The organism is Chitinophaga caeni (assembly GCF_002557795.1).
GTDB lineage: Bacteria > Bacteroidota > Bacteroidia > Chitinophagales > Chitinophagaceae > Chitinophaga > Chitinophaga caeni.
Genome location: NZ_CP023777.1, coordinates 3,669,801 through 4,592,546, shown reverse-complemented (window position 1 = coordinate 4,592,546; position 922,746 = coordinate 3,669,801). Strand labels below are relative to the sequence as shown.

Annotated in this window: 744 protein-coding genes, 4 tRNA genes, 1 other RNA gene, 2 pseudogenes and 2 riboswitches (2 of these 753 running past the window's edge); of the genes and pseudogenes, 383 read left to right on the top strand and 368 right to left on the bottom strand. The window is 42.6% G+C overall.

Annotated elements, in window-relative coordinates:
• The 3 genes from COR50_RS19215 to COR50_RS19205 form a co-directional block, all read right to left on the bottom strand.
• Nucleotides 1–1,390: the 5' portion of a glycoside hydrolase family 125 protein gene (locus COR50_RS19215; RefSeq protein WP_098195499.1), read on the bottom strand. The gene continues 38 nt to the left of window position 1, outside the view; only the first 1,390 of its 1,428 coding nucleotides appear in the window; its start codon is at nt 1,388–1,390; the stop codon falls past the left edge of the window.
• Between the two features lie 26 nt (nt 1,391–1,416).
• Nucleotides 1,417–2,076 (bottom strand): class I SAM-dependent methyltransferase, encoded by a 660-nt coding sequence (locus tag COR50_RS19210; protein WP_098195498.1) that lies wholly within the window; start codon nt 2,074–2,076, stop codon nt 1,417–1,419.
• A gap of 127 nt (nt 2,077–2,203) precedes the next feature.
• Nucleotides 2,204–3,274, bottom strand: a complete 1,071-nt coding sequence (locus COR50_RS19205; protein WP_157761013.1) for a DUF6600 domain-containing protein — start codon at nt 3,272–3,274, stop codon at nt 2,204–2,206.
• Between the two features lie 462 nt (nt 3,275–3,736).
• On the opposite strand from COR50_RS19205, the gene COR50_RS19200 reads away from it, so the two are divergent.
• Nucleotides 3,737–5,881: an alpha-L-fucosidase gene (locus COR50_RS19200; RefSeq protein WP_098195496.1), complete on the top strand. Its 2,145-nt coding sequence runs from the start codon at nt 3,737–3,739 to the stop codon at nt 5,879–5,881.
• 110 nt (nt 5,882–5,991) lie between these two features.
• Here the strand turns inward: COR50_RS19200 and COR50_RS19195 are convergent, their stop codons facing one another.
• The gene (locus COR50_RS19195; protein ID WP_098195495.1) at nt 5,992–7,254 is read right to left on the bottom strand and encodes an amidohydrolase family protein; all 1,263 of its coding nucleotides are present in this window, start codon (nt 7,252–7,254) and stop codon (nt 5,992–5,994) included.
• 145 nt (nt 7,255–7,399) lie between these two features.
• Here COR50_RS19195 and COR50_RS19190 point away from each other — a divergent pair, with 145 nt between their 5' ends.
• The 3 genes from COR50_RS19190 to COR50_RS19180 all read left to right on the top strand — a co-directional run bounded on the left by COR50_RS19190 (nt 7,400) and on the right by COR50_RS19180 (nt 9,914).
• The gene (locus COR50_RS19190; protein WP_098195494.1) at nt 7,400–7,621 is read left to right on the top strand and encodes a DUF3820 family protein; all 222 of its coding nucleotides are present in this window, start codon (nt 7,400–7,402) and stop codon (nt 7,619–7,621) included.
• Nucleotides 7,622–7,728: 107 nt separating this feature from the next.
• A complete protein-coding gene (locus COR50_RS19185; protein WP_098195493.1) occupies nt 7,729–9,441 on the top strand; it encodes a DUF885 family protein in 1,713 nt (570 codons plus the stop codon).
• A gap of 77 nt (nt 9,442–9,518) precedes the next feature.
• Entirely contained in the window at nt 9,519–9,914 is a 396-nt protein-coding gene (locus COR50_RS19180; RefSeq protein WP_098195492.1) for a nuclear transport factor 2 family protein, read from the top strand.
• On the opposite strand, the gene COR50_RS19175 is transcribed toward COR50_RS19180, so the two are convergent.
• Complete coding sequence (locus COR50_RS19175) at nt 9,904–10,464, bottom strand: hypothetical protein (RefSeq protein ID WP_157761012.1); 561 nt, start codon at nt 10,462–10,464, stop codon at nt 9,904–9,906. The two genes, COR50_RS19180 and COR50_RS19175, sit on opposite strands and share 11 nt — an antisense overlap.
• 98 nt (nt 10,465–10,562) lie before the next feature.
• On the opposite strand from COR50_RS19175, the gene COR50_RS19170 reads away from it, so the two are divergent.
• Entirely contained in the window at nt 10,563–10,949 is a 387-nt protein-coding gene (locus COR50_RS19170; protein ID WP_098195490.1) for a VOC family protein, read from the top strand.
• 251 nt (nt 10,950–11,200) lie between these two features.
• Here COR50_RS19170 and COR50_RS19165 read toward each other — a convergent pair whose 3' ends face one another.
• Nucleotides 11,201–13,093 carry a M1 family metallopeptidase gene (locus tag COR50_RS19165; RefSeq protein WP_098195489.1) on the bottom strand — a complete coding sequence of 631 codons (1,893 nt, stop codon included), beginning with the start codon at nt 13,091–13,093 and terminating at the stop codon, nt 11,201–11,203.
• Nucleotides 13,094–14,335: 1,242 nt separating this feature from the next.
• Between COR50_RS19165 and COR50_RS19160 the strand changes: the two genes are divergently transcribed.
• Nucleotides 14,336–14,764, top strand: a complete 429-nt coding sequence (locus COR50_RS19160) for a DUF3592 domain-containing protein (protein ID WP_098195488.1) — start codon at nt 14,336–14,338, stop codon at nt 14,762–14,764.
• A 134-nt stretch (nt 14,765–14,898) separates the two neighbouring features.
• On the opposite strand, the gene COR50_RS19155 is transcribed toward COR50_RS19160, so the two are convergent.
• Nucleotides 14,899–19,023, bottom strand: coding sequence for a hybrid sensor histidine kinase/response regulator transcription factor (locus tag COR50_RS19155; RefSeq protein ID WP_098195487.1), 4,125 nt, complete (start codon nt 19,021–19,023; stop codon nt 14,899–14,901).
• Between the two features lie 314 nt (nt 19,024–19,337).
• On the opposite strand from COR50_RS19155, the gene COR50_RS19150 reads away from it, so the two are divergent.
• The 4 genes from COR50_RS19150 to COR50_RS19135 all read left to right on the top strand — a co-directional run bounded on the left by COR50_RS19150 (nt 19,338) and on the right by COR50_RS19135 (nt 27,976).
• Nucleotides 19,338–22,208 carry a TIM-barrel domain-containing protein gene (locus COR50_RS19150; protein WP_098195486.1) on the top strand — a complete coding sequence of 957 codons (2,871 nt, stop codon included), beginning with the start codon at nt 19,338–19,340 and terminating at the stop codon, nt 22,206–22,208.
• 111 nt (nt 22,209–22,319) lie between these two features.
• A complete protein-coding gene (locus tag COR50_RS19145; RefSeq protein WP_098195485.1) occupies nt 22,320–24,041 on the top strand; it encodes a glycoside hydrolase family 9 protein in 1,722 nt (573 codons plus the stop codon).
• A 387-nt stretch (nt 24,042–24,428) separates the two neighbouring features.
• A complete protein-coding gene (locus COR50_RS19140; RefSeq protein ID WP_098195484.1) occupies nt 24,429–26,888 on the top strand; it encodes a hypothetical protein in 2,460 nt (819 codons plus the stop codon).
• 5 nt (nt 26,889–26,893) lie between these two features.
• The gene (locus COR50_RS19135) at nt 26,894–27,976 is read left to right on the top strand and encodes a hypothetical protein (RefSeq protein WP_157761011.1); all 1,083 of its coding nucleotides are present in this window, start codon (nt 26,894–26,896) and stop codon (nt 27,974–27,976) included.
• A 61-nt stretch (nt 27,977–28,037) separates the two neighbouring features.
• On the opposite strand, the gene COR50_RS19130 is transcribed toward COR50_RS19135, so the two are convergent.
• The 4 genes from COR50_RS19130 to COR50_RS22365 form a co-directional block, all read right to left on the bottom strand.
• Nucleotides 28,038–28,292 (bottom strand): hypothetical protein, encoded by a 255-nt coding sequence (locus COR50_RS19130; protein ID WP_098195482.1) that lies wholly within the window; start codon nt 28,290–28,292, stop codon nt 28,038–28,040.
• Between the two features lie 96 nt (nt 28,293–28,388).
• A complete protein-coding gene (locus COR50_RS19125) occupies nt 28,389–28,775 on the bottom strand; it encodes an acyl-CoA thioesterase (RefSeq protein ID WP_098195481.1) in 387 nt (128 codons plus the stop codon).
• Nucleotides 28,772–29,008 carry a cysteine-rich CWC family protein gene (locus COR50_RS19120; protein ID WP_098195480.1) on the bottom strand — a complete coding sequence of 79 codons (237 nt, stop codon included), beginning with the start codon at nt 29,006–29,008 and terminating at the stop codon, nt 28,772–28,774. The genes COR50_RS19125 and COR50_RS19120 overlap by 4 nt, the downstream gene beginning before the upstream one ends.
• 28 nt (nt 29,009–29,036) lie before the next feature.
• Nucleotides 29,037–29,186, bottom strand: a complete 150-nt coding sequence (locus COR50_RS22365) for a hypothetical protein (RefSeq protein ID WP_157761010.1) — start codon at nt 29,184–29,186, stop codon at nt 29,037–29,039.
• A 314-nt stretch (nt 29,187–29,500) separates the two neighbouring features.
• Nucleotides 29,501–29,689: riboswitch (cobalamin riboswitch) on the bottom strand.
• Nucleotides 29,690–29,950: 261 nt separating this feature from the next.
• Here COR50_RS22365 and COR50_RS19115 point away from each other — a divergent pair.
• The 6 genes from COR50_RS19115 (at nt 29,951) to COR50_RS19090 (ending at nt 38,933) form a co-directional block, all read left to right on the top strand.
• Nucleotides 29,951–30,475 (top strand): RNA polymerase sigma-70 factor, encoded by a 525-nt coding sequence (locus tag COR50_RS19115; RefSeq protein WP_098195479.1) that lies wholly within the window; start codon nt 29,951–29,953, stop codon nt 30,473–30,475.
• A 90-nt stretch (nt 30,476–30,565) separates the two neighbouring features.
• On the top strand, nt 30,566–31,705 hold the full coding sequence (locus tag COR50_RS19110) for a FecR family protein (protein ID WP_198405707.1): 1,140 nt from the start codon (nt 30,566–30,568) through the stop codon (nt 31,703–31,705).
• A gap of 118 nt (nt 31,706–31,823) precedes the next feature.
• Nucleotides 31,824–35,177 carry a SusC/RagA family TonB-linked outer membrane protein gene (locus COR50_RS19105; protein WP_157761009.1) on the top strand — a complete coding sequence of 1,118 codons (3,354 nt, stop codon included), beginning with the start codon at nt 31,824–31,826 and terminating at the stop codon, nt 35,175–35,177.
• 11 nt (nt 35,178–35,188) lie between these two features.
• The gene (locus COR50_RS19100) at nt 35,189–36,634 is read left to right on the top strand and encodes a RagB/SusD family nutrient uptake outer membrane protein (RefSeq protein ID WP_098195476.1); all 1,446 of its coding nucleotides are present in this window, start codon (nt 35,189–35,191) and stop codon (nt 36,632–36,634) included.
• 10 nt (nt 36,635–36,644) lie between these two features.
• A complete protein-coding gene (locus tag COR50_RS19095) occupies nt 36,645–37,415 on the top strand; it encodes a DUF4843 domain-containing protein (RefSeq protein ID WP_098195475.1) in 771 nt (256 codons plus the stop codon).
• Between the two features lie 24 nt (nt 37,416–37,439).
• Complete coding sequence (locus COR50_RS19090; protein ID WP_157761008.1) at nt 37,440–38,933, top strand: PKD-like family lipoprotein; 1,494 nt, start codon at nt 37,440–37,442, stop codon at nt 38,931–38,933.
• A 268-nt stretch (nt 38,934–39,201) separates the two neighbouring features.
• Here the strand turns inward: COR50_RS19090 and COR50_RS19085 are convergent, their stop codons facing one another.
• On the bottom strand, nt 39,202–40,380 hold the full coding sequence (locus COR50_RS19085) for a TlpA family protein disulfide reductase (protein WP_098195473.1): 1,179 nt from the start codon (nt 40,378–40,380) through the stop codon (nt 39,202–39,204).
• Nucleotides 40,381–40,395: 15 nt separating this feature from the next.
• Nucleotides 40,396–41,637: a thioredoxin family protein gene (locus COR50_RS19080; RefSeq protein ID WP_098195472.1), complete on the bottom strand. Its 1,242-nt coding sequence runs from the start codon at nt 41,635–41,637 to the stop codon at nt 40,396–40,398.
• A gap of 847 nt (nt 41,638–42,484) precedes the next feature.
• Here COR50_RS19080 and COR50_RS19075 point away from each other — a divergent pair.
• From COR50_RS19075 to COR50_RS19050, 6 genes are all read left to right on the top strand, one after another.
• Nucleotides 42,485–42,856, top strand: a complete 372-nt coding sequence (locus COR50_RS19075) for a response regulator transcription factor (protein WP_098195471.1) — start codon at nt 42,485–42,487, stop codon at nt 42,854–42,856.
• A 35-nt stretch (nt 42,857–42,891) separates the two neighbouring features.
• Nucleotides 42,892–44,022, top strand: a complete 1,131-nt coding sequence (locus COR50_RS19070) for a HEAT repeat domain-containing protein (RefSeq protein ID WP_098195470.1) — start codon at nt 42,892–42,894, stop codon at nt 44,020–44,022.
• The gene (locus COR50_RS19065) at nt 44,022–45,470 is read left to right on the top strand and encodes a glycosyltransferase family 2 protein (RefSeq protein WP_098195469.1); all 1,449 of its coding nucleotides are present in this window, start codon (nt 44,022–44,024) and stop codon (nt 45,468–45,470) included. Before COR50_RS19070 ends, COR50_RS19065 begins: the two co-directional genes overlap by 1 nt.
• Before the next feature lie 8 nt (nt 45,471–45,478).
• Complete coding sequence (locus COR50_RS19060; protein WP_157761007.1) at nt 45,479–47,371, top strand: YaiO family outer membrane beta-barrel protein; 1,893 nt, start codon at nt 45,479–45,481, stop codon at nt 47,369–47,371.
• Between the two features lie 53 nt (nt 47,372–47,424).
• Nucleotides 47,425–49,614, top strand: a complete 2,190-nt coding sequence (locus COR50_RS19055) for a DUF4838 domain-containing protein (protein WP_157761006.1) — start codon at nt 47,425–47,427, stop codon at nt 49,612–49,614.
• A 335-nt stretch (nt 49,615–49,949) separates the two neighbouring features.
• The gene (locus COR50_RS19050) at nt 49,950–52,229 is read left to right on the top strand and encodes a GH92 family glycosyl hydrolase (protein WP_098195466.1); all 2,280 of its coding nucleotides are present in this window, start codon (nt 49,950–49,952) and stop codon (nt 52,227–52,229) included.
• A 316-nt stretch (nt 52,230–52,545) separates the two neighbouring features.
• Here COR50_RS19050 and COR50_RS19045 read toward each other — a convergent pair whose 3' ends face one another.
• From COR50_RS19045 to COR50_RS19000, 10 genes are all read right to left on the bottom strand, one after another.
• A complete protein-coding gene (locus COR50_RS19045; RefSeq protein WP_098195465.1) occupies nt 52,546–55,398 on the bottom strand; it encodes a M16 family metallopeptidase in 2,853 nt (950 codons plus the stop codon).
• A 344-nt stretch (nt 55,399–55,742) separates the two neighbouring features.
• Nucleotides 55,743–56,786: a TlpA disulfide reductase family protein gene (locus tag COR50_RS19040; RefSeq protein WP_098195464.1), complete on the bottom strand. Its 1,044-nt coding sequence runs from the start codon at nt 56,784–56,786 to the stop codon at nt 55,743–55,745.
• 28 nt (nt 56,787–56,814) lie between these two features.
• Nucleotides 56,815–58,305 (bottom strand): PKD-like family lipoprotein, encoded by a 1,491-nt coding sequence (locus COR50_RS19035; RefSeq protein WP_098195463.1) that lies wholly within the window; start codon nt 58,303–58,305, stop codon nt 56,815–56,817.
• 26 nt (nt 58,306–58,331) lie between these two features.
• Nucleotides 58,332–59,093: a DUF4843 domain-containing protein gene (locus COR50_RS19030; RefSeq protein WP_098195462.1), complete on the bottom strand. Its 762-nt coding sequence runs from the start codon at nt 59,091–59,093 to the stop codon at nt 58,332–58,334.
• Between the two features lie 17 nt (nt 59,094–59,110).
• Nucleotides 59,111–60,553: a RagB/SusD family nutrient uptake outer membrane protein gene (locus COR50_RS19025; protein WP_098195461.1), complete on the bottom strand. Its 1,443-nt coding sequence runs from the start codon at nt 60,551–60,553 to the stop codon at nt 59,111–59,113.
• Nucleotides 60,554–60,564: 11 nt separating this feature from the next.
• On the bottom strand, nt 60,565–63,882 hold the full coding sequence (locus COR50_RS19020; RefSeq protein ID WP_098195460.1) for a SusC/RagA family TonB-linked outer membrane protein: 3,318 nt from the start codon (nt 63,880–63,882) through the stop codon (nt 60,565–60,567).
• A gap of 169 nt (nt 63,883–64,051) precedes the next feature.
• Nucleotides 64,052–65,221: a FecR family protein gene (locus COR50_RS19015; protein WP_098195459.1), complete on the bottom strand. Its 1,170-nt coding sequence runs from the start codon at nt 65,219–65,221 to the stop codon at nt 64,052–64,054.
• Nucleotides 65,222–65,287: 66 nt separating this feature from the next.
• Nucleotides 65,288–65,842, bottom strand: a complete 555-nt coding sequence (locus COR50_RS19010) for an RNA polymerase sigma factor (RefSeq protein WP_098195458.1) — start codon at nt 65,840–65,842, stop codon at nt 65,288–65,290.
• 1,024 nt (nt 65,843–66,866) lie between these two features.
• On the bottom strand, nt 66,867–67,493 hold the full coding sequence (locus COR50_RS19005; RefSeq protein ID WP_098195457.1) for a response regulator: 627 nt from the start codon (nt 67,491–67,493) through the stop codon (nt 66,867–66,869).
• 10 nt (nt 67,494–67,503) lie between these two features.
• Nucleotides 67,504–69,357 carry a sensor histidine kinase gene (locus COR50_RS19000; RefSeq protein ID WP_198405706.1) on the bottom strand — a complete coding sequence of 618 codons (1,854 nt, stop codon included), beginning with the start codon at nt 69,355–69,357 and terminating at the stop codon, nt 67,504–67,506.
• Nucleotides 69,358–69,697: 340 nt separating this feature from the next.
• On the opposite strand from COR50_RS19000, the gene COR50_RS18990 reads away from it, so the two are divergent.
• From COR50_RS18990 to COR50_RS18980, 3 genes are all read left to right on the top strand, one after another.
• On the top strand, nt 69,698–71,458 hold the full coding sequence (locus tag COR50_RS18990) for a hypothetical protein (RefSeq protein ID WP_098195454.1): 1,761 nt from the start codon (nt 69,698–69,700) through the stop codon (nt 71,456–71,458).
• Between the two features lie 33 nt (nt 71,459–71,491).
• Nucleotides 71,492–72,691, top strand: coding sequence for an SUMF1/EgtB/PvdO family nonheme iron enzyme (locus COR50_RS18985; protein WP_157761005.1), 1,200 nt, complete (start codon nt 71,492–71,494; stop codon nt 72,689–72,691).
• Nucleotides 72,692–72,839: 148 nt separating this feature from the next.
• On the top strand, nt 72,840–73,883 hold the full coding sequence (locus tag COR50_RS18980; RefSeq protein ID WP_098195453.1) for a DUF4932 domain-containing protein: 1,044 nt from the start codon (nt 72,840–72,842) through the stop codon (nt 73,881–73,883).
• Between the two features lie 16 nt (nt 73,884–73,899).
• Here the strand turns inward: COR50_RS18980 and COR50_RS18975 are convergent, their stop codons facing one another.
• The 4 genes from COR50_RS18975 to COR50_RS18960 form a co-directional block, all read right to left on the bottom strand.
• Nucleotides 73,900–74,364: a hypothetical protein gene (locus tag COR50_RS18975; protein ID WP_157761004.1), complete on the bottom strand. Its 465-nt coding sequence runs from the start codon at nt 74,362–74,364 to the stop codon at nt 73,900–73,902.
• Between the two features lie 133 nt (nt 74,365–74,497).
• Nucleotides 74,498–76,123, bottom strand: coding sequence for an arylsulfatase (locus tag COR50_RS18970; RefSeq protein ID WP_098196320.1), 1,626 nt, complete (start codon nt 76,121–76,123; stop codon nt 74,498–74,500).
• Nucleotides 76,124–76,158: 35 nt separating this feature from the next.
• Nucleotides 76,159–76,974, bottom strand: coding sequence for a hypothetical protein (locus COR50_RS18965; RefSeq protein WP_198405705.1), 816 nt, complete (start codon nt 76,972–76,974; stop codon nt 76,159–76,161).
• A gap of 333 nt (nt 76,975–77,307) precedes the next feature.
• Complete coding sequence (locus tag COR50_RS18960) at nt 77,308–78,165, bottom strand: hypothetical protein (RefSeq protein WP_098195451.1); 858 nt, start codon at nt 78,163–78,165, stop codon at nt 77,308–77,310.
• A gap of 804 nt (nt 78,166–78,969) precedes the next feature.
• Here COR50_RS18960 and COR50_RS18955 point away from each other — a divergent pair.
• The 3 genes from COR50_RS18955 to COR50_RS18945 all read left to right on the top strand — a co-directional run bounded on the left by COR50_RS18955 (nt 78,970) and on the right by COR50_RS18945 (nt 81,997).
• Entirely contained in the window at nt 78,970–79,989 is a 1,020-nt protein-coding gene (locus tag COR50_RS18955) for a hypothetical protein (RefSeq protein ID WP_157761003.1), read from the top strand.
• The gene (locus COR50_RS18950) at nt 79,983–81,041 is read left to right on the top strand and encodes a DUF481 domain-containing protein (protein WP_098195449.1); all 1,059 of its coding nucleotides are present in this window, start codon (nt 79,983–79,985) and stop codon (nt 81,039–81,041) included. Before COR50_RS18955 ends, COR50_RS18950 begins: the two co-directional genes overlap by 7 nt.
• A 401-nt stretch (nt 81,042–81,442) precedes the next feature.
• Nucleotides 81,443–81,997, top strand: a complete 555-nt coding sequence (locus COR50_RS18945) for a DUF4136 domain-containing protein (protein WP_098195448.1) — start codon at nt 81,443–81,445, stop codon at nt 81,995–81,997.
• Nucleotides 81,998–82,876: 879 nt separating this feature from the next.
• Here the strand turns inward: COR50_RS18945 and COR50_RS18940 are convergent.
• Together COR50_RS18940 and COR50_RS18935 are read right to left on the bottom strand one after the other, a co-directional pair.
• Nucleotides 82,877–83,494, bottom strand: a complete 618-nt coding sequence (locus COR50_RS18940; protein WP_098195447.1) for an outer membrane beta-barrel protein — start codon at nt 83,492–83,494, stop codon at nt 82,877–82,879.
• A gap of 21 nt (nt 83,495–83,515) precedes the next feature.
• A complete protein-coding gene (locus COR50_RS18935; protein WP_157761002.1) occupies nt 83,516–84,139 on the bottom strand; it encodes a DUF4136 domain-containing protein in 624 nt (207 codons plus the stop codon).
• 638 nt (nt 84,140–84,777) lie between these two features.
• Here COR50_RS18935 and COR50_RS18930 point away from each other — a divergent pair.
• The 14 genes from COR50_RS18930 to COR50_RS18865 all read left to right on the top strand — a co-directional run bounded on the left by COR50_RS18930 (nt 84,778) and on the right by COR50_RS18865 (nt 104,635).
• On the top strand, nt 84,778–86,856 hold the full coding sequence (locus tag COR50_RS18930) for a hypothetical protein (RefSeq protein WP_098195445.1): 2,079 nt from the start codon (nt 84,778–84,780) through the stop codon (nt 86,854–86,856).
• 13 nt (nt 86,857–86,869) lie between these two features.
• Nucleotides 86,870–88,042: a BamA/TamA family outer membrane protein gene (locus COR50_RS18925; protein ID WP_098195444.1), complete on the top strand. Its 1,173-nt coding sequence runs from the start codon at nt 86,870–86,872 to the stop codon at nt 88,040–88,042.
• Nucleotides 88,043–88,052: 10 nt separating this feature from the next.
• Nucleotides 88,053–88,745, top strand: coding sequence for an outer membrane beta-barrel protein (locus tag COR50_RS18920; RefSeq protein ID WP_098195443.1), 693 nt, complete (start codon nt 88,053–88,055; stop codon nt 88,743–88,745).
• 29 nt (nt 88,746–88,774) lie between these two features.
• Complete coding sequence (locus COR50_RS18915) at nt 88,775–89,317, top strand: PepSY-like domain-containing protein (protein WP_098195442.1); 543 nt, start codon at nt 88,775–88,777, stop codon at nt 89,315–89,317.
• Nucleotides 89,318–89,341: 24 nt separating this feature from the next.
• Complete coding sequence (locus COR50_RS18910) at nt 89,342–90,409, top strand: HAD family hydrolase (protein ID WP_198405704.1); 1,068 nt, start codon at nt 89,342–89,344, stop codon at nt 90,407–90,409.
• 4 nt (nt 90,410–90,413) lie between these two features.
• Nucleotides 90,414–91,580, top strand: coding sequence for an SUMF1/EgtB/PvdO family nonheme iron enzyme (locus COR50_RS18905; RefSeq protein WP_098195441.1), 1,167 nt, complete (start codon nt 90,414–90,416; stop codon nt 91,578–91,580).
• Nucleotides 91,581–92,393: 813 nt separating this feature from the next.
• Nucleotides 92,394–92,996: an RNA polymerase sigma factor gene (locus COR50_RS18900; protein ID WP_157761001.1), complete on the top strand. Its 603-nt coding sequence runs from the start codon at nt 92,394–92,396 to the stop codon at nt 92,994–92,996.
• 88 nt (nt 92,997–93,084) lie between these two features.
• The gene (locus COR50_RS18895) at nt 93,085–94,284 is read left to right on the top strand and encodes a FecR family protein (RefSeq protein ID WP_098195439.1); all 1,200 of its coding nucleotides are present in this window, start codon (nt 93,085–93,087) and stop codon (nt 94,282–94,284) included.
• A 195-nt stretch (nt 94,285–94,479) separates the two neighbouring features.
• Nucleotides 94,480–97,911 carry a SusC/RagA family TonB-linked outer membrane protein gene (locus tag COR50_RS18890; RefSeq protein WP_157761000.1) on the top strand — a complete coding sequence of 1,144 codons (3,432 nt, stop codon included), beginning with the start codon at nt 94,480–94,482 and terminating at the stop codon, nt 97,909–97,911.
• 20 nt (nt 97,912–97,931) lie between these two features.
• Nucleotides 97,932–99,446, top strand: coding sequence for a RagB/SusD family nutrient uptake outer membrane protein (locus tag COR50_RS18885; protein ID WP_198405703.1), 1,515 nt, complete (start codon nt 97,932–97,934; stop codon nt 99,444–99,446).
• Between the two features lie 105 nt (nt 99,447–99,551).
• The gene (locus COR50_RS18880; RefSeq protein ID WP_157760999.1) at nt 99,552–100,031 is read left to right on the top strand and encodes a hypothetical protein; all 480 of its coding nucleotides are present in this window, start codon (nt 99,552–99,554) and stop codon (nt 100,029–100,031) included.
• An 11-nt stretch (nt 100,032–100,042) separates the two neighbouring features.
• Nucleotides 100,043–102,508 (top strand): zinc-dependent metalloprotease, encoded by a 2,466-nt coding sequence (locus COR50_RS18875; RefSeq protein WP_198405702.1) that lies wholly within the window; start codon nt 100,043–100,045, stop codon nt 102,506–102,508.
• A gap of 129 nt (nt 102,509–102,637) precedes the next feature.
• Complete coding sequence (locus tag COR50_RS18870; protein WP_098195434.1) at nt 102,638–103,546, top strand: helix-turn-helix domain-containing protein; 909 nt, start codon at nt 102,638–102,640, stop codon at nt 103,544–103,546.
• 84 nt (nt 103,547–103,630) lie between these two features.
• Nucleotides 103,631–104,635 (top strand): aldo/keto reductase, encoded by a 1,005-nt coding sequence (locus tag COR50_RS18865; RefSeq protein ID WP_098195433.1) that lies wholly within the window; start codon nt 103,631–103,633, stop codon nt 104,633–104,635.
• An 82-nt stretch (nt 104,636–104,717) separates the two neighbouring features.
• Here the strand turns inward: COR50_RS18865 and COR50_RS18860 are convergent, their stop codons facing one another.
• Nucleotides 104,718–105,074: a bleomycin resistance protein gene (locus COR50_RS18860; protein WP_098195432.1), complete on the bottom strand. Its 357-nt coding sequence runs from the start codon at nt 105,072–105,074 to the stop codon at nt 104,718–104,720.
• Between the two features lie 179 nt (nt 105,075–105,253).
• Here COR50_RS18860 and COR50_RS18855 point away from each other — a divergent pair, with 179 nt between their 5' ends.
• Together COR50_RS18855 and COR50_RS22790 are read left to right on the top strand one after the other, a co-directional pair.
• Nucleotides 105,254–105,847 carry a dihydrofolate reductase family protein gene (locus COR50_RS18855; RefSeq protein WP_098195431.1) on the top strand — a complete coding sequence of 198 codons (594 nt, stop codon included), beginning with the start codon at nt 105,254–105,256 and terminating at the stop codon, nt 105,845–105,847.
• Nucleotides 105,848–105,967: 120 nt separating this feature from the next.
• Nucleotides 105,968–106,225, top strand: coding sequence for a c-type cytochrome (locus COR50_RS22790; protein ID WP_394336714.1), 258 nt, complete (start codon nt 105,968–105,970; stop codon nt 106,223–106,225).
• 8 nt (nt 106,226–106,233) lie between these two features.
• On the opposite strand, the gene COR50_RS18845 is transcribed toward COR50_RS22790, so the two are convergent.
• The 5 genes from COR50_RS18845 to COR50_RS18820 all read right to left on the bottom strand — a co-directional run bounded on the left by COR50_RS18845 (nt 106,234) and on the right by COR50_RS18820 (nt 109,970).
• Complete coding sequence (locus COR50_RS18845; RefSeq protein ID WP_232516211.1) at nt 106,234–106,710, bottom strand: VOC family protein; 477 nt, start codon at nt 106,708–106,710, stop codon at nt 106,234–106,236.
• A 92-nt stretch (nt 106,711–106,802) separates the two neighbouring features.
• Nucleotides 106,803–108,668, bottom strand: coding sequence for a glycoside hydrolase family 2 protein (locus COR50_RS18835; RefSeq protein ID WP_232516210.1), 1,866 nt, complete (start codon nt 108,666–108,668; stop codon nt 106,803–106,805).
• Nucleotides 108,669–108,893: 225 nt separating this feature from the next.
• Nucleotides 108,894–109,388: an SRPBCC family protein gene (locus COR50_RS18830; RefSeq protein ID WP_098195427.1), complete on the bottom strand. Its 495-nt coding sequence runs from the start codon at nt 109,386–109,388 to the stop codon at nt 108,894–108,896.
• Between the two features lie 127 nt (nt 109,389–109,515).
• Nucleotides 109,516–109,588 (bottom strand) — tRNA-Lys (locus COR50_RS18825).
• Nucleotides 109,589–109,625: 37 nt separating this feature from the next.
• Nucleotides 109,626–109,970, bottom strand: a complete 345-nt coding sequence (locus COR50_RS18820; RefSeq protein WP_098195426.1) for a hypothetical protein — start codon at nt 109,968–109,970, stop codon at nt 109,626–109,628.
• 503 nt (nt 109,971–110,473) lie between these two features.
• Here COR50_RS18820 and COR50_RS18815 point away from each other — a divergent pair.
• The 3 genes from COR50_RS18815 (at nt 110,474) to COR50_RS18805 (ending at nt 112,610) form a co-directional block, all read left to right on the top strand.
• The gene (locus tag COR50_RS18815; RefSeq protein ID WP_098195425.1) at nt 110,474–110,965 is read left to right on the top strand and encodes a DinB family protein; all 492 of its coding nucleotides are present in this window, start codon (nt 110,474–110,476) and stop codon (nt 110,963–110,965) included.
• A gap of 146 nt (nt 110,966–111,111) precedes the next feature.
• Nucleotides 111,112–111,372 (top strand): hypothetical protein, encoded by a 261-nt coding sequence (locus tag COR50_RS18810; protein WP_098195424.1) that lies wholly within the window; start codon nt 111,112–111,114, stop codon nt 111,370–111,372.
• 392 nt (nt 111,373–111,764) lie between these two features.
• Nucleotides 111,765–112,610 (top strand): DUF4846 domain-containing protein, encoded by an 846-nt coding sequence (locus COR50_RS18805; RefSeq protein ID WP_157760997.1) that lies wholly within the window; start codon nt 111,765–111,767, stop codon nt 112,608–112,610.
• 15 nt (nt 112,611–112,625) lie between these two features.
• Here the strand turns inward: COR50_RS18805 and COR50_RS18800 are convergent, their stop codons facing one another.
• Nucleotides 112,626–113,129, bottom strand: coding sequence for a hypothetical protein (locus COR50_RS18800; protein WP_098195422.1), 504 nt, complete (start codon nt 113,127–113,129; stop codon nt 112,626–112,628).
• Between the two features lie 153 nt (nt 113,130–113,282).
• Here COR50_RS18800 and COR50_RS18795 point away from each other — a divergent pair, with 153 nt between their 5' ends.
• Complete coding sequence (locus COR50_RS18795) at nt 113,283–113,882, top strand: MCP four helix bundle domain-containing protein (protein ID WP_157760996.1); 600 nt, start codon at nt 113,283–113,285, stop codon at nt 113,880–113,882.
• A gap of 8 nt (nt 113,883–113,890) precedes the next feature.
• On the opposite strand, the gene COR50_RS18790 is transcribed toward COR50_RS18795, so the two are convergent.
• From COR50_RS18790 to pepE, 3 genes are all read right to left on the bottom strand, one after another.
• Nucleotides 113,891–114,745, bottom strand: coding sequence for a tetratricopeptide repeat protein (locus COR50_RS18790; protein ID WP_098195420.1), 855 nt, complete (start codon nt 114,743–114,745; stop codon nt 113,891–113,893).
• 36 nt (nt 114,746–114,781) lie between these two features.
• Nucleotides 114,782–115,867 carry a DNA polymerase IV gene (gene dinB / locus COR50_RS18785; protein WP_098195419.1) on the bottom strand — a complete coding sequence of 362 codons (1,086 nt, stop codon included), beginning with the start codon at nt 115,865–115,867 and terminating at the stop codon, nt 114,782–114,784.
• Nucleotides 115,868–115,928: 61 nt separating this feature from the next.
• Entirely contained in the window at nt 115,929–116,636 is a 708-nt protein-coding gene (pepE, locus tag COR50_RS18780) for a dipeptidase PepE (RefSeq protein ID WP_098195418.1), read from the bottom strand.
• Between the two features lie 607 nt (nt 116,637–117,243).
• Between pepE and COR50_RS18775 the strand changes: the two genes are divergently transcribed.
• Nucleotides 117,244–118,863, top strand: coding sequence for a hypothetical protein (locus tag COR50_RS18775; protein WP_157760995.1), 1,620 nt, complete (start codon nt 117,244–117,246; stop codon nt 118,861–118,863).
• Between the two features lie 100 nt (nt 118,864–118,963).
• Here COR50_RS18775 and COR50_RS18770 read toward each other — a convergent pair whose 3' ends face one another.
• Nucleotides 118,964–120,607: an LVIVD repeat-containing protein gene (locus COR50_RS18770; RefSeq protein ID WP_098195416.1), complete on the bottom strand. Its 1,644-nt coding sequence runs from the start codon at nt 120,605–120,607 to the stop codon at nt 118,964–118,966.
• 371 nt (nt 120,608–120,978) lie between these two features.
• Here COR50_RS18770 and COR50_RS18765 point away from each other — a divergent pair, with 371 nt between their 5' ends.
• Nucleotides 120,979–121,470 (top strand): DUF4265 domain-containing protein, encoded by a 492-nt coding sequence (locus COR50_RS18765; protein WP_098195415.1) that lies wholly within the window; start codon nt 120,979–120,981, stop codon nt 121,468–121,470.
• A gap of 343 nt (nt 121,471–121,813) precedes the next feature.
• On the opposite strand, the gene COR50_RS18760 is transcribed toward COR50_RS18765, so the two are convergent.
• Entirely contained in the window at nt 121,814–123,943 is a 2,130-nt protein-coding gene (locus COR50_RS18760; RefSeq protein ID WP_098195414.1) for a copper-translocating P-type ATPase, read from the bottom strand.
• Nucleotides 123,944–124,346: 403 nt separating this feature from the next.
• Here COR50_RS18760 and COR50_RS18755 point away from each other — a divergent pair, with 403 nt between their 5' ends.
• Complete coding sequence (locus COR50_RS18755) at nt 124,347–124,880, top strand: GNAT family N-acetyltransferase (protein WP_157760994.1); 534 nt, start codon at nt 124,347–124,349, stop codon at nt 124,878–124,880.
• Here COR50_RS18755 and COR50_RS18750 read toward each other — a convergent pair.
• The 14 genes from COR50_RS18750 to COR50_RS18685 all read right to left on the bottom strand — a co-directional run bounded on the left by COR50_RS18750 (nt 124,874) and on the right by COR50_RS18685 (nt 139,863).
• A complete protein-coding gene (locus COR50_RS18750) occupies nt 124,874–125,503 on the bottom strand; it encodes a tetratricopeptide repeat protein (RefSeq protein WP_098195412.1) in 630 nt (209 codons plus the stop codon). The genes COR50_RS18755 and COR50_RS18750 overlap by 7 nt on opposite strands.
• Nucleotides 125,504–125,670: 167 nt before the next feature.
• The gene (locus COR50_RS18745; RefSeq protein ID WP_098195411.1) at nt 125,671–126,300 is read right to left on the bottom strand and encodes an arsenate reductase/protein-tyrosine-phosphatase family protein; all 630 of its coding nucleotides are present in this window, start codon (nt 126,298–126,300) and stop codon (nt 125,671–125,673) included.
• A gap of 3 nt (nt 126,301–126,303) precedes the next feature.
• On the bottom strand, nt 126,304–127,419 hold the full coding sequence (arsB, locus tag COR50_RS18740) for an ACR3 family arsenite efflux transporter (RefSeq protein WP_098195410.1): 1,116 nt from the start codon (nt 127,417–127,419) through the stop codon (nt 126,304–126,306).
• Nucleotides 127,420–127,439: 20 nt separating this feature from the next.
• Nucleotides 127,440–128,285, bottom strand: a complete 846-nt coding sequence (locus COR50_RS18735) for an arsenite methyltransferase (RefSeq protein WP_098195409.1) — start codon at nt 128,283–128,285, stop codon at nt 127,440–127,442.
• A 55-nt stretch (nt 128,286–128,340) separates the two neighbouring features.
• The gene (locus COR50_RS18730) at nt 128,341–128,673 is read right to left on the bottom strand and encodes an ArsR/SmtB family transcription factor (RefSeq protein WP_098195408.1); all 333 of its coding nucleotides are present in this window, start codon (nt 128,671–128,673) and stop codon (nt 128,341–128,343) included.
• A 41-nt stretch (nt 128,674–128,714) separates the two neighbouring features.
• A complete protein-coding gene (locus COR50_RS18725) occupies nt 128,715–129,125 on the bottom strand; it encodes a putative quinol monooxygenase (protein WP_198405701.1) in 411 nt (136 codons plus the stop codon).
• A gap of 148 nt (nt 129,126–129,273) precedes the next feature.
• A complete protein-coding gene (locus tag COR50_RS18720; RefSeq protein ID WP_098195407.1) occupies nt 129,274–129,783 on the bottom strand; it encodes a ferritin in 510 nt (169 codons plus the stop codon).
• A gap of 56 nt (nt 129,784–129,839) precedes the next feature.
• Complete coding sequence (gene murI, locus COR50_RS18715; protein WP_098195406.1) at nt 129,840–130,664, bottom strand: glutamate racemase; 825 nt, start codon at nt 130,662–130,664, stop codon at nt 129,840–129,842.
• Between the two features lie 90 nt (nt 130,665–130,754).
• On the bottom strand, nt 130,755–131,954 hold the full coding sequence (locus COR50_RS18710; protein ID WP_098195405.1) for an ABC transporter permease: 1,200 nt from the start codon (nt 131,952–131,954) through the stop codon (nt 130,755–130,757).
• Entirely contained in the window at nt 131,941–133,113 is a 1,173-nt protein-coding gene (locus COR50_RS18705) for an ABC transporter permease (protein WP_098195404.1), read from the bottom strand. Before COR50_RS18705 ends, COR50_RS18710 begins: the two co-directional genes overlap by 14 nt.
• Nucleotides 133,110–134,096, bottom strand: a complete 987-nt coding sequence (locus COR50_RS18700) for an HlyD family secretion protein (protein ID WP_098195403.1) — start codon at nt 134,094–134,096, stop codon at nt 133,110–133,112. Before COR50_RS18700 ends, COR50_RS18705 begins: the two co-directional genes overlap by 4 nt.
• Entirely contained in the window at nt 134,093–135,547 is a 1,455-nt protein-coding gene (locus COR50_RS18695; RefSeq protein WP_098195402.1) for a TolC family protein, read from the bottom strand. The genes COR50_RS18700 and COR50_RS18695 overlap by 4 nt, the downstream gene beginning before the upstream one ends.
• 287 nt (nt 135,548–135,834) lie before the next feature.
• Nucleotides 135,835–138,762, bottom strand: a complete 2,928-nt coding sequence (locus COR50_RS18690) for an FAD-binding and (Fe-S)-binding domain-containing protein (RefSeq protein ID WP_098196316.1) — start codon at nt 138,760–138,762, stop codon at nt 135,835–135,837.
• A gap of 186 nt (nt 138,763–138,948) precedes the next feature.
• Entirely contained in the window at nt 138,949–139,863 is a 915-nt protein-coding gene (locus tag COR50_RS18685; RefSeq protein ID WP_098195401.1) for a DUF72 domain-containing protein, read from the bottom strand.
• A 130-nt stretch (nt 139,864–139,993) separates the two neighbouring features.
• On the opposite strand from COR50_RS18685, the gene COR50_RS18680 reads away from it, so the two are divergent.
• The 3 genes from COR50_RS18680 to COR50_RS18670 all read left to right on the top strand — a co-directional run bounded on the left by COR50_RS18680 (nt 139,994) and on the right by COR50_RS18670 (nt 144,280).
• Entirely contained in the window at nt 139,994–141,412 is a 1,419-nt protein-coding gene (locus COR50_RS18680) for a glycogen synthase (protein WP_098195400.1), read from the top strand.
• Between the two features lie 10 nt (nt 141,413–141,422).
• Complete coding sequence (locus COR50_RS18675) at nt 141,423–142,703, top strand: glucose-1-phosphate adenylyltransferase (protein ID WP_098195399.1); 1,281 nt, start codon at nt 141,423–141,425, stop codon at nt 142,701–142,703.
• A 101-nt stretch (nt 142,704–142,804) separates the two neighbouring features.
• A complete protein-coding gene (locus COR50_RS18670; protein ID WP_098195398.1) occupies nt 142,805–144,280 on the top strand; it encodes a glycoside hydrolase family 130 protein in 1,476 nt (491 codons plus the stop codon).
• Here COR50_RS18670 and COR50_RS18665 read toward each other — a convergent pair.
• The gene (locus COR50_RS18665; protein WP_098195397.1) at nt 144,277–146,553 is read right to left on the bottom strand and encodes a glycosyltransferase family 4 protein; all 2,277 of its coding nucleotides are present in this window, start codon (nt 146,551–146,553) and stop codon (nt 144,277–144,279) included. The two genes, COR50_RS18670 and COR50_RS18665, sit on opposite strands and share 4 nt — an antisense overlap.
• Nucleotides 146,554–146,867: 314 nt before the next feature.
• Here COR50_RS18665 and bshC point away from each other — a divergent pair, with 314 nt between their 5' ends.
• Nucleotides 146,868–148,463 (top strand): bacillithiol biosynthesis cysteine-adding enzyme BshC, encoded by a 1,596-nt coding sequence (gene bshC / locus COR50_RS18660; protein ID WP_157760992.1) that lies wholly within the window; start codon nt 146,868–146,870, stop codon nt 148,461–148,463.
• Here the strand turns inward: bshC and COR50_RS18655 are convergent.
• Nucleotides 148,436–150,673, bottom strand: a complete 2,238-nt coding sequence (locus tag COR50_RS18655; RefSeq protein ID WP_098195395.1) for an FUSC family protein — start codon at nt 150,671–150,673, stop codon at nt 148,436–148,438. The two genes, bshC and COR50_RS18655, sit on opposite strands and share 28 nt — an antisense overlap.
• Before the next feature lie 465 nt (nt 150,674–151,138).
• Here COR50_RS18655 and smc point away from each other — a divergent pair, with 465 nt between their 5' ends.
• Nucleotides 151,139–154,669, top strand: a complete 3,531-nt coding sequence (gene smc, locus COR50_RS18650) for a chromosome segregation protein SMC (protein WP_098195394.1) — start codon at nt 151,139–151,141, stop codon at nt 154,667–154,669.
• A gap of 99 nt (nt 154,670–154,768) precedes the next feature.
• Entirely contained in the window at nt 154,769–157,063 is a 2,295-nt protein-coding gene (locus tag COR50_RS18645; RefSeq protein ID WP_098195393.1) for a DUF7133 domain-containing protein, read from the top strand.
• 220 nt (nt 157,064–157,283) lie between these two features.
• Here COR50_RS18645 and COR50_RS18640 read toward each other — a convergent pair whose 3' ends face one another.
• The 6 genes from COR50_RS18640 to dnaE form a co-directional block, all read right to left on the bottom strand.
• Nucleotides 157,284–157,778, bottom strand: coding sequence for a DUF192 domain-containing protein (locus COR50_RS18640; protein WP_232516208.1), 495 nt, complete (start codon nt 157,776–157,778; stop codon nt 157,284–157,286).
• 221 nt (nt 157,779–157,999) lie between these two features.
• A complete protein-coding gene (mqnE, locus tag COR50_RS18635; protein ID WP_198405700.1) occupies nt 158,000–159,190 on the bottom strand; it encodes an aminofutalosine synthase MqnE in 1,191 nt (396 codons plus the stop codon).
• Nucleotides 159,187–161,319 carry a M43 family zinc metalloprotease gene (locus tag COR50_RS18630; protein ID WP_198405699.1) on the bottom strand — a complete coding sequence of 711 codons (2,133 nt, stop codon included), beginning with the start codon at nt 161,317–161,319 and terminating at the stop codon, nt 159,187–159,189. The genes mqnE and COR50_RS18630 overlap by 4 nt, the downstream gene beginning before the upstream one ends.
• 87 nt (nt 161,320–161,406) lie before the next feature.
• A complete protein-coding gene (locus tag COR50_RS18625) occupies nt 161,407–163,050 on the bottom strand; it encodes a NupC/NupG family nucleoside CNT transporter (RefSeq protein WP_098195390.1) in 1,644 nt (547 codons plus the stop codon).
• A 230-nt stretch (nt 163,051–163,280) separates the two neighbouring features.
• Nucleotides 163,281–163,598 carry a thioredoxin gene (gene trxA / locus COR50_RS18620; RefSeq protein ID WP_098195389.1) on the bottom strand — a complete coding sequence of 106 codons (318 nt, stop codon included), beginning with the start codon at nt 163,596–163,598 and terminating at the stop codon, nt 163,281–163,283.
• A gap of 119 nt (nt 163,599–163,717) precedes the next feature.
• On the bottom strand, nt 163,718–167,356 hold the full coding sequence (gene dnaE, locus COR50_RS18615) for a DNA polymerase III subunit alpha (protein WP_098195388.1): 3,639 nt from the start codon (nt 167,354–167,356) through the stop codon (nt 163,718–163,720).
• A gap of 338 nt (nt 167,357–167,694) precedes the next feature.
• On the opposite strand from dnaE, the gene COR50_RS18610 reads away from it, so the two are divergent.
• Nucleotides 167,695–168,348, top strand: coding sequence for a C40 family peptidase (locus COR50_RS18610; RefSeq protein ID WP_098195387.1), 654 nt, complete (start codon nt 167,695–167,697; stop codon nt 168,346–168,348).
• Between the two features lie 11 nt (nt 168,349–168,359).
• Nucleotides 168,360–169,298 (top strand): glycosyltransferase family 2 protein, encoded by a 939-nt coding sequence (locus COR50_RS18605; protein ID WP_098195386.1) that lies wholly within the window; start codon nt 168,360–168,362, stop codon nt 169,296–169,298.
• Nucleotides 169,299–169,300: 2 nt separating this feature from the next.
• Here the strand turns inward: COR50_RS18605 and COR50_RS18600 are convergent, their stop codons facing one another.
• A complete protein-coding gene (locus COR50_RS18600) occupies nt 169,301–170,803 on the bottom strand; it encodes an oligosaccharide flippase family protein (RefSeq protein WP_098195385.1) in 1,503 nt (500 codons plus the stop codon).
• Between the two features lie 139 nt (nt 170,804–170,942).
• Between COR50_RS18600 and COR50_RS18595 the strand changes: the two genes are divergently transcribed.
• From COR50_RS18595 to COR50_RS18585, 3 genes are read left to right on the top strand one after another with little or no spacing between them, the layout of a single operon-like run.
• A complete protein-coding gene (locus tag COR50_RS18595) occupies nt 170,943–171,803 on the top strand; it encodes a glycosyltransferase family 2 protein (RefSeq protein ID WP_098195384.1) in 861 nt (286 codons plus the stop codon).
• Nucleotides 171,778–172,983 (top strand): glycosyltransferase family 4 protein, encoded by a 1,206-nt coding sequence (locus tag COR50_RS18590; protein WP_098195383.1) that lies wholly within the window; start codon nt 171,778–171,780, stop codon nt 172,981–172,983. Before COR50_RS18595 ends, COR50_RS18590 begins: the two co-directional genes overlap by 26 nt.
• Nucleotides 172,980–173,894, top strand: a complete 915-nt coding sequence (locus COR50_RS18585; protein WP_098195382.1) for a glycosyltransferase family 2 protein — start codon at nt 172,980–172,982, stop codon at nt 173,892–173,894. The genes COR50_RS18590 and COR50_RS18585 overlap by 4 nt, the downstream gene beginning before the upstream one ends.
• A 28-nt stretch (nt 173,895–173,922) precedes the next feature.
• On the opposite strand, the gene COR50_RS18580 is transcribed toward COR50_RS18585, so the two are convergent.
• Nucleotides 173,923–176,442, bottom strand: a complete 2,520-nt coding sequence (locus tag COR50_RS18580) for a YfhO family protein (RefSeq protein WP_157760990.1) — start codon at nt 176,440–176,442, stop codon at nt 173,923–173,925.
• Nucleotides 176,443–176,504: 62 nt separating this feature from the next.
• On the opposite strand from COR50_RS18580, the gene COR50_RS18575 reads away from it, so the two are divergent.
• Nucleotides 176,505–176,783, top strand: a complete 279-nt coding sequence (locus tag COR50_RS18575; protein WP_098195380.1) for a hypothetical protein — start codon at nt 176,505–176,507, stop codon at nt 176,781–176,783.
• Nucleotides 176,783–177,565 (top strand): queuosine precursor transporter, encoded by a 783-nt coding sequence (locus COR50_RS18570; RefSeq protein WP_098195379.1) that lies wholly within the window; start codon nt 176,783–176,785, stop codon nt 177,563–177,565. Before COR50_RS18575 ends, COR50_RS18570 begins: the two co-directional genes overlap by 1 nt.
• 607 nt (nt 177,566–178,172) lie before the next feature.
• On the opposite strand, the gene COR50_RS18560 is transcribed toward COR50_RS18570, so the two are convergent.
• Genes COR50_RS18560 through COR50_RS18545 form a run of 4 tightly spaced genes read right to left on the bottom strand, consistent with a single transcriptional unit; the run spans nt 178,173 to nt 181,367 of the window.
• Nucleotides 178,173–178,622 carry an NUDIX domain-containing protein gene (locus COR50_RS18560; protein ID WP_098195377.1) on the bottom strand — a complete coding sequence of 150 codons (450 nt, stop codon included), beginning with the start codon at nt 178,620–178,622 and terminating at the stop codon, nt 178,173–178,175.
• A 39-nt stretch (nt 178,623–178,661) separates the two neighbouring features.
• Nucleotides 178,662–179,600 carry a magnesium transporter CorA family protein gene (locus tag COR50_RS18555; RefSeq protein WP_098195376.1) on the bottom strand — a complete coding sequence of 313 codons (939 nt, stop codon included), beginning with the start codon at nt 179,598–179,600 and terminating at the stop codon, nt 178,662–178,664.
• A gap of 55 nt (nt 179,601–179,655) precedes the next feature.
• A complete protein-coding gene (dapF, locus tag COR50_RS18550) occupies nt 179,656–180,435 on the bottom strand; it encodes a diaminopimelate epimerase (RefSeq protein ID WP_098195375.1) in 780 nt (259 codons plus the stop codon).
• A 53-nt stretch (nt 180,436–180,488) separates the two neighbouring features.
• Nucleotides 180,489–181,367: a nucleoside phosphorylase gene (locus COR50_RS18545; protein WP_098195374.1), complete on the bottom strand. Its 879-nt coding sequence runs from the start codon at nt 181,365–181,367 to the stop codon at nt 180,489–180,491.
• 110 nt (nt 181,368–181,477) lie between these two features.
• Here COR50_RS18545 and COR50_RS18540 point away from each other — a divergent pair.
• Nucleotides 181,478–181,551: transfer RNA gene (locus COR50_RS18540), tRNA-Cys, on the top strand.
• 147 nt (nt 181,552–181,698) lie between these two features.
• Complete coding sequence (locus COR50_RS18535; RefSeq protein ID WP_098195373.1) at nt 181,699–181,926, top strand: hypothetical protein; 228 nt, start codon at nt 181,699–181,701, stop codon at nt 181,924–181,926.
• Nucleotides 181,927–182,434: 508 nt separating this feature from the next.
• On the opposite strand, the gene COR50_RS18530 is transcribed toward COR50_RS18535, so the two are convergent.
• From COR50_RS18530 to COR50_RS18515, 4 genes are all read right to left on the bottom strand, one after another.
• A complete protein-coding gene (locus COR50_RS18530) occupies nt 182,435–183,163 on the bottom strand; it encodes a 3-keto-disaccharide hydrolase (protein ID WP_098195372.1) in 729 nt (242 codons plus the stop codon).
• Between the two features lie 53 nt (nt 183,164–183,216).
• Nucleotides 183,217–184,521: a Gfo/Idh/MocA family protein gene (locus COR50_RS18525; RefSeq protein ID WP_098195371.1), complete on the bottom strand. Its 1,305-nt coding sequence runs from the start codon at nt 184,519–184,521 to the stop codon at nt 183,217–183,219.
• Between the two features lie 131 nt (nt 184,522–184,652).
• Nucleotides 184,653–186,164: a sigma 54-interacting transcriptional regulator gene (locus tag COR50_RS18520; protein ID WP_098195370.1), complete on the bottom strand. Its 1,512-nt coding sequence runs from the start codon at nt 186,162–186,164 to the stop codon at nt 184,653–184,655.
• 28 nt (nt 186,165–186,192) lie between these two features.
• Complete coding sequence (locus COR50_RS18515; RefSeq protein WP_098195369.1) at nt 186,193–187,287, bottom strand: vWA domain-containing protein; 1,095 nt, start codon at nt 187,285–187,287, stop codon at nt 186,193–186,195.
• 158 nt (nt 187,288–187,445) lie between these two features.
• On the opposite strand from COR50_RS18515, the gene COR50_RS18510 reads away from it, so the two are divergent.
• Both COR50_RS18510 and COR50_RS18505 read left to right on the top strand, forming a co-directional pair.
• Complete coding sequence (locus COR50_RS18510; RefSeq protein WP_098195368.1) at nt 187,446–188,276, top strand: sugar phosphate isomerase/epimerase family protein; 831 nt, start codon at nt 187,446–187,448, stop codon at nt 188,274–188,276.
• A 224-nt stretch (nt 188,277–188,500) separates the two neighbouring features.
• A complete protein-coding gene (locus tag COR50_RS18505) occupies nt 188,501–189,652 on the top strand; it encodes a TIGR03364 family FAD-dependent oxidoreductase (protein ID WP_098196314.1) in 1,152 nt (383 codons plus the stop codon).
• A gap of 485 nt (nt 189,653–190,137) precedes the next feature.
• On the opposite strand, the gene COR50_RS18500 is transcribed toward COR50_RS18505, so the two are convergent.
• The 4 genes from COR50_RS18500 to COR50_RS18485 form a co-directional block, all read right to left on the bottom strand.
• Nucleotides 190,138–193,359 carry a protein O-mannosyl-transferase family gene (locus tag COR50_RS18500; protein WP_098195367.1) on the bottom strand — a complete coding sequence of 1,074 codons (3,222 nt, stop codon included), beginning with the start codon at nt 193,357–193,359 and terminating at the stop codon, nt 190,138–190,140.
• Nucleotides 193,360–193,482: 123 nt separating this feature from the next.
• Nucleotides 193,483–193,800, bottom strand: coding sequence for a putative quinol monooxygenase (locus COR50_RS18495; protein ID WP_098195366.1), 318 nt, complete (start codon nt 193,798–193,800; stop codon nt 193,483–193,485).
• Nucleotides 193,797–194,624 (bottom strand): SAM hydrolase/SAM-dependent halogenase family protein, encoded by an 828-nt coding sequence (locus COR50_RS18490; RefSeq protein ID WP_098195365.1) that lies wholly within the window; start codon nt 194,622–194,624, stop codon nt 193,797–193,799. Before COR50_RS18490 ends, COR50_RS18495 begins: the two co-directional genes overlap by 4 nt.
• 177 nt (nt 194,625–194,801) lie before the next feature.
• Complete coding sequence (locus tag COR50_RS18485; protein WP_098196313.1) at nt 194,802–195,614, bottom strand: SDR family oxidoreductase; 813 nt, start codon at nt 195,612–195,614, stop codon at nt 194,802–194,804.
• 217 nt (nt 195,615–195,831) lie between these two features.
• On the opposite strand from COR50_RS18485, the gene COR50_RS18480 reads away from it, so the two are divergent.
• Nucleotides 195,832–195,904 (top strand) — tRNA-Lys (locus COR50_RS18480).
• Nucleotides 195,905–196,140: 236 nt separating this feature from the next.
• Nucleotides 196,141–197,412 carry a site-specific integrase gene (locus COR50_RS18470; RefSeq protein ID WP_098195363.1) on the top strand — a complete coding sequence of 424 codons (1,272 nt, stop codon included), beginning with the start codon at nt 196,141–196,143 and terminating at the stop codon, nt 197,410–197,412.
• 582 nt (nt 197,413–197,994) lie between these two features.
• Here COR50_RS18470 and COR50_RS18465 read toward each other — a convergent pair.
• Genes COR50_RS18465 through COR50_RS18455 form a run of 3 tightly spaced genes read right to left on the bottom strand, consistent with a single transcriptional unit; the run spans nt 197,995 to nt 203,470 of the window.
• The gene (locus tag COR50_RS18465) at nt 197,995–201,225 is read right to left on the bottom strand and encodes an error-prone DNA polymerase (protein ID WP_098195362.1); all 3,231 of its coding nucleotides are present in this window, start codon (nt 201,223–201,225) and stop codon (nt 197,995–197,997) included.
• 15 nt (nt 201,226–201,240) lie between these two features.
• On the bottom strand, nt 201,241–202,737 hold the full coding sequence (locus COR50_RS18460; protein WP_098195361.1) for a Y-family DNA polymerase: 1,497 nt from the start codon (nt 202,735–202,737) through the stop codon (nt 201,241–201,243).
• 1 nt (nt 202,738) lies between these two features.
• Complete coding sequence (locus tag COR50_RS18455; protein WP_098195360.1) at nt 202,739–203,470, bottom strand: ImuA family protein; 732 nt, start codon at nt 203,468–203,470, stop codon at nt 202,739–202,741.
• A 74-nt stretch (nt 203,471–203,544) separates the two neighbouring features.
• On the opposite strand from COR50_RS18455, the gene COR50_RS18450 reads away from it, so the two are divergent.
• The 5 genes from COR50_RS18450 (at nt 203,545) to COR50_RS18430 (ending at nt 208,575) form a co-directional block, all read left to right on the top strand.
• A complete protein-coding gene (locus COR50_RS18450) occupies nt 203,545–204,348 on the top strand; it encodes an XRE family transcriptional regulator (protein ID WP_098195359.1) in 804 nt (267 codons plus the stop codon).
• 177 nt (nt 204,349–204,525) lie between these two features.
• Nucleotides 204,526–204,864 (top strand): helix-turn-helix domain-containing protein, encoded by a 339-nt coding sequence (locus COR50_RS18445; RefSeq protein ID WP_098195358.1) that lies wholly within the window; start codon nt 204,526–204,528, stop codon nt 204,862–204,864.
• Complete coding sequence (locus tag COR50_RS18440; protein ID WP_198405698.1) at nt 204,861–205,133, top strand: hypothetical protein; 273 nt, start codon at nt 204,861–204,863, stop codon at nt 205,131–205,133. Before COR50_RS18445 ends, COR50_RS18440 begins: the two co-directional genes overlap by 4 nt.
• 5 nt (nt 205,134–205,138) lie before the next feature.
• Nucleotides 205,139–206,113: an AAA family ATPase gene (locus tag COR50_RS18435; RefSeq protein ID WP_098195357.1), complete on the top strand. Its 975-nt coding sequence runs from the start codon at nt 205,139–205,141 to the stop codon at nt 206,111–206,113.
• A 1,055-nt stretch (nt 206,114–207,168) separates the two neighbouring features.
• The gene (locus COR50_RS18430) at nt 207,169–208,575 is read left to right on the top strand and encodes a hybrid sensor histidine kinase/response regulator (protein ID WP_198405697.1); all 1,407 of its coding nucleotides are present in this window, start codon (nt 207,169–207,171) and stop codon (nt 208,573–208,575) included.
• A gap of 48 nt (nt 208,576–208,623) precedes the next feature.
• On the opposite strand, the gene COR50_RS18425 is transcribed toward COR50_RS18430, so the two are convergent.
• The 5 genes from COR50_RS18425 to COR50_RS18405 all read right to left on the bottom strand — a co-directional run bounded on the left by COR50_RS18425 (nt 208,624) and on the right by COR50_RS18405 (nt 215,934).
• Nucleotides 208,624–209,439: a competence protein CoiA gene (locus COR50_RS18425; RefSeq protein ID WP_098195355.1), complete on the bottom strand. Its 816-nt coding sequence runs from the start codon at nt 209,437–209,439 to the stop codon at nt 208,624–208,626.
• Between the two features lie 155 nt (nt 209,440–209,594).
• The gene (locus COR50_RS18420; RefSeq protein ID WP_098195354.1) at nt 209,595–211,292 is read right to left on the bottom strand and encodes a hypothetical protein; all 1,698 of its coding nucleotides are present in this window, start codon (nt 211,290–211,292) and stop codon (nt 209,595–209,597) included.
• 12 nt (nt 211,293–211,304) lie between these two features.
• Complete coding sequence (locus tag COR50_RS18415; RefSeq protein WP_098195353.1) at nt 211,305–212,477, bottom strand: DUF4249 domain-containing protein; 1,173 nt, start codon at nt 212,475–212,477, stop codon at nt 211,305–211,307.
• 5 nt (nt 212,478–212,482) lie between these two features.
• Nucleotides 212,483–215,257 carry a TonB-dependent receptor gene (locus tag COR50_RS18410; protein ID WP_098195352.1) on the bottom strand — a complete coding sequence of 925 codons (2,775 nt, stop codon included), beginning with the start codon at nt 215,255–215,257 and terminating at the stop codon, nt 212,483–212,485.
• A 47-nt stretch (nt 215,258–215,304) separates the two neighbouring features.
• Nucleotides 215,305–215,934 (bottom strand): hypothetical protein, encoded by a 630-nt coding sequence (locus tag COR50_RS18405; protein ID WP_098195351.1) that lies wholly within the window; start codon nt 215,932–215,934, stop codon nt 215,305–215,307.
• A gap of 1,223 nt (nt 215,935–217,157) precedes the next feature.
• On the opposite strand from COR50_RS18405, the gene COR50_RS22785 reads away from it, so the two are divergent.
• The 3 genes from COR50_RS22785 (at nt 217,158) to COR50_RS18395 (ending at nt 219,122) form a co-directional block, all read left to right on the top strand.
• Nucleotides 217,158–217,586 carry a MauE/DoxX family redox-associated membrane protein gene (locus COR50_RS22785; protein WP_098195350.1) on the top strand — a complete coding sequence of 143 codons (429 nt, stop codon included), beginning with the start codon at nt 217,158–217,160 and terminating at the stop codon, nt 217,584–217,586.
• Between the two features lie 69 nt (nt 217,587–217,655).
• Nucleotides 217,656–218,036 (top strand): hypothetical protein, encoded by a 381-nt coding sequence (locus tag COR50_RS22355; protein ID WP_157760988.1) that lies wholly within the window; start codon nt 217,656–217,658, stop codon nt 218,034–218,036.
• Between the two features lie 687 nt (nt 218,037–218,723).
• Complete coding sequence (locus COR50_RS18395) at nt 218,724–219,122, top strand: hypothetical protein (RefSeq protein WP_098195349.1); 399 nt, start codon at nt 218,724–218,726, stop codon at nt 219,120–219,122.
• 43 nt (nt 219,123–219,165) lie between these two features.
• Here COR50_RS18395 and COR50_RS18390 read toward each other — a convergent pair whose 3' ends face one another.
• The 5 genes from COR50_RS18390 to COR50_RS18370 form a co-directional block, all read right to left on the bottom strand.
• Complete coding sequence (locus tag COR50_RS18390) at nt 219,166–220,578, bottom strand: TlpA family protein disulfide reductase (RefSeq protein WP_098195348.1); 1,413 nt, start codon at nt 220,576–220,578, stop codon at nt 219,166–219,168.
• Nucleotides 220,579–220,592: 14 nt separating this feature from the next.
• Nucleotides 220,593–221,936 (bottom strand): RagB/SusD family nutrient uptake outer membrane protein, encoded by a 1,344-nt coding sequence (locus tag COR50_RS18385; protein WP_098195347.1) that lies wholly within the window; start codon nt 221,934–221,936, stop codon nt 220,593–220,595.
• 15 nt (nt 221,937–221,951) lie between these two features.
• A complete protein-coding gene (locus tag COR50_RS18380; RefSeq protein WP_098195346.1) occupies nt 221,952–225,494 on the bottom strand; it encodes a SusC/RagA family TonB-linked outer membrane protein in 3,543 nt (1,180 codons plus the stop codon).
• 272 nt (nt 225,495–225,766) lie between these two features.
• Nucleotides 225,767–226,978: a FecR family protein gene (locus COR50_RS18375; protein WP_098195345.1), complete on the bottom strand. Its 1,212-nt coding sequence runs from the start codon at nt 226,976–226,978 to the stop codon at nt 225,767–225,769.
• 211 nt (nt 226,979–227,189) lie between these two features.
• Nucleotides 227,190–227,759 (bottom strand): RNA polymerase sigma factor, encoded by a 570-nt coding sequence (locus tag COR50_RS18370; RefSeq protein ID WP_098195344.1) that lies wholly within the window; start codon nt 227,757–227,759, stop codon nt 227,190–227,192.
• A 360-nt stretch (nt 227,760–228,119) separates the two neighbouring features.
• Here COR50_RS18370 and COR50_RS18365 point away from each other — a divergent pair, with 360 nt between their 5' ends.
• From COR50_RS18365 to COR50_RS18310, 12 genes are all read left to right on the top strand, one after another.
• Nucleotides 228,120–228,686, top strand: coding sequence for an RNA polymerase sigma factor (locus COR50_RS18365; RefSeq protein WP_098195343.1), 567 nt, complete (start codon nt 228,120–228,122; stop codon nt 228,684–228,686).
• Nucleotides 228,687–228,690: 4 nt separating this feature from the next.
• Nucleotides 228,691–229,839 (top strand): FecR family protein, encoded by a 1,149-nt coding sequence (locus COR50_RS18360; RefSeq protein WP_098195342.1) that lies wholly within the window; start codon nt 228,691–228,693, stop codon nt 229,837–229,839.
• Between the two features lie 382 nt (nt 229,840–230,221).
• Nucleotides 230,222–231,088, top strand: coding sequence for a LytTR family DNA-binding domain-containing protein (locus COR50_RS18355; RefSeq protein WP_098195341.1), 867 nt, complete (start codon nt 230,222–230,224; stop codon nt 231,086–231,088).
• A gap of 276 nt (nt 231,089–231,364) precedes the next feature.
• Entirely contained in the window at nt 231,365–232,189 is an 825-nt protein-coding gene (locus COR50_RS18350) for an RteC domain-containing protein (RefSeq protein WP_098195340.1), read from the top strand.
• Nucleotides 232,190–232,524: 335 nt separating this feature from the next.
• The gene (locus COR50_RS22680) at nt 232,525–232,836 is read left to right on the top strand and encodes a helix-turn-helix domain-containing protein (protein WP_098195339.1); all 312 of its coding nucleotides are present in this window, start codon (nt 232,525–232,527) and stop codon (nt 232,834–232,836) included.
• Nucleotides 232,837–232,900: 64 nt separating this feature from the next.
• A complete protein-coding gene (locus COR50_RS18340; RefSeq protein WP_098196312.1) occupies nt 232,901–234,331 on the top strand; it encodes a DUF4099 domain-containing protein in 1,431 nt (476 codons plus the stop codon).
• Nucleotides 234,332–234,343: 12 nt separating this feature from the next.
• Nucleotides 234,344–236,434, top strand: a complete 2,091-nt coding sequence (locus COR50_RS18335) for a type IA DNA topoisomerase (RefSeq protein WP_098195338.1) — start codon at nt 234,344–234,346, stop codon at nt 236,432–236,434.
• A gap of 71 nt (nt 236,435–236,505) precedes the next feature.
• The gene (locus COR50_RS18330; RefSeq protein ID WP_098195337.1) at nt 236,506–236,943 is read left to right on the top strand and encodes a DUF1896 domain-containing protein; all 438 of its coding nucleotides are present in this window, start codon (nt 236,506–236,508) and stop codon (nt 236,941–236,943) included.
• Nucleotides 236,930–242,320 carry a helicase-related protein gene (locus COR50_RS18325; RefSeq protein WP_098195336.1) on the top strand — a complete coding sequence of 1,797 codons (5,391 nt, stop codon included), beginning with the start codon at nt 236,930–236,932 and terminating at the stop codon, nt 242,318–242,320. Before COR50_RS18330 ends, COR50_RS18325 begins: the two co-directional genes overlap by 14 nt.
• 251 nt (nt 242,321–242,571) lie before the next feature.
• The gene (locus COR50_RS18320) at nt 242,572–243,132 is read left to right on the top strand and encodes a hypothetical protein (RefSeq protein WP_098195335.1); all 561 of its coding nucleotides are present in this window, start codon (nt 242,572–242,574) and stop codon (nt 243,130–243,132) included.
• 137 nt (nt 243,133–243,269) lie between these two features.
• A complete protein-coding gene (locus tag COR50_RS18315; RefSeq protein WP_098195334.1) occupies nt 243,270–244,973 on the top strand; it encodes a hypothetical protein in 1,704 nt (567 codons plus the stop codon).
• 168 nt (nt 244,974–245,141) lie between these two features.
• Nucleotides 245,142–246,080, top strand: a complete 939-nt coding sequence (locus tag COR50_RS18310) for a polyketide cyclase (RefSeq protein WP_098195333.1) — start codon at nt 245,142–245,144, stop codon at nt 246,078–246,080.
• A gap of 47 nt (nt 246,081–246,127) precedes the next feature.
• On the opposite strand, the gene mobC (COR50_RS18305) is transcribed toward COR50_RS18310, so the two are convergent.
• Entirely contained in the window at nt 246,128–248,122 is a 1,995-nt protein-coding gene (gene mobC / locus COR50_RS18305) for a conjugal transfer protein MobC (protein ID WP_098195332.1), read from the bottom strand.
• A gap of 238 nt (nt 248,123–248,360) precedes the next feature.
• Between mobC (COR50_RS18305) and COR50_RS18300 the strand changes: the two genes are divergently transcribed.
• Entirely contained in the window at nt 248,361–248,570 is a 210-nt protein-coding gene (locus COR50_RS18300) for a hypothetical protein (RefSeq protein ID WP_098195331.1), read from the top strand.
• Between the two features lie 21 nt (nt 248,571–248,591).
• On the opposite strand, the gene mobB (COR50_RS18295) is transcribed toward COR50_RS18300, so the two are convergent.
• Nucleotides 248,592–249,896 carry a conjugal transfer protein MobB gene (gene mobB / locus COR50_RS18295; protein WP_098195330.1) on the bottom strand — a complete coding sequence of 435 codons (1,305 nt, stop codon included), beginning with the start codon at nt 249,894–249,896 and terminating at the stop codon, nt 248,592–248,594.
• A complete protein-coding gene (gene mobA, locus COR50_RS18290) occupies nt 249,886–250,338 on the bottom strand; it encodes a conjugal transfer protein MobA (RefSeq protein WP_449384849.1) in 453 nt (150 codons plus the stop codon). Before mobA (COR50_RS18290) ends, mobB (COR50_RS18295) begins: the two co-directional genes overlap by 11 nt.
• Before the next feature lie 698 nt (nt 250,339–251,036).
• Here mobA (COR50_RS18290) and COR50_RS18280 point away from each other — a divergent pair.
• Genes COR50_RS18280 through COR50_RS18265 form a run of 4 tightly spaced genes read left to right on the top strand, consistent with a single transcriptional unit; the run spans nt 251,037 to nt 253,173 of the window.
• Nucleotides 251,037–251,804 carry a ParA family protein gene (locus COR50_RS18280; RefSeq protein ID WP_098195327.1) on the top strand — a complete coding sequence of 256 codons (768 nt, stop codon included), beginning with the start codon at nt 251,037–251,039 and terminating at the stop codon, nt 251,802–251,804.
• Nucleotides 251,805–251,816: 12 nt separating this feature from the next.
• Complete coding sequence (locus tag COR50_RS18275; protein WP_098195326.1) at nt 251,817–252,227, top strand: DUF3408 domain-containing protein; 411 nt, start codon at nt 251,817–251,819, stop codon at nt 252,225–252,227.
• Entirely contained in the window at nt 252,227–252,532 is a 306-nt protein-coding gene (locus COR50_RS18270; RefSeq protein WP_098195325.1) for a DUF3408 domain-containing protein, read from the top strand. The genes COR50_RS18275 and COR50_RS18270 overlap by 1 nt, the downstream gene beginning before the upstream one ends.
• An 11-nt stretch (nt 252,533–252,543) precedes the next feature.
• Nucleotides 252,544–253,173 (top strand): conjugal transfer protein TraD, encoded by a 630-nt coding sequence (locus COR50_RS18265; RefSeq protein ID WP_098195324.1) that lies wholly within the window; start codon nt 252,544–252,546, stop codon nt 253,171–253,173.
• Between the two features lie 47 nt (nt 253,174–253,220).
• On the opposite strand, the gene COR50_RS18260 is transcribed toward COR50_RS18265, so the two are convergent.
• Both COR50_RS18260 and COR50_RS18255 read right to left on the bottom strand, forming a co-directional pair.
• Nucleotides 253,221–254,699 (bottom strand): caspase family protein, encoded by a 1,479-nt coding sequence (locus tag COR50_RS18260; RefSeq protein ID WP_098195323.1) that lies wholly within the window; start codon nt 254,697–254,699, stop codon nt 253,221–253,223.
• Nucleotides 254,700–254,748: 49 nt separating this feature from the next.
• Nucleotides 254,749–257,907 (bottom strand): SIR2 family protein, encoded by a 3,159-nt coding sequence (locus tag COR50_RS18255; protein WP_098195322.1) that lies wholly within the window; start codon nt 257,905–257,907, stop codon nt 254,749–254,751.
• A gap of 289 nt (nt 257,908–258,196) precedes the next feature.
• Here COR50_RS18255 and COR50_RS18250 point away from each other — a divergent pair, with 289 nt between their 5' ends.
• The 14 genes from COR50_RS18250 to COR50_RS18180 all read left to right on the top strand — a co-directional run bounded on the left by COR50_RS18250 (nt 258,197) and on the right by COR50_RS18180 (nt 270,391).
• Nucleotides 258,197–258,502 carry a DUF4134 domain-containing protein gene (locus COR50_RS18250; protein ID WP_089874082.1) on the top strand — a complete coding sequence of 102 codons (306 nt, stop codon included), beginning with the start codon at nt 258,197–258,199 and terminating at the stop codon, nt 258,500–258,502.
• Nucleotides 258,503–258,513: 11 nt separating this feature from the next.
• Nucleotides 258,514–258,846, top strand: coding sequence for a DUF4133 domain-containing protein (locus COR50_RS18245; protein ID WP_098195321.1), 333 nt, complete (start codon nt 258,514–258,516; stop codon nt 258,844–258,846).
• Complete coding sequence (locus tag COR50_RS18240; protein ID WP_198405696.1) at nt 258,843–260,933, top strand: TraG family conjugative transposon ATPase; 2,091 nt, start codon at nt 258,843–258,845, stop codon at nt 260,931–260,933. Before COR50_RS18245 ends, COR50_RS18240 begins: the two co-directional genes overlap by 4 nt.
• 546 nt (nt 260,934–261,479) lie before the next feature.
• The gene (locus tag COR50_RS18235) at nt 261,480–263,291 is read left to right on the top strand and encodes a reverse transcriptase domain-containing protein (protein WP_098195320.1); all 1,812 of its coding nucleotides are present in this window, start codon (nt 261,480–261,482) and stop codon (nt 263,289–263,291) included.
• A 95-nt stretch (nt 263,292–263,386) separates the two neighbouring features.
• On the top strand, nt 263,387–263,839 hold the full coding sequence (locus COR50_RS18230; protein WP_098195319.1) for a TraG family conjugative transposon ATPase: 453 nt from the start codon (nt 263,387–263,389) through the stop codon (nt 263,837–263,839).
• A gap of 48 nt (nt 263,840–263,887) precedes the next feature.
• A complete protein-coding gene (locus tag COR50_RS18225; RefSeq protein WP_157760986.1) occupies nt 263,888–264,058 on the top strand; it encodes a hypothetical protein in 171 nt (56 codons plus the stop codon).
• Nucleotides 264,059–264,096: 38 nt separating this feature from the next.
• Nucleotides 264,097–264,729, top strand: coding sequence for a DUF4141 domain-containing protein (locus COR50_RS18220; protein ID WP_098195317.1), 633 nt, complete (start codon nt 264,097–264,099; stop codon nt 264,727–264,729).
• 3 nt (nt 264,730–264,732) lie between these two features.
• A complete protein-coding gene (gene traJ, locus COR50_RS18215) occupies nt 264,733–265,725 on the top strand; it encodes a conjugative transposon protein TraJ (protein WP_098195316.1) in 993 nt (330 codons plus the stop codon).
• Nucleotides 265,726–265,740: 15 nt separating this feature from the next.
• Complete coding sequence (traK, locus tag COR50_RS18210; RefSeq protein ID WP_098195315.1) at nt 265,741–266,364, top strand: conjugative transposon protein TraK; 624 nt, start codon at nt 265,741–265,743, stop codon at nt 266,362–266,364.
• A gap of 276 nt (nt 266,365–266,640) precedes the next feature.
• Entirely contained in the window at nt 266,641–267,969 is a 1,329-nt protein-coding gene (gene traM / locus COR50_RS18200) for a conjugative transposon protein TraM (RefSeq protein ID WP_098195313.1), read from the top strand.
• 31 nt (nt 267,970–268,000) lie between these two features.
• Nucleotides 268,001–268,900, top strand: coding sequence for a conjugative transposon protein TraN (gene traN, locus COR50_RS18195; RefSeq protein ID WP_098195312.1), 900 nt, complete (start codon nt 268,001–268,003; stop codon nt 268,898–268,900).
• A gap of 20 nt (nt 268,901–268,920) precedes the next feature.
• Nucleotides 268,921–269,481, top strand: a complete 561-nt coding sequence (locus COR50_RS18190) for a conjugal transfer protein TraO (RefSeq protein ID WP_098195311.1) — start codon at nt 268,921–268,923, stop codon at nt 269,479–269,481.
• 12 nt (nt 269,482–269,493) lie between these two features.
• On the top strand, nt 269,494–269,940 hold the full coding sequence (locus tag COR50_RS18185; protein ID WP_098195310.1) for a DUF3872 domain-containing protein: 447 nt from the start codon (nt 269,494–269,496) through the stop codon (nt 269,938–269,940).
• Between the two features lie 130 nt (nt 269,941–270,070).
• Complete coding sequence (locus COR50_RS18180) at nt 270,071–270,391, top strand: molybdenum ABC transporter permease (RefSeq protein ID WP_098195309.1); 321 nt, start codon at nt 270,071–270,073, stop codon at nt 270,389–270,391.
• Here COR50_RS18180 and COR50_RS18175 read toward each other — a convergent pair.
• The 10 genes from COR50_RS18175 to COR50_RS18130 form a co-directional block, all read right to left on the bottom strand.
• Nucleotides 270,388–270,630, bottom strand: coding sequence for a hypothetical protein (locus COR50_RS18175; protein ID WP_098195308.1), 243 nt, complete (start codon nt 270,628–270,630; stop codon nt 270,388–270,390). The two genes, COR50_RS18180 and COR50_RS18175, sit on opposite strands and share 4 nt — an antisense overlap.
• A 435-nt stretch (nt 270,631–271,065) precedes the next feature.
• On the bottom strand, nt 271,066–271,869 hold the full coding sequence (locus COR50_RS18170) for a PRTRC system ThiF family protein (protein ID WP_098195307.1): 804 nt from the start codon (nt 271,867–271,869) through the stop codon (nt 271,066–271,068).
• The gene (locus tag COR50_RS18165; RefSeq protein ID WP_098195306.1) at nt 271,866–272,573 is read right to left on the bottom strand and encodes a PRTRC system protein B; all 708 of its coding nucleotides are present in this window, start codon (nt 272,571–272,573) and stop codon (nt 271,866–271,868) included. Before COR50_RS18165 ends, COR50_RS18170 begins: the two co-directional genes overlap by 4 nt.
• Nucleotides 272,570–273,742: a hypothetical protein gene (locus COR50_RS18160; protein WP_098195305.1), complete on the bottom strand. Its 1,173-nt coding sequence runs from the start codon at nt 273,740–273,742 to the stop codon at nt 272,570–272,572. The genes COR50_RS18165 and COR50_RS18160 overlap by 4 nt, the downstream gene beginning before the upstream one ends.
• 20 nt (nt 273,743–273,762) lie before the next feature.
• Nucleotides 273,763–273,981 (bottom strand): PRTRC system protein C, encoded by a 219-nt coding sequence (locus COR50_RS18155; RefSeq protein WP_098195304.1) that lies wholly within the window; start codon nt 273,979–273,981, stop codon nt 273,763–273,765.
• Between the two features lie 27 nt (nt 273,982–274,008).
• On the bottom strand, nt 274,009–274,632 hold the full coding sequence (locus tag COR50_RS18150; protein ID WP_098195303.1) for a PRTRC system protein E: 624 nt from the start codon (nt 274,630–274,632) through the stop codon (nt 274,009–274,011).
• Between the two features lie 197 nt (nt 274,633–274,829).
• Nucleotides 274,830–275,039 carry a hypothetical protein gene (locus tag COR50_RS18145; RefSeq protein WP_098195302.1) on the bottom strand — a complete coding sequence of 70 codons (210 nt, stop codon included), beginning with the start codon at nt 275,037–275,039 and terminating at the stop codon, nt 274,830–274,832.
• Between the two features lie 79 nt (nt 275,040–275,118).
• Nucleotides 275,119–276,192, bottom strand: a complete 1,074-nt coding sequence (locus COR50_RS18140) for a DUF932 domain-containing protein (RefSeq protein WP_098195301.1) — start codon at nt 276,190–276,192, stop codon at nt 275,119–275,121.
• Between the two features lie 58 nt (nt 276,193–276,250).
• Nucleotides 276,251–276,646, bottom strand: coding sequence for a single-stranded DNA-binding protein (locus COR50_RS18135; protein WP_098195300.1), 396 nt, complete (start codon nt 276,644–276,646; stop codon nt 276,251–276,253).
• Nucleotides 276,647–277,533: 887 nt separating this feature from the next.
• Entirely contained in the window at nt 277,534–278,181 is a 648-nt protein-coding gene (locus COR50_RS18130; protein WP_098195299.1) for a hypothetical protein, read from the bottom strand.
• 1,230 nt (nt 278,182–279,411) lie between these two features.
• Between COR50_RS18130 and COR50_RS18125 the strand changes: the two are divergent.
• The 9 genes and pseudogenes from COR50_RS18125 to COR50_RS18085 all read left to right on the top strand — a co-directional run.
• Nucleotides 279,412–280,221 (top strand): annotated as a pseudogene (locus tag COR50_RS18125) (transposase); the annotation flags it as partial.
• A gap of 168 nt (nt 280,222–280,389) precedes the next feature.
• Nucleotides 280,390–282,795 (top strand): ABC transporter permease, encoded by a 2,406-nt coding sequence (locus COR50_RS18120; RefSeq protein WP_098195297.1) that lies wholly within the window; start codon nt 280,390–280,392, stop codon nt 282,793–282,795.
• Between the two features lie 96 nt (nt 282,796–282,891).
• Nucleotides 282,892–283,320, top strand: a complete 429-nt coding sequence (locus tag COR50_RS18115; protein ID WP_157760984.1) for a hypothetical protein — start codon at nt 282,892–282,894, stop codon at nt 283,318–283,320.
• Nucleotides 283,321–283,387: 67 nt separating this feature from the next.
• A complete protein-coding gene (locus tag COR50_RS18110) occupies nt 283,388–283,924 on the top strand; it encodes a hypothetical protein (RefSeq protein WP_098195295.1) in 537 nt (178 codons plus the stop codon).
• Nucleotides 283,925–284,439: 515 nt separating this feature from the next.
• Entirely contained in the window at nt 284,440–285,216 is a 777-nt protein-coding gene (locus COR50_RS18105; protein ID WP_098195294.1) for an SDR family oxidoreductase, read from the top strand.
• A 26-nt stretch (nt 285,217–285,242) separates the two neighbouring features.
• Nucleotides 285,243–285,587, top strand: coding sequence for a hypothetical protein (locus COR50_RS18100; protein WP_098195293.1), 345 nt, complete (start codon nt 285,243–285,245; stop codon nt 285,585–285,587).
• 17 nt (nt 285,588–285,604) lie between these two features.
• Nucleotides 285,605–286,516 carry a helix-turn-helix domain-containing protein gene (locus tag COR50_RS18095; RefSeq protein ID WP_098195292.1) on the top strand — a complete coding sequence of 304 codons (912 nt, stop codon included), beginning with the start codon at nt 285,605–285,607 and terminating at the stop codon, nt 286,514–286,516.
• 43 nt (nt 286,517–286,559) lie between these two features.
• Nucleotides 286,560–286,928 carry a VOC family protein gene (locus COR50_RS18090; RefSeq protein ID WP_198405695.1) on the top strand — a complete coding sequence of 123 codons (369 nt, stop codon included), beginning with the start codon at nt 286,560–286,562 and terminating at the stop codon, nt 286,926–286,928.
• Nucleotides 286,929–286,986: 58 nt separating this feature from the next.
• Complete coding sequence (locus COR50_RS18085; RefSeq protein WP_098195291.1) at nt 286,987–288,312, top strand: serine hydrolase domain-containing protein; 1,326 nt, start codon at nt 286,987–286,989, stop codon at nt 288,310–288,312.
• 14 nt (nt 288,313–288,326) lie between these two features.
• Here the strand turns inward: COR50_RS18085 and COR50_RS18080 are convergent, their stop codons facing one another.
• On the bottom strand, nt 288,327–289,079 hold the full coding sequence (locus tag COR50_RS18080; RefSeq protein WP_098195290.1) for an AAA family ATPase: 753 nt from the start codon (nt 289,077–289,079) through the stop codon (nt 288,327–288,329).
• Nucleotides 289,080–289,335: 256 nt separating this feature from the next.
• Here COR50_RS18080 and COR50_RS18075 point away from each other — a divergent pair, with 256 nt between their 5' ends.
• The 7 genes from COR50_RS18075 to COR50_RS18045 all read left to right on the top strand — a co-directional run bounded on the left by COR50_RS18075 (nt 289,336) and on the right by COR50_RS18045 (nt 295,609).
• On the top strand, nt 289,336–290,088 hold the full coding sequence (locus tag COR50_RS18075; protein WP_098196310.1) for a sulfite exporter TauE/SafE family protein: 753 nt from the start codon (nt 289,336–289,338) through the stop codon (nt 290,086–290,088).
• A 67-nt stretch (nt 290,089–290,155) separates the two neighbouring features.
• A complete protein-coding gene (locus COR50_RS18070; protein ID WP_098195289.1) occupies nt 290,156–290,398 on the top strand; it encodes a MoaD/ThiS family protein in 243 nt (80 codons plus the stop codon).
• A gap of 3 nt (nt 290,399–290,401) precedes the next feature.
• Nucleotides 290,402–290,821 carry a molybdenum cofactor biosynthesis protein MoaE gene (locus tag COR50_RS18065; RefSeq protein WP_098195288.1) on the top strand — a complete coding sequence of 140 codons (420 nt, stop codon included), beginning with the start codon at nt 290,402–290,404 and terminating at the stop codon, nt 290,819–290,821.
• A 52-nt stretch (nt 290,822–290,873) separates the two neighbouring features.
• The gene (fdhD, locus tag COR50_RS18060) at nt 290,874–291,731 is read left to right on the top strand and encodes a formate dehydrogenase accessory sulfurtransferase FdhD (RefSeq protein WP_098195287.1); all 858 of its coding nucleotides are present in this window, start codon (nt 290,874–290,876) and stop codon (nt 291,729–291,731) included.
• Between the two features lie 2 nt (nt 291,732–291,733).
• Nucleotides 291,734–292,084 (top strand): DUF7009 family protein, encoded by a 351-nt coding sequence (locus tag COR50_RS18055; RefSeq protein ID WP_098195286.1) that lies wholly within the window; start codon nt 291,734–291,736, stop codon nt 292,082–292,084.
• Between the two features lie 19 nt (nt 292,085–292,103).
• Complete coding sequence (locus COR50_RS18050) at nt 292,104–294,515, top strand: FdhF/YdeP family oxidoreductase (protein ID WP_098195285.1); 2,412 nt, start codon at nt 292,104–292,106, stop codon at nt 294,513–294,515.
• Between the two features lie 179 nt (nt 294,516–294,694).
• Nucleotides 294,695–295,609, top strand: a complete 915-nt coding sequence (locus tag COR50_RS18045) for a bestrophin family protein (RefSeq protein ID WP_098195284.1) — start codon at nt 294,695–294,697, stop codon at nt 295,607–295,609.
• Between the two features lie 21 nt (nt 295,610–295,630).
• Here COR50_RS18045 and COR50_RS18040 read toward each other — a convergent pair whose 3' ends face one another.
• From COR50_RS18040 to moaA, 4 genes are read right to left on the bottom strand one after another with little or no spacing between them, the layout of a single operon-like run.
• Complete coding sequence (locus COR50_RS18040) at nt 295,631–296,263, bottom strand: NTP transferase domain-containing protein (RefSeq protein WP_198405694.1); 633 nt, start codon at nt 296,261–296,263, stop codon at nt 295,631–295,633.
• Nucleotides 296,235–296,711 carry a cyclic pyranopterin monophosphate synthase MoaC gene (moaC, locus tag COR50_RS18035; RefSeq protein ID WP_098195283.1) on the bottom strand — a complete coding sequence of 159 codons (477 nt, stop codon included), beginning with the start codon at nt 296,709–296,711 and terminating at the stop codon, nt 296,235–296,237. The genes COR50_RS18040 and moaC overlap by 29 nt, the downstream gene beginning before the upstream one ends.
• Nucleotides 296,712–296,736: 25 nt before the next feature.
• The gene (locus COR50_RS18030; protein ID WP_098195282.1) at nt 296,737–297,945 is read right to left on the bottom strand and encodes a molybdopterin molybdotransferase MoeA; all 1,209 of its coding nucleotides are present in this window, start codon (nt 297,943–297,945) and stop codon (nt 296,737–296,739) included.
• Nucleotides 297,946–297,950: 5 nt separating this feature from the next.
• On the bottom strand, nt 297,951–298,940 hold the full coding sequence (gene moaA, locus COR50_RS18025; protein ID WP_098195281.1) for a GTP 3',8-cyclase MoaA: 990 nt from the start codon (nt 298,938–298,940) through the stop codon (nt 297,951–297,953).
• A gap of 481 nt (nt 298,941–299,421) precedes the next feature.
• Between moaA and COR50_RS18020 the strand changes: the two genes are divergently transcribed.
• Nucleotides 299,422–299,763 carry a TfoX/Sxy family protein gene (locus COR50_RS18020; RefSeq protein ID WP_098195280.1) on the top strand — a complete coding sequence of 114 codons (342 nt, stop codon included), beginning with the start codon at nt 299,422–299,424 and terminating at the stop codon, nt 299,761–299,763.
• A 96-nt stretch (nt 299,764–299,859) separates the two neighbouring features.
• Here the strand turns inward: COR50_RS18020 and COR50_RS18015 are convergent, their stop codons facing one another.
• Both COR50_RS18015 and COR50_RS18010 read right to left on the bottom strand, forming a co-directional pair.
• A complete protein-coding gene (locus tag COR50_RS18015; protein WP_098195279.1) occupies nt 299,860–302,331 on the bottom strand; it encodes a polysaccharide lyase family 8 super-sandwich domain-containing protein in 2,472 nt (823 codons plus the stop codon).
• A 126-nt stretch (nt 302,332–302,457) separates the two neighbouring features.
• A complete protein-coding gene (locus tag COR50_RS18010; protein WP_098195278.1) occupies nt 302,458–303,363 on the bottom strand; it encodes an IS982 family transposase in 906 nt (301 codons plus the stop codon).
• Between the two features lie 306 nt (nt 303,364–303,669).
• On the opposite strand from COR50_RS18010, the gene COR50_RS18005 reads away from it, so the two are divergent.
• Complete coding sequence (locus COR50_RS18005) at nt 303,670–305,148, top strand: glycoside hydrolase family 30 protein (protein WP_098195277.1); 1,479 nt, start codon at nt 303,670–303,672, stop codon at nt 305,146–305,148.
• A 1,182-nt stretch (nt 305,149–306,330) separates the two neighbouring features.
• Here COR50_RS18005 and COR50_RS18000 read toward each other — a convergent pair.
• The 3 genes from COR50_RS18000 to COR50_RS17990 all read right to left on the bottom strand — a co-directional run bounded on the left by COR50_RS18000 (nt 306,331) and on the right by COR50_RS17990 (nt 309,536).
• Nucleotides 306,331–307,191 carry an IS3 family transposase gene (locus tag COR50_RS18000; RefSeq protein WP_232516366.1) on the bottom strand — a complete coding sequence of 287 codons (861 nt, stop codon included), beginning with the start codon at nt 307,189–307,191 and terminating at the stop codon, nt 306,331–306,333.
• Nucleotides 307,188–307,505: a transposase gene (locus COR50_RS17995; protein WP_098193378.1), complete on the bottom strand. Its 318-nt coding sequence runs from the start codon at nt 307,503–307,505 to the stop codon at nt 307,188–307,190. Before COR50_RS17995 ends, COR50_RS18000 begins: the two co-directional genes overlap by 4 nt.
• 369 nt (nt 307,506–307,874) lie before the next feature.
• Entirely contained in the window at nt 307,875–309,536 is a 1,662-nt protein-coding gene (locus tag COR50_RS17990; RefSeq protein ID WP_098195276.1) for a carboxylesterase/lipase family protein, read from the bottom strand.
• A gap of 341 nt (nt 309,537–309,877) precedes the next feature.
• Here COR50_RS17990 and COR50_RS17980 point away from each other — a divergent pair, with 341 nt between their 5' ends.
• The gene (locus COR50_RS17980) at nt 309,878–312,784 is read left to right on the top strand and encodes a P-loop NTPase fold protein (RefSeq protein WP_157760982.1); all 2,907 of its coding nucleotides are present in this window, start codon (nt 309,878–309,880) and stop codon (nt 312,782–312,784) included.
• Nucleotides 312,785–312,844: 60 nt separating this feature from the next.
• Here COR50_RS17980 and COR50_RS17975 read toward each other — a convergent pair whose 3' ends face one another.
• From COR50_RS17975 to COR50_RS17965, 3 genes are all read right to left on the bottom strand, one after another.
• Entirely contained in the window at nt 312,845–318,940 is a 6,096-nt protein-coding gene (locus COR50_RS17975; RefSeq protein ID WP_098195274.1) for an alpha-2-macroglobulin family protein, read from the bottom strand.
• 130 nt (nt 318,941–319,070) lie between these two features.
• Nucleotides 319,071–320,174, bottom strand: a complete 1,104-nt coding sequence (locus COR50_RS17970) for an L-dopachrome tautomerase-related protein (RefSeq protein ID WP_098195273.1) — start codon at nt 320,172–320,174, stop codon at nt 319,071–319,073.
• A 74-nt stretch (nt 320,175–320,248) separates the two neighbouring features.
• Nucleotides 320,249–320,584, bottom strand: a complete 336-nt coding sequence (locus COR50_RS17965) for a winged helix-turn-helix transcriptional regulator (RefSeq protein ID WP_098195272.1) — start codon at nt 320,582–320,584, stop codon at nt 320,249–320,251.
• A gap of 84 nt (nt 320,585–320,668) precedes the next feature.
• Here COR50_RS17965 and COR50_RS17960 point away from each other — a divergent pair, with 84 nt between their 5' ends.
• Together COR50_RS17960 and COR50_RS17955 are read left to right on the top strand one after the other, a co-directional pair.
• Nucleotides 320,669–321,412, top strand: a complete 744-nt coding sequence (locus COR50_RS17960) for a glucose 1-dehydrogenase (protein WP_098195271.1) — start codon at nt 320,669–320,671, stop codon at nt 321,410–321,412.
• 16 nt (nt 321,413–321,428) lie between these two features.
• The gene (locus COR50_RS17955; protein WP_098195270.1) at nt 321,429–321,950 is read left to right on the top strand and encodes a GNAT family N-acetyltransferase; all 522 of its coding nucleotides are present in this window, start codon (nt 321,429–321,431) and stop codon (nt 321,948–321,950) included.
• A 589-nt stretch (nt 321,951–322,539) separates the two neighbouring features.
• Here COR50_RS17955 and COR50_RS17950 read toward each other — a convergent pair.
• A complete protein-coding gene (locus tag COR50_RS17950) occupies nt 322,540–323,283 on the bottom strand; it encodes a dienelactone hydrolase family protein (RefSeq protein WP_098195269.1) in 744 nt (247 codons plus the stop codon).
• A 149-nt stretch (nt 323,284–323,432) separates the two neighbouring features.
• Complete coding sequence (locus COR50_RS17945) at nt 323,433–324,245, bottom strand: alpha/beta fold hydrolase (protein WP_198405693.1); 813 nt, start codon at nt 324,243–324,245, stop codon at nt 323,433–323,435.
• Nucleotides 324,246–324,876: 631 nt separating this feature from the next.
• Here COR50_RS17945 and COR50_RS17940 point away from each other — a divergent pair.
• From COR50_RS17940 to COR50_RS17925, 4 genes are all read left to right on the top strand, one after another.
• Nucleotides 324,877–325,290, top strand: a complete 414-nt coding sequence (locus COR50_RS17940; protein WP_098195267.1) for a hypothetical protein — start codon at nt 324,877–324,879, stop codon at nt 325,288–325,290.
• Nucleotides 325,291–325,471: 181 nt separating this feature from the next.
• Nucleotides 325,472–326,560 (top strand): efflux RND transporter periplasmic adaptor subunit, encoded by a 1,089-nt coding sequence (locus tag COR50_RS17935; protein ID WP_098195266.1) that lies wholly within the window; start codon nt 325,472–325,474, stop codon nt 326,558–326,560.
• Between the two features lie 27 nt (nt 326,561–326,587).
• On the top strand, nt 326,588–329,773 hold the full coding sequence (locus COR50_RS17930; RefSeq protein ID WP_098195265.1) for an efflux RND transporter permease subunit: 3,186 nt from the start codon (nt 326,588–326,590) through the stop codon (nt 329,771–329,773).
• Complete coding sequence (locus COR50_RS17925) at nt 329,748–331,181, top strand: TolC family protein (protein ID WP_098195264.1); 1,434 nt, start codon at nt 329,748–329,750, stop codon at nt 331,179–331,181. Before COR50_RS17930 ends, COR50_RS17925 begins: the two co-directional genes overlap by 26 nt.
• A 398-nt stretch (nt 331,182–331,579) precedes the next feature.
• Here the strand turns inward: COR50_RS17925 and COR50_RS17920 are convergent, their stop codons facing one another.
• Nucleotides 331,580–331,975, bottom strand: coding sequence for a SnoaL-like domain-containing protein (locus COR50_RS17920; protein WP_098195263.1), 396 nt, complete (start codon nt 331,973–331,975; stop codon nt 331,580–331,582).
• Nucleotides 331,976–332,263: 288 nt separating this feature from the next.
• Here COR50_RS17920 and COR50_RS17915 point away from each other — a divergent pair, with 288 nt between their 5' ends.
• The 8 genes from COR50_RS17915 to COR50_RS17880 all read left to right on the top strand — a co-directional run bounded on the left by COR50_RS17915 (nt 332,264) and on the right by COR50_RS17880 (nt 344,278).
• Nucleotides 332,264–333,370: a pyridoxal phosphate-dependent aminotransferase gene (locus tag COR50_RS17915; RefSeq protein WP_098195262.1), complete on the top strand. Its 1,107-nt coding sequence runs from the start codon at nt 332,264–332,266 to the stop codon at nt 333,368–333,370.
• A gap of 608 nt (nt 333,371–333,978) precedes the next feature.
• Nucleotides 333,979–334,527 carry an RNA polymerase sigma-70 factor gene (locus COR50_RS17910; protein ID WP_157760980.1) on the top strand — a complete coding sequence of 183 codons (549 nt, stop codon included), beginning with the start codon at nt 333,979–333,981 and terminating at the stop codon, nt 334,525–334,527.
• Between the two features lie 92 nt (nt 334,528–334,619).
• On the top strand, nt 334,620–335,651 hold the full coding sequence (locus COR50_RS17905; RefSeq protein ID WP_157760978.1) for a FecR family protein: 1,032 nt from the start codon (nt 334,620–334,622) through the stop codon (nt 335,649–335,651).
• A 34-nt stretch (nt 335,652–335,685) separates the two neighbouring features.
• Nucleotides 335,686–339,246, top strand: coding sequence for a SusC/RagA family TonB-linked outer membrane protein (locus COR50_RS17900; RefSeq protein ID WP_098195259.1), 3,561 nt, complete (start codon nt 335,686–335,688; stop codon nt 339,244–339,246).
• A 22-nt stretch (nt 339,247–339,268) separates the two neighbouring features.
• A complete protein-coding gene (locus tag COR50_RS17895; RefSeq protein ID WP_098195258.1) occupies nt 339,269–340,627 on the top strand; it encodes a RagB/SusD family nutrient uptake outer membrane protein in 1,359 nt (452 codons plus the stop codon).
• A gap of 24 nt (nt 340,628–340,651) precedes the next feature.
• A complete protein-coding gene (locus COR50_RS17890) occupies nt 340,652–342,637 on the top strand; it encodes a TlpA family protein disulfide reductase (protein ID WP_098195257.1) in 1,986 nt (661 codons plus the stop codon).
• Nucleotides 342,634–343,695, top strand: a complete 1,062-nt coding sequence (locus tag COR50_RS17885; RefSeq protein ID WP_098195256.1) for an alpha/beta hydrolase family protein — start codon at nt 342,634–342,636, stop codon at nt 343,693–343,695. Before COR50_RS17890 ends, COR50_RS17885 begins: the two co-directional genes overlap by 4 nt.
• A gap of 118 nt (nt 343,696–343,813) precedes the next feature.
• A complete protein-coding gene (locus tag COR50_RS17880; protein ID WP_098195255.1) occupies nt 343,814–344,278 on the top strand; it encodes a DUF1572 domain-containing protein in 465 nt (154 codons plus the stop codon).
• 60 nt (nt 344,279–344,338) lie between these two features.
• Here COR50_RS17880 and COR50_RS17875 read toward each other — a convergent pair whose 3' ends face one another.
• From COR50_RS17875 to COR50_RS17855, 5 genes are all read right to left on the bottom strand, one after another.
• Complete coding sequence (locus COR50_RS17875) at nt 344,339–345,400, bottom strand: TlpA disulfide reductase family protein (RefSeq protein WP_198405692.1); 1,062 nt, start codon at nt 345,398–345,400, stop codon at nt 344,339–344,341.
• An 85-nt stretch (nt 345,401–345,485) separates the two neighbouring features.
• Nucleotides 345,486–347,015 carry a RagB/SusD family nutrient uptake outer membrane protein gene (locus COR50_RS17870; protein WP_098195253.1) on the bottom strand — a complete coding sequence of 510 codons (1,530 nt, stop codon included), beginning with the start codon at nt 347,013–347,015 and terminating at the stop codon, nt 345,486–345,488.
• 18 nt (nt 347,016–347,033) lie between these two features.
• Nucleotides 347,034–350,591, bottom strand: a complete 3,558-nt coding sequence (locus COR50_RS17865; protein ID WP_157760976.1) for a SusC/RagA family TonB-linked outer membrane protein — start codon at nt 350,589–350,591, stop codon at nt 347,034–347,036.
• Nucleotides 350,592–350,707: 116 nt separating this feature from the next.
• Nucleotides 350,708–351,895 carry a FecR family protein gene (locus COR50_RS17860; RefSeq protein WP_098195251.1) on the bottom strand — a complete coding sequence of 396 codons (1,188 nt, stop codon included), beginning with the start codon at nt 351,893–351,895 and terminating at the stop codon, nt 350,708–350,710.
• Nucleotides 351,896–351,995: 100 nt separating this feature from the next.
• Complete coding sequence (locus COR50_RS17855) at nt 351,996–352,598, bottom strand: RNA polymerase sigma factor (protein WP_157760974.1); 603 nt, start codon at nt 352,596–352,598, stop codon at nt 351,996–351,998.
• A gap of 359 nt (nt 352,599–352,957) precedes the next feature.
• Here COR50_RS17855 and COR50_RS17850 point away from each other — a divergent pair, with 359 nt between their 5' ends.
• Both COR50_RS17850 and COR50_RS17845 read left to right on the top strand, forming a co-directional pair.
• Nucleotides 352,958–353,458 carry an SRPBCC family protein gene (locus COR50_RS17850; RefSeq protein ID WP_098195249.1) on the top strand — a complete coding sequence of 167 codons (501 nt, stop codon included), beginning with the start codon at nt 352,958–352,960 and terminating at the stop codon, nt 353,456–353,458.
• A gap of 271 nt (nt 353,459–353,729) precedes the next feature.
• Nucleotides 353,730–354,299 carry an RNA polymerase sigma factor gene (locus tag COR50_RS17845; RefSeq protein WP_157760972.1) on the top strand — a complete coding sequence of 190 codons (570 nt, stop codon included), beginning with the start codon at nt 353,730–353,732 and terminating at the stop codon, nt 354,297–354,299.
• Between the two features lie 11 nt (nt 354,300–354,310).
• On the opposite strand, the gene COR50_RS17840 is transcribed toward COR50_RS17845, so the two are convergent.
• Complete coding sequence (locus COR50_RS17840) at nt 354,311–355,636, bottom strand: chloride channel protein (RefSeq protein ID WP_198405691.1); 1,326 nt, start codon at nt 355,634–355,636, stop codon at nt 354,311–354,313.
• Nucleotides 355,637–355,888: 252 nt separating this feature from the next.
• Between COR50_RS17840 and COR50_RS17835 the strand changes: the two genes are divergently transcribed.
• The 5 genes from COR50_RS17835 to COR50_RS17815 all read left to right on the top strand — a co-directional run bounded on the left by COR50_RS17835 (nt 355,889) and on the right by COR50_RS17815 (nt 364,133).
• Nucleotides 355,889–357,055, top strand: coding sequence for a FecR family protein (locus tag COR50_RS17835; RefSeq protein WP_198405690.1), 1,167 nt, complete (start codon nt 355,889–355,891; stop codon nt 357,053–357,055).
• Between the two features lie 223 nt (nt 357,056–357,278).
• The gene (locus tag COR50_RS17830; protein ID WP_098195246.1) at nt 357,279–360,812 is read left to right on the top strand and encodes a SusC/RagA family TonB-linked outer membrane protein; all 3,534 of its coding nucleotides are present in this window, start codon (nt 357,279–357,281) and stop codon (nt 360,810–360,812) included.
• 12 nt (nt 360,813–360,824) lie between these two features.
• Nucleotides 360,825–362,279 (top strand): RagB/SusD family nutrient uptake outer membrane protein, encoded by a 1,455-nt coding sequence (locus tag COR50_RS17825; RefSeq protein WP_098195245.1) that lies wholly within the window; start codon nt 360,825–360,827, stop codon nt 362,277–362,279.
• 72 nt (nt 362,280–362,351) lie between these two features.
• The gene (locus COR50_RS17820; RefSeq protein ID WP_098195244.1) at nt 362,352–363,536 is read left to right on the top strand and encodes a thioredoxin family protein; all 1,185 of its coding nucleotides are present in this window, start codon (nt 362,352–362,354) and stop codon (nt 363,534–363,536) included.
• Between the two features lie 210 nt (nt 363,537–363,746).
• Nucleotides 363,747–364,133 carry a VOC family protein gene (locus tag COR50_RS17815; protein ID WP_098196306.1) on the top strand — a complete coding sequence of 129 codons (387 nt, stop codon included), beginning with the start codon at nt 363,747–363,749 and terminating at the stop codon, nt 364,131–364,133.
• 61 nt (nt 364,134–364,194) lie between these two features.
• Here the strand turns inward: COR50_RS17815 and COR50_RS17810 are convergent, their stop codons facing one another.
• Together COR50_RS17810 and COR50_RS17805 are read right to left on the bottom strand one after the other, a co-directional pair.
• The gene (locus COR50_RS17810) at nt 364,195–365,031 is read right to left on the bottom strand and encodes a FlgO family outer membrane protein (RefSeq protein WP_157760970.1); all 837 of its coding nucleotides are present in this window, start codon (nt 365,029–365,031) and stop codon (nt 364,195–364,197) included.
• 172 nt (nt 365,032–365,203) lie between these two features.
• Entirely contained in the window at nt 365,204–365,725 is a 522-nt protein-coding gene (locus tag COR50_RS17805) for a DUF1905 domain-containing protein (protein ID WP_098195242.1), read from the bottom strand.
• Between the two features lie 45 nt (nt 365,726–365,770).
• On the opposite strand from COR50_RS17805, the gene COR50_RS17800 reads away from it, so the two are divergent.
• Nucleotides 365,771–366,466: an SH3 domain-containing protein gene (locus COR50_RS17800; protein ID WP_098195241.1), complete on the top strand. Its 696-nt coding sequence runs from the start codon at nt 365,771–365,773 to the stop codon at nt 366,464–366,466.
• 85 nt (nt 366,467–366,551) lie between these two features.
• Here COR50_RS17800 and COR50_RS17795 read toward each other — a convergent pair whose 3' ends face one another.
• Nucleotides 366,552–367,061: a hypothetical protein gene (locus tag COR50_RS17795; RefSeq protein ID WP_098195240.1), complete on the bottom strand. Its 510-nt coding sequence runs from the start codon at nt 367,059–367,061 to the stop codon at nt 366,552–366,554.
• A 280-nt stretch (nt 367,062–367,341) separates the two neighbouring features.
• Here COR50_RS17795 and COR50_RS17790 point away from each other — a divergent pair, with 280 nt between their 5' ends.
• The gene (locus tag COR50_RS17790; protein ID WP_198405689.1) at nt 367,342–367,794 is read left to right on the top strand and encodes a hypothetical protein; all 453 of its coding nucleotides are present in this window, start codon (nt 367,342–367,344) and stop codon (nt 367,792–367,794) included.
• A 1-nt stretch (nt 367,795) separates the two neighbouring features.
• Here COR50_RS17790 and COR50_RS17785 read toward each other — a convergent pair whose 3' ends face one another.
• From COR50_RS17785 to COR50_RS17775, 3 genes are all read right to left on the bottom strand, one after another.
• Nucleotides 367,796–368,011: a hypothetical protein gene (locus COR50_RS17785; protein WP_157760968.1), complete on the bottom strand. Its 216-nt coding sequence runs from the start codon at nt 368,009–368,011 to the stop codon at nt 367,796–367,798.
• A 113-nt stretch (nt 368,012–368,124) separates the two neighbouring features.
• Nucleotides 368,125–369,135: a peptidoglycan-binding domain-containing protein gene (locus tag COR50_RS17780; protein ID WP_098195237.1), complete on the bottom strand. Its 1,011-nt coding sequence runs from the start codon at nt 369,133–369,135 to the stop codon at nt 368,125–368,127.
• 123 nt (nt 369,136–369,258) lie between these two features.
• Complete coding sequence (locus COR50_RS17775) at nt 369,259–369,957, bottom strand: phosphatase PAP2 family protein (protein WP_098195236.1); 699 nt, start codon at nt 369,955–369,957, stop codon at nt 369,259–369,261.
• Between the two features lie 235 nt (nt 369,958–370,192).
• On the opposite strand from COR50_RS17775, the gene COR50_RS17770 reads away from it, so the two are divergent.
• Nucleotides 370,193–370,729 (top strand): SRPBCC family protein, encoded by a 537-nt coding sequence (locus COR50_RS17770; RefSeq protein WP_098195235.1) that lies wholly within the window; start codon nt 370,193–370,195, stop codon nt 370,727–370,729.
• Nucleotides 370,730–371,259: 530 nt separating this feature from the next.
• On the opposite strand, the gene COR50_RS17765 is transcribed toward COR50_RS17770, so the two are convergent.
• Genes COR50_RS17765 through COR50_RS17750 form a run of 4 tightly spaced genes read right to left on the bottom strand, consistent with a single transcriptional unit; the run spans nt 371,260 to nt 373,775 of the window.
• A complete protein-coding gene (locus COR50_RS17765; RefSeq protein ID WP_098195234.1) occupies nt 371,260–371,922 on the bottom strand; it encodes a response regulator transcription factor in 663 nt (220 codons plus the stop codon).
• Between the two features lie 18 nt (nt 371,923–371,940).
• Nucleotides 371,941–372,717, bottom strand: a complete 777-nt coding sequence (locus COR50_RS17760; protein ID WP_098195233.1) for a sensor histidine kinase — start codon at nt 372,715–372,717, stop codon at nt 371,941–371,943.
• A complete protein-coding gene (locus COR50_RS17755; protein ID WP_098195232.1) occupies nt 372,705–373,346 on the bottom strand; it encodes a hypothetical protein in 642 nt (213 codons plus the stop codon). Before COR50_RS17755 ends, COR50_RS17760 begins: the two co-directional genes overlap by 13 nt.
• Before the next feature lie 9 nt (nt 373,347–373,355).
• Entirely contained in the window at nt 373,356–373,775 is a 420-nt protein-coding gene (locus COR50_RS17750) for a hypothetical protein (RefSeq protein WP_098195231.1), read from the bottom strand.
• Between the two features lie 379 nt (nt 373,776–374,154).
• On the opposite strand from COR50_RS17750, the gene COR50_RS17745 reads away from it, so the two are divergent.
• On the top strand, nt 374,155–376,950 hold the full coding sequence (locus tag COR50_RS17745; RefSeq protein ID WP_098195230.1) for a S8 family serine peptidase: 2,796 nt from the start codon (nt 374,155–374,157) through the stop codon (nt 376,948–376,950).
• Between the two features lie 10 nt (nt 376,951–376,960).
• Nucleotides 376,961–378,640: an amidohydrolase family protein gene (locus COR50_RS17740; protein WP_098195229.1), complete on the top strand. Its 1,680-nt coding sequence runs from the start codon at nt 376,961–376,963 to the stop codon at nt 378,638–378,640.
• Between the two features lie 5 nt (nt 378,641–378,645).
• On the opposite strand, the gene COR50_RS17735 is transcribed toward COR50_RS17740, so the two are convergent.
• A complete protein-coding gene (locus tag COR50_RS17735; protein ID WP_098195228.1) occupies nt 378,646–379,053 on the bottom strand; it encodes a transcriptional regulator in 408 nt (135 codons plus the stop codon).
• A gap of 152 nt (nt 379,054–379,205) precedes the next feature.
• Between COR50_RS17735 and COR50_RS17730 the strand changes: the two genes are divergently transcribed.
• On the top strand, nt 379,206–380,735 hold the full coding sequence (locus COR50_RS17730; protein WP_098195227.1) for an ArnT family glycosyltransferase: 1,530 nt from the start codon (nt 379,206–379,208) through the stop codon (nt 380,733–380,735).
• Nucleotides 380,736–381,063: 328 nt separating this feature from the next.
• Here the strand turns inward: COR50_RS17730 and COR50_RS17720 are convergent, their stop codons facing one another.
• Nucleotides 381,064–381,849, bottom strand: coding sequence for a ThuA domain-containing protein (locus COR50_RS17720; protein ID WP_098195225.1), 786 nt, complete (start codon nt 381,847–381,849; stop codon nt 381,064–381,066).
• A 30-nt stretch (nt 381,850–381,879) separates the two neighbouring features.
• The gene (locus tag COR50_RS17715) at nt 381,880–382,698 is read right to left on the bottom strand and encodes an alpha/beta hydrolase (protein WP_098195224.1); all 819 of its coding nucleotides are present in this window, start codon (nt 382,696–382,698) and stop codon (nt 381,880–381,882) included.
• Nucleotides 382,699–383,181: 483 nt separating this feature from the next.
• On the opposite strand from COR50_RS17715, the gene COR50_RS17705 reads away from it, so the two are divergent.
• From COR50_RS17705 to COR50_RS17660, 10 genes are all read left to right on the top strand, one after another.
• The gene (locus COR50_RS17705; protein WP_098195222.1) at nt 383,182–383,418 is read left to right on the top strand and encodes a hypothetical protein; all 237 of its coding nucleotides are present in this window, start codon (nt 383,182–383,184) and stop codon (nt 383,416–383,418) included.
• A 52-nt stretch (nt 383,419–383,470) separates the two neighbouring features.
• A complete protein-coding gene (locus COR50_RS17700; RefSeq protein WP_098195221.1) occupies nt 383,471–383,893 on the top strand; it encodes a secondary thiamine-phosphate synthase enzyme YjbQ in 423 nt (140 codons plus the stop codon).
• Nucleotides 383,894–384,156: 263 nt separating this feature from the next.
• Nucleotides 384,157–384,753, top strand: coding sequence for an RNA polymerase sigma factor (locus COR50_RS17695; protein ID WP_157760966.1), 597 nt, complete (start codon nt 384,157–384,159; stop codon nt 384,751–384,753).
• An 89-nt stretch (nt 384,754–384,842) separates the two neighbouring features.
• On the top strand, nt 384,843–386,015 hold the full coding sequence (locus COR50_RS17690; protein ID WP_098195219.1) for a FecR family protein: 1,173 nt from the start codon (nt 384,843–384,845) through the stop codon (nt 386,013–386,015).
• 273 nt (nt 386,016–386,288) lie between these two features.
• The gene (locus COR50_RS17685) at nt 386,289–389,546 is read left to right on the top strand and encodes a TonB-dependent receptor (protein ID WP_098195218.1); all 3,258 of its coding nucleotides are present in this window, start codon (nt 386,289–386,291) and stop codon (nt 389,544–389,546) included.
• A gap of 23 nt (nt 389,547–389,569) precedes the next feature.
• Nucleotides 389,570–391,015, top strand: coding sequence for a RagB/SusD family nutrient uptake outer membrane protein (locus COR50_RS17680; protein ID WP_098195217.1), 1,446 nt, complete (start codon nt 389,570–389,572; stop codon nt 391,013–391,015).
• A gap of 2 nt (nt 391,016–391,017) precedes the next feature.
• Nucleotides 391,018–393,033, top strand: a complete 2,016-nt coding sequence (locus tag COR50_RS17675) for an FAD-dependent oxidoreductase (protein WP_232516207.1) — start codon at nt 391,018–391,020, stop codon at nt 393,031–393,033.
• Between the two features lie 238 nt (nt 393,034–393,271).
• Complete coding sequence (gene cfa, locus COR50_RS17670; RefSeq protein ID WP_098195216.1) at nt 393,272–394,417, top strand: cyclopropane fatty acyl phospholipid synthase; 1,146 nt, start codon at nt 393,272–393,274, stop codon at nt 394,415–394,417.
• A 53-nt stretch (nt 394,418–394,470) separates the two neighbouring features.
• Nucleotides 394,471–394,674: a YwbE family protein gene (locus tag COR50_RS17665; protein WP_098195215.1), complete on the top strand. Its 204-nt coding sequence runs from the start codon at nt 394,471–394,473 to the stop codon at nt 394,672–394,674.
• 18 nt (nt 394,675–394,692) lie between these two features.
• Complete coding sequence (locus COR50_RS17660; protein WP_098195214.1) at nt 394,693–395,259, top strand: pentapeptide repeat-containing protein; 567 nt, start codon at nt 394,693–394,695, stop codon at nt 395,257–395,259.
• Here COR50_RS17660 and COR50_RS17655 read toward each other — a convergent pair.
• Nucleotides 395,249–397,783, bottom strand: coding sequence for a cation-translocating P-type ATPase (locus COR50_RS17655; protein WP_098195213.1), 2,535 nt, complete (start codon nt 397,781–397,783; stop codon nt 395,249–395,251). The genes COR50_RS17660 and COR50_RS17655 overlap by 11 nt on opposite strands.
• A gap of 215 nt (nt 397,784–397,998) precedes the next feature.
• On the opposite strand from COR50_RS17655, the gene COR50_RS17650 reads away from it, so the two are divergent.
• Both COR50_RS17650 and COR50_RS17645 read left to right on the top strand, forming a co-directional pair.
• On the top strand, nt 397,999–398,217 hold the full coding sequence (locus tag COR50_RS17650; RefSeq protein ID WP_098195212.1) for a hypothetical protein: 219 nt from the start codon (nt 397,999–398,001) through the stop codon (nt 398,215–398,217).
• A gap of 158 nt (nt 398,218–398,375) precedes the next feature.
• Nucleotides 398,376–398,927: a hypothetical protein gene (locus tag COR50_RS17645; protein WP_098195211.1), complete on the top strand. Its 552-nt coding sequence runs from the start codon at nt 398,376–398,378 to the stop codon at nt 398,925–398,927.
• Nucleotides 398,928–398,930: 3 nt separating this feature from the next.
• On the opposite strand, the gene COR50_RS17640 is transcribed toward COR50_RS17645, so the two are convergent.
• Both COR50_RS17640 and COR50_RS17635 read right to left on the bottom strand, forming a co-directional pair.
• Nucleotides 398,931–399,665, bottom strand: a complete 735-nt coding sequence (locus COR50_RS17640) for a hypothetical protein (RefSeq protein WP_157760964.1) — start codon at nt 399,663–399,665, stop codon at nt 398,931–398,933.
• A gap of 67 nt (nt 399,666–399,732) precedes the next feature.
• Entirely contained in the window at nt 399,733–400,224 is a 492-nt protein-coding gene (locus tag COR50_RS17635) for a GNAT family N-acetyltransferase (protein ID WP_098195209.1), read from the bottom strand.
• A 186-nt stretch (nt 400,225–400,410) separates the two neighbouring features.
• Here COR50_RS17635 and COR50_RS17630 point away from each other — a divergent pair, with 186 nt between their 5' ends.
• The 3 genes from COR50_RS17630 (at nt 400,411) to COR50_RS17620 (ending at nt 401,633) form a co-directional block, all read left to right on the top strand.
• Nucleotides 400,411–400,782 (top strand): YccF domain-containing protein, encoded by a 372-nt coding sequence (locus COR50_RS17630; protein WP_098195208.1) that lies wholly within the window; start codon nt 400,411–400,413, stop codon nt 400,780–400,782.
• 94 nt (nt 400,783–400,876) lie between these two features.
• A complete protein-coding gene (locus tag COR50_RS17625; protein WP_098195207.1) occupies nt 400,877–401,278 on the top strand; it encodes a VOC family protein in 402 nt (133 codons plus the stop codon).
• Nucleotides 401,279–401,560: 282 nt separating this feature from the next.
• Nucleotides 401,561–401,633, top strand: a tRNA-Lys gene (locus tag COR50_RS17620).
• 529 nt (nt 401,634–402,162) lie between these two features.
• On the opposite strand, the pseudogene COR50_RS22780 reads toward COR50_RS17620, so the two are convergent.
• Together COR50_RS22780 and COR50_RS22495 are read right to left on the bottom strand one after the other, a co-directional pair.
• Nucleotides 402,163–403,164, bottom strand: a pseudogene (locus COR50_RS22780) (recombinase family protein); the annotation flags it as partial.
• Nucleotides 403,165–403,190: 26 nt separating this feature from the next.
• Nucleotides 403,191–403,352, bottom strand: a complete 162-nt coding sequence (locus tag COR50_RS22495) for a hypothetical protein (RefSeq protein ID WP_162835070.1) — start codon at nt 403,350–403,352, stop codon at nt 403,191–403,193.
• A gap of 489 nt (nt 403,353–403,841) precedes the next feature.
• Between COR50_RS22495 and COR50_RS17610 the strand changes: the two genes are divergently transcribed.
• Nucleotides 403,842–404,375, top strand: coding sequence for an antirestriction protein ArdA (locus COR50_RS17610; RefSeq protein ID WP_157760962.1), 534 nt, complete (start codon nt 403,842–403,844; stop codon nt 404,373–404,375).
• A 343-nt stretch (nt 404,376–404,718) separates the two neighbouring features.
• Entirely contained in the window at nt 404,719–405,702 is a 984-nt protein-coding gene (locus COR50_RS17605) for a hypothetical protein (protein ID WP_098195205.1), read from the top strand.
• A gap of 15 nt (nt 405,703–405,717) precedes the next feature.
• Here the strand turns inward: COR50_RS17605 and COR50_RS17600 are convergent, their stop codons facing one another.
• From COR50_RS17600 to COR50_RS17530, 16 genes are all read right to left on the bottom strand, one after another.
• Entirely contained in the window at nt 405,718–406,113 is a 396-nt protein-coding gene (locus COR50_RS17600; RefSeq protein WP_098195204.1) for a response regulator transcription factor, read from the bottom strand.
• 284 nt (nt 406,114–406,397) lie between these two features.
• Complete coding sequence (locus COR50_RS17595; RefSeq protein ID WP_098195203.1) at nt 406,398–407,711, bottom strand: hypothetical protein; 1,314 nt, start codon at nt 407,709–407,711, stop codon at nt 406,398–406,400.
• Nucleotides 407,712–407,772: 61 nt separating this feature from the next.
• A complete protein-coding gene (locus COR50_RS17590) occupies nt 407,773–408,048 on the bottom strand; it encodes a molybdenum ABC transporter permease (RefSeq protein ID WP_098195202.1) in 276 nt (91 codons plus the stop codon).
• Between the two features lie 104 nt (nt 408,049–408,152).
• Complete coding sequence (locus tag COR50_RS17585) at nt 408,153–408,599, bottom strand: DUF3872 domain-containing protein (protein ID WP_098195201.1); 447 nt, start codon at nt 408,597–408,599, stop codon at nt 408,153–408,155.
• Between the two features lie 12 nt (nt 408,600–408,611).
• Nucleotides 408,612–409,169: a conjugal transfer protein TraO gene (locus COR50_RS17580; protein ID WP_098195200.1), complete on the bottom strand. Its 558-nt coding sequence runs from the start codon at nt 409,167–409,169 to the stop codon at nt 408,612–408,614.
• A 17-nt stretch (nt 409,170–409,186) separates the two neighbouring features.
• On the bottom strand, nt 409,187–410,065 hold the full coding sequence (traN, locus tag COR50_RS17575) for a conjugative transposon protein TraN (protein WP_232516206.1): 879 nt from the start codon (nt 410,063–410,065) through the stop codon (nt 409,187–409,189).
• Between the two features lie 48 nt (nt 410,066–410,113).
• Nucleotides 410,114–411,439 (bottom strand): conjugative transposon protein TraM, encoded by a 1,326-nt coding sequence (gene traM / locus COR50_RS17570; protein ID WP_098195198.1) that lies wholly within the window; start codon nt 411,437–411,439, stop codon nt 410,114–410,116.
• On the bottom strand, nt 411,426–411,710 hold the full coding sequence (locus tag COR50_RS17565; RefSeq protein ID WP_098195197.1) for a nitrogen regulatory IIA protein: 285 nt from the start codon (nt 411,708–411,710) through the stop codon (nt 411,426–411,428). Before COR50_RS17565 ends, traM (COR50_RS17570) begins: the two co-directional genes overlap by 14 nt.
• 3 nt (nt 411,711–411,713) lie before the next feature.
• Complete coding sequence (locus COR50_RS17560) at nt 411,714–412,109, bottom strand: hypothetical protein (RefSeq protein ID WP_098195196.1); 396 nt, start codon at nt 412,107–412,109, stop codon at nt 411,714–411,716.
• Nucleotides 412,110–412,119: 10 nt separating this feature from the next.
• Nucleotides 412,120–412,743 (bottom strand): conjugative transposon protein TraK, encoded by a 624-nt coding sequence (gene traK, locus COR50_RS17555; protein ID WP_098195195.1) that lies wholly within the window; start codon nt 412,741–412,743, stop codon nt 412,120–412,122.
• A gap of 13 nt (nt 412,744–412,756) precedes the next feature.
• Nucleotides 412,757–413,752, bottom strand: a complete 996-nt coding sequence (gene traJ, locus COR50_RS17550) for a conjugative transposon protein TraJ (protein WP_098195194.1) — start codon at nt 413,750–413,752, stop codon at nt 412,757–412,759.
• 3 nt (nt 413,753–413,755) lie between these two features.
• Nucleotides 413,756–414,388: a DUF4141 domain-containing protein gene (locus tag COR50_RS17545; RefSeq protein WP_098195193.1), complete on the bottom strand. Its 633-nt coding sequence runs from the start codon at nt 414,386–414,388 to the stop codon at nt 413,756–413,758.
• Nucleotides 414,389–414,409: 21 nt separating this feature from the next.
• Nucleotides 414,410–415,546, bottom strand: coding sequence for a TraG family conjugative transposon ATPase (locus tag COR50_RS22815; protein WP_449384848.1), 1,137 nt, complete (start codon nt 415,544–415,546; stop codon nt 414,410–414,412).
• Nucleotides 415,547–415,599: 53 nt separating this feature from the next.
• Entirely contained in the window at nt 415,600–416,967 is a 1,368-nt protein-coding gene (locus tag COR50_RS22810; RefSeq protein WP_449384847.1) for a TraG family conjugative transposon ATPase, read from the bottom strand.
• A complete protein-coding gene (locus COR50_RS17535; protein ID WP_098195192.1) occupies nt 416,964–417,296 on the bottom strand; it encodes a DUF4133 domain-containing protein in 333 nt (110 codons plus the stop codon). The genes COR50_RS22810 and COR50_RS17535 overlap by 4 nt, the downstream gene beginning before the upstream one ends.
• A gap of 11 nt (nt 417,297–417,307) precedes the next feature.
• Nucleotides 417,308–417,613, bottom strand: coding sequence for a DUF4134 domain-containing protein (locus tag COR50_RS17530; protein WP_021192140.1), 306 nt, complete (start codon nt 417,611–417,613; stop codon nt 417,308–417,310).
• A 300-nt stretch (nt 417,614–417,913) separates the two neighbouring features.
• Here COR50_RS17530 and COR50_RS17525 point away from each other — a divergent pair, with 300 nt between their 5' ends.
• Genes COR50_RS17525 through COR50_RS17510 form a run of 4 tightly spaced genes read left to right on the top strand, consistent with a single transcriptional unit; the run spans nt 417,914 to nt 420,405 of the window.
• Entirely contained in the window at nt 417,914–418,318 is a 405-nt protein-coding gene (locus COR50_RS17525) for a TIR domain-containing protein (RefSeq protein ID WP_098195191.1), read from the top strand.
• 7 nt (nt 418,319–418,325) lie between these two features.
• Complete coding sequence (locus COR50_RS17520) at nt 418,326–418,910, top strand: TIR domain-containing protein (RefSeq protein WP_098195190.1); 585 nt, start codon at nt 418,326–418,328, stop codon at nt 418,908–418,910.
• Nucleotides 418,907–419,794 (top strand): DUF4231 domain-containing protein, encoded by an 888-nt coding sequence (locus COR50_RS17515; RefSeq protein ID WP_098195189.1) that lies wholly within the window; start codon nt 418,907–418,909, stop codon nt 419,792–419,794. The genes COR50_RS17520 and COR50_RS17515 overlap by 4 nt, the downstream gene beginning before the upstream one ends.
• Before the next feature lie 2 nt (nt 419,795–419,796).
• Nucleotides 419,797–420,405: a toll/interleukin-1 receptor domain-containing protein gene (locus tag COR50_RS17510; protein ID WP_098195188.1), complete on the top strand. Its 609-nt coding sequence runs from the start codon at nt 419,797–419,799 to the stop codon at nt 420,403–420,405.
• 26 nt (nt 420,406–420,431) lie between these two features.
• On the opposite strand, the gene COR50_RS17505 is transcribed toward COR50_RS17510, so the two are convergent.
• Genes COR50_RS17505 through COR50_RS17490 form a run of 4 tightly spaced genes read right to left on the bottom strand, consistent with a single transcriptional unit; the run spans nt 420,432 to nt 422,543 of the window.
• Nucleotides 420,432–421,070 (bottom strand): conjugal transfer protein TraD, encoded by a 639-nt coding sequence (locus COR50_RS17505; protein WP_098195187.1) that lies wholly within the window; start codon nt 421,068–421,070, stop codon nt 420,432–420,434.
• A 2-nt stretch (nt 421,071–421,072) separates the two neighbouring features.
• Nucleotides 421,073–421,348: a DUF3408 domain-containing protein gene (locus COR50_RS17500; RefSeq protein WP_098195186.1), complete on the bottom strand. Its 276-nt coding sequence runs from the start codon at nt 421,346–421,348 to the stop codon at nt 421,073–421,075.
• Between the two features lie 11 nt (nt 421,349–421,359).
• Nucleotides 421,360–421,770 (bottom strand): DUF3408 domain-containing protein, encoded by a 411-nt coding sequence (locus tag COR50_RS17495; RefSeq protein WP_098195185.1) that lies wholly within the window; start codon nt 421,768–421,770, stop codon nt 421,360–421,362.
• 5 nt (nt 421,771–421,775) lie between these two features.
• Complete coding sequence (locus COR50_RS17490; RefSeq protein ID WP_098195184.1) at nt 421,776–422,543, bottom strand: ParA family protein; 768 nt, start codon at nt 422,541–422,543, stop codon at nt 421,776–421,778.
• Between the two features lie 718 nt (nt 422,544–423,261).
• Between COR50_RS17490 and mobA (COR50_RS17485) the strand changes: the two genes are divergently transcribed.
• The 3 genes from mobA (COR50_RS17485) to mobC (COR50_RS17475) all read left to right on the top strand — a co-directional run bounded on the left by mobA (COR50_RS17485) (nt 423,262) and on the right by mobC (COR50_RS17475) (nt 427,151).
• Complete coding sequence (gene mobA, locus COR50_RS17485) at nt 423,262–423,699, top strand: conjugal transfer protein MobA (protein ID WP_098195183.1); 438 nt, start codon at nt 423,262–423,264, stop codon at nt 423,697–423,699.
• A gap of 1 nt (nt 423,700) precedes the next feature.
• Nucleotides 423,701–425,005, top strand: a complete 1,305-nt coding sequence (gene mobB / locus COR50_RS17480) for a conjugal transfer protein MobB (RefSeq protein ID WP_098195182.1) — start codon at nt 423,701–423,703, stop codon at nt 425,003–425,005.
• Between the two features lie 151 nt (nt 425,006–425,156).
• A complete protein-coding gene (gene mobC / locus COR50_RS17475; protein ID WP_098195181.1) occupies nt 425,157–427,151 on the top strand; it encodes a conjugal transfer protein MobC in 1,995 nt (664 codons plus the stop codon).
• A 66-nt stretch (nt 427,152–427,217) separates the two neighbouring features.
• Here the strand turns inward: mobC (COR50_RS17475) and COR50_RS17470 are convergent, their stop codons facing one another.
• The 3 genes from COR50_RS17470 to COR50_RS17460 form a co-directional block, all read right to left on the bottom strand.
• Nucleotides 427,218–430,463, bottom strand: a complete 3,246-nt coding sequence (locus tag COR50_RS17470; protein WP_198405688.1) for a DEAD/DEAH box helicase — start codon at nt 430,461–430,463, stop codon at nt 427,218–427,220.
• Nucleotides 430,464–430,685: 222 nt separating this feature from the next.
• The gene (locus tag COR50_RS17465) at nt 430,686–431,021 is read right to left on the bottom strand and encodes a hypothetical protein (RefSeq protein WP_098195179.1); all 336 of its coding nucleotides are present in this window, start codon (nt 431,019–431,021) and stop codon (nt 430,686–430,688) included.
• Between the two features lie 6 nt (nt 431,022–431,027).
• Entirely contained in the window at nt 431,028–431,780 is a 753-nt protein-coding gene (locus COR50_RS17460; protein WP_157760960.1) for an SDR family oxidoreductase, read from the bottom strand.
• 152 nt (nt 431,781–431,932) lie between these two features.
• Between COR50_RS17460 and COR50_RS17455 the strand changes: the two genes are divergently transcribed.
• The 6 genes from COR50_RS17455 to COR50_RS17430 all read left to right on the top strand — a co-directional run bounded on the left by COR50_RS17455 (nt 431,933) and on the right by COR50_RS17430 (nt 436,352).
• On the top strand, nt 431,933–432,319 hold the full coding sequence (locus COR50_RS17455) for a winged helix-turn-helix transcriptional regulator (RefSeq protein WP_098195177.1): 387 nt from the start codon (nt 431,933–431,935) through the stop codon (nt 432,317–432,319).
• Entirely contained in the window at nt 432,316–433,164 is an 849-nt protein-coding gene (locus COR50_RS17450) for an AraC family transcriptional regulator (protein WP_098195176.1), read from the top strand. Before COR50_RS17455 ends, COR50_RS17450 begins: the two co-directional genes overlap by 4 nt.
• A 77-nt stretch (nt 433,165–433,241) precedes the next feature.
• Nucleotides 433,242–434,033, top strand: coding sequence for an inositol monophosphatase family protein (locus tag COR50_RS17445; RefSeq protein WP_098195175.1), 792 nt, complete (start codon nt 433,242–433,244; stop codon nt 434,031–434,033).
• An 11-nt stretch (nt 434,034–434,044) separates the two neighbouring features.
• Nucleotides 434,045–434,272 (top strand): hypothetical protein, encoded by a 228-nt coding sequence (locus COR50_RS17440; RefSeq protein WP_198405687.1) that lies wholly within the window; start codon nt 434,045–434,047, stop codon nt 434,270–434,272.
• A 272-nt stretch (nt 434,273–434,544) separates the two neighbouring features.
• Nucleotides 434,545–435,339 (top strand): RteC domain-containing protein, encoded by a 795-nt coding sequence (locus COR50_RS17435; protein ID WP_232516205.1) that lies wholly within the window; start codon nt 434,545–434,547, stop codon nt 435,337–435,339.
• A gap of 53 nt (nt 435,340–435,392) precedes the next feature.
• Nucleotides 435,393–436,352: a hypothetical protein gene (locus tag COR50_RS17430; protein WP_098195173.1), complete on the top strand. Its 960-nt coding sequence runs from the start codon at nt 435,393–435,395 to the stop codon at nt 436,350–436,352.
• A gap of 180 nt (nt 436,353–436,532) precedes the next feature.
• Here COR50_RS17430 and COR50_RS17425 read toward each other — a convergent pair whose 3' ends face one another.
• From COR50_RS17425 to COR50_RS17410, 4 genes are all read right to left on the bottom strand, one after another.
• A complete protein-coding gene (locus COR50_RS17425) occupies nt 436,533–438,617 on the bottom strand; it encodes a type IA DNA topoisomerase (RefSeq protein ID WP_098195172.1) in 2,085 nt (694 codons plus the stop codon).
• 103 nt (nt 438,618–438,720) lie between these two features.
• On the bottom strand, nt 438,721–440,160 hold the full coding sequence (locus tag COR50_RS17420) for a DUF4099 domain-containing protein (protein ID WP_098195171.1): 1,440 nt from the start codon (nt 440,158–440,160) through the stop codon (nt 438,721–438,723).
• 87 nt (nt 440,161–440,247) lie between these two features.
• Nucleotides 440,248–440,556, bottom strand: a complete 309-nt coding sequence (locus COR50_RS17415; RefSeq protein WP_013632691.1) for a helix-turn-helix domain-containing protein — start codon at nt 440,554–440,556, stop codon at nt 440,248–440,250.
• Nucleotides 440,557–440,819: 263 nt separating this feature from the next.
• Nucleotides 440,820–441,668, bottom strand: coding sequence for an RteC domain-containing protein (locus tag COR50_RS17410; RefSeq protein WP_098195170.1), 849 nt, complete (start codon nt 441,666–441,668; stop codon nt 440,820–440,822).
• Nucleotides 441,669–442,362: 694 nt separating this feature from the next.
• Here COR50_RS17410 and COR50_RS17400 point away from each other — a divergent pair.
• Both COR50_RS17400 and COR50_RS22490 read left to right on the top strand, forming a co-directional pair.
• On the top strand, nt 442,363–442,998 hold the full coding sequence (locus COR50_RS17400) for a site-specific integrase (protein WP_262496273.1): 636 nt from the start codon (nt 442,363–442,365) through the stop codon (nt 442,996–442,998).
• Nucleotides 442,999–443,067: 69 nt separating this feature from the next.
• Entirely contained in the window at nt 443,068–443,205 is a 138-nt protein-coding gene (locus COR50_RS22490) for a site-specific integrase (RefSeq protein WP_198405685.1), read from the top strand.
• A 219-nt stretch (nt 443,206–443,424) separates the two neighbouring features.
• Here COR50_RS22490 and COR50_RS17390 read toward each other — a convergent pair whose 3' ends face one another.
• From COR50_RS17390 to COR50_RS17350, 8 genes are all read right to left on the bottom strand, one after another.
• A complete protein-coding gene (locus COR50_RS17390) occupies nt 443,425–444,165 on the bottom strand; it encodes a hypothetical protein (RefSeq protein ID WP_098195167.1) in 741 nt (246 codons plus the stop codon).
• 72 nt (nt 444,166–444,237) lie between these two features.
• Nucleotides 444,238–444,564 carry a hypothetical protein gene (locus COR50_RS17385; protein WP_098195166.1) on the bottom strand — a complete coding sequence of 109 codons (327 nt, stop codon included), beginning with the start codon at nt 444,562–444,564 and terminating at the stop codon, nt 444,238–444,240.
• A complete protein-coding gene (locus COR50_RS17380; protein WP_098195165.1) occupies nt 444,561–445,115 on the bottom strand; it encodes a hypothetical protein in 555 nt (184 codons plus the stop codon). Before COR50_RS17380 ends, COR50_RS17385 begins: the two co-directional genes overlap by 4 nt.
• A gap of 185 nt (nt 445,116–445,300) precedes the next feature.
• Nucleotides 445,301–445,693 carry a hypothetical protein gene (locus COR50_RS17375; RefSeq protein ID WP_098195164.1) on the bottom strand — a complete coding sequence of 131 codons (393 nt, stop codon included), beginning with the start codon at nt 445,691–445,693 and terminating at the stop codon, nt 445,301–445,303.
• A gap of 4 nt (nt 445,694–445,697) precedes the next feature.
• Entirely contained in the window at nt 445,698–447,239 is a 1,542-nt protein-coding gene (locus COR50_RS17370; protein ID WP_098195163.1) for an argonaute/piwi family protein, read from the bottom strand.
• Nucleotides 447,220–448,518 carry a toll/interleukin-1 receptor domain-containing protein gene (locus COR50_RS17365; protein ID WP_098195162.1) on the bottom strand — a complete coding sequence of 433 codons (1,299 nt, stop codon included), beginning with the start codon at nt 448,516–448,518 and terminating at the stop codon, nt 447,220–447,222. Before COR50_RS17365 ends, COR50_RS17370 begins: the two co-directional genes overlap by 20 nt.
• A 1,109-nt stretch (nt 448,519–449,627) precedes the next feature.
• On the bottom strand, nt 449,628–450,425 hold the full coding sequence (locus COR50_RS17355; protein ID WP_098195160.1) for a hypothetical protein: 798 nt from the start codon (nt 450,423–450,425) through the stop codon (nt 449,628–449,630).
• A gap of 15 nt (nt 450,426–450,440) precedes the next feature.
• A complete protein-coding gene (locus COR50_RS17350; RefSeq protein ID WP_157760956.1) occupies nt 450,441–451,124 on the bottom strand; it encodes a hypothetical protein in 684 nt (227 codons plus the stop codon).
• A 982-nt stretch (nt 451,125–452,106) separates the two neighbouring features.
• Here COR50_RS17350 and COR50_RS17345 point away from each other — a divergent pair.
• A complete protein-coding gene (locus tag COR50_RS17345; protein WP_157760954.1) occupies nt 452,107–452,337 on the top strand; it encodes a hypothetical protein in 231 nt (76 codons plus the stop codon).
• A 265-nt stretch (nt 452,338–452,602) separates the two neighbouring features.
• Here the strand turns inward: COR50_RS17345 and COR50_RS17340 are convergent, their stop codons facing one another.
• The 5 genes from COR50_RS17340 to COR50_RS17315 all read right to left on the bottom strand — a co-directional run bounded on the left by COR50_RS17340 (nt 452,603) and on the right by COR50_RS17315 (nt 458,551).
• Nucleotides 452,603–452,854 carry an FUSC family protein gene (locus COR50_RS17340; RefSeq protein ID WP_098195157.1) on the bottom strand — a complete coding sequence of 84 codons (252 nt, stop codon included), beginning with the start codon at nt 452,852–452,854 and terminating at the stop codon, nt 452,603–452,605.
• A gap of 506 nt (nt 452,855–453,360) precedes the next feature.
• Nucleotides 453,361–454,239, bottom strand: coding sequence for a tetratricopeptide repeat protein (locus tag COR50_RS17335; RefSeq protein ID WP_098196303.1), 879 nt, complete (start codon nt 454,237–454,239; stop codon nt 453,361–453,363).
• 336 nt (nt 454,240–454,575) lie between these two features.
• Nucleotides 454,576–456,582: a histidine kinase gene (locus tag COR50_RS17325; protein ID WP_098195155.1), complete on the bottom strand. Its 2,007-nt coding sequence runs from the start codon at nt 456,580–456,582 to the stop codon at nt 454,576–454,578.
• Between the two features lie 7 nt (nt 456,583–456,589).
• Nucleotides 456,590–457,339 carry a LytR/AlgR family response regulator transcription factor gene (locus COR50_RS17320; protein WP_098196302.1) on the bottom strand — a complete coding sequence of 250 codons (750 nt, stop codon included), beginning with the start codon at nt 457,337–457,339 and terminating at the stop codon, nt 456,590–456,592.
• A gap of 405 nt (nt 457,340–457,744) precedes the next feature.
• Nucleotides 457,745–458,551 (bottom strand): hypothetical protein, encoded by an 807-nt coding sequence (locus tag COR50_RS17315; RefSeq protein ID WP_098195154.1) that lies wholly within the window; start codon nt 458,549–458,551, stop codon nt 457,745–457,747.
• Between the two features lie 221 nt (nt 458,552–458,772).
• On the opposite strand from COR50_RS17315, the gene COR50_RS17310 reads away from it, so the two are divergent.
• Nucleotides 458,773–459,060: a hypothetical protein gene (locus tag COR50_RS17310; RefSeq protein ID WP_157760952.1), complete on the top strand. Its 288-nt coding sequence runs from the start codon at nt 458,773–458,775 to the stop codon at nt 459,058–459,060.
• A gap of 973 nt (nt 459,061–460,033) precedes the next feature.
• On the opposite strand, the gene COR50_RS17295 is transcribed toward COR50_RS17310, so the two are convergent.
• From COR50_RS17295 to COR50_RS17275, 4 genes are all read right to left on the bottom strand, one after another.
• Complete coding sequence (locus COR50_RS17295; protein ID WP_098195150.1) at nt 460,034–460,762, bottom strand: hypothetical protein; 729 nt, start codon at nt 460,760–460,762, stop codon at nt 460,034–460,036.
• A gap of 51 nt (nt 460,763–460,813) precedes the next feature.
• Nucleotides 460,814–462,883 (bottom strand): WG repeat-containing protein, encoded by a 2,070-nt coding sequence (locus COR50_RS17290; protein WP_198405684.1) that lies wholly within the window; start codon nt 462,881–462,883, stop codon nt 460,814–460,816.
• Nucleotides 462,884–463,635: 752 nt separating this feature from the next.
• On the bottom strand, nt 463,636–464,640 hold the full coding sequence (locus COR50_RS17280) for an SPFH domain-containing protein (RefSeq protein ID WP_098195147.1): 1,005 nt from the start codon (nt 464,638–464,640) through the stop codon (nt 463,636–463,638).
• A 12-nt stretch (nt 464,641–464,652) separates the two neighbouring features.
• The gene (locus COR50_RS17275; protein WP_098195146.1) at nt 464,653–466,008 is read right to left on the bottom strand and encodes a hypothetical protein; all 1,356 of its coding nucleotides are present in this window, start codon (nt 466,006–466,008) and stop codon (nt 464,653–464,655) included.
• 108 nt (nt 466,009–466,116) lie between these two features.
• Between COR50_RS17275 and COR50_RS22350 the strand changes: the two genes are divergently transcribed.
• The 5 genes from COR50_RS22350 to COR50_RS17250 all read left to right on the top strand — a co-directional run bounded on the left by COR50_RS22350 (nt 466,117) and on the right by COR50_RS17250 (nt 468,937).
• On the top strand, nt 466,117–466,263 hold the full coding sequence (locus COR50_RS22350) for a hypothetical protein (protein WP_157760950.1): 147 nt from the start codon (nt 466,117–466,119) through the stop codon (nt 466,261–466,263).
• Between the two features lie 900 nt (nt 466,264–467,163).
• The gene (locus COR50_RS17265; protein WP_098195144.1) at nt 467,164–467,739 is read left to right on the top strand and encodes a Crp/Fnr family transcriptional regulator; all 576 of its coding nucleotides are present in this window, start codon (nt 467,164–467,166) and stop codon (nt 467,737–467,739) included.
• 72 nt (nt 467,740–467,811) lie between these two features.
• The gene (locus tag COR50_RS17260) at nt 467,812–468,219 is read left to right on the top strand and encodes a DUF4267 domain-containing protein (protein WP_098195143.1); all 408 of its coding nucleotides are present in this window, start codon (nt 467,812–467,814) and stop codon (nt 468,217–468,219) included.
• Entirely contained in the window at nt 468,209–468,535 is a 327-nt protein-coding gene (locus COR50_RS17255; RefSeq protein WP_098195142.1) for a hypothetical protein, read from the top strand. Before COR50_RS17260 ends, COR50_RS17255 begins: the two co-directional genes overlap by 11 nt.
• Nucleotides 468,536–468,667: 132 nt before the next feature.
• A complete protein-coding gene (locus COR50_RS17250; RefSeq protein ID WP_198405683.1) occupies nt 468,668–468,937 on the top strand; it encodes a CBU_0592 family membrane protein in 270 nt (89 codons plus the stop codon).
• Here the strand turns inward: COR50_RS17250 and COR50_RS17245 are convergent.
• On the bottom strand, nt 468,906–469,520 hold the full coding sequence (locus COR50_RS17245) for a TetR family transcriptional regulator C-terminal domain-containing protein (protein ID WP_098195141.1): 615 nt from the start codon (nt 469,518–469,520) through the stop codon (nt 468,906–468,908). The genes COR50_RS17250 and COR50_RS17245 overlap by 32 nt on opposite strands.
• 339 nt (nt 469,521–469,859) lie before the next feature.
• Between COR50_RS17245 and COR50_RS17240 the strand changes: the two genes are divergently transcribed.
• The 3 genes from COR50_RS17240 to COR50_RS17230 are packed head-to-tail and all read left to right on the top strand — an operon-like array spanning nt 469,860 to nt 475,719.
• The gene (locus COR50_RS17240) at nt 469,860–472,961 is read left to right on the top strand and encodes a SusC/RagA family TonB-linked outer membrane protein (RefSeq protein ID WP_098195140.1); all 3,102 of its coding nucleotides are present in this window, start codon (nt 469,860–469,862) and stop codon (nt 472,959–472,961) included.
• 32 nt (nt 472,962–472,993) lie between these two features.
• Nucleotides 472,994–474,472 carry a SusD/RagB family nutrient-binding outer membrane lipoprotein gene (locus tag COR50_RS17235; protein WP_098195139.1) on the top strand — a complete coding sequence of 493 codons (1,479 nt, stop codon included), beginning with the start codon at nt 472,994–472,996 and terminating at the stop codon, nt 474,470–474,472.
• Between the two features lie 17 nt (nt 474,473–474,489).
• Nucleotides 474,490–475,719, top strand: coding sequence for an alkaline phosphatase family protein (locus tag COR50_RS17230; protein WP_098195138.1), 1,230 nt, complete (start codon nt 474,490–474,492; stop codon nt 475,717–475,719).
• An 89-nt stretch (nt 475,720–475,808) separates the two neighbouring features.
• On the opposite strand, the gene COR50_RS22345 is transcribed toward COR50_RS17230, so the two are convergent.
• Together COR50_RS22345 and pdxR are read right to left on the bottom strand one after the other, a co-directional pair.
• Nucleotides 475,809–475,946, bottom strand: a complete 138-nt coding sequence (locus COR50_RS22345) for a hypothetical protein (RefSeq protein ID WP_157760948.1) — start codon at nt 475,944–475,946, stop codon at nt 475,809–475,811.
• 150 nt (nt 475,947–476,096) lie between these two features.
• Nucleotides 476,097–477,533: a MocR-like pyridoxine biosynthesis transcription factor PdxR gene (gene pdxR, locus COR50_RS17225; protein ID WP_098195137.1), complete on the bottom strand. Its 1,437-nt coding sequence runs from the start codon at nt 477,531–477,533 to the stop codon at nt 476,097–476,099.
• A gap of 100 nt (nt 477,534–477,633) precedes the next feature.
• Here pdxR and COR50_RS17220 point away from each other — a divergent pair, with 100 nt between their 5' ends.
• From COR50_RS17220 to COR50_RS17205, 4 genes are all read left to right on the top strand, one after another.
• Complete coding sequence (locus COR50_RS17220) at nt 477,634–478,137, top strand: cupin domain-containing protein (protein WP_098195136.1); 504 nt, start codon at nt 477,634–477,636, stop codon at nt 478,135–478,137.
• A gap of 46 nt (nt 478,138–478,183) precedes the next feature.
• The gene (locus COR50_RS17215) at nt 478,184–479,095 is read left to right on the top strand and encodes a dihydrodipicolinate synthase family protein (RefSeq protein ID WP_098195135.1); all 912 of its coding nucleotides are present in this window, start codon (nt 478,184–478,186) and stop codon (nt 479,093–479,095) included.
• A 226-nt stretch (nt 479,096–479,321) separates the two neighbouring features.
• Entirely contained in the window at nt 479,322–479,768 is a 447-nt protein-coding gene (locus COR50_RS17210; protein ID WP_098195134.1) for a GNAT family N-acetyltransferase, read from the top strand.
• Between the two features lie 41 nt (nt 479,769–479,809).
• Nucleotides 479,810–480,535 (top strand): YggS family pyridoxal phosphate-dependent enzyme, encoded by a 726-nt coding sequence (locus COR50_RS17205; RefSeq protein WP_098195133.1) that lies wholly within the window; start codon nt 479,810–479,812, stop codon nt 480,533–480,535.
• A 124-nt stretch (nt 480,536–480,659) separates the two neighbouring features.
• Here the strand turns inward: COR50_RS17205 and COR50_RS17200 are convergent, their stop codons facing one another.
• A complete protein-coding gene (locus COR50_RS17200) occupies nt 480,660–481,166 on the bottom strand; it encodes a VOC family protein (RefSeq protein WP_157760946.1) in 507 nt (168 codons plus the stop codon).
• A 203-nt stretch (nt 481,167–481,369) separates the two neighbouring features.
• On the opposite strand from COR50_RS17200, the gene COR50_RS17195 reads away from it, so the two are divergent.
• Nucleotides 481,370–482,332 carry an aldo/keto reductase gene (locus COR50_RS17195; RefSeq protein WP_098195131.1) on the top strand — a complete coding sequence of 321 codons (963 nt, stop codon included), beginning with the start codon at nt 481,370–481,372 and terminating at the stop codon, nt 482,330–482,332.
• A gap of 30 nt (nt 482,333–482,362) precedes the next feature.
• Nucleotides 482,363–483,172 carry a helix-turn-helix domain-containing protein gene (locus COR50_RS17190; protein WP_098195130.1) on the top strand — a complete coding sequence of 270 codons (810 nt, stop codon included), beginning with the start codon at nt 482,363–482,365 and terminating at the stop codon, nt 483,170–483,172.
• Nucleotides 483,173–483,282: 110 nt separating this feature from the next.
• Here the strand turns inward: COR50_RS17190 and COR50_RS17185 are convergent, their stop codons facing one another.
• Nucleotides 483,283–484,422: a hypothetical protein gene (locus COR50_RS17185; RefSeq protein ID WP_157760944.1), complete on the bottom strand. Its 1,140-nt coding sequence runs from the start codon at nt 484,420–484,422 to the stop codon at nt 483,283–483,285.
• A gap of 623 nt (nt 484,423–485,045) precedes the next feature.
• Between COR50_RS17185 and COR50_RS17175 the strand changes: the two genes are divergently transcribed.
• The 5 genes from COR50_RS17175 to COR50_RS17155 are packed head-to-tail and all read left to right on the top strand — an operon-like array spanning nt 485,046 to nt 487,472.
• A complete protein-coding gene (locus COR50_RS17175) occupies nt 485,046–485,369 on the top strand; it encodes an ArsR/SmtB family transcription factor (RefSeq protein WP_098195127.1) in 324 nt (107 codons plus the stop codon).
• Between the two features lie 6 nt (nt 485,370–485,375).
• Nucleotides 485,376–485,849, top strand: a complete 474-nt coding sequence (locus tag COR50_RS17170) for an SRPBCC domain-containing protein (protein WP_098195126.1) — start codon at nt 485,376–485,378, stop codon at nt 485,847–485,849.
• Nucleotides 485,850–485,857: 8 nt separating this feature from the next.
• Nucleotides 485,858–486,235 (top strand): DoxX family protein, encoded by a 378-nt coding sequence (locus COR50_RS17165; protein WP_098195125.1) that lies wholly within the window; start codon nt 485,858–485,860, stop codon nt 486,233–486,235.
• A 9-nt stretch (nt 486,236–486,244) separates the two neighbouring features.
• Nucleotides 486,245–486,850, top strand: a complete 606-nt coding sequence (locus tag COR50_RS17160) for a YdeI/OmpD-associated family protein (protein ID WP_098195124.1) — start codon at nt 486,245–486,247, stop codon at nt 486,848–486,850.
• Complete coding sequence (locus tag COR50_RS17155) at nt 486,819–487,472, top strand: DUF4256 domain-containing protein (protein ID WP_232516204.1); 654 nt, start codon at nt 486,819–486,821, stop codon at nt 487,470–487,472. Before COR50_RS17160 ends, COR50_RS17155 begins: the two co-directional genes overlap by 32 nt.
• 3 nt (nt 487,473–487,475) lie before the next feature.
• Here COR50_RS17155 and COR50_RS17150 read toward each other — a convergent pair whose 3' ends face one another.
• From COR50_RS17150 to COR50_RS17105, 10 genes are all read right to left on the bottom strand, one after another.
• Nucleotides 487,476–489,215 (bottom strand): HAMP domain-containing sensor histidine kinase, encoded by a 1,740-nt coding sequence (locus COR50_RS17150; protein WP_098195123.1) that lies wholly within the window; start codon nt 489,213–489,215, stop codon nt 487,476–487,478.
• 10 nt (nt 489,216–489,225) lie between these two features.
• The gene (locus COR50_RS17145) at nt 489,226–490,350 is read right to left on the bottom strand and encodes a histidine kinase (RefSeq protein WP_098195122.1); all 1,125 of its coding nucleotides are present in this window, start codon (nt 490,348–490,350) and stop codon (nt 489,226–489,228) included.
• Nucleotides 490,350–491,429: a porin gene (locus COR50_RS17140; RefSeq protein ID WP_098195121.1), complete on the bottom strand. Its 1,080-nt coding sequence runs from the start codon at nt 491,427–491,429 to the stop codon at nt 490,350–490,352. The genes COR50_RS17145 and COR50_RS17140 overlap by 1 nt, the downstream gene beginning before the upstream one ends.
• An 18-nt stretch (nt 491,430–491,447) precedes the next feature.
• The gene (locus COR50_RS17135) at nt 491,448–491,999 is read right to left on the bottom strand and encodes a K(+)-transporting ATPase subunit C (RefSeq protein ID WP_098195120.1); all 552 of its coding nucleotides are present in this window, start codon (nt 491,997–491,999) and stop codon (nt 491,448–491,450) included.
• An 11-nt stretch (nt 492,000–492,010) separates the two neighbouring features.
• A complete protein-coding gene (kdpB, locus tag COR50_RS17130) occupies nt 492,011–494,053 on the bottom strand; it encodes a potassium-transporting ATPase subunit KdpB (RefSeq protein ID WP_098195119.1) in 2,043 nt (680 codons plus the stop codon).
• A 10-nt stretch (nt 494,054–494,063) separates the two neighbouring features.
• Nucleotides 494,064–495,764, bottom strand: coding sequence for a potassium-transporting ATPase subunit KdpA (gene kdpA / locus COR50_RS17125; RefSeq protein WP_098195118.1), 1,701 nt, complete (start codon nt 495,762–495,764; stop codon nt 494,064–494,066).
• Between the two features lie 34 nt (nt 495,765–495,798).
• Nucleotides 495,799–495,876, bottom strand: coding sequence for a potassium-transporting ATPase subunit F (locus COR50_RS22775; protein ID WP_098196299.1), 78 nt, complete (start codon nt 495,874–495,876; stop codon nt 495,799–495,801).
• A gap of 358 nt (nt 495,877–496,234) precedes the next feature.
• On the bottom strand, nt 496,235–497,581 hold the full coding sequence (locus tag COR50_RS17115; RefSeq protein ID WP_098195117.1) for a sigma-54-dependent transcriptional regulator: 1,347 nt from the start codon (nt 497,579–497,581) through the stop codon (nt 496,235–496,237).
• Nucleotides 497,582–497,723: 142 nt separating this feature from the next.
• Nucleotides 497,724–500,000, bottom strand: a complete 2,277-nt coding sequence (gene katG, locus COR50_RS17110) for a catalase/peroxidase HPI (protein WP_098195116.1) — start codon at nt 499,998–500,000, stop codon at nt 497,724–497,726.
• A gap of 410 nt (nt 500,001–500,410) precedes the next feature.
• Nucleotides 500,411–500,962 (bottom strand): dihydrofolate reductase family protein, encoded by a 552-nt coding sequence (locus COR50_RS17105; RefSeq protein WP_098195115.1) that lies wholly within the window; start codon nt 500,960–500,962, stop codon nt 500,411–500,413.
• 416 nt (nt 500,963–501,378) lie between these two features.
• Here COR50_RS17105 and COR50_RS17100 point away from each other — a divergent pair, with 416 nt between their 5' ends.
• Nucleotides 501,379–501,876 (top strand): hypothetical protein, encoded by a 498-nt coding sequence (locus COR50_RS17100; protein WP_098195114.1) that lies wholly within the window; start codon nt 501,379–501,381, stop codon nt 501,874–501,876.
• Nucleotides 501,877–501,956: 80 nt separating this feature from the next.
• Here the strand turns inward: COR50_RS17100 and COR50_RS17095 are convergent, their stop codons facing one another.
• Nucleotides 501,957–502,163: a dodecin family protein gene (locus COR50_RS17095; protein ID WP_098196298.1), complete on the bottom strand. Its 207-nt coding sequence runs from the start codon at nt 502,161–502,163 to the stop codon at nt 501,957–501,959.
• 94 nt (nt 502,164–502,257) lie between these two features.
• Nucleotides 502,258–503,484: a multiheme c-type cytochrome gene (locus tag COR50_RS17090; protein ID WP_157760942.1), complete on the bottom strand. Its 1,227-nt coding sequence runs from the start codon at nt 503,482–503,484 to the stop codon at nt 502,258–502,260.
• A gap of 92 nt (nt 503,485–503,576) precedes the next feature.
• Between COR50_RS17090 and COR50_RS17085 the strand changes: the two genes are divergently transcribed.
• Nucleotides 503,577–504,098: a Crp/Fnr family transcriptional regulator gene (locus COR50_RS17085; protein WP_098195112.1), complete on the top strand. Its 522-nt coding sequence runs from the start codon at nt 503,577–503,579 to the stop codon at nt 504,096–504,098.
• A gap of 56 nt (nt 504,099–504,154) precedes the next feature.
• A complete protein-coding gene (locus COR50_RS17080; protein WP_098195111.1) occupies nt 504,155–504,745 on the top strand; it encodes a DinB family protein in 591 nt (196 codons plus the stop codon).
• A gap of 2 nt (nt 504,746–504,747) precedes the next feature.
• On the opposite strand, the gene COR50_RS17075 is transcribed toward COR50_RS17080, so the two are convergent.
• Nucleotides 504,748–505,584 (bottom strand): adenine nucleotide alpha hydrolase family protein, encoded by an 837-nt coding sequence (locus COR50_RS17075; protein WP_157760940.1) that lies wholly within the window; start codon nt 505,582–505,584, stop codon nt 504,748–504,750.
• Between the two features lie 239 nt (nt 505,585–505,823).
• On the opposite strand from COR50_RS17075, the gene COR50_RS17070 reads away from it, so the two are divergent.
• Complete coding sequence (locus COR50_RS17070) at nt 505,824–506,309, top strand: pyridoxamine 5'-phosphate oxidase family protein (protein WP_098195109.1); 486 nt, start codon at nt 505,824–505,826, stop codon at nt 506,307–506,309.
• 8 nt (nt 506,310–506,317) lie between these two features.
• On the opposite strand, the gene COR50_RS17065 is transcribed toward COR50_RS17070, so the two are convergent.
• Nucleotides 506,318–506,695 (bottom strand): hypothetical protein, encoded by a 378-nt coding sequence (locus COR50_RS17065; protein WP_098195108.1) that lies wholly within the window; start codon nt 506,693–506,695, stop codon nt 506,318–506,320.
• A 551-nt stretch (nt 506,696–507,246) separates the two neighbouring features.
• On the opposite strand from COR50_RS17065, the gene COR50_RS17060 reads away from it, so the two are divergent.
• From COR50_RS17060 to COR50_RS17050, 3 genes are all read left to right on the top strand, one after another.
• Nucleotides 507,247–507,981 carry a basic secretory protein-like protein gene (locus COR50_RS17060; protein ID WP_198405682.1) on the top strand — a complete coding sequence of 245 codons (735 nt, stop codon included), beginning with the start codon at nt 507,247–507,249 and terminating at the stop codon, nt 507,979–507,981.
• A gap of 206 nt (nt 507,982–508,187) precedes the next feature.
• A complete protein-coding gene (locus COR50_RS17055) occupies nt 508,188–509,423 on the top strand; it encodes a glycoside hydrolase family 5 protein (protein WP_198405681.1) in 1,236 nt (411 codons plus the stop codon).
• Between the two features lie 125 nt (nt 509,424–509,548).
• On the top strand, nt 509,549–510,004 hold the full coding sequence (locus COR50_RS17050) for an SRPBCC domain-containing protein (protein WP_098195106.1): 456 nt from the start codon (nt 509,549–509,551) through the stop codon (nt 510,002–510,004).
• A 74-nt stretch (nt 510,005–510,078) separates the two neighbouring features.
• Here the strand turns inward: COR50_RS17050 and COR50_RS17045 are convergent, their stop codons facing one another.
• On the bottom strand, nt 510,079–511,959 hold the full coding sequence (locus COR50_RS17045; protein WP_098195105.1) for a DUF3472 domain-containing protein: 1,881 nt from the start codon (nt 511,957–511,959) through the stop codon (nt 510,079–510,081).
• Between the two features lie 281 nt (nt 511,960–512,240).
• On the opposite strand from COR50_RS17045, the gene COR50_RS17040 reads away from it, so the two are divergent.
• Both COR50_RS17040 and COR50_RS17035 read left to right on the top strand, forming a co-directional pair.
• Entirely contained in the window at nt 512,241–514,844 is a 2,604-nt protein-coding gene (locus COR50_RS17040; protein ID WP_098195104.1) for a cation-translocating P-type ATPase, read from the top strand.
• 123 nt (nt 514,845–514,967) lie between these two features.
• Nucleotides 514,968–515,429, top strand: coding sequence for a VOC family protein (locus COR50_RS17035; protein WP_098195103.1), 462 nt, complete (start codon nt 514,968–514,970; stop codon nt 515,427–515,429).
• A 65-nt stretch (nt 515,430–515,494) separates the two neighbouring features.
• Here the strand turns inward: COR50_RS17035 and COR50_RS17030 are convergent, their stop codons facing one another.
• Nucleotides 515,495–516,349 (bottom strand): NAD(P)-dependent oxidoreductase, encoded by an 855-nt coding sequence (locus tag COR50_RS17030; RefSeq protein ID WP_098195102.1) that lies wholly within the window; start codon nt 516,347–516,349, stop codon nt 515,495–515,497.
• 10 nt (nt 516,350–516,359) lie between these two features.
• The gene (locus tag COR50_RS17025) at nt 516,360–517,997 is read right to left on the bottom strand and encodes a carboxylesterase/lipase family protein (protein ID WP_098196296.1); all 1,638 of its coding nucleotides are present in this window, start codon (nt 517,995–517,997) and stop codon (nt 516,360–516,362) included.
• Between the two features lie 623 nt (nt 517,998–518,620).
• Between COR50_RS17025 and COR50_RS17020 the strand changes: the two genes are divergently transcribed.
• Both COR50_RS17020 and COR50_RS17015 read left to right on the top strand, forming a co-directional pair.
• The gene (locus COR50_RS17020; protein WP_198405680.1) at nt 518,621–529,486 is read left to right on the top strand and encodes a DUF7927 domain-containing protein; all 10,866 of its coding nucleotides are present in this window, start codon (nt 518,621–518,623) and stop codon (nt 529,484–529,486) included.
• A gap of 155 nt (nt 529,487–529,641) precedes the next feature.
• Nucleotides 529,642–530,496: a penicillin-binding transpeptidase domain-containing protein gene (locus tag COR50_RS17015; RefSeq protein WP_098195100.1), complete on the top strand. Its 855-nt coding sequence runs from the start codon at nt 529,642–529,644 to the stop codon at nt 530,494–530,496.
• A 49-nt stretch (nt 530,497–530,545) separates the two neighbouring features.
• Here COR50_RS17015 and COR50_RS17010 read toward each other — a convergent pair whose 3' ends face one another.
• Nucleotides 530,546–530,923: a hypothetical protein gene (locus COR50_RS17010; protein ID WP_098195099.1), complete on the bottom strand. Its 378-nt coding sequence runs from the start codon at nt 530,921–530,923 to the stop codon at nt 530,546–530,548.
• Between the two features lie 306 nt (nt 530,924–531,229).
• Here COR50_RS17010 and COR50_RS17005 point away from each other — a divergent pair, with 306 nt between their 5' ends.
• Both COR50_RS17005 and COR50_RS17000 read left to right on the top strand, forming a co-directional pair.
• Entirely contained in the window at nt 531,230–532,222 is a 993-nt protein-coding gene (locus COR50_RS17005; protein ID WP_157760938.1) for a hypothetical protein, read from the top strand.
• 331 nt (nt 532,223–532,553) lie between these two features.
• Nucleotides 532,554–533,348, top strand: coding sequence for a methyltransferase domain-containing protein (locus COR50_RS17000; protein WP_098195097.1), 795 nt, complete (start codon nt 532,554–532,556; stop codon nt 533,346–533,348).
• 95 nt (nt 533,349–533,443) lie between these two features.
• Here the strand turns inward: COR50_RS17000 and COR50_RS16995 are convergent, their stop codons facing one another.
• Nucleotides 533,444–534,436, bottom strand: a complete 993-nt coding sequence (locus tag COR50_RS16995; protein WP_098195096.1) for a GlxA family transcriptional regulator — start codon at nt 534,434–534,436, stop codon at nt 533,444–533,446.
• Between the two features lie 518 nt (nt 534,437–534,954).
• On the opposite strand from COR50_RS16995, the gene COR50_RS16990 reads away from it, so the two are divergent.
• Nucleotides 534,955–535,422, top strand: a complete 468-nt coding sequence (locus COR50_RS16990) for an SRPBCC family protein (protein WP_098195095.1) — start codon at nt 534,955–534,957, stop codon at nt 535,420–535,422.
• A gap of 69 nt (nt 535,423–535,491) precedes the next feature.
• Here COR50_RS16990 and COR50_RS16985 read toward each other — a convergent pair whose 3' ends face one another.
• The 3 genes from COR50_RS16985 to fabF all read right to left on the bottom strand — a co-directional run bounded on the left by COR50_RS16985 (nt 535,492) and on the right by fabF (nt 542,025).
• Complete coding sequence (locus COR50_RS16985) at nt 535,492–537,942, bottom strand: TonB-dependent receptor domain-containing protein (protein WP_098195094.1); 2,451 nt, start codon at nt 537,940–537,942, stop codon at nt 535,492–535,494.
• A gap of 454 nt (nt 537,943–538,396) precedes the next feature.
• Nucleotides 538,397–540,433: an alkyl/aryl-sulfatase gene (locus COR50_RS16980; protein ID WP_098195093.1), complete on the bottom strand. Its 2,037-nt coding sequence runs from the start codon at nt 540,431–540,433 to the stop codon at nt 538,397–538,399.
• A 353-nt stretch (nt 540,434–540,786) separates the two neighbouring features.
• On the bottom strand, nt 540,787–542,025 hold the full coding sequence (gene fabF, locus COR50_RS16975) for a beta-ketoacyl-ACP synthase II (protein ID WP_098195092.1): 1,239 nt from the start codon (nt 542,023–542,025) through the stop codon (nt 540,787–540,789).
• Between the two features lie 90 nt (nt 542,026–542,115).
• Here fabF and COR50_RS16970 point away from each other — a divergent pair, with 90 nt between their 5' ends.
• Nucleotides 542,116–542,712: a TetR/AcrR family transcriptional regulator gene (locus tag COR50_RS16970; protein WP_098195091.1), complete on the top strand. Its 597-nt coding sequence runs from the start codon at nt 542,116–542,118 to the stop codon at nt 542,710–542,712.
• 22 nt (nt 542,713–542,734) lie between these two features.
• Here the strand turns inward: COR50_RS16970 and COR50_RS16965 are convergent, their stop codons facing one another.
• The 4 genes from COR50_RS16965 to COR50_RS16950 form a co-directional block, all read right to left on the bottom strand.
• The gene (locus COR50_RS16965; RefSeq protein WP_098195090.1) at nt 542,735–543,457 is read right to left on the bottom strand and encodes a DUF92 domain-containing protein; all 723 of its coding nucleotides are present in this window, start codon (nt 543,455–543,457) and stop codon (nt 542,735–542,737) included.
• A 421-nt stretch (nt 543,458–543,878) separates the two neighbouring features.
• Entirely contained in the window at nt 543,879–544,982 is a 1,104-nt protein-coding gene (locus COR50_RS16960) for a putative glycolipid-binding domain-containing protein (RefSeq protein WP_157760937.1), read from the bottom strand.
• Between the two features lie 122 nt (nt 544,983–545,104).
• Nucleotides 545,105–546,682 (bottom strand): flotillin family protein, encoded by a 1,578-nt coding sequence (locus COR50_RS16955; RefSeq protein WP_098195088.1) that lies wholly within the window; start codon nt 546,680–546,682, stop codon nt 545,105–545,107.
• Between the two features lie 13 nt (nt 546,683–546,695).
• Nucleotides 546,696–547,289, bottom strand: a complete 594-nt coding sequence (locus COR50_RS16950; RefSeq protein ID WP_098195087.1) for a hypothetical protein — start codon at nt 547,287–547,289, stop codon at nt 546,696–546,698.
• A 509-nt stretch (nt 547,290–547,798) separates the two neighbouring features.
• Between COR50_RS16950 and COR50_RS16945 the strand changes: the two genes are divergently transcribed.
• Entirely contained in the window at nt 547,799–550,918 is a 3,120-nt protein-coding gene (locus COR50_RS16945; RefSeq protein WP_098195086.1) for a sensor histidine kinase, read from the top strand.
• On the opposite strand, the gene COR50_RS16940 is transcribed toward COR50_RS16945, so the two are convergent.
• From COR50_RS16940 to COR50_RS16925, 4 genes are all read right to left on the bottom strand, one after another.
• Nucleotides 550,906–551,538 (bottom strand): response regulator transcription factor, encoded by a 633-nt coding sequence (locus tag COR50_RS16940; protein WP_098195085.1) that lies wholly within the window; start codon nt 551,536–551,538, stop codon nt 550,906–550,908. The two genes, COR50_RS16945 and COR50_RS16940, sit on opposite strands and share 13 nt — an antisense overlap.
• Nucleotides 551,539–552,014: 476 nt before the next feature.
• Entirely contained in the window at nt 552,015–553,025 is a 1,011-nt protein-coding gene (locus COR50_RS16935; RefSeq protein ID WP_098195084.1) for a methyltransferase, read from the bottom strand.
• 60 nt (nt 553,026–553,085) lie between these two features.
• A complete protein-coding gene (locus tag COR50_RS16930) occupies nt 553,086–553,685 on the bottom strand; it encodes a hypothetical protein (RefSeq protein WP_098195083.1) in 600 nt (199 codons plus the stop codon).
• 130 nt (nt 553,686–553,815) lie between these two features.
• A complete protein-coding gene (locus tag COR50_RS16925) occupies nt 553,816–554,862 on the bottom strand; it encodes a DUF481 domain-containing protein (protein WP_098195082.1) in 1,047 nt (348 codons plus the stop codon).
• 257 nt (nt 554,863–555,119) lie between these two features.
• Between COR50_RS16925 and COR50_RS16920 the strand changes: the two genes are divergently transcribed.
• The 8 genes from COR50_RS16920 (at nt 555,120) to COR50_RS16885 (ending at nt 572,076) form a co-directional block, all read left to right on the top strand.
• Nucleotides 555,120–559,211 (top strand): hybrid sensor histidine kinase/response regulator transcription factor, encoded by a 4,092-nt coding sequence (locus tag COR50_RS16920; protein WP_098195081.1) that lies wholly within the window; start codon nt 555,120–555,122, stop codon nt 559,209–559,211.
• A gap of 324 nt (nt 559,212–559,535) precedes the next feature.
• A complete protein-coding gene (locus COR50_RS16915; protein WP_157760936.1) occupies nt 559,536–560,330 on the top strand; it encodes a CHRD domain-containing protein in 795 nt (264 codons plus the stop codon).
• Nucleotides 560,331–560,360: 30 nt separating this feature from the next.
• Nucleotides 560,361–563,162 (top strand): SusC/RagA family TonB-linked outer membrane protein, encoded by a 2,802-nt coding sequence (locus tag COR50_RS16910; RefSeq protein WP_098195079.1) that lies wholly within the window; start codon nt 560,361–560,363, stop codon nt 563,160–563,162.
• Nucleotides 563,163–563,182: 20 nt separating this feature from the next.
• Nucleotides 563,183–564,817 carry a RagB/SusD family nutrient uptake outer membrane protein gene (locus COR50_RS16905; RefSeq protein ID WP_098195078.1) on the top strand — a complete coding sequence of 545 codons (1,635 nt, stop codon included), beginning with the start codon at nt 563,183–563,185 and terminating at the stop codon, nt 564,815–564,817.
• Nucleotides 564,818–564,846: 29 nt separating this feature from the next.
• A complete protein-coding gene (locus tag COR50_RS16900; protein WP_098195077.1) occupies nt 564,847–567,945 on the top strand; it encodes a SusC/RagA family TonB-linked outer membrane protein in 3,099 nt (1,032 codons plus the stop codon).
• A gap of 27 nt (nt 567,946–567,972) precedes the next feature.
• Entirely contained in the window at nt 567,973–569,739 is a 1,767-nt protein-coding gene (locus tag COR50_RS16895) for a RagB/SusD family nutrient uptake outer membrane protein (protein ID WP_098195076.1), read from the top strand.
• 22 nt (nt 569,740–569,761) lie between these two features.
• On the top strand, nt 569,762–571,195 hold the full coding sequence (locus COR50_RS16890) for an alpha-L-fucosidase (RefSeq protein ID WP_098195075.1): 1,434 nt from the start codon (nt 569,762–569,764) through the stop codon (nt 571,193–571,195).
• 413 nt (nt 571,196–571,608) lie between these two features.
• Nucleotides 571,609–572,076, top strand: a complete 468-nt coding sequence (locus tag COR50_RS16885) for a hypothetical protein (protein ID WP_098195074.1) — start codon at nt 571,609–571,611, stop codon at nt 572,074–572,076.
• A 9-nt stretch (nt 572,077–572,085) separates the two neighbouring features.
• Here COR50_RS16885 and COR50_RS16880 read toward each other — a convergent pair whose 3' ends face one another.
• Entirely contained in the window at nt 572,086–573,129 is a 1,044-nt protein-coding gene (locus COR50_RS16880) for an Atu2307/SP_0267 family LLM class monooxygenase (RefSeq protein ID WP_098195073.1), read from the bottom strand.
• A 114-nt stretch (nt 573,130–573,243) separates the two neighbouring features.
• Here COR50_RS16880 and COR50_RS16875 point away from each other — a divergent pair, with 114 nt between their 5' ends.
• The 3 genes from COR50_RS16875 to COR50_RS16865 all read left to right on the top strand — a co-directional run bounded on the left by COR50_RS16875 (nt 573,244) and on the right by COR50_RS16865 (nt 574,513).
• Entirely contained in the window at nt 573,244–573,675 is a 432-nt protein-coding gene (locus COR50_RS16875; protein WP_098195072.1) for an SRPBCC family protein, read from the top strand.
• A 1-nt stretch (nt 573,676) separates the two neighbouring features.
• Nucleotides 573,677–574,006 (top strand): ArsR/SmtB family transcription factor, encoded by a 330-nt coding sequence (locus COR50_RS16870; RefSeq protein ID WP_098195071.1) that lies wholly within the window; start codon nt 573,677–573,679, stop codon nt 574,004–574,006.
• Nucleotides 574,007–574,135: 129 nt separating this feature from the next.
• On the top strand, nt 574,136–574,513 hold the full coding sequence (locus COR50_RS16865; RefSeq protein ID WP_157760934.1) for a nuclear transport factor 2 family protein: 378 nt from the start codon (nt 574,136–574,138) through the stop codon (nt 574,511–574,513).
• Between the two features lie 83 nt (nt 574,514–574,596).
• Here the strand turns inward: COR50_RS16865 and COR50_RS16860 are convergent, their stop codons facing one another.
• Nucleotides 574,597–574,968, bottom strand: coding sequence for a DUF488 domain-containing protein (locus COR50_RS16860; RefSeq protein WP_232516203.1), 372 nt, complete (start codon nt 574,966–574,968; stop codon nt 574,597–574,599).
• 296 nt (nt 574,969–575,264) lie between these two features.
• Between COR50_RS16860 and COR50_RS16855 the strand changes: the two genes are divergently transcribed.
• On the top strand, nt 575,265–577,793 hold the full coding sequence (locus COR50_RS16855; RefSeq protein ID WP_098195069.1) for a phosphocholine-specific phospholipase C: 2,529 nt from the start codon (nt 575,265–575,267) through the stop codon (nt 577,791–577,793).
• A gap of 837 nt (nt 577,794–578,630) precedes the next feature.
• On the opposite strand, the gene COR50_RS16850 is transcribed toward COR50_RS16855, so the two are convergent.
• The 3 genes from COR50_RS16850 to COR50_RS16840 all read right to left on the bottom strand — a co-directional run bounded on the left by COR50_RS16850 (nt 578,631) and on the right by COR50_RS16840 (nt 582,231).
• Complete coding sequence (locus tag COR50_RS16850; protein ID WP_098195068.1) at nt 578,631–579,365, bottom strand: class I SAM-dependent methyltransferase; 735 nt, start codon at nt 579,363–579,365, stop codon at nt 578,631–578,633.
• Nucleotides 579,366–579,458: 93 nt separating this feature from the next.
• Nucleotides 579,459–581,402, bottom strand: a complete 1,944-nt coding sequence (locus COR50_RS16845; RefSeq protein ID WP_098195067.1) for a lectin-like domain-containing protein — start codon at nt 581,400–581,402, stop codon at nt 579,459–579,461.
• A gap of 91 nt (nt 581,403–581,493) precedes the next feature.
• Nucleotides 581,494–582,231 (bottom strand): XRE family transcriptional regulator, encoded by a 738-nt coding sequence (locus COR50_RS16840; protein ID WP_098195066.1) that lies wholly within the window; start codon nt 582,229–582,231, stop codon nt 581,494–581,496.
• Between the two features lie 398 nt (nt 582,232–582,629).
• Here COR50_RS16840 and COR50_RS16835 point away from each other — a divergent pair, with 398 nt between their 5' ends.
• Nucleotides 582,630–583,751 (top strand): lipid II:glycine glycyltransferase FemX, encoded by a 1,122-nt coding sequence (locus tag COR50_RS16835; RefSeq protein WP_098195065.1) that lies wholly within the window; start codon nt 582,630–582,632, stop codon nt 583,749–583,751.
• A gap of 14 nt (nt 583,752–583,765) precedes the next feature.
• Here the strand turns inward: COR50_RS16835 and COR50_RS16830 are convergent, their stop codons facing one another.
• The 3 genes from COR50_RS16830 to COR50_RS16820 form a co-directional block, all read right to left on the bottom strand.
• Nucleotides 583,766–584,737, bottom strand: a complete 972-nt coding sequence (locus COR50_RS16830; RefSeq protein WP_098195064.1) for a 2-hydroxyacid dehydrogenase — start codon at nt 584,735–584,737, stop codon at nt 583,766–583,768.
• Nucleotides 584,738–584,957: 220 nt separating this feature from the next.
• The gene (locus COR50_RS16825; protein ID WP_098195063.1) at nt 584,958–585,761 is read right to left on the bottom strand and encodes a DUF1295 domain-containing protein; all 804 of its coding nucleotides are present in this window, start codon (nt 585,759–585,761) and stop codon (nt 584,958–584,960) included.
• 73 nt (nt 585,762–585,834) lie between these two features.
• Nucleotides 585,835–586,167: a DUF6686 family protein gene (locus COR50_RS16820; RefSeq protein WP_098195062.1), complete on the bottom strand. Its 333-nt coding sequence runs from the start codon at nt 586,165–586,167 to the stop codon at nt 585,835–585,837.
• A gap of 108 nt (nt 586,168–586,275) precedes the next feature.
• Between COR50_RS16820 and COR50_RS16815 the strand changes: the two genes are divergently transcribed.
• The 8 genes from COR50_RS16815 to COR50_RS16775 all read left to right on the top strand — a co-directional run bounded on the left by COR50_RS16815 (nt 586,276) and on the right by COR50_RS16775 (nt 596,760).
• The gene (locus COR50_RS16815) at nt 586,276–587,010 is read left to right on the top strand and encodes a metallophosphoesterase family protein (protein ID WP_098195061.1); all 735 of its coding nucleotides are present in this window, start codon (nt 586,276–586,278) and stop codon (nt 587,008–587,010) included.
• Nucleotides 587,011–588,245: 1,235 nt separating this feature from the next.
• The gene (locus tag COR50_RS16805; protein ID WP_098196294.1) at nt 588,246–589,133 is read left to right on the top strand and encodes an AraC family transcriptional regulator; all 888 of its coding nucleotides are present in this window, start codon (nt 588,246–588,248) and stop codon (nt 589,131–589,133) included.
• A gap of 80 nt (nt 589,134–589,213) precedes the next feature.
• Entirely contained in the window at nt 589,214–591,940 is a 2,727-nt protein-coding gene (locus COR50_RS16800; RefSeq protein WP_098195059.1) for a DUF1553 domain-containing protein, read from the top strand.
• 10 nt (nt 591,941–591,950) lie between these two features.
• Entirely contained in the window at nt 591,951–593,438 is a 1,488-nt protein-coding gene (locus tag COR50_RS16795; RefSeq protein ID WP_098196293.1) for a DUF1501 domain-containing protein, read from the top strand.
• A 6-nt stretch (nt 593,439–593,444) separates the two neighbouring features.
• Nucleotides 593,445–594,374: a sugar phosphate isomerase/epimerase family protein gene (locus COR50_RS16790; RefSeq protein WP_098195058.1), complete on the top strand. Its 930-nt coding sequence runs from the start codon at nt 593,445–593,447 to the stop codon at nt 594,372–594,374.
• The gene (locus COR50_RS16785; protein WP_098195057.1) at nt 594,371–595,810 is read left to right on the top strand and encodes a c-type cytochrome domain-containing protein; all 1,440 of its coding nucleotides are present in this window, start codon (nt 594,371–594,373) and stop codon (nt 595,808–595,810) included. The genes COR50_RS16790 and COR50_RS16785 overlap by 4 nt, the downstream gene beginning before the upstream one ends.
• A gap of 249 nt (nt 595,811–596,059) precedes the next feature.
• On the top strand, nt 596,060–596,410 hold the full coding sequence (locus tag COR50_RS16780; protein WP_098195056.1) for a hypothetical protein: 351 nt from the start codon (nt 596,060–596,062) through the stop codon (nt 596,408–596,410).
• 2 nt (nt 596,411–596,412) lie between these two features.
• Nucleotides 596,413–596,760: a VOC family protein gene (locus tag COR50_RS16775; protein WP_098195055.1), complete on the top strand. Its 348-nt coding sequence runs from the start codon at nt 596,413–596,415 to the stop codon at nt 596,758–596,760.
• Between the two features lie 4 nt (nt 596,761–596,764).
• Here COR50_RS16775 and COR50_RS16770 read toward each other — a convergent pair whose 3' ends face one another.
• Nucleotides 596,765–597,256 carry a GNAT family N-acetyltransferase gene (locus COR50_RS16770; RefSeq protein WP_098195054.1) on the bottom strand — a complete coding sequence of 164 codons (492 nt, stop codon included), beginning with the start codon at nt 597,254–597,256 and terminating at the stop codon, nt 596,765–596,767.
• A 1,031-nt stretch (nt 597,257–598,287) separates the two neighbouring features.
• On the opposite strand from COR50_RS16770, the gene COR50_RS16765 reads away from it, so the two are divergent.
• Complete coding sequence (locus tag COR50_RS16765) at nt 598,288–598,848, top strand: hypothetical protein (protein WP_157760932.1); 561 nt, start codon at nt 598,288–598,290, stop codon at nt 598,846–598,848.
• A gap of 62 nt (nt 598,849–598,910) precedes the next feature.
• On the opposite strand, the gene COR50_RS16760 is transcribed toward COR50_RS16765, so the two are convergent.
• Nucleotides 598,911–600,848 (bottom strand): TonB-dependent receptor plug domain-containing protein, encoded by a 1,938-nt coding sequence (locus tag COR50_RS16760; RefSeq protein WP_232516202.1) that lies wholly within the window; start codon nt 600,846–600,848, stop codon nt 598,911–598,913.
• Nucleotides 600,849–601,108: 260 nt separating this feature from the next.
• Between COR50_RS16760 and dusB the strand changes: the two genes are divergently transcribed.
• Both dusB and COR50_RS16750 read left to right on the top strand, forming a co-directional pair.
• Nucleotides 601,109–602,152 carry a tRNA dihydrouridine synthase DusB gene (gene dusB, locus COR50_RS16755; RefSeq protein WP_098196291.1) on the top strand — a complete coding sequence of 348 codons (1,044 nt, stop codon included), beginning with the start codon at nt 601,109–601,111 and terminating at the stop codon, nt 602,150–602,152.
• Between the two features lie 41 nt (nt 602,153–602,193).
• Nucleotides 602,194–602,694: an acyl-CoA thioesterase gene (locus COR50_RS16750; RefSeq protein ID WP_232516201.1), complete on the top strand. Its 501-nt coding sequence runs from the start codon at nt 602,194–602,196 to the stop codon at nt 602,692–602,694.
• A gap of 311 nt (nt 602,695–603,005) precedes the next feature.
• Here COR50_RS16750 and COR50_RS16745 read toward each other — a convergent pair whose 3' ends face one another.
• The 5 genes from COR50_RS16745 to COR50_RS16725 all read right to left on the bottom strand — a co-directional run bounded on the left by COR50_RS16745 (nt 603,006) and on the right by COR50_RS16725 (nt 610,848).
• Complete coding sequence (locus COR50_RS16745) at nt 603,006–604,286, bottom strand: DUF5689 domain-containing protein (RefSeq protein ID WP_098195052.1); 1,281 nt, start codon at nt 604,284–604,286, stop codon at nt 603,006–603,008.
• A 28-nt stretch (nt 604,287–604,314) separates the two neighbouring features.
• Complete coding sequence (locus tag COR50_RS16740) at nt 604,315–605,763, bottom strand: SusD/RagB family nutrient-binding outer membrane lipoprotein (RefSeq protein WP_098195051.1); 1,449 nt, start codon at nt 605,761–605,763, stop codon at nt 604,315–604,317.
• Between the two features lie 13 nt (nt 605,764–605,776).
• Nucleotides 605,777–609,202, bottom strand: a complete 3,426-nt coding sequence (locus tag COR50_RS16735; protein ID WP_198405679.1) for a SusC/RagA family TonB-linked outer membrane protein — start codon at nt 609,200–609,202, stop codon at nt 605,777–605,779.
• A gap of 25 nt (nt 609,203–609,227) precedes the next feature.
• The gene (locus COR50_RS16730; protein WP_098195050.1) at nt 609,228–610,181 is read right to left on the bottom strand and encodes a FecR family protein; all 954 of its coding nucleotides are present in this window, start codon (nt 610,179–610,181) and stop codon (nt 609,228–609,230) included.
• Between the two features lie 79 nt (nt 610,182–610,260).
• Nucleotides 610,261–610,848: an RNA polymerase sigma factor gene (locus tag COR50_RS16725; RefSeq protein ID WP_098195049.1), complete on the bottom strand. Its 588-nt coding sequence runs from the start codon at nt 610,846–610,848 to the stop codon at nt 610,261–610,263.
• Between the two features lie 731 nt (nt 610,849–611,579).
• Between COR50_RS16725 and COR50_RS16720 the strand changes: the two genes are divergently transcribed.
• Entirely contained in the window at nt 611,580–612,287 is a 708-nt protein-coding gene (locus COR50_RS16720; RefSeq protein WP_098195048.1) for a DUF4198 domain-containing protein, read from the top strand.
• An 88-nt stretch (nt 612,288–612,375) separates the two neighbouring features.
• Here the strand turns inward: COR50_RS16720 and COR50_RS16715 are convergent, their stop codons facing one another.
• The 4 genes from COR50_RS16715 to COR50_RS16700 form a co-directional block, all read right to left on the bottom strand.
• Nucleotides 612,376–612,789: a hypothetical protein gene (locus COR50_RS16715; protein ID WP_098195047.1), complete on the bottom strand. Its 414-nt coding sequence runs from the start codon at nt 612,787–612,789 to the stop codon at nt 612,376–612,378.
• Between the two features lie 23 nt (nt 612,790–612,812).
• Nucleotides 612,813–613,331 (bottom strand): YceI family protein, encoded by a 519-nt coding sequence (locus COR50_RS16710; protein ID WP_098195046.1) that lies wholly within the window; start codon nt 613,329–613,331, stop codon nt 612,813–612,815.
• 5 nt (nt 613,332–613,336) lie between these two features.
• Nucleotides 613,337–613,906 (bottom strand): YceI family protein, encoded by a 570-nt coding sequence (locus tag COR50_RS16705; protein WP_098195045.1) that lies wholly within the window; start codon nt 613,904–613,906, stop codon nt 613,337–613,339.
• Nucleotides 613,907–614,142: 236 nt separating this feature from the next.
• On the bottom strand, nt 614,143–614,526 hold the full coding sequence (locus COR50_RS16700; protein ID WP_098195044.1) for an SRPBCC domain-containing protein: 384 nt from the start codon (nt 614,524–614,526) through the stop codon (nt 614,143–614,145).
• A gap of 75 nt (nt 614,527–614,601) precedes the next feature.
• Between COR50_RS16700 and COR50_RS16695 the strand changes: the two genes are divergently transcribed.
• The 4 genes from COR50_RS16695 to COR50_RS16680 all read left to right on the top strand — a co-directional run bounded on the left by COR50_RS16695 (nt 614,602) and on the right by COR50_RS16680 (nt 617,420).
• Complete coding sequence (locus COR50_RS16695) at nt 614,602–615,240, top strand: trimeric intracellular cation channel family protein (protein ID WP_098195043.1); 639 nt, start codon at nt 614,602–614,604, stop codon at nt 615,238–615,240.
• A 93-nt stretch (nt 615,241–615,333) separates the two neighbouring features.
• Nucleotides 615,334–615,792 carry a redoxin domain-containing protein gene (locus tag COR50_RS16690; protein ID WP_098195042.1) on the top strand — a complete coding sequence of 153 codons (459 nt, stop codon included), beginning with the start codon at nt 615,334–615,336 and terminating at the stop codon, nt 615,790–615,792.
• A 10-nt stretch (nt 615,793–615,802) separates the two neighbouring features.
• Nucleotides 615,803–616,327, top strand: coding sequence for a DsbA family protein (locus tag COR50_RS16685; RefSeq protein WP_098195041.1), 525 nt, complete (start codon nt 615,803–615,805; stop codon nt 616,325–616,327).
• Nucleotides 616,328–616,385: 58 nt separating this feature from the next.
• Complete coding sequence (locus COR50_RS16680; RefSeq protein ID WP_098195040.1) at nt 616,386–617,420, top strand: isoaspartyl peptidase/L-asparaginase family protein; 1,035 nt, start codon at nt 616,386–616,388, stop codon at nt 617,418–617,420.
• Nucleotides 617,421–617,495: 75 nt separating this feature from the next.
• Here the strand turns inward: COR50_RS16680 and COR50_RS16675 are convergent, their stop codons facing one another.
• Complete coding sequence (locus COR50_RS16675; protein ID WP_098195039.1) at nt 617,496–618,449, bottom strand: acyl-CoA desaturase; 954 nt, start codon at nt 618,447–618,449, stop codon at nt 617,496–617,498.
• Nucleotides 618,450–619,579: 1,130 nt separating this feature from the next.
• Between COR50_RS16675 and COR50_RS16665 the strand changes: the two genes are divergently transcribed.
• Complete coding sequence (locus tag COR50_RS16665) at nt 619,580–620,182, top strand: DUF416 family protein (protein ID WP_157760930.1); 603 nt, start codon at nt 619,580–619,582, stop codon at nt 620,180–620,182.
• Here COR50_RS16665 and COR50_RS16660 read toward each other — a convergent pair.
• Nucleotides 620,177–620,566, bottom strand: coding sequence for a VOC family protein (locus tag COR50_RS16660; protein ID WP_098195036.1), 390 nt, complete (start codon nt 620,564–620,566; stop codon nt 620,177–620,179). The genes COR50_RS16665 and COR50_RS16660 overlap by 6 nt on opposite strands.
• 235 nt (nt 620,567–620,801) lie before the next feature.
• On the opposite strand from COR50_RS16660, the gene COR50_RS16655 reads away from it, so the two are divergent.
• Entirely contained in the window at nt 620,802–622,853 is a 2,052-nt protein-coding gene (locus COR50_RS16655; protein WP_098195035.1) for a glycoside hydrolase family 2 protein, read from the top strand.
• A 95-nt stretch (nt 622,854–622,948) separates the two neighbouring features.
• Here the strand turns inward: COR50_RS16655 and COR50_RS16650 are convergent, their stop codons facing one another.
• The 3 genes from COR50_RS16650 to COR50_RS16640 all read right to left on the bottom strand — a co-directional run bounded on the left by COR50_RS16650 (nt 622,949) and on the right by COR50_RS16640 (nt 627,202).
• Nucleotides 622,949–624,151 (bottom strand): glycoside hydrolase family 88 protein, encoded by a 1,203-nt coding sequence (locus COR50_RS16650; RefSeq protein WP_098195034.1) that lies wholly within the window; start codon nt 624,149–624,151, stop codon nt 622,949–622,951.
• 111 nt (nt 624,152–624,262) lie between these two features.
• Complete coding sequence (locus COR50_RS16645; protein ID WP_098195033.1) at nt 624,263–624,787, bottom strand: class I SAM-dependent methyltransferase; 525 nt, start codon at nt 624,785–624,787, stop codon at nt 624,263–624,265.
• Nucleotides 624,788–624,853: 66 nt separating this feature from the next.
• Complete coding sequence (locus tag COR50_RS16640) at nt 624,854–627,202, bottom strand: TonB-dependent receptor (protein WP_198405678.1); 2,349 nt, start codon at nt 627,200–627,202, stop codon at nt 624,854–624,856.
• Between the two features lie 297 nt (nt 627,203–627,499).
• On the opposite strand from COR50_RS16640, the gene COR50_RS16635 reads away from it, so the two are divergent.
• Nucleotides 627,500–628,489 (top strand): helix-turn-helix transcriptional regulator, encoded by a 990-nt coding sequence (locus COR50_RS16635; RefSeq protein ID WP_098195031.1) that lies wholly within the window; start codon nt 627,500–627,502, stop codon nt 628,487–628,489.
• A gap of 37 nt (nt 628,490–628,526) precedes the next feature.
• Here COR50_RS16635 and COR50_RS16630 read toward each other — a convergent pair whose 3' ends face one another.
• Both COR50_RS16630 and COR50_RS16625 read right to left on the bottom strand, forming a co-directional pair.
• Nucleotides 628,527–628,655 (bottom strand): alanyl-tRNA synthetase, encoded by a 129-nt coding sequence (locus COR50_RS16630; RefSeq protein WP_098195030.1) that lies wholly within the window; start codon nt 628,653–628,655, stop codon nt 628,527–628,529.
• Nucleotides 628,656–628,657: 2 nt separating this feature from the next.
• On the bottom strand, nt 628,658–628,987 hold the full coding sequence (locus COR50_RS16625; protein ID WP_098195029.1) for an antibiotic biosynthesis monooxygenase family protein: 330 nt from the start codon (nt 628,985–628,987) through the stop codon (nt 628,658–628,660).
• Nucleotides 628,988–629,214: 227 nt separating this feature from the next.
• Between COR50_RS16625 and COR50_RS16620 the strand changes: the two genes are divergently transcribed.
• From COR50_RS16620 to COR50_RS16595, 6 genes are all read left to right on the top strand, one after another.
• A complete protein-coding gene (locus COR50_RS16620; protein WP_098196288.1) occupies nt 629,215–629,922 on the top strand; it encodes an HmuY family protein in 708 nt (235 codons plus the stop codon).
• 24 nt (nt 629,923–629,946) lie between these two features.
• On the top strand, nt 629,947–630,729 hold the full coding sequence (locus COR50_RS16615; protein ID WP_098195028.1) for an HmuY family protein: 783 nt from the start codon (nt 629,947–629,949) through the stop codon (nt 630,727–630,729).
• A gap of 32 nt (nt 630,730–630,761) precedes the next feature.
• A complete protein-coding gene (locus COR50_RS16610; RefSeq protein WP_098195027.1) occupies nt 630,762–631,529 on the top strand; it encodes a hypothetical protein in 768 nt (255 codons plus the stop codon).
• Between the two features lie 17 nt (nt 631,530–631,546).
• Nucleotides 631,547–632,584 (top strand): hypothetical protein, encoded by a 1,038-nt coding sequence (locus tag COR50_RS16605; RefSeq protein ID WP_157760928.1) that lies wholly within the window; start codon nt 631,547–631,549, stop codon nt 632,582–632,584.
• 76 nt (nt 632,585–632,660) lie between these two features.
• Nucleotides 632,661–633,374, top strand: coding sequence for a hypothetical protein (locus COR50_RS16600; protein ID WP_098195025.1), 714 nt, complete (start codon nt 632,661–632,663; stop codon nt 633,372–633,374).
• Nucleotides 633,375–633,788: 414 nt separating this feature from the next.
• A complete protein-coding gene (locus COR50_RS16595) occupies nt 633,789–634,538 on the top strand; it encodes an SDR family NAD(P)-dependent oxidoreductase (protein ID WP_098195024.1) in 750 nt (249 codons plus the stop codon).
• A 57-nt stretch (nt 634,539–634,595) separates the two neighbouring features.
• Here the strand turns inward: COR50_RS16595 and COR50_RS16590 are convergent, their stop codons facing one another.
• The gene (locus COR50_RS16590) at nt 634,596–635,756 is read right to left on the bottom strand and encodes an FAD-dependent monooxygenase (RefSeq protein WP_098195023.1); all 1,161 of its coding nucleotides are present in this window, start codon (nt 635,754–635,756) and stop codon (nt 634,596–634,598) included.
• 449 nt (nt 635,757–636,205) lie between these two features.
• Between COR50_RS16590 and COR50_RS16585 the strand changes: the two genes are divergently transcribed.
• Nucleotides 636,206–637,759 (top strand): rhomboid family intramembrane serine protease, encoded by a 1,554-nt coding sequence (locus tag COR50_RS16585; RefSeq protein ID WP_098195022.1) that lies wholly within the window; start codon nt 636,206–636,208, stop codon nt 637,757–637,759.
• Nucleotides 637,760–637,983: 224 nt separating this feature from the next.
• Here the strand turns inward: COR50_RS16585 and COR50_RS16580 are convergent, their stop codons facing one another.
• Complete coding sequence (locus tag COR50_RS16580; protein WP_098195021.1) at nt 637,984–639,057, bottom strand: NADH:flavin oxidoreductase/NADH oxidase; 1,074 nt, start codon at nt 639,055–639,057, stop codon at nt 637,984–637,986.
• A gap of 250 nt (nt 639,058–639,307) precedes the next feature.
• On the opposite strand from COR50_RS16580, the gene COR50_RS16575 reads away from it, so the two are divergent.
• Entirely contained in the window at nt 639,308–640,594 is a 1,287-nt protein-coding gene (locus tag COR50_RS16575; RefSeq protein WP_098195020.1) for a PepSY-associated TM helix domain-containing protein, read from the top strand.
• 97 nt (nt 640,595–640,691) lie between these two features.
• On the opposite strand, the gene COR50_RS16570 is transcribed toward COR50_RS16575, so the two are convergent.
• Nucleotides 640,692–641,231, bottom strand: coding sequence for a DUF1697 domain-containing protein (locus tag COR50_RS16570; RefSeq protein WP_098195019.1), 540 nt, complete (start codon nt 641,229–641,231; stop codon nt 640,692–640,694).
• Between the two features lie 75 nt (nt 641,232–641,306).
• Between COR50_RS16570 and COR50_RS16565 the strand changes: the two genes are divergently transcribed.
• From COR50_RS16565 to COR50_RS16555, 3 genes are all read left to right on the top strand, one after another.
• Entirely contained in the window at nt 641,307–641,879 is a 573-nt protein-coding gene (locus tag COR50_RS16565; RefSeq protein WP_098195018.1) for a hypothetical protein, read from the top strand.
• 531 nt (nt 641,880–642,410) lie between these two features.
• Complete coding sequence (locus tag COR50_RS16560; protein WP_098195017.1) at nt 642,411–643,274, top strand: alpha/beta hydrolase; 864 nt, start codon at nt 642,411–642,413, stop codon at nt 643,272–643,274.
• A 448-nt stretch (nt 643,275–643,722) separates the two neighbouring features.
• Entirely contained in the window at nt 643,723–644,217 is a 495-nt protein-coding gene (locus COR50_RS16555; RefSeq protein WP_157760926.1) for a hypothetical protein, read from the top strand.
• 13 nt (nt 644,218–644,230) lie between these two features.
• Here the strand turns inward: COR50_RS16555 and COR50_RS16550 are convergent, their stop codons facing one another.
• Complete coding sequence (locus COR50_RS16550) at nt 644,231–644,584, bottom strand: YraN family protein (RefSeq protein WP_198405677.1); 354 nt, start codon at nt 644,582–644,584, stop codon at nt 644,231–644,233.
• A 62-nt stretch (nt 644,585–644,646) separates the two neighbouring features.
• On the opposite strand from COR50_RS16550, the gene manA reads away from it, so the two are divergent.
• Together manA and COR50_RS16540 are read left to right on the top strand one after the other, a co-directional pair.
• Complete coding sequence (manA, locus tag COR50_RS16545) at nt 644,647–645,876, top strand: mannose-6-phosphate isomerase, class I (RefSeq protein ID WP_232516200.1); 1,230 nt, start codon at nt 644,647–644,649, stop codon at nt 645,874–645,876.
• Between the two features lie 182 nt (nt 645,877–646,058).
• Nucleotides 646,059–646,646 (top strand): DUF6580 family putative transport protein, encoded by a 588-nt coding sequence (locus tag COR50_RS16540; RefSeq protein WP_098195014.1) that lies wholly within the window; start codon nt 646,059–646,061, stop codon nt 646,644–646,646.
• 429 nt (nt 646,647–647,075) lie between these two features.
• On the opposite strand, the gene lepA is transcribed toward COR50_RS16540, so the two are convergent.
• Entirely contained in the window at nt 647,076–648,866 is a 1,791-nt protein-coding gene (gene lepA / locus COR50_RS16535; protein ID WP_098195013.1) for a translation elongation factor 4, read from the bottom strand.
• 143 nt (nt 648,867–649,009) lie between these two features.
• Here lepA and COR50_RS16530 point away from each other — a divergent pair, with 143 nt between their 5' ends.
• The 3 genes from COR50_RS16530 to COR50_RS16520 all read left to right on the top strand — a co-directional run bounded on the left by COR50_RS16530 (nt 649,010) and on the right by COR50_RS16520 (nt 651,327).
• A complete protein-coding gene (locus tag COR50_RS16530) occupies nt 649,010–649,267 on the top strand; it encodes an acyl-CoA-binding protein (protein WP_098195012.1) in 258 nt (85 codons plus the stop codon).
• Between the two features lie 178 nt (nt 649,268–649,445).
• Nucleotides 649,446–650,681 (top strand): ornithine--oxo-acid transaminase, encoded by a 1,236-nt coding sequence (gene rocD / locus COR50_RS16525; protein WP_098195011.1) that lies wholly within the window; start codon nt 649,446–649,448, stop codon nt 650,679–650,681.
• A gap of 7 nt (nt 650,682–650,688) precedes the next feature.
• Nucleotides 650,689–651,327 (top strand): VIT1/CCC1 transporter family protein, encoded by a 639-nt coding sequence (locus COR50_RS16520; protein ID WP_098195010.1) that lies wholly within the window; start codon nt 650,689–650,691, stop codon nt 651,325–651,327.
• Here COR50_RS16520 and COR50_RS16515 read toward each other — a convergent pair.
• Complete coding sequence (locus tag COR50_RS16515) at nt 651,310–651,705, bottom strand: hypothetical protein (protein ID WP_098195009.1); 396 nt, start codon at nt 651,703–651,705, stop codon at nt 651,310–651,312. The two genes, COR50_RS16520 and COR50_RS16515, sit on opposite strands and share 18 nt — an antisense overlap.
• Nucleotides 651,706–652,286: 581 nt before the next feature.
• Nucleotides 652,287–654,482: a S9 family peptidase gene (locus COR50_RS16505; protein WP_098195007.1), complete on the bottom strand. Its 2,196-nt coding sequence runs from the start codon at nt 654,480–654,482 to the stop codon at nt 652,287–652,289.
• 201 nt (nt 654,483–654,683) lie between these two features.
• Between COR50_RS16505 and COR50_RS16500 the strand changes: the two genes are divergently transcribed.
• Both COR50_RS16500 and COR50_RS16495 read left to right on the top strand, forming a co-directional pair.
• Nucleotides 654,684–654,947, top strand: a complete 264-nt coding sequence (locus COR50_RS16500; protein ID WP_098195006.1) for a hypothetical protein — start codon at nt 654,684–654,686, stop codon at nt 654,945–654,947.
• A 137-nt stretch (nt 654,948–655,084) separates the two neighbouring features.
• On the top strand, nt 655,085–656,947 hold the full coding sequence (locus tag COR50_RS16495; RefSeq protein WP_232516199.1) for a chloride channel protein: 1,863 nt from the start codon (nt 655,085–655,087) through the stop codon (nt 656,945–656,947).
• 12 nt (nt 656,948–656,959) lie between these two features.
• Here COR50_RS16495 and COR50_RS16490 read toward each other — a convergent pair whose 3' ends face one another.
• From COR50_RS16490 to COR50_RS16445, 10 genes are all read right to left on the bottom strand, one after another.
• Nucleotides 656,960–657,352, bottom strand: a complete 393-nt coding sequence (locus COR50_RS16490) for a VOC family protein (RefSeq protein WP_098195005.1) — start codon at nt 657,350–657,352, stop codon at nt 656,960–656,962.
• Between the two features lie 142 nt (nt 657,353–657,494).
• The gene (locus tag COR50_RS16485) at nt 657,495–658,781 is read right to left on the bottom strand and encodes a voltage-gated chloride channel family protein (RefSeq protein ID WP_098195004.1); all 1,287 of its coding nucleotides are present in this window, start codon (nt 658,779–658,781) and stop codon (nt 657,495–657,497) included.
• Between the two features lie 34 nt (nt 658,782–658,815).
• Nucleotides 658,816–658,883: riboswitch (Fluoride riboswitch) on the bottom strand.
• Between the two features lie 121 nt (nt 658,884–659,004).
• Nucleotides 659,005–660,669: an ArnT family glycosyltransferase gene (locus tag COR50_RS16480; protein WP_098195003.1), complete on the bottom strand. Its 1,665-nt coding sequence runs from the start codon at nt 660,667–660,669 to the stop codon at nt 659,005–659,007.
• Between the two features lie 212 nt (nt 660,670–660,881).
• Entirely contained in the window at nt 660,882–661,196 is a 315-nt protein-coding gene (locus COR50_RS16475) for a metal-sulfur cluster assembly factor (protein ID WP_098195002.1), read from the bottom strand.
• 3 nt (nt 661,197–661,199) lie between these two features.
• Nucleotides 661,200–661,628 carry a SufE family protein gene (locus COR50_RS16470; RefSeq protein WP_098195001.1) on the bottom strand — a complete coding sequence of 143 codons (429 nt, stop codon included), beginning with the start codon at nt 661,626–661,628 and terminating at the stop codon, nt 661,200–661,202.
• Nucleotides 661,629–661,638: 10 nt separating this feature from the next.
• Nucleotides 661,639–662,889: an aminotransferase class V-fold PLP-dependent enzyme gene (locus tag COR50_RS16465; protein WP_198405676.1), complete on the bottom strand. Its 1,251-nt coding sequence runs from the start codon at nt 662,887–662,889 to the stop codon at nt 661,639–661,641.
• 14 nt (nt 662,890–662,903) lie between these two features.
• Nucleotides 662,904–664,238 (bottom strand): Fe-S cluster assembly protein SufD, encoded by a 1,335-nt coding sequence (gene sufD / locus COR50_RS16460; protein WP_098195000.1) that lies wholly within the window; start codon nt 664,236–664,238, stop codon nt 662,904–662,906.
• 9 nt (nt 664,239–664,247) lie between these two features.
• Nucleotides 664,248–665,018, bottom strand: a complete 771-nt coding sequence (gene sufC, locus COR50_RS16455; protein ID WP_317044419.1) for a Fe-S cluster assembly ATPase SufC — start codon at nt 665,016–665,018, stop codon at nt 664,248–664,250.
• Nucleotides 665,019–665,044: 26 nt separating this feature from the next.
• Nucleotides 665,045–666,490, bottom strand: coding sequence for a Fe-S cluster assembly protein SufB (gene sufB, locus COR50_RS16450; RefSeq protein ID WP_098194999.1), 1,446 nt, complete (start codon nt 666,488–666,490; stop codon nt 665,045–665,047).
• A gap of 51 nt (nt 666,491–666,541) precedes the next feature.
• A complete protein-coding gene (locus tag COR50_RS16445; protein ID WP_098194998.1) occupies nt 666,542–666,868 on the bottom strand; it encodes a HesB/IscA family protein in 327 nt (108 codons plus the stop codon).
• A 293-nt stretch (nt 666,869–667,161) separates the two neighbouring features.
• Between COR50_RS16445 and COR50_RS16440 the strand changes: the two genes are divergently transcribed.
• The 4 genes from COR50_RS16440 to COR50_RS16425 all read left to right on the top strand — a co-directional run bounded on the left by COR50_RS16440 (nt 667,162) and on the right by COR50_RS16425 (nt 671,696).
• Nucleotides 667,162–667,818, top strand: coding sequence for a helix-turn-helix transcriptional regulator (locus COR50_RS16440; RefSeq protein WP_098194997.1), 657 nt, complete (start codon nt 667,162–667,164; stop codon nt 667,816–667,818).
• 113 nt (nt 667,819–667,931) lie between these two features.
• On the top strand, nt 667,932–669,062 hold the full coding sequence (locus COR50_RS16435; protein WP_098194996.1) for an SPFH domain-containing protein: 1,131 nt from the start codon (nt 667,932–667,934) through the stop codon (nt 669,060–669,062).
• A gap of 63 nt (nt 669,063–669,125) precedes the next feature.
• Entirely contained in the window at nt 669,126–670,280 is a 1,155-nt protein-coding gene (locus COR50_RS16430) for a zinc finger domain-containing protein (RefSeq protein WP_098194995.1), read from the top strand.
• A gap of 48 nt (nt 670,281–670,328) precedes the next feature.
• A complete protein-coding gene (locus COR50_RS16425; protein ID WP_098194994.1) occupies nt 670,329–671,696 on the top strand; it encodes an exonuclease domain-containing protein in 1,368 nt (455 codons plus the stop codon).
• Here COR50_RS16425 and COR50_RS16420 read toward each other — a convergent pair.
• Nucleotides 671,693–676,975, bottom strand: a complete 5,283-nt coding sequence (locus tag COR50_RS16420) for an AAA domain-containing protein (protein WP_098194993.1) — start codon at nt 676,973–676,975, stop codon at nt 671,693–671,695. The two genes, COR50_RS16425 and COR50_RS16420, sit on opposite strands and share 4 nt — an antisense overlap.
• 267 nt (nt 676,976–677,242) lie before the next feature.
• On the opposite strand from COR50_RS16420, the gene COR50_RS16415 reads away from it, so the two are divergent.
• Nucleotides 677,243–678,274, top strand: coding sequence for a histidine kinase (locus COR50_RS16415; protein WP_098194992.1), 1,032 nt, complete (start codon nt 677,243–677,245; stop codon nt 678,272–678,274).
• On the opposite strand, the gene COR50_RS16410 is transcribed toward COR50_RS16415, so the two are convergent.
• From COR50_RS16410 to kefF, 3 genes are all read right to left on the bottom strand, one after another.
• Nucleotides 678,271–680,049, bottom strand: a complete 1,779-nt coding sequence (locus COR50_RS16410; protein WP_098194991.1) for an ABC transporter ATP-binding protein — start codon at nt 680,047–680,049, stop codon at nt 678,271–678,273. The genes COR50_RS16415 and COR50_RS16410 overlap by 4 nt on opposite strands.
• Nucleotides 680,050–680,122: 73 nt before the next feature.
• On the bottom strand, nt 680,123–682,015 hold the full coding sequence (locus tag COR50_RS16405; RefSeq protein WP_098194990.1) for a monovalent cation:proton antiporter-2 (CPA2) family protein: 1,893 nt from the start codon (nt 682,013–682,015) through the stop codon (nt 680,123–680,125).
• Nucleotides 682,016–682,017: 2 nt separating this feature from the next.
• Nucleotides 682,018–682,623, bottom strand: a complete 606-nt coding sequence (gene kefF / locus COR50_RS16400) for a glutathione-regulated potassium-efflux system oxidoreductase KefF (RefSeq protein ID WP_098194989.1) — start codon at nt 682,621–682,623, stop codon at nt 682,018–682,020.
• Nucleotides 682,624–682,776: 153 nt separating this feature from the next.
• Here kefF and COR50_RS16395 point away from each other — a divergent pair, with 153 nt between their 5' ends.
• Nucleotides 682,777–683,568: a DUF5672 family protein gene (locus COR50_RS16395; RefSeq protein WP_157760924.1), complete on the top strand. Its 792-nt coding sequence runs from the start codon at nt 682,777–682,779 to the stop codon at nt 683,566–683,568.
• 1 nt (nt 683,569) lies between these two features.
• On the opposite strand, the gene COR50_RS16390 is transcribed toward COR50_RS16395, so the two are convergent.
• Nucleotides 683,570–684,610, bottom strand: a complete 1,041-nt coding sequence (locus COR50_RS16390; RefSeq protein WP_098194987.1) for a CDP-glycerol glycerophosphotransferase family protein — start codon at nt 684,608–684,610, stop codon at nt 683,570–683,572.
• A 293-nt stretch (nt 684,611–684,903) separates the two neighbouring features.
• Here COR50_RS16390 and COR50_RS16385 point away from each other — a divergent pair, with 293 nt between their 5' ends.
• Nucleotides 684,904–685,443 carry a hypothetical protein gene (locus COR50_RS16385; protein ID WP_098194986.1) on the top strand — a complete coding sequence of 180 codons (540 nt, stop codon included), beginning with the start codon at nt 684,904–684,906 and terminating at the stop codon, nt 685,441–685,443.
• A gap of 27 nt (nt 685,444–685,470) precedes the next feature.
• Here the strand turns inward: COR50_RS16385 and COR50_RS16380 are convergent, their stop codons facing one another.
• From COR50_RS16380 to COR50_RS16365, 4 genes are read right to left on the bottom strand one after another with little or no spacing between them, the layout of a single operon-like run.
• Complete coding sequence (locus COR50_RS16380) at nt 685,471–686,073, bottom strand: HAD-IB family hydrolase (protein ID WP_157760922.1); 603 nt, start codon at nt 686,071–686,073, stop codon at nt 685,471–685,473.
• Nucleotides 686,070–686,801 (bottom strand): SDR family oxidoreductase, encoded by a 732-nt coding sequence (locus tag COR50_RS16375; RefSeq protein ID WP_098194984.1) that lies wholly within the window; start codon nt 686,799–686,801, stop codon nt 686,070–686,072. The genes COR50_RS16380 and COR50_RS16375 overlap by 4 nt, the downstream gene beginning before the upstream one ends.
• Before the next feature lie 23 nt (nt 686,802–686,824).
• Nucleotides 686,825–688,156, bottom strand: coding sequence for an FAD-binding oxidoreductase (locus COR50_RS16370; protein WP_098194983.1), 1,332 nt, complete (start codon nt 688,154–688,156; stop codon nt 686,825–686,827).
• Nucleotides 688,156–689,043 carry a decaprenyl-phosphate phosphoribosyltransferase gene (locus COR50_RS16365; RefSeq protein ID WP_098196283.1) on the bottom strand — a complete coding sequence of 296 codons (888 nt, stop codon included), beginning with the start codon at nt 689,041–689,043 and terminating at the stop codon, nt 688,156–688,158. The genes COR50_RS16370 and COR50_RS16365 overlap by 1 nt, the downstream gene beginning before the upstream one ends.
• Nucleotides 689,044–689,273: 230 nt before the next feature.
• On the opposite strand from COR50_RS16365, the gene COR50_RS16360 reads away from it, so the two are divergent.
• Complete coding sequence (locus COR50_RS16360) at nt 689,274–690,959, top strand: hypothetical protein (protein WP_098194982.1); 1,686 nt, start codon at nt 689,274–689,276, stop codon at nt 690,957–690,959.
• Nucleotides 690,960–691,045: 86 nt separating this feature from the next.
• Here the strand turns inward: COR50_RS16360 and COR50_RS16355 are convergent, their stop codons facing one another.
• The gene (locus COR50_RS16355; protein ID WP_157760920.1) at nt 691,046–691,747 is read right to left on the bottom strand and encodes a glycosyltransferase family protein; all 702 of its coding nucleotides are present in this window, start codon (nt 691,745–691,747) and stop codon (nt 691,046–691,048) included.
• A 468-nt stretch (nt 691,748–692,215) separates the two neighbouring features.
• On the opposite strand from COR50_RS16355, the gene COR50_RS16350 reads away from it, so the two are divergent.
• Entirely contained in the window at nt 692,216–693,037 is an 822-nt protein-coding gene (locus tag COR50_RS16350) for a glycosyltransferase family 2 protein (protein ID WP_098194980.1), read from the top strand.
• 18 nt (nt 693,038–693,055) lie between these two features.
• Here COR50_RS16350 and COR50_RS16345 read toward each other — a convergent pair whose 3' ends face one another.
• Nucleotides 693,056–693,562: an O-acetyl-ADP-ribose deacetylase gene (locus COR50_RS16345; protein ID WP_098194979.1), complete on the bottom strand. Its 507-nt coding sequence runs from the start codon at nt 693,560–693,562 to the stop codon at nt 693,056–693,058.
• Nucleotides 693,563–693,966: 404 nt separating this feature from the next.
• Between COR50_RS16345 and COR50_RS16340 the strand changes: the two genes are divergently transcribed.
• Complete coding sequence (locus COR50_RS16340) at nt 693,967–694,866, top strand: EamA family transporter (protein ID WP_157760918.1); 900 nt, start codon at nt 693,967–693,969, stop codon at nt 694,864–694,866.
• Here COR50_RS16340 and COR50_RS16335 read toward each other — a convergent pair.
• Nucleotides 694,863–695,516: an MgtC/SapB family protein gene (locus COR50_RS16335; protein WP_198405675.1), complete on the bottom strand. Its 654-nt coding sequence runs from the start codon at nt 695,514–695,516 to the stop codon at nt 694,863–694,865. The genes COR50_RS16340 and COR50_RS16335 overlap by 4 nt on opposite strands.
• 29 nt (nt 695,517–695,545) lie before the next feature.
• Complete coding sequence (locus COR50_RS16330) at nt 695,546–695,815, bottom strand: hypothetical protein (protein ID WP_098194977.1); 270 nt, start codon at nt 695,813–695,815, stop codon at nt 695,546–695,548.
• A gap of 105 nt (nt 695,816–695,920) precedes the next feature.
• On the opposite strand from COR50_RS16330, the gene COR50_RS16325 reads away from it, so the two are divergent.
• From COR50_RS16325 to COR50_RS16315, 3 genes are all read left to right on the top strand, one after another.
• On the top strand, nt 695,921–696,853 hold the full coding sequence (locus COR50_RS16325; RefSeq protein ID WP_098194976.1) for a phosphoribosylaminoimidazolesuccinocarboxamide synthase: 933 nt from the start codon (nt 695,921–695,923) through the stop codon (nt 696,851–696,853).
• Nucleotides 696,854–697,009: 156 nt separating this feature from the next.
• Nucleotides 697,010–698,806, top strand: a complete 1,797-nt coding sequence (locus COR50_RS16320) for an ABC transporter ATP-binding protein (RefSeq protein ID WP_098194975.1) — start codon at nt 697,010–697,012, stop codon at nt 698,804–698,806.
• A gap of 158 nt (nt 698,807–698,964) precedes the next feature.
• A complete protein-coding gene (locus tag COR50_RS16315; RefSeq protein WP_098194974.1) occupies nt 698,965–699,408 on the top strand; it encodes a DUF3276 family protein in 444 nt (147 codons plus the stop codon).
• A gap of 208 nt (nt 699,409–699,616) precedes the next feature.
• On the opposite strand, the gene pgi is transcribed toward COR50_RS16315, so the two are convergent.
• Complete coding sequence (pgi, locus tag COR50_RS16310) at nt 699,617–701,269, bottom strand: glucose-6-phosphate isomerase (protein WP_098194973.1); 1,653 nt, start codon at nt 701,267–701,269, stop codon at nt 699,617–699,619.
• 69 nt (nt 701,270–701,338) lie between these two features.
• Nucleotides 701,339–702,157, bottom strand: coding sequence for a hypothetical protein (locus tag COR50_RS16305; RefSeq protein WP_157760916.1), 819 nt, complete (start codon nt 702,155–702,157; stop codon nt 701,339–701,341).
• Between the two features lie 99 nt (nt 702,158–702,256).
• Between COR50_RS16305 and prfB the strand changes: the two genes are divergently transcribed.
• A protein-coding gene (prfB, locus tag COR50_RS16300; RefSeq protein WP_098194971.1) for a peptide chain release factor 2 occupies nt 702,257–703,352 on the top strand; the annotation gives its coding sequence in 2 pieces (ribosomal slippage) (nt 702,257–702,316 and nt 702,318–703,352; 1,095 coding nt in all).
• A gap of 92 nt (nt 703,353–703,444) precedes the next feature.
• Nucleotides 703,445–705,076 (top strand): L-glutamate gamma-semialdehyde dehydrogenase, encoded by a 1,632-nt coding sequence (gene pruA, locus COR50_RS16295; protein ID WP_098194970.1) that lies wholly within the window; start codon nt 703,445–703,447, stop codon nt 705,074–705,076.
• A gap of 176 nt (nt 705,077–705,252) precedes the next feature.
• Here the strand turns inward: pruA and COR50_RS16290 are convergent, their stop codons facing one another.
• On the bottom strand, nt 705,253–705,768 hold the full coding sequence (locus COR50_RS16290; protein WP_232516198.1) for a peroxiredoxin: 516 nt from the start codon (nt 705,766–705,768) through the stop codon (nt 705,253–705,255).
• Between the two features lie 119 nt (nt 705,769–705,887).
• Between COR50_RS16290 and pyrR the strand changes: the two genes are divergently transcribed.
• The 6 genes from pyrR (at nt 705,888) to COR50_RS16265 (ending at nt 712,764) form a co-directional block, all read left to right on the top strand.
• Nucleotides 705,888–706,418 carry a bifunctional pyr operon transcriptional regulator/uracil phosphoribosyltransferase PyrR gene (gene pyrR / locus COR50_RS16285; RefSeq protein WP_098194969.1) on the top strand — a complete coding sequence of 177 codons (531 nt, stop codon included), beginning with the start codon at nt 705,888–705,890 and terminating at the stop codon, nt 706,416–706,418.
• Nucleotides 706,419–706,602: 184 nt separating this feature from the next.
• Nucleotides 706,603–707,553 (top strand): aspartate carbamoyltransferase catalytic subunit, encoded by a 951-nt coding sequence (locus COR50_RS16280; RefSeq protein WP_098194968.1) that lies wholly within the window; start codon nt 706,603–706,605, stop codon nt 707,551–707,553.
• 71 nt (nt 707,554–707,624) lie between these two features.
• Entirely contained in the window at nt 707,625–707,954 is a 330-nt protein-coding gene (locus COR50_RS16275; RefSeq protein ID WP_098194967.1) for a DMT family protein, read from the top strand.
• Nucleotides 707,955–708,258: 304 nt separating this feature from the next.
• Nucleotides 708,259–710,760 (top strand): PIG-L family deacetylase, encoded by a 2,502-nt coding sequence (locus tag COR50_RS16270; RefSeq protein WP_098194966.1) that lies wholly within the window; start codon nt 708,259–708,261, stop codon nt 710,758–710,760.
• A gap of 8 nt (nt 710,761–710,768) precedes the next feature.
• Nucleotides 710,769–710,933, top strand: coding sequence for a hypothetical protein (locus COR50_RS22485; protein ID WP_198405674.1), 165 nt, complete (start codon nt 710,769–710,771; stop codon nt 710,931–710,933).
• Nucleotides 710,934–711,066: 133 nt separating this feature from the next.
• Nucleotides 711,067–712,764: a sodium:solute symporter gene (locus COR50_RS16265; RefSeq protein ID WP_098194965.1), complete on the top strand. Its 1,698-nt coding sequence runs from the start codon at nt 711,067–711,069 to the stop codon at nt 712,762–712,764.
• A gap of 43 nt (nt 712,765–712,807) precedes the next feature.
• Here COR50_RS16265 and COR50_RS16260 read toward each other — a convergent pair whose 3' ends face one another.
• The 5 genes from COR50_RS16260 to COR50_RS16240 all read right to left on the bottom strand — a co-directional run bounded on the left by COR50_RS16260 (nt 712,808) and on the right by COR50_RS16240 (nt 716,324).
• Nucleotides 712,808–713,656: a DUF2911 domain-containing protein gene (locus COR50_RS16260; RefSeq protein ID WP_098194964.1), complete on the bottom strand. Its 849-nt coding sequence runs from the start codon at nt 713,654–713,656 to the stop codon at nt 712,808–712,810.
• A gap of 120 nt (nt 713,657–713,776) precedes the next feature.
• Complete coding sequence (locus tag COR50_RS16255; RefSeq protein WP_098194963.1) at nt 713,777–714,436, bottom strand: response regulator transcription factor; 660 nt, start codon at nt 714,434–714,436, stop codon at nt 713,777–713,779.
• Nucleotides 714,437–714,449: 13 nt separating this feature from the next.
• Entirely contained in the window at nt 714,450–715,244 is a 795-nt protein-coding gene (locus COR50_RS16250; RefSeq protein ID WP_098194962.1) for a sensor histidine kinase, read from the bottom strand.
• Nucleotides 715,241–715,891, bottom strand: coding sequence for a hypothetical protein (locus tag COR50_RS16245; RefSeq protein ID WP_098194961.1), 651 nt, complete (start codon nt 715,889–715,891; stop codon nt 715,241–715,243). Before COR50_RS16245 ends, COR50_RS16250 begins: the two co-directional genes overlap by 4 nt.
• 34 nt (nt 715,892–715,925) lie before the next feature.
• Entirely contained in the window at nt 715,926–716,324 is a 399-nt protein-coding gene (locus COR50_RS16240; protein ID WP_098194960.1) for a hypothetical protein, read from the bottom strand.
• Between the two features lie 609 nt (nt 716,325–716,933).
• Between COR50_RS16240 and COR50_RS16235 the strand changes: the two genes are divergently transcribed.
• Nucleotides 716,934–717,839, top strand: a complete 906-nt coding sequence (locus COR50_RS16235; RefSeq protein WP_098194959.1) for a hypothetical protein — start codon at nt 716,934–716,936, stop codon at nt 717,837–717,839.
• Nucleotides 717,840–717,986: 147 nt separating this feature from the next.
• Here COR50_RS16235 and COR50_RS16230 read toward each other — a convergent pair whose 3' ends face one another.
• Nucleotides 717,987–718,928, bottom strand: a complete 942-nt coding sequence (locus tag COR50_RS16230; protein ID WP_098194958.1) for a site-specific tyrosine recombinase — start codon at nt 718,926–718,928, stop codon at nt 717,987–717,989.
• A 279-nt stretch (nt 718,929–719,207) separates the two neighbouring features.
• Here COR50_RS16230 and COR50_RS16225 point away from each other — a divergent pair, with 279 nt between their 5' ends.
• Nucleotides 719,208–722,672 carry a pyruvate carboxylase gene (locus tag COR50_RS16225; RefSeq protein WP_098194957.1) on the top strand — a complete coding sequence of 1,155 codons (3,465 nt, stop codon included), beginning with the start codon at nt 719,208–719,210 and terminating at the stop codon, nt 722,670–722,672.
• Between the two features lie 76 nt (nt 722,673–722,748).
• Here COR50_RS16225 and COR50_RS16220 read toward each other — a convergent pair whose 3' ends face one another.
• The gene (locus tag COR50_RS16220; protein ID WP_098194956.1) at nt 722,749–723,165 is read right to left on the bottom strand and encodes a nucleoside-diphosphate kinase; all 417 of its coding nucleotides are present in this window, start codon (nt 723,163–723,165) and stop codon (nt 722,749–722,751) included.
• 254 nt (nt 723,166–723,419) lie between these two features.
• Between COR50_RS16220 and COR50_RS16215 the strand changes: the two genes are divergently transcribed.
• Both COR50_RS16215 and COR50_RS16210 read left to right on the top strand, forming a co-directional pair.
• A complete protein-coding gene (locus COR50_RS16215) occupies nt 723,420–724,427 on the top strand; it encodes a DHH family phosphoesterase (protein WP_098194955.1) in 1,008 nt (335 codons plus the stop codon).
• Between the two features lie 24 nt (nt 724,428–724,451).
• Nucleotides 724,452–725,300: an FKBP-type peptidyl-prolyl cis-trans isomerase gene (locus tag COR50_RS16210; RefSeq protein WP_098194954.1), complete on the top strand. Its 849-nt coding sequence runs from the start codon at nt 724,452–724,454 to the stop codon at nt 725,298–725,300.
• Between the two features lie 176 nt (nt 725,301–725,476).
• Here COR50_RS16210 and COR50_RS16205 read toward each other — a convergent pair whose 3' ends face one another.
• Entirely contained in the window at nt 725,477–725,878 is a 402-nt protein-coding gene (locus tag COR50_RS16205; RefSeq protein WP_098194953.1) for a thiol-disulfide oxidoreductase DCC family protein, read from the bottom strand.
• Nucleotides 725,879–725,987: 109 nt separating this feature from the next.
• On the opposite strand from COR50_RS16205, the gene COR50_RS16200 reads away from it, so the two are divergent.
• Together COR50_RS16200 and COR50_RS16195 are read left to right on the top strand one after the other, a co-directional pair.
• Nucleotides 725,988–726,587, top strand: a complete 600-nt coding sequence (locus COR50_RS16200) for a hypothetical protein (RefSeq protein ID WP_098194952.1) — start codon at nt 725,988–725,990, stop codon at nt 726,585–726,587.
• 81 nt (nt 726,588–726,668) lie between these two features.
• The gene (locus tag COR50_RS16195) at nt 726,669–727,757 is read left to right on the top strand and encodes an SGNH/GDSL hydrolase family protein (protein ID WP_098194951.1); all 1,089 of its coding nucleotides are present in this window, start codon (nt 726,669–726,671) and stop codon (nt 727,755–727,757) included.
• 167 nt (nt 727,758–727,924) lie between these two features.
• Here COR50_RS16195 and COR50_RS16190 read toward each other — a convergent pair whose 3' ends face one another.
• A complete protein-coding gene (locus COR50_RS16190; RefSeq protein WP_198405673.1) occupies nt 727,925–728,422 on the bottom strand; it encodes an Lrp/AsnC family transcriptional regulator in 498 nt (165 codons plus the stop codon).
• A gap of 137 nt (nt 728,423–728,559) precedes the next feature.
• Here COR50_RS16190 and COR50_RS16185 point away from each other — a divergent pair, with 137 nt between their 5' ends.
• The gene (locus COR50_RS16185) at nt 728,560–729,684 is read left to right on the top strand and encodes a histidine decarboxylase (protein WP_098194950.1); all 1,125 of its coding nucleotides are present in this window, start codon (nt 728,560–728,562) and stop codon (nt 729,682–729,684) included.
• Between the two features lie 165 nt (nt 729,685–729,849).
• On the opposite strand, the gene COR50_RS16180 is transcribed toward COR50_RS16185, so the two are convergent.
• The gene (locus COR50_RS16180) at nt 729,850–730,650 is read right to left on the bottom strand and encodes a diadenylate cyclase (protein WP_098194949.1); all 801 of its coding nucleotides are present in this window, start codon (nt 730,648–730,650) and stop codon (nt 729,850–729,852) included.
• A 144-nt stretch (nt 730,651–730,794) separates the two neighbouring features.
• The gene (gene folP / locus COR50_RS16175; RefSeq protein WP_098194948.1) at nt 730,795–731,670 is read right to left on the bottom strand and encodes a dihydropteroate synthase; all 876 of its coding nucleotides are present in this window, start codon (nt 731,668–731,670) and stop codon (nt 730,795–730,797) included.
• A gap of 68 nt (nt 731,671–731,738) precedes the next feature.
• Here folP and COR50_RS16170 point away from each other — a divergent pair, with 68 nt between their 5' ends.
• The 8 genes from COR50_RS16170 (at nt 731,739) to COR50_RS16135 (ending at nt 739,847) form a co-directional block, all read left to right on the top strand.
• Nucleotides 731,739–732,296 carry a DUF1599 domain-containing protein gene (locus COR50_RS16170; protein WP_098194947.1) on the top strand — a complete coding sequence of 186 codons (558 nt, stop codon included), beginning with the start codon at nt 731,739–731,741 and terminating at the stop codon, nt 732,294–732,296.
• Nucleotides 732,297–732,356: 60 nt separating this feature from the next.
• A complete protein-coding gene (locus tag COR50_RS16165; RefSeq protein ID WP_098194946.1) occupies nt 732,357–733,448 on the top strand; it encodes a BT_3928 family protein in 1,092 nt (363 codons plus the stop codon).
• A 73-nt stretch (nt 733,449–733,521) separates the two neighbouring features.
• The gene (locus COR50_RS16160) at nt 733,522–734,580 is read left to right on the top strand and encodes an ABC transporter permease (RefSeq protein WP_098194945.1); all 1,059 of its coding nucleotides are present in this window, start codon (nt 733,522–733,524) and stop codon (nt 734,578–734,580) included.
• Nucleotides 734,581–734,718: 138 nt separating this feature from the next.
• Complete coding sequence (locus COR50_RS16155; protein WP_098194944.1) at nt 734,719–735,237, top strand: RNA polymerase sigma factor; 519 nt, start codon at nt 734,719–734,721, stop codon at nt 735,235–735,237.
• On the top strand, nt 735,224–735,748 hold the full coding sequence (locus COR50_RS16150; protein WP_098194943.1) for a hypothetical protein: 525 nt from the start codon (nt 735,224–735,226) through the stop codon (nt 735,746–735,748). Before COR50_RS16155 ends, COR50_RS16150 begins: the two co-directional genes overlap by 14 nt.
• 81 nt (nt 735,749–735,829) lie before the next feature.
• Complete coding sequence (locus COR50_RS16145) at nt 735,830–736,345, top strand: DUF4252 domain-containing protein (RefSeq protein WP_098194942.1); 516 nt, start codon at nt 735,830–735,832, stop codon at nt 736,343–736,345.
• Between the two features lie 85 nt (nt 736,346–736,430).
• Nucleotides 736,431–736,952, top strand: a complete 522-nt coding sequence (locus COR50_RS16140; protein WP_098194941.1) for a DUF4252 domain-containing protein — start codon at nt 736,431–736,433, stop codon at nt 736,950–736,952.
• 369 nt (nt 736,953–737,321) lie between these two features.
• Nucleotides 737,322–739,847, top strand: coding sequence for a S9 family peptidase (locus COR50_RS16135; RefSeq protein WP_098194940.1), 2,526 nt, complete (start codon nt 737,322–737,324; stop codon nt 739,845–739,847).
• 105 nt (nt 739,848–739,952) lie between these two features.
• Here the strand turns inward: COR50_RS16135 and COR50_RS16130 are convergent, their stop codons facing one another.
• On the bottom strand, nt 739,953–740,240 hold the full coding sequence (locus COR50_RS16130) for a DUF721 domain-containing protein (RefSeq protein ID WP_098194939.1): 288 nt from the start codon (nt 740,238–740,240) through the stop codon (nt 739,953–739,955).
• 48 nt (nt 740,241–740,288) lie between these two features.
• Complete coding sequence (gene recF / locus COR50_RS16125; protein WP_098194938.1) at nt 740,289–741,371, bottom strand: DNA replication/repair protein RecF; 1,083 nt, start codon at nt 741,369–741,371, stop codon at nt 740,289–740,291.
• Between the two features lie 227 nt (nt 741,372–741,598).
• Between recF and pdhA the strand changes: the two genes are divergently transcribed.
• The 6 genes from pdhA (at nt 741,599) to COR50_RS16095 (ending at nt 746,292) form a co-directional block, all read left to right on the top strand.
• A complete protein-coding gene (pdhA, locus tag COR50_RS16120) occupies nt 741,599–742,591 on the top strand; it encodes a pyruvate dehydrogenase (acetyl-transferring) E1 component subunit alpha (RefSeq protein WP_098196279.1) in 993 nt (330 codons plus the stop codon).
• 112 nt (nt 742,592–742,703) lie between these two features.
• Entirely contained in the window at nt 742,704–743,408 is a 705-nt protein-coding gene (locus tag COR50_RS16115) for a tetratricopeptide repeat protein (protein ID WP_098194937.1), read from the top strand.
• A 54-nt stretch (nt 743,409–743,462) separates the two neighbouring features.
• Nucleotides 743,463–743,969: a 6,7-dimethyl-8-ribityllumazine synthase gene (ribH, locus tag COR50_RS16110; RefSeq protein WP_098194936.1), complete on the top strand. Its 507-nt coding sequence runs from the start codon at nt 743,463–743,465 to the stop codon at nt 743,967–743,969.
• 101 nt (nt 743,970–744,070) lie between these two features.
• Complete coding sequence (locus tag COR50_RS16105) at nt 744,071–744,790, top strand: (Fe-S)-binding protein (RefSeq protein ID WP_098194935.1); 720 nt, start codon at nt 744,071–744,073, stop codon at nt 744,788–744,790.
• A gap of 29 nt (nt 744,791–744,819) precedes the next feature.
• Nucleotides 744,820–745,236: an EVE domain-containing protein gene (locus tag COR50_RS16100; protein ID WP_232516196.1), complete on the top strand. Its 417-nt coding sequence runs from the start codon at nt 744,820–744,822 to the stop codon at nt 745,234–745,236.
• A gap of 231 nt (nt 745,237–745,467) precedes the next feature.
• Nucleotides 745,468–746,292 (top strand): DUF4349 domain-containing protein, encoded by an 825-nt coding sequence (locus tag COR50_RS16095; RefSeq protein ID WP_098194933.1) that lies wholly within the window; start codon nt 745,468–745,470, stop codon nt 746,290–746,292.
• An 82-nt stretch (nt 746,293–746,374) separates the two neighbouring features.
• On the opposite strand, the gene COR50_RS16090 is transcribed toward COR50_RS16095, so the two are convergent.
• The 3 genes from COR50_RS16090 to COR50_RS16080 all read right to left on the bottom strand — a co-directional run bounded on the left by COR50_RS16090 (nt 746,375) and on the right by COR50_RS16080 (nt 750,576).
• On the bottom strand, nt 746,375–746,974 hold the full coding sequence (locus COR50_RS16090; RefSeq protein WP_098194932.1) for a thioredoxin family protein: 600 nt from the start codon (nt 746,972–746,974) through the stop codon (nt 746,375–746,377).
• Nucleotides 746,975–746,996: 22 nt separating this feature from the next.
• Nucleotides 746,997–749,396: a glycoside hydrolase family 31 protein gene (locus COR50_RS16085; protein ID WP_098194931.1), complete on the bottom strand. Its 2,400-nt coding sequence runs from the start codon at nt 749,394–749,396 to the stop codon at nt 746,997–746,999.
• A gap of 160 nt (nt 749,397–749,556) precedes the next feature.
• On the bottom strand, nt 749,557–750,576 hold the full coding sequence (locus COR50_RS16080; RefSeq protein WP_098194930.1) for a WD40/YVTN/BNR-like repeat-containing protein: 1,020 nt from the start codon (nt 750,574–750,576) through the stop codon (nt 749,557–749,559).
• A gap of 109 nt (nt 750,577–750,685) precedes the next feature.
• Here COR50_RS16080 and COR50_RS16075 point away from each other — a divergent pair, with 109 nt between their 5' ends.
• Nucleotides 750,686–753,805 carry a ligand-binding sensor domain-containing protein gene (locus tag COR50_RS16075; protein ID WP_098194929.1) on the top strand — a complete coding sequence of 1,040 codons (3,120 nt, stop codon included), beginning with the start codon at nt 750,686–750,688 and terminating at the stop codon, nt 753,803–753,805.
• Between the two features lie 85 nt (nt 753,806–753,890).
• Nucleotides 753,891–754,520, top strand: coding sequence for a response regulator transcription factor (locus COR50_RS16070; RefSeq protein WP_232516195.1), 630 nt, complete (start codon nt 753,891–753,893; stop codon nt 754,518–754,520).
• Between the two features lie 68 nt (nt 754,521–754,588).
• Here COR50_RS16070 and COR50_RS16065 read toward each other — a convergent pair whose 3' ends face one another.
• Entirely contained in the window at nt 754,589–754,966 is a 378-nt protein-coding gene (locus COR50_RS16065) for a YidH family protein (protein ID WP_098196278.1), read from the bottom strand.
• A 614-nt stretch (nt 754,967–755,580) separates the two neighbouring features.
• Here COR50_RS16065 and COR50_RS16060 point away from each other — a divergent pair.
• From COR50_RS16060 to COR50_RS16035, 5 genes are all read left to right on the top strand, one after another.
• A complete protein-coding gene (locus COR50_RS16060; protein ID WP_098194927.1) occupies nt 755,581–757,473 on the top strand; it encodes a DNA topoisomerase IV subunit B in 1,893 nt (630 codons plus the stop codon).
• 29 nt (nt 757,474–757,502) lie between these two features.
• Complete coding sequence (locus tag COR50_RS16055; RefSeq protein ID WP_098194926.1) at nt 757,503–758,345, top strand: DUF1835 domain-containing protein; 843 nt, start codon at nt 757,503–757,505, stop codon at nt 758,343–758,345.
• Nucleotides 758,346–758,348: 3 nt separating this feature from the next.
• Complete coding sequence (locus COR50_RS16050) at nt 758,349–758,741, top strand: polysaccharide biosynthesis C-terminal domain-containing protein (RefSeq protein ID WP_098194925.1); 393 nt, start codon at nt 758,349–758,351, stop codon at nt 758,739–758,741.
• Nucleotides 758,742–758,810: 69 nt separating this feature from the next.
• On the top strand, nt 758,811–761,357 hold the full coding sequence (locus tag COR50_RS16045; protein WP_098194924.1) for a DNA gyrase/topoisomerase IV subunit A: 2,547 nt from the start codon (nt 758,811–758,813) through the stop codon (nt 761,355–761,357).
• 863 nt (nt 761,358–762,220) lie between these two features.
• The gene (locus COR50_RS16035; protein ID WP_098194922.1) at nt 762,221–764,044 is read left to right on the top strand and encodes a response regulator; all 1,824 of its coding nucleotides are present in this window, start codon (nt 762,221–762,223) and stop codon (nt 764,042–764,044) included.
• Here the strand turns inward: COR50_RS16035 and COR50_RS16030 are convergent.
• The gene (locus COR50_RS16030) at nt 764,037–764,504 is read right to left on the bottom strand and encodes a DinB family protein (protein WP_157760914.1); all 468 of its coding nucleotides are present in this window, start codon (nt 764,502–764,504) and stop codon (nt 764,037–764,039) included. The genes COR50_RS16035 and COR50_RS16030 overlap by 8 nt on opposite strands.
• A gap of 116 nt (nt 764,505–764,620) precedes the next feature.
• Between COR50_RS16030 and COR50_RS16025 the strand changes: the two genes are divergently transcribed.
• The 6 genes from COR50_RS16025 to COR50_RS16000 all read left to right on the top strand — a co-directional run bounded on the left by COR50_RS16025 (nt 764,621) and on the right by COR50_RS16000 (nt 772,060).
• Nucleotides 764,621–766,258 (top strand): acyl-CoA carboxylase subunit beta, encoded by a 1,638-nt coding sequence (locus tag COR50_RS16025; RefSeq protein ID WP_098194920.1) that lies wholly within the window; start codon nt 764,621–764,623, stop codon nt 766,256–766,258.
• A 70-nt stretch (nt 766,259–766,328) separates the two neighbouring features.
• Complete coding sequence (rnhA, locus tag COR50_RS16020; RefSeq protein WP_098194919.1) at nt 766,329–766,793, top strand: ribonuclease HI; 465 nt, start codon at nt 766,329–766,331, stop codon at nt 766,791–766,793.
• Between the two features lie 537 nt (nt 766,794–767,330).
• Complete coding sequence (locus COR50_RS16015; RefSeq protein ID WP_157760912.1) at nt 767,331–767,900, top strand: class I SAM-dependent methyltransferase; 570 nt, start codon at nt 767,331–767,333, stop codon at nt 767,898–767,900.
• 581 nt (nt 767,901–768,481) lie between these two features.
• Nucleotides 768,482–768,691 (top strand): hypothetical protein, encoded by a 210-nt coding sequence (locus COR50_RS16010; RefSeq protein ID WP_098194917.1) that lies wholly within the window; start codon nt 768,482–768,484, stop codon nt 768,689–768,691.
• Nucleotides 768,692–768,710: 19 nt separating this feature from the next.
• Entirely contained in the window at nt 768,711–769,862 is a 1,152-nt protein-coding gene (locus COR50_RS16005) for an HlyD family secretion protein (protein WP_098194916.1), read from the top strand.
• A gap of 20 nt (nt 769,863–769,882) precedes the next feature.
• Nucleotides 769,883–772,060, top strand: coding sequence for a peptidase domain-containing ABC transporter (locus tag COR50_RS16000; protein WP_098196277.1), 2,178 nt, complete (start codon nt 769,883–769,885; stop codon nt 772,058–772,060).
• A gap of 72 nt (nt 772,061–772,132) precedes the next feature.
• Here the strand turns inward: COR50_RS16000 and COR50_RS22630 are convergent, their stop codons facing one another.
• Nucleotides 772,133–772,297 carry a hypothetical protein gene (locus COR50_RS22630; protein WP_232516393.1) on the bottom strand — a complete coding sequence of 55 codons (165 nt, stop codon included), beginning with the start codon at nt 772,295–772,297 and terminating at the stop codon, nt 772,133–772,135.
• Here COR50_RS22630 and COR50_RS15995 point away from each other — a divergent pair.
• Nucleotides 772,234–772,971, top strand: a complete 738-nt coding sequence (locus COR50_RS15995) for an acyl-CoA desaturase (RefSeq protein ID WP_232516381.1) — start codon at nt 772,234–772,236, stop codon at nt 772,969–772,971. The two genes, COR50_RS22630 and COR50_RS15995, sit on opposite strands and share 64 nt — an antisense overlap.
• 162 nt (nt 772,972–773,133) lie before the next feature.
• On the opposite strand, the gene COR50_RS15990 is transcribed toward COR50_RS15995, so the two are convergent.
• The 8 genes from COR50_RS15990 to COR50_RS15955 form a co-directional block, all read right to left on the bottom strand.
• Nucleotides 773,134–773,568 carry a cold-shock protein gene (locus COR50_RS15990; RefSeq protein ID WP_098194914.1) on the bottom strand — a complete coding sequence of 145 codons (435 nt, stop codon included), beginning with the start codon at nt 773,566–773,568 and terminating at the stop codon, nt 773,134–773,136.
• Between the two features lie 420 nt (nt 773,569–773,988).
• Entirely contained in the window at nt 773,989–774,417 is a 429-nt protein-coding gene (locus COR50_RS15985) for an META domain-containing protein (protein ID WP_098194913.1), read from the bottom strand.
• Between the two features lie 31 nt (nt 774,418–774,448).
• The gene (locus COR50_RS15980) at nt 774,449–775,603 is read right to left on the bottom strand and encodes a hypothetical protein (RefSeq protein ID WP_098194912.1); all 1,155 of its coding nucleotides are present in this window, start codon (nt 775,601–775,603) and stop codon (nt 774,449–774,451) included.
• A 53-nt stretch (nt 775,604–775,656) separates the two neighbouring features.
• The gene (gene smpB, locus COR50_RS15975; protein ID WP_098194911.1) at nt 775,657–776,097 is read right to left on the bottom strand and encodes an SsrA-binding protein SmpB; all 441 of its coding nucleotides are present in this window, start codon (nt 776,095–776,097) and stop codon (nt 775,657–775,659) included.
• A 72-nt stretch (nt 776,098–776,169) separates the two neighbouring features.
• Complete coding sequence (gene accD, locus COR50_RS15970) at nt 776,170–777,015, bottom strand: acetyl-CoA carboxylase, carboxyltransferase subunit beta (RefSeq protein WP_098194910.1); 846 nt, start codon at nt 777,013–777,015, stop codon at nt 776,170–776,172.
• A 216-nt stretch (nt 777,016–777,231) separates the two neighbouring features.
• Nucleotides 777,232–778,299, bottom strand: coding sequence for a class II fructose-bisphosphate aldolase (fbaA, locus tag COR50_RS15965; RefSeq protein ID WP_098194909.1), 1,068 nt, complete (start codon nt 778,297–778,299; stop codon nt 777,232–777,234).
• 236 nt (nt 778,300–778,535) lie between these two features.
• Nucleotides 778,536–779,336 carry an ABC transporter substrate-binding protein gene (locus COR50_RS15960; protein ID WP_232516194.1) on the bottom strand — a complete coding sequence of 267 codons (801 nt, stop codon included), beginning with the start codon at nt 779,334–779,336 and terminating at the stop codon, nt 778,536–778,538.
• A 30-nt stretch (nt 779,337–779,366) separates the two neighbouring features.
• A complete protein-coding gene (locus tag COR50_RS15955; RefSeq protein WP_098194908.1) occupies nt 779,367–780,725 on the bottom strand; it encodes a pyridoxal-phosphate dependent enzyme in 1,359 nt (452 codons plus the stop codon).
• Nucleotides 780,726–780,971: 246 nt separating this feature from the next.
• Between COR50_RS15955 and bioD the strand changes: the two genes are divergently transcribed.
• From bioD to rnpB, 10 genes are all read left to right on the top strand, one after another.
• Nucleotides 780,972–781,628, top strand: a complete 657-nt coding sequence (gene bioD / locus COR50_RS15950; protein ID WP_098194907.1) for a dethiobiotin synthase — start codon at nt 780,972–780,974, stop codon at nt 781,626–781,628.
• Nucleotides 781,625–782,218, top strand: a complete 594-nt coding sequence (locus COR50_RS15945) for a 5-formyltetrahydrofolate cyclo-ligase (protein WP_098194906.1) — start codon at nt 781,625–781,627, stop codon at nt 782,216–782,218. Before bioD ends, COR50_RS15945 begins: the two co-directional genes overlap by 4 nt.
• A 1-nt stretch (nt 782,219) precedes the next feature.
• The gene (gene lpxK / locus COR50_RS15940) at nt 782,220–783,290 is read left to right on the top strand and encodes a tetraacyldisaccharide 4'-kinase (RefSeq protein ID WP_098194905.1); all 1,071 of its coding nucleotides are present in this window, start codon (nt 782,220–782,222) and stop codon (nt 783,288–783,290) included.
• A 67-nt stretch (nt 783,291–783,357) separates the two neighbouring features.
• Entirely contained in the window at nt 783,358–785,376 is a 2,019-nt protein-coding gene (rnr, locus tag COR50_RS15935; protein WP_098194904.1) for a ribonuclease R, read from the top strand.
• A gap of 143 nt (nt 785,377–785,519) precedes the next feature.
• Nucleotides 785,520–786,491, top strand: a complete 972-nt coding sequence (locus COR50_RS15930; RefSeq protein WP_098194903.1) for a polyprenyl synthetase family protein — start codon at nt 785,520–785,522, stop codon at nt 786,489–786,491.
• 133 nt (nt 786,492–786,624) lie between these two features.
• Nucleotides 786,625–788,304, top strand: coding sequence for an amino acid permease (locus COR50_RS15925; protein ID WP_098194902.1), 1,680 nt, complete (start codon nt 786,625–786,627; stop codon nt 788,302–788,304).
• A 129-nt stretch (nt 788,305–788,433) separates the two neighbouring features.
• The gene (locus COR50_RS15920; protein ID WP_098196275.1) at nt 788,434–788,901 is read left to right on the top strand and encodes a DoxX family protein; all 468 of its coding nucleotides are present in this window, start codon (nt 788,434–788,436) and stop codon (nt 788,899–788,901) included.
• Between the two features lie 93 nt (nt 788,902–788,994).
• The gene (locus COR50_RS15915; protein ID WP_098194901.1) at nt 788,995–790,035 is read left to right on the top strand and encodes a Smr/MutS family protein; all 1,041 of its coding nucleotides are present in this window, start codon (nt 788,995–788,997) and stop codon (nt 790,033–790,035) included.
• 116 nt (nt 790,036–790,151) lie between these two features.
• On the top strand, nt 790,152–790,355 hold the full coding sequence (locus tag COR50_RS15910; RefSeq protein ID WP_098194900.1) for a cold-shock protein: 204 nt from the start codon (nt 790,152–790,154) through the stop codon (nt 790,353–790,355).
• Between the two features lie 85 nt (nt 790,356–790,440).
• An RNA gene (gene rnpB / locus COR50_RS15905) (RNase P RNA component class A) lies at nt 790,441–790,804 on the top strand.
• Between the two features lie 125 nt (nt 790,805–790,929).
• On the opposite strand, the gene COR50_RS15900 is transcribed toward rnpB, so the two are convergent.
• Nucleotides 790,930–791,634, bottom strand: a complete 705-nt coding sequence (locus tag COR50_RS15900; RefSeq protein WP_098194899.1) for a DUF937 domain-containing protein — start codon at nt 791,632–791,634, stop codon at nt 790,930–790,932.
• Nucleotides 791,635–791,893: 259 nt separating this feature from the next.
• Here COR50_RS15900 and clpB point away from each other — a divergent pair, with 259 nt between their 5' ends.
• Both clpB and COR50_RS15890 read left to right on the top strand, forming a co-directional pair.
• Entirely contained in the window at nt 791,894–794,494 is a 2,601-nt protein-coding gene (gene clpB / locus COR50_RS15895; protein ID WP_098194898.1) for an ATP-dependent chaperone ClpB, read from the top strand.
• A 130-nt stretch (nt 794,495–794,624) separates the two neighbouring features.
• The gene (locus COR50_RS15890; protein ID WP_098194897.1) at nt 794,625–795,116 is read left to right on the top strand and encodes a nucleoside deaminase; all 492 of its coding nucleotides are present in this window, start codon (nt 794,625–794,627) and stop codon (nt 795,114–795,116) included.
• An 89-nt stretch (nt 795,117–795,205) separates the two neighbouring features.
• Here the strand turns inward: COR50_RS15890 and COR50_RS15885 are convergent, their stop codons facing one another.
• The 4 genes from COR50_RS15885 to COR50_RS15870 form a co-directional block, all read right to left on the bottom strand.
• Nucleotides 795,206–795,562, bottom strand: a complete 357-nt coding sequence (locus COR50_RS15885; RefSeq protein WP_098194896.1) for a zf-HC2 domain-containing protein — start codon at nt 795,560–795,562, stop codon at nt 795,206–795,208.
• 23 nt (nt 795,563–795,585) lie between these two features.
• Entirely contained in the window at nt 795,586–796,167 is a 582-nt protein-coding gene (locus tag COR50_RS15880) for an RNA polymerase sigma factor (protein ID WP_098194895.1), read from the bottom strand.
• Nucleotides 796,168–796,251: 84 nt separating this feature from the next.
• Complete coding sequence (locus tag COR50_RS15875) at nt 796,252–797,382, bottom strand: tetratricopeptide repeat protein (protein WP_098194894.1); 1,131 nt, start codon at nt 797,380–797,382, stop codon at nt 796,252–796,254.
• Complete coding sequence (locus COR50_RS15870) at nt 797,372–798,004, bottom strand: sigma-70 RNA polymerase sigma factor region 4 domain-containing protein (protein ID WP_098194893.1); 633 nt, start codon at nt 798,002–798,004, stop codon at nt 797,372–797,374. Before COR50_RS15870 ends, COR50_RS15875 begins: the two co-directional genes overlap by 11 nt.
• Between COR50_RS15870 and COR50_RS15865 the strand changes: the two genes are divergently transcribed.
• Nucleotides 798,003–798,809, top strand: coding sequence for a C40 family peptidase (locus tag COR50_RS15865; RefSeq protein WP_098194892.1), 807 nt, complete (start codon nt 798,003–798,005; stop codon nt 798,807–798,809). The two genes, COR50_RS15870 and COR50_RS15865, sit on opposite strands and share 2 nt — an antisense overlap.
• 105 nt (nt 798,810–798,914) lie before the next feature.
• Here COR50_RS15865 and COR50_RS15860 read toward each other — a convergent pair whose 3' ends face one another.
• The 4 genes from COR50_RS15860 to purE form a co-directional block, all read right to left on the bottom strand.
• The gene (locus COR50_RS15860) at nt 798,915–799,457 is read right to left on the bottom strand and encodes an inorganic diphosphatase (protein WP_098194891.1); all 543 of its coding nucleotides are present in this window, start codon (nt 799,455–799,457) and stop codon (nt 798,915–798,917) included.
• Between the two features lie 325 nt (nt 799,458–799,782).
• Nucleotides 799,783–800,202, bottom strand: a complete 420-nt coding sequence (locus tag COR50_RS15855; RefSeq protein WP_232516192.1) for a nuclear transport factor 2 family protein — start codon at nt 800,200–800,202, stop codon at nt 799,783–799,785.
• A 278-nt stretch (nt 800,203–800,480) separates the two neighbouring features.
• On the bottom strand, nt 800,481–801,521 hold the full coding sequence (locus COR50_RS15850) for a PhoH family protein (RefSeq protein WP_098194889.1): 1,041 nt from the start codon (nt 801,519–801,521) through the stop codon (nt 800,481–800,483).
• A gap of 87 nt (nt 801,522–801,608) precedes the next feature.
• The gene (gene purE, locus COR50_RS15845; protein WP_098194888.1) at nt 801,609–802,064 is read right to left on the bottom strand and encodes a 5-(carboxyamino)imidazole ribonucleotide mutase; all 456 of its coding nucleotides are present in this window, start codon (nt 802,062–802,064) and stop codon (nt 801,609–801,611) included.
• Between the two features lie 288 nt (nt 802,065–802,352).
• On the opposite strand from purE, the gene COR50_RS15840 reads away from it, so the two are divergent.
• Together COR50_RS15840 and COR50_RS15835 are read left to right on the top strand one after the other, a co-directional pair.
• Nucleotides 802,353–805,307: a PAS domain-containing protein gene (locus tag COR50_RS15840; RefSeq protein ID WP_198405672.1), complete on the top strand. Its 2,955-nt coding sequence runs from the start codon at nt 802,353–802,355 to the stop codon at nt 805,305–805,307.
• Between the two features lie 7 nt (nt 805,308–805,314).
• Nucleotides 805,315–805,707 carry a response regulator gene (locus COR50_RS15835; RefSeq protein ID WP_098194886.1) on the top strand — a complete coding sequence of 131 codons (393 nt, stop codon included), beginning with the start codon at nt 805,315–805,317 and terminating at the stop codon, nt 805,705–805,707.
• Nucleotides 805,708–805,719: 12 nt separating this feature from the next.
• On the opposite strand, the gene rpe is transcribed toward COR50_RS15835, so the two are convergent.
• From rpe to COR50_RS15805, 6 genes are all read right to left on the bottom strand, one after another.
• Nucleotides 805,720–806,388: a ribulose-phosphate 3-epimerase gene (gene rpe / locus COR50_RS15830; protein ID WP_098194885.1), complete on the bottom strand. Its 669-nt coding sequence runs from the start codon at nt 806,386–806,388 to the stop codon at nt 805,720–805,722.
• 56 nt (nt 806,389–806,444) lie between these two features.
• Complete coding sequence (locus tag COR50_RS15825) at nt 806,445–807,470, bottom strand: tetratricopeptide repeat protein (protein ID WP_098194884.1); 1,026 nt, start codon at nt 807,468–807,470, stop codon at nt 806,445–806,447.
• Nucleotides 807,471–807,554: 84 nt separating this feature from the next.
• A complete protein-coding gene (gene thrC, locus COR50_RS15820) occupies nt 807,555–808,865 on the bottom strand; it encodes a threonine synthase (RefSeq protein WP_098194883.1) in 1,311 nt (436 codons plus the stop codon).
• Nucleotides 808,866–808,874: 9 nt separating this feature from the next.
• Nucleotides 808,875–809,807: a homoserine kinase gene (locus COR50_RS15815; protein WP_098194882.1), complete on the bottom strand. Its 933-nt coding sequence runs from the start codon at nt 809,805–809,807 to the stop codon at nt 808,875–808,877.
• A gap of 31 nt (nt 809,808–809,838) precedes the next feature.
• Nucleotides 809,839–812,286 (bottom strand): bifunctional aspartate kinase/homoserine dehydrogenase I, encoded by a 2,448-nt coding sequence (gene thrA, locus COR50_RS15810; protein ID WP_098194881.1) that lies wholly within the window; start codon nt 812,284–812,286, stop codon nt 809,839–809,841.
• Between the two features lie 466 nt (nt 812,287–812,752).
• Nucleotides 812,753–815,245: a hypothetical protein gene (locus COR50_RS15805; protein WP_157760910.1), complete on the bottom strand. Its 2,493-nt coding sequence runs from the start codon at nt 815,243–815,245 to the stop codon at nt 812,753–812,755.
• A 424-nt stretch (nt 815,246–815,669) separates the two neighbouring features.
• Between COR50_RS15805 and COR50_RS15800 the strand changes: the two genes are divergently transcribed.
• The 5 genes from COR50_RS15800 to COR50_RS15780 all read left to right on the top strand — a co-directional run bounded on the left by COR50_RS15800 (nt 815,670) and on the right by COR50_RS15780 (nt 825,142).
• A complete protein-coding gene (locus tag COR50_RS15800) occupies nt 815,670–816,827 on the top strand; it encodes a homogentisate 1,2-dioxygenase (RefSeq protein ID WP_098194879.1) in 1,158 nt (385 codons plus the stop codon).
• Nucleotides 816,828–816,894: 67 nt separating this feature from the next.
• On the top strand, nt 816,895–817,890 hold the full coding sequence (locus tag COR50_RS15795; protein ID WP_098194878.1) for an aldo/keto reductase: 996 nt from the start codon (nt 816,895–816,897) through the stop codon (nt 817,888–817,890).
• A 46-nt stretch (nt 817,891–817,936) separates the two neighbouring features.
• The gene (gene hppD / locus COR50_RS15790) at nt 817,937–819,064 is read left to right on the top strand and encodes a 4-hydroxyphenylpyruvate dioxygenase (protein ID WP_098194877.1); all 1,128 of its coding nucleotides are present in this window, start codon (nt 817,937–817,939) and stop codon (nt 819,062–819,064) included.
• A 994-nt stretch (nt 819,065–820,058) separates the two neighbouring features.
• Entirely contained in the window at nt 820,059–823,412 is a 3,354-nt protein-coding gene (locus COR50_RS15785) for a SusC/RagA family TonB-linked outer membrane protein (protein ID WP_098194876.1), read from the top strand.
• A 17-nt stretch (nt 823,413–823,429) separates the two neighbouring features.
• Nucleotides 823,430–825,142, top strand: coding sequence for a RagB/SusD family nutrient uptake outer membrane protein (locus COR50_RS15780; protein WP_098194875.1), 1,713 nt, complete (start codon nt 823,430–823,432; stop codon nt 825,140–825,142).
• Nucleotides 825,143–825,296: 154 nt separating this feature from the next.
• Here COR50_RS15780 and COR50_RS15775 read toward each other — a convergent pair whose 3' ends face one another.
• A complete protein-coding gene (locus COR50_RS15775; protein WP_098194874.1) occupies nt 825,297–826,124 on the bottom strand; it encodes an FkbM family methyltransferase in 828 nt (275 codons plus the stop codon).
• Nucleotides 826,125–826,309: 185 nt separating this feature from the next.
• Here COR50_RS15775 and COR50_RS15770 point away from each other — a divergent pair, with 185 nt between their 5' ends.
• The 7 genes from COR50_RS15770 (at nt 826,310) to COR50_RS15735 (ending at nt 835,317) form a co-directional block, all read left to right on the top strand.
• Entirely contained in the window at nt 826,310–827,140 is an 831-nt protein-coding gene (locus COR50_RS15770) for a hypothetical protein (protein WP_098194873.1), read from the top strand.
• Between the two features lie 283 nt (nt 827,141–827,423).
• Entirely contained in the window at nt 827,424–828,176 is a 753-nt protein-coding gene (locus tag COR50_RS15760) for a L,D-transpeptidase family protein (protein ID WP_098194871.1), read from the top strand.
• A 265-nt stretch (nt 828,177–828,441) separates the two neighbouring features.
• Nucleotides 828,442–829,014: a gluconate 2-dehydrogenase subunit 3 family protein gene (locus COR50_RS15755; protein ID WP_098194870.1), complete on the top strand. Its 573-nt coding sequence runs from the start codon at nt 828,442–828,444 to the stop codon at nt 829,012–829,014.
• 66 nt (nt 829,015–829,080) lie between these two features.
• Nucleotides 829,081–830,784: a GMC oxidoreductase gene (locus tag COR50_RS15750; protein ID WP_098194869.1), complete on the top strand. Its 1,704-nt coding sequence runs from the start codon at nt 829,081–829,083 to the stop codon at nt 830,782–830,784.
• A gap of 104 nt (nt 830,785–830,888) precedes the next feature.
• The gene (locus COR50_RS15745) at nt 830,889–832,583 is read left to right on the top strand and encodes a GMC oxidoreductase (RefSeq protein ID WP_198405671.1); all 1,695 of its coding nucleotides are present in this window, start codon (nt 830,889–830,891) and stop codon (nt 832,581–832,583) included.
• 261 nt (nt 832,584–832,844) lie between these two features.
• On the top strand, nt 832,845–834,683 hold the full coding sequence (locus tag COR50_RS15740; RefSeq protein ID WP_098194867.1) for a glycoside hydrolase family 35 protein: 1,839 nt from the start codon (nt 832,845–832,847) through the stop codon (nt 834,681–834,683).
• Between the two features lie 190 nt (nt 834,684–834,873).
• Entirely contained in the window at nt 834,874–835,317 is a 444-nt protein-coding gene (locus tag COR50_RS15735; protein WP_098194866.1) for a CBS domain-containing protein, read from the top strand.
• Nucleotides 835,318–835,604: 287 nt separating this feature from the next.
• Here the strand turns inward: COR50_RS15735 and COR50_RS15730 are convergent, their stop codons facing one another.
• Nucleotides 835,605–836,870, bottom strand: coding sequence for an aspartate kinase (locus COR50_RS15730; RefSeq protein WP_098194865.1), 1,266 nt, complete (start codon nt 836,868–836,870; stop codon nt 835,605–835,607).
• Between the two features lie 150 nt (nt 836,871–837,020).
• On the opposite strand from COR50_RS15730, the gene fbp reads away from it, so the two are divergent.
• The 6 genes from fbp to COR50_RS15700 all read left to right on the top strand — a co-directional run bounded on the left by fbp (nt 837,021) and on the right by COR50_RS15700 (nt 841,528).
• Nucleotides 837,021–838,025 (top strand): class 1 fructose-bisphosphatase, encoded by a 1,005-nt coding sequence (gene fbp, locus COR50_RS15725; RefSeq protein ID WP_098194864.1) that lies wholly within the window; start codon nt 837,021–837,023, stop codon nt 838,023–838,025.
• Nucleotides 838,026–838,117: 92 nt separating this feature from the next.
• On the top strand, nt 838,118–838,633 hold the full coding sequence (locus tag COR50_RS15720; protein WP_098194863.1) for a CAP domain-containing protein: 516 nt from the start codon (nt 838,118–838,120) through the stop codon (nt 838,631–838,633).
• A 212-nt stretch (nt 838,634–838,845) separates the two neighbouring features.
• Nucleotides 838,846–839,547, top strand: coding sequence for an HAD family hydrolase (locus COR50_RS15715; RefSeq protein WP_098194862.1), 702 nt, complete (start codon nt 838,846–838,848; stop codon nt 839,545–839,547).
• Nucleotides 839,548–839,613: 66 nt separating this feature from the next.
• Nucleotides 839,614–840,378, top strand: a complete 765-nt coding sequence (locus tag COR50_RS15710) for an ABC transporter ATP-binding protein (RefSeq protein WP_098194861.1) — start codon at nt 839,614–839,616, stop codon at nt 840,376–840,378.
• Between the two features lie 11 nt (nt 840,379–840,389).
• The gene (locus COR50_RS15705; protein WP_098194860.1) at nt 840,390–840,932 is read left to right on the top strand and encodes a YfiT family bacillithiol transferase; all 543 of its coding nucleotides are present in this window, start codon (nt 840,390–840,392) and stop codon (nt 840,930–840,932) included.
• 35 nt (nt 840,933–840,967) lie between these two features.
• Entirely contained in the window at nt 840,968–841,528 is a 561-nt protein-coding gene (locus COR50_RS15700) for an NUDIX hydrolase (RefSeq protein WP_098194859.1), read from the top strand.
• Here the strand turns inward: COR50_RS15700 and COR50_RS15695 are convergent, their stop codons facing one another.
• From COR50_RS15695 to COR50_RS15660, 8 genes are all read right to left on the bottom strand, one after another.
• Complete coding sequence (locus COR50_RS15695; protein ID WP_098194858.1) at nt 841,529–842,824, bottom strand: bifunctional folylpolyglutamate synthase/dihydrofolate synthase; 1,296 nt, start codon at nt 842,822–842,824, stop codon at nt 841,529–841,531.
• A 12-nt stretch (nt 842,825–842,836) separates the two neighbouring features.
• Complete coding sequence (locus COR50_RS15690; protein ID WP_098194857.1) at nt 842,837–844,315, bottom strand: DUF5723 family protein; 1,479 nt, start codon at nt 844,313–844,315, stop codon at nt 842,837–842,839.
• A 100-nt stretch (nt 844,316–844,415) separates the two neighbouring features.
• A complete protein-coding gene (locus COR50_RS15685) occupies nt 844,416–845,309 on the bottom strand; it encodes a hypothetical protein (protein ID WP_098194856.1) in 894 nt (297 codons plus the stop codon).
• A gap of 92 nt (nt 845,310–845,401) precedes the next feature.
• Nucleotides 845,402–846,133 (bottom strand): subclass B1 metallo-beta-lactamase, encoded by a 732-nt coding sequence (gene bla, locus COR50_RS15680; RefSeq protein ID WP_098194855.1) that lies wholly within the window; start codon nt 846,131–846,133, stop codon nt 845,402–845,404.
• 11 nt (nt 846,134–846,144) lie between these two features.
• Complete coding sequence (locus COR50_RS15675) at nt 846,145–847,113, bottom strand: sulfite exporter TauE/SafE family protein (protein ID WP_232516191.1); 969 nt, start codon at nt 847,111–847,113, stop codon at nt 846,145–846,147.
• A gap of 922 nt (nt 847,114–848,035) precedes the next feature.
• Nucleotides 848,036–849,325, bottom strand: a complete 1,290-nt coding sequence (locus COR50_RS15670) for a radical SAM protein (protein WP_232516190.1) — start codon at nt 849,323–849,325, stop codon at nt 848,036–848,038.
• Nucleotides 849,326–849,370: 45 nt separating this feature from the next.
• Complete coding sequence (locus COR50_RS15665) at nt 849,371–849,958, bottom strand: hypothetical protein (protein WP_098194854.1); 588 nt, start codon at nt 849,956–849,958, stop codon at nt 849,371–849,373.
• Nucleotides 849,959–850,028: 70 nt separating this feature from the next.
• Nucleotides 850,029–851,162, bottom strand: coding sequence for an agmatinase family protein (locus COR50_RS15660; RefSeq protein WP_232516189.1), 1,134 nt, complete (start codon nt 851,160–851,162; stop codon nt 850,029–850,031).
• A gap of 65 nt (nt 851,163–851,227) precedes the next feature.
• Between COR50_RS15660 and COR50_RS15655 the strand changes: the two genes are divergently transcribed.
• The 4 genes from COR50_RS15655 to COR50_RS15635 all read left to right on the top strand — a co-directional run bounded on the left by COR50_RS15655 (nt 851,228) and on the right by COR50_RS15635 (nt 856,837).
• Nucleotides 851,228–851,626, top strand: coding sequence for a cytochrome c maturation protein CcmE domain-containing protein (locus tag COR50_RS15655; protein ID WP_098194853.1), 399 nt, complete (start codon nt 851,228–851,230; stop codon nt 851,624–851,626).
• Between the two features lie 152 nt (nt 851,627–851,778).
• The gene (gene ccsA, locus COR50_RS15650; RefSeq protein ID WP_232516188.1) at nt 851,779–854,223 is read left to right on the top strand and encodes a cytochrome c biogenesis protein CcsA; all 2,445 of its coding nucleotides are present in this window, start codon (nt 851,779–851,781) and stop codon (nt 854,221–854,223) included.
• Between the two features lie 907 nt (nt 854,224–855,130).
• A complete protein-coding gene (locus tag COR50_RS15640) occupies nt 855,131–856,147 on the top strand; it encodes an alpha/beta hydrolase (protein ID WP_098194851.1) in 1,017 nt (338 codons plus the stop codon).
• Nucleotides 856,148–856,264: 117 nt separating this feature from the next.
• Entirely contained in the window at nt 856,265–856,837 is a 573-nt protein-coding gene (locus COR50_RS15635; protein WP_232516186.1) for a DUF4294 domain-containing protein, read from the top strand.
• A gap of 101 nt (nt 856,838–856,938) precedes the next feature.
• On the opposite strand, the gene COR50_RS15630 is transcribed toward COR50_RS15635, so the two are convergent.
• From COR50_RS15630 to COR50_RS15615, 4 genes are all read right to left on the bottom strand, one after another.
• Nucleotides 856,939–857,448: a hypothetical protein gene (locus COR50_RS15630; protein ID WP_098194849.1), complete on the bottom strand. Its 510-nt coding sequence runs from the start codon at nt 857,446–857,448 to the stop codon at nt 856,939–856,941.
• A 1-nt stretch (nt 857,449) separates the two neighbouring features.
• Nucleotides 857,450–858,160 carry a dioxygenase family protein gene (locus COR50_RS15625; protein ID WP_098194848.1) on the bottom strand — a complete coding sequence of 237 codons (711 nt, stop codon included), beginning with the start codon at nt 858,158–858,160 and terminating at the stop codon, nt 857,450–857,452.
• Nucleotides 858,161–858,277: 117 nt separating this feature from the next.
• Entirely contained in the window at nt 858,278–858,970 is a 693-nt protein-coding gene (locus tag COR50_RS15620) for a LytR/AlgR family response regulator transcription factor (RefSeq protein ID WP_098194847.1), read from the bottom strand.
• Nucleotides 858,967–860,043 carry a sensor histidine kinase gene (locus COR50_RS15615; protein ID WP_098194846.1) on the bottom strand — a complete coding sequence of 359 codons (1,077 nt, stop codon included), beginning with the start codon at nt 860,041–860,043 and terminating at the stop codon, nt 858,967–858,969. Before COR50_RS15615 ends, COR50_RS15620 begins: the two co-directional genes overlap by 4 nt.
• A 233-nt stretch (nt 860,044–860,276) precedes the next feature.
• Between COR50_RS15615 and bshB1 the strand changes: the two genes are divergently transcribed.
• Nucleotides 860,277–861,005, top strand: a complete 729-nt coding sequence (bshB1, locus tag COR50_RS15610) for a bacillithiol biosynthesis deacetylase BshB1 (RefSeq protein WP_098194845.1) — start codon at nt 860,277–860,279, stop codon at nt 861,003–861,005.
• Between the two features lie 82 nt (nt 861,006–861,087).
• Here the strand turns inward: bshB1 and COR50_RS15605 are convergent, their stop codons facing one another.
• Nucleotides 861,088–862,773: a S8 family peptidase gene (locus COR50_RS15605; RefSeq protein ID WP_098194844.1), complete on the bottom strand. Its 1,686-nt coding sequence runs from the start codon at nt 862,771–862,773 to the stop codon at nt 861,088–861,090.
• Nucleotides 862,774–863,103: 330 nt separating this feature from the next.
• On the opposite strand from COR50_RS15605, the gene COR50_RS15600 reads away from it, so the two are divergent.
• Nucleotides 863,104–863,766, top strand: a complete 663-nt coding sequence (locus COR50_RS15600; RefSeq protein ID WP_098194843.1) for a hypothetical protein — start codon at nt 863,104–863,106, stop codon at nt 863,764–863,766.
• Nucleotides 863,767–864,493: 727 nt separating this feature from the next.
• On the opposite strand, the gene amaB is transcribed toward COR50_RS15600, so the two are convergent.
• On the bottom strand, nt 864,494–866,020 hold the full coding sequence (amaB, locus tag COR50_RS15595; protein WP_098194842.1) for an L-piperidine-6-carboxylate dehydrogenase: 1,527 nt from the start codon (nt 866,018–866,020) through the stop codon (nt 864,494–864,496).
• Between the two features lie 141 nt (nt 866,021–866,161).
• On the opposite strand from amaB, the gene COR50_RS22480 reads away from it, so the two are divergent.
• Nucleotides 866,162–866,722 (top strand): YeeE/YedE family protein, encoded by a 561-nt coding sequence (locus COR50_RS22480; RefSeq protein WP_198405669.1) that lies wholly within the window; start codon nt 866,162–866,164, stop codon nt 866,720–866,722.
• Between the two features lie 3 nt (nt 866,723–866,725).
• Nucleotides 866,726–867,136, top strand: a complete 411-nt coding sequence (locus COR50_RS22475) for a DUF6691 family protein (protein WP_198405668.1) — start codon at nt 866,726–866,728, stop codon at nt 867,134–867,136.
• Nucleotides 867,137–867,837: 701 nt separating this feature from the next.
• Here COR50_RS22475 and COR50_RS15580 read toward each other — a convergent pair.
• The 9 genes from COR50_RS15580 to panC form a co-directional block, all read right to left on the bottom strand.
• Nucleotides 867,838–868,698, bottom strand: coding sequence for an IS3 family transposase (locus tag COR50_RS15580; protein ID WP_232516366.1), 861 nt, complete (start codon nt 868,696–868,698; stop codon nt 867,838–867,840).
• Nucleotides 868,695–869,012, bottom strand: coding sequence for a transposase (locus COR50_RS15575; protein WP_098194840.1), 318 nt, complete (start codon nt 869,010–869,012; stop codon nt 868,695–868,697). The genes COR50_RS15580 and COR50_RS15575 overlap by 4 nt, the downstream gene beginning before the upstream one ends.
• A gap of 667 nt (nt 869,013–869,679) precedes the next feature.
• Entirely contained in the window at nt 869,680–870,570 is an 891-nt protein-coding gene (locus COR50_RS15570; RefSeq protein ID WP_098196270.1) for a DUF1338 domain-containing protein, read from the bottom strand.
• A 330-nt stretch (nt 870,571–870,900) separates the two neighbouring features.
• Nucleotides 870,901–871,716 carry a 3-methyl-2-oxobutanoate hydroxymethyltransferase gene (panB, locus tag COR50_RS15565; RefSeq protein ID WP_098194839.1) on the bottom strand — a complete coding sequence of 272 codons (816 nt, stop codon included), beginning with the start codon at nt 871,714–871,716 and terminating at the stop codon, nt 870,901–870,903.
• 66 nt (nt 871,717–871,782) lie between these two features.
• Nucleotides 871,783–872,670, bottom strand: a complete 888-nt coding sequence (locus COR50_RS15560; RefSeq protein WP_098194838.1) for a Ppx/GppA phosphatase family protein — start codon at nt 872,668–872,670, stop codon at nt 871,783–871,785.
• A 61-nt stretch (nt 872,671–872,731) separates the two neighbouring features.
• Entirely contained in the window at nt 872,732–874,906 is a 2,175-nt protein-coding gene (ppk1, locus tag COR50_RS15555; protein WP_232516185.1) for a polyphosphate kinase 1, read from the bottom strand.
• A 149-nt stretch (nt 874,907–875,055) separates the two neighbouring features.
• Nucleotides 875,056–876,111: a lysylphosphatidylglycerol synthase transmembrane domain-containing protein gene (locus COR50_RS15550; protein WP_098194837.1), complete on the bottom strand. Its 1,056-nt coding sequence runs from the start codon at nt 876,109–876,111 to the stop codon at nt 875,056–875,058.
• Nucleotides 876,112–876,119: 8 nt separating this feature from the next.
• A complete protein-coding gene (gene panD, locus COR50_RS15545; RefSeq protein ID WP_098196268.1) occupies nt 876,120–876,464 on the bottom strand; it encodes an aspartate 1-decarboxylase in 345 nt (114 codons plus the stop codon).
• A gap of 194 nt (nt 876,465–876,658) precedes the next feature.
• Nucleotides 876,659–877,504 (bottom strand): pantoate--beta-alanine ligase, encoded by an 846-nt coding sequence (gene panC, locus COR50_RS15540; RefSeq protein WP_098194836.1) that lies wholly within the window; start codon nt 877,502–877,504, stop codon nt 876,659–876,661.
• A 110-nt stretch (nt 877,505–877,614) separates the two neighbouring features.
• Here panC and COR50_RS15535 point away from each other — a divergent pair, with 110 nt between their 5' ends.
• The 3 genes from COR50_RS15535 to metK are packed head-to-tail and all read left to right on the top strand — an operon-like array spanning nt 877,615 to nt 881,117.
• Nucleotides 877,615–878,433, top strand: coding sequence for a glycogen/starch synthase (locus tag COR50_RS15535; protein ID WP_098194835.1), 819 nt, complete (start codon nt 877,615–877,617; stop codon nt 878,431–878,433).
• Nucleotides 878,434–878,465: 32 nt separating this feature from the next.
• A complete protein-coding gene (locus COR50_RS15530) occupies nt 878,466–879,845 on the top strand; it encodes a DUF4270 family protein (RefSeq protein WP_098194834.1) in 1,380 nt (459 codons plus the stop codon).
• A gap of 18 nt (nt 879,846–879,863) precedes the next feature.
• Complete coding sequence (metK, locus tag COR50_RS15525; protein ID WP_098194833.1) at nt 879,864–881,117, top strand: methionine adenosyltransferase; 1,254 nt, start codon at nt 879,864–879,866, stop codon at nt 881,115–881,117.
• A 167-nt stretch (nt 881,118–881,284) separates the two neighbouring features.
• On the opposite strand, the gene COR50_RS15520 is transcribed toward metK, so the two are convergent.
• From COR50_RS15520 to COR50_RS15475, 10 genes are all read right to left on the bottom strand, one after another.
• Entirely contained in the window at nt 881,285–882,067 is a 783-nt protein-coding gene (locus COR50_RS15520) for a carboxylesterase family protein (protein ID WP_098194832.1), read from the bottom strand.
• A gap of 53 nt (nt 882,068–882,120) precedes the next feature.
• On the bottom strand, nt 882,121–882,825 hold the full coding sequence (locus COR50_RS15515) for a TolC family protein (protein ID WP_157760908.1): 705 nt from the start codon (nt 882,823–882,825) through the stop codon (nt 882,121–882,123).
• 2 nt (nt 882,826–882,827) lie between these two features.
• Nucleotides 882,828–884,264: an O-antigen ligase family protein gene (locus COR50_RS15510; protein ID WP_157760906.1), complete on the bottom strand. Its 1,437-nt coding sequence runs from the start codon at nt 884,262–884,264 to the stop codon at nt 882,828–882,830.
• A 201-nt stretch (nt 884,265–884,465) separates the two neighbouring features.
• Complete coding sequence (locus tag COR50_RS15505; RefSeq protein ID WP_232516184.1) at nt 884,466–885,695, bottom strand: glycosyltransferase; 1,230 nt, start codon at nt 885,693–885,695, stop codon at nt 884,466–884,468.
• Nucleotides 885,674–887,026 carry a lipopolysaccharide biosynthesis protein gene (locus tag COR50_RS15500; protein WP_098194828.1) on the bottom strand — a complete coding sequence of 451 codons (1,353 nt, stop codon included), beginning with the start codon at nt 887,024–887,026 and terminating at the stop codon, nt 885,674–885,676. Before COR50_RS15500 ends, COR50_RS15505 begins: the two co-directional genes overlap by 22 nt.
• On the bottom strand, nt 887,026–888,141 hold the full coding sequence (locus COR50_RS15495; protein WP_098194827.1) for an acyltransferase family protein: 1,116 nt from the start codon (nt 888,139–888,141) through the stop codon (nt 887,026–887,028). Before COR50_RS15495 ends, COR50_RS15500 begins: the two co-directional genes overlap by 1 nt.
• Before the next feature lie 42 nt (nt 888,142–888,183).
• Nucleotides 888,184–890,382 carry a polysaccharide biosynthesis tyrosine autokinase gene (locus COR50_RS15490; protein WP_098194826.1) on the bottom strand — a complete coding sequence of 733 codons (2,199 nt, stop codon included), beginning with the start codon at nt 890,380–890,382 and terminating at the stop codon, nt 888,184–888,186.
• Between the two features lie 97 nt (nt 890,383–890,479).
• Nucleotides 890,480–896,815: a fibronectin type III domain-containing protein gene (locus tag COR50_RS15485; protein WP_098194825.1), complete on the bottom strand. Its 6,336-nt coding sequence runs from the start codon at nt 896,813–896,815 to the stop codon at nt 890,480–890,482.
• Between the two features lie 516 nt (nt 896,816–897,331).
• Nucleotides 897,332–898,399 (bottom strand): acyltransferase family protein, encoded by a 1,068-nt coding sequence (locus tag COR50_RS15480; protein ID WP_098194824.1) that lies wholly within the window; start codon nt 898,397–898,399, stop codon nt 897,332–897,334.
• 83 nt (nt 898,400–898,482) lie between these two features.
• Nucleotides 898,483–899,697 carry a glycosyltransferase family 2 protein gene (locus COR50_RS15475; RefSeq protein WP_098194823.1) on the bottom strand — a complete coding sequence of 405 codons (1,215 nt, stop codon included), beginning with the start codon at nt 899,695–899,697 and terminating at the stop codon, nt 898,483–898,485.
• A gap of 589 nt (nt 899,698–900,286) precedes the next feature.
• Here COR50_RS15475 and COR50_RS15470 point away from each other — a divergent pair.
• The 9 genes from COR50_RS15470 to COR50_RS15430 all read left to right on the top strand — a co-directional run bounded on the left by COR50_RS15470 (nt 900,287) and on the right by COR50_RS15430 (nt 909,640).
• Nucleotides 900,287–900,682 carry a response regulator gene (locus tag COR50_RS15470; protein WP_098194822.1) on the top strand — a complete coding sequence of 132 codons (396 nt, stop codon included), beginning with the start codon at nt 900,287–900,289 and terminating at the stop codon, nt 900,680–900,682.
• 46 nt (nt 900,683–900,728) lie between these two features.
• On the top strand, nt 900,729–901,865 hold the full coding sequence (locus COR50_RS15465) for a sugar transferase (protein ID WP_232516183.1): 1,137 nt from the start codon (nt 900,729–900,731) through the stop codon (nt 901,863–901,865).
• Nucleotides 901,866–901,912: 47 nt separating this feature from the next.
• Entirely contained in the window at nt 901,913–902,827 is a 915-nt protein-coding gene (locus COR50_RS15460; protein ID WP_098194821.1) for a glycosyltransferase family 2 protein, read from the top strand.
• Nucleotides 902,828–902,839: 12 nt separating this feature from the next.
• On the top strand, nt 902,840–903,862 hold the full coding sequence (locus COR50_RS15455; protein ID WP_098194820.1) for an NAD-dependent epimerase/dehydratase family protein: 1,023 nt from the start codon (nt 902,840–902,842) through the stop codon (nt 903,860–903,862).
• Nucleotides 903,862–905,052 carry a glycosyltransferase gene (locus tag COR50_RS15450; RefSeq protein ID WP_098194819.1) on the top strand — a complete coding sequence of 397 codons (1,191 nt, stop codon included), beginning with the start codon at nt 903,862–903,864 and terminating at the stop codon, nt 905,050–905,052. Before COR50_RS15455 ends, COR50_RS15450 begins: the two co-directional genes overlap by 1 nt.
• 9 nt (nt 905,053–905,061) lie before the next feature.
• Nucleotides 905,062–906,300, top strand: coding sequence for a glycosyltransferase family 2 protein (locus tag COR50_RS15445; protein WP_098194818.1), 1,239 nt, complete (start codon nt 905,062–905,064; stop codon nt 906,298–906,300).
• A gap of 283 nt (nt 906,301–906,583) precedes the next feature.
• Nucleotides 906,584–908,149: a bifunctional GNAT family N-acetyltransferase/carbon-nitrogen hydrolase family protein gene (locus COR50_RS15440; RefSeq protein WP_098194817.1), complete on the top strand. Its 1,566-nt coding sequence runs from the start codon at nt 906,584–906,586 to the stop codon at nt 908,147–908,149.
• A gap of 53 nt (nt 908,150–908,202) precedes the next feature.
• A complete protein-coding gene (locus tag COR50_RS15435; protein ID WP_098194816.1) occupies nt 908,203–908,496 on the top strand; it encodes a thiamine-binding protein in 294 nt (97 codons plus the stop codon).
• 457 nt (nt 908,497–908,953) lie between these two features.
• On the top strand, nt 908,954–909,640 hold the full coding sequence (locus COR50_RS15430) for a hypothetical protein (protein ID WP_098194815.1): 687 nt from the start codon (nt 908,954–908,956) through the stop codon (nt 909,638–909,640).
• 862 nt (nt 909,641–910,502) lie between these two features.
• On the opposite strand, the gene COR50_RS15420 is transcribed toward COR50_RS15430, so the two are convergent.
• The 8 genes from COR50_RS15420 to COR50_RS15380 form a co-directional block, all read right to left on the bottom strand.
• On the bottom strand, nt 910,503–912,029 hold the full coding sequence (locus COR50_RS15420) for a sulfatase family protein (protein ID WP_232516182.1): 1,527 nt from the start codon (nt 912,027–912,029) through the stop codon (nt 910,503–910,505).
• 570 nt (nt 912,030–912,599) lie between these two features.
• Nucleotides 912,600–913,460: a hypothetical protein gene (locus COR50_RS15410; RefSeq protein ID WP_098194812.1), complete on the bottom strand. Its 861-nt coding sequence runs from the start codon at nt 913,458–913,460 to the stop codon at nt 912,600–912,602.
• An 86-nt stretch (nt 913,461–913,546) separates the two neighbouring features.
• On the bottom strand, nt 913,547–914,995 hold the full coding sequence (locus COR50_RS15405; protein ID WP_098194811.1) for a hypothetical protein: 1,449 nt from the start codon (nt 914,993–914,995) through the stop codon (nt 913,547–913,549).
• Between the two features lie 65 nt (nt 914,996–915,060).
• Complete coding sequence (locus COR50_RS15400; RefSeq protein ID WP_098194810.1) at nt 915,061–918,285, bottom strand: TonB-dependent receptor; 3,225 nt, start codon at nt 918,283–918,285, stop codon at nt 915,061–915,063.
• Nucleotides 918,286–918,358: 73 nt separating this feature from the next.
• The gene (locus tag COR50_RS15395; protein WP_098194809.1) at nt 918,359–919,342 is read right to left on the bottom strand and encodes a FecR family protein; all 984 of its coding nucleotides are present in this window, start codon (nt 919,340–919,342) and stop codon (nt 918,359–918,361) included.
• Nucleotides 919,343–919,421: 79 nt separating this feature from the next.
• A complete protein-coding gene (locus COR50_RS15390; protein WP_098194808.1) occupies nt 919,422–920,048 on the bottom strand; it encodes an RNA polymerase sigma factor in 627 nt (208 codons plus the stop codon).
• Between the two features lie 21 nt (nt 920,049–920,069).
• Nucleotides 920,070–921,479, bottom strand: a complete 1,410-nt coding sequence (locus COR50_RS15385) for a S41 family peptidase (protein WP_157760904.1) — start codon at nt 921,477–921,479, stop codon at nt 920,070–920,072.
• 137 nt (nt 921,480–921,616) lie between these two features.
• Nucleotides 921,617–922,746, bottom strand: the 3' portion of a protein-coding gene (locus tag COR50_RS15380) for a YeiH family protein (RefSeq protein ID WP_098194806.1). It continues 124 nt past the right edge of the window; 1,130 of the gene's 1,254 nt are visible here — the last part of the coding sequence; its start codon lies beyond the right edge, outside the window; it ends in the stop codon at nt 921,617–921,619.

Here is a 922,746-nt window from a genome sequence, read left to right as displayed (position 1 = left end):
ATACAAATTCACCGAAGATAGTATTTGCCCAGGCAAACCATTTACGGGTAAAGTTTGACGGGTCATTCTTATGGAACGATTCGTGCATAAAGCCTGTATTGCCATGTGTTTTCTGCAAGGTTTCCAAGCACCATTTGATTTCTGCTTCGTTGGAGCTGGTCAAACCTTTCATCACGATGCTCATTGGCCAGATCATATCCAAACCGATATGCGGCCCGCCGATGCCTTCAGCGCTTTCCCCTTTAAAAAAGAATGGATTATCTTCCGACCAAATATACCTGCGGGTATTTTGATAAATAGCATCATTCTGTTTCACGGCGCCGAGGTAAGGAAGTGACAACAATGATGGAACATTCGCGTCATCCATCAGGTTGTAGCTGCCGAAGCCATTCACCTCGTAAGCATATATATTTCCATATTTAGGATGCTTGATGATCGCGTTGTTCTTTAATGCTCTTTCCACGGTAGTGGCAAGTGCAGCAGCAGGTGAAACCAAGGATTTCATCGCCGGTATAGCGGCGCCCATTTCCTGCATTTGTTTCAAGCTCACCAAGGCAAACAGGTTGGAAGGCACCAGGTAAGGGAAAATCGTAGCATCATCGCTCGGTCTGAACATGGAGCAGATTAACCCGTTGGGTCTTGCAGGGTAACCGTAGCCGGCCATTGGCACACCATCTGTTGCCCAGGCAGTTTTCCTTTGGAAGCTATAAGGGCCTTTCCCGTTAAAGCGTTGTTGCTCTTGGAATGTTTTAATGATGAGGTGCATTGCTTGGACAAATTCCCCGTCGAAAGCGCTGGTATCGCCGGTTTCTTTCCAGTATCCATGAGCCAGGCGGATAGGGTAGCATAAGCTGTCTATCTCCCATTTGCGTTCGTGGATGCCGGGTTTCATCTCGGTGATATCCGTTTCTTTCCATTCGCTTATTTTGCTCGTATCCTTATAAAATGCATTGGCATACGGATCGAGGATAATACATTTAGCCTGCCTGTGGATCACGCCGCGGATTAATTGTTGCAAATCCTTATCATGCTTTGTCAAAGGCAAGTAGGGCCATACCTGTGCAGAACTGTCCCTTAACCACATTGCATCAATATCCCCGGTTATCACGTAAGTATCGGGTTTACCGTCGATTATTTCGAACTCAACGGTAGTATCTAAAGTATTTGGAAAACAATTTTCGAATAGCCAGGCTATTTCCTTGTTCCCGATATCCTTCTTTATATCAGCAATGAGTCGTTCAACCGCTTTACTTTTAAATTTACGTTGTGCTTCCGGGACACGTACTACCGGGAAGTCGCCACCATTATAAATTGCTGAAAAGCCCATCTTTGAAATAGATAAAGCCGCACCGGTCATAAATGCTTGTTGAATAAAATGTCTTCTTTCCATTCTATTTCTCTATTAATTATTTTTATTTATTGGATGGGGGTTGCCACAATGATGATCCGATCTTTTTTTATCACCTGCCGGTGATTACCCGTACCAACCTCTTCCGCCACTGCCACATGGATGGTTTTGAAACCATTATCAGACAATAAGTTTACAACATCAGGTACTTCGAACATTTGAAAGCCGTACCGGGTAAATGGCAGTCCCTGCATAAAACTGCGACTTCTTATCGCGATATTGAAATAGCCCCCGGCTTTTAATACCCTGTGTACTTCTGCCAGTTGCTTGGCATAATCCGTCCAGAAATATAGGGTGTTTACCGTAAATACTTTGTTAAAATAATTTTCTTCGTAAGGTAATTGAACTCCGTCCCCCTTGATGAATTTGGCAAGACCAGCTTGCACGAGGTTGGCATTTAATTCGTTGGCCAAATTAACCATATCCTGAGAAATATCAATGCCTTCGTAATAAGTTTTACCGGCTTTTTCGAGTGCATAGGCAGCATGCCCGCCGTTGGCAGGGCCAATTTCCAATATTCGTTCCCCTTCCTGGATGTTTAATAGGTCTATGGCATGCCTACTCATCGGGCCGTTATGTTCATGCATTTCCCCGGCTATTTCATTACCCTGTGCGCCGTTGGGCCGACTTAATTGTGAAGCGAGGGTCCTGGATTGTTGTTCGTCCATCTGGATTTCTCTTTTAGGCAATAGGTACTTGTTGGAATAATTATAGTTCGCGCTATGAAATTACATAAAACGAATAAACCCGCCTTGATGAAATTTCCAGCGGGCTTATTATTATGTTGTAGGTAATTTATCCCCTTGTTGGCCGGGTAGGCCTATTACTCCCCGAACCTTGTCTTTTCGGCGGATTGGTTTGCCTTGCCGGTTGCGCGGGCCTGGTTGAGCGCGAAGGTTCAACGGTTGGCCTGGTAGGTCTGCTGGGACTAACCGGGCTTGATGGCCTTACCGGCTGCGAAGGCGTAACTGCTGGCCTACTCGGTGTTGAAGGTCTTGTATTATTACCCGGGTTTTCAACTGCGGGCCTTGTTGGGCGCGAGTTGTCTACACTGTGCGATGGATCCCTGGCCGGGAGCCTGTTTACAGGCCTTAAATTATCCATTGTCTGCACATTTCTCGGTCTTTCCGGGCGCGAGTTGTTATTATTTTGTGATACGCTAGGCCTGTAGATATTTAACCTATCATTCGATATCCTGTCCTGGTTGGGGCGGGATACATTATTGACTTCGTATGTTCTAACCCTTCCGCCTGTTACCCTTTCTACTTCCCTAACAGTAGGCCCTGTAAACCATGTATTTGAATTTCGGGGCCTTGAATAGCGGTTGTTGATGATCGTAACATTGTTCACTACCCTCGGCGTAGGCGTACGGCGACTATACCAATTTATGCTTCCGAAATATTGACACGGGACAAATGTCCACCATACGGGCGAAGGTGGTCGCCAACCGAAATTGATAGAAATATTGATACCCGGTCCGAGCGGCGCCCAACCGTAATTGCCACCGTAGGAACCCCAGGTAACCCAACCGGGTCCCCATTCATAACCGGGTACCCATAACCAGCCATACCAATCATCATATACCCATCTACCGTAATGGAAGGGGGCCCAACCCCAGCGGTAACTGGAGACCCAGGTCCAGCCGTAGGCGGTATTTGCCCAGTAACCGTTAGATGAGTAGGGAACGAAGTTACGGCCTACATTGGGTGCCCAAACATAGCCATATTGTGGTGATTGAACCCAGGAGCCATAAGGGCTGAGTTCATCGTAAAAGTTTTGGAACGTGATGCTAGCGCCCACGTACTGAGCCCGTGAGAACTGCTGCACCGAAAGAAAGAGCGCCAAGGTGATTAATAAACGTTTCATGGGATTCCTTTTAGCTTTGATGATTACTAACTGTAAAATGATTCTAACATCCATGTTACCTTTAGTGTTTATTCCCGTAGCCTTAAAGCATTAGCTGCCGAGGGCCATAACCCGTAAATTACAATAACCGAGCCGCTATGCCTAAAAATCTTTCCTTGCCTGGTGCGAAGGCGCTGTTTTCTTTAAAACCTTTAGTGGTTAAGGGTTTTAGGAGTGTTAATTATTGTTAATTACAATATGTTGACACGAATTTAAACACCATCAAAATAAAAAAGAGAAAAGTCTATCCTTAAAAACTGTTAGGAACACTATATTTACATAAAATTTTTTTATATAAAATTAGTTTAATGTATTGAAACTGGGACACGTATAATAATCAATCATTAATAACAATACGCCTATTTTAGAGTTAGACTCCATGCAGGGAGCATCGAACCGAATCAAACCTCTTAACCAGTAACTATGAAAAGAAAATTATTATGGGTCTTAATGGGCACACTCTTTGGCCATGGAGCAATAGCGCAAGTCGATCCCGATGCCCTTCAACAATGGAAGGATCAGAAGTATTCAATGTTTATCCACTTCGGCATTTATTCACAACTTGGAGGGGTATGGGACGGTAAGAACATCGATCGCGGACTTAGCGAGCAAATTCAAGCTCATGCCGGGATTTACAGCGATACATATGCCGCTGTAGCAGATGATTTTAATCCTACCAAGTGGAATCCTGACAGCATTGCTTTACTAGCTAAGAATGCCGGCATGAAATCTATCGTGATCACCTCGAAGCACCATGATGGATTTTGTATGTTTGATGCCAGCAATACAGACTTCGATATCGTGGATGCCACCCCTTATAAAAGGGATATTGTAAAAGAATTGGCCAATGCTTGCCGGGCGCAAGGTCTAAAATTCGGCTTGTATTTTTCATTGATAGACTGGCATTATCCCCAGGCTTCCCCGATTTCCAGTCATAACTCCGATTATATTACCCCTGAACATCACCAGTATAATATGCAGCAGGTTACGGACTTGCTGACACATTACGGGCCGATATCTGAACTATGGTTTGATATGGGTTCCATGAGCAAACAACAAAGTATTGAAATGCGTGCCCTGGTACACCGCTTGCAGCCAAATTGTATGATCGGAAGCAGGATTGGTAATAACAGGGGGGATTTCGACGTAATGGGTGATAACCAGGAACCTGATTATATTATCGGTGTGCCCTGGCAAAGCCCCGCTTCATTTTTTGATGAAACTTGGGGCTATCGCTCCTGGCAGGTACGGACGGGTAAACAAGAAAAGTTCAAAGAAAAATTGACTAGTTTGATCCGCGTGGCAAGCAGGGGAGGTAATTACCTGTTGAACATCGGTCCCAAGGGTGATGGTAGCGTGGTAGACTATGAGAGAGACGTGTTATTGATGATCGGTGATTGGTTGAAAAATAATGGGGAAGCGATTTATGGGACGCAACCCGATCCATTCCACGTTCCATTTGGTTGGGGGAGTATCACGACCAAGGGGAATACCATTTACTTGCACCTGTTAAATATGCCGCATAAAAATGTAGTGCTGTTGCCGGGTCTGAAAGGGAAAGTTGGTAAAGCATATTCCCTGCATGGCCAAACGAAGGTGAAAGCCAGCGCTACGGATGATGGCGTTGTTTTGGAAATCCCGGACGTGGTTTTTAAACAGGACGTTATTCCCGTCGTTGCCTTGGAAATGCCCCAGGGATACACTGTTCCTCCAATAAATATACTCGCTGTAAATAATACGCCCGTGTTATTGGGTAGTGGAAATGCTTTCCATTATTACAGTACGTCCGGGGTTGACTATAATACCCGGTTGAGAAGTACCGTGAAGGAAGCCTTCACCTTGGCGCCTACGCAGTCGGGAGCTTACTCTGCAAGGGTATATTATTCTTCCGAGGAATCCGGGAAAACAATGCTTTTACATTTAAACGGTAAACCATTAGAGTTAAAGCTCGAAAATGGGCAAAAGATGAAAATACCTAATGACCGGGCAACACTTTCATTTGGTAAAATTTATCTTGCAGGGCCAATGTATGCCGGTATCGATGGCGCGAATGGTGATCCCCGCAAGGTAGATAGCAGTTTGACCTGGCCAAGTGGTAGCCGGTTTAAATGGGAGCCGAAGGCCGATTGGCATAATGGACATACATATTGGTTGCCTGCCAAACAAATGAATGCTTATTATGTATTGCAACAGGTACATGCTGAAATGGCACAAAACGTATTGGTGAGATTTACAGGTGGCGATGGCTTAATGGTTTTCCTCAACGGTGAAAAGGCTATTAGCACCAATAACTTGAATAAGGTGGATAGCTTGTCACATACCGTGATGTTACCTTTACAAAAGGGGAATAACCAAATCCTGGTGAAAGTGTTTAATAATTTCCATAAGAAGGTGCCTGTCAATATCGACTTTAATATTCCCCAAGAAGGGTATGTTCTTACATTGCGCGATCTTCAATTGGAGAAAGATCATTATTTCCCCGTGAGCTGGGAATTATCTCATCCTGAAACCCCGCATGAGAATTTAGGTTTCGTGAATTTATTCGTCGAGGTTGCACCTAAAAAGTAACGGTTGAGATTTTTATAGTAAAGGGGGAAACGATGTATGAGTCATTTCCCCCTTTATATTTTAATCAAGAATTCAATGGAGATAATAAATTCCGCCGCCTTTCTTTTAAATCACTGTAACACATTCGCCAATTCCCCGGATGCTGAAATAAATTTATTCCTTACGATGACCATCCTCGGTTGCAATAAGGTAGTGATATCTTCCAGCGGGTTCTTTTGCAATACGAGGATATCGGCATATTTCCCTTCCTTGATGCTTCCTATATGTGCATCATCCATTAAAGCTTTCGCGGCATTGATCGTAGCTGCTTGAACGATCTTCGCATCCGGCACGCCTACATGTTTGAAAAGCAGCAACTCTTCCAAGTAGCTGTAACCGGGAATAATGAAATATTCATCCCCGGGACTAATTAGCAAGGGGATACCGGCATCACTCATTTGCTTAACTAACTTTTGTAGACGGATGATAAAGGCGACATCTTTCTGTTTTTCAGCATCTGGAACGGGTTTTGAGAAATACCAGGTCTTCCAGTGCCGTACCACTTGTTCCGGCAGTTCCATCAATCCTCTTTTCTTCTCGATATTATCCTTGGGAATTACTTTTCTATTGACATAATACCAATATAGATCCGGGCAAACATACAAGCCGCTATCCGCGAATTGTTTTAATTGCTTGCGGAGTAATGAACTATTCGCAAGCAATTGTTTTTCAAAAGCATCCAAATGCTCTACCGTTAGCGGATGGTTTTTTAAGGCCACGGCCAGTCCTTCCTTTGGCATATGTCCAACCAACGGTATTTCAAGTTCCTTGCAAATATGGGCGAGGCTATCATAGTATCCCGCTGTTGTATGGTGTAAGTACTTGATATACAAATAACCGCTGTCTTTATACTGCTTTACTTTATCGTATAAGCTATCTACGGGTATGTCTTTTTCGCGGAATGGCGGGCTTGCAACGTATAAGCTGGGGGCAATGATATAACCCTTCATGATACTGTCGCGCAACTGCAATTGCATAGCGTTTCCACGCATGCAACGCAGCGAGGTAACACCCGCGGTTAAAGACATCCTGAAGAAATCTTGCAAAGGAATATCCAAACTGTCCGTCCCGGGTAAATGAACGTGCATATCGATAAGCCCCGGCATGATATACCTGCCTTCCACGTCGATGCTATTGGGGATAGTTTCCAAACTATCGAGCCGGTGCCCGATTTTCTCGATTTTATCACCAACGATTAATACATCCATATCCGGGAGTATCGTTGCATTTTCAACATCAACGACCTGGCCGTTCTTTAATAATAACTTCTGTTGGGAATACCCTTCTAATACGCACAACAAGGGCATAACCACGACAATGATATTTCGCAGCATAGGAAGATTCCGGTTGATATGCGTTAAAATACGAAAAAACTACGTGTAATGTCAAGTCAACCCTGTAACTAACGGGAATGAGTTTATGATTAACAGGATTCTATCATTTAAATTCTGCATTTTTGTATTTCATAATGAGATACGTATGGAAAATGCAATGCCTAACCCGGAAATATTGAAAGAGCTGGTTACGATGAAAATGCCTTTCGGCAAATACAAAGATGTTAAAATTGCGGATCTCCCGGTTTCGTACTTGGAATGGTTTGCCGCTCAAGGTTTTCCCAAAGGCAAGCTGGGAATGTTATTATCCACCGCCCATATCATCAAAACCAACGGGCTCGGTCATTTATTAAAACCTTTACGTTAACGCCGCCTTTCCTTGATAATATAATTTTGTCCAATCCTGTACAAATATGGTTGTACCATTATAATTTGTAAGGCAATGCTAGTATATTAAAGTAAATAATCTATACTATGCCCAGGAATTATATTTGGATAGCTTGCTGCTTGCTACTAAGTACGGCGTCTCATTCGCAAGATCGACAAGGAAAGCCGGATTTGCCGGGAATGATCCTTTGCGTGGCACGAGATACGCGCGATTTGGATCGATTGTACCCTGTTAAATACGTTCCGGGCTATCTTGATCGTATGCAAACCTATTATGATACCCAGGAAAAAGCGCTCCGTTCGCTTCCTTTTAAATCGATAACCAGGTCAGATCAAGTTGATTATTTATTGCTACAAAGGGAGATCCGGCATGCGCAGCATGAACTCCGGGAGCAACAGGAATTGTTTACATCCATTAAATCCTTACTTCCGTTCGAAGAGCAGGTCATGGTACTGGTGAATGAGCGCCAACGGGGCAATAACCTGGATGCGGTTACTGCCGCCGAACAATTTAATAGTATCGGTAAATCGGCCAAAGAACTGCTTGAAACTGCCGATTTGAGCCATTTAAACATACCGGCTACGCAATACCTCTCCAAGGTATTATACGCTTTACAAGCTGGCCTCGATTACGTGTATAATTTTTATAACGGCTACGATCCGCAGTTTTCTTGGTGGTGCAAAGCCCCTTATGCCGCAGCCAAGGAATCATTGAATAATTACAGGCAGCGCGTGCAAAAACAAGAGGCTACCTTGCGAGAAAGCCTCGTGACGGATGCTTCCGGTATCAAGGGGACGCCGGTAGGGAAAGCTGCCCTGGAAGAATTATTGACTTATGAAATGATTCCATATTCACCGGAAGAGTTAGTGACGATAGCCAATAAAGAATTTGCTTGGTGCGACGCGCAAATGTTGAAAGCCTCCCGCGAAATGGGTTACGGGAATGATTGGAAAAAAGCTTTGGAGGCTGTGAAGCAACATTATGTTCCACCCGGTCAACAACCGGCATTAATTCACCGCTTGGCTGATGAAGCGATCCGTTACGTGGATAGCGCCGACCTGGTGACGGTACCTGCAATGGCGAAGGAATTATGGAGGATGAATATGTTGACAGCAGAGCAGCAGCGCTTTGCACCTTTTTTCCTCGGTGGCGAATCTATACTCATTGCATACCCAACGGATGAAATGGATCACGATACCAAGATGATGAGCTTGAGAAGTAACAACTATGCTTTTTCGCATGCAACCGTTTTCCATGAACTGATCCCTGGGCATAACCTCCAAGGTTTCATGAACGCGCGGTACAAATCTTACCGAGGGATGTTCAGAACGCCGTTTTCAGTAGAAGGTTGGGCTTTATATTGGGAAATGCTTTTATGGGATAAAGGCTTCCATGCAACACCGGAAGAAAAAATCGGTGCATTGTTTTGGAGGATGCACCGCTGCGCTAGAATTATCTTCTCACTGAACTACCACCTGGGAAAATGGACGCCATCGCAATGCATAGATTTTCTCGTTGATAGGGTGGGGCATGAAAAACATAGCGCTACCTCCGAAGTGAGACGTTCCTTCGAAGGAAATTACGGACCTTTATATCAAATTGCATATATGATGGGAGGCTTACAACTGCGGAGCCTCTACCGGGAAGTCGTAGAAGGTGGTAAGATGACTGCCAAGCAATTCCACGATGCTTATCTTCATGAAAATGCCATTCCCAACGAGCTTTTCAGGGCAACGGTAATAGATGTTCCGTTAAATCCGGATTATAAAACTAATTGGCGTTTCGCGGATTTAGATTAAAATGATTACGAAAAATTGGCCTGTCTTTTGAACTTTGTCTTGCGGGATGAATTATTAAATATAAATACTGAACGAAGATGGAACATAGGAACTTGGTAATTATCGAACAATTTTTCGAAGCGGTGAAAACCAGGGATATGGCCAAGCTGCACGTCCTCGTATCTCAAGACGTCACTTGGAGCTTCCCGGGCAATCATCCATTTGCAGGTGTACATCTCGGCATCGAGGGTATCTTGAAGTTCTTCGATGCCATGATCTTGCTTAACTTTTCTTATGAAACCCTGGTTGTTGGAGTTAACGATCGATACGTGGTACAGGCATACCATGTTAGCCGTTCTGAAACAGGTATCACGGACTTCGAAGGTGAATGGTGTATACTTTGGGAGTTTGCGGATGGTAGAATTTATTCCGGTAAACATCTCGTTGCGGGTTTGCAAGAAGAAAATAATTTCTTTAACAAGATCAGTCAGTGAGGGCTCCCGGCTCAAGATGATTCGACTTTCCCGTAAACCTTGGAATCACGATGTTTATATACCGCTGCCCCGGGTAGCGGATCATTTCTGCATCCAGGATTTCCCCGGAAATATTTACCCTTTTGACCAGCGAGGCATCGATATAAAATGTACCTGAATTCTCCAGTAACCTATGGTTAATGCAGATAGGCAGGTTACGTAATCTCCTGGGAATTTTATACCGCTTTAAAAACATGGCCCTATCTAAGAAATGAACACCGCGTTTTAACCTTACCAATAAGGTTATTTTCTTGTTACTGTTAGCATCCGCATTATGATTCATTACTTGTAATTCCTGTACGCTATTTTGATCGATCATCGATAAGGCTTTTACAGGTAAGTATACGCTATCATCTTGATAAGTGCTGCTATCGGTCATCTTCTCGAAGCAGACTTTAACGAGGCCTTCTTTGGAGCTAAAAGGCGGACGCCCCATCGACGGGCTTTGTTGTGCATAGGAGCGTACACAGCATAGCGCTGGCAGCAATAACAGTAGTAGGTAGCCTTTCATAACATGAATTACTTTGGTCAAGTTACAAAATTTCTTTATATTTTGATGGAAATTTTGGATGGTAATTTGATGCTCATTTTTTACTAAAAACAAGTTTTATGGGATTCCAATTTGAAGGTTTGAGAACAGTAGTATACAAGGTGCCGGATTTAGCGGCAGCGACGGCATGGTATAGCGAGGTTTTCGGAAAAAAGCCTTATTTCAATGAAGCGTTTTACGTTGGATTTGAAATTGCGGGGTATGAACTAGGTTTACAACCTTCCCAGGAAGGGGAATTTGAAGTTGAGAATGTGCTTACCTATTGGGGAGTTGATAAGATCGAGGAAGCATATGAAAGTTTCATTGCGAAAGGGGCGGTTCCCCATGAAGTGCCTACCAATGTTGGTGGTGAGATAGTTGTAGCCAGCGTCCGTGACCCCTGGGGGAATATTATTGGCCTGATTTATAATCCTGCATTTAAATTGCCCGGGCAGGGCGAAAAATAAAAGAAGAAAATTCCCGGCATACAACCCATCTACTAGAAAGCAAATAGCCATTAACATCAACCAAAATCTAAGTGTATTGAAACAATGGGGTCGAAATGCTTGGTTGGTTTACCCGGATTTACAGTAAACCATAAGTTTACCTACCGAAAATCATCTTCGCGCAAAACGAACACCACTAGATATTCAATGCTTTGCCGGGAAGCAATAAAGGTAATTAAATATTTTAAAGTTGTACCAAAAAAATAGCCAGGTTATTGAGCCTGGCTATTTTTTGATAAAATGTAAATATTGTTTGTCTTGTTAACGTCAGGTACATGGGGATCCGTCAACTCGAATTTCTCTATTGGCTTAGGACTGCTAACCGTAATGTTGATGGACTTATTGCCCCTTTCCCAAACTGCTATCGATTTCTTAATATGTTCCCTGCTGCCATCTGCGAAGTGGATAACGAGATGTACCGGCACCGGTTTATTCCCCAGGCAAGAAATTATCAAGCTGTATTGCGAGGTATTCATCATTTTGACCTTACTGATGGCAAGATCGGGATACCCTGTTTCATAAAACCATTTCTTCCAAAACCAGTTCAAGTTTTTCCCGCTACCTATATTCATACATAGGAAGAAATCGATCGGGGCCGGGTGCTTACCATGCCATTGCTCGATATAGAAATGCAAGGCTTTATTGAATAATTCTTCACCCAACATTTCCTTTACATATAAATATCCCATGGCCGGTTTGGCATAGGCATTCAAGAAATATGCGGGGGAAGTTTGTTGCGTCGTAGGGTAAATCGTGGGAATGTCGATATCTTTTCCCGCGTTCATACTATAATTGCCAATGCCGTATTCATCAACGATCGTGCTGTCGATCATCGGTGATATTAACCATTCTCCTATCGTGGCCCAACCTTCATCCATCCAGGCATACTTTGTTTCATTGATGCCCATGTAAAATGGAAACATGGTATGGAATATCTCGTGTACCGTTAGTTCTATAGCATCAGCCTTGGTAGTAACCGGGTTATCATTAACCATCATCGGGTATTCCATCTGGTCCAGGCCGTCAAAGATGGTTTCATGTGAATACGGATACGGCCACTTTGGAAAAGTATGGCTCATATGATGTACCGTAGCCCTTGCATAGTGGATGACATCGAAATAATCCTTATGTTTTTTATTAAACACGGCATCTACCCTGGTTCGCCTGTTCGTTGTGCTGTCAACAATAACGCTACTGCTATGCCACATGTAATGATTGCTGGTAGCAAAAGCGAAGTCGGGCACATCTTTCGCCGTAAAATGCCAAGTATGTGTAGCTGCGGGGCGCGTTACTTTTTTATTTTTTATATCCTTGGGATCAATAACGGTTATCACTTTATCGCTTTTCCCGGCTTCCTCGTACCGCTGGGCAACTGCCGGGGTCAAAATGCTTTCGTAGTTCTGTAAGTCGCCCGTGGCCCAAACCACGTAATCACCCGGAACTGTAATGCGTACATCAAACTCGCTGTTGTCATTATAAAACTCATCTTGTCCTAGGTACGGTGTGCGATCCCAACCATCTAAATCGTCGTATACGGCGACCCTTGGAAATGAATAGGCTATAAAATAGGCCCCCGGTTCTACTTCACCGGTACGTTGATGTGATTTCTCGTTGAGGGTATAAGCAAAGCATAGGCTAATTTCCACGCTATCTCCTTGGTGCAAGGGTGGGATCCTAAGTAAGTAATTGGTGCCTTTAGGTGTCTTGTCCCCGTTGAAGGCGGTATTCCCATTAATTTTTACAGCGGATAGCTGTACCCCGTTAAACTGGTCTTCCGGCCGGATGAAGCTGTTATGCGGCGCTCCTTGCTGGTATAAATTGGGGAATAGTTTGATGGTAAGATGTTGCAGGTCATCAGGACTTTTATTGATGTAGGTGATGACCTCCTTGCCGCTTACGAGGCGGGTACCGGGATCAAATTTATAATCGACCCGGTATTTAGCAGTATTGACCCAATAGTTATCGCCCGGTTTGCCGGTTAAGGTGCGGGTGCCTTTATGTATGGCATTCTGAAAGTTACGGGGTACGGGTAATTTAACCTGGGCGGCGGCCCATTCAAATACCAAGATTGCAGCACAGGTAAGAGAAAGTCGTATTATTTTCATGTTTCAGCTAAATCTATCCATCGATCTTTTAAAATCCGGCACAAGATAAGATGTTTTTCTGGAGACGGTAGGCCGGGAGGGCTATCTTTTGATGATCGGTAAAGAGCTTATTTAATTGAAAATTATTGGCTGACAAAATGGGCTAATGAATAAAGAAAATGTTAATTATAATAGTTTATTAATATTTGAGATTCTGTTAAAATTCAGGATGGATAAGGGTTTTGTTATGTTTCATATATGTAAATGTTGTAACATTTAAAAAATTGGCATGTTTTTCGTAAAATGCTTAACGTGCCGCTACCAGTCTGGACTTCATTTAAATGGCAGCAGTATCAAAACCTAACTCGAGTGTAATTAACAGTAAAGGGGGCAACTCTTCTACTCAGCTTTAGAAATGCCAACGGAATTCTCAGCGCTAATGTTGGTTTTAAAGCAAACAATTTATTCATTCATACTGTTATTGCTATGATTATGGATTCATATGATTGGCATTGTTATACCTAAATGTCAACTTACTGACAAGATATTACTTAACCACAACTTAACAGATTATGAAAAGGAACACTATCACGAACGATTATGTTATACAATTGGATACGTATAACCACCGAAATTGGTCGGGTTATTTAATGACTTTAAAGTAGCCGGCCCTTCATCCTATAATTAGTTCGTTATAACTTCAAAAAAAGTAGCTGTTCAATAGTTTTACATACCAGCATTAAAAAAGTGCCCCAAATAATGATTAACGGGTTCTGCCAGATCTGGCAGAACCCGTTTGCTATTTCCCCCCTGGAGCTTGTACTGCCCGGTGTTCCTTGCTATTATATGATTGGCATTGTTATACCTAAATGTCAACTTACTGACAAGATATTACTTAACCACAACTTAACAGATTATGAAAAGGAACACTATCACGAACGATTATGTTATACAATTGGATACGTATAACCACCGAAATTGGTCGGGTTATTTAATGACTTTAAAGTAGCCGGCCCTTCATCCTATAATTAGTTCGTTATAACTTCAAAAAAAGTAGCTGTTCAATAGTTTTACATACCAGCATTAAAAAAGTGCCCCAAATAATGATTAACGGGTTCTGCCAGATCTGGCAGAACCCGTTTGCTATTTCCCCCCTGGAGCTTGTACTGCCCGGTGTTCCTTGCTATTTCCCCCGGGGCGGAACGAAATATTTTGTTGGCAATCCGGCAAATTGTCGTATCTTCCTATAAAATTTATAGACTAATGGGAGTGTTTGGGCCATTACATATCTTGGATCCGTTAATTTGTTTCGTTCTCGCGGCTGTTTGTTTCGCGATTTACAGGAACCTGTTAATTAAATCTAGACGGGTATTTGCAAGCGGCGAACAAGCTGAAGGCTGGGTGTCGGGCTTCTTGGAAACTTATACCGACAGGACTTTGAAGTTTCCCGTAATCCGTTTCATGACTAAAGATAATCATTGGATCACCGCTACTTATGATGTTACTACAGCATGGTCTTTCAAGAAAGGACAAAAGTTGGCCGTGGTATATAATAAAGAAAACCCCGAGGAGTTCGAAGTAAAAGAGGGTAGCTTGGCATGGGTGAAATATTTGTTCCTGGTAGTTGGTGGCGCTTTGGTTGTTTTCGGCACAATGTTAATTTTACAGTCGTTCAGCATTATTTCCCTGTAAAGTTACCCTGGTATCGGCTTGCTTCGGCATTACTAGGGCCCGCTCAGTATAATAAAAAACGTAAAATCAAATTCGCATAATAAGGTCATGGGCAACCGTGGCCTTTTATATTTTATGTACGATCCCCGTTCACATCATACCTCCTCCTCATCATCATTGAAAATCCCGGCTTCCAGCTTGCGGTATTCCGCAATATATTCTTTTGGCAGAAGCTGGTACGTTGCTTTGAAATATTTACTAAAGTACTTGGGGTTGTTAAACCCCACTTCATAAGCCACCTCCGCTACAGTCATCCGGCTTTTTTCTAACAATTGGGCTGCATGTTGCAACCTGATGGAACGGATAAATTCCAATGGAGGTTTGCCTGTTAATGCATAGAGTTTTTTGTACACGGCCACGCGGCTCATAAATAATTCTTTGCTCAAGATTTCAACGGAAAAGTCGGGATCGCCAAGATGTTTTTCGATGATTGATAATGCTTGTTGAACGAACTGCTCATCCGGCGAAACGATATCCAACTCCGTAGGTTTAGCTTCTACTTGTTTCGAATAAGTCTTTTTCAAAGAATTTTGCTGCGCGATGACGTTTTTGATCTTGCTATGTAATATCTCGAAGCTGAACGGTTTCGTAATATAGTCATTCGCCCCGGAGGCCAGTCCTTCCACCTGCTGCGATTCTTCCGATAAGGCGGTTAGTAATATCACCGGGACTTGTTGGGTGCGCGTATCGTTTTTAATTTTTTTACAAAGATCCAGGCCGTTCATTTCCGGCATGCTTACATCGCTGACTACCAGCGCGGGGTGTTGGGATAATATTTTTTGCCAACCTTCTTTACCATTACAAGCTTCAATTATATGGAAATAAGCTTGCAGGTTATCTTTTAAATAAAACCTAAAATCATCGTTGTCTTCAACTATTAAAATCGATGTTTTTTGTTGCTTCGACTTACTAACTTGTTTGTTCGCAGCTATTTGTTTTACATTTATGGAACTTGTTACTTCCTGCGGTGTTGGTGCCGGTTCGGCATCAATCGATACAATTTCTTTGAAGGGTAGGTAAACGGAAAAGGTGCTTCCGCGGCCGGGTTCACTTGCCACGCTGATACTGCCGCCGCATAGCTTAACAAATTCCTTTGTGATGGCTAGCCCGATGCCGCTGCCTTGATTAATCACGCTCGCGGTCATATCTTCTTGGTAAAAACGATCGAAAATCTTATCTATTTTACCAGCTTCCATCCCGATCCCGGTATCGGTAAATTGTATAAGTAATTGTTCCTGTTCCCCGTTTATTAACCGTTGTACATTTACTTTTATCTGCCCGCCGGGAAGAGTGAATTTGAAAGCATTGGAAAGTATATTAAAACAAATGCGTTCTATTTTATCATGATCGAAGCTGGTATATAAATGAGTTACATCGCTATGATAACTAAATTGAATTTTTTTATTGTCAGCGATATCATTAAAGGAAATACAGACTTCATAAATAAAGGCTGCCAGGTCGCCTTTGCTTGGCTGGATTTTCAATTCCTGCACTTCCATCTTGCGGAAATCCAATAATTGGTTGACAAGATTTAATAGGCGTTTCGCATTTCTTTGTACCAAGGATAATTGTTTATGAATGCCTTGTTCTTGCACGTTTTGCAATATCTTTTCAAGGGGAGAGAGTATTAATGACAACGGTGTTCTGAATTCGTGGCTAACGTTTGTAAAGAATTTTATTTTCATCATGTCTAAGTCATGGGTTCTCTGCGCTTCTTTTCTTTCCTGTTCTAATGCGAATCTGCGGTGTGCCCTGTTAATAATCATTTGCCTGCCTACCCATAGCAGAATAATTAACAAGATACCATAAGTTGTATAGGCCCAACCTGTTTTCCAAAACGGTGGTAGGATCGTGATACCCAATGTTTGCCCCGCTTCATGCCATTCTCCATTTTCGCCGGTGAAACGCACTTTTAACGTGTAATTACCGGGATCAAGGTTCGTGAAACTGGCCCTTCGCGAATACTGGTCAAGGCTAAGCCAATCTTCGTGGAAACCCTCCAGCTTGAACGCGTAGCGGTGTTTGCTTGCATTGGCATAGCCTAGTGCCGCGAAACTGATAGCGAACACGTTTTCATTGTGCTTTAGGGTTATAGCATGGGTAGCCGGTAAAGATTCTTTCAACAGGATACGGTTGCCGACGGTATCCCCGGCTTGGATATTGTTATTGAATAGCTGCAACTCCGTGAATGCAATTGGTGGAACACTTGCATCGGTTACGGTTTGCAAAGGATCCACGATGTTGAATCCATTGGGGCCGCCGAAAACCAGCTCTCCTTTAGAGGTTGTAAGCGCCGCGTTCTCATTAAATTCACGTCCCTGCAACCCGTCTCTTTCATCGAAATTATTGCAGTGGATAGAGACATCCCCGGCAGTATTTTTTTGAACCTTGATTTTGGATATACCATTGGGTGTGCTTAACCATAACCTGCCGTTGGAATCTTCCAGGATATTAAGGATCATATTACTGGGCAAGCCGGATTCCTGCCGGAATACCCTGAAGGTCCGGTCTACATCATCCCAGAGGTTTAAACCGTCGCGGGTGCCTACCCAAATATGATCCCGGCTATCTTTCAAGATGCTGATCACGTTTTCATTACTTAGCTTTTGAGCTGCCCCGAGATGCCGGAAGACTCCGGTTTTCTTATTGTAAACGTCAATCCCCGTAGAGGTGCCGATCCATAGTTGATCTTTATGATCTTCCATCAGTGCGGCGATATAATTGGATTGTATGGATCCGGGGCCACTCTTGAAATGTTGGAACCGGTGGCTAGCCGGGTCATAACGGTTTAGTCCGCCGGTTAATGTACCTACCCAAATGCGATGATCTTTATCTTCGTAAATTTCCCAAACACGGTCATCCGAAATGCTGCCTGTTTGCATGGGGTCGTGTTTGAAGTGGGTGAAGGTTTTGCCGTCAAAGCGATCCAATCCTCCGTAATATGTCCCGATCCATAACTGCCCGCTATGATCTAAGCACATACTTACAATAACGTCATTGGCCAAACTATTAGAATTACCCGCTTGGTGTTTGTACCGCGTAAAACTTTGTGTTTCACGGTTAAAGTAGATCAGCCCACCGCCATTTGTCCCGATCCATAGGTTACCTTTATGATCTTCAACGAAGCGGTTTACATCATTGTAAGGCAAACTTTTAGCATTATTAGGACTGTGTTTATACAAGGGGAACTTCAGGATGTTTTTACTATAAAAATTAACGCCCCGCTTAAAAGTACCTACCCAGATCATATCTTCACGATCTTTGTACATGCAAGTAACACTATTTTGTGAAAGACTTTTTTCATCGTCTTCATGGTTTGTAACGTAGCGGATTTCCCCGTTTGAAGGATGGATGATATTTATTCCGCCATGGTCGGTGCCCAGCCATATATCACCTTTATCATCTTCCACGATGCCGTTGATTAGGTTATTGTTCAAGGCGGTAGTAGTATTTTTATCGGAGTAGTTTTTCAATTCGTCCTTGTTGGCATCGTAGAACCAGGCGCCGGTATTGGTACCGGAAGCATAAAACCATCCATTCCCGCGGTGGTCGATAAATAATCGGTACGAATAATCGGGATTGGCCGGGTGTATTGGTCCCGTATTACGAATAGAATGCTGAAGGTTGGCATCCAAGATACCGAGGCTGCCATCGTTGAACACGAGCCAATAGCGTAATTGTTGATCTTGGGTTATATCCGTTATCAATGCTTTTCCGCTTGGCAATGTATAAATTATAGGTTCCTTACTGCCGTTTTTGAATAAAAACAAGCTGGCATCATAAATGAAAGCGTATCCGCTAGCTAATTTTACGACCCTTCTTAAATTTTGTGTGGGTAAATGGTTTTCTTGCAGCCATAGTTCGGGATGCCGGTTTATTTGCTCCGTTTTGGGATCGTACAGGTTAAACCCTTCAAGTGTACGGATCCACAGTAAACCGCCAGGGCCGCCCTGGATTTCCAGTATATTATCGTCGCTAAGAGAAGTGCTGTCATTTAGTTTATGGCGGAAAACCTTGCAGGTATAACCATCGAAACGGTTGAGTCCCGCCGGGCTGCCGATCCATATAAAACCGAAATCGTCCTTGAATACCGTATTTACTTGGTTATGAGACAATCCTTGCCGGGTATCCATCCTGTTAAACTGGATCTGGGCAAAGCTGGCCTGGGCTAAAACACAAAGGCAAATACAGATAGGTAAATATCTAAGGAAATCTTTCATAACGTTATATGCATCGTGGCAGGAAAAGCCGTTAAACGGTTCCGGTTAAACCGGTTCAACCAAATTTAATGAATGTTTTTTTTCTATGAAATGTTTCTTTCCAGGGGCTTAGGGGTGGTTGTGAATTGGTTGTAATGCGCCATGGTAGGACTTCGGTATACAAATTATACCCTTGATTTACATCCTGCAAGTTAACATTTGATCACCTATCTTTAATCATATCCGTACCATTGGCCTAAAGGGGGCATTGTATCTTCGATCCAGTTTAAATAATTCCACGATAGCGAAAATTAGCTTCGTTAAACAGAATCATTATGCCACGTTTATTCCGGTACTATTTATGGGTAGGACTTGTTTTTTCATTACATCTTTCCACATTTGCCCATGCTAATGACAAGGGCTTTATAAAAACGGCTGATGGGGTTATCGTATATCCTTCGGCAAACTACACGGGAAATACCCGGGAAGTCCGTTTACAAGTCATCTCGGACGATATAATCCGCGTGATGGCTAGCCCAGGGAAAGTGGTACCGGGTTTACTTGGCTTTATGACCGTAGCGAGGGCTGCATCAACTGTGGATTGGGAAATGGAAGAAGAAAGCGATGCCATCGTGTTAACGACTGCCAAGCTCGTTGTAAAAGTAAGTAAGGATAAGGGCTTTATTCAATTCATGGACCGGCAAGGGAATATTATTGCCGCAGAACAAAAAGTGAACAGCCGCGTGTTTAAACCCGAAGTATACGGCGGGCAGCCTTCATGGAAGATCAAGCAAGATTTTGCATTAAGCCCGGGAGAAGCTATATACGGTTTAGGGCAACATCAAGACGGGATATTTAATTACAGGGATCAACAGGTATTTTTCTTTCAAAATAACACGGAAGTTGCCATACCTTTCATGGTGTCTAGCAAGCATTACGGTATTTTATGGGATAATTATTCTATCACGAAAGCTGGTGATACCAGGGAATACCAAGCTATAAATGCCTTACAGCTATATTCATCCCGCGGGGAAAACGGTTGGCTTACAGCCAAGTATGCCAATGATAAGCGGCACCCGGAAAATATAATATTAGAACAAGCCGTTTCTAATATTCCTTTCGAATTCTTAGGTGATAGTAAAAAATACTTGCCGGAAACATTCGACATCGCGAATGGGTTAATAAACTATGAAGGTGAGATCGCCTCAGAATTTTCTGGAGACCATAAATTTAAATTTACCTATGCAGGTTACGTCAAAGTGTGGATCGACGGTGAGCTGCTTCTCGATAGGTGGCGGCAGGCCTGGAACCCGGGCACTGCCGTATTAAACATCCCGATGGAAAAAGGGAGGAAGTACAAGTTCCGTATGGAATGGATCCCCGACGGGGGAGAATCTTACCTAACCATGAAATGGTTGAACCCCCTGCCTGGGAAAAATGAAAATACGTTCTCCTTCGACTCTGAAGCGGGACAGCAACTTGATTATTATTTTGTTTACGGTCGTAATTTGGATGAAGTGATAGCGGGATACCGCAAGTTAACGGGTAAAGCGCCGATCGTTCCAAGGTGGGCGCTAGGAAAATGGCAAAGTAGGGAGCGTTATAAAACGGGGGCAGAAATTTTAGAAACCGTGCAAAAGTTTAGGGAGAAAGGGATCCCCCTGGATAATATCGTGCTGGATTGGAGCTATTGGAAAGAAGATCAATGGGGGAGCCAGGAATTTGATGCAGAAAGGTTTCCCGATCCGGGGGCCATGATTCGAAAGTTGCATGATGTATACCATACTCATTTTATGATCTCCGTATGGCCCAAGTTTTATGAAGGCATCCCGGCATATCAAAAATTTGCTGACAGCGGGTGGTTATATAAAAGGAATATTGCTGATAGGCAGCGGGACTGGATTGGGAAAGGGTACGTGTCAACATTTTACGATGCCTTTAATAAGGACGCTAGGAAAGCTTTCTGGGATCTCGTTTACAAAAATATCGGCTCCTTAGGCGTAGATGCTTGGTGGATGGATGCGAGTGAGCCCGATATTCTCAGCAATGTATCTCCAGGGAAAAGGAAAGAACAGATCGGCCTTACCGCCGCCGGGATCGCTGCCGAGACATTGAATGCTTACCCGTTGGAAAATGCGAAGGGAATTTATGATAATGCCAGGGCTACCCATCCCGATCAACGGGTGTTCTTATTAACCAGGTCGGGTTATGGAGGGTCGCAGCGGTATGGCGCTACTATCTGGAGCGGGGATATCGCTTCAAGGTGGTTTGATATGAAGGCTCAAATAGTCGCAGGTTTAAATTTTTCTTTGAGTGGATTGCCTTATTGGTCGATGGACATCGGAGGGTTTTCCGTTGAAAAAAGATATGAACATGCCAAGGGGGAAGATCTAAACGAGTGGAGGGAGTTGAATACCCGTTGGTACCAGTTTGGCGCGTTCTGCCCGGTGTTCAGGGTACATGGACAGTTTCCTTACCGCGAGATTTATAACATTGCTCCGGACGGTCACCCCGCTTATGAAAGTATGCTTTATTATGACCGGTTAAGGTATAGGTTGTTACCTTATATATATAGCTTAGCGGGGAGCACCTATTTTGATGATTATACGCCGATGAGGGCATTGATCATGGATTTCGGAGCCGATGAAAAAGTTAAGAATATCGGTGATGAATATATGTTTGGCAATTCCTTGCTCATCAACCCGGTTTATACATATAAAGCCAGGGAAAGGGATGTATACCTACCCGGGACCGCCGGTTGGTATGACTTATATTCCGGCAAATATTATGAAGGGGGCCAGCAAATAAAAGCCGCTGCGCCCTATGAGCGGATGCCGATTTTTGTAAAAGCAGGATCAATTTTACCGATGGGCCCTGACTTGCAATATACAGATGAGAAGCCGGCAGATACGGTTACGTTATTCGTGTATATGGGGGCAGATGCCGATTTTGTACTGTATGAAGATGAAGGTTCGAACTACAACTACGAAAAAGGCGCTTACAGCGAGGTGCCGATTCATTATGATGCGGGGAAACGTAGCCTGGTGATAGGGGATAGGAAAGGAAGTTTTAAAGGCATGTTGAAGAAACGGCAATTCAAAGTGGTATGGGTAAATTCAAGCAAACCGCAAGCATTTGATCCTAGTGCGACAGCCGCAACAACTAAAATTTACCGGGGTAAAAAAATATTGATCCAATATCCTTGATAGCCAGGCTCTTGTTAAGAAGAATTTCAAATTCATGGGGATTTAACTTGCCTTTGGTTGGTATGGAGCGGTAGTTTTGATTATATTAGGAACAGATCAAATGTAAGAATCATGATGCGATCTTTATTGATTTTCTGTTGCCTGTTTGGCGGTCATGCGTTAGCACAAGAGCCCGTTCCTTCTATTGCATTAAACCAATTAGGTTATTGGCCCGCGTCGCCCAAGGAAGCGGTAATTATTGGAAATATTAATGCCAAGAGGTTCTATTTATTAGGAGCAAATGCAGATACTGTATACAAGGGCGATTTACCCGCTGGACGAAAAGCTGAATTAGCAGATCAAATCGTCAGGATAGCAGATTTTTCATCATTTAAAAAAACAGGCCGTTATAAATTGTACGTGCCGGGAGTGGGATCGACCCCGGTAGAAATTCAAAAAAATGTATTCGATCATTTGTCAAAGTCCGTCATAAAAGCATATTATTTTCAAAGGGCTTCCATGCCCCTGGACGCGAAATATGCTGGGAAATGGGCTAGGGCGGAGGGACACCCGGATAACGAAGTACTGGTACACCCCGGAGCCGCGACTTCCAAGCGGCCTGCCGGGAGAAAAATCAGTACTCCCGGTGGCTGGTATGATGCCGGGGATTACAATAAATATATCGTGAATAGCGGGATCACTATGGGAACATTATTAAGTGCATATGAAGAGTTTCCCGGTCATTTTGATTACCAGCAGATCGATATTCCATCCACGAAAAAGGGTTTACCTGCCTTGTTGGAAGAATGCTTGTACAATCTAAGGTGGATGCTTAGCATGCAAGACCCGGATGATGGCGGGGTATATAATAAATGCACGCATGCCCATTTCGATGGAATGGTCATGCCGGCAGCTTCAAGGTTACCGAGGTATGTTGTTGCAAAGGGTACCGCCGCCACGCTTGATTTTGCAGCGGTGATGGCCCAGGCATCCAGGATTTATAGAAATCAGGTGCCTTCATTCGCAGATTCCTGTTTGCAAGCATCCAGGGCTGCTTATAAATGGGCATTGATGAATCCAGCTGTAGCTTACGACCAGGATCAGCTCAATACGAAGTTTGAACCCAAGATTACGACCGGTGGTTACGGAGATCACTCATTTGAGGATGAATGGTTTTGGGCATCCTGCGAGCTATATGTTACTACAACGGAAACAGTGTATGCTGAAAAATTGAAACAATGGTTGGATAAGGACTTTCAAATACCGTCTTGGTCTAATGTTCATATGCTGGGGGTGTATACATTACTTAGGTTCCAGGCGCCTTGGGGACTGGAGTTGGCAAGTAGGCTATTGGATTATGCTAAGACTTTCGTCAGTGCGCAACAGCAGAATCCTTATGGATGCCCGATGGGGAATCAAGCCAAGGATTTTAACTGGGGAAGTAACGCTAATGCCGCGAACCAGGGAGTATTGTTGATTAAGGCTTATCAACTCAGTAACGACAGGGTTTACCTGGACGCCGCATTATCAAACTTAGATTACCTACTAGGTAAAAATGCAACGGGGTATTGCTTCGTTACGGGTGCTGGTCAAAAATCGCCCATGCATCCGCATCATAGGCCATCCGAAGCGGATGGTATTACCGATCCTGTTCCGGGATGGCTGGTCGGTGGGCCGAATACTGGTATGCAAGATCGATGCAAGTACCCATCGAAGTTACCAGCTAGGGCTTATACAGATCAATCTTGTTCCTATGCTAGTAACGAGGTGGCCATTAACTGGAATGCCCCGTTGGTATATTTGACGAATGCCTTGGTGGCGTTAAAACAAACAGCCGGATACGTATCGAGATAAACTATTTACAGGGGTAAATCCTGCACATTCTTTTGTGATTTTATATGCTTAAATGACGAGGTAGGGTTTTCCCTACCTTTTTTAAATTAAAAAATAATAAAATTTGTAAAAATTATAATATGTTGTTATTTTTGTAATCGTTTTGCTATGATATACTTGTTTTTAATAGGGTATCTGGTGGAACGGATTTATTCTAAATAACAATTTATTAGATTTTATATGCAAGAAATATTGCGGCAAGCATTGGAAAAGTTAAAAGAAATATTCTTACAACAGCCCCGGCCTCAACCAATTAGGGTTCCTGCTAATAAATAGAAGGCGGCAGGATAATCGTAAACCTACAAATATTTCTACCTACCATTTTAGCGATTTTGATATCCCCAAGCTATGTCAAGACGATTTACATTTAGGATCATTTTCAGCATATTGATTGCAATCTTTGCAGTAATTCCTGGTGTAAATGCCCAAGAGCTCACAGCCCCGGGGTTAAGGGGATTATTACTTTCGAGAATAATTGATTCTATACAGTTTCAGCGCAGCTACAATATAGCGCCCGTGCATTATTGGAAGTTTGCGGCAGAAGCATTCAGGACTAATAGTATCCTGCAATTGGATGATCGCGTGAAAGCGCAATTTCAAAATTTCGTAGAAAGAAGGAAGGGCTTGGCAGGTAAGCATTTGTTTGCAGGGCTGGACACGGCTTTAAATACACGGTACATGGATAAGGAACTCCGCGCCATGTATGCCTTCAAAGACAGCGGAAGGTGGGTAAAGCAATTTGCAATCCCGACGCAGCTGGATAATCAACCGCGTTATCTCGGTGTGGAAGTTGCCACCAGCGATACCCTGGGCTTGTACAAAGGATGGTGGCATAATATCAGCTTTGCAGATGATATTCAAATTGGCGGGGTGCCCATGTTGTTACAATTCACAAATCTATCGGGGCACGATTGGATGAATGATGGGAGTATGAACGCATCGCTTATTAAAATGTCCTTCAACAAGGAGGCTTATTGGCAAAAGCTGCAAAGGTTTACGCATGATCATTTTGATCTTCAGAAATATTATTTATCGGATTTTGATTACCACCAATATGTTGAAGAATATTTAAATGCACGGTTGGAGAATATCCTTTCCAGCCCGGATTTTATTAAACAGGCCGGTGCCTTACGGTCATTGGTATCCAAGGATCAACTGCTATATATGGATAGCGTGCAATTGCAGAAATTAATTCTGACATATTATTATTATGATCCGGAGAAATTGTCTTCATTTTTAGAGGGTGATGCTGCCGATAAGGATTTACCTGGAGATTTCTTGGTTTATGAAACCAGGGAAGCGTACCTATCTGCTCTACTGGAATTGAAATCTGAGATCGCTTACGGTGGCGACATTGATCTTGCAGCCTTACAACTTGAGAATTGGCGCTCATTCCAACATCAACGTGCTTATGATTATAAAAATATTCCTTCCCTCGCCAAGGAGCTAATTCCATTGAACGGCTTCCAGCGATTTTTTTTAAAGCTGAATCAATTGACACTGGGCAATTTTACAATGCAAAGTGGCGGTATTTGGAACCAGGCTTTCGTGGCGGGTGGATTTGCAAGTATCGATATCGGCAAGTACCGGTTTGCCGCTGCCCTGGGAACGAGGCGGGATTTAAGCTTAAGCCAACAAATGTTCATGGGTAGTTTGAAGCCGGCATCATATAATTTCCAATACCTTCAGCTGGGTATAGGAAAGCAGCATCTTAATAATGCGAAAATTGAAGTACTAAATACATTCAGCAAGAACCTGGAAAGGGGACAATTTGTAGGTCGCTCCGTGAATCAGAATGTTTTCGTGGGTGGATTGAATACGCAAATCTATATGGGCAAATTGGGTCGCCTTAATGCGAGTATCTCCAAATCATCTAGCCAATTCAATACTATTAGCAATAGTTCGAAGGAATATGCCAATATATCCAAAGCGGCAATAGGGCAATTCTTCAATGATTTTTGGATGACGGCCGCCGTTAATTTGAACTATTCCGGTACAGTAAAACCCTGGGGTTTGGAACAAGCATTTCATGTCGGTTATTCCGGTTTAGGATATAACAATCCCGGTAATCCTTATGCTTTGCGCGGCGCTTGGCAATACGGTTTGAACCTTAAAAAATCAATCCTGGAAAAACGCGGTATGATCCAGTTCCGGGGTCGCTTAAAAGATATGGCGCGATCTGTTGTCACGGGAAGTAAATGGCGCAGTTGGAATTATTCAGTAGATGGCAGGTATAAAGTATCTAGGCGTTGGTTCTTGTATGGAAGGTATGTATCCTCAAGTTCATCAAGCAGGCAAGACGGTGTGAATAGTGATGTATTCGTGAATAGGAGGGGATCACTTGCTTCGCAATGGCAAGGGAAGTGGTTTGGTAAAAGGGTTTTCAATTACAGTAGTTTCGGTTTGCAGCAGATGCGTTACGAATCGGGCTGGCAACCTGTACATAGCGAGTTCATCAATATGAACACCCAGCTTTCGATGGCCTTGAAACAAAATTTCTTAAGCATTTCCCTATTTTATAACCGTGATATGAAGCAACAGGCGGTATATGGAAATTTATTTACAGCGGACCTGGGTTATACTTATATATTGAAGCCTACGCTGCAAGCAACCAGCGGGATAAATTACCTGGATAATAAAGATGTAGTACAGCAGGCAGGGATAAAACAACAAGTCAACTGGCAATTTAAAAGTCGCTGGGCTGTTCAAGCTAGTGCAGATCTCAGGCATAATTTTAAGAATTCGAGCCAAAATTATTTATACGGGAAGTTTAGGGCGGATCTATCATTGTATTATTTGTTGAATTAATCGTTATGCGTCAATATAAATGGATATTGTTTTTAATTTGCCTCACTTTTAGTCTTGCAACGAAAGCGCAATACTCCTTTACATTTATGCCGGAAGTTCAAGGGAGAAGCATTGATGGGTTGATGATGGTAAAAATCAATTACATGGGTACCTCGGCTGCATCGATCCAACTCAGGGTAACGGTTTCAGAGGCGAAACAAGGACAATTATTGGTTTTAACAACCCCGGTATTTACAATGTACCCGGGTGTGAGTGTGCCCCTGCCGGGCTTGGTTCACCATTCCGCCATTGAATTTGGACAGCAGGAAGCTGCACGGTTAATCCGCCAAGCCAATATTTTCCCTGGAGGGGAATATGAATACTGTTTCCAAATCTTGGAACAAGGGGAGGGAACCGGCAGCCAGGAACAATGTTTCGATTATCATTTACAACCTTTCTCCCCGTTATTGTTATCCGAACCATTCGAAGAAGAGGATATTCAACAGTTGAAACCTACTTTTACTTGGCAACCGATCTTCCCGGCAATAGTGGGCATTCAATACCGCTTGGTTATCGCGGAGATAAAGCCCGGCCAAGATAAGGTAGAAGCGATGCATTATAACATGGCTATCGTCAACCAATGGCAGTTACAAGGACCTATATATTTTTATCCCCCTAATGCCCGGGATTTGCAGCCGGGTAAATCATATGCTTGGCAGGTTTTTGCGTATAAATATGATGTTATTTTATCTGCTTCCGAAGTATGGGAATTTAAAGTTGCACCGTTTGCCGAAGATATTGCGGCTACGGTTGCATTGGGGAACATCGACAGGTATGCTGATGAAACGCCCTTGCTCATAAGTGATAGTTTAACATTTGGCTTGGATAATTCCGCCGGTAGTCAAAAATTAGATTACGTGCTGAATTGCATAAGTGATGTAAACCTGCAAGTAAATTATCACCCCGATTATCCTTTGAACAATGGGTATAATTACATTCAATTCTCCTTTGCGGGTGTAAAGGGTATGAAAAAGGGCGCTTTGTACGAATTGGTTGTAAAAAGTACTCAAGGCGGGGAGATCAAAAAAATCCGGTTCGTGTATAAATGAAAGATCGCGAAGCTTGAATTTAGATGATGGCGCCGTGTTTCCTACTTAGTCCCTTCAGCGCTCAAATTACCCTTCCGTTCCCTTTACGATCTTCAATCTCGTTATGTAACCGTTCCATCATTCCCAGGTAAAAACGGATGGCCGCAATCCTTTCATCCGAAGTACACTTCGTGAAATAAGGGCTACTTAATATAGCCATCATTATTTGCTCCTGTTCTTGTTCAAAATCCTCTAACCGGTATTCGGACAGGAAGTTAAACTGCTCTTCCCGGACAATTTTATCCATCACCCCGGAATCAATTTGCATGGCTATCATGTTCTGAAAGTTTTATTCTAACAATGAGAATAAAATTATCACAATGCTTTTTTGATTCCAATTATTATCAAGTCTTACTTGAGAAACCTGGATTTCTTAACCCAGGATTGGTACGGGGTGCTTAGTATCATCTACGGCTACAAAAGTAAAGGTACCGTGAATGGATAATTCCCGTTTATCGGAGTACATTTCCTCGGTGAAAACTTCCACGGATACTTTCATGCTGGTATTTCCTACATGTATCACCTGGCCGATCAATTCTATGATAGTGCCGCTAGGAATTGGTTTGTTGAAATCGATCCGGTCGCTGGAAACGGTAACTACCATTTTCCTAGAAAACCTTGTCGCGGTAATAAAGGCAACCTCATCCATCAAGTGCATAGCAGTGCCCCCGAAGAGTGTATCGTAATGATTCGTAGTATTTGGGAACACCGCTTTAAATATACTGGTCTTAGCATGTTCTATTCTTTCTTCTAAAGTCATTTTCTCCATTTTAATAAATTGAATAAGGATTGCCATTTGGATTTAATCCTGGCTTCCTGTTTTATAGCTTCCAGGCAATCCCGGCAAAGGCAATCTTTGTAATGTGCGGCCAGGTATTCCTTTTCTTCATCACTCAACCGGATACCGTTGCATTGGCATTGCAAGATATTGCCCAGTTTGCATTCGAAAGTTGCATGGCAACGTTCGCAATATTTAGTTTCATGACAGGCCATATAGGTAGCGCTATGGTTTTTTTACCAATTATAAACATTTTTGTCCGGCTAAAAATGCTTTAAAGGTACTTGAATTTCTTACCTGGTCAAGGATATAAGCGAAGGATGATACATTCACCCCCCCGCCAAGAGAACCGTGGAACTTCGCACCGTTGATAGCGAAGGGTAGCTTGGCCATACAGTAATAGAATGGCCAGATCGAGCGATCAAATTGGTGGCCGAAATGGCCAATTTATGCCCTTTTTTGGGCAAGCAAAAAAGTACAAGAAACGAGCAGATGAACATTGAATCGAACTATTGAGGGATCAAATTGCTCCCCGGTTAAAATTTAGTAATAATGAATTATAATCTATAAACTTCCGGGTAACGAGCGTGTAAAACCGGTGTGAAGCGTTTGTTATGCCGGGGGAAAGCAGTGTAAGCCACAGGGGAAGTACGGGTGCGATAAAAACGGCCAACATTCCGACTATTGCTTCAATCCGCGAAAGCATGTGTCATTTTCAATAACGTGGCAAGTATCCTGGCTTGTAACGTCCTTTCCGCTCTTCCCATACAGGTATGTACCATGAATTACACGGGGGCGAGGAGATATATGTTACTTGCAGTTGCGCGTCAGCCCGTGATTTGCACACGGTTCCTTATTAAAAGCCTTTGAAGGCTACCTGTTACGAATCCAGTAAAGAACCTGGATAAATATACGGCATTCGACGCGGAAAATTGATCTTGTAAACTTTTATATGTATTCAAAAAATGACATTTTACTATTAGAAACCGAGAAAGTTCTATATGTAAATGCAATAATATAATTATTGATTTCTATTTGATATACTTTATGGAAAGGATAGATTTTTTAATTAATTATTAATTTCATAGTTTTAACGCTACTTATTTAGGAGATTCACTTGCTAATATTAGGGTAATTATCAAACTACTTTTGGACCGTTGAGATTGGATTCTTTCGAGTTACTATTCCGCACGAATTTTAAAAAACTCCAGGTGGTAGCCTTTAATATATTGGGCGACCAAGAGGCGGCGAAGGATGTGGTGCAGGAATTTTTTGCAAAGTGCTGGCAAAAGCGCCATGAACTAGCTATTACGGGAAGCTTTGAAGCTTATGCCGTGAAAGCGGTTAGGAATGCTAGTCTCAATTATATCGAAAAACAGGAACGCCTGGAAGCCCACCAGCAAAAATTTAGTTACCACCCTGAATTATCAACCGACCACGAGGCGCGGGAACAGTTTTACCAAAATATTTACAGCGCTTTAGAAAGTATGCCCGATCAGAGAAAAAGGATTTTCTTGCTTTCTATCCAGGACGGATTTACTTACCAGCAGATTGCCGATAAGGTTGGCATTTCTATCAATACCGTAAAATGGCATGTTAAGGCTGCCTACCAATTCTTACGGGAAAAATGTTTACATATTTATTTATTATTCATATTAGCCCTGGTAGCGAATTTTATTTGATAAAGTTCAGCCGGTGTTATGTTTTTTTTATTTTTTTTAACATTTCGCCTACCCTTTTTTTATCATTTACTGTCTTATACATGGAAACTTATGAAAAATCATTCATCACCGTCGCCGGAACAATGGGAAGATTTTCTCGATAAAATATCGGGAGAGCAGGGTGCTGCCCCAGATGATGGCTTGTTGAATGATGGAAAGCTCTTGAAAAAAGCCGCTGGCGAAATGGCCGAAATTGCGGCAACCGATATAGATCGCGAATGGGATAAGTTTGAGTCCGGGCATATCCAGCCTGGAAAACGTCTTATCAGGATGCGCTGGAAGCCATGGGCAATTGGCGCCGCAGCTGCGATAGCTGCTATTTGGATAGGAAACTCCATCACCTGGCAAAGTAATACAGTGAACAATAACCTTAGCGTAAACTTGCCAGTTGCGAGCCCAGGGGATACCAGCATCCAGTTGATTACAGCGAACGGCCAGACGGTGCACCTGGATACGATGAAACAGATGCGTGAATCCGATGGTACCTCGATTTCCACGGAAGATGCGTCCCTGGTATATGGCCCGGGAAATAGTTCTAATGATGCGGTAGTTTATAACACGATCATTATTCCAAAGGGAAAGATGTATTCTTTGCAGCTTTCAGATGGCACGAAAGTATGGTTGAATGCAGCCACGACCTTACGTTACCCTGTCAACTTCCGCGGTAAATCCCGGCAAGTTGAAGTAGAAGGGGAGGCATATTTTGATGTCGCAAAAAATGATGCCCAAGCATTTAGCGTAAAAACTAGGGAGCATATGGAGGTGAAGGTATTGGGAACCGGTTTTAATATCAACACCTATTCAGATAATATCAAGACGACGCTCGTTTCCGGGAAAGTCTTGATCCACACGGGTGAAGATTCGGTGCTCTTGAAGCCAAACCAGCAAGCTAATTATAATGTAGGTGATAAATCCTTGGCTACAAAGCAGGTAAATGTAGATATGTACACGGCTTGGATGAGGAATGAATTAATTTTCGATGATTTCAACCTGGGGGAGATCATGGAAATGTTAGGAAGGAGATACAATTACGATATAGTATTTAAAAAAGAAGAACTTAAAAATATTCGATGCGGCGGTAATCTACCTGTTTATCAAGATGTAACAACCGTGCTCAACTTTTTAGATCAAGTAACAGATGTACAATTTACAATCAACCAAAACCAGAAAGTTATCATGGTAGACAAGTGAACAAAAAAACGGACAACTGAGTTAGTGCCCGTTTTTCATAACGCCTAATTGCACGAAGCAATAGCGGGGTAATCTTATTAGTTAATTTTTCAAGGTAAAAGTAGTGAAAAAAAATTACTTGTTAGGCATTATTATGCGCCTGGGTAGGCAGTGCCAACCAAAACTAAATCACCTATTCCTCTGTTCATCATTGTGTTTAGCTACAACTACCGTAGTCGCACAATCCAACCAACCAAAGGTCAGCTTACAGTTAAAAAATGTAAGCATCCCAACTTTTTTATCGCAACTAAATAAACAGGTGAAGTTGCGCTTCGTTTACAATGTAACCGAATTAAGCCAGTTGCCTAAAATCTCTGTAAACGCTAAATCCCAGCTACTGGAAGAAGTGTTAGCGGAAGCCTTCAAAGGCGTTAACGTTCAATACAGGCTGGCGAACGGGGTTTTAACCGTTAGGTCAAGGAATACCTCCGGTAACAATCCAACAAATAGTGAACAAGCTCATGCAATCGGGATTTCAGGTACCGTTTCGGATGATCAAGGCCAACCATTAGAAATGGCGACCGTGCGCCAACTGGGTACAGCACGCGGTACTTACACGAACGCCAAAGGTGAATTCGTGTTTAGTATTCCTGAACCCGGTGAATTAATCGTTTCATACGTAGGTATGGAACCGCAAAGATTTAAAATCAACAAACCAACCAATTTACAAGTCCAGTTGAAACCCACTGCCGGGGCAAAGGAAGTGGTGGTAACAGGTATCGTGAGCCGCCAAAAGGAGAGCTTTACGGGTGCTGCTGCCACTTTTACCGGTGATGAGTTAAAAGTTGTTGGTAACAACAACGTTTTACAAAGCTTGAAATCCTTGGACCCTTCGTTTGTATTGGTAGAGAATAATGCTTTCGGTTCTAATCCGAACGTCCTACCTAATATTGAAGTACGTGGTACCACGAGTATTTCTAATGACGGTTTGAAAGATTTGTATGGCAATGATCCGAATCAACCATTATTTATCTTGGATGGATTTGAAACAACATTAAGAGTAGTGGCCGATCTTGATATCAACAGGGTTTTGTCCATTACGATTTTAAAAGATGCGGCGTCAACGGCGATGTACGGTGCAAAAGCTGCAAATGGTGTTGTTGTAATTGAAACTAAGAAACCGGTACCCGGTAAATTAAGATTAAGCTATAATGGAGATTTCAGGGTTGAAATGCCTGATTTATCAGTTTATAACATGATGAACTCAAGCGAAAAACTTGAATTTGAAAGATTAGCCGGGGCTTTTTCGGGATATTCAGGTGATATGAGATATAATAAATTGAGAACAAATATAGCGGAAGGGGTAGATAGTTATTGGTTAAGCGAACCAGTGCAAGTAGGTTTTACTAATGGACATTCCATCTTTGTAGAAGGAGGGGATGAAGTATTTAGATATGGAATTAACTTGAATTATAAGAAAACAACCGGGGCAATGAAAGGCTCAGGTAGAGATACTTGGGGCGCTGCAATAAACATGGGATACCGTAAAGGTAAACTGAACTTATCGAACCAATTGAATATATATGGATATACTGCTAACGAATCAAATTATGGATCTTTTTCTGATTGGGTAGGAATGAATCCATATTATAGAAAAACGGGATTCGATGGTAGCATAACAAAATATGTTGATACCGTAAATGTAGGTAGCGAAAATCCGAATTTTGAGCCTCAGTATGTTGCAAATCCGTTATACAACGCTTCTCTTCCTTTTATAAATAGGTCCAAAAATTTTGGATTTAGAAATAATTTACAAGCAAACGTGCAGTTAACTAAAGAGTTTCGTATTGATGCAGGACTACAACTTGAAAGAGAAAACACTGAAAATGTAAACTTTAAATCTGCATTGCATACTGATTACCGGAACACTGATATAACGAAGAAAGGTAGTTATTCCCGCACTGATTATAACAAATTCTATTACCAGGGCTTTGCAATGCTCACATATGCAAAAGTTTGGGACAAAAACTCTTTAACTGGTAATTTGCGTTCCACGATCGAAGAAAACACAACTAGAACGATCGGTATGTCTGCAACCGGTTTTCCATATAACTCGAATGGTAACCCGGCTTTTGCATTTAACTACACCGAAGGTGGTAAACCTAGTTCATCTGTAAATAAGTATCGTAGGGCATCATTTATTGGATTACTCAATTATATGTATGATAGGCGATATACTGTCGATATTACCTACAGATTGGATGGTTCTAGTTCTTTCGGTGTACAGAATAAAGTGTTGCCATTTTGGTCAATAGGTGCTGGATATAACATTCATAATGAAGACTTTATTAGGGATAACTATCCGTGGATTACCATCCTTAAATTAAGGGGCTCATATGGTACAACTGCCAACCAAGGTTTTGGAAATTTCTCATCCGAAGATATTTACACTTACATAACAGGTGTGAATTTAAGTGGACAAGGTGTTGAGCTTACAACCATTGGTAACCCACAATTGACATGGCAAACTACCAAGCAAACAAACCTTGGTTTAGATCTAGCTATTTTAAATAATCAGTATACCGCGACAGTTGACGCGTATATTAAAAATACTGACCCACTTATAGTACCGATTACCATGCCTTCTTCTACGGGGATTTATCAATATCCAATAAATGTAGGTTTACAGAAATCGAGAGGGGTAGAAGTAAGGTTGAAGGCATCCCCGATATATAATCTAAAAGATCGAATCATATGGAATGTCGGGATTATGGGGGCTATTTACAAAGCCCGCTATGACGGATTCTTTAATACACTTTATTCTCTTAACAAGGAGCAAGCTGATAATCAGTCATTACAACGTTATTATGATGGGAATTCACCCACCGCTATCTGGGCTGTAAAATCAGCAGGAATCGATCCGGGGACAGGTAAGGAAATCTATATCAATAAGGACGGTCAATACACCTATAATTATGATGTAGGGGAGGCTGTTGTAGTGGGGGATTCAAGGCCATTCGCAGAAGGAACAATTAGTACAGGTGTTGTAATCAAGAATTTTTCCATGAATGCGATCATCAGGTACCGTTTTGGAGGAGACGTTTATAATCAGGCTTTATTGGATAGAGTTGAGAATATTAGTCGCATAGCTTTGACTCAGAACCAAGATAAAAGGGCTTTGTACGAACGTTGGAAAAAGCCGGGGGATGTATCTGCCTATAAAGCGATTAAAATTATAAGAACCGATGAGGATAAATCTTACCAGACATCAAGGTTTGTTCAAAGGGATAATAATTTAGTAGGAGAGTCATTCAACCTTGGGTATGAATTAAGAAAACAGAATACTGAATTCATAGCAAAACTCGGGATGCAAAGTTTAAGATTTAATCTTTACCTAAATGACATCTTTAGACTTTCCACTGTAAAAATGGAGCGCGGTATTACCTATCCATTTGCGAATACTGTGGCCTTTAGTATTAATGCATTATTTTAATCGAAACGGAAATGAAAAAATATATATATAGTATTTTATTACTAGGATCATTGGCAATTTCATTCTCTGCTTGTAATAAATACCTAGATATTAAACCTGAAGATAAATTTCTATCAAGTCAAATTTTTGATTCTGAAATTAATGCGCAGACGGCATTGAATGGCATTTATCTTAGAATGAGCGATGATAATTCTTATGGTGGTAACTTAATGCTGACTTATGTTGAGTTACTTGGGCAACAATATGATGTAAATAGTACAGTTAATACTGTGCATCAGTATTCCCCATTAGGTAGCTATGTATACGGTTCCACCCAAGCTCTGGATTTTGCCGAAAGAACATGGACTTTCTCTTACTCAAGCATACTTAATGCTAACAGATTTATAGAGCGATTGGGAAATAGCAAAGATATCACCACCCAGGCCAACTTCGATTTAATGATGGGTCAGGCTTATGTATTGCGTGCTATGCATTATCTGGATTTATTAAGACTGTTCGGCCCAGTCTATTCTACGGATTCTATCTCCCTGTCGATACCTTATTACAGTCGTGTTACTAAGGAAGCAACTCCAATACTGCCGGCTAACCAGGTGATGGATAGTATTATTAGGGATTTAGATGTTGCCAAGCAATATTTACAAAATGATCCAATTCGTAATGCGGGACCAACAGATATTGCTAATAATAGGGGCGTAGAAGTTGAAGGACTCTATCAATTGAGAGCAAACTACTTCACGGCAGCAGCTCTTAAGGCGAGGGCCTTATTATATAGGGGGGATAAAGTAAATGCTTATCTCGAATCTTCTACACTAATAGATGAATGTTCTACTTACCTTAAGTTTACATCAGCTTCAGATTTATTTACTGCCACACCGGATAGGATTTTTAGCTCAGAGATCATATTCGGTTTATATAATCATGACATTTCCAAAAAATTCGACCTTTATTTTAGCCCTTCTTTGGTGGACGAAAGGTTTTTAACAATGAAGGGAGAGCTGTTAGTGAACGTATTTGAAGGATTGTCAACCGATTGCAGATTGAATCCAAACTGGATTTTACCTACAACCGGAAAAACGGTTGAGGCATTTTATAAATATGAAGAATTGGTTACTTCAATTCCACTCGTTAGAAAATATGTACAACCTTTAATTCGCCTGAGTGAGATTTATTTAATTGCCGCGGAAACTGCTGAAGATCCATTAGTCGGTATGACATATGAAAATGCTGTAAGAAATGCAAGGGGAGTACATGGAATAGAGGATCCAGCTTTGCTAGAGACCAGTATCCTAAATGAGTATCGAAGAGAATTTATAGGGGAAGGCCAATTGTTTTTTACCTATAAAAGAATGAATAAGTCAAGTATTCAAAGTGGCCAAAGTGGGGGTACCACTATTTCTATGCACCCTGCACAATACGTAGTGCCGCTGCCGAAATCTGAAACCGACTCACGTAACTAAATTTATTTTTATGAAGCTAAAAAATATTTTAAAGTTCATATTACCGGTCGTAGCATTCATAATGACTTCTTGCTCTAAGGAAGAAATTAAGTTCTATGACGGTACACCTAATGTCTACTTTTATTGGTCAGTTGAGCGGGAATTTAGTTGGGCTGATTTGAAAGATAGTACCGAAATTACATTTGCATATTACTCCGCTAGGGTTACCGATACCGTTTATAACATACCAATAAATGTAGCTGCAGCTCCTACAGATTATGATAGGGTTATCAATTTCGAAGTTTTGCCAGGATCTAATGCTGTGAAAGGAAAACATTATGATTGGAATGCTGATCAGTTGATCCTGGAAGCTGGAAAAAATCAGGCAATACTCCCTATTACTTTCCATAGAACAGAAGATATGGCAACGGATACAATCATTATGGATATTGCATTGAAAGATAGTAAGGATTTTAAAGTAAATATGTCAAGCGTTGTATTAGATGAAGTGACTGGAAAGAAGAGGAATTTAACTACCTGGCGTATTTACGTGTCTGATATAGTTACTAAACCGGGTACATGGCTTGACTTTCTATTCGGAAAATTTTCCCTGAAGAAGTATAAACTTATATCTGAAGTGTTGAATATATCGTACTCTGACTTTGCGAGTGTGCGTGATATACCTACTGTCATGGGTTATGCCACTATCGTGCAACGCTATTTGAATTTGCAGAGACAAAACGGTAACATTATTTATGATGAGGATGGCACAGAGATGACGATGGGTTCGTATGTGCAATAATTGATGATATTTAATTTATTTCAAATGAAAAAGAAATTATCTATAATAATATTGGTGATGATGGTTTTTTCATCAACTATCACTTCTTGTTATAAGGATAAAGGTAACTACGATTACCATGCCCTTAATGATGTAGCAATCTCGGGTATTGAAGATAGTTACTTAGTAATCAATGCAGGTAAGTTGGTGATCAATCCAAGCCTTTCGCAATCCAAGCTTCCCAAGCCTGATTCTGCATATACTTATCAGTGGTTCCTTTACGAAGAAACTTCGGAAGGATATTTGTCCGGAGATAGGATCATTATCGGATCTGAGATGAACTTAGAGTGGATATCTTCCATTAAAGCAGGTAATTATGCCTTGTTTCTTAGGGTCACCGACAAAGAAACAGGGGTCTTCTATGAAAATCGGTGTCATTTATATTTAAAGACAGAGTTCAATACCGGTTGGTTAGTACTTTCGGAAAAGAAAGATGGAGCGCCGTTATTTAGTATTGTTGGTCTTGAAAAGGATACGCCCGTATATTTTTATGACGCGTTGCAGGCTAACGGGGTAGATTATGAATTAACCGGCAAGCCACTCGCTATTACACGTTTTCAATACACATATTACCGTGGACCAATTTATGGCGTATATATTTCAACGACAACAGGTACGAATAAATTTGACATAAATGATAGTCTAACTTGGAAGCCTACGAATAATATAATTTATGAGATGGCTGGTGATTTTGATGAAAATTATGCGCCGGATTTTATCTATCCAGTTCCTGGTGATAGGGTGTCTTATATGTATAAAGACAGTACAATGTATTTTAGAAGCGTGTTTAATTACATTAATTACGGTATTCCTATTAATTTGATAAAGGGGACGAATACTACTTTTAAAGTGTCTCCTTATATTGCTGGTGATGGTAGGAATCCTTCAATATTGTACGATGTTGAAAATCATAGATTTGTTAGGCATTTGATGGCCGCAAACAGTAGTATTGAAATGCCTGATTCAGGTGACGACCTGTTCCCTTATCAAGATCCGAACTATGATTTAGTTTACATGAAAAACGTTACTGCATATAATCCAAGTGAAGCGCAAGCTATCATGAAGAATAAGACAACTGGAAAATATTATTGCTTGAATATCTATAACTATAACGGTTCATTATATGAATCTGCTTTTAGGGAAATTACTGCAACCGATTTTGATAAAGCGGAAGATATCTCTATCAGCCGTAACCGTGGTTATATCTTCTATCACGTTGGCGGTAAAGTTTATGAATATGATCCAGTAATTCAAAAAACTTATGAAATGATGGACTTGGGTTCAGCTAATATTACTTTCTTCGGTTTTATGAAGTATAGCGTTAGCGATAGCCGCAGAAATCAATTGCTTATCGCTACTTATAATGAATCAAACGGTGGTGGTACATTTAAAGTGTATGATGTACCAACCTTGAACGGTCCGTTAGAATTGCTAGAAGAATATTCAGGATTTGATAAAATAGTTGACATCGCCTTCTAATAACTTCAATGCAAAGTTGGAATAATAACCTAAACCGCCCGATTGTTTAATTGGGCGGTTTTCTTTTATATCATACCGAATGTCATGCACGCAATATCAGTACAATAAATAAGTCCCTTTTTATTACCCTTTTAACCAAACCTTCCGGTTAATAATACATGACCTGCTTTAAATGCCATGAGTCAATAAGGTAAAAAGTAAAGCGGGTATACCATATTAAAATGATATACCCGCTTTATTATAATTAGCTAAACGTAAATAATGTACCTTATTCCCCCAACAACTTATCCAGCATTTCCTCGATATCTTCTACGCCGCCGCCGGTGGCCCTTAACACGATTTTTCCATCTTTGCCGATGATAAACTTGGTGGGATAACCGAAAACATAATAGGCTTTCGATATATTATCATCCTTTTTTTCGTTATTCAATACTTGTATCCATTGCATCTTGTCTTCTTTCACGGCTTGTTTCCAACTGGCTGTTGCTTCTTCCAAGCTGCCTCTTTCGTTGGCGATGCCGATAATCTCAAGTCCTTTCGGATGGTATTTTTCGTATATTTCCCTCAAATGCGGATGGCTAGCGCGGCAGGGGCCACACCAGCTTCCCCAGAAATCAAGTAATACAACCTTCCCTTTAAAATCTGATAAACGGATCGTTTTACCGTCCATACTCGTCCTGGTGAACTCCGCGGAGGCTTTCCCGGCAGACATCGGCGCAATTTTGGCTAATTGTTTTTCTATTTCTTGTGCCGGTAGTGTGTTTTTATAAGTAACAGCCATCCCGTTATATAGCTTTTTCAAGTTCTGTTCACTGAAGCCATTCCTGTAAGAGTTTAGGAAATACAAACTCAAATAGTCATCCGGGTGCGTTGCCATAAATTGTTGTACCCAGTGGAACAATTTCGTTGAATTATTCTTTATAGAGCCCATTGCATGTTGCATGCTAACCGTGTCTGCGGGATTTCCTTCCATTAAAACCTTGTAATAACGCTTGTTAGATTCATGGATTTCAGCGTTATCCGTTTGGAAATCTGCATATTGATTATTGACACGATCTCCTCTCACGAGCCAGTCACCATGAAGGGTTGTATGGCCGGTTAGTACGAGATCTTTATCGGTAACGAAGAAGAATCCTATGCCTGCGGGGGTCTTAATTTCCTTACCGTCAAAGCCATGATACGTTTTTGTACTAAATTTATCGGTCGAAACAGTTGCAGTTACAGGCTGGGTATGTTTTTTAATTTTGAGGGAGAAAGAATCTGTTGCCGCGATTGTGCTATACCGGCTTATGCTGCCATCATCTTCCTTCAGGTTAATGCTGATATGCGCCCCCTGGATACCTTTAACGTAACCCCTTAATTGAAGGCTGTCACTGTTAGAAGACTGTGCATGCGAAGCCGTAAAGGCCAAGCAGGCTCCTGAAAATAACAAGATATTTTTAATCATAAATAATGTTTGGGTTTAGTCCATGAGAATAGGTTTGCTAATTTTTACGGCTTTGAACTCGATATCTTTTTCACCGTTTAATAACTTTGCCGTGTACTGGTTGATGATATCGGCATTCCATTCAGCTTTGTGCTTAGCTTTGATGAGGGATGCCTCCAGTGCATACTTCTTGGCTTCCCACGGATTGTCGGCCTTGAGGTTTAATGCCGAAATGGTGTACTGAACTTCCGGTAATGCAACCATGCTGATTCCGGATACGGCCTTTTCGTCCTTGAACCATTCCAGCATAGACTGGATTGCTTGCTGGTTATTCTTTATTCCAGGTAAAACCTTGTTAACCAGGATAGCTTTATCAATGAGTGTATAACTGGGGGTACTGTTCACATAATCTACAAATGCTTGGTAATCGCCGTATTGCTTATAGAACTCTTCGCAGATCGGTAAACCGAAAATTTTCCAGTCGCGCTCGTTATATACCGTTTTAATATATGCGAGCATCTTGTCAAAGCCTGCTTTGTCTTTGTCGGCAGCAAATTTCTTGGCTTTTTTCTGCGCTATGAAGGTCATGGCTCTGCCGGCAATTTCAGCGCTGTAGTCTTTTGCATACTGCGCTGCTTTATTATAAAAATCTTCCTGTGTTTTTTCTGACAAGCGTTGTAAGAAGATGCCTTGTACCACGAAATTTACTTCCGGCTTATATTTCTTTTGTTGCTTTTCATAAGCAGCTATTGCCTCGCTTTTATCCGATTTGTCGGACATGTTGAAATAGCGCGTATGGTAGAAGGAAGGGTACTTGTTATTGAATTTGTTGTCAAACTTCTTCACTTCTTTACGGGCTGCTTTTTCCTTCGCGTCTGCTAAGAGCGGCAGTAGGCGATCCGTAGCGGTATACCCGGAGAAATTGTTGATTAAATGCCCGTCAGGACTGAGCAATAGAAAAGTAGGGAATCCGCCTACTGCAAATTTTTGGCAGAGGAATTTACCATCTTCTTCTTTGAAAATATCCGATTTAAAGCAGATATAATTCCCATTAAGGTAAGTGATTACCTTGGGATCGGTAAATACATCCTGGTCCATCTTTTTGCAGGGCATACAGCCTTCGAAATAGAGATCGATGAAAATGGGTTTGTTTGCGGCTTTGGCCTGGGCAAGAACGGCTTTAAAATTGCCTTGTTCAAAATGGGCTTTTTCTTGCGCGAAAGAACAAATAGTGGCCAGCATAAGGGCACACAAGAACGAGAATTTCTTGAAATTCATTTCGGTCGGTTTGGTGAAAAATTAACTAATTTGATATAACAAATATAAATGCTGTCTTATTATTTACAATCCGAAATGTTTTGAACGGTATTAATAATGGATCGGGTTACATACATGACTTGGAAATTGCTTGGCATGGCACTTCTCCATGCATTTTTCAACTTGGGTACTTAGCATACATTGCCCCCGGCGCCCCCAAGCTGAAGATCTGAAAAAATAGTTCTTTTAAGATTGATGTACCGGGCAATTTTATTGAACTGGTCGTTTAAAATGGAATAACAAATTATCCTGCTCATCTTATATTTTGAAAGACGTTTCGTTTGAAAATATTCAGCAGGATGTATTCCAAGTTACGTTACGCTTTTGCTTGGCTACGTCCTTCAATTTTGGCCATCGAAGCGCTATGCTCAGGATGGAAATGCCTGAAGATGTTAATATTTGGTAAATAGGCAGGAGGGGGCGCCGCAGTTAGCTGGCTTTAGTGCTTTAATTTTCAGCAAGTTATTCAAAAAAAATGTTAATTTGTAGTTAAGGGGTCGCAGTTAAGTAACCGGATAGATTAGATCATTACCTTTGTGTCTGAGATTATAGGATGAAAATTAATAATAGGAAGTAATTATTTCAAAGAAAATAGCAGTAAAGACTTTATTTGGCATGGCTTATGTAATGAGAAGTTATCGACCGAATCGAAAAAATCTAATTATATCTTTATTTACTCCAAAATAAAAACCTCCCCGGTTCAAATACATGGTATTCGTGGTTGTCGTGCGAATTAGAACTGTTTATCATATAAGGACATTTATTAGCAAGTTCATTTTAGACAGATTAAAACCGAATATATCAATTTATGAAAAGGATATTAGTGATCGAAGATGATGCCCTGATGTTGAAAACGATAAACTTAATTCTACGCAAGCAAGGATACGAGGTTGACCTCGCAGAGAATGGCAAAGAAGCCATGAACTTCCTCTCATCCCAACAGTATGATCTCGTGATTACCGATTTGATGCTGCCGTTTGCGAACGGGTTAGAATTGGTAAGTAAAATCAGGCTGAACAAGGAAAAACACCGCGTTCCCGTTATTATCATTTCCGCGATTACCCATGAGTCTTCTGTTACCGATGGCTTTGACCTGGGTGCTGATGATTACCTGAAAAAGCCCTTTGTACCCGCTGAACTGGTTTCCAGGGTTAACCGCTTAATTGCTGCGCAAGCATAATATAATTGAATATTGTTTTATAATTTATTCGCTTCATGAGTTGGGAAAACTTTATCCTCCAGGGATTCTCTCAATTACCCCTTGTTATCCAGATAGCAATCGTGATCTCCTTACTTGCGATTGTAACTACCGCGATGGTATTTATCAGTATCCTCATCATGAGGGGCGTAAGGGCTTATAAGGGCCGGAGAAACTCCCGTTTTATCCAGCAGGCTGATTCCCTGGTTTTAGAACAGGTTATAATGAATGAAGGGCTGCAAGACGATAAAGGCTTCGAGTTTTTGCCTTCCAAAGCATTCCATGTACTACCCTTAGAAAAGAAATGGGTGAGGCGTTTACTGGTTGAAAGGATTATGGAATACCGCAAGAACTTCAGCGGTAGCGTGTCTAACAAATTAAGGCAACTTTATATCGCATTGCGCCTTCAGAATGATGCGCAGCGCAACATCAATTCGCTGTGGTGGAATAAAAAAGTATCCGCGATCAGTGAATTGTTCAGCATGGAAGTAGGGGGCATGGAAGATGAAATATTCCCGTTATTACATCATAGGAACCGTTACGTGAGGGGGATATCCAGGTGTTATTTCGTGAAGATGAGTGAAGACCAGCCTTTTGAATTTTTAAGCGATATAAGGAACCCGCTTGTGACCTGGGAGCAATTCGAACTTTTCAATATTATCGTGCAGCGGAAGGATATGAAACTACCGTTGTTTTCCCGGTGGATGAACGCTGACTGCCACCCGAGCGTAATTTCTTTCTGTTTTAAATTAGCCGTTTATTTCCAGCAATATGAAACTATACCCGCTATCATGAGATATATTGATAGTGATAATGAAGCCCTTCAAGTAGATGCGATTAATAGTCTAGGCAAGTTAGTCGCTGAAGAAGCTGAGCCCGCCATGGTCGCCATTTACCCGGCGGCAAACTTGGCGGTAAAAGTCGAGATTTTAAAGGCATTAGGGCGTATCGGTAGCGGTAAATACCTGGCGTTTTTGGAAGATGTGTTTGAAACTTCCGGTGAATTTTTATTAAGAAAACATAGTGCGAAATCTATTGTTAACCATGAAGCATTATCCAAGAAAGAATTATTAGAACTGGAGTCCCATTCGGATGCCGGTTCCCTGGTTTTTCTTCACCATGCTATGAATCCTTTAATTAAATATTGATGCAGCAATCTTTCTGGCAACATATCGTTCATTTTTACGAGAGCTCTATTTTTGTTTACTGCGCGGCTATATTCTTTTTATACGCCATGTTGGCTTGCCTTTCATTTATTGCTATTAAACGTTATAAAAGAAGACAAGTTTTGCAAGATAATACCACTGGCCTAGTGGCATCCCCACTTACTCCCGGTATATCGGTAATTGCCCCGGCGTATAACGAGGGGGTAACAATTATTTATAATGTCAGGTCGCTGCTGACATTAAATTACCCCAGGTTCGAAGTGGTCATCGTGAATGATGGGAGTACCGATGATACCCTGGAAAAGCTGGTAACGGAGTTCGAGCTGAAACAGGTTGAATTCGCTTATGATGTAAGGATTCCTTCTCAACCGGTGAAAGGTTTTTACAAGTCAACGAACCCTGCCTATGCAAAATTACTGGTGGTTGATAAAGTAAATGGAAAAGCTAAAGCAGATGCCGTCAATGCCGGGATCAATGCATCTTCGTTCGACTATTTCCTAAATACGGACGTCGATTGCATTCTGGACCGCGATACTTTGCTCAAACTAATTGAACCATTCATGCAGGAACCTAAACGGGTTATCGCTACGGGGGCCGCCTTGAGGATGGTCAATAGTTGCGAGGTAGATGCGGGGATGATCGTCAGGGTACGACCACCGGATGAATTTCTTCCTAGGTTCCAGGAAATTGAATATATCCGGTCTTTCGTATTAGGTAAAATGGGGTGGACAATGTTGAACGCGGTACCGAATGTTTCCGGCGGGTTGGGTTTATTCGATAAGGATGTCGTGATCAATGCCGGGGGCTATGATCCCAAGAGCTTCGGTGAAGATATGGATATGCTGATCCGCATGAGTAAATATATGTGTGAACAGAAATTACCTTACGCGATCCGCTATGTTCCGGAAACGCTTTGCTGGACGGAGGGCCCGTCTACTTTAAAAGTATATAAACGGCAACGGGTGCGTTGGGCGAGGGGATTAATGCAGACCTTTACCTGCCATCCGAAAGTGTTGTTCAACCCGAAGTATAAAAAATTGGGTTGGATCATCTTCCCATATAATTTCTTCTTCGAGTTTTTAGCGCCGATAATAGAATTTGTAGGGATATTATATTATATCTATATCGTTATAATGGGTATCATCAACTGGAAGTTCGCGCTCATACTGTTAGTATTTATATATACTTTTTCTATATTGATAACTACCTTGGCTATTTGCTGGGACCAGTTAACCATGCGCTATTACAATAGTTGGAAAGAAGTGATAGGGTTGATATTTACCGCGCTATTGGAACCTTTCTTGTACCATCCGCTGGTTATGTGGTTTGCCATAACGGGGTATTTTAACCAGTTGACCAACCGTAAACACGCATGGGGAAATATGCAGAGAAGAGGCTTTCAAAACCGCCAGGCTAACCCGACAAAATGATCGATAAGATGAAATTATTTAACTGTATCCATATTCCAGTTTTGCTTTTATTGCCGCTAGGTTTGCTAGCGCAACAGAAGAAAGTAGATGTAGATTATTTGTTCAATAAGGCTATCATCCAAACAAATCAATATAAAAACTACGGCAAGGCTTTAGAGCTGGCTAATGAAGCTATCGAAGAAAGCCCGCAGTATTGGGATATATATGCATTGAGAGGTAGGCTGTTTCTCTCCCTGGCTGATACAAGCAAAGCTATTCAAGACTGGCGCTTAGTTTTACAGCACCAACCCGGTAACCAGGTGGTGTTATTATACCTGTACAACCTGGAAATGGATCGTGCCAATTATAATAATGCCCTCGATTATGCGAATAGGGCCTTGGCCAGGGATCCAAAGGACAAAGATTGGTTGCTTAAAAAGTTTAGCGTTTATCAAAAGCTGGAAAGCAGGGTAGGTATGGAAAAAACCTTGGCGCAGATCCAGTCGTACTATCGAAATGACGCCACCATACAACAAATGCAGGCCGATTTATGGATGTTAAACGGGATGCAACAACTCTCGATGCAACATTGGGAACAAGCGGGTAAATCTTTCGAGTCGGTTTTAAATGTGCAACCGGGAAATTACCTGGCACGTTGGAGAGCTTTACAGGTTGCCATGGCACAACAAAAGTATAAATTGGCGGAAGAACATGCTGATAAGCTATTGGCTTCCGAACCCGGCGATACGATGGTCGTATTTCGAAAAGCCGTGTTAGCCTGTTTGCAAGGCAATCATGCCGCGGCTGCCGACCTGGTAATGCCCTTAATGAACCAGTTTCCCAACATAGATCGGTACCGGTTATTTTATAAAGATGAATTAACCAGCTTAGCTATCGAACAGCAGCGGGGCGAGAAATGGGATAGCGCCGCTACGACATGGTCCAGGATCTTATCGGGCTTCCCGCGGGATACAACCGCGTTGGAAGGACTTACAAAGGTGTATGTACAACGCGGAAGTGATGATAGTGTTATTGCGACCTGCAACCGCGGTTTAGCTATTAGTCCGTCGAACTTGTTTTTCCTTAAGAATAAAACCGTTGCTTACGAGCATAAGGGAATGTATAAAGATGCTGCCGAAAATGCATCCAGGGTATTGGAATACAATCCAGGTGATAAGGATTGGAAACGCTATACAGATGCCCTTAAATGGCAATCGAATAGGAATATGTTGAGCCTTTTTCATTTGCAGACAGTATATGAAAAGGATCGGAAACCGGCTAGCATCAGCTCCATACAATATTTGAGGTATTTCAAATGGGGTAGCATCGCGGGGCGCTTCAATTACGGTCACCGTTTTGATGATGGTTGGCAAGCTGAACTGGAGTCGTACGTAAAACACGGCAAGCAATTTTACTCTTTCGTAAATATCGGCTATTCACCAGATCAACCTGTTTTTCCGACCTGGCGCGCGGCTTATTCTATCTTCGGTAATTTCAATCCCGGTTGGGAACTTGAGTTGGGTGGACGCTATACGCAGATCGATACGGTACGAAATTTCACAGCCGTAGCTTCCGTCGCGAAAACATGGGGGCATTATTGGGTGAATGTACGCGGCTTCGGCACTTTTGATGCCGGGAATATGTACCCGGCAGTAGTAGCAACCAACCGTTATTATTTTGATGAAAGCAGGAGTTATGTTACGTTACTTGGTGGTTACGGTGTTTCGCCGGATGACCGCGGGCGTAATAATATCCTGTACAATAGCTTAGGATTTTCATCGTATAATATCGGCGCCGGCTTCCAGAAAAATATTCATTTTAATACAACTTTAGGTATTATCGGGAACTACATCCGGCAAGATATTCCTAATGGATATTTTAACCAGTTCGATATTTATTTTAGTTTCCAACAAAGGTTTTAAGGATGCTGAAATGCGGAATCTTCATATGTTTATCACTGTTAATGTTGCCCAACATGATGTATGGACAGGATATTACCATCGTTAGTAAACGCTTGGAAACACGCATCGTAATTCCTGCCCAAGCGGATGTGTCGACTAGTAAAGCTGCCAGTATTTTACAGGATTATATAAAACGTGCTACCGGGATAACTTTAATAATCGATTCGGTAAAGGAAAGGCGTAGAAGTTATTTTTACCTGGAGCTGCAACCGGGGCTAAGCGGTATCAAGGGCGCATCCTTGCAAGCCGGCGGCTTCGGGTTGTCTCAACAAGGCAACGATCTACAGTTTTTTTGTGGGGATGATACGAAGGTTATGCTTCAGGCCGTATATTATTTTATAGATAAATTCATCGGCGCCAAGAAATGGGATGAGGGTTCGGCAACTGTTCCGCAATTAAAGGAAATCAGGGTGCCGAAAGGTTATAATACGCTTCAAAGTCCTTCCTTTGATTACAGGGAAGTTTATTTACCGGCAGCTTTTGACGGGGAATATCGAAATTGGTATGGTTTACAACAATTCGAAGCGCTATGGGGCTTATGGGGGCATTCTTTCTTCAAGTTGGTGCCGCCGCGTCAATACTTTGAATCGCATCCCGAATATTTTGCCTTGGTTAACGGGGAACGGAAAGCAACGCAGCTATGCCTCGCTAACCCGGATGTATTACAAATTACTTTGCGGTATTTAGACAGCGCTTTTAAAGAAAATCCATCAGCGAAATATTGGAGTATTGCCGCTAATGATGGCGGTGAATTTTGTGAATGCGATTCCTGTTCGAAGCAAAATGAGCTCGACGGCGGTGTGCAAGGTAGCTTGATCACCTTCGTCAACAAGGTGGCGGCTCATTTTCCAGCGAAACAATTTACCACGTTGGCTTACCTCGAAACCAAGCATGCGCCACTTCATACCAAGCCGGCGCCGAATGTTCATATCATGTTAAGTTCCATCGATGCGTACAGGACTTTTTCCCTGGAGAAAGATCCGTCGGCCGCAGGTTTTAGGCGTGATTTAACGGCATGGTTGCACTTGACTCCACATGTAATGGTTTGGGATTATTGCACGCAATTTACCAACTACTTGACGCCATTTTTATCGGTTAAAACAACTGCTGAAAATATTGCCTATTTAAAGAGTTGCGGGGTAGAAGGAATCTTTGAGCAGGGAAGCGGTGATACATATTCGGACCTGGCAGCGCTCAAGGCATATGTTACTGCCAATAAATTATGGAATACGGATGCCCCTACAGATGATCTGATCGCGACTTTCCTCGAACATTATTACGGCAAGGCCGCTTCTGCCGTTTCATCATACCTTCAATTGTTGGAAGAGTCCGTTTTACAAACTAATACGCGGCTGGATATTTATGGTAACCCGGTGAACGATCACGACGGTTACCTGTCGCCGTTTTATATCGATCAATTCAGCAGCATATTGGATCGCGCGGAAGCGGCGGTTGAAACAAAACCCGTACTCTTAAAGCGCGTCAAGGCTTTGCGTCTTTCACAGGAATACGTGGTGTTACAACAATCGAAGTTTTATCATAACCGCGATCACGGGATATTTATTAAAAGAAATAACCAGTGGGAAGTTAAGCCCCAATGGCCGCAAAGGCTTGAATATTTTGAAAAGGTAGCGAAGGCTACAGGTGTTAGCGAAATAGCAGAAGCCGGTCAAACGCTGACCGCTTACATGGAAGAGTGGCAAAGTATTCTCGATGCCGGGGTTAGGTTAAACAAGGCAAAAGGTGCAACGGTACAATATCAATTTCCGCCGGATGAAAATTTCCCTGCCAACGGCTATGAAACCTTGGTAGACGAAACACCGGGTTATGCAGATTTTAGCTATAACTGGCAATGTTTTTACGGTGACCCGATGATCGTAGATATTGATTTAGGTAAAGTTACTGCCGTGGATACGATCAGTACCCGTTTTCTTCAAGATCCGCGTCACTGGATTTTTCCCCCTGGACATGTAAATATTTTCATCTCGAAGGATGGCCATAATTTCGAAAAGGTATTCGGTAATGATTTACCCCGAGTAGAAGAAGAGGATTATAAAGTCCAATTCCGCGGTTTGTCCATTCCCGTTCATCTAGAAATAAAAGCCATCCGTATAGAAGCCCAACCTATCCCGTCTTTACCTTCATGGCGCTACAAGCCAGGACGCAAGGTCATGATGGCTTGCGACGAGGTATGGGTGCAATAATCTTTTCCCGCGCTAATTATAATTTTTTTCTCTAAATTTAGCTTTCGCTAATACGATTTAGCAAATGCTTGCACTTTCATTGTGTAAGATGTTGGTTATCAATATTATGCAGCTTTATTGATGCTTAGATGGATATTTAGCTATCTGTTAATGATTTGATAATCAATCGTTTGTGATGAGTGGTGTAACTTGTTAATGTATTTAGTTCATCCGGTTTGTATTATCCGGTAGGCCGACTTTATTTTGTGACGCTCTTATACATGGATATTCATTCAATTCATGTAAATAATAATATGGGAAATGATTCCCGCAGTGTGTTATAAATACTCAATTCAATGAAGAAACACGTTTACTTTGGTCGCTGCTTTTCTGTACTGGCAGCAACAGCAGTTACTTTTACAGCTTGCGACCAGCAACAGAACCAATCAACCAACAGTGAGCAATCACTCGTACAGTATGTAGATCCTTATATCGGTTCAGGCGGCCACGGGCACGTCTTCGTGGGTGCTAATGTACCCTTCGGCGCCGTTCAGCTTGGCCCGACTAATATCGTGAAAGGCTGGGACTGGTGTTCCGGTTACCACTACAGCGATAGCGTCGTGATCGGTTTTCAACATACCCACTTAAGTGGTACGGGTATCGGTGATTTAGGCGACGTATTAATGATGCCATTTACAGGCGACATCAGAACGGAACCCGGCACGCAGGAAAATCCTACCAGTGGCTACGGTTCACATTATACCCATGATCGTGAAAAAGTTGCGGCAGGCTATTATTCAGTACACTTAACAGATTATGACATCGATGTAGAGCTGACAGCTTCAGAACGCGTTGGTTTTCATAAATATGCTTTTAACGCGGAACAACCCGCGCACGTTATCGTAGATTTAAAAGAAGGTATCGGTTGGGATAGGGCCACGGATACACATATTGAACAAGTTGACAGCGTGACCTTCGTAGGTTACCGTATGTCCAACGGTTGGGCCGCCGATCAACGCTTGTGGTTTGCGATCAAATCAAATATCCCGGTGAAGCATTTCGAAATAATCGATCTTCCGGCCAAAGAGAAATTTGAAGGGTTGAAATCCGCAAAGGCGGTTATGTCATTCGATAATCCCCCGAAGGATCTACAGTTCAAGGTGGGCATTTCACCGGTTAGCAGTGAAAATGCATTGGCGAATATACAAGCGGAAATACCGGGATGGGATTTTGCCAAGGTTAAAGAAGACGCCGGTAAGAAATGGAATGATGTTTTAGCCAAAGTTTCCATTGAAACTAAAGATACAGCTGCAAAACGTACTTTTTATACCGCCTTGTACCACACGATGATCGCCCCGGCCTTGTTTAACGATCACGATGGTAGTTACCGCGGAACAGATAAAGAAGTTTATAAGAATCCGGGTTTTGATAATTACTCCGTATTCTCTTTATGGGATGTTTACCGTTCAGCAGCCCCCTTGAATACCTTGATCAACCCGGACAAGGTGAACGATTTTGTAAACACGATGTTGACCATCTATAAACAGCAAGGCAAATTACCTATCTGGCATTTGATGGGTAATGAAACCAATTGTATGGTCGGTTACCATGCTGTTCCCATCATCGTAGATGCATATTTAAAGGGCTTCGATGGTTTCGATGCCGAGTTGGCATTTGAAGCGTTGAAAGCATCCTCTACCCGCGATGATTTCGGTATGAACTATATCAAGGAAAAAGGGTATATCCCGGCAGATAAGGAAGAACAATCTGTGTCTAAAGCCCTGGAATATGCCATCGATGATTGGTGTATTGCAGCTATGGCGAAGAAGATGGGTAAACAAGAAGATTATGAATATTACGCGAAACGCGCTAAATATTACAAGAATTATTGGGATGCGAGCATCCGCTTCGTACGCCCCAAATTAGATGATGGTTCCTGGAGAACGCCTTACAATCCCTTCTTCTCTAAACATGAAAATGGAGACTTTACCGAGGGTAACGGTTGGCAATATACCTGGCTGGTACCGCAGGATGTGGAAGGTTTGATCGAGTTGATGGGTGGTGACCAAGCATTTTCTATCAAGTTAGACAGCCTTTTTTCTGCTGAAGGTTACATGGGTGATGAGGCTTCGAGCGATATCTCCGGTTTGATCGGAATGTATGCGCATGGAAATGAGCCGAGCCACCATGTTACTTATATGTATGCTTTTGCAGGGGATCAATGGAAAACGGCTGAAAAAGTACGCCAGGTAATTAAAGAATTCTATTTCGATCGCCCGGAAGGCTTAGCCGGTAATGAAGATTGCGGTGCAATGAGTTCTTGGTATATCATGTCTGCTTTAGGTTTTTATCCAGAAAATCCTGCCAACGGCGTGTATGTTTTAGGTAGCCCGATCTTTGATAAGGCCACATTCAAGGTATCAAGCGGTAAAACGTTTACTGTTGAAACAGTGAATAATGAGCCCGGTAATATCTACATCCAGAAAGTAGAGTGGAATGGTAAGCCTTATACCAAGAGTTATATCCGCCATAAAGACATTCTTTCGGGAGGAACGTTTAAAGTATTTATGGGTAAAGAACCGAATAAAGAATTTGGTAAAGCCCCTGAAGATAGACCGAAGTCCTGGATGGATTAATATTTTATACCATTATTGTCCGGCTAAAATAGGTGTAAGCGATCCTGGTTAGTGCCTTATCGGGGTAACTTTTTCGGCAAGTAAAAAAATGCAGGAGACGGAGACCTGGTGGACTTTTGAGGGCGATGATAATTTTTTCATTGAAAATAATTTATCGGACAATAATGATATATAATAATAAAAGCCCCGCGAATTTTATTTGTCGCGGGGCTTTTATTTTAGAAGAATGAAATACTATCTTTCCTGGTAAATAGCCATTATCATTAAAAGACGGCGGGCTACCCTGTTTTTCGCAGGTATTTACCTAGGTGATCACCTATTTTTCTATTTTCTCGGGTACTAATACCGCTTTAAAGAAATTCTTTCCACTCAAGAAGAAATCTGCTGCTTTCTTGATGGAACCGGTCGTTACCGTTGCTAAACGTTTTTCCGTTGTTAATACGGAGGTAGGATCATCATGATCCCGGAATTTACTAACCAGGTAATTTAACCAGAAACCATTTTGACGTAAGCTTACTTCTAATGAGCGGCGTGATTCGGCTTTGAATTTCTCAACATCTTCTTCGGTAGCACCGTTCTTTTTAATCTTTTCTACCTCATCCAGCGCCGCGTTGATTAACTTATCCACGTTGGCAGTGGCACAGCTAAAGGAAATCGTTAAAGAATAATACGGATGCGGCAATTTGGAATAAGAAGCGCCGACATTCGGACTGTAAACACCGCTTTCCTTCTCGCGTAACCTTTCTAATACCTTGAACTCCAAAATATCGCTCAAAGCGCCGATTTGTACATTATTTTCAGGAGTATTTTCGTAAGTGCCATGGAAGATTAATTGCACCTGTGCTTTATCTTCTATACCTTTCTTAACGATCCTTTCTACCTTGCCTTGTAATGGCATGATGTTCCTGTCGATATAATTTTCGTGCCTGTTGGTAGAAGGGAGGCCGCCAAGGTACATTTCTAATAAGGGCTTGATCTTCTCAACATCAAAATTACCGACGAAAACAAAAGTTTGCCCGCTGGCATCGGAGAAACGATCTTTATAAAATTCGAAAGATTGATCCAACGAAATATCATCTACTTCTTTCTCGGTAGGTTTACGTTCGCGTTCGCTATAAGATGACCATACACTTTGAATCGTGTCTTGGTAAACGCTCGCCGGGGAAACCCCCGAAGCTGCCAATTGCACCTTGAAATCTTCCATGTCTTTCTTGAAGATTTTCTCATCTTTACGCGGCTCGGTTGCCCTTGCGTAAACCAGTTGCAATGCCGTTTCGAGATCCTGCGGCGAAGTGCTTCCACTGAAACCTTGATAGAGGTTACCGATGTAAGAAGACACGCTGGCCGTATTTCCGGCTAACAATTTGCCTAGTTGCGTATTGTCGAACTCACCGATACCATTGCTGGGAATATTTCCAGTATACGATCTTGCCAACAAATCCTTATCATCAATTAAAGAAGTACCACCGGGTGCAAAGGAGTTGAAGATGATTTGATCATTCTTGAAATCGGTCGGTTTGAGGTAAACGGTAACGCCGTTAGATAAAGTTAATTTTGTTAGGCCGATACTTTCTACCTGCTCTTCCTTCACTACTTTACCGGGCGTTGGTTTCTTAGCTAATAATGGCTTATTGATTGTTTTATCTTCATAAGGTTTCACACCCTCGCCGGCAGTTTTTAAAACATTCAGCAGGGTAGCGGCGGTAGGTAATTCATCCTTACTTTTTTCCGGGGCTTGAACAATCACCAGTACATTTTCTTGCTTGGCCATTTGTTTGGCAGCGTTATTTACCTCTTCCAAGCTAATATCTTGGATCAGCTTCTTCATTAATTGGTAGCTGTATGTTGCCGATGGTATCGCGGTACCGGTTAAGAAATTATTCAAATACGATTGCACGTAAGCATCGGAAGAAGTTTTATCCTTTTCACGGAAACCTTTTTCATTACCGGCATCAAGATTTTTCTTGATAACATTCAATTCATTAGCCGTAAAACCAAATTTGGCCATACGCTCTACTTCGGCCATGATGCCCCTGAACGCTTTTTCTAGTTCACCGGGTGTTTTAGATACCGCGGCAACACTTAAAGCATCCTGGTTGCGAACGATACCGCCCTGGTAAGCGCCGTAAGAGAACATCCCTTCCAAGAAAGGCGCTTGCCCGCTTTGTTTCAATTCGTAGATACGGGTTTTCATCATGCTGCTTACCATTCCTTCCACCAAGTTCCTGCGGATATCTTCGTTGGTGGTAGTCGTGGTTGTATGGTGGCGGAAACTAGCCATCACGACATGGAATGGAAACTCTTTATCAACCACTTCTTTAACGAGCGGTTCCTTGTTATCCGGTAAAGTGTACTCGATACGCGGTTTGGGTTTAGCCGGATTTTTCAGGCCGCTGAAATTATCCTTGATCATTTTTTCTACGGCGGCTGGATCGAAATCGCCTACCGCGATCACGGCTTGCAGGTTTGGCCTGTACCAGTCTTTGTAAAAGTTCCTGATTTCTTCGTGTTTGAAGTTTTGCAGGATATCGATTTTACCGATAGGGATCCTTTCCGCGTAGCGGGAGTTATGCAGTACCACGGGCAACAATTGTTTTTGCATCCTTGACTGTGCATTCTTTCCACGTTGGCGATCTTCCTCGATGATGACACCTCTTTCAGCATCGATTTCAGAACCTTCCATGCTCACCATACCGGCCCAGTTGGCTAATATCTTGAAACCGTTTTTGAACAGCTCCACGCTATCGGTAGGGATAGGTAATTGGTAAACCGTCTGATCGAATGCCGTGTAAGCATTTAAATCGGCGCCGAATTTTACACCTGCTTTTTGCAGGTAATTGATCAGTTCATTTTTAGGAAAATCTTTGGTGCCGTTGAAAGACATGTGCTCCGTAAAGTGAGCCAAGCCTTGTTGGGCATCTGTTTCCATCAATGAACCGGCCTTGATGGCCAGATATAAAACAGCGCGATTCTTGGGTTCCGTATTTTTACGGATGTAGTAAGTTAAACCGTTGGATAATTTACCGATCTTTACGTCCGGATCTACCGGGATTACATCGTTTGCAGTTTTAGTAGCCTTTGCCGACTTTTTTTGAGCGAATACCGGGGCATTCCAAAAGGAAAAACCGGTAGATAGGGCTAAAGCCAGCACCAGGAATTTTCTTTTCATAAATGGTGTGTGGTTTTTGTTTTATTAAATGTGAATTACAAAGCCGTTTTTTCTCTTTATAATGGCTACAATTCAACTATTTTTTTTGCTCTCTTGATTTTGAACTTATCTAGTTTTGGTTGCCATCAGGTAAAGATAAGGTTTCTCTTATAGGTGACTGGAAAAGGGGAGGCATAAAATTTTCATAAAATTGTTTTCATTAATCTAATCTGCTGAAAGATTAGAAAATAGTAATGAAATGCATGGCTTGGTTAAATATTATTTATTCGGCTATCGTAAATTTTATTTGAAAGTAGGGAAATAAAAAGTAAACCCCAACCATCAAGGTTGAGGTTTACGTATTCTTACCGTAACAACTCGTCCAACTTATCGAAGTCCTTACCGCTTAAGTTTCTAGCGATAATTTTACCTTGTGGATCAATCAGCCAGTTTTGTGGTATATATTCTACTCCGTAAAGATCTGCGCTTTTACAATTTTGGGGATCCAGTGCGGAGACCTGTGTCCAAGGCAGTTGATCTTTCTCAACCGCCTTGAGCCAATCTTCTTTTTTAGAATCTAATGAAATACCGAGAACGGTGAAGTTGCGATCCTTATATTTATTATATGCGGCTAAAACATGGGGGTTTTCCATCCGGCAGGGATGGCACCAGCTAGCCCAAAAATCGACCAGCACATATTTGCCTTTGAAATCACTAAGGGAAACTTCTTTACCTTGGGGATCCTTTTCTGTAAAGCCTGGGGCTTGCATACCCACCTTGACAGCTGCTTGCTTTTTAATGGAAGCTTCTATCTTTTGCCCGGATTTACTGTTCTTAACAGTAGAAGAGAGTGCATTAAAGGCAGCTTCCAGTTTTTCAGGGTTTGTTAAATATACCATTTTAATCAAGTCTAAAGATACAACAGAGTTGCTGTGGGTCTTTAAGAATGCTTCTACTTTGGTATCAACAAATTTCTCATCGACAGATCCTTCATCGCCATTAGGAGGGTAAACGATTTTGTATATTTCATCAACCTCGTCGTTCAATTTGGAACCCTTGATATCAAGTTCGTTTCCATCTGTGCCTTCTGTAATGGTTACATTTTGTGGTTCTATATAGAACTGGATGCCTATAGGCTTTACTTTTTCGCCGGTTGTTTCTTTAAAAGTAACTTGAACATAACCCTTGGTCGGTTCCTTTAACCGGTGGGTAAAGTCAAATGAACCGGATACGATTTTGGCAGAATCCGTGATGAGCTTCTCATGATCGTCATAATATCTCAGGATAGCCCATTGGGGATCATTTGTTGTAGAAATTTGCCCGTGGATTTTATGTTGATCCTGCGCTTGGGTGCTGCAACTTGCCAATACGATGATGCCGCTATAGGCCAGCATTTTTAATGGTTTCATAATTAGTTTATTTAGTTGTTGAATACTTTTATCTTTCCCTATATGCTACATCTGCAATTTTTGGTACGCCTTTAAAGCTTTTGTAAATTTTTATAGGTTGGTTAATGTCCGGGACGGTGTACAAATCAAACTGCCCGGAGTTTTTCGGTGCTCCTTCCTTATAAGAGCAGACGATCAGTTTCTTGGAATAATTGATATACCTTTCTGCATTGGGACTTGAAGGGTAAGTCATCGCAAATTCTTCGAAGCCCATATAGCTAATCTTCTGATCGCTATAATCCTGCATCAGGAAACTTTTTTTGAGAATAGGATCATATTCATAAACCTTGCCTTCCACATTATAAAACAGGTAACCCAAATCCGGGCTGAAGGCAAAATGTGTTGCTTGTAATATATCTTCACCGGTTATTTCATTATAATAATTCTGTGTTCCGCTTTTTGTAAACCTGGCTAAATACATTTTATCGAGTTGCGCATCTTTCAATATTGCAACTACCTCTTCCCCATTATAAACTGTACCGGTCATAAAAAGCAGTTCTTTACCTGTTGTGAAATCAAATAATTCCCCTTTTTGAAAATACAGGCAGGTATTGCCAACCTGTCGTAAGAACGTCCCGGTAGATTGATCAAACACAATTTTCCAGCCAGAAGGTTTGCTTACCGCGATCCACTTGGAGGGCGTAAAATATTGACTGCCGTTATCTATAGTATTCACCGGTCCGTTGATTGATGAGGAACCAACGGTGTAGAGGTTTCCTTTAGCATATAATAACCCGCTGTAAGTTGATAGTTTCAAGTTGGCATCCGTATAGTCTGTGATAGGTTCGGGAATGGACATTACATATTTTAGGTCATACTTAGGTTCATATTCAAGGGTGTCAAGCCCTAAAATACCCGCGTGGTCACCATTCGCAAGGAAAACTGCCACGGTACCATTAGCCGGTTCATTAATATAACTATGACCGGATTCAACAAACCCCGGCTTTCCTAGCGTTGGGTAAGCCGAGCCCATTTTTTCAAGAATATTGCCGTACAGGGTATCTTTGCCGCCTATGTATGAAACCATCGCCAGTTGGCTGCTGCCGTCTCCCGGATCACATAGCAAGAGCCATCCTTCATAACTTGCCGAAGAGACCGTTAGCGTGAAAGGGAAATCTTTAAATATTCCCGTTCTTTTATCCGTTACCCTATAATATGTGTGCCAACTACCAAATTCTAATGTCATATCCATATCCAGGTTTTTAGCCAGGGAAATAGTATCGGGATAGGAGCTATAACCTAATGGGTAAGCAGCGATCCATTGAAAGGAATAATTGCTGGTATCACCTGTTTCGTCTTCGGAAAAGGATAGTTGGGGGGTGATTTTAAATCTCGATCCATATTCAACGATGTAAGAACTGTCTATACCGTTAATTGTGATAAGGTTGACCGGTTTATAATCGTAGTTTCCTTTGTCCTTCATGCAGGAATACAGGTACAGGCAGAGGAGTAACAGTATATATGTTTTAGTATGTTTCATGTATAATAAATCTTGGTGTTAAACAATTACTGTGCATCTTTTCCCATTTTCATAATGCTTCCATCAGCTTCCAATACCGTATTCCCGGATTGCTGTTGCTCATTTAAGTAGGATTGGAATGTTTTGGAATAGTTTAGGAGCTGAATGCCTGTATATGGATTTTCAGTATAGAATTTTGATATGTCCAAGTCGAGCTGCTTTACAAAGAGTTCCAGTTTTTTCCGGCTAAAGGAACCGAGGGCATCGGCATTTTCATCCCAATATGATGGTTTCTTTAACAGGTCATCTATATCAAACCTAATTTTTAGCAGTGATACAGGCGCATCGCTTAATGGATTGAGTAGATGAATATTCGTTTCAAAATTGTTGTTAGGCTTGAGCTGTAATATGAACCGAAAAGATTTTTCATACATGTCTGTTGTTCTCAAGATAATAACCGGTACTGTTGTTCCTGTTTTCCCGGCAGGGATAAATAAACTGTCGGGGGGTGGTATGATAAAATGTTTCCCTTCAATGGCAGTAGAGGAGTCCTTCAACACGGATAAGTTAAAAGGGCGATGGTTACCCGTTGTGTCTCCAAGGGTATAGATATACAAGAGTAGGGTATCGCGGTTTAGGGTATCTAACGCAAAGCTATAGGAAAAAGTATCTTTATAGCTGCTGCTATTGGAAATATTTCCAAAGTAAATTTGATTTCCGGAATCATATTTTAATAATTCTGTTTTCGTACAACCGTAGCAAGTTATTAGTAGTAAAAATATTATGGTAATATGTTTGAATGGATTCATGGTTAATGGATTAAGATTTACCTGAATAATGTTTCTGATTGGGGTATCGGGACTACATATTGATCGCTAGACATGTTAATATTCCCTGTTCCGCCTGACCCGTTTGGTATTTTTGATTGATGTAAGCGCTTGTATAAATAGAATAATTGTCCCTCGCCCCAAAATTCCTGTTGGTAAGCCTTTATAATAAGATCCATCTTTTTCCCGGTGAAATCGGCATCCGGCAGCCCGCGATTTTTTCGGAGGGTATTTAGATACTGGGCTGCCAAGGTTATATCAGGCTCACATTCCGAGAGGATCAAATACATTTCAGACATCCTTATCAACGGCAACAAGTTTCTGAACGGTAAATTGTTATCCTTTATATCGGCATATTTAAAGAAAGTTTTATTCGTCCTGGTGGTTGTCCTATCCACGGTAAACCATACCCTGTAGCGGTAATCATTATCGAACTTATCAAAAATACTTTCCAGGTTGGCCGGGTATGGCGTCAATATGTTGGCGTTGTTCAAGCTGGCAGAGAACCAATTGCTCTGGGTTTCTTTAAGCTTAATATTTTCTAAGCCGAATAATATTTCGGATGAAAACACCCGGTCGGGATTGCTATTACCCGGGTTACTTTCGCTAGCCGGGCTCCATGGGAAAAATTTGCTGGCTGATTCAACTACTTCAAGCGCTTTATTCCTAGCGGCGGTCACATCACCCCGGTACAGGAATACCCTGGCCATTAGGGCTTGTACAGCAAAATAATTCATACGTCTATTCCTATTACTAAAATACTGGTCCGTGATCGAAGAATTTGAAATAACTCCTTCCGACCTGGTAGGATCATTTTCCAACAACATGGCAGCTTGTTCAAGGTCATGGATAATAAGTTCCATGACTTCTTTAGCGGGGAGCACCGGGTTGATTTTTGATTCGGGTGTTAGCGGGTAGGGAATGGCCGCAGAAAGTGAATCCGGTTGGTACATGGGGCCAAATAGCCTCAAAAGGTCGAAGCCTAGAAAAGCTCTAAGACCGTATGCTTCACCTAGCATCCAATTCTTTTCTTCCCCGGGTAGTATGTCTTTCCCGGGACTTACATTCTGTATAAATAAATTGATATTCAAAATTGAGTTATAATTTTTATTCCACATCGCGGATAACTCACTCATAGAACCGCTTTCTTCATATTCATACCTCTGCAAGGTGTTCATGGGATGGCCGCTTACACTGCAATCATAATATTGAGCCAAAACATCGAGTACGGTGCATGTGTTGCTTTCCCCGTAAGATTCCTTGCTGGCCATATCGAGATAGATTCCATTCAATACATTCCTAATAGAACTTTGATTATTATAGACCGATTTTTCTAAAAAAAGATCCTCCGGTTGTACATCCAGGTATTTATCGCAAGATGGAAATGCTAGCAGGATGATCATCATGCTGATAGCTGTATATGTAGATTTCAAATAATTCATGTTATTGCATTTTAAAAGAAGATATTCAAACTGAGCGCCATCGTGTTGCTAAACGGATACTGTATGCCACGTTCGGATTGAATATTCGAGAGCCTGAAAATGTCATTAGTATATGCGTTCAACCTAATGGAGTTGATCTTAAGCTTCCTGATCCAAACATATTGCTGTGCCCTGAATTCGTAGCCAAGGTTGATAGACTCACCGCCGAGATAATTTTCTTTTTGTATAAAACGGGAAGAAATCGGTGTTTCTTCGCTGATATCGATGGACTTAAATTGAGCATGATCTCCCGGGTGCTTCCACCTGAGCTCTAAGGCTCGTTTATCCTGGTTATTATTGAGGTCTTGGTACCCGATATTTTCTACTTTGTCGTACAGGGCTTTGTTCAATACATATTTACCGAAACTGTACCTTAGGTTGATACCCAACAGGAAGCCTTTTATATTTAAGTTAGAGCTAACGACGCCTTCAATAACGGGGCGCTTTTCACCGATGGGGGCGATGTCGGAAGGGTCATAAATATATGTGTATTCACCGTTTTTTTTCTTAAATACTTCCTTGCCAGTTGCAGGATCTATTCCCAGGGATGGTACAGCCCAGAGTTCATCAGGGCTATATCCATCCAGGTACCTTTCCAGTGAATTAGATTTTTGGGCTTCATCGTTGAGATTTTTGAGGATATTAGAAAACCCTTTGTATTTACTTTTATAAAAACTACCGGTATAACCCAAAGTCCAGATAACATTTTTGTTGAGTTTATAAATAGGCGAATATTTTATGATCGATTCTGCACCCTTGGTATTTAACTCGCCAACATTTAAAGCGTATGTTTCAACACCCGAAGAGCCGGGCAAGCTACCGGTGGTTATGAGTGGGCTGGATCTTTTTTGGTAGATGTTTAAAGTCGCGGTTAACCGGTTTTGCCATAAGGCGACATCAATACCCGCGCTGATGCTCCTCGTACGTTGCCACTCCAGGTTGGGGTTACCAAGTTGATCGATGATCAGTCCCTGTCCAAAATAATTTAGATCATTGGTATACTTATAAACCGCCGTTGATGCGTAGGTGCCCAGGGCTTGGTTGCCCGTTGTACCTATATTAGCTCTAATCCTGAGTATGTCTAACCAATAAACGGTTTCCATACCTTTTTCGGCACTGATATTCCATCCGCCGCCAATAGACCAGAAAGGGGAGTATTTATTTGCGGAGCCAAAAACTGTAGAACCGTCTATCCTGTAATTAAAATCAACAAAATACCTGTTCTTGTACGAGTAGTTGAAGCTCGCCAATGCATTAATTTTGCGGGTTTTAATTTTTTTGTATCCGGGTTTTGAATTAGGTAAATAACTATAGGCGAATGCGGGGTTGGGACTAACTCCAACGGGTATGCCCGTAGCAGAATAACTTGACAGCGTTTTATTCTCCTCTTGTATTTCCGTTCTAATATTAGCATTCAGGCTATGATTTTCCTGGATAACCTTGAGATAGGTTAGCATCAGGTTGCCCTGGTAATTCAGTTTATCTTGCCGGCTTTCGGAATAAAGACCTTTTTGATAAACATCCGTATTATCGTAATCTGTATGATTCGCCGGTTTGAATATGATGTTTGTTCCGGAAGTTTTATTTACCTGGAAAGCGCCGGAAAGTCTCAGGCTTGAGCTAATATCATAGATCAGGTTCAGGTTATTTTGTATAGTAATATTATTAGAATTATTTTTTGAAGGGAGTAAGGCATTGTAGAGTGGATTGCCTACTTTGAATGAATCTAAATAAAAACCGCTTGTGCCGAGATCCCTGGTGAATATTTCAAGATATCGATCCGTGTTTACACTGCCATCTGCTCTTTTCTTACTATAATAGGGGTTTATCTTTACATAATCTTCAAAATTGCCGTATGGGGATTCATTCGAATTAGTACCATTTATATATAGCGAATTGAAGATATTTAACTTGTTTTTCCTGTAAGTCAGATCCACCGTTCCTCCCCAGGTAGCCCTGTCGGAGCCTTTCATCACGCCGTTTAGTTTTCTGTAATTTAGAGCCACGCCGTATTGAAATTCTTCGCTGCCGCCACTAACCCTCAAGGAGTGCCCGTTGGTAAAACTGTTTTTGAGCGGAACGTTGAGCCAGTAGCTATTAACCCCGCTGGTTACGGCTATTAACCTGTTGTTATATAAGTTGTCATTAAAGGTAGAATTAGGGTAATAATCAGGTTGATAAAATCCTGCCAAGCGTTGAAATTCCAAATTCTCAGCGGCGTTCATCATGTTGTAGTCCCTGAGGTCAGGGACTTCGTACCTTAGGTCGGCAGTATAGGACACTGTAAGTTCTCCCGGTTTAGGGCGAATCGTTTCCACGATAACTACACCGTTGGCAGCCCTTGAGCCATATAACGCGGTGGAAGCGGCATCTTTCAGTAAGGTAATAGACGCTACCCTGTTGATATCAAGGTCAACAATTTGTTGTAAGGTAGTTTCCATCCCGTTCAGGATAAACAAAGGTTGGTTGGGATCGGTTGAATATTGATCCCTCACCGTATTGGATGTCAAGCTTGTTTTACCCCTCACCTCGATATTGGGTAATTGGTTAGGGTTGGCGCCTTGCAGGTTGTTGGGAGATATTACGAAGGAAGGATCCAGTGTTTTCAAGCTTTGAAGTACGTTGAGGTTACCGATGGTTTTTAGTTCCTTGCCTGTAAATGAAGCTACCGCACCGGAAAACGTTACCTTGTTCCTGTTAAACATCCCCGTGGTGATAGTAACGGTATTGATATCTACCGTCGATGCTTTCAGCTCGATCATTTTATTACCCTTCCATGGTTTCAATTCAAGCGGTTGATGACCGATGTAAGAAATTACCAAGGTAACTTCGTTGTTGGGCACATTTAGTTGGAAATTCCCCTGGGCATCCGTGGTGGTTCCCTTCGGCGTTCCCTTGATCATGATGGTAGCTCCGGGCAGTGCTTCTCCATCACTGTTAAATATACGCCCTTTAACCGTTATACTTTGCTGCAAGGGAGATGCTTCAACGGGCTTGGACGATTTTTTAATAACGATCAAATGATCATCCCTAAATTCGTAACTCAAATTTGCGGGTTTGAGATATTCGCTCAGAACGTCTTTGATAGAAAGGTTGTTGACTTCTACATCCAAGTTTTCTCCCTTAGGTAACATATTGTTGTTGTAAATAAACCGGTAACCCGTTTGCTTGCTTATTTCTTTAAAGAAATGAACATAACTCATTCTTTTCTTGGACATCGTGATCTGCGCGAAGCCGTGATAACCCCACAGCATGGCGCTGAAGTAAAGCAGTAAAATTTTAGACTTCATAATTTTAAACGGTTAGTTTCCAGGACCCGTATGTTAGGTGCTGCGATGTTGATTTTGGTTATAGTTTAGATTTGGATATAAGTTGCCCCGAAAGAATCGGGGCAACTACTCTATCCGGCATTCTCGAGACACATATACCTGTCTACTGTATATGATAATTTTGGTTCTGCTATTTTAAATAAACTTTTATGATGTCCTGTTCTTTGACGAATCTCACGGTGCCCGTTGCCGACAAATCCGACAGGATCTGATCCAAGTTTAATGATCTATCCATTACTGCGCTGAATCTCAGGTCAGATGCAGCGGGATCAAGTTTAAAGTCTATGTTATACCATCTCGATAAGCTCATAGTAATCTTATCCAAGCTTTGGTTTTCGAAATGGAAAAAGCCATTTTTCCAAGCGGTGACCTGCTCTATATCCGCTTCTTTTTTCACTATTTTTGAAGAGTTCAGCGGATCGATAAATGATTGTTGGCCGGGTAATAAAACCAATTCGTTATGATGGTTGTAAACAACTTTAACCTTCCCTTCAATAAGTGTGGTGATGGTTTTATTCTCGTCGCCGTAGGCATTGATATTAAATTTAGTACCCAGGACCTGGACTTCTTGTTCGGGGGATGAAACGATGAAAGGCCGTTTTCCCGGAGATACTTCGATATAGATTTCCCCGGTTACTTGAATTTTCCGGGCAGCTTGGTTATTAAAATTAACCGGGAACTTTACCGATGATAGCGCATTGAGCCATATTGTTGACCCATCCGGTAGCACCAGTTTATAACTACCCCCTCTAGGAGTTTTTAACGTGTTATAAGCCGTGTTCTCGTCATGATTATGATCAGGCTGGTATAGCAATTGATCTCCTTCCTGGAGAACGCGCGTACTGCCTTGTAATAAGCTGCGGTGGCTATTACTGTCTAATACCAGGGAGCTACCATCGGCCAATACTAGTTCCGCTTTGTTGCCACCGGGTTCACCGGTTATGTTCATAGCCGTATTGCCGGGTGGTTTGGGAGATTGAATACGATCCAAAACAAATAATAATCCGGTCAGCAGCACAACGAGTATGGCGGCTATTGAAATGATGGTTTTTAGGTAATTGATTTTACGAAAGGGCGCTTTATGCGTATTTATATATTCGAATATTTCCGTTTTCAATTGGTGGTCTTCCGCTATATTCCATTCTTTTGATTGGTTGAAGATTTCATCGATACAATAAGCCAGTTCTACTTGGTATTTGCCGGTCCGGATCATCTGGAACAGTGTTTCCTTTTCGGAATCGCTGATCGCATTCGTTACATACTTGTTCAATAATTCGGTAAATAGCTCGGTAGAACTCATGATTTCATGCTTGTTTTAATTAATGACCCTAAAAGTTGGCGATAGGTGCAGTTTCATAAAGAAACATTATTTGAAAAATCCGCTTACAATAATAAATATCCACAAAGATACGCTGCTTTTCTGCCTGATATATTCGCGGATCGAGTTCAAAGCCCTGATCATATGGCTTTTTACAGTAGCCGGTGCAATATTCAATTGCTTTGCAATTTGCGGATGAGTCAAGCCGTTTTCCCTGCTGAGTTTGAATATGAGAGACTGTTGCGGGGGCAACCGTTCTACCGCTTCTTGCAGCAGGTTTTCGAGTTGTTTATAATTCATGGCAGCTTCCGGCGTCAAGTAATTATCCGGCAGCACATCGCCGGGCAGTTCAACAGGTTTAATCACTTTTTTATTCATCAACTTGATGATCGTATTTCTTGCCATGACATATAGCCATGCCTCGAAATTTTCTACTTCTTTCAAATAGCTCCTTTTCTCCCACAACTTGATAAATACTAGTTGAACGGCATCCTTGGCCTCTTCTGTATTTTTCAAAAAGGAGAGCGCCACTTGGTACACGCGGTTCCAATGCTGTTCGAACAGTAACTTGTAAACATATTCATCCCCGTTAGCAGCCTTCATCAGAAGATCGCTTTCAATATTATTACCCGTGACGTTGAATACCTTTTTCAGATCTTATAGCTTATGATGTCCCGAGAAACACTTTCGATTCATTATTTGGATTGAAAAGTAGCACAGCTGCCACTTTTAGCTGTGCTACTGAAGGTGTGTACTAAACCTAGTTAGCTATCCACCAAAGTCAACACTTTTGAATAGTTCAATCCAAGACTAGGAATTGTAACGAATCGAATCATAGTTTCTACTTATAATGACACCTATAAGTAGCCAATAGGTGCAGTTGCTTTGAAAAAAAAATCTAATACTAAATTAATAGTAGACTGCCGGGATGTTTTCCTGGCTTCCGGTGGCAATAAATCCATTCGGGTTAATGTTTCATAAGCCAAAATATTGCTGTGCTAATTAAAATATTGATATAAAATCCAATCCTATTGTTTTAGCAATAATAATTGATATATGTTTTAATATCAAGTCGTTACGATTTGAGCTTTGTTAATAAATGGTTATTACTGGCAAGGAAAGAACTGTCGCTTTTTGAATGAGGGAAATATATATTAGAGGAAGAAATTATTTTTTTGAGGGGTAATGTATGCGAAATATTATTTCCAATTAAAAATGTGAAAATAGTATTATTTAAGAGTTATATATTACCAGTAAAATAGAAGCTCTTCTCATGGTGAAGAAGAGCTTCATTTGATTGTTTGAGGTTGGGTTAACCCTAAAGTTTGACAATTCTTATTTAGTAAATATGGTTTCATTTGAACAGTTATTGAGGTTAACTTGCTAATTTTTATACTATTCCTTCTTTTAATAAGACCCTTTGAATGGGTCTATAGGTGCAGTGCAGGTTAAAAATAATTTGAAGTAGCTGCCAGCGAGATGGCCCGTTTATTTTATTCTATTGTTATTATGTTTCTTGGCAGCTATTGACTGGAGTAGGGGCGCTTGATAGATGAGGGAAGCACCGGAAGGATGTCAAAATAAGCATGCGGGGATCCTTTTAGGCGGGTAAATTGACAAAAGGTATTCAGATGTTATGCTTGTAAGCATAGGAAATAAGTTCCTTGATGGAACCCAGGTTTAATTTTTTCATGATATTTTTACGGTGGGTCTCCACGGTATATTGACTGATGTGTAATACTTCCGCGATGCGTTTTGAAGTTAAACCATCTTTGATATATTCTATGATTTCTTTTTCTCTCTGGCTGATCAGATACGCGTTGTTGCCGCTGCCAAGGTCATCGAGATGTTCAGTTCTGCTGGGTTTGATAAATACGGCTTTCCCGGATAAAACATCTGTAATAGTTACTTTCACCAAGTCGGCATCCGTGGATTTAGGAATATAACCATCGGCCCCGGCATGTTTAATCTCCTGGATGATATTGGCCGACTCGAACATCGAAATCAAGATGATTTTAAGGCCGGGGTATTTCGTTTTCAATTCTTTACAAATCTTGATACCATTTGAACCGGCCATTTGAATATCGAGCATTACCAGGTCTGGATGGGAACCATTGAGGAGGTGTTTTAGTTCCGTTCCATTATTACAGGTACCTATTACTGAAAATATTGGTTCATCTTCTAATATCCTTACGAGGCCGTCAACAAATAATTGGTGGTCGTCTACTATGATTAAATCGTAATGTGCTTTCATCGTTCTGGTTTTAGGTTTTGTGGATCAGTGGGATCGTGATGATGGTCGTTGTCCCGGATTGGCTGCCTGAAATATGTACTTCACCGTTCCATCGCTGCACCCTTGCCCCGATATTGTCGAGCCCCATGCCTTTCCGGGTTTTCGAAAGATCTATACCGGTGCCGTTATCTTCAATCATGAGTAGAACTTGGCCCGGTTCAATAATTAATTGCAAAGTTGATTCGCTCGCTTTCGAATGTTTTAAAACATTAGATAGCAATTCCGTGCCGATCCTTAAAATATTTAACTTTAAAGAGATAGGAATAGCGTTTTCTTCACCGATGCTGATGAACATAAAATGTATCGTGCCGATGCTGTTGCATTCATTGACTTTCCAACGCAATAACTTTACGATGCCAAATTCATGCAGATCTGAAAGCGAGAGCTGGTTGAAAAAATGCCTGAGATCCGTATTGGCCCTGGTAATCATGTTGACCAATTTTTTGTCATGAGCATAACTGTTGGTAATAATCAGCTTCGTTGCACTTAAAGTAGTGCCTAGGTCGTCGTGTAAATCCCTGGCAATTTGCTTGCGTTCTTCTTCCAGTATTTCAATTTCCCTTTGTAATATCCTTTCTTCCTGTAATGCATTTTGTTTGATAAGTTCATAATGCTCCCGCTCCGTTTTCTTGTATTGCCATGCCAGGATACTGCCGATACAGATCATCTCCGCAATTACGATCCAGTAAAAATAATTGGGGTACGTAATATTGTAATATTGTATGATGCCTGCATAGTTTAAAAAATACCCGGCAGGATTGAAATACAACAATAAGATAGCGGCAACTGCCACAATTAACCAATACTTCTTTTTATAAACGGAAAGGAAAATCATTAATACGGTGAGCAACATTATAATGAAAATGGCGGCGATGCCGAGATTCCAAAGCATATTGTAAGGCCAGCGCCCATGATGGAACGTGTCCATAAACAGAAAATAGGATAACCAATAGATGCCACCGTAGACGAGTATGACATTGTTTATAGAGCTAAGCCGGCGTATGAGTTTTGTAGTTTTTGCAGGGTTTAAAATATAAAGTATAATATGGTAATGTATCGATAATGCAACGATGGCAACGGGCAAAGAATGCGATCTTGCCAGGAAGTAAAATATAAACTTATTGGAAACTACTGGTACCATCAGTTCTTCCATCAGGTTCATGCATAATATTAAAAGCAGGTAAACGCCGAATAGCATAAATATCTTTTTCCTCAATACGATTCCTGTAATTAAACTGATAAGACCGGTAAGCAAAAAACAACCTGAAAATAAACCTACATACCAATAAAATTTTTTCTCCCACAACAAATTGTGCCCCGGTGTTGTGAAATCCGTGATAGCATGTTGCGTATGCCGGTAGTTTTGAACTTTCAACAGCAGCGAGCTGTGTTCGCCGGGCTTAAGGTGAACGCTTGTTGCTGCAAAGCGTACTTTAATTTTACGGTCGCTAAGTCTCCTGGCATACAAAATGGTATCAATAGCCTGCCAGGTAGTATGCTTTTTTTCAAATACTTCCACGGTGTCTGCATGGCTATATAATGCCCACCAATAGGTGCCCGGTTCGAGCGCAATATTTTTTACCTGTAGATGCAACCATAAGGGCTTGGGGTTCAGCCCAAGATTCAAAGTGCTGTAATGCGTCCAGTGTTTAAATTTTCCGTTCCGCAGGGCTGCCGTTGCCTCTTCGATGCCTGCTTTACCAGAACTATCCACCCAGAAGCTTAAGTATTTTGATAAGTGTTCCAGGTTGGGGCCATCGACGAATAGGGTGTCCGTCCATTGATTACCGGGCTGTGCTTTGGCAGCAGGTAATAGGAGGAGCATGATAAGTACAATATACAGCCAAGTAGTTTTATACATGATTTAATTGCGCTAATTGCAAATTTGGATGAAATATTCACCGGTTAAAATACCCAAAACTTGGTATTGGTCGCTTATGTTAAGCGTAGATATTTTTGTGGTGTAATAAATATAAATATTATTTCGTCTTGAAGCTTGCAATAGTGTGAAATCTATGAAATGAGCCCGCCCTGTGAAATAGCCAATCGAAGTATAATCAACTGTATTACGGTACATTTTTAATGTATCGTACGTTGCGAAGTGATGCATGAGCGCGTAACTCCGATTGATCAACGCTCCTGAACCAATATTAAAAAAAGGTGTCATGAATACACTACAACGAACCAGGCATACCGTATGCCTATTTATACTATTGATCCAATGGATACCCCGTGCCAATGCCCAATCAGATGGTGCTTTTTCAATTGGAGGAGCGGATAACTTGTTGGAAAGTTTCCGGCAATCCATGAATGATATCCCAAATGTTCGTGCTGGTGGCGTATCCGCTACTATCGACCACCGAATGATCGCGTACAGCTCCGTAAAAGTGGCCGTATATGGTCACATCTCCATTGCTTATCTCGATGTAACGATGCCGGATGGAAAAGTTTTCCGGTATAACTGGAACAATACCAGGGCCAGGTTTGAAACGGATGCTTTTTACAAGGCTTTCGGTGAGAATTATAAAAATATTTGGGAGAATAATATCGCTTATTTCAGCAGGGCCGTAATGGTGGTTACAGATGCCAGTTGCCTGGGCGGCAAAGTAAAGTTGAACGGGCAATCGCAAACTGTCGTCACCTTAACTTTCAATAGTTTGGATCCTGTAATTAACTGGTATGGCGCCGTTCCGTACGAATTGTTAAAGCCCATTGGTACCCAGACCAATTCTAAAGGGGAGCGGTATTATTCAGGAAGCCAAAGAGATGTTAATAACTTGGTTGCCGTGAAACCTTTTGTCAGCCTTAGTTCCAGTGGATTGAGGGATACGGAGTTTAATAGTTTGAAATCGACGGTGGAGCGTATCAGGAAGGCTTATGCTAAAGCTAAAGGGGATGCTGCCACGGCTTCGGCAAAGGCTTCCAACACGGCAGCTAAAAGTTCGCCGGGGATTGTGCTTAAATCCAGCTCCAGCAATTCGGGAGGTAGTACTATACATAACGGCAGTAAAAATGGAAGTAATAAGTCTAGCGCTTCAAGTACTTCTAAAAATACGAATGCTTCCGCTGCAAAAAGTAGTAGCAGCGCCCAAAAATCCGGTAGTAATTATAGCAAAGGTAAAAGCTACCAAGATTATGAAGCTGAAAGAAGGGCCTATCAGCGTCAACAGCAGGAAAAGATGGCGGCAGCCGTAAACCCTGGTGGATATGCGATGCAAAAATCCGGTGTGAACGCTTATTTCAATAACCAGATGGCAAGATTAAACCGGGAGGCCGATGAAAAGGCCAGGAAGGAGGAGGCCCGGTACAGGGCGGAGGAAAGGCGCCGCCGTGCTGAAGAACTTCGCCGGCAACGCGAATATGAAGAACGTAAAAGGAGGGAAGCTTGGTTGAGAGATTTAAAAGCTAGTAGGGAAGCCGTTCTAAAGAAATATTCTTATTACGGTTCCGCGCAGCTTCCAAATTCATCGTTCAGGGTGAATACAAATAAATTGTACTACTTCTTTTATTATGTCGCGGGGGATAAAGGTGCGGAAAAGCCTATCCTGCAAGTTTCTAATGTATTCGCAATCGGTCAGTATGTAGATGGTACCTGGCCATTGAAAACCAGCGTTGATGCCGATATCAATAAATTGGTGAACCCGGGTAGGACCATTCACGGTTATTACATGGATGAGCAGAGCGCTATGGATGCCAGGGCCGATTTTATTCAAAGCTTAACAGGTTCCGGTATGGTGTTAAGAGAGATTCATTACGATGGGAAAAATGTAAAGGTTGCCGATAATAAGTCCGGTACCGGGAATGCGAAAGTAGATTACTGGGGTAACCCGGTTAAGCCTAAAAAGGATTCCAGCAAAAGTAGTAAAACAACTTCACCAAAAAAGAAAGCCAAAGTTGATTACTGGGGCAACCCGATAAAAGAATAAATGATGATCCAAGTAAAAAAAATTGTAGGGCTAATGATTTGCTGCCTGTTAGTCTTTAGTCAAAGCCAGGCGCAGAACACGATGGCCAAACTTAAGTATGAAGATGCCGAGAAGGATTATATTAATCATCGATATACTACTTGTATTGCAAAAATTGGGGAACTGGAGAATATGGGTTTCAAAAACCCCAAGGTGCTACATCTTAAAATTATGTCGAGGAGCTGCCTGGTTATCGGCATAACGAGGCTTGACTACATTTACATGGGATTTCATCAAGTCAAGCAACTTAGGGATGAATGTAATTATTATTTGCAAAATTATGATATCGAAGGGCTTGAGGATAAATACAAAGAAGTGTATGAAATCAGTAACCAGCTCCGCCTATTGCCTGTAAATGAAAGCACCTGGAACGCCAATGTTAAATCAATGAGAGCGTCGGAACAAAAGGAGAAAGACAGGATTATTCAAGACTTCCTTACAAAAATGGCGCTCGTTAAACAAGGTGCATATTACCGCGATGCCCGTTGCAATATTTATGTATACAGATCGAACGGGTACAAGGATACTACCGGGTATCGCCCGAATAGGGATTCAATCGATCACGATTATTATGTATCCAAGAACCTGGTAACGGATGAATTATGGTGGGCCGTGATGCCCGGTACAATTACGTCTGTAAGTTTGTCTCCCGGCTACAGGAATAAACCGGCTACGGAAAATTTTTGGACTGATAAGAATACCGTGATGCTAAATAAGAGCTTGCAACCTGTTTATCCCCAACGCCTGGTTAGTAAGCCATACCAAGATATACTGAAATTTATTGAAAGGTTGAACAAGTTAACCGGTAAACAATTCAGGTTACTTACAGCGAGGGAATGGGAATATGCCGCACGCGGCGGACAAAAACAACAGCTTTTGAAGCATAGTTATATCATCGGCGGTAAAAAAAGAAAGGGATATAAGTATAAATATATTTACACTTATAAAGATTGGCTACCGGTTGGGAAAAACAACGAGCTGGATATGGTTTTCTTTACCAAGGGAAGCTCTTATTATAGCGGTATTTCCGAGTTAGTTATCGATGAAGATAATTTACCTAACGATATGAAAAGTGCTACTATAGGGCAGCGGCAATTGGCAGCATCGAGGGTAGGGAATGCCGAGATATTTAAAACCAGGGAAAAGGAACCGGGGAAGGGCCATTACAATTTCAGGTTGGTGATGGGATTGTAATATGATTTTGCAAACGATAAAGTATAGGTGACAAAAAGGTTTGTCCTGCAAAGTTGTCTTGTGGGCGCCGGGTTGAGAAATTATCCCGTTTCAGAATTCCCGGGAATTTTAATAACTTGATTTTGATATTTCAGTAAATTTCAAAATCATGCGAAACATCGTTTGCTTAACCATTGCCTTATTAATGGCCCGGGCTGGCTACACGCAAGCAAAATTTACCGTAAACGTGGATAGCCGTTTTGAAGCAATTAGTATATTTTATACCCTTGCCACGCAGGATACTTTGGAAACGAAACCTACGCCTTCAAGGTATTACAGGGATTTTATGCAATATTTTCAAGATTGTAAATTACATCCTGCTTTAAATTGGTACCGGAACCTCGATAGTTGGGATGGTTATGATATTGCTTCCCTGGGCATTTTTTTATCGAAGAAGGCGCCGTTTGCCCTTATAGAACCTCTTGAAAGGAATTACATCAGGAGTAGCCATCTCGATACATTTTTAAACCGGCTAAACCGGTTTTATAAAGACTGTAACGTGAGCGCCTTCATTGAGCAGCATCAACCTTTATATCGAGAGGTTTGCAAAGCGGCGGAAGATACGATACGTAAATCCGGGATATTGCAGGACCTGGAACGTTTCTATGGCAGTCATCAGCAGGCAGAATTCAGGATTTACCTTGATTTATTGAATAATCTCGGCAATAATGCTATTGTTCTCAACAATCCCAAGTATAGAGGAGTGCGTATTAGCAGGTTGGCTTATCTTTCCGAAGATACGGACAGTTTGACTAATGAATCGCCCGTTGTTTTTAAACCTTATATAAACGTGGTGGCCCATGAATGTTCCCATGTTTACCTGGAAAGTTTTATTACGACTTACCACGATCGTGTATATGCCATAAGGAAACTCTTTTTGGAAACTTCCAATGGTAAAACGTTGGAAGAAGATGAATGGGAGAATGAAGCAGATGAATTGGTGGTAAGGGTTGCAGTGGCTTGCATATTGAAGTTGAAATATGGAACCGAAGCAGGGAGAAAGGAGATTGAGAATCAATCCTTCCATTTTAAATGGGCTAAAAAGCTATATCAATTCTTTGATCAGTATATTACACAAAGGTCTAGGTATAAAACGATCGAAGATTTTTACCCGGAAATAATTAAATGGATGGAACAGGAATATAAATCTTGATCTTACTGTTTAAGCATTAAAACAACTTCGTTACCCCTAGGCCAATCAACCAGGTATCATAAGCGTTTATCTTGATGTCATAAGTAAGGCTGGGATTGCATTCCCAATTTTTTCCAAACCCGAAGCCAAATTCGATCCCGGCCCGGCATAAAAAATAATTACCTTCCCCGGCAAATTCACCGCCGAAGCCAATCAAGGTGGTTAAAAATTCCTTGGGTTTGAACGAGCCTACAATACAGCTCGAAAATGGATAATTCCGTTCTATCTCTTCTTTACCATAAATGGAAAAATCTTCCAGTATAATGTCATTATGCAAACCTAAAGCCCATTTTTCATTGATATGGAAATTGTAATCCAATCCCCATGCCGGGCTTACTAACCATTTTTTGCCACCGTTTTCATCCGTTCCTTTACTGATATGAGCATGTCCCAGTACTAGTGAAATAGCGTGTTTTTTCATCTCCTGTGCATAAATGTTCATGCTTGTCGAGCCGAGTATTATCAAGAGAAAGGTACAAATTAAACGGGTTTTTATTTTCATGGCAATATTATCAGTGTAAGGGATACCGCTACCGGGCATTAGCTGGCCGGTAGCGGTATTATATTGAGACGGGTTATTCTTCGATCTTCATCTGGGGAAGTTTTACCCCTTTTTCTTCCAGCATTCTTTTGGCTTCCTGTAATGTCCTGAACTTCGTAATTTCAAGAGGTCCAGTATAAACTTCGCTCTGTAATGGTCTCGGTGGATATTTTACATAAGTTTCCATGATATTTTGAATCGCTTTATTGAAGATTACGAGCGTCCAAGTTTTTTCAGTAAAGCCATTCATGAATACATCGTATCGCTCTTGAGGATCTTGCCAAATATTATAAATGGCAGGTACGGTAGCTACGTACTTTTCGGCGCCGCGCCAACCCAATTGTTGCCCCGGCATATCACTTCCTGATTGGGCCCCGTTATCGCCGCGCAAATTAAATACGGCTTTCCATTTCCCGATTCTTACAGCGCCAGGTGAAAGTTCGGATTCCGTAAAGTAATACCACATTTTCCGTAAAGGTTCCCCTTCGTGGAATAAGACATTCGACATATCATAACTATCAAATATGATCGGTTTACCTTCGCGATCTTGTGTCGGTAATGATATCCCGGCAAGGCTGGCAAATGTTGCCATGAGGTCCAGGCCACCTACGATATCGAAGCTTGTGCTGCCGGCCTTAATTTGCCCCGGCCACCAGGCTATGGCAGGTACGCGGCTACCACCTTCGCGATCCGTTCCTTTCGATCCCCTAAATGGCGTGTACCCGGCATCAGGATGCACATCTTGCCAAGCGCCGTTATCAACTGTGTAGATTACGAAAGTGTTTTCACTAATTCCCAGTTCCCTAATTTTATCCATGATCCTGCCTACATTGTAATCCATTTCAACAACGGCATCTGCATACTTTGATTTTGCCATGGATTTGCCAACAAATTGTTTAGATGGTAAGTTGGGCTGGTGATTTTTACAGAAGTTTACGCACATGAAAAACGGATCGCCGCCTTTACCGTAACTATCTAATTGTTTTAATACTTTATCGGTCATCATCATATCCAATTCAGCGATATTATCTTCTGTCACTTTTGATATTTCCCTGGCCTTGGAACCTGCTTCCCCTTCTAAAATACCGGTGGTTATTTTTTGAAAGAAGGCTATCATTTCCGGGGACATGTCGGGGTTCCAGGAAGGGAAAGCATATGTATAAGCATTCAGGTGATACAAGATCACGTTTTCCATCTTATCAAACCCCTGCGCAATTGGCATCGCGTAATCCGCTTCTCCTAGATGCCATTTGCCGGAGAAATAGGTTTTATAATTAGCTTTCTTCAATACTGAAGCCAGTGTCCATTCCGCGGCAGGCAAACCGCCACCTTGACCTTGGAAGGCAACGGTAGTCATCCCGCTTCTGTTTGGTATACGCCCTGTTATCATGGCGGCTCTTCCGGGCGTGCAGCTTGGTTGCCCGTAGAAATCCCAGAATTGCATTCCTTCTTTTGCCATCCGGTCGAGGTTCGGGGTGGGCATCCCCCTACCTTCACCGCCCCCGTAAACACCGAGGTCTCCCCAGCCGGTATCATCTGATATCAACATAATAATATTGGGCTTCTTCGGCCTGTTCGAGTTTGTTTGCGCAGTTACACCGAGGGAGAATATCGTAAAAGCTAGTGCCAAGGTGATTGCAGCGGTTTTCTTAGTTAACATGATCATAAGTTTATTGATTAATGAAAATTGACACATCATTTTTTTGAGAATTGTAGGTTAATGCCTGTAAAAACTTGAAATTGTGGTTGTACTCCGTAAATCAATAATGAATATTGTGGTTCTACGAAGAGGTTACAAACCGTGCTGCCAAGTTTTACTACTTTGCCTATACCCAATGCCAATGGCACGGAATAAGCCTCGTTCTTAAAGTCGAATGCCCAGGTGGGAGCGCCTCTCAAATAGGTTCCCTTCCCCAGTTGCCAGAAATAAAAGGGTTGCACGGCGCCGATGTTCGTGGACGCACGGTTGGATTGTCCTGCGAATGATGCTTGCCAAGTAACCAGGCCACCGAACTGGAATACGGGCGACTTGGCAATGAATGCCACGAATGCAAAGCCACCTTGCCACTTACCTGTACCCAATACATTGTTGGTTGCTGATGGTGTGGATACCATCGGGCCTATACCGATGGTGGCAGCAGGCTTGGATACGAAGTTGTAAGACAGGAACGCATTTACATCGCCTAATCCATTTGCATTGGTAACGGTATTAGAACTTTGTATGGCTATTGTGCTTAACGGGACGGAAACCCTTATCAGCAGTTTTCCCTTTGCGAATGGTGCAGCAAACCTGACCCAGCCGGTATTCATATAAGAACCTTCTTCCGTATTGCTGAGCTTCGGTACATAATAGTCATGGAAATTGAGAGCGGTCATGTTGGCCAGTGGGTTATTGGCCTGGGCTGCCGAAGCATCACTTTCCTGGCAGCGAGCGTGTATAGGGATGAATAGGCTTAATAGCAACCCAATGCTAAAGATTTTGAAATGATAAAATTTGAAAGGATGCATCATAGCAGCATTTTGTTTTACCAATGAATTATCCGCTTTAAGAAGATATATAAATTCCCCGGGTTCAAAACTTGGGAAATTAGAATGCGTACCTTCCCTGTTAAGTATGGAGTTGCTTTTTAGGTGCCCCGATACTTTTCCAATACCAGTTGAACTATACACTGGTTAAAGCGAGAGAATGCTACTGTTTACTTAGGAGAAGAGATGAGTGCTAATATTTTGTATGCTTAGGTAATTGAGGATTTTACGTATTTCTATAACTTAACTTAACAGCGGGTTTTATATTTTGTTCAAAGCAATGGTAAATGTTGGGTAAACTAAGATCAATGAACGGTTCTATTGAATTGACTTCCCGAAAGTATAACTTACTGCCACCGAAGGCCCGTTATAGCCCCATTTAAAATACCCGACCAATCTTTTCTTTTCCGCATCTACCCTGGCATTCAACCCGGTGAAGCCCAAGGAGATATCGAGTCCTTTATATGCCCTGTAATTCAGGTTTAAGTTGTATGCCAGTATCCGCCCTTTATAATCATTGACGGTTAGGGCAAAATAATCAAATTCGGCATTGGCATACCATCGTGAACCGAATGAATAACTTCCCCAGGCTCCAAAATCGGGTAAGGGCGCCGTGATGCCGAAGTCATCTTTGACAGAGGCTCCCACGTTAGCTCCTGTTAATTCAATGCCCGTATTAAGCCCAACGACATGTGCTCCCACAAGTAATCCTACCTCGTACTTGGGATCAACTAAAAATGCATACCCATAAGAGAACCTGTAAATATTAGTGTTAAAATACGCATGAATGCCCGCGTCAACGTTGTAAGTGTTGTCGCCAAATGTAATATCTCTTTTTAATGTATAATCTGATTTTCTTGCGACGCGGAAATAGCTCAAGTCAAATTTTGACCGCCTGCTGGCTCTCCATTGAAAATTTGCCAGGAACGTGCCGATATTTTTATTGAAGCCCAGGTCGTCTTCGAAATCGATATTAGTACCGATATTCCCATTGTTATTGCCAACGGAGATATCGGTATTATTTACAGGGAAGAATGCGCCTGCCGAAACTTTGAATTTTTGGACATACCATGGAGGGGGTTTCCGTGTTTTCGTTGACTGGCCGAAGCTTTCCTGCACTCCCAACGCCAGGAGAATTGTCCAAATTACACCAAAGAATAATGTATGATTTTTCATAGTTGTTTTTTTAATGCCTATAAAAAATTGATGGATCAATAAAAATAAACAATAACAACGTGAAGAATGTTTGGGAGTGTTTCTTCAAAATTATTTCGAAGATAGAAATAGTGGTGTTAATCGATATTTAAATATCGATTAACTATTATAGATATTTATTGCTATGACAAAAAAAATATTAAAATGATTTAACCTTTTTCTATTTTCTATGTTAATCTATTCATACAACCTTCCTTCGCATAAACGGATCATCATCTTCAAAGATCAGGACAAATTTTTTTCACCGTGTAGGTTTTAAATATACGGGCAAGATTCCCAATGGCTTATCATAACTGTAGATTCCCAGGAAATATCGGCCATAGCTGGTAAATGGGGTTAAATGTTATAGTCATCCACTGTATCCTAAGCTGTAGTAATATAGATGGCTTTATTAAGAACATCATCACCTTAGAGGATACGATAAATCGTGGTAGAGCCAGCCTGGGAGTCACAGGTGGTAGAGGGCTGATAGGAATCATACAAGTTCCTAGGCTGTAACTCTACCCTTATAAACGATATTCGGGTTATCATTAATACGGTAGCTGCTGCTAAAGATATTACAGCCCGCCATCGTGATTCATTCTTGTTAGGTTCCAGTAACATTCAAAGCGTGGAATCTACAGGTGATGAACCTTGCGGGGTGTTCTCACCCTGCATTTTTATCTTTTTCTTTTCTAAGAATTAAGGGTTCTATTTCATAAATGGTTGATTAAAATGGTTTGAGCGGGCAGGGAGTTTTCTCCTTGCCTTTCACCAAAATTAATTATGATGAAATTTATTATATACGCTTTAGGGCTTTCATTTTTAGTTGGGACTGTTTACGGGCAAGCGGGGGCTGGGATGAAGATCGCCAATAATCAAAAACATTACCTGGATAGTATTCAAAGGGTCGGTTACCCTTACAGGTTCCCAATTTGGGGCCGTAAAGCGGTATATAAAGGTTTTGATATTCAATACCCGGTCGGGGTAATGCTTAACTTGAATGCCGGGAGACAAGATGTTACCATCAATAACCTCGAAGTAGGTTTTAATGGCAATGGATTAGTGCCGATGGATTTTATCAAATTTGGTAAGGTAAGAACAACGATGCAAGGGCTGACCAGCCGTATTGACCTCTGGCTTTTGCCCTTCCTTGATTTATATGCAATAGTTGGGTTGGTGCATGCCAAGACAAACGTAAGCATCGTTTCTCCCTTTCAATTTACCAGCGAAGCAAAATTTAAAGGGAATACTTTCGGACTTGGCACAACGATAGCTGGCGGCTATCATGGAATTGTTACCATTACCGATATCAACTATACCTGGACACACCTCGATAAACTGGATGAACCGGTAAAAGCATTAATGGTAACTCCACGCTTAGGGTATAACTATTCTTTTAAAAAGCACCGTGAACGCGCGATTACTTGTTGGATCGGAACAACGGGGTTTTATGTAAATAAAGGAACCGTTGGTTCCATTAGCCTGTCGGACCTGGGGCCAAATATGAGCCAAGAGCAAATCGATAAAATTTTATCGGAAGGGGAAGCATGGTACCAAGCTTTAGATCCCGGGCAGAAATTAGTGGTTAAAGAAATAACGAAGGCGATCAAGGATAAGATTGATGGTTTGCCCAACGACCTCCAAGTAGATTATTCGTTGGAAAAAAATCCTACTTCGCATTGGAGCATGTTGGTGGGTATGCAGTACCAATTTAACAAACGGTGGCAAGTTCGCTCTGAACTTGGTTTCTTGGGCGGTAGGTCATCATTCTTATTATCTGGAAATTATCGCTGGCGGTGGTAAGGTTAGTTTGGATATTGATGTTGCCATTATTGACCGCGCTACCATGCATGCTCAGGGCGCAAATAATTACAGACTCCAGTAGCCTGGATATTATCCGCTTTAAAAATGGAGATGTATTACAGGGAAAGCTCAAACAGATACAAAGGGGGGAGCTTAACTTTGATCCTGACATCGTGAGCGATATCATTACAGCAAAGCTCAAGGATATCGAGTATATCCGCGCAATGCGGAAGGTATACCTCGTGGAAACGGTTTATAATCAAAGGTATTACGGGTTAATCGACTACGGTAAAGCCCCCGGTTGGGTAAGGATTTACCAAGCTACGGATACCGTTGATTTATTCATCCAGGACCTGGATAACATCCAAAATTTGGATGATGATTTTTGGAAGCGGTTGGACGGGAATGTAAGCTTGGGGTTCTCTTATTCGAGGAATAGTAACATCGGTCGTATTAATGCGAATCACAGGATTACGTACAGCACTAAGAAATGGATCTTTGTAAATAATGGTGACTTGATGTATACGATTGATAAAGATTTCAGGGGGATCGAGAAAGCTGATTTTACATTGCAGGCCTACCGGGAATTTTGGAAGAAATGGTTCGTAATATCCTCATTCCAATTCCAAAGAAGTACAGAGTTAGGTGTAAGGGCCCGTTTTCAATTGGCAGAGGCTATTGGACCGATTATCATCAAGAACCGTATGCATGATTTCAGGGCTGCAACCGGTATTTCGGCCCAGAACGAGTTTAGCGCTGATAGTAGCACTAATAATAGTTCGCTATCCTTGGAAATACCCTTGTTGGTAAATTATTACCTGTTTAAACTGGGAACACCGGAACTGAAATTGCAAGCAACGAATACCCTGTTTTATAGTTTGTCACAATCAGGCCGCTGGCGTATTGACCAAAATATTGTGCTGTATTGGAAAGTGATTTCGCATCTGAATATTAACATTCAAGTCTATTTCGATTTTGATAGCAAGCCGCCAAGCGATGTTTCGCAAAAGGTCGATTATGGCGCTGTATTTAGTGTCGGGTATTCTTGGTGAGGAAAATGATGCTGTATAACAGCTAAAGTGAACCGGATTTTTTAATAAAAATTAATTGTTGTCGGACTAAGAATGCTTTAAAGTTACTTGAATTCCTTTCCTGGACAAGGATATAAGCGAAGGATGATACATTCACCCCCGCAAAGAGAACCGTGGAACTTCGCACCTTTGATAGCGAAGGTTAGCTTGGGCATACAGTAGTAGAAAGGCCAGATCGAGCGATTAAATTGGTGGCCGTAATGGCCAATTTGTGCCCTTTATTTGTACTTTTTTGGGCAAGCAAAAAAGTACAAGAAACGAGCAGATGAACATTGAATCGAACTATTGAGGAATCAAATTGCTCCCCGGTTAAAATTTAGTCGGACAATAATGATAAAAATTGTTCAAATAAATCTTCCGATATGAAAAAAATCACCTTATACATCGCAACGATGTTATTACTCGTAGCTTGTGGACCGACATTGAAAGTTACACATGATGTAAACTCGAATGCCGATTTCTCCAAGTTTAAAACATTCGCTTTATATAATCCTACAGGCGATGAGAGTCCTATCAGCGAGATGAACCGCAACAGGGTTAAATCGGCTATCATAGCAACGATGATGGCTAAGGGTTATACTGAAGCGGATACCTCCACGGCTGATTTGTTGGTAAACCCGGTAGCGATTACGAAAGAGGGTAAAAGCGTTACTGCTAATACTGATTATTACGGTTACGGCGGCTTTTACCGCCCGTATTATTGGGGTGGTATGGGTATGATGTCCAGCAACACCACTTTTTCTGTTGATAATTACATCGATGGTTCGCTTATTATCGATGTTATTGACCGCGGTAAGCGGGAGTTAATTTGGGAAGGTGTTGGGAATAGCGAAATTGACGGACCAATTAAAGATCCCGATACCAAAATACCGAAAGCTATTAGTAAGATCATGGCTACACTGCCTCCAGCTAAATAATTTTTCTTGATTATACGAAACTATTGAATGTTCGAGAATGACTTTGAGTAGACGTTTGAGTTAGATGCAAACTCATATTAATAACCTGGTAAGTATTTCTATATTTGCCGGGTTTTTTGTTCTTTATCCAGGTATGTCCTGGTATTTTATCATGGCAACAAAGGTGCGGGTTGTTTTTTTGCCGGCGGGTGCATTGTATTGCAGTTGTTAAGCATTTTCCGCAGCTAGCAATGTTTTTTTAGCATTGACCGGATTATAAGTTATTATAGTTAAAATTAGGAGGAAGGTAACACTTAATATTCGCGGAATGTAAATAACTTGTTAATGATAGGTGTAAAGTGATCTCTTTCTTATTATGGCTGTTATAGCTTTATACTAAAAGTATCATTGTTGTACGACTAAAATTGCTTTAAATTTACTTGAAGTCCTTACCTGGTCAAGGATATAAGCGAATGATGATCTATTCAACCCGGCCAACAAACCGTAGAACTTCGTACTTTTAATAGCGAACGGTAGCTGGGTCATACAGTAGCACAAAAGCTGGATAGAGCGATCAAATTGGCGGCCGTGATGGCCAATTTTTGCCCTTTTTGATACTTTTTGGCAAGCAAAAAGGTTCCAAAAACGAGCAGATGAACATTGAATCGAACTTTTAAGGCGATTATAATTTTTTTCATTGAAAATTTAGTCAGACAATAATGTATAAATTTGATGAAAACGTTTTTATGAATGTATTATTCATCGTAATAGCTCAATATAAAGGCTACGTCCTAGATAAGACGTAGCCGTTCCTAAGCATAAACAAATTAGCAATCATCAAATCTTTGCTAATAAGCAAAGCTCTTATACCGTTTAATTTTTGTACTGTACTTGTTACTATTATTGACCAATATAGAGTCCTATGTTAAATGAGAAACTCTTAAGATTATTGATATCAAACAAACTGTTTTTGTTTGTTGCGAAATTGTAGTTTGCACTTAGTAGGAATCCCCAATTATTGCTTTTGGGATGTATTAATACACCTATCTCCGGTCTTACCGCGAATCCCCAGTTGTACTCATCTGTAACAAATATGTTGTAATAAATGTCTTGCTCACTATATTGTGCGCCGACACCAACACCTGCATAGGGAGTTACCGCGCTGTTGTTATTAAAATAATAATGGGCGGTTGCCAGGATGGGCACGGTGTATATGATGCGATCCATATCCGTTGTTATGGCAGCATTACCATCTTTGTAAGTGATCGTTTGCGTGGGGATGTACTGCTCGTATGAATTCCAACTTAACGAAACGCCGAATGAAACCGGCGCTTGGGATAAGAAATGACGGTATTCAAATCGCCCGCCTGCAAAACTGGTTTTGTCTAGAAAGTCATTGTTAGTGGGGATGCTGATTTCCCAGGATAACCCGTATAAATTACTCACCGGGTTAGTTTGCGCCTGTGTTGCCCTGTTTAGGAAAAACAAAACAACTATAGTAAGGAGAATTTTTTTCATGATGCAATGATTTTGGGTGAATTACTGGGCTGATAAGTAAGGAGATTGTGTGAAGGCTTGGTTTATACCATCTACTGCCAATTGCACGTTAGTTGAAGTAGAACCAAGTGCCCCGTTAAGATTTGCGGTCCAGGCAACATTTAGCTTCTGGTTTTCGTCCGCATTTTTAAGGTCTATCAATTCTACGATCACACTGCCCGTTGTAACTGAATAAGCAGTAGCCCAGGGGTAATAATAAGGATAATACCAACCCCAGTACCAAGGATCCCAATAACCCGGATAACCCCACCAATAACCTGGGTAAACGATGCCCACCGTAATGTCTTTGATCGCGATGGTGTTGATGCCGAGGTCTGGATCTTCATCCCTCTCTACGAATGTGTAGCCTCTGGCTTCCATGTTGCTCTTGATCGTTGCCACCAAGGTCTTCGCATTCTCATCAACTAGGATTGAATCATTTTTGTTTGCAGATAAGTATGCAATAGTATCAGAAATATAGAATGTACTATAGCTGTTAAACTGCGCTCCGGGGTCACGGTCTGTCTGTACCACGAAGTTTAAAGAAAGGTCGGAAAGATCAGGTTCTTTCCGGCAAGCGGTCATTAGTGCTACGGATAGCAATAGCAAAGCGGAGAATCTTTTCATAGCATCTTTTTTATCGTTATAGTCAATTGCAGTGTTGTGGCAATAATCACGACTAACTGCCATTTTAATTATGACAGCCTAATGGATGATGATAAATTGTGCTATGCTTAGAAAAAAATCGACTTACTTATTGATTTCTGGTCAATTGAATAAGATACAGGATTTCTACTTTACAATCATGGTTTGTTCTAACTGTTCAAGTGCTAACGATTCGTATTAATCAGTGTATTTTTCAGTGTTTGGATTATATAACAAGCATTTTTTAGAAAAGGTTTAAAAGGATTGAAAAAAAATGGATTTATATATAAACATTCGTTTTATGATAAAGGTTGAAATGTCAATTAAATTTTTTTTATACGCTGTTTAGAATGGTAAATTTAATAATAATAGAACCTTTTTTAAATTAAAGATATATGAAGATCTCGGTTGGGCAGTTTATTAAGATAGGGTGATTTAATAGATTTTACTGATCAAATGATTGATTACTAATATGGTATACTGGGTTTTATAAATGTTACCGCCGACTTGGAAATTTTTATTAAACCTTTGTGATCGTTTTACGTTTATATATGTAATCATTCCTTCGCATAACAAATTCTATACATCAAATTGGGTTCCACCAAGAAAATGTACTCAAAATGAGATGTTATAGAATATTCCTTTCTATCTCTTTATTAATTCTATTGCCTTTCCTCGTAAAAGGAGAGGAGTGGCCTTGTACGATCGCCATAAAAAACGGTAATATCGTAATCTACCAACCCGAACCCCAATCATTCAAAAATAATTTGCTATCTGCTATAGCCGCGGTATCGATTAATTTGCAAGGAAAAGATCCCGTATTTGGGGCAATTTGGATCAATGCGATGATGAGCACGGATAGGGATAGCCGCATGGTGACCTTGGAATCGTTAACCATTGGCCAAGTGAAGTTTCCCGATGGTGTTGATACGAGCAGGATGGATGAGTTCAAACATTTGCTTGAAACGGAATTGCCGAAACATAATTACGAGGTTGCACTGGATAAATTATTGGCCGAATTAGATCCTTCGGGTAATTACTCGGCCGATACTTATAAAAATGATCCCCCGAAAATTATTTTTGAAGAAAATACTTCCCTGCTTGTATTCATCGATGGTGATCCTAAATTTGAGCGCGATGAAAAATTAGGACTGGATAAACTAGTTAATAGTCCTTATTTCATGGTGAATTGGAAAAAGAAGCATTACTTGTATGTAGGGGGAAGGTGGTTTCAATCCAGCTCCGTAACTTCAGGTTGGACGTACGATAATCATCCCCCGAAACCTGTCAGTAAAATTGAACACGAATTAAATACCGGCGGCAACAAAATATCACCCATCCCCCTCGATTCGCTACCCAAGATCGTAGTAAGCCTGGTCCCGGCAGAGTTAATCCAGTCTAGCGGTAAGCCCAGTTTTGCGCCGGTAACAGTAGCGAACCTGTTATATATGTCTAATTCCAATGATAATATTTTTATGGATATCGCTTCGCAAGATTATTATGTCTTGTTGAGTGGACGCTGGTATAAATCAAAGGAGCTGCATGGAAATTGGGTATATGTTGATCCCGGTTCTTTGCCGCGCTCCTTCGCTCAAATTCCGGAAGGTAGTGCTAAAGATATCGTATTGGCCAGCGTTCCGGGCACGGAAGCGGCGAAGGAAGCAGTACTGGATGCACAGGTGCCGCAAACTGCGAAGGTTGAGAGGGATAAAGCTTCTACGAGTGTTAGCTACAACGGTGAACCAAAATTTGTTTCGATAGATGGAACGGACTTGTCTTATGCTGTCAATACCGCTTCTACTGTTTTGAAAGAGGGCGGGAGTTTTTATGCCGTAGACGATGGTGTCTGGTTTGTGTCGAATAGTGCTAAAGGGCCTTGGCAAGTTGCCACTTCCCGTCCAACTGATGTTGATAAAATTCCGCCGAGTGTACCGGTATATAATACGAAGTATGTTTATATATACGATGTAACTCCAAGCGTAGTATACATGGGCTATACTCCCGGTTATACGGGTTGCTACATAGCGGGGCCAACCGTAGTATTCGGTACGGGATATCCTTATTCTCCTTGGTATGGCGGGGCTTATTACCCCCGCCCGGTGACTTGGGGCTTCGGGATGTCGTATAATCCTTGGACCGGCTGGAGTATGGGCTTCGGCGTGAGCGTCGGGTTTTTCCATTTTGGCTTCGGCTACAATTTCGGTGGCGGCTGGTGGGGGCCACCGGTTTATCGTCCACCGTTCTGTTACCCGTATTCACATGTTTATGGGCCCAGGCCGGTAGTGGTCAATAATGTTCGGATCAACAATTTTAATAACAACGTATTGAATAACCGCAGCGGCAATATTTATAATAATAGAAATGATGTAATCAGCCGTAATAACCGTGTGGGCCCCGGCAGGAATACGGGTGTGGTAAATCGTGCAGACCGCCAGGGCATTAGCAATAGGGCTGGCCAAGGGATACGCGATGATATTCATGTTGATCAAAGGGGCAATATTTATAAACGTACTGAAAATGGTCAATGGCAGCAAAGGCAAAACAACCAATGGAATGCACCCGGTGGAAATATGAACAGGCAACAGCTGGATCGCCAGTTTAATGAAAGGCAAAGAGGGCGACAGCAGGCGCAAAACTTCCAAAGGTTTCAAGGTAATAGAGGGGGGATGAACCGTGGTGGCGGATTTAGGAGAAGGTAATTAATTGGTACTGATGGCTAGATCAAAGTTGTTCTTTTGTTTTTTTTCTTGTTGGTTGATATTTTTTGATGTCAAGGGACAAGATTCATTAGGCCGGCAAGAATGGAAATTCAGCATAAAAGATTCTTTGGATAACGCGATCGATTTAAGTGATTGGATAATCAATGCAAAAGGGTTTGTTCCTGTACCTTATATCATTACTGAACCGGCTATCGGTTTTGGCGCGGCCATAGCCCCGGTATTTATGAAAAAAAGAACACAACCTCTATCAGTTTTGGAGCATGAGAATATAGCCAGGATACCGCCGGATATTACGGGCGCATTTGGCTTTTATACAGATAGTAAAAGCTGGGGTGTAGGGGCGGGAAGGAGCAGCACGATTATAAAGTGGAAGTTACGTTACAAGGTATTTGCCGGGTATTTAAATATGAATTTAAATTTTTATAAAACCATACCGGTTAAAGGGGAGGTTAAATATGGGGCCAATATAAGGTCAATCCCCGCCTTCCTTAGATTACAAAAGCAGGTGGGACTGTCTAACTGGTACATGGGGATGCAATATTTATTTGTAAAAACAAAAGCGAAGTTAGAGCAGTCAATATTGCCGGATTCATTGTTTAAGCCGAAAGAACTGGACAATACCAGCAGTATCCCCGGTATCTTGATTGAATATGATAAGCGTGATAATGTTTTTACGCCCAATAGTGGTATCAAGGCTCATTTTGACGCAAATTTTTCGCAGGAGTTCTTTGGCAGTGATTTCGATTATACCCATTTAAATGGATATATGTACGCATATCTTCCCCTGGGTAACCAGGAAAAGTGGGTCTGCGGTTTCCGCTTCGACATGCAACAGGTTTTCGGTGATATCCCGTTTTATTTTAAACCGGGATTGGATTTAAGAGGCATCCCCAGGGGGCGCTACCAAGGGAACACGAACATCTTGGTGGAGACGGAACAACGATGGAATGTAACACATCGTTGGAGCGCAGTTTTCTTCACCGGCGCCGGTAAAGCCTTCGATGCGTACGATGAATTTGGAGATGCCGGTTGGGAATATAATTACGGCACGGGTTTTAGGTATTTGCTAGCGAGGAAATTTAAATTATACATGGGAGCCGATATTGCGAAAGGGCCGGAACAATGGGGGTTTTATATACAATTTGGTAGCGCATGGTTAAAATAATTTACTGTTAATGATAAAGTGGAAATATGGCTTACTGTTGATCGTTGCTTCGATCTTCTGTTCCGAGTCTAAAGGACAAGCTTTAATTGCCCTACTGCTTGGCAACAAGGTGAAAAACGATAAAATACATGTCGGTATTTACCTGGGCGCTTCAACATCTTGGATTGCCAATGCACCGGGGCAAACCCCCAGGATCGGATTCGCAATCGGTGCATATACCACTTATGCATGGAAGGAGAACTGGGAAATCGCGATCGATATCGTGATGAAATCACCGAAAGGTGGAAAGAAGTTAGGGTACGGTGACTCATTTACTGTTCCTACCGATTCCATCTTCCACGGGGAGGAATTTAACCGTTTGCAAACATACCTGTCCTTCGCTCCATTGATCCGCTATAAATGGAACCCATCATGGGGGCTGGCCCTGGGACCATACTTTGCGGCAAGGATAAAATCTAAAGATGTATATACTATCCATGATGATAAGGTAGACCAGTCATATACATACAATAGCAAAAGTGATACCCACCTGGTAGATGTAGGACTATCATTCGATATGCAATATGTATTAATGAAAGGGAAGGGAATTAGAATTAATGCAGGCTTTAACCTGGGGTTGACAAACTTTTATAAGGATAAAGCCAAGACCGCATACCAGCGGCAGGTGTTGTTAGGGGTAGGAATACCCATCGGTCAAAAGTGATCCATTTTTATAAATTAAAATCTAGTATTATGAAATCTCTAAAATTCATTCTTCAAATTGCTTTTATACTCTTATTTGCCACGGATTATACCATGGCACAAGATTCCAAGACCATGTTGAAAGCTGAGAGAATTAAGAGCGACCAATTACCGCCCGAAGTGATCGATGCTTATAAAAAGAAATACCCCAATGCTAACCTGAAGCAAATAGTAAAAATTCCACTAAATGTTTACAAGGAGGATTGGCAGATCGATGAATTGGAGCATCCCGATGGATCAGAGCAGTTTTACAAACTTTACCTCACCGGTACAAATATGCACCTCGAAGCCTTGTATGACGCGGAGGGTAACTTGGTCCGCGCCAATGAAGTAGCAAAGAATGTTAAGATGCCTAAAAAGATTGGCGATTATGTTTATAACAATTATAAATCTTACCATGTAAAGAGCGATAAGGTTAAACGCCTCATCGAACCGAATGCCATCAATGCAGAATGGGAGATTTTGGTAGTAAAAGGAAAAGAGAAGAAAAGGTTACTGTTTGATACGGATGGGAATTTTGTTAAAGAAAAATAATGCACTTAATAAATTGATTTTACCATGACGCGTTTCATCTATTTTCAATATAGCCATTATTATTGGAAAACTCCCGGCGTGCTTTTCCTTGTGTTGCTGTTTTTCATGTCGTCGTGCATGGATGTGAAAAAGCAACCGGATAGTACTGCCGGGACTATCACTGGTACAACAAATATCGATCCTTTACCATCGTGGAATGAAGGACCGCTTAAGACTAATATATTAAACTTTGTAACGGAATCTATTGATAGTTCCGGTGAAAATTTTATAACGGTTGAAGACCGTGTCGCCGTATTTGATAATGACGGTACATTATGGTCGGAGCAACCGGTGTACTTCCAATTTTTCTTCGCAATGGACCAGGTTCGCGGGATGGCTGCCACGCATCCTGCTTGGAGTAAAACAGAACCATACAAATCCGTGATCAACCACGATTTAAAGTCCTTGATGGCGCAAGGTGAAAAAGGTTTGATGAAAATACTGGGTACGAGCCATTCAGGTATGACCAGTACCGAATTTGAAAACATGGTAACGAAATGGATCGATACCGCCGTGCATCCCCTGGAGAAAAAGAAATATAAAGACTTGGTATTTCTCCCGATGATTGAGCTGATCCGTTTCTTACAGGATCACGATTATACCGTGTACATCGTTTCGGGTGGAGAAACAGCATTCATGCGGCCATGGGTAACGGAGGCTTATGGAATACCGAGGGACCGCGTGATTGGCAGTAACCTAAAACTCGAATTTCAATGGCAAGGAGATGAACCCGTACTGATGAGATTACCTGCCGTCGAATTTAATGATGATGGTGTCGGCAAACCGATGTCGATCGACAGGATCATCGGCCGAAAGCCGGTAGCCGCATTCGGTAATTCGGACGGCGATTTGCCGATGTTGCAATGGACTGCTTCCAATCCCAAGTATAAAAGTTTAATGATGATCGTGCATCATACCGACAGTACCCGTGAGTTTGCCTACGACCGTGAATCGAAGATCGGTCGGTTAGATAAAGCATTGGATTGGGCTAAAGAACATCAATGGTACTTAATGGATATGCAGAAAGATTGGAAAGTTGTATATAAACCTTGATAGTATGAAGTATAATTTAAAGATATTGGGCATCGCGTGCAGCGCCGCTATATTAGCCAGTTGCCAAACAGGGCCAACAAAGGAGCAACAAGCAGCGGCGGCTATTTATAAAGATAGCACGATGTGCTGCGCCATTCCACCGAGAACGTTCGCAGCAAGAATGCATACCGAAGTAAAAGTTTCAGGAACCGGAACCGGGCTGGATGGCATGGTTTATATTCCGGCGGGTGCATTCGAAATGGGTACTAACGAAATGGAAGCCTATGAACAGGAAAGGCCATCTCATAAAGTTAGGGTCGATGCTTTCTGGATGGATAAAACGGAAGTAACAAACCGCCAGTTTAAAAAATTTGTGGATGAAACGGGTTACCTCACGGTAGCAGAAAGAATGCCGGATTGGGAAGAACTAAAGAAGATGCTTCCACCCGGCACACCGAAACCCAGCGATGAAGAACTGCAACCCGGCTCGCTCGTTTTCATGGCGCCGGATCATAAAGTGGGTCAAGATGATATCTCGCAATGGTGGAAATGGGTACGCGGCGCAAACTGGCAACATCCCGAGGGCCCTCGATCTAACCTCGAAGGACGATGGGATCACCCGGTGGTACAGGTTTCGTGGGAAGATGCAGAGGCATATTGCAAATGGGCAGGCAAAAGGCTGCCGACTGAAGCAGAATGGGAATATGCAGCCAGGGGTGGACTTAAATCTAAACGTTACGCTTGGGGGGATGAATTTTTGCCCTCGGGTAAATATTATGCGAATACCTTCCAAGGATCATTTCCTTACGGGAATGAAGACCTCGATGGGTTTGACGGAACGGCTCCCGTAATGAGTTTTCCTAATAATAATTACGGTTTATTTGATATGATCGGCAATGTTTGGGAATGGACAGCGGATTGGTATGATTATAACAGTTATAAAAAATTGAACAACGGAACAATTTATAGCAATCCGAAAGGTCCTGCTCACTCTTTCAATCCTGACGACCCTTACGCGAAAGAACGTGTTACGAAAGGAGGATCATTTTTATGTGCTGATAATTATTGCGTGAATTACAGGCCAAGCGCAAGGAGGGGAACATCTTATGATTCCGGTTCTTCTAACATAGGGTTCCGTTGCGTAAAGGATGATAATAGTGCCTCGCAAACACAACTAGCAAGTAATCAATAAAAAAATATTCGGGCACTCTTTGAAATGCTTACTAACCCGGGTTAAATAATACATTTCATAATGAGTAAATAGGAATTAGGGATGATACCCCGGGATAATTAATTATCCTGGGTTCTTTTAAACTTATTTATCACTTTATCTATATAAAGATCCTCATAACAATTGGAGTAATAATTGATATTTCGCATTAGAGTTGATCGTCCCCTCTTCGTTTTTACGAGGAGGGTTTTATTTTAAATAGCATCGATGTTCAGAACTTGGTTTTTGGACTTGCTAGTTCGAACTTCCAAACACAAGAGTTCTAAAACTTTATCCGGTCAAATAAAATAGCGTTTAACAAATAGATTTAGTATAAAAATATCATTGTTGTCCGACTAAAAATGCATCCAATTTACTTGGATTCCTTACCTAGTCAAGAATAAAAGCGAAGGGGGATCTATTCAGCCCCGCCAAGAAAACCGTGGAACTTCGCACCGTTGATAAGGAATGGAAGCTGGGCGATACAGTAGTACAAAAGCCGGATCGAGCGATCAAATTGGGGGCCGTAATGGCCAATTTGTGCCTTTTTTCGGTACCTTTTTTGGGCAAGCAAAAAAGCACAAGAAACGAGCAGATGAATATTGAATCGAACTATTGAGGGATCAAAAGTGCTCCACGGTTAAAATTGAGTTGGACAATAATGTTTAAATATATAAATAAAAATATACGCAACCGGATCATTTAGCCGCCTATTAAGGTAAAGATTGACTCTTAACCGTATTTTGGGTAATATTGTAGCCCGATATACGTAATTAAAGAGATGTATTAATGCCAATGCCAGGAAATCGAACAGCGCCGAATGAGCAGGAATTGCTGGCCTTAGTGGCCACGGGTGATGTACAAGCATTTTCACAGTTATTTGACCATTACAGGCCCTTTGTTTATACGAGCAGCCTTAGGATGACCGGTGAGGAAATGCTTGCGGAAGAGATTGTTCAAGATACCTTTCTAAAAGTATGGCTGAATAAAAACACGCTCACGGGGATTGAAAATTTTCAAGGCTGGCTATACAGGGTCGCGGCAAACCTAACCTTGAATGCCATTAAAAAAGAACGGTTACACCAACGAACGATCCAAGAATGGTTGGCGAATATTCATGATGGAGAGCATTACCATGGTATCGAAGAAGATGAGAGCAAGTTCCGGAATATCTTGAATGCAGCTATTATGCGGCTGCCCGCCAGGCAAAAGGAAACATATGAGTTGATCAAGCAGCAAGGCTATAAACGCGATGAAGCCGCCGCATTGTTAAAAATATCCCCGGAAACGGTAAAGTATCACCTGGATCAAGCTATGAAGAGCATCAGGGCTTATTGCATGGCACAAACCGATGGGGAAATCATCGCGATTTTATGCTGCTTAATATTATTTTCATAAATTTTTTTTTACATCCCCCCCAAATCGATCCTCGAGAATTGTCATTATATAAAGTAGCTTCCCAATTGGCTAAATTGGGACGATTAATATGGACAGCGTTAGAGAAATATATCAAAAAGCATTGAATGGCACCGCCACGGAAAGCGAGATGTACTTTTTGCGGAGCTGGATGGCGGAAGCTGAGCATGCAGAGGAAGCTAGGGCGCTTTTAGTGCGGTCTTTTTCAGAAGTTGAATCGACAGTTGATATGTCCGCAGGTAAAGCTCAAGCAATTCTCGAAGCGATCCTCGCCGCGGAAAAACAATCTAGCGGCGGAAAGTTGCGCAAGCTTTTACCCCGTTATTGGAAAGCGGCAGCAGTCATTGCTTTACTGGCTCTCGGCGGCTTGTATTATAATTGGCTTCAACAGAAACAACCTATTCAACCAATAGCCCGTGCCGTGCCTGTAACTGATATCGACCCGGCGCATCAAGGCGCCATCCTTACTTTGTCCGATGGAAGCGAGATTGTTTTAGATAGTGCGAAAAAAGGTATCCTTGCTGCTCAAAATGGGGTAAATGTGGTTTTAGATAGTGGACAATTATCTTATAATCCTACAGCGAATACCGAAAACGCAATAAGTTATAACATGGTAAATACTCCGAAAGGAAGGCAATTTTCCTTGCAATTACCGGATGGTTCCAAGGTATGGTTAAACGCTGCCAGTTCTATAAAATATCCTACCTCGTTCAATGGAAATCAGAGGTTGGTAGTGCTGAGCGGAGAAGCTTATTTCGAGGTGGCAAAGAATAGCAAAATGCCCTTCAGGGTAAATATTAATAACAAGGTTACTGTTGATGTTTTAGGCACCAGTTTTAATATAAATGCATACGGGGATAACGGCTCTATAAATACAACCTTGATAACCGGGGCCGTGGCTATTCAACGGGCATCAAAATTACAATCATCAGCCAACAAACGGTTTGTTCTGAAACCGGGACAAGCTGCGCAAGTTCCGTTACTACAATCATCGTCCGGGATCAATATTAACTATAATGCTGATATACGAAAAGCATTAGCATGGAAAAACGGCGCATTTAACTTGGAAGGCGCTTCTTTAAAAGATGTCATGAAAGAAGTAGAGAGATGGTATAATATAGAAGTTGTTTATGAAGATGGTAACGTGCCGGATATCTATTTCACCGGGGAAATGAGTCGCAATGTTAAACTCTCATCATTTTTGAAAGCCCTAAAAGAATGGCAGATTAATTATCGCCTGGAAGGCAACCGCCTGACCATCTTGCCATAGATAGGGCATTACCCTATAATATCCATTGCCATTGCACCCGCGATCACTAGCCCCGTGGCTGGGGATACTATATTGCGTTATAACGTCTTAATTATAAAAAAAAGAAACCGGAAGTTTGGCCACTCCCGGTTAAAAATTTGGGCTGATAAAGCTCGCTTGTGAATGATTTTTAAACAACCAAAATTTCTGCAATTTATGCAAAAAACAGCAAATGGCTGCTGTGGAAGGGGGGCTTCAAAAATATCTCCTGCCAACGGAACAAATATTCATTTTCTACAGTGGTTTTCACGCTGTACAAAAGTCTTATTTATCCTTCTCCTGTTAGTGCAATCAGCCGCGGCCCAGTCGAATAAAACTATTTCACTGAATGTTAAGAATGCCAGCCTGAAATCTGTCATGGACCAGGTCAATAAACAAACCGGCGTGTTTATCGTGGCGCCGAGAAAAATCTACAACGATACGAAACCTGTAACTGTAAACTTGTCGAATGTTAAATTGAAAGTTTTCCTGGACCGGGTACTTGTAAACCAGCCCCTGGCTTATAGGATAGATGATAATACGGTATTTCTCAGCACTAAACCTATTGTTGAGGATAAGGATTCAAAAAAGGAAGAAAAAGATACCCTGGTCAATGTTTTCGGAAGGGTAACCATCGATGGTGAAGCCATTCCCGGCGCTACCGTAAGGGTCAAAAACCAACCAATCGGTACCGTGACTAATGAAACCGGGCTTTATACTCTAAGGGATATCCCGGAAAAATCGGTTGTTATAATTAGCAGCCTGGGCTTCGTTTCCAAGGAAATTACAGTTTCCAAATCGAGCCTGTTCAATATCGAGTTAGAAAGAACTGCCAATAGCCTGGACGAATCCGTGGTGATCGGTTACGGTACCACTACCAAAAGGTTCGCAACCGGAAGCGTCGTGTCGGTGAAAGCGGAGGAGATAGAAAAGCAACCGGTTCAAAATCCCTTGCTCGCATTGCAAGGTAGGGTGCCGGGTATGGTCATCTCCCAATCATCAGGCTATGAGCATGGTCCAGTTAAAATCGAAATTCGAGGCAGGAATACCTTGAACCCATTTTTTACTTCTGATCCCCTCGTAATTATCGATGGTGTTCCCCTGACAGTTTTAGATCTTAGCGCTTTCAGGTCGCCGTTTTCGGCTTCTGAAGGTTTTGATCAATCAAACATGTCGCCGGCCGGTGGACAAAATCCCTTGTACGGGATTAACCCTAGCGATATTGAGTCCATAGAAGTTTTAAAAGATGCAGATGCTACGGCTATTTACGGTAGTCGCGGCGCCAATGGTGTCATCCTCATTACAACTAAAAAGGGAAAACCCGGCAAAACCAAAGTAGATGTCGCTTACTCCCAAGGGGTTAAAGTAGTTACCCGCCGTTGGGATATGTTGAATACGCAGGATTATATCGCGATGAGAAAAGAGGCGATTGAAAATAGCGGCGCCACGCCCGGATTGGTAAATAGCTCAAACAATACAACCGTAAATGCTGCTGATTTCCTTGTTTGGGATACGACCCGTTATACTGATTGGCAGGATTATATTTGGGGGAATACCGGTACTTGGAGTAATGCGCAGGTTGCATTATCAGGTGGAACGGAACTCAGTACTTTCCGTATCTCGGGCTCCTATAACCGTAGCTCGGATATCACGGTAAAAAGTGGCGCCAACCAGAACGCTTCCGTATCGTTTAACTTCAATAATTTCAGCAAGGACAAGCGCTTCCGTATTAACTTGATTGGGAGCTATGTTTATACATACGTCAATACCATTAATGTTGGTTCAGGCGTCTCGGCAAGCGCCCTCCCGCCTAATGCCCCGGCAATTTTAGACAGCACGGGCAAACCGAATTACGCGGGATGGGATGTGGGAGTAAATTACCCGTTTTCCGGACTTTTTAGGAAATATGAGAATAAGCAAAATGCATTGAAAGCCAGCTTGCAAATGCAATATAATATCACCAAAAATTTATCAGCTAAGATTAATTTTGGTTATAATAATACACTCAACTCACCCACCCAATTAAATCCAGCGTATTCAAAAAATCCTTTTTTTGCCGAAGTGCAGGATGCGACCGCGACATTCAGTGATAGTAAAAACTCAAATTGGATTATTGAACCGCAGTTAAATTATGTAAATAACAATATCGCTGGAAAAGGTACGCTGACAGTATTATTGGGCGGTACCTTGCAAACAAATAACACCTCCAGTATGCGGGTAACCGGTACCGGGTTTGCCGATGATGCCTTGATTGGAAGTATATCCAACGCTAATGAGGTCAAAACATTCGATAATGCAGCGCAATATAAATATACGGGCGCTTTTACCAGAATCGGTATGAATTGGCTCTCCAGGTATATTATTAATTTAACCGGTAGGCGCGATGGAAGCAGCCGCTTCGGTCCCTCGAACCGTTTCGGTAATTTTTGGGGAGTAGGCGGTGCCTGGATTTTAAGTGAAGAGCCTTGGTTAAAAGAACGCTTACCGGATGTAATCAGCTTTATTAAGCTCAGGGGCAGTTATGGTATTACCGGTAGTGATGGCGTAGGCGATTACCAATTCCTTGCCCAATGGGGTAACTTGGCGCCGTCATTATATCCTTATAATGGTGTCGTTCCTTTATCATCGCAACTACAGGCCAACAGCGAATACCATTGGGAGGTAAACCGTAAAACGGAGCAAGCTTTAGATCTGAATTTTTTCGATGACGCCCTCCAGATATCTATCTCGCATTATGAAAATCGTAGTAATAACCAGCTTGTAAGTTTCCCGACACCTGATTACACCGGTTTTAGTTCCGTGGTGGCCAACTCGCCCGCAGATGTCCGAAATACTGGGTGGGAAGGATATATCAATGCCCAAATTATTAACAGGAAGGATTTTTCCTGGAGCGCTAATTTTAACATCAGCAAGAACTACAATAAACTATTAGCTTATCCCGACCTGGAAAAGTCGCCATATTATAGTCGTTATGTCATCGGTCAGCCGTTAAACCTAGCCTTTACTTTTCATTACCTGGGCGTAAATCCTGAAACCGGGTTTTATGAGTATGAAGATCATGATAAAGATGGCGAAGTAAAGACGGTGTTAGGGGTTAAGCCCGGTACGGAAGGAGATGATCGTTATGTGCCTATTTCATTAGTACCGGATTTTACCGGTGGCTTCGGAAACCAGTTCTCGTATAAAAACTTTCGACTGTCCGTTTTCATGGAATTTCAAAAGAAAGTGGCCGCAAGTGGTTTGGAATCCCAGCCGGGTAAGCTACAGAATATATCCAGGTGGACTTATGAAAACCGCTGGAGAGAACCCGGGCAAAAAGCCCTGGCGCCAAAACTATCTGCAATTAATGATATATCATACACCCAGTTTGCGCAATCTGACGGTAACTATGCGGATGCCAGCTATATCAGGGTAAAAACAGTAGCATTCTCTTATGCTTTACCTAAAAAATTGGCTGAAAGGATTAAGATGAGCTCGATGCGAATCAATTTCAACGCGCAGAACTTATTTACGATCACGAACTATAAAGGGATGGATCCCGATGTTACGTCATTCGGAAGTATGCCTCCGGTGAGAACCATTACCGCAGGTATCGCTTGTTCTTTTTAATTGATAAATAATAAATGAATATGATCCAACGATATAAAATATTATTCTGCGGGATGCTGCTCATAGCCTTTAGTGGTTGTGCGAAGCTAGTGGATATTGATCCTCCCACGAAAGTAATTACCGCCGAAGAGGTTTTTAATAATCCTGCAACGATCAACTCGGCATTGGCGGGACTTTATTCCTATTTGATGACGAATAATGGCGCCCAAATTTTTAGTAACGGTAGCCTTACTTTATATGGTGGCTTGGCAGCAGATGAATTGGTAAATCGTAATGGCGCTACCGATACGTACGATTACCAATTTTATACGAATACCGTGGATTATACTAACGGTCTTCCTTTTTCTGTTATATGGCAACCCGCTTATAAGGCGATCTATACTGCGAATGCTATCATAGAAGGGGTGGGTAACGCTACTTCGCCGGCTGTGACCCAGCAGGTTCGCCGTCAGGCTATCGCGGAAGCAAAGTTTGTCCGTGCTTTCAGCTATTTCTACCTGGTGAACTATTTCGGTGATTTACCATTGGCGCTTACCACGGACTTTAATGTTACCACTGTTTTAGAACGGTCGCCGGTAGATGTAATCTATCAACAGATCTTAGCTGATTTAGAAGATGCGGCGGCCGATTTAACGGGGGATTACAGCTTTTCCGGCGGGGAAAGAGTATTACCTAATAAATGGGCGGCCACGGCTTTGCTGGCAAGGGTTCACCTTTACTTGGGGCATTGGCAGGAAGCGGAAAATGCATCGGCAAAAGTTATTGGAAATGCTTTGTACAGTTTAGCGTCAGAACCCGACAGCGTATTTCTTAAAAACAGCACCGAGGCCATTTGGCAACTTCAACAAAGCGAAGATAATGCTACTGTACTGCCTCGTTCCGCGACCTGGGACGGCATCAATTTATCACCTTTCCTTAGATACTCGGAAGCCAACCCGGTATTTCAAAGCTTGATTAAGGATATTTCCTTTTTTAATGCTATCGTTTCAGTCTATACACCGGATTACTATTTAACATCAAGTTTAGTTTCCGCTTTTGAAACGGGTGATAAGCGTAAAACACAGTGGCTGGATTCTATTCCAACACCTAATGACGAACCTTATAACGGTGAGACCATATACTTTGCCTATAAGTATAAATATGGGATGAATGAACGTAGTGAGCCTTTAACACAGTATTATATGGTATTGCGTCTTGCAGAGCAATACTTGATCCGTGCCGAAGCCAGGGCTGAACTGGATAATACCACGGGCGCTGCAGATGATATTAACATGATTAGAAACCGTGCCGGTTTAGATGATATTACGGTGAGTTCAAAAGAAGATATACTGGCCGCCGTAGCACATGAAAGGCGCATTGAATTGTTCGCGGAGTTCGGGCACCGTTGGTTAGACTTGAAACGTACCGGTAAATCGGCGGATGTTTTAGGAAGCCTGGATTACAAGAAACCATGGGAATCTACCCAGTTGTTATTACCGGTTCCGCAGGAAGAAATTTCGGATAACCCGCGATTAACACAAAATCCGGGGTACTAAGTAAATATATTATTAACCATGCAGTTGGGCAAGGGTAAAAGTCATTTGTTAAAGGCTTTTTACCCTTGCCATGGTGATCCTTTTGCCATTTTTAAAACTTCAATTATGAATAAAAAGCAATGTATAAACCGCATTCCGGCTTTGCTACTATTGCTGGTTGCGCTCAATGGGTGCATGCCGGGACTACCATCTGTGCCGGGCCGGAAAAAACTCCCGGCAGATGAAAAGAAATTTTTAGTTCAATTAGCCGATCCGGCAAATGATTCGGCTACCATTAACCTGATTAATACTTACAGGCCCATAGCGATTCCTTTCCTGGCAGAATGGGCCAAGGAAAATCGCGGTGGGGTTACGATTGACCTGCGTGCAGCCGAAGGTGGAGATAGATTGTATGCGCATTACCTGCTCCAAAAAGAAGGGTATTTCAATATTCCGGTTGAATTGATATGGGATAGCCAATCGGCGTCGCGGGCAGCCCGTTTTCTCGAATTTGCCAACGGTTGTAGCGAAGTAAATATTCTTAATGCCGGGCAAGATGCCGGCGAACTCGGGTTGAATTGTTCATACCCAGGCCCTAACTTTTAAAACGAATGTACATGCGATTAATGAAAAGTCTTATTATAATATTATTGCTGTTCGTTGCCGGGTATGCGAATGCCCAGGAGCGCGACAGCACACGTGCAGACAAAAAACAAGATTCAACCAAGGCGGTTGTTAAACCCCGTAGGACTTCTAGATCGAAAGATCAGATTAAACCTTATGAATCGGTCATAAATCAGAATTTTTTTAGTAAGAAGGGCTTGTTCACCGTGCATCAATATAAGGATACCATTTATTTTGAAATCCCGGATTCTATCTTGAAACGTGATATCATGACTATTAGCCGGCTAGAAAAAGCACCCGCCGGCTTGAAAATGTACGCGGGAGAAGAGTTGAACGAGAAGGTGATCCAGTTTGAGAAAGGGGAAGATTCAACAATTGTACTAAGGTATAATCTTTTATTGAACCGTGCAGACACGAATGATGTGATCTACAAAGCGGTGGAACGATCGAACTACAATCCCGTGGTAGCAAGATTCCCGATCCAGGCGTATTCCGATGATTCCTCTTCCAGCGTAATCGATGTTTCCGATTTTTTAGGGGATAAGAATTTTATCAATGACATCAGTAAAAGTAAACTCTCATCTGATATTAATGCCAGTTCCCTTAAAAGCGCTAGGGTTACTTCGATTCATGCTTACCCGATCAACGTTGAAATCAGTATAGAAAAAACGCTTAATGCCAAGGGATCCACCCCGGCAGAACCGGTAAGCTTGGTATCACATGTTTCCTTTGTAGCCTTACCTAAAGTGCCGATGCCACAGCGCCAGTTCGACCCAAGGGTCGGTTATTTCGCAGAAAGTTATAACGAGTATGCAGATCACCAGCAACAAGTAGAGAAACGCAACATAATTGTTCGTTGGCGCTTAGAACCCAAACCGGGAGATGTCGGTAAATGGAAAAGGGGAAAGCTGGTAGAACCGCAAAAACCGATCGTGATTTATATTGATCCGGCTACTCCCAAGCAATGGCGCAAGTACTTGATCATGGGTATTAATGATTGGCAAGTAGCATTTGAACATGCCGGGTTCAAAAATGCGATCTACGGCAAAGAATGGCCTGTTGATGATACCTCCATGCATCTAGATGATGCCCGTTATTCCGTATTGCATTATTTCCCTTCGGATGTTAGCAATGCTTACGGACCGCATATCAGCGATCCGAGAAGCGGGGAGATCATTCAAACCAGGATCGGTTGGTATCATAATGTTATGACTTTATTACACAATTGGTACCTGGTGCAAGCTGCCGCTACAGATCCCGCTGCCCGCCACGCGCAATTCAGCGAAGCGTTGATGGGGCAATTGATCCGCTTTGTTTCCAGTCACGAGGTGGGACATACCTTGGGGTTGCGGCACAACTTCGGAAGCAGCTCGCAAACTCCCGTGGATAGTCTGCGCAGCCTGTCTTACCTCAAGGCGCACGGCCATACGGCTAGTATCATGGATTATGCCCGCTTTAATTACGTGGCGCAACCGGAAGATCATATCCCGCAAAAATACCTGTTTCCAAGGATCGGGGAGTACGATAAATGGGCGATAGAATGGGGGTACAAACCTTCTTTCGCAAAAAATCTGGATGAAGATAAGAAGATCGTTAGTAAATGGATCGTGCAGCGTTTGGCCAACAATCCAAGGCTATGGTTCGGTGATGGGGAAACGTATAAATCCGATTCCCGCAACCTTACCGAAGATTTAGGCGATAACGCGATGAAGGCGAGTACTTACGGGATAAAAAACTTGCAGCGCATACTACCGCAATTGCCGGAATGGACTTACGTAGAAGGTGGGGTTGAAAAAAACTTACAAGTAGCGTATAAGAACGTGTTGGATCAATATAACCGCTACCTTGGCCACGTGTTGAAAAACATCGGCGGCTTTCACCGCACCCTGAGGGCAGATGGCGACACATCAAGCGTATTCGAAGTGATTCCGGCCGGGAAGCAATTGGAGGCTGTAGATTTCTTTAACAAGCAATTATTCACAACTCCTTTATGGTTAATAGATCCCAAGGTGAGCAATAAGGTCGTTGATCCTTTAGATGAAAGTTCATTGACAGATCTCCAGTCGCGCGGATTAAACAGCTTGCTTGATATTAAGAGGTTGAATACTATTTCAAATAACCGGCGCCGTTTTGGAAATCAATCGCTTGCATTATACGATTATATTCAAGCTATTCATCGATCTATCTGGAAGGATTTAAAAGGTAATAATATCGTGATTGACAGTTATGCCAGGAACCTGCAAAAAACTTATGTAGGCGCCTTGATGGCTGTAATTATATCCAAAGATCCCGAAGCTAGTGAAACGGATGCATCTTCCTTGCTACGTGCCGATATGATGAGTTTACAAAAAGAAATAAAATCCGCCATTCTGAATACGTCCGACCCTATGAGCAAGATACACTTGGAAGATATCCAAAACAGGATCTCCAACTTGTTAACTGCTAAGGAAAATCAATAACCAGTAACCATTAACCCTCGATCTGAAAGGCCGCCCCGCAGTTTGGGCGGCCTTCAGTATTTGTTATAATCAGCCCCGATCTATAAAAGATAATGCTGTAGTTCTGTTTGAATTGTATAAATTAGTAGTATGAAAATGACGGAACATGTTGCTGATTTTTACGAGAGGTTGCCCAACCATGCACCTACCTGTATACCGATAAATAATCCGGGGATCGGTCATATTAATATCTTTTCCCGTGATACCTGCTCCGTGGCAACGCCTTATAGCCGGCGCGATTATTACAAGGTTTCGTTAATCATCGGTACCGGGAAGATTTTTTATGCGGATAAATGGGTTTATATCGACCGTCCCGCAGTACTTTTTTCGAACCCGGTGGTGCCGTATTCCTGGGAGGCGGAGTCGGAAGAGCAAGGGGGCTGGTACTGCTTGTTTACCGAGGCGTTTATCCAGCATAGCGAGCGTGTAAATAGTTTGCATGATTCACCTTTATTCAAGATTGGCGCCAACCCGGTATTTTTCCCGGATGAAGAGCAGCTCCTGGAGATTACGGCTATTTACCAGAAGATGATGCGCGAAATTTCATCTACCTATGCACATAAATACGATGTATTACGCAGCTATTTACATTTGTTAATCCACGAAACGCTGAAGTCAGATCCAGCTTCCGAATTCGGAAGTTATGCGAACGGCGCAGTCCGCGTAACGGCATTATTCCAAGAGTTGCTGGAGCGCCAATTCCCGGTAGACTCACCGGCATTTACTTTGCAGTTGAAGACCCCGGCAGATTTCGCCCGCTCTCTTTCCGTGCATGTAAACCATTTAAACCGTTCCGTTAGGGAAACTACAGGGAAAACTACCTCCGAACATATCGCTGCCCGGATCACCAAGGAAGCCAGCGCATTGCTGATCCATACAGATTGGTCGATCTCCGAAATAGCTTACTGCCTCGGTTTTGAATACCCGTCTTATTTTACCAATTTCTTCAAAAAGCATAGCGGGGCATCTCCCAACCAACTCCGCAAATCAAGTGTTTGAATATTATAATTTTTTGTTTGATCGTTATAAATACAAAGCCCCGGTTCTATCTACTTTTGTAAAACAAAACAAAGATTACAAGATATGAAATACAGGAAACTAGGAAAAACAAACGAGGAGCTCTCTGCCCTGGGCTTGGGCTGCATGGGCATGAGCTTCGCTTACGGCCCTACGGATGATAAAGAAAGCATAGCCACACTTGAAAAAGCGCTGGACCTCGGAATCAATTTCTGGGATACCGCGGATATGTATGCTAATGGGGCCAACGAAGAATTGATTTCCAAAGTATTGGTGCCGAACCGTGACAAGGTATTTATCGCGACAAAGTTCGGCTTCCGGTATAAAGATGGCTTCGCGGCAGGACCCAGCAGCGCGGTAGGCACTTACTTCGACGGTTCCCCGAAATGGATGCGTACCGCCGTGGAGCAAAGTCTCAAACGTTTGAAGATTGACACGATCGATCTTTATTATGCCCATAGGGTTGACCCGAACATCCCCGTGGAAGAAACCGTCGGTGCAATGGCTGAGCTTGTAAAAGAGGGTAAGGTGCGTTATTTAGGTCTTAGCGAGGCATCGGCCGCGTCTCTCCGGAAAGCATATGCGGTACACCCGATCGCAGCATTGCAAAGTGAATATTCTTTATTAACTCGCGACGTGGAAGGTGACATCTTGAACACTACGCGCGAGCTGGGCATCAGTCTTGTTCCGTATTCTCCGCTGGCCCGGGGATTAGTGACCGGGGCATTGGATGTTGGAAAATTGGCCGACTCCGACTTCAGGAGAACATTGCCGCGTTACCAGCAGGAATATATGGATAACAATGCCCGCCTGGTAAAGGAATTTGCTGAATTGGCCGGCAATAAACAATGTACGCCCGCACAATTGGCTTTAGCCTGGGTATTGGCCCAAGGGGAAGATATCATCCCGATCCCTGGAACGAAAAAACGTAAGTACCTGGAAGAGAATGCCGGGGCTGTTGATGTAGTATTGGAAACCGCTGATCTCCAGGCGATCGACGCGTTGTTGAAACGTTATCCCCTTACCGGTGAACGTTATAGCGAGGGCGCTATGAAATTAGTCAATAACTAAGCAGGAGAATAAATCTTCGTTAATCAACGGGTAGATGTCATAAGATATCTACCCGTTATTATTTTGATGCCAGCGGCTCGCTTTAAACAGCTTGACCAAAAGTCAATAAATTATTATCCGGATCCAGTATTGAAAATTCCTTTTGACCCCAAGGTTTTATTTGCAAATGCCCGGCAGGATGGATGGCTATTTTATGATCCAATAAATTATTGTACAATTCATCAATATGATCGGTTCGTATATAGACTTGCCCATAGTTTTCCTTCGGATCCAAGGTGCTGAACGCGAAAAAATGAATTTCAATTCCTTCTTTTTGAATCATCAAGTATTCGGGGTAATCCGCGCTTCCGAGCTGTCGGAATCCCAGTTTATTGATGTAAAAATCTTTCGTGGCGGCTTTATCCCGCATGGGTAATTTAGGGTTGACGGCTGTAAGCATGTTTTATTATAAAGTTAAGGATTGTGTTCATTAATTTACCAGGTTACTACGGTTATTAGCATTTCGCATTCAGCCGTTTTATTGTCGCAATTGCACAGTAGAAATGCAAGGAATGTTCGCGAGATTTGTACAGTCAATATATCTAGTACGCATAATATTATAACAGGAGGAAAATTAACATGAGAAAAATTATCGTTTTATCAATGATTTCTTTAGATGGAATCATGCAAGGGCCGGGTGGCCCGGGAGAAGATACTTCAGGGGGCTTCAAATTAGGTGGTTGGACGGTACCGTTTTTTGACGAGGAATACGGGAAAGTACTCGCAAAGCAAATGCAACCGGCAGATTATTTATTAGGCCGGAAAACATTTGAGATTTTTGAAAACTATTGGCCGGAACATGGTGACTTTTGGCCGGGGATCAATAGCGGCACTAAATACGTTTTGTCCGGTTCGAGGGATCAATCCTCTTGGCAAAATTCCATCTTTTTGAAAGATATTGCCGAGATCAAAAAATTAAAACAAACAGGTGGCCACGATCTTCATGTATACGGAAGCTCTGAGCTTATTCAATTGTTATTGGAACATGATGTAGCGGACGAATTATGGCTTAAAATATACCCTGTTACACTGGGCCAAGGAAAAAAGCTTTTTGGCAAAGGTACCTTCCCGGGAACGTTTAAGGTAACTGAAAGCACGATCACGCCAAGCGGGGTAATTATAATCAACTACAAACGTGCCGGTGAACTTGTTACCGGAACTGTGGAATTATAGTAGTTGAAGGACTGATCTCATCGGCAGAAAAATGGCGCAGAAATGCGCTGTTAGATGGAATAGGGGATACCTTGTATCCTCTTTCCGGTGGGAAATTATTGATCCATCAATTCTGAATAAATTTCATCGAAAGAAATTCCTATATATTGTTGCCATAAAGCGGAGAACTTTATCCCTGGCCCTTTCAGTAATTGTGGCGAGCGGGGAACTGCCGGTATCGGCCATGCAGCTAATTTACATACCGGCCGATTGGAATGTTTGACAATAATAAATACAATTAATAATGGCAAAAATGGAATGCCATCTTATAGCTCGCAATTAGCAGCAGCCGAAATTTCGGAATTAACCGCTTATCTTTTGAGCTTGAGGGGAAAGTGATACTAACATTAATCAATTGGCTCCCATAACTCGATCTTGTTTCCTTCGGCATCTAGGATATGCACAAACTTACCATAGTCATATGTTTCAATGCCGTCAAGGATGGTAACCCCTTCCTTTTTGAGTTCTTCAACGAGCGCATCCAAGTTTTCAACCCGGTAATTTATCATGAACTCTTTTGTTGAAGGTTCAAAATATTTCGTGGTCTCGGAAAAAGGCGTCCATTGGGTTTGTGCTTTTTTCGTATCGCCCGAATTTTCATACCATTCAAAGGTTGCACCGTATGGATTTGTTTCTAGGCCAAGGTGTTTTTGATACCATTCCGTCAACTTTTTAGGGTCTTTACTTTTGAAGAAAATGCCCCCGATGCCGGTTACTCTTTTCATGTTATAATTGGTTTTATTGTTAGATGTAATTGCCCTGGTTGCGAAACCGAGACAAAAAGTTGTTGCAAGTATCAAAGTTATTGATATAATCTTTTTCATTGCAGAAGGTTTACATGTCTACCGGGAAATTTCGAATCTGGTTGATGGAAAGCAAAAAGGGGCATTCAGCCCCTTTATAATAATTTTTAAGTTTAATCAACCTTGATTTGATACAACTGTTGGTGCCATTGGTGTAATTCAGCTTCCGGCATCTTCACGATCTTCCTGTCATAAGTCATCAAACCGTTGGTTTCAACTTCAACATCGGTTGTTTGCGTGTAAACGGCGGCTGAAAGTCCCAATGGAATGAGCCTTGCCAAATCGCTCACCAGGCCCTTGTAGCGTTTTTTCAATTCGCCGGCATTTTTAAAACTTTGGTAACCCCAGTTGTTTTTTTCTTGCCATGTATGTCCTTCTAAGGGCAAACCTAGTCCTCCGAATTCTCCCAAGACCACGATCCGATCTTTGCCAAACAATCCTGGTCTAGGCATCACGGCATCCGGGTAATTGTGGATATCGAGAATATGCCCGGTTGCGAAGAAGTTGCCCCCGCTAGCGCTGTTTACGAGGCGGGAAGGATCATATTTCATCGTCCATTCGGTAATTTCCACGGTTTTAAATTGTCCCCAGGCTTCATTGAAAGGTACCCATACTACGATGCTCGGAAAGTTATGCAGTGCATCCATGATGGCTTTCCATTCTTTGCGGTAAATCGCTTCTGATGCTGCCGACCGGTTTTTGTCATGCTGTTTGCCAGAAGTAATACCCGGCCGCATATCCCAGTGATTGCCGCCCAAGTCGCCGCTTGGCATGTCTTGCCATACCATTATCCCGATACTGTCGCAGTAATAATACCAACGTGCCGGTTCTACCTTGATGTGCTTACGGATCATATTAAAACCCATTTCCTTGGTTTTTTCCACATCAAAACGCAAGGCGTCGTCAGTTGGTGCGGTATATAAGCCGTCGGGCCACCAGCCTTGATCTAAGGGGCCATACTGGAATAGAAATTTATTGTTGAGCAACATGCGCTGAACGCCCTTTGCATCTTTACCCATGGATATTTTACGCATGGCAAAGTAAGAAGATACCTCGTCGATCACCTTACCTTTGCGCAGTACTGAAACCTTTAGATCGTAAAGGAAGGGGTTGGAGGGCGACCATTGTTCGGCATTGTTGATGGCCAAGGATATGTCAGCGCCTACGGAAGCAGTTTCCTCGGCAATTTTCTCCTGTCCTTTCCAAGCAGAAACCTGTAATTGATCACCTTCTTTAGCTGATTCCACGGTAGTTTTAACTATTAGTCGTCCTTGATCAACATCCGGTGTTTGCTTTGTTGCAACGATATAAGTTTGCGGAACAGCTTCCAGCCATACGGTTTGCCAAATTCCTGTAACGGGCGTATACCATATCCCGTTAGGATTGACTACCTGCTTGCCATTGGGCTGTGGACCTTCATTGGTAGGATCCCATACGCCGACCACTATTTCCTGTTTTGCGCCTTTAGCCAAGTAAGCGGTAATATCAATGAAAAACGGATCATAACCACCTTCGTGTGAACCTGCTTTTTGACCATTCACATACACCTCGCATTGCCAGTCGACAGCGCCGAAATGTAACAGTATTTTTTGTTTTCGGAGTTTTTTATCAACCGTAATCGTCCTGCGATACCAGAGGGAACTGTCTTTACCAACTGTACGCCCGACACCGGAAAGCGATGATTCGACAGCGAAAGGTACTAATAGCTGTCCTTCGTAGCCCCCAGGGAGCGCGCTTAATTTACCGGGAGTAATCGCGTATTCCCATAAGCCATTCAAGTTCTGCCAATTTTCCCTTACCAATTGCGGGCGGGGATATTCGGGAAGTGGGTTGTTAGGATCAACCTGTGTTACCCAGGATGATTGGATCTTATCTCCTTTGGGTTTCCAGTTTTTTGCTTGCTGGGCGAAAAGATTGCCGATCGGCAAACATAGGCCCAATATAACTAAGGTGTGTTTCATCATTCTTACTGCCTTCATATGGATTAAGTCTATAGTTTGGCATAAAAAATAGGCAAAAAATCTGGTTTTTGCCTATTTTTTATGCCTGGTAACTTTAATTCTAAGCTTAGTATTAAATCCCTGGATTAATGAGATCAATAATAAAGTTTGGGCTCATGACTGAAGATGCGATCGTTATTAACTAGCGGGAACTTGTTCTCTGGATATAAATAGTTGATGTTAATAATTTCTATATCAAATATTTTAGTTGTTAATCATAACCCCGAGCTTCGAATCTTTATTGCGGAGGTCAATCCCGCCTTCATAAACGGATTTTAAATTATGCAAATAAAAGGCCCAGCCATTGGAGCAGCCCAAGCGAATATGCTGTTTTGAATTATCATCTTGCGGGATATTATAATGGCGGAGTTCCACGATAACATACTCATCCAGCGTACCTAGTTTAACATCAACAGAACTGGATCCCTCGAAAGTAAATTGAAGGAAATCTTTTCCATTTGCATGGAGCATTATTCCGTGCATAGGTGTTGCTTCAAGGTACCAATACCAATCATATCGAGTCCCGCTTTCCGCGGGTTGCGTGTTTTTAAGCGGTTTGCCGGCGGTATCGTGAAAGACCACATGTTCTAAAAACCATTTCTCAAGCTTGGCGGCAATAGTCCATGCATCGTAAATTTCAGCGAGTGTAGACTTAATAGCAATGCGCTTCGTAAACGAGGTCCAGTCAAAGTCTTTCATTTAATAAATTTAAGTTACAAAAGATTGAAATAGGTGGCATCCGGGCTAAAATTGTAGGAAGCTTTATTTTATCCAAATGGATTTCCGTTTGAAAAAAAGAAGCCTCCACATTTCGTAGAAGCTTAAGTGACCCCGTAGGGACTCGAACCCTAGACCCGCTGATTAAGAGTCAGCTGCTCTACCAACTGAGCTACGGAGTCAATTGATTTTGGGAAACGAATATAGTAAAGATATTTTTTATGACAAAGCCGGCGGCTTTTTTTGCAAGAGCGCCCGGAATGCTTCCCCGTATATTTTCTGTAATACCAGGATGTACGCTTTTAAAGTGTCACTAGGTAGATCGCGTTGCTTCAGTAAGGGCAAGGTCTTTAAAGCATTGTTGATCCCGTGTTCTAATGATTTGATTTCTTGTACTAATTGTGCCAGGGTCATTTCGGTAAAGGGTTGCTCCGGTAGTTCCCAAAGCTCCGGTTGTTGGGTGCCAAACAGGTGGGCCGTGCGGAATATGTGCCAGGCCATGATCACCGATTGTTCATCAGGATGGATCATATGTGTAGGGTGGTTGTTTTTCTCGGTTATCATAGATTATACTCGGTTTCATATTAAACACTACAAACAATCGTCTCTAAATGGCGTGTAATTTTCTCTAATTACAATTTAAGCATTCCCCTTAAGCTTTTAAATAGGGCTAATAATAGTTTGTTAACCGACCCGCATTCATTGACCGCTTTACATCATTATAACATGTAATCAAGGTGTTGTAACATGTAAATTCCCCGCTTATAATGCGTATTAAATTTTCACAAATAGTTGGTAATTCTTTAGTAGAGAAGTCTTTACGTGATTCAATATTGTACGGGATAGTACACGATAGATGTTGAAACGTTTTATTTGCTAACAAGTAGGGTTTAAGTCTGTTAACAATTCATTAACCAAACAAGGTGATTTTTTATAATGTTTTTTGCCGGGGACAGCCCCGGTATTTTAATGGTGTCCATTTTAAAATTATTTTTAACCGGCAAATCACTGCTGACATACAGTTGTCATTTCCTTGTTTTTTCTTTGTATTACAAAACTGAAACATCATGAATATCATTGAACTTTTCCAAAAAGAATTAGAGAATGAAGCCCAGACAACCCGCAAAATGCTATCCAGGGTACCCGTTGAAAAAGCTAGCTGGAAACCGCATGCTAAGAACATGACGATGGAACAACTCGCCGGTCACGTTGCCGAGCTTCCCGGCTGGGTAAAAATGGCCGTGGAAACGGATGGTTTAGATTTCGCTACCACTCCATACGTACCCAAATCTTTCGCTTCCAACAACGAGCTGATGGAGTTTTTCGAGAAATCCCTGCAAGATGGTAAGGATGCCCTCGCGAAAGCAAGCCCCGAACTGCTGGAAAAAACCTGGACGCTCAGGAACGGGGAGACTATTCTGAGCGAATCTTCCAAGGCCGACGTCATCCGCATGAGCATGAGCCAAATTATCCACCACAGGGCGCAACTGGGTATGTACCTGCGCTTGCTGGATATCCCGATCCCCGGAAGTTACGGCCCAAGCGCCGATGAGCATTAAGCTAAACTCCAGCTAACAGCATTCTTAATAACAATAAAAAGTGAGCATTTCTATAATGCTCATTTTTTATTTAATTGAAATTTCAGAATATTTTGAAAGTTCAATTTTTGTGATTACATTTGTGCGAACAACAACGAAATAATGCAATGAATATAATTGCTTATACCATTTACCTAACTATTAGTTGTTTCATCACCGTGCGGGTCGGGAAAGCCTGTTATTCCAACGGTTGGCATTTTATCAAGCCTTTATTCCTGGGTCATGATGAGCTCGCCCGCGCGGTTAATAAATTGCTGCTAACCGGTTTCTACCTGGTCAACCTGGGCATCGTGGCCTTGAACTTACATGGTTGGAACCCCGGTAGAGCTGTTCGAAGTTGCCGTATTCTACCACGGTTGAAGCTCTGAGTGTTAAAATCGGATATTTCAGTATCTACCTGGGAGTCATGTTATTTTTGCACCTCTTCTTTTTCCTGAAAGGACGGAAAGCTGCAAGAAGCCACAAGCCAAATCCACCCCAGGCTACTGCTATCACAAATTAATGGCTCCAATAAGGCAGGTGGATCGTTTACAATCACCTGCTATCTTATTTTACAGGGTATTTATAATATGAGTTGGTTTTTATGTAGTCATCATTTGTTCTTTATTGTGCCGCCGTTGCGTCACTCTTCAACATTTGATCCCGGCCAATCAGAAAAATACTATGACATGAACGCGGCGTAAGTGTGTATTCCTATCAACTTTATTATTTACATTTATGGAATTTTGAAAATCCCGCATCCTTTGAAGAAATGTCTTTCATGAAGCTATCCATGTTATTCCTGGTTATCGGGATTACAGCCTTGTGCGCCCTGTTGGCATTGAATTTTACCAAGGCTTCAAAGATGGAGCATACCCATCTCGCCAACAAGCCGGTGCTGCATATTAATGATATCGCTGCCCCCGCAGGTTTCCATCGAACTACTGGGCCGGGTGATTCGGGTTGGTACAATTATTTCCGGCATGTATCATTGAAATCTTCTAAAACTGTTTACCTGTATAATGGTCACCCTAAGGTGAATCAATCTGCACAGTACGCCGTGCTGGATATTCCCGTCGGTCATAAAGATTTGCAACAATGTGCTGATGCCGTAATACGTTTACATGCCGAATATGCCTACGGCAACAAGAATTTTAAAGCTTTACGTTTCCTCGCTACCGATGGTACTTGGATGGAGTATACAGAATGGATCAAGGGATTCCGTTACCTGCTGAAAAATAACCGCTTAATGAAAAGCAAAACGGCTGCTGCCGCTGAAAGTAGGACCGTTTTCGATCAATTCATGGAAACGGTTTTTATCTATGCAGGTACGATCAGCTTAAGCCGGCAAGCTCAAAAATTGCCTGCCAATGCCCCGGTCCGACCGGGAGATGCATTGATTGATGCCGGCTCACCCGGTCATGCCGTGGTGGTAGTCGATGTTGCTGAAGATAGCCGCGGGAACCGTGTTTGCTTGTTGGCTCAAAGTTTTATGCCTGCCCAGGATATCCATATCCTGCAACATTACGGCTCGGTACATCCCTGGTATGTTATCCGTCCCGGTAAACCGCTGAATACGCCGGAATGGTATTTTCCGGAAGCGCAGTTGTACAGGCTGTTTCCATAAGGGGCTCGAATAAGTTTAATACTGTATGCTGGATTTCAGGGTATGTAAATGTGATACTACATTGCCCAGCGATATCCAGGACGGTGGTAAAATATGCCAGGTGTAACTACAGCTTGATTCTGAAACGCCGATAGACAATGTTTCCTGGCTCGCATTCACCGCGATCATTTCCTTGGAGTTAACAATGGGATTAGCATGTATCTTCTCAATCAGCAAAAACAATATATCCAATTCTTTAATGGGCCAAGTGCCATAGTGTTGCTGCACTTGCGGGTACATTGGCATGCCGCGCCTTTTCCATTTTTCAGCAGGATCATTATATAAAAGCGCTTCGGCGTCTGCATCCCATTCGTTGAGATGCCATTTAACTTCGGCTTCCTCCCAGGAGAGGTGTAAATACCAGTATTTACCATGTACCGGTTCATGTAAAAGACTGATGAAACTATCGAACCTATCCCCATCAATTTTTAATAGCTGTTCCCTTGCCATCGAGCAAATGTCCGTCCAGGCTTGTTCCATATTCAATTTCTTTTATGAAGGATTAAAAATTTATTGATCTTCAACCGGTCGTTGACCTGGAAATTTGCCGCAAGAATCTTACCAAACCCTTATTTCGGGGAATACTGCCAAAAAGCCGTATCTTTAAAGTTGGCGTACCTAAATTTCCCGTTTATGATAAAAAAAATCACATGGCCAACACGTTACACTATTGCTTGCGTCCTCGTGGGTATTATGGTGATCTTGATCCTTGTAAACGTGTTCGAAAAGCTTAGTAATTCCAAGTTAGATCGCTCTATACAATCAATTTATGCGGATCGCCTCTTGCCTGCCACATACTTGCACCAGATCTCTCATAATTTATACGAACAGGAGATATTGGCAACAACTTCGTCCAATACGGAAAAATTGCAGCAACACCGCGATCGTATCCAAGCCATTATACGCGATTATGAAACAACTTACCTGACTGCGGAAGAACAACGCTACTGGCTGCAATTCAAATCCCAGTTAAATGACTTTTACCGGGCCGATGCACAGGGAAAGCAACAAGAACTGACCGCATTGCAGTCTACTTTACAGGATTTAAGCCGCCTCCAAATAGGGGAGGGACAAAATTTAAAAACACATTCTACCAGCCTTATCGGTAGCAACAATTTGTCTATTCAATTAGAGCTGGCGCTCGCCATCATACTGGGGATCGTTGTCATTATTTTATTGCTGAAGCCAAACAAGCACATACTTAATTTTACGGCGCCAACTGTTTTAAATTAGGCCCGTATCTACGATCGGTTTAAATATTCATCAATCCTTGCCCTCGCGTGCTTGGAACCTAATGAAAGTGCCGTTTGCCAGTCTTCTAAGGCTCCGGCCGGGTCGCCTAATACATACTTTGAATTACCACGGTTGTAATAAGCGGTATCATCCCCGGGAGCCAAGCTGATGGCCGTGTTATAGTCCTCGATGGCACTTTCAAATTCACCTTGCTCGTCTTTATTGGCTGCCCTGTTGATATACGCATCCACGAAGCCGGGATTCAGCATTATGGCTTGATCATAATCGAGCCTGGCGGGATACCACATTCTTATGGCTTCCTTGGCTATGGCCCTGGCATACCAGGTATTTGCATCATCTGCTTGTATCCTGATGGCGCTGCTTAAATGTATGATCGTGTACCCGTAATTACCCCTTCTGTAAGCTGTCATGGCCTGATCCACGTAATATCCGGCGCTGTTTTTATCCATCGTGGGAAAATGCTGCTCCGCATTCAAATCATTGAGCAAGGCATAACCGTCAAACTTGCAATCATAATCAAAGCCGGTACAGAAAAGATCGATGGCCCAGTACGCCAGGTTTTCTTTATCTACCGGGAACTCTTCTGCTTGCCCGCTTACCGAAAACAGGTTACCATCTTGCTGTGGACTATCCATCTCGAACCCGTAATTACCGATTAGGAAATCCTTGATGCCGATGATCTTTTGCAAATCATCACCCGTAAATTTTATCTCGAACTTAGCGTTTGCATATTCTTGGAAACCGGCTGCCAGCATTTGTTCATACACCGCGATGGCGGCCAACATTTCTTCCTTGTACTGCTCGTTGAACATGGCAACCGTAAAAAATCGTCCTGCTGTCATAATCTTTAATTCTGAGGGCAAAGTTATTCAATTTAACTAGAATAGGCTCAATTGTTCCCCGGTTCCGGGTAGATTGAAGTTGGAAACTGTAATGCCCAGCAGGCGGACTTGTTGCGCTTCTAAATCAATTTTAGCCAGTATTTGTTTGGCGATATTTGCCAGGCTATTCGCATCTTGAACGGGGGATATAAAGGATTGGCTCCGCGTGATTTGCTTGAAGTCACTAAACTTCACTTTGACCGTGATGGTTCTGCCGCTTAATTGATGTTTCTGCAATCTGCCCGAAACTACCTGCGCCAGTTTATCCAGTTCAATTTCCATTTCCGGCAAGGTATCGAGATCTTTACTAAATGTATCTTCAGCGCCCACGGATTTCGTTTCCCTGTTGGGTTCAACCGGCCGGTCATCGATGCCCCTGACAATCTTGTAATAAAAATGTCCCACTTTACCGAAGTAGGATACAAGTTCTTTTTCCGATAATTTTTTAAGATCTGCGCCGGTAAACAAATGCATCCGGCGCATCTTTTCAGCGGTGACTTTTCCGACGCCGTGAAATTTTTCGACAGGCAATTCTTCCATAAATTTCGTGATGCCGGATGGGCCGATGAATGTTAAGCCGTTCGGTTTATTCATATCCGAGGCTACCTTGGCAACAAATTTATTGATAGAAACCCCGGCGGACGCGGTAAGTTGTAACTCGTTGTAAATGGATTCCTTAATTAATTTGGCGATATCTATCGCGGAACCAATACCCAGTTTATCTTCTGTTACATCCAGGTAAGCTTCATCTAATGATAAGGGCTCGATAAGATCGGTATAGCGGTGGAAAATCTCCCTCGTATGTTGAGAAACTTCCCTGTACACGGCAAACCTGGGAGATACAAAGATGATGTGTGGGCAAAGTTGCAATGCCTTGCTCGATGACATGGCAGATCTTACACCGAATTTACGGGCTTCGTAACTAGCTGTTGCCACTACGCCACGGCCGGTAGGAGAGCCGCCAACAGCTATAGCTTTCCCCCGGTATGCCGGGTGATCCCTTTGTTCTACCGATGCATAAAATGCATCCATATCAATATGGATGATTTTCCTGGTGAATTTTTTTAATTCCGGTGCTGTCATCTTGTAGAACAAAGGTAGGAAATGACATACAATATGGCCGGCGCCTTATCTTAAATACAGGCTAAGCAAACTCTATGCTAGCGCCGGGCGATAGCTCATAGGGTTGTTTTCCTTGCTCGAATATCCTCGCTGTCAAAGGGCCGCCTAATTTAATTTTATGATCTGTTACCCTCACCCAGCTGCCTTCCCTAAGACCCACTACCGGTATGCTGTTTTGTGTATGAAATTCCGCGATGCGCGTTTCCCTGGTTTCCCCCATATGTGTCGTTCCCGGGATGGGGTCAAGGTAATGTGGATTCAGATTAAAAGGTACCCACCCGGCAGTCTCGAAGCTGGGAGGATAAACGATCGGCATATCGTTCGTTGTTTGCATGGTCATGCCGCCGAGGTTGCTGCCCGCGCTGGTACCCAGGTAGGGAACGCCGTTGTCTACAACCGATCTCAAGGTGGGGAGTATGTTTAATTCGTGTAATTGTTTAACCAGCAAGAAAGTATTACCGCCACCGGTAAAAATACCTTGACAATTTTGTAAAGCACTGATGGGATCATCGAAATTATGTAAACCTTTTACTGCCACTCTAATTTCTTTAAAGAATGCGGCAGCTTTGGCAGTATAATCATCATGGCTGATCCCGCCTGGCCTGGCATAAGGAATGAATATTATTTCCTTGGCATCAGCAAATAGTATTTCCAACTCTTCTTTTAAATATGACAAGTAAGGTTGGCCAAATACCGTTGATGTACTTGCTAAAATGATGTTCTTTTTCATTTCCGAGGTAGAATGTGTCCGGCAAAATAATTTATTCCGCTCAAAAAACGCCGGGATTTTTCAATTTTATACATCCATCATTATTTCTTAAGCAATTCAACTTGTTTAAATTATGAATCTGATACTTTGTATTTTGAAAAATTGATATAACCGGCAATTCCTATTACAAGAATCGATATAAGTTTATTATTAGCTTTACTTTATTAATTTTAGTATCGAAGTATGGAAGGCATATCTTTCTTGGTTCACGTACTATGAAAACTAAACGATTTTTAGAATAGGCTCAAATTTTCGCACCTCAATTCCATATTTCATTACCCTTTCAAATTAAAACCCTTGCCTGTTAAAGATTTTACGGCCATGTAATGCCCTGGGTCACATTGGTGGCAACTCGAATTACGGTTATAATAACCGTATTGGTTAAGGTGAAAGATCAACGCCTTATTTAGCAAAAATATATTGAAGAAAATAGTGCAAAATTGAGAAAAGTGGATAAATAAATTTTTATTATAAAGAATTATGTAATCCTTTGTTACACATGGATGAATATATTATTTTCGCACCCCGTTTTATAAGTTCAGAGGTAAAAGACAATTGCATCCCGATTATGAGTATAATTTCAATGTTTAAAAATAACCAGGAACAGAAGTCAACAGATACTGACCAACCCGTGCTCCCTTGGGAGCAACGTCCTGCAATTTTTGAAATATTGAAAGCTAACCTGGATGAAAATGATCAACCCATCGTGCAGGAATTACCTTTACCTGACGAAGATCGCATCCATATTGCCGATGGGAATCAATTACAATGGGCGGCAGGAGCCAGGGACGGTGTTTTGACTTTCCATGCTAACCCCGCTGAAATCACCCAAAAGGCTGTGCAAATAGCTGAACTGGTTAAAGCAATTGCCGATAATAACGGGCTCGATGACCGCATTGCATTATACGGGATCTTGATGAAAGATGACGTGTTGCACTACCTGGACACCACGATTGAGCATATCTTGAACCTTAGCGTCAAAGTTCGCCCTTACTTGCATGCTTTTGCGCGTTGGCTGGCTTTCCATGCTCCTGACCGCGGCGCCGTAAAGTTCGGTATGGCCTTGCTGGGCCTCATCCGCGATAAGGAGGATATGGAAAATATCTGTATCCTGGGCGCCCATGACGAGTTTACTCTTTTTGCAGTTGTAGCCATTGTACAAATGTCGGATAACCCGGAAGGTACATTATGGAGATTGGGCAAAAAAGTGCACGGTTGGGGAAGGATTCATATCGTTAGGAGATTGTTAGATACCAAGGATGAAGATATCAAGTCTTGGCTAATGGTGGAGGGTTTCCGTAATACGGTCATGAACGAATATTTGGCTTATCCTTGCGCGGTTGCCGGGAACTTGAGAACAGCTTTATTAGCCAAGGATATCGATGAGGAAATGCTTGATGCTGCTGGGGAAATCATCCAGGCATTGATTAACCCCGGCCCGATGGAAGGGATTGATGAATACGATGATGGTCCCGTAGTAATACAACGATACATCAGCCATCTATTACATAAAGCGAATACTTTACACCAATACATATTATTACAACAGTTATCTACTTTTCTTCAGGATCCCAAAGCCAATTGGGATGCCAGGATTGATTACGGTTGGAGCGAGGATTTGAGATCAGATTTACTGTTTGATATCCACCAGATCTTGGCTAGCCCCCATTGGAAACATATTTTGTCGATGGTGATGTCTGATCTTAATACGCAGCAAGTATGGGAAGTTGCTAAAGTTTCGGATGCCCTGGATATAAATATCGAGGCTTGGTGCTGGGAGCGGCTACAGCAAAATCCCACTGATGAAACCAGTTGGTACCTGATGATGAAGCGTATGACCTTGGAGCGTTTACCGGAATTGTTATCTTTTGCCAAATTACATATACCGCTTCAAGAAATCGCGATCGGTGCGGCTAAAGAACTTGGTTTCAATAAGGCATTCACGATGCACAGGTGCCTGGATTGTCTCTTGTTGAAACTAGGCGAATTCCCCGGCTACGGTTATGAATTCGTGGAAGCGGCAACGCGCAGCCCGGTAATCAGGAACAGGAATAACGCGGTAAAAGTATTGGAATCCTGGGGTAAATCTCACTGGCAAGAAGGTACTTGGCAGCTACTTCAAACAGCTTCACAAGTAGAACCCAATGAAGATGTTAACGGGAAAATGTTGGACCTGCTCGAACTCTGATACCCTGAAATCTATTAACCCCTAGTAAACCGTGAAAAATATTAATCCCGATCCGGGCATCGAGCTCGAACCGGGATCTCTACGCTAATCACTCAATCTCTTACTTCAGTTTATTTTCAGTGTCCGTGAACGTACCGTTAATAGTTACACCGTTATTCTTAGTAACCTTACCGTATATGGTAATAGAAGAACCGCTACCTAAAAAATTCATGGTTGCGCCGCTGTTCAAGTTTAAATCACCGTAGATCACCACGCTACCTTCAATATTCCAGGTACCGTTAACTTGCATCGTGGTATTGCCTCTATATTTACCGAAGGCGAATGAACCATGGATATCAAATACCCCGTTGCTATTGATGTTGAATTGATTTTGCACGGTCATAGAACCGCAGAAATATAACACATCGTTTACATTCACGCCTTGTAATGCTGCTGAGCCGCTGTAATACAATTTATCATTAGAGTTTACATTCAGCCAGCTACTCCCGGTATAAGCGGGGTAATTATTACCACAGCTATTAGTAACCTTGTTAGGTTCCGTAAACTTAATGATTTTTAAACCACCTTTACCATTGGCAACAAAAATGTAGTTGCCGGAAGATTTGATGTAATTCGCGGAGCCGTTAAGATCCAGGGATCCTAAAAGTTCCAAAGCATTATCGCTTGTTGGCTTAGTCAGGTAAAGACCTGCTGCGCCATTGGCCGCGAAAAACAATCCCTCGTTGTTAGAAACCCCGTTGGTTACAACATCTTCAGGATCAATGTCAGAAGGCAAATCGGTTGGGAGGTCCAATTGGCCTGTTTTTTCGCCCGAGTTGGAATTATAATATTGCACCCCGTTCTTTCCGGCAGCAACCAGGAGGTAGTCGCCGTAAGAATCAATGTTCCTTTGGGTTTCCGCAATATCAACTGGCATGGTTATGTTCCTGATTAACTCGGCAGCGCTGGTAAAGGTGGTGATACCTTTTGTTCCGCTTAGAACAGCGATCTTGTTGGTCATGACCGTAACTGCTCTTAAGTCTTCGCTACTTACATAGGCTTCCCCATCAAAGGAAGACAGGTTTAGAATGCTCAAGCCGCCGTTACTACCGCTGGCAACATACAACTTGTTGTTGGCGATCGCGATATCGGTGGCTACTTGACCGGGCACATCAAACAATTTGAAATCTCCTGTTGGGATACCGTTGGAGATCGTTACATAGCCCACAACTGCGGGGGAGTTAAAGCTAGTATCTTTATCCAGGTTCGTTGCGCCTGAAACATATAATTTTCCTTGGTAGAATTTTACGGAGCTGATATCTGTGCTGGGAAAGATTGCCTCTGCAATCAACTTGGGCTGTTGCACATCACTGATATCAAATACGCTCACACCGCCCAGGTAGGTCGCGCCTTCGCGGTTGTAACCTACGTAGGCATAATTTCCTTCAATATCTACGTTGGTAGCTCTCAAATCCATACCTTGGTAAGAGGGTGGGGCTACTTCCGCGATCAGCTCCAGCGGGTACTGGTTGCTTTGCGCGGTATCTTCGGTAGATTTTGCGAAAGCTGATGCTTTACGGCCATTTTCGGAGGTGTTCATCGTGATCACACCGGTGCCGTCTTTGCTCACGCGTTTTTGAAGGCTAGCTGCGTCCTTGTTAATAATGATTTTTGGGTCCTCTTGAGAAGGGTTGTCTACGGATTTCTGGCAAGCACCTAATATGATCATGCCTGCTGCAATCATCCATGAAAAATGTTGCTTCATTTCGTGTATTCGATTAAGTATTTTCTCACCGGGGAATTTAGGTAAAGTTGCAATGAAAGAAGAGCTTGAATAACATTGTAATTAGAATTTTTTCCTTTCTCTTAGCATTAATTTATCTCTCTCGAAAGCTTGATTCAGTTTAGTTAGACTCTTTACCTGCCGCGTTTTCCGGTTTAATTTTAAAACGCTGCTACAAAGTTACATTCAAATTTAATAACAACGTTCATCGCCTTTTGTTAATGTTGTTAACAAAACGCTGGAAACCAATACTATGGCTTCCGTTCATGTAATTTATCTACCTGGAAATTACCTTGTTGGATATTTTTAGCGTCTGCACGTTTTTCGTAGCTTTGTTAGTATAAAATACAATCATGCAAGAGAACGAAGCTATACAAGGTTCTGAAGAAGATGTAAGAATCTTGCTCGAATTTACTGATGATCATGGAAACTTGCAACGGGAGCAGGTATGGGCGGAAGTGTACGAAGGGAATTACGTGGTTTGCAATATCCCGTTCATGGCTGATGGTGTTTCCTGGGGAGACTTGGTTGCAGCTACACTTGATGAAAACGGTTACCTGGTTTGCCGTGAAATTATCCAAGCTTCCGGTCATAGTACGGTTCATTTGATGATCTTTAAACCGGAACTCACTAATAAGATCGGTGAAGATCTCGTGGCTTTGGGTTGTGATTGGGAAGCCAGCCATGTTGACGGCTATGTATCCGTGGATGTTCCACCCGCGACGGATTATGATGAGGTGTTGTCTTACCTGGTGGAAGGTTTTAAGGAGAAATTTTGGGATTTTAAGGAGTCAAACTTGAAGCATACCACTACTTTAAATATCAAGAAAAGCGATTTTCAATAATCGAAAAATAAAAATAGGGTCGGCTCCGCCCGGAGCCGACCCTAATAAATTATGAAGGCCATTTTTGGTTGCCCAAAAAAGAAGTTGGGTTTCTCAAATTTTTACTGTTCAGTTGCTTATTACAATGTACTTGCAATAAACAAGGGATCCCAAGTTTTAATTGCTTAACTACTTAGGTTTTCTAGGATGTATTGGTTAAAGTAATTCTTTATTTCGTATACGCGCATTACGAGTAAAGAAATAAGTCTTTTCATAGGAACAGATCAATTACTCCTAATTTAGAAACTTAAATCCGTATTCACAAGTATTTTACGCATAAATCTTAAAGAATAGTTAAAATTAACTATTTCGCTGAAGTCTTTACGGGTGGCGAATCTTGGCCTGGATTCTTCTTTAAATGTAATAAACCTGCATTAATCGCCACTATAATCGTGCTGATACTCATTAATACAGCCCCTATAGCCGGGCTCATGATGATTCCCTGCTTATATAAAACTCCCGCGGCTAAAGGGATCGTTACAATATTGTAACCGGTAGCCCAAGCTAAATTTTGTATCATTTTCCTATAAGTAGCCTTGCCAAACAAGACCAGGTTAACGATGTCTTCCGGGTCGCTGTTGACCAGTATTATATCGGCTGTTTCCGCTGCTACGTCGCTGCCTGAACCTACTGCAATCCCGATATCGGCTTGCGCCAAGGCGGGCGCATCGTTGACGCCATCGCCGGTCATGGCAACGAAAGCAGGTGTTTGCTGGAGTTTCTGTATGGTCTTTTGCTTTTCATGGGGCAATACTTCCGCAATATATTTATCGATCCCAACCGCTTTACTGACACTGGCTGCCACGGCCTTATTATCGCCGGTTAACAATACGGTTTTAATATGCTGTTCACGCAGCGTTTTGATGGCGCCCGTCGCGGTTGGGCGGATACTATCAGATAAGCCGATATATCCAATTATGCGATCACCGGCAATTACGAATACCAGCGTTTCGCCTGCATCGGGATTCGCGGGTAGCTGTGCAATGAACTGCTTCGCAAAGGAAGGACTCCCCACCGTAATTTCTTTTCCGTTTACTTGCCCGCTGATACCTTTACCGGTTATCGCGTGTGCACCCGTTGCATTCGGCACTTCCAAGGAAAGTTCCTTTACTTTTTCCATGATTCCCTGGCCGATAGGATGTTCGGAACCTTGCTCCAATGCTGCCGCTATGCTGAGGATATCATCGTGGCTGTAGTCGGGATGGATCGATTGTACCCTGTTCACCTCGAATTTGCCCACGGTAATAGTTCCTGTTTTATCGAATACCATGATGTTGATTTTCCGGGCATTTTCAAAGGCTGTCCTATTTTTTATCAGCAACCCGTTCTGTGCAGCTATAGCTGTAGATCGTGCTACCACCAAGGGTATAGCCAGGCCAAGGGCATGCGGGCAACAGGTGATGATGACAGTGACCATTCGTTCAATAGCATACGAAAGTTCAGCGCCCGAAAGCCACCAGGCGAAAAATGTAATTAAACCGCTGGTCAGGGCAATAATCGTAAGCCATTTGGCGGCGGTATCTGCCAATAGTTGCGTCTTCGACTTTGCCTGTTGCGCCCCTTGTACCAATTTCACCACTTGCGACAGGTAATTATCTGCATTTGTATGGCTAACTTTCACCTGGATGACACCGTTCCCGTTTAATGAACCTGCTATTACTTTATCGCCTAACTTCCTGGCAACAGGTGTTGATTCACCTGTCAACATTGATTCATCAATATTGGAGTTGCCATCTGTTATGATACCATCGGCAGCGATCTTTTCCCCCGGTTTTATTACGATTACCTGATCTTTCTCCAATTGCGCCGCCGGCATGTCCATTTCTTTGCCATCACGTATAACATGAGCCGTGGAGGGCATTAGCGACACTAGCGATTGCAGGTCGTTGGAGGCGCCCAGGATCGAGCGCATTTCGATCCAGTGACCTAATAACATGATTAAAATTAAGGTAGCTAGTTCCCAATAAAAATCTTTCCCGCTTAAACCGAATACCGTGGCAGAGCTATAAAGATAGGCCACCGTTATGGCAAAACCGATCAAGGTCATCATGCCGGGATTTTTACTTTTCATTTCCTGGATCCAGCCGGACAAAAATGGCCAACCGCCGTACAGGAAAACAACCGTAGCTAATCCGAGCAACAGGTATTGGCTATTGGGAATATGTATTGAAAAGTTAAACCATTCTTGTATCATCGGGGAAAGGATGAAGATTGGTATGGTAAGCGCTAGCGCGATAAAAAAGCGTTTCTGGAAATCTTTAATCATCATCTCGTGATGCGCGGGGCTTTGATGATGCATCTCCATACCATGCGCATTCATGTTATGTTCTTGACCTGTTTTCTTAGCATGATCTCCAGGCGGATGATGATGGGCATGCTCATGTTGCATCTCTTCTTGGTCCTTACCTGTTGGGTGCATATGTTGATCTTTCATTGTTTTGGGTTTCTCCGTGCTTTATTATTTATAACTGTAATACTAGCAAAATGTTTGCTGGAAGCGGGGAATTTTACCATCCTTGCTAGTTAGGACTCGTTCGTAAACGGACAGATTTGTTCATTTACGAACATGATAAATATAGTTAAATGGTTGATTATAAACAATAAGAATTACATATATAAAATGGTATAAATATTGTGCCGAAGTGATGCCAGTTCTATTTCTGATAGTTTAAAAACTGTATAGTTATAGCAATTGGGAACGACCTCACAAGTCAAAATTGCCAAGTTTATCACATGCTACCTTCTTGGCAATGATATTATTGGAACCACGCATCTGCGTGGTTTTCTTTAATTTTAACCGGAGTCAAATTTATTTTTACAAATTATATTCCATTCATATGCAAATCATCCTGTTGAAAGATCCCGACGATAAACAATTGCTGGAAGTAAAGAGAATTTATGAAGAAGCTTTTCCAATACATGAGAGGAGAATATTTGATATGTTACCCAAAATGTTGAATAATGTCCCCGGTATGGAATTAGCTATTTTTAATGATGCTAAATTGATGGTTGGTTTCGTTGTGTATTGGCAATGGGAGAATTGGGCTTATATCGAGCACCTGGCGGTAGATAGAAGGCTAAGAGCTTATGGTTACGGTAACCGTGTTATGACTTTATTAATGGCGATGTTGAAAGGTACGATCGTGCTGGAAGTAGAGAAGCCGTATGATGAAGTTGCACGAAAACGTATCACCTTTTATAAAAAACTGGGTTTTCACCTGGCGCCTTTCGATTACCATCAACCTTCTTATGTTAAAGGGGGAGAAGAAATCCCGATGCATTTAATGACCTATCCCGGGGAGGTTGATGAACCAAGTTTCCTAGAATTTGCCCGGCAGATTAGGCAACAAGTTTACGAGTATTTCTATTGATATTCCTTCATCGATACATCCAGTATTTTTTGTCCCCAGCGCGGCGCAATATCAGATGATGGGACAAATGTTTTAAATTTCGCTTGTGCCGTATTAAATATCTCCAACGCCTTCTTTTTTCCTCCACCGAAAATACCCGGCGTATGGTAAACGACCAAGGCTTTCACCAGGTAGGCCCGGGGATTATTAGTATCGGCTTCGATAGCCTTTTCTGCCCATTTCTGGCTACTTGGGCCGTTTACGACAGCCGTAGCTGGATCCACTTTAATTTTGGCAGAGAGGTAATATGCTTTCAGGACTAAGGTTTCCGTATTGGATGGTTGCAATTGAAGCGCATTTTCGACGTAGCCTTCGGCAGTTTGGCAAAATTTCGAAGCCTCTGTTGATGGGGCTTGGAAAGCCATTTGAATATTACTCCAGGCAGCGTAATACTGCAATAGCCATTCCTTGGGGTTCGCATCGGCAAGTTTCTGTAATTTCAATGTTTCCTGCTCCCAGGTTTTCAATTCCCCTGATTGGTCCAGTGTTTTTAAGCTTTCGGCTAACTGCTGCTGCCATTTTTCTTCTAAATGCGTGGGAAACCAGTTCAACAAAACAAAGCAGTATAGTAAGAATAGTTTCATATACGCGTGAAGGTTATTGCTGTTATTGAATTTATTTGCTAATATATAGACAATTCCAGGCCTAAATTGTTTGATATAACGGCAACTAAAACTATACCAATAATAGTTATTGTCCTGCTCATGGTCACCGCAATTTTTTAATTAACGGTATTTTTTGATTAAGCTAACTACCAGGAGATTCTAACACGTGAAAAAACATACAGCATCTCGATGGCAATTTCTTTACAGCGCTCCATGTAGACCAGGTCTTGTTGCGGGGTGCCATCCGCTAACTTCGGGTCATCGTAAGGGATAGATATCCTGGTTGCTGAACCGGGTACTAATGGGCAGCCTTCGTCGGCAGAAGAACAAGTCATAATTGCGATGAAGCCGGAGGCAGGATTCGGCGCATTCGAAAATTTCTTCGAATTTGAACGTATAATGGGGATATGGTTGCCCATGCTTACTTCGTAAACCGGGTTATCACCTTTCTCCTGGCTTTCAATTTTAAAACCGGCATTTTTCAAGGCTTTGATAGCATTGGTATTAAAGGAGGTGACCTCGGTTCCCCCGGAATAAGTTGTAATGCCTTTCAACCCGTAGTAAGCAATCGAAGCCGCGGCCAACAACTGTGCCATGTGGCTTCTCCTTGAATTATGGGTGCAGATGAACAGTAAGCTGGAAGGGGAGCCTAGTTTAATGTTTTCTTGCAAGAAGGAAACGAGTAGATCAAGTACATTTTTCCTGCCAGGTAAAATGCCGTTTATTTCATTTTCTGCATTTTCCAGGTAATCAATAATTTCAGGGTAAAGTTGCATGGCTTATCTTTTTCCAGGTTGAATTTTTTGAATTTGTACCGCTGGCGCCTTGAGCTTTTCCGGGTAGAATTTTTTCTTAAACCAAAGGGCCAGGTTAACTAGCGCAATTAATGCCGGAACTTCTACCAGCGGTCCTATAACCCCTGCAAATGCTTGTTCGCTATTAATACCAAAAATGCCGATCGATACTGCAATTGCCAACTCGAAATTGTTTCCGGTGGCCGTGAATGCAATAGCGGTATTTTTAGAATAATCTGCCCCTAATGCCTTACCAATAAAGAAACTGAAGATAAACATCACCGTGAAGTAAATCACGAGTGGCACCGCGATGCGTACCACGTCCAAGGGTATTTCTACGATCAATTGTCCTTTTAAACTAAACATTACTAAAATGGTAAAGAGCAGCGCCATCAAGGTAATGGGCGAAATGAACGGTATGAACCTTTCGCTGAACCACTTTTCACCGTAGATACGTATGAATATGAAACGGCTGGCTAAGCCCGCGATAAAGGGTATACCCAGGTAGATAGCAACACTTTTCGCGATTTCTGCTATCGTTATATCGATAACCATTTCATGCATACCGAATAAAGGTGGTAGTATCGTTAAGAATATATAGGCATACGCGCTGTACAACAGTACTTGGAAAATACTATTTAAGGCAACTAATCCCGCGGCGTATTCCCTGCTGCCCCCTGCAAGCTCGTTCCAAACAATTACCATGGCAATACAACGTGCTAACCCGATCAAGATCAGGCCCGTCATGTACCCGGGGTAATCATGTAAAAAGACTAGAGCCAGGATAAACATGAGGATTGGCCCTATGATCCAATTTAGAAGTAGGGAAGCTCCTAATATTTTCACATTCCTGAATACTTCGCGCATTTTTTCATAGCGGACTTTTGCCAATGGAGGGTACATCATCAATATCAAGCCTATAGCAAGCGGAATATTGGTTGTTCCTGTTGACATATTGTTGATATAACCCGGTACCGCTGGCATATAGTAGCCAATCGCGATACCTGCTGCCATAGCGAGGAATATCCATAAGGTTAAATACCTGTCGAGGAAACCCAAGCGTTTGGGAGCGGCTACAGGAGCACAGTTGTTCGAACTCATAATCTTTCTTCCGTTTTAAGTTAGTCGCAGCAACCGGGTGCGCAGCAAGCGGCACCAGTGGCCGGTTTTTCTGCATAGACCGTTATGCTGTAAATGCCGGTACCGGTATTTTTGAACGAATGAATCTCTTCGGAGGAAAGGTAGCCTGAAAGAATATCATCCGGGATAACGATGGTTTTCTCTTTTTGAATTTTTATATTACTAAAGCCGTTTTCAGCAATCAGCTCTAAATAACGCTGTTTCTGTATGGCGCCAGATACGCAACCAGCATACATTTCGGCCGCTTGTTGAATGCCTCCTGGTAAATTGCCATCTAAAACTACATCCGAGATGCTAAAATGGCCACCAGGTTTTAAGACGCGGAATATCTCTTTAAATACATTGTTTTTATTTGGAACGAGGTTCAATACACAATTACTAACCACCACATCGCAAGCATTTGAAGTTACGGGCATCTTCTCAATATCTCCTAACCTGAATTCAACGTTATTGAACCCGCGAACCGCGGTATTTTGCCGGGCTTTTTCAATCATGGCCGGGGTAAAATCGATGCCTATTACTTTGCCGCTTTCACCAGTTTCGTGCCTGGCGATGAAACAGTCATTTCCCGCGCCGCTGCCAAGGTCAATCACGGTATCGCCACTTTTAATCTTTGCAAATTCAGTTGGCAGGCCGCATCCCAAGCCGAGATCCGCGTCAGCGTTGTAGCCGTTCAGCGCAGTGTAATCGTCGCTCATAATATTATATACTTCGGTAGAACAGCAGCCGGAACCACAGCATGATGACTGGTTTTCCGTTTTGTCTTGCAAGGCAATTTCACTGTATTTCTGCTTTACCATGTCTTTGATTTCTTGATCTGTAGACATACCTATTTATTTATCGTATAATTGCAATATTGCGATGGTTTTTTGTAAAAAAATACTAACAGCATTTTGTACCGGGAAGACTAACATCTTTGAAGAAACCTGAGAATATATCTTTATACCCGCTCCAAACTTTGGGATTGATGCAATAGCAAACGCTGGCGCCCTCTATGGAGCCTTGGATGATCCCTGCATTTTTGAGTTCCTTTAAATGTTGCGATGTGGTTGCCTGGGCAAGCCCCAGTTCTTCAACTAAATCTCCGCACACGCAAGCATTTTTCTTCACCAGGTACTGCAATATAGCGATACGGGCCGGGTGGGCCAGTGCTTTTGCCATATTGGCTATTTGGTTCTGCTGCTTGGTAAATAAATCACTCTTCGTTGTTCCCATATCGCAATATTACGATAAAAGATTTAACCCGGCAAAATTTTTTAATTAGCCATTTTTTTGAATAGCAGTGACATGCTTTTTGTATCCAGGGCATCCATATCTACCAGTTTCAATGATTTTACCATTTTCATAGTAGCAGTCTTGTAATGCAGGAAGTGTGGTGTTTGGAGGTGAGATTCATAGGCATCTTTATTGGCATAGATCTCCACAATCTTAATTAGGTGATGTTGATTTTTTTCGAACATTGGAAATATGGCAATGACTCCCGGCTCTTTTTGGATGGAAGCCGCTGCTTCCTTTTGAAGGATATCGCCATATTCTTGAATATATTCAGGATAAATTTCTATTTCTGCAATACGTACCATCAAATTATGATCTTGTGCTTTCATCTTTAAAATGGTTAATGTAAAAATCAGTACCAGTAAGAAGCGGGGGAATTTAGTAATTGCCATTTTATACATTATTAGTAATGGAAGTTGCTCGAATTAAAGATAGGGTTTTATCCAACGAACATTTTTATCTATGCTGCCTTAATTGTTAGCAGCATAAAAAAGGACCAGGTAACAATACCCGGTCCCTTGATATAAAATGTTAACTTGGCTAGTCTTGGCTCAACTGTGTCCTGTACAACATGATATCCCTATCAAATAAATACAAGCCACTTTTGTCTTCGCCAATCATTTCTAATTTGTCATTTAATGTTCTCGCGAGACGTTCTTCCTCTATTTGTTCCGAAACGTACCATTGTAGGAAGTTATGCGTCGCGTAATCTTTTTCTTCTAAAGCTTGGTGTACCAGATCGTTGATGCTATTGGAAACCTGTATTTCATGCCTTAGAAACTCTTCGAACACCCGTTTTACCGATTGATAGGTGATAATTGGCTGTTCTAACGGTGGTACCACTGCAAATCCGCCCCTTTCGTTGATATATTTAATCAATTTCAATTCGTGCACCCTTTCTTCTTCTGATTGCTTGTAGAAGAAAGAGGTGATACCTGTCAACCCCGGTTGAATATCGGCCCAGGAGGCCATGGCTAAATAAGCTTGTGAAGAGGTAGCTTCCATCTTCACCTGTGTATTTAATGCGGCTTGGATAGTTTGACTCAGCATAGATGAAAATTATATTTTAAAGGTAAGAAAAAGTCTGCTGAATTTGCATAATGAAATCATAATGCCAAATGTTCGGACTGCACCCCATCTTCAAAAAAAATTGCCGCATGCCTATCGAATGTAACCGGGTCGTCGGTTGTTAAAAACTGCCGTGTGCCATTTTCACTGCAATAAACCGCTATTTCCTTGTGCCGCTGTAAATAATCTTCCAGGCTCGCTGCTACGATGGGCCCCTGGCTAAGAATTTGAGTATCCCGGGGAACATATTGCCTGATCTTTTCCATCAATAGCGGATAATGCGTACATCCTAATACAATAGTATCGATTAAAGGATCTGTTGCAAGCAGTTTATGTATATCTTTTTCTACAAAATAATCTGCGCCGGGTTGATTCCATTCATTATTTTCTACCAGGGGAACCCACATCGGACAAGCATGTTGCGCTACACTTACCCCGGGGGAAAATTTCTTGATTTCGATCGGGTAGGAGCCCGAATTAACGGTTCCCATCGTGCCAAGTATCCCGATGTGCCCGGATTTGGTGTATCGACCTACAATCTCTGTAGTTGGCCTGATTACACCCAGCACCCTTTTTGTTGCATCCATTTTCGGTAGATCGTTTTGTTGGATGCTTCGCAATGCTTTCGCGGAAGCGGTGTTGCAAGCCAATATCACCAATGCACAGCCCCTATCAAATAAATGCCGTACACATTCCAACGTGTAATTGTAAACGGTATCGAATGAACGGGTGCCGTAGGGTGCCCTCGCATTATCGCCCAGGTATAAATAATCGTACGTCGGCAGCCTTTTTACAAATTCTTTTAATACGGTTAATCCGCCATATCCCGAATCAAATACACCTATAGGTCCTGGTACTTTCATATCTTTTATTTTCCGTTCCCAAGTTACTGGTTTTTATCGAATCCGTTGTTGCCGGTAATTCATGGTTGGCGTAAAGTTATTTGCGTACTGCTATGCACCTACCGCTAATTTTACGTGGGAATCCCTTTCCCGGATCCTTCTTAGCCACCAAATACATACAAAACTGTACATTACCCATAATGCGCATAAGTGTACCAAGGAAGGTAACCTGTCGTTGATACCCGCGCCTTGCTGTACGATCGCGGTATAAAGGTTAATAAATGGCGTCGTTGGCAACAATGCTGATATTACTTGTAATGGCGCCGGTAATTCTTGCAAGGGCCAAGTATAACCGGTGACCAGGAATACGGGGTATGTGGAGAATGCCATTACCTGTGTACATAATAATTGTGATCTAAATAGAGAGCCGATAAAAATCCCCATGGGTATCAAGGTCAGGATGAACAGTAGAATCATGGCGCCCAACTCTAAGCCGTTCCCAAGTACGCTGAATCCAAGCACGCGGTAATTGACATTCATAAAGAAATAGCCGTATATCCCGAAGAGTATAAAGTAGAAAAGACCTTTACCCCAAATGGCTGTTGACACATTGCCATTAGCAGTATTAATCCAGTCCTTTATCCGCCCATGTTGGCGCTCTGCCGCAACACCGCCAGACAGCCCTATGAGCAGCGTTTGCTGTAATATTAGGGCCAGTAAACCCGGGATTAAAAAAGTTCCGTAATTGCTACCCGGATTGAATAAGGGGTGATAATCGACACTTACCGGCGCAACTTCCCGCATCGAGATGTCGCTGCTCATACCTTGCTTTTGATTGTATTGTAATCGAACGCCAGCACCGACGGTTAAAGTAACGGTTGTAATATTCTGTAGCAGGTCACTGGAGGGTAAGAACCTAGCGGCATTTAAAACCAGCACTACTTTCGATCCTTGTAAAGACATAACTTTCTTTTCCAAGCCTTTTTCAATCAAAAGGTATCCTTGCGTGATGCCCTTGTACATATTTTCCTGCGCCGTTTCGAAGGGAACCAGGGCCCGGATTTGAACCATTTGGGTGTTACGTAGCTCCTGGATATAGGTATGGGATAAACCTGTTTGGTCATTGTCAACTATGTCAATCGGAACTTGTTCTTCTGCTTTGTTGGAATAAATACTCCCGTAGAAAAAAGCGTAGAGCAAAGGCGCTATCAACAAGGTCAACAATAAACTGTGATCCTTTGCGACCAGTTGCGCCTCACGTAAGAGCAGCGCCCACCAAGAATTAGTATGATGATGTTCAAGATGCTGCATATGCCAGTTGCTTTTTGAATCGTTGTTGTAAGAAGAAAACCGCGATAAAGTATGTGAACCCGATGAATAACGACATTTTCAGCATATATATGCCGGCATAGCTCAAAGGCAAGCCCATGAAATATACTTGGAAGAAGCCATCAAGGAAGGAGGTATAAGGCATGAGTTGCGCATAATATTGATCGTACCAAGGCATTGCCCAACGGGGGAATGTAAACCCGCTGAATACGAATGCCGGCGATGTGTAAAACAAGCCCACGTCGGCTGCCAGCATCGTGTCTTGTGCTAAAACGGAGATCATGAAACCGATCCCGGTACAAGCTAAGGAGAGGAAGTTGAAGAGGATAAATAATTCTAAATGATGTCCGCTTCTGCTCAAGTTAAAGTATGGAAAGAGGATGCCAACCACGAGTATGAAATTAATCCAAGAAATACCCAAGTGCGCCAAGGTTTTTCCCAGGATGATATTACCGGCGCTACCATTTGATAAACCGTGTAATTCTTGCATGCTTCCTTCGTTCCATTCGGTATTAATCGCGAGTACCGATACCATGATGATCATCATTTGTAAAGCCACGGTAATTAAGCCAGGTACCAGGTATTGTTGGTAATTATAGGCGGGGTTATACAAGCGGTAAGTATCCAGTTGAATAGGCATAACAAGTGCCATGGCCTTGGCTTCCGTCATGCCAAGCTTCTGGAATTTTTGCAAAATTACGCCGGAAGCTGCAGTGATCAATACCGTGGACGCATCGCTATAAATCAATTTTCCTGGCACGAGCGCCGAGGCATTCGTAAATACGGGGATCGTTACCGGGTGCCTGCTTTTAATATCGCGTTCCATGCGTGCCGGAAAATGTACCGCGCCGGAGATCTTTCCTTTTTGCATCAATGTTTTTAACTCTTCCATGCCATTGACCTGTCCCGTGATATGAATGCTTTCCGTTTGCTCCAGCATAAACGTCAATTGCCTGCTTAACGCGGAATGATCTTCATCCCAAATCACTACCGGCAGATCGTAAGCCTTTTGGTTTTGATAAATCAACGCGTAAAAAATGAAAAGCAATGGCGGCATCAATATTAACACGATATAATGATCCGGACGCGTAAGGATACGCTTCCATTCCCGGGTGCAAATATTGAGTACGGATCGGATCATGGTAAATGTAATGCGGCGGTCATACCGGGCCTTAACCCTTGTATGGCAGCGGGATTTGCCGGTTTAAATTCAATTGTAAAGGTGCGCATTTCAAAAGAGCCTTTCTGGTTGGTAGGAACCCAGTTTGCAAAAGTCAGGCTGGGAGCAATACTGCTTACTTTTACATCGAACAGTTCCGGGTCGCAGCCCGGCACAGTAACCTTTGCAGCGGTGCCCAATGGAAGTTTGCCCCCGATATCTTGCCGAAGATTAAACCTTATGATATATGAATCGTTCTTTTGCAAAGTCATCATGGGATAACCGATCGATACAATTTCCCCTTCATGTATGATTAGGGATGAAATGATACCGTTTGCAGGGGCATAGATCCTCGTGTTATCGCTGAGAGCCTTGGTTAATTCGTATCCTTGTTGTGCTTGTTTTAATATGGCTGTAGCGGTTTGTAGCATCTCAGGTTGGGCGCCTTTTTCCAACATCTCCTGGTTGAGCTTGGCAATCTCCATCTCTTTTTTGGCCGCTTGATATTTGAAATAGATAATGTCTTTTTCTTGTCCCGAAACAACGCTGTCATTATACAAACGTTCCATTCTTTGATAAGTTTTTTGCGCGAGATCGTATTGATCTTGCGCTATCTTGTATAGTTTTCCAGCAGATTGTATTACTTCTGGCCTTGCCCCTTTTTCCAATAATTTTACCTGGCCTTCGGCTGCTTCGATGGCGGCGAGGGCTTGGTTGCGGATCGCGTCAATCTCGGTGGTTCTTAAAACACCCAGCAGTTGCCCCTTTTTCACGGTATCGCCTTCCGCTACGTGCAGGCTATCTAGCCTTCCGGGAAATTCGGCGGCAACATCTACGTAAGAAGCATCCACCATGCCAATGGGTAAGCTGGAATCAACGGCCGGTTCTTTGACCAGGTAGAGCACGGCAACCAGCAAAATAGCGATCGGCACCAGTAAGGCCCAATATTGTTTTAATTGTTTCATGGTATAAAAGCTACGATTTGTTGGGGTGTTCCCAGGATATTGTAATATGTTGCCAGGGCGATCCAGTAACCTAATACAGCCGCGTTGTATGCTTTGCCGATTTCTTCTTCGACTAATAATGCATCGTTGACATCCTTTATGGATGACATCTGGTTGTCTACCCGTTCACCTACCAGCTTTGTCGTTAACTTCGCCTGTTCCGATGCTATGGCGAGTGTTTCGATATCTTTTTGCAACATCAATACCTGGTTCCTCGCTATTGCGGCGCCCGCTTCTAATTTTTGCCGGGTTTCTTCGTTGGCTAATTCCGATGCATCCAGCAATTCTTTGGCTGCTTTTACCCGGCGACTATTCGCGAAGCCGCTGAATAGGTTCCATTGCAACTCTACACCAACTAACCAAGGCGGAATGGTGATCGGTAAATCATTTTGATATAATTGAACATTCGCGATAGCAAATATATTGGGCATTTGAAAAGACTTGCTCGCTTTAACAGCCGAGGATGCCAAGGCTGTTTTGGTTTCCACCAGTTTATAAGTGGCGGAATTTCTCCAGAAGTCCGTTACAGGCGGGGGAGCGGGTGAGTACTGCAAGTAATGCAGCGTATCCCGGATATCTAGCAGTGAATCTTGCGGTAATTGCAGCAGGCGTTTTAGTTCTATCATGGCATTGTTACGCTCCATGTCTTGGTTGTTGACACGGGTTTTTGCATGTGCAACTGCAACCGTGGCCCAATTTTTTTGAAACGGCGGTATGATATCATTTTTCACTAGGGAGGCGGCCATCCGCTCGTACCGCTCCATTATTTCGAGAATCCCGCGTTGTGATTTTAACAAGGAATTGTAATACAATATCCTGATATATTGCACCGTTACCGCGTAATCTAATTCTTGGCTGACAAAGTCAATGTTCGCTTGACCGGAACTATATTCCGCCTTCGCAACATCCCTGGCAACGGCCAGTTTCCCTCCCAGGTAAATGGGTTGCCTGACTACCAAGGAGGAAGTAAAATATTGTTGTTTGGCCAAGGCGGGGTTATAGTCGGGATATATGGCACCGATCACGTTCTTGGAAATGTTTTGAATATTTTGTTGCACATCGGCAGGAAGGTTATTACCTGTTATCTGTTTATACACTTCGTTTGCGGCGGCAGCACTTTGGGCAGAGGAGCCATTCACTACGCCATCCCTAACTTGTCCCAGGTTGATCTCCAATGGTTTTCCAAGGTAATTGTATCCAGCCAATAGATCAACTTTCGGAAAGTAAGTTGCATTTTCGGCTTTAACCCTGTATTCCCTGGCATCCAGGGATTTTCGAGCTTGATTGATGGATAAGTTATTCCGGTGGGCGATCTGCAAACATCGGGATAAGCTCGTAGAGCCGCTTTGGGCAGCAGTACCTTGGTTGATGGCTAATAGAGCTACGCAGGCTAGTGGAAACTTCCAATTCATGTAATCGCTTTTATATAATGCTGATTGTTACATAGTTCTTTTTATAACAGTAATGGAATCGATTTTGTTAAATAGCTACAGGTAATTAACCCTGGGAAGGGATCGGGCAACATGATAAAAGGAAGATAATTATAAAAGGGGGATTAACAGGGTTTATTCTACTGCTAATGTTTACCCTGCCGGTATTAAAGTAATGCAATCAATTGCAAATTCAGAACTGGGAGCGTGGATGGAATATGTGGAAAGATGCCAATTTACCTGCCGCTCTCCACATATTTCAATTCAAATTAATCCACTAATGCGTCGAATAATATTTCCACCGGGTGTTTCGCGATTATACCGGTGCCATCCTTAACCTGGTGCCTGCAACTGGTGCCACTCGCCGCGATGATAGTACCGGCACCGGCATTCCTTACCGCCGGGAATAAAACCATTTCCCCGATTTGCATCGATAAGTCAAAATGTTCTTTTTCATACCCGAAAGATCCTGCCATACCGCAGCATCCACTCGGTATAATATCAACAGTATAGTTTTTGGGTAAGCTTAATATTTTTTGTGCGTATGCAATGCCGGACAAGGCTTTCTGCTGGCAATGCCCATGCAATTTGATGTGCTTCGTTTCGGTAGTGAATTGCTCAGCCTGGATTCTTCCTTGCGATAATTCGTTTGCCAGGAACTCATCTATTAAGTAAACATGCTTTGCTAATTCATGGGCTTGCTTTCCCAGGGAAGCGTCTACAAGATCGGGATATTCATCGCGGAAGCTTAATATGGCGGAAGGTTCTACGCCCAATAACGGTGTTTCTTCACGGATGATCCCGGAAAAAATACGAACATTTTCTTCAGCGATTTGCTTCGCTTTCCTCAACATCCCTTTCGACATCAAGGCTCTGGCACTTTCAGGATGTTCGATCATCAATACTTGGTAACCTAATTTTTCCAATAATTGAACGGCTTTTATCCCGATTTCAGTGTCATTGAAATTGGTAAATTCGTCGCAGAACATATACACTTTCTTTGCCGCCGTGCCGGCATGCCTGGCGTGCTTGCCGTACCATTTTCTAAGCGTGGTATTGTATAACCCCGGTAAGGATCTCCCCCCGGCAAAGCCGGATATTTTCTTAATGATGGAACTGGTCGCTTTATTTTTAACCATCCAGTTGTAGATACCCGGCGCCGTGGCAGACAAGCCCGATAAACTGGAAAAATTTGCAATCAGTTTATTTCTAAATGGTACCCCGTTAGCATCGTAGTAATGTTGCAGGAACTCCATTTTTAATTTTGCCATATCAACGTTAGAAGGACATTCCGATTTACAGCCTTTACAAGCCAAGCACAAATCTAATACCTCGTATATTTCTTGATGGTCGAACTTGTTTTCCTTGGGACTATGTGTCAGGAATTCCCTCAAGATATTTGCCCTGGCACGGGTAGTATCTTTTTCATTACGGGTAGCCATGTAACTGGGGCACATCGTTCCGCCGCTGAGTTGCGTCTTGCGGCAGTCGCCCGAACCGTTACATTGTTCCGCATGCTGTAATACGGTTTGGTTGGGGAAACGGAACACCGTTTTTAAATCCGGCGCAACAGCTCCCGGTTCATAACGCAACATGCTGTTCATGGAAGGGGTATCCACGATCTTGTTGGGATTAAAAATATTAGCCGGGTCCCAGGTGTATTTAAGCTGGCGTAAGAGTTGATAGTTCTCTTCACCGATCATCTGTTGGATAAATTCACCCCTGAGCCGACCGTCTCCGTGTTCTCCGCTTAATGACCCGTGGTACTTCTTCACCAGCTTAGCGATCTCTTGCGCAATAGATCTAAATAAAGCGTTTCCTTCCTTGGTCTTTAAATTAATGATTGGGCGTAAATGCAATTCTCCGCTACCGGCATGGGCATAGTGCACTGCGTGCAGGCCGTACCCCTTCAATATTTGGTTAAATTCCGCGATAAAACCCGGTAAATCCTCTACATCTACCGCGGTATCTTCAATAACCGGTACAGCTTTCTCATCACCTGGTAAATTGCTCAGCAGGCCAAGACCCGCCTTTCTCAACGTCCAGATCTTCTTGGTATCGTCCCCGAATAAAATGGGAAAATGATACCCGTACCCTGCTTCCTGTATGGCTTTCTGCATCCTGGAAGCTACTTCAATGATATCTTCGCGGTTGTCCCTGCAAAATTCAATAACGAGAATAGCGCCGGGGTCGCCTTGTACGAAAAACCTGTTTTTACTTTGTTCGATGTTATCCTTGGTGCATTCGAGTATGTAATGATCGATTAATTCGCTAGCGCTAGGTTTGTATTGCATGGCAATTACATTAGCCTTCAAGGCTTCGTCGATCGTGTTGAAGTGGATGCACATTAATCCGGCTTCTTTCGGTGGAGCAGGGTTAACATGCAGCTTAATTTCCGTGATAAACAGGAGGGTTCCTTCCGATCCGGCAATTAGTTCACAAAAGTTGAAATCCTTGCAACCGGCGGTAAACGGCGCGGTATCCAGTAATAAATCGATCGCATAACCTGTATTTCTACGCTTGATACTTTTCTTGGGAAATTCTTTCCGGATATTTTCCTGGTTATGCGTATTACTAAGTATATGACGGATTTGCCGGTATATCTTTGTTTCCAAAAGCTCTTCATCCCCTTCGCACTTAGCATGGAAACTTTCGATATCCAATGTCTTAAACTCGATATCGCTACCATCGCTGAGTATACCTTTTACAGAAATGAGATGATCCCTGGTGCTGCCGTATACCACGGAGTTAGAACCGCAGGAATTGTTGCCCACCATCCCGCCTATCATCGCCCGGTTGGCCGTAGAAGTTTCGGGACCGAAGAATAGTCCATGCGGTTTGAGGAACATGTTGAGTTCATCGCGGATCACGCCGGGTTGCACCCTTACCCAAGATTCTTCTTTATTCAGCTCTAATATTTTCGTGAAAGTCCGTGAAACATCTACCACGATACCTTTCCCAACAACCTGCCCGGCAAGGGAGGTGCCGGCAGTTCTAGGTATAAGGGCCGTTTTATGCTCCCTTGCAAAGAGGACCAGTTTCCGGATGTCTTCTTCATTGGCTGGAATAGCCACTGCCAAAGGCATTTCGCGGTACGCAGAGGCATCCGTGGCATACAATATACGCATGGTTTCATCCGTATATAATGTGCCTGTTAACTGGCTGCTTAATTGTTCTAATGATTCGCGCTTCAACATATCTTGCATGGATTATTAGGAGGCGAAATTAATATTTTAAGGCGAGGGTTTCCAGCTTAAAATGAATGGCGGCCATGATTTTGAAATTTTTCAAAAGCTCGCCTGGATTCGCTACCTATTTCCCCATCATGATAAATAATATAACAATTTTATGGATATCATTCAATGTAGTGTCCTAAGGATGATTTATAACAAACTTAATTGCCTCGGCTCATCTTTTATAGTTGGTTTTATAACGGGGATGCCGCATTGTCTTTCTAAGGCCATTCCGATATGCCGGGCAATTTGCGGGATCTGCTGGTTATCGTGCATATGCATAAACAGGTGGACGGATTCAAGACCTTTCGAAATCCAATACCTGATGCGGTTAGTCCAATCTTCCGTACGCTCGTAATCAGTTGGGTGACCATTATTTCCGACGAACCGGACAAATGTCCGGGGTGTCGTGAGATGCATATGGGCACAATCCCGTCTCCCGGCGGTATCCGTGATGACCAAGCCGACTTCCATTTTCTTTAATTCGGAAATGAGCTGTTCCCATGTTTGTAATTGCTCGAACCATCCCGGGTGCCTTAATTCCAGGTAAAACGGGACAATTTTCGGGAAATTTTCGAGGTACTGTAATAATTCATCCATCCTACCGGGAGAAAACCGTTCGCTGAGCTGCATGAAGACGGGGCCAAGATGCTCTTCGAAGGCCGCTATGCTATCTATAAAAGCATTGGTTAAATCGCGCGTTTGGCGCAGCTGGCTAAAGTGGCTGATAGTTTGGGGTAGCTTCGGGCAGAATTGAAAAGAAGTGCCCGCGGCCCTGGCCGCCCATTTGCGGATGGTAGCATGATCGTAGATCTTGTAATGCGTCGCGTTTAACTCGAAACAGCCGAATTGCTTAGTAAATTGTTCCATATAATCGGCTTCCTTCGTTCCCCTTGGGTATACGGGACCTACCCATTCCTTGCTACCCCAGTTTGAAGCGCCGATCCAAATTTTGGGTTGCGCTACCGGGTGACCTTTTAAGGCGCCGGCATTAAAAATGGGTTCCGAAGGTAATTTAAAGTCAATTTCAGCTAATTGTTCCGGCTTGACTCTTCCAAAATCCATATTTCTATATTGTATTGATGATCAATGTTAATAAAAATATATCGATTCTGTCCCGTTTATAAAAACTTGTTTTTGATATATAATTTTTCTCCTGTAACTTATAATAGAAATTAGAGCAGCATTAAATAGCATGGAAATATTACATATTAGCGCAGAATGCTACCCGGTAGCCAAGGTTGGCGGCTTGGCAGATGTAGTGGGTGCATTACCCAAATACCAAGTGGCAGCTGGAGAGATCGCGAAAGTTGTCATCCCGGCATACCGTTTACCTTTTTTCTTCGACCATCATTTTGAAACGGTGCACCAGGGAGGGATTTGGATAGGTAACCAATGGTTTCATTTCAATGTGCTTAAAGAATCTACGAATGTCTTGGGGTTTGATCTTTACCTGGTAGATATTCCCGGCCTGCTGGATCATGGGCAAGTTTACGGTTTGTATAATGATATGGAACGTTTTCTCGGGTTCCAGGTGGCGGTACTAGACTGGGTCAACGAATGGAAGCACCTGCCCGATGTATTGCATTGCCATGACCACCATACGGGTTTGATACCTTTCTTGGCTCAATATGCTTATAAATATAGCCATCTTAAGAACATCCCTTCTGTATTAACCATACACAATGCACAATACCAAGGGCAATTCGGTTGGGATAGGATCTACATGCTGCCATCATTCGATTTATGGAAATCCGGCCTACTCGATTGGGGCGGGGCCATCAATCCCCTCGCAGCAGGCATTAAGTGCGCCTGGAAGGTGAATACCGTTTCCCCCGGGTATATGCAGGAACTGTTAGAACAAGCGAACGGGTTGGAAGAACTATTACGTATGGAATCACGTAAATGCAGCGGTATTTTGAACGGGATCGATACAGAAGTATGGAATCCTGCAACAGATACGTATTTGTATTCCCATTTTTCCATGAAAAAAGACCTGGTGACCGGCAAGGCAGCCAATAAAGCCGAGCTTTGCGAAGCCTATAATTTAGATCAGGAATTGCCTTTATTCGTATTCATAGGCAGGCTGGTAAACGATAAGGGGGCGGATCTGTTGCCAGGCATAATTTATAAGGCCCTGCAAGATCATGAAGGAGAATTAAATTTCATGGTGCTCGGTAGCGGCGATGACAGCATAGCTTACCATTTAGACCAGTTGAAACATATTTACCCCCGGGGTTATTGCTTTTATAAAGGATATAATGAAGCCTTGTCGCATCAACTTTACGCCGGGGCGGACTTTCTATTGATGCCATCCAGGGTAGAACCGTGCGGCTTAAACCAAATGTATGCTTTGCGGTATGGAACGATGCCCTTGGTCAGGAAAACTGGTGGTTTGAAAGACACGGTAATCGATATCGGGGATAAGGGTGCCGGGATCACTTTTTTACACCCTTCCGTTTGGGATGTTAGCTATGCTATCAAGCGCGCGTTGGAAGTATATAAAGATGATAAACTATTTCAAAATTACCGGGTAAAAATGATGTCTATTGATCATTCCTGGAACCAAGCAGCAAAAGAATATATCAATTTATACAGTAGCCTAAAATATTAATTTAAACGTTATGATAAAATCGATCGTTTCCCTCGTACTTGGAGGTGGCGCCGGAACGCGCCTTTTCCCGTTAACACGAAGCAGGAGTAAACCTGCCGTTCCGGTGGCCGGGAAATACAGATTGGTGGATATCCCCATTTCAAACTGCTTGAATGCCGAAATTGAAAAGATCTTCGTATTGACCCAATTTAATTCTGCATCACTTAACAAGCATATCAAGAATACTTATAATTTCGGCTCCTTTAGCAAGGCTTTCGTTGATATACTCGCCGCCGAGCAAACACCGGAAAACCCTACTTGGTACCAAGGCACCGCGGACGCGGTTCGACAATGTTTGAAACATGTCGAGAATTTTGAAATCAAATACGTGTTGATCTTATCCGGTGACCAGCTTTACCAGATGGATTTCCGGGAGATGCTGCAAAGGCATATCGATTCCGGCGCTGAAATATCCATTGCCACTATCCCGGTTACAGCCAAAGATGCTACCGAATTCGGTATCCTCAAAACAGATGCGGAAGGTTTCATCAGCTCGTTTATCGAGAAGCCCGCCAAGGAACTACTGCCCGAATGGTCTTCCCCGGTAAGTGAAGAGATGCAAACAGGGGGTAGGGATTACCTTGCTTCCATGGGCATTTATATTTTTAACAAGGACCTGCTATTTGACCTACTTCTTGGTGAACAGGATAATGCCACCGATTTTGGTAAGGAAATTATTCCCTACGCAATTACGAAATACAAGGTGCTGAGCTTCCAGTACGAAGGCTACTGGACAGACATCGGGAATATTTCTTCATTTTTCGAAGCGAACCTGGGACTCACGGATGAAATTCCGAAGTTTAACCTATTCGATGAATCTAAAACGATCTTTTCCCGCGCCCGGATGCTGCCACCGGCAAAGATCAGCGGCACAACATTGGAACGTACCGTGATAGCCGACGGGTGTATCATTATGGCAAAAAAATTGGAACATTGCGTGGTCGGTATCCGTACCCGCATCGGTAAGGATACCGAGATTACCAACGCCTATATCATGGGGAATGATTTTTACCAAACCCTGGACGAAATATCGGCAGCCAAGGAAGAGAACCAGCCACCGATGGGGATCGGTGAACGTTGTGTCATCAAGAATGTAATCATAGACAAGAATTGCCGGATTGGAAATGATGTAATTATTAACGGGGGAAAACATTTACATGATGGCGACCACGCACTTTATACGGTAAAAGATGGCATAGTTGTGGTGAAGAAAGGGGCAAGGCTGCCCGATGGATTTGTTATCGGTAAATAACAATTCCACCGGTGCTACTGTTAATAATGTATAGTAACCGGGTTATTCCGGGAGGACGATCAAAGGAATGACCCGGTTAGAATGTTCAAATCCTTTACGACATGAGAATTACAGTAGAAAGACATGCTGTCCGATTTTCTCCCGACCTAAAAAGAGTTGTAGCCAGGTTCTTTTTTAATGGAGATGGCCGCGCTACAGCTATTATCCAGCACGTAATGGCGATGACCGACCAGCGGGTACATCTTTCAATTACCCCTATCCTCAGGGAATTCTCGAAACGACACCGGAACATTACCAGGATTTTTGAAAGGCATTGCGATAAGTTAGCCAACTTATTTCAACAATTGAATATCGACTACCAAGGCATCGATTATAAACGAAAGCTTTTGATCGGTTCTTATTTCACGAATGAATACTCGATAGAATCAGCCGCATTTTTTAATCCTTCAATCGTGGAAGATTACGACCAGGGCGGTTTAGAAGAAGGGGAGAAGCGCGTTATTATCAGTTTTAGGGCCGTGGGGGAAGGACATATTTCTTCGATCGTGTTCCGCAGGGGATTAATTGACAGGAATAATGATATCGTTTTAGTTCCCGCCGGAAATTACGTGGATGAACCCGACATTGTCCGTAACGCGATCTATCAAAAAAGTGTGTTTTTCCAGAACGCGGTGAGCATTAAATTGCCGGATCAAGTATTGAGCGAGATCAGGGATCGGCTTCCGGAAGAATTTGAGTATATCGCGTTAAAGCATATCATCAGGGAGTTACAGCAACGGTACCAGGTGGATCATCTTTTAAGAAAGTCCTTGGAACGCCTGCTTTGGTTGGCTAACTCGTATTATGAAATCAACTTTTCACTTGATACCGATATATCGGATAGGGTGATTTTCCCTTATTCCGATGCCGAAAGCCGGGGCATAGAAGATGCCCGTTTCGTTAAATTCACCACTGTAGGCGGGGAACAAAAATATTATGCGACCTATACTGCTTTTGATGGAGTAACGATTCAACCCAAGTTACTGGAAACGGTAGACTTTTACCATTTTAATATAATGCCGCTATACGGGGAAGGTGCCCAGAATAAGAACCTGGCCCTATTCCCACGAAAAATTAACAACCGGTACGCGATGCTTTCAAGGATCGATGGAATCAATAATTACTTGATGTATTCGAACAAGATCAACATTTGGGAAAATCCGAAGATATTGCAACAACCCAAGCATCCTTGGGAGTTTGTGCAAATCGGTAATTGCGGTTCTCCCATAGAAACTGAAAAAGGTTGGTTATTGATAACGCATGGCGTCGGGCCGATGAGAACGTATTCTATCGGTGCAAGCTTGTTGGATTTAGAAAATCCTATGAAGGAATTAGGCCGGCTCAAAGAACCATTGTTGATCCCTAACAAGGATGAAAGGGAAGGCTATGTACCCAATGTATTGTATTCATGCGGATCTTTAATACATAATGATGAACTGATTATTCCTTACGGGTTATCAGATTACGCTTCATCTTTCGCTTCTGTACATCTGCCCAGTTTATTGCAAAAGATCGTTAATGATGACCAAACCTGTTAGCGGTTCGATACGTGGATAAGGCCGTTGTAGGTCACGGAATGGGTCATCATCATGGTATTCCTATGGGATGTTGCCGTTGACTCCATCGCCTTTAAAACGCATAGTTGCGAGATGATAAAGGCCAAGGTGCTTTCAGCGCCCTGGTTCCTGTTGAGCCCGGCTTCTTGCAAACCATCGCAACAGCCATGCGTTTGTGAATCGTAAAGCGGAACAAACAAGCTATTTTTACCAAGGAACCATTCAAAGCAACTGTACATTTTTTGCGTGAAACTATCTTCCGCCGTCACCTCCTGCGCTTGTTGATAAAGTAATACCATGGCCATCGTCTCTACAGCTTGTTGATCATACCGGGGAACGATACCGTTCTTCTCGAACCAACCGTCATTGCCAACAGGTTGGAAATATTCGTTTTTAAAAGTAACCAGTTCCAGGAATGAAAGGGCCTGCATCGCTACATCTTTTAATACCGGCGATGGCATTACCTGGTAAGCATGCAGCAAAGCAAGTGGTAGAATACCATTGTCATAAGTCATCCGGGGCTCAAACCATTGCCAACCAGGTTCATTATTTTCGAAAAAAGCGTTTACCAGCTTGTCGACCATCGGTTGTAGAACATGGTACATCCCTTCATCGGAAGGGTAATAATGCAAATATTGGCAGATACCTATTATGGTATTAGCATGGCCCCTGAGGTGTTCCAATTGTTTGAAATGGGGAACACTCCTGTGGAATAGTTCCAAAGCAAATTCACGGTAAGAATGGTTCGGTGCATAGCGAATTAGGTAACCAAGGGCCCAAACCGTTCTACCGAAGGAATCTTCCGACCCGATATCATCGAGGTACCGGCGATTGAAGCCCAGGAAATTCCTGAAGTTACCGTCCGGTCTTTGCATATAATGTATAAAGCTCAAATAAACCGGTAATAGTTCTTGAACATCCTTGATCTTGCGGAATTGGCCTGCCATCAATAGCATCATCAAGGCCCTGGAATTATCATCTAAACAGTAACCTTCCTTCAAATTCGGGATGCCGTACTTGGCATGTTGAACGATCCCGGTAGAATCACTTAACCTGCGAACATGCGCGAGATTCAGCGCCGGCACCTGGGTAAATAAAGAGGTTGGGCCATCTTGCTTATGATAATTTTGGATGGTAAGCCTTGCCAGTTGAAGGTAGCGTTGCCCCATGGAGCGCCACTGTAGATGCTGGCCATAGGTGATAGCACGCTGCTTTGTTTCCAACTGGGCGCCTGGATTATTAAATAGTTGTAATACACAAGCTGCAAGGGTTTGGGAGTCTTTGAAAGGAAAGAGGTAGCCTCGTTCGCCCGCGAGCAACTCTTTCGCATACCAGTACGGGGTAGATAATACTACGGCTCCGGCTCCCAATGCATAGGTCAGGGTGCCGCTGGTAATTTGCGCCTCGCTTAAATAAGGCGTTATATAGAGGTCGCATCGCTTCAGGTAAATGCATAATTCTTTTTCCGTTAAAAACTTGTTTAGGAATATAACATGTTCCCGTAATTCCAAATCCTGTACAAGTTGATGCAAGCTTTCACGGTATTCTTCTCCTGAATGGCGGATAACGCCAGGATGGGTACTACCGGCAATAACATACACGGTATCGGGGTATTGTTGTATGATCTTTGGTAGGGCTTTGATAACCGTTTCAATGCCCTTGTTACGGCTCAATAACCCGAAAGTGAATAGCATCTTCTTCCCCTCGAAGCCCGGTAGCATTTTCCCGAAATCATACTCGATTTGGGTAAAATCCGGTACGCCGTGTTCTATGAAGTTAATTTTCCCGGCAGGCACCCCGTATATTTCTTGTAGGAATTGTATCGCTAGCTGGCTCATAACCACTATGGCATCTGCTTTCAAACCAACCTGGTGGATGATGGTTCTTTGCATGAAGTTAGGATCTTTCAAAATCGTATGAAAGGTGACGATTACAGGTACTTTTAACCTGGCAATGAAAGGTAGGATGTATATCCCGTTTTCTCCTCCAAAGATGCCGAATTCATGTTCGATGATACACAAATCAATACCTTCGTTATTGATAAAATCAGCCGCCGCCAAGTAATCATCCAGGTTTTGTTGCTCCACCTGCTTCATAACTTCCGCAGGATAGTCATATAAATCTTTTCCATCATTTAATGCAATGACCACCGGGCTAATATTTCCCTGCATACCGATGGCTTCTACTAAGTGTTCGGTAAAAGTGGCTATGCCACAAGCTCTTGGTGGGTACGAAGCAACATAGGCTACCTTCATATACAGAAAATTTTAATTGGGTTAAAATTGAATTTTCAAGTCGGTTTAGGGTAGGCTGGATAATTATAACATCCAAAAAGTTAGCCAGTTCGATGGCTTAAGCATATTTTAATTTTTAATGCCTTGTAATACGAAAGTCAAAAAAATCGATCCTGGCAGGGGTGATACGGATCGGTAAATGTTGTGCTGTATTGTTTTTAGATATGATTTTGAAGTAAATTTGAAGCCGTTATAGGCATTTGATGGTATCAAAAATTGAACTTGGACCGTCAAATTGTCTAACTTCGTGCATCCAAAATATATCGGGCGAACGTATGAAGCAATTGAACCAGTATTTACCTTATTCCGAGACAGGATATTTCAGTACTCTCATTAAAGATTTCCTGGTTGCTGATCCCAAGATGCAGCCTTTCTTGCAATATCACCCGGTGGAACCGGGTTTTGAATTGGCCATGAAAGCTAAGGAGTCACAACCTTTGCATAGGGATGTACTCGTAAAAGTATTGCATCAGCAATATGCCGGGCTTGAGATTGATAGCGCGGTGCGCCTGAATATAGATTTGTTGCTATCGCCCAATACATTTACCATCTGCACGGCGCATCAGCCTAATATTTTCACCGGTTACCTATATTTTGCATATAAAATTCTTCAAACCGTAAAGCTCGCCGCGGAACTAAAAGAAAAATTTCCCGGTAAAAATTTTGTTCCCGTTTATTACATGGGGAGCGAGGATGCCGACCTCGACGAATTGGGGAAAATTTTCCTCAATAACAAAACGCTTGCCTGGGAAACTACCCAAACTGGGGCGGTTGGCCGCATGAAAACAGAAGGCTTCGAAGAAATGCTCGATACGATTCAACATGAATTGGGTTATACTCCCCATTCTGATGAGTTGATGGCCATCATCAGGACCGCTTACTTACAACATGACGATATACAAAGCGCCACGCTTTACTTGGTCAATGCCCTGTTCGGAAGGTATGGATTGGTAGTGTTGATCCCTGATACGCCGGATTTGAAGCGCTTATACATCCCGGTAATGGAAGATGAGCTATTACATCAAACTTCTTACAAGATCGTTAATCAAACTATAGCGGCTTTAGGGGAGCATTACAAGGTGCAAGCCAGCCCGAGGGAAATCAATTTATTTTATCTTAAGGGCGACTTGAGGGAACGGATCGTGTATGAAGACGGGGCTTGGGTTGTTTTGAACAGCGGTATGAAGTTTAACAGGGAATCACTCTTGCAAGAATTGAACCTGCATCCCGAAAGGTTTAGCCCGAATGTAATTTTAAGGGGTATGTTCCAGGAGACGATCTTGCCTAATATCGCCTTCCTCGGTGGTGGGGGTGAAGTGGCGTACTGGATGGAATTAAAAGCGCTTTTTCAACATTACAGGGTGCCTTACCCGGTAGTATTGTTAAGAAACTCTTTCCTGTTTATTGATAAATTTCATCACGGGAGGATACAAAAATTAGGTTTGAGCTTAGCGGACCTATTCACGGAGGTGGAAACATTGATCAATAATTACGTGGGCCGCCACACGAACGCTAACCTGGTATTGAAAGATGAATACCTTGAAATCGACGCGCTTTTTGAAAAGTTACAGCAGAAAGCCGCGGAGATTGATCCTACCTTAGTGATCACTACCCAAGCGGAACATCACCGCGTCAGTAAAGTAATCGGGAAGCTGGAACATAAGTTCCTGAAAGCAGAAAAGAAAAAGTTTGCTTGGCAGGCGGAGCAAATTCGCCAAATCAAAGGTCGCTTTTTCCCCGGTAATTCATTACAAGAAAGAAAAGAGAACTTCATGCCTTTTTACGCGCAATACGGGCAGGCATTCTTTGATATGATCTTGGAAGCCATGATACCGGTAACCGATCAGTTTTGCGTGATTGCCGAAGCGTGAACGGCGGCCTTAAACATATCTTGCAAAACAACATCGATCGCTGTCAACTGATCCCGGATTTGTTTGATTTCTAATAACTCATCCCTCGTATCGGTATGTCCCAGGCCCTCGTTTATTTGCGATTGCCTTAGCCGGAGTAGGTCGTCGAGGTGATTTTCCAGGCTTTGTAATGCAGTATTGGCAGGGATTGCATCCGGTTTTATGCCTGTTTTCATGTATTGTTCCAAACTATCTATCAATGCAAGAATGTATTGTTGTACCCCAGTATATTCCTGCCGTGGGAATTTTAACTTTTGCTCCAATGCATAAGAGGCTAATTGCGCGATATGGGAAGATAGCGAGTTAACCAATACCACGAAATAGTAAATGTCCGAACCTCCTTTCTGCTTACTCTTGGGTTCCGATAGCATCCTCTGAAAAGCGGCCATCAGGTTGGCTGTATTAACATGTACTTCTTTCCTAGCTAATTTGTATGCTTCCAGATCAAAACTGTTGCCGGTATATAATGCCATGACCTGGTTAAAATACTTGCGGTTGGCATCCAATATTTTGAACATATAATTTGGCAAGAATTTATATTCCCAGCTGGGCCAGAAGAAATAATTAAACGAAAAGGCCATGGTAGCGCCAATCAAAGTATCTATCACCCTTTGCGTGGCATTATGGAAATCTGCCGGTTGCAAGAAGTGCAATAGGAATATGATGAACGGCGTCGTGAAAAATACGCTCACCACGTAATTGTATGTCATCGAACTATAAGCCGCCAGGACGCACACCAGCATGATGATGAATATGGCCGTAGGGTTTTGTGTTAGCATGAGTACCAGTACTGCGAACAATGCGCCTATCACGGTGCCCAATAGCCGTTGAACACTCCTCGTTTTGGTCATGCTGAAACCCGGTTTCATGATCACGATTATGGTCAGGATGATCCAATAGGTTTTACTGATATCCAATGATTGCCCCAAGACGTACCCGGCCGCTATTGCCAAGCCGAGGCGGATAGCATGCCTGAATATATGGGAATCGAAGGTTAAGTTATTTTTAAAGGTTTCCAGGTCATAATGTTGCCGCGTGGTGAACTTGTCGAGCTTTAACCCCATATCAAAGTTTACCTCCTTAACCCTTTCCAGCCGGGTTAAGCGGTGCAGGTTATAAATCCTTTGAGAGATTTGCTTGAGGTTAGTTAACAGGCTTTCCAAGGGGATCAGCTCATTAAAATCTTGCTGTCCCAAGTGTTGATCCCTGTAGGCAAGCATCTCTTTCTTCACCTTCTCGATTTCTATTTTTAGGTTTACTTTCGGGAATGACCGCTGCGTAGCAGATACGGCCAGCCCGATACTATCCAGTTCATCTGCGAAGGCCACGATCGTATCGTGAACCTGTGCCAATAAATGGGTACCCTTGTATTTATTCCGCAAGGTATCGTAATTGACCTGGGAGGCCATAATTTGCTCGTAAAGATCTATCAGGTCCAGGAAAATGAGCACCATGCTTTTACTGATGCTTGTTGTACCCTGTTGAGCGGACCGTTGCTTGAGAAGTTGTTCCCGGACGGATTCCTGTTTTTCATTGACTTTTACCTGTTGTTGTAAAACGGCCTTGTGAGTGGAAGCTAGGTCTACGGAGCTACTGTAAAAATTGGCCCTTAGTTTTAGGTAGTCTGCCGTTTCCTGTATGCATTCTCCCAAGGTTTGTTGCACGGTGAGGTAAGGACGGATTTGCCAAAATACAATGGCCAATAGCGCATACCATAAACAACCGCCGAGGGTTGCTAATGCAACATGGAAGGCTTCCCGCCAACCGAGGTGTTCGCTGAGAATGGAAACAAGCACGAGTAAACCGCCGATCCCGATGTTGGTGCCACGGTTCCCGTAAATATTGAGCATGCCGAAAAAGAAACCGCATAGGGCTAACCAGGTCGTTAGTAATACCGGGGAAAATTGTAATAAGCCTGAAATCAAGGCATTCGAAGTAATTAGCACGGTACTGATTATCAAGCCGTTCCTTTTATGAACGATCGTGCCCGGCACATCTGCCAGGGCCGTACACAAGGCACCCATCGATGCGGATATGCCGATATCTAAACGGCCGAATAAAGCGCAGACTATCGAGGGAACCACCGCGCCTAGGGTGGTGCGCACCCCGTTGCTAAAATGATAGCTATAGAAAAATGATTTGATTTCTTTGGACAATTGTTCTTTCTGCATGCCACCTCAAAATTAATCTGAATTGCCGAATTTTTTGGGATAAATTATTGTAATTCAATTACTCAGCAAAAGTGTATTGCATTTCCACGTGAAAAGCTTTTGCCGGTATTCTAAAAATAATTATTTCTATGTTGATCTTCCCTTTTAAAATTTCATGCCATTTCGTTTTCCTGCCTTTTTCCGGGCTAAATGTTAGGTAATAACCCTTCGCAGCGGTGATGTAATCCTCCCGGGATGATAATTAAATAAAATGTTAGAAAAAGAGTATATTTATTTATTAATCAGTATTTTGTATTGTTTGTATCGTGGTGTTTTAGGGGAATTTATGCACAACTGTGTATAAATAAAATATGTAGAAATCAATTTCCCCATTAACTTACCATATAGTCCGGGTAAACAGGAAAAAGCACCTAACCTGTTCGTATTAAAATTATATCTTTGACGGCTTATTAAAATCGAGGAGCAGTGCGTTTAAAAACATTAGAAATTAAAGGCTTCAAAAGTTTTGCAGACAAAACCGTGCTGCATTTCGATGAGGGTGTTACTGGGGTAATCGGTCCTAACGGTTGCGGTAAAAGTAATATTATCGACTCTATCCGTTGGGTTATCGGTGAGCATAAAATCAGTAACCTCCGTTCGGAAAACCAGGCAGGATTAGTGTTTAACGGCTCCCGTACCCGCTCTGCAAGCGGTATGGCCGAAGTAAGCCTCACCTTTGAAAATACCAAGAACGTGCTGCCTACCGAGTTTACCACGGTAACGGTAACGCGTAAATTTTATAAAAACGGTGATAGCGAATACCGTCTTAACGACGTGGTATGCCGCTTGAAAGATATCCACAACCTCTTCCTTGACACGGGTGTCAGTACCGACTCTTACGCTATTATCGAGCTGGGAATGGTAGATGATATTATCAAGGATAAAGATAATAGCCGCCGTAAAATGCTCGAACAAGCCGCCGGTATCTCGATTTATAAAACCCGGAAGAAAGAGGCTAAGTCTAAACTGGATGCAACCGAGGGGGACTTAAACCGTATCGAGGACTTATTATTCGAAATCAATAATAACCTCAAAACGTTGGAAAGCCAAGCCAGGAAGGCTGAAAAGTATTATGAAATAAAGAAGGAATATAAGGATATCAGCATAGAATTGGCCAAGGCTGCATTGGAAGGTTTTAACCTCGATTTTAAGGACCTTTCCGATCAACAGCAGGCCGAAACAGATAAGAAATTGCAATTGGAAGCCGAAATCGCCAAGGATGAAGCTGCCGTAGAAGAGGACAAATTGCATTTCGTAGCCAAGGAAAGGGAATTGCAAACAATGCAAAGATCGTTTAACGAATTGGTAGCCACTATCCGTACCAAGGAGAATGATAAGAACCTAGCTACACAACAGTTGACCTACCTGAAGGAAAGGGAAAAGAACCTTTCGGATTTTTTAAATAACGCGGAAGGACAATTGACCGGTCTGACCGAATCTATTGGTTTTACCGAATCCCAAGTCGTTGAAGAGCAGGATGTTTTCGAATCGCTGAACGATGAGTTGGAAACACTGCGGGATTTGGTTGATGATAAGAAGGAAAAGTTTGAACAACGCAAATTAGCCCTTGAAGACCTTCGTAAGGATCAGCAACAGTGGCAACGACAACAGTTTGAAGCTGAGAAAAAAGTAGCGGTAGCTGATACTTCCGTGCAGAATTTGCAAAGAAGCATCCAGCAAATCCAAGAGGAGAAAACGAACCGCCTGCAACAGATCGAACAGTTGGATGCGGAAAAAGAAGGGCTTCAAGATACCATTGAAACTAGGAAGGATGAACTCGAAGGAATGGTGCAGTTCCAGGATGAAACCAAAAATAAAATCTTGGCCACCCAGTCTGATATAGAGCTGCTCCGTGACCAGTTGGTGGATCAAAATAGAACCCTGGATGCCAAAAAGAACGAACATGACCTGCTGAAATCACTCGTTGATTCGCTAGAAGGATATCCTGACAGTATTAAATTCCTTAAGAAAAACCCGGATTGGAATAATCAAGCCCCCATATTGAGTGATATTTTCTTCTGTAAAGAAGAATTTCGCACCTGTATCGAGAACTTGCTTGAACCTTATCTTAATTATTACGTCGTGAATAACGTGGATGAGGCGATGCAAGCGATCCACTTACTGGATCTTAATAAAAAGGGTAAGGCCAATTTCTTTATACTGGATCAATTTAACCAGCAGGGTGGTAACCTATTCACACCTCCGGGCGCTATCCCGGCGCTGGATGTTGTTGAAATCGATGAAAAATATAGTGGCTTAGGTAGTTACCTGCTGGGTAAGGTTTTTATTGCTGATGATATTACGCAAGTCGATTATTCCCAATTTCCAGGTGAAGATGTTTTAGTGTTGGAGAAATCGGGTAAGATGCACCGCGGGAAATACAGCATCAGCGGTGGTTCGGTTGGATTGTTTGAAGGGAAGAAGCTCGGTAGGGCCAAAAATCTGGAGAAGCTGGATGCTGAAATTAAACAGTTGGAAGCCGTTGTTGAAGAGCTTCGCGGGAAAATCCAGGAGAAACATAACGAGGTGCTTGGTTACAATAGCCAGTTGAACGAGAATAATATCAACCAAGCCAAGGAGCGGTTGAACCAGCTGAATAACCAGATGTTCGGCCTTCAGAACCGTATTGAAAACTTCCATCATCTCGTGGAATCCGCGGATAAGCGCCTGGCGGAAATGCAAGAGTCACTGGAACAAAACCATGCTTCTATTTCGGGGGTACGGGAGGAGCTAGATAGCTTGAATGATAAGGTGCATGCCTTGAACACGAATATCCAGGAAGCGGAACGCTTAGCGCAAGAGGCGGAACAACAGTTTAATCAATCGAATATCCAATTCAATAACCAAAACTTGCAACATACACGCCAACAAAGTAAAGTAGGCGCTTTGAAACAAGAATTGGAATTTAAACGTAAACAGTTATCTGATTTGCATGCGCAAATCGAAAGCAATAAACAACAATTAGAAGATACAGTGGCCAATATTGCTGCTGCTGAAGATAAATTGGGTAATGCCGAAGATGGCTTGGTAGAGCTATTCCGCCGCAAGGAAGAGGAAGAGAAAGCCTTGAACGAGAAAGATCAAGAGTATTATAATTTCAGGAACCATTTACAAGAATTAGAGACCAACCTTAGAAATAAAATCCGCAGCCGCGAGCAAATCGAGCAACAGCTTAACTCGGCTAAGGATAAGCTCAATGATCTCAAATTGAGGTTGGCTTCCATGAAAGAAAGGCTCAGCGTAGAATTTAAGGTTAACCTCGACGAGATCCTGGATGAAGAAAGGACCAGCACATTATCCGTGGATGAATTACAAGGTAGCGCGGAAAGAATGAAAAAACGCCTGGAAAATATGGGGGAAATCAACCCTACGGCGATCGAAGCATTTACCGAAATGAAAAAGCGTTACGAATTTATCCTGGAACAAAAAAATGACCTGGTAAGTGCGAAGGAATCGTTACTAGCCACCATCCAAGAAGTAGAAACTACCGCGAACCAGAAGTTCCTGGATACTTTTAACATGGTAAAGGAAAACTTTATACGGGTGTTCAAGGCGCTGTTTACAGAGGAAGATCAGTGCGATATGATCTTATCCGATCCCGCCAACTTGGCCGATACGGGTATCGAGATTATCGCGAAACCTAAAGGTAAACGCCCGGCAGCGATTACGCAGTTATCCGGTGGGGAGAAAACCCTCACTGCCACGGCACTTTTATTTGCCATTTACCTGATTAAGCCGGCGCCTTTCTGTATTTTGGATGAGGTAGATGCACCGCTGGATGATGCCAACGTGGGTAAATTCACCAACATGATCCGCAAGTTTTCAGATAATTCACAGTTTATAATCGTTACGCACAATAAGCAAACCATGGCTGCCGTAGATGTAATTTACGGGGTAACGATGCAGGAGCCGGGTGTAAGTAAATTGGTGCCGGTTGATTTCCGTAGCTTGAATTAATATTCCAATCATCATATTCTGACAGGGATTAGTAGAAGTTCGCTTCCTAATCCCTGTCTTTTTTTATAGCTTACCGGCCTTATTCGCAGCATTACACTTATGATGAAATTAAAGATCGCCCCCGTTTGGATATTTTCAGCTTTTGCTATTGCGGCTTGCCAACCGGGACAGAAAAATCCGGAACAAGATTCATTGGAAGCCAGGAAGGAATTTGCGCAATCTCCTGTTTACAAGACAGGGGAGGCATTGAAAACATTACAGTTAGATCCGTCCCTGTCTGAAAAGCTGGAAATATCGCTCGCTGCTTCGGAGCCTACGGTATTTGTTCCTGTAGCTGCCACGGAGGATGAGAAGGGCCGCTTGTGGCTCGTGGAGATGACGGGTTATATGCCTGACATAAACGGTGATGGTGAAGAAATGAAAAATGGTAAACTGGTGATCTTGGAAGATACGGATCATAACGGCAGCTATGATTCACGCAAGGTATTTATGGACTCGCTGGTTTTACCGAGAGCGGTATGCTTGGTAAATGGAGGGGTACTTATAGCGGAGCCACCGAATTTATGGTTCGTTGAAAATTTAAATGACCATCCCGGTAAGAAAACGTTAGTTGATCCCAACTTTGCGGATGGTGGTAACGTTGAGCATCAACCTAATGGCTTGCTACGTGGATTGGACAATTGGATTTATAATGCCAAGTCTGATAAGCGTTACCGCTATAAAGATGGAAAGTGGCTGATCGAAACAACGCGCTTCCGCGGGCAATGGGGAATTACGGAAGATGCTTTCGGGCGCCTGTTCTATAATACGAATTCAGATAATGTGCTGGGTGATTATTTCCCGGCTTCATTAGGCAATCACCCTGTTTACCAGTCGAATGTAGCAGGGTATAATGAACGTATCGTGGCTGATAATAGCGTGTATCCCTCCAGGGCAACACCGGGCGTAAACAGGGGATATCAAGATGGTATCTTGGATGATAAGCTTAGGTTAGTCAACCTTACGGCGGCTTGCGGGCCATATTTATACCGGGATAATCGTCTTGGCGATAGTTTATTTGGAAATGTTTTCGTAGCTGAGCCCGCTGCCAACGTGGTTAAAAGAAACCTGGTTCAGTATGATGGTTTTGTAGTGAATGGTCAGCAAGCGCATAAAGGTGTAGAATTTATTGCCAGTACCGATGAGCGCTTCCGCCCTGTGAATATCATGAGTACTTACGATGGTAGCTTGCTGATATTAGACATGTACCGCGGCGTCATCCAGCACAAAACCTACTTAACGGATTACTTAAAAAAAGAAATTAAATCCCGCGACCTGGAAACGCCGTTGAATTGCGGTAGGATTTACCGGGTTACCGGCAAAAAATGGCGTTTTGAACCGCCTTCTTTTCCATACGATAATATCCAATTACTCTGTAAATGGCTTTCGTCGGGAAATAATTGGGAACAAGTACATGCGCAGCAGTGGATCGTAGATCACCAGTTAAAAAAGGCCGCGCCTGTTATAGTGGAGTACCTAAAGAACGCGGAATTGCAGGAAAATACTAAGTTACGCCTTTTGTATACATTGGAAGGTTTAGGGGTGTTGACCTGGGAGAATGTTACCAGCGCACACCTTCAAACATTATTAGGAAAAATGCAAATTATTGCGATGTCTACTAATTTATATAGCACGCATTCTAAACTAGCTATCCGTGATTCTATAAATAGGTGGATCACATACCCGGACCTGGCGCCGGCGGTGGCATTGAGCATTTACGAGTTTAAGAAAAAGGATCCTGGCTTTGCCAATGGGCTTGTACAGTATGCATTGCAACACTATCCCCGGGATAAATTCGTTGTAGATGGGCTAATCGCTTCCATGTATCAAGATGAAATTGCCTTCCAACAAGTAGTGAACAGGGAAGTGAAAGATACATCTTTGCTTATCCACCGCCGTTTACAACAGGTGATCGATGAAAAAATTGTCCAAGAAGATGAGTCGAAGCTCGCGGCATTAAGAAAACAATTCCCCGCTGGTTACAAAATTTATGATACTTATTGCAAAACATGCCACGGGAATAACGGCGAAGGTGTAAAATCCCTTGCCCCGCCATTAAACGGATCAGAATGGGTGAACGGCAATAAAGAACACCTGATCCGCATCGTATTATTCGGACTAACGGGCCCGGTTCACGTAGCCGGGAAAACCTACGAATCTCCTGAAATTAACGGCGACATGCCCGGTATTGGCAATAGCGATGAGTTTTCAGATAAGGATATTGCATCCTTGTTAAGTTTTATCCGTCAATCGTGGAAAAATAATGCGCCGGAAATCCAATTAGTAGATATCAAAGCGGTGCGAGCTGCTGAAGCAGGAAGAGATAAGGCTTTTACAAGCGCCGAATTAAAATAGAATTTAATCCATCTTAGAAATCAGCGCTTTTGTTCCAAAGCCCAATTTGTGCACCGGAACCTGGAAACCCTCAAAATATCTTGAAAAATGAAGTGGCCATATGCAATCGCCACTTCATTTTTTATTTAAAATTCCGGTTAGTGGAATCAAGTTAGCCCCATTCAACAAAAATCATTCAATCTTACAATCTTACATTATCATCCGTGAAATCATGTAATCATTAATAAATCCGTGATTCAGGTAGTTGTTTGCCGGCTTTAAAGGCTACCCGGTCACCGTAGGTAATATGATACTTATCACAAAATCCGCCAACAACTTCTACTACGTACATGGCAGGTTTATAAGACGGAAGCCCATCCTCGGAAAGCGGTGTCGCGTACTTTTGAATGGAAACTATTTCCTTATCCTTGTTGATATACAATATATCCAATGAAATATAAGTATTCTTCATCCAGAAGGACTGTTCTTGTTCTTCGTTGAATATAAACAGCATGCCTTGTTGTTCCGGCATCGATTTACGGTACATCAGTCCTTTAGCACGTTCCTGGTCGGTAATAGCAAGTTCGATATCAATGTGGCGCAAAGTATCATTGGATTCTTTTTGAATAAACCAAAGATCGCCGTCTTTCCTGAACTGCGGCCCATTGTCTTCTGTTACCGTTGGATTGCCTTGGTGATTGTTTTTTTCAGCCGGTCGGTTATTATTGCATGCCATCAAATATGATATAACACTAAGTGTTACTAATATTTTCGGGATGATTGTCATCGCAAAATCGTTTTTATGAATATGAAGGTAGCAAAAAATGCTATATCACAAATATTTATAATTATTTAAAATGTAACGTTAATGAATATACGAATTTAAGTAGGAGTGCTACAAATAAGATAGCCGGGTAAGATTCCCGGCTAACCATAAAAATTATATCTAGTATTTTATTACTTCTCGGAACCCAGTAATTCTTCGTCGGTAAATTCTACGTTGGAATAATCTTTTATTTCATTGTAAACGGTATCCCTTTCCACGGGTTTCCTTCCTGCTTGGCGGATCAGCATGGCCAATTGTGCCGTGCTGAGCGAGGGCCTTTGTTCTTCGGCTCCGGCCATGGAATAGATCTTGGTAGTATCATCGATGGTGCCATCCAGATCATTTACACCGAAAGATAAAGTTAGCTGGGCGGTACTTCTGCCGAGCATCGGCCAATATGCTTTCAAGTGGGGGAAATTATCCATGTACAACCTCGCGATGGAATATAAGCGCAAGTCTTCAATCATAGATGACTCCGCTACATTTTCCATATCGTTGTCTTTATTACGGAATTTTAAGGGAATGAAGGTATTGAATCCTTTCGTCTCGTCTTGGAGTTGACGTAAACGCTCCATATGGTCTACCCTGTGTTCGTAATTTTCAATATGGCCGTACAGCATGGTGGCATTGGTGGTCATACCCTTTAAATGGGCCGTTTTATGAATATTCAACCAACCTTCTGCATCTACTTTGTCATGGCATATTTGTGCACGGATCGCGGCATCAAATATCTCTGCACCGCCGCCCGGCATGGATTGCAAACCGGCATCTTTCAATTTTTGCATACCTTCATCCACTGTCAATTTCGCTTTGCGGAACATGTAATCCAGTTCCACGGCAGTAAATCCCTTGATATGTAAGTCCGGACGGTGCGCCTTAATTTTTTCGATCAATTCACAGAAGAAATCAAGGTTCATCTTGGGGTGAACGCCACCCACGATATGCACTTCCGTCACCGGTTGATTATCGTATTTTTTCACGATATCCAGCATCTCGTCAATGCTTAATTCCCAACCTTCTTCACGGTTTTTATAAAGCCTGGAGTACGAACAGAATTTGCAGGTAAATATGCAAACGTTTGTTGGCTCGATATGAAAATTCCTGTTGAAATAAGTTTTATCGCCATGCATTCGCTCTCGTACATGATTGGCTAAAGCGCCAACATAGCCGAGCGGACCTTTTTCAAATAAAGTAATTCCATCTGCTGGTGTGAGCCGTTCTTGACGGAGTACTTTGTCGGCTATAACTTTCAATTCCGGGTCCAGGTCTGGTTCCTGTAAAATTACTTCCAGGGAGCGTTGCGAGTCGATCGTTGTTATCATTGTACTTTCACTAATTTATATGTCGTCACCTTATTCGTGTAAAACAACTTTACAAAGTAAAGGCCATTTGGAGCATTTACCAAATCAAAAGTTATTTTATTATTCACTAAATCACCCGCTGATTTCAACATAATTTGCCTCCCGGCCACATCGTAAACTGCCACGTTTTCTAAGTTTTCCGGAATTTCATAGAAGACAATGTCAAACATTTGCCGGAAAGGATTAGGAATCAATAAGATACCTTTTTCCTTCAAGTAGGGGTTGACCTCCTTCGTGAAGATATTGATATTATCCAGGTAAATATTATTCTCGTAGTTCGTTGTATTCCTAAATACCAGGCGGAATTGCGTATTCCTAGTATAAGGTGTTAGATCAACGGTATCGGTACGCCAATCTGAGGCTGTAGGTACAAAATTACTTCCCGAAGCTGTTTTGCGGGTAACCAGGTTGGGTCCCCATTTCTTATACCCGGTCGGGATAAAGGTTTGCCCGCAATCTGTAGTGATCCATAAACTTAAAGTATCCCAAGGATTATTGCTAACATTCAGGGAAGTGGTGACAGCGGCAGCAATATCAAACACGACGAAAATACTATCCGTGTTGTTTCCATCGAATACTGGGCTTAATAAATCGTCCGGTTCATCATTCTTATTATATAAATAGTTTTGAATCATGACGGATTGATTGCTGTTGTTCCCAACATTGGCCAGTTGCCAAGTGTAACTTTTATCGGGATTTACGATTGTCCAGTCTGTCGGGGGAAAATTGCCTTCGAAACCTTCATTTAATGGGAATGTCGTAATGCCGTGGTACACGAAGCTCAGATTGCTGGTATCGTTGGCATGGTTTTCATCATTTCCACCGTTAACCGAAGCAGGGTATGCCGTTATAAGATGTGTTCCCGGTTGCACGTTGAAAGATGCTAAGGTGATATCGGTCGATTGGAAACTGGAAAGGTTGCCTGTCCATTCTTGAGATATTTCCGTTCCTCCATTAATCCTGTAGCGAATTATTGCAGATGTAAGGTTGAGGGTTCCCTTGTTGGTTAATGTTACAAGCGGGCTACTTGTGGGGCCGCAAATGCTTACGGGAGGCTGTTTTATTGCCGTGATAGCAGCATCGTTAGCTTGTAAATTAACGGGAATACAACCGTTAGATGTTTTCAACGAGGCCCTTTCCCCATCTAATGCAATCCTCATCCTGTCGCTTTGACCCGCGGTAAAAAGGTACATGCAGGCATCATTAACATAGTCCATGTAATTCATAAACATGACACCGGGCGCGGTTGGGCTACAATTATCTGTTAAAGGAAAAGTGGGGCAGCCGTAATTTTCGGCCCCTTGCAACGGGGTGTCATTAACGCCGTCATCGGTAGTGCAGGCGCCGTTATCGTCTCCCCAGGTATGCCTCAGCGAGAAGAAATGCCCGATTTCGTGGGTCGTGGTTCTGCCCAAGTTATAAGGCGCCGCTGCCGAGCCGGTATTTCCGAAACCGCTATAGGTAATTACCACCCCTTGCTCATCATCGGGATAGAAGCCGCCGGGTGGTGTGGCTACACCGAGGTAATCATCCCGCAATTGACAAACCCAAATATTGAGATAATTTTCTGTATTCCATGCTTCGGTTCCGCCGGTGGCACCGTGTTTCACGGCAGAGGCTGCATCGTTGATCGAGAAGCCTGTTGCGCTTGTCACGGTACGGGTAATGCCCGTGGTGGGGGCGTCTTCCGGTGTTCTTTGAGCGAGGCAGAATTGCAGGCCGATATCGCCAATAATAGGTTGCCAAACCGTGGGTACTTTTGAAATATCCGCATTGGTGGCGCTATAATCTTTATTTAATTGTTCTATTTGAGAGTAAACTTGAGCATCGGTTACCAGTGCCGGGTTGGGCAATACGATATGTACTACAACGGGGATAGTAACCACGGGAGATTTGCCATTTGCTTTTAGCAACTTAATTTGTGCTAGTTGTTTTTGAATGGCTAGTTCTTGCTTGTCAAACGCGATTTTAAGGCTCGGGCGTGCTTGGAATTGTCGTTCCAAGTCTTCGGCGGTACCACATTTCCGCTGTGCTGATAAGGACAGGGAGCATGCGGTGCAGCAAATAAATAGGATGTTGATGAAACGCAAGTAATTAGATTTTTTATATATAACACTTTTTATAATCAATAGATCATTTCCCTACTCACATTTCTCAAAATTTTACGGTTGCCCAGCTTAATGATCGAATAAAGCCCCCGCGATACAAGCGCACATTAAACAGGCAATAGTGCCGCCAATCAAGGCTTTGATGCCTAGCTCCGTCAAGTTTTTACGTTGGTTGGGGGCTAGTTGACTGATACCGCCAATCTGGATGCCGATGGATGCAAAGTTGGCAAATCCCGATAGCGCATAAGTGGCTATCAAGATTGATTTGGGTTCCTGGATGACATTATTTGCCTTCATTTGTCCCAACGAAATATACGCCACAAATTCATTTAAAATCGTTTTTTCACCTAATAATTGACCAATGGCCAACATATCCTGTTGAGCGACCCCAATTAGCCAGGCGACCGGGGCAAAGACATAGCCCAAAATCATTTGTAAGGATAATTTTTCATACCTACCGCCGGTTAAACTTGCTATTTCTCCATTGATATGGGCGATATTGCCAACCCAACCAAGCAGGGCATTCGCTAACCACATTAAGGCGGTAAATACGATCAGCATGGCGCCTACGTTTACAGCCAGTTTTAATCCATCCGTAGTACCGATCGATAAGGCATCGAGGAAGTTGTCTCCTAGTTTCTCCTTCGGAATCATCAAGTCTTTTGAAATAAGTTGCCCGTTCGTTTGCGGGAAAAGAAGCTTCGAACAAACGATCGCTGCCGGGGCGCTCATGATAGATTGGCTTAACATGTGCAAAGCGAAGAATTTTTGCTGCACCGGGTCGTTACCACCGAGCATATTTACATATGCGGCCAATACGCTCCCGGCAGTATTAGCCATGCCGCCTACCATGATGCAGAGTATTTCCGAACGGGTCATCTTTTCCAGGTAGGGACGGATCATTAGCGGCGCTTCTGTTTGTCCTAAAAATATATTTGCCGCGGTGGAAACACTTTCTGCCCCGGAAATATTTAGCTTATTAAGTACATATGCAAAAACGAAGACAATTTTTTGCAGGATGCCTAAGTAGTATAAAACTGAAGATAATGCGGCGAAGAAGATGATATTCGGTAATACTTGTACCCCGAATATATAGGCCCAACTGCCTTCTGCATTGGCCAGCTCACCAAAGATAAATTCAGTTCCCTTGTGACTTATTGAGATTAGATCTACGAATACATCTGAGCAGGATGATAAAACATTCCTAAATACGGCATGGTCGCACCAGTTAGCATATACGGAGATCGTGAGTAATGAACAGGCTGCAATTATAGCCCATTTCGTCATCTCCAGGTTTCTCTTGCCCAGTTGGGTTAATAATACTAACGGGATGATAAGCCCCCCGGTTAATGCCAAGCTATTGTAAGAATATTCCTGGCTGCGGATGCCGAGGAAGAAGAAGGTGACCAAAGCCCCGATTGCCAGCAGTGAATCTAATGGCCGCAGCACCATTTTCAGCCCGCTTTTTCGGTTCTTGATAACCCTGTTCACTATAATATACGCTAGGGCTAGACCAAAAATCAGCCAGAAAACCGGTTGCCCGTTAAACTGCGTATTTAATACGCCGAGGGCAAACATCACCTGGGCAAAAAGTCCCATGATTACTAGCTTCCAGTCAATTGCCTTGCGATTGTTACTAAGAATATAACATACAGCTACTAAAAATAACATTCCCAGTGAACCCCGGGCGATGTTCATCCCAATAGAAGACATACAGATTTGTTGATTTCTAAAATAAAAAGCAAAAAAAAGTAAAATACACGATAAGACAATAAATTTTATGATGCCCTTCACAGCCTGTCTTACTATGAGCTGTTATAAATATAAGTTATAATTGGTAAAATGATATGTTATATAAAGTTAATTTATATAAATATAGAAGGATGGATGCATAAAAAAAGCCCACCAGCAATTGGTGGGCTATCAATAAATACGTTGTATTATTATAAGTTCGCTTGGATTTTCTTGTCCAATACAGATTTAGGAACGGCGCCTACTTGTTTGTCAACTACTTGACCGTTTTTAATGAACAGGATCGCGGGGATGCTGGTGATACCGTAGTTCATTGAAACTGTAGGGTTGTTATCCACGTTCACTTTACCGATATTCACTTTACCATCATAGTCTTTCGACAATTCTTCGATCACGGGACCGATAGCACGACAAGGGCCGCACCATTCTGCCCAAAAGTCTACAACTGTAAGTTTATCGCTATCTAATACTGCAGACTGAAAGTTTGCGTCAGTGAATTCTAAAGCCATTTTTTATCTTTTTTAATGAATGTTTTGATGTCTATTATCAATAATAATTATTATTTCAATTGACTATTATAAATATGCAATTATCAAACCGACACAAATTTACCTGTTTTTTTGGCATATTACCTATTGATTGTTTCTATATACACATCGATATCCGGCTGATTGGACAGGTATTGTGCCAACTCGTCATTCATTTCGATATGACGGTTAAAAGTATGCATCTTGACCAACAGGTTATCTTCTTTATCAACCAATTGGAAGTGCAATTTACTATTGCCTGGGAATTTCTCTGCATTGGTACCGAAGAAATCGATCATATCTTCCGTGAGTTTCTGCGGTTTAGTAAATAAGCCGATCTGTTTTGTATGTGTTTTCTTCACTTCCTGCAATAACTGCATGGAACTCACTTTGAACTCATATTCATTGTCATTGAAGCGCCTGGATTTGAAGCCGCCGTTAATAAACAGGCAGATGCCCGGTTTCAAGTAAGGGAGAAACTTGATAAAATCTTCGCTCCAGAGGGCAAACTCGAATTTCCCGGTATAATCCTCGATGCCCATCACCCCAAATTGCTTGTTATTCCTGGAAATACGTTCCAGGGCTGTTGTCACGAAAACGGCCAAGCGGAAGTTTTTCTCCCTGGCTTTCCCAGCCCCATTCGGTGTAGCCAGTTCTAATTGATACGCTACCAAGTCTTGAACGGTATTCATATGGTAATGCTTCAACTCGAACTTGTAATCGTCCAGCGGGTGACCGGAAATATAAATCCCGGTGATTTCCCGTTCATTGTTGAGCTTGATGGTAAGCGGCCATTCTTCGCATGCTGGTATTTTAGGCGGTGTTACCTCGGGCATGCCTTCATCTCCAAATAAGCTACCCATCGTGGATGCCCCGGCGGATACCTGGTTGCCGAACTTGATGATTTTTTCCAAGCCGGTAGTCAAGTCACCTTCCGGTTTATGGAAATATTGCGCCCGGTGCAATTCCTTGAAGCAATCAAAAGCCCCGGACATCGCCAATGCTTCTAATGATTTTTTATTGACAGCGCGTTGGTTTACACGCTTAATCATATCAAAAATATCTTTATATTGACCGCCTTTCTCGCGTTCTTCGATCAGGCTTTCAATGGCAGCTTCACCCACACCTTTCAAGCCGGAAAAACCGAAACGAACCTGTCCTTGCTTGTTAACGGCGAAACCGTAAAAGGATTCGTTCACATCCGGAGGCAGTACATCGATTCCCATGCGTTTACATTCCTCCATGAAGAAAGTGATTTTCTCGATATTGGAAGCGTTATTCAGCACGGAAGCCATGTACTCGGAAGGGTAGTGTGCTTTCAGGTAAGCAGTTTGATAAGCTACGAATGCGTAACAGGTAGAGTGCGACTTATTGAATGCATAGGAAGCGAATGCTTCCCAGTCAGTCCAAACCTTGTCACAAACCTTTAGATCATGGCCGTTTTTCGCACAACCGTCCATAAACTGCGACTTCATCTTGTCCAGTACCGCTTTCTGCTTTTTACCCATCGCTTTACGCAGGATATCGGCATCTCCCTTGGAGAAGTTGGCCAGTTTCTGACTCAATAGCATTACCTGCTCTTGGTAAACGGTAATCCCGTAAGTGTCTGCCAGGAATTCTTCCATTTCGGGGAGATCGTAAACGGTAGGTTCCAGCCCATGTTTACGGCGGATGAAAGTCGGGATGTACTCCAGTGGCCCGGGGCGGTACAAGGCGTTCATCGCGATGAGGTCATCGAACCTATCCGGTTTGAGCTCGCGCAAGTATTTTTGCATACCGGGGGATTCAAACTGGAAAGTAGCGTTGGTTTCCCCTTTTTGATATAATTCGTAGGTTGGGGCATCATCGAGCGGTATATCGTCGATGCTGATTTCCAGCCCGTGGTTTTTCTTAATTAATGCTAAGGCGCCCTTGATGATGGAAAGGGTTTTTAAACCCAGGAAGTCCATTTTGATTACGCCTGCGGATTCGATAATACTTCCTTCAAACTGTGTTACGAGCAGGTCGGAATCCTTCGCGGTAGAAACGGGGATGAGCTCGGAAAGGTCTTTAGGGGCGATGATGATACCCGCGGCGTGGATTCCCGTATTTCTCACGGAACCTTCCAAGACGCAAGCCTCTCTCAATACTTCACCCTGCATATCGTTTCCCTTGATCAGTTCGCGCAATTTCTTGACATTTTCAAGATCTTCACCCATCAAGCCTTCTTTCTCAGTCAAGCTTTTTTCTCCATCGATCGGTGCGTTGAATATCCTGTCTAGCTGGATTCCCGGTTTTTCAGGCACCATTTTCGCCAAGGCATTGGCTTCGGGCAAAGGCAGGTCGAGTACCCTGGAAACATCCTTGATACTCATCTTGGCGGCCATCGTACCGTAGGTAATGATTTGCGCCACCTGGTTTTTGCCGTATTTATCTACAACGTAATCAATCACTTTCTGCCGGCCTTCATCATCGAAGTCCGTATCAATATCCGGCATGCTCTTACGTTCCGGGTTAAGGAAACGCTCGAACAGCAGGTTATATTTAATCGGGTCAATATTCGTTATGCCAATACAATAAGCCACGGCCGAGCCAGCCGCGGAACCACGTCCCGGGCCGATGAACACACCGAGATCCCTACCGGCTTTAATAAAGTCGGATACGATCAGGAAGTACCCCGCAAATCCCATGTTTTCGATGGTTTGCAGTTCGAAGTTCAGCCTTTCTTCGATTTCGGGCGTCATCTCGCTGTAACGCTGGTGCGCACCTTCCATCGTTAAGTGACGCAGGTATTGGTCTTGTGTAATGAATTGTGGAGGAATAGGGAAATTGGGTAATAATATATCCCGTTTTAAGTCCAGCAGTTCAACTTTGTCTACGATTTCATTCGTGTTATCGATAGCTTGCGGAAGATCGTGGAATAAAGCCGACATTTCTTCCGTGGTTTTAAAATAAAACTGGTCGTTATAGAAAGCGAAACGTTTATTTTTTACCATGACATCATCATCCGCGAAATCTTTCATCGTCGGGGTGCTTTTCTTTTCACCCGTGTTGATACATAATAAAATATCATGCGCGTTCGCATCTTGTTGATCCACGTAGTGGGAGTCATTAGAGGCGATGATCTTCACGTTATATTTCTTGGCGAAACGGACGAGGACCTCGTTCACTTTTTCCTGTTCGGGTATGCCGTGGCGTTGCATTTCCACGTAAAAGTCATCCCCGAAAATATCCAGCCACCATTTAAACTCCTTCTCACCTTCATCTTCACCTTTTCTTAGTATCGTCCTGGGTACGGAAGCACCGAGGCAGCAGGTGGTTGCTATGAGGCCTTTATGATATTGTAAAATCAGTTCCTTGTCTATCCTGGGGTATTTACCGTATAAGCCCTCGATAAATCCCAGGGAGCATAATTTGATCAGGTTCCTGTAGCCTTCATCATTCTTAGCTAACAGTACCTGGTGGTAACGGGCATCTTTTTCTTCCCGGGTAAATGATCTTTTATGGCGATTTTCAACCACGTAAAATTCACAACCTACGATGGGTTTAACCTTTAGCCTTTTGTCCTTGGGATCTTCCGGGTTAAGGCGATTATTGTATGCTTCAGCTACAAACTGGAACACGCCGAACATGTTCCCGTGATCGGTGATTGCCAGGGCAGGCTGGTTGTTAGCCATTGCTTTTTTATACAATTGCTTGATATCTGCCGCTCCATCGAGCAAGGAATACTGTGTATGAACGTGTAAATGAGAGAATACCATAATCGTGCGACGCTAATCTTTTTCAAAATGCAAATTTACGAAATAAGCTTTCAAACCTGGAAGGGGATGATTCTTCTTGACAAAAGAACGATTCATCCGGCAGAAAAAAAATTTGATACAGCATAATTTATCCACAAGTTTGTCGTTCTTGTAATGACTTATGTAACAATGGATTATAATTGAAAAACCGCGCAAAGCCAAATGGGTAAACACTTTTCCTATGCAAAGAGCCCGGGGATCTCCTAGGCTTGAAGGTTTTAAGTAAGGGCATATTTTCCAATTTTATTTTGTAACAAAGGGTGTAATATTTATTTTGCAAACGCATAACTAACCCAAGTATGACATTCAAGACCGGATTACATGTTTTTATAGGAGCTTTGTGTGCTTTGTTGTTTAGTGCTTGTGGTACTTTTAACAAAACGGCAAAGTCAAGGCAACAGGAGCAGCCGCAAATAGCAAAAAAAATACCGATACATCATGTTTCTTCAACAACTAAGAATAATGATCCTGATATAAATAGTAGTATAAAAAGTATTCCTGCTGGCGTGAGCGATATTGAAGAGGCTAAATCCTGGCAATTTAAATATGCGCAATTATTAGATTTACCGGTGGAGGAAGTCGTTAATGAAAAGCTGTTCGGGTTTATCGATGATTGGTATGGTACGCCGTACCGTTTCGGGGGAAATTCCAAACAGGGGATAGATTGCTCAAATTTCGTAAATACTATGATGGCCTCGGTTTTCAATTTGTCACTTATCGGAAACTCTGTCCAATTATATGCTAAATCGGCCCGGGTGCAGAAGAAAAATCTAAAACCGGGAGACTTGGTGTTCTTTAAAATTCACCATAGAAGAATCTCCCACGTAGGCGTATATTTACGGAACGATCGCTTCGTTCATGCTTCATCAAGCTCGGGAGTAATGATCAGCGATTTAAATGAAACGTATTGGAAACGGTATTATGCAGGTGCAGGAAGGATTAAAAAAAGTTAAAAGCCCGGCTCATGCACACTCCCCCAGGAATCTCGATTTGTATCCCTGCCTATAAAGCCCCGGAATTAACTAAGCAATGCTTGGATTCCGTGTTACAGCAGCATTTTAAAGATATTGAGATCATCATTACGGATGATTCGCCCGGTGATGAGATCTACGAATTGGTAAAGTCGTACCAGGTAGATTTTCCCCTGGTTTATATACATAACGATAAGCCCCTGGGGCCGCCGGCCAACTGGAATGCAGCTATTGCTTTGGCCAAGGGCAAGTACGTTTACCTGCTGCACCGCGATGACCGGATCGCGGATCCCGACCTGCTGTCAAAGTTTTACCGGTTAATGGAAGCGAATCCCGATGCAGAAATGGGTTTTACCCGCTGTATTAATGTATTTCCGGATGGAAAGGAAGAGAAAAGGGTGCTCAAGCCGGAACAAATACAATTTCTAAGACACCATCGGCCCGAGCGGTTAATATTAGGAAACTTTATCGGGGTACCGAGTGCCACTATATTCAAGAATCACATGGGGTATTTTTATGATGCGAAATTCAAGTGGTTGGTGGATGTAGAGTTTTATATGCGGATATTGACGAATAGTACCAATTTTGTTTTCGTGGATGGATACGGTGTGAAGGTAGGATTACATGAAGGCCAGGTCACGCATATGGTAGAAGGCGATGCAACCGTCGTGATAAAGGAGTATATTTTACTGCTTAATAAGTTCGATGATGCTGTATTGAAACAATTGCCCTTTTATAGCTATTACTGGAGGATGTTGCGCAACTATAAAGTACGTGGTAAGGCCGATCTGCACAAGATAGCGCCCGGTGAATCTATCGATAAGCGGCTAGTGCAGATGGCGCAATTCCAGTATAAACTCCCATTAAAATTATTGAAAATAGGCTGGTTTTCGCGGCCCTTGATGTTTTTGGGATACCTGTTCAGTAAATAAACTTATTTTCTTTTCAATATCTTTTGAAGGATATTAATGCCTTTCTTGTAGGATTCTTCTACATCTTCAGATAATTTAAACAACAGGTTACAACCGATGAAAATTCCGGCAAAAGTGATTGATTTGATTACGATAGCCGCGAAAGCATTTTCCAGCGGGATGAAATATGCAATATAATAAGCGCCCAGTCCGACCAGTATGGTATAAACTGTTTTCATGCTGAATGGCTGCAACTTGTAGCGTTTATATAAAAATGTGAAGCGGATCGCGTTGAATACGGTTAAGGAAAATAATTGGGCAATACCCGAACCGAGCATACCGAAATGATAGATCATGAAGTAATTGAGCGGTATTGCCAACGATACCAAGATGAGGTTGGTGCCGAACTCGAATTTCCAATGGTTGGATGTACCGATGATCTGGGAACTTACCCCGGTGCCAAGATCCATGATCCGCATGAGGCCTAACATGAGTACCAGTGATTTCCCTTCCAGGTAGGCATCCGGGATTTTAAGTACCTGGAACACATTCTCCAAATTAAGCCAAATGACCCCGAAAATTAATATAGCGTAAGTTAATAATACAAGCGATGACCGGGAATAAATCCGGTGAATTTTTGCGAGGTCTTTATCTTTCCAAGCTTGGGCCAATACGGGTATAGAAATCGCCACGATACTTTTTTGAGGAATCATGATGATATTGCTGATATAAGTATTGAACTCGAAAATCCCGGTGGTTTTCAAATCTCTCAGGTAGGAAATAACAATGGTGTCAACATTTTGAGACACGACTGTAAATACATTGCCTCCGTAAATTAAAGAAGTGAATCCTATCAGCTTGTCAGACAGGCGCTTTGTAAGATTGGAAATTTTAAAACTAAACTTGAATAAACCGAGCCTGATCAGGTACCATATTAAAACGAAAGATGCAGCCGCATAAACCAGGGAATAACTTACTATAAAGCCGGTTGTATTTAAGAAATATAAAAAGAACAGGATAATAAGCAAAGTGGTCAATAGCCTTACGAAGACCTCTTTTAAGAAGATTGGTAAGACGCTCTTGTACTGGTTGTAACTAAATACTTCTAAAATTGAGAATATTATGAAAAAGAATGAATAAGGGTAAATTATATAGTAATAATCGCTGAAAAGCGCACCTCCGTTCGTTGATCTGTAATATTCAGTAATAGGGCTTTTTAGTCCTAGTGTGATACCCGAAACGATTATGAAGCCCGTTATGCAAAGGAGGATAACAATCCCGAATAAATCACGTTTGTCGGGTGCGAGATGGTCCCTGTAATAAGGATAAAATTTGTTAATAAGCGTAATCGAGCCTAATGAAGAGAAAGCTAAGTAAAGCAAGCCGATAGAAATCAGGAGCCGCGTTAACCCGAAAAGAGCCGGGTCCATCAGGCGGGCAAATAATACCATATTGATCGCACCTATGGCAAATCCAATATATGTAATGATGGTCGTTTGTATGCCTTGTTTCCTGATTGTTCCCATACTGTTGCTTGCCGGCCTGCATTGGCAGCTACAAAAATGAATAAAATTTCCGTAAATGAGAAAATGAATATTTTTGTAGCCATTGAATATTATTATATGAATGCCAATTTACTTAGATTGGCTCCTGATTAATTAAAAAATGATGTTTACAGGTACCGAACCACTTGTTTCCGTGGTCATTGCAGTCTATAATGCGGCTATTTACCTTGAAGAAACATTGGAAAGCCTTATAGGACAAACAATGAAAAACTTTGAGGTGATCTTGGTAAACGATAACTCCAAAGACGCCACGCCGGAAATAATTGACCGGTACGTTGCCAAGGATGAACGTTTCATCCGGGTAGATAATATACCGGCAAATAAAGGTTTTGTAAATAGTTTGAATCTCGGTCTTTCGAAAGTCCGAGGGAAATTCATTGCCAGGTTAGACGGCGATGACGTTTGCCTTCCCAAGCGTTTTGAAATGCAGGTAGCATATTTGGAACAGCATCCCGAAATTGATGTTTTAGCAACATGGTCTGAATTTTTTAACGAACATGGAGCCGATTGCGGCTATTGGGAGTTAGATAGGAAGATAATTACCCCGTCACAGATAAGGAGGCGTATGATTTACCAAAATTGTATTTCGCATCCTACCTTGATGGGTAAATCAGAAGTGTTTATTAAATTACAATATACCTTCAGTAAATATGATCATGAGGATCATATCATGTGGTTAAGGGTGCTATCCGCCGGTTATGTATTGGGAAAATTACCTGCCGTATGCTTAAAATATAGAATCCATCAATCATCAGTAACGAAGGTGAATTTAAAAAAGTGGAATTATTTTACCGCCCGGTTCTTATCAAAATGGAACTTTTTAAACTTGCAATGGAAAGCCCGCAAATTCGGTTGGTTCGAGTTTCAGGTAATGCTTTGTTCATTACCTGATGCGGTAATGGCTTTAGCTAAAAATTTAAAACAACGTTGGAAACATGCTCTACATCCTGCTACTAATTAAAAGATTCATCGAGGATATCGGCATGTTTCCCTTCATTTGGTGGGGGCGTAGGATGGCCGCGCGAAAACCCTTGGAAGATGAGTATGATTTGTTCTTCTTTTTCCCTTTCTATCATGTTGGCGGGGCTGAAAAGGTCAATGCGGAGATCGTTCAGCAATTTCCCGGGAAGAGGATTATTATCTTTTTTACGAAGCATTCGCAAGACGAGGCTTTGTTGCACCTGTTCCAAGCTCCCAATATTACGATTAGAAATATCGCTCCGTTTGCCGATAATAAGAAGAAATATTACTTAAGTTTTATTTACAGGGGACTCATCAGCGCTTACATCAATAAGCAATCAATTCCTCCTACTGTTTTTAACGGGCAATCCAATTTCGGTTACAAGATCTCCCGTTGGATCAATAAAGGTATTCCCCAGGTGGAGTTGCTCCACAATTTCTGCAATTTCTCCTATATCCGTTTGCCATTCTTGCAGTTTTATAAGAGGTCTATTACAGTCAGCCAACGGGAAAGGGATATGAATCTGGCTGTTTATAGGAAATTCGGGTTGCCTAAATCCTTGGAAGAAAGGTTTATCGTGATCGGGTTGGCTATTCATTTACCCGCGATGCGGGAACTGCAAAATATTCATAGTCCCATAAAAATATTATATGTCGGGCGCGGTACCGCCGAAAAGCGGCCTACTATCGTTGCCCAGGTAGCGGAAAGGGTACATCGTTCAGAACCTGGTATTGAATTTTTATTCATGGGAGATGTAAAAGATGCAATCCCCTTATCTTTGCATAAGCATGTGAAATTGTTGGGAAGCATCGGTGACCCCAAGCAAGTAGAAGAAATATACAGGAGCTGTAATGTGCTGATCATCCCTTCTTCGAGGGAAAGCGGCCCGCTTGTATTTATGGAAGGCATGGCTTACGCGATGGCTATTATCGCTAGCCCGGTGGGTATAATGCCTTATCATTATCAAAAAATGAGTTACGGTTTGCAGTTAGATACCGTTCATGATATCGAAAGGATTATTGCTGAAACTGCGCGACAGGTATTGGAATGGAACGCTGATCCGCAACAATTAAAATTAATCGCTTCTAAAAACAGGGAGTATGCCTACCAGCATTTCGGTATGGACACTTTCCACCAAGCATATAAAGATTTAATCAATCATATAAGAGAACTACCTTGAAACCGATTAGCATCCTAATAATCACCTACAACCGCCCGAACGATGTGTTGCTGTTATTAAAAAACATAGCGGCACAAGAAGATGCAGCAGAACTTATTCACGAGGTAATCATTATCAATAATGCTTCTAATGCTGATTACGACCAGGTCGTCGCGTATGTAAATGAAAGGAACCTGAATTACCGTTATGTCGATTCCCCGGAAAACCTGGGCGTGGCACGGGGCCGTAACCTGGCCATCAGTATCGCGCAGGCGCCTATTTTGATTTCGATCGACGATGATGCTTATTTCAGGGATAAGGATGCGTTGAAGAAGGCGGTCGGCGTATTTAAAGAGCACCAAGATCCGCAGCGCGCTTTAGGGGCTGTATGTTTTAAAGTTTTGTATGCCAGTACCTTGGAAGTTCAAAAGAATTTATTCCCGCATAAGGATTATAAAAAACATAAGGACGATACTTTTTTTGAAACGTCTTACTTTACCGGTTGCGGTCACGCTATATTGAAAGAGGTATATGAAAAGGCCGGCGATTATCCGGATGATTTCTTCTACGGCATGGAAGAATACGATCTTAGTTACCGGATTTTAGATGCCGGGTATAAAATTGCATTTACCTCGGAAGTCGTGGTGATGCATAACGAATCCCCCTTGGGAAGAGCGCCCCATGCAGAAAAAATGTTTATGTTTTGGGTGAATAAATCGAAGGTAGCTTTCCGCTATTTACCGGTTCGGTATTTTATCAGTACTACTGTTATGTGGTCATTAGAATTTATCAGGAAAACGAACTGGCATTTCCCATTGTGGATTAAGGGTTGGAGGGTAATATTCCAATTACCGTTTAAAGAAAAACGCCAACGTTTATCGAAGGAAACGCTGGCGTATCTCAAAAAAATCGGTGCGAGGCTATCGTATTGAAATTTTAATAACCTCGCAACTAAATATTTTATGAACGGGCTGGATCATTTTCCGGCCCGTTTTCTTTTTTCTTACTTATAAATATCTCGTAAATCAATCCACCGAGTAATCCTAACAAGATAATGATCGAAGAGAATTTCGATAATTTATTACCTACATAATAAGACTTCGGTTCAAATTTCATCACGATATCATGTTTGCCTGTCGGGATCTTCGCGCCGCGTAGCGCATAGTTTACCCTCACAATTTCTGAAGCTTTACCATCTATGTAAAGTTCCCAACCAGCAGGGTAATAGATTTCGGAGAATACCGCGAAGCCGGGTTGACTATTATTACTTTGATATTGTAACTCGTTCAGTCCATATTTCGTTAAGCGGATTTGGCTGCTACTATCTTTCCCGAAATTATATCCCTGTAAAGCGGTGTTGAATCTTTTATCGATCACGACGGTATCCCTAGGATTGAAAGTCGTTAATGCCTGCATTTCGGCATTGGCATTATCTGCCCATTCCACGCCGTTTACGAACCAGGCATTACCCAAGGCATCCGGGTTTCTTTGGTAGGTAAGACCCCCTTGCTGGCCCGGTATGATAAAATACTTGGTATTCAGCATATTGTATGCCTGTATATTATTCTTGCTGAGCTGGTTCTCGATCAAATCTTGATAAATCGACAGTTTTACCGCATGGTATCCACCGATAAATTTATGATAATAAGACGGTACCGCGTTCTGGAAGGCATCTACCGAGAAGTCCATGACCCTGTAATAAGGATCGGGATCTTTCAAGATCGCTTCATCTACGGGTCGCATCGTGAAGATATTATTGTATTCCGATGCCGTTACGAAGTTGTCGCTGTTTAAATATCTTTTATCCACGAGGAACAAGTCGGCACCAATTAGAATACCTAAAAGCAGCACCAGTATGTTGGATGATTTGAGCTTACCACTATTCCAATACATGATTACGCCCCAGGCAATCAGGACGATGATTAACGAACGTAATGCATCCGTTCTTAAAGCAGATGCCCTGTCGGCTTCCATGGCGCTGATAGCCTGTTGGTAAACGCCCGGGTTGCTGCCAAATGCTTGTTGGTATTGCATTTTCAGGCTGTCGTGATCGTTGGTAAAGCTAAAGATTCCCATATAGCTGGACAAGATGAACAGCAGGCATAAGCCACCGACGATGTAAAGGCTCAACTTCAATTGCTTGATGAATTGCGCTTTTTCTACCTTGCCGCTAACGATATTATTTAATGCCCAACAAGCCATCACCGGGATCAATATTTGCGGTATCATCAAGGCTTGTGTGGGCGCCCTGAATTTATTATAATAGGGAAGGTAATCGAATAAGAAGTTATTTAATATAGCGAAATTTTTACCTAATGCCAGCAAAACACCCACCACGATCATTATCACCATCCACCATTTCTTCGGACTCTTGATCACGAATAGGGATAAGACAAATAAAAACATTATTGCTGCACCAATATAAATGGGACCCTCGGTAAAGGGTAATGGTCCCCAATATAAGGGGAAGTTGGCGCTAATTTGTTCAGCTTGCGCTCTTGGTACGCCAACCCCCGTAAGGGTTTTATAAGTTTCAGAATTATCACCAATATTTTCGTTGGAACTTCCGCCGTATAAATTCGGTACTAAGAAAGTAAAGGTTTCAACAGCATCCTGGCTCCATTGAAATGCATAATCTTTATCCAGCCCGTTTTTAGTTTTGTTGTTTTGCGCTACTTGCCCGGCTTCCTCTTTCAAGGTAAGCTCACTTTGTCCTCCACGGATGCTGTATTTGGCGTACTCGGAAGTCGTCCAAAGATTTACGGTTGATGGTAGAATTGCTAAAACGGTGGCCACGATACTTAACAAGGTTGCCTTCACAAAATTCGGCACCGTTTTTTGCTTGATGGCAAGTACCAGTTCGGAAACACCGAAAGCGCCGGCTATCAACAGCGAATAATAGAGTACCTGGTAGTGATTGTTGGTTATCAATAATGCTAGGAAAAGGCAACTGACCATGGTACCGATAAAATATTTACCACGGTAAGTGAGTAATAAGCCCGCCAAGAACGGCGCCATATAAACCATGCACAATACTTTACTATCGTGCCCGGTAGCAATCAAGATAATGCTCGAAGTCGATAAGCCGAAAGCGATGGCCCCCGCGATATTGATCCATCGCCTAAATCGCATGACGCTCAGCAGGATATAAAAACCCAGCATTGCTAGGAAGAGGATATTAACAGGTTTGGGTAACCCGAGAGAGATGGCAAGGTGAACCCAGTACATATAGTTCGTTCCTTCCATAAAAATTTGATAAGTTGGCATACCGCCAAACATGCTATTGGTCCAAAGCGGTTGAATCCCGGTACTGTCTTTGTAAGCCCTGGCTTCATGTGATCCGGCTTTCCACTGGATATTATCGCTCTGTCTTAACTCCATTCCTTCGATGACAGGGCTACAAAATAGGAACGCAACTGCTACGAAAATTAGGATGGCATACACATGTGGTAATATGTTCTTTTGCCAATTCATCATCATCGGGTATTTTTGATTTAGTTTTAAAGAAACAAAAATAACTGTAATTTATCCGAAATTTCAATATGGGAGGCATTAGATTTATTATTAAAGTGTGTTTTATCTGTAATTTATGTTACCTGGTGAGCTGGATGTTGAGGATGCATGAACAGTCGGGGGACATGTCTTACCTGTCAAAACATGCCGTTATAATGGGTTTAATCATTGCCGCCCCCTTAAATATCCTGGCTATCTTGTGGTTCCTAGCGCTATTGCTCCGTAAACGGCTGATCTGGAAGGAGGCACACCCGATTTTATTTATTTTTAATTGTATAATATTGATCCTTCAACTGGGAATTGTCTAATGATACATAAGATTGTTAATGATAAAGCAACCAAGCTCTTTATCTTCTTCGCTTGTTTTTTTGTTGCCAATGCTTTAATTGCTGAAGCTATCGGGGGCAAAATTTTCTCGCTGGAAAAAATGCTGGGCCTAAAAGTTCATACTTTCACCATCTTCGGGGAATCTAACCTTTCTTTCAATCTCACTTGTGGCGTATTATTATGGCCCCTGGAATTTGTAATGACAGATATTGTGAATGAATTTTATGGGCCCAAGGCTGTAAGAAGAATTTCTTATATCGCTGTAGCATTAATCAGCTATGCCTTCTTGATGTTTTACCTCGCTATATCAACGCCACCGGCCGATTGGTGGATCACCAGTAGCGAAGATCCTTCCGTACCGAATTTACAAAGTTCATTCTCATTTATTTTCGGGCAAGGGATGTGGATTATATTCGGTAGCCTGGTAGCTTTCCTGGTGAGCCAGATCGTGGATGTTACCGTGTTCCATAAAATCAAGAAAGTGACGGGCGAGAAATATGTTTGGTTAAGGGCTACGGGTTCTACGGTAATATCACAATTGGTTGATAGTTTTATCGTGTTGTTCATCGCTTTTAAGATCGGTAGGGGATGGTCATGGCAAACGGTATTAGCCATTTGCGTGGTGAATTATACGTATAAATTTTTCATGGCTTTAATCATGACGCCGGTAATTTATTTCGTGGAACATAGGATAGTGAAATACCTGGGACCTGAAAAAGCAATGGCCATGAAGCGGGCCGCTATGGGGAAACCCGGGGAGTAGATGTTCAGTTTGGTACTGAACTGCTATGCAGATACATGTTTCTGCATATTGATATTTTTGCTGGTTCGGACTTCCAAGCCCGGATCTACGCACTGCACTTAAAATTGTATTGAGAACGAAATGACACGTACTCTTTATATCCTAAACAGTCAATTGTTGGATTTCTAATGCTGGCGAACGCGATTTTCTATCTATTGAATGTTGTTCTACAGTGGAGTCCGAGCTTGGAAGCTCGAACTAGCGAAGGTTTCAGCATATTTCCAAGATAAATTTTGAAAACCCATTGCCCCAAAAAAAACTGCTGGTTCGAGCTTCCAAGCTCGGACCCAGGCCCAGTTCAGGACATTTAAAATTGTATCGAAAACGAAAAAATACGTACGCTTTGCAGCATACACGACCATTTGATGGCTTTCTAATGCTGTCGAACACGATGCGCTACCAGTTGAACGCTTTTCCAAAAGGCAGTCCGAGCATGGAAGCTCGAACTAGCGAGGTTTCCGGTTGGATTATTCTAGATAAAATTTGAAGGGCTAAACATGAAAAACCGGGTTTGGAACACCAATGGCTTGGAGGCTCGAACCAGCAAATTTACCTTTCGAATATTATGCTAATACCTTTCCTTTACCAAATCGGCAACCACTTTATCAATAGGTAAAGTAACCGCTTCCGATGAAAAATCATTCCATTCGATCCATCTTACACCTTCTACTTCCTCGATGCCTTCGGGTATTTCAAAGTCAAACGGGTTGGCAATAATAGGAGCGGTAAATGCAGAAGTGGGTTTTACTAAATAATAGATGGACAAAATCTGGGAGGTATTGTCAAATGCGGATATTTGGAAGAAATCTGTTGTGTAAATATGTTCAACTACCTTTATTTCTTGTGCTAATTCCTCTTGCCATTCACGGACGATGCATTCCAAGGTGCCTTCGCCAAATTCTAACCCGCCGCCGGGAAACTTGGTATAATAACCGCCGCGGATAAATTCATCACTCACCAGCACTTGTTTTTGCTCGTTAATCATGATGCCGTAAACCCTTACGTTGAAACAAGCCATTTTCTGTTAATTGATAAATGAATGGATAGGGGAATGAATTTAAAACCATTTTTTCTTCATGAAATACCAACTCATCAAAACCGATATCACGATCGATAAAATGACCGGCACATAGAAGGCATGCGGCACTTCCGCGTAAGGAATATGTACGTTCATACCGTAAATACTAGCTACCAACATCGGGAACGAAAGTACGATCGTGATGGATGTCAACCTTTTCATCACCTGGTTCAAGTTGTTGGAGATGATGCTGGCGAATGCATCCATGGTACTACTGAGGATATTGGTGTACACGTTGGCCATTTCCAAGGCTTGGGATGTATCTACGATCAAGTCGTTCAGGAACTCTTTCTCATCTTCATTTAAACCCAGGAAGTTCGTCCTTTCCAACTTCATCAATAGCAATTCATTACTACGTAAGGCGGTAACGAAATATACCAGGCTTTTCTGTATCTGCATCAGGTATAAAAGTTCCTCGTTCCTGTTGCTATCATATAATTTTTGTTCCAGGGCATTGCGCCTTTGGTTGATTTCCTTGAGGTAATCGAGGAAATTCACCGTGACTTTCTCGAATATCTTCAAGACCATCATGTTCCTTTTCTCGGGATGACGGTTATGGAAAGTGTTCAAAAATTTCTTGATAGCCGCATTGTCAAAGGAGTTGACCGTCACGATCTGGTTGTGGGTAAGGATGATCACGATCGGGATGGTGATGTAATAAGCATCACTTTCGTTGATCGAATTATTTTCTGTAGGAGTTTTTATGACAATGAGTTTTACATTGTCTTCCAATTCGAAACGCGAGCGTTCATCAATATCGAGGGAGTCCGTCAAGAAGTCGAGCGGTATATCCAGCTCTTCCGAGAGTTGCTCAAACTCTGATTGTTTGAGCGGCGGCGCCACGTTCACCCAGGCGTCATGCTCGGGGCTATTGATTTCTACCGTGGCAGCATCGATATTTTTGAAAAATTGAATCATCCGGGCGCAAAGGTAGTTAAATCAATGCAGGATTGATATTAGGCCAAATAATTAATTATATTTTAATATCACCTTCGAAAACCCATTCTGCTGGGCCACAAAGCCAGATATTATTGTAAGTTCGATCATCCACCTTCGTAAAACGCACTTCAAGCGGGCCGCCGAGGGTTTGTACCGGGACGGTATATGCTCCCGGGGCGCCCTTCGCGAAGGTGAGCGATGCGGCAGTAACACCGGTACCGCAAGAATAGGTTTCATCTTCAACACCTCTTTCGTAAGTTCTCACGAAAATGCCGTTATCTGTTTCCTGTACGAAATTCACATTGGTTCCCTCTTCTGCGAAACGCTCGTTGTAGCGGATATTGCTGCCTTCTGTATAAACATCCATCTCTTCTATCCCGGTTACATAACGTACGAAATGCGGTGAACCGGTATCCAGGAAGAAATAACCCGGCCCAATTTCCACGTAGTCGACATCCTGCATCTTTAATTGCACCCAGCCATTCTCGGCATATACAACTTCATGGGGCCCATCGCTGGCAATAAATTTAGCTGCATTTTGTTGGATGCCCAATTTTTTTGCGAAGGCGGATAAGCACCTGCCGCCATTTCCACACATACTACCCGGCCGGCCATCGGCATTGTAATAGATCATCTCGAAATCGTAATCCTTGCTCCCGTTCAATAGCATCAAACCATCGCCACCGATGCCGAACCTGCGGTCGCAGAGCTTTTCAACGGTAGGCTGGGAGAGTTCGTTATAAATTCCTTGCCTGTTATCAATGATTACAAAATCGTTGCCCGTACCTTGATATTTATGGAAATGTAATTGCATGTATCAATGTTTAACGCTGCAAAATTAGTCAACAAATTGTATAGACTGCAACTTTAATTTATTTTTTCGATGACAGTCAACGCTTTTTGAATCAATTGTTCTACGGCTGCTGCCCCGTCTTTACTGAATTGTTTACTGACCCTGTTAGCCACGATAGCGCTGATGGACAAGCACTGGTGTCCCAGTACTTTACCCAGGCCATAAATCCCGGCTGTTTCCATCTCGAAATTGGTGATGCGGTGTTCCCCGGATTGGAAACCCGTCAGTTGGTCGATCAGCTCAGGATGGGAGAGCGCCCCGCGTAAAATCCTGCCTTGCGGGCCATAAAATCCCGGGCAAGTCACGGTAATACCTTGGTGAAACCCATTTTTAAAATGGTTTTGCAAACCGGTATTGGCACCGGCAATATAAGGATTGGCAGTGCCGTCTTTCAACGGTACCTGGAGCTTAAAATCAGCCAATACCTGTTGTTCCGTTGCGGAGTTTTCCAAGCTGTAAAACGGTAACAAGTTATCTAAACCCAGGCCGAAAGCGGAAACGACGCATTCATCCACCGGGATATCAGCCTGCAAAGCGCCTGCTGTACCCAACCTGATAATTTTTAAAGACTGTAATGCTTGCTTGATGGTGCGACTATCAAAATCGATATTCACCAAGGCATCCAGCTCGTTCAGCACGATATCAATATTATCAGTTCCTATACCGGTAGACACAACCGAGATTCTTTTGTCGCCCACGTAACCGGTATGGGTAACGAACTCGCGGTGTTGGAATTTACCTTCCAGTTTATCGAAATGTTTGCTGACATTCGCGACGCGATCGGGGTCGCCCACGGTGATAACCGTATCCGCTAATTCGCCCGGTTTGAGGTCGAGATGATAAATAGCGCCACGGCTGTTGAGAATGAGTTCAGATTCAGCTATTCTATCCATAATCAATAGGTTATCGATTTATAATTATTTTTATTTTTTAAATATAAAATGAAAATAGATTTGGCAAATATCCAAAATTTACTACTTTTGCAATCCCAACGAACAAAAATGGTTCCGTGGCCGAGTGGCTAGGCAGAGGTCTGCAAAACCTCCTACAGCGGTTCGAATCCGCTCGGGACCTCCAAGAGAAAGCTGCGATCATGTCGCGGCTTTTTTGTTCATGGAAGTTTCGAAGCTACTACATAATTTTCATATTGATTCTTTTCCCATCCATTTGTAAAATCCTCACCACAATTATATTGATATCATACTTTCATCGTAATTTCCATACATGAAAAATAGTCGCCCAAAGCCTTCGTATTACATCGGTTTGATCGTTTTCTTTTTCGCGGGAGCGGGTTTCCTGATCGCGGGTTTTAATACTTCGCCTGAGAAAATGACCGATGGTGGCGCCATGCGTAGTAGTAACGTGTATTACTTGTTGGGCTCGGCTTTCGTTTTGCTGGCTTTTATCGGGCTGATCGCGGGTATTAAGATGAAGGAACGTAATAAATCCTAACTACGTTCACGGATTTTTAGAAGGATTTATGGATTTCACGGTTGGTTGCGGAGGGTAGTGTGTTGTTGGGGTATTGATACTCTTTTTTAATTTACATTTTAATGTCTTTTTATCGTTCTTGCCCGGCTAAAATTGCATTAAATTTACTCGGATCCCTTACCTGGTCAAGGACATGAACGAAGGATGATCTATTCAGCCCCGCCAAGAAAACGGTGGCGCTTCGCACCTTTGATAGCGAAGCCATACAGTAGCACAAAAGCTGGATCGAGCGATCAAATTGGCGGCCGTGATGGCCAATTTATGTCCTTTTTGGGTACATTTTTTGGGCAAGCTAATAAGTACAAAGAAATGTGCAGGTGGACATTGAATCGAACTATTGTGGCGATGATAATTTTTTCATTGAAAATTTAGTCGGACAATAATGTCTTTTTATCATCATCTTTTATAAAGATAAAAGGGGCCGCCCATAACAGCGAACCCCTTTCTCGTTTTTAAAATGCACATTGACTTAAAGTCTTCTTACCCATATGTTCCGGTAGCTTACCGGGTTGCCATGATCTTGCAAGATGAAGGGCATGGCGCCATGGGCTTTATAGGATGGTTTACCGATGTAAAGGGTTTCGCCATCCAATGATACGTTGTTTTGTACTAGTACGCCGTTTTGTAATACGGTGGCTCTCGCCGGAGATTTCAGGCTGCCGTCTTCATTGAAACGCGGAGCAGTCCAAATCACGTCATAAGTTTGCCATTCTCCCGGTTTTTTACAGGCGTTTACCAAGGGGATTCTTTGTTTATAGAAACTACCGGCTTGGCCGTTTGAATAGGTTACATTATTGTAGTTGTCTAATACTTGTAGCTCGTAATAACTTTGCATGAAGATGCCGGAATTACCACGGCCTTGCCCTTCACCTACCACTTTTTCAGGGGTGCGGAATTCTATATGCAATTGAAAATCTTCAAACTTCTCTTTCGATTTGATAACGCCGGTTCCTTTTTTAACGGTCATGGCGCCGCCGGAAATTGTCCATTGGGCAGGGCCGCCTTTTTCAGATTCCCAATGATTTAAGTTTTTACCATCAAATAAAATGATCGCATCAGATGGAGCCGTGTTCGTTGAAGTGCCCGGTTGGATAACTTTCGGAACAGGCTTCCAAACTTCGGTATCTTCCGGTTTGTCCTGGGCTTGCACCATGAATGTTACCAGGGCAAGCGCTGCTGTAAAAGTGATTTTACGCATGTTTGTATCGAATATTTGTATGTTAAAATTTGATATTATTAACTTATCCTTTGTTATGAAATTCTGGGAATGCTATAACCATTATGATACTTAGCTGCAAGGTATTCATTGGCTGCCTGTTCCTGGAAACGATCATTCGCGGCATCCCAATGAATTTTCTGGTTCGTTTTAAAGGCGATGTTTCCCATTTGAGCATTTACAGCAACATGTGCCCCAACTTGTATAGGTGCATGCAGTTGCCCCAGGTTTTTAGATTTTATTACATCCAGGAAGTTTTTAGTATGTAAAAATACGCCGTCATCCATTTTCTTTTGGCGCGGTACGGCTTCCATCTTGTTGCCTTCGGGTATCACTTCCCAACCGCCTCTATCCAGCACCAGGGTGCCCTTATTCCCGATAAATGCAATTCCGTGATCCCGTCCGTATGGTCCACCGTCAATTCCGGTTGCATGTTCCCATTGCAAATTGAAGCCATCGAATTCGTAAACGGTTGTTAGCGTATCCGGTGTTTCGGCGGCATCATCGGGATAAGCGAATTTTCCACCTGCGGCCATGATCGACTTAGGGAATTGTGCTTTCATGCCATAAAGGGCATAATCGAGTAAATGTACACCCCAATCCGTCATGAGCCCACCTGCGTAATCCCAATACCAGCGGAAGTTAAAATGGAAACGGTTGGCATTGAATGGTCGCTTGGTGGCCGGGCCCAGCCATGTTGTATAATCTACCCCCGCCGGTGCGGCAGCGTCAGCTACTACCGGTATCGATTTCATCCAGCCCATGTAAGCCCAAGCTTTGACCAGCCTGATCTGGCCGAGTTTACCGGAATGTACAAAGTCGATGGCATCCGCAAAATGTTGCTGGCTGCGTTGCCATTGCCCAACCTGCACTACGGAGTTGTATTTCTGTTGTGCAGCTTCCATCGTGCGACATTCAACGATCGAGTTACCGATAGGTTTTTCAACGTACACGGACTTCCCGGCGGCACAAGCATCCGTCATTTGCAAACAATGCCAATGATCCGGTGTGCCGATGATAACTGCATCGATATCCTTGTTGGATAATAAGTCGCGGTAATCGTGGTAAGCTTTAACCTTGATTCCTTTTGTTGCTAATTCCGCGACCCGCTTGTCCAATACATTTTTGTCAACGTCACATAAAGCTACGCATTGTGCTTCGGGATGTTTCAGCATGGCGCTTAGATCCGTCCAGCCCATACCGTTGATGCCGATAGCTGCAACATTGATTTTGTCATTGGCGCTGATCCTGGGTATTGCATGTAATGCTCCGGGAAGTGCTGTGCCGGCAAGAATCGTCGATGCCGATCGAATGAAGTTTCTTCGAGAAAAGCCTGTCATAATGAAAAGATTTATTACGTGGAAAAAAAGACAGTGGCTAACAAGATAAACAAAATTATGTTCCAATATAAAAAAATACCCACCATTTTTTATGAATGGTGGGCCAGGGTATATAAACAATTTGGCAAGTTTTAAATGTTATACGGATCATCTTCATCTTCTTCAATATCGCTGCCGAAGTTCATGATCGTGCCCAGCAGATCGGAGAAGGTAGTGCTATTATCCATAGATTTCTTGCTGATCAAGGAATAAGCGGCCAAGCCATGCAATACAAATTCCATCATCAATAATTTCTCATTGTTATTGGCGGCGGAAAACCGCGCATCGATCAACTCTTTCAAACCGTTTACTTTCTTCAGGTTGGTTTCCCATTGTTTGTCGCTACAATGTTGTAATACCTGTAAACTATTACCTTGGTCAAACCATTGAATAATCGGGCGGTAAGGGTTGGAAGCAGGATCGATTGGTTGTTTGCGCTTCTTGAACGAATCCGGGTTGGGGAAGTACTGGGCGAATAAATTGCGGATGGCTTTTTCCAAGAGGTTGTAGGCTACTTGTGCCGCACCTTCTTGTTCACCTTCGTACAATAATTCTATTTTCCCGGTAATTGCCGGGATGATGCCGTGTAAGTCCGATATCCGCGTCATCGTCGTTTTTTCCTTGTTGATCAAGCTTCTTCTTTCCGCGGCGCTTACCAGGTTTTCGTATGCGGCGATCGTTAAACGGGCGGATACGCCGCTTTTTTTATCCACCAGTTCACTGTTCCTTGCTTCGAAGGCAACTTGTTCGATCAAGCGCTTGAGAATGTCGGGAACATGCACCACTTTTTCCTGTGCCGGTAAAAGGTTCGCCTCTTGCTCCGTAATGAGTAGCGAGCTTTCCACGTCCTTGGGATAGTGGGTAATTATCTGGCTTTCGATACGATCTTTTAAAGGCGTAACGATCGAGCCACGGTTGGTATAATCTTCCGGGTTCGCTGTAAATACGAATAAAATATCCAGCGGCATTCTCAATTTGAAGCCACGGATCTGGATATCGCCTTCCTGTAAAATATTAAACAAAGCCACTTGGATCCTGGCTTGTAAGTCGGGTAATTCATTGATGACGAAAATGCCGCGGTTCGATCTCGGTATGATCCCGAAGTGGATCGCCCTTTCATCTGCATAGCTCAACTTCTGGTGAGCCGCTTTAATAGGATCGATATCACCGATGAGATCAGCAACGGAAACATCCGGCGTAGCCAGTTTCTCGCCGTACCTTTCTTCCCTGGAAAGCCATTCGATGGGCGTTTTGTCGCCCATTTCGGCAATGAGATCTTTCGCATATCTCGATAATGGTGCAAAAGGATCATCATTCACCTCGCTACCGGCCACTACCGGGATAAATTCATCGAGGAAGTCGATCATTTGGCGGGCCATGCGGGTTTTAGCTTGCCCGCGCAAACCGAGGAATAATATATTGTGCCTCGATAATAAAGCGGTTTCAGTTTCCGGTATCACGGTATCTTCATAGCCGATAATACCCGGGAAGGTAGGTGTTTTGCTTTTTAAATGGGTGATAAGATTTTCCCTGATTTCCTCTTTTACGGAGCGGCTTTTGTAACCGCTTTTCTTCAATTCTCCTAACGTTTTTATATGTTGCATCCGGTTCTGTTTCCGATTTTAAAATGAATCAATAAAATTTCCTTTTCCCGCTTTGGAAATCGCGGAAGAGGAACTTGCCCAGGTTGTCGGTGCCGCTGTAAAAGGCTTTCCCGCTGTTAGTTTCGGTAAATTCATTAACGAACTCCTGCAAGTAAGGATCGGTAGCCACCATGAAAGTGGTGATCGGTATTTTGAGCTTCTTGCATTGCGCGGCGAGGTTCAAAGTACGGTTGAGTATCTTCCTGTCCAACCCGAAACTGTTTTTATAATATTGCGAACCGATTTTCAGGCAGGTAGGTTTCCCATCGGTGATCATGAAGATCTGCTTGTTAGGGTTTCTTCTCCTCCTGAGAATGTCCATTGCCAATTCCAATCCGGCCACGGTATTCGTATGGAAAGGCCCGACCTGCAAATAAGGCAGATCCTTGATCTGGATTTGCCAGGCATCATTCCCGAAAACGATGATATCGAGCGTATCCTTGGGATACCTCGTGGTAATGAGTTCCCCTAAAGCCATTGCTACTTTCTTGGCCGGTGTGATGCGGTCTTCGCCGTAAAGGATCATACTGTGCGAGATGTCGATCATCAGCACGGTGGATGTTTGCGTTTTGAAGTCGGTCTCCCTCACTTCGAGATCATCCTGCTGCATATCGAAGATATTCACGCCGTGATTGATTTGCGCGTTGCGGATCGAAGCCGTCATATCGATATTTTCCAGCGGGTCACCGAAGTTGTAAGGGCGCGTTTCGGCATTAATTTCATCGCCTAAACCCGGTTTGCGGGTGGTATGGTTGCCTTGTGTCGATTTTTTCAGTTTACCGAAAATTTCCTCTAAAGCACCTTGGCGGATGGTTTGTTCTGTTTTTGGGGTGATGGTTATTTCCCCCGAAAGTTCATTTTCCTGTATGTACCCCTTTTCTTTTAAATCGTTTAAAAAATCACCGATTCCATAATTTTTATCGGTTAATTGATACTGTTTGTCAAGCTCCATGAGCCATTGCAAGGCTTCATTAAAATCACCGCTCGTATAAGTGAGTAATTGAGTGAAGAAACTGAGCAACCTGTCAAATGGGGAGCGGGCATTTTCGTTCGGATCGAACCGTGAAAAAACTATTCCTCTCATAACCCTTAATCTAAATTATCTACACCTAAATTAAGGAAAACAATTCAGCCATAGGCCAGGTTTCGGTTAAATGTTTGAACATATTTTAACCTCGAATCTTGCTTTATTAGGATAATACCATTAATTTTCTGCCAATTACCATACAAAATTCTCATGTTATGACTAAAAAACTAGCAAATAGCTTGTTTCTCATCTGCTTCCTTTTGATGGGCAGCATGGCGATGGCGCAAGATAAGGCGGAACAACTGGGCTGGAAACTCGGCGCCCAGGCATATACCTTCAACAGGTTTACCTTGGCGGAAGCATTGGACAAGATCGATTCCTGCGGCTTGAAGTACGTGGAATGTTATCCCGGTCAAAAAATTGGCGGCGGTATTGAAGGGACGATGGATTTTAAGATGGACGCTGCAACCCGCGCCAAGGTGCTCGGTTTGATTAAAAGTAAAGGTCTTACTTTGGTAGCCTATGGCGTGGTTGTTCCCAGCAGCCCGGCCGATTGGCGCAAATTGTTTGAATTTGCCAAGGCGATGGGTATCGAAGTAATTAACTCTGAACCGAAGGATAGCGATTTAGATCTCGTTTCTTCGCTTTGCGATGAATTTAAAATCCACCTGGCCATGCACGATCATCCCAAACCCAGCCATTATTGGCATCCCGATAGCGTTTTGGTAGCGATAAAAGGGCGCAGCCAATACATGGGATCTTGTGCAGATATCGGTCACTGGGTACGTTCCGGTTTAGATCCGATCGAGTGTTTGAAAAAATTGAAAGGCCATGTGTTCAGTATGCACTTCAAGGATTTGAACGAAAAATCCCGCAGGGCGCATGATGTTATCTGGAATACAGGGACCAGCAATATCCCTGCCATCATGGCCACGATGAAAGAAATAGGTTTCAAGGGGCCAATCTCAGCGGAATATGAATACCATTGGGACAATAGCGTGCCGGAAGTAAAACAAAGTGTAGCAAATTTCAGGTCGTTATTGTAGTTGATTCTATTATAAATTATTGATTTTATAGAGGCGGCAATTTACATTGTCGCCTTTTTTAATTCTGCATCTTGACATGACCAATACAAGGGTTTAATAAGGATGATACATCATCGAGCTCCTTTTAATTTAATATATTGTTAACCTGGATTTCCCGGTAATTTTCATTCAAGTGTTTAATATTGCTCAATAAAATTTTAATATTTGTAAATAAATTACAATTGGTGAATAAATTTGATTTAATAGTTGTTGGTGGTGGGATCATGGGAACATTCCATGCTTACCATGCTTTGATGATGGGAAAGAAGGTGTTGTTATTTGAAAGGGATAATTATCCGGTTGGAGCTACGGTACGCAATTTTGGGCAGGTGGTACCTTCGGGAATGGCCAATGAATGGTTTGAATACGGCAGGCAGGGTTTGGAAGTATATAAATCGATCCAGGAAGAGATGGATATTTCGATCCGTAACAACGGAAGCGTTTATATTGCTTCTGATGATGATGAACAACTATTATTGCATGAATTGAAAGCTCATTTCGATGCTAAGAATTATACCTCGCAATTATTAACCAAGGATCAAATCTTACAAAAATATCCTGCTATTAAATCTTCTTATGCAAAAGAAGCGCTATTCTTCCCGCAAGAGGTTTCCGTGGAGCCCGATGTTTTGATTTATAAGATCCAATCATGGATGAAGGAACGCTTTGAAAATTTTGAAATTCATTACAATGTACCTGTTGTAGATTGCGAAGATAAAGGTAGTGATGTGAAAGTACTGACCGCGGGCAGGGGAATGTACACGGCAGGACAGGTGGTGATTTGCAGCGGCAATGAATTTAAATTGTTATTCCCGGGCGTATTCCGGGAAAGTGGTATAGTAGTAAGCAAATTGCAGATGATGCGTACCGTCCCGATGCCGGAAGTTGCATTGGAAGGGAATATCCTGACCGGCTTAACGATCCGCCGGTACGAGAGCTTTGAAACACATTGCCCGTCTTTTCATAAAATTTCTATCCCCGATCATTACCATGAATTGAAACGTTGGGGTATTCATATTTTGTTTAAGAAAGCGGCAGATGGTAGCATTATCATCGGGGATTCGCATGAATATGCCGCAGCCTTCGAAGCGGATGACCTGGGTTTTAAATTGAATCAATACATCAATGAACTGATGCTAATGGAGGCTGCAAGGATCGTGGATTTTGATGTTAAACAAATAGCGCAAACCTGGGCCGGATATTATCCGCAACACAAGGACAATATTTTCCACGCCGATTTGGGCCAACGTATTCATATCCGTACTGCCATCGGCGGGAAGGGGATGACGGCAAGCATCGGCTTTACCGCGAAAAGTACCGCGGAAATTTTCCAGTAGATATTTCATTGAACAGTTGAAATATGTGTTCGGCAATGCCTTGTAATAGGGCATTGCCATTTTTCTGATTATTTTGAATTACCTGGAATGATAACTGGTTCGAGCTTCCAAGCTCGGACTCCCGGCCGGGAGAACGTTCTACTGGTAAAAGATCTTGATCTACAGTATTAGGAATCCAACAATTGGCGGTTCGCAGTGCGATGAGTACGTACCATTTGGTTTCCGGTACAATTGTAAATGTCGACAATTGTGCGTGGGTCCGAGCTTGGAAGCTCGAACCAGCCAGGAGGCTCGTCGTGCAATGAGTACGTACTGTTTGGTTTCCGGTACAATTGTAAATGTTGACAATTGTGCGTGGGTCCGAGCTTTGAAGCTCGAACCAGCAAAGATTCTCGGGATCGGAGTGACCATTCAAAAACCGACAAAAGCAAATCCCGCTTAAGTAAAAATCTCAAGCGGGATTTGCTTTTATTATTTAGACGATTCTATTTCGAAGAATCCATCGTATTGATCTGTTGATGACCATCAACTGAAGTTGGCGATGTTGTTGGTGTTTTAGCAAATTCTTGCTTCATCTGTTCGAGCATCTGCTTGAATCTTTCCGCGCGCATTGCATCATCGCGCAGGTCGCCCGTCATCTTGCTGTTCGGCAGATTTTGGTAATAATTCAGTTGCTGTGATAAATCACGGATGATCTTATCGCTGATCTCGTTGCCTTTTTTGAAATCACCTGCTAAGTAGTAAGCATAAACTACCTCCATTGAATAAAGGTTGTGCATGTTCCCCGGTGATGTCATCGCGTAAGGGAAGTTCTGATCCAGGATGTTAGTATCCATGCGGTTCAGGAGCTTCAATGCACGTTCTTTCTCATCAACTTTAGATAAAGCAACACCTGCCTTGGTGTAAGCGTTGCGGATAACTTGCAACATGCGGCGGTTAGGCTCATCGAAGTAAGTACCCGGCGTTTGTGCACCACCGAAGTCGAACTTAGTCATCAAGTTTTTCTCCATTACCGGGATGTTGATGTTGTCTTGCAAGCCCGGTAAGATCTCGTCGCTTTGCGGGCGGCGGATCGGTACCAGCCTGTAAGTCAAGCCATCCACGCGCAGATAATCTTCTAAACCTAACCCGGTAGGACCGGTAAAGTAGATCGGGCGTTTCCAGTCATTGGCAGCAATGATATCCAATAATGCCAAATCATTTTTATACAAGAAGTTCTTCGTCAATTGGAAAGTTACTTGCGGCGTAATATTAGCGCTGTCCTCGATACTAACGGTACCGTTCTTAATCACTTCTTCCACGTTCACGGGGATGAACAGCTTTTGAGTTGGCAAGTAGTTCATCTTATCGCCCCTGCTGGTGCTAAGCTTGGCCCTATTATCGTCGGAAGCGATGAATTGCATTACTTCCTTGAGGTTGTAGAAGCGATCCTGCGGGAATACCCCTGCATCGACATACTGCACATAGTTCCTGTTATCGCCCCGGTAAGTTGCGGCTGACCAGGTCATCGGTATGGCAGGACTTTGGTTTACCATCCTGCGTTGTTGATCGATGTACCAATCTACACCCAGCAAGCTGAGGTTGATGACACGCACATCAGGACGGATGCCTTCCACTTCTTGAGCATACCAGAGCGGGTACGTATCATTGTCACCAACGGTAAATAATATCGCGTTCGGGGCACAGGATTCGAGGTAATCTTTTGCCACGTCGCGGGCTAATAATTTTTGCGAACGATCATGATCATCCCAGTTTTGGAAGCCCATCAGCAAGGGCACAGCCACGAAACACAGCACGGTAGCTAATACTGCCGACATCTTAAATTTCGATTTCTTCTCTATAAATTCGGAAATCGACAATACACCTAAGCCGATCCAAATCGCGAAGGCATAGAAAGAGCCTACGTAGGCATAATCCCGTTCACGCGGTTGGTTACCGGCTTGGTTAAGGTATAATACGATCGCCAGGCCCGTAAAGAAGAATAAGAGTGATACGATTAAAGAATCTTTCTTATGACGTTTGTATTGGTAGAAAAATCCTACCAGTCCCAATATCAATGGAAGGAAATAGTATTTGTTGTGCGCCTTGTTGTTCTTTAAGCTATCAGGCATTTCGGATTGATCACCGTAAAGAACATTATCAATCGGGGCAATACCGGAGATCCAGTTACCATCCCTCACGTTGCCACTCCATTGCGTATCGTTCTGTTTACCCGCGAAGTTCCAGAGGAAATAACGGATGTACATGAAGTTCACCTGGTAACCCAGGAAGAACTTGATATTATCAACGAAATTAGGCTTCTCATCCTTGCCGAGGTTCAGGAAGGAGCGGTAATAATCCGCGTGGCCTTGCTCGTTGCTGGCATCCCAAACACGCGGGAACAGCATCATATCCTTGGAATCATAAACAGGTTTCATCTTTTTACCGGCAATTTCATAGCGATCTTTACCCCTCATATACACGTTGCCGGTTTCTTTGTAATCTGTTGGACTGGCAGTAAACACTTGACCGTAGATCAAAGGGAAATCACCGTATTGCTCACGGCCGAGGTAACCCACCAGGGAAACGGGGTTGTCCACGTTATACATATCTACGCTTGGATTCGCAGAAGAGCGGATCAAGGTAGTTACGTAAGTAGAATAACCCAAGAGCAAGAAGATGATACAAGCAGTTGTCAATTGAACGAAATGCTTGATTTTATGGATAGATAAATCGATATCAAATTTCTTCAAGATCGTTGGCAAAGTCAGGGTCAATGCACCTAAGATAACTTTTAACATCTTGGCACCACCGCTGCCACCCGGATCCAATACCGGGATAAAGAATACCGAAGCCACCAGGATTAACGGCGCATACAAACCGAACTTCGGTTTGAAATACCCGGTGATCATCACGGCGAAAATCGCTAAGAAGTAGAAGGTGAAACCGCTGAAGAAAGGCAATCCCAACGTATTCACGAAAAATACGTCCATGATGCCGGAAACGGTAATAGTATCTTGAATGATGAATTTTTGAACTAAGCCGGTCAACAAGCAACCTACCATGAAAGCCCAGAAGATGCCCCAGTTCTTGGTAGCGCCCTTGTTCTTCTTGAAGTAGTAAATCATGACCATGGCCGGGATCGTTAACAGGTTCAATAAATGCACACCGATGGAAAGCCCCATCAGGTAAGCGATCAGGATGATCCAGCGATCCGCGTATTTTTGATCGGCCTCATGCTCCCATTTGAGCATGGCCCAGAAAACAACGGCAGTGAACAGGGAAGACATCGCGTACACCTCGCCCTCAACAGCAGAAAACCAGAACGAATCACTGAAGGTATAAGCCGCTGCCCCCACGATTCCCGCACCCATGATAGCCGTAACCTGGTTACCGGTAAGCGTTTGTCCCGCTTTTTGTACGATGCGGCGGGCAAAGTGGGTAATCGTCCAAAACAAGAATAAGATCGTGAAACCACTCGATAAAGCCGACATGATATTGATCCCCAGGGATGCTTCAGTTGGCTTAAAAGGCAGTGTGAACATCCTACCGATCAATACGAACAGGGGAGCGCCGGGCGGGTGTGGCACCTGCACTTTATAAGCAGCCGAAATAAATTCCCCACAATCCCATAAGCTGCCGGTAGCCTCCATGGTCATTAAATAAACAACGCAAGCGAAGATGCAAACCAACCAGCCCACGATGTTATTGATCCTGTTAAAATTCATAAGGTCGTTTTAAGATTCGGACAAAAATAGAAAATCTAACTAATTAAGCTAGTATCTACAATAGTTTTAACGTTTTATAAATATCTAATTTATTTCAAATTCCTTATAGTTCAAGGATTTATCTTAAAGGGGAGTTGTAGCTCCTGCCACCGGCCCGGCCACGCGGTTGAGCGACCATGCCTCCGGTTTGCCCGCGAAGAGGATCTTGGTGGCAGCCCAAGTTTCCCTGAAAAGTTCGGAGTGGCGGTAAGATTCCAAGTCGGCAGGACTGTTCCAGTGGCTGTAGGTAAAGTAAATATTACCGCCGGGCGACTCCCGCCATAATTCCAGGTGGGTACAGCCGGGAAAATTGCGGATCGCCTCTTTTTGCCTGGCAAATAAAGCTTCAAATTCGCCCGTTTTACCGGGGTCGAAGATCATTTTAACGATGCGTAAAATCATTCGAAAATAATTCTTACCGTTTGATAAAAAGATAGTTGGGTGTATGGCGTGGGTTGAATCAATTGCCCGCGATCAAAGCCTTGCAGCCCGAACAGCCCGGCAGCATTCCCCTTGTTGACGGCGATCTCCAGGTAGCCCGCCGCGTTGAAAAGCGCCAGTTTGTGCCCTTCCGGCACATCCGGGTAGGATTCGCTGATATTGTTGATCACCTCATCCCTCCTGAAATAAATCGCGAACTTACGACCTTGCCTGTGCTGTTCGAACTGTTCGCGCGTGATGTTGACCACCACGTTTTCAAAATTGTCGATGTGGATGATTTGTCCTTCTATATAGTCTTCACCTGTAAGCGGTTGCAGATTTTTTTTTTCGATGATGTTGTCATCCTTGCTGCCGACGGCTTCCAATGATTTGCCATCTATAAGCTGTTGCAGGGTGGCGGCCAGTATGCGGATGATCTGGATCGTGTTCCTGGGGCTGTTGTCCGCCAAGGGGATCTTGTAAACTTCCTTCGGCTTCTCACCCATCAACATCGTGATGAGACCATTGTCGGCACAAACGAGGAACTGATCATCGTAAGGCACGATCAACATATGTTCCGGTTTTTTATCGAACAAGTTGATCAATACCAAGTGGAAAGTACCGGCAGGGAAGTGGCGGAAAGCGCTTTTACAGATATAGGCCGCTTGCGGCAAATTGAAAGGGGAGACCTGGTGCGAGATATCCATTACATGATGCCCCGGGCAGTACTGCAAGAGTTGCCCCTTGATAGCACCCACCAGGTAATCTTGTAACCCGATATCAGATGTAAGCGTAATTATTGCCATTTGTCAGTCCCGTTCCAATCTCTAGTTTCAAATGTGGTTCTCTTCCGGGTAGCCTATCGCATCACTTTTGGGGATGGGTTAGGTTTTTCGGATAGAAATATAAGTGCAAATAAAGTCAAAATATACATACATAACAGGTTATGCAGCATAATTTTTGGCAAGAATCTTAATAAAAATTTATTGTAAAGGAGAACCGGGTTCTTTTTTAAAGTGGTTAAACACCAACTTATCGGCCAGGGAAGCGAACATGCGGCTCATGAAAACGGTCAATTTACCTTGTCCCGTCAGCACGAGCGTGCGTTTGCGTTTGGCGATGGCCTTCAGCGTATGTTGCGCCACTTCTTCCGAGCTCATCAACTTACCTTCATCGAGCGGCGTATCACCTTGTGCCGCGCCGTGTTGGTTCAAAGCGGTGTTGCGGATATTCGAAGCTGTGAAGCCCGGGCAAACCCACATCACGTTCACGCCGGTATGGAGGTTCTCCGTTCTCAAGGCTTCCAGGAAACCCTGCATCGCGAACTTGGAAGCGGAGTAACCCGTCCTGCCGGGCAAGCCGCGGTAACCCGCTATGGAAGAGACGCCTACGATGGTGCCTTTTTGCTTGATGATCTCGGGCAAGGCGAACTTGGAACAATACACCGTTCCCCAGAAGTTGATATCCATCAATTGCTGCAACACCTTCACTTCGGCATCCTTGAACAAGGCCCTCATCGAGATGCCCGCATTGTTGACGAGTATATCCAGCCGGCCGAAACGCTGTAAAGTTTGCTCGATAAAACGTTTACAATCTTCCTCCTTGCTCACATCAGCAACGCAGGTAAGTAATCGATTGGATTGTAAACTTGCCTGCAACTGATCTAAAGCCTCTTGCTTACGTCCGCAAACCGCGACGGCAGCGCCGAGCTTCAACGCTTCTTCAGCAATTGCTTTACCGATGCCGGAAGTACCCCCGGTAACGACGACAACTTTATGTTGAAAAAATTGATTCATTGCTATATGATAAATGTGATGCAAAAATAGTAGAGGCGTACCGTTATCTAAAGAAGAATTTATCAACAAGGTTGTAATGCTGTGTAGTAGGGTGTTTCAGAAGATGTGGATTACTTCGATTCAAAAAAATATTCAAAAAATTTGGAAGGAATTATTTTTTTCCTACTTTTGCACTCCCATCGAAACAGAGATGTAACGGTGAGAAAATTAAGAGGTTGATTCCGTAGCTCAGTTGGTAGAGCAATACACTTTTAATGTATGGGCCCTGGGTTCGAGTCCCAGCGGGATCACGAAAGGCATTCTAAGGAATGCCTTTTTTCGTTTATATATGCCGCTGTAGCGGCTTTGCGAAAAATTGCATATCAAAGAAAATCAGTTTATAGCTACCTGTTCGGTTACCTGTTCGGTTACCACGCAAAAACCTCAACTTTAGGTAACCGAATGTGTGATGGCAGTTTGAAACACTTGAAAAAACACAAAGAATTTCAAATGATTTCATTCTTAACCATCATAAAAACAAGTAGCTATGAGCAAGCAAGATATCTCCATCCTGTTTTGGCTTAAACGAAGCGTTGCCAGAAGATCCGAAGACGGCAAAGCCCCGATCTATATTCGTGTAACCATTGACGGTAGAAAGGCAGAAATATCGTTAAGCCGCAAAGTGCATCCCGATAATTGGGATGAAAAAAACAAACAGGTATTAGGAAAAGACCCGGAGGTAAAGATCATTAACAGGAAGATCAGCCAGGCAGAAGTCGATCTTGACCGGCATTTCACCGCTTTACAAGCCCAATATCAATACGTCACCCCGGAAATGGTGAAGAACCTTTACGAAGGGCGGCCTGCCATCCCAGTTGACCCCATAGAGGAAGTTTCCTTCCTGGAAGCCTTCGACTATTTTATCACCCGTTTTGAGAAACTTGTAAAGATAAAGAAACGTTCTGGCGAAACTTTGCGTAAGTGGAACAGCAACAGAAATAAGATCAAGGTGTTTATAAAACATCAGTTCAAAAAAGAGAATGTCCTGCTGCGGCAACTTCCTGTTTCGGTTGCTGACGACCTGTTGGATTTTTTAATGATCGAACAGGATTTAGCCAACAATACCGCCATGAAACTAGTAAAAGACACGAAGCAGGTACTGAAGATGGCCAAGCGTAAAGGCTGGCTTCTTAATAATCCTATGGAAGAATTTGTTTGCACCTACGAGGACCCGGGCATAGAAGAGCTAGAAATGGATGAAGTGCTGGCTATCTACAATAAAGAGCTGACGATTGACAGGCTGGTAGAGGTAAGGGACGCTTCCATATTCCAATGCTTTACCGGCTTTGCCTACCAGGACATTTATGCCCTGGGGCCGGAGCATTATATCACTGTAAACGGAGAAAAATGGCTGAAGAAGCCCAGGGGCAAGACCGGTGAGAAAGAGTTGCTGCCTGTGCTGCCCATTGCCGCCGCCCTGATCGAAAAATATACCGATCACCCCTACTGCCGGCAACGAGGCACATTACTGCCGATCAACAGCAACTCCCGGTATAATGGCTACCTGAAAGAAATAGCCGATTTGTGCGGTATCAAAAAGAAATTGACGACCCATGTTTTCCGTCACACTTTCGCTACTACTATAGCTTTGGAACAAGGTATTTCCCTGGAGGTGGTACAGACCATGCTCGGCCACAGGTCCATCAGGACTACTCAGCGCTACGCCAGAATCAAAAAGAAGAGAATGGCCAGGGAAATGAATGGACTTAAGGATGAGCTTTTCGATGAAGGAGGAAAGCTTAGAATACCAGCGGTGTAAGAATGGTTGGGAGCCATTTCCCGTTTACTTGAAGAACTTAAATTGGCTTTACTCGTATTTATATCCAATATTCACTTCTTTGGGTTAACTCAATAAGGCATAGTTGTTTGGGTTGTAAATCACCTTCATTACTGATTATTATTTCTCGAAATAATAAGGTCCAGAAATTAAACTTTAACCTGAATTTGCCCATTGGCTTCATTCTAGTTCTTCTAAATTAGAATACACTTTTCCAACCCCCAATACTTCTACCATTACTTTAACCCGTTTCAAACAATTCGAATAGCACTTTTGAGAGAACTGTTAAGCTTTCCAATGGTATGCCGAAAGAATTTCTTGTAAAATAATGAGACATACCAACATATCTATAACCCAAATTTATGCTGATATAGTAGCTGCCAAGTTTAGCGGGGATATAGGGAACCTCAAAAGAGAATAGTTCAGCAATCAACAAACTGGTGGTAACTGTCAACCAACCGCTTATCCAGAATTCAAAAATATTGAAAGTGTAATTGCCATTCCTTGGGTAGATTTATAGGGAGTTTGTTCTATTTTGTACTGTTAATTAAGCCTCAACAATCATTATTTGAAGTTTCTTCCCCCTGGAAATATCTCTCCTTGCACCACCGCTGGTTTCTTCACATGCTTATCACTACCTTCATAATCAGTATCCTTGCCTTCATCAGCGCGGGATAAGGTTTGAACATCCGGTATAGCAAGGGTCGGAATATTGAGTTCGCTGAGCAACCCTGATAGGTCATGGCAACTCTTGACGATTACATGTGTCACTTCCCCTGCCCGTTGCAGCTTACCTTCAACCATCAGCAAAGTAGAACGGACAATCTCCTTGCGGTATTTATCGAATAGTTTTTGAAAGATCACAAGATTACTGGTACCGGTTTCATCTTCTATAGTGATAAAACATACGCCCGTAGCGGTCGCCGGGCGTTGCCGGACCAATACCAATCCCGCAACTTTTACCATGGTACCGTCCGGCCAGAGATTCAGTTCATTTGTTGGTAATATACCCTGGTGATAAAGCTGCCTACGTACGAAGCTGACGGGATGGGCTTTCAGTGATAAGGATAAAGCACTATAATCCTGTAGGACATGCTCCGGCGCCGACATTGCAGGCAGCAGGGTTGCTTTTTCGTGAGAACTGCCGGAAGGCTGCCCTTCAAATAAGCCTGTAGGATGATCGCAGAGTGCTGTAACATCCCATAAGGCCTGCCGGCGGTCCAGCCCCAGGGATCGGAAAGCATCTGCATCAGCCAGTTTCTCCAGGGCGGCCATCCCGACTCCGGCATCGCAAAGCTCATTGATGCTGTGGTAAGGGCTTTGTCTTTTGGAGACCAGCAACTGCATTTCTTCTTCCTTTAGGCCTTTGACCTGGCGCAGGCCGAGGCGCAGCGGGTAATACTTTCCCTTACGCTCATCCAATCTATGATCCCATGTGGACAGGTTCACGTCCACCGGCAGCACGCTAACGCCGTGCTTCTGCGCATCTATGACGATCTGGGCCGGCTGGTAAAAACCCATCGGCATGCTGTTAAGCAGCGCCGCCGCGAAAACATCAGGGTAATAGCACTTCAGCCAGGAAGAGACATAGACCAGCAAGGCGAAGCTAGCCGCATGGCTTTCCGGGAAGCCGTAGCTGCCGAAGCCTTCCAGTTGCCGGAACACACGTCGGGCAAAATCTTCTTTGTATCCTTTGGCAATCATACCCTCTACTAGCTTCTTCTCCCAATCGCTCACCTTTCCTTTAGCCTTAAAAGTGGCCATGCTCCGGCGCAGCCCGTCTGCCTCCGCCGGGGTAAAGCCTGCGGCTACAATAGCGATCTCCATGGCCTGTTCCTGGAAGAGCGGGACACCGAGTGTTCGGCCCAGGATGTCCTCCAGTTCCTTTGAAGGATATTCCACCGGTTCCTCACCATTACGGCGGCGCAGGTAAGGATGTACCATATCACCCTGGATGGGGCCGGGCCTTACGATAGCAACTTCTATTACCAGGTCGTAAAAGCATTTTGGGCGCAACCGGGGCAGCATCGACATCTGGGCCCGGCTCTCAATCTGAAAAACACCCAGGGTATCGGCATGGCTGATCATGGTATACACTGCCGGATCATCCTGCGGGATACTGGCCAGCGTCAATTCCAGCCCGTAATGCTGCTGGGCCAGGTCAAAGGCCTTGCGGATGCAGGTCAGCATTCCTAGGGCCAGCACATCTACCTTCAGGAAACCGAGGGCTTCTATATCATCTTTGTTCCATTCGATATTGCTCCGGTTTTCCATACGGGCATTGAGCACCGGGCAGAGGTCGGAGAGCTTGCCCTGGGTGATCACAAAGCCACCAGTATGTTGACCTAGCTGCCGGGGAAATCCGATGTACTGCTGTGTTAGTTCCAATACTTTAAGCAGGTGCGGGTCGCCCGGGTCAAAGCCTTCCGAGGAGGAGGCTTTCCCTTCCAGCCATTCGGTGGTAAGTTCGTAGCCGGACTTTGAAAGTCTGTCTACCGCATCAACGGAAAGACCCATAGCCTTACCCACATCCCGAATTGCTCCCTTCCAATGTACCCGAGTTACGGTGGCCACTATACCAGCTCGGTCACGGCCGTACTTGCCGTAGATATATTGCATGACTTCTTCGCGCCGCTCATGCTCGAAGTCCACGTCGATGTCTGGCGGCTCATCCCGGGCATCACTCATGAAACGGGCAAAAAGTAGCTTGAATTTTACCGGATCTACGGATGTAATCCCCAAACAGTAACAGACCGCAGAGTTCGCCGCCGAGCCACGTCCCTGGCAAAGAATTTGCCGGGAGCGGGCGAAACACACGAGGTCATGAACCGTCAGGAAATAAGCTGCATAATTCTTCTTGCTTATAAAAGCGAGCTCTTCATCGATCGCCTTGCATACCGCTTCCGGCACCTGCCCGCCATAGCGCTCCCGCGCACCTTGCCAGGTCAGCAAAGCCAGCTCCTCCTGGGGCGTCCTGTCGCCGCCGGTGATCTCTTCGGGATAAACATATTCCAGGCTATCCAGGGAGAAGCGGCAGGCCGCTGCAATTTCCCCGGTACGGGCAATGGCATCCGGGTTTTGGCGGAACAGGCGCAGCATTTCAGGCTCCGGTTTCATATAGCGTTCTGCATTCTGAAACAATCGGAAGCCGGCATTGTATATCGTGCATTTCTCGCGGATGCAGGTTAAAATATCCTGCAACTCCCGGCGCTCCCGTTCATGATAGTGAATATCGTTGGTCGCTATCAGGGGGACATCCAGGTCCTTTGCCAGTTGGGAGAGGCGGAACAAGCGTTTCGTGTCATCGGCCTGGTAAGAGCGCATCATCCCCAGGTAAAGGCACTGACCCAGCACCTGCCGGTACTCACGCAAAGCCGCCTTAAATGTTTCTTCAAAATCAAAGTACAGGTTCAAGCTGTCCGGGGGAATAACGATGAAAAGCAGGCCTTCGCGGTACCGATACACATCGGATTTGTAAAGCAGACAGTTGCCCTTTTCAGTGCGGAAGTTGCCTACTGTGAGCAGGCCTGAAAGGCGGGCGTAGGCGGCTTTGTCGGTCGGGTATGCCAGCAGGGAAGGGCCGTCCTGCAGATCAAGCCTACAGCCGGGAATAATCCTGATATTCTTCTCCCTGGCGGCGGCATGCGCCCGCACGATGCCGGCAAGGGTATTATGGTCCGTTATGGCTAGGGCATCATATCCTAATTCCGCGGCTTGAGCCACCAGTTCCTCCGGGTGTGAGCCGCCACGCAGAAAGCTGAAATTCGTCGTTACTTGTAATTCCGTATAGTGCATCAGTATTGTCTTTATTCATGCAAAAAATCCGTGCAGGAACCATTCCGGAGTGTCTTTCCCGTAAAGTCCCAACCGGAAGATCCAGTAGCGCCGCCCTGGTTCATCTTCCACGCAGTAATAGTCCCGGTGGTCGCCTTGTTGCATCCACCATTCCTGTTCAATCCGTTCAGGCCCATCCGCCTTCTTTACCTTGTGCCAGGTTCCCCGGTAGCGGAACTGTATGGGTGGGTAGTCCGGCAGCGGCACCATGACCTCTATTGCCAGGGGCACCGCCAGGAGACATACCGGCCTGGGCACATGGCTCCGCCAACCGGTAGTACAGGGCTCGGAAAGGGAAGCTGCCGGCCGGGTTGCCCGTTCTGGCCAGTAGTGTTCCTGGGGCAGGTAGCGCCGGATTGCCGACGCGCCCAACCGCCCCGCCATGCGGTCGAGCAAGTCGGCTACCGCCTCTTCATCCGCCGGGTCATGGCATTTCCAGAGGGTTTCGGTGGTCTGGGTGAGTTCTTCCACTACCGGCGCTTCCAGCACGAACAACTCGATGCCCAGGCCGGGGGCGATGGCCTGGGTCTTTAGCTTGAAAAGCTTCAGGAGGTGCGCTGTATGGCGAGACGGCCTGTTGGTACCGATCTCTAACTGTTGCTTTTTTCCATCGATCCTGTAAACGGTCAGCACGGCTTTGCGCAGGCCTACCCCCTCGCGGAACAGTCGTCGGCACAGGGTTTCCAGAAGACGTTGCAGAGCAATTTCAATACCAGCGGCGCTTTGGATCGGCTCCAGGCTCGGCAGGTGCTCCTGGTATGGTGCCACTGGTATTACAGGGGTCAAGGCTTCGCGGGCTTCCCCCAGGGCTTGTGCCAGGCGATCCAGTAGCTGTTGGCCGAAACGGCGCCGAAGTGTGCCCCTGGGGATGGATATAAAATTGCCCACCTGGTAAAAGCCCAGCTTCCGCATCCGGTTCAGGAGTCCCGGCTCCAGGCGCAATGCTGCCGGTGGCAGGGCTAAAAGCGCTTCCCGCTGCCTGCCCGGAGGGATGATGAACGGGCTGTTTCCGTACCGGGCCTGTGCCCAGGCAGCCCCTATGGTATCGGCTATAGCTCCCTGGACGCTGTAACCGGTGGTTTTGAACTTGCCCGTGATCTTTTCCAGGTAAGGTATTTCCCCGCCCCAGAGATGGGTGCAACCACTTATATCCAGTACCAGGCCATCTGGGCTGTCAACCCCAACTACAGGGCTATAATGGATACACCATTCGGCAATGTTGCCTAGCAGGATTAAGGATTGGTCGGGATCGTAGTCATAAACCAACAGGGAGGGATAGGCTGCCCGGGCATCTGCGACGACAGTGCCGTAACGGATGCCATATGGTTGTGCTGCTGCGCTGACTGCCCGGATGACCTTGCGACCGCGTTCCAGTTCGGCCAAAACGAAAGCCTTCCCCTTCAGGTTCGGCTCGTGCCTCTCCTTCCAGTCTGTCAAAAGTCGGGGAAACCATATAGATAGGTAGCGTTCCATCTTATCCCGCGTTTTCAAGGTATGTTGCTGCTGTTACCGATTGTCGGTCCAGGTGTCGTAGTTGCCCGGCGGCATATTGGATATCCCAGGTACCAGGTTTGCCACTTCGGACCTTGAGTAGTTCCACCCGCCAGCAAGGATGTCCAATACCGGGCATACCATCCGGCAGCCAGCTAGGCAGGGGAGCTATCCGCCAACGGGCGACACTGGTGGTCTGCTGCAGGTAGGCCGGGCGGCAGCAATGGATAAAGCCCGTCACGCGGCTTTCCTCCACGGCCAGTTGTAGCCGGCGGGAGGCATTGAAGTCGAGGTTGCCGACCTCTCCGACGACAGCGGATAAACCGGGACATTTAAGCGCCTCCTCTATGGTCCAGAGGAGGTCTTTGTCACGGTCGAGATCGATAAAAATGACCCGCTCAGGCGGGATACCGAAGGCCGCCAATCCCCCTGGTGCGGCCCGGCGATTGCGGCTTACCCAAAGGCAGGGGCCGCCTTGCGCCATCAGCTTGCCCAGCAGTGCGGCGATAAAGCCGTGGGTGGCCACGTAACCCCCGTATTCATTGCTGGTAAATTCGTGGATGACCCCGGTGGGAAAAGTACCGTTTGGGAACGCTTTTTCCACTTCGCCCAGGCCCTTAACTTTAGAAGTCCCGGTATCGCGTATGCCTTGCAGCTCCAGTATCTGCCGCTGCAGCTTTTCTATAATTGATTTTTTTGTCTCCGCTATTTCCATCGCCACTTCAATTTATTGGTTTATATTTGTCATTAATAATGACAAAGTATTGTTATCAATAATAGCAACGAAAAATGAAGACACAAAAAATATTTTTCTGCGGGAACCTGAAATTCCTCCGGGAGCGCAAGCATAAAAGCCAGGAAGAGCTGGCTAATATATTGGGCATCAAACGCTCCAAGCTGGCCGCCCTGGAAAGCGGCCAGACTAAATCACCCTTGCCGGAAGATTTTTTGAATATCTCGGAATATTTCAAGATCAGCGTGGACTCGCTGTTTAAAATTGACCTTTCCAGCCTCTCAGAGCTGAGCCTGCGGCAACTGGAGGCAGGCAATGATGTGTATATCACGGGCAGCAATATGCGGGTGCTGGCGATGACAGTGGATAAGACGAGCAAGGAAAACCTGGAATATGTGCCGGTAAAGGCCAAGGCCGGCTATATAGCCGGTCACCGCGACCCGGAGTTTATCGCCGGTTTACCGCGCTTCAGTTTTCCTTCACTGCCGAAAGGGAAAACGTACCGGATGTTCACGATAACAGGAGATTCCATGTTGCCTTTCCCGGATGGCTGTGATGTGATCGGCCAGTACCTGGAAGACTGGCGGGATATCAAACCTCAAACCCTCTGCGTGGCTATCCTGAAGGGTGAGCAGGATTTTGTATTCAAGCAGGTAACGCTAAAAGGAGATGGTTTACTAATGGAATCCATGAATAAAAGCTACCAGCCCTACACCGTTCCTTTCTCCGAGGTACTGGAACTGTGGCGCTTCCATAGCTATCATACCGTGGAAGTGCCGGAGGCGCAGGATATGCAAAGTATTGCAACACTTATCCGGGAGGTGCAGGCGGAAATCAAGGTGATCAAAGGGAGGAGGTAAACTTATGTGTCAACGATAGGGTTGATATTAATCCGTCGTCGAATTAAAGTAACCATAGTTAACTTCATTCTAGTTCTTACGAATTAGAATACTTGCTTTTTCGACCCCATTACGTCCACCTACCCTTTAACCCGTTTCAAACATTTCAAATTGCACTCTTAACAAATCGAGTGTTATATGAAAGCGCCACCAGCGGGTTCCAATCTCACCCAAAGAGATCATATCTATACAAACCAGATAGTAACCTTAGCCGATCTGCAAGACCTTAAATTAGAACTCCTGGAAGAGATCAGGAAGTTGCTCCGGGAGCAGCAAGGGCAGCCGGGAAAAAAATGGTTGAAGACCAGCGAGGTCCGTAAGTTACTGGACGCCTCACCAGGCACCTTGCAGCGGCTGCGAAATGATGGTACCCTCCCTCATAAAAAGATCGGGGGCATCGTGTACTACGACTACGAACAGATCAGCAAAATGCTCGCCCCGGATCAGTTTTCCCAACACAAAAGCTATAAAAAATGAAGAAGCCCATCAAATCGGATGACGGCTGCGGCGGCACCGTGCCACCATCCTTGCAGCATGTAAAGATCTACTTCGACCAAAAAGGCCTTCCGGAGAAAGCAGCCGAAGGGTTCTTTCGCTACTACCAGGCCCGCAAATGGAAAACGGAAAAGGGATGTCCTGTACGTAACTGGAAAGTAGCCGCCACTAACTGGATTTGGCTCCACCAGCAACAACGCCCGATGTCCATCGACATCAAGGTACGGTTGCAATTTCCCAATCATCAATAATAGTAATGGCAGGTACAACGTACAAATTATCCGACCAGGTTTCATTTTACTCCCGTTCCAGCCTGAAGAGCATGCGCAAGTTGGCCCTTGAAGGCGCCGACCTGCAAGAGCTACGGCAGCTTTTCGGCCATTACATCCCGGAAGGCAGCCTCATCCATTTCCCTTCGCCCAGGGGTGTGGGAAAATCCTGGTTCTGTATGCAACTCTGTATTGCCATCGCCGGGGAGTGGCCCGATTTCCTGGGGGAATCTATTAATATGCATGGAAATACTTTGTATATCAATAGTGAGTTGAGCGAAAAGATCATCCGGCGCCGTTCCAAGCGGTTGATGGACAGTGTTCCCTTCCCGGTAGGAGAACAATATAAAGCGATGGTATATTCCACGCGCCGCAACCTGCTTGAAGAGCTACACAACATTGTTGCCATCGTGGAGAAACTGAAACCGGTGCTTATCATCATCGACAACTTACGTATGGCATTCACGGATGTGGATACCAATAACAACAAGGACATTACCCGGCTCATGTTCACGCTACTGGCGCTTTGTGAAGGCACCCAAACCTCTGTGTTGATCACCGATCATTTCAGGAAACACAGCGGCTCCCTACTCAGCGACAGCGACCTACAGGCCGGTTCCGGCATCAAGACCGACCTGGCGGACGGTGATTTCTTCCTGCGAAAGAGTGGGCAGGATAAGCAGTTCCGCATTCTCAAACGCGGTAAGTCCCGGCACTTCGAGGAAGCTGAAGGTGCGAAGCTGCTGCGTATGCATCCTGGAAGTTGCTGGTTTGAATTGGTGGAGGAACAGGTCAACGAAGCGGAACATGTCGGCATCCGGGCGCTCCGGGATAAGGACGAGCAAAAGGATTTTGCACGGGCGCTGCGGCTCCAGGGTAAGCCCCTGGACGAGATTGCCCATATCATGGGTAAAGGCAAGAGCACGATCCACCGTTGGCTGAAGTTGGCTGAAGGTAGATGAGGTAGATGCCAGGGATAAGTCTCCCCCGAGGTAAAAAAATACTGTTCCGTTCCATTTTCATTCCTGCCGAAAGTGGAACAAAAAAGTAAGCTATCTCCCTGGAAGCCAATCAATCAATCCGGGAAAGCGGAACAAAAAATCTGAAAATGGAACAAAAACGGAACGCACAAAAATGCGGCGGAACATAAAAAGGCACTAAAGGGCTAATAATCAACAATGTATGATCAAAAAGTGGAACAATGATTGGAACAAACGGAACAATACGGTAAAATAAACCCGATATATCAAGTTATAAAACAATTAATTTAATGAGACATATCTCTTTACTATTGACTATCTACTGTTTCATGTGATAATTGAATTGGAACCTTCTTAGATGTATATATCACTTTCTAGCAATAGCCAACTTAATGGGGTAAAATAAATTTCGTCGTTAACTCTATTTAATTACCTCTATCAGTATATTATGGGATGTACTTTCAAAAAACGTAGATTAAACAAGCTTGTTTTCAGGGAAATATCTTAATATTGCATTATCGTCTGAATTTGAATTATTCTTTCTCGCCAAGCACTATACCAAAGCGCTTACACATTACATGGCTAACCTAGTTAACGGTACGAACAACTTTCGTATAGAGTTCCTTTTGCGTTCAGTCCAAAAGCATAATACTCTTCTGGAACTGATTCTCGTATGGGTTTCCTTGGAAATTTGAAGGTACTGTACTAATCGATTTTGAATATGTTATATGCTCCATTCTAAATGGATGTTGAGCCATTTTCTTAATGTAGAATAAGCGTATATGTGTAAGCCCCAGATCAACGAATCCCAGGAATCATCATTTAATACAACGATGAGTGCCATTACAATAGCGTTGTGTTTGTCTAATGGAACATTCCTCTATTTAGCAACCGGATCTCACAAGTTTGTATTCCTATACTTTTTAGTGCTAGCTCTTGTTGGAGTTATAGTTTTGAATGAAAATGGGAAACACCTTATAAGCGCTTATCTTTCACAATCACTTCATTCACTTTCATTCGCATATCTAGGTATCGTTATGGAAAAAGTTATCGACTTCAGTGGAATGTTCTTGTTTCTACTAACATTATCATTATTAGTAAGTTCGAGTCGCCGGTTTAGGATCTATAGTTTTGTTTTAGCAGGAATAGCCTTCTTTTTCATAGAATTTAATAGGAATAACCATGTAATTATTGAACCTGTAATTATCGAAAGTGAAATTGGTATTATCATTGTCCGCTGGGTTACCTTAGCAACAATTATACTTTTAAATTTACCTATTTTCGCTTATTTCCATAAAATTATGCTGAATCAACGAAAGAGTATTGAATTAGCTCAAAGGGAGCGAGATTTTCTTGTATCGCAATTTGTTCATGATCTCCGAGCGCCTATGCATTCGATCAGGGGGTATTCAAAAATTTTGAAGGACCAAATTGCAGGATTCGATCAAGAATTTGATAACATTGAAAATTTAACAAGGCGAGTTGAGAGGGACATTGACAATTTATTAGTAAACAATATTCCCGGTGATAGGATCCCTGAAGCAGATGAAAAAACGTGGGTTGAAAGCACTGCATATTTTAATACAATTCATCAAATTAGTCATTCAACTTGCCAAGCAAAGGGAATTGAATTTAATTTCCAAATTACTGGATCAAATGATGTTCAAATACAAATCGATACTTACAGGGTTACATCAATCCTTGAGAATTTAATATTTAATGCTATAAAATTTACCGAGCCTTATAAAGCTATTAAATTAATCATTAATATAACAGGTGTTGAGCTGATTATTAAGGTTAGTGATCAGGGCATCGGGATTCCATTTCGGAAAATTAACGAGCTCTTTGAACCCTACAATAAATCTATTGGCTCGCAAGTTTCTGGTACTGGATTGGGCCTAACAATAGCAAAGAAATTCGTAGAGCAATTGGGTGGCTCGATTAAAGTTAACTCTGTTGAGGGCTTCGGAACAACTTTTTTAATCAATCTGCCAATTAAAACTTCGACCAACGAACCTCCTCAGTTTGATCTAGGAAATACACTTGAGATGTCTATGAGTAATGATTTGAAAGCAATGGTAATAGATGACGATTTTATGAATGCCGCCCTACTAAAGAGATTTTTAACAGATATAGGTTTTAATGTTAAAGTATGCCACCTTAGCCGAGAAGCATTGGAAAGTCTTAAATACTTTGCACCTGATGTAATTTTTTCGGATTTTCATTTGCCAGATGAAGTGCCAGACATGCATTTTTCAATCCTTCATAGTAAGTGCCCTAACATTCCAATTGTAATAACAACGGGTTCAAATCTGCAACTAAAAAACTATAAGAAATATGGTATAGTTGAAATATTAACGAAGGGGTTCCTAAAATCAGACGTTGAAAATTTGATTTTATTATATTGCAATAATGAGTTACGTGGGAAAAGAGCGTCCGCCTAGTATTTTTGTAAAAAATGTATAATATTATTTTAAATTAATTTTTCCAAATTATAACCTACTTCGTCTTTTAAAGCGACCTTTTACAATTATATCAGCTGTACGGGGCCTTACGGCCTTCTTTGGCGTCTGTTTCTCTTGACTTAGCTCATCTGCCTTTAAACCAGCATTTGATTTGCCAACAAAATTTAAATACCACTTTAGCCATGTTCCATTCTTGGTTGAATCTATAAAAGTTGTACGGGAGATGATTGCAAGTATGTTATAGTGTTTAACTTTGTCAGGAAATAAACAATACAAATTATCTCGAAATTTATCATTACCAGTTAATTCATTCAACACCTTAAAATCAAATATAACCGGCACAGCGCAATCCTTCCAATTAATTGGGAAATTCTTATCTAATAGATCAACAAAATATAATCCCTGTTTTCCGCTACTTTTGAATTTTTTACTACCAAGTAAAAAACGTGGAAAATCTGAATTCAATCTAGTCCCATCGACAATCCAAACCAAGTTTTTGTAAAACTGTTCCCTGGCCTTTCGTTCTTCTGAATTAATATTCGAATGTTGAAATTCAATTGTTAGTCCATGGTCGGTTTGTACGTCCGCAATATGCTTTTCTCCGGATGTAGAATCGCGAAAAACTATTTCTTGCCATTTTTCCGGATAATTACCTTTCCATAACCGATGCCAATCGGTTTCCCTTTCCCACCAAGGATCACAATTTCCTTTTGATGTATGTGCCCAATGGTGTATTTTATATTCTCCACATTTCGCAATTAATTCAGCCCTACAATATGGGCATATACCTCTAGAGCCTTTAGTTGCTTCTAATTTTGCATTGTTAACTAGTGCGTATTTCATGGGTTAATACAATGAGATGATTTTAAAATAAAATGAACTTAATGAAATTACATATATTTTGGTAGATTTATCTAGCAAAAAAAATAGCACCCTGCCTTGTGCAAGGTGCCAAAATTTATGCTCCGCTGAAAGAACATAATTACCAATCTTCACTACTAGTTAACATAGATAGATTTAATGGATTTTGTATAATCACCGTTTTTAGAATAGCCTTCAACTATTATTTTATATTCTCCTTTTAGATCGCTTGTATAAAATTCTACATCCTGTCCATCCTTTACAATTGCGTTCCAATAAAGAAGTTCGCGATTGTCGGGGATTCTTATATTATTTTGCATACTATAATCGGGTGAATAAAATTTCTTCGGGTATTGTATGCCGTTATAGTCCATGATTGTAACATAATTGTCCAAAGGGAATCCTGCCAGGTCTCCCTTGTATGTTTGCAGGTAAACCACGCCCATCGATACGGAAGTATTGTAGAAATAGGGTCTTGCCATCACCGTTCCTTTCCTTAATTTTAGCGGATCGAAGGCGAAGAATTTCTTGTTGTTTTTAATCGGTACACCATCAATCAATACCAAGGGATCTGAATTAAAAAAACCGGGTGAGGCCTTAGCATTGTTGAGTGCTAATAGGTGAAGCGTATCCTTCCAATTTCGTACCATAACGGTTCTTACATATTCCCTAAACACTTCTTCCATGGTAGTAAACCTCGTGTAGTCATCCAAGTTAAATTGTTCGTCATAAGTGCCAAAAAATGGGAGACTATCAAGTGCCTCCTTCGGAATATTCACTTTTTCCGGGCCCATAGGGGAATAGGCTTTTGAAATCTGTAGATTTCTATGCCTGGCTTTTAATGTATTTATTAAACGTGCATTTGTAGGTGTCCATGGTGCTCTATCAAACTCTTGGTGCCTAGAATAAAAGGGTGAATTGATATTGATGACGACATCTGGATTGCCAGTAGCTGGTTGAATAATAATCTCACCATCCCCGTAGTATTTTGTCATTTCAGCGAAAATTTGGCCATTCCGATTGCTTCTCGTTACATAAAATCTTGGGATTCGACCCGGCACAGAAATATATATATCTTGATTTGCCAATGGTATTCCCGTTGATTTGCTTACGACTTTGCCCATAAGAATAGGGGCATAAATTTCCGGAGGATATAATATAGATTTATTATTTACTGTGTACTGGCTACTTTTACCGGCTACATCCAAATATAGACTCCCTGTTGTATCTAAGGCATCTACTCGGTATACCTTCAATGAATATGTGGCGGGTGAATTCAATGTATCTCCATTATTATTTTTGATTTTGACTACCACGCCATCTCGTTGGTTGTATCTGCTTTTGTCGCAAATTATTTCAGTGCTATTTGCATAGTTAACAGTATGGTTATTGGATACGGTTGGCAAACTATCAATTTTGTTAAAAGAGTTAATTACTGCTATTTTTTTATTGCAAAAGCTATTATGACCAAAATTCTTCATCCATGAGGTATATACTGATATAGTATATTGACCCGTTTGAACATCTAGTGGAAGATAAATTGCACCGTAGCCGATATCATCTTCAATTTTGACTTTTAATTGTTTTATTGGGGTTAAGTTTGAATCTAGTATTTCTAAATAGGCGATTTTGCTCTTTACTGCGTTGTCTGAGTTCGTGTATATAAGGTAAACTTTAAACCAAAGTGTTTCCCCGGAAAGATATACCTCCCGATCTGTAGTCAGTTTTATTTCCTCGGTGCATTTTATTTTTTCGTTTCCGCCGCTTATTTGTCCTAGGGCTTGTAACGTAGAAAATTGAATCAATGTAAGTATGATTATAATTAATTTATTCATAGCATTAAATTATTATGGCCAAAACTCCGGCATTACGTTCGTGCCGCCCTGGCTCCGGCAGTCGATACAATTGAAATTCCTGATCTTGCCGAGCTCTTTCTTCTGTTCATCGTTATTGATATAAACGGGGAACACGTTACTGGTTGAGAAGTGCTGGTAGCGCCCCAATTTTGTAGTAGTTGTTACGGTGTCCGCCGTCTCGCAAACTTCCCGGTAGGTCCAGTTGCCCGGCCGCCCAAAAAATTGTCTTTTCTTGCTAAGCGTGGCGGCCGACATGAAACCGATCACCGTTTCCGAGGGATCTTCATCGCAGCTGATATTTCCCCGCAGCTCGCTGGGCAATTGCCCGAAGATGTCCCCGAGCTGCTCGGTTACGGCGCGCAAGTTCTTGTAATAGTCATATGCTTGCGGCGTGAGGGCATACTGTTTTAACAGCATGCTATAGCCCCAAGCCAAACGCGGATCGTTGTGGGTGAAAAGTTTCAGCGGGGTATGGTAGATTTCGTCCTGGCCGAGTTGTTCGGAGGTGGCCACGAAAAGCTGCGTGCTGGGATCTTCCTGCCAGCAGCGGTACAGCTCGATGTAATAATCGTAGCCGTTCTGCTTGATGAGGCTGTCGGTCCGGTCGAAATAAATATAGGCGATGTACTGGGAACGGTACTCGTAAGTGCCTTCGTAGCTCCAGCGGTAATACCTGGTTTCGCCCGAGGGATCGCTCGCATCCACGTAGGTTTGCATACCATCGTGGTAGCGGTAGATGCCGATGCTGTCGATCGGCGGGGTACGCCGTACCGGCACGGATGCCGACTTGTAATGCTTACCATTTGCCGTGGCGATGACCAGGCGGCAATTTTGACCGGCGGCCAGTTTCGTGGCAATACCTTTATACTCGCCCGGCGCCGTCTCCGCCAAGCCGTAAGTTTCGGCGCCCTCGATCTCGATGCTCACCGCGGCGCCCTTCTCGGGCACCGTTTTTACCTCCTCGGAAAGCGGCACGCTGCGCGATAGCTTGATGACCGTGGTGTCTTCCCCCGTTGTAATGATGCCATCCACCACCAGGTAATCGAGGTCTTGCCCCTTGATACCGGGGTCGTAAGGATCGCGGCAGTATGCCAGTAACCAAACCGTTGCCGCTACCGCGGCTATATACATTTTCCAGTTCTTATGTAGGTGCTTCCTATCCATGGTGCTTAAAATTTGAAGTTATACGTTGCGAAGGGGATCGCGCTACCGAAGATCGAGAGCTTGTACCCGTTAACTTTACCTTCCTCCGAGATATAGTAAACGGAGTACGGGTTCCTGCGCCCCGTGAGGTTGTATACGCCGAGGGTAAAGCTGCTGTGTGCCAATTTCTTCCGCTTGTGGCTACCCTCTATGTTCACGCTGAAGTCCGTCCTGAAATACCCCGGCACCCGGTGCGCGTTACGGTTGCTGTAAAGCACCCTGTAGGAGCCGCCGTAGTAATACCTTGCCACCGGCAGCGTGATGGGCCTGCCGGTGCTGTAATTGCCGAGCAGCGACATGCTGAAACGGTGCGATACCTTGTAATTGGCCACCAGGTTCACCACGTGCGGTTTATCGTAGTCGGCGGGGAAATACGCGCCGCCGTTAATCGGCTCCGGCACGAGCGGGTCGTCCATCTGCAACTCCGTGCGGGAATAGGTGTAGGCAAACCAGCCGTTGAGTTTACCGGAGGTCTTCTTCACCAGGAACTCGATGCCGTAGGCCCTGCCGTTAGCGTTGGCGATGTCCGTCTCGATATGGTCGTTGAGGAATAGCTCCGCGTTGTTCTTGTAGGTAACGGCGTGGCGTATGCGCTTGTAATATACTTCCACGCTCGTCTCGATGCTGTTGTCCCTGAAATTTTTGTACAGCCCCAGCGCCAGTTGATCCCCGGTGCCCGGCTTGATAAATTCATCGCTGAGCTTCCAGGTGTCCAGCGGGCTGATCGCCGTGGTATTGCTCAACATGTGGATGTTCTGGCGGGTACGGTTATAAGCCAGCTTGATGCTGGTATTGCCGTTAAGGCTATAGCGCAATGCTACCCTCGGCTCCAGCCCCATGTAACCCTTGATGTTGCCGGAACGTGTAACCGTATCCGTGATATTATTTACTTCGCGCGGGGCGCCCGGGATGTAGCTGTAGACATCGTGTGGCCCCAGGTAGGAGTAATAGTTGAACCGTAGCCCCAGGTCGATGGAGAGGTCGGCGCTCACCTTGACCAGGTCCCCGATGTAAGCGGCGGCATCCAGTCCCCGTTCGCCCTGCACGCCGCGGGGTAATGCCTGGCCCTTGCCCACCGCGCGGTACTCGCCGGGTTGCAGCTCGTAGCGCGTGGCCGATAGCCCGGCGGTGAGCTTGTGCGTATTATCCAGCGTGTACACGAGGTCGTAGTTAGCATGCAGTTGGGATATATTGAAACGGAAGCGGAAATCGTTCACGGTGGAGCGGTCGCTTTCCATATCGAAGTCATAGTAATCGTAACCGGCGCTGAACAGCCCGAAGGCACGGTCATTGAAGAAATGTTTCCATTTCAGCACGGCGTTGCGGTTGCCGTAGCGGTAGAGCGTATCGCCGTCCAGCTTGAAGCGGTCCTTGCTCCAGTAACCGGACAGGTACAGCGTGTTGCGGTCGTTGAAGCGGTGCGTGATCTTGGCATTGAGGTCGTAAAAGGCAGCGCTGCTGTTCTTGTACCTATCGTCATCGAGGAGGTTGAGTGCCCAGTCGGAATAGGTGGACCGGCCCCCCGCGATGAAGGTCGTTTTTTTGCCGATAGGTCCCTCCAGGGTAAGGTTGCCGCTGAGTGGCCCGATGCCGCCGCTCCCGGAGAATTTCTCGCGGTTGCCCTCGCGGGTCACTACCTCCAGCACGGAGGAAAGCCTGCCGCCGTAACGCGCGGGTATGCTGCTCTTGTAAAGCTCGGCATCCTTGACCACCCCCGCGTTGAATCCCGAGAAGAAACCGAAGAAATGCGAGGGGCTAAAGATGGTCGCACCGTCGAACATGACGAGGTTCTGGTCCACGGCGCCGCCGCGCACGTTCATGCCCGTGCTGCCTTCGCCCACGCTGGTTACGCCGGGCAGGGTTTGCAGCACGCGCACCACGTCGGCCTCGCCCATCAGCCGCGGCAATTCCTTGACGGTCTTGATATCGACCTTCTGCATACCGACCACGGTGGAACGCACGTTGGAAGATTTCTCGCCGGAGATCCGCACTTCCTTGAGCGCGGTGACGTAATTATCCATGCGGACATTGAGTTTGCCATCCCCGAACACGCGCAGCTTGCGGCGGGTATCGGCCATGCCGAGGTAGCTGACGTGCAGTACCCTCGCCCCCCTGGGCAGGGTAACCACGTAATAACCGTACTGGTCACTGATCACGCGCAGCGGTGTGCCTTCCACGGCGATGGAAGCGCCGCTGATACCCTCCCCGGTTTCATTATGGCGTATATAGCCGGAGAGCGTGGCCTTGCCTTCGCCGTAATGGTCGGAAGCGGTGCCTATGGTGTAGAGTTTATTGTCTTCCGAAGAGAGCCTCGCCGGGGGTACGAAAGTACCGGCGGTAGGCGGGCTTGCCGTTTGCAGGGCACGTCCCGGTAAGGTCGCTGCCGCCCCGCCCGGCTTCAGGGTGGTGGTGCCGGGGTTCATGCTGATAGCTTGGCCCACCGTGATAAAAATATGCCCGTCGTCATCGGCGGAAAAGAAGAGCCCCGGGGTATCGAAAGCGATCGAAAGCGCTTCGTCCAGGGGTTTATCCTTCACGTGAACGCTGAGGTTGATACCGGATAACCCGGCGCTATCGTAATAAAAAAATACGGGTTGTTGCCGCTCGATGGCATTCACCAAGGCGGAGATCTTCACGCTGTCGAGCTCCAGGCTGACCTTGCCATCCAGCGATTTTTTCGATTGGGCAGTAACGGCAATGCTACCGCCCACGATAAGTAATACCGTGTATAAACACTTCATGGAAAAAGTTCAATTAGATTTTGGATAATAAGTCATACAAACAATGTTTATTGCCCGTTTACATTTTCAGCATCCCCGAAAAAACCGTCGAGGTATTTCCCGATCAAGATAAAGGAATAGATAGGGTCAAGGTTGATAGAAATAGCCCTGTCATCTATAAACTTGCGGAGATCCTTTTTCCGTTCTTTCAAGGCGCGGAACAAGGTGATTTCATCTTCGAAAGAGCGGTACGTGCCACCGTAATAGAGGAAGTAGGTTACCGGTACATCATCGATAAAGCTCCACACCCTGTTACCGTATGGTACCCTGCTGCGGTAGTTCTTCTGGTACCGTGCCAGGATGCGGGAATTGCCGCTGTAAATCTCCTGGTAGTAACCTGCTTTTAACCCGGGAGCTGCGGGTACGTTTACGAAGCGTTTCCCATCGATGTTGAACTCGCTCACCAAGTTTTTACGCAGCGTGATTTTCGCCCGCTCATCCCTGTAAGCCACGATACATTCGTCCTGCACCATGTCGTACTGCATGAGTACATCCTCGTAAGATCTGCCGTCGTACACGACACAACCGTAGACGAATTCCCCCGTTCCCATGAAGGGGTGCTTGTTGTCGTAAATTTGGGGATCGTAGTAAGAATTATACGCCGGCCCATTGTACAGAGCACCCCGGGAATCGAACATTCTCGAATAGATTTCTTGGAAGTAATTCCCCGATTTCTGTGCTGATAAATAGAATGGAAATAAAACTGCCAGACACAGTATAAAAAACGATTTCTGCATTTTAATAATAAAAGGTCACGAACATTAGTTTCTTTACTTTATTATAGATGTGTTTTTTGCATAAAAAGGGTGAGAATATTTTCGAGGTATTTTTATATTTTTATTTTTTTAATTTATTAAATATTTATTTTTAATGATATACATGACTTGTTGTAACTATCAAATATTCTTTTGTTTAATAACCCAAATGAAGAAATAGGAGCGGAAATGAATAGAGGGCTGAAAAAACAGCCCTCAACCATTTAGGATTCATGATTTTATCAACAGTAATTACACATTACCATTGTTAGACTCAAGATAAAATTAACCAAAAACGATGCTGAGGAATATCAGTCTGAACATGAAAAAGTCTTTTCCTTGGAAAATCTCAAAATTTGACACGTTATTATTACCGATGAATAGCTAATAAAAAAAGGGAAACTGAAAAGTCAGTCTCCCATTGCTTCTTCATGAAAATTTTTAAGAAACAGTTCAGCCTTGAACTGTTACTACCTCAAATTTAAATCATTTAAGTGCGGTCTTACTTCAGTAAAGAAATCACTCGCAAGAATACGAGCGATAATGTTTATGATCTTCTTAATTATACATATATATATGTTATTAGGTTGGAAAAAGGGTGATAAATAGTTCGGATATATTAAGAAATATAAATTTTCCTACAATAAACTGGCAAGTACACCACAAAATTGAATATACTTATAATCACTTTAGTTGTTAATTCCATTGCAAATAAACGATATTTCAATTTGATTGATAAATCAATAAAGATACAAAACCTTATATCGATTAAGGAAAAAACAATTAGCGGTTTTAAATTCTTATGGAAACAAAACAACGATAACTCCTAGCAATTTCTATCAAACTGGACATTTAAAAAGGATCTCAATTAAATCATTGTAGTAGACTAAACGTTCCAAATTTCAGAAAGAAGAATACTATTAAAGAAAATGGATGTGAATGATTTTAATATTCTAATTCAAATTTTGAAAGAAAATTGAGTGACTGCGGTTTTTCTTCAAGTGTTAGTTAATAGCTTTGTTATTGTTGTCATCGATGAGCATTCGAGGTTTTATTAAGCCTTGGTTCTCAAAAGTGTACTTTGGTTAACTATTAAAGTGAGTAAAATGTCCCTGAAAAATTCAAGAATTGTAGACGGAATAAGTTTGGCATTTATAATACTTTGGACATACGCTGCTTTATCGAAACTTTTTCATTTTGAATCTTTCGTATACCAGCTTAATCAATCTCCTTTGTTGGGTGGTTATGGGAAATATATGGCCATTTTAATACCAGGGATAGAATTAATAATATCATTACTATTCGTCTTTGAGCGATCAAGAAGAATAGCTCTTAAAGCCTCATTTTTACTAATTACAATTTTTACTGTGTACCTGATTGGCATGATCACATTCGCAGATAAAGTGCCATGTAGTTGTGGCGGGATAATATCAAGATTTACATGGGATCAACACATTGTATTCAATCTGTTTTTTATAGCAATTGGACTTATAGCATTGTTAGCTAACAAGAGTAAAAAGGTAACTCAGAATTAATATTTAGAAAAATAGTAATATGAATGGATGGTTAATCAGAATTGCAGAGTATTTCTAAAACTATTCGCTATGATTAAGTCAATTATATATTCCATAACATTAATAGCTACGACATTCCTGACATGGAATTCTTTTTCAAAAACTCATAATTACTCAGTGGTATTATTTGTATTGGCTCCATATAGTGATCCTTATGTGCCAACTAACTACACAATATCATATGACGAGCCAGAATGTTATGGCGCTGGATATATTTGTGCTATTTATGTTGAAGACACAGATATTTACACACCTTGGGATGCACCATATATTGATTACGTTGGGAAACCCAAAGTAGATATTTACTCTTCATCACCATCCAGTCTCTCGTATGGAATTACGCGAGCTCTTAATGAGCCGGGATCAGATTCAAATCCCTATTATGGAAGGATCTATTATGAATTGGAATAGTATAGTAGAATTAGGAATTAATTAATAAAGCATTTTTAGTGCCTACAAACGGAAATAATTTGAATAAGGGTAGATCGTTGAGGTGTCTTAAATATTGGGAAGGAGACTAACATGTGACACTCAACTAAAAAAAATATTATTGCTGACTACTATTATCAATAATTGATGAGTTTCCTATATCAACAAAAATCTTTCTGAAATATCAATTGATACTCATTTTAAAATTTATAATTTCAATGCTATTATTTTAATAGTTATCGTTTCAAAATGTCAAATTAGTTTAAAATATAGTTCATGATTTTTGGTAACAGATACTTTAGTCGAAAATAATTTTTTTGAGCGCAATACAATTAAATTGAACATTGCCTTACAAATAGAGAATTAAGTGTTCATATCGAAAAAACAAGGAAGATTATATAATCCCGAAAATTGTTGAGTATGACAAATCATTAAGTTGGTAGAATATTCAAAAATAAGATTATATATCTATGAATTGGAGCATCCATAAGACTAAAGAGTAATTATTTAACCTAAATGAAAATATTATTCCTGATAGAAATGATAGGATATAACGAAGAACGGATTAATAAAATTCAAAATTTAAACTTTAAACTTTAAACTTTTTTTAATGATAGAATTTTACCTTGTTACGTAACATTCATTTTTTACCCTTTAAAATTTAATTTTATGAAATTTAATGTTTTGGCCATTTGCGCTATCCTAGTCGCTACTGCCACAGTTTGTGTTTCTCAAGTTGATGCTGCGAAAAACAGAGCTAGTCATAGTTTTGTATATTCTACTTCTGGTACAGATATCACTGATCCTGCATTCTATACAGAAGTTTCATTTGATGATTCCGATTGTCCTAATGATGGTGCACTTTGCGCTCTTATCATTGAAGATAATGATGTTTACACTTTAGCCGAAGTGATTGCTCAAAGTAAACCTATGAGCTGGGTTGGTAAACCTAAAGTAGATGACGTTTCTACAGGTGCTTTAGGCGCCAAAATTCAAAATGAATTGAGTACTCCTGGTGAAAACTTAACACCAGACGGTAACGGTAGAGTTGTCTATGAAAGGGATTAATTTGAATTGAGTATATAAAGAGGTGGAAATTCCCACCTCTTTATCAAGCATCTTGAATGGTTATTTGATTTACAAAATCATTGCTCTTAATAATTTTTAGGCCAAATTGAGCTAGAATCGCATTTAGCTGAGTTAAATCTTCAAACAGCCTCTGAAGTGGGAGTTTTAAATCATACTTTTCTGAATCATTAAACCCCATTATTACTACATCAGATTCATTTTTGAATATCTTCCTACAACCAAGAAAATATTCATGCAATATTTCTCGTAATGTCATTCCGGAAAATTCTATCATATTTTCCTTAATTTCAATCTTACTTGTTGTTCTATCAGATTTATGAATTAAGACGGAGTTTGACTTAACTACTTTATAACATGGTATTAATTGTGGTACAATAGAACCTACAATTTTAAAGTTCAATCTAAAATAATTATTCAAATCACTATACATAAGTTTCCTTCTTAATTGACTACTATATTTTATTGAGGATATCTGCTCATAAGAAAAAAGTGATTTTCGATATAATCTATCTGTAATTTCCTCGGCATTCAGATATTTTTTTCTAATAGTTACCTGAGATGTATCATTTACAAGTAGAACTATGTTCGGTAGAAAGGATGCAGTGAAAAGTATTGACGTGTCTGAATTTAATTCGTCCTGCAAAGCAAAAGTGTACAGATCAGAAATTGATCTGTTGAGATATGTACTCCTTATGGTTGCATTTCGATTATTTTTTATATTTTCAATTACCTCACCATAGGGGTTCGCATCTTTTTCTTGAAATCCTCCGATGGTTGAGCAGTAATCGAAATTCGTATTATCTTTTGCAAAGAAGGAACTATTCGATTTTATTTCTCTTGTTTTTTGATCTTCAATAAAGAAGATATCTTTTCCATCAAGATAATCTAATACTTTTCTTTCATTTGTATTTACTGGAATACCTCTTAAGATAACTTTCTGATCCTTTCCAATCCAAACATGATATCCAATTGATGTTCTTAGTGGGAAATAATTAGCCAGATCCTTATCTACAATTATTTTCAAGTTTTTTGGAATTATATTCTTTTCTGGGTTTCTTTGTATATTTGACTTTATCCAGTTCTTAATTTCCTGTTCATCTTGTAAAGTATTTACTAGTAAAATAATAATGTCCTTTTCAAATTTTGATTGTAATGCGGATAATTCTGGAAAATGTTCAATACAAGATGTGCAATTGGTTGTCCAGAAATCGAATATGATCAATTTGCCCTTAAATTCGGACAATTTTGTATTCCCTTCAATTGTATTTTCATTATTACCTCGAAAGTCAATTATTGTTTCGAATTTGAAATCAGGAACAAATTGACCAGGCTGTATCTCTCCTTTTATTAATTTTTTCCTATTTTGAGCAGTTGATTGTATTGAAACTAGAAGGAGTATTGTTAAAATGTGTAAATTCCAATTATTTCGACGCATCTTTAGATTTTTTATTATCTTTTATTTTGTTCCCAAGTGGGATTAAGTGCCATTATTTCATTAGGTATAATCCAAGTATACCTTAGGTCGTTGGGAAGAAGTTGGTATATTCTATCGTCGACCGACCTTGTCATAATAATATTTTTCCCCTCTAGATTTAATCTTCGAATATCTGACCAACGCACACTTCTGAATATCAATTCCTTTCTTCGTTCTTGCAATATTCTATCTACTAACCCACTTGTTGTTGGTAGTATAATTGGCTCAAATTTTCCAGAAATGAAACGCTTTATCAGTAGTTTATTTAATTCATCAAGCGCAAGTATAGAATCACCTTTTCTTGCAAGACACTCGGCCTTAATCAGCATCATTTCGCTAACAGTTATTCCAGCGAAAGCGTTGTAATTGCCACTAGAACCGTAATTTCCTCTGAAAGCATAAACGCCGTTATTTTTTCTTTCAAAAAAAATTTTTTTTCGCAAGTCCATTGAATCATAGGAACCTATCAAAATACTGTCAATGTTTGCCCCACGTAAAGTCCATAGGGGACCGTCTGTAATTAAATTGTAGCATATTTCTTCGTTATAAGGTGGAATAGGTGAAGTCAAGTTTGGGTCCAAATTATTAAAATCCATTAATTTTTCATTCTTTTCTAGATATTGATTTGAGTATGTTAGGGCATTCTTATAATCACCGATTGCGAGAAATATTCTTGCAAGTAAAGCAGATGTATTCGCTTTATCCGGTCTGTTCATCGCTTCACCATTCTTTGGCAGAAGTTGGATTGCCATCGTAAGGTCATTAATTATTTGTTCGTATGTCTCTTCAACCGTACTTCTTGGATAAGTCTTTTCGATATCCGGTAACAGCCTTAAAGGAATTGAAGGAAGCCCTTTTGTGCTATCTGTCAATGGAGGTGCAAATATTTGAGATAGGAGAAAGAAGCTAAATGCTCTTTTCATCAGCGCTTGTCCCTTAATATTATTATAATCTTCTTGATTGCTTATATTTAATTTTTTCAATTCGCTTAGAACCACATTACAAACCCTGATGGTTTGATAATTATACTTCCAGTTTAAAATTCCATCTGCAGTTGGACTCCAGATATATGCATCTCTTGCATCCGAATTAAGGGTATGAAAGGTCTCAGTAGCTAAATAATAGTCATCTGCGATAATATCTTGCAGGTTTGTCGTCTTTGTTAAGGAAGCATTGTCAAGCAGGGATTGTAAGTCCTCCAAATTATTGATTGTGGTAAGACTTTTATCTGGCTTTAGATCCAAAAATTTTTTGCAGCCATGAAATATAACGGATACTAGAATCAGGTTTAATGTTATTGATAATATCTTAGAACTCATTTTGAATCTTTTTAGTTAAAGGTTAATTTTTAACCCTATTGAATATGATCTAGGGTTTGGAATCTGCCTTGTTGGAAAATCTGGATCATAGCCTGTACTTGTTGATTTGTAAATAAATAGATTTAAATTATTTACATATGCAAATATTTGAAGCGACTCAATCGGTATTTTGCTTTTTCTAGTGTTTATCCAATTATAGGATAATCTTATATCATTAAGTCGAATATTATCACCCTTTTCGTAATTTATTGACGCGAATTCATAAAAGTTGTCCCTGTTACTATCAAACGGATAGGGCATTGAAGGTACCGTTGTTCTTAATTCATCGCCTTTCTGTTTCCATCTGTCTCGAAACTCCAAATTTGTTACCCAGCTTGAGTAAAGTTGATCATACTGTAGAACAGGTTTCCGGAAATAGTATTTGAATTTGTATGTAATATTAAAAGAAAGCCGAATATTATTGAATGAAATTGTATTTAATAAGTTCCCGAACAACAAAGGGATTGAAGAGCCAATATATTGCTGATTTGAAGCAGAGTCATTAAATATTGTTCGATAATCCTTGGAAATTTCCCCATCAAATATACCCCTTGGGTCTCCTGTTTCTGGATCTAGTCCCGCCCATTTATACGCGTATAATACGCCATAGATTTTCCCTTCTCGTATGGTTGGTCCTGTTGGTGTTTTAAAATCTGATCCGAAAAACTCGGTAACGATTGTCTTAGCATAACTTGAGTTTAAGGACGTTTTCCATTTGAATTTGCCGTCGATGTTTGTTGAATTTAGTGCCAACTCAAATCCATTTCCTTTCAAGTTCGCGGCATTTTTCACCACCGTTGATATACCAGTAGTTGGATCGACAGTGATATCAGAAATGAGGTCAGAAGAACGTTTTCTATAATAATCAAACGAAGCAGAAATTCTGTCACTTAAGAATCCAATATCAACACCAAGATTGAAAGTCCTCGATTCCTCCCACCTTAGATCTGGATTCGGTGTATTTTTAATAGCACTTGCACGTTGTCCCCAATGATTTGGATTTAACGTAAGTATTGTTGTTAATGCACTGATTGAATTGTTTACATTTCCAGAATATCCTATGGTAGACCTAAGATTTAAGTGAGAGAACAGGTTTTTTTTCATGAATACTTCATTTAAAACATCCCATTTTAATCCTATAGACCATAGTGGTTTCCATTTATTGTTTGTATTTACACCTAAAAGGTTTGATCCGTCCTTTCTAGCACTTAAGTAAATACTATATTTTGAGTTGTAGGTATAGGATGCATTCGCTAAAAATGAAACAAATCGATCAGACCTATTTGTAAGTTGTTGCATGGTTGGAATTCTCATCCTTGTTCCAAAAAAGGTTGTGAATGTCGTTGCATAATCTATATTAGATGCTGATGATAGGTTCTTGTCGTCATAACCGTAAATTCTATTAAAATTGGATATATTGTTTGCTGTAGTGATTTCGCCAACCACCATTGTTCTTATGTCATGTATTTCATTTATTAATTTGCTAAAATTTATTTGACCGCGTAGGTTATGAGATGAAATGGACTGAATCCCATTATCATAAACTCCTCCTACAGGGATCGCTCGATCTGAAGTCGTACTGTTTGTGAACTGATTAATTAAGTCCCTTGCATAGAAGGATTCTAAGCTATAGTTTCTATCATCGGTGGTAGATTGTTTCGTATATTGATACTTAATCTGTCCATCTAACCACGGCGTAAAGTTCAAATGGACCCCTAAGTTGAGTAACAGGGTTTGAGTATTCAATTTTGAATCAGCAATTCCATTTTCTACAAGTGGTTTATACGTCCAATCAAGAAGATCTTCATTTCCGAGAGATTCGATGTAGGGTAATGAATAATTTTTTGGAATTGATAATGGCTTTCCATTTTCATCTGCAAGTTTTGCATATGGATAAAGTTCTGTTTTTCCTCCTCCAGGAGAAATTTGGTAGCCTGGACCATCTGCATCAATAGTTTGATTTGTGTAATTTATTGTTGTTGCAAGCTTTATTTTCGGTCTGACCTTGATTGATATATTTGAATTTAATGTGTATCGGTCTAGTCCACCCGGCCCTTTAATATTAGATTTCCCGTTATCAGATCCAAATGAAATATTATACCCAATTTGACTACTACCGCCATTTAGGCTTATAAAATTTTGAAAGTTTGATCTATTTCGTATTACATATTTCTCGTAATCATCATTCAATGAATGGCCTTTTAATGCCTTTACAATTTGTTCAGTTTCAGAATGAGATAGTTCCCCGTTCCGCTCTTTGTTCAATGTTTCGATAATTGGGGTAATTGGACTAACGAAAGGATATGCTAGGTAAACATCGTAATAGCCTTTGTCAAAAAGGAATTTTTCAACTTCTACAAATTCATCAATCGACATCTTTGGAAAATAGTTTAAGTCTGGTTTCGAAGAAATATTAAAATTTGAGCTTATGTTTATCGATGTTTTAGAATTTAACATACCCTTTTTTGATGTAAGAACAATTACTCCATTTGCTGCCCTAGCGCCCCAGATTGAAGTCGCTACAGCATCTTTTAAAATCGACACGCTCTCAATATCATTGGGGTTAATTGTATTTACGTCACCGTAAAAAGGAAAATCGTCAAGGATAATTAATGGATTCTTCGTTGCGGTTCCAGTAGTTATGTCGCTCGCGCCACGAATGGAACTTACCCCTCGAATTGAAATTCGTTCTGCTGGAGACGATGAGGCGTTATTTACTAATAGTCCGTTTGTAACTCCGTCAATTCGACTTATAATGTCCGTGCTAGTGCTTCTTTCAATTAAGTTTTTGTCAACTGTACTTGCAGCACCGACAAAACGTTCTGGTGAGATATTCTGATACCCCGTCGAAATAATTACTTCTTTTAGCTGTTCATTTGATTTTTCCAAAATTATTTTGGAAACGGATTCATTGTTGACGATTGATGTTCTTTGGCGATAGCCTATAAAGGTAATTCTAATTTTAAGCTCTTTAATTGTTCCAGCATCTAATGAGAACGCCCCCTTTTCATCTGTAATCGTCCCCTTTCTTATTTCTTCCGCCCATATATTTGCTCCCATAATCGGATTACCATCCTCGTCTACAACTTTTCCTATAATTGGCTTCTGTTGTTGGTTGATAGTCTCCATAATTCTATTAGCTTTGGGGTAAACAACTATCAACTTTTCTTTTATGACATATGCTAATGGTATACCTTTTACACATGCATCCATTGCTTGTTCAATCGATCCGTCCTTTATTGATAATGTAACCTTATACTTATCCACCTCATCATTCTTATAGGAGAATAAGTAGCCTGTTTGCTCCCTTATTGAAGCAAATGCCTGTGTTAACTTTGCATTTTTTAGTTCTAAATTAACCTGTTGTGCACTGGCTGTTGAATTCCCAAAAGAGGGAAAATTCACGAAAACAAAAATAAAGATTGCAATTTTAGTCATTGATTTGGGAATGTTTAAAAAAGACGCATAACTTCCCCTGTGCGTTATCCTTGGATAACGGGCATAAAATAGGTTATTCATACATTCGACTTTATGAATTAATAATAGGGGGATGTTTCTCTAGATATTTTATAATAAAAATATCTTAGATACATTCACATCTACTCAATTTAATTAGGATCAAACCATTTGCATTCACGAGGATATAACCATGGTTGACTGTTATCCTTGGTTGATCTGGTAATCTAATTTTAGATTTTTTTGTTTATTAAATGAAATTTCGACGGGGCAAATTCAGAATATGGACGAAACGATTATTAATTATATATATAATTAGATAGGCAGATTGCGGTTTATTTACTTTTTACAAAGAGGCGATTTGCATCTTGATCTTTTTCGAGACTACACTCAAAACCTAAACTTTCAATTATACTGGTAAAGGTTTTTAGACCTTTGTTTCTTTCTAATGTTATAGTGTATTTTTGGCTTAAATCCACATCATTTCCAAATTCAATATCCACATTGTACCATCTCGATGCTTCCGCCATAATTGTCTCCAATGTTTGATCTTGGAATTCAAATAGATTTTTTGTCCAAGCGATTTCTTGTGAATCCATTTGACCTGTTGATAACAATCCATTAACTAAAATCGTTTTTTCTCCCGGTAAGATCGTTTTGGTGTCCTTCTGGGTAGTAACTTGAACTTTTCCCTCGACTAATGAAGTAATAATTGGAGAATTTGGCTGAGCATGCACATTGAAATGTGTACCCAGGACCTTAATAATCTGAATTTGATTTGGGGCAACTTGTGCCTTAACAATGAAAGGCTTAGCCAAGGAGTTATTACTAAGCAATTGCGGTTTAACTTTGAAGAATGCTTCGCCTTTAATGGTCACTTCCCGTTTGTCCTTTGCAAATGGCACAGGAAAAGAGATTGAAGACGCTGCATTAAGCATTACTTCAGTACCATCACTCAATATAACATTATAAGTACCTCCCCGCGGTGTCGACACGGTATTTATGCTTGGTATTTGATCTCCTACAAGGTTTTCATAGGATTGGTAAACAATAGTATTAGGGGATGGTGCCTTTACTAAGGCACCGTTTATCAAAACAATGGAATCTTCAATATTCCCAGTTAGCTTATATGATGAAGGTGAACTGTTAATGCTTAATTTCGCTTTAAATGTCGCCGGTTCTATATCCGCAATTTCATTTAGATGACTTTCTGGTATTGCTTTTCTACTTTCAAACTTTGAAATAATGCCAATTGCTACAATAACACTGGCTGCCGTTCCTATGGCAATTCCGCTAAGAATTCTGATGCCCCGGTTCCTGGATAGTCTTCTCGTTTCAGATGAATATTGCTGTTCTTCACTTTCGATCTTTGCCATCAATTTTTTTTTAACCCGTTCCTGTGATTCTTGAAAATTGATATTCTGAAGCGTTTGTTCGTCCATTATTTCTAAATTCAGGAGCGCCTTTTTCAATGCCAGAAGTTCATCAGCGGACAAGGTTCCTTGTTCGTAAGCTTCTAATATTTTTAAAATCTGATCTTTATCCATATATAAAATTCGGTATTAATACCCGATATTTTTAAATGTAAGTTAATTTAGGCCTACAAGAGTATAGGCCCGTACATTACGTCTAACCTAATTTAAACCGTTGAAAGGATCACATACTTTCACTAATTGAGATGGACCATTACTCTTTCCTAATATGTATACAAGTAAAACAACTGAGAGTCTATTTAGGGTTATCGTGGGTAGGAATTTCTTAAAAAAAATATAACATAAAGAATATCCGGAGATGTTTACGCATTGTTTTCAACCCTTTTTTTATTTGGCCTCTCACGGTTTCAATGCTTACTCCCTGGGTGATAGCAATCTCCTTGTATGACATCTCGGCATTATACCTGAGCTTAAAGACTTCCCTGGTTTTGGGGGGAATTAAATTAATTGCCTCGTCAAACTTTGCTTTCAGTTCATCTTCTAATATCTGATGATCAATCGGGTTTTCCTCTTTCGGGTATGAAAGAGCTAATTTTGTGTAAAAGGCGTCTCTAGTTTTCAGCTTTTTAACTCTATTCAACAGTGTATTTATCGTGCATTGGTATAGAAAGGACGAAATATTTTCATTTTCAATTTTGAATCGACATTCCCATAACTTTAAAAATACATCGTGTACAATATCTTCCGCCTCTGTTAGATTATTTGCCGTTCGTTTGATTGTGAAATAGTATAAGCGCTTAAAGAAACGATCATAGAGCGTATTAAAGGCGTCTTTATTACTCACCTTAATAAGCTCCATGAGTTCAAAATCTGTTTTGTGCTGTAATATTCCCATCGTTTATAAATAGTTCACATGCGTCTGTGGATTTAAATGGCACTAGTCATTTAAAGAAAGGTAGAAGTCAGCAACTCTAGCTGAGAGTTTGATCTTGGCTGTGAAAAATGGTTAGACTTGTAAGGTGTATGTACGGTAAAAGAAAGAAAATAGTTTGTCATTGCAAAAAAAAGTCATTTCGCTAACATTTGATTAACAAACTGCGTGTTTTGATTTTGAAATATGAAATATGTAATTTCATTAATGTGAAGCATTCTAAATTCTCACTTATATTTATTTTGACTCAATAGATTTACTTTTAAATTATTATATTGCTATTCCAAATCTAAATTTGCGAATCGGTTAGCCTTAAATCATAAAATGCAAGAATTACAAAATCAACAGTTTTTAAGAAAGTTGAGTGAGGGTAATCCCGTTGCCTTTGACGAGTTATATGTACGCTATAGGGCATGGCTAGTTGTTGTGTCTATAACTATCTTAAAAGATGAAATGGTTGCAGAGGAGATTGTTCAAGATTTTTTCTTGAAAGCATGGAAAGAACAAATCTTCTGCCAAAGCGAATTCCCTTCGCTTGAACAATTGAAAGGATATCTATATAAGTATGTCAAGAATTTATCCTTTAATAAGTTGCGAAGTGAAATCTACCGTCGTAAACGGTTGGAGGAGATAATGATTCCAGCAAATCATATTATTATGACGAATGATTTCGATCTAAAATTATCGCAAATTGAAGGTGCTTTGCACTATTTATCGCCGAAAGAGCGAATTACCTTCGAGTTAGCTTTTTTTCATCAGTTGACCCGAAAGGAGATTGCTGCGAGATTGAACGTAAGCATAAATACAGTTAAGACTCAATTATTATTTTCCGTTCGGAAGCTTCGTGAGAAATTAAATAATTCAGTTAATTCAAATACAGACGATTACTAATATTATGATTGAGAAAGAACATATCCATCAGCTTATGACCGAGAAAGCTGCTGGGATTATAAGTGCGATCGATGAGCAATTCCTTGATGATCTCATTGAAAACGATGCTGTAGTCAGGGAGAAGTGGGAAAAAATAACCAAGCTATTCAATGGGGAAGATATATCCAACCATTTTGAAAGGTTCGAAGCCATGCATCACCCGGCCAACTTCTCTGGCATCCTTCAAGAAAGAATGCCTAAAAAGAGGAACACGCTAAAGCCTATTTTGGTAACCGCTGCTGCAATTGCGGCTTGTATCGCCGTTGCATTTTTTATTTGGCCGGATAACTCCGGTCGATCTATAGCTTTCAACAGTTCTGAATCTTGGAACGACAGCGCCGCATTCACGCAATTAAAATTATCCAACGGCGATATCATTAACCTCGGTATGGATACCGGCCTCGTAGCTGTGGGAAGTAGCAAGATGAATAATTTAAACCGTACTTTAAGCTACCATGTAAATGAAGATCTACCCGCGGGTATCAGTACCCTGATGGTACCTATAGGCTTAAACTACAAGATCACCCTCAGCGATGGAACCGAAGTTTGGCTCAATTCGCAGACACGCATGCAGTTTCCCTTTAAATTTAACAGCAAACAACGGGAGGTAGCCATTCACGGCGAAGCCTACCTAAAAGTAACGCGGGATGCGAAACACCCATTCATAGTACATCTCGATGATAAGCGCGTGGAAGTATTAGGTACAGAGTTTAACGTCAATGATTATAACAAGGATAAAGTTGCCGTCTCATTGGTAAACGGTTCCGTAAAAATGCATACCGCCGATGCATCTATAGTGTTGCAGCCGGGCAAACAAGTAACCGTTATGCCCGGGGAAAAGGCCGCTTTAAAACAAGAACCCTTCGATGCAAAGAAAGTATTGGGATGGCGTGATGGCATATATTATTTTGACAATGCCAGGCTGGAAGAAATTTGCAAGGTACTGCCCAGGTGGTACGGCATAAAGGTGGAGATGGATAACAATTCCATCGGGAATATGATCTTCAGCGGAACTATCGACCGAAACCAAGATGTTAAAGTTTTCCTTGAGAATATTAATATGACTATGGGGGTTAAGTATTATTACAAAGAAGGAGCGCTACATCTTCAATAGTGGGGGTTGTAAATAAAATTTTGTTGACGGTAAATTATAGCCGTCCATGTGAGTATGAATGGCTTTACGTTAGGGGGATAGGATAAGAAAGCTAGGTCCTATAATATTTAAAACAACTAGTATTATTTTAGTTTTTTATATTTCAGATTTGTTGAATATGAAAATAGAGTTGACAATTTGAGGATGCCCTGGAAGTTTTTTGAAGCTTTTTGGATGAAATAAGGCACTTGAATTCAATAGAAAGTGACCCAGAAAATATCTATTTTCTATGTGTCCTCATAATTTTTCAATGTTCTCCAGATTAAAAATGAATTTCCGATAAAGTAATTTATTATTTAATTTTATTTTATCACCTAACTGCTGTAAGAACAAATCGGAATCCATGAAAATACCCATTTATGAAACATTCTTCACTCGCATTATCGTTGTATTTGGCCTCGCCTGTATCTTAACTTTCTTTAGAAGTCTGGGGCCTCTGGCATCTCATTCTCCAGAAAATGTTTATTTGCAGTTGGGGCTTATATTCTTTATTTTATTTTTCATAATTCAAACGATTTATGTAGCCACGATCCAACTTGATCAGCGATCCGGCTGGAATTCAAGTATATTCCGACGGACATTCCTTCAAATTTTTTTCGGTGTTGTTGTACCATTTATTTTGGGAATAATTATGCTTGCTTCCTCTCTGTATATGCTCGAAGTCGATTCAAGTGAAACTAGCGCCAAAGCAGATTTATTGCTTTCTATTTTTGTAGTAACAATTTTAGCCAATTTATATTATGGCATTCGATATTTTTTCGTTACACGGAGGATAGATAAGAACGTGAATTTAAGAGAGGGAATAGAAAAATCGGAGAGATCGGGTGCAGGCGAAGCTGTGGAGAAGGGACGGTTGGATATCTTGGAGGGGCGCATTTTCACGGCCTTAACACCTACACGAACAATGCATATACCCGAAGATGAAATTGCATATTTTTATCGTGTAGGTGTGAGAGTATACGTAAGATTGTTTTCCGGTCAAGATTATCTATTAGCACAAAGTCTAGACGCTATTTCAAGCCAACTTGATCAAAAATATTTTTTTCGTGTTGCAAGGCATCTTATTGCCCATAGAGATTCAATTAGGAACTTTCAACCGTTGATGCATGGAAAATTGCGTTTGTCACTTTATCCGAACTTTCGTGAGGATATCACGGTAAGTAAATTACTTGCCCGTCAATTTAAGATTTGGATAGGTGAAATTGTCTAAGATTATTGTACCCATTTTATCAGAATTTAATCAAGTTTTCCTTCAATTGTAAGTTGGCAAGAAAAAATATATAGTGTACGACTTGTGTTTTGTTCAGGAAAATGATCCATTTCACATGGCATTTCATGATGCATTTTACCATTCCATATTCCTAAATCGCTGTTTATCTGTCATTTGAGCTACTATAAGTTTTGAAACCTATGCTGTAGAGTTTAGTTTTGAGGCCTGAACTTTGCGACCTTGCCCGTTCGTGTCGCAACAAAACCTAGACTCATTATGGAAACCTTATTCAATGAACTACACCAACAAGTCGAAGGTGCGCTGAATGATTTATGCGGAAGTGCCACCGACGTTGATTTAACACAAATTGAAGAAGCAATTACTATAATAAATCAATCGTTATACGCATTGCGCAGACCCCTTGTTGATTTTGAGTTTGACAATCCTGAAGATGAAATTGTTTTTTTTAAAAAAGATTTACCGAGGCTCCAGTCTAAACTTATTTACTATGTGTCTCTTGCTGGTATAGAATTTAGAAAGCCTGAAGGGGCAAAAGAGACGCTTGTGCAGTATTATAGAGAGGAACTTGACAAAATCACTATTTGGTTCGAGGAACATAGAGAATATTATGAGTATTATCGGGCTGATTCGAGCCATCTTGATAAGTACTATTTTATTCGGGGAGCAAGAAATATTAGATCAACTTTCTCATGTGTCTTTGATCCTCATTTTTGTCCGGCGGTGTGCTATGTCTATGCCAAAATTATTGCCCATAACCAATTACAAAAACATTTAAATAAGCAGCTTGATGTTCTACTGGGCGTTGCGCAAGGCGTTACATTTCCCGGGGAATTCGGTATTCGGTGGACAGATAGTCGTGCCGCTTTGGAAGAGCTAACTTATGCTTGGTATTTTAAGGGTAGTTTTAACAACGGACAAGTTGAGATTAAGAAGCTATATGAAGCACTTTGTACTTTTTTTGGAATTTCTCCTGGGAATATTTATAAATCGAAACAAGACTTTTATGGCCGCACGAATATTAGTGCCTATTTAGACGTCCTTTCAAAAAGGTACAAAGAAGGAATGGTGGATTCCGAGTAGTAGTAATTTGTTTCTGATTTTAATTCATTATAAACCGAATATGATCTCTAGAAAGTTTCAGATTGATTTTCCATTTAATGTGAGAATATAATGAAGATGTTTTTTCTAGCGGTAGTGTCTTGGTTTATAAAAAGAAAGTTTATTTGCGCAATAGAAATATCATTCCCCAAACGAAATTAACTGAAACAATTTGATAGCAAAATTGAATGTAGGCCTTTGTTAACACCCATATATAGTAGAAAATAGTATGTATACCCTATGTCGACGAACTACCGGTATTGTCTCCATTTCTTTACCATTTTTGTGTCTCCATTATATAATCTAATTGCTAGTGTATGAACATCGATCGGGTTGAATTTCTTGCTTGGATGGAGCGGATTAATACTAGGTTCGACTTAGTCTGCGAGAAAATTAATGAATTCCACTATAAGCGAAGTACTATAGACGGGGATGAACTCCTAGATAACCAGGATATTCTTCTAATGCTTAAAATTAGCTATCGTTCATTACAGCGGTACCGCTCTTCCGGCAAGCTACCATACTACTCCATCAGCGGGAAGCTTTACTACAAGTTATCGGATGTACATCAATTTATTAGGGAAAATTTTAAAGGAAGAATCGTTAAGCCCCCCCTTGAAAGAAAGTAGCTGCAACGCGTACAACTCATTATAACAAAAAAACTTGTATTAATAACCCTGTAAAATTATGATCATGAATGAACAAGAAATCGGGAAGTCAACACTCCCGGATCAATTATCTGATATTCTGCTTGTGCTAGACAAAGCAAAGAAGCAAATTCAAGCGGTGACAGGTGTTGATGAGCATGGGCAACTTAAAACCGTGGATCCTACGACAGAAAACGAAGGTCAATTCATGCGGGTCGATAAAAATGGAGATATATTTTCCAATTTCTTTTTAAACTTTTTTCGCCAGATAAGGAATCCGACTGGTTTTTCCTTTTTTAAAGTGCCGGCAGGGCAAGCCGTAGATACCGCCCAAAAGATGCAACAGAATCTGGATAAGCGCACTCCAGAAGGGGAGGAGCTGGAAAAGCAGCATGAGGTGCCAACGCCTGCCGATAGCAAGCAAGAACAGCAAAGCAGCCAAAGCCAGGGCGCCGGGCAGGCGGAGGGGTACCGCTACAAGCCAGAGCAGATTGATTGGGAGACAATGGGCAATCTGGGGTTGAGCCGGGACTACCTGGAAAAGAGGAACCTGCTTGATCCTTTGCTCAAAGGCTATAAGACCAATGATCTGGTGCCTATCAGCCTGAACCTGGGTTCGGTGATCACCCGGACCGACGCCCGCCTGTCCCTGCAGCCGGGTGAGGACGGCAATGCTATAGTGGCCGTTCACGGTATCCGCAAAGAGCCTAACCTGCAGTATCCCTTCTTCGGGCATGAGTTCAGCAAAGAGGATAAGGAGAATCTGCTGCAGACTGGTAATATGGGAAGGGTGGTTGATTTAAAAAGTCCCAAAACCGGAGAGATCATTCCTTCTATTGTCAGCGTGGACCGGCTGACCAATGAATTGGTGGCCCTGCGAACGGATAAGATCAAGATCCCCGATGAAATAAAAGGGGTAAAGCTGGACGAGCAGCAACGGCAGGATCTCCGGGAAGGAAAGCCCCTTCCGCTCAGCGGTATGATCTCCAATAAGGGAAAACCCTTCGATGCTACGCTACAATTCAATGCCGACAAACGATACGTGGAATTTCTATTTGACCGCAACGCTCCCCAGCAGGTACAGACTAATGGTCAGCAGCAATTTACGGAAGCCCCTAAAACCTTCCGGGGCAAAGAGCTGGACCAGGAACAATACCAGAAATTCAAGGACGGTCAAACGGTATATATCAGCGGGTTGGTCGATAAGAAAGGGAGGTCTTACCAGGGCTATATCACTTATAACGCTGATTCCGGAAAGGTGGACTTCTCCTTTGATAATCCCGCTAAGCTGAGGGAACAAGCTAAACCTGCGGAAGCCCATAAGACGCAGACCGCCGTAAACTCCGAAGGCAAAACCAACGAGGCCACCAAAAACATCAAAGAGCCGCTGAAGTCCGGCCAAAAGGAACCCGACAGCAAAAAACAGCAGCAGGAGCAGAAGCCGAAAACGCCCAGGGCAAAGAAACCGAAACTGTAAACACAGCAACAAATGAAAGCAGTAATCGCAGAAAAGCCCAGTGTGGCGCGGGAGATCGCCACCTTGCTGGGCGCTACCGAAAAAAAAGAAGGATACCTGGCCGGCAACGGATACCTGGTCACCTGGGCGCTGGGTCACCTGGCGGGGCCGGCTATGCCGGAAGCCTACGGGCTGAACGGATTTCAGCGTGCGGCGCTGCCCATCCTGCCCAGACCCTTTTTACTGACCGTACGGCAAGTAAAAAAAGAAAAAGGTCACCAGGCCGATCCCGGCGCACTGAAGCAATTAAAGATCATAGGTCAAGTATTGCAACGCTGCAACAGCATCATTGTAGCCACCGATGCCGGGCGCGAGGGAGAGCTGATCTTCCGCTATGTCTATGAGTACCTGGAATGCTCCCTGCCGTTTGAACGGCTATGGATCAGCTCCCTGACGGAAAAGGCGATCCGGCAGGGATTTGAGCGCCTCCGTCCCGGCAGCGACTTCGAGGGGCTTTACCAGGCAGCCCGCGCCAGGAGCCGCGCCGACTGGCTGGTCGGCATCAACGCCACCCAGGCGCTCAGCATCGCGGCAGGTAGTGGCATCTATTCGCTGGGCAGGGTACAAACGCCGACACTGGCCCTGATCTGCAAGCGTTACCGGGAGCACAAAGATTTCGTGGTACGACCCTATTGGCAGATCAGCCTGGAGCACCGTAAAGAATTTACGGATTTTAAAAGCCTTTCCATTACCAAATGGACAGAGCGAAAAAGCGCAGATGAGGCTTTGAGCACTATCATGCGCCAGGGTATCGCCGTCGTGGGCGCCGTGGAGCGTAAGACCGTTACTGAACAACCGCCGCTGCTCTTCGACCTTACGGGCCTGCAAAAAGAGGCCAACAAAAAGCTGAACCTTTCGGCAGAAGAAACGCTCGGTATCGCTCAACGATTATACGAGCAGCAGTTCATCACCTATCCCCGTACCGGGAGCCGGTATATCCCGGAAGATATGTGGGCGGAGGTACCTGCCCTGATCCGGGCACTGGAGGACCGGCCCTCCTGCAAGGATGCTGTATCCAGGGTAAAATGGGGGCACTTCCAAAAGCGCATCGTAAATGATCTGAAAGTAACCGATCACCACGGCCTGCTCATCACCGGCAAGATACCTTCTGCGCTGCCCGCCAGGGAAAGTGCGGTATATGATATGATCGCCCTCCGGCTGCCGGAAGCCGTGGCGCAGGCCTGCACTAAAGAACTGACCCATGTTTCAGCAGAGGCCGCCCATCATCCCTTTTCCCTGACCGGTAACAAACTCCTGGAGCCGGGCTGGCGGGCGATCAAAGGCATCTTTTCCGATGAGGGAGAAGATGCCGCCCAGGAGCTGCCGGAACTGAAGACCGGTGACGAGCTGAAGATCAAAGCGGCAAAGGTCCTGGAAAAGAAAACCAAAGCGCCGGCACTTTATTCGGAGGCAACGCTGCTTTCGGCAATGGAGACAGCGGGTAAGGATATTGAGACAGCGGAACAGCGCAAGGCGCTACAGGGGATCGGGATCGGTACGCCTGCTACACGAGCGGCCATTATTGAGACGCTGTTTAAAAGAGATTATATCTGCCGGGACAAAAAATCCCTGGTACCCACCGAAAAGGGCTTGCAGGTCTATGCACTTATCGCGGATAGGAAAATTGCCGATGTGGCTATGACCGCTGAATGGGAGGTGGCGCTGCAACAGATCGAGTACGGACAGTCTGATGCCACGGCCTTTCACCAGGATATGGAAAACTATGTCATGGCCATCACTCGGGAACTCCTGGATAGTTCGCTTGCCGGGGAAAGCCAACCGGAGCTGCTTTGCCCCAAATGTAAGACCCTTCGGCTCCTGATCCGGGATAAGGTCGTCAAATGTCCCGACGAGGGTTGCGGCTGGCTGCAGTTCCGTACGGTTTGCGGGGTGCAGCTTGCCGTACCAGATATTGAAAGCCTGATCCGCAAAGGGAGGTCTCCACTGATCAAAGGCATGAAAAGCCGCTCCGGTAAAAAATTCAATGCCTTTATTGTTTTGGACGATCACGGAAATACTTCTTTTCAATTTGATAATAGTACCCGCCACGGGAAAAAGAAATAACGGTCCTGGTGCAAAGTATCCTGACCGGGTACTCCCTACCCAATAACTACAAAACGTAAACACGACTATTTATGAGCAAGCCACAAAAAGACCTTTCCTATTTCAAAATAAGATTGCAGGAACTGCTGGATACCAGCTTTCCCGATCTGGCCGGGGACAGGGCGTTTATTGAACAGCGCTCTCAGTGGGCGGCCAACGCTTACGAAGGCGCCTTCCTGGCGGGCAACCCGGTGGAAGAATGCGAGCATATTGCCAATTATATCCTTTTTGAAAAGCTTCATTTCTCCCGCTTCGATACCGTATTCCAGGTTGTGTGTAACGAGTTCGATACACTGATGGCCGACGAAGAACTGCGGCTCTTTGCCCTGAAAATGCTGCCGGTATGCGCCCCGGTATTCGACGGCTACAGGCTGACAGATGATTTTGCCGATGGCCCGGAGTATGAGCTGCTTTATACCGAGCTGACCGGCGCCATCCAAATCTGGATCGAAGATAATGGCCTACAATAAGCGCCGGCAGCTCCAGGCCAATACCAACGCCCTGCGCCTGACCTTTCAACTGGAAAAGGAGAACCGGGGTGCTACAGCCGGGGAAAAAGCGATCCTGTCGCAGTACAGCGGGTTCGGGGGGCTCAAATTCGTACTGAACCCCGTGGATAGTCCCGATGCTATCAAGCAGTGGGCCAAGTCCGAACAGGAATTCTTTTCCCAGACGCACGAACTCCACCAGCTTCTACGCGATCATAGTGTCGATGAAAAACAGTACCGCCGTTACGTGGACAGCCTGCGCAGTTCCGTGCTCACGGCCTTCTATACGCCACCGGCGATAACGGACACCCTGTTCGGTGCCTTGCAGGAGCATGGTATCGGTATTAAAAACTTCCTGGAGCCTTCTGCCGGTATCGGTGCTTTTATACAATCGCTTAACAACACGGGCCACCTTACTGCCCGGACTACGGCCTACGAAAAAGAATTGCTGACCGGCAAGATACTCCGGCAGTTGTACCCGGATCAGCATATCCGGGTAAAGGGCTTTGAAGAAATACCGGAAGCGGAAAAAGGCAGTTATGATGTGGCTGCCAGCAATATCCCTTTCGGGGATCTATCCGTTTTCGACCTTTCTTTTTCCAGGAGCCGCGATGCGGCACGGGTACAGGCGGCCAGGAGCATACACAATTATTTCTTCCTCAAAGGGGCCGATATGCTGCGCGATGGCGGCATCCTGGCTTTTATTACATCACAGGGACTACTCAACAGCCCGAAGAATGAACCCATACGCAGGGCGCTGATGCAGGACAATAATCTTGTTTCTGCTGTCCGCCTGCCCAACGATCTTTTTGTGGACTATGCCGGAACGGAGGTGGGTACCGACTTAATTGTTCTTCAAAAGAACAGCAGCAAGCAAGGGCTGTCGGAGAAGGAGGAACACTTTTGCCGGACGTTTAATTTATCGGAAAATATACCCTGTAACGGCCTTTTTGAGCACCTGGACCGGATCGTGCATACCTCCCTGCACCGGGACACAGATATGTACGGTAAACCTGCCTGGATATATGAGCACGAAGGTGGCGTTGCAGGCATTGCCCGTGATCTTCGGCAAATGCTGCAGTCCGATTTTACTGCCAGGCTGGATACCGCGTTATATCTTAGTCCGCACAATGAGGTATCGGATATACCCGTCATTTCTTCGCCGGTGCTGCCAGCACCGCCACCCGTACAGCAGCCGGCAGGCACCGCGCAGGAGCCTTTAAAAAAATCACTCCTTCCCGAAAATGTAGATACTCCTGCGGAACAAACTCAGCTCAGCCTCTTTGACCTGTTTGAGCGGCAGACACAGGTTGTAACGCCCCCGGTGAGCAAAGCCAGGGCAGCAAAACCATACAGCTCCGGCAGAAAACGCAGGGTCACCAGGCAACCGGACTTGTTCAGCAGCGCCGGGCAACAAACCGAAATGCATTCGGCCGCATCCCGTCCGGCTCAGGACAGGAAGGCCGCGCTGACCGGTAGGCCCGCCGCCGACCTGTTCTCCACCCTTAATGAACAGCCAGCACCGGCTCCGGCTGCCCCTGTACGCCCCGAACCGGCTAAGTTCGCCGGCAACCTTCAATCCTTCCACCGGGAGGATTGCCTGGTAACAGACAAAGGGTTGGTCGGCTATCTCAAACAGGTAGATACCGAAGAGCAGCAGGCCATGTTCCACCCGCTGGACCTTCCTGCGGGGCAAAAAACGAGGGCGGAGGCTTATATCGCTATCCGGGATGCCTATGAGCAATTGTACCGTGGGGAAGCAGAGCTGCAAAGGGAGCACCATGCAGAAAGAGAGCAACTGAACCGGCTATATGACGCCTTTACCAAACGCTATGGCCACCTGAACAGCGCCGAGAATATCAAGCTCATTAAAACCGATACCGCAGGTAAAGAAATTCCTTACCTGGAGCGCGTAGTGGGCGGCGTAGTACACAAAGCCGATATTTTTCAGAAGCCGGTCAGTTTCTCTACCGTTACGCTGATCACCGATGATCCTGAAGAAGCATTGGCGGCTTCGCTTAACCGGTACGGTAACGTGGATCTGGAATATATGTCCGGTATCAGCAGCCTTTCCCCCGAGGAACTGAAAACAGCTTTACAAGGCCGTATCTATTATAATCCTCTGGACCGGCAATATGAGATTGCCGAAGTGTGGGTTTCGGGTAACGTGGTGGAAAAGGCCCGTAAAGTGGATGCCTATGTTTCCGTCTATCCTGATGACAGGGAAGCGGCGGAAAGTCTTGCCGCCCTACAGAACGCGAGGCCCAGGCGCATTACATTTGAAGAGCTGGACTTCAATTTCGGGGAGCGCTGGATACCCACAGGTATCTACAAGCGCTTTGCCTCCCACCTGTTCGACCAGGATGTCCGTATCCACTACAGTGAACATACCGATGACTTTTCGATCTACAGTGACAGCAAGAACATCCGCATCACCGAAAAATTTGCCATCCAATCCGAGCACCGCAGCTATGACGGCCTTGCTCTGCTCAAGCATGCTTTGCTCAATACCACACCTGACATTACCAAAACCGTTACTGTCGGTGATAAGGAAATAAAGGTGCGGGATGTGGAGGCCATACAGATGGCCAATACGAAGATCGACGAGATCCGTAACGCCTTTACGGATTGGTTGCACGGACAAAGCGACGAATTTAAAAAACGGCTAACCGACCAATATAACGATACGTTCAACTGTTTTGTCCGGCCGCAGTATGACGGCAGCCACCAGGATTTCCCGGGGCTGGACCGGAAGGCGCTGGGCATTGAAGACCTATACCCCAGCCAGAAGGATGCCGTCTGGATGATCAAGCTGGACGGAGGGGCTATCTGTGACCACGAAGTAGGCGCCGGAAAGACACTGATCATGTGTACCGCCGCCCAGGAAATGAAACGTCTGGGGCTGGCCCATAAACCCATGATCATTGGCCTGAAATCCAATGTGCATGAGATCGCGGAGACGTACCGAACGGCCTACCCGCATGCCCGGATACTCTATCCCGGCAAGGAAGATTTTACCCCTAAGAAACGCCAGCGCATTTTCGGTAACATCAAGAACAATGATTGGGATTGCATCATCCTGACGCATGACCAGTTCGGGATGATCCCTCAATCCCCCGAAATGCAGCGGGACATACTGCAAACAGAGATGGACAGCGTGGAGGAAAACCTGGAAGTGCTTAAAAGCCAGGGGAAGGAAGTCTCCCGGGCCATGCTCAAAGGGGTTATCAAGCGCAAACAGAACCTGGACGCCAAGCTGAAAACCATCCAGTATGATATAGACAACCGAAAGGATGATGTAGTCGATTTCAAGATGATGGGCATCGACCACCTGCTGGTAGATGAAAGCCACCAGTTCAAGAACCTGATGTTCAACACCAGGCACGAGCGGGTGGCCGGGCTGGGTAATACGGCCGGCAGCCAGAAGGCGCTTAACCTGCTCTTTGCCATCCGTACCATCCAGGAGCGTAGCGGTAAGGACATGGGAGCTACTTTTCTTTCCGGAACGACGATCAGTAACTCGCTGACGGAGCTGTACCTACTCTTCAAATACCTGCGGCCAAAGGCGCTGGAAAAGCAGGGTATCCGCTGCTTTGATGCCTGGGCGGCGATCTATACCCGCAAAACTACCGAATATGAATTTTCGGTAGCCAATAATATCGTGCAGAAAGAACGTTTCCGGTATTTTATCAAAGTACCGGAGCTGGCGCAGTTCTACGCGGAGATCACCGATTACCGGACAGCGAAGGGTATAGGCATTGACCGGCCGGACAAGAACGAGATATTTCATCATATTCCCCCCTTCCCGCAGCAGGCCGACTTTTTCCAAAAGCTGATGGAGTTTGCCAAGACGGGCGATGCAACACTAATTGGCATGCCGCCATTGTCGGAACGTGAGAAGGACTGGAAAATGCTTATTGCGACAGACTACGCTCGTAAGGCGGCCCTGGACATGCGGATGGTCAGCGCGAAGTACGAAGACCACCCGGACAACAAGGCTTCTCATTGCGCCGCTAACATTGCCAAATACTATAAACAATTCCAGGCGCAAAAAGGAACACAGTTTGTTTTCTCCGACCTGGGTACCTACAAACCCGGGAAGTGGAACGTTTATTCCGAGATCAAGCGCAAGCTGGTGGAGGACCACGGCATTCCAGCCCATGAGGTACGCTTCATCCAGGAAGCCAAAAATGATAAGCAGCGCAAAGACTTGATTGATGGCATGAACGAAGGGCGCATACGGGTGCTGTTCGGTTCTACCAGTATGCTGGGAACGGGAGTGAATGCACAGAAACGGGCTGTTGCCATTCATCATCTGGATACCCCCTGGCGTCCGAGCGACCTGGCCCAGCGCGATGGAAGGGCTATCCGCAAAGGCAATGAGATCGCCAAATTCTTTGCGGACAATAAAGTGGATGTGATTATTTATGCTGTCGAAAGGTCGCTGGACAGCTACAAGTTTAACCTGCTCTATAGTAAGCAGCTCTTTATTGACCAGCTAAAATCCAATACCCTGGGCAGACGTACTATAGACGAGGGCAGCATGGATGAAAAATCCGGTATGGGCTTCCAGGAATATGTAGCCATCCTCTCCGGTAATACCGCCCTGTTGGAAATAGCCAAGCTCGAAAAGCAGGTTGCCGCGCTGGAAAGTGAACGGCAGGCATTTAACCGGGCCAAATACAGCGCCCGCAACAAGCTGGAGGATGCGACGGCCACGGTGGAAGCGGCTTCTTCACGCCTGGAGCGTATGGAACTGGACTATAGTAACCTTCAAAAGCGCTTGCAGAAAGCAAACGATGGTACCGTGTTGAACCCGGTAGAACTTGCCAGTTTGCCGCCGGGCGCGGATGTGAAGCAGATCGGCGCTAAATTGAATGAGCTGTCCAAAAAGGCGCGTACCGGTGGTAAATATGAGGAGATCGGCAGCTTATATGGGTTTACCCTACTGGTAAAAACGGAAATCTCCCTGAAGGAAGGTGCGGACGTTAAAGAGAATCGCTTCTTTGTTCAGGGTGAGGGCGGGATCAAATACAGCTTCAATAACGGGCAGATGGCTGCCAATCCGAAACTGGCGAGTGAGAATTTTCTCAATGCGTTGGAAAAGCTCCCGAAGCTGATTGAGTATGAGCAAAACCGAATTGCCACTACGAAAAAGGACATCCCTGTCCTGCTGGAAGTTTTGAACGGTGTATGGCCGAAGGAAAAAGTACTCACCGATTTGAGGACCGAACTGGCGGCTCTGGACCGGAAAATGCAGTTGTCGCTCGCATCGGAAGAGCAACCAAAGCCGACGGAGCAGGAAACCATTGTCGATGATGTCGAGAAAAAAACTTCGACGGGCCTGAAAGCTATGTGATTAGTTGCCGATCAAAGTTATCGTTAATACCTTCTCCGTGTGAGAAATGTAAGTCATTATGATCATGGCGATGCGTATTTTATATTATAGAATACTATCTGCCAAAATTGAGTAGCCGAAGTGGTAATTGCTATGCTTAGGTAACGATCTGTTGATTAATATCTTATATGCACGATTATTTTTTTGTGTAAAAAATAGGACTTACGTATATTTACGGGTTAGTGTCAGGGCAATGAGAACACCGTAACAAAATGACAAATCAAGAATTGCAGACATATATTGACGATTACACAATGGCCGACTTTAACCGTATTAAACTCATGTGGAACGGCAAGTACGGACAAGAATTTATGGACGACAATTATGACTTTCGTATGCAAGTTTGTGAGTTTGTAGTTCCTCAGATTGACACGGTAAGTCTAGACCTCATTCGTGACCTTTACTGTGAGACTGGTAAAACTTCTCCATTGACATTTGGTGTTTACAACAGTTTTCACTTATTCGCAGACGAACTTTTAAAGCGTGGTGGGTCAAAATATTTGCTTGACTATATTCGAGGTGCTTCACACTCAATGGACACGGGAATTAGTTCGGGCAGACTGACAATTTCAAAACAAAAAGCAAAGGAACTGTTGAACTATTTTGACGAACTAAAATCAAAGTCGACTGACCCTGAAGAACAGAAGTTATTAAACGACTTCATTAGACAGAGACTTGAATATAACGCGAACCGAGAAGAAAGCCCAGCCACTAACAGCACCTTGTCAAAAGCGGGGTGTTCGTGGTGGCAGAAACTTTTCGGCTCCGAATAAACATTGATCGTAGCTTGACAGATGGTACTCCGAAGACACCGCCTTCGGAAAGCTGCAAAACGTTGTTCCCAGCCCTAACGCAAGCACTCAAGTAATTCGAGCCTTGACAAATTCACGCTTACAATTAATTACAAATTATGCCAATTGAGTACTCTGTTAATATTGCTTATGACGACATTTATTCTGACTATGCAACAGTTGATGTAAAAGACCTTCTTAAAGACATTCCGACTAAAATGGCTTTAACCTTGGTTTGTCATTATACAGGACAAATTCATACTCAAGAAAAAAATCCGAAATTTCAATTAACAGCAATTAGTGATTGGTGTAGAAGATTTGATAAACAAACAATCCAAAAAATTAAAAGTGTAATCGATAAATTCAATGCAAAACAACAATCAAATTTTAATTTCATCAATAATGTAACTTCTCTCTACTTAATTGAAAGTCTTTTAGAAAACAAAAATGAATTGCCAGAAATAGAAGATTTAAGCCCTGAGCAAGAAGAAAATTTATTTAAAGCATACCTATACTATTCGGCAAAGTGGACTAAGGAGCAAGAAGCTGGAGCGATTAAGTACAGAGATATTTCGGTAGCATATATGGGATTAGTAATGCTACTTCCCTATTCTGAAATCTTTGAGTTTAAGGACTTTCGTATGCAATTTTTGAAAGCTGTTTATTTTTTTAAGTTTTGTGAAAGCAATGAATTATTTAAAGGTTATCTCAAAGCTTTTCTTGCTGCACGAGGATTGAAAAATTGGAACGACTATCTGTTTAACTTAGTGAGCGCCTATGTAACTCTTTTGCAAAAGGATAGCTTGAAAACAGTGCTTGAATTTAGCAAAGAAAACAAAGATGTTTTCGCTTCATTGGAAACATTTTGTGTGAACACCGATAATTTTAATCCTGTTCTGGATTTTCTTACTTTAAGAGAAACGCCACTCTACAAAAATTCAGATACAGAGTTGCTATTTTTAAGTATCAACTTTCTAATTGATAAAATTTATCAGAGCATTATTTTTGATTTTGCCGACATTTTAATTAAGTCTGGTTTGACATACAATGAAAAAGCCATTACAACCAAGCCTCAATTTTTCGGAATATTTGGAGATGAATTTATCGAGCCGGGTTTATTCTTTAAGGTAATGCAATATGTATTTCGCCAAAAGGATTACAAACATTTTACAGGAGATGAACTCAAAAATAAATTTGGCGTTGGCACACCTGACTATCTAATTGTTGATAATTCAAAAATTTATGTTTTTGAGTTTAAAAATGCAATTTTTAGTGGACCAGTTAAATACACTTTTGACATTGATAAAATTATAGCTGAACTTGATAAAAAACTTGTAAAGAATGAAGGTGGGCGACCAAAAGGAGTAACACAACTCGTGAATTTTGTTGAGGATATTACTAAAGGTAGATATGAAACCATTTTAGGGAAAGACATCCCCAAATACATAATTTATCCAATTTTAGTAACAACAGATTTCACTTTTAATCTACCAGTTATCTATTCAATAGTAGCACCAAAGTTTGGCTCTATCTTAAAGGGTAAGAACCTCGAAGATTTTAAATTAAACATTCGAAAATTAACAATGATTGATTTAGATTCTTTGATCAAATTTCAAGACCTTTTTATTGAAAGAAAATTGACGATAAATCACGTCCTAAACGACTATCAAGCATTTTTGTCTAAAGGAACAAATCCTATTGACAAATCGCTTTCTTTTCATAAGTACATTCATGTGAAAACATCAAAAATGAAGTATGACACACCAAAACTTTTTTGGACAGAAATCAAGGCAACTCTCTTCAATAACGAGACGACAAATTAGACAAAAAAGGGGGTGCTTACAATAAAACGTCTGTCGCAAGGCTGGCTGACGGAATAACAATGACCTTTTATATCTATAATTAGCTGCGGCGCCGGGCAGTCGGAACACAGAATACTACCACATATCCAATGCTTCACGTTACCTACCATTACAGCGATACCATAAACTATGAACGCAATACTTAAAGATAAAAGTTTTCAACTCTCCATAATACTGACAATAATTTTTGTCGGAACAGGAATTGCCTTTTTATTTTTTGGACTGGTAGATTACAGTTGGGTTTTATTTGGGCTTCTACCTGTAGTTTTGGGTGTTGCAATAGGGACGATGAAAGTTAGAAAATACGCCCTATTGGGAGCAATTATTACGACAATTCTATTACTCATTGCGATTTACATTCCAGGACTTTCAGGGGTGATCTGTATTGTGATGGCAATTGGTTTAGTTGTTCCATTTATCTTTTTGGGGTATGTTATTGCAAGGCTTGTAAAACGGTATAGACTTATCAAAGAAACTAATAGACTTTCTGCTTTGTTGTTACCTTTAATTCCCTTTTTAGTTGCTGCACCAACGGAGCACTTTATTAAAAAGGAAAAGGAGACAATAATTGATGTTCGTACAGAAAAGATATTCAACTATACACCGGACGAAGTTTATGATGCAATAAAATCCGTTGACACACTTGACGCAGAAATGCCATTTTTACTAAAACTTGACTTGCCTATTCCGACCAAATGTATTTTGGAAAAAGAAGAAGTTGGGGCATTGAGAACTTGCTATTTTAAAGGCGGACGACTAAGTAATGCTGACTTTGGTGGTGGGACAATCACCGAAAGAGTTACACAATTAGAACGAGGCAAAGTTTTAAAAATGGATGTTATCGACTACAACTTAATCGGAAGAAAATGGTTAGGGTTTAAGGAAGCAATCTACTATTTTGAACCAACCGGAAATAATAGTTGTAAACTTACAAGAGTAACGACCTATACTTCAGTGTTGACACCGAGGTTTTATTGGGAACCAATGGAAAGATTAGGGATTAAACAGGAGCACGACTACGTTTTTAATAATTTGGAGAAAGACCTGACTAAAAAGTACAGCAGGTAACAAAGTATTTGCAGTAATGCGGAGCAAGGCCCAATTTCAATTCACTTTTAGTTTATCAAATGCTGCAGATCAGGATCATTTTTGATCCTCTCCATTTCCCCTAGGATAATGGCTACCACGTCCTGTTTTACCTGCCGATAATTTGCCTCTATCTCTTCTTTCATGTTGTCGGCTCCCCGCTCGTCACTAAATGATAAAATAGGAGGTATTTTCTGGTAGGCTTTGGTCTCGGCGGCTACCTTGTCATTGTCCACCACGATCTCCGCATGGAAGATCTTTTGCTCGATGCGTTCGTCGAAATTATCAGAGACCGCGCCAACAAACATGCCCTGGGTGAGCGTAGAAATTTTCGATGCCGGGATTAACGTGTCCATCTGCGTGGATATGGAGGTGGACTTATCGTTACGGTTAATGGTCAGGCTTTGTCGCTTCTGTAATACCTTCCCGAAACGTTTGGACAGGTTTTCGGCAGTTTCTCCGACTACCTGGCCGCTGAAGATGTTGCCGACAGTGTTTTGTATTACCCTGCTTTCTTTGTCCCCGTAATCGCGGGTAAGCTGTGAAAAGTCCTGGAAACCCAAACAAACTGCTACCTTGTTACTCCTGGCGGTGGCGATTAGGTTATCCAACCCCCGGAAATAAATCGTAGGCAGCTCGTCAATGATCACCGAACTTTTTAACTGCCCTTTTTTGTTGATCAGCTTTACGATCCGGGAATTATACAAGCCTAAAGCGGCGGAATAGATATTCTGCCGGTCGGGGTTATTACCCACACATAAAATCTTTGGCTCTTTTGGATTGTTTATGTCAAGCGAAAAATCATCGCCGGTCATTACCCAATAAAGCTGCGGGGAGATCATACGGGACAAGGGTATCTTGGCCGAAGCGATCTGTCCCTGCAACTGGTCCTGGGCGCCGCCCTGCCAGGCATCCATAAAAGGAGACAGATAATTTTCCAGCTCCGGGTAAGAGGTCAGGATGGTAAATACGTCCGCATACTTTTTATTGAGCAGTTCGATGGCATGAGGAAACGTGCAATACCGGCCGCCCTGAAAGATCTTCAGGAACCAGATGATAGCGGCCAGCAGGATAATTGGTGATTCCACGAAGAAATCCCCTTGCTTGGTTATCCAGCTTCTGTTAAGATTGAGCATGATCGTATAGGCGGATTCATAGGCATCCGATATATCGGTCATGAAGGCGGGGTTGATCGGGTTGCAGCGGTGGCTCCGGCGCGGATCATCGAAATTGATCACATAGAATTTCGGCTTTACCTTGTACCTATCCGCATGTTTGAGCAGGTGGTTGTAGGCAATTGTAGAAAGGTCGTCGAATTTGAAATCGTAGATATAAAGTGCGAAACCCTTTTCGATATGCTGCCGGATATAGTTATTGATAATGGCATAGCTCTTACCGGAACCTGGCGTACCCAAAACAATGGCAGCCCGAAAGGGGTTGACCACATTAATCCAGCCGTTGTTCCATTTTCCTTTATAGTAAAACCTGGAAGGCAGGTTAACGGAATATTCGTTCTGCATCAGCCGGGTCTCCTGTTGGAAACTCTCGTTCTCGCTGTTGAACACATCGTCCATCAGGTTGGTGCGCAACAGGCGGCGTATCCAGACACCAGCCATCAGCAGGGCGATATATCCCAAACCCATTGTCACCATATAAGTAAAGGCCCCGATCTCCGGGGACAGCTTCAGTAGCGGCGTGTTACCAAAGAACAGGACAAGGCCGATAGCCAGGGCGGTACAGATCTTCGGCCAGGTGATCTTTTCGCTTTTTACTCCCTTGGTGCCCAGGCAGCTCAGCGCCAGGAGCACCACCGCAAACATTTTCGTATAGATGCTATGGGAAAACAGCCCTGCAGTCCGGTTGAAGTTGCCCAATATTTTTTCCACTACATCCAGGGTCCAGCCCTGGGCGACGAAAAAACCGTAACAGAACCAGTACAGGTGCATCAGTACCAAAAGGATGCTTACTGCCCGCATAAAGGCCATGATCTTAGCCAGTGCTCTTAAATCGTCTTCTCCCTGCATGACTACCGAAATTTGGTGAACGGCCAATCTACAGGCGGTATCGTCGTGTAACAGGGAGTAGGTATTCTTTGGCGGTGGGTGGCTTTAGTTGGCCCTATGAGTAAGGAGATGCATGCAGATGCACTGCTTGCGGCAGGCAGAAGATAATAGCAGCGTTAGCGGAACGTGAAAATAAAAGCAGCATGCCTTAGCTTCGCGGCGCTATCGGTAATTTTATGATAAGCCAATCCGAAAAACGATGCCACTACATAACTACCCCGGATTCGATTATGCCGCCGCTGATGTGGCAAAATTCCTCCGCTCTTCCGATTTGTTTACGATCCTGTTACATGATGAAGAGGTGATCCATTTCAGGCCGGGCAGCCCCGACAACTTTCATTCCTGGTTGAAGCGCAGCAATATACCGGACATGCGTATAGAGCTGGCGGCCGATACAGCGCAGGAATGACGCCGGTTCTACCAGCCGCATTTACCGGCTGCGCCCTCGCTTGAATTTCTTCTTTTTTTTGATCTCCTGCTCGAACGCCAGCTCTTCGTAGTCGTCTCCCTGCACCTGGGGCAAGATGCCGCCCAGGCCTTCTAGGATGCCGGAAGGATCACCGTAAAAAGCAGGTTCATGGCTTTCCAGGAAATCAAAGAGGCCCGGTGGCCGTGCCGGCTGCGAACCTTGTTCCCACACAGGCTTTACATGCGGCTTCTGTGCGGCCTCATCAGAAACTCCGGTCTTGTCTCCACGCTGCCACCAATTATTAAAAACCCCGGCGGCATACTCCTTTCCCAAATGCGAACCGTTCCAGACCGTTTTGGAATTGTAATCTATAAACGTGATCCCATATACCCGCCCTTCACCAGTACGCCTTATAACAGTGCCGATCCCTTGTTGTAATAACTGCTCTTTAAATGCGGCTTCGCCGGTAGTCCTGTGCATCGCTGCCGCTACGGCATTTTTAAGCAGCGACCGTGCCGGGTCGGCTTCCAGGCTTTCCTTAGATTTTCGGTAATGTTGCGCTAGCGCCTCGTAGCCGGCGCCCTTGCCGAACAGGGAGGCTTTGAAGGGATTGCCGGCCTTCCTGCCTTGTTCATCCAGGGCAAAATACATCAGCCCGGCTTTGGGCTGTCCCTGCAGCTCACCCTTTACTTCTTCTGCGGTAATATTGTATTGCGACAGCAAGGCGTTATAGCCGCCGAAATTGCGGAAGCGGTAATGCGCCGGCAGATGTCGGACCACGGAAGCGATCTGGCTTTTAATATCACCGGCCTTGTAATCTACAGGCTGAAATAGCCGCTCGTCCCGGCTGCGGCTTTGCCCCGTGGCCGGCGTCAGGTGATAGCGCTTTTCCAGCTCCCGGCAAACGGCCATCGAGCGGCGCTTCTCGAACTTGTCCGGAATTTTTCGGCCCTGCTCATCCACGCATACGGAAACGATATGGATATGGGTCCGCTCTATATCGGTATGCTTAAAGACAACAAAGGGCTGATCGCCGTAGCCCATCGTTTTCATGTACTGTTGCGCAATAGCGATGAACTGCTCGTCGCTGACCTTATCTTTCGGATCGGGGTTCAGGGAGATATGCAGCACCGGCTTTTCCGTCTTTCGGTTGGCGACCAGGTAAGGCTCAAAAGAGCGGTTAAGCTGTGCTACGGAATACTGCCCATCCGGCGTTTCGATCATCTTATGGGTAAACAATACCTGTCCGTTCTCCTTATCTACCTTGAGTTGGTTATAAGATAAGGCGCCGTAAAGGTTTTCCCCGTGCCCGATCTTAGCTACCATTAGAATCGCTTTTTTGCAGGTGCCGGGCTTCAAATTCTTCAGTCAACTGGATGATCTTGCGGCATAAAGCTGCCAGTTCCGCCGTCTGTTTTTCCAGTTTGAATAGGAAAGCCGCCGCCTTTTTCTCCGAGAAATGCCGGTACAGGATTTTTACGACCTGGTTATAATTAACGCCAACGGAACGGAACTGGCCGTAGAAAGCAGTCAGCCGCATGTAATAATCCATTGCCGCCTTGTCGATCTTTACCGTCTTTACTGTTCTGTGGAAGATGCAGGCGGTAACAAAGTGTGCCTTTACCGGGATGCCTGACTGTTCAAAAAGGGAAAGAAAACGAGCGTTTTCTTCCGCAGTCAGTGATATAGAATAGCGGAAAACGGCGGGATCATCTTTGGGATGCCGGCCTCCGCTCTTTTTTTTCGGTTTGTGGTTACTGTCCATCATAAAATCCATTTAACATGATCTGAAAAATCCCTGACTTCGGAAGGGATTTCCGGCCCCCTGCAAGGGCAAGTTGTTTTGAGCAGCGGAGAATATTTCGAGCAGCTCAAAACACAACTTGCCGTGTTCCGGTGAACACAAAAATCCGCCCTGCGGGACGGATTGAATGTAACAGGGAAAAACGGCTTGATGCCGTTCCCGTTACCCTCTGATATGTCAAAAGTCTTTTGCATAAATCCGTTAATAAAAATCACAATACAAAGTAAAGACCTGTATGTAAGAGTATTGCAATGCAATACCCGGACAAACACGGCCTTTGAACGCCAAACACTGCCACATAACTTACAGCAGGTAAATTATCTGCTTTATTTGCCTTACAGTTTCAATGCAGGCAGTAAAAAATGTATGGAAACAAGAAAAGAAACCGGGTTTGCAAACAGGCAGTTTGCCATAAAAGCATAAGGTTTTAAAAGTATAATACTATAAAAGCGTAAAAGCATAAAAGCGGTAAAGCTTTTTGTTTTCTGCAAGGTTTACAACCTGTCAAAACATACACCTTACAAGGCTGTAAGGAAAGCATAAAACGGTAAAGGAATATTCCAGTAAACCAATGCAGGAATACAGGAACAAGGGAATATTCCAGTAAACAAATATTCAAGCCTGCAAAACAGGTAAAGCGTGTAACAATAAATTTTTAAATAATGGAAACAAAGAAGAAAACCTTAAAAATCAGCTTCTCCACACAAAAAGGCGGCGTGGGAAAATCAACAATGACCACCTTGCTTGCAAGTGTGCTTCATTACCGTTTAGGATATAACGTGTTGGTAATGGACTGCGACTTTCCACAGCATAGCCTGACCAATATGCGGGAAAGGGATAAGAAAACCCTGATGCAGAATGACTACCACAAAAAAGCGGCGATGAAGCAATTCCAGACCATCAATAAAAAGGCATACCCGATTTTCAAAAGCAAGGCTGAAAATGCTTTGGAAAGGGCGGTGGAATATGTTAACCAATCGGCAGTTGCGCCGGATCTTATCTTTTTCGATTTGCCGGGAACCGCCAATACCAAAGGTGTACTGACGACATTAAAAATGATGGATTTTATCTTTTCGCCCATTACAGCCGACCGTTTGGTAGTGGAAAGTACATTGGGCTTTACCAAAGCCTTTCTTGAACTTCCCAAAACTATAGAGGGCAATGAGCAACAAGAGTTGTGGCTATTCTGGAACCAGGTGGACGGCAGGGAAAAAACAGGTTTGTACGAGGCATATCAAAGTGTCATCAAAACACTCAACCTGCCCATTATGGAAACAAGGATAATGGACAGCAAGCGTTTCCGAAAGGAAACGGACGATACCGAAAGCTATGTGTTCCGGTCAAGCCTGCTGCCAGCCGAACCACAATTGATGAAGGCAACCAAAATGGATTTGTTCGTAGAAGAATTTTTGAAAATCACACATCTATAAAATCAGTAAGCTATGAGTTCAGATAACAAAAAAGAAGATTTTAAAAAGCCCAATGTTGATGAAGATTATTTAATGAACATCATAAGCGGCGATGAGCCAGTTGCCCCGCCGCAGAATAATCAACAACAGGAAGAGCCAAAGGAAATCAAACCCAAAGCCAGGGAAAAAGCCCGAAGCAATTCGTCAAAAAAGGCTGATTATGAAGAAACATTTTTGGTCAACCGTTTTCCCTCTGGCAGAAGCGGCAAGGTGGTTTACATACGTCCCGAATATCACGAAAGGCTGTTGCGTATTGTGCAATTAACGAGGGATGAAAAAACAACCCTCTACTCGTACATCGACAATATTCTCGAACATCATTTCAGGGAGTTTGGCGACGATATTACAGAATATTTCAACGAACGCTTTAAACCTATCATATAATGAAGAAAAATAACAAAAACAGGAACGTTGTTGCAGCCAATAATAGTCCTGAAGTAATGAGCAATGAAGCTAAAAACAGCTATGAGCAGACATTTTTACAAATGGATATTGAGCAGAAAAGAGGCAGTAAAAGCATATACCTAAGCCCTGAACATCACGAACGGCTTACCCGTATTGTACAGGTAATAGGCGATGACAAAATACCCTTGTTCGCCTATCTGAATAACATTCTTGAACATCATTTTAAAGTGTATGAAAATACAATTACAAAAGAGTTCAAAGAAAAGTACAAATCGTTGTTTTAAAATTTAAGTATATGGAAATAGTAATTGTGATTTGCCTGCTTATTGTCATTATCCTGCTTTTGCAGGATAAGATTGTCATTCAAAAAAGGTCGCAACAAAAGCCAACGCAGGGAAAAGTTAACCCGAACCTGCCCGATATTATGGGTCAGCCAAAGCCGGTAAGAAGCCTTTCCCTGCCAAACACTGCCAATGAAAGCCAATTAGCGGAACCGGAGATAAACCCTGATAATTTAGACATCGAATACGACGAAAACGTCAGCATTCAAATTCCGCAGGAAGAACTGGACGAAGTTTTCAGCAATATGCCTGATTTGGAAGAAGAGGAAGAAGAATGGAACAGGTACGGAATATCTGGTGGCGATAACGGTTTTGCCCAAGGGGTTACCTACGACGAACTAAGCTCCGTAGGGGCATTGCTCCAAAAAGAGAATTTGGAACAGGCTCAAAAGGAAACAGCGGTAGCCATAGTTCAGAAATTACAGGGAACCGAATTATTTAGCCTGCTGGAAAATTCCATAGAAGGTGCTTCCCGAAAAATTGCCGAGCTTTTGGATAGCACACTTTCATCTGGGAGCGACGACAGTTCTTCCACCTTGCGGAAAAGTGATTTGAGTGATTTTGACATTGGGGAGTTTGTGTAAGCTCCCATAATTATAATCAAACGTGTTTAATAAAGATGATCAAAAATTTAAGATTTCGCAAGTTCCAAATCAAATGGTATATCCACTCTTTTAACTTCTTCGGGCTTAGCATTCATACTCAAACGTAATCTGTCTTTTGGCACACATAATTGTTTACATAGTTTTTCTTCAAACTGCTCAAAGCTCACCATTGTAGTATTCCAATCATCATCAGTATATGGTTGAAGCAACTCTATTTCCGTATGCTTTACTGATATAAGTTTGTGTGCTATTTTAGGATTATCCCAAGACGGCAGTTTATATTCATACGGTTCAAACTTTACTTCTATTGGTAAAGCCATTGGAGGAACAGTCGGCAAATAGAATAAATATTTGGAAAATGGTGCAAGCTGTTTAACAATAAATTCAAATGCCGGCGTATAAAGTTTGTTGGCTTGTAACTTAAACACTTCCTCAATCAAGTCATTCTTGAAGTTTTTTTGTCTGAATTGCCCTTTTGAATTGAAGTATATTTCAAATAGTATTCCGTTTAAAACATGGTTGTTATTATCCTTATCAGAATACTTCTGTAACCAAGTGTCGAGATTTTTTATAATGGACATTGCCGAGAATTCACCACCTATCGCAGTTTGTAGAATATTTCTGCCAAGTAGAAATAATGAACTTTCGTCCATAAATGAAGGTTTAATTGACCTTAATTTATCCAATGCTGGTTTTTGTGTGTAATAATTATGAGATTTTAAATCTTCTATTACTAGATCAATATCGCTACCATTTGATTGAAAGTTTTCATCAGCGATGTATTCCGGCTTATAAGGTAAATCAACTGAATGTACAAGCTGCCCAGAATTAAAATAGAAATTACCAATTAAAGAAGTATGTTCCCAACTTGTTTGTTTTCCATTTGACAGTGTGAAAACAGAAGTTCTTACTCGTTTAAAGAAATCTTCAATGGGAATATTGGGGTCATTGATATGATTAAGTAGAGAACCAGTGTAAATACTATTTCGACCAGCACCATAATCCATAGCTTTTTCCCCTGGTGACGTTGAAAATGCGATAATGGTTCCTTTAGGAGCATGAATTGGGGCAAGTCCTTGTACTTGCCCACTTCTATATTGACTGGGTAAAGGATTATCTCTGCAAGCATCAAGAATAAGTATCTTAATGATAGGTTTTGCTTTTTGCATATAATCTATTACCAAATCCAACGGTATGGAAGTGTGTTTTGCAGACACATCATCAAAAAATCCAGTATCAATAGCTGTCAAGTAATTTTTCCCATCAATTTGTAATCCATGTCCTGAAAAATAAAAAAGCCCTACATCAAACTTTTCTAATTCAGTTCCAAATGTTCGAATTTCACGGTCAAACGTTTCAGCGGTGCAATCGGTAACCGTTTTTACGATGAACCCCAAATTCATCAATTTGCTGCCAAAATCTTCTGCATCATTTACAGCATTAACGAGTTTGTCCTTATCTAAAGTATAATTGGCATTTCCTATCACAAGAGCGAGTGCATTCATCTAATTATTAATTTTCTTTAAGTATTTTATATATCCGTAAAAAAGTTCATCAGATAAAAAGCCTGTAATCATAAGTTTTCCCCTCAAAGCGAGAAAGCAATTTTCCTATTCGGGCAATCTGATTTGAAGAATCAATAGTGGACGGCAACTTGGAATACAAATCAAGTGAGTTCCAATTCATCTTAGTTAAGCCTAATATTTCTGTCGCAATAGTATTAATGTTTGATTCTCCATAATGCTTTATTATTTTGATTGGAGCAGGAATACTTCTACCACCCAAATAAAACTTGTAGTTAGGTTGTCTGACAGAAGGGACTATACCATGTGTCCATAGAAGTGCTGTATCTTTATTTGTTACTATGCAAGTGCCTCTTGAAATAGGGAATTTATCAACTTGTAAATTGTTTTGATAGACATTCATTGCTACAAAACGGGCATCAACTTCGTAATTGATTTCTATCAAATCAATTTTCTTAATCCCGGCTTTATTGAGACTGGCTTTGATACCATTGATTTCATCCTCTGTAAAGCGTGTTCTTTTATGAATTACAACCCTTTCCGGTAGTTTATCAAGCGATTGATAAAATAGTTCACGAATGGACACTCCGAATTGAAAAGCATCTTTAAAAGAGAGATAAGGGTTATTCTGCTTGTCTAAAAAATAATTATCAATTTTTGATAATCTATATTTTAAACCCTGACCATTGGAATCGTAAATGTGACTGCACCCGATGACTATTTCTGATTTATTTTGAATTTTAGAAACGCTATAACCGATACCCGCATAAGCTGTATTCTTTTCTTGGCTATTTAGAATCCACGGTGTTCTCAATGACTTAACATAAAACGATAATGACAACCACCAATAAATTTGGCATTTCAATTTATCCTCCAATGTGTCCTCTCTAATAAGCTGTGTTGAAATACCCCTTGAAGCAGAGAATGCTTTAATATAATCGTGCAAATCAAAACTTTCACCCTCATAAATATAGTTCTCAAAAGGCTGCCATTCAGTAGGAATAAAAACAACTACCGTAGTTTGATTTTGCGTATTAGCTATCTGGTCAATTTTGGAAGTAATCTGCCTTGCTAGCCTTAGTGCATTTTCATGACTGTCGGCTTCATTGTTAGCTTTAAAATCAATGTCAATCCATTTGTCATTATTGTCAAAATTGGGTATGTTGATGGGCAAATTGAAAACAGAAGAAAATCCTGGATAATCAATAAGATAATCTGGATTGATATTTTCTGTGGAATGTTTGGTTTGAAGTTTTGAAAGGAAACCATAGAATTTCGCTGAATAATTCTTACCGCAGATTATTGAGAGGTTAATCTCGTTAGAATAAATAACTCCATTGAGGTTAACATCAAAAGGTCTGTTATTGACAAGACCTCTCATCGGATGATAGTCCTTAAACTCAATATCTGTCGCTACATTTCTGAAAATTAATTGAGGCTCTAAGAATTGAACGCCCTTAAATTGGGTCTGCTTTTTGTTATAGTTGTTAGGGGTATAAGTTCTAAAATTAGGGTCTAAGACATTTATCTCGCCAAATGCTGTATGTGATGAAATTTGAAACTCAAATCCTGTTCCAGAATTTTCGGGATATTCAAACTTCAATCTATTATTTTGGAATAAAATTCCGTTCCAAAAATTTAGCAAGTCATCATATTTATTGTTGTATAGCTTTTCTAAAACCCCTTTACTTAGTAACAGTTTTTGTTGTTTTGATATTTCTTCGGTAGAAGTAAGATGTATTGTTGGTGTAAAAGTCAAGTACGCAAAACTCCTATTATCATCGAAGTACAATGATACATATATTGCCTTATGTATATCAACGTTCCCATTCTTGCTGTCAGTAGTTTTAAGCCATATTTTATCTTTTAAATTTGATTCAACTTGCCCTTTATTCGAGAAATATTTGAGAACCACTTGCAACATCAAAGATTTGAATGCAGAAACTTTTTCAATATCATATTTTGATATTGGTTCTCTCTTTATTTCAGATTTTAGACTTCCTTTAAATACCCTGTCAATATCGGTTAATGTGCCAATAGCATAAACCTTTCTTTTAAATGGAACAGCACAAATATTGGTATCTCTGGTTATCTCTTTCAGAAAGCTCCAGGGTTTCGCATCTTTATAGTCTATTTCAAATTGAAAAATTTCTTTGGGGAATGTAATTGGATGCAGATTACTTTTTATATACTTATCTGTCTTTGAAAAATTCAAACTAAACTCTGTCTTAAGGTATTCTTCATCTTTTGATGTTTCTAATGCTTCTTGGATTTGTTTTTCAACGGTTGCATTTCCTTCAAATGCTGATTTCGATAAATGAATAAGTGTTTTATCAAAGCCATCAGTCGCTATATAATAGGCTTCCCTTCCTGATAGTCTTATTTTTAAAATCAAATCGGAAACTTCTTCGTTGATTTTATCTCCGAAACCACACCAATATAAACGCCCAGAGCCTTTTTTTTGAAAAGCAACCAAAATTGCATCCATCAGTGATTTATCCCTGCCACTATATCCAATTACGATAAGGTTTTTATCAACATGATAATTTGAAAGTTGGTCTTTAAATGTATCATTCTGATTATCTAACTCTTTCTCTGTATTCTTTAAGGTTGTAAATTTATAATCCCCGTGTAACGCAATCGTCAGTAACTCTTTGCTACTTTGATTTCGGAAAATCCTATCAGAGTTATCTAATGTAATCTCAATTGGAGTTAATCTATTTTGATGTGCACAACGGACAATTAAACCATCGAAATTTGTCGTCCATACGGATTTTACAATATTGTGTTCCGCTAAAAGGCAAAGTAATTTATATCCAATATATGGTTCTTGATTTTCAATCAAACTAAAGAAATACTTGCGCCTATCATCTGGTATTGGATAAGCCTTTTCAGCATAAAAGGAATATTCTTCTGCGGCATCGAGAACGGGGTATTCTCCCTGATTGTCTAACCAGTTTTGAATACTTTTCCGAACGGATGCATTTTTATAATTTTTGTAGAACTCCGCAGAATTGATGTTTTTAGATAAGTAAATGTCTTTTTTCCATTCCCAAATACAATCATAAGCGGTTTGTATTCCCGAACTAATGGATGCACCAGCACCTAATAAAAATGAGTGAGGGACATCTATATTTCTTTTAAAAGACCGTAAAAATGCGTCATATTCAAGTTGTATATTTTCTGTCATATTTAATTTAGTTGCGACTCTTCTCGCAGTAAGCAAAACGATTTGTCTAAGGTTTAAATAACTCCTTCTTTTTCATCAAATACCATCACTCTCAACTATTAGAAAATCTAAAGAAAAGGTTTACGGTTATAACGTGCTAATATACCATTTTTTGAGCGTATAGCCGCCACTCACCGCCAAACAATTCCTTTGACTGCCACTTTGTTAGACCGCCTCTTATTCCGAAACACTTTTGTACCGAAAGCCCGCAAGGTGTGGGATAACAGTAACAAATTAATGTGTTTCAATTATGGAAAAACAAAGAAAAAAAGTGCTTCTGGCAGCGGTGGCAATGCTGTCAGGAATTGGTGTCTTCGCACAGGGAAACGGTTCGGCAGGGATCAACGAAGCTACCCAAATGGTAACCTCTTATTTCGATCCCGCCACTCAGCTCATCTACGCCATCGGTGCCGTAGTGGGGCTAATCGGAGGGGTTAAGGTGTACAACAAATTCAGTTCCGGCGACCCTGATACGAGTAAGACCGCAGCTTCGTGGTTCGGTGCGTGTATCTTCTTGATTGTTGCCGCTACCATCCTGCGTTCATTCTTCCTTTAATCCTTTGCCTTATGAGTAATTACAATATCAACAAAGGCATTGGGAGGACAGTGGAGTTTAAAGGGCTGAAAGCACAATACCTGTTCATCTTCGCTGGCGGATTGCTCGGTACGCTTATCCTGGTCATGATCCTTTACATGGCCGGGGTTAACTCCTACATCTGCCTGTTCCTCGGAGCCGGTGGCGCTTCACTTATTGTGTGGCAAACCTTCTCCCTGAACAAAAAGTATGGAGAACACGGGTTAATGAAGATAGCAGCCAATAAGAGGCATCCCCGCTACATCATCTGCCGCAAGCCGGTACACCGCTACATAAAGTTCACCCGTAAATCGAATGCCGTATGAGAAATGTAGCAAAGACCACAACACTGGAGAGCAAGTTCCCGCTACTGGCAGTAGAAAACAATTGTATCCTTTCCAAAGATGCGGACATCACCGCCTGTTTTGAAGTGCGTTTACCGGAGCTGTTTACCGTAGCCTCAGCAGAATACGAAGCAATTCATTCTGCTTGGCACAAGGCCATTAAGACTTTGCCGGATTTTACGGTTATCCACAAACAGGATTGGTACATCAAAGAAAGCTATGCACCTGATATGGCGAAGGAAGACCAGAGCTTTCTCGCAAAGTCTTATCAACGCCATTTCAATGAGCGACCGTTCCTTAACCACTATTGCTACCTGTTCCTGACTAAAACAACGAAAGAGCGTATGCGTATGCAGAGTAATTTCTCATCGCTGTGCAAAGGTGTATTGATACCAAAGGAAATCAGGGATAAGGAAGCCATTCACCGTTTTATGGAAGCCGTTGCACAGTTTGAGCGTATCGTCAACGATAGCGGTTTTATCAAGCTACAACGCCTTACGGAAGAGGAAATAATCGGTGCGGATGGGAAACAGGGATTGCTGGAACAGTACCTAACACTGTCAAGAGATACCGGAACACCAATGCAGGACATCGCATTGGGAGGTGAAGAAGTGCGTATCGGCAACAAAAGGTTGTGCCTGCACACGCTTTCCGATACGGACGACCTGCCCGGAACAGTATCGGCAGATACCCGTTATGAGAAATTATCTACCGACCGAAGCGACTGCCGTTTATCATTCGCAGCACCTGTAGGATTGCTGTTAAGCTGTAACCATATCTACAACCAATATTTGTTTTTAGATAACAGTGAAGATAACCTGCAAAAGTTTGAGAAGTCTGCAAGGAACATGCACTCGCTGGCTCGTTACAGCAGGGCAAACCAAATCAACAAAGAGTGGATTGAGCGTTACCTGAACGAAGCTCATTCTTTCGGGCTATCATCTATCCGGGCACATTTCAACATTATGGCGTGGTCGGAAGATCCAAGCGAACTCAAACAGCTAAAGAACGATAGTGGTAGTGCATTGGCACTGATGGAGTGTAAGCCCCGACACAACACTACGGATGTTGCTACGCTCTATTGGGCAGGAATGCCCGGTAATGCAGGTGATTTTCCAAGTGAGGAAAGCTTTTACACGTTCATCGAACCTGCATTGTGCTTCTTTACCGAAGAAACGAATTATCACAATTCGCCATCACCGTTCGGCATCAAGATGGCCGACCGGCTAACGGGAAAGCCAATCCATTTGGATATTTCCGATTTGCCTATGAAGCGTGGGATCATCACGAACCGGAACAAGTTTATACTTGGCCCGTCCGGTTCTGGTAAATCATTCTTCACAAACCACATGGTGAGGCAATACTATGAGCAAGGCGCACACGTCCTGCTCGTAGATACAGGTAATTCCTATCAGGGATTGTGCAAACTCATTAAAGGCAAGACTAAAGGTGAAGACGGTGTGTATTTCACTTACACCGAAGACAATCCGATTGCCTTTAACCCATTCTATACCGATGATGGCATATTCGACATCGAAAAGAGGGAGAGCATCAAAACCCTGATAATTACACTGTGGAAGCGTGACGATGAACTACCAACCCGTTCAGAAGAGGTAGCATTATCCAATGCGGTATCGGGATATATCGAGCGCATCAAACAGGAAGATGTTTATCCGTCGTTCAATGGCTTTTATGAGTATGTACAGGGCGATTACCGTCAGGTGCTTGAAGAAAAACAGGTCAGGGAAAAAGACTTTGACATTGCCAACTTCCTCAACGTGCTCGAACCCTATTACAAAGGCGGAGAGTATGATTATCTGTTGAACTCTGATAAGCAATTAGACCTGCTTTCCAAACACTTCATTGTGTTTGAAATTGATGCGATAAAGGACCACAAAATCCTCTTTCCCATAGTCACGATCATCATTATGGAGGTCTTCATCAACAAGATGCGGAGGCTGAAAGGTATCCGAAAACTCATACTAATTGAAGAAGCATGGAAGGCAATCGCCAAAGAAGGAATGGCAGAATACATAAAGTATTTGTGTGCGCCCGTACAGGCGGCTTAGTAAATATCTCTTTGGCAAGAGATTAGGTTAGTGTTCTTTAAAAAAACCTATCATCAACCGACTTATCTGAAAGGGAAACTGGACAGGGAGTGAAGCATGTCGGTAAAGTCATAAGTCAGTTAGCTATCAGACTGCTACTGAATGGCAAGATGAAAAGATGGATATGAGGATAAAATCCGAATTGATTAAACGATAGTCCAAGCGATTCCACTTGAAATTATGGCGTAAGATAGCTATCAATCGTCATACTGTAATACTCCACCAGTGAATTGGTATGGTTGGAGCAGGAACTTATTACAGCGCAGTCGCAGTAAGCGTGCAAAGGACGGAAGTCGTATCCGACAATCCATCGTGCCAATAGTTATTAAGTCGCAAACGGGGATTACCTAAATCGGAATGCCGAAAGGCTATGAGAGTAAAGCTCTCTGAATATCCGACATGGTAACGGAGCTTTCGTAGTAGTCCGAGCAAGGGAAAGCCTTGTACATGGCGAAGGGAAGCAGCTAATTTTTATTAATACAATTAAAGGAAAATGTGAGAGACATTATGAGAAATCCAGAAAGAGTATTAAACAGTCTAATGGAACACAGTAAAACTTCAAGCTACAGGTTTGAAAGGCTTTACAGGATTCTGTTCAATGAAGAGATGTTCTATGTTGCCTATCAGCGCATTTATGCAAAAGAAGGTAATATGACGGAAGGTTCAGACGGTCAAAGTATTGACAATATGAGTTTATCTCGGATTGAAAAGCTGATAGCCTCATTAAAAGATGAAAGCTATCAGCCCCAGCCATCGAGGAGAATTTATATACCGAAAAAAAACGGTAAGATGCGCCCCCTTGGCATACCTGCTTTTGATGACAAATTAGTGCAGGAAGTGATAAGAATGATTTTGGAAGCTATTTATGAGGGACATTTTGAATATACCTCACACGGTTTCCGTCCAAATCGTAGTTGTCACACTGCACTGGCTCAGATTCAGAAGTCATTCAGTGGGGCCAAATGGTTCATTGAAGGAGATATAAAAGGATTCTTTGATAACATCAGTCATGATGTGCTGATAGGCATACTTAAAGAACATATCTCCGACGATAGATTTATAAGGCTAATCAGAAAGTTTCTGAATGCAGGTTACATCGAAGATTGGAAATTTCATAAAACGTATAGCGGAACGCCGCAGGGAGGTATTGTTAGTCCATTACTGGCAAATATTTACCTCGACAGATTAGACAAATACATAAAAGAGTACATCACAAAATTCGATAAGGGAGAAAAACGCAGACCAAGTAGAGTCCGTATGGATTTTGAAAATGCTAGAAGAAGAACTCTAAGAAAACTAAGGTATGTAGAAGACGAAAATGAAAGAGCGGTTTTGATCCAACAGATCAAGGCAGAAGATAAGGAACGTGCAATATACCCAAGCTCTGAAGAGATGGACACAGATTACAAGAGATTGAAATATGTCAGATATGCAGATGATTTCCTAATTGGGATAATAGGCAGTAAACAAGATGCTAAAGAAGTTAAGGAAGATATTAAAAATTTCCTTAATGAAAAGCTCAAATTGGAACTGTCAGACGAGAAAACTCTCATTACCCACACGGAAGATTCAGCACATTTTCTTGGTTATGAAATCTTTGTGAGAAAATCCAACGCACAACGAAGGGATATTGCAGGTCGTTTGAGAAGAACCTATGGAAAAAGGGTATATCTCAAATTGAGTACAGAAACAATGAGGAATAAATTACTTGACTATGGCGTATTGGAATTCCGATACCCAAACGGAAAGGAAATTTGGAAACCAAAATGCAGGTCTGGACTTATATTCAATGACGACCTTGAAATTCTTGACCGATATAATCGGGAAATTCGAGGGTTCTACAATTACTTCTCTATTGCTAACAACTGTTCTGAACTGCACAACTTCAGGTTTATAATGGAGTACAGTATGTACAAAACCTTTGCTGGGAAATACAAAAGTTCAACGAGAAAGATAAACGCCAAGTATCGTAGAAATGGAAAATTTACAGTAAGGTTTACCACTAAATCTGGTGTTGTAAAAGAGAGATACTTCTACGACTTGGGGTTCAAAAGAAAGAACCCGATGACAGACGCTGGCTTTGATATTTTACCCTATTCCATCTTTGATGCAGGTAGGACAAGCCTTATAGACAGGCTAAAAGCTGAGAAATGCGAAATATGTGGAGCTACGGAAAAGCTTGTGATGCACCATGTGCGAAAACTCAAAAACCTTGAAGGTAAAAAGAGTTGGGAAAGACACATGATTGCGAGAAGAAGAAAGACTGTTGCTGTATGCCACAGCTGTCATCAGAAAATCCATAACGGTACATTAGACTGACAAGATTAGTGGAGAGCCGGATACGCGGAGACGTGTAAGTCCGGTTCGGGGGCGAGTGTTTGGAAACCTACCGTAGCAATACGAAAAGGCGCTGGATGCTTAGCCTACTTAAGACAGTCCGAAAATTTTTTGGTGAGGCCATCGTGGTGACGCAGGAAGTCGATGACATCATCCAGTCTCCCATTGTCAAAGAAAGCATCATCAACAACTCCGACTGTAAAGTCCTGCTGGACCAGCGTAAGTACATGAATAAGTTCGACGATATCCAGAACATGTTAGGACTTACCGAAAAGGAAAAAGCGCAAATTCTCTCAATCAACATGAATAACGATCCCCGCAGGCTGTACAAGGAAGTTTGGATCGGCCTGGGAGGTACACATTCCGCCGTGTACGCCACGGAGGTAAGCCTGGAAGAGTACCTGGCATATACCACAGAAGAAACTGAAAAAATGGAGGTCATGAAGCTGGCCCGCGAGCTCGGTGGCAACGTAGAACTGGCAATAAAGCGCATAGCCGCGGAACGGAGAGAACAACACAAATACTATTAATCATTTTAAAATCAGCCGCAGATGGAAAGGGAGAAAATAAAGCTTCCAATGGGAGAGAGCATAGCGCTCATATTTGAGGCGGATCCCGCGAGCAAAGAAGAAGTGCAGGATTTCGCAAAGCTGGGCAAAGAAGTCGCAGCCACCCTAAGCGATCCAAATGAAATGAATGAAAATTTAATGCGTACCGGTCACAGGTGGCTGTGCGCCGGTACGCATTAAAGCAACATCATTATTAACCATTCTACAAACTATCAGCAATGAAAAGACTACTTTTTTTAATGTTTACGGCAGGGCTGTTGGTCCTTGCTCCGCGCACTCACGCGCAGTGGATCGTAACTGACCCGGCCAACCTGGCCTCGGGTATCCTCAACAGCGCCAACGAGATTGTTCAGACTTCTTCCACGGTATCCAACGTAGTTAAGAACTTCAAGGAAGTTAAAAAGGTCTTCGAGCAGGGAAAAGAATATTACGATAAGCTCAAATCCGTCAGCAACCTGGTGAAGGATGCTCGGAAAGTACAACAGACAGTACTCCTGGTTGGCGAAGTCTCAGAGATTTATGTCAATAATTTTGGCAGGATGATGAACGATCCGAATTTTTCGCCTCGGGAGCTATCCGCAATAGCCTGGGGCTATTCGAAACTACTTAACGAAAGTACAGAACTGCTCAAGGAGCTGAAGCAGATCGTCACCTCCACGGGGCTCTCGTTCAGCGACAAGGAGCGTATGGAGATCATCGACCGGGTTTATAACGAGGTTAAAGACTACCGCAATTTGGTGCGCTACTATACCAACAAAAATATATCCGTCTCCGTAGTCCGGGCAAAGAAAAAAAATAATTCACAAAGAGTGCTAGAACTATATGGCACCGATGAACAGAAATACTGGTAAGCCATGGAGTTCAATAACCTTCACGAGCTGCTCCGGTCGCTCTACGATGAGATGATTCCACTTTCTGCGGACATGGCCGTGGTGGCCAAAGGTGTTGCAGGCCTAGGGGCACTCTTCTACGTGGCGCTCCGCGTATGGCAGGCACTCAGCCGTGCAGAACCTATTGACGTGTTCCCCTTGCTGCGTCCTTTCGCAATAGGAATCTGCATCGCTTTCTTTCCGACAATAGTACTGGGTACGATCAATACGGTGCTCAGCCCTGTGGTCAAGGGGACGCATGCAATTCTCGATGACCAGGTGTTAGACCTCAATAAGCTGAGGGAAAGCAGAGATTTGTTGGAACGGGAGGCCAAACTTCGTAATTCTGAAACAGCTTACCTCGTTTCAGACGAAGAGTTCGATAAAAAGCTGGACGAACTGGGTTGGTCCCCTTCTGATCTGGCCGCCATGTCAGGGATGTATATAGAGCGAGGCATCTATGATTTTCAACAGGCCATTCGTCGCTGGTTGCGCGAGCTTTTGGAATTATTATTTCAAGCTGCCTCTTTGGTAATTGATACGATCCGTACTTTTTTCCTTATAGTCCTTTCTATACTTGGGCCAATCGCTTTCGCGCTTTCGGTTTGGGACGGCTTCCAGTCCACGCTCACGCAATGGCTGACCCGCTACGTAAGCGTTTATCTATGGCTGCCTGTTGCAGACCTGTTCAGTTCCATGCTCGCCAAAATCCAAATGCTTGTTACTAAAAAAGAAATAGAAGATTTATCCGATCCCAACTTTATTCCTGATCCCACCGATGCTGTATTTATTACGTTCATGATAATTGGGATCATTGGATATTTCACTGTCCCTACGGTAACTGGCTGGATTATCCAAGCTGGAGGGGCTGGTAATTTTATGCGTAATGTGAGCCAAACTGCCCAAAGAGCGGGCAATATCGCCGGAGCGGGTAGCGGTGCTAGCGCAGGGAACGTACTAGGGAAATTACTTAATTAAAAACTGCAATTAATCATGGAATTTAAAACACTTAGAAATATTGAGAATAGTTTCCGGCAGATCAGGTTGTACGCTGCTTTATTCGCCCTGCTCTGCGGCGTGCTGGCAAGCTTTGCCATGTGGCGCTCTTATCGCTTTGCCGAGGAGCAGCGCCAGAAGATCTACGTACTAGACGAAGGCAAATCTCTGATGCTGGCTCTTTCCCAGGATGCGGCCATCAACCGGCCTGTTGAAGCAAGGGAACATGTCCGCAGGTTCCATGAACTCTTCTTCACGCTGGCCCCGGACAAGAATGCCATTGAAAGCAATATGAAGCGGGCCTTTTACCTGGCCGACAGGTCTGCCTTTGACTACTATAAAGACCTATCGGAAAAGGGATATTTCAACCGCATCATCGGCGGCAACGTACAGCAGCGCATTGAAGTAGATAGCGTGGTCTGCAGCTTCGACCAGTACCCTTACTCGGTGCGGACCTATGCCCGGCAGTTCATTATCCGCACCAGCAACGTAACCCGGCGCAGCCTGGTCACTTCCTGTAACCTGCTAAATTCCGTCCGCTCGGATAGCAATCCGCAGGGATTCAGTATCGAAAAATTCAGGGTGTTGGAAAACAAGGACGTCGAGATCATAGAACGGTAAAAAACGACGCTATGGAAAAGATACGATCCTTAATAGACCATTGGTTAGGCAAGCTAGATCAGCGCTGGCGCGGACTTCCTTTAAGGCGACAACACCGCTACACGTTGTTGCTGTTCACAGGCTACCTGGCACTTATGGTCTTAGCGATAGCTAATGCATGGTACGATACCGACCAAATTTCATCGGTAAACCATATCGAAAACCCAGTAATCGGGAAAAGGCCGTCAGGCGCATCGGCGCAGGACAGTCTATTACTCCAACTTAAAAATCAGATCTATGAAAGAAAGTGACAATACTAAGGTAAGTTTCCTGGTAAATGAGAACCGGGACAAAGGAAGTAAACTGCCACAGGGAGAGAGGGGCAAAATGGAACGGCTGAAAAAGCCGCTGATCTTCGTGCTGATGACGGTGGTATGCGCCGGTTGCCTGTACTTGATCTTCCAGCCGGGAGATCAGGAGAAAAACAACTATGCCGGGCTTAACGACGCCGTTCCCCAAGCAACTGATGCCGGCCTCCAAACAGATAAGCAAAAGGCCTATGAAACGCAGTTGATGGAACAAAAGAAACAAGAAGAGCGAAGCGCCCTTGCTTCCCTGTCTGATTATTGGAAGCAGGACAAGGCAGGTAAGGATGACCAGGGATTTCCCGAGCAGGAACCGGGGCCAGGTGCTTATAACGGCCGTCCCCATCACCGGGAGGACGATGCCCTGATTAGCTATAAGAATGCGCAAAATGCGCTCGGTTCCTTTTACCGGGACAATGGTTCAGAAGCGGAGGATTTGCGCCGCCAAGTCGAAGAATTGCGGGAGGAACTGGCGCAACGGGATGCGGCCCCGCCGGAAAATAACATCGACAACCAATTGGCGCTGATGGAAAAGTCCTATCAGATGGCGGCCAAGTACCTACCTGCCGGTAGCGGGGCCACGGCTACACCAAAGGCGGATAGTGCTGCTGCAGCCAGCAGTATCAACTCGGCTACGCCGACTGTAGCTTTCACTCCCGTTCGCAGCGGTGTGGTATCTGCCCTGTACCGGGAGCTGACGGACAGTGCCTTCCTGGATCGCTTGTCCGGAGACCGGCACTACGACTTTAATACTGCCGGTATAGGTGGCATTCCGCGGGCTTCCCAGGCAAAAAACAGCGTCCTTGCCTGCGTGGAGCAAACTCAGGTAGTGATGGCTGGCAGCGATGTGCCGCTGCGGCTTTTGGAACCGGCCGCTATTGCCGGCATGCTGCTTCCTACCGGTACGGCTCTTACGGCCCATGCCAAACTGGAATCCGGGCGTCTACAGCTCCGGGTCAACTCTGTAGAATTGGAAGGTCATATTGCCGCCGTCGATATTACTATCTACGGCCTTGACGGCCAGCAGGGGCTGGTCCTGCCGTATTCCCCGGAACAGAACGCCCTGACGGAGATCGCTTCCAATATGGCCCAGACCTCCGGCACCAGTATCATGATGACCCGCTCTGCGGGGCAACAGATCGCCGGCGACCTGGGCCGGGGCCTGGTTCAAGGCGTTTCGGGCTATTTCTCTAAAAAGATCAGGACGGTGAAGGTAACACTGAAAGCAGGCCTGCAGGTGCTGCTGGTCGCCAAAAAATAATTTTTCTTCAAACACGAACAAATAGACAGCAATGAAAGCAATCTTAAAAAGTACGATAATGCTGGTCCTGCTGACCGGCCTATGTATCCATAGCCATGCGCAGCCGGTTTCCAACACAACGGCACTGCGTTTAGGCCAGGTGGCCCCTTACCGGATGGAAGTCACCTATAACAAGACCACCCACCTGATCTTTCCCGCCGCGATCCGCTATGTCGATCTGGGCAGCGATGAGTTGGTGGCCGGCAAGGCCGATGATGCCGAAAATGTCCTGCGCGTCAAAGCGGCCGTGCGGGATTTTTCCGAAGAGACCAATTTCTCCGTGATCACCGACGATGGCCGGTTCTACAACTTCGATGTGCTGTACAGCCCATACCCCTCCATACTTAATTATGACCTGATGAAAATGCAGCGATCCGCTGACAGGGAAAGAGGCAATGAAGTGTTGTTTACCGACCTGGGAAAAAGTGCGCCTTCCCTGGCGCAGCTCCTGATGGAGACGATCTGCAAGCAGAATAAAAGGGATATTAAGCACATCGGTTCCCGTAGCTACGGTATCGGCTACACGCTTAAAGGCATCTATATTCATGAAGGTAAATTCTATTTTTTTACCGAGTTGCGTAATAAGACGAATGTTCCCTTCCGGGTGGATTTCGTGCGCTTTAAGGTAGTCGATAAGAAAGTGCTCAAACGTTCGGTGATCCAGGAGCGTACCCAGACGCCTTTGCGGCAGTACCGGCCCAACACTCCTGTAGCGGGGAAGGCCTCGGGGCGGAACGTGTTCCTGCTGGACCTGTTCAGCATTACCGGCGACCAGGTGCTGCTTATCGAAATATGCGAGCAGAACGGCGGCAGGCACCAGGTATTGCGGGTGGAACAGGCCGACCTGGAAAAAGCGAAACTAGTCAGTTACATGCACCTGAAGATCCGTTAACCTCAAAAATCAACCGAAAGATGAAAAGATATATTTATACCCTGTTGCTGGGCGTGCTTTGTTGCACAGCCGTACAGGCACAACGCATGCTGCCGGGACAAAAAGGGTTGGAACTCAGCGCCGGTACATTATCCGGCCGGCAGCCCGGCAGCAACTATTTCCTGGGCGCGGCCCTTACTGTCTATGGAAAGAGCGGCCATTACCAGCTTTACGGCCTGGAGTATGACCGGGAACAGGCGGCCTACAAAGGGCGCTACCTGCCCCTGGAGACCTATATGGCCGAAGCAGGCTATAGCCTGCGGCTCCTGTCCCTGGCCCGAAAGCACATTAACCTGAATGCCGCTTTGAGCGCGGTGGGCGGCTATGAGGCCATTAACCGGGGAACGGCACTGCTGCCGGACGGCGCGCTTATCCGCAGTGAAGAAGGCTTTATCTATGGGGCGGGTGGGCGGCTGTCCCTGGAAGCCTGGCTCGGTGACCGGCTGGTGGTGGTGCTGCAAGGCCGCTCCCGGTTGTTGTGGAATACGTCAACAGACCAGTTCCGGCCCTCGGCCGGGCTGGGTCTGAGGTTTAACTTTTAAATTATTTATACGATGAAAATAGCAATCAGTAACCTTAACCTGGGCCAGCAGCTCCTGTACTGCTTTGTCCTGGTGGCCCTGCTCTCGGTGATCCTGGCTTCCTGCCGCAAAAAGGAACTGGACATACAGCAGAATTTTCCTTTTGAAGTGGAAGTGATGCCCGTACCTTCCGAAATCGCCCTCGGAGAAACAGCGGAGCTGCGCTGTACGATCCTTCCTTCCGGGGACTATAACGGTACCCGGTACACGATCCGTTATTTCCAGTATGAGGGCAAGGGCATGCTCCGGTATTTTAATGATGATCCGTACTTGCCCAATGACCGTTATCCGTTGCCGGAAAGGGAATTTCGCCTATACTACACTTCTGCATCGAAAGAAACGCACTCCTTTACGGTATGGATTTCCGATAACTTCGGCAATGAAGAGGAGATCAGCTTCCAGTTCAACAGCAGCGATTAAACGGGTGGGTAAATGTGGGCAAAACGGCGTATCTTTGGATAGGCCGTTTTTTATTTCGGTCAATCCCAAATACAGGGTATTCCCAACCTATCATCAGTAACCAAACCCGACAAAAAAACGCAGAAAGGTCATGGATGCATCTTTGATTTTAGGCATCATCGCTTTGGCAATAGGACTTCCCCTCCGATACTGGATTAACAGACGCAAATTCTACCGGCGCAGCCCATTCGGTTCTGAAGGCTTTTCCAGCTATGAGCAATCCTGGATGACCCGGTTCGTGGAAAGGGTCGGTAAGTGGCTGGCCTACGCCCTGATCCTGTTCGGCATCCTGGGTGTGCTGGCCCATTACTCGCTGAAAAAGAAAAAAGAAAAGGCCGCTCAGCAAGCGGCCACGGAGCAGCATCATGCTGCAGCGGCAATAACAGGCAATTCCCCAAGCCGGTTAAGTTAAAACAGCCTTCTGCGCCTCGTTGACTTCAGTGCGGCAGCGGTATCCTGCCCTTGCTTCTTATCGGCATCCCGGACCTGGTGGGCCTCCAGCCATTGCCGAAATTTTTTGGGGTCATCGGGCGTAAAGCGCACGAGTTCCCCGGATTTGAGGGAAAGGATAAATACATCTATGGCTACGGCAAAAGCGGATAAAGTCGCGCCTTTGTGTTCCAGGCCGGGATAACGATCTTCTGGTTTCATCAACTTCTATTTAGCAATAAGCACCCCTCTCGGGGCAGGAAGAGAAGGTAGGTGCTGCCGGCACTGTGCCGGAGATCGTGGCAGTATTTGGCTTGTCGTGGCTACTGTTTGGCCGGCGTGAAGGGAAAGCTGAGGTTGACCGATCTGCAGCAATACAAAACGGCCACCTGTCCGGGGTGGCCCCGTCCATCCGAAAAAGCGGGGTTCTTTTTGCTTCTTTTTCTTTGGCCGCTGCCGGAAAGAAAAAGAAGCCGGCCCACCAGTAAGCGGGGATAGTCAGTATCCCGACATAAAAAGCCGCGACCTGTTGGTAGAAGGAAAGCAGGGATGGCTTCAGCGGGGCGCTTGTCTTTCGGGCAAGTGGTCGCACCGATTGGACGCCAAAAGGCAGCCCGACCAACGGAAGGGCTGTCTTTTGGCCGCCGGAACCGGCCTTTACCCGACCTTTATGGGATAGGTACGAAAATCCTCCAGGTTATGAAAAAAGCCCCGGTAACGGGTCAATCCGTTTCGGAACAGGCCCCACAGCAGGGAGCATCCCATCTGCGCCAAAGAACCATTGATATATAAATCCTGCTCCTGCAAGGCTTCGGCCAGTGAACAGCTTGGGGTATCGTCCTTTTCTCCGGATTGTTTCAACAGGTCGGCAAATTCGTCAGTAATGAAAGGCAGGGCGGCAACGGTATCGTATTTTTCGGACTGCGGCTGCCTGATCTCCCCGATGGTGGACAGGACAACCTGTCCCGAATAGCGGCTGTTGCCAAAATCCATCCAATATTTGGGTTTGTTGTGGTAGCTTCGGCTGTGGCTCCATTTCAGGATGTCGGCAATGCCGAACCTTGCGGATACGCTATCGACACAGGATATATAGATACTGGCGTCCGTGTGTTCAGGCATGTTTCCCAAATTATCCTTCTGAAATTTCCTGGTTTCTGCTTTCCAATTACTGCCTGACCAGCGGTTAGCCCGGTTAATTAAGGCCACCGACTTGTGTAGGCCGGTCTCGCTTTCGGCAAAACGCTGCCTGCCGAGGTTGGCCGGTGTAATTATATCATCATCCCACAGGCGCACCTGTAAACCGGGATGCCCGAAATCCAAAAGGCTGTGGTTCATTTCCACAAGCGCGGTCAGTACTTTAGAGCCGGTACCACCTGCCCCGACCAGGTTTACCTCGATGGGGTTGGTCGGGTTGAGCAGGTAGTTATCCGTAATATGGACTTTAGTTTTTTCTGTATTCATTGCAGTAAATTTTTGAGGGTTTTGCTATTTTTTTTCAATACGGCTTTAGGGAAGGCCTCGCCGGTCTCTAACAATCCTTTCCAAAGGCTGACACAATTACCTTTCACCGGGTTATGTCGGTGCATCAGGTGGCTGAAATAACTGTTGAAAAAGTAGTCCTCCCACCCGGCAATAAAGGCTTCCAATGATACCGACCGGGCAAACTGTAAGTCCACCGATCCCATGCAGACGCTGCCGCTCTCATACACATTAAAAAATGGAGCATGGTATAGGGCTGTCTTTTCGGTGGGCCTCCGGTTACCGGCCAGCGCATAAAGGAACAGGTTGTCCCGGCTGGCCTTCCAAACAAGGGCAGGTATGTGGGCGACACCATCAGGGAGACCGAGGAATTTATGGAAGTAAAGCTGCCGCCGCTGTGCCTTGCTGTACCAGAGTACGCTACCGCCATCGCCGGGATTGACCTCCAGCACGTTGCCGGGCAGCAGCCCCTTGGGTTTGAGGAACTCCCTTTGCGTGTTCAGACTGCGAGCCAGTGCCTGTGCTTCCCGGACAGTCAGGGGATGGGCATTAACGGGCCTGCCGCTTTCGTCCATGTCAAAATGTTCTACGTAGCTATCGCGCCCTTTGGCTTCATAAAAAACCAAAGCGGCTTTGGGGTGATAAAGCGTACTGAAGCTACTGGTTATGTCTGTTGCCGTTTTCATAGTCTGTTGTCGTTATCGTTACTAAGTAAAAAGATCAGATCGCCTATCAGTTCAAAAAGGCGGCTGTCAAAGTCGAGGCTTCCCTTTATGGGCTTGCCATCAAACACTTTCCTGATTGTCGGTTCCTGTATGGCCGGACCTTCATTAAAATCCGTATTGACCATTTCGTAAAGGCTGTCATATAACAGGCCTTTCCTATCTGCGAAAAAGGAAACGTATTTTTCTATGCCTATTATTTCCGGTTCGTCGTCGTATTCGTCACTTACAGTAGCTTTCGGATAGGCGTTGTTATAGATATGCGCATCGGGATACGCCGTGTACAGGGCAAGGGCTTCCGAGGCCACCCGTAGGCACTCCCGGTCGTAATCGTCACCGGCTTTGAAGGTTTCCACGCGCTGCCGGAAGTATTTCAGGTTGTCGCGGTGGCGTATTTTCTGTTCCATCCTGTCGCCTGTCCATTCGGCAACGTGTATTTCCCCTCCGTAGATGTCGCCGCTGTCGGTTTCCTGTTCTTCTTCCGCCCAATCTTTCAGCATGTGATACGTCCAATATAAATAACTGTCCTCCTGCCGGTAATAGGGTACCTGCGCTACATGGTACAGGTAAGTGCAAACCGATAATAGCAGTTGTGCCGCCGTCCTGCGTTTGCGGTTCCTGAGCATCCTGTAGAGCGGCACTACCGGGATGTAATACAGGCTATAGCCAGTGTTACACCGTTCCTCGCTGACGAGGACGGTCTTTTTTCCCTGACGCAGCACACGCAGGTTATCAAAATACCTGCAAGTGTCCTTCAGCCTGCGCTCCGTATCCCAGAGGGATAAAGCGATATTGTAGGGGTAGCCATATTCACGGGTCGGCAGGGGTTCGATGCCATAATGGGCAGCCAGCCCGGAAAGGGACTGGTAAAAATCCCTTTCCGTTTTAATGGCTTCCTTGCCGGTTGCTGTGCAAATCTCCTTTTCCTGTACCGGGAGAAAGGTGGTTTTCAGAAAAGCATCGGTAAGGCTTCCGGGGGTACGGACTGTTGCTTGTCCTTCTTTACTGCTGCTGCGTCTTTTGGCCTTTGCATCCAGTCCGCGAACTGGCTCAATTGCCGGTGTAGCTGCTGTTGCCGGGTGGAAGTGGGCATGCTGATCGTTCCGGCTATAGTCTGTTGTTGCATGTTTCATGGCTTTAATGATTCAGTTTGTTATCCTTTCGTTCCCATTACGCTGTCAAAGCGATATTGCACCGTCTGTTCCCTGATAACGGGAGCAGATACTTTGGCGGTGGTCAGTATGGGATAGGTATTGGCGTAGTAGTTCAGCACGGCGTCCGTGCTCCATGCGGGTTCGGGGTCGGCCAGCCTGATCTCCCTGCCGCTATCGTTGAGAATAAATACCCGTTCTAGTTGTGTGGCTATTAACATGATCGTTGTTTTAAGATTGTTGGTGAATTATTCGGTTTCGCTTTCTGCTTCAGGCACTTCCGGCGCTGTTGCCGTATCATCGTCCACGCTGAACAGGTTTGCCTCCGGAGTGGTTGCTTCTGCTTCCGGTTCAGCACCGCCGAACAGATCAGGGGGGAATTGGGCAGACAGCGCCGCCCGGCGTTTGCGGATGGTGTCGGCATACTCCGGGAAGGTGTTAGGGTCGGGAACCTTTGTCCAGGCTTCGCGGTACTTGCCTTCCTTTTCCAGTTCATCCACCTTTTTCATGGCTTCTTTGTATTTCCGGTCGCGTTCCTCTTTGGCTTTCTTCTCCTTGTCGGTCTTTTCTTTTTCCATCGCGGATTGCTTTTTGGCTTCTTCCTGCTGCTTCAAATAGGTTTCCATGTTATCCATGAGGCCGGAGGTGGCTTGTATGGGTGCGGTTATCCGTTCAAAAAATCCGCTGTCCAGTTCTTCGGCAGTTCCCCGGAGGGTAAGCGGGGGGATTAGCTCCTTTGCCTTATCCCCGCATTGTTCGTTGTGCAGTATAACAGATACGACAAGGCCGCCTCCTGCGCCTTTGGTTATGGTGATCTGCAATGCCCCGGTGATGTTCAGTTGGGCTATCTGTTGGAAAAAACTTGTGTTCATTTTCTTAGGCTTTTAAAAGTGGCTTCTTACTATTTCTATTGTAATTGATTTTGTACCCGATTGATTGAACAATGCCCTCTAACAGATTTCTTGCTTGGCAAGCATCCCAATCATCGCTTTTGGTCATATCTAAATAATGCAGCTTTTCAAATTCCTTTACCATTCGGGCTATTATGCTTATAGCCTTGTATCCTGTTTTATCCGATAGATTGCTCATTCTTTGATTTTTGGGATTTCAGTGTTACTAATTTTTCGTACATGTCCGTCCAATAGGCTTTTTGCCGTTTGTCAAACTCCGAAAAACTGCTATCCTCGTGGCGGTACTCTTTGTATCGCTTTGCCATTGCAAGAGCTTCTTTAAGGTGGGTTACCTCGATGCGGCAACCGTTCAGATCGGTTATGTGCATAGCTTTACGAAAGGGATTTATCGGGTATATTATAGTTTTTGATAGGCTACCACCGGCTAAGGCGGTAGCCTATAGGTGTCTAGTTAAAGTTTAAGATTTCCGCTCCGTCTGTCGCATAAGCGGCGCAGAGATCGAAGGCCTTTTGTGTCCTCGTCTGTGCAGTGCCGCCCATGACAATAGATTGCAGCTTGGCTTCGTCCGTTTTATAGCCCCTCACGTTCTGATAGTAGCCCGTTACCGCATTGTAAGCGCCGTAAACGGTTCCATTGGTCGTTTCCATTTGTTGGGTATCGCTCATCATAGCATAGGCAAAGGCATCATCCACGGTATTTTGAAATACGGCGGACACTTCATCGTCTGCGCCCTTTTTCAGTAAATCCAGTGTTTCCTTATTGGGGCAAAGGGCCAACTGTATGAGTTTGCGCACTTCGCGGTCGGTTATCCTGACCTTAGCCCACTCATTGAAAGCGCCCTCTAACTGGCCGCTTAGGGTGTTGGCAAGCCCCATTACCTTGTGGGCATCCTCCAGTCTTTGCTTCGCCCCGGCGGTATGTTTGATGCGAACGATATTGCTCATGTTGCGAAGCGAAGCATTCAGGGTATTCTGACATACGATCCGGATAGGGGTAAAAGCTGCGGTAATGCTTCCGCTGCCATCGTGGGAGGTGGTCAGGAATATGTATTTTTCTGTTACATCATCACCGTTGCCGACACGGATATAACCGGGGAGTTTTGCGGTAATAAAAATGCGTTCCCCATTACCCAATGCCCCTGCTGTCTCGTACAGGATACCATCGTCACCGCCAACAATGGCATCGAAGAAAGCAAAGGCCTCGCGGTTTTGCACGATATGGTAATCCCTGCCGACTACACCGAGGACGGTATTGTTATCGCTGCGGATATTGGCGAAATAGCCCGGAACTGCTATTTCTCTGTCCTGTATCTCTATACTGTCCCCTGTATGGATAATACCGGAGCCTTTTGTATATAGCGGGGATTTAACTACTTCGTAATCCAGCCCGGCGCACTTTATAGCTTCCTCGCTCGTGGGGTACTGTTCTACGATCTGCCCCAGGTTGTGCCATGCTTTTTGCTGCACGCTGAAAAAGGAATAACGTCCGGTTCTCTTGTTGAAATTCAGGTTGTGTCCCATGATATTTGATTTTAATAGTTTGAGAAATGATGATTGAATGATTGATTGAAGAAGGAGGTTAAAAGGGAAGATCGTCAGCTTGCTGTTGCTCATTACCGGCAGCCTGCTGTGCTACGCTGCTGTTGCTGCGTTCTCCCGTGCCTGTACCGGGGAATGAGTGCAGTTTGATCTGCGCGGTGTGGAAATTCAGGCCTGAACGGGCATTCCCGTTACCATCCACCCATGCCCTCGCGCTTACCCTCCCGGTAAGCTCTACCAATGTTCCCTTTGTCAGTAAGGCGGCTACTTTCGCACTGATCCAGTAGGCGCAATCGAAATAGGTAGTTTGCTGTACCCGTTCGCCCTGCTTATTCTTGTAGCTGTCGTTGATGGCTACGGAGAAGTTTACTACTTGTTTTTCGTTGGACAGGGTGCGTACTTCGGCATCCCTTGTTACTCTTCCGATGATGTTCATGATCTTTTTGTTTTACTTGATTGAATTTTGATTTGATTTTCGAGATTTATTCGGCAATGAGAGGAGGTGCTGTTTCGTTTCACCCTATTACCATTTCCAATGCTGTTGATCTTCATAACTGACATTTTTTTTATTCGTGTAAAGAGCCGGAGTATGCTATGTTTCGTTTCATGAGCTTAAAAGGTCCGTGTTTAGCAGCCACAAGGTTTTGGGAAATAAATACTACCCAACGGGTGGAGATTTTTTTCCAAACTTGCACTGACCTTGGGGCTGCGTGAAGAACACGGAAATACCTTTGCTCTTGAAATGGAACCAATAGCATACAGGTTCTTTGAATAAAAAAATGTGGAATCCATGAAGATGGCATTGCGCAAATGGTACCCAGTGGATCGCAATCATACTTCTAAGCTGTACCTGCTGTATGATTGCAGCCTTTTTACTGGCTGATCTGAAAAAATGATCACGTAACTTATATATGCAGAAAACCTCCGCAATGTATGCAGAGGAAAGGAGGGGTGTGAAAGGCGAAAGGGAAAAATAACAGCCCCGGTGAGTGCTTCATCGGGGCTGCTAGAAAGTAAACCGGATTTCAGGAGTGAAGAATAGAAAAGCATTCGGCTGCAATTATGGCAACCAGGGCTTTAGTATTTATTAGTAGAGCTATTACTGTACGTTATAAATTTATGCATGAATCATCATAAATCCCTTAGTAACCCGCACAGAACATTTTCACTTATTTCTTCGTGCATTTTTTTGTAGTAGATCTCAGATAAAACATGAAAAGGTATCTCTTTTACTAAAATTGACGTGTTTAAATTCTGCTCGATAGGCTTTACTTCTTCTCCACGGGTTATAATACATATATGTTTCTTAATACCTTTCAACGGCTATTGTTGCCTTCCTATAGTAACGGTTCGCTTGCCACGGACCTTTAAAACGTACTTGGCTATTTGTTCCTTTTTGTCTTCTCTAAAGTTATTATTTACTGTTGCATCATACAACACGTATAGATCACCGAGAAAAAATTCACCATCGGCTTTTCCCTTGTTACGGACGGTTGGAAATGGATGAAGGCTATTTACGCCAATAAGTTTAAGCAGGTAGTGGCAATAAAGCTCAAATAATCTCCAATCTTCGGTTTCGCCCATCTCTGCTAAAAAGCAAGGAATCAAATGATCATTAAAGTCAGGATACATTTTATTCAAATGCCATCCAATCTTAAGGTTCTTGTATTCATTTAAAATTGGAAAGGGTTGTAGGTCGGTTACAAAGAAATGAATGAGCGTAAAGTTGCTCCCATTTTTGCCCCAGGTAAACTTGCTGCTGTAGCCAATCGAGCATCCGATAACCTTTTGCTTCTCCCTTTTGATAAAAAGTGTGCGTACTGCCGCTTTTGATAATGGCTGCCTGAGTATAAGTGGATGTGTAAATGATTTCGGAAAACTGGAACGTTTTATCTCCTCCCAATGATTTTTAAAATCAGTTACCATAACGTACTTCACAGTACGTAGTACTTCTTGAATTTCGTTTTGCATAATGAGTTAACAATTTTTCTCTGAATAAAAACTGAAACTCTGTAGTAGATAGTGGTATTGCTAAAATATGTTACATTTCGTAACAAATGAACGGATATTTGTTGCAATTTTTATGAACAACATATCGGATCAAATACTGTATTGAACAAAATTGTCTAACGCTAACGGAGAAGGCTACATATTCTGCAATCTAGGCCAAAGGCTCTTCATGCCTCAGACTAAGTTGCATATCAAATACCGAATTTTACTTGGTATTCAGAATCGAGTAAAGGAAAATTTCGGAGCGGGCTGTAAATGAGATTGAGGAAGGAGTTGCAATGATCGGTCTGACCAGGGAGGCTTTGTTTCCGATTCTTCCTATGTGAACCTTAAATAGAACTTGCGCCATCAATTTTTTTGAATAATTTTGCAATAGTTTGATATGGCAGCAGAAAGCCGTATTAATAGGGAAGTTCTTTCAAGTTGTTTCAACGAGCAGCAAAATAAATCGGTTACCTTTTCGGTTACCACATAAATAGCATTTTCGGGAATTCGCTGTAGTGGCGGGTTTTGGATGCCTGGTTCGAGTCCCAGCGGGATCACTGACAACTTATAAACCTCGCGCTAGTCGCGGGGTTTTGTTTTTTAGTTGAGCGTTTAGTTGAGTTCCTTTTGTATAACCCCGATTTTTTTCCCGTACTTTATACAGGTTAATCAGCTCTTACTAAGATATGAAATATTCGTATTGAAATTTACTCCTTTTCTCGATGCAGCATCGCTCGTATATAGGAATCATTTTAAAATGAAAGCCAGTCCTGCCTTGCAGGAGGAGGAACTAAATTATTTTTTTGTAGTTTATATTTAATGGCCCCAGTTATTTAGCGGAGAGTTATTATCGACGATCTTCAGCGATATTTCTTTGTGAAATAAAAATGGGGCTGTATCATAAATAAATGATGCAGCCTATTAATTTTTCAAATTAGCCCCCATTTATCCACCTTCCAGGTGGAGAAGTATTTTGATTTTCTTGTATCCGCACCCAGAATGATTGCCTATTTTTAATGTATGGCAAGAGGAAAATCATTAATAGTGTCCTTTAAAAGTAATCACCAGCACCAGGGAATGCTTCTTCCTCCCGATCTAAGCGAGTTGGTTGGTCAAAACCACCCCGTACGAGTGGTCAACGATGTTCTGGATAAAGTAGACATAGGGCAGTTAATTTAGCAGTATAAACCAGGCGGTGCAAGTAATTATCATCCCCGAATGTTGCTGAAGGTGCTGGTTTTTGCATATATAAATAATAGATATAGTAGCCGAAAGATAGAGGAAGCTCTCCATCAGAATATAAACTTTATGTGGTTAAGCGGGATGAGTAAGCCCGATCACAATACAATTAACCGTTTCCGGGGCAAACGTCTTCAAAAATCTCTGCAACCCATCTTTACACAGGTAGTATTACTATTATGCGAAGAAGGTGTTTTGAGTTTGAAAGAGCTTTACACCGACGGCACTAAAATCGAAGCGAATGCAAACAGGTACACTTTTGTATGGGGCAACTCCATAAAAACCAATAAAGCAAAGATGCAGCAGCAGCTGAATGAATTATGGAAATACGCTCAAACTATTGCCGCCGCCGAATTAAACGATGACCATGATCCTTCCGGGTTTGATAAAATTGATAGCGAAAAAATTGAGCAAACAATAGCCACAATAAATGCGGCACTGAAGGATAAACCAATCGACAAAAAAATACGTCAGAAACTGAGCTATGCTAAGAGAAACTGGCCAACTGCATTGGAACGTTATGCTGAACAGGAAAGGATAATTGGCGATAATAGAAGCAGTTATAGCAAAACAGATGAAGCCGCCACCTTCATGCGGATGAAGGAAGATCATATCTGGGATAAATATGCCATGAAATTGACCAGAAACAGAATATGTACGACTGATACTACGTATAATCTTCCTGGCAAGGAAATACTTATGAGTATCTTAACCTGGATAATGTGGATCAGACTCCAACAGAGGAGTGTAAGGAATAATTTTTTTATGTTATTTTAAGAAATATATTAAATTTAGAGGGAAACCATTTATCAGCCCTTTCACGTTTGGCCAATATCCGTTTGTTTAAGTGTACCGTGTTATCCTGATGAAATCCGGCAGTTATTAACCGATGACTAATTCTCACCACGTTATTGCAGATGAGGTCATTTGAAAATCCTTAAAAATATGTTTGGAAACTATTTCAAAGTAGCTTGGCGGCACGTACTCAAGTACACTTTTTATTCAATGTTGAACGTGTTCGGGCTTTCATTAGGGATAGCTTTTGCCTTATTGATTGGCGGATTTGTGTGGAGTGAGTTACAGGTTAACAGAACCCTGAAAGACGCTGATAAACAGTATCTGCTTCAGAGTAAATGGACCGATCCCAATATGGGAATAGATATTACAACCTTGGGGCCGCTGTCTAAAATGCTGAAAGAACAATACCCTACTCTGGTTGATAACTATTACCGGTTCGATGGTGTTACTTCAACCGTATCCAATGGCGAGAAATACTTCAGGGAAGGATTGCAGGTGGGAGATACTACCTTCTTTTCTATGTTTGGTTTCCCGGTTGTTTGGGGGGATGTAAGAACCGCATTCGATCAGCCTAATTCAGTTGTAATTACGGCCAATAATGCTATAAAGTACTTCGGAAAAACGGATGTGGTTGGTGAAATATTAACGATCGAAAACTTTGCTGGAAGTAAACGCGATTTTACTGTGACAGCGGTATTAAAGGATCTTCCAAATAATTCGGTGACAAAATTGACACAGGGAATGGATAACGGTATATTTTTACCCGTTACCTCCCTGAGCTTTTTTGATCGTGATATGGAAAGTTGGGACAACCAGTACATTGTAAGTTACATCAAGCTCAAAAAGAATGCACGACCCCAGGATGTGGAACGTGCCATTGCGAATATTCTGCAGCAACATGCGCCAGAACAGACCAGGACTCACCTGGGTGGCTACATTACCCCACTGACAACTTATTATCTTGATAATACAAATGGATTGATCAGGAAGCTCCTGTATACGTTATCCTTTGTCGCTTTATTCATATTGTTAATGGCGATTATTAATTTCATTAATGTATCTATCAGTAAAGCTTCTGTCAGGATAAAAGAGATAGGGATAAGAAAAGCATTAGGTAGTTTAAAGGGACAGTTAAGAATCCAGTTCCTGGTAGAATCTATCATCCTGATAGCCCTGGCAACAGTATTGGCTTTAGTGTTATATACTTTAGGACGCCCGTTCTTCAGTGATGTGCTGGGCAGAAGAATTCCGAATTTGTGGCAATTCCCTATTTATCTTCAGTTGGTACCACTGGCGTTGATCGTGATAATTGGTTTTATAGCCGGAATATATCCGGCATTTGTTTTGTCCTCCCTGAATATGCTTAATTCCATTAAAGGAAAAGCAACTGTCAAGGAAAATAATACCGTCCGCAAAGCTTTGATCGGTGTACAGTTCGGTACTGCCATCGTGGTGCTGGTATGTGCCATTGTGATTTCTCAGCAGATAATGTTCTTTTTTGGTAACGACATAGGTTATAACAGGGAGCTTATCCTTTCAGCACCGTTACCCAGAGATTGGTCAGAACGAGGCGTGCAGCGCATCGAAATGATACGAAATGAATTTGCGAAAATGCCCGAAGTTAAAGAGGTTTCCCTGTCATATGAAATACCAGATGGAAACAACAGATCCAGCTTTCAGGTGTACAGAATGGGAGAGGATGCCTCAAGAGCAATTTCCGTGCAGACGCTTAATACAGACGAAAAATATGCATCTACTTACCAGATCCCAATGCAATCAGGTGTGTTTTTTCAAAAGCCTAATGAAAACTATGATTCATCGAGGATAGTTTTAAATGCAACCGCTGTAAGAGCTTTAGGCTGGAAGAATGCGGACGAGGCCATCGGCCAGCAGCTGCAAATAAAAGGATATAACAATGTATTTACGGTATACGGCGTAACGACCGACTTTCATTTCGGCTCTATGCAGGATGTTATACCACCCTTTGTATTTATACATGTTAAATATCAAAAGGAATACAGATATTTGTCTTTCAAACTTAAACCAGGAGATATGAGCGGTACCATTAATAAGCTTCAGCGTAAGTGGTCATCGCTGCTGCCCGGATCTGCCTTTGAGTATAATTTCATGGATGATATTTTGCAAAAAATGTATCAAACAGAGATACAGCTAAAGCGAGCTGCTTTCGCTGCAACCATACTTGCACTTGTGATCGTATTGCTGGGTGTATTTGGCCTTGTATCATTAAGCGTCTATAAGAGAATGAAAGAAATCGGTATCCGGCAGGCAATGGGAGCTTCTATAGTAGATATTGTGCTGCTGTTTTTAAAGGAGTATGTAATTATCATACTCTTTGCAATAATAGTAGCGTCTCCATTTGGTTATTATATAATGAAACAATGGCTACAAGCCTACGCCTACAGAATAGATATTACACTACAGCCATTTATACTGTCCGCTGCTTTAATTACACTTATCACTGTGATTTTAATAAGTTATCAGACCTTTAAAATGACGATAACTACACCTATGAAAGCCTTGCGCGCAGATTAATAAGTAAACCATTAATCTGCTAAAGATTATTAATAGAACATGAAGGGAATCTATTTTTATTTATTTAGCGTAAGTAAAACCTTTAAAACTCATCCCATGAATCCCAAATTACGGATCATCCTGTTATCCATTACGGTCTTGTCGGCCAATAGTTGCAAAAAAGCGAAACCCCAAGTCGTAAGCATTATTGTATTCGAGCAAGCATCCAATAAAGTTGAGCCGCAGGACCTGAGCATGAAAACGATGCGTACTTATAAAAGAGCCGTGACAACAGATACCGGTATTGTAAACATGGTACGAAGAGCCGAGCATCCCGATGGTATCGTTATATGGAAGGGTGAATTTTACGGCGCTTTCGTCCTTGATAATGGCGATACTTCGATGGTTTATTTCCAGGAAATGGGTGGAGGCGTGTTCGTTTATAATGGAAAGATGTACCATTTTAGAGATAAAGCGGCAAGGGACAAATGGAAGGGTGCGGTATATAGCCTTTTAGAGGAAGCTACTACTAGCTACAAGCGGTAGTGCCGTATGAATATATCCTCAAAATTTTGTTATCTTTATTATTATTCAACATCCTATACCTTATCTCATGACCCCGGAGGAATTAAAAAAGACTTATTCGAGTTTATCAACTAGCCACTTATTAGAAGTAGTTGATAGCAAATTTGAATACACGGAATTAGCAGTAAGCATCGCTTTGGCTGAGCTTGCTACCCGAAACGTTTCAGAAGAGGAAATTAGGGATTACAAGCATGAGCAAATAGAAAAAGTGGATTCTTTTATAAAAAAGAATATTTATGAGGACTTAAATATATTCCAAAAGATTTGGTTCTATTTTATGTGGATTCCCGTTATAAATTTTATCACCAAGATGAATTTCAGGGATGCGGGCGCTGTGCTTAAAATTAAGCAAGCTAATTATTATTCTTGGTGCGGCTTTATTTTCTGTGCCGCATCCGCAATCATTGCTATTTCTTTTGACCCTTTGAATGAATGGCTCATTTATTTGTTTTGGATATTAGGATTTGTCATTACTACTGCTTTCGATGAAACTGTGAATAGGAAAAGACAAATTGAAAAGTTAGAGGCGATGTTTGAAAAATCCAAAGTGATAGAAGAAATTTAAATGCGATCTTTTACCTATTACTATTTAAGCCTTAATAGGATAGTGTCATGAAATTATAATTATCATCTTATTCATGATAATAATACCTGTTTCCTCCAAGTTCTTATCCTGTTTCCCTTACATTCCCCGGGCAATATTTCCATCCAACCATCGCTCCAACTCATATGAATCTCTTGAAGCGTCCCTTCAGACTCATTTATAAATCGTACTAAATAATCGGCTTTAATCTTTTAAAGTGATCAACTGGTATATTCCCCCGATTTGTCTTGACAGATCAAGAAATTTTTAATCAGGTGATTTATCGGGGTGAAAATAATTTTCTCGAATAGCGGTATCGTTGCTTTGAATGAATTTTAATTAACAACTTAGTTTATTGTCTTTTTCTTGAGCTGGTAGGATTTGTCCGGAGAGTAGTATATACCTGGAAATAGCCCCTTTATACTACATTATCCATCCTTTTGGCTACAATGGTTGTTACAAAGGATCGGAACTTTGAATATCTAAAAGGTTAAAAAATGAATTTACGAAATAATACCATCCTCATTACAGGCGGAACCAGCGGCTTCGGCTTTGATTTCGCTTCAAAATTAATTACTTTAGGGAATACCGTTATCATTACGGGCAGGAACCTGGAGAAATTGCGAAAAGCAAAGCTACAGTTACCTCCTGTTCATATTTATCAAAGTGATGTGAGTAAGCCGGAGGATATTACCCGGTTATTCAATGATGTTACCGCGCGGTTTCCCGGTTTAAACATCTTGATTAACAACGCCGGTGAAATGCGTAAAATCAGCTTGCACCATCAACATGATTTAGAGGATATCACCCGCGAGGTTGAAATCAACCTGATGGGACCTGTCAGGATGGTGCAGCAATTTTTGCCGCACTTGGAAAAACAGCCGGAAGCTGCCATTGTTAACGTAACTTCGGGTATAGCTTTAGGGGCTTTCCCGCTTTCGCCCATTTACAGTGCGAGTAAATCCGGCTTAAGGGCTTATACCCAGTCCCTGAGGGTGCAGTTGAAAAATACCGGCATCAAAGTGTTCGAGTTGTTGGCGCCGGGTTCTACAACTTCGTTGAACGATAAATTCATGGGCGAAGATGGTTTTAGCACCAGGTTCATGATGGCGCCGGAAAAAGTGGTGGATGCCGCCTTGAAAGGTATTGAGCGTGACAAGGATGAGATATTGCCGGGGGCATCCAAGCTGTTAAAGGTTTTGTCAAGGCTTGCTCCTAAATTGGCTTTGGCGCAGGCAAGCAAAATCGGCGCTTCTTACATGTATGGAAAGTAAATATTATTATCCAATGAATCAATCCGATGAGAATTGTTGCTATAATACTACTCTTGGTTTCCGCATTCCTAAGCGTGAAGCATGGTTGGGATGCTTTCCGTCCCGCGAACGTGGAACAATCTAAAATGATCGCTGATTTGGGAATCAGCAGCAGTGTTTTGCCTTATTTCGGGGTATTCTCGATTATTATAGGCTTGATGTTGTTTTTCCCGCAAACCTTTTTCACCGGGAATTTGCTACAAGCGATTACGATCGTATTGATCATGGCTTTGGCGCTTCGCGGGGGGCATTATAAGATCGCTTTGATAGAAATCCCTTTCCTGCTCATGCCTTTGCTGCTGATCTGGTTAAAATACCCATTTAAATTTTAGATAAAAATTTCTACTCGATGCCTGCTAGCACTCCGTATAGAATTAAAAGTATCAAGGAAGCCTACCTGTTATCCGGCAGCCAAGATAAACCGCATCACCCTTTAATTGGTATGATCGATTTAAAAGGGATGAGGAATGATTCTGGAATCGATGCCGTTATCGTGGACTTTTACGCCGTTTCCCTAAAAAGGGGCTGTGATAAGCTCTTATACGGTCAGCAGAAATATGATTTCGATGAAGGCGTGATGGGATTCCTGGCGCCCGGCCAAATATTGAGGGGCGAAGATGGTAAAGTTCCTGGAAACCTGGAAGGTTGGATGCTGCTCATCCATCCCGACTTTTTATGGAATACCGCTTTGGCAAAGAAAATTAAGCAATACGATTATTTTGGCTATCATGCCAATGAAGCTTTGTTTCTTTCTGACAAGGAGGAGGGTATGATCAATACGATAATTGATAACATAAAGAATGAATATCAAGCGAATATTGACAAGTTTAGCCAAGATGTGATCATCGCCCAATTGGATTTATTATTTACCTATGGGCAACGTTTCTACGAAAGGCAGTTTATTACCCGGAAAATTAGTAACAACAGGGTTTTAGAGCGACTGGAAGCATGGCTGGAAAATTATTATAATGATGATGCTATGACCTCCAAAGGCTTGCCTAGCGTGCAGAGCCTGGCTGATGCATTACATTTATCTAAGAAATACCTCGGTAGTTTATTAAAGCAGCTTACCGGGATGACGACCCAGCAGCATATCCATGAAAAGCTAATCGAGAAGGCTAAAGAAAAGTTGTCCGGCTCCGGGGCTACTGTTAGCGAGATCGCCTATGAGCTCGGTTTTGAACATTCACAATCATTCAATAAATTTTTTAAGGCTAAAACGAAGCAAACGCCATTGGAGTTCCGGGAAAAGTTTAATTGATATTTAGAAATGTAATGGTCTTTCTATAAAATGATTTGTTAGTATGAAACTTACCGCAATACGTCCCATGCTTTATACGCGAGAACTGGACACTACAATTCTGTTCTACGTAGAAACGTTAGGATTCACCTTGGCTGAAAGGAACGATGATTGGGGATGGGCTTCCTTGTACAAGGATGAAGTAGCAATGATGCTGGCGGTGCCAAATGAACATACGGTCTTTGAAAAAGCCATGTTTACAGGCAGTTTTTATTTTAATACGGATGATGTAGAGGCGCTTTGGAACCAGTTAAAAGATAAAGTGAAGATTTGCTATCCGATCGAAACCTTCGAGTGGGAAATGCGTGAGTTTGCTATTTATGATAATAACGGTTATATCCTGCAATTTGGTCAGAATATGGAATCTAGGTAAATATTATACTAAATTCGCAATTCGATGGGGGCTTTCCCCGGCCATATAAGAAATCAATATGAGGAAAACAGTAGGTTTACTTACAATCATAGCCAGCTTCATTTCGAATGGAATGGTTTTCGGGCAACAAAAACTGGATGCTTACTTTGAACATTTATTCAAGAACAGGAAGTTCATGGGAAGCGTGGCCGTTTCTTATCATGACAGTATTATTTATAGCAAGTCGGTTGGTTACGCAGATGTTGATGCCGAAAGAAAAATTGACGGCAATACGAAATTTCGGATCGCTTCTATTACGAAAACATTTACAGCGGTATTGGTATTGAAAGCCGTTGAAGAGCAGAAATTGCACCTGGACGATAAACTCAGCCTTTATTATCCCGAGGTGAAGAATGCAGCGAAAATTAGTATTGAACAAATGCTGAATCACCGCTCCGGCATATTTAATTTTACGGAAAAGCCCGGAGAAGACCAGTGGCAGCAACATCCGCATACGGAGCAGGAGTTTGTCGATTTTTTTGTAAACGAGCCTGCCAGTTTTGAACCGGGCACCAGTTATGCGTATAGCAATACAAACTACGCTTTACTAGGCTTTATCCTGGAAAAGATCTACCATAAGAGTTATGCGGAGTTACTGGATGAGAAAATATGCCAACCGCTTCACCTCGTCAATACTTATTACAGTTTTGAAGTCGATTCGGCTAAAGATGAGGCGCTTTCTTATAATATCCAGGATCGCTATATAAGAAATTCGCGTGTCAATTTCTCAAACCATCCCGGCAGTGGCGGCATTGCTTCCAATGCGGTAGATCTGAACAAGTTTTTATTTGCCCTTTTTAACGGGAAACTTATTAGCCCGGGGAGCCTGGCCAAAATGCTTCCCATGGATAAAGGTGAATATGGACTGGGCATCGAGAAGCTCTCTTTTAATAGTCCCGAAGGCTTCGGCCATAGCGGTAGGCTCGAAAATTATATTTCAGACTACTGGTATTTTCCGAAGGAAAACCTCGGTATCGTAACATTGGCAAATGCAACAAATATTGATACGGATGATATCGGTGTGGTATTGGTTAAATATGCCTATGGATCTATGCCGGAATTACCGGATTTTAATAATGTTCCCGGGCTTTCGCATGAAGTGTTTGATAGTATCAGGGGTACTTACTACCTGGAGCAGCCCAAATCGACCATTACTATTTCCTCGGATGGACGTAACCTGGTATTTCAGGATTCCAGGTCGGGGCAGGATTTCGTTCCCTTCGAATATGACGGGAATAATGCTTTCCATTTCGGGGACATCAAGTTACAGTTCTTCCCGGCCAAGAGGGAAGTAGAATTGGAGCAGGACGGCATAAAAGTCACTTACAAATCCGGAACCAGGTAGCGGTTTGAAGATGCTCAATTAACCCGGCTCAATGGTCCTTCATCTATATTGAATGCCCGTTCCTGTTGTGATTCGAGTTGGGCAATCAAGGATGACTTCACTTGTGTCATCGCGGTATCCTTGGCTTCTGCATACGAGATATCGTAGGAACGATCGATGTCTTGCAGCGCTGGGGGGAACCTGCTCAACAGCTCGTCATAATATGCGTCTAACTGCTCCCGTGCCGGCATTTGATACCCGATTCTTAATTGGAACCGCCTCAACAAAGCATGATCGATCACTTCTATATGATTCGTAGCAGCTATCAACAGCGAATTACCCGGAAAATAATCAATGAGCTGTAACAAGGTATTGACCAGGCGTTTCATTTCCCCGACATCGGTATCGTCCATGGCGCGTGATTTCCCAATATGATCAAATTCATCGAGGAATAATACCGCTTTCTCCCTGGCGGCTTTGTCAAATACGAGTTTGAGGTTTTGCGCGGTTTCCCCGATCTTCGAGCAAACGATGTTGCTAAGGTTCAACACGAGCAAAGGTTTCTTGAGCGCCTGTGCAATCGCCTTGGCAGTCATTGTCTTGCCGCAACCGGAGCTACCGTGTAAAAACAGTTTATTGTTAACGGGAAGCCCGTATTTAGATAATTCTTCGATATATTGATGCTCTTTCAGCAATGCTGAAATATCCTTGCGGTTATGATCGCTCAACCGCAGATCTTCCAATAAAGTTGGTTCCTTCTCATTTATTACGAGATCCAAGATGTTCATGATCCTAACTTATTTTTCGTGGTAACCGGTCACGGTGAAACATAATTCTGCTGCAAGCTAATAAACTTAAAACAGATCCTGAAAATATTGACGGTTTTGAATGGTTTTATATGGATAAAGTTTTGATAATAATTAATTTACATATTTTCCTGTTTGCTTAAAATATTTACGCGCACATCTTTGTTTAAAGTAATATAGAACCGGAATGCGTTAAAAATGAGTATCTTGTATAGGAGGATTCTTTAAAAATTTGCCGGTGGAACATTGGGAAATCGTATTTTTCTTTTTAACAGTAGCTTTTGTTTATTCTTCGGTGGGCTTTGGCGGGGGAAGTAGTTATCTCGCGATATTAGCCATGTATAGTTTCCCTTACCAGGAAATCCGTTTAACCGCGCTGGTTTGTAACGTGGTGGTCGTGGCTGGAAGTGTTACGATGTATGTTAGGAAGAACCAGGTAAATTGGAGAAAGATTTTACCGGTAACGGTATTAAGTGTTCCCATGGCCTACCTGGGCGCAACGGTGAAGATTAGCCAAACTACTTTTTTCCAGGTTTTGGGGGTTACCTTGGTGCTGGCGTCGATCCTGTTGTGGCTGAAAACAAGCAATCAGGATACCGTGGCATCTTCCGTGGATGATAAAAATGCCGGGCTTGTAAAAAATAGCTTGCTCGGTGGTGGTATCGGCTTTTTATCGGGTATGGTTGGCATTGGCGGGGGAATTTTCTTGTCGCCGTTACTGAACTTGATGAAATGGGATACGCCCAGGAAGATTGCTGCTACCTCGAGTGTTTTTATCCTGGTTAATTCTATTTCGGGCATTATGGGACAGTTGACAAAATTGTCGGGCAAAATGGATTATTCAAAAATAATCTACCTGGGACTGGCGGTATTCATAGGCGGCCAACTCGGTTCCAGGATGTCATTGAAATGGAATCCCTTAGTTATTAAGAGAATTACTGCCGTATTGGTATTTGCTGCGGGTGTGAACGTGCTGATCAAGCATTGGTAAATTAATTGAACTTTTGAAGGGGATGATTTTTTTCATTGAAAATATAGTCGGACTATAATGATAACATATGAAAATTAAGATACTAGCATTCGGTATTGTCAAAGATATTTTTCAATCTCCCCGGAAGGAATTGGAAATTATGGATCATGCGGATGTTGCTACATTAAAAAAAGTCTTGGAGCAAAACTACCCGGAATTGAAGCGGCTGAAGACTTATTTCATCGCGGTAGACCAGGAATATGCTACGGGGCCTGAGATTCTAAATGCTCAACAGGAAATAGCCATCATCCCACCAGTAAGCGGAGGTTAAAATATGAATATCGATATAAGAATTACAGGGGAACCGTTAGGATTGGCAGATTGTCTTGATATTGTCTCCGACACTGCTTGCGGGGGAATCAATACATTTATCGGTACCGTTCGCGATCATACGAAAGGCCGTAAAGTTACCAGGCTGGAATATGAATGCTACGAATCGATGGCATTGAAGGAAATACGGAAAATTTGCGGGGAAGCCTTGTCTCGATACGGGGTTAAGAATATCCTTGTTCATCATAGGGTAGGAGTTTTAATCCCGGGAGATGTAGCGGTCATCGTCATCGTAAGTGACGGGCACCGCGAACAGTTATTTGATTCCTGTAGATATATCATAGATAATCTCAAACAAAAAGTTCCTATCTGGAAAAAGGAAATCTATGAAGATGGCGAAGCCTGGGTTTCCGCGCATCCTTGAACTTAGATTAGGATATAATTGTTACATTTATTGTAGATAGCTTTTTCTAATTATGAGCGCTCAAATTTTGTCACAACATGCTATCCGGCAAATTGATATCATCAAGGTTCAAAATGGTAATAATCATCTTGTAACGGATGATGTTGCTGTTGAAGAACCCCTGGAAATACAGCTTGTATTTCATGATGGTACTTCAAAACAGCGGAAAAGTATTTCCGTTACCATGCGTACCCCGGGGAACGATTTAGAATTGGCTGCCGGTTTCCTTTTTACCGAGGGTATCATTGCCAATAGTGAATCTCTTTCGACTGGCCATGGTGAGCATAATAGTAATCTTTCCAATATTGTTACTATAGAATTGGCTAAAGGAATTACTCCGAAACTAATGAACTCCGAAAGAAATTTTTATACTACTTCCAGTTGCGGTGTTTGCGGTAAAAGTTCTATCGATTCGATTAAGACTGCCAGTCCCTTTAATGATATAATGCGGGAAATGATCCATGTCCAAAGGGAATTGATCTGTAGTTTACCTGCGGTTCTGAGGGCTCACCAGCATCATTTCAGTTCAACTGGCGGCATCCATGCTTCTGGACTTTTTAATAGCAAGGGCCGGTTCATCGCACTGAGGGAAGATGTGGGCAGGCATAATGCATTAGATAAATTGATCGGCCTGGCTTTATTCAAAAATTGGCTACCCTTGAATGATCATATCCTGCTGTTAAGTGGCAGGGCCAGTTTCGAACTGGTTCAAAAAGCATCGATGGCCGGGATACGCATCATTGCCGCTATCGGCGCTCCTTCGAGCTTGGCAGTTGACATGGCCAAGGATGCAGATATTACCTTGCTGGGTTTTCTGCGTGATGACCGGTTTAATATTTATCACCTCGGGGCACAAACTATTATTGAATAATTATGAAAATCAGGATAAAAGATAATTCCGTACGTTTCCGCCTTACAAGATCAGAAGTTGCGGAACTGGGTACTAGCGGAATATTGACACAGGTGACCGAGTTTGCCAGCAATATTTTTAAATACTCCGTAATGGTAAAGGATGTTGAAGAATTATTGGCCGACTTTGTCGAGAATAATATTATCCTCTATATGCCGAAAAGCATGGTTGATGCGTTGGTTAATACCGGCAAAGTAGGATTTAGCGGGCAGGCTGGAGCTGTTAAATTATTGATAGAAAAAGATTTTGTTTGTATCGATAACACCGATGAAGATCAAAGTGATCAATATCCTAATCCCAAGATGACTTGTTAAACGTCTTAAAATAAATATTATGAGCGAAGATCGTAAACAGGAAAAAATAGAAGCCTATATCAAAAAACAGGCCTCTGCTGAACCTCCTTATAAACTGTTGGATCTAAAGGTAACGGAGCCTAAAAAATGGGCTGCCGGCATCCCGGCAGTGATGGCTTCGCTTAGGAATTTATTAGAAGAAAAAACCTTGCTCAGGGGTGGGAAGGCGCTCTTCAAGATGAATCAATTCGATGGATTCGATTGCCCAAGCTGTGCTTGGCCTGATCCGGATGATGATCGCTCGCCCATAGCGGAGTATTGTGAAAATGGCGCCAAGGCCCTCGCTGAAGAGGCTACTAATAAAAAAATTACTGCCGATTTTTTCCGGGATCACTCCGTATATGATTTATCCCGGATGTCGGATTACGAAATCGGCCACCTGGGCAGGATTGCACAGCCGCTGTATCTTCCGAAAGGTGGTACGCATTACCAGGCGATTTCCTGGGATGATGCTTTTAAGAAGATTGCCGAACATCTGAATGGATTAAATTCTCCGGATGAGGCTGCTTTTTATACTTCCGGTCGCACCAGTAACGAGGCGTCATTTGTTTATCAACTTTTTGTCCGCGAGTTCGGTACGAATAATTTCCCCGATTGTTCTAACATGTGCCACGAAACTTCGGGCTACGGTCTCAGCCGGGTTTTAGGTGTCGGGAAAGGTTCCGTGAAGCTGGATGAATTTTATGATACGGATATTATTATCGTCATGGGACAAAATCCGGGAACTAACTCCCCAAGGATGCTCACCGCCTTGGAAAAAGCCAAGAAGAACGGCGCCCGGATTATAGCTATAAATCCCTTGCCGGAAGCAGGATTGATGGGTTTTCATGATCCTCAAAGAATCAAGGGTATCATGGGTAGCGGGGTGGAATTGGCCGATCTTTACCTGCCGGTAAAAATCAACGGGGACATGGCTTTGTTAAAAGCCCTGGAAATCCTGTTGTTAAAATTAGAAGGGAAGCATCCCGGTGAAGTGCTCGATCAACAATTTATCGAACAAAAAACAGGGGGCTTCCAAGAACTGGTCCATGACCTGGAACAATACGACTTGCAACAGTTATCGGTTGAGAGCGGTGTTTCTATAGACTTGTTGCAGCAAGCAGCGGAAATGTTGGCATTTAAAAATAGGATCATCGTTTGCTGGGGCATGGGTATCACCCAGCAACATAACGGTGTTGACTTGGTATACGAGATCGTAAACATCCTGTTGATGAAAGGTAGCGTGGGTAAACCCGGCGGTGGCCCCAGCCCGGTACGTGGGCACAGTAATGTGCAGGGCAACAGGACGATGCTCATCAACCATCATCCTACAGATGCGCAGCTCGATAAATTGCAGGAAGTGTTCGGCTTCAACCCGCCAAGGGTCGGTGGTTTTGATGTGGTACGCACCATTCACGCGATCCATGAAGGGAAAGTTAAATTTATGTTCAGCATGGGCGGCAATTTTTTATCAGCCACACCAGATACAACTTATACTGCTAATGCATTGCGCAAGCTGGATATGAGCGTTTGCGTTTCCATCAAGCTCAACAGGAGCCACCTTATCCATGGAAAAGAAGCGCTGATCTTACCGGTAATTTCGAGGAGTGAAGTCGATATGATCAATGGCGAAATACAGTTTGTAAGTACCGAAAATTCGATGGGCGTCGTAGAGAAGTCCAAGGGCGTATTAAAACCGATCTCCGGGGACTTGATCAACGAAACGCATGTAGTTTGCAGGATGGCTAAAGCCGTGCTGGGAGATCGTTCCGTGGTTGACTGGGACCGTTATATGAATAGTTATGATGCCGTGAGAGATGATATTGAAAAGTGTATTCCGGGCTTCGAGCATTACAATGAAAAAGTGAGGCAGAAAGGGGGCTTTTATTTGCCCAATGCTGTTCGTGATGGTCATTTTAAAAGTGAGAAATACGGCAGCTTGGCCGCTTTTTCAATCACCCCGCTGCCTGTTAATACTTTAGCCGAAGGGGAATTCCTGATGGGCACTACCCGTACGCACGATCAATTCAATACGACGATTTACGGACTGGATGACCGTTACCGGGGCATTCACAACGAAAGAAGGGTCATCATGATGAATGAAGCAGATATTGCTAATGCCGGTTTTAACGCGGGAGAAAAGGTTGATTTGTTTAACTACGATGATGGGATAGAAAGGATCGCGCCGCTATTTGTCATTGTACCATACCCGATTCCCATGGGTAATACAATGACTTATTTCCCGGAAACGAACGTGCTGGTTTCAGTAAATAACGTAGTGAAAGGTGCCAATATGCCGGCCTCGAAATACGTCAAGATCAAGGTGAAAAAGCATGATCCTGCCATTTTTCAGCGGATCGATGAAAATCTGTACAGGAGCCATCTTCAAAAAGATAAAATTCAAGGTGATTGATAAAAATTTAAGTTCTTCCCGGCAGCCTGTAAAAAATCTACCGGATCAATATATTATCCTAACCGGATTATTCGCCGGAATTATTTAAAATGAAGCCATATACATCATGACATTATATTGAGTAATTTTGATGTGAATAATGATACAACGATCGTTCATCTCTTCAACGACTCAAAAACATGATTGTCAGAAAGAAAGAGCATTGGTTCAGAATGCTGTTTGTTTGGAATGGCTCCGTTTTACCAACACTGCTGCCAAGGCTAACATTGTTGTTATTACTTTCCATCATTGTAACTTATTATCACGGTGTCGTATTCTCCTTTAAAGTGCCGCTCAATCCCGTACCATTAACTATGTTTGGCTTCGTGTTGGCCCTGTTTCTCGGCTTCCGTAATAATGCCAGCTACGAACGGTTTTGGGAAGGGCGGAAATTATGGGGCGCCTTGCTGAACATAAACAGATCATTAACCAGGCAAATATTGACCTTGGTCAAAAAGAGCGATTATCTCGATAAGAATCACTTCATCAGCCTCCAAATTGCATCACTATACGCGCTGAAACATCAACTCCGGGGCACTGATCCCAGCGATGATTTAACCGGGAGATTGGATAAACAAACACTGGACGCGGTGCTGCCGGCAAAGTACAAATTTGCCGTTTTAACCAAGTTAATGGCGGAATGGGTTGAGAAAGCTAAATCTCAAGCATTGTTGGATACTATTCAACAAGGCAGGATCGATGAAAATTTGGACCGCTTATATGATGTGGAAGGTGGTTGCGAGCGCATTGCTTCCACCCCGATTCCCTATAGTTACAGCGTTTTATTGCACCGCACGGTATACGTGTATTGCCTGATGTTGCCTTTTGGCTTGGTTGATAATTTGGGTTGGTTTACACCCTTGGTCGTAGTATTTATCGCTTACACATTCGTCGCTTTCGAGGCAATTGCAGATGAGATTGAAGAGCCGTTTGGTACGGAGTCTAACGATCTGGCTTTAAATAATATTTGCAAAGTTATAGAAGAAAGCGTGTTGGAGTTGAAAGGGGAGAAGCTCCCCGGAACGGCTCAAGAAACGAAATATATTATCGATTAATTAGCAATAAATGGGTTTATTTCAATGTTGATGATCCTTTGCTGCCTGTAAAATCGATGTTGCCCGTTCTGCATCTTCGGGCGAATTTACATTCATCAAACTCTCTTCCCGTGCAGGATTTAGGATGTTGACATCGCCGTTGATCAGCACTTTCCTGGGACAAGTGATATCCATGCCAAGATACTGTAGTAAAACAGGGTAACTCCTAGGTTCCCAAATGGTAATTAACGGTTCTGGAAAGCTGTCAAATGGACTTTTGAAAGTTGTAGCAATTTTCTCGATATCCCTGTTTAGAACCAATTGTTGCAACGTGGAATCGTTCACTAGGGGCAAGTCGCAGGCAACGACCAACCAAGCCGCTTTTCTTTGAAAACGGAGTGCTGATAAGATGCCGCCAAGCGGACCCATATTTAAGAAAGTGTCGGGAAGGGGCGTATAGCCTGCCGCTACAATCTCTGTTGCTTGATCTGCCCTACAAGAAATATATACCTCGTTACAATAGCTCTTTAAAAGATCCGCCATGAAATACCGCTGTTCTTTACCATGCCAATTTATTTTATCCTTGGCATGCCCCATCCGCAGGCTTTTACCACCTGCCAAAACCAGCCCGCTTAATAGGGGAACTTTAGCTTCTTGTGAAATCACTTTTTCCACCGGATTTTGATATTAACTGTATTTCTTTGATGGTAATGTCGTGGCTTAAACTTTTACACATATCGTAAATGGTTAATGCCGCTATAGAAGCCCCAGTTAAGGCTTCCATTTCAACGCCTGTTTTGGCGGTTACTTCGGCTTTGCAGTAAATAACTACTTCGTCGGAGCTGTCTACCTCGATATCGATTGCACAGTTATCCAAGCCGATCGGGTGGCATAGAGGGATTAATTCCCCTGTTTTCTTGGCAGCCATGATTCCGGCAATGATCGCCGTTTGAAATACCGCGCCTTTCTTGGTTTGGAAATTTTCTCCCTGTAATTTATGCAAGACCTCCAATGGCAAGCTGATCACTGCTTTGGCAACAGCTTGGCGTTGCGTGACGGCTTTACCGCCGACGTTAACAATGCGGGGTTTTGCATTTTCATCGAGATGTGTAAAATCTTTCATGGCAAATTCATAAAATCAGTCAAAATTAAGCATATTTCCAAACGCAATAAATCTCACCTTTCCTGAAGCATTCTTTTTCTAAAGGTAACTCTATAAATGCATTTGTATCGGCAAGCTGTGAAAAGTCGCCTGACCCGTTCGTGTCTACAGCCCTGGCTAAATGCTCTGCATTAGCGTTTGTTTGAAGTTTTACCTGCGCGAAATATTGCAAAGGAGGTTTAAAATTTATATCGTTTTGCAAGATTGCGTATTGGGGATCCGTGGCCTTCATTCCAAGGGATTGCTCTAACCATGGAATAAAATAGCGGTACAAGCATAAAAATACGGAAACCGGGTTGCCGGGGAATGCAAATACCAGTTTATCATCCATGTTTTTGCCAAACCAGAATGGCTTGCCGGGTCTTTGTTTTATTTTATGAAAAAGTTTTTGAACACCCAGCGCTTCTAATGCTTTCGGGACATAATCAAACTTTCCCATTGAAACACCTCCTGAGATAATTAAAACATCATTACCCGGTAAGCAGCGGCTCAATTCGTTATTGATCACGTTGAAATCATCCTTTAGATGTAAAACGCTCGCGTTGATCTTGTATTTTTCCAAGGCAGACTTGATCGTAATGCTGTTGGATCGCCTTAATTGGAACGGGTTAGGTAGCGTTGACGGTTCCACCATCTCATCACCGGTGGAAATGATCGTAAGCCTTGGAAGCTTTTTAACCCCGGGGTTTATTTGGCCAACGGAAGCAGCTATACCCAATATAGCAGGTGTTATCACTTGGCCGGCATGTACAAGTACATCGCCCCGTTGTTTATCTTTACCCTTTACATGTATATTTTGCCCTTTTTTGATTTTGTCCAGGTCGATTTGAATATATGCATATCCATCTTTCAGCAGGATATCTTCATAGCGGATCACGGTATCCATTGCGTTATCAACCGCTGCGCCGGTCATAATCTCTATGCATTCGTATATACCCGGAATCGTGACGGGTTTTTCTCCCGCGGCCTGTGTTCCTGCTAGCCTGAACTTGAGTTTACCTTCGGTAAGCGCTTCATATTGCAAAGCGATACCGTCAACGGTGGCCCTGTTGAATGGAGGAAGATCCCTATCTGCAGTAATATTTTCCGCCAATACTCTCCCTAGGGCATTTTCATAATGAACCACTTCCGTTCCGTAGCTTTGCCGGTTCGAAAGGATTATTTTTTCTGCTTCTTGTACGGTGATGATGTTCATATTATTTACCCGCCAATATTGGCCATCGATTCATGGAATGACTTGTTCCCGGCGCTGCCCCGTTCGGCATCCCAACCGTTTTCTGCTTTTTGTTGAACGGCCTCAACAATCAATTTCTTGATTTCGGTTACAGGCATGTTGCCTCTAATAGCTTCTTTTAAGTTGGTTCCCCTGTTATCGTAAAGACAAGTTCTCAAATCCCCGGTAGGAGTAATCCTCAACCTGTTGCAGCTTCCGCAAAACGAGCGCGTGTATGCGGCTATGATGCCTACCTTTCCTACAAAACCGGGAATTTGATAGCTGTACGCCGTTGCATGCAAAGGATCAGCTATTTTTGAAATACTTGGAAATTCGGTTTTTATATGATTCAAAATCTGTAAGTAGTCCCATTTTAGGGAATGATGAGGTTCGTTGGTCCCATTGAAGGGCATTTCCTCGATGAATCTAACGTCAATATCTTTTTGTTCCGTCAACCGGACCAAGGGAAATATATCGTCAATATTAATACCATCCATTACAACGGCATTGATCTTGACCTTGATTTGATGTTCTTGTAAAGACTGTAACGTTTCTAATACTTGGTTGAGTCCTTTGCGCCTGGTAATTTGATGAAAGCGGTATTCATCCAAGGTATCAAGACTTAAATTGACGGACTTTATACCGATTTCCTTTAACTTCGGAATGAAAGGTGCCGTAAGGATGCCGTTGGTTGTTAAGGCGAGCTCATCTAGGCCCGGAATGCCGGATAGTTCTTTCAACAGGTGCAGGATATCTTTTCTAACAAAGGGTTCTCCTCCCGTTATCCTGATTTTCCGGATGCCAAGTTCTACGAGTATCCCGGCTAAACGGATGATTTCTTCATCATTAAGGAGTTCTTTTTTATTTAGCCATGTTAAGCCTTCTCCCGGCATGCAGTATGTGCAACGTAGATTGCAACGGTCGATTACTGCCAACCGTAGATAATTGATTTTCCGTCCATACCGATCTGTTAGCACATCAAGTTTTTTAAGGTAATCAGACTCATGATAAAGATACTGATTGTTTTATAATGAAGAAAATGGGCTGCTAAGTCATTTAGAATATTCGTGACAATTAATGATTTTAAGCCATTATTGTCTGACTAAAATTTCGATGAAAAAATTATAAGCATCCTCAAAAGTTCGATTCAATGTCAACCTGCCCGTTTCTTGTACTTTTTTGCTTGTCCAAAAAAGGTACCAAAAAAGGGCACAAATTGGCATTACGGCCACCAATTTGATCGCTCGATCTGGCCTTTCTACTACTGTATGGCCAAGCTCCCCTTCGCTACCAACGGTGCGAAGTTCCACGGTTCTCTTGGCGGGGGTGAATATATCATTCCTCGCTTATATCCTTGACCAGGTAAGGAATTCAAGTAAATTTTAAGCAATTTTAGTAGGCCAACAATGATTTTAGTCTAACTTTATTCCAGGGAAACATTCATATTAGAAAAGAATTATGGCATACAATATATTACTAGCAGATAAACTCAGGGTGTACTTATCAAACATACCCGGAATAAAAATAGAAGAGAAACGCATGTTCGGCGGATTAGCCTTTATGGTTAACGGCAAGATGTGCATCAATGTCAGTGGCGAAAGATTAATGTGCCGCTTTGACCCCAAGCATGCCGACGAAATATCTTCAAAAGCAGGGTTTCAGCCCATGTACATGAAAGGTAAGTTGTATGATGGCTATTGCTACGTAGATCCCGAAGGCTTTAAGAAGAAGTCGGATTTTGAGTACTGGGTTCAACTTTGCCTAGATTTTAATGACAAAGCAAAGTCCTCAAAAAATTAAATGATTCAATAGTTAAATAACCAAAAATAATCACTCAGAATCCCAACTCCAATCCCAATCCCAATCCTCTAATCCGTGAAATCCTTCAATCCATAACTAATCCGTGATTAAATAATCCTCCCTCCGTGGAGTAAAAACGTCCAACAAGCTCCCTGCCTCCAGGCATTTACAACCGTGCATTACATTGCTCGGCATAATCAGCGCATCTCCCTTTTTTACAAGCTTCGTCTCATTCCCGACAGTGAACTCGAAAACCCCATCCAAAACGTAAGTACTCTGTGTATGCACATGTTGGTGCATTGCGCCCACAGCGCCTTTTTCGAAGTTGACCTTCACCATCATCATGGAGGCATCATGACCGAGTATTTGCCTGGTGATACCATCGCCAAGATCTTGTATAGGCGCCGTGGCAGTAGAAAGGAAATTTTCAAAATTCATATTGATATTATTTAAAACGTATTCCTGTGTTCTGCCAGCGTTTACCCCGTTAGGAAGCTGGCAATGAATTTTTTGATGATTGATTGTAATGTTGATGGATTCTAGTTGTTGTGTCGGATCAGCAAGAGATAGCAATGTTTTGCCATTAACATTTTTTCGGATCATTAATAAACAAGCCTGGTCTACTGCGAGCTTATAATTTCCTAAACGGAATTGCTGCGCTTTGTAACAAATAGCTTGATAAATATGCTCTTTCTTTTGTGAAATTGCCTGTAAGGTATCATTGTTAGCCAATATTTGAATATCATTTACCGCAACAGGATCAAGCATATCTAAACCGATACCAGGTTTAATAATATAAGCATAATTACCATCCATGGGTTTGATACCATGTTCCAACCATAATTTAAATACTTCGCCACTAGCTTTATTTTTATCCGTGTACATTACGTTGAGGCGACCCCAATTTCCGTATTCACGTTGTTGTGAACCTTTAACCTGTCCACCCCGGGGAAAAATATAAGCGATACTATCTTGCCAAATCCAGTTAGACCGACTGCCATTAAAATTATAATCAAACTTTTTACCGTTAATTTTTTTACCATTTACATATACAGGACTATTTAGCCAACATTGGTTCAAAGTTGTAGTGATAGGCTCGTAACTATTCGAAGAAATACCCGTACCGAGACAAACAACGGCATCTTTCACGAAAAAATATGCCTTTTGAGCCCTTACATCATCGAAGTTCTGAGTATAAACAGAGTGACCGTAGAGGCTATCTGAAAGTCCGCCAACGAATGCTGTTGTACCCAGCCCACCGATCCTCGCCTTCGAAATAGTGTCCGCAACATAATCCCTACAAGTAACTCCGGGTATTTTGTCCCATTCCCAAAGCGGGAAAATATTATAATATTCATCGCCGCGCCGCTGGATATTGGTAGCGCCGTCACTATTTGTTCTGCCAAGTAGATTCTCGCTATTGATGATCTCCGTTCTGCCGGTTCTAACAGAATTGGTTCTAACGGAGAATAAGTAAGCAGGACAATGGTACAGGGTATAGTCGCCAATCCAGAAATGCCGGTGCATGGTCGGTGTTTTGAAAGATGGCGCTTTGCTGCCCTGTAATTTCTGTTTTACCAGTTCGTAAAAGCTACTATCCTCCAGCGAAACGAGCGCGGCATCGCGGATAATATAACCGATGGTTGATAAGCCTTTTTTTAGACTTCCTATGCGGGAAAATTCCCTGCCGGTAGTATTGAAATCATTATAAGGCCCCCTGGTAGTGTTTAAATAAACCTGCTTGAAATACCGGGATAACATTTCTTTCTTTTCAGCGGGAATTGCCCAGCGGGTATTGTTTAAGAAAGCGGCAGCCCTGTATTCACCACGGATGAAGGTCATGCCGTAGGCCGCAATTTGCAATTGCGGACCATGTTGAAAAAAGGTATAATCGTATTGTAGTCCTTCTTCCCTGGTAAATTCGATCGGCTCATAACATTGTTGTGCAGCCTTATTCATCAGTTCTTCGTTCCGCGTAATGACGGCCTCGTAAATATAGTGCAAGGCAACATCCAATTTATTGGCACCGGTTTGTTTGTACATATCCCCGCGTTGCATTTTTTCTATCAGCCCGGATTGTATATCTGCCGGTACCTTGATATCATGAAGTTTTAATATCAACAAAATTTGACCCATCAATTGCGGGCCCCTGATTTCATTGGGAAACCAATTTGGACAGATGGGATTCTTGTCGTTCCAGTCTTTTAAACTGGCAATTATTTTCGCTTCTAAGCCGGTTTGACGGTAGTATTTGCTCGCAGGTAATGTATAAGCCAGCGATAATGCTTGCAAGTATTTAAGATGATCCGTCACGGGCCAGTTGGCCCGGCGTTTATTATTATAATCGATATTTTTAAAAGCCCCGCCGGGAGTCATTTGCGAAAGCGCATAGCTAGCAGTACGGTCAATATTTTGAATGCCGCCTTCTTCTATTGGGAGTTGATCAACGATTTGTTGATGGATGATTGAAAATTCCGCCGCAGTCGACCGTTTTTTTATTATTGGTTGAGCAGTAGCAATAAGGGGAATTATCATGATAAGAGCGGTAAAAGTAATAACGTATTTCATAACCTGCGTTCGATTTTCGAATGCTAAAATTAAGGGAAGTATTAAAAATATGCAAACGATTGCATAAATTGTGCTTTCCCGGGAAGTTAGAAAAAGATTTTATTTAATAATTAACGCGTTGTGCTATTAAAAAGCCAGAGCATGTTTGATCTTTGAAATTTTAAGTCCATTTTTGAAATTGATGTACTGGAGTAAGGAAGTAGCCGATAACTTGGAAGCCAGGCGAGTAGCCAAACCGTCAAATGATCGCGCATAGTTTCTTCTGAGGTTGAGGTGGTCGCACAATTGAGAGAATACCGTTTCCACCATCTGCCGCTTCGACCTGTTTTTCCTCGGATATTTTCTGTAGTCATGCTGGTTATGCCGGAGAGGAACTTTCAGCCTGACCTGATAATTGTCAAACAAATCCATCTGAACGGTTTGGGAGATATATGCCCGGTCACCTAATAGTGACTTCTTTGCCGGCAGACGATCAAGCTGCTTGAGGAAATTGATGTCGTGCACATTGGCTTTAGTTATGCCGGCTTGCTGGATGGCACCATTGTCATATATAATGACGTGGAGTTTATAGCCAATAAACCAGCTTCTGTTCACAGCACTATAACCTTTCGCCGGTGCGGTGTCAAAATCATGCTTGAATGATTTGAAGGTCCGTTCCCTTACCATTTTAATAACCGGGACTGGTACGCTGTCCACAATCATTGTGCTGCTTAAGTGGTCTAAACGCCTCCCTATATGGTGTTGTACGCGTTCGACCTTCTCTGCCAGCCTTTTGCGGCGGCGATTAAAACGGCTTCGATCAATCAGGTTGGTAAACTGATCTGCATAATCGGTTTTCAACTTACTCCAAAGTAAATTTTCGGAATCAATCCCCAAGGCTTCCATGCAACAGGATAGTGAAACAATTTGTAAATCGTTCATCTTGGGTGCAACCGGGTAGCATTGAAAATTATGCCGGCTATTTACTTCTTTTTCAAAGAGCTCTTTGCAAATGCTATAGAATTTCCTGAAATTTGTTCTAATGTTGTGCATGGATCGTTTAGGTATTTGTGGTTATTTACCAATACGGTCGCACAACATTTTTTATTTCAAATAACTACAAATATTTATTATCGAAATGCAAATTGTGTTTTAATAGCACAACGCGTTAATAATTAATTGAATACCAGGTTATTGTAATCTATTAAAACGTAGATTTTACGCTTAAAAACCATGTATTAGGGTGATCGATTTAGAATTATGATTCGTTAAAAATGGATTAAAATCTAATCGGTTGTAGGTTTTAATTTTAACGCTATTTAATAACCCGGTAAACACGGCATAAAAATTCCACACAATATGAAAAGATCTATTTTGCTGCTGATGGCAGTTCTGTTTTCAATCCGGGTATTTTCCCAAGAACAGCAGATTAAAGTAAGCGCCTGGGTAACCTCTGCCGATAGAACAAAGTTATTGCAACAACAAGATGGAGACTTGTTCTTATCCAATACGCTTAGAGCGCGTGAAATGCCTATCGTTATTGATGACGGCCAAGCATTTCAGCAGATGGACGGATTCGGTTATGCACTTACCGGGGGATCTGCCGAGCATTTAATCCGCATGAGTGCGCCTGCACGTAAAAAGCTATTGAAAGAAATTTTTGACACTAATAATGTCAGTTATTTAAGGTTGACGATCGGGGCATCGGATCTTAACAGTTTCGTGTTCTCATACGATGATTTGAAGGACGGGGAAACGGATGTTGAATTAAAGCATTTCAGTTTATCTCAAGACTTGAAAGATGTCATCCCTATCATGAAGGAGATCTTGTCTATTCAGCCGGGTATTAAAATCATGGCTTCACCTTGGTCGGCGCCGGCCTGGATGAAGACGAACGGAAATGTTAGGGGAGGCGCATTAAAAAAGGAATATTACGGCGTGTACGCGCAGTATTTCGTGAAGTATATTCAAGCCATGCAACAGCATGGAATTGATATTGGCGCTGTTACCGTGCAAAACGAACCTTTAAATTCTCGGAATACGCCCAGTATGCAATGGAAATACAAGGAGCAATTAGAGTTTATTAGGGATCACTTGGGGCCCGCGTTTGCTCAAGCGAATATCAAGTCGAAGATCATATTGTTCGATCATAACCTGGACAGGATCGATTACCCGCTTGCTTTGCTCAACGATCCTAAGTTGGCTCAATATGTTGATGGATCGGGGTTTCATAATTACGGTGGCGATATGGGCGCGATGAGTATTATGCATATGGCACGTCCTGATAAGAACATTTATTTTACGGAACAAATGGTGATTGAAAGGGGAGGGGCTGATGCTCCGCTAGACATCGTATCTCCAGTAAAAAGATTGGTCATCGGTGCGGGGAGAAATTGGAGCAAGAATTTGATACTATGGAACTTAGCGGCCGATTTTAACAATGATCCGCATACGGATAACGGCGGTTGCGGAATTTGCCAAGGTGCATTGTCGATAGAGGGTGACAAGGTGCAAAAGAACGTGGCTTACTATACGATTGCGCATGTTTCTACCTTTGTTCCTAGCGGTTCTTGGAGGATTGCTTCCACTAATACCGGGGATCCTACCCTCACTTTAACGGAAGACGAGGAACAAGCAGGGATCCGTCGCGCCACGATTATTCATAATACGGATGTATTGCCGAATGTAGCTTTCAGGAGGCCGGATGGAAAAGTAGTATTAGTTGTGGCGAATGATACTTGGAATAAACATGCTTTCAGTATTCAATACCATGGCATGTATGCTAATTTGCGGTTGGCGCCGGGATCGGTAGGTACTTTCTTGATAGAACAAGAATAGGCTGAATAGTGTTGAGGGCGATGCAGGGAGTGACACAACGGCGGCTGAATGAAGATTTGAAGCCGGTTAAAAAATAGTTGATATTGTAATGATTGTTGTGTACCGTAACATGAATCTGGTTAGGGGTGGTAGTGTATTGCTGTTCGGAACCTGGGTTTTCGTGATAGGGGCTTTCCATTTTATTTAGAATAGTTAGAAAACTCTAGCATGTTGGAGCTTCCGGGTAACACTTGATCGCAACCCAGGTTCATTTTACGTACGCCTTGCAGCATAAACGGCCATTTGATGGATTATTAATGCTGCCGTACACTATGTGCTACCAGTTGAACGCTTTTCCAAAAGGCAGTCCCAGCTTGGAAGCTCGAACTAGCGCGGGATCCAGCATATTTCCAAGATAAATTTTAAAAGCCCAATGCCCCAAAAAAAACTGCTGGTTCGAGCTTCCAAGCTCGGACCCACGCACAGTTCAGGACAGATACGAAAGTGCCGGAAACGAAATGGCACTTTCTACTTACCCCATATCCAAAAAATTGTGGAATCCTTTGTGCTGCCGTACAAGATACCCTGCCAGTTGAACGTTATTTCACATGGCAGTCCGAGCTTGGAAGTTCGAACTAGCGCGGGATCCAGCATATTTCCAAGATAAATTTTAAAAGCCCAATACCCCAAAAAAAACTGCTGGTTCGAGCTTCCAAGCTCGGACCCACGCACAGTTCAGGACAGATACGAAAGTGCCTGAAACGAAATGGTACTTACTACTTAGCCCATATCCAAAAAATTGTGGAATCCTTTGTGCTGCCGTACAAGATACCCTGCCAGTTGAACGTTATTTCACATGGAAGTCCGAGCCTGGAAGCTCGAACTAGCGCGGGATTCAGCATATTTCCAGGATAAATTTTAAAAGCCCAATGCCCAAAAAAAACTGCTGGTTCGAGCTTCCAAGCTCGGACCCACGCACAGTTCAGGACAGATACGAAAGTGCCTGAAACGAAATGGTACTTACTACTTAGCCCATATCCAAAAAATTGTGGAATCCTTTGTGCTGCCGTACAAGATACCCTGACAGTAGAACGTTATTCCACATGGGAGTCCGAGCTTGGAAGCTCGAACTAGCGAGGGTTTCCGGTCATTTCAATATAAATTTTAAAAGCCTGGATTTGCAACAAAAAAATGGACAACTTATTAAGCTGCTTTTTTTAGAATAGATTTACTAAATTCTTCGGGTGGCAAATACCCTAATATTGAATGCCTTCGCTGCCTGTTATACCATATTTCGATGAACTCAAACAGCTCTTTTTTTGCGACTTCTACTGAATCATATACAGTATGGTGGCCGGTTTCTGATTTAAGTATCTTGAAGAAGTTCTCCATTACAGCATTATCCCAGCAGTTGCCCTTTCTACTCATACTCTGTTGTACAGAGTTGCCTTTTAGCAGATCTCTGAACTCCTCACTGGCATACTGTACACCTCTGTCTGAGTGAAAAACCATATTGGGTGCCACGGATCTATTTCTAATCGCCATATTCCAGGCAGCAACAGTAGTCTCCCTGGTTGTCATACCTGTACTCATGGACCATCCAACAATCCTTCTGTCAAACAGGTCCATGATGGCTGTTAAGTAAAGCCATCCGTTTTTTGTCCGGATGTAAGTCAGATCAGAAACCCATTTCTCTGATGGTGCCCTGGCAGTAAATTCTCTATTGAGGATATTGGCCGACACTTCCAGTTTATGGTTAGAATCTGTCGTGCATACTTTGAACTTGCCTGTAATAATACTGCGAAACCCTTTGTCCTTCATGATCCTGGCCACCCTGGGCCTGGAGGCATGCAGTCCCATAGACCTAAGTTCGGCAACTATTTTAGGGCTGCCGTATCTGCCTTTGCTTTTGTGGTAGATATCTTCAACTCCCTTGCAAAGCACTTGCCTGTACAGGGAAAGTTTTGATGGTTTTCTTATTGACCAGGCATAATAGCCACTACGGCTTACTTTGAACACCTTGCACATCTTCTCGACATCAAATTCTGCCTGATGGTCCTTTATGAACCTGAATATTTGTTGTCTTCCCTGGAGAAAATGCTCACTGCCTTTTTTAGTATCCGATTTTCCAATTCTGCTTCCTGGAGTGCTTTCTTCAGGGCCTGGATTTCCTTTTGCTCCGGTGTCAGATCCTGTTTTCCATTGCCAGGAAAACTACGGGTGTCATGTACACTGAACTCCCTGGTCCAGCGACGAAGCATTTCCGCAGCTATACCCAATTCTTTTGCAACAGTTACGGCTGGCTTGCCACTTCTGCGCAATTCTACTGCCATCAGTTTGAAGGATTTATCATAACTCCTTCTTTCTTTTTTACTCATTGTATTCAAAGTTAAGGAAAGAGCTTAACTATATGTCCACTCAAAGGTAGCAGTTCCAGCCCAATGCCCCAAAAAAAACTGCTGGTTCGAGCTTCCAAGCTCGGACCCACGCACAGTTCAGGACAGATACGAAAGTGCCTGAAACGAAATGGTACTTACTACTTAGCCCATATCCAAAAAATTGTGGAATCCTTTGTGCTGCCGTACAAGATACCCTGCCAGTAGAACGTTATTCCACATGGCAGTCCGAGCTTGGATAGCGAGGGGTTTTGAGTAGTAACAGAAGGTCGCAACCCCGGTATTTCATTTAATTACCTGTGAACTTCTAACATTGGTGGCGGTAAAGGTTTATGTAAATGTTGTTAGAGTTTATAACATTAGCCTTGCTTTGCGATCCGGATCATCTGCAACTTTGCAGGTATCATTTAAAATCATTAGCGAGCCTTTGTCCGCCGTGTATTCGGGCCAGTCCGGCAGGGATTTGCAAGCGGGATTCCCCGTTTTCATGAATTGCAATAATGCTTCGGCCATTTTGTTGGATAGCGCCCTGGGTTTTGCGCCGCCACCGGAATGGGTGATCATCAGGTCCGTGTTTAAAAGCCAGAAACTGATGTCGAGGCAATGAAAGGCGCGCATACGGCCATCGAATAAGGGCGGGCACCAACCGAACCACGCCATGTATACGGGGCTGCCTTGTTTCTTTTTCAGGTTGGCTGCTTCGACAACCGCTTTCCTGTTGGAAACGATCATGGCCCAAAGTTCGATGGGTTTCAAACCGGGGAATGCCGCATCGTATCCCTCGTAAATTTTAGTGGATGCATCGCCGTAGTTCGGATGCAGTTTTTCGATGACGCCTTCTTTCGTGATATTCTCCAGGGAAGGTTCGGTGCGGCTGGGCGACCATTCATGGAAGGTGCTGCAAAATAAAACCGGGATATCGGGTTGGGGACTGCTAAAATAACCTTCCGCGGGCAGGTTGTGCCCATCAGCAACGGGGCCGAAGCTCCCGCGGCGGAAACCGAATTCGGGTTTGTCGCGCTGCAATTTTTCCGCTGCACGTTTCGATAGTGCGAGGTATTCATCCCATGGCATCTCTTGCAGTGTAGACATGCCGGATGCTTGCAGCCCTGCCTCTTTAAGAATGTATAGACCTAATTGCCGGGCGTACTCCTTCGGTATGGCATGGGTTGCGGAACCGCTGAGCGCCACTCCCTTGTGAATCAGTCCCTTGGCAGCGGGCATGGAGGCAAGCGTACATACTTTGGCGCCGCCGCCGGATTGCCCCATAATGGTAACATTATTAGGATCGCCGCCGAAGTTGGCGATATTCTTTTGAATCCATTGTAAAGCAGCCAGGATGTCGAGCATGCCTACATTTCCGGAATCTTTAAACTTCTCATCGACGGCAGAAAAATCTGAAAAACCGATGGCACCGAGCCTGTGGTTGAGGGAGCAGAACACGACATCGCCGTAGCGGGTAAAATTTTCACCGTGGTAACCGTCTTGCTCGATGCCGTTTCCTTGCGAATACCCGCCGCCATGCAGCCAAAGTAAAACGGGTTTATTCCTGCCGCTTTTTGCCGCTTTCGTCCAGATATTTAGGCTGAGGCAATCTTCGCTGATTTCATCGTAATTCCAATGATCGATAAAAGCGCCGTAAGAAGTAGCTGCCCTGCTATAGATATTTTGCGGAGCGGAATTACCATAGAACACAGAGGGGCGGATGCCCTCCCATGCCTCGTGTTCTTGCGGCGGTAAGAACCTGTTTTTGCCGGAAGCATCGGCCGCGTACGGAATCCCGAGATAGGTTTCAATGCCGCGCATGATAAAGCCTTTTACCTTGCCTTTATCCGTTTGAACTACGGCGATATCTTCCCCGATTTGAAGAACCGGTTCGTCCGGCAGCGTATTTTGAACCTCATCCTTATTTTCTTGTTTAACTAAGCTACAGCCCGGAATTACAGTGCCGGCGCCTAATAAGACAGAGCTTTGGCCTATTCGTTTTATAAAATTTCTCCTGGAAGAATGCATCTTGTTTGAAGTTTTGTAATGAAAGAAAGGGTTTGTTTGATCGTGGAACAGCTTGGAATTTTACTGTATATATTTCCTATAGCATTCAAATATAAAAAGTCTGAAATTTTTATGTTAATACTATTCTCTCAAAAGATTGTTTTTTCCGGCAACCGGGGGGTATTTCCTGGTGATGGTAAGGAAAAATATCATAAATTAGTATCGTAACTAGATTTCATGAGCAAGGTAATTACCCGAAGTATATTAGTTAATCCCAAAGGCTAATCTGCATGTAGTTTGATACATGATACTTCCAGGTACGATAGATTCATCGCACAATAATCTTTTAATAAGCTATTACTATGGAATATGCTGAAAGAAAGGGAGCGCCTATACGTATAGATATAAGGCTCTCGCCCCAGGAAGCGGATTTGGCAATTGTTTCCATTGATCCCGGGGGAAAGCTCGGTAACCTGAACAGGATGGTCATGGAAACTTATGGTTTTTCCACGAGGGATGTGCCAAGTGTAGACGCTTTAAGTGGTGGAACGGCGCTTCTTAGTTCTAAAGGGGGGAAGAAGGAAATTCTATTCATTGTTATTTACAGGACCGGGAGTATCGCTGAAGATTTGAGGATGAATTTCAGGCAAGCTATCAAACGCTATTATAATAGTTTCATCGACCGGAAAATATGGATTCCCCTGGTGGGTACGGGACCGGGTGAACTGAGCTTAAGGGAGAGTTACGATCTCATACTTGAGATGATTAATGAAATATCGGCTTATGGCGGTAACAGTATGGAATTTTTGATTTCGCTACCATCTACCGAGGATGGTCTTAGTTTTTACCATGAGCTGTCGAAGGAAGGGCAAGATCAAGTCACCGGCCATGAAAATAATGCCCCCGGAAATTCATCTTCAGCATTCGAATCATCATCGCAGCCCGATCCGATTCCGGAATCGGCTATGAAAACTACCGGGGATCAAAAGGAGCCGGAAGAGGTGATCGTGCAAAGTCATCAAATTGCCGGGCTACTCAGCGATACCGATAAAGGCGCTGATTATTTAAACATTACGCAAGATGTGGCTGCCTTTGCAAGGGTCCTGGCTGCCAAGAGCTTTAAACCGCCATTAGCGGTGGCCTTGTTGGGGAAGTGGGGTTCCGGGAAAAGTTTTTTCATGCGTAAGTTACAGGAATTTATCTCCGAACTATCTACGAATAGTAATGACGAGGCCTATTGTAAAGGAATCGCACATGTGAGCTTTAATGCATGGTCGTATATGGATGCCAACCTTTGGGCAAGTATCGTATCTAAAATCTTCGAGGGGTTAAATGAGTATATCTCGGATAATACCGCCCCGGGCGTTGAGAAAAGTGCGGTAGAGCAACAGCTATCGAAAGAGCTGAACATGACCAAGGAAGAGATGAATTCCCTGGAAAAATCAAAGAAAGTTATCAATGAGCAGATCAACAAGTTAAAGGGAAAGCGCAAGGAAGCAAACCGTCAACTCATCAACAGTATTCATAAGATCAGGGTACATTCGATGAGCAGTACAATAAAGCAATTGAATGAAAAGTACAACGTGGGGAATAAAATGAGGGAGGCAAGTGATAGGAATCCTTCCTTGAAGGGGATGTTTGATGAATTTGAAAAAATAGTACCGGCAGAATATTGGTCGGATCCGGAAAAATCATACGAAGTTTTTAAATCGCGGTACACGTTTTTAAAGGAGTTTTTCAATGGAAAGAAGGTCGTATGGAACATTGTTGCCCTGCTGATCATCTTGGGATTGATTGCCTGGGTTCCTTTTTTATTGAAGTTTGCGAGCTTTCAAATTGAGCGGACGCAATTTGTTATACCCCAGGCGGTGTTATCAATTATTGCTACGATCGGTGTGCTATGGAAAAGGGCTGAGAAAGCTTACCATGATGTGAAAGGTATCCTGGCCGAGTTATGGTCTATAAAGAATAAATATGATACCGAATTACAGGCAGCCATCGAGAAATTTGAACAGGAAGAGAAAGCATTGACCTTGGAGGCAGAGAAATTCCGTACCGAGATGATGAATATCGATACCCAAATCATGAAAGCGGAACAGGTGAGGAATGACCTGGAGTTTAAGATCAAGCATGCCTTAGCTACTGAATCCTTGTATACTTTTATCGATAAAAGATCACACAGCGATGATTATAAAAAGCACCTGGGCATTATCTCTATTATCAGGAAGGATTTCGAGATATTGAATGGTCTGTTTATCGGCCATGCAGAAGAGTTAAATGCATTAAAAGGGAAAGAAGTTGAAGTATTTAGGAGTAAGTTTAAGAAGCGTTTGGAGCGGATCATACTTTATATAGATGACTTGGATCGTTGTTCGGAAGAGAACGTTGTACAGGTATTGGAGGCAGTTAACTTGCTGATGGCGTTCCCCTTGTTCATAGTTGTGGTGGGTGTAGATTCCCGTTGGGTAAAAAATGCGTTGATTAAAAAACATGCCTTGCAATTTACAAGGGATGGCGAAGTGGAAAGTGGTTTTGAGCGAATAGATCCGGCCAATTACCTGGAGAAAATCTTCCAGGTTCCTTTCCATCTCAAGCAAGCGGATAGCGATGATGTTAAGGAGATGATCAAGAGCTTGGCTAATTTGGAAACCGGGGACGAATCTGCCGGGGATAATATTCAACAGGGCCTTGGGCCAAATGGAGATAAAGATACCTTGAATAGCCCCGGTGGTGAAATTACACTTAACTATATCCCTGATCAAGGAACACCTGGCCAAGAAGTGGAATTTATTGTAGAAGAAAGAACGGAGTTATTGGTATTGTCTCCTGGTGAGATTGAGTTGATGGAGGAAATGTCGGTCATCATCGGGAATAACCCGCGTGCAATAAAAAGATTTGTCAATATATTCAGGATTGTAAAGGCCCATGGTGAGCAGTTAAATAGCGGGGAGAATGCCAGGGAAGAGCTGTTAGTCGTTTTATTCCTGCTGGCATTGCCGCTGGGTCAATACCGGAAGTTGCAACGCTCGATAGATGAGTTTTTAACAAGTAACGAGATGAATTTATCAAGCCTGCCATTTTCTGGATATTTCAACCAACTGAACAACCAAAATTACCCGGTTCGGGATCAATCTTTCGATGATCTCCAGCAAGATCTTTTGAACGTTTTGTTAGCGTCGAAAACCTTGCAAGAAATTCAAAACATACCGCTCTCGGAATTCCTGAAATACCGGGAATTTGTAAAGCGGTTTACGTTTGATGTTTTGTAATGGAGGTTCCCCGCGATGGTCGTGGTCTACCGCGGGGAATTGCTCCCGGTTGATACCCAGTTACTGGGATAGGTTTTGAGGGTTGATCGAGAATGTGCTTACCTGTCCATATGCATTCATCCAAGGTTGGTACATGCACTCAAGTTGTGTTGGTCCACAGGAAAATGTTCCGTTTTGAGCAACTTTCATTTCATAATCAATATGATGTTGTCCCCTTTCAATTTGATCCACAAAGATATCGACACCGTTATCTTTGTTAGATTGATAATAACCGAAAGATTGGCCATATCTATATCCGCTCAAAACATTCCCGGGCTCAAAAGCTGCTAACCTAGGATCGAAAATATGTACAAATTTTAGTGTTTTCTCCGTGGTAATTTCTAGGCTCACCTTAATCTTATCGCCTGTTTTCAACAGGGTATTATCTTGAATAGGTATCCATGTTTGCCCATCCGATTTATAGTAGGATTTATGAATTTGAATGCCGGTATTGCCAGGGGAGATGTCTTTAGCCGGCAGGAAGTAGTACCATGTAACGATACCTGTAGTTGCCTTAGTCCCTGAACTCATTGAAAAATTATCGGGAAGCTTTTCCAATGGAATGAAATCCTGGTTATGGCCATATAATGGGTGATCTGATAAATGGAATTGCCTTTGTTCCAGTTGAACATTTAAAGATTGTTCTTCACCCATGCTTTTGCCTTGTCCCTCATTAAGAATCCGGATTGCCGCAGCGGTTGCCTTGGTCGTTTGCCAATGTTCTTGCTGACGGTTTTGTAATAACCATTTAGAAACACCTTCCGTCAATTCCTTGTAGTTGTCTTTCCAACGGATGGCCTCGAATATCGAAGCAAGGTTTTCCTCGCTCGTATTTTGCATTTCGACGTTGTCTGAGAATGCTTTCCACCGGGTGCCATTTTCATCCGAGATGGCTAAGTTTTGAATGATATCCAGTTGTTTAAAAGCTTTCGAACGGAGTTCTCCCTGCGTATTAGAAATCTGCATGGTGGCCGTAACGAGTTGGGCTTGTACGTCAATGGCTTTACCAGCAATATGTTTCCAGCAAGAATCTAAAGCTGTATTGACCCTTTCACTGGTTCCCGGCATGGTTGTCCAATATTCTTTCCAATAAGACAAAGTATACAAAAGATAAATATCCTGATCGCGCGGGTGTTGTTCGAATTCGTTGAGACAGTATCGAATTAATGAATTCAATAATTGCATATGAGCCTTGTTTTTCAAAATATCCTCCAGTTTGCCGGTATTTTTCATTTGTCCGAATCCAGCGAGTATATAATTTGAAATATACCGGTTGCTTACACCTCCTTTAAACCATGACAGGCCACCATCCGCATTTTGCAAATCTTTTAACTGGCCAAGCAGTTGTTCCATTTCGTTACGGTTATCCAGTGTGTCAAGTATTTTGATTAAATCCTGTGCCTGCTTGTTAGATTGGTTAGTTAAGGACAGCCAGGGAGCCGTAAAGGATGAACGGGGCGCTGCTGTCACGGAAGAATCGAAGCGCATCTCGGAGCTGGCTTTTTCGTAAGTATTTTGTAATAAAGTATCTGCTCGCATTAGCTGGTAAGCGGTATACCTTGCCCGGAACTTATTGAAAGTTTGTTCTGCACAATTGTAGCTGTAATGGGCTAACCATGGTAATGCATTTAATAGCGCGATAGGGGGTTGAGGTTGAATCGCAATATTAGCGCCATACAAGGAAGCATTAGCAGGGAGGCTGATGGGCTTGAAGATACTGGCTGTGCCTGCCGATAAGCTTATTGTCTGTCCCTGTTTTACCAATATGTTTGTATTCAACACCGGGATAATATGTTCTTCCGCATCGCCAATGGATCCACTACGGGCAGATAATATGATTTTTAAAGGGTTAGTTTGCTCATTAGGTATTTTTAAGTTGAAGGAAACGTAGGTATTCCCCCGTTTCTCAACCCTGAAATCTTGTTTGAAATTTTTTAAGAGAGTGCCTGTTAAATCTTTTCCCGTAACGGCATCTTCGATTGTACAAGATGCATAGCCTTCCATGTCGAGACTATCTAAGTTGCTGATACGGCTTTGTAACCATATTTGATCTCCTTGGTAAAGCAGTCTCGGCATATTGGGTTGGATCATCAGGTTAAGCCGCGATTGTAGCTTTCTTTCGAGGTATGCGAAGGCGGATTTTTTTGTATGTGCCAGCATCTTCCAGTTCCATTCGGTGGCCGATTCCGGCATGGAAAATTGTAAAGTATAATACCCGTCTTTATCCGCATACACATTGGGAAAGAAGAAGGCGGTTTCATTAAAATTCTTGCGTATCTTAACGGGTTGTTCCTCCGGCTTAGGAAGTTTAACCTTTCCTTTCGTGCTTAACAATATTACCCCGTTTGAAGCCCTGGAGCCATATAGAGCGGTAGCTTCGGCTCCTTTTAATATTATAACGTCGGAAATATACCCCGGTTCAAATTTATCAAATCGTCCTTTGTACACATCCCCGTCAAGTATCACCAGTCCATTTCCCGGCGGGGCACCCGGCATTGCTCCCCCGCGAATTTGAACTATTCCGGCTGCGGTGGCATTCATGCGGGATACGCTGTAGTTTTTTTGCAAACCTGGAATCATGCCATTTAATAAGGAGCTGATATCAACTATTCCATCTTTGTCGAAGTCCATATCTCCCCCGATAAACTGGCTATATTTAATAGGATAAGTCCAATGATTATAAGCGTTATAAGAATGTCGATAGTTTGTATTAGGAACTTCCCACTTGTGGGTGCTTAATTTATCCAGGCTGGCATCATATAAAGTCGTTAATAATTCACTGGCAACGTTTTTTCCATCAGATTTAACGCTGAGTTGAAATACTTCCTTGGCTCCGGGCACCATAACTTGCCTGTATTTCTCTATAATAATCTCCGGTATTTCCCTGGGATTATTTAAATATATAGTCTCGAATTGATTTTGGTAAATTTGGTCTTGAATCAAATGCCTGCTTACATTCATTTGCCCGCCGGAAACATCTGTAGGAATCTTGAATTGCCATGCATATAAACCCTCTTTTTCGTGAATGTATTGATAAAGAGTTTGCAATCTTTTCTTCTTGTTACTATAATAATCAATTTGATATACCGCGTAACGATCCTTTTTACCGGAATGATACCAGGTGATCGTATCTCCGTTTTTCAGAAGATTAATTTTTAGATAATGAACCTCTTCTATTGCCGGGGCTAGATTTTTCTCAAGATCAAATAATGTAAAGCTGAAATTTTCTTGCCCGATAGTTCTACCATTTTCTCGCACGCTGGCCTTTAATTTGAATCGTCCTACGCTGAATAATTGTGGCGGGATATCTAAGTGGCTGGCGTTCGACAAATCCACTGTTGTTTCATAAATAAGTTCATCCGGTATGTTGCAGCTATCCTTAGCAAATTCCGGGAACCATTTGTACCATTCTTCCGGGCTGAAATACCATTGATCAACTTCGGGCATCCTATCATTAACCGCATCAAGGGTACAATGAATCTTATAAAGTTGAACATGGACTTTTTTGTAAAGTTTACCTTCAAACGCAGCGTGTGTCTCCAATTTTGGCAGGCTGAATTTTCTAATATCGTTATAGGAATTTACAGGGAATTTAATACTGATAGGCAGGGAGGATATACTGAAGTTATCAATAGCATCGGCACTTTCACCGTTTTTGTCGATGGCTGTAGCGGAAATTTGATAATTATAATTCCAAAATACAGAATCGGGAAGAGCTGTCCGCGATAAAAAACTATCCAACATTTTTACGCTTACCGTTCCTGCTGCATTTGTAAATAAAGTATCATTTCTTATGAGATCTGAAGAATACTTTGTTTCAGAAATAGTGCCGACTTTTGAAATTTTGGGAACATTCCCGCTCCTTGACACTTGGATATGGATAGGTGTGTTATCAATTTTTGCACCACTTAGCGATCTCACATTAATTTTAAATTCGAAAGCCTCACCCGGAAGGGTATATTTAGTGGGTTGTTTAATTGATATGTCCAAGCTTGGACGCTTGTATGCTTCAACCTGGAAATTTCCGTTTCCATAAATGTACGAGTAGTCACAGTCAATGTGCCATTCCCCCGTTGCTGCATTTTTGGGTATTTTAAAACTACCGTGGAAACTGCCGAAATCATTGATAGTATAAACGATTGAATCAACCTGGTTATTGAATGGATCCATTAACTGTAATAAATTCCCATCATAACTTTTTACTTCATTCAAGAATTTTCTGAATTGAGCTTTGCCAAGGTTTTCCGGCGTGGCAATCATTGTTTGCCCGGTGGTTGGGTTTTTAACTAAGAATATAGCTTTAAATTGTACTTCCTGCCCAGGCCTGTAGATACCGCGATCTGTAAATATTTTTATTTCGAGTTGATCATCATAGTATTCTGAAAGATTGTCATAGTCATCTTTGTTGTAAGTATCCCCATTTCTATAGGCATGAGGTGAATAGGAAGTCATATCATAGCTTAAGGTATCGGACTGGTAGCAGATAACATATTTGGCTTGTTTAATATCCCGATCGATTTCTACCGCCCCGGATTGTTTCACCTCTTTGAACTTTTTCGAAATAGATCCATTTTTGACAAGATGTATCCTGGCGCCGGTTAACGGTTGACCCGTACCCTGATCTAGTACAAATATCTTTTCATGGTTATTCATTACAGCGATGTTGCTGATAACAAATGGAACACTGTAAATATAGTCATTGGTATCATCTAACGGGGAAGCGCTAAAAAACAGCCGGTAATGTCCGGCCTTCAAGGCAGGAATTTTCAAATAGACAGCATGTTGATTATAGTCAGTTGATGGTGGTAGTTTGAATGCGCCTTTGTTTTGAATATTTAAATCTTTATATTTTTTATATACTTGCTGATCTTCTTCCCAAATTGACGTGGCTGCTACCTGGTAGTATATCGTGTCGGTATTTTTATATAACACCTTTATAGGAATATCTTTACCGGGTAATAATTGATGTTTTAGGTATACTGATGCTTTGGAGGATTTAATCGCCCGCGATAATTGTTGTAATATTTTTTCTAAAGTCGGAAATGTATGAACCAGGTCTTTATTTTCCCCGTATAAATGGAGGGCGTCACTTAAAAAGGATTTACATTCATCCTGTATATTTATTTTTTCGGAGTAATTTACATAGAGATATTGATTGCCCAGTTCATAAAGAATTTTGCAAGATTGAGCAATATCATATGCCTTTCGCATATTATAAGGTGAGCTAATTTCTTGATTGAGGAAGTTTAAATACCTCTTGGCTTTGTTTTTATCATTACTAATATCCGAATTGTATAATTGTGCCCTGGTTAAAGCAATTAAGTAGGCTGTTTCTTCTGCATTGTCAGCATGTAATTGTATCCAATCGATGTAGCGTCTGAATATATCAATTTCCTTATCATCTTTGTATGCATGGCAAAATTGTGAAAGCTGATCGAAGAAATTTTGGGAAGGGAGCAGTAGCAAACTATCTCTTTCCTCTTGGTATTTATACAGGTTGCTACTTTGAAAATTCAGATATTCAATCCAGTTTGCCATTACGATGTCCTTAAGTTCCGGCTTAAATAGCAGTACTTCCGGATTTCGGAGCAACCAAAGTAAAGAGCTAGCTTTAGTTACTTTAGTGCTTATTTTCAAGGCAGCAACATAATTTTGTTTTATGATACTATCTCGTTGTATATTGCTAAAACTTGCATAATCGGTGGGTATTTTGTTGGACCTGTAAGTTAATATGTTGAATTTTCTATGTTGGGCAAATGTTTGAAGCCTCTTGGCTAATAATATATGTAAGATGGCTTTTAGCTTGGGTGAAGTATTGTGCTTGGTAATTAAAGTGTCCAAGATAGCGCTATTCTGGAAATAGAGCGAATCTTCTGTACGTATATCTTTTAGCTGAATGGATGCTTGGATTGTCCTGGCATATAATCCGTCATCGTCATGCTGAATGGCCCATTGCCGATTAATATTCAACTCGTTCCAAATATCACTATCGATTGATTTTCTTGTTATAGCTGCCTCGATGCTATCCATGGAAAAAGGAGTGGGCTCTTTTTGTCCGAAAATTGGATTTACAAGTAATAATATAATGATTGATATTACTAAGCTTCTAATAATCATAGGTTTATTGCTGATTTAATCAAATTCGTAGGAAATATTGTAATGATGATGCAAGAATTGGCTGAATTCAATAAAGTTGGATGAAATTTTTTTTCAGAAATATTTCACCTATCTACCCTGGTATTATTCATTATCTCGCCAACCTCACCTTATACACCGTATAAGGATATTCCGTTTTATCCAGCCCTGCATTCCATTGGGGTAAACGCTGCAATTGAGCACAGGTGAAGTATAGGTATCCATCATTGCCGATTCCGAACGAGTCGGGCCATAAAATGCGGCTATCTTTCACAAGGCGGTGTACTTTGCCATCGGGAGAGAGATACGAGATAGAGAAATCTGTAGAAGTGCTGAGGTAAATATTTCCGGAGCGGTCCGCAATTAAGCCGTGTGTAATGCCTACGGTACCCATATCTTCCACTTTGTCTTCCAGCGCTTTGGCAGCTATCGACGGATCCGCGAGGTAGCGCGTTTCGATCCTGAAAAGGTGCTCCTGGTTAATAGGTTTGAAATAAAAATATTTATGATCATGTGTTAAGGCTATTCCATTTACATGCGATCTGAATGGATGACCGCCGCGATCCCGCATTTCTTTACCGTTATATGCTAGAACAACATCGGGATCTGCCAGCGTGTAAGGACTTTCCCGGAGTACCGTCCTAGAATTACCCGAATTTAGATCCACCACTACGATCGCGGCGCGGCCCGGATCTGAAAGGTAAGCAAGGTTTTTCTGCACATCTACCCGTACGTCATTCAACCCGGCTTTGCTTTTATCTAGGTCCTCGAAAAAGTATACTTTCTCGACCTTATTATTCCCGGTATTGATCTTTACTAATTTGAATTGCCCCCTGGCTTTATTTTTGCCTTCGCCCAAGATGGAAGAACCCGGCGCCGGTTTGGAATCCAGTACCCAAAGATTATCTTCCGCATCCACGTACATATCCTGCACACGCAGAAAGCTGGTAGCATAGTTCCCGTTTGGATGATTCCAGTCTTCGTTTGGGTAAGCCTTAATTGTTCCGTTAGTTTCTTCTGTAACAGCCCATTTCCCGCCCCCGTCATAATTAGGGAAAGCCACGAAAACACGGTTTTCGGAATTTACGCTCAAGCCTATGGCCATGCTATGGTCAAAGCTTGCTACCGGAACCAGGTCGTCGCTATGAAAATTCTTTTGGGCATGCATATTCAGGCTAATGAGGATTAGGATTAGAATGACTGGAATCTGTTTCATCATCGGTTGTTTTATTGGATGCTCGGGGATATTAATCCGCTTATTATTCAACCAGGATCAACTGTGTACGATAATTATTGGGCCGAGAGAACGAATTTCCGGTGTTTCCTTCCCCAGTTGATCATCTCCGTAATAATCTTACCAAAGGTACGGCAATATTCTGTAGGCTCATATTCAACAAGAACGGGCATTTCATCGTAAACATTTCTTTTGACCAATTTGTTGAGTTCCATTTCCTTTAGCTCGCGGGATAGCATCCTTGTGGTAATGCCGGGTATGCTCCGCTCGATTTCCCGGAAACGGCGGTTGCCGTTGCAGAGCGAATTAATAACCGGGATGCGCCATTTCCCGCCGATAAAGTATAAGGTATCCTGCAAGGCGCGCAATTCTTCTGCTTGATTTCTTTCCATGATGAAATATGTTACCTGGTATCATAGGTGATACTGGTTACAAAAGTATATCATTCGCTGTATACTTTTGTAAAAATATTTGATATGAATTCGTTTAAAGACAAAGTTATTTTAATTACTGGTGGAAACAGTGGCATCGGTTATGCCACGGCCAAAGAATTTGCTAGCGCCGGGGCAAAGGTGCTCATTACGGGAAGGAGGAAAGAAGCGGTTGAACGGGCTGCCAAGGAACTAGGCGCTACCGCATTCGTGTCCGATCAGGCCAAGTTGCCCGATACGGATGCCTTATACCGGGAAATACTAAAGCAGTATGGTAAAATTGATGTGTTATTTATCAACGCTGGGATTACCGGTTTCGGTGGATTGATCGAGCAAGCGGATGAGACAAATTTCGATAGCGTAATGAATACCAACTTCAAAGGTGCTTATTTCATGTTGAGTAAATTCATTCCATTGCTAAATGAAGGCGCTGCTGTCGTGATACTATCATCGATCGTGGCGTCAACATACCAGGCCAATAGCTCGATTTACCAAGCCAGTAAAGCGGCGCTCAATTCTATTGCCAAAACGGCTGCTGCTGAATTGGCGGATCGAAAAATCAGGGTAAATATTGTTAGTCCCGGTCCCACGAGGACTTCAGTATTAACGAAGGCAGGTATGGATGATGCGGCTTCAGAACAACTATTTGATCAACTGGCATTGAATATCCCGCTTAAAAGAACCGGCACCCCGGATGATATAGCAAAGATGGTGACTTTCCTGGCTAGCGATGCCACCAGTTTCGTAACGGGAGCCGAGTTTGTCATTGATGGGGGCATGACGATTTAATGTTTACCTTTGAAGGATGAATGAGTTATCATTTAGGATTAGGAGGGAAGAGCCGGGAGATATTGATCGGATAGATTACGTTACACGCGCCGCTTTTGCCGGGGCGGCGCACTCCAGTAAAACTGAACATTTTATTTTGAAAGCTTTAAGGGAGCGGGGAGAATTGCACTTGTCAATCGTGATGGAGAACGAAGGCGGCCATATTGTCGGGCATGTAGCGGTATCTCCTGTATGTATTCCGGGGTTTGAAGGGCATTCATGGTACGGTTTGGGACCGGTATCTGTACTACCCGGTGTGCAAGGGATCGGGATAGGCGCTGCATTAATAAAAGCCGCTTTGAAGGAATTGAAAGGACAAGGCGCCGAGGGTTGCGTGGTTTTAGGGGATCCCGGTTATTATGCCAGGTTTGGATTTGTCAGGGATCCGGGTTTGTCTTATCCCGGTGTTCCCCCGGAGTATTTCCAAGTATTAAGTTTTGGCAAAAGGATACCCGTAGGAACGGTTTTATACTCGGAAGCCTTTAATGCCCGGGGCTAATGTTGATTTTTATCCAACTAATCAAAGACTTTCCATTCTTGACAAAGATCATCAATAATTTTAAGAAGAATTTCCTATAATTATAAGGTGCTACCCGGAAGCTGTTTATTATAGATTTCTAGCTAGTTCCCACTAGGAAGCCACCGTTGTTCGACCCCCTTTTTTCGTGTTATGGTCTTTAAATATTATCTAGCAATTACCTGGAATTCTCGCTAGTTCAAGCTCTTCCAAGCTCGGACTTTTCCTTGGGGCAATCTTCAACTGATAGAACATCTTGTTCGGCAGTATTTGGAATCTAACAATTGGCTGTTCTTGGTGCAAGTAGTAAGTACCATTTCGTTTCCGGTACAATTGTAAATGTCTTCGAATGTGGGTGGATCCGAGCTTGGAAGTTCGAACCAGCAAAGATTTTGTGCACCAGGTCAAAGCATTCAAAAACCAAATGCAGGTTTCGAATACCTGTTGGTTGGAAGCTCAAACCAGCAGGGGGGGTAGAATAAAGCAACTTGTAACTGCATGAGAAGTTAAATACCAGGTTGAACAAATGTCCTGGTTTCATGAACATGTTGTCTCAACCCGGTACCGTACATTATTTTAATACTTCATGCAAAAACATCAGCGTATGAGCCCAGGCTCTCTTGGCCATGATTTCGTTATAATCAGGTGATTCTGGATTCGTGAATGTATGTTTACAATTTGCATAGGTAATCATTTGCCAGTCGGCGTTGCCATCGTTCATTTCTTTAGTTAGGTTCGCAACTACTTCGGGTGTCACGCCACCATCTTCTGCACCGTTTTCTATCAACATTTTTGTTTTGATAGGGCCATTTTCCCGGTCGGCAGCTTTCCCTAAACCGCCGTGAATAGAAACGATTCCCACTACAGGAAGTGCGCCGCGAGCTGCTTCTAAAGCTCCCGTTCCACCGAAGCAATAGCCTATTACAGCTATTTTACCCGGTATAGCGCCCGCTTTTTTCAATTGTTCCAATGCTAAGGAAATCCTGTGTTGGTAAGCTTTAAAATTGCTTTTATAATGACCCGCTATCTTGGAAGCAGCGCCATTGTCGGCAGGGGTATTTCCTTCGCCGTAAATATCTGCCACGAAGGCAATGTATCCTTCTTTTTCTAATGCTATGGCGGCATTTCTGGCTTCGTCGTCGATGCCTTTCCAGGCTGGGAGGATCAAAACGCCGGGTAAATTTTTGCCCGCATTGGAGGTAACCAGGCCATTTAATTGTTGATTACCGTCTTTGTAGCTCACTGTTTTTAGCTGTTGGGCTTGAGCTGAAAGCCCAGTAAATAGTGCTGCCACGATTAAAAGTATTTTATTCATTATAATAGGATTTATTGGATGTAGATATATGCACAAATTATATGCCCCAATCCATTTGGCAGATGGAGCTTTTACATGTTGTAAGCCTGTACAGTTAAATATATTGCTTAATTACCAATATTCCATGCCTTGGGGCGCTGCTACCCGGATCAATGGATGTGCCGGGTTTCGATAGCATCAAAAAAGGATTTTATGGCCTTATAAAACAGCTCAGGCTGATCTAAATGCAGCGCGTGGCGGGCACCAGGAATTTGCTCCACTGCCAGGTGAGGGTTCAATATTCGTAATTCTGTTGCTAAAATTGTGTTAACAACACCTTTATCTCCATATATCAGCAAGCCCGGGATTTTCATATGACGCACCAATTCCTTATAGTCTGGATTAGGTGGCCTTAATATATCCAGTGCATCCATACAGGTTTGCAAACGCGCCCTGGCAAATGTTTCAATTATATGCAGGGGCCGTTGCGGGTGCCGCCTTCTCCCATCGGCCACTATTTCTTCAAAGCTCATGGTAAGCATCTGCCGGTGTTGATCAAAAACATTGCTGCTGTAAACTTCTTGTTGCATCCGGGGACTTAAAAACGTGGGATCTGCCAAGATCAGCCCGCCGAGCATTGCAGGTTCCATGCCGGCCAGTACAGCAGCGGTCATTCCACCCATCGAATGACCGAGCAATGATGGTTTAGTAAGCTGCAAAGCATTTATTAAACCGTTAATATCTTCGGCAAGATCCCCGTAGCGGTACTTGCCGTTTGGTTGACTCGACAAGCCATGCCCGCGCGCATCCGGCATAATGACATCATAATCTTGTTCGAGTTTGCCTGCCAAATCGCTCCAACAAAGGCCGTTGGTCATTAAGCCATGTAATAAAATTAAGGGTGGTTTATTGCCGCCCGTCCTGGTATAATGTATCCTTATATTATTTGCTTCGCAGGTCGCAGAAATCCAATTCGTCATCATTTATTACAATGAAATTTTACGGGAATATAAACTTTAATAAGAATCCCAAAAATGGAAAATTATTTATAGTATCTTATTTTAATAAATCATTATTGTCCGACTAAATTTTAACCGGGGAGAACTTTTGATCCCTCAAAAGTTCGATTCAATGTTTCTCGGCTCGTTTCTTGTACTTTTTTGCTTGCCCAAAAAAGGTACCAAAAAAGGGCTCAAATTGGCTATTACGGCCTCCAATTTGATCGCTCGATCTGGCCTTTCTACTACTGTATGCCCAAGCTAACCTTCGCTATCAACGGTGCGAAGTTCCACGGTTCTCTTGGCGGGGGGTGAATGTATCATCCTTCACTTATATCCTTGACTAGGTAAGGAATTCAAGGACCTTTAAAGCATTTTTAGTCGGACAACAATGTTAATAAATAATGAAAATTACTATCACTTAAAGTGTGAATAGTTAATTTTTACTTTTTAAAGTTTAGTATTTCTAATTACGGCACAAGAAAAAGAATATATCCTAAACCTTTACTGGTTAAGAGTTTTGATTGGGTGTGAAATTTTCTTCATCAATAATTTAATGAATTTTTAAGCCCATCTTAATTGTAGTTTTTCTCAACTTGATCTAATTTGGCGGCCGATGAAGAAGCTGCTTGTCACGATTTTCCTTTCTGTAGGAATTATTCTATTGGGTGGAGATAGCCAACTGTATGCCCATATCTCTTGGGAGCATACCTGTTATTCTATCTTACATAAGATGGATGCGCCCATCCGTGACTTGATCAGGCATGATGCCGAAAACCTTCAATCTAATACAACAAACCGCCGGTTTTGGGATAGGTTAGATATTTCGGATAATGAGGATGATGAATACAAACAATATATCAATAGAAAAACTGCTACAAACCATCATAATTTAAACGCCCTTTTCGATGCTATGTTTGAAAAAGGGAATCCTGCCTTTATAAAAGATCCACTCAGTTTTTTCGGGGAGCATCCCGGTTCCAATTCCTGTCAATACCTGTATATCGTGATACAGGTGTTTAGGATTTGATTTAATGAAATCCTTCGGTGGGTAAGCGTTGAGCTTGCCTGTATTGGAATTTTTTTACCGTGTTTTTGCTTTCCACCGGCATTTTGCTCCCGGTGGTTACGGATACCTTTTGTTTTTAATCTACCTATCATATAACAAATAAATTTTAGAAAAATCCTCCTGCTTTAAAAGCAACATTATTATGAAGAGAATTGTCATGCTCATGGGCTTATGTGCCTTGTTGTACAATACAGGCTGCAAATCGGAAAAGGAAGAAGTGAAAGAAGGGGAAACCAATTACCTGGTAACCACTCCCCTTAAAATTGATACTTCCGTAGCAAAGGAGTATATCGCGCAAATCCGTTCGGTTAGGAATATCGAACTGAGGGCAATGGAAAAAGGTTACTTGCAAAACATTTACGTCGATGAAGGGCAACATGTAAAAGCCGGGCAAACGCTGTTTAAAATTATGCCTAAAGTTTACGAGGCGGAGATGGAAAAGGCTGAAGCGGAAGCTAATGCCGCTGAAATTGAATTGCAAAATACCAAGTCACTCGCGGATAAGAACATCGTTTCCAAAAATGAACTGGCCATGGCGGAAGCCAAGCTGAAAAAGGCAAATGCGGAATTAGCTCTTTCGAAGGTGCACCTGGCTTTTACCGATATCAAGGCGCCGTTCGATGGTATCATCGACCGTTTGCCGCTCAAGCTGGGCAGCCTTGTAGACGAAGGGGAATTGTTGACCAGCCTTTCTGATAACAGCCAGATGTTCGCTTATTTCAACGTTTCCGAACCGGAGTATCTCAATTATCAAGCTGCTTTGACCGGTAGCAATGCTAAAACGCCCGTGAACTTAATCATGTCCAACAGCCAGTTGTTCAAGCACCCAGGTGTTGTACAAACAATAGAGGGAGAATTTAATAATGAAACGGGCAATATCGCTTTCCGCGCCATTTTCCCGAACCCCGAAAGGTTGCTCAGGCATGGAGAAACCGGTAAAGTGCAAATGGTCGTATCATTAAAAGATGCCCTCGTGATCCCGCAAAAAGCTACTTACGAAATCCAGGATAAAAAGTATGTATTCTTGGTCGATAAAAACAATGTTGTAAAGTCCAAGGAAATTCATGTAATCGCGGAAATGCCGGATCTGTTTGTCTTGGGCGATGAATTGAAAGAGGGCGATAAGATACTGCTCGAAGGTGTACAGAAGGTGAGGGATGAGGATAAGATTACTTATAAATTCCAGGATCCCAAGCAGGTCATCTCACATTTAAGATTGAAAGCGGAATAGAGTCTATGAATGCCAAAAGAAATGTAAATGTTTAAGAATTTTATCAAAAGGCCAGTCCTTTCTATCATCATATCCCTGGTGATCGTATTCCTGGGAGTGCTGTGCATTACCCAGCTTCCCGTAACACAGTTCCCGGCTATTTCCCCGCCAACGGTTAAAGTTTCGGCGGAATATCCCGGGGCCAACGGCGAACTGTTGGTAAAAACGGTAATCATCCCCTTGGAAAGAGCCATTAACGGCGTTGCCGGGATGAAATACATGACTTCCGATGCCACCAATACGGGTGAAGCGAATATCCAGATCATTTTCGATCTCGGTACGGATCCCAACCAGGCGGCATTGAACGTACAGAACCGCATCGCCAAAGTATTGAATAAACTACCGCCCCTGGTAATCCGGGAAGGTTTGTTGACGAGCTTGGAACAACCGGCCATGTTGATGTATGTCAACCTTTACAGCAAGGATAAAAATACCGATGAACGTTTCCTGTATAACTATGCTGATATCAATATTCTACCCGAACTCAAAAGGTTGAAAGGTATCGGTAACGCGCGCATACTGGGTACACGGGAATATTCGATGCGTATCTGGTTGAAACCCGACCGGATGACTGCATACAAGATTTCTGCCGAAGAGATCATGAAGTCTTTAGGTGAACAGAGCTTGGAAGCATCTCCCGGTAAAACGGGTGAGAGCTCCGGTAAACGCTCGCAGGCTTTCGAATATGTAATGAAATATTCCGGGCGCTACAGCACCAAGGAAGAATATGAAAATATTATCCTGCGCTCCAACCCTGATGGGGAGCTGCTCCGGTTGAAGGATGTTGCTGATATCGAGTTCGGTAGCTTGTTCTACGATATTTATTCTAACCTGAATGGTAAACCTTCCGCGGCCCTGGTGTTAAAACAACTGTACGGAAGTAATGCCAGCCAGGTGATTAGCGAAGTAAAGGAAACCTTGGCGAAGTTGAAGAAAACTTCTTTCCCGCCCGGTATGAATTACGAGATCAGTTACGATGTGTCCAAGTTCTTAGATGCATCGATAGAAAAGGTAATCCATACCTTGGTGGAAGCCTTTATCTTGGTAGGTATCGTAGTATTCCTGTTCCTCGGTGATTGGCGCTCAACCCTGATCCCGACGCTGGCCGTACCGGTGTCCCTGGTCGGAACTTTCATGTTCATGAAGTTCTTCGGGTTAACGCTGAACCTGATCACGTTGTTTGCGCTGGTTTTGGCCATCGGTATCGTGGTGGATAACGCGATCGTAGTAATCGAGGCCGTCCATGCGAAGATGGAAGAGGATCACTTATCGCCGTATAAAGCAACGAAGCGGGTCGTACATGAAATCAGCGGCGCCGTTATCGCGATCACGTTCTTAATGGCGGCGGTATTTATTCCCGTGGCGTTCATGTCGGGCCCTGTAGGTATATTTTACCGCCAGTTCTCGATCACGATGGCAACTTCTATCGTGTTGTCGGGTTTGGTGGCGCTCACGTTAACGCCTGCACTGTGCGCGATGATCCTGAAAAATAATCATGGCAAGCCGAGGAAACGTACGCCGATTAACAGGTTGCTGGATGCTTTCAACAGGTGGTTCGAGCGGGTAACGGGTCGTTATACCAATCTATTGAACCGTATCGTGAAACGTCGCACCGTTACATTCGGTTTGCTGATTGCTTTCTGTGCTGCTACTTATTTCCTGGGTAGTACCGTGCCGTCCGGTTTCATCCCGACAGAAGACCAAGGTATGATCTACGGGATCATCCAGGCGCCACCGGGATCTTCGCTTGAAAGGACGAACGAGATCTCTGAAAGGTTGCAGAAGATCGCTGAGAAGATAGAAGGGGTGCAATCTGTTTCTTCCCTGGCCGGTTACGAGGTATTAACGGAAGGTACCGGCTCCAATTCCGGTACTTGCTTGATTAACCTGGAAGACTGGTCCGAAAGAAAGCAATCCGCGGAAGAAATCATCCGCGAGTTGGAAGAAAAATCCAAGGACATTCCCGGTGCAACGATCGAATTTTTCCAACCGCCGGCAGTGCCCGGCTACGGTGCAGCAGGTGGTTTCGATTTACGTTTGCTCGATAAAACGGGTACCAGCGATTATAAGAAATTCGAAAAAGTGAACAAAGATTTCGTAGATGCCCTGAATAAACGTAAGGAGCTGACCGCGATTTTCTCGTTCTACAGCGCCAGTTACCCGCAGTACATGCTGAAAATCGATAACGAGGCCGCGCAACAGAAAGGCGTCACCATCGCCAACGCGATGCAAACCCTTTCTACATTGGTCGGCAGTAACTACGAAACCAGTTTTATCCGCTACGGTCGGCTGTACAAAGTAATGGTACAAGCTGCTCCGCAGTACCGTGCCCTGCCGGAAGATATCCTGAAGTTATACGTGAAGAATGATAAAGAAGAAATGGTGCCTTTATCGGCATTCATGAAGATGGAGAAGATTTACGGGTTGAATGAAATCACCCGTTATAATATGTACACCTCATCGGCTATTAAAGGTTCTCCGGCACAGGGTTACAGCAGTGGCGAAGCCATCGAGGCGATTAAAGAAGTTGCCAAAGAAACTTTGCCCCGTGGTTACGATATCGATTGGGGTGGTATCACCAAGGATGAAATTGGCCGCGGTAATGAAGCGATTTACATCTTCTTGATTTGCTTGGCTTTCGTGTACATGGTTTTGGCGGCGCAATACGAGAGCTTCATCTTACCCTTCTCCGTCATCTTATCTTTACCGACCGGGGTTTTCGGTTCATTCTTCCTGCTGAAGTTGATGGGGCTCGAAAATAACATCTACGCGCAGGTAGGTTTGGTGATGCTGATCGGTTTACTCGGTAAAAACGCGGTCTTGATCGTGGAGTTCGCGGTGCAAAAGCACAGGGCCGGGGCCACGGTATTCCGTGCTGCCGTAGACGGCGCCAAGGTGCGTTTCCGCCCGATCCTGATGACTTCCTTCGCCTTTATCGCCGGTTTGATACCATTGGTTTTTGCTTCCGGTCCCGGTGCGGTAGGTAATAGTACCATCGGTGCCGCGGCGGCTGGCGGTATGTTGTTCGGTACCATTTTCGGCGTCATCATCGTACCCGGCTTGTATTATGTATTCGGATCGATCGCTGAAAAACGTAAACTGATCAAAGATGAAGAAGAGAATCCATTAACTGAATTAATTGACCATAATGTTGAGAAAATACATTTATCATAGCCTGGGTATTGCTTGCCTGGTGTTGTGTTTCACATCTTGTAAGATCCCCGGCATTACAGGGAAAACAGAGAACAAAACGGTACCTGCGAGCTATAACGGCTCGCGGGATTCTGCCAATATCGCGGCAACGAATTGGCGCGAATATTTTACGGATCCATACCTGGTAGCATTAATCGATACCGCCCTGCATAACAACCAGGAATTAAATATCACCTTGCAGGAAATAGCAATCGCCAGGAATGAAGTGAGGGCCAGTAAAGGGGAATATTTACCATCCGTAGGGCTTCGTGCCGGTGCAGGCGTTGACAAGGTTGCCCGTTATACTAGCCGCGGCGCCAGCGAAGCCACAACCGATATCAAACCGGGAAAGGAAATGCCCGATCCGCTGGGTGATCTTTTGATCGGCCTATATGCTAACTGGGAGGTGGATGTTTGGAAAAAATTGCATAATGCTAAGAAGGCGGCCCTGGGCCGGTACCTCGCTTCCGTGGAAGGGAAAAACTTCATGGTGACTAACTTGATCGCGGAAATAGCCAATGCTTATTACGAATTGTTGGCGCTCGATAATCAACTGGATATCGTTAAAAGAAACGTCGGCATTCAATCCAGTGCTTTAGAAATCGTGAGGGCGCAAAAGGAAGCTACGGAAGTGACCGAATTGGCCGTTCGTAAATTCGAAGCGGAAGTGCTGAAAACAAAAAGTTTACAATTCGATATACAACAGCAAATCACCGAAACGGAGAACGAGATCAATTTTTTGCTGGGTCGTTACCCGCAAACCATTGCTCGTGATAAAGATGCATTTAACACGGCCTCTATCGAGCAATTGAAAGCCGGGTTGCCATCGCAATTATTGGCGAACCGGCCGGATGTAAAGCAGGCGGAACTGGAGCTGGTCGCTGCAAAGTTAGACGTGAAAGTTGCCCGCGCAAGGTTCTATCCTTCCGTAGGAATTTCCGCCGGGATCGGTTACCAGGCTTTCAATCCTTCCTACCTGTTTAAAACACCGGAATCCTTGCTATACTCATTGGCCGGCGATTTGGCGGCGCCGTTGATTAACAGGAACGCCATTAAAGCCGCGTATTCCTCCGCGAATGCCAAGCAAATTCAAGCGGTATATCATTATGAACAAACTTTGTTAAATGCTTATATCGAAGTGGCGAACCAGTTGGCTAAAATCGGCAACCTCTCCCAAAGCTACAACCTGAAATCCAAGCAGGTCGACGCTTTAACCCAGTCCATCGATATCTCCAACGAGCTGTTTAAATCGGCGCGTGCAGATTATATGGAAGTATTAATGACGCAAAGAGATGCTTTAGAGTCGAAGTTTGAATTGATTGAAACCCGCAAAGCGCAGATGAATGCCAAGGTAAATATTTACCGCGCATTAGGTGGCGGATGGAAATAAGCGGATAGGATTTACATATATTCAACGAGTTGGTTCCCGGTGATTGCCGGGAACCAACTCGTTTTTTGTACCTATCGCAATTGGCCCGGTGAATGCTGTCAAACAACTTAGCTGAAATTATTTTATGGAATTATTTACACCCTGCATCTCTAAAACAAAATTGCTTTATCATTTCTATTGTTATCATGCAAAGTTATGCATGGCGCTGATTTAGTCGTGATGCAGTTTATATCAGGCCAGGATAAATAACTACCGGGGTCTTCAATAAAGGGTTAATTGATGTATCGATTTACTACTACACTACAGCACTGCTTGTTTTTACTTGCGGTGCTTTTTTTAGCCATCCTTGGACTCATTATTCAGCCGCCGTTGTGTCACTCACTGCATCGCCGGTAATCCTACCTGGCAGGAGCATCATAGAAAAAACGTTCCATGGTAATTTTACCGTCTGCCACCTTGTACATCATGATCTGATCCAACTGGAAACGCCCGATCCCTGCTACGGTAATGTCCTTGAACCTGCTGACGCAGAATATATTTCCGGCTACTATGGGCGCGCTGGTGCGGGCGCTATGTACGGTTGTAACCTTTTTAACCCAGTCCATACCTTTCTGTTTTACAGTTGCTTTCCCCTCGGCATTTTTAAAATACGGGGAGTTTTCCGGTTCTATACTTTCTACATCTTCAGAAAAAAGCTCGTCCTGGATATCGAACCATTGCTCTTTTTGAGCCAGCTCGTGAAACCTGTCCGCAATTTGTTGGGTCGATAGTTTTACTGTTGTTACCGTATTCATTTTGATAAATTTTTGAAATGATCGTAATTATTCCGTTTACGCCTGGTATAAGCATAAATCAAAATTACTGTATTGATAATGAAGGGAAGCGGTGAGATCTGGTAATTTATAGGTGTTTATTTGGACAATGGAAGGCTGTCTGCGTACCAGCTTTATAAGATAATTTTAACATCAGCGCTTTACAAAATAACAGTATATTTAAATGTAAAATGCTTATCAAACGATTACATGATAATTTCGTTTGTAAGAAAAAAGTTATCCTGATCGTGAAAATTAAAAACTATCTCTATGCAACCCAATAGAAGACAATGGCTTCAACAAATAGGACTGGGAACGTTGGCTTTAGGTCTTTCCAGTTTAGAATCTTTTGCTGCACCGGCAAATAACGAGGGGAAAAGCCGCAGTTTAGCCCCTTCGGATGTCATCCGCTTAAGTTCAAACGAAAATCCATACGGTCCATCCCCGATGGCCAGGAGCGCCATGATCGAGAATATGATGAAAAGTAATCGCTATAATTGGGACATTACCTCCGAATTAATGAAAGCGATTGCCGATAAAAATAACTTACCCGGGGAAAATATTCTTGTCACGGCAGGATCTACAGAGATTTTAAACTTGTTAGCCGTTTATTATTCCATGCAAAAAGGGAATTTTGTCATTGCGGATCCTTCCTTTACTAATTGGACGAACATTGCTGTACAGCAAGGATTGACAAAAATTGCCGTGCCGCTAGATGAAAATAAACGCAATGACCTGGATGCGATGCAGTCGAAGATCACGGGAGAAACAAGATTTGTTTATATCTGTAATCCGAATAATCCCACCGCAACGATCGTAGATGCCACGAAATTGAGAGATTTTATCCGGGAGGCAGCAAAGAAAACAATGGTTGTTGTAGATGAAGCCTACCTGGAGTTTACCGAAGAACCATCTGTTTGTGATATGGTAAAGGACATAAAAAATTTAATCGTCATCAGGACCTTCTCTAAAATATACGGCATGGCTGGCGCAAGGGTTGGTTACGCGATGGCGCATCCCGATACAATCGATGCCCTCCTCAAGCTTAAAGTATGGCCTAACGGCGATATCAGCGTGATGTCGAGAGTAGGTGCGATGGCAGCGTTAAAGGACAAGGATTTTTTTAATGACTGTAATATAAAAAATAACGCGGCACGTGCTTATACGGTATCACAGTTGCAATCCAAGGGTTTACATTGCATACCTTCTTACACGAACTTCATTTATTTTTCATTGAAAGAATATGAACATGACTTTTTTGACGTATTGAAGATTAATAAAATACAAGGAACTGGAATCTATGAGCAAGAAGGGAAATGGACTCGCATTACAGTAGGCACCATGGAAGAGATGCAACGTTTTATATCGGTGATTTAGAAAAGATTAGGACCCGGTAATAGTAAACATGTATAGAAGTCATAGTTGTTCGAAATCAGGATTCGTATTATGAATGCTTAGTCGAAATACCCAAAAAATTTGCTGGTTCGAGCTTCCAAGCTCGGACCCACACAGAGTTGAGGACATTTACAAATGTACCGGGAATGAAATTGTACTTACTCCTTGCACCACGAACTGCCAATTGTTAGATTCCAGTTGCTGCCGAACAAGATGTTCTATCAGTAGAACGTTGTTCCATATGGGAGTCCGAGCTTGGAAGCTCGAACTAGCAATGTTCGGGATCTCGAACTAGCAATGCTCGGGATCTCGAACCAGCAATGCCTGAGGATCTCGAACCAGCAATGCTTGGGATCTCGAACCAGCGATGCTTGGGGATCTCGAACCAGCAATGCTCGGGATCTCGAACTAGCAATTATCATACTATACTAATAATGAATGCTTTAGTAGATAGAATATACATGCTGATTATTTGCTATCCCATTGTGATCCATAAATTTATCCAGATATATGAAATATCAAAATGTTTACCCTGCAATTGGAAACTTAATATTTTTTGTAAGTTTGATGTTGAAACTTATAGTTTACACATGGGAAAAAGGGAAGGTATTATACGGGATTCGGATCAAATGTTGTTGGAGCAATTCACGGCATATTTCCGCCTGTATGAGAACCCGCTTTATAATTTTGCCCTGAAAACCGTTCAATCTGAGATCCTTGCCAGGGATATTATCCAGGAAGTGTTTATTAAACTATGGTCGATCCGTGAGCGTTTCAGCCAGATCGATAACATGGAAGATTACCTATACCGTATGGTGCGTAATAAGGTGATGGATGTACTGCGCCAATTGGCCAATGACCGCAAACTGAGAACTGAATATTTTAACGGTCACCAATGGGAGGATACGAATGTATATGATACCATCGTCCTGAAAGAATACGAAGTGGCCCTTTCTGAGGCTGTTAGCCAACTGCCTCCGCAAAGGAGGATTATATACCAGTTGAGCCATGTAGAAGGTAAATCTAGGAAGGAAATTGCCAGCAAATTAAATATATCCCCATCTACCGTAAAGAACCAGTTAACCGCCGCCATGGCCTATCTCCGTAGCGTGATCAAGGATCATGTGAAATTATTTTAAATTTTTTTTTCACTGCAATAGGACATCGCCCTGTTCTAAACGTCATATAGTTGTTGTTCCCTTGGCGGGAAACAACTTTAATCAATTTTACTTTGGACCAGGAACAATTTAGAAGATTATTTAAACTGTACGTCTCCGGGAAGTGCAGCCCGGAAGAACGGGATGCTTTTTTTGATTGGTATCAACAACACCAAGACGAAGAAGGGATGAAAACGCTGTTAGATGAGCTATACGATGAAGTAAAATTGAATACCAATTCTCCTGCCTTTATATCCGCGGATGGTAAATTGGATATCCCGGGCGAAGGTTTTAATAAAACCAAAGTTGTACCAATCGCCCGCAAACAATTGCGGAGATGGTATTATGCTGCCGCGGTGGTATTGGTTGCCGGCATCGCATCTTGGTTGATTGCCGGTTCCGGATCGCAAGTCAACGAACTTGCCTTCCACTACCGGGATACTAACAAGGTGGAAGTGATCGCGGCTTATACGACCGTCAGAACAGGAAATAACGAAAGGAAAGTGATCGTATTATCGGATAGTACGAGGATCGTGCTAAACGGGGGGACGGAATTACGGTATCCCGATCATTTCGAAGATAATTTAAGGGAAGTGTACCTGGAAGGGGAAGCTTATTTCGAGGTGAGCAAAGCGGCACAATGGCCCTTTGTTATCGAAAGTCCCGGAAAGGTAAAAACAACGGTATTGGGAACTTCCTTTAACATAAAAGCTTACCCGGGTAGGCAGCAAGCGACCGTTTCCGTAGTTACAGGTAAAGTGAAAGTCAGCCAGGATAACAAGGTGCTTTCTACATTGGTAAAAGGACAGGAGTTGCAATTAGAAGTAATTACGGGCATTGCTAAAAAACGCATCGCGATACCTGCCAATATTTTGGCATGGCAATCCGGGAATATCAGCTTCACAGATGAGTCGCTAAAGGATATATTGATGGATCTACAGATCTATTATGGAACGAAGATAGAACTACAGAACGATACTTTGTCCAATGTTGTCATGACCATTGGATTCTTCAAGAACACATCTATTGAGAGTGCCCTCGACAATTTATGCGAACTGGCAAACGCTAAATATGCCAGGAATAACGGAGGTTATATAGTTTACTAACCAGGATTTCGATCAACCAATTTTAAAGTACAAGATGACAAGAAAATTTGTATCGGTGCTACTGGCATTGTTATGCCTACACTATGCCGCTGTATTTGGCCAGCAGAAAGAAGCCAAGATTACGTTGCATTTGTCGCAAGTGCCCATGAAGGAAGCTTTGAGGCAGGTGCAGTTGCAATCCGGTAAGTTTATCGGTTACCAGTCCAAGGATTTGGATGGGCTGAAACCGGTGACCTACCAATGTAAAGATGAATCTTTGAATACAGTGATGGATCAATTATTGAATGGGACTCATTTGACCTATACGATAAAAGGCCAGAATGTATTAATCAAAAAATTGCCCAAGGAAGCGCAGGAAGAGAAGGATCAAAATACTTCTACTCCTGCCTCAGCAGGCAAAAGAAAGCTGGAAGGAAAGGTAGTGAATAGCGATCAGCAAGGTATTCCCGGTGTTTCTATCGTCGGGCTTCAATCTCAAAAGATGGCATTTACTAATGATAACGGCGAGTTTTTTATAGAACTACCGGGTAATGAAACCATGTTGATATTTTCGAGTATCGGGTATGAACGTAGGAATGTGATGCTGGGAACCAGCAAGGTTTTGAAGGTGGAACTTAATGATCGCGTAGGCTCATTGAAACAAGTTGAAGTAGTGTCTACCGGTTACGTGAACTTACCGAAGGAAAGGGCCACCGGTTCTTTCGGCGTTGTAACTGCCAAGCAATTAGAGAAAATTCCCGTGCCGAATGTTTTAAATCGCTTGGAAGGACAAGTTGCCGGGGTGCAATTAAACCTTACCGAATCTGATAACAGTTTTGTTTACGGAAATTTAAATGGTGATGGCGCCGGCGTTACCAGTTATAATATTACGATCAGGGGAGCGACGACCTTAAATGGCGATGTTAATAAAAAGCCATTACTGGTTATCGACGGGTTTCCTACGGAGCTCGATATACGCACGATAAATCCGGCTGATGTGGAGCAGATCACCTTTCTGAAAGATGCTGCGGCGGCCTCTATTTGGGGTGCAAGGGCATCCGCGGGCGTAATCGTCATTACTACCAAGAAAGGTAAAACTAATGATGCTACCCCGAGGATTTCTTTTACTGCCGGATTCGGTTCCAATGGTAAGCCTAGGCTCAATTCACTCCCCTTGATGAATGCTTCGCAGATGATCGATTATGAGCAGGAATTGGTTGATAAGGGCATGATATACGATCCTACAACGCTCTCCCCCGCACAGCAACTACCTGTAAGCCAAGCGGTGGATTGGATGTTTAAGTTTAAAAGGAATGAAATTTCACAAACACAACTCGATAGCGCCCTGGACGTGTTAAGGGGCCGCGACTCCCGCCAGCAGGTTAAGGATTACCTGTTACAAGAAGCTACAACACAACACTATGATATTAATGTAAGTGGCGGTACAGATAGGCATACTTATTTTATTTCAGGCGCCTATGACAGGGAAAATACAGCTGTTAAAGGGAACTTCGGTGAAAGGATGACGCTTTCCATTAATCAAGATTTTAAATTCTTTAAGAACATTACCTTATCTGCTAATTTAAGGGGCAACTGGTTCCGTGTCAAGAACGGTAATTACGGTTACGGTGTGTATGCGGCTTCAGGATCGCCTTTTATGCCTTACGACCAGATCGTTGATGAGAACGGTAACCGTGTTTATTATTCAAAAGCTTACTACGGTGGTCGCCTGGACGGCTTAGAGGCGCAAGGATATCTTCCCTGGAAGCTGAATTACCTGGATGAACTTGAATTAAACAATACAGGTGTCAACGAAAGTAATTATGCTGCCAATTTCGCTTTAAACATTCCTATTTATAAAGGACTTTCCTTGAATACGCGGTACATGATTGAAAGGGGGACTTCCACTTCCGAAGCTTTATACGATGAGAAAAGTTATTACGCTAGGAACCTGGTTAATTCCGCGACTTCTATCGATGCAAATGGAGAGCTGGTTTACGGCATACCCAAAGGGGCGATCGTGAACTACATGGAATACAATAAAAATAATTACAGCTTCCGCGAACAATTGAACTTCGACCGTAATTTTAAAGGTGTACACCAGGTGAATGCTATTGCCGGTATGGAGGTGCGCCAAACCATCGAGATGGGTAAAGGAAATTCTCTCTACGGTTATAATAAGGAGCGGCAACTGAGTCAACCGGTCGATTATTCTACGCCTTTCATTTCGGTGGATGGATATTATAGGAACTTAAATTATAATGCTAGTTATACGGATGTCCGCAAGCGTTATTTATCTTATTTCGGTAATTTCTCTTATACCTACCAAGGTAAATATACATTGTCCGGTAGCGCCCGTTACGATGATTATAACAACTTTGGCCTGGATAAAAAATTCCGTGCTAAGCCTTTCTGGTCCACCGGCTTTGCTTGGGCTGCAAACAAGGAACATTTCCTTGAGAATGTTGATTGGTTGAGCAGCTTAACAGCCAGGGTAACTTACGGTATTAATGGTAATATCAGTTTATCGGCATTGCCATATGACCAGATTTATCTTGTTAACGATGCTTACAGCCCGCCGTATGATCCCTATGCCGGCATATTATTCCCGGCGAATCCTTCCTTGCGTTGGGAGCAAACCGGTATTTATAATTTCGGTATAGATTTCGGTTTATTCAATCACCGGTTAAATGGTTCTGCGGAATTGTATTATAAGAAAGGAAAGGATCTATTCGCTTCCTTCCCGGTAGACAATACTTTAGGTTTTAACCAGATCACGAGGAATACCGCGACCCTTTCAGGACAAGGGGTGGATTTATCGCTCGATTATCAAATTATCCGTTCCAAGGATTTTAGTTGGAATACGCGCATGGTATTCTCTTATAATAAGAACGAGGTTACAGATTCAAGGTTTAATATTACAAGTACCTTGTTACAATCAGCCGGTTTTGCCGGACCTATCAAGGGTTATTCTTCCGATTACGTAATGGCATTCCGTTACCTGGGTCTCGATGCTAATGGCAGCCCGTTGATCCGCGGAGCGAAAGGGGATACATTGAATATTTACCAGTCGCCAACTTCCATTGATGACTTGAAGTACGTAGGCAACAGGTCCCCGAGGTACTTCGGTAGCCTTAGCCAAACATTCCGTTATAAGGGCTTGTCCTTATATTTCTTAGCCACATATAAATTCGGTTACGTGTTTAGGAAAGATGTGCCTTCGCATTATCCTGGCAGGTATGGATTTACAACATACGATTACAATAACCTACTCGCGGATCGTTGGCGCAAACCAGGCGATGAGGCTTTTACAGATGTGCCGGGTTTGGTGGGCAACGGTACAACGGGATTGATTCGGTATGTGAATGCTGATATGAATTACTTGAGCGGTGATCACATCCGCTTACGAGAAATTTCATTGACTTACGATTTGCCTGGAAATCTGTTCACAAGGATACCGGTTAAAGGAATATCATTATCAGCCGCGGGAAGAAACCTGGGAATGATTTGGACGAAGAATGAATTGCATTGGGATCCCGATTTTCCGCCATCCAGTTCGAATTTGAAACTGCGACCATCGGCTTCGTATAATTTCTCCCTGAACGTTACTTTTTGATCTCACGAGTAATTTATAGCATATGAAACTATCAAAAATATTTATAGCCATCATTTCTACTGCAAGCCTGTTCCAGTCTTGTAGTAATTATACCGATATTAAAACCGGGGGAGCATTAACCCCCGGCGAATATGAGAATTACCGTTACCTGATGAATAACATGGGCGTCCTGGAGCGTTCAATAGACATGCCGGATATGACTTCGGATGATATAGAATACCTCGATACTACCATGCAAACTTCGTTGGCGCTCAGCTTCAGGAACGCTTATACCTGGTCTGAAAATTTTTATGATGCAACCTCCGAAGATCCGGATTGGGGGCTTTTGTACGCATCCAACTACTACTGTAACCTGGTAATTAAGGATGTTATGTCAAGTACAGACGGTACCCTGGAGGAGAAGGAAGGTTTGATTGCTGAAGCCCGCGTACATCGTGCGTATAATTATTTTACGTTGGTCAATGAATACGGTCGGCAGTATAATGAAGCCACGGCAGCAACGGACTTAGGCGTGCCATTGATCTTGGAACCGAATGTGTCTATCACTCCCGTAAGGGCAACGGTAAAAGCTGCGTATGACTTGGTGTTGGCGGATTTAAAATCTGCCATCGCAGATTTGCCTGCCAAGCCTAGATATAATATCTACCCTTCTAAAGCTGCTGCTTATGCGTTGCTTGCACGGGTATATCTGCAAATGGGGAATTATACACCCGCCGGGTTATATGCCGACAGCGCCTTGTCCATACAAAATACCTTGTTGGATCTGCCAACGGTAGCAACGATGCCTCTGAGGTTAGATAATCCTGAAATTATATTATCCAAGAAAGCGGGGCAGAGTCATGCCTACAGCGCCTACCAGGTTTTAAGTAGCGATTTGTTGTCGCTTTTCGATACGAATGACTTCCGTTATAGCAAGCTTACCAGGGATTTAACGACGAACGGGAAAACCTTCAGGGTGAATAACATGGAATCATTGAACTATGAAAATAGAAACATTGGACCATCTGTGCCTGAAATGATGCTGGTTGCCGCGGAGTGTAAAGCAAGGAATAACGAGGTGGCCGCTGCTATGGAGATACTGAATACCCTTAGGGCTAAACGCTTTAATCCCGGTGATTTAATCTTGTTGAATGCAAGCAATGCGGATGAAGCGCTGGAAATTGTTATCGAGGAGCGTAGAAGGGAATTAATGTTTAAATGTGCCCGCTGGTTCGATCAAAAACGTTTGTTCAATGACAGCAGGTTTGCGAAAAATATTTCCAGGACGAACCTCGTAACCGGCCAAACCGCGGTGCTGGAACCCGGCAGCAACCGTTACTTGTTCCCGGTGCCTTTATATAATATACAGTTGAACCCGTCTTTGGAACAGAACCCGAGATAATATTATCGAATGAAATAGGAAATCATGAAACTTATTTGGAAAGCTTTAGGGCTGATACCGCTGCTTTGTAGCTTGCAAAGTATAGCCCAGCAAAATTTAAAATTCTATCCCGAAGTGCCGGTGAACGGCAAGGAATGTATGCTCCTTTACAAAGCTGAAGGTACCGTGCTCGAAGGGAAAGCCCCGGTTAGTGGTATCATGTGGTATTATAAAGATAAGGCCTGGGATGCCATCGATATTAATATGAGCTTATCCGATTCCGGTTGGGTTGGTAAGGTTGATATACCTAAAAATGCAGTTTTTGCCGCTTTTAATTTCAATTCGGGTAAGGTAATCGATAATTGCGGGAAACAGCCTTACGCGATCTTTATCCGGTCGGATGAGGGGCGGGAAGCGCCCGGTTCATACGCCGCTTGGGGAATGCTAAAAAGCAAGGTTACTGCCGGGATGGTTCCGCAGGTAATCAACGATTCCGCTTATATAACCGATGAAGTTGCGCTGTTTTGGATGAATAATGAGCTGAAATATTTTCCCGCCAGCCGTAGGGATATATTTTATCCTGCCATGATGATTCTGAAGCATTCAGGTGCGCAGAGAGCGGATACAATTATTAGGAGGGAAATCGCATTTATGAGCAACCTCAAGGATTTAACAGAAATGGAATGGAGGAAGATTAGTAAAGCCTACCGTGAATTACTACATGAAAGCGGACGGGCGGATTCGGTTGATCGGGCTATTGTAAATAAATTTCCGGGTGGTATTACCGCGAGGGATCAAGCCATTTACAGCTTATTCAGGGCAGATGTTTCAAAGAAAATATCGTTATGGAAAACGTTTCAGCAACAGTTCCCTTTGAAAAAATTCCAAAATGTAAATACGGATATCAGCAATTCGTATTATGAAAAAGTATTCCGAGGTATTGTTTACCAAGAATTAAAGGAACATAATTGGAATCTATCGGTGCTTGATGAATATATTGATGTAGCTCCTTTTACTAGCCTAACGGAATTTCATCGCCTGCTGATCATAAATGCTATCGAACATGACCAAGCTAATTTTGATTCTGCCTTCGACTACTCCGTAAAATTGGTAAAAGCTATCGAAGCTTATAAGTATAAGAGGATTGGCCAGCATAGCAATTTTTATTCCCCCGAACAATGGGAGAATGAAATTCTCAAATTTGCGGCGCCTGCCTTCCTGGGGCATGCATCGTTATTACACCGTAAAGGTATGGATAAGGATGCCCTGGCCTGGATCTTGAAAGTAAAAGATCAACCGCTGGCAGAACAGTCGAAATTCATGGATTTATACGCACAATTGTTAGAAGCTAACGGCAAACATGATGATGCGATGCAAGTTGCCTTGATGGCTGCCAAGATGAATAAAGCCGCCCCCGCTATGATCGATCTTCTAAAACAAGATTATATCAAAAAGCATAATAACAGTGATGGCTTTGATGCATATTTCAATTCTTTAAAAGATAGTAAGGAGCTTAATGCAGAGCTTGAGGCTTTAAGGCAAGAATTGATACATACACCTGCGCCGGACTTTCAACTGGAAAAATTGACCGGGGGAAAAGTGAAGCTCTCTAAGTTGAAAGGAAAGGTCGTGGTGATTGATTTCTGGGCTACCTGGTGCGGTCCCTGCAAAGAGGCCTTACCCGGTATGCAAATGGCTGTAAACCGCTTCAAAGATGATAAAGATGTGGTTTTCTTATTTATCGCGACCCAAGAAACGAAGGCCGATTATAAAGAACAGATCAAAAAATTCTTAGCCGCGAAAAATTATAATATCGATGTCTTGCTGGATGGGAAAAATCCTGCAACCGGAAAGTTAGATGCCGCCTTTAGTAAATACCAAAGTATATTAAAATTCTCGGGTATACCTGCAAAACTGATCATCGACCAGGATGGCGTTGTACGCTGGAAAGGTATCGGCTATCACGGTAGTCCCAGCGCTTTGGCTGATGAAATGGCATACTTGATTAAAACGGTGAAAGAAAACAAATGATGAAAATATGGATCATTGCGGCCCTTAGTTTGATGATTTTGCCTGTATACGCACAGCAATCCCGGAAGGTTTATTTTAATAATAATGATACGATCCGCTTCGGTGCAACGTATACTATACCGGCTGGAAAATCGAGCTACCCGGCTATCATCCTGGTGTCTGGCACCGGGAAGCAGGATAGGGATGGTACGATGGCCGGGCACAAGATGTTTAAATACTTAGCCGATTCTTTATCCGCGGCTGGTTTTGCAGTGCTAAGAATGGATGACAGGGGCGTAGGTGAAACGAATGGTATTTACGAGCTGGCTACCACCGAAGATTTCGCGAACGATGCTTTGGCTGCATTAGGTTATCTGCAAAGACAGCCCGGGGTTTCGAAAGTTGGCTTGCTGGGCCATAGTGAAGGTGGAGCTGCGGTAATGATCGCGGCGGCTAAAGATGATAGGGTGGCCTTTGTAATAACTTTGGCGGGATTAGCTACGCCGGGTTTAGAAGCATTACGTTTGCAAAATAAAGCGATTATCGATGCCGCGCCGATATCTGATTATGATAAGAACCGACATTGGACGATCAACAGCATGATGTTCGATACCGTTTATCATTACGCGGGGAAACCGGGGTTGGAGCAGAAATTAAGGGATACATATGCACAATGGAAACATAAAGATGACAGCGCTTTTGCTAAAGATCGTCCCGGTGAACATGATCATATGCGTTTCTTTATTGAGTCTTACGCCAGGCAGGCCACGGGCGCTTGGTACCAGTTTCATATTAAGTTCGATCCTGCCCGCTATTTACACGAGATCAAAGTACCCTTTTTCGCAATGAATGGCGATAAGGATATTATGGTTCCTGCGCATCCTAACCTCGATAATATACGGGAAATGCTAAACGAGGGGGGTAACTACCAAGTAAAAACAGTCCTGGTACCCAGTATGAATCATTTGATGTTACACTGTGATACTTGCACAAATGCCGAGCTTACAAAATTGCACGGCGATTTTGATCTTGCTGCCTGGCGTTCGTTAAAAGAATGGCTTGTAACCCATATCTTATAAACCTACCATTATTATATGTTATAAGAAAGCTGCCATGAATGTGGCGGCTTTCTTTTTTGAAACTGTTCGTTTATAATAAAATAATCCTGTAAATTTAAATGGATGAAATTTAAATGACATGTTGACCAAACAACTTGCAAAACATTTTCGTGATGTTCATTTCGGCGGGAATTGGACCAGTGTGAACTTAAAAGATAGCCTCGCGGGTATCGATGTGGCAATGGCTACCCGTAAAGTAAATGATCTCAATGCAATTGCTGTATTGGTGTTTCATATTCATTATTACATCGTTGCCATTAAAGGCGTTTTGGAAGGAAAACCACTGGATGCACATGACCGGTATAGTTTTGATTTAAAACCTTTGGAATCGGAAGGGGAATGGCAGTCGTTGATTCAAAAATCCTTGGATGATGCCGGGCAGCTTGCCCATTTAATCGAAAATCTGGATGAAGAAATGCTGCACAAGGATTTTGTAGATCCTAAATATGGAAATTACTTGAGGAATATTCTGGGTTTAACAGAACATTGCCATTACCACCTCGGTCAAATAGTAATCATAAAGAAATTGCTCAACAAGGCGTAAAAAACCGGGTATGAGCAAACTCGTACCCGGTAAAGTTTGGCATTATGCTATAACGCAACCTTAAAGTATTTTTGATAATACAGCTTCCAATGCCTTGCCGCGTAAATTTTTGGCAATGATTTTACCGCTTGGATCAACCAGGAAGTTCTGCGGTATTGCCTGTACGCTATAAATCGTTCCCGCCGCTTTTTCTTTGTCCCTACTATCGATTACTTGGGGCCATAGTAGGCCGTCTTCATGTATCGCTTTCAGCCAGTTTTTTTCATTGATATCATATGTTATTCCAAGAATATTAAAATTCTTAGCACGGTATTTTTTATAGGCCTCAAGCAGGTTGGGGTTTTCGTCGCGGCAAGGATGGCACCAGCTTGCCCAAAAATCAACCAGGATATATTGTCCCCTGAAATCGGTTAACGAAACCATGTTTCCCGCGGTATCTTTTAGAGCGAAATTGGGCGCCATTTTACCAACGGAAGTCGCAACGATTTGACGGATCAATTTACCAACTTCTTTACCTTCTTCTGAATTTTTCAGCTTAGGGGACAAGGATTGATACATTTCATCGAGTAGTTCACTTTCTACCGGGATCGGGAACAGGTACGTCTGAATCGTTTGCAAAGAAAGGTAGCTATCCGGGTGTTGTTTGATGAACTTGGTAACAAATTGTTCTTCCGTAGTTCCCTTGATGGAAGCATAACTATCTCTCTCAATTTTATGCTTCCGGAAGCCTGCCGTGAATGACTCGTATAATTGCTGCGATTTAGAACCTTTCACTTTTACGTGTTTGATGGAATCATCTACTGCCAACTCTATGTTGCCGGGTTCAATATAAATATTAGTCATATCCCTATGGGTACTCCCGGAGCTGCTTGCTCCGTGATTCAGTACAATGGTGGCTCTCACGGGGTGATGCAAGGTGCCGCTGAACCTGAATGTTCCATTTACAATTTCCGCAGAATCGACTATGTATTTTTTTTGATCTGAATAACTTAAATGGACTTTCGTTGCATTTCCCGGCTCTTTCAATTTCCCGGTAATGCTAAATTTCCCTTGCGCATCCGAGCTGATATTGGTAAGGCAGAGTAATCCCGTAGCGATACCTGCGAGGAGTAATTTTCTCATGACGATAATTTTTTGCATGGCTCTAGCTGGCGGGGATAATTTTCATATCCCCGCGGCTAGCAGAATCCATAAATTGAGTGTTTAATTAGAAAGGACGTTCATCCAGCGGGATACCCCAACCTGGATTTAGTTTCAAGACATTATTTGATTTAGGGATGATAAAATCTTCGGAATTTACATGTCCTTGGTATATTTCTGTACCTACCCGGTGTTCTATGATGGTTTTAGACCAGGGTTTCCCGGTTTCCAGGCCATATCTCTTCAGGTCCAGGAAACGTTTTATATGGCCGATAGGAAGTTCCCTTCTCCTTTCTTCCAACACGAGTTGGATGGTTGCTTCTTGGGAAGGTGGAATGGCTAAATCTGGGCTCCCGGTTTTTAGCCTGTACTTACGGAGCAGGTTGATGTCGGCCATGGCTTCACCCGGCTTATTCAACCGCGCGTTTGCTTCTGCCCGCATCAGGAGTACTTCGGGGTAGCTGAAGCCGCAGGTCATCTCGAACTTGGGATAAGAAGTTCCCGTTGCATAGGCGCCCCTGTAATATTGGATTCTTTGCCCGTCATCATAAGTTATGCCGCTAAAGGTCGTTTTATAACCGGTTGCGGTCAGCAAGTAATATGAATAACGGAGATCATGATCCGCGTCGAAAAGTTGAATAAATTCTTCCGACGGATAAGAGGCGCTGACCCTGCCTGCTTTTAGGTCGGATGACCTGTAAAACAGTATCTCGCGGCTATTCGGTAAATGGATTTTATTATCCGGACTTACGATCGCGCTACTCAGTATATTGACGGGATTGGAATATGATAACTGGTTGTAATCATACAATACCTTGTCTACACCGTTTTTTGTTGCCAGTTTCCATGCTGCATCTGCATAATAAAATACACTATCATATTTCTGTGTGAAAAGGTGATAGTAGGCGAGCATAGATAATACTGCCGCTTTATTGGGGCGGGATGGGTAATTGGTTACCCCGGGAGCGTTCGGCAATGCCGCATGTAAGTCTGATAAAACATAGTCAAAAATCTCCTGCTGCGTAGATAATCCCGGAACCGGTTTGCTTACATCACTGCTGGTCAAGTAAGGGATTGTTTTCGTGCTATTATCTCCGCCGGGATGATACATAGGGCCATAGACGAGGGTTGTATTCAGATAACTCCATGCCCTGCCTGCATACGCTTGGGAGAGTACTGCTTTCGCTTCGGGCGTATTGGCATCCGGAAGAGATTTTATACCATCGATGACGTTATTGAAATATTTCATAGAGCGGTAGGTGCCCGATTCCCAGAAATAATCTGGCAAATTCGGGTTCTTGTACGGCGCCCTGAAGATGTAAGCATAGTAGTTCCCGATGTTCGGTGAATTGTTCGCTTTATAATAAACTTTTCCCATTCCTTCCGAGATTTCCAAGTTATCCGTCAGGTAGGCGAGGAAAGATTCCGAATTGTTATTTAAAAAGGGAAAGCGTACGATATCTGGATTGTCGAGCAAGTGATTATAATCCGCGATTTCTCCTGGAATCAGTTTCCCTTTGGGTTTGATGTCGAGGAATTTCTCGCAAGAGGAAAACATCACTATGCCGCCGATGAAGCTATATATTAATTTTCGCATGTTTATTCTGATTTACAATTAAAACTGGAAGCGTAATCCTAGGTAATATTCAGGCATGGGCCGGAAAGGTGTAAAACCTAGCTCCGCCTGCGCGGAACCCGGATCTATTAGCTCTATTGCTTCCGGGTCTATATGATCGCTATTCGCAGTCCACATCCAGAGATTCCTTGCTTCGAAGTTGATACTTGCATTCTTGAAAAAGCTTTTTCCTATTACTTTCTTAGGTAAGTTGTATGCTAATGTTACATCTCTTAGTTTCAAGAAATCGCCGCTTTCGACAAAAGTGTCGGAGAAAGGAAAATAAAATGCATCCAGGGAGAAGGCGGAAAGCTTCGGGTAAATAGTCGTTTTCTCATCCCCGGGTTGCCGCCAGCGTTTAGCAACATCTTTATGTTGGATATTCGTTCCATCGAAAGCTGTTCTTCTCAAAACATTGCCAGTTTTTGCTACGAACATTACGGATAGTTGTAGGCTCTTATAACTCAAGTTATTGGTCAAGCCAAAGGTGTTTTTCGGCCTTAAGGTGCCGCTATATACCAGGTCATCTACACCGATGGCGCCGCCATTTACTTTATCTCCTTTCTGATTGTAATAAATAGGGCTCCCGTTTTCATCCAACCCTGCATTGCGGTAGCTGAATACGGCATTTGCAGGATAATTTTCGCGGTTCACGGATGTCAAGAAACTCGTGGCATACAGGTAATTTACATTATATGAAATAACTTCGTTCTTATTGGATGCATAGGTTGCTAACACATTCCATCCCACTTCCTTGTCGCGCAATATGTCGGCATTGATACTGAGTTCAATACCCTTATTATTAATTTGGCCGACATTTTTTGTCAAAGAGGTGTAGCCGATCGTTGGATCAACCATATCCGGGGCCAACAAGTCCACGCTTTTACGGAAGTAATAATCTGCTGTTACATTCAACCTGTTATTGAAGAAACTCGCATCGATGCCGTAGTTATTAGTCGATGTTTTCTCCCAACGCAAGGAATTGTTTGGCGGAGAGGATATGTTGTAGGCAATATCTCCCGTGTAATTAGAGAAAGAACCCGGGCTGATAATAAGAAATGGGCCGGAGTTCAATGAAATATTCCCGTTGATGCCATAAGAGGATCTCAAGTACAATTTAGTAATCCAGGGTACATTGAAGAATGCTTCGTTGGATAATTTGTAGGTGCCGCCGACAGACCAAAGCGGTTTATAACGGTAATCCGGATTTGTTCCAAAAAAGTTGGTCTGGTCCAGGCGGATACTACCGCTAACGAGGAAACGGTAATCGAACTCGTAAGAGCCATTGGCGTACCAGGATACAAAGCGGTTGTCGCGGTAATTGTATTGGCCGATATTGACCGGGTTTTGGGGTTTGCTGGTGCCAAGCATGTCGGAGTTGTAAATCCCGGCATTGTAATCAGCATAATTGAAGGTAGCGAAAGTCCCGGATTGGTCATCGTAACCGAAACGGGTAGGGTAGGTGTTATTGTCCCAAACATCACGGGTCACTTCCGTTCCCGCGATGGCCATCACCTGGTGTTTACCAAAACTGCGGTTGAAATTCAATTGCCCGCGGATCGTATATGTTTGGTTTAATGTTCTTCCTTCTTGCACCATATCGCCGTCAGGGATGTAATGTTTTGAAGGGTTCGAGATCGAGGTGCCATCATTGTAGGCTAAACGCATCCGGTAAGAATCTTTCCCGGAGATGGATTTTGTCACTGAATTTCCCCTGATCCAAACACCGCCACCTTCAATATTCAAACCTTCCATCAATTTAACATTGATGCTACCGCCAAGACGCATCTGGAAATTTTGCGTACGGGTGATTTCATTACCTAGATCTTCCAAGGGATTATAATCCATTGGTTTCAGCCCGTCCATATTTGCATAGCGATTGATCTTGGCTGGGTTTGTTGCGAAAATATCTTGGTACTGGCCTGTTTCCGGGTTCACTACTAAATCGTATGGATGAAACATCGTAGCAGAATAGTATTCCAGGAAGCTGGGTATCGTACGCAGGGGCGCCTTAGAGGTGCTATAATTAATGTTGGAGAATAGTTTAACCGTTACATTTTTATGCGGTTTCCAATCATTTCTCAAATCAAAGATAGCCCTGTCGTTTTCTGTATATAGAGTATTACCCCTGTTGGTAACGTATTTGATTGTTGCGGCGGTCGTGTTTTTATCACTACCGCCGGAAAGTGAAATATTATGTTGTTGTGATAATTGATTACGGAACAAGTATTTTTGCAGTTGTCCTAAACCATCATTTTGCTTCATCGATTCAATTTCTGCGTCCACCTCGGTGGCAGGCATCAAACCCAAGTCCTTGGCTACCAAAAGGTAGTTAACCTTGGAAAGGTAGGAATAGCCCGCGTATTGCGCCTGGTACAAAAAGGAGCTTTGGCTGTACAGTTCCGCCTCCGCATCGATATAATCGGCAGTTGAAGAGCGGTTCAGGTAAGAGAGGTCAGGTTTTTGAATTAACCCGAAAGAACCGCGGTAGCCCACGCTCATGGTACCGGATTTTCCCTTTTTAGTGGTGATGACTATAACGCCGTTAGATGATCGTGAACCGTATATAGAGGCGGCCACCGCATCTTTTAAAACGGTAACATTCTCAACGTTATCAATATTGATCGATTCTAACCCCCCTGTAATAGGGTAACCATCAACGATGATTAACGGAGAGGTTTCAGCGTTGAAGGTTGACACGCCGCGAATTTCAATCCTGCCGTCCTTGGTAAGCGCCAAACCTGGGGCTTGCGCTTCTAGGGCCGCTTGCAGGTCGGGCCGGAGTTTATTGTTTAACTGATCTGCGCCGATGATAGCATAAGAGCCGGTTGCCCTTTCCCGCGGGATGGATTGATACCCGGTATTAACGGTGATGGCAACGGCAGCCATGTTTACACTTTGTGGCACCAGGAATATGGCCATTGGTGCAAGGCTGTTGATTTTCACTTCTTTCTTAAAGAACCCGACAAAGGAAACCTGCAATACATCACCCGGAACGGCATCAATCGTGAAATTTCCTTCACTATCAGATATCGTAGAAGTGTTTTTTCCTTTTACGCGGATAGTAGCGCCGGGTAATGCATTCCCCAAGGTATCTGCGATTCTCCCTTTCAATGCAGCCTGCGTGGGGGGGATATAAGGTTTCCTGGAAATGATGATGTCTTTCCCGACGAGGTGATAGTTTAATGGTTGGTTTTTGAATACGAGTGATAAAAAGTTTTCAATTGGCATTGATTGTACCGAGATGGTAACGGGATTGGATACCCTTAAAAGTTCCATGTTGCCGGAAACCATGTACCCGGTTTGGTTTTCGATGACGGAGAAAATTTGCTTCAGCGGTATATTTTGCCCGGAATATGTTACGGACTGGGCAATAGATTTGGCTGATAATTGCAAGCAGAAAGCCAGTAATAAGATACCGGTAAGTTTCATAATCAACAGCGATTTTTTCCAAGGAATGCGGAAGGTTCTCGTCTTCCGTTTTTCATCTACACCCCTTACTGGTAGCAGCAACCTTGAAGGAATAAATCCCTGGTTGCAAAAAGGTGATTTTTGCATAAATTGCAGCAGTTTGGTTAATAAAATGTTTCGTTTCAGCGATAATGAATTGACCAATTAGCACCGTTGTGGCTCCTAACCCACAACGGTTTTTTGATCCATCCAAGATTTTGGCATTAGTGTTCTAAAATGGTCAGTTGTCTGCCTTCCCTTTTAAAGTGAACTTCGTAATATGTTAATGCTTTTAGTAAATTGTCTAAACTCTTATCCCTGCCCAGTTTCCCAAATAATCGTATGTTCGGTACCTGGCCTGCATATACGACCTTGATGTCATACCATCTTTCAATTTGCCGCATCAGCTCATCAAATGGTACGCCTTCCAGGTTAAAGAAGCCTTCTTTCCACGCAATAATATTATCAAGGTTTACATTTTTCCTTAGCTCGAAATGACTACCGGGTTCGGAATGCTGCCAGTTGGCTTGTTCGCCGGGCTTCAGTACCAGGGACTTTTGCTGGTGCTCTTTGGGCAATACCCTGACTGCGCCGTTTAATAACGTTGTGCCGATGACCGGTTCTGACTCGTAAGCATTCACGTTAAAAGCAGTACCCAGTACCTCGATTTTTAGTTTATTGTTGACCTCTACAATAAAGGCTTGCTGTGCATTTTGGGCAATTTCAAAATAGGCTTCCCCCTGGATGCTTACGATCCTGGAATTTCCTTCGAAACTGGTGGGAAAGGTAATGGCACTTTCAGCATTTAGCCATACCCTGGAACCATCCGGTAGGTTGAGTTGAAATTGCCTGCCCCGGGGAGTCGACAGCGTGTTATAAACCGGTGTGCCTGCTTGATCCGAATAGCTGAGTAGACCTTGTTGTACCCTTGCTTTGGTTCCTTCTTGATTTAGGATGCTGCCGTTTTGTAAGCTATCCAAGGTAATTTGACTGCCGTCTGCCAAGGTCAATACTGCTCCTTGTGTGCCAGCCGGTATGTCTGATGAATTAGGTTGTTGAATGGCCTGGTCAGCGCGATTCTTGGAAACTTTCCATAAACTGATGCCAACTACCGCCAAAATCAAGATGGCCGCAGCCCATGACCAGCGCAGCACTAGTTTTCGAACATTCGATGAATTTTTATTTTTTAATGGTCCGGATGCTAAGACATTGTTAAGTATTCTTTCTGATGACGCCCTGGGAAGCTGTATCATAGCTTGGTCCATATCCGTATGAACATAAGTTTCGAAAAGCGCCCGCAGTTCTTCCCGGTTTTCCTCCAGGGAGGATAATATATGTAGTTCCTGTAACTCTTTATGAGAACATTCGTTACGTATGTATTTTATAAATAAACTTTCTAGTTGTGAAGCCATATGTTACATCTTAGATACATAGTTGATACGCTTTATTATGCACCTTACATATTAATTGACAATTGACAAGAAAAAAAGGGGGATATAGATAGAAAAAAAATTACGAGATCCAATGTTTGGCTACGAAAACAAGGAAGCTAAGGCTATATCCATGGACGCGCATATGTTCCCGGATGGTATTTAAAGCGGCCGACATATGATCTTTAACCGTTTCCTTGGAAATATTCAAAGCTGTGGCGATCTCATCATATTTCATACCGTCCTGTTTTCCCAGGATATAAACCCTACGTTGCTGCGGGCTGAGCTTTTGCATGGCTTCACCAAGCAGGCGTTTCAGTTCCGCATATATAGCAGGATCGGCAAACAGGGCATCCGTATTTCCTTCAAAATCCGCTTTTAATAGGAGTGCGTACGTTGATTCTAATGCCTGTTTCTTATAAATGTTGTATAAATGGTTCCTGGTTACCGTATTTAAATAAGCCCCGAAATTATCAACCGAGGAAAGATTCGATCTCTGCAACCACAACTTGAGGAAAATATCTTGCACCGCATCTTCTGCCAATTCTGAAGATTTGAGGATTTGTAGTGATAAAGTGTAAATACGATCTTTTTGTGCCTCGAATAGTGCTTCGAACGCCGATTTATCACCGGCAGCCACTTTCAGTAATATATCCCTTTCGTTATATGGTTGATGTAATTCCAAGGATGCTAAATTAATCAATAACACGGATTGATCCCAGGATTTCATTCATTATGCGGAGAAATCTGTAAGATTTCTGGAATATCCGGCAGTCTAACCAGGACAATATAACCAATTGAATATAACCTGTAGATATATTATATCACCGGTAGAAAATAAATATACACCACGATAAACTTTGACTCCACCCATAATAAATTCACATTTCCCCGAAGCTATCCAATCCCTAATCCTAAAATCCGTGAAATCCTAAAAATCCAAATAAATCCGTGAAAAATATTGAATTCCGTGGTTGAATTGATTATATTTGCAACTGAATGGTTGCGGAATAAAATTTAGCACATAATTTAAAAATTGTAGTTATGAAGAACCCAATGCAATTCGAAAAAGACATCGCAAACCTTAAGTTAACTGTTGTCCGGGAGTTTGATGCTCCTGTAGACCTGGTTTGGAAAGCATGGACCGTTAGCGAGATCCTCGACAAATGGTGGGCGCCGAAGCCTTACCGTAACGAAACGGTTTCCATGGATTTTAGGGAAGGGGGAAGGTGGTTGTACAGCATGATTAGCCCTAAAGGTGAGAGGCATTATTGCCGTGCCGACTATATTGAAATAAAGCCTGAAACTTTCTTCAGTTACATCGATTGTTTCTGTGATGAAAAGGGGAATGCCACGTCGGAGTTACCAAATATGAATTGGAACAATCATTTTGAACAAAGTGGCGATGTAACAAGAGTACGTATTTATATCAAGTTCAAGTCCAAGGAAAATCTTGAAGAAATAATAAAAATGGGCTTCCAAGAAGGGTTCACAATGGGCATGGATAACTTGGATGAATACCTCGCATCCGTACAATCAAAGTAATATATATCTAATCTATCTGCCAAAAATTGATTAAATAACATTACAGCCGGGTTAAAAAATATTATTAAGCCCGGTTGTTTCTAATCATTAGTATACCTACCGGTCTCATCTCTACCGGCACCCTTATAATCTGTGCTGAATAAATTGTATCTTGTGCAGGTTCAGAAAAATCGCCAACAATCTTAGGTACCTGCAACAGTGAGCAATAATAATTTTCCTGTCTTTTTAGATAGGTATGGCATGCGCAGGCGTAAATAAGGGAAATGAGCATATGAATGTCAACATTGAGAATGAACTGCTGATCAAGGTGGCTGAAGGGGACGAGAAAGCTTTCAGTAAATTATTAAAGGAGGTCGTTCCTGTATTGCAATCCATTATTTTCAAGGTAGTAAAAAATGAAGATGCTGTCTTGGAAATATTGCAGGAATCTTTTGTCCGGATTTGGCTCAACAGGCACAAACTTCCGGGTCTGGAGAAACCTGTACCCTGGTTGAAAAGATTGGTGCTCAATGAAACATTTACCTGGCTTAATAAAAATGCCCGCCAAGCGAACATCTTCACGGAAATATCACAAGTCGAGGATCCCTCCCATAACAACATCATTGACCAATTAGCTTATTCCGAAACAGACCAGGTTTTAAAACGCGCCATTGAAGATTTGCCGCCACAAAGGAAATTGATCTTTAAAATGAGCCGCGAAGAAGGCTTGAAATCCAACGAAATAGCTGAAAAACTTAATCTCTCGAACGGTTACGTCAAAAATGCACTTACCGCTGCTTTGAAACAGTTGGAGGATCAATTAAAGAAAGCCCGGAATTGGATGTTGAATATAATTCCTTAAAATTATTCCTCTCATGAATATTTAATCCTGGCAATGATGCGGGCCAATTGCATCTGTAAAGATTTCCCTTTATAGCTGTAGACGGTATACTGAAATGTTTTACTGGCAATATATTTCGCGCTAAAACTTCCTATGGCTATCGGAATAAATATGATGCTGCCGCCCGGCATTAAGCTGCAAGCCAAAAATATTGCCGTAAAAGGTGCATGGATCGCTGCGCTTAACATGGCTGCGGCTCCTACCAAGGCGAAGTTTACAACAATTAAATGGGCATTTAACAATTGGTTGCATAAGCTGGCAAATAATATTCCAAGCAAAGCGCCACATACGATGCTCGGTGCAAATACGCCGCCATCGCCACCGGCTCCTAACGTCAGGGATGCAACCAGGGGCTTGATCAGCACCAAGGCCAACAAAAGGAAATAAAAGGAATAGGAAGTACCCATTTGCCCGGATTGTTCCAAGATGCTATTCAAGCCGTGATAACTATCCCCGTACAAATAAGGAAGACATAATATTGCTATTCCAACCAATACGGCGCCGAGGTTTACCCTGATAAAATTATTGGAGATCTTGGAAAAAAGTGCTTTGGTTATGATGACTGTCTTTGTAAAATATACGGCTACCAAGGCGCATAAAATTCCTAGTAACAGGAAATACGGCAAAGCATGCCAATGCCAAGGTTGAATGGCAAAATTGAATAAATATGCACTGCCCACCCAATATAAATAAAGCCAGGCAACCCCTGCTGATAGGATCGTGCTCGCCAAAATAGTCCGGCTTACCTTTTTCGCGATCACTTCCAGCGAAAATAAAATTCCTGCAACCGGGCTGGCAAATAAAACGGTAATGCCTGCTGCTACACCTGCACAGATCAATTCAGTTTTATACATGATCGCTGCATTCCCCTTTTTATGAACCGAAGCGCCCACTGCCGCCGTTGCAACAACGGTAGAAACTTCGATCCCGGTAGAACCGCCGAAAATCACCGTGAAAAAACCGTTGATATAATGGGAAGGGATCTTGTAGGCCGGGAGCATTTGCTTCCTGCCTGCAATCGTTTCATATATTTCTTTGATTCCCTTGTTTTGCTTTTTCTTAAAGAGGTACTTGCGTGTAAAATAGATGATCGTAATACCAACGGATGGCAATATAATTAATAACCAGGGAAGGTTGCGCTCGGTATGCTCAAACAACAGGTCTTGCACCAACGAAGTGATTCTTTTTAATGAATCTGCCAGCAATGTACAAGAAGCTGCTACTAACAATGCAAGCAGGTACAGCTTTACTTTGTTATACAAAATGACGATTCCCCTGGATCCGGATAAATTTGACAATCTTTTCCCCCTTTTAATTATTAAAATATATGTTGATACAGTAAGAAAGCTCAAAATTAATTAATCTTCGGCTCGTTTGGACTAGAATTGATATATATCATGTATTACTCTTTTTGTTTGAAAACCAATTATTAATAAGTGAATTAATTCGTAATTTGAATTTCAGGGGGAACTTCTGAGTGTTTTTTGCAATTTTTTTTTCAACGGATGGTGACTAAATCCCCTTTTCGCATTTATTATATATATAGACTAATGGAAAAAGAAACTTTACATAAACTGGTTGGCAAATTACTCGCGGGCAACTTGAATGATGCCGAGCGGGCTGATTTACAATCTTACGTCCTGGAAGCATCCAATAGGGAGCAATTTGTTACGGTTCTTGATGAACTGACGGAGAGTGAAACCGGGACCCTGCCGTTTGATGAAAAATATTGGCAACCGATCATCCGTGAAATTACCAAGCCTACTGAAATTCACCCTATCTCAAGAAAGAGGGGTGTCATTTCTTTGTGGAAAGTCGCTGCCGCCCTAATCGTAATTATCGTTACGGCCGCATTTATTTTCTCGAATATGAACAAGGAGGCAGCAGAAGGGCTACGGCTTGCGCAGGATAAGGCGCCCGAACAGATCGCACCCGGTACAAATGGCGCTATTCTCACCTTGGCAGACGGAACGGTTGTTCCCTTGGATAGTGCAGGAAATGAAGTTATCACGAAGCAAGGAGGGGCGAAAATCAGGCAGCAAAATGGCCAGCTAATTTATGTCGCTACCGGCGAAGTGAATGGAGCTGTGCAATATAACAAGATGGCAACACCGAAAGGCAGGCAGTACCAATTGTTATTACCGGACGGTTCCCATGTTTGGTTAAATGCAGCCAGTTCTATCCGCTATCCCACGGTTTTTAACGGCAAGGAAAGAATGGTTGAAATCTCCGGTGAAGCGTATGTAAAGGTGGCGCCCAATGCGGATCAACCTTTCAGGGTTAAGTTAAAAAATGGAGCCGCTGTAGATGTATTGGGAACGGCTTTTAATATTAAAGCATACGATGATCAACCCGGGATTGCCGCAACCTTGGTTGAAGGTGCGATCGCATTTAATGTTAACAACGATAGGAAAATATTAAAGCCCGGACAGCAAGCGCTTTGGAATGATAACCTGTCCGTGGTGAACGCCGATTTGGATAGGGTCCTGGCTTGGAAAAACGGCTTCTTTAACTTTGACGGGATGGATATGCAGGAAGCCATGCAACAGATTGAACGTTGGTATGATATAGATGTGAAATATGAAAGCGGCATACCTGGTATAAGGTTCGGCGGGAAAATGCCGCGAAATTTGAACCTGGATGAATTGTTGAGAATACTTAAAAGGGCAGAACTGAAATATAGAATGGAAGGAAGGACACTTATCGTAATGAAATAGGCAATACATACATAAATAATATAGCTGGTAAAATCATGATTTGAAAATGCCTGGAAGCAACATGTTTCCTTGGAGGCACATCATTGCCTTAAAAACTTTAGATGATAATTTTTTAATGACCTGTTTATAATAAGAAAACCGCTCCAGGTTGAGAGCTGGAACGGCCAATGTTTAGGTCACAATGTCTGGAATACATTTTATTAACCAAAACTGAAACAAAACTATGAAATTTCGGCTAAGGAAAAACACGCTTGTTAAGCCGTGTCTTAGGTCTAGTGAAAAAAAGCCGGTAAAGCGGCGTTTATGGGCTTTTATATTAGCTCCTTGCCTTTTATGGCAAGTAAACCTCGTAGCCCAAACCGTTTCTTTATCTTGTAAGGCTACACCCCTCAAAAAAGTTTTTGAAAAAGTAGAGAAACAAACCGGTTTGGTCGTTTTTTACAACGAAAATTTATTGGATATCGATCGGCCCGTAACAATACAGGCAGAGAAATTGCCGGTATCTGATTTTCTAGGTCAATTGTTCCGCAAAGATCCTATCAACTACGAAATTATCGGTAATACTATTTCCCTTTCTAGGAAAAAGTTAGGTGCATCTACGAAGCCGGGAATGGCCGACTCCCTTATAAAAGTTCAAGGTTTTATCGTTGACGAATCCGGAAGTCCCATAGTGGCTGCTACCGTTCGACAAAAGGGTACTAAAATTGCCACACTCAGCGATGATCAAGGTCGATTTATCATTGAAACAAAAGACCTCCGCGCTACGCTGGTCATTACTTCCATCGGTTTTATGCCTAGGGAAGTCAAGGCCCAGGGCGGGCATGATATGAAAGTGGTCATGAAGCTCAATGTAAATCAACTCGGCTCGGTTAGTGTGGTTACCACGGGTTATCAAACGATTGAAAAGGAACGCGCGGCAGGCTCTTTTTCCGTGGTAACTGAAAAAGATATGCAAGGAAAGCTGCAAACCAATATCCTCGATAGGTTGGAGGGGATGGTGGCAGGACTCACTTCTTATAAAGGAGATGTACAGGTGCGTGGCGTATCCACCGTTAACGGCAATAGCAGCCCGCTATTCGTCGTGGACGGGATTCCATACGAAGGATCATTACAGGCTATAAATCCCGCTGATATTGTTTCTGTAAACGTACTGAAAGATGCCAGCGCGGCATCCATTTACGGTGCGAGGGCCGCTAACGGCGTGATCGTTATTTCAACCAGGAATGGCGTTGCAGGCCCTGCCAGGTTGAATTATACAGGGACGATGAAGCTGACTCCCTTGCCGGATCGGGATTATATGAACCTCATGTCAAGTGCGGAGCTGGTAGATTTCCAACAGGAAATGTTCGGCTATGCTTCCGGTGATCCCAACGGGCTGGATCCGCGCAGGGCAATGAATGATGTGTTCGCTTTATTATATAAAAACAAGGAAGGTAGTTTAAGTGACGCGGAACTCCAGGTTGCCTTGGAAAAGTTCAAAAGCCAAGATCGTTACACCCAGGTCCTGGATGAATTGGTAAGAAGAACGGAGCTATTACAGCAACATAATCTGTCCATCTCGGGCGGATCGGACTTCTACAAGTATAACCTCTCTGCCAATTACATGGGAAACCGCCCTTTTGAAAAGGCACAAGGCACCTCTCACCGTTATGGTTACAACCTGAAAAACACCTTCAATATCACGAAATGGTTCCGCTTGGATGTAGGCTTATTGGGCAGTAATACTAAGGACGATTATGATAATGGATTCAATGGTTTTAATAATCTGAATGGCGGCAAAGCATCTTATTATATGCTGCGTGATGAAGATGGTAACCCGGCGCAATGGTGGAACGCTAAATCTCAATATGAAATAGACCGCCTGAACAGCCTCGGCTTACTCGATGAAACATATCGACCGCTGGATGAAATGAGCAGGGCGCACCGCGCGGCTACATCTAAATACACCAATTTGAACATCGGTATGAATTTCAAGTTGTATAAAGGGCTGAGCATGGATTTGAAATACCAGTCTGAAAGAACGGAAGGTTATGCTAAGCAATTCTACGACAAAAATTCTTACACCGTGAAAACCATGGTGAATGATGCTACCGTTATTGATCCCGCTACCGACCTGGTTACAAATTACATCCCTACAGGTGGGCAGATCAACGAAACACGCAACGATCAAAATTCCTATACCTTGCGGGCGCAATTAAATTACCAGGGGAAATTCAACAGGAAACATGAAGTGAATGTGATCGCGGGTGCTGAACAGCGTAAAATATTGCGTTCCGGTACGAATGTTTACAAGTATGGTTATGATGATTATAACCTCAATTACAAACCGGTTGATGAATTGTTATTGAGTAAATATATTTATAATACCGAAGCCTTGTTCAACCAATTTATGTTGAGCCGCAAGGAAACGGGCTTCTCTTACTTCGATGACCGTTTTGTTTCTTTTTACGGTAATGCATCCTATACTTTCAACCACCGCTTAACGGGAACGGCTAGTATCCGTATGGATCAATCCAACCTTTTCGGTACCGATCCTAAGTATCAATACAAACCTTTATGGTCTGCCGGCTTGTTATACGTCGTTACCCAGGACCAGTTAGATTGGTTGGATCGGTTGGCTGTAAGAACGACTTACGGTATTAATGGTAATATTGCCAAACAAGGGGGGCCTTACCTGATAGCGCGAGATGAACAAAATACCAACTATTGGACGAACGAATTCCAGTCCAGCGTGGTTAGCCCTCCCAATTCCGGTTTGCGTTGGGAGAAGACTAAAGTGACTAACCTGGGTATTGACTTCTCGCTCTTCAATAGGAGGTTAACCGGTTCATTGGAATATTATAACAAGAATACCAACGACCTCTTAGGGAATTTAAATTCCGATCCCACGATCGGTTGGAACTCCATTACGCTGAATTACGGGAGCATGTTTAACCGCGGGGTGGATCTGACATTGACCAGCCGCAACCTCGAGATCAACGATTTCTCTTGGCAAAGCACGCTCAACTTCAACTACAATAAAAACGAACTGACCCGCCTGGAAAACTCCAGCAACGAGTTGTACAGTTATATTTATAGGCCGCAAAACAGGGTAGGCAAGCCGATGGGCGCCCTGTACAGTATCCGTTATGCCGGCTTGGACGAAGAAGGTAAACCAATGGCCTATACCAAGGATGGTAAGACGGTATACTCAACACAAGATTTAACGATCGAGGATCTTGTCTACAACGGAACTTCCGTTCCACCATATAGCGCATCCCTGTTAAACACCTTGCGTTACAAAGGCTTGGAATTGTTTTTCATGTTTACATATTACGGCGGTAGTGTTATGAGAGATGTGCATTCGCCATTCCTGAGCTTATACCCCGAACTGAATTATACGTACAACAGGGAAAGGAGTGCATTGAAACATTGGCAAAAACCCGGAGACGAAAATATCCCCGGTATGGCGCCCGCTTATGCTCAAGGTGTTTCGTCCATCATTTCCAGTATTTGGGAGGCCGCGGATACCCATATTCAAAAGGCTGATTATATCAAGCTGAGGGATGTAACAGTGAGTTACCAGTTGCCTGCTAGCCTGATCCGTAAAGCTTCTTTGAAAAATTTCAGGCTCAGTTTGCAGATGCAAAACGTATGGCGCTGGTCTTCCAATAAGCAAAACTTGGATCCGGAAGTGTGGAGCGGTACAACTTTAAGCTCTACAAGGGGATTATTACCTCCAACAACATTCACTTTCGGTATTTCTGCTAACCTTTAATCTGTTAGGAACATGAGAAAAATATTCATTCCCATTTATATCATTATCATAAGTTGTGGCATCGTTTCTTGTGATAAATTTTTAGATGTCAAACCAAAGGGATACACGATCCCGCAATTTTACGAGGATTATGCCAAGTTGATGAACAACATGGACCTGGTCCGGGTATCGGCGGCGTATCCAAATTATATTACGGACGATGTTAGGGCCGGCGATATCGGAGATCCTTCTAAATCAGCTAACTGGAACCTGTTAGCTGATTATAAAAAGTACCTGTACAAGTTCGAAAACGGCGCAGTATTCTTGCCCGGTGTTTCTGACCCGTTGTGGGAACCCGCCTACAGTCATATTTATACATATAATATCATTATCAATAATATCATGGATGTTCCTGATGCCACGGATGATGAAAAGAAGGCTTTACGTGCGGAAGCCTTGGTAGGTAGAGCTTTAGAGTATTTATTGCTGGTGAATGCGTACGCCAACCATTACGATCCGCAAACTGCGGATAAGGATTTGGGAGTGCCATTGGTCTTAAGTGAAGATATTAATGCCAAATACAAACGGAATACAGTTGCTGAAGTATACGCGTTAATAAAAAACGATTTGGAAGAAGGGTTGGCCGATTTACCTACACAGCCAAAGAATATTTTCCGTCCTTCTAAAAGTGTAGGCTATGCTTTCCTGGGAAGAATGTACCTGTACATGGGGAATTATGCAGAAGCGCTGAAAAATGCGAAGTCTGCCTTGGAATTAAATAGTTCCCTGTTAGATTATAAATTATATACAAACAAGGAAGGGGTAACTTTTGGCCGCGTTTGCCTGGCCGCTGATAATACCGTTCGGTTTCCAAATCCGGAACTAAGCGATGAAAGTATCTGGGTGAAATTCGGTAGCTCCAGATCCAGCTCTGTAAATGCAGAGGTGTACGTCTCCGATGATTTACTAAATATTTTTAGTACGGATTTACCAAGCGGGGCGATCGATAAACGCAGGCAATTATTTTATTGCGATGGCTATAGCAAATTTTCTTCAAGAACCGTGTTGTTCCCCGGTAAAGTGCTGTATGCGCCCTATGTTGATTTCAACCTGGCTTTGAGTACGCCGGAACTTTACCTGGTTGCAGCGGAATGTGAAGCCCGCGTGGGAGATAAAGATAAGGCTATCAATTATGTTAACTCCTTGAGGGATTATAGGATTGAGAATAATCAGCCTTTAATGGCTGCTAATAAAGAACAAGCATTGGATATCGTACTTAGGGAGCGCCGCAGGGAATTCTGTTTCGTGGGTTGCACGCGTTTGATCGATTTGAAACGGCTGAACCGCGAGAGCCGCTATGCCAAGGATATTACGCATACCACGGATGGTGAAAATTATACATTGCCAGCCAACGACCAAAGGTATATCCTCCCGGTACCACCTAAAGTATTGGAATTTAATCCAAATATTCCTCAATACGAAAGATAAAAGGATGATTTCTAAACCCCCGGTAACGGGAATTACTATAACGTTACCGGGGTTAAAAAAAATAATTACATCATGCGAAAAATATTCAGTATTCTTCTGTTGACAATTTTTATCGGCAATAAAATACAGGCACAATCGGAAATAGCGTTCCTGCCATTAAGCTTCCAGGAATTGAAAGATAAGGCTGCAAAGGAGAATAAGTTAATCTTTATCGATTGCTACACTTCCTGGTGCGCGCCATGTAAATGGATGGATAAAAATGTATTCAACGTGCCGGAAGTAGCAAATTATTATAATAGTACTTTCATCAACGCCCATTTCGATATGGAGAAGGGAGAAGGTGTTATGTTAAGGAAAGAGTACGAAGTACAGTCTTTCCCGACTTATTTATTTATCGACCACAATGGAAAATTAATCTACCGTTCTAATTCAAAGATGCCGGTAGCAGAATTCTTAAGTGTTGGTAAAAAAGCCACGGATCCTGCTCAAAGCCTTTCAGCCTTGAAAGAAGCCTATAACAAGGGTAACCGTGATATGAAGTTCTTATTGGATTATTATGACCTGATGGAACATAGCGACCGGACTTTCGCAGCAAAGTTGAACCGGGAGATCATGGAAGGTTTCCCCGCAGATAAATTAAACACTTCCCTAGGATGGCGTGCCATCAATACCTTGGGGCACAGTAAAGAAGATCGTTTCGGCGCTTATTTCATGAGCCATCAAGACGAGTTTAATGCCTTTGCCAGCCAAGGTGCGATTGATTCGTTGAGCGACCGGATGGTATCTTATGAATTATACGGGTTGATGCGCAACGGCAATGAACAAAGCTTCCGTGAAAAATTAAGGTATTTCAAAGATTCCAAAATGGCATTCCGCCAAAAGCAAGGTGTAATGTTGGAAGCAGATTTTTACCTGCAAAACAAGAGGTATGATGATTACATGAAACTAGTGGAAAAAGCCTATAAAGGGATTCTGAAAGATGATGCGGAGAGGCTAAGCTTTTTGGCCCGGAGAGCTAACATGAGGGGAATGGGGGATGATGCGCTATTGCCCATCGCCTATAAATTAGCGAAAAAAGCGGCCCGATTGGAACCGGGAGAATATAGTACACAAAGTACGCTAGCTCAAATTTGCCTGGAAACCGGCCGAAAGAAAGAAGGCTTGGTTGCTGCCAATAAAGCGATGAACCTGGCTGGTACCACCAAGATTGAAGGGATCGTTCAGAAATTAATTGATCGCTTAAACGCATTGCCATAGCTGTTTGTTAAAGTAATATTTTAAATCAAGAACCAAGTAGAGCCCCGGTACATATTGTGCCGGGGCTTTTGATTAAATGCCATGCGCGATGGCGCAAATAATCCCCGGAAATTTCGCAAATGGCCCCATTATATCATTTCCTTAAGAACTACCTTTGGTAAAAAGCCGCTAAGTTTTTTGAAAGCCTATAATTATAAAAATCTATTGTTTATGAAATCAAAAAAAATCTGGGCGAATCTCGGGGTAAGCGATCTGGATCGAACTACCAAATTCTATCAGCAGCTGGGGTTTAAGCAAAATGGCGCCTCAGAACAATTAACGAGCTTCTTTTTCGGTGAGAAAGATTTTATTATACATTTCTTCCTGGAAGATGTGTTAACATCCGGAATGAAAGGCATGGTATCGGATACGAAAGCAGGCAACGAAATTATTTTTACACTTTCAGCCGATACCAAGGAAGAAGTGGATAACTGGGCAAAGGAAGTACGGCAAGCGGGGGGAACTATCGTTTCGGAACCTGAAGCCTTTGGTGCGGGATATTATGGTTTCGTATTTGCAGATCCTGATGGCCATCGGTTTAACGTTTTCCAAATGTAGATCGCTTTCTGCACCGGCTTGTAATAATATTGTGCCAGCCGGTGCAAGGCGATTATAAAACTTAATTTTTAGAATAAAAAGGTGTTCTTTTCAACAGGAATTCTAAAGGGTTGCTATAAGAACCATTGGTGTTGCCCATAAATTCTTGGTGACTTTTATTATAAATATTTTCGTTTTTGTCATTATAAGCATTAATCGTGACTACCGTTTCTATTGTTTGCTTGACAGTGGTACTCGTATATCCGGAAGACTTTTTATTCTTATCCTTATCATCGCTTTTTGAATTGTAATTGCCACTCGAATAGCTGGAAGTATTGCCTTTTCTTTGTGAGATAGTCCCGTCAATGACATATTCTGCACCCAGGAGCTCACATAAATCTTGCATACTGGTACTCATTAGCTTTTCCCTCGTGAGCCCGGCTTTCGACAATGCTACATTCACAGTTCTCGGGTCGATTACCTGGTACATTTTCGCATGCTTTGCTAAGTAATTATAGGTATCTTGTTGCGCTTGATAACTTAGTTCTTCTGCTACGGGTTGGTTTTCCATCATGTATACAAACGGTAACACCGCTATTTTGTTACGCCGTTCTCCAGGGCTGGATTTAACTATAGTTAAACCGTTGTTCTCCCGGGAATTATTGGAAGTCCCCGGCTGATTAATCACTTCCGAACGGCCACTTGCGAAATTTATCTTGAAAATATCGGACTTTTTAACAACGTACACCGCAGTTTCATCTTTATAGACAAATTTGACTTCCGTATCATTGATTTCCTTGATATTGCCCGTCATTTCATCGCCGTTGAGCTTAATGATGACATCATATTTTTGCTGGGCATTTGTAAGGATGGGCAATGCAAGTAGCAACGAGACCATACAAGGAAAAAGGATTCTCATAAAGTAAAATTGAAGTTAGATAAGTGAATGCTTCGATTGACTAATAGGATATTTATATAATTATGTTTATGTCAATTCATATAGAATCTAATACTAACATTTCGTGATGACAAAATGTTCAATAGGGGTTTTTATTGTATTTTATTGATAACCAGTTTTATATATGCCGTGATTATTTGTTTGTTCCCGGTAAGGGCTGAGCCCTGCCGATGAATCTTTCTTTGCCAAGCAGGAAATTGATGGCCCTATGGATGTTCTTTTCTAAACTTTCGGCCGTTTTTAGGCGGGATAGGTAGCGGTTAATTTCTAATTGCAAGGAAGCGGAACATTGTTCATACACTCTTTTGGCTCGCGGTTCTTTGTTTAAAGCCGATATAAAAGCTTTGGGAGCCTCGATATTTCTTGGAGTTGGATCAAAATGAATTTCGAAAGTAGCCATGTCGCCAAGATCTTTACCGGCAGCATTTCTCATGGGGCCGTTGAGGTACAAACGCCAGTGCCCGCTATATTTAATGATGGTTTGTTGAAATTCATGACCATCGATTTTCATACGGATTGGGATTTTACCTTTGTCCTTACCCGCTTGTAGGAATAATTTTTGCAATGTTTTCCCTGGAAGAAAAACAAAAGGGTTGATGCCGATCAGCTCGATCTTGGCTTTGAACTTCAGAAAGGGAAGCGCTTCTTTTTTCAAATGATTATTTTTACCTAGAACTAATTTAGTAACAATTCTTTACTTATGCGAAAGCTCTGCTTGTTAATATTTATTTTAATTTCTCATGCTGCTTATTCCCAAATCTATATAGTAAAAGACCCCGATGGATATAGCAATTTGAGGAAGGGTAAAAGTACCGCTTCGGAGATTATAGCCAAAATCCCTGTTGGTGAAGTTGTGTTCGAGGATATGTTATATGTTGATGAAGAGCAAGACCCGGATTGGGCATACGTGGAATACCGCAGCACGGAAAGGATGCACGGTTACCTACACAGGTCCAGGCTGCTCGACATTGCTAAATTACCGGAGTTCAAACCGGTCTTGTATAGCGATAGTATAGTATTTAAAAATAATATTGTTGATATCAAGCTGACCAAGGGGGAATTTAATGCGAAACAATATCATATCGAGTATGATTCAACAGGAAGTTACGTGCTTAAAATCAATGGAAAAACTTTTTTCGGAACGGATGGCGACCTGCCAAAAATTCGTTATGAATCGATAGGAGGTATATTTAAGGGCAAAGAGATAGCCATTCCTGCATTGTCTTATGCCGATACATTCGAACCTAATTTCGATAACACGCATTTATATTATGATGCAGATGGAAACAGGTTATTTTTGCAGGCTTGGAATAGTGATGGTGCGGGCGGATATATTATCACCTGGTGTTTTAAAGATGGGAATTACAAATGGCGCCAACTGGAGTACGGTTTTTGATGCAGGGGAAGCCTACAGAAATAATGTAATTATAAAAGCCCTCCTGCCGGGGAGGGCTGATCCAAATATTCTAAAGTTGGAGCAATTAATTGATAATCGTTGCCGAAACCCTGGGACCTTCTGTTAACTGTAGTTGTAAACTATAGCTCCAGCAAGGAAATTGGGGCTCGATTGTAATCACGCGGGTAATTTTACAATTCCTGATAATGAAAAACACCGCGCGGCAATTCTTATTAGCTTGAGCTTGTGCAGCGTCCGCTTGTGAAGAATTCATAAACACCTGTGTTCTTTGTTCAATATCCATCCTCAATTCAGACATTGTCATGCCATCGCAAATAATCGTAGTATCCGGCGGTTGAGGCAGTGGCAAATAAGGAATCGGGTGAAAGATGCCGAGTCCCGGTTGCATTTCTTCGATAGGACTGAAACCGTTTCTTACAATCTGATCGATACCAAGTTGATCAAACTCCACGATAGCTTGACCGCGGGTTAATTCGGCATTTTGTACAGGGTTTTTAGGATCTCCTGGGGCCGTAAAGCTTAACAATGCGAAACACAGGATGGTTAACGATGCAAAGATGGATTTTTTGATCATTGGGTTGTATGTTTTAGGATGATAAAAGCATATAATAGTTAGCGTAGTGCCCAAGTTAAGAATAGGTGCTGCAATTTGATTGCAGTGATGAATTTTTAGCATGGAACAATTGAAATTATAGGGCAATCAAATCATTTCATACAGTTACCAACGGGAAAAGATCGATTGTATTTAATTTAAGCGAAATGCTATAAGCGAAGATAAAATAGAATGCTGCGATCAAAATTTAATTGTTGATAGCATAGAATGGGGTCATGCACTTGGGAAATCACAAGGATTAATGTATTTTACTCTAATGCAACAACGCTTTACCGATCAGAAAAAAACATTGCGTGATTTTTACCGGGAGGTTTGGGTCGTTTGTCCATCATGTTCAGGAAAGGCATTTGCCAGGCACTTGGATAATTCCGGCAAAGTACAATTGTCCTGCGCTTCTTGCGCGTATGCGAAGGCCTACGATATTAAACAGCCAAGCGGTCACCGCGTTTATATGGCAGCGCATCATTATTTTGATGCAAGGTTGTGGTTGCAAGCCCCGTTCCGGCAACATATGATTTTTGCATACAACCTGGAGCATTTGAACTACCTGGAAGCGTATATCCAGGCCGGTTTGCGGGAGAAGAAGGACCGCGCGCATTTTACATTACTGGAAAAGCTTCCCCGTTTTTATCATCAACAGAAAAACAGGGAAGATTTGCTGAAAGTGATCCGGAAGCTAAAACATAGATCATAGTTCAAGGAGCTGCTAGCTCGTAATGATCATTGACCCATTTCAGTTCGATACCTGCTTTCTCAAAAATGTTTTTGATATCCATAATCTTAGATCTCGATTCACCGGTAGATTTTACTCCTGCCGGGCTATGATCCGGATCGCCGCCTTGCTGTACCCAGTAATTTAACCGGTCCAGTAGATTGTCGGCATCGAAATCCCTGTTATTTGAATTATTCATATGAAAATGTTTAGAAACTTGCTTGTGACAGGCTGCAATAGCTTGTTGTTTCGAAATTTCCCCTACCGGGGAGATGATTAATAACCAAATGAATATAATGAAATAAATGCTCATTAGTGACTGAATGTGCCTGCTGCTGATACCCGCACCCTGTATGACCAGTACCTCGAAACGATCGCCCTCGCCCTGCCTAAATTGCCAGTAGTAGCAGCGGGTACATCCGCCAAACGGTATACGCCCATCCTGAAATGTAAATCGTAATCTGCACCGTGTTCTGTATTTAGTGCCGGGCCCGGGCTGTCGGTCGCATGAAACTGCCGGGCATTATCGATATTGAAATTTTGCCTGCTGGCTGCCGTACTCCAATAGATCGGGTCAGCGTCTACCGAATCGACTTGAAAATTCGGGAAATTAGCATCCACCAAGTTGCCATACATGCGTACTTGGAAGAATGTAGCAGGGCCGGAGCGCATATGGCCGCGCACCCAATTCACTAATACGTAATCATCGCGCCTTAAACCCCTTGGTACAAATACGGTGAAACGGATATCCTTGGTAGATTGTACGGCTGTATCGGTATATACGTTGTTACTAACTCTTAATTCGATTCCTTTTTCCAACAAGGCAATCGCTTCCGGTCGTAATGTTGGAACTAAATTGGATTCTTGCAGCACTTCAAAACCTAAGGTCGCTGAAGTCTTAGGCCCGATTTTACCATCAACCACCAAATTGTATTTAGCTTGCCAATCTGCCACCGCCCGTATTAATTCCTCGTCGATACTAGGTGCGTCATGCGACAATCCCAATACATCGCGGATCAACATGACCTGGTCCGGGTCGGTGATCCTGCCGGTATTATAATTGATCGCGTCTGCAATTTCAGCATCCGTAAGTTCCCTGGGTGCGGCAGTTGGGTTAGGGTAGGGTACCGCAAGTTCATGTTGCTTCAGGCTACGGTCATCCTTATCCGGTGGTGTTGCTAAATTGTGAGCGATCTTTGAAGATGCATTGAAGAATGGTGTGCCGGCTTCTTTCGAAGACCCGAAAAAATGCGATTTCTTTTGCGTAGTTGGAGAAGAACCTGCATGAGGTTTAGGAGCAACTACGGGAGATTGCTGTCTCATTGGGGAATTTTTTGGTAGTTAACAGTTTGGGGTTGCAATGCTGCAACCATTCAAATTTAACTAAAAAATACATCCCCCCACATCTCTGATTATTATTTATATAAAAAAGATGGAATATGTTCGTTACCAGGATAGCTGCCCGTTCTCAAGTTGCCTTTGCTTGCGGTTCCACTTATATTGGTGCGTCCAATAGGCCACTTTCATACTAAGTATCCCGATTCCGGCACCCAGCAATACATCGCTGATATAATGCCTGTTATTGGCCATCCGCATTAACCCTACGGAAGATGCCATGCCGTATGCTGCATAAGGCATCCAGGGAAGGCGATCTTTATATTCTTGGCTCAGGAAAGTAGCCGCAGCAAATGCTTGGGCGGTATGACCTGAAGGAAAGGAATAGTAATTGCTGCCATCAGGGCGTAATTGGTGCGTATATCTTTTAAGGATGCTTACTGTTCCCATCATCAGCAGTTCCCCTTTTACCAGGATAACCGTCCGGTTAACGATGTCCGTTTTAGACTTCAGACCGAAAGCATCTAGGCCGTAAGCAATAGCTATCGGGGCATACTGCAAATAGTTGTCGACATGAGTTTTGAAGCCCCCGATATGTTCATTTCTTTCTTCAACGATTTCATTCTTTATGGATTCCTTGTAATTGCTGTTGGTCAGCACACCTGCTAACCCCAGGCTGATAGGGGCATATAACTTACTGAAGTAAAAACCTTCGCGTTGGGGAAGCGCGGGCAAGCTGTCGTGCATCACTTGTGCAGTACAAGGCAGGGAAAATATTGAAACCAAAAGGCAGGGGAATATCCATCTCATGTATGTCAATTTACCATGAAATTCCTGCCAGAATCTGAATAAATTTTGAATTTATCGTCCCTGGATGGCTTAATTAGCTTAAAGTTAACTTAAAATCACGCCGGGTTCCGTATAAACGGTATAAGAACTGTCGCAAAATTACCTTTAAATTGTCGGGATTGCCAATAAGGAATCTATGGAGATGAAAATACCTTTGTATCGTACAATACAGGTCAATATCTTAAATTTTAAATAAATGAAAGCCTTATTTATTGTAATTGGAATCATTGTTTCCCTATTGGTGATTTTCTTGGTCATTGCCATCTTCACTAAAAATGATTATTCTGTAAAGAGAAGTATTACGGTTAACCGTCCCGTTAACGAGGTATACAGTTATCTTTCGAATCTCAAGAATCAAAAGGACTATAATACCTGGGTAATGAAAGATCCGAACTTAAAGGAAACATTTACCGGTACCGATGGAACCGTAGGTTTCGTTTATGCTTGGGACGGCAATAAAGAAGTAGGTGCAGGGGAACAGGAGATTACGAAGTTGATCCCGGACCAAGAAATAGATATGGAGATCCGGTTTAAAAGACCATTTGAAGGGTTAGGAAAAGTTAGCTACCAGACGGGGCCTGCCGGTAATAACCAAACAGAAATCAGTTGGACTATGAGCAGCAGGATGCCATTTCCTATGAACGCGATGCTGGCATTGTTTAATATTGAAAAGAAGCTGGGGAAAGATCTTGATAGCAGCCTGGAGAATGTGAAAAGGCATTTAGAACAATAATAAGTGATTAATAAAAACGATTTTTGTTAACTTCAGTTAGCCGGGTTCGCTGCATGCGGGCCCGGTTTTTTTATAACCAGGTATTTTTACCTGGTTGCAAAAACGGGTATTCAGTACCTTTCATTAATCGGCAGCTTACTGTTACTTTGCACTAACAACGGAAACAACCAGTAACAGGGAAAGTTCTTCTAATAAATAATAGCATAAAATAGTTTGATTACCAATTTTGCTCTACTATTTTTTACTGTTGTATGCTATCTCGAAAGGGGTAGTATACTACGGTAAAAAAACAAAGATATTCGCTTTAGGGCGTTCTAGGTGTATTATATGTATAATTATGTTCTCGATCTTATGAACGTCTAAACCGCTCCCGGTTTGGGATATGGGTGTTTTTCCATCACTCAATTAATATCATGACAGTATATTGTTGATGTGAGCCCCAGCGGCTTGCTTTATTAGAACTAGCTGCACGCAACCGCTTGCCATTGGTGGGCGGTTGTATTTTTAAACGGGATGTAAAATGGTGATGGTTATGCCCCGATATCGAAGATGCCATATTTAATTGCGAAAACAACTAAACCGGCAGTATTGCGGCAACCTATTTTTAACAATAGGTTGTTCCGGTGCCCTTCCACGGTGCGTACGCTGATAAATAATTGGTTGGCCATTTCCTGGTTGCTGAATTCACGGCATATCAATATTAAAATTTCCTGCTCTCTTTTACTAAGGTCTACCGGGATAGCCAAAGCATTCTTAAGGTTATCATTGCGTAACTTTTTCGCATTTTTCAGTATATCGAGGATATATTTGTTGATATAGAAGCCGTGATCAAATACTTGTTGAATCGTTTGGAAGAGTTCTTCCTTATCGCAATTTTTGGCTAGGAAAGCAACGACCCCATTCCGCATCAAGCTAGCGATGATCCTTTCCTGGTAATGCATTGTTAGTATGATTACCTTGATGCCGGGATACAAGTTTTGTAAATGTTCGTTCAGGTCGATACCGGTCATGACCGGCATCTCGATGTCTACTATCGCAATATCGGGAATGCCGTTGTTTTTCGCCAGGACATCCAAGAATTCCTGCCCGTTTTCCGCTTCGGCAACGATTTTGAGACCTTCATTCTGCTCCAATAAAAATCTTAAACTCTGCCGGAATAAACTATGGTCGTCAACGATGGCAATCTTAATCATGGTGTGGTTCTTTTTGATCTATTGTATTGGTATACTGCATGTTATATTGAATCTAAATTCGTTCGGAGCGGAGAAAGTATAAGTGGCATTGATCACATCCAGCCGGTTCTTGATATTTGCCATTCCCATTCCTTTGCTGTTATTTAAATCTTTTAACCCTTTGCCGTTATCAGAGTAAGAGAGTTGCAATCGGTTACCTTCTTCCCATATGCGGATGGCGATTTGGCTGCCCCCCGAATGCTTGATCGTATTATTAAAAAGCTCTTCGAGTATCCTGTAAATAGATAATTCGGTACTCCTGGATAGTTTCGCTAGGCTTTCATCTGCCTGGTTTTCTATGTTAACTTGAAACTGTCCGCCGTTGTTGATCACATCGGCAAGATCTTCTATTGCTTCGGGCAAGCCGTATAAGTTCAGGGTAACGGGGGAAAGGTTATGGGAAATGTTCCTCGTATCAACGATGATCCGGTCAATGATTTCTTTGCATTGGGATCTAAGGCCGGTTCCTGCTGATTCGGGCATGCTTTCGATTACCATCCTCAGTGAGGATAAAGCAGCTCCTACGCTATCATGCAGGTCGCTGCCGATGCGTTTCCGCTCTTCTTCCTGGGAAGCGTAAATAGCGCCCATGATTTCTTTTTGATGTTGTAATTCGCTTTGTTGGATAACCTGTTGTTGTTTCAGGATCTTGTTCTGGTTATTGGCGTGGATCAACAGGAAAGAGACGGCTAACAGGAAGGTGCCTCCCATGACGAGGGTAACAAGTACGTAGATATTCTCAGTTATTTCTTGCATTTATAGAAACTTATACTGATCAAAATATACATTAAAATAACAAAAGTTCCATGCAGGTTCCAGATCAATAATACCACTTCGTGCGGGGCTTTCGCTTCTACCAGGTTTGAAAAGGCAAATTGGGATAATGCGGCGGAGAAATAGATGAGTATCCCGGCATTCGCCCAGTTGGCGGGGATTTCAGACCAGCGTAATTGATGTTCTAACGGGGATGATGCAATTAAATAAAGTAAGCTGTATACGATTAACAGTAAGGCAGCAACGGGCCGCGTGTTAGAATTAAATACGTAAATGCTTTGTAAATAAAGCGCATTTACAAATCCGAAGATGATAAACAATCCGGCTAGTATCAAGATTACCCGCTTAAGCGTTTTGCTTGGTAAAACAAGGGCATAAAACCAACTTAATAAAACAAACTCAACAACCGTGTAAACATGCAGGATCGGCAAGTTATTGGAGTTGGAGAAAATGCTCGCTAAGCAGTTGGTAACCCCGGCTACTATTACATAACACCAAATTACTTTCATAGCTTTCGGTAGTTCTTTGAACTTCCATAGCCCAACAGTAATCGGTATTAAAGTAGCAGCCGGGGCAATTATGCCTAAATAAATACTGGTAAATGAAGGCATCTAAAGAAATTAGGATTTGCCATACAATGGGCTGTCAACATCGCACACGCTCGGACATGGCTTCGTGAAATCTTCCACGCCGGATTCGGTGCCCTTCAAACCTTCCTTACCAATGGTAGGAATCTCCAGGATATCTTTATTGTCTTTGTCGACCGGAACGAAAATCAATGAAATTTCCATGCATTTCTCCATGTTATCTGTTCCATCGGGTAAAGCGCAAGTAAAATATGCCCTTACACCTTCCATCTCGATTCCGCGGTGGCGGTAATCATGTACCAAGTCAAGGATATCTTGTACGGGGATATAACTGCCGCGTGGTAAATCGGCTTCCGTTTTCCATGGGCCTTTGTCCTTGATGAAAGCTCTCCAGGCGGTTGTTCTTTTAATAGCAGTTTCCAAAGGGATGACATTACGATTAGAATCGCTCATAAGGATTGATTTAAAAGGGTTTTGTTAGAAATAGTAATAGTACCTGGTAAAAATATTGAATATTTCCGCTTCAACAAACTTTCAACGATTGTTAACTAGTAATAGATAGCTAGCGAAGCGCTAATTAAATGTTTATATCCAATATTTATAGAACAAAACATCTTTCCTGCCTAAGAGGGATATTGAATAATTAATTTGCCAAGAATCTCTAAATAAGTATATTTGATATATCAGTTTGAACCCCAAGTATTAGATTGTTTTAGTTGCACAGAAGACTCTATAGATCAAGATTATCCCCAAATGACATCCGTTCAAACTAGCTTTTATTGGATTAACTGGCCGTGAACAACGGTACATTACCTACTTCAAAAGTTAAACTATGATTTCCCGTTGGTCTGTCGTAGAACAGGTTGCCCTCCGGTATGGTCATGTTGAAGGCGCTTTCGACCAGGCTGCCAAGCGTATGGCTTTGGCCAAGGAAGGCTTGATTCCGAAATACAGTATGGAGGATAACCAGCAACGTATCCAGCTAAGGGCGGCCAGGGAAGGATTACCCTTGCCTTTAGCGCTCGAAAGAATTAACGGTATATCCAATTTCCAGGATAAAAATATCCTAGAAAAATTAGAGTTGAAGGCCCGTGCCGTATGTAGGCTAACAAGGAACCATGAACCGATCGGTACAGGTTTCCTCGTCGCGGAAAACATCATACTCACGAATCATCATGTTATAGAGTCCATTGATGATGCCAATGGTATGGTCGCTGAATTCGATTATGAACTTGATGTTCATGATAAGCTGGAGAAGTATACTAGCTTCGAACTGCTTCCCGCTACCTTCTTTTTAACATCGAGCCTGGTCAAAGATAAACAAGTGCCTTTCTCTGGACTGGATTTCACTTTCATCGCCATCAAACCGGTATCGCGGGAAGGTAAATCGATCCAGGAATATCCCCCGATATACCTGGATGGGAATATCGGTAAAATCATCAAGGGAGAGTCCTGCATCATTATTCAACATCCAAATGGTTTTCCCAAAAAAATAGTACTGAAAGACACTACTTTCTTCTCCGAAACAGGTACCAGGTTAGTATACGAATCCGACACGCTACCGGGTTCTTCCGGGGCTGTCGTAGTGGCCCTTGGAACTTGTGAAGTTGTAGCATTGCATCATTCGGGTTTGCCTCGAACGGATGACCTGAACCGCCCCTTAACTAAAATCGGTACGGTAGCTAACGCGAGTACACCCGATAGCGAAATAGATTGGATCGGCAATGAAGGTATCAAGATCAGCAAGATTATCGAAGCATTGACGGCAGCCAACTTACCGGTAGAAATGGAGGTGGGAAGAAAAGCATTATTAAATATGACGGCAGATATGGCCGGTAAACTATCCCGGAATGCCGATATTGTTAACCAGCCCATGGCCACGCCCCCCCAAAATGAAAATCTTGACAAAATGAATACGGTTCCGATTGAAAACCCCGGTGTTGGTATTACGGCAACCACCCCGGAAACAGGTGAAGCGCTACAATATTTTGAAGTATTGTTGAACGAAAGCCAAACGCTGCGCCAACATTGGGAACAAGCTGCCCCGCAGTTGATTCCAGGCTTGGTGCGTAGGCAAGCGCTGCTATCCTTGAGTACCGATCCCCTGGCGGAACGCTTGGAATATTTAACGGTACGATCTTCTCAAGATCCTTGGCTATTGGCGGCGGATATAGAAAAAATTCCGGTGATAGATATGTGTACGCCAGACTTGGAATCACGAACTGATGTTGGCGTGGCGGAAGACTACGATATCAGCGCCCGTGCAACGGAATCGATTATCGCTCCGGATGGTACGGCAGAACCTAATGAAAATATTTTTACTGGCCGCTGGGAAAATGCAAAATGGTACAAGGAAGCTCATAATGTTGCTGCGGACAAGATCCGGTGGTGGCATTGGTATGCGGTGAACTGTCCCCTTCAACCCGATGCAGGGAAAGATCCTTGGAAGGGGATTGCACAAAATTTATCCAAGCTCCGCTTCGTTCAGCTCGATACAGGTTATACTACTCATTCGAAGGCCTTCCCGGCTTTCGACCTGGACCGGGATTATGATTTCCTGGAACAGGATAATACGGCTGAAGACCGCGCAAAAAATATTTTACAAAGGCTAGGTTTCAAACATCCCAGCCATGGAACCCGGACGGCTAGCCTTACTTTGGGAGGAAAAATGGTTGCCGACCCGATGAAGCTCGATGGTAACAACGGGATGTTAAATTTATTTGATCAGCGTTTTACAAAATTAATTCCTTACAGGATCGCGCGTTCGGTTGTACTGATCGGTAGGGGAAAGGAGATGGTGGATGCCGCAAATACTGCCATCCGTAATCAAACAGATGTGATGTTTATGTGCATGGGAAGTTACCCGCGGCCCATGTTTGAAGTGGTAGCAAGGGAAGCATATATGAACGGCGTTATTTGGGTTTGCGCTGCCGGTAACGAGGTAGAAGTAGTGGTGGCCCCGGCCATGTACCCTGGAACAATCTGCGTCGGTGGTACGAACCCGGGTGATGAGCCTTGGAGTGGTTCTTCTTACGGTAACGTGGTTGATATCTCCGCCCCAGGTGAGGATGTGTACGTTCCATTCCTTGATAAGCATGGAAACGAAATCATGGTTTACGGTTCCGGTACCAGTTATGCAACGCCGCAAGTTGCTTCCGCTGCCATGATGTGGAAAGCTTTTCATTATGCCGAACTTTCAAAGTTCCAGAAACCATGGCAGGTCGTGGAAGCATTTCGCCATTGCTTGCAGCACAGCGCCCGCAAACCCGGGAATTGGCCGGATCAATATTTTAGAAATTATGGTAAAGGTATCCTTGATATTCAAGCATTATTAGCTTACCCCTTACCCGGGCCGGATGATTTGAAATGTGCTTATGATGGGGTAAAGGATATCGCTAAAAAGGATCTTGGTGTTAAAGAAGCTGCACATGCCATATGGAATACGATCAAACGTAAGCTAAGCAAAGGTACGCAGTTGGAAGAAAGTTTATTGTCGGTGCCCTTATCCCAAAGGGCTAGGGCTGCCTTGGCTGCTTTTTCAAAAACGGGCTACGGCTCTGTTACCGAATCAATATTGAGTCCGGATGTACAATCTGATCTACTGATCCGTGAATTCTTCGAACAATAAAATTTTCGATATGTCCCATTTCGATTTTCATATGCACCCGGTATTCAAAAGGTATATCTGTCAATTTGAATCCTTGTATCCCACCCAACGTAAAGCGGAAGAGCTGTTACTGCCAATAGATATGAAGAATCCCTTGATAGATCTCTTGGAAGAAAATTTCCTACACATACTGGAAAGCCAGGTTTGCCTTTCCCAAATGAAAAAGGGGGATTTGCAAATGGGGGTGGCTGCGATAGCGCCGGTGGAAGAAATATTCGTTCAGAAGAATGGTCTTTTCGGGAAAATATTAAACTCGCAGTTTTTTACCGCGCCGGTGGATCAAACCATCTTCAAGTTAATAAGGGATCACAAGATTTCTTATTATCAATTGCTGTTAAGGGAGCTGAATTTATATAAGTTGTTATATGAAAAAGGACAGATACATATCCTGAACCGCGCCGAAGGGAAGGTTCCTGCTACTAACGGGCAGCCAGTTTTGGCTATTGGTATTGAAGGCGGACATAGTTTAAGTAGGTCCCTGGTCCGCCGACCGGGGGAGCCGGATACAATCTTAGTGAATAGCCAACAACCGCTAGATGCTCTGGTGAAGGACTTCTTAGACAATCCATTGCTCTCCGCTGCGGATAGCCTGCGGCATTTACAGCAAGCTATGTGGAAGGAGAAAATGGATATTTGTTACCTTGTTTTAACACATCTTTCTTATATACCGGAACAGTTTTTAGCGACCCATGCTTTCGGCATGAAAATGATAGAGAGCGAAGCTGTGTATCCTTATGGTAACGGCATTAGTCAGCAAGGCAAGGAAGTTATTGATGCGGCTTATACTATGAAAGTGGGGAACAAATCCGCCCAGATTTTAATTGATATCAAGCACATGGCTTTAAAGTCGAGGTTGGACTTTTACGCTTACCGGCAGGAGAAAAATTATGCGCTACCGATCATCGCGAGTCATATGGGCGTTACAGGTTGCTCCATTGAAGAATGGAAATTTTCCTTGGAGTCTTCCCGCTTGTTAAACACATACGGTGTACCATTTGTCGGGATTACAATGGACCGTTCATTAGCAGGTTATTGGGGCGCCATCAACAAGGAGTTCACGTTTAACAGCTGGTCCATCAACCTGATGGATGAAGATATCGAGGAAGTAATGAAGAGTAAAGGGATGATAGGCTTGAGCCTTGACGTTAGGATATTGGGATGGCAAGCGGGATTAGCTAAAAAGGATAAAGAAGAATATTTGTCCTGGGAAGACTTCCGTTTCTTCTTCCCGGATGAAGCGAAGAAATTGTCGCCGGGGGATATGCCTTACGAGGAATCATACCTCCTGCCTACCAAGCAGGAACGACATCCCTTGGCGCTGTGTTTTAATATATTGCATATCGTTGCCGTAGGCAATGAAATTCCCGGCTGCGATCCATGGCAGCATATCTGCATTGGGAGTGATTACGACGGGTTGATTAATCCCGTGGCTAACTGCCGTGATGCTGCTCAATTGCCGGCGCTAGGAAAAGCATTGGCGCGTTGGTTGCCTATAGCGGAAAAAACATATGTCGAGGAACGGCAGCTCGATTGGCTGTTGCCCAGGAAAAAGGATGGAATCGATAAGCTTGCCTTGGAAAAAATCGTGCAGGGGATTTTATTCGAGAATGGGCGAAGCTTCCTCGAAAACTGGGTGGGTCAAAAGTTATAGCAGCATTAACCTGCTTTCCTGACCATGCAAATTATATCATCGGGATTAATGTACCACTCGCAACAATAACTATTAGCGTCTAACCCGGGTTGTTCCAATAGCGTTTCGAAAGCAGCCGCGATTGATTCTATATGATCATTGTAATTTTTAATAGTAATCGCGATAAAATCTCCTTTTGGGATTTGAATGCAGGGTAGTCCCAGTTGTTTTGCTTCGGATGCATCTTTTGCGACAGCGCCTGCCTTGTATTGAATAATCCCGTTTTCCGGTCTTGAAATGCTGATGAATTTCCTCCCGGCCTCAATAGGAACCTGTTTATGAAGCGCTTCATGGGCATTGCATATATCAGCCGGAAATTCTTTTGCAGCCACGTACATGATCAAAAAATCTTCATCGATATGAATAGTTTCCATAATTATTCTTTTACATAAAATTACAACGATTTACATACTAGGTAGGGGCGTTTTACGACAAATTAAAGGTGTATTAGGGCGGGTTTACAGCAGTTTTGGGGAAGCGGGCTGGAATTTATATATTTACCATATCAACCACTTTATCTCGGCTTATGAAAATTAGTAACACCACCTGGGTTATCTCCGTGTTTTGTGCCGTCAAGCTGGGATTACATTTATTGGCCGATTATCATTCGGGATTCCAGGGCGATGAATTATTGCATATACAAACGGGGGATCACCTCGCCTCCGGATATATGGAATTTCCCCCCTTGATTGGTTTGTTGGCATGGATACAGGATCTATCGCATTCGGATTCGGTTTTTGTACATCATATTTTCGCGCACTTGGCATGTATCGGAATTATAATGCTTGTTGCCAGGACCATCCTTTTATTAGGTGGGGATGCCCGCGCTGTATTTACCGGTTTGATGTGCATCTTGATTGCACCGGGCTTTGAACGTTCACAGCAACTGTTTCAGCCGGTCGTGTTTAGCCAATTCTGGTGGGTGCTGAATTTTTATTACCTTTTAAAATATATACTCCGTTTAGAAAAAAAATATTTGTGGTATTTGACCTTTACGTTGATAGCAGCTTTTTTAACAAAGTATGATGCCGTATTTTTCGCGGCGGGATTGCCGGTATTATTATTCTCAAGGAGAACGAGGACGGCTTTAATACAGCATCAATTTTGGAAATGTTTGCTCGTATTTTTACTGGCAATCAGCCCCAATTTAATTTGGCAGTACGCCAATGATTTTCCTGTTTTCCAGATGTTTAGCCGTTTGTACAGCACGCAGTTGGATCATTTGAGTTTTATTGAAGAGCTGCGGTCATTGATATTATCCACGAACCCCTTAGCTTGGTTAGTTATAATAGCAGGTTTCATTTACCTAGGTATTAAAAGTCCCAGGAATATTTATTTCTTGGTACTGTGTTGCATTACTGTTTCTATTGTTTATATGATTTATAGTAAGGGGAAGCAATACTATTTCTACCCCATCATCCTGACTATTATCCCTTTCGGTGCGATATTTTACCAGGAAATTATTTTTGCTTGGCGTAAATGGTCTTTTTATCCGCTGGCAATCATCCTGTGCCTTGGATTGGTGATGATCCCCTTCGGGATGCCCGTTTATTCATTGGATCGGTATATCGATCGTATCCACAAAAAATATGCAGACAATACAGTTCCCGGTGGAAAATATGCCATCAGTTTCGAGGAATATTATAGCCAATTTATGTGGCCACAAGTGTTGACCTTGCTGGGTAAAACATACGAAACATTATCCCCTGCGCAGAAGCAACATTGCTTAGTATGGGGACGGCATTACCGGCAAGCAGGCGCGGTGGCATTGTGGGGAAAGCAATATGGATTGCCCGCGGTATTCTCGTACCATGGAAGCTTCTACTCCTGGGCGCCGCTTGGCAATATGCCGGCAACAATTTTGGTTTTGGACTATAACGGTAGTTGGGAAGAGGATTATAAAGAATTATTTACAAAAATTACAAAAGTAGGCCGGGTATATAATCCTTATGCTGATGAAGAAGAGACATTATTCCAGTATGTATATATTTGTGAAGGCCCTCTTCAATCATTCGATGATATGAAAAGGATTTACAAGGATAGAATCTACGAATAGAACCTTGCATCAACGATATTTATTCTATTGGCACGATACTATTTTAATTCATTATTGTCCGACCAAATTTTAACCTGTGAGCAATTTGATCCCTCAATTGTTCGATTCAATGTTCATCTGCTCGTTTCTTGTACTTTTTTGCTTGCCCAAAAAAGGCCAAAAAAGGGCAAAAATTGGCCATTACGGCCCGCTCGATCTAGCCTTTCTACTGTATGGCCAAGCTACCCTTCGCTATCAACGGCGCGAAGTCTTCTTGGCGGGGGGGAATGTATCATCCTTCGCTTATATCCTTTACCAGGTAAGGAATTCAAGCACCTTTAAAGCATTTTTAGTTGGACAACAATGATTCTAAATCATTCAATGACCATAGGATTGCATTCCTCAATAATTTCCTGTAATTGTTGTTGCTAAATAGGTCCGGGGAATGACCCATGAAGATATACAAGTTTTTAGCAGGCTTGGAGGGATTTGTCCAAATTACGGGATGATCTCCCATCTTGATACCTGTTGGCGGTTGATAAGAATTTTCATCAACATGCGCTAATACGTTAACATTATTCCTCGGGCTTTTATCATATGTATACCATTCCTCTTGTTCAATTTTAAATGTACTGTCAACCCCTGAAAAAATTGGATGCCCCGGTTTTTCTGTATGCACTGTTCCGCTGGCAAAAGTCGCGATATAATTCTTGAAACGGATTTGCCCCATAAAATTGTAAAACCAATCCCAAATCGGGTACCCGTCAAATTCCCCTAGTAAAGTCGCATGGTGTAAACCGATCCAGCTTCCTTTCCCGGAGTCGATATATGCTTCGAAAGCCTTTACCGCATCTTTATTCCAAGCATAAGGAGGATAATCGAGTTGTAAGATCAGTTGGTATTTAGATAAAAAATCAGCATTGATCTTATCCGTATGAACGAGGTAGGTTATATTGTAATGTTGCTGTTGTGCTAAGCTATCCAGCCAAGGGGCGGCTCTCTTGCTAAAAGCCAAATGGTGGCCGCCATTTTCGTATAATACCAAGATATTCTTTTGAGCCTTGAGCTGTGCGTTCAAGCTTGAGACTGATAAGGATAAAATAACTGTTAAAGTGAATGCCCAACTTTTTTTCATAGCGTGGAAATTAGCATGAAGCCATACAGTTTAATGATGTGCTTTATACTCTTTATTTAATCTGTAAATTTCGTGCAACATTAATGGAAAAGCCGGCACCGGCATATTTCCATGTTGGTATCCATCAAATTCGAATAAATGGGTATGCTTGTGGCCAATTAATTTCATCATCCTCGCCAAGTAAGCATTTTCCTCGTAACGGCCGTACAATTCCAATTCGCGGTCGCCCGTGTAAAGATACAAGGGGGGCGCATCGGCTCTCACGTGATATAGCGGCGCTAGTGAATCGACAAGGGGTTGTAATGCTTTCATGCCGCGTTCCTTCCTCGCGGTAAAGTGCGTAATGGCCTGTCCGCTGAATGGAAATAAACCGGCAATCCTGTTCGCATCTATATGGTATTTAGCCAGGTAATGTTTATCCAAACCCACCATTTCCGTAAGGTAGCCACCCGCAGAATGGCCGGATACATATATTTGGCTACTATCACCTCCGTATTCTGAAGCATGGTTGAAAGCCCATGCTACGACGGCCGCCGCATCTTCTATGATCTGTACCACTTTTACCTTGGGGCTGAAACGGTAATTAGCCGTAATTACCACCGCCGGTTGGTTTTTCAATTGCGCCGGCATTGCCTTATCGCCCACTTCTAACCCGCCGCCATGAAACCAGATAATCACCGGTAGCTTGTTGCCTGCGCTCTTGGGATACTGTATATCCAGGACGCAGCGTTCTTTCATATAATCATCTTGCATTCCTTCCCGGTAGTGAATGTTACTTTTCAGGTCAAATCTATCTTGAGCTATTAATTGTACGGGTAATAAAAAACATAATAATACCAGGAAACGCATAGTTATATCGGTTTGAGGGAGTTAAGTTACATATTTCAATAAGCTAATCAAAACATTATTGTCCGACTAAATTTTAACCGGTGAGCAATTTGCTCCCTCAATAGTTCGATTCAATGTTCATCTGCTCGTTTCTTGTACTTTTTTGCTTGCCCAAAAAAGGTACCAAAAAAGGGCACAAATTGGCCATTACGGCCGCCAATTTGATCGCTCGATCCAGCTTTTGTACTACTGTATGGCCCAGCTGTCGTTCGCTATCAACGGTGCGAAGTTCTACGGTTCTCTTGGCGGGGGGTGAATGTATCATCATTCGCTGATGTCCTTGACCAGGTAAGGAATTCAAGTAAATTTAATGCAATTTTAGTCGGACAACAATGAATCAAAATGTAGGTAAAGATTACACTTACATTCTTGCTTGCAGCCGTAACTTTTGTCACGGTAAAAAGGCCGGTAAGCCGCTATTTTTGAGCTATAAAAGTATAACAAATGGAATGCAATATTAAGAATTGGACATTGATGAAATGGATTCGCCTAGTTTTAGGCGCGGCGCTCTTAATCGAAGGATTGCGTGCACATGATGTATGGATCGGGGTAATGGGCGGATTTTTACTGGTGATGACCTTGGCGAATGTCGGCTGTTGTTCGATGGGCGCCTGTAGCACCCCGAGGCGGAATACTTCTGGAAAGCGGAATGAAAATATCGACTACGAAGAGTTGAAGTAGTAATATGGCAATAGTAGGATAATGATTTTATACCTTTGTACAAAATCAATCCATGGAATTTTTTCAGGAAATCATCCGTTTCAGGCCGGTAAAAAGAGGCTTTCATCTTATCACCAATGAAGTCATGCAGGCGCTTCCGCAGATATCGGGAATGGGAGTAGGGATGTGCCAAGTTTTCATTCAGCATACATCTGCCTCTTTAACGATCAATGAAAATGCCGACCCTACCGTTAGAACCGATTTTGAAACATTCTTCAATAAGGCAGTCCCTGAAAATGATCCCGATTATGTTCATGATTACGAGGGGCCCGATGATATGCCGGCCCATTTAAAAAACGCTTTACTGGGATCTTCGGTTCTTATACCGATCAGGAAAGGAAGCTTGGCCCTGGGAACTTGGCAGGGAATTTATCTTTGTGAGCACCGGGATGAAGCAACGGCGCGACAAATCGTGATCACGGCCTGGGGCAAATAAATTGTATGACCTTTTCTGCCGGCGGAAATAAAACACCCGTTACAATACAGCTTGCATCCAGCCGGAAGCTGAAGTTGCGAGCTGATCTTGCTTAACCCCAATGTCAACTTGTTGATTTACAGCCAAGGTACGAACACCTCAATGCGGGTAGCTTTTTAAATTCTTTTAATAATCGATAAATGTACTCCCTACACATTTTTTTATTATTTTTAGCTGTAGCAAATTGATATCAACCAATAAACAGCCGGAATAATTGTATGCCGATGCTGAAAATTCCACATAATGAAAAGAAATTGCTCTTTCGCCTATCAGCAGGCGATCCGGGGGCATTTCGTACCGTTTTCGAAACCTATTGGGATCATGTGTACGGCGCGGCTTTGGCCTTGGTAAAATCGCCGGCAGTGGCAGAGGATATCGCGCAGGATATTTTCACACAATTGTGGGAACGGAGAGCTAACCTCCCGGGCATACAAAACTTCAAAGCATATTTATATACCCTGGCTAAAAACAGGATATTGGATCGTTTCCGCCACCTATCTACACAACAACAATACCGCAAGCATATTTATAATTATATGAACGAATGCGATACGGAGCGGGTAGATGAACTAGCTGAAGCGCGGGATATACAGCGGATATTGGAAAATGCAATTCAATCTTTACCCCCGCAGCAGCAGCGGGCCTTTAAACTGAGCCGTTTCAATGGCCTCAATCATGATGAAATAGCCCAGGCGATGGGTGTTTCCAAGGTCACGATAAAAAGCTATATCGTCCAGGCGATCTCCACGTTAAGAAAGGTATTAGCCAAGCAGCCTGTTCCATTTTGGTTGCCATTATTCCTCTTGCAAAAATTTTTATAATTTTTTTTATCCCCGCCACCTCCCCCCGGTAACTTGATCCGTCATACTTAATACAGGGCGCTGTACTTGCACCCTGAAATGTATTATAAATGGATGCTGTTACTTTTAAGAATTTATTAGAAAGGTATTTGAGAGATGATCTCGATGAGCAAGAATTACAACAGTTGTTGGATTCTTTGCAAGATCCCGCATTCCAAGAAGAATGGGAATTGGCCGTTTCGCAACAATTGGAATATCCGTTTCCAGCAGGAACGGCAGGTTTGCCGGTAGGTGATGCTTTCGAGAAATTCAGGAAACTGAACGGGCTTAAAAGGACTAAGCGCCCGCTAATACGCAGGTTGCCTTGGAAAGCCGTGGGGATTGCCGCGGCAATTATCGGTATGGCTATATTATTAAACAAGGTATTTATTCAAAGCCCGGAGGGGAAGAATTTCCGCATATCCGCTAAGGAGCAAGTACTCCCGGGAGGTAATAAGGCTGTGTTAACCTTGGCAAATGGCGATCAAGTAATATTAGATACGGCGGGAAACGGTACCATCGCCCAACAGGGAAATGTACAGGTTTTGCAAGTTCAGCAAGGACAACTATCATTTAACGGCTCTGGCGACGAAGGTTTGCCTGGTGGGATGAACACGATCAGCACGCCGAAAGGGGGGCAATACCAGGTTATATTGACCGATGGTACCAAGGTATGGTTGAATGCCGCCTCCAGCTTAAAATTTCCAACAGTATTCAGCGGGGCAAAGCGGGAAGTACAATTAGAGGGTGAAGCCTATTTTGAAGTGGCAGGAAATGCCCATAAACCATTCAAGGTGAATGTTAAGGATGATATGGCGATCCAGGTGCTGGGGACGCATTTTAATGTGATGGCTTACAAGGATGAACAGAATATTGAAACAACATTATTGGAAGGTTCGGTGCGGGTAGAACACGGACTAGATAAATTATTACTAAAACCAGGGCAGCAAGCCCAATTGCCGGGTGATGGTAAGCTCCGGTTGTCGCCCCTTGTTGATGTAGAAAACGTGGTGGCATGGAAGAATGGCTACTTCCAGTTTGAACGGTCAGATATCCCATCTATATTAAGGCAGATAAGCCGTTGGTATAACGTAGAGATACAATATGAAGGAAACATCGATTTCAAGAAGGAGTTCGGTGGGAAACTTTCGCGCAATAGTAGTATAGAAGAAGTGTTGAAAGCGCTGGAATTAAGCGGTGTCCATTTCAAGTTAGAAGGTGCAAAAATTGTAGTATTTCCATAAATCACAAAAAACAACGTTATGAAAATTCACTTATTTAATTCCACCACAAGTTAACGGTTACGATATGGCTTCCCTAAAAAGAAAGCCGGTAGTGTTCGCACCACTACCGACCAGTTCATAGGGCGCCATAGAAATGTGACCTTCCATGGCTGATACACCCGGATTTCATCCGGGTAGGATTTCTATTACCCTATCAATTTCAAATTTATGCTTTTTAGTACTATTTGTACGCAGTTTTTTGAACGGCGAGCAATTGCCAAAATTTGGCTATTTATGAGGCTTTTAGCTGTAATACTCCTCGGAGCGTGTTTGCAGGTAAGCGCGAAAAGCTATGCTCAAGCAATCACTTTATCGGAGAAGAATGCGCCCTTGGAAACTATATTCAAGAATATCGAGAAACAAACGGAGTATGTCTTTTTCTTCGACCAAGCCATGCTGGATCGATCCAAAAGGGTTACCATCAAGGTGAAAAATGAAGATCTGAAAGATGTATTGAAAGAATGTCTCGATCACCAGTTCCTTACCTATTCGATAATTGGCAAAAATATCGTGGTATTCCCGGTAGGCTTACCCGGTATCCCGATGGGTTTGCCTACTGATCCTACCAGCAACTTCCAGGAGATAAAAGGTAAGGTTACCGATGCTAGCGGTATGGCGCTACCGGGCGCTTCTATTAAGATAAAAAATACTTCCCGCGGTACCGTGACGGATGCGAACGGTAATTTTTCGCTAAATGCGAATATTGGCGATACGCTGGAAGTTTCTTACCTGGGGTATAAAACCAGGGAAATTATGATACAAAACGCGCAGCCGCTTGATATCATCCTACAGTCTTCAGTGAATACAACGGATGAAATAGTGGTCGTTGGTTACGGTACCGTGAAGAAAAGCGATCTAACGGGTTCCTTATCCCAGGTTAAATCGAAAGACTTAACGGCTTTCCCTACCACGAACGTAATGCAAGCCTTAACCGGCAGGGCTTCCGGGGTACGCGTGATACAGAACAACGGTGCGCCGGGCGGTAGCATCAGTGTGCGTATTAGGGGAGTGAACTCTATCCTTGGTGGCAATGAGCCGCTGTACGTAATCGATGGTTTCCCTTATAACGGTAACCCCACTTTCCTGCAAAACTCGGATATCGAATCGATCGAGATTTTGAAGGATGCATCGTCTATTGCGATTTACGGCTCGAGGGGCGCTAATGGCGTGGTATTGATTACAACGAAGAGTGGGAAAAAAGGTGGCCGTACCACGGTAGATTTCGACGCGGGTTACACGGTTCAATCCGTTACCAAGAAGATGAAGTTGATGAATGCATCTCAATATGCATTGTTATATAACGAACAAGCTAAGAATGATAACCTTTCGCCTTATTTTACCGATGAACAATTAGCGGAAATCGCCAATGGTCCCAGTACGGATTGGCAGGACCTGGTTTTGAGAACCGCGCCGATGTTCGTATCGAATGTAACGGTAAACGGTGGCTCGGAAAAAACACGTTTTTCCCTTTCCGGCGGCACCTTCTTACAGCAGGGTATTATCAAGAATAGCAATTACAAAAGATACTCGGTCAGAGGTAATATCGACCATGATATCAGTAAATATGTTAGCGTTTCCTTTAATGCCATACTGACACGCTTGAACAGCCGCTACCAAAATTCCGGTTTAGGTAATAGGGGTAGCGACCTGATCTCTGCCATGTTGATGGCGCCCCCGACCCTCGGCCCATACCTGGAAGATGGTTCTTACCGCCGCATGACTACCGCTTATCCTTTTATATCGAACGCCTTGATCAACCCGATGATCCCGATTAATGAAATAAACGACGGGATCCAGGCAGACAGGGTGTTTTCAAATGCCGCGGTTACCGTGAAACCGGTGAAAGATTTGGTTATCAAGATATCCGGCGGAATAGAGAATTCTAATGATCGTACGGATTATTATGCAAATATCGAGCCCTCTACCAATAGTGTTGGTACGGCCAGGATCGGCACCAAGCAACTGACCAGTTTGTTGAATGAAAACGTAGCTACTTATTCCAAGCAATTCGGTAAGCATGGGTTTACGCTTTTGGGTGGCTTTACTTACCAGGACTATGTTGCCACGACGGTGGGCGGATCCGGGGTAGGATTTTTGAGCGATGTTCCGGGAACGGGTAACCTGGGTAGTGCCGCCACGCCGGGCATACCGAACTCCAGTTATACGAAATGGACCTTACTTTCTTATATAGGTAGGTTGAATTATAACTACAACGATAAATACTTGGCCACCGTGAGCTTCCGCCGTGATGGATCCTCCCGTTATTCGGAAAATAACAAATGGGGTAATTTCCCATCGGCAGCTTTGGCTTGGCGTATTTCGCAGGAAGATTTTATGAAGAGTATAGGTTGGTTATCGGATCTTAAGATCAGGACTAGTTACGGGGCAACAGGTAGTACTGCCATTAATCCTTACCAAACATTGAACCAATTGTCTTCTTCCAATACCATTTTCGGGGATGCGCTCTATACCGCATTTGCACCGGGGGGAAGCCTGCCGGGAAATTTAAAATGGGAAACAACGCACCAGTTCGATGCCGGGATCGATGCATCTGTCCTAGACAACAGGGTGCATTTTACCGCCGACTATTACGTGAAAAAGACAAGTAATTTGCTGAACAGGGTAGAGTTGCCTGCATCGATGGGGTATGATTACACCGTTCAGAATATCGGGGAAATAGAAAACCGCGGGATGGAATTTGGTGTTGAAGCCAACCTGGTAGATCGTGAAGTGAAATGGAATGTAAATGCAAATATTTCCTTTAACCGCAACAAGGTATTAAAATTATACGATGGCCAGGATATCAACGGTTCTTCCTTCTACACGGGTTCGCTGAATGATTTTGTAAACATCTTAAGGGAAGGTAAACCCCTCGGTGTTTTCTACGGTTACCAAGAAGATGGTTATACCGATAACGGTAACCTGCAATACGTGGATAGAAATAAAGATGGAAATATCAGCGCCGATGATAAAACATTTATCGGTGATCCCAATCCCGACTTTATCTACGGCTTAAATTCAACAACATCTTTCAAGAATTTTGAATTAACATTCTTTATCCAAGGATCTCAAGGCAACGATATTTACAACTTGAACCAAGCTGCTACCTTGGACCTGGGTATGGGTTTGAATCTTCCTGTTGATGTATACAACAATCATTGGACACCGGAAAATACGAATACCAAGTATCCCAAAATCAGCCGTAGCTTATCGGCAAATATGTCTGATCGTTTCGTGGAAGATGGTTCTTACCTCCGCTTCCGGACCATTCAACTCGCATACAACCTTCCCGTTAGTAAATGGAGCTGGAAGGGTTTCCGCTCCGCACAGATTTATGTTAGCGGGCAAAACTTAATCACCTTCACTAAATATTCATGGTATGATCCAGATGTAAATGCTTACGGATCGTCCAATTCCATCAACCAAGGAATTGATTATGCCACGTATCCAACTAATAAGTCGGTTACTTTCGGTATCAAGTGTGGATTTTAATGAATGATTAAAACTGTTATAAGATGAAAAAATATTTGTTCTATATATTGGCTTGTGGTTTGTTTTCTTCCTGTAGTAAGGAGTTAGAAGAACATCCCAAATCGATCGCCGCGGAAGTCTTTTATAATACCCCGGCGGAAGTAGAGGCTGGACTTAACGCGATTTATATCCCTATCCGTGGTACGGGCGCTTTCGGTGCCTTGTATCAATGCCAGCTCGAAATTTATACAGAATATATGTATGGCCGTGGAAGCCATGCTCCCTTGAATGATTACAAGGGGTTAGATAATACGAATATCACGCGTGTCGGCGGGATGTGGACCTTGTTCTATCAATCTATCCGGAATGCGAATATCGTGATCTCGCGTACTCCCGATGGTACCCAGCTAACAGGGGAGCAAAAGGCCAAATACATCGCGGAAGCAAGGTGCTTGAGAGCCCTTTGGTATTTTCACCTGGTGAGGAACTGGGGCGGTGTACCGTTAAGAACCGAAACGAATATCGACTCTATAAACCTGCGCCGTGCAGGCCAGCAAGAAGTGTACGACTTCATCGTTTCGGATCTCAAATATGCGGAAGAGAACTTGGAAGATGTACCCCGTTTGCAGGGAACACCATCCAAGTGGGTTGCCAAAACTATCTTGACCGATGTATATATGAACTTACATCAATATGGCTTGGCTAAAACCAAGGCCGCCGAAGTAATAAGCTCCGGTAAATTCTCCCTCGTGGAAGTGGCTGCCGCGGATGATTTCGATAAAATCTACGGTCCTGAAGTTGTGGAAACTCCCGAAGAGATACTTTACCTTAAATACTCGCGCACGCCATCCGGGCAAGGGTTTGAACTCCCTAGATATGCACATTATCCGGGCGCAGGCTATTTTCCTCCCGGTGGTTATTATACATTTTATAGTGATTCGGAAGAAAATTTATTCGTGAAGCAATGGGATAAGAATGATCTACGTTATCAATTTAACTGGTATTCTCAAACCTTCGGTTTAGGACCCACTACTATACTGAATAAAAAATTCAGCGACCGTACTACAACTACCGGCGCGGGGAATGATTTCCCGTTATACCGCTATGCAGATGTATTGTTGTTTTATGCCGAATGCGTAGCACAAGACGCTGCTCCTGATGCGGATGCGATGGAAAAATTGAACATGGTACACCGCCGCGCATACGGGAAACCTTCAACAGTCGCGGATCCCGCGATAGATTTTAAATTATCTGACTATAGCACAAAACAGGCTTTTATTGACTTGGTAGTTAGGGAAAGGGCTTATGAAGATTGCTTAGAAGGGAAGCATTGGTTTGATCTGAAACGTCTTGGAATCGCGCAGGAAGTTATCCAAGATATGCTGGGCATCACGATGCAAGAAAAACAATTATTATGGCCTATTCCCACGGATGAATATAACTACAATAAGGCCATCGATCCAAATACTGACCAAAACCCAGGATATTAATTATGAATGTATTGAAGATGAAATTTATCGCGAATTTTTGCTGGATCATCGCTTGCACGAGCCTGATGTTTTCCTGCAAACAATCCACGGATAACATCAAGGAAGTAGATGTTTGCATTTACGGCGGAACTTCTGCCGGTGTTATCGCGGCTTACACGGCCAAGATGCAAAACAAATCGGTATTGTTGATTGAGCCCGGCAAAAGGTTGGGTGGCTTAACTTCCGGTGGATTGGGCTATACTGATATCGGGAACAAATTTGCCATATCAGGATTATCGCTAGATTTTTACCGCCGTGTAGGTAAACATTACGGCAAACTGGAACAATGGATTTTCGAGCCGAGTGTAGCGCTAGCCGTATATCAACAATATGTTGATGAAGCCGGTATAGACGTGTTATACGAACATCGCTTGGCAGGGGTAGAGAAAGATGGCGCCAAGATATCCGTAATTCAACTGGAACAATCGGCCGGCAATGAAGCTACGGTAGGTAAAGTGAAAGCCAAGATGTTTATCGATTGCTCTTACGAAGGCGACCTGATGGCTAAGGCAGGTGTGTCATACACGGTAGGCCGTGAAGCGAATGCTCAATACGATGAAACCTACAACGGCGTACAGATGCGTGAAAAGCACCAGTTTCCGGATAGCATCGATCCATATAAAACGCCGGGTGATCCTTCAAGCGGTCTAGTTTGGGGAATTAGCGATGAACCTTTAGCTGAACAAGGTTCAGGTGATAAAAAGGTGCAGTCTTATAACTTCAGACTTTGCTTGTCTGATGATCCCGCTAATATGATTCCCATTACCAGGCCGGAACATTACGATTCAACGAAATACGAGTTGTTATTACGCGTATTGGCAAAACGACCTGTAGGGAATCTTTGGGGATTCCTGAAGTTTGACCTGATGCCGAATCACAAGACGGACATCAACAACAACGGACCTTTCTCTACCGATATGATCGGGATGAATTATGATTATCCTGAAGCCAGCTACGCCAAACGTGCCGAGATTCAAAAAGCGCATGAAGATTATACCAAGGGACTATTATATTTCATCGGCCACGATCCCAGGATGCCGGAACATTTGAGAGAAGAAATGCTTAAATGGGGGTATCCGAAAGATGAGTATACTGGTAATGGAAACTGGAGCCCCCAAATGTATGTTAGAGAATGCCGCCGCATGGTGGGCGCTTACGTGATGACCCAAGCCAACTGCGAAAGCAAGGAAGTTGTAAAAGATGGAATTGGAATGGCAGCGTACACGATGGATTCTCACAATTGCCAACGGGTAGTTGTAAACGGGATGGTGAAAAATGAAGGTGATGTGCAAATCGGCGGATTCGGACCTTACCCGATTTCTTACAGGTCAATTATACCAAAGAAAACGGAGTGCGAAAATCTTTTTGTGCCGGTATGTTTGTCAGCTACGCATATTGCGTACGGCTCTATCAGGATGGAACCCGTATTTATGGTACTGGGACAGTCTGCGGCTACCGCCGCCGTAATGGCCATCGACAAGAACGTTGCCGTACAAGATGTAGATGTAACATCACTGCAACAACAATTAAAGTCCAATCCATTGGCAAGTGGCAAAACTTCCGATGTATTGGTTGATAATGACAACAAAGATGCGGTAACGGTAAAGGGCGATTGGCAGCTTGTTAACCGGGGCGCTTACGGTCCTTCGATGTTGGTATTAGAAAAGAACGATGCTACTGCCTCGGTAAAATTTACCCCCCAGGTTCAAACCGCGGGCAAGTATGAACTGTATACATATTTACCTAAAGTGAAAGACATCTCCACCAAGAATCATATCCAGGTTTTTGATGGTCAAAAGACCACGGAAGTGCCATTGATACCTGCCGATGTAAAGGTAGAAGGGCAAACTTCAGGGGAATGGGTTTCCTTGGGTACATATGAATTTTCAAAAGGAAGCGAAGCTTACATTGAAGTGATGGGCAAAGATGCAGATGGAAAGGTGGTGGCCGATGCCATTTTGTTGGTGCCACGATCTTGATATCATCCCCGTATGTATGTGCAACCGTAGAGTCAAGGCATGCCTTGACTCTACCTCCGCATACATCTCCGCATATATCTCCTCCCCATGAACCATCTCCCCCGAATTATTGTTATTAAAAAAGACGATCCCGCATAAGATCGCAGCATCTCACCAAATACCAACATTGCCACACCTTCTTATCCGGTTCGTCGTCAATACGAATGTGAAACCTTTGACTTGACAAAAACAGGACCCGATGAACCGTTCAAAAAGTATTATCACCCAATTATTAGATTCAGCAGGAGTTGTAATTAATGGAGAACACCCTTGGGATATCAAAGTACGTAATGAAAATTTCTTTCCCTTGGTAATTCAACAAGGCTCCTTGGCTATCGGTGAAAGTTATATGCAAAATTGGTGGAGCAGTCCGCAGCCCGATGCTTTCATCGCAAAAGTATTGTCTGCCAGGTTAGACGAGAAGATCCACAAAAGCCTATCGTTAAAAAAGCATATTTTCCTGGCGAAGCTGTTCAATCACCAGGGGCATATACAGGCCTTCAAAAATGGTAGCCGGCATTACGATATCGGGAACGACTTATTCGAGCGGATGCTGGATAAGCGGATGACGTATACCTGTGCATTTTGGGATGGCGTCAAGACCTTGGATGCAGCACAAGAGCAGAAGTTGGACATATCATGTCAAAAAGTTCATTTAAAACCGGGGATGCATGTATTGGATATCGGTTGTGGTTGGGGAAGTTTCGCACAGTTTGCGGCAGAACGCTATGACGTGAAAGTTACAGGTATCACGATCTCCAAGGAACAGGCAGCACTTGCTAAAGATCGATGTAAAGGCCTGCCGGTAGTCATAAAATTGATGGATTACCGCGACCTGTCTGGCCAATACGATGCGATAGTTTCCTTGGGTATGTTCGAACATGTCGGGTATAAAAATTACCGCGCTTACATGGAAATTGCCCGGAAATGTTTACATGATGGTGGTTTGTTTTTATTACACACGATAGGGTCAAACCGGTCTTCCGTGTTTACAGATCCATGGATACATAAATATATTTTCCCGAACTCAATGTTGCCATCAATCGGCCAAATCGGGAAAGCCATCGAAGGATTGTTCGTAATGGAACACTGGGAAAATTACAGTGCCGATTATGACAAGACGTTGATGACCTGGTATCACAATTTTAAAGAACATTGGAACGAACTGGCTTCAAAATACGATGAAACTTTTTTCCGCATGTGGGAATATTACCTGTTATCATGTGCGGCAACCTTCCGTGCCAGGAACAGCCAGCTTTGGCAAGTGGTCCTTTCAAAAAATGGTGTCCCGGGAGGTTACCGGTTTGAAAGGCATACTACTAAAAAGGACAGTACCATGTATTAAGTTTGGGAACTTCAAAACACATTCTGTAGTTTTACGGCGTAATTGATCAAAATATGGATGGTAAAACGAGAAGCGATATTTATCCCGGCTTGGAGGTCGGAATTATTCTAAAAAAAGACCAGCGAACCGGGATTGTAACATACGGTTTTGTAAAGAACATCCTTACAAAATCACCTTACCATAGCCGGGGTATCAAAGTGCGACTGGATGATGGGCAAATCGGTAGGGTAGTGGAAATTATACCCGAAGAAGATTAAAATTATTTGAATACGGGCATGGAATATTATGTAGATAAGGTATTTAGCGAGGTAGATTTTGCCGACCGGGGTTTTGAAATCGCTGAATACGAACAATGCCAATTTAAATCCTGTAACTTCAGCGGGCAAACGCTTAACGGGGCAGTATTTACCGATTGCGGTTTTGAAAATTGCGATTTTAGCATGGTTAGCATACAGGGAACCGCCTTCCGGGAGGCTTCATTCAAAGACTGCAAGTTGCTAGGTATGCGCTTCGACCGTTGCAATCCTTTCTTATTAAGTTTTCGTTTTGATCAATGCCTGCTGGATTTGGCAAGTTTTTTTGAATGTAAGATAAAAGCTACCTCATTTATCAGCTGCCAACTGAAGGAGGCTGATTTCACGGGAGCCGACTTGACCCAAGCGCTGTTTAAAAATACGGACTTGACACATGCTATATTCGATCAAACGAACCTCGGCAAGGCAGATTTAAGTACCGCCTTCCATTTTTCCATCGATCCTCAAAAAAATAAGCTATCCAAGACCCGGTTTTCTAATAACAACATCTCCGGCCTAGTAGATCATCTTGATATCATCATTGATTAATTTTTATCTCCTTAATGACCGGCTTATCCTGCCTGGTAACCTTCCTTGCAAATTTATACACTTCGTACCACCCAACACTCACCAAGGCAACCCAGAAACATTGGAATAATTGGGGTATTGTAAGTAATTGCATCCCGAAAAAGGAACGGATCGGAGCTACAAATCCTACCAGAATAATAAATAGTATGGATGCCAATAAAACGATACCCGATAAACTGTTTTTATAACGGATGGTTGTAAAAAATGTTGCTGTAAATGATCTACAAACGAAGGTTAGGAATATGTTTGTAAAGAGAAACGTCATAAATACCATACTCCGCGGTAAAATAATACTGCTGTCGAGGTGTTGCAAGTATAAAATAGCTAGGCCGATGGTTATGGCAATACCCTGAACCAGCGCAACGGTTAATTCTTCCGCACTGAATAAATTCTTTTTAATTTTTCGTGGTGGACGTTTCATGATATCCCCTTCGACCGGTTCTTTTTGAAAGAAGAGCGAGCAAGTAGGTCCCATGATAAGCTCCAGGAATATAATATGAATAGGGCTGAAAATATTGGGGTACTTCCAGCCTAATACTAAAGGTAATGTTGCCATCAAGATAATCGGTATGTGGATCGCGATAATATACCTGATCGCTTTCTTGATATTCTGGTAAATCTGTCTGCCATGGGAAACCGCGGCAGGTATCATCGACAGTTGATCGTTGGTAATGACGAGGTTGGCAGCTAGTTTGGCGATCTCCGTACCTTTTTTACCCATCGCGATGCCGATATGTGCAGCCTTCAATGCGGGCCCATCATTGACGCCGTCCCCGGTCATCGCGACAATTTCACCATTTGCTTTCAATGCATTGATCACCTTGAGTTTCGCTTCGGGGAACATCCTTACGAATAAGTTTGATTCCCGCACCATCGACCTTAGTTCCGTTTCATCGGCATCCAGTACTTTATCGCCGCTAATAATTGAATCACCCGTTTCCAACCCGATGCTTTGGGCAATGAATTTAGCCGTTGCTTCGAAATCGCCGGTAATTAATTTTACATTGATACCGGCATCGTTCATGGCCTCGATAGTAATGGGAGCATCCTTCCTTGGAGGGTCGAACAAGCAAATTAGCCCGGTGAACTCCCATGCAAAGTCATCTTGGCTTTCGGGGTAAACGCCTTGGGAAAGCATTGCCTTGGCAACTCCTAAAACGCGGTACCCTTTAGCGCCTTCCCGGTTGGCGATCTCCTGTATTTTATGTTGTTGTGCCGTGGGAAGTTTACATATCCGTAAAATACGCTCTACGGCGCCTTTTCCCGCAGCTAAAATTTCATTTTGCCAGCGGTAAACATGCGTCATCATCGGGGGCTTTCCGCCCAGCGGGTATTCATGAATCATGGCCGGGATCGTGTTGCGGGATGCTTCATCATCACCGTAAGCTTTCCATATGGCCTGTTCCATCGTATCGAAAGGGAATCGCTCGCTGGCAAGTGTGGCTATTTTTATTACACTGTCCGCCGGGTATTTTTGCCCGGCATGGATATCAATTAATTGATCCTGATCAAAGTGGTACACGCTGGCAACCTGCATTTTATTTTCTGTAATCGTCCCCGTTTTATCGAGGCAAAGAACGCTGGTGGCCCCGATATGTTCCACGATTTGCGGTTGTTTGGGCACGATTCCCATTTGGCTCATGGTATATGCACCCAGGGCCATGAAGGAAGAGAAGGCCACCGGTATCTCTTCAGGAATTGCAGCCATGGCCAAGGTAAGGCCAAGTAGTAAGCTATTGACCAGGTCGCCATTCCTGCTAAAGTTGATAAAAAATATAACGAGGAACCCCACCACGCCGAAACTGGCTAATACGGTAACAACTCTTTGCGTTTGTTTCTGTAGTAAAGTGGGGCTCGATTTGGTTTCATTAACGAGTTTCCCCAACTTACCCAGGCTGGTGGAATTACCGATGGCAGTAACTTTTACTGCACATGACCCGGAATTAATAGTGCTGCCTTGAAATAATTGACCGTTTGCGCCCCGTGATTTCTCCACCGGCATAGACTCCCCCGTGATGACCGACTCATTTACACTTAAATCATTCGCAATGATAATATTACCATCCGCCGGAACTTGATCCCCTTCGCTCAGCAGCAACAGGTCACCCGGTACGATATCCTCGCTGGCCACTTGAAGCTGTTTTCTGTCGCGGACCAGGGTTGATAACGGGGCCGTGTATTTCTCCAAGGCCGCCAAGGCCCTGGTGCTTTTTACCTCTTGGTAGATCGAGATGGCCGTAACGATTATAATCGCCGTAAACATCATGAAACCTTCAGTCAATTCACCGAGGATAAAGTACAAGCAACAGGCAACCATCAGTATTATGAACATCGGTTCTTTGACGAGACCAAGCAGTATGTTTCCCAAACGCCCGGGGCCAGCTTCCTTAAAGCGGTTTTTGCCGAATTGTTCTTGCAATCGTTTCGCATCCTCGCTGTTCAAACCTTGATCTAGTAATTGTTGAATATCTAAATGTTCCGGCATATTAATTTAATTAGACCTTAATAATAGCGCTTTGATTTAAGAAGTTGATTTATATTTATTTATATATTTATAATTATCATTTAAATAATTAGATATAACAATACTAATCTACAAATTGTTTTATATAATAAGTTGATTTAACTCATGTAGCCAACAAACTTGGATCAATATTTAAACGGGGTGGGGCGACTATTTTTGTTATAAAATCAATTGTTATGGCAAACGACAACCTTAACTTAACAGCCAGCGAACGGATGCTGTTGGAGAAAATAGCGCAATTAGAACATAAAGTAGATCAATTGTTAGCAGGGGAAGAGCGGTTAATAGCCATGATCACACAATTGGATGGGAGGTTACAACAACAGGTAAACCGCAACAATATGGATCGTGGCATCATGCTTCGGCAGCTTCATGTTTCAAAGCGCTGTTATTAAGTTGTAAGTAATTGAAAAGCCTGTCATTAAAGGAGTAAATTTAAGTCCTTGAAAAATCTTTAAAATGTTTATCTTGAATACGGATTTTCCATTAAATGCTTTATTCACAGCACCAGGGAAAGGAAAATCGTTAAGAAGTGCATTTTAATATCGTTTGCATGCGAAAGACCTATTTATTGTTAGTCATTTTTGTAATATCTGTCATCTTTTGGGGTACATGGGATCAATTTAAGCATGCAGCTATTTCTTCAGACAAGTTTGTAAGCTTTGTAAGGAAAGTAGAGCCCAATATGATTTTTTTAATTGATAACCTAGAAAAGAGCCAGTTAAAAAATGTAACCTTCAAAGCCATTTATGATCCGGGTAAAGATCAGTTCGTGTTCGATTATCCTTCATTAGACAGCACAGGAAAATCGCCCGGGGCAATCAATACGGAGTTGACCAAGGCACATAAAACCTATGGTTTAATGGCTATCTGGAAAATGGGAGGGCAGCATTATTACCGTTTACAAGTAGATCAAACGATTGCCGGGCACGAAAATGAGAAAACCTACCTGTACATTACCGGTGAGTCTACAGATATTCCTGCCATAAAAAAAATCCGGGAAAGCGATATTTTCGACAAGGCATCCACCATGGAAAAAGATTCCCTGTTATCGATCAACGGTTTGAAACAGATTTCTGAAAGATGCTGGTACCGGACCCGGTAAGACCTAGTACTTATCAATAATTAATTTATAAAAACTTGTAAGACCCAGTGAATCGTCCTGGGTGCTATAATATAACACATCCCTGCTGATCCAGAAGTAATCGGTCATACTGCAAAGATTTAAAAAATTGAGCGCGGTAAATGGAAGATATTTTTTGCCATCCCTGAACTGTAAAGTGTACCAAACGCAACCCTCCCCATCGTAAGCGCCGATAATGCGCCATGAGCCATCGGGGTTATTCCTGGTATATTCCGGGTTGCCAATCAAATCGGTCGTGTTGCCGCTGCTTAGATCGATGGTATAGTCGGTAGAAAGGCTGTCAACCAAACTCAGGACATTCGATTTAGGAAAGTATGCATAGAAATATAAGGGTAAGCCGCGTTTGGAGAACTCAACCGGAAGATCTTCCATATCAATGTGCCGCAATAGATACTGATCCGCACCATGTAAACTGATTTTTTTAAAACGTACCCGTTTCCCGATCATGTTTTTAGCCGATTCATAATTTCCGATCGAAGGTTCTATCATTTTTGCACCGTATAACTTGGATTGTTTTTCGAAATCGGTAGCGCCAACAGGGTAAACAGACAAGTTATAATCTCCCACCATTTGAGTAACTGTTGGCCGGGAAGCAGGCAGATAAGCGCAGCTATCAGGATTGGAAGATGTCGAATTGGGTTGAGGGTTACAAGAACAGGTGCAGGTGAACCCCAGGCATAAAAAAGCGAGCCATTTCATGATAATGTGAAGATAAAAATAATATTCCGTATGATAAGAAGGGGGGGATATTCCTAAAATGATCTCACTATTTTGTCAAAACGTATTTTTGTTCGACCAGGGCCTTACCTAAATGTTCGCTCGGCGCTTCTTCCACCAATTGAAAACCAAATTTTTTATACAGGGCGATAGCCGCTAATTGCTCGCGGGTAGTCCATAAATAGGCCTCCTTGTAAGGACGGCTTCTGAAATTGGATACCCACAATTCCATTAAATATTTTCCCAGCCCGCTACCCCGGCTTTTTTCGTTAACGAAGAAAAATCGTAACTGGGCGGTATCGTCGGAGCGATGTATTGAGGAGATAAATCCCGTTAAGTCTTGCCCGCGGAATGCCAGCCATACCGCGTCTTTACCCGGATTAAAGTGCATCAGCAAGTCCTGTAAACCGCCGGCGACATAAGATTCGAATTTGAAATCGTACTTAAATTCACGGCTATACAGTAATCCATGTTGGTATAAGATCAGCCCAGCATCGCCGGGTAACAAATTTGTGCGGATGGAAATATCAGGTAAGTTCATGGTTTACAAAAATACTATTAGATTTTATGATGATCTTCAAAAACTAGACAGGAGATATTAATTGATATTACAATGTTTAAGAACAAGACAAATTGCCCCGTTTTACCCGTAGTATTTGCCATTAGGCAGAATTTCAGGGTGGTTTAGTAGTAAAATTGATATATTGAGAAATTAATACAAATTAAGATGAATTTTATAGGAAATATCATTTGGTTGATTTTCGGAGGGTTTTATTCATTTATCGGCTACATGGTAGGAGGGTTGATCTTGTGTTTAACGATTATCGGTATACCGTTCGGGGTACAATGTTTTAAGATAGGGATAATGATGCTTTGGCCATTCGGGAGCAAGATAGAATATTCGCCGGGAGCATCCGGTTGCTTGGCCACCATATTTAATATACTTTGGATTATATTCGGAGGGTTGTGGGTAGCGATCGGCCACTTGTTTTTCGGCATATTGTTATCCATCACGATAATCGGTATTCCTTTTGCCCGCCAGCACTTTAAGCTGATGTCGTTAACCTTGGCGCCGTTTGATAAGCGCGTTAGTTATTGAGCTTGTCGTAAAATACCCTTTAAAAGACGCTTTTAGGTACTAAGGGAAAAGAATAATCCGGCTACATTTGCTATGAACTTTAAAACACGATCATATGTCAAGGCAAATTTTTGTAAACCTACCCGTAAAGAATTTAGATGCGACGGTAGCATTTTTCACTAAGCTGGGATTCACTTTTAACCCGCAGTTCACCGATGAAAACGCGACCTGCATGATCATCGATGAAAATATTTTCGCGATGTTATTAGTAGAGCCATTCTTTAAAACATTCACGCGCCGTGAAATTGCTGATACATCGAAATATGTTGAAGTGTTGAATGCTATTTCGGTGGAGAGCCGTGAAGCTGTTGATAAAATGCTCTCGGATGCGATAGCAGCCGGTGGCACGGAACCGCTTCCTGCCCAGGATCACGGCTGGATGTACAGCAGGGCTTTTTCAGATATTGATGGTCATACCTGGGAGATCTTTTATGCAGATATGAGTCAATTACCATAGGAATAATTCGATCATATTGTAATAGGCGCCGGGTATTGTAATATACCCGGCTTTTTATTGCCAATTTCTATGCAATAGATTAAATCTATATGCGTAATGCTTTGAGATATTGACTGTTCTTCCGAAATGCTTGATAGTAGCGTGTTTTGCTATTTATGTGTAGTTCAAGTTATTGATAATCATGTATTAAGTTCATCTTTTTTTGGAAGATAAATTTGGATGGGATTATTTTTTTTCTACTTTTGCACTCCCATCGCAGGGTAATGGTGCGGTGGATGGTAAGATTCCGTAGCTCAGTTGGTAGAGCAATACACTTTTAATGTATGGGCCCTGGGTTCGAGTCCCAGCGGGATCACTTCTTGGGACAAGTCTAAAAAAGAAAGACTTGTCCCATTTTTTTTACCCTGTAACTTACTGTTATTCTGATAAATAAGAGCAATCGCAGAATTTAGTCTCGGAGTTCGATGTCTTGTTCCGTCAAATTCCAAAAAATCGGGGAACATCGAACTCACTATAAGCCTTTTTTCCTCAATATCGCCGTTTTCAAAGCGTCTGTCAATGTTTGCTACCTTTTTTAAGGTAGATGCTACCAAGTCTTTAATCTCCGTTCCGACTACTGCCAAGTCGTTTAATCTTCTTTCCAAAACCTCAATCTTTCCTTTGGTCAATTTCTTTACTTCTTGGAAATCGTCATCTGCCATTTCTCCATCGGCGTTTTTTAAAAGCGCATTTTGATAGCGTTTGTTCAACGCATCAATCTCACCTATGATATTTGCCCGTTCTGTGTTTTGGGCTTTGGTTTTGTTATTGAAGTCTTTTATAAAGGCTTCGATAAAAACATCGACCATACCCTCTTTTGGTGACATATACCGTAATTGCTTTAGGAAAGCCTCATTGGCAGGTTCAGCTTTGAAACGTGTTCCGCAGGCGGAACTACAATGATAGTAATAATAGTAATTGCCCATCTTTCCCTTTGAGGCACTTCCTGTCAGCATACGGTCGCATTTAGGACATTTGAGAAACCCTCTAAGCGGTAGATTGTCCATAGCCACGATTTTAGGCTTTACAACCCTCTTTCTCCCATCGAGAATTTCCTGTACATCCGCAAACGTCTTTTCGCTGATTAATGGCTCATGCTGTCCTTTGACAAAATATCCCTTTTCCTCTTTGTAGGGAGGAATAAATATTTTGCCACAGTACAAGGGGTTTCGGACGGCTACCCAAAAGTTATTTTTGCTGAACCGACCTTTTCCATCGGCTTTCTCCCGAACCATTTTCCATATCTGTTCGGTATTGAAGTTATTGGAAACGATTTGTTCAAACGCCCATTTTAAAAGCGGTGCTTCAAAATCATGGGGTGCAATGAATTTTTTTTTGCCCTCTGTTATCTTATTGATATATCCCAATGGAGCAGTACCCATATACCGCCCTTCTTTTTTTGCCCTGCGCATTCCGTGAAAAACGTTCAATGCACGCCTGTCGTTCTCAACTTCCGGTGAAGCAAGATAGAACGCAAGCATGATTTTATTTTCGGGAATGGTAAGGTCTAAGGGCTGTTCTATCGCAACAGGTTCAACGCCATGTGTCCGTAACTGGTTAATCATCTGATAGGCATCCCCTGCGTTTCGACTGAACCTATCCCATTTGGTAAATAATATTATTGACCCCGCTTTGTTGTTCTTTGTTTTGCGTAGGTTGGATAAATATTTCTGCCACTCTGGACGTTTGAAAGATTTTGCCGAATGGTCTTCTATATAAACATCCCTTACCGGAATACCTTTTATCTCACAATATTTTCTTAATCGGTCTTCTTGGTCACGTTGCGAATATCCCTTGTCTGCTTGCTCGTCTGTCGATACACGTATGTATAAATCTGCCTTTCTCATCACAACAGTTTTCCTTGTTCATTGGGTTAAAGTTTTCCTCTCAGATACTGGTTAACTGCAATGTGAGCTATCTTCTTGACGAACTCCAAGATGGTTTTTGCTTCCTCTATATCGACCTCTGTTCCTTTCTTTTTCAAAATTTGCACAACTCTTTCGGGTGTTAAATCGTTCGCTTTTTCTTTCTCCATCTTCAATTGATTTTTGCCTGTTAACCGAGCGGATTAATCCGCACAGACAAACTTATCGTACCGATGGAGTGGATATTGGATTGTGTCTTTGGGTTGAATTACTTGGCATAGTCTGCCTGTTTAGAACCATTTCGGCAATGCTATCCTCATTACTTCCACGTTTGGTTATGCCTAAAAAGCGGATATGCCTATTGTTCACGTTTCATGGAGCAAAGGTATGTCCGTGTTCTTAACGTAGGCAAAAGGTCATGCAAGTTTGGAAAAAAATCTCCAGCCCGTTGGGTGTATTTTTTCCCAAAACCTTGTGCCTACTAAACACTAACCTTTGATGCTCCCGAAACGAAACATAGCATACTCCGGCTCTTTACACGAATAAAAAAAATGTCAGGCATGGGGAATATAAGCATTAGAAATGGTATTGAAACAAAACAACAGCACCACCTCTCATTGCCGAATAAATCAAAAAAATTAATTCAAAACAGTAAAGAAATGACACATCAAATAAACACATCGGAAGCAAGGGTATATGTCGGCACATACGCAAAATATAATGACGGTTCAATCTTCGGGGAATGGCTAACGCTATCCGACTATGCGGACAAAGACGAATTTTACGATGCTTGCAGGGAGTTGCACGATGACGAGGAAGAACCCGAATTTATGTTTCAAGATTACGAGTACATTCCAAACGGCTTAATCGGCGAATGTTGGATAAGCAATAGCATATTTGAGGTTTTGGAGGCTTTGGAAGATATGGACGAAACCCGAAAAGAGGCATTCCTAATATGGTGCGACAACGGACACCGTAAGCTATCCGAGGGGGATATAAGCGACCTAATAAGCGACTTTGACAATGACTATATAGGTGAATACAAGGACGAGGAAGATTTTGCCTATGAACAGGTAGAGCAAATGGACTTGCCCGAATTTGCAAAAACGTACTTCGATTATGAGGCTTATGCCCGTGACCTGTTTAGCGGTGATTATTGGAGCAATAGCGGTCATGTATTTTATAATTCATAGATTTTCGGGAACGGTGCGCCGTTCCCATTTTTATTAAATCTGGTCGGGCAAAAAAGACAGATCCTCCCCAGGTCGGAACAGTCTTTTTTGCGGAAAGCGGAACAACCCTTTTGTTAAATGCTTCCGCTCCGCCATTCCTTTCCTGCATTTTCCAAATAGGTTGCATTCGGGATAGACTACTTTCTTTCGTGAGTTGAGACGAAAAAGAAAGTAGCAAAGAAACCTAAGATTGTAGTGGATTTACTTTTATCTTATTTGCTTATAATGAAAGGTTTATTGTTTAACTTTGTTAATATAGACGAATAAACACGACTACACACAGTTATTAAAGAGTGAACAAATAATGAAAAAATACATTTACTATCCAAATTTTGAACCCCCTGAAAATGAATGGTTAAAATTCTCAATTTTATATTTAGATAAGTTCGAAAGTATTATACCCTATAACCGACAACATTTGATTAGTAATGACTATCGTAAGCTTCAAAATGAGACGGATTTGGTGGACTTTTTCTCTCCAGAATATTATCAAGGTGAACAAGCTTCATTAAAAGCCATTTCCGAAGCCGAAAGAATTATAAAGAAAACCTACGAATCAAGCTTCCTTTTTAACAGAGTTAATATTTTCAGAGATTGGAAAAATCCAAACACTTGGGACTATCAAATTTATGGAGAAAAATTTTCAAATTCTTGGGTCGAATTTTGCGAAAGCGAGAAGATTGGACGAAGAAATGCCGATGGCATTAGGTTACCAAGAAGTCTTGCTTTCTTATATATGACACATCTCGCAAAAGCAATTGCATTTGAAAGAAATGGTAGTATTATTACAGACAATTTAGAGTACGATAAATACACAAGTTATGCCCAAATAAAGTCAACGAATACTAATATCCGTGATAAGTTTATTCGTGGAATAATTAAACTGCAAATTCCTAAAAATATTGGCGACATACCATTTGACAAGTTGATAGAATTTAGAAATAGAAACAGAGATTTAATTGGGAGTTTTAACTCCCAGATAGACATACTTGAAAATTCAATTGGAAACGGAATTTCGGAACAGCAATTTATAGACAACTACAATTATACATTCAATGAAATCTCAAGAGAAATCATAAGACTCGGCGTTGATATCGCTACCATACCTCTTGCATTTTATACTTTAGCTCATAGTTCAGAAGCTTTAAATCAGGAATACATAAAAGAAGTTTTTGGCAGTTTAAGTATTATTGGTGGAGGGTATTATGGTATCCGCAAATCACTTTATGATAAACGTGATGAAAGAATGTGCAAAAAATATTTAGCAAGACTCCATCATTTAAAATAAGATAAATATCAAGTGTTAAGCATTCATCCAACCACTATTGACCACCCCGTCAATGGCTTTTTTTATATCCTCGCCTATCAGCACATATTTTGAGAAGCCAAGCTCCGCAAGTTCTCTAATAATTTTTTCATCATCCATATCACTATGTGCAATTAGCTTCAATGTAGGGTATTGACTTCTTAATTCCCGAAATTGCTTCATTATGTCTTTATCCGAAAAATCGAGGTCGATGATGCAAATATTGGGTAGCGTTGTTAACGAAGATAGCTGATTGTTCCCGTCCGCAACGTTATCAGAGCGAAAGACAACATCTACCCCCGAAGTAATGAGGTCATCATGTATTAAATCCATCACTGGACTTTTATCATTGATAAATCCAGTGGTAATTCGGTTTATGTTCTTAGTCTCCATATTGACGTAGTTTTTTCTATTTTTATGGAGTTCCTGCAATAAAAAAGCGCAGGCAACTACACTTACCGACACTAAGGCACTGGTACGCCTTTCCCCGAATAAGCGAGCGCCCACGCCATAACGTGAGCGTTCTTACTTATGTCTCGGGGATTAAAAATTACCAGTTTTTAGTATCGAGACTTAAAGCAAAAACACTTTAAGATTTTTATATTTTCAGATACAAATATAGTGAAGCCAAAAAGGTTCAACAAACGTAATATGCATAATTTGCAGTGTGACTCTCATTAGAAAGTTTTGATTTTACCATTTTCCAACCAATTCGGAATTTCAAAGCTCTTCGCTTTGGGATGTTGATGGAATATATTTCTTAGATTTCTAAACACTGAATAAGCATCACTTATAATTTGTTTTTGTTTATCAGTAAATTTCAAATCATATTGGTTTTCACTAATTCTATGAGCCGGATTTTGTCTTTCTCTTCGTATTTTCTTTAACGGTTTAAAAAGTTCACTGATTGTACCGTCTCCCTCTACGTTAAAAACTGAAGTTAGCCATTCTTCGAAAATTTGTAGTGTACCTTTAGACTGCTTTTCTACCAAACCATTTCCTAATTCTTTGTATTCAAATAGTTCAGCCTTTCCCTCGAAAAAATCTTTATTGATGTTTTCTGAAATCATTTTATCAAGTAGCAATATGAAATCATTATAGTTTTTCAAAGTTGGTGTAAAGAAAAAAGTGAATTCCTTTGGTCTATTCTCTTCTTCAAATGTTTTTCTAAATAGAGCCTTGGAAAAAATCAATTCAGTTAAGTCGTTTATACATTTTTGTTCTCCAATGAAGCCAGAAAAAATAGAATAAGAAGATGACCAATTGCCTTGAATTGTATTCTGATGATATTCTTCAAGCATTTTACAGTTACCTGATTTCTCTCTGCTTTTCCAATAGATTTGATGCTCGGCGGTTAAATCCTTTAGGTATCTTAAGTAAACTACTGCCAACCTGTTTCCATTTTCATCGAAACCTAATCCAAATGTTTTTAGAAAGATGTCGTCCTCATCCCTTACAATTGGCTTTTCATTTTCATCATATTTGCAAGAAATACGTCCAGAATAATCTTCAAACTTGAAATCAAACCGAGGGTCATTAGAATACCTATCCAACACTTCTATTTCAAAAAAAATTGGTTTTAAATGAGGTTCACCGAGTGCAAGCTGTTGCGTATAACAGGCATTGCCAAATTCAGCTAAAGTTCTATTCTTGCTAAGGAAGATTTTACTTGGATAGAGGCAAATTGGGAATTCCGTATCTTCTGATGAAATTTTGAAATCACCAAATGAATGAATAACTTCTTTAGTTTTTTTTGCTTCTTCTAAAATACGTATTTGACTGTCGATTGGATAATGCTGAAAACCTATAATATGAGGATTGGTGCTTGACTGAATGGAAATTATATCTTCAATAACGAGCTCTTTTATTAAGTCTATTGAAGCTTCATATTCTATATTAAGATTTTGAGAAATATTCCGTAGGGGAATTCCGTTGAAGTCCGAAGAATTCACGAAGAAATCGTAGACAATAGTTTGAATTTTATTTTTCAATTTATAAGTATTTATTATTAAGCTTACCCACTTATTAGGAATTTATAAGAATGTTGATGCTTCACGGTTTAGGCATTTCCATACCTTGGGATGCTTTTTCTTTTGCCTTTTTCTGTCTCGAATAACTCCATAAGAACAGTACACCGAATATAATCAAAGCATAGGCTATCCATTTGCCCAAACGTTCAGAAGTTTTGATAATAACGGATTTCTCATAAGATGAAAAACCCTCTGCTCCGGTGGGGCTACGTCTGTAAAACTTCCTGCGGTTAATCCAGTAACGGAGACCGAATCCCGAAACCAATGCTATTATGCCTAAAACCAGTGATGCACCCATAACGATAGCTATTAAAATTCGACACTTTGAATTTACGAAAAAGCACCGAATAGCAGGCTTAAAAATGAAAAAAACCTGCCCAACGTGGCAGGTTTTTTCTGTCTTTAATCACGGCTGTTAAACTGGAAACTTATTTGCTTTTCGTTCCCGAAGTTGTCTGAAATCCAAATATCAAACGCCTGTGATACGGTGGATTGCGAGGTGTAATACAGCCTAAATTGTGTCTGTGGCAAGAGATACACGTCATTGGGCATATACGGCGGTTCGCTATAATAGCGCAATGCTCCCTGTCCGTCAAACTGGAAATAGCGGATGTAGTAACTTGCATCACTGAAATTTCCGCTTCGCTGTATCGTTACCCTTATTTCTACGGTTTGACCATTTGACACATCCTTTGGAACAGGCATTACCTGTACCTCAAACGGGTAATTCTGCCTGATGTCGAGGTCGTCTTTTTCACACGAGGTCAGCACCACGGCGCAGACCAACATCGCCAAGAGCATGAACATTGCCTGCAAATGTAGCCCGTACTTTCTGATTAATATTTTCATCGTAAATCAATTTTAAAAGTTAAACCTTAGTCCAATCCCTGCCGATGGACGGAACTGTTTCAAATCCGTACCCCATAATACTTTTGTCCGCCCTTGCAGGAGCAGGACAAAACGGTCGGACAGGTACGTTTCGAGCGTGAGCCGTCCGCCCGTACCATAGACGAAATTGTCCTTGTCGAGGATGGTCGAGCCATCCGATAGCATGGCTTCGCTCCGGTTGATGGTTTCGTAACCTGCCACGGCTGTTAGCCCTGCATTCAGCGTAACGGTCTTTCTTGCATCCCCCAATAGCTGAAGACTGTAACCCACCTCGCCTGTATAGGTTTCGAGCGGTATCTGTACATCCCTGTAACCGGAAAATTGATGGGTGTACTCCGCACCCCATATCCAGTAATTGCCGTTCTTTCCGTTCACGGTCAGTGTCAAATTCAGATAGTAATTGTCGCTTATTTCTTTGGACAACATACCGATGTTTATTTCCAATCCCTTTTGTTTGGGGAGCATACGCTGTGCCTGTACTGCCGTCATGCTTAGCATGGCAAGCACCACGGCAAAAATGTATCTTATCATTGTTCGGTCCTTTTTGGTTAATTAATCTTTAGGTGCATATCGCTTATCAGCTTGGCGTGTACGAGGTCGGAATTTTCCACCTGCAATACCTGTTGTCTGCCACCGTTCTTTTCAAAGACTTCTATCACAAGTACCTTGTCATCCGTGATGGTAAACTGGTCAAGCAGGAACACGTTTTGGTCGGTGGTGTTGCCCGTAATTTCACCGAGCGTTTTGTACATCCGCAACGGGTTCATTGCCTTTTCCTGCACCACGGTACGCTTGGCGACTTTCTTGTCCACCACCTTGAAATTCACAAAGTCAATGTTGAACGGAACATTGCTTTTGTTGCGCAGTTCCGTATGGAAATAGAATTTTCCGTTATGGACGTAGATACCTTTTAGCAGGAATTGTATGCCGTAGCTTTTTGCCCCGATATGCTTTACAATCCTTTTGTTCTTTTTGTAAATCGTTTCCATGAGCAAGCCTGCCAGTGACGGCGAATTGCCTCCCAATTCCTCAAACAGAACATCGTTGCCGTTTTCCCTGTCCGATGTCTTTTGCATGGTCAGCAAATCATAATTCAGCGTTGCAGGATAAGGGCTGTAAAAGACGTTGAAATTGTAAAACCGACCATCGTCCGTGATGACCGAAAAATTGGTTTCCTCGTCAAAATCCCTTACGCTTGCCTTAATGCGCAGTACGTTTTCCGCATCCTCGGCTTTGCCTGCGATAAGGTACTCACTGCCCAAATCCACGTAGCGGATTGCGGACGGGAATATGAGGTGCGAGGTCTTGCTGTACGTCACCTGCATTTCGTAAGGCTCAACCTTGCCCATGCTCAATTTTGTTGTACTGGATGCAACTTGCTGTGCATTCGCTCCTGTGGTAAAGAGGGTCAAACAGACCATTGCCATGAGGCTTTTAAATATTGCTTTCATTTTCTTTTTGATTTTAGTTAAACATTAATTTTTTGAAACGAGGAATAGCTGATGACCGGCTTTGACCGTTACTTTCGGTGTCCTCACTTTCTTGGAGAAGTACCCCGATACCCCTTGCACCACGCCACGGGAAAGGTCGCCTGCCATCTGTTGCCCTGCCGAGCGTGTCATCATGATACTTGTTCCCCCCGTTTGGCTCATGTTGGAGGCAATCTCTGACAGGGCATTCATTTCGGGGGAATACGGCACAAATAGCCCTTGCTGTCCGTCCACATCATACACGGTTATATCGACCGGAATAATGTTGCCCTCAAATTCGATGGATGTTACCTTTAACTGCAACCTGCCACTTTGAAATTTGGCGTTAGCCGTCAGTACCGTTCCTGCCGGAATGGAGCGGACGGGAGTTTGCGCCGTTTCCAACAAACGCAACCGTACACCGCTTTCGCCTGTCACGACCTGTGTTTCCTGTACTACCGCCTTGATGCTGTTTTTCGGCTGTATGACCTGCTGGGAAACGCCTGCCGTGTAAAAGCCACGGTTTCGGGTTTCGTTCCAGTTTGCCAAAAAAGCACTGTCGGTCGGTTCACGGTACAATGCGGAAACCATATTTTTCCTTACAGGAGTGAATGCCACAAAATGTTCCTTTTGCGAGGTACTCTTTGCCGAAGCTGTTGTGTCCGCATTACCTGTCTGTGTTGGAATTGAGGGCAGGTAACGGGAAGCCATTTCGTATGACTTTTCCATCAAAGCCAACTGGTCATCCACGGTCGTTACAGGGGGTACGTCCTTTTCTGCCAGTTGTTCTTTCAGTTCCTCAACCTGCCTGCGGAGTTCCTGCGTTTCGTAATCGCTATTGTCGTAGAACGAGGTCAGCGTACTTTGTGCATTGCGGTAACTGTTCAAAGCAGGGTTGCTGTTCCTGCGTGTACCACCGCCGTAAGCGTAGCCGTCTTCGTAGCCCTCATCCGGTAGCTCCGCTTCCGGATCGGCGGTACTGTCCTCGCTCCAATAGTCGGACAGTGACAGGAGCGCATTGCGCTTTTCCTGCATTTTCTGTTCGAGCATTTCCTGTTCATAAGCCTTTTGCTTATCGGATTGAAGCCCTGCATCGGTCGCCTGTGGTACGGCATCGTTCAGACCAATATCCTCAACCGCTTTCTTATCGGAGGACGGTTTGAAGATTAGGTACATACAGCCGAGGAACACCACGCCCATGAGGGCAAAAATGATAGGCTTCTTTAACTTGTCGGCTTTGTTCTGCGCCCCGTCTTGGGTCGCATCCATTCCGTTTTTCGGGTCGTCATCTTCGACCAAAAAACTTACCTTTTTGTTTTTACTGTCTTTCATGATTTTTATCTTTTAAGATTGTTTTAATACTGTCCTGCGGTGAAACCGAGGAATTGTTTTGCCTAATGGGGTTTTCGATATGCTCAATGGTCATGGTATTATCGGAATGCGCTACATCGTAGCACACTTTCAACAGTACGATGACGGACAGCAGTGCATAGCCTGCAAAGAGCAGTAGCGTATAGCGATGCTGTTTTTTAACAGGCAACGCTCGCCACTGTCCATCGAGCTTGTCAAACCAATTACTGATTGCTGTTCTTAGATTTTTCATGCTTTAATTGTTATTCCGTTCCACTGCATCACTGACCATAGCGATTCCCTCTTTTGCTTTGGGAGCGGCGACGACCGACAGGTCAGTCAGTTCCGATTGTTTCAGCACCTGCCCGTAACGGTCTTTTTTTGCAATCTCCATTCTGCCCAAGAAGAATTTACCGTTTAGGTACTTCACCCACATAAGGCATTCTATCCTGGGCAGGGCTTCGCCTGCCCATTGCAGAAAGCAGGATAGCAACAACTCCTTTTTAGCTACACCTTTGGGGCAGTTGGCGAGATATTCTCTGATGCTTGCTTTCAGTTTTCCGGCATACGCACCCTGCGTATGGAAATAGCCGTCATACCCCTTTGCGGTAAGGATTTTGGCGAACGTGTTCAAATCTGATATTGCTTCCATAATCTTGGCTTTAACGGTCGATGACTTCTATATCCCTGTTTTCCAACACGGCAAACTTTTCGATATTGAAGCCCTGTGGGTTGTTGTCCGAGCGGACGGAGTTCACGAGATAACAGGAGGTCACAAGGTTTCGCCTTGTAACGTTGCTTGACCGGATGATAAACTGTTTGGCATACGTCCTAACGGCATAGGGATAGGTATCGAAGTTGCACACCACGCTGTCCACTTCGACACGCTGTTGCACGTTGCCCGAAATGATGCGATTATAATAGCCCTTTTCCGAAAGGTCTTTGTAGTAATCGAAAGCCGATTTGTCGGCAAGATTAAAAGCCCTTTTCATGTTGCTTTCAATAGCGTTCTTATCCGGTGCGAGCGTAAAGAACAGTTCATGGAAACGCCTTACGTGTTCCCTTGCCTCAACAGGTCTGTTGATGCTTGCATCCTGTGACAATGCCAACATCAAGGACTTGCCGTTGTCCAGTACATAGACCTTTTGTCGTTGCAACTCTGCAAAGTTGTAGGATTGCCAAACGGCATATCCTACAACAGCGATGCAGAGTACGGCAAATACAATGGCGTACAGCCGTATTTGCCTAAAGCTGTTTTCTATATTTCTTAGTGTCTTAAATTCCATTGCTTTCTGATTTTTATTTGTTCATTAACCTGCCACCGATATTTCCTGCAACAGCCCCCGTTCCTGCTCCGGCGATGTTTCCGGTCTTAGATGCCGTAGAGTTTACGTTGCGCATGAAGTTTCCTGCACCACCTGCCTGTATTACCCAACCTGCCACCGTTGGAACGGTGAAGTAACCCACTATGCCAATCAGCATGAAGATGATATACACGGTGTTGGATGTGTCGGGGATGTAGGTCGGGTCGGCAAGCATATCAATATCCCGTTCGATGATAAGGGATTGTATCTTGGCGAGCATGGAGCTGAACATATCGGCAATGGGCAACCACAGGTACACGCTGATATATCGGGTCAGCCATTGCGTAAGTGTGGACTGAAAACCATCCCATACACTTATCGCAAAGGCTATCGGCCCGAGAATGGACAGCACGATAAGAAAGAATGTCCGTATGGTGTCTATGACCAAAGCGGATGCTTGGAAAAGGACTTCCAGTAGCTCCCGAAACCAGTCACGGATGCTTTTCTTTAAATCATACATTCCACGTTCCATGTACATACCGGATATGGCAACCAAATCGGACGGTGACCATCCCAATTCTTCCAGTTTCTTATCAAATTCCTCATCGCTTACGAGGTAAGCGGTTTCGGGATTGCGGAGCATCGCCTCTCTTTCCAACAGGTCTTTTTGTTCCTGCAACTTGTTGAGGTCAAGCACTTGGTTTTCGAGCATGGCATTTGTGCCTTTTACTACCGGACTTAGCACCGCATTGATAGTTCCCAATACGATGGTCGGGAAGAACATAATGCAAAGCCCGATGGCGAAAGGTCGCAGGAGCGGAAACACGTCTATCGGTTCTGCACGGCTCAATGCCTGCCACACTTTCAGTGCTATGTAGAACAGTGCGCCCAATCCGGCGATGCCCTTAGCCACTGTCGCCATATCGGCGGACAGTGGGAGCATCTCATCGTAAAGCGAGCGCAGGAGTTCGTGAAGATTGTTCCATTCCATAGCTTACCAGTATTTTTGTTCAGCAGTTCCGTACAGTTCAAGCACCCTTTTGGTATTGTTCTGTTTCTTAGCCCTCAAAATGCTTACGGAGATATTCTTGTTGGTGAAATAGCGGACAAGGCTATGGTAGTCCTTGACCTCTTTGTAAACCCTGTCGATGATGTCCATACGCTCTTTGTCGTTCAGCGAAAGCGAGGAAGAAGTGACAATCTGTTTCAGTTCTTTCAGCAACTCGGTGCTTTCGTTGAGCAGAGCAGAATAACCGTTGGCGATTGCCGTGAGTTCCTGCGGACTGAAATTCGGGTCGTTCAACATCTTGCCGAAATTGTTCACGTACATTTCGGACACATCGCCCACGAGCAACACCGTTTGCTGAACTTTACGGGCATCTTTGACAAGGTTGTTTACGGCTTGCAGTTTGTCGTAATATTCCTTGCCCTGTTCATACACTTTTTTGACCTCGTTGAAATTCTTAACCACGTTGGACACGGTGGATGAGGTCTGCACGATTTCATTGGCGGAGTTGATAATACCCGATGCCAAATTTGAGGGGTCTACAACGACCCATTGTGCTTTTGCGGACGGTGCAACGGCAAGCATAAATGCCGTACACACCAGTAACATTGTTTTTTTCATTGTTCTGATTTTTTTAAATGATTAATAATTATTTGCGTTCTCACGTCTCCGTTGGGCAATGCGCTTTATCGCCAGTTCCACATTGCCGTCCAGTTCGGATGCCATTTGCATGACTTCCATTTTTTCGGTTTCCTCTGTGGTGTATGCGAGGTATTCTTCGAGCGAAACCTCTGTGGCATACACGGCGGAGTGCGTACCGCCAAGCCCAATCCACACCTCTTTGTAAAGCCTTGACGGGTCATTGTTCTGATTGATGGAAAGGATTTGGGATTTTTCCTTTTCTGTAAGCCCCAACATTTCCTGTATCGCATCGAATTTGTTCATGTACTTGCGTTGGTCAAGCAGGATTTTACAGTCGGAATTGTTGATGATACTTTCCTTGACCACGGGTGACTGGATGATGTCGTCCACTTCCTGCGTGACCACGATAGCCTCACCAAAAAATTTGCGGACGGTCTTAAACAGGTACTTGATATACTCCGCCATTCCCTCTTTGGCGATGGCTTTCCACGCTTCCTCAATCAGTATCATTTTGCGCACACCTTTGAGCCTGCGCATCTTATTGATGAATACTTCCATAATGATGATGGTCACTATGGGAAAGAGGATTTTGTGGTCTTTAATCGCATCAATTTCAAACACGATAAAGCGTTTGGAAAGCAGGTCAAGTTGCTTGTCGGAGTTCAACAGATAGTCGTACTCTCCGCCCTTGTAATAGGGTTCAAGCACGTTCAGAAAATTTGCGAGGTCAAAGTCTTTTTCCCTTACCTGTTTGTCTTCCAGTACCTTTTTATAGTCACCCTTTACGTACTCGTAAAATCCGTTGAAAGAGGGATATTCATCGCTTTGCTTGATACGGTCGATATAACCGCTCACGGCATTGGACAATGCAACTTCCTCTGAACGGGTCGGCGGTTCATCGTCACGCTTCCATAAAGTCAGTATCAAAGTCTTGATACTTTCCCTTTTCTCGATGTCGATTACGCCGTCATCCGTATAAAATGGATTGAATGCTATCGGGTTGTCTTCGGTGTAGGTAAAATACACACCGTCTTTGCCTTTTGTCTTTCCCTTAATCAGTTCGCACAACCCTTGATAGGAGTTGCCCGTATCGACCAATAGTACATGAGAGCCTTGCTCATAATACTGCCTCACCATGTGATTGGTGAAGAATGATTTTCCACTTCCAGTTTGGAGGGTTGGCGGGCTACTCAATTAAGAATAGCCCGCCAACCCCCAGATGGGCCTAACACGAAGCGGTTTCGATTTGTGATAATGCCACGCTTCATAGGCAAATCTGATATATCCAAATGGATAGGCTTTCCTGTCAATCGGTCTGCCATCTTGATACCGAAAGGTGATGGCGAATTTTGGTAGTTGGTTTCCTCGGTGAAGAAACACAGCGCAGGTTCGATAAACGTATAAAAACTTTCCTCTGCCGGAAAGTCACCTGCATTTCCTGCCATGCCTGCCCAATACAGTGTCGCAACATCCACTGTATTATGCCTCGGCTTGCATTCCATCAAAGCGAGCGCACTGCCCGTGTCGTTTTTTAGCTGTTTGAGTTCGTTCGGGTCGTCCGACCACGCCATCACGTTGAAATGCGCACGGATGGAGGAAAGCCCGAAGCTGTGCGCTTCGTTCAGATACCTTTCAATCCATTCTTTGTTAATCTGATTGGCTCGGCTGTACCTTGCCAATGAGTGCATGTTACGGGCTGACTTTTCAAACTTGCGCAGGTTCTCATCGCTGTTATCCAAAAACAGGTACTGGTTATAGATATGGTTACAGCTAAGGAGCAAGCCGACCGGAGAGGCAAAGGACAACAGGCAATCGCTCCTGTCTGTGGACAGCTTTTCATACCGTGTATTGGACGATACCGTGTTGGGCAAATCGTCCGTGTCGGACAGGGTGTGCAGGCACAGCCTTTTGTTTCCGATACGCACATCCTCACTGCCCAAAGCTATATCTTGCATAGGCGTTCCGGTTTCCCTTGACAGGGTAAGGTACTGTTCGAGTAATCCCTGTCTGTCGCCTGTTCCGATGATGTCATCCTCGGTCAAGCGTTCCAGTTTCACAAAACCGCTGTCATTGATAATGCGCTCAAACTGTGCGACCGCTTCCATAAACCTGCGGACGGTTTCTTTATCCCTAATTTCTTTCGGGATAAGGACACCTTTGCAAAGCGAACTAAAGTTGCTCTGCATCCGCATCCTTTCCTTTGTCGTCTTGGTTAGGAACAGGTAACAGTAATGGTTTAAAAAAGGACGTTCGTTGAAATGCTGTTGATAGGATTTGGCAAGGAAACTCAACCCGTCCTGTGCCATATCCGGCTCATAACTTTCCTTGATGTACCAGTCCTGTTTGTGGACAATGGTGTAATCCGGCAATGTCTTGATAGCCTTATGCCAAGCCGAATGGATGGCATCGTACTCTGCCGATGCCACCGTGAATAGTTCCGGCAGGTGTACCCGATAGCAAGCCGTGATGTCCGCATCCTTTGATATGATGCAGTTGTGTTCCACCGCCAGTAATGGAAACTTGCTCTCCAACGTTGTGGCTTTTCCTGTATTTCTCATAAATGACTGGATTTAGAAGTGAATTTTAAATAGCGGTGTACGGCTCTGCGACAGATGATGTATTTCGGATGCCTTTTCTTTGCCCCGACTTTCATCAATCCGTATTCGCCGTATTTACCGTTCAATGCGAATGTTTGCCAAACGATAATCGATGCTCCGCCTGCCCCGATAAACAGGCACACGTAGGAGTTTACGCCTGCCATGTACATGACCATGACGAGAATAAGCACGCCGAGCAGACCACCTGCGAAAATGAACAGGTATTGCGCTTTTAGTCCTTTGAACTCGACCGTCCTGCCGATACCTTTATTGATATTGTAATTGCTCATAATACGCCATCTTAAAGGAAGAATGAGCGGAGAATGGTCGCCGCTACGATTAAGAAGATACAAGCCCCAAACCACGACGCCGCCGTCTTGCTTGTATCGGGGTCTCCGCTACTAAATTTGTTGTACACCTTTACGCCACCGATTAACCCGACCACAGCCCCAATCGCATAAATCAACTGCGTTGCAGGGTCGAAGTAACTCGTTACCATCTGCGTAGCTTCTTGGATGCCTGCCGAGCCGTTGCCCTGTGCGAACACACCAAATGCAGACAGGAACGCAACGCCTGTCAGCAACACCTTTTTGCTTTGTTTTTCCATGATTTAACTGAATTAAATTGTTACTACTTGCCCACCTCGTGTGGGCTTTCGCAACAAAAGTCTTATGGAAATCGAAGCGTTATGGGAAACTGGAAATGAGCGGAATGAATTGGCAGTAGATGGCGATTACAGGTGATGTAAAGACAGCATTAACTGAAAATATACTGACAGAATGACAGCAATAATGTATTGGATATCTTTTTGATATACAATTGTATAGTACTAATACCTTTTAAGTTGGAGATTTTTTCAAGAGGTATAGTAGAGATATTATAAGTTTAAAAACCTAAAACTAATTGCATGGCAAACAACTACAAAATTTTCATCAGTCATTCATGGGCGCATTCCAGTGATTTGGAAGACCTACGAAAACTTCTGAATTCAAGGGGGTACTTCAATGTTGAATTTACAGAAGCATCGAAAGATGTACCAATAAACTCTACTAATGCTCCATATATCAAAGCCAGATTGAGAGCCAAAATTCAGTCATCAAATATTGTATTGGCTTTGGCTGGTATATATGCCTCACATAGCGATTGGATGCCTTGGGAATTAGATACTGCAAAATCGCTTGGTATTTCAATCATAGGCGTTATACCAAGAGGACAAGAGAGAATATCGCAAGTGGTTTATTCAAGGTCGGTGATTGATGTCAGGTGGAATACTGAAAGCATAGTTGAAGCCATTAGAACACACGCTAAATAATTTACTTATGGCTCATAAATGCTTTATTTCTTTTAAAACAGAGGACATTGCTTACAAAAGATATATTCATGATTATCTTGATGTAGATATGATTGATAAATCACTTCATGAACCTATAGAATCTGATAATGAAGATTATATAATGAGAAAGATTCGTGAAGACTATCTTTCCGACTCAACGGTAACGATATTTTTGATAGGTGAGAAATCTGCCGAGAATTTATTTTACGAAAATCAAAATTTCCTCAAAAGGGAATTGCAAGCATCTTTATACAATGGGATTGGTAATACAAAGAATGGAATTTTAGGCGTTGTCTTGCCAAGCATGTACGATAGCGTGTACGGCGGTAGAACCTTTTGTACAAAATGTGGAAATAACCATAACATTGTGAATATTAATCTCGATACAGTAATTTCTGAATTTTCTTATAACTATTACATTCCAAATTATAAATGTGCGTGGACTGAAGACGATAGATATTGTGTTCTTGTTAAATGGGATGATTTCTGTTCGAATCCAGAATTTTATATTGGTAAAGCATTTGACAAGAGAAGTCATCCAATTTCAAATTATACAAAAGTAAGACCATGATAAATAACTCAGATTTCCCCAATTATTTCATTGCAGGTGACAATGCTTCTTTATTAGCGCAAAAAAATTATGTCCGGTATGTCCGGTGGGATTTGATATTAATGTGTATAAGCTCTGTACTCGCAATTTACAATTATAATAGCGAGGATACTAAACGGGTTATTTACATTGTTTCTGGTCTAATTTTATCTGTTGCATTCGTTCTTTCTTTGGTAATCAAATCAAAAAAATATGAAGACGTTTGGTATAGAGGGCGAGCATTGGCAGAGTCTGCAAAAACTTTGACATGGAGATTTATGATGAAGTCAGAGTATTTCGAGAACAGCTTAAGTAAGGAAGACGTTGAGAAAAGATTTATTGACAGAATTAAGGAAATACGTGAAGAATTTAAAGACATTCATGCATTTTTGAAAGCTTCTGATATTAGAAAGGAAACTATCACGCCTAAAATGAATGAAGTACGTGACTTAGACCTTCAAGGACGAAAGGATTTTTATTTAAGAAACCGCATTGATAATCAAATCGACTGGTACACATCTAAAGCAGACAAGAATAAAACTAAATACGAAAGATGGTTTTGGGGTGTTATCATCATGCAATTTTTAGCCATAGTTTCTATAGTATATCTCATTTTGCATCCAAATTCAGATTTCAATTTAGTAGGTGTTTTTACGACCCTTTCTGCAAGCTTTTTCAGTTGGTTACAGCTAAAAAAATATCAGGAGAATAAGGAGGCTTATAATACAGCGATGTCAGAATTAAATCTGATAAAAAATGAAGCGAAATTTATCACTGAAGAAGATGTCTTTTCAAAGTTTGTATTGGATTCAGAAAATGCAATGTCACGGGAACATACAATGTGGTTAGCACAAAAGCGATTATAATAATGGTAAAAAAAGGATTTAATAAAGCGAATACATACGAAAATCTTACTTGGGCACTCGAATCTGTCAAGGATAATCAGCTTTTCAAAAGACCTTGCGTATTTTTAAGTCATAAAAGAGAAGACAAAAACGCTTGTAAAGAAATCGCAAAATATTTCAAAAATGCTGGGATTGACTATTATTTGGATGAAGAAGATGATAAATTGCAACATGCTTCGTCAATTGGAGACCCAATAAAAATTACAGAGAGTATCAAAGATGGTATAAAAAAGAGTACCCATATGATGGTGGTCGTTTCTGACCAAACATATAAATCTTTGTGGGTTCCGTTTGAAGTTGGATATGGTCATGCTTCAATTTTAGACCAAGAAAAATTGAAAAATCTAAATGATAGAATTAAACTGTCTGTTCTGACGTTGAAAGACATAGCAGAAAAGACTCTTCCAGACTACTTACAGGTTGGTTATTTAATACGAGGCACTAAAAGTTTAAATGAGTATATTTCAAAAATCACCGATAGAATTGAGAAATCATTAATTGATGAAAGTCGAATCTTTTCAAATAGCCAACAACAGCATCCTTTGGACAGCGTTTTAAACTGGAAATTATAAAAAAAATATGACATCGGGGAGTTTGCTTACACAAACTCCCCGATGTCGAAATCCTCTAAATCACTTTTCCGCAAATCGGGAGAACTGAAATCCGTTCCGGCGGAGAGGCTCTTATCCAACAACTCTGCAATCTTCCGTGAAGCCCCATCCATTGAGTTTTCGAGCAGACTTAACAATTCCGTTCCCTGTAATCGCTGAACTATATCCACCGCTTTCTGTTGCTGGGCAGGTTCAAGTGTATCTTGCTCCAACCATGCCCCCACGGTTGTCAATTCATCAAAGGTAACCCCTGTGGCAAACTCATTGTCGCTGTCCTCAAACCCGTATTCATCCCATTCGTCTTCCTCATTTTCAAAATCGGACATACTCCCGAAAACTTCATCCGGCTCTCCCTCAATCTGCGGATTTTCCAATCCGAAACCTATCCCGTAGGTTTCTGTTCCAAAATTATCAGCTATCCCGTCACGTTCGCCCGATTGTCTCTTTGTGGCATTCGGTGGCAAGGTGTGGCGTTCCACAGGCTTGGGAAGCCCCATAATATCCGGCAGGTCTGAACTTTTCTTTTCCGGCTTTATTTCCCTGCGGACGTTCTTATGGATGACCACCTTATCTTTCAGCAAAAGGATGATGACGATGATAAGGCATATTACAATCAATGTTTCCATAGCTATAAGATTGGCTTTTGCTTGTCGGCATAGATAATCTTTATTTCGTCTCCGAACTCCTCAAAGTGGTGTTTCAGTACGTTGTGCAGGTAATCGGTAAGCGTAATTTCTCCCTCTCCGAGCAGAAAGACGATACGGGATAATTTCTTATGGAAATCGGGGCTTATATAGACCGATTTTCCGCACCTTGCCACGACCCCTGTCGGTCTTAAAAATGCCGATTTGTAATGCGCTTTGCGCAATACCTTTTCCGGTTGTTTTTGCTGTGTCTTGTTCATAATCGAATACTTTAAAAAATGGGTTTAAACTTATTGTTGAAATCATCGGTGATGGCTTTCTCGAACTGTTCAAAATGATGTTCGAGAATATTGTCCAAATAGGCGTACAGAGGTATTTTATCCTCGCCGATAACCTGCACGATACGGGAAAGCCGTTCGTGATATTCCTGCCGGATGTAGATGCTCTTATCGCCTCGGCGTGTCATGGTATGGCTGTTGAGAAACCGCTCGCCATAGCCCGCATCGAAAGCCCTTTTTTGTCGGGTACGTTCTTTGGCTACGGGCTTTTCCGTTGGCGTTTCCTTTGTCGGCTCTTGCGGTGCTACCGCCTGTTGGGGCTTCTTTGTTTCGCCCGCCATGATGGACATGAGATATGCCTCGTCAATCGGAGCATTCGGCTTTTTCTTGTTTTCATTCTCCATAGCGGTTACAGTTTGACGGTTCTTAGAAATTCACTGATGAACAAGTCCAAGCCGGAGGCTTTCATCAATCTTTTGTCGGGGGGCAATAGTGTGGAGCGGAAGACGGTCTTTGCCATTGCCTCGCCTTCCTTGCGGAAGCGTTTGCTATCCGCAATACGTGTTTCCATTGCTTGCAGTGCCACTTCCTTAATGACGTTGCCGTAGATTTCGTACAGTTGGGATTTTTCCCTGCCATCGACCATGTTCCAAAACAGCCGTATGGTTTCGATGGAGGTCTGCCCATGTTTCATAAGGACATTGGTCAGCACATCGGTAAAGCTCAATGTGCTTTCCATGACCACACGGTCTGCCGTGATGGGCGAAAAGATGTGGTGCATTCCTGCCAGTGTGTTGAGCAAGCCCGTAGTGTTCACCGTTCCGGTCAAATCAAAGAAAACCACATCCACGGGAACAGTCGAAGCCTGTATGAATGCTTCCGCATCCGTTATGGCATTGTCCGCTTTACTTTGCAGTACCGGATAAGCTTTCTTATTGATGGTGGAGAATTGGCGATGCGCCAGTTTTTTCAGCACCTCGTTTTGCATGACCGCTTTCAAATCCCGTTCCCTCATTTGGCAGATGCTGTGCTGTGGATAGTCACAGTCAAAGACGGCTACATTATAACCCATTTGGTAATGGAGTATGCTTGCCGTAACCGTTGTAAACGTACTTTTTCCAACGCCCCCTTTTTGGCTTGAAAAAGCAATGAATTTTGTCCTGTTTGTTGCTTCCATTTCTATTCTATTTTTAAGTTTCTATTTTCCGTGTACTGCCTGCCGTCCTGCATGGAACAGGGCTGTCATCCCTGCACACCGTACGGCAGTCTTGATACAATTCTGCCTGTCAGGCTTGCTTTCATTCGTTCAATCAGCCGTGCCGTCATTCCGGCTATCGCACAGGCAAGACCGATAGCTTTCCTGTCGTCCTGCCTGTTGGAATGGCTACCGGATAGTTTTCATGCCGTCCGGCATTCGTGTCTGCCGAGCGGAACGCCGTCAAGTGTTCCGGCATTCCTGCGCTCCGTCTTTCACAACTGCCATCGGGAGCGGATGCCTGCAAACAGGCTTGCGTGACTGATAGCGCAAAGAAGCAGGTTATTCCGATGCACTCTTTTAATGCGGTAGTTTGGGGCATTTGTTGGCAATGTTTGGTCGGGAGCGATAGGGCAATGCTTCCGAAAAGCTACCCTTACTTTGTAAGGACTTAAATGCAAAAGGTGGATGGATAAATCATTGGAGTATGGAAGTTGTGGGCGGAACGGCGAAAAAGCCGTTTTTTTCCGCTTTATCCAATCCGACCCGTAGGGCGGATTTTCTGTTAACCCGAACAGAGCAAGTTATGTTTTGAGGCACTCGAAACCCGTTTCGTGCCTCAAAACCACTTGCCCTTGCAGGGAGCTTTGAAACACCCTCCGAAGTCGGGGTTTTGTTGGATATTAAAATGGATTTTATAATGAATGGAAAAGAGAAAAAGGAACAGAACAAAGGTGGGCGCAAGCCTAAAGCAGACCCAAGCATCCACCGTTATGTATTTCGTCTTACGGACGAAGAAAATGCCAAATTCCTTACATTGTTTGAGCAATCGGGAATGAAAGTAATGGCACATTTTATTACAGCCTGCATCTTTCAGAAGCCAGTCAAGACCGTAAAAATTGACATGGATGCAGTCGATTTTCATACGAGGTTGACCAATTTTTACAGCCAGTTCAGAGCGGTTGGCGTGAATTACAACCAAATCGTGAAGATACTTTACCGCAATTTCTCGGAGAAAAAGGCATCGGCTTACCTCTTTAAACTGGAAAAGCAGACAGCAGAAATGGCGGACTTATGCCGGAAAGTGATTGAGCTAACACAGGAATTTGAAAAAGAACACCTACAAAAGCACAAGTAATATGATAGCAAAGATTGGCAAGGGTGAGAATTTGTACGGTGCAATTTCCTATAACCAAAAGAAGATTGATAGTGAAAACGGGCAGGTTCTGTTATTGAACAGAATACCCGAAACGTTGGATAATACCTATTCGACCAGTTACCTGCACCAGTGTTTTGAGCCGTATCTATCCGCAAATATCAAAACTGAAAAGCCAGTGCGCCACATATCGCTGAACCCTGATCCTGCGGATAGGGTCAGCGATGGGCAGTTCGTAAAAATGGCGCAGGAATATATGGAGCGCATGGGGTATGGCAACCAACCTTATATCGTTTTTAAGCATACCGATATTGAACGCACCCATATCCACATCGTAACGGTCTGTGTGGGTTTGGACGGAAAGAAGCTACCGGACAGTTACGACCATCCACGTTCGATGGCAATCTGTCGGGATTTGGAACAAACGTACAATCTTATACCTGCAACGGAAAAACAGCGCACCGGAAATGAGCAGGTATTCCGTCCGGTGGATTACAGAGCCGGAGACGTTAAGAGCCAAATCGCATCGGTGGTGCGACACCTGCCGAAGTATTACGGTTACGCAAGCCTTGGAGCGTACAACGCCTTGCTTTCGCTTTTCAATATTACCGCCGAGGAAGTCAAAGGGGAATTGCACGGACAGCCTAAAAACGGGCTTGTCTATTTTGCACTGAACGAACAGGGAGAAAAAGCGAGCAATCCTTTTAAAGCATCCCTTTTCGGCAAACAGGCAGGACTGGACGAACTGCAAAACCAATTCGCACAGGCTAAGGAGAAAATGAAAGCCGACCCCACAAGAGCCGTACTGAAAAGCACCATTGAAGTAGCGATGCACACCGCCACTAATGAAGTCGATTTTAAAAAGCAACTGTTGGAGCAGGGCATCAATGCCGTGGTACGGCGCAACGATGAGGGGCGTATATATGGTATGACCTTTATCGACCACGAAAGCCGTACCGTTTGGAACGGTTCAGCTTTGGGCAAAAACCTATCGGCTAATGTCTTTAATGACTGGTGGAACGGGCAGGCGGTCGGGCAATGCCAAGAAGCTGAAAAAGCAACCGCACAAAACCAGTCGCCAACCGCAGGCAACAGCACCGCCGTAGAGAGAGAAGAAGCCCATTCATTTTTTAACTTCCTTAATAAAGAACAGCCGACCGATGATTTATGGATAGACGGATTTGGTGGGCTACTGCCGGAGACACAGGGCGAAGACTACGAGGAACAGGCGTTTGCCAACCGCATGAAGAAAAAGAAGAAACACCGAAAACGGGGAAGACAACAATAACTTTTTTGACCATCAAAGACCAGGATTAACATCTTGGTCTTTGTGGTTTTAAAATACTGTCAAACTAAGCCACCAAAAGCCATCCAACCCCCCTTTGTATAAGTGCTTTTAAATAGCCTCTAAATTCCCTGCATCACTAAATTTTTTTGTTATGCAAGGAGAAGACGATTTGAGAGGATTAGCCAAAACCATGGCTTTTATGCGTGCCGTAAGTATTCTTTTGGTACTGATGCACTTTTATTGGTTCTGTTACGGGTTCTTTGCCGAACGTGGGTGGACACTGGAAATTATCGGTAAGATACTGACCAATTTCAACCGTACCGCAGGACTTTTTTCGCACACGCTTTACACCAAGATTTTTGCATTGCTGTTGTTGGCGTTAAGCTGTCTCGGCACTAAGGGTGTAAAGAATGAAAAGATAACATGGGCTAAGATTTACACCGCCTTAGTTATCGGCTTTGTGCTGTTCTTTCTGAACACGCCATTGCTAAAGCTGTCGGCAGGGGTTGCCACATCGCTTTACATTCTTACAACAAGTTTGGGGTATATAGCCTTGCTCATGGCAGGGGTATGGATGAGCAGACTACTCCGCAATAATCTGATGGACGATGTTTTCAATAATGAAAACGAGAGTTTCCAACAGGAAACCCGACTGATAGAAAATGAATACTCGGTCAATCTTCCCACAAGGTTTTACTACAAAGGCAAGTGGAACAATGGATGGGTTAATATCGTAAACCCTTTTCGGGCTTCGATTGTACTTGGTACTCCCGGCTCCGGAAAATCCTACGCCATCGTAAACAACTACATCAAGCAACACATCGAAAAGGGCTTTGCGATGTATATCTACGATTTCAAGTTTGACGACCTTTCCACGATTGCCTACAACCATTTGCTGAAACACTCCGATAAGTATAAGGTAAAGCCCAAGTTTTATGTTATCAATTTTGATGACCCACGCCGTAGCCACCGATGCAATCCGCTAAGTCCTGCCTTTATGACGGATATATCCGATGCTTACGAAGCCTCTTACACCATCATGCTGAACCTCAACAGGTCGTGGATTTTGAAGCAAGGGGATTTTTTCGTGGAAAGCCCAATTATATTGCTTGCTTCAATCATTTGGTTTCTGAAAATCTATGAAGACGGAAAGTATTGCACGTTTCCCCATGCTATTGAATTGCTGAATAAAAAATACGCAGACCTATTTACGATACTGACCTCATATCCCGAACTTGAAAACTATCTTTCAGCTTTCATGGATGCGTGGCAGGGCGGAGCGCAAGACCAGTTGCAGGGGCAGATAGCATCGGCAAAAATTCCATTGTCACGGATGATTTCGCCACAGCTTTATTGGGTAATGACGGGTGATGATTTTTCACTGGACATCAACAACCCCCGAGAGCCGAAAATCTTGTGCGTGGGCAATAATCCCGACCGTCAAAATATCTATTCGTCCGCTTTGGGATTGTACAATTCGAGGATTGTAAAACTCATCAATAAAAAAGAACGATTAAAAAGTTCCGTTATCATAGACGAGTTGCCAACGATATATTTTCGAGGTTTGGACAACCTTATCGCAACGGCACGTAGCAATAAGGTGGCCGTGTGCTTAGGATTTCAAGACTATTCACAATTGATAAGGGATTACGGCGATAAGGAAAGCAAGGTCATCCAAAATACCGTGGGTAATATTTTTTCCGGTCAGGTAGTGGGCGAAACAGCTAAGAATCTAAGTGAACGCTTTGGAAAAGTGTTGCAGAAAAGGCAAAGCATGACTATCAACCGTAATGACAAATCTACTTCTATATCCACCCAATTGGACAGCCTTATTCCGGCTTCCAAAATATCTACGTTGACACAGGGAATGTTCGTGGGGTCTGTTTCAGATAATTTTGATGAGCGTATCGAGCAGAAAATATTTCATGCTGAAATCGTGGTGGATAACGAAAAGGTTTCTGCCGAAACCAAAGCCTATAAGAAGATACCGCAGATATTATCCTTTGCCGATGAAAACGGCAACGACAATATGAAACAGGTCATTGAAGCCAATTACAGGCAGGTCAAAGCGGACGTTGTTCATATTGTGGAAAGCGAAATGGAGCGGATTAAGAACGACCCGGATTTACAGCATTTGATACAGTAGGGGTAAATTACAGTTTGATAAATCGGACATTATATAATTATGTCCGGTTTATTATTTGTCTTTAACCTATAAAATATCTAACAAATCATTTTTAGAAAGACTATTAAAAAAGGAATTGTCCGTTGTGATTAAATCTTGTGCCAGTTTACTTTTTTTCTTTTGCATATTCATAATCTTTTCTTCGACTGTATTCTTGCATATTAAGCGTACTGCAACTACATTTTTGGTTTGGCCAATTCTATAACTTCTATCAATAGCTTGGTTTTCTGATGCTGGATTCCACCATGGGTCAACGAGATAGACATAATCTGCCTCGGTTAAGTTGAGACCCACGCCTCCTGCTTTCAGGCTGATAAGGAAGACACGTACATTTTCATTAGTTTGGAAGTTTTGAACCTTAGCCCCTCTGTCCTTTGTCTGACCTGTCAAATATTCAAAAGGAATATTTCGTGCAATAAGTTCAGCTTTAATTAGGTCAAGCATCCCGACAAATTGAGAGAATACCAGTATTTTATGTTCCTTGGATTTATTTTCAATCTGTTCTGTCAATACTTCAATTTTTACCGCATTATCTCCCGAATGTCCCTCCTTTAGTAATACAGGCGAATTACATATCTGTCTCAATTTAGTAAGACCCGTCAGAACGTGCATACTGTTCTTATGGATCTCTTCATCGTTCGTTGCTGATATAAATTCACGTAATTCACGCTCATAGGTATCATATACCTTGCGTTGTTCAATATTCATATCGCAGTAAATAACCATTTCTGTTTTTTCGGGAAGTTCTTTGGCTACTTGCTTTTTTGTTCTTCGGAGTATAAAAGGTTTAATTTTCCGTTGCAGTTCCAAAGCCCTCTTGCTGTATTCAAATTTGTCAATCGGCACGGCATAAATATCTTTAAAATGTTGCTTGCTTCCCAATAACCCAGGGCAGGCAAATGAAAGTTGTCCGTATAAATCAAAGGTGTTATTTTCTATCGGAGTACCCGTCAGTACAATTTTATTTCGGGACTGTAATAATCTTGCCGATTTGTAGCGCTCCGAATTGGGATTTTTGATAGCTTGCGATTCGTCTAAAAAAACATAATTAAATCTCATGGTTTTCAGAAAGCGAATGTCAGAAAGCAACATTCCATAACTTGTCAATATGACCTCATATTCGTGCATATTTTCTATACTTTTTTCCCTTTCAGCTCCATAATGGAGCAAGACTCTTATAGATGGAGCAAACTTTGCTATTTCTTCCTGCCAGTTAAACAATAGAGAGGTTGGAACAACAACAAGATTAGATGTATGACCGTATTTTTGTCTTTGCGAAAGGATAAATGCAATGATTTGAAGCGTTTTTCCAAGTCCCATGTCATCCGCAAGACACCCGCCAAAATTGAAACCGTCAAGAAAGTTAAGCCAATTAAGTCCCTCTCTTTGATAATCTCTTAATACTGCTTTTAAATCGGGAGATACGGCAATGTCTGGCATTTTACTAACTTTAATAAATTTCTCATTATAGCTATCAATCTCATGCCGTACCTCTGCACTCAAGACTTCTTTTTCAAACAAATCTGATATTTCGGAAAAATTGATTTTAGGAATGGCGAGTATATCTTCATCAATTTCACCAACCTGAAAATATCGTGAGATTTTTTCTATCCACTCATCGGGTAAAATACCCTGTGTTCCATCATCCAATCTGACAAACTTACTTTTATTGCGGATAGCACGATGTACCTGCTTCAATGTTGCCTTTTTTCGTCCGAACCGAACTTTTAATTTAGCATTGAACCAGTCAATACCACTGTTTACTTCGATACTTATTTTTGCTCTGTGCGGATTGAGTTTGTTATCTTTTATTTCATTAAACCCAAGAATGGTTATACCATCACTACGCCATATTTCAAAGGCATTTAGAAACCATTTGTCATCTAAGAACTTGTCTTTGTGCAAATAGAAATATTCGTGTCCTTCAATCTGTTCTTTAAATTCGTCGTGTTGTTCCAATACCATTGAGGTAAGCCGTATTTCAGCTTCGTTATCACGTTCAATTTTAAATTGGTTTCCATTTTGGTCTGTATCAAAAACCTGCTTTCGGGAATAAACGGGAATTTCAATGTCTCCATACTTCATTATCGGCGTAATAGATATAAAATTTCCTTCCTGATGCAGATAAATAATGCGTTCTGTCTTGTATTCTTTCTCCGCCAATTGTGCAGGAGTTGCTGGACGTATATAACTGTAATTTATATGAACAAGCTGTTCTAATGGTGCAAGTATGGATTGTAGAAATTCATTATATTTTGTGCCATGTATCAATAGAACTTCATTTTTTTCCTTAAAGAATTTAATGATCCGTAACATGTCGGGATTGTCTATCAAGTGGAATGCTTGATGATGATAAACAAAATATTCATTTCTGATAACAACATTCTTAAACGAAAGCCTAATATCATTAAAAACCAGTTCTCCAGTTATTTCAAAGAAAGGTTCCTTTTTAAAAACGGTAAGCTGTACCTCCGCTTTCAAAATTTCTAAACCAACAGGAAGCAACGATTTAGCAGAAATTGTTTCTGAAACATTTCTATCATGGTAATACACCTCCAACTCTAACGGATTTTTTACAATCAGCTTTAATGCTTCGAGGTCTGTGTCTATGCTATCTTCGTTGTATTTATTCTGAAAGCTAACAATAGCTGTATAGAATTTGATTTCTAATGGATTCTCAGCTTTCCAGATAAGTTGCATTGGTTCAATATTGTTGACTGGATTTTTTATTTTACCTGATTGCGTAATATCTGCCTCCATCAACAGAAAGCTTAGCTGATTGTAGTAACGATGTCTACCAATGACCAATATTTGCCTTTTATCCGTGTCTTTTACGGCAAGTTTTTTAACAACCGATTTCCGCTGGGGAACGAGACTGTTTTTTAGTACCTGCTCATCAAATTGAAGTAGCTCTTTTACTTTTGGTTCAATATGTAACCTACTATCCGAATAACTCAAATGAAAGTAAGCATCTAAATTCGGTTCGCTTTCCAATCCATACCCCTTAGCAGATTGTAATAGAACTTTATGCCTAAAGGGATTATCAAAGAAAATACGAAAATTTCTTTGTTCAATCACACAATGTATAACTTCTGCCTGATGCTCACATAATTTTGGTGTATTATTGCCACAAGAACACGATGATATAAGTGAGTTTCCCAATTGGCTCACGGCGACTTTTGGAAACCCAACTACAGAAGCTGTTTTGGTAAACACTCCAGCATTGAGTTCGAGAGAGATTGGAAAGATACTTCCAAAATCTTTCTTGTCCATAAAATTTGCGTTTTGGGTATGCTTTAACAGATCGTACACCGAAAGTATACTGATATTTGTATCGGATAATATATACTCTTTTGGTAACGCCATAAGTAATTTACAAATATTGATATAGAATAATTGAACAAAGTTCCTAAAAAAAATAGAGAGAGAAGTAAAGAAATAGGGGGATTAATAGGACAAATCACGGAATGCTTCTTTACCATAGCCCTTACAGGGCTATGGTAAAGAAGCTACACTGACCAGATATTCGGTGATAAGAAATTGTGATTCCTCTGCGAATTGCTGAAATTCTTCTATAAAAGCTTTTATTTTGCCATCCTTTTCTACTGTTTGGTACATAGATTCGAGGCTGACAATATCTATAATTTCGATATAATCATAAGGAGATTCTAAGGTTTCATTTCCCAAGACACCAATAGTGCGTAACACTTTAAAACTTTTGTGAGAAGATAGCGTAATGTTATATTTCGCCACTTTTTCTTCAAACGCTTCAAACGCTGAACGATCTATATCTTTTTTAAGTTTGACAAAAACCAAAATAACTTTTTCCATAATTAATTAGACTTTAAAAAATGCTCCACCATCAATAATAATTTCAGTACCAGTTTGAGATTCCGAACCAGAAGACGCAAGGTATAATACTGCATTTGCAATTTCTTCCGGCTTTATAAGCCTTCCCATCGGTATCTGTGCAATCAAATTATTTTTCATTTCTTGAAATTTTTCACCTTCCAATCCTAATTTCTGTAATAATGTGGTGTCTGTTGTCCCAGGACTAACTACGTTTACACGAATACCACGATTTACCCATTCATTGCTAAGTGATATAGCGAGACTTCTAAGTGCAGCTTTTGATGCAGAATAAATACTGGAGCCCCAATGAGCTTTGTGCATTCCTGCAGATGCTGTTAAAACGACTGAAGCATTCTCCGAAAATAGTTTTGAAAGGTTTTGTAATGTAAAAAATGCACCCTTAAAATTGATATTCATTACTTCATTAAAAAAACTTTCTGAAATTGTCTCCAATGGTGCGAATCTGGCAACTCCGGCATTGAGAAAAGCAATGTCAAGTTTAGAGAAAGTATCTTTTACAAATATTCCCAATTGCTCAATATCCTTCATTTTTGCTGTGTCGTAAATGAAGAAATGTTTGTTTTTATCATCATAGTCAGCGAGTTCCTTTCGGGCTTTCGCAGTTTCCTGCCCCGCAATGATAACATTTGCTCCGTTTTGTAAAAAAAGCTTTGCTGTTGCTAACCCTATACCGCTTGTTCCTCCGGTAATTAGGGCTGTTTTGTTTTCTAAATGCATAATCATTAAGTTTTAATTTCATTCCAAAACTATAATAGATTGATATTTTCATCACTATGGGTTCCTTGTATGAAACCGGTTTCCGATAGGATACCTTTTCTATTTTTAATATTTTTGCAGTGACATTTCGATTTATATATTAAATTAATGCAATGGAAAAAGATACTACGATAGCTGAGGAAGTTTTATGCAAATCAAGGATATTAGCTATAAAAGATACTTCTGACATTTTATGTGGCAAATGGAAGATATTTATTCTTGGAACATTGTTGGTGACAGGGAAAATGAGATTTATGGAACTTTTACATACTATTGATGGTATTGGAAAAAAAATGTTATCAAAAGAATTACATGACTTAGAGCTAAATGGACTAATACATAGGACTGAAATAAAAACAAAACCTATTACAGTAGAATATCAGCTTTCCAAGCAGGGTAAGACTTTAAGTAAACTGATTGAAGAAATGATAACATGGGGAAGCCAATATAGAAAGGACTTATTAAACCTACACGAAAAGAAAATGAATACTGAAATATGAAGCAGGCAATTCATACCATCGAGAGAAACACAAATGCTTATGCAGGCATTGAAATTTCCAAATTGGACACATCAAAGGAAGAAGCATTTTCTGTTCATAGAGAAGATTATTTTTCGCTTATATATTTGCTAAAGGGTTCGGGAACAGTTGTTATTGAATCAGAAAAAATTGCTATAACTTCTCCCTCAATAATAATCGTAAGCCCCTTGCAGACACATTATGTGGAGGAAATAAGTTATTGTAAAGGTTATAACATTGATATTGAAAATTTTCTTATACCAAATGTTATCATATGTAAGTTGCAATCATTAAATCCTACCCAGCAAGTTATTACATTAGATTATAAACAAATAGATAAGCTCTTTCGTATAGCTGATTTGCTTTTTGAGCAATTTGAAAACAAGGGAAAAGCTTACACTAACGAGATTATTGTCCACTTGAGTACAGCTTTGCTATTCCAGTCCATTGCTAATCTACCTGTACAAAATATTGGAAAGAATGATAATGTTAAAACACAGGGGAAAATCATATCCGATTCTTTTAAAGTACTTTTAAGCAAAACACTTAAAGTCCAGTCTCCTGCGTTCTATGCCAAGAAACTTCATATATCTGTATCACATCTCAATGACATGGTTAAAAGCTATACAGGGAAGACGTCTTCATTTTGGATTCATTATTTTATTATAATTGAAGCAAAACGTTTATTATATCACACAAATTTGACTATCAAGGAAATATCTTTTGAGCTTGGATTCAACGAAGCATCTTATTTTACTCGCTTATTTAAAAACACCACTGGAGTTTCACCCATGAATTTTCGCAATCAATTCTGCGATATGTCCTAATCTTCCCTTCCTTTGTATTCTGTTTATCTAAGCCTTTAAATTGAAATTTGCAGTATCAATTTAAAATATTAGAAGAAATGGAACAATTACAGATGCAAGCAACAGAAATAATAAAAAATGTTGCACGGGAATTACAAGAGAAGTATGTCCCTAAAGAGCAAGGTGTTTCAAAGGAACGGATGTTCGAATTGTTTGAAATAGCCAATTCATTCGCCGAGCATGCAATTAGGACTGCCTTAAATAAAATTGTTCCCGATATTGCATGGGCTGATGCGGAATTTAACATTGTGGCCCAACAAAAAGGAATGGATAAGGATTATTGGGTATGTGATGCATTGGACGGTGCTGTACATTTCCTACAGGGATGCTTCCCATGGGTAATTTCTTTAGTATTAATGAGAAATAATCAGCCTGAATTTTCCATACTCTACTATCCCGAAAAAGACGAGCTGTTTACCGCTAAAAGAGGGGGTGGAGCGTTCCTCAATGGAATTAAGATTGAAGTAAATAGCCGTAAGACTTTGGATTCAGCGTTTGTAAGCACTTTTCATAGATATGGAGATGACGGAGAAAAAGAACTATTGGAAAAAACACTTTTAAGTATGAAAAGAGTAATACCCAAAACTTTTGCATTAAGAATTTTAGGGCCTGCCTCATTGCAAATGGCATATATAGCATGTGGAAGATTGGAAGCGTTTTGGGAATTTGGAAATGATATATATGATTGGTTGGCAGGAAGCCTGCTCGTAGAGGAAGCGGGTGGCGTAGTGACAGATACCGTAGGTAATGCTTTTGGTATTAAATCTAATTTAGGTATTCTATCAACGAACAACACAATTATTCGTGATGAACTTATTCGTATTTTTTAACATCCGGAGTAATGCAGATTAAAACAGTTGAAATATTTAAAACTAACGTTCGGAATGAAAACGACACTAATAAAGCGATAGCTTTTCTTTTATCCTTATATCAAAACTATAAAATCAACTTTGATCTTGAAGATGAAGAAAAAATTTTGAGAGTCGAAGCCAATCAACCTGAAATAGAAACGAATAAAATTATCCATTGTATGGTTGGCTTGGGCTACAGTTGTGAGAGAATAGAATAATTCATAAACATACTTATATGGATAAAATTATGCATATGGATTTCTTAACCCAATATGCGCTTTAGTTCCAAAATTATGGTAATCATGAAAGAGAATGTCGGGAAGTACTTTTTTATTAGAAAGGTATTTTTCCGATTCTTCTCTTTTTAAAAGACACTTGAAAATTGACGTTATCTGCAAGAAACCGGATAATACAATTTTATTATCAGTAATACGGAACTCCCAATTAACAATAAAGTATGAATAATTTTTACAATGAAATACTATTAAAATTGGAGACAGCAATCAAAGACTTAGAGATTGAAACCGATTGCTCCATACAACGGATAGAAGCAGTTATACATCATATTCTTGAATGCCTGTCCGAACTGAAAGGGTATGTGCTGAAAAGAGGGTTTAAGAATACTGATGAAGAAATCCGTTTTTTCAAGTATCAGAAACCTGCCATTGTAGCGAAACTCATTTACTACAATGCCATTTACAAAATCGAGACAAAGAAACCCTATGGTGCAAAACCCATAAGGAAATACCTCAACAAAGAACTGAAAAAACTAAAAAGGTTCTTTGATAACAACCTCGATTTTTATAAGTACTACCGTAGCAATAACTCGTTTCTTGACGAGAAAATGTTTTTACGGGGCAACCATGATATAAAGCTATGGTTGGACACTTATTATTTCCAGTCTGACCAGTCCTTTTCCACTTCACATGATTACAAGGTCGCCAAGATAATAGCCAATGATTTGATACAGGTTTACATCGAAGACCAGTTATTTCACAAATTCCAAAAGGACAAATCGAAAACCCCTAAAAAGCTGAAGTGGACAGGTAGCAAAGTGGCATTGATTGAACTGATTTATGCCTTGCATTATCAAAATGTATTTGACAACGGGAACAATGACATAAGGGAAGTCGCCCAATATTTTGAAAGTGCCTTTGGCATTGACTTGGGCAATTTTTATCAGACCTATTTGGAGTTGAGAAACCGAAAGATGAACCGCACAAAATTCCTTGATGCGCTTAGGGAGGAACTTATCAAGAAAATGGACGAACAGGACGAAAAATAGTATTTATAATATTCATATATATATTGTAAGTTTAGGAATAAAGACGAGTAAATATGAGTGATAATAAATATGCAGTTCTTTTTGACACAAATTCTTACCGAACGTTTGTTAGAGGCAAATCGACAGAAGAAACCATTATAGCTATTGAGGAATTAAAAGAAGCTGAAAACCAGAAAAATATCAAGTCCTTTGGAGTTGTTATTGCAGGAATGGAAATGTTGGGTAATCTTGTTGAAGATGAAGCCGGAATAAATTATAAAGATTGTCTAAATGGAATTATTGCATTAATTAACCATTGTTATGATGAAGCGGAACAAGCACCAAGGCTTATTCCACAACCTTTTATGCACTTATGTCGTTCTTTTTTTGATGTCATTCCATCAGATATGGAAGAAAAAGTTAAAAACTTGGGGGGTACATTTAATGATTTTAAGGTAGACTTAGACCGAGCATTACTACACCATAAATCGGTTAATACATTTGAGAATACAAAAAATTTCATCAATACGGAAGAAGAGGGTTTTGCTAACCAAATAACCAACTTTATTGACGGAATTAAAGGGGAGATATTGATAAAACATCCAAATATTGCGAAGAAAGAACTAAGACTAAAAATCCTTGATTTTATTGAGAATGGTTCATTTGAATATATACATTCTATGGCAATAATTTGTGCGATTGCTATAAAACTTAATATATCTTTAACAGAACATGAGATTAATAAAAGAGCGCAGTCTATGTACCAAAGTTTTCCACTTTCAGTAGGTTTTTATAAATGGGTGTGTTCAAAAATTGTCACCGAAAGCATTGATATGAACTCTAAAGCATCAAAGGAAAAAAGATGGAATTGGCTATGGGATTATCAAATATCTTTTGCTATATCAAATTCCACCATTGATAATAGGGAGGCAATTCTTGTTACGGCAGATAAGGATATTACTGAAATACTAAGAAGCTATGGTTATCAAAATAGGGTTCTTACAATAACAGAATACCTTGATTACTTAAAATAGATTTATCACTTTAATAAGTTTATATGGGCGTGCCACCGTCTGCATTTTGACACCATGCCCAGGCTATCGAAAAAATGCAGACGGTTCGGGCTATCCGCTGTATCTTTTGCGGATCTTGCAGGACCGCAAAAGGATGTCGCTTCTATCCCTCACGCTGTATGCCGTCCAAAAAAAAAACATTTATTTCCTTTTTGGTTTCCTGTTGTCAAACTCAAAGGAGGTTTCGGCTTTATCGTTCATGACGATATAGGCATTGAATTTATTGCCCGAATTGCTTTTCATGCCTTTGATAAGGCTGGTCTTTCCTTTGGTCACAAGGCTTTCTATGTCGGCAACGCTCAACGGCACTCCGCACACCGTACGGAATTGAAGCCAGTTGCAAGCCTCATCGGGGCATTTTACAACCTTGTTCCAAACCAATAGCTGACGGCTCTTGCATTTAGGGCAGTTCAGTTCGGGTTGCTTTTCATCGGCAATGCCCGTGTCCAAAAGTTCCCGTGTAATGGAAGTGGCGTAGGCTTCCATTTCACGGTGAAAAGTACCTGCATCCGCCTCGTTGTTTTCGATTTTCTGCAATGCCATTTCCCATTCGGCTGTCATGGTCACATCGGCAATCTTTTTGTCCTTTACAGCCCCGTAGACCTGCAATCCCTTATGGGTAGGGATAAGGGATTTCTTTTCACGCCGGATGTAATCCCTTTTAAAGAGCGTTTCTATAATGGAGGCTCTTGTGGCAGGTGTACCGATGCCGATGTCCTTTAGGGCTTTACGTTCGTCCTCGTTATGGGTTTCCTTTCCGGCATTTTCCATTGCGGACAGCAGACCTGCCTCGGTGTAAAGCACAGGCGGTTTGGTTTTCTTTTCCTGTACGGATGCCTGTTTGATTTTCAGCTCATCGTTGACCTTTAATTCCGGCAGTTCCTGCACAGGCTCGCTGTCCTCGTCTGTAAATTTTTCCTTGATGCCACGCCAGCCGGCTTCGAGGATTTTACACCCTTTCAATGTAAAATCATAGTGAAAAGCCTGCAACCCGATGTCGGTTATTTCTTTGGTACAGGCAGGCGAAAGGGCTTCCAACAGGCGGTGCGCAATCATATCATAGATAACATTTTCGTGCGCAGTTAATTCGGACGGGATTTTCTCGGTAATCAGCAGACCGTGGTGGTCTGTGACCTTTACGTCATTCACGATGCGCTTATTGAAACGACCCCATTTCACTTTTCCGACCGCTTTTTTGCAGGAAGCCCGTGCTTCCAAATTCCTTACCAGTGCAGGGATTTCCGACCATATATCTTCGGGGATGTATTTGCTCCCTGTACGGGGGTAGGTAATGAATTTCTTTTCATACAGGCTTTGGGCAATGTTCAATGTTTCCTCGGCAGTATAGGAAGCCCTTTTGTTTGCTTCTTTCTGCAATCCCGTAAGGTCGAACAGCAAAGGCGGTTGCTCCGAAACCGATTTGGTTTCCACCGCCGTAACGGTCGCTGTTCCGTTACGCTGAATGGCTTTCAGCGTATCGTCAGCAAGTTTCCTGTCATCCCATTTGGTCTTTGAAAGGCTCTTAAAGTCTGTAAATTCTTTACGGTGTTCCAACTGGATTTGAAAGTATTTTTTGACGGCAAAATCCCTGTTTTCCAAATACCGCTTGCAGATAAGGGCAAGCGTTGGCGTTTGTACTCTACCAAGCGAGTAAACGCCACGCCCTGCCGAAATGCTCAACGCCTGCGAGGCATTGATACCGACAAGCCAGTCGGCTTTGCTCCGCCCTTGTCCGGCACGGTACAGCCCGTCAAATTCGTTTCCGGCTTTTAGGTTGTCAAAACCCTGTTTAATTGCCTTTTCCGTGAGTGAGCTTATCCATAGACGTTCAAAGGGTTTCCGGCACTTTAGGTATTCATAGATGTACCTAAAGATGAGTTCCCCCTCACGTCCGGCATCGGTGGCCACGATAATGCTATCGCATCTACCGATGACCTGTTCGATAATCTTCAACTGTTTTAACGCTCCACTATCGGGAACATAGCTTTTGTCCTTTTTTATCTTGCGTACCGTAAGTATAAAAGGGTCGGGCAATATGGGCAGGGCTTCACGTTGGAAGCCCGACACCCCGTAATCTTCGGGCATCGCCAGTCCGACCAAATGACCTAATGCCCACGTAACTTCATAGCCGTTCCCTGCGAGGTAGCCATCCCGTTTTTCGGTCGCTCCCAACAGGGTAGCTATTTCCCTCGCCACACTTGGCTTTTCTGCAATGATTGCTTTCATGATGCTATCTATATTTATGGATTATTTATTGGACATTTCTCTTTGAGAAACCCCTCGTATTCTGTGAAAGGGGATTTCCAAAGAAAAATGTTTTTTGATGGTGTTATCTTCTTACCCCTCTGGATTTAGCCGGACGGTTGGGGTCATTCTGCCGTTGCTGTTGTGCGTTATTTTTCGGCTTTTGTTGCTCCGGTTTCAGAGGCTCGTTGATGTGCTTGGTTGCTTCGTTGGTTTTCCCCTTGGAGTTCACGGCAACCTGTGTTTTGTGCGTTTCGGCAGGCTGTGCCTTATTTTTCAGCGCATTGGGATTTTTAAAGCTGAAATCATACCCCCCTGTTTCTTTGTTCAGCGTAACGTAGCCTTTATAGGCGTTTCCCTGCCCATCTTTGAAATCCGAAATATAAAGGGTCTTGCCCTCGGTGAGTTGTTTGTACTGTTCATCGGAGAACGTTTTGCCACGATAGTATTTCGGGTCGTTTTCCTGTGCCTGTTTGGGGGCTTTATCACCAAAGAGAAACTCCGTATATTTTTTGTCGGCGTTGAACTGCACATGGGCATTTTTGTTCGTACTGTTCTTAAAATCCAACCCCTCTAAATAAATGGCTTTCCCATCTTTCAAATCCAGTTTTTGGTCTTCGGTCAACTTTACGCCCTTAATCTCATCGGGTACTTTTATCCTGTCCTGCCGGAATGCGATAACCTCGTTCGTTAGGTGGTCGATACTGATAATGGACGGTATCTTTTCGCCTGTTTTGCGGTTGGTCAGTTCCACCACACGCCCCATGTTTCCGGTTTTGAGCAGGTTTTCCCTGTCCTCTTTGGTAAATTCGTGACCAAAGAAAGGGGCTTTGAGGTTGGGTTCATGGCGTACACCGTACATCATAAGTACAGGCTTTCCGTCTTCACCGTCTTGGAAACCGAGCCTTGCATCCGAGCGCATGATAACCGCACCGAAATTGACACTTGTGGGATATACCTTATTGGTCTTATAGCCCTTTAACAGCAAATCCAACTGTCCGTCTTTTTCGAGCCTCTCTTTGTTTATTCCGAATTGTGCTAAATAATTCCAGTCCACATCTTCCGCCTTATAGCGGTATTCGCTTTTTTCTTGTGCTTGTGTTTCCTGTGTCGCTTTTGGTGCTTCCACATCCTTTTTGGTTTCCTGTTGTTGCTCTTTTGGCTCTTTGACCTCATGCTTTGCCATAACAGCCTCGCCCTCTTTGGTTGGGGCATCGACCTGTTTCTGCATTTCTTTGGCGGTTTCGACCGCTTCCTTTGCAGGTACTTTAAAGAATGAAAAGTGGGTCGGGTCTTTTAGCTGTCGCCAAAAGTTGGAGAAGAAATTTGTAAACAAATCTCCTGCTCTGTCAACACGCATAAATTGGCTTTGGTTTTTCTTGTTGGCATCAACGGTTTTCAGATTGCCGTTTTCGTCAACACCCGTGACGGCTTGGATTTTCTTTTTTTCCTTGTCCATCACCAACAGCACATCCGAAAGCTGTTCGGGATATTGCTGTGGATTTTCATTTGTCTGTTCGCTCATGATATTGATTTTTTAAAGTTTACAATTTCCGAAAGTAGGCGAAGCAGGTACGGCTATGCCGTACCCGTCTTTTCGTGGTAGGGTTTGTCATCGGTTTTCTTTTGTACGCCGTATGGGGGCTTTGAAACTTTCCCTAATGAATTGGTGTACGTCCGATAGTTTGTAATACAGCTTTCCGCTGATGGTATAATATGGTAGCTTGCCCGTGGAGCGGTATCGTTGCAGGGAGCGGTGGCTGATTTTCAGCATAAGGAGCAGGTCTTGGTTGTCCAGTAATTCCTCACCGTCTATACTGTGGCGTTCTTTCTTGATGTTTAGGACGTACTCTTTCAAAATATCGAAACGCTCCATTATACGTTCCATCCATGCGATAAATTCCATTCTGTCGATGTTCATAACAAATACTTTTAATGATTTCTAACACCACAAAATTGGAGCGATTGGCGCAGGCTGTCTTCCGATACGTGTCTATCAAAAAGGCACTTTTTTATTTTTTTTACAATTCATGTAAAGTGCCGTTTTTAGGGTCTTTCCGAACTTTTGGTCATTCGGTCGGCATCCAAATCAATGGATTTGCCGATAGACACATATAGGCAAACGGGCAAAAAAAGACAGCAACGATTGATGCTGTCCTTTTTGAAGGAAATAGAAGACGAAAATTATAGGTTGTCTTCCCTGTCCATATATTCCTCTAAGCTGTATTTGAGTTGGTCTAAAAACAACGTCCGTGAGCCTGCACGGGTCTTCATCCGGTGGAAGCTGTTATGTATGTCGTTCAGCGAGATACGAAAAAGGATTTGGAATACCATGCTAATTTTTCGGATGCCTATTTTCCCGTGCGAAATGGCATCGCAGGCATAGAGCGCATAAATCAATTCGATAAGGGCATTTTTGGTCTGTGTCCAAAAGAAGTCTTTTGTTTCCTCGTGTTGTAGCAGTACATCGGGATTTTGTTCGGGGTTTAGCTTTGTCGTCAGATAGTTATAGATTAATTCGTTGGCGATGATTTTCGCCACCTTATAATCAAAGTAGGTCGAAAATTTAGGGTCGATTTCAAATACATAACTGTTCAGCCCGTCATAATAATTAATGTTTCCCAACGTGAAGTAATGCCCGTCACGGTCGGTTCTACCGGAGCGATGATACCTGTAAAATTCAGAATTGCAGATATGCTCTTGGTATTCCTGTTTTAAGTCACGCAGTTGCAAAGCAAAATAGTTTTGGTACAGGTTTCCGCTATCGACAGGGCAAGCCGTCTCAATCCGGTACACCTTATTGTAATAGATAAGTTTTCCGAGGATGTTCGGCTTTATCCGTTTAAAGAAATGGATTTCCTCATCCTTACTGGAAAAGCCCTCTTTTATCACATCGTCTTTGACGCTACATAATAATTCTTGGAGGTAAACCGTCATTTTGTATGCCTCGTCAATGAAACTGGATGTTTCGGCTGACAGCTTTCTTTCTTGCTTCTGTATTTCAGCCACGATGTTGTTCAAAGGATGTCTCATAGCTAAGGTTTTTAAAACTGAACACTATCACTATCTATGCACAAATATTGTCCTTAGCAATGGGTTTCTTACATGATACAGGTCGAAGTCGGGAAAGATTTTTTTGCAGTAAGCATAAAAATTTTCGGAGGAAACGCATTGTCATCTTTTCAATTTGTTTACCTTTGTCGAAATTTGAAGCTGTTTAGGTTTAGGTTGATTAACCTTTTCCAAGAATATATCAGATTGGTACGGACTATCTTTTAATTGATTTAATCGTCTTAAATCTTCCAAAAAAGAGTTCGAGTTCTGTACCAGCGGGTTCACGAAGCCACTTTTCAAAAGTGGCTTTTTTGTTGCAAACCCGCATAAAATAAGGGGTTTCTGCAAAAAAAGCATAACAAAGAGGCACAAGTAATTACAAGTAGAAAGGGTACCTATTCGGGTACCTTTTCCTTTTGCGACATTTGGTACCCGAACAAACCTCAACGCTTGTGTGAGTAGGGTTTTAGGTATTTGTTCACCTAAATGTTATTGTGCAATGAAACTTAATGAAAAGCTCTCCATTTTATTGATACTGGAGAAATTGAATACATCCCAAGACGGCAAAGCTGCCTAAGCCTGGCAGATCAACACTGCCATTGATCATGTTAAGGTAGCCCTTAAAAATCATTACGACATTCTATCGGTGCAGCATGATTACGTTTCCGCTGCAATGGTAAAGACTGCTTTTCAGGGTAAAAAGCCCGTAGAAAGCAAAAACTTGCTCGAAACACTGGATTCTATGATCGACAAGCTAACCCGGAAAGTAGATAAGGGAAAGCGGGCAAAAGGAACCCTATCCCGTAGGAACACTACCAAGTCAAAAGTTCAGGATTTCCTATCTTCTGAATACAAACGCAAAGACGTTCCCTTAGACCAGATCGTTTACGCCTTTGCCGAAGATTTTGCCGATTTTCTTATGCTGGAACAAGGTTTGGAGAACAATACAGCCATTAAATACCTGAAAAACGTAAAGCAGACCCTGAAAGCAGCAACAGAAAGAAACTGGCTACTTAAAAAACCACTGGCAGGTTATAAATGGTCTTATTTCAATCCTGATAGGGATATACAGGACGAATTTGAGATCATGCAGCTTTATAATAAGAAGCTGCCTATTGCCCGGCTGGCAGAGGTAAGGGACGCTTATGTTTTCATGTGCTTTACCGGCTATGCCTATAAAGATGCTTCCCTATTACAGCTCGGCCATGTTACTAAGCACTTCGATGGCGAAGACTGGATTATTAAATACAGGGAGAATACATGGTGCAGGGAAAACGTGCCTTTGTTGCCTATTGCAAAGGAAATATAGGAACGGTATAAAAACTATCCTTACTGTATCGCAAATAATGTTCTGCTGCCCATAAAGAGCAATCAGAAGATGAACAGCTACCAGAAAGAGCTTGTGGAATTATGCGGCATAGAAAAGAACCTTACTACCCATACCGCCCGTCATACCTTTGCTACATCGGTAACGCTCGCCAATGGTGTACCCGTTGAAACTGTCAGTGCATTGTAAGGTCATAAGAACATACGCACTACGCAGATTTATGCGAAGATTGTAGCCAAGATAATCAGCCAGGATATGCAGGCTCTGAACGAGAAGCTGCATTTAAAAATGCCAGTTTCCATGCTGGAAAAGAAGGCGGCGTAGTTGACACTACCAATATTTTCTGTTCATCAAAGCTTTCATTTCTTGGTCGTTGGGCCAAAATGAAAGCTTTGTTATTAGTGGTGGTTATTTCATCTCACTTTGTATCTTCTCAAACAATTCAATGAGCTTTTTGTATTCTTCATTTAGTCGTTCCTCTTCCTTGTTAAGTTCCATAGGTAATTCTAGTTTTGTATTACATTCCGAGAAATTAGAAGATTTTGGATGAACATAATTGAAAATATCAACAAAGTATTGCTTGAAATGGTCATGTTTTTTTGCCACTATCGAGTATTCGGTTACCAATTGAAAATACTCTGCAATGTTATCATCAAGTCTAACTTTAGTTTCTCGTTGTTGCTGTCCCTTTTCATAATGCTTTTTAAAACTATCAGATCCGTCTTGTTCAATCTGAGAAGCTCTCCAATAGTACTGTTTATGGACTTTATACATAGCCAAGTCTTTTAAAACTTGAGCAATTAAATATGTTCTCGCCCGGCCTTTGGAAATAATCTCTCTTTTTTTGCTTTCGTTTTCTTTGTTTGTCTTCCAATACTCAATAGCAAATTGGGCAATCAAAGTCAAACCTGCACCAATTAAAAGCGGAATAAGAGTGTTCCAAATGGAATTCGTCTCCTTTTTATCTTCTGTAAGTTTTGACACCAGTTTGTCAAAGGAACTATTTAGGAGTTCTACCTTAGTAGTACTAACAGTGTCTATATCTGGTTTCGCGTCAACAGCTTTGTTGTTTGCAATTACTTTACCGTTGGTCTGTGCGAAAGTCAGTGATAATAAAAGTGTCAAGATTATTGTGAGTAGTGTCTTCATATAATTGCCGCTAACGTTCAGGGCTTGCTAATATGTTTGAATTTATGGGCAAGCCCTTGCTATCTATTCATGTTATAGGTCGTCAAGGAAGGATGAAAGTTCATCCTTGATATTTGCAGCCGAAGCTGCTGCTACTGCGAAAAGCCGTTCCATGGTCGAATATTCATCTTCTAAATGGTTAACACGAAATCCTGCTTTATTTTTAGTTTTAATATTGAAAAACTTAAAATAATAATAACCAACTTCTGCATCATGATCTATATATTGTCCAACCTCAATAGTAGCAGCACTTGTCCGTAAAACATATGCTTCATTACGAGTAGATTCCCATTTGACCTCACCATCATTTGTTTTTTCAATGATTTTTTGGATAAACGATTTATACACTTCAGGTATCATAATATTGAGTTTTTAAAAGTCATTTTCAATGACGTCAATGTTTCATTGAATGATGTTAAAAATGTTACGAATTCTTGTAAGTCTGTTGTTGGAAGATTACCAAAACTATTTTCAGCCATTGTCAGTGTAGAAATAATTGAATTGAGTTTGTCAAAGTTTATTCTATGAACTGAAGTAGTATTTTCTAATTCACTTGCTGGTAGGCTTTCTTGATAGACGTCTCTTACTTTTTCTAATCTTAAAATTGCTTTACCATATTTCCTGCCGATTAAGTCATCCTTTGTCTGTGAAAGAAAAATTGATACATTTGAAATGTCTGAATATGATTGTAAATTTTCAATACTTCTTTTTATTCTGTCTGTAACCCTTGATAAAATAAAAATTTCTGTCAAGGCAATTGCTAGCCCCAATAATTCTGATGTATTAGCAATTAAAGACGCAGTATTTTGAGGTGTGTCAGAAAGTTTATACTTATTGTTAAGCCATAAAGCTGTCAAAATGACAACAATTAAATACCCAATGTAGATATATCTGTAGTCAGATTTTGTCATATGCAATTAGTTAATAAGGTGCCTCTGCGCACGACGCACACCTCGTAAATATACAAGATTTTTGCTTTTCATATAAACAATTGACTTAAAGACGATTGCATAAAAAATGGTTAAACTTAATCAACTGTGTATCTGCGATAACTTATGGGATTTCATTTTGTAAGAAGTTTAGAGCTGAAACTACACTAAAGGATAATTACTAAAGTCGTAATGGCTAATAATGAGAGATAGAAAATGGCTATCGTTGAGGAGATAAATGCATTCGCAATATGATTTTTACCCTCATTCAAGCCATTTGTCTGCATATCAAAGTCTATCGATTCCTCTGACATCAATCTTACTTTATTATAAAGAGCTCTATATTGTCTTTCCTGTGACAAAAAATACGCGTCTAAGATACCGAACACTAGTATGGGAAAATAAGTGATTAATATAAAGTGTTGATTAGAGTCTTTTGCAGCTAATGCAAATAAGCCAGCCATTATTGTAACAGACCATCCCTTAAGCAAAAAGGAATTTGTATTCATTCTTGAGATTATCTGCTGGATGAATTCGAGGTGTTTTATTTTGTTTTCCATATACCTAAATATAAAACATGAATTGACGTGTATCAACTTTCCAGTCGGGGGTTGCGGTTAAGATGCTACCAATTTTGTGCGAAAATTTTAAGGTCACAGGTATTCCATCTCCATAGATACAAGAGTTGTAGTTCAGCTTAGTTAATGCCAAAATATCTTCTAGAACAGTTTCAATTCTTGCATCGCCGCGAATTATTTTTACTCGCAAATTTCTGGGCATTTCCAGTGAATTACTCGTGTTAAGTCTTGGAATAAACCCTTTTGTACATAGGTACGCTTCACTGTCATCCACAATTAAAGCTGTTCCCCTTAAAGTACCATAATTACCAATTTGGCTTGAAGGATGACGGAACAGTTTTAACTCATTCATATCTTTGATTAAAATTCCAACAAGATTAGTATTGGCATTGCGTTGTGAAACAGCTTTTGAGAAGCCTTCCCACTCTTCGTCATTGAACATTGTCTTAGAGTGAATAAACAGTTCTAACGGATATTTCTTCCATTTCTCATTATAGTCGTCTAATGCCATACCAATTAATTGTTCGGCAGATTCAGAGCTTAAGTGAAACTCATAAGGCTTTGAACTTTCCCACAGACCAATGTTCCCACGAAACACAGAGCCATCACCATCCCTTAAAAACATCTGAGCAGCGCTACACACATTTTTGTTATCATTCAATTTTTTAAAAACTAGTCCTAAATAGCAGACTCCCTCTCGTATATCACCTAACTTCCACGGAAGCTTTCCAAGCTTATAATACAATGTTGTACTTTGTGTCCATGCGAAATGGGCCTTCAAATATTCGTCAAATTTCTTATTATATACCTTGTCTCGGAATTTTAAAGTACGATCGATAATTAATTGAACAGGCACTTTTACACCTTCTTGAATAAGCCTTGCTTTTAGTAGGTGATGGAAATCAGCGGCAGTATCGGTAAGAGATGAAATTGAATTATAAAAGTCCTCTTCCCCAGGAAAATCTAGGCTGGTTTGACCAAGTTTAGCTTGTGCTATATATTTTTGGGTTGAAGCTGCAATGTCTTTGCCCCAGGATTGAGGCCTACATGATTCATATATGCTATAAGGGACAACTATAAACCACAAGTCGAGCTTATTATCTTCCTTTTTCTGAAATTCAATAATGCGTTCTAGGAATAAGTCTACTAGGGAGCTAGTGCGAATCGTTCTATTTTTATTTGCAAGAAGAATTTTAATTTGCTTTTGATCAACTTCTATATTTGTCTCTGGATTATTAGGCCATTTTATATCAAATATGGCTTCAAATCCTGGAAAGCTCGGTCGCTGCCTCTCAAGCGATTTGGTAATGTTATACTTTGTTTGTGTTGATACAATTGGTTTGTTAATCTGTTGAACAAAACTTTTGTAGTCCTCTATACAATTATTTGATCCAATTAACCCAACTCTTAAGGTGTATGGATTTAGCTTTTCGTAGGGACCGAATAATGCCAAGCCATCTCTTGGATCAATAGTTTTTTGGTCAAAACCAAAAATTAGATTTGGTTCTTTAATCAACTGTAGCCTCATTATCAGTTTCTTGTTTTTGCGGTTCTAAATAGCCAAAATCGCTCATAATATATTTTGGGATACTATTAACCGTGAGAAATGCACTTCCAGCAATTGGGATATTAATTAGGTGCTCAGAATTTGTATCAGATATTTTGTACATCATACCCAAAAGCTTTTCTAGCCAATCTTTATTATACCACCCAGACCCAAGTTTACGCCTAAGTTTATGTTGTTCATCCATCTCCAATATTTCATGCCGGTTATTTGTAAAGATGATATGGCTATCAATCTTGAAATATGGAAACGGGTATATTAGCGCATAGCTGCTAATACCAAAACTCCAAAATTTATCAATATGTTTACCTGTTACCGAAACATTATTCTTGTCGAAATCCTTTAAACTAATTCTTTTTCTATGTGATTCCGTACTTGGATAGAAGAATACGGGAGATTTAGACTGCTCATATTTTTTTAATCCTTTTTGATATAGAAAAGCCTCTATAGTATGATTCAACAATTTCACAATTTTCCTCTTAGGATCATTTAAAATAAAAAAATCGTCTACGCTCACTGCCTTTTCTTTTAGAATATCATCAACTAAAAAACTGTATGTTGAAGTACAACTTATAGATTGGGGATAATCGTCCGCAGGAAAGAAAGAAATATGTCGATTCCCCTCTACAATAAAAGGGAACATAAAGTCTAGTAAATCCATTTTCCTACTTAATACTGGTTGATGAACATATAGCTTTTCAGGAAGGTTAAAGTCAAACCAATTGGTATAAATCTTTTCGGGTTTATCATTAACTACACTGCCAATTTTGAATGAGTCGAGCCAAAATCCTATTGAGTCTGATTCTGGTTCACCAATAGGAATCTGTTGCCTTTTTAGATTTTTGACAAGTGTATCTAACCCTTCTTGCCAATTATCATAAAAATCAATTGAGTGTAATCCCAAAATTTGAACGGGAAAATCATCGGGGTTTGTCGCGTCAATGCAAACAGGAGAAATGAAGTTTGATATATTTTTCACCCTATCAGCACAGGATATTTCTTTAAAAACTCCGGTCCTTTGATTTTTAACCTTCGCACAATATGATTTGGAGATAATCGGAATAAACTTCGCCGAATCCTCTCTTATCGTTGATTCAATTTGAGGCCAAAAAGCATCTCCAATACTTAGTTCCTCTAACTCAATCCAGACATCATAGCCTAGCAGTTTTAGCTTCGACGCAAGCCAAATAGCAAAATAATTGTCCTCTGGGGTTGTATGGCTCAAGAAAATTTTGGTTTTCATGGCTAGTTAACTTCTAAATTGGTTTATTCTATTAATTTATCGCAATATTTACAAGTATATGAATTTCTTTGAATAATAAGGGGGCGAATTCCACAGAATCTAAAAAAAGTGGTGATCCTAGTACATACGCAATAATTGCAACAAGGAAATTCATTAGCCGCATGAGAGAATGGGAGTAAGAACCCAGGCAAAAGTCTGTAAAACCACCGACTTTGGAGGGAGCTTCTAGCCCCTATCCAAAAGCAATTAGTTTTGAGCCGCGGAGAAGGATTCCAGCAGCTCAAAACACAACTTGTTATGTTCCGGTGAACATAAAATCCGCTCTTCGATTGGATTAGTTGTAGAAGTGTTTCCTTTCAAAATCCGGCCAAAATGCTGCCAGTTTATGAGAAGTCGAGATACAGCTATGTTTCTTTGTACAGGCATTGGGCATTGAATAGAGAGATGAGCGGTTGCCGAGGTATTCATGTCCCTATGTAACCATATAGTCATATAACCTCAGGTAAAAAAAACATATCTGGATAAGCAGTTATGTATGTCATGCGTTGTTCAGGTATAGATGAAGATGGTTTAGCCGACACTGTTGGCTATACATCAGCAGACAGCTATGCCAGCTACTACCTCCATTCATTAGGACAGATATAGATATGCCGTTAACGGGGTAATCGAATGTAGGTGTTCTACTACCCCTGTCTGGATTGTTGCTATAAAAGTAAGCCGGGATACGTAGGAATTAATGCAGTGCCTTGAACCGAAGGTGAAAGTATCCTGATACTATAAATAACTAACATTTGCAAGTTCCAACAAGCAAATAGCATGACCTCATGAAGCCTTTTTACCGCTACTAGCAGGATACGCCATATCAGAATACTACGGGCTTCCTCGGTACCTGCTGCACTTTTTCTTTCAGGTATGGCCATAGTGATACTCACCGAAACGGGTCATTTCGATCCATCATTAACTACAATTTCGGTTACCTTCCAGAACAGCAAAATCAGGCACGCCGCGATATTGACGCCCTGAAAATCAGCTTCAAATTATTACGTGATTCTTCCCTTTCGGGCCGTATCACGTTTTTCATTTTTTACGCACCAATATGCAACGGTCTTTCAGTGATGACCGCAATTATAGGTGATCGTTGTAGCCGAAACCTGGACCGTAGCGAAGATTCCCCCACCATGGATGCCAAAATCGACGTCCACCGGCAATCCATACCTGTTGTAGGACGAAACCTTCATGGAATTGTTGACACTGAAATCCCGGTCCAGGAACTGCCAAACCGGGTTTGTCCGGCGCAGGCCGATCTTGTCGTCGTAGGTAAACGTCTCGGTGCTGCTGCTGCCACCCGATTGCCGTATGATCTTTTCAATATTGCCCTGCCGGTTATAAACGAAGTCAGATGTAATGAGCGTAGAGAGGCCATAAAAATCCGTTGCCTGGATGATCCTGTTCTCACTGTCGTATTTATAGGTGGAAACGTTGCCGACAACCAGGTGTCCAAAGTCCGGCGACGGCAAAGGCACTCCCGGTCCAACATAGCCGAAGGAGTAAGATGTATCGGTGACGATCCGGTTCCTGTCATCGTATTGATACCGGTGCCAGTTTTCGAAATATGGATTGGGTGGTTCGTAAACGCTGTAGAAGTCGCTCAGCCGCCCCTTTTTATCGTAAAGGAAAACGTAATTCGGAGAGCCGGTGCCCACCGATGCACGGGTCATGCGGATTGGCCGGTCTTTGTTGTCGTACGTGATCACTAGGGAATCGCCAATGAAAAGGCCTCCTTTCAATTTCACGATTTGGCAACTAGCTGCGCGGGGGATCACATCTTGATATTTATTGCAACCAGAAAGATACGGGATTGCACATACCAAAATACAGCCCGATATCAGTAGTAATAACTTTTTCATAAAATTTAGATTGAATTATTTACATGAATATTCGAATTCCGCGAAAGTAAACGGTGTTGTAGCGAAATACCCGGTCCTGTAGCCGGAAAGAATGATGGACGTTGGGAGCCCATACGTATTGTATGCCGCAACGGGGAGCGGATTATTCATACTATAGTCCCTGTCTAAAAATTGCCAGATGGGATGCAGGCGGTGATAATTGACCTTGTTATCGTAAGTGTAACTGATCGTCGTCGAACCGCCATCCGACCGTTCTTCGACCGACGTAAGGTTGCCGGCGCCGTTATACGTGTACAGCCGGGTCATGAAGACAGTATCGTGGCCGTAGGTGTCGGTTGATCTGACGATCCGGTCCAGGTGATCGTATGAGTAGGTAGCAATATTACGGACGCCGAGATAGGGCCTTCCCGGGCTTGGGATCGGCACATTTCCAGGTCCCACTTCCCCGAACTCGTACGTGGAATCGAGGATGATCCGGTTTTTGGCGTCGTAGGAATAACGGTGCCAGATGTCGAACGCGGTAGGATTCAAATAAACGCCGTAAAAGTCGGTCAATCTTCCTTTTTGGTCATAGAGGAACAAGTAATTGGGCGAGCTCGTTCCCACAATGCCACGAACGATGCTCTCCGGGTTACCTTTTTTGTCGTAAGTGATCCTGTAAGAATCGACGTCCTTCTGGAAGTGAAGGTCGCCTTTCACTTTTGTAATTTTGCAGAAGGGGTTGCCAGGGGGAGGCAGATGGGGGTCTTTCAGACAGCCGGATAGCAGGGCCCCGGCCAGCATCACGCATGCGGATGCGAACAATGAAACTCTCATGCTTTAAATTTGAAGGTTAAGAAATCACAGATCAGTGGTGTAATGGAAAACAGGAATATTGGTTGAATTTCAGCAGAAATTACCTGCGCGGCCGGGGTAGTTCCATTCAGTGTATTGTCCTTTTACCGCAGAGTCGTTACATTCGTCTATTGGAAGAATTATTCAACTGCCAATCTACCAATGATTCCAGGTAAAAGGAATGATTACGATCATATGTTCAGTTGATATTTATCCGCGTTGTCTATAATTTCAAATCATCCAGAAAATCGAAAATTTACTTTTTCCATTGATGTGTATCAATTTGCCATACATTATAAAAGAGTTCATAGTTTAATTCGTTTAAATACGTCTAGGCCTGAAGGGTAACCCCCCGGGTACCTATAGGGTGGCAAAATACAACATTCGACTCCTGGTGGGCGTTTCGCTGGAATTGTAAAGATGCCAGCGGGATCATAAACAACTTTCAAAACCTGCGACCATCGCAAGTTTTGTTTTTTTGAGCGTTTCGAAGCGTTCCTTCCGTATATACTAAACTCTATGATAATAAACGCTGCACGGGAAGGAATTATTTACTCCTAGTTTTATTAAATTGTATTACATTAAGTTGTAATTCTGTTCGTAATTCAAGTGATAAGATTGTAGCTGATAGCGAAGTTGATTTGAGTAATGTTGTTTTGATAGATAGACCAAATATTGATTCCAACAGGCAAGCTTAAATTGATTTTTAGGGTAATGAAGCGGGCTTAGATAATGCATTATTAGATATGTCGATTAATGGAGTTTTTATGGGTGAGCCGAGTACAGAAAAAAAGTATTGGGGGCTTTAGATACTCTAGTGGATTGGGATATTAGTAAATGCGTTTTCTTGGTGACGAAGGATCAGTCGCGATTATTTAAGTTGCACCACTCAAATGGAGGGGGAATTGATGACTATGATGTTTTTACAATTTGTAATAATATTGATTCAGCGATCGGTCAAAAATATTTGATTACGGATATGACTGATTTTATATCAGGAAGTGCTATACGTCTTGGAATGCATGAAGGTGATTTTCTTCATAAATTTGATAGTGTTGATTGGAAAATTTATTACTAGGATAATAAGAAAATATTTTCTTTCCATAATCGATATATGACCTATCTGGCAGAGTATGTTTTTATTGATGGATTGTTAATTGAGTTTAGATTTGGTTATGATGAATCATAAATATTAGCTCTTTGTGAGCTCTCGTAAGCTAAAAACCTTGAATTTCCTATAGTATCGAATTACTTTATCACCGGTATTTTATTTTTATCAAAATCTCAAAAACCTTGGGCTTAGTTGTTTGGAAATATAGCTATGGCATCTCCCTTCAATTTACCTATTTTAAATTTCGTTCTTTTAATAGCGCCTCCAATTCCTTGCTATCATATTTAGCTTTGTTAGCCAATTTATATATCAAGAATAAAGGTATCAGCGTTAATAATCCCCAGGTGTTTTTCATAACGCTGTAAAGCACGATGCCGATTAGAAATCCGATTAATACCGTGGTAATGAGAGTCTTTGTCTTGATTTTTTTTGATTCTTCTAACAGTTCTTGATCTGTTAATTCTGATAATTTTTTTTGTTCCATTTTGAAATGTTGCGTTAATTCCCGATCCAATAAACTATCAGTAAACGAATAATATGTACTTTATTGGATAATGCCTTGTAAAGGTAGTTACTACCGTTAAGGGAGGAAATTAGTATTTCTATTCAATATTTACAAATTGGAGCTTATCATTATTTAGCAATAAAAAATCATTGTTGTCCGACTAAATTTTAACCTGGGAGTACTTTTGACCCCTCAATAGTTCGATTCAATGTTCATCTGCTCGTTTCTTGTACTTTTTTGCTTGCCCAAAAAAGTACCAAAATAGGGCACAAATTGGCCATTACGGCCACCAATTTGATCGCTCGATCTGGCCTTTCTACTACTGTATGGCCAAGCTACCCTTCGCTATCAACGGTGCGAAGTTCCACGGTTCTCTTGGCAGGGGGTGAATGTATCATCCTTCGCTTATATCCTTGAACAGGTAAGGGATTCAAGTGCCTTTAAAGCATTTTTAGTCGGACAACAATGATAAAATATGAATAATACTACTCCCCGGATATTCCCTTCAAGACCTTTGCCGCATTATCATTCTCTGGGTTTAACGCCAAGGATTTTTTATATGCCTTAATAGCCGCTTCTTTTTTGCCCAATTTTAGCAATATTTCACCATAGCTGTCATAGGTATTGAACGCGTCGGGGTATAACCTTGTATTGAGTTCAAATATTTTTAGCGCATCAGTATCCGCTCCTTGACTTAATAACATATATCCTAAGCCGTTGATACTTTGTTCGCTTACGTTGTACGAAGATTCTTTTCCTTTCCCTATCTCTCTTTTGATCAGATCGATCGTTTTTTCTATCGACTTCGATTTTATATAATACTGGGCAATGGGTTCCAGGTTCATCAAGCGTTCTTTTTCCTGCTGTTCAGCCAGCGTTTCTACACTGTAATATTTTCGTTCTTCATCGGTAACTTTAGTGGGATCCAAATTGTAACGCTTCCATTTACCTTGGGTCGAGCTGTTTTTAATGATTTGTGTTCCGTATACCTGCGGCAGTCCTTTACGCATCAAATCCCTGTCAACCGCGGCTGCATACCACCACCTGTTCAAGCTGGAATCCATTTCTAATGCTGTTTTGAAACTTTTTACAGCGATACCGCTTGCAATAGTGTCGTTTCCATGTTGAAAAATGATCCCTACATTATAATAATCTTTTGCTGTTTTTATTTTTCCTGCTTTCATAAACGAAAGCGTTTTTACCCTTCTTATGCTATCCTGTTTGTTTAATTCTTTCCAATCGATATTTTGTCCCATCCGCTGTTTCTGGTCATTGTCTGCCATTCGTTGCAATTCTGGGTTGTCTTGCGCAAATACTGGGATAGATGCAAGTATGCCAATTGTTAACGTAAATAAGAGTTTCATATTTTGGATGTTCTTAAGTGTTGGAATCATCTTTATATTCTCCTGATGTCATTTATGATCTTGCCAAGCACGTAATCTTGTCCCTCGATTTTATTGTAACGTTGATATATAAAAGCTAGGTTAAATGGTTCTTGTTCGTACCGGTTCCAAATATTTTTATCTATGTCAAATGGACTCGCTCCGGGCTTTGTTCTGATTGAGCCTGTTAATCCTTGAGTAATATGATTCTTGAATAACTTCCGCATAGACAGGTGGTACTGGACAATATTCGCTAATTATTATGGATGGATGAACTTGAGATTAATATCCGCTCGGCATTAGTTTATATCCGTTTTCTTAAAAATCTATTTCTACAGGGATGAGCAACTCCACTTTCGTGCCTGTCAAGCTATGGTCTACCTGGTGCAGATCCAGTATATTCACCATTACTTCGATGCCCGTTTGCTTGGCCAGAATTTCTAATCGCTCCCGGCTAATAGTGGTTGATAAGGATTTTTTCTTCCCGTCGGGGTTTTCTTTCAAGGATTTAATGCCGGGACCATTGTCAATAATATATACCAATAACGAATCTCCCTGCAAGGTTAGTTCCACGTCAATTTTGCCCCTTTCTTTTGCATTAGCGACACCGTGGAGGATGGCGTTTTCTACGAAGGGTTGTATCAGCATCGGTGGGATGCGGACCTGGTCGATTCTTTCGGGGTAAAATTTCTTTATTTCATAATCAAAATTATCTTCATACCGCATTTTTTGCAATCCCAGGTAATACTCTAGGGTTTCTATTTCTGCTTCCAGCGGAACCCAGTTTTCCCTGGAAAGTTCAAGGCTATTGCGTAATAAGCGGCTAAATTGGTTCAGGTATCGCAGGGCCTTATCTTTTTCATCTATGCGGATATAGCTTTGCAAGGCGGCGAGCGTGTTGAATACGAAGTGCGGTTCCATTTGGGTGCGGAGCAGTTGTTGTTTCAGCTCCATGGCTTTCTTTTGCAGTTGGACTTTTTCTTTTTCTTCCTGGAGCCGCATTTGTTTGCGGCCAATGTATAGTATTACGATGATCGCAATGGCCAGTAGGGAGGCCAACGCGGCTATAATCAGCCATAAGCGGTTTTGTGCCAGTTTATTTTCCGTCATCAGAACTTGTTGATTCAAGTTCATTATATGTTTTTCATTGGATTGTAACTTGTATATCGTGCCCATTTCAGCGATAGACTGTGCATATTTATTTTCATATACCACCTTGTACTTTTCTAGAAGTAAATTGTATTCCTCGAAGGCTTTATCAAATTGGTGGGTATGAAAAAAATAATCGACCAATGCTTCTTGATAGAGCAGGTAATCGGCATCACCCAGGTAATTTTTATCATTTTTGATGATCTCTTGTGCTTGCTCAATATAATTTCGGGCTTGAGGGAATTTCTTTAACTGTAGATAGTTTTGCGAGAGGTTAATATAATCTTTAAATAGGTTGCTATGGCTTGCCGGGTATTGCGGCGACTCCTGCAACACGATTTTGTCTAATGACAGTATTTTATTATGATACATTATGGCCGAATCATATTGCCCCAGCTCTTGGAAATAATGGGCCTTTTCATCGTATAAGAATCTCGGGTTGACAAGATTTTGGTTCTGTTGCCAAATTGTATCGATAACCTGTATATAATGGTACACGGAATCGAGGTTCCCGCCGGAGGATAAACGGAAATTATTGGCCAGTTGCCTGTAAGCGCGGTATTTCAGTCGCACCGGCGTACCGGTAGCATGTAGTGCTTGGATGGCTTTCCGGTTCCAGGCCATCGCTTGTGTATATTGGTTGAGCCTTGCATCGGACTGTGCCGTGGCCATAAAAATACTGGCCTTCTGCACGGTGGTCAGGTCCAGCGAAGAATCAGCGTCGATTTGTTGGGATGCTAAGTTAAAATAGTAATTCTCCTGGTGAATATTTCCTTCTATCGTCGCGATGTTACCTTCGCCGTAGTTTAATAAAACCTGCATTTCTCCCGGTTCATCGGCTGTTTGCAATGCATCCCAGGCTTTCCGCATGAAGAATTTTAAAGAGTCCAAATCTCCCCGGTTGTAGAAAGCGCCGGCAATCCTGTAATATATACGTGCTTTGGCTTGGGCATCATGGGAAAACGTTTTGTTATGTAGTGTCTTTCTCCAAAACGGGAGCTGTTTTTCTTTGGCTAGCTGCTGCGCTTGTTGCTCCAGGATTGTCAGCTGTTCTTTATTTTCAGTTCTGTTAACTTTCCCGTGTTCATTTGGCTTATCAATACAACCAAGTATACACAGCATGCCCGTACATAACAGGAGTGAAAGCGTGTATGAAAGCAGTTTATTTTGCAGCATATTCAAGTTATTGCCCCTGGGTGAGTTGTTGTACAACGGCTTCTTTTTTACGTACCGATACCGGTATTTGCGTTTTGTCTTTCAGTATGATATACCCGGTTTTAATATAGCGATCGATCAGGGTTGTATTGACCAGGTAAGATTGGTGGGGCCGCAAAAACCATCTTTCGGGCAATAGGTCCTGGTAATATTTTAATGGTTTAGACACCATTATTTTTCTATTACCGGTTAATATGAAATTGGTATAGCTGCCCTCGCTTTTCAAATAAATGATTTCCTTCAACTGTAATACCTGTAAGTATTCTAGCGTATGAAGCACCATGGGATCTTCCAAGCTCAGCATTTCATTTTTTAAGCGGCTTTCGGCTACTGATATTTGCTGTTGTTGTGTTGATGGATCGAAATTTTTTGCCCTTACTTTTCCGAGCGCTTCTTGTAATTCTTTTTCATCTAAGGGCTTCAGTAAATAGTCCAATGCGCCCAGTTTAATGGCCTTGATCGCGTAATGGTTATAAGCCGTAATGAAAATTACCTGGAAGGGGATGTCATCTAGCTGTTGTAAGACATCAAAGATGGTTCCGTCCGTAAGCTGGATATCCATCAGTGCCAAATCGGGTTGTTGGGTGCGTATCAGCTCGGTAGCGCTAAAGACAGTCCCGGCAGTACCAACCAGTTCTAAATCTTCCTCCTGGTTTACCAACCATTCGATTTCTTTCTGGATGGCCGGTTCATCTTCGATAATAATTGTCTTAATCATGCGCTCAGATTTATTCAAATTTATTAAATAATAGTTTGACAACAATGCCATGCGGTTGTTAATCACTATTGATATTATATTTTATTCATTGTTGTCCGGCTAAATTTTCAACGAAAAAACTATCATCACCTCAAAAGTTCGATTCAATGTTCATCTGCTCGTTTCTTGTACTTTTTTGCTTGCCCAAAAAACCAAAAAAAAGGCACAAATTGGCCATTACGGCATCAATTTGATCGCTCGATCTGGCCTTTCTACTACTGTATTGCGAAGCTACCCTTCGCTATCAACGGTGCGAAGTTCCACGGTTCTCTTGGCGGGGGGGAATGTATCATCCTTCGCTTATATCCTTGACCAGGTAAGGAATCCAAGTACCTTTAAAGCATTTTTAGTCGGACAATAATGATTTTATTTATAATATTCTATCTCTTTTCGCTCCTTGATTTTATAACCATTTACTTCCTGTGTTCTTTCAATCCAATTACCTAAACTATCCAGGCGGTAGGTGAATTTTTTAATTTTAATTTTCTTATCCTGGTCTACATACCTTGTACTGGATAGCTTTCCATAGGGATCGTATCTGAAATAGGTATACAGCGTATCATTAATGTCGTTCGATTTTAGCTTGGATAGGATTTTGCGACCTTGTTCATCCCTTTCCCACCATGTCTCTTCCAAGGCATTATAACCGGGGATGAAGAATTTTGAGTAGATGATATGATCCTGCTTGTCATAAGACGAAATTCCGGTTGAATACAAAGATCCGTCCGTATTGTACGATTTTAGTATTATTTTCCGGTGCCGGGGTTTGTACTTATACGTTGTTAATAGCGCTAAACTGTCGGGATGCCGGTAAAAGTATTTTTTCTTGACGCGACCGTGACGGTTATTTACATAACCCGTTTTTTGGTTATTCAATAACTCGGAAGTCAAAAAATTATTTTGATCAAATATCCAGTAGGAAGTATCGTAGCGAACGGGTTTCCCGGGGTTATGTATTTCTAGCTGCTTTTGAGTTCGGTATCCATCTGCATTGAAGGAATCAGTAGATTTTATAAACAATCGCCCATCCTGTTGATACCTGTACGTGATCACCTTTCGGGGATGTCCTGCCAGACCTAGTTCTTCGGCATTTTGGTGTTTGCTCGAAACATATTTCCAAGTACTACATGCGTTCAAGGCAATTAAGCATAATATAGTAATGAGTCCTCTCATCGAGCAGCTTTTTCATCAAATGAAGTAAATTGTACGGAATGCCGGGGCCTTAAATTTCTATCCGTAGGTTTTTAATTAGTATTTGGTGCCTGCCGGATTCACATGGTAGCGGGTTTTGCTCTATTTCTGTTCGTTAGTATTTTGATGGGCTTACCGGGAGCTATACCTGCTGAATTTCCTATCGCCATCCGGTATCCTGTTGACCGTAAAACCTTTCATTTATGAGACTTGTTTCTTTGTGGGCGCTTCTTACATTCATTTATTTACCTTCCTGTTTTAATATAAATGCAGATCTATCGCAGACTACTTGGATGAACTGTGGTGCAAAAGCCGGTCTATCCGATATTTTGATGTTTGATGATAGTCATAACTGGCTTAGAAATGATACGATTTTTACCGGGAAGGATTCTGCGGTTGCAACGATTGTAAAATTAGATTTACACTACGTTGAAAGAAGGTTATTGGTGAAAGATTTTAATAATAAAATTTACTGGTTTTGCGAACAATAAAATTCCTTTTGGTAAAGGAAAAGTTGCTACAGGTGCCGGTTCATGATCTTTTGCTCCAGCGATTTACCGTTAATAATGATATTATTTAAATACCTAGAGAGAAAGCGCCAACAACCACGGAATAACTACCAGGAACGTGATGATAATAACGCCAATATTAAACCAAATAGGAATTTTAACATCGTTTTCGAATGCCTGGTACTCCTTTCGTAACGGTGGGGTAAATTGTATTTTGGAAAGTTGCTGTTTACAATAAGTACAATGTGCCAGGCCGGTTTTCCCGATTGAGAACAAAGGGATACCGAATATATGCACATACCTACCAATGAAATTTATTTGAATGTTGGACGTATGACAATTTTGACACTGCACTTTCTTTATCTGTAGCGGGATTATTTTGAGAACTTTATTCTTTACACCGTATAAAAATAACATACAATTGATGATTTCTGATGCAAAATTAAAGGGCTTACATCCTCGATAGAAGCAGTAATTTATATCTGTATCGACTGCCTTAGTATTTGAGATAGCTATTAATAATCCCGGATTTAAACCCAATCTAAACGGATATGAATAGGGGGTATCAACTGCACTAAATTCCTTTTACCTTTCATTTTTAATGAATTACTATTGGGACTCCAATTTTTAAGCCTGATGGTATGGCTATCGCGAATATTGTTTTTTTCATTATTGTCATATTCATACTTTTTGCTTACCTGGTGGTAAAATCGATGCACTACGTTAAGCCGAATCCGCCGGGTACGATGTTTTATATTACGGTCGTTGGCCTTATCCTACTGCTGCTCCTCTCGTATGCATTCAGTTGGTTCCTGCTATTTAAGATAGAAAGGACTTGGATCAGGGTGTTTAACATTATTTTTCTATTCGTGACATCGATTACCCTTATTATTTACACTACATTATTCATTGCCAGCATTATAGAGTATTTCAATAGCAAATAATTCCAGGCGCATTACCTGTCATTTTTCCTGCAATAATCAACCAGGAAACCGGATCGACCGCTTTGTTTTTGCATGGCTTTGGCCACCGGGGCAGTTGTAATAAAAAGATAACAAGTGTTTTCTGCCTGTTCATTCAATAACTGTTCCACTGACTTTTCTATATCATCCGTGAGCAATAGAGCTTTGTCAGATGCTTCATCCTTATCATCGTCTCCGCTCCAGTAGGACTTCTCCGGCCATTTTATAAAATTTGTATTAGGAAGATTTACACCGAATTGGACTTCCTTACCCGCTTCGTTGAAAATGAAGTATAATGTCTTGTTACTTGAAAATCCGCCTTTGTATAATTCGGGAGTCTTGTTATATTCTTTTTTCAACTGTTGAAGAATTTTCATGATTTCTTGCGATGATTTATATCTTGATGAGCCGCAAGCCATCCATATTTTTTCATCATTCCAATCGGTAACTAAGCCCAGGTCTTCGAAGGGAACCCCGGCGTATTGCGCCAATGGCCTTGATACGGACCTGGTACGGGAGGAATATTGGATAAAGCCCCGTAGCGCAGAATCGTTCTCAAATCGCACTTCTTCACTAGACAGGGTGAATCCCTCATCGTTGGTGCCTACAAAAATACTTTCATCTTTGAAAAAGTGGTCTAAGTCAAGATCAAACTGGAAATGATCCAATTTTAGCGCATCTTTTCCGTATTGCGGTTTTTCTTGCAGGCAAGATGGTAGCATAAAACTTATTATAGTGATGAACAGAATAGATTTTTTATATCGCATAATACTTTAATTTTCCCTGGTCAATTCTTTGTTTAATGGCTCGCCTTGATCATTATAATACCGTTCATTAATTTCATAATAAACAAGGCCGTCTTCTGTTTCCTTTTTATACCCGTAATTCCGCTTTTTAAAATGTTCTTCATTTTGAACGATGCCGGGGAAGGACTTTACAACTTTTCCTGTAGGTGTGATTAAATATACCTGCTCATCAGCCGCCAGGACGCAGGCCAGTTCCTTGTAAAAATTGTTAGCATATAGAAATTGGGGTGGAATAACTGTTTCGCCCATTTCGTTGATGAATCCCATTTTGTCACCTTGGTTTTTTGAAAATATAGCCGCTGCTAATCCTTCCGAAAATGGATAGATATGGTAAAAGCCTTTTTCTTCGGGAACTACGATCTTGCCGGTTTCCGTGTTTACCAATCCTTTTAAGGCAGATTCATTTTTTGAAGAGGTATAACTGGCTAGATGTTTCGCAACCGCATCATTATGGCCATCAATATAATAGTTGAAAGGCAGGATTAGTTTTCCCTGTTTATTCAGGATGGCCGATTTTCCCTCCCTATTCTTTAATATTAAGTAGGAATCCGCGCAGCTGCTATTCTTAATAATCCCTGGTATTTCGATTTCTTTACCTGGTCGAGTAAAGATTTTCTGATAAATTCGACCACGGTGGTTGTAGCTCATCACGAGTAAACCCGCACAATACGTTGCATTTTCATATTGGAAGGGAAGTACTACTTCAAAATTTTTGTCAAGAACGCCTAATTTTCGATTTTCATCATGAAAACTATACAAACCATTTCCTAGGTCCTGGTAAAAGGTAACTTTCCCCGGTACTTGTTTCAGTGTTTTCTGCTCGACATCCAGGTGGTGGGTATAAAAATCACCTTTTTGCCTTTCTATAAAGAAATGATCTGCAACGCTATGCAGATCTTTGTACTTGGCCGGTATGGTAATACTTCCGGACTTGTCCACGATACCGTAAAGGTCATTTGCATCATCTTTAAATACTTCAAATTCCGGGCGTTCCGGTAATGCATTTTGAACGGTAAGGGTTCTTTGGAGGGAATCAAACGCCGAAGCGATGTATAGATGTACTGCTTTCACCCCGTAAGGAAAAGTAATCTCGTAACGCTGTTTCCCGGTTTCCAAAACTGCTGCATAATCCTTTATCAATTGCTTCAATGTTTCTACTTCCGTTTCCAGGTTTTCTTCGCTTTCCTCATATGTCATAACTTCTTTTTCCAGTGATTCTAAGAGGGAGAGCCCTGGCAGCAGGTTGTTCTTACTTTCTTCCATAACCTGTTGGATCCGGGCTTTGTCTGCTGCCTGGAAGGCTTCCTGCAAAGTCATTAATTCCTTCACTAAAGCCGGTTTTATGATTGTTAAGGGGAAGCTTGAATGACCGTTACTGGCTATAATGGTTCCATCCGCAGTAATTCCATGGTACGCTAAAATATTACTGGATATATCGATGGGAAGATCGATAACCAGCTTTTGATCATCAAATCGATGCACCTTCAGACCCGTATTTTTATATAAAACTTCGGGTTGACTACGCGTAATTGTGACCGTATCAAAAGCGGTAGGGTAGCTATACCGTACTGTTACTTCCAAGCTGTCAACAGACCGTAACCGGATATCCTTAGCCGCTACTGCCTGGTTTTTTAGATAAATCTTTTGAATATTATATTTGAAGTCCTTGATGGATAGCGATTGGAACCCTTCATCTTTATAACCCATATTAAACTCGAATGCGGGTTCTGGCAATCTTTTATGTTCTGTGAAATATAGCCGCCTTCCGGGATCATAAAAGTCTGCCCTGGTAGCATCTGCGGAAGGTAATGTAAAGGCCTCAGCCGCCTCGGGCTGGGAACCGGAACTACCGTCGCTTAGGCCAAAGCTGAAAGAGAAGTATAATTCAAATTCATCCAGTGAATTTAATGTTTCCTTGATTTTCCGGGCTTGCTGTTGCGCTTCTTCGTTGAATTCACCGTCTTTTACCTGTTGTATATGGGCGATATACTCCTTGTTGGACAAGCTTTTGTCCTGTTTATGGGTACAGGCTATCATGGAAATCGATATAAATAGTGAAACAATAAGAATCTGTCGGGTCATTACCATATGTTTTGAAATACAAAGATGTAAAAAACTGTTTAAATGGATGGATTAGCAATTTGTATTCGTGTTCTTCGTCTTTAAATCCGTAAATCTAGCTGTCCCGTTCAGGTAATGAACATTTAGGTACAGATACTAATAAGCATTTCAATACCTGGTCAATTCGCTTAACTTTACCCTTCCGTATGATATGAATAGTTGTAGATATATTTAACTTGGTTATAAATTTAATTCCGATGAAAAAACTATGCTTTTTGAGTATCCTTAATTATCAGAACGATATCCGTACGGTTATCCTGGTATAAATCACCCTTTATCGAGTCAATTAGCAGGAAACCATGCGGGATAAATTGCCCGAATCCGCTGTTTTTTTGTGAAATACACAGAAGAGGTGCCAGTGTTAAAAGCAATAATAAATAAAGCGTCTTATTCATCGAAAAGCTTTTATTCACTATCAATTTTATGATTGCTATTCCTGTCACCTATAACAGGATAGCGATTGTTTTTTCTAAAGAAAATGTACCAGGTACAGTAAAGAACTATAATTGACGCTACTAAAATTACGCTTGTTAACACGGATCCTGAAATGCTTTCTTGATGTAAGTTTACCCAGTTCCAAAGCTGATTTAGCCCTAAAAAGGTCAATAATAAAATGCCCAATGTAAATAGTATTCCAATAAAATATTTCATATCTACTTTTTTTAGCTTTACATTTTGTCCAACACCTGTTTTTTCTTCTCTTCGTATTCTGCCGGGGTGATCAGGTTTTCATCCAGGAGCAATTTCAAGCGCTTGAGCACCTGTATTTCATCTTCATTTTTCTTGGGTTGTACTTCATCTTGTATCGAATCTGTAAACATTTTGCCCATGCTTAGCCCTGCGCCCATCGCGACACCTGCCCCCGCCATACCTCCTTCATTGGTGGCCGCATCTCTCAAGGCTCTTAATTTTTCAAGCTGGCTGTAATTGAGGCCGGCTTCGTGGGCAGCCTTTGCATCGGCAGTAACATCGGCTATTTTACCGATGCGGGTTACGGTTTCATCATCAAAACTGTTGCCTTCGATTCTAAAATCGGTCAACTTTACGCCAAGTGTTGTGAAGATTGTATTTAATTGTGCTCTCACGGCATCGGCAATCGCATGGATTTGCGAATCAATGGTATTGTAAGGCACTCTTTGTTCAGCGAGATGCGAAGTCAGGAACTGTATAATACGCCCCTGGATCAACTCTTGAAAATCCTTTAGGGTGTATTGTATGCCTGAACCAGCATATTCTGTATAGAATTTTTCAGCATCTGTCAGTTGATAGGAGAAATTACCATAAGCTGAAAGCTGTATCGGGATATTGTACTCATGATCTATATATTTGATCGGGGAGGCCGTTCCCCATCCTTGATTAACCACCTCGGATTTCCGGTAAAAGTAAAGTAATACTTTATGTTCGCTTTCAAAAAACTGGGCTGCTTTTAGTAAACTGGTGATGAAAGGCACATTACTTGTTTCCAGGTAATAAGTACCTGGCGCATTTAGCACATCGATGATCTTACCTTCATACACGGAAATGCAACCTTGCCCGGGGGAAACGATAATTTTACTTGCATTTTTCAACTCGTCTGTAAGCGCCGGGTATTTCCATAAAAGTAAATCCGGGTCCTGGGGCTGCCAAGCAATAACGCTCGCGAATTGTCTTTTCAAAAAATTAAGGAATGCCATGATTGATTTTTTTTAATTAAAGAGCTTGCGTAAATCAATTTCTTTCATCACTTTACCATCATTATGTAACAGGACCAGTTTATCATAAGATGCGCCATTTTCCTTGCCTCTTATGTTGAATGCAATACCGCTCGTGAACTTGAAGAAGTCAAATACAAAGTCGCAATCCGTCCCGGCGGGTTTGTAGGTCCAAATTACCTTTCCTGATTGGGTATCTATTTTCTGTAAGAATTTGTTGCCATTCGGGTTTGCATTGGGGAGCCCGGTAATAAAAAGTTCATCATTGTTTTGATAAACTATTTCCGGCTCAAAGTATAACCGGCCGGGAGTTAAGTCTTTAAAGTCAGTTATCCGCCGTGATGAGAACAATACTTTAGTATACTTGAAATTGCCTTTATATATACCTGCTTTCTTGGGCATATACATTTTCTTGCGCCATGATGGACTAGTTGGAATACTTTTTAGTTCACCAGGACGCTCCCGGTACCAAAATTTGATTAACTGGATTTTTTCCTTTTTATAATCAAAGCTTTTATCAGTGAACGTATAGTACACTTTTGTCGGCATTGTAAGATCGTTTTCATACTTTTTCGCTGCTTCATCCAGTTCATCCCGGCCTTTATATATTTTTTGGGCTAAGGGATAGTAATAATAATTAGTCCCGTCGTTAGTCATGATTTCTAACCCATCCCCGTAGGAGGCACTTCTAAATTCTAATGAAGCGATCCCGGAGCCAAATGCCGGAATCGAATTAAAGAAGTCGCCGTTAACTTTCGCATATGCTTGCCTTTTACCGTCCATTTTATAAATCGCGGGTTCGTCGGAAGGGATGAGGTAGCAATTGCCATCGCTAAAGATTCGATGGTGATACAGCCTGGTATTTTGATTCCAATCTTTCATAGGTATATCTTTCAATACCTTGTCTTGAATGGGGTTGTAGAATCTCAATATATAATCATCCGGTTTGCGCACTTTGCGATTGTAATACATCCGCTTTATTTTAAAAGCGATGACGGGCTTGCCGTCATTACCCTCCAGTACAAAAAACTCCTGTATGTTTTGCTTGGTTTCCTCCTTTACAGGAGATATGGATGTTCCGCTGTTGTTATTGCCAGAAAAGATGCCGATTAAAAGCGGGAGCAACATGAATAAAAAGGCCGCGGCAAGAGCGATGACAACCATCCGGTTCCTCTGGGCAGGTTGTAGCTGGTTTGCGGGGTTACGGTGTTGAATATTGATGTTGATATCATCGTTGTCCAGGAAATACTCTGCACCGCAATTTTTACAGCGGAAATGATCCTCCTTTAATTGCTCTTTTTTTATGCTGCCACATTGTGGACATTTTACTGCCTTGATCTGCTTTGCCATTAGTTATAATAGAAATATAGTAAGGCTAAAGTTAAGCGCTGGTAGCACAGGAGGGATGGCCGGATTTATATTCGTCCGGGAATTTTTAGGATACGTTGTTGTGAATATATGACAGCTTTATTCCTATTGTTTACCCACTTTTTCCTTATAAAAACGGGCCAGGTAAATGAAAACGGCGGTGACCGCGAGGGAAATTATACCTACAATCCAATGCCTGCTGCTAAACATGAAAAAGCTTGCCACGGCGCTTGCTGAGGCTAAAATAATTATGAAATAATATACAGGGTGGTATTTCCTTGGTGATTCTTGAGTCATATAAATAGTCGGTGATTGATTCGGGCTAAATCTTATAGTCAGTAAAACTGCTAAAATATTTGAAATTATCCAGTACAGCCATAAGGAATTTATATGATAATGCCATCAATACATAAGCGTCAATGATAATTTATTATTTGTATTCATTATTGTCCGACTAAATTTTAACCGGGGAGCAATTTGATCCCTCAATAGTTCGATTCAATGTTCATCTGCTCGTTTTTTGTACTTTTTTGCTTGCCCAAAGAAGTACCAAAAAAGGGCACAAATTGGCCATTACGGCCACCAATTTGATCGCTCGATCCGGCCTTTCTACTACTGTATGGCCAAGCTACCCTTCGCTATCAACGGTGCGAAGTTTCACGGTTCTCTTGGCGGGGGTGAATGTATCATCCTTCGCTTATATCCTTGAACAGGTAAGGAATTCAAGTACCTTTAAAGCATTTTTAGTCGGACAACAATGATTTGTATTCAGTAAACACAGGTTGTATTGAATGATTATTTAATACAATTACTGGATAGATATTGGCGCTTTAAATTCGGATCCGCGCACGGTAATTTCATGTAGATAATAATTTTGGTCATCGATCCTCTCCGTTCAGATAATTTTTCATTTTTGGACAGGGCAGTTAGGGCAGGTGTGGAAACCGGCAGATATAACTGGCATGGGGAATGCAGCTTTGCGTGGCTTGAAGAAATATCTTTCCGCTGGTGCCACATGATTGATTGATCCGGTTCCAACCTGTTGGCAAGAATTAAATTTATTAATTCATTTTGCTGAAATAATTATTTTATTTGTGTTATCGATATTTGCCATTAGGATTAAAAAAATGTATTTGGATGCACCAGCAATTGCTTAATAATATTTCTTATTTTATATATCTTTCGGATGAGGAGAAGGAGTGGGTATGTAATAAATTCACAGCCAGGGAGTATAAGAAAAACGATTATTTCTTGAGGGAAGGCCAGGTTTGCAGGGAAGTTGGTTTTATAAAGAAAGGATTAGTGCGGTATGTTGTTAGCAATGATAACGGGGAAGAGCAAACGGTGGATTTTAATAAAGAATTGGAGTACACGTGTAACTATGCAAGTTTTCTGGACAAATCTCCATCGAGGACAGCTATACAATTCATCGAAGATGCAACCGTCCTCGTAATTTCTTACGATGATTTGCAGGATTTTTATACCCATTTGGCCGAGGGGCAGAAATTTGGCAGGCTGATCTGCGAGTTTTTATATGTAGAAGCCATTAAAAAGGTGACTTCCCTGTATACCAGCCAACCAGAGCAGCGATATTTACAATTCCTGGATGCCTATTCCGATCTATTACCTAGGTTGCCACAATATTATATTTCATCTTATGTAGGGGTACAGCCACCTTCATTAAGCCGTATAAGGAAAAGATTGGCAAAATAAATTTATTAACCTGGGTTAACGGATCTGCGAGCCGTGATAAATAGTTTTGTGCGGTCATTAAAACACTGCACTATGAAACTTATTTCTTGGAAAATTGCTTATTTCACTTCGTTGGCAACAGGCTTGTTGCTGATCTTCATCGGCTTTAGATTTTTTACCGTGCCCATCCAGGCCGAAACCGACTTTGGAATTCATACCGGTATAACCCATCACTTCGAGTTTCATTATATTAAAGCGATTAGGGACTTAGCAACGGGATTGCTGACCATAGCTTTACTATTGAACAAGGAATATAGGAGTCTTGGTTGGTTAATGCTATGTATGAGTCTTGTTCCCGTAACTGATTTTCTGCTGGTAATCAATAACGCTTCACATCCCGCCGGCGCTATATATCCTCACCTGGCAGCTATTCTTATATGTTTGACCCTTGGTCTATACTATCTCTCAACCCATAAAAAAACGATCGGCCATGCTGTTTAGTATATTGTTATTGATACATTTTTTGGCATTTGTTACTTACCTAATCCATTTGGCGCTACTGTGGCCGACCAAGGGAGCTGCTCCACGCGGTAAAGCGGGATTGATCTTGGGTGTAATATTACTACTTACCGGGGCGCTATTGGTTTGGATAAGTTACCCGCATATTAACTATTACAAAGTTGTTCCTAAAACGCTGGCTTTTCTCGTGGTAACATTGATCAATATTAGATTCGGGGAAAGGGATCTTTCGAAAGCCGCGTATTTTGGACTCTTCGGTTTAACAATATCGGCAGGTTGTATCGCTATTTTTCATTAATGTCGCTATACGCTTAGAATCATCATATCGAGATAATGTCAATACCCTTCCGAAATAGCTTAAAAATCGCCAACGTTCCGTATATTGAGCCCGGGTTGCACCTGTTATTACCAACCGAAAACCATCCGAGGTATGTATTTATTGATGATGAACGGAATTTACCCTATCCTGGGCTGGGTGGGTACATTGGCTTATTTGCTGGCTTATTTCCTCCTAAGTATAAACAAGATCAGCGCCAGGCAATTGATCTATCACGCGTTGAACCTGGTGGGCGCCGTGGGGCTTACAGCCAATGCCCTGTATTATGCAGATCTACCTAACGTGGTCGTCAACGTAGTTTGGGGCTTGATAGCTATTAGTGCTTACTTGGTTATTTCCCGGAAGAGGAAGAAACAAAATTGAGCTGCTGTAATGCCAGCGATTTATATTGTTCCAACTTCTTTTTGTACTCCCTTTTATTGCTTACGAGGCTCAGGTAATAATATGCTCCGTCAACCATCACGAAGATGGTATCAGCAACCGCGGCGGGATCTTTCACCTTGAGAACGCCCTGTTGGTTGCATTCCTCGATCAGGTCCCGCAGGTTCCCCCGCAGGGTGTCTAACAATACCTTGTAACTTTCTTTCACCTTTTGATCCCTGAAAGCCAATGAGTAACAGCTGTAGGAAACGCTGTCATCAAATAGTAAGTTCCACTTGTGCGAGAATATGTTATCCATCACTTTCAGCAGTATCTTCCTAGGATCGCCCTTGTAAGAGGCGGGCGTTTTGTAGATCAGCAAATACTGGTCAAGAATGTATTCAATAAGCCCGTAAACCAGGTATTCCTTGGTTTTAAAATAATGGATAACCAGGCTGGGGTTAATGTTAATAAGTGCAGCCGTTTTGGCAATGGATGCGTTTTCCAGCCCTTCCTTTTTTGCAAGCGTGTAGAATGCTTCAATAATTTCTTTTTGCCTGGATGCCTTGATGCTTCGTCTTCCCATAGATAGATAGTGTGGTATGCAAATTCCCGGCAAATATAGCATTCCCAACGGAATGTTGCATACCCGTTTAATAATGCGGGCCCTATTTACTCCATTTTTCCCATGCTTAATGCAAACGTTTGAATTTATCCTAAACTAATCTAGCTCCTCCCTTCCTAGGGAATTTTATCATCATTCTATATTAACTAATTGTAAAGATTTTATTATGAAAATAAAAATTAATTGAATGAATGTTCAATTAATTTTTATACTTTGATCTAAAAGAGCATTTTTGTTCCGGCAAAAAAATCATACCGATTTCTAACACGCAATCCTATTTTTTCAACAACTAGGCTATTTATGAAAACAAAGTTTTTACTCCTCATTTCATTGCTGTTACAAATGACTGCATTCGCGCAGGATGTAACGGTAACAGGAACCGTTCGGTCTGCCAGCGATAATGTAGCGCTGATAGGCGTATCCATAGCGGTGAGCGGCACGCATCACGGTACCACGACCAACCAGGATGGTAAATTCTCCCTGCAAGTTGCCAGGGATGCCGTGCTCGTATTCTCATACCTGGGTTTCGAGACCCAGCAAGTGGCGGTAAACGGCAGAACAAACATTGATGTTCAGTTGAAGCCGGGTGGTAGCGAATTGAGCGAAGTAGTTGTAACTACCGCGCTCGGTATCAAGAAACAACAGAAGGCATTGGGTTATGCCGTGCAGGAAGTAAGTGGCGAAACCATGGCCAAAACCAAGACGGCCACTGCATTAAGCGCCCTAACCGGTAAAGTGGCAGGCTTGAATGTCAATAACACGACGGATCTCTTCCGAAATCCCGGTATCTCGCTACGGGGTAGAAACCCGCTGATCGTGATAGATGGAATTCCCGATCCGGATGCAGATCCTTATAAGCTGAACCCCGATGATATCGAGAGTATCAGCGTATTGAAAGGTACCGCGGCTGGAGCCCTATATGGGGCCATGGGTGTGAATGGTGCTATCCTGTATACCACTAAAAAGGGACGCAAGGGCAAATTGAACGTGGAGTTCAATTCATCTACAATGTTCCAGCCCGGTTATACCGTAATTCCGGAGGTGCAAACCGTGTATGGCGGTGGCGACCAAGGTAAATATGCATATGTTAATGGTTCCGGCGGCGGCACGGAAGGCGGTGGCTGGATTTGGGGGCCGAAGCTGGATCAACGCGACCCGTCTACCCCGAGCGGATTTTTTGAAACTACGCAATATGATAGTCCCATAGATCCAACTACTAACCAGCGCATCAAGACGCCATGGGTATCCAGGGGGCGTAATAACATCAGGAATTTCTTCAGGACCGGCTTGCTTTCTACCAATAGTGTTTCTGCATCGATAGGTTCCGAAAAAGGGTCATTCAGGGTAGCAGCTAACCATATTTACCAGAAAGGTGTTGTACCAAATACTGATTTGAACAACTCTTCTTTCTCTATCGGCGGGAATTACCAGTTGTCATCCAAGCTGACCATGGATGCTAAGCTTACTTACAATAAGGAATACTCTGACAACTATCCAACGGTAGGTTATGGTCCGCCGAACTACTTGTATAACCTGATCCTCTGGATAGGACCGGATATTGACATCCGTGACCTGAAAAATTACTGGATACCGGGGAAAGAAGGTTTACAGCAACGCAATTACAACCTATCTTGGTATAATAATCCTTTTTTCGTGGCGAATGAGCTGCTAAACGGTTACAAAAGAAATAACAGTTTTGGCCAAGTAACTTTCGATTACAAAATCACGGATAACTTCAGCGTAAAGCTTAGGAATGGTTTTAACCAGTATTCAAGTAATTCTGATCTGCGCGAACCATATAGTTACGTAGCGTATAGTTATATTTCAAGGGGAAATTATTCGACCGATGTATCTAACTATTTCGATATTAATTCAGACTTGATCCTTAATTATAATCATGAGTTCAGCAAGAAATTTAAAATAAACGTAACCGCTGGTGGCGCTAATAATTATAGGAGGTACGAATCATCTTATACTACGACCGATGGATTAACAATCCCCGGGTTCTATTCATTAAGTAATTCCATCAATCCACTCAAAGCATCTAATACGCTCCGTGAACGAAGAACCATGGCTGCTTATGGTATGTTGGATGTAGAAGCGCTGGGTTTTTTATACCTCTCGTTGACCGGCCGGTATGACAAAACATCTACTTTGCCCGTGAGCAATAATGGGTATTTTTATCCTTCGGCGGGTGTTTCTGCCGTGCTATCGGACATTATCAGGTTGCCAAGAGTTATTTCTTTCCTAAAAGTGCGCGGCTCCTGGGCTAAAGTAAATACAGGATTTATTAATGCGAATAATCCTTATGCACACATTACCACTTACGGCCTCGGGCCTAAATGGAATAATGTCCCTTCCCTCACATGGCCCACCACCTTTATTTCACCCGGTCTTGTACCTGAAACGGTACAGTCTGGAGAATACGGGATCGCGCTAGGTCTTTTCGGGAACAGGCTTAATATTGATGCAACTTATTTCAGGAATAAGGATTATAATAATTTCGCGAATGTTGCCCTTTCACAAGGTAGCGGCTATACCAGTATCCTGAAGAATGCAAATGTTTATTTAAGGAAGGGCTGGGAGTTTATGCTGAGTGGAATCCCGATCAGGAACGGCGATTTCACATGGGATGCGGCTATCAACCTCAGTAGTGTTCACCGTTGGTTGAAGGATGCAACGGATAACCCCGACGGTTACCTGGGTTTAGTGAAGGAAGGCCAACGTACGGATAGAATTTATATTACCGAAAGCCGTGCCCCGGATGGCCAAGCAATTTACAACTCTAATGGTATGCAGGCGTATACACCGGTAGGTCAATATTTTGGCCTGGGAGATGCTGATTGGATCTACGGTATACAGAATACTTTCAAATATAAGAACCTATCGCTCAGCTTCTCCTTTGATGGTAGACTGGGTGGGCTAATTTACTCTACTACAAACCAGAAAATGTGGTGGGGCGGTACTGCCAAAGGAACGGTTAATTCTTACCGGGATGATGCGAACGAGGGTAAAAGTACCTACGTGGGCCCGGGTGTTGTTGTTACAGAAGGTAGTGTGAGTTATGATGCTTACGGTAATATCATTTCCGATGACCGCAAGTTTGCACCAAATACAACCGCGGTAAACTATATCAGTTTCATGCAAACTACCAGCGGCGGAATGTTGAATAATTACCATTACTACAACGGCACTTACCTTAAAATGAGGGAATTGGTATTAACGTATGATTTTCCTAGTAAATGGATAAAGGGGGCATTTAACAGCGCTACTGTATCCCTTATCGGCAATAACTTGTTTATCCTGTCAAAGATCCCCAACGTGGATCCTGATGCCGAAAGCGATAACCTGCAAACGCCTTCCATGCGTTCCATCGGGTTTAACGTCAACCTGAAGTTCTAACTGTTATAGTCTCATTTAAAAACGATCATAAGATGACACGATATAGATTATTATTCCTGTTATTACTTTCGGCTTTTGCTTCGTGCAAAAAGCTGGATGATTTCCAGATCAATCCTAATAACCCGACAATAGCCGATCCTTCATTGTTATTACCGGCTATTGAAAGGACTGCTTTTTCAACCATATCGGCTGATGCTGCCCTAGCTTCCCGGTACCTGGTGTACACGCAAAGCGTCAGCAATTCCCAGTATTATGGATGGCAGCGTAGCGGTATGGGCTACGGCAACATTAGCCAGGTTGTAAAAATGGAGCAAGAAGCGGCACGTACGGGCAAGCAAAATTACAAGTACATCGGTAAGTTCTTTACTTCTTATTTCATTGTTGGCATGACGCAAACTTTTGGTGATATCCCGTATTCCCAAATGATGCAATCCATTCGATATGGTAACGTAGTCGATACCGCGGCTATAAGACCGGCTTACGATAAACAAGAGGATATTTACCTCGGCGTACTCGAACAACTTAAAATCGCTAGCGATTCTCTTTCTGCTGCGGAAGTTGCTATTAATGGAGATTTGGTATATGATGGTAATATCGAGAACTGGAAGAAACTCATCAACTCTTTCACTTTGAGAGTATTGATGAGCCTTTCGAAGAAGGAAGGTGTGGCTTCTTTAAATATCAAGCAACGGTTTAATGATATCGTTTCAAATCCTGCGAAATACCCTTTAATGGAATCTAATGCCGATAATGGTCGTTTGCCTTATTATGATATCACGGGCAACCAATATCCCTATTTCAATAATAACTCTATGAAAACAGATTACTACCTGGATAGTACTTTCGTAGATATCTTGCAAGAGCTGAAAGACCCGCGTTTATTTGTTTTCGGTAAACCCAAGCCGGCATCCGGTCTTCCTGCAAATGATTTCGATGCTTATGATGGCCTGAGAGGTAGCGCTGCTTTAGCTGAGAATACTGCCAAAAGGGGAGCAGGCGAAGCTTCGCAGATCAATGACCGCTATTCTTACCAAGCAACTAATGAGCCTAGCTTGCTGATGAGCTATGCCGAATTGCAGTTTATCCTGGCGGAAGCAGTAGTTCGCGGATGGATTACCGGGGATGCAGATACTTACTATCAAAATGGTACCAGGGCTTCTTTAGAATTTTCAAATTTTAATAATACTTATTCAGCTTCTGATATAGATGATTATTTAGCGCAACCCGGGTTGGCCTTACAAGCCGGTAGCGAGATTAAGCAGATCATTACACAGAAGTATGTCAGCATGTTTATGAATACGGGATGGCAACCTTTTTACGAACAAAGACGTACAGGTTTTCCTACCTTCGATGTCGGTGGATCCGGTATTCTTAATGATGGTATGATTCCAAAGCGTTGGATGTATCCTAATGATGAGTTTACCAATAATCGTCTGAATGTGGAAAGTGCCGTAAAAAGTCAATACCCGGGTGGTGATGATATCAATGGCGTGATGTGGATTTTACAATAAAAAACTTATAGATAAAAATGAAGAAAGGATTTTTAATGGCTGTTTGCTTTTTGAGTATAACAGCAGCGCAGGCGCAAAAAACAAAAAAGGCGGTATTCGTAATTGTTGACGGTATTGCGGCTGATGTAATCGAACATCAACCGACGCCTAACCTCGATAAGATTGCGAAAGTCGGCGGTTATACCCGTGCGCATGTTGGTGGCGAGAAAGGTGGCTACTCACAAACTCCTACTATTTCCGCGGTAGGTTATAATAGTTTACTGACGGGTACCTGGGTAAATAAGCATAATGTTTGGGATAATGATATCGCTGATCCCAATTATAGTTATTGGACGATTTTCCGATTTTTCAAATCGCAATACCCTCAAAAGAAGGCAGCGATTTTTTCAAGCTGGTTGGATAACCGTACGAAGTTGGTAGGGGAAGGCTTAGCCGCCACCGGTAACCTGCAACTCGATTACCATTTTGATGGTTTGGAGCTGGATACCGTGAAGTTTCCGCATGACAAAAAACGGGCTTTCATGCACCAGATTGATGAAGCGGTGGTTAATGAAGCGGCCCGCTATATCCATGATGAAGCGCCGGACTTGTCCTGGGTATATCTCGAATATACCGATGATATGGGACACATGCACGGAGATAGTCCCGACTACTTCAAGGCCATCAGCTATATGGACAATCAGATGGGGCGTTTATGGAAAGCCATCCAGTACAGGGAGAAGCGGTTCAATGAAGAGTGGGTAATCTATATCACAACGGATCATGGTCGTGATGCTAGTACCGGGAAACATCACGGTGGACAATCGGATCGTGAGCGGAGCACCTGGATCGTTACCAGTGCAAAGAACTTAAACAATTACTTCAAAACTGGTCTGCCGGGCATCGTAGATATCATGCCTTCTATCGCTAATTTTTTAGACGTTCAAATTCCTCGTGAACATTTAATGGAAGTGGATGGTATTCCACTAACCGGAACCATTGACGCTACTAATGCCGATGCCAAACTGGAAGATGGTAAGATAAAAGTAACCTGGAAGTCTACCGGGCAAAAAGGAGATGCTAAAATCTGGTTGGCTACTACCAATAAGTTCAAGGCTGGCGGGCAAGATGAGTATGTATTGAAAGCTACGGTTCCTGTCAGTAAAGGTGAGGCTGTTGTTGACTTGAATGGTGAAACATCCAATTTTTATAAGATCGTGATTGAAACACCTGGTAATTTCCTGAATCGTTGGATCGTAGTGAAGTAGGTATTTTAATGATTTGCTAAGGGGCTGCCGGCCTTGATCCGGTGGCCCTTTTTCAAGTTGTAATAATAAGATGGGCAGATCGTATCGTACTATGCCATCCGGTATATGATGCACTGCAAATCCATTTGCTTTTCAAGTTCTTGAATAACAATCTTGGTCATCTCCTTGGAACTGAAAGGGTTTTGTCCGGTAACGACTTGGCCTTCAACGATAACTTTCGAAGTCATAGGGATCCAGGATTTTTTAAATTTCGCTCGGAAAATCATACATTGTTGCGTGTCTACCCGCCAGATATATACGCCCAGAGATAAATTTAGCGGGGAATTTACAAGTCCTGCTTCATGTATATATTATCGTGATCCCTTTCCATTAATCCGCTATGAGCTCGGTTTTTGACCTAAGCAAATCGACAGCTCGCAGATTCCTTCTTCCAGTTGCTCCCCGGATAAATAAGCATACCCTAACCGGAGGCCATTTACAACTTTATGGTAACTGTATGTTTCTGGAAGTAGGATCTTGATACCTTTGTTTTCTAGCTGGCTACTGACCTGTTTCCAGTTTACAGGTTCCCGTGGGACGATCCAAAATGCCAGTCCTCCGTCCGGTATGGTATAGTTGGCGATGCCATCGAGATATTTTTCAAGGAGATGGGCAACCAGATCCCTTTTTGATTTATAATACAGGGTCGCTTTTTTCAAGTGGCGTTTTATCGTTCCATCCTTGATGAGTTGCAAAACGGCTTGCTCCATAATCGAATCGCCCTGGATATCGATGATTTTTCGTAATGACTTAATTCCTTTTAGCAGTTCATAATCATTGCTGGCAAGGTAGCCGATGCGCAGGGCAGGGGCCACTACTTTACTCATCGTCCCGATATAGATGTAGTTTTTTAATTCCGGGTAACTACACAAGGGCAGTACCGGTCGGTAGCCGAAATGAAATTCATTATCATAATCATCTTCGATAATCGTAAAGCCGTATTCGTTCGATAACCGGATCAATTCCATCCGTCTTTGTAAACTGAGTGTAACGGTTGTAGGGTATTGGTGATGCGGCGTAGTGTAAATAGCTTTGATATTGGCATGTTTTTTCAAATGCTTTTTTACATCATCGATCACTAAACCTTCGGTATCAATATTTACAGGTAATAGCCGGGCTCCTGAATTTTCAAATGCTTTCCATGCCGGTTTGTAGCCAGGGTTTTCCACCATTACATGATCTCCATTTTTAAATAGGCAATGGGCTGCCAGGAACATGGCCATCTGGCTACCGCGGGTAATGCAAAGTTGCTCTTCATTGATCTGCATCCCCCTTTGATGGTTCAGCATTTGCGAAATAGCTTTCCGGAACTCGATATTACCGAATTCATTAGCATAGCCCATCATTTGCCATTTGGCTTTCCGGTTAAAAATTTGACGGTACGCCCTGGCAAGTTCGCTGACAGGTGCGATTTTACTATCCGGAGAACCGTCATCGAACTTGATACGCAACCGGGGTGTACTATTTTCTCCCCGCCCTTGAAAAACCTGGGGCTTATCGTTTTTATTTATTACCGGCAGGATGTCGGCAACAAAAGTTCCCCTCCGCTCTTTTGAGATGATCCATTCTTCACTCAATAATACATTGAACGCTTCTACGATAGTATTCCTATTCAGGTTCAGTTCACGGGCCAGGATCCTGCTGCCCGGTAAAGCGGTTCCCTTTTTTAATCGCCCGGATTGTATATCGGCAATGATAGCATCGGCAATTTGTAAATAAATCGCCTTTTCACTCCCGTAATTAATTTGAATTTCTAGTTTCCACGGTCTTAACATCTGGACTACTTATTTATTAAAAAACTGTATCAGTAAGATAGTCCAAAGTTACCATACTTTTGTTTCGCGATGATGCAATAAACAATAAAAAATTTCAACGATGTCGAAACTCGAAAAAACACCAACAGGCATTGAGAAGTCCATCCATGCAGAGCAGAAACCATTCAGCTCAAAAGATTTTCATCAAACTTTTGCAAGACCGGTGTATGTAAAACCTTCACATGTCATTCATAAAAATGTCGAGAAAGCCGGGGTGCACGATCATTTCTCCACCGAAAGGAAACACCCCGTTTTTTTCGTGGATTTGCCGAGTAAAAACGTGAGCATGACCATCGGTGGATTACTTCCCGGGCAGCTAACGAACCGGCACCGCCATACGTATGAAACGGTGTTGTACGTAGTGGAAGGTAGCGGGTGGACAGAGATAGAAGGGGAGCGTGTAGCATGGGAAGCGGGCGATGCCGTTTATATTCCATCTTGGGCCTGGCACAGGCACCAAAACATGAGTGATAGCAAACCTGCCAAATACATTGCTTGCGAAAATGCACCGCAACTCCAAAATTTGGGCGTCGCGCTAAGGGAAGAAGAAGGCCGCGATTTATAATGCAAGGTACCCTATTGTAATGCTTTTAAATTTAATTGATCTGAAAATGAAAAATGTTCCGTTTGAGGGTATTATCGCTTACCCGATTACACCGTTCGATAAAAATGAGCGTGTAGATATTCCATTATTTAAGAGGTTGTTGGAGCGCCTCCTGGTGTCCGGTGCCCATGGTGTTGCACCATTGGGCAGTACCGGCGTTTTGCCTTACCTGTCGGATGAAGAGAAGGAAGCCGTAACCGAGGCTACTGTTAGGCAGGTTGCGGGGAGGGTACCGGTATTGGTAGGCGTTTCAAATCTTACCACCGAAAGAACGCTTTACCATGCGCAGTTCGCTGAAAGGGCAGGGGCGCAGGCTGTTATGATTCTCCCGATGAGCTACTGGAAACTGAGCGAAGACGAAATATTTAGGCATTATGATGCAGTTGCAGCTAAGATTTCTATCCCGATTATGGCTTATAATAACCCGGCTACAAGCGGGGTGGACATGTCGCCGGGCCTGTTAAAAAGATTATTGCAAATACCGAATGTCACCATGATAAAGGAAAGCACCGGGGATATACAACGTATGCACACTTTGAGGAATGAACTGGGAGATGATGTTGCTTTTTACAATGGTTCTAATCCCTTGGCCTTGGCTGCATTTGCGGCCGGTGCCAACGGTTGGTGTACCGCTGCTCCGAATCTTATTCCCGGGTTAAATATTGCTTTATATAATGCTGTATGTAAAAATGATCTGAACCAATCCCGGGAATTATTTTACAAGCAACTCGATTTATTGAAGTTCATCGTAGCCAAGGGGTTGCCAAGGACGGTGAAAGCCGGTCTTCAGATTTTGGGTGAGGATGCCGGTTGTTTGCGAAGCCCCTTAAAACCGCTGCCGGATGCTGAAACCCGTGAATTGGAGCAAATGCTCTCGAAATTAGACGTTAAGTCCCAACAGGATTGCCAGTTTGCATAAGTACTCAAGCCGGGATCAGCTTTTGATCCGGCCTTTCTACTACTGTATGGCCAAGCTACCCTTCGCTATCAACGGTGCGAAGTTCCACGGTTCTCTTGGCGGGGGTGAAAGTATCATCCTTCGCTTATATCCTTGACCAGGTAAGGAATTCAAGTACCTTTAAAGCATTTTTAGTCGGACAACAATGATAGTTAAATATTTTATTCAAATTTCTAACGTATCGTGTATGAATTACAAGATTAAAAAAGCCGGCCTTGAAGATCTCGACGAGCTTGCTGAACTGTTTGACCTTTACCGTGTTTTTTATCGCCAGGAACCGGATGTTCAAAAAGCGAAAGCTTTTTTAAAAGAACGATTGCTCAATAGTGAATCTGATGTTTTCTTGGCAATGATCGGTGGCAAAGCAGTGGGATTCGTCCAGTTATACAAGTTATTTCATTATACCAAACTGGAAAAACAATGGTTGCTTAGTGACTTATTCGTACATCCGGATTTTAGAGGCAAGGGATTGTCTGTGGCATTAATCGAACGTTGCAAACACTGGTGCAATGAAACAGGCGCTTGCGGACTGATGTTGGAAACCGGGAAAACGAACGAGATCGGTAATACGCTTTATCCGCGCTGCGGATTCGTGTACGATGATTTACACAATTATTACCATTGGTGGAAATAATCTTACGAGGTGTTTTGCACTACTGTTTTATATACTGGACTATGAATAATGACATCGCAAGTAACCTGCAAAAAATTTCCAGCAGGATAGAAAAAACTTGTACCCGTTGCAAGAGGGATCCTGCCGAGGTAAAGCTTTTACTGGCTACAAAAACAGTATCTGCCCGGCGAATTAAAGAAGCCTTACTGGCAGGACAAACGCTGATTGCTGAAAATAAAGTACAGGAACTCAAGGAGAAATTCGGGTCATTGCAGGATATACCGCATACGGATCATTTTATTGGACATTTACAGAGCAATAAAATCAAGGATATACTGAAATACGGTGTTAGCTGTATTCAATCACTTGACCGATTAAGCCTGGCGGAGAAATTACAACAACGTTTAGACCTGGAAGATCGATCGATGGAAGTGTTTATCCAGGTAAATACTTCTAATGAGGACAGTAAGTACGGGGTACACCCGGCCCTTGCGATCGAGCTGGTGAAAGAAATAGCAAAGCTCCCCAGGGTACAGGTTAAGGGGTTAATGACCATCGGGTTATTTAGCGGCGAGGCCGTGAAAGTTCGTCGATGTTTCCGTTTGCTCAAGTCCATACAGCAAGAAATCCTTGCTCTTAATATACCCGGTGTTGAAATGAATGAATTATCGATGGGGATGAGTAATGATTTTGAAATCGCCATTGAAGAAGGGGCAACGATGGTCAGGGTAGGAACGGCCGTTTTTGGTCGGCGGAAATATCCGGATAGTTATTATTGGAGCGGGTAAAAGAAATAGTGTTCATAATTTGCTGACGGGAATCACCTTTAACGGCGGGTTCCCGTTAGCATTGGTTATTCTTGAACCTTTGTGGAAGCAGGTAGGCTTACCTTTTGTAATACCCGGATAGCATCTATTTGTTTTCCATCGCCGCGATGATTTTCCAACCATCTTCAGTAATACCCATGATCTCCGTTACGGTTCCAAGAGTTTTATCGGTATCGAAGAATACCATTTTGGCGATCGGGTGATTTACTTCACTTATAATTTTATAGCCTAATGTTAGAATATCCTCAACAACCCGGTCGAGGCCATCTACAGGCAGCCGGAAGGCGAGATGTTGAACACCACCGTTCGGGTGGTTCTGTAAATAATCATGAAACATGCTTTGCCCGGTTAGGGGTTGAATAAGTTCTATAAATGTGCCGCCGTTGTATGTTTGGGTAGTCAGCCAGTCGCCGGGAACTAACTTGCCGTGATAATCCATCTGCAAATCTTGCGCCTGGAAATGTTCCGGTTGGGGAAAGCCTTCAATGCCCAAGGTTTTTGACAGGAATTGCATGCTGGCGTTAATATCCGGAACGACCCACCCAATTTGTGCGAGTTCTAACTTGCTCAAGGTATCGTTTAATGTATTCATAACAGTTAATTGTAAATGATTTGGTAAAGGTATCGTGGAATTTTTAGCTAATATGGGGGGATTTGCGCCAATACCAGGGGGATTCGCGAATGTTGAAGCGTATTCGCTTGAGCCACCCAAGCAAGTAATTTGAGCTTTGTGAGAAAGCCGTAATGCCGTTTAATGATTCACCTTTGTACCATTAATCACTAAACAATGAATCAATGAAAACAGTAAAATTAGGAGAAAGCGGTCCAGTAGTATCTAAATTGGGTTTAGGTTGCATGCGTATGTCACCTGTTTGGGGCGGTGAAGCGAAAGATGAAAATGAAAGCATCGCCACCATTCAAATGGCGCTTGATAATGGTATTAATTTTTTAAATACGGGCGACTTTTACGGTAGCGGTCATAATGAACTGCTGGTAGGTAAAGCAATAAAGGGCAGGAGAGACGATGCTTTTATCAGTGTTAAGTTCGGCGGAATATTTTATGGAAACCAAATGCTTGGCTTGGATCTTAGGCCCGTTGCTATCAAGAACTTTATCAATTATTCCCTGGTAAGATTGGGGGTAGATACCATCGATCTTTACCAACCTTGCCGTATTGATAACAGCGTTCCTGTCGAGGACATAATTGGTACTATCGCCGATTTGATTCAAGAAGGGAAAGTCCGTCACCTCGGTGTTTCAGAAATCACGGCAGAGCAATTACGCAAAGTACATGCTATACACCCTGTTGCCGCACTTGAAATAGGCTATTCCCTCGCTGATCGTGGAATTGAGAACGAGTTATTGCCTGCCGCGAAAGAATTGGGGATCGGTGTAGTGGCTTTTGCCAACACGGCAGAAGGTCTACTTAGTGGAAATATGAAAGCGCCGCTGAATGCCGGGGATTACCAAAATCATTTTCCACGTTTTCAAGGAGAGAACCTCGTTAAAAACCTGGGGAAGGTTGAGTTATTAAAACAAATGGCAAAAGACAGGGGAGTTACTCCTACCCAGCTTGCCATAGCTTGGGTAAATACGCAGGGGGATTATATTATGCCCTTGGTGAGTATGAGCCGCAGATCCCGGATTAATGAAAATATCAAGGCAATGGATATCAAGTACAGCCAAGAAGAAATGGATTTATTAAATACGCATTTTGCTGAAGGCGCTATATTGGGCGGCACATATCTGCAACGCTGATAAGCAAGCCGGATATAGTATATTTACGTCATGACAGCACATCCATCTGAAATAATCCCGGGAGTCCTTTTTCACACTTTCCTTACGAATATGAGGCGGGAGAAGGGAGGATTCCTGGAAAAAACTGCCTTGGTATTACAGGTTTCCGGTCACTTTACATTGGAAACAGCGGGGCAAAAAATTTCTATGCGGCGAGGTGAGATGCTATTAATGCGGAAGAACCAATTGGGAGAGATTACGAAACAGCCTTTGGAAGGGGAGGATTATCAAACGATTCTCATTCATTTAAATGAAGAATTGCTCCGCACGATTGCGCTGGAAGAAAATATCGAAGTTAACCGTAAATACGGTGGCCCACCGAATGTCCTGATCCCGGTAAATGAATTTTTACGTTCATTTTTCGATTCTATCATTCCTTACGTGCATCATCCCAAGGAAAAAATTACCACCGCTATGGGGATGCTGAAAGTCAGGGAAGCTGTATACTTGCTTATTAATACCCTGCCCGAACTGAAAGATTTTTTATTTGATTTTTCAGAACCACACAAGATAGACCTTGAAAAATTTATGTTAAGTAATTTTCATTACAATATTCCTATCGAAAAGTTTGCCAGGCTAACCGGGAGGAGTTTAGCAGGTTTCAAGCGTGACTTTCAAAAAATATTCGGTGCCGCGCCACGCCAGTGGTTACAAGAAAGAAGGTTGACCGAAGCCCGCCATCTTATTGAGAAAAGGCGCAAGCCATCAGAAATTTACCTGGATCTAGGATTTGAATCCCTGTCGCATTTTTCTTATTCGTTTAAGAAGAAGTACGGGAAAGCGCCTTCAGAGTGGGTTTAGTGTCAAGTAACTTTGATATATTACCTTGCTTATGGTCCAGGGTGATGAATATTGCAAACTTTAGGAGCATTACCAGTTAATGATATAGCTCCTAAAGTTTGTAATCGTTTTTAATCATGTCGGTTTTCTAGCTTCTGTTCCAGGCGCTTAATTTCTTTATCCATCTCTATCATATGTAATGTTAATTCCTCGATTTTTTGCAAAAGCTTCGTGTTAATTTCACCTAGGTCCACGCCGTTTTGCTGGACTTCTTCAGCGGTTGGAATCCCCGGTAAGTGTTTGTGTAACTTGATATAGGAGCCGATATCTTCCAAGGAAGGATTCGGATAATTCTTGTCGAATACATAATCAGGCCAATTAGCTACTGCTTTGACTTTCACTTTTGTGAATACAGCATCGCCATTAACAGCTAGTTTATATCCTTTAGAGTCTGTTGTTCCAATACAAACATTTCCTTGGTTTGAGATCGTGAATAAAGCACCGTTAGCGTTATTAAATTTAAATCCCCGGTATGAGGAGTTGTTACTTATATTGACACCATCATCATTGGCACCGATACTCAGGGTATAGGGTGATGTGTTTGTTCCCGTTGCGAGCAGTACACTTTGAGTCCCATTCGAAACATGCAATCGAGCACTGGGATTAAGTGTCCCGATGCCTACGTAGCCTTCTTTCTTTATCAAGATCCGGCCACCTGAACCGCCCCCGATGCCTGTATTGTTTTCATATAAAACTATCCCGTCTGGAGAATTAGGGTCTATATTAGATAATTTTACCCATGCCCAGCGGTTGATCTCGCTACTTCCCAGGCTTATAAAACTTTGGCTGGAAGGATCGTTAAAAACATGGATCGTTCCCCTTACGTCTAATCGCGCGGTAGGATTAGTTGTCCCTATTCCAACGTAACCGGTTGACCTGTTAATCGAAAACGGTGTAAGTAGGTAATTGCCGGCATCATTGAAAGATGAAATTGTAAAATTAGAACCAGCTGTTCCCCCTGTTTCCAGTCCTTCTAGGTTGAAATTCCACCTGCGACCAGATGTTTCGTTCGAGCTACTTGTAAAACCAATATGCGCAGTACTGCCTGGTGCCGGGGCGGAGCTGGTGGTAAAACGCGAAGCAGTCCCGGTACCATTGATTTTGAAATTTGCAGATTGAATGGAGTCTTTTTGATTAACAATGTATTGAGCTACTGAAGTTTGACAAAATACAATTGTCAATAGGCTAAATGACAAATAAAAACATTTCATAAGTATAAATTATCGGGTTAAAAATCGAAATATAAGAAACGGTTCTTATTATTTGTATGCTCAACCCATTCTTTGGGTATACAAGTTAAATTGATCACTATTCTAACCGGGGAAATTAAAGTTGCCGGATCCCTGCCGTTATAACTACTTGTTCATTTATAATCGAGATATTGATTTATAAATATTTAGATTTTTTTTCATTGTTGTCCAACTAAATTTTCAATGTGGAAGAACAACGCTCTCCGTTAAAGGTTCGACTCAATGCCCATCTGCCCATTTCTTGTTCTCCAAAGAAACCAATTATTTTTCAAACATACGAGTACCAAAAAAGGGCACAAATTGGCATTACGGCCGCCAATTTGATCGCCCGATGGAGCTTTTGTATTACTGTGACACCAGGCTTTCGTTCGCTATCAACAGTGCGGAGCATTCTTGTTTTCTTGGGGGGAGCTACCCCGTATGTAGAACATATCATCCTTAGCTGGTATTCCATAACTGGCAAGGAATATAGCAAAGCTTGAATCAATTTTAATCGGACAACAATGATTTTTTTTTGAAAAAATGCTTAAAAAATTTGCGTAGCTAAATAACTACATATATATTTGTAGTCAAATGACTACCAAATGAACCTGAGGAGAGATGTTTTTCAAGCAATTGCGGATCCTACACGTAGGATGATACTTTTATTAGTAGCATCGCAAGCTATGACGGCCGGCGCCATTGCCGCCAATTTTAATTCGGCAAGGCCCACCGTTTCCAAGCATTTACAGATACTCACCGAATGCGAACTGTTGGAACAGCAACAGCGCGGGCGTGAAATTTACTATCATCTAAATCCGGAAAAAATGAAAGAGATCGCAGATTTTGTTGAACCCTTCCGCAAACTATGGGAAGAGAGGTTCGATAAGCTAGAATCCATCATGAAAAATTATAAATCAAAAAAATAACTACCCATGGAACCAAAAACCAAAGTAAATGCCGAAGACGGTAAACAGGATTTAAGGATTACCCGCGAGTTTGAATTGCCTGTTGAACTGTTGTTTAAAGCCTATGTTGAACCGCAAATCGTGGAACAATGGATGGGTACCAAGGTGATCAAATTGGAAAGTAAAAAGCACGGTGGATGGAAGTTCCAAACTTCCGACCAGGAAGGGAATGTGCTCTTCCAGGCAAATGGCGTCATCCACGAATTTATCCCGGATGAAAAAATTACCAGGACTTTCGAAATGGAAGGCGCTCCCTTCGAAGTGCAACTGGAATACCTGGAATTTACAAAGATATCTGATGATCGCAGTAAGCTGGATATGCAAATTATTTACCGATCAAATGATATCAGGGACCAGATGCTGAAAGTTGGTGTTGGTATGGCTAAAGGAATTAACATGGCACATAACAGGTTGGAAGAAATTGTAAGTAAACTAAAATAGAAAATAAAATGTCAAAAAGAAATAAGATAATATATTGGATCGCAACCCTATGGTTGGCACTGGGTATGGTTTCTACAGGTTTTATACAGGTGTTTCACTTGGACGGTAGCGACCAGTTTACCAAGAATATGGGTTTCCCATTATTTTTCATAAGTTTGATCGGTGTTTGGAAGTTATTGGGTGCAATCGCGGTTCTGATTCCCAGGTTCCCGCTGGTAAAAGAATGGGCATATGCAGGTTTTTTCTTCGTGATGACCGGTGCCATTTACTCGCACATCGCGGTGGGAGACCCGGCAAGTGAATTATTTCCACCTGTATTGTTATTGGTATTAACGATCCTTTCCTGGTATTTCAGGCCCGCTACCCGGAAATTAGGGAATGCTTAAATTTTTATTATGGACCCAAATGTTGATGAATATCTTGAAAATGCTGTTCAATGGCAAAAGGAAATGAAGCAATTACGGCAAATCTTGCTGGATTGTGGCTTGGAGGAAACGATTAAATGGAGCAAGCCTTGTTATGCTTATAATAATAAGAATGTTGCTGTTATACAAGGTTTCAAAGATTATTGTGCCTTGCTTTTCTTCGATGGTTACTTGTTGAGTGATACGGAAGGTATCTTGGTGAAAACAGGGGAGCATACCAGGGTGGGGAGGCAAGCCCGCTTCACGGACGTTAAGGAGATTAAAAAAGTGGCGCATGCATTAAAGGCTTACGTTTTTGAGGCTATAGAGCTGGAAACCTCCGGGATAAAGGCAGATATTGCCAAGCCAAAGGAAAATTTAGTGATTACTGATGAGCTAAAGACCCGGTTCAAGGAGAACCCTTTGTTGGAATCTGCTTTTTTAAGCCTTAGCCCCGGCAAGCAAAAAGCATACATCTTACATTTTAAGCAACCCAAGCAAGTTGCTACCAAGTACGCCAGGATCGATAAATGGACATCCCATATTCTAAATGGAAAGGGAATGCATGATGATTACCTGGCCAGGAAAAAGAAATGAACTGGTGAGCATTATTAGAATGCTGCTAGTTACCTTAACCATTCAATTCCATGAAATGAAAAATGCTAAAAATACACTTAGTCCCGAACAACAATCGGAATTACTGAAAAGGATAAAAGTCCGCTTCGAGAAGCATATGAACCGCCATGAAGGTTTGTCTTGGGAAACAGTAAAGGAGCGCTTGGAGGCTCATCCTGCTAAATTATGGTCGCTTTTTGAAATGGAAAATACCGAAGGCGAACCCGATGTTGTTGATTTTGATAAGAAATCAGGTGTCATCACTTTCTTCGATTGTGCTGCGGAAAGCCCAAAAGGCAGGAGAAGCACTTGTTACGATCATGATGCTTGGTTGGCCAGGAAGGAGCATCGGCCAGAGCATAACGCTATCGGTATGGCCGAAGAGATGGGCATTGAAATGTTGACGGAAACGCAATACCGTTTTTTACAAGGGCTCGGGGAATTTGATACCAAAACTTCTAGCTGGTTGGTTACACCTGCGGCCATCAGGAAGTTGGGAGGCGCCATCTTCGGTGATCGCAGGTACGATCATGTATTTACTTACCATAACGGCGCGCAATCTTATTATGCAGCGCGCGGTTTCAGGGGCTGTTTGAAGATTTAAAGGTTAAACGGTATTCAAGGAGAAATAAAAGGTGCTACCTGCGCCATAATCACTCTCAACGCGAATTTGTCCACCCTGGGCTTCGATAAATTCTTTGCTGATCGCCAAGCCTAATCCCGTTCCTTCTTTTTTGGAATCCGGTACCCGGAAATACCGGTCAAAGATTTTTTCCACGTATTCTGGTGAAATTCCTTGGCCGGTATCTTTTACTGAAAACTGTACTACATCGCCCATAAGCTTTATGGCTATATTTACTATCGAATGTTCGTAAGAGTAACGGATTGCATTTGATATGAGGTTGGTTAATACCCAGGAGGTCTTCTCCCTGTCTGCCATTACGTTCGGTACGTCCCCGGCTTGCTCCACCGCCAATTGTATGTTTTTTTGCTCTGCCGCAACCTTGTTGGTATTGACGGCGTAGGCCACGATTTCGGCAGGATCGGCGGCAACGATATTCATCTGGATGCTACCACTTTCTACCTGGGTCATGTTGAGCAATTCGCCCGTAATTTTTAGTAACCTGCCCGCATCGTCACGGATACTTTCAACGAGGTTATGCTGTTCGTGGTTTAATGTGCCTATCTTTTCATTTTCCAGCAGCTGTAAGCTCATCTTTATAGATGAGATAGGTGTTTTTAACTCGTGTGAAACCGTCGCGATAAAATTGGTTTTCGCGAAATCGAGCTCTTTGTAAGGTGTAATGTTTTGCAAGAGGATTACGTTCCCGATAAGTACTTCTTCTTTCTCGCCGGTAGGGATGATATTAATCGGTATCATTTCCTTTTCGAAATAACTTTCCTTGCCGTCAGCGAAAATTTTTATCGGTGATGACGGGCTTTTCTTGGAATGATGATGTTCGCTGGTAATAAACAAATCTTGTGCTAATAGCCTCAGCAGGTCATTTTGCATCGCAAGGTCTTGAATGGCCATACCGGTAACAGGTTTATCTTGTAGTCCCAATATTTTCAATGCCGTATGGTTCATGAATAGCACTTTTTTGTTTTCATCGAGACCGATTACAGGGTCGTGCATATTATTGATCAAGGTCTCGATACGTTTTTTCTCGATCAATAATTGCGCGATATTCCCGGCTCTAAATTCTGCCAGTTTTAATGCCATCGTGTTGAATGCGGAAGCAAGGTCGCCAAATTCATCATCCCGATGAAATTGTAGCCGTTCATCGTAATTTTGCGCAGCGATTTCCTGTATACTACCGGTAAGTTCCTTGATCGGGTTGGCGATATTGCCCGGTAAATTCATTAACATGGTAAATGCCAGCAGGAAGCACACGGCGCCGGTAATACTGATCCAGAGAATCGAGTTGGTGGAGCTTTCTTTCACGATGAGGCTTTTCTGTTGAATGGCTTGCATGTTCAACTGCATAATCGCCGTGATGTCGTTTTGTATGATTTTTATCAACGAATCTTTGCTAACTTCTGCCTGTAATAGTTGGTAGTCCAGCTCAAGTTTTCCCGTTAAGGCCGCCTCGCCGCTCTCGGTAATGTTGGCCTTTTGCAACTTAAGATTATGGGCAAACAAGTTTTGTTGGCTAGGGGAGTCAAGATCGTTGTTCAATGCATTGAGCATTTCCCTGCAATACTCAAGCGTATTGTAATTATCGGTAAGGATGTTCTTTGCATCCTTGGAGAGCGCGTTGATATAAAAGGTGCTTAAAGCGGCAAGCAATACGATTAAGCAAAATAGCAAACCGATGCCTAGGGTAAGTTTTGTTTTAATTTTCATCGCTATTTTTTTAGCTCAAAATCACGAGATCGATATCATTTTCGGACAGTTTCCTCAGCAATTCGTTAAAGACCCCTGTCGACAAAATTACGTGTAATAAGTTTAAATGCGGCTTCCCGATACAAACCGTTGTTATTTGTCTTTCTTCACATTGCTCCAGGATAGCCTTATGGATGCTGTTGTTTTGAATCTTGATGATTTCTGCTCCCAGTTCCGTGGCCAGTTTGAAATGGTTTATCAGGAAACGTTGTTTATCAAGGGCAATTTTATCGGGCATTTCTTGCGGTGTTTGAACATATAAAACGAACCATTTACTATGGTAATAATTTGCCAGCCGGGCAGTTTTACGAATGACCGTTTTAGCTGTTTTCTCATTCGAGCTGATACAAGCGAGAAAGCGCTCCTGTCTTTGGCTGGCATAGCGGTTGGTCGTATTTTCAACCTTGCGTTCTACATGCGAAGCCACTTCTTTTAGCGCCAGTTCTCTCAACTGGAGCAAATGTTCTGTTTTAAAGAAATTATTTAAGGCTGTTTCTATCTTGGCCGGTTGATATATTTTGCCGGCTTTCAACCTTTCTAATAGATCGTCGGCAGTAAGGTCAATATTAACGACTTCATCTGCCTGGGAAATGACACTGTCGGGTATCCGTTCCTGCACTTCTATCCCGGTAATTTCCTTGATGTCCTCGTTTAAACTTTCTATATGTTGTATGTTCACCGCGCTGATTACATTAATGCCGGCATCAAGAATTTCATTTACATCCTGCCATCTTTTTTTATGCTTACTGCCTTCTATATTGCTATGTGCCAATTCGTCGATAATAACAACTTCAGGCCGTAAGTTAATTACGGCCTGGACATCTAATTCCTCTAAAGCTTTCCCTTTATAATACAATTTACGCCGGGGAATGATTGGCAACCCTTCCAGTAGAACATGTGTTTCGGAACGGTTATGTGTTTCGATAAAACCGATCTTTACATCTATCCCGTTTTTTAGCAATGCATGTGCTTCTTGCAGCATCCTGTAGGTTTTTCCAACACCTGCACTCATGCCGATGTAAACTTTAAATTTTCCCCTTCTCGATTTTTTAATCAAGTCAAGAAATGCTTTATTACTATTTTCATTAGTAGGCATTAAAACGAAATTGCTAAAGAGGTGATCAATTGATTATTATTGCTGGATGGGCTCCCTTCTTTCTGAAAAAAATCCCCTTTACTTGAAAATGTTCGCCCTTCTATCCGCCAGAGGATATTTTTCGTGATTAGATAGTCGTAATTCAACGAAAATGACCACACCTGGCAACCGTTTATATCACTGGAACTAACGATCACGCTATTGGGATCGTGATAGTATTCAGCCCTAGCTGCAAGGTGCATCTTTTCTACCGGTTTATATTGGCAGATCAATACAGGAGCATACCAATTGTTGTAACGCTTACTGCCCTTCGTTTGTTGCTGTAAACCGATATCGAACCCGGTAATGATTCCCCAGTTTTCATCGAGCTGAAATACCGCGTAAAAATTGTGGAAATAGCGCATCAACTTACTGCTATCTGCTTGGTCATTGCCGATAAAGGAACTGCTGTTCAGGGTGATTTTATCGTTGGGCATAAAGCTAACCTGGTGACCGAATGCAGGCGTATTGTTGCCATCGATCCTGTAAATTCTTTGCCAGCCGTTGAGCAATAAGCCGCTGATAAACCATTTACCATTGTTGCTATTATAAGAAACTTTTACACCGCTTTCATAGTAGGGGGAGTTTTCGGCCAATATACTCCTGGTCAAAGTCCAGCAATCTTTACCGATGGCGCTTTCAAAACCGATATGGGAAGAAAAAATCCCGGCATCTACCCAAAGGTTTTTGTTCTTGGAAATTTTAACCCCTGCATTGGCTTCGTAAATATTTTTTAAAACGCCCGGTTCGGCAGCAAGATTCGCGTTCATGTACGTTCCTGCGCCGATCGCGATATTAGCCCGGCTACGTTCATCGGCATAAGAGGCTTTCAATAAGCCAAGGTTTAGATTGACTTCATTATGCCGGTTGAATGAATAAAGGAAACTTGGCTTCTCGTGATTAGAAGGTTTGCCAAAGTCATATGCATAATAGGTTTCTAAGTATGCAGTCCAATGAATTTTAGGTTCTTTGCCAGGCGATTGTGCCGCTAGTTTGTTTGAAAATACTACCAGTAATAATATAGTTAAATACTTTTTCATCTATGAATGATTTCCGTGTTATTTGATTTGATCCAGCGCTATGTTTGCTTTTAATACGTTTAGGTGTCCTTTACCGAACCAAGGTCTTTCGAGAACGTTATCCACTACTTTGCGTACATCGTCTTCCGCGATGCCACGCGCATGTGCGATTCTCTTTATTTGTACTTTAGCTGCCTGCTCTGATATATGCGGATCCAAACCGCTCCCGCTTGCAGTGACCAGGTCTGCCGGAATTTCTGACCTTTCTATGCCCGGGTTGTATTTTAAGAATGTATCTATCCTGGCAGCAACGGTTTCGAGGTATCCGGGGTTTGAAGGCCCTTTATTGCTGCCGCCGGAGCCGGCTGCATTATAGTCTACCGCGGATGGCCTGGACCAGAAATATTGTTCCGAGGTAAAATGTTGCCCTACGTTTGTATAATATTTCTTGTTTTGATATGTAATTGTTCGTCCTTCACCTTGGCCGGGAGCTAATGTGGCAGCTCCATATACTATCAAAGTATAGAGACCTGAAAAAAAGACCAGGCAAAGCAAGGTGAGTTTTATTGATGAAAAAATATTTGCTTTCATGTTGAGTCAGTTTAAAAGAATAAAGAAACCAGTATGTCAATTAACTTGATCCCGATAAATGGAACCAGTACACCACCAAGACCGTAAATGAAAAGGTTTCTCCTTAATAAAGCGCTAGCGCCGATCGGTTTATAGGTGACGCCTTTTAATGCAAGGGGGATCAGTAATGGAATGATGATCGCATTGAAAATTACGGCAGAAAGAATAGCGGTTTCAGGTGAATGTAGCTGCATGATATTTAACCTGTTCAACGCGGGAATAGACGCAATAAATAGTGCCGGTACTATGGCGAAATACTTGGCAACATCATTGGCAATACTAAATGTTGTTAATGTACCCCGGGTCATCAATAACTGTTTCCCGATTTCTACAACCTCGATTAATTTCGTTGGATCATTGTCGAGATCTACCATGTTACCTGCTTCTTTTGCAGCTTGGGTACCGCTATTCATGGCTACGCCGACATCTGCTTGTGCCAATGCGGGAGCATCGTTGGTGCCATCGCCCATCATGGCCACCAGGCGCCCTTCGGCCTGTTCGTTTTTAATGTAGAGCATTTTATCTTCGGGCCTAGCTTCCGCGATGAAATCATCTACGCCGGCTTTCGTAGCAATGTATTGCGCGGTTAGCGGGTTATCGCCCGTTACCATCACGGTCCTGATGCCCATTTTATGTAATCTTTGAAACCGTTCCTGTATACCAGGTTTGATAATATCCTGAAGCTCCACTACGCCAAGAACGATTTCATTTTCTGCCAATACAAGGGGAGTGCCGCCGTTACTAGAAATTGCTTTAACGCGGTTATCTACATCGGCAGGAAATTCTTGCCCGGCTTTCTCTACCAGTTTCCTGATGGCGTCAGTAGCTCCTTTCCGTATACGGATTTTACCGAAATTGATACCGGATGTCCTGGTCTCCGCCGTAAATGGTATGGCTGTTGCATGCTCTACTCCCAATGAATGTGGGGCTATCCCGGCTAGTTCCACGATCGATTTTCCTTCGGGTGTCTCATCAAACATAGAAGCCAATACCACGGCATTAACAAAATATTTCTCATCAATACCGTCCGCCGGGTGAAAATGTGTTGCTTTACGGTTACCGATCGTAATAGTTCCTGTTTTATCGAGCAAGAGCACGTCTACATCTCCCGCCGTTTCTACCGCTTTGCCGCTCTTGGTAATTACATTGGCCCTTAAGGCCCTGTCCATTCCCGCGATACCGATAGCGGAAAGTAACCCGCCGATCGTCGTCGGTATCAAGCAAACGAATAATGCGATGAATGCAGCAATCGGGATGTTCGTGTTTGCATACCTTGCGAATGGATGGAGCGTGACCGTCACGATGATGAAAACGAGCGTAAAACCTGCTAGTAATATTGTCAACGCAATTTCATTAGGGCTTTTTTGCCTGCTGGCTCCTTCAACCAAAGCAATCATTTTATCGAGGAAACTTTCTCCCGGCGCCGCGCTTACCCTGACCTTAATCGTATCGGAAAGTACTTTCGTGCCGCCGGTTACGCTGCTTTTGTCGCCGCCGGCTTCCCTAATCACGGGGGCGCTTTCGCCCGTAATAGCGCTTTCGTCGATTGTTGCTAATCCTTCTATTATTTCCCCGTCTGCTGGAACCATATCCCCGGCTTCGCAAATAAATAGGTCACCTTTTTTCAGTTCGGAAGAAGGTACCATGTGTATCTCGTTTAGGAATACATCACCGAGTAATTGAATTTTCTTTGCAGGCGTATCTTCCCTGGTTTTCCTCAGGCTGTCTGCCTGTGCTTTTCCGCGGGCTTCTGCTATAGCTTCTGCGAAATTGGCGAATAGTATCGTTAGGAATAGGGTAAAGGTAACCGTTAGGTTATATGGAAGGCTTCCCTGGTGGACTTCTCCGCCTGCTATCCAAATACAAACGCCGATCATGATCAAGGTACCCACCCATACGGTAAACATCACGGGGTTTCTAGCCATCTTTACCGGGTTCAGTTTTAGGATGGATTGAATGAATGCTTCTTTCAATAGCTTGGCGTCTAATAATTTATTTTTTGTCGTATGTTTCATGAAGGTCTAATTAATAAAGTGTAAAGTATTCGGATAACGGCCCAAGCGTTAATGCCGGGAAAAAGGATAAGGCCGCAACGATCATAATAACTGCAAAAACGATCATGCCGAAGGTGGCTGTATCCGTTCTAAGTGTGCCGGAGCTGGCCGGGATGTACTTTTTGCTTGCCAGGCTTCCCGCTATTGCTACCGGTCCAATAATCGGTAAGTAGCGTGCCAGGAGCATCACGATGCCGCAGCTGATATTCCAGAATGGAGTATTATCTCCCAAACCTTCAAACCCGCTACCATTGTTGGCACTGGATGAAGTAAATTCATATAGCATTTCCGAAAATCCATGGTGTCCAGGATTATTTAACCAGGAGGCGTAAGTTTCGGGATGCTGTAGATATAAGTAACTGGAGAGTGCCGTGCCCGATAAGATCAGGAATGGATGTAATAGGGCGATGATCATGGCGATCTTCATTTCCTTGGCCTCGATTTTTTTACCCAGAAATTCCGGTGTCCGCCCAACCATCAAGCCGCTGATAAATACCGCGAGTATGATAAATACATAAAAATTGAGGAAACCAACGCCCACACCGCCATAAAAACAGTTAATCATCATTCCCAGCATCGCGTTCATTCCCGATAAGGGCGTGAGGCTATCATGCATAGCATTTACGGAACCATTGCTGGTACAGGTGGTATTAATGGCCCAATATGCTGATGCCGCTGATCCGAACCGGATCTCTTTACCTTCCATACTTCCCAGTTGCTGGTTGATTCCCAGGTGACTGATAGCCGGGTTGCCGTTCATTTCGTTGACAACTGTCGGGATCAATAAGCATAGAAATCCTATACTCATTACTCCGAATATTGTCCATGCCAATTTCTTTCTCTTCAATATATACCCCATCGCGAACAGCATTGCTATCGGTAGCAGGAAGAGGGAAACCGTTTCAAGGATATTGGTAAAGTAATTTGGATTTTCTAGCGGGTGCGCTGAATTAACACCGAAAAATCCGCCGCCGTTCGTTCCCAATTGCTTGATCGCTACGAATGCCGCCACGGGCCCGCGACTAACATGGATGCTCTCTCCTTGCAAGGAAGTAATATGATCCTGCCCGGAAAAGGTCATCGGGGTGCCGTTGAATACTAATAGCAATGCTACAACTAGGGCTACCGGGAATAATATCCTCGTACAGGTTCTCACGAACAGGAAATGGAAGTTTCCCATCTTCGCGGCCGATTTTTCGCGCATGGCAAAGAACACCGCGGCAGCAATAGCGATCCCGCTGGCTGCGCTAATAAATTGCCATAGCATTAATGTCAATTGACCGAAATATGAAAGCCCGCTTTCGCCCGAGTAGTGTTGCAAGTTTGTATTCGTAACAAAACTAACCGTGGTATTAAAAGCTAGATCGGGGCTCATAGAAGGATTGCCGTCGGGGTTCAATGGTAACCAACCCATATTTGTTAGCACAAACATCGAGATGAGGAACCACACGAGATTGATTGCCAATAAGGCATATAGGTGTTGCTTCCAATTCATCTCGCGGAACGGGTCAATACCAGAAAGCTTGTAAAAACATTTGTCTATGGGATTGAAAATTTTATCCAACCATGTTTTTTCATGGTTGAATACTTTGCCGATGTATTTGCCTAAAGGAATTGCTAAAGCAATTACCAGGGCATACATAAGCATTATTCCAAGAATTTCAGAATTCATTTTTCGAATGCTTTAATATGTTTATTGATTTAGTCTAAAATTTTTCCGGTTTAATGAGCACATATGCCATGTATAGAAATATGGATATGGCTATTATGAAAAGAAGGATCATAATTTTTCAAACTTTTTAATTGTCCAGGTAAAGAATACAAAGAATAATATGCCTATAGTTACCAGTAAGATTGTCATGTTGTTAATGATTTAAACACCTGTAAATAAGTCCGGCGATGATTATCCCCGTGTAAACTGTCATGAGTAAAGTCCATGGACTTAATATGCCCTTGGCTTTTCGAATTCTTTTTTGCATCGATAAATAGTTTTGATCTACACAGGTAAGGCAATTGGCATTCCATTAGGAGTAATGTGGTTTGAAATGCTTTGTGGGGTTACGTTTTGGCTTTTTAATGGACCTGTTGGAAATAAAAAACCCTTTCAAAATGAAAGGGTTTGCACTAGCGTTTTGAAAGGGTTTATTTCAATTTGTATTCATCTATTTTACGGTACAGGGTAGTTAATGCAATATTGAGTAAGCGTGCCGACTCCGTTTTATTACCCCCGGTATAATTGAGTACTTTCTGGATATGTAATTTTTCAGCGTTCGCTAATTCAAAGCTTGACGGTGATTTGCCATCTGCATCTTCCGGGTTCGTGCTCCTAAGTTCTGTAGGTAGGCTCCCGGTGTCAAGTTCTGTACCGTCCGTAAGGATGACGCTGCGTTCCAATACATTTTTAAGTTCCCTTATATTTCCTTTCCAATGGTGCTTTTTTAGCGCTTCTATATATGCTTTTGATATACTGGTAATACGTTTGTTCGTTTTATTGGCAAATATTTTCAGGAAATACGTGGCGAGTGTTTCTATGTCCTGGATGCGCTCGCGCAGGGAGGGTAATTTGATTTGGAAAACGGCAATCCTGTAATAAAGATCTTCCCTGAAATTGCCGGAAATTATTTCGTTTTGCAGATCCCTGTTGGTTGCCGCCACGATACGGACATCGACCTTGGTAGCCTTATTGTCACCAACCTTGAGAAACTCGCCGCTTTCTAAAACCCTTAGCAATTTGGCTTGCAGGTCAAGTGGCATTTCACCGATCTCATCGAGGAAAACGGTGCCTTGGTGCGCTTCTTCAAAAATCCCTTTACTATCTTTCGTAGCCCCGGTGAATGCCCCGGCTTTATGCCCGAATAATTCATTCTCCAGGAGCTCTTTGCTAAAAGCGGCGCAGTTGATGGCTACGAAATTATTTTTATGCCTGGCGCTGGCGTTATGAATCGATTCGGCAAATACTTCTTTACCGGTACCGGTTTCGCCTGTTAATAATACGGTCGCATCCGTTTGTGCTACTTTCCTCGCATTATCGATAGCTTCCTGGATAGCTTTTGATGTGCCGATAATATTATCGAATGAATATTTTTTATTTAAGCGTTGCTCCAGTTGTAATACCCGCTTGGTTAATTTACTTTTCTCTAAAGCTTTATGGAGTAGCGGGATGATCTTGTTATTATCATCACCCTTCGTAATATAATCGAACGCGCCGTTCTTGATGGCTTGCACACCATCCGCGATATTACCATAGGCTGTTAGCAAGATAACTTCTATTACCGGGTACTGCTGTTTGATCGCTTTAGTAAGTTCTACACCATTGAAGTCGGGGAGTTTTACATCGCAAATAACTACATCAATTTCCGAGTTTTCTAACTTTCTCATGCCGGACTTACCATCGGCAGCTTCGATGACTTCGAAGCCTTCCAGCGCGATAATCCTGGCTAATAATGTCCTGATCTTAACCTCATCATCTATAATGAGAACTTTTCCCATAACTAGTTATTATGCGGTAAAGATATGTATTATTCAAGTAACGGGTGGATGGGATGATACGGCTGGCAACAAAAAAAGATCCGGTGAGACTGCTATCTACACCGGATCTTTACATATTAAGATCGTTTAATTAATTCTATAACTATGCTAATTCAAAACGGTCTGCGTTCATGATTTTATTCCATGCAACAACAAAATCTTTTACAAATTTTCCGGCGGCATCGCTGCATCCATAAACTTCTGCAACAGCCCTTAATTCGGAATTAGAACCGAATACCAAGTCTGCACGGGTCGCCGTCCATTTAGCATTTCCCGTTGCGCGATCGGAGCCACCATACAATTCTTTATCCTCCGACAACGCTTTCCAAGCTGTATTCATATCGAGCAGGTTTACGAAGAAATCATTGCTCAATACCCCTGGACGTGCAGTAAATACACCATGTTTAGAGCCGTCAAAGTTTGTATCCAGTACGCGCATGCCGCCTACTAATACTGTTAATTCAGGTGCGGTTAATCCTAGTAATTGAGCTTTGTCAACCAATAATTCTTCTGTTGAAACCGGGATCCTGGAGTGACGGTAATTACGCATTCCATCAGCTAAGGGTTCTAAGAAAGCGATAGATTCAACATCTGTTTGCGCTTGCGAAGCATCCATGCGTCCTGCTGTAAATGGTACGGAGATATCATGTCCACCATCTTTGGCTGCTTTTTCAATTGCTGCTGCGCCTGCTAAGACGATCAAATCGGCCAATGAAACTTTTTTGCCACCTTTTTGTGATCCGTTGAACTCTTTTTGAATGCCTTCCAGTTTGGATAACACTTTCTGTAGTTGCGGCGGATTATTCACGATCCAATCCTTTTGCGGAGCCAGGCGTATGCGTGCGCCGTTAGCTCCACCGCGTTTGTCGGTATTACGGTATGTCGAGGCTGATGCCCAAGCTGTGGAAACTAATTCGGATACGCTCAAACCCGTGGCGAGAATTTTTGCTTTTAACGATGCGATGTCGTCTCCGTTTATTAATTCGTGATCTACGGCCGGGATCGGGTCTTGCCAAATTAATTCCTCTTCCGGTACATCAGGTCCGAGGTAACGGGCTTTAGGGCCCATATCGCGGTGAGTTAATTTGAACCATGCCCTGGCGAATGCATCCGCGAATGCATCGGGATTTTCCATGAAATGCCTCGATATCTTTTCATATACCGGGTCAAAACGTAAGGACAAATCGGTTGTCAACATCGTGGGCCGGTGTTTCTTATTGCTATCATATGCATCGGGGATGATATTGTCCGCATCCTTAGCAACCCATTGATGGGCGCCGGCGGGACTTTTTGTTAACTCCCATTCAAAGCCGAAGAGGTTTTCAAAGAAATTATTGCTCCACTTGGTAGGGGTTTTAGTCCAAATTACTTCTAATCCACTGGTGATCGTGTCGGCTCCTTTCCCGGATCCAAAACTATTACTCCAGCCCAAGCCTTGGGATTCAATTCCGGCTGCTTCCGGTTCTGCACCTACATTCGTAGCGGGCGCAGCGCCATGCGTCTTGCCGAAACTATGTCCGCCTGCAATTAAAGCCACGGTTTCTTCATCGTTCATGGCCATCCGGCCGAAGGTGTCGCGGATGTCTTTAGCCGCTGCAATAGGATCAGGATTGCCATCCGGGCCTTCCGGGTTGACATAAATCAATCCCATTTGCACGGCTGCCAAAGGTTGCTCCAGGTTGCGGGAATGTTCTTTTCCATCGGCATCATCATCTGAAACCAGTACCCCGTGATTTTCTTCAACACCTTCCGAGCCATGTGCATAGCGGATATCACCGCCTAGCCAAGTTGTTTCAGCTCCCCAGTAAACGGATTCATCAGCTTCCCATACATCTTCACGTCCGCCGGCAAAGCCGAAAGTCTTGAATCCCATGGATTCTAATGCTATATTACCCGTTAATATCAACAAGTCTGCCCAAGATAATTTGCTGCCATATTTTTGTTTGATAGGCCATAATAATCTCCTCGCTTTATCCAGGCTCACATTATCCGGCCAGCTATTCAGTGGTGCAAACCTTTGCTGCCCTGCACCGGCGCCACCGCGACCATCACTCACGCGGTAAGTTCCGGCGCTGTGCCATGCCATCCGGATAAATAATGGCCCGTAATGACCAAAATCAGCAGGCCACCAATCTTGAGAATCGGTCATCAGTGCATGTAAATCCTTTTTTACAGCTTCCAGGTCGAGGGTTTTAAAGGCTTCGGCATAGTTGAAATCTTTTTCCATCGGGTTAGATAGGGAAGAGTTTTGACGAAGGATGCCTAACCTTAATTGGTTGGGCCACCAATCACGGTTCCTGGTGCCGCCACCGCCGACGTTATGTTTCATACTTCCGTTATGAAACGGGCATTTACTGAGATCCTTAGATTCTTTTTCCATTTTTATAAGTTTAAAGTATTAACTAAACACTTGCCTGTACATTTAGGTTGCACGGGGATAAAAATAGGCTTTTAATTAAATAGATTAAATCAATAGATTTTATCTTCTTATAAGTAAAACCTATTTGATGGGTAAGGTTGATTTGAAAATAAGTTATGGTCAATGATTAATTGAGCCAGCATTCCCTTATCGTGGTATATTAATTTCGGTAAATTTCCCCATATAGCCAATTATGATATTGTTAAGATGTAATGACTACCCGGGCAATAGTTCTTACTCGCTATTACAGGGAAATGATTTCATGCAGAAAGGGGATTATTAACAACAAAAAGCGGCTGCCTAAATGAGATCAATAGCAGGCGGCAAAAAACTATGCGAGGTTATGTAATCGGGCTTTATGATAGAGGTTGTTATTCTTTAGCGGCCCTTTCGTATATTAATTGAACGACGCCGGATTTAAATGTTTTTGTACCTACCAATTTTAACGGCAATACCTTGGTTAAATCTCCAAATAAAGCTTTTCCCTTCCCGAGAGCTAACGGGTGAACAGATATCCTGTAAGTATCGATAAGGTTATTTTTAATAAAGGTTTCAATAAGTTTAGCGCCACCGTAGAGCCAAATATCTTTACCTTCTTGGGATTGAATTTTTTTTACATTCGTAATTAAATCTGCCGTAATAAATTCGGCATTTGCATCTTCCCGCTCCCGCGATGAAAAAACGATCTTGCGCTTACTGTGAACGGCTTTCCACAGCGCAAGTTCAGTTAAATTAGAACCGGCATCCGGGTGGAAATTTCCCCAGGCATCATAACTTACCCTCCCGTAAAAAATGGTATCTACAGAATCCAAGAATTCATCGAAAGACATGTCATCATCCATGATACACCAATCAACTTCCCCGTTTGGTCCTTCAATAAAACCATCTAAAGTGGTTGCTAAATCCAACACGATCTTTCTCATAGATGTCTAATTTCCAAACAAAAATAAAAATCAAAAATTGTGTAAATCGCGACCTATCTAACCCAGTAACCTGGACCAGCAAAATTGCACCTACCACAACCCAATATAAACAATCAAAAATAATAAGATCCCTGAAATCCATCAATCCCTAAAAATTCGTGAACGAATGAAGAATGGAATACTTTATAATTCTAATAGGGGATACTTGATCCATGGCCAAGTTTTCGATGGATGCCTGCTTGATTTGTTTCCCCAAATAAAGTTGAAAAGAAAGGGGACTAAAGGTTATTCTATATAAAAGTGCTAAGTGTTAAAACACGGAGTTTAATTCCCGGGCTGTTCGAAATCCTGAATTTTCAGGATCAGTACCCATTTTGCTAGATGTAGATTATAACAAATATTATATTTGTGGATATATGTTGAATAATAATCTTGAGATCGCCGTAAATTTTATCAGGCAAATAGGTATAAATGTGGTGTTTAAGGACTTAGGAGATGATACTTTCCTTCCCGGTTTACATATTGAACGTGGTAATATTTACGTGGATTTGCAGAAATTGAAATACCCGGGTGATATCCTTCATGAAGCTGGTCACCTTGCTTGCCTGGAAGCTTCAGAACGAAATGTTATCCGCGGAGAAGAAATAGGTTCAAGACCAACTGCGGCAGCTGAAGAAATGGCTGCCATTGCTTGGTCGTATGCAGCTTGTAAGCACCTGGGCCTGCCCTCAAGCTTCGTCTTTCATGAAAGCGGCTACAAAGGAGAGGGGAGTAATTTGATGCATAATTTTGATAACGGCCAGTATTTCGGGGTACCGATTTTGCAATGGTTCGGGATGTCGGCAGAACTTTCCCAGGCAGGGAAACTCGGCTTACCGGTTTATCCTTCGATGGCTAAGTGGTTGAGGGATTAATATCCCTCCTGCAATAAAAATACCCCCGCAGCGATGCAAGGGTATTCTTAAATATTTTCAACGGGGAAAATTCAAAAGTATCACCCGTGTTCAACGCGGAAAGCAACTTTGCAAATAACGCCGTAAGAGCTTATCTGCCCGTCTTTTACATGCACTTTCATATCCTTAACATACACGGAATCAATATTTTTTACTGTTTTTGATACTTCTGCTACGGCACCTTTAACGGCATCTTCAAATCCTTTTTCCGAAGATGCTATTACTTCTATTACTTTAACAATGCTCATGGTTAATTTTTTTAAATTGATAAAATAGTGTGTAATTCCTATCCTTACTACAATTTCAACCATGAATTGTTGCCTGGCAGTTTAATTTGCTACCTTATTGCTTCATTAATTTTTGAAGTATCTTTTCGGATGCTGCCGGGTAAATTTTAATTAAGTGTGTTCTAATATAATCCGGTGTTGGTTTTTCTTCCCCGCTTTCAAGTAGGGTGATAACCCTCGATGCTTCTAAAGGCATATGGCAATCGATGCAATTTTTTACAAGGAAGTTTTTATCTGCTCCCGCTAAATTTCCCCCGGCCGGATGCTCATTTTTATGGCAATCCAAACAGCGGTTAGCCAGCAAGGCGAGCTGGTCTCTTTCTTTTTTATGCGGATCGTGACAACTATTACAGGTAAGCTCCCGGCTAGCTATATAGCATTGACTGGCTTGTAATAATTGAAATTGGTTACCATGAACATCCATCTCGTTTTGCTTTCCCGGCATCGGTGGAATGGGGATCCTGAAATTGTTGAGGCTATCGCCGGGTTGGAAATTAAAAATGGATTTTTTTAACGGTTTTAATCCCGAATGGCACTGCGCGCACATATCTACTTGCTGTGTCCTGTTCAGTGCGCTAATCTTTTGCATAAAATGAGCCGCCTTTTCCCCTGGATGTTCCGTATGAAAGTTAACATGCGCCGCGGCCGGGCCATGGCATCTTTGGCAGTCAATCCCGGCGATAATTTGGTTATGATTAAATAACTCCGTCTGCTCAAAACCCTCTTGGCGAACCCCGGCCATACCAACTTGGCTGGAATGGCAACCGAAGCAAGTACTAGGGATCACCCGGTCTATTTTAGGATGATCTGCCGGGAAGTTCGGGCTATTCACCCAGCTTGCGGCAGGAACAAAATAGGAGATGGGCAATTGGAAATATTGTTGGTTTTTCCAATAAAGGAAAGTTTGGGCTTTACGGCCGGAGCCGAAACTTATATCAAATGGTAAACTTTCCTTTTCTCGCCCCGCTTGATAAATGTTTTGGAATAAGCGCCCGGCTTTCTCTTCCATCCTCACTTCTACTTGGTTAGGGAAGTGGAATACATTATTGGGCGCGTTAAAACTGCCCTTTACAGATTGTTGATCCGCTATGGCCGATGTTAGGAAATGCGCTGTTTGCAAGTAATCCCGGTATACATCGGCATGGCAACCTTGGCAACTTTCCACTGCTGCATAGCCTGGTCCACGTAATGATTTTTCTTCCGGGCGATCCCCGACGCATCTCGACAACAAGATGATACACCCTACAATACATCCAATAATTAAGAGTTGACGTTTTTTCATAACCGTGGTAAGCATCTATCAAATATACAAAAAGGACGAAAGTATGAGAGGTTAATTTAATTCAAAAAGACTTTCATTACATTTATATAAATATGGATATTTTATCGATTTTAAAGTCCGCCAATATTATGCAGCAGATGCATACCCTGGAAAGGAATGAATATCTCTGTAAGGCCGGGCAACATGCAACGGATATATTTTATATCGAATCCGGAACGGTCAAGGTATTCGTGATGGATGAAGAAGAACAAATTATCCGGTTCGGGTATAAAAACGATCTGGTGGTGCCACTTGATAGTTTTATCAGCGGTTGCCCCACGGATTATTATATTCAAACGATCAAGAAATCGGGTATCAGGAAAATATCGAAGCCCGATTTTATGAGCTGTTTGCAATCGCGTAAAGACTATCGCCAAGCCTGGACAGGTATATTGGAAAACCTTGTACTACAACAGCTGGAAAGGGAAAAGGATATCCTGACCTTGAGCGCGGCAAAACGCTATGAAAGGGTCTTGAAACGTAGCCCCAAGTTATTCCAGGAAGTGCCCCACCGCTATATTGCCAATTACCTGGGCATGAGCCCCGAAACACTCTCCCGGCTCAAAAAATCTTGATATAGATCAATGCTTCGGGAAAAAGTTCTTCCGAATTTTGTAATAAAGTTATTGATATGAAAATCTTGAAAGCTACCTTGATATCAGCGTTGAAGCAACAAGTCCAACAATGCTTAGCCGTAATCGAACAATTCCGTCTTCTACAACCCGAAATCTTGCAATGGAGGCAACATTCCGGCGCTTGGAGTATCTTGGAATGCTTGGAACATCTAAACCGTTACGGCGACTTTTATATCCCGGAACTTGACCGCCAAATCCGTGCAGCGGCTAAAAAAGGAGGTGGCGGTATTTATTTTAAACCCGGCTTGTTGGGCGATTACTTCGCCAAGATGATGTTACCGGGCGAGAAGATGAAGAAGATGTCAACTTTTAAATCAATGAATCCTTTACATACTAATCTCTCTACCGGTGTAATAACAATATTTATACAGCAGCAAGAGCAACTACTGGACCTGTTGGATCAAGCGGAGGGTGTTGATTGGAACCGCACTAAAACGGCAATCAGTATTTCTAAATGGATCAAGCTGAAATTGGGCGATACATTCCGGGTGGTAATTTACCACGAAACCAGGCACCTACAGCAGGCGCGAGCTGTATTGGCAAGTTATAGAACCCAAACTTCCGAACCCGTATACGAAACAAGTTGATTTTAGGGGTGCGTAACGAAAATCGGAATGTTAAGCATTTTGATTACCTTTTCGGACTGGCTCTTCCTGAAAAATCTCGACAAGCGGCTCCTGCCGAAAGCTCCGAAAGTAACCATGCAATTTACTTTATGAGCTAAAAATGAATAGATGGCATTTGATGGTTCGCCTTCCAATTTCATATAGCTGACGTTTTTAAAATGCACGGATAGGTATTTGTCTAAAAAGCTTTTTCCAGGCACCTCCTTGCTGTTGTTTTCTTCCACGTAAATAACGCGGATAGGTATTTCATCGAGGTTTTGAAATATTTGTGTCCATCTTTTAATGGCAAACATGGATGATTTAGTTCCATTATATGTAAATACGATTTCGTCGATAGGTTTATATTCATCCGGCGTGATGATAACAGGGCAGGATGCGTTGATCAGGACGTCTTCGATGAACCCGGAGATCCCTTTTTCGTGCAGGGGGACCTGCGTGGTATAATAATTTACCAGTAACAAGTCTGCAAACATCGATTCATAAACAATAGTTTCCGTACTCCATTCATGAACTTCCTGCAAGGTAACCTTGTAATTTTTACGGTTGCAGGCATCGATAAATTCTTTACATTTTTCAATATACGCTTCTTGCTGTTGAGACATTTTCTTCTGGATCATCTGTTCTACGAATTCGACATCCGTTTCAGCAGTCGGGTTAGAGGCTGGTATAGCGAAACCGGTATTGTCGCGCAAGAATAAAACGGTTAATTCGCCATCCAGCTGCTGTGAAACCTTGTAGAAATAATCCAATTCTTCTTCTCTAAAATGCAATGCATCCATTGCGGCGAGTATTCTTTTCATGATGGGATGTTTATGGTTCTAAGTTAGATGTATCCCCTGCAAGGAATATTGATGGTTTTCATACTTACCCATGATTTTAATCATCATAGTTGGTCCAAGTAACCAGTATTTTTATAAAACATAACAAATTAGCAATCCATTATGTTGGATATGTAAGTAAAGACTAAGCGGATTTGTAGGAATCTTAGCAATAAATTAATAAACAACATTTTTTACGATCATTATATAATAATTATAGCATGTTGGGAAAATTGACCAGGGAAGAAATAGATGCTGTATTAGAAAGCAGTATCAATGGCCGGATCGGCTACACGGATGGTACAAAAATTTATATTGTACCGGTTAGTTATGCTTATAGTAGTGATTACCTGGTATTACACTCCAAGGAGGGGCACAAGATATCCTCTATGAGGCTACATCCTTCGGTTTGTTTCGAAGTAGACCAGATACATGACCAGGTAAAATGGAAAAGCGTCGTTTTGTGGGGTGAATTCGAGGAAATTATGGATCCCAAGGAGCGGTATTACGCGATGAAGTTCCTAGTGAGCAGGATTATCCATACCAAGTTGAGCGAAAGCTTGCATTTACCGCATGACCATGTTGATGAAGAATATTACCTGGAACCGGGTGAGAACCGGCCCGTAGTTTACCGTATCAGGATCAAGGATAGATCCGGCCGCTTCGAAGATCATGAACATCATCATCATGATCATCACGCGGGTTGATCCCCCTTTCAAGTACCCAACTCGATTTGGGCTGCTTCAGTGGCGGCACGGTTAAGTTTCCCTAAGCTCCAGTCGTCGGTAACAGCAGTTTCAATCCAACGATCCCCAGATTTTACAAACACTTGGACGTTTAAGCCCATATTATGCCTGAAATCCAGCTCCAGCTCTGCGGCTGTACGGTCTTCGCTGATATCAATCCATCCGAAGGTATGTAACATCCTGATATGGTCGATAGATGTTTGAGGGGATACTTTTTCCATGGCAACGCAAGTTTTTGCATGTTCATGAGGTTGGGAATAAAATTCCAGTTTAAGGGAAGGGTAGCGCTTACTGAAATCGGTTTGAATGCTACATACCAAATCATCTTCGCTAATATAAATTTTCATTTTAAATTGTTTATGATGGAGTAACGGATGTATTACAGCCCTACTGTCGATCTATATATCACATTCCTGATCCTTTCCCATTACTTATGAAACTGGCTATGCTTAATTAAATTTAGACCTTTAAGTAGAATAAAATACTGATCTAGATCACCTTGTCCCTTGATACCCAATGGCATCATGTAAAATTGCAGCTTAGTTTGCGCTGTGAGCGCCGGTAGTTAAAAATCGATTGCGAGGGGAAAAATAACCGGTTAATAGTATAGTCCATCTTTTATGGATCCCTATTGTAAGCGCATGATTCCGGCGGTAAAATTTTTATCATTTCAATCTCCGCTAGTGGGCGGTAAAATATTCCATTCATCAAATAAAATTCTTTGCTAAATCGATTTTTCACTACCTTTCGGGAGATTTGATCATTTGGTGGAAGGAGCCGGTTACGTGAACTTAGGTAGGAGTCTTGTCCGGTTTTGCAGGAAGGGTGTTTCGGCTAATTAAAGTATCAACTGTTTAGAGTATATATTATCAATTTAATTTTATCAAATCAATCAAACATGAAAAGGATTTTTGCCGCAGCAATGCTTTGTTGGACAATTTCCAATACCGCGGTGGCCGGTCAAATTGAAAAGGAAAGCGTAGCCGTAACTCCCGGTTTTGAAGTGACAAAGGACACGATCTCAAAGCATGGTTATACGCTTATTTTTATTAACAAGGACGAGAAATTTGCTGCTGAAGGGCAGGAAGTTAGGGAAAGAATGATCGAAACTTTCTTTAAAGTATACCCTAAATTGGCAAAGGCTTATAATAAGAGCACCCTGAAGAAAGTCGTGTTCAATGTTGATCCTAAATACAATGGAGTAGCGGCTACGGCAAACGGTAGGGTTACTTATAACCCTGCCTGGATGTTGCGTACGCCAACCGATATCGATGTAGTAACGCACGAGGTAATGCACATTGTTCAAGATTACGGCAGAAGTGTAGGTCCCGGTTGGTTAACCGAAGGTATCGCTGATTACGCACGTTTTAAATTCGGTGTTGATAATGCCGGCGCCCATTGGTCATTACCTAAATATAATCCCAAGCATTCTTACACTAATAGCTACCGCATTACAGCCCGTTTCTTGGCATGGTTGGAAGCAAATGGTAACAAGGGTATCGTAAAGAAAATGGATGCTAGCTTGAGGGATCATACTTACACGGATGACTCCTGGCAAAAAATTACCGGTAAAACCCTAGATCAATTATGGACTGCTTATACGCAAGCTCCCGATAAAGGTATGAAATCATAATAGATCAATTATTGAGCTGTCCTATTAAAGGGCAGCTCATTTTATTAGCTTAGAGTTATATTCCCAGCCCTCCCGTCGCAATTTATTTGCATCTTAACCCGTCATTTCGTAGGTTTATTCATTAATTATTTCTTGGTAGTTAGATTAATTTACACGCCGGTCGTAAGCGTATTTACGACATTTATATGATGAAAAGGACCTTATTTATGGCAACATGTATTGCCGCCACGTTATGGGCTTGTAAGCCTTCACAAAAAGCAGATAGTAACAGTTCCAGCGGTTTTATCAGGATACAGGGCCCCGGCTTACTCGATGCTTCTGGAAACAAATTTATGATCAAGGGCACCAACCTGGGCAATTGGCTGAACCCTGAAGGCTATATGCTAAAATTCAGTAAAACCAATTCTTACCGCTTGATTAATGATATGTTCTGCGAATTGGTAGGGCCGGATTTTACAGCTGAGTTTTGGAAGGGATTCAAGGATAATTATATCACGGAAGATGATATCAAGTTTATTAAGAGCACCGGGAGCAATACGATCCGTTTGCCATTTCATTATAAACTGTTTACCGATGAGGACTATATGGGAATTACCCGCGGGCAGGACGGTTTTAGCCGCGTAGACACATTGTTAGCCTGGTGCCGCAGGGCTGGCTTATATGTCATCCTGGATATGCATGATGCACCCGGTGGTCAAACGGGGGATAATATCGATGATAGCTATGGATACCCGTGGTTGTTCGAAAGTAAAACAAGCCAGGAGCTGTACAAGAATATTTGGCGTAAGATCGCGGATCGATATAAAAACGACCCGGTAATACTAGGCTACGATTTGCTGAATGAGCCTATTGCCCCATATTTTGAGAACAAGGATAGCCTGAATAAAATGCTGGAACCGATTTATAAAATCGGTGCTGCAGCAATCCGTGAAGTAGATACCAACCATATCATTTTACTCGGCGGGGCACAATGGGATGGTAACTTTAAACCTTTCACGGACTCAAAATTCGATAAAAAAATGATGTACACCTGTCACCGTTACGGGGGTGAGCCTACCAAGGAGGCCATCCAGTCATTTATCGATTTTAGGGACAGTGTGCAACTCCCGATGTATATGGGCGAAATCGGTCACAATACGGATGAATGGATGGCCGCATTTTGTAAAACTATGGCGGATAATAATATCGGTTGGACATTCTGGCCGTATAAAAAAATGGATGGTTCTTCTTTCGTGGGAATTGTACCCCCGGCCAATTGGGATATGATCGTTAAATTTAGCGAGGCTCCCCGCTCAAGCTTCAAGGAAGTTCGTGAAGCACGCCCGAACCAAGATAGTGCAAGGCAAGTTATGACGGAATTGTTAGATGCTATGAAATTCGAACATAACAAAATCCAAACAGGTTATATTAATGCCTTAGGATTAAAGGTTGATAAATATTGATATGTATTGGCTGTTTTTTAGCCCTTGAAAATTGGGGGCTGTCGATTTTGAAAGTTCTTCCGATATTATTCCCGTAATATTGTTAGTATAAACTGTTTATCATTCCTGACTTTAATTCAATGATTATGGAAAACTTGGAAATCAAAACTAATATTCAAATCGGTAAACCTATCGAAGAGGTATTTGAAGGGATCGTAGATCCGGCCAAGATGTCGAATTACTTTATCGCATACGGTTCCGCCAGGCTGCAAAGTAATGCGGTGGTTACTTGGCAATTTCCGGAGTTCCCGGAGCAGTTTACCGTAAAAGTACTGGAAGTACGGGCTCCCGAGCTTATATCCTTTGAATGGGAGGGTGCGGCTGGTCAACAGTTAACGGTGAAGATGCGCCTGGAGGCATTGTCGCCGGGAACCACGTTAGTAACAATTACCGAATCATCGATGCCTAATAACGAAGCAGGTATCAAATGGTTGAAAAGTAATACGGAAGGTTGGGCTAATTTTTCCGCTTGCCTAAAAGCATTCTTAGAATATAATATAAACCTGAGGAAAGGGGCGTTCGACTTTATGAAAAAGCCTTGATCTTATGCATCCATAAATTGGGAAAGCCTTTGTAGATTTAATTCTACAAAGGCTTCTTGCTTTCGATACGATGGTTATTGTTTTACGAAACGTAACTGTTTTCCATTATGTAACAGTAAATACATACCGGGCGACAAGCGGTTGATATCGATCCTCGTATTATCTTGATCTGCTAATTGACCTAAGATAAAACTACCACCCATGTTGTAAATGCTGATCTCCTTACCGACCGATGCATTTTGGATGATAATATATTGATTCGCCGGATTGGGCGCTACCTGGATTTTAGTACGGGGATGTTGTTCATTTTCAGAGCCAGTTACTCCCGGTATTTTCACCGTTCCAGCGATTCTCGCGGATGAGCCGCTTTGTTCTTCCAATACCCATTGCTGGTTAGTAGTTCCGGTGCTGCCATTAAGCGGGTATATTATCATCCTGGTACCATCGGCTGTGCTGCTGGCAGGGTTATCGATGATATAATGGCTCGACATATTACTTTGTATCAAGTAATTTCCATTCCCGGTTGGAACCAGGTCCCATTGTTGATTCAAGCCGCTGGTAATGGTATATTGAATAATTTCGGCGCCCGCGGTCTGGTCACTATTGGCGATATCGATTGCTTTGTTACTATTTCTATTGATGATAGTATACACACCATTTGCCGGTTCAAACTTCCATTCCAGGTTGGCGCTGCTGCTATTAGTATATTGGGCTATTTTAGCTAAGTTAGCGGTACCGCTATTTTCGATGCCGAGGTATTTCCCGCTGTAAGCATTTTTGATTTTATACCAATTACCGGATAGGCCGCCTCCCGAAACGGTAAATGAACTACTAACAGGGTCGGAAACCCCGCCGAATATATCAGTAATGGTGACCCTGGCGGTATAAGTTCCGGTAGATAAATTATTACTAAGGGTAGCGCTTCTTTTTTGTGGTAGTGTTTCTGTAATGCTGCTCACCACGTTATTGGATGCATCCAATATTTCTACCAGCGAGGAAAACTGCGGGCTAAGCGTATTGTCATTAACCCAGTTAACAGTAATGTTGCCGCTTGCATAACTTGCGGCTACGCTGCTGATTTGTCCTACGGTTAAAGTAGGACTGCTTCCTTGGTTGGTTTGATCGGGCAGGGTTAGAACGCGCCCGCCATTAAATGCCGCGCTGGGAGTAACATTTCCACCGTGCTCCATAAAATATGCATCTTCGGAACTATCGTATCCAGCGTTGAACGCGGTATCGTAAATTCCGTTACGGTATGCATCATTTGCATTTGCACTGAAATAGCGGCTGGTTGACTTTTGCCAAACACCGCTAGTATTCCTGTTCCAACAATCTTTAAAGAAAGCTTTCCTCTCGAACCTGCCATCGAATCTCGGGTCGCTGCCATGCCAATTTTCCAGGAAAGCGCCGGAGCCGGAACCGAGGTATGTTGTTCTTTCAGGAATCGCTAATGTAGACGTGTGAAACCACTGTTGCGATGTTAAATTCTGAATGAAGGTCGCGATGTAAAGATTTCCGTTCAATTTCCAGGAACGGATGACGAAGTTGTACCAAGTATTCAATTCCCAATTATACGGGTTGATGGTTTTAGCTCCATCGCCTTCACCGCCAAAGCGGCTATAAATAGTGTTTGTGCCAATATAAGGGGCCGTTGCATAAATGCCCCCCGAAGTATTGGGATCCCATTGTGAGGCGATCAGGATTTTAGATGAACCGGAGGAACTATCCGGGGTATCTTGCAAACCAGCGTAACCACCGCTCCAGTTAAAAACCGAAAAATAAGAAGTGTAAGCAGTTTTCACAATTTTTACCTTGTGCATCTTAATGACTGCATCGCTTGGAAAACTGTATACCAAATGTTCCGATGGGGCCGCATTACTGCCCTGTGCCTTAGATTGGGAATAGGTACATAAAAGTAGCATCAGCGCTACATTAAAGAGTAGAATCACGCGCATTGTACACGTATTTTATGGTGATCTGATGTCACGGGTAACGAAGCTAGACCATAACAAACTACTAACTGCATCCCCTTTTTGTATGTTGTATAGTTTTTATATGACAGTTTTATGTCAATGATTTACGTGTTGAATTATCATTAAGTGTCCTGGTTACATTTTTATGACAATATTGATATGGCATATGTTTGTGAATACATTGAATTTGTTCACATTTAGAGATTCCGATCAACAAAACCTAGCCCGCAATTGTAACCATTCTAATACTGAATCGATGCTATATGAATTTTCATGAAGTGCCCTTGAAAACGCTTGTCGAACATTTTCATTCCGATTCCCGGGCAGGGCTTAGTCAACAGGCAGTTAGAACCTTACTGGAAAAATACGGACCAAATGCCATCGCGGATGCCGGGAAGCACTCTGTCGGCCAGATTATTCTTGATCAACTCAAAAGCCCGGTCGTATACTTGCTATTGATCGCCATGGCTATGTCCTTGTTTTTAAATGAATGGTTGGATGCCATCGCCATAGCGGTCGTCATACTATTGAATGCAGTCATCGGGTTTATCATGGAGTTTCAAGCGGAGAAGTCCATGCAAGCCTTACAGCAGCTTTCCTCGCAATCTGCAAGGTTGATACGGGGAGGACAAGTAATGGAGGTAGATTCTAAGGAGATCGTACCCGGGGATGTTTTATTGCTAGAAGCAGGGGATATGGTACAAGCAGATGGTAGGATTATAACTGCTGCTGCATTGCAAGTTGATGAATCGGCCTTAACCGGGGAATCAATGCCCGTAGAGAAATTTGAAGGACTATTACCGGCAGAAACAACCTTGGCAGAACGTACCAATATGGTATATAAAGGAACGTTTGCACGCAATGGAAATGCACAGGTTTTATGTACAGCAACGGGTATGGATTCTGAGCTTGGACATATCGCCAACATGGTTGCTACTGCTACAGATACCGCCACCCCGTTGGAACAAAAGCTGGAGCAATTCAGCAAGAAATTGATATGGATTACGGTTGTAATAGTAGTATTAATATTCGGCGCCGGGTTATTAAACAATAACCCGGTACTGGAGATGCTGAAAACCGCGATAGCCTTGGCAGTTGCCGCGATACCGGAAGGATTACCAGTTGTTTCAACGCTGGCCCTGGCAAGGGGAATGATGCGTATGGCGCGGCAAAATGTAATTGTAAAGAAGCTGGCGGCAGTGGAAACATTGGGCGCTACAACGGTTATATGCACCGATAAAACCGGGACGCTTACGGAGAATAACATGGAGGTTACCAACTTGTTGGCAGAAGGGGTGGAATGGGATAGCGGTAAAAATGGTAATACCCATCACCTTGCCATTAACAGGATAAAGAAAGTAATGGTGCTATGCAATAATGCCACGATGAATGATGAGCGGGGTATCGGGGATCCGTTGGAAGTTAGTATGCTCGAATTTGCCGATGAATATGGGCAGGATGTTGAACAAACCCGTTCAGAATATAACCGGGTCGCGGAAATTCCATTTAATTCAGATACCCGCGTGATGTGTACGCTCAACCAAGATGGCGCCAATTTCGTATCATGTGCTAAAGGCGCCACGGAGAGCTTATGGGAGTATTGTAGCCATATCGAAATTGGCGAAGAAATTGTAGCCATTAACGATGAACATAAAGCTTATTGGATGAACTTAACGGATTCCTTGGCCGCATCCGGACTCAAGACTTTAGCCTTCGGTTTCAGGGAAATGCAAGAGGCTTCCGATGAATATTTATCCAGGTTAACATTCCTGGGTATTGCCGGCTTTATGGATCCCCCGAGGAAAGGTGTGAAAGAGGTGATACAAGAATGTTACCATGCCGGTATCCGGATTATCATGTTAACTGGTGACCATCCTGCCACGGCTGCCACGATCGCCAAGGAGCTCGGGATAAAACAACTCGGCAAAGAACCGGTACTTACCGGTGCCGCTTTAGGACAAGATCACCTTGCATGGGAACACACCAATGTCTTTGCCCGGGTTTCCCCGGCAGAAAAATTGAACCTGGTAAATAGTTTGCAAGAAGATCACCAGGTTGTTGCGATGACGGGCGACGGGGTAAATGATGCGCCCGCCTTGAAAAAAGCTGATATCGGTATCGCGATGGGCATAAGGGGCACGCAGGTTTCACAAGAGGTAGCGGATATGATCTTGAAGGATGATGCCTTCAGTTCCATTGTATTGGCCATTAAGCAAGGAAGGATTATTTATATGAATATCCGGAGGTTTATTATTTTCCTGCTGTCTTGCAACCTCAGCGAATTATTGGTGATTGGCTCCGTTGCGCTATTGAATTTACCTTTTCAATTAGCAGCAATCCAAATTTTATTTATCAACTTGGTAACGGATGTATTTCCGGCGATCGCCATCGGGTTTACAGGTGGGGATGAGAATGTTATGAAAAGGGCGCCGCTCGATCCCCGTAAGCCACTTATCAGCAATAAAGATTGGAGGAGGGTATGGGTTTATTCACTCGTAATTGGCGCTGCTGCTGTTGCGGCAACTTACCTGGCCGAACATTACCGTGGTGGTACTCCAGATATCAAGGCAGCAAACAATGTACTGTTTTACACCTTGATCGTTTCGCAATTATTGCATTCTTTCAATATGACAATCGGGGAAGAGAAATTTTTCAAGGGGCCCTTGATGCGCAATAAAATGCTGAAAGCTTCTATATTGCTAAGTATCGGGATTACTTTTTTATGTTTGTGGATTCCCCCCGTCAAAGAAGCGCTCCGTTTAGCGTGGATACCTTTGTTTGATTGGGGTTTAGTTATTGCCTGTAGCTTGTTGTCTTTAATTATGATCCGCTTATTGAAGAAATTGGTATTTAAAAACCGTCAATAGTTGCAGCGAGCGGTTGCCGCAGAAATAGTTTGTTTCCCCCGGGTATATTGATCGTTGCTTTTGTAATGATTTTAATATACATTGAACTGTCAATACATTTAAAAGTAATTGACCCGTTGTTATATGAAAAAAGTCTTTTTATTACCGCTTTTGTTACTTTGCTGCATGGTTAAAATCAAAGCGCAAACGCAAAAACCGGCGATCATATTGAACCATATCGCCATGTATGTCCACGATTTGAAAAAGAGTACAGATTTTTATGCCAAGATCTTACAATTCCCGATCACGGAAGAGCCGTTTAAAGATGGGAAACATACTTGGTTTGAATTGTCTCCTACGAGTAAGTTGCATCTAATAGAAGGGGCGCCTAATAATATTGCCCGTGATAAGAACGATCATCTTTGTTTTAGTGTGCCTTCCGTGGAAGTGTTCATGAAACGTTTGGAGAAAAACCACGTACCTTTTTCCGATTGGCCCGGCAAACCTAATACCTATACGCTAAGGGTAGATGGCGTTAAACAAATTTATTTTCAAGATCCCGATGGTCATTGGATAGAGATAAACGATGATGGGTACAAGCATTAAATTTGAAACCATCCATCCACTACAATGTATTGTTTGTGAATGGATGGTTCATCGTGTTTAGTTTTTTAATTACCTACTGAATCCCTACCGATGATGGTCCAGTCATCATTTCCATGACCATCAGCGATTAAGTTATCCATATGTTTTGCTATTGCTGGCAATACGAATAAAGGTGTTCCGGCTGCTTCAGCGCTCTGGATAAATAAACCGGTATCTTTCCTTGCCATACCCAGTTCCCAGGACGCTTCGTGATACTTCTTGCTTGTGATCTTGTTGGCCCTGGCCCTTAGCATATTAGCAGGGTTCCAGGAATCGAATAGCGCCAAGGCATCTTCGCTGGAAATATTCAATGCCCTTGCTAATGATAAACTGTCGGACAAGCCTGCAACGAATGATATCAAGAAACTATTCCCGATTAGTTTCATGCCGGCGGCTTTTCCAACTTCATCACCAAAATCCAGTAATGTGCCTGTCATGCTGGCCAGGTGATCGTGTATGGAATTGATAAGCGCTGCATCGCCCGAAACCAGCATGAACCCGGTACTATCATGCGCATTTTGCGGTCCCATAAACACGGGGGCATGTTGGTATTGAAAGCCCGCAGCTTTCCATTTGGCCGTTCTTTCCTTGGCGCCCGGCACCGAGGTTGTGGTATGGTCAATGATGATGGCTCCCGGTTCAAACCCTTCTTTAGCGTGTGCTAGCACTTCATCAACCGAGGCATCATCTTTTAAAGTAAGATGGATATATTTTGCTCCTTTCACGGCATCTTTGACCTGTTCAAAAGCTACGGCGCCATCACTTTCTAAAGCTTTCGCCTTGGAAGCCGTCCTGTTCCATACCTGTACTTTTTCTCCTTTCTTCAGTAATGCTTTTACGAAATTTGAGCCTAGTAAGCCCATTCCTAAAAATGCGATCATGGTAATTTTTTTATGGATTGTAAATCTTGTCTAAAAAATAATAACGGTTTTTATGCGTATCAAATTCCAAACGTGAATGTACATCGATATTCATATATGGATCTCTTTGACTTTCTTTCGTGATAGGCTGCCATTTGGGAAGTCCTTCCCCGTTTGGATTGCCTGTCTTGATAAAGTTCGCAAAATATGTAAACATTGTTTTAGAAACTTTATAATCATCATCTGTCCAAGCATACACCTTGTTGAGTGGCAAGTTTCCTAGCGCATATTCAATTTCAGAAGCATGGGAGGCTCCTTCATACTTGGGTTTCGGCGCTGCTTTTCCCTGCCCGTCTTTAATAACCCCGCCTGCCAGTCCCGGTTTGGCATTTCCCATCTCGGCGGTCATGCCGGGTCTAACCCTCGAAAAGAGGTAACGGTATACCGGTTGACCGTGTTGTGAATGCATATCTGCCCATTTCCAGGTGCTGTACACGATAAAACGATCGCTCGCGAGATCGCTTGCGGAGTGCATTACTTCCAATTCGGAGTTGCCTGGGTAAAGCTTCAACACTTCGGGGGCTTGCACCTTATATATAGCTTCGATGATGTTCTTATAGTTTTCCGGCGTTGGTGTTTTATTCCCCAGCAAGGCGAAGTATGGAATTTCCGCGGAGTTCCATCCTGCCAAAAGTGGAACATCGGCTTGTTCCCCGGCAGTATAAATTTCAACCAGGCTCTTGGGTAATAAATAACCGTCAATCGTGGCAGACATCTGCGGTGTTCCCGGTTTGAATGCCAAGTCCAGTAGCTTTTCAGCCGGGATGGCCCGCAATTCGGCCAGGCTATTGGCGCCGATTTTAGTAGCGAAGGCCAGGCCATTTTGCTCTGCTTTTTCCAGTGGAATAGGCGCAAGGGTTGGGTTAATGGCCGCGCCGCTTTCCCCGATGGCCCCGGCAATTAAATCCTTGGAAAGCGGGGAGGCCATTTGCACGGAAACGGAAATGGAGCCTGCCGATTCCCCGGCGATGGTAACCTTCTTAGGGTCGCCGCCGAAAGCTGCTATATTATCATGCACCCATTGCAAGGCAGCTTGTTGATCGAGGTAGCCGTAATTACTGGAGCTATGGTGGGGGGATTCTTTTGTTAGCCCGGGATGTGCAAAAAAACCGAATACGCCGAGACGGTAGTTAACCGTAACAGATACGATACCCTCTTTAGCCATCTGTTCACCATCATAACGGGGTTCAGAGCCATCGCCGGCCATCAATCCGCCACCGTAGAAGTACACGAGTACGGGTAACTTTTCTTCACTAGTTTTAGCCGGTGTCCAAACATTCAGGTATAAACAGTCTTCTGACATGCCATAGGAGCGGAAGCCCATGTCACCGAAAATAGGTTTTTGCATTGCCTTGGGGCCAAATTTGATAGTTTGCTTAACCCCGGTCCAATTTTGAGCGGGTTGCGGCGCTTGCCATCTTAAGTTACCAACGGGTGGTTGGGCGTAAGGGATTCCCTTAAATGCATGGATGCCGGATTCCGCTAGGTACGTTCCCTCGATCGTACCATTTTCTATTTTGGCTTGATGGCGATCAAGGGAGTTTTGACTAAAGGATTCCTGGAAACTCATACAAAAAAAAGCCACTAATAATATAAAATTTGTTTTCATCGAAGTGGAATTTAAAACTTCAGTATAGGTAAACATTTCCCCAAAAAAGAAAGGATCAGCCCTAAGATAATTAATCATTTGTTAAAACATGTATTCTATATCAATAATTCTGCCTGCTTTTACCCGCTCCATTAGATAGACTATTTACCGGTGCTGTAAATGGGTAATGAAACCCTAAGGCTCCGTCTAACTAATAGATAATTAATATACCCGTAATATTTTATACATGTTGATAATGGTGTATGTAAGAATGAATTATCATGAAATATGCTAATTAAACCCCTTCATTTATATATAAGTAACACTAATTCTGACGCTTAAATAAACCATCGGGAAATTTTCTTGTTAATAGATTGTATTAGAACTTTTTATGTTCAACCGGACCGTGCAGCCTAAGTGTTCGAGATAGCAGGTTTTTCGGTTTGTTCACTCTATTCAATATATCACATTTACTACAGAAATGGGGAATGCACTGAGATTGCGAATCACCTGACTCAAACCACTATCTAATGGAGCGAATTGTACTATTGTTTTCAAATGTTGGAAGCCCTAAGTTTTTTAAATGTTTTACAGGCCGAGGATTAAGAACAGGGTATTTCCTGTTGGTATTAATATCGATGTTTTTGTTGCCGAAATTTACTTCGGCACAAGCACCTGCCATCGAATGTACCGGTTCCCTGGGGGATCCCGTATTTCTAGAAACATTCGGTGCTGCCGCTAGCGCTGCCAAGCCTAGCCTAGGGCCCGCTTTACCTTCGGGATTAACAACGTACACGTATTATACTCCGGGCTTAAACGGTAATTCTATAGGGCCTTACCCCGGGCAGTATGTTATATCAAATACAACGCAAGGGTATAACAACTTTTATTTTGTGGATAGGCCGGATCACTCTTCTACAGATGGTACCGGGTATTGTATGGTCGTGGATGCCAATGCTACACCCGGCAAGTTTTATGAAAGAACAATTACTGGGTTATGCGCAGGTACAACCTTCGAGTTTTCAGCTTGGTTGATGAATATTAATGCCAGCAATAATGTTGCGAGGCCAAGCCTTAGGTTTGATATCATGGATGCGAATAATCCCAACGGAACACCCATTGCCTCGGTACAAACAGGTGAAGTTGCTTACCAAGCGCCCGGCACCTGGGTAAGGCTGGCGGGAATTTTTCAAATGCCTGCAACGACCAATGCTATCATACTCAGGATTTTTAGTAATACCCCGAACAGTAACGGTAATGACCTGGCATTAGATGATATCGCTTTCGCAGCATGCGGCCCCCCGATCACGTTTTCGCAAAGCGCCGGTGTGGTTTGTAAGGGACAAAATTCTTCTTTTACCGTTAGCTTGCCTTTGAATAGTTATAATAATTATTATTTCCAATTACAAAGGAGGTTATTAAATACGGAAACCTGGCAGGACGTTGGTCCTGTTATTAATAACGGGGCAAATAATGAATATACGTTTTCAATTACGAATGCGGAAGCTGGGTATGAATACCGCGCTGTAGCCGCCGGGGGAACGGATGAAATCAATAATCTCAATTGCCGGGTAACTTCCGATCCCCAGGAATTGAAAGTTATCGATTACAGTATAGATGTTATAGCAAATGGTCATCTTTGTTTTAATGGCAGTACCAATGTAAATGCTACGATTGTACCAACGGCCGGCACGGGTACGCCTACTACCGGTTTTACTTATACCTGGGAATCTAGTGCCACAGGCAATGCACCTTGGACGGTAATTGCGGGACAAACGGGCGCAACATTGCCGACGGGTCCTTTAACCAATACCATGTATTACCGTGCCAAGGCAAGCGTGAATGGTTGTGAAAGCAATGGATATTCTAATCTTACGGTAGTTCAAGTAGAACCGGAATTACTAGTAGGGATTGATTCAGTGAACGATATTTGCCAAGGTACAACTGTTGCTCAACTAGGCTATTCAGCAACCAGCAATACCCCTACAAATTATTACCTGTCTGGTGATATGCCCGGCTTTGCTCCCGTCTCAAACGGCCAGTTGCCCTCAAGCCCGTTAAATATTATTGTACCTGCGGATGTTCCTGCCGGTACTTATAATTTTGAAATCATATTTCTAACGAATACCGATTGTAGCATCACCATTCCATTTACCGTAACTGTTGATGCCCCGCCCACAACATCAGTAGCCGGACCAGAACAGGATTTATGTGGTACTACGAGCACCGTTATGGCTGCTAATACCCCCGTGGTTGGAGCAGGTACTTGGTCGCAGTTAAGCGGACCTAGTAATGCAAGTATCGTAGGGGCAAATGATCCTGCTACGGCCATAAATGGTTTGGTGCCGGGTGATTATGTATTCCAATGGTCTATTTCAAATGGTTCCTGCGCGGCAAGCACAAGCACCGTGCCCGTTAAGGTAGTTGCTTCACCAACTATCGCTACGGCCGGGCCGGATCAGACTCAATATAATTCGGGTGTTTTCCAATTGGCTGCCAACAGTCCTGCCGTGGGGGTTGGCATGTGGACGGCCATTTCCGGCGATGTAACTTTTTCAAATGCGAATAGTTATAATTCAACTGCAACTATCGCACCGAATACGTCCGCAACTTTAGTGTGGACGATCACGAACGATATTTGCCCACCGAGTGCGGATACAGTCGTGATAACTTATACATCGGAAGCAGATATCGTGGTAACGAAAAGTTCCCAACAAGCGGGTCCCTATATTGCAGGGCAAGATTTGAATTATTTATTAACGATTAAAAATAATGGTCCCAGTACTGCGAACGGTGTGATTATAACGGATACCCTGCCTACAGGATATGTTGTAAGCAGCATGCAAGTTCTTGCTTTGTATAATGCCATCATAGAATCCGATAATTCTAGTGGAAACGTGGTTTCAATCGTGGCAACAATTCCTGCCAATATTTCCGGGGTGCAAGTGTTAGTGAAAGGAACGATCGGTTCTTCCTTCGAAGGAGATTTGATTAATATCGTTAATGCTGTTTCTCCGGATGTGCCTGATCCCGATGGAGCTAGCGATACCTTGATATTGCCAGTAACACGCAGACCCTATTACGAGATAGTAAAAGATGCCCCAACTTCGGCAGTTGCCGGGGAGCAAATACAATTTCAAATTCAAGTTCAAAATATAGGTTTGGGCGATGCCCTGCAATCGGTCATTACTGATCAAATATCTCCCAAACTTTCCAATGTTTCTTGGACCACTGCACCGGGAGCCGGAACAACTTTAACGCAAGGAGCAACCGGTTCAGGAAATTCGATAAAGATCGTGGGTGATTTCCCTGCCGGTGGAAACCTGGACATAACCGTCACCGGAACCGTTAATCCCGATGCGGTTGATACCATTTTAAACAGTGCAATAATTACCCCTGCGGAAACTACCGTACCACCGATCAACTCCAACTATACTAATACTTTAATCACGAGTAGCCCGGGTATTATTATCAATAAGAGTAGAACCTCGTCAACTATCGCAACGGCGGGTGACATTGTGAATTATGAATTAACCGTTTATAATAATGGTCCTAGTGATGCTGTAGGGACAAATATTCTTGATACGATCCCTGCTGGTATTTCCAATATAGAGTGGACTACCGAGGCACGTGGTACCGCAAGTATCACTTCGGGTAATACGGGTTCGGGAAGCCTCGTTAATGTAACCGGAAATATTCCGGCAGGATCTTCTAACCAGCTCATAGTAAGGGTTACCGGAACAATTGATCCGGGGTATAGCGGCGTTTTACTAAATACCGCCTATGCAATTCCTGCTGAACCGAACGTGCCGCCGGATTCCGATCTCGATATCGCGGAAGTAATCCGTAAACCGGTATTTGAAATTCAGAAGAATGGTCCGGCTACTGCCTTTGCAGGGGAACAGGTGTCATATGTTGTTGAAGTAAAGAATACCGGTTTGTCTAATGCTGTGGGCGCCGAGATTTCTGACTTGGTGCCGGCCTCTTTGACGGATGTAACTTGGACAGCTAGCGCCATTACAGGTACCGTGACGATCAATAGCGGTGCAACCGGTAGCTCGAACAGTGTATTGGTTAATGCCGATATAGCGGCAGGTGCAAGTATGAGAATCGTGATAACCGGAACGATCATCCCTGCAACAACAGGTCAGATCATCAATTCTGCGGATGTTGATCCCTCTGAAATTGGGGCTAATGATATGACTTCCAACGAAGTTATTACCACGGTTGCTGCGCAATCCAGGTTAACGATAAACAAGTCAGGGCCAGATACAGCCAGCGCCGGGGTAGCTGTTACTTATACCTTGGAAGTCAAGAATGCTGGACCTAGTAGTGCGAAAGATTTTGAGATTAAGGACCAGGTGCCTGCCTCTATTGGTAATGTAACATGGTCTACATCAACTTCCGGGGATGCGTTAATTAGTTCGGGCAGCTCTGGTTCAGGTAATGATATTTCTATTGTTGGATCAATGACACCCGGCGATACAAATGCAATCACCGTCACGGTGATGGGAACGATCCTACCATCATTCTCCGGCGATATTACAAATACTGCGTTCGTAACAGCACCGAATGGCAATAGTGTGGGTGATACAGCTACAAAAATAACCCGGGTCAGCAAGATCCCGGTACTTCGTATTAATAAGGTAGCGGTTGACCAGGCTTTAGCGGGTGATAGTATTATTTATGCCATATTAGTTAATAATATTAGTACTGCAAATGCAGATAGTTTAGTGATATCGGATATCGTGCCAAGTTCGATTAAAAATGTTCAATGGAGAGCGGCAACCCTGGGAAATGCTACCATTATAGGAGATTCGACCGGCAGTGGTAATAATATAAACTTGATGGCCTCAATTCCTGCCGGAGGTTCAGGAGCAATTATTCAAGGTACTAATGGAATTATTTTAGGGATCAGGGGGATAGTTGATCCCGGTTATCAAGGTAACCTATCAAATACAGCTACTGCAACACCAAGTGAGTCGGGAGCTGATCCTGTTTCTGATACTAAAATCGTCAATGTTAGGAGGATACCGAATTTAAGTGTACAGAAGTCGGGACCCGCAAGCTTGTCTGCCGGTGATCCGATCATTTATACAGTTTCCGTAACTAATAATTCTAAATCGGATGCAGATTCCGTTGCGATCCAGGACCTGGTGCCGCCAGGGGTAGAACAAGTTACCTGGACTGCATCAGCTATGGGAACTGCCACCCTACATTCAGGGCTTACAGGTAACGGGAATAATATAAATGTGAGTGCCAGCATACCTGGTGGCGATCTTAATAATAAAATTGTTATCACGATAAATGGTATTGTTAATGCCTCATTCAACGGGAGCTTCCAAAATACGGCGGTAGCAATTCCTTCAGAGCCCGGTGTTGCGCCATCTACATCTGATCCTGTTATTACCACCGTGGCAAGACAGCCGGAACTTGAGATTAAGAAAGTAGGGCCGCTTACGATAAATGCCGGGGAAGATGTCAGCTACCTCGTGACGGTTACAAATACCAGCGCCTCCGATGCCATCGATGCCGTCATTACGGATATAATTCCAGCCGTGGTAACAAACATCAAATGGACTGCGAAATCTACAGGAAATGCATCTATAAGTAGTGATTCTTCCGGTACAACGAATAATATCAGGCTGGTTGCTTCAATCCCTGCTGATACGGGCAATATCGAAATAACCGTCAATGGTAAAGTAGCAGCCAATACTAATTTGACTACTATGACCAATCGCGCGATGGTGAGTCCTGCCGAAGCCGGCACTAGTTCCAAAGTTGATTCCGTAGTTACCGCGATTACTAAGAAACCCGGGCTAAAGATCACTAAAATTGGACCTAGCGCTTTATTCGCAGGTAATGAGATTCAATATACGATCGGGGTCATTAATATAGGGCCTAGTAATGCTACGGGCGCCAATATAATTGATACGGTCCCTTCGATGATTGAGAATGTTACTTGGACAGCCGTTACTTCCGGGAATGCTACGATTACTTCGGATGCTTCTGGAACGGGAAGCCTAATTGATATTATCGGGGATCTTCCGGCGGGAGCAGCGAATGGCATCACGGTGTATGTTTCGGGAACTGTTAATGGTACGGCTTCCGGTAATATCACGAACACGGCCTATGCCTTGCCTTCCGAACCTGGAAATGATCCCGCGCAGTCTAGCGTAACTACGAGCTTGAGCAAGCTGGCGGCTGTTAATATTAGCAAATCCGGACCGAATTTAGTCGCGGCCGGTAACCCGATTCAATATGTTATCAACGTGTTGAACGCCGGGCCAAGCGCCGCTAATAATATCACGGTTAAAGATGCGATTCCCCCGGATATCATCAATGTTACTTGGACGGCTACTACCAATGGTGGCGCTGTCATAAACAGTGGAAATACAGGTACGGGTGATATTCTTTTAAATGCTGATATCCCTGCATCTACTGCCGCGAATATTGAAATTACTATCGATGGAATCGTTGATCCGAACTTTACCGGGAATATCATTCGAAATACGGCCATCGTTGTTAATGATCCATCCGTAGAACCTGTGGGTGGAGACACCGCTACCGTTAACACGGCGGTAGCCCACGTGGCAAATCTCAAGATATCTAAATCCGGCCCGGCAAATAAGGGTGCAGGAGAACCGGTTGAATATATACTGAGAATTACGAACGAAGGCCCTATGAATGTTAAGGGCGCTTTAATTGAAGATATATTACCGGTTCAAATATTAAATGCAACCTGGACTGCCCAAGCAACGGGTGGCGTTACCAACGTAAGTCCTATGAGCAACGCTGGAAATGTGTCTATCACGGCAGATCTTCCTGCCAATGATGGGGCGCTGGAAGTTACGATCTCTGGTATTATGTCCCCGGCATTAGTGAGCGGCAGTACCGTGATAAATACTGCTACTGTTAAATTACCTGCGGGAAGTAATATTATTGATCCTTTCCAAAATGACAATACGGCAACGGTCAATACTTTGGTTGATAATGATCCTGTTATTAGAATTGCTAAAACGGGACCATCCATCGCGGATGTTGGCGATACCATTCATTATACGGTTTATATAAACAACGGTGGAGCAGGTTTCATTACCGGGGCTTCTTTTGAAGATATCGTACCGGCATCGGTCGATGTGTACAGTTGGACTGCCGTTGGTGTTGGTGCAGGTGAGATAACCGGCGCTACATCAGGGAATACTAATAATGTAACAACCACGGGGAATATCAATGGCACCGCGTTTACCGATGGGTTTAAAATCGATATTTACGGGGTAATAAACCAGTCTGCCGGAACTTCTATCGTAAATACCGCCAGCGTGGTTGCAGGCGCCAATAAACAAAGTTCCGTTATTACGAGCGTCAACAACTCTACAGATGTTAATATCGTTAAAGCTGGCCCGCAATCGGTGAATGCCGGTGAAAAAATTACCTATAGTTTCGTGGTACGTAATGATGGACCCCGGGATGTAGATAGCTTGATTATTACCGATAATATCCCTGCTGAAATCATGAATGTTACTTGGACAGCTATTGCAACAGGGAATGCATCTACATTAGATTCCAATAGGGTAGATAGTAGTGGTAATATCATTAACTTCCCGGCGAAGATTGCTGCCGGCGATGATAATTATATTACCGTGGAGGTTCAAGGTACCGTGGATGGAAATGCGGCGGAAGGAACGATTACCAACTCCGCGAATGCAACGGTATTCTTGGTAAATGATTATAACACGACTAATAATACCAGCGAGGTTACAACAGATATCGGGACAGATATCGGCTTGATCGTACGCAAACACGGCCCTGCAAGCGCTATTGCAGGGAATACGATCAACTACCAAATTGTAATTACCAATTCAGGAGCTTCCAATGTCTCGAATGCGTTGATAGAGGATCAAGTGCCTACCGAAATACAAGATGTTAGCTGGAGTGTTCAAGTATACGGTGGTGCTTCCATCAACGGGGCTTTCTCCGGTTCCGGCAATGCAATCTCCACAAGCGCTAATATTCCTGGCGGTGCGGGTAATGGTATCATTATCACCATTCAAGGTACAATCGATCCGAATTTTGATGGAACGATCGTGAACGGCGTGAATGTAAGCGGCACGGGTTTCCCTACCGTTTCCGATGATGTAAGTACCATTGTTACGAAGAGTGCAAATATAAACCTGAAGAAAAGCGGACCCGATGATATAGTAGCAGGAGCTAAAATAAATTACGTGATCACGGCCACGAACCTTGGTCCGAGCTTTGCCCAGGGCGTTACAATCACGGATACCATCGATAGTAGGATAGAAAATGTAAGCTGGGTGGCCACTGCTACAAATGGCGCCGTTATAAATAGCGGCAATAACGGGACAGGTAACCAAATATCTGTTAATGCAGATATTCCTCCCGATGAAAGTGCCATGGTAATGATAAATGTTAGCGGCACGGTGAAGGCCGATGCAACGGGAACGATCAGTAATTCCGCTACCGCGGAAACACCTGGAACGGTTGATCCACCTATTATTACACCGCCTATCATTACCCCCGTAGAAAAACATCCCCAACTTGATATCATCAAGAGTGGGCCTGCAAATGCTGCGGCAGGGGCTGCTATACAATACAGTTTACAGGTTAGGAATACCGGGTTAAGCAATGCTGTTCACGCGATCGTTACCGACGTAATTCCGTCTCAAATATCAAATGTAAGCTGGTCAACCACTTCGATTACTAACGGCGTGGTCATTAACAGCGGCGCTACCGGTTCAGGAAATGATTTGCAGATCGATGCCGATATTCCGCAAGGAGCAGGATTCATCGTAAATATCAATGGAACAATAGCGGATACCTACAAAGGCACAGTCATGAATACGGCTACAGTTGTACCTTCTGAAACCGGGGGGACGGCTGATACCTCGAAAGTTACAACGAATGTTTCCTTGCAACCCGGCTTGCAAATCAACAAGGAAGGGCCATCACTGGCGATTGCAGGTAGTTCTATTACATACACGATCACAGCCACCAATATCGGTCCCAGCGCTGCAATGGCAGCAATGATTACCGACCAGGTGCCTCCGGGCATTGGCCAGGTAAGCTGGACGGCAGAAGCAATGGGAAATGCAAATATTTTAAGCGGGGCGACCGGTACAGGGAATTACGTAAGTTTATCAGCCGATATACCACCTGGGAATGGAAATGGCGTGAAAGTAACTATTACGGGAACGGTATATCCATCTACCAGGGACAGCCTGGAAAATATCGCGGTTATAACCCCTTCGGAAGTTGGAATACCGGCAGATACATCCAGCTTGGTAACAACATCTGTGAATGCATTGCCGAGATTTGAAGTTGTTAAAGTAGGCCCGGCAAATGCAGTGGCAGGTGATACGATTAAGTATAATATTACCGTTAGGAATTCCGGTGCAAGCGATGCTATACATGCCATGATTTCAGATGCGGTACCGGGTAGCATTCAACAAGTGTCCTGGATGGCAACGGCAACCGGGGCAGCCATCATTCACGGCGCCAATACAGGTACTGGAAATGCGATAAACATCGATGCCAGCATTCCAACGGGGGCGGCTAACCAAATCCAAGTCAGTATCTTGGGCGTAATCGATGCTGCTGCAAGTGGTACGATCGTAAATACTGCCAATGTCACTCCATCTGAACCCGGGGTAAATTCAGTGAATGCCGCTGCATCTACACTTATCAATAATACTTCGAACATAAGCATCACCAAAACGGGTCCTGTTACGATGCAAAGGGGCGACCAGGAATCTTATACGCTTGACATTCACAACTTCGGGCCAAGTAACGCGGTAGGGACTATTATAACGGACACCATCCCGGGGGTACTGGAAAATGTTACATGGACAGCCAAGACTATTAATGGGGCCACTATTTCATCTGGTGCAACGGGAACCGGGAACATCATCTATATCATTGCAGATATGCCTGCTATGAATAGTGGTGGCATCCATGTGGACATTAGCGGTACCGTTAGGAAAGATGCACAATCAGGTACCGTTACAAATACAGCATACGCGCTCGCAAACAATAATAATTTGTTTGCGTCCAATACCGTATCCAGCAATATTATTGCCGAAGTTGATCTGCGGATTTCAAAATCAGCGCCAAGCAATATGTATGTTGGAAATGATATTTATTATCAAGTAGTAGCCCAGAACCTCGGTCCTAGTGATGCCGGCGGCGCCTTGATCACAGATGTGTTCCCTCAAGCTTTGACGGCTGGAAGCTTTGTATCCGTTGTTACTGCCGGTGGTGCTGGTGATGTGCAGACAACCGTTAATGGAAATACCGTTACCGCGGTGATCGGTCAATTCCCGGCGGGCAGCAGGGTAACATTCACGGCTAAAGCCACAACGGTAGTTCCCGGTACGCTAGTAAACACCGTAAATATCATTACCCCGAACGGGTTGCCAGATAAAGACAGTTCTAACAACTCTAGCCAGGTAACGACCCGGGTACTGCCTAAAAATGCCTTGGATATTGATAAGAGCGTTGATCCCGGCACCGGTCCATATTACATCGGTCAGCAAATCACGTATACGCTGACCGCTACTAATGAAGGCGCCGCTGGTGTAAACCCGGTTATCATAGTGGATACATTGCCGCCAGGTAATATCGTGAGCGAAGCTACGTATCAATCGCCACCAAGGGGAACGGTTAGCTATACGGAAAATCCAAATGTACTTGTTTGGAACCTGGGCTTATTAAGCGCCGGGGAAACATTGAGCTGGTCATACCAGGTAACCGTGCAAGATACAGGTACCGTGCGTAACCTTGCAATTATTTCCGGACCTCCCGATGTTTCAACGGGGGATACTACCGAGTTAGTCATCAAGACGGATAAATACGCTAACCTCAAGGTGGTCAAACAGGCAACAACCCCTCAACCTTTGAGTGTCGGTAATAATATTGATTTCTTGATAACAGCTACCAATAACGGGCCCGATACCGCCACGAACGTCATCGTACAAGATATATTAGCATCGATGTTGAGTAGGCCTTTAAGTATGATGGCTACCTTGGGACAAGTTGATTTTGATATATCAACTAACGCGGTGATCTGGCAAATACCGGTATTGCCGCCCGGAGCAAGCGCCACTGCTAATATTTCTGTTAGGCTGATTAACGGCGAGCAGGTGACGAATACCGTTACCATATCGGGCAAGGAAATCGATATTGATCTATCGGATAATACTTACACGATACAACCGATCCCGATTACGGGAGATGATTTATTTATACCGAATGTAATTACCCCGAACGGGGATGGTAAGAATGATGTTTTCTATATACCGGGATTATCAAAGTATCCAGGATCGCAGTTATATATTTATAACCGGTGGGGAAACCAAGTATACCAATCCAAGGATTACGATAACCAATGGAATGGGAATGGCCTCAATGAAGGCACTTATTTCTACATCCTCAAACTGAATACGGAAAGTGGTTTCGTAGATCACAAGGGTTGGATCGAGTTGTTGCGATAGATACTAATTGATACGGTTAAATACTTGGCAATTAAGCCTGTGAATCGAAAGATTGACAGGCTTTTGCCTTTTAAAATTATCATGAAAAATAATTTACCTTGAGCTTTTATAATAAATGACATCGATTATTTATCTTTTGTTCCAAAGCCATTCTTATGCAGAAATTATCCGCACTCGCCTTATTCCTTCTCTTTCTTACTATCAAGGTAAATGCAACGCCTATTGATACTTTACCATTTAAAATTGTTACAAAAACCGAATATAACAAGTTGTTAGATCCGGGCCAATTGGGGGGAACAATACTGGTGTTGAATGAAAAGGCTGCAACGGCTTATACTAATAATGAAGATGGTATCTATGATCCTTACCTCCCGGCATCAACGTTTAAAATCGTGAATTTATTGATCGCTTTGGAAACAGGGGTGATAAAGGACGCGGATGAAGTTGTTAAATGGCCTGGACATATTGATACGGTCTTGTATGGGAATAGGAAAGATATCTTTCATGATATGACCGTGAGGGAAGCTTTCAAAGTTTCAGCAGGCTGGGTATTCTTACAATTAGCCGAAAGGGTCGGCACCGAACGTTATCATAAATACCTATCGCTTTGCGGGTATGGTAATGAAAATATCGATGAACCAATCGGCGCAGATTTTTGGAATTTCGGTGCGCTCGCAATAACGCCACTAAATCAGCTCCAAGTTGTTAGAGATTTATATTATGATCGCTTGCCGTTCAAAAAGGAATATATGGACAAGGTAAAGGATATCATGATCACCGAACAAAATTCGTTATACACGCTGCACTCCAAAACCGGCTGGACAAGGGTAGGAGGGCATAATATCGGTTGGTGGGTCGGGTATGTAGAACAGGGCGATGATGTTTATTTCTTTGCTACCTGCATCAGGCAACTAATAGGGATTCCTGGCAATAAGTATTTCGGTCGTTTAAGGCTGAATATAACGAAACAAGTACTGAAAGATGCCGGAGTAAAAGGTTTAGGGCAATAATGAAAGTATTGCCCGTACCGGTTATAATAACTTCAGGGTAGCAACTTCCTTATTTTCCATCGAGAATAAATCGAACGGTAATTCTTTCATCTTCCCCGGATTTCCAATAATCTCCTTTGACATGAATTGAATCACCAACTTGATAACTTTTATATGTTTTAGGATCCTTTAAATTCGCATGGCTGATCGTAGCAAAATACACGGCTCCGTCGGTAGATTGCACGGTGGCAGTATACCCATCCTTCCCATTGACAATTTCCTGTATTTTCCCGTTTATTTCTTTACTGGTGGCAATGCTATCTTGTTGACCGAAGTCTTTTTCTTCTTGCATGGCACTGTCTTTTTGGGCAGGTTTTGTATTTTGGTTGCAAGCGCCGATCATCATACCGGATGATAACAGCAGCATTGCGAAGATTCCTTTTTTCATGGATAATAGGTTTTCAAATAAAAAAATAAAGATACTTAAGAAAAACGAAGGTAGGCTTCCTGTTGATAAGATCAAAATATACTTGTCCTCGCGTTCCCGTTAGCTGCAAATGGAGCTTTCACCACCCGGGTACAAAAGTTTTGATACCATCATGTTCAATTCGTCTTTCCGTTTACCGAAATATAGTTCTTTATACTTCGAATAGTTTTATTCGTAAACTGCTGCTTTAAATTTTTACTTTGTGCTCACAAAATAGGATTTGATTCATTATACTTAGATGTACAGTTGTAAACATGAAATAGTTTTATGTCAATAGGAATGGTTGTAATAAAATATATACTGGTAGCGATAGTCCTTTTAATTGCTTTAGGGCTTCTGGGTGGTTGCGGATTGTTATTTATAGTTCATGGATGGACGGGGATGCCCAGGAAAAAGGCAAGAAAAAAGTTTACCGAATACCTCGCTAGGGAGCTGGGTAATGATATACGGGTATTGGCTTTCTATAGATTTTATAATACCGGCAATATGAATCCCAACATGTTTTCGATCGAGTTACAGGATGTAAACCGGGAAAAAGTTCATTTCGCTGTATATTGGGATGCCAAGAAGGAACAGCTCGACCGCCCGATGTACGGCGAAGAGCGCAACACGTTGAAATCAAAGTACCTGTTTGCTTTAGAACGATATCAAGCTTACGAAGCAATTCGAATGGAAATAGTTCCCCTGGCAGATAATATTACCTGGAGTATGCAGTATGTGACCTTACATTTCACGACTCCACTTACCCTGGAAATGATGAAAAGCATCTCCGCACAATTTGCAGCTAGTATATCAAAATATCCCGTATTGTCATTCTATACTTATCACTTACATTTTAATTCGAACGGCGATACCAACTGGCTACGGACGGAGATTTATAAGGAAGGTGATGATTTTCCCTTCAAGGTTGTACATTATGGATTCGATACAAAATCGCGACAGTTTAACCAGCTTAGCAAGCAGCTGATGGAATCCAGGGATCGGTATAATAATCTGCGTGGTACGGAATTGTATTCAGAAAATCCTGTCATACTTGTAAACCAGGAAGATTGCATGGATCTTTACGTAACTTATATTTTTCAAGAACAGGCGGCAGCCGGAAAGGTACAGTTGAAGGACTTTGTAGGTGTTTTGGCTATTCATTTTGATATGAATAAAAGTGAAATACTTTCAGAGAAATACATCCAGGGCCATAGATGGAAGTACCTCCCTGATTTGTATAAAGATTTACAGGAACAGATTGGTTCTAAATATCAATAAAGGATACTCATCTAATTTACCATAAGAAATTTTATAGCATTCCACTTAGTCTTGATCCGGTTTCGAAAAGTATATGCTACCGGTGCGGCATTTATACAAATGTCATAAACTCTTATCCGGCAATTGCCAAGCATGCACCAACCTAAAACGACCCAAAAAGTTCCCGGGAAGTTGCAACTTTACATGGAAACTTTATGTCAAACAATTGACGAATGATTTGCAACTGGTAAATAATTGTCCCCATTTATATAACTATTTGTTGGAACATAATTTTTTTTTGTATTTTTTGATTTCGGATCATCCATAGAAATATCGCAAATCGGAGCATACTATGAAAGCAGCAGATAGGGCAAAAATGCCCAAAGGAACGCAGGCAGTATTAGACAGCAGGACCCTAGAAAATGACTATCCCGGTATTGTCCCCTTTTTAAAACCGGGCATGAAAGTGTTGGATGTTGGCTGTGGGACGGGTGCTATCACGGCGGGAATAGCCGGTAAGGTAGGAGAAAAGGGACTAGTAGTGGGGATAGATAATACTGCGCACCTTGTAGCGAAAGGCCGGGAAGATTACCGGCATCTTCCCCAGTTACAATTGTTGGAAGCAGATCTATATACATATCTACCCAGCGAAAAATTTGATTTAATCGTTTCAGCAAGGGTGTTGCAATGGCTAGAACATCCAAAGAAAGCTTTACAGCATTTTATTTCCTTATTGAATGAAGGAGGGATGATTTCCATCCTCGATTACAATCATGAATTAATAGAATGGGAACCCGAGCCCCCGCAAAGTTTTTTACAGTTTTATAATGCATTTCTCTCCTGGAGGGCGGATGCCGGGATGGACAACCTGGTGGCTAACCATTTACCCGGGTTATTTGAAGAATTGGGTTTAAAAGAGATCGAAATATATCCTGCCGACGAAATATGCACCAGCAACCAAACTGGCTTTATAGATAAAGCCGGTATTTGGACGAAAGTGGCCATGTTAAGGGGGCCTCAAATGATTGAGCATGGTTTTATTAGCCCGGCAGCTTGTCAACAAGCGGCAGATGATTATGACAGGTGGTTACATTCCGGCGCCAAATCAATGATAATGAGATTGAAAGAAATTAGGGGGAGAATATGATGAACCCATCTTTCCAGTAGAAATAACTGGTTGAAGGAAACGCGGCATATCCAAGCCCTTTTGCCGGATGATTAATAACCTGGAATAATTTATTACTAGCTAAAGTTCGTAGCTAATTTATCCATGCCATACCTGGCGCGGTAATCAATAGGGGATATACCGGCAATTTTCTTAAACACTTCCCTGAATGCCTTTACATCGGTATAACCGACCTCCAGCATCACTTCATTTACCGACATTTTCGTATTCTCCAACATGCGTTTAGCCGCTTCTATTTTAACCCTTTGTTGATATAACAAGGGCGTATTCCCGGTAGCCTTGATAAATCGCCTGTCAAAATTTCTCCTGCTTAAAGCCAATGATTGCGCCAATTCTTCCATCGAAAAGCGATCTTGTAATTTTGTTTCTATCATGTATTGCGCTTGCCGGATGATCTCATCGTTATGCGATTTTTGTCCTTGGAAGATCACGTAGGTATTTTGAGTATCCCGGTTCATGTCGATTTGGAAGACCTTGGAACAATAGATCGCTGTTTCGCGGTCATAATATTTTTCTACTAAGTACAACAGGAAATTCAGGAAAGAAAAGGCGCCACCGCTGGTATAAATGCCGTGTTCATCCGTAATGATTTTATCTTCTACCAAGTTCAACAAAGGGTATTTTTTCCGGAACTGTGCCGCCGCGCTCCAGTGGGTAGAACATTGTTTGCCTTCCAATACACCGGCCGCTGCCAGTAAGAATGATCCCGTGCAAATACTCGCTGCCTCCGCACCTTCGCCCACTTGTTGATGTATCCAGGCAATCATCGATTGATTGCTATAAATTACGTTTTCAATATCATGGTTCAGGGATGGAACTATTATAAAGTCGGTATGATTTACCTGGGAAATCAATATTTCGGGATGTATGGAAAATAAGCCTTCGTAAATGCTAACAGTATGCGTATTCCCGACTAAATGGAGGTCAAATATTTTCCTATTATGGCGTTCTTGGTAATACTCGTTTGCCCTAGACAATATTTTATATGTTCCTATAACGCTACTCAAGTTAATATGGCCATTCGGAATCAATAAACTCAAATGTTTCATAAAGTACTCCAAATTTTACGACCTAAATGTACATCATTTGGATTGTTGGTTACCGGGATACTTGGTGAATAGTGAGAATCCCTAGACGAAATTGCTTCTTTTGACAATAATGGCCAATATCACCCTTTAAATTGTCCGATTCCCGAACCATCTAAATAGCATGATGTTCTTACTTTTATATAGCAAATCTTAAATGATATTTAAGGTGGTCATATAGTGATAACTAATAAATTATTTTATTTCATTTCATTGTTGCCAGGCTAAAATTGCTTTCAATGTACTTGAATTTCTTACTTGGTCAAGGATGTAAGCGAAGGATGATCTATTCAGCCCGGCCAAGAAAACCGTGGAACTTCGCACCGTTGATAGGGAAGCGGTACAGTAATACATAAGCTCGATCGAGCGAACAAATTGGCGGCCGAGATGGCCAAGAAATGAGCAGGTGAACGTTGAACCGAACTTTTGAGGGGATGATAATTTTTTCATTAAAAATTTAGTCGACAATAATTATTTTATTTATGGAAAACGATTTCAGAATTGTGATCCGGGCGCCCATTAATAGTAGCCTTGCCTGGGATGCAATTACAAAACAGCTAAGCTCCTGGTGGGGTGGTGAGATTTCTGGCAATTATGCCGGGCTGAACGATGAATTTACAATCCGCTTCGGGAAAACCAGTAAAACTTTCCGGGTAACCGGTTTCGAAGCAGGAAAGTTGATCACCTGGACGGTGTTGAAAGCTTATATCGATGCTGACCGCTTGAAGGAGGAGGAAAGAAGTGAATGGGAAGGGCAGGAATTGCATTGGAGCTTTGACGAACAGGATGGGCAAACCAGTGTACAATTGTTACAGGTCGGGCTGAGGCCGGGGATAGCTTGTTATGAGCTTTGTAGTAATGCTTGGACTTTTTTCATAAAAGAAAGTTTGTATGATTTTTTAACCAAGGGTACGGGAAAACCTTATGCTCTGAAGCCGGAAAAGGTATAGTGTTGATTTAAAAAAATCCCCTGGAGCAAAATGTCCAAGGGATTTTTAACCATTCTTTATATATACGAATTAAAACCCATCGCCATCGCCCATATCTCCGCCGCCATCATTGCCACGCCTTTTCTTGAAGAGCTGGGCATCCACCTTCCCGAATCGCCAGCTAACATTCAGCCTCAGTTCCCTTGATACACGTTTGCGGTAGCGTTCGGTTTCGGAGAATGAAGTATTTGTCCAACGCAAATCCCTGTCCGTGTTGAATATATCATTTACACCGAGGGAAACGGTAAAGTTTTTCTTCTGGAAGAAATCTTTCTTGATAGCAAGATCAATTTGGTACTCCGGCGCATCTTCTCCCTGCGGCTGAATCCTGCGCGATTCATATTCACCTGTTACCTGTAGCACCATGCTCCAGGGCAACTTGGTGTTACTGTTGATTTTACCGAACCAAATAAAACCGTTATTATTCAAACCTTCCGCATCAATGCTGGTTTGGGCGATATTAAGGTTGGTAGTAATGTCCCAACCTTTCGTAATTTGGTTACGCAGTGTTAATTCTGCGCCGAAAGTATTCCTCTGATCCGCATTGATAGGATAACTTAGCACGACCTTACGATCTTGGCCATCTAAATTCAAAGTGGTATCCACGTAAAAATCGGTAATGGCGTTGTTTGTATTTCTAAAGTACACGGATGCCAATACGTTGAATTTCCCATCGAAATCTTTCAAGTAGGATAATTCGAAAGAGTTGGTGAATTCCGGTTGTAGTTCCGGGTTACCCCGGCTGGCAGAGTTAGCGCTGTATTGCAGGTTAGGTAAAAGATCCCTGAACCAAGGCCTGCGTATGCGCCTGGTATAATTTAGTTGCATTTCATGGTTCCCTTTAAATTTCTGGGAGATGAAGACACTTGGGAATAAGCTAATTGGATAATCAATACTATAAGCGGCATCTTTAACGTTCACCATTTCCCCTTCATAGAATGATTGCTCGGCTCTCAATCCCGCTTGGTAACCGAAGTTGCCAATTGTACCGGCATAATTAACATACGCGGCATTGATCTGTTCCGTGTAATGGTAATTATTAGATAGGGATGAATCGAATTCGAAATCACCTGTTTCAAAATTTTTCCCCATGGTATTCAACTTGTTGTTGAATTTACGGGCATTGATCCGGAGGCCGGCCTCAAATTTCGAAGCTTCATTTAAAGGATTCACAAAGTCGATCTGCCCAGTATAATAAGAAGTATTTCCGTCCCCGCGACCGTAACGCTGTTCCGGTTGGAAGAGCGAATTGTCTTCCTGGTCGTTTAAATCGTAGTACTGGAGCTTGTAGTCGGAATTGTTTTTATTATTAGAACGGTTGTAAGTAAAATCGGCTGTTAGTTCTTGTCCTTCTTTTTGGAAGGTTCTCCTATATCCAACTTGCGTGGAATAATTCCTAAAGTTATGATAAGTGTTATTATAGCCGAGCCCGTACTGGTATACACTGCGGTGTTCATCCATCTCGTTGATGCGCAGGTCGCTGGTATTGTTGAAATCCCCGGCAGTAATTCCTTGCGATATGTTAAAGGTGTTCCTATTATCGATATACCAATCAAACCCGATCCTGCCATTTTGGAAGCGCCTGCCGTAATCACCTTCCTGGAATTGATCCTGGTAGCTAATACCGCCGTTATCATCTGTATTCTTCCTTGACATACGTTGTTTCATCGGGAATTTTCGATCGCGTAAGTTGTAGCTAAGTGAAAAGCCGACTTTGCCTTGGCGCAAATTCAGATCAACACCGGCATTTGAGCTTTTATTTGAGGTATAACCACCTTGAACAAGACCATTAAATCCCATTTTCTTGTTCTTTTTCAGCATGATATTCAAAATGCCGCTCATACCTTCCGCATCATATTTAGCAGAAGGGTTGGTTACAACCTCCACGCTGGCAATCGCATCGGCAGGAATTTGTTCTAATGTTAAAGTGCTGGGACGCCCATCGATAAATATGGTGGGGCTTCCATTTCTAACAGATACATTCCCGTCTATATCCACGTTCACGGAAGGCACCTGTTTTAATACGTCCACAGCAGTACCGCCCGTGCTGGCAATGTTTTTTTCAACATTAAAGACCCTTTTATCGATCTGCATCGTAAAAGCGGGTTTTTCACCAACTACTTCAACGCCTTTCAGCGCGGTAGCCGTTGTTTTGAGCCGGATATTACCGACATCTACACGCCCCTTCGCTGTAACATCCTTATAGAAATCACGGAAGCCGATAAAGTATATCTTTAATATATATTGACCGGGAGCAACAGCCTGGAAGCTGAAGTCGCCATTACCTTGCGATAACATCCCGGTAACGATTGAACTATCTGTGGCTTTAAGCAAAGCAACGGAAGCATATTCCACGGGTTTGCCGCTTTGATCGTCGAGTAACTTACCCACGATAGTTGCCTGTCCGCCACCACTTTGCGCAAATGCAGCAGTGATGAAAAGGCAACAAAAACTACCTATCAGTAATAAAATTTTCTTCATCTAAAAAAGTAAAACCAGTTTAATTTGAACGAACAAAGTTATTTAAACTAGAAAAGGTGTTGCACCATATTTGGATGAATGGTAATGTAAAATGCTTGCCAATCAAGAGTTTTCGAGGAGTCCTTACCTGGATGATCCATCCGTTAAAGGCTATGTTGCCCTATAAGTGGGGGCTTGAAGCTATCTAGCTATTCTTAAAACATTACCGCTAATATTAGCAAAGGTACGGGCAATTTTTATATTGATGGAATCGGGTTACAATCGATTTCTGGCTGGGGTTTTCCAGTATATATGTTGCAGGTATTCCCAATTAAATGGTGTAAAATTATTTGATATCGAAGGGTTAAAATGTATTTAATTTAAATATATTAAATTGATTTATAACAGTAAAATAGGGCAGCCCTCGAGCTGCCCGTAAAATCCATAAACCTTATGAAAAGAAAACGCTGATTTATTATGGTTCTATGATGTTAAACCAGAAATTAAAATGATCTAATGCACCGAGGAATGCTTTAAATGCATCCTGGTCTCCATTAATTTTTATCGTGCCGTTACTAACTAAGTCCCCGAATTTGGCTTCTCCCAGGCTAATTTTGTCCAGGTCGCTTCTATTCACGGTAAGGGTGGCAGTTACATCATTAGCTAGATTGCTACCAATCCTTGGTGTGACCGTTCCATTTTCTACTATCAGTGCCGCTTTTTCATTGACATCGGGCATGATGATGTTGAAATTGTATTTCATGCCTGCTGCTGCATCATCCGTTCCTTTAAATCGCATGGCAATGTAATTCAGGAATAGCTCTGTCGACATTCCTTTGACCATGTCTGGTCCTGCTGTATTTGGAGCCGGTAGCACTTTTACACCCTCCCTTAATTCCTTTGCGCCTGATAAATAGAAATTTCTCCATGGGCCTGATTCGGCTTGGTAACCCAGTTGTTCATAGGCATCAGCCAATAAATCTTTGGCCTCCATGTTCTTAGGATCCGCGAATACCAGGTGATTGACAACTTCTGCTACCCAACGGTATTCGCCGTTAGCATACGATTTTTTCGCTTGTGATAATAAATTGTCCGCGCCTCCCATAAATTCAACATATTTCTTTCCACCTTCGGTTGGGGGTAGTTTATCCAGGTTAGCTGGATTACCATCAAACCAACCGAAGTACAAGTCATATTGCGCTTTTACGTTATGGCTAACGCTACCATAATACCCCCTGTTAGAGAATTTTTTATCTAGCGCCGGCGGTAACTTGATCATGTTTGCAATTTCAACGGGTGTATAACCATTGTTTGCTAAGCGCAAGGTTTGATCATGGATAAAGCGGTATAAATCTCTTTGGCTTTTCCAGTATTCGTTAATCTTTTCATTACCCCATACAGGCCAATGGTGGGAACCGAAAGAGACTTGTACATCATTACCCCATTTTTCTAATGCTAGGTCAATATAATGACTCCATTTCTGCCCGTTTCTCACCTTTGCACCCCTCAGGGTATAGAGATTATGCAGGGTATGATTGATGTCCTCTGCTTGGCAAAACGCTTTGAATCCGGGGAAATAAAACATCATCTCCGCGGGAGCTTCTGATTCCGGCGTGTAAATGAATTCAACATTAATACCGTCAATCACGCGGTTTTCTCCTCCTAACTTTCTAATGACATCTGTTCCATCAAGGATACCTGATAAGCCTACGGAGGTTGTTTGACCGAGACCTGTTCCCAATGTTCCCTTGGGATCTTTTGCAAGTAGGTTTCCGTACATGTAAGAGGCCCTTCTACCCATAGTATTTCCACCCATTACATTTTCCGATATGGCTTCATCAAAAAAACCTTCAGGAACATAGATTTTAACTTTACCACTTTTTACATCCTTCTCATCTACGACGCCGCGGATACCACCAAAGTGGTCTATATGGCTATGAGTATGGATAATGGCCGAAACCGGTCGTTTGCCAAGTTTTTCATTGGCTAGATCAAGGCCGGCCTTGGCAGTGGGAGGGGAGATTAACGGGTCAATAATTATCCAACCTGTTTTACCTTCGATTAAAGTCATGTTCGAAAGATCAAATCCCCTGATTTGATATATACCGTCAGTTACTTTAAATAAACCGTTAATGCTATTGATTTCACTTTGTCGCCAAAGGCTGGGATTCGCAGTAGCAGGAGCATTGCCTTTTATGAAGTCATACTGCTTCATACTATAAACTACATTGCCATCTTCATCCTTGATCTCCCCTGCATCAAGGGTTGCAATAAACCCTTTCCTTGCATCGGCAAAATCGGAAGTATCATCAAATGGGAGGTAAGATAACAGGTCACTTTGCTTTTGTTCTGTAAACTGAGAAGCATCTTTACTGGAGTTAGCTGAAGTGATCGAGCTATCGTTATTTGCCGTATTCCCGGACGGTTTATTCGGGCTGCGGCAAGCCAACTGGAATAAGCTACATATTGACAATAAAACTGCCAGGTGCTGTATCTTCAATTCTTTGATCATATTGATAAATTTTAGGTGAAAAATATCTTCCTGATAGAATTGATGATCCGCTATAACTTGTTTATGGTTGTTGCTAGGTTACCCTGCTTCCGTATTAATATATAAGACAAAGAAATATCCTGTTATAAACTCCACGGTTATAACTTTCGTTCCTTGTGAACCAGGTAATTGATTAACTTGTCGAGATTGCTATTGAATGCTTAGGTGAGCTATGCTGTTTTACGCGATTTAAACTATTTAAACAGCTAGGTTTAAGAATAGTTCATTATTAATAGATGATAATGAAGCCCGCCAAATAAAATTCCCCGGTAAGTATCTCAACTTGCCGGGGAACATATATTGTTGAAAATATATTAAATTTTCTTGAAAATTGCCGTAGCAATATGCCCGCCGAAACCAAAAGTATTACTCATCGCATATTGAATATCCAGGGGTTTAGCTTCCTTGATGACGAAATTCATCTTGTCTGCGTATGCAGGCTCAACATTTTCGGTATTGATGGTAGGGGGAACCAAGCCTTTTTGAATCGCCGTTACGCAAGCAATAGCTTCGATCGCGCCGGCAGCACCCAGGAGGTGGCCAGTCATCGATTTAGTGGCGCTAATGTGTAAATTAGGCGCATTGCCAAATAGTCTTTCAACAGCAATCAATTCACTGATGTCCCCGACAGGTGTCGAAGTAGCGTGTACATTCAAATATTGTATATCGCTTGGTTGAATTTCTGCATCCTCTAAAGCAGCTTGCATGCCGAGGTAAGCGCCTTCACCTTCCGGGTGAGTGCCCGTAAGGTGATAAGCATCTGCTGCCATGCCGCCACCAACAACTTCAGCGATTATATTCGCGCCTCTTTTAACAGCATGATCATAACTTTCTAAGATCAAGGCTCCTGCACCTTCGCCCATAACGAAACCATCTCGGGTAACATCAAAAGGGCGGGATGCTTTAGCAGCTTCTTCGTTGTTTGTAGAAAGTGCTTTGGCAGCATTAAAGCCACCGATCCCCGTCCTGGTGATAGGGGCTTCCGATCCACCCGTGATAATCATGTCTGCTTTACCCCAACGGATATAGTTGAAAGCATCGATCATCGCGGTATTCGAAGTGGCACAAGCTGATACGGTCGTATAGTTAATACCGCGCAAGCCGTATTTAATGCTGATGACGCCGCTGGCGATATCCACGATCATTTTAGGAATGAAGAAGGGGTTGAATCTTGGTGTGCCGTCCCCAGTAGCATATTCGGTAACTTGTTCTTCGAAAGTGCCGATGCCGCCGTTACCGGAGCCCCAAATCACGCCGATCTTATTCCTATTAAGTTTTTCGAAATCTATATTGGCATTTTGTATGGCCTCGGCAACAGCTACCAGGGCGTACTGGGTAAATAAATCATTCCTGCGGGCTTCTGATTTATCAACGAATTGACTGATGTCAAAGTCTTTCAATTCGCAAGCGAAGCGGGTTTTGAATTTACTTGCATCGAAACGGGTAATAGGCGCTGCGCCGCTTTTACCTGCTATTAAGGCATCTTGGAAACTGGAAAGGTTGTTCCCGATAGGGGTTAAGGCTCCCATACCGGTAATGACTACTCTATTCATTCCTTGGTTTGTTTATTTAATACAAAAGTATGATTAAATTTTTTATTAAATACCAAATGGTATATTTTTGTAAGAAAATGTATTGTTTACATGTCGAAAGCCGAAAAAACAAGGGAATTTATAATTGAAAAAACTGCTCCTGTCTTTAATAAAAAAGGCTTTGCCGGTACCTCCTTGTCCGATATAACCAGGGTGACCGGTCTTACAAAGGGGGCAATATACGGCAATTTCAAGAATAAAGACGATATAGCTTTGGCTGTTTTTGATTATAATGTTCAGCAGGTGTTCATGATTGCAAGCAGCCCCGGGGATAATGGGAAGTCTGCTGTTGACAGGTTAGTGGCCATAGCGAATCAATATAAAGATCAATTTGCCGGAATAGCCCGCAATGGAGGCTGCCCTATATTGAATGCAGCGGTGGAAGCCGACGATGAATTGCCCGTCTTGAAAGAAGCGGTGAAGAAAAGGATCGCCAGTTGGAAAGATAGATTTGTTCAAATTATTTTACAAGGTATCCGGGGAGGAGAAATTAAAAAGCATGTTGACCCGGATCGGTATGCAGTTATTTTTATTGCCCTGTTCGAAGGTGGGATGATGTTGTCTAAAACTATGGGCGATCCGGTCTATTTCCATCAATCCCTCGATAAAATGATCGAGATCGTTTATACCGAATTGAAAATTATTTAGATACCAATCGGTATAAAAATAGCTATAATAAGAAATAAAGCGATGCTAAGAATGCAGCAGATGCCGTCATAAAAGTGTTCACGAGGTTATTGCCTATAATACTTTTCCGTTCCAATGTTGCCCCGAGGACGGAGTCGATATAATTCCCGAAAATTCCGGCAACGAACACGATGGCTGCATATAAATATATTTCCTTTAATAGCGCATACGAAAGCGCGATAATCGCTGCGCCTATGAATCCTATTAAAGTACCCTCTACACTTATGATGCCATCCTTGCCGCGCTGGCCCGGTTTGAAGGTGATAATATCATAGAATTTTTTGCCGTAAACGGTTCCCAATTCAGAGGAGAGTGTATCCGCGGTAGCTGCTGCCAAGCTGGCTGCACCCATTACCTGGAGCATAAAGCCATATACCGGGAAAATCCATGCAGCTAGGCCACAAAGCCCGGTAACCCCACCGTTAGCCAATACTTGGTAGGCATCCCGCAGTTCCGGGTGTTCCGTGTTACCTTGTAAAGCAGCTTTGTATTGCTTGGCGTTAGAAGTAGCCCAAGTTCCCAGTAGGAAGAAAATGCCGAGCAAGATAACAAATTTGTATCCTAAACCAACCAAGATGCAAATGGAGATGAGCGCAGCCCAAATCCCACCGGTAATAGTTAACTTATTCTTATATATACTGAAACAGGATAACAAAAATATGCCGGCTATAGCAACTAGGTTTATAATATTTTGTTGTGTTAACATGGGGCATAAATGTAATAAAATTGTATTATATAGAACGAATGTGTTAGTAAATATTCGCGGTTTTTATGATGAAGTATGATTTTCTGGAAGACATGGTTTTTATCGGTACGCGGGTGGGGTGCATCTTTATACGTACGGTTTATCTTGCCGGGATTCAACCGAATTAATCTTTGCCCGGGTATGCTTTGAAATCTATCTACGTGAAAAGAAAAATCTAAGAATGGAATACAAAATGCATAATGCTAATGCCTGGAAAATTACCAGGTTGAATATCTTTGTTCGCAGATGATTAATACTTATATGCAAGAGTTTACGGGCATACTATGGACGTTAAAATAATCCATGCAATAAAATTACATGAAGTTGGTGTAATAGTTCTACATAACCCCGGGCCATAATTTTAGCTTATCTTCAATAAACATCATTTCCGTTTCGCTGAAAACTTCGCCTCTAACTGCCAGGATTTTCCCTCGTCATAAGATATTTCGGCATGCCATTCGAAGGAATTTTCCTGGATATTACTAAATATCCAACGTAGGTGATTGCCGTCTTTATCGATTCCTGTTTGCTCAATTTCCGCATCTTTTAACCCTGCTTCCATTTCATTATAGGCGCCACTTACCGGGTTATGCCAAAATATTTTCCAAGTTTTCAATTCGGGATGATAATACCGGATCGTGGTGCCGTAGCGATTGAATGGGCCTGCCGTATCTTTTGTTCTCAAGGCCCTTTTAGGCGCTATCCAAACATCCTGTATAGCCCTGCCTTCCAATACCCAGGCAAAAATCCATTCACCTTTTTGTGTAACGTCTTCACCGCCGGGAACAATATTCACCGCGGTCACATCCCAGGAGCCTACCAGGTTTTTGTATATATTATCCCTTAATTTAAGGTGGTCGCTGGACACGTTAGAAATTAAAGCGCTGGAAAATTGTCTTTGGGCATCGAGTTGACGGTCATGCGGATTTTTGGGCAATACTCTTTGCCATATACCGGGATAGTCGATCACGTAACCGGATTCATCTACCTCGATAAAGGATGTAAAATCGGAAGTAAGGTTTTCATATTTGTATATTCCATCTCCCATGTTAGTATAACGTTGTAATACGGAAGATATCTTGGGTTCCGGAAGATGGAAGTAAAGTACCGGCATCGTGTTCGGTTCGCCAACGGGCAATTGTAGCCTGCGGATGGAGAGCGTGTTGGTAAAGGGCGTCATCCTGATATCGATATCTTCGCAATCTTCAAATTCTTTCAATACTTTACCGTTCGGCAGGGACCAGTGCCCATCTGCATTTTTCAGCAGGTGATGGGAAAAGGGTTCATTTCCTTTCCAATCGATTTTTACTGATTGAATGACCCAACCGGGTTTGAGTTCCAGTTGGTATTGCGCTTCCACGGGAGCATTGTCCATTTCACCGAGAATCTGTCCCGATACCACGATTTTATCTTGTAGTTCTTCCACGTGCACTAACTCCGTAGTATTAATCAAGTTACTTTGCCAAACGATCGTTGTCTGCTTCATGCTAATTCGGTTTTTCAGATCCAGAGAAGAAGTATAAATATACCGAAATGTTACTGTTTGACGCATAAAAAATGCTGACCGGTTGCAACCGGTCAGCATACACGTTATCGTGGGTAAGTGAATTATTGTTTGTCGTCGGCTACAATCTCGGCATCCTGGCTATCTTGCGTATTGCCCGGTTTTTCTTTCCCCAGGAAATTGGGCAAATCCATACCTGCCATATTAAACATTTCCTGTAACGGGGGAACCGATTTGTACAAACCGCTGATGAAGTTGGAAGTGGAAGTTTGTCCATCTTTCCCTTGCCCGTTACCACCGTCCCAAACGGTCACTTTATCAATCTTGATATTCTTGATGGCTTCTGTTTGCAATTTTACCAGCTCCGGTAATTTATCCGCGATTAACAGTAATACGGCATCCTTAGAACTGTTACCGGCAGCTTGAACGATCTTGTCGAGACCTTCTGCTTGTTTCGTTAATACTTCGAACATACCTTTCGCTTCGGCTTCCATCTTGGCGAAGATCGCATCGGCCTCACCCTTAGCTCTTTCACGGATTTTTTCCGCTTCTGCCTGGGCTTCGATAATGGCTTTTTGCTTTTGGATTTCGGCGCTTACCACGATGTTGGCATTTTGGGAAGATCTTTCCCTGTCTGCACGGGCATCTTCTGCTTTCTTTTCAGCGAGGTATGCTTCTTCCAAAGCTTTTGCAGATTGGATTTTTTCTGCAGCTACGGCGCGCTTGGAGGCTTCGGCTTCCTTTTCGCGGCGTTCTGCTTCCGATTGGGCGATTTGAATCTTAGCGGTGTTTTCCCCTTGTACGGCGATGGCATTCGCTTCGGAAGATTTAATACGTGTATCCCTTTCTGCTTCTGCTTTACCGATAGCTTCATCCCTGTTGGCCGCAGCAATTTGGATAGCCTTGTCTTTGTTAGCTTGGGCAATCATACTATCGCGATCCCTCTGGGTTTCAGCGATGTTTACATCCCTGTTTTTCAGGGTTTGTTGGATCGTGATATCTTTTTCCCTGTCGGCTTCAGCTTTACCGGTTTCCCCGAATTTCTCTTGTTCGGCAACGCTTTTCTTCGCTTCGTTGATGGCTTTAGCCGCAGCTTCTTTACCTAATGCCTCGATATAACCGGATTCATCGTTAATATCTGTAACGTTCACGTTGATCAGTTTCATACCGATTTTCTTAATCTCGGCTTCCACGTTACTGGCAACGTTGGCTAGGAATTTATCGCGGTTGTTGTTAATCTCTTCGATATCCATGGTAGCAACTACCAGGCGTAATTGACCGAAGATAATATCTTTAGCTAGGTCATGGATAGCTTGTCTTTGCAAGCCGAGTAATCTTTCTGCCGCATTGTTCATGATGCCCGGTTCGGTAGAAATAGCTACGGTGAACCTGGAAGGGACATCTACACGGATATTCTGGCGACTCAATGCATTGGTAAGGTTTACCTCGATAGAGATAGGCGTCAAATCCATGAAGGAATAATCCTGGATAACGGGCCAGATAAATGCCGCGCCACCATGTATACATTTGGCGCTATTGGTGCCGTCAGGGCCACTACCAACCTTACCGTAAACTACCAGGATTTGGTCGGAAGGGCAACGTTTATAACGTTTGAATAAAGCTACCAGCAGGGAGAATATAAATACCACCCCAACTAAAATGGCTATTAATAAAAAGTCCATAGAGAATAAATAATTATTGTTTTGTTACGATAAGTGTTTGGTTGTTTAAAATCTGGATCACTTTTACATAAGCTCCCGTTGGCAATGTTTCCGAATCATCGGTCAACGCGTCCAGTTCGCGGAGGGTACCCTGTATTACCAGGTTTACTTTGCCTGTACCGTTTCTTGTTCCCGGTACCGGCAGGTAAACGGTGGCGGTTGCTCCCAGCGCATTTTCAATTTTCATGGTACCATTCGCTACTAATTTGCCGGTATAATAAAACAGTGTTGCCATGATTACCATCATGATGGTCCCGGCAATAGTTGATATCATGATGGTCATAAAAGGGGATAGGTTCCGCTCTATACAGGCGAGGCCAGTCCATCCGAAAATGGTGAAGAAGCCGAACATATTACGGATCGTGAAGAATTGAAAGCCGATTCCTGTATCGGTATCCAACAATTCATCCACATCTCCCGTTGCGTCGGGCGTGTCTACATCCCCCCCGAGAAAACTCATGACATTCTGGATGATAAACAGCAAGGAGAAAAAGATGGCGATACACCAGTATATTTTCTCAAAAGTGCTGAGCGGCGTAAACCACTCTGAAATACTTAAACTAGTCATAGTTAGGGTTTAATTACACTGCCAAATTACACAATTGCTTCCGTATTTTATAGGTGTTTTCACGGATGAAAGCGGACTATGCCGTTCTGCTTAGCTAAAGAAATTTCGTTTGGTTGCATCAAATTTCAATAAAGGTATTAAGGGTTTGAAAATTTTTTAAATGGGATTCATTTTCATTAGTGAAGATGTAAATCGGTCGAAAAACCGGTTACCCGTTATGATTTCGAAGCAAAATCAATACTATATTGAAAAGAATTTTTTGTAGCTTATGCCGTAATTGAATGTTCTTATACTATGGAGCTAATGATATGCAGGAAAAAGAGGATGCTGTATAATGTTAGGATGGCAAACAATTTCTGTATTGCAAATTTCACCTGGCATTGTTTTAGTAAATTAATATTTTACATTACCTTTTAGTAGTAATTGTTTGTTATTGGCGCTTACCTGGAGGAGAAATAGCATGTGCCGTTGCCTATGACAAGGATGTTCAAATTTGTAAGAATTCTCACATGCAATGGAATAATTTATCACCCGTAAACCTTTTACCTGGTCACAAGAATATTGCGATTCTAATAGTTATTCTATTTACCGGGTTACTTCATGTTTCCCCGTTAAAAGCCCAATTGCGAATACCGGGCTATGCCGTAGAACATTATACGGATGAGAACGGTTTGGTACAGAATAGTATCAATTTTATCGCTGCCTCGAACAGCGGCCATATCTGGGCGGCTACGGAAGGGGGGCTGCTCCGTTTCGATGGAAGAAATTTCGTGTATTATGATAAAAGAAACCTTGCATTGAAAAGTTCGAGGATGTCCGCAATGTTCCCGGGTACCGATGGGTCCGATCTCTATTGTATTACTGCTCAAAACGATTTAATCAGTATTAAAAATGCTACTGCAACAGTGTATGGTAAGGAGTTAAAGCCTTATAAATATTGCGAGATGTCTGATACTTTAGATCATTGGATACTCCGCTCCCAACCTGACCTCTATATTAATTTTAGCGATGATAGCGAGATGTGGGTGCCCGTTGGGCCTAATCAATATTACCGGATAACAAGTGAAGCAATTATTTCGGAGCGAATCGATTCTTTAAGTGGAAAAACTGGGCAATTTTTTAGCATCCCCTATGATAAAAATTGGTTGATAAGCCGCTTTTTTGTATTGGATCAGGCGCTATTTTACCTTGCTAAAGATGGTAACTTATTAAAGATCGAGAATGGCAGCACCCGGGAAATTACCTTGAAACTACCGGGGTATTCCAAAACTGAACAAGATGAATCAACGGTATATTGGAACTTTCCCGCGGGGCAGGTTTTTTTGAGGATCGGTCATTCCTTGTATTTTCTAAATAAAGATGCTTCGGGTTCCTACTTATGGGAAGAGCTGATGCATGGTGTTGACTTTAATGCAAAATTGATTTTCGATATTTTTTATGATAAGGAACATGCTAGGGTATTTTTGGGCAGCAAAACGAAAGGCTTGTACGTCTGTACCAAGAAACAATTTACAACCTTGTTACAAGGGGATGAAGACCAGGTTTACTACGCTTTAGCCCCCTTCGGAGATTCGATGATTTTTTCACCCAAGGGCTATTTATTTGCACCGGGGAAGGGCGCCAGGGAAATTGGGATCATCGATAGCTTGGGCTTAGTAAATCAACTTTTCACTATTACAAAAGATCATGGTGGAAATTTCTGGTTAAAGAATAATAATGAAATCGTAGCGCTAAATCCTGGGTTAAACAAACTCTTATGGCGGCATGAGTTCCGTGATTTTAAATATATCAAGCAGATTTTCGTAGATGAAGCAGATGACCTTTATATTAGTTTCAAATATGAAGGTTTATACAAGATGCCCACAACAGGACCTTACGGCAGGATTGAACCTGTTGATACCAGGTTAAAAGATATAGATTTTATAGCTTCCGATCCCGGTAAAGAATTGTGGGTCGGTACCAACAAGGGCTTATATATTTATAATAAACAAACGGGAGCTTTAGATACTTTGCATGCTTTCGACGGTATGATGTTGAGAAGTATGCAGCAATTTGCTCCCGGTAGCTGGATTGTTACTACTTACGGAAAAGGCGCTTTCATCGTAAAAGACAGGCAAGTAATTGCCATCCCTCTGGATAGGAAGCAATATTTATTATATTCCCATTGTGCATTGTTTGATAGCAATGGTTATTGTTGGATTTCCACGAATAAGGGTTTATTTAAAATGTCTTTACAGGATTTGATCTCGTATGCCAATGGTCAAAGCCAGTATGTATACCAATATTACTTTGATAAGGATGATGGTTTTGGCACGAATGAATTTAACGGCGGATGTGAGCCATGTGCCTTAAGTTTAGGTAACGGTTCATTCGGTTTTCCGAGTATCAACGGGATCGTGTATTTTAATCCCTTGCAAGTACGGGTGAACCTGCCAACTAATCCTTTACATGTTGATCAAATTATGGTCGATACCAACGTACTCCCGATGCGCGATACAATCCAGTTGCCCCATGCATTCCAGCGGTTACAGGTATTTACCAGTTCTGCCTATTTCGGGAACCAGGCGAACTTGCAATGTAGTTACAGGTTGTTCCTGGAAGGGGAATCCGGGTTAGCACCATGGCTGGATATGAATGCCGGTGAAGTGTTAAATTTCAATAGTTTACCCAGCGGCGATTATATTCTCGAATTGCGGAAGATCAACGGTTTTGGGCTTAATAATTTTACCGTTAGCAAGATATTTATCAGTGTTCAACCGGCTTATTATGAAACGACTTGGTTCAGGATTGCCATGCTCCTGGTGATCTTGGGTTCGATGGTATTGTATATTCGGTGGAGGCTGAAAAGAGTTTCTATGAAGAATAAAATTCTCGAGAAGAAAGTTTCTGAAAGAACTGCCACCTTGCACGAAGCCCTGGAGCACCTTACCCGGTCGGAGCAATTATTAAAACGCCAGGCATATATGCAAGAACGCTTAATTGCCGCTATCTCGCACGATGTCCGCACCCCGTTAAAGTATCTTCAGGACCGGTTGAATAGCAATGATGGTAACCTCGATAGATTTGACCGTGAAATAACCACCGCGAGCATTTCGGAGATGATGCATCTCGTTGAAAATATTATCGAATACATGAAATCCCAGATTGGTAGCGGCTCAGGGAGCTTAGAGTTAACGGGTTTGCACGGCTTGATTGAAGGGAAGTTGTCGATGTTCCAACCCCTGGTCCAGGCCAAAGATATCAAGGTCGTCAATGGTATCGATCCGGGTTTAGCTGTTTATATAAACCGGCAACTTTTATCGATCGTAATTCATAACCTGCTGGATAATTCGTTAAAATATATGCAAACCGGCGTATTGCGGATCTCGGCATCGGCAGCCGGAGAGCAGCTACAAATTGTAATAGAAGATGAGGGTAGGGGAATGCCTCCGGTTTATATCGAATGGATTGAACAGTACCAGGTGGAAAATGCCAATAACAAACAATTCCCGCCGGGGAAAGGAATCGGGATGTTGTTAGTCCTCGATTTGTTAGTTATTTTGAATGGAAAATTGAATGCCAGGTTGAAAGACGATGGGCGGGGTACTGTATTTACACTGGATTTCCAAGTTTTCGATCAAGGCAAATAAAGCCGCATTTTTTCTACTAATTCCACGATGTTACTGATATTTAATTTCTCGAAAATCCTGGATTTATAAGTACTGACGGTGGTCACCTGTATGTGTAACATTTCTGCTATCTTGATCAATGGATACCCTTTGGATAATAAATTCATTACTTCAATCTCGCGGCTAGATAATTGATCGAAAGGATTATTGGATGTTTTTTTCGGATCATCTGCATGCTTCAATAATAATTGCCGCGTTTTGGCATCAAAATATTTTTCACCGTTTAACACGGTTTCAATCGCATGCTTAACCTCCTGTTCTTCAACATGTTTTTCAATATATCCATCGGCGCCGGCCTTCAGGTAATCCAATGCATATAACTGGGCGGCGTAACCTGAAAATATCAATACCTTGATATTAGGTTGACGTAATTTTAATACATCCAGCATTTGTAAGCTATTACCGCCGGGTAAATTAATATCCAGGATGAGGAGATCGAAAGGGTGTTCGTCAATTTTTGCCAATACCGAATCAAAAGAGGCCACCTCTTCAACCCGGGTGGAAATGTAAAGTTTAGCTAAGGTTTGTTGCAAGCCTACCCTAACAATGGCGTGATCGTCAGCAATTAAAATCCTGGTCATATTGCAAATTCCGGTTTATTAGGAAGGTTAAATGTTTTCGATAACCCTTTGAATATTAAAATTACACGTTTTATTATAAATACGAATTGTAGTATAAATACTACATACAAAACAAAGGTATTACTACAAACTTATGTTTTATAAGCAGTTAAATTTACTAAAGCAATTGAAATATGTTTTTTGATATATACTTTCCTGTGTTCCCCTATTTTTATTTTGAAAGTTGATTTTAGCAATACTGTTCCAATAACAAGGTACAATCGTATCCCCGGTTGTTGAATTTTGATTTTGTTGCAGGGATTTTTATTTATGACTTTCTTTTATTATCAAGAATAAACCTTCTTAATACAAGCAATATAATAATTATAATCTTGTATTAATTCAGTGTATTAAATGAAGCAGCCGGTAATTTTACCGGCTGAGTTTTTTTATACATAGAAGGCTGTTGCCACCCGGTATACGTTGGGCAGCGGCGATTATATTTTTTTCCCTTCCACGATAGAAACATCTGGAATCGGTAAGTGGATGATCTTGTTAAATTGGAAGCCAGCCGCTTCAAATAGTTGCCGGAACTCTTCCGCGGTCCGCTCCCTGCCGGTAAGCGCTACCAGCATATTGATATCCATCAGCTTACCCGGGAAGGGATCATTGCCGGGTGGAATCACGGCATCGATGGCCAACAAGGTGCCGCCTTTATTCATGGCCCGGTTGCAATGTTGTAATATTTGTAATGCTTCTTCATCATTCCAATCATGCAAAATATATTTCATGATATAAGCATCTCCGCCTTCGGGAACAGATTCCATAAAGTTCCCCGGATGCGCTTGGCACCGGTTAGCAACGGGGGACTGGGCCAATAACTTCGCGGTATGTTCAATCACGTAAGGGGCATCGAAAATTATTCCTTTGGCCTGGGGGGAGGCTTGCAGAATGGCTGTAAGCATAGCGCCGTTCCCGCCGCCGATATCCACTATTAGGTTAAAATTGCTATAATCATATCCTTGCACGATGGAAGGAATGGCGAAGTTGGACAAACCCGTCATGGCATTCATGAAATTTTGCCCTTCGGCGGGATGATTGCTGTAATATTCCCAGATGCTTTGACCGTAGCAATGATCGAACGCGGGTTTGCCTGTTTGTACGGCATAATGTAGTTGACCCCAGGAACTGAAATGTTCTCCCATCATTGAAAGAACGAATGCTTTCATGGATGGCAGCGCATTGGTGCGAAGTGCATCTGCTGCCGGGGTTAAGACGAAATATTTTGGACGGGCTTCTTCGAAATAACCACCCGATGCCAAGGCCCGCATTAACCTAAATAGTGGTTCTTGCGCTGCGCCGCATTTCTTAGACAGTTCCCCGATATGCATGCCGCCTTGTTCCAAATGGTCGGCAATATTGAGTTTTGCAGCGGTGTAAACACAGCAGCTTAACCAGAAATGACCGATTAATTCTATACTGCGTACCGTGCCGGATGAATGTTGCATGTTTTTTTAATCCCAATATCTGCCATTGCGGGGAAATGGGATCTCAGTGAAGCAGTTTTATCATGATACGGCTTCGACATTATTCATATGGGCTCTTTGTCGAACTTTGTGTTGCTTGATCCAATATGCCATGATAAAGGGAAACATAAAGAAAATGCTTACCAAGGTGATGGATCTCGGATATGATTGTAATAATGAAAAGATAGGCCAATGAATATCCCCATATTGCAAGTTGGCCCTGTACGATAGCCCGGCATAACCATTGTGGGTTATGTACAAAAAGAAAATGACAAAAATATTCATCCACGTACTCCTGCGTACTGCCTTGAAACAATAAATAAACGGGATGCAACAATGGATCATCATGACGACCCACAGCGAAAAATAATGGTACCGCTCTAAGATACCTTCTTGTGAATTTGAGGTTTTCGAACTTGTAAAGTAATCCAGTCCCACCAGTACAACCAGGCTCGCAGAAACGAGTAATATTAATTTGTTTAAGCGGGAAAGGTAAGCTGGGCGGATCTTTCTAAGTGTAGATGAGCAAAGCGTGAAGCCGAGAAATAATAATATGGCTATAGAATAAGCGGGGTACAACAAGTCTAACCAAGCAATAATGCCCGGCAAAATGCTGAGTTGTATAGGTGATATTCCTGCCATGCTAAGAGCTTTCTTATTCTAGGTAAGAAATAAATTGCAAATTTTCCCGGTCAATACTTGTAGGGCGACACCCCTGGGCTTTACAACTGTAAATATATTAAATTATTATATTTTGAGGCTCCCTGTACAATTAAAACTTGTATCCTACATTCACCACCATGTTGTAATCGAAATTTCTGACGCTTCCCGCGGGTGGTTGGTTGTCGTAGTTGTTGTAAAATACCAGGCTGATAGTAAGGTCTGAAATAACTTCATAAGAAAGCCGTGTTTCCCCATCTTCACGGATACGTCCTTTTTGAGAAATGCCGAAATAGAGCTGCTGCTTGAATGAAAAGCTCAAGTTAGGCGACGAAAATAGGAAAAGGTCGTATTGAAGTAATAAGGGGATTTCAAAAGTATAGTTACGATCACCTTCCAAGCTTTTTTCCTGGTTAAGGATACCGCCTGTACCCACGCTTGCCAGCATCCTGCTTCTTTTCAGGAATTCGTAACCCGTTCCCAGCGCTTCCTGGAAACGTTGCCCGATGCCTAGTGACAAGTTTCTTTGATAATTAACATAGGTTAGTAAGTACCAGTCCGGCAAATAGTAATAAGAAACTTGTAAGGATGCATTCTCCAAATCGCGGGCAAGCGAATCTCCTTGAATACTCGTAATAGTAGCCCCGGTAAATGCTAATGCAACATTCTTGCTTCTCGTGTTCAAGCTTGCATCGAGGTTAATCCTACCCAGTTCGCTAGACTTTGTAAAGCTGTATCCTGCCGAAATATTACCTTCAATTTGGTGCATGATACCTTTTCTATATTTCGAAAGTGTTACGATATCATCTAGTAATACGTTGACGCTGTCTTTGCCGCTGGCGAAGATTATGGAGCCGGAATCTTTCCCCGGCAGTATGCTGCCGTACATAACGTCTTGGTGGACGGTAGATACCCGGTATTGGAAACTGGTGGCAAAGAGGGTCCTGGCATTGGTTATCTTCACATCCACGATACCGATGTCGTTGGCATCGAAGTTAATCTTACCCAGGTTAATGGACCGCAGGGTGCCGTTCAAGATAGTGCCGTTTCGCAAATATAGTTTATCGGTTTGTGCAGATAAACTGCTACTCCACGACGAGAGTAAAAATAGTAGGATACCGAATAATGTCAGCTTGCGCTTGGTCAATGTAAAAAACAATGTTGTACGATCTTTTGTCAGAAAACAAAAATTTGTAGTAGAATGTTTACCAAGTAATTGGCTTACTATCGAATTTTTAACATATTTATTGATGTGATGCGCTGTAAACTAAATTCTAATATTTATAAACATTTGTTTTCCTTGCATCCCTATATTATTATCCATTGTTAGTATTTTATTACCTTGTATTTCATAAATTCACTTTTGCTGACTAATTTAATACTATTACCGATCTACAACCGAAATCAAAACGTGCTATGTTCGAATATTCTTGGGGGAAAATTACCAGGTTATTGTTATGTGTATTGTTGATATTAATAAATATCAACGGCAGCTACGCCCAGAAACATTCCGTGCGTTTTAATAAACTGGGTATAGCGGAAGGGTTGCCGCAAAATACGGTGCACTGCATATTGCAAGATGCGAAGGGCTTTGTTTGGATTGGAACGGAAAATGGTTTATGCCGTTACAGTAATGATGCGATCAAGGTATATAAGCATAAAATCGGGGATACTAGTTCTATCGGGAACAATTCCGTTTTGACGCTTTGCGAGGGCAAGGATCAAAACATTTATATCGGAACTGAAACGGGATTAAATGTTTATAATCCCCGAACCGATAAATTTTCGATCGTGGATTCAGCAACTTTGCACCGCGATGTTACTTGTGTTTTTAAAGATAGTAAGGGTAATATATGGGTTGGCGGCCCGGGGTACCTGTATTACCTGGCGCCGGGGATGAAACAATTGCAAGATGCTCCCTTCCCCTTAAAAGGTAGTTTTATCGTGCGCGGCATGGCAGAAGATAGCTTGGGACGCATCTGGTTGGGCAAAGGCAGCGAGCTCATTTGCTATGATCCGGCCAGGGCAGAATTAATTCCCGTGGATGCGCAATTGACCCATTTTGAAAATTACGGCAACAGCACGATTCATACAATTGCGGTTAAGGGTGATGAAGTTTGGTTCGGTACCCAGAAGCAAGGTTTATGGGTATACAATTTCAAGAATGGACAAACTAGAAATTACCGCTCGGACGACACTCCCAATAGTATTGCCACGGAAATGCTGAAATCGATTTGTTTTGTAAATGACCAGGTTTGGGTAGGCACCAGGAAAGGGTTATACATTTTGAAGGATTATAATGTTACCGCGCATTATGTTTATGATCGGTTTGATCAGCACTCGCTCCCTTACAATTCCGTATGTTCTATCATCCAAAGCGATGATGGTACCGTATGGGTTGGAACCTATTGGGGCGGGGTAGCCCTGGTGTACCCGGGCAATGAGCGTGTTTCCCACATAACGCCCTTGATGAGCGGCGGAATCGGTATGAACGGCATTAATACCATGGGCGTGCAGGAAGACGATGCCGGTAACCTTTGGATCGCGACTGCTTCGGGGTTGAACTACTATGATCGTGCCAGCAATCAATTTAAATATTACCATATCCCCGCCGTATCAGGCAATATCAATAAGGATTTTATCGAGTCGATCCAGGTGCAGCCTTCCGGGGATTTACTCGTGGGCACGCTGGAAGGATTGTATCATTTTGATAGGGGAAATAAAACATTTTCTGAAATAACATTAAAATCAAACCCGCGAACGGGCCGAAAGTATTTTTATGCCGTTTTTGATATTGAAACATCGCGCGGGGGAGCATACTGGATCGGTACCCATACGGCTTTATTCAAATTGTTGCCCGACGGTTCTATAAAAGAATTTCCACTTTATAGGAACGAGCCTAATAGCTTATTGGGAGAGATTCACAGTTTACATGAAGATGCTTACGGTACGTTATGGATCGGTACAAATGAAGGATTGTACTATGTACCTATGGGGGCTACTCAAATATATAATTATTCAAGCGCCAACGGGTTATCCGGCACATTTGTATCCGCGGTTTATACCGATAAAAATGGTACACTCTGGATCGGGACGGAAGGGAAAGGCTTGTTGTATTTCAACCGGAACCGCGATACTCTTTATAGCGTAAATAATACATTCAATTGGGATGAAGTTGATACCAGGGGAATAGTAGAAGACAATACCGGTAATTTGTGGATCGCTAGCCAGGATAAAATTTCAAAGATTACCCGCAATACACAATCGATTCCTTATAAGAAAGGTGATTTAGATATCGCAACCTATACCGGTGATAATTGGCCGGGAAAAAACGAATACCTGTCCGTTTATAAAGATAAATCCGGCATGATGTTGTTTTGCGGTATCGATGGTGTTACAGTATTTGATCCAAGCACGATCGTTGCCAATACGCAACCGACCAGGGTCATTTTGACCGATTTTCTCATCAAGAATTTGCCGGTAACTATCGGCGATGATTCCCCGCTTCAACAGGCGATCAGCTATACAGATGAATTAACACTCCAGCATGACCAGGCATATTTTACGGTGAAGTTTGCTACCTTGAATCATGCTAATCCCGCCGCTATCCAGTATGCTTACATGATGGAAGGCTTGAAAAGCGATAACATGTGGCATTACGTGGGAAAGCAGACCTCGGCCACTTTTACAAACCTGGATCCCGGTGTTTACACGTTTAAAGTAAAAGCTGCCAATAAAGATGGGCTTTGGAGCCAGGAAGTCAGATCCCTGGAAATAATTGTAAATCCACCTTTCTGGCGCACCTGGTATGCATATTTTGTTTACGTATTAATTGCCGCGGGATTACTATTCTGGTATTACCATTACACTTATAAAACAGCATTTCTAAAACAGGAAATTAAGAACCAGGTAATCATAAGGGAGAAGGAACACGAATTAGTGCAATCCAAGTTGGATTTCTTTACCAATATTTCCCACGACATAAAAACTCCGCTGACATTGATCATGGCACCGGTAGAGAAACTTTTGCAATCGCCCAATTCCAGCGAACAGGATAAGCGGCAGTTACAATTCATGCAGCAAAACACGGAGCGCCTGATGCGGTTGATGGATCAGCTACTGGATTTTAGGAGGCTGGAAGAAGGCGGTTTACCATTGACCGTCGAAAAGGGAGATCTTTCCATGTTTTGCCAAACAACGCTAACGGCATTTGAAGGTTTAGCAACTAAGAAGGGCATTCAACTCCAGTTTGATTCCTGCGGAAAGGATACGGAAACGTATTTCGATAAAGATAAGGTGGAACGTATGTTGTTTAACCTTATCTCCAACTCGATCAAGTTTACACCTAACGGGGGACTGGTTAAATTGAGCGTGCAGGTTGGAGAACAAGGGAAAGCGAGCATTAAAGTAGAAGATAACGGGGTGGGGATTGCACCCGGAAGGTTCGAGAAGATTTTCGAACAATTCCAACACTTCGACGATCACAAGATACAGGCGGGCGGAACGGGCATCGGCTTGGCATTCGTTAAAGCCTTGGTAGAAAGGCACCGCGGAACAATACATGTAAGTAGCAGCCAAGCTATCGGGCAGGGATACGGTAAAACGTGCTTCGAAATATATATCCCTGTAAATAGGGAGGCATTCAAGGCCGAGGAAATATTGGCTTGCCATACGGGCTACTATACCCAAACAATAGCCCCCTTGGCGCCGGAATTAGCCATCAAGGTAGATGCCGGGGATCAGAAACCGCAACTATTGCTGGTTGAAGACGACCCGGGATTGGGGCAGTATTTATTAGAATTATTTAATGATAATTACTCGGTTTCCCTGGCAACCAGCGGGCTCGAAGGCTGGGAGCAAGCCTTGGAGAAATTACCTGATATCATCATTTCAGATGTGATGATGCCTGGAATGAACGGCGTAGAATTTTGCCACCGCCTAAAGAATGATAGCCGCACCAGCCACATCCCCATCATATTGCTGTCGGCAAGGGGAACGGTCTCCTTCATCCGCGAAGGGTATGAAACGGGGGCAGATGATTACATTGCGAAGCCCTTCAATATCGCCTTGTTGCAAAGTAGGTTGCAAAATTTGCTGCTGAACAGGAAACAGTTGCGGGAGCGTTTCGGGAAGGTAATAACCCTGGGTTCCAGCGAATTGGAGATTACGGGGCCGGATGAGATTTTCTTGCAGGGGATCGTGAAATATATTGAGGAAAGGATCGCTGAACCAAACCTCCAAGCGGAAGAATTGGCAGCCAAAATGTGCATGAGCCGGATGACCTTGTACCGCAAATTGAAAGCATTAACTAATCAAAGTATCGTGGAATTTATAAGGGGCATCCGTTTAAAAAGGGCAGCCCAATTGTTGTCAATGCAACAGTACGCTGTAAACGAAGTCGCTTACATGGTCGGTTTCTCCGATGTAGACTATTTCCGCAAATGGTTTAAGAAAGAATTTGGTAAAACCCCGACCGAATTTAGTAAGAAAGAAGAAGTGGTTTCGTAATTTATTGTTTATTAATTACTTATGTTTGTTTTATACCGGGCCTTGTTACAGGGGCCCGGTTTTTTTTGATACAAAATGAGGGTAATCTCGTGCTATTCGTCCCCGTCCATTTACTGGCTAACTCCTTACTTTTATACCGTTGCATTTATTTAAAAAAATCGAAACTAAAGAACGAGCTCTGAATTCTGTATTTATTAATTTTTGAATCAACCAAAATTCAATCCACTTTAAATGAAAAATGAACCGGTCTAATAATAGACTGCCGGAATGGCATCTGTTAAAATCGCCTATCATTATCAGTTTGCATTTACAAAAACTATTACTATGCGCTTGAATCCAACGTACATTTTTATCATGCTCTTGGGGGCATGTACATTTATGGGGTGCGACAAGGAGGATCATCCTGAAGGGTTCGTGATGAAGTTCTGGAACGTACAGCTTTCCGGGGCCAACGTAGTTCCCTCATCGGAAGGAAATAACTCGCACGCGTACGCCTTATTGTATTTAAGGGATGATTATCAACTCTACTATGACATTTATTTTGATTCACTATCGAAGGGTAGTAGCCCGGGAGTAGTGGAAATCAGGATGGGGAATGCTATCGAAAACGGGGAGACGATACTCACCCTGGACGGTAACTTCCAGGATGGCAAATTGAAAGGAAATGTTGATTTCCCGAAAAGTTTAGCAGATAGCGCGATCAATAATGACGCCTATATCACGGTTGCAGGTGCCGGTAACGGCGCTTTAGCAAGGGGACAACTTGCAAAAGAAGTTGTTTATACACTGGATCTGCCTTTAACCGGGGATCAAGTTGTTCCGGGAGTTTCAACAACCGCAACAGGTACGGCTTACCTGCGCATCACGGAAGATTTTAGTGTTTATTTTGCAATCGATTGCAAGAATGTGCCTGCGGGGGAAACATTAACCGGGGCTCATTTACACTCTGCAACGGGTGATATGCTATTCAATTTCGCTTCGGGGCCTGCCGACTTCAATGTTCCAAAAAGCGGAGAGGGTAGTAACGATATCCTTAATGCGTTGAAGAAAGATGCAGTATACATAGATGTTCATTCCGACCAGCATCCTGATGGATTGCTAAGGGGAAATCTACGCTAACCTTATCAATCAACTTATAAAATCATTATAATGAAATTATTCCCTATAAATAAACCTGGTGCCAGGTACATGAAGCAGTGGGGTTGGGCGCTAGCCGCGGCAATTTCATTAAAGGCTTCTGCACAGTCAGATACCACGGTATTATTAAAAAATGATTCTTCTTGGCTTTCGCAGAAAGTTCAATTATGGAATAAACAATCATCGAAGGCTGATTACGTTGGCGCTGCCGGATCCATTTATAATAAAGATGTCAATTCAACACCGGTAGCGGATGTTACTAACTTGATGGCCGGTAGAATAGCAGGCTTATACACCCTTCAACTATCTGGTATGAATGGTGCTGATGCTGCAGCATTTTACCTTCGCGGTAGAACCCCGATCATTGTCATCGATGGAGTAGTCCGCAGTTTTACCAACTTCAACCCTGATGAAATTGAAAGCATCACGGTATTGAAGGATGCCCTTGCTACGGCCATGTACGGCCAAAGGGCGGCCAACGGGGCGATCGTTATTACTACCCGTAACGCAGGCAAGCATAACTTCGAGATCAATGCTTCTGCACAGGCCGGGGTAATGGATTTCCTTTACAAACCCAAATTGGCCAATGCATTCCAGTACGCGACCTTGTATAATGAAGCGCAAGAAAATATGACACCGGGTTCAACACCGAGGTACACGCAGGATGAGCTAGCGGCTTGGTCCAACCATACCAACGATCCTTACGCGCAACCGGATGTTAATTGGTATGATGAAATCATCAAGCAAAACCCGCTCCAGCAGCGTTATAATATTAGTTTGGCCGGTAAATCCAGCAACTACCATTACTTCACTTCACTGGAACATTTCGCGCAAGGCGGAAACTTCATCACTTCGCCTAGTAATTCTTACTCGACGAACAATGATTATAAACGCTATAATATCCGGACCAATGCGGCCGTAGCTTTTAACAAGGATATCGAGCTGACATTGAACGTTTTCGGTTCCCTGGCAACCGGTTACCAACCGGGTGTCGGAACTGTTTCATTGGCTAATAATATCACTTCTACGCCGCAAACGGCTTACCCCGTTTATAATGCTGACGGTTCTTACGGTGGTAATAGCCAATGGACGAATAACCTCCATGCCGGCGCTGTTAGCTCTGGCTACCTGGTCAATACCGAACGTACGATCGCCGCAGATATGGCTTTAAAGTACAAACTGGACGATTTCGTAAAAGGTTTGTGGGTTAAGGGACAGTTATCGATGAATAACTATTACCTCGAAATGATCGATCGTAGCAAATCATTTGCCGTGTACCAACCGGATGATGCTAACCCCGGCGAATATATCCGCTACGGTGAAAACGGCCTGGTAGATGCCGGAACTGCTGAAGTGAATAGCCAGATACGCCAGTCTTATTATAACGCGATGATCGGGTACGATCGCTCCTGGAAAAGTCACCAGTTGAATTTACTCGCTACCTATAACGTGGACAATAATATCAACAATTTCACCGAACTGGATCTTCAATACAAGAACCTAGGGTTAAATGCCAGCTATAATTGGAATAAAACCTATTTCGCTGAACTGGGATTGAATTACGGCGCTATGAACCGTTACGAGCCCGGCAAACGCGGCGCCGTATTCCCATCTTTGGGATTGGGCTGGGTTTTGAGCAATATGCCTTTCTTCCACCCCAAAAACATTTCTTACTTAAAAATCAGGGCTAGCGTAGGTCAATCTGCCTGGGGGGATCCCAACAGCTATTTCGCTTACCTGCAAAACTTTACCATCGGTACAACGGGTTACAATGTGGGAGAAACGAACTCCAATATTTCCGGTGTAGAAGAAGCCCGCCTAGTGAACAAGGGCATCACCTGGGAAAAAGCATTGAAACTGAACATCGGTGTGGATGCGAGCTTTTACGATGGACAATTATCATTAACTGCTGATTATTACCGCAACAAGTACAGTGACGAGTTGATGGTGCGCGGTCAAAACAGCGGGATCATGGGTATCCCTTTCCCGGAAGAAAATATCGGGGAAAGCCGTTATTCAGGTTTCGAAGCCTCTGTTAACTTTAGCCCGAAAACTTCCGGTGCATTCAAATATTTCGTGAATGCCAATTTCTCCGCGGCTAAAAATACATTGCTCTACAATGGTAATCCACAGTATCCTTATTCTTGGTTGAACCGCACCGGTCATCCAGTAGGACAGTCCTTCGGTTTAGTAGCTGATGGTTTTTACCAGGAATCTACTGACATCACGAAGACGGCTAACTGGCAAGGATATACGCCGCAACCGGGGGATATCATGTACAAGGACCTGAATGGTGATGGTGTGATCAATGCCTTGGATCAGCAGGCTATCGGTACCGAGAAACCCTTGTTGTATTATGGTTTGAGTGCGGGTTTCAGCTTTAAGGGACTGGATTTCAGTTTCCTGGTACAAGGTGTTAATAACCGTAATTTTTACCTCGGCCCCAATGAAAGCAGCGCGTTTTACAACGGGTATGGCAACGTGTTAGAAATGCATATGGACCGCTGGACACCGGCCAACAATGTAAACGCGGCTTTCCCGCGCTTGAGCCTGGGTACTAATATCAATAATAACCAGACATCTACTTTCTGGATGCGTTCCGGTGATTATATCCGCTTGAAAAACGTTGAGATCGGTTACAACTTCAAGTCCTTATTATTCCCTCATGGTAAAATACGCACGTTACGCTTGTTCATGAACGGGTACAATTTATTGACTTGGAAAAAAGATGAGGGTGATTTCGATCCTGAATCCAGGATGAGCATTTTCAGTAACCAAAGAATCATAAACGGGGGTATTACCCTGGGATTGTAAAACCTTAATGCTTGACAATTATGAAAAAATATAGTCTCTACATCGCTTGCAGTTTACTCCTAGGTATGGGTGCCTGCCAAAAGGATGTGATGGAGAAAGAACCTTTGGAATACGCTGACCTGGAACTGGTTTTCGATCCGTTGGATTCCCTGGGTGTGAATGCTGAAAAATTCCTTTACAATATATATAATGACCTTCCCAGGGGTTATAACCGGATCGATAATAACGTACTGGATGCCGGAACCGATGATGCCGTTCCTTCAAATATCAATGCTTCGGTGCAATATTTTTCCACCGGGCAATGGAGCCCGTACCTGATGCCGGAAGACCGTTGGAAGGTTTCTTACGAAGTAATCCGCAAGGTGAATATCTTCCTTGAAAACATCGGAAGGGTGCCTTTGAAAACGGATGGTTTGAAAGAGCAATGGATTGCCGAAGCACGTTTCATGAGGGCGATGGCATATTTCGAACTTTCTAAACGCTGGTCAGGTGTGCCGATCGTGGGCGATAAAGTTTTTGAATTGAATGATGACGTGGCTTTAGCCCGTGATTCTTACGATGAAGTAGTAAGCTACATTTCTAATGAAATAGACGCGATCGTTGATGATTTACCTAGTGAATATACGGCTGCTTATTTCGGTCGCGTTACGAAAGGGGGAGCGTTAGCACTGAAAGCCCGCAATCTCTTATACGCCGCGAGCCCATGGCATAATGAGTCTAACGATTTACAAAAATGGCAAGCCGCTGCGGATGCTGCGAAGGATGTTATGGATCTTGATTTCTACAGCCTGACCGGTAATTTCACCGATGCTTTCCTGAAACGCAAAAACACGGAAGTTATCCTGGCTTATATGGCATCGCCCAATTCAACGGTGGAGCGGTTAAATGGCCCGATGGGATCCCAAAGAGGAGATCAAGGACTGACCAACCCTACACAGGATTTGGTGGATGCATTCGGAATGGCGAATGGCTTGGGAATTCATGAAGCCGGTTCCGGTTACGATGAAAATGATCCTTATGCCGGTCGCGATCCCCGTTTTTATGCAACTATTTTCCATAACAATATGAGCTGGTTAGGTCGTAAGGTGGAAACTTTCGATGGTGGTTTGGACAGGCCATTGGGTTATGGCCGCGCCACCAGTGGAGAAACACGTACAGGTTACTACATGAGGAAATTCCTGGGTACCGGTGGCTCTAACAATTCTTATTCCAACGCGGAACACTGCTTCCCGATCTTCCGTTATGCCGAAGTTTTATTGAACTACGCCGAAGCGCTGAATGAAGTTGGAGGGCCTACCCAAGATGTTTATGATGCTGTTGAAGATATACGCAGGAGGGCAAAATTAGTGCCGTACGCTTTACCGGCAGGCTTGAGCAAGGCAGAGATGAGGGATCGCATCCGTGGGGAGCGCAGGGTTGAGATGGCATTTGAAGAGCAGCGTTTTTGGGATATCCGCCGTTGGAAAATCGCGGGGGATGTTTTGAATAAAACCTTAACGGGAATCCAGGTCATCAAACAAGATGATGATTCCTTCCGATATAACCGCGTGGATGTTTTGAAAACCAGCTTCGATGTAAACCGGATGTATTTGTACCCGATCCCTTACAGCGAATTACTGGCTAATCCAAACATGGCTCAGAATCCTAATTGGTAAGATTTCACAAACGTATTCAATCGCATCACATGAAAAAATTTATATATAGCCTTTTACCCATCTTGCTATTAGCAAACCTGGCCGTAAAGGCACAACAGATCGTGGCAAAGGGGCAGGTGACCGATGGCAAGCAACCGCTGCCGGGTGTGAGTGTGTTCGAGAAAGACCTGCCATCGCACGGGGTAGTTACAGATGAAAACGGTAACTTCTCCCTCGAAATTAGAAGTAAGTCTAAAACCTTGATATTTTCTTACGTGGGCTTTCTGAAGCAGGAAGTCGGCGCTTCTTCCAATATGAAGGTGGTTTTGAAAACTGATAACAAGGGCTTGGAAGAAGTTGTAGTTGTAGGTTACGGTGAGCAGAAAAAAATCACTACTACCGGCGCCTTAAGTTCCGTGTCGGGTGAACAAATTCGCCAAAGTCCTACCGCGAGTTTGCAAAATGCTTTATCCGGTCGCTTACCCGGCTTGTTCAGCCAACAACGTAGCGGCCAACCGGGTAAAGACGGCGCCGCATTCCAAATCCGCGGTATCAGTTCTTATAATACAACGGGTGGTAACGTGGCCAATAATCCATTGATCATCGTGGATGATATCGAGTTTACTTACGACCAGGTTAATCAACTGGATCCGAACGAGATCGAGAGTGTTTCTATCTTGAAGGATGCCTCTACAACGGCTGTTTACGGTATTCGTGGCGCCAACGGTGTATTGGTAATTAAAACGCGCCGCGGTAAATCCGGCAAACCGAAATTATCCATCAGGAACGAAACTGGAGCTTTGACTCCGACCCGTCCTCCGGATATGAACAATGGTTTTACGACCTTGAGTTTATTGCGGGAGCAGGTAACGATGAAGGAAAATGATCCGGCTGCGAATTACCCTCAATTCTTCTCCGGTAATAACCTCGATTATTACAAGGATAACAGTGACCCTTACGGTCATCCGTACGTTGATTGGTGGGATGTGTTAATGCGCGATTACAGCTTGCAAAACCGTACCAACTTCGATATCAGCGGTGGATCTGATTTGATCAAGTATTTCATCTCTCTGGGTTATATTACCCAAGGAGGTATTTATAAAAACTTTAGCGCCGATGAAGGGTATAACAGTAATTATTTTTACAACCGTTATAACTTCAGGTCTAATATTGATATCAATCCCACGAAAGATTTGAAGATCCGGGTGGATTTATCCGGTCGCTTCAGCACGATCAATGAGCCGAATGATAAACCATTCAACAATGGTGGTACTACCTTCCAATACTTATGGAATGGGGAATTATCATCCTTCGGTTACCCGGTTTATAATGAAAACGGGACCTTGGGCGGTACAACATCTAGCGGAACGAAAGGTAACCCGGTAGCGAACTTGACCTATAGCGGTTACCAGAGAAATTTCGAGAATAATTTCAACATGGTAACTTCCGCTACGCATAACTTGGATTTCATCACGAAAGGACTTTCCGTTAATGCCTTGGTATCCTTGGCGAGTGATTACGATTTTACCAAGAGCTTAACCCGCGCCTCAAACGAGATATTGACATATTATTATGATGATATTGAAGGTACGTATAAACCAACCGTCAATAACCTTTACCGCATGGGGAAACTTTCCCGGGGGGGTGGCTACAGGGGCAGCGTAAGAAGGCTGAACCTGCAAGCAAATTTATCCTACAACCGTAGTTTCGGGAATCACAACATTTCATTCTTGGCATTGGCGAACCAGTTGACTAACAACAACAACTACTACAGCAACCCGAATGTTATCGCAGATATACCCGACAATTTCCGTGGCTTTACAGGTCGTTTATCTTATAACTACAAGATGAAATACCTCTTGGAGATTAACGCCGGGTATAATGGTTCCGACAGGTTCGCATCCGACAAGAAATACGGCTTATTCCCCGCCATTAGCGCCGGTTGGAATATCAGCGAAGAGCCTTTCTTCAAGGAGAACGTGAAGTTTGTTGATGCTTTGAAATTCCGCGGATCTTACGGTTTAGTAGGTAGTGATAAGATCGGTTCGTACAAGTATTTATACGAGCAAATCTACAATGGCGGTAAAGGTTATAATTTCGGTGAAGTGCCGACAGGTGTGAGCGGCATCATCGAAGGCGATCTTGGAAATGATGAAGTAACTTGGGAGAAGGAACGCAAGCTGGACATCGGTATGGACGCCAAGTTGTTTAACGGTAAGTTGGGTATTACGGCAGACTATTTTGCTAACGAACGTTACGATATCCTTTCTACGCGTGGTACTGTTCCGAATGTATTCGGCGTAGGTTTACCACCGATGAACATTGGCCGTGTGAGCAATAAAGGTTGGGAATTGGAAGTTGAGTATAACAACCGCGGTGGTAAATTCCAATATTTCGTGAGAGGTATGGTAAGTTATGCTAAGAATAAGATCCTTTACATGGATGAACCTATCCAATCTTACCCATGGTTAGCGAAAACAGGTAAGTCGATCGGTGAGCAATTCGGTTATAAATACGTGGGTTACTTCGAAGATGTAGAAGATGTAATGAAAAGTCCCAAATTGGTAACGAGCGTGCCGATGCAGAACCTATTCCCAGGTGCTTTGAAATTTGCCGATCTTAATGGAGACGGCATTATCAATGATTACGATCGTACTTCTATCGGTAACAACCAACCGAGGTATACAGGTAGTATCGCATTCGGTTTCACTTATAAAGGATTTGATTTTAGCACGATGTTCCAGGGAGCGTTCGATTACGTGTTGAATATCCAACGGGGTAGTTTGGCATACAATAGGCCGGAAAGGCAATCTGTTCCTTTCAACCTCGATCGTTGGTTGCCTTGGAATACCGATAACTCTTACCCGGCATTGGCCGATGGGCAAGGTAGTTCCCAAGCATCTAGCTACTGGTACCGTTCCGGTGATTACGTTAGGTGGAAGAATATCGAGTTGGGCTATAACGTTCCTTCTTCCCTGTTAAGGCACAAGGTGATCAAGAGTGTTCGTATCTATGCTAACGGTTATAACATGGCCTTGGTTTATACCGGTCTGCCGGTAGCCATCGATCCCGAATCAGCGGTTTCATCTTCCATCGGTGAATACCCGCAGCAAAGGATTTATAACCTCGGGGTACAAGTGGGATTATAGTACTATTATCAATCAAAACATGAAAAGATGAAAAAGAAAATCGCACTATATATAATCTGTGGCCTAACGGTGATGGCCGCTTGTAAAAAGTCCGATAGTTTCTTGGACAAAAGGCAAACCGAGAGCTTGAATGAACAGGTGGTGTTTTCAGATAGCGCCAAGACCTTACAATTCCTAAATGATGTTTACGCTTATACCGGTATGGATGTTTACTATTTCCGTTATAGCTATATTAAATCTCCAGTGGGAAATGATTATTCCTGCATGGAAGATAAAACATCCCATTCTATTTCCTTTTATAGTGAGCCGCAGGCATCATTGATGACTGGCGCTAGTACTGCCAGGAATTACTTTACCAATAATTATTGGAGCACTTATTATTCAAAAATCCGTGCTTGTAACCAGTACATGAAAAAAGTGCAGGGCGCCCCGCTGTCTTCCGAAATGAAGGTGCGTACCGCCGCCGAGGCTAGGTATTTACGGGCATTCTATTATGCCCAGCTGGTTAGGAGTTTCGGCGCCGTGATGCTGGTAGGAGATACCGTTTTTAGTGAATTGGCAACGCCAATCGAATACAAGCGTAATACTTTCAAAGAATGCATCGATTATATTGCACAAGAATGTGATGCCGTTGCCCAATATTTACCTTCAGCAACAGAGCAACTGCCACAAGATTATGGCCGTATCACGAGCGGTATGTGTTATGGACTAAAAGCCAGGATGCTCGTGTATGCCGCCAGCCCCTTGTTTAACGGTGGCGCTATAACGGATGATCCGGAATTACAACCGTTAGTAAGTTACGGCAGCAACTATGATCCGCAATTATGGCAACGTGCTGCAAACGCGTGTAAAGATGTTATGAACCTTGGCGATTATCATTTATATACGAATGATCTGCCCGGCGCAAGGGATGGTTACTCCTTCTGGAAACTGTTTTTAACGAGGAAAAATGTTGAATATATTCAACCGTTTATGATCGGTAATAATACTAACTTGGAAGGGGCTTGGTTCCCGATCTCCAGGGGTGGTAGCGGTTGGAGTACGCCTACTCAAAACTTGGTAGATGCTTTCGGCATGAGAAACGGTAAACGTATCTCCGATCCGGCAAGTGGTTATGATCCGGAACATCCTTACGATAATAGGGATCCAAGGTTTTATAACTCCATCATCTTCAACCAGGCGCGTATTTACAACAACAGCACCAAGAAGATGGATCCTATCAATATTTACCGCACCTGGCAAGGACAATTAACCCCGGATGGTTTACAGACGTACAAAACCAAAACGGGTTATTATTCCAGGAAAATGTGTAATGATAGCACGGGCGATTATTCCAGTCAAAGCCGCGTATACCCCGTGATACGCTATGCGGAAATCATTTTGGGTTACGCGGAAGCAATGAATGAATTAAACGGGCCAACAGCTGAAGTGTACGATATGTTGTATCAAATTCGCGAGCGGGCAGGCGTAGATCCCGGTGTAGATGGTAGGTATGGTTTGAGCGCCACGCTTAGCAAAGAAGATATGCGTAGCATTATCAGGAATGAATACGAAGTTGAATTCGCATACGAAGGTCATTGGTATTATGATACCCGTCGCTGGAAAACTGCTGAAGTTACAGAGAATATACCGATGCAAGGTATGATGGTAACAAAAGAGCAAGATGATAGTTGGTCGTACGAGAAGATTACCGCGATGAGCGCAGTATTCTTGGCTCCGAAAATGTATTTTGCACCGATACCTTTCAATGAAATTACGAAAAGTGCGGTATTGTATCAGAATCCAGGTTGGTAATTGAGAATTGAAATTATAGATCATGAAGAAATTTATTTTAGCATTGGCAATGGCAGGTATTCTTTTACCTGCCTTTGCTCAAACTCCGGCGAAAAAGCGCCTGGAGTTGAAGTATGGAGCACAGTATACCGGTAAGCGAACAGATGCCGCCATGAACAAATGGAGATCGAATCGCTTTGGGCAATTTATTCACTGGGGTTTGTATGCTATTCCTGGTGGGGTTTGGAATGGAAAGACCTATAATTATGCAGCGGAATTTTTGAAATCCAGCGCCCACATTTCTACGGCTACATGGGATTCCTTGATGTACAAATTCAACCCCAAGAAATTCAACGCCAAAGAGTGGGCGAAGATGGCTAAGAAAATGGGGGTGAAATATATGACCATCACCACCAAGCACCACGAAGGTTTCTGTTTATGGCCTTCCCGTTATACTGATTTCAACATCAGTAACACGCCTTATAAAAAGGATATCCTTAAAGAAATCGTTGATGCTTACAACGCGGAAGGAATTGATGTTAATTTTTATTATTCCGTCCTGGATTGGCATAACCCCGACTGGAGGTATGATATCAAATCCAAAGAGGATAGTATCGCGTTCCGTAGGTACCTCGATTTCGCAGAAAACCAACTCAAGGAATTGGCTACCAATTATCCGACTGTTAAGGCATTTTGGTTTGATGGTACCTGGGATGCATCGGTTAAGAAAAATGGTTGGTGGACTTTAGAAGTAGAGAAGATGCTGAAGTCCGTTCGCCCCGGCGTAATCATCAACAGCCGGCTTAGGGCAGATGATTACGGTAGCAGGCATAAAGACTCTAACGGTGAACTCATGGGCGATTACGAATCAGGTTACGAAAGAAGATTGCCTGACCCGGTAAAAGATATTAAAGTAACTTCTTGGGACTGGGAAGCATGTATGACGATCCCGGAAAATCAATGGGGCTATCATCAAGACTGGAGTATCAGCCATGTGAAGTCACCCTTGGAGCTGTTGGAAATGTTGGTGCATGCAACCTCGATGGGCGGCAATTTCTTATTGAACTTCGGCCCTAAAGGGGATGGCAGCATCCGGTCGGAAGAGCAAAACATTGCTAAAACCATCGGTGATTGGATGGCAGTAAACGGCCAAGTAATTTATAATTGCGATTACGCCGGTTTAAAAAAGCAGGATTGGGGATATTTTACCCGTGAAAAGGGAAGTAATCAATTGAATATGGTCATCTTCAACGTGCCGGTGAGCGGACTTTTACACGTGGATGTTCCAAAAGGTATGATATTAAAAAAGGCTCATTTCTTGACTACGCCCGGACAGCAAATTAAAGTTGAAGAGATAGCTAAGAATCAATACTTGCTTCATATGCCGATAAAATTATACACTAGCCCGCAAGTAATTGTTGTGGAATGTGATAACGGTAAAGAAAATGCAAACAAGTATCAAGACGCGAAAACTTGATAAGGTTTTCAAATCGCAAGTAGTAGCTTTTGCCGGTACTAATTTTTAGTACCGGCTTTTTTGTGAAGTAGGATTTCTATATATTTAATTTCATTGTTGTCCGACTAAAATTGCATTAAATTTACTTGGATGCCTTACCTGGTCAAGGACATAAGCGAAGGATGATCTATTCAGCCCAGCCAACAAAACCGTGCAACTTCGCACTGTAGATAGCGAAGCCATACAGTAGTACAAAGGCTGGATCGAGCGATCAAATTGGCGGCCTTGATGGCCAATTTGTGCCCTTTTTTGGTACTTTTTTTGGGCAAGCAAAAAAGTACAAAGAAATGTGCAGGTGGACATTGAATCGAACTTTTGAGGAGATGATAATTTTTTCGTTGAATATTTAGTCGGACAATAATGATTTAATTTATATGAATGAGGAGCATCCAGGGGAAAGCATTTTTGATGAAGCATTCGACGAGCTAAATACGCCGTCCAGGTATTCTTTGCTTCCCGGCTGGGTTAAATTCTTAGCCTGGCTAAATATCGTGCTAGCATTTTGGTACGCCGTTGCTGCCGCTTGGAAGTTGTTAAGTAAAACCGATTTATTAGGATACCATCCACCCGTAGATTACCTTGGCGCTTGGACGATCGTTATGATGGTCGTGAAATTTCTTGGCGCTTACGGTTTACTGACGTATAGGCGTTTCGGGCCTAGGTGGGCCAGGTTGGATGCCATGGGAACCATGGTGATGGTAATTTTTACCTTCGATACCAATATGCTCAGCTGGGAGCATTCCATTACGATTTTGTCCAGGGCAATTTTGTTCCTGGTCGCATTGTTTTATTTTTATTTCAATAACAAAATTCACCTTGCCTGGTTAAATGCCCGCAGGTAAAAAGCGCCGTTAAGCGCTTTTATTTTCCAGTGCCGCTTTTACTTTCGGAATAACTTGGTTGCCGAATAATTCTATCGTATTTAACACTTTCTCATGCGGTATATACCCTTTCACCAGCTGGGCCAAGAACCGGGTATTATTAAAGAGTTCTTTTTGTAACAATAATTTTTCAACGATCTCGTCCACACTACCCACGAATAATGGTCCTTCCGGCATACGCAGGTATTCAAATTGTTCCCTCGTCATAGGCGCCCAACCCCGATCTTTTCCAACCCGGTTCATTAAGACTTCGTAAGAAGGATAAAATTCATCCGCCGCTTTTTCTGAACTTTCGGCAACATAGAACTGGGAATTGATCGCCAATTGCAACTGTGCCGCATCATGCCCTGCCTGGGTGGCTGCCTGCCGGTAACGCTGTACGAACGGTAAAAAATGGCTGGGATTACCACCGAGTATTGCCAAGGCTAAGGGCAAATTCAGTTTGCCAGCCCTAACCGCGGAAGCCGGTGTGCCACCTGCCGCTATCCATATGGGTAAATGTTCCTGGTAGGGTCTCGGGTAAATGCCCCGCTGGTAAATAGGCGCCCTGAATGTACCTTTCCACGTTACGATCTCTTCACGGTTTATTTGTAATAATAGCGCCAGCTTCTCATTAAACAAGGCATCGTAATCATTCAAACTGTATCCGAACAAGGGGAATGACTCCGTGAAAGAACCCCGGCCGGCCATAATTTCTGCCCTGCCGCCGGATAATAAATCTAGGCTGGCAAAACTTTGATAAACCCGCACGGGGTCATCTGAGCTTAATACCGTCACGGAACTGGATAAACGGATTTGTTTCGTCTGGGTAGCAATGCCACCCAAAACAGTGGTAGGATCTGAAATAATAAAATCGGGCCGGTGATGCTCGCCCAATGCAAATACATCGATGCCTACCCGGTCGGCTAACTTGGCCTCTTCCAATAATTCTTGCATCCTTGCAAACGATTCCTTAGCGCGGCCAACAACATTTTCCGGTCGCACTTCACCAAATGTACTAATACCAAATTCCATCTAACAATGATTTAATTCGCAATTTAAGGTAATTTAAGAATAGTTTTTGACAAGGATAAATTTGCGTAACTCCTAAGTTACATTTAAGTTTGCGTAACTTAAAAGTTACTTATTATGCAAAAGATCATCCAGCATGAATTCAAATTTCAACATTCTCCCGCCCTGGTATGGGAATACTTAACAGATCCGGAATTATTGGCTGAATGGCTTATGCCGAATGATTTCAAACCCCTCGTGGGACACCATTTTCATTTTAAAACCAAACCAAAGATCAATTTCGGCTTTGATGGAACGGTGTACTGCGAAGTACTGGAGATCATACCCTTTCAAAAGCTTGTTTACTCCTGGAAAGGGGGGATGTCGAAAGAAAAACCCGGCCTGGACTCTATCGTTACCTGGATCTTGGAGCCTATGGACGGTGGAACTTTGCTGAAGTTAGAACATGCCGGTTTCGATGGTTTCCGGAATTATTTCCCTTACCTCGTGATGAACAAGGGTTGGATAAAAATAGGCAAGCGTTTTATCAAGAATATTAAACCGGTATAAGATGTCTACGCAACAATTAGATGTATTTCAAGTAGTCGCTGATCCTAGTAGGAGAACCATTTTGCAGATGCTCTCCGAAGATAGCATGAGCATTAATACGATAGCGGAAAATTTTGAAATGAGCCGGCCGGCAGTTTCAAAACATATAAAAATATTGAATCAAGCGGGCTTTATATCTATAGAAGATATCGGGCGGGAGCGGTACTGCACCTTGAAGCAAGATGGGTTCCGGCAATTGCAGGATTGGATGCAGTATTTTGATCAATTTTGGCATACCAAATTGAATAAGCTGGCGCGGCTCCTGGATGAAAGACCTTCCAAGGACGAATAAATATCCGTGCATCAAGTATCGAAGCGCAATTGCACCGTTAAAATGCCGCAATTAACCCCAACCCGTAAAGCAGCATCCATTTACTTTTGTGGAAGAGCACATGACCCAAACAAATTTAAATGGAACAGGATGATTTCTTCCGAGAATAAAACATTAGCTACAGCTATCAACCAAGCATTTTTACTGGGAGATGTCGGTTTTTTTGAGCAGCACTTATCGCATGATTTCGAATGGCATTTACCAGGCCTACCCGAACCGCTTAAGCGCGAACATTTCCTTGTAATGTTACGCTCCGGCGGCACGGAAGTAAAAACATCGAGAGTTACGAACATGATCGCGGAAGGTAATTTCGTAGTTGTTCAAAGCGATGGGAAACCGGTACAATTAAATGGCGCTTGGAGGCAGCAGCATATCTGCGATATTTACGAGATTGAAGATGGTATGTTGATTCACCTAACTACTTATTTCGACACGGCCATGATGGAAGAAGAAATGGATGAAGGATAAGAATTATCACTTTCTGTTTAGAAATTGCATTTGATAAGATTGAAGCCCGATCCCGCGAAGTTGCCGTTTGTCCCGCGAACCTTCTAGGCTTCTAATTTCGTAATAATATATTCCTTTAATACGATCGCATTGTTATGCTTTTCATCATGGGCGCTATATAGGAAGGTCGTAACCGGGTGAAGCCGAACAATGTCGATCAGGGCCTGCACAGATTCATTGATGGATAGTTCTGCCGCATATTTTCTTTGGAATGATTGCCATTTCGCGGGTTCATGGTTGAACCATTTTCTCAATTCGGTAGACGGCGCAACGGTTTTTAACCATTGATCTGCATGCAACTCCTCTTTGCTGATGCCGCGTGGCCATAATGCATCTATTAAAACCCTGTAGCCATCAGTTTTATCAAAACTGCTGTACGTTCTTTTTAGTTGAATAACTGGTGTAATAGATCTCAATAATAAATGTTTTTAGTTACCGGCCTTTTATTGATAACAACCTCATTTGTATTTTGTTCCAGGTCAAATTCAATGGTTACCCAGTAATAGTAGAATATAAAAATACAACATGTGTGATGATATTATATCAGTTGTAACAAATAATTGGTTTCCAGTTATTAATAGTAAAAGCCTGCTAATTTTTTATTTTATGTTACGTTAATACGATCCCTAGATGATTTAATGACCGTTTAACCAAACATTGTAAGAAATTCAACCGACACTTTTATATCTTGTAGCACCAAAACCAAACTTGAATGAGTAATAGGAGAGACTTTATCAAGAAAGCAGCGTTATTGTCCGGGGCTACTGGAATTGCAAATACCATCCCGGCATCAATACAAAAAGCTTTAGCCATTAACCCTGCACCCGGTAGCACATATCTAGATGCGGAACACGTGGTATTCTTAATGCAGGAAAACCGTTCTTTCGACCATACATTCGGTACGCTTAGGGGGGTGAGGGGATTCAATGATCCCCGGATCATCCGTCAACCGAATGGTAACTTGGCTTGGCTACAAACCGATGAGAAGGGCGATACTTACGCACCTTACAGGTTAAATATTAAGGATACGAAAGCAACCTGGATGAGTTCTTTACCGCACGGTTGGTCCGACCAAGTTGATGCCCGGAATAAAGGGAAGTATGATGGTTGGCTACTGCATAAAAAATCCCCGATCAAATCCTACGAGCATTTACCGTTGACCATGGGTTATTATGATCGGAATGATTTACCCTTTTACTATGCTTTGGCAGATGCTTTTACTGTTTGCGACCATAATTTCTGTTCTTCATTAACAGGTACCACGCCTAATCGCCTGTACTTCTGGACCGGGTCTATCCGTGCGAAGCAACAGCCGGATTCCCGTGCCAATGTTTGGAACAGCGATGTAGATTATAATGCTTGGGCGGATTGGAAAACATTCCCCGAGGTATTGGAAGATCACGGTGTTTCGTGGAAAGTTTACCAAAATGAAATCAGCGTTGGTGTTGGTCTTGATGATGAGGAAGAAAATTGGTTGGCCAATTTTACAGATAACCCGCTGGAATGGTTCGAAAATTTCAACGTACGGTTTTCTAAAGCGCACCGTGAATATTTACCGGTAGCCAAAACTAATTTGGAAATCGCTATCGCTAACATGGAACGGGAAATCAGCGAAGGAAAGGATAGCCCCGATCTGCAAAGGAAGTTGGCCGCCAGGCGTAAACAGCTTAGCATGGTGGAAGACAGCATCAAAAACTTTACACAAGCTGCTTATGATAAATTGAGCGAGCGCCAGAAGGCTTTACACGGGAAAGCATTTACGACGAATGTTGGGGATCCTGATTACCATGAGTTGACTACTTTGAAATATAAGGATGGTAACGAAGATAGGAGTATTAGGGTGCCTAAAGGAGATGTATTACATCAATTCAGGGAAGATGTTAAGAATGGCCAATTGCCAACGGTTTCTTGGCTCGTGCCACCCGCGGCTTATTCTGATCACCCAGGTTCGCCTTGGTACGGGGCATGGTTTCTTTCAGAAACGATCGATATCCTGACCCAGGATCCCGAAATTTGGAAGAAAACCATCTTCGTTCTTACCTATGATGAAAATGATGGGTACTACGATCACTTTTCTCCTTTTGTAGCACATAATCCTGCTGATCCTAGTTCCGGGGCTGCGACGAAAGGTGTTGATACCAGCAGCGAATTTGTAACGATGGAACAGGAGTTGGCCAACAAGCGATCCAAAAAATATGCTAGGGAAAGCCCCATAGGTTTAGGTTACCGGGTGCCGATGGTAATTGCTTCTCCATGGAGCAGGGGTGGCAAAGTTTGCTCGCAAGTTTTTGATCATACTTCTTCCTTACAGTTTTTGGAACATTTCCTGACTCATAAGACCCGCAAAACCGTTGAATGTCCGAATATCACCTCTTGGCGCAGGGTAATTTGCGGCGACCTGAGCAGCGTCTTTAAACCATTTGATCCTGCCGATGCACATAATTTACCTTTCCTTGGTAAAGACGCTGTGATCGAGCAGATCTATAATGCTAAGTTTAAAGAATTACCGGACGGTCAAAGAAAACTGAACGGGGAGCAAATAGCCGCGGTCAATGCTTCACCGCATCAATCGCCTTACTTACCGCGGCAGGAAGCCGGTACGAGAACGGCTTGTGCCATTCCGTACGAGTTGTATCTTGATGCGGCGCCTTTGCAAAATGGTATCCTGAAAGTAAAAATGAAGGCCGGTAAGGATGTGTTTTCCAAGCGTTCATTAGGGGCGCCATTCAGCGTGTATGCGCCGGGTAAGTATAAAAATGAATCTTGTAAGTTATGGTCATTTTCGGTTGAAGCCGGTGAATCCCTGGAATATGATTGGAATGTAAATGATTTTGAAGGGAGCAATTACTGGTTATATGCGCTGGGGCCAAATGGATTCTCACGCGAGTTGAAAGGTAACGCAAATGATCCATCCTTGATTGCAAACTTGTCTTACCAACAAAGAAAGATTAGAAAGGCCGGGTTAACTGGCAATTTAATCCTTGAACTACGTCTGCCAGCCAATAGCCAACCATTGGTTGTTAACCTGGTAGACAATGCATATAAAAGTCCTGCTACCAGTAAAACAGTTCATCCCGGAGTTCCGGTTAAAATCGTGATTAACCTGGAGAAAAGCTCGGGTTGGTATGATTTTACACTGATGGTCGATGGTAACGATGGATATGAAAGACGTTATACCGGGCACGTTGAAACTGGTGCTGATAGCATCAGTGATCCATTTATGGGTGCAGTTATCGGGTAACGAAAATTACTACCCTGGCGCGCGAGCACAATTGGTCGTGCCCAGGGGTCGTTTTTTGAATGCTTTAGCCCAAAGTCCAAAATTTTCGCTGGTTCGAACTTCCGAGCTCGGACCCACGCACAATTGAGTACATTTACAATTTTAGGGGAAACGAAATGGTAGTTACACCGTTGCACCCGTAACAGCCAATCGTCGGATTCCTTATACCGGCGAACAAGATGTACGCCCAAAGTCCAAAATTTTTGCTGGTTCGAGCTTCCGAGCTCGGACCCACGCACAATTGAAGGCATTTACAATTGTACCGGAAACGAAATGGTAGTTACAGCGTTGTACCTGTAACAGCCCATCGTCGGGTTCCTCATACAGGCGAACAAGTTGTACTAGCGGTTGACCATAATGCTATGCAGGAGTTGTGGGGCTGGCAGATTGATTTTTGAATGCTTTAGCCCAAAGCCCAAAATTTTTGCTGGTTCGAGCTTCCAAGCTCGGACCCACGCACAATTGAGTACATTTACAATTTTATGGGAAACGAAATGGTAGTTACACCGTTGCACCCGTAACAGCCAATCGTCGGGTTCCTCATACTGGCGAACAAGATCTACTACCGGGTGAACGTTATTTCATGGACTCCGATCTTGGTAAGCTCGAACCAGTTAAATAAAGAAGTGTATGGCGGAACTTCCCCATTAAACAATTAGGAAAATTAACTAGGCAGTACGCAAACATTGGCTGTTCAAAACATCGGCGGTGTTAGTCGATTTGTTCGATGTTACATATATAAATGCCCGGCTTTGACACCGGGCAAAAGGATGTTAACAAATTTAATGGCAAGCTATTTTATTTCGTTCCCACTCTTAACAAGATAGGGAATTGAAAAGTTATTTTTTCTTGATCTGCAAATACCGCTTTCAAAGCCGGCTCTATAAAACTCACGGGGTTAGTATGTTCTGATCGGATATAATGCTGTACTGCCGACCAGGTAGCCAAGTATCCTAACAATTGATTCAAATCCCATTCACAGCTATGCTCAAAGACCGGGGTTGATTTTTCCTCGAAGGGAAAAGGGATTGTTTTGTAACCTTCGTCAATGTATTTTCTTTCTACTTCCCAATGGTCGCGGAGAATTTCATTATGTAATTCGTCGATGGCATTATTAATAGCTTCCGTGGAGCGAAGTAAACCGTAACCGGTTACAGCGATGACGCCGCCGGGCTTCAAGGTTCTACGCACCTCTGCATAAAACTGATCGAAATTAAACCAATGAACGGCTTGTGCTACGGTTACCAAGTCAAAAGACCCGTCCTTAAAATCGGTATGTTCGGAGGGCATTTCTAGATACTGGACGTTTGCCACTTTCCTTGCTGCCGCTAATTGGGGTTTACTGATATCCGTTGCTATTACATTCTTGAAATAGGATGATAACCTGGCGGCAACTTGCCCGTTACCGGTGCCGGCATCCCAAGCTAATTCATGCGCCGGTGCTAGGTTTGAAAGGTAAATAAATAACTCTGAAGGATAACCTGGCCTATACGTGGCATAATTTGCCGCATCAGTTGAAAATAAATCTTTCATACACGAGGAATTACCTTAAAGTTACATTTTCTTCCTTTAATTTAATCTTTTTTGCACTGGAAAAAATAGTTGAAATTAGTGGTATAAAATACACTAGCGTATTAACACAACATATCCTTTTTGTTGATGTACTTTCCCTTGATAATCAATTCCGGAAACGGCCCAGGTATAGGTGCCGCCTACTGCTTTTTTCCCCTGGAACTGGCCATCCCAGGCTGCCCTTAGATCCCTGCTTTCAAATACGAGTTGCCCCCAGCGGTTCCATATCCTGAAGTAATCCAGCGATTGCATGCCGGGAGAAACAGCACGGAATAAGTCGTTCTGACCATCGTTATTCGGTGTGAAAGCCGTGGGCGTATAGAATGTGGGGCCTTTATAAACTTTTACATGCAAACTTTGTGTTTCGATACATCCGAAAGGCGACTCTGCCCGGAGGGAATATGTTTGATCGCCTTGCAAAATCGCGATCGGGTTGGCCGTGTAAGGATTATTCAACCCCGTAGCGGGATACCAGGCAAATTGTATGTTGTCTCCATTGGCATATGCATTTAACTGTAATGGTTGCCCCATCGCAACAAGTGTATCCCCGGTAGCTTTTAATTGCATGGAGTGGATCGTAACATCTTGCGGCTGGGTTCGTGTAATGCAGCCATCCTGCGTGGTAGCACTTAACTGTACCTGGAAATTCCCCGGTTCGGGGTAAACATACTGCATATCTTTTGTACCGATAGACTGACCATCGCCCAAATTCCACTGCCATTCGCTGACAGGCACCTGCGGATTTAAACTCAACCCGTAAAACCTCGACACATCCCCGTAGCAAGCATCGCTTACCGAAGCTACTATATCTGCACTTTCAGATACTTTCAGGGGGAATGTTTCCGTGGTGGCGCAGCCGGCCTGGGTGAAAGCTGTAAGCTTCACCTGGCGGGTACCGGGTTGCTGAACCGGGTAAACGGGGTTTTCCGTATAATCGTAATCGCCGTTGCCCCAGTCCCATTCCCAGGCTACAACATCGCCATATTGAGCCGTAGAGGCATCGTGGATGGTAAAGTCCTGGCCGGTACATAATAAATTGGGCGTGAAGGCAACAACAGGATAATCGCTGATGCTTACCTGCGTGTAATTAGTATCAGAAACGCAGCCGCTATTATCTTCGATGACCATCTTGATATTATAATTTCCGGCCCCCGGGAAAACATGCGGTGGCGGGATGGCTTCAGTAGAAGTGGTACCATCTCCAAAATCCCACCAATACCTCGTGATGCTACCAAAGGAGCTTGAAGCATTTTGAAATTGTATAGGCAATCCTTCACAGAATCTTTGCTGGTCATTGACGCTGAAGGAAGGTCTAAGGGCAGCGCAAAATTGTTGCAAGTTGGAGTAGCCGCCTGTAGATCCGGCAAATCCCCAGTATACCATGGGGTTGCCACCGAAAACGTTGTTTAAAAAATCGTAAGTTAACCGCAACCTTTCCTGCTTGTCAACACTCACGATCATGGTATGTGTGCCGGCATCCCATTGTATACGGAAGAGATGCCATTGGCAGTCTTCAATATTCGACTCATCTTTTACGGCATTAACCGGCCCGGCAAGGTTACCGAGCGGATCTGCATGATCGGAGATGCCATTTATTTGTATCGCGACGTGATCCGAGGCAGGATCGTTTTCATCCGGGTTTTGAAAAGTGTCTATAATCACGCCAACGGAAGGCTTGATACCGGCAAAGCCGATGCCTTGGCCCGTTGATCCTAAATTGGTTCCCCTTGTTTGTAAAATAAACCCGATACCGTCAGCCCCGTTGGCGTCTTTACAACCCAGGTTTACGTCAAATACATAATCGAAAGAATTCAGCAAGCTCACCTGGTTCTTATTCCAGATAGTACCACTGGTATTGTTGACATCTTGTGTCAATGTATAACAGTTACAACTTTCTTGAGAGGCGCCCCCATTCAGTATGTATGGTAACTGGACCTGCCCGATGGCAGTGAAGCAAGGGAAGATCATTAAAGCCAGGAACCAAGCGACTCTTTTCATGGTATTGGAGTATAAATATTGCTGTAGTTAAAGTCCGGATGCTACAAGATACATCACGGTAACTGATATTCCAAGTACTGTATTTTTGCCTTTACAGGGGCAATTCCTTACTGATATACCCTACGAATGACCAGATTTCGAGTACTTCCGAAATATCTACTTTATATGAGTTGTAGATAGGGTTCAGTGAGTGTAAAGTTAGACTTCCCATTGTTTTGATATTGTTTTCTACCATTTTAAAAACGATATCCTGCCCTGTTCCCCCGAGTACCAATATACACGCGCTATTATTTTTAATGCTTGTCCAGTCATCAACATATTGTGCAATTACGTGGCTTCCGCTGGGAATGGGTAACATAGAATCCCCGGAAATTGGAAACATCCGGATCGTTTTTTCCCTGGGTAAGCCGGGCAATGAAAATTTTGGTAATGATGTGATGAACTCCGGGTTATTGTATCCCGAGCGGTAACCGGCTTGGGCTTGCACGGGAACAAATTCGCGGTACTCCTCGTTATCATGATCTACCGTAATGGGAAGCACCCTGATCTTTTGTCCGTGTATATCGTGTTGTTTTAATAAGAGTTCTACCAGCGTAGTTTCATCGTAAGCAGATAAATTTTCAGTGGCGAACAGGTGCAAAGGGATACCAAAATACCTGGCAATATGCACCATATCTTCCAGCCTGGGATTCTTTGTTTTCCCGCTTTCCTGGGCATGGATTTTACCGCGTGATAATTGCAGTATATTCGCTAATTGTTGTTGTGAAATGCCTTGCCTTTTTCTTAAAAACCTCAGGTTCGATGACCAGTATAATTGTTGATGATCCATGCTTGGGCGTTTAGTCTAAACTTATTTGAGCCCGCAAAAGTAAAGGAATCTGTTGCGAATACCTAGCGTATAACTTGTTGTAAAACAAGATTTAGCTCCCTTATTTAAGCAATTGAAAGGCCATTCGGATTATTATGAGTATCTTTGCGGCGTTTCATCGGCAATGTATGAATTGCTAGAGATGGAACTGGTAGCACCTTTAGTGGTATACAATCGCCATGAGTGGTCATTCGCTGCAACCGCTGCCAACCGGAATGATTCTTATCCTAACAGTATTCATTCTATTTTTTCCCGGTAATTCTTCCGGGTTGATAAGACATAATAACATTCATTATGAAATTAACATCAACAAAATTGATGTTAACATATTTTTTTATACCTAAGCTATACATAGTAATATGATCAGTGAAGTATGTAAAAAATCGGTTCGACAGGTAAAGGAAACTGGTATCGTGCAACAAACGGCATTTTGGTCGGAAGTGAAGTCGAAACAGGGCTTGGATTCCTATGCCTTCGACTTTACAATTCAACAAGGACAACGGAAGTATTTTAATTTCCCCGACGAATCAGGGGAAACGGATATATTAGTAATTATTCAACAGGTCAATACGGAGCAGAGCATTGCATATGTACCGTACGGCCCGGAGTTAGAACCTTTGCCGGATTTACAAGGACCATTCTTGGAAGAATTATCGGAGATGATGCGGCCATACCTGCCGAAGAACTGTATCCTGATCCGCTACGATTTAGCTTGGGAATCGCCCTGGGCAAAAGAGGAAGACCGTTTCGATGAGTCGGGCAAATGGTTTGGCCCACCCGGAAAACAATACCAGGAGTTCCGGTTAAATTTTCAAACCCATCATCATAGGCTGATAAAATCAAATTCGAATATTCTCCCGGCGCATACCATCTTTATGGATTTAAAGAAAGATGATGCCGCCTTGCTGTCAAGGATGAAACCCAAGACAAGGTATAACATCCAGTTGGCGAAAAGGAAGGGCGTGCAAGTACGCTCTACCGGTTTGCAAGACATTGATACCTGGTATGATTTATATACACAAACAGCCAAGCGTAACCGTATCCATCTTAATGAAAAACATTATTTTGAGGCCGTGTTAAGCGCGAAGGCAGATAATACAGCATCGCCTGCTGAAGTAGAATTATTGATTGCTTCGGCTAATGAACAACCCTTGGCAGCTATGTTCCTCGTAACTTCCGGTAATAGGGGAACTTATCTTTACGGCGCATCTGGAAACCTGCACCGTAATTACATGGCTACCTATGCACTGCAATGGGAGGCCATGCAGAAAGTCAGGCAGAAAGGCGCGAGCGAATATGACTTTTTCGGTGTTTCCCCGAGTCCGGATCCACGGCATCCGTTATACGGGCTATATAAATTTAAAACTGGTTTCGGCGGGGAACTCTACCACAGGATGGGCTGTTGGGATTACCCTTTATATGATGATGCTTATAAAACATTCACGGCAGTTGAAATGAGCAGCAAGGGATACCATCTGTAGGGCCTAGGCATGCCTTAGCTCAACGCATCTTTATTTACAAGATTTGGTAACGGCATACCGTCTCTTGCCGCGATAATATTTTTTGCCGCCAATATTGCCATTGCAGCACGCGTGCCTTCCGTTGCCGAGCCGATATGTGGAAGGATGGAAACTGTAGGTAACCGTAATAGCGGGTTGTTGGGAAGCATCGGTTCGGGATTGGTAACGTCCAAGCCGGCGCCCCATATTTGTCCTTCAACAATAGCTTCATATAAATCATTTTCATCGTGTATGCCGCCCCTGGCCGCATTTATAAAGATGGAACTTGATTTCATCTTTATAAATGTATCCTTGTTAAATATCCCGCGGGTAGAAGCGGAAAGGTTAGCATGCACGGAAAGAACATCACTTTCGCGGAGTAGTTCTTCAAAACTTACGTACCTGGCATCCAGTAAATTTTCCGCCGCGATGTTCCTGTTCCTATTATGATAAATGATCGGGCTTTGATAGAAGCTTTTACAATATTTTGCGAATACCGTACCTATATTCCCAAGCCCGAAAATACCGACTGTTTTGCCTTCCAGGTCGATACCGAGGTTGGCGGTTGGGTCGGTGAAGCCCCAATGACCGTCAAGTATATATTGATGCATAAAAAAAGCTTTGCGGGCAGTAGCCATCATTAATAGGAATGCCGTTTCGGCAGTAGATGCATCGAGTACACCGGGGGTATTCGTGACGGGAATATTCAGATGGCTGGCAGCTTGTAAATCCACGTTATCATATCCAACCGATAATAAGGCGACACATTTCAAATGTGGGCATGCTTCAAAAAAAGCGGCGCCCAGTTTCTGCCCAGCGCAAATCACGGCATCGTAATGTTTGCATATTTCGATCAGTTCATCCTGGTTCAGCGCTTGCCGGCCTTCAAATTGGGTCAGCGGTATGCCCGCAGCTGTTAGCATATCCACTCCCGCTTGGGGTAACATCCTTGTTGCGTAGACTTTCATTTTTTGAATCTTTTAATTGAGCGAAAACAAATCTCTTGTTAAAAAGTGCCATACTTGTGCACTTTACTTTTAAAAGTTACGGTATAATTGGGATTTTCCTGCCCTTGTAAGTAGATAAATATCCCGCGGCATTGAACAACCTGTTTGGCTTCTCGATTAAAAGCGAGGTGCAGTATTGTATATATTTGATTTACAGGGCTGCTTATTACGAGGATTAGAATTATGGTTTACGCTTAATGAAACTGTAAAAGGGGAGGTAAGGAAAAAGAATGGGAACTTTTTCAACATAAGTTTTATAACCCGGTACATCCCTGTATTTTGACCAATGTCTTTTTTCTAAACGCCTTGTAGCATCGATCATGATAATCCAAATACCTATTAACCCGGTAGTAGCAATTGCCCATTGCCAGGTAGCCTGATAAAATTGTATGCTTAGCAAGTAATTACCTGTCCAAACCATTAACTCGCCCAAGTAGTTTGGATATCTTACCCATCTAAAAAGACCTACATCAACAAAAGTGCCAGGTTGATAGGCTTTAAATCTAGATTTTTCCCAATCGGCCCTACTTTCAATGTAAATGCCAAGTAGTAACAGTAAACAACCAAGAATGATATAAGGTGAGCCGGATAATTTCAAGGAGATCGTATCTTTCAAGCTAAAGATGGCAGGAGAAAAAAGGCAAGTGAATAAAAAACTCACCGCGATCCACATGAAAAATTTTGCAAATAAAGGGAGCTTTTGCGCAGCTTGCACCTGGTCTTGAACATTGTTTTGATAGTCCCGGTTCTTATCCCGCTGTAAAATGTAAGCACCCAGCCGTATTCCCCAAAGAGCTAACCCGCTCACTTGTATCCAGTTAAACCAAGTAAACCTTTTATAAAAACTTATACCGAGCGCCAATGCCATGGCAAGGATGGCAAATGTATAGCCTATTGTTACAAACCAAATCGTATTCCTGAACCCGGAAGCAGTCACCATCAAAGCCATGATGAACACTACTAATAATACCTGAATCGTTAACATATACCTTGTACCGATAAAATTGTCGGTATAAATTTATAGAATATCCAGGTTTTTGATTGAAATTTCTATAAACTCAGTCCGGGTTTGATATTAACGCAAGCAACGCCCCGGTTGTGATTTCTACCTGGGCATTTTGCAGCAACTTATCTAATTCCAATAATTCCTTATGGCATAAGATTACCTGGTAGCCAAATTCAGGTGTCGGTAAGATGATGGCTTTTACATGTTCTTGTCCCCCGGGGCAACCGATCGTTGCTAGCTGCATAATTTCCGTGGTAAACTGTTGTAGCTGCAATTCGGTGAAAGTTAATAAACTGGTACCGTAAGCAACCTGGTATAATCCGCAATGTACACATTGCGCTACGTAACCGTTAACGGCATCCAACCAAAATTTCAATTGGCACATAAACTAGGTTTGAAGGTTTCAAAAACAGCAATTTGCAATACTTTTTGTTCCTTTACGGGAGAATCGTTTACCAATAGGGGAAAATTTACATGTTACAAATTGTTTAAGATGGCAAGGACTATTGTAATAGGAGATATACACGGCGGCTTGAAAGCGCTCCGGCAATTACTGGAGAGGGTCGGGCCGGGGGAGGGCGATCGTTTCGTATTTTTAGGTGATTATGTAGATGGTTGGTCGCAGTCGGCACAGGTAATAGAATTTTTAATCGGATTTGAACGTTCTTACCCTTGCGTATTTATCAAGGGAAACCATGATACTTGGTGCATCGGTTGGCTAAGTGGCGAAGCGCCTAACCCGGTTTGGGTGGCAAACGGCGGTATGGCTACTTTAACCAGTTACGAAACTACTACGATCGAACAAAGGCAAAGACATTTGTTATTCTTTTCGAGGATGAAAAATTATTATATAGACGATGAAAAGCGATTGTTTATACATGCCGGCTTTTCCTCTATGCATGGTCCTGAAAATGAACATTATAGCAGTAATTATTCCTGGGATCGTACCTTGTGGGAACTGGCATTGGCGTTAAATCCCAAGCTGGGGAAGGATAATATTTTTTACCCGAAACGTTTGTTGCTGTTCAAAGAAATATTTATTGGCCATACACCAACTACAAATTATGGCCAAGGTACACCGATGAATGCTAATACCGTTTGGAACGTTGATACTGGCGCAGCGTTTAGAGGTAGTATAACCGCGCTCGATATAAAAAGTAAAAAGTTCTGGCAAAGCGACCCCGTTTATACTTTGTACCCTGGGGAGAAAGGTCGCAACCGGGATTGATCCGCCCTTAGAAATAATAATTTGCTTACTGATTTCCCATTACAGTAACTATTGTTTTATTTGTTAAAGTAATCAATTCGTTAAAACAAGCGATTCTTGATGATGAAAGCCGCTTGCCGTGATCATCATCTTGAAAAGTTGGTTCTCTATATAAATTTCAAGGGTTCATTTAGTAAGTGAACCCTTGATGTTTTTATATACAGTCGTTGCTATTAACAAGTATGGCCTCTTAGTACAACGCGTTAATGTACGAGCGGAAGACATATTTATAAGAAGGGGTAATGGACATTTATTAGGATATCAAATAAATCCATTTGTAAAAATGTTGCTCCTTGTTATAAGTTGATTTTAAAAAGCGCTTCATTGCCAGGAGAAAAAAATATGGTAACAATTTTTAAAAAAGTGTTTTAATAATGATAAATTTGGTAAATTAGCATTTGTAATACAAAATGAGTAGAAGAAAATTTCTATAATTCATTTCGGAACTACTTACTAACCCATTCAAATAACGAGAAGAGAGCGCCTTAATTATTTTGAGGCGCTCTTTATTTTTGAAGAATGCGAATGTAAAATTTCATTTTAAGCAAATGAATATGACGCATCTTTATGCCGGTTAACCGGGTTTGAATCGCGATGGAACATCTACATAGCAAAAATCATTTAATTTCATTGTTGTCCGAATAAAATTGCATTAAATTTACTTGAACTCCTTACCTGGTCAAGGACATAATCGAATGCTAATCTATTCAACCCCGCCAACAAAACCGTGGAACTTCGCACTTTTAATAGCGAACGGTAGCTGGGCGATACAGTAGTACAAAAGCTGGATCGCGCGATCAAATTGGCGGCCGTGATGGCCAATTTGTGCCCTTTTTGGGCAAGCAAAAAAGTACAAGAAACGAGCAGATGAACATTGAATCGAACTTTTGAGGCGATAATAATTTTTTCATTGAAAATTTAGTCGGACAATAATGATTTAATTTATTAATCGTAAGAGAAGAATCGTTTACAAGTAAGACAGCGATATGGAGCTATGCATCTTTCGTATAGTTGGAAATGTGATAAGAACATCTATATCATCTTGCATAATGCCGGGAAATTAATACGCAGCGGTATTAACCCGGAATCCTAAAATCAAGTCTATAATAAATCCCAATTTAATTATATTGTAACCAGAAACGCTACGGGGAGCCAAGGGAAGAATGGCCAACAGTTACAATAGTACCATTTCAACCATGACAGGAAGAAAAAAAGATGGATTTAAAGGGCAGCGGGCAATTGTATTACCACGTAATATACAGCAGCTCTGTGCCCGCCAGGCTACCACCCAACATTTATATATAACTGATATCGGCTATTATCCTAAGGCTAAATTCCACCACCGGAAAAGAGAAAAGGGGGCTGGCGAACATATCCTGATCTATTGCCAAGATGGAAAAGGGTCTATCACTATTAAGAAAAAAACTTACCCGGTAGAAGCCGGGGATTGTTTCCTCCTACCCAGGAATGAATACCACGAATATGCAGCCGATGAAGAGGAACCATGGACTATTTACTGGGCGCATTTTCTCGGTAAAAGCTCCGATGGTTTATTAAAAACGGCCGTCAAAACCTGGAAAGGACCTAAAACATTTCTGCCTTTCGCAACGGAAAGGGTACAATTGTTTGATCATATTTACCGGCAGCTTGAAAGAGGTTATAGGCAAGAACATTTGTCTTTTGCCAATATGAATTTTTGGAGCTTCCTTTCTTCCTGCTTATATCCCGACCAGCTTCCTGTTGTTGGTAAAGCCACCACGGTAGATGTAGTAGATCTTGCTATTGACTACATGCACAAACATTTAGACCAGTTGCTAAGTTTGCAAAATATGGCAGCAGCCGTGAACCTTTCACAGTCGCATTTTTCCTATTTATTTAAAAATGGCACCGGCTATTCCCCGGTAGAGTATTTCAATCATTTAAAAGTGCAGCAGGCTTGCCAATACTTATTGTTTACAACATTACGCATCAAGGAAATAGCAATGCAGCTGGGTATTTCAGATCCTTATTACTTTACGAGAATGTTTACGAAAGTAATGGGAGTTTCGCCAAACCAGTACAGGGAAAAGAAAATTAACCCGTAAAATAATCCATCATTTTCCGCAGATGATCTAGCAAGCTATTCTATTGCCCATAGTAACTTTATGAGATCAATCTTATGCAGATGTCGTATTATTCCACTTTAAGGATAACTGTGCTCCTCCTTACAGCCATCGGCTTGGGCAGCCTGTTTTTTGCATGCCAGTCAAGGAAAAAAGTAAATTTTAGTACCGAAGTAAAACCATTGCTCAATAAGCATTGTATAAGTTGTCATGGTGGGGTGAAGCAAAGCGGTGGTTTCAGTGTATTATTTAAAGAAGAAGCCCTCGGTAAAACTAAATCCGGTAAGCCGGCTATTATTCCCGGGCACCCGGAAAAAAGCGAATTTATTCGCAGGCTTACCTGTAAAGATCCTAAAGAAAGGATGCCCCAAAAAGGCCCGGGGCTCAGCAAAGCCGAAATAGAGCTGCTCACCCGCTGGGTAAAAGAAGGCGCAGAATGGGGAGAACACTGGGCTTATATCCCGCCCAAAAATGTTCCCATCCCCAGGGTAACCGTTGAAAATGGAAACGAAATCGATCTTTTTATACAAGCACGGTTGGAAAAAGAAGGGCTCAACCCGGGACCGGAAGCTGATAAGATGACCCTAATCCGCCGTGTTAGCTTCGATTTGACCGGTCTTCCTCCATCTCCGGCGGCAGCTGCAAGCTTCGTTGCAAGCAATGATCCCGGAGCTTATGAAAAATTGGTAGATTCCTTGCTGCAATCTCCTCATTATGGCGAACATTGGGCGTCTATGTGGCTGGACCTCGCCAGGTATTCTGATACTAAGGGCTATGAACGCGATGACGGCAGAAATGTTTGGAGGTACCGTGATTGGGTAATTGATGCCTTTAATATTGATATGCCTTATGATAGCTTCACGATAAACCAGTTGGCAGGAGATCTGTTGCCAAACCCTACAAACGCACAGTTGATTGCCACCGCGTTCCATCGAAACACGATGACGAATGATGAAGGGGGGACGCAAGACGAAGAGTTCAGGACGGCTGCGGTAATAGACAGGGTAAATACTACCATGGAAGTATTCCAGGGAATGACGATAAGTTGTGTGCAATGTCATAGCCATCCGTACGATCCAATCAGGTTTGAAGATTATTATAAACTGATGGCTTTCCTGAACGATACCAGGGATGAAGATACCCATATGGAGCATCCGAAACTAAGGTTGTACGATAGTGTTGGTCTCGCGGAAGCTAAAAAGATCAGCGACTGGGTTGCTAAATATGGCACCCCGGCACAATCCGGGAATGTAAAAGAATTTATCAAGGTGCTGGAACCTAAGATCCACGCACATACCTTCGATCAGTATATCAATGGCGCCCTCTTGGATACTAAATATGCAGGTATCAGGAATAATGGAAGCGCCAGGCTACCCAAGCAGCACCTGGAAGGCGCCACCACCATGTGGATGAATTATTGGACAAGTGCCAAAGGCGGTACCATGATTGTAAAACTGGATAGTTTAAATGGCCCTGCTATTATCAACTATGCCATAGCGCCTACAAATGGCCGGCAGGCTGTTGGCATTCCTATTCCAGCTGTAAAGGGTATCCATGATTTGTACTTTATTTTCCGCAACAATAGTATTTCGCCGCAAGACCCAGTTTGTAGTATAGAATGGTTTGCATTCCGTGGGGACTTGCCCGGTAAAGGTCAGCCGGGCTACGAGCAGATTAAAAACACTTTCGCAACGTTGATAAACAAGAACCCGGAAGATATTCCAGTGATGGTAGAAAACTCACCGGAGCTGCATAGAACAACCCGGATATTTGAAAGGGGAAACTGGCTCGTGAAAGGGGATAGCGTAACACCCGATGTGCCGCATTCCCTAAATCCCTTCCCCGCCGGGGCACCGCGGAACAGGCTTGGATTAGCAGGGTGGTTGACGGATAAAAAAAATCCGCTGACAGCAAGGGTGATGGTTAACCGTTGCTGGGAACAGTTATTCGGTATAGGAATCGTTGAAACGCTTGAAGATTTTGGTACCCAGGGGTTCCTGCCTTCGCATCCCGAACTGCTCGATCACCTGGCATATAAATTCATGTATACTTATCAATGGAAATTGAAAGCATTGCTGAAAGAACTGGTAATGTCGGCAGCTTATAGGCGCGATTCCAAGGCTTCACCGGAGCTAATCGAGAAAGATCCCGCCAACCGCTTCCTGGCCAGGGGACCGCGTTTCAGGCTGACAGCCGAAGAAATCAGGGACCAGGCATTAGCCGTGAGCGGTTTATTAAACGAAACACTGCATGGGCCAAGTGTAATGCCGTATCAGCCTGCGAATATTTGGCAAACCGTATGGAGTGGTAGTACCTGGAATACCGCTACAAATGGTAACCAATACAGGCGTGCTGTCTATACTTACCACAAACGTACGAGCCCTTACCCTTCTACCATTACTTTCGATGGTAGCAGCAGGGAAATATGTTTGCAACGCCGGATCCGTACCAATACCCCTCTCCAGGCATTAGTAACTCTTAATGATCCGGTATATATGGAAACTGCATTAGCATTAGCTAAGCAGATGCAGCAACAAGGCAAAAAAGATGTTGAGGCAGCTATTAAATGGGGATACAAAAGGGCTTTATACGGGCCGCTTTCTACAGGGGAACTGATTGTGCTGAAGCGCTTGTACAACACCGCTTTAAGTAGCTATCGCGATAATCCCGGAAATGTAAACGCATTACTGAAACAAAAAACTTCCAGCAACCAAGATGCAGAGCTGGCGGCGTTGACAATTGTTGCCAATGCAATTATGAATCTTGATGAATTCCTTACTAAATCCTAAACCACACGATATGAAAAGTTATGATAAACTACTGAAGGAGGCGAGCGGGGAACAACTGAAATATATTACAAGAAGACATTTCTTGCTCGACTGTGTAACGGGTTTAGGCGCTGCTGCCATGGGTACTTTCTTGGCAGGTTGTGGAAACAGCGCTGTGAGCAACATAGCGCAAATCACGGATCCAATGGCCCCGCGGATACCGCATTTCCCGGCAAGGGCAAAGAGCGTGATCTACCTGCACATGGCAGGAGCCCCTTCACAGTTGGAATTGTTTGACTACAAACCCGAATTGCAAAAACTACATAACCAGCTTTGCCCGCAGTCTTTCCTGGAAGGAAAAACATTCGCATTCATCCGCGGGGTTCCAAAGATGCTGGGGCCACAGGCCGAATTTAAACAGCGCGGGCAATCAGGTGCCTGGGTATCGGATCATCTGCCGCATTTTGCCTCGATGGCAGATGATGTAAGCTTCCTGAAAGCCGTGCAGACCGACCAGTTTAATCATGGCCCAGCACAACTATTAATGCAAACAGGAAGTGCAAGATTAGGCCGGCCAAGTATCGGTTCCTGGGTGACCTACGGGTTAGGAACAGAAAACAGTAATCTTCCCGGGTTCGTGGTTTTGACCTCCGGAGGTAAGACGCCGGATGCAGGTAAGAGCGTTTGGGGGAGTGGATTTCTGCCTTCCGTATACCAAGGCGTACAGTGTAGGACCCAGGGAGATCCCGTATTGTATATATCAGATCCGGAAGGCGTAAGTAGGGATGTACGCAAAGCTTCCATTGAAGCGATAAATGAGATTAACAAGCAAGAATATGAATCATTTGGAGATCCTGAAACCTTAGCCCGGATCTCGCAATATGAATTGGCATACAAGATGCAGATCTCCGTTCCCGATGTAATGGATATCAATAAAGAACCTGCCTATATACATGAACTTTACGGTACACAGCCTGGTAAAGAATCTTTTGCTAATAATTGCTTGCTGGCAAGAAAACTAGTAGAGAAAGGAGTGAGGTTCGTGCAGTTGTACGATTGGGGATGGGATAGTCACGGTACCGATGAAAACCTGGCTATTGACTATGGATTCAGGAATAAATGCAGGGAGATAGACCGCCCGATTGCAGCGCTGTTACAAGATCTTAAGCAAAGGGGATTGCTGGATGAAACACTGGTAGTATGGGGTGGTGAATTTGGAAGAACGCCGATGCAGGAAAATAGGGATGGGAAAGACATGCCATTCCTTGGGCGCGATCATCACGTAGAAGCATTTACCATGTGGATGGCCGGTGCCGGAATCAAAAAAGGCTACAGCTACGGGGAAACCGATGAAATCGGATATTCTGCAATTAAAGGCAAAGTAGCAATTAATGATATACATGCCACCATATTACAACAGTTAGGCTTTGACCACGAAAAGCTAACCTACCAGTTCCAGGGCCGTCCTTTCAGGCTCACGGACACCAGTGGAAAAGTAATAACTCCTATATTAAGCTAAGCATACATGACAAATCCTAGAAGAAATTTTTTGAAACAATCAGCCACGTTAGGGGCAGCTTTATGCTTGCCTTCGCTCCCTTCCTTCGATGCAAATGCGGCGCCATTGCGAAGTGGTTATGAACTGGTAGTACTCGCTACCAATTGGGGATTTAACGGGTCGATAGCATCATTTTGTAAAGCGGCCAAAGATGCCGGTTATGATGGCATTGAAATCTGGTGGCCCAGGGAAGAAGCCGCACAAAAAGAATTGTTTGCCGCGCTGAAAGAAAACAACCTCGCAGTTGGATACCTGGCAGCTGGTTACGATAGCAACTTTGAAAAACATCAACAACAGTTCACTTCCATGTTGCAGGCTGCCGCCGGTGCCAGGGAAATAAAACCGCTATACATTAATTGCCATAGCGGTAGAGATTATTTCACTTTTGAGCAAAATTGTAAGCTAATTGATACCAGCCTACAAATCGGTAAGCAAAGCGGGGTGCCCATATACCATGAAACTCATCGTTCAAGAATGCTGTTCGCTGCGCATATCGCGCAACAGTTTATCGCTGCCAAACCGGCCCTGAGGCTTACACTGGATATTTCTCATTGGTGCAATGTTGCCGAAAGTTTATTGGGGGATCAAACTGCTACCGTAGAAAAAGCATTGAGCAGAACCTCCCATATACATGCCCGGGTCGGTCATCCCGAGGGACCGCAAGTCAATGATCCGAGGGCGCCTGAATGGGAACATGCGGTAAAGGCACATTTTAGTTGGTGGGACAATGTGGTAGCACAGCACCGTGCAGCAGGGAAGCGACTTACTTTCTTAACAGAGTTCGGACCTGCCGACTATTTGCCTACCTTGCCTTATACCCGTCAACCCCTGGCAGACCAGTGGGATATAAATGTTTACATGTTGCAACAGCTCAAAAAAAGATACGGTAACAAATGAACTTACAAATAGACCAGGGCAGCTGGGGAGAATTTCTTGGCAGGTCGCATCCCTTGTTGGTGCACCTTCCAATTGGCATTTTATTGTTGGCGATGGTGTTGGCGCTATTGGCGCGTAAGGAGCAATGGGGAAAATTACGCTCGTCAATCCCCATTATCTTGCTGTTGGGATTCATTTCCGCGGTTTCCAGTTGCATAACCGGTTACCTGTTATCGCTAGACGGTGGCTATGAAGAAGGTATTTTAACTACACACCAATACCTAGGAATCACGGTAGCAGTATGCAGCTTAGTCCTGTATATTTTTTATCGGAAGGAAGATAAATTTAAAAATTGGCAGCTTCCCGGGCTGGTAATAATTGCCTTGTTGCTGGGTATTACAGGGCATTACGGAGGTAGTCTCACCCATGGAGATGCTTATCTTTCAGAAGCCATGCCTGGCGGGTTACGTAGGTTGGTGGGCGGTTCTGATGAAAAAAACGTTACGGTAAGTTACACAGATATTTCCGAAGCAAAATTATATGAAGATCTTGTTCAACCTGTATTGGCGAGCAAATGCTACGGTTGCCATAATGAACAGAAACTGAAAGGGGGCTTACGTTTAGAGACCATTGCCCTAATTCGTAAAGGAGGAGAGCATGGCCCTGTACTAAAAGATAGTATGCCCGCATCCAGTGAACTTTTCAGGCGGCTATTGCTTCCGGAAAACGATGAACACCGGATGCCTCCCAAGGGGAAACCGGGAGTGAGTCCCCATGAACTGGCCTTGCTGGAATGGTGGATTGCCCAGGGGGCGCCTGCCGATAAAAAGGTAAAAGACATTCCTAAATCCCCCGTCGTTATTGCGGTGCTGGAAGGCATGCAAGGGTCTGGTGATGGAATGCAAAATGAATTTGTTCCCGGGGAAACTGTAAGCGCCGGCGATAAAAATGCTATACGCGCCTTGATAGAAAAGGGGGTGAAAGTATTACCGGTGAGTGAAGAGAGTAATTATTTATCAATAACCTGTATGAATGCCGGCAGTTTTAGTAATGAAGATATGAAACTATTATTGCCGTTGAAATCACAGTTAATTTGGTTGGATTTGTCGGGCACAGCGATAGATGATGAAGCATTACAGCAATTATCGGAGTTGCATTACCTGACAAGGCTAAACGTAAAACAAACAAAGATCTCCGGTGGGAAACTGGCGGCTTTGTCATCCTGCAAGCAACTGAAATACTTGAATTTATCGGGGAATACCTTAATAGAACCGGACTTAGCAGGACTTAAAAACAATAAATCATTACAGCAATTATACCTGTTTGGATCGGGCGTACCGGCAGAAAAGGTTACCGCTTTGAAAACCATGCTGCCCGCATTGAAAATAGATACGGGCGATGCTGCATTGCCAAGGATTGCATCTGATACGATTATCTACCACAAGGTGCCGGGATGATTTTAGGATGATCGCATGCTATAAACGTAATTAATTTACAGGGAGGACTCTCAAAAGTATTTTTTAGCCGGATTTACCGGGTATACTTTGTAGGCGCTCCCTTTTTTTATTTGCAGGACTAAAATCCACGTTGTATTTTGCAGCTTGAATTACCTATGCTATAACCATGGAAAAGCCTGCTATAAGAGTTGTATTATCCACTTCTGTACCTAATTACATTAGCTACCGCTCAAAACTAATGAAGATTACATGTTAGAATCAAAGTTCATAAAGGAGATCGTTTCTTTGCTGATGGAAGAAAGTAGTGAGTGCACCCAGTTACAACAGCAAATGCCTTACCTGGATGTGGCCAGCACCGAATATACCGGTGTAGGGCTATTCGTTTATTTTGAACACGGGGATGAAGCAGCACATTTTCCGGTGGAAACCGAAATTATCGATGGTGTGACTATCCTTTCTGATGACTTGCCCAATGGTGCAAGCGCAACTTTATTTCTCGCGGATGGCGTAATCGAGATGCTCGAAATAATTGCTAACGAGGGAGCTTACCCCGAAAAAGATCTATCACAATATTCCCTGGTGGCTAACCGCTTTCAATAAGTATGAGTCAATTTAGAGCGATTGTAGTACATACCCTTCAATTGCATGCTTTAACTACCTTTTATACCCAGTTGGGTTTTCGTTTTGAATGTTTGCAGGCTTACAATGGAATTATGTATTATGCTAGCAAGTCATTGCCGAAGTTGGAGATACGGCCACTACATAAAAGCGGGCAAAGCAACGGAAATACGGTTACCTTGGAGTTTGGAATTAAGGATCTAGACCAGGTTGTTAAACAGCTCACAAGCCGTGGCATATCTATCGTGCAACATCCAACCAGTACACCCCTGGGGTATTCCGCGATCGTTTTAGATCCCGATGGTAGGAGGGTAACCCTGGTTCAGGTTTAATCAATTAATCCTTCAACAAATCCTTCAACATATACGTGGTGCAAGTAAAATGACCGGTATTTCCCATCGCTTGATCCAAGTGGTAAAATCCCAATTTCAGGTATAAACCGATCGCTTGGGATAACTCGGGAGTCGTTTCAAGGTAGCATTCCTTAAATCCAATATCCTTGGCAAATTGTAGCGCTTTTATAATAAGGTTTTTAGCAATCCCTTTCCCCCGGTAACCTGGCAATAAAAATACTCTTTGTAATTCGCATACATCTTCGTTTGAGCCTTCCAATTGCCGTATGCCGGCGCCACCTACGATCTTTTCATCAACTGTCACAACCCAGTATTGCGCCCTTGCGCCTGTATATAAACGTGATAGGTGATCTGTCGTAGGATCAGTATACGCAGTGCCGGGCCTATTGATTCCAAATTCTGTTAATACCTGCCTAACCAGCTTGGCAAGTACGGCATCGTCCCCGGCTGTTATCGTTTTGAAAGTGTAGTTCATACAGTTAAAGTCAGCAGGTAAATTTAGTGACAAAAATAGGTAATCATGTAATAAAATATTTTTTTATCAGGTCTTTAATATATGTAATAGGGGAAATCTATGAAATTGATTACATACAAAGAATATATTATACCGCTTGGAGGTTACATGGGTAATTAAAAAAACAGCAAAGGCTGTAACGTAGTGCCCCTGCTGTTTTTAGCCGATTCATTACAGGGTGTTTCTCACCGGATATGGTTCGTGAAGGCGTAGATCAAGTAGAGATTTCCCTGCAAGACGGGCAAGACTTTACTCTCAATGGGTATATAAAGTCAAGCTTCCTTGTAATTAACGTTAGAATGGGGAATAAGTTGTGTTGTCAATTTTCTTAACTCGCTAAAGTATTCAAACTAAACAATTTCTGACGATGTCTGTTGACTATAATATAGCCCGTTAAATTCATAAATGGAACCATTTCCAATTCCCGAATCTTGATCAAATTATTGATTTGTAAATTATTTCTTTTACCATGTGTTACATGGTAAAAGGATCGATTAATGTAGTAGCATTATTTGTAAGCATACTTGAAATTACTATGCTATAGGCGTGTAATCTATAGGCGAATAACACTGCGGGGTGATCCCACCCTGCAGTTTATCTTACCAAGGGGAATTTGCAAGTCACGCAATGGCTCTAAAGTTTTGTTAATTATACTGTTTTTCAGAAGAATATCAGTATTTACAAAACATTTTCCTAAACTATACGTTTTTGATTTTATAGGTTAAGCCAAGGTTAAAATTACCCTGGTTCCCGTTTTTGTTAACAATCAAACATGATGTACCGGTAGAGCCCGAACCTGTTTTGAGAATGATACACTGGATGTAGTATGTAAATTGTTTGGAAAGTATGCAAAGTAATCTTAGGATATAACTATCTCTATAAAAGGCTCACCATTTGGATCTACATGGAATTAGAACCCGTGATACAGTACTTGTAAGGAAACCAAGTAGCTGTAAGTAAATGTTATGTTACACCAAATTAAACCGCAGCGTATGAAATCTTTTATTTATGGCTGTTGTACGATGGTAGCCTGTTTGTTTGTGCTCCCTGCCGTCGCCCAAGATGCATCTCCCGGAAATATCGACGCTAACACGGTAGCGAAACCTGTTTATGAACCGGATGTTATCTATAAAATCTTCGGTAAAACAAGGGAATTACTCTTTTGCGAGTACCTGGACATTACACCGGGAGAACAGATGAAATTTTTAGACGAATTTATGGAGTACGAAACCGAGAAGCTTCCTTGGAAGCAAGAAAGAGATGTTTTGTTGAGGACTTATAACGAGAAGTTTACATCGTTGGAAGAAGAAAAGTTATACAATATAACCCGCCATCTATGGGCTAATGAAAAGGAATACGGCGCTATTCAAATGAGGTATTACAAGAGGTTAACAAAGCTCATCGGTTCCGCCAGGACTTCTCAATTTTTTCAATTAGATAATTATTTTGAACAATTGACCCGTTTGTACATCCAAAATGACTTGCCGTTTATCCAGGAGCTGGAAGCCAGCAGGAAATTTGGACCGATTGCCAAGGTTAAAAAGTCTAGTTGAATATACGGATGGAAAGATCATCCATCTACTATTTTTGAGTGGATGGATGATCGCTTTTATTTTTAATTCTTATGTAAGTGAAATTGAGCGCCACCCATAATCCATCGTCCGGGCATCTGTGCGGCGAGCAAATCTTGATAGTTACGGTCAAATATGTTATCTACTTGTAAAAATACCGAACACCTATCTTTTATAAGATGGTAAGATGCTTTGCCATTCATTACGAAATAAGATTTATTAACATAAGCCTTGATCGCATCATTGCTTTGAGCATTGCGGATTTTGTATAAACCGTTCAATGCAATTTCCCAACGCGGTGCGCCCAGCTGTAAGCTGAAATTCGTGAGTAATTTCGCGTGGCTGCTGATATAAAAAGATGTGTTTCCATCGCTACTTTGCGTATCCATCCACACAAAACCGGCATTCATAGAAAATAGGTAGCCCCTTGGCATCTTCCTGTGGTAGTATACATCAGCTTCCCAGCCAGTTGTATTTACTTCGGAGATATTTTTTGCCAAAGCAAAAGAGCCTGCCGGGTTAAGATTCTCTTTTCTTGGTAACGCATCGAAGGGTGTATCCGCCCAATCTATCACATCATCTTGTTCGCGGCGGAATACGGTTGTAGCCAAGCGGAAGTGATTTCCTATATAGATATCTGCGCCTGCTTCGTAACTCCAGGAATGTTCCGGGCTTAAATCCGGGTTCCCCAGGCGGCCGCTGCTTACGTAAGCCTTGTTATAGTTATTATACCGCTCAGTGAAATCGGCATCCCTGATCGTTTTGCCTGCACTCGCTCTTAATTGGTACCAAGCATGGCGGTAAGATAAGTTCATTTGCGGTACCAATTCGGTTCCGCTTCCCTCGTTCCAATCTAACCTCAAGGCGGGATTTAATGTAAACCCATCCCCGATGCCTTGCTGGTAACCGAAGAATACTGCTCCTTGTTGAAGATCATGATCTCCCCGGTCATTGGAAGAAATACTCTTGCTTTGCCCTTGCACGCCGGTAACGATACTCCCTTTTTTACCGATAGACCTTTCATATGTCGTTAGCAGCTGCCATAATTGGCTGTTGCTGCTGTTAGCGACGCTGGAAGGATTGTACTTGTAAGTATCGTCAACGGATTTATATCCCAGCCGGATCGATAGGTGTTCTTTTTCTTGTTGGTAATCCAACTGCAATTGATTCCACCAGGTATTTACATTTTCTGATGCCGTGTCGGAGGCATAGGTAGTATAAAATCCCTGCGCTGCAAAATTGCGTGTATCATAACTGGATCTTGCTGATAAACGCCATTTTCCACCGAGCTGCTGGCTAGCTGCGAGCGAGATCGTGTTGGCATGAACAAACCCGTCTATGCCTCTCAGCGACTGGCCATTGGTATTGTTACTCAATACGCCTGCACTGATTGCAGTTTTGCCGGTGTTAATAAAGGCATTGCCGGAAGCGTTCCACAAGCCGTACGCGCCACCCGTTACGCTTGCATCGTAATCTTGGCTGGACTGGTTATTAGCATGGAAGGTTTTCGTTATAATGTGAATTACGCCGCCTACCGCTTCCGAGCCGTATATGGCTGAAGAAGCTCCTTTTAAAATTTCAATACGATCAATCTCCCCGGGAGTAACCGGGATATAACTGCTAAAATGGCCCGTATTGGGGTCATTAACCCTTAATCCATCTATGATTACCAGCACTTGCTGGAATGTTCCGCCGCGCACTACAAAATCGCTTTGCGCACCCATTGGCCCACGTGCTTGTACTTCCAGCCCCGGAACATAGCGCAACAATTCATCTAATGAATGTACCGGCAATGATGCAATATCCGAGCCTTTGATAATTGTAAGATTTCTCCCCGTTCTTGAGCTGGATACGGGTTGAATGGTGGCCGTCACGGTAACGGGATCGAGTTGTTTGTTCATCTCTTGTGCGGATAATCCCATAGGTAAAGCTAAAGCTAATGTTAGGAATCCATTCTTCAATGCAATCCGGTTCTGTCGCATTTTCTACTTTCGTTTTGTGATGAGCGGGCAAAGGTAAGGAGCTTTGAGGATATATCGTTGCTGTTGCCTGTCAAGAATAATTCTAAACAGCTATTGTATGTTTTAAAGTAAATATATGTATGATATTGTAATATATATTTTAGTGAAATGTTTGTACTCCCTCTTCTCCCGATTTCCGTTGGCTTAAATATCAACTTTTACAGGATTATGAAGATGAATTGAGCTTGGAATACTTAATTTTGTGCCTTAAAATTTTGCAATTGGTTAAAATTGGCCCGATAGAACTACCTGGCTTCCCGCTATTGTTAGCGCCAATGGAAGATGTGAGCGATCCCCCGTTCCGTGCTTTATGTAAATCGAATGGAGCGGACTTGATGTATACCGAGTTTATTTCGAGTGAAGGCTTGATCCGAAACGCGATTCAGTGCAGGAAGAAACTGGATATTTTCGAATACGAAAGACCTGTAGGTATACAGATTTTTGGTGGCGACGAAGATAGTCTTTCCATGGCAGCGCAAATAGTTGAAGTAACGAATCCGGATCTGCTGGATATCAATTTTGGCTGCCCGGTGAAGAAAGTAGCTTGCGCCGGCGCCGGAGCAGGAGTATTGAAAGACGTTGACCTGATGGTTAGGTTGACGGCAGCTTGCGTGAAAGCTACCAGTTTACCTGTTACCGTCAAAACGCGTTTGGGTTGGGATGATAGTTCGAAAAATATTGAAGAAGTAGCCGAAAGGTTGCAGGATGCAGGTATCCAGGCTTTGACTATTCATGGTAGAACCCGCAGCCAGCTTTATAAGGGTACTGCCGACTGGTCGTTGATCGCAAAAGTTAAAGAAAATCCCCGGATCAAGATTCCTATATTTGGTAATGGTGATATCAATAGCCCGCAGATGGCATTGGAATACAAAAATCGCTACGGGGTGGATGGAATTATGATCGGTAGGGCAGCTATCGGTTATCCTTGGATCTTCAGGGAGATTAAACATTACTTAAATACCGGTGAAATACTGCCACCGCCGACCGTGGCTGAAAGGATAGCGGTATGTAGAGAGCACTTGTTGAGGGCTGTAAATTGGCAAAGCCAACGTGTAGGTATCAACGAGATGAGAGGCCGCTACGCGAATTACCTCAAGGGGTTACCTAATATTAAAGATTACCGTGCTAAATTGGTAAGGCTGGATGAAGTTGATGCCGTGCTGGAGCTTTTGGACGAGATTCAACAAACCTATGCATCTTACGAGATCGAAAGAAGCCCGATTGAAATCATCGACTACCATACGAAGGCAGGATTATTAGGGTGATGGCCTGTTAATTATCATGATCAATTTTGAGACTATTCAATATGGAACAACAAACCCAAATGAAAAGAAATCCCGGATCGAACCTGAGGTTTTTAGCAGAACCGGTACATGTCAATTTTGGCGGGAAAGTGCACGGTGGCGCCGTGATGAAGTGGATTGACCAGGCAGGATACGTGGCTGCCGTAAATTGGAGCGGGCAATATTGCGTCACGATCTATGTGGGCGGAATCAGGTTTTATAAACCTATTGCCATCGGGGACCTGATCGAAATAAAAGCAAAGATCATCTATACGGGGAAAACCAGCATGCACGTTGCAATTGATGTGTATGCCGGTAAACCGCAACGTACCGACCAACATAAAACAACGCATTGCGTAATCGTATTCGTGGCGGTAGATGAAGATGGAAAACCGGTAAACGTACCTAAGTGGACACCGGAAACGGAAGAAGAAAAGGCCATGGAAGATTACGCTATCCGCCTGATGGAGCTGCGTAAAGGTATCGATGAAGAAATGAGTAAATACATTGCCCCTAAAATATAATACATCCCAAGTCAATCAGTACCTGTAAATAGTTTACTGGGGTTGACAAAAAAGCCATACAACTTTAAATTAAATAACCGGGACGAACCCCGGTTATTTTTCTCTCTTGCAAGATACTAGCAGTTTGCCTCAATTTAAACGTACAATTTAGCGATACCGTTTTCAGTGGCTATCCCGAACGCTGCGCTGCTTGCAGCTGATAATAGCCCTAAGTTCTTTATGGATGATCTACTTTCCATTGAATTCATTTGCCCTAAGGCATAAAAAAAGCGGGGAATAAATTTATTCCCCGCCTTGTTAACCAATATTATTTATCCGGGGATTCTCTCGTAGATGGCTATATCTTCGATACTCAAGCGACCATTAAGAATCGTGGTGCCGTTCGTGGGGCCTAAACCGATTTTCGTTACGCGGAAACGCACGGGTACTTGAATATCCAGCATGATGGTGGCCACTTTTGCTTGGGAAGATGCATTGCTGATGGTATCACTAACAGCTGTCCAAGTTGTACCACCGTCGGTAGAGGCTTCCAACACCCAGGAACTACTGGCATCGTTGTAATAAGATCCATATGATAAAGTCACCTTGGAAGCGCCGTTTGGCAAATCAAAGTTCATTTGCACGAAGGTGTTATAGCTTAAGTTCTGCTGCATACGGATACATTGCTTGCCGGCAGGATTAAAGCGGTCGCGGTCTTTCGTTGTACCGAGGATGGCTTGGTTAAGTGTCCAGTTCCCGGTCTTAAGATCAATCGCCTTGGATGCATAGCTACCTTTTTCGGAAGCGTTGGGTGATTCGAAATCTTCAGGGAAAGTATTGTACAGTTTTCCGCTGGCAAATTGTACATCCTGGATAGTACGCATCACGATATACTTCGCAGCGGTGCTATCGCGTTGTGTGCCGGATTCGTTTTGAATTGTTGGAATCCCTTTGAAGGTGGCACTGACCGGAACGCTGTTATTGGCAAACTTCGCCGTGTTAAGTGTCAATAAGGAGATCGTGGAATCCAGTCCATCACTCAAGCCGTTTACACCGGAGTATTTAGTGCCGGGGGCTGCTTCCGGGAAGATGTCTGCATTGAACTGCACCAAGGTGCTTTCAAAATTGTCGAAATCTGCGCCCAATTGCGAAAGGGTAATGCTACTAACTTTCACTTCGGCTCCTCCTGATAATTTGTTGATATTGCCAGGTTTTACACCGACGATTTGTAACGATCCGCGGTTGTTTACCATCCGGGTGTTTACAATGTTTACGATCACTGAATCACCGATAGACACGTTAACGGGACTATTATTTTCTTGAACGAGGGTAATACCCCGCATCTTTCCTTTACTATCATCTTGCACTACGAATACGCCAGCGGGAAAATTATGTCCCGCAGTATCGGAAATTACGACCCCGCGGATTGTTTTCGCCCCGATCATCGCGGCTTCCGTTAAGATGAGGTCATTTCCTTTATATTGTTGGCGCAGCACTTCTATAGAGATATAAGGGCTGGGTTGCCCGATAGCGGGGTTGTCGTATTCCTTCATGCAGGCAGCTAAGCCAATGCAAGCCGAAATGGCGGTGATCAACCAAAATTTTTTATTCATAAGTGAATTTCTTTAGGATGTTATAACATTATTTATTCCACCATACCTTGGTATTGATATCATCTGGACCCATCTGCTCAACTGCATTTTTGTAATTGGTAGCATTGAGTGTCTGAACCATAACCGGGTAATTTAAGCGGCTCGGCATTTTACCATCGTTTCTCAAACCGGGTCCTTTTGGAAGCACTGGATGCCCTGTTCTGCGGTATTCGTACCATTGCTGGAAGTCTGTAAAGAACATGGTATAATATTTCTGCAAATGGATTTTCTCCATCTTGTCAAATTCCATGTCACTTTCATTCCATTTAATGCCTTCGCGGCTTAGGTAATTATCCGGCATTTCATATCCCCAGAGGTTTAAGGCTGCTTTTACCCCTTCTTCATAGAAACTTTGCGCACTGCCGCTGATATAACCTTTCAAGGCTGCTTCGGCCAAGATGAATTGTAACTCCGGATAATTCAAGATGTTGCCCAGCAAGGGTTCGTTTTTTAATGCGGCCAAGTAATAGGATTGTCTTTCCGGTACATCGCCCACGGCGTAACCGGAACTGATTCCCTCGAATGTTCCACTTACTTTGGATGCCCATTTATTGATCCTCGGGTCATCCCATTCTTTTAAATTATTGATAAAGAAGGTTGATAAACCGTTGTCCCCATTAAAATCGTAATCGCGGTAAGTGTTAAATGCCGATACGAAGGGTGGGGTAGTTGTGAACCTTAAAATAGCGGATTCATCGTTATTGGCAAATAATGGATATTGGCTAGGGTTGGCAACGATCTCCTGCATCTTGGCTGGTGCGTTGGCTTCCGCTTTCCCGGATACGCGCAATAAAAGGCGCAAGTACAAACTATTACCAAATTTACGCCATAGTGCTGGGTCAGTATGGTATAGGTAGTCTAATGTCGCATCTCCTTCAGCTACGGTAACTCCTTTAGCCAGTAAAGTATTTGCTGCTTCCAATTTCTTGAAGACATCCATATAAATATCTTCCTGTTTGTCGAATTTGGGTTGATATATATCTTCATACCTACCCATATTCGCCTCTGAATACGGTACATCGCCAAACATATCCGTCAACAAGGAAATGTTCCATGCATCAAGGATTAAGCCAATGCCCATGTAGGTGCTGTTACTGTCTAACTTAACGCCGCCCCTGTAAATATCCAAAAAGTCTGTCCTTTCGGGATACCAGTTATTCCAGAGATAGTCTGATTCAGCGGGGCGGATTACGTAACGGTGTATCTCGTCGGAGTTGATCGTGGTTACGTGTACTTGCATCAACTCGTTGTTGATCCTAAGGCAACGATTTTGATTGACCTGTACCATCCTGATCAGCGATGGGCCGATCAGTGTTTCAGGGTTGGCGTATCTTGCCTTGTTTGGGTCGGTATTGATTTCTTCGAAATCCTTCCTACAAGCGGATAGCAATAAGCCTGCACTTGCTAATATGTAAAAGCTGTATTTCAATAATTTCATGTCGTTACAATTTTTAGAAGCCCACGGTTAGGTTTATCCCGATTGTTCTCGTTGATGGGAACTGACCGATTTCAAATCCTTTGTTGATATCATCACCTGAAAGTGTACCAAATTCAGGGTCGAAAGCTGGCCAATCGGTAATCATAAACAAGTCGCGGCCGAAGATTCCCACGGAAGCACGCTGCAATTTCAACCTGCGTACCAATTTGGAATCCAAGGTATAATCGATCCTTGTTTCCCTTAACTTGATAAAGTCGGTGCTGAAAGTATTCGCTTCCACGTTATCGCGTTTGAAGTGCTCGTTATAATATGCCTGGATATTGGTTGCGATCGTCGTATTGGGAATGTAATTACCATCCTTATCCATGACTACTCCATCCCCGATGATACCGTTATAGCGACCGGGGATGGTTTTCTTCAGCTTCCCTTCTTCTGCCAATACCGCGTGGGTTAATGAATATCCTACGCCGCCAAACTGGCTATCGAACAAGAAGTTGAAGCGGAATTGCTTCCATTTAAACTCATTGCCCCAACCGAACCTGTAATCAGGATTCGTATTACCAAGGTATTTCACACTTTGACCGAGGATCGGGTAGCCTAAATCATTATAAATGATCTGGCCATCCGGCGCTCTTTCGTAACCTAAACCGTAAAGGTCGCCCATGTATCCGCCGGGAATAGCGGTGATCTGGCCCCGGTTAGCTGGCCCCGTGCCCAATATGTAAGTGTCCAGTCCTTTAGCAAGTGTCAAGATCTTTCCCTTGTTAGTGGAGTAAGTAATGTTTGTTGTCCAGTTTAAACCTTTTTTATTTTTCAACACGTTGTAGCTTGCTGCTATTTCAATGCCCCTGTTGCGGATCTCCCCGGCATTCAGTACCGATCCCCTGAAACCGGAAGAGGGATCAATCGGCGCCCTGATAATCTGGTTCTTGGAGTTGTTTTGGTAGACTGCAACATCAAGGTTAAATCTTCCGAACAACTTCATCTCCGTACCTACTTCATAACTCACCGTCTTAGATGGCTCCAAGTCTTCGTTCGCGATGTAAGTCGGGTTGGATAGGCCGGAATTGTAATTGGTTTGAGGAACATAGCCGAACATGGTCAAGTAAGGGGTTGTTCCCCCGCTACCTACGGTTGCGATCGATCCCCTTAACTTCAGGTAATTGATGTTTCTCGGTAATTCAAATAATTCCGAGAGGATCGTGGATACGTTGTAGGAATCGTAGAAATATGAGGTGCGGCTTAAGTCGGCAGGAACGGCCAAGGTACTTGTCCAGTCATTCCGTAAAGTCGCATCGAAATACAGGAAATCCTTATAGCTCAAGGCAATCAAGCCGTACAAGCTATTTACCGCGTATTCGCTATGGTATGGACGGGTTTCTAGGTTGATCTTGCTATTGGCAAAATTATATTCGCCCGGCACCCGTAATTTTTCGGCACGTACCTCGTCCTTATTGTACTTGTTGTGCATGCGGCTTCCCCCGAAGGAGATGTCAGCCTTTACATTTTTAACCAGGCTCTTGGAATAACGCAACATGAAATCCATATTAGTTTCCTGGTTAAAAATATTCTGCGTGCGGTACATACCGTCTACAAACTTCTGTGTGCCTTTAGGCCTGCGTTGTGACCTGGCATCGTAAGAGTAGTCTAAGCTGGAGCGTACTGTCAGGCTTAAGTTTTTTGTAAAGTCATAGTTTGCAGACACATTTCCCACGATACTGTGACGGTTCATCGTGTTCAACATTTCGTAGACTTGTAAAAACGGGTTGTCTAGCAAGCTACTGAAAGGTCTTGTTTGTTCTAATTGTTCTTTACCGGGTACCCAGTAATCCCTGAACCAGTCGATATTCGCATTAGGAACTAAACCGCGGATAAAGTACATGATGGTTTGGTTGTTGTACCCTGTTGACGGCAAATTGTCTGCTTTCTTGTTCGTATAATTAACTTTGGTAGAAATCTTCAACTTCTCGGTCACCTTGTGGTTTAGCGAGATGGCGATCGTGTTCCTGGTATAACCGGTATTAGGTACGATCCAGGTATTGTTTAAGTTGGTAAATGATAAGCGGGCATTCGTATTTTTATTGCCACCCTCGATAGAAAGTGCATTGGTAAAATTTTTCCCCGTCTCGAAGAAATCTTTACGGTTGTTTGTATAGGGTACCCAGGGAGTTCTTTCTGCGCCCGTGGTACGGGTTTGCGGATCGTATTGGAAATAACTCTGACCATCGAATTTCGGTCCCCATGAGGAACTCGTACTTTTCGTACTGGAACCGTCAGCGGTAGTAAGGTAAGAGTACCAACTATCTTGACCCGCTGCTCCCTGCCCGTATTCATATTGGTAATCCGGCCAACGGGAGATAGACTCGAAAGAAGAGTTGGAGTTAAATGAAACGCCTAATCCTTTTTGAATGGAGCTACCCGATTTGGTGGTGATAATGATCGCTCCATTCGCACCGCGCGAACCGTACAATGCACTGGCACCGGGACCCTTCAACACCGTAACATTTTCAATATCTTCCGGGTTAATATCATTAAGGCTCGTTCCGAAATCGGTAGGGGAGTCGCCATCGAGGTAAGAGCCACTGCCGGTACCGGTCATACGGCCGCTACTGGCGCTGGTAATTACACCATCAATTACGATGAGCGCCTCGTTATTCATATCGAAGGTATTCTCACCCCGTAATATAATCTTGTTAGAACCACCGGGGCCACCGTTTGATTTGAGAATATTAACACCGGCCACCTTACCACTAAGGTTATTTGTCCAGTTGTTACTGATGGCATTTGTAAAATCTTCATTGTCCATCTTTGTAACTGCGTAGCCTAGCGCCTTTTCTTCCCGTTTAATACCGAGGGCCGTAACCACCACGCTGTTTAATTGCGTGACATTGGTAGACATTTCTATTTTAATATTGTTTGCCCCGGCATTGGCAACATATTTTACCGGGCTTAAACCGATCGATTTAAATTCGAGGGTAGCGCCTTTCGGAACATCGAGTGCAAAAGATCCATCTTGGCCTGAAACCGCGGATACCTTGCCGTTTACAGCTATCGTGGCGCCGGGGATCGGACTGTTATCGTCTTTCGACAAAACCGTACCTTTCACGGTTATTTTTTCTTGTTGTACCGATGCGTTATTGGCAGGTTTATTCTTGATATAAATATTATTGTTGATCAATTTTACATCTAGGCCGGTTTGTTGGCCTAAGATTTTGACGAGTTGATCGAGGGAGAGCTTCGTGGAAGGAAGGTGTACCAGCGCGTTGGAATTTACCGCGTTGTCATACATGACGGATAATTTTTCCTTGCGTTGTAAACTTTCCACGACCTCTTTGAGCGTAAGATCTTTCTTACTGAACGTGGTAATAGGGGAGTTCGATTGTGCCGTTACTGTTGCGGCCAGTAACAAGCTACAAATTCCACTAACGAGTTTTTTCATTTGTATCAGTGTTAAATAAGTAGAATTAGTGTTTTGGTTGGATATAAATGGTGCTATCTTTTATTTCGTAATTAAATCCTGCGAGGTATCCCAAACCGTCTAACACGTTCTTCAACCCATCATCGGAAATTGTACCTGTAAATGCCGTAGGTTCGTGACCACTTCCGCGTATTTCGACTTTCATATTATACCAATCCCCGATTTGCTTGGCGATGGTAGCCATGGATGCATTTTGGAAGATGAGCTTGTTGTCTCTTTTCGCGGTGATAACCTCGATAGAGAGGGTGTCTACATTAACTTGGTTGCCGTTTACCTTAGCGCGTTGTTGCGGTAATAAATGCATTTGCGTAGCCGGTGTTTGTACCTGGATTTTACCGGTAGCTACCGATACTTCTTGTGTTTGTCCCGGCCTACTTTTCACGTTGAAAGAAGTTCCCAACACCCTGATGTCCATACCATTGGTATGAACCGAGAAGGCAGCGCCGGATGTTTTTACTACGTCGAAGAACGCTTCCCCTTCCAAGAAAACCTTCCTTTCGGATTGGCCCGATGAACTATCGTAGCGGATGACCGTATTGTACTGCAACCAAACAGTACTTCCATCCGGCAAGTGCAAGGTTTTCTTGCTGCTGTGATCCGTGAAAACGGTGACGAAAGACGGTAAGTGCGGTTTATTTAATTCTTTCAAGGCAAAGTAACCCGTTGCCGCGATGCCGAGGAATGAGGCAGCGATAGCAGCATACTTGTACCAGCGGGAAGGCTGCTTGACCGGGATCGCCATTTCTGAATCCGCTTGCATCATCCGTTCCATCTTTTCCCAATCATGCACGGGCTTAAATTCAAGCGCTTGCTTGCGGGCACGTAAAGTGGCATAAATCTCACGGTTGCGGGGGGAGGCATCTAACCATGCGGCGACGATGATTTTTTCCTCTGCGGAACATTCCCCGTTAATGTGTTTGAATAAAATATTGGCGTTCAATGGGAGCGGTTTTAATATATAAGAGGTGTGTGACCGCAAAAACACACGCCTGGGAGGGGAATTTTTTTAAAAATAGTGTTTATTGGAAAACAGGGGAGTGCATCAATAACAATAAACTACTGATAACCAGGTAGATTTCCTGGTGCGAATTTTTTAAGTTCAGGGCTTCCTCCTGCAAAGATTTAATGGCCGAGTTCATATGGTATTCCACCTTCCTGACGGTCATATGTAGAATTTCAGCAATTTCTTTATAAGTTAAACCAAGCAACCTTAAATCGATGATTTCCTGTTTAACCGGGTCCAGCTGTTGTAATAATTGATGGAATTTCTCGGTAGCTTCTTTATTAGCTAATGCTTCATGGGGGTGTAAACTAGCGGTTTGTTGACCCGAAAAATGCTGGTTTAATACATCTTGACGATCCGTTTTTTTAGATTGTTTTTGACATTGGCGGCGGCAAGCTACCAGGAGATAGTTCTTGATACTGGTATTGATTTTAATGTTGGCCCTATGCTTCCATATTTGGCAAAATACTTCGGATGCGGCATCCCTGGCGGCTTCATAATCGTTTAGGAATGAATATGCATAACGGCAGCACAACGTAAAATATTCGTCGTACAGCTGTTTGAAGGAATCTTTATTGATCTCCAAGTTTATATTCACATCCATGTTGTCCAAAATTGGCGGCAAATGTACAATTGATAGTAAATGGATGAATCCTGGCTGATAAGAATTAATATAAAGTTCACATACTATTCTTGCGTGGAACGGTAATCATCGTGGAACCAACTGTTGATCTAATTCTATCCTAATTTGACCTTATAGCTGGAGCAAATTAATGATTTTTTATTATTGTTGTCCGACTAAATTTTCAATGTGGAAGAACAACGGTCTCCGTTAAAGGTTCGACTCAATGCCCATCTGCCCGTTTCTTGTACTTTTTTGGTTACCCAAAAAAGCACCAAAAAAGGGCACAAATTGGCCATCACGGCCACCAATTTGATCGCCCGATGGAGCTTTTGTACTACTGTATCACCAGCCTTCGTTCGTTATCAACAGTGCGGAGCATTCTTGTTTTCTTGGGGGGAGCTACCCCGTATGTAGAACATATCATCCTTAGCTGGAATTCCATAACTGGCAAGGAATACAGCAAAACTTGAATCAATTTTAGTCGGGCAACAATGATTTTTTATTATTAATATCCTGGTAAAATTTTTCTGCCTGGCCGGGTAGCGGCTTTTTTCTTCATTCCCGAGCGCCCGGATGATTATGAAAAGCTGTACTTTAACTTTTGAGTGGGATTTCCAGTATAGACAAAAGCTTTTCCCGAATTCGTAAATGATTTCACTAAAGCTCCATTAATTTCGTGTCTCCTTTTATTAAAATTCAAAATTGTAAGCATGAAAGCTAAGTTGTTATTATTAGTTAGCTGCCTGTTCCTTTCCATGGGAGCATTTGCCCATATGTTATGGATAGAGACCGCGGCCAAGGGTAAAGCCGGGGTTAAACAAAATATCAAGATTTTTTACGGTGAACCGGCAGAAGGGAAGCCTGAAATGGTGAAGGATTGGTATTCCGATGTTAAAGAGTTTAAATTATTCGTCTTGCATCCCGGCGGGCAAAAAACGGAATTACCGGTAAAAATTGGGGCGAAGTATTGTACATCAGAATTTACACCTGGCAAAGATGGAAATTATACCTTGATGATTTCCCATGATGCAAAAGATCTCGGCGGTACAACTTTATATCAGTTTAATGCTTATGCTTTGGTACAAGTGGGCGGAACAAATACCGAACCTGCCAATACCGGCAATGTATTAGCACTAAGTATGCCGACCGGCGTTAAAAAAATACAGGAGCCGTTTCATATGAATGCTACGGTTGATGGTAAAGCTGCCGCTGAAAGCCATATAGCGGTGTTTTCTCCCAGCGGTTGGAATAAGACCATCAAAGCCGGGAAAGATGGTTCCGCTAACTTTATCCCGCTTTGGCCCGGCTATTACTTGTTTGAATTAACAAACATGAGAGCTGAATCCGGGCAGATAAACGGCAAGGATTATGAAAATGTATGGAGAAATGCAACCATCCGGTACGAAGTAATCAAATAAGTTCTATCGGCTAGCAATCAGTAATAAAGAAGAAGGGCATGCAACATCTCGCATGCCCTTCTTCTTTAAAATATCCTTGCAAAACGGATTAAATCTTGTGCTTGTGGATCAATTCGCTCCTGAAGAATAGCGGGTATAAAGTTAACCAGCCCAATACCGGGAAGAAGTGCATGGGCACTACCAAACCGGGAAATAATTCGGGAAACTCGATATCGAGCGGAAGTTTCTTGGCAAACGGCAACACGATGGTCGCAAAACTCGCAACTGTAAACAGTAAGTTGAATACCAGGGTAGCGCGGTGCTGGATAGCTTTCATCAACCCGTAATGTATTAAACCGGCTAAGAGCCCTGCCGCTATGCAGGCTAACATGATTTTTAACGGGGTAATTACCGCGGAAAAATCAGTACCGATCGCATCGTTATACACTTTCGCATATACAACCGAGGCTACGCCAGCCAATATTCCAGAAACGATTCCCAGTAATAAAGATCTTTTAAACATAATTTATTTCAATTGTGGTTGGACTACTTCACCACGGGCACATTTACCGTAATACTAATCACATCATCAACCTCACCACCCGGTTTGCCGATTTTGAAATCATTCCTATTTACTGAAAACTTGCCGCTAAACTTCTGTCCTTGGAAGCTAAATGGAAAACTGATTTCTTTTTTTATCCCGTGCATCGTCAAATCACCCGTCACTTGGAAAGTATTACCCGTTTTAGCAATTTTCTTTGAAACGAACGTTATAGCAGGAAACTTTGCCGCATCAAACCAGTCATCTTCCTTGGCATGCCTGTTTTGCAAACCGTTGCCGGTATTAATAGAATTAACATCTATTGTTACATCGAACCTGGATCCCGCTAAGTCGTTCCCATCAAAAAATATCTTCCCGCTAAATGTGCGGAATATCCCGCTTACTTCACCGCCATCGAACGCGATGCTATACTTCGGGGCGATCTTCCATTCTGTTGTAAAGGTATAAGCAAACATTACGCCCGATAGGAGTAGTATTGCTAAGATAAAAGATAATTTCTTCATACCAACTATTCTTTAACAAATTCACTGTTCGCTTTAATCTCGATCTCGTCGCTCAACATGGCCACGGGCATGCCGCTGGCAAAGTTGTAATCGGAGCGTTTGATTTTACCCGTTACGGTAAAACCGGCTACTTTCTTGTTTTGCGGGGTCGTGATAATGCCATTCAATGTCCCGTCCAAAGTTACGGTTTTAGTAACACCGTGGAAGGTTAAATCGCCGGTGATTTTATATTTCTTATCAGCCACCTTTTCAAAGGAAGAGCTCTTGAATGTAATGGTCGGATTCGCGGTAGCATCAAAGAAATCGGGGGATTGCAAATGCCCGTCGCGGCGCTCGTTATCCGTGTTGATACTAGCAGTATTGGCAGTCAGTTCAACGCTCGCGCCGGAAAAATCTTCCGTGGGAGCCATTAACTTGATATCGTAATTTTTAAAATTGCCATGGAACTCGTTAATGCTATTGTGAATAGCCGTAAAACCGAAACGGCTATGTGCTTTATCGAGTTTCCAAGATTGTGCAAAGCTAACCGCGGAGAAAGACAAGAATAAACTTGCCAGGATGATGGTACGTTTCATGTTGTAGTTGAATTTTTTGGATGAATTAATTCGCGTCCAGGTTTGATAATGCCCTGTAATAAGAATTTTCAAGTTTTAATACTGTAATAAAATAAATTACAGTGCAAATATAGCGGTAAATTTAATATCTCCAAATTTATTCATTCCTACCCATGAAATCGGTTAAATAGTGTTAGAAAATTGATAAAATTATCGTGAGAATAGGTGTTTGCGCGATCACTTATAGCGCTGCCTTCTTAATCTTCTTTGAAAAACTCTATAATGGAGCCGATGTAATAATGCTTCCAACCGTAAACGATCTGGTCATAATCCTCATCGGGGATATTGATATGAACCAATTCCAACGACGTTCCTTTTTTATCGGTATGTAACTTGATCGTTACTATGGATGCAGGCTCTTGCCCCCCAAAGTCCCAGGCTTGCCTTAGGAGTTTGTTTTCTTCAAAATCTAGGTTGATCCCGGTAATACTATCTTCCCACAATGAAAATTCTGAACCGGGTTCGGTGCTCATAATCGCTTTCTCGCCGGACCATAATTCGATCGTGAACGGGTTGGTTAACGCCATGTAAACTTCCTCCGGGCTGGCGCTTACCGTAAAATATTGCTTATAGTCTTTCATAATTAAATTGATACTGCAAGTTACTTATTTCTGCCAACCCTTAATTGCTTTTATTGTTATAATGAAAACTTTTGCATGGATCATAGTATCACTTCCAGGGGGATATTCGAATTATTGAACCTGGTTGGAACATTTGCTTTCGCAGTTTCGGGTGTAATGAAAGCAATTGAAAAGGAATACGATTTGTTCGGGATCTTGGTCCTGGCATTTGTTACGGCGATCGGTGGCGGCACGATTAGGGACCTGTTACTGGGTATCTCCCCGGTTGCTTGGCTCAATGATAACAGGGTGATTTATACGATTTTTATTGCTACGGCTACGAGTACCGTCTTTTTTTCACTTGTCAGTAAGGTACAGCGTTGGTTAACTTTTTTTGACGCGATAGGTTTAGCGATCTTCACGATTATAGGGATTAACAGGGGAATTGAGAAAGAATTTAACGAGATGATCTGCATCACCCTCGGCACATTAACCGGCACCTTCGGCGGTGTGATCCGGGATGTTTTATCGGGTGATAAACCCTTATTATTCCGTAAAGAGATTTATGCTTTGGCATGTATTATCGGCGGTAGCTTGTACTTTTTCGCCAGGAAGATGGGGATACTGACGCATATATCGGAAGTGCTTTGCATCGTGATTATTGTAACAATTAGAATGTTATCCGTAAGATATAATATTTCTTTACCTATAGTTCGTCAACCGCAGCAAAAGTAATTCTTTTCAAAGCTGTGATTGGCAGCTATTATAAAATTCTTAAGATCAAAGAACAAGATGTGTTACAACTTGTTATTCTAATAAAACGAATTTATGTTGAAGAAAGGTGATCACGCTCCCGATTTTACACTCTATGCAACGCCGGATCAAAAGATCAAATTATCGGAATTGAAAGGGAAGAATGTAATTTTGGCATTTTACCCTGCGGATTGGAGCCCTGTATGTAGCGACCAAATGGTTTTGTATAACGAGATGCTGAAATTCTTCGAAAAACAGGATGCTGTTTTACTCGGTATTTCTGTTGACAGTAAATGGTGCCATATGGCATTCGCAAACCAAAATAAATTGCATTTTACCCTATTAGCTGATTTTGAGCCGAAGGGCGCTGTCGCTAAATCATTCGGTGTATACGATGAGGAGGAAGGTCATGCTCAAAGGGCATTATTTGTATTGGATAAAGAGGGAACAGTGGCCTGGAGTTATTTATCGCCTGTGGCGATCAATCCCGGTGGCGACGGCATATTGCAAGCATTAGACGAACTCAACAAGTAAAATAAAATTCATGGCAAATCTTACCCCTGCCGTATCGGCGAAAGATCATCAACAAGGGAATCCTAATGCAGCCGTAACATTGGTTGAGTACGGTGATTACCAATGCCCATATTGTGGTGAAGCATACCCGGTCATCAAGCAGCTGCAACAGGCATTCGGTGATCGATTATTGTTCGTTTTTAGAAACTTTCCATTGTCGAGCGCCCATCAATACGCCGTTGCTGCGGCTATGGCGGCAGAAACGGCCGCTAAACAAGGTGCATTTTGGGAAATGCATGATATTATTTATGAAAATCAAGCCGCGCTGAGCCGCGAGGTGCTGTTTACTTTTGCTAATGAAATTGGTCTTGATATGCAAAGCTTTGAAGATGATTTGCTGGATACCAGGTTAGCCAAGCAAATAGAAGCTGATTTTGAAAGCGGTGTGCGTAGCGGTGTAAACGGGACGCCAACATTTTTCATCAATGGGCAACGTTTTGATGGAGATTATGATTACGAATCATTGTCGGCAGCCATACAGGAAATAGCCGGGTGATTACAGGATTGTATTAATGCGACAAATTGAGCATATTTGTAGATATAAATCATCATTCATGAAACAAATATGCCGCTTCATTTACCCGTTTTTTCTACTAATCTTCTTCTTTAATACTTCAATGGCACAGGAAAAGAGGTACGTGATGGTAATTCACGGTGGAGCCGGAACGATCCTGAAAAAGAATATGACACCGGAAAAGGAGAAAGCCTACAAGATGGTTCTGAAAGCCGCATTGGAAGCTGGTTATGCCAAAATCCAATCAGGCGCTTCCAGTTTAGATGCCGTGCAAGCTGCCATCAACGTTATGGAAGATAGTCCCTTGTTTAATGCTGGCAAAGGCGCCGTTTTTACGCATGAAGGGAAAAATGAAATGGATGCGTCGATCATGGATGGCAAAACCTTGAAAGCTGGCGCCGTTGCAGGGGTTACGATAATAAAGAACCCTGTAAATGCTGCTAGGGCCGTGATGGAACAAACGGCACATGTAATGCTGGCCCGCGATGGCGCCGAAGCATTCGCTAAGGCTGCCGGGTTAGAAATCGTTGATCCCTCTTATTTTTACACGGATGACAGGTGGAAGTCCCTCCAGAAATTGTTACTACGTGATAGCAGCAAAACACAGCTCGATCACAGTTACGAAGACCGGCTCAATAAGTTCAATATCGATGAAAAGTTCGGAACGGTTGGCGCTGTTGCACTTGATAAGGAGGGTAATCTTGCCGCCGCGACATCGACCGGGGGAATGACGAATAAAAAGTTCGGCAGGGTCGGAGATTCGCCGTTAATCGGCGCTGGAACTTATGCAAACAATAAAACAGCCGCGGTTTCTTGTACAGGCTGGGGTGAACATTATATCAGGAACGTGGCGGCTTATGATTTGTCCGCGATGATGGAATACAAGGGATTGTCTGTTTCGGAAGCCGGGAAAGAGGTGATTAAGAAAATAGCAGCTACCGGTGGTGACGGCGGTTTAATTGCCTTGTCTAAAGAGGGCCAAGTTGCGATGCCGTTCAATACTGCCGGGATGTACAGGGGTACTGTAACGGAAGATGGTAAGATCCAGATACTTATTTACGGGGAAGGGGAGTAATATTTTTCCTAAATAAAAAACGGGGTTATCGAAAGACAACCCCGTTTTTTAATTATTTTCTTGTAAAATATAATCTTAATCTTCTACTTCGCTAAGTTTTTCGCTCTGTTCAATCTCTTGCACCTTCATTTCACGAAGTTTGGCCTTTACGCCGGCTTCTTGGTTTAAGCGGTTGCTTTCCTTGATCTTAGGAGATACGTCCCGTATGTCCCAAACAATACCCAGGGCTCCCAGCATCCGGATGATATAATAAGTAGCGTCAATTTCCCACCAGTAAAAGCCTTGTTTGGCAGTACTTTGATAGTAGTGGTGATTATTATGCCAACCTTCACCCATCGTCACGAGCGCCAATATAACGCTGTTGCGTGATTCATCGCCTGTGCGGTAGCGTTTTTTACCGATTTTATGCATCAGTGAATTAATGGTAAACGTGCCGTGGTAGAGGATAACGGTACTTAAGAAGAAACCGATCAGCAAGGTTGATAAACCAGCTTGCCAATCAAAGATCCCGGTACCATTCACCATGTTTCCCGTAAAGTAAACCGCAACGGCTAAAACTAATGCCGGAACGAAATGATATTTATTTAACCAATATAATTCAGGTTGTTTGAAATCCTTGATCAGTTCGAAACGGGTCGGCTTAAACTCGGGGCCCATGATCCAACCGATATGTGCATACCAAAAACCGTAAACGTTGGCCGAATGCGGATCTTCCGGTGTATCGCTATGCTTGTGATGGATACGGTGGTTAGCTGCCCACCAAAGCACCCCTTTTTGAATGCTACTTTGGGCGCCCCCCGCTAATATAAACTGGAAGAAACGTGAAGTTTTGAACGATCGGTGAGAGAAATATCTATGGTAACCCGCTGTCACGAAAAACATCCTCGTAAAATATAAAACGGCGCACAGAATCCAATCAAACGTGGTGGCCCCAGTAAAAAAAGCTAATAATGGCAACAAGTGAATCCCTAAAAAGTCTACCTGCTTCAGCCAATTGGGTGATTTCCTGTCTTGCTTTTGCATATTCATGTCACGAAAGTAATTTGTATTTGATACCCAATTAATGATTTAGCTCAGGTATTCTAAAAGTGCAAATAAGCAGCAAAGTTAAGCTAGTTTTTCCATAAAACAGGATTGTCATACAGAATTTACGTTAATTTTCAATACATTTTCTTACAACTACGTATTTGTTTTATTTATATATATTGCTAATTTTTCTTATCTTTATCCCGGTTGCCCCAACCGTATATTTGAAGTGATGCATTGGGCAAGAAGGGTGATTCCCGGTAGGAACCGGGTACAAATTTACACGCAGTGTGGAAGTCCCGGCTTGGTACGTAGTTATAAAATTTATATATTAAAACATTGTTGTCCGACTAAAAATGCTTTAAAGGTACTTGAATTCCTTACCTGTTCAAGGATATAAGCGAAGGATGATACATTCACCCCCGCCAAGAGAACCCTGGAACTTCGCACCGTTGATAGCGAAGGGTAGCTTGGGCATACAGTAGTAGAAAGGTAGGTCGAGCGATCAAATTGGTGGCCGTAATGGCCAATTTGTGCCCTTTTTTGGTTTTTGGGTAAACAAAAAAGTACAAGAAACGGGCAGATGAACATTGAATCGAACTATTGAGGGGTCAAAAGTACTCGTAGGTTAAAATTTAGTCGGACAACATTGATATTAAATAGAAATTTATTAAGCTAGAGCAATTTTGCCCCTTGCCGGCATATGGATTCCTTGGACTGGAATTAGACATGATATTCTTGTAAATAAATTTCCCCTCGGGGAGCATAATTTCATTGCATGAAACCCAAAACCTTCAACTGTAATTTTGAAACACGTTACAAAATGAAAAACCATTTTTTTTACCTGCGCCGATCCTGCGTATGTACCACGTTTTACAAGTACGCCAATTATTGGCAAGTGAATTGCAAGTACCCCTCTGTATTCAACATCATACATGCAATTGTTTAAGAGGCTAAGGTATACTTAGTGTAGCTTTTACCGTTACGGCTTACATCTAAAAGTTGGAACAATCCGTATATAATAATTGAAGTGTTGCTTTGATGTTGATCCCTTTCATCTTCATTGAGAACTTTTCACGTAACCCTGTTGTTATCATGTTAATGTTCACCGCATAAACCTAGAATCGATGTACATGGACATTCAGAAAATTAATCAATTGGATCTAACGCGTGGACTGGTTTTTTGTTACTTGGTGTGCAAGCGTTTATTTCCGAATTACGTTTATTTTAGCGATCATTATGGAACGGGCGACCCGTCTAAATTAGAAGATAGCATGCAATTTATTTACCGGGAAATGTTGCAGGATGAATTTGATGAAGAAAAATTGGACTATCTCGATAGGCAAGTAAAATTGCAGGTTCCCAACTTGAGGATACATACGCATATTTATGCCGAATTAGCTTACCTGGCCGCTACCGCCGTGCGTTACACCCTCGGGATGATCCGGGAGAGGGACAAGGGCTATACCGTGAATGCCATGGTACTGGCATTCGATTCGATCTCCGCTTTTGTCAACCACCGCGACCATAAAAAATGGGATCTTTATTCGATCGAGGAGGAGGAACTTACCGTCAAGGAAAGTACCTTGCAAGACGGTATCGTGGATTACCTGTTGCTCAGGGATGATATTGATCTCGATGATGTAGACCTCCTGTTGCAGATGCAGAGTTATAACCGCAACGGCGTATTGGATTCCCAGTTGGATTTAGTACCCTTGGAAGGTGGAGCCTTATAAACTTACATAATTGCTGATTTCAACTAGATTTTGATCCGGATCGCGTATGTAAATTGAACGGATAGCGCCCAATGCGCCTGTCCTGTTAACAATCCCTGCTTCCAATATTTCTATTCCCCGGTGTGCCAGGAAGGTCGAAACTTCTTCTAACTGCGCCGTTGTAATAAAGCACATATCCGCGGAGCCCGGCAGCGGGTTCGCTGCATGAGGCTTAACTTCATGCCCGGCTTGGTGTAAATTTATTTTTTGATTCCCGAATTCCAACGCGATCCTTCCCCCTGCAAAACTAACCGGTTTCATGCCGAGGATTTCATGGTAAAACCGGATACTACGTTCTATATCCTTAACCGTCAACACCCAATGGTCTAATCTCAAAACTTCCATGATAGTAATTTATCAATTACTGTTGCAAAAATCATGCTCCGGCATTTATGCAATCGATTACAAAAAAATATTTTATACATTTATCCATTCATTTTGCAAGTGGAAGAAAGGGTTCTGTTCTTTAGTTTAACAAGGGTTCTTTTTAAATAAATGCCAACACAACACTTGTTAAAAGCGATTGTAAATCAATTAATTATTTGTTGACTTCTGAAAGTCAACCAAAATTTTATTAGTGATGATCAGGAAATTCTTGGCGCTTGCCCTTATTATGGCGGGCACTTTGCCGGTTTTGCATGCGCAAGACTTGCAGCAGGGCAGGGTGAAACAGCCATTCAACGGGGGATGGACTTTTAGGAAAGATCCCAAGCTGAACCCTTCCGATACTTCTTGGCAGGAAGTAAAAATTCCACATACTTATAACAATGTGGACATGCAAAAGGGTAATGATTTTTATGATGGAGATGCTTATTACCGTAACAGCTATTTTTTACCGGAAAAAAATAAAGATAAGAGAACGTTTATCCGCTTTGAAGGTGTAGGCGCCGTTGCTACTCTTTATGTAAATGGTCGCAAAGTAGGGGAACACAAGGGCGCGTACGCTGCTTTTATCTTCGAACTGACACACCTGTTAAAACCCGGGCAAAAGAACGATATCCTGGTAAAAACTAGCAATAAAGCCAGGCCGGATGTAATCCCGATCAACCACAGGCTTTTCGGTGTTTACGGGGGGATTTACAGGCCGGTGAGCATAATTACTACCAACAAGGTCAATATTACGGCTACCGATTATGCTTCTCCCGGTATTTATATCGAGCAGGGAGATGTGGATGCCAGCAAAGCACGCATCAAGGTTACCGCCAAACTGGAGAATAAGCTTGTAGCACCGCAAAATATTAAAGCGGTTACGGCGATCAAGGATATGGAGGGTAAAGTGGTAAGCATCCAGGAAAAGATGGTGCGCGTTTTGCCGCAGGGATTTACCCCGGTGGAAATGCAATTCAATATGGATCATCCACACTTATGGAATGGCTTAGATGATCCTTACTTGTACGGGGTTACCGTCAGTTTATACGATGGGCAACATTTACTGGATGAAATAACACAACCCCTCGGTGTTCGCGATTTCAAAATCGTGGAAGGAAAGGGTTTTTACCTTAATGGCCGGCCTTACCGCTTACGGGGTGTATGTAGGCACCAGGAATGGTGGGGCTACGGTAGCGCTTTAAGCAATGAACAGCATGCGAGCGATTTGGCCATGATCAAGGAAGTAGGCGCAAATAGTATCCGCTTTGCACATTACCAGCAAGCCGATTATATCTATGCCAAATGCGACAGCATAGGGTTCGTCACCTGGGCCGAAATTCCTTTCGTAAATGCCGTTTCAGGTCAAGAAGGTGAAAATGCAAAATTGCAATTGACAGAATTGATCCGCCAACAATACAATCACCCGTCGATCTATGTTTGGGGTATGCATAATGAAGTGTATTCCAAAACACCCGACGAATTTGTTCCCGTGATGACCAGGCAATTAAATGATTTGGCGAAAACTTTAGACCCGCACCGTTACACGGTAAGTACCAGCGGCTACGGGGAAATGGATCGCCCTTCCAACCTGGCCACGGATATACAAGCGATGAACCAGTACCATGGTTGGTACGGCGGAAAGATTACCGACGTAGGCGCTTGGCTCGACGGGATTGAGCAGCAATACCCTACTTACAAGACCGTATTTTCTGAATATGGAGCCGAAGCCAATATCGACCAGCATGAGTATAGCGACCGTTTGAAAGGTAATCCCAATGCTGACTTTTATCCTGAAGATTACCAAACAAAATACCATAGAATACATTGGGGAGCGATTGCCCAACATCCTTACCTGGTTGCATCGTACCTATGGAATATGTTTGATTTTGCAGTTCCTTCTGCGCATGGGGGCGGGGTAGCAGCGAGAAATATGAAAGGGATCGTTACGTTCGATCGGAAAGTGAAGAAGGATGCATTTTATTGGTATAAAGCCAATTGGAACCCTGCGCCGATGGTTTACATCGCGGGTAGGAGAATTCATGAAATGAAGGAAAGGCAACGTGATGTAAATGTATTTTCCAACCTTGAATCGGTGACCCTTTACGTTAATAAACGGAAGGTAGCCCCTGCGAAAATAGGTTATACAAAGGCTGATTTCATCTTTGAAAACGTGAAATTTAGAAAAGGTAAAAACACCATCGTGGCGAAAGGAATAAAGGATGGGAAATTATTCGAGGATGAAATTATTTGGATCGTGAAATAAATTATACATGGAGAGGTAAGTTATTGCTTACCTCTCCATGTATCCTTCTTCATCGCCAGGGAAGGTGGTCAGCTTTTTCCCTTTTATTATCCCGGTCAGATCTTTCCTGTTTCTACTAAGCTCTTATATCGTAGCATCGCCTCCAAAAAATAATAATCGGCATAAGTTAACGGTACATCCACTTCTGATTTATGCGGGATGCTTCCCACGCTGTGTTCCAAGATAAACCCGCCATTGGTACCAATCTTTGCTTTATACCTTTCCGATGATAAGCTCATGATAATTTTTTCGGCGGCCGCTTTATATGTCTTCTTATTTTCCTTACTATACGTACTTAATTCTAATAATGCGGATGCCATCACGGCCGCTGCGGAAACATCCCTCAAGGCATCCGGGATATTATCAGCATCGAAATCCCAGTAAGGGATACCATCGGCTGGATAATTTTTATGCTTCAAAATAAACCGTGCAATATGATTTGCTTGATCCAGGTAGCGCTGGTCCCTGGTTTCGCGGTACGTCATAGTATAACCGTATAGTCCCCATGCTTGCCCGCGTGCCCAGGCTGATGCATCGGAAAAGCCCTGTGCTGTTTTCCTCTCGTTGATAGCGCCGGTTTGAGAATTGTAGTTCACCACGTGGTAAGAGCTATAATCATCGCGGAAGTGATGCTGCATCGTGGTATTGGCATGGGTGGTTGCAATCTTGTAATAGCTGGAATCACCGGTAACTTTAGTAGCCCAAAACAACAGCTCCAAGTTCATCATGTTATCAATGATTACGAGGTACTCTCCGGGCTTACCGTTCCATGATTTTATACAGCCGACGGTAGGGTTAAAGCGGGTAGATAATGATTGGGCGCTGGTCAATAAAATATCTTTATACTTTTCTGAAGGATTCAATTTATTCGCATTGCCGAAACTGCAATACATCATGAAACCCAGGTCATGCGTGTTCTTATTGTTTTTTTCCTTTTCTAGGAAGCCGAGCATCCTGTTGGCTTCATCAAGGAAAACCTTGTTTTTACTTTCCTTGTAAAGATATAGCAAACTGCCCGGGTAAAAACCGCTGCACCACCAACTGGAATTACTCGTCACAAATTTGTCTATGCCGGCATTATAAGTTCGAGGAAACTGGCCGGGAGGAACAAGCTGCATCATTACTTCGTATTGCCGCGCGGCATCGCGTAAGTTCGTTTCGATTTGAACCAGTATTCCCGCCTCTTTTTTACTCTGTGCCAATACTGGCTGCTGGCATATACTAGCGATTAGGATGATAAAGGAAAAGATGAATTTCATAAGTGAAATTTATTATTATGATTTATGCAAACGATTGCAAAATAATCTCATTCACGGAGAAATAAAAGTGGGGGTAAAGATATTACATGAATGGTCAACGGTGCTTTTTGCCTAGGTAGATGCCATGGCGACATACATATTTCCCTGGTCGTAAATAGATGCACGGGTTCGGAGTTTTTCTACATTATTAAATCCGCAGGAATGTAAAAGTTTTTTCAGTAGACTAAAATGTACCGGGAAGGGCACCCATGGGTTTGAGCGTTGTGTATCGTACTCTACGATTAGCAGGTAGGCCGGGATTTTCAAGTATTCTTTCAATTGTTTGAGAAAGGCTGGCTTATCTTTAACATAATGCAATGAATTGGCCATCAATATGCCTTGTAAGCCCGGCAAGGCTAATTGTGGCATCGTGAAGTCTGCCAATAGAAAGTTGATATCAACATGGGGCGGATAAAAATCCTTATTCATTTGATGATAGCTTCTATCAACGGCATAAATGGTGCTGGATTCCGGTAACAAGCTGGCCAGGGCGTAAGTGAACAGTCCGTCCCCGCATCCGAAATCTGCCCAGCTGCCGGGTTTCGATTGTTTTAAATTAGGATGATCGATGAAATCAATAGCTTCTTGTAGTTCCATGAAAGATCAAAGTTGCCTCTAACCAAATTTACTGAAAGCTATTGTTCCTGGCAAATGATTCAGCCACTAATGTTTATTGCTATCAAATTTTTTCCCGGGCGCTTCGAACTTGTATTGAATGCCTGCCATAATGATCCTACCGGGCTGTGTAGGTACAAGGTAATTTGTAAAGTTCCCGATATTTTCAATGTTCAATTGACACCGCAACCTGTTTTGCCATAGATCTTTTTGTAAACTGCAATGCAATAGGGTATAGCCCTCCACGAATACGTCGTAACGATCTATATAACCGTTGTTGTCAATATCCAGGAAACCGTATTTGCCCCGGTATTGCGCCCTCAACGCAACGTGTATTCCCCAAGGCTTATATGAATACATAATTTGAGCATTCGCCATATGCCGGCTCCTATTCGGCAAGGCGAAATAATCTCCTGCTTTGGCTTTCCTGATGCCGCCATCTGCTCTTACTGTTGCATATTTCTGCTTTCCTGCCTTGATGGAATCTATTATATCCCGGTTTTTTGCTAGGAGGTATTGATAGCCCAGGCTCACTTTTACTCCTTTTACCGGTTCGTACCCGCTACTAAATTCCAACCCGCTTGTAAATGCCCTCGAAATATTGACGAAGGAAAATAATTGTTGCCCGTTTTTCATGATACCAACCGGTTCGGTATTGATTAGATTATTGATTTTATTGTAAAACCCGTTTATACTAATGGCGCCGCTTTTAGCAAAGTTTGCTTCGAAGGATACATTGTATGAAGATGCTCTTTCGGGCTGTAAATCCTTGATGCTTTCAGCGTTCGACCAAATTTGTTGTACCAGGCCTGCCGACTGCAATTCCTGTACATGTTGATCAAATTGCAATGCACCCACCACGGTGTAACCTTGGTTGGGATTTGTAAATACCTGGTAAGCTTGCATGTAACTCGGTACCTTATATCCCGTTCCGAAGGATGCCTTCCCGGACAACCAGGGCCGTAATCGCCATTTAGCCCCGATAGTTGGGTTCAACTTTGCACCAAAAGCATCATTCCCATCGTAGCGCAGTCCGCCGATCATTTCAATTGATTTGTTGATATGCCAATTAAGTTGTCCGTAAGCAAAATAATTCCAACGGGAACGGCTATCTTCCGCTTGTTCCTGGTAGATCGACTGGTAGTCGCCGCCTAGGCCATATATCAACGACAAGTCCTGCTGTGGCCAATCGTGGCTTCCCTGTAATTCCAAGCGCTGGGTATATTGTCGGAAGAGATGTTCCTGTAGTAATGTATGGCTGTCATCTTGCCGCACGGATTGATCGGTGCTATACCTGTTGAAATAATACCGCACCAGGTACCGGTTGCCGGAACCGGTAAAATGATTAAAATGTACACCGATATTCACATCATTTTCGTCTAGCATATCCATGAAGGGTTGTGAACCGTAATCGCGTCGCATACTAGAGTTACGGCTTGAATAACGGAAGTTTGCGGACAAGTTGCGTTGCTCATTAAAACGGTATTGTAAACGTGCTTGCCCGGTGATGCTTTCGTACGGCGGGGCGGTTTGTCCTTTTTCAAGGTATTCATTGTTAACATTGAATCCATCGGTTTTATAATAATCGCCGCCGAAGTTAAATATTGCTTTATTTTTAAATGCAGCACCTTGCCCTTGTAGGGATAAGTCGGTATTATTATTAGTTCCGTACATCGCGTGAAGGTTACCCGACGCTTTTTTTATATCCTGCTGCGTGATGATATTGATGACGCCACCCATAGCTTCGCTACCATATAAACTGCTACTGGCGCCCTTGATGATTTCGATCCTTTCTATATTCGCCAAGCTGATCCTGGACAAGTCGAAATTACCGTTGAAACGCCCCGTCATAGGTTGACCATCAATTAAAATCATGATATAATCTGAGCTGAATCCTTGCATTTGCGGACCGATGGCACGGTTGCCGGCGCCGAGGTCACTGACCATGGCAATGCCGCTTTGTTCGCTCAATAATTCATCTAATCGCCGGTTCGCCAATCTTTGAATCGTTTCCAGGTTTATAATTTGAACAGGTTGTGCTATTTTATGGATCGTGATAACATCATTTGATTTTTGCAAGCGATCACCGTTGATGGTTACGGATTCAAGCTGCCTGCTGGCAGGCTGCAACATGAAATTTTGACTGAATATTTCACCGCCTTTACAGGTTATGCTGAAATAAAGCGGTGCGAAATGCTCACAGGTAATTTGCATTGTATACGTTCCGGCAGGTATGTTTTTTATATGGAACCGCCCTCCATGATTAGCAGTATCAGAAAAATGATGCGCCTTGTTTTGTATGCTGATGATCGCATTGCAAAGCGCCGTGTCTTGTTGGTCAGTGACCCTTCCGATAAATTCAGCCAACTGCCCGTAACCTGCTAGATGAAAGCACAAGCAACTAAATATTATAGTTATGAATTTCATTACGAGGTATAAAAAATGTCCTTGCAAAAGTGCTGAAATTGTCATACCCACCGCGGAGAAAGCTTTACCAGATATGGAGAATCGTGCACGGGAGCTTACCTTTTACGGAGAAAAAGTTACCCGGCACGGAAAAATGAATTTGTCAAATACCGTGTTACCAAGGGTTTTCCTTTTCTCGTAAATACTGTTCCCTAATACATAAACATTCTAGTGTAGAAATAATCTAATATTGCCGAGAATCAAAGTTGAAAGAAAATTAACATACCATTGTCTGGCATAGAACCTACATACAATAATAATCCGGCGCCTTGTGCATTTGATATCACGGGAGGAGAGCATTTACATGAAAGAAAGCGAACTTTATCCGGCAGGGATCACCAGGGGACCGTGTATGAAGTGTTAAGTCCCGATGGTATTAATTTCGGGTATTACCATATCAAATCCAGCCAGGAAGGAAAAGTTGTTTTTGAGAACCGGCAGCCTTTCTTGCAACTTAGCTACAACCTCAACGGCCATAAGGAATACCTAATGGGAAAATCCAGGAGGATGATTGCCCAAATTGAAAAGCAGCAATACAATTACCTGTTTTTACCCAGTGATGAGATCGCGATGAAATGGCCCCCCGGGGAACAACTGGAGATTTTCGAGCTCGGTGTTAGCCCGGTGTTCCTATTAAACTTTTTACCTCGGGAACACCCGCTATATGATCTGTTTCATCAATCTTTAAACGGGAATGTTCCGGGGTTATTAAGTAATTATAATTTACCGCTACAGGCAAGCATCAGTACAATATTGTTCGATATGCTCAATTGCCCGCTGGAGGGCCGTTATAAACAGCTTTACCTGAAGGCTAAGACGATGGAATTGCTGGCCATACAATTGACGCATTATGAACAAATCCTCAATATTAAGAAACAAGATAGCATCAGTAGGGGATTGAAGAAGGAAGATGTAGAAAGGATGTATTTAGCGCGGGATATTATCGTAAACAATATGAATAGTCCTTGTACCTTGATCGACTTGGCACACCAGGTTGGCACTAACGATGCATATTTGAAAAGTCATTTTAAACAAGTCTTTGGAACAACGGTTTACGGTTATTTGCAGGGAATAAAAATGACGCAAGCGAGGGAATTATTAGCGCAGGGGAAGAGTGTATCCGAGGTTGCATATATATCAGGTTATAAACATACGGCGCATTTTACCAGGGCGTTTAAAAAGCATTTCGGTTTTGCACCGGGAATATTAAAACGGTAAGCCGCGATGGACTTACCGTTACAATTTTAATGGGAGCTCATTTAGCCAACCAATAAATCAAAGCCAACCATACCAAGCCTTTTACCAGGAAGAAAATAAATCCCCAGAACCCCAATCTTTTCACCCATTTGATGATCTTTTGTTTACGGGTTAATGTTGATTCCATGATTAATTGCTGATAACTTGATAAATTTTAAAATCGCTGTGCATCGGTGCCGGCTGGCCTGCCGCCTTAGCTTTTGCCAAGTCTTCAAAACCGCGTTTATGGCCTTCGATAAAGGCTTCCGACTTGGTCCAATCTTTAAATGCAGACTCGTTTTCCCAATAGCTCACAATCAAGTATTCATCCCCGGGCCGTACCGGTTTCAATACATGCATATTAATAAATCCTGGCATTTTATCAATTGCATGGGCCCTGCTGCCAAATAATTCTTCAAATCTTTGTTGATAGTCCGCATTACATTGTATGTAATTAATCGCTACGAAATTCTTTTCCATGGGTAATTATTTAATTAGTAGACCCAAATGTAATACTGTCATGTTAATGTCATTTGCCCTTTCAGGAATAATCTTTACCCTAAACGGAAAATAAAATCTGCCGCGGTGTTTTTCCCTTCCGGGTTGTTAATTCTCCGAAACTGGTCAATAGTTCGCCTCAATTTTGCAGCATGGAAATCAACCGGATCTTCATTGCTTCCCGTAAACAATTCTCAATATTAAATGATATGAAATATCGGAATCGGACTTACCTGCGGATGTTTTTTTATACCATGATGTTATCTATTGGTTTCGCGGCTTGCTCTAAAAGTGAAACGAAAGATTTGAAGGAAGATGGAACCAGCACGGTCATTTATGATCTGCCCGGCGATACCACTGCGTCCCTCGGAGATGATACAAATGGCAAAGAACAACGCCCTTTTTATACCATCCTGTTTAGTTTTAAAACGCAACAAGTACGTTGGGTTAAGACAGCAGCAGATTCTGCAAGCTATTTAAAAAACCTTGATTGGGATATCGCTTTCAGCAAGGAATATAATTCCTACGTGGTCGTAAACAACGGCGCTATAGCCGGAACACCCGGATATGGCGGCCCCGGCCTGGGAAAGATTCTCATCATAGAAAAGCCGTATGACCAGGTGCTTGAAGCGCCATCAGGCGATCAGTTTGAAAACCAAGGAATCGCAGGTGTAGGATGGGATAGTGGTAACGGCTATGGTTGGTTTTTTTATTCCTTGGATAATCATATTTGCGTGCCGATTAAGAATAGAACCTTCGTTCTCAAAACCGCTACCGGCAAATATGCCAAGCTGGAATTGTTGAATGTTTATAAGGGAAATCCGCCCGTCGTGACTGATCTGTTTTGGCCTGCACCTTACTTTACGTTCCGTTACTTCGTACAGGAAGACGGTAGTAGGGATTTAAAAACGCAGTAAATAGCTTGTACAAATTAGTAGAATATGTTAGATAAAAAATATACTTACTTCCTGCTGCTAGGATTATTAGCTTCCGGTTGGACTTCATGCTCAAAAGATGATACTGGAAATGATGATGCAGTACCCGGTACCACCGATGGGATCCCAACGGGAGTGTATCAAATAGTGAACCTCGTAGCAGATACATCGGCCAGCTCCGGTGGAAATGCAACTTCCCTGTATTATAGCCTGGAAGATAATAAGGTGATCCCGGCTTCACAAAAACAAACGGGAAATTGGGATATCGTATTCTATGGGATCTATAATTCAAGCGTATATCCCAATAACGGGGCCGCGGTTGGTTCCCCGGGCTATGGCGGTCCCGGTAAAGCTAAACTTTACCTCGTGGTAGATCGCCAGTTTGATGCGGCATATTACGATACGTTGAATTTTAAACCAACTACCTTGCCTATTCCCGCTGCCAAATGGAATGAAGCTTTTGACGCGGTAAAAACTGTGCCGGTTTTAGACGATAAGTTTATTACGCGGGATATTGGCCTGGATCATTTTCAAACTGAGTTTGATGGTTGGGGATATTATGATTTTTACGGCAGCTTGTTTCCCGGGAACGAGTTGAAGACGCATGTTGTTTATTCATTGCCCAGGGTAATGATCGTGAAAACACACAAGGGAAATTATGCCAAGTTGATCATCCGCAGTTTATACAAAAATAGCCCGGATAACCCGGATCGCGATGATTCCCCGGGTTATATCAACTTTGTTTACGCGATACAGAAAGATGGGTCAAAGAACCTGGATATTCATTAATCAATCTGCATTAAAATAAAAATTAGACATTCATGAAGACCTATTTTACTAAGTTATCTCTTGGTCTTATAATTTTCGCTAGCGCTTCGTTTTTTACGGCATGTAAGAAAACGGAAACGATCCCCGCACCCTTGGAAGAACAGAACCGTATGACTTCTTACCAGGTTGTAAATGTACAAGGTGACCCGATCATTGGTGCGATCAATGACCAGGATAGCACCGTAACAGTTTATTTGCCTTCTTATAGACAACTCACTTCTTTGCAAGCTGAAATATCAGTTAGCGAGGGCGCTGTTTTGGAAGAAGGCAATTTATTAATTGAAGATCTGATGGCAGTGATACAAGGCGACACAACAGTATATTACCATGTGCAAGCTAAGGAAGAATCTACGCGCAGATATAAACTGGTAATTATAGTGCAGCAGGAACCCTTGGTTTTAGAAGAGATCAGTCCCAATGCCGAAGCGCCGCAGCTTTATACATTAAACCTTAAGAACATTTTCGCAACATTAAATTTCAATATCAACGGCATCGGGTTCGTTTCTAATTACGAGTTGATGAAAGTGGTATTGGTTAATGAAGCAGGGCAGGAATCAACGCCGCTCGGTATTTCTATCATGAACACGACCAATATCAGGAAGATAGGGGTGAACCTTACCTACTTTAATGCGCCCGGACAAGAAATTGATCCCGTATTTGATTGGTTAACGGCAACTGGCCTATATAAAATCAGGGTTTATAATTACGCGCAGGTCGTAACCATGCAAAATCCTATTCAAATTGATGTTCTCAAAAATTAATGTTAAGACCCAGTAGCATGAAGCAATCAGCATATACATATTTATCAATTCCATTGGGACTATTATGCTTGATACTTGTTGTATCAAGTAGTTGTAAGAAAGAGACAGTTTACGCGCCGTCTTCATTAAACAGGATACTGGGCTTCAGCGTGGTAGCCCCCGGTGGAGAAAGTTTGCAAGGTTCTGTTCAAGGAGATTCGATCGTGGTATATTGGCCCAGTTACCTGGCAATACCCGATTCCGTCAGCACGGAAATCGAAGTTTCCGAAGATGCGGTAGTTGAGCCCGGCGCGGGGACAAAAATTGCGTTAAAAACCGGAACAGCTTTCAAAGTAGTGGCTGCCAATAACGAATATAAAACTTACTACTTGAAGTTGGTTGTTAACCAACCGGGAATAGAGTTATACGAACTAAACGGTTTTTCAACGACTAAAGGCGGTGCCGTTAATATCCAGTTATATACCATCCTTAAGTATATTATAGAGGATACGACCGTTACAAAATTCTGGCTTCAAAATGAAGCTGGAGATGCCCTTTCGTTGCCCTGGGATTTTACGGAACAAGGCGGTTCGCGCTTCGTGCAATTGAAAGTGCCAAATGACCCGGCATATAAAGAGGGTGCTTACGCGTTGAAGATTGAAAGCGGAACGGTATCTTATCTAAGCTCTAACGCCATATTCGGCATCTTGTATCCCGGTTCTGCCAAACCTAAAGCAGATAATATCACGGAGCCTATTACCGTAAAAAGAGGGGAGACGATTACTTTCTCCGGTTCCGGTTTCTTTGACATGAAGGAGGCCCGTTTATTTGGATATGATGCGAATTGGAATGAGCAGGAAATCGGGACTTTTACGTTGGAAAACTTTACCGAAACATCCGTGACTTATAAGGTACCCGATAATTTTCCGGCGGGGACTTACGAGTTGGGTGGTTGGGATACCGACGGTATATTTATCCAGTTACGCACGAGCGATTTCATCGGGAACTGGTCTTGGTCCGGCTCGAACAAGGTATACGTAAATATCGATGGCAACACGAGTTTTACAGTAGAATAATTCAACATAATTGTAGCAATCTACCGGGTTTGTACGTACCAACTATTATTTTTTACATTAAAACCCTATTTTGATCATGAAAAATTTGTTTAACAGTTTACCCAAACTTTCATTGTTTGCAGTTGGTGCGGGCATGGTGTTTATAACAGCTTGCTCTAAGAATAATGATATTGTTAGCCCTGCTGCGGAAGCGAGCCTCGTGGCTGGTAAATCCCTGGTATCTCCTTTGGCCGTCATTGCTGATGGAACTACGGAAGATATCAGCGGTCCCGGTGTTACCTCCGGTACCATTAGCCTGGACGGCAGCGTGTATACGGTGGAAAATTTTAAACAAGCCTATTCGACAGATCCCGGTCAACCGGCAGATGGGAATTTTTACTGGCGTTTCTCCGTAAATGAAGCCGGTTCTCCTGCTAATTACGAGATCAAGTTTACCGGTATTGCCACGGGTGATATCACCAGTACCGATTCATTGAAATATATCGATAAGTTATTCTCTTCTGTTGTGGCTGCCGATTGGGCTACCGCCAACGTACCGGATGCCAATACCATCGGCATGAATAGCGTTATCGGTACGGGCGTTCCCTCCGCTGTATCTGCCCTGGCCAATGGAAAAGGTTGGTACGACTATTACTGGAGCGCCGGGCACCTGGTACTTCCTGTAAGTGGACGCGTGTTATTATATAAAAACGGTAGCGTTATAGTAGCCTTCGATATTCAATCTATCTACGAGGATGCGGTTACCGGTGGGGCATTTCCTTATTACCACTTCAGGTATAAAACATTGTAATTCAATATTATATTATAACTATTTGACGATAGTGATTGCTATAATAATGCCCGGTCATTTGGCCGGGATATTTAATTTCCCGGTAATATTTCAAAAATCTTGCAACAATCAGCCAATATTATTGTTTAATCAATGGTTGTAAAATCTCGACGCATACATTTGTTCATTTATCATACTTTTAAGTTAAGAACTGCCGCTCCTTTCCAGGCGCGGTATTTTTGTATGCTCCAGTGTTAACTGGTAAACAATTCCAGTTTTCCATTCAACAAATTCTGCATGGCATTGTTGAGATAGAACGCATCTCGAATTGATTAGGATCATGTGTGATTTTGAGAGTTATCATGATACTAAAATAGGGATGAATGTAATTTTGCAATCGTTAAACACATTTTTTTAATCACTAAAAATGTTATTATGAAAAAATTGGAAAATAAGGTGGTGTTTATCACTGGAGCAAATTCAGGAATCGGTAAAGCTTCTGCCTTGGAAGCTGCTAAAGAAGGCGCTACTGTAGTAGTGGCGGATTTGCCCAGCGCTAATCATGAAGCAACGATGAATGAACTGAAAGCATTGGGAGGTAAATCCTTATTCGTTCCTATTGATGTATCGGATGTTGAAAGTGTGAAAGCTGCTATAGATACAACTGTAAAAACTTTCGGTCGATTAGATATCGCTTTGAATAATGCAGGTATCGGCGCACCGTATTCCGGGATTCATGATATGGATGAAAAGGTTTGGAAGAAGATTATCGATATTAATTTAACGGGGCAGTTTTATTGCGTTAAATATGAATTGCAGCAGTTCCTCAAACAGGGCGGCGGTGTGATTGTAAACCTGGCTTCTTTGGCCGGTTTACTGGCAGAACCCGGTTTGGCTCCATATACTGCCTCCAAGCATGGCGTGTTGGGCTTAACGAAAAATATCGCCGTACAATACGGTGGACAAAATATCCGTGCGAATGCCATTTGCCCGTATTACATTGAAACACCGCTGTTGAATGACTTGCAAGCCAATGTAAAAGAGCAATGGATTGAGCGTACACCGATAAAACGCTTAGGCCGCCCCGAAGAAGTGGCGAAAGCATTTATTTTCTTTGCATCTGAAGATTCCAGCTATTGTAATGGCAGCATTCTCGCGCTGGATGGCGGTATTTTGGCAGGGTAATGAAAAATTTATATTTAGGGTCTAAATAAATAAAAAGTGCTCCATTTGGAGCATTTTTTATAGTTGATCCAGGTATTTCATCGATAACATCTTCATCAATTTTCTATCTACCTGCCCGCTAAAATCAAGCTTCATGCCGAGGAATAAAATTTTCTTTACAAGCGAAGGTTGGTTGGTCAATTGGTTTATGAACCAAGATGTATCCGTGATGAATTTAGTCCGTTGATAACGTATCTTTTCGTATTTATTGAATGCTGTAGTAATAGAACTTTCTGTACTTAAATAATGCGCTAATACGTAAGCATCTTCAATGGCTTGGCAAGCGCCCTGCCCTAAGTTGGGCATGGTGGCATGAGCGGCATCGCCCAACAGTGCCGCATTCCCTTTACTCCAGCCACGGAATGGCTTTACGTCGCATAGATCATCTTTGAAGAATCTTTCTTCGGGAGTTGCCGCGATCAATTCTTTAAAAAATTCCGGGAAGTTTTTACAGATTTCCAGCAATTTATCTTTTTGGAAGCCATTCTTAAATTGGGCTTCATCCTTTTTATATAAAGTGATATAACCGTAAATATCTGCTCCGTTCAGAGGTGCGAAGCCTGCCCGTTTGCCTTTTTCATCGCCCCATATTTCGACCACCCTTGATCGGTCGGTTGATGTATCGCCGTGAGGAACGACGAAGCGCCAACAGGTTTGCCCGCCGAAACGCGGATGAATACCGGGTTGAATAATTCCGCGGCCGGCAGATTTTATACCATCTGCAAATATGACAAAATCGGCAGCAGCGGCGCTGCCGTCTTCGAAAGTTACGCTAACTTCGTTTCCGGTTTGATGAAACGTTTTAAAACATTTACCGGTTTGGATATCTTGAATGGCAAGATGTTCCAACAATTTTTGCTGCAATACTGCCCGGTGAATGGCAATTGCGGGATAATGAAACTGCTCTAGTAGTTTCGCATAACCCAAGGAAGTTAGGGTGTTGTCCTTCTCATCTTTAATAGTTGCGCTATGAATCGGGAATCCACCGCTAATTATAGACTGCTCGATCCCGAGGAGCGCATAAACATGGATCGCGTTACTAGCGAGACTGATACCAGCCCCGGCAGCCTGCAATCGCGGAGCTCTCTCGTATACTTTTACGTTTATGCCTTTCTGTTGTAAAGCTATGGCAGTGGTTAGTCCTCCTATTCCGCCACCGATAATAATTCCGCTTTTCATTAGGGATGTAAAGGTTTAAGATGCAAAATGCTACGTTAAAGTTCGTCAGAGTTTTTGGGATGTATCATGATGGATGTCATGTAGGGGTGAAATTAACAGTTTCTAGATTTCGTATTTAGAATCCCCGGGGAAGACAAGCCCTCGATCATTGTACGGATTTTTTATGCGTAGAACCAGGTAAAGTCTATTGGGGGGCTATGAAAGATAGCTGTTTGTTTTTAAGGGGGGGGATAAGTGCTAATACCCTTGTATTCGGATAATTAAGGTGTATATTTAAGGGTTGCCTTTTATTATAATGATGGCACACTATGACTTGAATAGGTTGATAAGTAAAATTGAAAGCGGCGACACTTTGAAATAACTTATTTTACTGTGATCATACCTACAAATATTTAACTTCAAGTACCATTTTAGGGTAACACAATAATAAAAATTATTATAGGGTAATCATGCATTTACTTGCCGACAAACTGCGACTAATTTACAAACCATTTGTACTAATAGCCACCGGTTTTATTTTGACCTATACATTATTACATTGGGTGTTATTTATCAAGGGAGGAATACCAATCAAAGAGGAAATTGTAAGCTTCTGGTTGCCATTTGGACTTCCTTGGATACCAATTTTGATTTGGTTAAGGCCAAGAATAAAATTGTTACATTTCAATAATGACAACGGTTCATTCTTTTATCAATTATTAGCTTCCCTGGCCATCGCATTTCCGACAATAATCGCACAAGGGTATTTAGTTACCGCTACCGGAAAAATAACCCCGCTAGACAATATAGCTCAAATTTCAAAACATAGTAGAACAAAATATTATTCCCTAAAAGATTATTACGTCGATAAGCAACATATCGCTGTTCAAAGTACCGCTTCCGTGACTGGTAGACACAACGAAGATTTTAATTTACTCATCTATATTATAATGCCTATTTTGGAAAGCGAAAGTGATACAGCGAAATTCGATAACAAATTTTGGCTAGGCAAAAAATATTATAAAAAAATTGGTAATAGTCTTTCAGACCAGGAAAAGGACGAAGAATACAGGGTATTTGCAGAAGAATCGCAAAAGAAATTTAACGAAACTGACTTTGGAAAATTCACTTACTTGGAAGTAATCGGGAATACAGATGACCATGATGAATTTAATAATGCTTTAAAAAAAATAAGGCAAGGCTCAATCGATGATAATATCATTTTTGAAGCAAAAGCAGAGCCTTTTGAAGCAAGAAACGGGAGTAAACTTCCTTGGGTTTTTGGAACATTAGGAATTGGTTTTTTAGCATATTTCATCTTTTTACTATTCTCAAAATTTGAAGAGAGAGAATTGAAAAAATTCAAAAGCGGGAGAATTGCTAAGGATACTACTATAAAGGATACACTTGAATTTTTTATCCCCAAGCCGGGATATTATATAACGCCAATCATTATTATTTTGAATCTTTTGGTTTATACCCTTATGGTTTTCGCTGGACTAGGTTTGGTGTCATTCAAAGGTTCTGACTTATTAAATTGGGGGGCTAATTTTGGGCCATTAACAACCGGTGGCCAATGGTGGCGTTTATTAACAAGTATATTCCTTCATGGTGGATTAATGCACATTTTAGCGAATATGTACGGGCTTATGTTTGTTGGCATTTTTCTAGAACCACTTTTAGGCAAAATGAAATATGCTTTGGTATACTTGATAACAGGGCTTTTAGCCAGCGTTGCAAGTATTTGGTGGTACGATGCAACTATAAGCGTTGGCGCTTCTGGGGCTATATTCGGGCTTTATGGTTTATTTTTAGCGTGCTTACTTTTGAAAATATTTCCACCAGGTATGGGAAAAGCATTTGTAACAAGTACCCTTGTATTTGTCGGTGTTAACTTACTTATGGGATTTACGGGTGGTATTGACAATGCAGCTCATATTGGCGGGCTTCTTAGCGGTTTTTTCATTGGTCTTATTATATCAAGACAACTGAAACAACAAGTAGAAACGACAATAGAATATTAAACTGGGAAGGAATGTTTAAAATCATGAGCTACGAAACTTAGCGAAGGGCTTAGGCTTAAATTAGCTAATGACAAAAGTTGCTCTTGACAAGAGCAGGATTTTCTTAGCTCAATTTTGTCGGTGTATAATGAATAACCAAAACAGTTTTTTGTAGGGTTAAAAGTGTTGTAAGAAAGGAGGAATATCGAGATAAGACTTCAACGAAATTAACCCTCATATCCCCCTCAACCCCTATGTATAGCAGCCCTCTCATACTGCACCGGCCACTTAACATCCGCTCCCAACACGGCAGCCGCCCTTAATGGGAAGTACGGATCTCGCAGTAATTGCCTGGCCAACATAACCATATCGGCTTTGCCTTCAACTATAATACTTTCTGCTTCAGCCGGGGTAGTAATCAACCCTACCGCGCCGGTAAGTATCCCCGTTTTCTCCTTGATAGCTGCTGCCAATGGAACTTGGTAAAGTGGCTCAATAGGAATTTTTGCATTCGGAACATTGGCGCCAGAAGAAACATCGATCAAATCTACACCGGCATTTTTCAATTGTCGTGACAAGTAGATGGAATCCGCGATGCTCCAACCTTCATCTACCCAATCGGTAGCTGAAATCCTAACAAATAAGGGGTAATAACTAGGCCATTCAGTTCTTACCGCCTCCACGATCTCCAGAAGTAAACGGCACCTGTTTTCCAAGTTGCCGCCATATTCATCGTTCCGGATATTAGAAAGGGGAGAGAGAAATTCATGTAATAGGTAACCATGCGCGGCATGGATTTCTATGACCTTAAAACCTGCCGCCATTGCCCGTTTGGTCGCCGCGGCAAAATCATCTTTTATTTTTTTGATCCCGGTTATATCCAGCGCCTTGGGTTTACTCGTATGATCGTTAAAAGGTAAGGGACTCGGCGCAACGGTTTGCCAGCCACCATCTTTTAGATCCAATATTTTCGGCCCGTTAAACGGGATGTCAAAGCCACCTTTTCTGCCGGCATGGGCCAACTGGATACCCGCTACGGCTCCCTGTTCATGGATGAATGTTACGATCTCCTGTAAATCTTCGATATGATCATCATCCCAAATCCCCAGGTCACCGATGGAAATGCGCCCTTCCGGGGAGACGGCGGTCGCCTCGAATATTACGAGCCCGGCGCCGCCAACAGCCCTGCTTCCCAAGTGTACCAAGTGCCATTGGTTGGCATATCCTTCTTTGGCAGAATACATGCACATCGGTGAAACCGCGATCCGGTTTCGAAAAGTAACTTCTTTAATGGTTAATTCACTGAATAATAAAGACATAATACAGGTTTGAATGCCATTTAATAACAATTTGCCATAGAAATTGATTATAATTTAAGAAAAAATCATTTTTCCGTTTTGCGTAAACGAAATTCCCGATAGGAGATCGCTAAATAATCGTGGGCCAATAACTTTGAATCCTGTTTGTCGGGTCACAATATTTGAAAATATTTTATAATATGGGAAGGCTGGAACCGGGTAAAATATTTTGTTGCCAGGTTTTTTGTCAAAGATCTAAGGAAGCAGCCATATGAAATTGTTCACACTGAGGAAGGGAACGCATAAAATCCAAAATCCACGGAAAAAGAAAGGGAAGTCATTATTCCGGAAGATTAATGACTGGCTACACTTATGGTTGGGTTTAATTAGCGGTATCGTGGTTTTCGTGGTGAGCATCACGGGTTGTTTATACGCATTCGAGCGGGAGATCAGGAATGTTACGGAACCGTATCAATACGTATCGCCGCAAGATCAGCCATTCTTATTGCCTTCACAGATCGAACCTTTAGCCCGGAAATATAAATATCATTCTGATACAGCTACCGTGAGCTTATACGGAGTACAATTCGGAGATCCGGGGCAAGCTGCCGTAGTAGCTTATAATGACCCAAAGCAAGGTTTTACGATGATCTATATGAATCCGTATAGTGGTAAAATCTTAAAAGAAAAGGTACTCAGCAAGGATTTCTTCAGGATTGTGCTATCCGGACATTATTATTTGTTTTTACCACCTAAAATTGGCCAACCACTGGTAGCTTGGTCCATATTGGTCTTCGTTGTTTTAATGATTACCGGTTTAATAATGTGGTGGCCGAAAAAATGGAATAAGACCAATAGGGATAAGAGTTTCAAAGTTCGTTGGAAAGCTAACTTCAAACGCTTGAATTATGATTTGCATAATGTTTTGGGCTTTTATGTCCTGCTGATTGGGTTGATATTAGCGCTGACCGGCCTTGTTTGGGGCTTTGAATGGTTTGAAAGCTCCGCTTACTTTGTAACTTCCGGCGGACAACGATACGAAAAGTATACTGTACCCGGCTCTGATACTACATTATTGGCAAGTGCTAAAGTAGGGGAACCGGGTGCCCGCTCCCCGCAAGACAGGATTTACCTGCGCTTGATGAAAGAATACCATGGAAGCAAAGGTGTGATGGATGAAGGAAATATACAGATCACGTACCCGTCAACGGCAAAAGAACCTATTACGGTTTACTATAATCCCTCGGGCGATACCTATTATAAACGAGATATCCGCTTTTTTGATCAATATTCATTACAAGAGTTAGTAGGAGGCGGGATTTACAAAAGGAGTTACCAGGAATCCGGTTTTGCGGATAAGTTAAGCCGCATGAATTATGATATTCACGTGGGCGCAATAGCAGGGTTAACCGGTAAGATCATTGCTTTTTTCGCGAGTCTCGTTTGTGCATCGCTACCTGTAACCGGCTTTTATATTTGGTGGGGCAGGAGAAAGAAAAAACATAAAAAATCCATACGATTAAAAATTGCGGGGGAAGCAGAAGGTATAGAAAGCTAAAAGTTGATAGTGCCTGTGCGCGGGAGTTGATATATTGCAAGAACAGGGTGTTTTCAAATGTATTTTTGTCGCCCTGTTCACTTTTATGGTATATGCTTTAGCCTTTCGATAGTAAGCTAGCGATTTTCATTACCGTGTTCCAGTTACGGGTTGTGCCATCAATTTTAAGTATTTTTTCCACGAGCATATTTGTAAATAAACTTTTATCCTTATTTCGTTCACACCGGATATATAATATATCGTCGAGGAAAACGTAAGTATCTACCTCGCTGCTGATGGCAGCTATAGCTTCACGCTGTTTAGCATTGGGAATTTGGGCTAACATCATTACGTACAATTGATGAGTGTCCGGGTTGCGATCCGGAAATGGGTTCTGTTCAATGATATGTTGCATTTGCGCTAGATCCTTCAAAATCGTGATTACGGGGTAACCGAGTTGCTCTTCCAGGAGGTTTTCGATCTTGGTATGAAAATTTTTCTTCTTGGAAGCAGCTATATCGAACATCACATTGCCACTCTGAATATAAGTCTGCACCTGTTGTACCGGTAAGGTTTCAAATATCGTTTTCAGTTCAGCCATTTTAATATTCCGACCACCGACATTAATGGCTCTTAAAAATGCAACAATTCTACTCATAGGATGTTCTTAAAATTGATTTTACCGGGTAAACCGGAATTTTCTTGATCCTGTAAATGTATAAAATTCTATCAAATGGATGTGTATAGCCACGTGAAAACCGTGATGGCCATGATACTCAGTTTGAGCATGGCCTTATTATTAAAAGGTAGTGTCCGTTTTATCCAGCATCCCGGCAGGCTAAAGCCGTACTGGATACATTTAGCATGGGTATTCTATATTTTCCTGATGCTGTTGCATTTTTGGTGGTGGGAATTGCGCTTGAGTAATATCAAGGAATGGTACTTTACGCAGTACCTTTTTATCGTGCTGTTCATCATGCAGTTTTACGTGTTGGCGTCACTGTTATATCCGGATGATTTAAACGATTACCCCGGTGGATATGAATCTTATTTTTACTCGCGCAAAAAATGGTTTTTCTTATTATTATCGATTACTTTTTTGGCCGATTTTGTGGATACGCTGATCAAGGGCTGGGATTATTTTCGTAATTACACTATTGAATACCCGGTACGGAATATTTCACATTTTTTGCTTTGCTTGGTGGCAATGAAAGTTGATAATAAGAAGTTTCATGCTACCCTGGTGATAGCTTTTATAGTGTATGAATTAAGTTATATTTTCCGCTTATTTATGAAGGAAATATAGCGTAGCCTAAATAAAAAAAGCCGCCCCGAGAAGAATCAAGGCGCGGCAGTTTCATCCATTGTTTTTGTTAACCCGCAATAAAGATCATACAAATTTTATTTACAGTTTGTGAAGCGTTCGTTAATGGATAAAAAAAAATTTAAAAATCGCTACCATGGCTGATTTACAAAATAACTACTAGAGTGCATATGGTTAATAATCACTATTTCGCATCAATTTAAGTGGTAAAATGACCCTAAGAGGGCTGTTTTAGGATATTAATATTTTATAATATGTTAAATATTCATTAGCTAATCATAAATCACTATTTATGATGTTTTTTTTATATTTAGAGAAAGCTTGACATTTTACTATATAGTTATCAAGCTAGCAGGCACTAAAGGAGTAGTGGCTTAAAAATTTAAGAAATATTTTACAAGGACTTTTCCAGATTGGAATATAAATTGGTCAATAAATGGAAAGATATTTTTCTTATTGATTCGTTAACGAAAAAGATCGCATTGTTCCGTATTCAATTCCAAACCATATGTTATGCATATAATTGATCAGCCTGTTCTTTCACAAATTATGGCCCCGGGCGGTGTTAATCTTCAAGTCTATACGTGGAAGGTAGCGGATATGCTTCCATTGAAAGCCGGGATAATTATCGTGCACGGTGTTGGGGAGCATTCCCGTAGGTATGATCATGTGGCCGGTTGGTTCCTGGAACTGGGTATAGAAGTCCGGCTTTACGACCAGCGGGGATTTGGCACATCGGGTGGCGCAAGGGGAGATATTCCCGGGAAGATGAGCCTCGTGGAAGATTTACAACTAGTTTTTAATACATATAAACAGGAATTGGAGCAGCGCGGAATTTCGATCCCCCCTTTAGTTTTGGGTCATAGCATGGGTGGTGCAGTTGTTGCGAGCGCTGTAACGGCTGGTTATATTTCTCCCGCCGCGATGATCTTGTCTTCGCCCGGCTTGATTCCTAAAATGGCCGCTTGGCAAAAACTTGCAGTTAAAGTTTCACTGTTTATTAACCCGCATTTGAAAGTTCCGCACGGGTTGGCATTAGATAAAGTAAGCCATGTTGACGCCGTCGTTGAACAGTTAAAATCTGATCCGCTGAATCATGATAAAGTTAGCCCTGCACTTGTCAATTTCATGGTAGAAGAAGGATTGAAATCTATTCACGCGGCAAACCGCGTTAATATCCCTTGCTTGCTATTAGTGGCCGGGGATGATTACCTGGTGAATCCCGATGGTGCGAGGAGGTTCTACCAGAACTTGAAACCGGGAATCGGCATGATGCATGTGTTTGCCGGTAAGTACCATGAAATCTTTAACGAGGATGACGCTACTAGGCAAGAAGCGAAACAATTTATCCAGGAATGGATAAAGCACGTGTTATAACACTTACTTGAGTGTTTTTTCAAATTAAAATCTTATATTGTATTTCGTAAGGATCATTAACAATAAATCATTTTTTTGAAAACCCGTTCGGAGATTGGAATCTAGTGAGAATGTACCCCTTAATAGGTATTGTTATAATTGAAGAATTTAAGAAACTTTATTAAGGGAATCACCGCGATTCCGACGACTGAAATTGCATTAAATCCATACTTTATTGAAACCCGTGCTTGTAAGTAATACGCTGATTAAAATTTTAGTATCGTAGTATTTAGCTATTGCATCCAAGATCTTCCCTGGAATGAAGTAAATATTTGCTGATCAAGGCTCGTATATGTAGTGATGCGATGATTATAATCAATTTGCACCGGGTATTTTTTTAGCAGTATGGCATTCGATGATGCAAAGATCCTTGCATTTCGGCAACCGTTACAGTACAAAAACGTTCGAGATGACCAGATTAACTCAATCTTCTTGCATGCAATTGGCATATGCTTGCTTGACGAATGCGAATGTGAAGATTCCCCCCAAGCAGCACCTTGCTTTTGCTGACATTTTAAATGATGCGATCAAAGCTACATTGATGCCCGGTTCGATAGAACTTAGGGACATGATTGTGCAACCTTTTATCGTAAGCTCTGATGGCACATTGTCAGCAATTTTTAAATGTAAAAGCCGGGAACATTTTTTTGTGAAAAGGGTGGAAATTCCACTGGATTTTTTCCTGGAAGCCACTTATATGGACGGCATTTTATTTATAGTAACACAGCAGAAGAAAAGTAAAGTTTTTATCAGTAAAGAGGGGGGCTTGCGATTTGAATTGTATTCGAAGGAAAAGATCATCCCGATCGTGCCCTTGGAAAAGAAACAGGCCGGTAAACTGATCCGGAAGCTGGATCGTTGGAAGTCTGAACAGAAAAGTAAATTCTATAATAGCACCGGTTAAATAACCATTATTTTTAGCAATAAATATCTTCGAAGTGCATGATTTCCTGTACACCGTGCTTGTTTAATATGATAGCAATTAAGTCGAACCGGATTGCTGCCAGGTTTTTAGCCTCCGTTTCCAAGTATCTTTCCGCCGCTTTGAAAATATGTTCTTGTTTACGGTGATCGTAAGCGAGCTCGGGCGGGCCGAATAAATTATTACCCCTGGTTTTTACTTCTACGAAAATGATGGTTCCCGAACTTTCCACTATTATATCTATTTCGTAACGGCCTTTGCGCCAATTTTTTGCAATGAAAGAATAGTTACCCTTGGATAACAAGTATTCCAACGCGATTTCTTCCCCTTTTTTACCAATATCTAGCACAATGTTATGTATTTAGCTATTTTTACAACCTCTTTTTAAAGTTATACCAAAAATCGCTGATTATGACAATGGGTTCAACAGGATCTTGCATGTACCAACTGAATGGAAAAATCCAACATTATGCTTGGGGTGGGTTTGAATATATTCCCGCGTTATTAGGTCAACCAGCAACCGGGGAACCGGCAGCGGAATATTGGATGGGCGCGCACCGAAGCGCACCTTCAGTTATTGAACGGCCACAGGGAAATATGGATTTGAAATCATTGATCGAATCAGCGCCGGAAAATATTTTGGGGAAAGCTACCTGGGAGAAATTTGCAGAGCTGCCATATCTCTTTAAAATCTTGGATGTAAAAGAAATGTTGTCCATACAGGTACATCCCACTAAGTCGGAAGCAGAAAAAGGTTTTGCCAGGGAAAATGAAGCCGGTATCCCGCTGGATGCGCCGTACAGGAATTATAAGGATGCCAACCATAAACCTGAAATCATGGTGGCATTAAGCCCTTTTTATTTATTACATGGCTTCTTGCCGGAAGCAAAATTGAAATCCGTTTTACAATCGGTGCCGGAATTTGCTGATCTTAGCCCGGTCTTCGAAAAAGAAGGTTATTATGCCCTCTATAAACACGTGATGGAATTGCCGCAAGATAGTGTAAATAAAAAGTTGCAAGCGCTGGTTGACAGGATTGTTCCTTTATATAAAGATAACAAGTTAGACAAGAAAGACCCTGCATTTTGGGCTGCGAGGGCGGTAGTTAATGACCCGCAAAGTAAAGATCGCCTAGATAGGGGGATTTTTTCCATTTACTTTTTCAATATCATGTTTGTACAGCCGGGTCAGGCCGTATTTCAAGATGCCGGCATCCCGCATGCTTACCTGGAAGGCCAGAATGTAGAATTGATGGCTAATTCAGATAATGTACTGCGCGGTGGATTGACTCCCAAGCATATCGATGTACCTGAATTACTGAAGCATACGCGTTTCGAGCCGGTACACCCGGAAGTGTTAAACCCGGTTGTCACCGCCACAAAGGAAGCAATTTATGAGAGCCCGGCCCCGGATTTCGTCGTAAGCCGGATCGAGTTGCAGCCCGGGGAAACATACAAACATACAAGTACGGCAGCAGAGATCCTGATTTCTATTCAAGGTCAGGCTAGCGCCGGCAAGGCAGGGGAGTTATCGCTCTCGAAAGGACATTCCGTGTTCATTGGCTTTGATCAATCTTACAAGATTGATTGTACAGGGGCAGAGACTGTTATAATCTACAAAGCTTCCGTGCCGCTGGTTTAACCGGCATTGCTGTATGTACGCGGATTGTACCGGATTTGGGGGATTGCACTGAAATTGGGAAGGGAAATTGAATTTGGCTGTGGATTTAGATTTTGGCAGTTTCAAGGAATTTTGAGGGGATAGTTCTGGATGGCTGCGCAAAATGATGTACATTTGGGTTATTAGATAAAAGAAAGTTTAATATGAAAAAAGATACCTTATCTAAAATTCTTTTAGTGACGGGTTTGATTTTCCTTGTTTCATTGGGAAGGATCATTACGAACCATTTGGAAATTTGGAACTTTACCGCGATCGGTGCTTGCGCTTTGTTCGGTGGGGTTGTTTTCGAGGATAAAAAGTATGCATACATTGTTCCGATACTGGCATTGTTTTTAAGTGATTTATTCTTGCAATTGTTTACAAATGTTCAAGGGTTTTATGGTTGGCAAATGCTGTTTACTTACGGCGCTTTCATATTTACTACCTGGTTGGCTACCCGTTTGAAGCAGCCGGGCGCTTTGAAAATTTTTGGTGCTGCCATCGGCGCCGGGTTGATATTCTTCCTGGTAACCAATTTTGGAACTTGGCTCACTACTAATATGTATGCGAAGTCGATGGATGGATTGATCCAGTGCTATGTTTCGGGTATTCCATTCTATAAAAATGATATTTTCGGCAGCTTCTTCCTCAATTCTTTGATGGGGGATGTGTTTTACAGCGGTTTGCTATTCGTTGCTTACGCGCTGATTCAACCTGTTTTTGTTCGCAAGGAACAGGGGCAGTTGGCGTAATTTATTACAAATTACATAGAAAGAATAATATTCAAAATATGAAGAAAGCTACCAGGAATGGTAGCTTTTTTTGATAATAAATGAAAAGTAATCGCATGGACAACTATTATCTGTGATAAGAGTTTGATTTAACAACTACTTTCTGATCTGTACATTTATTGGTTGCCATTATTTTAATTCTACAAACGCTACCTTCTTTACTCGATCATTAAATGCGTAGTTAGGCGATTTATTTTGAATATTGACTACGACTAATTATATAGACCCCTAATGATGATAAGCAGGTGCGGTATTAGTAAAATAGTTTTAAAACTATTTTTAGTTAGGCTTGTTCAGGTGAAGTGGGGAGTATTGTTTCCCGGTTCAGGGCACAAAAAAAGATGGTATATTGCTATACCATCTTCTATAATAGATTTAACGAAATAAGTCTTAATCGTTCAGCTTCAACACGGCGAGGAATGCTTCCTGCGGAACTTCTACGTTGCCGATCTGGCGCATCCGTTTTTTACCTTCTTTCTGCTTCTCCAATAATTTACGTTTACGGGAAATATCACCACCATAACACTTAGCGGTAACGTCTTTCCTCATCGCGCTGATCGTTTCGCGGGCAATGATTTTAGAACCTACTGCTGCCTGTATGGCAATCATGAATTGTTGACGTGGCAATAATTCCTTCAGTTTCAGGCATAGCTTGCGACCGAAATCTTCCGCCCGGCTGCGGTGAATAAGGGCGCTGAGGGCATCCACCTTATCGCCGTTCAACAGTATATCCATTCTCACGATATCAGATATCCTATAATCTAAAGGATGGTAATCGAAAGAGGCATAACCCCTTGTAGAAGATTTGAGCTTGTCATAGAAATCAAATACGATTTCGGCCAGCGGCATTTCAAAGATGAGTTCTACGCGGGTAGGTGTGAGGTAGCTTTGATTGATCAACATCCCTCTTTTACCAAGGCAGAGCGTCATGATATTACCGATATAGTCCGGGCTGGTGATAATTTGAGCGCGGATAAAGGGTTCCTCGATGCGGTCGATCTTGCTCGGGTCCGGCATTTCGGAAGGGTTATTAACGATCACTTTTTCATCCCTCGTGGTGTAAGCGATGAAGCTTACGTTCGGAACGGTAGTGATTACAGTTTGTTTAAATTCACGTTCCAGGCGCTCCTGGATGATTTCCATGTGCAGCATCCCTAGGAACCCGCAACGGAAACCGAAGCCGAGGGCTTGCGAAGTTTCGGTTTCGAATGTCAGGGAAGCATCGTTCAGTTGTAACTTATCCATACAGTCCCTCAATTCTTCAAAATCTTCTGTTACAACTGGGAAAATCCCGGCAAATACCATCGGTTTCACCTCTTCGAAACCTTGGATGGCTACTTTACAAGGATTTTGTGACAAGGTAATCGTATCACCTACTTTCACTTCCTTGGCGTTTTTGATACCGGTAATGATATATCCCACATCGCCAGTATTGACTTCGCTCCTGGCCTGTAAGCCTAACTTGAGGATTCCCACTTCATCTGCCTCGTAATCTTCGCCGGTGTTAACGAAGCGCACTTTATCACCTTTCTTGATCTTCCCGTTAAATACACGGAAATAGGCGATAATTCCGCGGAAGGAGTTGAAAACGCTATCGAAAATCAAGGCTTGTAACGGCGCATCGGGTTCACCTTTAGGCGCCGGGATGCGGGCTACAATTGCTTGAAGAATCTCCTCGATACCGATCCCTGTTTTACCGGAGGCTAACAGGATTTCTTCTTCTTTTACACCGATCAGTTCGATAATTTGATCCTTTACAACTTCGATCATAGCGCCATCCATATCGATCTTGTTAATTACCGGTATGATTTCCAAGTCGTTATCTAAAGCTAAATAAAGGTTCGAAATAGTTTGAGCCTGGATGCCCTGGGCAGCGTCCACTAATAGGAGGGCGCCCTCGCAAGCTGCCAATGCGCGGGAAACTTCGTATGAGAAGTCAACGTGACCGGGGGTATCGATCAGGTTAAGGGTATATTTTTCCCCGTTTAGCTCATAATCCATCTGGATAGCATGGCTCTTGATGGTGATACCTTTCTCCCTTTCGAGATCCATATCGTCCAGCACTTGGGCTTGCATTTGACGTTCGTTAATGGTTTTGGTATGTTCCAACAAGCGATCGGCCAAGGTGCTTTTCCCGTGATCAATATGCGCGATGATGCAAAAGTTCCTGATATTCTTCATAAAAAATATTAATACCGGGACAACGAGGTTTTTGGTTTTTCCCGGCCTCTTTCAAGGCGCAAAGGTATTCAAAATTTTAGTATTCTTTTCTTTATGAATGGTTATTTGGGCGGCTTTTTTTACTTTTATCAAAATTTTGATACATGGATTTACAACAACAATTTGAAGCAGCGGTAGCAGAGAGTAAAAAACTTACGAAAAGACCTGATAATAATACGTTATTAAAGTTATATTCATTATATAAACAGGCCACGGACGGGGATGTGAATATCGATCCTCCTTCCAATCCTTTCGATATCGTCGGGAAAGCCAAATATAATGCTTGGGTAGCCCTGAAAGGGAAATCCAAGGAAGCTGCCATGCAGGAATACCTTGATGTCTTCAATACATTAGAGAAATAATACCTGGCCCGTTTGAGTAAACGCAAGCGGGCTATTTGGAGGTAATTCCGTACATTTGATTGATAGCCAATGAGAAATTCCATCCCGATGTTTGTAATAGATTAACCCGGCCACGTATTTCCACCCGGCGCCAATGGACGATCCATCCGCGATTTGATGATATAAAATAATTTTAAATATGGTACCAAGTTATACAGCGAGCAAGAAAACGCAACATTATTTATCCTTAGAAGATTTATACGGAGCGCATAATTACCATCCTTTGCCGGTTGTACTAGATAAAGGGGAGGGCGTTTTCGTTTGGGATGTGGACGGGAAGCGGTATTATGATTTCCTTTCGGGATATTCTGCTGTTAACCAGGGGCATTGTCATCCGGAAATCATAAAAGCCTTGATTAACCAAGCCAGCAAGCTTACCTTGACATCGCGCGCCTTTCATAGTGACCTGTTAGGTGAATATGCACAATATATTACGCAATATTTCGGCTATGATAAGGTATTACCGATGAATACAGGGGTAGAGGGTGTGGAAACCGCCCTGAAATTGTGCCGCAAATGGGCTTACGAGGTAAAAGGTATCCCTGCTGATAAAGCGAAAATAATAGTATGTGAGAACAATTTTCACGGTAGAACTTTGAACGTTATATCCTTCAGCACCGACCCGGTTGCCAAAGCTAATTTCGGGCCCTATATGGAAGGGTATGAAATAATTCCGTACAATGATTTACCGGCGTTGGAAAAAGCCTTGCAGGATAAAAATGTAGCCGGTTTCCTGGTAGAGCCCATCCAGGGCGAGGCAGGCGTAGTGGTGCCAGATGACGGGTATCTTGCTAAAGTAAGACAATATTGTTCCGATGCTAACGTGCTCATGATTGCAGATGAAATTCAATCCGGCCTTGCCCGTACAGGTAAGATGCTGTATTGTGATTACGAGTCTGTAAGGCCTGATATATTGATCCTTGGGAAGGCATTGTCTGGCGGAACATTGCCGATCGCAGCCGTTTTGGCTGATGATGAAATCATGTTGACCATTAAACCGGGGGAACATGGATCCACTTATGGCGGAAATCCATTAGCCTGCGCCGTGGCAATGAAGTCATTAGAAGTTCTGAAAACGGGTAGAATGGCCGAAAATGCATACGAGATGGGGATTTTATTGAGGAAAGGTTTGGAAGAACTGAACTCCAAGTATATTTCTTTAGTTCGAGGTAAAGGCTTATTGAATGCCATCGTGATCGATCATGCCAACAAGGAAGCTGCGTGGGATTTATGCATGGAACTGAAAGAACAAGGGCTTTTGGCGAAACCGACGCATGGTGACAAAATTCGCTTTGCACCGCCATTAATTATTACCGCGGATCAAATAAAAGATTGCGTTGCTATCATCGGCAATAGTTTGAAAATTCTTGATTAAATAATTTATGACAAGTAGACCTAGGAAGGCCATACGAAGCAGCGGTTGGAAAACTGATTTCTTTATCGGTTTCCCTGATGGCTTATTACTTTTCTTGTTTTTAACGCAACTATTGCACGGTAAAGAACTTACCGTGCAATCTTTTTATAATATTAACTTGACCTTTTTATTGATCGCCACGATTATTATCGCGATCGCGATGTACCGCGCTAATAAAGGTTCGGAAGATGATGGGTTGTTGACTACCGGGGAGAAGGAAAAGTTGGAGAATCTTGATATTAACAACCAAACGATTGATCATATCGCATCGGAAATGCAGAAGGATGAACAGAAATGGCAACAGGTACTGGTTGATGAAAGGGTCACCTTGGCCGATTATAGCCTATGGCATGCATTGAGAAGCGCTTTTTTTACCGGCATATTTTTCATGGCCGGAGGTTTAGTCCCGATGGCTCCTTACTTCATGGATGAAAACTTCAACTCCGCTTCAAGCTATAGTATAATACTTTGTGTAGTGGCCATTACTTGGTTTGCATTTACCAAGTCCAGCTTGACGAAGTCAAAGATAATTCCCATTTTAGCTAGAAATATTTTTATCGGGGCGCTAGTCTTATTTGCCAGTTATGCTTTATCCCTCGCTTTTTGATGGAATGGTCTTGGTAAATAGAATACCCGCCATGGCGATGGCCGCTGCGATAATTGAAAGAAACAAGCCGATTTCGCGGTGAGGGCATTCCCCCATTTCGCAACGGGAATACATTAAGAAATTCCGGAAAGTCCAAGCGAATAAAAATCCGCCGACGAACAGGTTTATTTTTGTCGGGATATTTTGCTTGATGAATGCTAAAATGATCATCACGATCGCCAAGGCAATGTTCAACTTACCCGGTTCCCCGAAGCTGGTGCCCGGTGAATGTAATCCTGTAATAGTAGTATGGATGCTTTCTATTGTTAGCCAAGGTAAAAATGCAGAGATTATCACTAAAATTCCACCTAGTATTGTCGCGATTTTGCTTTTATCCATCTTGCTGCTATTTAATATGTTTCGAGTGGCCAAAGTTAATCGATTTACAGGTATTTTCCTTTAAAACTATTTGAATGTAATTGCATGGAACAGGGAATGTTCCGCGCTATTCACCGTAATCAAATTTTAGATTCCTGGTTTTTTATTTCTTTACATTGTTGTCCGACTAAATTTTCAATGTGGAAGAACAACGATCTCCGTTAAAGGTTCGACTCAATGCCCATCTGCCCGTTTCTTGTACTTTTTTGCTTGCCCAAAAAAGCACCAAAAAAGGGCACAAATTGGCCATTACGGCCGCCAATTTGATCGCCCGATGGAGCGTTTGTACTACTGTTTCACCAGGCTTTCGTTCGCTATCAACAGTGCGGAGCATTCTTGTTTTCTTGGGGGAGCTACCCCGTACGTGGAACATATCATCCTTAGCTGGTATTCCATAACTGGCAAGGAATACAGCAAAACTTGAATCAATTTTAATCGGACAACAATGATTTCTTTGCTTTTTTGTCCTGGATGCTTTTCAAATAAAAAGGCAAGGAAGACCATGCGGCCTTCCTTGCAAAATATTCTTTATATAAATAATTCTATTTTCCTCCCGGCTCAAGATGCGAACGGAGATAGTTGGTGTATAATTGTGATAAATGCGCAGAGGTGCCCGGTCCTTCATTGATGCTGTGCGTCCTGTTCGGGTAACTCATCATCTGGAATTGCTTATTGTGTTTTACCAGTTCATTGATCAGCATTTCCGCATTGGCATAGTGAACATTATCATCACCCGTTCCATGTATAAATAATAAGTTTCCTTGCAAGTTTTTAGCATAGGTGATAGGGGAGCCTTTCATATAATCGCTCATCGTTTCTTGCGGTAAGCCCATATACCTTTCCTGGTAAATATTGTCATAAGTCAACAGGTTGGTAACTGCTGCGATCGCTATACCGGTTTTATAAATTTGCGGGTATTGGAACATTAGGTTTAGTGTCATGGAACCGCCACCGCTCCATCCCCAAACGGCAATCCTGTCTTTATCGATAAAAGGCCATTCACAAATTTTCTTCGTAGCCATGGCTTGATCCCTAGCATTGATATATCCAATATTGCGATAGATGCTTTTTCTCCAAGCGCGGCCTTTAGGCGCAGGGGTGCCGCGGTTATCCAGCGATATGGAGATATAGCCATCAGCTTGCAAATTGCCCCTGTACAAGAAGTTCAGGGTTGAGTAATAAGTATCGGTTACGGTGCAAGCAGCGGGCTCGCCGTAAACATAAAATACAACGGGATATTTCTTGGTAGCATCAAAGTCTTTAGGTTTGTTGATCCAACCATCCAGGGTAACGCCGTCTTCCGTCGTGACTTGGAAAAATTCTATGTTACTCGGCGCGGTCACCTTGGCAAACTTCTCCATAATGGATGGGCCGATTACCTTGTTGTTTTTCAAATCAATGGTTTCAACACTTGTTGGGAAGTAATGATTTTGAAAACTATGCCTGGCGTATTTGGCGCCTGGGCTAATCACGTAAGTATGGGTTCCCGGCATATTTTCGGGACTAACCATTTGTGCTTTGCTACCTTTTAAGGATACTTTGTATAAATATTTTTGCGTGGCATTGTTTGGCGAGGCATGGAAAAATATTTGTTTGCCTTTTTCATCTACCGCCGCAACATCGATCACGTCATAGTCGCCGGGAGTTAACAAATCTTCTTTTTTACCGTCGATAGAAACCTTGTATAAATGTCTCCAGCCGTCTTTTTCAGTCACCCAAACAAAAGATTTACCATTGTCTAGCCAGTCCCAGCCGGCGATATTGTCATTGTCCCAACGGGATTTCACATCTATCCAAGCCTCATCTTGTTCCTTGTAGATTGGTTTTGCTTCACCGTTTTTGGTATTGCAAACGTATAATATGCTTTCGTTCTGTTTCCTGGATAATTGTTGCAAGATGATTTCTTGTGTTCCCGGGATCCATTCCATGCGCGGAATATAATGTTGTTGAGCATCTCCCGGAACTTGCATCCAGTTGATCCGTTTCGTTTGTACATCGATTATACCGATTTTACAAACAGAAGGATTCTGGCCGGTAATCGGGTATTCAACCGGTATGGTAAAAGAGTATAAAGAATCTGTATTATTAATCATCAGGAAATCTTTGGTTTCCCTTGCGTCTAGGTGCCAGAAAGCGATGGATTTGCTATCCGGGCTCCAACGGAAACCGTCACGGCAGCCGAATTCTTCTTCGTAAACCCAGTCAAAAGTACCGTAGATATAATGTCTACTACCGTCCTTGGTAAGTGCGGTAACCTTGCCGGAGGCCAGGTCTTCCATGTAAATATTGGCTTCGCTAACATATGCTGCCTTGGTACCGTCCGGGCTGATTTTAGCAAACATCAAACTGGAAGCCGGTAAATCTTTGCCCAGTTGATGCAATTTTTTACTGGCGATATCCAGTACCCAGTAATCGCCCCTGGTATCATATCGCCAAACTTTCTTAGTATTGGTGTATATCAACAGTTTTTTATGGTCATCGGAAAAACTAAAATCACGTATAGGCAATGGCTCATTTTCACCGGTGGGAGTCAGAGCCTCCTTGTCTATGATTGCTATTTTCTGATTATCCTTAAATTGGTAAGCAACGATGTTCCCATTTTCATTTTTATAATAGCCTTCGCCATCTTCCGTCCATTTCAGTTGGCTGCCAAATTGGGCTGATACAGTCTGTAATCCGGAGAACAAACAAATTAATATGCAGCAGGTCGCAGTAAAGAATCGTCTTGTTGTAAGCATAAGTACGTCATAAAATTTGTGAGGGGTAAAAATATGGATTAAAATAATGTAACAAGTTGATTGCTATACAATTTTTGCTACATTTGCCGACTTTTTGCTAAATGCTTGTAAATCACTCAAATAAATTTGTATTAAATTTTTTGGTTATTTATTTTTTTGTTATTTTTAAGCGATAAAGCGTCCTATTGAAAAACTAAAATTATGGTCCGGGTAACCTATTCTTACAAAAACCGGGAATTTTTCCACCTGGAAGATTCCTTGATGAACCAATTGGCTGAACATGGCAAGAGTTTGCTGTTCGCCTTATTAGAGCCTATCCAGGAAGTTCTACTGAACGAGGAAGGCACGATTAAAATCATATTAGATGAACGCCCCAACATCGAACTGATCGGCTTCAGCGCCAAGGTCCGTAGCCGGATTGAAAAAACTTGGCGTGGAGAAGATGACCTATATGATTGGAACTAAGTGGTTTAGAGTCATTCAGTAAACGGTTTTTCACTTTAAAGGCATTTTAAGGCGGCATTTATATGTATACTTATTACCTTTGCCCCGAACATCTTCTGATGTATTCTTTCACCATGGTAAAATAGTTGAACAACATAGTGGGTAAATATAGTAGAATTAAAGCATATCATAGTTTCTACCGCTTTAAGAGAGACGTTGAAAAATATTCTATTCAAAAAGCCAAGCAATACGAGATCGTACTCATGTGGCTTCACAGCAAGATGAGCAGAAGCCAATTTCTTTTACTTTCAGGGGTATTAGTAGGTTGTACTGCCGGCTTAGCCGGTGTAGCGCTCAAGATGCTGGTTAACTATATCCACTATATTATCAGCCATAAAGTTCACTTCGGAACACAGTTATTCTTTTATGCCGTTTTTCCCTTTCTAGGTATCGTACTCACCACCTTGATGGTACAGTGGTTCTTTAAAGGGCAGGCTAGGAAAGGGATACCTGCTATTTTATACGAAATTGCCAGGAATGCTAGTAATGTACCGCGGGTGAAAATGTTTTCACAGATATTGCAAAGTGCGGTTACCGTGGGCCTCGGTGGATCGGCGGGTTTAGAAAGCCCTATGGCTGTAACGGGCGCCGCTATCGGTTCGAATTATTCGCAAACATATAAGCTTAATTATAAGGAACGGACCTTATTATTGGCCGCGGGTGCAACGGCGGGAGTCGCCGCCGCCTTCAATGCCCCGATTGCCGGGATGATGTTCGCGGTGGAAATCCTCTTAACGGGTATCGTATTTTCCGATTTTATTCCCTTGATCGTGGCCGCCGTTTGCGGTAGTTTACTGTCGAAGATCATCTTGCATGAAGATGCATTGTTTCACTTTGAATCCCGCACGGCGTTTGATTATAAAAATGTGCCGCTTTATATTATACTCGGTGTAATGTGCGGCCTGTATGCCCGTTATTTCGTAGTTATTGGCGGTAAAATTGAACACTACTTCAAAAGCCTGAAAGTATCTTCTATACAGAAGGCAATGATCGGCGGCGCCGTATTATCCTTGCTATGCGTGGCATTACCACCCTTGTTCGGTGAGGGCTACTCTTCTGTTAAACAGTTGGCCAACGATGGGATGGCCGGGATTATAGAAAATAGTTTCTTTAAATATATACATGTCAATGATGCATTGATCTTATTATTCGTTGGTTGTGTATTTATACTAAAGGCTATTGCAACTTCAGTTACTATCAATGCCGGTGGTAACGGTGGTAACTTTGCCCCGAGCTTATTCGGTGGCGCTTTTGTCGGATTTTTCTTCGCTTCAATATGCAAGTTAATCGGGTTAGATGTGCCGGTAACGAATTTCGTTATCGTTGCGATGGCAGGCGTGATGGGCGGCGTGTTGTATGCCCCTTTGACCGCCATATTCCTGATCGCTGAATCCAGCACGGGGTACGACTTATTTATACCGTTGATGATCGTTGCCTGCGTTTCTTTCGTGGTGGTAAAACGTTTCTCGAAAGTATCACCGGAATTGAAACAACTGGCCGAGGAAGGAAAAATTTTCACCCGTACGCATGACCGGAATATCACTTCCATGCTGAATGCTGCTAAGCTTATGCAAACAACTTTCGGCCAGATGGTTATTTCAGCGCCTTTCAAAGAGTTGATTAACTTGTTGGAACAAAGTAATTATCCTTTTATCGCGATCACGGATGAGAAGGGGATATTTCAAGGATATGTAACACTGGAAAATATCCGGCCGTACATCTTTGATCATTCCAAGTATGAACAACTTTCGATCAAGAACGTAATGCAAGTCCCGCCAGCAATAATTTACGTGGGAGAAGATGTGAACCGGATCATGGAGAAGTTCGATCATCACAACGCTTGGTTACTTCCGGTTGTTAAAAATGGCAAACCCGTTGGGTTCTTACAGAAATCTGCACTGCTTAATCAATACCGCACTTTGTGGCAACAATATTCCGGTGATGAAACCGAAGAAGATTAGTAATATTCCCCGTCAACTTGGCGGTTCTGCTTTCGTGATCCACCAAGTATTCCCGCATGGATCAAGTATGCCGGAACTACGTCCATAGCATTCATCGGATGGTTCCTTGATGCTTCTAGCGCCATGTGCCAAGGCTTTTTCGAAGCGGGCATCCGCATCATCTACATATATAAATAGGCCGGCCACTTGTTCTGCATACTGTTCTGTTGTTGATGCGAACATGATAACGGAATCACCGATCATGATTTCAGCATGCATTATAGTAGTCTTATCTTCATGGTAGATAATATCCAGTTCTTTAGCATCGAATACTTCCTTGGTAAACAGCAGGAACTTAGTTGGTTGCCGTAAAATGAGGTAAGGAATTACCTGCTGATGATTTTGTGGAATATACGGAGCATTCATAACCTCTCATTTTTTTGAAGGGGATAAGAAAATCGGGTTTCCTCTAATAAAGTAACAATTTTTCGGCGAACAAGTTGGGCTTATCCTGTTAATTAACGAATCTATGCCTGTTCATAATATCCGGGCTTAATAATACCCGGTTTTAAACGATTTTTTGCATCAATTTCTTTTGCGATGCATAAATACCGGTGTGGCCACTGAAATAATAAGCGGTGAAACATCCGATCGCGAAATAAACGAGATGTGTGCCCCCAAATAATTCTATTCCCATCAATGTACAGGCTATCGGCGTATTGGTAGCGCCGGCGAATACGGCGATAAATCCAACGGCAGCCAACAAATCTACCGGCGCTCCAAGCAATAAGGCCATGGTATTTCCCAGGGTGGCGCCGATAAAAAATAACGGGGTGACTTCCCCACCTTTAAAGCCCATGCCCAACGTGATGGCCGTAAAGACTAACTTTAACAACCAACTATAATATTCTACATTGCCGGCATGGAATGCATTAACAATATTAACGCTATCCGGGAATGGCCCGGACACGCCCAACCCGTTATAATCGGTGGTTTGAATTAGATAGGTAAGCAAAATTATAACCAGGCCGCCGGCAACTGGAACGAGGTAAGCTTTCTTAATAAATTTTTTAGAGAGATGTTTAATATTATGGGTCAAAACAGCAAATAAATTACTGGCCAGGCCAAAGGCGATAGAAGCTATCACGACTTTAAGGATTAATAATACATCCACATGTAGATAAGGGATCCATTCATCGTGGCTGCCTTCAAATAGTATATTGTATTGCGTATGGTGGATGTTCCAACTAATGCAAACCCAGTTGGCAAAAAGGCTCGTAATCAGGCATGGCAGTAAAGCGATGTATTGAACACTCCCGATGGCTAATACTTCCAAGGCGAAAACGGCGCCGGTAACTGGCGTCCCGAATACGGCCCCGAAACCGCCGGCTACGCCGCACATCAGTATAATCTTTACATCCTGGTTGCCTAATTTAAAGACCTTCGCTACCCAGGCAGCCATGCTGCCGCCGATTTGAACGGCGGTTCCTTCACGCCCTGCCGATCCGCCGAATAAATGGGTGATGACCGTAGTTATTAGTACCAGCGGAGCCATTCGCGCGGGTACACCCGCACCCGGTTTATGGATCTCATCAATTACCAAATTATTGCCGGCTTCCGCATTTTTGCCACCGATTTTATATAACCAGTAAATCAATAAACCGGAGGCAGGTAAGCCCCATAGCAATATGGGAAATTCGTAACGTAAATGCGTGGCTTCTTCCAGTGACCATAAAAATAAGGCAACAAGGCTTCCGGTAATTACTGATACGGGAATGCTTAATAAAGTCCACTTTACTAAGTGATTAATGACTGCCAGGGGAGAAGTATAAAATTTCTGTTGTGATGAACCCATGTCCTACAAATAAATTAACTTAACAAGAATGTTGTTATTTGTAGGCGCCATTAGCTACGGGTGCAGCGGTTGGAGAAGGAAGACACCATTTCCTTTGCAATAAAGTATTACAAATTTATAATGAATTTAATTCATTTCAAATATTAGCGCGGGATTTATTTTTTAAACGGAACAGGGAATGGTCGTGTTACCATTCCCTGTTTATACTGGATCTGTAAACTTTTTAATAGACGATTTCAACGAGGTAGCATGGCTCTGTTTTACCGATCTGGTAAATGATTTTCACCTTGGTTGGATATTTCTCCGCTATCTTGCTAGCCATCCGGTGCAAGGTATTGATGATTTGTCCTTCTACAGCTACGGCAGGGTTGGCTCGCAAACTTGCCAGTACCAGGTAATGCACGTTGTTGTCTTTTAATTCTTTTAATAGATCATCGGCGGTTGCATTATCCGAAACTTTATATACACCGTAATAGGGGCGCCCCTTGGAGTATAAGGTTAAAGTATTGGGTTTCCTGGCCGCGACTAATTTCTCTTTCGGAATATTATTGGCAATATATTTACCCATCTCCAGGTAGTTGACCCAGTCCGGTGTAAAGCCGTAAAATTCTTCCCCGCTGAGATTGTGTTTCAGCTCGTTCGTCGTGATTTTACCCTGGGCACTGGTTTTACGGATCGTTAGGGTAAACATAAATAGGCAAACTACGCCAACTACCACATTGGTCAACGTAGCCGATCCCCAGGAAGTGATGGCCTTGATGCTGTAGAAGAACATGAGATACAGCAAAGGTATGTAAATCACCACGATGCGGCTTTGCGCCACGGCGGGTTGCAAGGCTACGAAGGTCGTTCCCATCATCACTACCAGGTAAATGAACACCAGGAAAATATACTTGTTATTTTTAAACGCATGCCAAGCCCCGTAACCGCAGATGGCTACAAACAACATCCAGTAAGCCACGGGCGTACCTTGTACCGGCTCTGATCTGAACCCGAAGAATGCCCAAACATCTCCAGAAATATAGATCTTCAGGTTGTCGAATAGGCGTTGTACGAAGCCGCTGAATGTTTCACGGCCATATTCGTAATGGTACATATCTTTTGCCAGGACTTGATCCATCTGGGCAACCACCGTATTGGCACCGTAAATAGCCCTGAGTAATATTTCGTACGGAATCTTGAATGCCATGAAGAAACCGAAAGCCAGGGCCGCATTTTTCCATTGTTTTTGGAACAAGTAATAAATTGGCAAAGTTAAGGGTGCCAGCAGTGCCACGTTTTTACTGAGTGATATCAATAAAGATGCAAACCCGAATAACAACCAGTATTTTAAAAGCTGTTTAAAGTTTTTTTGCTCTTTCTGGTTATCAACGAGCTTGAAACAGGCGAAGAGGAAAAATGCCTGTATCATCATGTAAAATGCTTCGGAAAGGTTGGAACTACTGTAATATTGGACACCGCTGTTGATGGCCAAGAATAACAGTGAAACAAACAGTATCCAGGAAGGTATGCGGTTCCTGAACGTAATAAATAATAAACAGAAAGCGGTTATAGCGAATATAAATGAGCATACTTTCAAGACGACTACATTCACGCCGAATATCGCGATCGGTATACCCAGCACCATGGCATACAAGCTGGAGCGGCCACCGGGATAGGTATTGTTCTGAACAAAATGTAATGCATCGAGTATATAATCGGCATCATCACCCATCAGGAACAATTTAGTATTGAATAACAGGCTGCCGACTAATAGAAACACGAGCAAGCATACCCCGAATAACAAGGTTTGGTGCTTGTCGAAAAAAGAGATTTGTGACAATGGTTGAGTTTCCAAGGCTGCTTTGCCACCCTTTTTCTTTCCAGGTGCAGGAGTCTTACTTTGCATAAGTATGAATCGTTTGTATTTGGGAACTAACTATACAGGCGTTCTGTCATCTATTGGCGATAGATGCCGCATAGGTAATTGTATGGGGATAAAAATATAATTTTTTTCCAAGATAGGGATACTTAATGCTTGGTATTTAAGATGCTAGATCAATAAGCTCATTTACGGGGAATAAAAAAACGCCCTTTTCGAGGCGTTTGTAATTGATATTTTTAAAGAAACCCGAGCTCCAACTTGGCTTCTTCCGTCATCATGTCTTTATTCCATGGTGGATCGAAGGTTAACCGGACATCCGCATCGGTTACTCCTTCCAAGGCTTGTACTTTTTGGGTTACTTCCTGCATGATATCGCCTGCAACCGGGCAGCCCGGCGCGGTGAGCGTCATTACGATCAATACATTCCCATCGTTTTTTGCTTCTACTTGGTATACCAGCCCGAGGTCGTAAATATTTACCGGAATTTCTGGGTCGTACACGGTATGCAGCACTTCCTTGATCTTCATTTCTAATTCGATATTCTCACTCATATTTTAATTTTGAGAGGATTTAAGTTGATAGGCTACCGCGTATAGCTTGATCTGCTTGATCATTGCCAACAAACCGTTGGAACGGGTAGGGGATAAGTGGCTACGTAAACCGATCTTCTCGATGAAGTACAATTCCGCTTCCGCGATGTCCTTCGCCGGTTGACCGTTTAAAGCTTGGATCACTAAAGATACCAAACCCTTGGTGATGAGCGCATCGCTATCGGCCGAGAAGAATAATTTACCGTCCTTGTAATCTGCATGTAGCCAAACCTTACTCTGGCAGCCGCGGATCAGGTTATCGTCGGTTTTATATTGCTCCTCGATAATAGGCAAATCTTTCCCCAGTTGAATAATATACTCGTATTTATCCATCCAATCGGTAAACATCTCGAAGTCGCTGATGATAGCGTCCTGTTGTTCTTTAATAGTCATCTCTTCACAATTATTTATTCAACATGATGACCGCTTTCTTGATACCGGCTACCAATTTGTTGATTTCTTCTTCAGTATTGTAAAATGTAAGGGAAGCACGTACTGTACCGGGGATGCCGAATAGATCCATCAAGGGTTGCGTACAGTGGTGACCGGTTCTTACCGCGATGCCCTGTTGATCCAGGAGCTCACCTACATCTGTCGGGTGATGTTTCCCAACGAGGAATGAGATCGCCCCGTTTCTTTGGGCGGCATTACCGATCAAACGTAACTCGTCGATTTCCAGTAATTTTTCGAGCGCTACTTTATTCAGGTGGGCCTCATAGGCATGAAGACCTTCTAAATCGAGGCTCTTTAAATATTTCAATGCCGCACCTAAACCGATGGATTCCGCGATTGCCGGGGTACCCGCTTCAAACTTTAACGGTGGATCATTATATACTGTTTTTTCGAAGCTCACGGTTTTGATCATATCACCACCGCCCTGGTATGGAGGCAGCGCTTCCAACCATTTTTCCTTAGCATACAGTACACCGATCCCCGTAGGACCATAAATTTTATGCGATGAAAAAGCGTAGAAGTCCACATCCATCGCTTGAACATCCACGGGAACATGCGCGATACCTTGCGCCCCGTCCAGCATTACCGGGATATTCCGGGCATGTGCCAGTTCGATGATTTCCTTCACCGGGTTGATTGTACCCAGGGTATTAGAAATATGCGCCACGGAGATCAATTTCACCTTGTCATTCAACATCGATTTGAATACGTCCATTTTCAGCTCCCCGTTTTCATTAACCGGGATCACTTTCAAGCTCGCTTTTCGATCTTCACAACAGATTTGCCATGGAACGATGTTGGAATGGTGTTCCATCGCTGAAATGATGATCTCATCTCCTTCACCTATGTATTTTTTGCCGAAGCTAGCTGCTACCAAGTTCACGCCGTCAGTAGTTCCTTTCGTGTATACTACTTCGTGACTGCTTTTAGCGTTGATGAATTGCGCGATGATTTCCCGTGCTTCTTCATATGCAGCAGTTGCCTGTTGGCTTAAAGTATGTACACCACGATGAACGTTACTATTATAACCCGTGTAATAATCTTCCATTGCGCGTAATACGGCCCAGGGCTTCTGGGTGGTGGCCCCGTTGTCGAAATATACGAGCGGGGCGCCGTTTACATAACTCTGCAAGATGGGGAAATCTGCCCGCACATCCTCAACGCTAAACGGTTTGGGTAAGGTAATAGTCTCGTTCATCATGGTCTGTATCGTCTTTAATTATTCGCGAATTTGTCTAAATATTGATCTGCCATATCCTCGATATACTTACGGATGGCCGGAACGGTAATTTGCGCTGTTACATCGAATGCAAAAGCATGTACCAGCATATTACGCGCTTGCGCATCACCGATCCCGCGGGACTTCAAGTAAAACAAAGCTTCTTCGCTTACCTGTCCGATCGTGGTACCGTGGCTACACTTCACGTCATCCGCGTAGATTTCAAGCTGCGGTTTGGTGTACATCATGGCGCCTTCGCTCAACAACAGGTTGTTGTTTTGTTGGAAGGCATTCGTTTTCTGCGCTTGTTGATGCACGAAAATCTTACCGTTGAAAACACCGACAGCTTTATCCATCAACACGCCTTTATACAACTCGTTACTATTACAGTTCGGCTGGGCGTGGTGGATCGCGGTATGGTTGTCGATCAATTGTTCTTGGGAAGCCAGGAAGAAACCGTAAAGGTTCGTTTCCGTATGTTGGCCTAAATGCACTACATCTATGTTGTTGCGGGTAAATGCCGCGCTGCTCATCGTGAATGCAAAGTGGCTGTAAGTGCTATCCGCCGCTTGGTGAATCCTGGTTTGATGCACGATACGGACATGGGATTTAGCCGTTTGCAACTGGTAATGTTGCAATTCAGCTTTAGATTCGGTCATGATTTCCGTAACATTGTTGTTAAACAATGCTGCACCATTTTCGGTAGCATCTACCAATGTTTCGATGATTTGCACTTGTGCGCCGGCTTCAGCGATCCAAAGTTGGCGTGTTTGCGCGAACAATGGTTCCGCGTGATTATAAACATGGATGATGTGGATCGGTTTGTCCACCTCTTGACCATTTTTAATTACCAGCATCATCCCCTCTTGGAAGAGGGCTGTATTCAGTTGTTCGAAGGTATGTTTGGTTGTACCGTTCGAATTAAAATGTTGTGCATAGTTGCCGGACTGTAAAGCTTCCTTAATAGAAGAGATGCTGACATGATCGGTTGCGGGAGCTTGGCTCAGTTGCGGTTGGTAAACACCGTTTACGCAAATGATCGTATAAGCATCTAATCCACCGGGAATAGCATTTTGGATCAAGGATTTTACCTTTTCATCCGCAACGGCCGGGCTAGAGAATTGATATGCTTCTTGCAGGAAAGGAGCCACGTTGGTGTATTTCCATTCTTCTGTTTTGTACAGGGGGAAACCCTTTTGCAAGAAGGTTTTGAAAGCTTCATCTCTTTGTGTCAACAACGAGGTGGGCTCTTCGCTTTTCCTGTTGGCCAGGAGTTGCTCGAAAACACCGGGTAATTGTTCTGTTATATTCGATGTAAGCGTATTAGTCATCAGTTAAAATTATTGAACGGGTTCCTGTAAATGCATTTCTTCCTTCAGCCAGTCGTAGCCTTTTTCTTCCAACTCCAACGCGAGTTCGCGGGTACCGGAACGGACGATCCGACCGTTGTACAGTACGTGTACGAAATCAGGAACGATATAATCCAGCAATCTTTGGTAGTGGGTAATGATTAAGAAAGCATTATCCTTGCTACGTAACTTGTTAACACCTGCGGCAACGATACGCAATGCATCGATATCCAGTCCGGAATCCGTTTCATCCAAGATGGATAATTTAGGTTCCAGCATGGCCAGTTGCAAAATTTCGTTACGTTTTTTCTCACCACCGGAAAACCCTTCATTCAAAGAACGGTTCAGCAACTGGGTATCAAACTCTACCAATTGTTGCTTCTCTTTAACATAAGCTAAAAATTCTTTCGGGGATAAAGGAGGTAAACCTTTATGCGCGCGGTGTTCTGTCATAGCAGCTTTCAAGAACTGCATGTTGGACACACCCGGAATTTCTACCGGGTATTGGAAAGCGAGGAACAGACCTTCGCGGGCGCGGATTTCAGGCGCCATATCCAATAAATCTTTTCCTTCAAATGTTACGGATCCACCTGTGACTTCATAATCTTCTCTACCCGCAAGTACGGACGCGAGGGAGCTTTTACCGGAACCGTTAGGTCCCATGATAGCGTGTACCTCACCAGGGTTGATTGTCAGGTTGATACCTTTCAATATTTCTTTTTCTTCAACTCTTGCTTGTAGATCTTTAATATTGAGCATCATTTTTTTGCGTATAATTTTAAAACGAATTAACCTACACTTCCTTCCAGTGTAATTGACAATAATTTTTGAGCTTCCACGGCAAATTCCATGGGTAATTGGTTCAATACTTCCTTGGCATAACCATTCACGATTAAGGCTACCGCTTGCTCGGTATCAATCCCCCTTTGGTTCAGGTAAAACACTTGGTCTTCCCCGATCTTGGAGGTTGTGGCTTCGTGTTCTACCATCGCGGTAGGGTTTTTTGATTCGATGTACGGGAAAGTATGCGCACCGCATTGGTCGCCGATCAGCAGGGAGTCGCACTGGGTGAAGTTCCTCGCCTTGGCTGCTTTCGGGCCAACTGTTACCAATCCACGGTAAATGTTTTGGCTTCTACCTGCGGAGATACCTTTGGAGATGATATGACTGCGGGTATTTTTCCCGATATGGAACATCTTGGTGCCGGTATCTGCCTGTTGCTTGTTGGAAGTTACCGCTACGGAATAAAATTCACCCACGCTATTATCGCCCGCCAAAATCACGCTCGGGTATTTCCAAGTAATCGCGGATCCTGTTTCTACCTGTGTCCAGGATATCTTGGAATTGGCGCCTTTGCAGATACCTCTCTTGGTTACGAAATTGTAAATACCACCTTTACCATCTTTATCGCCCGGGTACCAGTTTTGAACGGTAGAGTATTTGATCTCGGCTTTTTCAAGTGCCACGAGTTCAACCACTGCCGCGTGCAACTGGTTTTCATCGCGCATCGGTGCGGTACAACCTTCAAGGTAACTAACGTAGCTTCCTTCATCGGCGATGATCAGGGTGCGTTCAAACTGGCCGGTATTCTTGGCGTTGATTCTAAAGTAAGTCGACAATTCCATCGGGCAACGAACGCCTTTAGGAATGTACACGAAAGAACCATCGGAAAATACGGCAGCGTTGAGCGCGGCGAAGATGTTGTCGGAATGGGGTACAACCGTACCTAAATATTGTTTTACCAGGTCGGGGTATTCTTTCACTGCTTCACCGAAGGAGCAGAAGATAACACCTTTCTCGGCTAATTCTTTTCTAAAAGTTGTTGCTACGGAAACGCTATCAAACACGGCATCTACCGCCACACCTGCCAGCGACTTTTGCTCGTTGAGAGGAATCCCCAACTTTTCAAAAGTGCGTAACAATTCCGGGTCAACTTCGTCTAAACTATTGTATTTCGCTTGCTTTTTAGGGGCAGCGTAGTATGACAATTGCTGGAAATCTATTTCCGGCAATTCGAAATGTTGCCAGGTTGGCATTTTCAGTTTTTGGAAAGCTTTAAATGCCTTCAAGCGCCATTCTAATAACCACTCCGGCTCTTCCTTCTTTGCAGAAATGAAGCGGATAATATCCTCGTTCAAGCCCGGGGGCGCCATCTCCATGTCGATGGTCGTCTCGAAGCCAAACTCGTAGGACTTATCAGCCAACTGTTGAATAATTTCGTTTTCTGTAGCCATTTATTTTGTAAAATAATTTTTAAAGTCAATCAACGCCGGTTCATCATTCACCTAAACGGCGAAGCTTTCCCCGCAGCTGCAAGTGCGGCTGGCGTTAGGATTATTGAATACCAAGCCTTTACCATTCAACCCACCGTTATAATCCAATTCTGTCCCGTACAGGTACAGCAAGCTTTTCTTATCAGTTACGATATTAAGTGGTTCATTTTCAAATACTTCATCGCCTGTTTTACCCTCGTTATCGAAGTTCATTTGGTATTCCAAACCCGAGCAACCACCACCTTTCACGCCAACTCTCAAGAAACTTCCTTCTTTTACTTGTTGTTCTTCCATCAATTTTGCCAAATATGCTTTGGCGGCAGATGACATTGTTATCATTTCGGTTAAGTTTTAAAAACTAAACATTTGACAAAATTACAGCGTCAACACGTAACATCCTATCTTTATAAGATGTTTTTCAAAAATGTGGACTGTTTATTTGTCATATTGTGCTTAAATCATATGTAATTTCAGGCCGTTTACAGGTGGCTTGCTTACATATTCTATTATAAATTGCAATTATATATCCCGGGTTTTAGCCGGGGAGAAGTTTACATGTGTTTCCAAATGCAAAAATAAAATTGTAATTCCGCCACAAAGTTACGACATTTGCTATTAAAACAAGTAAATACTTGGGAAAATATTCATCTAATTATAAGTCAACTGCCGAGCGGTTTTTACTCTTGCTGAAAACGAACGGACCACAGCCTGCTTCTTCGCTGGCAAAGGAATTGGGCATCACGACAGAAGGCGCCCGGCTCCATTTGCTCAAGCTCCAGGAAGAGGGGTACGTGGAAGCCAGTTCGGAATCGAAAGGAGTAGGAAGGCCAACCCAATTGTGGCGCCTTACAACGACCGCTAACCGGCGCTTCCCGGATACCCATGCCGAATTGACTGTTCAGTTGATCAAGGCGATTACCGATGTAATCGGTGAAGATGCTTTAGATAAGGTGATGTTTGCCCGCGAAAAAATGTCCAGTTTTAAATATGAAGTGGCCATCGAACCGCTTCAAACCCTGGAGGATAAGATTAATAAATTTGCAGAAATTCGCACTTCCGAGGGGTATTTGGCCGAGTGGAAGCGCCTGGAAGACGGCTATATTCTTATCGAAAACCATTGCCCGATCTGCGATGCTGCCCGCGCTTGCCAATCTATCTGCGATTCCGAATTAGCCGCCATAAGAAGAATCTTCGGTGAAGAGGTGAGGGTAGACCGTGTGGATCATGTATTAGAAGGCGACCGCAGGTGTGCCTACCATATTCAACCTATCGAGCAAGCCGTTTCATGACATTTTCTTAGCATGAAATGTTTCCCACTGTAATTTTTTTAGAATAATAATGTTGTTTTCACGGGTATTTTTATACCAGGATTTGATAAATTTAGGTTCTAAATTCTCTTACCATGGGCCTATTTGACAAATTAAGGAATGAGTTTATTGATATTATTGAGTGGGTTGATTCCACTAATGATACCATCGTATGGAAGTTTCCCCGTTACCAGGACGAGATCAAGATGAATGCGAAGCTGACCGTGCGGGAGTCGCAGGTGGCCGTATTCATGAACGAGGGACAAATTGCCGATGTGTTCGAACCGGGCATGTACACCCTTACCACGCAAAATATGCCGATTTTAACAACCTTGAAAGGTTGGAAATACGGTTTTGATAGTCCTTTTAAAGTAGATGTATTCTTCGTGAGTACCCGGCAGTTCGTGAACCAAAAATGGGGTACTAAGAACCCCATCATGTTACGTGATGCGGAATTTGGTCCCGTAAGGTTGCGGGCTTTCGGTAATTACGCCTTCCGCGTGGAGGATGCCGCTATATTCCTGAAAGAAGTTTCTGCTACCAACCCGAGTTTTACCGTTGAAGATATTAACGAGCAACTTCGTAACCTCGCCGTAACACGCGGGATGGACGCTATCGCCGAATCCAAGATCCCGGTGCTGGATATCGCCGCTAACTATGACGAAGTTTCAACGATTATTACCGGGAAAATCCAGGAAGAATTTAAAGAACTGGGTCTGAACCTGACCAAATTTTTGATAGAAAACGTTTCCTTACCACCAGAGGTAGAAGCCGCGCTCGATAAGAGAAGCAGCATGGGAATAGTGGGGAATCTCGGTGCTTACGCGCAATTCCAAGCTGCTAATGCTATGGAAGCCGCTGCTAAACAAGGTGGCGATGGCGGAGTGGCCGGGATGGGTATGGGCGCTGGTTTAGGTATGGCAATGGGCGGACAAATGGCCGGGATGTTCCAGCAGAACCAGTTCAATCCTAACTCGGGCATGCCGCAAGGTCAACAGCAGGGACCGCCACCTATACCTGGTCAGGAAAGCTATTTCGCCGCTATGAACGGTCAGCAGGCCGGGCCCTTCACGGTAGACCAGCTTCGGGAAATGATCGCGCAAGGAACCCTTACCCGTGATACCCTTCTTTGGAAGCAAGGAATGGCAAATTGGACGGCTGCGTCAGCTATTCAAACAGTTGCCGAATTATTTAATAATACGCCGCCTCCCATCCCGGGAGCATAAATACTTGATTGCTAGTCCCGGTTCCTAGCGCCGGGACGATGCACTTACCCACCAGATTAGATTATGGCTTTCGAAGAAAAGAATAGTGAAGTAATAGATACCCTTACCTGTGCCAATTGCGGTGCAATTTTACATTACCAACCCGGCACGGATCACCTCCGTTGCGAATATTGTGGCACGGAAAATACGATCCCGCAAAACACATCGACAGTTGAGAAGCCGGGAACAATAACGACGGAACTCACCAAGGATCCTTACGAAGAATACCTCGATGCCACCAATTTGAAAGTAGGTAAAACGACCCAGGCAATGATTGTGAGTTGCAAAAATTGTGGGGCCAGCACCACCTTGCGCCAAGGTATTTTAGCCGACAGTTGCCCTTTCTGCGCAGCGCCACTCGTGATAGATCAATCGGAGTTGAAAGAAGTTCGCGAGCCGAATGCGGTCTTACCCTTTATGATCGATAATAAACAGGCATTGCAATTATTCAAATCCTGGCTTAAAGGGCTTTGGTTTGCCCCGGATGCCTTGGTTAAAAATACGAAGGAGTTTCACGGCACTAATAAGTTGCAAGGCATATACTTACCATATTGGAATTTCGATGCAGATACCACAACGCCGTATGAAGGGCAGCGCGGGGAATATTATTACGTAACGGAAACGTATTACGTTACGGTCAACGGTAGGCAGGAAGCGAGAACAAGGCAGGTACGTCATACACGTTGGTACCATGCTAGAGGGACGGTATTCGAGCAATTCCGTGATATGTTGGTCAAAGCCAGCCAATCGATCGATAAATCAGTCGAAGAGAAATTAGAGCCTTGGAATATTCAAAAATTTCGACCTTTCGATGAACGTTACTTAAGTGGTTTTAAAGCGGAAATATACCAGGTGGAGCCACCACAGGCTTATAAAGACGCCCAACGTAGAATGGACGCGTTTATTTATCAATCTATTTGCCAAGACATCGGTGGGGATGTACAAAGGGTGGATGGATATGATACAAACTTCCACGATGTGAAAATCCAATACACTTTATTACCGGTTTGGATCAGTAGTTACCATTTCAACAAGAAATTATACAATTTTTATATTAATGCCTGTACAGGCGAAGTAATCGGGGAGAGACCTTATAGTTTCTGGAAAATTTTCTTCCTTGTTATATCCATTCTGGCGGCGATCGGCGTAATTTATTGGTTATACCAGCAAGGACAGTAAATATTGATTTTGCTAAAATTATTAGTAAAATAATTATATTTGTCGCCCATGTATGCAATAGTCGATATAGAAACCACGGGAGGGCATGCCAGCGCTAGCGGCATCACTGAAATAGCCATTTTTATTCACGATGGGGAGAAGGTGGTACAAACATTCCACAGTTTGGTAGATCCAGGTATGCCGGTACCAAGGCATATTCAAGCTTTAACAGGGATCACGGATGAGATGTTGGAACAAGCGCCCCAATTCAAGGATATTGCCAAGGATATTTTTGAAATATTGGAAGGTAACATATTCGTAGCGCATCATGTGAACTTCGATTATTCTTTCGTGAAACACGAGTTGGAAAGGGCGGGCTATTCCTGGCAATCTAAAAAGCTCTGTACCGTTAGGTTGAGCAGAAAAGTGTTCCCGGGGTTTCCTTCATATAGCTTGGGAAATTTATGCAGGCAATTGGAAATACCCATTGAAAATCGGCATAGGGCAGGTGGAGATGCTGCGGCTACGGTACTTTTGTTCGAGAAAATATTGTCCAACGATACGAATGGCGCTATAGAACTTGCACTTAAAGCAGGTAGCCGTGAACAGGTATTACCCGCCAATTTACCCGCTGCTTACTTACTGGATTTACCTGCCGTTCCCGGTGTATACTATTTTCATAATGAAAAGGATAAGGTTATTTATGTTGGTAAAGCGGTAAACATAAAGAAAAGGGTTCAAAGTCATTTCGTTGGAACTAACATCGGCCCGCAGCGGCAAGGTTTTTTGCGGAATATTTATAAGATTACTTACCAAGTTACGGCTACTGAATTGATGGCCTTTATCTTGGAATCTATCGAGATAAAACGCTTATGGCCAGAATATAACCGGGCTCAAAAGAGGGTGGAGGCCAAGTACGGTTTGTATTGTTTCGAAGATCAACAAGGCTATTTAAGGCTAGCCTTGGAAAGGAAGCGCAAACATATGAAACAAATCCTCGGTTGCAACCTTTACATTGAAGGTAGAAACCGGTTGATTCAATTAGTAAAGCAGTTTAACCTTTGCCACAAATTATGCTATTTACAATCCGATTTGCAACCTTGCTCCGGCAGAAAGGAGCAAACCTGCGAAGGCGCTTGTGAAAAATTGGAATCCCCGGGATCTTACAATAAAAAAGTACTGGATGCAATTGCCTTTGTAGAATCGGGTTTGCAATCATACATAATACTAGATCAAGGCATCAGGTTAGATCATAAAAGCTGCATCCTAGTTGAAAAGGGAAGTTTTTACGGTATGGGCTATATCCCTAAAGAAGATGCTTTAGATGATATCGAAACGGTTAAATCCCAACTTATCCAATACCCGGATTCTGAATATATCATGCATCTAATCCAGCAATATGCGAACCTGCATACCAACCAGGTCATCCAATATTAATGTTGTTGGAATGCCGCGGGTTGATATCCTTCGGATAATTTTAATTGAATTAATTGGTACCGGTATTGATTAGCTTCTGCCGGGGAAGGCATCGTTTTTACCTGTACCTGTCCTTTCGTGCCTGCTTTGCCGGAACGGGTAATAACTTTTTGCGCCTCCACTGCAATTTCCCAATAAAATGAATGCGGCGCCTGTTCTAATATATACCTTGTAAAATCCAAGTTTTCATACACACCCAGGGATATGGAATTTGATAGCGCAGCTTCCGTATGGGTATCGCCCGGCTTATAGGACGGATCGTTGTGCAAATGGTGCAGGATATTATCCATGACCTGTTTGGGTTGATGCAGCCAATCTTTAGCTAAAACCAACATGGTACGCCAGCCGAATGATTCCATTAGGGCGGGCCTTTGATAATATAATTCCATTACATCCGGGTGTTGATAATGTTGTTCATCATCAATCATGATTGCCAATGCATACTGTTGATCCGTTTCGGCAGCCTTTATGGCAAGGGAACATTTAAATCCTGATTGCCCAACTTGCGATTGGGTAACATATCCCAGTTGTTGCAGGTGGTGGTTGATCTGTTGAAGGATAATATTATGACCTGGAAATCCGCCGTTGGCTGCTTGTGTATGTACTTTACCAAGTATTTGATTCGCTATTGACATTTGCCCAAGACTAATGCTCTCGGCATAATGGAGGAACCTTTTCAAATAATTAGCGCCAGCGTTGAAGTCGTTAGTAATTTGTTCATGCCGTATACTGCTGATTACGGCTATATGCTTTTTAGCCCTGCTAAAGATAACGTTCAAGCGCTTTTCCCCACCTTTTTTATTGATAGGGCCGAAGTTCATCGACATTTTTCCATTTGCGGCTTTTGCAAAGCAAATGGAAATGATAATGATATCCCTTTCATCTCCCTGCACATTTTCAAGGTTCTTTACGAACAGCCCGGTAAATTGATCGTTTTCTACCCGCAACCTTGCCTCGTCTAATTGATCATCGAAAGCGGGATCAATTTTAGCCAAGGCATCCAAGGCACTTTCGATAGCCGACTGTTGTTGTTGGCTAAATGCTACAATGCCGATACTTTCCTTAACTTGTTTTCGCAGCAAACTACGAACTAATTCCGCTATGTATTGAGCTTCCCTCTGGTTGGCTTGTTTCTCATACACCGCGCCTTGTTGGAAATGGAAGCTGATGCTCCTGTCATAAAGCGCTCCTGCATGCAGGAGTCCTTCAGCAGCGCTATTCGCTACAATAGGTTCCTTGGGTTGATGGTGTACCGCGCGATCCGGAACGGTTAGCAGTTCTCCATTATAAAAAGCATGGTTACTGAAGTTGATCAATGTTTCGTACTGGCTACGGTAATGCCAGCCCAACATCACTTTCTGCATCTTATGTGCAGCCTGTGCTAGTAAACTTTCCGTATCATGGGAAAGAATATCTTGCCATGAATCTTCCTGTGCAATGTCGAGATCATCTTTATCAATCCCTTTCGAGGAAAAGAAATCTGTCGGCGGCATTTGTTTATCATCTCCGACGATTATGCATTGAGGGGCTCGGAATAGGGCAGGGATCCCTTCTTCCAACCGGATTTGGCTAGCCTCATCGAAGATAACGGCGTCAAAGAACTGGGTATCAATTGGCAGGGAATCGCTTACACTCAAGGGACTCATCAGCCAAACCGGTTTCAGGTCCTTAAGTACGGCCCCGCTTTCTTTAGATGCCAATTCTCGGATGCTTTTATATCTCATGGACTTGGAAAATTCATTCTCAAGAATTTTCCGGCCCTCCAGGTAATGCCTTTTAAATTCCCGCTGTGCATCGCTAAGGGTAGTTGTGGATTGTGCGCTGAGCTGAAGATGCTCATTGAATTTTTTTCGCACCTGGGCCCTGATCAAGTTAGCATTGACCTGTAGTAAAGATTCATACGCCTGGTGCAATGTCGTGATGCTTTTATTCAAAGATTGGCTATCTGCCGCTGCAAACTGTTTATGATCCTGGTAAACCTGTTTTAAAGATTTGTGGGCCATCCCGGCTTCGAATTGCCTCGGGGTAAATGGAATGGTGCCGATCGCGGATTTTAGCTTCCCGGGCATCTTTAGATAATTCTCCATTGCTGGAAGCAGATCCGGTAGCGTGCCGATGTTCATGGCGATGTTTTCAAGCTCATCTTCGATTTGCAGGATGGACTTGCCCTCGACTTGTTGCAAACAGGCCCTAAGTTGATCTTCCATCTGGTTAACATCGGGCTGCAACAAGGATAGGCGCAAGGTCAGTTGATTACCATCGGGGTGGTGTACCAAGTATTGTGTAACGGGATGGTGTAACCGCATCCTCAAACGATCCAATGTTAGGAGCATCATTTCGGGACTTTGGAAACCATAAGCCTCATGCAGTGTTTGTTTTACCGTGTTTAGAGATTTTTCCGCTTCATATTCGTGGATGAGCTGCTGTAAAATTAAACTGGAATCCGGCCTTAAAGATTGCCCTTCAAAATTGTAATTATTTTGAATTAATTGTTTAATCCTGCGCCATTTTCCGTCTAGGAAAGACAGCATGGTATGTTCTTTCGCTTCTGCAATTTTTAATGCTTCCCGTGCAGTGTTCTCATCGATCTTTTGAATCCAGGACTTATTGGTTTCTTGGATGGCAGCAAGATTTTCTTGCTGTAGTTTCAACTGGTCGAGTTGTTGTTGAAACTCCTTTGCCGCCGTACTTTGCGGATCGATAATCGCGATGGCTTTATGTTCTGCTAAAGGTAGCATCAACGTGGCGTTCATCACCAGCTCCTTCAAATTATCGATGCTATCTAGGTATTGTTCATCAACCTGTAAATCTCTTAAAGCAAGTAGTACCTTGTTTAAGGTAACCTTGGCTAGGCCAAGTCTTTTTTCTAATTCAGCGATAGGTTGCGCATGTGCGAAGATATCTTCGTTTAACTTGGCCAGCGGGTGCTCGGCAAAAATGGGTGCAGAACCGCTGTCTTCCAATACTTCACCGAGTTGCTGAATGATATGTCCAAATTGCACCCAATCTTGGTAGTGGGGCATTGCTTCTTCCTGTTTGGGAGATAGCGGTTGCAATGAAGGACGCAGGGCGATCAAGGCATCTAACAGGTCCCGGGTAGATGTTGAAGCATAGCCGGGAACAACTAGTTGGGTCTCGTGATATTCCTGCAAGTATTCTAGCTGCTGCTCCATCGTGTGGAGAACCGCCGCCCTTTTTACCTGCAAGCTATGTTCATCCAATACGTCGGAGGTATATGTTTTATAAGTCTGTTCCAGGTTCTTAATGAAGCTTTTTTTATCAGCTTGGCTATCGTGTATATAACAGCAAAGCTCATCCAAACCCTGCTGCTTCAACCGATGGTAAACAACATCCAGGGCCGCCCTTTTTTCACAAACGAACAAGATATGCTTATCCCTCGATATGAAATCTGCGATCAAGTTGGTAATGGTTTGGCTTTTGCCGGTTCCCGGCGGACCTTGAATCACGTAGCTTTCACCATCGCGGCTCCTGTTGATAGCCTTGGCTTGCGTGGGGTCGGTTGTTACAACGTGCATCCATTCTTTGGGAGCAGGTACGGTTTGTTCTTTTGTTGTTAACGGTTTGGGTAATGGACTGAAAAGTTGATCAAAGACCTCGTGTTTGATTTTATCTTCTGAAATTTGATTGTAGTCCCGCACCAAGCTCATCTTCTTGTAATTGAAGTTACCCAGCACGATATGGCAGGTATCAAATTGCCAGTGATAGATGTTGGTTGCTGTTTCTGCGAGTTCAAATAATTCCAGTTTGGCCGCTTTCGAGCTCGCTTTCAATTGCGGCGTTTGGTAGCCAAACCTACGGCTGTATTGAGCAACCGTTCTTTGTGCAGATTCTAAGACCAGGTTTATCTTGGGTTTCTCCTGGTAACTTAGCACGATGCCTTTATTATTTCCTTCGAGTTGTTGACGGATCAGTTCGTAAAATTGGTATAAACTAGTATCATCCAATTCTACATGGGTCGGTAGTTGTATGCCGTAAAGCTCGTTTAGATAATTCGCGAGAACGGGATTTACTTCGGCCGTTGTACGCTGCACGGTAAGGAGGTATTGATCCTCCGAAACATGTTTTTTCTTTTTCAGCGATACGGGTAGCAAGAGCAGGGGACTTTTAATGGCATCCCTGTCTTCACTTTTAATATTGAACCAATCCAAGAACGCGATCGCGATCTTTAATTGGCTACAACCGTATTCCTGGATATCCCTTTGGCATTCGATCCTGATAGCATTCAGAGAATTGGGCAAATAAGGGTGATCTTCGAAGCGTAAATATTGGTTGAGTACCAATTCCTTTTTCTGTAATAACCTGGGGGCAAGATGCTCGTTCCAAGTGAATAAGGTATGCGCGGAAATACTCTTAACATGTACCACCATCGGTACGCTGCTCAACGTTAAATTGACAAATCTTAAGTTCGATTTATAATATAACAACCGGTTTCTCCTGCTAGTATCAAATAGCCTGTTTCTTAATTTCCTTAAAATATAACTTTCGCGGGTAGTGTTTACCGTTTTAAACCAGCCATTGGGAGGTGATAATTCCGCCGCGTTGCTGGAGCTGAAATCCCTGAAATTTTCCAGCCGGTAAATCACTTCTTTTAGATTTGCAATCCTTTTTTCAGGCTGCAATTCGGTCATTTCTATAATTAGGGATATGATAGCGGGGTGTAACCTGGGTTGCAGTTCCAGTAAGCGCTTGCGATTATTTACGAAAGTGGTCAGATCATCTGCATCATAAAGGTTTAACGCGAGGGAAAGGCTCGCCAATATCAAGCCTAATGAAAATATATCGGAGCGTGTATCATGGTGCCCTAAATGTAGTTCGAAGCTTGCGAAACCGGGCAAATATGCAGCCCTGTCTAATGTCTCTAATGGTGCCAGGTGTATCCTGGCATTTTCCAGTACCTGTTGCTGTTCTTCTCCCTGCTTTTCAGCACGGGCGTATTTTTCCGCTACTTCCAAATGTTCCAAGTCGACCTCGTCAAAACGTGATAGTTGCTCCGGGGCAACCGTTGGAAGTATAGCGGCAGCTGGATTGATAAAAAGTTGATGTTGATTTACTAGGATTGCCTGTTCATCTAAAATGTTCCATACTTTTCCATCTTCATGAAGGGTAAGCACCCCTTTAAATAAGGGGATGACACAAGCAATGATATCGTCGGCGGTTAATGTGCCGTTGGCATGTGCTGTTGATAGAAAATCCATTAATGTCTGTTGGCCTCTTTCCATACTTTGGACTTCAAATTTGAACTTACGCTTATAATTGATTAGTGTATTCGAGCATGATGCCGGGCATCAAAAACGATACGGTTACTGTCGTGGGTTTTCTCCTAAGAAGTTGCAATATAACAAGATATTAACGTAATTAGTACCGATAAAATTATAGAATAGGGAACAAGAACATTTTTATAGCTCAAAAACGGCAGTTATAATTAAAAAACTACCGTTTGTTCGTTCATAGCGTAAAATTTTAATCGGAACAATTATCTTGGGAATATGAATACGGAAATCCATCATCCTTCAACTCGCTTTTGGCGCTGGACGATCACCTTGGTGGTTATCCTGATATCCTGGTGGATCCGATCCATGCTCATGCCTACGATGACGGTTAAGAACCACCTGTATGCCAGCGTCGTTTTATTGCTTGTTATCCAGTTGGTTTGGTATATGCTGTTCCTCATCCATAAACTATTGAACCGGTGGATGCCGTGGAAGCGTAACCGTGTTTCGAGGATTGTATTACAACTGGGAGTAGGAATTATCGCGGTGATCTATTTCCGGGATTTAGTATTCTTGATAATCGATGATTTTTCAGAAGTGCCCAAACGGTACAGCCCATCAGCATTAGTTGTTTTTGCGAATGCTATTATTTCTATCTCCATCAATATTGTATTTCTTAGTGATGATTTGATTAAAGGTTGGAAAACCACCTTAGAGCAGACGGGACGTTTACAAAAGGAACGGATGTTTATTCAATTAGAGCACTTGAAAAAGCAAGTTGATCCCGATTCAATTTTACACCAGTTTACTGCTACCGGTACCCTGGTCAATGATGACCCGCTTTTGGCTTCACAATTTGTTGGGCATATGGCAAGGGTGTACCGTTACGTCTTGCAGCAAGGTGGCAATATCTTGGTGAAACTGGAACAGGAGGTCAAATTCGTAAAACAGTATATCGCTTTATTAGAAGAAAAATATGATAAACCGATTGATATCGAATTTGATATTTCCCATGATGCCATGAACAAGGGTATATTAATGATCGGGCTACAGATGCTCGTAGATCATGCCTTGGTACATAATCCCCTCTCGAACCCGCAGCCACTATTTATAGAGATCAGCAATGTAGATGATGTGCTGATCTTTAAAAGCAATAAGCTCAAGGGTATCGAGTCGGAATTTTCAGGCTTAAAGCAGCTATCTGATTTATACTCCATGCTGGGGAATAGAAATATTTCTATCCAGGAAGAGGATCAAACATTAATTGTTAGTTTACCTTTACTGCCCTATCACCCGGTTGCAAATTAAGACGCAAATTGTAACTCACTCAAAGTTTTATAAAGTCCTTTATCATTTTTTAACAGGCTTTCATGCGTGCCGGATTCTATAACTTTCCCTGCCTCGATAACCAGGATCAAATCGGAATTACGAACAGTAGATAACCTGTGCGCTATGATGATCGATGTTCTTCCTTTCATGAGAGTATCGAGCGCTTCCTGTACCAATTTTTCAGATTCTGAATCTAACGCGGAGGTCGCTTCATCCAAAATCAGCAATCTGGGGTTTTTAAGTAATGCACGGGCTATTGCAATCCGTTGACGTTGACCACCCGAAAGTTGGATACCGCGCTCTCCAACGATCGTATCCAGCTTGCCGGGAAACTGCTGGATAAACTCCCAGGCATTCGCTTGTTTCGCAGCTTCAATAATGGCCTCCTCGCTGGCGCTTGGTTGTCCATAACGGATATTTTCCCGGATGGTGCCACCGAACAAATAAACATCCTGAGGAACAACAGCCATCTGGTTGCGCAGCTCTGAAACGGGAATATCGAAGATATCCCTATTATCGAACCGGATGCTGCCACTGGTTGGGTCATAAAGATGTAGTAGTAATGAAACTATAGTCGATTTCCCGCTCCCGCTCGGCCCCACCAATGCTACTTGCCAGCCAGGTTCTACCTCGAAATCTACCCCTTTTAATACCTCTATATCCGGCCTGGAGGGGTAATGGAAAGAAACATTGTCGAATTTGATATTCCCGGTGATCGGTTTTTCAATAGTTGAAATATCGATCGGGAGGATGTCTTCTGTTGGTTCATCTAGTATTTCCAAAAGATTTTCGGTAGCCCCGATGCCTTTTTGCACCCTGGAGTAAACCTCGGCGAGCCCTGTAATGGAACCGCCGATGAAACCCGTATAAACGATAAATGAAAACAGTTCTCCCACGGCAAGTTGCCCGGCATTCATCATCAAGGCTCCCTTGTAAATTACTGCTACCAATGTTCCGAACAAGCCGAGGATGAGGAATGATGAAAAATAGCCCTGGTACGTTCCCGATTTGATCCCGGTTTTTGCTACCAGGTTCGTTTTCTCCTTGTAGCGTTCCATCTCGTAATATTCATTACCGAATGCCTTAACATTATAGATCCCTTGCAAGGTTTCTTCAACTATAACATTGGAGTCTGCCACCTCTGCCTGGACTTTTTTAGAAAACCTCCTGATAAAACGACCGAAAATCATTGAAACGATGACGATAGGTGGTAAGATCAACAACATGAACAGCGTTAACTTGGGAGTCATCCAAACCAAAACTGAAATTCCCCCCACAACAATGATGAACTGGCGGATAAATTCTGCGAGGGTAGTGGTTAGCGTTTCTTGTAATAGGGATATATCCGCTGAAATCCGGCTATTTAATTCCCCTACGCGCCTTTCTGCGAAGAATTTCATCGGTAACCTGGCGAGGTGGCCATACGTGGCTTGTCTCAAAGCGGCGAGGGTTTTTTGTGTTACCCTTGTAAAAATATTAATTCGTACAAAAGATGCCAATGCTTGCACAAGCAATACTGCCACTAATAGCAGGCCCGTTTTGTTGATGTTTTCGAGTAAAGTGCCCTGGTTGCCGGAGTTGACGAGGTCACCCATCAACTTCGGGAAAAGCAGTGAAGTAGAGCTGGAAATAAATAAAAATAATAGTCCCAGTAAAAATTGCCAACGGTAGGGTTTTACGTATCTATAAAGCCGGTATGTCTTCTTTAAACCTTCGAGGTTGAGTTTCTTTTTCTGCTGCTGTTTGTTTTCCATATTCGGTAATCTTAGACGTCTATTTTGGGATATCGCCCCAGTAATGGACGAACCAGGCGCCCGGATATTTTAATTATTGGATATTTTTTTCTGATGGATCTATTTTTGCTTCTTCCCTCATAGATGAAGCTTCCCAACCGGAATCCCCGTTTTGCCATTGGGCCACGCGGTCAATCTGCAATTGCTTGCTTAGCTCGTCCATCCTGTCGCGCGCATTGCTGAAATACGTCTTCTTATCATCGCGGCTGGCAGAGAAGCCCTTGATGGTTTGTTCATCGTGGCGCAGGAATGTTTGGGCCGCCCTGTAAGAGGCATAAGCCCTATGTCCTAATAAATTTAAGGCATCGGCACCCATGCGCAGGGAAGTATCGAGGTACTCGCGGTAAATTTTGATGACCCCTAGATCCATCAAATCGAACGTGCCGGGTAAATCCTCTGTCCGTACTAGCATTTGTAAATTGGGGAAATGTTTCCTTACGATTTTTACAACTTCCTGTGTTTGCTCGGCATTATCCATAGTTATGATGATAACCTTTGCCTCCTGTGCCCCGGCTGCCAATAAAAGGTCGTACCTCGTGGCATCCCCGTAATAGACTTTGTAGCCCATTTTTCTTAAAACTTCAACCCTGTCTGAATTATTATCTAGGATCGTGCAATTGACCCCATTGGCCAATAAAAATCGCCCGGTGGTATTGCCAAATGTTCCGAAGCCCGCAACGATGACTGAATGTCTTTCATCAATTTCATCGGCATCCCTGTCGGCTTCATCGTAGTTAACCAGGAACATGGGTTGTATTGCTTTTTCATACAGCAGGAACATTAAAGGAGTAAATGCCATGCTCAAGGCAACGGCCGCCGTCATCATCCCGATGATATCTTGATGTAAAATGTTGTTTTGAGCTGAATAGGAAAGTAGTACGAAGGCAAATTCACCTACCTGGCAAAGGGCGAGGCCAAATAGCAGGTTCTGATCTTTGCTCAGTTTAAATATTTTGCCCAAACCTAATAATAGCAGGGCTTTTACCGCCATTACCCCGAATACGATCCCGATAATCATTATTGGGTGCTCCCAGATTAGTTTAAAATTAATCGAAGCGCCGACAGCCATGAAGAATAAGCCTAAAAGGAGTCCTTTAAACGGCTCAATATCACTTTCCAGTTCATGGCGGTATTCACTGTTAGCCAAAACTACGCCACCTAGGAAGGCGCCCAAAGCTGGGCTTAGACCTACCAAGGTCATCAGGACGGTTATCGCGACCACCAATAATAGGGCAGATGCGGTGAACAGTTCCCTTACTTTACTCCTGGCCACGATGCCCAGTAAAGGTTTCACCAGGTACCTGCCGGCGAGGATGATGATGACTACAGCTCCTAATACAATCAACGTTTGCATCCACCCGGCTTGGCTAGAAACCCAGGACCCTCCGTCCGCACCATTATCGCCACCGTGGGTACCTAGCAATGGAAATATTGCCAACATCGGGATCACGGCAATATCTTGAAAAAGCAATACCGAGAAGCTGCTTTGGCCGGCAGCCAGGTTCATCCAACCTTTTTCCTTGAGCACCTGTAAAACTATCGCCGTTGAAGAGAGAGATAAAATCATACCCAATGCAAAACTTGCCTGCCAGCTTAGCCCCAGCAAGTAAGCGGCGCCGGTAAATATTGCCGTGCTAACAAGTACCTGCAATCCTCCTAAACCTAAAATGGGCGCCCGTAGTTTCCACAACAGGTCTGGTTCCAACTCCAAGCCGATCAGGAATAGCATCATGATCACGCCGAACTCTGCAAAATGCATGAGGTCTTGACCATTGTTGCCGATGACACCGATCACGGAAGGGCCGATTACAACACCTGCAACAAGGTAGCCTAACACGGCGCCCAAGCCCAATCTCTTGGCGATGGGCACACAAATAATTGCTGCCAGCAGGTATATCATTACTTGGAATAAAAAATTATGTTCCATGGTTATTTCGCTTGGGGAAGGGTTTTCAATAAATGGTTTAACGTGTCCAACTTTTTTACCGTATTTAAGTCAAACGGCGAATTTTGCAGGTATTCCAACAATTGTTTGTATTGCGTAGCATATACATCAATTTCTGCATCCGTCATCCTGTGTGCGCCGGTAACTGCAAAGGGCGGCAAGTAAATCATATTACATAGTTTGGCAGTTTGCTCAAAAGGTAATAAGAACTGTTGCAGCGTGTGTTGGTGGTGCCCATCCAATTGGTATGCATTATAAGGGCCGCCGGTAGAGATGGCATTCATTAAATATTTTCCTTTCAAAGCCGTGCCGTTTGTGCCGTAAGCCCAGCCGTGTTCCAATACGAGGTCTTGCCACTGCTTGAGCAGGGCGGGACCGCTGTACCAATAAAATGGGTGCTGGAAAATGACCAGGTCATGTTGGGCCAATAATGCTTTTTCGGTTTCAACCTGTATATCGAACGTAGGGTAAGTTTCATATAAATCCCGGAAGGTAATACCTTCCAGTTTGCCTACGATCCTATTTAACCTCCGGTGAACCCTGGATTTTTCTAGCGCGGGGTGGGCCATTATGATCAAAATTCGAACCATGGAGGAAAATTACAGAATTAGAATGAAAGTAAATTGGATTAACTTATCGCGGGCACGTGAAAGGTAGCAACGTGCTAATTATTGATGAATATTACAATAAATTTCGTTTCTTGCAATATAATCAATCGTAATATAAACTTAATGCAATTGTTCATGGGTAAACCGCTTGTAAATATTATCATCCCTATTTATAAAACGGATATTGACGAAAACGAACGGCTTTCATTACAACAATGTTTAAATGTGTTGAAAGCCTACCCAATTACGATTGCTAAACCGCTTCACCTAGACGTAAGTACCTTGGTTGCAGAGCATCCCCAATTGCAGGTGGAGAGCTTTGAAAACAAGTATTTCGAAAGCATTTACGGTTATAATTTATTAATGCTATCCACTACCTTTTATCAAAGGTTTAAGGAATATGATTACATTTTGATTTACCAGTTAGATGCATTTGTATTTAGGGATGAGTTGATTGAATGGTGTAATAAAGGATACGATTATGTAGGTGCGCCATGGGTTGTAAAACCAAAATATAACCGTTTTTATTATAAGTTGTTCTTTTTCTTTAAGGCGAACTTTTACAAGTTAATGAATAAACCTTTCAAAGAATATGTTATCGGCGGTAGGGTTGGTAACGGGGGATTTTCTTTAAGAAAAGTAAGTAGTTTCCTTGGCGTTACAACGGAAAAACAAAACCTGATCGAGCAATACCTGGAGAACAGCAAGAAGGATAATATATTTAATGAAGACGTTTTTTGGGGGCTCGAAAACCCGCAATTCAGCTATCCCGGCTTCCAAGAGGCATTACGTTTTTCTATCGATCACAGGCCCCAGATCTCGATGGAATTATCCGGGAACATAGTGCCATTTGGTTGCCACGGTTGGAATAAACCGGGCAAAATAGAATTCTGGATGCCCTTCATCCAGCGGTATACAGCCAATTAATTTACCAGCGGAAATATTTCAACCGCCACCGGAGTTTAAGTTTACGGAAGAGGTTGAGCGGTTTCGACTTAATTTTCCCTTTATAATTCAATATAAAATCATCCACGGCAGCGAGAACCCTTGCCGAATTCTTACCATCCCTATGAGATTCGTGGTACAAGGTGTAGCGCAGCATGTTTTCCAATAAAGCAGGTGGATACGAAAGCGCCTTTTCTAAGGCTGGCTCTACATCAGCTAATTCTGTAACATTTAATAAATAGTTGCCGGGGTGCGTGTTTTTATATGTGACTACCGGTTTTTTCAACATCAGGACTTCCACGATGATAGAGGAGCTATCGCAAAGCATGACATCAATTTTCCTGAATGTATTCAGACCGTCATTTGAACGGTGAAAAGTAACGTTATGGTGATCTTCCGCCAATTTTTTGTATTGGTTGATTAAATGCGGATCGTCTAATTTCGGGTGGAAAGTAATAATCCAATCCCATTCCTTTTTCGCTACGAGTTCCGCGATTGTCTTGTATAAGCTCCAAGCAGAGCTAATCCCCTTTGTAAAGGTTGGGGCGTACAGTACAACGGGCCTCTTGTTGTCTGCCGCGGTGCTAACTTGAAAAAAGGGATCTACCTTGCACCAACCGGTCTCATAAACCTTGAAAAATCCGTATTTCTTTTCCAATTCTTTGAAATAGGGAGTACTACTTTCACCTTGTGTACAATAAATATCAAACCAACCGCGGATCGTGAAATGATCGTCAACTTTTTCAACACGTTTTTTCATCGCGTAACCGTGGAACACTTGGACTTTTACGCCGGGGAAGAAATCGTAGACCCAATTTCCCGGTGCAAAAACAGCGACCGGGTTATAGTCCAAAACTTCTTGAATCGTATGGAGCTGTTTTTCATTGTTTTGAAGCCAGTTTTCGCAAGGGCTCTCGATATACCACGCAACTTCATCACCCCTGCGCCAAATTTCTTCCTGCAATGGGCGCAGTATTGAATATGAATAAGTTAGAGAAACAAAGAAAAGATATTTCTTTTGCATACCCGCGTGGAAATTTTTGAAAAATGGAGCAAATATAAGGGAATATATATGATAACAATCTTTTAATATTCCCCGGTATCGGCTTATGGGCAAGGGTAAACACCGGGTCGGCAGTTAAATATTTCCGGGGATGCCGGGCTCGTAGACTTTCGTAAATACAAGAAATTCTAATATTTTATTTTGATAATTATAAGGTTATATATTCGATGTTTATGTTAATTAATGCTTGCCATTATATCACGAAAAATAAGGAACTATTTGGTAAATTTGGTTGTCTGCTTTAAACCGTTGTTATGAACCAAATTTTATCCTACCAATCAAAATCTTTCCAAGATAAATTCACTTTGTTTCATAATGACCAGCAAGTAGGGAATTTATATAAAGCTGAATGGCTAGGTAATCCTATTCATGGTTCACTATATGGCCATCATTATAAATTCGTGGCTAAAGGTTTTTTCAGGCTAAACATACTCGTTCATGATGAAGATCAGCAGAAAGAAATAGGGAAGATCCGCCTGCACAAACTAGGTTTTCATTTTACAAATGGGACGATGGAATTGTGGGATCGCTCCGAATATAAATTTAAAGTTAGCGGGTTCTTTTTCCCTAGATGGTGTTGGCTGAAAGAAGGTAAGGCCATTATGAGTAGCGAGGTAATTCCTTCATTTTTTAAGAGCTCGGGCACGATTAGGGCTGAAGAAAATTCACAACAGTTGAATACGTTACTTGCCGCGGCGGGTATTCATTTGAAAAACCGCTCCAAGGGGGTGAACCTTGTCAGCATTGTAGCTTGCAGCTTGTTCATATTGTCCTGGTTGTTGACGAAAATGTAATGAACGTCCCCGTCAGCTAGTTATAAATTAATCCCTGAAAGGTTTGAAAACCGCGTTCCCGGCCAACTGTAGCATGGGGTGATCCCCGGCGGTATCGCCGTAAGCATGTATAGCACTATAGTCCGATAAGTTCACGTACTGCTGAATCCGGTTTACTTTTTCTTGGCCATTGCAATTTATTCCTTCTATTAAGCCGGTAAGCTTTCCATTCTCCGATTGCAAGCGGGTACCGATACACTCGATACCGAGGCTATCGCACCAGGGGCGAACCCAGTTTTCCGCGGAAGCGGTCACTACTATAACCCTGTCGCCTTCCGAAAGATGCCGCGTAATTGCAGAAATGGCCTTGGCACGGATAAAGTTCGGTAATACGTTTTTGGTAAATTCTTGGCAGGAAAGGTTGAAATGCAGTAGCGGCATCCCTTTAAAAAATTGCTGAAGGAATTGTTCCTTGCCTTGCACGGCAGGGATCCATTTCATCTTCGTGGCAACTAAAGTGGGCAGCAGCTTTATTATTCCTTTATAAAAACTATTATTCCCTACTTGGAAACGGGCTATTTCAAATAGTGTATCCTTGGTGGTGATAGTACCATCAAAATCAAAGAATGCAATACCGGGGTTTTGACTCACAGTTTTAATTTTTTGAAAATTCCGTTGGGGATATTCCGGATGATAAGCATTATATAGCGCCAGAACCATTTCACGTAAACCACGTTTTTCTTTTTCTGTACGGCCTTGTAAATATCGTTAGCTACTTCTTGAGGTTGCGCGGTGAGGATAGCCGGGAGTTCCAGGTTTTCCGTCATCCTCGTGGCAACGAAACCGGGTAATACGGTTAACACGTGCACCTTTTCATGGAACATCCGGTTGTTTAAACCGGAAAGGTACGCTGTAAATCCTGCTTTGGCGCTTCCGTACATATAGTTGCTTAAACGGCCGCGATCGCCGGCAACCGAACTAATTCCAACAATTGTTCCTTGCTTTTTACCGGCATAATCGTTAGCAACAATATTTAAAATGGATACGGCGCCGGTATAGTTAGTTTGAATAATTTTTTCTGATTCATTCCAATCTTTTTCAGCCGTGGCTTGATCGCCAAGGTAACCGAATACGCAGATCGTGATATCGGGCTTAACCGGTAATTGGTTGTAAAAAGCTTCATGGTGCGCCGTGTCGGCAGCGTCAAATGTAAAGGAGCTCGCTTTTACACCGTAACGGATCCCGAGATCTTTTTCGAGCGCATCCAGTTGCTGCACGTTGCGGGCAGCTAATTGAATATCGTATTTTTCCTGCGCAAATTTCCTCGCGATCGCTACAGCCATATCTGAAGTAGCGCCCAAAATAAGTACTGTAGGCATTATCCTGTATATTCTGTTAATAGTTATTGTTGGGTGATTAGTAACCTGTCGGACTGTATGGAACTGAACTTTTGTTGCCCATTATATTTTTCCATCGTCGCGGCAAATTCCCTTGCTTTAGGGTAACTCTTCCAAAAGGTATCTTGTTTCATCCGGGCATCCTTGGAAAGATATAAGCGCCCACCGTAAGATAAAACCATTTCGTCCAGTTCATCAAGAAAATCGAACAATCCTTTTCTTACGGGGAAATCCAATGCCAGGGTATAACCTTCCATTGGGAAAGAAATAAGGGAATCTTGTTGACCGAATACTTTTAATACGGCTAAAAATGAGCCCCAACCTTTATCGCCGATTCTTTGTAGGATCGCCTTTAAGCCGTCGATTTTATCGATTGGTAAAACGAATTGGTACTGTACGAAACCTTTCTTGCCATAACCCCTGTTCCAATGCAATATCGCATCCAGAGGATAGAAGAACGGTTCGTAAGGCACAACGTTGTTAATTACTTTCTTGAAATTTTTACCGTAGTATAGGGCGTTGAATAATTTCACGGTAAAATTATTCAATATGAAAGAAGGTAAGTTAAAGGGCACGGTCAATTTACCTTTTTTGGGTAAATTCAGCGGTTGGGCTTGGGCTTTAACCGGCAGTTGATCTACCGTGGCATGTTCCCCGACGATGAGGATGCTCCTGCCAAAACTATCACCTTTTTTTAGGCAATCGATCCAGGCCATACTATAAGTATAGTGCTTGTATTGCTCGAATAAAGCAATGATTTCATCGAGGTTCTTGGCTTTAATCTGCGTTTGCTTGATATAAGCCGATTCAACCTTTTTCAGTTGAAAGGTAGCTTTCGTGATGATGCCTGTTAATCCCATTCCACCGCATGTAGCCCAAAAAAGATCGCTATTTTCAGTAGGCGAGCAGGTGGTTTTACCTAGGCCGGTAATAACCTCCATAGAGCTGACATGGTTCGAAAAACAGCCATCTACGTGGTGATTTTTGCCATGCACATCGGAGGCTATCGCGCCGCCAACGGTTATGAATTTCGTACCCGGCGTTACGGGTAGAAACCAACCTTTCGGGACGATGATATCCAAGATTTGGTCTAATGTAACCCCGCTCTGGCACTCGAATTCACCCGTTTCTATATCAAATGATAGTATTTTATCGTATTTGAGAGTTGAAATGCTGTTTTGTGCTAATGAAGCATCGCCATAGCATCTACCATTGCCCCTGGCAATGATTTGTTGATGGGTGTCAACAAACTGCGTGAGCTGCTCTTCGGTTGTGAAGCTAGACTCGTTGCAAGTTAAGACCGGGTAATTACCCCAATTGGCTAATTGTTTTTGCATTATCCAAAGAAACTTTTGTCTATAGGTAAATAAATAATTACATAAAAACTAAGTATCCAAAGGAGTATGGTTAATTGTATGAATCGGTCTTTATACAGGATTTTGGTAGGTGACCCAGTGTCGTTTTCCACGTAGGTGATTTGCAAATATCGCAATAATCCTGCAATAACAAAAATACTTGTATAATATAATCTATATGTTCCGAAGCGGGCATTTGTTTCCGGCGCCATGGTGTACATGATGTATGCAACGATGATCACGGCCGCGGCGATGGAAAGCGACACGTTCATGAAGTCGAGGTTATATCCCTTTGAAGCCTTGCGCATTTCCTTCCCCGAAGTGTTTTTTATCAGCACATCATCACGCCGCTTTGCAATAGCCATAAATAAGGCCAATAGGAATACCATCAACATTAACCATTCCGAAATTGCTATATTGGAAGCGATGCCGCCGGCTTTAATTCTTAATACGAAACCCGTTGCGAGGATCATAATGTCCAGGATGGAAATGTTTTTTAAGCCGAAAGTATAAGCAATATTTAGTACGAAGTAAATGCCTAACACGAAGGCAAATTTCGATTTAATCAAGAATGCTAATGCAAAGCCTGCCAGCACGCAAATCCCGAAAATTACCAGCGCCGTACTTGGCTTCACCGCCCCCGACGCCAGGGGTCTTTTGCATTTAACAGGATGGGCGCGGTCGGCCTCGATATCCTTGTAATCGTTTATAATATAAATGCTGCTTGCCACGAGGCTGAATGCCAGGAACGCCTGTAGTAGTAATAATATTTTATCTACATTGGCAATCTCACCAGCAAAGAACAGGGGAACGAAAAGAAAGAGGTTCTTGGCCCAATGTTTCGGCCTTAATAGTTTTAAATACTGCACGGGGATAATCACATTAATGTGGCTGCAAGATACAATGAATTATTGAAAATACTAATTGGTTGATAAGATGTTATGTTATATTAATATGATAAATCCAGCAGGGTAGACCGGTTCGTTCAAGATTTACCCGGGTTATCTTCACGCCGTTTAAGGTTTGAATTTAATAATTTGCTGAATTCTATTATTTTTGGCTTTTTTAATTCCTACATTATCACCTAACGGCCCCAACTATGCCTGGATTACTTGAAAGAAACAGAACTACAACAGTTTTAGAATGCCTGATTATCTGCGGATTGGCTATCGTACCCTTATTCTTGACCTTCCCTTACAGGGTAAATATTTTCCTCTCTTACGAAGGGGCATACCGTATGTACTTGGGACAGGTGCCTTACAAGGACTTCGGAACGCCGCTCGGTTTCGGGTTCTGGTTGGTGCCATCGTTATTTTTTAAGCTGTTCGGTCCACATATGATGTCCTTGGTGAAAGCGCAGGTATTTATGAATATTTTGGGTGGTTTTGCATTCAGATCAATGATGAGAAGCTTGAATGTACAGCCAATTATACGCTTGCTATCAATCCTTGTATTTGCTATATCCTACAGCTTCTTTAACTTCTGGCCATGGTATAACCACAGCGTAATCGTGTATGAATTTGTTGGCCTAGCATTTTTGCTGGCCGCTTTAAACAGGGAGTACAAGCAGGCATGGATCGTTTACATCCAGTTATTCCTATCGGCAACATTCTTATTCCTTTCATTTTTCACGAAGCAAGATGGAGGTGGATTGGGACTATTGCTTGCCTTGGCTTTATTGGTGTACGGCTGCATACAGGATAGGAAATATTTACGCTTGGGAATATTTATCGCTAGTTACCTGATAATAGCCCTGGCAGTATTTTTACCGTTTCAAAAGTATAATATCGGTTATTGGTTTAACCATGGTCAGCCGCCGCATAATTCCCGTTTGTCGGTAGCCGATTTTGCGGATGCCATCATGGGAGAATCGCAATGGATTAAGTTTTACCTGGTATTGATACTTTTATTGTTGATACCGGCAATAAAACAGTTTTCCAAAACCTGGGAGGATAGAAATTTCATGCTATTTACATTGCTAACCTTGGGTATCCTTGCCGAAGCGGCATTATTCCAGGTTACAAGTTATACCCCGCCGGACAATAATATTTTTTTCCATAGTTTCGCATTTGCATTGATTGCCAGTCTTTTAACATCTCAATTGCATATAAAATTAGATGGTTGGAAGGCCATAATTGCCGGTGCTTGCCTGGTTTTACTTTGGTGGTCGGGGACTTATTGGAAGTACATAGACCGGGTATTTGCTAGGTTTTTACCGGGAAAGGAAGTCGCCAATGTAAGCCCTACGGGCGAGAACGTGGTATCAAAACATAATTTCATGATAAACCTTGATACGACAGATGTTCCGACAAGTGAATGGGTTTTTACCAGCATCAAGGGGTTTGAAAAAATGTATATGCCGCCATCAACGGTGCATGGGATGGAAAAAGTGCTTGCCTGGAAAGCAGTGAACTTCCAGGGCAAAATGCCAAAGGTATTGAACATGACGGAGCTGACGCCATTGGCCTATGCAATGCCATACCAATTAGAAACAGGTAGCAATTATCCTTTATGGTACCATTTGGGCGTAGGGATGTTTAACAAGCAATTACAGTTGTTTACCCGGAAGGTGCAGCGGCAGGAATATGATATCGTCATGTACGAATATGCCCCGACTTTAAATAACTTTTTCCCGTTCGCCTTACGTGAAACATTACAGCAACATTATCGCCTGGCGGATAGTTTCTTAGCCCCGAGGCGACCTACTAATGCCAATATTGAAGTATACGTAAGGAAAAATGATACGACTGATTGGGAAACCTTGCAGTATTCGGAAAGTAAATAATTAGCCAAGAAATTTTTATAGAGTAATAATTAACAACCGGGGCAAACTGTCCCGGTTTATTATTGTAGTTGAAAGTGATTATTGCATCAATTTTTCACGGTAATACCAAGTGCAGATAGATATTGCTTTTGTTGATGTTCGAAGCTCCATTTTGGATTGTTTACAAAAGAAAGATCCCTATTCCCGTTAATGATTTCCTTGATATAAAACAATAATTCGGCGGGATCATTGTAGAAAAAGCTATTATTAACGATATCATCAATGATTTTTAAATCAGAAGATGTTATAATTTTCTTTTGATGAGCAATGGCGAGATTTATAGCGCCTGTAATTTTATAATTGATATATGAATTATGTTCTTTATTAAAGGGAAGCAGGAGGCAGTCCGAGTTAGATATATATTCATGGAAGACCGGGTTCGGAATAAATAGATCGAATAAAGTGAATTTGTCAGCAACATCATTTTCCTTTATTTTTTTTATAAAGTCGGCCGCATCTTCATGATCCGGGTTCATCTTTCCTAATATGATGAATTTAAAATTGTTATAAGCCTTCAGTTGCGCCGCGATATCGATCAATAATTTATAATCCTTCCTTTTGTAAGAAACGCTACCCGGGATGCAGAACCAAAATTCTTGCCCCGTTTTTAGAATTTTAAAAGAATCTTTATATTTTGGGAAAAATACGGGGTAGAAGCTATAAAAAGGCTTCGGGGATTGTGCAATTAAATCATTCTTTAAAAGAAAATCGTTAATAACAAAATATCCATCAATACCTTTAGAAATCAATACTTGCGATTTGCTGGAAAATAATTTTGTTAAATTATGTAAAATTCCAAATCGTTTTATTTTCTTTGGCAAAAAATTTGAAAGACCTACAATATCTAATTTAGAACTACCAGTGTTAAAAACGACTATATCCGGTTGGCTTGAGATCAAATATTTGTATATCTTAAAAAAATCTAAAATCTTAATTTTTTTCTTCCTGTTAAAATATTGTATATCATTTAATAAGCACTTGTATTCTTCGACCTGGATTCTTAATGAAGAATTAACGATTAAGTTCACCGTTATATCTTGATCATGTAGGAACTTTACTTGGCTGTAAAGACATTCTTCATGAAAATTATTTAATTCAATAAGTGTAACAGTCATTTAAAATCAAAATTGATCTGTAAAAATAATTAACAAAGGGGACATTATTATATTTGTTGACAAGATGTTTTATGTTAACGCCCCGCCATTATCGTTTTAAATATGAAAATATCTGTAATTATCAGTACCTACAACGCTGAAGCCTGGCTTGAAAAAGTATTATGGGGGTATAATCAGCAAACATTCAATGAGTTCGAATTAGTTATTGCAGATGATGGTTCCAGGGAAACTACCCGGCAATTAGTTAGCAAGATACAGGCAGAAGTTAATTTTCCCATCCAGTATATATGGCATGAAGATAACGGGTTTCAAAAATCGACCATCTTAAATAAAGCTATCACGGCATGTAAATCCGATTATATCTTGATGAGCGACGGCGATTGCATTCCCAGGAAAGATTTCGTTGAAATGCATATGAAATACCGCAAGCCGGGGCATTTTATCTCCGGGGGATATTATATGTTACCCATGAATATATCGGAATTAATAAAAAAAGATGATATTATTTCACAACGTTGTTTTGATATAGATTGGTTATTATCTCATGGCCTCAAAAAATCGTTTAAAAATAATAAACTCAGCAGTAAAGGTTTTAAAGCCCATCTCCTGAATGCGGTTACGCCTACCAAAGCGAGCTGGAACGGGCATAATTCTTCCGGTTGGAAAGCTGATATCCTGGCGGTAAACGGATTTGATGAAAGGATGCAATACGGCGGGCAAGACCGGGAACTGGGCGAACGCTTGATGAATCTCGGGATAAAAGGAATTCAAAAAAGGTACAGCGCAATATGCATCCACCTCGATCATAAACGTGGTTATAAAACGGAAGATTCGATCGCGAAAAATAGAGCAATCAGGAAAACGACAAAGGAGGGTAAAATAATATATACACCGTATGGCATCAAGAAAGAAGTAGAAATATAGGCAGCGAAAATATTTTTTCTACAACATTAGGTTCTTATAGATAGCATAATTTTCTTGATCAAAGCTTACAAAAATTACTTTCTCTAACATATCGTTCAAGGTAAATTCTTTCACCGTGGATATAGCGATTTCTGCTGCAAGCTGTTTTGGAAATCGGTATATCCCGGTGCTAATATTAGGGAATGCAATTGTCTGCACCTTGTTTTTTACAGCTAAGGCCAAAGAGTTTTCATAGCAATTTCTCAAGAGCTGTAATTCATTTTGCTCCCCTCCGTTCCACACTGGCCCAACCGTATGTATTACGAACCTAGATGGCAAGTTGCCCGCACCGGTAATTACGGCTTCGCCCGTTTCACAACCTCCCTGCCTATTCCTTATTTTCCTGCATTCTTCCAGTAGGGAAGGACCTGCGGCCCTATGGATGGCACCGTCTACACCCCCGCCACCAAGCAAAGAGGAATTAGCGGCATTTACGATAGCGTCTACTACTAGCCGGGTGATATCTCCTTGGATTAATTGAATCATTATCAGTTTAATTTGTGATTAGATAATAGCATATTTCGTAAATTAATTTTTTATCTGTTAACCCAAGAAAATAATCATCTAAAATTGAAAAGTTTAAAATGCAAATACCGTATTGCCTCAGCCCGTGCGCACTAGTGGGATTAAGGAAGTGTTTCAGGATATTTTATCACTATAGTTGCGGATCGTCGGCAACCATTACTCGCAACTTGTAAAGAAGGAGAAATTATTTATCCTGATATCGGGATATTAGCTTACGTGATGTGGTTTGAACTAACCAATCATTTTAATCCTTCCCAAAATGAAATATTCAACATCCGGGCCAGACAAGGCATGTCTTGTCTCTACATGATCCCCCGCAAAATTTCGTACCTTACCCCGCGAAAAAAAAACAACCGCTCAAAACCATGGGTACCGCCGGTCAACCGAAGACAAACCTCTTAATCCCCGCCCTATTGGCAGTATATATCATATGGGGTTCCACGTATTTAGGAATGAAGATCGGTATCCGGGAAGTCCCCCCGTTTTTATTATCCGGGATCCGTTTTATCATCGCGGGTAGCCTATTATTTGCCTGGGCTATTTATAAAGAGAAGCAATGGCCCTCGATCAAGCAAGTTTTAAATGCCTCGTTAATTGGTTTTCTATTAATCGGTATCGGGAACTCCGGCGTTGCTTTTTCATTAAAATATATGCCTTCAGGATTGGTTTCCCTAATCGTTGCCGCGAACCCGGCTTGGTTTATATTGCTGGATTACCTGTTTTTCTCCCGGAAAAAAGTTGGTATCCGCACGCTCCTGGGCATCGGGTTCGGTTTCATCGGGCTGTTTTTGATCTTCAATCCCTTCTCGGCAACGGAACATAAAGATTTCCCCTTATGGCCAATCGGTGTTGTCGTGATGGGGAGCATGTGCTGGGTTACGGGTTCTTTACTTTCACCCCGCTTAAAATTACCGCAACAATTAACCAATACGGCCATCCAGACTTTCGTAGGGGGTATCGCCGCGCTCGTTATGAGTGCCGTGTTGGAAGATAATCAACTTGCATCGATTCAATCAATGACGCATGTGTCTATCGGCGCAATTGCCTATTTAATAATCTTCGGTTCCTGGATCGGTTATACATCTTATTCATGGCTGATCAATAATGCCCCTCCGCGAATTACGGCTACTTATGCATACGTAAACCCAGTTGTAGCATTGTTTTTAGGTTGGTCGATAGCAGGGGAGCAGCTTTCCCTGGAGATGTTCGCGGGCTCGGTGATCGTTATATTGGGCGTGGTATTGATGACACTCAGGAAACATTAAATGTTTACCTGCACGATAAAGGAATGTATTAATGGGTTCACCATCAGCGAACGATTCATCGCTTCCATGTTTTTTATTGGTCCGGATATCTCGTATTTCTCTTCTACGATAGATTCCTTCCTCATGGTGGCTACCTTTTTGTGCTGGAGATGAAATTGTTGGAAGATCGCGAGGATATCGGCTTCCGTCATATCTTCATTTTTGTACATCACCGTGTACATTTTTCGTTCCCTGGTCCGTGTGATCCAGTCTTCCACGTATTGTAATACCCTTAAAACTACGAGGGCGGAGGTTAATGTAATACCGGCCAACCAGTACTTATCCATTCCGATCGCCATGCCCAGGGCGGCGGCAATCCAGATAGTCGTTGCGGTAGTGATGCCGTCTATCGAGAATTCTCCCTTGAAAATGACCCCGGCGCCGATAAATCCTACACCCGTTAAAATATTTGATGCCACCCTGTCCATATTGCCAGGGTAACCGATCTGGATGCTCAAAATCGTGAATAGGGCGGATCCTGCACAAAGCAAGGTGATTGTCCTGATCCCGGCGGGTTTGCGCCGCAATTCCCGCTCAAATCCTAGTATCGCCCCGGTAAGCAACGAAAAGAGGATCTTGTAAACCGATTCTATCAGCAAGGGATCATTCATTGATAATAAATTTATATAATTATTAAAAATTATATTTTGCATTGGTTCTGTACGAGGGCAATCCCGTTAACAGAAACTAACTGGTCGAGCCTCAAATGCCGGCCATTATCAAGTTCCATGAATTCCTCCCCGTTGATAGTGAATAAATTTTTAATATATCCATCGTATGTAGATAAATCTCCTTGAAGTGGTGTGGATTTAAAAATTATATGACATAAAATTTGCCCTGTTGCCCATGCTTCTAAGCGATCGTAGTAATTACAATCGATCGGTGTGTAAGTAATTTTGGAGTTATTCATAATTTCTCTTGTAAAATTAATCCCTGGTGCCCTAAATTTGCAGCTTAATTTATTCAAACTATAGGGAGCACCTTTTTTGTCATAAAAATAAACAATAACAAATACATGTCTGAATCAACTTATCAATTTCCCGGCCAAACTGGTTTCTACAAAGGTAAAGTTCGCGATGTTTATACCATCGAGGACAAATGGTTAGCGATGGTGGTAAGCAACAGGATCTCTGCATTCGATGTTGTATTGCCTCGTCCGATCCCTTACAAGGGCCAAGTTTTAAACCAAATCGCTGAAATTATGCTCGATGCCACCAAGGATATCGTGCCTAACTGGGTGAAAGCTGTTCCCACTCCAAACTGCACCGTTGGTTTGAAATGTGAGACGTACCCCGTTGAGATGGTCGTTCGTGGCAATTTGACCGGTCATGCTTGGAGGACTTACAAAAGCGGTAAACGCGAGCTTTGCGGCGTTCCATTGCCGGAAGGTTTAAAAGAAAATGATTTCTTCCCGAACCCGATCATTACCCCGACAACCAAGGCCCATGAAGGCCATGACGAGGATATTTCCCGCGAAGAAATTATCGCTCAAGGCTTGGTAAGTAAAGAGGAGTACGAGCAATTAGAAAAATATACCTTGGCTTTATTCGAGCGTGGCCGCAAACTTGCTGCTGAACGTGGTTTGATCTTGGTTGATACCAAGTATGAATTCGGTCATATCGATGGACAAATCTACGTGATCGACGAGATTCATACCCCGGATTCATCCCGCTTCTTCTATGCTGAAGGTTTCGAAGAAAGACAGGCTGCCGGCGAAGCCCAAAAGCAACTGAGTAAGGAATTCGTTCGCGAATGGTTGATGGAAAACGGTTTTCAAGGTAAAGAAGGTCAACAAGTGCCTACTATGACCGACGAATTTGTAAATAGCGTGAGCGAGCGTTATATCGAATTATTCGAGAAAATTACCGGTCGTACATTCGAAAAAGTTGATATTTCCGAGGAAGAGGCGAAGGCGAAAATCATCGCTTGTATCGATTCTTTGAAATAAACTAGATATCATATTCATGGAAGGAGCTTCGCCAAGAGGGTGGGAGCTCCTTCTTGTTTTGTAATGCTGATGCTTTGCAGGTATTCATAGTACCTGGGATGGACCTGCCATGTCTCTCCATTCATTTTTACGTAAATTGCGTTAAAATTTATCCGATTGAAACATCTCGCGACGCTCAATAAGTATTTCCTGCGCTATAAATGGCGTTTTTTGCTTGGATTATTGTTTACAGCCATCTCTATCGTATTCAGTATTTTTCAACCCATTTTAGTACGTCAAATCTTCGATTTGCTGGAGCAGAACCTAGATTCTTATCACCTGATCGATCATACCAGCGTAAAATCTGCTTTCCGCGGACAGTTTTCTTCCGTATTGGCTTTTTATGGCCTTTCTATCCTGGGCTTTGCCTTATTGAGTGGCTTCTTCATGTTTTTACAGCGTCAAACGCTCGTCGTGATGAGCCGATTTATAGAATACGATTTAAAGAATGCTATATATAAACATTACCAGGAATTGGATCTTAGCTTTTACAAGATTCACCGCACCGGTGACCTGATGAGCCGTATTACGGAAGATGTTTCCCGTGTAAGGATGTACGTGGGACCGGCGGTTATGTATGCCACCCGTACCGTGATCATGATGGTAATTATTATTTACCTGATGCTCAAGGTAAACCCGTTGTTAACGCTTTACACTTTATCCCCGCTCCCGATACTCGCGATCACGATCTATTTTGTTAACCGCATCATCCATAAAAAAAGTGAGAAGATCCAAGCGCAGCTATCAAATATTACTACGGTGGCGCAGGAGTCTTATTCTGGAATCCGCGTAATAAAATCGTATGTCCAGGAAGATCCCAGTGTAAAACATTTTGATGATGCTAGCGAAGCTTATAAGAAAAGCTCTATCAGCCTCGCTAAAACTGATGCCCTGTACCAGCCTAGTATGGCCTTGATGATAGGTTTAAGTGTTGTAACTACAATTTTTATCGGCGGGATGCAGGTCATCAAGGGAAATATTACGGTGGGTAACTTGGCAGAATTTGTCATTTATGTAAATATGCTCACTTTTCCCTTTTTCTCCATCGGCTGGGTCGCTTCCATGATTCAAAGGGCCGCTGCATCACAGCAACGGATCAACGAATTTTTACAAGTAAAGCCGGATATCAGCAATCCTGAAAATCCCGTAGACGCTACTTTCAAAGGGGATATTCATTTTGAGAATATTAATTTCATGTATAGCCATACGGGAATTCAAGCGCTTAAGAATTTTAATTTAAAAATTAAGGAAGGTGAAAAGGTTGCTATCATTGGCCGCACCGGTTCCGGCAAAACAACGTTAGCACAATTACTGATCAGGATGTTCGATCCGCAGTCGGGTAAGATTAAAATCGATGGCATCGATATAAAGGAAATGTCCCTGGAAAGCTTAAGGACACAGGTTAGTTACGTGCCGCAAGACCTGTTTTTATTCTCGGATTCCATCGCTAATAACATCCGTTTCGGTGCGCCGGGGGCGGATATGGAGGCAATAAAAACCGCTGCTAAGCAAGCTTCGGTGGAGAAGGATATTTTGCAATTCCCGGAAGGCTTCGAGACGGTGATAGGAGAGCGTGGCGTTACCTTGAGCGGCGGACAAAAACAACGTGTATCCATTGCCAGGGGTTTGTTGAAGGATCCTAATATATTAGTGTTCGACGATTGCTTATCAGCCGTAGATGCCCGTACAGAGAAGGAAATCATCGGTAACCTGTATGCATTTTTGAAGGATAAAACCGCTATCATCATTACCCATAGAATATTTTCATTATTCGAATTTGATAAGATAATCGTGTTAGAAGAGGGTAGAATCATCGAGGAAGGCACGCATGAAGCACTACTCTTGAAGAACGGTTACTACGCGGAAATGTACCAGCGCCAGCAGAAAGGGGAAGAAGAGAACGTAACAGAATAGGTTTCACCCCCTTATAATTGCTTGGGACGCGGTAATAACAAAAAAAATCGATGTTTTTTCAAAATCATTTAAAAATATTTTGATATTTATAAAACAATAGTATATTTGTTGCTTATTGAAAACAGGATTTGATTCGTTAACACTTAAATCTATCAACTGTGGCGTACGAAAACAACAATCAGCAGGAAAGAAACAATGACAGCATCTTTTCTAAGCGATTGAAAGCGGGTAAAAGAAGAACTTATTTCTTTGATGTTAAAACCACTCGTGGCAATGATTACTTTCTAACCATCACCGAAAGTAAAAAACGTTTTAACGATAATGGTTATGACAGGCATAAAGTTTTCTTGTATAAAGAAGATTTTAACAAGTTCCTGAATGCATTAACAGAAACAATCAATTACGTGAAAACTGAATTGATGCCCGACTTCGACTTTGATGCTTATAACCACGATTATTCTGGGGAAAATGAGCAAGATGAAGTAGGCGTTGAAGCTAGTTCATCAACTGAAACAGAAGAAGAAGTAACAGAAACAACAACTGCTGCTGCTACTACTTCTGCTGCTCCAACATCTTCTAACGAGGATGTAGACAAGTGGTAATATTTGTACTAAAAATATTCTAAGACCCCTGGATTTTTCCAGGGGTTTTTTATTAATTGATATCTTGTTAGTTGTCGTGTTTAAATTTGTGATGGCAAGGATGATCCCGCTTAACCTGGACCCAAAATATTTATATATTCAAAAGGGTGTTTCAAATAAAAATGAAACACCCTTTTGAATATTGTATAAATTCTGCTGCCAACAGGCGTTAATTACGCATCAATTTATAAGCGTTAATTAAACCGTTTGTTGAAGAATCATGGCTAGTGATCCTTTCATTACCCTTTAGTTCAGGAAGGATGTTATTGGCGAGTTGTTTGCCTAGCTCCACTCCCCACTGGTCAAAACTAAAGATGTTCCATATTACTCCCTGTACAAAAATTTTGTGTTCATACATCGCAACCAATGTTCCCAAGCTTCTCGGGGTGATCTCCTTAAGCAAGAAGGAATTTGTAGGTCTATTTCCGGTGAACACTTTAAATGGGACTAATTTCTCAATCCCCGTTGCCGGCATACCCGTTTTTTCCAACTCGGCTTTCGCTGCCGCTGCTGATTTACCGTTCATTAATGCCTCGGTTTGAGCAAAAAAGTTGGATAATAACTTTTGATGATGATCTCCCACGGGATTATGGCTAATGGCGGGTGCAATAAAATCACATGGTATCAACTTGGTTCCCTGGTGGATCAATTGGTAAAAGGCGTGTTGGCCATTTGTTCCGGGTTCTCCCCAAACTACGGGCCCGGTTTGATAACTTACCGGGTGACCGTTGCGATCTACGTATTTGCCGTTACTTTCCATGTTGCCTTGTTGGAAATAAGCCGCGAAACGGTGCATATATTGGTCGTAGGGAAGAATCGCTTCCGTGTGCGCATCGAAGAAATTACCGTACCAGAGGCCGATTAATGCCATGATCAGCGGTATATTTTGTTCGGCGGGAGTATTCCTGAAATGCTCATCGGTAGCATGAGCGCCTTCGAGTAAGGCCACGAAATTATCGTAACCGATCGTCAAAGCGATTGACAGGCCGATGGCAGACCATAATGAGTATCTTCCGCCGACCCAATCCCAAAATTCGAACATATTGGCCGGGTCAATACCGAACGATTTCACCGCTTCTTCATTAGTAGAAAGTGCCACGAAATGACTGGCCACGTGTTTTTCGTCTTTCGCCGCATCTAAAAACCAGTCCCTCGCAGTATGTGCATTGGTCATGGTTTCTTGCGTTGTAAATGTTTTGGATGCTATGAGGAATAATGTTTCTTCAGGATTTACTTTCTTGAGCGTTTCAACGATATGGGTGCCGTCGACATTAGAAACGAAGTAAGTTTCTATTCCATCGATCCAGTAAGGTTTCAAAGCCTCGGTAACCATCACGGGACCCAAATCTGATCCCCCGATGCCGATATTTACAAAGTACTTTATTTTCTTACCCGTATAACCTTTCCATTCGCCGCTATGGATCTTGCGGCAGCAATCTTGCATCTTCGCTAATACCTTGTTTACTTCCGGCATTACATCTTGACCGTCCAGCAAAATCGGCGTGTTGCCGCGGTTACGTAAGGCTACATGAAGAACAGCCCTGTTTTCCGTTTGGTTTATTTTTTCAGCGGAAAACATCGCCTTGATAGCTTCGGGAACACCGCATTCGATGGCTAGGGCTTGTAGCAGTTGAAGGGTCTCATCCGTAATAATATTTTTAGAATAATCGAACAGTATATCTTCGATCTTTAAATGATATTTATCAAACCGGGTCGCATCTTTTGCAAATAAATCGCGCATTTGAACTTTGCGCATCTCTTCCGCATGATTCGTCAAGGCTTTCCATGAGCCGGTATGTGTAGGATTCGTACTTGGAAACATATTCTTCTTTATTATTAAATACGGTCAAAAATAAACTTATTCCTCTTAGATAGTATTTAAAATATGTAATTAAATTTTAAAATTTCGCGGCTTTCTAGCTAAGAAATGTACTAAGACAGACAGGAATAAAACGGTGATAGAGATGATGCAGGCAGCAAATACGGCAAAACTCCCGGGCGACTTTTCACCGAATTGCTGTATCGAAATTCCATAAATTGCCCAGATCCCGACAAGCGCATGTACAACATTATGGCGGTATATAACCATGAAAACTCCTGCTAAAGTGCCGACTAATACCATGGCAATTGCCCAAGTTGCGGCAACGGTTCCGGAAGATTGGAAGCCTATTGAAACTAGTAGGGCCGTGATATTGGCTAACAGGGCTATACTGATCCAGCCAAGGTAAAGCGAGAATGGAACTTGCACCCACCAGGTCTCCCGCTTGCTTTCAACTGGTAGCGCGATCCGAAAATTCCGATGTATTTTAAGGAGGGCATATAGTATGAGGCACATCATGATGACCGAAACCTCGATGAGTTGGAAATGCCAAGAAAATAACCAAGCGATATTGCCAAGGCAGGTAATTAAAAACCAGGCCCGCATCCTGAGCATGTGCGATTGCAACTCCTCGGTATGCCCCTTTGAAAATGCTAGCCAGAGCTGGTAAATGATATATACCAGTAGCCATAAGTAAATTAATCCCCATATACTGAAAGTAATGGGCGCCGGCACAAACATATTGGGATACATGGCCGATATCTCCCCGGTTGTTTTACCATTTAACTTCAGCGTATTGGCCATGTAATTGACAACCAGTACGAGGATAAAGGCAATTGAATTAAAGATGGCTTGCTGCCGGGCATGCAGAATACTGTAGTACTTGATCATGGCAATATATAACAACGCTTTACAAATATTGTTCCTTATTAAACCCCAGGTGTTCCGCATTTTATCCTGAAGGCAAAATTGCTTACCTTTGCGGACATTATGACAGCAGAACAATTAAAGGCTATGAGGGATCGTTTGCATGTCCTGGGAGGTTTTCTTTGACATCCCTGACCGCAACGCCAAAATAGAAAATGACAAACAGTTGACCCTAGCCCCTGGCTTTTGGGATGACAACGTGAGGGCCACGAGTATCCTCAAGGAAATTAAAGTAAACAAATTCTGGGTAGATCTTTACGAGCAGGTGCAATCTGTAATAGAAGATTGCGGCGTGTTGTACGATTTCTTCCGCGAAGGCGAATCATCCGAACAAGAAGTCAATGAAGCTTACGGTAAGGCTTTGGAGGCCTTGGAAGAGCTGGAATTTAAGTCTACGCTTAACCAGCCGGAAGACGAGATGCCGGCCGTGTTGACCATCAACTCCGGCGCAGGTGGAACAGAAAGCCAAGATTGGGCTGAAATGTTACTCCGCATGTACCGGATGTACGGTGAGAAACAAGGTTGGAAAGTAAGTGAAATCGATGTTCAGTACGGCGATGGCGCCGGGATTAAATCGGCAACATTGGAATTTGACGGCGAATTTGCCTACGGCTTATTAAAAGCTGAAAGCGGTGTACACCGACTGGTACGTATTTCTCCATTCGACGCTAATGCCAGGAGGCATACTTCATTCGCGTCCGTCTTCGTTTATCCGCTGGTAGATGATACGATCGAAGTGAGTGTAAACCCGGCCGACCTGGAATGGGAATTCTACAGATCAGGTGGTAAGGGTGGCCAAAACGTAAACAAGGTAGAAACCGCGGTGCGTTTGAAACATATCCCTTCAGGTATTATCATCGAATGTCAACAAGCGCGAACCCAAGGTGAAAACCGGGAGAAGGCTTTGACGATGTTAAAGTCCAGGTTATACGAAGAGGAGATCCGCAAAAGGGAAGAACTGAAGAATGCATCCAATGCGAATAAACGTAAAATCGAATGGGGCTCCCAGATCCGCTCCTATGTGTTTCATCCATACAAGATGATCAAAGATCATAGGACAGATTTCGAGGTGGGCAATGTACAACCGGTAATGGATGGTGAGCTGGAAGGTTTCATCAAAGCTTACCTGATGATGCAAAAAGAAGAAGAGGCGAGTTGACCGATCTTTACTTTATAAATCAAGACAACCAACCAAGTGATGTTCGAGAGGATGTCCAGGTTTATTTTTAAATCACACAATCTTATTTAGCCATGCATAACGCATATTTCGAGTTTGCAGCGCCTAAGAATGAACCGGTATTGAATTATGCTCCCGGTTCCGCGGAGAAAGTCGCTTTGAAAAAGCAACTTGCTGCTTTTAAGGCCGTTGAAATGGACATTCCCATGTATATCAACGGGGAAGAAGTTCGTACTGGAAAAACCGTAAATATCCATCCTCCGCACGAGAGAAAACATAAATTAGGTCATTTCCATCAAGGTGACAGTAGCCATGTGCAGAAAGCAATTGACGCAGCCTTGGCTGCCCGTGAAAAATGGGCCGATACTCCTTGGGAACAACGTGCAGCCATTTTTATGCGCGCTGCTGAAATGATGGCTACCAAGTACCGCGCCCATATGAATGCGGCCACGATGCTGGGTCAGAGCAAAAACGCTTACCAAGCCGAGATCGACAGCGCTTGTGAACTGATCGATTTTTTACGCTACAACGTTCATTACCTGGGCCAAATATACCAACAACAACCATATAGCCCTCAAGGTATTCACAACAGGGTAGAATATAGGCCACTGGAAGGTTTCGTATTGGCTGTTACACCGTTCAATTTTACCGCGATTGCGGGTAATTTACCTACATCTGCGGCAATGTGCGGAAACGTTGTGGTTTGGAAACCGGCCAACACGCAGGTTTACGCTGCTAACGTAATCATGAAAATATTGATCGAAGCCGGTTTGCCAGCCGGGGTGATCAACTTGGTATATACTGACGGGCCAACTGTTGGAGATGTATGTTTTAACCATGCAGATTTCGCCGGTATCCATTTCACCGGTTCAACAGGTGTTTTCCAAACAATGTGGAAAACAATCGGCACTAATATCAGTAAATACAAGACTTATCCCCGCATCGTGGGCGAAACCGGGGGTAAGGATTTTGTAATTGCCCATAAATCAGCAGATCCCGCGGTTGTAGCTACCGCATTGGCGCGTGGCGCTTTCGAGTTCCAAGGCCAAAAATGTTCCGCCGCTTCCAGGGCATATGTTCCGAGCAATATCGCGGACGAAGTAAAAGCTAATTTGGTAAAACAAGTGTCTTCCATGAAGATGGGTACCACTGAAGATTTTACTAATTTCATCAACGCTGTAATCGATGAGAAGTCTTTCGATAAGATCGCATCTTATATCGATAACGCTAAAAAGTCCGACGCTACTAGCATCTTGGTAGGGGGTACTTACGATAAAACAGAAGGGTTCTTCATTGCGCCGACAGTAATTGAAACAAAAGATCCTAAGTATGTAACGATGTGTGAAGAAATCTTCGGGCCGGTATTAACGTTGTACGTTTACGATGCTGAAAAATTCGAAGAGACATTAGCCTTGGTTGATAGCACTTCCGAATATGCATTGACAGGTTCTATCATTTCAACTGATCGTTATGCGATTGAATTGGCGACAAAACGCCTTACCAATTCAGCAGGTAATTTCTATATCAATGATAAGCCGACAGGCGCCGTGGTAGGTCAACAACCATTCGGTGGTGCCCGTGCATCAGGAACGAATGACAAAGCCGGTTCAGCAATGAACCTCTACCGTTGGTTGAGTGCCCGTACGATTAAAGAAACGATGGTACCACCGACAGATTACAGGTATTCATTCTTAGATGAAGCATAAAAAGCATAAACTTTCTAATTATTAGAAACAAGGAATAAAAGTAAACGGTCTCCAAATATTGGGGACCGTTTATTTTTATAAATAAAATCACCAGTAAAATCAATAAATAAGCAAATCAATCCTACGCCCAGCCCAAAAAATCCGCGCAATCCCTCCACCCAAAAAAAACGTGAACATTATTGTAATGCCGACAGCGCCTCTTCAACATGCTTGGTGGCCCCTGTCATCGAATTGAAATAGTGAATGATTTTCCCGTTTTTATCGATCACGTAAGTAACCCTTCCCGGCAACATCATGGTTTTAGGAACCCCGTACAACTTCCTGGCTTCGTTATCGGTATCGCTCAATAAAGTAAAGGGCAAATGGTATTTCTCCGCGAAAGCTTTATGAGAAGCGACGCTACCATTGCTGATGCCGATAACCTTTACGCCTTTATCGGTAAATTCATTATAGGCATCCCTAAACGAACAAGCCTCCTTGGTGCATCCCGGTGTATCATCCTTGGGATAAAAATAAACTACCACGGGCTGTTTGCCGATCACATCGGCCATGTTGAAATCTTTACCATCCTGGTCCTTCAAGGTAAAAAGGGGAGCTTGATCGCCAACTTTCAACTGCCCATTGGCAGTGCCTCCAAATAATGTAAATGCCATTACCAGTATATTTATAAATTTCATTGAAAACTTTTTCATACTATAAATTTCCTACTTCTATGACATCTAAAAAAATTGATCATTGAATTTATGCCAAATAACTTCAAAATCGGCGCATTTATCATTAATTTTGTGTTCAAATTGAAAATTACAACACATTGAAGACCATACTGAACGATAAACAGTTGGGCATTACCATCGACAGGCTTTGCCATCAATTACTGGAAAATCACCTGCGTTTTGAAGATACCGTGCTGATCGGCCTGCAACCGAGGGGAATTTACCTATCAGACAGGATTCACCGCAAACTGAGCCAATTGTTGCCCGGTATCCAAATTCCTTACGGTAAGCTGGATATCACGTTTTACCGTGATGATTTTAAATCCGGCAATGAGCTGCATGTTCCCAACGAGATGGATATCAACTTCTCCATCGAGGGGAAAAAGGTGGTCCTGATTGATGATGTGTTGTATACCGGCCGCACGATCCGTTCTGCCCTCGATGCGATGCTGGATTTCGGGAGACCTTCTTCCGTGGAATTGCTCGTACTGATCGACCGCCGCTTTAGCAGGCAGCTACCGATACAATCTGATTATACCGGCCGTACTATCGATGCCATTATTACCCAGAGGGTAAAGGTATTATGGAAAGAGAAAGATGGCAAAGATGAAGTTGTATTGGTAGATTAACTACCATTACAAATAATGATTTTATTCCATGTATTAAGATGTATTAATCTTTAAATAATGGGGATGAAAGCAAATTAAAATACCTCTAACACGCTCATTTAGAGAGGTCAATACGGAAAATACTTGTAAGAAATTTTTATTTTCATTTTTCGATATTCAGGATAGCCTTTATATTTGCATCTTAATGTCACTATCAGTAAAACATCTGCTCGGTATTCGCGATTTGCAGCGCCAGGATATAGAACTCATTTTTCAAACTGCCGATTCCTTCAAGGAAGTTTTACAAAGGCCAATTAAGAAAGTTCCGACGCTGAGGGATACCACTATCGTGAATGTCTTTTTCGAGAACTCCACCCGAACAAGAATCTCATTTGAATTAGCTGAAAAAAGATTAGGCGCAGACGTGGTAAACTTTTCTGCCTCCGGTTCATCCGTGTCAAAGGGTGAAACGCTGATCGATACGGTCAACAATATCTTATCTATGAAAGTAGATATGGTCGTGATGCGCCATTCGGCTACCGGCGCCCCGCACTTCTTATCGAAGCACATCGATGTTCCGATCGTTAATGCCGGGGATGGGATCAACGAACACCCGACCCAAGCTTTGCTTGACTCTTTTTCTATCCGTGAGAAATTAGGGAAAGTGGAAGGGAAGAAAATTGCCATTTGCGGAGATATTATGCACTCGCGGGTTGCGCTATCCAATATCTATTGCCTGCGAAAGCAAGGAGCCGAAGTAACGGTTGTAGGGCCGCCAACATTGATCCCAAAATACTTGGAAAAAGCTTTGGATGTCAACGTAACCTATAACATGAGGGAAGCATTGGAGTGGTGCGATGTTGCCAACGTATTAAGGATCCAATTGGAACGCCAAAATACGCCGCTGTTCTCCTCCTTAAGGGAATATTCGCTGGCTTACGGGGTTAATAAAAAACTCTTGGACAGCTTGAATAAAGAAATCGTGGTGATGCACCCGGGCCCAATTAACCGTGGGGTAGAATTGAGTTCCGATGCGGCAGATTCGAAGCAATCGATCATCCTGCACCAAGTTGAAAATGGTGTGGCCATCAGGATGGCAGTACTATATTTACTTGCGGGAAAATCTCCAAATATTACTTTAAGTTCCGGTAATTAATCATTACCGGATTTTTTTTCCCGACCGGGAATTATATCCAGGTTTTGTGCGAAGTATTTAACTTGTTTTGCATGCGTACGGTATTATTATTACTGGTTTCCAATATTTTTATGACCATCGCCTGGTATGGTCACCTGAAACACAATTCTGCTGCCTTGTGGAAAGTTATTCTAATCAGCTGGGGAATAGCATTCTTTGAATACTGCTTCCAAGTTCCGGCCAACCGCCTAGGCTTTTTGGAAGGAATTAACGGTTTTCAATTAAAAATGATCCAGGAAGTAATTACACTCTCCGTTTTCTGCATTTTTGCCATTACTTATCTCAAAGAGCCGCTGCGATGGAATTACCTGGTAGCTTTCGGCTTACTGCTTGGCGCTGTTTATTTTATGTTTAAGAAATAATTTTGGATCCGCGAAACGTAGCATGGACTCGCGAAATGTAGCATGGACCCGCGAAATGTAGCATGGACTCGCGAAATGTAGCATGGACTCGCGAAATGTAGCATGGACTCGCGAAATGTAGCATGGACCCGCGAAATGTAGCATGGACTCGCGAAATGTAGCATGGACCCGCGAAATGTAGCATGGATCCGCGAAATGTAGCATGGACTCGCGAGTCCATGCTACATAATTCTTAACCCGACAATATTAGGTTTATCTGTTTGTTTGTTTATTTTTGATAACTGCAAACTAAGGAGTGTTACTTATGATTCGAAAGACGATATTTACGGTAATGGTTTTGCTGACCTGCTTTACCTCGTTTAGCTTCGGGCAAGCCACACCCGCGACAAATTCGGCGGATATATTATTGCGGTTGAAAAAACTCAAAACGCTAGGGAATGTCTTGTACTTTGCTGCGCATCCCGATGATGAAAATACCCGCCTGATTGCCTATCTATCAAAAGAAAATTTATATAGGACGGGGTATCTCTCGCTCACGCGCGGCGATGGGGGGCAGAATCTTATCGGTAATGAACAAGCGGAATTACTCGGGGCGATCCGCACCCAGGAGCTGCTTGCCGCGAGGAGAATAGACGGTGGAGAACAATTTTTTACGCGTGCGAATGATTTCGGGTTCTGTAAGAACCCGGAAGAGGCATTCAGGATTTGGAATAAAGAGCAAGTACTAGCCGATGCCGTTTGGGTTATCCGGAATTTCAAGCCGGATGTTATTATTTGCCGTTTCCCGGCAGATAGTAGGGCCGGGCATGGGCATCATACCGCTTCTGCTATGATTGCTGCCGAAGCATTCGAAGCAGCCGCAAACCCGAAGATGTTCCCTGGGCAATTGAAATATGTTGGTACATGGCAAGCGAAACGCTTACTTTGGAATACTTTCAACTTCGGGGGTAACAATACAATTAAACCGGATCAATTCAAGTTAAATGTAGGGGCATATAACTATTTGCTTGGCAAAGGATACGGGGAAATAGCCGCGGAAAGCCGCTCCCAACATAAAAGTCAAGGTTTCGGTGTGGCAGCTACCAGGGGGGCCTCTTATGAATATTTTGCAACGATCAAAGGTGATCAACCGAAAGAATCCTTGATGGACGGGATCGTTACGGACATGTCTCAATCCCGTGATGGAAGTAGCATTGGCAAACAAGTTCAATCCATCATTGACAATTATAACGCGCAAGATCCCGCTGCTTCGATCCCGGCTTTAATTGCAGTGAAGAAAGCCTTGCAACAGCTAGATAACCGGGTAGCTTGGAAAACACAGAAGTTAAAAGCCATGGATGAAATCATCATGGCATGTGCGGGAGTATGGATGGAAGCTTATAGCAATCAACCAATGTACTCACCGGGGCAGACGCTGGATGGCAAAATAGATATCATCAACAGGGGAAATGCAAGTGTAACCCTGAAAAGCATCGGATGGGATAGTAAAGATAGCAGCTTGAATATGCTGTTGCCTACCAACGAATATATCTCCTTCAATAAGAACTATAGCATACCTAATAATGCGCAGTTTACTAACCCGTATTGGCTGAATGCTGAACATCCCGTCGGTATGTACGTGGTAAACCGCCAAGAATTAATTGGCAAACCTTGGAATGACCCTGCTCTAACAGCACATTACCATTTAGAAATTGCAGGGGAAAGCTTCGACATAGTTCGACCCGTTTCTTATAAATATACGGATCCCGTAAAAGGGGAAGTATATGAGCCTTTAATATTTGCCCCCCCGGTTGTTGCTAATATCGCTGACCCGGTGTATATTTTTACGGGTAAAGCCCCGCAAAAAATTCCTGTAAAATTAAAAGCTACTGCCGCGGCAGTTAAAGGTACCGTAACATTACATGTGCCTAAAGGCTATAGCATACAACAAGCTACGCAAAGTTTTAATATCGGTTTGAAAAATGGGGAACAAGATGTTTATTTCGATGTAATATCCACCGGCGTAGGTAGTAACAATACCGGCGAATTTACCCTGACTATAAATGTCGATCACCAGGAATTTGACCGTAGCCTAACGATCATCAACTACGATCATATTCCTAAAATTACCTTATTCCCATTAGCCCAAGGCAAGCTGGTTACTGTTAACCTAAAACATGATGGTAATAAGATCGGCTATATTCCCGGAGCCGGTGATAAAGTCGCGGAATCCTTGAGACAAGTTGGATACCAAGTAGACATTTTATCTGATGCAGATATTATGTCCGGAAACCTGCAACAGTATGATGCTATTATTACTGGTGTTAGGGCTTATAATACACAAGGCAGGATGCCTATTTGGCAACCTAAGCTCATGGATTTTGTAAAAGGCGGCGGCACATTGCTGGTCCAGTATAATGTAAACAGCAGGCTTAAAATGAATGAATTAGGTCCGTACCCATTCCAAATTACGAGGGACCGGGTAACGGATGAAAAGGCGCCTGTAACGCTACAGGATGCAACTAACTTGGCATTTAATTACCCTAATAAAATTACTCCATCAGATTTCGACGGCTGGATCCAGGAGAGGGGCTTGTATTTTACGGGTAACGCTGATCCCAAGTATGCCAAGTTATTCACGATGTCGGATCCTGATGAAAATGATCTGGATGGCGCTACGATCGTCACTAATTATGGCAAGGGTAAATATGTTTACACGAGCTTGTCATTCTTTCGGCAATTGCCGGCAGGTGTACCGGGCGCCTACCGATTATTTGTAAACTTAATCTCCAAGCTACCGGGGAAAAATATAGCTAACGGACAATAAAAATTAATATGGGAAAGAAAGAACCAGATAGGTCAAGACTGAATATCGCCGGGATCGTATGCGTGGTCATCGGGATTTTAGCGGGATTTGCCATTAAGCGGATCCATATAGGTTTAATGATTGGCCTGGCTTTAGGTTTGCTGAGCGGTGGATTATTATCTAAACGAAATTAGTTATTAATATGCCTGGATCAGATCAAGAGGAAAAACCGCCGTTATTCCCTAGTTGGAATTACTGGTACATTTTAGTGATCGCATGGTTAGCCATGTTGATTATACTTTTTTATGCTTTCACCAAAACATTTTCATGAGTTCTTTAGATTGGATCGTACTTTCATTTACCTTAATAGCTATCATCGTTTACGGCATTTGGAAAAGTAGAGACCAACGGGATATAGATAGTTACTTCCTAGGAAATAAATCGATGCCCTGGTTTATCGTGTTGCTTTCGATTATTGGCACGCAGGCCAGCGCAATAACCTTCCTTTCGGCGCCAGGGCAAGCATATACTGATGGTATGCGCTTTGTTCAGTACTATTTTGGATTGCCTTTGGCAATGGTAATCCTTTGTGTCACTTTTGTGCCGATATACCATAAGCTGAAAGTATATACCGCTTACGAATTCTTAGAATCCAGGTTCGATGTTAAAACCCGGACTTTAACCTCCGTATTATTCATGTTATCCCGCGGCCTCTCCACGGGAATCAGTATCTGTGCACCATCGATCATACTCTCAAGCCTATTAGGTTGGAGTATATTTTGGACGAACATCGGCATGGGAGGACTGTTGATTATATATACCGTGATGGGTGGAACGAAAGCAGTTTCTTATACGCAAACTTTGCAACTGGTGATCGTTTTTACCGGGATGTTCTTAGCCGGTTGGATGGTGGTCCATTTATTACCGGCGGATGTTTCGTTTACCGATGCTTTGCATGTTTCCGGTAAGATGGATAAGTTGAACGTAATTGTGACGGACTTTAAATGGAAGGATAAGTATAATATTTGGAGCGGCTTGATCGGCGGTTTCTTCCTGGCATTCTCATACTTCGGAACAGACCAATCGCAAGTGGGGCGGTACCTGACAGCCAAATCTGTTAAAGAGAGCAGGTTAGGACTATTAATGAACGGTTTGGTGAAAGTACCGATGCAATTCCTAATATTAATGCTAGGTGCCTTGGTGTTCGTGTTTTATTTATACTTCCGGGCGCCGATTTATTTTAATGAAGCGCAGTTGGTAAAGTCGTATGAAAGCGCGGAAGGTCCTAAGATCAAAGCCTTGGAAGCTCAATATAATGAATTATCAACTACCAAACAGGTGCAGGTTAAAGCTTTGGCTGCCGCGATCAAAACGGGAAGCGATGCAGAAATAAACCGGGCGAAATCAGCTTTGCAACAAACGGATAAGGCCTCCCAAGTAATCCGCAAGGAAGCCCTGGACGCTATCAAGGCTTCCACTCCGGGAACAGATACGGATGATACGAATTATATTTTCCTACATTTTGTTATTCATAACTTGCCAAAGGGCTTGGTCGGCCTGTTGATTGCCATCATTTTCTTAGCTGCTTGGGGTAGTATTGCCGCGGCATTGAATTCTTTATCATCAACAACGGTCATCGATATATACAAAAGATTGATCAAACCGGATGGAAGCGATCGGCATTATTTGAGAGTTTCAAAGATGTGGACGCTAATATGGGGGATATTCTGTATAGCGGTGGCACAGTTTGCGAGTGGTTTAGGCAGCTTGATCGAAGCCGTAAACGTATTAGGATCCTGGTTTTACGGAACGATACTAGGCATTTTCCTGATGGCTTTTTATGCGAAAAGAACGAAGGGAACGGCAATTTTCTGGGCCGCTTTGGTGGCGGAAATCGTAGTGATCGTAGTATTTATGATGGACGTTATTTCTTTCCTATGGTTGAATGTATTGGGATGTTTATTGGTGATAGTTTTGGGTGTAATCATACAAATGGTAATGAACCGTGGCTTGTTAAAAAAATAGGGAGAAAGCATACCTTCTCCCTATTTTTCGCATCGATAATAAATTATAACGCGGAGATCAATTTTTCATTTAACCTCACGTAATCTTCATTTTTCGCAGTCTTAGCCAATGCGATAGATTGTTCCGCGGCAGCTTTTGCAGCGGCTTTATCACCTTTCTTAGCAAGTATTTTTGCTTTCAGATGCACTTTCCAGAACGTGGCATCTTGTTTAATGGCATCATCAACGTACTTCAACGCATCATCTAGGTTCAAGTTATTCTCGAAGTAGAAATTAGCGGCTTGCCAATACGGACGTTTCTTGAAATCAGGATTTTTCATTCCCTCTTCAATTTGCGCCATGATTTTATCATTGATATCGGCTGTAATTTCGAAAGACACCATGGTTTCTTCCCAGATGATCATCATGTCCATGGAGCTGGGACGGATGTTTTCGAAGTTGATTAAGAATGTTTCAACCGGGAAAGGCATCTGTGTTGCCTGCACGGTAAACCTGGCCACATCGTCAGATTCCTTGTAGCCGTCTTTACCCCAGTTCTTAATACCCTTGTTGAAGATAACCGTCCATTCGCTAGAGCCGGGGATAGTATAAAGGGCATATTCGCCGGCCGGGATAGCGATGCCGTTTACTTTAACATCTTCCCCGAATTTTACCTTGGTGGCAGCATTGGCGCCGGTGCGCCAGATTACGCCGTATGGCTCCTGTGCTCCGAAAATGCTCCTGCCTTTCACGGAAGGACGGGAGTATGTAACTTCCACGTTAGATAAAGCAAAATCTTGTTTAATTACCTGGAGTGGGCTCGGTGCGGGCATCTTCACGCCTTGAGCCAGGGCGTTAAAGCCCATGGCGGTGCATAACGCGGCGATTGCAAGGAATTTCACCTGTGTTTTCATACAGTGCTTGATTTTAGATAGATAAATATTTAATCGAGATTATTATGGAATTAAAATAAAGTTGCTACTTCAAAATTTTGGATAAATCTAAACCGGCTCATAGGGCTCTTCGAACGCAAGTTAATCAATTAAACCGTTACGGAAAGCATATACAACGATGCCGACAGAATTTTTAACATTCATTTTTTCCAACAACTTTTGCCTAATACCTTCGACCGTTCTCGGGCTTAAAAACAATTTTTCAGAGATTTCTTGCGTGGTATGTTCTTTACAGATTAACTGTAAAACTTCTTTCTCCCTCTCGCTAAATTCAATTTCATTTTTAAACGAAGTCTTAAGCAGCGGTTTCGTTTTATGTAATACTTTTTTTAATAAGGCCAGGTTTACATTTTCGTTAAAATAAAAACCCTTTTCATGAGTAGTGCAGATGGCATCGTAAATTTCTTCAGGTTCGCTGTTTTTCAATAGATATGCATTGGCACCATTCTCAATCAAATGTAAGATAAAATTATCATCCTCGTACATCGTCAAAATGATAACTTTTATTTCCGGGAATTGCTCCTTGGCTGATATCGTTGCCTGGATACCATCTATGTTCGGCATCTTTAAATCCATCAAGATCACGTCCGGTTGATCCTGCGTGAGCCTGGATAGGAGGTCGGCGCCATCCTCTGCCTCAAATATCACTTCTATATTTGTATAAGGAGAAAGTGTATCAATTACGCCTTTGCGAAATATTTTATGGTCATCAGCGATAGCAACTTTAATCTTTGTTCCCATTATCCAGGCAAATTTATTTTGTAGGTTGAAAATTAGGCACAGTTACCGTAGCGATCGTACCTTTTGGCGACTTCCTTACAAAGTTGATATTTCCCCCGATAATATTCAAACGGCTTTCTATATTTTTTAACCCGAGACTTCCTTGTTGCTGCCTTGAATTTTCGAAAGAGGCTACCAATAAACCGTTCCCGTCATCTTCAATTTTGATGATCAAGCCATTTGCCGAGGCGACATACTCGATACGTACGAGCTGTGCTTCGGCGTGCTTCATGATATTATTGATCAGTTCCTGTACAACCCTGTAAACATTTAATGCGACTTCCTTGTCGACCTGGTATTCGTTTCCAGCGCTCCCGTAGCTAATCTTGATGGACTTGTTTTTATTCATCAAGCTACAGAAGGAATCCAGTGCATGGTCCAGGCCGAGATTTTCAAGCGCTTGGGGATGCAGGCTTTGAGAGATGAACCGCAGGTGCTGGATTATAGTATCCGTAAACTCTTTCGTTTCTTTAATCCTATCCACTTGCGATGGCTGCGCATTTTGTTGCAAGTAATTAAGGTTCAGTTTTAATACGGATAACTGGGCGCCAACCTCATCATGCAAATCCTCGGAGATCCTTTTCCGTTCGCTTTCTTGTCCTTTCAAAGCGGAGCGTAAACGTTCTTTTTGAAGCAAGATATCCTTATCCTTCAATTCAAATTTATGCTTGATTACTTGCTTTTGCTGCAAGATTACCAGCGTTACAACAAAAATCCCCATCATGAACATAACGATTGTGCCGATGAAGAGTATTTCCACGAAACTCATGACTTCACGGGTTTAATTTTCCGCAGTCCAATATAAAAAAGAATTAGTTGTAAAATGCCAGAAGTATAATGAATAGGCGTGATAAATTGCTGGAATGCATGGATTTCTTCCTTCGGGGTACCTGTTTTTTGCATCAGGCTATATCCCATCGACATCAGGAAATAACAGCAGAGGTATAAAAATAAACCCGCGTTAAACCAGAAATTAGGCAGCGAATTGATATAAATTGCTTGCTCGATCAGTTTTTCGTCTTTTAAAAGTTGTAAGAAGAAAATAATACCGTAAAGGATTAACATGAATGTTCTAAAGCTTTCGAAGATGGAAAGGAAACCTTTGAAGTTGCTGATCTTCATATAATCGATAAGGAAGATAACTGCCCCGGCGAAGAAAATTAAAAGGATGAATTTTTTTACATGGGGATTCTTAATTACAGAATAGTAAAATATGGTAAGGGATAAAAATTGTAGAACCTGTAATATAGGCACGAACCACATGTTGTTTTGCCTCAGGACAATAGCAATAATATAGGATCCCAGGCCGAGTATTACACTAACTACCAGGTAATAAAAGATTGCTTTTTGAGCCCTGTTAAACAAGGTATAACTCGTAGCAAAGGGGATCAAAAGTAAACATTCGATCCCCAGCATTGCTAAAAAAATGTTGATTGTTAGATCACCCACTTTATTCTCCGGAGTTTAAAGGTCCATCAATTCCACACTGCACGGGGCAATATACGCCGCCATCCAATACATCATCATCCATATCTCCTTTACCAACAGCAACTTCCGTTTTAATCAGATCATTACCATTAGCATCAACAGCTACGATAACGAACCTTTTTTCGAATAAACCGTCCGGGTTTTCTTCTAAACCGTAATAAATCCTTAGCCCGACTGCATCCGGGTTACTTAAGAGATGACTAAGTTTGTTAGAGCCAAAGAAAGCTCCCAGTTGGTAGGTTTTTGCCTTTTGCGGATCTCTTTTAATCTCTTCTTGTTGCTGGGTACGGTAAGTTTGGGTGAACTTCGCTCCCTGCTCTAAAGGGATAAAGGTGCCTGCATCCTTGTTAAAATCTGACATGATGAAGTTTTTAGGAGTTTTTATAAATAATAGCGGGGTAAAATTATTATAAATTAATACTTTACAAAATATTGCCAAGTGAGAGCCGGGAATGTTCAATACCTATAAATATACTGAAAGCCAACACTGTATTGATACCCGATAATTCCCTGGATAAAAAATAACAATCTAATTTCAGTATAAGTACTGTAAAAAAGCGTAGTTATACTGGATGCCGCCGAAGTAAGGCTAATTGATGCCCATAATAATCCTAAATGGCATTTCAATGCACAGCAAAGCTGGGGTGGGTAGAAAAATGTTAAATGTAATGCTGATTTTCAATAGCAAGCGATAGTATGCGTAGAAATACCTGGTTCGTGCGTATAAATACGTATTCTTAAATATTAGTGTCTTAACGCTTGCCAGGTGCAGGAAAGTTGCCAATCTTTGTAATAACAAATTGTATAAAGGACAGTGGTAAAATTCTATAAATGAACTATACAATTTCTTGCATTACAATGGCCTTTCTACCATGTTTGTTCGTTAGTAAGAGAGATGTGCGGTTGTATCTTAATCCAATCAACTCCAGGTGGTGTTAACCCCCTTTTTTGAAAAACTAGCAACTAAACTATGAGTTACCATTTGATCGGGCATCTATCGGCCCTCGTCTGCGATGATTACGTTGAACCCCTACCCGGAGCAAAAATTAGTATTTTTTTACCGGGGAGTTTTTGTAGTGAATCCAGGAAAAAAGTAACCAAGTACACCACCCGCAACACGCATTTTTACCCCATAAAGGAAACCGATTTAGTTCATAATGAAGATTATTTGTTAGCCGAAACTACCGTTGGTGAAAATGGTCAGTTTTCGCTATGCTGGGAAGAATTACATCTATTCACGGAACCGCTGGAATTCACGCTTTCGTTGAAACAAATTCCTGGTATGTCTAAACCTGCTTCTAAAAGCATGCATTTTTATTTGGGAAGGTTTACGCCGCAATGGACAAGAAACAAGGGAAATTACCGGGGCGCTTTCGCTTACATCGTACCAGGAAAAAATTGGAGCCAGGTGCGTGCCGGTTTTCAAAACTGGATTATAACTGGCGCTATCAACTGGGAAGGAACCAGCCAGTTAGCTCCGGGTATCCGTATTGAAGCCTTCGATAAGCTGTCCGGTAAAATGATCAGTTGGGGTAGAACCGGTGATAATGGACGTTTCTGCTTGTATTATAATCCTGCCGATATACAATACCAGGGATTAAGAGCCATTGTTTCTAATAACAATATTTACCTTCCCGCGGGGCCATCCGTGTACTTTAAATGTTATGATGGAAACAGGCTGATATTATCCGAACACCCGGATATAGCCACGATGAGGGGTAGGAGAGATCTTAGTCCTTGCAGTAGGTTGAATATCACACTTGGCAACGATGCTAACACCTATAGCGATCGTTCAAGTACCCGGAATGTCAATTCTACCCAAAAAAAGAAAGTGCTCCGATATTATAAGGAAATGCATTTAAGCGTAAGTTATTGATCTGTAACTATATACATAGATTTTTTGAAATATTTTATTTGTCCTATAATCATTAATATGTTAAATACATAAGGTTTCCACAATCTCCTTCACATTTTAATTTTGATTAAATTTCACTTGAAGATATAAAGGTGAAAAAGGCAGTTTTTATAAGTTATGTATATAGCGGGGGTGGTATTCAGCTAGTGTTTGCCTTAAGTATTCGCTATCGAGGTGGGTATAAATCTCCGTAGTGGTAATACTTTCATGGCCAAGCATTTCCTGTACTGCACGGAGGTCTGCCCCGCCTTCCACGAGGTGTGTGGCGAAAGAATGCCGGAAGGTGTGGGGAGAGATCGTTTTCTTAATGCCGGCTTTCAATGCAAGTTCTTTAATCACGTAAAATATCATGACCCTGCTCAAGCCACTGCCGCGCCTGTTTAAAAAGACCAGATCATCGCATCCTGTTTGGATCTTCATATGGTCGCGGAATTTTTCACGGTACACATTAATATGATCTATAGCGGCCTGCCCTATAGGTACCAGTCTTTCCTTATTGCCTTTACCGGTTACCCTGATAAAGCCCGCTTTGAAAAATAGGTTAGATATCTTGAGGTCGGTCACTTCGCTTACCCGTAGCCCGCAACTGTACATCGTTTCTAGTATTGCTTTATTGCGGTATCCCTCGTATGAGTCCAGCCCCTGGTTTTTACCTTTCTTGCTATACCTTAATTCGATGGCATCTACCATCATCTCTATCTCCTTTATATTCAATACATCCGGTAGTTTCCGCGAAGTTTTGGGAGCTTCTAATAATTCTGTCGGGTCATATTTTATAACATCTTCTAATACTAGGAATTTAAAAAATCCCTTGATGCCCGAGATGATCCTTGATTGGGATGTGGCGCTCATCCCCAGATTCGCTACCCAATGGATGAAGGACTGTAAGTGGTGCAAGCCAATTTCCGAAGGACCGATTTTTAACTCGTGCGCTTCCAAGTACTGCACTAACTTCATTACATCCCCGAGATAAGCGCCCACGGAATTATCGGTCAATGATTTTTCTAGCTGGAGAAAACTTTTGTAACTGTTTAAATATGAATTCCACATAATGATGACTTACAAAATTAATTCAATTGGCATTCCCATACTTCATATTATCTAAAATATTCAAATTATATAATTGAATAATATTTCAAAATCATCTGCCTTATTTGAAAAAATATCGATTGCATAGAAATAATTAGATAATATTTATTGAAAAGTTCTAAAAATTAGATAAACCAATAGTAAAAGCTTTATTCTTTTATTACTTTTATATCGATTTGGAGTTATGAATCAAGTAATTTTGAACGTAACAATTTTAGATCTGTTTTTATTCAACCAATTATGTCGGACAACACATCGCTTAAAAAGATCCAGAAACTGTTAGTAGCAAACAGGGGAGAAATTGCTGTTAGAATTTTAAGGGCGGCCGCTGAATTGAGGATTCGTACCGTGGCAATTTTTACTTACGAAGACCGTTACTCCCTACATCGCTACAAGGCTGACGAGGCTTACCAGGTAGGGAAAGACGATGATCCTTTGAAACCTTATCTTGATATCGAAGGAATTATTCACCTGGCCAAGGAACAGGGCGTTGATGCTATCCACCCGGGTTATGGTTTCCTCAGTGAAAATGTTCAATTTGCGAAACGTTGCAAGGAGGAAGGTATTATTTTCATCGGGCCTAATGTTGAGGTGATGGCACAATTGGGAGATAAAGTGGCGGCTAAAACTTTGGCGCGTTCCGTAAATGTTCCCTTGATTGAAGATAGCCAAGCAAAATTAGAAAGTACCGAAATCGCCATTTCGGAGGCTAAACGGATCGGTTTCCCCGTGATTTTAAAAGCAGCATATGGCGGCGGCGGCCGTGGTATGCGCGTAGTACACGACGAGAAATCATTGGAAAAATCATTCAATGAAGCGCGGGGCGAAGCTGCGAAGGCTTTCGGTGATGATACCATTTTTATAGAGAAATTTATCGAGGAGCCCAAGCACATCGAAGTGCAGTTGATGGGTGATAATTACGGCAATATTTTACACCTCTACGAAAGGGATTGCTCCGTTCAAAGGCGCTTCCAAAAGGTGGTGGAAATTGCTCCTTCCCCGAATTTACCGCTGGAAACCCGGGAAGAAATTTATGGCTACGCTTTAGCTTTGGCCCATAAAGTAAATTATAATAACGTGGGTACCGTCGAGTTCTTGGTAGATCGCCATAACAAGGTGTATTTTATCGAGGTAAACCCCAGGATCCAGGTAGAACATACCGTTACCGAGGAAGTTACCGGTATCGATATCGTTCGCTCGCAAATATTAATCGCGGAAGGGCACCGGCTCTCCGATCCGGAAATTTTCCTGAAAAGCCAGGATGATGTGCGTTTGAACGGCTTCGCTATCCAGTGCCGGATTACCACGGAAGATCCGGAAAATGGCTTTAAACCCGATTACGGTACCGTTATCGCTTACAGGAATGCCGGTGGGTTCGGTATCCGCCTGGATGAAGGTAGCACCTATTCCGGTGTGAAGATTTCCCCTTTCTTCGATTCCATGCTGGTGAAAGTTACCGCTTGGGGCAGGACTTTATCCGGTGCTGCCGGCAGGTTACACCGGACCATGAGGGAGTTCCGTATCCGCGGTGTTAAAACCAATATCGGATTCCTTGAAAATGTTATCAGCCACGATATATTCCGCAAGGGAAATTGCACCGTGAGCTTTATTGATAAACACCCGGAGTTATTTAAACTTTCCCCGATCCGTGATCGCGCGACGAAAACTTTAATGTACATCGCTGATGTAACGGTAAATGGCCACCCTGACGTGAAGGCAAAAGATCCCTCTAAAAAATTCAGGGTTCCCAATGTGCCTACTTTCGATCTTATTCAAGAATTTCCCCGAGGAACGAAAGATATTTTAAATGAAATTGGCAGGGAAGAATTTTCCAAATGGTTGCGGGAAGAAAAACCGGTGTACTTCACCGATACCACTTTCAGGGACGCTCACCAGAGCTTGTTGGCAACCCGGGTGAGAACCAAGGATATCATGGCTGTAGCAGAAGGCTATGCTAAGAATAACCCGCAGATTTTCTCGATGGAGGTTTGGGGTGGCGCCACTTTCGATGTGTCGATGAGGTTCTTACATGAATGTCCTTGGAAGCGCTTGCAACAGATACGCAAGGCAATGCCAAACATCCTTTTGCAAATGTTATTCAGGGGATCGAACGGTGTTGGTTATTCCGCGTACCCGGAGAATTTATTGGCGAAGTTTATCGAGAAATCTGCCGAAAATGGAATCGACATCTTCCGCATTTTCGATTCGCTCAACTGGGTAGAAGCTATGACCCCTAGTATCAAGTTTGTCCGGGAAAACACTAATTCCTTGGCACAAGCGGCTATCAGTTATACCGGGGATGTGTTGCAAAAAGAAAATAATAAGTACAACCTACAATATTACACGGATCTAGCTAAGCGTCTCGAAGATGCAGGTGCACATATGCTCTGTATTAAAGATATGGCCGGCTTATTGAAACCGCAGGCCGCAACCGTTTTGGTGGAAGCGTTAAAAGATGCGGTGAAATTACCAATCGTGCTACATACGCATGATACGGCCTCCGTACAATCTGCTACTTACCTCAAGGCTATCGAAGCAGGTGTCAATGCCGTTGATTGCGCCATCGCTTCCTTGAGCGGGTTAACTTCCCAGCCTAACCTGAATTCTATGGCCGCCATCTTGGAAGGGCATGAAAGGAATAGCCGCTTGAATCTTGCTTCATTGAACCAATACAGTAATTATTGGGAAGATGTGCGCGAATATTATTACCCTTTTGAGTCTGATATGAAGTCCGGCACGGCGCAGGTGTATGAAAACGAAATACCGGGTGGGCAGTATAGTAACCTCCGCCAGCAGGCTGAATCTTTAGGTTTAGGAGATAAACTTGAAACCATTAAGCATAATTATGCCGTGGTAAACGACCTGTTCGGAGATATCGTTAAAGTAACGCCTAGCTCCAAGGTTGTGGGTGATATGGCCTTGTTTATGACGGCTAACAATCTTACCGCCGCAGATGTGTTGGATCCTTCAAAGAACCTGTCATTCCCATCTAGCGTACAAGGCTTTTTCAAAGGTGATTTGGGTGTACCTTACGGTGGTTTCCCCGGCGAATTGCAGAAAATTGTTTTGAAAGGAGAAAAGCCCTTGGAAGGAAAGCCAAACGAACATCTTCCACCGGTAGACTTTGACAGTGATTTTGCTGCTTTCCAAGGTAAATACCCTTCCGCTGAATTTTTGGATTATCTCAGCTACCACATGTTTCCGAAAGTGTTCGATGAATATTACCGTCATACACAGAAATTTGGAAACGTGGAAGCTATCCCGACGCCGGCTTTCTTTTACGGGTTAAAACTTGGAGAAGAGATATTGATCACGTTGAGCAAAGGGAAAACGATCATCGTGAAGCTCCTGTATATATTACCTGCGGATGAAAGCGGGATGAGAACGGTTGTTTTTGAATTGAACGGCTATGCACGCCGGATCCAGGTACGCGATACATCAGTTGCTAGCGTAGTCCCGGTACACAAAAAAGCCAGTGATCCTGAAAACGAGGTGGGCGCACCTTTGCAGGGTAAAATGTCTAAACTAATGGTAAAACAAGGAGATGCCGTTTCTGCAAATACACCTTTGTTTATCATAGAAGCGATGAAGATGGAGACAACCGTAACCGCTACACGCGATGGAAAAGTTGATAAGATTTACCTGGCAGAAGGTACCATGGTGCAGCAAGACGACCTAGTATTGGACTTGCAAAAAGCTAAATAAGAGTAAACAGTTTGTTTGTTATAGTAAATGAAAAAGCCGGGAATGATCCCGGCTTTTCAGTTAATTAACCCCGCGATTAGAATTTTTCTAAGCCGCTGAAGAAGAAATCACCTTCAATTTGAGCATTTTCGTCAGAATCTGAACCGTGGATCGCATTGCGGCCGATAGATTCAGCATACATTTTACGGATAGTACCTTCCTCAGCATTGGCAGGGTTGGTAGCGCCGATCAATTTGCGGAAATCTTCCACCGCGTTGTCTTTTTCCAAGATTGCCGCCACGATATGGCCACTGCTCATAAATTCTACTAATTCACCGTAGAAAGGACGTTCTTTGTGAACCGCGTAAAATTCACCGGCTTTCTGCCCGGAAAGACGGGTCATTTTCATGGCTACGATGCGGAATCCCGCTTCCGAAATCTTGTTCAAGATAGCCCCGATGTGACCGTTAGCCACTGCATCGGGCTTAATCATGGTAAAAGTTCTGTTACCCATATGAATTTGTATGTATTTGTTAAATTAATGCCTGAAACCTTGATTTGTAAGCTAGGGTTGTTTAAATTCGCCCTCTTTGCTATTCAATCTGCCAGTGAAAACTAATGGTTTCCAGGCCGCAAAAGTAATCAGAATTTGCTAAGTAGTAAAAAATTTTGAAAATCAGGTTCAAATAATGAACTTCGCGTTTCATTTTCATTGAGCACGGTTACGTATAATAACAGCTTGTAAAATATAACATTATAGTTTTTTTGATGAAGCCGATCGAGGATATTAAACCCTTACTGGAAAGCGAGCCTAAAAAAATCATCATCACCATGCACCAAAAACCGGATGCAGATGCGATGGGTTCTTCACTAGCTTGGTATCATTACCTGATTCAGAAAGGGCACCAGGTAACCGTTATTTCGCCTACCAATTTTCCCGATTTTTTGAAATGGATGCCCGGTGCTGAATATGTACTGGACTTTGAATCCATGAACGAAAAATCGATGGAGGCCTTAAAAGATGTAGATTTACTGTTTTGCCTGGACTTTAATAACCTGAGCCGTACCAAAAATATGGCTCCCGTGTTGGAAGCGCTCCCGGCAATCAAGATATTGATCGATCATCACCTGGAGCCACAGCCTAGCTTTGATTACGGTATCAGCGATACCACGGCAGCGGCCACCGCCCAGATGATTTACGAAATCATTTATAAATTAGGAGATGAGGATTTGATCAATGATGCCATGGCCCAATGCATTTACGCTGGAACGATGACCGATACCGGCTCATTCCGTTTCTCTGCAACTTCTGCCAGGGTACACCGGATGGTGGCTGATTTATTGGAAAGGGGCTTAAAACACGAAATAATTCACCAGGCGATTTACGATAATTTCTTAGAAAACCGCCTGCGTTTCCTCGGTCATAGCCTGCTCAACAGGATGGATGTATTTTATGAATATAATACCGCCATCATTGCGATCCCTTACACGGATCTGAAAAAGTTCGATTTGCAGACAGGGGATACGGAGGGGCTGGTGAATTTCCTTTTGTCCATACAAGGTATTAAATTAGCAGCCTTGATCATCGATAGAAATGTGGAAGTGAAGTTATCTTTCCGTTCTAAAGGTAATTTTGATGTTAATAAATTTGCCCGTAAATACTTTGAAGGTGGCGGTCATTTCAACGCGGCTGGAGGAAGAAGTTCCGATTCGCTGGAAATTACCGTTAACCGTTTTATCAAAGCAATGCGAGAAAATGAAGATGCTTTACAATAGAGATCTATTCACAAAAATAATCAAATGAAAAAATCACATTTGTTTCTTGCTGCTGCCGCTTTCGGCGTTATGGCAGCTAGTTGCGGCCAGAAAAAAGGTAAAACTTCCGGCGGCTTCGAATATACAATTTTGAAAGCTGGTAACGGCGATCAGTTGAAAGTTGGAGATACGGCTTTGATGTACGTTCGTCAAACTTTGAACGACTCTTTATTGATCGACTCCAGGGATCAAAGCCCTAATGCTATCCCGGTTCCCATCGTTAAATCAATGGATAAATTTGATCTGATGGATGGTATCGCTAACCTGAGAGTGGGTGATAGCGCTTGCTTCTCTGTTCCTGTTGATTCATTGCCACAAGTACCATTCTTCGCTAAGAAAGGTGATTTCATTAACTTGACTTTCGTTGTAGATGGTAAATATAGCAGTGCGACACAGAATGAAAAAGATGCTAAAATCATCAAAGATTATATCTCCGAGAAGAAATTGAACGCGGTAGAATTGGGCGATGGCGTGTACGCGGTGATTAATGAAGAAGGCAGCGGCGAATTACCGGCTGACGGCGATACCCTGTCTATGTACTACACTGGTAAATTGTTGGATGGTAAGATTTTCGACACTAACCAAGACACTACTTTCCGTCCCGGTATGCCTCTAACAGCGTTTAAATTTAAATTAGGTGAAGGTAGGGTTATTAAAGGATGGGATGTTGCGATGGCTAAATTGAAAAAAGGTGCGAAAGCAACAATCTTGATTCCTTCTGCCTTAGGTTACGGTTTCCGCGGTAGCCAACCAAACATTCCCCCGAACGCCGTTTTAGCATTCGATGTGGAAGTATCTGACATTATTAAGTCTACAGATACGGCTAAAAAATAATTGTAGTTCAACTTTGATAAAGAAAATGGCGTCGAACCTAGTTTGTCGCCATTTTTCTTTTGTAAACACCCCAACTAAACAAAGCAAGAAAAAAATGCGCAATCCTACAATCAACAACACTACAATCCTTCAATCCTTCAATCTTACAATCCAACAACCCTAAAATCCGTGCAATCCTATAATCCGTGATCCATGAAGCGGTTTTTCAGCTCTGCTGTTGGCAGCATGCACGTTTCCCGTTTCCCGAACCACCGGTACCTATTCGCAGCGATAAAGTTATATACCGCGTCCCTAATAAACCTTGGAATAATAATCCCAGGGTATAAAACGGGCCACAAGCCATCCAATTTACGGGCAATTCTCAAGGCTGCGGAACTTTTGGTATGATATTGGCCATCCTCAAGTAAAACTATACTGGAAATACCAAGTAGGGCAGGGGGAAGCATCTCTTTAGCCAGTGCTGATTGTAGCGATGCGAAACGAAAGTGTGCCTTTTTATCTCTTTTGATAATAAATAGTACGCTACTGTTACACAAGTTACAAACGCCGTCGAAGAATATAATTGATTCCTTTTCCATATAAAATTGGAAATTATTATAAAATTAATTGATAGTAAGGGAACTGCAATGAATATTTTTTGTTATTATTAAACGGATTCAACATGACTTGGTACAACCATACTTTAAAATGAAAAGAACGCTACTTTTTTTGTTACTAGGAAGTTTAATAGCTTGTCAGCAAACCCCGAAGAAATCGACTGCGCCCGAAGCAACTGGGGTGCAGGTCGATACATTGATTAATGATGATTATGTTTTTCTCGAAATCGATAAATTCTCCAACGGTCAATTTCAATTAAAATGGGGGGATCATTCCTTTCTGAATACAACCCCGGATACGCTAGAAGCCTCTGCACACCCCGATTTGAAATGGTATAACGAAGAGATGATCTGCCTTGAAGGCGCCTGCGGTAATAAATGCTCCTTCGCATATATTTTGCCCTTGCAAGAAAATGCATTACCGAGACAATATTTATACCCGGTAACTTATTTACCCGATGATAACTTGATCCTATATAGTACAAATATCATCAAGGATAAAAATCTAGCTACGGTAGAAAGCCTAGATAACGGTAAAAAGATGGATATACGGGTTAAGTACTTCCCGGGCACACCGCCATTTGAAGCGATAGATTCCGCAGCATTTGAAAGTAGGAAACTGCTTTACCTCCGCTGGAAACACGTTACCGGTAAAAAAGTAGTGCGCATCTTTAACATCCGTTTGAAATAATATTTCCCCGCTCAAGGAGTTATTGCCCATTGGTTATTAAAACTTGCAATGATTAGCTATCTTGTTTAGCAAATCTTTAGCATGAAAAAATCAGCATTTATTGCTATCCTATTTACCGCGATGAGTTCTTGTGCATTCGCGCAAACAACGCCAATTGACAGTCTCCAGTTTATCGATGCTTCCGGCATGGTTAAGATCAATCAAATTCCTTCTGCTCCCGGCTACCAAAGATTGGCAAACACGTATAAAGATGAAGTGCGCCCGCCAGTTTGGAAGCTCAGCCTCAATAGCGCAGGTATTGCCATCCGCTTCAGGAGCAATGCCAACATGATTGCTGCGAGGTGGGTGCTGAAATTTAATAGCATGATGAGCCACATGGCCTACACGGGTATCAAAGGACTGGACTTATATGCCTTGGAAAATGGTCAGTGGCAGTATGTCCGCACTGCCATCCCGCAAAATAAAAAGGAAAATGAGAATATTATTCTAAGGAATGGCGCCGATGTAGAACGTGAATATATGCTATACCTGCCCTTGTACGATGGTGTCGATAGCCTTTGGATCGGGATCAATAAGGGGGCATATATAAAAGAACCGGCCAACAGCGATATGCTGGATAAAAAACCGGTGGTGTATTACGGTTCAAGTATTGCCCAGGGCGGTTGTGCCAGTAGAACAGGTATGGCGTTCACCAACATCTTGAGCCGCGAACTGCATAGGCCCTTCATAAATCTTGGCTTCAGCGGCAATGGTAAAAGCGAAGCACCGATCGGCAAAGCGATGAATGAAGTAGATGCCGCCCTGTACGTGCTGGACTGTAATCCTAATTCTGAACCCGGAATTATTTATGACAGGACGGTAGCCTTGGTGCATCAACTTAAGCAAGCCCATCCTTACACACCGGTATTAATGGTAGAGGGCTATTTATATGAAAACGGATATTTCGATGAGAAAATGCATCCGCTAAACCGTGCGAAGAACAAAGAATCCAAAAGGGCTTATGACCACTTGATAGCTTCAGGTGTAAAAGGTTTGTATTATATCCCCGGGACTGATTTCATCGGTACGGATCATGAAGGAACGGTAGACGGGGTGCACCCAACCGATGTCGGTATGGAAAGAATTGCCGAAAGTTTAAAAGGAATGATAGAAAAAATAATTAATAATTAATTTTTTAATATTAAATTTACATCAAGTAAACGTTCCTCGATATAAATGAGGATTGAGGCTGTCTGGGAAACAGCCTCAATTGCTTCAAATTGGGTAAGTAAACGTTCTAGGTTTCTATAGGTATGGAATAGGTTTAATAATTCATTTGTAACCGTACCTGGTTACTGTTAATCGCCTTGTACATCTAACGGGAATGCCGTATCATGCTTCACTTCAGTCATCACAAAAGAACTGTGTACATGGCCTATGTTCTCAATCGCAGCCAATTTTTGTGTTATAAATCGCTGGTATTGATTCATATCATCCACTACTACTTTTAACAAGTAGTCAAATTGTCCTGCTACATGGTAGCATTCCATGACAGCAGGTAAGTGGCTAATTGCTTCCTCAAACCTCTGGATCTGCAACTGTGAGTGCAATTGTAACGATACACTACAAAAAGCCATCAATGTTTTCCCAACTTTCTCTCTATCCAGCAGGGTGACATATTGCTTGATAATACCAAGCTTTTCAATCTTCTTGATTCGTTCGTAAGTAGGTGTAATCGTTAATCCCACTCTGTGTGCAATTTCCTTCGTGTTCAACTTTGCATTGGACTGCATCACCTGCAAGATGCGCTTGTCTATCCTATCGAGTGATGCCACGGTAGATGAAACAGCCTGCATAACTTACAATTTGGGATTTAAATAGAAAAATATTACTGTAAAAATACAGAAAATAGTTTTTCTTTTCTAAATATACGACTAAATAAGATACGAAGTACTATTATTTTTAGATTTGTAGAAAATAATTTCTGAAAAATATGCTTACGGTAGATAAATCTATCCACGAACGCCTGGCCGAACTCCTGGAGGAGATAGGGGATAGTACCCGCGATTTCTTGGGTTACCCGGTTTCTAAAGATTTCAATTACAATGACTTATACCCCTTTTTTAACTATCCACTTAATAATCTCGGGGATCCCTTTTCCGATTCTACTTACCGGGTAGGAACCAGGAAAATTGAACAGGAGGTCGTGGCCTTCTTCGCGAAATTATTCCGGGCGCCTTTCAATAATTGGTGGGGTTACGTAACGAACGGCGGCTCCGAAGGAAATTTGTATGCATTGTACCTGGCGAGGGAATTATATCCCAATGCCATGGTATATTTCTCGGAATCTACCCATTACAGCGTGCAAAAGAACTTGCAGTTACTGGGCATGCAATATATCACGATCCGCTCGAAGGAAAACGGCGAAATGGATTACGATGACCTGGAACATACCATTCAATTACATCGCCAGCACCCGGTTATTATATTAGCAAACATCGGCACCACGATGACGGAAGCCAGGGATCATGTACCATCCATCAAGCAAATTTTGAAGAAGCTGGCCATCCGCCAACATTATATCCACGCTGATGCGGCCCTGAGCGGCTCGTATATCGCTTTTTTGCAACCGAAACCGGCATTTGATTTTGAAGATGGCATTGATAGCATCGCGATCAGCGGGCATAAATTCATAGGTTCCCCGGTTCCTTGCGGGGTAGTTGTAGTGAAGAAGTCGAACAGGGATCGCATCGCCCGGTCGGTTTCTTACATCGGTTCGATGGACACTACTATTACCGGCTCGAGGAATGGACATAGCCCGTTGTTTTTATGGTATGCAATTCAGAAGCTAGGGGAAGAAGGATTTAGAGACCGCGCATTTCATAGTTTGAAAGTTGCGGATTATACAAGGGAGCAATTGAATTTATCCGGAATCCCGGCATGGAGCAACCCCCAATGTATCACCGTGGTATTCCCCGAAGTTTCTAAAGTTATCTCGGAAAAATACCAGTTGGCTTCTGAAAGTGGCATGACACATATCATCTGTATGCCCAATGTGTCGCTACAGCAAGTGGATCAATTTATCGCGGAAATAAAATCGGAAATGGTAACAGTATAATTTACCTGGAAAATAGGGGAAAGGCAGTTTTTTTATTTTGCGTATTATTTACATGAATAAGAAAACTGCCTTTTTAATTTAGGTGATTAATAAATGGTAAATGATTATAAATCAATAAAATTTATTTTATGTATAACTGACACGAATGCAAGTTTGTTACCTGGGTCAGGAGATGCCGTCCACCATTACTTCGTAAAGTTTCACTTTCAGCTCTTCCGGGGAAATATCCATCGAAAGCACGCCATCTTGGGCAACAGAAATGGTGCCTCTTTCTTCGGAAACAATGATGGCGAGGTTATCGCTATGTTCGGTAATACCCACGGCGGACCTATGCCTCAGGCCTATCCTCGTTGGTAGGTTAGGATTCTCGGAAACGGGCAAGATCACTTTTGCTGCCAGCATTTTATTACCAACGATGATCAGGCCTCCATCATGCAAGGGGCTTTCTTTACTAAAAATGCTTTCTATTAATTTGGCGCTGATGTTGGCATCGATATTAATACTTGATGCCGTGTCAAACTTTACGCGGTATGTATTCGCAATCACGATCAATGCCCCCGTACGTTTTTGTGCCAGGTGGGTAGCGGCCAAGGTAATCTCGTTGATGATGGCTTCTTCTTCTTTATAACTTTTAAACTTATCAGGCAGGAACAGCTTCGTGAAAAAACTGTCCTTGCTTAAAGGTGTTTTCTTTCCGAGTACCAGCAAAAACTTCCGGATCTCGGGCTGAAAAATGACAATGATTGCAATGATGCCAACATTGATAATATTTTGTAAGATACTCGTTAGGATCGTCATATGTAGCGCCTTTACTAAAAAGTAAATAGCGTATATGACGCATAATCCGAGGAATATATTAAAGGCCAAACTGCCTTTCAGCAAGCGGTAAAGCTGGATAACCAGCACTATGACGATCAGCAGGTCAATGGCATCCAACCAACTAAACTCTAATTTCAATAAATCCATACGACGAAGGGTGAGCTAATGCATTAATACAAATCTGTTCTTGTTCTTTCTACATACAATCCTTGGGAAGATACTGCTTTTAAGGCCGTTTTTTTGCCATCAAAGATAAAATTCTATTTCAGATTTCAATGTCCGCGTAAAAAATTACATCGGCGCCTTGTCCATCGCGTTCATAAATTGCGTGATACGGATTACTTCCATCGCTGCTTTAACATCATGTACCCTTAAAATATGGGCGCCTTTTTGTAACGCGAGGGTATGTAAAACGGTCGTGCCGTTCAGCGCTTGCGGCGGGGTTATTTCCAGTAGTTTGCAAATCATTGACTTCCTGGATACCCCGACCAATACCGGGGCATCGAGTATCTTGAAGTTTTCTAGATGTTGAAGTAATGAATAATTATGATATAAGGTTTTTCCAAAGCCGAATCCCGGGTCGATTATAACATCCTTAATGCCGGCCTTGCGGCAAACATCCAGCTTTTGAGCGCAATAATCCAGTACATCGAGCGCAACATGGTTATACTGGGGATCAATCTGCATGGTTTGCGGCGTTCCCTGCATATGCATCGCAATATACGGTACTTGTAATCCGGCGACAGTTTCAATCATTCCGGCATCCATATCGCCTGCGCTGATATCGTTTATGATGCTGGCTCCCGCCAGTATAGCTTTTTCAGCTACTTTCGCATAATAAGTATCGATAGATATAATCGCTTCGGGGTGGTGATGTAATATATTATGTATGGCGGGAAGTAGCCGTTCGATTTCTTCATCTTCGCCAACGATGCTGGAACCGGGGCGCGTGCTTTGAGCGCCGAGATCGATCATCGTTGCACCTTCTTCCAGCATCTTACCCGCCTGCTCATTTACTAAATGCCAATGCCTGCTCCTAGCGCCTTCGTAAAATGAATCATCGGTCAGGTTAATTATTCCCATGACCAAGGGTTCGGCCAAGGACAATAATTTTCCTTTGCAGTTGATGCTGAAATCTTTATGTAATAATGTATTTTTGAAACTCATTGGCAGGTTTTTCTGCTGCAAAATTCGATAATTAATTTTTATTAGGAATAAATAATTTATAGAGGCACTTGGCAAACAATCTACAAACCGCGCAACAATATGCAGCTGTGATATCGGCTTGCAAGGATGTGTTTATTAAGAAGACTAAGGACTATGGCACTTCTTGGCGGGTATTACGCCCGATTTCCATCGTGGATCAGCTATTTATCAAGGCACAAAGAATCCGTACCATACAGGAACTGAAAACGCAGAAAGTTAATGAATCGATCGATGGCGAATTTGCTGCCATCGTGAATTACGGGATCATTGCCCTTATGCAAATGCAGTTAAACGATGATCCTTATACTGATCTTCCCGTCGCGGAAGTTTCCCGGCTTTACGATTTGCAGGTCAGCCATATAAGCGGTATCATGGAGCAGAAGAACCATGATTACGGCGAAGCCTGGAGAGATATGAGCCAAGAATCATTCGTAGATCTGATCTTGACAAAGCTGTTAAGAATAAAACAGATTTTAAAGAATGAAGGTAGAACGATCGCCTCGGAAGGTATAGATTCCAACTTTGTTGATATCACGAACTATGCAATTTTCGCGCTTATCCTAATTGGTGAAGCGGAACAAAATTAATTAATTATCTTCCCGATCATCTGTAGGTAATCAATTTGTTTTACAACATAAAAACCCACCATGAGAATTATCCTAATCCTATTCCGCATTATAGTCGGGGTACTATTTATTTTTTCAGGTTTAATAAAAGCCAACGATCCGCTGGGATTAAGTTACAAGATGAACGAGTTTTTCGAAGTGCTGCACATGGCATGGCTGAACCCTTACTCGCTTGTATTTTCCGTATTGATGAACGCTTTTGAAATCATTGCCGGTATTGCCGTTTTATTAGGATACGGAATGAGGGTATTTTCTTTCTTATTGTTATTATTGATCCTCTTCTTTACTTTCCTTACGGGCTTTGCTTTATTCAGCGGTACGATCAAGGAGTGCGGCTGTTTCGGGGATTGTATCAAGCTGACAGCAACGGAAACTTTTTATAAAGATGTTGTATTACTATTGATGATCCTGGTGATTTTCTTTTACCGCAAACAGATCCAGCCATTATTTAAAAACAAGAAACTAATCCTGATCCTTATGGCTAGCGGTATCATATTTCCGTTTGCCATTCAATGGTATACGCTGAATCATTTGCCCATCATCGACTGTTTGCCGTATAAAGTCGGCAATAACATCCCTGAAAAGATGAAATTGCCGCCCGGCGCCAAGCCCGATCGTTACGAAACAGTACTCATTTATGAAAAGGATGGTATTGCTAAAGAATTTACGATGGACAATTATCCTTGGGATGACAGCACCTGGGTATTTAAAGACCGCAAGGATAAATTAGTGGAGAAAGGGGATGCCGAACCGGCTATCAAGGATTTTTATTTATCGGATTTCAACGGCGGTAACCAAACCGATGCATTACTTACCGCGGATAAGCCGGTTTATTTATTCTTATCTGAAAATACTGCGAAAGCAGGCTACGGTTGGGATGCTAAAATGCATGACTTGCAAAAGAAAGCACAAAACGGGGAGATATATTTATACGGTGTTACAGCTTCTGACCAGCAGTCTGTTGAAGCGTTCAAGCAAGCGCACCAATTGCAATTCGAATTTTTGCAGATGGATGGTGTGGCGATTAAAACGGCGGGTAGGAGCAACCCTTGCTTGATGAAGATTGAAAATGGCACGATCACTGGCAAGTGGCATTATAATGATATTCCTTAAATTTTTAATTATCTTTCTTCCCGGTGCAATAATACATGCACCGGGATTTTTTTAACCAAAATCTTGATACACATTGTTTAAATACATTCTCAGGAAATTAATATACGGCACCTTGGTCTTGCTGGGAGTGGTTTGCGTGGTATTCTTCCTGTTCAATGTTTTGCCCGGTGATCCTGCACGCCTAACCTTGGGACAACGTGCGGATGTGGCTTCCCTGGAAAATGTACGCAAGGAATTGCACCTGGATAAACCTTTACCTGTACAGTTTTTAATGTATTTGAATGATATTTCCCCGCTTGCTGTCCACGATACAGCATATGCTAAAGCCAATCTTAATTATTATAAAATCTTAAGCCTTGGCAAGGGGGAACGGATATTGGTTATCAAAACGCCCTACTTGCGGCGTTCTTACCAAGGGAAAAAAGATGTTTGGGAAATATTGATCGAAGCTTTACCCGGTACGCTAATTCTCGCGCTGGCCGCCATGCTTATCGCGACGGTAGTGGGTATAGGCTTGGGGGTACTGTCCGCCGTAAAACAAAACACCTGGATGGATACGGGTTCCGTATTTGCCAGCGTGATCGGTATTTCAGCTCCATCGTTTTTTACAGGTATCGTACTGGCCTACCTCTTTGGATATGTTTTCAGTCATTATACCGGTTTATATATGACCGGTAGTTTGTTCGATATTGACCCATTCCGCGGTAGGGTACTGAATGTAAGAAACTTAATTTTGCCCGCAATTACGCTGGGGATACGTCCCTTGGCGATTATCGTTCAATTGACCCGCAGCGCGATGCTGGATGTATTGGGGCAGGATTATATCCGTACAGCCAAGGCAAAAGGGCTACCCGGTAGAATTATACTTTTCAAACATGCCTTGCGAAATGCTCTGAACCCGGTAATTACCGCCGTAACGGGTTGGTTCGCTGAATTATTGGCAGGCTCATTTTTCGTTGAATATATATTCGGCTGGAAAGGAATTGGTAAGGTAACGGTAGATGCATTGGAGAAATTCGATTTCCCCGTAGTAATGGGAGCCGTACTAGTAACAGCCGCAGTTTTTGTTACCATAAATATCCTGGCAGATATTATATATAGCCTCGTGGATCCCCGTATCGCTTTGAAATAATGGAAAGCGCTAACTTCAATATGAAAAACCAGTATTAGAATTTTTATAAAATACTGATTATCAACATTGTAAAATAATTCTAAATAATTTTTTACTTTTTTTGTAACAAAGATTTGAAGCGGTCGTCTTCTTATTACTATGTCTATTGAACTATTTCTCACACAAGTAATGCCTGTAAAGCAAAAGCTATATCGCTTCGCTTTCCGATTGCTTGGCAACGAGGAAGATGCGAAGGACATCACCCAGGATGCATTGATGAAAGTGTGGCACCAGAAAGAAAGGATGCATGAGCTGAATAATTTAGAAGCATGGTGTATGCGCATTACCCGTAACCTAGCCTTGGATAAGATGAAGTCAATGAAATACAGAAGGGCCGACGATATAGATAAAGCTTACGATGTACCGGCAGCGCAACAGCCCGATCCACAACAATCGGCTGAGAAAAGGGACGTGATGAAGAAGGTACACAGCGTGATTAACGGCTTACCGGAAAAATACAGGAGCTTGGTACAATTGAGAGATATCGATGGATTCTCTTACCAGGAGATAGCGGATATACTGGATATTACGCTAGATGAAGTAAAAGTGAATTTACACCGGGCCAGGAAAACTGTCCGGGAACAACTTAAAAACATGCAAGTTTATGGAATACAATAAAATTAGGGAACTACTCGCCAAGTATTGGGATTGTGAAACGAGTACCGGGGAAGAATCCCAGTTGAAAGTATTCTTCCACGAACATCAAGGCACCTTGCCGGCTGACTTACAGGAAGCTGCGCCCATGTTTCAATATTTCCATCAAGAGGCATCCGATGAGGATCAGAAAATTGCAGAACTGGTTGCAACAGGCCCTTGGGATGAAGTACAGCCCGCCCTCAAAGTGGTTTCGCGCAGGCCGTTCTACCTCAATTGGATGCGTTATGCCGCCGTGTTGATCACCGCGTTGGGAATTGGTTATTCCGTGCAGCAGTTTACCGAAAAGTACAGGATGGATAATCAATATGCTTTTACAGATACTTATAACGATCCGCAAAAAGCATTTGAAGAAACACAGAAAGCTTTGCAGATCGTAGCGAAAAACTTGAATAAAGGCACCAAACCGATGGAAAACTTGGCCAAGTTTAGTGAAGCTACGGAAGTACTGGCACCGGAAAATGGAAATAAATAACTTATAATATATCAATTGATGAAAAAATTTGTTCGAACATTTAGCACTACTCTTAAAAAATACAAGTAAAAACAGTAAACAATGAAAAAGATATATTTTCTCCTCATCATACTTATTGCCGGCTTCTCAGCGCAAGCGCAGACAAGCGTTATAGACCAGTTCTTTAAAAAGTACCAGAACGATGAAGCTTTTATGGTCATCAGTATCTCGCCAAAAATGTTTTCCATGTTCAGTAAAATCAGCTCCAGTGATCCCGATAGTAAAAAAGTGCTGGATGTTGCTTCCAAATTAAGAGGACTGAGAATATTAGTGAAAGAAGATGCCAAAGATGGGCTAAAGTTATACAAGGAAGCGTCTTCCTTGCTCACAAGGGAATTTGAAGAATTAATGACCATCAGGGAAAAAGAAAATGATCTCCGCTTCCTGGTTAAAGAAAATTCCAAGGGCAATATCGCGGAGCTCGTTATGCTGGTAGGTGGCATGGATACCTTCGTGGCACTCAGCCTGGTAGGGGATATTAACCTGAGTGAACTAAGCAGCATTGCCGATGATATGAACATCGAAGGATTCAGCAACCTGAAAAAAGCTAAAAAATAATACATCATACCAAGGGGCGCCGAAAGCTTCGCCATTCTATAAACACCTGGCGCCCCTTCATTCTAAATTACTAAACTACCTGTTTATGAAACTCATCCGCCTATTAGTCGCCACAACCGTATGTTTTTCCCTATTGCTTTCATCTGCTGATGCACAGAAAAAATATTTAAGACAATTTAAAAACGAATACCGCGATATGGGCTATTGTACCTTCGGTATCGGTGTAGGAGCCTTACCTATGGGTATTGCCAAAACCGTGTTGAGAAGCGTGAAAATGGAACAAGAAGACAGGGCCTGGGCAAATTTGGTTTCTAAAGTTCGTAATCTCAAGATATATATCGTTTCCCTTACAGATGGATCCGAGTTTGAAAGATCCGCGATTAATAAGCTGAAATCAAACCTGACAGGTAAGGGGCATTGTGATCTTTTAGTGGAAGCTTCCGGGAATGGCGGCCACGTGTCTTTATACAATACCGGGAAAGATAATAAAATCGGTCACCTCGTCATGTTAGTGCACGATGGTTCCGATATGATATTATTACACATGAACACCCGTTTAAGCATTGAAGATATGAAGGTGGTAGCGAACGAGATAGCGAAAGGGTAGTTCTTTATAATACCATTTAACATATTATTGATCTTTCCAAATACTTTGATCAACTTCCAGCCATTCTATTAACATAAAAATGGAACAGCCTAAGATTTAATACGATTTTATCCTCCTGTTAATCTTGGTTGTCCAATATGATAAGGGCAATAGTTCCGGGGAAAGCAGTATGCTGCGTTATAGCGCCAGCTTGTTTTTGCCAGAATTATTGCCCTTAGCCATTCATCAAATTTCCATCTTTAAGATTTCCTTCTTTTATAAATTCGCCTGTGTAGTGACGAGGCATGCCTTGTCTCTACGCAGGCTTACCTTAAAAAAGGGATGCCACATTTCAAAAAGTCGAAATAAGGATCACCATCCGTACAACTTATGTCAAACAAAATCTTTACCGGTAAGATATTCTCTTACTTGTTGCTGGCTTCATCATTGCTTATTAGCACGGCAGAAGTGCAAGCTCAACATGCTAACTACAAATTGGCGGCGAAATTCTCCCCGCAAAAACAAAAGAAAATGGTGTTTTCTACTTCGGTAGATGCGCATTGGCTCAAACAATCCGATCGCTTTTGGTATGAATACGAAACAACCGATGGCAAAAATTGGTACATCGTAAACCCGGCTACCGCTAGTAAAAAGCTGATGTTTGATCGTGTAAAATTAGCCGCGGAACTTACCCGCATCGTTAGGGATCCTTTCGATGCGCAGCATTTACCTATCGATAGCTTAAAGTTTATCAAGGATGAGAGAACGATTCAGTTCCAGGTGAAAAGTTCTATAGAGGAAGAGATTAAGCCGGATTCCGCGGCAGCAAAAAAAGACAGCACCGATAAGAAAAGCGCTGAAAAGAAAGCTAAACCCAAGAAACAAAAGAAAACGTTCTATTTTGAATATAACTTGGACAGCCAACAGCTAACGGAGTTAACGGATTTTAAACGACCTAAAAAACGGCCGGGTTGGGCATCAATTTCCCCGGATCAACAAACAATCGTTTTCGCAAGGGAGTTCAACCTGTATTGGATGGATAAGGCGAATTATGAAAAAGCATTGCAGAACGAAGATGACTCCACGATCGTAGAACATGCGATCACCAAAGATGGAGTGGATAATTATGCCTATGGCGGTGATGAATATAGTTCCTTGAACACGGAATCAAAAAAAGATAAGAAGAAAAGAAAATCAGCCAGGATACTTTGGTCGCCAGGCAGTGATTATTTCGTGTTGAACAGGGTAGATAAACGTGATGTTAAGGATCTTTGGGTCATCAACAGCATCGCGGATCCCAGGCCAACATTGGAAACTTATAAATATCAAATGCCCGGCGAAAAGGAAGCGCCGATCCAGCATATTCTAATTTTCGACAACAAAACCAAAACGTCTCAAGAAGTGCCCTTGGTGCATTTCAAAAACCAGGATGTGTCTATTTGGTCCGGCCCCAGGAAAAAATCTGATAGGGATGATGAATGGCATCCATACGTTTGGCACGGTACTAATAATTATTTCTACCTGACCCGCACCAGCCGCGATTTGAAACGCATTGATGTCATGAAAGTGGATGCTAAAACGGCTTCGGCATCAACAGTAATTGAGGAGCGTTTAAATACTTACGTGGAAACACGTCGGGTTGGTTTGGTAAATGGCGGCAAGGAATTGATCCAATGGAGTGAACAGGATGGTTGGGCACATTTTTACCTGTATGATGAAAACGGCAAACTGAAAAACCAGGTCACGCAGGGCGCGTATCATTGCGAGGATATCGTGAATATTGACGAGAAAAACCGCGTATTGTACTTTACGGCTAATGGCCGCGAAGCCGGTGAAGATCCTTATTATATGCACTTGTACCGCGTAAATTTTGATGGCTCTAACTTGAAATTGTTAAATAAAGGCGATTTCGATCATAACATGAGCCTGGATGATAATAACAAGTTTTTTGTTGATAACTACTCCAGGGTCAATACTACGCCCCAATCTGCCCTATATAACAATGAAGGGAAGAAAATCATGGATTTGGAAACCGCGGATTTAAAGAACTTATTTGCTGTTGGTTACAAATTCCCTGAAATCTTCAAAGTGAAAGCAGATGATGGTATTACAGATCTGTACGGCGTTATGTATAAACCATTCGATTTCGATAGCACCAAAAAATACCCCGTTGTTGAATATGTTTACCCCGGCCCTCAAACGGAAGCTGTAAACAAATCTTTCTCAAAGGTAGCCGACCGAACTGACCGGCTGGCTCAAATTGGGCTGATCGTTGTAACGGTAGGTAACAGGGGTGGGCATCCCAGCCGTTCCAAATGGTATCATAACTACGGTTACGGTAACTTGCGCGACTATGGATTGGCTGATAAAAAAGCAGCCATAGAACAGTTGGCGGATCGCTATGATTTTATTGATATCGACAGGGTAGGTATTCACGGTCATTCCGGCGGTGGTTTCATGTCAACTGCGGCGATGTTAGTGTATCCTGATTTCTTCAAAGTAGCCGTATCCTCTTCCGGCAATCATGATAATAGTATTTATAACCGCTGGTGGAGTGAAAAGCATCATGGGGTACAAGAGCATATCACGGAGAAAGGGGATACTACGTTCCTTTACAACATCGAGAAAAATCCTGATTTAGCGAAAAACTTGAAAGGGCATTTAATGCTTACCACCGGGGATATCGACAATAATGTACACCCGGCGAATACGGTCCGAGTTATCAATGCACTGATCAAGGCAAACAAGCGCTTCGATTTCTTATTGTTGCCCGGTCAACGCCACGGCTATGGAAATATGCAAGAATGGTTCTTTTGGAACCTCGCAGATTATTACAGCCGCTGGTTATTGGGCGATTTTTCCCAACCGGTAAACATGATCGAAATTCAAAAAGACATCCCCCAAACCCGTGGGTAGAGATAAGGCAAGCCTCGTCTCTATAACAAAGTGTAGTTAAAAATATTCCCGAAAAAAAGGTCGCTCCTTATGCAGGGGCGACCTTTTCGTATTATAGTAATCTCATCATTTAATAATCACCTCTTTCACCACGGCTTCCCCCAACATGTCATTCACCAGGTGCATAATTTTATCCCTCGAATAAGACAGTTCCTGTTTCAGTGGCCCGATCGTAGTGGTCACCATCAACTTCCCATCGATCAGTTGAACCGACTCCGTATACCTGGCAATAGTTTTCCCCATTAGCTGTTCCCAGTTTTCTTGAATTTTAACCTCAAGCAGCTTGGGTTTAAACCTACTTTTATCCAGGTAAGCCTTCAGGGCATCACCGATACTGACTACTTTGTTGCGCATGGTACAAATATAGGGAGCAGAAAGATGTAACGTTAAGATGTGCGTAAATTATTCGATAACGATTAATTGTAGTTGGTCAGCATGGGCTCCGAAAGCGTTTTTTAGCCTTTCCTGGTGCGTATCGGTGATAAACACTTGGCCGAAATCATCCTCGCTCACAAGTTTTACCAATCGGCTGACCCTTTCTTCATCCAATTTTTCGAAAATATCGTCTAGCAAAAGTATGGGCGGACAATTTTTCAATTCCTTCAAAACTTCAAATTGGGCAAGTTTCAGGGCAAATAGGAAGCTTTTGCGCTGCCCTTGCGAGGCGCTGGTTTTCATCGGGTGATCATTCAATACAAATTGCAAATCATCTTTATGTATACCGGCGCTGGTTCGCTGGAGCATCTTATCCTTCAATTGTTGCTGTTTTAGCCATTCGATCAGGGGCATTTCCAGCAACTGGCAGGAATAATCGATCCGGACATGCTCAGGGGCTTCGGCCAGGTAATCGTACAAACGCTGCACCCTTTCATTAAAACCGGGCAGGAAAGCATTACGGGCATCGAAAATCGGCTGGCCATGCAAGGCAAGTTGTTCATCCAGTATTTCCAGCAAAGCATCCTGGTTTTTACCGGATTCAGCAATTTGTTTGAGCAGGGTATTGCGTTGCAATAAAATTTTTTGATATGCGATCAGGTGATCCAGGTAGGCATTATCCAGTTGGGAAAGCATGGTATCGAGCCACTTACGGCGGGGTTCGCTACCACCGAGGATGATTTCGGCATCGTCCGGTGCGATCATCACGGCAGGGAAGCATCCGATATGTTGCGAAAATTTTTCATATGGCGTATCATCGAGAGATATTTCCTTTTTGCCGGCCTTCAGGGTACAAACTATTTTCCCGGGCTGTCCCAGCTTCTCCAGCAGCCCCTCGATGCGGAAGCCATTGGTATCATAAAGCACATTTTGCTGCTCCTGGCTACTAAAATAGCTCCTGGTAAAGCATAAATAATAGATGGCATCGAGCAAATTTGTCTTGCCAACGCCATTTTTTCCCGTGATCCCGATAATTCTTTTATGAAAATCAAATATTTTTTGCGGGTAATTTTTAAATTGAACGAGCGATATTTTCCTAACTAATAACAATCCAGACTATTTTTAAATAAAATATTTTATACATTTAATTCGCAATTTACACCCAATTCAATTAGTGTGGCCGTAGTTGTTGAATGCTAAAAATATATAAAATACAAAAGTGCTTGAAATTGACGAATTTGTATAATTTATGCACCTAATAGAAATGGTATTTAGTTTTTAGGATTTTACAATTATATTTGCGAACAAATTAAGAACTAGTGCAAACTTTAACAGACGTGAAGACGAAATTCTCTAAAGACACCTACCTCCACTGGTACGAGCTAATGCTGTTAATGCGCCGCTTCGAAGAAAAAGCTGGCCAATTATACGGTATGCAAAAAATTCGTGGTTTTTGTCACTTGTATATAGGTCAGGAAGCTGTTGCTGCTGGCGCTATTACAGCTACAAAGCCAGATGATAAGTTTATCACAGCTTACCGCGACCACGCTTTGGCGATCGCTAAGGGCATTAGCCCGAATGCTTGTATGGCGGAGTTGTATGGCAAAGCTACGGGATGTTCAAAAGGAAAGGGTGGTTCTATGCACTTTTTCTCCAAGGAGCTGGGCTTCTTTGGCGGGCATGGAATCGTGGGTGCCCAGATCGGTACTGGCGCAGGTTTGGCTTTCGCTGAAAAATATAAGGATACGGATAACGTGGTATTGTGTTTCTTCGGTGATGGCGCTGCCCGTCAAGGGATGTTGCACGAAACCTTTAATATGGCGATGACCTGGAAATTGCCGGTAATCTTTATCTGCGAAAATAATCGCTACGCGATGGGTACTTCTGTAGAACGTACTTCTAACGTACTGGATATTTATAAATTGGCCGATGCTTACGAAATGCCAGCCGATTCTATCGACGGTATGAGTTGCGAAGCCGTTCACGAAGGCATTGAACGCGCCGTGAAACGCGCCCGTAAAAGCGAAGGACCTACCTTGTTGGAAATCAATACATACCGCTATCGCGGTCACTCTATGAGCGACCCTGCGAAATACCGCACGAAGGAAGAGGTTGAAGAATATAAAGATAAAGATCCGATCAACCAGGTGTTGAAAGTGATTCAAGATAAAAAATGGGCTACCGAGGCGGAAATCGAGGCTATCAATGAAAAGGTGAAAGCGCAAGTTGAAGAATGTGTTAACTTTGCAGAAGAATCACCTTGGCCTTCCGATGACGAGCTGTTGAAAGATGTATATGTTCAACAGGATTATCCGTTTATCGTAGACTAATAAATAATAAGAAGGTTAACACTTGGGCCGGCTTCAATAACAAACCGGTTCCCGCTGTTAACCTTCATTTTTGAATAATACTGTATATTTTAATTTTAACTTTTGCTATACAATGGCAGATCATAAAGTAAAGACTACCCAAGCAGATAATCAAGAGGAGCAAAGCTTTGACATACAAAAAAGCTTATACAAAGCTGAAGACTTTTACGAGAAGAATAAAAATGTTATCCTCGGTGCAGCCCTTGTAATTGTAGTGGCTGTGGGTGGTTTCTTCGGTTACAACAAATTAGTGAAAGCGCCCCGCGAGCTGAAAGCTCAAAAGATGATTTTCCACGCGCAAAATAATTTTGCGGTTGATTCCTTTGCCCGTGCCTTAAACGGTATTAAAGGCGGGGAAGAAGGTTTCTTGCAAGTGATCGATAAATATAGCAATACCCAAGCCGGTAACTTGGCGCACTATTATGCCGGTGTGTGTTACGTGAAATTAGGCGAATACCAAAAAGGTATTGATATGTTAAGCCAATTCAAAGGTAATGACCTGGTGGTACAAGCTATGGCTTACGGTATCACCGGCGATGCTTACATGGAATTGAACAAGGTTCCCGAAGCTATCGATGCATACAAGAAAGCTGCTGCTTATAACCCGAATGAGTTAACCAGCCCAACCTTTTTAATGCGTGCTGGACTTGCTTCTGAAAAAGCCGGCAAAACCGATGAAGCGATCAAGATTTACCAACAGATCAAAGATCAATATCCTACTACCGCAGAAGGTCGTGATATGGACAAATACTTAGCCCGCCTAGGTGTTGTTAGGTAATCGTGCCACGCTTTTGCTGGGTTTGCAGGTTAAAATACTATAAGATTTAATACTATGTCTGAACATAATTCAAGTGTATTAAACGATGCTGGCATCCTTCCTTTAGAGGGTGCCAGTGTTGTTATTATATATACCGAATGGAACGAATTTATTATCAATGAACTAATGTCGGGCTGTGATCGTATATTGGAAAAGCATAATATTAAAGATGTTACCAAGATCCAAGTGCCTGGCGCTGTCGAAATTCCGTTCGCGATAAAACAATATTGGGAGCAGACCAAGGGCACGGGGGTGCAACCTTCGGCCTTTATCTCGCTGGGTTGCGTGATCCGTGGCGAAACACCACATTTTGATTACGTTTGTAAAGCGGTAACAGAAGGTGTCCTTCAATTAAATTTGTCGCTCCCAGTTCCCACCATTTTCGGGGTATTGACTGTTAACAATATTGAGCAGGCTAATGAAAGGTTAGGTGGCGTGCATGGTCATAAGGGAGAAGAAGCGGCACTCGCGGCTTTGAAAATGATGAGCTTTCAACGCCAGTTGGCGCTAGGTAAGAGGTAGCGGCTGGCTAGATGGCGCGGATTTTGTAAGTTTGAAACATCGATGAATCAATTTAGCTTAATTTGAAGTAGGACAATCTTACTTTTTAATATCAGAATGGAATGAATGTTCAACTTTTTGTGCCGTGTTTTGTGGATCAATTGTTCCCCGAAACTGCTTTTAACATGGTGAAAGTCCTTGAAAAACTGGGTTGCAAGGTTAGCTATAATCCTGATCAAACCTGTTGCGGGCAACCTGCTTTCAATGCGGGCTACCAAGATGAATGCCGTGCGGTAGCTTCCAAATTCCTGAAAGATTTCCAATCATACGATTATATTGTTGCTCCCAGCGGCTCCTGTACGGGCTTCGTGAGAAATTATTACGGTAAACTCTTCGATAATTCCGCGATGCATAACGAGGTAAAGCAGTTGAAGAAAAATATGTTCGAATTTACCGAGTTCTTAGTGCAAGTGCTGAATGCCCCGGATACCGGTGCGACCCTGGAAGGGACTGCCACTTACCATGATGCATGCGGTGCTTTGAGGGAATGCGGTATCAAGGAAGGCCCCAGGAAACTCTTATCCAAGGTGAAAGGACTTAAGTTGAATGAAATGGATGATTGTGAGACCTGTTGCGGTTTCGGTGGCACTTTCGCTGTCAAATACGAACCGATCTCTGTCGGTATGGGCGAGCAAAAAGTGCTGAATGCGATCGAAACGGGTGCCGATTACTTGGTATCTACCGATCTTAGTTGCCTGATGCACTTAGATGGTTATATCCGCAAACATCAAAAGGAAATTAAGATTATGCACATCGCTGATGTTTTAGCTAGCGGTTGGTAATTAAATTTTTCTGTTGAATTTAAATTTGAATGAGAATGCATTATTGGCTCGTAAAATCTGAACCATTTAAATACTCTTGGGAACAATTTGTTAGGGATGGCCGCACATTTTGGGATGGCGTGAGAAATTACCAGGCGCGGAATAATCTCAGGGAAATGAAAGTTGGCGACCAGGTTTTATTTTATCATAGCAATGAGGGCCTTCAAGTAGTCGGTATTGCTAAAGTAGTAAAGGAGGCTTACCAAGATCCCACAACGGATGATGCAAATTGGGTGGTTGTAGACCTGGAACCTGTGAAGGCTTTGCCCAAGCCCGTAACCCTGGCAACCATGAAGGCTGATGATAAATTAGCGAACTTATCGCTGGTAAGGCAAGGCAGGTTGTCTGTCTGCGCCGTTACAGCAGCGGAGTTTAAACATATCCTGAAGCTAGGTGGCACCAAATAAGGTCACTGGTTTTTAATTGATCTCGGGATTTCATGGATCGTGATACTTAGGCTGTTTTATGGTTTTTTTAGTAAAATTTTTAATCCTTTGGTGATTGCCAAGGGATTTTTTATTGGATAAGGTGTTTGTTCGGTCGTTTTTAACATAATTATAGGGTTACATATTTTTTATCGGGGGATTAATGTGTAAAATCCCATTCATTTTGCATCATATAACTAAAACCTAACTATTATGCGATCAAACAAGTTTACCCCCGCTCTTTTTTGTGCGATAATCTTTTGTTTTGCTTGTAATAACAAGCCCGCTGCTTCTAAATTTGAAGATGTACAATCTTCCCGGCTTTTAGTTGATGAAGCGGCTTCCAATACTGTCGGAGTTGATGATGATGAGTTGAGTATTCCAGATACTACTGCTTTATTAGGAGCTTATTTTACGGATAAATTGGTGAAGAAGGCAAATATCAAGTTTAGCATTGACAGTGTTGCCATGACCCGGTCCAGGATTCGGGAAATCATCGTTAAATATGATGGTTATATTGAGGCTGAAACCGAAGACAGGAATGATTATAGCTGGAATTTAGCTACAACGGTGCGGGTACCGCAGGAATCGTTTATGGCAACTGTATACGATTTAACCAGTTTGGCCAAAACTTTGGATTATAAAAATATTTCAGCTCGGAATGTCTATATAGATTATATGGTGGCACAAATGCAGGAAAATGCCGGTAACCCGGTTCCAGAGGGGCAGCGGGGTACAAATACAGAATTGGCAATTTCAAGGCAAATAGGGGCAAAGGCGCAACTACTTAGGCTGGATGATGCGATCAAATGGTCTACCGTCAAACTAGAAGTATACAGGGAAACTCCTTATATGCCGGCGCCGCAACCTACTTTCTTTATGGAACTTAAAGATGCATTATCTAGCGGTGTGATGATTCTTGGAGATTTTATTCTCTTTTTTGCAAGGTATTTGTTTGTTTTATTATTGGCTATAATGGTATATTGGGTTTCAAAACTTTTATACCGCAAGTATAAGCTGGTAAAACCAGGGAAATAAATATAAAAATCCGGTCGCCCGTTTTTGAGCGACCGGATCCGGTTATTTTTACGATACCGGGTTAAAGTAGTATTTGTGACAATTATGACAAGGTACTAACCAACTCCAATAATTCGTTTTGTAGGCTCATGGTTTTATCCTGCGCATACCATTTATGCAGGCGTTCCGCTTTTTCTTCGAAAGGGATACTATCGTCTTTAGCCATATCTAGGAAGAGTCGCTGGCATTCAGCAGGACGCGGCCCCCAATGCCATTTCAATTTTCCGTTGGAGGTATCATAACAAATCAATTTCGGTATGCTTCTACTTCCGTTGGTTAGGAATTCATTCATTAAATCTTTGTGCGTATCACGCATCACGTATTGAATCGTGATATTAGGATTCACTTCGGCAGCCTTTTGAATAACAGGCACGCTTTGCGATGCATCACCGCACCAAGGTTCGGTGATTACAACCCAGGTATATTGCTCATCAAGATTCTTTAATTTTTCTTCCAATCCGGATATTAAATGAACGGTTTTATCCAACCGGTGCATTCTTTGTTCATTCAACTTGGTATATTCAGGTGAATAGTTGATAGAATCATCCCAAGAAACTCTCCCAGCTTTAACTAGTACTTCCATCATTTCCCGGTAGGTTTTATAATCCATTGGTTTATTCACATTCGGCAGACCTTGTTCCATTTCAATTATATTATTTTAAAAATTAAGGCATCAGCATGATTAATTCTTCAAAGTTACGATCAATTGTGATTTCAACTGTACCTTTGCCAATTTTTGATGAATCGATGGGGAAAGGTTCTCCATCTACAATATAATCTTCCGGAACAAATGGAAGTCCATGAACGATTACAGTATAAGTTTTATAACCCGGTTCATAATCACCGGCCTGACGCCTTTTGAGTTTTAACTGTTGAACTGTAGAGGCTTGCTTAAAATGGATAACGTTAAATTCGAGGTTCTTGTATGCGTAATGATCCCCGGCATCTTCGTACAAACGGCTTAATACAACTTCATTATGGTAATAAACATGTAGGAAAACTGATTCGATAGGTTTTTCTCCAACATATTGCATGATGGGGAACTGCGGAATCACTGAGCCGGCTCTTGCGAATAGGGGCATTTCTTCTAGCGGCGTGGCTACCGTTACTATTTTACCGCCATCGTAAGTACTATCATTAAAATAGTAATACCACTTACCTTTCGGTAAATATACATCCTTCTTTTTCATGCCCTGTTCGCTTACATGGCTGACCAGCAAATGATCTCCGCATAAAAATTCGTGGTGGCGGTAATGGGTATTTTCATCATCCTGTGCCACGAACGCCAAGGGGCGCAACATCGGTGTTCCTTCTTCCGAATATTGCCAGAAAGCGGTATAAATGTATGGTAGCAGTTGATATCGAAGTTCAATAAATTTCTTTACTACCGCCTCGTAAGTTTCACCGAAACTCCATGGTTCCTGGTTGAAGCCGGTTTCATTGCTAGCCGAATGCGTCCGCATCAATGGGTGGAAAGCGCCCAGTTGGATCCAGCGCGTGTATAGTTCACCATCGGGTTCACCTATGAATCCACCGATATCGCTCCCGGCAAATGAAATCCCTGACACGGAAAGCCTTTGACATTGAACGGAAGCCAACCATAAATGTTCCCAGCTGGAGATATTATCACCCGTCCATACGCTGCTCCACCGTTGGGCACCCGAATAGCAGGAGCGTGTAATCACGAATGGCCGCTGCGGCATAACGTATTTTTTTAAACCGGCAGAAGTAGCCTTGCTCATAAGGTGACCGTACACATTATGTGCTTTGCGGTGACTAACATCTTCTCCATCGTAATCATGGCGTACATCTTCAGGGAATGTACCTAATTCAAATACCGCCGGTTCATTCATATCGTTCCAAACCCCGCGAACACCGGTACTGATCAAGTTCCTGAACAAACTGCTCCACCATTCCCTTACGCCGGGGTTCGTAAAATCGGGGAAAACACATTTTCCCGGCCATACGTCACCTTCCATTAAGGCGCCATCCGCGCGTTTGCAGGCATAATTATTTTGAACTACTTCTTTGTATACTTCGTAATTAGGATCTACTTTTATGCCGGGATCAATAATGACAACTGTTTTGAACCCTTCATTTTCCAAGTCGGATAAAAGTTTCGGAGGATTGGGAAACCTTTCGTTATCCCAGGTAAAACAACGGAAGCCATCCATGTAATCAATATCAAGATAAAGCGCATCACAAGGAATTTGGCGCTTCCTGAATGTATCGGCAATTTCCCGCACGCGGCTATCGGGGAAATAGCTCCATCTGCATTGATGGTAACCGAGCGCCCATAAGGGCGGCAGTTCGGCAGTACCGGTAATGCGGGTATATGACCTGGCAACATCCAATAAGGATGGGCCATACATGAAATAGTAATTCATTTCGCCTCCCCTGGCCCAGAAACTACTGATATCTTCCCGCTCACCTCCAAAATCGAAAATGGTCCTGAAGGTATTATCGAAGAAAATACCGTAGCCGATCCCGTTGTGCAAACCGTAATAAAAGGGGATATTCCGGTACAAAGGTTCCGTCCCGGCTTGGAAACCGTAGGCGTCCGTGCCGTAATTTTCGAACCGTTTCCCTTTCAGGTTCAGTTCAGTAGGTTTATCGCCGAGGCCGAAAAAGGATTCCTTATCTTGGATCAATTTACTACAGTAAACAATTTTACCGCCTTTTTGCAGGTAATATTGCCAATGGAAACCCAGCTCATCCTGGTTGATAATCTGCCCTTCCAAATCGGTAATGGTGATCCGCATATTTTCCCGGGCGATGAAAATCCTGATGGCGGCGGTCCTGATTTCGAAAGTCTCTTCCCATTCGAAGATGTTAAATTTTTCCGGAAATTCTTCGAGGTTATCAGCTATCGCGTATGAAAAATCCCTTTGAAAGGTACCGTCAGCCGCGTAGCGGAAACGGATGATTTTATCTGAAATGATCCTGACTTCTAAAATTGTTTCAGTGCAATAGAAATAGAAAAAATTACCTTCTTTCTTCCATTCTTTCACTTGGTCGGGGTAATGTTTAATAGAATATTTACCCGAAGAGGTTGTTACTTGCATATATCACATTTACGTCAATGCTCTCGGCATTTTCAACTAAATTAACCAAAAAAAGCCGTAGATTTTATAAAATAGTATTCAATATTATTAAAATTTCAATGCTTTTTCCATTAAAATAGAAGGTGCTAAGCCGTTAATTCCCTATCATTTTGAATTTTTTCTATAATGCCAGCCTGGCTACTTTACCATTGACACCTGCCAATATTACGATAGTGCCATCTTTGGCCTTCCGGGCACAATTGTAACTATCGCGGCTAATGTTCTTCCATGTTTTTCCACCATCGAATGACAGGTCCGTACCTGAAGTGCCGGTAGACACTAGTAAATCTTTACTTATATATTCCACCGCGGAGCGGTAACCGCCGGGAGGAAGAACCGGTGCTGTAAAATGTTTACCACCATCTTTTGTAGTCACGCAGTTTTGATATGTACTGGTGTCCAACATATAATTTCCACCTGTTATTACGAAGTGCTTCCGATCCCAAGTTGCAATACTGAAAGGACCTTGGCTACTTTCACCTTGAATCATGGGTAAGGCTCTTTTAGCGGTAATGTTTGTATTCCTAAGGATGTACAAATTAGCCGTTTTCCCGCCGCTGACGAAAGCATACATCTTCGTATTGGGGATGGCGCGTAAGCAAGTACCGCTTGCAGCGAAAAAAGCTTCCCCATCAGCGGTTTTAGCCTTATTATTTAGTTTTAACTGTTTCCATTCATAACCGCCATCTTTTGTTTGTAAAACAGTTACTTTACCCTTGAGCGGGTCACCGATGATCAAACCTTCATCTTCATTAATAAAAGCCATCGCATCTAGGAATATACCTTTCGTATTATTAAAATAAACCCTTCTCCAATTTTTGCCGCCATCACGTGTTAGGTAGATGTTGGCAGGTTCACCGGCATTTACCACGATAGCCTTACTGTCATCAAACGCTTCAATGTCGCGCCAGTCAAGGGAATCGCAGCCCGGCACCCGGTACCATTCCCAGGTCCGGCCACCGTTGGTTGTCTTCCCAACTGTCCCTTCCGTCCCGGAAACCCAGAAAACTTGGTCATTTACAACACTTAACCCACGGATACTCTTAATCTGACCTGATGTTAAAACCTCCAATCGTTGTGCATGGGCCGGAAATATAAAGCATAGGTAGCAGCAACAGAAACAAGCGATAATTTTTTTCATATTTTCAAAATATTATGACCAATTTGGCAAGAAAATTACAAAATCATTAGAAAGTGAACGACAGATTTATATATTTGCAATCTACCTGTAATTGCATATTTAGTTCCATTTGAAAATAAATTCATTATACCGGGTATACGGCCTTATCCTAACGTTCTTGTTCGCCTACAACTTGTCCACCAGTGGGCAGGAGCGCACCTACCTGTTTGATGCGTACAATGTGAATGAAGGCTTAGCGCAAGGAAGCATTACCAGCATCATGCAGGATGAGCAAGGATTTATCTGGATGGCCACCAATGACGGGATCTGCCGATTTGATGGGTATGTATTCAACGAATACCGTTCCAATCCAAGCTTTACCAGCAGTCTTCCCTCCAAGCAATCCTTTATTAAGAATGCCTCCCGCGATGTCAACCTCTACAACCGTTACGGTTTAGATGGTACGAAATATTTTGATCTTTACCAAGATCATCACCATCAATTATTAGTTAGCCACAATAACGGGATCAGTTTATACGACAGGTATCAGAATGTTTTCCGTTGGGTATATAAGGATACGAGCAATATTAACAGCCTCGAACGTGATTTTATCCATAAATTCATTATCCTGGGAGAAGATACCATGGCGGGGAATCTTTGGGTGTGGCGCCCGATGATGGGCTTATACGTCTTTGATAACACCACCTTCCAACTAAAACATACCATTGCGTATCCTCCAGCGAGGGTAAAAGAAAATAAATTTCCCACCACGGTCATAAAAGATGACAACCATATTTGGATGCATTACGAGCAAGGGGAGTTGATAGCGATGGATCTCAACACGGCCCATCTAAATACGTATTGTATTCCAACCGTGGGCAGGAACCCCGTTATTAAACCCTTGGGAAATGATACTTTGCTAATTTGTAGCCGGAATCACATCACCGTATTTGATAAGAAACGGAATAAATACACGGACTTGGTCTATGAACAGGAAAATTATAGTCATGCCAAGTTCGTTCCGCAAGTAATAGAGCTGGATGGGAATGGGAATGCATGGATCGGGGGGAATGAAGGTATCCTAATATACAATATTGGAAACAACGAGGTAATCAAACATATAGTAAGTTTTAACACCTTTGAAGTCCATTCATACAACGTCGTCCAGACTATTTTCCGAGATTTTGACAATAATATTTGGATTGGTACGGACGGGGATGGTGTTAAAAAATATAGCCCGCATAAGAAAGTATTCAGTTTATACCGTTCCCCGTATATCAGCCACAACATGGCCAAAGCTGTTTACAAACATGATGATGGCCGCCTGTATGTAGGTTTTGAACAGGATGGTTTAGATATTTATGATAAATCGGGCCGTTTCCTCAAAAGGATCTCGAATGAATACAAGCCCGGCGTATTCCCGAATGATTATTTACATGCGATTGGCCGTGAAGATTATGATCACCTTTGGTTCCATTTCCGCCAACATGTGGGTTTGTTTGACTTGGAAACCGAGAAATTCCATGATTATACGGCTGAAATATTAGCATTGGGGTTACCCCCGCAACTAGATATCAACCCGTTTATATACAAGCGCCCGAATGGGGAGGTATATTTTAATTACGGGGAATATTTATTAAAATTCACCTATAAAAAGAACCGTTACAAAGCAGCGATCGTTCATAAATTTCCCGGCGATGCATTGCTCTGCTATTTTGAAGATATGGCAGGCCATCAATTCGTAGGGACACGCTACGGCGCTTTTGTCAAGGAAGGGAAGGATGCCAATTGGCATATGATCCCGTTGCCGCATGGCGTTGAAATTAATTCTATCAATAAGAATGCTAATAACCAATTGTTGTTAGCAACAACCCGCGGTTTACTCATATTAGGTTCGGAATATAAAATATTGAAACATTACAATAGTTTCGATTATCCAACGATGCCCAACGATTATACGTATGGAATTTTATTAGATGACAGGGATAGGATTTGGATCAGTCATAACAAGGGCATCTCGCAGGTAAATCCCTTAAGCGACGAGATCATCACCTATGATTATCTCGACGGTTTGCAAAGTAACGAGTTTAATAAGGGAGCCTATTATAAATCCATTGACGGCGAGCTGTTTTTTGGAGGAGCAAACGGGGTAAACGGATTCTACCCGAGGAATTTCAAGAACAACAATAATGTTCCCGTGGTGCTGATCAAGCGCTTAGAAGTACTGGATAGGCCTTATAAGTCAGACACTTCAATATCTTTTTTGCATTCTGTAGAGCTACCGTATAACCAAAACACGATCGCGATCGAGTTCGTACCCTTGGAATATACGAATCCTGCGAAAAACCGCGTGCAGTACAAGTTGGAAGGATTAGATGATGAATGGCTACAGGGCAACAATGCGAAGGTAGCACGGTATACCAACCTCAAACCGGGTCACTATATTTTTAAAGTTAAAGCATGCAATAACGACGGAATCTGGGATAATGGCTTCACCCAGCTGGAGATAATTATTAAAGTACCCTTTTGGCAAACTTTATGGTTTAGATTTTTGTTACTCTTGCTGATACTCGGTATTGCTTACTATCTATCAGCCTTATACCTTGATTACAAATTACGGACGGAAAAGCTGAAACTGGAAAAAGAACAAGCCGTTGACCAGGAAAGGGCCCGGATTTCCAGCGATATGCACGATGATCTCGGCTCTGGGCTGAGTACCATCAGGTTATTAAGCGAAATTGCCAAAAGGAAAATTCAAGATAGCTCGCAAACCAAGGAAATAGAACGGATTTCGGAAGCAGCGGGAGAATTGGTGGATAAAATGAGCGAAATTATTTGGGCGATGAACAGTTCCAATGATTCCTTGGCTAACTTGTTGGCTTACATGAGAAGTTTCGCTGCCGATTTCTTGGAACATGCACATATCGAACATCATTTTAATATGCCGGAAACCATTCCCAATATTAAACTAAGTGGTGGAACGAGGAGAAATATCTATCTTGCCGTGAAGGAAACCCTTCACAACGTTGTAAAACATGCACAAGCCAGCGAGGTAACCATAGAAGTGATCGTAGCTAAAAAGTTGCATATCTCGATCCGGGACAACGGTAAAGGATTCGATCCCGAAAAAGTGAGGTTATTCGGCAACGGTTTAAAGAACATACAGAAAAGAATGCAAATAGTAGGAGGACAAGCAGAAATCACTTCCCAGAACGGAACCATGGTAAACCTTGAAATCCCGCTGATTTAATATATATATATGATAACATGGCATATACGTGTTATTAGTTTAAATTGAAATGATGGTATATTCGAGAAAAAAGCTCCAAGATAGTATGGATATTATATCTGTTGCAATTGTGGAAGACAATCATGATATCCGTACGGCCATGGAATTATTAATAAATGGTTCGGACGGATATGCCTGCATAGGGACGTTCAACAACGCGGAAGCGGCCCTTGAGAAAATTCCGCAACTGATGCCGAGTGTTGTATTGATGGACTTTAACCTGCCCGGAATGAACGGGATTGAGTGTATTGCTCGCTTGAAAGGTGATTTCCCCGATATGCAATTCATGATGTTGACCGTATACGAGGACGATGATAAGATCTTCAACGCGCTGGAGGCCGGCGCCAGCGGTTATATTTTGAAGAAAACGCCGCCGGGGGAATTATTGGATGCCATCCGTGATTTACACGATGGAGGCAGCCCGATGAGCTCCCAAATTGCGCGGAGGGTCGTGGCTTATTTCCAGAAGCAAGCCAAACCGAACCCCGCCTTGGAAGCCTTAACTTCGCGCGAAAAGGAAATCTTAGATCAACTGTCAAAAGGTTTTTTATATAAAGAAATTGCGGGGAATTTATTTATTAGTATCGAAACCGTTCGTCGGCACGTACATAATATTTATGAAAAGCTGCATGTTAGGAGCCGTACAGACGCTGTTAACAAGTATTTTAACCGTTAATGTTCAATCACTTTTATACGCTTAAAACGGGCAATACCTGGTATAGCCCGTTTTTATTTTGAGGGATATTATATACTCCCCATCAAATACCACAATAATAGCGCGCTTACAAATAGGATACAGCAGGTAATAAAAATTACCAGGGGATTTTTCCCGGTATAATGCGTCGATTCAATATCCTTCTTGATCTTCAGGTAATTTACAAACGCGAATAAGGCAGTTAGGGCGCCGAAAGCCACCAAGATAACACCGATCTTAGCGGAATAGCCTGTTTGGGGCAGCCGGTATTGCTTTTCCATGATCAACGAGATCTGCTTGATAAACAAGGAAAACTTTACGACCACGAAACCGAATCCCATGATACCTATAGCAGTTCGTATCCAAGCCAGGAAGGTTCTCTCGTTGGCAAGATGATCGTTCGTTTTTTTGACGGGGGTATTTTCCATGAAAAAATTGTTTATATAGGAACAATGATCGATCATTTAAGGTAACGATTTTTATATTTATGTCGGCCCTTTATAAAGATGGGCACCCTGACCGGATGCCCACTTAGTGCAAAAATTCTTCACGAGTCAAAATGTTTATCGCAGCTTATCTTTTTGCCCTGGTAAATTTACCTTGTAAAAAGTGTACGAGAAGTACGGTAGCCGCGATGCATAAACATGCCAGTTTAAACAACAGGTTTTCTTTCATAAGTATATGGTTTAATAATCAATTTTCCGGGAAAGTGATCTGGGGAAAGCCGTGCTAAATGCGCTTCAATTTTTCGGTGTATCCTATTACTTAGTGTCTCTTATTCGGTATATAAATATAATAATAAAATTAATATAAATAAAAAATATAATTTTTAATTTATATTATATGTATGGGCATTTTTAGGTATTATATTTATTTAATGAACAACAATTATAAAGTAATGTTGTATAAATTGCTGAAAATCTATAATATACAACTGGTGCAAAACTAATGCTTGCGATTTTCCACGAATCGTTTATTTTTGCCAACGATCGGATTTTGCTAAAAGTTTTAGTAAGTTGTAAACCTGGAATAATTTTACATTATGGCAAACACGGATAAGAAAGACTTATTTGCCGCCTATACGGAAGACTCGATACGCTCGCTGGATTGGCGCGAACACATCCGCCTGCGGCCCGGTATGTATATCGGTAAGCTAGGGGATGGTACCAGCCCGGATGATGGTATTTATATCCTGATTAAAGAGGTGGTTGATAACTGTATAGACGAGCATACCATGGGGTTTGGTAAGCAGATTGACATCAAGGTGAGCGAACATAGTGTAAGTGTGCGCGATTTCGGTAGGGGGATTCCCCTTGGTAAAGTGGTAGATGTTGTGAGTAAAATCAATACGGGCGCCAAGTACGATAGTAAAGCCTTCCAAAAATCTGTCGGCCTTAACGGTGTAGGTACCAAGGCTGTCAACGCCTTATCTACTTCTTTCAAGGTACAATCCGTGCGGGAAGGTAGGATGAAAGTAGCGGAATTTGAAAGGGGAATATTGTTAAAAGAACATAAAGAAACTGCCACCAAGGAACCGAACGGGACGATCGTAACCTTCGTACCGGACGAAACCGTGTTCAAAAACTTCAAATACATCCCGGAGTACCTGGAGAAACAAATTTGGAATTATTGCTACCTCAATGCAGGCCTGATTATCAATTTTAACGGGCAGAAATATGTATCAAAGAACGGTTTGCTGGACCTGCTCCAGCGGATCACCGACGCTGAAAATATCCGTTACCCGATCATTCACCTGAAAGGGGAAGATATCGAGGTGGCCATCACCCATGAGAACCAATACGGGGAAGAATATTACTCCTTCGTAAACGGTCAACATACAACCCAGGGCGGTACGCATCTATTAGCTTTCCGCGAAGCCTTCGTGAAAACGGTAAGGGAATTTTTCAAGAAAGATTATGATGCTACCGACATAAGGGCATCGATATGTGCCGCGGTTTCCGTAAGGGTACAAGAACCCGTTTTTGAATCCCAAACAAAAACCAAGCTGGGTTCGCAAGTAGTATACGAAGGGGGCCCATCGATGAAAGCCTTCGTATTGGAATTTTTATCGAAAGCTTTAGATGATTTCCTGCATAAAAACCCTACCACGGCAGAAGCGATGAAGAAACGCATCGAGCAGAGCGAACGCGAACGGAAGGAGCTGGCAGGGATTAAGAAATTAGCGAATGAACGCGCCAAGAAAGCGAATTTGCATAATAAAAAGTTGAGAGATTGCCGCGTTCACCTCAATGAAGAAGCAGGTGGAAAGGATAAGGAAGAATATAATTCTAAGCGTTTGAGTACAACGATCTTCATCACGGAAGGTGATTCCGCGAGCGGCTCCATCACCAAGTCCCGCGATGTGGAGACACAGGCTGTTTTTAGCTTACGAGGTAAGCCCTTAAACTGTTTCGGCCTTACCAAGAAAGTGGTATACGAAAACGAGGAGTTTAACCTTTTGCAACATGCCTTGAATATTGAAGACGGCCTCGATGACTTGCGCTATAACAATATCGTGATTGCTACCGATGCCGATGTGGATGGAATGCATATCCGCCTATTATTATTATCCTTTTTCCTCCAATTTTTTCCGGACCTGGTAAGGAACCAGCATATTTATATATTGGAAACCCCTTTATTCAGGGTGAGGAACAAGCAGGAAACAATTTATTGCTATTCCGAAGAAGAGAAGGCTAAAGCGGTCAAAAAATTGGGAAATAAACCGGAGATCACCCGCTTTAAAGGCTTGGGTGAAATCTCGCCCGATGAGTTCGGTAAGTTTATCAAGGAAGATATCCGCTTACAACCGATCATCTTAAGCAAAGAAACGCAAATCAATAAACTGTTGGAATATTACATGGGCAAAAACACCCAGAATAGGCAAGAGTTTATTATCAATAATCTCAGGTACGAAAAAGATCTCGTAGCTGAATAATTTTATCATCGTAGGAATCGTGTTTTGTAATGGAACCGCTTTTACATATCGTATTCGGTCAATCTTCCGTAGCTAATTTACAAGCTGCGTTTGAACTGGACGAACAACTTACAGGGGAAATTAGGTATTTCGAGGAAGATTTCTCCGTGGGACCGCTGTTTATCCTGGATACCCCGGAGGGTAAGGAAAACCGGGAACAATGGTGGCTGCAAGTCCAAGGGATCATGCAGCAAGAGGAAAACCATGACGGCCAAATTGTAAAACCGGACCCTGTAAAAGATCTGAAAAATACTTTGAAGGAGCAGCCGGAATTGCAAGTATGGATTTGGTTAGGTCAGAACGCTACCGATGTGAGCGGCTATTTTTGGCTGATTGGTCAACTGGAAGCTTTCGCGGGTAGGATACATATCATCTTCCTCAATAACCTGCCTTTTCTTAACGAAAAAGGAGGCGTTTTTTACCCTACGCATTTACACCAAGTATTGCCCAAGGAATTCTTAAAAGCGAAGAAATTGGCTAGGCCCGTTTCATTAGCCGAATTTGAATTAGATAATGACGAATGGCACCGCCTGATGAATGAAAATGCCGGCATCAGGATGCTTGAAGGGGGGAAAAAGCTGAAGGGTGAACCCGCTACCTTCTTCGATAAAGAGATCATGCAATTGGTACAAAACGATTTCGTAAAGGCATCTAAAGTAATCAACCAACTCGTTGGTAAACTTAAATTTCCAATTACTGATATTTTCCTGAATTGGAGGATGAAAGAATTAGTGAAAGAAGGACAGTTGGAACATAAAGGAGAACTGAAGTCGATGAGGGATTACGATGTGAAAAAAGCAGGGAATAACAATACAACCGTTGAAGCTCAATAAATTATGATCCAAGTAGAAACATTGGAATTGCAGGGGCAAGATGAAAGGGGCTCCAATTATAATTGGGATTGCAGCCGTAAAGGGAATTTTATCTTGTGTTACCGGAAAGCCGGTACAACCAGCGGTCAACATTACCATGAAGGTAAAAATGCCAACAAGAATCCCGAGATCATGTTCCTGTTAGAAGGGGAATGCTGGATGCATTGGAGCCATTTAGAACAGCGTAAAATTGAAAGCATCCGGGTAAAAGCTCCCGCGAGAATCGAGATACCTTCCATGCTGTGGCATGAATTGGAAGCCATTAGCGATTGCACTTTCATCGAATTAAACAGTATTGCAGATGTTCGCGAAGATTCCATCCGGGTATGGAGGGAGGATTTCGTGCAAGGAAAATGATAATTAATCGGAATGATGACAGCCGCGATCGGCTTTTTATCGATACGGCAGGAATAAATTTAAAGCATTATGAGCAACAATGAACAACTACCCGGTGAAGATGCATTGCATGGAGTATTACATGTTGGCGGGATGTACGAAAATTGGTTCCTGGATTATGCTTCTTACGTAATCTTGGAAAGGGCGGTACCTGCCGTGGAGGATGGCCTCAAACCCGTGCAGCGAAGGATATTGCACGCGATGAAAGAAATGGATGACGGTAGGTTCAACAAGGTCGCCAATGTTATCGGTCAAACTATGCAATACCACCCGCATGGGGATGCTTCCATCGGGGATGCGATGGTGAACCTCGGGCAAAAGGACCTGGTGATCGAAACGCAGGGTAACTGGGGGGATATCCGTACCGGGGATGATGCGGCCGCCCCGCGTTACATAGAAGCGCGATTATCCAAATTCGCATTAGAAGTAGCTTTCAATAATAAAACCACTTCCTGGCAATTGAGTTATGACGGCCGTAAAAACGAACCGCTAACATTGCCGATGAAATTTCCCTTATTGCTCGCGCAAGGTGCGGAAGGCATCGCCGTAGGTTTATCTACCAAGATTTTACCGCATAACTTCGTGGAATTACTGGAAGCGTCTATCAAGTATTTGAAAGGCCGCAAGTTTGAATTGTACCCCGATTTCCTAACCGGCGGTATGATCGATGTGGCAAACTACAACGATGGTAAGAGGGGTGGTAAAGTACGCGTTAGGGCGCATATCGAGGAAAAAGATAAGAAGACGTTGTTGATCAAGGATGTACCATACGGTATCACCACTTCGCAATTAATCGATTCGATCGTAAAGGCAAATGACAATAGCAAGATCAAGATTAAGAAAGTTATAGACAACACCGCTAAGGATGTGGAGATTGAAGTGCAGCTTGCCCCGGGTATTTCTCCTGACATCACGATCGATGCGTTGTATGCATTTACGGATTGCGAAATCTCTATTTCGCCAAATGCCTGCGTTATCGTGGAAGATAAACCTGTATTTATCACCGCTTCGGATTTATTGCGCCATTCAGCTGAATTTACGAAGACCTTGCTCGGTAAGGAACAAGAGATCAAGCTAGCCGAGCTGGAAGATAAATGGCATTACACGTCCTTGGAAAAGATCTTCTTCGAAAAAGGTATTTACAAGGAACTGGAACAAAAGCATAAAGATTGGGACACGGTGATTGCGGCGATTGATAAAGCTTTTACTCCCTATAAAAAGAACCTGAAGCGACCCATCGCGAAGGAAGATATCCTCAAGTTAACGGAGAAACCTGTCCGCCGTATCTACCGTTTGGATATTACGGAACTAAACAACCAGATTAAGAACATCGAGGCCGAAATTGCCGATGTAAAACATAACCTGGCTCACCTCGTGGAATTTACGATTACCTATTACGAGGGATTGCTGAAAAAATACGGTGCCGGCAGGGAGCGTAAGACCGAGATAAAGACCTTCGACAATATCCAGGTACAACAGGTCGCCATTGCCAATACCAAATTGTACGTAAATAGGGCAGAAGGGTTTATCGGGACTTCCCTTAAAAAGGATGAGTTCGTTGCCGATTGCTCCGACCTAGACAATATCATCGTATTTAAACGTGATGGTAAAATGTTGGTGACCAAGGTGGCGGATAAAACCTTCGTCGGAAAAGATATTATCCATGTAGATGTATTTAAGAAAAATGATGATAGGACGACGTATAACATGATTTATCTCGATGGTAAAACCGGGGTTAGCTATGCTAAACGATTCAATGTAACCGGTATTACCCGCGATAAAGAATATGACCTGGCCTACAAGGGGGAGAAAAACTCCAAGGTGCACTATTTCTCTGCCAATCCCAATGGTGAGGCAGAAGTGGTAACGATCAAGCTAAGTCCTAATTGCGCTGCCCGTAATAAAGAATTTGATCTTTACTTTGAAACCATTGCCATCAAGAACCGGAACTCGATGGGTAACCAGGTTACGAAATACCCGGTTAGGAGCGTTAAGTTCAAAGAAAAGGGGGTTTCCACTTTATCAGGTTTAAAAATTTGGTACGATGATGCCATAGGCAGACTAAATACGGAAAAACGCGGGCTGTATGTCGGCAGCTTCGAAGGGGAAGATAAAATAATTGTATTTTATAAAAATGGGACTTACGAATTAACCAACTTCGAAATAACGAACCGCTACGAACCGGAAGATGCGGTTTACATTGAGAAATTTAATCCTGAAAAAATCATTACCGCTATCTATTTTGATGCGGAAAAGAAACAATTCAACGTGAAGCGCTTCAAGATCGAAACGCAAACCTTGAACAATAAATTCTCTTTCATCAAGGAAGGCGCGAAAAATTACCTGGAGTTGGTGACCACGCAGGAACAGCCAGTCATCCATATGTCTTACGGGAAAAAGAAAGATCCCGAAGAAGAAGAAGTTGATTTAGCTGAATTTATCGACGTGATGGGGTATAAGTCGGTTGGGAGTAAATTAGTTGGAGCAGATTTAATCAGTTTAGAATTAATTTCTGAAGAAGAAAACACGGGGGAAGAAGATTCTGACGACAAACTTCAAGGCGAATTATTCTCTTAACGAGAAATTCTTGCATTTTTATATGTACAGGGATTGTCAATTTATTGGGCAATCCCTGTTTTATTATCTTAAGAATAGAAAATCTAACATTATTGTCCGACTAAATTTTAACCGGGGAGCAATTTGCTCCCTCAATAGTTCGACTCAATGTTCATCTGCTCGTTTCTTGAACTTTTTTGCTTGCCCAAAAAAGTACTAAAAAAGGGCACAAATGGGCCATTACAGCCACCAATTTGATCGCTCGATCTGGCCTTTCTACTACTGTATGGCCAAGCCACCCTTCGCAATCAACGGTGCGAAGTTCCACGGTTCTCTTGGCGGGGGTGAATATACCATCCTTCGCTGATATCCTTGACCAGGTAAGGAATTCAAGTACCTTTAAAGCATTTTTAGTCGGACAACAATGATAATCTAACTTTTTATTAATCACCGGGATGGGAAGATTAATACATTTTCCTCCCGATTTATCTTAAAATTGATAATTAGCATCAATTTTATATATTTTTGTTAATGAATTGCTAATTTAATCCAAAATTGGTTAAATTGCTATATGCGTTATAACAACTTGTTATCTCATCCAAGTTTTCCATTTTTTTGATTTTCAATAGTTTAACCCTTATATAAGAGTTTGTTTAAATACTGATTAAATAATATGGATTTTAAAAACCATATTTTAATGTACTGCGTAAATATGTGAGTATAATTTCAGAACAGTAGTTGTCGAAATTTAATTTGTTAAACACCAGAATCAAATCGCTTTACGCCTAACCTAAAAAGGATTGGAAAACATTTCAGCCCCAGGAATTGAAATGAAGTGATGTTTTAATTATGCCTGAGAACCTGGCATTAAAATTATCGGTCTAATGTTTCGATTATCGTCCATCTATAAAGCTATTGTAAATTCAGACAACGAGGAAGAAGAGGAAGCAAGAAGAAACGAAACCGTGAACCTCATAGCAATGCTGTGCGCGGTTCTAGTTACTGTTTACGGGTACTGGTTTTATTGCTTATCCGATTCGGTCGAGATATTGATCCCGGCAATGATGTTTTGCCCCTTATTCTTATTTTCCATCGCTTTAAATAAACACCGTAAGCATTTATCCGCCAAGATATTATTGCAGGTAGTATTTTATTTCGTGATCGCCTATTACGGTATTACGCTAGGTAAGCTGGCTTACGTGCAATTACTTTCCCTGTTCGCGATAAATATCATCCTGCTGACCTTCAACAACCTTGAAACCAGGTGGATGATTGCTTGCATAGGCATACATTTATGTATTCCAATTTTCTTGGAATTTAACTACTATAACGAATGGTTCTCCCAGGTACCCTTATCTGAAGCAACACAGGATAATTTCAGGTGGCTCATCATCTCGGTCGTATTTTTCTTAAATGTGCTAGCCATTTGTATTTACCAACTGAAGAGTTACCGCCTGGGCGAGAAAGTAAAATTAACCCAAGAAGAACTGGATCGCAAAAACAGGGAGCTGGAAGATAAAAATGTCGCACTGGTAGTACAGGTTGCGGATAGGACCGAACAGTTAGATCATGCTAATAAGGCGCTGGTATTGTTTTTAAAACAAGTGGCCCATGAAACCCGTAACTCCCTGAACGGGATCATAGGACAAAGTACCTTACTTAAAGAAATTTCGAATAAAGAGAAGCTGAGTGACACCATGCAGGAATACGTGGATGGTATTTATTTCGGTAGTATCACATTGAGCACCATACTAAATAACGTGATCTCGATTTCAGAGATCGAATCGGGGCATCACAACCATTTGAAAGAAGCGCCGCTTAACCTGGATGAGTGGGTAACAAGTATCTTGAAATTAAACCGGCCGTTCGCTGTATCCCAACATGTGACACTTGCCACCAAAATTGCTCCCGACCTCGCAGCATGTATTGTTATTGACCAAGTCAAATTAACACAGATCGTCAATAACCTGGTTGCCCACGGCATAAAGATAAGTCCCAAGTTAAGCACGATACTGTTCGAAGTGTTCCGCTCAGATACGAAGCTATGCATCAGGATCACGGATGAAGGGGAACCACTAAATTTAGCGCAAATCGATGCCTTGTTCAAACCGCTTCACCAGGTTGATAAAAACTCGGAATATTTCGTTGGTAGTAAATTAGGTTTGCTGCTAGCGAGGCAGTACGTTGAATTAATGGGCGGAAAGATTTATGTAAATACGAATGATCAAAAAGGCACCACGTTCACAATTTCATTACCTTTGAATGTACATGAAGAAGAAATCACCGTGAATGAAGAGCCGAATATCTTTATACCTGCCGGTAAAAAAATCTTGCTTGTGGAAGATGATAAGATCAACAGGATGATTATCGAAAGGTATTTGCTGGAAACACCTATAATCCTTGAGCTAGCCGAAAACGGGGTAGAAGGAGTTGAAAAAGCGGAGTCGTTTGAACCCGACTTAGTCTTGATGGACATGAATATGCCCATCATGGGCGGGCTGGAAGCTATCGAGGTGCTCCGCGGTAAAGAAAAGTTCAAGAATCTACTGATCGTGGCGCTTTCAGCGAATGGGTTCGCGGAGCATGAGGCCGAAGCAAAAGCGCTCGGCGTCAATAATTATATCCTTAAACCGGTATTGAAACCGCAATTGTTCCAAACAATTAGCAAAATGTTCCAACTGCAAGCGTTGCAAACCCCCTCTAGTTAATATTTGCATACTTTCTTAATAGCACTATTTGACCCAGGTGATAAGCAACGTGGGATAATATTCCTTGCATGTAAAAATACGCGGTATGCTGCGTCCCCGGAACTACATCGAACAGTTTTTGACCGGGGTAATTCCTGATCGTATTCATCATCTGCTCTAATGAATGATGGAACCGGTGCAAGGTAGCATCCCAATTTTCATCGTTGCAATTTTCTGGCAAGTAAAAATCGGGGAGATCGCCTTCTTGCTCCGTTTTAACCCCCGATAACTTCCGGGTAACATTTTGATGCCAATAAATTAAATGGTTCAACAATTCCCAAGTATTGTTAGAACCATTAAGCCGCCTGGTTGCATGCGAAGCATCCATTTTCGAAAGATGTTCCATCAGCGTAACATCTAACCAAGGCTCACCATTATACATGTGCTGCAAGGTTTCTGCCATTAATGCTTGGTGTGTCATGAGCATCCGTTTTTGATTTGGGTAATCAAGATCCATTTGTTAACAATCACCTGAATTTAATCCAAATGATCTGCATTCCGTCCATTTCCTTTATTTTTAACCATAAATCTTACGTTATGGATCAACAGCAACTGGAATTTAATAAAAATGAGGATACCATGCGCATGGCATTGGCTACCCTGAAACAACGGAAAGCAGTGATCTCGCAAGGAGGGGGCCCCAAGAACCTCGAAAAAATTAAGAAAAAGGGTAAGCTAAGCCCGAGGGAAAGGATTGATTACCTGGTAGATAAAGGAAGCCGCTTTATCGAGATCGGCAGTTTTGCTGCTTTTGAAATGTATGAAGAACATGGTGGCTGCCCGGCGGCTGGAACGGTAGCAGGGATCGGTTACATTTCAGGGAAACAATGTATTATCGTTGCAAATGATATGACTGTAAAAGCCGGCGCTTGGTTCCCGATGACAGGAACTAAGAACCTTCGTTTGCAGGAAATCGCGATGGAAAATAAATTGCCGGTAATTTACCTGGTAGATAGCGCGGGGGTATATTTACCGATGCAAGATGAAATTTTTCCCGGCAAAGAGCATTTCGGTCGTATTTTTTATAATAATGCCCGCATGAGCGCTATGGGTATTACCCAAATAGCCGCCGTAATGGGCAGCTGCGTTGCAGGAGGAGCATATTTACCGATCATGAGCGACGAGGTTTTGATGGTAAAGGGGAACGGCTCTATATTTTTAGCGGGCCCTTATCTCGTGAAAGCAGCAATTGGAGAAGATATTGATGCTGAAACTTTAGGCGGCGCAACAACCCACACGGAAATTTCCGGGATCGCGGATTATAAATTCGATTCGGATGAAACTTGCCTGGACGAAGTAAAAAAATTAGTGGCCAAGATCGGTGCGCCCGAAAACGCCGGGTTCAACCGCGTGGCAGCAAAAGAGCCGCTTAAGGATTCCAAGGAATTATACGGCATTATTCCCGCGGATAGCTCCAAGCCTTATGATATGGTCGAAGTTATCGAAAGGATCGTTGACAATTCGGAATTCGACCAGTATAAAGAAGATTACGGCAAAAGTATTTTATGCGGTTATGCTAGGATCGAAGGCTGGTCGGTAGGGATCGTGGCCAACCAAAGAAAAATAGTGAAAAGCAGGAAAGGTGAAATGCAGATGGGTGGCGTGATTTATAATGATAGTGCCGATAAAGCGGCCCGGTTCATCATGATTTGCAACCAGAAAAAAATTCCCCTGGTATTTTTACAAGATGTGACCGGCTTCATGGTCGGTAGCCGGAGTGAACATGCCGGAATTATTAAGGACGGCGCTAAATTGGTGAACGCCGTTGCCAATTCAATCGTACCTAAAATTACGGTGATCGTAGGGAATTCTTACGGTGCAGGAAATTACGCCATGTGCGGTAAAGCTTATGATCCCCGGTTAATTTTTGCTTGGCCCAACGCTAAGATCGCGGTAATGGGCGGGGAACAAGCTGCGAAAACCTTGTTGCAAATACAGGTGGCATCATTGAAATCGAAAGGCGAGACTATCAGCCCGGAAGCTGAACAGGAGCTGCTGAAAAAGATTATCGCCAAGTACGAACATCAAACTACACCTTATTACGCTGCATCGAGATTATGGGTTGACGATATCATCGATCCGCTAGATACCAGGATGATCATCAGTGAAGCTATCACGGCTGCCAACCAGGCGCCCATCCATGAAAGTTTTAAAACCGGCGTGTTCCAAGTATAAACCGTGTATACGTTGCAGTTAGTTATGTAAATGCTTTGGAAAGTTTACCTTTGCAAAAATTGTACGAGATTTGACAGATAAAGGATTAATTATTTATACGGACGGATCTTCCAGGGGGAACCCGGGGCCTGGCGGCTACGGTGTTGTTTTGATATGGGGAACCGTGAGGAAGGAGTTATCGCAAGGCTACCGGCTTACGACCAATAACAGGATGGAATTGTTGGCAGTAATTGTTGCCTTGGAAGCATTAACAAGGGAAGGCTTATCCATTACCATTTACACCGATAGTCAATATGTTGTAAATAGTGTAGAGAAAGGTTGGTTGTGGTCATGGGTAAAAAAGGGTTTCAAAGACAAGAAAAATAAGGACCTGTGGATGCGCTTTATCCCGCTATACAAGAAACATAAAGTTCAATTCAGATGGGTTAAAGGCCATGCGGATAACCCGTTGAATAATCGCTGTGACGAACTTGCAACAGCCGCGGCAGATAGTAAGCATTTATTGATAGATAGCGGTTTTGAACAAGAAATTTAGTAACTTGTCGTGTCATCTGCATGCTCATAGCAGCAGGTGGCACTAAATTTAGGCTCCAGGCCTGGTAATCATCCAAAATACTGTTCGCCAGGGATTCAAGCTCTCCGGTTTTAGATTCAAGTATTCAATTTTAGAGTAATTATCGCTGGTATTACTTGTTGCCAGAAATTTCAATTCGGTATTATTAGCATTGTATTACCAAGTGCCTTGCCATAAATAGTTGTATGATCGCATACCGCTATTTAGGAGATGAAAACATCATTTGTTAAACGCCAAATGCAATCTATTTTAGCAATGCGACAATCATCGATAAAGCGGTTATTGAAGAAAACTATTTTGCCTTTATACCTTTATTGCCGGGGATTATATTACAGAGGGAATAACGTTGCATGCCCTTGCTGTAACAGGGGCTTTTCCCGATTTTTACCGGCCGGTGCAAACCGGAGGCCGGTACAATGCCCCAGGTGCCGATCCAATGAGCGCGACAGGGCTTTATGGTTATACCTGGACCGCCACCGTGAATTGTTGAAGCCGGGGATGAGACTATTACATGTTGCCCCGGAAGAAATTTTCTTCAAACGGTTCCGTAGTATAGAAGGATTGGAATATTTCCCGGCGGATAAGTTTGCCGATATGTTTGAAAGCACCTATCCCGGGGAAACAAAATACCTGGATATTACCGGTATGCCCGAAATTAAGGATCATTATTTCGATGTGATTATCTGCTCGCATGTGTTGGAATACGTGAAAGAAGATAATAAAGCGATGAATGAATTATTCAGGGTATTGAAACCGGGTGGTATTGCCTTCTTGCAAGTTCCGATTAAAAGGGGCTTGGCTATCACGGAGGAAGATGAGCGTATCGTCTCCAGGCAAGATAGGATTACGCATTACGGGGATCCCGGACATATCAGGTTTTACGGTGCAGATTATGAAAGGAAGTTGCAGGGGGCAGGATTTGAAACAAAATTTATTCCCCTTGAATATTTATTTAATGCAACCGAAATCGAGACTTACCGCTTGGCTTACGGCGATCATTTACATGTAGCCGTTCGCCCGCTTCTTGCCGTTGAAAAGCCGCTGGGTCACAGCCTAAAGACTAAGTGACTCTATTAAAATCTACAAGCTTAGGCTTTCTTCCGCTACTATTTTCCGTTGTTCGCAAATATGAAAAGAACAAAATTTCTTGCCCGAAAATTCCCCAGGTATGATTGGTAATGCATTTCCATTCTTCACATTATCGGAACCTTAAATGCCATTATTGTTTATAAATAACCCGCCCGTTACCTGCTACGGAACTAACATCCGGACTCAAGCTAAAATATCCGGGGAATTTCCAGGGGGAACAGGAATGAAATTATCAGTGAAATATATTCTTCTGACGAGTATAAAACCGGTTATTTTTCCGCGGTTCCGGGAGTGGAGAAATTTTTCATAAAGTATTGATATTAAAAGATATAAATCGCTCTTGACTGACATTTAATTCAATTGCTTTTAATAGGTTGAATCCCGGTGTGATGCCGTTCAGCATGCGGGCAATCATGATACGTCGACTAGGCGCTGAAAATGAACAAAAAATGAACAGGAAATAGATGAACAAAATCTTAAAATTCAAATAACTTGACCCTGGCTAAGAAGTTGCAAATGACCTGGTGGAAACCTGTTAACCATATTAAATTAATACGACTATGAAACGGCCACAATTATCCTGGGAATTAATGGAGAACGAGCAATGCTATACTATAGCAGAAATCAAGCGATATTATCATTATATATTGATGGCATTGGTTACAAGTCCAGAATTTGAAAGTTGGGCGCCGAACCAAAGGGCGGATGCAATTACCCTGGTACAAGCAGGGAAGCAATTGATGATGGATCATTGTTGTATCGGAGAATAAACTTTAAAATATAGTTGAAATGCCACAATTATTCCCGGTAGAAGTTCTGCAAGATTCAATATTTTCTTGGTTGCCGAAAGTAAAAGTTCGCTCGCAAATAATTTATTCCAGCGTTGTTATTTTTATCATTTTGAGCATCGTAGCATTACCCTTGATTAAGGTGGATGTATCCGTGAAATCCGCGGGTCTCGTAAGGCCGGTAATAGAAAAAAATGAATTGAGAACATTACTGGCAGGAACCATAGAAAAAGTATATGCTAAAGATGGCGATTATGTAAAAAAAGGGATGCCCATCCTAAAGTTACAGGAAGATATTGCACTCAGCAAATTAGAACAAACTTCATTTGATGTATCGCAAAGGGAAATGTTTATCCATGACCTCACGATATTAAGCCGCGGCGGAAGCGCGGGGTTGAAAACGGCTTTATACAAGCAGCAATACGCGCAATTCAACGCTTCCCTCGCGGAGCAACGAACCCTGCTACAGAAATTAAAGACAGATTATGATATGGTATATAGCCTATACAGGGATAAAGTGCTTCCCTATAAGGATTATATAGACAAGAAATATGAACTTAATAAAGCGGATGCCGCTTATCAATCGCTCATCCAGCAACAGAGAAGCATTTGGGCAGAGTCGTTAAATCAATATAAACAAGAATTAAACCGCTTGCAAGAAGATAAGAAGCAGTTAACTACCGACAAGGAAAAGAACCTTGTTGTTGCGCCCGTTAGCGGAACCTTGCAAGGATTAGCCGGAAAATTTGCAGGGGGAACATTGCAGGCCGGGGAACTTATCGGCTCCATTTCACCGGATGCTAACCTGGTATTGGAATGTTATGTCAGTCCTAAAGATATCGGTTATATAAAGCCGGGAATGAAAGTGAAATGCCAGGTAGATGCATTTAATTATAATGAATGGGGGATTCTAGATGCGAAAGTGATATCGGTGGATAATGATTTCACCATGGCTAATGATCAACCCGTTTTTAAAGTTAAATGCAGTTTAGATCAAACTTACCTGCAACTTTCTAACGGTGTAAAAGGGAATTTAAAAAAGGGGATGACCGTGCAAGCCAGGTTTATACTTACGAAGCGCAGTTTGTATCAATTGATTTATGATCGCGCGGATGAATGGATGAATCCGAATACAGGCAAAGCTGCCAGTTAATCTTTTTTATTGGGAATTATATGTGGCTAAATAATAGGATAAAAAGGAAATCTAAGGTAAAACAACGCGATCTGAGCGATTGCGGGGCTGCTTGCTTGAGTTCAATAGCAGCGCATTATAACCTGCATATCCCGGTGGCAAGGATACGTCAATATGCTTATACCGATCATAAGGGGACGAATGTTTTAGGTTTGATTGAGGCCGCGCAGAAGCTCGGCTTTGAAGCTAAGGGTGTCAAAGGGCCGTTTGAATCGCTTGCCAAAATTCCCAAGCCCTCTATCGCGCATGTCGTGCTGAAGGGTGTATTGCACCATTATGTTGTTATTTACAAGGTTACCAAGGAGCGGATAACTATCATGGATCCGGCCGATGGGAAAGTTCATGAATTTAAGTCAGAAGATTTTAAAAAGATTTGGACTGGGGTCCTGATCTTAATATTGCCGGGGGAGAATTTTAAGCAAGAAAAACTCACCAGCTCGCATTTTCAAAGGTTTTGGTACTTATTAGCGCCGCATAAATCGATACTTTTACAAGCATTGTTTGGCTCGATTGTTTATACTATTCTCGGGTTGTCAACCTCGATCTATGTCCAGAAAATTGTGGATAATGTATTAGTCGATGGCAATAAAAACCTATTGAATTTACTGGGGAGTATCATGATCGTGATATTGTTATTCCAACTTTTTATCGGTAATACCAAAAGTATATTTGCCTTGAAAACAGGGCAGCAGATCGATGCACAGCTGATCTTGGGCTATTATAAACACTTATTAAAATTACCGCAACAGTTTTTTGATACGATGCGGGTCGGTGAGATCACTTCCCGTATTAATGATGCAGTCAAAATCAGGAGTTTCATAAACGATACAGCGGTAGGCTTAGTCGTTAACGTGTTTATCGTGATATTCTCATTTGCCGTAATGTTCGCATATTACTGGAAGCTTGCCTTGATTGTTTTAGCTATCATACCTGTCTATATCGTGGTCTACCAGTTAAGTAATGCCTTCAATAAAAAGTTACAAAGGAAATTGATGGAAGATAACGCTGAATTGGGTGGACAATTAGTAGAATCTCTAAACGCTGCTTCAACGATCAAGCGATTCGGCTTAGAAGAATACGCGAATATTAAAACAGAAAATAGATTTGTAAAACTGCTACGAACCATCTTTAAATCGGCTACAACGAATCTTTACATTGGTAGCGCCGCATCATTTGTAACGAGCGCTTTCGTTGTAGTAATACTATGGATCGGTTCCTACTTCGTGATAGATCGGCAATTAACACCCGGCGAGTTACTTTCTTTTTACGCCTTGTTGGGATACTTTACCGGCCCAGCCATGAGCCTTATCGGTGCGAATAAAAGTATGCAAGATGCCTTGATTGCTTCGGATCGACTATTCGAAATTTTGGATTTAGAGCAGGAGAGTAACGAGCAAAAAATGGATCTAACACCAGAAATGCTCGGGGATATCAGTTTCCATAATGTTAGCTTTAAATATAATACGCGCGCAGAAGTATTCAAAGACTTTAACCTACATATCAGGAAAGGGGAGATAACCGCCATCGTAGGTGAAAGCGGGTCTGGCAAGTCTACCCTGATGAACCTATTACAAAATTTGTATCCTTTACAAGCTGGACAGATTTGTATAGGGAATATAGATATCAAGTATATCCATAATGACAGCCTGCGTAAGAAAATTAGTGTCGTTCCTCAACATATCGATCTATTTGCTGGAACGGTGCTTGAGAATATCGCGGTGGGTGATTTTGAAGCCGATATGCAACAGGTAATAAAGATTGCACAGGTTTTAGGAATCATGGAGTTTATCGAGAAATTACCGAATGGCTTTTTAACCCTGCTGGGAGAACATGGCGTTAACCTATCGGGTGGCCAAAGGCAACGCTTGGCTATCGCCAGGGCCATGTATAGAAATCCGGATATCCTCATTTTTGATGAAGCCACATCTTCGCTCGACCCGGTTTCCGACCAATTTGTACAGTTGGCTGTGCAGCAGTTAAAACATGCAGGCAAAACAATCATCATAATTGCACATAGGTTAAGCACCGTGATGAATGCCGATAAGATAGTGGTGTTACATGAAGGTAGTATGGCTGAAGAAGGTACACACCAGCAACTACTGCAAAAAAATTCAGTTTATTCAAAACTTTGGGAACATCACAAAGGGGTAATAATATAAATTTAGCATGCAAATGGCCGATTTACCATTTTGTTAACACAATAAATGCATATCTTACAGGTATTCTATAACCTAGATAGCGTTTTTATTTCCATCTATTCCAAAGGCATATTTGAGATTTACTCCCGCTTCTTTTAAACTCAAATATGATAATATTTCTTTTTTTTGTTGCCATTTGGTACCTATCGCTATTTTCACAAACTTTTTTTCAACATCGGTATGCTGCTCACGGTGCATTTACAATGAGTAAATCATGGGAAAAGGCATTTTTTATCTTCACATATATTACCCAGGGGTCATCATATATGAGTCCAAAAGCATATGCAATCATGCACCGCATGCATCATGCTTATACTGATACCGATTTGGATCCACATTCCCCCTCCAATTCAAAAAACATCTTCTCAATGATGTGGAAGACCCGGTCTGTTTACCAGGATATTTTACATGAAAAAATAACTATAGACCCCCGTTTTAAGAAGAATTTACCGGGCTGGGATAAGTTTGATAAGTTCGCTAACGGTTCCTTTTCAAGATTATTATGGGTGGGTATTTATATAACATTTTTCATATTATTTGCGACTAGTCCCTGGCAATACCTATTATTGCCAATTGTTATCTCGATGGGGGCATTTCATGGTGCAATTGTAAATTGGTTTGCCCATAAATATGGATATATCAATTTTAAACTGAAAAATACGTCGATGAACTTGCTGTTTGTCGATGTGTTAATGCTAGGGGAGTCTTATCACAATAACCACCATAAACACCCGGCTTCCGTGAATTTTGGGCGCCGCTGGCACGAAATTGACCCGGTATTTCCAATTATCCGCTTATTAGCATTTATAGGGGTTATCAAATTGGTTAAACCGAAGGTAAAACCTGTTCATGTGCGGGTTAGTGCCGCATGATAAAATACACACTATAAAGTATAGCATTAAAAAAGGAAAGCACTTTACCGGCGCTTTCCTTTTTTAGTTCAATATCGGATGAAACCTATAAAACACGATTGTACAAATCGTTTAGGCTCCATGCTAATCTCAATTTTATATCAAGCGATTATTAACCGGTAATTAAATTACGGTTACATTAATAGCCTTATATCCCCTAGGGGTCGCTTGACGTTCGAAACTTACTTTATCCTTTTCCTTGATAGGGCTGGATAAATCATTACCGTGAACAAATACATCTTCACCGGATTTTTTATCCTTTATAAAGCCATAAGCCTTACTGGTATTATAAAATGTCACAGTTCCTTCCCTAATAGGATCTTCCTGTACAATAGGAGTTGCGCCAAGTTGGATTTCTTCCAATGGAAAATCGCGTTTTTCTGTTGTAGCAGGCGGGGTAGAGGTAATATTCCCGTTTTCGTCAATATATGCCATCATATCTTCCAGGCTTTTCCCTTTCTGGTTATTAGCCTTCCGCTCTTTCATCTTGGCAATTTTGTCTTGTTTCTGTTTTGCTTTTTTCTTTGATTTTTCTTTTTTAGAAAAAGATTCACCCATATTTTATCCTTTTGTTTTTAGTTTACTTTTCTCAAGCAATTAAATGCTTCTTAAGACATTACAACTATTCTCCATTCCTTTCACAATCCGTATGTATATTCGAAATAATTATAACGAACCGCACTGTTTCAGAAGTCCTAAACAGAATTTTTAATTCTTCCTTGGGTTATTTTGCTGACTGAGTGTGAAGTGATTATACTCAAGACTGAATCAGAAGTAGCAATGGCAAATGCCTTGAATGCAATGAAGGTACGATAAATATTTGAGAATATTTACTTTATTAATAAATAGAATGGCTGAACTTACCCCTTCATAGCATTTTACCAATTAATAAAAAAACTACTATATGGTATATGATATTAAATTTATTTTGAATAACCTCTAGGGCTTACCACCCGCGATCCCAAGTTAAAACCATCGTCATATTGGCTCAAAACGCGCTAATTCTTCAGTGCCATCCGTGAATTTCAGTTCCTTGCCGGTCAACTCGAAATTGGTTACTTTATCTAAAATTTCTAGGAAGCTATCCTCTACACTCATATCCATGCACATCATTTTAGTAATGGCGACTTGGGAAAAACTGATCGTATTGTTATGACCGATTTCAAATTTCCCTGTCATGGAATTACAGCTTACCGTGCCAGAAAACCGGGAAGAGGCCTTGTTGAAAGATAGGCCATCTTTCCTGTAAATTTTTGCCGTATCCACCTCGGCCCCATTTATGGCAACTATTTTCCAACGATTATTATATAATGATGCATTCATCGAGCCGGCTTGCTTTTTCGAGGCTGAACAACTCCATATCATGATTAGTAAAAAACCGGTAAAAAAATAATGAAGTGTTTTCATACTATTTCAATTTTATGGGAAAAATCAAAACCTAGTACCTGCTGTAAAAGCTCCGCAGGTCTCTTTCCAATTGATCATAAATTGGTCTCGTAACTTCGAGGAACAAACTTTGCGGATCTGGGGGCGCAATATCGCTTCCACCGATCAACTTCTTATCTTCATCACCCAATGCCCGTTCATCCCCTTTAAAAGTCGCGTATTCATTCACCCAGGTAAAACTGCCAGGTATCCTGTTATTCGTGATAATGGTATTTTGCTTCGTATCTATTATTGCATAATCAAACAATGCTTTGGACACAATTGTTTTACGCACGATATAAATTGTTGCCTTTGCCGTCCCGTAAACGTCTACCTGGTGCGTTTTCCCGGTAGAATCCCTAACAGGTCTTTTCCCGACAACAACATGCTCTTTCTGCACGGGCCTCTCGGTTTTTTCGACATAGGTTTGCCCGACGATAAAGTCATAAAAATGCATATCGAGATATTGATCCACGGGCACCCGTTCTTGCGATACTTGCCTTTCGTCGTAAAAACGCACGAAAGGATCAATATTCCTTTGCTGTAAATTTCTCACCAGCGCATCCCTGAAGTAATCCGCGGTAAATTGAAAATATGGAGATCGAACGTCAATTCGGCTTACTTCGACCCTGATGATTCCCAATTCATACGCCTCATCCCTTAAGGCCTGGGCATCTTTAAAATTAGGAACTAACCTGAGCGCCGCATCAAACTCTTCGTAAGCCTGGCGGAAATCCCTTTTAGTGCCTTGATCCATGAAATATAAACCACGATCGTACCGTACCTGCGCCCCATTTTCTTGCGCACCCCTGATCGCGGAAGAATAGTCCTTCGCTGCTACCAACGATTTGGCGACCGGGGATGATTGGATTGATAGGTACAGCGATTGTAGTGCCTGGTATTCCCGTTTAACAGATTCCCATTTTAACTCGTCATTGGAAGCTAATATACGGTCAACCCGGTCCTCGTGCCAATCTAATGCATCAGAATAAGCCTTCGGTAGGTATGCCAGGGCAGCCGGATCTTGGGTTTTTTTCTGTAATTTCTTGACAAATACGGTAACCGCCTCATCATAGCGACCTTTCTGGTAAAGTTTCTGCCCATTTTTACAGGCGCCGACAAATATCAACAAGCAGAATAAGATTCCAATGCTGAGCAATTTTTTCATATAAGAAGAATAGGGTAGCGGTTTTAAGTTAATTTATCTCTTACGGGGCATATTTACACTTTGAAGTTCCTTCGCAGTTCGCGTTCGGCTTCCCTTTGCTTGATGGAGTCGCGTTTGTCATGTAGTTTTTTACCTTTACCCAAACCGATTTCCATCTTTGCATAACCTTTATCAGAGATAAAGATCTTCAGTGGAACGATTGTATAGCCTTTATCTTTAAGCTTGTTCTGTAATTTCCGCAGTTCGCGTTTCGTAAGTAATAACTTCCGCTCGCGGAGGGGATCGTGGTTAGCGTAAGTGCCGTGGCTGTACTCCGATATATGTAAACTTTTTACATATAATTCATCTTTATGAAAGTAGCAGAAGCTATCGTTAAAGCTCACCTTGCCTGCGCGGATCGACTTGATTTCGGTGCCCGTCAATACCATACCCGCGATGAATTTATCTTCAATCGCATATTCGTAAAATGCCGATCTGTTTTTTTGTTCTGCCATAATAAAATTGAGGGTTACAAATTACTACAAAAGCAACTTGTAACCCATAAATATTTTAACGGCAACAATTGATTACTGCTTAAACAACTGAATCAGCTGTGCCAATTTTTGTTTTAATTCTTTCCTGTCCACGATAAAATCCAAGAAACCGTGTTCCAATAGGAATTCAGCGCTTTGGAAACCTTCGGGAAGGTCTTTCTTAATAGTTTCCTTGATAACCCTGGGGCCGGCGAAGCCGATTAATGCGCCCGGCTCGGAAATGTTCAAGTCGCCCAGCATCGCGTAAGAAGCGGTAACGCCCCCTGTAGTCGGGTCTGTCATCAGGGAAATATAAGGTAATTTTGCATCTGCCAATTGGGTCAATTTCGCGGAAGTTTTCGCCATCTGCATCAATGAGAAAGCGCTTTCCATCATGCGGGCTCCACCGGATTTTGAAATAATCATCAGCGGGTGCCTGTTCTTGATACAGTAGTCAATTGCCCTAGATATTTTCTCTCCCACGACGGAACCCATGGAACCACCGATGAAACCGAAGTCCATACAAGCAATCACCAGGTCGTGTTCAAAAACCTTACCGTGCCCCACTTTCATGGCATCCGTTAAACCGGATTTGCGTTGTGCATCCTTCAATCTATCCGCATAAGGTTTCAGGTCAACGAAACCCAGTTGGTCTTTCGGGAAAATATTAGAGAAAAGTTCTTCGAACTGGCCATTATCGAAAAGGATTTCAAAATATTCTTCGGAATTGATGCGGTTATGATAATTACAATTATCACAAACATACAAGTTCTCCTTCAGATCCTTGATATTAGTGGTTTTCTTACAATTTGGGCATTTATGCCATAAGCCATCCGGTGCTTCTTTCTTTTCACTAGTGCTGGTTGAAATACCCTGCTTGATTCGCTTAAACCAACTCATACTATTGATTATGTGCTATTTGATTAAAGAATAGTGGTGCAAGATACAACTAAATTCATTTTTACAAGCGGAAATGGGAATAATTTCCAATCACCCAATATAAATCTTGCTATATTTCAGTAAAGTATATATAAAATATTCCCAGGTATTAAGCTTGTTTATATAAAATAAAAAGCCCCATGAACGAGCATGGGGCAAAAAGGTTACTATAAAAAATTAAGCATTACGGTTAATGCAATTCAAATCGGAAAATGCTTCTTCCAAGCGTTTTACGAAAGATTCTTCACCTTTACGTAACCAAACGCGCGGATCGTAGAATTTTTTATTCGGCTTTTCAGCGCCGTCCGGGTTACCTAACTGTGATTGTAAATAAGCCTCTTTCTCTTTATAATAATTCAATACACCTTCCCAGAAAGCCCATTGCATATCGGTATCCAGGTTCATCTTGATGACGCCGTAGCCTAATGATTCCTTGATTTGATGCTTAGGAGAACCGGAACCACCATGGAATACATAGTATACCGGTTTTTCTTTCGTTTTATATTTTTCCTGGATAAACTTCTGGCTGTTCAACAGGATGTCTGGACGCAATTCAACATTGCCCGGGCTATATACGCCGTGCACATTTCCGAAAGCAGCCGCGATTGTGAAGCGGGATCCTACCTTGGAAAGCTCTTCATATGCAAAAGCCACCTCTTCAGGTTGGGTATATAATAATGAATTTTCAACGCCTGAATTATCCACACCGTCTTCTTCACCACCGGTTACCCCGAGTTCTATCTCGATGCTCATACCCAGCTTGTTCATTCTTTCGAAATACTTTTTAGAAATTTCGATGTTTTCAGCAATAGGCTCTTCGGATAAGTCCAGCATATGGGAACTGAAAAGCGGCTGACCGGTTTGCTGGTAAAACGTTTCCCCCGCGGTTAATAATCCATCGATCCAAGGCAACCATTTTTTTGCGGCATGGTCGGTATGCAAAACAACAGGAACACCGTAATATTTCGCTACTTCATGTACATGCTTAGCTCCTGAAACACCACCGGCTATGTTGGCTTGCAGATTATCATTCGGCATACCTTTACCTGCATAAAATTGCGCTCCGCCGTTAGAAAATTGAATAATAACGGGAGAATTTACTTTGGCAGCGGTTTCCAAAACTGCATTTACGGAGTTGGTTCCAACCACGTTAACTGCTGGCATCGCAAATCCATTGTCTTTCGCATCGTTGTAAAGCGCATCTAGCTCTTCGCCGTGTAATACGCCGGCTCTGTATTTTCCCATAATGACCTGATTAATATTTATTTTGAGGAAACAAATATAAGGACTATCTACTAAGAATTATAATACCATGAAATGTTTAGAAAATATTAAAAATGAATATTTTCCATTGATTTATATCAAATTTTCGCTAAAAAGTGCTGCTATTAGCCGTTTCAAGCTACAGGGCAACCTTCTTTTACCGGGATCCCGATCAAGGGAAATCCTTTCTAAAGTTAATAATTGGTAGGACCGGGGTATTAACTTTTTATTTTATTGATCAGCCCGCCAAGATACCCGGGAACTTCCTTTAATCGGCTTCCGTACCAGGAGAACATTTCTCCATCTACCAACAGTATTTTGCTTCCGGGTATGATTGATTGTATTTCGGCAATATGTTTCTCCCGGAAGGGAAAGGGTTCTGATGACAGGAAGACCAAATCCGGTTGGATTTCTTGTAACTGCTGCGCTGTAACTTCGGGGTAACGCCCCGACAAATTAAATGCATTTTCAAAACCGGCACCCGTTAAGACCTGGTGAATAAAAGTATCATTACCGGCTACCATCCAAGGATTGCGCCAAATGAAATAGGCTACGCTTAACGGTCGGGATAGTTTTTCCATGTTTTGAAACCCGGTCTTGATTGCTCCTATTAATTCCCGCGCTTCGTTAGGTCTGCCAGTGATTGCACCTATATCCCGGATCATGGCGTAGGCCTCGGTGAAGTTGTGTATATCGCTGATCCAGACAGGGAATTCTTCCGCTAATGCTTCTACCTGTTCACGTTCATTCTCTTCCTTATTTGCGATAATCAAATTGGGACGCATCCCGCGAATCTGTTCTAAATGAAGCTGCTTTGTTCCACCAACACGGGTCTTCGTCCTAAACCAAGATACAGGATGTACACAGAATTTCGTGATCCCGATAACCTCTTTATCTAAGCCTAGCTCGTAAAGTAATTCGGTTTGTGAAGGAACAAGCGAAATAATTCGCAGATCTTTCAAGGGAACCGTCACTTCACGCTGCATTTGATCTATCACTAGCATTGTTTCTTGTTCCATTCAAACAAAGGTAGCACAATAAAAGATGGTTTATTGTCCCAATGCTTGTATGATATCGTACTTGGTAACGATATGGTAAGTCCCGGCATCATCCTGGGCAAGAACGGCGCCATTTTCCTTGTTGATATATTTTGTTAACTTATCGATGGGAGTGTCTAGGTTCACTACTGGGAAAGGGGGCTGCATCACACCTTTTACCGGCGAGTTTTTTGCATCGGGATGATCCAGCAAATAATTAAAAAGACCACCTTCCGAAATAGCTCCAATAAATTCATGTTGCAGCAGGACCGGAATATGTTCTATATCAAATTTTTTCATCTTGTGAATGGCGTCGCTGACAGATTCTGTAGGGCTAATAGTGACCAGGGGCAAATTTCCTCGCCCGCTTACGATATCTTTTACAGATCTAACATCGAGGAATCCCCGTTCCATCATCCACTGGTCATTGTATACTTTCCCTACATAGCGGCTACCATGATCATGAAAAACAACTACGACTACATCCGTTGGTTTAAGTAAATGTTTTAGCTGTTTAAGTCCTGCTATGGCTGATCCTGCCGAATATCCAACAAAGATGCCTTCTTCTTTGGCTATTCTCCTTGCCATAACGGCGCCGTCTTTATCGGTTACTTTTTCAAATAGGTCAATTACAGACATGTCATAGTTTGCGGGCACGAAATCTTCACCGATTCCTTCCGTGATATAAGGATAAACTTCCGACATATCTATCTTGCCGGTATCATGAAATTTTTTCAACAAGGATCCGTAACTGTCAATAGCCCAGACTTGCACAGCGGAATTTTGTTCTTTTAAATATTTACCGGTTCCGGTAACGGTGCCCCCGGTTCCTGTTGCAACAACCAGGTGGGTGATTTTACCACCGGTTTGCTCCCATATTTCGGGACCAGTCTGTTCGTAATGCGCATCGCGGTTAGCGAGATTATCATATTGATTAACATAAAATGAATTGGGAATCTCTTTAGCTAATCTTTTAGCGACGGAATAATATGACTTGGGATCATCCGGTTCTACGTTGGTTGGGCAAACGATTACTTCGGCGCCCACGGCTTTCAGGATATCAATTTTTTCTTTGGATTGCTTATCGGTAGTGGTGAAGATGCATTTATATCCCTTAATAACGGCAGCCAAGGCTAAGCCCATACCGGTATTGCCACTTGTTCCCTCGATAATGGTGCCCCCGGGTTTTAAATACCCCTGCTGTTCTGCCACTTCCACCATCTTGATAGCCATCCTATCCTTGATCGAATTACCCGGATTAAAAAATTCCACCTTTGCCAAAACGGTACACGGAAGGTCGGATGTTACTTTATGTAATTTTACTAACGGGGTATGTCCGATCGTTTGGAGTATGTTGTCAAAATATTTCATAATAAATGAATTATGGTGATGATAATGGGAGAACAATAGTATAATATTAAGACAATTTTCTGGGTCATGGATTTTTCGGATTTAAGGATTTTACGGAATTTTGTTTATAATAAGGTCTCCATTGTTTTATATTTTTTCCAATTCTCCATAATTATGTAATCATTAGGAATTTATCATTTAGCGTAGAACAGCCATGAAATCCTTAAATACAAAAAATCCGTGACCCGTTTTAGTATATTTGCAAATATGAAATGGAAGCAAAACCGGGTATTTATAACCGGGATCGGAACCGGGGTTGGCAAAACGGTGAGCAGTGCATGTATTACCCAAGCATTGAAGGCCCAGTACTGGAAGCCGGTGCAAGCGGGGTTGGAAGAAGGGACAGATACAGCGTTTGTTGCGCAAATGATACAGCACCCGGCTAAGACCTTGCGGGAAGTTTACCGGCTTAAAACACCGGCTTCCCCGCATTTAGCCGCCAGGATCGATGGGGTAGCCATTGATTTGGAACATCTTGTCCATAGGGCTAATGCTTTGGAAAACACCCATCAACCGATGGTTATAGAAGGCGCGGGAGGATTGATGGTACCATTGAACGAGCATCAATTCATCCTGGACCTGATCATCGCCTTGGAAGCTAGGGTCATTTTAGTAGCAGGAAATTATTTAGGAAGCATCAACCATAGTTTATTAACTGCGAAAGTATTACAGGAAAATAAAATCCCGGTTCTAGGGTGGATTTTCAGCGGGGAATATAATACGAACGAAGACGATATTGTAAGCTGGTCCAATATCCCTAAAATTGGAAGGATCCCTAAAGCCACCATCTTGGATCAGGCGTTCATTCAAGCACAAGCCATCCAACTAGAAAATAGTCTGAAAGATGCGATAGATAATATATGATGCAGCATACCAAAAAAGATATCCGGAAAGCCTATAATGATAAGCGGCTCGCGTTAACGGAAGAGGAATGGGCCATTTTAAATATGGATTTATTATTACAATTTAGTAATTTCGCACTCGAAGGAATACAATATCTTCATATTTTTCTGCCGATCCTCTCGAGAAAAGAAGTGGATACGTTTTTGTTAGCTGTATGGATTCGTGAACATTACCCAACTATTCAACTCGTAACTTCCCAATCAAATTTCGAAACTAATGACATGAGGCATGTTATTTGGTATGATGATGCAGTATTACAGGAAAATGCCTATGGTATACCCGAACCTGTTGGCGGAGATGATGTAAATCCCTTGTTAATAGACGCTGTACTTATACCGATGCTGGCATTTGATGAAAATGGTCATAGGGTAGGCTATGGAAAGGGCATGTATGATAGGTTCCTTTCACTTTGCAAGCCTAAGGTTTTAAAAATTGGCCTGAGCCTATTTGACAGTCTTCCAGCGCCCATTACCGATATTTATGCCGGTGATATTTCGTTAGACGTAGCGATAACACCGGGATCTACCTATTATTTTAATTCAAAATCGTAACGTGTTAAAAATATTATCATACCTTTTATACCCCTTTTCATTACTATACGGGTTAATTATGTGGCTTAGAAACCGTATGTACGACAAGGGGATATTGACCGCTGTAGAATTTGAAATACCCACAATTTCATTCGGCAACCTTTCCGTGGGCGGCACCGGGAAAACGCCGCATGTAGAATACCTGGTCCGCTTGTTGAAAGATCAATACAAAATTGCTTCCCTAAGCCGGGGATACAATAGGAAAACTAAAGGTTATATCCTGGCCGATGAAAAAAGCACCGCGGCCCAAATTGGAGATGAACCCATGCAGTTCCATCAAAAATTTCCCGGTATTAGCGTTTGTGTCGGGGAGGAAAGAATGCTAGCGATCCCCGAATTATTGACGGATCGCCCCGATACACAAATCGTAATCCTGGATGACGCCTTCCAGCACAGATCCATCAAACCCGGGCTAAATATCATGCTGACCGATTATAGCAGGCTTTTTACGAGGGATCACGTAGTGCCATTCGGGCGGCTCCGCGAAAGCAGGAATGGCTACCAAAGGGCAGATAGCGTGATCGTGACGAAATGTCCTGCCGATTTAAGCCCGGCAGAGAAAGAAGCTATTATGAGGGAAATACAACCATTACCCCGGCAAAAAGTGTTTTTTACATATTTACAATATGGTAAAATCTACGATATGCAATCGTTGGAACCGGTGCAAATATCCGCGGAAAGCCAAATACTACTGGTTTGTGGAATAGCTAAACCCGATCCACTGGTAGCACATCTAAATGCTTTATCCGGGAAAACATTTTTAATGTCTTTCCCCGATCATTATTACTATAACGCTAGGGATTTAGAAAAAATCAAGATCGAGTATAACCATATAGATGCAAAGCAAAAGTGGATTGTAACTACTGAAAAAGATGCGGTAAGACTCAGCCTCAAGCAAAAAGAACTGGACGAGTTAGGCTTGAAAATTGCCGTGATCCCGGTAGAAGTTTCTTTTTTATTTAACGAAGGAGACTTATTTAATAATTATATTTATGATTATATCAACAAAACTTTGAATGTCCAGGAAGTTTAATCATGTGAATGGAAAGGGTTCTTTATAGAATCCATTCCCGGTTATTGAACCCCTTAAATTAATTGAAATGTCTAAAAAGAGAAAAGAGAAGAAAACGAGTAGCAGCCAAAAGAAACGTTATAGGGGCATAGTGGAAGTTACCCGTTCCGGTATGGCATTTGTTATCGTGCCTACCTTGACAAAAGATATCCTGGTAAAACAGAAGAACCTAAACTCCGCATTGGATGGTGACGAGGTTTTAGTAGATGTGATCAAGCAAGCTAAAAATCTCGGCCGCATGGAAGGTACGGTCAATGAAGTTATTACCCGTAAAAAAACAGAATTTACCGGTACCCTCCAGGTCAATAAAAATTTTGCCTTCCTAGTGCCGGATAAAGGGAACTTTATGCCCGATATTTATATTCCAGCAAATAGTTTGAAAGATGCTAAGGATGGAGATAAAGCCCTGGTGAAAATTGTGGCCTGGGGAGAAAAATCCAAGAAGCCTGTCGGTGAAATTATCGAAATACTCGATGCTTCCAATGCCAGTGACCTGGCCATGAAGGAAATATTAGTGGAAAGTGGATTCCCTTTATCCTTCCCGGATGAAGTATTGGAAGAAACGGCGCAAATTCCCGAAGGCTTACCCAAGGGAGAAGTTAAGAAAAGAAAAGATTGCCGTAAATGGCTCACCTTTACAATCGACCCGGTCGATGCAAAAGACTTTGATGACGCCATTTCTTTCAGGAAAATGCGTAATGGGAAGTTTGAGATCGGTGTACACATTGCCGATGTCAGCCATTACGTTCTGCCAGGTACCGCGCTCGATAAAGAAGCCGAGAAAAGGGCCACTTCCGTTTACTTGCCTGACAGGGTATTACCCATGCTGCCAGAAAGGATATCGAATGAACTTTGTTCCTTGAGACCCCATGAAGATAAATTAACTTTCAGTGCCATCTTTCAAATGAATGAGAAAGCCGAGGTAATTAATTATTGGCTCGGTAAAACAATCATTCATTCCAAACACCGCTTTACTTACGAAGATGTACAAGAAATCATAGAAACGGGGGAGGGGCCATACGATAATGAAGTTTTAACACTAAATAAAATCGCCCGCATCTTGCGGAAAGAACGGTTTGACAATGGCGCGATCAATTTCTCATCGCAAGAAGTACGCTTCCAGCTTGATGAAACCGGTAAACCCATCGGTATAGTTGTGAAAGAAAGTAAAGAATCTCACCAGCTGATCGAGGAGTTTATGTTGTTAGCGAATAAAACGGTGGCAGCCCACGTAGCGAAAATTAGGGTCAACAAGCACCCGGTTCCATTCCCTTACAGGGTGCATGATACACCGGATGAAGAAAAATTATCCATCTTCTCTGTTTTTGCACGTAAATTTGGCTATAAATTGAATTTGCATTCACCGGAAACTATTGCAACTTCTTTTAACGAGCTTTTGGAAGCAGCCCGGGGCAATCCCGAACAACACGTGTTGGAAACCCTGGGTATCCGCACCATGGCTAAAGCAGAATATACTACTGATAATATCGGTCACTACGGTTTAGGTTTCGAGGATTATTGTCATTTTACCTCTCCGATCCGTAGGTATCCCGATGTCTTGGTGCACCGTATTTTGGAACAATGTTTGGAAGGAGATATCCATCCTGATAAAACGTTGGAGAAACGTTGCCGCCACAGTTCCGAGATGGAACGCAAAGCCATGGAAGCCGAAAGGGCCGCCAACAAGTACAAGCAAGTAGAGTACATGCAGCAGTTTATGGGTGAATCATTCCTAGGGGTGATTTCCGGGGTCGCTAGTTTCGGTTTCTGGGTGGAAACGGTAGAAACAAAGTGTGAAGGCTTGGTGAGTATTCATAATCTTATGCTGAAAGATGAATTCAAGTATAATGAGAGTGAATACGCCATAGAAGGACTGAACACGGGAGCGCGTTTCCGCATTGGAGACAAGGTAACCGTTAAAGTAGTGGCTGCCAACTTGGCCAAACGGCAATTGGATTATGATCTTGTCGAAGAGTTGAAAGCAACTCCGAAAGCGGCATCCCGGAAAAACAAAACAACAAAGCGAAAACCGGGGAAAAAGGATTAATAGGGTATTTATTATCATCACAGGTTTATACAGTGAAAGGTTATAAAGAGCATTGAAATGAAAACTTAAACCTGTTTATACTTAAAATTATACTTTCCCATACCGTTCTAATGGTATGGGTAATTTTTAATTTTTAAAGACACATGCATTCATTTAAAGAGTTATCAGCACAGTTTGAACAGAAATTTAATACGCGGCAATTCCCGGCGAACCCAAGCAGTCTTTATGATCCGGCACAATATATTCTCGGTATCGGGGGCAAAAGGATCCGTCCCGTTTTAGTGATGATGGGTAATGAATTGTTTGATACTTTGCATAATGATGCATTGCAGGCAGCGGCGGCCATCGAATTATTTCACAATTTTACCCTTATCCACGACGATATCATGGATAAAGCGCCGCTAAGAAGAGGGCAGCCAACTGTTCATATGAAATATAATGAATCTACGGCCATCCTCTCGGGAGATGTAATGTTGATCCAATGTTACGAGTATCTCAACAAGGTACAATCTACCCATAAAACCAAGTTGATCCAAGTATTTAACAAGGCGGCCACGGAAGTATGCGAAGGGCAACAACTGGATATGGATATGGAGCAAAAGTTGCCGGAACAAGTGCAGTACGATGATTACGTTTACATGATAGGTTTAAAAACGTCCGTATTGTTGGCAGCCAGCTTGCAGATGGGCGCTATCATAGGTGGGGGCAGCGAAGGAAACCAACAATTGTTATACGATTTCGGCAAAAATGTTGGTATCGCGTTCCAAATGCAAGACGATTACCTCGATGCCTTCGGGGATCCGGCAAAATTTGGAAAACAGCAGGGGGGAGATATCCAGGTAAATAAGAAAACCTTCCTATTGCTGAAAGCGCTGGAACTTTGTAATCCATCCCAAAAGGAGTTGCTGCTGCAATTGATGGTGCAAAATCCTGCCGATAAAGTAGCGCAGGTACTGGAAATATTCCGCCAATGTAAAGTTGACCAATGGGCAGAACAAGAAAAAGAGCGCTTTAAAGCACGGGCATTGGAAAGCCTGGAGAAGATAGCAGTGGTGAGTAACCGTAAACAGGCATTGAAAGAATTAACCGATTTCCTATTGATAAGGCAACATTAATCGTTGAAAATACTATATTCGCGGGGCGGCTTTCGCATATTGAATATATTTTGAATATGCCGGGAAGTTATGTATTTTAACTCGGCCAAATCTAAATAGAGTATCAAAAAAGGTTATCAACAACGATTATTAGATGTCAAACTCCCTCTTTCGCAAAAAATCTATAACAAACTTATTGCAAGATGCCCAATCCGGTATTACCGATGATCACGGGGTAGGCGGTCTTAAAAAAGTATTGAATGTAAAAGATCTAACCATGATGGGGATCGCGGCCGTTATCGGCGCCGGGATTTTCTCCACCATTGGCCAAGCTGCTTATGACGGCGGTCCGGGGGTAATCTTCTTATTCCTCATAACTGCTGTAACCTGCGGTTTTACCGCCCTGTGTTATGCTGAATTTGCATCTAGGGTTCCTGTAGCCGGTAGCGCGTATACTTATTCTTACGTGACTTTCGGTGAAATGACAGCCTGGATCATCGGTTGGGCCTTAATATTAGAATATTCGATTGGTAATATCGTTGTAGCCATATCCTGGAGTAGTTATTTTAATAATGTATTGCATGGCGTTGGTATATCGCTACCCTCATGGTTGATAACAGATTATAAAACTGCCAAGGCTACTTTCGAAACAGCAATGGCCGCGGGAACGGATACTTCGCTTATGGCTTGGGCGCAGGCCCCTACCATCGGCGGGTTAAGGGTTATCATGAATATCCCGGCATTTGTAATCGTAGTATTGGTCACTATTTTAGCATACGTGGGCATCAGGGAAAGTAAACGCAGCGCCAATTTCATGGTGGGCTTGAAGATCGTTGTTTTGCTGGTCGTTGTGGCAATCGGCGTATTTTATATCAATACCGACAATTGGACGCCGTTCTTACCGAACCAGTTCGAAGGGGTGCTGAAAGGAGTCTCTGCGGTCTTTTTTGCCTATATAGGCTTCGATGCCATTTCCACCACGGCTGAAGAATGTGCGAACCCGCAAAGGGATTTACCAAGGGGTATGATATATTCCTTGATTATTTGCACCGTCATATATGTCATCGTTACATTGGTAATAACCGGTATGGTACACTATTCCGAGTTTAACCATGTTGCGGATCCCTTGGCATATGTATTTGAGAAGATCAACATGGAAAAGATTGGCTACGTGATCTCGATTAGCGCCGTAGTTGCCGCAACTAGTGTGATCCTGGTTTTCCAGATCGGGCAACCTCGCATCTGGATGAGCATGAGCCGCGATGGATTGTTGCCTAAAAGGTTCAGTAAAGTGCATCCAAAGTTTCAGACACCTACTTTTTCCACGATTCTAACCGGGGTGATTGTAGGGGTTCCTGCATTGTTTATCGATAGTGGAATCGTAACGGACTTGACCAGTATCGGCACTCTATTCGCCTTTGTATTGGTTTGCGGCGGCGTTTTGTTGCTACCCAAAGTAGAAGACAAGGCAACGAAGAAGTTCAACCTGCCGTATATCAACGGGAGGATCATAGTTCCCGTATTAATGATCGCCTTCTGCATCCTGTTTAAAGACCGTATTGTTACGGATTTTGCCAACCTGGGAAATGAGGGCTACGAAGAAGTGCTGTTCATTATATTCTTGGTATTGGCGACAGCTATAACCGTATTGACGGCCTTAAAAAAATTGTCGTTAATCCCGGTTTTGGGGATGCTGTGCTGCCTGTACTTGATGATCGAGATCCCGGCCAAGAGTTGGGTGGTTTTCTTCGGGTGGATGGCTTTCGGGTTGACGATTTACTTTCTATATGGGTATAAAAATAGCCGTTTGGCCAAGAAAGCAGTTGCTGCCTAAAGCAGCATCGATCAGAAATAATATTGTTAATTATACTACGGAAGGTTGCTAAACAGGCAGCCTTCCGTTTTTTATGGGGATATTTTCGTAAATTACAGTAAACGTTCTTTGAACCTTAAATTCAATGTTATGAACCTCATGCAAAAAATCGAAAAATGGGGGAATACGCATCATCCCGTATGGCTAGATGGCATTCGCATGTTGCTTGGTTTATATTTAATTTGGAAAGGCATTAGTTTCGTAAGTAATATCGATGTATTAACACGCATCATTGGTCAACAGCCATTTTTGACGACCGTATCCTTCTTTATTGCCCATATCATTGTGTTCGCACACTGTGTCGGCGGTTTATTAATCTTCCTCGGTTTATTAACTAGGGTCGCTGTAATAGCAAATATTCCAATTCTTTTAGGCGCGCTGATTTTTGTTTCATCACCAACAGGATTATTCCTTGTATATAATGAAACACTGGTTACCGTAATAGTATTGTTCTTGCTGATCGTCTTCCTGGTAGAAGGAAGCGGTAGGATATCCTTGGACGAATACATGCGGCGCCACCCGGAAAAACCTTCAACTTACCATCCTCATAACCCGTAGTCCCGATAAAACGTAGGTCGGTAAAATGAACCTAGATTTCGTTCACATTAGTTTCATCATTATTTTTGCAATTTTACCGGCCATACGTTTATAATGAAATATTCAATCGGAGATAAGATCATCCTGTTACATTCCAAGGAAGAAGGAAACATAGTAGACATCCTGGATGATAACATGGTAGTAGTTCAAGTAAATGGAGCAACGTTTCCCGTTTACATGGACCAAATAGACTTTCCATACTTTTATTGGTTCACACAGAAAAAGCAGGCGCCCAACTTTGACCAGGGATCGGGCTATAACAAGCTCACACCCGGCGAAGAAATCAAGAAAGAAAAGCTGGGAGGAGCAATCCGTATGGAAAAAGGTGTTAGCCTTTCCATGCTGCCCGTATTCCAGACCGAAGGCTATGACGAGATCGTCACGCGCCTGAAATTCCATCTACATAATGAAACCAACAGGGATTACCAGGTTCATTTCCAGGTGTTCCTGAACCACAAGTTGCATTTGGAGATGAAAAACGTGGTATTAGCCTTCCAGAGTTTTTATTTGACGGATTTACTGTTCGAACAACTCAATGACAGCCCCAAGTTTGAGTTTAATTTCTCACTGAAGAAGCCCGATAAAACGATGGTGGCATCTGTAAATAAAACTTGGAAGATCAAGCCCAAACAGTTATTTGAGCAATTAAACGATTTACAAGTTAAGCAGGAAGCTACCATTAATTACCTGTTATTTGAACATTACCCGAAGCGGAATGAGCAGGAAAATTTCGATATGGAGCCGGTTACGCCCGGTCCTAATTTCGTACCGGTGCCAACGAAAGCCCAGCCTGCGGCAGCCTCCCAGCAACCTAAGTACGAGCTGGATTTGCATATAGAGAAGTTAGTTGACGATTGGGAACATCTAGATAACCTTTCCATACTTGCTATACAGTTAAATGAATTCCAGCACTACCTCGATTTGGCCATCGCGCATAAACAACATGCCATGATAGTAATACATGGGGTCGGGAAGGGCACACTGCGGGAAGAAATCCACGAAATATTGAAGAAAACCTTTGAAGTACGGTATTTCGTGAACCAATATCACCCCTCTTACGGGTACGGCGCCACGGAGATTTTCTTCGAATATTAATAAAAAAGCTAATTTAGTATTATCATTGGAATATCAAATATTTGTGAACTCTTCACAGAAATGTCGGATTTACGCAAATAAAGTTTACCTTTACGGCTCATATTATTTTTTTCAAAATGAACACAAAGTACACAGGAACTGTAAAGTTCTTCAATGAAACCAAAGGTTTTGGATTTATCAAGCATGATGATTCTTCAAAAGAAACCTTTGTACACGCCAACGGCCTTATTGATCAAATTCAAGCGGATGATCGCGTGGAGTTTGAGATCGTAGAAGGTCGTAAAGGTATGAATGCCGTTAAAGTTACTCGCATCGACTAATTTTTTGCATTTTATATCGCTTCAACCGGCTTTAGGGCCGGTTTTTTTATGCCCTTTTGCCAAGGTTTAAGTACTTTTGCAATTCACTACAAACCGTGCTGCCGTCGTTCCGGCGCAGGCCGGAAGGGAGGAAAGTCCGGGCAGCAAAGAGCAACATACCACTTAATAGGTGGGATCTACCTTGTAGGTACAGACAGTGCCACAGAAAATAACCGCCCCCCGGGGTAAGGGTGAAAATGTGGGGTAAGAGCCCACGTCGTGGTATGGCAACATGCCGCGAGGGTAAACCTTATGTGCTGAAATGCCATGTAAACGATCGCCCGAGGGTAGCTCGCCCAATTGTCGATCGAGGGTAGGCAGATAGAGCTGTAGAGTGATTTACAGCCTAGATAAATGGTAGCAGTCTAACTTGTTAGATACAGAACCCGGCTTATAGGTTTGTAGTTTTTTTATTTCAACCCGTTAATAAACAACATTCGATGTTCATTAACGGGTATTTTTTGTTTAATACTAAGTTGTAGATTTATAAATAATTGATTGTCAGTTCAATAAGGGTGAATGTTAAGTAAACTTATCAAGCACCGGGATTACAACCCCTTACCAGGTACCACAAGATCAAGGCAACTCCCATTAATATGCATAATAATAATCCCCAGCGGGTACCCGGCTTTTCGGTCGGCTTTGTCAAATGTTCCCTTAGTGAAGTGGCTAGTACAGAAAAGCGATCATTTACCGTGTGCAGGTTATGAACCTTGATAATGCCTGCCAGGTCAAAATCCTTGGGTACAGCATTGAAAATCTGCTCCTTTTGTTGGTTCAATTGATGTAAGATGGAACGCATATTTAAATCCTTCCCCTTTGCTTCCTGCATGAGTTCATTAATCGTGATCGGGGTAATGGTATTGATTATTGAATCTGCCGAAGAATTTTTGATGCCCGTGTACCGGGCCAAGTTTTCTACCAGCGCTAAACTGGAACTTCCAAAAATGGATTGCACTAAGTCCACTCCCTTACTAACCAGGTTAGGGGTGATCCCTTCCTTTATCATTTCACCGAAATTTCCACTACTTTGAACATCGGCACGGCGAAATATATTCAATAATGTATTAGAATCAGTAGCGTTGGATGCTTTATATAAAAATCCTGCCAGGATAGAAGGTACTATAGTCTTGATACTTTTCTGAACAGCATCCCCGGACTCGTGTAACTGTGTTGCTAAAAGGGTACTATAATCGGGACCTAGAGCATTTTCTATAGAATGTATGATATCATTCGCCATAACTGGAATTTATATGCTATCGAATTTTGATAGTAATTATATTCAACAATGTACAGGATAAAATGTTGGGCTGGACATTTTTACTAAATTACTGTAAAAATAGCAGTATATTAGTATAAATCATGCAAAATCAGCAGTCTATGTATTAAAAAACTGTCAAAATTTCCATTATGTTAAGTTGGTGTAAGGTTTGATAAATATGGTAAACAAAACGATTCATCCCATCGTTAACCTATTATAAAAAGGAAGTATTAAATATATGAATCTGAATAACTTTACCATCAAATCACAGGAAACGCTCCAACAAGCGCAACAACTGGCTTTCAATCACCAAAATGCATCGATTGAATCCGGTCACCTGTTGAAAGCTTTGTTGGATGACGAGGATAATTCCGTTGAATACCTTCTTAAAAAGAATGATGTCAATACCAGTTTTATCCAAAATAAATTAAACGAACAATTACAAAAATACCCTGTCATTAGTAACGGCGAAGGTGGTCAAACACTGAGCCGGGATGCCAATAATGCCTTGCTAAGAGCGGGTTCCAGTATCAAGGAATTTAAAGACGAATTTGTAAGTGTTGAACACTTACTACTGGGTTTGCTGGGCGGCAGTGATGATACTGCGAAGCTGTTGAAAGATGCAGGTCTTACTGAAAAAGGCCTGAAAGCGGCTATTACCGAATTGCGGAAAGGAGGTACGGTCAATTCTCAAACAGCGGATGCTCAGTATAACTCCTTGGAAAAATATGCGAAGAACCTTAACGAGCTGGCCTCGGCGGGTAAATTAGACCCCGTTATCGGCCGTGACGAGGAGATTCGACGCACCTTACATATATTATCACGCCGTTCTAAAAACAACCCGATCTTGGTTGGTGAACCGGGGGTTGGTAAAACTGCCATTGCAGAGGGCTTGGCCCATCGTATTGTGAATGGCGATGTGCCTGATAACCTGAAAAGCAAGATAATCTTTGCTTTGGATATGGGTTCTTTAATGGCTGGCGCTAAATACCGCGGCGAATTTGAAGAACGCTTGAAGGCGGTGGTTAAAGAAGTGAGTGAAAGTAATGGGGAAATTATCCTCTTTATTGATGAAATCCATACACTCGTTGGCGCGGGTGCCATGGAAGGAGCTATGGATGCCGCAAATATCTTGAAACCGGCATTGGCAAGAGGTGAATTGAGAGCTATCGGCGCTACGACCTTAAACGAATATCAAAAATATTTTGAAAAGGATAAAGCCTTGGAACGCCGTTTCCAAAAAGTACTGATTGATGAACCTACCGCGGAAGATGCCATCTCTATCCTCAGGGGTATCAAGGAAAAATATGAAAGTCATCACCATGTCCGCATTAAGGATGAGGCAATTATAGCCGCGGTGGAGCTTTCGCAAAGATATATAACGGACCGCTTTTTACCTGATAAAGCTATTGACTTGATCGATGAAAGTGCAGCTAAACTTCGCTTGGAAATGAATTCCATGCCGGAAGAGCTAGACGAGCTGGAACGTAGGATCCGCCAACTTGAAATTGAAAGGGAAGCGATCAAACGCGAGAATGATGAAGCGAAACTCCGTGAATTAGCCGAAGAAATCAGCCGTTTGAGCGAAGAAAGAAACACCTTCACCGCTAAATGGAAACAGGAAAAAGAATTAGTCGACCAGGTACAGAATGCTAAAGCTGCTATTGAAAACTTTAAGCATGAAGCTGAAACTGCCGAAAGAAACGGTGATTATGGTCGCGTAGCGGAAATCCGTTACGGTAAGGTCAAGGAGCAAGAGGAGCTAGTGACTAAGCTTACAGGGGAGCTAGAGGCCTTGTCGACCAATAACAAGCGCCTATTGAAAGAAGAAGTGGATGCTGAAGATATCGCGGAAAATGTTGCTAAAGCTACCGGTATTCCCGTAGCCAAAATGATGCAAAGCGAGCGCGAGAAATTATTGCAACTCGAAGAAGAATTGCACAAGAGGGTGGTAGGACAAGATGAGGCAATCGTGGCCGTAGCGGATGCTATCCGCAGGAGCCGCGCGGGTTTGCAAGACCCGAAACGCCCTATCGGTTCTTTTATTTTCCTCGGAACCACCGGTGTAGGTAAAACGGAACTAGCGAAAGCGCTGGCGGACTATCTTTTCGATGATGACAGTATGATGACGCGCATCGATATGAGTGAGTATCAAGAAAAACATGCTGTAAGCCGCTTGGTTGGAGCTCCCCCGGGATACGTGGGTTATGATGAAGGCGGACAATTAACGGAAGCCGTGCGCCGTAAGCCATACAGCGTGGTATTACTTGATGAAATAGAGAAAGCGCACCCTGACGTATTCAACATCCTGCTGCAAGTATTGGATGATGGTCGACTGACGGATAATAAAGGCCGCGTGGTGAACTTTAAGAATACGATCATCATCATGACAAGTAATATGGGTAGCCATATTATACAAGAAAACTTTGAAAAGCTCTCCGCCGAGAACAAGGAAGAAGTAGTTGAAAATACGAAAGAGCAAGTCATGAACCTGTTGAAACAAACGATTCGCCCCGAGTTCTTGAACCGCGTAGATGAAGTGATTATGTTCCAGCCACTGATGCGTTCTGAAGTGAAAGGAATTATTAACATACAATTACAACATTTAAAGGACCTTGTTGCAAAAAATGGCATGATATTGGAATTCTCTGAATATGCATTGGATTACTTATCGGAACAAGGTTATGATCCGCAATTCGGTGCAAGACCATTGAAAAGATTGATTCAGAAAGAGATTGTAAACTTATTAAGTAAGAAAATCTTAGCAGGGGAGATCGATAAAACAAAACCAGTGTTAATCGATGTTTTCGATGGTGTTGTGGTAATTCGCAACAAATAATTTTAGTCTAGTCAATAAACGACAATATACAGTTACAGGAAAACATCCCCCGGACGATTCTTCGTCCGGGTTTTTTATTTTAAGAGGGGCAAAATTTAGTAAATTTAATCCTGTAATAATGTTAGCTCATATGACAAAATATCCATTTGGTGAAAGGGAGAAGAAGTTCTTGGCATATGCCGTGTCATTATCTGCCAAAGGTATGAATAGTGGCGCTGGCGGACCTTTTGGGTCGATAGTAGTAAAAGGTGACGAGATTATCGGTGAAGGATATAACGAGGTATTGCTGACAAATGATCCTACAGCCCACGCGGAGGTAGTGGCCATCAGGAAAGCTTGCCAGCATTTAGGGTCATTCCAGTTAACGGGATGCGAGATTTATACTTCCTGCGAGCCTTGCCCCATGTGCATGGGGGCTATTTATTGGGCGCGGCCGGAGCGCGTTTATTTTGCGAACAAAAAAGAAGACGCCGCGGCTATCCAATTCGATGATTCGTTTATTTACCGCGAATTGAATGTTCCCTTGGCGGATAGGAAGATCCCGTTTATAGCTTGCCCCAGCGAAGAGGCATTACGAGTATTCGGAGATTGGATGCAAAAGGAAGATCGAAAGTTGTATTAGGGTTATCAGCTTTGTTAGCGGGTTTTAATATTGCTGCGCGGATTTTGCCCGTTATCGTTTATTGTCTATATATTTTCCGTAGCCGGTTTTTAGTTACCTCTCCTGATTTCAAAAATGACCCAGTAAACCATAAATACTAGTAATAGCACGATGGCAGTCACCAAGATGGCAGATACATAAATTTTTAATTTGCGTTTGCGGTGGTTTTTTAACCTTAATTTTTTCATCAGGTTCCATTTGATTTCACGCAGCCAAAATGGAATTTTTTCTTTCTTGGTAATTTGTTGTAACCCTTCCAATGCATCATTACACATTTCACAATCTGCTAGATGTTGCTCAACACGATGTTGCTCAGCAGGGGAGAGTTTCCCTTGCAGGTAGTCCAGCAGTTCTTGTTGACCGAGGCAATTCGTTTCTACAAATATGTCATGAAATTGATCGCTCATAAATTGATGGCTATGGTATCCAGTTAGCCATTCGACTGGTTAATTTTCTCGAGTAATATTTTTAAGTTTCTTTTACCATTTTGGATATAACTCTTCACCTGCAATAACGTGTATCCTGTCATATCAACAATTTCCTGGTAAGATTTCTTCTCCAGGTAAAACAACCTAACGCTAGTCTGTTGTTCCTCGTTTAATTGCTCCAAGGCATGTTCCATGTTTTGCAACATCTGATCTTTTTGTTGATGTTGCGATTGTGGATGTTGTTCTTGCATGGTAGTAGCAGGAACATTGGAGTCGGTCAGCTCGGCCTGGTGAAATTTCTGCTGCCTTCTCAAGATCATCAAGCAATGGTTTTTCGTTACCTGGTATATCCAGGCCTTGAAAAACACGATTTCGTGTTTGTTGATCTCCTGTAAGACCTTTAGAAATATCTGCTGCACGCTATCCCTGGCATCTTCTTCGTTCTTCAAATATTTCATGCAAAGCCCTAAAAGCAATAGTGCGTAGCGGTCGAATAGTATACCTATCCAATCGCTTCTGCCATCGGCTCTAAACCGATGTATCAATTCCTGGTCTGTATGTTGTTGGGCGTTCGGATGATTCACAGTGTAAAGATAGAATTTCCATATAAAGATGATGCTTTATTGAAATTCCATAAAGTAAAGAAAAAAAAGATGATATAAGGACGGTTAATTCATATCATTGAGAGCAGATTGCGCAGCTGTTTTCATGCTACCATCGCCCCTGGCAATTTCTTTCAGCAAGCGGCGAGCCTTACCATGTTGCCCATTTTGCTTGTAACATTGAGCTAATTGATATTTTGCCAGTTCATTGTATTTTCCCCTTGAATTACTTAGTTTTTTGAATTGGCTGATCGCTTCATCGTAAGCGCCTTGCTGCTGGTATAATAATGCTGCCCTGTACAAATACTCGTCGTTAGATGGCATGACGCTAGAAGTCTCATTTTCTTGTTTTTTAGGGGGGGCTACATCCTTATCTTTCTTGGCTATGGAGTTATCATTATCAGGATTGCTATTAACTTTTTCCGCCGGTTTGTTCAATGCAGTTACCAAGCTCTTTTCTGCTTGCGGTATGACCTTGGTATCGTGCAGTTTGTTATTTGAAGAATCTTTCGGGCTTTTTACCTGTAAAAGATCTTTTTTGATCACCATTTTGCTGGAATCAACTTTCTTAATAACCGCGGGTAAGGCACCGGTTTTTAAGTTGCCGGTATTTTCTTGGGCGGGGTGGTGTAGGGTCATGCTATCCGGACCGGTAGTCGTTCTTAACACGGCATTTTCAACAATAGGTTGATTGGTGGCCTGCCTTCTTTGTATATTTTCAATTTCACCAACGGCGCCCGCCATTTGTTGGTTTGGCGGAACCGCGGCCGAGCTCAACTTATGAATGGCCGCGGGCGGGTTTTCCAAGCGGTATTGCACGAGGTAATAGCCGCCGGTAATTAGTCCGCCGAGTACTATTATCCAAAAAGAACTCAAAAGGGTATCTTGCAGGCGACCTTTACGCGCAACTTTATCTGCCAGCCTTTTTTCCACCACCGGGTTTACGCGTGTATTTTCCTGGACAAATTGAACGATGCCGCCTGTAATAGCATTATATTGCTCACGAACTTTATCATCTTGTAAAGCCTGTAAAGCTTCATGGCAAAGATCGCAGCTAACAAGGTGCTGCTCTATAAGATGACGCTCAAGCGGTGTCATACTACCATCGAGATAACGGGGTAGTTGCTCCTTACTCAAACAACGAACTGAACTAAATATTTTCAGGAGCTTTTCATCATTGAATAAATTATTGTTCATAGGCTTGATCTATGAGATTAGTGGCTAATTTTCTCTTGATATTCATCAGCATTGCCCTGACTTTTTCAGCCGAAATATTCTTGTGCCCAGCTATTTGGTCAAAAGATTTATCCTCCAAGTAAAACTGTTTGGCTACATGCATTTCTTCGGGGCTTAATACTTTCATGGCCACGTGTAGATCATCCACTAAAGCGCCTTTTTCGATCGGGTTAGACTTAGCTTTTTCAACTTTTGATTCCACTTTATAAACCGCTTGCGGTATATTTTTAGGGATGACAACACTTTTACTAAAATAAGCTGTTAAAAATTGTTGCAACCAATCATTTACTTTGTATATTGGTTGGGTTTGAATGTTTTCAACCAGGTCATTTAATAATTGGGGATAAACATTTTGGGCCGTTTTATCATTATTTAATTTGGGTATTGAAACTGCCGCAATAAGATGGCTGTAGCGTGACAATAAAACAGCTACTGCCTCCTTATCTTCAAATTTACGAATCCTGGTAAGGAGTTCTTTGTCGGGTAAGTTTTCTAAACGTAAATGCATAAGCTCTATATTTATATTTACGTAAATTCTCGTCAAAAGTTCACCGATCCATAAAATAAATAAATCAATTAACATGCCATATGCAATAACGATTGTTCCGGTGATGCCTGTACGTGCTGAACCCTCGCACAGAAGCGAGATCGTGACCCAAGTTTTATTCGGGGAATGCGTTGTAACGGATACGGAACAACCCGATGGTTGGGTAAAAATTTCAACACAATTTGACAATTATGCGGGATGGGTCACATTGTCACATCTCGGCATGGTGGCAGCAGCGATTTATGATGCTCCGTACACCCATTTTGCGAAGGAATGGGTAAATCAAATTACGGTAAACGGCCAAAAGATGCACATTCCTTATGGATGTATATTCAAACAAATTCATGGGCAGGAGAGTACTTGGGGCGATTTTACTATCAATTGGGAGGATTCACTGCAAAAACTACCACATGCCATCAGTACTTCGGGTCCGACGCCCAAGATCCAAGTTGCGGATGCACAATTTAAGTCGATTGCAAAATTATTTCTAAATACGGCCTATTTGTGGGGAGGAAAATCGGTGTTCGGTATAGATTGTTCCGGTTTCAGCCAATCTGTCTATAAAGTGCTGGGAATGCCTTTATTGAGAGATGCATACCAACAAGCGGGGCAGGGGGAATCCGTTGGATTTTTAGCAGAAGCTAAACTGGGGGATTTAGCGTTTTTCGACAATGCCGAGGGGAAGATTACCCATGTCGGCATCATGCTCAACGATCATGAGATTATACATGCCGCCGGGAAAGTGCGTATAGATGCGATCGATACCGAAGGTATCATTAACGTGGATACCGGTTTAAGAACACATAAATTAAGGATTATCAAGCGGTTAAGAGGGATATGATATTCGTTTTACTGCTTATGTTCTTGAAATGATCCATAAAAATTAAAGCCGTTCTGCAAATACAGAACGGCTTTAATTTAATTATAAAGAATATGTTACATATTATTATTGTTGACCGGGAAAATACTCCTTGTACATTTTGAAGCTATCGAGGATAATTCTTTCGGCAACTTCCTTGTTTTGGAATTCTTCTACCTGGACGGTCTTGTTTTCCAACCTTTTATACTCTTCGAAGAAATGGCGCATTTCATTGATAAAATGCGGGGGTAATTCGGAGATATCGTTTATATAATTTACGCTCATATCGTGCGCGGCTACGGCGATAATTTTATCATCCGCTTCACCACCATCAATCATTTGCATGACCCCGATAACCTTGGCTTCCACCAAGCACATGGGTACGCATTCGATTTGGGAAAGAATTAAAATATCAAGGGGGTCATGATCCTCGCAATAACTTTGAGGGATGAAGCCATAATTAGCAGGGTAGTAAACAGAGGAATACAAAACCCTGTCTAATTTCAACAAACCGCTTTCTTTATCCAGTTCATATTTAGCGCGCGACGCTTTCGGTATTTCAATTACTCCTGTTACAGTATGTGGCACATTATCACCGGGACTAACGCTATGCCAAGGATTTGTTGTCATAAATGTTGTTGTCTTTTTAATTTTTTGTACTTCAATTTTAATGATCTAACTACCAATTTTAATATCCTGTACATTCCCCAGATCATAATATGGGAATCATACCAGGCTATACAATAAATGTTTCCAGCGGGGTGGAAACATTATCCATGTATTAGCAATTTTGCAAATTGGACTGCAAAAATAAGGAACTATGATTGAAAACTATAACTTTATAAAATATCTTACGAACCCGGGATAGATTCCTGGCAAGGTTGGCAGCAAAATATTACACCCATTCGGGAGCAGCAGGTAGTTTCCGTCCGTGAAATAATAAAAAAATGCAATATTATTGGATGGCATCAACTGTATCCGTGCTATCCATCATGGGAGGCATGGGAATTGAATCCATCATCATCATTGTAGAATCCATCATCATGGCTGAATCCGACATGGGAGTATTAGATTCTTGCACGAAGTTAGGAATGATACTTTCCAGGGTAAGAGAAATCTTCCATTGGCCATTTTCTTTAACCAATTGCAAAGTTTCTTCTTTACCTACGGAAGAGTTGAGGACGGTAACGGAAGCATGGTCGTTGGTTTCATTAACTTGCACATTTACCACATTGATTTGAGCATTTTTAATTTTTTCCCTTTCGCCTTCTTTTCTTCTTTGATCGAAGATAGCATAGAGGTCAATCACTTGTGCCGATTCTTTAGTTGCATAGTCCTTCGCCGCATCAAAATTGGAATTCTGGATAGCGTGCATAAAAGATAGCGTTACTTCATTAGGTTCAGGATGCTTATTACAACCGCTTAAGAAAACGACTGTTGAAATACACGCTACAGTTACAATTCGCCGATAAAAGCTCATTTGTTTAATTTATTAAATTAATGTGGCAACAAAAATAGTGGGAAAGTTTTAATTGCACAACTTACAACAATGCGTGTTAAGATAGTGTTAATTCCCTGCATGTATAACGGTAGATTTTATAAGTTATTATGATAAAACCTACCGTTACTTATAAATTATAAATAATACTTAGATTAATTGTTTTGATTATTTTCGGATTGTTCCCCTTTTTGTTCCCTTCGTTCTGCCGCTTTTTTCTCTTCTCTTTCCAGCGCTAATTTATCTTCTTTTTCTTTAGCCTGGTCATAAGCACGGATAATGGCTTTTACCAACCGGTGCCTTACTACATCTTCTTCATCGAGTTCCAGGTAACCGATACCGTCGATATTCTTCAATATCCTGGTGGCTTTATCAAGGCCGCTTTTTTGATTTTTAGGCAAGTCAACCTGGGTCAAATCACCCGTGATCAAAGCTTTAGCTGAAGCGCCGATCCTGGTTAAGAACATTTTCAACTGTAGTTCCGTAGCATTTTGAGCTTCATCGAGGATAATAAAGGCATTATCGAGCGTACGTCCGCGCATATATGCAAGGGGAGCAATCTCGATGATGCGATTAGTCATAAAATAGCTCAACTTGTCTGCCGGGATCATATCATCCAAAGCATCGTACAGCGGTCTTAAATAAGGGTCAATCTTCTCTTTCAAGTCGCCAGGAAGGAACCCGAGGCTTTCCCCGGCTTCTACTGCCGGCCTGGTAAGGATGATTTTCCTAACGGCTTTATTTTTCAGGGCTCTAACGGCCAAGGCTACCGCCGTGTAAGTTTTACCGGTACCTGCCGGCCCGATAGCGAACACGATATCATTTTTATCCGCTAAAGCTACCATCTTTTTCTGGTTGGCCGTTTTGGCTCTAACCGTTCTGCCGTTGGGCCCGAAAACGAGGACTTCGTTGGGATTGCGGTCACTGAAATGATCCACAGAAATTTCATCACCCAGGATTTGCTCAAAATAGTTTTCGCTCAAGTTGCCATTCCTCTCGAGGTATGAAACGATTTGGGCGATTTTTTCTTTAGCGTTAGACACTTCTTCCGGAGCCCCGGAGAGTTTGATTTGCGTGCCGCGGGATAAGATTTTAAGCAGGGGGAATTTCTTCTTCAGGATATCCAGTTTTCCGTTGTTGACACCGAAAAATTCTATCGGATTAATCGTATCTAAGTTAATGATCTGTTCTGTCAATGGGCTTAAAATTTTAGATCAATAATACTGTTGCGGCCATATTCTGGAATAGCGGGCCCATTTAAGGGCCCGCTAAAAGTCAAGTTATTAGATACGGTAACTATTGGCTTTAAATGCTTCCACTTTCTCGGCAACAGTAGGATTGCTCAATGCAAAGATGCGGGCGCACATAATGGCCGCATTCCTGGCACCTGCTTTACCTACTGCCAAAGTACCCACGGGTAACCCGGCAGGCATTTGCACGATCGAGTACAAAGCATCTACACCACCTGGCAGGCCGCCTTCTAAAGGCACACCCAGGACAGGTAATGAAGTAAAGGCTGCTGCAACACCGGGCAAAGCCGCTGCCATTCCGGCTGCTGCAATTACAACGCCAAATCCGTTTCCTTGTGCATTCATACAAATTTCACGCACCTTATCAGGATTCCTGTGGGCGGAAGCTACTAACATCTCGCTCTCGATACCGAAATAATCGAGATAGTTTTTAGATTCCTGCATTACAGGTTTATCGCTTTCCGATCCCATGATAATTAAAACTTTCATTCTTCGCTGATTTTGAATTTATTCCCAAAGATATTTAATCTAATATTAAGAATAATAGGTTCTGCACAATTGTGAGTAAATATTCTATTAAATTCTACTTATATTACATATATCTCGATACTATGGTTTTTATAGGATGGTATATTTTCTATTAAATTAATTTTACTTTTATTCTTTAATGCGGGGATTTGCAGTTAAGGCGCCAACTTTTCCTTTTTACCTATAACAGTATTTTATAATTGGAACCCTGTAATCCCCATGTTCTCATGTTTCAAACCGGAAAAGTTCATGAATGTTGCTATTCTAGGCCAAGTGCTGGAGGAAATCCAAGAACCCATGGCTATCCTGGATAAAAATTATTTATTGTCCCATATAAACCGGGCCATGGTAGATGTTTGTTGCCGTTTCTTCCCGGGGTTTAACCAAATCGGGGACAAGGCGCCGGTCGAATTGGAGGTCGCCATAATGCAAGGGCAAGCCAATTTTTGTACCAATGATGAAACCGGGAACAAGCTACACCTGGAATTGAAACTGTTGGAATCTCCCCTGGGCGAGCTAGAAGGAATCCTAATGAAAGGGAACTATAATTGCTCCCAACATACTACCGAATTACTGCCGATATTCGACCTTGCACTACAACAATCCGCTAATAAGCTGGCTGCCATCGCTTACCTGGACCTGGATTTGAAGATTTTGTCGGTGAACCAGATACTGGCGCAAGCTATCCGGTATGACCGTGAAGCTTTAATTGGCTTAAACCTCCAGGATATTGCCCAGGTTCTTAAGCCCGGGGATGGCTGCATGTCAAAGCTGTATAATGCCTTAAAAACGCAACATTCATGGAGGGATACGGTTAAGTTTTTATTTAGCGGCAGCACGCCCACATGGATGGATGTGGTCGTAGAACCTGTTTATAATGATGCGCTCTTGATAGGTTATACATTGATAGCTTTCGATGTAACATTGAGAAAAATGAAGGAACGGGCCGCGCAGGAGCGGGAAAGTTTCTTCAGGAGCATCCTGGAGAACTTGCCGGTAGGCTTGCAACAAATTTCCCCGAAGGGTTGGCATGTCGATATGAACTTGTCCATGAGAAATATTCTAGGGCCGGGACATGCTGCCACCATCGGTCAGCCTTATAATATTTACCAAGACAGCATGAACCAGCGCAACGGCTTGCAAGCGCTGTTAAAGGAAGTGATAGATTCCCGGTCGCCTCATAAACGGGAAATCTTACTCAAATACACGGAACTACCTGATCAAGACATCACAAGGATTCAGCCCACATATTTCGAAGCAACGGGTTTCCCTGTTTTCGATGATAAAGGCGAGATATCTTTCGTATTTCTAATCATGGCTGAAATAACCGAGAAGAAATTGGCAGAACTGAGCTTGGAAAAAAGTGAGCGACTGTTAAACACGATCGTAGAGCATCTTCCCATCGGTTATATACAGATCGATAACCTGGGCTACATCCGTAGGACTAACCAAACGCAACGCTTACTATTCGGTGAGGAATCATTACCGCTCGACGTGGTTATGAATCATATTCAGCAAGATCCTACCTGTGAATTCCTGGGCATCAACCAACTATTCGGGCAAGTGCTGCTGGGTGGCAAAATGGTCAAGTTGGAAAAGCAACTTAAAAATAACGGCAGCATACCCTGGACAAGGCTCGAAGACAGCGTTTACCTGGAGATAACGATGTTTGCAGTAGAAGACCCTGTAGATAAAGACCAGCTGGTTATCATATTATGCGATGATGTTACGAAAAAGAAAAACCAGGAGCTGGAAATCGCTAAAAACCAGGAATTTCTATTGCAAACCGGGGAGATCGGTAAAATTGGCGGGTGGGAGCTGGATATCGGTAACAAGGAAATGAAATGGAGCGAACAAACATATAAGGTAGTCGAATTGCCATCCTTTGTGCCGGTAAATATCGAGAAGGCTGTTTCATTTTATACCCCGGAATCCCAATTACAATTGATGCAGGCCGCGAGGGAATGCTTAGATAGTGGCAGTCCATTCGATTTACAGCTGGGTATCGTTACCGCGAAGAAAAATTCCATAAGGGTCAGAACCATAGGCCAACCGGAATATGCAGACGGTAAGATCGTTAGGGTGCACGGGGTTATACAAGATGTGACAGAGATTCACGAAGTGCGGAACGAATTGATGCGCCATACCGAAATCATGCGATTGTTTTTCGATACGATCGATTTAGGCTATGCATTGATGGCGGCTGATGGGACGGTGAATTTTATGAATAAAAAAGCAGGGGAGATACTGGACACGGAAAGCGTGATCGGCAAAAACATTTTCGATGTATTCCCATGGCTGGTGGGTACTACCTTTCACTCAAGGGTGAAGGAATGCGTTGCCAAGCAAGCGCCGGTATCATTTTTTAATTATTTACCGGAGCTGGATACCTGGTACGAATTCCTGTTAGCACCCATGGACGATGGAAGCATCTCTATATTCACCAGGAATATCACCTATAGCAAGAAGTTGCAGCGGGAATTGCGGAAAGCGAATGACCAATTATCGAACCTGAACAAGTACCTGGTAAACCAGAACAAACAACTGGAAGATTTTGCACATATCACTTCCCACAACCTGAGGGCGCCGATTGCAAATTTGAAGGCCTTACTTCAGTTGCATAAAGACAGCGGATCGCCAGAAGAGAAGGAAATGTATATCCATATGTTGGATGAGGTTATCATGAAGATCGACGAAACCCTGAACGATTTGGTTGAAGTAATTCAAATCCGTAAGGACCTAAACGTGGAGCAGGAAAAACTGTCGTTCGCAGAACGTTTGCAAAAAGTAAAAGAAATATTGCTTGTCGATATCGAGCAATCGGGTATACAGCTACTGGAAGATTTCCAAGCTGCACCTACGATAGAATATCCTAAGATCTATTTGGATAGCTTGTTACAAAACCTGCTAACCAACGCGATTAAATACCGTTCTACCGACAGGCAGCCCTCCGTGCATTTCAAGGCTTGGCATGAGGACGGGGTCGTAAAACTAACTGTCGAAGATAACGGCATCGGCATTGATATGCAACGTTATGGGAACAAAATCTTCGGTTTCCGGAAGACCTTCCATAAAAATAAAGATGCCAAGGGGATCGGCTTATTTATTACGAAAAGCCAAGTTGAGGCCATGGGGGGACAAATAAAAGTAGAGAGCGAACCTGGTGTAGGTACAAAATTTATTATTACATTTAGGCCCGAATAATCTTTATATGAAACCGTTACAAACAATATTTATTGTTGATGATGACCCCATACATCAGCAGATTACAGAAATCATGCTGAATAGGATGGCTGCTGCTGAAAATGTAGCCAAGTATTCCGATGCCCAAGAAGTCTTAGAGCATTTTAGAACCAATTTGAATAATAACAGGGAACTCCCGGATGTTATCCTGTTAGATTTAAATATGCCCGTGATGGACGGCTGGGAATTTTTGGAAGCCTTTACACACATCCGTCCAAAATTAAACAAGGAAGTAAGAATCTATGTTCTCACTTCCTCTATTGATGAAAAAGACCGCCAAAGGGTAGAGGCCTTTAATTATGTAACGGGCTACTTAACTAAACCTTTGACAAATGATATTATTTCCATGATTTGTCAATAATGGGTGTCTCCATTATAAGACTTGGCCCTTCAACGCCAAAATAGTCGATTTGGGATCTTTAGAATGAAATACCGTACTGCCTGCCACTAAAACATCTGCTCCAGCCTGGATAACAGCCGGGGCATTCTCAAGGTTAATACCTCCGTCTACTTCAATTAATGCTTTTGAACCTGTGCTTTGAACCAGGGATTTCAGCTCCATGATCTTCTTTAAGGTATGCGGGATGAATTTCTGTCCCCCGAAACCCGGGTTGACGCTCATAATTAAAACAAGGTCCAAATCACCGATAATGTCAACCAGTAAGCTGACGGGTGTGTGCGGGTTCAGGGCAACGCCGGCTTTCATACCCAGGGAATGGATCTGCTGTACCGTTCTATGAAGATGCACGCAGGCTTCCAGGTGAACTGTTAAAACTTGCGCCCCTGCTTTTTGAAAATCCTCGATATACAGATGGGGTTCCTCGATCATCAAATGCACGTCGCGCAGCTTTTTACAAGCTTTAGAAACTTGTTCAATAACCGGCAAGCCATAACTGATATTTGGTACGAAACGGCCATCCATTACATCCAGGTGAAGCCAATCGGCCTCGCTTTTGTTTACCATCTGTATAGCATCTGCCAAATGAAGAAAATCGGCGGCTAATAATGACGGTGCTATGATAGTTGTATGTTGATCGGTCATATTGTTAAGTTGAATTGTAAAATAAATATGGATTGCATTAAAACACCGGGAAATTCCTATTGTTTAACCCGCTCAAGGGCCATTGAAGCTTCCTTGTAATCCCGGCGGAAGGAAATTGCCTTTAAAAAGTCAGCCGCGGCAGCTTCCTTGTTGCCTAACTTTTCATACGCCAAGCCCCTTTTATAGAAAGCAAGAGCTTCATTAGGCGCCGACTTGATCGCTAAGTGATAGGTTTCCAGGGCTTGTTGATATTTCCCTTCTTTCATATAGATATCCCCGGTACCTATATATGAAAAGGTATGGGTAGGATCAATTAAAATACTTCTTTCGTATGCCTTTAACGCTTCCCCATAATTTTTTTGCCTGCTGTAATAATCACCGATAGCAGCAATAGGTTCGGCATCTGTAGTGTCTTGCCTGAACGCCAATTGGTAATATTGCAGTGCTTCGAGGGAATTTTTCTTAGTCAACAGGTCACCCATTTCCAGTACCGCTTCATGGTCGGCTTTAATTCCAACGAGATCGATACCTGTCTTGAGTAATTGTATTGCCCTGGCCGTATCTCCCAGGTCCTCAGCGATACGCGCTTGCAAATAATAACCTTTATCTGCATAAACGGAATCTTGTTGGATATACATGGCTACGCTATCAGCAGCACTGTATTGTTTATCTTCGATTAGCGCGATGGCCCATTTATATTGCAAGTAAGCATAGCCGGGAGCTAATTTATTGGCCATGGCAAAATAATTTACCGCTTTAGGATAATCTGGTATCACGAGGGCAGCTTCCCCTGCACCGGCCAGGTAATCAACATTATCGCTATCCAGTTTTAACGCGGCTTCGAAATTTTCAAGGGCAAAATCGGGATGATCATTAAAAAGCATTAATCCCCTTTTAAACAACAGGTCGTGCCGGCTTGGGAATTGCTCGATGGAATCTGTATATGGGGCAATGATATCTGAATGGTACAAGGAGTCCTTTAGTTCCCGGTGCTTGGCCGAATCCCCCGGACTGGAGCAGGAGCTGATGGCCATACCGGTAACTAAACCGAAGGTTATCAAGAATAAGTCAGTGCATTTCATAATCCAAACCTAAATTATTTCCACTAAAAAAGAAAGGCGTCCTGCCGAAAGGACGCCAAGTTTTGCAGTATTTTCACAAACCCACTATACTGCGTAGGATTGACCCGTTAACCAATTTTTGAACATTATATAATCGCCCTGCATATATAGGGACTTTTTTTCCTTACCTAAAGCCTGTTTTAAACGGGCAGGGTAATCAATATCATCTTGCACGGTACCCGGCATACTATCAATGAATTTAACAGGGTGAGCCGTTTCCAAGAAAACGCCCACTTGCTGGGGATGCTTGGCCAAATACTTTTTTAAACCTAAATATCCGACGGCTCCATGCGGATCCATTAAGTATTTAGACTTTTTATACACCGATTCAATCGCGGACAATGTTTCCCTATCGTCAAAACTATAACTCGAAAGGTGAACATTCAATGCTTTTTCACGGTGGGCAAATAATTCCAGTATCCTAACGAAATTACTAGGATCCGCAACATCCATCGCATTTGAGATAGTAGGCTGGGCAGGTTGCGGATCATAATTGCCCGATTGCATAAACCTGGGAACCGTGTCGTTTATATTTGTAGATGCTATAAAATGCTGTATCGGCAAGCCCATTTGAGCAGCCATCATCCCCGCGCAAATATTACCGAAGTTTCCACTCGGGACGGAGAACACGATATCTTTATGCCACTGTTTCAGTTTTCTATATGCCATGAAATAATAAAACATCTGGGGCAACCACCGTGCCACGTTGATCGAGTTAGCGGAGGTTAGTAAGCAAGATACTTTCAATGAAGTATCATTAAAGGCTGTTTTGACGAGGCGTTGACAATCATCAAAAGTACCTTCAACCTCGATGGCGGTAACATTTCCTCCCAAAGTAGTCAATTGTTGTTCTTGCACCTTACTTACTTTGCCGGAAGGATATAAAATCACGACCCTAACACCCGGCACATTGTAAAAACCATGAGCTACCGCCGCACCGGTATCGCCGGATGTTGCCGCCAACACGGTAACAGGACGGTTGTCATCTTTACGGAAATACCCTAGGCAGCCCGCCATAAATTTTGCACCGACATCTTTAAAAGCAAGCGTTGGGCCATGGTAAAGCTCCAATGAGTAAATGCCCTGTTCTACTTCCCGAACGGGAAAAGGAAAGGAGAGGGTATCATCAATAATTTGCTGTAAAGCATTTCTTGGAATTTCATCTTCTATAAAAGGACTGATGACTTTTCTCGCGATATACAAGGGATCATATTCATCTAATCTTTCCACGAAATCCTTCTCCAACTTAGGGATGCTGACAGGGAAATACAATCCTTTATCCGGCGCCAATCCCGACACTACAGCTTCCCGGAAAGAAACTTTATGATCATGATTATTTAAACTATAGTACTGCATAATGTTTTATTAACGTGAAATCACTTTTACCCCTTCTTGGTTCACCGTGGAAACATGGATATGATATTCCAATCCGAGGGGTTGATAAATATTGTTCATAACATCGGCAACATTCCTGGCTATTTCTTCGCTTGTACTCAGCATGAAAACCGATGGGCCGGAACCGCTAATACCACCGCCGAGAGCACCGGCCTCTTTGCATTTTATTTTAAGCTCCTGGAAAGCCGGGATTAAAATACTCCTGACGGGTTCCACGATCACATCTTCCAAAGATCTGCCGATGAGGCCGTAATCGTTCCTGTATAATCCGGCAACCAAGGCTGCAACATTGCCCCATTGCTTAATCGCATCCGTCATTAATACCTTGTGTTTTAATATTTCCCTGGCATCGGAGGTTTTTACTTCGATCTGGGGGTGGATGACGGTAACCCATAATCCGGGAGGTGTGGGCAAACCGACAATATCCACGGGCGTATAACTTCTCACCAAGGTAAAACCACCGAGAATGGCAGGGGCAACATTATCTGCATGCGCGGAGCCGCTTGCGAGCCTTTCTCCTTCCATGGCGAAGCGGACAAGCTTTTTCTTGGGAAAGGGTTCTCCCAATAGGATATTAGCTGCCACTACTGCTCCCGCGGCGCTAGCAGCGCTGGAACCGATACCGCTACCGGGTTGAATATTTTTCTTAATAATCATTTCGAAGCCCGCATTTAAGGGATCCGGTAATTTTTTCACCAGCGCTTGCAAGGCTACCCCGCAAACATTTTTCGAAGGCTCCAGGGGAAGATCTGCACCGTGGATTTCCCTGATGCGAATTCCCGGTTCACTTGATAACCACATCTCGATTTCATCACCCGGATTATCTAAAGCCAAGCCAATTACATCGAAACCGCATGCTACATTTGCCACGGTTGCAGGGGAGAATACCTTTATTCTATTCATTATAATTTCGTATATACGTAAACGTGATTAATTAATTTACACTCGCCGTTTTGATAACGTCGGCAAAAATTCCGGATGCGGTAACATCGGCGCCTGCACCGGCTCCCTTAACAATTAAAGGTTGATCCGCATAGCGGTTCGTCGTATATAAAACGATATTATCCTTACCGTGCAGGTTATAAAACGGGTGATCAGGCGCGATGGCTTGCAAGCCTACTTTAGCAGATCCATCGCGGTAAGTGGCTACGAATTTTAACCGTTTTCCCTCGGCATCGGCATCTTTGCGAAGATTTGAGAAATGGTCTTCATACTGATCCATCTGGTGATAAAAATCATCTACCGAGGCTGCCTCCAACAATATTGCAGGCAAGAAACCCTGGTTTTCTATATCCTCCATTTCCAATTTAGCGCCGCTTTCACGGGCGAGTATCAATATTTTACGCATAACATCTTTACCGCTTAAATCGATCCTTGGATCAGGTTCGGTATAGCCTTCTTCCTGGGCTGCTTTCACTACTTCTTTAAACGTAGTTCCATCTACGAAATGGTTAAACACGTAATTCAAGCTGCCGGATAATACCGCTTCAATTGACCGTACCCGGTCGCCGCTTCTAATTAAGTCATTAAGCGTATTAATAACCGGCAAACCGGCGCCCACGTTCGTTTCAAACAGGAAAGAAACGTTGTACTTCCTAGCAAGGTCTTTCAATTTTTTATACGAACTATAATCCGCGGAACAGGCAATCTTATTACAAGTCACCACGGAAATACCATGTTCTAAGAAGCGGCCATAAGAAAGCGAAATATCTGGACTCGCCGTATTATCTACGAAGACGCTATTCCTTAAGTTCAGGTTGACCATACGGCTCGCAAATGCCTCCATATCCATCGGTTCAGCATTATCTAAAGCCTGCTTCCAGTCTTCCAAATGCACGCCGTCTTCATTGAAATACATCTTGCGGCTATTCGCGATGGCCACCACCCGGATTTGTAAATTCATTTCGGTTTTTAGGTAAGCTGCTTGTTGTTGTATTTGTTCCAGCAATTTACCTCCAACATTCCCCACACCCACTACAAATACGTTGAGTTGTTTTAAAGGTTCTGCGAAGAATACTTCGTGGATAACATTCAGGGCTTTCTTGACATCGTATTTCGATATAACGGTACTGATGTTTTTCTCGGTCGAACCTTGAGCTATCGCCCTAACGTTGATAGCGTTCCTGCCCAGCGCGCCGAAAAGTTTACCGCTCATGTTGTGATGGTTCTTCATATTGTCGCCTACCACGGCTACTATACTCAAATCTCTCTCGACGAGTAGCGGCTCTATCTTTTTATCGTAGATTTCTTGAGCGAAAGCGCTGTCGACGGCAGATTTTGCTTTAATAATATCCGCTTCGTGCACACCAACGGTAATGGAATGTTCAGAGGAACTTTGGGTAATCAATATCACGTTGATCTTTTCACGGTGTAAAGCTTCGAAAAGCCTCTTGGAAAACCCGGGAATGCCTACCATACCGCTACCTTCCAAAGTCAATAGCGCTATATTTTGTATACCTGAAATACCGGTTACCGGGTAGGGCTTTTCACCGTTGTCTTTAATTAGTGTGCCTTCATCAGCCGGTGCGAAAGTATTTTTTATCCAGATTGGTATCCGCCTTTCCATTACCGGTTGTATGGTTGGAGGATAAATAACTTTTGCACCGAAGTGGGAAAGTTCCATCGCTTCTTCGTATGATATTCTCGGGATGGGTATTGCCTGGGAAACCAACCTCGGGTCTGCTGTCATCATACCGCTAACATCGGTCCAAATCTCTAATACCCCTGCATCCAGGGCCGCAGCGATGATAGCGGCAGTGTAATCGGAGCCGCCGCGGCCCAGGGTAGTAGTTTCCTTTTGGGAGTTTGAAGCAATGAAACCCGGCAGTAAGAAATAATCCTCCGTTTGATGTTGGAAGTATGTAGTTACCTGGTCATTTGTAATATCAAAATCCACCTGCGCACTTCCGAAATGCGAATCGGTTTGAATTAATTGCCTGCTATCTTTCCAAATGGCATTTAGTCCCATCTGCCGAAGTTTTTCGGCAATCATCCAGGAAGACATTAGTTCGCCGTATGCCATAATTTTATCGAGGGTACGGCGGCTTAATTCACCAACTTGAAAGATACCGTCGCAAAGGTTTTCCAATTGGTTTAATTGCTTTTTAACCTGGCTGATCAATCCGCTATGTACCGTGATGGGAAAGAGGGAGCGGATCGTTTCGAAGTGACCATTTTCTATTTCATTCAAGATACTTTTATAAGTCTCGTTACCTTGAGCTGCCAGCTTTCCGCAAGCAATTAACTTATCCGTAGTGCCACTCATGGCAGATACTACGACGATTAATTTACCTTTTCTCTGGTATGATTGTACGATGTTGCAAACTTGTTCTATAGCCTTAGCGCTTCCTACGGAGGTACCCCCGAATTTTAATACTTGCATGAATTATGAGAATTTAACAATAGAAGACAATTGCGGCTTCCCCGCTTGTGCTTACCAATAAAATTGGTCGGTGGACGATATGTGAAATTTAACCCCGGGATGGGGTTGTAATAATAATCGTAGCCGTAATGATGGAACGACGGGAAGGAGATATTGCAAAAGCTCTGTTCACAACCGGGTGGTCGTGTAGACGAGGCTTTATATGTAAGGAGAATTTCACCTGTGTTATGACTTTTGCATTACAAAGATTAGAATAATAATTGCAATTTCATAGCACTTTGTAAAATTTTTTATCCTTCAAATAAATGTTGCTTTTATTAAAAATAATTCAACAAAAGCAATATTAATCAATACAGATATAGGTTTTAGTATAAAAAACAGGATAGAAGGTCCTTTGTAAATTATCCTGAGTTATTATTATAATTACAATAATGTGACAAAGTGAAAAAAATGAAAGCAGCAATGTTTATTTATTAATCTTAAAGTTGATGATGACTTCAGGGCCAGGTTTTTCGTATGGCCAATCATAATCTACCAATATTAAGTTGTTCCCTTTCTTGACATCAAAAATACCGCTAGCTTCCTGTTCATCCAGTTTACGGCCATTCTTATCAAAATGACGCATCATTTGGTCTTGATCGAGCAATATATAATCGCCCGGGTTTAATTTGAAAGGCAGCGATATTTTCCGGGCGCCGGATTTCAAGTACAACCCGGAAATACTGCTGGCCGCATTTACAGGGAGGCGGGCTGCGAACATCAGTTCCTGTTCTTTGGCAACAGAATAGAACTTTAATTCTGAATGCGTAGGTAAACCGGGCTCTGTAACAACATGTTTATGGTGATAATCGAATGATATGATCGTATTACTTCCACGTACCAGTAAATCAACAGGCAAAGTGTTTCGGTCGTCTTCTTGCTGGAGCTTACCTTGTTCCGGGGCCCATGTTTCTATGATTTCTATTTGCGGATGATCGGCATCGGCGCTAAGGCTATACAGTGTGTATACATCGCGCAATTGCTTCTTCTGGATACCCGATAAGGTTTGTTTATTGCGTACAATCTCCCATTTTTTAATAGTATTTAGAATTTCCTTTGCCGCGGGGTTAATTTTTTCGAAGTCGGGGCTGACATAAAAATCGACCCCGGAATCATACCCGGCACACAAGCCCATTAGCCAGTTAATATCTTTGAGGGTGGTTTTATTTGTTAAGCTAAACTGGCCCATTTTGCGCGGCATCAAATCTTCTTTAAGTTCTTGCTGCACGGCCAAGCGGTGATCGAGTTGGGACTCGCGGAAGTTCTTTGCCCACCATGGTTCTCCCCAACTTTCATTCGAGAAGTAATGCCAGGCATAATGCATTAAATCACTGGAGTTAGCTACTATATTTTTATCGACCAGGTTCCTGAAAAATACATACACGAACCTTTCGCAACTATAGCGATTATGCCCGGTAGCCACGCCGCCTTCAACACCATCAAAGCTGATTCTTTTTAGTTTAGCTTCATTGAAGAAGCGGGCCAAGTTTTGGGCAACGGTATCTTGCAGGATGATGTTGGCAAAAAATACCTTGTATGCATGGGATGCCAAGCGGCCCGCGCGATCCCCGTTTTGATGTGCCGCGACCGCCGTATTAAATGCGCCCCGCTTGCAACCCGACAAGACTATATCATTTCCTTGTTGCACGGCATCAGAGTATTCTATGATTTCATTCCCAATTCGTATCGCGAATATTTCCCTATCCCTGTTTACATTATATTCTTTCCCGGTAGGAATATAGTTATCCTTGCTATAAGCTTTAATATAGCCAGCGTTTCGTAGTATGATAGTTTGGCTGGCAGTATCAATATCTTGCTTTAATACAGTAACTCCCGCTAGCTGGAGATCGGGATGGGGGATAGGGCTAACCAGCGGATCATTCGTGGTTATGAAATTGGATAAAGCATGTGCCCCGAGGGTTATATTGCGGGCTTTCGCTTTTTCGCTGAGCGCCGCGATCGATTTTGTACCCATCGGAAATTTTGATGAATCCAGCTTAAACGTACCCCATGTTTTAAAGATCCCGGGATGGTATACATTAGTAATGCCTGCCTTTTCCGCGAGATCTAAGCAGGCATCTATATTATTTACATCATACGACATGATAAACTTCGAAGAAGTAGCATACTTCGATGTTTTAATCCAACCATCTGCGTGGGACAATACCGGGAGACCTTCATTCATTTCGATAGTATGAATGATCTTTAATAGGTCATTTGTTTTCACGCAGTAAAATGCGAATTTAGATCCCTGCAAGCGGGCGTCCCCGTCCTTCAATGGGCTGGCAAATGTAAGTTCCTGTATAAAGTTATTATCAACCCTGGGAAGACCCCGGTTCCGCGTGAAGCCTTGCAGTACGGTTCCGCCACTAAAGCGTTGGGCGGCATTCCCAAATCGTTCACGGTGATTAATTTCAAAGCCGCCCTGGCTTTTCAGGTTTAAACCAAGGATTCCAATGGCAAATTCCGAGTTGTAAGCCACACCCAAAGATTGTCCCACGCTATCGGAAATAGGAGTATAAATTTTCCCCCATTCTAGTAACTCGATCTTTCCCGGATCTTTAACCGCGGTTGCTTCCGCGGTTAAATAGCCATCCTTTTCTTCAAAAGTGAGCTCCACGAAATTTTCATTAAAATGGAAAACAGCTTTCCATTTACCATTCTTTTTCTTCCAATTCAAACTGGTTGGTTTTTCCATCTCATTAGAAGAAAACCGCTTGATTTGTAATAAATAAGAGGAAGAATCTTTATGCAACAAGTTATTATCCAGCGACCGGCTAGCGGGACCGAAATAGGATATCTTACCACTCTTATCCAGGATAAATGTTCCTTGTTTGGAATCTAATTGCAGTCTTTGTGCACTTAGTGTATATAAGTTCAGGAAAAGGGTAGTTGCCAAGCAGGAGAAAAAATATTTCACAATATAAACTTTACCGGGTTTTACATTAAAACTTCTAATATGAATAATACATAAAAATCAATTGAGCAACGCATGGAAATATTACAATATGAATAAAGTACTATGCTTGGATATTTTAATATGCTTTACCGCCCGCTTGAATTTTTTTAAAAAATGTTGTGCCCGTTTCTTTGAAATTCAATATTAATCCTTAATTTTAGAGCAATCATTCTGAAGCATTTAGATGCATTTGTTAGAAAAATATAATACGAATCAGCTCAATTACTACTTCCTCATGGCAACACTTGCCATGGATTCGTCTATTATGTAATGATTAATTGCATTTGGCTCAACCAGCCAAGTATTTTACTTGTTAATATTTTATTGGAAACGCGAGCGCTTATTCTGAAGAATAAGTAATTGTCAATCAATATTTCAACCCATTATGCCACATTATCACAAATTGGGAGAAATACCGCATAAACGCCATACGCAATTTCGTAAGGCCGACGGTGGTTTGTACTCCGAACAATTATTTTCCACCGAAGGATTCTCATCGAATTACTCCTTACTTTATCATTGCCACCCTCCAACGGAGATCATGAAAGTTGATACCCCGTACAGCGTAGCGCCAAATGTTGCCGAAGAAAAAATGTTGTCGCATAGGAGCTTCGAAGGGTTCAAGATTAAGCCCATGGATGACTTCCTGGAGAGCCGGAAACCTGTATTAGTGAATAATGATTGCCATATAGTTTTGGCGGCGCCGAAACAAAGTATGAAGGATTATTTTTACAAAAATGCCGATGCGGATGAGATGATTTTCATACACGAAGGCTCCGGCATATTACATACACAGTACGGCCAATTGAAATTTGGTTACGGCGATTACCTGGTGATTCCGAGGGGGACGATTTACCAAGTAGAATTTGAGAATGATCAGAACCGGTTGTTTATCGTGGAGTCCTTTTCCCCGATCCGTTACCCGAAGCGCTACCTGAGTAAATACGGGCAACTGTTAGAACATGCCCCTTATTGTGAAAGGGATATCCGCCAACCACAAAACCTGGAAACGATCGATGAGAAAGGAGATTTCCTGATCAAGATAAAAAAGAAGGGGATTATGTACCCGATCCATTACGCACATCATCCATTCGATGTGGTGGGTTGGGACGGTTATGAATATCCATTTGCATTCTCAATACACGATTTTGAGCCCATCACGGGGCGGGTACACCAACCGCCGCCGGTGCACCAAACATTTGAGGGGAACAACTTCGTGGTCTGTTCCTTCTGCCCGCGCTTATTCGATTACCACCCGCAGGCAATTCCTGCACCGTACAATCACAGTAATATTGACAGCGACGAGGTCTTGTATTATGTAGATGGTGATTTCATGAGCCGTAAACATGTTACGAGGGGAATGATTACGCTGCACCCCGCTGGGATTCCCCATGGGCCGCACCCCGGGGCCGTTGAAAAAAGTATCGGCGCCAGGGAAACAAAAGAATTGGCCGTAATGGTAGACACTTTCCATCCCTTGCAAATAACCCGCGAGGCCCTAGATATTGAAGATGGTAATTACGTTATGAGCTGGGCTGAATAATAGCCTTGAAAGTTTGTCGTTATAAATTCCACGAAACCTATTATTTATAACGGATAAAGTAAGAATTATGGAAATAAGAAATTTGGGAAATAGCGATGTAAAAGTATCAGCAATTGCGTTTGGAGCTTGGGCAATTGGCGGTTGGATGTGGGGCGGCGCAGAGCATAAAGATGCCATCGCGGCCATACATGCCTCCATGGAAGAAGGTGTCACATCGATCGATACAGCGCCGATTTACGGGCAAGGAAGAAGCGAGGAAATCGTGGGTGAAGCTTTAAGCGGTATATCCCGTGACAAGGTACAAATCTTGACAAAATTCGGTATGACCTGGGAAGGAAGCAAAGGACAATTCGCGTTCGATAGTGAAGATAACAGCGGCAAAGCCATCAAGATTTATAAATATGCAGGCAAGGAAAGCGTGATCCGTGAATGTGAAAACAGTTTAAAACGTTTGCGCACCGATTATATCGATCTATATCAAATTCATTGGCCGGATAATACCACGCCAATCGATGAAACCTTCGAAGCGGTTTTAAGGCTGAAAGAACAAGGTAAAATCAGGGCGGCCGGTGTTTGTAATTACGATGTAGCCCAAGTAAAAGCAGCCGATGCCGTGGTAGATATCGTTTCTAACCAGGTGCCTTTCAGCATGGTAGAAAGGAGTATTGATACAGAAATATTGCCCTATTGTAAGGGTAGTGGAAAAAGCATTTTGGCATACAGCCCCTTGCAGAGAGGTATCCTTACCGGGAAAATTAAACCGGGACATGTATTCAAACCGGGAGATCACCGTCCAACTACCAAATTCTACCAGCCCGCGAACATCGAATCTATTAATACTTTCCTAGATCAATTGCGGCCGATGGCAGCCATGAAAAATGCAACGCTCGCACAGCTGGTATTGCGTTGGACAATAGACTATCCCGGTATAACCGTTGCACTGGCAGGGGCAAGGGATGCCAACCAAGCGATTCAAAATGCAAAAGCAGCGCAGATCAAGTTAGAACCGGGCGAGATAGACTTTATCAATAAACATTTATCCAGTTTAAAAATAGTATCGTAGCATCAAATACCAACCATTAACAAACCATTACAACAAAAAATTTAACATGATGAACACTGCAGTAGAAGAAGCCAAGAAAGTTGGCGCCGATTTTTTACCATTAAATGGTACAGATTACATCGAATTTTACGTAGGTAATGCGAAGCAAGCAGCGCATTATTATAAAACGGCCTTCGGCTTTCAATCTGTCGCATATGCCGGCCCTGAAACCGGCGTAAGGGATCGTGCTTCCTACGTATTGGTTCAAAATAAAATCCGCTTCGTATTCACCACACCATTGCAACCCGGTAATGAAATCGCGGAACATATCGCGAAACATGGCGATGGCGTAAAAGTTCTAGCCCTTTGGGTTGACGATGCACGCAGCGCATTTGAAGAAACAACCAAAAGGGGAGCCAAGGCTTACCTGGAACCGGTAGTTGAAAAAGATGAATCGGGTGAAATCGTTAAAAGCGGTATCCATACATACGGCGATACGGTGCACCTGTTCATTGAAAGGAAAAATTACAAGGGGGCTTTTTTACCCGGTTACAAGGAGTGGAAACCTTCTTATCAACCAGCTGATACCGGTCTGTTACATGTTGATCACTGCGTGGGTAACGTGGGTTGGAACGAGATGAACACCTGGGTTAACTTTTATGAACAAACCATGGGCTTCCGCAACCTGATCAGTTTCGATGACCAGGATATCTCCACGGAGTACTCGGCGCTGATGAGTAAAGTAATGAGTAACGGCAATGGGCGCGTCAAATTCCCGATCAACGAACCGGCCGAAGGGAAGAAAAAATCTCAAATCGAGGAATACCTGGATTTTTACGGTGGTCCCGGAGTACAGCACGTAGCCATCGCTACCAATGACATCATTAATACCGTGGGCGAATTGCAACGCAGGGGTGTTGAATTCCTAAGCGTTCCATCCTCTTATTATGAAACGTTATTAGAAAGGGTGGGCTCTATCGATGAAGATATAAAGCCATTGCAAGACTTGGGAATATTGGTAGACCGGGATGACGAAGGTTATTTATTGCAGATTTTCACGAAGCCTATCCAGGATCGGCCGACCGTTTTCTTCGAGATCATCCAGAGGAAAGGGGCACAATCTTTCGGGAAGGGGAACTTTAAAGCCCTCTTCGAGTCGATCGAGAGAGAGCAAGCCTTGAGGGGTAATTTATAGCAATCATACACTAGAACAGTTCTATACAACAAAATCCAAATGATGCTTAGCATATGGATGATCCCACCTGGCAACGGGTGGGATTTTTTTTGGGCTTAAATTATTATAATTAATTAAAAAGCTGTCTAAGCATTTAGATTTCCCTTTATAACACCTCTTAATGTAATAAGGACACGAACTGGGGGAGTGGCAAAACCGCCTTACTTAGTGTGAATTACACGCAAAGATAAATTTGCCACGATTGAGATGTATATAATTAACATATACTTATCGTATATTCACTTTATGTATTTTTTACAATAAGTACCTTTTTTTTGATAAACATCTAAATTTCAACAAACTTTTAACTTTTTGTTTGGATTTGTTAAAATGAACATGTAAATTTAATTTAGCGTTAGTGTTATATAGATATTGTTGTAAGCATTAAAATTTGGTAGCTTAAATAAGGAAATGTTTTGATTGGAGACCCGATTTAACACGACAAATGAAGGACTGATATTTATTGAAACACGTTATGAAGAATTTACCAGAATCTATTCGGACGATGTATTGCATTCCAAATCCGAATTAACTTCCACTATTACTGTGTTGTCATTAAAAATTAGCGCATTGTAGCTATTGAAACGACACACGTACACTTAAAGGCAATGGAATTCATTGCCCTGGTTTTGTTTTGCCTATTATCACCTAAACAATTAGAGTGAAGGGGGTAATGTATGCTAAAAAATACTGGAAATTCTCATCAGATTTTAATCAATCAATAGTTTCATAAATAGATATATAGATAAATTATAAACCAATAATTGATATGGATATAATTTTACGAAACAAATAAATTCCACTTATTAAAAAACTAATTATGATTAGAATTGAGACTTAGTATGCAAAAAACTGGCGGTATGGGGGTATTGTCAGTATAATCGTTCTTCACCGGTACAAGACCGGTTCATGATGTACAGTTCAAAACATTTAAGAACCATAACTCTTCAAAAATATGAAAAAAGAGCGACGTATTGCTGTTGTAAAATCGGCAATAAGATTATCCTTTTTGCATAGCTTCGCTATCCTTGCAACTAGTTCGCTTGCCCACGCAAATACCTATGCTACAGCCAATTTGGAACCGTTAGCAGTGAGCGCGGCTAGTTTTTACTCATCAAATCCACAAGAAATGACTATCACGGGTACCGTGGTAGGAAAAGACAATCAACCTGTAATTGGCGCCGCCATTCAAGTTAAAGGCACCAGCAGGGGGGTAATTGCCGATGAAAAAGGTGCTTTCAGCATCAAGGCAAAAGTAAATGATGTTTTAATGATCAGCTCGATCGGTTACGCTGCGCAAGAGGTGACCGTGGTAGCTGGTAAAACTACTTATAATATCGTGTTGGATAATTCCAACAGCACCTTGGACGAGGTCGTTGTTACGGGTTATTCTTCCCAGAAAGTAAAAGACTTGACAGGCGCCGTAGCGGTTGTTAGCGTAGATCAAATGAAACGCCAACCCGTTGCGAGCCCTACCGAAGCCTTGCAAGGTAAAGCTACCGGTGTGCAAATCGTAACGGATGGCGCCCCGGGTGCAACACCTATCATCCGTATCCGCGGTTACAGTACGATCAACAATAACGATCCTTTGTATGTAATCGACGGGGTACCTTACGAGGGTAAATTAAGCTGGTTGAACAGCGCGGATATCGAAACCATGCAGATCCTGAAAGATGCTTCTGCCGCTTCTATCTACGGTTCACGTGCGAATAACGGTGTTGTGATCATCACCACGAAGAGAGGTAAACCGGGGCAAGCCCGCGTTAACCTGGATATGTACTACGGTTCTCAAAACCCGGTGCGTAGCCGCTTCCCGGACATGATGAATCCTACACAGTATGCAAACTATTTATTTGATGCATTCAGAAATACGGGCGATCCTGCCAAGGCTCCCGGTCAAGAGGCTACAACGGGTACAAACTACGGTTTAGATCCTAATAACCCGACTTTACCGGAATACTTGTTAGCAGGTAGCGCTACCGGTCAGAATGTTACAGCAGCCGATGCTGATCCTTCCAAGTATAATTATACACCGAAAAATTCACAGACATTCTATCAAATCACGAAGGCCAATCAAAAAGGTACTAACTGGTTCGATGAAATGACCCAAAATGCCCCGATTCAAAGTTACCAACTCGGTATTAACGGTGGTGATGAAAACGCCGTGTATTCTATATCCGGTGGCTATTTTGACCAGGAAGGTATCGCCAAATACACCGGCTACTCTAGGTATAATATCCGTTCCAATACCCGTTTCAGTTTCTGGAATAACAGGTTCAGGATTGGTGAAAATATGACATACAGCTACGAGGAGTTCTACGGTTCAGGGGTAAACAATAATACTCCCGGTGATTATATCGGTGAAGGTAGTCCTTTCGGTTTTGCCTACAGGATTCCTACCATCATCCCGGTATATGATATCATGGGTAACTTCGCGGGAAGTAAAGGTGATAAACTTGGTAACGGTCAAAACCCGGTTGCCATGTTATACCGCGCTAAAGACAACAAAAATACCCGGAATTTCTTCTTCGGAAATGCTTATGCTGAACTTGATATCATCGACGGTTTAACTGCGAGAACATCTTTCGGTATGCGCTATGAAAACTACGGTGGTGTAAGTTTTACTTACCCTAACCTGGAGTTTTCTGAAGGTGGTACACAAGATGGTATGAGCGAGTACCAGGGCTATAATAAAGAATGGACTTGGACGAATACCTTGAATTATAAATATGAAAAAGGAGATCATTCCTTGAATATTTTAGGAGGTATTGAAGCCATCAACCAAAAAAGCCGTTATTTAAGTGCTGGCAGAAACGGTTACTTCATCCTGGGTAACTTGGATTACTATTACCTGGATGCAGGTAGCGGTAATATCTCCAACACCAGTAACGGTGGCGTAAGTTCCTTATTCTCCGTTTTCGGTAAAGTAGATTATTCCTTCATGGATCGCTACTTGGTGAGCGCCACATTAAGAAGGGATGGTTCTTCTAACTTCGGACCGGAAAATAAATATGCGAATTTCCCTGCGGCGAGCGTTGCTTGGAGGATCTCCAAGGAAAGTTTCATGCAGGATGTTAGCTGGCTTACCGACTTGAAACTCCGTGCAGGTTACGGTATTACGGGTAACCAAAGAATCCCGAACTTCCAATACTTGAGACGTCACCAAACAACAATCGCAAGGGCTAATTACCCGATCGTTGATGGTAAGGCGTTAAGTTCCGGCTTCTGGGTTTCCGATTATGATAACCCGGCTATTAAATGGGAACAGTTGAAATCGACTAACATCGGTTTAGACTTCACCATTGCTAACGGTAGTTTCGATGGTACATTGGACTGGTATAACAGGAAAACAACAGATATGCTGTTCAAAGTTCCTTTACCGGCAGCAGCGGTAGGTATGGGTAATTCCCCTTATCAAAACGTAGGTACGATGAAAAATACCGGTTTTGAAATCGCGTTGAATTACCACTACGGTTTTGCCGATAACAAAGCATTCCAATTCGACCTCGGTGCGAACTTCTCCCGCAATATAAATACCGTTGAAGCTTTAGCTCCTTCAGTTACGCAACAAACTTATGGTAACTTCAGAAGCTTGACTACAACGATACTGAAACCAGGGAGTCCATTCGGTGCATTCTACGGTTATCAAACAGCCGGTATTTACCAAAATGCCGATGACGTAGCGAATAGTCCTTCTTATGAAGGTGCCCGCGTAGGTGGTTTGAAATATAAAGATATTTCCGGCCCTGATGGTAAACCTGATGGTGTAATTACACCGGATGACAGAACCGTAATCGGTAGTCCTCACCCTGATTTTCTTTATTCATTAAACATTAACGCTAGGTATAAGAATTTTGATTTAAGTATGTTCTTCAACGGTGTACAAGGCAACCAAATTTTCGAAGCAACCAGGTATTATACTGACTTCGGTTCTTTCGATGGGGCAGCTTCTACCCGTATGTTGAAAGCTTTTAGCGCTACTAATCCTAGCAATACCACACCTGCTCCTATCAGGACATCTAACGATTATGAATACGCTTCATCAAGCTATTATATTCAAGATGGTAGCTATCTCCGTTTGAAAAACATTCAAATCGGTTATACTTTCCCAACTGAGAAATGGTTAGGTGGTAGGATCAAAAACTTGAGAGCTTACTTTACGGCTACCAACGTATTTACAATCACTAACTACACAGGTATAGATCCAGAGGTAACTCAAACTCCGAGTGACTATCCGGCTTTGGGTGTAGACTTTGGTGTATATCCGTTGAGCAGACAATTCCTTTTCGGTATCAGTGCAGGTTTCTAACTTAAAAGTTAATTAAAATGAAAAGAAAATTAGTTATATATATTGCAGCTTTTGTCGCGGTCGGAACATTCGGTTCTTGCAGCAGAAGTTTCTTAGAAAAAACACCTCAAGGGCAATTGGTCACCGATCAAATGCAAACCGTTGAGGGCTGTGAAGCTACCTTGATCGGTGCTTACGGATTATTGAACGGCAATTTGGATGGAACATGGGGTAACTATGCTTCTGCACCCAGCCAATGGCTTTTCGGGGAAGTAGGCGCTGATAACGCACATAAAGGTAGTGTGAACAGTGACCAACCTAACATGAACCAGATCGAGCTTCACCAGGTAACCAGTACCAATGATAACTTGGAAGTGATGTGGACACGTTGTTACGAAGGTATCGCGCGTTGTAACACCACCTTGTTCTTGTTGAATGCTGTTCAAAATGGCTCCGGCGCTAAGTTCACAGCCGAGAGGGCTAAGGAAGTAGAAGCGGAAGCAAGGTTCTTAAGGGGGCACTATTATTTCTTCTTACGCAGGTTGTTCAAAAATGTTCCTTACATTGATGAGAACACGTCAACTACGGAAGCGATTACCAAATCAAACGAAGGGGACGTTTACCCGATGATTGAAGCAGATTTTAAATTTGCTGTCGATAATTTACCTGCAACACATCCACAAGGTGATATCGGTCGCCCGGATAACATCGCCGCTAAAGCTTACCTGGGTAAAGTATTATTATACTTGAACCGTCAAAGTGAAGCCTTACCGCTGTTTAATGATGTTATAGCTTCTAGACCTTCCATCGAGACTTTGGATTTTGATGATAATTTCAAAATCGCAACAGAAAATGGACCCGAGTCTATCTTCGCCGTACAACATACAATAAACCCTGATGGTAGCGGTGATAACGCCAATGTGGGAGATATGCTAGCCGGATTTTATGGTAGCGCACCAGTAAACTGCTGCGGTTTCTTCCAACCTACATTTGACCTTGTTAACTCGTTCAGGGTAGATGCAAACGGTTTGCCTTTCTTGGATAATAGCTATCGCACCAACCCTTACAAATCCGATTTCGGGTTAACAGGTACCGCGAAAGAAAACTATGCATTAAATCAAACAATTGCTTTCGATCCCCGTTTAGATTACACGGTAGGTCGTAGGGGCGTTCCATACAAAGATTGGGGTGTTATGCCGGGCGATGCTTGGATCCGTGACCCATCATATGCCGGACCATTTGTTGCTGGCAAACACACGATCTTCGAAACGGAATTTGCAGCCAATTCAGTTTCCGGTGCCAATTATGTAACCGGTTTAAATGTAAACATCATCCGTTTAGCCGATGTTTACCTGATGGCCGCAGAGTGTGCCGCTGATGCAAATGACCTCGATGAAGCAAAGCGCCTAGTAAACTTAATTAGGGAAAGGGCTTCCCATTTACCAGGTGTATCCGTAAATGGTTCCCCTGCTGCCGCTTATAATGTAGGTCAATACACTGATTTCCCGACAAAAGAATATGCTATGAACGCGATTCACTTCGAAAGAAGGTTGGAACTCGCATTGGAAGGTCACCGTTATTTTGACTTGGTACGTTGGGGTATCGCTAAGCAAGTAATAGAAAGCTATTCCGCATTTGAAGGTTCTATCTTGTCTTCTTTCTTAGGAATTACTTTCGATGCTAGCGACGAAGTAATGCCGATCCCACAAACCCAAATCGATAGAAGCGGTGGTGGCTTAAAACAGAATTAGTAATTTTTTCATTGCAGATTTGATGAGTTAATAATCTTGGGCAGAAATTCTTTTCTGCCCATTTACTCCAACCGCGGTGAATAAATAAAATACTAAAAAGGGAACAGGTTATTGATAACGCTGTTCCCTTTTTCATATTATATTTTAAGTAAGATCAAGCTCTGAAAGCGAAGATATTGAGCTGCTGATCGAAGCTCTCCGCTTGTTTCTCCATAATGAAAGGATGTGGTACATTATTGGCTGCTTCCTGCAACAAGTACATAAATCCTGCTTCCTCGATTATAGTTAAAATTTCGGTTAACTTGTGATGCTCACGTATATCACCATGATATTCGACAAAAAGATGCTGTACATTTTGTAAACTGCCTGCGCAATCTTTCATTACTTCATACTCAGCTCCTTCAATATCGATTTTTAATAGATCAATCCTGCGATCAAGTAGATCTTTCAACCGCTGGCAGGAAATCTGTACCGTATCTTCCTTGGCGCCGGCTTCACCGATCTTACTGCCTTGTCCGCCGGATGATTCAAACGATATAGAATCATTATTTATCCAAATAGCTTTCGCTTCCAACTGTACATCAGCTAACTTGAAACTCTCAACATTACGGGCCAAGGTTTGCTTATTTCGCTCATCGGGCTCAAATGCAATTATTTCTGCGCCGGGATATAAGTGCTTAAAATAAACGACGCTCAAGCCTATATTAGCGCCGCAATCAATTATAAACGGGCGCTGGTGTCCCGCATCAAATTTATATATACCCGTAGTAATTAATTCTTCAAACGAATGCATGAACTCGTAAGGGCGGGTAAAGTAAAATTTTCCCCCGTAAATATTGAAGCTATGCAATTGATCATTAGGTAAATGCTTCAAGCGCTTTTCTTGCCAAAAGCTAATGCCTTTACGTTTCCTTTTGGCGCCGAATAAAGAGCGAAACGCCCCCTTGGATACATTTGTTAAAAATGAGTTTCCCCCAGACATAGAAAGATTTTGTCAATACAGATTGTTAAAATTCAATTCCCGAACCCACAATATATTGAAATATATTCCAATTCCATAAAACTTGCTACTGATCCACACTTGCAGGCAAGCTCCCTAAATTTACAAGGAACCTTACATGCGATGTTCCAAAAACTTCACGAAACCAATCTTCAAACCAATCTGTCATGTTAACATATTCAGTCGGGTACAGCTTTATTCCCACGGAAACAGTTCCTGGGAATGTGTGCAAATTCAAATTGCAAATACCGCCGGAAGAAACCAATACTTTCATCTGCAAAATTATCGGCGCGAACGGTGACGAATTGTTACAGGTATTAAGCCCAGGCAGGGATATTATTGATGGAACTTGTTACTTGGATCAACTCGGTCAAAGCTGGCAAGCAGTCATTTATAAGGAAAATAGTCCAGGAAGTGCTATTTTGTTGGATTTTAATACTTGTAAACCCGGTTTAAAAAGGCAAATCGGGGGCTGTATTGTCTTGATTTCCTGTTTACACAGAAAAGTCGATCCCGGTTCTACCACTCATGCACGGCATTTCTATACCGCTCAATTCGTCGCGGGAAGCCGTTACTTCTTATCCGGGATTTCATGGATGGAAGTTCCCTATATCATTGCAGAACCTGCTGCACTTATTCCAGGAGATCATCCATCGGAATATTATTGCGTACTACGTGCTGGCGCGGTTTGTAATTCCAGTTTACGCACCGAAGCATTGCAAATACCGGGAAACTCTAGCCGGGTGGCAATTTCAATCAGCTGCAAAAATGGGGATGTTGACCGATCCAGCACATACATAATTGTACATATATATTTAAATAAAAAATTATTATCTAAATATATTGAAAGGGCTCCAGGTGATTGGAAAGAGATTGAATTGTTAAAGAATTTAGGAAAGTGTGATGGATCTATCAGGATCCAAATATGCATAAATTCTACGGGAAACAGCGGTTCGTCGGTATTATTACGCCGGTTCTCCATACGATTTTTACCATAAAAATCGTTATTTGCTTAGGATTCTGTACCTAGCTTATCAAAATTTCGATAAATTTGCGAAGAATCGATAGCAGTATGAATACGCAAACGTTGTATGGATATTTATTTTTATTGGCAGGAGTTTTTCAATTAGTTACGGCATTTCTTGTTTATAGGGGAAATCCGCATTATATTTTGAAATTGGCAGGTAGAAAAGTAGGGGTGATCGTGTATTTGGTATTGGCGATTCTATTATTTTACCTTGCCTATAGAAATTTAAGATAACTAACCGGGACAATTCAAACATGAAGCATTTTTTTATCGTGGCCGCCTTGTTCTTTTTAGGAACCGGTATCGCGGATGCGCAGCAATCATTTCTTGAGAACCAAAAGTTATTTCCCAGGGTGGGAGAGGCTTACCGTCAAAAAGAAGAAAAAATTAAAAAAGAGTTTGCAGCTAAGGGCTTAGTCTATCCTGCAAGATTTATGTATATCCGCTCGTTTAAACTCGATAGCGAGTTGGAAATTTGGGTTAAAAATAATGTAACCGATACTTTCCAACTATATAAAACTTACAGGGTTTGCTCGCTATCAGGTAAAATGGGCCCTAAGCGGAAAGAAGGTGATAGGCAAGTGCCGGAAGGGTTTTATTATATAAATGACTTTAATCCCAACAGTAGCTTTCACCTTTCCCTCGGTATTAATTACCCTAATTATTCCGATAAAATCTTAAGCGATCCAAAGAAACCCGGCGGGGAAATTTACATCCATGGAAATTGCTTAACCATCGGCTGTATCCCGTTGACAGATGAGTTTATAGACGAAGTATACATCTTGGCTGTTAACGCGAAAAATGCCGGGCAGGATTTTATCCCGGTGCATGTTTTTCCCGTGCGTTTCAGTAATCAATCTTCTATGGATTACCTGGGCAATCAATCTTTAAATGACAATGATGCTCAAAAGTTCTGGGTGAAGCTGAAAGAAGGCTTTGATTATTTCGAGAAACATCACAAGTTACCTGTTATTATGGTCGATAGTAAAGGCCAATATATCCTCTAAAATTATTTATTAATAGATACGACCGGGAGTCCTTCACAAAAAAAGTGTAAGACTCCCGGTTTTTTATTACATTTATCCAAGTTAAACTTCCACGTAATATGAAACGGCTCAAATTATCTGTCACTTTACCTTACACTTCAGGGTATTAGTACCACTTATCCAATATTTCAACCGCGGAATTATTTTTTCGCAATCTTAATTATGATTTTTCATATTTTTTTAAAATCTTGAATGCTCAAGGTCAATAAAGGTCAAATCAATTAATATGAATAGGAGAGACGCCCTTAAAAACGTGGCAATTCTGATGGGAACTGCCATTTCAGCTTCAACAATGGCTGCCCTGTCGGGTTGCAATACGGGTCCGAAAAATTATACGTTACAAACTCCGGAAACGCGTTCCCTTTTAGCAGAAATTAGTGAAACCATTATCCCGGAAACTGATACCCCGGGCGCTAAAGCAGCGAAAGTGGATGAATTTATGATTACCATGATGAATGATTGCTACGATGAAAAATCGCAGAAAATTTTCGTGGATGGTCTGAAAGCAATTGACGAAGCTAGTAATAAAAAATTCGGTAAAGTATTCGTACAACTGGCCCCAGGGCAGAAAACCGAGTTGCTGACTGCCATCGATCAAGAAAGGATCGATTATAACAAGAAAAAAGATAAACCGAAAGGCTCCGGCCCGCACTATTTCCAGTTGATGAAAGAACTGACATTATTAGGTTACTTTACTTCTGAGCCGGGCGCTACCAAGGCACTACGCTATGTCCAGGTACCCGGTAGATACGATGGTTGTGTTCCTTATAAAAAAGGTGATAAAGCTTGGGCTACCTGATAACCATACGGTAATACCCTCTCTTTTCTAGGTTTTCTTTTTAACACTTGCATAAATTATCACGAAATGAATCTTAATATAAAGGCGCAGGAACAAAATACGTACGATGTTATCGTGATTGGTTCCGGTGTGAGCGGTGGCTGGGCAGCCAAAGAGTTTACCGAGAAGGGCTTCAAAGTCTTGATGCTCGACCGCGGTAAGAAATTAGAACATGTAAAAGATTATGAAACTGCCACCATGGATCCCTGGCAGTTTAAACATAGGGGCCGCATCACGGTCGAACAAAGGGAAACACACCCTTATATGAGCCGCGACTATCCTTACAGCGAACACAATGAAAAATATTGGATCAACGATAGCCTCTCTCCTTATGAAGAAGTGAAACGCTTCGATTGGTACCGTCCCGATATCGTGGGTGGTAAATCTATCATGTGGGGGCGTCAAAGCTACCGCTGGAGCGATCTTGACTTCGAAGCAAACCTTAAAGACGGCATTGCAGTAGATTGGCCGATCCGTTACAAAGACATCAAACCCTGGTACGAATACGTAGAGCGTTGGGTTGGTATCAGTGGTATCGCGGAAGGTTTACCGCAATTACCAGACAGCATTTTCATGAAACCGATGGATTTCAATTGCGTTGAGAAGGACGTGAAAGCCAAGGTTGAAGGTGCTTTCAACGGTCGTACGGTAACCATGGGGCGCGTCGCCAACATCACCGAACCGATCCCGGAACAAGGTCGTGCCAATTGCCAATTCCGTAACCTCTGTAGCCGCGGTTGCCCTTACGGTGCTTATTTTAGCACGCAGTCTTCTACATTGCCGGCAGCCCGCAAAACCGGCAACCTGACATTGAAACCGGATTCTATCGTGAATTCTATTATTTACGATGAGCAGAAAGGTAAGGCTACGGGCGTACGTGTGATCGACAAAAATTCTAAGGAGATGACGGAATATTATGCGAAGGTAATCTTCGTAAACGGCTCTACTTTAGGAACAACCTTCGTTTTATTAAACTCTACTTCTAACCGCTTCCCGAATGGTTTCGGTAATGACAGCGGGGTTTTGGGTAAATACTTGATGGATCACCACTTCCGTACCGGGGCTTCCGGTGAAGCGCCGGGTTACGAGGATAAATATTATTTCGGCCGCAGGGCGAATGGTATTTACATCCCCCGTTACCGCAACCTCAACGGGGACAAGCGCGATTACCTGCGCGGTTTTGGCTACCAAGGTGGCGCCAGCAGGAGCGGTTGGAGCCGCGGAATTGCGGAAATGGGCGTCGGTAAAGATTTCAAAGAAATGCTAACCGAACCGGGCAACTGGTCCATGGGCTTAGGTGGTTTCGGGGAGTGCTTACCGTACGAAAGCAACCAAGTAACCTTGGATACTTCGAAGAAAGATGCCTGGGGACAACCCGTGTTGAAGTTCGACGTGGAATTCAAGGAGAACGAACATAAAATGCGTAAGGATATGGCCAACGATGCTGCCGAAATGCTGGAAGCTGCCGGGCTGAAAAATGTAAAAACTTACGACCGCGGTTCATGGCCAGGAATGGCTATCCACGAGATGGGTACCGCCCGCATGGGACACGATCCTAAAACTTCCATGTTGAATAAATGGAACCAGATGCATGCATGTAAAAACGTCTTCGTAACAGATGGCGCTTCCATGACCAGCGCATCTTGCGTGAACCCTTCATTAACTTATATGGCTTTGACGGCTCGCGCTGTTGATTATGCCGTAAAAGAAATGAAGAAAGGAAATATTTAATTTGATTCTTAAGTATCACGAAGCATATAAAATCCTCGTCGGCTGCTATCATCCAAATACTGGTGCATGCGACGGGGATTTTGCATTGTTAAACTATCATAATTATGAATCTGAATATAAAGGCTAAAGAACAAAATACATATGATGCCATCGTCGTAGGTTCAGGTATCAGCGGCGGTTGGGCTGCTAAGGAGCTTTGCGAAAAGGGACTCAAAACATTGGTTTTAGAAAGGGGCAGGAATATCGTTCATGGAGAAGGTTATACAACAGCCATGATGAACCCCTGGGAGTTTGAGCACCGCTTGCACAGTACGAAGGAAATGCGGGAGCAATACCCGATCCAAAGCCAATGCTATGCTTTCGACGAAGCAACCCAACAACATTGGGTCAACGATCTCGAAAACCCTTACAACCAGGTTAAACCTTTTAACTGGTTACGCGGTTACCACGTTGGCGGACGCTCCCTGATGTGGGGGCGCCAGTGCTACCGCTGGAGCGATATCGACTTCGAAGCGAATGCCAAGGACGGGCATGGCGTTGATTGGCCCATAAGATATAAAGACATTGAGCCCTGGTATACATACGTGGAGAAATTTGCAGGTATCAGCGGGCAACCGGAAGGATTGAAACAATTACCTGACGGACATTTCCTGCCACCTATGGAAATGAATTGCCTGGAGAAACACGTTGCCGGAAGATTTAAAGAAGTATTTAACGACCGGATCATGACCATTGGTCGCGTTGCCCACGCCACAAAGGCCATTGATCACCGGAAATGCCAATACCGGGATCTCTGTGCCCGCGGTTGCCCTTTTACCGGGTATTTTAGTAGTAACGGTGTAACATTACCCGCGGCAGCCAAAACGGGTAATATGACGCTTAGACCGCATTCTATCGTGCTTGAAATTCTATACGATGATCAAACTCAAAAGGCAAAAGGTGTTCGCATCATGGATAGCGAAACCCGAGAAGTAATCGAGTATTTTGCGAAGATCATCTTCTTAAATGCTTCTACCTTGGGTACAACTTTTATCCTGTTAAACTCAGTCTCTAACCGTTTCCAGAACGGTTTTGGAAATGATAGCGAACAAGTTGGTCATAACCTGATGGATCACCATTTCGGTGTGGGAGCCAGCGGTGAGTTCGAAGGATTTGAGGACCAGTATTACGGTCCCGGTCGTAGGCCGAATGGGGTTTACGTGCCCCGCTTCCGGAATATTGACGAGAAGACTAAAAGAAGCGATTACGTACGTGGTTTCGGTTACCAGGGCGGTGCTTCGAGGGGGCGCGGCTTAACGTTCGACGGCATCGGTGCAGAATTTAAATTCCAACAAACCCAAGCCAATAAATGGACGATGGGTCTCGGTGCCTGGGGTGAACATTTACCTTACTATGAAAACAAGGTAACACTCAATAAGGATAAAAAAGATAAATACGGCTTACCGACATTGGATATTGATTGCGAGTTTAAAGAAAATGAACTCGCGATGAGGAAAGACATGTTAGACAGCGCCATCGAAATGCTGGAGAAATCCGGTCTGAAAAACGTTTCTGGAGGTGATGGAATGCCGCCCCCGGGTCATTGCATCCACGAAATGGGTACGGCCCGTATGGGAAAAGACCCCAAAACTTCGGTTTTGAATGGTAATAACCAAATGCATGCTGCCAAGAATGTATTTATTACCGACGGCGCTTGCATGGCTTCATCTGCATGTCAAAACCCTTCGGTTACCTACATGGCTTTGACAGCCCGCGCGGCAGATTTCGCGGTAAACGAGATGAAGAAACAAAATTTATAAGAAGCTTTTTACAAGTTAAAATGAAAAAATCCCTTGCCGAATTTAGCAAGGGATTTTTATTTAAATGCTATGATATCCATAAAGTGAACATCTAAAATACCGATCGCTAAGTTTATTTTGATATATTTAACCTGGTTGTTACAAACATCAAATTCAATATTTTAAATGTTAAACAAACACTCTTTTTAATTAAAATACTATCAGTTTACAGCAAAATATTTGTTTAAGTTTACAACCTGACTAACACACCAAGCATAGCTAATGAGAAAAATTTTATTGGGAAGCTGCATGGCACTTAGCATCATGATGCATCCTGCGGCCCAAGCTCAGAAGAAGAGCAACATCAGTGAACAACAGCATACCTTTACCCTAGGTCAACACGATTTCTTACTGGATGGCAAACCTATCCAAGTTATCAGCGGGGAAATGCACCCCGCGAGGATTCCCCGCGAATATTGGAGACACCGTATTCAAATGGCTAAAGCCATGGGGTGTAATACCATCGCGGCTTACATCTTCTGGAACTACCATGAACCGGTTGAAGGACAATTTGATTTCAAAACCGGGAATCACAACATTGCGGAGTTTATCAAAATTTGCCAGGAGGAAGGTATGTGGGTCATGCTTCGCCCGGGACCATATGTTTGCGCCGAATGGGAGTTTGGCGGCTTACCACCATACCTGTTGCGTATTCCCGACATCAAGGTGCGTTGTATGGATCCAAGGTACATCGCTGCAACCGAACGCTATATCAAGGCCTTGGCAAACGAGGTTAGGGACTTGCAAATTACCAAGGGCGGCCCGATTGTAATGGTTCAAATTGAAAATGAATACGGTAGCTATGGTAATGATAAAAACTACTTATATAAACTAAAGTCCCTCTGGGATGAAAATGGTATCGATGTACCTTACTATACCGCGGATGGCCCAACAGCTTACATGTTGGAGGCCGGGACAGTAGCCGGCGCCGCCATCGGCTTAGACAGTGGTGGTAGCGACGGCGCCTTTGCCGCTGCTGAACGCCAAAATCCTAACGTACCTGCATTTAGTAGTGAATCTTACCCGGGTTGGTTAACGCACTGGGGAGAGAAATTTGCCAAACCCAGTGTAGAAGGTATCGTTAAGGAGATTAAATACCTGATGGATCATAAAAGATCTTTTAACTTCTACGTAATTCACGGGGGTACTAACTTCGGTTATACCGCGGGTGCGAACTCCGGTGGCAAAGGATATGAACCCGATATTACGAGTTACGATTATGATGCGCCGATTAATGAACAGGGCAGGGTCACTAAAAAATATACGGCTTTGCGTGATTTAATCGCTTCATATCTGCCTAAAGGAAAAAAATTGCCTGCAATTCCCGAAGCTATTCCAACCACTACTATAGCCCCGGTTAAAATGGAAACTTATAGCAGTATTTGGGAACATTTACCGACCCCGGTAGCCTCGGTGCAACCGAAACCCTTTGAAGCATACGGCCAAGATTATGGCTTTATGCTATATAAAACGAAATTAATCGGTCATCATAGCGGACGGTTACGCATTACCGATTTACACGATTATGCCACCGTTTATTTAAATGGTAAATACGTTGGTAAAATCGACCGTAGGTTAGGTGAAAACACCATTCAATTGCCGAAATCCGACGTGATGAACCCTATATTGGAAATTTTCGTTGAAGGTATGGGTAGGATTAACTTTGCTGAGCACCTGATCGATAGGAAGGGTATTACGGATAGGGTAACCCTAAACGGCATGACCTTGATGAATTGGGAAGTGTACGGTTTGCCGATGGACGAAGCTAGTATCGAACGTCTCAGCCCGTCTCGACCTGAAAAAGATAAGCCGGGTCAATACTTCAAAGGTTCATTTGAACTGGATCAAGTGGCTGACACTTATATAGATATGTCAAATTATAAGAAAGGCGTGGTTTGGGTAAATGGTCATAACTTGGGTCGTTATTGGGAAATTGGTCCGCAGAAAAGGCTGTATTGCCCCGCACCTTGGCTGAAGAAAGGTCATAATGAAATCCTGGTGTTTGATTTGCATCAAACGGAACCGGCCAGTGTTTCAGGCGCTACCAGCTTGGAAGATTAAATATTAGATCAGAATAATTATAAAAATGCCCGCTTCAAATGAACAAGCGGGCATTTTTATTTGTAATAAGCGAATCAAGCACATATTTATATAAAATATCAATATTTGTTATTTCTGCTAGAATGGTTTAATTTATAGTAACGAATAATAGTAGTAGTAATCCTTTTCTTAACAAAAAATCAGGCTTGCCATGGGAGGAAGAGTTAGAAATATCCTGCAGGCCAAAGGCCACGCAGTTCACGCCATTAATCCAAATGATACAGTTTACCACGCATTAACTGTTCTTGTTGAAAAAAATGTAGGCGCCCTGGTCGTAGTTGACGGGGACAATTTCCTGGGTATTTTTTCCGAAAGGGATTATGCCCGGAGGGTCATTTTAAAAGGTAGGGCCTCCAAAGAAACCCTTATTTCTGAAATTATGACACTAAATCCTATCACCGTTACCGAAGATGATTCAATCGAAGCCTGCATGGTTAAAATGACCGATAAACATATCCGGCATTTACCCGTAGTTGATGATAAAGGTAAATTAATCGGTCTCATCTCCATCGGGGATGTGGTGAAGCAAATTATGGAAGATCAACGTTCTACCATCGAGAACCTGGAAGGGTATATCCACGGCACGATGGCATAATTCATTTTCCTCAATTAACAATACTAGAAGTTCTTTTGCATGAGCAAAGGGTGGAATACATTTGTTATAAAAACGGTTCTTTGTAACCGTTTTTTATTTTGACCGCTATTTTCATAAAAAATCATTGTTGTCAGACTAAATTTTCTATGAAAAAATTATCATCGCCCTCAAAAGTTCGATTCAATGTCAACCTGCTCCTTTCTTGTACTTTTTTGCTTGCCCAAAAAAGCACCGAAAAAGGCACAAAAAATCCCCGGCTTGCAACCGGGGGCGGTATGTTTCGAATATTATTTTACTAAGAGCTGCGCCGTTGTAGGAGATCTTTGTTCCAACAAGATTTTACGTCCTTTCGTCTTTTCTTCCAACAAACCGTTCTTGTAATGCCTCACGGTCAATAATTCCAAACCTTCATTATAAGTCACCTTGAAGTCGACATGCAGGGATTTTATCAACTGCTCAATCTTTTCCGGGTTATTATCGATCACGCAAGAAAAGCTGATGGCGCCATTTTGCATAAGGTGTATCTTAACTTTATGTTCATGGAAGATGTCGTAAATATCGCTGATCTTATCTTCCGTAATAAATGCATAATCACGGGAAGTAACGGAGATCATCACCTGGTTTCGCTTTAGCACGAAGATAGGTGGGAGTTGCCTTACGTCTGCATCCTCTTTGATGATAGTGCCGGGCAAATCCTTATTTAAAAAGCATTTTACAAGCAACGGAATTTGCTTATTCTGCAAAGGTTTAATGGTCTTAGGGTGAATCACCTGGGCGCCGTAATAAGCCATCTCTATCACCTCGCTAAAAGTGATTTCCGGGATATTAACCGTATCCTGGAATATTTTAGGATCGGCATTTTTCAAACCTTCCACGTCTTTCCAGATCGTTTGGCTTTCAGCATCCAGCATATTAGCGAAGATGGCGGCCGTATAGTCAGACCCTTCACGTCCCAAAGTAACCGTCTCATTCTGATCTGTACTACCGATGAAGCCTTGGGCAATTGCAATATTATAGTCGTTGAATAATGGCAACACCTTCTCATTTACGATGGCTTGCGTTGTATCCCAATCCAAATTAGCATCCCGGAAATTGTCGTCGGTCTTGAAAATATCCCTTACATCCAACCAGCAATTATTGATACCCACTTGGTTAAAATAAGCGCTCACGATAGCTGTGGACAATAATTCGCCCATGCTCACGATCTGATCATAATAATAATCATAAGGCCGGATAGGCTTTTCACCTAAAGTCCATTCAGCTTCGGTAAAGAACTGTTGCAACTGCGTGAATAAAGGATGCTCGTGAACACCGAGCAGCTTCTCCGCCAGTTGAATATGATGTTGTTCGATATTATAGAGTATTTGGGCGGCTATTTCGCGTTTGCGCATGAAGTAGTTTTGAGCTACATTCTCCAACTCGTTCGTCGTTTTACCCATGGCCGAAATCACGATCAATATCTTTTCACCGGGAAATGACTGGATAATTTTACCCACATTTTGGATCCGTTCAATACTTTCTAAACTTGCACCGCCAAATTTAAAAACCTTCATATTCGGTTCGATCTTCTGTTAAATAATTAGTTAGCAAAGTACGGCAACTTTAGATTTGTTTTAAAATTAATCTGGTAAGAAATGACAGTTTCCTTAAAATCGTTCTAATTACTTTAATTTCGCTGCTACCAAAACAACGCTTTACGGAACATGAATTACAAGCAAAAAGTAATGACCCTGGATGAATTTACTATCCAGGAGCTTAGAAATTTCCCCGGTGCCACGGGACAATTATCAGGCCTATTAAGGGATATCGGCTTGGCTGCCAAAAGGGTTAACGTGGAAGTTAACAAGGCAGGTATCGCAGATATCTTGGGCGAAGCCGGCAAAACAAACGTCCAGGGGGAAGCTGTTAAAAAGCTGGATGAATTTGCTAATGACCAATTTATCAACTCGTTGAAAACCAGTATTTACTGTGCAGGTGTGGCTTCGGAAGAAAACGAGGATTTTATCGCTTTCACCGATGAACATTCCATGAACTCCAAGTACGTGGTCCTATTTGACCCCCTCGATGGCTCCAGCAATATCGATGTGAATGTTTCGATAGGAACAATATTCTCCGTTTACCGCAGGCTAACGCCTAATGGCAGCCCATGTAATCTAGAGGATTTCCTGCAACCCGGCATCCAACAGATTGCGGCCGGATATATCATTTACGGGTCTTCCACCATGTTGGTTTATACGACGAGAAGGAGTGTTCAAGGATTTACACTTGATCCCTCGATCGGTGAATTCTGCCTGTCTCACCCTAATATCCAGGTGCCCAAAAGCAGCGATATCTTTTCAGTCAACATGGGATATTACCATTTATTCGATGAAAACGTGCGAAACGCCATTGATTTATATATGGCCAAAGATGCCAAGGATAAAATTTACCGGCATAGGTTCGTTGGCTGCATGGTGGCGGAAATACATAGAACCTTGATCCAGGGCGGTATTTTCATGTACCCGGCATTCGGTAAATATCAAAACGGAAGATTACGACTTTGTTACGAATGTAATCCCATGAGTTTTCTAATTGAAAAAGCCGGCGGTGCGTCCATCATGGATAAAAATACCCGTCTGCTGGAAATCAAACCCAACCAATTACATCAACGCATTCCGATCTTCATCGGCTCCAAACATATGGTAGAAGATGTAAAAGCTGCATTATAAAGGCTTTTAGCCGTTTGGCAAGATTATTGATTTTATCGTAAAATTGCAGGGATCACCTGCAATTTTATTTTAACCAAACCGTTTTAAATTACATGAACGCCTTTCTATTTAGAAAAACTACATTATGCCTGCTATTAGGAGCGGGTCTTTCGATGCCCGTTACCGCATGTTCAGGTTCAAAAAATGCCCCCGGATCCAATACTTCCATCCGTACTAATACAGTTGATTTAGACAACATGGAGGAAGACATCTTGTTTTATGTCAATAAATTCCGGAAATCACATGGCCTCGCCCCATTACAACTCAACGAAACTATCTGTATAGAAGCGAGGCAACACAGTCGTGATATGGCTACCGGCAGATCAAAATTCGGCCATTCCGGCTTCGACGATAGAGCCGATCACCTCAAAGAAAAATTCGGGAAGATACAAGGTGTCGCTGAAAATGTGGCCTATGGCTATCTAAGCGCCAAAGCCGTCGTAGATGGTTGGATAAAAAGCCCTGGTCATAGAAAAAACTTGCTTGGCAACTACAACCTGATCGGGATAGGCGTGGCCAAAGGCGATAAAAACACCCTCTTCTACACCCAAGTCTTTATCCGCAAATAATTCTTGCAATTAATACTCGCAAATAACACCCGCAAATAAAAGCTAACACAAATAATAAATCTAATAAACTCAACCCCCAAAAAATGCCTATAATCCGTGAAATCCATAAATCCCTTTAAAATCAGTGAACATAAACATCCCGCAACTTAGCTTCAGCTTATATTACGTACCTTTACCATGGTCACAGTGAACAAGGAATCAAAAGGATTTACATGAATAAAAATATTAAAGTGATCGCATTCGATGCCGACGATACCCTGTGGGACAATGAAATCTATTTCAGGGAGGCAGAGCACGAGTTCGCGACATTATTGGAACCATATACTCACAACCGTAATATAGTAGAAGCCCTATTTAAAACTGAGCTTCAGAATTTACCGATATATGGATATGGTATAAAGGGGTTTACACTTTCGATGATCGAAACCGCTACCGAGTTAACCCACGGGGATTTGCCGCCGGCATTAACCAAGCAAATACTCGAACTCGGTAAATCGATGCTCAACAGGCCGGTAACGGTTTTAGAAGGCGTGGAAAGCGTCCTCCAACAACTAAGGCAACAAGACTATAAATTGATGGTAGCCACCAAAGGCGACTTGCTCGATCAGCAACGGAAAGTACAACAATCGCAACTGAAATCTTATTTTCACCACGTGGAAGTTATGAGCGATAAAAAAGAAGACAATTACCAGCTAATCCTGCATCAGCATACAATTGCTGCGGGAGAGTTTTTAATGATCGGTAATTCTTTGAAATCAGATGTATTGCCCGTGTTGAATATCGGCGGCCACGCTGCTCATATTCCTTACAGTATTACCTGGATGCATGAACATGTAGATCAATTACCGGTAAACCCGAACTTTCGCTCCCTGAAGCATATCTCCGAAGTAATGGATATCATGGGGTTAAAATGAGATTAAATCCACTTAGTCTCTTCAATTTTCTATGCTCGGCAAGTGATTATGTCGTAATTTGGCAGTATGGAAAGGAAGAAGATGATCGAGGTTAAGAACCTGGTAAAAAAGTATGGCGACTTCACCGCGGTAAAGGGTATTAGTTTCGAAGTATTCGAAGGGGAGATTTTCGGTTTGCTGGGACCCAACGGCGCCGGTAAATCAACCACGCTCGAAATCATTGAAACGCTACGTGAAAAGACTTCCGGTGAAATAACGGTAGATGGTTTCAACCTGGATGAAAATCCTGCTGCCATCAAGAAGATAATCGGGGTACAATTACAAACTGCCGGTTATTATCCTAACCTCAACCTGGTTGAGCTGATCGAACTTTTCGGTGGCTTGTACAATCAACCCGTTAACCCGAAAGAATTGTTGGAAGCTTTTAACCTGGAAGATAAAGCGAAAGCGAAATTCAAGGCACTTTCGGGTGGACAAAAGCAGCGGTTTTCCATCGCTACCACTTTGATCAATAAACCTAAAATCATCTTCCTGGACGAACCTACCACCGGTTTAGATCCGCAAGCAAGGAGAAATTTGTGGGACTTGATCAAGGAAGTACGCGCACAAGGTACAACCGTAGTAATTACAACGCACTACATGGACGAAGCAGAAATCCTTTGCGATCGATGCGCGATCGTGGATAGTGGAAACATCATCGCGATGGATTCCCCCGATGCATTGATAGATAAACTTGTGGCAGGTGGCTTCGAACGCCCCAAGCCGGTAAAGCAAGCTAACTTGGAAGATGTATTCATCCACCTCACGGGAAAAGAATTGAGAGATTCCTAAATACTCCCTATATGAACCCAACATTAGAAGAACTAAGATACCCGATCGGGCAACCAGATTTTACCGTAGCGGTCACGCCGAAATTAAGGCAACAATTGATCAACGATATCCGGTATTTACCATCCCTGGTTGAAGTGGCAGTACAACATCTAGATGCGCATCAATTACAACATCCTTACAGGCCAGGGGGGTGGACGGTAGCGCAGGTCGTACATCATTTGGCCGACAGTCACCAAAACGGGTTATTCCGGTTGAAACTGGCTTTGACAGAGCAACAGCCGATCATTAAGCCCTATGATGAAGGCGCTTGGGCCATGTTGCCTGATTATATCCATACACCGATCAATATTTCCATTACGCTATTACATAGTTTACATCGCAAATGGGTCGAAATCTTAGAACACATGCAGGAAAACGACTGGAAAAGGGACTTTTATCACCCCGAAGCGAAAGTCATCATGAACTTGGATCAACACCTTGTAAATTATGCATGGCACGGGAAACACCATTTAGCCCATATCGAGAATTTAATCGAAAGGGAAGCATGGAAATAAATCAAATTTAGAATACACCACATTATTTATAGGATATGCAAGACGCTCAAGATTGGAAATTACTGGATAGCAAATACATCTTCAACGAGCCATGGTTAAAAGCCAGGAGAGATCGTTGTGAAATGCCCGATGGTACTATTGTAGATCCCTACTACGTTGTAGAATATCCCGATTGGGTCAATGCATTTGCATTGACAAAAGATGGACAGGTCATCATGGTAAAACAATTTCGTCAAGGTTTGGGCAAGACGATTATAGAAGTGCCCGGAGGTTGCGTGGATGATACGGATGCTGACTTGGAAGTTGCAATCAGGAGAGAATTATTAGAAGAAACCGGCTATGTATTTGATAAGTTAACTGCAATTGGCAGCGTTTCTGCCAATGCAGGTACCACCAATAACTTAACACATTTCTTCATCGCTGAAGGTGGAGAAAAAATCAGCGAACAATCACTCGACGATCATGAAGATTTAGAGGTGCTGCTCATGAGCATTGACGAGGTTAAATCCTTATTAAAGAACCATGAAGTTTGGCAGAGCCTCCATGCAAATTGCTTATTTTATGGTTTGTTGGCCACCGGCCATATGCAATGGTGATTATAACACTTCTGCCACGATAAAAAAGCTCCCACAAACCAATAAGAGATCTTCCGGGCCGGCAGCCTGCTTGGCTGCCGCAAAGGCTGCTTTAACGGTCGCGTAAGCATTCCCGTGTAAGCCGGCAGCTTTTGCCATCTCCCGCAATGTATCATGCTCCAGGGCTCGGGGTAGGGCAGCTTGAGTAAAATAATAAGTTGCCTCAACAGGTAACAATTGTAACACTTTCGAGATATCTTTATCCTTTACAAATCCCAATACGATATGTAACCGCTGATATTTTTGTAATGATAATTGTTGATTGATTTCAATGATACCAGCTTCATTGTGCCCGACATCCAGCACCGTTAGCGGTCTTTCCGCGATAACCTCCCAACGCCCATGTAAACCCGTTAGCTGCTTAACATTTGAAAGCGCTTTATGCAGGGCCTCAGCAGGGATATTTAATCCTACATCATTTAAAACTTCAACAGTTGCTAATACCCCCAGGACATTTTTCCGTTGATAATTACTATTGATATCCAGCGTGTAGGCGCTGGTTGAATTTGTAGGTAAATGCTTGATAAATAATTCCAGCGATGTAGGTTCCAAGTGCGCAGTAATCACTTGGTAAAGTTGGTCGGCAAAATAAATTGGAGCGGAAACCTGCATGGCTTTCGCTTTGAATACCTGCATTACTTCTACTTGTGTTTCACTGATCACAACGGGCGTGTCCTGCTTTATGATTCCCGCTTTTTCTGCTGCTATAGCAGGTAAAGTATCACCCAACATTTGCATATGGTCGTAGCTGATATTGGTGATTAGCGATACTAGGGGAGATAATACATTGGTGCTATCTAATCTTCCACCCATGCCCGTTTCAACAACGGCAACGTCTACACGCTGATCTGCAAAATAGCGGAAAGCCATTGCCACGGTTAATTCGAAGAAAGATGGTTTAATGTTATCAATCGTGGGCTTCATCATTTCCGTAAACTGGATAACAAACTCCTCTTCGCACATGAAACCGTTTACCTTGATTCGTTCGCGGAAGTCAACTAGGTGTGGTGATGTATACAAACCAGTTTTATAACCGGCTTCTTGGCAAATAGCTGCCAACATGTGGCTAGATGAACCTTTTCCGTTAGTTCCGGCAATGTGGATTGATTTAAATTGTAAATGGGGATTGCCGCAGGCTTCTAATAGGGCAAATGTATTGTCCAGGTCCAACTTAAGGGCCGCAGCGCCAACCCGGCTAAACATTGGTAATTGGGCATATAAATATTCGATCGTTTCAGCGTAAGTTCCGTTCTTCATACAGGTTTGTCCTTAAAAAACCGGGCAACCAACTTGGCCTTTCTTACTTCTGAAAATGCCATTGCCGCGATTTCTAGATGCAAATTTAATAGGAATTACGCGCAAAGCTACAAATCCGTCCACCCTGTTTAAATTTTTCTTAGCCAAGCTGGTAAATAGGCTGGCAGAACCCAGCACCAAAGGCCCGGCCCTAAGCACCAACCCAGCATCCGCCTGCCCGAACCTGTTCAAAACCAAGGGCATATAAACTCCCCACCAACGTTTATCGTACCTCGGCGTAATCGCTAATTGTACCAGTTTATTTGTTTTCCGGTCCAGTTTCTTACCGCCTGTTAACCCGATATCGGCCACTGCTCCCAGGTAAAATCCTTCCCGGATCTTATAGTCAGCCGATAAATGCAAAGCCGTTGGCAAAGTCATTGTATAAGTACTTGGAAATTCCTGCTGCTCAAAATAAGATCCGAGCCTGAGCAAATATTCCTGTTCGCTTTCCCCGCGCCGCCTAGTAAGGCCATTGGCAGATAAATTCTCACTTGTAAGGTCAACTTTCTGGCTTACAACGGATGCATCATATTTCAACCTACCGATATCCGTTATGCTTATACCTAGGCGCAACTTGTACTGGTCGGCTCCAGGGTTAAAATAAATATCGGCATCTTCATAGGCCCCGTATCCATCTTCCCCTTCCAGTATATCGTAGATCAAGCCTAGATCTAAGCCTAAGCTCGCGTGGTTGAAGAAACCAAAATAATCGCCTATAGTTTCATGTCCTTCATCATTTTCCTTGTTATAAGAAAATTGTGCTATCCCTCTTTTTATATCCAGGGTACCATCCGATTTAAATACGTATGTGGCATTTTCCCCGCTTCCGTACCCGGAAATTATCCCTGATAGTAACTTAACGGTTGCGCCAAGTTTTAACCGCGAGTAAATATCTTCTTTCACGAGGCGTGCATAAGTAAAACCAAACTCGTTCCAACCATGTTGCCCTCCCTGGGCATAAGGCTCATTTATAGTTCTATCTAAATAAGTTACGTTAGGATAATTGTTGGCGAACATATTGGCAGTAGGGGTGGAAACATTATTGATATTCCCGCTACCCCTGATCCTCCAGGTAAAAGCGAATGATTGATATTTATCAATAGCATAAAGAACCGAAGGCATCATGAACTCCGCTTCGGCCCAGGCATACTGATTTCTCGTCGCCATGCTATCCAGGAAATAATCAACATTCCTGTAAAGTGTAGATTGGTTGCTTAGAAGCGCTTTCTTGCTAAAAGAAGCATAGGTATTCCCGGCAATAAGACCAGCACCTATGATATTAATATCCCATCTCCCGTGGTAGCCTGCGGCGCTAGCCGGGTTTAAAGGAATGCCATGAACACCTGCAAATTGGCTGGTTTGATATCCTTGAAAAACTTGAGCAGAGGCTACATTCGCAGATAGTAGTAATATCAGTCCTATAAAAGAATAAAAACAACGAGTACTCAAATGAAACCGTTTTTATTATTAACGGTAATGTACATCCAATTATTGATTCTTTATAGCAGGAAAGTACAGATTTTACAAGAAATTATTACACGATTATTTATCAGCCGCCGGTTTTAAAGTATACTTTCACGGTGCCAAATTGTTCTGCGGGAGCAGATGGACTGGCATCATATTTTACTTGCAAAGCTGATTTGCGGGCTTCTTCAATAGCCGCTTGTGAGGTGATCGTGGTACCGCTTAATATAGGAACGGCGCTTACCACGTTACCGTTTCGATCTACTTTAATATTTAGAGCCACGTAACCGGTTTCAGGACCGTTATATACATTGCTGGGCGCCTTGAGTAATTTTCTGCCTGATAATCTAAAATCGGACTTACCTCCACCGAGACCGCCGTTGCCTTCATAACCCTTGGCATTAGGATCGCCGTTGGCCTTACCTTGATCCCCTGGTTTACCGGTAACACCTTCGCCGGTAGAATTGTTACTTCCTTCGGCGCCGTTACCGCTATTACCGGAACTGTTTCCTCCTTTGTAAGTATATAGCCCTTTGGCTTTGGGCTCCACTTTTTTAGGGGCGGGCACTTCTTTTTTTTCGGTAGGTTTTGCTTTTGCTTTATCTTCCTTTTTATCTAGCGTTTTATCGAACTTTTTAGGTACGTTCGTTTTTTTCTCGGGTTGATGAATCACCGGTGCATCTTCTTCATCTGAAGTAGCAAGGGACTCAGTTGGCGCATCGGCCTTAGCAGGGGTAGCAACAGGTGGTGCCGCGGCCACTTCTTCAGCGGCAGCGGGAGGGTTCGGGTTCAATGGTTGCATTTCTCCCATACCGTCATCACTCGTACCCAGGTTCACTTCCATCCCTAGATCCATATTCGGTGGCGGGGGTGGAATTTTAAAACTGACAGCAATAAACGTGATCAATAACAAGGCATGTATCACGATCGTGATACTTAATGCTTTGAATTTATCTTGTTTGTTTTCTACTGCAGCCATGTGATTATTTTAATGATATCCTTTCAAAGTTAATAAATTTCATCCAGGACACCATATTTACTACAAGAACGGTGCCGCAAGCGAATTTATTGCTACTTTTTTTGCTGGTGCTGGTCGATCAAGTACACCGTATGATTCAATGCTGTAGGACTTGTACCGCCATCATGACCGGGTATTAAGAAGTACATATTTTTAAATTTCTTCTTTACCCTGCGGATACTTTCTTTCCATTCAGAAATATGAGCTTCACCGGTATAACCGAGCCCATCCGCTTCAATACTTTTCACGAAGCACCCGCCGAAAAGTGTTCTAGCCTCGTCTACATACACAACTATATTATCCGCAGTATGCCCAGCGCCGGGGTAGAACGTTTTGAACGTAAATTCCCCGATCTTAAAAGTTGTATCTTTTGAAAACCTATAATTAGCGGCAGGTTTGCCAAACTTGATGCAAGCTTCGTAAGTCTGCTGTGAAGAATATGTCTTGATCCCTTTTGATGCATAATAGTTAAACCCGGCCGTGCAATCGTCGTGGTAATGCGTGGCGATACAGTAAGTCGCCCTTTGTTGGTGTTTCATCCAAATACTATCCAGTAAAGGTTGAAACTGCGTGGTATCCCATGGCGTATCTAATAAAACAGCGCCCAGGCTAGTCACAACATACATACCATTCGAGGAAACTTGCGCCCCTTCATATTCATGAAAAGTCGTGTATTCGAAAACGTTAGGGATAATTTGTTTGATAATTAATTTATCATGTTTTTGTGCTGCCGCATGTTGAGATACGAACAAAATCATCAAGCAAATCCTACAAATATGTTTCATACAAGTTTATTTCAATGATGTAAAATAAATATATCGTAAGCAAAACGGAGAATCGTTGCACATACTATTGCTAAAAAGAAATACCGCACCAAATGATTACCTTTCCTAATGGCTAATTTAGCGCCTAAGAAACCGCCGCAAAAATTACAAATAGCCATCGGGAATGTTATTTTCCATATGATCAAGCCTTGACTACCAAAATAGATAATTGAGGCCATATTCGTAAATAAATTAATCGCCTTGGCATGGGCGCTGGCAGGAAGAAATCCCATGCCGAGTAAACTGATCGCTATCAATATTAAAAAGCTCCCTGTACCGGGACCGAAAAAACCATCATAAAAACCTATGATGGCAGCCCAAACAAAAGCCCAGGAATATTTTCTTGGTGTGATGGCCGTTTCGGTAGTAGCCGTACCGAAATTTTTATTGATGAAAGTGTAGATGGCAATCAAAATCATCAATACTAATAATATCGGACGAAGCCATTCCTTTGGAAAATTACTTACGGAAGAGGAACCGAAATAAGCAGCGGCAAAAGCTATCGGACACATACCTGCCAATAGCTTCCATTTCATTTTAATTTTCCTGCTATATTGTACCGTTGCATTTAATGTTCCGGAAAAAGACGGGATTTTCGTGGTACCTAGCAACATGGGAACCGGAAAAGCCGGGAACAATACCAAGATCGCAGGCGTTTGAATCAAGCCGCCACCGCCAACGATGGCATCCACGAAACCCGCCGTGAATGCAAAAATGCAAACCAAGATAACATCCCAAAATTCTATTCCCATTATTATTACGCGTTGCGCAAATGTAATATATAGTTCTGAAAGCGGTAGCGACTTATCCGGAATGAAGACGATTGCGATGAAGTTGTTTGTTTCTTTATCTAAAAAACATAGCTGCTGGTTCGGTCTAACAAGCCATAGGTGCTGGAAACCTGGGAGCATTTTGGGAATGCTTTCCCCCATGTCCAACATACCTGCTGGTTTGAGCTATGCATTATTGAAATGCTTTTTCCCAATGCCGCAACATACTTGCTGTTTTCAAAGATAAATTTTAAAAAACCAATACCCAAAATAACTGCTGCTTCGAGCTTCCAAGCTCGGACCCACGCCCAGCTCAGGACATTTAAAATTGTATCGAAAACGAAAAAATACGTACGCTTTGCAGCATACACGGCCATTTGATAGATTCTTAATGCGGCCGTACACGATGTGCTTCATGTTGAACCTTTTCCCAAAAAGAAGTCCGAGCATGGAAGCTCGAACTAGCGAAGGATCCAGCATATTTCCAAGATAAATTTTAAAAGGTAGCAGTTCCAGCCCAATACCCAAAAATAACTGCTGGTTCGAGCTTCCAAGCTCGGACCCACGCCCAGTTCAGGACATTTAAAATTGTATCGAAAACGAAAAAACATACTCCTTGCGGCATACACGGCCATTTGATAGATTCTTAATGCTGCCGTACACGATATGCTTCCGGTTGAGCGTTTTCCCTAAAGGAAGTCCGAGCTTGGAAGCTCGAACTAGCGATGGATACAGCATATTTCTTTATCCTAAAAAAACATAGTTGCTGCTTCGAGCTTCAAACCTCGGACCCACGCCCAGTTCAGGACATTTAAAATTGTATCGAAAACGAAAAAATACGTACGCTTTGCAGCATACACGGCCATTTGATAGATTCTTAATGCTGCCGTACACGATGTGCTTCTGGTAGAACCTTTCCCCAAAAGGAAGTCCGAGCATGGAAGCTCGAACTAGCGAAGTATCCAGCGTATTTCAAGATAAAATTTAAAGGCTCAAATACGAACAACCAAGTTTAGAATACTTATGGCCAGGAAGCGGATCAGCAACATTTTCCCGGCATCATTAGCGGGCAACAATCAAGGATAATGTATCATTAAGAATGCGCAAAATCCATATCATAATTACCCTTGATCCTTTCCATCGGGGGATTATAATAACCGAATTTTAGATGTGGAAATTCTTCACGGATCAAGTCAATAAGTTGTTTCACACCGATGATTTCACCCGATTCCACAATTCCCATCCTACCTAAATACCAATCGGGATCGATATTGAAATTACGCCATTGAATCATATCGAGGTTGGTTTCCCTGATCAACTTTCTCAGCGATTCATACTCGGCTTCGCAATCGGTGATTCCCGGGAATACGAAATAGTTGATAGAAGTCCAACCACCGAACTCTTTCACCACCTTGATACTTTCCACGATATCTTCAAAAACATAATTATTAGGACGGTAATAAGGTGTGTATATTTCTGAACGGGTAGAGTTCGTACTTACGCGGATGCTATTCAAGCCAACTTTACATAATTCACGTACCGCGTTCGGCTTACTACCGTTCGTATTAATATTGATGCTTCCTTTAGCCGTATGTTTTCTTATCTCGATAATAGATTCCCTGATCGTTTCCCACATCAACAGCGGTTCCCCTTCACACCCTTGACCGAAACTAACGATCGGGTAGGGCGCTGTTTCCAGGTGCGGAACGGTATACTCCACGATCTCGGCAGCCGTCGGCTTAAAGGTCAGTCGCTCCTGGTTCGATACGATAGTTTCCTCTTCCGGTTGGAAGGAAATACATCCAACGCAGTTTGCATTACAGGCAGGAGAAGAAGGAATTGGGCATTCCCAACGCCCCATGAAATAGTTCCTCGCGGCAGGACAGTGATATGTAAGGGCACAATTATCCGCCAAATGCTGCACCAAGCGGTTATGCGGATAGGCAGCCATTAGGTTTTTAACGCCGGCTTTCACCTTGCTATCATCGAAACCGGCGCATTCTTGCCTGATATCCCTTTCAATCCTGGTAGCGGGAACGTAAAATTTTCCGTCGTGCCAACCTACAGCTGTATAACAGAATAGAGGTAATGTTGGAGCATCCGGCATTGTTTCGTAAGCCGCCAAGAAATGGCCCGTGTGGGCGGGAGGGATAAAGGCGGCCACGGCCCAACCTTTCTCGCACAAACCCAGTTCGCCCGTTTCTACGTCGATCCCAATTCCGCGCCTGCCGGGTAATTCATATAAAGAACCACCATCAGGCAATTCAATCCATTCATCGCCCGGGATTTCGAAGGCATCCCAACCACTTCTGCCGGTAACGAACATTTCAGGATCTTCGAAAATATTTCCTTTGCCGTCTGAGTATAATAATAATGGTTTCAAAATTCAAATTTTATTGAGTGGAATAGCTTACTGCCAATGTAAGCATTAAACGAGCCTGCCCCTGCAATAATCATTAATTGCAGTCATTTTTTCCTGGTCGATATCTTGCAATACTTCCAATTGCAACACCTTGTTATTCTTAAAGTCGATCGTAAATACATCGTCCCTCAAAATTACGTTATTCAAATCTTTCCAGCTAATTGACTTGGTTGAGAACAGGGTAGGTAGTATGATGCACTGGTTCGTTAGCTCCATAAAAGCGGGTTGAAACATTTTGTATTCTGCATAAGTTGTATATGCCAGTGTCAGCGCCATGATGATTTGGAACAAAGCAACGAAAGGTTGTATATGCGATAAAAAAAATAACGCGCTAATCATCAATACCAATACTTGTAAACACCTCATCAAGGTATTGGCCGAGGAAACATTTTTTAATTTTCGCATGATAAACGGAAATACGAGGCTACCGATTCCCAGCAATAAATAAAATGCAGCCAACAAGAAGTTCGGCTTAGGTAGCTTGTAAGCGCCCATCACGTTGAACAGGAAAAGAATACCGGCCATGCCGTGCATCACGGGTTGTAGCTTAAGCCTGGTCATCGCGTTCGGGTGTAATATCTTGAGCTTAAACATTGATATTTCAGTTAAAACAAAGCGGGAGCTGCATTATTGGCGGCTCCCGTTACAATAAGTTGAATTATATTTAAGAATTACTCTTTATTAAATAATTACATAGTTTGAATAACACCCGGGCGCCGACATTTGCATCCCATTCATCATGTCCCGAACTCACTTCATTCAAATCGAAACCGATCAACTTGCGGCCACTCTCCAGTACTTTCTTGAATAGGTAATTCACCTGTTCCGTTTCGAAGCCCCCGGCAACAGGGGTACCTGTATGCGGGCATAATTTTGGATCCAGGCCATCTATATCGAAGCTGATATATACTTGCTGCGGTAACGTATTCACGATATCATCGCAAATAGATTTCCACGTTTCACCTTCATACAGCCTTTCCTTGATGTCTTTATCGTAGAATGCCAGGACTTTACCATTACTATCGCGGATATAATCCACCTCTTCACCGCAATAATCGCGGATACCTACTTGTACCAATTTCTTTAATTGGGGCACTTCTTTCAGCGCGTTGTACATGATCGAAGCATGGGAGTAGGTAAAACCTTCGTAACGCTCCCTCAAGTCGCAATGCGCATCTATTTGCAGGATTCCGAAATCACCTTTTATTTCACCGATGGCTTTATAAAAGCCTAACGGCGTGCTATGGTCGCCGCCGATTAAACCTACCAATTTACCACTTTCCAGCAATTCCTTCGTTTGCGCGTATACCCATTCGATCATTTTCTTGGAACCGTCGTTAACATCCTCAAGGGAACGGCTCAGAAATTCATTTTCGCTGATATTACCACCTTCCATCAAGAAGCGGATATATAGTTCAGCCTCTTTGCGCAGGTAATCGCTACGGAGTAAGATGTTTCTGTCCGGCTCCCTCATGAAGAAACCCTGTTTCCAACCATCCTGCACTTCGGGATCATAAAGATCTACCTGGAACGATGCTTTGAAAATATGTTCCGGACCACGTGCGGTTCCATTATTGTAAGAAACGGTTACTTCCCAGGGAACAGGTAAAAGCACTAATTTCGCTTCCTCTTCGGTAAATGGCAAACCAAATATGTTGTTTGACAAGAGTCCTACCGAGTTGGGATCGAATTGAGATAAATCTGCCATCTTTTTAAAAACATTTCGTAATTCCGCGCAAAGGTACTTTAATTGATTGAAATCTAAGCGCATTTCGGCTAGTGAAAAAGTTTGATTCATGAGATAAGTCATAATTTAACAACTTTTATTTGGTAAATTTGCCATCTTAGATCAATTGGTGTAAGATGAAAAAAACGAATATTGTTCTTTTGGTGGTGATAGCTGTCTGCGTGGCTATCGTTTCCATGATGGTAGGTGATTTCAGCACCTATGAAACTTTTGCGACCTCCAGGTCCAAGCCTGGTAAGGAAATCCATGTTATCGGCGCATTGGATACTACCAAGAATATGGAGTATGATCCCATGGTAGATGCCAACCTTTTCAGCTTTTATATGAAAGATAAGTCCGGTGAAATTCGCAAGGTGGTATTCACTGGAACGAAACCTACCGATTTTGAAAAATCCACGGAATTAGTGCTAACCGGTATGATGGAAGGGAATGTGTTCAGATGCAACAAAATCTTGATGAAATGTCCTTCCAAGTACAAGGAAGACCAGGAAGTTATCGGGGTAAAGAGAACATAGCTAGCGCCCCGGTACCGTTTTACTGAAATTTCCCAGCGGGGAATGGATGGCAATTCCCGGTATAATTAACCTTGATACAAAATAGTATATATCACGTTATGATGCCATAAGAGGAACGATTTGCTTATTGAATTACATTATTTTTTAAGGACTTGGAACATATTAAATACCTAAACGAGCATTTATTGCCCGGCCAGATTGGACATTTTTGCGCGGTGCTCGCCTTCGTAGCATCCATCGTGGCCACCGTAGCCTATGCCTTTGCCACCATGGTAAAGGAAGAAACCGTGAAGAAAAGTTGGGCAAGAATTGGCCGTATTTCCTTTCTCATCCAAGCAGCGTCCGTGTTTACCATCATGGGGCTGCTGTATTACATGATTAATCATCACTTATTTGAATATAAATACGTTTGGGCGCACTCTTCCAAGGCGCTCGATATGAAGTATTTATTGAGTTGTATGTGGGAGGGCCAGGAAGGCAGCTTCATGCTGTGGAGTACTTGGCACAGCGTATTGGGCATCATCCTGATGTTCCGCGCCAAATCTTGGGAATCCCCGGTAATGGCCGTGATATCGTTTGCCCAAATTTTTGTCGGCAGCATGGTTTTGGGTATCTATTTCTTCGATTACCGTCTCGGCAGCGGCTTGTTCGTGTTGATGCGCAACGAGATGGAAGCGCCCATTTTCACGAATCCTAATTATCTGACGCAATTAACCGATGGTAAAGGCTTAAATGAATTATTACAGAATTACTGGATGGTAATCCACCCACCCGTATTATTCCTGGGTTTTGCTTCCACCATCGTGCCTTTTGCCTACGGCATCGCCGGATTATGGACAAAAAGGTACACGGAATGGGTAAAACCTGTATTACCTTGGGCTTTATTTTCCGCGGGTATCCTGGGATTAGGGATCATGATGGGAGCAGCCTGGGCTTACGAATCATTAACATTCGGTGGATATTGGGCCTGGGATCCGGTGGAAAACTCCTCACTGGTGCCGTGGCTGACCTTGGTAGCGGGCATCCACACATTATTAGCATATAAAAGTACCGGGTATTCACTGAAGATTTCTTATTTCTTCGTGTTTATCACTTTCACTTTAGTATTATACTCATCATTTTTAACCAAGAGTGGCGTATTAGGTCAGACTTCTGTGCATTCTTTTACGGATCTTGGCATGAACGGCCAATTACTGGTATTCATGTTCATCTTCGCGATCCCGGCATTTGCTTGGTTAATCATGAAGCGCAAACAAATACCTGCACCGGCGCGTGAAGAAAGTACTTATTCCCGGGAATTCTGGATGTTTGTCGGATCATTAATTTTATTGATTGCCGGTATCCAGATATCTTTTACAACTTCCATCCCGGTTTGGAGTAAATTGCCCGGGTTGGAAAATATGGCCCCGCCCACTGAACCGGTTTTCTTTTATAACCAGATTCAAATTTGGGTAGCGATCGTAATCGGCCTGTTGACAGCGGTGGTGCAGTACCTGAAATTTAAAAACACTTCTAAGCAACATTTTATAAAGGGCATCCTTCGGCCGACTATCATTGCGATCGCCGTAACCATCTTAATTGCTATCATTGGCAAAATCAATTATAGTCAATACGGTGGAGGCTATCTCTTTGCAATATACCTGATGCTATTTGCCAGTGTTTACGCGGTAGTAGCCAACTTCAATTACCTGTTTAAAGGAAAATTCAGAACCTCCGGGGCCTCCGTTGCCCACGTAGGTTTCGGGTTGATCCTTTTAGGCGTGTTGATTTCTTCCACGAAAAAGTCAGTTTTATCCCAAGATAAGATGGGGACTTTGGATGGCTTTTTTACAAAAGAAAGTAAAGAAAACCCAAGGGAGAACCTATTTTTACCAAAAGGGATGCCGGTGCGTATGGGAGATTATTTCGTCACTTACAAAGGTGACTCAACAGCCCCGCGCGATCCGAAAACCTATTTTATTGTTGAATACGAACGCAAGGACGATCCCAGCGGACCGGCAAAGGAAAAGTTTACACTTTACCCTGATGCATTCTTAAATATTAAAGGGCAAGAAGGAATTACACCGAACCCGGCTTCCAAGCACTATTGGTATAAAGATATCTTTACTTATGTTACAGGCTTACCGAAGAAAGGCGCCCAGGCGGATTCAATCCAATACAAACAAAATATAGTGGCCACCGGGGATACTATCTACTTCTCGAAAGGTTACATGATCTTGGAATCATTAAACAGCCAACCTTCCAACCCTAATTTTAAAGCGGCAGATAGCGTTATCGCCCTGGAAGCCACTTTGAGGGTTAAATCATTGGATGGCGGGGAAAATGTATTACATCCCGTTTATATCCTGAAAGGGGAGGCATACGAGTATAATTTGCCAGATACCTTATCACAATTCTCATTAGCAGCCCGCTTTAGCAAGGTACTTCCAGATGAGAAAAAGGTGCAGATCGATATTAAAGAATCCGCAAGTGTTACGGATTACGTAGTATTAAAAGCTTATGAATTCCCTATGATCAATGTATTGTGGATCGGTATTATTATCATGACTATAGGATTTTTTATGAGTGTTGGCCAAAGAAAACGTGAAGTAAAATAAAGTTGTTATTTGAATAGATCCTGATCCGCTGTAACCTTGTTGTTGCAGCGGATTTTTTTTCGCAACATTTATTGGCGAGAGACATTCCCGTAAAGAACGTTGTCTTCCGGTTTGTGTCTTCCTGTAATGGTTTGTCAATCAATTTCTTCAGGACGGGTACATTTTTCCTCCTACACAAAAAAACAATCATTGTTGTCTGGCTAAACTTGCTTTAAATTTACTTGAATTCCTTACCTGGTCAAGGATATAGGCGAAGGATGATCTATTTAGCCCCGCCAACAAAACCGTGGAACTTCGCACTGTTAATCGCGAAGCCATACAGAGTAGTACTAAAGCTGGATCGAGCGATCAAATTAGCGGCCGTGATGGTCAATATGTGCCCTTTTCTTAATATTTATGACAATGTACCTGGGGAAAATAGGTCTGCTTACCCACTTCTGAAGCCCTATAGGGTACTTGCGAAGTGGGTAGGGGTACTTCAGAACTCCGGTTTCGGGATTATTTTTAGATACTCACCTACCCGGCAAGTGGTAGGGGGTACCTCCGAAGTGGGTATCCAACAGGGGAAAATCTAAAAAATGACCTTTTTCATACTATATAGGGTGGTTTTAATGACAAAATTGGGCAAGGAGTCCCTTGTACCCACTTATTTTATCCGAAATTGGAGTTCAAAGAACATCGATTGGAGTTCCGAAGTGGTATAGGGTACTTACGAAGTGGGTAGGGGTACCTAAAAGGTGGGTAGGGGTACTTAAGAAGCGGACAAAACCTTTAAATTATTATTTATCACTATATTACATAATTGATTGAATAACTGATGATTTACTGTTACATAATCACAAAAATTACAGATTTTTAATAAAAAACTAGCTTTTAATATTTATTTTTACTGTAAACCTGCTATATAATGCTAAAAAGAATATTAAGTGCCCTATTATTAGTGATTTTCATACTTGGCATTATTTACTTTATCGGTCCCAAACCTGCTACACCACATTTGAATGGCTCATTACCTGAATTGCCGAATAGCGCGGACAGTATTGAACAATTCGTATCGCAACACGAGGCGGCTTATAAGATTAAGCAGGATAATGAAGCCAGGATCGTTTGGCAGGACAGTACCCATCAAAAAACTCCTTATAGCATTGTATACCTCCATGGTTTTTCTGCATCTCAAAAAGAGGGCGATCCCGTGCATAGGTACCTGGCCCAAAAATATGGTTGTAATTTATACTTATCCCGATTGAATGAACATGGTTTGCAAGGGGAAGAATCTTTATTAAATATGACCGCCGACGGTTTATGGGAAGATGCTAAAACGGCTTTAGCCATCGGTAAAAGGTTGGGAGATAAAGTAATCTTGGTTAGCACCTCCACCGGGGGAACATTAGCCCTGTTACTGGCGGCGCGTTTCCCGAAGGATGTTTACGCCCTGGTAAATATGTCACCCAACATCGCGATTAACCAGCCTATGGTAGAATTAGCGGATAATCACTGGGGATTGATTTTAATACAAGCCGTTAAACGTAGTAAATACAATGAGAATAATCCCGTTGATCCATTACAAGCGCAATATTGGCAAACCAAGTACCGGTTGGAAGCAGTTACCGAACTTGAGAGTTTGGTGGAAAACAGCATGACCGACAAAACATTCCAAGCCATACACCAACCTTGTTTAAGCTTATACTATTATAAAAATGAGCAGGAGCAAGATCCTACCGTGAAAGTTTCCGCCATCATTGAAATGAACCGCAAATTGGCTACCCCGGACAGCTTAAAAGCCGCCGTGCCGATACCGGGAGCAGGTTCCCATGTGATGGGCTGCTCGTATACGTCTAAAGACATCCCGGCAGTGGAACATACGATTGATAGCTTTATGATTCATACCTTAAAATTTCACCCGTTGCCAAAGCCGGGTAGCTGAAATATTCAATTTATTAGCTAACTTGGGGAAAATACATCAGCCTTTCGATTGAAACGTATATAGTAATAGCACCCAGTGGAAAGCATGCATCGCCTTGCACAAATATTATCTCTTGTTATGCTTGGTTTTTTAATGCCAAGACCTGGCCAAGCACAGCAAAAAAGCCATGATACGATACCTGTAAAATTCGTTTTAGCAGGGGCGGATACTATTCCTTCCATCACCTTATCTATTTATGAAGTTTACGGTAAATTACCCCGGAAATTCAGGAAAAAACGGGAACGCTGGACACGTTTAAGAAACGCTGTCTACGTAACTTACCCGTATGCCGTAGCTGCGAGCCGCGTGTTGAAAGATGTGAATGCTGAACTGAACCAAATACCTACTAAAAAAGCAAGGAAAGCCTACCTAGATACGAAAGAGAAAGAGTTAAGAGCTGCTTTTGGAGATAAACTGGAAAGGCTATCCGTGTACCAAGGAAAAGTTTTAATGAAATTAATCCACAGGGAAACCGGGGAAAACTGCTACGAGATTATCAAGGAATTAAAAGGAGGATTTAATGCCCGTGTTTTTCAGACGGTGGCTTTCTTTTTCGGGGGAAACCTCAAGAGTGAGTTTAATGCCGAGGACGATAAAGATATCGAGATGATTGTACAGGAAATCAGGTTGTACAATCATTTTTATAATTAATTAGTTATTTCACAAGTCGGTAAATAGCAAAACCGGGCCCTGCGCGACCCGGTTTACTTTTTTTACACACCCAGGGTAAACCTATCGGTCACCTGAAATCTTTATAGTTTTTGATAACTAGTAATTGAAATATTAGGATGGGTTGCCACCATGAACGTTGGGATAGGCTCCCCGGTACTCTTAGGTATCCCGGTACTTAGCCACCATCGATCAGCCTGCATTCCCAATAAGCACAAAGATGGTGTAGAATAGATGATCGCCATCTTAAAACTCTGCAAGTTGTTTATTTCTGCCGACAAAATCTCGATTTGATACTTCGAAAAGGGTAACATCACCTCGTTCATTAGATCCATTGCAATTGGAATATTATCACCCAAGGATTTAATATGTAGCCCGATAGCATATGCTGTTTTATACGGCACATGAAATGCTGCTTTTTCAGAAGCTCTTTTTATCGCGTCCCAAGTCTGAAGTACATTACCCGGATTGTAAGCCTGTACTTGCAGCCTCCATTCCCTGTAGGCATCTTCCCAACACGAACGCTCAAATTCCCCGGAGGAAGCATGATCAATAATTTGTTTGACTTTTAATTGCACGGCTACTGGTTCCATATTAACTCGCGATATAAATAGTATGAGTAAGGTCGTAACCGCCATTACTGTTAGCCACGACGGTTGCCAATTCATTATCGAGACTATCAGCGATAATGTTATCCGTTGAATTTTTCATGCTATTTTGACCATGTGTTTTATATAATTCGGTATTGTATACAGCGGTATTTATATCTTCCGGAAAAGCAACCTGGGTGGTCAATTTTAAAATATCATTGACATAAATCTGTGCATGGATATGCGTAACCCTTCCCTGGTACCAGCCCGGGTAAATAGATAGGAATTTGGCGACACCGCTTTCATCGGTATATTGTATACCGCGGCAAAATACTTCAGCGGTATTATCCCGTGTTCCGAGATAGCCTTGGTTCGTATAGCCGCTATAATATCCATCTTTATCGCAATGCCATATATCAACCCTTGCATTGCTGATCACATTGCAGTTATCCTTGACATTCCTGATCGTGATAGCTATATCAAGGGCAATACCTTCTTTACCATCTGCTATATCAACCCTTTGAATAGAAGAACCGCGGCTGTTGTATAAGGGGTAAGGTCCATCGGTTTCCGTATCAGTTACCGTACAAGATCCGTCGGAAGAAGTGTCATCAACATTACTGGTAATTGCACTACTTTTCTTACAGGCTTCAATAATAGGTAAGGCAACAGTAAGGCTCATCAAGCCTTTTTTTAGAAAATCTTTTCTTTCCATATTGCTTCCGTTTTAATTGTCAATCGTAGACAGATTTGAATGTTAAAACAAAAATGGAATTTCTAATAATAGGGAGCAATTTTAATCGGCGGATCGGTTATTTTCAGCGGTAAAAATTCAATTTTTGAATAATTGATAAAAAGATCCCTCGTAGTTTCCGCCCAGCGGCACTTCTTTGCCAGGCAGGAATATCGTTTTATTTCTTACATGGTCTATCTTATCAAGGTTAACAATATAAGAACGGTGTACCCTGCAAAATTTCGAGGGCGGCAATTTTTCTAAAACGGCTTTCATAGTCCATCTACAAATGATCGGTTTATCAGCCGCCGTATAAATCCTTATATAATCATCCCAACTTTCAATAAAACGAATTTCCTTTAACGGGATCTTTTGTAAGCTGTAATCGAGCCTTACCAACAAATCTTCCATTTCATTTTCTTGGCCGCGTTTCAGCAGAAATTGTTGTTTTACTTTATTTACTGCCTGTTCAAACCTCTCGAATGTAAATGGCTTTAACAAGTAATCGACCGCATCTAAATCGAAACCTTCAACAGCATATTCACTGTAAGCAGTAGTAAATACAACCATGTACTTGCCAGGTTCCAGCGATTTATAAAATTCGGTACCCAGCAGTGAAGGCATATTAATATCCAGGAAAATGAGTTGCACCGCGTTCTCATCCAGAAACAGGGTAGCCTTGGCGGTTGATTGAAAAGTGGCCAACAATGCAGGCTCTCCTAAAGCTTTGCAAAATGCTTCGATGATTTGCAGCGAAGGCAACTCATCATCTATGGCGATGGCGCGTATCATGATAAATCCATTTTTAAATCTATGGCATAATATTTTTCACGATCCTCGATCTGTAAGTTGTAAGCGCCGGGATAAATAATATCCAAGCGCTGTTTCGTATTCGAGATACCCAGCCCGATCTTATCTTCATCCATTAAGCTAACATGTACTTTATTATTGTAAACGTGGAAATGCAATTGATCGCCGGTAATATTTACCCTGGCATTTACCAGGCTGTCTTCTTCGGCATTCACGCCGTGTTTGAAGGCATTTTCAACGAATGGTATCAGCAGGAGTGGCGCAATTTTTTTACCCTTAGTATCACCGCTCACTTCCAGGGATGTAAGGATAGATTTGCCGAAACGCAACCCTTGTAATTCAAAATAATTCCTGATATATTCAAGTTCCTTTTCCAAGGGTACAAAATCGTTGCCGGCTTCGCTGGTTACATAACGCATCATCGCGGCCAACTTCACAACTGCTATAGGTGCTTGGTCTGACTTTGCCAAGGCCAATGCATAAATGCTATTAAGGCTGTTAAATAAAAAATGCGGGTTTATTTGTGCTTTTAAATAAGACACTTCCGAACGTAAACGCTCTTTTTCACTTTCTTTCCAGCGGTTACTGATTTTAAGAATCAAGGAGAATAATACCACTACCAAGAAAATAAACAAGTGCCGACCGATTCCCATAAGTATAGAGGGGCTGCGCTGTTTGTGTCCGAAGCGGGGAAAATCATTGTTCCCAGGTGGTATTGTTCGATCATTTCGCTGTTCAATACGAACTTTGAAACGGGAAGGGCCCTGTTGACGAAATGCTACTAGTGGAGCCAAGCAAATAACGGCAAAACAGGCTGCTACAACCAATGAAAAAACCAGGAACCGCCTACGGAAATACAGCTTCGGTATAAAAATGAAATAGTTGAGGTAAAAGAAAACGATCATGCAAGCGTAAGCAACGAAGTCCCGGAGCCGCATAGGTTGCGTAAACAGATCATTCAGCGATACGGGTTCGGGGCTGAACAAGATGGGCAAGCATAAAAAGGTAATGCAGCCCAAAATATGTAACAATACAATCCATGTACGTCTCGGCATGCCAATAAATTTGCTCAATAACCAGTTTTTAGTACTCTATTATACAAATGAGCCATAATTTAGTTAATAATAAAGCAAAAAATCGGTGAATGCGCTAAATTTCACGGTAAATCAACATAATACATCTGTCACGGAAACGTATGAAATTATAGCAATATGGTCCTGGTAAAGCGATCATTTTCAGAAAACCGATAACTTTGCCCCGGAATTAGCTTTAACATTAGCATTAGAACATGAAATTAGATATACTGGCCATCGCGGCACACCCGGATGACGTAGAACTAGCATGCGCAGGAACCTTGATGGCGCATGCTGCCCAAGGATTAAAAGTAGGTATCGTGGATCTTACCCGCGGGGAGCTGGGCACACGCGGTACGCCTGAAGGTAGATTACAGGAAGCTCAAGATGCCGCCAAGATCCTAGGCGTTGAAGTGAGGGAAAACCTCGGCCTTAAAGACGGCTTCTTTCAAAACCGTGAGGAAGAGCAATTAGCTGTGATCAGGGCGATACGGAAATATAAACCTGAAATCGTATTGGCCAATGCCGTACATGACCGTCATCCCGACCATGGAAGGGGGGCACAATTAATCACGGATAGCTGTTTTTATGCCGGCTTGAGAAAAATAGTAACGGAAGTTGACGGGGTTCCACAGGAAGCCTGGAGACCCAAGCAGGTATACCATTTCATCCAAGATCGGTACATTGAGCCTGATTTCGTAGTGGATATCAGTCCATATATCGAGAAAAAAATGGAGGCGATCAAGGCTTTTAAATCACAGTTTTTAGCAGCCAAAGATCATGAACCCCAAACCTATATTTCATCTGAAGGCTTCTTCGACAGCGTGATTTACCGGGCCAAGATGATGGGTAAAATGGTAGGGGTAGCTTATGCCGAAGGCTATACGACGGCGAAAAAATTAGGCGTAAGAAACCTGATGGACTTAATACATAAAACCACCTGATTGACACATACATATAGTATAAAACGAAAAATGGGAAATTGATTGCTCAACTTCCCATTTTTAATTATTCAATGAATTTATATTAACCTCTTTTGATCGGTTTCATTTTAGCTTTTTGTTTATGGTTTTCGCCCTTGATAGTGGCCGCTAATTTCAAAGCTTCATAAACATTTACTAATCCACCGGTTTTACTCAATTCGGTAAAAGCAATCTTTTCATTACGATCACCCGGCAAATTCACTTCGGTCGTACCATCCGGCAAAGCCGTAGCAGATTTTTCGAGGATGTATTTCAACTGTGTAGCAGATAAGTCGGGGTAATATGACAACACCAACGCAGCAACACCCGCAACAACCGGGGAAGCCATACTTGTTCCACTCGCGCTTCCGTATTTGTTACCCCCGGGGATAGTAGAATATATTTGTACACCCGGCGCGAATAAATCCACGTTTTTCTTACCGTAGTTCGAGAAAGGCGCAACTTTCGTATCTCCGCGACCGTTACCCATAGCTCCAACGGTAATTACATTTTTTGCAACTGTACCGTCGTTGAAATTAGGAGTAGGGAAATTATTAACCGAATCGATGTCCTCACCATCATTGCCCGCGGCATGAATCAATAATACACCTTTTTCTTCAGCGTATTTAATGGCATCATCTACCCATTGTTTTTGAGGGGAAAAGCCTTTACCGAAGCTCATGTTGATAATCTGCGCACCGTTATCTACCGCGTAGCGGATACCAAGGGCAACATCTTTATCACGTTCATCGCCTTCTGGAACTACTTTCACGGCCATGATACGAACATTATCGGCCACACCGTCCATACCGAGGTTGTTATTCCTAATAGCGCCTATGATACCAGCCACGTGCGTTCCATGGAATGCGAATTGGCCGGTTATATCGTTGTTGCCGTAGAAGCGGTCGTTGATGTCATTGAGGTCATCGCCAACTATTTTGGCACGCATATCTTCCGGTTCACCATTGGCATTTTCCACTTTACGTTTCAGGTCCGCTATATACTCGGTTAATTCATTTTTAAGCGTAGAATATTTAACATCCTGCTCACCGGTGCTTTCCATGATTCTCATCACGAGACCGCGGGCAGCCAACACATCTTCATCCAAGCTGCTGATGCTATCCAGGTCAGTCATCGTAAAATCCTCTTTATGCAAGGAACTGGTAAGGATATTTTCAGCTTTATCCATATTTTCCTTAACCCTCAACATGGTGCGGTAGGTTACCTTGTTTTGAGCAGCAGGGCGTTCGATTTTATTCTTAAGGGACTCCCAATAGGCTAACTCTTTTGGGTCGTTGGCCAACGCGGAATCCGGATCGATGTATTTTTTCTTCAACCTGTAATATTCACGGGAAGCCTCATCGGAATCCTCCTTAACGCTGGAGCCGTCTTTACCTCCTAGGAAATTCCAACCGTGGATATCATCCACGTAACCGTTTTTATCATCATCGATGCCGTTACCTGGGATTTCTTTCGGGTTAACCCATAGAATGGATTTTAAATCTTCATGGGTAGTGTCGATCCCGGAATCGATTACGGCCACGATAACGGGGGTACTTTTTTTATTTTTTAAAAGCTCCTGGTAAGCCTTTTCAGCCCCGACACCGAAAACGCTATCCTTTTCATAGCTTAATAATTGCCAGTTTTTTGGTACGGGAGCCGGTCTATATTGGGCCTCGGCCGAAAAAGAAAAAGCAGCTACCAACGCTACACCAGCCAATACTGCTTTAGATCTACTAAATAAATTCATGTTTAGAAAAAGTTTGCTCAAGGGCATTTAATCAATATAAATACCACAATTGGTTAAAGGTATGTAAAAAGAGTTTAGTTACACGTTGATTATTATATAATCGGTTGTTTGGGCCAAGCGAATGGGGGTAAGACAAGCGTAATTCTATGCGGGGAATAAAAGTTGTAAATAGTTAATTATTAATATGTTAGACTTTTTAAACTTCTTATCTCTGCATTGCGGGATACCGTTGAGAATGTATACTTTTAGATACCGGGCATTATAAAACTTTCTTATTTTTATACTAAATAGTAGCTGTAAAGCCATGATAATATTCAAAAAAACGATCCCGTGAAATACTTGCTTACATTATGCTGGTTGACATTTTTGAGTTCCGGTTGTTTAACGGGCAATAAGAAGGAAAACCACCCCAATATCGTTTCTCCTTCTGTTCCGATTAATAGTTTTCAACACGATACACTTCAACTACACGAAACTTTCAACAAAGAAGATCAGCCAATTAATGAATATTTAAGCCATGAATTAGAACCCATCTGGAAAAATTTCAAGCGGGTAAATTCTATTACCAAGTGGACAAGCATAGAATCCCGCGGGCTCGATACCTCGACCAGCAGGGGCGGGGCCAGGTACTATTTTTTGAACGGGCAATTGGAGAAAATTATAACTTATCATTTTAGTGAAACCTTTCAGCGGTTAGAAGAATACTACCTGTTAGATGATCAACTTTCATTTGTAATTGAGCGATCTTATACATACAATAGACCGGTGTATTATGATGCTAATTTAACCAACGTAGACAGTAACAGTCAATCACTTAATAATGATCATAGCGGGGTTGTTGAAGATAGGAGTTACTTCTTAAACGGCAAACTAATCCACCAAGTCAATAATGAAGATTGTGGTTCACCATTTACGGGTGATTATTTGCTAGGAGAACAAAAAAGAATTATGGCGACCTATGAAATGTTGGTGCAAACTTTAAAGCAACCATGAGGGGAAGCTAACTCCCTAAGTCCATGAATATTAATTACAACTATGTAATCCCATGTACATTTTTACAACATGATCGTTGTATTTATCAGCTAGAACAGAATACAGCGGGTTAATTAACAATTTCAATAGAATAAAAGGGGTATATCGCGTTGATTTCCAGAGATATAATTAAAGTTATGAAAGAATAACTGTGGATATTTTTTTCCTGCGACGTTCAGAAGCGTTTGATAATGAATATTATCTTACCCATTTTATAGATGAAAAATTATCTAGTCATCTTGAAAAAAATAAGCTGTTGAAAAATTACCCATATATGAGTATTGTTTAAAAGATTTATGCTAAAAAATAATTGAAAGGAAAATTTTTTTTAGTTTTTATAAACTTTTTAAATCCTAAAATCCAACGAGAAATTTGATGAGTGGTAAATGCTGTAAGGTCGCCACCAGGGGGAGAAATAGAAATATTTAGCTAAAATTTAACAAGAAAATTTTGGTTAAGAAAATGCTGTTGAAAGCAGCCATGAGAGGGTAGTAGCACAAAAGTATAATATGAAAATTCAGAAAAAAGTTTAATATTTATACCAGGGAGAATATAACACCGTTATATTTCTTTCTCATAAGCATGGTTTCCGTTTAACGAAAAGCGGGGTTTCCACCCCGCTATTTTCGTAAATCTGCTCAAACGGAAACCGCCGTACTTACCTACAACGGACACCTTGTATAATTTTCTATAAATCGAACTTAATGCCTTGTGCTAAAGGCAAATGAGTACTATAGTTAATAGTATTTGTTTGCCTGCGCATGTATGCCTTCCATGCATCGGATCCACTTTCGCGGCCCCCGCCGGTTTCTTTTTCTCCACCGAAAGCCCCGCCGATCTCAGCCCCTGAAGTACCGATATTGACATTGGCGATTCCACAGTCGCTACCGGCATTGGAAAGGAACTGCTCGGCTTCCCGCAAGTTAGTGGTCATGATAGCAGAGGACAGTCCTTGCGGAACTCCATTTTGCATGGCTATTGCTTCATCCAAAGTTTTATATTTCATCACGTATAAAATCGGTGCAAAAGTTTCGTGCTGAACGATTTTATAATGGTTTTCTACTTCCGCGATGCAAGGTTTCACATAGCATCCAGATTCGAATCCCGCGCCTTTTAAAACACCGCCTTCCACCAAGAATTTACCACCTTCAGCTTTACATTCTTCGATAGATGTAAGGTACGCTTTCACTGCATCCGTATCAATCAATGGACCTACATGGTTATTTTCGTCTAATGGATCACCGATTCGTAATTGTCCATAAGCATTGACCAGCTTGGACACGAAAGCATCGTATACATCTTCATGAATGATTAAGCGGCGGGTGGAAGTACAACGTTGCCCCGCGGTACCGACAGCACCAAATACGGCGCCGATTAATGACATATCCAAATCGGCATCGGGCGTAATGATTATGGCGTTGTTACCACCCAGTTCCAACAATGATTTCCCGAGCCTGGATGCTACGGTGGCAGCTACACTTTTACCCATCCTCGTAGAACCGGTGGCTGATACCAAGGGGATGCGCTTATCTTGGGCCATCCATTCACCTACATCGCGACCGCCTATTACCAAGCAGGAAACACCTTCGGGGATATCATTAGCTGCGAAGACTTCCGCTGTAATTTTTTGGCAGGCAATTGCAGTAAGCGGCGTTTTCTCTGATGGTTTCCAGATGCATACATTTCCGCATACCCAAGCCAGCATACTATTCCAGCTCCATACCGCTACCGGGAAATTAAAGGCCGAAATAATTCCCACGATGCCAAGGGGGTGCCATTGTTCGTACATTCTATGACCCGGCCTTTCCGAATGCATCGTCAAGCCGTGTAATTGGCGGGATAAACCCACGGCAAAATCGCAGATATCGATCATTTCCTGTACTTCACCGAAGCCTTCCTGCAAGCTTTTTCCCATTTCAAAGGAAACCAGCCTTCCGAGTGCTTCTTTATTTTTACGTAAAGATTCACCGATTTGTCGTACTATTTCACCGCGCCTTGGAGCCGGGATCGCCCTCCATTTAAGGTAAGCTGCTTGTGCAGATTCGATGGCAGCATCGTATGAAGCCCTGTCTGCACTTTGCACGCCGGCAATTAATTTCCCGTCTACCGGGGACATGGAGTCAATGGATTGACCTGTTGACTGTAACCAGCTAGAACCGGTTGACACACCGGCATGGGTTCCTGTTAATTGGAATTGTTGTAAGATGTTTTGCATGTTTTGATTCCTCTTCTTGTCAATAGATCATCAAAGCTACAATTTTTGAACGGGCCTGGTAAATTCAATTTTATCTGTCTGAACATATATATAAATCACTATGTTTATATAAATATTTACATACACATTTAATAAATTAATATGAATATCCTGAAGGAACCGTGGCCTTGGTATATTGCCGGCCCTTTAATTGGTTTAATAGTTCCGGCTTTGTTATTGGCGGGTAATAAAACATTCGGTATTTCCTCCGTCTTCCGGCATATGTGTGCGGCTTGCCTTCCCGCCGGGATAAAATTCTTCCAATATGACTGGAAATCGCAACGATGGAATATGCTTTTCGTGGCAGGCATCGTAATAGGTGCAGCCATAGCAACCCAGGTAGGAGATGTTTCGAGGGTGGATGTAAGCGCAGGCACATTAGCTTGGTTGCAGCGATACGGTATACAAGACAGTACAGGTTTACTACCGGGAGAAATATTTTCCTGGCAGCAGCTATTCAGTTGGCCGGGGCTCTTCTTTTTTGCAATAGGCGGTTTCCTGGTGGGTTTCGGTACACGTTACGCGGGTGGCTGTACCTCCGGGCATTCTATTATGGGTATCGCGAGTTTACAATGGCCCTCATTGGTAGCAACGATTTGCTTTATGGCAGGGGGATTTTTTACAGTGAATATCTTGATGCCTTTAATCCTTAAGATGATATAGCATATGAAATATATAAAGTTCTTGTTATTGGGCGTATTATTCGGCTTTGCCTTGGTAAAAAGTGAAGTCATGTCATGGTATAGGATACAGGAGATGTTCCGATTGGAGTCCTTCCATATGTATGGCATTATTGGCAGCGCTATTGTTGTAGGGATGTTTAGCATCTGGATCATTAAGAAATTAAAAATGAAATCCATTGAGGGGGAGTCTATTGTCATACCGAAAAAGGAATTTAGCAAAGGGAATGTTTACGGTGGTTTAATATTCGGATTGGGCTGGGGAATTACCGGCGCTTGCCCGGGACCGTTGTTCGCGCAGGTAGGCTCTGGCTATACCGTGGTTTTAGTAACCATCTTTTTCGCAACAATAGGAACCTGGGTATATGGTAAATGGAAGGAGCGGCTACCACATTAAAATGGCCGGTTCGGCTTTTGAATGCGGTGGCCAAATGTCCATTACCCTTGCTGGTTACAGCTTGGAAGTGACAGGTGTTCGAAACCAATGTTTGGGTTTTGAACGCTTTGTCAAACCACTCAAAACCCTTGCTGGTTACAGCTTGGAAGTGACAGGTGTTCGAAACCTAGGTCTGGTATTGAACACTTTCCCAAACCACTCAAAACCCTTGCTGGTCCGAGCTTGGAATTTACAGGTGTTCGAAACCTAGGTTCGGTTTTTGAACACTTTGTCAAACCACTCAAAACCCTTGCTGGTTCGAGCTTGGAATTGACAGGTATTCGAAACCTAGGTATGGTATTGAACACTTTGCCAAACCACTCAAAACCTTTGCTGGTTCGAGCTTGGAAGTGACAGGTGTTCGAAACCTAGGTTCGGTTTTTGAACACTTTGCCAAACCACTCAAAACCCTTGCTGGTTCGAGCTTCCAAGCTCGGACCTACGCACAATTAAGGACATTTACAATTGTACCAAAAACGAAAAAGCACGTACTTTTTGTACCATTCGCTGTTAATTGTTGTATTTCTTATGCTGCCGAACAGGATACCCTATCAGTAGCACGTAGCAACATGTGGGAGTCCGAGCTTGGAAGCTCGAACTAGCGGGGAGCGGGGGGCAGATTGTTTGGTTAATGGATTTGCAACAAAAAAATGGACAACTTATTAAGCTGCTTTTTTTAGAATAGATTTACTAAATTCTTCGGGTGGCAAATACCCTAATATTGAATGCCTTCGCTGCCTGTTATACCATATTTCGATGAACTCAAACAGCTCTTTTTTTGCGACTTCTACTGAATCATATACAGTATGGTGGCCGGTTTCTGATTTAAGTATCTTGAAGAAGTTCTCCATTACAGCATTATCCCAGCAGTTGCCCTTTCTACTCATACTCTGTTGTACAGAGTTGCCTTTTAGCAGATCTCTGAACTCCTCACTGGCATACTGTACACCTCTGTCTGAGTGAAAAACCATATTGGGTGCCACGGATCTATTTCTAATCGCCATATTCCAGGCAGCAACAGTAGTCTCCCTGGTTGTCATACCTGTACTCATGGACCATCCAACAATCCTTCTGTCAAACAGGTCCATGATGGCTGTTAAGTAAAGCCATCCGTTTTTTGTCCGGATGTAAGTCAGATCAGAAACCCATTTCTCTGATGGTGCCCTGGCAGTAAATTCTCTATTGAGGATATTGGCCGACACTTCCAGTTTATGGTTAGAATCTGTCGTGCATACTTTGAACTTGCCTGTAATAATACTGCGAAACCCTTTGTCCTTCATGATCCTGGCCACCCTGGGCCTGGAGGCATGCAGTCCCATAGACCTAAGTTCGGCAACTATTTTAGGGCTGCCGTATCTGCCTTTGCTTTTGTGGTAGATATCTTCAACTCCCTTGCAAAGCACTTGCCTGTACAGGGAAAGTTTTGATGGTTTTCTTATTGACCAGGCATAATAGCCACTACGGCTTACTTTGAACACCTTGCACATCTTCTCGACATCAAATTCTGCCTGATGGTCCTTTATGAACCTGAATATTTGTTGTCTTCCCTGGAGAAAATGCTCACTGCCTTTTTTAGTATCCGATTTTCCAATTCTGCTTCCTGGAGTGCTTTCTTCAGGGCCTGGATTTCCTTTTGCTCCAGTGTCAGATCCTGTTTTCCATTGCCAGGAAAACTACGGGTGTCATGTACACTGAACTCCCTGGTCCAGCGACGAAGCATTTCCGCAGCTATACCCAATTCTTTTGCAACAGTTACGGCTGGCTTGCCACTTCTGCGCAATTCTACTGCCATCAGTTTGAAGGATTTATCATAACTCCTTCTTTCTTTTTTACTCATTGTATTCAAAGTTAAGGAAAGAGCTTAACTATATGTCCACTCAAAGGTAGCAGTTCCAGTTAAAATGCAATGGCACATCTCGAAATGCAAGGTTGAGAACCCTTGCTGGTTCGAGCTTGGAATTGACAGGTGTTCGAAACCTAGGTCTGGTATTGAACACTTTCCCAAACCACTCAAAACCCTTGCTGGTTACAGCTTGGAAGTGACAGGTGTTCGAAACCTAGGTCTGGTATTGAACACTTTCCCAAACCACTCAAAACCCTTGCTGGTTCGAGCTTCCAAGCTCGGACCTACGCACAATTAAGGACATTTACAATTGTACCAAAAACGAAAAAGCACGTACTTTTTGTACCATTCGCTGTTAATTGTTGTATTTCTTATGCTGCCGAACAGGATACCCTATCAGTAGCACGTAGCAACATATGGGAGTCCGAGCTTGGAAGCTCGAACTAGCAGGTAGGGCAGATTGTTTCCGGATAGAATGCAATGGCTCATCACGAAAATCAATGTTTCGAACACCTATGGACTTGAAGCTCGAACCAGCAAGAAATTCGAAATATGGAAAACTCCCTGAAGTTCAGTTGGCATTTCAGTATAAATAAAAGGACAAGGTTTAAAGTCCTTGTCCTTGCATATAAACACATTAAATATTGCCACAAAAAGTCTTCTAACGCCCGGTTTGAGCCGAATAAGTGCTTTCAAATATTTTGTCGGCATTGTTAGCTTCGAAGCCTTCCCGGCGGTGCTCTCTTTTAATTTCATTAGCCGGGAGTTGGGCAAATTGCGGTAATACTTTTCTTTCTGCAAATTCAACGTATGATCCGGGAATTTTTTCGCTTTCCCCGTTAGCAAAAGTTGCTTCTATCATCCTGGCCACGGTTGAGCTTTGAAGTAGCAACCCATCGGGACTTTTCTTGGTTTCTCCGCCGGAATTATTGAGTTTAAATCCTTTCGATTTCAAAAATTCGTTGAATTCATCTACTGTATTATAGCCCGGTTTCAAGTTATGAACGGAGATCGTGAAATGATTCAAATAGTAACGGTTATAAATGACCCAGGCAGCATATTCGCTCACCGCAGATAATTCTTTATAATCGGCCAAGGTTGGAGTTCTCCACAATGCGCTATGCAAGAATGTATCGATTGCGTTCCCATTATCTAAATCTAAATTATCAACAGGATCTGCCGACACTTCATTTGTATAGCTTTTTATTAATCGCTGCGTCTGTTCATTTAAGTCTTTCACCCGCAGTTCACTGATAAAGATCCTGGGGTATTCGTTGCTTGGAGGTGCATACCAATATGCATCTAGTTGTTTGGCAGGAAAATAATAATAATCCTTTTTAGTATATCCCAGGTGTAAAAAAATCTTTTCAAAGGATTGTATGCCCAGGTGTTCTACGCCCATCGTGCGGAAAGCGATATGGTCATTTTCAATATCTGATGCTTTCTCAATAATCCCTTCTTGGATCATGGCATCAATAATTGCCGGTACATCGGGTACGCGTTGCTTGTAACGTGTCATTAGTCCATCTAGAACGATCTCTAATGTAGTCATGGTGTATAATTTATTTTGAATTCGGAAGCAGTTGATTCCAATATATTTAATAACAACGCTTAACATGAAAAGATCATGCTAAACATCCGTTGATTACTATTTACCAGGAAAATTGATTAAAAACGGGTTAATGAAACACGCACCATCAAGGCACATGCGAGCAAGTACTTCTTAAGAAGGACAACAAAGAAAGCTGTATGTTGAGCAGATAATTCAAAACAGTACGAATATACTGATTTTAAGCGAGAATTCAGAACGGGTAGCAGGGTAGGCAATGGTAAAAATCCAGTTGCAGTTCGGGAACTTCCGATCCTCGAACTGCAATGAGAACTAGTATTGTTCAGAATCATTCGGGAAATCCCGGTCTTTAATATCGTTTATATATTGCTGGGTAGCATTATAAATATCATCGTATAGGTTCAAATAGCGACGTAAGAAACGCGGTTTAAATTCCTTGTTGATTCCCAGCATATCGTGCATGACTAAAACTTGCCCGTCAACATATTTACCGGCGCCGATCCCGATTACGGGAATTTCGAGGGTTTCCGCCACTTGCTTAGCCAATAAAGCGGGGATTTTCTCCAAAACTATCGCGAAACAACCTGCTTCCTGTAATAATTGTGCGTCTTTTAGCAACTTTTGCGCCTCGGCATCTTCCGTTGCCCTAACGGCATAAGTTCCGAATTTATAAATAGACTGCGGGGTCAAGCCCAAGTGCCCCATGACGGGCACACCCGCCGAAATAATCCTTTTAACTGATTCGATAATCTCTTCACCACCTTCGATCTTGATGCCGTGCGCCCCGGTTTCCTTCATGATCCGGATAGTAGAGTTCAGCGCTTCCTTGGAGTTACCTTGGTAAGAACCGAAAGGTAAATCAACTACGACGAAACTTCTTTTTATGGCCCTGACTACGGATGCCGCATGGTAAATCATTTGATCCAGCGTAATCGGCAAGGTTGTTTCATGGCCTGCCATAACGTTGGAGGCTGAATCACCGACCAGTAAAATATCCATCCCGGCATCATCAAAAATCTTGGCCATGGAAAAATCGTAGGCTGTAAGCATGCTAATCCTTTCCCCATCATGTTTCATTTTTTGTAAAACATGGGTTGTCACTCTTCTAATCTCTTTATTTACCGACATATCGCAGCAAATTTTATGGTCAAAATCACAAAGGTTACATTATAATTTGAATTTCGGGCTATTTTTTTAGCTGTGGGCGCTAATTTCATTGTATAACGCGTGAATCAATCCATCGGCCAGGCCAATTTTGGGAACGTAGATTTCTTCTATATTTCCCCATCTCATGATATTGACATAAATCTGGAGTGCGGGAACGATTACATCGGCCCTGTCTTCGCGCAGGTTATAAACATGAATCCGTTCTTCCACGGAGAAACTACTAAATTCCTTCAGGTAATCTTTTAATGTTTGAATGGAGAGTGGTTTACCTTCTTTACGCTTTGAAAGGGAGAAAACCTTGTTGATATTACCACCGGAACCAATAGCTACCAGGTTATCGGCCGGTTTTAAATTTGTTTTTACGAAGTCCTTTAATTGTTGCCAATGATCTTCCGTCACCTGGTTCTGCAAAATCCTGATCGTCCCGATATTAAAGGAGGCTTTCTTTTGTAATGAATTCCCGCTGAAATAGGTCAACTCGGTACTACCACCGCCGACATCTATATATAGGTAAGATTTTGTTTTATCTAGATTTTCCGCGACATGGTTCTCATAAATATAGGTAGCTTCTTCCTGCCCGGAAATGATATGGATATTTAAGCCGGTTTCCTGCTGCACACGTTCCATGACCTGGGCACCGTTTTCAGCATCCCTCATGGCGGAAGTGGCGCAAGCCTTTAGGTACTTTACCTCGTACACTTCCAGTAAATGTTTATATGCCTTGATCGTATTAACGAGGTTATCGGCTTTTTTGTCCGAGATACGCCCCTTGGTAAAAACGTCAAAACCCAATCTCAATGGCACCCTCACCAGGTTTACTTTGGTAAAATCCATTTCACCGTTCAAATTCGGGGATGCATCCGAGATCAATAATCTTGCGGCATTGGAACCGATATCAATTGCAGCTAACTTCATCTATACAATAAAACATTTTTTCGAGGTGTGTTGCACAAGAACTACACCATAATTTAGTGGCTTAATAATTTTGAGCCTCTAATTTAGTAGATTTTTCATGGAGGTACTTATATATTTCAACTTGTGCTTGTATCTTTTTACCGGGCCTGCGCTTGTATTCATTTTTCTGGTGGTTATCTAATATCCGGGCCTTCACATTATCTTCAAATTGGATATTCATGATATCGATCAACTCCTGCTGGATACCTGGATCCAGGATAGGCACCGCGGCTTCCACGCGGTGATCCAAGTTACGCACCATCCAATCTGCCGATGATATATATACCTTCGGTTTACCTTCATTATGAAATATGGCCACCCGGGCATGCTCCAAATATTCATCCACGATACTCACAGCCTCCATATTTTCCTTCCAATGTTTGTTATGCGTGTAGGCGCAGCAGATCCCGCGGGTCACCATCCTGATAGGCACACCTTCCTTGGCTGCTTCGTATAATTTCAGGATCATAAATTCGTCGCTCAGGGAGTTCATCTTGATCGTGATACCGGCAGCTTTCTTATTTTTCACGTTCCTGATTTCCTTATCTATCAACCGGGTAAAGAATTTCCTCATATTATAAGGACTTGCCGGCATCATGGTGCAGGTCGCTAAAATGTCCAGGTCATGTTTGGGACTTTCGAGGTATTTGAATATCCTGTTTATATCGGCCATGATAGCCCTATTCGCGGTGAGTAGGCAATGATCGCCGTAAAACCTGGCAGTAGACTCGTTCAAGTTCCCGGTACTTACGAACCCGCATTGTATCGTCTTGTTTCCAACACGTTTCTTGATGACGCATACTTTCGCATGTACTTTCATCCCCGGTACGCCGATGAGTACCCGTATACCTTCTTCTTCGAAACGACTTTTCCATTTCAGGTTGGCTTCTTCATCGAAACGTGCCCTTAGTTCGATGACAACGGTTACATCTTTCCCGTTTCTCGCGGCATTAATCAGTGCATTGGCCACTTTCGATTCTTTTGCTAACCTGTATGCTGTTATCTTGATCGTTTTCACGTTCGGGTCGATGGCCGACTCCCTCAATAAATCGATAATAGTATCGAAAGACTGGTACGGGAAATGCAGCATGACATCCTGCTTTTGGATCACATGCATCACGCTGGGCGCATTTATAAATAAAGGGTGGATGAAGGACTTCCGCAGGTGGAGCTTATGGTGGAAAACGCTCGCCGGGAAATCCATAAAGTCCTTGAAATTGTGGATCCGTTGACCGGGAATGAGGTTATCTTTCTTGCTCAAGCCCATCCGCCGCATCAAGTATTCCAGCAGGATCGGGTCTATATCTTTATCATAAACAAAACGAACCGGTTTCCCTTTCCTCCGGGCTTTAATTCCTTTCTCAAGTTGGTGGATCACGCTGGTAGACAAGTCGTTATCGATATCCAGCTCGGCATCCCTGGTAACCTTGATGATGTGTGCCGTAAATTTATCGTAGCCGAAATACGAGAATATATTCGGCAAACAAAAGCGGATCACATCTTCCAACAAGATTATATTATGTTCGCCATCTTTCGACGGAAGGATGATGAACCGTGGTAATAACTTGGTAGGGATTTCGATTAACGCGAACTTCTGCCGGATACTGTTATCTTCCTTGGCCAGTACGGCTGCCAAGTAGATCGATTTATCGCGGAGGTTCGGGAAATTCTGGATACTTTCAATCATCAGCGGGATGATATTTGTTCTCACTTCATCGTTGAAGTAATTGAGTACGAACTTCTGTTGTTCCCGGTTGAGCTGTTTTTCCGTTTTAATAAATATTTTCTGAGCGGCAAGCTCATCGATAATTTCCTTGTAAATACGGTTAAACTCCTGTTGCTGGTGAATTACGGTCGTTTGAATCTCTTCCAGTATCTTGTCCGGATTTTCTTCCAGGTGCATCTTGGCCGATTTGCCGATACTGGTCATCCTTTTCAGGGTAGCGACGCGTACGCGGAAAAATTCATCGAGGTTATTCGAGAAGATAGCCAAGAAACGGAGCCGTTCACGCAGCGGAACATTTGAATCGGCAGCTTCCTGCAAAACACGGGCGTTGAATGATAGCCAACTGAGGTCTCTAACAATAATCTTTTTCTTTGCGGGCATTTGCCTTCTCAATTTTTTTCTGAGTAGCTGTAGATCTTTGTCTAAATCAACAGTCAAAGAAGCTATCGCTTCATTGGTATCCAATCTCATATAGATACAATACTTTAGTCAAGGAAAGAATCTACAATACTACGAATTGCATATTAACTAGATATTAAATTACGATTTTATTGCTGATTTTCCGCCGAAGATTTATTCACAATTCATTGAGAAAGAATAGGGTAGAGCCTTTGGGAGTATTAAAGTGAATTTGAATTAACCCTCTTCCTGTTGTAAATAGGTAAAAGGGCAAATGATAATAGGCCCAAAATGAGAATCAAGATGGTTTGCGCACCCCAGATGATCCAGCCGAAAGCGAATGCCGGCACTTGCGCCACCTTGTAAATAGATAAGGTTTTCTCTATCAGTAACGGGTACGCGCCGATACCACCCGGTGTTACGATCATCCCGATACTTCCGAATGCCAATAATGACATGGCAGCTTTCACCCCGAGGTGACTCGTTTCTCCCATCGTGTAAAAACCAACGTACATCATGGCGAAATAAAGAAACCAGATCAACAGCGATTGGAAGACGAACATGCCCTTACGCTCCATCGTGGTGATAGACAAAATGCCATCCCATACACCCCGGATCAACTCTTTTAACTTGATAGCTGTTTTGGAATGGGAAAATTTACGGAGCAGGAATAGAATTATTAGTATAAAGATAAGCAGGCCGATAAAAACCAGGGATAGTTTCAAGGCGCTCATCGCCATTACTTTATCTTTCAATGGACCGAGGATCTCGTCCTGGAGGAAATCGGAAACCAATCCCAATTGCGAAAGAATCGTGATCACAAATAGCAAGCCCAAACAAAGTAAGTCAACTGCCCTTTCAGCGATCATCGTTCCAACCAATTTATCTGCCGGAAGCTTTTCATACCGGGCCAGTACGCCGCAACGGGCCACTTCTCCGAGCCTGGGTACGGCAAGATTGGTTAAATACCCGATCATGACCGCGAAAAAAGTATTCCAGGTAGAAGGGTTATAGCCCAGCGAATGCATGATCAGCTTCCAACGGGTAGCCCTCACGAAATGGCTAAAAAAACCGATAATAAATGCGGGGATCACCAGCCAATAATTGGCTGCTTTAAACGAATCAATAACCAGGTGACGGTTTTCCTCGCTGATATCTTTCAACGCCAGCCAAATCAGCAACACACCGAGTCCTAAAAACAGGGCAAACTTCGCCAAGTTTTTAAGTATTCCGGAAATTGGGGCTTTACCGCTCGGTAGATTAGACGTTGACTGCATGAACAGATTTAGAGTTTGTTTCCTTCCTTAGGAAAAACGGCAATCGGCTTATATTGTTTAGCCTCTTCAAAATCCATCGTAGCATAGGAAATGATGATGACGATGTCGCCGGGAGCCACCAGGCGGGCAGCGGGGCCATTCAAACAGATGACACCGGAATCCCTTTTACCCTTGATAACATAGGTTTCAAGGCGTTCCCCGTTATTGACATTGAGCACTTGAACTTTCTCGTATTCAATCAAGTTAGCGGCATCCATCAGGGCTTCATCTATCGTGATACTTCCAACGTATTGCAGGTTAGCTTCTGTAACAACGGCCCTGTGAATCTTACTTTTTAATAGTTCAATTTGCATAGTTCTGCTTAAAGTGTCCGCAAAGGTAAAGAAAAAAATAATGATTGAAGTAATCACAATACCAGGTAATGACAATAAGATGTTAAATAACAATCCCGGCCATTTATTCAATAGCCGGGATTAGTAAAATATTAGTAACCAGAACAATAGATCAATTCTTATAAAGCGATACATTATTACCCGGTAATAATAACTTAATTTAAATACATATTATCTATTAATCTAATTTCACCTATCTTGGCAGCGATCAATCCTACCATCTTACCATCAATTTTTTCATCCAGTACCTCGAAGGTTTCGCTATTTACAATTGAAACATAATCCACTTGAAAACCAATAGATTGTAAGTTGTTACTTACCAACATGGTTAATTCACTTATAGGCTGTTGATTAAAGTTTTGCTTTATTTCATTCAGGCCATTGTAAAGCGCTATAGAGAGCGCTTTTTCTTCGGGACTTAACCTCATATTCCGGCTGCTCATTGCGAGGCCGTTCGGTTCCCTTTTAGTGGGCACGACTACCAGTTCGGTAGGCATGCCGGTAATTTCCAAAAGCTTCCTGATGATCATACATTGCTGGAAATCTTTCTGTCCCATGTAGAGCCTTGTCGGTTGAACAAGATCCAGGAGTTTATGAACGATCATACCGACGCCTTGAAAATGACCGGGGCGGTAGGCGCCTTCCAGCACTGTTTCCAGGTAACCGAAATCATAAACTTGATGTGGCGCATTAATACCCTCAGGATACATTTCCGACACGGATGGTAAAAACAGGACATCGGTCCAGGCAGACTCAAGTTTCAAGATATCTTGGTCAATGGTAACGGGGTATTTTTCAAAATCTTTCGGATCGTTAAATTGAGTTGGATTTACGAAGATGCTGGCCACCACCAGGTCGCATTCAATGCGGGCCTTGGTAACCAGGGCCAAATGCCCGTCATGTAAGGCGCCCATCGTGGGTACGAAACCTATTTTTTTCCCTTCCTTTTTATACGTTTCCAGGAACGCGTTCAAGTCATTTTTTGTCTTAAATAGATACATAAACCTTTGCTTAAAGGGATGTTAAAAGTGTTAAAAAGCCGAATATTAGCTAAAAAATCCGTAGTTTTGCAAGCCAAATTAAAAATTACTGCATTAATAATCAGCATTAAATGTCCACAAAGAAAAGAATTCTTTTTATTGCCCAGGAGATGTCGCCTTACTTAGAGTTAAGTGATTATGCGGCCATGGTTAATAAGATGGCGATCAAATCAAACGAAGCCGGATTGGAAGTGAGGGTCATCATGCCAAGATTTGGTGTAATTAACGAGAGAAGGCACCGATTACATGAAGTTGTAAGGCTATCAGGGATCAATATTGTTATTGATAATGACGATTACCCGCTGATCATTAAAGTAGCCTCATTGCCGAATGCCCGTTTGCAGGTATATTTCTTGGACAACGAGGATTATTTCAAGAGGAAGCACGTTTTCGCAGATGAACAGGGTAAGTTTTACGACGATAATGCCGCCCGTTCAATTTTCTTTTGCAAAGGAGCCCTGGAAACAGTTAAAAAATTTGGATGGCCGCCGGACATTATCCATTGCAGCGGCTGGATGACTTCCCTGATTCCATTGTATCTCAAAACTGCTTATAAAAAAGAACCCGTATTTGCCAACGCTAAGACGGTTTATTCCTTGGAGCCCAACTCTTTCAAGGAAAAATTAGGGGCCAGCTTCCTGAAAAAAGCGGCCATCAGTAACCAGGTCAAAGAAAAAGACCTCGAACCTTACAAGGAGGGAACCAATGCAGCCTTGAACAAAGGCGCTGTTAAATATTCGGATGCCATCATATTAGCAGGTGAAAAAGTGGATAAGAAAACCGTAGACGAAGCCAAAGCTGAAAAAGGTAAAATCATCCTTCCTTACAAGAAGGACAATGAAGATTTAGCAGATTACCTGCAATTATACACCCAATTGAACGGTAAATAATCATCAAGCGAAACCTATCAAATTCAACCTGCGTGAAGATCAAATTCAGTTACCTGAGCTGTCTTGCGATAATCGCTTTCGGACTAGTATCTTTCTCCGGCTGCACTGAGTCAACTATCTTAGGTAGTGACCTCATCCCCGGTACCGATAAAGTGAATGTACGCGATACCACTATTACCAACTTGATTGTCAACAATGTTCTCAGGACGGATTCTACCGTATTTACGGGTGGCCCATCTAATGTGAATATCGTGATCGGCAGTATTACGGACGACAATGTTTTCGGTAAGTCACACGGCATAGCTTATGCCCAGTTCGATTTACCTTCCGATACTTTCCGGTTTAAAGGCAGCGGTGTAACCATCGATTCGGCCATACTGTATATCCCGTACTCCGGGTTTTACGGTGACTCCATGGCCAACCTTTCTTTCAAGGTTGTTCAAATGAATGAACCGACATTCAAAGCGGATTCCAGCTACCGTTATTTCCATCAACTTGGTATCAATAACAGCGTGGTATGGGGTAATACAACGGTGAATGCCTTGCAATGCCGCGACTCTGCTTTCATTTATGGTACCAGCACCATGGGGCCTTCGTTGAAGATCCCGTTAAACAATACATTCAAGCAATTATTCCTGTCGCAATCTAATAACGGGGCGGCGGAATTTGACACGGACTCCACTTTTAGGCTCTGGATGAACGGCCTGGCCTTGGTACCTGATACCGCGGTGAATGGCAGAACATTGCTGTACCTCTCTATGAGCGGGGCAAAAATTTCTTTCCAATATAAAAACTCGGAAGAAGATTCCCTCGTGGCTCATTTTGGCTTCAGCATTTACGACTGCGGTCACCAGAACTTTTTTGCACGGAATTATAGCGGTTCACAAGCCGCTAATTATATCAATACCGGGAAAGCTTCCGGCGATAGCTTGATCTTTTTGCAAGAGGCGCCGGGTATTTATGCCAATTTGCAAATCCCGGGTTTAGAGAACTTCCCGGCTAATGCCGCCATTAACCAAGCCGAGTTGGTAATCAACCAGGCTAGTATCAATATGGATCCTAACGCCAACATTTATACAGCTCCCGATAACCTGATGCTCTATAAATATGCTAACCAAGCGATGGATAGTTTGGGTTACGTGGTGGATTATGGAAATCCATCCAGCCCTAATACGAGTTTCGGTGGTCAAAAAACCGTCATTTCTAATGTTGGTGGGGTGGAAATCGTTCAATATAAATTTAATATTGCGCGGTATATGCAACTACTGTTGAAAGGTTCGGAAACGAATTACGGGTTCCGCCTGATAGCTTCATCTCCTTACGAGGTTGATTCACGCCGCGTTGTAGTGGGAGGTAGTGGTGAGCAGAATAACACTAGCATGCACGTACGAATTATTTATACGAAACAATAACGACGAATCCTTAAATTCATGCCTTACCTTTTTACTTCAGAATCTGTATCGGAAGGACATCCAGATAAAGTGGCCGACCAGATATCAGATGCATTGATCGATAATTTCTTAGCATACGATAGTTCTTCCAAGGTAGCTTGTGAAACATTGGTTACCACCGGGCAAGTTGTTTTGGCCGGGGAAGTAAAATCCGAAGCCTATCTTGATGTTCAAGATATCGCAAGGGAAGTGATCCGTAAAATTGGATATACCAAGAGCGAATATATGTTCGAAGGTAATTCTTGCGGTATCCTTTCCGCTATACACGAACAATCTCCTGATATCAACCAGGGTGTTGACCGCCAAAACCCTGAAGATCAAGGTGCGGGCGACCAAGGGATGATGTTCGGTTACGCTACCAAGGAAACCGAGAACTATATGCCCTTGGCCTTGGATTTAGCGCATAAATTATTGATAGAATTAGCCGCTATCAGGCGAGAAAATACAGATATTCAATACTTACGCCCGGATGCCAAGTCACAAGTTACGATTGAGTATTCCGACGATAATGTGCCGGTAAGAATCGATTCCATCGTGATTTCAACGCAGCATGATGACTTTGATGAGGATACCAAGATGCTGGAGAAGATCAACAATGATATCATCAACATCTTGATTCCAAGGGTAAAAGCCCAGTTGAAACCAAGTTTGCAAGCGCTGTTTAACGATCAGATCACTTACCATATCAACCCGACCGGCAAGTTTGTAATTGGCGGTCCTCATGGGGATACCGGTTTAACAGGTCGTAAAATCATCGTGGATACTTACGGTGGCAAAGGCGCTCATGGCGGTGGTGCATTTTCCGGGAAAGATCCTTCTAAAGTGGATCGCTCGGCTGCATATGCTACCCGTCATATCGCGAAAAACCTAGTAGCTGCCGGGGTTTGTGACGAGGTATTAGTACAAGTTTCTTATGCCATCGGCGTAGCCAAACCTTGTGGTATTTTTGTGAATACCTTCGGTACTTCCAAAGTGAACTTGAAAGACGGCGATATCGCTAAAAAGATTGGTGAAATATTCGATCTCCGTCCTTACGCGATAGAACAAAGGTTGAAATTACGCAACCCGATCTACAGCGAAACTGCTGCTTACGGTCATATGGGTCGTGAAAATAAAGTGGTTACCAAGGTATTCAATACCGGTAAAAAGAATGAGAAAGCCGTGGAAGTAGAATTGTTTACCTGGGAGAAGTTGGATTACGTGGATAAAATTAAAGCCGCTTTTAACTTATAGTCTTACATCAAAATTTGATAGAAAGAGGTCACTTTGAAAGAAGGTGACCTTTTTTGTTATCCATATTTTTCCCGTGGAGGCGTACGCAGCGTATGCAAAAAAGGGCAAGGTAAAAACCTGCCCCCTTATATTTGTCCGTTGATAAAAATGAATGCTGCAACGTTTACTTACTCTTTTTTATACTGCAACATCCATTCATAGATATTCATACCTTCCTGTTTAAAAGAAGGGTCATATAATTCTTTCCAGCAGCAATGCTTGTAAGGTGTTATCGTCACTTGCGCCAAACCCGGGCGGTAGCGGTTAGTACTGTCGGCATAACTCTCTACGGATTCCAGGTAATGTAATTCATCTGTACCTCCGAAATACCAACAATGCAAATTTGCATTGGCCACCAGGTTGAATTGCTTCAAATTACGTTTGTCTATATCGGCTGCCGACATCGGTACTGCCGCAGCAAAGCGGTTGGTCAGCTTTTGATTATCGGTGATGGCCATTACCGTGGCCCAGCCGCCGGCGCTATATCCCGTTAAATAAATCCGGCTGGTATCCACCCTGTACCTGGCAATGATCTGATCGAGGACGTAATTCACCTGGTCGGGATGTAAGCCCCATTCCAAGGCTTGCGGACAAACCACGATAAACTTATACAACTTCCCATCCACCGGGTTCACCGCATCCAGGCGTTTGCCTTGATCCAACCAATAAGGAATACCTTCCAATACAAGTTTCCAAATGCTGGTACCCGATTTACTCTTGCCGTGCAAGAACATGATCAAGGGATAACTTTCTCCGCTTGTTTCATAATCATCTGGCAATTGCAACAAGGCCTGGTTAGTATGTACCGGCGATAGTTTGATATCAATTTTTTGTTGATGCCTTTGTGCCACGACGGTTTGTAAACCGGGGAATAGCCAAAGACAGCAAGCGGTAACGATTGCAAATCTCATCTCAAATCATTAAAGTAGGCATAGTCATTATTGATTTGCCTCCCTGGAAACTACTAGCGTTGGTATTGTTGCAACAATTCATCGAAACTGGTACCGATGATCTCCTCGATCTCCAATTTCACTACTTGCAAGTCACGCTCGTACATAATTTTCTTAACAAGTTCTGCATTGTACGTTTTGGATGCGGCACTGTAGGCTTCGTAGGAAATTGTCCCGGTAGAAAATTTCTGCTCGGCTTGAGTAAATGCGGCGTAATCATCAGCAGCAATTTCATTCTGAAGCTTGAGCAGCTCTTGTTTCATTAAGAAGTCTTCGTACTTTGTCAATACCAAGGCTTTCAGTTTCCTTTCAGTAACTTCCCTTTGAGCATCAGCGATCTCAACGCCTCTTTTAGCCATTCTAACTTCGCGGGATTTACCGAAGAAGCTTCCCAGGGGAATGTTGATCCCAACGTTCCAAAGCGGGTAGTAAATATTACCCAGTTCCGTTTTGTCATATTGGTTCAATGATACTTCGTTCATGTTAATGCTCACGACGATGTAATCCAGCCAACGTGCTTTTTCCCTTTCTACCAAGTCTTGAGCTTTCTTTCTTTCCGCTACAGTACCTCTAACAGTAGGACCTTCTAATGCCAATTCTACCAATTTTTCACGGATGGTTTTCTGTGGCGGCGCCATCTTAGAAGCATCCGTAGCGACCTGTGCACGAACACCCATGAATGATACAACAAACAACAATACAGCAAGTGCTTTTTTCATATTCATTCGGATTTATTAAGTTCTTTTTTTTCAATAATTTCTTTATCAAATGCTCTCAGTCTCACCAGCATCGCAAGCGAGCCATAAAACATAAAGGCTCCGGGGATCTGCCCGATTGCCACCTGTGCATAGTTCGCTACGACCATCGAAAATATCCCGGCAACAATTGCCACATAATAAGATCTTATTTCGGGCGATCGTGACCTGTAATAATGGTGAATTCCGGTTTGCAGAATGATAAAGTATAATGCGCAGGCCAGGATAATGCCAACCCAGCCTGTTTCTAATGCTAGTTTCAAAAATCCACTGTCCGGCGGAAAACCGGCGAGGGGATGCCCGGGGTTATAAATCTCACCACCAACACCGCAGGTAGTTAACCCTCCACCAATCGGATGCGCCCAAATGTATGGCTGGATATAATGGCGGTTCTCATCGCGCACATTCAAAGATTCATCTTTTGAGAACTCGAAAGTACTCCTAATACGGTTAACCGTCCCGTTACTATGGAAAGGTCCAAATACAACTACTACGAACATCATCACGAATGCGATCGCGAAGAACAAAGTCTTCCTGCTGGTAATTGTCATCATCACGAACAGGACTAGTCCTGCCGGGAGCATCGCGTAGGCCGTCCTCGTGCCGGAATAGGCCATGCCCATCAACATCAGTACCGTGGCAATGATAAGATAGTTGCGGTGCCTCTTTATGACGGGGCCAATAGCCAAAACTATACTCATGATAGCGCCGCTCGCCATCAGTATCCCGTAAGATGTAGGATCACTCAGGAAAGAAAACTTACGGATGGTACCACCTTGGAAATACAATTTGAATTTCAGCGGGTCGCTGGTTACCCAATGTTCTTCGAACGGAAGTAACCCGGCCCATTGTTGGAAAATACCGTATACCCCTGCAAAAGCACATAGGAACAACCATAGCTTCATGTATTGCTTTACATCATCGAAAGTTTCAAAAACGTTCAATGCCACGAAGTAAATCATCAGGAAGTTTAAGAACTTCCTGAATGCGAATACCCAACCTGAAATAGAATACATGGAAGGGTTGAAGGCTTCCACTAATAAATATGCCATGAACAGCATATAAATATACGTGATCGGGTTCTTGGAATAATTCCAATATCCACGCCGAGATATCGTTTTCCTAAAATATAAACCCACGAAATTTACAGCGATCAGGATGTCAATCACCGCGCCGACGGGCAGCACATCATCGACCATCCTGTTGAAGTAAAAGACGAAAAAGGAGAGTGTCGTTGTTAAAAAGAAGCCCAGCTTGGTTTCAAACAGGCAGATCAATACCCCCGTGATACCAAATAAGCCCACTATGATGCCCGCACCTACCAGGAAGTTAATCTTCGCAATGGCCACGGAAAATACCATCGCTACCATCACCAGGAGCGCATAGCCTAATGGAGAATTCAACTTCGGAAGTTGTATTTGCTTATAATAAACTTCCAACAAAAAGTTGACAAAGGATCTATATGTCTGCTTTACAAATTTTAGCACTTAAAAAGTAGGATTAAAAAAATAAAATCTTGATACCGATGGCTGCCATACAAAAGAATATAAAGACAGTTACCATGATCTCTAAAATGCTATCGTTACTAAATTTATCGTCCGCCATCAAGCTGCTTTTTTAGAGGTTACGCAAAAAAAATACTTGGACAGGTCCGCTATGACTTGTTCCCAGGTATGACTCCTGGCAAAACGGATGGCAGCTTGCCGCTGTTCTTCCGGCCATGCGGTAGTTAAAATCCTATCTATAGCCTGCACATATTCTTCCGGGGTATTGCATAGGGAAGCATAGGCTGCAAACATCTGCATTGTTTCAGTAGCAGTGGCAACTACGGGTTTCCCCATGGCCAGGTATTCATCTACCTTGCGGGGATAATTCCCGATAGTCATATCATTCAAAGCTTGCGGATTAATACAAACGTCAAATGCATTTATAAAATCAGCTAACTTATTGACCGGCTTTGCTCCAAGGAAATGAACGTTCTGCAATCGATGCAGTTCGCTCTGTTCGAAATGTTCATCTTCGGGGCCTACTAACACAATTTTCCATTGGGGCTTTGAGGACGCAATATAATACAATAAATCTATATCTAAACGACTTGTCGTCAACGCCCCTACATACCCAATAATCGGTTCATTGATAGCCTCCAGTTCTGCCGGTTTTTCCCGCTTTGCGTCCAGGCTAAATTGGTCGAAATCACAGCCTTGACCGATGTCGAATGAATTTGGATTGAACTGCCTGGCATAATTGGCCAAGTAAGCCGAATTGGCTACTACCAACATGCTTTTCTCTATCAATTGCGGTTCCAACCTTGTTCCATGCCTTTTGAAATACGGTTGGCTAACCAGGTTATCCCTGAGATAATATATAGTACTGTTTACCTTCGGCAACATTTCAGCCAGGTAAAAAGCCCTGAAGAAATCGCTATCATTGAATAATATCACGTCTTCGAACTCAAGGCGATCCATCGCGATATTAATCTCGCGGGCCATGGAACGGTTATTATGTTTATTCATCCAATCGAACACGGTTGCAGAACGGATCCAGTTGATCGATTCTAAAATTGTTCTCGGGTTCAGCACGTACAAGTTAGGCGATAGGTGTTCGATATCATCCGAATCCTTCCGGATGCTTGATTTCCGCGCTCTCGTTTTGGGGTCATTGCGATCCCGTAAAGCAGAAATCCTGTCTAATGCACGGTTTACATACAGCACGCGGTTGTGCTTGGCCAATTCCATGGCCATATTCTTACAATTACTGCCGATGGTAATATCCCATGGCTGCAAGCCAACAATCACGATATCGCGACCGGTAATCATCTTGTTTTCCATTTCCATTGTAAACGTTGATGAAACACTCCAAACATCTCGGGATAAAACCTGAGCATATAACCAAATACATTCAATAATTGAACTTTCATCTTCTTGGCCAAGATGCTATAAGTGATAATGAAACAAATAAAATACGAGGTTAAAGTCCCGAAAGCGGCTCCTTGCACACCGAAGAAATGCGAGTATGCCAGGCAGATACCTATGTTAAGAACCGCGATCAATGACAATACTTTAAAATTTAACTTGGGATGGCCGGTGGAATCCATAATTGTTCCGAATTGCTTCACGAATGGTAGAAATAGGGAATAGGACATCGTGATTTGCAATAAGGTTGCTGCCTCCACGTAATCTTTGCCCGCGATGATCCAAAGTACGATCTTAGGGAAGATGAAGATGAAAAGACTCACCGGTAAGCCGATTGCCAATAAAGAACCTACAGCTTTTTCATAATAATATTTCACCTTGTCAAGGTTTCCATCTTCCACCACTTTCGCACTTTTGGGGAATAAAATATCGCCCAATACTTGCGATGGCACATCCACCAGGTTGCTGATACGGATACAAACGGAATACAGGGCCACCACCGCCGGGCTGAAAAATGAAGATACTACGAATTGATCCGTATTACGGAAAATCATCGAACTGAAATTCGTGCCGAATACAAATTTCCCGAAATGCCATAATTTCTGTAACCATAATTTTTGCAATACGAAAGCCTTTTGAAGGAACTTGCGTGCGAAGTTGTAAGAAATTAATGTTCCGGCTATGATACCCAGGTTATAATAAATAATTAATGAGCCCAGGTTAATGGCATCATTTATTAAAATATGCACCAGGATACAACTGAATGATAAACCTTGCCGCACCAGGTAAGCCCAGAAGATACCGCGGAAATCGGCATTCGCATTTTGAATCCATTCAAAATGTGAAAAGGGGATCAAGATTAATAATCCTGGTAAAAATTTATACAGTACCGGCGTAAGTCCCGGCGCCTTTAAAATCTCGTTGGCAGGTTGTGCCAATAATAATATGAATAATGCGAATGCTACGGTAATAGCGATATTCAAACAGAGAGCTGCAGAATTCACCAAAACATGTTCGCTTCTATCCGTACTGTTGAGGAATTTGATTAAACCGTTCTTGATTAACGACTGGCGGATTACTTCGATCATCCCTGTAATCAACAGGAACAAGCTCCATATACCCATTTCTTCTTTCGTCAAGAACCGGACAAGCACCAATACGCTTCCAAATCCGAAAAACAGCACAGCCAGTTTCTGCAACCCGCTGTAAACGCCGGAAGTGATCCAATATTGATATTTTTTCTCATCTGCCATTACCCGGCTATTTGTGGTTTAGGTGTAACAATTTTAGATTCGCTCGGACGCTCCAAGCTATAGAGCCACCATGCGCCCAGTTTCAATGCAACGTAATAGATGCCGATCGGCACCAGTATCGAGATGAACAGGCAAATCGCCAACATCAACGGCACGTATGTCAATCCCAATTTTACCAGTAATACCCTGGTAGCCGATGCTACCAGTACATGTGATACGTAGATGTATAATGAATGGTAACCTACCACTCTCAATGCTTTGAAGATATCCCAGCGTTGCAGGATAAAAGAAATATTAAACATGAAGATGCAACCGGAAGTGGCTATCAACATGAATAAAATCGGTTCATAAGCTTCCACGTAGGTATAATCGCCATGTGCCAAGTTCGTTTCCAAGAAATAATATTGTCCAATTACAAAGATCGGTAGCAATACCAGGAAAGCCTGCCATGAACTGAACTTCGGATACATGCTTTTATCGAGCATATATTTAGAAACCAGGTCACCGATAGCAAAAAAGATATAATAATGCAGGATATCGTAAATAAATCCCAAGTCAATTTTATGGGTCGATAGATAACTGGAGATAAAAAAGGTTACCAAGCCGATTGCCAATTGCCATCCGATCTTGACCTTGGCCAATTGTCGCACCATGACGTACAGAACGGTCACGTTAAACAAAGCATACAAATACCAGAACTGGTCAATCTGCCTTGGATATAAAGCGATGTACATATAATCGATCCAAGATCTCGTTGCATTAATATTGACATAATGCGACACCAGGAATTGCAAGGAAACTTGCAAGGTCGCCCAAATCAAGTAGGGCCAGAGTAAAATATTAAACTTGTTAATAATGATTTGCTGAACGGAACGTTTTTGTAGGCTTTTGCCGATGAATATGCCGGACAGTATAAAGAAAAGCGGCATACGGAAGCTGTAAAAGATGATATTGGCATGCTCCAGGTATGCATATTGATCCACACCATCCAAGGCCCTGGAAAAGCCTTCGAAAATATGACGGTACACCACGAGTATGATAGCGATACCCCGGGCATAATCAATCCAAGGTAAACGACTTTGTTTCAATACGTCTTGGTAAAACTTCAATCTCATGGTTTCAAATCAGGTTATTCGGTCGACGAAAACGTCAATATTTTATAAATCGATATTCTGGAGTTCCACGTTATTTAAAACAGCCCCGGTGTATTTACCATTCAGCTCTTGCAAGAACTGGATAGATTCCTTGTCGGTTTGACGGATAGTTGATTTAGCCGAAACAACTGAAATAACGCTCTCCGCATATTGCAACAGCTCCATACTATCAGAACGGCCATTTAATGCCGCACCTTCCATGAATATAAAATCGTATTCCTTCGCAACTTTGTCCAGGTAATTCAGGAGGTTTTTTTCAGAAATAACTTCCATAGGCGTATAATTACCACCTTCGCAACCGATGATATCCACATTCTTGATATTAGTTGGAGACACGGCATCATTTAAATTTCTTATCCTACCATCTACTATATTTGCTTGGAAGCTTTCCAATGTAGCCTTCGCCCCGTATTCACGGGTAAGAGAATTGTTGTTGAAATTTGAATCGATCAACAGAATTTTCTTTTTACTCAAACTAAATATATGCGCCAAGGACTTGATGATAGTAGATTTCCCCTCGCCCGGGCGCGCGCTTGTTACTAAGAATACTTGCTTGTTGCTGGCTTCAATCTCGTAGCGTAATTTCCTGAGATGCTCCCGGAATATCGACTGATCCCTGGCATGCTCACCCGGGTTATCGAAGATGTGATCGATCGTTGTTTTCTTGAAATTAACATGGTTTACTACGCCGAGCATCTTCAGATCCAATGCTTTTGTAAACTGGGAAGGAGTTTTGATAGAAACATCGATATACTCCAGGAATATAATCCCGATACAACAAAATACGAACATACTCATACCGGCAAGTCCAAGGATGATAATCCTTTTACTCGGTTCAGGCTCTACCGCGGGTTGACCAAAAAGTATTTGCCTAAAGTTATCGGAAGGAGCTACTTTACTGTTGGTAGCTGCATCATAACGGGATTTTACCGCTTCGTATTCCGCCTGGGCAAGATCAACCTCTTTTTGAAGGGCAATATTATTGGCGCCACGGGAAGCAGCGGCACCGATGCTACCATTTAACTGGGAGATCTTCCTGTTATAACTCTCGATATTACTTTCCGCGGTTTTGATTTGTATTTCCAGGTCATTTAACCGTTGTTGCAAATCCGCTTTAGTAACAACCGTTCCTCCACTGGAAGCAGGACTAACACTCGCTAGCTGTGATAATTTTTTATTGTAGTCACTTTGCAATCTTTTATACTTCGCTAATAATTCCGGGTCATTAGATCCCTTGTTAACATAATCGGAGTAGGCGGCATTCATCAATGATTTGGCGGCCGCCACTTCAGCACCTAAAGTACTAGGAGCGGAAGTCGTGGTAGCGCCGCTGGTTCTATCCATTGCAGCTAACTGCTGCTTGATGTCATTATATCCCAATTGGGCAGTCATCAGAGCAGAACGTTCATCAGCCACGCGGTTTTCGAAGTTGGAAATCTGTTCCAACTTGCTGCTACTCTCAACGGAAACATCGATCGTACCTTTCGTGCGTAAACGGGCGAGGGTAGAATCGAGAATATCCCTTTTTTGTTTGACCAAAACATCCAACGCATCTATAGACTTCAACGTATTTTGGGTACGGCTGGATTCGTTGGTACGGAGAAATTCAGCACAAATTTGATTCACCACTTCGGCAGAAAGTTCCGGGTTACTGGAATTATACACCACATCGATGAAATCGGTCCGTTGCACGCGGCCAACATGTAAAAATTTACGGATCGTTTCCAGGTCGTATTGATATAATTTGACTAGCTCAAGTATCCTTCGTTCCTCGGGATCGAAAGAGCTCAATAATTTTTCATTCGTGTATTTATTCTTTAAAATCTCAATAACCTCTTCATTATTTAATTTAAGTTTGGCCACTTCCTGCTTTTCATCGGCGCCTAGTTTGCGGTAAGATTTAGCGGGGTTTTCCAAGTCGTGAATCATGAGGTGGTAGCTTAATAAACCCAGCACTTTAGAAGATTTAAAAGCTTCTACCACGTTATTAAACTTCACATCGATCTCGTAAATATTGAATCCTTCCTCGCGCAACTTCACCTGGTCATTCGTAGTAAAGCCCGTTGCTATTTGAGCAACAGAGCGGTACAATTGAGGCTGATTCATGGTTAACAAAAACGCTAAGACCACTGCAACCAACGTACAGATAATAATGAGCCATTTCCTCCTTAGCAGCGACTTAAGCAAATAAATCAGGTCCATATTGATGTTATCTTTAAAGTATAAAAGTTTTTAATAAGATAATGCTGAAAAAATCCGGTTGTACAACCGGATTTTTTCAACCCTGTAATACTTTATTTTATTGTTTGATCAATTTTATCGTTTTAACAGGTTTATTGTCTACAATGATTCTCAACAAGTACATACCTGATGGTAACTCTTGGCCGGTACTCAATTGTAAGAAATGAGATCCTGCACCCAGGTCACCGAACACTTGTGTATGAACCGGTCTACCTTGCATATCGTACAACACACCCATCACGCGGCCTTCGGCTACTTTCTTCTGCAACTGGATATACACATCGCGTTGGAATGGATTCGGATATACGTTCGTTACATCGATCACTGTTTCTTCAATTTCCTGGTCAAATTTCTGTTTCAATTTACCAATCGCATCCTTGGTAGCGTAGAACGTGGTGTTCAATGTTTGAACTTGCCCGGTACCATCATTTTGTGAAGCAGAGATTACCAATGCATTCAAGTAACCATATTGACCTGTTGGAGAACCGTACATCCTGATCACTATCTCACCGTCGCTGTTCGGTACAATCTTATGAATCGTAACCGTATTTTGCGTATTGTAAGCAGCTTGTAAATTAACGGTGGTATTACCGATTTCATAGATCGTAGTTCTTTCACCGCCACCATCTCTTGAACCGAAGAAGGTGAATGAATATTGGTAAGATTGATTTAAACCTGTCAGTTTCAATACCGCTGTATCACCACGGTCAACATAATATGATTCAGACATTACGGCATCTGGATAAATACCGCTGTTATTGCCTGTATTCATACCCACGTTATTCGTACCTGTAAATCCACGCATGGTTGTGATCAACATACCTGTCGGGTTACCAACATCATCGTATGGATTGTTGATTTGTTGACCAACATACGGCAAGATCATGGTATTGTTCCATGGGCTGCCAGCACCGTTATCAACAGAAAGGTTGATGTACACACCGTAAATCAAGGTACTTACAGTTGCAATGTTTGAATATTCGGAGAATGTACTACCGTTAACTTTCGCACGTACCTTGTAATAGTAGCGGGTATTTGCTGCCAAGTTATTATCGGTGTATGTTGTAGCATTTGCAGCAGTGGTCGTGATCAAAGTGTAAGGACCTACTACGGAAGTAGAACGGTACACCTCGAAACCAACTTCATCATTAGATTTATCAGTCCACTTGATGGTTACGGAGTTACGGGAGTTAGCCACGCCGGACAATCCTGTTGGAGCCACCGGTAAGCCGTTATCCACGTAAGATTGTAACACGATGCTGCTGAGGTAAGCATAGCTAGCGCCGCTACCGCGTTTCACTGTAAATGTGATATAACCACTTGCATCCGGGGTAACACCGTTGATTTGAACGGTATTCGTTGCATTGCTGGCTGCGTTCAAGGAAACCGTTGTGCTACCGATCGTGTAATCAGTAGTACGGTTATCAGAAACGCTACCGCGGCTACCGAAGAAGATCACGTTGTATTTCAGACCGCTAGACAAACCGGAGATGCGAACACGTTTAGCTGTAGTCGTTTCTTCGTAGAAGCAGGTTCTGAGAACTTCATCCGGGTAAACACCGCTGTTAGTGCCTGTATTCACACCGAGGTCATTGGCGCCGGTGAAGGCATCGAGCAAGGTTACATTGATAGCACTTGTAACGCCGGTCTCATCCTTGATGCTGCTAATACCAGTATTGGCGTTTGGCAAGCTGTTAAAGTTATTCCATGGACTAGCAGCAGGCAATACCTGGTTGAAGTTCACGTAATAAGAAGTCATGTTCTTGTCTTTCACCGTAATCGCGAAGTTCACCGTATCAGCGCCACCATTGGCATCTTTCGCGATCAAGGAAATACCAGTGTATTTACCGATATCGGTACTTCCGGCTGAGATAACAAGGTTACCGGATCCGTTACCGTTATCAACCAATGTTACGAAATTCGGCAACGTGGTAGATGATAAGGTAATCGTTTCTCCCGGATCATCCTGTACTGTTACAGGGATGTAATAAACGGTGTCGGTATTGATCAATAAATCACTGATATTGCCGAGTACCGGGTTCTTATTAGCAGTCAAGATAGAAACAGTATCGGATGGAACTCCATTTCCATGACCATTTATACCCTGGATGTAATAATAGTAAGTATTGTTAGCTAACGGAGTTTGATCTACAAAGCTAGTTGTATTAGCATTGGTTGCGCCATTGTTTAACAGTACGTATGAACCATTTACAGCAGTAGAACGGTATACATAGTAAGCTGTTTCGTTGAAGGCGGCATCCGTCCAGTTTAATTGAACTCCCGTAGGAACATTTGTTGCTACGACATCCCTTGGCGTTGCCGGAGGATTACCGTCATCGTAAGTAGCTTCGATCACCATCGCGTTCAAATAACCGTATTGGTCATTCGTGTTTTCAATGTCGATATTGATCGTAGAACCGGAAGTGGTAACATTCGGGATACTTACGGTATTGGATGCGTTACCGATAGCTTCCAAGTTAACGGACTGACCGGAAACAGTGTACTTAGTAATCCTAGATACAGTTCCGCCCGGGGAAGTACGGCTTCCGTAGAACGTGAAGGTGTATTTATAGTTCGGGTTCGCACCGGTTAATTGTAGTGTTTGTTTTGCATTCTGAGTCCAGTAAGCGGATCTGATTACCGCATCAGGATACACGCCGGAGTTGTTGCCGGTGTACATACCTAATAGGTTAGTAGCATCGCCACCACCGATATTTTGCCAGTTGGTCAAGACTTTCAGACCTAATGTCGTGGTTACGTCGTTATCGTCTTTCAAATTATTGAACCAATCGTTGAGTACCGGGGCTTTGGCAGTATTGTTCCAAGGAGCGTTAGCTACACCGTTTGATGCACAGAAGTTCACGTAAACCTTGAAGTTTGGATTTACATCGTTGACGGTCAGATCGAAAGATTTCTGGTCAATACCACCGTTTCCATCATTCACTGAAACGGTAACATGGTAAGTACCGGCATCACTGAAGCCCGGGTTCAGGTTAATAGTTGCAGTATTGCCGTTGCCATTCAACGTTGCGAATGCCGGCAAACCTGTTGCAGACCAGGTCAGCACATCGCTACCGTTGGTATCGGAAGCGCCCAGGTTGATAACATCACTTGCGTTTTCACTCAAAGTAACATTAGAGATGCTTGCCATGCTTGGTACATAGTTGTCATTCACGATTAGGTTGAACGACTTAGTAGTAACACCATTATTTTGATCCGTTACCTTGATCTGGATATTATTATAAGTATCCTGATCTGTTGAAGCCGGGTTCAAGCTAAGGGTTGCAGTACCGTCACCATGATCTGCCAGGCTAGCAAAAGACGGCAAGTTAACAGAAGAATACTGGAGCGTTTCTCCATCTGCATCCGTTGCAGAAAGGGCCAATTCCAAAGTAGTGCCATAACGCATAGTACGATCAAATAAGTCGCCCGTTAATACCGGCAAGTTATTTTGCGTTTTGGCACTGTCTTCGTTGGAATAATTGCCGTTGCCACCGTCATTCCTAGCTCTCACCTTGTAATAATGAATACTGTTAGCATTCAATAAACTGTCTGTGAAAGCGGTAGCGTTAGCAGGCAATACTTTAATCAAAACATAATTATTATTGCTAGGCTGAGAACGGTAGATCTCGTAAGCCAATTCATTCGTAGCATTATCGGTCCAATTTACCTGGATCTTAGAAGTGCTTACAGCCGTTGCCAACAAATTAGTAGCAGCTACCGGGGGACTCGGTAAGCCCAAGGTAGTAGCTGATTTCGATACATAATTTGATGTACCGCTGTTATTAACCGCTTGAACCCTGTAATAATAGGTAGTGCTAGCAGTTAAAGAGCTGTCGCTATAAGTATGAACATTAGCAGCAGTGGTGTAAATATTCGTGAAAGGACCTGAGCTGCCGGTAGAACGCAACACTTCGAAGCCTGTTTCGTTGTTACTGTTGTCGTTCCAAGAAAGGTTAATTTTCTTGTAAGTAGCAGCAGTAGCAGTTAAGCTGGAAGGAGCGGTAGGTTTCCCGGAGATCGTGATGCTTTCATTAAAGAAAGAACTAGGGATTTGCTGCCTGCTGGTAACACCGTTGGCAGTATTTTTCCAGTATAAGCGCATGCTAGAGCCTCCACCTGCTTGGAAGAACACTACGGTGATCTTATGTGGACCAGCTGTTAGGTTCAGCGTAGTAGCAGGGGAGTAGGTAGAACCGTGCAAACCGTCATGGTTCACAGTTGGAGTTGTATTCGGATCGTAAGCGCCGAAATACAATGCGCTACCATCATCGCTATAAGTTTCGAAAGTATAGTTACCGGAAACAGGGATCACGATATAACCTTCCCATAAGAAAGCATAATTATCGTTCCTGTCTTTTACATTCAAGTCTAATGTAGTGCTGGTACCAACTTTCTTGGGAGTTAATGTATTGAAGTTCGGTAATTTGCTTAAAGCGGCGGTTTCATAATATTTATATGTAAAACCACTAGCCTTAGCAGCCACTGTAACTTGGTTACTTGGAGCAGAAGAAATACCGCGGTTATCCCGGGCAATTACCTTGATCGTATAAGTTTGCTGGTGGGTTAAATTATATAAAGTATAGCTGGTAACATCTCCGTTAACGGTATATAATTTCACGCCATTCGCATAAATATCGTATTTGCTGATTGGAGCGTCGCCGGTAGATGCTGTCCAAGAAATGCTAATGGAATTTGGCGTAGCGCCGGTACTGGTTAAATTACCCGGAGCAGAAGGCGGTACCACGGTACCATTTTCAGTAGTTGCGGCAGCTTCATTACTATTAGCCGCAGCAGCATTATTGTTTACCGCGCGAACGATATAATAGTATTTCGTATTGGGCGTTAAAGCGCCATCAGTATAGTTGGTAACACCTGTACCAACAATCCCTACTAATTCGTATCCGCTACCGCTGGTTTTACTACGGTAGATTTCGAATCCTGTCTCATCATAGCTTTGGTTCGCTTGATCGTTCCAATACAAGCGTATTTCGGATTCACTAAACGGTACAGCTGTTAAGCCGGAAGCCGCAGCCGGGCCGTTAGAACCGGAAGCATTGACCACTTTGAACGGTGCGGATGTAGCATTAGAGCAACCTTGGTTATCTACAACTTTTACCACGTATTCACCCGCGCTGTTAGCAGTGTAGGTGCGGTTAGTTCCGAGAACGGTCGCTGTATCTGGAAGTTTTTTCCATGCGTAAGATAAAAATCCGCTAGGCACTTCCATGCCGAGACTGCTTACTCCGGCAGGGGTAGGTAATACATTACTTACCAATCCGGGAGCGGTGATCGTTGGCGGGGGAGTCGGCGTCAAAACGGTAATTGTAACCGGGGTAGGAGACCAGTCACTCCATTCAGTACCACGTTTAATGCGTGACTTGTAAACACCGGGACCGGTGGCTACATAAGTATTAGCATTAGCGCCATTGATCACGTTATTATCCTTCATCCACTCGTAACCGTCGAACCCGGGGGTCAACATCAGGGTTACGTTAATCGTTTCATTGGCGCAAAATTCAGTTCGGCCATACAGGGGCCATGGATTCGCTTTATTAACCCTGGCTGCCGTGGGGAAGAAATCCGGCTCAGCCCAGGCATTATTCCAAACACCGTGACCAAGGGTCGGATATACGGTACGCCTGATGTTACCACCGGCGTTCTTAATAGTATTGTATAATGCTTCGGAAGTTCCGGGATCCGGGTTGGTATCAACACCACCCTGGAAATTCCAGATAGGAATATTTTTATAAACATTTACGGAGTTTCCAAAACTCAAACTTGCCGCGCTTATCGGCGCAGCACCAGCTACTATTTTCGGGTAAGCTATCGTGAATTCCCAGGTAGAACCACCACCACCGGACAAGCCTTCAACGAAGATCCTGTTGATATCCAGTTTAACTTGGGGTACGAAATAGTTATTAATTAATTCCACGATAACAGCATAATCGCCTGCACCAAAGTAACCGGAGTTGTTTTGCGGATAGAATAAGAAACCATCGTAGTCGCCACTGGTTACCATCTGGTCATGTTTCTGTCCACCGTGGTACAATTGGTACTCGTTGTCATAATCGGTACCTTTTTCACCGATACCGTGGAAGAAGATGATCATGGGGTACTTCTTACCGTCATTCACTCCATGTTGGTAAGATTTGGGGAAGCGTAAACGGAATTGCAAACCCTTGTAGATATAGGATTTGTAATTCGTGGTTGAAAACCCCACGCGATTTGTTTTTACCCATTTAGCCATCTGGCCCCAATTAGGCGCTGTTGGCGGATTTTGAGCATCGTAAATCACGATGGGATCACTGGGGTCTAGGATTCCAGTTTGCGCAAAAGCAGTGGAGATGCTCGTGAGCACAAAAAGGAGAAGTAGGTGGTAGAATTTTTTCATACAGAAATTGTTGAAAAACCTGGTAATTGTTGTTATAGTTAAATATCAATAAAACACTTAATTATAAGGACCATAGGGCAATACAATGCCTTAAGATCTTTTACTCAGATCATTCATGGGATGTGGTACAACTATTATTGGTAATTACACATGGGGCAACTGTACGTTGTAGCGTATTACCTCTGTAGGTTTCTTTAGGAGATGTGTTAGATTATTTAGTTGACATCAAACTGTTACGTTGAGATGCTCAAATTAGTAACTTCAAACTTATCAATCGGTGTATTCCTGGATAATGTATGAAATTGAGTGCAATTTATATATTAATTCAAAATTTCAATAATCAACTTAGTAAAAGGTAGAAAATTAAGGGTGAATTGTCGAATTTACGTCGTAACCGCAAAATCTCAGCAGCCCGGAAAAACCTGTTGAAACAAGTATCTAAATATATTAGTTATTAATATAAACAATTCATATTCAATACTATATACTTAAAAATCAAAATAGCGGCGTATTTATTTATGATCCGATCAACATACGGCTATTTTTACCCGTGAGCTTTTTAATTATCATGATCGTTAGTACGGTGCAAACCATTACCGCGATAAAACAGATCAACCAATTCAGTAAATTTCCGGGGATCGGGCCACCCGTAAGTTTCTCTCCCAGGATCCGCACGATCAACACGTAATAATAATGCAGGAAGTATATTGCGAAGCTATAGGCAGCCAAGGTCGACAAATACTTTGGAGCCCGATCGGCCAATTTCCAGAACAGGAGTAAGAAAAACGCGCAACTGTACATCTTTTGCAAGTACATGAATGGCCCGTGAATTATCTTGAAATGATAACAAGCCCATGCTGCAATCAAAATAACGGCTGTCAGCAAAATCCAATATTTGCGGGCAAATACTAAGTACTGATCCCTGTAACGGCTCATGATCATACCGAACATGTAGGCCGATAGAAAGTAGGTGGCCGTTCTCGGGGTATCACTCAGGTTTTCTCCCCGCTGGATATAGATTGACAAAGCCACCAGCGCCGGGAATACTATAAAATACAATTTGGGCCGGCGATCGATGTTGATTAAAACCGGGGCCAATAAATAATAAATAGCAATAACCGGGATAAACCACAACTGTGGCATATGCGCTCCACGGGTAATATAATAAATCAGCTGTTCCCCCTTGGACCAGGATGCGAAATCCGGGTGTACTGCCGTCACGATGCCGGGAATATCGTTAAGATATAACCTGTAGCAGAGAATCGGGATCGAAATGATAAAGTAAGGTAAAATTACATTTTGGAATTTCTTCCGCAGGTAAGTCCTGTATTCAAATTTGAAAGCTAGGTGCTGGAAGAGAAAGCCCGACATGAACACGAACATAATAGTGCAATCCTGGAAAATGATATCCATTACCAAGTGTGTTTTTGAGCCGGCGGGCCATTCCAGTAATATATGGATACCTACCACCAGCAGGATCACGAAGCCCCTGAAATTATTGATATATTCAAGGTACTGTGCCTGCTTAGCCGCACTTTTCATCGCTCCTTGTTCTAATGGAATTGCACCGTCAATGCTTGCCATACCTATGTTTAGAGATTTTTTGGATGAATATTCAGCAAATACTTTATCGCTTTTTTTGCAAAAATAAGTATTTAATTGTTATATCAATTTTTAGTCGAAATCGCTTCATTCATAACCAGGTCCGTTTCCTGCCTCTTGGAACGCTCCCAGGATGCCGGTTGCGATTTTTTCATAAACCGTGCAAACCCCTGGAACACCGCGATATTCATAAATAAAAAATAATACGGGATATAAAATAGGGTGGATTTAACCTTCCGTTGCGCTAAGAAATACCCCACCGTAGCCAATAAGTAAAATGCCCCTTGAGCTAATAATACCAAGCGATAAAACCAGTGGTCATCTTGCCATACAATGACTATATTCGAAACCAATAAAACAATTAAACTCAAGGGTGTGATCGTCCAACGCAGAACCCTGTGGGAAACATATTGGAAGGTCAGCAATGGGAATTTCCAAAATTTCCACAGCCCGCCTAGCATACCCATGGCTTGAAAAGCACCCGCGCAGATCCTGACTTTACGCTTATGCTCCTCAGTAATATTATCGGATGGCGTCTCCATGGCGTAGGCGCCGGGGGCATAAGCCACGCGGTAACCTTTCAGGTTAACACGCAGTGAAATCACGAAATCATCCAGCACGACGTTAGCGGGAACCGTTTCATACAGCTCTTTACGAACGGAAAATAATTCACCGGCTGCACCCACTACGGAGTATAATTCTGCATCCCACTTTTTTAGCAGGGATTCATATTTCCAATAAATACCTTCCGTCGCGGCGGCATTATTAACCTCCCCGGCAGTAATCACCCTTTTCTCACCTGCAACGCCGCCAGTAGCCGGATCAGCATAATGTTTTACAATTTCCCTTACTGCAACCCTGTTTAAAAATGTATTTGCATCACAGAATATTAATACATCGCCGGTGGCAGCGGTAATAGCGCGGTTGAGCGCAGCTGTTTTCCCATTGCGTTCGGGAAGGTGCATCCCGAGAATCCGCGGGCAACTCGATAAGATTGCGGGGGATTCATCCGTAGAACCGTCCGTAATAAATATCACCTGCAATTTATCGGCAGGGTAATCGAGCTCCAGCGTATTTCTGATTTTAGCGTGGAGAATACCGGCCTCGTTATATGCTGCCACGACCAGGCTAACAGTAGGCTCATGGCTTGCATCTTCCCGCGGGGCGCGGGAGAACAAGCGTTTTATTTTCACGGAGCACCATAACAGGATACCATATCCAACGTAGTTGTATATAATAATAAATAAGCCCAGGAAAAAGAGTATATAATATATTATCATGGTTAGGCCGGGGTTGTCATGAATTCGGGGGCAAAATAATAACAAAAAAGATGATTTTCGAAAATATTGGCTGCGGCAAAGAAACATTTCAAATCATTCACTTGGGATTTTAAGCCATTCACGAGAAAAAAACGCCCATTTACCAATTTAGATATATTAAAAAAAAGCAGTTATTATACTTTTGGGGTACCAAGGCGGGAAATTTGAATGTTTCAACAGCCTTGTTTAGTTCATTGAAGCGGGTAATTTATTTTTTTGCAACATTTGCAATGTTTGTAAATTATTAATAATTTTACCCTCATAATTAAATAACCATTCATTTCTATCAACCACTTCCTTACAAAGACCTACGAGTAATTTTGCCAATTAGACCCTATTAGAAACCTAGTAAAAAACATGTTAATCAGCGGTGCAACTTTTTAAAGTGAGCATTTGAATTAACTGGTAGCCATCCTTTAAAATATGGCCTGTATCCAATGGAGAACCGGAAAAAGATTAGTGTTTGTGTAAGTATTGCCAATTGACTAGATACCAATCACACTACTAATCCCGGATCTGAACGTTTTTTATTAGTTTGAAAATACCAAAAATGAAAAAGACAATATTAGTCATTGATGATAGTGCCCCAATTAGATTTTTGCTAGAATCCATTTTAGGCAAACAATACAAGGTATATTCCGCACCTGATGGCCTCACCGCCATGATGTGGTTGCAAAAAGGGAATAGGCCCGACTTGATCGTAACAGATATCCAGATGCCTAACATCGATGGCTGGGAATTGATCGAATACCTACAAGGCAATGCGTTATATGAAAGCATCCCGGTTATTGTTCTGTCCGGGGCTGAAGATAGCAGGTTGCACGAGCTGGGTATGATCGACAAAATCGCTGAATATACAAGGAAACCTTTCGATCCCATGAAACTCATGGAATCGGTAGCAAAATACATTACGCTACAACCGGTAGCGGCATCCATTGCAAGTTAAGCATGCAGGAACTTTATTTCATAATTGTAAAGCCCCATGTTTGTTTATGATTTTTAACGAACCACTACACCTACAAGACCTTGGAAAGAAATCGGTCGCAGCGGTCATTTCGCTACCGTCCGATTGCTTGGAAAGGTTCGCCCTGTTTGTCGGGCATGGAATCCCGCAATCCCACCTTTTCTTAACACAAGAAGAAGAGATGGTTACGGCTACCTCTTTGCAAGTTGCGAAGAGAATTTTGAAAAACAGGTTGCATAACAACCTTACCCCTACTTTTATTATCTGCAATATTTCTGGTGGAACCCAGTTATTGCAGGATTTGTTGCAGCTACTGCAAAGTCACAAGCATTACAAGCGGATACCGCTTTTCGTGTATTCGGACCAGTTAACTCCCGATCAGAAAACTGCCTATGCAAAACTAGGTGGGATCGACGATGTCATTACCTCTCAAACTAGTCCTTCTGAATTTTCAGCTAAACTCCAGTTTGCCCGGAAATTCAGGATCATGTCCAGCAAGCTCGAAGATGCCCCGGGTAAAAATTATAAGCGACCCGCCATCACGCTGAATTACTTGGCCAAGCGGGCTTTCGATATCGCCGTGAGCGGCATTTTATTACTGATCACGTTACCATTTTTTCTCATCATAGCTGCCTTGATCAAATTAGAATCCAAGGGCCCTGTGTTTTACATCTCGCATCGTGCAGGTAACCGCTACAAGGTTTTTAACTTTTACAAATTCAGAACCATGTGCGCGGATGCCGATAAGAAAGTGAATGAGCTGAGCCATATGAACCAATATGATGTCAACCAACAGGGTCCGGTATTCTTCAAGCTTAGTAATGACCCAAGGGTTACCCGCCTAGGCGCTTTCTTAAGAAATAGCAGCATCGATGAACTACCGCAATTACTGAACGTATTATTAGGCGATATGAGCCTGGTAGGCAACAGGCCGCTGCCATTATATGAAGCAGCCAGCCTTACTACCGATCAGCACGCGGGTAGGTTTATTGCTCCTGCCGGGATTACCGGGTTATGGCAAATCAAGAAACGTGGTAAAAAAGATATGAGTGTAGACGAAAGAATCAGCCTGGATATAAATTACGCCGAAAAAACCTCCTTCTTTTACGATATGTGGATCTTGGCTAATACCCCTACGGCACTCATCCAAAAAGATAATGTTTAAGATCGCCATCAAGGCGTATAATATAAAACCGGATACAAGTAGTTAAGATGACAACTAATAACGCGAAACCGTTGGTCTCCTTGGTAACGTTAAATTTTAATCAAACCGATGTGACCTGCGAGTTTTTGGAATCTACGAAACATTTAAAATACCTCAATTTTGAAACAATCGTGGTAGACAATGGCTCTAAAGTGAACCCTACTGCACAAATAGAAGCCGGAAACTACCCGAATGTGAAAGTAATTGTGAGCCCGGAGAACCTCGGTTTTACCGGGGGGAATAACCTTGGCATGCGCCATGCAAAAGGTGATTACTTATTCATTGTTAATAATGATACAGAAGTAACGCCCGATCTATTGGATCGCTTGCTAGAACCCTTCTTCAGTAACCCCGAAGTAGGGGTTACCTGCCCGAAGATCCGGTATTTCCATCAACCCGACACGATCCAGTATGCCGGGTTTAACCCGATGAACCTATTTACCGGTAGGCAATCCGCCATCGGTAGTAAGGAAGTAGACAACGGGCAATATAATGAATCCCGCTTTACTTGCTGCGCCCATGGTGCAGCTATGCTGGTAAAAAGGGAAGTGATTGACAAGGTGGGCATGTTTGCCGATAAGTTTTTTATCTATTACGAAGAAAGTGATTGGAGCGCCCGCATCATTAAGGCAGGCTTCAAAATAATGTACGTAGCAGATGCATTGATTTATCACAAGGAATCTATCACGATGGGAAAGGAAAGCGCCCTAAAAGTGTATTTCCACACCCGCAACAGGATTCTATATATGCGCAGGAATACATCTGCCGGACAATTGGTAGCGTTTACGTTATTCTTCACCTTTCTCACTTTTCCGAAAGGTGTATTGAAGTACACGCTGAAAGGACAATTCCAACATTTGAAATCGTTTTTGAGGGGTACGTTCTGGAACTTGACCACCTCTAGTTATTCACCCGTATCGTAAAAAAATTGTAACATGATTACATCTCTAGTAACCGGGGGCGCCGGTTTTATCGGTTCTCACGTAGTGAAACATTGTTTGGACATGCAACACAGGGTTGTTGTATTGGATGACCTTAGCGGTGGTTTTGAAGATCATATCCCCGAAGGCGCTATTTTTATAAAAGGTAGCATCACGGACGAGGTATTGGTGGCTGAATTATTCGCCAACTACAAATTCGATTACGTGTACCATCTTGCTGCTTATGCCGCGGAAGGCTTGAGCCATTTCATCCGTAGGTTTAATTACAATAACAACCTCGTTGGTAGCATCAACCTTATCAATGAATCCGTAAAACATAAAGTGAAATGCTTCGTATTCACTTCTTCCATTGCCGTTTACGGCGCCGGGCAATTGCCTATGCGCGAGGATATGGTGCCGCAGCCGGAAGATCCATACGGGGTTTCTAAATATGCGGTTGAGCTTGATCTGAAAGCTGCCCACGAAATGTTTGGCTTGAATTACGTAGTATTCAGACCTCATAATGTTTACGGCGAAAATCAAAACATCGGCGATAAATACCGTAACGTGATCGGCATTTTCATGAACCAGATCATGCAAGGTTTACCACTTACGATCTTCGGTGACGGTACCCAAACCCGTGCATTCAGCTACATCGATGATGTTGCGATACCGATCGCGAAATCCGTGGATACTCCCGCTGCTTTCAACCAGGTGTTCAATATCGGCGCCGATAAACCTTACTCGGTAAATGAGCTGGCAACAGTGGTTTCCGATGCCTTAAACGCCGAAGTGAAGATCAATCACCTGCAAGCCCGTAACGAGGTAATGCATGCCTACAGCGATCACAGCAAAGCACATAGCGTATTTGGCCAAGGAAGCGGCATCAGCTTAAAGGAAGGTATTACCCGCATGGCTGATTGGGCTAAAAGAGTAGGCGCCCGTAAAAGCAAGGAATTTAGTAACATAGAAATTCACGAAAAATTACCACAAGGTTGGGAACAAATCACTGCCAATAATCCAGCAGTACCAGCATAATGAATACCCATTCATCCAAAATAAAAGTACTTCAAGCTATCCGCCAAGGATTGATCGGCGGTGGGGAAACCCACGTGCTAGGTCTCGTGGAAACGCTCGACAGAAGTATCTTTGACCCCATTGTATTATCATTTACCGATGGCCCCATGATCGATAGGCTGCAACAGATGGGCGTAAAAAACTACGTCATACCGTCAACTAGGCCTTTCGATATGAAACAATGGAAAGCCGTAAAGGAATTGATCGACCAAGAATCAATCCAAATCGTTCATGCCCACGGTTCCAGGGCTGCGAGTAATTTATTGATTCCTTCAAAAAAAGCGGGTCTGCCCTTTATTTATACAGTCCACGGTTGGTCATTTCACGATGACCAACCGTTCCTACAAAAGAAACTCCGGACCTGGAGCGAACGCTGGATTACCCGGCGCAGCGATCGCACGATCTCTGTTTCGGCTAGCAACCAAGCTACGGGAAAGAAACACATACCGGGTTTCGAATCCATTGTCATAAATAATGGAATCGACCCTAAAAAATTCGATGCCAACGGTACATACCATGACATTCGCGCCGAATTAGGCATCCCGGAATCGCATACCCTCGTAACTTATATAGCCAGGATCACTGTCCAAAAAGATCCCTATACCTTGATCCGTGGCTTTGCTTTAGCAGCTAAAGAAACTGAAAACATCAGCTTATTAGTCGTAGGAGACGGCGAGTTAAAAGAGGAAATGATCCAACTTGCAGAACAGCTACAGGTTCGCGACAGGATTATTTTCCAACCATTCCGCCTCGACATCCCCGCTATTTTACATGCCGCGGATATTTACTGCTTACCTTCATTGTGGGAAGGCTTACCGATCGGTTTGCTGGAAGCCATGGCCATGGGAACCGCCGTTGTAGCGACAGAAGTAGATGGATCCAAGGAAATTATACAGCATTTGGAAAACGGTTGGTTGGTAGAACCTCAGAAACCGGAACAATTATCTAACGCGTTCCTGAGACTCCACCAGGAAATTTATTTCCGGAACCTCTTGCAAAAAAATGCGGTACAAACGACCTTGGAAGAATATAATCTCGTGCGCATGACACGCGCGGTCGAGGAAGTTTATTTATCAGTTCTCCGGGGAAGGGGCACATCGGGCCTGAACGGTACAGGTAAGCATGTTTCTAAAACAGCATTAACACCATAATTTTAAGTGATGGAGATCGTTGCAACTATATTCCGGGTTATTTGGATAGCGGTACAGGCTATTGTGGCCTTTTATGTACTTCTGCCTACAGCCCTCTTGATTATTTACGGTTTCAAGAAATTGTTCCGGTGGAGCAGCGCACCGATATTAAATGCTTACAGCAAAAAAGACGCTACTAACTTTGCGGCTATCATAGCAGCGCACAGCGATTTCACACTGGTGCCACCATTGGTAGATTCTTTACTAAAACAGCAGTATAGTAAATTTAAAGTATACATTGTTGCTGACAATATTAAAGATCCGCAATTACCGGTACAAGATCCGAGAATCAAGCTGATCGTACCGGAAATCCCATTCAACGATAAAACAAAATCCATCAAGGAAGCGATCAGCCAATTTGATGAGGAACATGATGCTTTTATCATCTTCGATTCGGACAACCTGGTACATCCTGGCTACCTGGCCGAGTTGGATAAATACTTCCAACACGGTTACCGCGCCGTTCAAACACATATGCTTCCCAAAAATACGGACACCCTATATGCCAAAATGGATGCTTCCGGCAACCATTACTGCAATTTCGTAGATCGTTTGATGCATATGGAACTCGGCGTTTCTTCCTGCATCTGGGGATTAGGTATCGCGGTAGAAACAAAGCTTTACAAGCAAATTCTATTTGATGGCTATAAAAAGTCATTCGAAAACCTGGGCGGTTTTGACAAGAAGATGCAAGCGGCAATGGTTAGCAGCATCCCGTTATTAGCTTACGCGCCGGCTGCCATCGTTTACGATGAAAAAATACAGGACGGCAGCAAATTACAAAAACAAAGAACCCGTTGGATACATGCCTATTTTGCTTCGATCAAAGATGGCTTGCAGGTGGTGTGGACAGGTATCAAGAAGTTCAGGCCGGGCTTGGTGTTTTTTGGTGTCAACCTGTTAAGGCCACCATTATTTATGTTGCTGGGAGCAGCAGGTTTGCTGATGTTGTTCAACATCTGGTATAGTCCGGTAATGGCATTCGCATGGTTGGCAGCCATCCTTACGTTTGTAATCACATTTTTCAGTATCGTGATGGTAATGAGCAAGGATGCCGGCATTTTTAAGGCCATGTTCCATTTACCTTTCTTCGTGTTACGTCAAGTGAAAGCATTATTAAAAATAAATGATGCCAGCAAGGGCTTCCTCAGAACTTCCAATACGAAGGTGGTATATATCGAGGAAGTACTCGGAGCGGCAAAAGATTAACGCCCTGGTTGGAGGTGTGTGTGTCTCGGATAGAGGAATCCTTCTCCATGGTGCTTGATTAGCTTGTCCTAATCTTTAAACAAATACCCTCTGCAATTCAGGCAGGGGGTATTTTTTATTCACCCTTTACAGGGCTAATGATCAACCCGGTATTTCCTTTCCTTCAATTACAGGAATATTTTATGAGGGAAAGCTTAAATTTATGTAAAGCAATTACTTAAAGCAATTTCTGTAACTTTTAGGCTCGAATATTGTTACATTCTATGTATTAAAATAGTTATATATGGCGGATACAATTGAAATTAGGAATTTAACAGCAGAAGATTATTTCGATTTGAAAGAATCCATGCTGAGCGCTTACAGCGATATGCAAGGAAGCTACTGGAGAGAGCCTACCATCCGCCGCTTGATCTCACTGTTCCCGGAAGGGCAGATCGCGGTTGCCGTGAATGGAAAGGTAGTAGGTTGCGCATTGTCGATCATAGTGGACTATGATAAATTCGGTGATGATCATACATATGAAGAAATTACAGGTTATTATACTTTCAGCACGCACAACCCCAAAGGAAACGTACTGTACGGGATCGAGGTTTTCGTGCACCCCGAGTACAGGGGGATGCGATTGGCAAGACGTTTATATGACGCGAGGAAAGTGATATGCGAACAATTGAATCTCAGGGGCATCGTTGCCGGGGGCAGGATCCCCAATTACGACAAGTATTCTGATAAGCTAACACCGCGTGAATATATCGATAAAGTCCGCTACAAGGAGATCTATGACCCGACCTTAACATTCCAGATATCGAATGACTTCACGGTAAAAAAGATCTTGAGAAACTATCTACCGAGCGATGAAGCTTCACATGGCTTCGCAACTTTATTACAATGGTATAATATTTATTATGAAGATGATCGGGATACCATCAGGCTGAATAAATCGACCGTGAGGATCGGCCTCGTTCAACTACAAATGAGAACTTACCGGGGGGTAGATGAGCTGATGAAACAAGCCGAATATTTCGTAGATGCCGTGAGCGATTATGAATCCGATTTCTGCGTATTCCCCGAATTGTTCAATGCGCCGCTGATGATGGAGTTTAACCAACTCGACCAGGCCGGCGCGATGAGGGGATTGGCAAATTATACGGAAAGCATCCGCCAAAAATTCAGCGAGTTCGCCGTATCATATAATGTTAATATCATTACCGGGAGTATGCCTATCGTGATCGATGAACAGTTATACAATATTTCCTATCTATGTAGGCGCGACGGCACCTTCGACTTTTATAAAAAGATCCACCTAACACCAAATGAAGTTTCTGCCTGGGGAATGAAGGGCGGTGATGAGATTAAAGTGTTTGATACTGACTGCGGCAAGATCGGCATATTGATTTGTTACGATGTAGAATTTCCTGAATTGTCGCGGATACTGGCACACCAGGGCATGAAAATTTTGTTTGTACCATTCCTGACAGATACTCAAAACGGCTACAACAGGGTACGGTTTTGTGCGCAAGCAAGGGCCATTGAGAATGAATGTTATGTTGCCATTGCAGGATGCGTCGGTAATTTACCCAAGGTGAATAATATGGACTTGCAATATGCGCAATCATCCGTGTTTACACCTTCCGATTTTCAATTCCCGGTCAACGGCACCAAGGCAGATGCGACACCTAATACCGAGATGATCGTGATTGCCGATGTGGATCTAGTACTCTTAAAAGAATTGCATGCCTTCGGGAGCGTACAGAACCTAAAAGACCGCCGCACGGACTTGTACGAGATTGAAATCAAGAAAAAATCAGAACCTAAGCAAAGAGAATTGCCGAACGAATGGAGCGAAGGATAATACCCCGAAGCAAATATTCTTAACTTGCCCAACCAAACAGAAACATTATTATCATGAAACATCAAGTGAATATTGCCTTACAGATCGTGCCGCAAGTTCCTTCCGAAAAAGTGTATGAAACGGTAGACAAGGCTATTGCAGTGATCCATAATTCCGGTTACAAGTACCGTGTTTGCCCATTCGAAACCGTGATGGAAGGGCCTTATGACGAGTTGATGGAAGTTGTAAAAAAAGCACAGGAAGTTTGCTTGGAAGCAGGCGCTTCCCAATTATTGGTATATATAAAAGTTCAAGTGAAGGCCGATGCTGATGTTTATATTGAGGATAAAACAGCGAAATACGATTAAGTAAATCCCGCTAATTAAAACATTTCCGAAAGCTGCCCGGGAATATCATTGGGCAGCTTTCGGCTTTTGGAAAACACGGGATTATTATTATATTTAGACATTGTTGTCCAACTAAAATAGCATTAAATTTACTTGGATTCCTTAGCTGGTCAAGGACAAAAGCGAAGGATGATCTATTCAGCCCCGCCAACAAAACCGTGGAACGCCGCATAGTTAATAGCGAACGGTAGCTGGGTCATACAGTAGTACAAAAGCTGGATCGAGCGATCAAATTGGCGGCCGTGATGGCCAATTTGTGCCCTTTTTTGGTACCTTTTTTGGGCAAGCAAAAAAGTACAAGAAACGAGCAGATGAACATTGAATCGAACTTTTGAGGTGATGATAATTTTTTCGTTGAAAATTTAGTCGGACAATAATGATATTTAGAGTACAAATAGACATCCCAAATACCAAATAAATGGAACAACATCTTTACACTTTAAAGATCCCCGAAAATTATACATATGAAAAGGTAATGGAAGAGCGGGCTACAGGTGGACGGTTCGTATTTTTCGTCTATAATTTTTCATTACCGCTGTTCAGAAGCATCCGTAGAATTTCTTCAATTCATTATATACCACCGGGCAAAACAGGCAAGGAGTTCAACTTCAAATACAACCTCCATAATTTAATTTTCGGTTGGTGGGGGCTACCATTCGGCCCGGCAGAAATGATCGATTCCATCAAATCTAACAAGGCAGGTATTGATATATCAAATGATATTTATGACAACCTGGATGAACAGAGTTTTAATAATAGGAGTATTGAAATCATCAAAATATCTGATGTTTTCAAACACCCCTCAAAAGATATAAATAATGAGCTAATGAAAGCTCTTAAAAATTACCAAAAGAAAGAATCAAAATTTCATGCCAATCCCTGGGTAGGACTTTATGTAAATACGGAACATCCTTTTTATATCATCGGCTTTGACCCAAAGGATATCCAACAACAAGAGATTATAAAAAAATATATTTACAAGAGATTTTATAAAAACATCGAGTTTCTATTTATTGACCTTGATTCTGATTTCGATGCCATAGAATCGGAAGCGGGGCTATCGGCTAAGTTAAAGCAGCAAGGGCTGGAACTTGCCCTGCTCTAATTTTGATGTTCAAAACCTGTGTTGGTTCAACATCCAAAATTCTTCCCGGTGCCAACTTCCTGGCTCGGCCTCAAAGACATTTTCTATGGTATCGAAAAAGAAATAGCGCGCAATACGAGTAGCATAAACTTCCATTTGTTGGATTCCTATGGTTGCCGAACACGATTTCCTTTCTGTTGAACGTTGTTCTTCACTGGAGTCCGAGCTTGGAAGCTCGAACTAGCGAGAATTGGCTCGAACTTCAAACAATCAGCTCCAATTTCCAACAATCGGCCAATTTCCTGGCTCGGCCTCAAAGACATTTTCTATGGTAACGAAAAAGAAATAGCGCGCAATACGAGTAGCATAAACTTCCATTTGTTGGATTCCTATGGTTGCCGAACACGATTTCCTTTCTGTTGAACGTTGTTCTTCACTGGAGTCCGAGCTTGGAAGCTCGAACTAGCGAGAATTGGCTCGAACTTCAAACAATCAGCTCCAATTTCCAACAATCGGCCAATTTCCTGGCTCGGCCCCAGAGACATTTTCTATTGCTTCGAAAAAGAAATAGCGCGCAATACGAGTAGCATAAACTTCCATTTGTTGGATTCCTGAGGTTGCCGAACACGATTTCCTTTCTGTTGAACGTTGTTCTTCCCTGGAGTCCGAGCTTGGAAGCTCGAACTAGCAAGAATTGGCTCCAACTTCAAACAATCAGCTCCAATTTCCAACAATCGGCCAATTTCCAAGAATCAGCAAACGTCTAAGAATCAGCTCGAACTTCCATGAATCGGCCTACTTCCATGGATCGGCCTACTTCCAAGAATCGGATCGAACTAGCAAGCACTTTTACTCAAAGGAAGATATCTCTTATCCTAAAGCATTAATGGCTATGTTTAATCGCCTCTAACTTTGCTTGCATCGCTTTAACACGATCCGGATATTTTTCCGCCAGGTTTACTTCTTCATGCACGTCTTTATCGATCCGGTATAATTGCGGTTGCGGATCATTTCCCAATTCAATTTTCACAGCTTCAGCAAATCTTCTACCTTTAGATGGACTGATATATTTCCAATTACCTTCTATTAAAGACAATGGGCCACCTTGCGTAACTAATTCAGGGCGATCTTTCTTCGAATTACCCAACAATTGAGCCAGCATATTTTTGCTATCCGGGGCATTTCCACCTGTTATATTTTGTCCGGTTAATGCAGCCAAGGAAGCATATAAATCAACTTGACCAATCAATGTACGAGATACCTTTGATTTTTTCATCTTCGCCGGCCATTTAACAATCATCGGTACCCTCGCACCCGCTTCGAATGCGCTGTATTTACCACCTCGTAGGGGGCCCGCGGGTTTATGGTTGCCTAACAATTCTTCTGCCTGGTCTAAATAACCATCATTCAAAACTGGGCCATTATCACTACTGAAGATGATCAGTGTATTATCATAAACATTTAATTCTTTTAATGCGGCGATTAATCGACCTACCGTATAATCCAATTGCAGAATGGCATCCCCACGCAATCCCATGCCGCTTTTACCGCGAAACTGGCTATGCGGGTACCTCGGTACGTGGATGTCCCCGGTTGCGAAATAGACAAAGAAAGGCTGATCTTTATTCGATTTCATGAACTGTATGGCTTTATCTGTAATGATACCTGCAATATCTTTATCCTTCCAGCGGGCGCTATTTCCACCGGTCATCCAACCGATCCTGCTGATGCTGTCCACGATTGTTTGATCGTGCCCTTGCCTGGGATCAGTACGCATCCTTAATAACTCCGGATTTTCTTTCCCGGTAGGATCATTGCCGACTTTATGTTTGTAGCTTACCGTGATCGGATCATTTGGATCTAAATGATCCACATGCCTGTTTTCCATGAACACGCAGGGAACGCGATCCAGCGTAGCGGGCATTATATATGCATAATCGAATCCTAATTCCAAAGGTCCCGGTTTTATCTCGGTGTTCCAATCCACCGTAGTGCCGGGCGCTCCTAAACCTAAGTGCCATTTGCCAATGGCAGCGGTTTTATAGCCGGCATCTTGCAACATGGCCGGCATCGTTTTCTTATCAGTCGGGATAATTAATGATGCATCGCCGGGCGCGACACCCGTATTTTTTTGTCGCCAGGGGTATTTTCCTGTAAGAATGCCGTAGCGGGAAGGGGTGCAGGTTGCCGATGTCGCGTATGCATTTGTAAACTTCACACCTTTATCGGTCAAGGCATCGATATTAGGAGTATGGATCCTATGCATACCGTAACAACTTACATCTCCGTAACCCAGGTCATCTGCATAAATAACAATGATATTAGGTTTTTCTTGAGCTATGGCGGCATTTAGCCCTATAAACATAAAGAGACAGCAATAAATGAATTGCTTGGTAATCCAATTTTTCATCCGTGTAATTTATGGTTTCAACCAAAATTAGGTTAGAACAAATATAAAAGCATTATAAGTGTAATTTATACCGTTAATCATAAAAAATAAAATTTTAGGGACTAGAAAGTCCCCAAGTATTTAGTTGTCGAATGAAAAATTTATACATCATGGGAATCAACCACTGTAAATACAGCGGTTGAGTTCGTGGAGAATGATGACTGTTAAGAGTCGATATCTACATTGGAATGATTCATTTTTATATTGTTGTCCGGCTAAAATTGCATTAAGTTTACCCGGACTCCTTACCTGGTCAAGGACATTGGCGAAGGATGACATTTTCAGCCCTGCCAAGAAAACCTTGGAACTTCGCACCGTTGATAGCGAAGCCATAGAGCAGCACAAAAGCTGGATCGCGATCAAATTAGCGGCCGTGATGCCAAATTTGTGCCCTTTTCTTGTACTTTTTGGGCAAGCAAAAAAATACAAGAGATGAGCAGGTAGACATTGAATTGAACTTTTGAGGCGATGATAATTTTTCTATTGAAAATTTAGCCGGACAATAATTTTTTTTTATTATTAGACATATAGTTACCATTTCTCACCGAACAGGAACTCGTCATTATAAAATGTTCCAACACCGTCGTATGTCACGGCATTTAATTTAAGTGTCATGAATTTATAATAGGCATAAAATTTATCGGTTGCGGACGGCAAGTTCCAAATTACGCCGTAGCAGCTAAATTCCGGGGAGTAATAGTCATTGAGCGCATTACCCTGTAATATTAACCCGCCGTCTTTAGCATCATATATATTGTAAAAATCCAACGAATTCATTTTGCTGTTATATCGATTATAATCATAAGTTATATAACCGCTAACATTACCCTTTAGGAGTTTTACTTTGCCGATAGTATCAAAGTGCATCTGTTCCAACTTTGAATAATCATAATCGAACCCGGTGGGGTCAGCGCTCACAAGTTCCACGTAAATAGAATCAGGAAATACATCCGCTTGGTATAAAAAGCGAACTTTTGTGAGGTTTGAATCCGGCGCTTCACCTTCACCGCTACCACCACCTTGGGAAGTTTGGATTATCAAGGGTTCATCTTCGCTTAACTGGATAATGGTAACAACATCTTTTGGTAATAATTGTAGGGTAGTATCTGCCAGTAATTTCCCGGTCGCCATATCAAATACTTCGAAATGTGGATTCGATTGTCTTATCACCGCAGTTGTCTTTACCAATTTAGATCCCCCGTAACTTAGGCTGTCTGTAATTAGCTCATCCTGTATAGTCACCTTGTAAACTGCCCCCGGGTTGGATGCATAATCTAATTTAACTGTCCATTCTGCATATTGAGGCGCCACCTCAATATCGCCTTCTTTCTGGCAAGCGCACATCGTGAGGAGGAGTGTAGTAATAGCAAATAATTGAATTGTATGCTTCATTTCTATTTTTTTATGAAGACCAGGTAGTAACTATAACTACCTGGTCATTATCAATAAATTCCTTTATACCCAACCGGGAATTTTAATTAAAAAGTGTATTGAAATACTTTGTTTACCCAGCATTCGGCTAACCAATATTTGTTTGCCGGTCCGTAAGCTCCGCCCCTGTAAGTAACTTGGTCGAAGAAGTTTACAGCGCTTTCACACTGGCGGCAAGTAACATCCAACAAACCTGTAAAGTCGGCCCCGATTAAAGCCGGTGGTGCAGATGGTCTTAAACCGTTCGTGAAATATGCGGATAAACCGAATGGTGTTGCAATACCCATAGCCGCTGTTGAAGCAGCACAAGTATTGGTAGGGCTCGGTGTCCAACCGGTGTTATAACAAGCTACACAACCGTTCGTGATGTTATCCAGGAATTGCGATTTCGTAGTATCCGAACATGCCAATGCCTTGGTATTGGTCAATGAACTATATACCGCCGAACCGTCTAAGTAAGTTGCCGTATTATATCCATAGATAACGCTGTTTCTTACAACCAAGCCAGAATTACGACGGAAGTGCATACCGTATTGAACATTCCCGGAACCGGTAGTACCGCAATTAGAGGTACCCACCAGGGTCATGTTAGAGATGATAGGCCTAGTACGTGGGTATACAGAAGCACCGGTAGCGTTGTTGTCTGATTCTATACCGTTTGAATTGCTGGAATAATCGATGTTTGGATCCAAGATACCTACTACGAATTGCAAGCGACCTTGGTAACCGAAGTCGAAATCAAATTGGTCATCGTTACAAGCTACGGACAACAGGTATTTCCCGCTAACAGTACCACCGAAGAACTCGAAACCGTCGTCAGCGCCATAATAAGCTTGAACGTGATTCAAAGTAGTACCGCTGCCGACACCGCCAAATGTAAATGCGTTCAACTCGTTATCCGGCGCGATGGAAGCACCTGCAAATTCAACACGCACATATTCCAGGATACCGGAATTATCGCATTTGTCGTTACCACCGAAATGGTAATCTACACCGCCGGGAACTGTTGGCGGGTTGATACCTTCAATGGCAGGGTTATTTTGATTAACGGGAGCTTTACCGAGAATCACGATGCCACCCCAATCACCGGGAACAGGGTTTGCTTCGTGGGAAGTAAAGATGATCGGGCAACATTCCAAACCCTGGGCATCGATTTTAGCGCCGCGGGTAATTACCAGTGCGGAAGCTGAATCAGGATTTGCTTTTTTCACCCCTTCGATCGTTGTACCGGGTTCGATATGCAGTGTAGCGCCATTTGTCACGTAGGTTTTACCATCCAGGATGTACAAGGTGTTACATTGCATGTTGTAGTCGCTGCTGATAATTTCAGGCAATACAACGGTATTTGTTACGGTACAACATTCTGATGGGGCAGGGGTACCGGCAGTCAATGCTTTCGGATCAGATTTTGTTTGTTCCTTTTTACAGGCAACAAATAGAGTAATCGCTAGGATACCTATGCAGGAAGCCAGGCTAACAATTGTTTTTCTTTGCATAGTTTTAGATTTAAAAAGGTTAAATACTTGGATTTGGGTATATTGGAAAATATTGGTTATGGATGTTAAAATTTGTATGTGATCGTTGCCGAATAAGTGCTACCCAAGCGGCTTTTATAAAGTGTCCAATCTGTATTTTTATCGTATCCCCCCGGGTTATTTTTATTAATGATGGGGCTGCCGTTTTCATCAAAATTCATGTTCTTATAAACAATGAAATACTGGTTTAATAAGTCACTTGCATTCAGCCTGATCTCCAATCGTTGCTTCAATAGTTTCGCGCTCACTTGCGCGTCTAATACGTCCCGTGGATTTTCATATTCATCGTTATATTCATCTACCCCGGCAATTTTAATCCTGCGACCAAAACGGTTATACACTAGGTTCAGACCAAAATAGCGGCCCAGGTAATTGATACCGCCATTAATTACATAGGGAGATAATCCCTGTAAAGGTCTATTCCTGGAAGGATTCGTCGCTACATTTGAATCCAGCTCAATGCCTTGTGCTTCTGCCGCCAACTTGTTAGGATCGTATGTTACATTTCCTTTAAACCAAGAAAAATTGCCGCTTAAGTATAGTTGCTGCAACCATTCGGCACGGGAATCGATAAAGCCCAATGACTTTCTAAAGTCTACTTCGAACCCACCGATCTTCGAATTTTCTAGGTTGAAGAAAAGTTGGGTATATTGGGCGGTGCCAGACGTGACATATGAAACCAGCTCAACCGGCTTGATAAACTTCTTATAAAACCCGCTTACCGATATAACTTCACCTGCGCCTGGATAATATTCAACCCTCAGGTCATAATTATCAGTGGTGGAGATTTCGAGCCCGCCATTACCGTTTAACATGGCCCTTTGGTAGATATCATAATAACGGAAGTATGAACGCTCCCTAAAATCTGGCCGGGCAATAGTTTGACTATATGCTGCCCGGATATTTACCTTCGGGGTTAAACTATATATTAAGCTAGCAGATGGTAACCATTTGGGTTCAGAGTAGCGGATAACACTATCTACCCAGCGGATGGGATTCGCAGGATCGCCGGTTGATAACCGGGTAGATGTATAAACATCCATCTGGGAATATTCCATTCGGGCGCCACCAATAAACCTAAGTTTATCAAATGGATTCAAATCCAGCAATAAGTAACCGGCATGTATATCCTGGCTTCCCGAATATTGATTAGCATTGGCACCGGCGCTCGCATAGGCGTACCTGTAATAAAGGTAATCGTTCGCGAAATTCTGTTGCCCGTATAATTCCTCTACCGGTTTTCCATAAAACATGCTATTGAAATTATCCGGTGCATTGGGCGATTTCATCGGTTTGATCGTAACCATCTTGAAGGTTGCATTCCTGAAAGTGCCCCAGTAGCCAACCTTCAGCTTTTGGTTCTTCTCATTCCATTTGAATGGAAACTCCAGGTTAAAGCCGATATTCTTCTTTTCCTCATTTAATCCGGTGCTGATTAAGCCACCGTTCGTCAAATAAGTATCCGTAATAAATGTAAGATAATCGAGCAGCGGCTTACCGGAGGTTTCATCTGTTCCCAATATAAGGGCCTTGGTGAGCCTATCATCCGGTTGATTCCTGTTCAATTTATTATAGTCGGCAAACCAATCGAGTTTAAGGCCGCCCTTATTTAGCAAATGTTCCCCTTCTAACCTTGATTGGTACAAGGTATTTTGTAAAATGTTGGCATAGGTTTCCCTGGCATGGTCGTTACCTCCACCACCGAGGATAAAATATTGTTGTTCTATGTAATTATTTGTAAACCTCCTGTTATATAAATTCCGCCAGGTAATCTTACTGGACTTACCTTGCCAAGATAGGGAAGCCAGTCCTCCCAAAGATGTGATGAACTTGTAAATATTATTCTTCCCGGGTTCAAATGTTTCCACGGCCCGCGTGATACCTTCGATGTTTTCGATCTCTTCATCGTGGCGGTACATACCTGAAATAACTAGACCGATGGAATTGCTGTTTTTTAAGCGGAATGAATGGCCTAATGACAATTGATAGTTTTGGTTGGGCTTAGCAGTAAAGTTATAGGTTGACCAGCGTGCTGGAATATTTTTATTAATTTCTGCCATCGCTGGATAATCTTGTAAATACACCTGGTTATACTCATTTGTTTTCCAAGATTTATTTAACCAATCCCGCTCGCTACCGCCACCGAAAAAATCGGCATTATAACGGGCATTACTTTTAAACTCCTTTCCCGTGCTATTATTATTAAAGCCCATGCCGGCCGTTATTTGCAAGAAATTTTCATGCGGTACATCGATGGTATTCACCTGTACAAGGCCACCCGAGAACTCGCCCGGAAGGTCGGGGGTAAACGTTTTATTTACTACGACATTATCAATTAGGTTAGATGGTATGATATCGAAATTAAAGTTCCTCCGGTTCGGTTCCGTACTGGGAAGGATAGAGCCGTTTAGCTGTACATTATTATAACGTTCACTCATTCCCCTTACCGTAACAAACTTGTTATCCTGCACCGTTAAGCCGCTAACGCGCTTAAGCACCTGCGCCACGTTATTATCCGGCGTTCTGCGGATTTGTTCCGCGCTGATACCATCGCTGATCGCGGGACTATTTTTCTGTTTCACGTAAAGGGCTGCAATACTTTCGCGGCGCATGTTCGCAACCACTTCCACACCTTTTAATGTTCCTTTCTGCGCACTCATTGTCAGGTTCAGTTCCTGTGTTCTCCCGGCAATGATGGCCACATCTTTTACTTGCTTGGTTGTATAACCGATATAAGAGATTTCAAGGGTGTAAGATCCTTGCGGGAGTGACAAAGTATAAAAACCTTTTACATCCGTGGTAGTTCCGTGCTGACCGATTCTCAGGGTAGCGCCGATGATAGGTTCCGCGCTATGGGCATCTAACAACTGCCCTGCAAGTTTCCCTTCTTGCTGCTGCTGGGTTTTCCCGGTAGCAGTTAAGATAACGATCACACCGTTCACTTCCTTGAAGCGGAGGGGTAAGCCGCTCAAGGTATAATCCAGCACTTTCATTAGCGGTTCATTCTTATAAACCCCGGCAGACGCTTTCCAAGAGGCTACATCTTTTTCTTCGAAGGCGATCGTGATGCCGCTTATTTGTTGTAAAGTTTTTAACCGTTGTCCCAAAGATTCATCCTGTAAACTAGCAGTAATCGTCTTAGTTTTCGGTGATTGAGCCAGTACTCCAAATTGGAAACACAGCAAGATGCATACAGTCAGAAAAGCAATCTTTTTTTGCCAGGCATAGCAATAGTGTACCTGTTTTCTCATACGTTACAGACATTAATTTTGTTGAATAATTTACCATCAACCGATGGACAGTATAGAAGCCGCGAGGGCAGGTTTATTGGATGATGATCAATTTATCATCGTAAGTTTTATAAGTTGTTTGATAGATAGCGCAAATGGCGTCCAGCACTTGTGAACACGGAACCTGGCCCTGGAAAGTAGCAGTAAAAGACGCCTTTATGATTTTCGGGTTACCCGTTTTCAATTCGACACCGTAGCGCAAGAGCATCCGTAATTTCAGCTCTTGGAAATCGGCCCCTTCCAAAACGAAATAACCGTTCCACCAAGCGACATTATTGATGGGCATGCCCGATTTGGTTACTTGGTGTTTACCGGAAACGGAATCGTATACCAAGGACATATTGCGGGAAAGTGTATCCAATATTTCATTGCCATGCATCAACCTTACTTTCCCGCTGATGACTGTAACCTTAGTCTGGGCTAACTTGTTATATGCATTTATATTAAAGGATGTTCCTAATACTTCCGTGGCGATCGAGTTGCTGTAAACAACAAATGGCCGGTTCTCATCTTTCGCAACTTCAAAATATGCCTCGCCATCATCTAACCATATCTCGCGTTTATCATCATTTACAAAAGCCCCGGCAGATAAATGCATCGAACTACCATTGTTTAGCCAAACATTCGAACCATCGGGTAGAGCAAACTTTTTCCGTACACCTACGCCGGCTTGGTAAGATTGCATATCATCATAAATGCTCGTATCCGCGGCAATTGGAGATACCCATTTCCAAGTTGTGAAACAAGCTCCTAAAACAAGTATCGCCGCGACTGACTTCCAAACAATAGGAATGAGTAAACCTTTCCCGGTATTGCTTTTCCGGGAAGGAGAAAAGTTTAATGAACCGGTAAGCTGCTGCCATGCTTTACGTTTTTCTCTCTTGATCCAATGATCTGTTATCCAGCTAGGCTTGGTAAACCCACCGCTTACATCGTACCATTTATCCACCAACTGCTTTTCCTGTGCAGAGGCTTCGCCATCACGGTAACGTTTAAATATGTTCTTGAAAAATTCCATTTTCTAAAGACTTCTATATTAATTACTGCCTAAATAGAGAAACGGTACTTTCAAAACAGGTTAACGAATTGTTACCAAACTAAAATCCCAAGATGGAACAACCGATAATGATAAATGCAGTATCTGCATGGGATGCCGGGAGGTGCCGGTAGTAGTGACTAACCCTTGTTTTTAAACGTTTTAAAGCTTGGCTAAGTAAGTTTTTTACAGTTTGTTCTGATAAGGAAAGCTGTATTGCAATTTCTGGGATAGAATAATTATAGCTTCTACTTAGTAGGATAACTTTTTTCATATTCTGCGGCATCCCTGAAATTTCTTCCTGGATAGCGGCATCGAGCTCCTTGGTAATTAGACCTTCAAAAACGGAAGATTCTTGCAAACTCACAAATTGTTGGAATACATTTTTGCGAACTTCCATCTTGGAATCCCTGCTAATCGTATCTATAATAGCGTATTTCAACAAGGTAAATAAATATCCTTCCAGGGAGCCATCTTCATTTGTATGCAAAGCATGCCTTTTCTCCCAAACGGTTTTCATGATTTCCTGCACGATGTCTTGCACATCTGGAACCTGCCCTAAACGCTTGGCTGCCGCAACACAAAGTGGTTCCCAATAACGGTTGAACAACCGCGCAAAAGCTGGCTCATCATCAAGTTTCATGGAATCCAACAGTTCTTGATCCGTAATAAAAGCAGCTACTTTCATGAAAAGACATTTGGTTTGGAATTAATTCGTTCCCGGTTTTGGAATTAGTAGCACGGAGCTTTCCTGCGCTAACTTCGCTGAAGATTCAAACAACGTACGCGTGTGCCATTTGCCTGCACCGACTTTTTTCAACTCCGTTGCCGGCCAAGGAAATTGGCTCCCGTAAATCAACTGTAAAGCTTTCAATAACAAGGGGTCATCTTCTGAATCCAATGCTGCTAAAGGCAATTTACTCAACTCGTTAACGGTATATGTTGGCGCTATCCCCTGGTCGTAAGCCCCTTGCATCCGGGCATTTAGTAATTTATATACCGTGGGCTGCATTTGCCAATGATCTTGCAAGTCATTATCCACATCTTTTATCAAGAATGAAGCTTCATCTTTCCCCTCGGTAGTACTACCGATCTGGACTACCTGTAAATAAGGCTTTAGGTTGTTTATTAATAATTCGGAAGCCGATACGGTGCCCCCGGTAGTGAGTATGAATACACGTTGTAGTTTTAAACTGTAGGGCGCTAACTGGCTATATTGCTTTCCCAGGTTGTTGGAAGAAGTTGACAAAACATCATTTAATTTTTGGGGATGCGTCCCTTCATACTTGTTGCCTGCATAAACGGCGAAAACATCCTGCCCTTGTAACTCTCCCGTGATGAGAGTTGCCAGTTTCGCAGCTGTTGCCACGCTGCCGCCGGCATTATACCTGAGATCTAAGATCAGTTCATTGGCGCCCGCTTCCTTGAGCTTGCTGAAAGCATTGATCAGTAAGCCATCATAATTTTCATCGAAAGAAGTATAATATAGATAACCCGTTGTTTTTGCATTCCCCTTAAAAATTCTCGTGAAACGTATGGCATCCGCTCCTGCATATCCCCGGTTGAGCTGAATAGCCGGTAATGTATCTATGGGATCCGACAATTGCACGGGCAGCAGCTCCAGGGTATTTAAATCATTATCGTTTAAAATCTTGTTTACCTGCGTAATATTTGCCTGGTTAATAGCGATCCCGTTTACCGCGATGAAACAATCTCCCCGTTTCAAACCCTTGGCATTTGCCGCACCTGAAGGATTAACATCGGTGATCACAGCGAGGTATTCACCATTCAGTTCATCTAATGAAACGATGGCATAATGAAACCCGTAAATGAAAAAGCTGTTAGATTTAGGAGCATGATTGGAGCGGTTGCTGATCCAGGAGAAACGATCTTTCGGAGATAATAACTGTTCGAAATAAGCTACCGGTTCCAAATTCGGATCAACATGCTTTGTAATTTCATCGGACCAATAATAGTACCTGTGCAGGCTATCGAGAATCCACCGGTTTACATTTCCCCGGAGATTATCGGGGAAGGGATCGGGCTGCTGGTCTTTAGAACAACCTAAAAAGAGTAGGAGGCAGCCGAGGAACAAACGATATTGGATGTTAATTTTCAAGGACGACTCGATTTCCCGGTAAATTTTAGCAAGAATTTCGGGTTTACCAATTCTTGCGCGTTAATTCTATATTAAACACTGGTATGGACGATTGTATCAAGGGATAAGCTGAATCCATCTTACCCCTTGATAATTAATTATTTGAATATCAAATATGCCATGATCAATGTAAAGAAAATATTGAACACTTGGGCTATGATAAAAGCCATGGCAGGGCGCCCGTTTTCCATTTTAAATATATCGGTAAACTTGGTTTCCAGCCCGATGCAGGCAAATGCCAACGCGAAGAAACAAGTTTGCAAATCCTTGATCGGCGCTTTCGCAGCTTTGGCAACATCCGGGTTTAACAGGAAAGAGAACACCAGGGATGCCAATACAAACCCTAGTACAAACTTGGGAAACCGTTGCCAGATACTTGCCAAACCGGGCCTTTCTTGTATATCTTTTCCTGGACCATTTTTGCGGTAAGTCCAATAAACGGAAATAAAAAATGCTGCAATGCCCAATAATACATTCTGTGAGAACTTAACCAGCGTAGCATATTTCAACGCTTCATCGCCTAAAATCGTACCGGCGGCCACTACTGCCCCGGAAGTATCGATAGTACCACCCAGCCAGGCGCCTGCAACCGCTTCGCTCAAACCCAGGGCATTGGCGATCATTGGCATAAACAGCATCATCGGTATCGCGATAATCAATACCAAGGATATAACATGAGAAAGTTTTTTGTTGTCGCCTTCAATAGCACCGGAAGTTGCGATGGCAGCAGATACACCGCAAATACTAACGGCGCTTGAGATCATCATTTTAAACTCATCATCTAATTTAAACTTCTTACATACCCAGAAAGCAAAATACCAAACGGTAAATACCACGACCACGGATTGCAAAATTCCCAGGGCGCCACCTTTTAATATATCATGGAAGATGATACCGGCGCCGAGTAATACCAAACCCGTTTTGATGAAGAACTCCGTTTGAATCGCCGGTTTTACCCAGGATGGTATCCCGGTAACATTGCTCAGGAATAAACCGATTAACAGGCTGAATAATACAATCTCGATACCGAGATTCTTTACGGCATGGTTACTCGTGATAAATTGTGCCAACATCGAAATCAACATCACCACTACCATACCGGGGATTACTGAAAATGGACGCTCTTGCTTATTTAAAAATTTATATAAGATGAGCGCCAATGTAGCCCAGGCAAATAAAACAAGCGTATGCAAATAATTACCTCCCTTACCCAATTCCTGCACAAAAG

Bases quoted from the DNA above. Each gene is read 5' to 3' on its own strand.
- COR50_RS19210 (WP_098195498.1), bottom strand. From the start codon at position 2,076: ATGGACGAACAACAATCCAGGACCCTCGCTTCACAATTAAGTCGGCCC.
- COR50_RS19205 (WP_157761013.1), bottom strand. From the start codon at position 3,274: ATGAAACGTTTATTAATCACCTTGGCGCTCTTTCTTTCGGTGCAGCAG.
- COR50_RS19200 (WP_098195496.1), top strand. From the start codon at position 3,737: ATGAAAAGAAAATTATTATGGGTCTTAATGGGCACACTCTTTGGCCAT.
- COR50_RS19195 (WP_098195495.1), bottom strand. From the start codon at position 7,254: ATGCTGCGAAATATCATTGTCGTGGTTATGCCCTTGTTGTGCGTATTA.
- COR50_RS19190 (WP_098195494.1), top strand. From the start codon at position 7,400: ATGGAAAATGCAATGCCTAACCCGGAAATATTGAAAGAGCTGGTTACG.
- COR50_RS19185 (WP_098195493.1), top strand. From the start codon at position 7,729: ATGCCCAGGAATTATATTTGGATAGCTTGCTGCTTGCTACTAAGTACG.
- COR50_RS19180 (WP_098195492.1), top strand. From the start codon at position 9,519: ATGGAACATAGGAACTTGGTAATTATCGAACAATTTTTCGAAGCGGTG.
- COR50_RS19175 (WP_157761012.1), bottom strand. From the start codon at position 10,464: ATGAAAGGCTACCTACTACTGTTATTGCTGCCAGCGCTATGCTGTGTA.
- COR50_RS19170 (WP_098195490.1), top strand. From the start codon at position 10,563: ATGGGATTCCAATTTGAAGGTTTGAGAACAGTAGTATACAAGGTGCCG.
- COR50_RS19165 (WP_098195489.1), bottom strand. From the start codon at position 13,093: ATGAAAATAATACGACTTTCTCTTACCTGTGCTGCAATCTTGGTATTT.
- COR50_RS19160 (WP_098195488.1), top strand. From the start codon at position 14,336: ATGGGAGTGTTTGGGCCATTACATATCTTGGATCCGTTAATTTGTTTC.
- COR50_RS19155 (WP_098195487.1), bottom strand. From the start codon at position 19,023: ATGAAAGATTTCCTTAGATATTTACCTATCTGTATTTGCCTTTGTGTT.
- COR50_RS19150 (WP_098195486.1), top strand. From the start codon at position 19,338: ATGCCACGTTTATTCCGGTACTATTTATGGGTAGGACTTGTTTTTTCA.
- COR50_RS19145 (WP_098195485.1), top strand. From the start codon at position 22,320: ATGATGCGATCTTTATTGATTTTCTGTTGCCTGTTTGGCGGTCATGCG.
- COR50_RS19140 (WP_098195484.1), top strand. From the start codon at position 24,429: ATGTCAAGACGATTTACATTTAGGATCATTTTCAGCATATTGATTGCA.
- COR50_RS19135 (WP_157761011.1), top strand. From the start codon at position 26,894: ATGCGTCAATATAAATGGATATTGTTTTTAATTTGCCTCACTTTTAGT.
- COR50_RS19130 (WP_098195482.1), bottom strand. From the start codon at position 28,292: ATGATAGCCATGCAAATTGATTCCGGGGTGATGGATAAAATTGTCCGG.
- COR50_RS19125 (WP_098195481.1), bottom strand. From the start codon at position 28,775: ATGACTTTAGAAGAAAGAATAGAACATGCTAAGACCAGTATATTTAAA.
- COR50_RS19120 (WP_098195480.1), bottom strand. From the start codon at position 29,008: ATGGCCTGTCATGAAACTAAATATTGCGAACGTTGCCATGCAACTTTC.
- COR50_RS22365 (WP_157761010.1), bottom strand. From the start codon at position 29,186: ATGGCCAAGCTACCCTTCGCTATCAACGGTGCGAAGTTCCACGGTTCT.
- COR50_RS19110 (WP_198405707.1), top strand. From the start codon at position 30,566: ATGAAAAATCATTCATCACCGTCGCCGGAACAATGGGAAGATTTTCTC.
- COR50_RS19100 (WP_098195476.1), top strand. From the start codon at position 35,189: ATGAAAAAATATATATATAGTATTTTATTACTAGGATCATTGGCAATT.
- COR50_RS19095 (WP_098195475.1), top strand. From the start codon at position 36,645: ATGAAGCTAAAAAATATTTTAAAGTTCATATTACCGGTCGTAGCATTC.
- COR50_RS19090 (WP_157761008.1), top strand. From the start codon at position 37,440: ATGAAAAAGAAATTATCTATAATAATATTGGTGATGATGGTTTTTTCA.
- COR50_RS19085 (WP_098195473.1), bottom strand. From the start codon at position 40,380: ATGATTAAAAATATCTTGTTATTTTCAGGAGCCTGCTTGGCCTTTACG.
- COR50_RS19080 (WP_098195472.1), bottom strand. From the start codon at position 41,637: ATGAATTTCAAGAAATTCTCGTTCTTGTGTGCCCTTATGCTGGCCACT.
- COR50_RS19075 (WP_098195471.1), top strand. From the start codon at position 42,485: ATGAAAAGGATATTAGTGATCGAAGATGATGCCCTGATGTTGAAAACG.
- COR50_RS19070 (WP_098195470.1), top strand. From the start codon at position 42,892: ATGAGTTGGGAAAACTTTATCCTCCAGGGATTCTCTCAATTACCCCTT.
- COR50_RS19065 (WP_098195469.1), top strand. From the start codon at position 44,022: ATGCAGCAATCTTTCTGGCAACATATCGTTCATTTTTACGAGAGCTCT.
- COR50_RS19060 (WP_157761007.1), top strand. From the start codon at position 45,479: ATGAAATTATTTAACTGTATCCATATTCCAGTTTTGCTTTTATTGCCG.
- COR50_RS19055 (WP_157761006.1), top strand. From the start codon at position 47,425: ATGATGTATGGACAGGATATTACCATCGTTAGTAAACGCTTGGAAACA.
- COR50_RS19050 (WP_098195466.1), top strand. From the start codon at position 49,950: ATGAAGAAACACGTTTACTTTGGTCGCTGCTTTTCTGTACTGGCAGCA.
- COR50_RS19045 (WP_098195465.1), bottom strand. From the start codon at position 55,398: ATGAAAAGAAAATTCCTGGTGCTGGCTTTAGCCCTATCTACCGGTTTT.
- COR50_RS19040 (WP_098195464.1), bottom strand. From the start codon at position 56,786: ATGAAACCATTAAAAATGCTGGCCTATAGCGGCATCATCGTATTGGCA.
- COR50_RS19035 (WP_098195463.1), bottom strand. From the start codon at position 58,305: ATGAAACATACTAAAACATATATACTGTTACTCCTCTGCCTGTACCTG.
- COR50_RS19030 (WP_098195462.1), bottom strand. From the start codon at position 59,093: ATGAATCCATTCAAACATATTACCATAATATTTTTACTACTAATAACT.
- COR50_RS19025 (WP_098195461.1), bottom strand. From the start codon at position 60,553: ATGAATTATTTGAAATCTACATATACAGCTATCAGCATGATGATCATC.
- COR50_RS19020 (WP_098195460.1), bottom strand. From the start codon at position 63,882: ATGAAGTCTAAAATTTTACTGCTTTACTTCAGCGCCATGCTGTGGGGT.
- COR50_RS19015 (WP_098195459.1), bottom strand. From the start codon at position 65,221: ATGAGTTCTACCGAGCTATTTACCGAATTATTGAACAAGTATGTAACG.
- COR50_RS19010 (WP_098195458.1), bottom strand. From the start codon at position 65,842: ATGAAGGCTGCTAACGGGGATGAATATGTTTACAAGTTACTGTTCGAA.
- COR50_RS19005 (WP_098195457.1), bottom strand. From the start codon at position 67,493: ATGAAAGCACATTACGATTTAATCATAGTAGACGACCACCAATTATTT.
- COR50_RS19000 (WP_198405706.1), bottom strand. From the start codon at position 69,357: ATGCTCCTCCTATTACCTGCTGCCAAAGCACAGCCCGGTAATCAATGG.
- COR50_RS18990 (WP_098195454.1), top strand. From the start codon at position 69,698: ATGAATACACTACAACGAACCAGGCATACCGTATGCCTATTTATACTA.
- COR50_RS18985 (WP_157761005.1), top strand. From the start codon at position 71,492: ATGATTTGCTGCCTGTTAGTCTTTAGTCAAAGCCAGGCGCAGAACACG.
- COR50_RS18980 (WP_098195453.1), top strand. From the start codon at position 72,840: ATGCGAAACATCGTTTGCTTAACCATTGCCTTATTAATGGCCCGGGCT.
- COR50_RS18975 (WP_157761004.1), bottom strand. From the start codon at position 74,364: ATGAACATTTATGCACAGGAGATGAAAAAACACGCTATTTCACTAGTA.
- COR50_RS18970 (WP_098196320.1), bottom strand. From the start codon at position 76,123: ATGTTAACTAAGAAAACCGCTGCAATCACCTTGGCACTAGCTTTTACG.
- COR50_RS18965 (WP_198405705.1), bottom strand. From the start codon at position 76,974: ATGATGCATCCTTTCAAATTTTATCATTTCAAAATCTTTAGCATTGGG.
- COR50_RS18960 (WP_098195451.1), bottom strand. From the start codon at position 78,165: ATGAAAAATCATACATTATTCTTTGGTGTAATTTGGACAATTCTCCTG.
- COR50_RS18955 (WP_157761003.1), top strand. From the start codon at position 78,970: ATGATGAAATTTATTATATACGCTTTAGGGCTTTCATTTTTAGTTGGG.
- COR50_RS18945 (WP_098195448.1), top strand. From the start codon at position 81,443: ATGAAAAAAATCACCTTATACATCGCAACGATGTTATTACTCGTAGCT.
- COR50_RS18940 (WP_098195447.1), bottom strand. From the start codon at position 83,494: ATGAAAAAAATTCTCCTTACTATAGTTGTTTTGTTTTTCCTAAACAGG.
- COR50_RS18935 (WP_157761002.1), bottom strand. From the start codon at position 84,139: ATGAAAAGATTCTCCGCTTTGCTATTGCTATCCGTAGCACTAATGACC.
- COR50_RS18930 (WP_098195445.1), top strand. From the start codon at position 84,778: ATGAGATGTTATAGAATATTCCTTTCTATCTCTTTATTAATTCTATTG.
- COR50_RS18925 (WP_098195444.1), top strand. From the start codon at position 86,870: ATGGCTAGATCAAAGTTGTTCTTTTGTTTTTTTTCTTGTTGGTTGATA.
- COR50_RS18920 (WP_098195443.1), top strand. From the start codon at position 88,053: ATGATAAAGTGGAAATATGGCTTACTGTTGATCGTTGCTTCGATCTTC.
- COR50_RS18915 (WP_098195442.1), top strand. From the start codon at position 88,775: ATGAAATCTCTAAAATTCATTCTTCAAATTGCTTTTATACTCTTATTT.
- COR50_RS18910 (WP_198405704.1), top strand. From the start codon at position 89,342: ATGACGCGTTTCATCTATTTTCAATATAGCCATTATTATTGGAAAACT.
- COR50_RS18905 (WP_098195441.1), top strand. From the start codon at position 90,414: ATGAAGTATAATTTAAAGATATTGGGCATCGCGTGCAGCGCCGCTATA.
- COR50_RS18900 (WP_157761001.1), top strand. From the start codon at position 92,394: ATGCCAGGAAATCGAACAGCGCCGAATGAGCAGGAATTGCTGGCCTTA.
- COR50_RS18895 (WP_098195439.1), top strand. From the start codon at position 93,085: ATGGACAGCGTTAGAGAAATATATCAAAAAGCATTGAATGGCACCGCC.
- COR50_RS18890 (WP_157761000.1), top strand. From the start codon at position 94,480: ATGCAAAAAACAGCAAATGGCTGCTGTGGAAGGGGGGCTTCAAAAATA.
- COR50_RS18885 (WP_198405703.1), top strand. From the start codon at position 97,932: ATGATCCAACGATATAAAATATTATTCTGCGGGATGCTGCTCATAGCC.
- COR50_RS18880 (WP_157760999.1), top strand. From the start codon at position 99,552: ATGAATAAAAAGCAATGTATAAACCGCATTCCGGCTTTGCTACTATTG.
- COR50_RS18875 (WP_198405702.1), top strand. From the start codon at position 100,043: ATGCGATTAATGAAAAGTCTTATTATAATATTATTGCTGTTCGTTGCC.
- COR50_RS18870 (WP_098195434.1), top strand. From the start codon at position 102,638: ATGAAAATGACGGAACATGTTGCTGATTTTTACGAGAGGTTGCCCAAC.
- COR50_RS18865 (WP_098195433.1), top strand. From the start codon at position 103,631: ATGAAATACAGGAAACTAGGAAAAACAAACGAGGAGCTCTCTGCCCTG.
- COR50_RS18860 (WP_098195432.1), bottom strand. From the start codon at position 105,074: ATGCTTACAGCCGTCAACCCTAAATTACCCATGCGGGATAAAGCCGCC.
- COR50_RS18855 (WP_098195431.1), top strand. From the start codon at position 105,254: ATGAGAAAAATTATCGTTTTATCAATGATTTCTTTAGATGGAATCATG.
- COR50_RS18845 (WP_232516211.1), bottom strand. From the start codon at position 106,710: ATGAAAAAGATTATATCAATAACTTTGATACTTGCAACAACTTTTTGT.
- COR50_RS18835 (WP_232516210.1), bottom strand. From the start codon at position 108,668: ATGAAGGCAGTAAGAATGATGAAACACACCTTAGTTATATTGGGCCTA.
- COR50_RS18830 (WP_098195427.1), bottom strand. From the start codon at position 109,388: ATGAAAGACTTTGACTGGACCTCGTTTACGAAGCGCATTGCTATTAAG.
- COR50_RS18820 (WP_098195426.1), bottom strand. From the start codon at position 109,970: ATGATAACCGAGAAAAACAACCACCCTACACATATGATCCATCCTGAT.
- COR50_RS18815 (WP_098195425.1), top strand. From the start codon at position 110,474: ATGAATATCATTGAACTTTTCCAAAAAGAATTAGAGAATGAAGCCCAG.
- COR50_RS18810 (WP_098195424.1), top strand. From the start codon at position 111,112: ATGAATATAATTGCTTATACCATTTACCTAACTATTAGTTGTTTCATC.
- COR50_RS18805 (WP_157760997.1), top strand. From the start codon at position 111,765: ATGAAGCTATCCATGTTATTCCTGGTTATCGGGATTACAGCCTTGTGC.
- COR50_RS18800 (WP_098195422.1), bottom strand. From the start codon at position 113,129: ATGGAACAAGCCTGGACGGACATTTGCTCGATGGCAAGGGAACAGCTA.
- COR50_RS18795 (WP_157760996.1), top strand. From the start codon at position 113,283: ATGATAAAAAAAATCACATGGCCAACACGTTACACTATTGCTTGCGTC.
- COR50_RS18790 (WP_098195420.1), bottom strand. From the start codon at position 114,745: ATGACAGCAGGACGATTTTTTACGGTTGCCATGTTCAACGAGCAGTAC.
- dinB (WP_098195419.1), bottom strand. From the start codon at position 115,867: ATGACAGCACCGGAATTAAAAAAATTCACCAGGAAAATCATCCATATT.
- pepE (WP_098195418.1), bottom strand. From the start codon at position 116,636: ATGAAAAAGAACATCATTTTAGCAAGTACATCAACGGTATTTGGCCAA.
- COR50_RS18775 (WP_157760995.1), top strand. From the start codon at position 117,244: ATGAGTATAATTTCAATGTTTAAAAATAACCAGGAACAGAAGTCAACA.
- COR50_RS18770 (WP_098195416.1), bottom strand. From the start codon at position 120,607: ATGAAGCAACATTTTTCATGGATGATTGCAGCAGGCATGATCATATTA.
- COR50_RS18765 (WP_098195415.1), top strand. From the start codon at position 120,979: ATGCAAGAGAACGAAGCTATACAAGGTTCTGAAGAAGATGTAAGAATC.
- COR50_RS18760 (WP_098195414.1), bottom strand. From the start codon at position 123,943: ATGAAAGATCAACATATGCACCCAACAGGTAAGGACCAAGAAGAGATG.
- COR50_RS18755 (WP_157760994.1), top strand. From the start codon at position 124,347: ATGCAAATCATCCTGTTGAAAGATCCCGACGATAAACAATTGCTGGAA.
- COR50_RS18750 (WP_098195412.1), bottom strand. From the start codon at position 125,503: ATGAAACTATTCTTACTATACTGCTTTGTTTTGTTGAACTGGTTTCCC.
- COR50_RS18745 (WP_098195411.1), bottom strand. From the start codon at position 126,300: ATGCAACTTTACCCTGAAATTATTGATTACCTGGAAAATGCAGAAAAT.
- arsB (WP_098195410.1), bottom strand. From the start codon at position 127,419: ATGAGTTCGAACAACTGTGCTCCTGTAGCCGCTCCCAAACGCTTGGGT.
- COR50_RS18735 (WP_098195409.1), bottom strand. From the start codon at position 128,285: ATGTCTACAGATCAAGAAATCAAAGACATGGTAAAGCAGAAATACAGT.
- COR50_RS18730 (WP_098195408.1), bottom strand. From the start codon at position 128,673: ATGGGAACAACGAAGAGTGATTTATTTACCAAGCAGCAGAACCAAATA.
- COR50_RS18725 (WP_198405701.1), bottom strand. From the start codon at position 129,125: ATGGCAATTACTAAATTCCCCCGCTTCTTACTGGTACTGATTTTTACA.
- COR50_RS18720 (WP_098195407.1), bottom strand. From the start codon at position 129,783: ATGCTGAGTCAAACTATCCAAGCCGCATTAAATACACAGGTGAAGATG.
- murI (WP_098195406.1), bottom strand. From the start codon at position 130,664: ATGAAAGTACCAGGACCTATAGGTGTATTTGATTCGGGATATGGCGGA.
- COR50_RS18710 (WP_098195405.1), bottom strand. From the start codon at position 131,954: ATGCAGCATCTTGAACATCATCATACTAATTCTTGGTGGGCGCTGCTC.
- COR50_RS18705 (WP_098195404.1), bottom strand. From the start codon at position 133,113: ATGATCCGATCCGTACTCAATATTTGCACCCGGGAATGGAAGCGTATC.
- COR50_RS18700 (WP_098195403.1), bottom strand. From the start codon at position 134,096: ATGAAACAATTAAAACAATATTGGGCCTTACTGGTGCCGATCGCTATT.
- COR50_RS18695 (WP_098195402.1), bottom strand. From the start codon at position 135,547: ATGAATTGGAAGTTTCCACTAGCCTGCGTAGCTCTATTAGCCATCAAC.
- COR50_RS18690 (WP_098196316.1), bottom strand. From the start codon at position 138,762: ATGTTGAAGCGCGAATCATTAGAACAATTAAGCAGCCAGTTAACAGGC.
- COR50_RS18685 (WP_098195401.1), bottom strand. From the start codon at position 139,863: ATGGATTTTGGAAGAGTCAAGCCGGAACAATTAGCTGAAATTGACTTT.
- COR50_RS18680 (WP_098195400.1), top strand. From the start codon at position 139,994: ATGGAAATATTACATATTAGCGCAGAATGCTACCCGGTAGCCAAGGTT.
- COR50_RS18675 (WP_098195399.1), top strand. From the start codon at position 141,423: ATGATAAAATCGATCGTTTCCCTCGTACTTGGAGGTGGCGCCGGAACG.
- COR50_RS18670 (WP_098195398.1), top strand. From the start codon at position 142,805: ATGAGAATTACAGTAGAAAGACATGCTGTCCGATTTTCTCCCGACCTA.
- COR50_RS18665 (WP_098195397.1), bottom strand. From the start codon at position 146,553: ATGAAGGTAGCCTATGTTGCTTCGTACCCACCAAGAGCTTGTGGCATA.
- bshC (WP_157760992.1), top strand. From the start codon at position 146,868: ATGAAGCAATTGAACCAGTATTTACCTTATTCCGAGACAGGATATTTC.
- COR50_RS18655 (WP_098195395.1), bottom strand. From the start codon at position 150,673: ATGCAGAAAGAACAATTGTCCAAAGAAATCAAATCATTTTTCTATAGC.
- COR50_RS18645 (WP_098195393.1), top strand. From the start codon at position 154,769: ATGATGAAATTAAAGATCGCCCCCGTTTGGATATTTTCAGCTTTTGCT.
- COR50_RS18640 (WP_232516208.1), bottom strand. From the start codon at position 157,778: ATGGCATGCAATAATAACCGACCGGCTGAAAAAAACAATCACCAAGGC.
- mqnE (WP_198405700.1), bottom strand. From the start codon at position 159,190: ATGATAACAACGATCGACTCGCAACGCTCCCTGGAAGTAATTTTACAG.
- COR50_RS18625 (WP_098195390.1), bottom strand. From the start codon at position 163,050: ATGTCTTCTATTGGGATGAACATCGCCCGGGGTTCACTGGGAATGTTA.
- trxA (WP_098195389.1), bottom strand. From the start codon at position 163,598: ATGGCTTTAGAATTCACTGACGCAAACTTTCAGTCTGCAGTATTAGAT.
- dnaE (WP_098195388.1), bottom strand. From the start codon at position 167,356: ATGGTATTCTCTCATTTACACGTTCATACACAGTATTCCTTGCTCGAT.
- COR50_RS18610 (WP_098195387.1), top strand. From the start codon at position 167,695: ATGACATTCAAGACCGGATTACATGTTTTTATAGGAGCTTTGTGTGCT.
- COR50_RS18605 (WP_098195386.1), top strand. From the start codon at position 168,360: ATGCACACTCCCCCAGGAATCTCGATTTGTATCCCTGCCTATAAAGCC.
- COR50_RS18600 (WP_098195385.1), bottom strand. From the start codon at position 170,803: ATGGGAACAATCAGGAAACAAGGCATACAAACGACCATCATTACATAT.
- COR50_RS18595 (WP_098195384.1), top strand. From the start codon at position 170,943: ATGATGTTTACAGGTACCGAACCACTTGTTTCCGTGGTCATTGCAGTC.
- COR50_RS18590 (WP_098195383.1), top strand. From the start codon at position 171,778: ATGCTCTACATCCTGCTACTAATTAAAAGATTCATCGAGGATATCGGC.
- COR50_RS18580 (WP_157760990.1), bottom strand. From the start codon at position 176,442: ATGATGATGAATTGGCAAAAGAACATATTACCACATGTGTATGCCATC.
- COR50_RS18575 (WP_098195380.1), top strand. From the start codon at position 176,505: ATGGGAGGCATTAGATTTATTATTAAAGTGTGTTTTATCTGTAATTTA.
- COR50_RS18570 (WP_098195379.1), top strand. From the start codon at position 176,783: ATGATACATAAGATTGTTAATGATAAAGCAACCAAGCTCTTTATCTTC.
- COR50_RS18560 (WP_098195377.1), bottom strand. From the start codon at position 178,622: ATGGCTTGTTTCAACGTAAGGGTTTACGGCATCATGATTAACGAGCAA.
- COR50_RS18555 (WP_098195376.1), bottom strand. From the start codon at position 179,600: ATGATTCAATTTTTCAAAAATATCGATGCTGCCACGGTAGAAATCAAT.
- dapF (WP_098195375.1), bottom strand. From the start codon at position 180,435: ATGCAATTACATTTCCATAAATATCAAGGTACGGGCAACGATTTTGTA.
- COR50_RS18545 (WP_098195374.1), bottom strand. From the start codon at position 181,367: ATGGATAGAATAGCTGAATCTGAACTCATTCTCAACAGCCGTGGCGCT.
- COR50_RS18535 (WP_098195373.1), top strand. From the start codon at position 181,699: ATGAAAAATAGTCGCCCAAAGCCTTCGTATTACATCGGTTTGATCGTT.
- COR50_RS18530 (WP_098195372.1), bottom strand. From the start codon at position 183,163: ATGCGTAAAATCACTTTTACAGCAGCGCTTGCCCTGGTAACATTCATG.
- COR50_RS18525 (WP_098195371.1), bottom strand. From the start codon at position 184,521: ATGACAGGCTTTTCTCGAAGAAACTTCATTCGATCGGCATCGACGATT.
- COR50_RS18520 (WP_098195370.1), bottom strand. From the start codon at position 186,164: ATGCAACATATAAAAACGTTAGGAGAATTGAAGAAAAGCGGTTACAAA.
- COR50_RS18515 (WP_098195369.1), bottom strand. From the start codon at position 187,287: ATGAGAGGAATAGTTTTTTCACGGTTCGATCCGAACGAAAATGCCCGC.
- COR50_RS18510 (WP_098195368.1), top strand. From the start codon at position 187,446: ATGACTAAAAAACTAGCAAATAGCTTGTTTCTCATCTGCTTCCTTTTG.
- COR50_RS18500 (WP_098195367.1), bottom strand. From the start codon at position 193,359: ATGAATTTTAACAGGATCAATAACATCGTGGGCTGGTTGGTTTGCATC.
- COR50_RS18495 (WP_098195366.1), bottom strand. From the start codon at position 193,800: ATGATTTTACGCATCGTTAAAATGATCTTCGACCCCGGTAAAACGGGC.
- COR50_RS18490 (WP_098195365.1), bottom strand. From the start codon at position 194,624: ATGGCAATAATTACGCTTACATCTGATATCGGGTTACAAGATTACCTG.
- COR50_RS18485 (WP_098196313.1), bottom strand. From the start codon at position 195,614: ATGAATCAATTTTTTCAACATAAAGTTGTCGTCGTTACCGGGGGTACT.
- COR50_RS18470 (WP_098195363.1), top strand. From the start codon at position 196,141: ATGAGCAAGCAAGATATCTCCATCCTGTTTTGGCTTAAACGAAGCGTT.
- COR50_RS18465 (WP_098195362.1), bottom strand. From the start codon at position 201,225: ATGCACTATACGGAATTACAAGTAACGACGAATTTCAGCTTTCTGCGT.
- COR50_RS18460 (WP_098195361.1), bottom strand. From the start codon at position 202,737: ATGGAACGCTACCTATCTATATGGTTTCCCCGACTTTTGACAGACTGG.
- COR50_RS18455 (WP_098195360.1), bottom strand. From the start codon at position 203,470: ATGGAAATAGCGGAGACAAAAAAATCAATTATAGAAAAGCTGCAGCGG.
- COR50_RS18450 (WP_098195359.1), top strand. From the start codon at position 203,545: ATGAAGACACAAAAAATATTTTTCTGCGGGAACCTGAAATTCCTCCGG.
- COR50_RS18445 (WP_098195358.1), top strand. From the start codon at position 204,526: ATGAAAGCGCCACCAGCGGGTTCCAATCTCACCCAAAGAGATCATATC.
- COR50_RS18440 (WP_198405698.1), top strand. From the start codon at position 204,861: ATGAAGAAGCCCATCAAATCGGATGACGGCTGCGGCGGCACCGTGCCA.
- COR50_RS18435 (WP_098195357.1), top strand. From the start codon at position 205,139: ATGGCAGGTACAACGTACAAATTATCCGACCAGGTTTCATTTTACTCC.
- COR50_RS18430 (WP_198405697.1), top strand. From the start codon at position 207,169: ATGGAAAAAGTTATCGACTTCAGTGGAATGTTCTTGTTTCTACTAACA.
- COR50_RS18425 (WP_098195355.1), bottom strand. From the start codon at position 209,439: ATGAAATACGCACTAGTTAACAATGCAAAATTAGAAGCAACTAAAGGC.
- COR50_RS18420 (WP_098195354.1), bottom strand. From the start codon at position 211,292: ATGAATAAATTAATTATAATCATACTTACATTGATTCAATTTTCTACG.
- COR50_RS18415 (WP_098195353.1), bottom strand. From the start codon at position 212,477: ATGGATAGGAAGCACCTACATAAGAACTGGAAAATGTATATAGCCGCG.
- COR50_RS18410 (WP_098195352.1), bottom strand. From the start codon at position 215,257: ATGAAGTGTTTATACACGGTATTACTTATCGTGGGCGGTAGCATTGCC.
- COR50_RS18405 (WP_098195351.1), bottom strand. From the start codon at position 215,934: ATGTTCGATTCCCGGGGTGCTCTGTACAATGGGCCGGCGTATAATTCT.
- COR50_RS22785 (WP_098195350.1), top strand. From the start codon at position 217,158: ATGTCCCTGAAAAATTCAAGAATTGTAGACGGAATAAGTTTGGCATTT.
- COR50_RS22355 (WP_157760988.1), top strand. From the start codon at position 217,656: ATGATTAAGTCAATTATATATTCCATAACATTAATAGCTACGACATTC.
- COR50_RS18395 (WP_098195349.1), top strand. From the start codon at position 218,724: ATGAAATTTAATGTTTTGGCCATTTGCGCTATCCTAGTCGCTACTGCC.
- COR50_RS18390 (WP_098195348.1), bottom strand. From the start codon at position 220,578: ATGCGTCGAAATAATTGGAATTTACACATTTTAACAATACTCCTTCTA.
- COR50_RS18385 (WP_098195347.1), bottom strand. From the start codon at position 221,936: ATGAGTTCTAAGATATTATCAATAACATTAAACCTGATTCTAGTATCC.
- COR50_RS18380 (WP_098195346.1), bottom strand. From the start codon at position 225,494: ATGAATAACCTATTTTATGCCCGTTATCCAAGGATAACGCACAGGGGA.
- COR50_RS18375 (WP_098195345.1), bottom strand. From the start codon at position 226,978: ATGGATAAAGATCAGATTTTAAAAATATTAGAAGCTTACGAACAAGGA.
- COR50_RS18370 (WP_098195344.1), bottom strand. From the start codon at position 227,759: ATGGGAATATTACAGCACAAAACAGATTTTGAACTCATGGAGCTTATT.
- COR50_RS18365 (WP_098195343.1), top strand. From the start codon at position 228,120: ATGCAAGAATTACAAAATCAACAGTTTTTAAGAAAGTTGAGTGAGGGT.
- COR50_RS18360 (WP_098195342.1), top strand. From the start codon at position 228,691: ATGATTGAGAAAGAACATATCCATCAGCTTATGACCGAGAAAGCTGCT.
- COR50_RS18355 (WP_098195341.1), top strand. From the start codon at position 230,222: ATGAAAATACCCATTTATGAAACATTCTTCACTCGCATTATCGTTGTA.
- COR50_RS18350 (WP_098195340.1), top strand. From the start codon at position 231,365: ATGGAAACCTTATTCAATGAACTACACCAACAAGTCGAAGGTGCGCTG.
- COR50_RS22680 (WP_098195339.1), top strand. From the start codon at position 232,525: ATGAACATCGATCGGGTTGAATTTCTTGCTTGGATGGAGCGGATTAAT.
- COR50_RS18340 (WP_098196312.1), top strand. From the start codon at position 232,901: ATGAATGAACAAGAAATCGGGAAGTCAACACTCCCGGATCAATTATCT.
- COR50_RS18335 (WP_098195338.1), top strand. From the start codon at position 234,344: ATGAAAGCAGTAATCGCAGAAAAGCCCAGTGTGGCGCGGGAGATCGCC.
- COR50_RS18330 (WP_098195337.1), top strand. From the start codon at position 236,506: ATGAGCAAGCCACAAAAAGACCTTTCCTATTTCAAAATAAGATTGCAG.
- COR50_RS18325 (WP_098195336.1), top strand. From the start codon at position 236,930: ATGGCCTACAATAAGCGCCGGCAGCTCCAGGCCAATACCAACGCCCTG.
- COR50_RS18320 (WP_098195335.1), top strand. From the start codon at position 242,572: ATGACAAATCAAGAATTGCAGACATATATTGACGATTACACAATGGCC.
- COR50_RS18315 (WP_098195334.1), top strand. From the start codon at position 243,270: ATGCCAATTGAGTACTCTGTTAATATTGCTTATGACGACATTTATTCT.
- COR50_RS18310 (WP_098195333.1), top strand. From the start codon at position 245,142: ATGAACGCAATACTTAAAGATAAAAGTTTTCAACTCTCCATAATACTG.
- mobC (WP_098195332.1), bottom strand. From the start codon at position 248,122: ATGCAGGGAGAAGACGATTTAAGAGCACTGGCTAAGATCATGGCCTTT.
- COR50_RS18300 (WP_098195331.1), top strand. From the start codon at position 248,361: ATGCCACTACATAACTACCCCGGATTCGATTATGCCGCCGCTGATGTG.
- mobB (WP_098195330.1), bottom strand. From the start codon at position 249,896: ATGGTAGCTAAGATCGGGCACGGGGAAAACCTTTACGGCGCCTTATCT.
- mobA (WP_449384849.1), bottom strand. From the start codon at position 250,338: ATGATGGACAGTAACCACAAACCGAAAAAAAAGAGCGGAGGCCGGCAT.
- COR50_RS18280 (WP_098195327.1), top strand. From the start codon at position 251,037: ATGGAAACAAAGAAGAAAACCTTAAAAATCAGCTTCTCCACACAAAAA.
- COR50_RS18275 (WP_098195326.1), top strand. From the start codon at position 251,817: ATGAGTTCAGATAACAAAAAAGAAGATTTTAAAAAGCCCAATGTTGAT.
- COR50_RS18270 (WP_098195325.1), top strand. From the start codon at position 252,227: ATGAAGAAAAATAACAAAAACAGGAACGTTGTTGCAGCCAATAATAGT.
- COR50_RS18265 (WP_098195324.1), top strand. From the start codon at position 252,544: ATGGAAATAGTAATTGTGATTTGCCTGCTTATTGTCATTATCCTGCTT.
- COR50_RS18260 (WP_098195323.1), bottom strand. From the start codon at position 254,699: ATGAATGCACTCGCTCTTGTGATAGGAAATGCCAATTATACTTTAGAT.
- COR50_RS18255 (WP_098195322.1), bottom strand. From the start codon at position 257,907: ATGACAGAAAATATACAACTTGAATATGACGCATTTTTACGGTCTTTT.
- COR50_RS18250 (WP_089874082.1), top strand. From the start codon at position 258,197: ATGGAAAAACAAAGAAAAAAAGTGCTTCTGGCAGCGGTGGCAATGCTG.
- COR50_RS18245 (WP_098195321.1), top strand. From the start codon at position 258,514: ATGAGTAATTACAATATCAACAAAGGCATTGGGAGGACAGTGGAGTTT.
- COR50_RS18240 (WP_198405696.1), top strand. From the start codon at position 258,843: ATGAGAAATGTAGCAAAGACCACAACACTGGAGAGCAAGTTCCCGCTA.
- COR50_RS18235 (WP_098195320.1), top strand. From the start codon at position 261,480: ATGAGAAATCCAGAAAGAGTATTAAACAGTCTAATGGAACACAGTAAA.
- COR50_RS18230 (WP_098195319.1), top strand. From the start codon at position 263,387: ATGCTTAGCCTACTTAAGACAGTCCGAAAATTTTTTGGTGAGGCCATC.
- COR50_RS18225 (WP_157760986.1), top strand. From the start codon at position 263,888: ATGGGAGAGAGCATAGCGCTCATATTTGAGGCGGATCCCGCGAGCAAA.
- COR50_RS18220 (WP_098195317.1), top strand. From the start codon at position 264,097: ATGAAAAGACTACTTTTTTTAATGTTTACGGCAGGGCTGTTGGTCCTT.
- traJ (WP_098195316.1), top strand. From the start codon at position 264,733: ATGGAGTTCAATAACCTTCACGAGCTGCTCCGGTCGCTCTACGATGAG.
- traK (WP_098195315.1), top strand. From the start codon at position 265,741: ATGGAATTTAAAACACTTAGAAATATTGAGAATAGTTTCCGGCAGATC.
- traM (WP_098195313.1), top strand. From the start codon at position 266,641: ATGAAAGAAAGTGACAATACTAAGGTAAGTTTCCTGGTAAATGAGAAC.
- traN (WP_098195312.1), top strand. From the start codon at position 268,001: ATGAAAGCAATCTTAAAAAGTACGATAATGCTGGTCCTGCTGACCGGC.
- COR50_RS18190 (WP_098195311.1), top strand. From the start codon at position 268,921: ATGAAAAGATATATTTATACCCTGTTGCTGGGCGTGCTTTGTTGCACA.
- COR50_RS18185 (WP_098195310.1), top strand. From the start codon at position 269,494: ATGAAAATAGCAATCAGTAACCTTAACCTGGGCCAGCAGCTCCTGTAC.
- COR50_RS18180 (WP_098195309.1), top strand. From the start codon at position 270,071: ATGGATGCATCTTTGATTTTAGGCATCATCGCTTTGGCAATAGGACTT.
- COR50_RS18175 (WP_098195308.1), bottom strand. From the start codon at position 270,630: ATGAAACCAGAAGATCGTTATCCCGGCCTGGAACACAAAGGCGCGACT.
- COR50_RS18170 (WP_098195307.1), bottom strand. From the start codon at position 271,869: ATGAATACAGAAAAAACTAAAGTCCATATTACGGATAACTACCTGCTC.
- COR50_RS18165 (WP_098195306.1), bottom strand. From the start codon at position 272,573: ATGAAAACGGCAACAGACATAACCAGTAGCTTCAGTACGCTTTATCAC.
- COR50_RS18160 (WP_098195305.1), bottom strand. From the start codon at position 273,742: ATGAAACATGCAACAACAGACTATAGCCGGAACGATCAGCATGCCCAC.
- COR50_RS18155 (WP_098195304.1), bottom strand. From the start codon at position 273,981: ATGTTAATAGCCACACAACTAGAACGGGTATTTATTCTCAACGATAGC.
- COR50_RS18150 (WP_098195303.1), bottom strand. From the start codon at position 274,632: ATGAACACAAGTTTTTTCCAACAGATAGCCCAACTGAACATCACCGGG.
- COR50_RS18145 (WP_098195302.1), bottom strand. From the start codon at position 275,039: ATGCACATAACCGATCTGAACGGTTGCCGCATCGAGGTAACCCACCTT.
- COR50_RS18140 (WP_098195301.1), bottom strand. From the start codon at position 276,192: ATGGGACACAACCTGAATTTCAACAAGAGAACCGGACGTTATTCCTTT.
- COR50_RS18135 (WP_098195300.1), bottom strand. From the start codon at position 276,646: ATGAACATCATCGGAAGAGTAACAAGGGATGCCGAAGTACGCACCCTG.
- COR50_RS18130 (WP_098195299.1), bottom strand. From the start codon at position 278,181: ATGCAAAACGAAATTCAAGAAGTACTACGTACTGTGAAGTACGTTATG.
- COR50_RS18120 (WP_098195297.1), top strand. From the start codon at position 280,390: ATGTTTGGAAACTATTTCAAAGTAGCTTGGCGGCACGTACTCAAGTAC.
- COR50_RS18115 (WP_157760984.1), top strand. From the start codon at position 282,892: ATGAATCCCAAATTACGGATCATCCTGTTATCCATTACGGTCTTGTCG.
- COR50_RS18110 (WP_098195295.1), top strand. From the start codon at position 283,388: ATGACCCCGGAGGAATTAAAAAAGACTTATTCGAGTTTATCAACTAGC.
- COR50_RS18105 (WP_098195294.1), top strand. From the start codon at position 284,440: ATGAATTTACGAAATAATACCATCCTCATTACAGGCGGAACCAGCGGC.
- COR50_RS18100 (WP_098195293.1), top strand. From the start codon at position 285,243: ATGAGAATTGTTGCTATAATACTACTCTTGGTTTCCGCATTCCTAAGC.
- COR50_RS18095 (WP_098195292.1), top strand. From the start codon at position 285,605: ATGCCTGCTAGCACTCCGTATAGAATTAAAAGTATCAAGGAAGCCTAC.
- COR50_RS18090 (WP_198405695.1), top strand. From the start codon at position 286,560: ATGAAACTTACCGCAATACGTCCCATGCTTTATACGCGAGAACTGGAC.
- COR50_RS18085 (WP_098195291.1), top strand. From the start codon at position 286,987: ATGAGGAAAACAGTAGGTTTACTTACAATCATAGCCAGCTTCATTTCG.
- COR50_RS18080 (WP_098195290.1), bottom strand. From the start codon at position 289,079: ATGAACATCTTGGATCTCGTAATAAATGAGAAGGAACCAACTTTATTG.
- COR50_RS18070 (WP_098195289.1), top strand. From the start codon at position 290,156: ATGAAAATTAAGATACTAGCATTCGGTATTGTCAAAGATATTTTTCAA.
- COR50_RS18065 (WP_098195288.1), top strand. From the start codon at position 290,402: ATGAATATCGATATAAGAATTACAGGGGAACCGTTAGGATTGGCAGAT.
- fdhD (WP_098195287.1), top strand. From the start codon at position 290,874: ATGAGCGCTCAAATTTTGTCACAACATGCTATCCGGCAAATTGATATC.
- COR50_RS18055 (WP_098195286.1), top strand. From the start codon at position 291,734: ATGAAAATCAGGATAAAAGATAATTCCGTACGTTTCCGCCTTACAAGA.
- COR50_RS18050 (WP_098195285.1), top strand. From the start codon at position 292,104: ATGAGCGAAGATCGTAAACAGGAAAAAATAGAAGCCTATATCAAAAAA.
- COR50_RS18045 (WP_098195284.1), top strand. From the start codon at position 294,695: ATGATTGTCAGAAAGAAAGAGCATTGGTTCAGAATGCTGTTTGTTTGG.
- moaC (WP_098195283.1), bottom strand. From the start codon at position 296,711: ATGAAAGATTTTACACATCTCGATGAAAATGCAAAACCCCGCATTGTT.
- COR50_RS18030 (WP_098195282.1), bottom strand. From the start codon at position 297,945: ATGAACATCATCACCGTACAAGAAGCAGAAAAAATAATCCTTTCGAAC.
- COR50_RS18020 (WP_098195280.1), top strand. From the start codon at position 299,422: ATGGCATACAATATATTACTAGCAGATAAACTCAGGGTGTACTTATCA.
- COR50_RS18015 (WP_098195279.1), bottom strand. From the start codon at position 302,331: ATGAAATACGTTATTACTTTTACCGCTCTTATCATGATAATTCCCCTT.
- COR50_RS18010 (WP_098195278.1), bottom strand. From the start codon at position 303,363: ATGCACAACATTAGAACAAATTTCAGGAAATTCTATAGCATTTGCAAA.
- COR50_RS18005 (WP_098195277.1), top strand. From the start codon at position 303,670: ATGAAAAGATCTATTTTGCTGCTGATGGCAGTTCTGTTTTCAATCCGG.
- COR50_RS17995 (WP_098193378.1), bottom strand. From the start codon at position 307,505: ATGAGTAAAAAAGAAAGAAGGAGTTATGATAAATCCTTCAAACTGATG.
- COR50_RS17990 (WP_098195276.1), bottom strand. From the start codon at position 309,536: ATGCATTCTTCCAGGAGAAATTTTATAAAACGAATAGGCCAAAGCTCT.
- COR50_RS17980 (WP_157760982.1), top strand. From the start codon at position 309,878: ATGGAATATGCTGAAAGAAAGGGAGCGCCTATACGTATAGATATAAGG.
- COR50_RS17975 (WP_098195274.1), bottom strand. From the start codon at position 318,940: ATGATTATTAGAAGCTTAGTAATATCAATCATTATATTATTACTTGTA.
- COR50_RS17970 (WP_098195273.1), bottom strand. From the start codon at position 320,174: ATGAAACAGATTCCAGTCATTCTAATCCTAATCCTCATTAGCCTGAAT.
- COR50_RS17965 (WP_098195272.1), bottom strand. From the start codon at position 320,584: ATGGAAAGAAATCAAGCAGAAGAATTGCGCGCCTTGCAGGATACCTTA.
- COR50_RS17960 (WP_098195271.1), top strand. From the start codon at position 320,669: ATGAATTCGTTTAAAGACAAAGTTATTTTAATTACTGGTGGAAACAGT.
- COR50_RS17955 (WP_098195270.1), top strand. From the start codon at position 321,429: ATGAATGAGTTATCATTTAGGATTAGGAGGGAAGAGCCGGGAGATATT.
- COR50_RS17950 (WP_098195269.1), bottom strand. From the start codon at position 323,283: ATGAATAAAATACTTTTAATCGTGGCAGCACTATTTACTGGGCTTTCA.
- COR50_RS17945 (WP_198405693.1), bottom strand. From the start codon at position 324,245: ATGATGACGAATTGGATTTCTGCGACCTGCGAAGCAAATAATATAAGG.
- COR50_RS17940 (WP_098195267.1), top strand. From the start codon at position 324,877: ATGAAGAAGCTGCTTGTCACGATTTTCCTTTCTGTAGGAATTATTCTA.
- COR50_RS17935 (WP_098195266.1), top strand. From the start codon at position 325,472: ATGAAGAGAATTGTCATGCTCATGGGCTTATGTGCCTTGTTGTACAAT.
- COR50_RS17930 (WP_098195265.1), top strand. From the start codon at position 326,588: ATGTTTAAGAATTTTATCAAAAGGCCAGTCCTTTCTATCATCATATCC.
- COR50_RS17925 (WP_098195264.1), top strand. From the start codon at position 329,748: ATGTTGAGAAAATACATTTATCATAGCCTGGGTATTGCTTGCCTGGTG.
- COR50_RS17920 (WP_098195263.1), bottom strand. From the start codon at position 331,975: ATGAATACGGTAACAACAGTAAAACTATCGACCCAACAAATTGCGGAC.
- COR50_RS17915 (WP_098195262.1), top strand. From the start codon at position 332,264: ATGCAACCCAATAGAAGACAATGGCTTCAACAAATAGGACTGGGAACG.
- COR50_RS17910 (WP_157760980.1), top strand. From the start codon at position 333,979: ATGGGAAAAAGGGAAGGTATTATACGGGATTCGGATCAAATGTTGTTG.
- COR50_RS17900 (WP_098195259.1), top strand. From the start codon at position 335,686: ATGACAAGAAAATTTGTATCGGTGCTACTGGCATTGTTATGCCTACAC.
- COR50_RS17895 (WP_098195258.1), top strand. From the start codon at position 339,269: ATGAAACTATCAAAAATATTTATAGCCATCATTTCTACTGCAAGCCTG.
- COR50_RS17890 (WP_098195257.1), top strand. From the start codon at position 340,652: ATGAAACTTATTTGGAAAGCTTTAGGGCTGATACCGCTGCTTTGTAGC.
- COR50_RS17885 (WP_098195256.1), top strand. From the start codon at position 342,634: ATGATGAAAATATGGATCATTGCGGCCCTTAGTTTGATGATTTTGCCT.
- COR50_RS17880 (WP_098195255.1), top strand. From the start codon at position 343,814: ATGTTGACCAAACAACTTGCAAAACATTTTCGTGATGTTCATTTCGGC.
- COR50_RS17875 (WP_198405692.1), bottom strand. From the start codon at position 345,400: ATGAGAAAATTACTCCTCGCAGGTATCGCTACGGGATTACTCTGCCTT.
- COR50_RS17870 (WP_098195253.1), bottom strand. From the start codon at position 347,015: ATGCGAAAATTAATATATAGCTTCATCGGCGGCATAGTGATGTTTTCC.
- COR50_RS17865 (WP_157760976.1), bottom strand. From the start codon at position 350,591: ATGCAAAAATCACCTTTTTGCAACCAGGGATTTATTCCTTCAAGGTTG.
- COR50_RS17860 (WP_098195251.1), bottom strand. From the start codon at position 351,895: ATGGCTTCACAACTAGAAAGTTTATTTATAAAATACATACGTAACGAA.
- COR50_RS17850 (WP_098195249.1), top strand. From the start codon at position 352,958: ATGAAGAACCCAATGCAATTCGAAAAAGACATCGCAAACCTTAAGTTA.
- COR50_RS17845 (WP_157760972.1), top strand. From the start codon at position 353,730: ATGAATGTCAACATTGAGAATGAACTGCTGATCAAGGTGGCTGAAGGG.
- COR50_RS17835 (WP_198405690.1), top strand. From the start codon at position 355,889: ATGGAAAAAGAAACTTTACATAAACTGGTTGGCAAATTACTCGCGGGC.
- COR50_RS17830 (WP_098195246.1), top strand. From the start codon at position 357,279: ATGAAATTTCGGCTAAGGAAAAACACGCTTGTTAAGCCGTGTCTTAGG.
- COR50_RS17825 (WP_098195245.1), top strand. From the start codon at position 360,825: ATGAGAAAAATATTCATTCCCATTTATATCATTATCATAAGTTGTGGC.
- COR50_RS17820 (WP_098195244.1), top strand. From the start codon at position 362,352: ATGCGAAAAATATTCAGTATTCTTCTGTTGACAATTTTTATCGGCAAT.
- COR50_RS17815 (WP_098196306.1), top strand. From the start codon at position 363,747: ATGAAATCAAAAAAAATCTGGGCGAATCTCGGGGTAAGCGATCTGGAT.
- COR50_RS17810 (WP_157760970.1), bottom strand. From the start codon at position 365,031: ATGAGAATCCTTTTTCCTTGTATGGTCTCGTTGCTACTTGCATTGCCC.
- COR50_RS17800 (WP_098195241.1), top strand. From the start codon at position 365,771: ATGCGAAAGCTCTGCTTGTTAATATTTATTTTAATTTCTCATGCTGCT.
- COR50_RS17795 (WP_098195240.1), bottom strand. From the start codon at position 367,061: ATGATCAAAAAATCCATCTTTGCATCGTTAACCATCCTGTGTTTCGCA.
- COR50_RS17790 (WP_198405689.1), top strand. From the start codon at position 367,342: ATGTATTTTACTCTAATGCAACAACGCTTTACCGATCAGAAAAAAACA.
- COR50_RS17785 (WP_157760968.1), bottom strand. From the start codon at position 368,011: ATGAATAATTCAAATAACAGGGATTTCGATGCCGACAATCTACTGGAC.
- COR50_RS17780 (WP_098195237.1), bottom strand. From the start codon at position 369,135: ATGAGACAGCAATCTCCCGTAGTTGCTCCTAAACCTCATGCAGGTTCT.
- COR50_RS17775 (WP_098195236.1), bottom strand. From the start codon at position 369,957: ATGAGATGGATATTCCCCTGCCTTTTGGTTTCAATATTTTCCCTGCCT.
- COR50_RS17770 (WP_098195235.1), top strand. From the start codon at position 370,193: ATGAAAGCCTTATTTATTGTAATTGGAATCATTGTTTCCCTATTGGTG.
- COR50_RS17765 (WP_098195234.1), bottom strand. From the start codon at position 371,922: ATGATTAAGATTGCCATCGTTGACGACCATAGTTTATTCCGGCAGAGT.
- COR50_RS17760 (WP_098195233.1), bottom strand. From the start codon at position 372,717: ATGCAAGAAATAACTGAGAATATCTACGTACTTGTTACCCTCGTCATG.
- COR50_RS17755 (WP_098195232.1), bottom strand. From the start codon at position 373,346: ATGCCTTCATTTACCAGTATTTATTTAGGCATAATTGCCCCGGCTGCT.
- COR50_RS17750 (WP_098195231.1), bottom strand. From the start codon at position 373,775: ATGAGCGATTCTAATCGTAATGTCATCCCTTTGGAAACTGCTATTAAA.
- COR50_RS17745 (WP_098195230.1), top strand. From the start codon at position 374,155: ATGATTTCCCGTTGGTCTGTCGTAGAACAGGTTGCCCTCCGGTATGGT.
- COR50_RS17740 (WP_098195229.1), top strand. From the start codon at position 376,961: ATGTCCCATTTCGATTTTCATATGCACCCGGTATTCAAAAGGTATATC.
- COR50_RS17735 (WP_098195228.1), bottom strand. From the start codon at position 379,053: ATGGAAACTATTCATATCGATGAAGATTTTTTGATCATGTACGTGGCT.
- COR50_RS17730 (WP_098195227.1), top strand. From the start codon at position 379,206: ATGAAAATTAGTAACACCACCTGGGTTATCTCCGTGTTTTGTGCCGTC.
- COR50_RS17720 (WP_098195225.1), bottom strand. From the start codon at position 381,849: ATGAAAAAAAGTTGGGCATTCACTTTAACAGTTATTTTATCCTTATCA.
- COR50_RS17715 (WP_098195224.1), bottom strand. From the start codon at position 382,698: ATGCGTTTCCTGGTATTATTATGTTTTTTATTACCCGTACAATTAATA.
- COR50_RS17705 (WP_098195222.1), top strand. From the start codon at position 383,182: ATGGAATGCAATATTAAGAATTGGACATTGATGAAATGGATTCGCCTA.
- COR50_RS17700 (WP_098195221.1), top strand. From the start codon at position 383,471: ATGGAATTTTTTCAGGAAATCATCCGTTTCAGGCCGGTAAAAAGAGGC.
- COR50_RS17695 (WP_157760966.1), top strand. From the start codon at position 384,157: ATGCTGAAAATTCCACATAATGAAAAGAAATTGCTCTTTCGCCTATCA.
- COR50_RS17690 (WP_098195219.1), top strand. From the start codon at position 384,843: ATGGATGCTGTTACTTTTAAGAATTTATTAGAAAGGTATTTGAGAGAT.
- COR50_RS17685 (WP_098195218.1), top strand. From the start codon at position 386,289: ATGAGGCTTTTAGCTGTAATACTCCTCGGAGCGTGTTTGCAGGTAAGC.
- COR50_RS17680 (WP_098195217.1), top strand. From the start codon at position 389,570: ATGAAAAAATATTTGTTCTATATATTGGCTTGTGGTTTGTTTTCTTCC.
- COR50_RS17675 (WP_232516207.1), top strand. From the start codon at position 391,018: ATGAATGTATTGAAGATGAAATTTATCGCGAATTTTTGCTGGATCATC.
- cfa (WP_098195216.1), top strand. From the start codon at position 393,272: ATGAACCGTTCAAAAAGTATTATCACCCAATTATTAGATTCAGCAGGA.
- COR50_RS17665 (WP_098195215.1), top strand. From the start codon at position 394,471: ATGGATGGTAAAACGAGAAGCGATATTTATCCCGGCTTGGAGGTCGGA.
- COR50_RS17660 (WP_098195214.1), top strand. From the start codon at position 394,693: ATGGAATATTATGTAGATAAGGTATTTAGCGAGGTAGATTTTGCCGAC.
- COR50_RS17655 (WP_098195213.1), bottom strand. From the start codon at position 397,783: ATGCCGGAACATTTAGATATTCAACAATTACTAGATCAAGGTTTGAAC.
- COR50_RS17650 (WP_098195212.1), top strand. From the start codon at position 397,999: ATGGCAAACGACAACCTTAACTTAACAGCCAGCGAACGGATGCTGTTG.
- COR50_RS17645 (WP_098195211.1), top strand. From the start codon at position 398,376: ATGCGAAAGACCTATTTATTGTTAGTCATTTTTGTAATATCTGTCATC.
- COR50_RS17640 (WP_157760964.1), bottom strand. From the start codon at position 399,665: ATGAAATGGCTCGCTTTTTTATGCCTGGGGTTCACCTGCACCTGTTCT.
- COR50_RS17635 (WP_098195209.1), bottom strand. From the start codon at position 400,224: ATGAACTTACCTGATATTTCCATCCGCACAAATTTGTTACCCGGCGAT.
- COR50_RS17630 (WP_098195208.1), top strand. From the start codon at position 400,411: ATGAATTTTATAGGAAATATCATTTGGTTGATTTTCGGAGGGTTTTAT.
- COR50_RS17625 (WP_098195207.1), top strand. From the start codon at position 400,877: ATGTCAAGGCAAATTTTTGTAAACCTACCCGTAAAGAATTTAGATGCG.
- COR50_RS22495 (WP_162835070.1), bottom strand. From the start codon at position 403,352: ATGGAGAAAGAAAAAGCGAACGATTTAACACCCGAAAGAGTTGTGCAA.
- COR50_RS17610 (WP_157760962.1), top strand. From the start codon at position 403,842: ATGACACATCAAATAAACACATCGGAAGCAAGGGTATATGTCGGCACA.
- COR50_RS17605 (WP_098195205.1), top strand. From the start codon at position 404,719: ATGAAAAAATACATTTACTATCCAAATTTTGAACCCCCTGAAAATGAA.
- COR50_RS17600 (WP_098195204.1), bottom strand. From the start codon at position 406,113: ATGGAGACTAAGAACATAAACCGAATTACCACTGGATTTATCAATGAT.
- COR50_RS17590 (WP_098195202.1), bottom strand. From the start codon at position 408,048: ATGGGTGCATCACTGGTTTTAGGCATAATAGCATTGGTTTCGGGATTC.
- COR50_RS17585 (WP_098195201.1), bottom strand. From the start codon at position 408,599: ATGAAAATATTAATCAGAAAGTACGGGCTACATTTGCAGGCAATGTTC.
- COR50_RS17580 (WP_098195200.1), bottom strand. From the start codon at position 409,169: ATGATAAGATACATTTTTGCCGTGGTGCTTGCCATGCTAAGCATGACG.
- traN (WP_232516206.1), bottom strand. From the start codon at position 410,065: ATGGCAATGGTCTGTTTGACCCTCTTTACCACAGGAGCGAATGCACAG.
- traM (WP_098195198.1), bottom strand. From the start codon at position 411,439: ATGAAAGACAGTAAAAACAAAAAGGTAAGTTTTTTGGTCGAAGATGAC.
- COR50_RS17565 (WP_098195197.1), bottom strand. From the start codon at position 411,710: ATGAAAAATCTAAGAACAGCAATCAGTAATTGGTTTGACAAGCTCGAT.
- COR50_RS17560 (WP_098195196.1), bottom strand. From the start codon at position 412,109: ATGGAAGCAATATCAGATTTGAACACGTTCGCCAAAATCCTTACCGCA.
- traK (WP_098195195.1), bottom strand. From the start codon at position 412,743: ATGGAATTTAAGACACTAAGAAATATAGAAAACAGCTTTAGGCAAATA.
- traJ (WP_098195194.1), bottom strand. From the start codon at position 413,752: ATGGAATGGAACAATCTTCACGAACTCCTGCGCTCGCTTTACGATGAG.
- COR50_RS17545 (WP_098195193.1), bottom strand. From the start codon at position 414,388: ATGAAAAAAACAATGTTACTGGTGTGTACGGCATTTATGCTTGCCGTT.
- COR50_RS22815 (WP_449384848.1), bottom strand. From the start codon at position 415,546: ATGGTGAGGCAGTATTATGAGCAAGGCTCTCATGTACTATTGGTCGAT.
- COR50_RS22810 (WP_449384847.1), bottom strand. From the start codon at position 416,967: ATGAGAAATACAGGAAAAGCCACAACGTTGGAGAGCAAGTTTCCATTA.
- COR50_RS17535 (WP_098195192.1), bottom strand. From the start codon at position 417,296: ATGAGCAATTACAATATCAATAAAGGTATCGGCAGGACGGTCGAGTTC.
- COR50_RS17530 (WP_021192140.1), bottom strand. From the start codon at position 417,613: ATGGAAAAACAAAGCAAAAAGGTGTTGCTGACAGGCGTTGCGTTCCTG.
- COR50_RS17525 (WP_098195191.1), top strand. From the start codon at position 417,914: ATGGCAAACAACTACAAAATTTTCATCAGTCATTCATGGGCGCATTCC.
- COR50_RS17520 (WP_098195190.1), top strand. From the start codon at position 418,326: ATGGCTCATAAATGCTTTATTTCTTTTAAAACAGAGGACATTGCTTAC.
- COR50_RS17515 (WP_098195189.1), top strand. From the start codon at position 418,907: ATGATAAATAACTCAGATTTCCCCAATTATTTCATTGCAGGTGACAAT.
- COR50_RS17510 (WP_098195188.1), top strand. From the start codon at position 419,797: ATGGTAAAAAAAGGATTTAATAAAGCGAATACATACGAAAATCTTACT.
- COR50_RS17505 (WP_098195187.1), bottom strand. From the start codon at position 421,070: ATGGAAACATTGATTGTAATATGCCTTATCATCGTCATCATCCTTTTG.
- COR50_RS17500 (WP_098195186.1), bottom strand. From the start codon at position 421,348: ATGAACAAGACACAGCAAAAACAACCGGAAAAGGTATTGCGCAAAGCG.
- COR50_RS17495 (WP_098195185.1), bottom strand. From the start codon at position 421,770: ATGGAGAATGAAAACAAGAAAAAGCCGAATGCTCCGATTGACGAGGCA.
- COR50_RS17490 (WP_098195184.1), bottom strand. From the start codon at position 422,543: ATGGAAGCAACAAACAGGACAAAATTCATTGCTTTTTCAAGCCAAAAA.
- mobA (WP_098195183.1), top strand. From the start codon at position 423,262: ATGAATGGAAAAGAGAAAAAGGAACAGAACAAAGGTGGGCGCAAGCCT.
- mobB (WP_098195182.1), top strand. From the start codon at position 423,701: ATGATAGCAAAGATTGGCAAGGGTGAGAATTTGTACGGTGCAATTTCC.
- mobC (WP_098195181.1), top strand. From the start codon at position 425,157: ATGCAAGGAGAAGACGATTTGAGAGGATTAGCCAAAACCATGGCTTTT.
- COR50_RS17470 (WP_198405688.1), bottom strand. From the start codon at position 430,463: ATGGACAAGAAAGATTTTGGAAGTATCTTTCCAATCTCTCTCGAACTC.
- COR50_RS17465 (WP_098195179.1), bottom strand. From the start codon at position 431,021: ATGGAAAAAGTTATTTTGGTTTTTGTCAAACTTAAAAAAGATATAGAT.
- COR50_RS17460 (WP_157760960.1), bottom strand. From the start codon at position 431,780: ATGCATTTAGAAAACAAAACAGCCCTAATTACCGGAGGAACAAGCGGT.
- COR50_RS17455 (WP_098195177.1), top strand. From the start codon at position 431,933: ATGGAAAAAGATACTACGATAGCTGAGGAAGTTTTATGCAAATCAAGG.
- COR50_RS17450 (WP_098195176.1), top strand. From the start codon at position 432,316: ATGAAGCAGGCAATTCATACCATCGAGAGAAACACAAATGCTTATGCA.
- COR50_RS17445 (WP_098195175.1), top strand. From the start codon at position 433,242: ATGGAACAATTACAGATGCAAGCAACAGAAATAATAAAAAATGTTGCA.
- COR50_RS17440 (WP_198405687.1), top strand. From the start codon at position 434,045: ATGCAGATTAAAACAGTTGAAATATTTAAAACTAACGTTCGGAATGAA.
- COR50_RS17430 (WP_098195173.1), top strand. From the start codon at position 435,393: ATGAGTGATAATAAATATGCAGTTCTTTTTGACACAAATTCTTACCGA.
- COR50_RS17425 (WP_098195172.1), bottom strand. From the start codon at position 438,617: ATGAAAGCAATCATTGCAGAAAAGCCAAGTGTGGCGAGGGAAATAGCT.
- COR50_RS17420 (WP_098195171.1), bottom strand. From the start codon at position 440,160: ATGAGCGAACAGACAAATGAAAATCCACAGCAATATCCCGAACAGCTT.
- COR50_RS17415 (WP_013632691.1), bottom strand. From the start codon at position 440,556: ATGAACATCGACAGAATGGAATTTATCGCATGGATGGAACGTATAATG.
- COR50_RS17410 (WP_098195170.1), bottom strand. From the start codon at position 441,668: ATGAGACATCCTTTGAACAACATCGTGGCTGAAATACAGAAGCAAGAA.
- COR50_RS17400 (WP_262496273.1), top strand. From the start codon at position 442,363: ATGGTAAAGACTGCTTTTCAGGGTAAAAAGCCCGTAGAAAGCAAAAAC.
- COR50_RS22490 (WP_198405685.1), top strand. From the start codon at position 443,068: ATGAACAGCTACCAGAAAGAGCTTGTGGAATTATGCGGCATAGAAAAG.
- COR50_RS17390 (WP_098195167.1), bottom strand. From the start codon at position 444,165: ATGAAGACACTACTCACAATAATCTTGACACTTTTATTATCACTGACT.
- COR50_RS17385 (WP_098195166.1), bottom strand. From the start codon at position 444,564: ATGATACCTGAAGTGTATAAATCGTTTATCCAAAAAATCATTGAAAAA.
- COR50_RS17380 (WP_098195165.1), bottom strand. From the start codon at position 445,115: ATGACAAAATCTGACTACAGATATATCTACATTGGGTATTTAATTGTT.
- COR50_RS17375 (WP_098195164.1), bottom strand. From the start codon at position 445,693: ATGGAAAACAAAATAAAACACCTCGAATTCATCCAGCAGATAATCTCA.
- COR50_RS17370 (WP_098195163.1), bottom strand. From the start codon at position 447,239: ATGAGGCTACAGTTGATTAAAGAACCAAATCTAATTTTTGGTTTTGAC.
- COR50_RS17365 (WP_098195162.1), bottom strand. From the start codon at position 448,518: ATGAAAACCAAAATTTTCTTGAGCCATACAACCCCAGAGGACAATTAT.
- COR50_RS17355 (WP_098195160.1), bottom strand. From the start codon at position 450,425: ATGAAAAAGTTATTACTACTGATATCGGGCTGTATTTTGGTATGTGCA.
- COR50_RS17340 (WP_098195157.1), bottom strand. From the start codon at position 452,854: ATGGAACAAAAAAAATTATCAGAATTAACAGATCAAGAACTGTTAGAA.
- COR50_RS17335 (WP_098196303.1), bottom strand. From the start codon at position 454,239: ATGAAACTCTTATTTACGTTAACAATTGGCATACTTGCATCTATCCCA.
- COR50_RS17325 (WP_098195155.1), bottom strand. From the start codon at position 456,582: ATGCTGCAAAATAAACTGCTTTCATACACGCTTTCACTCCTGTTATGT.
- COR50_RS17320 (WP_098196302.1), bottom strand. From the start codon at position 457,339: ATGATTAAGACAATTATTATCGAAGATGAACCGGCCATCCAGAAAGAA.
- COR50_RS17315 (WP_098195154.1), bottom strand. From the start codon at position 458,551: ATGAGAGGACTCATTACTATATTATGCTTAATTGCCTTGAACGCATGT.
- COR50_RS17310 (WP_157760952.1), top strand. From the start codon at position 458,773: ATGAGACTTGTTTCTTTGTGGGCGCTTCTTACATTCATTTATTTACCT.
- COR50_RS17295 (WP_098195150.1), bottom strand. From the start codon at position 460,762: ATGCTACCATCTTGCCTGCAAGAAAAACCGCAATACGGAAAAGATGCG.
- COR50_RS17290 (WP_198405684.1), bottom strand. From the start codon at position 462,883: ATGATAGCCTGTACCCATAAACAGGACAAAAGCTTGTCCAACAAGGAG.
- COR50_RS17280 (WP_098195147.1), bottom strand. From the start codon at position 464,640: ATGGCATTCCTTAATTTTTTGAAAAGACAATTCGCGAGCGTTATTGCT.
- COR50_RS17275 (WP_098195146.1), bottom strand. From the start codon at position 466,008: ATGGCAAAGCAGATCAAGGCAGTAAAATGTCCACAATGTGGCAGCATA.
- COR50_RS22350 (WP_157760950.1), top strand. From the start codon at position 466,117: ATGACAGCTTTATTCCTATTGTTTACCCACTTTTTCCTTATAAAAACG.
- COR50_RS17265 (WP_098195144.1), top strand. From the start codon at position 467,164: ATGCACCAGCAATTGCTTAATAATATTTCTTATTTTATATATCTTTCG.
- COR50_RS17260 (WP_098195143.1), top strand. From the start codon at position 467,812: ATGAAACTTATTTCTTGGAAAATTGCTTATTTCACTTCGTTGGCAACA.
- COR50_RS17255 (WP_098195142.1), top strand. From the start codon at position 468,209: ATGCTGTTTAGTATATTGTTATTGATACATTTTTTGGCATTTGTTACT.
- COR50_RS17250 (WP_198405683.1), top strand. From the start codon at position 468,668: ATGTATTTATTGATGATGAACGGAATTTACCCTATCCTGGGCTGGGTG.
- COR50_RS17245 (WP_098195141.1), bottom strand. From the start codon at position 469,520: ATGGGAAGACGAAGCATCAAGGCATCCAGGCAAAAAGAAATTATTGAA.
- COR50_RS17240 (WP_098195140.1), top strand. From the start codon at position 469,860: ATGAAAACAAAGTTTTTACTCCTCATTTCATTGCTGTTACAAATGACT.
- COR50_RS17235 (WP_098195139.1), top strand. From the start codon at position 472,994: ATGACACGATATAGATTATTATTCCTGTTATTACTTTCGGCTTTTGCT.
- COR50_RS17230 (WP_098195138.1), top strand. From the start codon at position 474,490: ATGAAGAAAGGATTTTTAATGGCTGTTTGCTTTTTGAGTATAACAGCA.
- COR50_RS22345 (WP_157760948.1), bottom strand. From the start codon at position 475,946: ATGACTTCGAAAGTTATCGTTGAAGGCCAAGTCGTTACCGGACAAAAC.
- pdxR (WP_098195137.1), bottom strand. From the start codon at position 477,533: ATGTTAAGACCGTGGAAACTAGAAATTCAAATTAATTACGGGAGTGAA.
- COR50_RS17220 (WP_098195136.1), top strand. From the start codon at position 477,634: ATGTCGAAACTCGAAAAAACACCAACAGGCATTGAGAAGTCCATCCAT.
- COR50_RS17215 (WP_098195135.1), top strand. From the start codon at position 478,184: ATGAAAAATGTTCCGTTTGAGGGTATTATCGCTTACCCGATTACACCG.
- COR50_RS17210 (WP_098195134.1), top strand. From the start codon at position 479,322: ATGAATTACAAGATTAAAAAAGCCGGCCTTGAAGATCTCGACGAGCTT.
- COR50_RS17205 (WP_098195133.1), top strand. From the start codon at position 479,810: ATGAATAATGACATCGCAAGTAACCTGCAAAAAATTTCCAGCAGGATA.
- COR50_RS17200 (WP_157760946.1), bottom strand. From the start codon at position 481,166: ATGAATACATTAAACGATACCTTGAGCAAGTTAGAACTCGCACAAATT.
- COR50_RS17195 (WP_098195131.1), top strand. From the start codon at position 481,370: ATGAAAACAGTAAAATTAGGAGAAAGCGGTCCAGTAGTATCTAAATTG.
- COR50_RS17190 (WP_098195130.1), top strand. From the start codon at position 482,363: ATGACAGCACATCCATCTGAAATAATCCCGGGAGTCCTTTTTCACACT.
- COR50_RS17185 (WP_157760944.1), bottom strand. From the start codon at position 484,422: ATGAAATGTTTTTATTTGTCATTTAGCCTATTGACAATTGTATTTTGT.
- COR50_RS17175 (WP_098195127.1), top strand. From the start codon at position 485,046: ATGAACCTGAGGAGAGATGTTTTTCAAGCAATTGCGGATCCTACACGT.
- COR50_RS17170 (WP_098195126.1), top strand. From the start codon at position 485,376: ATGGAACCAAAAACCAAAGTAAATGCCGAAGACGGTAAACAGGATTTA.
- COR50_RS17165 (WP_098195125.1), top strand. From the start codon at position 485,858: ATGTCAAAAAGAAATAAGATAATATATTGGATCGCAACCCTATGGTTG.
- COR50_RS17160 (WP_098195124.1), top strand. From the start codon at position 486,245: ATGGACCCAAATGTTGATGAATATCTTGAAAATGCTGTTCAATGGCAA.
- COR50_RS17155 (WP_232516204.1), top strand. From the start codon at position 486,819: ATGATGATTACCTGGCCAGGAAAAAGAAATGAACTGGTGAGCATTATT.
- COR50_RS17150 (WP_098195123.1), bottom strand. From the start codon at position 489,215: ATGAAAATTAAAACAAAACTTACCCTAGGCATCGGTTTGCTATTTTGC.
- COR50_RS17145 (WP_098195122.1), bottom strand. From the start codon at position 490,350: ATGCCTACTAATGAAAATAGTAATAAAGCATTTCTTGACTTGATTAAA.
- COR50_RS17140 (WP_098195121.1), bottom strand. From the start codon at position 491,429: ATGAAAAAGTATTTAACTATATTATTACTGGTAGTATTTTCAAACAAA.
- COR50_RS17135 (WP_098195120.1), bottom strand. From the start codon at position 491,999: ATGAAAGCAAATATTTTTTCATCAATAAAACTCACCTTGCTTTGCCTG.
- kdpB (WP_098195119.1), bottom strand. From the start codon at position 494,053: ATGAAACATACGACAAAAAATAAATTATTAGACGCCAAGCTATTGAAA.
- kdpA (WP_098195118.1), bottom strand. From the start codon at position 495,764: ATGAATTCTGAAATTCTTGGAATAATGCTTATGTATGCCCTGGTAATT.
- COR50_RS22775 (WP_098196299.1), bottom strand. From the start codon at position 495,876: ATGATCCTTCTTTTCATAATAGCCATATCCATATTTCTATACATGGCA.
- COR50_RS17115 (WP_098195117.1), bottom strand. From the start codon at position 497,581: ATGGGAAAAGTTCTCATTATAGATGATGAGGTTAAGATCAGGACATTA.
- katG (WP_098195116.1), bottom strand. From the start codon at position 500,000: ATGGAAAAAGAATCTAAGGATCTCAGTAAATGCCCGTTTCATAACGGA.
- COR50_RS17105 (WP_098195115.1), bottom strand. From the start codon at position 500,962: ATGAGAAAGATCGTGTTGGATTTAGCAACCACTTTAGATGGTTTTATT.
- COR50_RS17100 (WP_098195114.1), top strand. From the start codon at position 501,379: ATGTTGAATAATAATCTTGAGATCGCCGTAAATTTTATCAGGCAAATA.
- COR50_RS17095 (WP_098196298.1), bottom strand. From the start codon at position 502,163: ATGAGCATTGTTAAAGTAATAGAAGTAATAGCATCTTCGGAAAAAGGA.
- COR50_RS17090 (WP_157760942.1), bottom strand. From the start codon at position 503,484: ATGAAAAAACGTCAACTCTTAATTATTGGATGTATTGTAGGGTGTATC.
- COR50_RS17085 (WP_098195112.1), top strand. From the start codon at position 503,577: ATGGATATTTTATCGATTTTAAAGTCCGCCAATATTATGCAGCAGATG.
- COR50_RS17080 (WP_098195111.1), top strand. From the start codon at position 504,155: ATGAAAATCTTGAAAGCTACCTTGATATCAGCGTTGAAGCAACAAGTC.
- COR50_RS17075 (WP_157760940.1), bottom strand. From the start codon at position 505,584: ATGAAAAGAATACTCGCCGCAATGGATGCATTGCATTTTAGAGAAGAA.
- COR50_RS17070 (WP_098195109.1), top strand. From the start codon at position 505,824: ATGTTGGGAAAATTGACCAGGGAAGAAATAGATGCTGTATTAGAAAGC.
- COR50_RS17065 (WP_098195108.1), bottom strand. From the start codon at position 506,695: ATGAAAATTTATATTAGCGAAGATGATTTGGTATGTAGCATTCAAACC.
- COR50_RS17060 (WP_198405682.1), top strand. From the start codon at position 507,247: ATGAAAAGGATTTTTGCCGCAGCAATGCTTTGTTGGACAATTTCCAAT.
- COR50_RS17055 (WP_198405681.1), top strand. From the start codon at position 508,188: ATGGCAACATGTATTGCCGCCACGTTATGGGCTTGTAAGCCTTCACAA.
- COR50_RS17050 (WP_098195106.1), top strand. From the start codon at position 509,549: ATGGAAAACTTGGAAATCAAAACTAATATTCAAATCGGTAAACCTATC.
- COR50_RS17045 (WP_098195105.1), bottom strand. From the start codon at position 511,959: ATGCGCGTGATTCTACTCTTTAATGTAGCGCTGATGCTACTTTTATGT.
- COR50_RS17040 (WP_098195104.1), top strand. From the start codon at position 512,241: ATGAATTTTCATGAAGTGCCCTTGAAAACGCTTGTCGAACATTTTCAT.
- COR50_RS17035 (WP_098195103.1), top strand. From the start codon at position 514,968: ATGAAAAAAGTCTTTTTATTACCGCTTTTGTTACTTTGCTGCATGGTT.
- COR50_RS17030 (WP_098195102.1), bottom strand. From the start codon at position 516,349: ATGATCGCATTTTTAGGAATGGGCTTACTAGGCTCAAATTTCGTAAAA.
- COR50_RS17025 (WP_098196296.1), bottom strand. From the start codon at position 517,997: ATGAAAACAAATTTTATATTATTAGTGGCTTTTTTTTGTATGAGTTTC.
- COR50_RS17015 (WP_098195100.1), top strand. From the start codon at position 529,642: ATGCAGAAATTATCCGCACTCGCCTTATTCCTTCTCTTTCTTACTATC.
- COR50_RS17010 (WP_098195099.1), bottom strand. From the start codon at position 530,923: ATGAAAAAAGGAATCTTCGCAATGCTGCTGTTATCATCCGGTATGATG.
- COR50_RS17005 (WP_157760938.1), top strand. From the start codon at position 531,230: ATGTCAATAGGAATGGTTGTAATAAAATATATACTGGTAGCGATAGTC.
- COR50_RS17000 (WP_098195097.1), top strand. From the start codon at position 532,554: ATGAAAGCAGCAGATAGGGCAAAAATGCCCAAAGGAACGCAGGCAGTA.
- COR50_RS16995 (WP_098195096.1), bottom strand. From the start codon at position 534,436: ATGAAACATTTGAGTTTATTGATTCCGAATGGCCATATTAACTTGAGT.
- COR50_RS16990 (WP_098195095.1), top strand. From the start codon at position 534,955: ATGGAAAACGATTTCAGAATTGTGATCCGGGCGCCCATTAATAGTAGC.
- COR50_RS16985 (WP_098195094.1), bottom strand. From the start codon at position 537,942: ATGAAGAAAATTTTATTACTGATAGGTAGTTTTTGTTGCCTTTTCATC.
- COR50_RS16980 (WP_098195093.1), bottom strand. From the start codon at position 540,433: ATGATCAAAGAATTGAAGATACAGCACCTGGCAGTTTTATTGTCAATA.
- fabF (WP_098195092.1), bottom strand. From the start codon at position 542,025: ATGAATAGAGTAGTCATTACCGGTATGGGAGCCTTAACCCCTATCGGG.
- COR50_RS16970 (WP_098195091.1), top strand. From the start codon at position 542,116: ATGTCGAAAGCCGAAAAAACAAGGGAATTTATAATTGAAAAAACTGCT.
- COR50_RS16965 (WP_098195090.1), bottom strand. From the start codon at position 543,457: ATGTTAACACAACAAAATATTATAAACCTAGTTGCTATAGCCGGCATA.
- COR50_RS16960 (WP_157760937.1), bottom strand. From the start codon at position 544,982: ATGAAGCAGACAACGATCGTTTGGCAAAGTAACTTGATTAATACTACG.
- COR50_RS16955 (WP_098195088.1), bottom strand. From the start codon at position 546,682: ATGGACTTTTTATTAATAGCCATTTTAGTTGGGGTGGTATTTATATTC.
- COR50_RS16950 (WP_098195087.1), bottom strand. From the start codon at position 547,289: ATGACTAGTTTAAGTATTTCAGAGTGGTTTACGCCGCTCAGCACTTTT.
- COR50_RS16945 (WP_098195086.1), top strand. From the start codon at position 547,799: ATGCAATGGAATAATTTATCACCCGTAAACCTTTTACCTGGTCACAAG.
- COR50_RS16940 (WP_098195085.1), bottom strand. From the start codon at position 551,538: ATGACCAGGATTTTAATTGCTGACGATCACGCCATTGTTAGGGTAGGC.
- COR50_RS16935 (WP_098195084.1), bottom strand. From the start codon at position 553,025: ATGCAACATTCATCCGGCACGGTACGCAGTATAGAATTAATCGGTCAT.
- COR50_RS16930 (WP_098195083.1), bottom strand. From the start codon at position 553,685: ATGGCAGGAATATCACCTATACAACTCAGCATTTTGCCGGGCATTATT.
- COR50_RS16920 (WP_098195081.1), top strand. From the start codon at position 555,120: ATGTTCGAATATTCTTGGGGGAAAATTACCAGGTTATTGTTATGTGTA.
- COR50_RS16915 (WP_157760936.1), top strand. From the start codon at position 559,536: ATGCGCTTGAATCCAACGTACATTTTTATCATGCTCTTGGGGGCATGT.
- COR50_RS16910 (WP_098195079.1), top strand. From the start codon at position 560,361: ATGAAATTATTCCCTATAAATAAACCTGGTGCCAGGTACATGAAGCAG.
- COR50_RS16905 (WP_098195078.1), top strand. From the start codon at position 563,183: ATGAAAAAATATAGTCTCTACATCGCTTGCAGTTTACTCCTAGGTATG.
- COR50_RS16900 (WP_098195077.1), top strand. From the start codon at position 564,847: ATGAAAAAATTTATATATAGCCTTTTACCCATCTTGCTATTAGCAAAC.
- COR50_RS16895 (WP_098195076.1), top strand. From the start codon at position 567,973: ATGAAAAAGAAAATCGCACTATATATAATCTGTGGCCTAACGGTGATG.
- COR50_RS16890 (WP_098195075.1), top strand. From the start codon at position 569,762: ATGAAGAAATTTATTTTAGCATTGGCAATGGCAGGTATTCTTTTACCT.
- COR50_RS16885 (WP_098195074.1), top strand. From the start codon at position 571,609: ATGAATGAGGAGCATCCAGGGGAAAGCATTTTTGATGAAGCATTCGAC.
- COR50_RS16880 (WP_098195073.1), bottom strand. From the start codon at position 573,129: ATGGAATTTGGTATTAGTACATTTGGTGAAGTGCGACCGGAAAATGTT.
- COR50_RS16875 (WP_098195072.1), top strand. From the start codon at position 573,244: ATGCAAAAGATCATCCAGCATGAATTCAAATTTCAACATTCTCCCGCC.
- COR50_RS16870 (WP_098195071.1), top strand. From the start codon at position 573,677: ATGTCTACGCAACAATTAGATGTATTTCAAGTAGTCGCTGATCCTAGT.
- COR50_RS16865 (WP_157760934.1), top strand. From the start codon at position 574,136: ATGATTTCTTCCGAGAATAAAACATTAGCTACAGCTATCAACCAAGCA.
- COR50_RS16855 (WP_098195069.1), top strand. From the start codon at position 575,265: ATGAGTAATAGGAGAGACTTTATCAAGAAAGCAGCGTTATTGTCCGGG.
- COR50_RS16850 (WP_098195068.1), bottom strand. From the start codon at position 579,365: ATGAAAGATTTATTTTCAACTGATGCGGCAAATTATGCCACGTATAGG.
- COR50_RS16845 (WP_098195067.1), bottom strand. From the start codon at position 581,402: ATGAAAAGAGTCGCTTGGTTCCTGGCTTTAATGATCTTCCCTTGCTTC.
- COR50_RS16840 (WP_098195066.1), bottom strand. From the start codon at position 582,231: ATGGATCATCAACAATTATACTGGTCATCGAACCTGAGGTTTTTAAGA.
- COR50_RS16835 (WP_098195065.1), top strand. From the start codon at position 582,630: ATGATCAGTGAAGTATGTAAAAAATCGGTTCGACAGGTAAAGGAAACT.
- COR50_RS16830 (WP_098195064.1), bottom strand. From the start codon at position 584,737: ATGAAAGTCTACGCAACAAGGATGTTACCCCAAGCGGGAGTGGATATG.
- COR50_RS16825 (WP_098195063.1), bottom strand. From the start codon at position 585,761: ATGTTAACGATTCAGGTATTATTAGTAGTGTTCATCATGGCTTTGATG.
- COR50_RS16820 (WP_098195062.1), bottom strand. From the start codon at position 586,167: ATGTGCCAATTGAAATTTTGGTTGGATGCCGTTAACGGTTACGTAGCG.
- COR50_RS16815 (WP_098195061.1), top strand. From the start codon at position 586,276: ATGGCAAGGACTATTGTAATAGGAGATATACACGGCGGCTTGAAAGCG.
- COR50_RS16805 (WP_098196294.1), top strand. From the start codon at position 588,246: ATGACAGGAAGAAAAAAAGATGGATTTAAAGGGCAGCGGGCAATTGTA.
- COR50_RS16800 (WP_098195059.1), top strand. From the start codon at position 589,214: ATGTCGTATTATTCCACTTTAAGGATAACTGTGCTCCTCCTTACAGCC.
- COR50_RS16795 (WP_098196293.1), top strand. From the start codon at position 591,951: ATGAAAAGTTATGATAAACTACTGAAGGAGGCGAGCGGGGAACAACTG.
- COR50_RS16790 (WP_098195058.1), top strand. From the start codon at position 593,445: ATGACAAATCCTAGAAGAAATTTTTTGAAACAATCAGCCACGTTAGGG.
- COR50_RS16785 (WP_098195057.1), top strand. From the start codon at position 594,371: ATGAACTTACAAATAGACCAGGGCAGCTGGGGAGAATTTCTTGGCAGG.
- COR50_RS16780 (WP_098195056.1), top strand. From the start codon at position 596,060: ATGTTAGAATCAAAGTTCATAAAGGAGATCGTTTCTTTGCTGATGGAA.
- COR50_RS16775 (WP_098195055.1), top strand. From the start codon at position 596,413: ATGAGTCAATTTAGAGCGATTGTAGTACATACCCTTCAATTGCATGCT.
- COR50_RS16770 (WP_098195054.1), bottom strand. From the start codon at position 597,256: ATGAACTACACTTTCAAAACGATAACAGCCGGGGACGATGCCGTACTT.
- COR50_RS16765 (WP_157760932.1), top strand. From the start codon at position 598,288: ATGAAATCTTTTATTTATGGCTGTTGTACGATGGTAGCCTGTTTGTTT.
- COR50_RS16760 (WP_232516202.1), bottom strand. From the start codon at position 600,848: ATGCGACAGAACCGGATTGCATTGAAGAATGGATTCCTAACATTAGCT.
- COR50_RS16750 (WP_232516201.1), top strand. From the start codon at position 602,194: ATGGAACAACAAACCCAAATGAAAAGAAATCCCGGATCGAACCTGAGG.
- COR50_RS16745 (WP_098195052.1), bottom strand. From the start codon at position 604,286: ATGAATAAAAAATTTTGGTTGATCACCGCCATTTCGGCTTGCATTGGC.
- COR50_RS16740 (WP_098195051.1), bottom strand. From the start codon at position 605,763: ATGAAATTATTGAAATACAGCTTTTACATATTAGCAAGTGCAGGCTTA.
- COR50_RS16735 (WP_198405679.1), bottom strand. From the start codon at position 609,202: ATGAAAAAACTCGTTAGTGGAATTTGTAGCTTGTTACTGGCCGCAACA.
- COR50_RS16725 (WP_098195049.1), bottom strand. From the start codon at position 610,848: ATGGATGTGAATATAAACTTGGAGATCAATAAAGATTCCTTCAAACAG.
- COR50_RS16720 (WP_098195048.1), top strand. From the start codon at position 611,580: ATGAAAGCTAAGTTGTTATTATTAGTTAGCTGCCTGTTCCTTTCCATG.
- COR50_RS16715 (WP_098195047.1), bottom strand. From the start codon at position 612,789: ATGTTTAAAAGATCTTTATTACTGGGAATCGTTTCTGGAATATTGGCT.
- COR50_RS16710 (WP_098195046.1), bottom strand. From the start codon at position 613,331: ATGAAGAAATTATCTTTTATCTTAGCAATACTACTCCTATCGGGCGTA.
- COR50_RS16705 (WP_098195045.1), bottom strand. From the start codon at position 613,906: ATGAAACGTACCATCATCCTGGCAAGTTTATTCTTGTCTTTCTCCGCG.
- COR50_RS16700 (WP_098195044.1), bottom strand. From the start codon at position 614,526: ATGAAAGACTATAAGCAATATTTTACGGTAAGCGCCAGCCCGGAGGAA.
- COR50_RS16695 (WP_098195043.1), top strand. From the start codon at position 614,602: ATGGATCATAGTATCACTTCCAGGGGGATATTCGAATTATTGAACCTG.
- COR50_RS16690 (WP_098195042.1), top strand. From the start codon at position 615,334: ATGTTGAAGAAAGGTGATCACGCTCCCGATTTTACACTCTATGCAACG.
- COR50_RS16685 (WP_098195041.1), top strand. From the start codon at position 615,803: ATGGCAAATCTTACCCCTGCCGTATCGGCGAAAGATCATCAACAAGGG.
- COR50_RS16680 (WP_098195040.1), top strand. From the start codon at position 616,386: ATGAAACAAATATGCCGCTTCATTTACCCGTTTTTTCTACTAATCTTC.
- COR50_RS16675 (WP_098195039.1), bottom strand. From the start codon at position 618,449: ATGAATATGCAAAAGCAAGACAGGAAATCACCCAATTGGCTGAAGCAG.
- COR50_RS16665 (WP_157760930.1), top strand. From the start codon at position 619,580: ATGGACATTCAGAAAATTAATCAATTGGATCTAACGCGTGGACTGGTT.
- COR50_RS16660 (WP_098195036.1), bottom strand. From the start codon at position 620,566: ATGGAAGTTTTGAGATTAGACCATTGGGTGTTGACGGTTAAGGATATA.
- COR50_RS16655 (WP_098195035.1), top strand. From the start codon at position 620,802: ATGATCAGGAAATTCTTGGCGCTTGCCCTTATTATGGCGGGCACTTTG.
- COR50_RS16650 (WP_098195034.1), bottom strand. From the start codon at position 624,151: ATGAAATTCATCTTTTCCTTTATCATCCTAATCGCTAGTATATGCCAG.
- COR50_RS16645 (WP_098195033.1), bottom strand. From the start codon at position 624,787: ATGGAACTACAAGAAGCTATTGATTTCATCGATCATCCTAATTTAAAA.
- COR50_RS16630 (WP_098195030.1), bottom strand. From the start codon at position 628,655: ATGGAATCAACATTAACCCGTAAACAAAAGATCATCAAATGGGTGAAA.
- COR50_RS16625 (WP_098195029.1), bottom strand. From the start codon at position 628,987: ATGGAAAAGAATTTCGTAGCGATTAATTACATACAATGTAATGCGGAC.
- COR50_RS16620 (WP_098196288.1), top strand. From the start codon at position 629,215: ATGAAATATCGGAATCGGACTTACCTGCGGATGTTTTTTTATACCATG.
- COR50_RS16615 (WP_098195028.1), top strand. From the start codon at position 629,947: ATGTTAGATAAAAAATATACTTACTTCCTGCTGCTAGGATTATTAGCT.
- COR50_RS16610 (WP_098195027.1), top strand. From the start codon at position 630,762: ATGAAGACCTATTTTACTAAGTTATCTCTTGGTCTTATAATTTTCGCT.
- COR50_RS16605 (WP_157760928.1), top strand. From the start codon at position 631,547: ATGAAGCAATCAGCATATACATATTTATCAATTCCATTGGGACTATTA.
- COR50_RS16600 (WP_098195025.1), top strand. From the start codon at position 632,661: ATGAAAAATTTGTTTAACAGTTTACCCAAACTTTCATTGTTTGCAGTT.
- COR50_RS16595 (WP_098195024.1), top strand. From the start codon at position 633,789: ATGAAAAAATTGGAAAATAAGGTGGTGTTTATCACTGGAGCAAATTCA.
- COR50_RS16590 (WP_098195023.1), bottom strand. From the start codon at position 635,756: ATGAAAAGCGGAATTATTATCGGTGGCGGAATAGGAGGACTAACCACT.
- COR50_RS16585 (WP_098195022.1), top strand. From the start codon at position 636,206: ATGCATTTACTTGCCGACAAACTGCGACTAATTTACAAACCATTTGTA.
- COR50_RS16580 (WP_098195021.1), bottom strand. From the start codon at position 639,057: ATGTCTTTATTATTCAGTGAATTAACCATTAAAGAAGTTACTTTTCGA.
- COR50_RS16575 (WP_098195020.1), top strand. From the start codon at position 639,308: ATGAAATTGTTCACACTGAGGAAGGGAACGCATAAAATCCAAAATCCA.
- COR50_RS16570 (WP_098195019.1), bottom strand. From the start codon at position 641,231: ATGAGTAGAATTGTTGCATTTTTAAGAGCCATTAATGTCGGTGGTCGG.
- COR50_RS16565 (WP_098195018.1), top strand. From the start codon at position 641,307: ATGGATGTGTATAGCCACGTGAAAACCGTGATGGCCATGATACTCAGT.
- COR50_RS16560 (WP_098195017.1), top strand. From the start codon at position 642,411: ATGCATATAATTGATCAGCCTGTTCTTTCACAAATTATGGCCCCGGGC.
- COR50_RS16555 (WP_157760926.1), top strand. From the start codon at position 643,723: ATGACCAGATTAACTCAATCTTCTTGCATGCAATTGGCATATGCTTGC.
- manA (WP_232516200.1), top strand. From the start codon at position 644,647: ATGACAATGGGTTCAACAGGATCTTGCATGTACCAACTGAATGGAAAA.
- COR50_RS16540 (WP_098195014.1), top strand. From the start codon at position 646,059: ATGAAAAAAGATACCTTATCTAAAATTCTTTTAGTGACGGGTTTGATT.
- lepA (WP_098195013.1), bottom strand. From the start codon at position 648,866: ATGAAGAATATCAGGAACTTTTGCATCATCGCGCATATTGATCACGGG.
- COR50_RS16530 (WP_098195012.1), top strand. From the start codon at position 649,010: ATGGATTTACAACAACAATTTGAAGCAGCGGTAGCAGAGAGTAAAAAA.
- rocD (WP_098195011.1), top strand. From the start codon at position 649,446: ATGGTACCAAGTTATACAGCGAGCAAGAAAACGCAACATTATTTATCC.
- COR50_RS16520 (WP_098195010.1), top strand. From the start codon at position 650,689: ATGACAAGTAGACCTAGGAAGGCCATACGAAGCAGCGGTTGGAAAACT.
- COR50_RS16515 (WP_098195009.1), bottom strand. From the start codon at position 651,705: ATGGATAAAAGCAAAATCGCGACAATACTAGGTGGAATTTTAGTGATA.
- COR50_RS16505 (WP_098195007.1), bottom strand. From the start codon at position 654,482: ATGCTTACAACAAGACGATTCTTTACTGCGACCTGCTGCATATTAATT.
- COR50_RS16500 (WP_098195006.1), top strand. From the start codon at position 654,684: ATGGTCCGGGTAACCTATTCTTACAAAAACCGGGAATTTTTCCACCTG.
- COR50_RS16490 (WP_098195005.1), bottom strand. From the start codon at position 657,352: ATGAATGCTCCGTATATTCCACAAAATCATCAGCAGGTAATTCCTTAC.
- COR50_RS16485 (WP_098195004.1), bottom strand. From the start codon at position 658,781: ATGGGTTCATCACAACAGAAATTTTATACTTCTCCCCTGGCAGTCATT.
- COR50_RS16480 (WP_098195003.1), bottom strand. From the start codon at position 660,669: ATGCAAAGTAAGACTCCTGCACCTGGAAAGAAAAAGGGTGGCAAAGCA.
- COR50_RS16475 (WP_098195002.1), bottom strand. From the start codon at position 661,196: ATGAGTGAGAATATCGAATTAGAAATGAAGATCAAGGAAGTGCTGCAT.
- COR50_RS16470 (WP_098195001.1), bottom strand. From the start codon at position 661,628: ATGACTATTAAAGAACAACAGGACGCTATCATCAGCGACTTCGAGATG.
- COR50_RS16465 (WP_198405676.1), bottom strand. From the start codon at position 662,889: ATGATGAACGAGACTATTACCTTACCCAAACCGTTTAGCGTTGAGGAT.
- sufD (WP_098195000.1), bottom strand. From the start codon at position 664,238: ATGACTAATACGCTTACATCGAATATAACAGAACAATTACCCGGTGTT.
- sufC (WP_317044419.1), bottom strand. From the start codon at position 665,018: ATGATGCTCAATATTAAAGATCTACAAGCAAGAGTTGAAGAAAAAGAA.
- sufB (WP_098194999.1), bottom strand. From the start codon at position 666,490: ATGGCTACAGAAAACGAAATTATTCAACAGTTGGCTGATAAGTCCTAC.
- COR50_RS16445 (WP_098194998.1), bottom strand. From the start codon at position 666,868: ATGATAACAATGTCATCTGCCGCCAAAGCATATTTGGCAAAATTGATG.
- COR50_RS16435 (WP_098194996.1), top strand. From the start codon at position 667,932: ATGGGCCTATTTGACAAATTAAGGAATGAGTTTATTGATATTATTGAG.
- COR50_RS16430 (WP_098194995.1), top strand. From the start codon at position 669,126: ATGGCTTTCGAAGAAAAGAATAGTGAAGTAATAGATACCCTTACCTGT.
- COR50_RS16425 (WP_098194994.1), top strand. From the start codon at position 670,329: ATGTATGCAATAGTCGATATAGAAACCACGGGAGGGCATGCCAGCGCT.
- COR50_RS16420 (WP_098194993.1), bottom strand. From the start codon at position 676,975: ATGGAAAGAGGCCAACAGACATTAATGGATTTTCTATCAACAGCACAT.
- COR50_RS16415 (WP_098194992.1), top strand. From the start codon at position 677,243: ATGAATACGGAAATCCATCATCCTTCAACTCGCTTTTGGCGCTGGACG.
- COR50_RS16410 (WP_098194991.1), bottom strand. From the start codon at position 680,049: ATGGAAAACAAACAGCAGCAGAAAAAGAAACTCAACCTCGAAGGTTTA.
- COR50_RS16405 (WP_098194990.1), bottom strand. From the start codon at position 682,015: ATGGAACATAATTTTTTATTCCAAGTAATGATATACCTGCTGGCAGCA.
- kefF (WP_098194989.1), bottom strand. From the start codon at position 682,623: ATGGTTCGAATTTTGATCATAATGGCCCACCCCGCGCTAGAAAAATCC.
- COR50_RS16395 (WP_157760924.1), top strand. From the start codon at position 682,777: ATGGGTAAACCGCTTGTAAATATTATCATCCCTATTTATAAAACGGAT.
- COR50_RS16390 (WP_098194987.1), bottom strand. From the start codon at position 684,610: ATGCAAAAGAAATATCTTTTCTTTGTTTCTCTAACTTATTCATATTCA.
- COR50_RS16385 (WP_098194986.1), top strand. From the start codon at position 684,904: ATGAACCAAATTTTATCCTACCAATCAAAATCTTTCCAAGATAAATTC.
- COR50_RS16375 (WP_098194984.1), bottom strand. From the start codon at position 686,801: ATGCCTACAGTACTTATTTTGGGCGCTACTTCAGATATGGCTGTAGCG.
- COR50_RS16370 (WP_098194983.1), bottom strand. From the start codon at position 688,156: ATGCAAAAACAATTAGCCAATTGGGGTAATTACCCGGTCTTAACTTGC.
- COR50_RS16360 (WP_098194982.1), top strand. From the start codon at position 689,274: ATGCCTGGATTACTTGAAAGAAACAGAACTACAACAGTTTTAGAATGC.
- COR50_RS16350 (WP_098194980.1), top strand. From the start codon at position 692,216: ATGAAAATATCTGTAATTATCAGTACCTACAACGCTGAAGCCTGGCTT.
- COR50_RS16345 (WP_098194979.1), bottom strand. From the start codon at position 693,562: ATGATTCAATTAATCCAAGGAGATATCACCCGGCTAGTAGTAGACGCT.
- COR50_RS16340 (WP_157760918.1), top strand. From the start codon at position 693,967: ATGGGTACCGCCGGTCAACCGAAGACAAACCTCTTAATCCCCGCCCTA.
- COR50_RS16335 (WP_198405675.1), bottom strand. From the start codon at position 695,516: ATGAATGATCCCTTGCTGATAGAATCGGTTTACAAGATCCTCTTTTCG.
- COR50_RS16330 (WP_098194977.1), bottom strand. From the start codon at position 695,815: ATGAATAACTCCAAAATTACTTACACACCGATCGATTGTAATTACTAC.
- COR50_RS16325 (WP_098194976.1), top strand. From the start codon at position 695,921: ATGTCTGAATCAACTTATCAATTTCCCGGCCAAACTGGTTTCTACAAA.
- pgi (WP_098194973.1), bottom strand. From the start codon at position 701,269: ATGTTTCCAAGTACGAATCCTACACATACCGGCTCATGGAAAGCCTTG.
- COR50_RS16305 (WP_157760916.1), bottom strand. From the start codon at position 702,157: ATGATCAAGTACTACAGTATTCTGCATGCCCGGCAGCAAGCCATCTTT.
- pruA (WP_098194970.1), top strand. From the start codon at position 703,445: ATGCATAACGCATATTTCGAGTTTGCAGCGCCTAAGAATGAACCGGTA.
- COR50_RS16290 (WP_232516198.1), bottom strand. From the start codon at position 705,768: ATGAAAAAGTTTTCAATGAAATTTATAAATATACTGGTAATGGCATTT.
- COR50_RS16280 (WP_098194968.1), top strand. From the start codon at position 706,603: ATGTCACTATCAGTAAAACATCTGCTCGGTATTCGCGATTTGCAGCGC.
- COR50_RS16275 (WP_098194967.1), top strand. From the start codon at position 707,625: ATGCGTACGGTATTATTATTACTGGTTTCCAATATTTTTATGACCATC.
- COR50_RS16270 (WP_098194966.1), top strand. From the start codon at position 708,259: ATGATTCGAAAGACGATATTTACGGTAATGGTTTTGCTGACCTGCTTT.
- COR50_RS22485 (WP_198405674.1), top strand. From the start codon at position 710,769: ATGGGAAAGAAAGAACCAGATAGGTCAAGACTGAATATCGCCGGGATC.
- COR50_RS16265 (WP_098194965.1), top strand. From the start codon at position 711,067: ATGAGTTCTTTAGATTGGATCGTACTTTCATTTACCTTAATAGCTATC.
- COR50_RS16260 (WP_098194964.1), bottom strand. From the start codon at position 713,656: ATGAAAACACAGGTGAAATTCCTTGCAATCGCCGCGTTATGCACCGCC.
- COR50_RS16255 (WP_098194963.1), bottom strand. From the start codon at position 714,436: ATGGGAACAAAGATTAAAGTTGCTATCGCTGATGACCATAAAATATTT.
- COR50_RS16250 (WP_098194962.1), bottom strand. From the start codon at position 715,244: ATGAGTTTCGTGGAAATACTCTTCATCGGCACAATCGTTATGTTCATG.
- COR50_RS16245 (WP_098194961.1), bottom strand. From the start codon at position 715,891: ATGCTGGGGATCGAATGTTTACTTTTGATCCCCTTTGCTACGAGTTAT.
- COR50_RS16240 (WP_098194960.1), bottom strand. From the start codon at position 716,324: ATGTCAGATTTTAACAAGGATGCAGGCACCTTTATCCCTTTAGAGCAG.
- COR50_RS16235 (WP_098194959.1), top strand. From the start codon at position 716,934: ATGAGTTACCATTTGATCGGGCATCTATCGGCCCTCGTCTGCGATGAT.
- COR50_RS16230 (WP_098194958.1), bottom strand. From the start codon at position 718,928: ATGTGGAATTCATATTTAAACAGTTACAAAAGTTTTCTCCAGCTAGAA.
- COR50_RS16225 (WP_098194957.1), top strand. From the start codon at position 719,208: ATGTCGGACAACACATCGCTTAAAAAGATCCAGAAACTGTTAGTAGCA.
- COR50_RS16220 (WP_098194956.1), bottom strand. From the start codon at position 723,165: ATGGGTAACAGAACTTTTACCATGATTAAGCCCGATGCAGTGGCTAAC.
- COR50_RS16215 (WP_098194955.1), top strand. From the start codon at position 723,420: ATGAAGCCGATCGAGGATATTAAACCCTTACTGGAAAGCGAGCCTAAA.
- COR50_RS16210 (WP_098194954.1), top strand. From the start codon at position 724,452: ATGAAAAAATCACATTTGTTTCTTGCTGCTGCCGCTTTCGGCGTTATG.
- COR50_RS16205 (WP_098194953.1), bottom strand. From the start codon at position 725,878: ATGGAAAAGGAATCAATTATATTCTTCGACGGCGTTTGTAACTTGTGT.
- COR50_RS16200 (WP_098194952.1), top strand. From the start codon at position 725,988: ATGAAAAGAACGCTACTTTTTTTGTTACTAGGAAGTTTAATAGCTTGT.
- COR50_RS16195 (WP_098194951.1), top strand. From the start codon at position 726,669: ATGAAAAAATCAGCATTTATTGCTATCCTATTTACCGCGATGAGTTCT.
- COR50_RS16190 (WP_198405673.1), bottom strand. From the start codon at position 728,422: ATGCAGGCTGTTTCATCTACCGTGGCATCACTCGATAGGATAGACAAG.
- COR50_RS16185 (WP_098194950.1), top strand. From the start codon at position 728,560: ATGCTTACGGTAGATAAATCTATCCACGAACGCCTGGCCGAACTCCTG.
- COR50_RS16180 (WP_098194949.1), bottom strand. From the start codon at position 730,650: ATGGATTTATTGAAATTAGAGTTTAGTTGGTTGGATGCCATTGACCTG.
- folP (WP_098194948.1), bottom strand. From the start codon at position 731,670: ATGAGTTTCAAAAATACATTATTACATAAAGATTTCAGCATCAACTGC.
- COR50_RS16165 (WP_098194946.1), top strand. From the start codon at position 732,357: ATGAGAATTATCCTAATCCTATTCCGCATTATAGTCGGGGTACTATTT.
- COR50_RS16155 (WP_098194944.1), top strand. From the start codon at position 734,719: ATGTCTATTGAACTATTTCTCACACAAGTAATGCCTGTAAAGCAAAAG.
- COR50_RS16150 (WP_098194943.1), top strand. From the start codon at position 735,224: ATGGAATACAATAAAATTAGGGAACTACTCGCCAAGTATTGGGATTGT.
- COR50_RS16145 (WP_098194942.1), top strand. From the start codon at position 735,830: ATGAAAAAGATATATTTTCTCCTCATCATACTTATTGCCGGCTTCTCA.
- COR50_RS16140 (WP_098194941.1), top strand. From the start codon at position 736,431: ATGAAACTCATCCGCCTATTAGTCGCCACAACCGTATGTTTTTCCCTA.
- COR50_RS16135 (WP_098194940.1), top strand. From the start codon at position 737,322: ATGTCAAACAAAATCTTTACCGGTAAGATATTCTCTTACTTGTTGCTG.
- COR50_RS16130 (WP_098194939.1), bottom strand. From the start codon at position 740,240: ATGCGCAACAAAGTAGTCAGTATCGGTGATGCCCTGAAGGCTTACCTG.
- COR50_RS16115 (WP_098194937.1), top strand. From the start codon at position 742,704: ATGGCAGATCATAAAGTAAAGACTACCCAAGCAGATAATCAAGAGGAG.
- ribH (WP_098194936.1), top strand. From the start codon at position 743,463: ATGTCTGAACATAATTCAAGTGTATTAAACGATGCTGGCATCCTTCCT.
- COR50_RS16105 (WP_098194935.1), top strand. From the start codon at position 744,071: ATGAATGTTCAACTTTTTGTGCCGTGTTTTGTGGATCAATTGTTCCCC.
- COR50_RS16100 (WP_232516196.1), top strand. From the start codon at position 744,820: ATGAGAATGCATTATTGGCTCGTAAAATCTGAACCATTTAAATACTCT.
- COR50_RS16095 (WP_098194933.1), top strand. From the start codon at position 745,468: ATGCGATCAAACAAGTTTACCCCCGCTCTTTTTTGTGCGATAATCTTT.
- COR50_RS16090 (WP_098194932.1), bottom strand. From the start codon at position 746,974: ATGGAACAAGGTCTGCCGAATGTGAATAAACCAATGGATTATAAAACC.
- COR50_RS16085 (WP_098194931.1), bottom strand. From the start codon at position 749,396: ATGCAAGTAACAACCTCTTCGGGTAAATATTCTATTAAACATTACCCC.
- COR50_RS16080 (WP_098194930.1), bottom strand. From the start codon at position 750,576: ATGAAAAAAATTATCGCTTGTTTCTGTTGCTGCTACCTATGCTTTATA.
- COR50_RS16070 (WP_232516195.1), top strand. From the start codon at position 753,891: ATGGATATTATATCTGTTGCAATTGTGGAAGACAATCATGATATCCGT.
- COR50_RS16065 (WP_098196278.1), bottom strand. From the start codon at position 754,966: ATGGAAAATACCCCCGTCAAAAAAACGAACGATCATCTTGCCAACGAG.
- COR50_RS16060 (WP_098194927.1), top strand. From the start codon at position 755,581: ATGGCAAACACGGATAAGAAAGACTTATTTGCCGCCTATACGGAAGAC.
- COR50_RS16055 (WP_098194926.1), top strand. From the start codon at position 757,503: ATGGAACCGCTTTTACATATCGTATTCGGTCAATCTTCCGTAGCTAAT.
- COR50_RS16050 (WP_098194925.1), top strand. From the start codon at position 758,349: ATGATCCAAGTAGAAACATTGGAATTGCAGGGGCAAGATGAAAGGGGC.
- COR50_RS16045 (WP_098194924.1), top strand. From the start codon at position 758,811: ATGAGCAACAATGAACAACTACCCGGTGAAGATGCATTGCATGGAGTA.
- COR50_RS16035 (WP_098194922.1), top strand. From the start codon at position 762,221: ATGTTTCGATTATCGTCCATCTATAAAGCTATTGTAAATTCAGACAAC.
- COR50_RS16030 (WP_157760914.1), bottom strand. From the start codon at position 764,504: ATGACACACCAAGCATTAATGGCAGAAACCTTGCAGCACATGTATAAT.
- COR50_RS16025 (WP_098194920.1), top strand. From the start codon at position 764,621: ATGGATCAACAGCAACTGGAATTTAATAAAAATGAGGATACCATGCGC.
- COR50_RS16015 (WP_157760912.1), top strand. From the start codon at position 767,331: ATGAGACTATTACATGTTGCCCCGGAAGAAATTTTCTTCAAACGGTTC.
- COR50_RS16010 (WP_098194917.1), top strand. From the start codon at position 768,482: ATGAAACGGCCACAATTATCCTGGGAATTAATGGAGAACGAGCAATGC.
- COR50_RS16005 (WP_098194916.1), top strand. From the start codon at position 768,711: ATGCCACAATTATTCCCGGTAGAAGTTCTGCAAGATTCAATATTTTCT.
- COR50_RS16000 (WP_098196277.1), top strand. From the start codon at position 769,883: ATGTGGCTAAATAATAGGATAAAAAGGAAATCTAAGGTAAAACAACGC.
- COR50_RS22630 (WP_232516393.1), bottom strand. From the start codon at position 772,297: ATGCACCGTGAGCAGCATACCGATGTTGAAAAAAAGTTTGTGAAAATA.
- COR50_RS15990 (WP_098194914.1), bottom strand. From the start codon at position 773,568: ATGGGTGAATCTTTTTCTAAAAAAGAAAAATCAAAGAAAAAAGCAAAA.
- COR50_RS15985 (WP_098194913.1), bottom strand. From the start codon at position 774,417: ATGAAAACACTTCATTATTTTTTTACCGGTTTTTTACTAATCATGATA.
- COR50_RS15980 (WP_098194912.1), bottom strand. From the start codon at position 775,603: ATGAAAAAATTGCTCAGCATTGGAATCTTATTCTGCTTGTTGATATTT.
- smpB (WP_098194911.1), bottom strand. From the start codon at position 776,097: ATGGCAGAACAAAAAAACAGATCGGCATTTTACGAATATGCGATTGAA.
- accD (WP_098194910.1), bottom strand. From the start codon at position 777,015: ATGAGTTGGTTTAAGCGAATCAAGCAGGGTATTTCAACCAGCACTAGT.
- fbaA (WP_098194909.1), bottom strand. From the start codon at position 778,299: ATGGGAAAATACAGAGCCGGCGTATTACACGGCGAAGAGCTAGATGCG.
- COR50_RS15960 (WP_232516194.1), bottom strand. From the start codon at position 779,336: ATGGAACAAGAAACAATGCTAGTGATAGATCAAATGCAGCGTGAAGTG.
- COR50_RS15955 (WP_098194908.1), bottom strand. From the start codon at position 780,725: ATGAAATATTTTGACAACATACTCCAAACGATCGGACATACCCCGTTA.
- bioD (WP_098194907.1), top strand. From the start codon at position 780,972: ATGAAATGGAAGCAAAACCGGGTATTTATAACCGGGATCGGAACCGGG.
- COR50_RS15945 (WP_098194906.1), top strand. From the start codon at position 781,625: ATGATGCAGCATACCAAAAAAGATATCCGGAAAGCCTATAATGATAAG.
- rnr (WP_098194904.1), top strand. From the start codon at position 783,358: ATGTCTAAAAAGAGAAAAGAGAAGAAAACGAGTAGCAGCCAAAAGAAA.
- COR50_RS15930 (WP_098194903.1), top strand. From the start codon at position 785,520: ATGCATTCATTTAAAGAGTTATCAGCACAGTTTGAACAGAAATTTAAT.
- COR50_RS15925 (WP_098194902.1), top strand. From the start codon at position 786,625: ATGTCAAACTCCCTCTTTCGCAAAAAATCTATAACAAACTTATTGCAA.
- COR50_RS15920 (WP_098196275.1), top strand. From the start codon at position 788,434: ATGAACCTCATGCAAAAAATCGAAAAATGGGGGAATACGCATCATCCC.
- COR50_RS15915 (WP_098194901.1), top strand. From the start codon at position 788,995: ATGAAATATTCAATCGGAGATAAGATCATCCTGTTACATTCCAAGGAA.
- COR50_RS15910 (WP_098194900.1), top strand. From the start codon at position 790,152: ATGAACACAAAGTACACAGGAACTGTAAAGTTCTTCAATGAAACCAAA.
- COR50_RS15900 (WP_098194899.1), bottom strand. From the start codon at position 791,634: ATGGCGAATGATATCATACATTCTATAGAAAATGCTCTAGGTCCCGAT.
- clpB (WP_098194898.1), top strand. From the start codon at position 791,894: ATGAATCTGAATAACTTTACCATCAAATCACAGGAAACGCTCCAACAA.
- COR50_RS15890 (WP_098194897.1), top strand. From the start codon at position 794,625: ATGACAAAATATCCATTTGGTGAAAGGGAGAAGAAGTTCTTGGCATAT.
- COR50_RS15885 (WP_098194896.1), bottom strand. From the start codon at position 795,562: ATGAGCGATCAATTTCATGACATATTTGTAGAAACGAATTGCCTCGGT.
- COR50_RS15875 (WP_098194894.1), bottom strand. From the start codon at position 797,382: ATGAACAATAATTTATTCAATGATGAAAAGCTCCTGAAAATATTTAGT.
- COR50_RS15865 (WP_098194892.1), top strand. From the start codon at position 798,003: ATGCCATATGCAATAACGATTGTTCCGGTGATGCCTGTACGTGCTGAA.
- COR50_RS15870 (WP_098194893.1), bottom strand. From the start codon at position 798,004: ATGTTAATTGATTTATTTATTTTATGGATCGGTGAACTTTTGACGAGA.
- COR50_RS15860 (WP_098194891.1), bottom strand. From the start codon at position 799,457: ATGACAACAAATCCTTGGCATAGCGTTAGTCCCGGTGATAATGTGCCA.
- COR50_RS15855 (WP_232516192.1), bottom strand. From the start codon at position 800,202: ATGCACGCTATCCAGAATTCCAATTTTGATGCGGCGAAGGACTATGCA.
- purE (WP_098194888.1), bottom strand. From the start codon at position 802,064: ATGAAAGTTTTAATTATCATGGGATCGGAAAGCGATAAACCTGTAATG.
- COR50_RS15840 (WP_198405672.1), top strand. From the start codon at position 802,353: ATGAATGTTGCTATTCTAGGCCAAGTGCTGGAGGAAATCCAAGAACCC.
- COR50_RS15835 (WP_098194886.1), top strand. From the start codon at position 805,315: ATGAAACCGTTACAAACAATATTTATTGTTGATGATGACCCCATACAT.
- rpe (WP_098194885.1), bottom strand. From the start codon at position 806,388: ATGACCGATCAACATACAACTATCATAGCACCGTCATTATTAGCCGCC.
- COR50_RS15825 (WP_098194884.1), bottom strand. From the start codon at position 807,470: ATGAAATGCACTGACTTATTCTTGATAACCTTCGGTTTAGTTACCGGT.
- thrC (WP_098194883.1), bottom strand. From the start codon at position 808,865: ATGCAGTACTATAGTTTAAATAATCATGATCATAAAGTTTCTTTCCGG.
- COR50_RS15815 (WP_098194882.1), bottom strand. From the start codon at position 809,807: ATGAATAGAATAAAGGTATTCTCCCCTGCAACCGTGGCAAATGTAGCA.
- thrA (WP_098194881.1), bottom strand. From the start codon at position 812,286: ATGCAAGTATTAAAATTCGGGGGTACCTCCGTAGGAAGCGCTAAGGCT.
- COR50_RS15800 (WP_098194879.1), top strand. From the start codon at position 815,670: ATGCCACATTATCACAAATTGGGAGAAATACCGCATAAACGCCATACG.
- COR50_RS15795 (WP_098194878.1), top strand. From the start codon at position 816,895: ATGGAAATAAGAAATTTGGGAAATAGCGATGTAAAAGTATCAGCAATT.
- hppD (WP_098194877.1), top strand. From the start codon at position 817,937: ATGATGAACACTGCAGTAGAAGAAGCCAAGAAAGTTGGCGCCGATTTT.
- COR50_RS15785 (WP_098194876.1), top strand. From the start codon at position 820,059: ATGAAAAAAGAGCGACGTATTGCTGTTGTAAAATCGGCAATAAGATTA.
- COR50_RS15780 (WP_098194875.1), top strand. From the start codon at position 823,430: ATGAAAAGAAAATTAGTTATATATATTGCAGCTTTTGTCGCGGTCGGA.
- COR50_RS15775 (WP_098194874.1), bottom strand. From the start codon at position 826,124: ATGTCTGGGGGAAACTCATTTTTAACAAATGTATCCAAGGGGGCGTTT.
- COR50_RS15770 (WP_098194873.1), top strand. From the start codon at position 826,310: ATGTTAACATATTCAGTCGGGTACAGCTTTATTCCCACGGAAACAGTT.
- COR50_RS15760 (WP_098194871.1), top strand. From the start codon at position 827,424: ATGAAGCATTTTTTTATCGTGGCCGCCTTGTTCTTTTTAGGAACCGGT.
- COR50_RS15755 (WP_098194870.1), top strand. From the start codon at position 828,442: ATGAATAGGAGAGACGCCCTTAAAAACGTGGCAATTCTGATGGGAACT.
- COR50_RS15750 (WP_098194869.1), top strand. From the start codon at position 829,081: ATGAATCTTAATATAAAGGCGCAGGAACAAAATACGTACGATGTTATC.
- COR50_RS15745 (WP_198405671.1), top strand. From the start codon at position 830,889: ATGAATCTGAATATAAAGGCTAAAGAACAAAATACATATGATGCCATC.
- COR50_RS15740 (WP_098194867.1), top strand. From the start codon at position 832,845: ATGAGAAAAATTTTATTGGGAAGCTGCATGGCACTTAGCATCATGATG.
- COR50_RS15735 (WP_098194866.1), top strand. From the start codon at position 834,874: ATGGGAGGAAGAGTTAGAAATATCCTGCAGGCCAAAGGCCACGCAGTT.
- COR50_RS15730 (WP_098194865.1), bottom strand. From the start codon at position 836,870: ATGAAGGTTTTTAAATTTGGCGGTGCAAGTTTAGAAAGTATTGAACGG.
- fbp (WP_098194864.1), top strand. From the start codon at position 837,021: ATGAATTACAAGCAAAAAGTAATGACCCTGGATGAATTTACTATCCAG.
- COR50_RS15720 (WP_098194863.1), top strand. From the start codon at position 838,118: ATGAACGCCTTTCTATTTAGAAAAACTACATTATGCCTGCTATTAGGA.
- COR50_RS15715 (WP_098194862.1), top strand. From the start codon at position 838,846: ATGAATAAAAATATTAAAGTGATCGCATTCGATGCCGACGATACCCTG.
- COR50_RS15710 (WP_098194861.1), top strand. From the start codon at position 839,614: ATGGAAAGGAAGAAGATGATCGAGGTTAAGAACCTGGTAAAAAAGTAT.
- COR50_RS15705 (WP_098194860.1), top strand. From the start codon at position 840,390: ATGAACCCAACATTAGAAGAACTAAGATACCCGATCGGGCAACCAGAT.
- COR50_RS15700 (WP_098194859.1), top strand. From the start codon at position 840,968: ATGCAAGACGCTCAAGATTGGAAATTACTGGATAGCAAATACATCTTC.
- COR50_RS15695 (WP_098194858.1), bottom strand. From the start codon at position 842,824: ATGAAGAACGGAACTTACGCTGAAACGATCGAATATTTATATGCCCAA.
- COR50_RS15685 (WP_098194856.1), bottom strand. From the start codon at position 845,309: ATGGCTGCAGTAGAAAACAAACAAGATAAATTCAAAGCATTAAGTATC.
- bla (WP_098194855.1), bottom strand. From the start codon at position 846,133: ATGAAACATATTTGTAGGATTTGCTTGATGATTTTGTTCGTATCTCAA.
- COR50_RS15675 (WP_232516191.1), bottom strand. From the start codon at position 847,113: ATGTTGGACATGGGGGAAAGCATTCCCAAAATGCTCCCAGGTTTCCAG.
- COR50_RS15665 (WP_098194854.1), bottom strand. From the start codon at position 849,958: ATGTTTAAGCTCAAGATATTACACCCGAACGCGATGACCAGGCTTAAG.
- COR50_RS15660 (WP_232516189.1), bottom strand. From the start codon at position 851,162: ATGAATCAAACTTTTTCACTAGCCGAAATGCGCTTAGATTTCAATCAA.
- COR50_RS15655 (WP_098194853.1), top strand. From the start codon at position 851,228: ATGAAAAAAACGAATATTGTTCTTTTGGTGGTGATAGCTGTCTGCGTG.
- COR50_RS15640 (WP_098194851.1), top strand. From the start codon at position 855,131: ATGCTAAAAAGAATATTAAGTGCCCTATTATTAGTGATTTTCATACTT.
- COR50_RS15635 (WP_232516186.1), top strand. From the start codon at position 856,265: ATGCTTGGTTTTTTAATGCCAAGACCTGGCCAAGCACAGCAAAAAAGC.
- COR50_RS15630 (WP_098194849.1), bottom strand. From the start codon at position 857,448: ATGGAACCAGTAGCCGTGCAATTAAAAGTCAAACAAATTATTGATCAT.
- COR50_RS15625 (WP_098194848.1), bottom strand. From the start codon at position 858,160: ATGGAAAGAAAAGATTTTCTAAAAAAAGGCTTGATGAGCCTTACTGTT.
- COR50_RS15620 (WP_098194847.1), bottom strand. From the start codon at position 858,970: ATGATACGCGCCATCGCCATAGATGATGAGTTGCCTTCGCTGCAAATC.
- COR50_RS15615 (WP_098194846.1), bottom strand. From the start codon at position 860,043: ATGCCGAGACGTACATGGATTGTATTGTTACATATTTTGGGCTGCATT.
- bshB1 (WP_098194845.1), top strand. From the start codon at position 860,277: ATGAAATTAGATATACTGGCCATCGCGGCACACCCGGATGACGTAGAA.
- COR50_RS15605 (WP_098194844.1), bottom strand. From the start codon at position 862,773: ATGAATTTATTTAGTAGATCTAAAGCAGTATTGGCTGGTGTAGCGTTG.
- amaB (WP_098194842.1), bottom strand. From the start codon at position 866,020: ATGCAAAACATCTTACAACAATTCCAATTAACAGGAACCCATGCCGGT.
- COR50_RS22480 (WP_198405669.1), top strand. From the start codon at position 866,162: ATGAATATCCTGAAGGAACCGTGGCCTTGGTATATTGCCGGCCCTTTA.
- COR50_RS22475 (WP_198405668.1), top strand. From the start codon at position 866,726: ATGAAATATATAAAGTTCTTGTTATTGGGCGTATTATTCGGCTTTGCC.
- COR50_RS15575 (WP_098194840.1), bottom strand. From the start codon at position 869,012: ATGAGTAAAAAAGAAAGAAGGAGTTATGATAAATCCTTCAAACTGATG.
- COR50_RS15570 (WP_098196270.1), bottom strand. From the start codon at position 870,570: ATGACTACATTAGAGATCGTTCTAGATGGACTAATGACACGTTACAAG.
- panB (WP_098194839.1), bottom strand. From the start codon at position 871,716: ATGTCGGTAAATAAAGAGATTAGAAGAGTGACAACCCATGTTTTACAA.
- COR50_RS15560 (WP_098194838.1), bottom strand. From the start codon at position 872,670: ATGAAGTTAGCTGCAATTGATATCGGTTCCAATGCCGCAAGATTATTG.
- ppk1 (WP_232516185.1), bottom strand. From the start codon at position 874,906: ATGAGATTGGATACCAATGAAGCGATAGCTTCTTTGACTGTTGATTTA.
- COR50_RS15550 (WP_098194837.1), bottom strand. From the start codon at position 876,111: ATGCAGTCAACGTCTAATCTACCGAGCGGTAAAGCCCCAATTTCCGGA.
- panD (WP_098196268.1), bottom strand. From the start codon at position 876,464: ATGCAAATTGAACTATTAAAAAGTAAGATTCACAGGGCCGTTGTTACA.
- panC (WP_098194836.1), bottom strand. From the start codon at position 877,504: ATGTATCTATTTAAGACAAAAAATGACTTGAACGCGTTCCTGGAAACG.
- COR50_RS15535 (WP_098194835.1), top strand. From the start codon at position 877,615: ATGTCCACAAAGAAAAGAATTCTTTTTATTGCCCAGGAGATGTCGCCT.
- metK (WP_098194833.1), top strand. From the start codon at position 879,864: ATGCCTTACCTTTTTACTTCAGAATCTGTATCGGAAGGACATCCAGAT.
- COR50_RS15520 (WP_098194832.1), bottom strand. From the start codon at position 882,067: ATGAGATTTGCAATCGTTACCGCTTGCTGTCTTTGGCTATTCCCCGGT.
- COR50_RS15515 (WP_157760908.1), bottom strand. From the start codon at position 882,825: ATGAAAAAAGCACTTGCTGTATTGTTGTTTGTTGTATCATTCATGGGT.
- COR50_RS15505 (WP_232516184.1), bottom strand. From the start codon at position 885,695: ATGGAAATGGAAAACAAGATGATTACCGGTCGCGATATCGTGATTGTT.
- COR50_RS15500 (WP_098194828.1), bottom strand. From the start codon at position 887,026: ATGGCAGATGAGAAAAAATATCAATATTGGATCACTTCCGGCGTTTAC.
- COR50_RS15495 (WP_098194827.1), bottom strand. From the start codon at position 888,141: ATGAGATTGAAGTTTTACCAAGACGTATTGAAACAAAGTCGTTTACCT.
- COR50_RS15490 (WP_098194826.1), bottom strand. From the start codon at position 890,382: ATGGACCTGATTTATTTGCTTAAGTCGCTGCTAAGGAGGAAATGGCTC.
- COR50_RS15485 (WP_098194825.1), bottom strand. From the start codon at position 896,815: ATGAAAAAATTCTACCACCTACTTCTCCTTTTTGTGCTCACGAGCATC.
- COR50_RS15480 (WP_098194824.1), bottom strand. From the start codon at position 898,399: ATGGCAAGCATTGACGGTGCAATTCCATTAGAACAAGGAGCGATGAAA.
- COR50_RS15475 (WP_098194823.1), bottom strand. From the start codon at position 899,697: ATGATAATATATTATATACTCTTTTTCCTGGGCTTATTTATTATTATA.
- COR50_RS15470 (WP_098194822.1), top strand. From the start codon at position 900,287: ATGAAAAAGACAATATTAGTCATTGATGATAGTGCCCCAATTAGATTT.
- COR50_RS15465 (WP_232516183.1), top strand. From the start codon at position 900,729: ATGATTTTTAACGAACCACTACACCTACAAGACCTTGGAAAGAAATCG.
- COR50_RS15460 (WP_098194821.1), top strand. From the start codon at position 901,913: ATGACAACTAATAACGCGAAACCGTTGGTCTCCTTGGTAACGTTAAAT.
- COR50_RS15455 (WP_098194820.1), top strand. From the start codon at position 902,840: ATGATTACATCTCTAGTAACCGGGGGCGCCGGTTTTATCGGTTCTCAC.
- COR50_RS15450 (WP_098194819.1), top strand. From the start codon at position 903,862: ATGAATACCCATTCATCCAAAATAAAAGTACTTCAAGCTATCCGCCAA.
- COR50_RS15445 (WP_098194818.1), top strand. From the start codon at position 905,062: ATGGAGATCGTTGCAACTATATTCCGGGTTATTTGGATAGCGGTACAG.
- COR50_RS15440 (WP_098194817.1), top strand. From the start codon at position 906,584: ATGGCGGATACAATTGAAATTAGGAATTTAACAGCAGAAGATTATTTC.
- COR50_RS15435 (WP_098194816.1), top strand. From the start codon at position 908,203: ATGAAACATCAAGTGAATATTGCCTTACAGATCGTGCCGCAAGTTCCT.
- COR50_RS15430 (WP_098194815.1), top strand. From the start codon at position 908,954: ATGGAACAACATCTTTACACTTTAAAGATCCCCGAAAATTATACATAT.
- COR50_RS15420 (WP_232516182.1), bottom strand. From the start codon at position 912,029: ATGAAAAATTGGATTACCAAGCAATTCATTTATTGCTGTCTCTTTATG.
- COR50_RS15410 (WP_098194812.1), bottom strand. From the start codon at position 913,460: ATGAAGCATACAATTCAATTATTTGCTATTACTACACTCCTCCTCACG.
- COR50_RS15405 (WP_098194811.1), bottom strand. From the start codon at position 914,995: ATGCAAAGAAAAACAATTGTTAGCCTGGCTTCCTGCATAGGTATCCTA.
- COR50_RS15400 (WP_098194810.1), bottom strand. From the start codon at position 918,285: ATGAGAAAACAGGTACACTATTGCTATGCCTGGCAAAAAAAGATTGCT.
- COR50_RS15395 (WP_098194809.1), bottom strand. From the start codon at position 919,342: ATGGAATTTTTCAAGAACATATTTAAACGTTACCGTGATGGCGAAGCC.
- COR50_RS15390 (WP_098194808.1), bottom strand. From the start codon at position 920,048: ATGAAAGTAGCTGCTTTTATTACGGATCAAGAACTGTTGGATTCCATG.